The organism is Flavobacterium sp. 102, assembly GCF_003634615.1.
Lineage (GTDB): Bacteria > Bacteroidota > Bacteroidia > Flavobacteriales > Flavobacteriaceae > Flavobacterium.
Genome location: NZ_RBKX01000001.1, coordinates 3,114,047 through 3,817,109, shown reverse-complemented (window position 1 = coordinate 3,817,109; position 703,063 = coordinate 3,114,047). Strand labels below are relative to the sequence as shown.

The window sequence follows — 703,063 nt, the reverse complement described above, 5'->3', positions numbered from 1 at the left end:
GAAAATTCCAAAGCTAAAGAATATGTTTTTATGAATAACAACCAAGGATATTCTGCTGAACTATTGGAAGAACTTAAACGCAACACCGAAGCCGTTAGAAAAAACAAAGGCAATATCATTTTGAATAACAAAATTGATTTTGGTCATCAATTATGGAAAATCTAACACAAATTGGAGTAAATAATGAGCGATATAAATCAAACATATAACGACCGAGTTAAGTTTATCCTTAGTTGCAATTCAGATGGGTTTGAAGATACTGAAATCACTGCGCCAATTGGTTGGAATAACGATGATAAGGAGTATGCAAGAAATGAAGAATACCATGGAATTTTTCCAAAGTTTTCTAACACGTTAAAGTTTATTGAAGATGGAGCAGATTATATAAATTTTGCTCGTGAAATGCTTGGGATAAATGCACCTTTAAAGCTAACCAAATATGAAAAGCATCCACAAACTGATGTTTGGGTTAGAACCTATTGGGGTTACCTTGACATGTCAACTTGGAACTTTGAAAAGAAACAGGTTTCAATAAAATTCAACTCCGGTGGATTGGAGCAGCTTATAAAAGCGCGTGAAAGCGAATCAGTTGAGATTGATAGGTTAGATACAATAGACGGAACTCCAATTGAGGAACTTCCAATTAATGAAATGTACAACGATGGCCGAAGAATCTTTTTTAAAATCAAAGTGGCAAGTTAAGGCTAATGTTGGCGAACTAGTCGACCTTTCTGTTTCTCTGATGATGGTAATACCAGGGGAGTTACCGAGGGAGTTCCAATGAACTTGCTTAACCAATCCCATGAGCAAGCAAAGGCGGTTTCTTTAACTCGCAAGGGAATGAGAATCATGGTTCAACAGGAATGATGATGTTGGCCAATTTTGATAGAGATAGAGAAGTTAGGATTTACAGTGATTCATTTAAATTTAGACCAAACATCACAAGAGCTCAGTATGATTGGGCGTACTTCAAAGTTTGTTTAACTGTTTACGAGAACGGAATCAACTACGATTTAAAAGAGAGAAGAGTTTTATTTCATGCAGGAGAAACTTCAACATCTTTACCCAACTTCATGAGTATGAACGGCAATTTATATGATATTGGTTTTGATGAATCATTTGAGGTTGTTGAGGGTGATAGTATTGCACTTGAATTCTTTCTAAAATCAGACTTATCCGGAGGCGGTGGCAAAAGGGTAACTGTAAGATTAGACAATTTAGATGGTTATGTTTTTTGTGATGAAGACAGTTTTTTCGAGCCGTCAAACTCAAAGTTTGTGTTTGTTTATGATATGATTGACCGGTTATCAACGATTTGCACATCATTAAGAGGTGTTTTTTTATTCAAAATATTATGGTCGTACCGATTTAGGATATGCACAAAATGGACCGGGTGCATTTGTTGGAGTAACTCATGGTTTTTGGATTCGTGGATTTGACAAGCTACCATTGTCAACAGATAACTTTCAAAACCTTTTCAAGCCATTGACAACTTCTTTGAAAGATGCGGTTTCTTCTTGTATTGCAGTTCATAATGTCGGAATGGGTATCGAAGAAATAAACAACAAGGAAAGAATTAGAATTGAGCCTTTAAGCTATTTCTACAATCCAAACGTAACTATTCGATTAGGTCAGGTTCAAAATGTAAAACGATCTGAAGCAGTTGAACATTATTTTTCATCAGCTGAATTTGGTTATCAAAGTGGTGGTGATTAGATCCGACAGCGCAAGGACTAGAATGAGCCAACGGCAAATCAACTTTTACAACAGTAATAACTCGTTTGAAAAAAACCTTTTCAAAGACTTTCTATTTTCTATTTATAGGAGCCGACAGCTTACGGTAAAGAATTGTGCTAGAAGAAAACCACAATCGAATACGATCTTGGACAGCCATACGATTAGGAAAATGGGTTTTGTGGACCTTAAAAAAGGGATTGACAGATATTTATTTGGAGGCGCAAAATGGCAAGATGATTTCGAGCAAATTCCAACAGTATTTATCTCCGGAAACCGCAAACAGTTTAAGGCTTTCTCCTTTTATAATGTTGCTTAGACATGGTTGGGTTTAGCTTCAGGACTTACGAAATACTCCCTTTGGATTATGTTCGTTATGGTTCATCAACAGCCAACAGCCAACTTAAAACCAAATTAATTGGCGGTAATGAATATGCCGAAAACGGCAACATCATTAATCCGGAATTAGGAAACGCCTAGATTTGTTAATGAGTGGATTGATTTCGAATATGAATGTGGTTTCGGAGTTATGCAGCAAGTTCAAGGAACCACTATAATACAAGGAAATGAAATCCCTAATTTTATGGAACTGTTGAATTTAGAAATGAATTAGGCGAAATAGAAAAGGGATTCTTGTTTTCATTGAAGCCAAATGGCAAAGGAAATTGGCGAGTATTAAAATCTAAAAGATAAAAAAATGGCAAATTCAAAATTTACAATTAATTTTTTGGCAATTCCAACTGCCAATGACGAAATAATAATCGCAGAAGAAACGCTAGGATTGGAATTAAAATGAAATATTTAAAGCCAATCGATTGGCTCTTTATCAACTAAATACCACCTAGTTTTTACGATTCCGAAAATGATATTACGGTTTACGCCGGAAGAGTTTCAACAAATTACGCTTCGGCTTTTGGCTTAGACTACAATTCAACCGGATTATTTACCGTAACTTTTGAAAACGGCGAACCAAATACCGGTCTTGGAAGCGTAACGGTTGAAGCTAATTATCCCGGAGCGGTTTTTACTGACTTCAATACTTTGCCTGAGATAATGGAAGTAACTATTGTTAATGAAGAAGCCACAACCCCTATCGAGATAGATACCGTTTCTTTTTTAGAAGCAGATACTTTGCCGTGCCAAAATGTGAATGTTGAGGTTGAAACTTCTGTTTTGGCAACTGTTATTTCCTCAAGCATACCTATAACACAACCAACACAAGCATCATCGAATATGCTTTTGTACAGTGAAGATTTGAGTAATTCGGCTTGGTCAAAAACTAAATCTTCGATAACCGGAAACAAAGTAGTGGTTGATAATACTTATGGTTTTCATGGGGTTTTGCAAACTATCGACAAAGGAAGTAGTTCAGGTGAATTTACACTTTCTTTTTATGTAAAAAACTCTGAATTTTCAATAATATCAATTGCTATAGTTAGCGATTCAAACCCATCAGTATATGTAATATTTATTTTGACACCATTGCCTAAAACATTTTCTTCTCCAATTATAAACGGTGGTTTTTCTACATCAAGTTATGGTTTTTCAGATGAAGAAGATGGATTTATGAGAGTAAATTTAAAAGCAAATCTTACAACCGTAACAAGTGTAATTGCAAGAGTTGATGTAAAAGATAATTCAGGAAATAATCAATATACAGGTGACGGCATAAGCGGATTTTTTTTAGACAAACTTCAATTTCAAGAAGGTGATTTAACTCCATATTTGCAAACAACAGATACAGCATTGGAAGTTTCTGATTCTGATGGAACGGTGATTGAAGACAACACAGACACCCTTTTGAGCTAACACTTTTAAGAGGTCAAACATTTACCCTTACAGTTGAAAATGAAGATGGAAATCAAGCATCACAAATAATTACTGTACCTAGTGCTTTGGATGTCGCTAACTTTTCTATAAACATCAACAATTCTCCCAACGGCGCAACGGTAACGGTTTCAAATGTCAATAGTGATGGCTTAGATTTGGAGTATTCTTTAAACGGAACAGATTGGCAGGAATCAAATGTATTTTCCGGATTAGAAGCCGATAGTTATACTTTACATGTCAGAGACCAATACGGTTGCTCTAAAACTATTGATTTTGCCGTAACAGACAGCAATATTTATGTTCCTTACTTTTACATTAGCAAATCGAACAGTATTCGTTACGCTCAAAGAATCACTTGGGGTGATGCTGCCAATTACAAGACAGATGAAAATACTTTGAGTTGTGAAGTTGAGGTTGGTATCCCATACCACGAAGTGCAATTGTTTCAAACTGCCGATGTAATTACAACACAATTCAAATCTAATTACGCAAGCAACATTGCTAAAGTTGTCAGAGCTGATGCTTCAGAAGTCAATGTGCCGGTAGTTCAAAAAACAAATTACATTGGGCAAAAAGACAAAAGGGATGCAAGAAAATACAATCTTGGTGATGGAAAGGTTGGGATTTACTTTTTAGCCGGTAATAGATATGATTACGACACCAATGCAGTAACCGGAACTCATGCGCTTAATGGTTTACTACCGGAGTGGGGTGTAGTTGGGAATTACATAAATATTGCAAGTGCTTGGTTTTTAATAGAGCAAGTCATATTCGATGAAAGTAAAAACGCTGATGTCCTTGTGATAACAGAAACTTATACCGGAGTTGATTCCGCAATTATATCGGGATGTATTTACAATATTAAAAACTATGAGGTGTTTGAATATTCAATTGATATGGCAGATTATCAGGATGAAAGTATCAGAGTGAAACTTACATGTACAGATGATAATTTCCCGACAATTGAGCATTTATCAGAGCAAATAGATGTAGCGGTTAGGCATCCCTTTACGCTTGATATCAATTATTGGAATCCTGAAAATAACGATGTTTTTTACGGAACCGGAATCCGTCACAGAATCAGACCAATTTACACCAAAGCTGAAGGTGTGCCAGATGAAGATAGTTCAATTCACAAAACCGATACCGATGTTATTTTGTTGAATGCCGATTTATTTGAAGGTAAGAAGTTTATTTTTGAGCCGGTAACAGAAGAGATTTGGCGTAAGCTTATGATGGCTTTATCACACAAAGAAGTTTACATTAACGGCGTTAAATATGCTAAAAACGGTGACTTTGAAACCGAAGGGCCATTGGAAGAAACTAATCTTTATGTTTTGAAAGCCACAATGCTAAAAAGAGGTAACGCTTATAATTCAGATGGCACTGTCTTTGGAACCGGAAGCGGTGGAGCAATTGAAGTACCAGGACTTATTGAAGGTAATGATGGATTTATTTCTTACTAAACCTAATTACGGCGAAATCGCCACAATTAAAAAAACCCACCAATTACGGTGGGTTTCTTTTGTGGTATAGTTGGTAAAAATTAATTTGCTTTATTGTCTAATATTCTTAAAGCAAAGTCATTTGCGCTTAATGAACTTGATTTTATTTGCTCATGCATTTCTTTAACTCTTTCAGACATTTCTTTTGCAGAAATTCCTTTAAATTTTACAAGTCTATCAATAATTATCTCAGGTTTATCATTTCCCCCAACAAAAGTTAGTTCCGATAAATCGCTATTTTTACCTTTAATATAATTTGGAATTGGTTGCGACCTAATTATTAAATCCTGAGTTCTTTTCATGGCATAATAAACCAACTTTGAAGCGAAAGCGATTGCCTTAATGGTTTTCGAGCTTAATTTTCTTGACACTTTCTTACGCTTGGTTTTGTTCTTATGAATTGAATAATAATTTTTTGGACTTGCCATGATTATCACAATTTTCAGTTTTATATTTTTTTCCAGAAACGGAAATGTAATACTGACAATAAGGGCATTGTTCAGGACCATAAACAACCTTTCTCAGCGGATAGTAATTATCGCCTATAAAAATTAAATTATCGACGTCTTTAAATATGTATGGAATTGTTGTCATTTCCCTAAACTTTTAAAGGTTTCCTTATCAACATTCACACTCCTATTATCGTAATGATAATAATGATGATGCACCGACTTATCAATATAAGTGTCTTTCTTTTCGCTCTTTCCAAATATAGCATCGCCAACTGATTTGAATATCAGCCAACATCCGCCAACGCAAACAATGAAAAGGAATAGCATAAAACCCATATATACAAAACTACAAAAAGTGTAATGAATTGTATTACAGAAACTAATAATTTATTCTTATTCTTATTTAGTCTAAATAAAAATAGTAAATTTGTTCAAATCAAAACTTTCTGAAATGACACCAACGCAAATTCAAACTCTTTTAGCGGAAATAAACGAGAAGTTAAATCTAATCACTACCAATGCTAAAACCATTTTACAGTTTGAAGAACAGCTTGAGGCGTTAGGAAACTCTTTCTTAGTGGTTAATGTAGATGGAATAACTAAGAAAATTAAAATACAAACCATACTAGATGGAATTCAGAATTATAGTTTTAACCAAATTCTTGCTATTGGAGAAATCACAGTAGTTGATAACGATGTAACTATTCCTGCAGGTTGTCAATGGCAAATCTCAGCGGTTACTTATTTCACTGCAACAGATACAGTTTTTGATGTTCCTTTCGCAGCATCAGGACTAACAAGAATTGATATTATTGTTGCAACTGCATCAAATACACTTGTGAAATATTCAGGGCTTGAAACTGACGGTATTGCTATCAGACCAAACATTCCTTTGAATACAGTATTAGTAACTCAAATAAACGTAACCGAAGCCGCAATAGGTGCAGTGCCCGAACCAACCTATTTAAGCATTGATGAACGAGCTGCCATTACTTATTCTAATGCTCCGAGTGAAGAAAATCCATTTGCTACGATGGATGATATTGAAACCCCAACCCTACAGCAAGTAACCGAAGCTGGGAATGAAATAGTTTCAGACGACGGCTTACTAAAAATAGTCTTAAACAAGGCTTTAGGCAGAATGGAAATTTATAGTAGGGCTGATGTAGGGGATGCGTTTGTTTTGCAAGCTACTTACGGTTCTTCGACTATTATTGGAAATCTAATTGCAGATGGTTACAGCTTTAAAATAAGCGATAATATCGATGGTACGTATAATTTAGAGTATGCACCGTATGTTGGTTTTAATATCAATGATGGCGCAGGAAACGGGGTTGTATTATTTCAAAATGGAGATATTCAAATCCAAAAAGGGGGTAACACGCTCATAATTACAACCGACACAATTACCGACGATAGAGCGTGGTATTTTATCGATGAGAATGGAGATATAGTTCTTACTACGTCTAAAACATCATCATTCACGGCTGTTAATTCCGCTAAATACACTGCAAACGGCACGCTAACAGTAACCGACCCAACACCAGTAGCAAACAAAGGATATGTAGTTCACGTTATAGGCGGAACAGCTACCATAGGTGGTGTTGATTATACTTCTGGCGCACTCGTTTATCGTTATTACAATGGTAGTGTTTGGGTAAGTAAGGATTACGGGGCTTCAATTACAATTGATTCAAACCCTACAGACGGAAGCGCAAACGCTGTTAGCTCAAATGGTGTATTCGATGCTTTGGCTTTAAAAGCGGACAATTCAATAATCGATAGATTTAAAAAAGGAGTTGAGTTTTTTACAGATTTTGACAATACAGCTTCGAATATTACGGGTTTTGTAAATAATACTTCCGCAGGTGGAACAGCTGTTTTAGCAACTAACGCTATTCCTAACAGAGCAATCAATCAAAATGGTTTTGCTCAATATCAAACTGCCACTTCTTCAACATCTTACTTTTTTCATCAAACGGCATTGACTTATTTTCAAATTGCATTAGGTGGCGGTGTATGGATTTACGAAATTTTTCTTTGTGTTGAAACTCTTTCTGACGCAACTGAAAGATTCAATTTTAGAGCCGGATTTGGCAGTAGCAATTTTTCTAATTCTGAAGTAGATGCCGTGATGTTTTTATATGATAACGGTGGTGTTCAAAATGGGACTTCGGCAATTGGTAATTGGCAAGTCGTGACTTCATCCAATAGTATTAGAACCGTTTCAGATACAGGTGTCGCAATAGTTGCCGGGACATGGGTAAAGTTAAGAATTGAGATTAATGCTGCTGCAACTTCAGTTGTATTCAAAATAGATGGGGTTTCAGTTGCTACTCATACAACCAATATTCCAACTTTTTCAGCAGGTAGATTTTTAAATGTTAAACAAGGAATTGCGAAAACTGCCGGAACCACAAATAGAAATGTTTTTTGTGACTATATCGGTTATCAGAACTATTTAACAACTCCTAGATGATGGCTGTAAAATATAAATATCAGATTGGAAACTCAATTATTGAGACAAGCGATTTAGCAACAATACCTAATGGCGTTCAATATGAAGCTATTGAATATTCAACTGCTTTAAGTGCTGAAGAGATAACGCAAAACTATTTAACGGCGATAAAATCAAAGTATGAGAAATACAAAGCTGATGGTATTGTAGCCTATGAAGATTTCAGAGCCAGAATAGTTTTTAAAGTAAGAACCGGACAGCTGAGTCAAGCACAAGGCGTAACTATTAAACGCTATCTAGGGCCATCCTATGACGAAATCAACACTAATGGTGATTGGGTAACTGCAAAGGCATTTTTAAGTGAAACTATAATAGCGGAAAATGATGCATTTGTTGAAGATTACAAGTCTGAAGCATTACAGATAATGGCTGATTATATAATCCAAAACTTCCCTCAATAATGAAACTAAAATTCATCGACAAGCTTATCATAGTTCTGCTAATCTTAGCGGTAATGCTTTTTTGTGTTAGCTGTGAAAAAGAGCAAGAAACTATTGGTTACCAACCGCAACCAACAACTTTTGTAGGTCAGGATTTAGACTTCTTTAACCTAGTCAATGCAATGCGAGTAAGTCGAGGTTTGCCAACCTTAAAATCTGAATTGATACTTACGCAAAATTGTGAAGTTCATGCTAACTACATGAACGCGATTAACGATATGAATCATGATTATTTCTGGGCGCGTTACGTTCAGTCCTTTGCTAATAATTTTGGCGAAGTAGTATCACAAGGTTTCATTAATGCGCCCGGAATTATATCGGCATACCAAAATAGTCCTGACCATTATTCTATACTTATAAGCCCTGAATTTACTCATATAGGTATTGCCAACGTGAATCGGTTTCAGTGTGTGAATTTGGCAAGTTATGGATCGGGGGATAATAAAAAGCAGTTAATCAAAGTTGAAAATTTAACCCATCAGCCATGAATTTTATAAAAGACCTATACTTCTCATTGATATTCTTAGCCGACAATACTTACAACAAAAAACCATTCTTGATTGAGAAGTTGATTGCATTCGGAAAGCTTATAGTAACTTTTGGTCCAATTGCTTTTGTACTCGATACAATCAATATTTGGTTTTTAAATAATCACGAATTTGTATCGGGATTTATAGTGGCTGTTATTTTTAATGCTGTTTTTGGTCTTGCAAAGCACAATAAATTAAAGACACATAGTTGGGGAGAGTTTATGAAAGAAACAAGTTTAATGTTGACTTGTGTAATCGCAATCTACATCCTGCTAAGCGTCTTAAATAATTTTGCCGGTGACTCTGTTGTGTCTGAAGTTTTTCAAATAATGATACAAGTATCTACATTATTCTATCCAATCTCAAAATGCATTAAATCAATTCATATTTTGTCAAATGGTGAATATCCTTCAGAATTTATAATGAAGAAATTTTACAATTTCAAAAAAGACGGCGATGTTCAGGAATTTTTTAAAACAGGACGAGAATCGAGTGACTTTATAGAACAAAGAGAAGAAGATAACCCAACCTAATAATCAGAAACAATGGCAGATTTTGAAAAAGCATTTAAGCGAACCGGTATCTTCGAAGGTGGCTATACGGATAACCCAGACGACAATGGCAATTGGACCGGAGGTAAAAAAGGAGTAGGCGATTTGGTAGGTACAAACTACGGAATCAGCGCACCTGTTTATATGGCTTACATTAAACGTAAACCAACAGTCCAAGATATCAAAAATATGCCACATGCTGCAGTAAAGGATATTTACAAAAAAACTTATTGGAGTCCAATCCGGGGCAACGAAATTAATGATCAGGAAGTTGCCAATGGAATTTATGATATGGCTGTTAATTCCGGAGTAGGTACCGCGATAAAATTGGCCAAAAGAGCCAAAAGAATTCCGGAAAATAAAATCACATCGAAAATGGACGATGATTTTCTTAACCTTTTAAATCAACAATAATGAAACTTTTACTATTGATATTAGTGTTTTTTAGTTCCTGTACCTCGAAGCAGAGTACAACTGTTGAGCCAAATGTTCCTTTGGCAGCGCATCAATGCCCGGAGCCAATTATCGTTCACGACACGGTGGTTTTCAGAGATACAATCGTAGTTGAAGTAGTTTCTAAAAGTTACGACAGCTTATTGGCTGTAATCAAGAAAAAGAACGATAGCCTTTTCCTTGAGCGTTTCCGGTTGGAGCGTGTGAAGTACTACAACAATATTGTCAAAAAAAATAAAAGTCAATTGAAGTTTTTATCAGGATGGATAAGTAGAGCGGTACAATAATCACGAAAAATTATATACAGTAAAAATCAAAAATTATATAAAATGGATACAATAAAATTTAGAGGTAAACGAATTGACAATGGCCAGTGGGTTGAAGGTCATTATTTTGTTACACCATTGACAGATGAAAATTCAGGAACTCAACCTGATGCCGGATGGTTTTTCCTAACAGGTGATAAAAGACATTGCATTTCGAATAATGGAGTTGTTTTTGTAGTTCATGAAAATACTGTAAGTCAATTTATCAATATAAGTGACAAAAAAGGCAAAGAAGTATTTGAAAAAGATATCATCCAAACACCAAATGGTGATTGGGGAATGATAAAATATGATGGCATTGGTTTTGGAGTTACAGTTTCCGAAACACATACATGCTATTATACAGTGGATTTTATTACTAATTCGGAAGTCGTGGCCAACATTGACGATAACCCGGATTTCTTTAAAACTCATTGATATGGAACTAAACAATAAAAAAAGCACATCATCAATTATTCTTTGGGCTTTAATAGCAATTGCCATCGTAGTTTTCTTTTCAAGTTGCGGTGCTCGTAAAACTTCGACATCTGATACCAAAAGCTTGGAAACCAATAAGCAAACAGAAGCTTCTGTTGATACGACCAAAACAGTTAAGGTAACTTCTTCAGATGAAAATGTGAAACGTGAAACTAAAACCGAAACTACCGGTACCGAAGTTAAGAAAACGGAAACCGTCAAGCCTATTGATCCAACAAAGCCGGCATCTTTTACCGATGAAAAAGGTAATAAAAAGGAGCTCAATAATTCTACTTGGGAAAAAACTGAAACCACGACTACTAAGGCCGAAAAAAAGACAGACAACACTCAGGCTGCCAAGATTACAAAAGGGTCAGAAGCGGAACAAAAGGGCAAGTCAGTAGGAAAAACCAATGAATCTTTAAAGGCCGAAAGTGAAAACAAACGTGATACATTTCGATGGTCCTTTAGTTGGTGGCTGATTATAATTCCAATTATTATAGGTCTTGCAATTTATTTATATAGAAGGTACAAACCAAAAATACCTTTCAGAGAATGACAACAGTTTCTTTCCGATAGTCGAATAGGAAGAATAATGAACCGCCACTTTCGGCGGTTTTTTTGTTCTAAAAAATAATTTAAAAATAATTGTATAATCATTTGGTTATATAGCTAAAAGGTAATATATTTGTAGGGTAATAATAAGTTATTTGAAATCATGAAAGTAAACGAATTACTCAAAGTCCTTAAAAAGGACGGTTGGGAATTGTATCAACATGGCAAAAGGCATGATTTGTACAGACATCCAACCAAAGACGGTCAAATTCCGGTACCAAGACATCAGTCAGCTGAAGTTGCAACAGGAACATTGAACCAAATTCTAAAGCAAGCGGGGCTAAAATAGCCCCAGCTTCTTTGGGTTATGGCTACTCCAAAGAAGCGATTTATATAACTAAAAACAGGCAATATTGCCACATTATGAAAATTTTTAATCAAAGTACAAAAGGGAAAGGTATGGAGAAAAGTAATCTAAAAGTAATTATTGAAAAAACTGAAAATGGGTTCAGTGCTTATTCAAAAGATTACGCTGGCATTTATACAGCCGCTGACAATTTAAGAGAATTGAAAGAAAGTATAGCAGAGGTCATTCAACATCAAGTTGATTTTTTAATTGAAACTAATGAGCCTAAAAAGGCCAAAGATTTGCAAAATTCTGAGATCGTTTACGTTTTTGATTTTAAACAATTTTTTAGCCATTATCCAGTATTAAACAAAAGTGAATTTGCAAAGTATGCAGGAATTAGCCCATCGATGTTTAAGCAATATACTGCTTCAAAGCCAGTATATATTTCTGAAGACAGAGTTTTGAAAATTCAAAAAGGATTGCATAAATTAGCTGATGATTTGCGAAAAGTACAATTCGCATAATCTTTGCAAATAACTTATTATACATGAACCCCTCCAACGAGGGGTTTTTTTATCCTGCTAATACATTGATTTGTAAACTTTTCAAGGCTTCATTTTTTCTACCTTCACGGCCAACCAAATAAACACGTTCAGTTACATTTGTTGTATGCCCGGCCATAGTTTTTGAATAGTTTGCTGCAGCGTTAGAAGCTTTGTCCAATTCGTCCAAAAACAAATGCTTTAGTGAATAGAAATCAGCTGTTATTCTTGTGAAATTCTTGTCTCCTTTCTCCAAACTTCTGATGTCTGTTAGGATTCCGTTTTTGAAAACCATTCGGTCTTTTATTAAGCGCTTCCAGCGTTTTGTGATTTGATATGATTGAGTAGGGATATCCGATGGACAAAGTCCACGTGTAAATAAAAAGTATTCAGGACCGTTACTCATAGCCAACAACTCAGTCCAATATGGGATGACGTTTGGCAAAATAACCTTTATAACTTCTTTAAAGTGGTTGCCCTTTTGGATTGTCAATTTATATTCCTGCTTTCTCAGGTTTACATGCTTTTCTTGAAGTCGGAACATCTCAGTGCTTCGAGAACCAGAGTGAAAGAATATCATTCCATACCGGAAGAATTCATAATTATTGACTTTTAAATGGTCGAAAATCTGTTGAAGTTCCGAGATTTCAAGAGTTTCTCGCAGTTTTTTTGTTGTCTTCTTCTTCTTGATATCGCGAATAGGATTGTGAAATAGCATTCTTTTTTCCACTAAATCGGAAAGCACAATAGATAAATGTGTCAAATACTTATTGTATTCATTTGGAGTTAGGCTGAGGTGGTCCAATAAATCACGAACGTGGCCGCTGTGCATTTCACAAATAGGAAACTCAATCTCTAAAGTGACAGCTGCGGATTCAATTTTTTTAATGATCCGGCGAATCTCTTTTTTCACGCCTTCAGAAACTGTTTGAGTCGGATAGTTGATTCTTAAAGCTTCGATGAAATTCATTTTAGAATTCAATGTTCCGGAAACAGGTTTTACATCCGGCTCCATGTACTTTTCAGAAATAGGATTGTAGCGCATTTTGTCTAAAAGCTTCTCCATTTCTGAAATTACAAACTTAACAGCAGCCCTTCTGTCCTCAACCGTATATAATCCCCGGTTAACTTTCCTACGTAATGGAAAGCCTTTTGGATATTCTTTTTTGAATGTTGGGTCATAAAAGTCGCATTGGACTGACCAGCTTTTTTTTAGTGATGATTTTGAAGTGGTGGTTTCCCAATTTTTAGGCGAACCCCAAATCTCTGTTCGAGAGCAGTTGTTAGATAGTTTTTTCATGGTAATTACATTGACGTTTACATTGCCGTTTTTTGTAACTACACTAACTCGAAAGTGGTTTTAAGAAGTTCTCAACCCCCGTTGGGAAAGGGTTGAGGTTCTTTTTTAATTTGTAGCGAGGACGGGAGTTGAACCCGTGACCTCAGGGTTATGAATCCTGCGCTCTAACCGACTGAGCTACCTCGCCATTATAATCATTCCCTGAATGCGGGTGCAAATATAAAATTAAAATTTATGGGTGCAAACTAATAATGGTTATTTTTTTTATTTTCGAAAACGTTTTTTTTTTGATTTTATATTCTATATATTTCCAAAAAATTTGTTCTAATCATGGATAATAAAATACGTTACGAACTTGAATTCCCTTTGAATTCTTCACCTCAATTATTGTATCAATATATCTCAACTCCTTCAGGATTACAGGAGTGGTTTGCTGATAATGTAAATTCGAGAGGAGAATTTTTTACTTTTATTTGGGATGGTGCGGAGGAAAATGCCAGACTTGCTTCCAAAAAAACCGGTGAGAAAGTAAAGTTTAAATGGGTTGATGATAATAAAAAAGATACAGAGTATTATTTTGAACTGAGAATCTTGGAAGATGAAATTACAAAAGATGTCTCTTTAATGGTGGTTGATTACGCCATAGAAGACGAATTGGAGGAGTCAAAACTTTTATGGGAAAACCAGGTTTCCGACTTAAAACACGTCATTGGTTCGATTTAAATAAATTTTATTGCAGTATATTTGTCCCGCTAAAAAACGGGACTTTTTTTATGGTAAATTTTAACGGTGATATCCTAGATTCTGAATTGCAATTAACATTTTCTAATCGCTCATTCCTCTACGGCGATGGCGTTTTTGAAACTTTAAAAGTAGTCGATAATAAAATATTATTTTTTGAAGACCATTATTTCAGATTATTGGCGTCCATGCGAATTATCAGAATGCAAATCCCAATGTCTTTTACTTTAGAATATCTGGAAAGCCAGATTTTAGCTTTGGTAAGCCGACAAAATATCTCAAATTCTGCTCGTGTCAGGTTGACAGTTTTTAGAAATGAAGGCGGTTATTACTCGCCGTTAGACAATTCGGTTTCCTTTGTTATTCAAGCCAGTGAATTGCAGAATAAGTTATATTCAATACAGAATGAATCATTTGAAGTTGATTTATATAAAGACTTTGTTGTTACTAAGCAATTGCTTTCCACCTTAAAAACCAACAATAAAATAATCCAAATCACCGCTAGTATTTTTGCCCAAGAAAACCAATTGGATTCTTGTTTGTTAATCAATGAAGATAAAAATGTTATAGAAGCAACCAATGGAAACCTTTTTATGCTGATGAATAACCAATTGATTACACCGCCAATTTCACACGGATGTTTGAATGGTATCATGCGAAAACAAACCTTAAAATTGGCAAAAGAGATTGAAAATGTTGAGGTAATAGAAAAAGAAATTTCGCCTTTTGATTTACAAAAAGCTGATGAATTATTCATAACAAATGTGATTGTTGGTATCCAACCGATAACAAAGTACCGCAAAAAAGAATTTGAAACTAAATTGTCTAATGCATTGTTAGTTAAACTAAATCAAGCGATATCAGTTTAGTTTAAGATAGGGTTTTCGGGAGCGTTGGACCAAATTAAGTATTCTCCGCCCAATTCGATGATTTTTTCTTTCCAAAAATGAACAGAAGCTTTGCCTAAGATTTTATTTTCATAAATATTCTTGGTTAAAATCCACGAACTCGACTGCATTTCAGTTTCTAATTGTTCAGAATCCCAACCGGTGTAACCAAGAAAGAAGCGAATATTTTTCTTTTTTAGTAATCCGTTGTTGATTAAATCTTTGGTCAACTCAAAATCACCACCCCAAAAAATACCATTGGAAATCTCAATACTATTCGGAATCAAATGAGGAACATTATGGATAAAGTATAAATTGTCTTGTTCCACCGGACCGCCGTTATAAATTTTAAATTTGGCATTAATCTCCGGAAGTAAGTCTTTGATGGTATATTTCAAAGGTTTGTTTAAAATGAATCCAACCGAACCTTCTTCATTGTGGTCGGCTAATAAAATTACAGATCTGTTAAAAGATAAATCACCTATAATAGATGGCTCAGCTATTAACAATTGACCTTTTTGTAATTTTTCCGAAATCATTCTCAGCTAATTTTTATTAAAGTTGGGAAAAAAAAATTAGATAACCAAAAGAATTTGTTAAAAACAAAAAAACCATCTCGATTGATTGAGATGGTTTTTGTATATCAGAAGAACTAATTTATTAGTTTACTGCTCCGTCTAATTCAGCACCAGCTTTGAATTTAACTACATTTTTAGCAGCGATTTTGATAGTTTTTCCTGTTTGAGGATTTCTTCCGTCTCTTGCAGCTCTTTTAGATACTGACCAAGAACCGAATCCTACTAAAGATACTCTTCCACCTTTTTTCAAAGTACCACCTACATTTCCTAAAAATGATTCTAAAGCTAGTTTTGCAGCAGCTTTTGTGATTCCAGCGTCAGCTGCAATTGCATCGATTAATTCTGATTTGTTCATAATGTTAGTTATTAATTGTTGGTTAAACATTCTGTTAATGATAACAAATTTAATAGGAATTCCTTACCGTGCAAGCGTTTTCGGGTTTTTTTCAAAAATTTGTTGATAACTTCGGTCATTTGTTGATAAACCCAAGCGTTTCGTCGATTATTTTGAGTCAAAACGCCTTGAGACCTTATTCTGCTTGCGCTCTTTCAGAAAATGTAACACCATTTAATAGTTCGTGAGCCTGCATTTTTTTCTTTCCGGGCAATTGTAAACTTAGTATTTGGATATAACCATCTTTTACAGCGACTTTGATTTCTTTTTTGGTAGTGATGATTTGACCAACATTAAAGGAATGTGCTTCAGATATTATTTTGGCATCATAAAGTTTTACATTCCATTCTTCTCCGTTGTCTTTAAAAAAACACCAAGCTGATGGATAAGGCGATAAACCTCGAATTAAATTATGAATTTCATTGACTGATTTGTTCCAATCTACTTTGCAGTTTTCACGATTGAGTTTATAAGCGGTTTTGATTTCAGAATTATCTATTTGAATAGTTGTCTCCACCTTTCCTTTTTCTATTAAAGTCAAAGTCTCGACAACTGCGTTGCTGCCTAATTCCATTAATCGGTCATGTAATTCGCCTGCGTTTTCTTCCGAACTTATTGCTGTTTCTTTGCTCAATATCATCGCGCCGGTATCAATTTTATCATCAATAAAAAAAGTAGTCACACCGGTTTTGGTTTCACCATTAATGATTGCCCAATTGATTGGTGCAGCTCCACGATAGTTTGGCAAAAGCGAAGCATGAAGATTAAAGGTTCCTAGTTTTGGCATGCGCCAAACAACCTCAGGCAACATTCTGAAAGCCACAACCACTTGTAAATTGGCATTTAAACTTTGTAATTCGGCCAAAAAAGTTTCGTCTTTTAAATTCGATGGTTGTAATAATCTTAGGTTGTGTTCCAATGCATATTCTTTCACCGCTGAATATTTCAGCTTTTGGCCTCGACCGGCAGGTTTGTCAGTTGCGGTAATGACACCAACAACTTCGTGATTATTTTTGATAATGGTGTCCAAAATGCCGACGGCAAATTCTGGAGTTCCCATAAAAACGATGCGTAATTTTTCCATGCTTATTTTAAGGAATATAAATTATTCGAATTGATGCTGATGGTTTCGTCTTCCAGCAACTTCTGCAACGCAAAGATAACATCGTCTTTCGGAAGTTTGGTCAACTTTTGAATGTCTCTCGAATTGAAATCTTGTATTTTTAATAATTCAACAATTTTATCGGAAACGGTTTCCGGGTTTTGCTTCTTTCTATTTTTCGAAATACAATAGGAGCAAATACCACAATCTGCAGCGAGGCTTTCACCAAAATACTGCATCAATACTTTATTCTTGCACGATTTGGTGTCTTTACTATACTGTAGAACCGCTTGCAACTGTTCTGTTTTTAACTTGTTCTGTGCTTCCAAATATTTAGAAACTCGGTTAATGGTACGTTCATCTTCTCGAATTTCATTCAAAGTAATCGTCGCGTCATTGCTTTTAGCCATCATTTCGATGATGTTTTTCTCTTTTAATTTTTGCAAAAGCGAAAGCACTTCGTTCTCAGTATGATTAGATTTTTTGGCAATCAATTGTATGTTGAAAGCAGTTTGCATGTCATAAATGCCGGGATAAGTGCGCAACATCGTTAAGAGAATTTCTTCGTCATTCGGATTCAGACTCATATACCGAATCACTTCTTTGGACGGAATGATAAATTGCAACGTGATTTTCTCTGAGAATTCTTGTGATAAAGTGATTATACCTTGTCGGTCTAAGAACTGCAAAGCATTATAGGTTTTTAAAGTTGGAAAACTATATTTGGTGCAAAAGTGATTCAGGTTGAAACTAAATTGTTCGTCAATACCTTCGCCATAAGCGATTTGGAAATAATTGCATAATTTAGTAAAAACCAAATTCAAGAATTTTTTATCCGGTAAAACGCTGATAAATTGCGCTTCAGCGTGTAAAATATCGGATGGATTGTTTAATAAAACGGCAAAAGCTTTATCGCCGTTACGTCCGGCGCGTCCGGATTCTTGGTAGTAATTCTCTAGATTTTGTGGCAAATGCAGATGAATAATAGTCTTAACATTCGCTTTGTCAATTCCCATTCCGAAAGCATTGGTAGCGACCATCACCTGAACTTTTTCGTTCATCCAAAGTTGCATGTGCTTTTCTTTGTCTTTGGATGACAAACCGCCATGATAAAAAGTGGCAGTAAAACCAAGGCTTTCCAATTGATGAACGGTTTCATTGCACGACTTTCTATTGGTTACATAAATAATAGACGGTTGTGGGTTCTTTTGGAGAATTTGTTGCAGTAAATGCAACTTGTCCTCGGTTTCAAAAACCATATAAGCAATGTTATCTCGGTAAAATGACTTCGTGAAAATCTGAGGATTATCGAGTTTTAATTGCACCATAATATCTTCCTTCACTCTTGGCGTAGCCGAAGCAGTCAAAGCCAAAAAAGGCACTTTCGGAAAGTATTCTTTAAGTTGTACAATCTTCAAATATGCCGGTCGAAAATCATGTCCCCATTGTGAAACACAATGTACTTCGTCAATCGCGATAAGATTTACAGGAAGATTTTTAATGCGTTCCAAAATCCAGTCGTTTTGCAAACGTTCAGGAGAAAGGTATAGGAATTTGTAATTGCCAAACTGGCAATTGTCTAATAAATTGATTATCTCATCGGAATGAATGCCACCGGTTAAAGCGATGGCTTTTATGCCTTTGTTTTGTAAATTCTGTACTTGGTCACGCATCAGCGCAATCAGCGGAGAAATCACCAAGCAAATGCCTTCCTTCATCATGCCCGGAACCTGAAAACAAATCGATTTTCCGCCACCGGTTGGCATCAAGGCAAAAGTATCTTTGCCTTCCAAAACCGAAGCGATGATAGCTTCCTGTGGTTTCCGAAAAGCATCGTGTTTCCAATACTTGGTTAGGATTTCTAGGGCTGAATTCAAATTGTGAATGGTCAATTGTGAATGGTGAATTACAAACTAATTCAAATGTATAAAAAAGAATTGGAGTGCTGTTATACAAAAAATGTATTTATGCAAGCTGACTTAAGATATATTGGATGCGTTCTTCCACGGTTCCGCAAGGAACTTGAATGAGTTCGTAACCATATTTTTCATAGGTTTCTATCAAATGGTCGAAGATGAGTTTGGCTTGCTCAAAGTTTTCATAACGCGCTTCGTCACTTTCGTAGATTTCTTCCCAAGGCGGAAGTACAAAAATTTTGGCGTATTGATGTTCTCTGCAAGCATGGTCAAAAAAAGCCGGATAACTGTCGCCGATGTAATGCATGTAAGCTAAAATATCGGGAATTCCTCGGTCGAGGAAAACCAAATCGGCCACGTCTTCCGTAGCTTGTTGGTGTTGTTTTCTTCTGCCTTCGAGTAATAATTCGCTGAAGAGTAAAGGTTTTTCAAGAAACAATTGTTCGATGCCCTGTTTTTTGGCTTCTAAAGTTACTTGTCTTGAAATCTCAGGGAAACACGCGTAACCTTGTTCGATAAGTGCATCGATGATTGTGGTTTTTCCGGTGCCCGGACCGCCGGTTATGACTATGAGTTCCTTTTTCAAAATTTTTAGCAATAAGGGGCAAATTTATTGAAACAAATTAGAATACCGAAAGGGATTTTGGTTTTTATTTCGGTCGTGGCCAAAAGTGCGATTAGTTTCCTTTTTAGCCCTGATGGGAGCGGTTACCGTGTAAAAGCGGACAGCAGGAAAACGGCTTGTAAACCAACCCGAACCTTTCGCTACTGATTAAGATCGGCACAAGTCAAAAAAATAAATAAAACCGATGGAATTCTTCTCCAAAATCTGAAATCAATACTGTATATTTGCTTTTATTTTTTGATTAATGGATAAGAAAACCGAAGAATTTTATACCCGATTGCGAGAAGAGTTGAACAATACTTCAACATGGCCGACTGAATATTTGTATAAATTTATTGTGCCAACAGACCCTAAAAAGATTGAAGAAGTCGAAAATGCTTTTGATAATTTGGGCGCCGTAATCCAAACTACCCAATCTAAAACGGGAAAATACACCAGTCTTTCTGTAAACGTGATGATGGAAAGTCCGGAAAGCGTTGTCGAGAAATACATTGAAGTTTCTAATATAGAAGGAATAATTTCATTATGATGGCGGAGAAATATATAAAAGAGAATGCCAATGATGTCGTTCACCATTTGGAGTACAATGCCGAGAGAACGCATTTGATTATTCCGGAATATGGTCGTCATTTGCAAAAATTGATTGACCAAGCCACTGTAATTGCAGATAGGGAAGAGCGCAACAAAGCAGCCAAATACATTATTCAGGTAATGGGAAGTTTGAATCCGCACTTGCGTGATGTGCCCGATTTTCAGCATAAATTGTGGGATCAGATTTTTATCATGTCCGATTTCAGATTGGATGTTGATTCTCCGTATCCTATTCCGACCAAAGATGTAATTCATCTGAAACCGGAACGTTTGCCTTACCCGCAAAAAAATCCGAAGTATCGTTTTTATGGCAACAACATCAAATACATGATTGATGTGGCCAACAGTTGGGAAGAAGGCGAAATGAAAAATGCGTTGGTAAAAGTCATTGCCAACCATATGAAGAAATCTTATTTGAGTTGGAACAAAGACACGGTAACCGATACCGTGATTTTTGAGCATTTATATGAATTGTCCGAAGGTACTTTAAATTTATTGCAGAGCTCTGAAGAATTATTGAATACCAATGATTTGATGCGTACCAATAAGAAAATGTCGAACAAAAATATGCCGCCTCAAAGCGCAAAGATTAAGAGTAATAATAACGGGAAGAAACCGTTCCCGAAGAAAAATAATAACAATCAGAAATAAAGGTGCTGAGGCACTAAGGTTCTAAGGTACTAAGGCCTCAGAACCACAGAGCCTCATGACCTCAGAACCTTAAAAACACATATGGGAACTTTTAAAATTGAAGGTGGCATTTCACTGAAAGGAGATGTACAACCACAAGGCGCCAAAAATGAAGCATTGCAAGTTTTGTGTCCGGCATTATTAACTTCAGAAAAAGTTAGAATTACCAATATTCCGGATATTATTGACGTTAATAAACTCATCGTTTTATTGGGGAATTTGGGCGTAAAAATTCAAAAAAACGGTGTTGGTGATTACACTTTTCAAGCAGATGAAGTCAATATTGATTATTTAAAAACGGAAGCCTTTAAGAAAGAAGGTGGAAGCTTAAGAGGTTCGATTATGATTGTTGGGCCACTTTTAGCCAGATTTGGTTGTGGTTATATTCCAAAACCGGGTGGTGATAAAATTGGTCGTCGTCGTTTGGATACGCACTTTGAAGGATTCATCAATTTAGGAGCCAAATTCCGTTACGAAAGAGAAGACCATTTCTATGGCGTGGAAACCAAAACCCGTTTGAAAGGCGCTCACATGTTATTGGACGAAGCATCAGTAACCGGAACAGCCAATATTGTGATGGCAGCTGTTTTAGCTGAAGGAACAACTACTATTTATAATGCAGCCTGCGAGCCTTACTTACAACAGTTGTGTAAAATGTTGAACTCCATGGGTGCGAAAATCACCGGTGTTGGGTCTAACTTATTGACCATTGAAGGCGTTGAAAAATTAGGCGGTTGCGAACACAGAATCCTTCCGGATATGATTGAAATCGGTTCGTGGATTGGATTGGCAGCGATGACGCGTAGTGAAATTACCATTAAAAATGTAAGTTGGGATAACTTGGGTGTGATTCCAAGTGTGTTTAGAAAATTGGGAATCACTTTAGAAAGAAAAGGAGACGATATTTATATTCCGGCTCATACCAAAGGTTATACCGTTAAAACTGATATTGACGGTTCTATCTTAACTATTGCCGATGCGCCTTGGCCGGGATTTACGCCTGACTTGTTGAGTATCGTTTTGGTGGTAGCAACGCAAGCCAATGGCGATGTTTTAATTCACCAAAAAATGTTCGAAAGCCGTTTGTTCTTCGTGGATAAATTGATTGATATGGGTGCCAAAATTATGTTGTGTGATCCACACAGAGCGGTGGTCATGGGACATAATTTTCAATCGCAATTAAAAGCGACAACAATGTCTTCGCCTGATATTCGTGCGGGAATTTCCTTGTTGATTGCTGCGCTTTCTGCTAAAGGAACTTCTACGATTCAAAATATTGAGCAAATTGATCGCGGTTACGAAAGAATTGACGAAAGGCTCAGAGCTTTAGGGGCTAACATCGTTAGAGTTTAACAAAACAGATATATAAAGAGGCGCAAATTGTGCCTCTTTTCATTTTGAGCCTATGGAAACCTACATCATTGTATTGCTTTGTATTGCTTCTTTCTTTGCCGGTTTTGTTGATGCTATTGTTGGCGGCGGTGGTTTGATTCAAACTCCTGTTGCAATGATATTGATGCCCAACCTTTCGGTAGCTAGTATCATTGGCTCACTCAAAATCCCGGCATTTAGCGGTACTAGTTTTGCTGCTTTTCAGTATTTGAAGAAAGTCGATATGAACTGGAAGCTGCTGTCTATTATGGCGGTCTTGGCCTTTTGCTCAGCTTTTTTAGGTTCGGCGCTGTTGAATGTGGTCAGTAGTGATTTTATGAAACCGTTGCTGTTTTTTGTTTTAATCGGATTGGCGATTTATACTTTTAAAAAGAAAAACTTCGGACAACACCAAGAGAAAGTACATACCGTTAAAAGGCAAATGCTTTATGCGGTTATCATCAGCATATTGGTTGGTTTCTACGATGGCTTTATTGGTCCCGGAACGGGAAGTTTTTTAGTGTTAGGATTTGTTTCGATTTTAGGATTTGATTTTCTTCATGCTTCCGCGAATGCAAAAATGGTCAATCTTGCCACCAACTTCGGTTCGATATGTTTGTTTGTCTTGAAAGGCAAAATCATATGGGCTTTTGCGATTCCGATGGCTTTCTCTAATGCTTTAGGCGGTTGGATTGGCGCCAAATTGGCCATAAAAAAAGGAAACGACTTTATTAGAAAGTTTTTCCTTTTTGTAGTGGTATTGACGTTAATCCGTTTTGGATATGATGTTTTTATAAAATAATTACCATTCGCTGAAAACAACACTGTCATTTATGGTAAGACGAGTAATGTGCTTACAAGTGGTCCCGAATGGCGCTAAAGGTGTCCAACTTTTAGCATAAAACAGTGTAATTTTCTTTCCTTCAAAATCTTTTTTGGCTTTAGCCATTTCAAATCCGTTTTCAAAACCGCGATTGATATAGTAGGTAGTTTTGTGGTTTTCCAATTGAAAAACCACATCTTTAACACCACCTTCATAAACTGATTTTACGGTCCCGGAAACTTCAATGGAATTTTCTTTGGAAGTATCAATCGCCGTTGATAAAATAATAAAAAAGGCAACAACGAAAAATAGGATAAAAATATAAATAGCTTTTTTCATGGTTTTAGTTTTATGGTTATCTCTAAAACGAATAAAATCACTTTTTATTATTCATTTCATTTAAAAATTGAGACCAAACATCACGCCATCGCCTTGATAACCATTTTGATAGGTACGAACATAATCGATTCTCAAAACTCTGAATTTCCCAAAGCCTAAATTGCTTAAACCGGCAGAGAATTCTTGATAAGGATTTCTATCGGGAACCGCCAGGTTCTTAAAGCCTAAAACTAATTTTGATTGCAATTTGTTCAACAACGGAATTTTATTCATGATAAACCCTTTGTCGTTGTATTCCATATGCGTTTCAAAATAGCTGTCGTTGGTACTGGCTAAATAGTAAGGTAAAAAGTTAAATTGATTGGTATAAGAACTGCCAAATACCACATGGGTTTGGTTTCCGTTGAAATGATTATAATCAACAAAGGAGATTCCTTCTGCATTAAAGAACTTTCCGGCCTTAGTGTTGATGGCTATTGCGCCTTTGTTGCCCATAGTTAAATCATAGGTTATTCTGGTCGAAATTTTATCATAATTGTATAGGTTCTCACTTCCGCCTAATCCTTTTTCATAATTTAGGGAAACAGTTGGGTATTTGTCGTTCCCGAGATTGTATTTCCCGTCAGGACGTGTGATGTATTGTTGGCCAAATTTTATTCTGGCACCAACATTTAGTTTAACCAAATTATGTCTGTCAATCGCTGATGTAGTATAGTCAAAAGGAAGCAAAGGATTATTCGAAGTATATAAATCTTCTGATTTGATTACAGTATAATCTGTAGTGTTGAAGAGCGGTTTTCTTTCTGAATATTCAAGACCTAAACTCATGTTTAACCCATTGAACATTTCTCTTGAAAAATTAGCAGCGATATAATTCTTCTCATACAATTTCATAAAGTTGTTTTTGAAAAATAACGTACTTATGGAATTAATCAACTTTGAAATTGGCTCTTCGCGGTTGAACTGATTGACCGAATTCCCGCCAAAAACAGAAAGATAAGATTTTGATTTGTTGCTTAGTTTTGACGAAAAATAAGCCGTTGGTCTAAATCTCTCGTCTGAAAAGCCATACGCCAAAGACGAACCAAATTGGTAATAAGTGTTTTTGTCTTCGTTTCTTTTAAAGTAAGACAAACCAATACTGGTATTATAGCCTTGAACGGTGTTGAAAGAAGTGTTTAATAATGGTCCGTTGTAATTTATCGACCATTTTTTATAAGAATTAGAATAGCTGTAACCATTTAAAACATCCATCAAGCGGAATTTATTTTTTTTGGCATCAATTGAATCTAAATATACTTTTGACTTTTTCTTTTCTTGAAGCGCATCTTTCTTAATATAATCGGTGGTTTCTTCAGAAGTTAAAGGCACGGGACGAATGGTGTTCCAAAAAACATCGTCTTTTTTATTGGCATTTTCTTCAAATCGGATAACTTCTGCTGTAAATGTTTTCTTTTCAAATTTTTCTGGAAAGGCGAAATTTGAAAACACATAAGTAAATCTTCCGGAGATGTTCACGCCTAACATTCCGGCATCAAAATCTAAAGTTTGTGTATTTTTTGCCCAGATTCTTGAAGTGCTGTTGTAGCTGAAATTTTGTTTTAAAGTCAAAGTATTTAATGCAGGATTTTGAATTTGCTTACCGGTAAAACTGACATCAACTGCATAGATTGCATAAGTATCATCGACTATATAAATGTAGCCCGACATTACGGGTTCAGTTTCTCTGCGTGGAATGATTTTGATTTTGTTAATCTGTTGGCGATTTTCTGTAAAAAACGAACCTTCAAATTGGTATTTGTAATAATTGAACGCGTTATCTGCTATAGGGGAAACTACATTAGTATCAAATTCTAAATAATTTTCATAAAAATCAAAATTGGCAGACGAAGCATCGTTAAAACTAAAGCCGTTGTCATTACCGCTGACTTTGGAAGCCAAGATTTCTTCCTTCATTTTATCCGGTTTTTGAAAAGTAACTTTGGAAACGGTTTCGGATAAATATAAAATACCGCTTCGTGTAGAGTCAATTACCTCGTCAAAGAAATCGAGTTTTTGCCCTAAGATTGTTTTGGGTAAATTTTTAACTCTAAAAATACCTCTCGAATAAAAATCGGCAGTATATCTTGCTGTTTTAGCAGAGTTTTCTTTTTTGTTTTTGATGGCATTCCTAATGATTTCATTTGCCGGATTGTCTTTTGGATTGATGACTACTTCATTTAAAATGAAATTTTCTTCAACCATTACAATCTCTAAAACGACAGGTGTTTTATCAATAGTAATTGTTTGCTTGTTGGTCTTAAAACCTAAATACTGAAAAATAATAGTGTGTTGTTTTCCTGGCGTTTTCAGATTTAATTCAAATTGCCCTTGGTCGTTACTGGTGGTTCCGTTATAGGTGTTTTCCTCGAAGATGTTTACAAAAGGCAATGGATTTCCTTTTTCATCGGTGACTTTTCCTTTGACTTGGGACAAAGTAATTGTAGAAATAAATAAAAATAGGGCAGAAAGTAGTTTTTTAGGCATGTTAAAGATAAATTTTAGAGTTTATAAGAATGATTGCAAAGCCAATTCGTAACTTTTTAACCCGAAACCAATGATAATTCCTTTAGCATTTGGAGAAATAAAAGATTGATGGCGAAAAGTTTCTCGAGCAAATGTATTAGAAATGTGTACTTCGATTACCGGTGTTATGATAGCTTTAACAGCATCGCCTATACCAACCGATGTATGTGTGTAAGCTGCCGCATTGAGAATAATGCCGTCATAGGTAAAACCTGTATCCTGAATTTTATCGATGAGCTCGCCTTCAATATTACTTTGAAAATAGTCCAAATCGATCATAGTGTATTTACTTTTCAATTCTTCAAAATAGTTTTCGAAGGTCTTGTTTCCATATATTTCCGGTTCGCGTTTTCCTAATAGGTTGAGGTTTGGTCCATTTATTATTATAATTTTCATACAATTTGATCTTTTTGTAAATGTATAAAGAATCTTTAACAGTGAAAATTAATGTTTTTTGATGATTTTATGTTGAGGTGCAAGCATTAAAAGTGGTTTTTTGTGTTTTTCTATTAGTGCTCTTTTTTTTAAAATCTTTATGAGATGGCAACATTTCCTTGTAAATCAATAGTGTAGCCTGTTAAAATTGTTAACAAAAATGTTAATAACTGTAAAGAGGTCTTTGGCTGCTTAAAAAGGATTAAGAATAATTTAGTCTCACTAATTTTAAAATTAATAAACATGAAAAAAATTATTTTAACTGTTGCTGCAATATGCGCTTTTGGGTTTGCTAATGCACAAGACAAAAAAGAAAGTTCAGAAGGATTTGCTAAAGGAGATTTGTACCTTTCAGGTACTTTCAACTTTTCAAGTGAAAAAACTGGAGATTTTAAAACTGACTCTTTCACAGTTGCTCCAGGTTTAGGTTATTTCATTTCTGATAACTTAGCTATTGAAGGATCGTTAGGGTTTACATCAGGAAAAGATGTAGTTGATATTTTTAATGATGGAGATTTGTACGAAGTTAAAAATTCTGGTTTTGGTATCAATGCTGGAGTAAAATACTTCTGGACACCTGCAAGTAAATTCTCTCTTTCTGTTGGTGGAAACATCTCTTATGCTTCAGTTAAATCAGAAGTTGATGGATTAGGTGAAAGTACTTCAAAAATCATTGGTGTTAATGTTCCTGTAGGTTTACATTATTTTGTTTCTGATAGTTTTGCAATCACTACTTCTTGGGGTGGTTTTGGTTATTCATCTAACGATAACGGAGGTGATGGAGCTGAAAAAACTACTGGATTTGAATTAGGTCTTGATATGTCAACTGTTAGCTTTGGTTTACTTTACAAGCTTTAATTTACACTCACTTATTCACAAAACCACACTTTTAAGTGTGGTTTTTTTATTTAATAGCTGATTGTCAGCGATGTAAATATTTTTTATTTGTTAACAACATTGTTGAAAAGATAGGGTTGGTATTATTACGAATGAAAAAGATTACTATAAATTTGTTCATATTAATTTTAAAATTAAACAAACATGAAAAAAGTTTTATTAACTATGGCTGCTGTATTTGCATTTTCTTTTGCAAATGCACAAGACAAAGGTGGTTCAAGCGACATGAGATTTGGTGTTAAAGCTGGTTATGCCAACACTAACTTTGGTGGAGATGCAGATACTGATGCTGCTTCAAACTTCTACTTAGGTGGTTTAGTAGATTTTACTATTTCTGAGAAATTCCACGTTCAACCAGAGTTATTATACTCTATGGAGGGTGCTGATAACCCAGAGACTGGATTAAATTTCGTTAGAATACCGGTTATGGCTAAGTATTACATAATGGAAGGTTTAAATCTTCAAGCTGGACCTCAATTTGGTTTTGTTGCAGGAGGAGATGCTATCAAAGATTCATTGAAATCATTTGATTATGGTTTAGGAATCGGTGCCGGTTATGAATTGGAGTCAGGATTATTCTTTGATGCTAGATATAACCTAGGTTTAGCTGATTTGAACGATACTGGAGGTGATGCTAAAATTTCTACAAATTCATTTAATGTTGGTTTAGGATACAGATTCTAATCAGTTTTAAAGATTATATTTTAAAACCTCTCGTTATGAGAGGTTTTTTTATATCCATACATTTCGTTTATTTGTAATATGAACTGGAACAGCTATATCAAGAGTTTTCAATCTTATTTAAAAATTGAAAGAGGCTTGTCAAAAAATACAGTGGCCAATTATACTTTTGATTTGGAAAGATTGTGCGCTTTTTTAAGTGCTGCTAATATCAATGTTTCTCCCGAAAAAATTAAGGAAGAAACCATTCAACAGTTTATTTATGAAATCTCTAAAGAAGTCAATGCGCGTTCGCAAGCCCGAATAATTTCAGGATTAAAGAGCTTTTTTACGTATTTAATTTTTGAAGATTTTCGTTCTGACAATCCGATGGAATTGATTGAAGCCCCAAGAATAGGCAGAAAATTACCGGATACCTTATCAGTGGAAGACATTGATAATTTAATTGGTGCCATAGATTTGGCCACGCCCGAAGGTGAACGCAACAGAGCGATGCTCGAAACTTTATATGGATGTGGCTTGCGTGTTTCCGAAATAATTACTTTGAAGATATCTGACTTGTTTTTTGAAGAAGGCTTTATTAAAATTACAGGTAAAGGCAACAAACAGCGATTTGTTCCGATAGCCCAATCTACCCAAAAGTTTATCGGACTCTATAAGCAATCAATTAGAAATCATATGGTTGTTGCTAAAGGTTTTGAAGATACTTTGTTTTTAAATCGAAGAGGCAAACAACTTACGAGAGCTATGGTTTTTACTATTATAAAAACTTTAGCCGTTAAAATCAATTTAGTTAAAAATATAAGTCCACATACTTTAAGACATTCTTTTGCTACCCATTTACTTGAGAATGGTGCTGATTTACGTTCGATTCAAATGATGCTTGGTCATGAGTCAATTACGACGACTGAAATCTATGTTCACTTGGATAGGAGACATTTAACACAAATCATCAATACATTTCATCCGAGAAAAGCGTAGTTTATCGGTTTTTTTGTTTAATATTGCAAAGTCTAAGACAATAATCCCCAAATCTGTTTTTAAAATGAAGTTCAACAACCTATTTGTTGTGGATGATGATAAGGTACACCACTTTATTATCAAGAAGTTGCTCGAAAAAAATAATATTCAGGTCAATCCATGTTTTTTTGAGAATGGACTAGATGCCTTGAGCGATTTAAAAGCCAAACTTAATGAAACCGAAAACCTTCCTGATTTAATCTTATTGGATATTAATATGCCTGTTCTCGATGGTTGGCAATTTTTGGAGGAATTTAGTGAAATAAGAAAAAATGTCTTAAAAGAAATCACCATTTATGTTGTAAGTTCTTCTGAAGATTATTTCAATTCTGATAAACTCGAACAATTTAAGAGTTTAATTGCGGAATATTATGTGAAGCCGATGACTGGCGATGTGATTAAAAAGATATTTACCTAATAAAAAAGGCGACCTATAGACTGCCCCCAAAAAGTTAGACACTTATTGGGGGCATTTTTATGAGTAGAAAAATCAAGTATGACATTGACTTCAAGAAGTCAATCGTTGAGAAAGTTATTAATGGAAAATCTGGTTGTAAGTCAATAGCGATTGAGTTTTCCTTGCAACATGGTATGGTTAGGCGTTGGGTTTCTTTTTACCACAAGTATGGTATTGAAGGACTTAAACCAATAAAAAACAGCTATTCTGCTGAGTTTAAACTAAAGGCTATTAATGAGATGAGAAATAAATACTTATCTTTATCTGAAACCTGTATCCTTTTTAAAATTCCTAGTATTGGTTCTTTGATGAAATGGATAGCGATTTATGATAGTGAGGGTTCAGCAGGTTTAGCATTAGAAAGAAGAGGAAAACATAAAGCTATGCCTAAAAAATCTAAAAAAGCCTTAACCCGAGAGGAAGAACTACTGGAAGAGTTAGCCGATTTAAAGGCAGAGAATGCCTATCTAAAAAAGCTTCATGCCTTAGTTCAATCAGAAAAAGAGAAAGAAGAAAAACGCAAATCATCCAAGAACTAAGGCAACAGCATGGATTAGCCACGCTACTCAAACATGCTGGGATGGCCAGAAGTACTTTCTATTACCATCGAAAAGAGCTAGGTAAAGAAGATAAGTATAAATCTGCTAAAGAGGAAATTAAACTTATATATCATCAGCACAAAGGTCGCTTCGGATATAGAAGAATATTGTTAGAAGTTAAGAAAAGAGGATATGTAATCAATCACAAAACGGTTTACAAACTTATGAAGGAGCAAGGCCTAAAGAGCCTGATTAGAGGCAAAAAGTATGTCTCTTATAAAGGGGAACTAGGTAAAATAGCGCCAAACTTACTTCAGAGAAACTTCAAAGCAGCACAGCCTAATGAAAAGTGGGCTACTGACATAACCGAGTTCCGGGTTAAAGAAAAGAAACTTTATCTATCGCCGGTTATTGATTTGTTTAATGGAGAGATTATTAGTTATACAACTTCGGAGAGCCCAAATATCAAACAGGTTATAGATATGCTAAAAAAATGTAAGCGTAATAAAAGTGATAAAACATTGATATTGCACTCAGATCAAGGTTGGCAATACCAAATGAAAGCATATCAATTTATGCTTAAACGAAAAAACATAAGTGCTAGTATGTCCAGAAAAGGAAACTGCCTAGATAATGCAATTATAGAGAACTTCTTTGGAACGCTAAAATCTGAACTGTTTTATCTTAAAAAGTATGATTCTATAGCAGAATTAAATAAAGATATTATAGAGTATATAAAATACTATAACAACGATAGAATAAGGCTTAACTTAAATGGAATGAGCCCGATACAATACCGAGCTCATTCAAAAAATCTTAATTAATTTTTAACCGTCCAACTTTTGGGGTTAAGTCCACTATTGGTCGCCTTTTTTATGCAGTACTTTTAATTATTTAGCGATATTCACCGCTCTTGTTTCTCTGATTACAGTGATTTTTACTTGCCCCGGATAAGTCATCTCCGTTTGAATCTTTTGTGAAATTTCAAATGATAGGTTAGAAGCCATATCGTCACTTACTTTTTCACTTTCTACAATCACACGTAGTTCGCGACCGGCCTGAATTGCGTAAGCATTCTTAACGCCGGTAAAGCCAAAGGCAATGTTTTCCAAGTCTTTTAGTCTTTGGATATAAGAATCAAGTACTTGACGTCTTGCGCCTGGTCTTGCGCCTGAAATTGCATCACACACCTGAATAATCGGAGAAATCAAATATTTCATTTCAATCTCGTCATGGTGCGCTCCAATCGCGTTGCAAACTTCTTCTTTTTCGCCATATTTCTCAGCCCATTGCATTCCTAATAGGGCGTGTGGTAAATCACTTTCTGTATCTGGTACTTTACCAATATCGTGTAGTAAACCGGCGCGTTTTGCTAATTTTACATTCAATCCTAATTCAGCGGCCATGATTCCGCAAAGCTTGGAAACTTCACGCGAGTGTTGTAATAAGTTTTGTCCGTATGAGGAACGGTATTTCATTCTACCAACTACTTTAATCAATTCAGGATGTAAACCGTGAATTCCTAGATCAATAACTGTACGTTTACCAACTTCAATGATTTCATCGTCGATTTGTTTCGTCGTTTTGGCCACTACTTCTTCAATTCTCGCCGGGTGAATTCTGCCGTCAGTTACCAATTTGTGTAATGACAAACGAGCAATTTCTCTTCTCACCGGATCAAAACACGATAAGATAATTGCTTCCGGAGTATCGTCAACAATAATTTCAACACCGGTAGCGGCCTCTAAAGCACGGATGTTTCTTCCTTCACGACCAATGATTCTTCCTTTAACGTCATCTGATTCGATATTGAACACCGATACACAGTTTTCTACTGCTTCTTCCGTTCCAACACGTTGAATGGTATTGATGATAACTTTTTTAGCTTCTTGTTGCGCTGTTAATTTAGCTTCTTCAATGGTGTCTTGGATATGCGACATCGCTTTGGTTTTGGCTTCCGCTTTCAAGCTTTCTACCAATTGCTCACGAGCATCTTCAGCAGACAGACCTGAAATCACTTCCAATTGCTCTACCTGACTTTTGTGTAGTTTTTCAAGCTCTTGTTGTTTCTTGTCTAACAGCTCTATTTTACTATTGTATTCATTTGTTTTGGCTTCGTAATCGTCATTGACTTTTTTGGCTTTGGCCAATTCGCTCGATACTTGAGATTCTTTATCGCGTGTTCTCTTCTCTACTTCGGCTATTTTTTTGTCTTTGTTTAAAATCTCTTTTTCATGCTCTGATTTTAATTCTAAAAACTTCTCTTTGGCTTGAAGTAGTTTGTCTTTCTTAATGTTTTCAGCCTCAACGTTAGCATCTCTTAAGATAGAGGTAGCCTCTTTTTTAGCGTTTTTAATCATATTAGAGACGTTGCTTTTTTCTAGGAATTTTGCAATTCCAAAACCTCCGGCAACGCCAACGATTAACGCAATTATAGTTAATGTAATTTCCATGTTTTGATTGTGTTTATATATAAAAAAAGCCTACATTAGGTGAATGCATAAACTCGTAAGGACAAGTTTTGAGCTAACTCGTTGGTCAAGGATCCACGATAAAAGTGGCGTGCTTTAGTAACGATGATTTGCTCATTCTAAATTGTTAGTGTTGAGTTTACCAATTAAAATCTAATGTAGGCGGTATTGTAATCTATGTTAAGAACGTTATTTTTTATCGAGATAGTCGAACAATAAATCATTAATTTTTTTTAATCTGTCCAGAGTTTCTGTACCGTCAATGGAATTATCCACTTGCTTTTGTTCTACTTGCGAGGCAAATTGTAAAGCGCACATGGCCAATACATCTTGTTTGTCGCGAACGGCATAGTTTTCTTCGAATTGCTTAATCATCGCATCAATTTTTTTGGAAGCACTTCTCAGTCCTTCTTCTTGCGAAAGATCTACCGTTAACGGGTAAACTCTGTCGGCTATTGATAACTTTATTTTAAGCTTATCCTCCATATTTTAGTCTGATAACTGCGCTATACAGTAATCGATCTCTCTGATTAATGAATTTATTTTAAGCTTTGTATCTCTTTTATTTTCTTCACCGCCTAATAATGAATTGGCCATTTTGAGGGATTCACATTCTGATTTCAATGCTGTGATTTCGTCAGTTTTCTTTTGAATCAATTTTGAAGCTTCTTGCAATTCTGTTCTTAATGCCATAGAATTTTTCTCCAAACTGTCTATTTTCATAAAAAGTTTTTCAATCCTATTTTCAACAGAATCAATTATTTCTGCAATTTCACTCATAAATTACTTTATTCATTACTTACTTTACAAAGTTAGGATTCTATTTTGTTTGCACAATATTTTTGACAATTATTTATTCCTTGTTTTTAAATGAAATTATAATATTTTGTTTTTTAACGAGTTATAAATTAAAAATCACGATTGTAAATTTTAACTCACTTTTTTGTATCTTAGCTAAAACAACTTTTGGATGAAATATATCTTGTTTTTGTGTTGTTATTCAACTTTGGTTTTAAGCCAAAATCAGTATCCAAAGGACTATTTTCGTTCTCCTTTGGATATTCCTTTGCAGCTTTCGGGCAACTTTGGCGAATTAAGACCCAATCATTTTCACTCAGGTTTCGATTTTAAAACCCAAAAAAAAGAAGGATTCAATGTTTATGCCGTAGCTGATGGTTATATTTCCCGAATTAAAATAGCCGAAAATGGTTATGGGAAAGCCATTTACATTACCCATTCTAATGGTTATACCTCTGTTTATGGACATTTACAATCGGGATACGGTGAAGTTGAAAAGTTAATTAAAAGCGAACAGTATAAAGCGAAATCGTATGAAATTGATTTAACATTTTCTTCCACGGATTTATTAGTCAAAAAAGATGATGTTATCGCAATTTCCGGAAATACAGGCGGTTCTGATGGTCCGCATTTGCATTTTGAAATTCGCGACACCCAATCCGAGAAAATTATCAATCCGATGTATTTCGGCTTCGATTCGGCAATAACCGATTCGAAAAGACCAATTCTTAACAGCTTGTTTGTTTATCCTTTAGACAATAATTCGATAGTCAATCAATCAAAAAGACCAATTGCGGTCAGTATTTCACAACAAGCAGACGGAAGTTATATCGCCGAAAAAGTGTTGGCGACAGGGAAAATCGGTTTCGGAATTACCACTTTTGACTATGATGATGTTTCCTGGAATGCAAATGGAATTTTTAGAGTGCAAACTTTTCTGAACGGCAAAACCAATTTTAGTTACAAGTTTGACACTTTTGCTTTCGATGAAACGCGTTATGTCAATGCGCTAATTGATTACAGTCGCTATAAAAAGTTAGGACAACGCGTTCAGAAACTGTTTGCTGAAAATGCATATCCACTGAGTATAATCCAATCCGGAACCAATGGAGGAATCATTTCAGTTACTTCCAATGTAACTCAAAACTATAAAATTGAAATAGCCGATTTTAGCGAAAATGTGACTAGAGTTTTTATCCCGATTGACTATTCACCATTACCTTCTAAAGTATACGAAGAGCCAATTACATCCAAATATTTAGTCAAAACCAATAAAGAAAATGTTTTTTCATTAGAAAATGTCACTGTTTCTATTCCGGCGAATGCTTTTCTAAAAGATTTCTACATGGATTTTGAAGTCAAAAACGGATTGTTGCATTTGCATGATGATTTGGAACCGGCTTTTGCCAATATGACGATAACTTTTGAAGACAGTATTACTGCCGAAAAAGAAAGACAAAAAATGTTTATCGGTTCCATTGATGGTAAAAAAATCTACTATTACCATACTAAACGCTACAAAAATTCGTTTACTGTTTATTCCAAATATTTGGGAGATTACAAATTATTCAAAGACAGTATGCCGCCAAAAATCAAAATTGATAAGAAAATCGGTGGTAAATGGATTAGCCAACAAAACGAATTGATATTCACGATTTCCGATGATTTGTCAGGCATCAAAAGCTACGAAGGCACGCTCAACGACAAATGGATTTTATTGGAATATGAACCCAAAACTAAAAAACTGATTCATCGCTTTTCAGATGGTATAGTAGCCGAAGGGAAAAACGATTTAAAAGTCGTCGTTAAGGATAATGTTGGAAATTCTACTATCTTTGAAACACATTTTTTTAGAAGTCAAAAACCTTAATTATATCCTTTGAGAACAAATCAATTCCTTTTTACGCTCCTTTTTTTAGCGTTCAGTTGCATCACTTTTGCCCAAAATCAAACGGCTAAAGTCGCCGGAGTCGTACTCGATGAAAATAACAGACCAGTTGAAAATGTTAACGTAAGTTACCAAACCAGATCAGCGACTACCGATGCAAACGGTTTCTATGAAATATCTGTTCCGGCCAATCAAAAAGTGGTCTTGGTGTTTACACATACATCGTTAAAAAGTATAACAGCAACTTTTCAATTAAAACCTGCCGAAAACTTAGAATACCATGTAGTAATGAGTGAAAAAGCCGAGCAACTAAATGATGTGGTAATTACCAGTAGTAAAAGACGAGTTCAAGGAATTACCTCAATCGAACCGGAAACTATTCGTAAAAATCCTAGCGCCATGCCCGGAGTAGAAAGCGTTTTGAAAACTTTTGCAGGCGTAAATGCTAACAACGAATTAAGTTCGGGTTACAACGTCCGTGGTGGAAATTACGATGAAAACTTAGTTTATGTCAACGAAATAGAAGTCTATCGTCCGTTTTTAGTGCGTTCCGGTCAACAAGAAGGATTGAGTTTTACCAATACCGATATGGTCCAAAACGTCGATTTTTCTGCCGGTGGCTTTCAAGCGAAATATGGCGATAAAATGTCTTCTGTTTTAGATATTACTTACCGTAAACCAACAAAATATAGCCTGACAGCCGAAGCCAGCTTGTTAGGCGGAAGTGTAACCGGAGAAGGTATTTCGAAAAATAAAAAATGGTCAGCCATAACCGGAATTCGTTACCGCGACAACTCACTTTTTGTAAACAGTCAGGAAACGCAAACCAATTTCCGACCAACTTTTATGGACGTACAAACCAACGTTAATTTTAGTCCAAATAAAAGATGGCAATTCAGTTTTTTAGGAAATGCATCGCAGAACAAATACAATTACCAACCGTTGACGCGTCAAACCAATTTTGGAACCATAGATGAACCGATTGCGTTGCAAATATTTTATGATGGTCAAGAAAAAGACAAATACCAAACGCTTTTTGGTGCACTAAAAACCACTTTTGTTAAAGACGAAAACAATAATTTCAGATTAATTGGTTCGGTTTATCATACACAGGAACAAGAGTATTTCGACATTTTTGCAGCTTATTTTTTAGGAGAAGTCGATACCAATATCGGTTCAGAAACTGTAGGCGAAGTGACGTACAGTCAAGGTGTCGGAACGCAATTAAATCATGCTCGTAACGATTTAGATGCCTTAATTATTAACGCAGAAGTCAAAGGAACCCATTTCGTAAATAACAAAAAGCACCAAATCGATTGGGGTTTTAAATACACTCGTGAAAATATTCGCGACAGAATCGTAGAATGGGAAGTAATTGACTCAGCCGGTTTTTCTTTAAATCCGCCCGATTTTGATTTCCCAAATGACCAACCTTATAATCCTTATGTTGGACCTTTAGTACCATATCAAAACGTTAGAGCAACTAATTTCATCGACATAGACAGATTTTCAGGGTTTGCCCAATGGAATACTAAAACTGAAATGGGTAACAGTCAACTATGGATTACAGCCGGTGCGCGTTTTCACAATTGGACAGTATCAGGTGATGGTATTTCAAATGCGAAAAGCCAAACCGTTTTCAGTCCGAGAGCACAATTTGCCCTTAAACCGGATTGGGACAAAGACATGATATTCCGTTTTGCTGCCGGTTTGTATCACCAACCGCCATTTTATCGCGAGTTGAGAGATATGGATGGCAATGTAAATCCAAATGTAAAAGCACAGCAATCGATTCATTTCGTGTTGAGTAATGACTATAATTTCAAAATGGCAAAACGTCCTTTTAAATTGGTTACCGAAGCCTATTACAAAACTATGACGGACGTAAATACTTATACTTTGGAAAATGTTAGGATCCGTTACCGCGCCAATAATGATGCGGAAGCGTATGCTTATGGTTTAGATATGAGATTAAACGGAGAATTCGTTCCCGGAACAGAATCTTGGTTGAGTTTAGGTTATATGAAAACGGAAGAAAACCAAAATGGCAGAGGCTTTATAGCGCGTCCTACAGATCAAAGATTGAAAGTTGGAATCTTATTCCAAGATTATATGCCGAATTTACCTAATATGAAATTGTATCTGAATTTGGTTTACAACACCGGTTTGCCGGGCGGTTCTCCATCTTATGCAGATGCTTATACTTACCAAACCCGTTTGCGTGATTACCGTCGTGCCGATGTTGGTTTCTCTTATGTTTTAACCGAAAGAAACAATGAAAGACCGGATGGTCATTGGCTGAAAAAATTCGAGGACTTGTCCTTTGGTTTTGAAATTTTCAACTTGTTCAACAATCAAAATGCCATTACCAATACTTGGGTTCGCGATGTTTATACCAAAAATCAATACGGAATTCCAAATTATATGACTACGCGAGTTTTCAATATAAAGCTGACCGCAAAATTGTAGAAATAATTCACTATTTTTGATTACAAATTATTTTGAGATGAAAAATTATCCTTTCTATATTTCCTTGATTTTAGTGCTGACTTTGGTAAGTTGCAAAAAAGAAGAAGCGCCAAAACCCAAAGTGATTTATCAAGATCCTTCAAAAGTTAAAACCGAAGTTCCTGAAGATACCAGTCAAATTGAAATTGCCGATTTACCTATCAATATGGATGGAACCAATTACTTGATTTTTCCAATCGGAACGATTTCTAGTGACAAAAAAGGCATAAAATCTTCTTATGATTCTAATACGGGTTATACGGTTTCTAATTATGGCGAATACCAAATTACCGGTTATTTGCAGAATTTGAAGTTTCAAGAAATAGGGCAAGACACGATTTATGCCTTGACCGAAAAAAATGTGTTGATAGAAACGGCTACTTATTTAAAAGGCATAGCCGACAAAACCAAAAAGCAACTGATGGTTTTTACTTTAGCGGATTTAGACACCAATAAAGACAATAAAGTCAACAATAACGATATTAAATCACTTTACTTGAGTGATATTTCAGGAAAGAACTTTACTAAAATCTCTACTGATTTTCAAGAATTGATTGATTGGAATATAATTGAATCCAGAAGCAGGTTGTACTTCAGAGCTATTGAAGACACTAATAAAAATGGTGCCTTCGACAAAGAAGATACGCTTCACTATTACTTCGTCAATCTTTTGGACAAAGAATGGAAAGCCACAGAAATCAAGCCTTTGCTTTAAAATCCTATATTAGAATATCGCTCTCTAAATCGGATTTTTCAATCTCAAAATCAAACCCTAATTTGGAGACCAATTCAATCACCAACTTTTTATACCAATTTTCCGATTTGGGATGAATGTATATTTTCTCAATCATTTGATTGATATCCACGTCAATTTTTAAACCGTCATTGATTTTAATGTCCTTGTCGGATAAATCGGCAATGATTCTGACTTCGCCTTCGTATTGAAAACTTTTTCGCTTAAACAGGAACGGAAAAAACATATCGTCAAACGGAATATATTCCTTTTTGTAATCGATATAATTGACTTCGCCAATGTATTGTTTGAAATCTTTTTCGGCTTCCAAAGCTTTTTGCAAACGACCAATCGTAGATTGAATGGCTAAACCTTCACTATTTTGGGTAAAAATCTGCCACATGGCAAACGATTCGTATTCGTTGATGTGCCAACTGCTAACCACCACTTTTTCGCGGTGTGATTTGTAATACGCTAGGAATTCAGGATTGTTTTCGGAAAGTTTTTTGATTTCTTCAAATGTTGGTTCGCTAAAAGTACCTTCGTATTGGTCTTCAAATTTGTCCGAGCGAGACATGAACAATTGTCCGGAAAGCAATAAGTCGAGAAATTTCGACAAGTCCAAATATTTCCAAACCACCGTATCAGGATCTTCAGGTAGTTTGATATTTGGATTGTTTACATACATAAAATCTATTCAAAAGATTGCATGGTTACTAATTTGGAATAAGTTCCGTTTTTGGCCAAAAGTTCGTCATGTGTTCCTTGCTCCACGATTTCTCCTTTTTGCATTACGACTATCATATCGGCTTTTTGAATAGTCGAAAGTCGGTGCGCAATAACTACTGAAGTTCGGTTTTGCATCATGTTTTCCAAAGCTTGTTGGACTAATCTTTCACTTTCGGTATCCAAAGCTGAAGTTGCTTCGTCCAAAATCATAATCGGTGGATTTTTTAAAACCGCACGAGCAATGGACAAACGTTGTTTTTGTCCACCCGATAGTTTGTTTCCGCTGTCGCCGACATTCGCATAAATTCCGTCCGGTAAATCTTTTACGAATTCGTAGGCATTGGCAATTTTCAAAGCTTCTATGATTTCTTCATCAGTGGCGTCTAATTTGCCCAAAGCAATATTGGCCTTAATCGTATCGTTGAACAGAATAGAATCTTGTGTTACCAAGCCCATTAAACCGCGTAGAGAATGTAAATCCATGTCTTTGATGTCGACATTGTCTATCGTTATTTTACCTTCATTTACATCGTAAAAACGCGTCAATAAATTGGCAATCGTACTTTTTCCCGAACCGGATTGACCAACTAAGGCGACGGTTTTTCCTTTTGGAACTTGAAGCGAAAAGTTCTTTAAGACGTTTTCGTCTTCGTATCTGAAATTGATGTTTTCTAAGGTGATTCCGGATTCAAAAGTCGATTTCTGAACCGCATTTTCTTTGCTTTCAATCGGGTTTTCTTGTTCCAAAATTTCTAAAATTCTTTCAGCAGCCGCTTCTCCTTTTTTGACACCATAACTGGCTTTTGAAATCGCTTTGGCCGGTGTTAAAATGTTATAAGCCAATCCCATATAGCCAATAAATTTCGCGCCCGAAAGCGTTCCTTCCACTAAAACCATGCTTCCACCGTAAACTAAAAGTACCGCAATGATTAAGATTCCCAAGAATTCACTTAAAGGTGAAGAAAGGTTTTGACGGTTTAGAATTTTATTGTTCAGGTGAAAAAATCTATCGGTTGAATTAGTGAATTTCCCTTGGAATACTTTTTCACTATTGAAACCTTTAATAACTTTTAATCCGCTTAGCGTTTCTTCTATAATGGATAAAAAATAACCTTGTTCAATCGCCGCTTTATCTGATTTTTTCTTAAGTGATTTACCTACTTTGGAAATGATAAAACCGGATATTGGAATAAATATGAAAACAAACAGCGTTAATTTGACACTGATAAAAAACATCGCGCCAATAGTAAATAAGATGGTCAAAGGTTCGCGGACAATTAATTCTAAAACCGACAAAAAAGAATGTTGGATTTCTAAAACATCCGAGGTCATTCTTGAAATCACATCGCCTTTTCTTTTTTCTGAAAAATAGGAGATAGGCAACTCTACTGATTTCTTGTACATTGCATTTCGAATGTCTCTTAACACGCCATTTCTGAGAAAAGTAATAAAATACATCGCCCAATAATTACACAAGTTTTTCAGTAAAAACAACGTAATAATCAGTGTAATCATGATTAATAAAGTGTATTGTTGGCCTTTAGTTTCGTTGAAATGGGAAATGTAATAACCCATATAATTCTCCACAAAACTACCAATGTGTTCTATACCTTCAAAAACCGGTTTTGTAGTGATTTTATTGTCTTCTTTAAAAAGTACGGACAGCATCGGAATCAGTGCCACAAAAGAAACAGCGCTGAACAAAGCGTAGAAAACATTAAAAAAAATGTTTAAGTAAACGTACTTTTTGTACGGACGGATAAAAGGAAATATCTTTTTGATGCTACTCATTAGTTCAACTGCATTTCAGAAATGATAGTGGTAATTTTTTGGTCCAAATAAGCTTCGGCAGCCGGAATTTCTCCTAGATTTTCTATAGCGGTATTGACGCTGAAATAGAATTTTATTTTCGGTTCCGTTCCGCTTGGACGGGCACAAATTTTTGAACCGTCTTCTAAATAATAAATCAACACATCTGATTTTGGAATTAATAAGCTTTCCGTTTCGCCGGTCAACAAATTTTTTGCCGTAGAATTTTGGTAATCTTCTACCATAATAACCCGTTGTCCATTGATTTCAGAAACCGGATTGTCGCGCATGTCAATCATCATTTGTTTGATTTCATTCGCGCCTTCGATTCCTTTTTTGGTAATTGAAATTAGGTATTCTTTGTAGAAACCAAAATCCACATACATTTGTTGCAAATATTGGTAAACGGAACTGTTATTTTCTTTAGCCTGTGCTGCAATTTCACACATTAATAAAATCGCACCAACAGCATCTTTATCGCGAACGGCATCGCCAACCATAAACCCAAAACTTTCTTCACCACCGCCAATAAATTGTAAATCAGGAAAATCTTTGATAAACTTGGCAATCCATTTGAAACCGGTCAAACCGACTTTGCATTCCACGCCATAAGCTGAAGCCAATTCGAGCATCATTGGTGTTGAAACGATTGTAGAACCGATGAATTGTTTGCCGTCAATTTTGCCTGCTTTTTTCCATTGTTCCAATAAGTAATTGGTCATAACAACCATCGTTTGATTTCCGTTAAGGAGAATCATTTTATTGTTGTTGTCTCTAACGGCAACGCCCAAACGGTCGCTGTCAGGATCAGTTCCAAAAACGATATCGGCATTTAATTTTTCTGCCAAAGCCAAAGCCATGGTCAACGCTTCAGGTTCTTCGGGATTGGGTGAAACTACGGTTGGGAAATCACCATTAGGTTCAGCTTGTTCCGGAACAATATTTACATCCGTATATCCAGCTTTTGCTAAAACATTCGGCACCGATTTTATGGAAGTTCCGTGTAACGAAGTGTAAACGATTTTCAAATTCGCTTTTGCATTTACCGAAGTGTTAAAACTTGCATTCGCAACAGTTGACTCTACAAATGCATTGTCAATCTCTATATCAATGTATTCGATTAAATTATTATTGGCTTCGAATTTAATTTCGCTGTATTTTAAGTCTTCAATCACTTGAATGATTTCTTCATCTTGTGGCGGAACGAGTTGTCCACCATCTTGCCAATATACTTTGTAACCGTTGTATTCCGGCGGATTATGAGAAGCAGTTAGTACAATTCCGGCATGACATTTTAAATATTTTAAAGCAAAAGACAATTCCGGAGTAGGTCTCATTTCTGAAAACAAATACACTTTGATGCCATTAGCCGAAAAAACATCGGCAACCACTTTTCCTAAAGTGTCACTGTTGTGACGACAATCATAAGCAATTACGACTTTTAAGTCTTCGCCAGGGAATGATTTTTTTAAATAATCGGAGATGCCTTGCGTATTTTTACCCAAAGTATATTTATTGATTCGATTGGTGCCAACACCCATAATTCCGCGCATTCCACCGGTTCCGAATTCTAAGTTTTTATAGAAACTCTCCTCCAAATTTTTGGGAGAAGTCGTCATCATTTCTTTGATCTGGTTTTGGGTGTCAACGTCAAAAGTTGGTGTCAACCATTCGTTTACTTTGTCTAAAATAGCTTGTTCGATATGCATGGTAATTGTTTTATTATTGAAATGAAGTCGTTATAGATTCACTTCGCTTGAAATTTTATAACGCTCTTCATTGTTTTTGGTTCGAAGTATAATTTCGCCCAAAAATCCGGCTAAGAATAATTGGGAACCAATAATCATTGAAGTTAAAGCAATATAGAAAAGAGGGTTTTGTGCTACTAAAATGGTCGGTTCATGAAATACAAATAATTTCATCAGTTTAATTCCTATGATTAAAAATGTAGAGATGAAGCCAATGATAAACATGACAACACCTAGTGCTCCGAAGAGATGCATCGGGCGTTTGCCATATTTTGAAAGGAACCAAATCGTTATCAAATCTAAAAAGCCATTGATGAATCGGCTCATGCCAAATTTAGATTCGCCATATTTTCGCGCTTGGTGAATGACCACTTTTTCCCCTATGTTGGAAAAGCCTGCATTCTTGGCCAAAACCGGAATATAACGGTGCATTTCTCCCGAAACTTCGATGTTTTTAATGACAACACTTTTGTAGGCTTTTAAACCGCAGTTAAAATCATTCAAATAGACCCCGGAAGTTTTTCTCGCTGCCCAATTGAATAGTTTAGAAGGTAGGTTTTTAGCAACCACCGAATCATAACGTTTCTTTTTCCAACCGGAAACTAAATCGAAATTTTGATTAGTCACCATATCAAACAAACCCGGAATTTCGTCCGGGCTGTCTTGTAAATCGGCATCCATCGTGATTACGACATCGCCTTTGGCTTTGGCAAAACCCGCATGCAAGGCTTGTGATTTTCCAAAATTTCTGAGGAAACGAATGCCTTTTACATTCGGGTTTTCTTGGGAAAGTTTTTCAATAATTGTCCATGAATTATCCGTGCTTCCATCATCGATGAAAATAACTTCATAGGAATAATTGTGGGTTGTCATGACTTTGACAATCCATTGGTGTAATTCGGGTAAAGATTCCTGCTCGTTAAGAAGCGGAATTATTATGGATAGATTCATCTATAATCCTTGATTCGATTTTGATTTGAAAATGGCTGCTAAAATTAAACCGAAAATCGCTTGAAATACTAAGCCTATAGCAAAACCAAACATTAGATTGCCTAATGAATAGTTGTCGGTTTCTGCCATTTTTTGCATGGTTTCATTGATTGTTGCTGCCGGTGTACCAAACTTTTCCATCATTTCTTGTGTATACTTTAAAGTAATTTCTTTGATGGTTTCTTTGGCTTGGGTATCGATAAAATTGAATAAAACATAATTGTAAACGGTTGAGATAAAAGAGCCAATTACTGCGGCAATAAAATACACTGTAAATGCCTCTTTGAAGGTGATGTTTCCACCTAATTGTTTTTTTGTTTTGGATACTAATACCACTCCAATAACAATTGAGATTACGATTGCAACTATACCAATCCACCAACTTGTGAACAGTTGTAAGTCAATTACATAAATTGCCGTTGTAAAAAGAACTGAAAAAAGTCCTAAGATAATTCCAAAATTGATTCCGTTTTTCTTAATAATTTCATTCATGGTTTTTAGGTTTTAATTAATTAACAAATATAGTAATTCCGCAATTACTTACCAGTAAGTTTAAAACAATTAAAAAAAGTTACAGTTCGCTTTGATTTTTGTAAAAAAGTTGTATTTTTGCACTCTCAATTTAAAAAAGAAATTAATAAAAGTTGTAGCCAGTTTACACCTTTCAAAGTGAAAGCTTCAAAACGAACTACTTCAAAACAATAAAAAGATTTATCATGAAAAAAGGAATTCACCCGGAAAATTACAGATTAGTTGCTTTCAAAGACATGTCAAACGAAGATGTTTTTATCACTAAATCAACAGTAGAAACTAAAGAAACTATCACGCACGAAGGTGTTGAATATCCAGTTTTCAAAATGGAGATCTCTAGAACTTCTCACCCTTTTTATACAGGTAAATCTAAACTTATCGATACTGCAGGACGTATTGATAAATTCAAAACAAAATACGCGAAACACGCAAAATAGTAGTTTCAGAGTTCAAATTTTAGGAAGACCATTCACGAAAGTGAGTGGTTTTTTTATTGAATAAACTTTGCCTAGGCTTTGTCGAACGGATTTTTTTTATAAACTTTGGACACACAACTGATAACAAACAAAATGAACTACATACTTTTTGACGGAACTGTTCGCAATGCTCTTCTCCCTTTTACTTTTACACGTCCGGTTGCCGATATTCGTGTCGGGATTTTAACCATACGTGAAAAATGGGAAAAACATTTGGGTTACACCACGACTACTTTAACCGAAGAATACCTTTCCGAAAAGTTTCCAATGGTGGAAATGGAAGAGAACGTCATGATTAATGCTTCTTTTTTACCAAACGATGTTTTGGCAGAAATGGTAAAAAGTCTCGAAAATAACCAAGCTATTTTTCAAGGTGAAGAAGTGGTTGCTTTTTTTACCAATGATACACAGGAAGAAGTCGATTTTGATTCCTATGAAATCATTGAATACAACGAAGAAGGCTTAAGAATCGAGCACACTTGGGATATTTTTGCCAAAAATGACGCAGCTTTGAGAGAAGATTTCGAATTAATCACTGAAGACAGACATTCCCAACCGATTCCAAAAAGTGTCAATGTCATTTCGCCCGAAAATATTTTTATTGAAGAAGGAGCAAAGCTTGAGTTTGTAACTTTAAACGCTTCAACCGGACCAATCTACATCGGAAAAAATGCTGAAATAATGGAAGGTTCAGTCATTCGCGGGCCATTTGCGTTATGCGAATCGGGTCGAGTGAAATTGTCCTCCAAAGTGTATGGAGCGACAACCGTTGGCCCACATTCTGTAATAGGCGGTGAAGTGAGCAATTCGGTTTTAATGGGTTATTCTAATAAAGGACACGATGGGTTTTTAGGTAATTCTGTTTTAGGCGAATGGTGCAATATCGGAGCAGATAGCAATAATTCCAACCTGAAAAATAACTATGAAGAAGTGCGTTTGTGGAGCTACGAAACTGAAGGATTTGCCCGAACCGGTTTGCAGTTTTGTGGTTTAATGATGGGCGATCACAGCAAATGTGGCATCAATACGATGTTCAATACAGGAACGGTGGTTGGTGTTTCGGCTAACATTTTCGGTTCCGGATTTCCACGTAATTTTGTGTCGAGTTTTTCTTGGGGCGGCGCTTCGGGTTTCACAACTTATTTGACTTCAAAAGCTTTTCAAACGGCTAAAATTGTGATGGCTAGACGCCAAGTTGAATTCAGTGAAGAAGACGCGAAAATTTTGGAACACGTTTTTGAAATTACAAAAAAATACAGGAAAGAGTAAATTTGAACTCGATTATATTTACCGTTAATTCGCAAATTGAAAATAAGTAATTTGCGAATTAACGGTTTTTAATTTTAACTGTTTTATTAATAGAAATTTAGTTTGTAAATTTGCCCACTCAATTTTTTGACAACGATTTCATCAATTGAGCAATCTTATGGAACAAAAAAAGAAAGTCGCCTTTTATACTTTGGGGTGCAAATTGAATTTTTCCGAAACTTCTACCATTGCGAGAAACTTCCAAGACGAAGGTTTTGACCGCGTCGATTTTGAAGAAGTTGCCGATATATACGTGATTAATACCTGTTCGGTAACGGATAATGCTGATAAACAATTCAAGCAAGTTGTCAAAAAAGCCATGAAGCTCAACGACAAAGCATTCGTTGCCGCTGTAGGTTGTTATGCCCAGTTGAAACCTGAAGAATTAGCAGCAGTTGATGGTGTTGATTTGGTTTTGGGTGCGACAGAAAAATTCAAAATCACCGATTATATCAATGACTTGTCCAAAAATGATATGGGCGAAGTGCATTCGTGCGAAATTGAAGAAGCTGATTTTTACGTCGGCAGTTATTCCATAGGCGATAGAACGCGTGCTTTTTTGAAAGTACAAGACGGTTGCGATTATAAATGTACGTATTGTACAATTCCGTTAGCCAGAGGAATTTCTCGTAGTGATGCTTTGGAAAACGTCTTAAAAAATGCGTTCGAAATTTCACAACAAGGTATCAAAGAGATTGTTTTGACCGGTGTCAATATTGGTGACTATGGCAAAGGCGAATTTGGCAACAAAAAACACGAACATACTTTTCTTGATTTGGTCAAAGCTTTAGACGATGTTGAAGGTATTGAAAGACTCAGGATTTCTTCTATTGAACCCAATTTGTTGAAAAATGAAACCATAGAATTTGTATCCCAAAGCCGAACATTTGTCCCACATTTTCACATTCCATTGCAAAGCGGAAGCAATGATATTTTAAAGAAAATGAAACGTCGTTATTTGCGTGAAGTGTATACCGAAAGGGTTTCTAAAATCCGCGAAGTGATGCCTCATGCTTGTATTGGTGTTGATGTGATTGTTGGTTTTCCGGGTGAAACGGATCAACATTTTTTGGAAACTTATAACTTCTTAAACGAATTGGATATTTCGTATTTGCACGTGTTTACCTATTCAGAAAGAGACAATACCGAAGCTGCTGAAATGGATGGCGTTGTACCTGCGAATGTGCGTTCGAAAAGAAGTAAAATGCTTCGCGGTTTGTCAGTAAAAAAACGCCGTGCTTTTTATGAAAGCCAAATCGGAACCAACCGAACGGTTTTATTCGAAAGCGAAAACAAAGAAGGCTACATTCACGGTTTTACCGAAAACTATGTGAAAGTAAAAACACCTTGGAATCCTGAATTAGTCAATACTTTACACGAAATCAATTTGTCTCGAATCGATGAAGACGGAAGCGTTAGAATGGAGTTCTTAAACGTTGAAGCTTAAATATAAAAACCCTGAAAACTAATTTTCAGGGTTTCTTTTTGAAATTTAATTTACGGCTTCTACCAATCGGATAAATTCGGCTTTGTAACCTTCATCATCATTTCTCAAACCGGATTTGGCTAAACTTTTAATTTCATCAGAGGATTTATTCGAAATCAATTTGGAATCTCTCAGTTTCAATCCAAACCAAGCCACGGCGGAACTGAATTTAAAATCGGCAGTAGTGCTTTCCAAAGCAATTGCTTTGTCCGCAATCGTCTCAACCATTTCAATGCTTTTTTCGCCATCCGGTTTTTTGTAACGGAATTTAATCGTCGCCAATTCCTCAGCATAATTGATATCAGATTCTGTCTTAACTTTGGTGTATTTCAAATCCGAAGGCACATAATCGCTGTCAACGCCAACCGGAATGATTTCATACAAAGCTGTTACCGTGTGTCCGCTGCCTAATTCACCGGCATCAATTGCATCGTTTTTGAAATCTTCTGCTTTTAATCTTCTGTTTTCATAACCAATCAATCGGTAAGCCAGAACATGTTTTGGATTGAATTCGATTTGGATTTTTACATCTTTAGCAATAGCAAACATAGAACCCTTAAATTCTTTCCCTAAAAAGCGATTCGCTTCCTGAATGTTATCAATGTAAGCATAATTGCCGTTGCCTTTGTCTGCCAAAATTTCCATTTTACTGTCTTTGTAATTGCCCATTCCATAGCCTAAAACGGTTAGAAAAACACCCGATTTTCTTTTCTCTTCAATCAAATCTTCCATGTCACCATCTGAAGAAGCGCCAACATTGAAATCGCCGTCAGTGGCCAAAATCACTCTGTTATTTCCTTCTTTAATAAAGTTTTGCTCCGCCAGTTTATAAGCCAAGTTTATGCCTTCGCCACCTGCCGTACTTCCGCCAGCCATTAAATCGTCAAAGGCATCCATAATTTTTCCTTTTTCGTCACCGGAAGTTGGCTCTAAAACCACACCGGCTGCACCGGCATAAACCACGATCGAAACTTTGTCTTTGCTGCGCAATTCTTTGACCAAAACTTTCATCGATTCTTTGAGCAATGGCAATTTGTTTTCGTCACTCATCGAACCGGAAACATCCACCAAAAAAACCAAGTTAGACGCCGGCAAATTATCCGTTGGAATATTTCGACCTTGTAAACCTATTTTTAATAATTTATGTTTCGAATTCCATGGACTCGTGCTGTATTCCGTATTGATAGAAAACGGATGCTCACTTTGTGGTTGCTGATATTGGTATTTAAAGAAGTTGACCATTTCTTCGATGCGAACAGCGTCTTTTGGAACTTCTTGGCCGTTGTTGATGAATCGACGGATATTGGTGTAAGCGGCATTGTCAACATCGATTGAAAAAGTGGATAACGGAGCTGTTCTTGGTGATTCGAAAGGATTTTCTATGAGTTCGGCATAGCTTTCGGAGTTTTCATTTACGGTAACTGAATCCCTTGCACTATCAGTCAAGTTTTCTGCGTCCGATAATTCAACAGTAGTAGAGTCTGCAGCGGCTTCTCCTCGATATGAGCCTTCTTTGCAACCGGCAAAAATAAGCATAAGAAGTACCGCTGAAAAAAAATGATATTTTTTCATTGTAAAAAATGTTTAGAAAATTAATAATGATTTTGTTTCTTAAAATAACCTCCTGAATTCCGGATTGCTCAGAAATATTATTCTTCAATTTTGGTGCATTCAAATTTGATGCCAAAAAATTAAGCCAATCTTAAGAATTGCTATTTTATGCCTAAAATCTTAGTATTTATACTGGAATCTAATTTTGGTAATTCTGAAAACATCAAAGCTGTATTGCTCAATGAACTCAAATTTGTGTCGCCCGAGTTGTTGGAAACTAATAATTCTGTCGGCTGAAATTTCATAATACATATTGCTGCCTTCCATCATCAGTTTTTGACCATTTTTGCGATAGGCTGATCGAATTAATTCAAATTCTGACAAATTCCAAGTAGTGAGATTTGCATCGAGTGTTTCCATGTCGGTGCACAAGCCTTCGGTTATCTCTGTTTTGGAACCATAATATTTATCGATTTGCTCGAAGAAAGTTACAATCTCTTGGCGGAAGTCTTCTGTATTCATCCGATAAATATAAATAAAATCCACAAAAAAAGCCGTCTGGTTTTCTAGACGACTTGTGTTAAAGTTATTTTGTGTTAGATTTTTATTCCCGGAGGCAATAAATCTCTGTACGTAGTGTTCTTTCTAAAGAAAAGTGCGATTTTTGGTAAAATCGGAACCACTTTTAGTTTTCGTTCGTAAGCAATTTCCATGATGTTTTTCAGCAAATCATTGATAAACTCCTCGTCATTAAAGCCGTCAAAAGTATTAATTCTCGTCAGGAATATTTTCTTTTCTTGAAAGGAATATTCAACAGAAATCAATTTCCCACCTACCAACGTTTCAAATTGTCGAGCAAAAGTGTTGTCTTTAATTTCCATTTTATCTGAAATTAATGTTGTGTTCATAATCAAGTGAAATAAAAGGATTATTTTTATGCAAATTTACTAATAATTAACGAGTTTACAGTTAAATAATGTCTAAAATCCACGTTTACTTCATGCCAGGCATGGCAGCCAGTCCATCCATTTTTGAACGAATCCAATTGCCCGAAGACACTTTTGAAATGCATTTGCTTGAATGGGAAATTCCAAATAAGGGAGAAAGCTTAAGTGCTTATGCTGAAAGAATTGCTAAAAAAGTGCAGCATGAAAATCCAATTTTAATCGGCGTTTCCTTTGGTGGGGTTTTAGTTCAAGAGATGAAGCAGTTTTTAAAGCCTCAGAAAGTCATAATTATTTCGAGTGTAAAATCTAATACGGAATTCCCTAAAAGATTTAAGGTAGCAAAATCGACTAAAGCCTACAAACTCATTCCGACCCAATTATTTGAAAATATTGAATCTTTAGTCAAATTTTCTTTTGGTTCTTCAATAGTCAAACAACGATTGGCTTTGTATGAAAAGTTTTTGGCGGTTCGTGACAAACGTTATTTAGATTGGGCTATTGAACAGATTATCAATTGGACCCGAATTGAAATTGATCAGGACGTCATTCACATTCACGGCGATGCAGATGAAGTTTTTCCGCCTAAGAATATTAAAAATTTCATTCCGGTAAAAGGCGGAACCCACATTATGATTTTGAATAAATACCGATGGCTCAATGATAATTTGCCTAAAATTATGTTAGAAGATAAGGTGTAGCGGCTCAATTTTTTGTAGCTTTACTATAATATAGTTGTAGTTTTACAACATTAAAAATGAAATTCATGAAATCACTTTTAGTGAATCAATAATGACCACTAAAAATAAAATCCTTCATTATGAAAACGAATAAAGCCTTATTATCCGTAATAACCGTTGTCCTGCTATCAGGAATTCTTGTTTTTGGAATTTCGGGCGACAATAAAGAAAAGCTGTTGCGAGAAGGCACAGCGATGTATTTCCCTATGGAAGTTGATTTTGCCGGCGAGAAAGCACCACTTCAGATAACAGATGTTCGCGAAAGATTAGATAGAGAATTACTCATCAATGCTAATCTTGACGCAACCACTGCGTTAATTATCAAAAGAGCGAATCGCGCTTTTCCTATCATCGAACCGATTTTAGCCAAATATGGCGTGCCGGATGATTTTAAATATTTAGCCGTAATCGAAAGTGGTTTGGTCAATGCAGTTTCTCCTGCCGGAGCACGTGGTGTTTGGCAATTTATGCCCGATACCGCCAAAGAAAAAGGAATGGAAGTTAACGATGTGGTGGATGAAAGATACCATTTAGAAAAATCTACAGAAGCCGCGTGTCGTTATCTTTTGGTAGCCAAAGATAAATTTGGTTCTTGGACATTAGCAGCCGCTTCTTACAATGGAGGAATGTCCGGAATCAACAAAAAAATTGAAGAGCAAAAAGTAAGCAACTATTATGATTTGGCACTTACCGAAGAGACATCACGTTATGTTTTTAGGATTTTAGCCTTAAAAGAAATCATGAAACAGCCAGCAAAATATGGGTTCAGTATTTTTGAGAGCGATTTGTATGCGCCAATTCCAACAAAAAGAGTCGCCGTTGACAGTACCATTACTGATTTAACCGGTTTTGCCATTTCACAGGGTATCAATTATAAGATTCTTAAAATTCATAATCCTTGGTTGAGAGATAAGAAGTTGGTGAATCCTAATAAGAAAAGATACGAAATTGAGATTCCGTTAGCAGGATATTAAAGGAGTGATCAGTGTTCAGTTTTTAGTGTTCAGTAAAATTTATATAAAAAACGTCCCGAGAATTTCAGGACGTTTTTTTATTTCTGGAAATAACTGTCAACTAATCGCTGAACACTGAACACTAGATTTTCTTCATTTGCTCTTTCATCATCTTAATCTGATCGTTCAGCATATTCTGTTTGTCCAGTTTTTTTGCTTCGTTTAACAAAGCGGTAGCTTCCATTTTGCGTCTTCTTGACATGGCGATTCCGGCTAAATTCAACTTAGCTACGGCTAAATCCATATCCATACTCAGTCCTAATTCAATCGCTTTCTTGAAGAATTTCTCTGATTGGTGCAAATTAGTTTGCGATGTCATTAAACCGTGAAGGTAATTGTAATAACCTTGTTGTTTTCTCACCAAAGCCGTTTCCGGATTTTTGATTTTGTCCAACCAAACTTTCGCGCCCGGAAAATCTTGTTTTCTCAGCTTTAAGAAAGCCAATAAGATAAATTCGTTTTTATAATATAAAAAGATAGGAATGGCGGTCAATAAAATCAAGAAAATACCGTTCCCGATATTACCTTCCGTAAATTGCCAAATACCTGCTACGACCATCAACGCCGCTATAATTAATTTAATAAATCTGTGAAACATGTCTTTTAATTTTTAGTGGCACAAAGGTAATAAAAGGATTTGAAAATATTTTTATAAAACTACTTGCCAGAAAAAAAAAGGTTTGTATATTTGCACTCGGTTTTAAAACAGCCATATACCATAGAAATTAAACAAGATTTTAAAGATACAGAGCAATGAGCAAAAGAACGTTTCAACCATCGAAAAGAAAAAGAAGAAATAAACACGGATTTATGGACAGAATGGCTTCTGCAAATGGAAGAAAAGTCCTTGCGCGTCGTAGAGCAAAAGGAAGACATAAATTGACTGTATCTTCTGAACCAAGACACAAAAAATAATGATTAGCCACTAATCAATATCAAGCCGTTACTTTTATTAGTAGCGGCTTTTTTTTAAACCTGTTCATAAATATTGATAATTTTTAGGAGCTATTTCCCGCTGTTCGTTACAATCTTTTTATTTTTATACTTCGACTGCGCTCAGTATGGCAAATAAAAAGGATTTTCACTACCATCGGGGCTAGTTAAGCATAAAACACAACATAATACAACACAACAAATTAATCTAACATTCTAAGAAGTCTAACGATCTAAAAATCTAAGAAGTCTAAAAATCTAACTACAATGCCTAAAGACAACTCCATCAAATCGGTTTTAATTATTGGTTCAGGACCAATCGTTATCGGACAAGCCTGCGAATTTGATTACGCCGGTTCTCAATCTGCTCGTTCACTTAGAGAAGAAGGAATCGAAGTAATCCTAATCAATTCCAATCCGGCCACGATTATGACCGATCCTTCCATGGCCGATCATGTTTACCTATTGCCTTTAACCACCAAATCGATTATTCAGATTTTAAAAAATCATCCACAAATTGATGCGGTTTTACCAACCATGGGCGGACAAACCGCGTTAAACTTGTGTTTGGAAGCCGACGAAAAAGGCATCTGGCAAGATTTCGGTGTGCGATTAATCGGTGTCGATATCAACGCCATCAACATTACCGAAGACCGTGAGCAATTCAAACAATTGTTGGCCAGAATTGATGTGCCAACCGCACCGGCCAAAACTGCAACTTCATTCCTAAAAGGAAAAGAAATTGCACAAGAATTTGGTTTTCCATTGGTAATCCGTCCATCGTTTACTTTGGGTGGAACCGGAGCGGCATTCGTACACAAAAAAGAAGATTTTGACGATTTACTTACCCGAGGTTTAGAAGCATCACCCATACACGAAGTCTTAATTGACAAGGCTTTACTCGGTTGGAAAGAATACGAATTAGAATTACTGCGCGATCAAAACGACAACGTAGTAATCATCTGTTCGATTGAAAATATGGATCCGATGGGAATTCATACCGGAGATTCAATCACGGTTGCACCCGCAATGACATTATCAGACACGACTTTTCAAAGAATGCGAGATTATGCCATTTTGATGATGCGTTCTATCGGAAATTTTGCCGGAGGTTGTAACGTGCAATTCGCCGTTTCACCGGATGAAAAAGAAGATATCGTGGCCATTGAAATCAATCCGCGTGTCTCTCGTTCTTCTGCTTTAGCATCAAAAGCAACCGGTTATCCGATTGCGAAAGTGGCGACAAAATTGGCTTTAGGATACAATCTTAATGAACTGCAAAACCAAATCACCAAATCAACTTCGGCTTTATTCGAACCAACTTTGGATTACGTAATTGTAAAAATCCCGCGTTGGAACTTCGACAAATTCGAAGGCTCAGACCGAACGTTAGGACTTCAAATGAAATCGGTTGGGGAAGTGATGGGCATTGGGCGTTCGTTCCAAGAAGCGTTGCACAAAGCGACTCAGTCGTTAGAAATTAAGCGTAACGGAATCGGAGCTGACGGAAAAGGCTATAAAAACTACGAACAAATTATCGAGAAACTGACTTTCGCAAGTTGGGATAGAGTTTTCGTGATTTATGATGCCATTGCGATGGGAATTCCACTAAGCAGAATCCACGAGATCACTAAAATCGACATGTGGTTTTTGAAACAATACGAAGAGTTATACTTATTGGAAAGAGAAATCTCCAATTACAAAGTTGACACTTTACCAAAAGAATTATTACTCGAAGCCAAACAAAAAGGTTGCGGTGACCGCCAAATTGCACACATGATGGGCTGTTTGGAAAGTCAGGTTTACAAATTGCGCGATGATATGAATGTGAAAAGGGTTTACAAATTGGTTGACACTTGTGCGGCCGAATTTAAAGCTTTAACACCTTATTATTATTCAACATTCGAAGCCGAAATCCAAACGGCAACCGGAGAAAGATACGTTCACAACGAAAGCATTGTTACACCAAAAAAGAAAGTCGTGGTTTTAGGGTCAGGACCAAACAGAATCGGGCAAGGAATTGAGTTTGATTACTCTTGCGTACACGGCGTTTTAGCTGCTAAAGAATGTGGTTATGAAACCATCATGATCAATTGTAATCCGGAAACGGTTTCAACCGATTTTGATACGGCAGATAAATTATACTTTGAGCCGGTATTTTGGGAACACATTTATGATATAATCAGACATGAAAAACCGGAAGGTGTAATCGTGCAATTGGGCGGACAAACTGCTCTGAAATTAGCCGAAAAATTAGACCGTTACGGCATCAAAATATTAGGAACTTCTTTTGATGCTTTAGATTTAGCCGAGGACAGAGGAAGATTTTCAGACTTGTTGACCGAGTTGAAAATTCCTTTTCCAAAGTTTGGCGTAGCCGAAAATGCGGATCAAGCCTCAGCTTTAGCGGATGTACTTGATTTCCCGTTGTTGGTTCGTCCTTCGTATGTTTTAGGAGGGCAAGGCATGAAAATTGTCATCAACAAACAAGAGTTGGAAGAACACGTTATCGATTTATTGAAAAATATTCCCGGAAATAAACTGCTTCTAGATAATTATTTAGACGGAGCGATTGAAGCCGAAGCGGATGCGATTTGTGACGGAGAAAACGTCTACATTATTGGAATCATGGAACATATCGAACCTTGTGGTGTTCACTCAGGTGATTCGAATGCAACCTTGCCACCGTTTAACTTGGGCGAGTTTGTAATGCAACAAATCAAAGACCATACGAAGAAAATTGCGTTGGCTTTGAGAACTGTTGGTTTAATCAACATCCAATTTGCCATCAAAGACGATATCGTTTACATCATTGAAGCCAATCCGAGAGCGTCGCGTACAGTGCCATTTATCGCGAAAGCTTATGGCGAACCGTATGTAAATTATGCCACGAAGGTGATGTTGGGCGAAAATAAAGTCACCGATTTCAAATTCAATCCTCAATTGAAAGGTTATGCGATTAAGCAACCGGTTTTCTCCTTTAGCAAATTCCCGAATGTCAATAAAGCACTTGGGCCAGAAATGAAATCTACGGGAGAGAGCATTTTGTTTATAGATGATCTAAAAGACGACCAGTTTTATGAGTTGTACTCACGAAGAAAAATGTATTTAAGTAAATAAATAAAAAATCCCGAGTTATCGGGACTTTTTAAGGTTAGTTTTTAACTAATTTATAAGTTGCTTTTCCTAATTCAGTATTGATAGTCACGAAATAGAATCCGCTTTGAAAAGCACTGATGTCTATTGGTTTTAAACTTACAACAGTATTGCTTTCCAGGTGTTTTCCATTGAGGTCAAAAATTTGATATTGGGCATTCATTTCGGTTTGCATGGCAATGGTGAAATAACTTGAAGTTGGATTCGGATACAAAGCAAAATTGCCTTTAACATTATCCGTAATAGACAAAGCAACCATTTGAGTTGTGACTGTATTGGTTATAATTGGCGGGTTGTAATCAAAATAAATGTCAGATTTTGAACTTGCAACATCACCAATGGCAAAATTGCTTTTGGGTTTAATTCGGTAAACCATCCATCCATGACTTGCTGGTTCGTTTGCGGATTCATAAGGTAAATCAATATTGGAAAAGGTATAGGTCAAGTCATTTCCGGTTCTGATTTGAATATTGGCTTCATGACTGGAAGCAATTGGTTCAAATGTATTCCAATCCAAATCGGTATCTAACGTTTCTTTGATAACTACAGTAGTTGCATTAGCAGTTCCGGAGTTTTGAAAACGAGTCAGGTAAGTCAAGTAATTATTGGCTTCAGCCGTAGTAATATAAGCGCCTTCGATTACGGTTTTGTCATTCGGATCAAAGGAACTTCTGACCGTTTGATTCCAAGAAAAAGTATTATTGGCAGGAGTATTATCTCCGACAATTGGATTAGAGACTACAGTAAAATTTAATAAATCATTGATGTTTACAGTGGGTGGTGTAAGAACATTTAAAGTCAAATGAATGTTATGGTGTTCAAACGGCTGAAGGTTGGTGTAATTCCATGTTAAAGTATTTGTTGTAGCATTGTTTTGACTTGGAGTGGCATTGGCAAAAGTCAATTTACCACCGTCAAAAGTCAATTGAATGCTCCCGCTCAAATTGGTTGTGCCATTGTTCCAAAAGCTAATGTAGTAGCCTGCCGTATTTCCCGGAATTGCCTCGTTACTATTGTGCATTGAAACACTTAAATCGGCAAAATCTGTAATAGCACTAAAGCAGAAATCATTGTTATTATAATTAACGGGCACACCTGAATTATAAGTTGTGGTTGCTATTGAAATGGGATTAGAAGTAAAATTGGGGTTTAAATTAGTCGTAGCCGTTGTGGTATAATTTCCATACATATTTGGGATTATAATATGATAGTCACCACTAGTGTTGGTGTATGTTGTATAGTTATAAGTCCCATCGGAAGTGTCAACTCTTCGCTGTGGTAAATTGATACCGGTATTACAATTGTCATTATTGTTATTGAATTTTATATTTCCTGATATTTTATGTGGTTGTAAATTGCTTATCTTAGTGATAATATTGGCATTATTAGGATTGGGGCAGCTATAACAAACGGATTCATCTTCGAATTCAAGATAAGTTGAGCCCCAACATTGAGATTGGTATATTACATGTGAAGAGTTATAAACATAACCCATATTTATTTCGGCTTGAGTAATATAATGAATGCCTGTTGCTGAAACTTGACCTGACGAATAAATCATGTCTGAAATGATAGCATTGTCATCGTAAAAAATAGGGTTGACGAATCCCTGAAATAGATAGGTATAATTGATAACATCACCAACGTCAACTATATTGTTACTGTTTAGATCATAATAGGTTCCGTTTTGAGAAACTCCAGTGATATAATCCTGATAATAACTGCTTGTAGGGATGTCATTATAATAAGAACCATAAGAAAAGTTTCCATTCACGGTTTCATATTGAAAAGGATCTGAAGATAAATCGGTTATTTCACTTCCTCCAGTTGTTGTAGCATGAACAATGGTTTGGCTTACATCATAACACATGGCATCTTTATGTCCATACAGATAACTAATTTCTTCACCGGGAGCTAAACTGGCAATAGGAGTGAAGTAGTATGTAATAGGAGATGTACCGGGTGCTTCTGTTATGTATATATTAGTTAAGGTCTCGGTGCCAATGTTCTTAATGTAAAAAGAAAATTGAATAGAAGATGGACCGCCTCCAAAACCTCCTGTCATCTTTAAACCAATCGCCGGACCATCAACGGTTTTGTTAGGCTTAGCAATAACTAAAGAAAAACTCAATAAAAAAAGGAATAGTAGTTTTTGTTTCATTGGTGTTGGTTTAGTTGGTAACTGTTTGATAGCGATAAAGATATAAAATAAAGTGTAAGTTTTTTACTTTTTTTTCTCTTCTTCTTCCAAATCACTCAAATGCAAACGCAAAGCCGTAACCGAGATGCTAATTTCCCAAAACGAAATACCCAATGAAGTCAATAAACACAATAAACTGGCGGCAAAAAGATAAATCCCTGCCGTTTGTAATTCAACAAACAAACACAACATCGCAAACACGGAAAGAAACAAACACAAAACCCCAAAAAGTTGCATATAGCGAATCAAAGAAAGTCTCAAGTTGAGGTTTCTGATTTGCAGTAAAATGCTTTTGGTATGTACTTCGTCATAATGTTTTTTCAAACTGCGCACAATTTGCGCAATGGTCAAAAACCGATTGGTATAAGCCAACAATATCAAAGAAGTTGCTGAGAATAATAGGGCCGGAGTTTCTATGTTTAGTGTCATGGTTATTATTATTTATAAATTACAGTGCCAACTATTTTTGAGTTGTCAATTAAGCCAATATAACGCGAATCTTCAGCGTTGTCTCTGTTGTCGCCAAGAACAAAGATTTTTCCAACGGGTATTGTTATCGGGCCAAAATTATCTTTATTCCAATCCTTGTGGTGTACTTTTTTGATATGTTCGTCAGCTACTCCTTTTTTATGAATAATTCTTGAAGATTCAATATGTAATTCTTTTGCAATTTGGTCACTTAGAAAAGCGTAAACAGTGTCATTTTCCTCCATTTGCATCATAATGTGAGATGGAATTCTACCGTATATCTGATTGTCTACAAACTTTTTCGAAGGCATTTTGTAGCGATACATTAAACTGAGCTTTTCATCTGAATTTTTATTATTAACATATAAAATGCCATCTTTGATTTCAACTTTGTCATTTTCCCGGGCACAAAGACGATGCACTACTGTTAGCGTATCATTAAGCTTCAGCATTATGAAATCCCCAACTTTAGGAGTGAAAAAGTTACTTGATATAATTCTGGAATTAGCCTTAATATTCGGTTCACTCGAAATTCCATTGACTGTAAATACATTTAATACTCCTGTAAGATTGAAAATCTTCATTAAAACATAAAAAACCAAAAGAGTGATAAATATAATTTTTAGTGCTTTTTTCATGTTGAATATTGTTTAAGCATTATCAAACATACAAAAAAACCTGCAAGCTTTCACTCACAGGTTTCTAATTGCTTATCTCTAATCCCTTTTTACTTAATCAACTCAAAACTTCTCTTCACAAAAGCCGTTAATTCTTCGCCTTTTAGTAAACCTTGAGAAATCTTGGCCAAGTCTAAAGCTTGTTTTACCAAACTTTCTTGAGCCGATTTGTCGGAAGTATTTAAAATGGTTGTCGCCAAATCTGAGTTGGTGTTTACCACCAAGTTATACATTTCCGGGAAATTGCCCATACCGAACATGCCACCGCCACCGGTTTGACTCATTTCTTTCATTCTTCGCATAAATTCCGGTTGCGTGATGATGAACGGTGCTGCGTTGCTGTCCAACGGCTCCAGTTGAACAGAATAATTGGTTTTTGGTACAATTTCTTCTAAAACTGTTTTCAATTGGGTTGATTCATCTTCCGATAATTTCGAAATTTGAGTGTCTTCCTTTTGAATTAATTTGTCGATATGGTCAGAATCTACACGAGTGAAAGTTAGGTTCTCGTTGTCAGATTCTAATTTTTGAATCAAATGCGAAACGATTGGTGAATCTAACAAGATTACTTCATAACCTTTTTCTTTAGCGATTTCGATATAACCGTGTTGGGCATCTTTGTTCGAAGTGTACAAAACCACTAATTTTCCGTTTTTGTCGGTTTGGTTGGCAGTGATGGCTTCTTTCAATTCTGCTAAAGTATAATATTGGTTATCAACCGTTGGATACAAAACAAAGTCACCTGATTTTTCATAGAATTTTGGTTCCGATAGCATTCCGTATTCTAAAACGATTTTGATATCGTTCCATTTTTTCTCGAAATCTTCACGGTTTTCAGTAAACAAACCTTTTAGTTTATCAGCTACTTTGCGGGTAATGTAATTTGAAATTTTCTTCACATTGCTATCAGCTTGTAATCCTGAACGAGAAACGTTCAACGGAATATCCGGAGAATCGATTACGCCTTTTAGCATTCCTAAAAATTCAGGTACAATTCCTTCTACATTATCGGTTACATAAACCTGATTTTGGTACAATTGGATTTTATCCTTTTGCATTTGCAAATCGGCCGACATTTTCGGGAAATATAAAATTCCGGTTAAGTTGAAAGGATAATCTACATTCAAATGAATATTGAACAAAGGTTCTTCAAACTGCATTGGATACAATTCGCGGTAGAAATTTTTATAATCTTCCTCAGTCAAATCTACCGGTTGCTTTGTCCACGCCGGATTTGGGTTGTTGATGATATTGTCTACTTCAACTTCGGTAAAGATGTTGTCTTTGTTTTCTTCAGAAACAGATTCTCCTTTTTTCTGCTCGATTTTTTCAGTTCGGGTACCAAATTTAATCGGCACCGGCATGAATTTATTGTACTTGGTCAACAATTCATTGATTTTATACTCTTCTAAAAATTCCAGAGAATCCTCGGCGATGTGTAAGATGATTTCCGTTCCTCTGTCGGTTTTGTCATGCGGTTCCAAAGTAAATTCCGGACTGCCATCACAAGTCCAATGTGCTGCCGGTTCGTCTTTGAATGATTTGGTGATGATTTCTACTTTTTCGGCTACCATAAAAGCAGAATAGAAACCTAAGCCAAAATGACCAATAATCCCTGAATCTTTGGCAGAGTCTTTATATTTTTCCAAAAACTCTTCAGCTCCGGAGAAAGCGACTTGGTTGATGTACTTTTCCACTTCTTCGGCTGTCATTCCCAAGCCTTGGTCGATAAGGTGTAATTTTTTGCCTTCTTTGTCGATTTTTACTTCAATGATTGGATTGCCATATTCTACTTTGGCTTCGCCAATACTGGTTAAATGTTTTAATTTTAAAGTTGCATCCGTTGCATTGGATACTAATTCGCGCAAGAAAATTTCGTGGTCGCTGTATAAAAACTTCTTGATTAGCGGAAAGATGTTTTCTACTGATACATTAATTTTTCCTGTTGTCATATTTAGATTTTTTAATTAAACAATTTGGAAATACTCTTGTCAAAACTAATACCAATTATGTTGATTATGACAAATTGACGTAGTAACAATTCTACAATCATTATCAGAAATTATGTAAAAATGTAATCAAAAATGACCGTATATTTGCCAATACAAAACATAAATATATATAAGATGAAAAAAATTATTTTACTAAGTTTATTATCGGTTTTGATTTTATCTTGTAAATCGAATTCTGCTACTAGTACTAAGATTGATTCAAAATCTCAGATGGCTATTAAAGGAGAATGGAGGGTTTCTTCAGTGTATTATCCCGGTTCAGAAGTGATTAAAGTTACTTCGTTTGACCTCGCTGATTCCAAATGTTTTATCGGAAGTACTTGGAAATTTGTTTCTATGAGTAACAAAGGAAATATGGCTTTAAACAGTTCAAGTTGTACAGCCTATTCTACGCCAATCTCTTGGTTTATTAACAAAGAAGGTGAATTTGTATTGAAAATATTGGATGAATCTAAAGCAAAAACGGTTAAGTCAGGTTACGTTTTAAGAGTAGCCAATCAAACCGGCAGTTCTTTTCAGTTGATAGATAAAATCAATGTAGGAGGAACTTTAACTGATGTAGTATATCAATTTGAAAAATTAAATTAAAAGAAACATGAAAAAATATAGCGCAATTTTATTAGGAAGTTTAATGATTTTATCAACGGTTTTCACTAGTTGTGAAGCGGTAAAAAATACCAGTAATTCACAACGTGGTGTAGCTATTGGAGCTGTTGGCGGTGCCGTTTTAGGCGGGATTTTAGGAAATAATGTTGGAAAAGGCGGAAATGGTGCTTTAGGTGCTGTTCTTGGCGGCGTTATCGGAGGTGTTGCCGGTGGAGTTATTGGTAACAAAATGGACAAACAGGCCAGAGAAATTGAATCCGCTTTGCCCGGTGCACAAGTCGAAAGAGTTGGTGAAGGAATTCGATTGGTTTTAGGGGAAAATGCAGTGCGTTTTGATACTAATAAATCAACCTTAACTGCTGCTGCTAAAGCTAATTTGGATAAATTGGTTCCTGTATTTAATCAGTATCCTGACACCAATATCCAAATTTATGGGTATACTGATATTACCGGAAGTCCGGAATATAATTTGAATCTATCTGAGCAAAGAGCTGCTTCAGTAAGAACTTATTTGGCCGGAAAAGGATTGTCATCAGCAAGATTTACCACTACAGGTTTAGGTATTGCTGATCCAATTGCATCTAATGATACTGCGGAAGGAAGAAGTCAAAACCGTCGCGTAGAGTTTGCCATTACAGCTAATGAGAAAATGGTTCAAGAAGCTCAAAAAGAAGCCGGTAAATAAAAATTATTTCAATATATTTAAAAGCGTTCATCACAAGTGAACGCTTTTTTTATTTTCATTTTTTTTGAACAACATTTAACAAAACTTTTTGTTTACTTATTTTCTTAAATAATTAAACAGTTGTAATTTTACATGGCTTTTAAAATCAACACTATGGCAACAACAAAACGCGCTAAGGCAAAGAAAAACGCAATTGATGACAATTACTTAATCGAATTGTACATGAATGATGTTTTAGAAACCAATGAAGAACCCAGAAATGCTTATGCTTTTTGCAAGAAGCATGAGATTGAAGAAAGTGATTTTTATGCCTTCTTTGGGTCACTCGATATTGTCAAGCAAACCATATGGTTAAAGTTTTTTGATAATGCTGTAACTACTATTGAAAAAGAGGCAGCCTTTGAAAACTATTTGGATAAGGATAAATTGTTAACACTTTGTTTTACGCTGTTTGAAGTTTTGACTTTAAACAGAAGTTATGTCTTATTTTCACTCAAAGAAAATAAAGAAGGATTGAAAAATTTGAAAAATTTAAAACTTTTCAGAAACCATTTTAAAGAATATATCGTAAATAAAATAAAGTCAAAACCTTCAGAGCCATTCGGGAAAGTAGCGAAAGTAACCGAACCTGTTTTCTCTGAAGGTGCTTGGCTACAGTTCTTATTCATATTGAAATTTTGGATGGATGATACGTCAAAAGGATTCGAGAAAACCGATGTTTTGATTGAGAAATCTGTGAATACAGTAGTCGATTTGTTAGATACTAAACCCCTGGAAAGTTTGTTTGATTTGGGCAAATTTCTATGGAAAGAAAAAATGCAATAAATGAAAACATTAGACAAAATACCAACGGGTAAAATAGAACGCGCTAGTCAATTGGTCAAAACCGGAATCAAAGTAGGAGGAAACTACGTCGCTTATTATGGTGAAAAAATAGTGAATCCATCATTGAACCGCGACAAATTAAACGAAAGCAATGCCGAAGACATCTATGATGGATTGAAAAACTTAAAGGGAAGTGCCTTGAAAGTCGCTCAAATGTTGAGCATGGACAAAAGCATTATGCCACAAGCGTATGTCGATAAGTTTTCATTGTCACAATTTTCGGTTCCGCCTTTGTCAGCGCCATTGGTTCGAAAAACCTTTAAAAAATATTTAGGGAAATATCCCGAAGAATTATATGATTCCTTCACTCCGGACGCTATGAATGCGGCGAGTATCGGTCAGGTACACAAAGCAACTAAAGATGGGAAAAAGCTTGCTGTGAAAATCCAATATCCAGGAGTAGCGGATAGTATTAGTTCTGATTTGGCGTTGGTGAAACCTTTTGCTGTTAGAATGTTTAATATCAAAGGGAAAGATTCTGATAAATATTTTCAAGAAGTTGAAAACAAATTGCTTGAAGAAACCGACTATATTTTGGAATTAAAACAAAGTATAGAAGTATCGGATTGGTGTAGTAAAATTGACAATTTGCGTTTCCCAAAATATTATCCTGAGTTTTCTTCGGAGAAGATTTTAACGATGGAATGGATTGATGGCGAACACCTTTCAGAATTCACGTCGCACAATCAAGATAGGGTGAAAGGTGATAAAATCGGTCAGGCGTTATGGGATTTTTATATGTACCAAATGCACTACTTAAAACAAGTACATGCCGATCCGCATCCGGGAAACTTTTTGATAGATGCTGAAAATTATTTGGTGGCGATAGATTTTGGTTGCATAAAACATGTTCCCGATGAATTTTATGTTCCGTATTTTGAATTGGCAAAGCCTGAAATTATTGGTAATCCAAAATTGTTCAACGAAAAGTTATATGAATTAGAAATATTGCGTCATGACGACAGTAAACAAGAAATTGAATATTTCACCAAAATATTTCATGATTTGTTGAGTTTGTTTACCAAACCGTTTCATGGTGATTATTTTGATTTTTCCGATGAGGATTTCTTTGGCAAAATTGCCCAAATGGGAGAAGATTTTTCTAAAGATACCCAACTCAGAAAAATGAATGGGAATAGAGGTTCTAAACACTTTTTATACATCAACAGAACGTTCTTCGGATTGTATAATTTATTACACGATTTAAAAGCCCGAATTGACACAAAGTCATTTGAAAAATATATACCGAGTTAAAATTGTTTATTTATTGGTTAGGTTGGTAAGAGCGACACTCCACGTTTGAGTCCTGTCGCTCTTATCTTTTTAAGTTTAAAAGATAATTTAATTCCCAATAACAATCCAATTAGTGCCATCACTTTGCACCATATATCGTGTATTTGGATTTAACACTGTGATATTTGTACCAGATACATCATCGTAGATGCCGCCACCTAGAGTTGAGAAAATTTTACTTGTTATGGTATTACTTCCGATGATTATAAAGACTTTACCTATATTGCTAGCGGCAGCCGGTAATCTGACTTCAGAGACGCCACCAAAAACCCTTACAGTGTACTCGGTTAAGGAAACATCATAAATTCCGGTGGCTGCTCCGGTAGTGTTATATGGTTGGACAGTATTAACAGGAACAGTGGCCCAAGTTGTAACTCCGGCGCCATCTGTTTGTAAAAATTGACCATTAGTTCCACGTCCGGTTGGAAAAGCATAACCGGTTGTAGCAGGGTTTCCCACTTGAAGCGTTCCGTTTGTTCTTAGTATGTTGTTGTCAAATTCACCATAAATCAAAGCATTTGAAGCATTAGCATTCGAATTTTCTATGTACAATTTATTGCTTCCGGTTTCTAATCTTCCCGCTTGATATCCTATACCGACGTTTCCGCTACCCAATACATTTCGTAAAGCTTCATATCCCAAGGCCGTGTTGTTGGTTCCTGAGGCATTTTGGCGCAAAGACGCAAAGCCCACTGCAGTATTATTATCGCTATTAGAGGTCGTTAAAGCATTTCTTCCGACAGCCACATTATTATTGGCCGAACTATTAGAAAATAATGCTCCCGAACCAATGGCTGTATTTGTAATTCCGGTAGTATTTGAGAATAAAGCAAATTCACCTAGACCGACATTTAATCTTCCTGTTGATAAATTAGGCATTACATTTACCCCAAAAGCTGTATTTCTTACACCAGCTTGAGTTCCAAAATTAATGGTAGGATTAAGCATTGAATTAGCGCCAAAAGAGGTGTTTCCGTTGTTGGAATTAAAACCTCCATCATAAGTTGGGTCACCAATAAATCCAGCTCTAGTATTAAATCTTTTAAAAACAATGTTTTGATTGTCTGTTGTTCCTAAAAAATGGGTGCTCGGATTTGTACCTGCATTTCCCAAAATACTCCAATCCACAGCGGCACTGGTTTGAATTCCAATCCAATTTGTTGAAGCATTGTCCCAATAATAAAAACCAGGATTTCGACTACTACTTGCAAATGTTGCTGTAGTGGTAAGATATACTAACATACCTTGTTGTAATGCAGTTGGATTTGTGACCGGGAATAGGTCAATTTTAGGGATTAATACGCCATCGGTATTGGTAGGAGTAGCTTGATTACTCGAACGAATATCCAATTGAGCTTCGGGTGAAGTTGTGTTGATTCCCACCTGAGCGGCTGTTTTGTAGGCGGCCAAAACAAGAATTAGAAAAATAATTAACTTCAATTTCATATTTCAAAGTATATTTGAAAATCGTGCGTACTAAATTATTTAATTCCGTCAATAAACAATAATCCTAACAAAGTTGAGGATTTTTACAATAAAAACAATGCGAAGTATGGCAAAATTGCATACTTTTTTAAATTTAAAATCGGCACCAATTCCTTAATCCTATGCTGAAAGTCCAAAACATTTCCTTTTCTTATAAAGATAAACCTACATTAAAAGCCCTTTCTTTTGAATTAGAAAAAGGTAAAAACTTGGCGGTAATTGGTGAAAGCGGTTGCGGAAAAAGCACGTTGCTCAAACTCGTTTATGGCTTATATGATTTAAATGAAGGAAGTGTTTATTGGAACGAAAATGAAGTTTTAGGGCCGAAATATCATTTGATTCCAGGGATGGACTATATGAAATATTTGGCACAAGATTTTGACTTAATGCCTTTTATAACGGTTGCTGAAAACGTGGGGAAATACCTGTCGAACATTTATGCTGATAAGAAAAAAGAACGCATTGCAGAATTATTGGAAATCGTCGAAATGAAGGAGCATGCTAATAGTAAAGCCCAATTTTTAAGTGGTGGACAAATGCAACGCGTGGCTTTGGCGAGAGTTTTGGCGCTTGAACCCGAAGTATTGTTGTTAGACGAGCCGTTTAGCCATATTGACAATTTTAGAAAGAACAGTTTGCGCCGAAAGTTATTTGCTTATCTAAAAGACAAACAAATCACGACCATAGTTGCCACACACGACAGCTCGGATGTATTGTCATTTGCAGATGAAGTTATTGTGATGCAAAACGGAAAAATCATTGTTGCTGATTCTCCAAAGAAATTATACCAAAATCCAACCAGTAAATACATCGGTTCACTTTTTGGAGATGTCAATGAAATAGAAGTTAATAGTAAGATTCAATATATTTTTCCACACCAACTGAAAGTGGTTCTCAAATCGGAATTAGAAGTTGAAATCGTCAATAGTTTTTACAAAGGCAGTCATTATTTGATGGAAGCTAAGCGAGGTGAAGAAACCATTTTCTTTGAAAATCCAACTGATATTCCCATCGGAACGACCATTTGTCTCAAAATAAAAAACCCTGAAATCGATTAATCTCAGGGTTTCTTTTTTAGTTTTTCAAATACTTTTCAAGGAATTGGTCTTGTTCCCAAAGCAAGTGAAGAATATTGTCTTTGGCCGCATAACCATGGCTTTCTTTTGGTAGTAATACCAAACGAACCGGCGCACCTAAATTTTTCAACGCTTGGAAATAACGCTCAGATTGCAAAGTAAAAGTGCCCGGATTGTTATCGGCTTCACCATGAACTAATAACAATGGTGTTTTCATCTTATCGGCATTCATAAACGGCGACATGCCATTGTATATTTCCGGTACATCCCAATAATTTCTTTGCTCACTTTGGAAACCAAAAGGGGTCAAAGTTCTGTTGTAAGCACCACTTCGGGCGATTCCGCAGGCGAATAAATTAGAATGTGTCAATAAATTAGCCGTCATAAAAGCACCATAAGAATGACCACCAATCGCTACTTTTTTACGGTTGATATAACCTAGATTATCAACTGCATCAATCGCTGCTTCTGCATTGGCGATTAATTGTGGCATAAAAGTGTCGTTTGGTTCCGTTTTACCTTCGCCAATAATTGGGAAAGAAGCGTCGTCTAACACCGCATAACCTTTGGTTACCCAATAGATAAACGAGCCGTAGTTTGGAAACGTAAACTCATTTGGGTTTTTGTTGCTTTGGCCAGCGCTGCTTTTGTCTTTAAATTCTTCAGGGTAAGCCCAAATTAACAAAGGTAATTTCTCCGCTTTTTTATTTCGGTCATATCCGGCCGGTAAATACAAAGTTCCGGATAGCTCTACACCGTCTTTTCTTTTGTATTTAATCACTTCTTTGTAAACATTTTTAATGCTTTCAAAAGGGTTTTTAAAGTTGGTGATTTGGGTTAGTTTTCCCGATTTGATGTTTCTGAAATAGTAATTCGGAAAGTCATTTTTAGACTGAATTTGTACCAAAACATCGCCTTTTTTGAAATCTTCAATCGATTGTAAATCCTCTTTTTTGTCTTTGAAGGTAGATTTATACAAACGTTTAGATTTTAGCGTAGCCAGATTGAATTCGTCAATAAATGGAAATTGTCCTTCTTTGGTAAAACCGTCACCCATTAAGTAAGTGTTGTTATTTTCGATGGCCAACACATAGCGATTGTATTGGTTTCTTTTGGTTTCAAAATTACCCGGATCGGAATAAATGTCCTGAGAATTTCTATCCCAAATGATTTTTGGTGCTTGAGCCGGATTTGACGGATTGAATAAATACGTTTTTTGGTTGCGAGTATCATACCAATCATCATAAGCAATCGCAGTTGTTTCGTTGCCCCAAATGATTCCGGCAAAACGTTGTTGGGTTTTGAGAACCGATTTTGGTTTGGCCGAAAATGGTGCATCCCAATTGAAAATTTCATCTCTGAAATCAACTTTTTTGGCTTGATCTCCTTCGTCTAAAGCGATAACATAGGAAAGCGTTGCCGGCTTGTCAGCTCTCCAATTCATGCTTCTTTTTCCTTTTCTAACCGATGAAAAACCTTTAGGAATTACTTCACTCAATGGAACTTCGTTCACTACTTTAACTTCTCTTCCGGTTAGATCATAAACGACTGATTTTTGTGGAAAACGACTCAGCGGAACGATATAAGAATAAGGTTTTAAAATGGTCGTAATCATCAAATAATTCCCGTCAGGCGAGAAGCTTTCTCCGGCATAAATGTCAGCCGATTTGAATAGTTCTGTTTTCCCTGATAACGATACTTTATACAATTCCGAAGTTACTAAGGCGTCAAAATTAGCTTCATCTGTTTTGTTTTTTAATAAATCCTGATAGGTTCTGTTTTGTGATTTTGAACCATCGCTGGTCGAAACCGTCGGTCCTTTTGGCAAGTCTTTTTTATTGTCGATTAAAGCAGCGCGATTTTTTGGCAACATTTTTACCAAAAGCGTTTCATTGTCTTTCATCCAACTGTATGGATTTCCTAAGTTGGCATTTAAATTGTCATTCGTAACTTTTTTGGCGGAAGCCGTAACGACATCAATTACCCAAAGTTCAACGCCGGTATTTGTCGTGTTGGTAAACCCAATTTTCTTTTCGTTTTGTGACCAAGAAATGTTGGTGATTCGAGGATTTTGGGGTAAACCTGAAACTTGTGTTTCAACTTTGTCGCTTACTTTTCGCAACTTCAAATTGTTGATGTAAGTTACGGTGCTTGAGATATTAGTAATCGGATTAATTCTTAAACCACCCAAACGCATTTCTTCTTGATTCAGGTCGTCGAGTGTTTTATAGGTATTTCGGTAACTCAAAAGCATGTATTCTTTTTTAGAATCCATACTGACTGAAGGCGAGCGATCATAATCGGCTAAAGCCAAAATTTCAGCGGAAGGTTTTTGATAATTCAGATTTTCTTGAGCCCAAGAAGAAAATCCCAATCCGACTAATAAAAGAAGGGTAAGATGTAATTTCATATGCTGTTAGTTGGTTTAAAATTGATTTAAATAGTTGGTCTAAATTACTTTATAATGGTTACAATAATTTTAAGATTTTGTTAAATTTAATCCTGAAAAACAACGGCTAAGGATTGGTCATTTTTGCTAATTTTCAAAATTGAATCCAAAAAGGGCTTTTAGAAATATAAGATTGTTAAATTTGCTGTTCTCATTTTATTAAATAAGCAAAGAATATGTTTCACTCCAAAATAACAGGTTTAGGGTTTTATGTTCCGGATAATGTGGTGACCAATGATGATTTGGCCAAAATAATGGATACCAATGACGAATGGATTCAGGAACGAACCGGCATTAAAGAAAGAAGACACATCAAAAGAGGTGAAGATACCACCACTACAATGGGCGTAAAAGCGGCCAAAATTGCTATAGAACGTTCAGGTGTTGCTAATGACGATATAGATTTTATAGTATTCGCTACTATTTCACCCGATTTTTATTTTCCCGGTCCTGGTGTGGCTTTGCAAAAAGAATTGGGATTGAAAACGATTGGTGCTTTGGACATTCGCAACCAATGTTCGGGTTTTATTTATGCCTTATCTGTTGCCGATCAATACATCAAAACCGGAATGTATAAAAATATTTTGGTTGTCGCTTCTGAGTTGCAATCTTTAGGATTAGACATGACCGATAGAGGTAGAGGTGTTTCGGTTATTTTTGGGGATGGTGCCGGAGCCGCAATGTTGAGTAGAGAGGAAGATGTGTCTAAAGGAATCTTGTCAACTCATTTGCATTCAGAAGGAGAACACGCGAAAGAATTAGCGGTTTTAGCACCCGGAATGGGCGGAAGATGGGTTACTGATATTATCGCAGAGAATAATCCGGAAGACGAAAGTTACTTTCCTTATATGAACGGACAATTTGTGTTTAAAAATGCGGTAGTTCGTTTCAGCGAAGTGATTAACGAAGGCTTGCAAGCCAATAATTTACAGGTTTCTGACATTGATTTATTGATTCCGCATCAGGCGAATTTGAGAATTTCACAGTTTATTCAGCAAAAATTCAAATTGACCGATGACCAAGTATTCAATAACATTCAAAAATATGGAAATACCACTGCGGCTTCCATTCCGATTGCTTTGACTGAAGCTTGGGAGCAAGGTAAAATCAAAGAAGGCGATACGATTGTTTTAGCGGCTTTCGGTAGTGGATTTACTTGGGCAAGTGCCATCATAAAGTGGTAGAAACCTAACTTTTATAAATAGAAAAAGCCAAACTTTACGTTTGGCTTTTTCATAACAACTAATTCAAATAATCCTTGTGATAATTATAAAAGGCCACCACTACCTTGTGTTTCGTTTTGATCTCTTTGCTTGCGTTGCATAGCACTATTTTTACCGCCACCAAACATATAATTGAATCCTACGTAGAATGTTTGACTTTCCCAGTAAAAGGCTCCGACTTGACGATAAGGAATACTTCCGTCAAAAGCAAAATGCATCGTTTCAAAAACGTCATTTACTCTGGCTGTGATACTTCCTTTTCCTTTCAGAATAGTATAAGTTGAGCCAATATCCATTTTATACATAGGTTTTCTTTCAAACTGTAATCCTAAATCTTTTCCTCTGTACATCGCAAATAAATTGAATCTTAATTTTTTGGTCGCTACAAAGTTGTTGTTAATTCTTGCGTTGAAGATAACTACATCGGCTTCTGCTCTTTCTTGTTCTTGGGTATTGGCGTTTTGAACCGTCCCTCTCACTTTTTTGAAATAAGCATCACTACTGGCATTCACTGACCACCACGGTGTTAATTTTAAGTTGGCAGAAACTTCCGCGCCAACAGCACTATTGTCATCAAAATTGTCATAAGAAATGATATCTTGATTGTTGTTGTCAGGGTTTTTATAAATGATTCTACCGATTTCATCATTGATTTGTCTGTAGAAAACACCCGAAGTAATAGAACCGATTTTGGTAATTCTGGTGTAGTTTACTTCAAAAGAGTTGGTGAATTGCGGTTCCAATGAAGGATTTCCTCTTGATTCTACCAATGGTGTTGTCCATTCTCTAATCGGGCTGATTTGTCCGATGCTTGGTCGGTCAACACGTCTTGAATAATTAAAGTTAAAAGAGTCTTTATCACTCGCTTTATAATTGAAGAATACCGATGGATAAACCGAGAAGATATCGTCTTTAATATTACTTTGGTCATTAATGTTTTCTGTCGGATTTGAGGAAGTCACGACATTTTCAAAATCACCGTCGATTTCATATTGTTCTAATCTTACTCCGGCTTGAACACTCCATTTTTTCCATTGCTTTCCTAGGTTTGCATAAAACGAATGGATATTTCTGGTGAATTCAAAAGCAGAATTCCCTTGTCTGTTATAAGATTCAGAAGGTTCGCTGATGGTTTCGTCAAAATCATTGGTGATTTTTTGAAGACGCGTTTCGGCACCAATTTCCAATTTAACGGTTTCCGATAACGGGTTTACATAATCCAAGTTGATTTGCAAATAATCAGTATCACGCTCAATATCGTTGTTGGTGAATCTGGTTGAAGTTGGATTGGTTTGAGTGAATTCATAATCCGTTATTTCAGGACTTTTTGTAGTAGAAAAGTTGGCTTGGAAATCGAAAGTTTCCCCCTTTTTAGTAAAATCATGTTTGTAAGCAACATCATAAGTTTGCGTATAGTTTTCAGTGTCAGAATCAGAAGTTTGTCTTGAATCTCTCAACAATGAATTTTCATAGTCAGCAAATGTAAAGCCATTCCCACCGCCATTTACAATGTTTTGATTGGTGTAAAAGGAAATGGTATTTTTTTCATTGATAAAATAATCCATACCTAATTTAATCAGATGAGAAGTATTCAAGTTTGAACCACCAAATTTTTGATTGTTTTCCAAAAGAGGTCTGAAACTGTTGATATAACCATCGTTTTCATTCTGACCATGATTGAAACCATAATTAGTGTAGAAATTCACTTTTCCTACTTTATAATTAAGATTCAAAGCCGAATTTACTTTCGGAGTTACTCCAAAAGTGACACCGGAATTGATGCTTCCGTTAAAACCTTCTTGCGAGTTTTTGTGTAAAATAATGTTGATGATACCACTCATTCCTTCAGGATTGTATTTGGCAGAAGGATTGGTAATCAACTCAATTTGTTTGATAGAAGATGACGGGATTTGTTGTAGCAATTGAGCAGCGTCAATGTTAGATGGTTTTCCGTCAATCAATACTCTTACGTTGGAGTTTCCTCTTAAACTCAATTCTTTCGTTTGCGGATCAACACTTACGGTTGGAATATTATTCATAATTTCAGAAGCTGTATTTCCGGAAGCAATTAAATCTTTACCAACATTAACCACTTTTCTGTCAATTTTTTGCTCGATAGTAGAACGTTCTTTTACAATTTCAACACCGGCTAATTGTACTGCTTCTTCTTCAATTGAAATAGTGTTTAAGTTAATGGTTTTGTCGCTTTCTGACAAAGTAACTGCTTGGGTCACTTTTTTATATCCAATAAATTGAATTTCAACGGTGTATTTTTTTAAAGCCAAACCTTTGATAGAAAAGTTTCCATTTTCCAGAGTAATTCCACCGGTGATGATTTTTGCATCTTCTAAAATCGATACATTCACATAGGGAATAGGTTGTTTGCTGTTTTTGTCTATTACTTTTCCGGTGATTACACCAGGACCGTTAGTTGATGGAACTTGAGCCATTAGAATAGAAAAATTACAGACTACTAAAAGAAATAATAATTTAAATTTCATTTTGTTTTAATTGATGATTTAATGTTGAGATTATTACTGGTAAAGATGATTCTTTAACAGTTGTTAATTTTATTCAACCAAGTAGACTTGGAAAGCAATTATTTGTTACAGTAAAAACAAAAAAACTCTCAAAAATATTTTGAGAGTTTTTGATGATGTATAATATTGAAATTATCGTTTCATGGCAAAATGCGCCTTGAATTCTTTTGTTGTTTGATTTTCATCGGTATAAGTAACTACAAACCAATAATCATCTGAAGGCATCATATTTCCGTTGTAAGTTCCGTCCCAACCACTTCCGCTTGGTCTTATTTGTTTAATCGTTTTTCCATATCGGTCATAGATTGTAATATTGGCTGTTGGTTGGTTTGATAAATTTGGGATATTCCAAGTGTCGTGGGTTCCATCACTATTTGGTGTGAAGTATTTAGGATAGTTGATTACTATAGCTTGAATGGTAGTTGAACCACAACCATATTTATCTCTCACAGTGATAGTATGTATGCCAGACAAAACATTTTCAAAAACCGGATTGTCTTGGAACGAACCATTGTCCAATTGGTATTCAAAATTGTTTCCTTGACCGGTAGCAACAACAGTAATAGATTGTGAATCTGAAAAATCTTCTGTAACAGTATAGGTGACAACAGCTGGTTCAGAGGCAACAACGTTCACATTAACAGGTTCTGAACTACATCCTGTTGAGATTCGAGTAGCGACTAAGGTATAAACTCCCGGTAATACTGCGGTGTAATTATTTCCGGTTCCAACTGTTACTCCTTGATCATTTGTCCAAACAAAAGTATGTGTTGCTGTACTGAGTCCACTAAAGATATTGTAAGCATTTAAAAGTGTTTGTGTTTCACTGTCAAAACAGATTACGCCATCCAGCGGTGTTGGAACAGGTAAAGTATTTACAATAATTGTTATTGGTTTGATATCAAAACAGCTTGCTGCTAAGGTATTGCTAACTCTAACATATACTGTAGAAAGTGTAGTAGTTGCAATAGCATTGGATTGGTTTGAAGCATCAGCTAAAGTTGCGTAGTAGGCAACCGTAAACTCGCTGCCGGTTTGGGTTCCTAAAACGGTAGTTGACAAACTTGTTAAATCAAAAGAAGTTACACCATCATTTGTGCCGTCTTCATCACATACTGTTCTTTGAGCAACCGGAACGATATTAGCGATAGGCGTATCAATTATGGTTAACGTAAATGAAACCTCATCAGCACAACTTGGAGTAAAAGGCGAAAGGGCATAAATGTATATGGTTTGCGATGTTGATAATGTAGTTCCGGCAGCCAAAGGTGTTCCAGTACCATTTGGTCCGGTAAAATAGTTACCAACGCTTAATGCAGGTAAAGTATAGCTTTCGCAAATAGTTACATTTGGGGTATTATCAACATTGAAAATTGTGATGTTAAAGCTGGTTTCGCTTGTACAGTCCGGGGTTGTATTTGTTCTTGCAAAAATATATACTGTTTGAGATGAAGTTATAGTCTCACCTGCATTTAATAAAGTTCCGGTTCCGTTCGGACCTGTATAATAGTTGCCCACAGTTAATGGGTTTAAAACATAAGAATTACAAGCAAAAACATTAGCCACAGCCGGAATTACTGGCGTGTGATTTATAGTAACGTTGAATGAGTTTTCATCAATACAAGAGAATGCTGTTCTGATTTCAGACTCTTTATAAATATAAATGGTTTGACTAGTAGTAATTGCAGTTCCTGGTAAAATTTCTGTCCCAATTCCGTTTGGACCACCTGATTGCGTAAAATATTTATTATTTGGTGTTAATGTTGGCAAAGTGAAACTATCACAGGTTGTTACATCAGCAACCACATCTGCAGAGGTAGAGAAAATATTTATTTCAAAACTATTTTGGGCACTACAAGCCGGCGTAGTATTAGAAATGGCATAAATGTAAATTCTCTGAGATGTTGTTATAACTGTTCCTCCGGGAATCATAGTTCCTGTTCCATCCGGACCGGTGTAATAACTACCAATTTGTAAAGGAGTCAATACATATTGGTCACAGATATCAATGTCCGATCTGGAGCTTATAGCAGGCAAAGGATTTATAGTAACCGTAAAACTTGATTGATTAAAACAAGTGCTGTTTAATCTTTTGAAAATATAAAGAGTTTGGGTTGCAATTATCACATCACCAGGATATAACTGCATACCTGTACCATCAGTTTCAGTATAATATTCTCCATTGGTTAATGTTGGTAAAGTATAACTCTCACAAACTGTTACGTCACTTAAAGTATCAATATTCGGTTGCGAAATGTTTAGAGTAAAGAATAAATTATCGGTACAATTTGGTCCTCCACTTGTAGTTTGTGCATAAATATATACAGTTGTGCTTGTGTTGATTACTGTTCCACCAGGAATTTGTTGTCCTGTTCCATTTGGACCAGTGAAATAATTTCCAACCGCTAATTGTGGTAAAGTATAACCGTTACATTGTGAAATATTTTGCGGAGGAGTTAATCCAATAATTACTTCAAAACGATCTTCATCACTACATGGTGTTGTGCCGGTTGTAGTGGCAAAAACATAAATTGTTTGACTGGTTGTAATTTGTGTTCCTGCTGCAAGTTGTGTTCCACTTCCATTGGGACCTGTAAAATAATTTCCTAAAGATAAAGCAGGTAAAGTATAAGAAGAACACTCGAATACATTAGCTCTTTCTCCAACTTCAACGGTTGGAATAATGGTAACTGTAAAACTAGAGTCAACATTACAAACAGGAGGTGTCACTGTTATAAAATAATAATATATTGTTTGAGATGAACTGATAACAGTTCCGGCCGGAATTTCCGTTCCGGTTGCACCCGGACCAGTGTAGTATTTTCCCAACTCTAATGAAGGTAAAGTATAGCTTCCACAATTGACTACATCATCCGGAGTCATATCAGTGGTGTCAATTATTGTAATTGTAAAAGAACTAGTAGCACCACAGCTGCCAGGACCGCCGGGTTGATTATAGATATACAATGTTGTTGTTTCTGAAATCACATCACCGGCATGCATCATAGTACCGCCACCATTTGTTGCAGTAAAGTAGTTTCCATTTACTAAAGGCTGTAGAATATAATTTGAACAAATTAATACATCTTCTAAATCGTCAACAATAGGTAATGGCGTTACAATTAAATCAAAACTTGTGATGTTAAAACATGATGGGTCTGAAGTTGTATACACTCTTACATAGATAGTTTGTCCGGTTGATAAATAATTTCCTAAACCCGTAATTGGATTGATATTATCTATTGCATTGTTTGATGAGGTAAAATATCTTACGGTGTAAATTGATGTAGATTGTCCATTCAGTATTACAGCGCTTTGTTGGTTTAAATCAAATCGAGCGTTGAGCTGAGTTTGTGATCGAGCACAAAGGGTTAAATTTTGTGGTTGTGTGGCTGTTGGAGCCTGTGCAGTTAATATAGAAAATGACTTTACAGTAAAACAACCGTTCGGTAATTCAATTCTAACATAAATCACTTGTCCTGGTGTGCTATCATATGCTAATGACAAAGGGCTTACGTCGTTTGTAGCATCATTTGCAGAAAGGTGATAGGTTACAACGGTTAATGGGTCTAATCCTTGTTTAACTCTACTGGTATTGGAATCTAAATTGTATGTATAAGTGGCAGCGCCTGTATCACATCTAAACAAATCTCTTGGATTCGGCGATACTATTTCAGCATTGTATTCAACAATTACCGAATCTGAAATCGGTTGACAAAGATTATTATTATTCAGATAGGTTACAGTGTAATTTCCGGCTTGATTTATGGTTAAGGAAGGGCCTGTTTCGTTAGGAATTATACTTTCACCATTTGACCAAACAAACGAATATTCAGTTGCACTTAAACCAGTATCTAAAGTCAAACTTGCACCATGACATAAAGCGGTATTGGTAGATAAAGTAAAATCTTGACCTAAAACATCTTGTCCGATGTTAAAACTGTCAGAGGACATAAAAATTGCTGAATCTGACTGTGGATCTAATCTATCAGCAATCACTAATTTAATATGATAAGGTACTCCAGGCGTTAAAACGGAAGCAGCAGTCATTACTGTAGTTTGTCCATTAAAATTAGTGGCAGCGCCTGCAGCACCGGAACCACCATTAAAACTTCCAAAATATTGTGAATTAGCCGAACCACAAGATGAATTAAATAGAAAATCTCTAATGGTTATAACAGAGATAGGTTCATTGGTATTGGGAACAACAGCCAAATTGGTAGTAATTCCGGTATTCATATTGGTCAATAAAAAAGCAAATGCATCAGAATATTGACATTGGAAATTTCCGTATTCTTCTGAAGCAAATATAAAATCAAAACTAAAATTGGGAGAAATTGGCGTAAAGTCAAATTCTAATACGGTTGCATTTGAAGAAACCATCGGAATGCCTGCCGCTGCTAATGTAGCTTCAAGACTCGCATCTCCTGGCCAAGCAGCAGAACCATCATTTAAAATTGAGGTATTTGGTCCCGGAGCATTTAAGGCATCTCCGGTGCTCAAAACGACACCGCTTTGCATTGGGAAATTGGGATTGGTGTTTTGAAAGAATCCAATACCATTGGTCGAACCAAAATTTGAACCAGTGCTCCATGTAATGTTAGTTGCCGATACACATGGGGAATTGATTAAAACGTTGTTAACCAATTGTGGTACTGAATGACTAGTAGTACTCACTGTTACAGATTGTGAGAAACCTAATGTAACTGTTAAGATTGTAATAATTAGTAATAGCTTTTTCATGATTTGGGGGATTTTGACAAAGCAAATATGCATGATATCATCGTTTAAAAGCAAATAAAATCGATGAAATGCATGATAATTTAATTTAATTAAGTATTAAACTTACAAATACATCGATTTTAACTTGCTGATTATTACTTTTTATATTCCAAAACCAATTCCTAAAAATTTATTTTCTAATGTTTATCTTTGTCAGCCAATAAATAAATTAACATGAAGCTTTCACAAATTTTAACGAGTCACATTCAAGTCGCAATTCAAGAACTTTTCAATATCACTGTTGAAAGGGTAGAGTTTCAGTTGACCCGCAAAGATTTTGAAGGCGATATCACGATGGTTATTTTTCCGTTGCTGAAAGTCATCAAAGGAAATCCAATCGAAATCGGAACTAAAATCGGAGATTATCTTGTAGCCAATGTTGAAGATGTGGTTCGTTTTAATGTCGTTTCAGGCTTTTTAAATATTGTTGTTTCTGATGATTATTATTTGAATTTCTTCAACAATATCATAGCTGATGAAAATTTCGGATTCGTTTCGGCTTCGCCAAATGAAAAGGCGGTAATGGTAGAATATTCATCACCAAATACCAATAAGCCGCTGCATTTAGGTCACGTTCGTAACAATCTTTTAGGGTATTCAGTGGCCGAAATTATCAAAGCTTCGGGCAAAAAAGTCTACAAAACCCAAATCATCAATGATCGCGGAATTCACATTTGTAAATCAATGTTGGCTTGGCAAAAATTCGGCGAAGGCCAAACACCGGAATCAGCCGGTTTAAAAGGCGATAAGTTGGTTGGAAATTTCTATGTCAAATTTGACCAAGAATACAAAGCGCAAATCAATGATTTAATTGCCCAAGGAAAAACAGAGGACGAAGCCAAAAAACAAGCGCCAATCATTGTAGAAGCCCAAAGAATGCTTTTAGATTGGGAAGCCGGAAAACCCGAAGTAATTGAATTGTGGCAAAAAATGAACCAATGGGTTTACGACGGTTTTGCCCTAACGTATAAAAATTTGGGTGTTGATTTCGATAGTTATTATTATGAAAGCAATACTTATTTGTTAGGGAAAGAAGTAGTACAATTTGGTTTAGAAAAAGGCATTTTCGAAAAAGATCCGGATGGTTCGGTTTGGATTGACTTAACTGAAGATGGTTTAGACAGAAAAATTGTGTTGCGCTCAGATGGAACCGCAGTTTATATGACGCAAGATATTGGAACCGCTATCCAACGTGTAAAAGATTTTCCGGATGTCGGCGGAATGGTTTATACCGTTGGAAACGAACAAGATTATCACTTTAAAGTACTGTTCTTAATTCTGAAAAAACTCGGATTTGATTGGGCTGAAAGTTTGTTCCATTTGTCATACGGTATGGTCGAATTGCCTTCGGGAAAAATGAAATCTCGTGAAGGAACGGTTGTAGATGCTGATGATTTAATGGAGGAAATGACCGAAACCGCTGGTAGAATTTCAACGGAATTAGGTAAATTAGAAGGTTATTCAACAGAAGAAAAAGCCAAACTTTTCAGAACGATTGGTTTAGGCGCTTTGAAATATTATATTCTGAAAGTAGATCCAAAAAAACAAATTCTGTTCAACCCGGAAGAATCCGTAGATTTCGCCGGCAACACAGGTCCATTTATTCAATATACTTATGCGCGTATCCAATCGATTTTGCGCAAAGCGAATTTCGATATTGTTTCACCGAGCGCAGTTGAGGTGCTTCATTCAAAAGAAAAGGAACTTATCAAGCAAATTGAACTTTTTCCTGAAGTAATTCAAAACGCTGCTCACAATCACAGTCCGGCTTTGGTGGCCAATTATACCTATGAATTGGTGAAAGAATACAACTCGTTCTACCAATCAGTGTCAATTTTAGGCGAAGAAGATTTGACTAAGAAAACCTTCAGAGTCCAACTTTCTAAAAAAGTGGGCGAAACCATAAAATCAGCCTTCAAACTATTGGGAATAGAAGTTCCGGAAAGAATGTAAAAGCAAAAAATCCAAACTGAGAAGTTTGGATTTTTTATTTACTGTTGGTACTGTCAAATTTATTTTGCAATAAAAGAATCAATAATCGCGTCAATTTCTTTTTGACTTGCTTCCGGTTTTAAATCAAATAAAAAGGAATAAAGCGGTTTGTTATTTACAGATTTTTGTAGCGTTACATCTTTGTCATTGGCAAAAACTTTATCCCATTTGGCTCTTACTTTTTGCCATATCAATTGGTTGTTTTTCCAATAATCTTGCGCTGCTTTACATTTGCTGTCATCGACTTTGGTATACACGTCAACTCCTTTTTCTTGTGCCAAAAGAAAATCTTTGCCTTTATCATCTCTGACAATTTTGTCGTTGTCTTGTTCGTGTAACCAACCGTAAGAGGTAATTTCGTGAATGTTTCTTCTTTTCAACACGTTATAATCGTCTCTTTTAGTGTGTTCTCTTCTTGGTAATGGCGCATCGGTGGTATTGTTCCAATAGCTTTTGCCATCTACAAAAACCCAACTAGCGGTTCCTTCATATCTCGGACTGTCATCAACTTGATATACTTTTTGTGTCCATTGGCCTTTGACGTCGTTTGGAGCAAATTTTTTATACTTCCAAGTTTTGTCTTTGAAGAACGAGTATAGTTCAGTGTTTTCATAAAGCCAATCTTGTCTCCAGTGTTTTACGATGTCTTTTTCTGTTGCGCCAACAATTAATAAATGTTGCAAAACGATTTTGTTTTCTTGGTTCTCTATTAATTCGACCCATTCTAATCCGCTATCGTGTTTCGTTTTTGATGGTTTGTAATTAGCAGTGTCTTTAGCATAACTAAAAGTTTCTGTGAAATTGAATTGGACTTCATAGCAACCACACATCGATTTGATGGCTTTTTGGTCTTGCTGTTTTTTAGTTTCCTGACTTTTACCGGTAAAGCCGATTAGCAAAAATGCTGTTGAAAATAGAAATGAATTGATTTTCATATTGTTAAAATTTAGGTTTGAAATGATGTCGCAAAAATATTAAATTAATTTAGAATAAATAAAAATAAGATATATATTTGTCAAAAATTATTAAGAATGTTTCTAAATAGATGTTTTTGTTTTGGATTTTTAGTTTGCTCAGGTCTTGTCTTTGCTCAGGAAAAGCAAACAATCGATACTGTTAAAGTCAATCAGTTAAATGAAGTTGTTGTTACTGCCACAAGAACAGAAAGAAAACTATCATCCTTACCATTACCAACATCCATCATCACCTCTGATGCAATTTTAAGAGCCGGAGTTACGAGACTGAATGAAATTTTGGCAGAGCAAACCGGACTAATCACGATTCCTGATTTTGGTGGAGTAGAAGGTATTCAAGTGCAAGGTTTAGACGCCGCTTATACTTTAATTATGGTTGATGGCGTTCCGTTAGTTGGAAGAAGTGCCGGAACTTTGGATTTGTCCAGAATCAGTGTTGGTAATATTGAGCGAATTGAAATAGTAAAAGGTGCATCATCTTCTTTATATGGTTCCGAAGCTTTAGCCGGCGTGATTAACATTACTACTAAAAAACCAAAAAAAGACAATCTCTCCGGAAATGTTTCTTATCGATATGCGACGTTTAATACTAACGATGCAAATGCCGATTTTGTTTGGAAAAAGAAAAAGTTTTCGGGCAGCATTTTTACGAATTACTTTTCTACTGATGGTTATGATTTAGATAAATCTACTACGATTCAAACGGTTGAACCTTATTATAGCACGACTGTTCAACCCAAATTATATTACGAATTTTCAGAAAAATTAAAGTTGGTTTTAGGCAATCGGTTTTACCATCAAAAACAAGAGTATAAAGCTGTGGTTTCGGATGAAAATTATAATGGCGATGCCCAAATCAATGAATGGAATGCCCAATTAAAATTGGAACAAAAATGGAAGGCCAAGATAAACTCGGAATACGAAATCTACACTACAAACTATAAAACAGCAGCGTTTTTAAATGACCAAAGCAACCAACTATTCGAAGAAAGTTATTATAACCAATGGCTATTTCGACCTGAAATCAGAATTACTTTTTCTACTGAAAAAAGTAAGACTACGGCCGGAATTGGAATCAATTATGAAACCTTAGACCGAACTTATTTCAGTTCGAATGTCACTTTCAATTCACAATACGGATTTCTGCAATATGATTACAATCCAACCGAGAAATGGAACATATTAGCCGGTTTTCGATACGATAATCACAAGCAATACCAATCGCAATTCAGTCCAAAGTTGGCCTTAAATTATAAAATTAACAAAGCCATTTCTTTGAAAACCTCAATCGGTTACGGATTTAAAGCGCCTGATTTTAGACAATTGTACTTTGATTTTACCAATTCTAGTGTTGGTTATACGGTTTTAGGTTATAATGTCGCTGAAGACCGTTTAGACGAATTAGACAGTCAAGGTCAACTTTTATTCAGAAGTCCGGGAATCGATTTTAATAATCCGCTAAAACCCGAAAGTTCGGTGAATTTCAACTTCGGGACATATTTTCATAAAGGCAAGTTGACCATTGACATAAATGCTTTTTACAATTCGATTTCCAATTTGATTGATACGAGAGTGGTTGCGCAAAGAACGAACGGTCAAAACGTATTCAGTTATTTCAATATCAATGAGATTTTTACTTATGGAATCGAAAATAATATAGTTTATAATTTTAGCAAAGAGTTCAAGCTTTCTTTAGGTTACCAATACTTGATTGCCAAAGACAAATCGGTCATTGAAGCGATTGAAAACGGAGAAGTTTTTGCCCGCGATCCGGAAACGTTGCAATCTTTTCAAATCAAAAAATCGGATTATTTCGGATTGTTCAATCGATCAAAACATACTGCTAATCTGAAAGCATATTACACTTTTACTAAACTCAAAACCGATGTTAACCTGAGAATTTTTTATCGCAGTAAATACGGCATTTTCGACAGCAATAGTAACCAAATCTTAGATAAATACGACGATTTTGTCAACGGCTATTTCATGACCAATTTATCGGTTTCCAAACATTTCAAAGAAAAATACTCACTTCAAATCGGAGCCAATAATGTATTCGATTTTACCAATCCACAGGAAATCAGCAATGTTTCCGGAAGACAACTTTTTGCCCGAATTCAATTTAATTTTTAATATATAAACCTTTTTTTTATGAAAACAAATTTCTTAAAACTTTCAATTGTAGCCTTAGCTATAGTCGTTTCTTCTTGCAGCAATGATGATTCAAGCTCAACTCCGGCATTGGAAACAGAGACTTTCTCTAATTTATATGCGCCACAAACCGGCGGTCAAGGACAACCTGTTGGCGGAGCGTTTACCAAATTCAGTTTCTCGGAAAATGCTGTGGTGACCAATGACAATTGGGATATCGCTTTTAGAGGAACCACTATTATTGTAAATGGCGGAACTCAAATCGGAATTACGGATGAGCCAACAAGAACAGGTATTGGAGCAGTAAGTATGGTGACCAGTACGCTTGATGCTGTTATGGCAATTCCTGCAACTTCCACTTTTGCTCAAGACGGAAATGCTACTTACGCTATTCCAACCGGAAGCGGAAACGGATGGTACAACTACAATTCAAGCAATAATATTATTTCGCCAATCGCAGGAAAAGTATTTGTCGTAAAAACGCATGACGGAAAATATGCAAAATTTGAAATCTTGAGCTATTACCAAAACGCTCCGGCAAATCCTGATGCGACTTCGGTTGGTCGTTATTTTACTTTTAATTTTGTGTATCAACCTAATAGTACAACGACATTTTAATTTTGGTAGTTAGTTTGCATTGAAAAGGGTTGGATTTTTCCAGCCTTTTTTTATGCTAAAAACTAAGTTTTACATTAAAATTAGGTGTCATTTCAAGTGAATAAGTATCTACGCTTTCTACAGAATTATCGGTTGTGTTGACTCTGTAAAAACGATTCAAACTGTTTTTGGCGTTCAATAAATTCAGTATAGAAGCAGCGGTTTGTAATGTAACTTTGGAACTCAATTTCCAATCTTTCGAAGCCGAAAAATTCACCTGAAAATAATCTTTAAGTCTGGAATTATTAGGCGAATTATAAACGATGTTCGGATTGGTTTCTGTCACTGTAAATGATGTTGGTGTTGTGATTGGTCTTCCACTATGCCATTTGGTTCCTAAAGCTAATTTCAATTTATTCCATTCATAAATTCCGGCCCAAGAAATGGCATGAGTAATGGCATAATTGTTTGGAAAAGTAGTACTTGATAAGGCTTCAAAATCATATTTATTGTCATTATAAGAGTAACTCATCCAAGTGTAAAATCGATTAAATGATTTTTGAATCAAAAATTCAGTTCCCAAAACTTGATAGTCGCCTATGGTTTTTTCCAATTCAAATTGGTTTTGAAATCCCTGACTGCTACTGGTAATTCCGGTGATTTTTTTATAGAAATTGTCCAAAGTCAACAACCAATTGTTCTTTTTATAACTCAAACCTAACGAAACCTGATTGCTCTTTTGAATAGGAATAGTTGAATTGTTAGCCAATGTCCATCGTCTCTTTTCAACACCCAAAAAATCTTGTTGTAAGTCGATAATTTGCGAAAGCGTTTGGCTTTTTTGTTCGCCTAAAATCTCAAACCTCAATTCAGAAGTCAAAGCTTGATTGAATTGAAGTCTCGGTTCCAAAATAAAGGAATCAAACTTGTCAAAGTAGTTCGCACGCATACCGGCTTTTAGAAAAGTTTTTTTATTTACAGTTTCAAAAATACCTTCTGCGATTCCAACATGCGTCAGCAATACATTGGTAATCGTTCTCGAGAATAGTGGCAGATTGACTTTGTCATAATTGGTAACGCCGGTTTCATTAAATTGATAACCGGAATTAAAAGTAAATTGTTTTGAAATGGTATTGGAGTGCCTAACTTGAAATCCGGTGTCAAGGACTTGGTTTTTTTGGTCTAATATCTGATTGCTTTCCAAAGTTTTATAAGATGAATTCAAGTCATAACTCGAAAAATAACCTTTGAATTCCGTGCTGTGTTTTGCATTCCAATTGGTTTTCCATTGAATGGTGGCGCCAAAATTTTCTTGTTCTAATTGGCTGTTTCTATTCAAATCTGTCGAAGCTTGATTGAATTGTAAAGTATTTTCAATAGCAATAACATCAATATTCAATTCGTTTTTGGTACCAATCTTTTGCTGGAATTGAGTTGTAATATCATAAAAATAAAATTCGACTTCGCTTTTGTAATTCACAATTTCATTGTTGTTCAAATCGGTAATAACGCTATTTTGAAATATTCGATCACTATAGTTTTTATAAGTCGGAGATTGGAAAATATCAGTCAAAGAACGTCTGGCAGACAAAGTTAAATTCGCTTTTTCTGAAACTTTTAATTTAGTATAAAACTCAACGCTGATAAGGTTTGTGCTAATACTGCTATTGGTCTTTTCTACCGTACTGGTTCTTGAAGAAATGTCTACCAAACTCGAAACACTTTCGCCAAAAAAAGCAGAACTACCGTTTTTGGTAATCGAAATGGTTTGTGCCAATGAAGGATTAAAAGCCGATATCAAACCAAAAAAATGTCCGGTTTGAAACATCCGAATACCATTCCAAAGAAACAGGTTTTGGTCATGCGTTCCGCCGCGAACATTGATGTTGGAAATCGTTTCATCGATGCTGATAATGCCAGGAACTTGTTGCATCGTTTGCAAAACATCAGGCTCAATTAAACCGGGTAAAATGCCGAATTTCTTTGGTTTTACTTCTATTGAACCATCATTTTTTTTGCTGATTCCTGTCGCCAAATATCTTTGCGCCACCACTTCTTCAAGGGTTTGCGTAATGGCTTGCAATTTAAATTTCGGACAATTAACAACATTTAAATCTTCGGGATTGATGGTAAATGATTGATAGCTTTGGTGCTGTACTTCAATTAAATCTGAAGAAACTTTGGGCAATTCAAAATAGCCGGTTTCATTAGTGAAAACTGAAATCGCTGTTTTATCGATTTTAAGTAACGCATTTTCAATTCCTTTTCCGGTTTCGACATCAAGTAAAAAACCACAAAGCGGTTTGTCTAATTTTTGGTCGTTAAAAATGGTGTAATATTTTTGGGTAATCTGTTTGAACTGTAGTTTGGTTTCTTTTTTCAGATAAGCAATGGTTTGTTCTAAAGACCAATTTTTTTCCGGCGGAACAATAGCATAAACGATAATTTCATCTTCTATATAACTGAATTTTACCTCATGTTGCTGAGTGATTTGAGCCAAAATATTTTTCAATGGAATAGCCTTCTTTTCTCCTTGCGCCAAACATTGGGCAACTGAAAAAAGAAAAATAAAAAAGGAATAGGCTAATCTATTTTTGAGCATTAACCGCTTTTAAGATGATTTTGTTTTTACTCACTTTAGTAGGTTCTAAATGATAAGTGGTGGCCAAAATCTGTAACGCAATATCAATATTTTCCGAAGGTATCGTTCCGGTAAATAATTGTGAATTGTCATTTGATTTCAATTCCAAAGTTACATTAAAACGACGTTCGAATTCACCTATAATTGATTTTAAATTAGCTTGATAAAAAACCATTTCGTTATTCAACCATTCCGGATTTTGAATCGCATTTTCGGGAATTGTAATGGATTTTCCATCTTCAAAAGCTATGCTCATGCCTTTGGTAATAATAATTTCAGTTTCCCCATAATCTACTTTGACTTTACCTTCATAACAAGTCACGTCAAAGCGGTTTTCTCGCTGTTTTACATTGAATTGCGTTCCGAGAACAGTCACTTTTCCGAGTGAAGTATGGACTTCAAATTTTTGACCTTTGGCGACTTTGAAATAAGCTTCTCCATTGAGTTCGAGCGCTCGATGGTTCTCCCAATTCCATTTTTTATATTCTATTTTGGAACCGGAATTCAGAACCACTTCTGAATTGTCAGGTAAAGTAAATGAGTTTTGAACACCATTTTCAGCATATTCCGTTGAAGTGGCAAAGTTTTGGTAGCCAATGAACAATCCCAATCCAATCACTAAAACGGCCGCGATTCTGAAGAACCAATTTTGAGCAAGCGAAACCGTTTTGATTTCTTTCTTTGGTGAAGCCAAAATGGTGGACAAAGTTTTGTTCTCATCAAAATTGGGCGTTTCCAATTCCGAAGCGTATTTTTTGATTTTGTTATAAATGACAAAGTCAGGCTCCGCTTCAAATGCAGCCAATTCATCTTCGCTCATTTCTCCGGACAGCCACTTCGCTAATTTGTAATTTTCTTCCATAATCTTCTGCATTTCAATACTGAAACAGATTTACTTTATTTTACCCTACTTAAAATGATCAAACTCTTTACGCAATTCCACCAAAGCCAAATGGATACGTTTTTCCACCGCTTTTATCGAAATGTCTAATTCAGTTGCGATTTCTGCATATTTTTTTCCGTCAATTCGATGCATCAAAAAAGCCACACGTTGGGTTTCATTGAGCTTGCCTATCGCTTTTAAAAGTTTCGATTTGAATTCGTCTTCTTCTAAGATAAACTCCGGACTTTCATTAGTGGTATCTTTGTTGGGCGAACTTTTTGCATAATTTAAAACCACTTTTTGGTGCGCGATTACGTTTAAAGAAGCATTGTTGGCAATGGTGTAGACATAGGATTTGGCTTTTTCAATGGGAACATCGGCACAATTTTGCCACAATTTGATGAAGGCTTCTTGGGTTACATCTTCGGCTTGATCTTCGTTGCCAAATTTGTAATAGAGATAATTTCGCAATGCTTTAGCATGACTTTTAAAAAAACCGGAAAAAACATTTTCCTTGCAAATCCCTGATAATTCCTTGTTTGACATACAATTTAGTGGCTAAGTCTTTGGTAAAAATAATTATTTTTTTCAATTAAAGTAGGGTAATTTTACGATTGCTTGTTTTATCTTCAAACCAACCCGAGCCAAAGGCGAACGGAGTGGAGCTAAACCTATTATCATTTTATGAATGCATTGCGATATATAATCTTTGGCTTTATATTTTTCTCCTTCGGCAGTTGCCAAAAAGAAGAAGAAACCATTATTCAGGACGAAACCGAAAGTTTTGTGCTTGATTCACCGATAGCAGGTTTGTTGTCGCGAACTTCTCAAAACCCAACGTCAATGGATAATATATTAGACAACTCGAGTTGTTTTAGTGTCCAATTGCCGGTAACAGTGATTGTAAACGGTCAACAAATACTCGTTTCAGACGATGCCGATTACCAAACGGTTCAGGATGCAATTGATGAATTTTCAAACGATGATGATTTGGTCAATTTTGTGTATCCGATAACAATCCGATACCAAAATTTTCAAACCGATGTTTTGCAAGATGCGGATGATTTAGAGGATGTTTTAGACGATTGTGGTGATGATGATGGTTTTGATGAAATTGACTGCATCACTTTGGTTTATCCATTCACAATTAATGTTTACGATAGTAACAATCAGTTGGCCAATTCTGTAACGATTACGAGTAACAGCAACTTGTTTAACTTTTTGGCAAATCTAGCCAACAATGTTTATGCAGCGATTAATTACCCTATTTCAGCTATTAATTTCAATGGACAAACTATAGCAATTAATTCTAATAGTCAATTAGAAAATTTTATTGAAGAGTCTATTGATGATTGTGATGATGACAATTCAGGCGGTGGCGGAACAGGAAACCAAACCTTTACCGACGTTTTGATATCAGGCAGTTGGTATATCTCTTATTTCACTGAAGATGATGACAATGAAACCGCTTATTTTAACGGTTATAATTTTACTTTCAATACTAATGGAACAACAACTGCGGTTAAAAACGGAGTGACTACTAATGGAACTTGGAGTACTTATGTTGACAGCGGAGAAAATAAATTAGACTTGAGTTTTGATGGTGCTATTTTAGATGAAATCGAAGAAGATTGGAGAATCATTGAGTTTTCTGCAACGCAAATCCGATTAAAACATATCAGTGGTGGTAATGGTGGAACCGACTATTTAACATTCACTAAAAATTAAGATTGATTATGAAGTTTTTGTTTAAAAAAACCTCTGATAATGAGTTGAAATGTAAAGAAGAACCGAGCAAAATATCTAAAATGCAATATTTTTTGAACCAGTTTTTAATATGGATTTTTATCTTTTTAATACTGATGTTTGTGATGGATTTTTTAAATATTAATACTAACTTAAACGAATAAATAATGAAAAAACTAATTTTAATTCCAGCCCTATTTTGCCTATTTATGTTAAATGTGGCCTCTATGTGTAGTTCTGATGATGATTCTTCTTCTTCTCAAGATCCAACACCGGTAATTAATACCGCTACCGATGGCACTTGGAGAGTTACTAGTTATGTTGATTCTGGAACCGACGAGACAAACCATTTTACAGGTTACAATTTTACTTTTGCTACAGGTAATGTTTTAACAGCTACCAATGGGACCAATACCTACACCGGAGTTTGGTCGGTTACTTCTGATGATAGTAATGATGACAGTCCAAGTAGTGATTTAGATTTCAATATTGCGTTTGCCACACCGGCTAACTTTGCAGATCTTACCGATGATTGGGAAATAGTATCATACACTGCAACAACTATTTCATTAATTGATATCAGTGGTGGAAATGGCGGAACAGATACGTTGGTTTTTACTAAGAATTGAGTTTGATTTTAAATAGAGTTATTGATTGAAAACCATCCTGATAAAAAGGATGGTTTTTTTATTTGGTCAAGCATAGAAGTTCTAAATCAAATCCTTAAATTTGCACTTCATTAAAAAACAAAGCATACCATTATGTTCAATAATTTAAGTGATAAACTAGACAAAGCATTACATATCCTAAAAGGACATGGAAAAATCACCGAAGTCAATGTAGCCGAGACTTTAAAAGAAGTACGTCGCGCTTTATTGGATGCCGATGTTAATTTTAAAATTGCCAAAGATTTTACCACAAGAGTTAAAGACAAAGCTATTGGTGAAAATGTATTAACTACATTACAACCGGGACAATTGATGGTCAAAATCGTAAAAGACGAATTGACTGAATTAATGGGTGGCGAAGCAACCGGAATCAACTTGTCAGGAACGCCTTCGATTATTTTGATGTCGGGTTTACAAGGTTCGGGTAAAACGACTTTCTCCGGAAAGTTGGCCAATTATCTAAAAACTAAAAAAGGAAAGAAACCATTATTGGTAGCTTGTGATATCTATCGTCCTGCGGCAATTAACCAGTTACACGTGGTTGGAGACCAAATAGGAGTAGAAGTTTATTCAGAACCGGAAAATAAAAATGCGGTTTCTATTGCTCAAAATGCCATTCAATATGCTAAATCAAACGGATTTAATGTAGTCATTGTCGATACTGCCGGTCGTTTGGCCATTGACGAGGAAATGATGAACGAGATTGCCAATGTGCATGCCGCCATCAAACCACAAGAGACTTTGTTTGTAGTTGATTCGATGACAGGTCAAGATGCGGTGAATACAGCAAAAGCGTTTAATGACAGATTGAATTTTGATGGCGTTATTTTAACCAAATTAGACGGCGATACTCGCGGTGGAGCTGCGATTTCGATTAAATCGGTTGTAGATAAACCAATCAAATTCATCGGAACCGGTGAAAAAATGGAAGCCATCGATGTTTTCTATCCTTCGCGTATGGCGGAAAGAATCCTCGGTATGGGTGACGTTGTTTCGTTAGTAGAAAGAGCACAAGAGCAATATGATGAAGAGGAAGCGAGAAAACTCCAAAAGAAAATCGCTAAAAACGAATTTGGTTTCGACGATTTCCTAGCCCAAATCCAGCAAGTGAAAAAAATGGGGAACATGAAAGACTTAGTCGGAATGATTCCCGGTGCCGGAAAAGCATTGAAAGATGTTGAAATTGAAGACGATGCGTTCAAACATATTGAGGCCATTATTCACTCGATGACACCTTTAGAAAGAACCAAACCGGCTGTCATTGATATGAAAAGAAAAAACAGAATCGCTAAAGGTTCCGGAACCAAAATAGAACAAGTCAACCAATTGCTCAAGCAATTCGATCAAATGAGCAAAATGATGAAGATGATGCAAGGCGGTGGCGGCAAAAATTTAATGCGCATGATGGGCGGCATGAAAGGCATGAGATAATGTAGAGACGCGATTTATCGCGTCTTATTTTTTTATAACAACACACAACAAAATAGCTACATGGAATTATTAGACGGAAAGAAAGTCTCCAACGACATCAAAGCAGAAATCATGGCTGAAGTGAATAAAATGAAAGCCAATGGTGAGAAAGTACCGCATTTGGCTGCAGTAATTGTCGGTAATGACGGTGCGAGTTTGACTTACGTTGGGAGCAAAGTAAAAGCCTGTGAATTGGTTGGTTTTGAATCGACTTTGGTAAAAATGCCAAGCACTACTTCGGAAACGGAGTTGTTGAAGAAGATTAAAGAACTCAACGAGAATGACGACATCGATGGTTTCATCGTGCAGTTGCCTTTGCCGGAGCAAATTGATACCCAAAGGGTTTTGATGGCGATTGACCCAAGTAAAGATGTTGATGGTTTTCACCCGGAAAACTTCGGAAAAATGGCTTTGGACATGACGACTTTTATTCCGGCGACGCCATTTGGAATTCTGGAATTATTGGAACGATACAACGTAGAAACCAAAGGAAAACACACCGTTGTCATCGGAAGAAGTCACATTGTTGGTCGCCCAATGAGTATTTTGATGGGCAGAAAAGGATTTCCGGGAAATTCAACGGTTACCTTGACACACAGTTACACTAAAAATATAGCCCAAATCACCACACAAGCCGATATTATTATCACGGCTTTAGGTGTCCCGAATTATCTGAAAGCCGAAATGATTAAAGATGATGCGGTCGTAATTGACGTCGGTATTACCCGTGTAGCCGATGATACTGATCCAAGAGGTTACCGAATTACCGGTGATGTCGATTTTGAATTTGTATCCAAAAAAGCTTCGTATATCACACCGGTTCCGGGCGGCGTTGGACCAATGACGATTGCGATGTTATTGAAAAATACTTTACTCGCCAGAGAACAGAAACGATTACGATTAGAATAAAAAAATCCTGAGTGACAACTCAGGATTTTTTGTTTTTACCGTTTTTATATTGGACTTTTTCCACCACTTGGACTTTTGGCGCTTGCTTTTTGTCTTTTGGATTGAAAGGCTTTTTCTTAGAATCTGTTTTAGGTTTAGCTTTGAATTCCGTTTTTGGCTTGAATTCTGTTTTCGGCTTTTCAGCAACATTTTTCTTTACCTCGGCCTGATTTTGTTTAATCACATCCATCGCATTCTTCGGTTCTTCTTTGGTGCCGCGCAAATGAATGACCAAACCGTTTAGGAAATTGCGCAACACTTGGTCGCCACAATCCATGTATTTCGGATGATCGGTAGCTCGGAAAAAAGCACCCAATTCGGCCACAGAAATTCTGAAATCTACCAATTGCATGATTTCTACTATTTGGTCATCACGTAATTGTAAAGCAACTCTAAGCTTCTTAAATATATCGTTGTTGTTCATCTGTCTTAAATTAGAAAAGCCAAAGGTACGCCTTTTTAAAATTCTCACGCCACAATTTTTCGTTGTGTTGTCCGCCTTTGATGATTACTTTTTTGTTGAGTTTTTTGCATTCACAACGTTTGGTATTGACCCATTTTTCTACGTTTTCCATATCGGGAACCACATCAGCATCGCCTTCATTGTCGCCACAAAGGAAATAGACTTTAGTTTTGAAGGTTTCTGTTTTTGATAACAAATCATTGATGTCTTTTCGATTAAACCAAAAAGAAGGCGAGAAGCAACCGACTTTTCCAAACACTTCCGGATATTTTAAAGCGGCATAAAATGAAACCAATCCGCCCAAAGAACTGCCCATAATGGCTGTGTTCTTTGCATTGGTTTTGGTTCGGTAAGTTGCGTCAACTTTCGGTTTTAAAGTTTTGACGATAAAATCCAAATAAGCATCAGCTTTACCACCGGCATATTTTGGGTGTGGATAAGGTGTTAATTCTTCAATTCGTTTATCGCCACCATGTTCGATTCCGATTACTATTACTTGTGCATTGATACTATCTAGAGTTTCATCTACATTCCATTCGCCCACATAAGAAGTCTTGGCGTCAAAAAGGTTTTGAGCATCATGCATGTAAATGACAGGATATTTTTTGGCGGAAGCCGAATAATCTTTAGGCAAATACACCCAGATTTTTTTGTTGTTTTTGAGTTGTGGTGCTTCGATAGTAAAAGTTGAAACTTGCTTGCTGGCAGTACTTTCCTGAGCATTTGACTGAAAAAAAATAAAGCCAAATAAGAGCAAAAAAATAGTTTTCAAAATGATTAATTATTGGAATCAGTTTCTTTTTCCTTTTCTTTATCTTCGCTCTGTTCGACATTGCCTCGAGTCTTTTTTTTCTTCTTCTCCGATTTTTGAGTTTTTAGTAAAGCGTATTTTTCCTTTTGAGAAGCACTTAGATAGCCCAATATGGTTTTCTCCATATTTTCTTGAATGGATTTTATTTCGGCTGCTTTTTCTTCGTCTGAGTATTCGCTTTTTATTACAATATCTATTCGCTTACTGTTATTAATCATTTCATTTTTAATCGCAATATATTGTAGCTCGTCAAGGGTCAAATCAGTTTTTAAAACCGACATATAACTGTCCACTTGTTTGGTTCTGTTTTTTTCAATCTCTGCCGGAGTCAATTCTCTTGGGGTTGATTGCGGACTTTGCATTCTGTTGTTTCTATTCATGCCTTGACCACCATTGGGATTGCCGAATTGTGCATTGGCTCCAATACTAAAAAAGAGAAGACAAACAAATACTATTTTTAATATTTTCATGATATTCCTAAAATTTAAAAAAGTAAAATTAAGTAAAATTATACAGGTATCAATGTTAAAAAATAAATGATTAACATTTGGCAAAAAATCATATTTTAGCAAAAAAATAATTTATTGATGAACAAATACGAAGAAAAATTAGCTTTATTGTCTGAAATGATTGCTTTTTCTGTGGTTGACGGAAGACTGCATGAAAGGGAATTTCTTTTTCTAACAATGATTGCCGATGAACTTCAGGTAACTCAAGAAGATTTTAAAGCCTTGTTTCATCACGAAAACTATCCTACAGTTATTAAAACGGAGTTTGAGCGCATCCAACAATTCTACAGATTGGCTTTGCTTATGCATTGTGATGGAGTGTTACACGAACGTGAACAAATTAAAATACACGAAATCGGGATCAACATGGGATTGAATCCGCATGCCATCAAACGGGTATTGAAAGCCATGGCAATTTCTCCAACCAAAATGATTTCTCCTGAGTTTTTACTCGAAGTTTTTCAAGAGCAGTTAAACTGATATTTAGTCAGTTAAAGAATTCTTAAATACGTCAAAATTTCATTTTTGAACTTTGTTGTGTTGCCAAAATGGCTTAAAAATAGCCTTGGTATATCCTTTGTTTTTTCAGTTGTAAAAAGAGTGTTTAACATTAAATTTTTACAACCATGAATTTAGTTAAAAGAAATTACAACAATTTTCCATCAATCATTGATGAGTTTTTGAAACCGGACTGGTTTGGAGGTTTCCAAAATTTACAAACTAACATACCGGCGGTTAACATTAAGGAAACGGATACTAATTACAGTTTAGAATTGGCCGCGCCCGGAAAAGTTAAGGACGATTTTGTGATTGAAATCGACCACAATGTTTTGACTATTTCTTCTGAAGTTAAAACAGAAAACGAACAAAAAGACGATAACGGAAGATATACCCGAAGAGAGTTTAGTTATGCGGCTTTCAGAAGAGCCTTTACTTTACCTGAAACGGTGAATACAGAGGATATCAATGCCAATTATGAGAACGGAGTATTATGGATAACCTTGCCTAAAAAACAAGAAGCATTACCCAAACCGAAGCGATTGATTGATATCTTGTAAATGAAAAAAGCGTCCTAAATCAGGACGCTTTTTTATTTAATGGTTGATCTTTATTTCAATGAGATTTAATATATCGTTTAGTAAAGTTTCATCTTTAATGTCGATTCGAATGCCACGACCTTCAGCATGTACTTTAGTGGCTAACAGTTCTTTTTTTATGGATTCAGAGATGTTACTTGTCATAATTTCATCAGTGGCTTTTTGACCAAAAACAAAGGCGACTTTAAAGAAGTTATCCCTTGGCAGTAAGTAAATAATCACTCTTTTTTTGTCCTTAATTCTGAGACTCCAACCGAATTTCTCGCTTGAGAAGTTCCATTCACAGATGGCTTTTGGATATAATTTTTTGGTATGTTCTGCAAAAGTTTGCCAATAAACATAAGTTTTACCTAAAGCTTCCTGAAGTTGGACTTCGTTTGGGGTTTCTGCCTTATTGGTAAAAATACTTTTCATAGCTTTCGATTAAGTGATCGCTAATTTACTCTGCAACGCCTGAATCTCATCGCGAAACTTTGCCGCTTGCATAAAGTCTAAATCTTTAGCCGCTTTTTCCATCGCTTTTCGGGCGTCACGGATTTTTTTTTCGATTTCGGGTTTGGATAAATAAAGGCTTTCGGGTTCGGCAGCTTTGGCAATTTTATCTTCAAAATATTGTGTAGAAACAGAGTTGCTACTCAAAGCATTTCCTAAGCTTTTATTCAATGCTTTTGGTTCCAAACCGTGTAAAGTGTTGTAAGCGCTTTGTTTTTCCCGACGATAATTGGTTTCGTCTATGGTTTTTTGCATACTGTTGGTAATCTTATCAGCGTACAAAATCGCTTTGCCGTTGACGTTTCGCGCAGCGCGTCCAACGGTTTGCGTCAGAGAGCGATGACTTCGCAAAAAACCTTCTTTATCTGCATCTAAAATCGCAACCAACGATACTTCGGGTAAATCTAAACCTTCACGGAGTAAGTTTACACCAATTAAAACATCAAACAAACCTTTGCGCAAATCTTGCATGATTTCTACCCGTTCCAAAGTATCAACATCTGAGTGAATGTATCGACAACGAATCGAAACTTTGGTTAAATATTTGGTCAGTTCTTCCGCCATTCTTTTGGTTAAGGTGGTGACCAAAACGCGTTCATCGGCTTCGCAACGCAACTGAATTTCTTCGATTAAATCATCAATTTGGTTCAAACTCGGCCGTACTTCAATAATCGGATCCAATAATCCTGTTGGACGAATCACTTGTTCCACATAAATGCCTTCCGATTTTTGCAATTCATAATCTGCAGGTGTTGCCGAAACATAAACGACTTGGTTTTGCATACTCTCAAATTCCTCAAACTTTAACGGACGGTTGTCCATCGCAGCCGGTAATCGGAAACCATATTCGACCAAATTCTCTTTCCGACTTCTATCACCACCATACATGGCATGTACTTGCGAAATTGTTACGTGACTTTCATCGACAACCATCAAATAGTCATCGGGAAAATAATCGAGTAAACAGAAAGGTCGTGTTCCCGGAAGTCGACGGTCTAAATATCTTGAGTAATTCTCAATGCCGGAGCAATAACCCAATTCGCGTATCATTTCCAAATCGAAATTGGTACGCTCTTCTAAACGTTTGGCTTCAAGATGTTTGCCGACTTCTTTAAAATAATCGACTTGTTTGACCAAATCTTGTTGGATATCCCAAATTGCTGATTGCAAAACATCGGGTGACGTTACAAACATATTGGCGGGATAAATATTTAGTTTTTCGTAGCGTTCAAAAACTTTCGCAGTTTTTGGATCAAAAGCTTCAATTTCTTCAATTTCATCGCCAAAGAAATGCACGCGAAAAGGTTCGTCCGCATAACTTGGGAAAATTTCCACGGTGTCGCCTTTGATTCTGAAAGTTCCGGGTGTGAATTCCACTTCAGTTCTGGAGTATAAACTTTGGACTAAGCGGTGTAATAATTTGGTGCGAGAAATCACTTGACCTTTGTCTATCGAAATTACATTTTTTTGAAATTCCACCGGATTTCCGATACCATACAAACAAGAAACAGAAGCCACAACCAAAACATCTCTACGGCCGGATAATAGGGCAGAAGTAGTGCTTAAACGCAGTTTTTCTAATTCGTCATTGATGGATAAATCTTTTTCGATAAAAACGCCGGTAACCGGAATGTAGGCTTCGGGTTGGTAATAGTCGTAATAAGACACAAAATACTGTACGGAATTGTTCGGAAAAAATTGCTTAAACTCTGAATACAATTGCGCGGCCAAGGTTTTATTGTGAGCCAAAACCAAAGTCGGTTTCTCGACTTCCTGAATCACATTTGCCATAGTAAATGTCTTTCCGGAACCGGTAACGCCTAAAAGCGTTTGGTATTTTTCACCACTTACAATCCCTTTGACTAATTTGTCAATGGCTTGTGGTTGGTCACCGGTAGGTTGGTATTCGGATACGACTTGGAATTTCATAATAAATAATTTGTGGCTAACCCGAGCACGCAGTGCGAATTGTGTAGAGCGCAGCGGAGCAAGTTACTATGTTGCTGAGTGGCTAAGTTACAAAGAATAAAATTTAAACTAAACCATTGATTTTTGCATATTGTAATAACATAATTGTCTTCGCATCTTTGATTTCTCCTGACGCAATCATGTTGTAAGCTTGGTCAAAATTGAGCTCTAAAACTTCGATGTTTTCCTGTTCTTCTTGTATTCCGCCACCATCATTGACTTTCATGTCCTTGGTATATTCGGCAGCAAAGAAATGGACAATTTCGGTAACGGAACCTGGAGACATATAAACTTCAAATAGTTTTTCTACAGCGGAAATTTGATAACCGGTTTCTTCTTCAGTTTCTCTTCTGATACATTCCTCGGCGTTGTCTTTGTCTAATAATCCGGCGCAGGCTTCAATCATCATTCCGGTTTCGTTGCCATTGACATACGTTGGTAAGCGGAATTGTTGTGTTAAGATTACCGTTTTAGCTTTTTTGTTATATAACAAAATCGTGGCGCCATTTCCTCGGTCATATGCTTCGCGAATTTGCGTTTCCCAATTGCCGTCTTTTTTGAGATAGTTGTAAGTGATTTTTCGGAGCACATACCAATTGTCTGAAAGGATTTCTGATTTGAGGATTTCTATTTTTGGGTTACTCATAAGTTTAACGAATTAATCATTTCGGTTTGTTGTTTTGGCGAAAGAAATGTCCAGGCGACCAAGCGGCTTATCTTTTGGCCTTGCGCCATATCAATGGTTTTGATCTCGGCGGCGCTAACTTTATTTAGCGTTTTATAAATGCTTTTCAAATTGTCTTTTTTGGAAACCAAAGTCGTAAACCATAAACATTGCAGCGGATATTTGGCACTTTCATAAATCATTTGGGTAATAAATCCGATTTCGCCACCATTACAGCACAATTCTGCATTTTGACCACCAAAATTTAAAATGGGATTTGAGGTCTTTTTATCATTTAAAGTATTCACTTTGCGCAACGCACTTTTTGCCGCTTCTTCAGCCGAGTTGTGAAAGGGCGGATTGCAAATGGTGAAAGCAAATTTGTCTTCGGGCAAAATAATGTTTTTGAAAATAAATCTTGGTTCGACTTGTAATTGTAAACTAATGGCATCAATTAACTTTGGGTTTTCAGCGATAATTTTTTTGCAATTTTGAAGCGCTTTTTCATCGATATCAGTACCAACAAAACTCCAGCCATAAGCGCTATTTCCTATAATCGGATAAATGCAATTGGCACCAATACCAATGTCCAAACCGACTACAGTTTCGCCTTCAGGAATGATTCCGTTATTCGTTGTAGCCAATAAATCTGCGATGTAATGAATATAATCAGTTCTTCCGGGAATTGGCGGACAAAGATAGTTGGCAGGAATATCCCAATTTTGAATGTCGTAATGGAAAATCAGTAAGGCTTTATTCAGTGCTTTTACAGCATCAGGATTACTGAAATCCACGGTTTGCTTCGCCTGTTCGCTATCGCTCGAGCCTATTTTGTGTTCGTTGGTATGAACAAAACTTTTCAACTCCGGACAAACTTTGATCAAGGCTTCAAAATCGTATCGAAATCGGTGTGGATTTCTAGGATGTAAAGTAGTTTTTTCTGAACTGTTTTGAGTTTTCAAGGGTTGTTTTTTTAATTAGTCCCAACATTCCATCAGCAATAAATCGCCTTCGGTATGGGAAATTGATACAATTCCGTCTGTGGTAACGTGGTTGCTGCTTCCGGTTCGGTAACCGATGGTCAATTCTTCCTGGGTCAATGAATAGAAAAGATTTCGAGTGGTAATGCCGCTTACTTTTCCGATGGGAATCAGTGAAATAATGGTGTTTTCTGTGTACCATTTTTCAAAAGTATTGGGTAATAAGAACACTTTGGAATGGTCGTCCAAAATAACCACTTTCAGTTTATTTCGGTAAGCAACGATGTTCGTTAAATTAGTGATGGTGTGATCGGCACGTTTTCCGGTGGCCCAAATGACATTCGCTGCTTTATGTCCTTTTTCGATTAAATAGTCAAAGGCTTTTTCCAAATCAGTTTTGTCTTGGTTGGGCGCGTACACAATTTCAATCGGATATTGTTTTTCTTTGTAATAGTCAGCATCAAAACCTCGGTCAAAATCGCCTAATAATACATCAACTTTAATCCCTAATTCTAAAACCCGTTCAATAGCAGAATCTAAGACTATGACCAATGGTGACCATTCAAGCAATTGTCCTAATAGTTCAGCGCTACAAGCTTCTCCATTGGCAATAATTAAAGCCGGTTCTTGGTCGTCGCGAACGATGTGATGTGATGACATTTTTTGAGTAATGAGTTAGCTGTCGGAAGCATAAAGTTCCTACGGTAAAAGTAATTAAAAAACACTTAGTATTTTGTGCTTCTTACTGAATGATATACTCTGAAATTTCGGTTTTACTCAGTCGGAAATAACCCAAAGCAAAATTGTTGAAATTGGTTTGGTTGACTATATTTCCTCTTACGGTTGAGGTTGGTGTAGAAAATGGTCCCATACTATTTGAACCCGTTTGTTCCAATAAAATGTCCATGTAATTATAGTAGTTTAAGGTAATTCCGTTTAAAGTGAATTTTAAAGTATCGTTTGGTTTTAAATCTTCACTAAAATACAAACCAAACATTTCATTGTTTTGAAAAAAACGATCTTCAATCACACCGTATTCTGGAATGACTTTGTAAGGATCATCAATTCTAACCATATAGTGATTGGTTTCATTGACTAAATCATCAAAAAAGAATTTCACTTCAACTTCATCGCCTAGAATCCCGCCTTCATCATCTTGTTCGATTCGGGTTACCGTTGGCGTATCTAAGAGTTTTTCTGTAGAAGTATACGTTTCGCCTTCATAGATAACGGTTAAAGTGTAAGTTTCATTCACCACGGGAATAAAATTAAGGCATTTATAAATTCCGAGTTCTGTATCTTGGGTAAAATTGAAAACGACATTGGAACTGTTAGTAATGTAAACTACCGCATCAGTAACCGGTGGAATTTCACCGGAGAAGTAATCTGTCGTAGTGGAAAGTTTGACGATTTGTTCGTTTCCGGGAGTTCCGTTAAGCCACTGAATGGAGGCTTCAATTACTAACCTTGGTTCCGAAGTTGATAAGTCAACATCAATGACTTTTTCACAAGAGGTGAATGAAAAAAGGACAATCAGCAAACTAAAATATATGGTTTTCATAGTTTAAAATTTAATGTTATAAGTAGCACTTGGCACAATTCCGAAAATAGACAATCTGATGGCTTCATTATTACCGGTTTCTTGATTTTGTCTGAAGGTAATAGAGGCGGAATTCATTCGGTTGTAGATGTTGTAAATCCCGAAAACCCATTCGCTTTGCCATTTTCTGCCTTTGTTTTTTCTTGGTGTCAAAGTAGCCGAGACATCTAAGTGATGGTACAAGGGTAAATTGTTTTCGTTTCTGGAGCTAAAAATCGGAACTGTGATGCCTTGGTATTCATATTGTCCGGTTGGAAAGGTCACAGGTTGTCCGGTTTGCAAAGTGAAATTGGAACTAAAACGCCATTTTTCATTTAATTTGTAATTCGCTACCACCGCCAAATTGTGCATTTTGTCAAAGCCGGTTCTATACCATCTGCCGTTGTTAATTCCGATTTCTTCCGGAGTTCTTCCGTCAACTTGCTGTTCTGATCTTGACAACGTATAAGAAACCCAACCTTTGAAACGACCGGAGTTTTTTCGGAACAAGACTTCTAATCCGTAAGCTCTTGCTTTTCCGTTCAAGACCACTCTTTCAATAGCTTCGTTGGCTATTAAATTGGCTCCGTCAATATAATCGACACGATTTTTAATTTTTTTGAAAAAAGTTTCGACTTCAAGTGAATACAAATCATCGCTTATATTTCGGAAATAACCTAAAGCTACTTGGTCTAAAATCTGAGGTTTCAAATATTGGTCACTTGGTGCCCAAACATCCAAAGGTGTTGGCGATTGCGTATTTGAAATCAAATGCAAATACTGCGACATTCGGTTATAACTGGCTTTTACAGACTGGTCTTCATTTAAGGTGTAAGCAATGGCAAAACGAGGTTCCAGGTTTTCAAAATTCGCTATCGTTTCATTTTTACCATAACTAACAGTTCCGGTGGGTTCTGCACTTTCGTAGATTAAAAATTGGGAATTAAATGTCACCGGTTGATTGTTGGCATAAGTATTCATCGTTTGTTGGCCCAAACGCAGAAACGAACTAAATCGAAGACCATAAGAAAGGGCAAGGTTTTTAGAAATTTGGTGTTCCGCATCTAAATAAACGGCATTTTCTAAAGCATATTTTTTCTCCAATTGGTCTGCATTAATACCTGATTCTTCACTGGTAGGCTCAATTTTACCCGGATTGAAATCGTAATAATGGGTTTGTATACCGTAAGTAAGTTTGAGTTTGTTAGTCAAATAATGTTTGAAATCGTATTTGAAATTGTAGTTTTTGATTCCGCTATCCCAATTAAATCCAATGATGTCTAATTTGAGACCGTAATAATAATCAGAATAAATCATCGACATATTGGAGAACAATTTGTCTGAAAACAAATGATTCCATCTAAAATTGAGAACCGCATTTCCATAAGTGTTGACAAAACTATTGTTCAGTTGGAACACATCTCTACCAAAATATCCCGAAAGATAAATATTGTTTTTTTCATTGATGGAATAACTCAATTTGGTGTTCAAATCATAAAAATAAGCCGAGTTTGGATTATCCGCCAGTTTTAGAAATAGATGTGCATAAGAACCTCTTCCGGCAAAAACGAAGGAACCTTTGCCTTTTACAATTGGTCCTTCGGCTAAAATTCTACTGGAAATAAGTCCAATACCGCCATTCATGTGAAAAGAGTCTTTGTTTCCTTCTTTTTGGTAAATGTCTAAGATGGAAGACAATCGACCACCGTATCTTGACGGAATGCCACCTTTATAGAGTTTCAAATCTTTAATGGCATCGGGATTAAAAACCGAAAACAAACCGAATAAATGCGAGGAATTAAAGATGGTAGCTTCGTCTAATAGAACCAAGTTCTGATCAGCACCGCCTCCGCGAACGTTGAATCCCGATTGTCCTTCACCGGCATTGGTAACTCCCGGAAGCGTTAATATCGATTTGATAACGTCGACTTCACCAAATATCACCGGCATTTCTTTGATTTCCTGAATGGTGAGTTTGTTGACACTCATTTCAGGCTTTCTGACGTCCACGCGTTTGCTGTTTTGAACAATTACGACTTCGTCAAGTTGTTGGCTGCTTTCAGTAATTAAGAAATTTTTCCGGGTATCTTGAGTAAGTTCTATGGTTTCTGTTATGGTTTTGTAGCCCACATAACTAACCGATAATGTATAATTTCCTTTGGGCAAAGTAATAGAATAAAAACCGTATTCATTGGTGGTTAGTCCGGTTTTTGTTTCTTCTATATACAAGGAAACCCCAATTAATGTTTCTTTATTTCTACCATCAGAAACTAAACCATTAATGGTGTATTTTTGTTGTGAATGGAGTTGAAACGTTAATAAAATTAAAAAGATAGGAGTGAAAATATTTTTTGGCATAAATTTGGCTTTAGGAAATACAAAATTCTTAATAAAATTAGTAATTTCCTCATAATCATTTGTTAAGGTTTGGTTAATAGAAAGCAGTAATTTTTAGAGAATTGAGTATTTTCACTATTCAAAAATAAGTTATAATGAAGGCAGGTTTTACGCTATTATTTATATTAATTTTCAGTTTTAAGGGGTTAGCTCAATTTGAACAACCCAAGAAGACTTTGAAAATAGCTCCTGTTACGAATCCTTCAGGGCAAATTGCTCCAACTTCCTCAAAATCGATTACTTATCCGAGTATATTTGATAAGAAAGACAAATTGTTAGAGAATGTTTCTTTGCTTAAAAAGAAGACGGAAGAGGAGAAGAATATAATGGAGAAAGAGCAGTTTGAAGATCCTTCAAAACCCTACACGGAAAGAATGAATAGGAAAAGTAGTGATGGTGAAATTCTGGAAAAATTCAAGAGTGATAGTTTTTTAGGCCAATTTAAAACAGGCTCTAAGGTCATTAGTATTGCTTGCAGAGACCACGAAGCGCCTGACGGAGATTTGGTTAGAATTTGGCTAAATGATAAAATTGTGGTTGATGCTATTTTATTAGAAGTTAGTTTCAAAGAAGTGTATTTAGACTTAAACGAAGGAATCAACAAAATAGAAATCGAAGCTTTAAACCAAGGAGAATCCGGTCCGAATACAGCCCAATTCGTAATTTTTGACGATAAGAAAGGCATGGTAACCACCAATAAATGGAATCTGACTACGGGTGTAAAAGCCAAATTGGTTATCCTAAAAGACGATGGCGGTTTACAAGAACAGAAATAAAAAAAGCGACTTAATTAAGTCGCTTTTTTATAAATATATCAATTACCATTATACCAATTTTGATAGAATTGCATTAAAAGTGCCACTCGGACGCATCGCTTTTTCCGTCAACTCCTTTGAGGGTTGGTAATAACCTCCAATTTGTTGAGGTTTACCTTGCGCTCCAATCAATTCTTCATTAATGGTAGCTTCGTTGGCGTTCAGTTCACCTGCAATTTGAGTAAACTTAGCTTGTAATTCGGTGTCTTTTGTTTGAGAAGCTAAAGCTTCTGCCCAATACATGGCTAAGTAAAAGTGAGAACCTCTGTTGTCTATTTGGCCAACTTTACGCGCCGGAGATTTGTCAGTAGCTAAGAATTTCTCGGTAGCTACGTCTAAAGCTTCTGCTAAAACCATTGCTTTAGGATTGTTTTGGGTTTGGGCTAAATGTTCTAAAGAAGCGCCTAAGGCTAAAAATTCGCCCAAAGAGTCCCAACGCAAATAACCTTCTTCAATAAATTGCTCAATGTGTTTTGGAGCTGAACCACCGGCTCCGGTTTCAAATAAACCACCGCCATTCATTAACGGAACGATTGATAACATTTTGGCCGAAGTTCCTACCTCTAAAATCGGGAATAAATCGGTTAAATAATCACGCAATACGTTTCCGGTTACTGAAATAGTGTCTAATCCTTTGCGGATTCTGTCCAATGTTAATTTAGTAGCGTCAATCGGATTCATGATACGGATGTCTAATCCATTGGTATCATAATCTTTTAAATATAAATTTACCTTTTTGATAATTTCTCTATCGTGCGCTCTATTTTCATCTAACCAAAAAATGGCAGGTGTTGCAGACAAACGAGCTCTGTTTACGGCTAGTTTTACCCAGTCTTGAATTGGCGCATCTTTAGTCTGACACATTCTGAAAATGTCTCCGGCTTCAACCGCTTGTTCCATAAATACATTTCCTTCCGCATCTAAAACTCTGATTGTTCCTTCCGCATCTGCCTGGAAAGTTTTGTCGTGTGAACCGTATTCTTCTGCTTTTTGGGCCATTAAACCAACATTTGGAACTGATCCCATAGTTCTTGGGTCTAATGCGCCGTTGGTTTTACAATCTTCAATAGTAGCGACATAAAGACCGGCATAACATCTGTCCGGAATTAAAGCGATAGTATCTTGTGCTTTTCCTTCCTTGTTCCACATTTGTCCAGAAGTGCGAATCATTGCCGGCATTGAAGCATCAACGATTACGTCTGATGGTACGTGAAAATTCGTGATTCCTTTATCAGAATTCACCATAGCAATGGCTGGTCCGTTGGCGATTGCATTTTCGATTGCGGCTGTAATTTCAGCTTCTTGCGGATGACCGGCAATTTTTACATACAAATCACCTAAACCATTATCCGCTTTGTAGCCTAATGATTTGAAAACATCTGCGTATTTAGTGAAAATATCAGCGAAATAAACTTCGACAATTGCACCGAAAATAATCGGATCGGAAACTTTCATCATCGTTGCTTTCAAGTGAGCCGAAATTAGAACACCAGCTGCTTTCGCCTCTTCAATAGTGGCAGAAACAAAAGCTTTCAATGCTTTTAAATTCATTACTGAGGAATCAATCACTTCACCGGCTTTCAAAGCGCCTAATCCTTTTAATTCTTTTATCGAACCATCTTTTCCAACGAATTCTATTTTGAACTGAGAAGCATTGGCTACCGTTACTGATTTTTCAGTGCCGTAGAAATCGCCTTCGTTCATAAAAGCCACCTTGGTTTTAGAATCTTTCGACCAAGCGCCCATGGAATGCGGATTGGCTTTGGCGTAATTTTTAACCGCTTTTGGTGCTCTGCGATCAGAGTTTCCTTCACGTAAAACCGGATTTACTGCTGAACCTAGTACTTTAGCATAACTAGCTTTTATCGCTTTTTCTTCATCGTTTTTAGGATTGTCAGGATAGTTCGGAATGGCAAATCCGTGTGCTTGTAACTCTGCAATAGCATCAGTTAATTGTGGGATAGAAGCAGATACGTTAGGTAATTTTATAATGTTTGCTTCCGGCGTTGTAGCCAATTGGCCCAACTCTGATAAAGCATCGCTTACTTTTTGATCTTCTTTTAAATAATCAGGGAAATTAGATAATATTCTGCCCGCAAGAGAAATATCCCTCAATTCAATGTCAATATTGGCAGGCGCCGTAAAGGCTTGTACTATTGGTAAAAACGAATGAGTAGCCAACATCGGCGCTTCATCAGTAAGCGTGTAGTGGATTTTAGAATTTTGTATCATTGGTATTGTTTTATATTCGTAACGTTTAGTTTGTAGTTGCTTTTTGGTCGAAAACGTTCATTTTCAAGCCATGCAAATATAAGTAAATCACGATTACGCTCCATTGGTTTTGAACGAAATCGATTGAATTGTCAAATTGATAATATGCGAGGTTTAAATTAGTAAATTGATAATTAGCGCAACTTAAAATAGCAAAATGACAATTTTTTAGACTAATTTTTAAACATAAAAAAGCCCCGATAATATCGAGGCGTTTTTATAAGTACAAAGTTTAGAATTATCTTCTTCTTTCTTTGATTTTTGCTTTTTTACCGGTAAGTTCTCTAAAGTAGTAGATACGAGCTCTTCTAACTTTACCTCTTTGGTTTACTTCAACTTTTTGTAAAGCCGGCATGTTTACTGGGAAGATACGCTCTACACCAACTGCGCCAGACATTTTACGGATGGTAAAAGTTTCAGTCAATCCTGCACCTTTTCTTTGGATTACAACTCCTTTGAAAAACTGAGTTCTTGTTTTTTCACCCTCTTTAATTTCGTAGTATACAGTGATTGTATCACCAGCTCCGAATAAAGGGAAATCTTTTTTTGTTGATAATTCGTTGTTAACGAAATCTACTAAATTTGCCATTTTTAAGACTATTATGGTTTGAAATCTGAGCAACATTCACGGTTTTCGCCAGAGGTTAGTCAAATATGGGTGCAAATATAAAAAAGAATTACGAATTATGAGTTATGAATTATGAGTTTTTTTATCCTAAGTTAGGAGTTTTAATTGTTCTATAATGTCTTGATTGTCAATTGAGAAAGATTTCCTCTTGCGAATGCTTTCATAAACTTCATCAAACAAAGCATTGAAGTTTCCTTTAATTGACGGAATCATTTCAACTATAGTTTCATTATTGGCATTGATGTAAGTCAGTTTCCCTTCTTTATTGGGCTTTTCATTACCAAAATTTGAATCCAATGGTGACATGCCGTCAATCAACTGATTTTCCTGTTCGTCGCAAAATTCTTTGATGAAACTGCCTTTGGTGCCGTGAATTACAATGCCGGCTTGTGCATCGGAAACCAACATACTCGTGGTGATAAACACATTGACTTTATTTGGAAAAACGATATGCATAAACGCAAAATCATCGACTAACGAGTTTTCGCGATAGCTGTTTTTACTTCTATAATGACTGACAGGTTTTCCAAAAATAGAAATCGCCTGGTCAATCAAATGCGAACCTAAATCATACCAAATACCGCTACTTGGAATCGGGGTTTCTTTAAAAGTTTTAGCACTAATAGTTGGACGATATCGGTCAAATCGCAAATGTATTTCGATAACGTCGCCTAATTTTCCTGAGTTGATAATTTCTCTTGCAGCAGTAATATCACTGCTCCAACGTCGGTTTTGGTAAACAAAAACTTTCCGGTTTACTTTTTCGGCTAAAGCCAAAAGGATTTCAAATTCTTCCGGAGTTGTGGTTGCGGGTTTTTCAATTAAGACATGTTTGCCTGATTCTAAAGCCTGTTTAGCATAATCGAAATGAGTATTATTCGGCGTGTTGATTACTACTAATTCTATCTTTTCATCCGAAAGTAATTCGTCAATAGCAGAAAAACTGATGATTTCAGGATAATCGTTTACAGCTTTCTTCTCATTTCGTTCCAAAACCGCATAAAGCTCAAAACCTTTGTTGGTCGCCAAAAACGGTGCGTGAAAAACTTTGCCCGACATTCCGTAAGCCAACAAAGCAGTAACAATCGGTTTTTCCATAATTAGTCTTCGAGTAAATCAGGTCTTCTTTTTTTGGTATGCTCATACGCCATGTCTTCGCGCCATTTGTCAATTTTGGCAAAATGACCGCTGGTCAATACTTCCGGCACTTTCCAACCTTTGTAATCGGCTGGTCGGGTATATATTGGTCCCGATAATAAATTGTCCTGAAAACTATCCGTTAAAGCCGACGTTTCATCACTCAAAACACCCGGAATCAGTCGGATAATCGCATCGCAAAACACAATCGCACCAATTTCGCCTCCCGAAAGTACATAATCGCCTATCGAGATTTCTTTGGTAATAAAATGATCGCGAACGCGTTGGTCAACGCCTTTGTAATGCCCGCAGAGGATGATAATATTCTCATACATCGACATCGTATTGGCCATTTTTTGGTTCAGCGTTTCTCCGTCAGGCGACATGTAAATGATTTCGTCGTAGGTTCTTTGGCTTTTCAAATGCGTGATACAATCATCTATTGGTTGCACCATCATGACCATTCCTGCGCCGCCGCCAAATTGGTAATCGTCAACGCTTTTTTGTTTGTTGGTCGTATAGTCTCTCAAATTGTGAAAATGAACTTCCACCAATTCTTTTTCAATGGCGCGTTTCATAATCGAGCCTTCAAAAGGACTTCGCAATAAATCAGGTAATATGGTAATGATGTCTATTCGCATGGTGCAAATATAGAAAGAAGTTTTTTTAGAAGCTATTTCCCGCTATCCGTTCCAATCTTATTGTATTTTCCTTCCGCTTTGCTACAGGATAATCCAAAAGGATTTCCACTTCTATCGGGGCTAGGGTTTCAGTGTTTATTAGAAATTTATTTTTTCGAAGCCATAATCGAATACACCATCGGGATTTTATTCTCCAATGGTTTAATTCGGAACTTCCCTTTCTCAAATTCTACTGTTTTATTAAAACAATTATAAGGCGAATAGTCATATTCGTTAAACGAATTGATTTCCAAACCGCTTTGAATTAAACTATTTAAAATTTCAGAAATCGGATGGTTCCAAGTGATGGTTTTAGTTTCAATTTCGGCATCGCGGTCGGCGTAAGTTCCGGTTTCGTTTTCCACTATCGGTTCCACATTAAAATAATGATAAAAAACGGTTTCAAAATCATTGTCAAACATCCAAACCACGGGATGAAAATCGGCCATGACAAATTTTCCATTCGGCTTTAAAAAATGCGAAACAACATTCGCCCATTTCTCCAAATCAGGAAACCAACCTATAGTACCATAACTCGTAAAAACGATGTCGAATTTTTCGTCAATTAAAGTTGGTGCGTCATAAATGTCACAACAAACAAAAGTCACATCTAGATTTAGTTTTTGTGCAAATTCTTTGGCGCGTTCAATGGCTTTATCTGATAAGTCAACGCCTGTGGCTTTGGCACCCATTCTGGCCAATGAAATAGTGTCTTGTCCAAAATGACATTGCAAATGCAATATCTTTTTACCGGAAACATCGCCTAATAAGGGTAATTCAATATCGTTTAAAGTCGATTTTCCATTCAAAAAACCTTCAACATCATAAAACTCGGAAGCAATGTGAACATCCGTTTTATGGTTCCAAGTTTGTTTGTTTACTGCTCTGTAGTCAGGATTGTTTTCCATTGATTTCAATTGTTATGGGCTAAATCGTTTTGGATTTTCAGTAACCAAATTTACAATATAATATAGTACCTTTGCACCAGATTTTTAAAAAAATAGTACAATGGAAAACGGAATATACGCTAAATTCAACACGAACAAAGGTTCGATTTTAGTAAAACTAACACACGATTTAACACCGGGAACGGTTGGAAACTTTGTAGGCTTAGCCGAAGGACAATTAGAGAATTCAGCACGTCCGATGGGAAAACCATACTATGACGGATTAAAATTCCACAGAGTAATTCCGGATTTTATGGTTCAAGGCGGTTGTCCGCAAGGTATTGGAACCGGCGGTCCTGGTTATAACTTTGATGATGAATTTCACCCAACGTTAAAACACGATAAACCAGGCGTTTTGTCAATGGCCAATGCCGGTCCGGGAAGTAACGGTTCTCAGTTTTTTATCACACACGTTCCAACAACTTGGTTAGACGGAAAACACACTGTTTTTGGTCACGTAGTGGAAGGACAAGATATTGTTGACGCAGTAGCACAAGGCGATTCCATAGAAACTTTGGAAATCGTTAGAGTAGGTGATGAAGCTCAAAAATGGAATGCGATTGAAGCGTTCAGAACTTTTGAAGGTTCAAGACAAAGAAGAATAGAAGAGGCTAAAAAGCAAGCCGAAGAATCAATGGAAAAATTAGCCGCCGGTTTTGAAAAAACGGAAAGCGGTTTGCGTTACAAATTCATCCAAAAAGGAAATGGTAAACAAGCGGAAAATGGCAAAACAGTTTCTGTGCATTACCAAGGTTCTTTAGAAAGCGGAAAAGTATTTGACAGTTCGTATCCTCGCAAAAAACCAATCGAATTCCCTTTAGGAAAAGGTCACGTAATTGAAGGTTGGGACGAAGGAATCGCCTTGTTGCAAGTAGGTGACAAAGCGCGTTTTGTGATTCCGTCTTATTTGGGTTACGGTTCAAGCGGCGCTGGTGGCGTAATTCCACCGGATGCGACTTTGATTTTTGATGTAGAATTGATGGACGTGAAAGGATAATATAAAACTTAAGTTTTGATTAAAAGAAAATCCCAATCATTAACGGTTGGGATTTTTTTTTATATTTACTTCAACCAATAACAAAAAAATATGAAATATAAAGTACTTGCCTTGGCTGTTTTAGCCACGATCATTTATTCCTGTGCCTCGAAAACGGCTGTCGCGACAACGGAAGTAAAAAAAGAAGGAGTTACAATAGCCACAGTTATGACTCCGGAATTAGCGGAAGGAAAATCGCTTTACGAAAATAATTGCGCCAAATGTCATTCTCTGTATAAGGCAAGTGATTTCAATGCCGAACAATGGAAACCGATTGTTTTGAGTATGCAAAAGAAAGCCAAATTGGATGATTTACAAGGTCAAAAAATCTACAATTATTTGACGATGCAATAATAAATAAAAAACACTCTTTTGGAGTGTTTTTTATTTTATACAGTAAAACCATCAGGAAGTATAGCGCCTTTTTTGACGACGATAATGCCGTCTTTTATCGTGTATAATTCTGTATCGGTATCTTCTAAATGTTTTCCGCCGTTAAGTCGGACGTCATTGCCGATTCTACAATCTTTGTCGACGATGGTGTTGTTAATAAAACAACGTTCGCCAATACCTATGTTGATAACGCCATGTAAAGAATTGGTTCTGATTTCTTCCAGATTTTGGTAATAATCATTTCCCATTAAATACGAATTGATTACGGTTGAACCATAACCTACGCGACTTCTAATCCCAATCACAGAATGTTCAACAGTAGCGCCATTCAGTATACAACCTTCGGCAATAACAGATTTGTCAACGGTAGATGAACCGGTGATTTTTGATGGCGGTAAAACCCTGGCGCGAGTGTAAATTTTACTCGAATTGTCAAATAAATTAAACTTCGGAATATCATCCGTTAAACCTAAATTGGCTTCAAAGAATGAATCAATGTTTCCAATGTCGGTCCAATAGCCTTCATATTGATAACTTAATATTTTTTGTTTGCCAATCGCTTGCGGAATAATTTCTTTTCCAAAATCTTTGGTGTCAGGATTTTTCATTAATTCCACCAATAAATCTTTATTGAAGATATAAATTCCCATCGACGCCAAATAATGTTTGCCTTCAGCTTGAGATTCTTCACTGACTTCAGAAGTCCATTCGGGTAACAAACTCACATGTGGTTTTTCGATGAAGGAAGTGATGTAATTTTCGGCATCAGTTTTTAAGATTCCGAATTCAGGTGCTTCTTTCGCCGTTACCGGTAAAGTGGCAATCGAAATATTCGCTCCGGCATCATGATGTGCTTTAATCATCGAGTTGAAATCCATTTGATACAACTGGTCTCCCGATAAAATCAGTGCATAATCAAATTCATGGTTCATAAAGTGATGCATACATTGTCGAACCGCATCGGCTGTGCCTTGAAACCAAGTGATGTTGTCAGGCGTTTGTTCAGCGGCTAAAATATCTACAAATGCCGTGCTGAAATGACTAAAATGATAAGTGTTTTTGATGTGCTGGTTTAAGGATGCCGAATTGAATTGCGTCAACACAAACATTCTCTTGATATCTGAGTTGATACAATTCGATATCGGAATGTCTACCAAACGGTATTTTCCGGCAATCGGAACGGCAGGTTTAGAGCGGGTTTGTGTTAATGGCGCCAATCTTGAACCTTGTCCGCCACCTAAAATAATGGCTAGTGTGCTTTTATTTATCATGATAATTACCGTTTGGTGGTTGACTTTTTACGCTTTTTCTTTTTCAAATCGATGGATTACGGTTTCGTAATAGCTATAAGTTGTTTTGGCGATTGAGGCCCAACTGAATTTCTCTAAAACTTTTTTTCTTCCGGCTTTGCCCATTTTTGTGGCCAAATTTTCATCATCTAATAATTGATTGACTTTAGCGGCAAAATTTTTCTGAAAAGCTTCGGGATATTTGGGGTTAAAATCGGTTCGGGAAATGCTTTCCAATTCAATTAAATAACCAGTTTCACCTTCGACTATAATCTCGGGAATACCGCCAACCGCACTTCCGACAACCGGAGTTTCGCACGACATGGCTTCGAGATTGATGATGCCGAATGGTTCGTATAACGATGGACAAGCAAAAACGCGTGCGTGACTGTAAAGCACTTTGATTTTTTCGCGAGGTAACATTTCTGAAATTAGAATAACACAATTGCGATTGGCTTTCAAATCGGCTATCAATTCTTCAGTTTCTTTCGCTATTTCCGGTGTATCCGGCGCGCCGGCGCAAAGCACTATTTGGCAATTAGTATTAAAATATTTTGCAGCCGAAATCAATTGTGAAATTCCTTTTTGACGTGTAATTCGGCCTACGAAAAGCACAAAAGGAATACCAGGATTGATGCCGTATGCTGACAATAAATCGTGATCAAATGTTGGTGCATAAAAATCGGGATCAATGCCGTTGTGAATGACTGTTACCTTTTCAGGTGCCACGCCATAAGCCTCAATGACATCAGTTTTCATTTGTTCGCTCACGGCTATGATTCCGTCAGCGGTATTGTACGCATGATTTTCAATCCAACGCGACAAAAAATAACCATTGCCGAGTTGTTCCACTTTCCAAGGACGATGCGTTTCTAAACTATGCGTTGTCAGTATCAAAGGCGATTGCAACAATTCTCTCGAAAAGATTCCGGCCAAATGCGTGTACCAAGTATGACAATGAATGATATCAGCTTGTAAAGTATGTTGCGACATTTCGACATTTTTGCTCAAGTTGTGAAACATCTTGAGATGCGGATTGTTGTCGTCTTCGGGTTTGGTCAATGAGGATTGAATTCCCAATACGTTCATTGACGCAGTAGCTTCTTCTTGGTTGCCAAAACAACGCACTTCGACTTTACCTAATTTTGCCAATTCCTGACTCAGAAAATCGATATGAACTCCGGCGCCGCCGTAAATATTTGGTGGAAATTCATTGGTAAACAGGGCAATTTTCATAGCATTAACCTTAGCGTGATTTATTAAAACCTAAATGTATAAAATATATTCAACTTTTAGATTAACAGTACTATATAAAAACGATACGGTTTGATAAATAAAAAACCCGAAGTGCTGGTAGAAGTGCGCTCCGGATTTTCATCATTGGGTTTTTGAATTAAGAACTCAAAAACGCAATTAAGTCTTTATTCAATCGCTCTCGTTCTGTGTAAAACAATCCGTGTGGTGCTTCTTCATACACTATAAATTGGCTATTTTGAATCATGGCTGCCGATTTTTCTGAAGAGACTTCAATCGGAACGATTTCATCTTCATCGCCGTGGATGATTAAAGTTGGGACATTTACCGCTGCCATTTCATTCCGAAAATCGGTAGTCGAAAACGCTTTGGCGCATTCTAAAGTCGCACGAGGAGAAGCAAACGAACACAACATTTTGAAATAATCCAACAAAGAAGAACTCAAAGGATTGGTTAGCATACTTGCGCCAAAGAATGTTTTCCCAAAACCATCCAGAAAACCAATTCGGTCTTCTTTAATTTTTTGGGCGGTGGCTTCATTTTTTTCCGGAAGATTGCCATCAGGATTGTTTTCTGTCCATAAACGGAAAGGTGTAACGGAGGAAATCAGGACAGCCTTAGAAACATTTTTTCCGCCATAGCGACTGAAATAACGTACAACTTCGCCGCCGCCCATAGAGAATCCAACCAGCGTGACATCGGATAAATCCAATTGGTCTATAATCGATTTTAAGTCATCGGTTAATGTATCATAAGTGTAACCATTCCAAGGTTGTGAAGATTTACCAAAACCACGACGGTCATAAGCAATTACCCTAAAGCCATTTTCGACTAAAGCTTCCATTTGGTATTCCCACATTTCGTTAGACAATGGCCAACCGTGAATCAAAATCACCGGTTTTCCGTAACCATAATCTTTGACATACAGTTTAACATTGGGAGCGGTTTCGATATATTTATCGGTTGAATTTTCTTGAACTAAGAAATTAGTTTCTCTTAAATCCGGTTCATGGTCTACGTGGTATTCTTTCATCTTGCGGTATTTTTATAATTGAATTTTACTTCAAAATTGATTTATAAAATTACACTTCTGACCTAAAAAAGCGTTATACAATTAGGGAACATATTTTTATAATTCTTAGGTTTGTTTACTGATTAAATTGAAGAGTATGGAATTAACTTGGCAAGAATTTGAAAAAACTGAAATGCGTATCGGAACTATATTAGAAGCAAACGATTTTCCGGAAGCTAGGAAACCGGCGTATCAATTGGTGATTGATTTTGGTGCCGAAATAGGCATAAAGAAATCTTCTGCACAAATTACCAAGCGATATGCTAAAGAAGATTTAATGGGCAAACAGATTGTCGCCGTGGTTAACTTTCCCAAAAAGCAAATCGGAAATTTTATGAGCGAATGTTTGGTTTTAGGTTCGGTCGGAGCTGATAATGATATTGTTTTACTGACTTCGGATTTGAAAGTCGAGAATGGTTTGCGTATAGGTTAGTTAGTCAAAAACTGTTTAACCATCCAATGATTTTTGTGATTTTTCGTCAAGTCGGCCGAAATAGCTTCTTTTGCAGTTTTATCATCGGCCAGTAAATAACTATAAACTTTTAAAGGAATAGATTCCGGGTAAAATTCCAAGGACATTTTAAAATGATTTTGTGCTCTGGAGTTAGCGCCCGAATTCATCAAAGCTTCTCCCATATAAACTAAAATTATGGGCGGAATGGTTTGGTATAAGTCTATTAATTCGCCGGAAAGAATTTTCATTAAAGCTACTCTGAGATCTTTGTTGTTTTTTTTCTTGCCCAGTTCGGTTTGCGTAATTTCGTTTTGATAAGTCTCAAAAAGATAAAACACAGGCCAATTGGCAAGCTTGGAGTCTTCTTTGAAAGCTTGGTATTTTGCAATGGTCTTTTGGCTTAAAGATCCGTCATCTGCCTGTAATGTCTCGTCATACAAACTGTTCAGTAACTTCAGAATAGTTTTGTCTTTTTTATTGATATTGCTTACTTCTTTTAATTTGTTGAATTCAACCGTAAGGCTATCAAAAGTTTTGTTTTGTTGGGCCTGTAAATTTAGATTTACAAAGAAAAGGAAGAATGATATCAGTTTGAGAACTTTCATTTCGTTTGGTTTCTTTGTTTGATTGCTCTGTACAAATTAAAAATCGACAAAAACAAAAACATAATCAAACCACCAAAAGCCAATTTCTTAGTCAATGGCAATTCTTCGGTTTGCATGGTTTGAATCCCGTTTGAAATCAGCCAGAGCCAAAATACGATACTCAATCCATGAAATACAATGCCATACTTGTTTATAAAATCTGTAAATTTTTGCATATCAATGAATTTAAAAAGTCCAAAACTTTTCAGCTTCGGACTTATTACTTATGGCTATTGCCTAATTACTTTTTCAATTAAATATCGTCAAAATCAATATCGGTGAAACTCTTTTCAGAAGTAGTTTTGGTTTCTTCGGCAGTTTCTTGTTGGTATTCTCTTTTGAAATCTTTTTGGTGTCTTTCTGAAATTACTTCTTCGCCTTTGTGGTTCAAAACATAAGTAGTCATTTCTTCTAAAATATCAGTGAAAGCTGCGAAATCTTCTTTGTACAAATAAATTTTATGTTTTTTGAAGTGAAAAGAACCATCTTCTTCAGTAAACTTTTTGCTTTCGGTAATGGTTATGTAGTAATCATCTGCTTTGGTGGCTCTCACATCGAAGAAATAAGTTCTTCTTCCCGCTCTTAAAACTTTAGAAAAAATCTCATCTTTTTCTAACATATCATTTTCTCTCATATTCTTTCAGTCAATTAGTAGTGTTTCTATATAGTTCAAAAATGGTAAAATTTTTGTTACCAAACAACAATTAATTTAATTCTTTTTCCGAAAGTTGTTTCAAGTACAATTCAGCATAATACCCCGGTTGGTTTACCAATTGATTATGAGAACCTTCTTGGATGATTTGGCCTTCTTCAATGATGATAATTTTGTCGGCATTCTTAGCCGAAGAAACTCGGTGACTCACAATAATTGTAGTTTTATCTTTAGAAATTTGGAGCAGATTATTTAAAATTTGCTCTTCGGTTTCGGTGTCAACGGCCGATAAACAGTCATCAAATAGCAATATCTGCGGGTTTTTGATAATCGCTCGCGCAATGGAAACTCTTTGTTTTTGTCCACCGGAAAGCGTAATGCCTCGTTCTCCTAAGATGGTTTCATATTGGGCATTGAAATTCATGATATTATCGTGAACCACTGCGTTTTTAGCCGCCGTCATTACTGCTTCATCAGTAGCATTTTCTTTGCCAAATTTAATGTTGTTTTTGATAGTGTCCGAAAACAAAAAAGCATCTTGAGGCACAATCCCGATACTGTTTCGCAAATCGTATAAATTGACTTGATCTATTGCTTTGCCGTCAATGTTGATTTGGCCTTCTTTGATGTCATACATTCGTGTAATTAGAGAAAGAATACTTGATTTTCCGGAACCGGTTTGACCTAATATCGCCAACGTTTCCCCTTTTTTAACAGTAAACGAAATGTTTTTTAAGGCTGTGATTTCGGTATCTTCATAAGTAAAAGTCACGTTTTTGAATTCTATTTCTCCTTGTATGTTAGTGTTTTCTTGTGCTTTATTTTTGATTTCCGGTTCAATTTTCAAGAACTCATTGATTCTTTTTTGAGAGGCTTCGGCTTCTTGAACTAAGGACGAAACCCAACCGATTGAAGCTACAGGCCAAGTCAGCATGTTCACATACAAGATGAATTCGGCAATGGTTCCAATGCTTTTTATGGTTCCTTCAATGTACATTAAGCCACCAAAATAAATCACGACCAAGTTACTCACGCCAATCAAAGCAATCATCAACGGACCAAATAGTGATTGTACTCGTGCCAAACTCATGCTTTTGGTTTTGCTCTCTTTGGCCAAATCAATGATTTCCTCTTGGTATTGTTTTTCCAAAGCATACGCTTTCACCACGCGAATTCCGGAGAAAATCTCTTGGGTAAAACTCGAAATCTTAGATAAATATTGTTGGAATGTCGTGCTGCGCTTGTTGATTTCTGTGCTTAATCTGAAAATGATAAAAGACAAAATCGGCAATGGTAATAGGGTGTACAAGGTTAATAGCGGTGATACATTATACATATAAATAATCACGACGGTAAATCGGATAAAAGTGTTGATGGTGTACATTACGGCTGGCCCAACGTACATTCGTACTTTTCCAACGTCTTCACTAATACGGTTCATCAAATCACCGGTTCGGTTGCGTTTGTAGAAATTTTGGTCTAAAACTTCGTAGTGTTTGAAGACTTCATTTTTTAAATCAAACTCTACGTGGCGCGACATTACGATTAAGGTTTGGCGCATCAAAAAAGTTAAGACGCCGGCAATCAAGGTCGTGCCGATGATCCAAAAGACATTTTCTATTAATTCGGCTTTAATCATTTCACTCGTCATTTTGGTGCTGTGAAAACTCTCTATGGCTTGAAAAGATTGGCTTACCAATTTCGGAGTAAAAAGAGAAAAGATTTGTGCAACTATAGTGATTAAAATTCCTAATAAAAAATGGAATTTGTATTTGACAAAGTATTTGTTTAAATATTGAAGTTCTTTCATGTTAATTTTGCAGAAATGGGAATTACGACTTAATATTTGTTAAAATGTTGAAAATAATTAAATTATTATATTCTTGATTAAAATTGAGTTTATTAACAATTTGCTAATTATTCGTGATATTGATGAGTTTTATTGAATAATGTTTTATTTTTGTACCGACTTTTTACAAAGTCTTAAATTAATACTACTTCATTATGACTTCAGAAATCACTACACCGGTCGAGCTAAAAAAGATGGATCCTGTTTTCGGTCAACTTTCTTTTGACAATCACGAACAAATCGTTTTTTGTAATGACAAAGATACAGGTTTAAAAGCAATTATTGGTATTCATAATACAGTTATGGGACCGGCATTGGGTGGCACTAGAATGTGGAATTATGCTAACGAATGGGAAGCATTAAATGACGTTTTAAGACTTTCACGCGGAATGACATACAAATCGGCTATCACCGGTTTAAACCTTGGTGGTGGAAAAGCGGTTATCATCGGAGATTCTAAAATAGATAAAACGCCTGAAATGATTACACGTTTTGGTGAGTTTGTAGACTCTTTAAGCGGAAAATACATCACGGCAGAAGACGTTGGAACTACCACTGAAGACATGGACAGAATTCACAAAGTAACCAATCATGTTACTGGTATTTCTGAGTCAATCGGAGGTTCCGGAAATCCTTCTCCGGTTACGGCTTATGGCGTTTACATGGGAATGAAAGCTGCGGCCAAATACCAATTCGGTTCTGAGAAATTAGACGGTAAAAAAGTATTAGTACAAGGAACAGGTCACGTTGGTGAAACGTTGATTAGCTATTTGAGAAAAGAAGGTGCCGAAGTTTTTGTAGCCGACATTCACCAAGATAAAATGGAAAATATGGTTGCTAAATATGGTGCCAAAATTTTCACCGGGGCAGACTTATACAGCGCTGATGTTGATATCTATTCGCCTTGTGCTTTAGGTGCGACTATCAACGACGAAACCATTCACAAAATCAAAGCGAAAGTAATTGCCGGTGCAGCTAATAATCAATTAGCGGTAGAAGCGATTCACGGTCAAATTTTAAGAGAAAGAGGGATTGCTTATGCGCCTGATTTCTTAATCAATGCAGGCGGAATTATCAATGTTTACGGTGAAATCGTAAAATATGGTAAAGACGAAGCGATGAGAAAAACGGAGAATATCTACAATACTACGTTAGAGATTTTCAATTTTGCTGACATCAACAATATGACGACGCAACAAGCAGCCATGCAAATCGCGCAAAACAGAATTGACCAAAGAAAAAAAGAAAACGCGAATAAATAATTATTAGGTTTTAAAATATTACTATTTTTGCAAAGCGAAAGAAATTCTTTCGCTTTGTTAATTTTTAAAAGTTCTTACAGGTGTTAAACAGAAGACATATTCGAGTAAAAGTGATGCAATCCATTTATGCAATGCATCAAAAGAATTCTGATGAAATGGAGAAAGAAGAAAAGTTCTTAATCCAAAGCATTGATAACATTCAGGATTTGTATTTAATCATGTTGTCTACGTTGACAGAAATCAGAAAAAAGGAGATTGTTTTTTTGGAAGCTTCCAGCAAAAAACATTTGGCCACGCCTGAAGAAAAAAATCCCAACCACAAGTTTGTCAATAATGCAGTTTTGCTGCAATTGGAAGAGAATAACTCGTTGAGTATCGCTTTAGAAAAAAGAAAAATCAACAACTGGTCATTGAACGATGACTATATTTTGATTTTACTCAATGACATCAAGCAAAGCGATTTGTATGCCAAGTACATGAGCAATCGCAAGAATAATTTTGAAGAAGACAAGCAGTTTGTGGTTGATATGTTCACGGAACTCATTGCGCCCAATGAAAAGCTCTACGAATATTTAGAAGACAACAAACTGACTTGGACAGATGATATTCCCGTAGTGAATACCCAAATTCAAAAGCAGTTAAAACAAGTGTCTGAGAAAGGCGAGTTCAGAGTAGTAAAGCTTTACAAAGACGAAGAAGACAAAGAATTCGTGGGGAACTTGTTCAGAAAAACCGTTTTAAACGAAATTGAATTGGCCAAGGAATACATCGACAAAACCCCAAATTGGGATGCTGATAGAATCGCCGAAATCGATACCATTATCTTGAAAATGGCGATTTGTGAGTTCTTGAAATTCCCATCTATTCCAATCAAAGTGACCATTAATGAGTATCTGGAAATTGCCAAAGAATATTCAACCCCTAAAAGCAGTATTTTTATCAACGGGATTTTGGATAATTTGGTCAAAGAATTTCAAACAGAAGATAAAATTAAAAAAACCGGTAGAGGTTTAATGTAATTATAGACTATGAAAAAAAGAATCAATCTAATTGCGGTTGTAGCTTTATTAGCGCTGACAACAGCTTGTAAAAAAGACAATACTACTGAAAACAATTCTGGTGCAGATACTATTGCAGTACAACAACCGGAAGCCAATATTAATGATGTGCCGCTTGTTCAAGCTGCGACAGATACAAAATATCCGGTAATGTCTTTTGACCATGAAGTGCATGATTTTGGTACCATCCAACAAGGAGACAAACCAAGTTATGTTTTTGAGTTTAAAAATACAGGAGAAACCGATTTGGTAATCACTTCTGCCAAAGGTTCTTGCGGTTGTACCGTTCCGGAATATCCTAAAACGCCAATCAAAGCCGGTGAATCAGGAAATATAAAAGTGTCTTTTGATTCAACAGGAAAGACCGGTCAAACAACCAAAACCGTTTCCATCATGTGTAACAACAAAGAAGGAACCAAAATACTAACCATTAAAGCTAACATCGAAGCTCCGAAAGGCGCAAAATAAATTATTTATTATTATGGAACAATTAACTAGTTTTTTACCGTTTTTATTAATGTTTGTGGTGATCTATTTCTTTATGATCAGACCGCAACAAAAGAAAATCAAACAAGAAAAAGAATTTGAATCAAGCTTAAAAGTAGGCGATAAAATCATCACCAAAAGTGGTTTTCACGGTAAAGTTGCTGAGTTGTCAGAAGGCACTGCGGTTATCGAAACCATGTCAGGAAAATTAAAGATTGAGCGTTCAGCTATTTCTTTAGAATTGACTGCGGCGGCGAATAAGAAAGTATAATTTCTTAAGTGAATGAAATAAAAAAAGTCCTCTTGTTTTAAACAAGAGGACTTTTTTTATTTCAAATATTTAAGAGTCAATTAAATTGCTACTTTTATGCTCTTGAAAAAATCGAAACAAACTAATTTTATGAAATACTTTACTTTGCTGTTGCTGATTTTTTTTAACGCAACATTTTCTTATGCCCAATGGACAGACTTGAATACCGGAATCAATGATGATTTGACCGGAGTGGTTTTCCTGGATGAAAATGGTTTGGCCAGCGGTGCTAATGGATTGTATTATACAACAACCGGTGGCGCTGGAGTAGGAAGTTGGACAAGATTTGAAATCACCAATAACACAGTAAACGCAGCTATTTATGAGAATACAGTGTTCACCCATTGTTATACAAATCAAACCAATACTTCCAATACCGGATTTGTTTACGCTTGTGGTCAAGATACTGCAACCAATAAGGCCATTATTATCAAAATTTCGCTTCCGTCTATGGCATACGAAATCAAGTATATTGGTGCCGCCAATTCAAAATTAAATAAAATGGATTACTCTAATTCTCAGGGTAAATATATAGCTGTTGGTGATGACGGATTATTGCTTACGTTTACAGATACAGCTTTGACTACTATTAACACCGAGTTAACAGACGATTTGCTGAGTATAAGTTCCTCGAGTAGTTCGATATTGATGGGTTCAGACCAGAAAGTATTCAGAGCTTCATTAGGTGGTTCCAGCATTGGTAATGTTACTGAAGTGGCCACACCTAATATTATCAATACTGATGTGGCTTTGGCAAGTAATTCATCGTACACTTACGCTTTGGGCGATAATGTATTTTCTCATACCGACCTGTCTTCCCTAACCAATTATTTGACGCGCTACAATCAAAATTATTATGGTCCGCTTGATGCCAATGGAATGATATTGTATTCGAGTAATTTTTATATCGGTACCAACCACGGCATCTATAGATGTTCCTATGCAACCAGTAGTTTTCAAAATGTCACTGTCGAATGGCAAACCAGTTCTTTGAATCATCACATCAATGACTTTTGGAAGCAAGACGGTACAACTGATTTTTATGCTTTTGGAAACAATGGTGTGATTTTAAAAACAACCGGCAACGGTGGTGCAACAAAACCTTATGTTCGAATCAATGCCAATGGTGGTTGTTATCCCGGTTCTATACCGCTCAATGCAGTTACCGGTAGCGGTACTTCTTATAGTTGGTATTCGAACGGAAATTTAATTCAAAGCGGCGCCAACTCATTTAATTACAATTTTCCTTCTCTAGGCGAGTATACCATTTCTTTAACGGTGCAAAATAATGCAGGCGAACAATCTACCGACACCAAAGTGATTCATATAGTCAATCCGCCCCAAATTGACAAAGCGGTTACGCTAAGCGATAATATACTTTGCAAGCAAGAAGTAATTCAAATTCAAATTGCCGATACAGAGCCGAATGTCATTTATACTTTAAGAATGGAAGGGCAATCCAATTCAAATTATGGACAAAGCCAAGTAAGTACCGGTGGAACTTTAACTTTTAACAGTGCAATGATTGAGGTAACCGGAAACTATTACATTGATACCAAAAGTAGTTTGGCCAATTGCAGTAGAAGATTTACGGGTAATTTCTTAATTACGGTAGAAGAAACCAAAGCCGATTTTCATGCAGGATTGATTAATGCCGAAGTCAATGAACCGGTAGATTTCTTTGAAAATACGACCGATTCTCAAAACTTTGCTTGGCAATTTACACCTAATGCTTCTACGCCGTCGTCCTCGCTTCCGAATCCGCAACTATCTTTTACTACCCCGGGACAAGTGACCACTACTTTACATTCTTGGTCTAACAACGATTGTCATGATACGGTTATCGCTTCAAAACCCAATATTTTTGAACCCAATGCTGCAGCAGAAGAATGTTTTTTATTGGTCAATAACAGCAATGATCCCAATTGGCCCGGAAGTTATAATCCGGATATATCGCAAATGACGCCTACCGCTGATGGTTTTTTGCTAAGCGGAACGTATTTTAATGAAATCTTCGATTCTAATCATGGGGTTACCCTCAATTTGGACGGAAAAAAAGGAGGTTATTTATCAAAATATGATAGAAATGGAGTTCTAAAATGGACGGTTTATAACATCAATACCGCATTTGGCAATAACAATGACAATGGAGTTTATTCAACTGCAGTTGACCTAAACGGTAATATTTACATTTCAGGAAAAGGAATCGGAAAATTTATTGACAATACCGGACGAAGTACCGATTTGTCTGCAACACTCAATCAGGCCGGTTTTTATTTGATTAAATTGAATCCGAAAGGCGAACTGATTTGGTATTGGCAAAACAGTTATATGGGATTTGTAAAAATGGAAGTGGACAGTCAAAACAATTTGGTAGCACTTTCCGATTTGAATCTTAATTTCACCACCATTCAAACCTTTTTTAATGGTGCTTTGTCACAAGAAATAGGGTTGCAGGTAGTATCACCTCAAGCCACAAATCTTATCGTAAAGTTTTCTCCTTCGGGGAATGTCATTTGGGATACAAAAGTCTATTTGTATTCCGCCAACAGAATTGGATTGAGCAATTTAGGCATTGATGGCAACAACAATATTTATTTCACCATGGATTTCGATTTACAAGCCCAAGTATATCAGGCAGGAAGTAATAGCATATCAGAAACCTTCACTGGTGACGGAAGCTACGGCTGTAAAATAGGTTTAATTAAAATGAGTCCTAATGGTGAAATTCTGTGGAAACTCAGAAGCCGTACCATTGATGGCAATGGTTTTCCAAGCGATTTGACTTACGTCAATAAAATGATAGTGGAAACCGACGGAACTATTTACCTTACCGGAGCCAATTCAACGGGTTATAATTATTTTGGAACATTAAATTATACACACGTTTTCGAAAACACTGACGGTTCAACCGTTTCAACACAAAACGGACCTTATTTTGTGGCTAAAGTCAATAACAATGGTATTTGCCAATGGATTAGAGGTTCGGGACATACTTATTATGGATACGGTGAAAACTTGTTGAAATCGGGAAATGAAATTCATGTGGTAGGCCAAATTTTTAACAATACCAACGACGGAGATAATTGCACTGCACTTTTTGACAGTACCAATGGGAACGGCTATAGCTTAACCATTAATAGGTATGATTATTTCGTTTCAGTATATGATGAAGCAGGAAATCTGAAAAGATTGTTCTTAAACAACGATGGTGGCAATGTCAATCATTTTTACGGATTTACAGGCTTTTTCAAAGGAACAGGCGATTATTTCTATTTGGCTAAGAATATGGGATATCCTACTTCTGATACACCAATCTATCATGATTTTGGATTGACAATGCCTGAGTTTAATGGTGTTGACGGATCAGTAGTTCGCTTTACCGAAAGTTGTGGAGTTTCTAAGTATGATGCTACTTTGAGCAACAACGATTGGTCAAATGACGCTTTAGAAAATCTAGTTATTGTTCCCAATCCTACAGCGAGTGAATTCAGTATAACATTGAATGACTCTTTTGAATCGGTTACTTTACAAGTTTATGATATTACCGGTAAAATGATTTCTGAAACACAAGTTAATAATGCAACCAAAGTGTCTTCGTCCATTAGCGGACAAAGCGGTTTGTATTTTGTCAGACTCAAAACTGCTGATACTCAAAAATGGTTCAAACTGATTAAATCTTAGTTTTAAATGGCAATAAAAAGCCCTCTGGTTTCAAAACGAGAGGGCTTTTTTTATTTTCTGTATTGATCATTCAAACCTCGACCTTCCATAATCATCGGCGTGATTTTCTCTAACCGCGTGACTTTGGTTTTCTCTTGTTTGGCAGTTGCCATGTATTCCCAAAACTCCTTTTGTTTTCCGGGTGTAAACTTTTCAAAGGCAGTTTTTAAAGTTTTGTTTTTATCCAACGCCGCTTGAAAGAACGCACATGGCAAAGCTTCTTTCTTTTCAGGCTTAATCGCTAAACCCGCTTTCTCGTTGGCAATCGCTTCGTTGATGTAACGCAAAATAAGTTTTTCGTCAATCTCGGTAGCCGACGTAAAACGCCATTGGCGCAAAGCTTTCGTCACGCCTTCATTAGCATTGACTAAAACCTTAGCTTCATCTTTCAGAAAAACACCATTCCAAAACCAAAGGGTAAAGTAGTTTTTAAAACCGCCAATGCCCAAAACATTTTTGTTATTGATGGTATAGACTTCGCCACCCCATTTAGTGGTTTCCACCAATTCGGTTTTTTGAACAATGGCGCGCAATAGTCCGATTTCTTCGGTCCATTGCTCGTTTTTTATCCAAGGGTTTTTAGCTCCGCTCTGTTCGGCTTTGCCTCGAGTGGCTTCTTTCATCGCTTGAAAAGATTACTTCTTCTTTGTCTTCTTTGCTTTCTTTTCTTTTTTAGTAAAATCAGTAGTAGCCGTTAATTCCGCAATTTTCACAATCACTTCTACCGCTTTTTGCATGCTTTCTACCGGAACGTATTCATACTTTCCGTGGAAGTTGTGACCACCGGCAAAAATGTTCGGACAAGGCAATCCCATATACGACAAACGACAACCGTCAGTGCCACCGCGAATCGGTTTGATTAAAGGTTTGATGCCTAAAGATTTCATCGCTTTTTCGGCCAAATCTACAATAAACATTACCGGTTCAACCTTTTCCTTCATGTTGTAGTATTGGTCTTTGATTTCGCAGATGACGATGTCTTCCCCAAATTGCTTTTTAAATTCCTTATTGAATTTCTTCGTGATTTTGTGCACCAATTCTTTTCGCTTCAAGAATTTCTTCATGTCGTGGTCGCGAATGATGAGTTCCAATTTGGTTTCCTCAATGCTTCCTGTTAAACCGGTCACGTGAAAGAATCCTTCGTAACCTTTCGTCTCTTGCGGTGTTTCCCCTTTGGGTAATTCGTTGATGAAATCGTTGGCGATTAACATCGAGTTGATCATTTTGCCTTTGGCATAACCGGGGTGAACCGATTTTCCTTTAAAGGTAATTTTCACTCCCGCGGCATTGAAGTTTTCATATTCCAATTCGCCAATCTGACTGCCATCCATGGTGTAAGCCCATTCGGCACCGAATTTCTTCACGTCAAACAAATCGGCACCGCGACCAATTTCTTCGTCAGGCGTAAAACATACTCTGATTTTTCCGTGTTGGATTTCCGGATGTTGGATTAAATATTCCATTGCGGTTACAATCTCAGTAATTCCGGCTTTGTCATCGGCGCCTAATAAAGTTAATCCGTTAGTCGTGATTAACGTTTGCCCTTTGTATTGCAATAAATCTTTGAAATAACTAGGCGAAAGAACGATGTTTTGTTCTGCATTCAAAATGATATCGCCACCCTCATAGTTAGGAATGACTTGTGGTTTAACATCTCTCCCGGTGAAATCAGGCGTGGTGTCAAAGTGAGAGACAAAACCAATCGTTGGTACGGCGTGTTTCACATTAGAAGCCAAAGTCGCCATCACATAACCGTGTTTGTCAATGGTGACTTGCGTCATGCCGATGGCTTTGAGTTCATCGACTAGTTTGTTGGCTAAATCGAATTGTTTTTTGGTACTTGGTGTTGTTGTTGAATTCGGATCTGATTCGGTATCGATAGTGACGTAGCTGATGAAGCGGTCGATGATGTGTTGCATGGTTTTAATTTTTTGGTAAAGATAAGAATTAGGAGTTAAAAGTTATATGTTGTGGGTTGTAAGTTGTCGGTTGTCTGTTCTCAGTATGGCCCTTCGACTGCGCTCAGGGTGACAATAAGCGGAATCAATAGCATTTGGTAGAATAAAGTAAACTCTCTTTTTAAAACCAAAAGCAATACAACTGCACAATCTGTCACCCTGAGCGCAGTCGAAGGGCTTGTCAACGTTAAAAAAAAAAGTTGTGGCAATTTCTTAAACTGTTTTCAAAATTGCCACAAAACTGTGGCAAAACGAAAATCAATTTCAAAATTGCCACAAGAATTTAAAAGACCATCAGTAAGCCTCCGAAGCTCGTTCTTAAGCTGGGAAGGCTTGGAAATTCTGGAAAGTTGGTTTTTGGAGAGAATAGAACACCTGACAGGTTTTGGGAAGCTGTCAGGTGTGAAGTTTTATTTTTAGAAGCCACAAGAAAGGAATTGTGCGGTAGCGTAGAATTTGTAATATAGTAAAAAACCCTTTAGGAGCTTAGGCTCTAAAGGGTTTGTTTCATATCTTAAAGAATATTCTAGTAGTAGACAAACTCGAACGAGTGCAGTACCGATCCAAACCAGCTTTGTTCTGCTGTTAAAGGATAATTATCAGAGTTATAGGTGTATTCGAACTCACCACCATTTACAAAATTGTTTGAAACACCGCCTACAATTGTATCGACGAACGTTAGGCTACCTTGTTTTCCGATAATATGAGTAAGAAGCAGTTTATCATATCCCACAACATTCTTAAATATACTATTTTTTGTGTCGTAAGTGTAATTGTCGGTATACGAGTCAAATTCTTTTACGATTTGCAACTGAGCGATTTCACCATTTTGTAACGTAATGGTTCCCGTTTTTAGTAATTCGGGCGCATTACCGGGAGAATTTTCATATTGTGAAAGAGAAATTGTATTGCCACTATTGTAAACATAGGTTGTTACTCTTTCCACATCAGAATCTGGAGTTGTTGTTTTAAATTGAACCAATTGATTATTTGCATTGTACTGGAACTCATCTGTAGAAATAAGTCCAGTTTGCTCATCCACTGTTCCGGCGTTGTATACTTCAAACTTTTCAATTTTTGTGATTACATCTCCTGTGTAAGTGTAGATATGAGAATTGACATCAGAATCGTTGGTACGTCTAATTTCAACGAGCTTATTACCGTTATACGTATAATTTGTTACAGTTCCTCCAAACAAAACATCACCTTCGATGATTTGCTTTAATAAAAGGTCTGAAGATGCACTTTCAGAAGAGCTTTCATCACTTGAACAGGAAACAAGGAATAGCAGAGAGAAAGTCATTAAATAAAAGATTTTTTTCATTTGATAAGATTTAGATTTATAATATTTTGTTAAAAATATAAAAGAAAATGATATAAACAATTGTTTTTGAAAATAAGTCTCTTTCAAAACTAAAAACAATCCAACTGCACAATTTGTCACCCTGAGCGACAGTCGAAGGGAAGGGCTTTTGTCGCCGTCAGCAGACCCTTCTTAACCCTCCGAAGCTCGTTTGAAACCGTCCGATAACCAGTTGAAGCCTTCCGAAGCCCGTTTGTAGAAGTCCGAAGTGTGTTCGTATGCCTCCGATGACTGTTCTCGTAAGTCCGAAGTCTTTTCTCGAGAGTCCGAAGCTCGTTTGCGGGCTGGGAAGGCTTGGAAATGCTGGAAAGTTGGTTTTTGGAGAAAATAGTACACTTGACAGGTTTTGGGAACCGGTCAGCTGTGGGTTGGTATTTTAGAAGCCACACGAAAGGATTCGTGCGGGAGCGGGGTCACCCTAAGCTTAACCTGCACTGAGCTAGTTTATCCTGTCCCGATAGCTATCGGGATGCCGTAGGGTCGAAAACCCTCATTATTGCAGAACCCAATCGTCCACATACTGTCAGTCAATCCCGATAACAATCAGATGTCAATGACTCAAAGAGCACAACTGACTCATTATTCATGATTACTGTTTTTAAGACTGGTAAAAACTTTTAATAACTTTAGCGTTTTTGCAGCAGTCGCTGAACATCGATAACTCTAATTCACTCACTTTTGTAATAAATTGATACTAACTCTATAATGGAAAATCCATTACTTTTGGCAAAAAGAACCAGCAAAATACAGTGATGAGCAAAATGCAAATGATATTAAAGAAAAGCCCGGTTACAATCATATGCTCAATTTTTATATGACCTTTAGCAAAAATAATAGCATTTGGTGGGGTTCCCATCGGAAGCATACAGGCACAACTGGCGCTCAAAGTCATTGGGATGCCCAAAAACAGAGGATTGATATTTAATGCCAATGCCATCGTAGTCACTATAGGTGATAGAATAAGTACGATGGCAATATTACTCATGATTTCACTTAAAAAGACAGTAATCGCAGTTACCATTAATATGATTATAAACAGATTGTTGCTGGTATAGTCAGCCAGACCAAAACCGAATTGGTGTATCAATTGAGAAGTCTCCAAAGCATTAGCCAATGCTATTCCTCCGCCAATAAGCAGTAAAATATCCCATGCCATATGGCGAGCGTCAGGCCATGCCATCAATCTTTCAGGAAAACGTCGGCCTTTATTCCCCGAAGGGACTAAAAACAAAAGGAGGGCACCCAACATACTAATGTTAGTGTCATCCAATAGCAAATAATCCTGAGCCTTGTTAAGAAAATCTTTTGTTATCCATAAGAATACAGTAATAGCAAATAGCAACAACACTCTTTTTTCAGGCACACTAATACTTCCTAAATCCTTTTGAGCAGTCTTTATAGCAATGGTTGCTTCTTTGCTGTGCTTAATGTTATTTGGATATAAAATCTTTACAATAAACCAATAAAGCAATAATAACAAAAGTAAAGTTAGTGGCATAAATAAAAGCAGCCAATCAACAAAATTAATGGTGTAACCAAACCGGTCTTTGATATAACCAACATAGGCTACATTGGGAGGCGTGGCAATGATAGTCCCTACAGCAAAGTTAGAGGCATAGGCAATTGAAAACAGGAGCGACAAAGAAAAGTTAGAGGTGCTTTTTTCATCTTTATTATGGGTTTTAACCAGCTGAATGACTGATAGGGCTACCGGAAACATCATCATGGTTGTAGCCGTGTTGCTCAACCACAAACTTAGTGCTCCTGTTGCCATAATAAATCCGAGTATAATACTATTACCATTAGTGCCGGTAATCCCAATGATACTCAAGGCTATTCTTTTGTTCAAATTCCATTTTTCAATGGCAATGGCAATGAAAAAGCCACCCATAAAAAGAAAAACAATAGGATCGGCATAATGATAAGCTATTTCTTTTAAAGGGATTATATTTAATAAAGGAAATAAAAGGAGCGGAAGCAACGCCACCATCGACATAGGAATGGCCTCAAAAATCCACCAAATAATCATTAGAATAGCAATGGCAAGAACCTGATTGGCCTTGTAAGTAACTTCAAACGGATTGGAAATAAAGCATGCCATACTAAGCAATACACCCATTGTTAAACCGATCTCTTTTTTGTAGGTCTTATAAAAGGCGGGCATGTCTATTTCTGTTTGTTATATTCCAAAGGTTTAAGCCTTTAAATTTTGCACTCTTTTTTTTAATCACGGTAGCATCGGACCTGCCTGTATTTCCTCAAGTATATCTTCCATATTGTTATTTAATTCCAAGATGTCGGTAAGGAACTGATTTTTAAACACCCGATATCTGTATTCGGTTTGATTGTTATAATTATGGATATCTTTCTTAAAAGAGAGATTTTCTCTCGTCAGACGACTTTTAAGTTCATTGTATTGATTTTTACTTTGTGTGTATAGTAAGAACAAAGATTCTTGTTCATCAACAATCAAGGTTTTCTCCCTCATGACGGATAATGACTTTAAATTGCTAACTGTAATGGCCAATAACTTTTCCGCAGTAGTGTTAAACTTTTTCCATTCAGCAGTGGCAGTAGCAACGGTTTTTTTATGCTCAAAAGTCACCTCGTCTTTATCAATAATTATTTCTTCCGTATCACTGGTGGAATCTTCTTTAGCACAAGTATAGGCTAACATAAAGAGAACAAGTAGTAAAGAACTGTTTTTAGTGATAGATTTCATGATTTAGTTTTATTATAGATACTCAATCAAAAGTCTTAAATTTTAGGATGGGTTTACTTGATTTTAATCACAGTAACACTTGATATGTATCACTATTTCAGTGATTCATTTAGGTTAGTTTTGACTGGAATCCTAAGACCATCTGTCATGAAAAAAATTCTCTTTCCTGTTGACTTTTCCGGAACATCTTTAAATGCTTATCAATTTGCCTTGCATTTGGCCAAAAAAATGGGTGCTGAAATCATAACGTTGCATGTATATGATGTTATGACTATACCCTATGTTGATTACCGAGATTTTATTTTGGAGCATTATGAAATTACTGAATGGGAACAGTTTGAAAACTTCAAAGATGAAGTGCCTAAATTGAGAGCTATTGCCGAAAAAGAACAATTAGGACGCGTAATAGTTCGCCATGCTTTAAAAGAAGGAGACACCGAAACAACAATCCTAAAAGTTGCTGAAGAAGAGAAGGTTGATTTTATTGTAATGGGTACTAAAGGAGCCACCGGATTAAAAGAAGTGTTTTTGGGAACTATAACCCAAAAAATAATGAACAACAGTAAGGTTCCCGTCTTAGCCATACCGGAAACGTGTAGTTATAAACCTCTTAAAAAAATTCTCTTCCTTACGGAGTATGACTTGTCACAACTCCACATGCTTAGAAAGGTGCACAATTTGGCACTGTTATTCGGGGCACAGGTAGATGTCCTCCAGGTGTCAGAGATTGATAAAGGACAGGACAGAAAGTTTAGCACCGAATGGAAAAAAATAAGACCTAAAAGTGAGGTCAACTTTTATCATTTAACCAGTAATGATGTTGAAGGAACCATAACCGATTTTATCGAATTACATAAAATAGATTGGATTACCTTATCTACACATCACTATGGCTTTTTTGAAAAGTTATTTCACTACAGTTTATCAAAAACCTTGGCTTTTCATACAGAAATCCCGGTTTTATCTATTTGTGAAACTCAGAAAGAAGAATAACAAACACTATGCTCCTAAATTAGAAATTATGAATAAAAATATACCGCATAAAATTGGGTTTTGGTCAGCTGCTGTAGCTATAGCATTAGTTTTTGTCTACGGTTTATTGCAAGCATTGACGGATATGAATTTTATTTCAGGAATTAAAGAATCGCTATTGATTTTTTGGCCACCGCTCTTATTGGCGCCAATTTTTTTACTCATTGTAGTAAGTCTGCATTATAGTGTGGGCAGAGAAAATAAAATATGGACATTAATAGCCTTATGTATTGCCACAATTTATTGTAGTCAAATAGTCATGTTATATATTATGCAATTTGCCATGCCTTTTGAAGACATGTTGCAAGGAAATCTGGGCTCTTATAACGGCTTGTTTGATCGCTATGACTTTCTAATTGCTATTGATGCACTGACTTATTTTTTTATCAGTTTATCGGCCTTGTTTCTTGCAGTTGCACTTAAAGGAAATAGGTGGATTTATCAGGCATTATTGTGGATAGTTATTTTGGTGCCGATACTAATATTCTCCTTCTTTTATCCCTTATTTTATTTTGCAGGTGTAGTTTGGATTATTTCTTTTACTATGGCAATGATTGAAATCGCATTTTTCTTTAGAGTAAGTACCAAAGCTAATTTAAATATCGTATTATGAAACTAAACAAAGAATGGCATAAAGCGAATCCTATGCCAAAAAAACCGACAGAAGAAAAGAGGCTTGCTTGGCACATTGAACATGCCAAAAACTGCGCTTGTCACAAAATGCCGGCAAAGCTTGCTGAAAAACTCAAAAAGGGCAGTACTATGCCTTTACTGCTATTGCCACATATAGAGCAATGACAATTGTATTCGATGTTCTTGTGAACCTCAAACAGCAATACCATTAATCTTTAAAATGATTTATCGGTTATGGAAAATATATTGTCCTATCAAGTAAAAACCACCTGGAAAGAAAGCAGAGTAGGTGAAATCAGCTCTCCGGTTTTAAATAACGTAATCGAAGTCGCCACACCACCTGAATTTGCAAAAGGAATCGCTGGTTTATGGTCTCCCGAACATTTATTAGCGGGAGCGGTAAGCAGCTGTTTTATGACTACTTTTTTAGCTGTAGCTGAGAAAATGAGAATGAAGTTTATTCGTTTTGATTGTACTGCCACCTTATTCCTGGAGAGAACCGAAGGAAAGTTAAACGCAATTCAGATTACAATTCATCCCACAATTACGGTTAGTAATAGCCACGATAGTGGAAAAGGATTAAAAGTACTTGATGTTTCGGCAAAATCCTGCATTATCAGTAATATGCTGAAGCCTGAGATTACTATAATACCTCAAATTATTGTTGAAATGCACCGGACTGTTTAAGAAGATGAAACAGGTCGATAACAAATCTGACTGCTTTTATTAAATGAGTTAGGATAGGAACAAAAAAAACCCTGCTTTGGCAGGGTTTTCAGTTGTAAACCTGAGTTAGTTCACTTTGATGTGTTTAACAGGTTCAGCAATGCTGACTTCACTTTTGGGTAGTTTCAGTTTTAACACACCGTTCTCATACTTAGCATCAATTTTGTCTGCTACTAAGTTGTCGGGCAAAACAAAAGAACGATAAAGAGAACTATAAGAAAACTCTCTGGAGAGGTAATTTTTATCTTCACTTTTGGTCTCGGCTTCTTTTTCGGCACTAATGGTTAACATACCGTTTTTTATTTCAATATTGAAATCTTTTTTATCAAGTCCGGGTGCCGCTAACTCAATTTGGTACTCTTTTTTGTTTTCAACGATATTGGCTTCTGGCAAAACATTTTGGAAATTTACTTCCGGAAATGCACCGTTGAAATCCAATAAAAATCGATCATTGTTGAAGAAATCATCCATAAATTTAGGAAACAATCTTCCGTTTCTTTTTTTTGTTGCTACTAGTGTCATATTGATTTGATTTATAATTAAACAAATAATTTAATAAGCCAAATTTAGAACGTAGTAACAGCATAATAGGTGATGCAAATCATTACAATTGTTGATTTGTATCACGAGTTTGATAACCAAAAAAAAGAAAAAAGATAGGTTTTGTGGCTTAATTTCTTAAACCGCTTAGTTTTTGTGGATTGAGTAATACCAACTCATTGCGGTTTTTATCAATAAGCCCTTCGTTTTCAAAATCAGTTAAAGTACGACTGACCGTTTCAGGAGCTGTTCCTGATAAATTGGCTATTTCATAACGAGTTAGATTGATGCTTTCCCCATTAGTACAGTGTTGTTTGTGATAACTCAACAAAGATTCGGCAATTCTTTTGCGAACAGAAGAATAGGCCATTTGTAGCAATTGCTCTTCTTTATCACCAACTTCATTAGACAGTATCTTGATAAATTTACCGGCTACATCAGGATACTGACTGATTAGTTTTTCGAGTTCCTGTATAGGGAAGAAACTAAGTGAGCATTCTTCGAGTGCCGTCGCATTGTCTATATAATGTTCGCTGGAAAATAGAATATTAGCACCAACAAATTGATCGATATCATAGATGCCGGTAGTAAGTTCGCGGTCATCATCTGCAATTTTTGTAGTTTTAATTTTTCCTTTATGGATTAAATAAATGCCGGTTACTTTGTCTCCTTCATAATAAAGAACCTGCTTTTTACGAACAATGCGCAACTTTCGGTCGTCAATAATTTTTTTTAATTCAGGAAGTCCTTTTGTCGCGGTAGCCAACGCCTGCATTTGGTCTATAGATTTGCTGTAAAAATCTTTTTGTAACCCTCTTTTCTTTAAGCGGGTTTCTATAGCATTTAATAATTCCACATCATCAAAGGGTTTCATCAGATAATCATCAGCACCCATTTCCATCCCTTTTCGCAAATCTTGTTTTTGGGTTTTCGCCGTTATAAATATAAAAGGAATGGTACTCGTTTCAGGATGTTTGCCTAACATTAGTAGCACGCCATAGCCATCTAATTCATCCATCATAATGTCACACAAAATCACATCGGGTAAATGTTTCAATGCCATTTCTACCCCTTTTCTGCCATTGGCTGCAGAATAGACCTCATAGTTTGACAATTGTAGGATTTCGGTAATATTATCCCTCATTTCAAAATTGTCTTCAATAACGAGTATCTTATTCATAATAGAAAGGATTACAATACTATTGGTTAAGCAATTAAAATAGAGAATGAGGCAAAATCCCTATTTTGTGTTTTGTTTATTATATGCTATAACAAATATATATAAATATGATATAAATTGTTATAAAACAGTTGTTTACTTTTTTGGCTCTCGTCAAACAACTGTTAATATTTAAAAAAAAGTATTTGGATTCTTATTTGGGAGGGTATTGGTATAGATTAACCTAAGGTAAACATGTTTTAAATCATTTTTTTGAATGATTTCTATCAGTATCTCAACAGCTGAAGAGAAATAAATTTACAATGAATTTCAAAGAAACTGTCGGCTTATCCAATAGTTTTAAGTAACAATTAAATCGTATTAAAATGAAAAGCAACGAACAACTACAGAAAGATGTAATGGATGCCCTTAAATGGGAACCACAATTGCATGCCGCCGAGATTGGCGTTATAGTACATGACGGAATTGTAACCTTAACGGGAACCGTAAATGCTTATAATAAGAAAATTGCTGCTGAAGCTGCTGCCAAAGAGGTAGCGGGTGTTAAGGCAGTTGTAGAAAAAATTGACATTAATTACCCTTATTCCGCAATCAAACCAGATGAAGAAATTGCAGCCAATGTGTTGAAATCACTGCAAAACCATTGGAATGTTCCCGATGACAAGATAACCATTGAAGTGGACGATGCTTGGATAACACTTAATGGAGAGGTAAACTGGAATTATCAGAAAGAAGCTGCCAAGCATGCTATTGAGAATATCCCGGGTGTTAAAGGAGTATTTAACCACATTACCATAAAATCGGCGCATAAAAGTGAGCTTGAGAAAAAGGTTATCGAAAATGCTTTGCACCGCCACTGGGCTATAAATGCAGATGATATTAGGGTTACTGTTCAAAGCAATAAAGTCACCCTAGATGGAACGGTCACTTCATTGTATCAAAAAGAAGAGGCAGAAAAAATAGCATGGAAGACTCCCGGAGTGTGGTTTGTAGACAACAATCTGGTAATTGATTATAAATATGACTTTGTTGAATAAAATTACGGGAGCCTAGCTCCCGTAATTTTATTGCAGTTGGCAGAAAATATAACAGTATGCATGATTGCTTAAATGTTTCAAGGATTAATTAATTTTAATATAGAACTTATGTGTTTTTCAGCTACTGTCAGTTTTACTGCAGGTGCGGTACTTACCGTAATAGGGATTGCCTCTTTTAAAAAAGCAACCAAACCAAATGAGCGCCTTTTTGCCGTTATCCCTTTATTATTTGCGGTACAGCAATTTGCTGAAGGTTTTTTATGGATTACGCTATCCAATTCAAGCCATGCCCAACTCGAAAAAGTTTGTACAGCGGTTTTTATTATTATTGCTCAAATCGTTTGGCCCATTTGGGTGCCTTTGTCAATACAACAAATGGAGATTAATCGAACAGCAAGACAATTACTGTCTTATTTTACAGGACTGGGACTAATCGTTTCTTTGAGTTTGATGTGGTACTTTATAACTTATGGGGTTAAAGCAGAAATCGACGGTTATCATATCACTTATTTACAAACCTACCCCGATCTTTTTAAGGGGATAGGAGGTTATTTCTATGTGTTGGTAACCATTTTACCGCCTTTTTTTTCACATTTTAAAAGAATGTGGTTATTGGGATTGGCGATTTTGATTTCTTATTTGGTTACTAAAATGTATTATAACAATTATCTTATTTCTGTGTGGTGTTTTTTTGCGGCTGTAATCAGTACTGTTGTCTATTATGTTTTGTTCGAAGTAAAAAGTAAATCTCTGCGGTTATACCCTGATGTGGCTAATAAATTATTTTAAATGATAGGATGTCATTGGCAAAAAAAACTCAAAGAATCTCAATGTTTACGGATTGAAATAAAGTAATTTAAACTACTTTTAATAGTAATTTATGAAACAAGCAATGATTCATCAACAACCAATTGATTTCAAAGCCTTATTTGAAGGGGCGCCCGGATTATTTTTAGCACTTTCTCCCAACTTAACCCTATTGGCCATGAGTGATGCTTACACCGCAGCCAATCTTATCAGAAAAGAGGCAAAGGTAGGAGATAATTTTTTTGATGTTTTTCCCAATAATCCAAACGATAGAAAGTCCGGTATAGTGACCCAAATCAGAGCTTCGTTGGAGTATGTACTACAAAACAAGATCACACATATCATGCCGGTAATAAGGCTTGACGTTCAAAATACTGCAGGTGTTTTCGAAGAAAAATACTGGAATCCGATAAATAAACCTATTCTCAATAATGAAAATGAAATCCAATATATTTTTCACAGCATTAAAGAAGTAACCGAATTTGTTGAACTGGAAAAAATATATACTTCTGATAAGGATAAGCCTGCTACTTTAAATGAAAAGATAGACGCTTTAAAATCAGAGCTTTTCCATCGCTCCCAGAAAATAGAACAACTGAATCAAAAATTAGAGCAAACAATAATCAAGCAAAGCATTGAATCGGGCCATTTGGCCAAAGATATTTTAGATTATAAAGTGGCTTTAGATGCTGCCGATATAGTGGCTATAACCGATGAGAAAGGAACCATACAATATGCCAATGATAATTTCTGTAAAATTTCAAAATACACTAAAGAAGAATTAATAGGTCAAAACCATCGCATCGTTAATTCCGGCTATCATGAAAAATCCTTTTTTAATAATCTTTGGCAAACTATCGGTAGCGGCTCAATCTGGAAAGGGGAAATCAAAAATAAGGCAAAAGACGGAACTGTTTATTGGGTCGATACTACTATAGTGCCCTTTCTCAATGAAAAGGGAAAACCCTATAAATACCTGGCCATTCGCTCAGATATTACCGAGCGCAAACTAAGTGAGGAAGCCCTTAAACAAAGTGAAGAGCAATACAGGGATATTTTTTCGAATGCGTTGGTAGCGATATTAACTATGGATGTAGCGACCTCTAAAGTAACCGCTGTCAATAATGTCGGGGTCGAACTGTTTGGCTATGATTCCAAAGAAGATTTATTAAAAAACTTTAGTCCAATCAATCATTATGTACATCCAAATGAGTATGAGGATAATATGATTATCTTAATAGAGCATGGTGAACGGAGAAATATTCAACACATGAAAAGAAAAGACGGAAGTTTGTTTTGGACCAGCATTTTTGTCAAAGTAAACGAGGCCAAAACAACAACCCAAACCATCTTGTTAGATGTGACTTCTCAAATTGCCTTTCAGGAAGAACTGGAGACCAAAGTGGCCCAACGTACGTTTGAACTTACCGAATCGCTCGCAAGAGAAAAAGAATTGAATGAAATGAAATCCAATTTTTTGGGGATTGCTTCGCATGAGTTTAGAACTCCTTTGGGAACTATTTTGTCCAGTACCTCCTTGTTGAAAAAATACACTGAAAGCAATCAACAAGAACTGGTTACAAAACATTTAGACAGAATTTCGGGTTTGGTTAACCACCTTAATGCTATATTAAATGACTTCTTAACCTTGGAAAAACTGAGAAAAGGGTTTATTGATTTTGAAGTAAATGAATTTAATTTACCCGATTTTATAACTGAAACCATTAGCGAAATAGAAGCTTTAGCCAAACTGAATGACCAAAGTATTCACTATTCGCATACCGGCGAATCCTATATCAACCAGTCGTCTAAAATACTTAAAAATATTTTGTTGAATCTATTGTCAAATGCCAGCAAATACTCTGAACATGGAAAAGAAATTCAAATTGAATCCCAAGTAAATGAAAGTACGGTAACCATAAGTATTCAGGATCATGGAATTGGCATCCCGTTTAAAGACCAAAAGAAACTGTTTTCAGAGTTTTATCGCGCCAGTAATGCCAAAAATATTCAGGGTACCGGTTTAGGATTGGCCATTGTAAAGAATTATATTGCCTTATTGGAAGGTTCCATAAGTTTCAACAGCCGGGAAAGAAAAGGAACGGTTTTTACCCTTTCCTTTCCCAGATATCTTTCAGAAACTTTATGGTAGTGTAGCCTATTTATACATCGGACTGGCAAAATGCTCGTGTATGACTTTATTCCTTTGTTTTAACGTCATTTTTCCGGTCTCTTTTAAATAGGTTTTGATTTTAAAGAAATGATGGTCTTCAGACAATAGATTAAACAATTCTGCTTTGGCATTGGTAGGGCCAAAAAGCAATACTTTATCATACTGTAAAATAATTGAGGCTATTTTTTTAAAATAGTCGGTTTTGCATTGTCTTGCCAGTGAGTGCAGATGCTTTTCTCCTTTTTCTTTTTCTTTGGATTTAAGTTTGGATTCAAATGTGGATTCTATAACGGCAATCTCTTTCGGTTGTTCCGAAAATGACATAACATGTGCCGAGGTATAATCCATCCAAATTCCGATTTTTTTTGTTACATTCATGGTTTTTAGGTTTTAGTGATTGTGTATATTTATTCATTTTGCTTTTTGGCTTCTTTTTTCTTTTTATTAAAATAGCCTCTTAATAAAAAATTACTCTTAGCGGCTTCCTCGAGCTCCTTTAATTCTTGAACCCTCTTTTCAAGGTTAATTAAGGTGGAATCGACCGATTTTCCCAGTTTTGGATTGTTAATGAGTTTTGATAAAACGTTTTCATCATTGTTGATTTTTGAAGTGAATTTCACTAAATCAGCCGAACTGCTTTCCAGGTTGTAAAGCGTTTTCTCCAAAGCCAGTGCTATAGTGTCATTGGAAAGCATTTGGGAAAGGATATTGTTTTTGTCGTTTAATTGGGCCGTAAAAAGAGCAATGTCATTGGAACTGTTTTGCAGAGCAGAAAGGCTGTTCTCTATACGGTTGGCCCATTCTTTATCCGTAAAAATTTTAGAGGCAATGCCATTTTTATTATTCAAGGTAGGAGCAAATTGAGCAATTTCTTTGGCGCTGATTTGAAGATTGGTTATGGTATTGTCAATTCTTACAGCAAAATCTTTGTTGGTCATTATTTTAGCCAACAGCCCATTTTTATCATTCATTTTATTACTGAATTCGATAAGTTTATCCGTAATTATTTTGGTATTATCAGCACTTTTTTTAACACTGGAAAGGATGTCTTCTATTTCAATTGTTTTGAAAGAAGCAATGATATCATTGTTTTTTACCGGCGTATTGGAACTATTGCCTGGTGAAATAATAAGTACTTTATCACCAACCAACCCATCTGATCCGATACTGGCAATAGCATCGGTTTTGATGTATTGCTGAACATCTTTCCTGATTAGCAATTTCACTAGTACCAACGAATCTGAAATAAAAACAATCTTGTTAACGGTACCAATGTTAATTCCGGAAAGCCGCACATTGCTGCCTTGTTTCAGACCGCTGACATTTTTAAATTCGGAACGCAATACGAAGTTGGAACCAAATAAGTTTCTATTAATACCAATAAAATAGATAGCCACTACAAACAGCAGTATGCCCATGGAAAAAAAAGCGCCTAATTTCCAATTGTTTGATGTTTCGTTGCTCATGATTATTATAATTATTTCTCAAAAAATGATTTTACCCAATCGTCTGCATTATTTTCAATATCACTAAAACTGCCCTCGGCTTTGATGATACCGTCTTTTAAAACAATAATTCTGTCACCGGTATATTTGGCGCAGGTTAAATCGTGTGTGATAATGATAGAAGTGGCATTATAGTTTTGTTTGATATTGCGAATCAATTCAATGATTTCACGAGCGGTTATCGTATCTAAACCTGCCGTTGGCTCATCATAAATTATAATTTCCGGCTTGATGATTAAAGCCCTGGCCAAACCTATTCTTTTTCGCATACCACCCGATAATTCGGCAGGCATTTTATCTATGGCTTCTGCCAGACCAACATTGTTCAATGCCTCCAGTATAGCCGATTCTACCTCAGGCTCGCTAAGTTTTTTATTGTTGTGCTGTAAAGTAAAAGCCAAATTCTGCTTAACAGTCATGGAGTCATATAAGGCTCCGTTTTGAAATAGAAAGCCTATTTTCAATCGGATTTGATTAAGGGCTTGCTCATCAAGCTTTGTGATATCTTTCCCCATAACGGTTATTACTCCTTTATCAACCTTGGTTAAGCCAACCAAACATTTAACAGCAACCGATTTCCCTGAACCTGATCTACCCAATATGACCAGATTTTCTCCTTTATGAACTGAAAAATTAATACCATTCAAGACTTTGTTGTCGCCATAAAATTTATAAACATCTTTAAATGTTATTAAAGGATTGCCTGTAGCCCAGTTATTCGATTTGTCGGAGATGTTCTCAGTAGTTTCCATGATAAATCAAAAAAGCAAATCAGTTATTTGCACTGCTATCATATCAATAATGAAGATGCTAAGTGAGGCGGAAACCACGGCAGAATTGGCTGCTTTTCCCACGCTCGCAGTTCCGCTTGCAGCATTAAATCCCTCATAACAACCAATAATCCCGATAAAAAAACCAAAAAAGAAAGTTTTTATGGTGGCGGGTATAAGATCTACATATTCCAAAGATTCAAACACCTGAGAAAAATACCGAACGATATTAACTTCGCCGTGCATGTTTACACCTATATAGCCTCCCATAATCCCAATCAAATCAGCATACATCACCAAAATGGGTATCATTAAAGTAGTAGCAGTTGTTCGAGTAACTACCAAGTATCTGTATGGGTTGATAGCAGAAACTTCCATGGCATCAATCTGCTCGGTCACTTTCATCGAACCCAATTCAGCTCCAATACCCGAGGATATTCTGCCGGCACAAATCAATGCGGTTATTACCGGAGCAATCTCTCTGATTAGAGAAAGGGAAACCATTCCGGGTATCCAAGACTCTGCACCAAACTTGGCCATGGCTGGCCGTGATTGTATCGTCAGCACCAAACCCATAATAAAACCGGTTATGGTTACCAAGGGTAAAGATTTGTAGCCAATGGTGTAACATTGGCGTATAAACTCCCTGAACTCAAACCCCGATTTAAAAATTTCTTTAAAATAGCGGGAAGAGAAAGCGGCAATATTGCCTACGAGACTAAAACTGTTTTTAAAATAGAGGGCCAAGATGTTAGGTTTATACTTTTGTTATATTTCGTTAGTGCTGGACTTTCCTTTTTCCCATTGGTTAAGGTTGTAAAAGGTAGTTGTCGCTATATCAGTCAAAGCCTCCTGGGTCAGGAACGCTTGATGACCGGTGATGATAACATTTTGATTGTTGCGTAGCTTATCAAAAAGTTGATCAATAATAATTGTATTGAGATGATTCCTGAAAAAAATGCCTTTTTCATTTTCATAAACATCTAAACCGGCTCCGGCTATGGTTTTGTTGTCTAAAGCGGCCAATAAATCAATGGTGTTAACAATACTGCCTCGAGCCGTATTGATTAGTAAAACACCTTTTTTCATTTGAGCAAAAAGTACCTTGTTGAACATATACCTTGTTTCCGGTGTCAACGGACAATGAATCGAAACCACATCCGCTTGCTGGCAAACTTCCTCCAATGTGGTATAGACCAAACCGGTTTTTAAGGCTAATCCTTTGTTTTCAATAGGGTCGTAACCTAATAAACGACAGCCAAAACCACTCATTATTTTGGCAAATGCACCACCAATTTTACCAACACCTACAATTCCGATTGTTTTTTGGTACATGTCAAAACCGATAAGTTCATCGAGTGAAAAATCATTGCGCTTCATTAATTTTTGACCAACCATAAGTTTTCGGTTTAAGGCTAATAGTAGTGCTACTGCGTGTTCCGCTGTAGAATACGGAGAATAGTTGGGGACATTTGCAACTTTAATACCCAATTGCTTAGCTTTTAACAAATCAACATGATCAAAGCCTACTGATCGCAAAGCAATAAACCGAATACCATGATAATACAAGTCGTCTAGCACATCCGCAGACAAATCATCCGAGGTGAATGCGATGATGGCTTTACATCCATTGGCCAGTTTTGCAGTATCAGCCTCTAAGGCAAAAGCCGAAAAGATAAGTTCGTGGTTATCATTGGCTGCCTTTTGCAAAAAAGGTTTTTCAAAGCGATGCGTACTGTAAACAAATATTTTCATGGCTGGAAATGGGTTGGTTTATAGTCTGATTTTTCGGTATACTAATAACGGTACTTTAGTAGTGAATGAAAACTCGGCCGACTTGCTGGAAAGCAGCAAACGGTCAAACCATTTTCTGTTTTGTTTCGTAAAAAGTACTACCAGTGAAGGCTTAAATAAAGCAATGGCTCTTTTCAGATGATCTTGTAAAGGATAAATGGCATCTAATTTTTTATAGTGAAACTTGATGTTTTTGGTTTCATATTTTTGAGCTATAGCCGTTAATTTATCCTGATTTTCATGTAAGCCTATTTCATAATCAAAATGAAGTACCTTAACGGAGGCTCTTAACGATGTGGCTAATGCCAGCACTTTTTTTATTTCAACTTCAGGGTTTTCCATATCAGAGGCATAGCATAAATCAGTTAGAGGTTTTAATCGGTAATTTTTTGGAATGACAAAAACAGGAATAGGAGAATCAGTAATTAAGTGTTGGGCAACAGTGCCAAATAGTTTAGCCATTACACCCGTCCCTCTTGCTCCGGTGCAAATAAAATCAATCTTGTGTTTTTGAGCATATGAAATAATCTGGTCTGCAATATCATTCCCTGATTGACAAACACAAGTGTATTTTACCCCCGATGGTAATTTAGAATTATAAACCTCTTTAATTAATTTGACCAAATGGTTTTTACTCCGCTGCAATTCTTCCTCCTGAAATTGAATGTAATAAGTATAATCCCAGGTAGCATCTGAAGTAGGAGCTAGGAGACCCACCAGATGGAAAAAAATTATTTCTGCTTTAGACTGCGAGGCCATTTGAATGGCAAAACGTATAGTTTTTCTCGAATTAGCCGAGAAATCTACGGCTACTAATATTTTGTTCATAGTGTGCGATTTTTTATTTTACAATGGCATTGATAGATTAATCCAATAATCCTTTATTCAATTTGCCTAATTAGTATATTAGATTTAGGATACCGATTGAGGGAGTAGTTGGTGAACTGCCAATAGATTGTTCACAGTCCATACCCCTGGAGAATTCCATGCAATTCTTTCGGCTTCCTCTTTTTGAAAGTAGGCACTTACTGTCCCTGTCAATGTAACGACACTACCTGTAACTGCTACCTCAATAGCTTTATCATAAAGCGATGAATTTCTATGGATGGCACTTTCTATGGCTTGTTTTTCTATTTTGTCAAAATCGGCTGATTTGATTTGGATAGAATTGATGACCCCTTTTACACCGGGAATGGTTTCTACTGCTTTTTTTGCGGAATGTTTTTGATAGTTCCACTCCACAACCCCTTGCAGGTAAACCCATCCTTGGCTGACAATTATTTTAAGCTTGTCGTCTGGAACCGAAACACTCCATTTGAGAGCTTCTAAGGCCTCTGCTGCAATATCTTCATCTGTTCGGATGGAATGATTATAGTCAATCTCAATTTTTTCGACTACTGCTTTTACACCGGTTACTTTTTTTGCTGCATTTTCAGCTTCTAATTTTTTTACATAATTATCAACGGTTCCGGTTAGGGTAACAATCCCGTCTTTTACAGTAACACCAATTTCTGCTGCCTCCAGTAATGGTTCCAAAGCTATGGCTTCCTGTACATTTTTTTGTAATACTTCATTTGTTTTCATAATACGAGTATTTAAATTTTTTGATTTTATTTTAAAAGGAATCTACCCCGATTTCATTGTCAACAGACCAAACACCCGGCGTTTTCCAAGCTATTCGTTCTGCTTCTTCTTTTTCAAAGAAAGAAGCGACCAAACCGGAGAGTTTCACATCATTATTGTTAACCGATACTTCTATATGGTCATGCTCTAAAGCGGCATTGTTATGTATTGCTTTTTCAATAGCAGTTTTCTTTATCGCATCATTGCGATTTGTGCGTGTCATGATATTATTAGTTACGCCACGTACTCCCATCAAATCAATAACTGCATTTTTGGCTGCCTCTTTTTGATAGTTCCAGTTGACATTGCCTTCCAGCGTTACCCATCCTTTTTCTACTTTTAGTTTGATTTTTTCGTCAGGAATAGAAAAATCAGATTTGAAAACATTTAATATCTTTTCAGCAATATAGTTATCATTAATGCTTTTAGAATCGGGAGTTTTTATTTCAATTTTTTCAACTATGGCCTTGACACCGCTCACTTTTTTGGCGGCATTCTCAGCTTCGCTTTTTTTATAATAATTGTCAACGGTACCGGTTAAGGTTACGATACCGTTTTTGGCAATGACACCAATTTCGGCAGCACGCAACTGTGGTTCCCATTTAAGCGCATCTTGTACGTCTTTTTGTAAATTTTCATCAGATTTCATAATGGTATGTTTTTTAGGATATACAAATGTGTTACTCTAGAATGTTATGGACTTGAAGAGCATTGTTTAAAAATTCATCTTCAAATACAATTTTTACATTCTTTGGCCAATTTTTGGTCATAAGTGGATGGTCTTTAACCATGGTGCTTTTCTTAGCCCTAGGTTTTGAAGTTGTTTTTTTGCCATTTTTATGAAATGACTTACCCTTTAGTTTTTTTAGAATGGTCATCGTTTTAGGTTTTAGAGGTTAACAGTATTTGTTTTTAGAGGTTATTATTTTTTCTCGATAAACCCTTCTTCCAACATCTTTTTATGGATAGCATGGGCAATTTCATCGGTTAGTTTTTCAACTCCGGCAGGGTCATAAGTCTCAGTGATGCCCGACCATATTATTTGGTCATCCGGAATAGAATAAATCACCGTTTCAATAATAAACTTCTTGGTAATGGTATAGTAACCCGGAGTGCTGTAATAGCTCCAACTTCTGTAATAATAGTGGCTGTAATTGCGATAGTACATCGGATACATATAATGTTGTTCGGGGGTATACACTTTTTCTTTTTCCACATCTATCAATCGCATAGTAATGGCCGCGTCAAAACCTTCATCTTTAATTTTATTTCGGAGTGCCTCTTCATTTTTTGGGTTGAAGTTTTCTCCCAAATAACTGTACGAGGTAATGCCTTTTCCATGAAGGTATTTTACCATTTCATCTTCGGCACGGCGGCGATTGGTTTCATTTCGCAATAAGGCAACGACAAGTACTTTTTTCCAATCGCCGGCATGAATTTGTTTATCAGGATCCCGCCAACTGCTGGTAATTTGGGTAGAACTGCAGGAAGTTGTGAGTACAATAAGAAAGGCAAACAGGATGTAATATTTATTTTTCATAATGTTGATATTGAGTACAGAGTTATTTACTGCCCATCATGCACAAATACACTCAAGCAGTATTTCTATTTCAAAGTTCCAAAAACAGTCAGTAAAGGAGAATGATATAAATCACAGTGAAGTATGATACTGGTCAGTCTTTATAGACTGCAATTATACTGACGGGTCAAAATAGCGGTGGATTTTGTTTTCTCTGTAGAAAACTTTTGTAGCGTATTGACTTAAACGTTGTTCAATTAGAAAGAAGGTTGCCTAAAAGTAACTTAAATGTGGTGAAAACAATTTTGACTTAGTATTGTAATCATTGGTACTTTAATAATAAGACAGTAGGGTTTATTGGTATTGAATATAGATAGGCTTTGGACTAAACAACAATAGCTCTTCAGGGGTATACAACCGCTGTTTGTCTCGGGTGTCATTTTTAAAAAACAATTTGAAACCGGTAAACTGAACGGGTTCCCGGTAAATGGCTATTCGGTAGGATGATCGCTTTAGGGCTTTGTTGCCAAAACCGTCCATATTCATAACGATTTGCACCTCAGGGCAGGGTTTTATATTTTGATAGTCAGTAACCATAGCTTTGGTAAAACGATGTATTACAAGTATTTTTGGAGGTAAGTTATTTTCTTTCACAAGATGAGCAAGAATAGAAATGGCCTCATTAATTGTATGTGAAGACAAAGTGCCAATTTTAGTACCTGGAATTTCCCCTTCTTTCATCGCAAATTCAGGATCAATGGCCAAATGCACATTCGGAAGTTTTAAGTATTTGGTTAAAGTATTCACTTCTTCTTTTACAGAACTCTGACCTACCTGTACATCTAAAAAAACAATACCATTAATAGAGTTAGCCCAAGCTACAATAGTGTCAATTTGCTTAAAAGGCATTCTAAGTCTATACTTATTGTTTTTTCCGGGTTGGCGTTGTGCGGTAATGGCAATATAATGTAATGCAGGAACGGTTGGCAAGGTAGAATCAGCCAACTTCCATTGCTCGGTCATTTCCAAAAGCTTATTAAGCATTTGATTTTTGGGGAGTTCGCCAAGTATCCCCATCCTTTTACAATACAAATTACCATAAAAGGCTACCACTCTTTTATAAGGAAGTACAGCACCCGGCAATGGATAGGGTGTTTTATTTTTCCGATTTTCAAAAGTTCCGTTATTATTCAATGCCCACATTCTCTGGTCATAATCGGCGGTATCAATAATGCTGCCGACTGTTTCAAGAGGAGTAATGATTTTTTTGGGACTGATTTCTGTTTGTGCTTTTTGTTTTTGCTGACATCCCACAGTACAAACCGAAAGTATTTCTAACAGTAATAAACAAAAAATAAGGCTGTAGGAGTTCTTCATTTTCTTTTGATAAACGATTGACAATTAATCATGTTATCTTTTTAATCTGGATATTGGTTGCCAATAGTCCAGACTGAATTGGTATAACATTGACAGTCTAAAAAACAAAAGTCCCGATAGTGAGACCGGGACTTCTGCATGATGCTTGTGAGAAACGATAATTCATTTCTGGTTACTGAATTGCGCCCCTAAAGAGCGGCAGCAATGGCGACTGCAAAAACTATACTTCATTTCCGGCAAAAACGTTCTGTTTTTCCTTCTGGAACCCCAGCTGTACAATTGCCTCTGACAAGCACCTATCTATAATGACCTTGACCATGTTCTTGATACTATCTAATGAACTTATTTCTTTACCAAAGGTAGGATGGTTTTCTGTGAACAATGATGACAGTGGTCACAGCAGGATATGATAGTAATCAGGATTTTATTGGGATAGGCTTCTTATTTTTGTAGCATAAAGGAATTTTATATGCAAAAAACAACGATTTTTATTGTAGAGTTATTGCTTTCCATTAGTATAGTCATTACTGGTTGTGTCAGTTTACTACACCATGATTTCTATAAACTGGAGACAAAAAATTGGCAGGTGCAGGCTATGGGTCAGGATTTGATTAATATATTGGTCATTGTTCCTTCCCTGTTATGTACGGCTTGGTTTTCATTAAAAGATAAGGCTTGGGCAAGCTTAGTCAAACCCGGAATTTTCCTTTATCTTGCTTATACCTTTACTATCTACTGTTTTGATATTCATTTCAATCAGTTGTTTCTTTCCTATTGTTTAATATTGGGTTTATCCTTTTACCTGCTGGTTTATTATATAGTCAGTCATTGGCATTTGATTTGGCAAAGTAGCGGTAAGACACTGGCCTCAAAAACAACAGCTATTTATTTTCTCATTATGGCCGTACTGTTTTACGCACTTTGGCTTTCAGAGATAATTCCCGCTTTAAGTAAAGGCAATTTACCACAAAGTCTTGCGAAGACCGGACTCTTTACCAATGGTATCCAGGTTATTGATTTGGCACTTTTTTTACCGGGTGTTTTTATCACAGGCGTCCTGCTTCTCAAAAAGTCTCGTCTTGGTATACTCTTTGCGCCGGTAATACTTACGTTCTTTATTTTGATGGATATTACCATTGCTGTCCTCACTGCTGTTTTATACCTTAAAGGAATTGAAAGTGATTTATCAGTGATGGTAATGATGGGACTGCTCGATGTTTTCAGCTTCGCACTCTTGGTTTGGTTTCTCAGTGAAAATAGACCACAACAATACCGTACTGCACAAGAAACAGAAAATCAGACTGCAGCATAGCAGATTAATTTTGATGCAATTGCCATAAATTATGGGCAACAGTATAAGTTACCACTGCTATAACAAGATTTACTAAAGTACCTGATTTGGTTTCTTTCCAGCGGGTTATGATGTCCAATTGAGATATGGTAATAGCCGGAACTGCCACCGTCCACCAATAATCATTATCATAGTGAAGCAGGCCTGCTGTACAAAAAAAGAGCAAAGAAGCGGTAAGCCATAAAATCCCCAACCCTTTCGAAGCAGTTTCTCTGGCCTTAGGAGTTGGTTCACCAAAAAAACTTCGTATAAACGCCGGCAAATGTAGTAATCCGTGAGCTATAAGGAATGTCTCGAATAGTAATTTCATAAAAAGGTATAGTATTTCAAGTAGTTAATTCCGTTAATCCTAAATCCGTTTTAACGTCGTTTTGTACTTCGCTCTTGTGGAAGACTTTTGATATTGTTGCGTTGCGTTTTGCGTTGTATATCTGGAATTGTAGGGGTAGTGCTGTTTTGTCTTGGCATATCGGCACTTCTGTAAACCGATGGGATTGGTTTAGCGGAACGGCGTTGTTGCATTTCCGGAGTTTCAATAGAAGGGCTATAGACACGCATTCCGGTAGAAGTGGCTCGGTTGGGTATGCTCTTGCTGGTCTCTATCGGTATAGGAGTAATAGTGGTTCTGGTCTCCCTTTGTACTTCTTCAAAAGCAGGTCCGGTAGCATAATACAAATGGTGGGTTGAGGTGGTTTGAAAATTTCGGAGGGTATTTATTCTGGTTCCGGGTCTGACACCATCACCACGAATTGTGTTGTGATGTAAATGCGTATGGGTAAGATAAGGACGTGGGCACAGATTCCAATAAAAAGGAGGAGGTGACCAGCTATCATATATAATAGTTACATCAATACCGGGCATTAAAGGAGCCCAGCAATAATAATCGGCTGCACTGCCCCAAACAACCCAGGCCGGAGACCACTCATAACCGGGTATCCAAAGCCAGCCAAAACGATTATCATAATACCAACGCCCATAGTGAAACGTTGCCCAACCCCAACTGTATCCTGAGACCCAAGCCCAGCCTGCTGTGGTTGCCTGCCAATGACCATTGGTGAGGTAGGGACTAAAATCTCCCCTAATGTTGGGATTCCAAACAGCTCCATAACCGGGATACTCAATCCAGGTACCATAAGGCGAAAGGTGGTCATAAAAAACCTGATAGGTAAGTGGCTCTTCACCGTCGGTTTGTACAACGCTGCTGCAACTGCAAAAAAGGAGTAGACCTCCGAAGATCCATCCCATATTTTTTAAGACAAAAGGTATTTTCATGTTTTGACGATTTTCGGATTATTATAGGAAATGTTTAAATATGTTGATGATGATGGTGCATGATATCCCTTATAGGACTGATGCTTGTTTTTTTTTAAAGCTGGCCACTAAAGGGATAAGTTAGAAAAACAAAAGTCCCGATGGTGAAACCGGGACTTCTGCATGATGCTTGTTGGAAACTATAATTTATCTCTTAGCGTAAAATTGTAGTTCGCTTGAGAACAACAAATACTACTGCGAAACTATACTTCATTTCCGGCATAAACTTTCTATTTTTCCTTTTGGAACCTTAGCTGTACAAACTACCTGTGACAAACATCAAACCTTGATGGCTATTGCCGTATTTTAGTTTTTATTTATGAACTTAAATCTTTACCAAAGATAGAACTGATTTCCCGGGATAAAGATGATGCCCATCACGGGTTGAGATGATGTTCATCAGTAAAAAGACCCTTATACTTATAAAAAAACAGTGGTACACTTAGAAATAGGATTTATTTAATAACCGCTATAGTTTTCATTTTATCTTTTTACAAAGATATTTTTATTATCTGTTAGCAAAGATATGAGTCACGCAGTGAACGTGTTATTGTACCAATAACTGTGACAGTAATTTTTTTAGGAGCGTTGGCAAGGAGTGGCAATTGGAATGTAAAATAACCGGCTTAAACTGAACGAAAAGAAATGTTCTTAGATTAACAATTTATTCGTTTTACTACTTTATGTGTTTAAAATATCAATTTTACTAAACAAATATCCTTTTTACTGCAGTTTTTCGAAAGATATTTATTTTAATAATTGTTTTACATAAATGCAAGGCTTTTTTATTACATTTACTGCATCAATATCATTTTTACCGCATCTTATGGCAATACAAACAGCAGGAAGCCTTTGGCTGGCAGCACATTTTGGACTCAGTAATTATCGTATAACCCATCGTTCCTATATTGGAACAAGGGATAAAATTGAGCTGGCTCATGATAGTAGTACTGAGCAAACCTATGGTCCCAAGTATGCTCCTAAAAATGATACTGTGACAGGTCATATAGAATTTATGCTGAAATATGACGATTTGAATCTTGATCTTTTAGCGGCAGTATTCGACAGATTGGAAGAACAGGAACTTCTACATTATATTTCCGAAAGCCCAAGCGGACGTTATGCAAGAAGGATAGGTTATTTATATGAATGGTTAACCAATAGAAAATTAAACATCACCCATGAGGTCAGTGGCAATTATACTGATTTGCTTGACACCGACCGATATGTTACCGGTAATGTAATAAAAAATGCCCGCTGGCGGATTAATGACAATTTATTGGGCGTTCCGGAGTTTTGCCCGATAATCCGAAAAACGCAAGCTTTAGATGCGCTACTTGCAAAAGACATTAGGAGTGAAATTGAAGGGCTTAAAAATGATTATTCTCCTGAAATATTTCAACGTGCCACCCAATATTTATACCGTAAGGAAACTCGATCATCTTACGAGATTGAAAGCGAAAAACCATCGCCTGACCGTGTAGACCGGTTTATCAATATACTCTATCAAGCAGGGAAGCAGCCTTTTTCGGAGGTAATGGCTGAACAGAATTTAACCACGCTGCAAAATGCTATTGTAGACCCACGATATGCTCAACCTGGTTTTCGAGATTTTCAAAATTATATTGGGCAAACCAATTATCGAGGCGAAGAAATTTATCATTATGTATGTCCACCTCCACTTATGGTTGATTCTATGATGAAAGGACTTACTGCAACAGAAGCAAAAACCTTAGGAACTCCGGCAGTTGCTCGTGCTGCAATAATTGCCTTTGGGTTCGTTTTTATACACCCCTTTTTAGATGGGAACGGACGCATCCACCGTTTTTTGATTCACGATATGCTTACCCGGGATGGTTTGGCTGAGCAAGGCGTTATCATTCCTGTTTCTGCGCATATGTTGCAAAATATGGCTGAGTATGATACTGTGCTTGAGGATTATTCTAAACCTCTGATGCAGCGTGTTCGTTTTACGATTTCGACAAAAGGTGATTTGAGTATAGACAATGCAAATGATGTCAGCGCTTATTTTAAATATCCAGACCTGACTTTGCAAAGTGAATACCTCGCTAATACGATATTCTCGACCATTCAACATGACCTACTTGAAGAGTTGTTTTTCCTGGAACGCTATGACGAACTAAAAAAGGAACTCCAACAATTGATAGATATGCCTGATAAGAGACTAAGCGATGTTATTATGTACCTTCATCAAAATAAAGGTGTTTTTCCTAATCGGAGAAAAAAATATTTTGAGGAAATTACTGCTGCAGAATTTGAAGCGATGGAAGCTATTTATTTAGAACTATTTTCCCGATAATGACTTTTCAAGAAACTCTTTTGGCTGGGTTGATTTGGTTAGCATAATTTATGTATTGGCTAATATGCGGCGATAAACGCCGTTGATTTGAAAAAATTTAAACTGGGCATCTTTAGATATCGTTTGATTTTCTTGAGAAGTTGTACCTCTACTTATTGTTTATATCGCAAATCGCGATATGCACTATGTGTTCACTTTTTTTGTTTGTTCACGGAACGTGAACAGTTTTTTTATTAAAGTTTAACTGAATAAGACATATTGGAGTTTAACACAATCGCTTTCAAAATGAGAACTCTACATCTAAAAGAAAATAAAAATTAAAAAATTACAAGTTTTACTTGTAATTTTAAATAAATAGTATATCTTTGCTTAAAATTATGATATATGAGCTGGTTTAGTTTTAATTCAAAAGAAAGAGAATATAATATTTCCATAAGGAGTATTGCAAAGGAATTTGGGATTAGTATTTCTGTTATTCAAGCACTACTGAGAGATGCCGGATATAATCCGTTGCTTTTGGAATTTACAAGGTTAAACAATAAGCATCTTGAAGTAATTCTTTTAGCTTATGCACACTCCATAAAATCTTTATATAAAGAGGCTTCTAACAACTATAGTAAGTATACTTTAAAGGAGCAGGAAGAGTTAAGGGATTTTTTCGGGAAGTTTGTTCGAAAAAGTTTCTTTTTGCCAGAAGTTGAAATTCGAATTAATGATAGAATTTTACCGGCAAGGAATGGGAAAATTTATAAGTCTGATTTGGATAATGAATTAATTAGCGATTATTTTTTCAAAAGAATCAAACATCTTGAAATTGAACAAGAAATTGAAAGTTACCAGTTTGACACTTATCTCGATATACACGACTTATTTGCAAGTGCTGTAACTGTAGATCTTCCAAGACCTTCATTTATTTATCGTTTGTTAAAGTGGAGAACTAAAGTTAGACAGACATTCACCGATATAAAATCACGAATATTCACCACTATAATTACGGGTCATTACTATATATTTTCTGCTGAGGAAGATTCAGCTACCGCTTTGTTACCATCGATTACACGATGCTTCTCAGCGGTACAAAAAACACTGGGAGAAGCTTTGAACAATATTAATTCAAACAAATCTCCAAAATGGAAAATAACATACATACCCTTATAGAAAGGATAAAAGAATCTGACTTATCAGAAAGTGACAAAAAAGTATTAATAGAAAAACTGGACAGAGCGACACCCGATATCCCCGGGTTTGTAAGCAGCCTAATTATGGTTTTAAAAATCAGTAATGAAGTGCTTAAGCTTTTTGATATCAATTTTTGGGATGATTTTTAACATAAATAGAATTTTATGGAAATAGGAACTGCAATCAAATCGCTGCGAAAACAAAAGGGAATGGGACAAAAGGAATTGGCAGACTTGTGTGAGATAAGTGTAAATGCTCTAAGTCAAATAGAACTTAATGCTTCCTTTCCTCAAAAAAACACTATTCGGAAGATATGTGACGCCTTTAACATCCCTATGGCTTATTTGTTATTATTTGCAATGAGTGATGAAGATGTAGCAGAGGATAAGAAAACTACTTTTAATGTGTTGAATGATGCTCTAAAAAAGGTGTTATTAGATGAAGTAAAAGAGTAAAAGATTTACTGTAAAAGAAAAAGGCCGCTTTAGGTGGTCTTTTTTTTGGCTCTTGTAGATTGATTTAGTCATAATGTAGTATGTTTTTTACTATCCCTTCAATTCTTAAATCTTCTATTTCAACTAAACGTGGAATATATTTTTCATGATTGAAAGAATATAAAACGAAACCATTATCTGTTTTTCTTATTTGTTTAATCATAACTTCGTCATGATAACTACATATCACAATGTCATTGTTTTCTGCGAAGTTTTGTTTCTTTCCAATAACTATGTCGCCACTATGAATCTTTGGTTGCATTGAGTCACCACGTGCCTCGACAATAAATGCTTCAGATGAGGAAAATTTTAATAAACTTGATGCTATGGGGATTCTATCAATTACGTTATCCTCTATCATTAGACCATTAGGTCCGCATTGAGCAATACCATACTTATTTATATATACTACCAGTTTTTCTCCTGAATCTATAATGGTATAATCTTTGGGGTTGTTTGGATTACGTTTTAAATACCCTTTTTTTTCAAGCTGAACTAGATGATGATGGATAACACCTGGAGATTGTTCTCCGACTAAAGTGGCAAGTTCACGTATAGTTAGTGGGTCATCGATATTTGATTTTAATATATCGAGTAGTTTTTCCTGAGTTTTATGAATTTTCTTCATTAAAATATTTATTAACAAAAAATAGAACTTATCAACCGTTCTAGTTTTTGTCTGTTTTTTGTTCGGACATTTACCAAAAATAATTAAAAATTGTATATCAGAAGCATCAAGGTATGAAAAATTATTTTAAAATATTATCTATCGATGGAGGGGGAATCAGAGGACTGATTCCTGCTAAGGTGCTTGCGGAATTAGAAGAAGAACTTAAGAAAAAAAATCCTGACAAAAAATTATACGAGCATTTCGATTTGATTTGTGGTACTTCAACAGGAAGTATACTTGCTATTGCAATTGCTCTGGGAATACCTTCAACGGAACTGGTTCGTTTTTATAATGAATATGCTGTTGAAATTTTTCCGAAATGGTATCTTAAGATAGTGCCTCGTAGTGGAAGAGCAATAATTACATCTATATATAGTAATAAAAAACTACGAAAAAGACTTGAAGAAGCATATAAAGCTGCTAATGGAGGCGAAGTTCCACTTTTAAACGACCTGAAAACAAACATATGCATACCAACATTTAATGGAAATACAGGTGAGATAAATATCCTCAAGACAAAACATCACGACGATTATTTCCGGGATTACAAAATACCTGCGCATGAGGCAGCGCTTTCCAGTTCATCAGCCCCAATTTATTTTCCGCCTCACACTTTCAGTTATTCTAATGAGTTTGGAAAAGGTACTAATGTAAACATGATTGATGGTGGAATTTTTGCCAATAATCCTGCCCTCATTGGAGTTCTTGAAGCTACCGAAAAGATGAATAAAGATTTTTCGGAAATAAAGGTATTGTCATTAGGTACCGGGAAAGGAAAACATATTATTAAAAAAAGTTGGAAAGAGAAAGATATGTGGTACTGGCTATTTCCAAAGCCAAGATTACTGGATATCATTTTGGACAGCCAGGCACAGATTACAGAACAATATTTATTATTCCTCGAGCGTGTTATAGCAAAAGACAAGGAAGGCTTTAAATATCTCAGGATACAGCATGAATTTGGAAGTGATACAATAGATTTAAATGCTTCGAGCAAAAAAGATTTACAAAGACTTGAAGCAGTTGGCGAAGAGCTGGCAAAGAAGAATTTAAAAGAAATTATTAACTTTTTAAAAGATTAAATTATGGCAGATTGCAATAACTTATTTCAAGAATATAATGGAAAAATCTCCATCAGTTCTACAAAAAGGAATAAAATGACAACATCAAAAACTAACCTGCGAGACAGGATAGTTAAATATTTTAAAGACAACCATCCTGCATATAAACCAAAATTTTATATCCAAGGTTCTGATAAAATGAAAACCGGAATACGGACTAAGGACGACATATGTGACCTTGACGACGGAGTTTATTTTTTCAGAGAACCTGATGTAACTGCGACAACACTTCAAGGTTGGGTTTGGGATGCAGTTAATGGCTATACCTCAACAACTCCGGAACATCGTAAAAAATGTATTCGGAATATTTTTGCAGGGGATTATGAAATAGATCATCCGGTTTATTATAAAATTGACGGACAGGAATATAAACTTGCGGTTAAAAATAATGGTTGGGAAGACAGCGATCCTAAAGCGGTTGTGGATTGGTTTAATAAGAATAAGGATAGCGAAGGAAAAATAATTAAAGCAGTGAAGTATTTGAAAGCTTGGTGTGATTTTAAAAGACATAGAATGCCTAACGGGCTTGCTATGACTATTCTGGCAATAAATGCTAAAAAGAATATTGTCCTAAATGACCGTGACGATATTTTATTGACTGATATTTTGCGTGAGATAAAAAAGGAAATGGATAGAAAATTTGAATGTATTGTACCAGCGGTTCCAAATGATGACTTATTTGGTGATTATGAGGAGGCTCGTGAGAAGAATTTCAAATCCAATCTTAAAGACTTCTTAGATGATGCTGAAGCGGCTTTGAAAGAAGAAAACCAGTTAAAAGCCAGCCGTTTGTGGCAAAAGCATTTAGGTGATAGATTTCCTGATGGGGAAGATAAGAACTCGTCTGTTAATCGTTCTGCCGCCGCAGTTGGTGCCGCAGGTTCTAGTCCGTGGGCTATGTAATGGAAGGATATAAAATTTTTGAAGAAGAGTCGGCTTTGGTAATTAAAGAATTTTCGAAGCTGACTCTTTTATTTGACAACAATATTCCTTTTTTACGCGGGATGTTTGATTTAATTGGCCAAGACGGAAGTCTTGAGGATAGTTATGAAATAGAAATTAGAGCAGGAATTAATTATCCAAATGAGTTTCCGGAATTATTTGAGATTGGTGGGAAAATCCCAAAAAATATTGACTGGCATATCTATGCTGAAGGGAACTGCTGTATATGTAGTCCACCAGAAGAAAAGATTATTTGTTATGATGGAATAGATTTAATAAAGTTTATTAAATCACAAGTACAGCCCTATCTGTTTAACCAAACTTTCAGAAGGAAAAATGGTTACTTCCTTAAAGAGCGGTCACATGGTGCGTTAGGTTGGATTGAATTTTTTTATGAAATACTTAAAACAAAGAATATAAGCAATATCATAATGGCTTTAAATATGGTTATGAGTAAACAAGAACCTGACAGAACAGCATTATGTTTTTGCGGAAGCAAAAAGAAATACAGGCATTGCCATCGAGACGCTTTCCGAGAATTAGCCAAATTAGAAGAAGCAGGGCTCAATTATTATATTACAGAATTAAAGAATTACATATAAACGACATCCTCCAGTCAATCAAGCTTTAATGTCTAAAAGGACTATCTCTAAAGGGAATGCCTATTTAAGATGATTCTGTTTTTTCCTGAGATCTTTGCAATATTCAAATTAGTTAAGGCATCAATAATTGAGATTCCAACTCCAATGCTTAAAGTAATATTCGTTTTCATAAAAAATTCTTGTCTAAGGTTTTCCAGTTTCTGTATATTAAAAAATTCTTCATTGGTTTCAAATAAAATATCATCAGAGCCAATGAGTAAAACTTTACCCTTTGAAATTTGATTCATGTTATCTATTAACCACTTTATATTGATTTTTATAGAATCACTAATTTTTTGAGCTGTTTCAGGGTCGTCGTTATATAACGCAAATTCAATTTTGTCGCCAACATTGTCGCAATCTATTCTAATATAAATATTATGCATTTTTTATTTTTTGAGCATTGCTAAAAGAATCAACGTGATTCTCACTTATTTGTTTGACGGAAACTGTTCCTTGTGTTTTGGTATTACTCCAATATTTACCTTCTAATTTTTTTTCGTCATTACCAATTATCAATCTTAATTCAGTTGCTCCTTCTCTCAAATGTTCATCATTATTTTGGGTTGAATCTTTTTTATAGAGGTAAGCCACATTCTTTAAACCTTTATCCTCGTTCAAAGCGAACGTTTCGGCATAAGATATTCCAACAAAATCCTTAGTGAAGGTTGTAAAATGAACTCTGATAAAGCTTTGTCGTATGACGATGTAAAATTCAATCGGTGGAACTTTATCTCCATTTTCATTAATATAGTCAGAAATTATAAATCCTGCCCAAGTACCATTGATATTCGGGCGATAAAACATCCAACTAGAGATTTTCCATTTCCATCCTTCAGTAAAATAGTATGTCCAAAAAAACGTTGTTACTGTAATACCAAAACTAACTGCCCTAGCAATACTTGATAATTCTAATTTTAAAGCTAATACAAATAAATATAAGACAGCAATGATTGCCGCTAACGCTATTGATATAAATACGATATTTTTTAATTCTTCTTTTTTTAGCATAGTTCTCAAGGAAATTATTTTAGCTTTGCAAACTGACTTATTTTGTTACCTTTTTAGAAATCTTTCCGTTAATAATATTTCCCCGTTTTAACAGCCCTCTAAATTCAACTACTCAATTGTTCTTAAAAGTTGTACCGTTTTGCGATAGCATTTGATTTTGATGTGATTTCCATTATCTCATTAATTTATACACCATTATTTTGGTTAACGATTAATCATGGCATTTCTTCTATAGCTTTTAAAGTTGCCTGCCTAGTTCATCAATTAAATCTCTTAAAAAACAATGTTAGCGTTATCTGTTTTTAAAATGGATCGGCAACATTAATAGGGTTTCGATGCATTGGACGATAACCGTTAGCAGGGTCGAAACAAATTATGGCAGTGCCTGGTAACCCATTAATTAGTGCTTCCATTACTTCTGGCTCATTTTCAAATTTTTCAAACCATAAAGAAAAAAAGCCGCATGGTATAGCGAATTGCAATATGTTATGTGCACTTCTTGCTGCATCAAATGTTGGTACTAACTTTAGCAATTGATATACTTCAAAAGCAGCTTCTACAGTTATTATTGCATCCTTGCGTTTTTTCCAACGTATATCTACTATGTTACTTCTGTTATCTTTAACATCGAGTGCCGTTAAATTAATTGTGGCTGTTGATTTTGCCAATTGTATGGGATTTATGCCATTTGTTGGAACAACAAAAGCTGCATCATTGCTAATATTTAGACGGATACGAAATGGAAATAGGGTATTGTGCTCTTCAGGGAAATAATAAGTCACAAAATCTACAGGATCATCTGATTTTGCATTGTTGCAAGGACCACAAGCAAGTAGCATATTACTCCATGCAAGAGGATCACCTGGAGCTGGGCCAAGTGGATTTTTAGGAACTACATGTTCTACTTGTAGACTGTGGCTTAGAGGCATGTTGCAATAGGCACAATAATATCCAATACGGTCAATTAATTTATCTCTCCAGTAAGTATAATTTGTAACTATAATTGGGTTGCCTAAAGCATCGATAGGTATAGCTCCTTTATCTAACGGCCTCATCATTACTGTTTTTTAAGTCGCGATTGATTTCAATAAAGGCGCGTAATAGTGGATTTCCTATATTATCATCACTATCATTCTGAAGCAATTGTTTTGTTTTTTCATAGTTTTCCTGATTGTCAATCGAAAACTCACTATCTACTCCCATGATTTCAGTAGCTACTTCATCAATAGTAAGATCTTTTAATGAAACATCGGTAGGTTTATCTAGGTTTATTAGTTCATCAGATTCTAAACTCTGTACAATAAATGGCGAGTGGGTTGTGACTACAAATTGCAGTTTTGGAAAAGCAGCTTTTAAATCCTTTATAACATGTTTCTGCCAATTTGGATGTAAATGCATATCAAGTTCATCAATCATGACAATTCCGGGAGACTCCTTAACTGCCTCGGCACCTAGGAAACCGTTTAAAACCACACAACGAAATGCCAACTCTGCTACCAAATTAAGCATAGCTATTAACCCATCACTCATATTAGAATGAGTTTTTTTCCCTAAATCATTTTCATCAATAATTACAACAGCCTCTAATTCATGATATAAACTATTATAGCCAACATCTTTTAAATAAGGAATTGCAATTGTTATTGCTTCAAAAACAGCTTCTCTGGTTCCTTCAAACTCTCTTTCATATTTAAGTTCATTTTCGTAATTATGGAGCCATTCTACTACCCCATGAAAATCAACCTTATTTCCCAAAGCAGCGAGATATGCCTTCTCCATCCGGCTACGTCGCTTTTGGGCTTGCCTTACCTTTCTAAGTTGGCTTGCGGTTCTCTCAGTACCAAAACTAGCAACCACGGGGAAAATCTCTTTTTTTGTTCGATCTTTTTTAGTTAATAAACTCTCTACTGTATCCATTAACTCCCAACACAATGTTCTGTTATGACTTGTAGTGCCATTTGCTGCCATTAGTCTTGTCCATGAAATTTCTTTTCCTGGGTTAAATTCAGCAGTAACTGAAACCTTGGTTTCACTACGATTTGACATATATCCCTTTTCATCGGGATCCCATTTTATAAAACGTTCTGATTTTTTAAATTGTCGGCGATATACAGGAGAAGCAGGAATGGGGAGACATTGTAAATATGCTCCTAGTGCTACTTGGAGACCATATAAAATAGTCGACTTCCCTTTGCCATTATCTCCAATGGCAGCGGTAAATTGAGGATTGAGAGGTATAGTTTCTTCTTCAAACCCTCTAAAATTTTTGAGATAAATACTTTTTATATGCATTCTAAACCTTTGGTTAAAGATAATAAAAATTTAGTTTGGAATAGGGATTGAAAATTTACTTTTTATTACAAAATCAAAAGTTTAAATTTGAATAACAACTTTATTTATTAAGCAACTTTTCTAAGTAATCTATCTTTTCTTTCTCTGCTTTTAAAAGACGTTCATATAGTTCTAGAATTTTATCCAATGGATTAATTGAACACAAATAATTATTGTTGTTAGAGCTATTATCAGTGAAAGTATTATTGATAATATTAAATACAGTTTCTTCGCTAAATTGTTTTATTCCTTCTGGTGATACCTTCAAAGCTGATGAAAGTTTTTCCAACATACTATCTTCAATTTCCTCACTTCCTTCAATATTGGAAATCGTCTGCTGACTTACCCCAATGGCAATAGCCAATGCCTCTTGTTTCATACCACGGAGTTCACGAATGCGGCTAATGTTTCGCCCTATATGTTTAGGTTTTGTAGTTGTATCCATAGCCCAAATATATAAAATGTTTTGGGATACTCAATAGGCAAAAAAGGAAAAACAGTAGTAAAATACTATCATTTCTAGTAGAATACCAACAATTTTGGTTCATTACAGCTTGACGCGGGACTAAATTGCTTCAAAAATCACAAACAATGCGAGCTATAACCCTCTTAAAACCAGAAGCTGATGCTATATTGGAGCTACTTTTAAAAGCTGCTGCACCTTGTAGTATTTATGTTTTTGGTACTCGTAGCATGAGTACCGTACAGCCTGAAAACACGAATAATCATTTTGATATTCTTGTTTTGACGGACACACCCGTAACAGGTTCACACCTTATGAACGAAATAAGAATGCAAAACGATAAAAATGTTACTGCAACAGTAGTAGTGCATAACGTAAAACAGCTTGCCACGAAACAAAGAAGCCAGCAGTATTTTTTTGACCGGGTACTTCGACACGGTCAACGCCTTGCACTAGATAAAGCGAATGTGCCGTATATACTGAACCACAGCCCTGAACAAGATTTAGAAACCGATACCCGTTTTTGGCACAAATGCGTTGCGGTAGCACAATTCAATATACAAGCGGTAAAAGACAGCCCGCAGGTTGATGTTACCCTTTGCAAAATAGCGTTGCTCAACACGGCATGCGTTCAGATGGCCATTGGACTTATTAGGGTTTTCTTAGGGTATACGCCAAATGAATTTGGATTGAAGTACCTGTTGCAGTTGTGTGGGCATTTTACCGATTTGCCACAACAAGTGTTTGCCTGTAACACGGAGAATGACATACGGCTTAATAAAATGCTTTGTGCACCGGCCAGTATGCTGCTTCGCTGGACGAAGCTTGATGCTGAAGAAAGCGATTTTGAGGTTTTATTGCAAAACTGCGAGGTGTTTTTGGAGAAAGCCGGAGCACTGGCTACAACAGAACTGAACCGATTAGAAACTTTAAAACCAAAATTATGAAAAATGAAATCCTAAGTTTACCGCCGGAACTTCGTGAACTGGCTGAAATGTATTTTGTAATGCTTAAATCAGAAAATAAGACTAAAAAGCGTGATACGCTGCAACTGAATCTATCAGGCTATGCTGATGTGATGTACCTGATTGCGGACATTGTAAAAGTATCTATCCTTGCACTGGAAGGCGAAACTAGTTGTACTCGTATTCCTGAGCCAATGGTTAACATTAGTGGTGTGCTTGGGATTATCCTTGACCTGATACCGTATGAGGAGGCAGATTTGCTGGATAAGATTAGGGAAGCTGTGCTGTTGCAGGAAATATCATCGTCTATTGAGGAGGAGTTTATTATAGAAAACATTTTTCTGACTACCCCAACATCATTTCAAATAACAACATAACTTATGGAAACTAAAATTGAACAAATAAAGGCGAAAGCAGACTGGCTACTGGCAGGAATGAAAGCACACCCAAAAAAGGAAGGTGTATGGCAGGTGACTGTGAATTTTTCGGGGTATGCATCGCTGTACGGAACCGTGCAAGATTTGATGAAACTGTGCACCGTCGCGCTGCTGACAGAAGAGCCGTATGTATCATCAACAGTTGGGAACCCCAATATTGATTTGGCCAATATCATGGAACTGGCAATACAACTGATGCCGAGTAACGTACCCGAGTTTTTGGATAACGTAAATGAGATACTTGCTAACGAAGATACCCAATCCGAAGCACTGCCGGAGTATAATTTCAGCACGATACGAATCATAAGTACAGCGGTCTCGTAATTAGAATAAGTGAATCCCCATGGCGCATTCTATGATAAAAAACAACTTTAATTGAAAAATTAAGATGCAAATTTATAAGTATCAATAAATGGAGTCTGTCTGTTAACTACAGAGAAAACCCTGCTTATAATTTTGCATCTTACATTGTTTAGAACTAACATCCCCGCTCCCGCGCGAAATGCAATTCGACGAAGTCAATCCTTTCGCGTGGTTATGATACATTATAGTGCCTTCTTTATTATTTACCGCTCCTTCCAGACACGCCTTGTTTTACTCCCTTGCATCAGCGTAAATATCGGCTGTGTCTCGTCAACGGTAAACTTAAGGTTGGGTATGTAAGCAGCATGCTTATTGAGTTGTACTGCCATTTGTTTATCCGGCACGGTAACAAGTAGAAGTTCCCATCCCATTAGCTTTTCAAAGTCAACAGCAGTCAGGCTAATGTCTAGCGCTGTAAATAATAGCTTAATCTTCTCCGCATTCAGCGCCCGTATATCGGCATCCAATGCGGCCAATTGCTTTAAATACTCAGGGTCAATAATAACTGTAGACATGGTATATAAGTAAGTATCGTAAAAATACAGGAAAAATAAACTGCACGCAATACTTCGTAATTCGTAATTTCAAATTCGTAATTCAAACGCCCTGATAGTGCGGATTTATAACAGGATCTATCGGACTGCTAATATCACTCCGCATCAATAAATAGTTATTTATTTATTTATTTATTTATGTATGTTGTCAACTATTAAATCAAATTCAAAAGAGAATTTTTCAATTTTTTTGTCAAGTTTTGTGTCCAAGAAAATGTTTTTAAATGTTTTTTTAAATGTAAATTATTAGTTCTGAATATACTTTTTATATTTAATGTTATTAAAAATAATAAGATAAATTATATATATTAAATCAGAAAAATATAATTAGAAAAATAAAATTTGTAAATAAATAGTTATATATTTGAAATATAGATTTTGCAAAAACTATTTGTCAATTTGTTTTATTAATTTAATTTTTAATACTTTATGAGAAATATAATTTATAAATCAGGAATTTTGTTTGTAAGTTTATCTTTGCTAATTTTAAGTTGCAGTAAGGATAGTGAAAACTCTCAAACAACAAGTACAGAATATTTAAATAAAAACACTCAAAGTGAGCAAACAACGGCCAAGAATTTGTTCGTTGCTATGATTAATACATCTGACTATTCCAGTTACAAAAGTTCACTAGATGCTTTTGTTGACAAGATGAATGGCAATGCAGTTTATTTTACTACCAAAACTGCATACATGAGTTGGATAACTACTAATATATCTAATACGTCATTTACATCTACTCAAGAATTTAGCTCAATACTTGATGACATAATAGCAAAACATGCTAACTTGGTGAGTAACAACAGTCAACTTTTCGCTTTAATAGACAATGCGGATCCAGGACAGATAATAGAAATTATCCAACCTAGTTTAGCGACAATAGAAGTTTTATCAGGATCGAATTCATGTGAAAACCAGTGCATTAGTGATTACGAATTTGCAATGAATGGCAATGAATGGGCTTATGCACTAGATTATGGCACTAATAATCATGCCTTTGCTGCGCAATATTATTGGGTAAGAGTTAAAAGTATTACCGATAATTTAAGTAACTGTGTCTATTTCTGTTAATTTTTAGATATTATGAAAATCAGAATTTATATTTTTTATTTGTTTTTTTGCGTAATAGCAAATGGACAAACATCAATTTTAAAAGGAGAGGCCAATTCATCAAAAGTTGGTTTGTCAAGTGATGAATTAACTTATGCTTGCAATGAATATGAGAAACTTATAGAAACTGATGCATATCTTGAATATGAAAAAAAAGTAAGGTTTTTTGCTGATAAGATGGAAAATGCATTTAATGATAAAGACCTACCTATAGATAGCTTTAAGAATGATAGTCTCTATTTAGAATGGATCGGAAAAAACATTTCAAAAACAAAGTTTAAATCAATCGATGAAGCCAAAAACGCTCTTGAAAACCAACTAAAGAGCGAAGAAAAGATGAAAAAAGAAAATCCGAAACTCTTTGAATTAATAGACAAAGCTAACCTTGAACAACGCCATAAAATATTTCAACCTCTTTTTAATAGAGCAAGAAATGAAATCCAAGCTACTAAATTTATAAAATTAAGGTTATTTATCACTAACTGTGTAAATATAAAATAATGGAATTTAACAACCATTGTTTTTATACTTACACAGTTTTTAGGTTAGTGTCAATTCCTTTAATTAGTTTTTTCTTAAATAATACTGCCCTACAGCATATAACGATTTATATTTCCCGATGACGGATTTGTACACGAGCGTAGCGACTGCCGCAGGAATCCGTGCTTACCTAATAATTCAACGCTCCTTTCAGACCCGCTTTGCTGTACTGCCCTGCCTCAGCGTAAATATCGGCTGTGTCTCGTCAACGGTAAACTTAAGGTTTGGTATGTAAGCAGCATGCTTATTGAGTTGTACTGCCATTTGTTTATCCGGCACGGTAACAAGTAGAAGTTCCCATCCCATCAGCTTTTCAAAGTCAACAGCAGTCAGGCTAATGTCTAGCGCTTTAAATAGTAGTTTAATCTTCTCCACATTCAGCGCCCGTATTTCAGCATCCAATGCGGCGAATTGATTTAAATACTCAGAATCAATGATAACTGTAGATATGGGATATAAGTAAGTGTCTTAAAAATACAGGAAAAATAAACTGCACGCAATACTTCGTAATTTGTAATTTCAAATTCGTAATTCAAACGCCCCTCGATGACGCGGATTTATTATCCATATTTCATAAACATATAAAACTAATCAATAAATCGTAAACCATTACATAGTGTTTATGGGGCTATACTGATATTGGAATGCTTTTTGTTGGTGTAATTAGGTGAAATTTTAGCAAAATTTTACAATTTATGTAGGTAAAATATTTCTAACTTTGCTTTATATTTTAATTATTTAGTAGTTAAAAGGTGTTTTTAATCGATGTTTTGTGTATTTTAATCGATAAATAAGATATTTTTATTACATTTACATATACTTTTGTCACAGCCTAGACATGAAAAAAATTAAAGTAAATAGAGAAGCCGTTAAATCCGCCGTTGCTAAAATGGTATCGGATAAAGCTACAGTACGTGCTTTCTTGAAGGGCAAAACCTCTAAAGAGACCTTGTCTAAAAACGGTATTACTCTTGCCAAACCCCTATAACTATCATTTTGATGATGAAACTCAGAGTTATCATTTTATTACAAAAAATGGTATAGAGTATAAAGTTGCTTTTATAGTAGACCATACTTTTAGTGCTGTATCTAATATTAAAATAGACAATGTTTTTCAATTGATTATTGAAAAGAAAGACGGCGCTATTGAAAGATATGATTCTCAAGTGTCTGAGACAGTCAAAGATATAGTGGCATCATTCTTTTTAAACTCGCAAAATTCAATGATTTATATTTGCGATGATGAAGATTCAAAGGCGGAAACACGATTTAAAGTTTTTGATAGATGGTACCAAAGCAGTACGCTCTTCGACTACGTTTTTAAGGTCGATAATGTAATAGAATGTGATTCACCTGCAGGAATAACAACTATATATTCATCTCTTTTATATCATAATGAGAATATCAATAAAGAAGAAATTATTGATATTTACAATAACATTCAAGAAATACTAAATGATAAATAAAGCTTCTTAATAGGAGCTTTAATTATTATGTATCCTTAGTAGTTACTGCAAACCCCGATGGCGCTATTTGCGCCCGAGGTTGCAAGCCGAACGGAGCTTGGCTACATGAGCGAAGCGACTGCCAAAGGAATCCGTGCCTCTCTAAATCCTTTCGCGTGCTATTAAAACAGTATCCGTCAGGAAACATGCAGCCATCTGGATAAGTAAAGCCTATTGCTTCTCAAAAAAATCCAGTTTATTCCTGGCGCTGGTCAGTTGGCTTTTATAGTGGTCAAGCTGTTCAAGTAAATTCATGATGATGTCAATGCCTTCCAGGTTAATTTCCAGCTCATGGTGCAGCCTGATTATTTTTTCAATTTTGGCAAGCTGTGCTGCCTCAATATATTGCTTTTCCTCCAGTACCAAAATTTCAATCAGGTCAAACTCCTTCAATGCCACTATAAAGGCCGGTTCAATACCATGGTGCTGGCAAAAGTGGTCAATTAATATTAGGTCTTCCTTAGTCATGGCTTCTCAATTTTGAAAGTTCGGTAAATAGTTCCTTTTCCTTTTCGGTCAGGTGCACTGGGGTTTTAACAGTATACGTAACGTATAGGTCGCCAAACTGGTCTTCTGACTTGTATACCGGAAATCCCTTGCTTTTTAATTTTACTTTGGTTCCGGTCTGGGTTTCAGGCGGCACTTTCAGCTTTACCTTGCCGTCAAAAGTAGGAACAACAATTTCTCCTCCCAAAACCGCGGTATACAAATCTAAATCAAAAGTAGTATACAGATTGTTTCCGTCCCGTTTAAAATTAGGGTCATCCGCTATCGAAAAGGTAATATATAAATCTCCATTGGGCCCCCAATTGGCTCCCGGGCTGCCGTGACCCGCAATCTTGATGACCTGTCCGTTTTCTACGCCGGCAGGTATCGTGATCCTGATGTTTTTATGGTTTACGGTCAGGGTATGTTTTTGGGTTTGGTATACGTCTTTTAAGCTAAGCCGTAAACTGGCATTAAGGTCCTGTCCCCGGTATTTCGTTTCCCTTCTTGCGCCGCCACCGGCATTGCCAAACATGCTTTCAAAGAAATCAGAAAAATCGCCGCCGTAATCAGACGATTGCGCACGCCTTCCCGCACTTTGCTGTTGATTAGGGTCATACCCCGATTTTTCAAACTCATCCGCATGTTTCCAGTCTTTGCCATACTTGTCGTATTTCTTCCTGTTTTCGGCATTACTCAAGACTTCGTTGGCTTCGTTGATTTCCTTAAATTTTTTTTCGGCATTTTGGTCATTTGGGTTTACATCAGGATGGTATTTCCTTGCCAGCTTTCGATACGCTTTTTTGATTTCGGCTTCAGTGGCAGTTTTGGGTACTTCAAGAATTTTATAGTAATCTATGAACTCCATTGTAAAACAAATTTTTAGGTTTAAAATAGGAGTAGTCGCTCCCGAGAAAATAGGCTTTTAATATAAAACCAATCACTATAAAAGTACAAAATTTAAATGGTTCAGCAGGCAGGGATAATAGTTTATTACGCCTAAAAAACTCAGATAGGCGGATTAGCACACGAGCGAAGCGACTGCCGAAGGAATCCGTATTTTTCAATCCGCTCAATAAAAATGCCGGTCTGTTCACAAAACATCCGGCATTCCTAATTATAAACAAAGCATGAAATCCATTTTATTGAACAGTGTAACTTGTAGTGGCTACGGTTGCTAATCTGAAATAACCAAAAGCAAAATTTTTAGGATTAGTTTGGTTGGCAATATTGCCGCGCACAGCTGTCGGCGTAGTTGGAAACGGACTGCCATCATTACCCGAGGCCAACAGTAACTTATTGAAATAATCATAATACCTTCTCGAGATACCATAGAGTCTGATAGCAACAATATCACCGGGTTCTAAATCTTCATGCGAATACGATTCGCTCATCAAACTGCCTTGGCTGTAGCGGTCGTCTTCCAGTTCAAATATCGGAAAAGCAACCCGTGGGTTAATTATCCGGTTGAGGTAATAATTTACGGCAGTACCATCATCTTGATAATGATAGGTAATTTCAACTTCATCACCCGAAAAACCGCCATCATTGGTTTGTTCGATATTGTCTTCTATAGTAGGCACATCCATTAACGTTTCGATAGCGGTATAGGTTTCGCCATTTAAAATAACCGTCAGGGTATAGGTTTCGCCAAGGACAGGCTCAAAATTACTACAGAGGTATTCTCCTGTATTTGGAATTTCGGTAAAGGTAAATACTGTATTGGTTGTGTTGGTCACCATTACGGTAGCTCCCGATACAGTCGGAAACGTTGCGTTATAGTATCCTGTGGTAGAGGACAATACTATCTTTTGTTCGTTCCCCGGCGTGTTTTTAACCCAGTCTATCGAAGCGTCAATCACCAGTTTTGGAGCAGCGGTATCCAAATCAACGTGGATTACGTCTTCACATCCGGTTACAAATAGGACTAAGGTGGCTATTATGATTTTTACGGTGGTTTTCATAGTTGTTTTTTTTTAGAATTTGAAATTGTAAGTAACACTCGGAATCACCCCAAATATCGAAATCCGCTTGGCTTCGCTTAAACCGGTGGTTTCATTTTGGCTAAAAGTGTAGGAAGCGGCATTGCTTCGGTTGTACACATTGTAGAGACTGAAATTCCATTCACTTTGCCAGCCTTTTTTCTTATCGGGTTTTGGGGTGTAGGTGGCCGATAAATCCAAATGATGATACGACGCCAGCGAGTTTTCATTTCGCAGCCCATAACTGGCAACCGTTATCCCTTGGTATTGGTATTTCCCGTTGGGAAACGTCGCGGATTTGCCCGACTGAAAGGTGAAAATAGCACCGAGATTCCATTTTTTAGTCCATTGATAAGCTGCCGTAACCGACAAATTATGCAGCTTGTCATAGTTAGCGCGATACCATTCGCCATAGTTAATTCCGGGTTCGTCAGCAGCTCGGCCGGGTGTTTTCTGTTCGGCTTTGGATAGGGTATAAGACAGCCAACCCGTCAATTTTCCGGTATTCTTTTTAACCATGATTTCCAAACCATAGGAACGTGCTTCACCATTCAACAATACTTGCTCAATGGCATCATTGGCAATGAGTTCCGCGCCATCAATATAATCGGTTTTGTTCTTTATTTTCTTATAAAACGCTTCCACTTCCAAGGAATACTTATCATCGTTGAAATTTCGGAAATAGCCCAAAGCGACTTGGTCTAAAATTTCCGGTTTCAAGTATTGGTCACTCGGCGACCAAATATCCAAAGGGGAGGCCGAAGCGGTATTGGAAATCAAATGAATGTATTGACTCATACGGTTGTAACTGGCTTTTACCGATTGATTTTCAGTAAAGGAATAGGCAACAGCAAATCGGGGTTCGAGATTCCCAAAACGGGCAATGGTTTTGTTTTTGTCATAATGAATCGTTCCCGTTGGGGTGGCTTCTTCATAAATCTCGAATTCGGGATTAAAAATGACCGCCCGATTGTTGGCATACGTATTCACATCTTCTTGGCCTAGTCTGTGGAAATTGCTGTAACGAAGGCCATAAGTAAGCGATAATTTATCCGATAATTTTTGTTCGGCACTAAGATAAAGCGCATTTTCAAAAGCATATTTTCGGGCCAACTGGTCGCGATTGATACTCGAAGCAGGGGTCAACGGATTAATCGTTCCCGGATTGAATTGATAATACACCGAATTCAAGCCATAATTTAAACTCAGTGTGTTGGAGACATAATGTTTAAAATCGTATTTGAAATTATAATTCTTTACATCCGAATCCCAGTCAATGCCCACCGATCTAATTTGCAGACCATAATTGTAATCACTGTAAATGGCGGAGGCATTCGAGAATATCTTATCAGAAAAGATATGGTTCCACCTTACATTCAGTAACGTATTGCCATAAACATTCACAAAACTGTTGTTGAAATTCAGCTTATCGTTGCCCAGATAGCCCGACAGGAAAAGATTGTTCTGGTCATTAATCCTGTAATTCAATTTGGCGTTCAAATCATAAAAATAAGCCGAATTGGGTTCGTCAGCCAGCTTCAGAAAAAGATGACCATACGTGCCCCGACCGGCAATCACAAACGAACTTTTCTCCTTTACTATCGGTCCTTCCACTAACAGCCGGCTCGAAATCAAACCAATACCGCCATTCACATGGTATTCCTTATTGTTGCCTTCTTTTTGATAAATATCCAACACTGAAGAAATCCTACCACCAAAATTAGCAGGAATACCGCCTTTATAAAGTTTCAAATCTTTGATCACATCAGAATTAAACACAGAGAAAAAGCCAAACAAGTGCGAAGTGTTATAAATCACCGCCTCGTCCAGCATTACCAGGTTGCCGTCAACAGAACCGCCACGAACATTAAAGCCCGACGCACCTTCTTGAGCATTGGTAACACCCGGCAGTTGTAAAATCGATTTGAGAACATCCACTTCACCCATAACGGCAGGCATTTTTTTAATGGTGCTTATCGACAGTTTGTTGACACTCATTTCCGGCTTGCGGATGTTAGTTTTGGTTTTGTTGGTTTGAATCACAACTTCATCTAAGGCTTTACCGCTTTCAGGCATTGTAAAATTCATTTTGGTGTTTTCCGTCAGAGTAATGCTTTCTTCCACATTGTCAAAACCCATATAGCTAAGGATAATGGTATAATTTCCTTTGGGTAAGGTAATCGAATAAAAACCATAGGAGTTGGTCGTGATAGAAGCTTTGGCTTCCGGAATGATGATGTTAACACCAATGAGTGTTTCATTATTCGTTTTGTTGGCAATCGTTCCGCTCAGGGTAACTTTTGCCTCCTGTGCATACGCTGAGACCATACAGAGGAAGGCGGTCAGGATAAAATACTGGAGTTGCTTTTTCATGCATCAAATAATTTAGATTAGATTTTTGGGCTAAACTATAGGATTGCTGAAAGGGCTTTCTCGGTTTTATACCAAACCAATTATTTTTTATAGCAAAAGGCATTTTAGACCCATAAAAAAAGGAACCGTGATTTTCGTATAAAAAGGGGACAGTTTGGTATAAAAGGCAGTGACTTCCTTTTTTAGGTTTTTACATTTGCTTTGCCTAAATTTATAAGCTTATGCGCAAAATAGTACACAGTAAGATGAACGATAAAAATTTGATGCTCCGGTTCTTTGTTTCCAAAAAACACCGATGGTTCCGCCATTCAATTCTGATTGTTTTTAGCATATTGGCATTGTATTACACAGAAGCGGAATACACCCAGCCGGCTGAAATGTATAGCCGTATCCTGCTTTTTATGCAGGTGATGGTGATGTCTTATGTCAATATGTATTATCTGGTACCCAAATTTTTGTTTAAAAACAATTATTTAGCCTACAGTGTCTCAGCCATAGCCGTGATAGCTTTAGTAGCACTCACACATGATATATTTGCCGCCGTTTATGAACCTGATTTATTGCCGCATCAAAACGATAATATCAACTTTATTTCTTTTTCTTTTGTTACCCTCGTACTCATTATTGCCTCGGCAGCGGTCAAATTATTCCAGCAATGGGTATTAGATGCTCAGTTAATCTATGAATTAAAACAGGCCAAAACCAGTGCCGAATTGGAACAGTTGAAAAACCAGATCAATCCGCATTTCCTTTTCAATATGCTCAACAATGCCAACGTACTAACCAAAAAGGATCCTGATAAAGCATCGCAGGTATTGATAAAACTGAGTGATTTGTTGCGTTACCAATTATATGACAGCAGCAGGGAAAAGGTATTCCTCACTTCTGATATTCATTTTTTGGAAGATTTCCTCAACCTAGAGAAAATTCGGAGAGATAGTTTTGACTTTATCATTTCCAAGGAAGGCGACCTCAATGGCGTTCAAATTCCGCCATTGCTGTTTATTTCGTTTGTTGAAAATGCGGTGAAACACAATAACGATTCAGAAAAAGCTTCCTATGTCAACCTCGAATTCAAAAGCCATAATGGCGAATTGGTGTTCAAATGCACCAACTCAAAACCAGTTGTAAAAGCAGTAAAAAACAATTCCGGAGGTTTGGGACTCAACAATATTAAGCGTAGATTGCAGTTGTTATTCCCGGAGGCGCACGAGCTGAAAATCGAAAACAGCAAAGACACGTTCCGTGTAACCTTAACCATAAGATTATGAAGTGTATTATTGTAGATGACGAACCGTTGGCAAGGGAAGCCATTGAAATGCTGGTCGAAAAAACACCGGCATTAACATTGCTGGGTTCGTTCAACAATCCGGCAACGGCTTCTAAATTTATGCATGATAATACTGTTGATTTGATTTTTCTCGATATTCAGATGCCCGGAATCAATGGGATAGAGTTTGCCAAAACCATACCCCAAAAGACCTTTGTAATCTTTACGACCGCTTTTTCAGAATTTGCAACCGACAGCTATGAAGTTGATGCCATTGATTATCTTATAAAACCCGTAAAACTGGAACGTTTCCAAAAAGGAGTCGAAAAAGCCCAAGCCTATTCCAAACTGCTCAAAAAGGGAAACTCCGGGAATAATATCGAACAGGTAACCGATGATTATTTCTTTATCAAAGCCGACCGGAAAATCATCAAAGTATACTTTAATGACATACTGTTTATCGAAGGGTTAAAGGATTATGTGGTGATGCATACCGAAAGTCAAAAAGTGATTACAGCCATGAATATCAAAACCATTCACGACCAGTTGCCCAAAGCCATGTTTGTAAGGGTAAGTAAATCGTACATCATCAATGCCAAAAAAATAGAGTCCGTAGACAACAATACAGTTTACATAGGTAAAAACGAAATCCCCATCGGGAATATTTACAGGGATTATTTCTTTAATGAATTTGTGACCAAAAAAATTCTGAGCAGGTAAAATTAAAGCAATATCTAAATTAACAAACGTTCGTGTTTTGTCAATGGTTTTAACTTTAATAATACAAAAAAATGCCCTCTTCAATTCAAGAATTATACCCCCCGCTACCGCGCGAAATTCCCGATGGCGCGGATTTGTAATCCGTGCTTACCTAATGTTCAACGCTCCTTCCAGACACGCCTTGTTTTACTCCCTTGCATCAACGTAAATATCGGCTGTGTCTCGTCAACAGTAAACTTAAGGTTGGGTATATAAGCAGCATGCTTATTGAGTTGCACCGCCATTTGTTTATCCGGTACGGTAACAAGCACAAGTTCCCACTCCATTAGCCGTTCAAAATCAGCATCAGTCAGGCTAATGTCTAGCGCTGTAAATAATAACTTTATCTTCTCCGCATTCAGTGCCCGTATATCGGCATCCAATGCGGCTAATTGCTTTAAATACTCAGGGTCAATAATAACTTTAGACATGGCATGTAAGTAAGTATCGTAAAAATAAAGGTAAAACAAAAATAAAACAAGTAAGAGTTAATCTATGTCTCTTGTTTCTAATTAACCCCTGCTATATAGCTCCTATATAGGAAAGCCATAGGAAAGCCATAGGAAAGCCATAGGAAAGCCCACCCTAAAGCATCAATGGTGACAGTTATGCGTTAGTAGAACTTACTTGGTCTTTAAGCAGAGGTTTAACTCGCCCTCATAGAATTTGTGTAGCAAAACAACGAAGACACGACAGTGAGCAACCCAAAAAGACGAGGAGGTACGACGAGCGGCTCGGGTTGCGGAACCAGTGTCAAGGTAGTTTTGAAACAAAGACTATGGAGGCTTGATCTTTTTGTTTCTTTTTCTATCAAGAGAAAAAGAAAGGAAGCAAAATTAAAGAAATGAGATTCCTTCTTTGTCGGAATGACAAAAAGAAGCAAACAAAAAAGGAACCAACTGGTTCCTTTCATATTAATACAAACTCGGGTATAACTCCGGTTTCGCTTCGTGCATAATCGCATAAACCTTCTCAAAAACATCTTCTGCCGAGGGTTTAGAGAAGTAATCTCCATCGGTGCCATAAGAGGGTCTGTGGGCTTTAGCGGCTAACGTTTGCGGTTGGCTGTCTAAATATTGGTAACCGTTTTGCTCGTCTATAATTTGTTGGAGTAGGTAAGCAGAGGCGCCACCCGGAACGTCTTCGTCTACGACTAATAAACGGTTGGTTTTGGCGATGCTCTTCACACAGTCATGGTTCACATCAAACGGTAACAACGATTGCGCATCAATAATTTCCACATTAATCCCAACTTCCAATAATTCTTTTGCGGCTTGTTCTATGATTCTTAAAGTAGAACCATAAGAAACCACCGTGATATCGCTTCCTTCTTTGATAGTTTCCACCACGCCAATAGGGGTTTTGAATTCGCCCAAGTTGGTTGGCATTTTTTCTTTCAAACGGTAACCGTTCAAACATTCAACCACCAATGCCGGTTCGTCTGTTTCCAACAAAGTGTTGTAGAAACCTGCCGCTTTGGTCATGTTTCTTGGGACCAAAACGTGAATCCCACGAATCGCATTGATAATCATCCCCATTGGTGAACCGGAATGCCAGATGCCTTCCAATCGGTGACCACGCGTTCTGATAATCAACGGCGCTTTTTGACGACCTTGGGTTCTGTATTGTAAAGTCGCTAAGTCATCACTCATGATTTGGATGGCATACAACAAATAATCTAAATATTGGATTTCGGCAATCGGTCTCAAACCACGCATCGCCATGCCTATTCCTTGTCCGAGTATAGTCGCTTCACGGATTCCGGCATCTGCCACACGAAGCTCTCCGTATTTTTCCTGCATGCCTTCTAAACCTTGGTTGACGTCGCCAATGTTTCCGGCATCTTCTCCAAAAATTAAAGACTCAGGGTATTTATTAAAAATCGCATCAAAATTGTCACGCAATACCAATCGGGCATCTACCTCTTCAGCTGATTCGTCGTAAGTTGGGGCAACAGTAGTCGCGCCCAAAACCGTTTTGTCTGATTGCGAGAATAGGTGCGAACTAAATTTCGGTTGTATTTTATTGGTGTAATTCGTAATCCAAGTCGCTAATTGTGATTGACCACTTTCTTTCACTACCAAACGCAATACTTTACGCGCCGTAGTGATAATGTCTTTGCGAATAGGTTCTTTAATCGAAGCCAATTCAGCCGTATATTTTTCAATAAAAACTTTATTCGAACTCGTCTCCGCAATGGAATTTAGTAACGAAACCAATTCTTGTTGCTCTTCTTTCATAGGCGAAACAAAAGCGGTCCAAGCGGCTTTTTTGCCTTCTAACACTTCTTTTTTAGCTTGTTCGTCTATGGCTTCTAATTCCTCGGCGGTGGCCAAATTGTTATCGACCAACCAAATTCTCATTTGCGCCAAGCAATCAAATTGCGCTTCCCAAGCCAAACGCTCGGCATTTTTGTAGCGTTCATGCGAACCCGAAGTCGAGTGACCTTGCGGCTGCGTCAATTCGTTTACGTGAATTAAAACCGGAACGTGTTGCTCACGAGCAATAGCACCTGCTTTTTGATAAGCTTCCACTAAAGCCGGATAATCCCAACCTTTAACCGTCATGATTTCGTAACCGTTATTCTCTTCATCGCGTTGGAAACCTTTTAAGATTTCAGAGATGTTTTCTTTGGTCGTTTGGTGACGCGCATGGACTGAAATTCCGTATTCGTCATCCCAAACACTCATGACCATCGGTACTTGTAAAACTCCCGCGGCGTTGATGGTTTCAAAAAACAAACCTTCCGAAGTGGAAGCGTTGCCAATCGTTCCCCAAGCGACTTCATTTCCGGCGTTAGAGAACTTTGTTAAATCCTCTAATCCGCGAACGTTTCGGTATATTTTTGAGGCTTGCGCCAATCCTAACAAACGCGGCATTTGCCCGGCAGTAGGAGAGATATCAGCACTCGAATTTTTTTGTTGTGTTAAGTTGTTCCAATTTCCGTTTTCGTCTAAGGAATGCGTTGCAAAGTGTCCGCCCATTTGACGTCCGGCACTCATTGGATCATGTACTAAATCGGTATGACCATACAAACCGGCAAAGAACTGTTGGATACTCAATTGCCCAATCGCCATCATAAAAGTCTGGTCGCGATAATAACCAGAACGGAAATCACCATTTTGGAAAGCTTTCGCCAAAGCCAATTGTGGTACTTCTTTACCATCGCCAAATATTCCGAACTTGGCTTTTCCTGTTAACACTTCTCTTCGCCCTAACAAACTACATTCTCTACTGATGGTAGCAATCTTGTAATCGTTTAGAACTTCTGTTTTGAAATCTTCAAAGGTAATTTCGGTCTTAGTTTGTGCTTCAGTCATAATGGAAAAGTTTCTTGAAGTAACAAATTTAAATAAAAAGAAGTAACTTTTACCATACTGTTGAAAAAAACTAATTTCAGTATCAATAATTTTAAACCTAAAAAAAGAGGGTTGACTGAGAAATTTTCAACGATATTTAAATATTGTAAAGAAATGTGTAATATTTAAATGATTTTATGCGTGCTTAAAACCACTTTCTGGTGAAAAGTCCAATCAAGGTATCCGGATTGAAAGTCACAATAAAACGTATTCTTTCTCCGTAGTTTTTTTCGCCCACTTCCCAACCGTTATTCGAATATACCGGGAAGTACAATTCGAAATAATCGGTTACCAAGTTCAAACGAACGCCGCTATCGTATACAAATTGCTCCGCTGTGTTTTTGTTTTTTATCATTCCGACATCGCCATAAACCTCAATCCAATTCCAGATATTGGCACTGGCATTCAAAGTGGTCATCCATTGGTTGGCGGTTCTGGTTTCCAACATCGATTTGAAAAAACCATCTGAAACAATCGACTGTTGACTGAACAATCCTGTCGTTTCTGAGCGACCTAAATAATCGTGTTCGAACAAATAATCCGTTGGGCGATCTAAGCCAAAATCGAAATAGGTAGAGATGTTTTTATTGTACAAAAACGTTCCGGCGAACAAACGCAAATTCACTTGTCGTTTGTCGTTAAAGAGTTTTCGGTATTGCAATTCTCCTGCTATTTTCCCGAAAGAACTCGACAATTGGAAATCGCCTAAGAAATTGTAATGCTTGGTGACTTCGGTTTTGCCGTTATAGTATTTGGCATTAAAAACTTTGTAATTCTCCGTATTCTCATCAACGGTAAACGCTGATTTTTCACGGTCAATCATGATGTATTTGAAAACCAACATTTCTTTTTTGTTGTCTCTGAAATCATCGGGACGGAAACGCAAATACACCATCGGATTGATTTTGGTGTAATAGGCATCGGGCGCATAATGCAAATAATGGCCGTTCAATTGGTAACGAATACTGTACAAATTACTGTCGCGGTTGAATTGGTTTACCGCGAAATTGGCTTTCCCCGAAAGACTTTGCGTCTTGGTAGAAATCGTTGGATTCACATCAAAATTAAACGGTTTGTCTAAAATGGTTTTGTTGTGAAAACGAATTCCCGGTAATAAACCATCGTATAAATTGTATTCCAAGGTCGGAATGTAAACGATTTGATTGTAATTCGGGTCTTCTAAATCTTTGAAGAAAATAAATTTAATCGGACGACTGTTCAATCTGAAACCGCGAAGCGACTGCCAGTTGTTTCTCAAATTGAATTCCGGTACTTCATTTTTATAATTGATGACAATTTTCTCTGCTTCGTTTCTCGGAACCGTAAAAATGCTGTCTTTTGGGAACGTGTCAATCCATTTTTTAAAGACTACGTTTTTGCCTTTAACGCCATAAACCGGAATAGGCACATTGGTTTCGGTTTTATTCTTGAGCGAAAAACTAATGCTGTCTTTGGTTTTGGTGACCTTGTCAAATTTAAAATCGATGATGTCTCGTGAATTGATGATTTTGTCAAAAAACCAAGTGATGTCTTTGGGTGAGTTTTTAGTCAGCAACAACTCAAAATCATTGCGATTGGTTTGCTGCTTTTTATTGATGTCGATGAATTGTCGGATAGTGTTGGGTACGACATTATTTTCAAGATAACTGTCGAGGTATTTCAAACTCAAACCGGCGCGGTATTTCGAAGCGATTTTTTCATTGAATTTAATCAAAGTATTTTTGGGTGCGCCCAAAGGTTGGTCGAGATTCTTTCTCGCCATCAACATATAAAAATAACTGTATTGTCCGTTGAAATCAAGGCTAACCAAGTTGTAAGCACGCAAGATTTTCAACTTCGCCACATTGCCCATCATTTTACTTTCGGGATGAAATTCGTCTATGTATTTCATCATTGTATACACTTGAATGCCGTTGATAATCCAGCTGTCTTTTCTTGGATCGAGTTGTAAAGCGTTGTGCAAATAATTGTTCAAATACGTTTTCAGGAATTTGATTTCATACATAAACTCATCGGGAAACGGACTGATAAAATTGGGCAATTGGTTCAAACCATAAAACGGATTTCGGTCATAGTCGGCTTGAGAAACGGTTATTTTTTCAAGCGGATATGGCCCTAGATTTTCACCTACATAATTTACAATTTTGTCAATCACAATGGCGCGTTGAATGTCTGTTAAACGATTGTCTCGTAAGTTGGAAATGACTTCCACTTGGCTATTTTTGAACACCGAATATTCTTTGGGAATATCAACAAACAGGTTAAGATTCAGACGGTTTTTGCCCGAAAATTGGTAGCGGTTTTGGTTGTTTAGGATTTCTTTTTGAATCTCATTCAAATCGGAATTCACGGCTAAATTTGCCGGAATTCTTATGTCTAAATCATAATCCGTAAGGGCATTTGCCGCATCGTCTAAGTTTAAATTGTTGTATTTGACAAAGGCTTTACTTTCGTATCGAGCCGGAATCAGAAAGCAGTTTTTGAGGTTCATTTTTCCATTGGCTCCATACCCAAATTGGGTAAACTCAGCATTCGGAACTTTGACAAAATAAGTCAATTTGAAAGTCGCTTTTTGATTAGGCAGCAACTTTTCGCGTAAGCGTATTTGAACCACATCGGGATAATTTTCGTCTCTTTCCCATGTCAGGATCGATAAGTTTTGGTCGATAACGGTAATGTTATCTGTTTGACCTCGTTCTTTGTCTTGTGCCAAATGAAAACTGCGCTCAAATTCATCGGAAAAACGTCCTGCCAAAGGGGTATTTTTATCCCGATAGGCATTGTTCCAATCATTCAAAACAATAAAACTAAGCGTGTCATTAGATTGGTTATGGAAAGTCAGCTCTTGAATGACATTGAGTATTTTGGTTTCACTGTTGACTTCCACGACCATTTTAGTATGGTGTTGGGCAAAAGCTACGCCGCAGAAAAAATAGACTATGTATATTAGTTTTTTCAAGATTTGACTTTGGGTTTGAAAAAGGTTTTGAATACCGCTTTGGTGTATTCCATCGCACCATCTTTGTTCAAATGACCACAGGTTGAGAAGTATTTATCCTCTGTCACAGCGTTTTCTAAACGATGAATTTCAGGATAAACTTTTTGGATATGATTGAAATAATCTCTGTTTATGGTACTCATACACATTGGTGTCGTTACGGCAATTAAATGAATATTGTTTTCTTTACAAATGGCTTTTATCTCTTCGTAAGCTTTGTTTCTTTTCGGATAATATTTCGATAAATCGGCCGCCACCATTGGTCGTTGATTTTTGGTTAAGGCATTGAATCCGTCGTTGTACAAAGCATTCGTTTTCTTATGAACAAGTGAAGCGTACATTTCCCTAAATCCAATGCGAGAATCATAATTCATATAACGGTAAAACGGAATAAAAAGTAACTTATTATACTCCGCAATCGTGTCATAATGTTGGCGAATGGTTTCCGATTGGTGAATATACGGCATAAACAAAGAACGAATCGCTTCCGAATGGTCATTGGTATTGATATTTAAATCTACTTGAAGGATGAGTGTGTCTATGGTATAGTTGCGTTCAACCATTAATTTTAACATCAAAGCCGACTCTTCTAATCTTGAACGGGTAATGCCGTAGTTGAAAGTTTTGTAGCCTTGGTCATTGAAATATTGGGGTACAAAATGATTGTTGACTCTCGACGAACCCAAGAAAACGACATCGTATTTTAGGTTGTGGGAATGGTATAAATGACTGATTTTATTTCGGTCATCCGATTGTTTATAAACCAAAGTATAACAGATATCAAGCACTATTAAGGTAAGTAATATTACCGCTAAACCTTTTAGTATGAATTGAAAAAACTGCTTCATCAGAATTGGAAATAAATAAATTCTTTATAATCTGAAAACACGCCAAGTGCTAAAATAGCAGCCATACATAAACTCATTTTCAACCAACTGTATTTTCCGGAGATGGGCTCAATTCGGGTTCGACTGTTCCATTCGACCAAAACAAAAATCAGCAACAAACTCCACAATTCGGTTGTGTAACGTTCAATCTTAAAGTATTGTTCTGAAAAATGGCCATCCGTAAACATTCGGCTGATATACAGATACGCATCTTGTATGGTTTTGGATCTGAAAAATATCCAGGCCAAACAAGTAATCGCAAAAGTCAAAATGATATTAAAGACGATTCGCACCGAAGTAAAATCGAACGACAACCGGAAACTTTCCATGTTGTTTCGGTTCTTATTCAGAATCATCAGCGGAATGAAATACAAAGCGTTGATTAAACCCCAAGCCACGTATGTCCAATTCGCACCATGCCAAAATCCACTGACCAAAAAGATGATAAAAACGTTTCTGATTTGGAACAGCTTTGATCCTTTGCTTCCGCCTAACGGAATGTACAAATAATCTCGAAACCAAGACGAAAGTGAAATGTGCCATCTTCTCCAAAACTCGGCTATATCTCTAGAGAAATAAGGGAAATTGAAGTTTCGCAACAAGTCGATCCCAAAGAGTTTAGATGTTCCCAAAGCGATATCGGAATAACCCGAGAAGTCGCCATAAATCTGGAACGCAAAATAAACAGCGCCCAACATCAGCGAAAGCGAATTCATGTTTTCGTAGTTGTCAAAAATCCCATTGGCATAAACCGCGCAAGTATCGGCAATGACTACTTTTTTGACCAAACCCCAAATGATTTGGTAAACGCCTTCTTTGGCTTTTTCGAAGTTGAATTTGCGTCTTTTCTTTAATTGTGGCAAAAGATGGGTCGCGCGTTCAATCGGTCCGGCAACGAGCAACGGGAAGTAGCTGACGAATAATGAGTAATCGACAAAGTTCTTTTCCGATTTGATTCGGCCATAATAAATGTCGATGATATAAGACAAGCCGTGAAAAGTATAAAACGAAATTCCAACAGGAAGTATGACATCCAATAAAATCGGGCTGACATTAAAGCCAATAGCGGTAAATAATTCGGCAAAAGAATCCGCAAAAAAGTTATAGTATTTGAAGATACCTAAAAACCCTAAATTGATCGAAATACAAAGCCAAAGCCAGAATTTTCGCGACTTTGGCGTCGTACTTTGTTCAATTTTTATCGCCGATAAATAATCGAGTAAAGTGGAAAAAACCAATAAGAATAGGAAACGCCAATCCCAACAAGAATAAAAATAATAACTCGCCAAAATCAAAATATAATTCTGATTGATTTTGGATTTGTTGCCAACAAACCAATAGAATAAAAATACTATCGGCAAGAAAATGGCAAAATGTAGCGAGTTGAAAAACATTCTTTAGAAATTTGGACTCAAATTGTATTTTTTATAGAAATTATCCAAAACTTCAACAACTTCGTCTTCGGTATCAACTACTTTTATCAAGTTCATGTCGTCCGGGCTAACTGTTTTTTCTCTTTCAATCATTACGGTTTTTACCCAGTCTAATAAGCCTGACCAAAATTCAGTTCCCACTAAAATAATAGGGAATCGACCAATTTTCTTCGTTTGGATTAATGTCATCGCTTCAAACAATTCGTCCAAAGTACCAAAGCCGCCCGGCATCACTACAAAGCCTTGCGAATACTTGACAAACATGACTTTGCGCACAAAGAAATAGTCAAAATTCAAGTTTTTATCCTTGTCGATATACGGATTGAAATGTTGCTCAAAAGGCAATTCAATATTCAAACCTACAGAAGTTCCGCCGCCATTATGTGCGCCTTTGTTTCCGGCTTCCATGATTCCCGGTCCGCCACCGGTGATGACGCCATAACCGGCTTTGCTGATTTTATAAGCAATTTTTTCGGCCAATAAATAATAACGGTCTTCCGGTTTGGTTCTGGCAGAGCCAAATATGGAAACACACGGACCAATTCGTGCCATGCTTTCGTAGCCGTTTACAAACTCCGACATGATTTTAAAAATCGCCCAAGAGTCATTGGTTCTTATCTCATTCCAGGTTTTTTGTTTGAGTCGGTCCTGGATTTTATCATCTTCATTTTCAAAATCGTCTAATCTCATTGTATGTATTTTTGTTCTGGTTTTTATTTTTTTATAAGGATTTATTCTGAATTTATTTCAGAAGCTATTTCCGGCTTTCCATTACAATCTTTTTTCAAGAAAAAAGGATTTTCATTGCAAATGCTTGCATTCACTGAACACCATTTAAAATAAACATTCGGTGAAGTAATCCGGGCTAAAAAATAGCGTACTAATTTAGTTCTTTTTTTAAGAATTGAGCCGTATAGCTTTTCTTGTTCTTTACAATCTCTTCCGGCGTTCCGACACACAGAATTTGGCCACCGCCTTTTCCGCCTTCGGGTCCAACGTCAATGATGTGGTCGGCTAGTTTGATTACATCCATATTGTGTTCAATAATCAAAATCGTATTGCCTTTGTCCACCAATTTATGAATCACATCCATCAACACGCGAATGTCTTCGAAATGCAAACCGGTGGTCGGTTCATCCATAATGTAAAACGTGTTTCCGGTGTCTTTTTTGGACAATTCTGTGGCCAATTTGATGCGTTGCGCTTCACCGCCGGAAAGTGTTGTGCTTTGTTGGCCTAAAGTGATATAACCCAAACCAACATCCTGTATCGTTTTGACTTTTCTGTAAATTTTCGGAATGTTTTCAAAAAAAGGAACCGCCTCATCAACCGTCATGTTCAACACATCCGAAATGGATTTGCCTTTGTATCTGATTTCTAAAGTTTCTCGGTTAAAACGCTTGCCTTGACAAGTTTCACATTCCACATAAACATCCGGTAAGAAACTCATTTCAATCGTTCGAACACCCGAACCTTCACAGGTTTCACATCTTCCGCCCGAAACATTAAAACTAAAACGTCCGGCTTTGTAACCGCGAATCATTGCTTCCGGCATTTGCATGTACAAACTTCTGATTTCCGAAAACACATCGGTATAAGTCGCCGGATTGGAACGTGGTGTTCTGCCAATCGGACTTTGGTCAATGTCGATTACTTTGTCGATATGTTCTAAACCTTCAATTTTTTTATAGGGTTGTGGTTTTTTGACGCCATTGAAATAATACGCATTCAAAATAGGGTAAAGTGTTTCATTAATCAATGTCGATTTTCCGCTGCCTGAAACTCCGGTGACGCAAATCAGTTTGCCTAATGGCAATTCGATAGAAACATTTTTCAGATTGTTTCCTGTCGCCCCGGTGAGTTTCATGAATTTGCCGTTGCCTTCGCGGCGTTTTTTCGGAACTTCAATTTTCATTTCGCCATTCAAATACATGGCGGTTATGGTGTGTTCGTTGAGCAATTCCTTTGGTGTGCCTTTGCTGATGATTTCCCCGCCAAATTTTCCGGCTTTCGGACCAATATCAATGACATAATCGGCGCGTTCTATCATGTCTTTGTCATGTTCTACAACTAAAACAGAATTGCCAATATCGCGTAATTGTTCCAAAGAGTGAATCAGTTTTTCGTTGTCTCTTTGGTGCAAACCAATACTCGGTTCGTCCAAAATATACAATACGCCAACGAGTTGGGAACCAATTTGCGTCGCCAAACGAATGCGCTGTGCTTCACCGCCCGAAAGCGATTTGGAACTGCGATTAATCGATAAATAATTCAAACCGACATTCACCAAAAAGCGCAAGCGGTCTTTAATTTCTTTAACGATTTCAGAAGCAATAATGGTTTGTTTCTCCGAAAGATGTTTATCTAAATCATCAAACCAAACCGATAAATCCGAAATATCCATAGTCGATAAATCGAAAATGTTTTTCTCGTGAATTCGGAAGTACATGGCTTCTTTTTTCAATCGTGAACCTTGACATTCCGGACATTGTATTTCGTCCATGAATTCTTTGGCCCAACGTTTTATGGATGTCGAATTGCTTTCATCGTATTGGTTTTTGATAAAATGCGAGATGCCTTCGAACTCTATTTTGTATTCTTTGGTAATGCCCAAAGTCTTTGATTCAACAGTAAATTTATCTTTGCCACCATGCAAAATGATTTGCATCGCTTCTTCCGGAATGGTTTCGATAGCATCGGTTAATTTGAAATCAAACTTTTCGCCAATCGTTTCCAATTGCTTGAAAATCCAAGATGATTTGTATTCGCCCAAAGGTGCAAAACCACCATTTTTGATGGACAACTTCGGATTGGGAATAATTTTTTTTAGGTTGATTTCGTTTACGGTTCCCAAGCCTTTACATGCTTCGCAAGCGCCTTTTGGCGAGTTGAACGAGAATAAATTTGGTTCCGGATTTTGGTATGAAATGCCTGAAGTCGGACACATTAAGTTGCGACTGAAATAACGCACTTGATTCGTGTCTTGGTCTAAAATCATCAGCACATTTTCACCGTGATACATGGCAGTTTTGATGCTTTCGGCTAAACGTTTTTCGTTGTCTTCATTTTTCTCAATCACCATTCTATCAATCACAATTTCGATATCGTGGGTTTTGTATCTGTCCAATTTCATTCCCGGAAGCAAATCTTGTACTTCGCCATTGACGCGTACTTTCAGAAAACCTTGTTTGGTAATTTGTTGGAACAATTCGGCATAATGACCTTTTCTGGCGCGAATAATCGGTGCCAAAATGTTGATGCGTTTTCCGGTAAAATTATGAATAATCAAATCCTTAATTTGTTCATCGGAATAAGAAACCATTTTTTCGCCGGTAACATAACTGTAAGCTTCACCGCCACGGGCATAAAGCAAACGCAGGAAATCATAAATTTCGGTAATGGTTCCCACAGTTGAACGCGGACTTTTACTTGTCGTTTTTTGCTCAATGGCAATTACGGGAGACAATCCATCGATTTTATCGACATCCGGACGTTCCAATCCGCCAAGGAATTGACGTGCATAAGCCGAAAATGTTTCGATGTAACGGCGTTGTCCTTCGGCATAAATGGTGTCGAAAGCCAAAGACGATTTTCCCGAACCGGAAAGACCGGTGATAACGACCAGTTTTTCGCGAGGAATGTTGATGTCAATATTCTTTAAATTGTGTACTCGAGCGCCGAGGACTTCAATAGTATTTTCTGTTTCAAGCATAGCAATTGGGCAAAACGCAAAGGTAGTGTTTTGGATGCAATTTTTGAATAGACAGTGGAGAAGTTATTGTTAAAAAAGATTATTCGATCACCATTTCTTTCAAACGTTGGCGATAGCTTTCAAGGACATCAATTTTGGAGAGGAAACCAAAGTATTTTCCTTTCTGAATGACCGGTAAAATATGAGTATTGGAGGTTTCAAACTGCTTCATCACTTTTTCTAATTTATCTTCTAATATAACCAGCCCTTTAGGTTGACTAATGATTTCAGTCATCGTCATAAATTTGACGTGATTCGGATTGAATATAAAGGCTTTGACTTCTTCAAAATCGACTATACCAATTAAAGATTTTTGGTCATTAATAATCGGAATCATTTTTTGGTCACTGGTTGAAAAGATATCTACTACTTTTCCTGGTGAATCGTTAACAGTTAACGTTTTATAATTTTGTTGAACCAAATTATAAAAATCAATGCTTTGCAAGATATTTTTATCTTTATCGCTCGTGAAAACTTCCCCTTTATCGGCTAAATTTTTAACATCCATTGAATGCTTTTCAAACTGTTTGGAAACGGCAAAACTTACCGACGATACTATCATCAAAGGCACCATTAAATCATAACCTCCGGTAATTTCTACGATTAGGAATATGGCAGTTAAAGGCGCATGAAATAAACCACTAAGAATTCCCGCCATGCCTACAATGGTAAAATTGGCAATCGGTAAATGATGGGTGAAGTTGAGCAGATTTATCGATTTGGCTACAAAATAACCCAAATACGAACCCACAAAAAGTGAAGGCGCAAAGTTACCGCCATTTCCGCCACTACCTAAAGTAAGACCGGTAGCGAATGCTTTTAACAACATGGTTACGCCAATAAAAGCTAACAAAACCCATTCGCTACTTTTGAATTTTTCCAATAAAGTATTGTCCAATAAAACACTTGGATTGTTTGACGAGAGCGTCTTGATACTTTCATAACCTTCTCCAAAAAGCGTTGGGAAAAAGAAAATCAAAATGGCCAATAGTGACGCGCCAAATAGAGCCCTGCGATAGCCTTTGTTTTTAAAACTACTGAAAAACTTCTCTACTTTCTGAAAATTTCGGGCATGGTAAATCGAAGTCAATCCGGCTAAGATTCCCAGTAAAATATAATAAGGCGTATTGTGGTAATCAAAATGCAGTCGCTGTTCAAAATTCAAAATAACATCATTGCTCAAAACGATAGTTGAAATCAGCGCACCGGTTGCAGCAGAAATAATAATCGGTATAAAAGCCGCAATGGAAATATCAGTTAAAACCACTTCGATAGCAAATAAAACTCCGGCAATCGGAGCGTTGAATGCTGCACCAATTCCGGCCGCAACACCACAAGCTAACAATAGAATTCGGTCTTTTTGGGACAAATGGTATTTCTGTGCGAAGTTGGAACCAAAAGCTGCACCAGTAATCACAATTGGACTTTCCAAACCGGCAGAGCCACCAAGTCCGACAGTTAACGAACTGGTTACGATTTGGGCATACATTTGTTTTTTGGGCATGATGCCGCCTTTTTTGGCCACTGCATACAATACTTTAGAGCTGCCTTTTTCGATGTGATTGCTTAGAAAATTGCGCACCACAAAAACCGTCAGCAAAATACCGGCAATAGGCAGTAAACTGTTGATGTAAGGAAGTTTGAGAAAACCATTGATATTGTTGGCCCAAAGGAAAATATTATGGGCAAAACTCTTTAGAATAATTACGGCAAACGAACAAGTAATCGCCACAGCGATACAAGCAAAATAGATAAAGTTTCTTTCGCTTAGTTTGTCTTTCAGAAGGAAAACCAAGTTTTCGGCTCTTCTGAAAATACTTCTGAAAACAATCTTAAAAAAGGAAGCTTTGTTCGACGGCATTGATCAAAACATTAGAACGGCTAAGATACTTTTTAAATTTTAAAGTATAAAATCAAAATTCGACAATCTAAAGACCAACTGCTTTGTCATCGCCACGAAAATCGGCACCACCTTCCAGTTTTCCATCGGGTAAAACTAAAACAGCATCAACCTTACCAATGACCGGCGCTACTTTTTCATTGGTTTTGTAGCCTTTGTTGGCTAAATTTTCCAACAACAATTTGTCAAATTTTCGTGGTTCAAATTGAATCTCGTCGGGCAACCATTGGTGGTGAAATCTCGGAGCATTTACGGCTTCCTGGACGTTCATGCCAAATTCGGTTACATTCAAAATAGTTTGCAAAACCGAAGTGATAATCATCGAACCGCCGGGCGAACCAAGTAGCATAAAAAGCTTGTCATTTTTTTCAACGATGGTTGGTGTCATGGAGCTTAGCATTCTTTTTCTTGGCGCAATGCTATTGGCTTCGGCTCCAACTAAACCATAAGAATTTGGCACACCGGGTTTTGATGAAAAATCATCCATTTCATTGTTTAGAAAAAAGCCCAATTCATTGCAATATAATTTCGAACCATAAGCGCCATTTATAGTAGTAGTTACCGAAACGGCATTGCCTTCAGAATCTACGATTGAATAATGCGTAGTTTCATCACTTTCGTAAACTGAAACGTTGCCATGACTAACATCAGCCGATTTTGTTGCTTTTTCAAAAGTGAAATTACTCATTCGGTTTTTTAGATAGTTTTTGTCCAGCAATGCTTTTAGCGGAATTTGAACAAAATCCGGATCACCAAGGTAATAATTTCTATCTGCATAAGCTCTGCGCTCGGCTTCTGTTATAAGTTGGATGTATTTTTCAGAATTGTGTCCAAACGAACTCAACGGATAGGGCTCAATCATTTTTAAGATTTGTGCCAAAGTGATTCCGCCACTGCTTGGCGGTGCCATCGAAATGATTTTCAAATCTTTGTGTTGAAACGAAATCGGTTTGCGCCAAACGACTTTGTATTCGGACATGTCTTTCATCGAAATAATACCGCCTTTTTGTTGGATAAAAGACACTAGTTTTTTGGCTGTTTTACCTTTGTAAAATTCGTTACGACCGTTTTTAAGAATTTGTTCCAAAGTGTTGGCTAAAGCCAAATATTGAATCGTGTCTCCAACTTGAAAAGTCTTATTATACAATGTTTTGTCACCGCTTATTTTTACGATAACGGCACGATATTCATCGAGTTTTTCTTTTTCTTTAGCAGTAACGATAATGCCTTTTTTGGCTAAAGCAATTGATGGTTCAAACAAAGCTGCAAGTGGCAATTTCCCCAACTTTTTATGCACTTCAAAAATCGCTGCAACACTTCCCGGAACGCCAACGGATAATGCGCCGTCTGTACTCAAATTCGGAATTACGTTGCCGTCTTTGTCTTGATACATATTTTTGGTAGCTTTTCCCGGTGCTTTTTCGCGAAAATCCAAAGAACCAATTTCACCATTCGCTTTTCGATACACCATAAATCCGCCACCGGAAATGTTGCCGGCATACGGATAAGCCACGGCTAAAGCCAATTGGGTAGCAATCATCGCGTCAAAAGCATTTCCGCCTTTTTTGATGATGTCGATACCAACTTGCGAAGCTTCTTCGCGTGCCGAGACGACCATCGCTTTTTCGGCGATCAATCCTTTTTGTTGGGCAAAAATAAAATTAGAAATCAGAAAAAAAACAAAGAAACCTTTTTTCATAAAGTGGCTAGTTTTTCTTCACAATGTTGGCGCAATTCTTCAAAATACAAAGTGAATTCGTTTTCAAATTCGGTGTAGAATTGTTTTAATTCGACTATGGATTCGTCCATAGCTACACGGTGTTTCGTTCGATAATCCATCTGGAACATAATCATTTGCAAACCTTCAATCGTAGCATAGCTCACCAACCAATTTCGCCCAATCATATACGGCATCATGCCTTTGGCTCGTTGCGTTAGGACTTCGTAATTGTCTTTAAGTAAGAGATAAAAATCCTGAGCATAATCTTCTAATTTGACATCAGAATATTGGTTCCAGTTTTTGGCCAAAAAATGGTCATAAAAAATATCCATAATTACACCCGAATAATGTCCGTATTTCTCATGTAATCGGTGTTTGCTTTGTCGGTAAATCGGATGCATATCGGTAAAACTGTCGATGGAACGATGGAGTAAAATTCCTTTTCGGATTTCGGTTGGATAATTATCATAACTGTGCCCGCGAATGCTGTCCGCCATAAAATTCCCGATTTTGAGTAAATCGTTGTCGCCGGAAAGATAGATGTGGGCTAGGAAGTTCATGTTTGTTTTTTTAGGCGCTGAGGTTCTAAGGTTCTGAGGAACTAAGAATTGCTCTGTGTTGTTTTGTAAATATAGAAAAAGTTTGCCTTTTTAGCACAAGCTTGTGAAAACTTAGCACCTTAGCACCTTAGTTCCTTAGTAACTTTTTTATATTTGTACTTCAAAAACAAAATATAAAAAAAATGACTCTTATAAAATCAATCTCAGGAATTCGCGGGACTATTGGCGGAAACGTTGGGGACAATTTAACACCGGTTGATGCGGTAAAATTTGCTTCGGCTTATGGTACTTTCTTGAAGAACAACATACAGAAAGACAAGCTGAAAGTGGTTATCGGTCGAGATGCTCGTATTTCGGGACCGATGATTCACAATTTAGTGGTCAATACTTTAATCGGATTAGGCATTGACGTGATTGATTTGGGTTTGTCAACTACGCCAACGGTTGAAGTTGCTGTACCAATGGAAGAAGCCGATGGCGGTATTATTTTAACGGCTTCACACAATCCGAAACAATGGAATGCCTTGAAATTGTTGAATGCGAAAGGTGAATTTTTAAGCGGTGCCGATGGTGCTAAGATTTTAGAAATCGCCGAAGCGGAAGCATTTGATTTTTCGGATGTGGACAGTTTGGGAGAAATCACGATGAATGATGCTTATATGGATATTCACATTGATGAAGTTTTGGATTTGCCATTAGTAGATGCAGAAGCCGTTGCTAAAAGAAAATTTAAAGTAGTGGTTGATGGTGTAAATTCTTCGGGAGGCATTATCATTCCGAAGTTATTGGAACAAATGGGCGTGGAGTGCGTGAAATTGTATTGCGAACCGAATGGTCATTTTCCACACAATCCTGAACCTTTGAAAGAGCATTTAGGAGATATCTGTAAATTGGTTTTAGAAGAAAAAGCCGATTTCGGAATCGTAGTTGATCCTGATGTTGACAGACTTGCTTTTATTTCGAATGACGGCGAAATGTTTGGTGAAGAATATACTTTAGTGGCTTGTGCCGATTATGTGTTGAGTAAAACGCCGGGTAATACAGTCTCTAATATGTCTTCTTCTCGTGCTTTGCGTGATATTACTGAAAAGTATAACGGAAGTTACCAAGCGAGTGCCGTTGGAGAAGTGAATGTAGTCGAATTGATGAAAGCTTCGAATGCGATTATCGGAGGTGAAGGTAATGGTGGAATCATTTATCCTGAGTTGCATTACGGTCGTGATAGTTTGGTAGGCGTCGCTTTGTTCTTGACGCATTTAGCCAGTTTAGACATGACAGTTGCCGAATTAAGAGCAAGTTATCCGCAATATTATATGAGCAAAAACAAAATCGAATTGACACCACAAATTGATGTTGATGCAATTTTGTTAGCCATGACAGAAAAGTATAAAAATGATCGTTCGACAAGCTCACTATCAACAATAGACGGAGTGAAAGTTGACTTTGCCGACAATTGGGTTCATTTGCGCAAGTCAAATACCGAACCAATCATTCGAATCTATACTGAAGCTCCGACTCAAGAAGCAGCTGATCAATTGGCTTTGAGAATTATTGACGAGATTAAGGCTGTTGCAGGGATTTAAACAATTTTTTGGTTTCCAAAAGAAAACCCTTTCCAAACGGAAAGGGTTTTCTTTTATTTATAAATCCACATCAAAACGGGTTTGTCAGCAGCTTTTAGAATCGGGTCAATGATTTTCATATTGGTATTTGAAATCGTTGGACAACCCCAACCTTCGGGCGTTCCGTTTGGATAGATTTCTGTATCGGAAACTTTTTCCCAGGAATGAAAAACGATGTATCTCGATTGCGCATTGTTATTGGTTTCCTCCAAACCGTGAAGCACATATTTAACATGAATGCCCCAATCGCTCCAAGCCCTTTGCCCAATTTTATATTTGCCCAAAGCCGAACAATGACTGCCATCTTTGTTGCTGAAAGTTGGGCTTTCTTTTGACCAATCTTGACTCCAGGGCGAATCACAACAACCGTGTCCGACCAACATTTGATGGGTAATTTTATTTTGCTTAAAATCATACACAAAAAAACGATTCAAACCCGAGTGAATGCTCATGTCAATCAGTATGCAAAAATCTTCGTTGTATTTGTTTTTTTGACAAAAAGTCAAGGCTTCCTTCGCCTTGTTATCGGTTCGGGAAGTATCGACTTTTGGTTTGTTTTCGCTTTTAATTTTATAGTTTATCCGGCTGTATCCATAAGCTACAACCACTACGGCTAACAATAGAAAAACAATCTTTTTTTTCACGGGCTGGTTTTCTATTTATAACGTAAGAGAATGGTTTATAGTATGTAAGCTCAAAAAATAATTTAAGGTTGTGGGTTTTCGTCAAAATTCACCATCCAATTGATGCCGAATTTGTCAACGAACATACCAAAATAAGCCCCCCAAAAAGTATTGGTCATCGGCATAAAAGCATTGCCACCAGCGGATAATCCGTTAAAAATTCTATCAGCTTCGGCACGACTTTCAGTATTGATAGAAACTGAAATGTTACTTCCGATAGTTACATCACCACTTTGTGAAGTACTGTCGCTTCCCATTAAAATGGTGTCGCCAATGGGTAACGAAACGTGCATGATTCTGTTTTCTTCTTCCGGTGTTGGTGGCGGACAATTTGGGTCATCTGATGGCATATCTTTGAACTTTCCGATATAGGGAAATTCACCTCCGAAAACGGATTGGTAAAATAGGAATGCTTCTTCGCAATTTCCATTGAAAATTAAATAAGGATTTACTTGTGCCATTTTTTATTGTTTTTAGGTTTATTGATTAGTGTATTTTTTAAAATTGTCTAATATCTATTGTTATTAGTATTGAAGCTTAGTGTTTCATTCTTTGTTTCTTTGAATTTTCATTCACTTTAAACACAACCATTTTACGAATCAAGTCATGTGGGATAGGTTGATCTAAAGGAAATTGTACTGCGCCTTTTGAATTTTTATAACTTTCGATTTCTTTTTGAAAAGCTTTAATTCCGCTACCGGTTGGATAAAATCCGATGTGGTTTTTATAAGCGGCAAAATACACTAACGGTCCATTGAGTTTATAAGCCGGCATTTGGTAACTGATGCATTCTTCGGCTTCAGGTGCAGTTTCTTTGATGGTTTTACGAATGGATTCCAACCGTTTTTGTACTTCTTTGGTTTGAATGGAGATATAATCGTCGACACTTTCAAAAGTAGTTTTCATCCTTGGATTTTTTTTAAGGAAAGTAAAGTTACAAAAAGTCTTTTCTCAATCGATTTTATCTTTCATAAAATTCTATTGGTAACTCATCCGGATCGCTTATAAAAGTGAATCGTTTTCCGGTGTATTCATCAATGCGAATGGGTTCGGCGATGATGTTATGTTGTGCCAAATGTTTAATTACGGTTTCGATATCATCGACTTCAAAAGCCAAATGACGCAAACCCGTAGCTTCCGGTCTTGAAACTCTTTTCGGTGGATTGGGAAACGAAAACAATTCGACTATATAGCTACTGTTTAGGGCCAAATCCAATTTAAAAGATTGTCTTTCCTCACGATACACTTCTTGAATAATGGCTAAGCCAAGAATCTCGACATAGAACTTTTTAGAAAGGTCATAATCGGAACAAATGATGGCAATGTGATGGACTTTATTAAGCATGAATTACATTTTTTTCTTCGCTACTTTGTTATGCAATTGATTTACTTGTTGCAAAGCAGCGCTGCAATACCAAATGGTCATTTCGGCTTCGAAGATTTTGGCTTTAACTGCCGGATCGGTTTCTACTAAGGCATTCGCTTCTTCAATGGTGCTGACATTAAAAACAAAAACGCCTCGATAATTTCGGTCGTTTTTCATAAATGGTCCTGCTATAACCAGTTTTCCTTCGGCGGCGAGTTTGTTGATATTGGCCATGTGACCTTCAAATAATTTAGCTTTTTCTTCTTTGGTAGCCGTAGTGTTACTTCCTGTTTTTAGAATGCAAAATACATAGGTTTTCATACCATAGTCATCGGCATTTAAAGATTTGGCTATTTTTTCATCAAATTCGGGATTGGTTTCTTGGGCAAAGCCAATAAATGAAAATAGTAATAGAAGGAAAGTTAGTTTTTTCATATTATGCTATTATTGGTTTTGTTTGTCTTTTTTGTCAGCATTGTATCTATTGATTTTGGCAATCGCTTCTCGACCGTATTTTCTGGAATACAAATAACCAATGGTAACTGCGATAATAGTCCAATAATTGTTCATTTGTTTTGTTTGTTACTCAAAGGTAAATCTTTTTCTTCTTTTAAAAAGGATAAAAAAACAAACCCTTTTGGTCTTCATCACACCAAAAGGGTTATCTATTAAACAAAACTTAAAGACCTCAGTTCCTTAGTGCCTCAGCACCTTAGCGCCTTAAAAGGAAACCTTATAAATTAATCCGGCTGTAAAAGCCCTAGTCAAACCATCGGGACGAATATCACGGACAACAAATGGTGTTGCCAATGAAAGTTCCAAACTGCTTTTGGCATTGAGAGAATAACTCGTTATCAAATTACCGTTGATAGTCAAACCGTCTGAGCCTTCAATGATTTCGCGTTGGCTAAAAATGTTTTCATAACTGTCTTCGCCCAAATGGTACAAGAACAGTACGTTTGGTTTGAAAGTGAATTTTTTATTCAGTGTTTGATAAGTATAAGTCGTGCGAAATAAAGCATCTGATTTTCTTTCGAATAAATTGGTTGACGGAAAATCATCGGTACCACTGTATTCTGCAAAATAGGAATTCTTATTGTTGTTGAATACCGGAATTTGAAAGCCTAAATTAAAATCCCATTGGGAAAGTTTATAATTGGTAGCCAAAATCAAATCGAATGTTCCCAAACTCGCCTGATAGTCTAAAGGCAAAGAATAACCATTAATTTTGGCATTCGAAGTGGTGAACGGAAACTTGAATCCGGTTAGAATACTCCATTGCTTTTTGTCTTTTTCTGCCCATTTGTAGTTGCTGATTAGATAAGCATCGCCAAATTGTCCGCGCTGACCAAAACTGCCATCGGCTATGGAGTAAGTAAATTTGGCACTCAACGCCCATTTTTCACTAAATGTTCTCGAGTAAGTTACATATGAAGAAAGATAAGTCACATCGGCTTCACCGACACCATAAATGCTTCCGGTTTCGATTAGATTCTTACTTGTGTTTTCTTTATCAAAACTATTCCCAATCGAACAAACACCGGCATCACTACAACCTTGAGCCAAAACAGTTGAACTGCCGATTATCAATAACAAACCAATAAAAATAATCTTTTTCATAGCCTTTAATTAGGTTGTAACGCCGCAATGGCAAACAAATGATTGTATTGCTGGCAATGAATTAATACATAAGGATAGTCGGCAAGGTTCACTTGCTCCGGAATTGAATAAGTTGCGTTGGGATTGAGATTGCCTAAATTGACAAATTCGGAAGGAGAATCTTCTTTAGACAAATAGACTTTCAAATCGGGCCCGGATGAAATGCTGAAATTATCTAGTTTTAGCGAATAAGTATTGTTCTGCTCATAAATTTTTACGGCACCTTGTACGTTGATTCCTGATGTTGGAATAAAAATGCCGCTGTATTTGAGTACTGCTTCGTTGCTGATTTCTTCTTCAACCACATCTCGAGTGAGTTCACCTTCTACTTCGCAGGAAGTAAAGAGTAAAAAAAGGGTGAAAAGGGAAAGAATTGTTTTCATAGCTTTCAATTTTTATCAAAGTTCAGCATTGCTTGTGATAAGAATTGTCGGCTAGTTTACAATTGGATGAAGATTACAAGATTTTTACTTTTTTCAACACATTTACAATTACGCCATTAATTTCTTCAGAAAGTTTGGCTTTGAATATTAAACCAACGTAAAACAAACAAACCAAACCTGATTTAAGTATGATATTGACAATCGGATGAAAAGGGAAATCCCAATAATAAAAAGCAAAGAAGCAAATCAATCCAATGACTAAAGCATAAATGTTTTTTAGAGTAAACGGATAGAGATTCATTTTTAAAACTACAAAAAGCAATTTGGCCAAACTATACAACGTAATTGAAATTAGTGTGGCAATGGCTGCACCATTAATTTGATAAATCGGAATGAAATACATGTTTAATGTTATTGCTAAAAAAGCCAATAGCAATCCTAAAAATAACACTGCTTTATAATATTTAGAATTAAAAATAATTGCATTGTTGTTTCCTAAAATCAAATCAAAATATTTAGAAAGACCAATCACGAAAACCACAAAAACACCACCGCGGTAGTTTTCGGGTAAGAGTAAATAGAGTTGGTTGATGTTGACCAAAATGCCTACTAATACCAGTCCGCCAACAATTTGCAGCGTGATAGAGGTCTTTTTATACAAGTCGTTTAGCTCATCGTGTTTGCCTTCGGTCATTAGTTTGGCGGTAATCGGATATGTAATTTGATGCATTGCTCTGCTTGGTACCGAAATCACTGTCGCAATAAAAATCGCCACCGAATAATAAGCGATATTTTCAATTTTGATATACTGTCCAATCATCGTTTTGTCGATGTCGAGCAGCATATTGGCAATACTTCCGGAGAGAATGATAAATAAGGAATAGGTGAGAACGGCTTTGAAATTGTGTGGAATTTTAAATGAGAATTGAATGCGCTGTACTTTATTGGCATAAAACAACATCACCAAAGTGGTTAGCAAATAAATGCCCATTAAAATGTCGACAAATGTTTCTGCCGAAATGGTGTCAAAGTAAACGGCGAAAAGAAAAATACTAATGAAGATTCGAAGTAAAATTTCTTTAACAAAACTTCCGAAGACCGATTGCATGTGGACTTTTACCCAAGCATAAAAAATTTCAAAATAACCCATGCACAAACCAATCACCGGAATTTGCCAAGTGAAGTCGAATATGATAGGATTTTTTCGGGATAAAAAAGTAGCAATATCAGTGTAGAAAAAGGCTCCGAATAATCCGATTGGAAGGAGAACCAATAGCGGCAAGATCATTACAAAAGTTAGGAATTCGCCTTTTTCTTTTTCGGTTTTGTATTGTGTGAAGAATTTGACCAACGTATTGTGAACGCCAAAAGCCATCAGTGGAAAAATAATATTGGCCGAAGACAAAATATAACCCGTCAAACCGTAAAACGTTTCGCCCAAAAAATGCGGATACATAAACAAAGTATTCGCCGCGCCAATCGCAAACCCGATATAAGTGATGATGGTGTTTTTGATGGATTGGTTGACAACGATGCCCATGGTTGGAATTATGAATTAAGAATTACGAAAGTATGATTTTTTTCTTAGTGGACTTTGTGCCTTCGTCGTGTTCTCCGTGGTTAAGAAATTAATTTAGACAATTGTTCCGTCAAACTTTTTCTGGAATATTGTTGTAAACCAACGGCGTGAACTTTTAGGCTTTGGTTTTTATATTCTTGATAATATTTCAAAAGTAGCGCTTTTAGTTTTTCTTTTTCTTCATAGGTAAAGAAAACACCAGTATTGGTTGCCGTAATAATTTCGGCAAAATCGGAACCTTCCGGGCCAATCGCGACAATTGGTCTTTCGGAAACCATGTATTCAAATAATTTTCCGGGAATAATGCTTTTGGTGTCTTCGGAATTGATTTCGATGAGTAACAAAACCTGTGATTTTCGTTGGTGTTCGACTGCTTCTTGGTGCGAAACATAGCCTAAATTCAATACATAATCATTGAGTTTAAATTCAGTAATCGTATCTAAAACTTCTTGACTTACCGCGCCGATTAATTTGAGTTGGAAATCGTTTTTAAAAGATTCGTTTTCTTTGGTCAATTCTTTTAAGGCTTTCCACAGAATTCTCGGATTTCTTTCCGATAAGAACGAACCAATATGTGCCAAAGTAAATTTGGAATCCAAAGGTTGTTTGGTTATTTTTTCCACATCATAGCCATTGGTAATCACTTCGATGGGTTTGGAAGTAATGGCTTCGAATTCGGTTTTGGTGGTTTTGCTGGTGACGATAATGGTATCGGCTGTATTTAAAACTGCTGCCTCTAAAGCTTTGTGTTTTTTCTCGGCTGAAGCTGATAATTTCAAGGCTTTGTGGTAGCCAATGGTGGTCCAAGGATCGCGAAAATCAGCAAACCATTTTACACCTAAATCTTTCTTCAATTGTAAGCCAATCAAATGCAAACTATGCGGCGGACCGGAAGTTACAATCGTATCGATATTGTTTTCCTGAATGTATTTTGATAAATATTTTACCGAAGGTTTCACCCAAAGAAAACGCGCATCGGGTATAAAAATATTACCGCGAACCCAAAGCAAGGTTTTCTCTAAAAAGGATTGTTTCTTCTGATTGGGAATAATACCGGAACTGATTTTCTTGGTTTTGTTTTTGCCCAAAAAAGAAGCCAAACCATAAGGTTCGAAAATTTTATTTTTCAGAATAATGGCTTTCTCCGAAACTTCATTTTCCAAGCCATTGTCAATTATCGGATAGGTTGGATTTTCAGGAACATACACTATAGGTTGTACATTGAAATCCGGCAAATACTTGACAAACTTTAACCAACGCTGAACGCCTGGTCCACCGGCTGGCGGCCAGTAATATGTGATGATTAGGAGTTTTTTGGGTTCAGACATTACTCAATTTTCTTGCCTTTTTGTTCAAAATAAACACCGCCAATTATAACCAGCAACATTCCAATTGAACTAAACAAAGCAATGGTACTTCCGGTTTTTACGACTTGTGGTTCAAATTTGAATTCGATAGTGTGTTTGCCTTTTGGAATGGCTAAACCACGCAATACATAATCTACTCTGTGAATGTCCGTGTCTTTTCCATCTATAGTAGCTTTCCAACCTTCGTAATAGTTTTCAGAGAAAACAGCAAAGCCATCATTAGTATTGGTAGCCGTGTATTTGATATAATTAGGTTTGTGTTCTACTAGTTTTATCGCAGCTAAACTATCCTTTTGGAAAGAAGCAGTCAAAGCAGATTTGGTAAAATCGTTGCTATTTCTTGTTGCTACATTTTTAGTGTCAATTTTGCCTAAAACTTTCATTTCTTCATCGGCAGAATTCACGGTTTTCAATTCGGAAACAAACCATGCATTCCCGTTGATGAAAGGATTGGTTATCGGTACATTTTCTCCGTCTTTAGTTTGTACCAATAAATATTTGATGTTTAAAGCATTCAGGATTGGAATACTGGTTTTTAAAGTCATGGTTTCCGAGTCAATCATTTGGCCCAAATCGTTTAATTGTTGGTCAATATGATACTCAAATAATTGCTCATATCTTCTTGGACGAACAGCGCTGTAACCGCCAACCGATTTGTGAAAATAAGAAGTTCGGCCTTGTAATCTGCCTTGTAATTCATAAACCCTGAAAACCGTAGTGTCCTTTAAAATTTCTATATCGGCTTGTGAAGGTTCAAAAGGTTGGTCAATTTCAAGAGCGCTTCTGAATTGCTCTCCATCGTTGCTTACATAATTTTTATCGATAAAGAATAAATCTCCAACCATGAAGATTCCGATGATAATTACAGCCGTACTTTGAACCAATTTTCCTTTAAGGTAAAACCAAAGTGTTCCAAAAGCAACAATCATAAAAAACCCGGAACGCAATAAATCTGCGGTAAATAAATCCATTCTGTCTTGGCGTAAAGCATCCACGAATCCTAATCCGAAAGCCTTATCTTGTCCTTGATTGAGCATGGCCATGATTTGAGAATCAACCGGACTTGAGAAAGAAAAAGCACCTTTGAAAAGGAAAATCAAAAGGAGTAAGCCAATAGAAGTTGCTGACGTATACAACAATGATTTCTTTTGGTTTTCAGTTTCTTTGAAAAAAGATTGCAATCCCATGATGGCTAAAACCGGAATACACAATTCCAAAATCACCTGAATAGAAGAAACCGCTCTGAATTTATCATACAACGGAATATAATCGATAAAGAAATCGGTTAGTGCAGAGAAATTTTTACCCCAAGAAAGAAATAAGGCAAAAATAGCACCGGCTAGGAACGCATATTTCATTTTGCGTTTGTCATGATACAATGCTAATACACATAAAAAGAAAACAATCGCCCCAATATAGGCCGGAGCGGCTACTATAGGTTGGTCGCCCCAATAAGTTGGCGCATAGTTTTCTGTAAAAGTTTTGGCTTCACTATCGGTAGCGCCATAAGACAACATATAATTGTAAACATTCGATTCCTCTCCCAGTTTTTCGCTATTGCCGCCGCCATACAAACGAGGTGCGATAAGATTTAAACTTTCTCCGATTCCATAACTATATTCGGTAATATAATCTTTAGACATTGAAGCCGTTTCTGTGTTTTTAGAACCGTCGGCATTAAAAGTCAGTTCGCTTTTGCCACGCATACTAAAATCGGAGTATTCTTTAGTCGCCAATAATCCGGAAGCATTGGTTCCCAAAGCTAGAATAACCGCTATAGCAAAGGTTAAGGTGATTTTGGGTAATGACTTTAAATCTTTTTCTTGATATAGTCTGTAAAGAAAATAGACCGACAAAATTAGTAAGAGGAACAACAAATAGTAAGTCATTTGGAAGTGGTTGGCATTAATTTCCAAAGCCACAGCCAACATGGTTAAGATGCCACCGTGCCAATATTTTTTCCTGAAAACCAAAATAAATCCGGCTATAACCAATGGCATATAAGCAATAGCATGCGCTTTGGCATTATGTCCCACGCCGAGTATGACAATTAAATAGGTTGAAAAACCAAAAGCCAGCGCCCCAAAAAAAGCTTTTAGCGGATCAATTCTGAAAACCAAAAGCAAACCATAAAATCCTAAAAAGTAAAGAAATAAATAATCCGCAGGTCTTGGTAAAAATCGTAAAGCATCGTCTAGTTTTCCAATAAAATCATTTGGATAATTGGCACCAAGTTGATAGGTTGGCATCCCGCCAAAAGCGGCGTTTGTCCAAAAAGGTTCAGCATTGTATTCGGCTCTGAAATTGTTTTGTTCTTTGGCCATACCGGTATATTGTACAATATCCGATTGGTAGATTTTTTTGCCTTGCAGAACAGGATAAAAATAAATTAAAGAGATTATAATAAAACCAAAAATGGCTAAAAAATGGGGATAAAACTTTTGAAGTTGTTTCATGTTTTTGGATTAGGTTTTCAAGTGAAATTACTTAATTTCTTCGAAATCAATATAATCACCAACGATTTTTTTCTCTTTTGGCTTTTCGGTTTTAGAGCTTTGCGTTTGTTGTTGTTCTTGGAATTGTTGCTGCTGTTGTTGGAATTGCTGAGCTGCTTTTTCAACCACTTTTTTGGCAACAACAGGTAAAAACAATCTTGCCAGAAATTTAAAGATATAGTAAATGGCTATAATCCATAATATTGTTTTAACAAAGCCGGGCATTGATGCAGTTTCCATATTGCAAATATAATTTTTGTCAAAAATACTAAATTCCACATGTAAAATTCGCTTTGACCTCTTAAATAAATGATAAATTGTATTACTTTTGGGAGACAATATTTCACACTAAAGGCTCTGCTATGCTAAAAATAAAATCACTGTTGGTTGTTGGCTTTTTGCTGATTTCAACTTCACAATATGCTCAATATACTGACATCATCAATTCGAATCGTCCGGGAAAATCGATGTCTGCTTTTTCTGTTGGAAAGACAGTAATTCAGGCTGAAGGAGGTTTGTATGGTATTCAGGAAAAACACGATTTAGCGCGTTATGAAGCCAATGGATTCGGGACGGAATTAAGTGTTCGGTATGGCGCTTTTTTTGATCAGTTTGAGTTTAATTTAGAGACGCAATATCAATATGATTGGTACACTGCGCCATTAGTTGAAGACACTCGCGGTGGTTTTAAACAGTTTACTTTAGGGGCTAAATATTTGGTTTTTGATCCTTTTGTACAATTGAAAGACGATAAACCCAATGTGTATAGTTGGAAAGCGAATCATAAGTTTAGCTGGAAACAATTCATTCCGGCGGTAGCAGTTTACGGAGGTTTCAATTTGAACTTAGGTCCCAATCCGTTTACCTTTGATTCTGATCCGACTATCAGTCCGAAATTGATGTTGATTACGCAAAATCATTTTGGCAGTAAATGGGTTTGGGTCAATAATATTATTGCCGACAAATACATGACTGATTACCCGACTTTGGGTTGGATTACAACGATGACCAGAGGTTTTAATATGCGTTGGTCCGGTTTTTTAGAAATTCAAGCTTACAAAAGCGACTTTTATGCTGATACAGTTGGGCGTTTGGGTGCAGCTTATTTAATTAGAGAAAACATACAGCTTGATGCGTATGTTGCTAAAAATATAAAAGATACTCCGGCTATTATGTATGGAGGTTTTGGAATGTCTTGGCGTTTTGATAGTAATTATGAAACCAATTACAAAAGAATCAAAAACGACAAAAAAGACGACAAGAAAAAAGATAAAAAATCTAAAAAAGACAAAGGCAAAAAGCGCAAAGACGAAGTAGAATTAGAAAATCCAAAGCCATAATGATTACCATAGTTGAAGCCAATACCCAAAAACTGATTAAAGATTACATTAAGTTTCCTTTTGCTTTATATAAAAATCATCCTTATTGGGTTCCGCCTTTGGTTAGTGATGAAATGGAAACCTTCGATAAAACTAAAAATCCTGCATTTACTTCGGCAGAGGCGCACTTTTATTTGGCTTATAAAGACCATAAAATTGTAGGGAGAATAGCCGCCATTATCAATTGGGACGAAGTCAATGACCAGCAAAAAAAGAAAGTTCGTTTTGGTTGGTGGGATGTGATTGACGATGTTGAAGTGACCAAAGCTTTATTAGAAAAAGTTTACGAATTTGGCAAAGCCAATAATTTAGAATATGTCGAAGGACCGATGGGTTTTTCCAATTTGGATAAAGTAGGTGTTTTAACCGAAGGTTTTGATGAGATTGGTTCAATGATTACTTGGTACAACTTTCCCTATTATAAGGAGCATTTGGAACAATTGGGTTATATAAAGGAGAAAGAATACCTTGAAAATAAATTTCCTTTCGCAAATGTCAAGCCCGAATTGTTTTTAAAGGCCAATGAGTTAATCAAAAAACGCTACGAATTAAAGGCCTTAAACTTTACGAATAACAAAGATATTATGCCTTATGTGGATAAGATGTTTGATTTATTCAATGCCAGTTATGCCAGCTTGTCTTCTTTTGTGGCGATAACCAATGTGCAAAAAGAATATTTCAAGAAAAAGTATGTCAGCTTCATCAATCCGGAATACATTAAGTTTGTTTTAGATAAAAACGATAATATTGTAGCTTTTAGTATTGTGATGCCGAGTTTTTCAAAAGCTTTGCAGAAAGCCAATGGCAAACTATTTCCTTTTGGTTTCTATCATTTGCTTAAAGCAAAAAAGGAAAGCAAAGAAGTGTTGTTTTATTTAATTGGTATCGATCCCGAATACCAAAGTAAAGGCGTTACCGCTATCATTTTTAATGAATATTATAACACTTTTAAAGAAAAAGGAATTCTGCAGTGTATTCGTACACCAGAGTTAGAAGACAATCATGCCATTCACAATATGTGGAAACATTTTGATCCCGTTACTTTTAGAAGAAGGAGAACTTACAGCAAACTTTTGTGATTTCACAAGCTCTTAATGCCTTCATAATGTTAAATTTACCTGTACGAAACACTAATATTTAGACTTCTCTTGAAAAAATATTGAAATTGATGTTAAATCGATTTGAGTTTTTTAGTCATTTGTGTAGTTAATCGGAAAAAAGTAAATGTTCGTAGAAAACTTACGGCCATTTTAACATTGTATTTAGATTTCTATCTAATTTTATAATCCCAAGTAAAAAGTCTACCGTTTATTATTTTCACACATTTCAAGGATATTGAAGATTTACCCTTCGATGCTTGTCCCCAAAAATACAAAACCAAACTTATTCGTGATGTGGTATTACCTAAATACATAAACATTATGAAAAAAAGTACGTTATCAAATTTTTCGATTAAAAAAGATTATGTTTTTATCGAAAACGAAAATGGTTTCAGAATGGACTTTAGCAGAGATACAAATTCGTCTGCCTTACAAAGTTCCATATCGGTCGATTCCTCAAAAAAGAAAGGGTTAGCAACAATTCTTCTACTCTTCTTTGTTTTCTTATTTACCAATTTTTTGTTTGCTCAACCGCCAGCATGTAACTTGAATGGTCCGCTAAAGTATGAATTAGGTGATACGAGTTCTCGTGCTAATCGTCTTTTGCAGTTTAAATCAGATGTTTCAAATGCAAAACCTAACACGGTCTATTTGTGGAGTTTCAAAACCAATAACACTGAAGCTATTTTTGCTTCAGAAAATGGCCTTGATAAAATTTCTGTAAACGCAGGCAAGCTAGTAGGTACTTTTACGATAGAATTGAAAGTTACTAATCCTTCTGCTGATGGCAGTAGAGAATCGTGTACATGTACCCAATCGGTTACAGTTGTTCGTAATAATAAGGATTTAAACACCAAATAAACACTAGATATGAATTTAAATTTACTCAACAAAACATCCGAAGGCGAGCCTTATTGTTGCCAAAAAGGCATCACCAATGGATGGCAAAATAATATCAAGGCATTGATGTTGTTTTTTGCAATGGTATTAGGTCATGCTGTCTACGCTGTTGCTCCTACTGTCACCACTTTTATTCCAAGTTCTGGTGCTCAAGGTCAGGTAGTAACAATAACAGGTGCCAATTTCACAGGGACTACTGCAGTCTCTTTTGGTTTAACACCAGCAATGTCATTTAATGTTATTAATGACAATACCATATCTGCTGTAGTAGGTGCTGGTTCCTCAGGTTCAGTCAGAGTTACCAATCCAACAGGATTTGGTCAAAAATCAGGCTTTACTTTTTTTCCGGCTCCTTCATGTAACCTTTCGGGGATATTAAAAGCATGTTTAGCAGATGGAAATATTGCTATAACGACTACGGTTCAGTTTAGTACCGGTGAGCCAACTCTTAATTATAGTTTTCCTGTAGGTCCTCAGAATACCTCAGGAGCTTTTTTAGTTTCTACTGGACCATTTATTTATGATCCCGTAAATGATATTGGTACACAAACTACAATAATAAATCCTGGAACTTCCGGAGGTCAGATTCTTTTTCAATTAAATGTTATAAACGATGGTGGAGAATGTACTTGTAGTAAGTCTATAACAATTATAGATCTAGGTTTAGAAGCTTATTATAATCCGATTACTTGTTACGGAGGAACTACCTCTCTATTTGCAGATGCTACTTCAAGTGGTTCCTCAAAATATACTTTTACACTTCAACCCGGGAATATTGTTATTGGACCTCAGGCAGATCCTTCTGTTGAGTTTCAAAATATACCGGCAGGAAGTTACACTATCACTGTAGTAGATAATAACGGATGTTCAAAAGAAACTCAAGTTACTGTCGAACAGCCACCTTTAAATCCGGTGGTTTTAAATTGTCCTGAAAATAAATTCGAAACGTCTTGTAAGACTCAATCGGAGATTAACACATCATTTGCAGCATGGTTAGCATCATTCAATTATTCTGGAGGTACTAATCCTGTTTTAACTATTCTTCCATCAACACCAACCGCACCATTAACCTGTTCTTCAGGTAATGGTAATAGTGTTCAAGTTACATGGACAGTTACTGATGATTGTGGTCAACCGCAAACTTGTACAAGAACTTTTACTGTAACGCCATTTACACCAGTAGATGTAACAGGTCCATCAAATGCCACTTCAAGTGCCTGTGATTATGAAAATCAAGCGGGAGTTGATGCAGCGTTTGCTTTATGGTTGGCACAGTTCCAAACCGTAAACGATGGATGTGATGCTACAGCTCAATTCAACATTAGCGAGTTCCAAGCACCAAGATTGTGTGAGGGAGGAAGCGTATCGTTGACTTATAGTATTTCAGACAACTGTTCACAAGACAGTGTAAGTGCTACTTTCACCATTACAAAATCTACACCAGTAGATGTAACAGGACCGGAGAATTCCACTTCAAGTGCATGTGATTATGAAAATCAAGCGGGAGTTGATGCAGCGTTTGCTTTATGGTTGGCACAGTTCCAAACTGTAAACGACGGATGTGATGCTACGGCTCAATTCAACATCAGCGAATTCCAAGCACCAAGATTGTGTGAGGGAGGAAGCGTATCGTTGACTTATAGTATTTCAGACAACTGTTCACAAGACAGTGTAAGTGCTACTTTCACCATTACAAAATCTACACCAGTAGATGTAACAGGACCAGAGAATGCTACTTCAAGTGCCTGTGATTATGAAAACCAAGCAGGAGTTGATGCAGCCTTTGCTTTATGGTTGGCACAGTTCCAAACCGTAAACGATGGATGTGATGCTACAGCTCAATTCAACATCAGCGAATTCCAAGCACCAAGATTGTGTGAGGGAGGAAGTGTATCGTTGACTTATAGTATTTCAGACAACTGTTCACAAGACAGTGTAAGTGCTACTTTCACCATTACAAAATCTACACCAGTAGATGTAACAGGACCGGAGAATGCCACTTCAAGTGCCTGTGATTATGAAAATCAAGCAGGAGTTGATGCAGCGTTTGCTTTATGGTTGGCACAGTTCCAAACTGTAAACGACGGATGTGATGCTACGGCTCAATTCAACATCAGCGAATTCCAAGCACCAAGATTGTGTGAGGGAGGAAGTGTATCGTTGACTTATAGTATTTCAGACAACTGTTCACAAGACAGTGTAAGTGCTACTTTCACCATTACAAAATCTACACCAGTAGATGTAACAGGACCGGAGAATTCCACTTCAAGTGCATGTGATTATGAAAATCAAGCAGGAGTTGATGCAGCGTTTGCTTTATGGTTGGCACAGTTTCAAACTGTAAACGACGGATGTGATGCTACGGCTCAATTCAACATCAGCGAATTCCAAGCACCAAGATTGTGTGAAGGAGGAAGCGTATCGTTGACTTATAGTATTTCAGACAACTGTTCACAAGACAGTGTAAGTGCTACTTTCACCATTACAAAATCTACACCAGTAGATGTAACAGGACCGGAGAATTCCACTTCAAGTGCATGTGATTATGAAAATCAAGCGGGAGTTGATGCAGCGTTTGCTTTATGGTTGGCACAGTTCCAAACTGTAAACGACGGATGTGATGCTACAGCTCAATTCAACATTAGCGAGTTCCAAGCACCAAGATTGTGTGAAGGAGGAAGCGTATCGTTGACTTATAGTATTTCAGACAACTGTTCACAAGACAGTGTAAGTGCTACTTTCACCATTACAAAATCTACACCAGTAGATGTAACAGGACCGGAGAATGCCACTTCAAGTGCCTGTGATTATGAAAATCAAGCAGGAGTTGATGCAGCGTTTGCTTTATGGTTGGCACAGTTCCAAACTGTAAACGACGGATGTGATGCTACGGCTCAATTCAACATCAGCGAGTTCCAGGCACCAAGATTGTGTGAGGGAGGAAGCGTATCGTTGACTTATAGTATTTCAGACAACTGTTCACAAGATAGTGTAAGTGCTACTTTCACCGTAACACCTTCTGAACCTGTTGATGTAGAAGGACCTGCAAGTGTTACTTATAACTATTGTGATTTTGCTACTCAAGCTGATTTAAATGCAGCATTTTCTAGTTGGTTAAATCAATTTAGAGTAGTAAATGATGGATGTGGAGCTGAACCAATTTGGTGTCCTACCCCAAGAATTGCACCTATCTTGTGTGCTGGAGGTTCTGTTCAACTTATCTATACAATTTCGGATAATTGTAGTTTAGATTTTGTTACAGCTACTTTCACTGTTACACCTGGTACACCAGTAGATGTAGAAGGACCGGAGAATTCCACTTCAAGTGCCTGTGATTATGAAAATCAAGCGGGAGTTGATGCAGCGTTTGCTTTATGGTTGGCACAGTTCCAAACCGTAAACGATGGATGTGATGCTACAGCTCAATTCAACATTAGCGAGTTCCAGGCACCAAGATTGTGTGAGGGAGGAAGCGTATCGTTGACTTATAGTATTTCAGACAACTGTTCACAAGATAGTGTAAGTGCTACTTTCACAATAACACCTAGTACACCAGTAGATGTAACAGGACCACAGAATGCCACTTCAAGTGCCTGTGATTATGAAAACCAAGCAGGAGTTGATGCAGCGTTTGCTTTATGGTTGGCACAGTTCCAAACTGTAAACGACGGATGTGATGCTACGGCTCAATTCAGCATTAGCGAATTCCAAGCGCCAAGATTGTGTGAGGGAGGAAGTGTATCGTTGACTTATAGTATTTCAGACAACTGTTCACAAGACAGTGTAAGTGCTACTTTCACCATTACAAAATCTACACCAGTAGATGTAACAGGACCGGAGAATGCCACTTCAAGTGCCTGTGATTATGAAAATCAAGCGGGAGTTGATGCAGCGTTTGCTTTATGGTTGGCACAGTTCCAAACTGTAAATGACGGATGTGATGCTACGGCTCAATTCAACATTAGCGAGTTCCAAGCACCAAGATTGTGTGAGGGAGGAAGCGTATCGTTGACTTATAGTATTTCAGACAACTGTTCACAAGACAGTGTAAGTGCTACTTTCACCGTAACACCTAGTACACCTGTTGATGTAACAGGACCACAGAATGCGACTTCAAGTGCATGTGATTATGAAAACCAGGCGGGAGTTGATGCAGCGTTTGCTTTATGGTTGGCACAGTTCCAAACTGTAAATGACGGATGTGATGCTACGGCTCAATTCAACATTAGCGAGTTCCAAGCACCAAGATTGTGTGAGGGAGGAAGTGTATCGTTGACTTATAGTATTTCAGACAACTGTTCACAAGACAGTGTAAGTGCTACTTTCACCATTACAAAATCTACACCAGTAGATGTAACAGGACCACAGAATTCCACTTCAAGTGCATGTGATTATGAAAATCAAGCAGGAGTTGATGCAGCGTTTGCTTTATGGTTGGCACAGTTCCAAACTGTAAACGACGGATGTGATGCTACGGCTCAATTCAACATTAGCGAATTCCAAGCACCAAGATTGTGTGAGGGAGGAAGCGTATCGTTGACTTATAGTATTTCAGACAACTGTTCACAAGACAGTGTAAGTGCTACTTTCACAATAACACCTAGTACACCAGTAGATGTAACAGGACCACAGAATTCCACTTCAAGTGCATGTGATTATGAAAATCAAGCAGGAGTTGATGCAGCGTTTGCTTTATGGTTGGCACAGTTCCAAACTGTAAGCGATGGATGTGATGCTACAGCTCAATTCAGCATTAGCGAATTCCAAGCGCCAAGATTGTGTGAGGGAGGAAGTGTATCGTTGACTTATAGTATTTCAGACAACTGTTCACAAGACAGTGTAAGTGCTACTTTCACCATTACAAAATCTACACCAGTAGATGTAACAGGACCACAGAATTCCACTTCAAGTGCATGTGATTATGAAAATCAGGCGGGAGTTGATGCAGCCTTTGCTTTATGGTTGGCACAGTTCCAAACTGTAAACGACGGATGTGATGCTACGGCTCAATTCAACATTAGCGAATTCCAAGCACCAAGATTGTGTGAGGGAGGAAGCGTATCGTTGACTTATAGTATTTCAGACAACTGTTCACAAGACAGTGTAAGTGCTACTTTCACAATAACACCTAGTACACCAGTAGATGTAACAGGACCACAGAATTCCACTTCAAGTGCATGTGATTATGATAACCAGGCGGGAGTTGATGCAGCCTTTGCTTTATGGTTGGCACAGTTCCAAACTGTAAACGACGGATGTGATGCTACAGCTCAATTCAACATCAGCGAGTTCCAAGCACCAAGATTGTGTGAGGGAGGAAGCGTATCGTTGACTTATAGTATTTCAGACAACTGTTCACAAGACAGTGTAAGTGCTACTTTCACCATTACAAAATCTACACCAGTAGATGTAACAGGACCACAGAATTCCACTTCAAGTGCATGTGATTATGAAAATCAAGCGGGAGTTGATGCAGCGTTTGCTTTATGGTTGGCACAGTTCCAAACTGTAAATGACGGATGTGATGCTACAGCTCAATTCAACATTAGCGAGTTCCAAGCACCAAGATTGTGTGAAGGAGGAAGCGTATCGTTGACTTATAGTATTTCAGACAACTGTTCACAAGACAGTGTAAGTGCTACTTTCACCGTAACACCTTCTGAACCTGTTGATGTAGAAGGACCTGCAAGTGTTACTTATAACTATTGTGATTTTGCTACTCAAGCTGATTTAAATGCAGCATTTTCTAGTTGGTTAAATCAATTTAGAGTAGTAAATGATGGATGTGGAGCTGAACCAATTTGGTGTCCTACCCCAAGAATTGCACCTATCTTGTGTGCTGGAGGTTCTGTTCAACTTATCTATACAATTTCGGATAATTGTAGTTTAGATTTTGTTACAGCTACTTTCACTGTTACACCTGGTACACCAGTAGATGTAACAGGACCGGAGAATTCCACTTCAAGTGGCTGTGATTATGAAAATCAAGCGGGAGTTGATGCAGCGTTTGCTTTATGGTTGGCACAGTTCCAAACTGTAAACGACGGATGTGATGCTACGGCTCAATTCAACATCAGCGAATTCCAAGCACCAAGATTGTGTGAGGGAGGAAGCGTATCGTTGACTTATAGTATTTCAGACAACTGTTCACAAGATAGTGTAAGTGCTACTTTCACCGTAACACCTTCTGAACCTGTTGATGTAGAAGGACCTGCAAGTGTTACTTATAACTATTGTGATTTTGCTACTCAAGCTGATTTAAATGCAGCATTTTCTAGTTGGTTAAATCAATTTAGAGTAGTAAATGATGGATGTGGAGCTGAACCAATTTGGTGTCCTACCCCAAGAATTGCACCTATCTTGTGTGCTGGAGGTTCTGTTCAACTTATCTATACAATTTCGGATAATTGTAGTTTAGATTTTGTTACAGCTACTTTCACTGTTACACCTGGTACACCAGTAGATGTAGAAGGACCGGAGAATTCCACTTCAAGTGCCTGTGATTATGAAAATCAAGCGGGAGTTGATGCAGCGTTTGCTTTATGGTTGGCACAGTTCCAAACCGTAAACGATGGATGTGATGCTACAGCTCAATTCAACATTAGCGAGTTCCAAGCACCAAGATTGTGTGAGGGAGGAAGCGTATCGTTGACTTATAGTATTTCAGACAACTGTTCACAAGACAGTGTAAGTGCTACTTTCACCATTACAAAATCTACACCAGTAGATGTAACAGGACCGGAGAATTCCACTTCAAGTGCATGTGATTATGAAAATCAAGCGGGAGTTGATGCAGCGTTTGCTTTATGGTTGGCACAGTTTCAAACTGTAAACGACGGATGTGATGCTACGGCTCAATTCAACATCAGCGAATTCCAAGCACCAAGATTGTGTGAGGGAGGAAGCGTATCGTTGACTTATAGTATTTCAGACAACTGTTCACAAGACAGTGTAAGTGCTACTTTCACCATTACAAAATCTACACCAGTAGATGTAACAGGACCGGAGAATTCCACTTCAAGTGCCTGTGATTATGAAAACCAAGCAGGAGTTGATGCGGCGTTTGCTTTATGGTTGGCACAGTTCCAAACTGTAAACGACGGATGTGATGCTACGGCTCAATTCAACATCAGCGAATTCCAAGCACCAAGATTGTGTGAGGGAGGAAGTGTATCGTTGACTTATAGTATTTCAGACAACTGTTCACAAGACAGTGTAAGTGCTAGCTTCACCGTGACGCCATCATCTCAAGTAGAGTTCAATTGTGGAGTTGACGTAACAGTCCCATCATGTAGCACTCAAACGCAGGTTAATACTGCATGGGCTGCATTCTTAGCTTCAACAACTGCAACCGGCGGATGTAATGGTGTATTGACTAATAATGCGCCGTCAACCGCACCATCTTCATGTGGAGGTTATGTAGATGTGACATGGACATATAATGTTAGTGATTTGTGTGATCAATCTGATGATTGTGAAGGGCAATTTACAACATTTACTCAAGGAGGTTATGGAACTTCATGTAATGGGAACAATCCAGGATGTTACAGAGATGCAAATTTTGCTGGAGCCTTTCCAAATGGACTAGTTATAGGATGTGGAAGTAACAAACTTACTTTTACTTCTTCATCAGCAATTCAAAATTATCTACCGGCAGGAGGGAATTCATCTCTAATTACATCAAGTGCTGTAAATCCAACTACGAGTAGAGGTGTTTTATCTTCTCAGTTAATTGCACTTACATTATCAACTGGATTTGATATATACGATCCAAATTTCTCGGCGAGTAATGCAAGTTTAGGCTCATTAACTATAAAGACCGGTACATTTACTGGAATGACAGTATCTAGCTTCTTACAATTAGCCAATAATGTTATTGGAGGTTGTACAACAGGATATTCTTTATCAGAAATCAATGCTGTAGCAACTGCTATTAATGAAAATTTTGATAATGGAACTGTTGATCAACAATTCTTAAACTGTGGTGGACAAAATGGAAGTCAAAGTGCAACAGTATGTACAAAACGTTTCACAGTAGAATCTCCGGCTCCTGTTGTGTTCAATTGTGCAACTAATGTAACAGTACCATCATGCAGCACTCAAGCGCAAGTAAATACAGCTTGGGAAGCGTTCAAAGCATCAACAACCGTAACCGGTGGATGTAATGGCGTATTGACAAACAACGCACCAGCTAATGCGCCATCATTATGTGGCGGTTATGTAGATGTGACTTGGACCTACACCGTTGGTTCATGTGGTCAACAAAGTGGATGTGGTAATCAAAATACAATGACGTGTACAAAACGTTTTACTGTAGCGGCTCCGGCTCCTGTAGTATTTAATTGTGCAACTAATGTAACAGTACCATCATGTAGCACTCAAGCGCAAGTAAATGCAGCTTGGGAAGCGTTCAAAGCATCAACAACTGTAACTGGTGGATGTAATGGTGTATTGACAAACAACGCACCGGCTAATGCGCCGTCATTATGTGGCGGTTATGTTGACGTGACTTGGATATATACTGTTGGTTCATGCGGTCAACAAAGTGGATGCGGTAATCAAAATACAATGACATGTACAAAACGTTTCACTATTTTGGCGCCATCACAAGTTGTATTCAATGCAGGAAATAATGTAACATTACCGGCATGTAGTACACAAGCGCAAGTAAATGCAGCTTGGGCAGCATTCAAAGCTTCAACAACTGCAAGTGGTGGATGTGGAGGTGTATTGACAAACAACGCACCGTCTAACCCACCTTCAAACTGTGGTGGTTATGTAGATGTGACTTGGACTTACACTGTTGGCTCATGTGGGCAACAAAGCGGATGTGGTAATGATAACACAATGACAACAACAAAACGTTTCACGGTAGCATCACCACCTCAAGTAGTATTTATTGCAGGAAATGATGTAACATTACCGGCATGTAGTACTCAGTACCAAGTAAATTCTGCATGGGCGGCATTTAAATCATCAGTTACTGCAACCGGTGGATGTGGAGGCGTATTGACTAACAATGCACCATCTAACCCACCTTCAAACTGTGGTGGTTATGTAGATGTGACTTGGACCTACACCGTTGGTTCATGTGGTCAACAAAGTGGATGTGATAACGGAAATACAATGACAACGACAAAACGTTTCACTGTAACGTCTCCATCACAAGTAGTATTTGCAGGAGCAAACAATGTAACATTACCTGCTTGCAGTACTCAATCACAATTAAATGCAGCATGGGCGGCATTTAAATCATCAGTTACTGCAACTGGCGGATGTGGAGGTGTATTGACTAACAATGCACCGTACAATCCACCTTCATTATGTGGTGGTTATGTAGATGTTACTTGGAAATATACTGTAAATTCTTGTGGTCAACAGAGCGGATGTGGAAGTTCAAATATAGTTACAACTACAAAACGTTTCACTGTAGCCAACCCAACTCCGGTAGTATTTGCAGGAGCAAACAATGTAACGGTACCATCTTGTAGTACTCAATCACAATTAAATGCAGCTTGGGCAGCATTTAAATCATCGGTAACTGCAAGTGGCGGATGTGGAGGCGTATTGACTAACAATGCACCATCTAGTCCACCTTCATTATGTGGTGGTTATAAGGATGTTACTTGGAAATATACTGTAAGTTCTTGTGGACAGCAAAGCGGATGTGGAAGTTCTAATATAGTAACAATTACAAAACGGTTCACTGTAGCCAACCCAACTCCGGTAGTATTTGCAGGAGCAAACAATGTAACAGTGCCATCTTGTAGTACTCAATCACAAGTAAATGCAGCATGGACAGCATTTAAATCATCAGTAAGTGCAAGTGGCGGATGTGGAGGCGTATTGACTAACAATGCACCGTCTAATCCACCTTCATTATGTGGTGGTTATATAGATGTTACTTGGAAATATACTGTAAATTCTTGTGGTCAGCAAAGCGGATGTGGAAGTTCAAATATTGTGACAACTACAAAACGTTTTACAGTAGCATCTCCGCCACAAGTAATCTTTACTCCAGGAAACAATGTGACATTACAGTCATGTCGTACTCAAGCACAAATTAATTCGGCTTGGGCTGCATTTAAAGCATCAACTACAGCTAGTGGAGGATGTGGTGGCGTATTGACTAATAATGCTCCGGCTAACCCGCCATCAGCATGTGGTGGATATGTAGATGTAACTTGGACTTACACGGTTAGTTCATGTGGTCAACAAAGTGGATGTGGAAACACCAATACATTGACTACAACCAAACGTTTCACTATTCCTACTGCACCAGCTGTGACCTTTAAATGTGGAAACAATGTAACAGTACCGGCTTGTAGTACACAGTCGCAGATTAATTCAGCTTGGAATGCATTCTTATGTAACACAACAGTTGCTGGAGGATGTGGAGGAACATTAACAAATAATGCTCCATCAACACCGCCATCAGCATGTGGAGGTTATGTGGATGTAACATGGACGTATACTGCTGCTAATGCTTGTGCGCCTATTGCACCAACATGTGCGCCAAATACACAAGGTTCATTCACTTGTACTAGAAGATTTACAGTTGCCACTGGTGCCGCTGTAGATGTAACTGGTCCGTCAAATGTGTCTTATGTAGGTACAAACTTTAATAGTCAATATGCATTAAACAATGCATTTGCTAACTGGTTGTCTCAATTCAAAACGATTAGTTCTGGATGTTCAACATCAGGAAATGTATGTGGACCAACAGGAGGAGTAACTGCTGTATTCAGCGGTAGTCCAAGAGTTGCACCAAACAGAACAACTGGTGGTGTAGTTACAGTTACCTATAGTATTAATGGAACATGTAACTCAGATAGCGTTACTGCTAAATTCACTGTCTTAGCTGATAATTCTAATTGTAGAATTATAGCTATGGATGATGTCCAAGAAACGGATATTAGAACTGAGTTAACGGCTAAAGTTTCTCCTAATCCATTCACAGAAACATTCAAATTGAATGTTACTGCTCCTACTGTTGAGAAAGTTGCAATTGCAATTTATGATATGGCCGGAAAATTAGTTGAACAACGTGAAGTGAACCAGGATCAATTGTCTGAATTACAAATAGGAGAACGCTTCCCATCCGGAGTTTACAATGTAATTGTTACTCAAGGTACAGAAGTTAAAACACTACGTGTAATTAAACGATAATAGTTTCCAGATTAAAATAAAAACCCTTCGATTAATTTTGAAGGGTTTTTTTATGCTTTGTATGAAGCTATGATGAGTATTCTTGCCTTTAATTCTCTTATAAGCTTCAATTGTTCGTAGTAAAGTCTCTAAAGAGTAAGATAGAATTTTGACAGCTGTTATTCGCTTTTAAAGGATATAATTAGTTTTAAAGTCTTTGGTTTTTTTGCAAGATTATTGTTTAAACTGAATAACAATTTCTTTAGTCATTATACTGCTTTTTTGAAAAATTGAGAGAATAATAAAAACAAGCCCAATCAGAATTATTTGATTGGGCTTGTTTTTTACAATTTAATCGATTTTCATCTTAAAATGATTATTATTTAGCTTTGCTCTTTTGAATAGAAATGATAATGCCAGCAAATAAAGAAAGGGCAATAAATCCTAATGAAACCCATTCCGGGAATTTAAAATAATGAACAATCAGCATCTTAATCCCAACAAAAGTTAAAATAGCAATCAAACTGTACTCCAGATAACTGAATTTTTCTAACATGTTAGCCAAAAAGAAATACATAGAACGCAACCCAAGAATAGCAAAAATATTAGAGCTAAATACTAAAAACGGATCTGAAGTAATAGCTAAAATTGCCGGAACACTATCCAAAGCAAACAGCATATCCATTACTTCAATTACGATTAAAGCAACAAAAAGAGGCGTGGCAGCAGTAATGTGTCTTCTCTTTACAAAAAAGTGTTCTCCTTCAGCGTGACTTGTTATTGGAATTATTTTACGCAAGTTTCGGTAAACAAAAGATTTCTTAGGGTTAAATTCTTCTTCATCGCCCTTAAACAGCATCTTTACTGCTGTAAAGATTAAGAAAGCACCAAACAGGTATGTCATCCAACTGAATTTGTTAATCAAAATTACACCAAAGAAAATCATCAATCCTCTGAAAACAATAGCGCCAAGGATACCCCAAAATAAAACCCTGTGCTGGTATTTTTGAGGAATTTTAAATGAAGCAAAGATTACGGCAATCACAAAAATATTATCAACACTCAGCGATAATTCTATAAGATAACCAGTGATAAATTTCATTGTTGCTACTGCCGGTGCTATACCGGTTGGATTTGCTATAAGTTCATTTTTATATATCCATCCTATAACAAAACTAAAAATAAAGGATAGTGAAACCCAAACTCCAGTCCAAATTCCTGCCTCTTTTGGCTTGATGATATGTGGGTTTTTGTTGAAAACACCCAAATCAAGGGCGAGAAATAGAAAAATTAAGGCCAGAAAAATAATCCAAACTGTCATGACGTTCTCTTTTAGTTGATACAAATATAGTGGTTTGAGTTATTTGAATGCAATTATTAACGATTAGACAACAAAAGTTTTAAACAATCATTTTTTAATAATTTAATAAATTAACCCCTAAAAAAACAGGGTCTGTTTATTTTAAAATAAAAATATTGCTATATTTGCATCAAATTAATAGGGTGTAACTTAAAAAATAAACTTTATGTCAACTTTACGTTTTCAAGCATTAAAAGATGCATCAGGTAGAAAACCTGTAAAATTTGAAGAAGCGGATAGAAAATCAGCCATTTTCGGTGCCAATGTGTTTAATGATAAAGCAATGAAGCAATATTTGACTTCAGATGCTTATAAAGGAGTGAAAGATGCAGTACAGCACGGAACTAAAATTGACAGAAAACTTGCTGATTATATCGCAATGGGAATGAAAGAATGGGCTTTGTCTAAAGGCGTAACTCATTATACTCACTGGTTCCAACCCTTAACAGGAACTACCGCTGAAAAGCACGATGCCTTTTTTGAAACTTCTTACGATGGGTCAGATCCGGTTGAAAAATTTGGTGGCGGTCAATTGGTACAACAGGAACCGGATGCTTCTTCTTTCCCTAATGGTGGAATCAGAAATACATTTGAAGCCCGTGGCTATACTGCTTGGGATCCAACTTCTCCGGCATTTATTTTCGGAACTACTTTGTGTATTCCCACAGTATTTATCTCTTATACCGGTGAAGCTTTAGATTATAAAACACCTTTATTACGTGCTTTAAATGCCGTGGATGAAGCGGCAACTGAAGTATGTAAATATTTCGATAAAAACGTAAAAAAAGTAACGGCCACTTTGGGTTGGGAACAAGAATATTTCTTAGTGGATAGTTCATTAGCGAACTCAAGACCTGACTTATTATTGACGGGAAGAACTTTGCTTGGACATACTTCTGCCAAAGGACAACAATTAGACGATCATTACTTCGGGTCAATTCCTTCTCGCGCTTTGAATTACATGAGAGAATTAGAAGAAGAATGCATGTACTTAGGTATTCCGGTAAAAACGCGTCACAACGAAGTAGCGCCAAACCAATTCGAATTAGCACCAATTTTTGAAGAAACAAACCTAGCCGTTGACCACAATTCATTGTTAATGGATGTAATGTCAAAAGTAGGTGAGCGTCATGATTTCAAAATATTGTTCCATGAAAAACCTTTTAAAGGTGTAAACGGTTCTGGAAAACACAACAACTGGTCATTGGCTACAGATACCGGAGTAAATTTATTATCTCCGGGTAAAACACCGATGAGTAACTTACAATTCTTATCTTTCTTTATCAATACCATTAAAGCGGTAAATGAATACGAAGAATTACTTCGTGCAGCCATCGCAACAGCCAGTAATGACCACAGATTAGGTGCCAACGAAGCGCCACCGGCAATCATTTCGGTTTTCATTGGGCAACAATTGACTAAAGTTTTAGAGGAATTAGAAGGTGTAACCAAAGGAAAATTATCTCCTGAAGAAAAAACCGATTTGAAATTAAACGTCGTGGGTAAAATTCCGGATGTATTATTGGACAACACCGACAGAAACAGAACTTCTCCGTTTGCCTTCACAGGAAATAAATTTGAATTCCGTGCTGTTGGCTCTTCTGCCAATTGTGCTAATGCGATGACGACTTTGAATTCTATCGTGGCCAAACAATTGAAAGATTTCAAAAAAGAAGTTGATGCTTTAATCGAGAAAAAAGATTTAAAGAAAGACGAAGCGATTTTCAACGTCTTAAGAGAATACATCAAAGAAACTAAAAACATCCTTTTTGAAGGTGATGGTTACAGCGAAGCTTGGGAAAAAGAAGCTAAAAAACGCGGCTTGAGTAATCACAAAACTACTCCTCTAGCGTTGAAAGCTAAAGTCTCTAAAAAAGCACTAGACTTATTTGAAGATTTGAATGTAATGAACCACATTGAAGTGGAAGCGCGCTACGAAATAGAATTGGAAGAATACACTAAGAAAATCCAAATCGAGGGTAGAGTTTTAGGCGATATTGCTCGCAATCATGTGATTCCAACAGCGATTCGTTACCAAAATACTTTAATCGAAAACGTACGCGGATTAAAAGAAATTTTCGGCAAAGACTTTGAGAAAATTGCCAAAGAACAAATCTCTTTAATCAAAGAAATTTCAGCTCATATTGAAGGCATCAATACTAATGTAGAAGCCATGACCGAAGCCCGTAAAAAAGCGAACGCTTTAACCGATGCACAAAAAATGGCCGAAGCTTACTGCGACAAAGTAAAACCATACTTCGAAGTAATTAGAGAACATTGTGATAAATTAGAGTTGTTAGTAGACGATGAAATTTGGACCTTAACTAAATACAGAGAGTTATTGTTTACAAGATAATTTTGATATCAAACCAAAAAAAAACCGCTCATTGAGCGGTTTTTTTAATTTAAAGTACAATTATATTTGAGTAATCGTGTAAGAAGCAGAACCGTTAAAGTTAATGATTAAATCAACTCTATAATTCTTAGGTGTTGTAGTTGCGGTTGTAAAAGATATTGCTGGTCCGTTAAAATCAATAGTGCCATCAGACAAGAAATCACCAAATATTCCACAGCTTGATGCTCCTGAAGTATTAGGTATATTAAATAAAAACTGATTATTGCTGGTAGTAATTCCATTAACAATAAACGAAAAAGTATTTGTTGAAGTATTGTAGGTTGGGTTAATACCTGAGCAAGTCGCTTGAATAATTAATTCAGGAGCAAAAGATTGTAATCCAAATTGCATCGGATTATCTGCATAATGATCAATTGTTATATAATAAAAACCGTTTGAAGTAACTGAGTAAGCGCTGTCACCAACAGTCACTTCTTGCGAAGCATTTAATCCATAGACTGTTGCGCTTGTATTATTATCGGCTAAAAATTTTAACTGACCACCGGATGTTAAGTATTTATATCCATAAAAAGTAGTTCCGTTATTGTTGAATAACAATGAAGTGCTTGGATTAAAAGTATTAAAAGTTCCATACAAATACAATTGACTTGGATTAGATCCGGTTGTGTTGGAAGTTGGTAGAGATAAATTTCCACTATTGTCAACTGTCAATTGATAAGGTGTTCCATTAGGTGAAACCAATGTAATTCCTTCACCCGGTGAAGTTACTAAACTGTCAGCCGCCATTGCATAAGGTACAGAAAGCAATTGTGTTGTTCCAACCAAAACATAAGTCGTTCCGCCGGTAACGTCCATTTCTACTTTTAAGAATTTGGAATTGGTTCCCCAGTTGATGGTATTGAAAGTTCCCGAAACCACTGTTCCTTGGCCAATGGTTAAGTTAAACAAACCTTGTGCAGTAGTAGTTTTTAATTGTGTCTCTGAATATAAAATTGTTCCTGTTGCAGTTTGGTCTAAGATAGACAATTTAACTCTTACGTTAGAACTTGCAACTGGATTTCCTGAACCGTTCAATGCAATAGCTTGATAAGAAATGCCTTGTGGTACTTGCGCAAAAGTTAAAAAAGAAATAAAAAGGGCTGATAATAGTAATAGTTTTTTCATGATTAATTTTGTTCTTATCGTTTGATTATTTTAAAGGATTTTATTTTTTTATTATTGAACTGAATCAAATAAACTCCGGCTTGCAATTCTGTTAAATCTAAAGAATTGTTTGTGCCAATTTGTTTTTTTGAAATCAATTGCCCCGATAAATTATAAATCGACACTTTCTCATTCAAAAGATCAGTGTCGGTTTTAAAGGAAACTGAAGCTGTCGTTGGATTTGGAAAAACAGTAATTTTTCCGCCGAGTTCCAATTGCGGTACTTCAAGCGTTTGTTGGGTTTGTGCCAATAGGCCTATGATGCCACTATTGGATTGGTTTTGATTTTGTGGTACGACTACTATTTCACCTACTGAAATTGTGGAACCCGGAGTGATAAGACTTCCGGAATTCACTGATTGAACTACTGATTGTGAGTTTCCGGAAAAACCCAGCATTAGGAGTGCGAGTAAAAATAATTGTTTCATAATTAAAAAGTTTGACGGCAAATGTAAATAATAATTTTTACGCATAAGATGATATTTTCTGTTTCACCATACTATTTTTACGTAACTTTCGTTATAATAATAAACCTAACCAATGGTGCGCAAAATATTTACTGTATTGATTCTGTTTATGACTGCTAATGCATTGGCACAAGAACAATTTTCTGTTTTTTTTGAGAGCAACAAATTCGAATTGAATAAAAAAGAACAGAATAAAATAAACCAATGGATTTTGTCCAACAATAATAATAAAATAGTCGCCATTCACGGCTTTACAGATGAAGACGGTACAACGGATTCCAATGATACTTTAGCCCAAAAACGAGTCAATTTCATTTTTCAAATAGTCAAAGACCAAATCAAAATCCGCGAAGATTTTAAAACCATAAGTTTTGGAGAAAGCTTTAAGCAATCTGAAGTTAAAGCCGAAAACAGAAAGGTTACCATTTATTATATACTTGAAAAAGACATTCCGCGCGAAAACGAAATCCTCGGAATCAAACCGGAAGTAGCTATTGAAGCATTACCAAACCGAGGCGTAGCCGAATCGAGCGAAGCTAAACCCGAAATAGAATATCCTGAAAAATTAGTATTCGAAAATCCAAACGGAACCAAATCAGAATTCAAGCTTGATAGAGAATTTATGAAGAAAGTGGGCAATGCCAAAACCGGCGAAAAATTGACCATTGAAAACCTTAATTTTATCATCAACACCTTTGCCGTAGTCAACGAATCTCGTGGAAAACTTTACGAACTCTTATTGGTATTGCAAAGTAATCCCGATTTAAGAATTGAAATCCAAGGTCATTTGTGTTGTATGCCGGTCGATCGAACTGACTTGTCAACTCAAAGGGCCAAAGCAATATACAATTTCTTAATCAAAAACGATGTCTATCGCGCCCGATTGTCCTATAAAGGTTTCGGAAGCACGCAACCGATTTATCCTATACCGGAAAAAAACGAAGCGGAAAGAGCTGCCAATCGTAGGGTTGAAATTTTAATTGTAGAGAATTAGCATGAAGAAAATTTATATTATTTTATTATTCTTGCCTTTTTTTGGATTCTCTCAACAGTCGTTTGAAGTGTTCTTTGATTTTAATGCTGCTGTCCCAAATCAAGCCTCATTAACTAAATTGAACCAATGGATAAAGGCAAATAAGTCAGCAGAAATCACAAAGGTTTTGGGCTATTGTGATAGTGTCGATGACAGTCAATACAATATAGATTTAGCGGTAAGGAGAATTAATTCTGTTTTGGACTTACTTAAAAAAGATACAATAAAAATTAGTGATAAAGTAGAGTTAAAGCCCTTTGGGAAAGATTTTAAACTTTCAAAAAATCAAGAAGAAAATAGAAAAGTAAAACTCTTTTTCATTCTAAAAGAAGAGAAAAAGATAAATCCAACAAATGAAGAAGAGGAGATCTCGTTTAGTTCACTTTCTGAATTGGTAGCCAAAGAGAAATCTGAATTGGCACAAAAGTTTGAAAAAGCCAAAAAAGGAGATTTGATTCGGATAAATAACATCAATTTTCACTTTAATTCTGAAAAAATGATGGACCAGTCTGAACCGCTTTTACTCGAATTATTACAAATTTTATACGATAACCCAAAGTTGAGAATCGCCATACACGGTCATATTTGCTGCAATCCAAACGGAATGGACACTAAATTGTCTTATCGAAGAGCCTTAGTTATTTTTAAGTATTTGACCAAGTTTGAGATAGAAGTAAACCGTTTGTCTTATAAAGGTTTTGGTAGCAATGATCCGATTTATAAAGTACCGGAGCGAAACGAAGCCGAACGCAAAGCCAATCGCAGGGTCGAAATTTTAATCGTAGATAAATAATGAGATTTAAAATATTCATATTGCTATTTTTGTTTTCTCTAAATTGTTTAGCACAAAAGCAGTTTGAAGTTTTTTTTGATTTCAATAAAGACTTTCCAAATCAAAGCTCGATCCTAACATTAAACGAATGGATTGCCAATAATAAAGAGATAGAAATTACCAGATTACTAGGTTTTTGTGACAGCATTGATACTAAGGATTACAATAAGCATTTAGCCGAAAGGCGTATCGCCAACGTTCGTGATTTATTGGAGAAAAGTGGTTTGAAATTCAGCAAAGGATTAGAAAAAATTGCCTTTGGTAAAGAATTTAAACAATCCAAAATCCAAGCTGAAAATAGAAGAGTAACTATTTTTTATACAGAAACTGAGTTAAAACCCATCGAAAGTGAACTCACCAAACAAATCAGAAATTCAAAAGTAGGCGAAACCATTAAATTGCCCAATATTTATTTTTTCAATAATTCTGCTCGTGTTGTTCCCGGTTCAGAAACAACACTCTATGATGTGCTTTGCGCATTAGAAGAAAATCCCAAACTTAAAATTGAAATTCAAGGACATATCTGTTGTCAATCAAAAGTTGATGTTGGAGACGTTTCTACCGCACGCGCTAAAGCCATTTATAATTATTTATTGCGAAATAAAATTGATAGAAAAAGGATGTCTTATAAAGGTTTTGGCGTTTCAAAACCTATCCATAAAATCCCGGAACGCAATGAAACAGAAGCCAACGAAAACCGTCGCGTAGAAATTTTAATCGTGGAAAACTAAGTTCAAAAATCTGCGTTCTGTCTTCAAAAATCTGCAATCTTTAGTTATCTTTGCGCCACAACAACACACACTACAAAATGAGCTCTGATAACAGTCAACGCTACAATCTACGTGGAGTTTCGGCTTCCAAAGAAGATGTGCACAACGCCATCAAAAACATCGATAAAGGATTATTCCCAAAAGCTTTTTGCAAAATTGTGCCTGATTATTTAACCAATGACGAAAATTATTGTTTGATTATGCATGCTGATGGCGCCGGAACCAAATCGTCTTTGGCCTATATGTATTGGAAAGAAACCGGCGATATCTCGGTGTGGAAAGGCATTGCACAAGATGCGTTGATTATGAATATTGACGATTTACTGTGTGTTGGAGCAACCGATAATATTTTGTTGTCTTCTACTATCGGAAGAAACAAAAATCTCATTCCGGCGGAAGTGATTTCTGCAATCATCAACGGAACTGAAGAACTAATAGCCGAGTTGAAAACCTTTGGCGTAACCATTCATTCTACCGGTGGCGAAACTGCCGATGTTGGTGATTTGGTGCGAACTATCATTGTAGATTCTACGGTTACGGCTCGAATGAAACGTAGTGATGTTATTGATAATGCCAATATTCAACCAGGCGATGTCATTGTTGGTTTGGCTTCTTTCGGTCAGGCCAAATATGAAAAAAGTTATAACGGCGGCATGGGAAGCAATGGCTTGACTTCGGCTCGTCATGATGTTTTTGCCAAATATTTAGCCGAGAAATATCCGGAAAGCTTTGACGCAGCAGTTCCAAATGAATTAGTCTATTCCGGAAGCACCAAATTAACAGATTCAGTTGAAGATTCTCCAATTGACGCAGGAAAATTAGTGTTGTCACCAACTAGAACTTATGCTCCGATTATCAAATCGATTTTAGATAAATATACGCCAAACGAAATTCACGGCATGGTGCATTGTTCCGGTGGTGCACAAACTAAAGTGTTGCATTTTGTAGATGATGTTCATGTTATTAAAGACAATTTATTTCCGGTACCACCATTATTCAAACTCATACAAGAAAACTCCAAAACCGATTGGAAAGAAATGTACCAAGTCTTTAATTGTGGTCACCGAATGGAATTGTACGTGCCACAAGCAATTGCACAAGACATTATTGCCATCTCAGAATCTTTCGGTGTAGCGGCACAAATTGTCGGTAGCGTAGAAGCTTCTGCAACCAAAAAACTCACTATTGAAAGTGAGTTTGGTAGGTTTGAATATTAGATAATTTTTTACAATACGTAATACGCGAGTACCTTTTGAACTTCGTAAACATTAACCGATTTGGTAAACTGTTTCGTAATGCTGGGATTTTGTTCGCTGGAAACCCAAATCTTCAATTCCGCTTCTAGGTCAAAAGTACCCGCAGTTTCCACACTAAAGCGGCTAATGGCTTTGTACGCTATCGATTTGTATTCGATTTTACTTCCTGTGATGCCTTGTTTTTCGACTAAAATTAACCGTTTGTTGGTAAAAATAAACACATCTCGAATGAGTTTGAAACCCATTTCTATAGTTTCATTATCGATTAATAACTGACCGTATTGTTTGATTAAATCTTCCTGGCTGGCTTGCCCGGCATTGCCCATTAGTGCAGAAAATAGTCCCATAGCTTTTTTTATATTTTGAATGTAAAAATAGCAAATTGGTTTTCAACAACCCGAAAAACTTTGCGACCTTTGTCAAATAGTCGCTTAGGATTCTCTAAAGTTTGGCTGTCAACTCATAACTCATAAATTATAATTCGTAATTCAAATGATAATCAATCCAAAAAACGGCGTAGACCAATTGTTATTCGGCATGAAGCAAAATCACGTAGAAGCTATTTATGGTAAGCCATCAAAACAATTCAAAGACGATGACGATAATGTGATTTATCTGTATAATGATAAAAAGTTCCGTTTAACATTCTATGAAGATGAAGCCTTTCGTTTAGGATATATCATTACTTCAAATATGGAAGCGACGTTATTAGGTAAAGCTGTTATCGGTAAAAATGTTGCCGAAATCAAAAATGATTTGCCATTCAAAACTTGGGAAGTCGAAGATTTTGATTCCACCGAAAACCACTTTAACGAAAGCAATTGGTTAATTCTGCAATCAGAATATGGTGCTATAATTCGAGTAGAAGTTGGCGCTATTATAAAAGATACTGACGAGTTTGACTGGAAATTTAAAGGGTAAAATTAACCGCAAAGTTCACAAAGAAGGCGCGAAGGATAAAGTAAAAACTAAATAATTTCCGCACTTAAACCGGCTTCTAACAACTGCGTACATTGGGGTTTCAGTTCATCATAATGACCTGTTTTTACCGTGCATTTTCCTTTATAATGAACTAAAATAGCACATTGTTCCGCTTGCTCCGCACTGTGTTGGCAAACACGAATTAGCGTATCAATTACATGGTCAAAGGTATTGACATCGTCGTTATACAATACGATTTCGTTGTTAACTCCAACTTGCTCTTCGACTAAAACGTCTTCTTGTACTTTTTCTATAGTGCTCATTTTCATTTCGTTTTACAAAGTGTAAAATTTTCTATTGCTAATTGATGTATTTTAGGGAAACCCAATTGTTTCGCTCAAATTTTTTCACATAAGTCAAACCTTTCTCCGTGCAGGAAGCATCAATAAAAGGAATGTCTTCGGTGTAAAATCCGCTTAATAATAGAATGCCGTTTTTGTTCAAACAATTTACATATTGTTGCATATCGTTCAATAAGATATTGCGGTTGATGTTGGCAATAATTAAATCGTATTTTTTGTCTTTTAATAATTCGGCGTCACCTTCGTAAACAGTGATTTCGTGACAATTATTGCGTTCCGCATTTTCAATAGAATTCAAATAACACCAATTGTCAATATCAATCGCATCTATAGGTTTGGCTCCTTTCATTTCTGCCAAAATAGCTAAAATAGCGGTACCGCAACCCATGTCTAATGTTTTCATATTAGTCACATCAGTTTCCAATAAATGCTGAATCATCATGTGTGTAGTTTCGTGATGACCGGTTCCAAAGCTCATTTTTGGTTCGATGATAATGTCAAATTCAGCATCGGTTTTTGGGTGAAATGGTGCGCGAACATGGCATTTTCCGTCTACATCAATCGGTTCAAAATTCTTTTCCCATTCTTCATTCCAATTCACTTGGTCGATTTCTTCTATAGTATAAGAAATAGAAAATTCGGGAGAAGTTAATAGGTAAATGTCATTTAGAATGTCTTCAGTCCAAAGGTCTTTTTGAATGTAAGCACTAAAACCATTGTCGGTTTCAATGAAGCTTTCAAACGGTTTTTCTCCCAATTCTGCAATGAGAATTTCAGAACCTAGTTCTTTGGGTTCAACCGAAAAATGATACCCTAAATATATATTTGACATGGACTATTTTTTTGCAAAGGTAACAATCGAAAGAGTTACTAAAAAGTGTTTTGCAAAAAGAAATTTAATCTGCTTTTACAATAGTGGTTTTCAAACTGGCATTTGGAAGTTCATCCGGAGCAACTGTGAATATCATCAATCTTTTGTAGCGTTTGTTATCACCATCATACAAATAAGTCATAGTGTTGTCTTTTGGATTATAAGTCAGCTTGGCACGCATGAATTTAGATTGTAACGACCAAGAACCTTCATTATCAGAATCTTTAGTGAAGTTATAGATTGAACCATGATGTAATCTGGTTTGCCCATTGTCAATCATGCTGATGATGACATAACCATTGGATTTGGAACCAATTTCTCTGATATCAATCACCGAATGTTCATACTCGGTTTCAATTAATTCATACTTTTCAAAATCTGTACTCCATACATAGTATTTTCTTGAATCCGATTGAAAACGTTTTTGCGTATCGGTTTGTGCTTGTAAGTGGGTTAAGCTTACAAAAAGGAAGAATAAAATAAATTTTGCTTTCATTACTAACTTTATTTGATTTGTGACAGCCGTAAAAGTATAAATAATAATCGATAAAAAGCAAATAAAATCGATGAAATACATTAAATTAATTTTAAATATAAAAAAAACCTTTCAAATAAATGAAAGGCTTCTGATTTTAGAATTATATTTAAACTTAAATCGCGTTTGCAATGGCCGCAAAATCAGACGCTTTTAAAGCGGCACCACCAATCAATCCGCCGTCCACATCCGGTTTTGAGAAAATTTCTTTGGCATTTTCAGGTTTTACGCTTCCGCCGTATAAAATGGAAACATCTTCCGCAATGTCGCTTCCGAATCTTTTGCGAACAGTTTCTCTAATAAATTCGTGCATTTCTTGTGCTTGTTCCGGTGAAGCAGTTTCACCTGTTCCAATAGCCCAAACCGGTTCATACGCCAAAATAATTTGTTCCCAATCTTTGTTTTCTATATGGAATAAGCCATCACGCAGTTGGTTTTCTACTACATTGAAATGTTGGTTGTTTTGTCTGTCTTTTAATTCTTCGCCGAAGCAAAAAATGACTGTCATATCATGTTTTAATGCTGTTGTTACTTTTTGTGCTAAAAGTGTATCGGTTTCATGAAAATAGGCGCGACGTTCAGAATGACCCAGAATAACGATATTTACACCTATGCTTTTCAACATGTCGGCAGAGATTTCACCGGTATAAGCACCGCTTTCGTTTTGATGCATATTTTGCGCGGCTACACCAATATTGGTAAATTCTAAATGATCAACTGCAGACGCAAGGTTGACAAAAGTTGGGGCAACTATGATTTGTGCTTCAATATCATTGGGTAATTTATCAATCAATTCGTTTAATAAATCTTCTGTTTCTTCGGCATTCTTGTGCATTTTCCAATTACCGGCAACAATCTTTTGTCTCATTATTGTAAAGTTTTTAAAGTAGCGTTAATTTGTTCAAAATCAGTTTCTATGGCTCTGTAGGTAACAATTTTACCGTTTTTGTCTAAGATGATATATCTCGGAATCCAATCTAAATCAATAGATTTTCCAAATTCTCCTTTCATCATTTTAGGGTCATTTACCCAATATTGTTTTCCTGTTAATTCGTGTTTTTCAATACCGGCTTTCCATTTGTCAAAGGCTTTATCCATAGAAATGAATACATAATCCACCTTTGGGTTATTCGCTTGCATCTCTTTTACTTTCGGCATTGCTTTGACACAATCACTACACCATGATGCCCATATTTCAATTACGGTTACTTTCCCTTTTTGATTTTTAAGAACCGTTTCAAAAGAAACTTCAGTGCTGTCTGTGGTAGTTAATTTTTTGTCCAAACTCTCTTTGTTAAATTCGGTTTTCTGTGCATTAGAACAACCAAAACCTATGATGGCCAACATAAAACTTAAAGCAATTTTTTTCATTTTCTTTTTTGTATAAAGATAAGTAATCCGAATTTTTCGAATTCCTAAAATTTCTATAATTCTATTCCGGAGTTTTAGATTTTTTTTTTCGTTGGGAATCTTTTAGATAAAATAATCTGTGTTTTTTTCTTTTTCGCTCCCTTCTTTCCGCTTTCTTTTTACTGTCATACATGTATTTTAAAATCAGTACAACGCCAAGTATTGATAAAAAAGTTAATGTGCTGCCTATAAGTATGTAAATGGTATTTCCCAATGGAGGATCTTCCATGGTAGAAATGTGATTCAAAATGAAGTAACCTAGTATAAAAACAACGATACAAAGAATAATCCCAATTAGGCATCTTTCGTTGGTTCTCTTAGACATTATATAGTTGATCATAAGAAATCTATTTTTTTAACTTCTAAAAATAACAAAAAGATGTGTAAGTTGCATTTATTTTTTCAACTCTGAATAAGGTTTGCTGATTAAATTTTGGAAATCAGCAGCGTCAAATTTGTTATCACCAATTCCCCAATAGTATTTATAATCATTTCCATTCCATAAATATTTGACGCCGGGGGTGTCTTTTCCTGATCCAAGTACTTTCCAAAATGGAATTACTTCGATTATTTTATAAGGATATTCAGCTCCGGCATATTTGAAAAATGCCGGAATTAAATCAGCTTCCTCATTCATAAAAATAATCGAAATTTCAGGAAAATCTTTAGTATTCTTTCTCATTTCGGTCAATTCTTTAGCGGCATCACGACAATGATCACAGCCCGGAACAAAGAAACAAAGCGTTTTTCGGCCTTTATCAATATTCGAAAAATAATGAGCGTAACCCGATTTGTGTTTGGCAGGCTCTGTTGGTATTGCTTTTACAATTTCTTTTATTTCTGCTACTTTTTTAACCGTGTCTTTTATAATCACAGTTTTTGTAGTGTCCACAATAGTTTCCGGAATTGTATCAGTGGTTGTTTCTTCCGGAGTTGAAACCGTAAAACTGCTTTCAATAGGTTGGATTGGAGCCAGCATAAATAAAGCCAAAATAGAAGCCAAAGTAACCGTGGTCAGAAGCCAAAAATTATCATGCTTTTCATTTGACTTTGGCATAATGATAAATAGCCAAATCAGTAAAGCCATCGCAGCAACATTTTTCAGAATCGCTTCAATTGGTGTCATTGGCAACAAACTTCCAAAACAACCACAGTTTCCTGAATTCCCACCATTTTGGATCGTTTCAATCAATAAATGTGTTGTAAAAACGGCCAATAATAAAATGGTCGCCGGAATAACAATGCTTCGTAAAAAGTTCTTTTGCAAAATCAAAAAGCCTAAAGCCAATTCGATTCCAATCAACACTCTCGAAAAATAGGGAGCAAATCCTTCCGAGAATCCCATTGGGTACAATTGTTTTACTTCAAAAGTTGAAATCGCGAAGTAAGGCGAAGGATATAATTTGGCCACAGCCGAAAGTAAAAACAGGAATGAAATTACGATTCGAATTCCCCAAGCGATATTGTTTTTAGAGATTGCCATATTGGTGTTTTGTTATTGATTTAAATTTTGGAGCTTCAATTTTATTGTCCGAATTTCATCAGAATTAAAGCAAAAACCGAATAATTAATCATGTCCTGATAATTGGCATCAATGCCTTCAGAAACGATTGTTTTTCCTTGATTGTCTTCTATTTGCTTTACGCGAAGTAACTTTTGTAGGATTAAATCGGTTAGTGAACTTACACGCATTTCGCGCCAAGCTTCGCCATAATCGTGGTTTTTATTTTCCATCAACGATTTGGTCAATGCAACTTTGGCATCGTAAAGTTCAGTCGCTTTCGCTACCTCCAAATCGGGTTGTTCTACTACGCCTAAATCCAATTGAATTAAAGCCATAATCGAGTAGTTGATGATTCCGATAAATTCACCTGTTTCGTCTTCGTCTACTTTGCGAACGTCGTTTTGTTGCAAACTGCGGATGCGTTGTGCTTTGATGAATATTTGATCGGTTAAAGAAGGCAATCTCAAGATTCTCCAAGCACTACCGTAGTCTTTCATTTTGTTAATATAAAGTTGTCGGCAAATGGCGATAACCTTGTCATATTCTTGAGAAGTATTACTCATTTCAATGTATCTTTGTGTCAAATTTCCCCAAAAGTAAAGAATAAAGATTGAAGTACAAAGGACTAAATCTTAGAACTAACTTAAAATGCAAATGACCATTAACTGCCTCGGAAAACTAATCGATTTGTCTTCTCCCAAAGTCATGGGAATATTGAATGTTACACCCAATTCCTTTTTTGACGGTGGAAAATATGCCGATGAAAAAAGCCTGCTTACTCAAGTAGAAAAAATACTGACCGACGGCGCAACTTTTATCGATATCGGAGCGTATTCAAGTAAACCGAGTGCCGAATTTGTTACGGAAAATGAGGAAATAGAACGATTGATTCCCATAGTGAAATCGGTGCTGCAACATTTTCCGGAAACTTTAATTTCAGTTGATACTTTTCGTGCGAATGTCGCCAAAATCGCAATTGAAAACGGAGCGTGTATCATCAATGACATTTCCGCAGGAAGTTTAGACGAAAACATGATGCCAACCGTTGCCGAATTACAAGTGCCTTATATTATGATGCACATGAAAGGCAATCCGCAGACGATGCAAAGTTTGGCTCAATATCAAAATGTTACCAAAGAAGTATTGTTTTACTTTTCTGAAAAAGTGGCTCAGGCAAGAAGTATGGGCATCAACGATTTGATTATCGATCCGGGATTTGGCTTTGCTAAAACTTTAGAACAAAATTTTGAAGTCATGAACAACTTAGAGTTGTTTCGAATGTTGGAATTGCCAATTCTAGTTGGAGTTTCGAGAAAATCAATGATTTATAAGACGCTCGACACTTCCGCTGAGTTTGCGTTGAATGGTACGAGCGTTTTGAATACAATCGCTTTACAAAAAGGCGCTAATATTCTCCGAGTTCATGATGTAAAGGAAGCCCTTGAAAGCATCAAATTGGTACAGCATTTATCTTCTTAAGGATTTGTCATAATCTTACTTCTTTTTGTTTAAGTTGTTGTAAATGAGTTTTTTGTTTTCTCAGTTCACCTTTTGTCTACCTCCAAAACGCTTGATGTTTCGTTGATAATTCCTTATTTTGATTTTTATTTAATAACGAAACATGAAAAGCACTAAAGCGATTTTTGGGATTTTTATTTCATTCTTTTTTTTAAATCAAGCGATAAATGCGCAAAGCACTTGGCAAAAACTAACTAATTTTAATGATGCCAATGCTGCTGTTTGGATGTCAGCCGGAGCAACATTAAATTATGCCATCACTGCCGATCGATGGATTTATTACAGCGATAATCAATCTGATGTTTGGACGCCGTTTGTAAATGTTCCTGCTTTTTATGGTGTCGGAAGTATAAAAGCTTCTAAAGTTAGTAATCGCATATTTTGTCTGACTTCGTCGAGTGGAATTATTTATACAGATAATTTTGGTGCGAGTTGGCAAAGCAACAATCTGAACGGCGGTGGCGGAAATTCTGGTTTTGGGCCTTTATTATTGGCCTATGGATTGAACGATTTTACCGTTTTGGTTTCAACTATTGGTCCGGCTTCGGGAGAAATTCAGAATAACTTATTTATTTCTATCGATAATGGAAACAATTTTAGTGCGTTACCAACTCTAAACTTCTATCCGACAGGTTTTCATTTTCTGAATGATACTGAGGTTTTGTCAAACACTTCAGATGGAATTTTTAAGTCAACGAACCTCAATAATGGCGTTTGGACGTCAATTGGTTTTGCCGGTTTAGAAGTGACTGATTTGGCTGTTGATGGCTCAACTGTTTTTGCATCGGTTAAAGATTCCGGAAATGGAAAGGTTTATAAAAGTATAGATTCGGGACAAACGTGGAATGAATTGATTGGGATTCCGACCAACGCAGCGGTTTCTAAAATTGCTTATGATTCGGTTAACCAAAGGTTATTGGCTACCACTAATTCAGGTATATTGGCTTTTACCAATAACGTTTGGAGTATTATAAGCAATGTCAACAAAGCGCACGAGATTATAGTTACCGGTAACCAATCGGCACTTTTTTCTGGTATTCGCGTTAACGGAATTCATAAAGTAAATGCTGACAATCTTTCAGTTACGCCTATAAATAATGGATTGTTGATGCCAACAGATTTAATGGCGGTTTCAGCAGACAATCAGTTGTATAGCGCATCGACTTCGACTTCATTTTTATCCAAATTAAATTTAAATAATCTAACCTGGTCTTCGCAAACGTTGATGGAAAATCTTGATTTTACCCGAACAATTGCAATGGGAACAGCTAATGATGGACAATGCGTTATAGGCGGAATGCATTTTATTGCCAAAACAGCCAATGAAGGCAACAGTCTTTCGGTTATCGCCGATGATACAACGGCTCCATTGGCTCCGGTTTATAATATTTTATTTCCACAGAAAATGTTTTTAGGGAATAATGGTTCTATTTCGATGGTTCAGCATGCCGTTCAGGATAACGTGAATTATAGTCCGAATATGGGTTCGTCTTGGAATATTTTGTTCCAAAATGTTTCGGGACAGTTTCCGTCTTTTTTGAGTTTTAACAAAATTTGCTCCGGGTTTCAAAATCATTATATTTTGGGAACATCCATGCAAACTGCACAGAATATTATTGCTTTTTCGAGTAACGAAGGAAGTTCTTGGACGCAATTGCCAAGTTTGTCAAGTTCAATAAGAGACATTTTTATGGACAGGTTTGATAAATTATATGCTGTGACCAATACAGCACTTTATAGTTGGAATACCACAGATCAGACTTGGAATCAACATAATATCAATTTAGGTACGACTTCTTCTAACAAAGTAGTGGAAGTGAAATTTGATTATAATAACAAGATATATGTGCTAGTTCGAACAACTACAACTCCTTTTAGTGAAGAAGGTTTTTATATTTCAAATGCTGCAGAAACGGCTTTTACACAAGTACCGTTTACTTCGGTTGGCGGACAAGTTTTATCGTTCAAAAACCTAAGTTTCAGTGTTAATAGTATTCCAATTGCGATGTCTAATTTGGTCAATCGCGATTTTGTTCAAGAAGGTATTTACTATTTTGGGAAAGACAATTTTTTAGATATAAATACCGTTCCGGAGATTGAAAAAATAGTTGTTTATCCGAATCCGGCCAATGATATAGTGACTGTTTCCACTTTTGCCAATCAAAGTATTTCAGGTGAATTGGTCAATATGATGGGTCAAGTTTCTCCGATAAATATTGTTGATGGAAATTTTAATGTGTCAACATTCTCAAATGGTTTTTATATTTTGAGATTGACGGTTGATGGTCAATCAATAAATGTAAAACTCATAATTAGGCATTAATTTTTATTTGATTATTTGAAAAGCATGCCCAACTTTTTGTAATTTGGCGAACAAAATTTTACTTAAAAATAAGCTGTAGATTTTGAGAGCAAATATGAAAAAAATAATCGTTTTAGGTTTGGGTTTATTGCTGTTTTCCTGCCAAGATAAAGAAGTTTTATTACCGGTGGCTAAAGAAACAATTGTGGCAGAAGTAAAAGATCATTCTCCGATTTATTTCTTTTTCAAGTTGCAAGAAAATGATACCATAGTTGATGTGAATCGAAACAATTCCATCAGTTCTACGAATTGGTTATTCAATGTAGACAAGCGATTGCCTTTGCGCAAGGTGATTTTGGAAGTGATAAAGCTACAGGCTAAAAAAGAAGGAAGCTCTCATAAAAAGGAAACTTCCGAAAACTACTTTACTTATACGGATACGGTTAAAAAGAATCTTGCTTTTATGCCATTCACCCAAATAACCTATAAACTCGAAAAACCCGATTTTGAGGTAATGTATTTCCACTTAGACCGAAATGATTTGGTGCATTATAACGAACTGGTTTTCTCTAAAAATCAATTACAGGAATTTATTAATAAGTTACCCAATCCTTCCAGGATATATTTCTCCTTCGATAAAGGTATGTCTTTCGGAAAATATATCGAATACAAACTCTTTATCAAAAATCTCAAGATTACCCAACTCGGCGTTTCAGTTAGTAGTAACAAAGAATACATCTACTAAACTGAAAACTATTATTGATGGTGGTAAGGTTCATTTCGTAAAATCGTGAACCCACGATACAACTGCTCGATAAAGAATAATCGAACCATCTGATGCGAAAAAGTCATCTCGGAAAGCGACACTTTGCCTTGTGCTTTTTTATAAATTTCGGTGCTAAAGCCATAAGGTCCGCCAATGACAAATACTAAAGTTTTTACGCCAGAATTCATTTTTTTCTGTAAATAATCGGAAAAACAAACACTTGAAAATGTAGAACCATTTTCGTCCAATAAAATTAATTGGTCGGTTGGTGTGAGTTTGGACAAAATCAATTCACCTTCTTTTTCTTTTTGTTGCGCTTCCGAAAGGTTTTTGACGTTTTTGATGTCGGGAATCATTTCCAAATCAAACTTGATGTAAAAAGACAAACGTTTGGTATAATCGTCAATGAGCGTTTGCAATGCTTTGTTATCAGTTTTACCAATGGCGATTAATTTGATATTCATAACAATTTATTTATTCCAGATTTTCCAAGCTTTTTCTGCTTGTAACTCTAACATTTCATAACCGTTTTTAGTTACAGCGCCTTTCTTCTTTGCGTTTTTTAAAAACTGGGTTGTTGCAGGATTATAAATTAGGTCGAAAGCGATGTATTTTTCGGTGAAAAATTTATACGGAATAGGTGGGAAGGCTTTAATATCGAGACTTGTTCCTAAAGGTGTGCAATTGATGATGATATGATAATTATCGAAAGTTGTCGCGTTGATTCTATCATAATCAATCATGCCTTCTTTGGCTGAACGAGAAACAAAAGTGTATAGAATTCCGAGTTGGTCGAGTGCAAATGCTACAGCTTTGGCTGCGCCTCCGGTTCCTAAAATCAAAGCTTTTTTATGATGTGGTTGGAGTAGTGGTTCCAAAGATTTCATAAAGCCGTAATAATCGGAATTGTAGCCTTTAAGCTTGCCTTTTTTGGTGAAACGAATAACATTCACAGCGCCAATTTGAGCCGCAGTTTTAGATAATTTATCCAAATACGGAATGACAACTTCTTTATACGGAATAGTAATGTTTAAGCCTTTTAAATCAGGATTGTTGGCTATTAGTTTAGGGAATTCTTCAATAGATTGAAGGTCGAAATTTTCATAAGAACAATCTACAAGTTTGCCCAAAGCAAACTTTTCGGTAAAGTACTTTTTGGAAAACGAATAGGAAATGTTTTTCCCGATTAGGCCATATTGTCTTCGCGACATTTATTCCGATTTTTTGTGTTTCGATATGTAGTCTTGCACCGATTGTCTTTCCCAAACCATTGGAAACAATTCTTCCAAAATGGTATTGTGTTTAGAATTCAAACGCAAACCATTGTTCAAGTGGAAGTTTCCTTTTTCTTCTTCATGCAAAGACAAATGCAAACCGGCCAAACGGTATTCGATTTCGCATTCTTCCGGAAAATATTCTGCAGCTTGGATTAAGGTCAGAATCGCATTGTTGAATTCGCCCATATTTTGCATCATATCTACCCAAAATAGCCACGTGTCTAATTGGTAATCGCCGTGTTCGACCGCTTTTCTATAACCAAATTCGGCTTCTTCAAACATACTCATCGCTTTGTTGATGGTCGCATAACGCTTCCAATACAAACGATTTTGGTCATCAATCGCCAAGGCTTTATTTACATAGAATAAGGCTTTTTGGAAGTTTTTTTGGCGTACATAAAAATCGGTAATCGCAATCCAACCTTTGTCTAAAAGCGGATCTTCGTGTACGGTTTTGTTAAAGTATTTTAAAGCTTCAACTTTGTTGCCTAATTTTTCATAACATTTCCCGATGCGCAATAACGCATAAGAAGTCGGGTCGTCTAATTCGATAGTACGATTGTAGCTTTCAATGGCATCTTCATATCTTTTTAAACGTTCCAATGATTTCCCTTTTTCCAAATAAGCACCAAGAAATTCATCATCGATATAAGTAGCAAATTCGAAAGAACGAACCGCATTTTCATAATCTTTTACGCCATAATACAAACGACCTGATTGATGCCAAGCGATTTCGCTATATGGATTTCTATCGATGTAAGTTTTTAGGTATTCAATCGCATCCAAGTTTTGGTCCAAAAACTCGAAGCAATACACTACATTATAAAGTGCCGATTGGTCTTCGAAATCTTCTTCCAAACATTTGATAAAGTTTTCTTTCGCCAATTCAAGGTTATCCATAAAAAGATATTCCATTCCGATTAAGTTGTATACATCAGCGTAATCTTCAGTATAAAGAAGTGCTGTTTGCAAGAACTCAACGGCTTGTTCGTGATTGTCTCTTTTAGAATATATGTTGGCTTTTTGAATAAAAATTTCTTCGTTGGTTGGTTCAATGGCGTACAATTCGTTTAATAACTTTTCTGCCTGATCCAATTTGTCGTCATACACCAACATTTCTACTTGAACTAATTTTAATCCGGTAGATTTTGGGTGTTGTTCCAATCCTAATTTTAAAGCTTTCTTGGCTAAAGAGGCTTTCCCCATGTCGAGATAATGCAGTATAATTTCCTCGAACTCCTCTGAATCGAAAAACAAGACTTTGTTGGTTTTCAACATCGACTCAAATTTCGCTAGGGATAAGTTGTAATCTTCTTCGTCGTGGTCTAGGTGCATACTAGTAGGTTTTAAAATTATCCTTAATAAAATTAGGGAAACGCTGTTCGTTTTTTGCGAAAGCGATGTATTGTTGTAAACAATTTAATTAACAATTTGTTCACTTGAAATTTCTTATCGAATTGAAAACTAAATGTTTAGTTTTTAATTTCTGCTGCCACTTCATTCATCGCTTCGATGATGATGGCGCAACCTTCTCTTATTTCGTCTTCTGAGAGGGTTAATGGAGGAGTAATTCGGATGGCGCAACCTTCAAATAAGAGCCAGAATAAAATCAACCCTTTATCTTGACATTTCAAAATCACTTTATTGGTAATTTCCGGATCTTTAGTCATTGCCGCCAGCATTAGCCCTCGACCTCTAACTTCCTCTATCAAAGGATGTACCAAAAGTTGGCGGAAAATCTTTTCTTTGGCTAAAGATTGTTTGGCGTAATCTTTTTCCAATATTTCTTCCAAAGTAGCCAAGCAAGCTGCCGCTATGACAGGATGTCCGCCAAAAGTGGTGATGTGTCCCAATTTTGGATCATGACTTAATAAGTCCATGTGGTTAGAGTTGGCTATAAATCCGCCAACAGGCATTCCGCCGGCCATTCCTTTGCCTATGATAACTACGTCGGGAACGACATTGTAGTTTTCAAAACCGAACAGTTTTCCGGTGCGGCCAAAACCCGGTTGGATTTCGTCAACAATCATTAAGGCTCCAACTTCTTCGCAACGTTTTTTGACTTTGGCTAAGAAATCATTTTTAGGTTCGATAAAACCGGCACCACCTTGAATGCTTTCCAGAATAATTCCGGCAGTTTTGGTGGTGATTTTTTCTAAATCAGCTTCATTATTAAAGGTAATGAAATCTACGTCGGGTATCAAAGGTCGGAAGATTTGTTTTCGTTCTTCAAATCCCATAACGCTCATCGAACCCATAGTGTTTCCGTGATACGCATTGTGACACGAAATCAACTGACTTCTGCCGGTAACTCTGCGAACGAGCTTTAAAGCACCTTCACAAGCTTCGGTTCCTGAATTGACTAAATATACTTTGTTTAAACTTGGCGGTAAATTTTCGACTAACAATTTGCAATAAGCCACCGCCGGATGTTGGGCATATTCGCCATAAACCATCACATGGGAGTATTTATTCAATTGGTCAATAATCGCTTGATTGACTCTCGGATGTTGGTGGCCCAAACTGCAAGCGGAAACTCCGGCTACAAAGTCTAAGTATTTTTTATTATTGGTGTCGTATATATAAGAGCCAATGGCATGCGACACTTCCATACCCAAAGGATACGGTGAAGTTTGCGCTTGGTATTTTAGGAAATCTTGTTTCAACTGGTGTTGATTTATTCGTTTAGTTGGTAATTCGTGACGGTGTTACAATTGGAACACCAATTAAATTGTTCTTCTTGGCTTCTTAAAAGTGTTTTGGTTTTTTCATCACAATTTTCACAAATTTCTTCGTCATGGTCTTCTTCAAATATTTGCAATGGACAATTATTACAACTCCAAACTGTTATGTTGGGTAATACCTCGCTAACGTACCAAGTAAAAGCATCTTGATGGCATTTTGGACAAATTTGAGTAATCATTATTTTACGACTGGTTTTGGATTAGCTTCGTTCCTTTCAGCCTTTGGCTTCGGGTTGTTCTTGTCGTAGTCTAAAGTTTCTTTACTGGGTTCCAAAGGTTTGTCTACTTCGGCCTTTTCAACCTTACTTTCCGCTTGAATCTTGGCATCCAAATCGAGTTCTTCTTGAGGAAAAATCTCGTCTTTTGTTTTTATTCGTTCATCGCCACGCCAAATAAATCCTCGCAATTTCCGTGCATTTTCCGGTAGTTCTGCTTCCGGAAAAATTTCGCCTTCTACTTGGTTGAAATTGGTTATAGTCTCTATAGTGTTTTTGTCCAAAATCATATTGATTTTGCTGCTAACGCTTTTGTTGATGCCAATCAATTCTTGCTGGTCATTTCGCATATAGTAAATGACTTCGGTGTTTTTGATGATGTCCACTTCCCGGAGTTTATTGTCTGCAAATTTTCCATAGAGATTTTGTCCCTTGACCTGATTATAACCAGTACTGAGTGTATCTTTCGAGATGATGAAAGCATTGTTGAGTACTTTGAGTGAGTCTAATTTTTCGGTTTGGTTGTTGCCAATAAGATGCATAATATCACCGGTCATTTGGTTTTCATAGTTCCAAAGAATCGGATTTTTGATTAGTTTGGTCAAACCGGTTTTTTGATCGGAATGGATAGAATCACATTTACCACTCATATCCGTTTTATAGAAACGCACATTGTTAAAAGCCCTTACGATGCGTTCGCCCGGTTTTCCGGTAATGATCATTTTTTTGCCATGAACATACATAGAATCTTTTTCTACCAAAGTAATTGCGACCGCTTTTTTGGTAATCATCATCGAATCTTTCTGCGTTTTTAAATCGCGATAGATTTCGGCATAATGCCCTTTGATTAAACCTTTATTAATAGAATCTGTGATTTTTACATTGTTGGTAGCCGAAGCATATTCTCGGTTTCGGTCATAATACAAACTGTCGCCTTCAATGCGCCTGTCTTTGTATTTGATATAGGATTTTCGTTTGAAATAGGCCAAATTCTTTTTGGTATCATAAAATCCTTTTTCGGTATAAATGTAATTTTCTTTACTGGTAATGGTCGACGGACCAAATAAATAGGAGTGACCCGAGTTGGTGTAATAATCCAAATGATTCGACTTGATGGTGTATTTCGGATTGGTAATCGTAACCGCAGTTAAGAATTTAAACTTCTTTTCATTGGCATAATAACGACCCGATTTGCTTTTCAAAGTGTTGTCTTTGTTGTTAATCGTTGCGTGTGAATTGTAGAAAGCTTCCTGACTGTTTCGGTCAAAGTTAATCGTATCGGTGACCAACGTCGATTCCGGGGAACGCATCACTACATTACCAGTCGCAAATGCTTGTTTGACTTGGCCATTGTATTCGGCATATTTACTGTTAAGAAAAAGCGTATCGCCTTGCACCATTTGGACATCGCCAAAAGCTTTCAGGTAGTTTTCTTTTTCAAAAAAATAGGCTTTATTGCAAGTAAAAATCACACCATCATGGCTAATTCTGACATTGCCGCGTAACAGCAATGCATCAGGTATTTCGGCTTGATTTCTATCGGCAAATTCGGAGTACTCGATGTTTATAGGTGTTGTTTTTTTTTGTGCAGAAGCAACATTTGCCACCAACAAACATAATCCGAGGCAAAAAAGTAACTTTTTCAATAGGTTGAATTTTTATTTAACTTCGTTCCGTTCGCTTCGCTCGGGTACATACAGTTCGGCCCAAAGGTCTCGAGTGAGCAAATTTATGAAATTAGCGCCAATGATAGTGGTAATTAAGAATTATTTATCAAAGTTGATTTTGACCGTTTTTTAAATAGAAAAAGCACAAACCATTTTCAGATTTGCGCTTTATCAACTTATCAACTTTTTCCTTTTACTCTTTCATTATTTTTTCAACTTTACTACCATTTTCAGAAGTTATTTTCAAGAAATAAACGCCATTTTGTTTTGGGCTAATGTCAAATACCACAGTATTAGAATTCTCTAAACGCGTTTCCAATAATCGACCTTGAATGTCATATAATTCAATAGATTTAATTGTTGTGCTACAATTGATGTTGATGATAGCGTTTGTTGGATTTGGATAGATTTTAACGCTATTATCTGGTTCAAAAATAGGGTTGCTTAGTTCCGCAAAAGTGGTTTCTGCATTGTTTGTTATCACTGGGAAATTATAGTCGAAATAAATGCCTGCTCTTTGTAAAACGGTATCATTTGTAACTAAGTTGTCTTTGGTTTTTATTTTGAACAATACATCTCCGTGTCCGCCAACAGGAGGCGTTCCAGTGGCTGCTGCAAGGTTGATGTTTTGCATTACAAACTCAACTATATTACCAGTAATTCTGGTTGAAGAAGGATTAGAACTGTTCAGTAATTGTAATGAATTCATGTCGTATTTATTACTGTCTACTTCAAGTCGAACTACTACATTTTCGGCATAAAAGGTTCCTGTGTTTTCAAAATTCACAACATAATGTAGGTAGTTGCCAATTTCTGTTGGTGAAACCGTATCGCCTTCAAGACAAATAATATCGTTAGGGTCAAAAGATCCCAAGACAATTTGGTTGAATACAAATTGATTGTCTGATGGAAGCTCATCATCAACAACTGGTGTTATGGAAGCAGTGAAATTTAAGATGTCTCCATTGTTAACCGCTGGTGTTTCCATAGGTGAGTTGATGTTAAGCATCAATTCAATACTTCTATTTTCAAAAGGCATCAGATTGGTAAAGTTCCATGAAAGTGAGTTAGTTGCAGTTACATCAACAGCTGGCGAAGCAGAAACAAAATCGGTTTTAGTATCATCAAATTGCAAATTAACAGTTCCAGATAACATTTGATTTCCTTTATTTTTATAGACTACTTTGTATTTTGCATCAAAGCCCGGTCTTGCAGGTTCTAACTGTGTGAAAACAACTTCGATATCCTTGTGTAAACCAACAGCAGTGATACAAAAGTTTTGGGTTGAAATGTTGTTGTTATCATTTAAAAACTCAAATTCAGCTGAGTTTGGCGAAAAAGTGAACCAAGTTGGGTTTTCTGTATTTGGTGCTATTGTATAATTTCCGGCACCGGTGTAAAAGTTATACGTACCATTAATATTAGTAACAGTAGCACCATTTTCATTTCCATCACTTACATTAAGTCTAACAAATGGATTTACAACATCGGTTACATCGCAACCATCATTGTTGTCGTCAAAAATGGCGATTCCTGTTATAGTGTTGTGATTTCCACCTGGCGAGAAAGTACAGTAAGAGTTCGAAACTGTTGCATTCATTCCTAAACCATTAAGCGTTGTTTGAATGCTTTGAATTTGTGAATCATCGGCGCAGATATATTCCAAATTTGGGTTATTACTAAAATTTAAGCTTTGTTCAGCTTTTCCATTTTTTAAAAATAAAGTAGTTAACAGATTGTCGTTACATCTTAATACATTTAGATAAGGTGAATTGTTAATATCCAGTGTAGTCAGTTGATTGTTGTCACAATATAAAGATTGAAGATTAGTTAAATTGCTTACATTCAAAACTGTACTTTGAGTTTCGGCACATCCCAATGAATTTAGGTTGGTTAAAAAATTCACATCCAAATCAGGGATTGTATTATTAGAATAATCTAGAAATTTTAGATTTTGATGGTTAGTTAAATCTAAACTTGTCAATTGATTTTCACCACAATATAATGTCACTAGATTGTTAAGACCGTTTATATTTAAATCGGTCAGTTGATTACGGGCACAATTTAAGGTTTCAAGTAAGGATAAGTTACTAACTTCTATAGCTGTGATTTGGTTTTGAGCGAAATCTAAATATTTCAAACTGGTCAAACTACTTACCTCTAAACTGGTAAGTTCATTAGCATAACAGTTTAAAGTTTCAAGATTTGGTAGATTACTCACATCTAAATTCGTTAAATTGTTTGATATACAAATTAGAGTTTTAAGATTGGTTGATAAGCCACTAACATTTGTAAGGGTGAGGTTGTTGTTTGAAAAATTTAAAGTTATTAGATTGGTTAAGCCGCTTAAATTTAGAGTAGTTAATTGGTTATTTGAACAAATTAAATCTTCAAGTGAGGTTAAATTAAGCACATTCAGAGTTTGTAATTGATTATAAGAACAATTTAAAGTTCTAAGATTAGGCAAATTAATTAAGTTTAAGTTGGCTAATTGATTGTAAGCATATTCCAATACTTCAAGGTTAATCAAACCTGTTAAGTCTAAACTACTAATGGCATTGTACGAACAATTTAAATTCGTTAGATTAACCAAATTGCTCACATTTAGGTTGGTAAGTTGTTGATTGATACAACTTAGTATTCTTAGATTGGCTAAATTGTTTACATTTAGGGAAGTAAGTTGTCCTATATTGTTTAGACCATCGCAGTACAATTCTTCTAAGCTAGTTAATCCGGTTAAATCAAGATTGGTTAATAAATTTCCGCTACAAGATAATTTTTTCAAATTAGCCAAACCAACTACATTAAGATTGGTCAACTGACCACTATATTGACCACCTATTATATAGACACCAGCACATGTTAATTCTACTAAACTTGGCAAATTGGAAGCATCTAAATTGGAGATATAATTTCTGGAACAGTTTACTTTTAGGATGTTTGGCAGGTTAGTTAAATTTAAGCTAGTGATTAGATTACTAGAGCAATCCAATTCAGTTAAATTATTAAGACCACTTAAATTTAAGGTTGTTAGCTTTCCATAGCTACAATTTAATTTGGATAGATTTGGTAAACCATTAATGTTCAAACTAGTTAGTTGGCTTAAGGTTTCTGAATTGCTGGCTACATTACCAATAACTTTAAATTCCTGTAGATTAGTCAGGTTGGCTAAAGTTACACTTGTAAGCTCGTTATTATAACTAGTCTCTAACGTTACTAAGTTGGTTAACCCATTAATATTTAAATTGGTTATTTTAGTATTGTTGCAAAAAAGTTTTGTAAGGTTGGTCAGTCCGTTAACAGTTAAGCTGGTCAGCTCGTTTCCAGAACAATCCAATTCGCTTAAACTTGCTATGCCGTTTACATTTAAAACGGTAAGTTTATTATAGCTACAATTTAATTTTACAAGATCAGTTAATCCATTCAAGTTAGTCAGTTGATTACCTGAACAGTTTAAATCGGTAAGATTGGTAAGTCCATTAACATTTAAGGTTGTAAGCTGGTTGTATGAGCAGTTTAGTTTAGTTAGATTGGTAAGTCCTGTAAGATTTATAGAAGTAGTTGTATTCCCTAAAAAAAGGATTTCTGTAAGATTGGTCAATCCACTAAGATTTAAAGTGTCAATAGAAGTGCTAAGACAGTTTAGTTTTGTTAAGCTGTTCAGGTTACTAATATTTAAGTTGTTGAGGTTGTTTAAATTATAACAAGATAAATCAGTTAAATCCGTTAAATTGTTCGCTGTTATAGTGTTCAGAATAGGCATGTTGGAGCATGTCATTATCCTAAGATTGCTTAAAGCACTTACATCTAATGATGATATCAAACTTGTAGAGAGTCTTAAATCCTCAACATTACTAAAGCTGTTAAGTCCGGTAACGTTGAATATAAGCAATTCGGAAATAGCTAAAACTTTTACAGCTTCTGCTTCGCTTTCTTGAATTTCACCATCATTGTTGGCGTCAATTTTTATCCATTGATCGTTAAAGTCTTGCGCTATCTGAACGGTTGGACTTGCGGATAATAATGTTGTTTTAAAATTGGCATCCGGAATGTTTACAATTTGTGCATTTACCATTATTCCGGTAAAGAGCAGTAGTAGTAGGACTAGTTTTTTCATCGTTATTAATTTATATAATATTGTCATGTTTTCTAAGTTTTAAAGTGCCTTAATTAATTCTTGTAATCGTTCTTTTTTGCTTTGCGCAATGCTTATTTTAGTATTATCAGCCATAATCACATAACCGCCATCCGATTTGATATAGGATTTCAGATAGGAAAGATTTATTAAATGCGATTGATGTATGCGTTCAAATCCGTGTTCTGTTAATAATTCTTCGTATTCTTTGAGTGTTTTTGAAATCAAGACTGGCTTATGATTTTTGATAAAAAACTCAGTATAATTGGCTTTGGCTTCACATCGAATAATATCTGAAACTTCAAATAAATGAATGCCATCGCTTGTAGAAAGGGCAATTCGCTTAAAATTATCCACTTTCTTACGAATGTTTTCCAACAGCAAATCGATATGTTCAAACGAGTTACTTTTGCCAACGGCTTCTTTAATTTTGGCAATAGTATTTTGCAATTCTTCCGGATCGACCGGTTTTAGTAAAAAATCCAAAGCACTAAATTTGAATGCTTTCACCGCATATTGCTCATGAGCGGTTATAAATACAATATGCGCGTTGGTTTTGCCTTTGGTTTTAGCCAATTGTTCCAAAATGTCAAATCCGGTTCCGTCAGATAAGTGAATATCTAGGAAGATAACTTGCGGTTGTATTTTCTCCAAAAGTGCTACTCCGGTTTTTACACTTTCGGCTTCGCTTATAATATGAATTTCATTAGTGTACCGCTCTAAAAGCGCTTTTAAACCGGTGCGTAAATGCTTGTCATCGTCTATTAATACTGCTGTAATCATATTTTTGTTTTAATGTCAAAAGGATTTAATCTTTATGACTTTTTACTATTGTATATACTGAACCGGTAATCGCAAAGTGACTTTAGTTCCTGTGATTTCGTTGTTTTTTTCTATTTCTCGAATGTCTATTTGAGCCGATTTTAAAATGGTAGCTTCCATAATTTCCAAGCGTTTTTTGGTAATCTCCAATGCCATCGATTTGTGGGCTTGCATGGAGTTTTCTTTCATCTGTTTCGATTTAGAAATGCCAATGCCGTCATCAGTAATCGTACAAATTAGTTGACCATTTTCGACATCAAAAACGACTTCAATTTTTCCTTTATTTTCCTTTGGAACCAAACCGTGCAAGATAGCATTTTCAACAAAAGGTTGAATTAATAACGGTGGCAATCCCATGTTAAATTCTACTTTTTCACTAGAACGAATGTCGAAATCAAACTTATTGTGAAAGCGAAGTTGCTCAAGTTCTAAATAATTCTGTAAACTCTCAATTTCTTTGTCAATTGGAATTAGTGAACCTTTTGAATATTCTAATGTTAATCGCATTAGTTTAGAAAATTTCGATAAATATTTCAAAGCAGAATCAGTTCCGTTTTGCACAATAAAACTTGATATTGAGCCTAAACAGTTGAATACAAAATGCGGATTCATTTGCAAATGCAGTGCTTTTTGTTCGTACTCAGCGACTTCTTTTTGTAATGTCAATCGTTTTTTAACTTGACCACGATTGTAGATTAAGAAGATAAATCCAATTAAAAAGACGATGCCAAGAGCTGAAAAAATTAGAAACTGTGTTTGTCTTTTGCTTTCTTCTGCCAAAAGCGCTTCCCGTTTTTTATACTCGAAATCCATTTCTGCTTGAACAAACTTTTTATTGTTTTCCAAATTGGTAATGCTGTCACGAGCCACAATATAATTTTTGTAATGCGCCAATGATTCCGCCGGATTGTTCATTTTGTCATACAATTCACTAACTAGTTTTTCTGAATGAAATATTTGGTCTAAAACGCCTATTTCTTTAGCATAAGCCAATGATTTTGTGGCAAAGTTCATTGATTCATCATATTGGTTTTGCTCATAATATAATTGACCTAAGTTGTATAAAGCCAACGATGCGCCAAATTTATTTTGCAACGATTCATACATGGTCAACGCTTGATTGTAATAGACAATCGCTTTGGCTAAATTGTTTTGCTTTTTGTAATAATCACCTAAATAATTGTTTAACAAGGCATATCCGCGAAGATTATCGGAATACTTGAATATTTTTTCAGCTTGATTGTAATAGGAAATAGCTTTGGTCAAGTTGTTTTGTTCAAAATGAATCACGCCAATATTGGTCAGTGTAACCGGTACAGTTGGTTCCCCAATTTCTTTCTGAATTTTTAAGGCTTTTTCAAAATATTCTAATGCTTTTATCTTATTGCCTTGGGATTTGTAAACTACGCCAATATTATTGTATGCTTTAGAAACGCTGTTTTTTTGGTCAATTTCTTGGTAAATATGCAGTGCTTTTTGATAATTTTCCAGCGCAGCATAGTAATTGCTTTCTTGGGAAAAAATAACACCTAAACTCGCGTAACTTCTGGCTAAACCATTCTTGATGCTTTTGTTTTTCTCATCGTCTTTAAGTAATTTTTCAAAAGTGTTTTTGGCTTTTTCAAAAGCGTTTCGGGCTTCTTTATAATTCCCCAAAATAATATTAGTATTCCCTTGATTAATGTAGCCATTGGCCAAACCATTGTTGTATTTTATTTTTTCGGATAAATTCACTGCTTTTTGAGCGTAAAAAAAAGCGGAATCAAGATTACTTTCTTTGAATTCAAATGACAATTGGTTGTATATGTTCACTTTCGAAGTGTCAATTTTAGTGATGCGGATCACTTTTTTCAGACTATCGATAGTAGTATTTTGTGAATGACTTATCGAGCTGTAAATAATGCAGTTGAAGAGTATCGTTAATTTTAAAATTGTTTTCAAAATGACTGTAATTAAATTTCTTAAGCAAATATAGAGGAAGTTTTAGCTATAAAATAAGTGAACTCCTATAGCTCGGTTTTCGTTTATTATTTACCAAGTTTGGGTTATTATCGCAAAATGGGTATTTGTTTTTGCAGTTAAATATTCTAAAAGAAATGGTGTAATACTTATCAAAATTCGACGATTTATTTATATTTGTGTCTACTACTTGTCGCTATAACGGACGAGAAAAAATGATATGAAAACAAAACTATTAATACTGATTGCAATAGGTTGTACCGGAAGTATGGCTTTTGCCCAAAACAATACACAAGTACCTATGATGAAGAAAGTTGAGGTTGGTGAACAACCCAAGAAAACCGTTGTTTACCAAGTTTTCACTCGATTATTCGGGAATAAAAACACCACCAACAAACCATGGGGAACGATAGAAGAAAACGGCGTCGGAAAGTTCAATGACTTCACCGATAAAGCATTACAGGAAATTAAGAAATTGGGCGTAACTTATATTTGGTACACCGGTGTGCCACACCATGACGTGATTAGAGATTATACCAAATACGGGATTTCTAATGATGATCCCGATGTGGTAAAAGGACGTGCCGGTTCGCCTTATGCTGTAAAAGATTATTATAACGTAAATCCTGATTTAGCGGTTGATCCCGCTAAAAGATTGGAAGAGTTTGAAGCCCTGATTTCGCGCACACACAAGAATAAATTAAAAGTCATCATTGATATAGTTCCGAATCACATTGCTCGTAATTATACCGGATTGACCAATCCGAAAGGGGTTAAAGATTTTGGAGCTGATGATAACACGTCAGTAGAATATGCTCGTGATAATAATTTTTATTATATCCCAAATACGCGTTTTGAGGTGCCAACCTCTAAGGATTACAAACCTTTAAATGGTGAAGCGAATCCTTTAAATGATGGAAGATTTCAGGAGTTTCCGGCGAAATGGACCGGTAATGGTTCGCGTTTGGCCAAACCGGATATCAACGATTGGTATGAAACCGTAAAAGTAAATTATGGCATCAGACCGGATGGTTCAAAAGATTTCCCATTGTTACCTGCCGGATTTGAAACCAAAGATTACAAAGCGCATTATGAATTTTGGCAAGGAAAAGACGTGCCGAGTTCGTGGAAGAAATTCCGTGATATCGCGTTATATTGGATAGCCAAAGGTGTTGATGGTTTCCGTTATGATATGGCCGAAATGGTTCCGGTTGAATTTTGGAGCTATATGAACTCCGCTATCAAAATGAAAAATCCAAATGCCTTTTTGTTGGCAGAAGTATACAATCCGAAGGAATATAGAAATTATATTAAGTTGGGTAAAATGGATTATCTCTACGACAAAGTAGAAACTTACGACCATTTAAAAGCAGTGATCCAAGGCAATGCTTTACCTGATCCGCTTACCGAAATACAAGAAAGCATGGGTGATATTGAGCATCACATGTTGCATTTCTTAGACAATCATGATGAGCAAAGATTAGCCAGTCCTGAATTTGCCGGAACACCGGAAAAAGGGAAACCCCTAATGGTAGTTTCAGCCACGATTAGTTCATCGCCAACGATGGTTTATTTCGGACAAGAAGTAGGCGAGGCCGGCCATGAAAAAGGTGGTTTTGGTACACGTTCCCGTACTTCCATCTTTGATTATGTAGGTGTTCCCAGCCACCAACGTTGGATGAACGGCGGTAAGTTTGATGGCGGACAATTGACTCCTAAAGAAAAAGAGTTGCGTGATTTTTATTCCCGTTTGTTGAACTTCACTTTAAACAGCGAAGCCATGGTGGGGAAATTCCAGTCTATTCAGGAGGTTAACCGCAAGGAAACTGCAAACTACGATCCGGGATTGTATTCTTATGTACGTTTTACTAATCATGAAAAATTAATTGTGGTAGCCAATTTCTCTTGGGTAACTACAAGTGAATTCGACTTAAAACTGCCAAAAGACGTTATCTCAAAATGGAACTTACTCGACGGAAGTTATACAGTAAAAGACCAACTGTATGGAAGCAGTGCAGTCTTGAATGTGGCTAATGGCGTAGGAACCATGAAACTAAAAGTGAAACCAAGTGAATCGTTTATTTTTAAGTTATAAACCCATTTGATTGATATTAAAAACCCCTTTCTCTCGATACTTCGAATGAAAGGGGTTTCTTTTTATACTATATCTAACTTCTTAAAATCTTTTCCAATGTTTTTCCTTTCGCCAATTCATCAACCAGTTTGTCTAAATAACGAATCTTTTGCATGAGCGGGTTTTCGATATCTTCCACGCGATAACCACAAATGACCCCGGTAATTTTTGAAACATGCTCGTTTAGTTGTGGTGCTTCAGCGAAAAAGGTTTCAAAGTCTTTTTTGTTGTCAATTTGATGCTTAAGAGCTTCTTGAGTATAACCGGTTAGCCAACAAATAATCGTGTCCAATTCAGTTTTGGTACGGCCTTTTTTCTCTACTTTGTTAATATAATGCGGATAGACACTGGCAAAGGTCGTTTTGAATATTCTGTGGTTTTCCATTGTCAACAGGGATTTTTTAATATAGTTGATTTCTTTAATAGCTAATTTATAAAAAGATTACAATTAAATTAAGCGAGTAATAAAAGAAAAACCCCTCTCAGTGGGAAAGGGGTTTTAAAATGAACTAATGGGTTTGTTCCTTTAAGCGGCCGGAGTGGTTTCTTCCTCTTCTCCGCTGATGGTGTTGTATAACACATAATCATTAAACTTGGCGACATCATTGGTTTCCCAAATGTTTCGGCCTATGGCTGCATACTTTACTAAGGTATCGTAAACGGCATTACCGGCTTCTACACGGTCTTCTTGTTCAATATCGCGGACAGCGATTTCTATTTTTAAATCAACCAAAAGAGTCGTAAATTCATTATCAAGATCAGTTATATTGTCCAACTGTGATGTAGTGAGCCCGGTATCAGACAGTTCGTCTAAGTACTCTGTTGCTACTCGTACTACTCTTTTGGCGGTGATGCTTAGCTCAGCATCGGTTTGTTTGGATAATTCTTCCGTTCCAAACTTTTTGTACTTTGGACTACCGATACCCAACTTTAATTCTGCTCTAGCCATTACAGCTCTAATGGCGGTTCGGATTTCTTCGGCTTTTGCGTCTTTGTTAAGGGTTACTTGTGTTTGATCGCCTAGGGCTTCAATGTCGGTGATTCTGGTGGCAAAGGTAGTCAGCTTTTCTTGTAGTGCTTCAATGAGCGGTATGGTAATCCCGAAGGATTCAAACTCTGTTTTGTCTCTCAGCATATAAGCTGCTTTTTCTAAACCTTTCGTGACCAATGTGGCATCCGAAAAATTATACAATCGAATTACTTCCTGCTTTTTCATAAAAAATGGGCTTATTGATTAATAATGTTTTAGGGGCAACCAAGAAAGATGCCAACAAATACTACAAAAAAGTTAAATAAATGCTAAAAATCAGACAATTACCGCTCAGTAGCCCATTTTTCAGGCTCCGAAGCAGGTTAGTGTTTGTCCGAAATTCATCGGAAGTTGTCCGTTAAGTGGTTTTGAGTGTCCGAACTAAAGAAATGATTGTCCGAAGCTTGGGGGCGTAAGTCCGAAGCATTTGGGTGTGAGTCCGAAGCTCGTTTGCGGGAGTCCGAAGCTCGTTATCCGGCTGGAAAGGCTTGGAAATGCTGGAAAGTTGGTTTTTGGAGGGTTTTGGGGAAAGTGTGGATTTTAGATTTACGGTATCGGGGGTTTTAAGCGTAGGCTTTATATTCGTATTCTTTTTGGGCTAATGATTTGTGCAGAATTAGTAGCTCTAATTCTAATATTATTATTAATAAGAATGTCTTCTATACTTGGTGTTCCTGTAAAGAAAGAGGCACTGAAATCTTCTATAAGTGTGGGAAAAGAAACGATTGCGGTTACTCGACGATTGTTTTCAATTATATTTTTAGCACGAAAATAATTAACCGTATCGATAATTTGGTCAATCATAGAGTTAGGATAATCATTACTTTCTCTAAATGCGTTTTCGATATTATGTACATATTTAGTCTCAGCACACAAAATCCAATCATCTTCATTACATGTTTGAGGGAAAACAATACATTCGCATTGTCTAGAACAAGTTCCCGGTGAAATCTCTAATGCATTGTCTAAAAATCCATCAAAATGTATTGCTACACTGTCAGAGTTTTCAATATAAATATGTGGAACAATCGGATTAGATGATAAAATCATCACACTTCCTCCATTTATTTGCTTGTAGTCAACAATAAAATATTCAGGAGAGTTAAGAGATGTAATTATATGATTAGGTAGATTGGCTCTTAATTTTGCTATCATACTGAAAATAATTTAACATATCATAATACTCGTTCATTACTTCATTCATTATTTGATTAAAATAATGCTTCGTAACTGTCCCAGTTCTTTCATCTATAACATTAGTTAATTCCCCGTCATTAACTTGCCAAATAGAAACAAGTTTTGGGTCTAACCAAGCTTTTAAACTTTGCATTTCTGCTCGCTCTTCTTTAGGCATTTTTCTTTTTATAACATGTCCCATTAAACAGTTGTTTATTGCATATAATATAAATGGACTATGAGTGGTAATAGTTAAATTATGTGGATGTTTTTTATTTTGAATTTTTTCGAAAAGATAATAAATTAAGTCTTTTTGTGTTTCTGGGAATAAATTTTGTTCAGGTTCTTCTAATATGAAATTTATAAAATGATAATCTTTTTTGTTAGATATAAGTGTAATCACTTTATCTGCTTCACTTTTGCTTAAATCAAATGTATTAGTTGTTTTTAATGCTTCTTTTAAATCATCTAGTCTTTTTAGATTATCAATTATATAGCCAAAATTTTTAATAAATGTGTTAGCTATTTCTTCTTTTTCATTTACAGAAGAAGACTTGTTTTCTTTGAAAAAATCATTTGTAAGATATTCTACAAGCATGAACAGCGGAACTAAACTTTGCAAACCACTTGAAGAATCTTTTAATTGAAGTTCTTTTTTTATATTATTTAATTTAAGAATATCACGGTCATTATCTTCGGAGTAAAAATACGATACTGGAAATTTTAAAATGGGTAATGATTTTTTTCGGGTATATTTTTTCTTTACTTCAAACCAATCATAAAGAAAACTCATAATGTTATCATTAGATTCATTATATCGTCTAAGATTAGGTATTGCCGAAACGAAATTCCTTTCAGCTGGAATATAAATATTTCTTGATTTTTTAAAATTATATGAGTTCTTCTGCTCAGAAATTTCAAGTTTGTATGTTTTACCTACATGTTTAATTGAAATATATTCACTGTTGTATTCGAAATAAGATGTTTTTGAAAAATAAGTATCACTTACACGATGAAAAATAATAAACTGATCTTCAAAATCGTAATCAAAACTACCATCAAGAAGATATCTTTTTTCGACCCATTGACAAAAACTAATTATCTTAGCTATAGTACTTTTTCCACTACTTTGCGGTCCCATAAAAACATTAACTTTATTCAATTGAATGTTAACATCTGTAATCGGACCGATATTTTTTATAATAATTTGATTCATAAAGTTTATTAAATTCACACACAAAGGTAAGCATAAATCAGTCTTTTTACACATTGCAGATGTAAGCTTACTATTTACTAATAGTTAGGTTTAGCTGTTCATTTATCTTGTTGCTAATATATAAAAAGATTACAGAAAAGTTTAGGTCTATTATAAAAAACAAAACCCTCCCATCACTGAAAGGGTTTCTAATTTATCTCGTAATCGTCTGCTTCCTATCCGGTCCAACCGAAACAATCTTGATTGGTACTTCGACTTCGCGTTCTATAAATTCGATGTAGTCTTTGAGTTCTTTAGGTAAGGCATCGTAAGTCGTCATTCCGGTTAAATCGGCTTGCCAACCTTTGAATTCCGTATAAATAGGGGTTACGTTTTCTTCTTCGATATTATAAGGCAAATGGTGAATCACTTCGCCTTTGTAGTTATAGGCCGTAGCGACTTTCAAAGTATCAAAGCCCGAAAGTACATCGCCTTTCATCATCATCAATTGGGTTACACCGTTGATTTGGATAGCATATTTTAACGCTACTAAATCCAACCAACCGCAACGTCTTTTTCTTCCGGTTACCGAGCCAAATTCGTTACCCACTTTTGCCATTACATCGCCGGCATCGCCAAAATCCTCCGTAGGAAATGGTCCTGAACCTACACGAGTGGTATACGCTTTGAAAATGCCGTACACCTCTTTGATTTTGTTAGGCGCAATCCCTAAACCGGTACAAGCACCGGCAGCGGTAGTGTTAGAAGAAGTTACAAAAGGATACGTCCCGAAATCAACATCGAGTAACGAACCTTGAGCGCCTTCACAAAGAATAGATTTACCTGCTTTTTGGGCTTGTGCCAAATATTCTTCGCTGTCAATGAAATTCAGTTTTTGCAAATCGGCCACTGCTTCAAAGAATTCTTTCTCTAACTCAGGCAAATTGTATTGAATGTTTACGTCATAGAACGCAATCATGGCTTCATGTTTGTCGGCCAAAGCTCGGTATCTTTCTTTGAAATCAGCCAATTCGATATCGCCAACACGCAATCCGTTACGACCGGTTTTGTCCATATACGTTGGGCCAATTCCTTTTAAAGTCGAGCCGATTTTCGCTTTGCCTTTTGCCGCTTCAGAGGCTGCATCTAGTAAACGGTGCGTTGGTAATATTAAATGCGCTTTGCGCGAAATGATGAGTTTTGATTTTAAATCGAGGTTGAATTTCGCCAAGCCATCGATTTCGCTTTTGAAAACGACAGGGTCAATTACGACACCGTTTCCAATGATATTGATATTGTTGCTGTGAAAAATTCCGGAGGGAATGGTTCTCAAAACGTGTTTGATTCCGTCAAATTCTAAAGTGTGTCCGGCGTTGGGTCCGCCTTGAAATCTTGCGATGATGTCATATTTTGAAGTAAGAACGTCAACTATTTTTCCTTTTCCTTCGTCTCCCCATTGTAATCCGAGTAGTAAATCTACGGTCATTGTGTGTTGTTTATGTTGTGTTGTTGTGTTTTTTTATTCCTTCTTATTCGCATAGAAATACAACGAGTGGTTGTGAATCTCAATCCCAAATATTTCTTCAATCGTTTTTTTGATGGTTTGTATTCTCGGGTCGCAAAATTCAATTACTTCACCGGTATCGGTCATGATGATATGGTCATGTTGTTTGTCGAAATAGGACTTCTCGTAATGCGCTTGGTTTTGGCCAAATTGGTGTTTGCGAACCAAACCACAATCTAATAAAAGCTCGATAGTATTGTATAAAGTCGCACGAGACACACGGTAGTTTTTGTTTTTCATTTTGATATACAAATTCTCGATGTCAAAATGCTCTTCACTATCGTAAATTTCCTGTAGAATAGCATAACGCTCAGGGGTTTTGCGATGTCCTTTGTTCTCCAAGTATAGCGTAAAAACGTTTTTTACGGTCTCTTGATTTTTGATATTATCGGTAGCAATTAATGTCATGGGACAAAGATAGTTTTTAGTTTAAAAGTTTAAAAGTTTAAAGTCTAAAAGTTTAGGTGTAAAAGAAAATTTAAACTGTAAATGGCGTTTACTTTATTAAAGCTGACATTTGGATTCAAACCAATAGCAAACCTTTTGCCGGTATAATACAAGAATTTTGCTTTTACAGGAATGGCCCATGATTGCTTTTCATCACTAATGGTTGTGTTGTTTTGGCTTATGAATCCTACACCCGTATGGGTTTCCAAATAAAATTTGTCCGCAAGTTTAAATTCTCTACCGTAAAGCAAATCAACTTCGTAATAGCCTTCTAAATCGGTGTTGGAATCTTCATTTTGTCCAAATCCAAATCCAATTGCGTTGGACAAGGTGAATAGGTTTGATTGATAAGAAGTCGTTACGTCTAATGAAGCATTTAAAACAAAAACGGAATTTCGATTGCTGATTTTATAGGTTCCAATGCCATAATCCATTGACTTGAACTTGAATTTGTCTTGTGAAAATACCGTTGTGAACGCAATTAGAAACAAGAACAGGATGATTTTTCTCATGGCTAATTGGTATAAACTCGGGTTACTTTGTCTACGCCGTCGATCTTTTTAATATTGTCGATTAGTTTCTTTAAAATACTATTGTTCTGTACAATTACCGCTACTTGTCCGTTAAAAATTCCGGCTTCACCACTAAGGGAAATACTTTGAATGTTGACGTGCATGTTGTTTGAAATTACTTTGGTCAATTCATTGGTTAAGCCCAAACTGTCCATGCCGGTAATTTTCAAAATGGCTTTGAATTCTTGTTGCGAAGAGTCAATCCATTTGGCTTGCATAATGCGGTAAGCATAGTTCGACTGCAATGTTATTGCGTTCGGACAATCTTTTTTATGTACTTTGATGCCTTCATTGATGGTGATAAAACCGAATACTTCGTCGCCCGGAATTGGGTTACAACAAGAAGACAGTTTATAGTCTAATTTGTCTTGTTCCGAACCAAAAACCAGCATGTCAAAATTCTTGCTCAATTCTTGCTTATTGATTTCATCAGGTCTTGAGCTTGGTGAACGCTTCATTTTGCTCTTGAAGAAATTCATCAATGTATTGCTTTTTTGGGCTGCGAAATCTTTCAGTTGTTGGTTTTCAATAGAGCCTATTCCAACACGATAAAACAAGTCTAAACTGGTTTTGAGATTGAAGAAATTCACCAATTCATTGACTACAGTTTCACTTAAAGTGATCTTTAAGTGTTTCATTTTTCGGGTCAATAATTCTTTTCCGTCTTCGGCAATTTTCTTGGTATTTTCGTTAAGAACGTTTCTGATTTTATTTTTAGCTCGTGAAGTGGTCACATAATCTAACCAGTTAATCGTTGGCTTTTGATGGACAGACGTGATGACTTCTATTTGGTCACCACTTTTTAACTCGTGATTTAACGGTACTAGTTTTCCATTCACACGAGTTCCACGGGTTCTAATCCCGATTTCAGAGTGAATACTGAAGGCAAAATCTAAGGAAGTGGCGCCTTTTGGTAAAGATTTAATTTCTCCTTTTGGGGTAAACACAAAGATTTCTTTAGCATACAAGTTCATTTTGAAATCTTCTACAAAGTCGACCGCATTGGTTTCGGAACTTTCCAAAGCTTCTTTCAAAAGATTTAGCCAAGTGTCTAAACCACTTTCTTCCGTTGCGCCTTGTTTGTATTTGTAATGCGCAGCATATCCTTTTTCGGCAATTTCATCCATGCGTTCGCTTCGCACCTGAATTTCTACCCAACGGCCTTTTGGTCCCATAACCGTGATGTGCAAAGCTTCGTAACCGGTTGATTTTGGTGATGAAATCCAATCGCGCAAACGACTCGGACTCGGACGATAATGGTCTGTTACGATGGAATAGATTTTCCAAGCCAGGAATTTCTCGTCGTGTAAGTTGGATTTGTATATAATTCGGAGTGCAAACTTGTCATACACTTCATCAAAGGTGACGTTTTGTGCCGCCATTTTTCGGCGAATGGAGTAGATGGATTTTGGTCGTCCTTTCATGGTGTATTCCACACCTTCATCATCTAATGATTTTTTTAAAACATTAGAAATCGTAGAGATATACTCATCTTGTTCTTCTTTGGTTTCTTTTATTTTGCTGACGATATCGGCAAAAACATCAGGCTCAGTGTATTTTAAACCTAAGTCTTCTAACTTGGTTTTGATGTTGTACAATCCCAAACGATGGGCGAGTGGTGCATAAATGTATAGAGTCTCAGAAGCGATTTTCACCTGTTTATAATCGGGCATCGAATCCATAGTTTGCATGTTGTGCAAGCGGTCGGCGATTTTGATTAAGATTACACGAACATCGTCATTTAAAGTCAATAGCATTTTACGGAAGTTTTCCGCTTGCATTGAGATGTTCATGTCTTTTTTGACTTGGGAGATTTTAGTCAAACCTTCCACCAAATGCGCAATCTTAGGATTGAACATTTTTTCAATATCCTCAACTGTAATATTAGTGTCTTCCACTACATCATGCATTAAAGCAGCAGCGATACTGGTAGCACCCAAACCAATTTCGGAAGCGACAATTTTGGCCACGCCAATAGGATGGAAGATATAGGCTTCACCAGATTTACGGCGTTGGTCTTTGTGAGCGTCAACTGCTACATCAAAGGCTTTTCGAATCAATTTTTTATCTGAATCGGTAAGCGTTTGGTAACTTATGCGAAGTAGTTCTTTGTATTCTCGGGCAATAGCTTTTTTTTCTTCTTCTAAATCAATTTCAATCATAACATGTTCATTCAATTCTTAAAATTAGGAATAACTAGCGAGATGTGCAACTCTTATAAGGCAAATTCAAGAGAGAATTCCGAAACTTCGAGAACAAAAATGTAATAGTTTGAATTTCAGCAAGAAAGTTTATTTTGCGCGACTAAAATCCAAATCATGGAAGTCATAACTAAAATCTGTTAAAGGCGAAATGGCTTCCATTTTGAAGTGATTGACTTGTCCATTTGTGTCTAAATCAAAGAAAATATGCGAATCGGCATTAAAACTTCTAACATCCCATTTTACGACAAAATTTTGGTCTTTGTAAAAGAAAATTTCCCCAATTAATCTTTTCGAACGTTTAGAAGCAAAGTATAATTTGCCTTTCTTTTCGAAAATGCTGACTTCGCCGAACCACTTATCGTTGTAAATGCCAATGTATTTTTTGAAATCGATTTTGATTTTATCTTTAGCGTTTTGAGCTACTTTTGCCCAAATTTGGTCAGTTATTTTATCGGCATCGTCTTCTTTGGCTTTTCTTTCCTGACCCAAATAAGCCAAGTGGTCAAACTTGGGCAAGCCTAAATAACTGTCTTTAATAGTGTTGGAAATGACCATAAAAGCTGTTCCACTTTGTTGATTGGTTAAAACAATAATTCCTAAATTAACATCCGGAATCATGATGGTTTGCGTTACAATTCCGTCCAAACCGCCGGTGTGAGAAACTTGTAAATGGCTATTGATGTCTTCCAAACGCCAGCCTAAACCGTAATTTCTGAAGTTAGAAATATAAGGATAAGTCTTTCCCATCGGTAAAATAGTTTGTGGTGTCCACATTTCTTTCCATTGTTTTTCACTGAAAAGTTGTTGGTTTTCCCCATATTTTCCTTTGTTCATTTGCACAATCAGCCATTGGCTTAAATCATTCACAGAAGCATACAAACCGGCAGCAGCGTCAAAAATGTGATTGGTATACCTCGGTACAATTTCCAGTTTTCCGTTGGTTGGCACATGCGGAACGATGGTATTAGTAGTATCTTTTAATCTTGACCATGAAGCCGCACTTTTGTTCATGCCAATAGGTTTCATCAAACGTTCTTCAACATATTCACACCAGGTTTTTCCGGATACTTTTTCAATGACTTCACCGGCAATAACATAAAGCAAATTATCGTAATCATATTTGGTTCTGAAGCCTGAAACCGGTTTTAAATATTGAATATTTTTGACAATATCCTTAGGGGTGAAATCATGTCCGTCGGGCCAAATCATTAAATCTCCGGCGCCTAAACCGAGTCCGCTTCTGTGCGTTAATAAGTCGCGAATGGTGAATTCATTGGTTACATATTCATTGTACATTTTAAACTCCGGCAAATATTTTTGGACTTTATCATCCCAATTGATTTTGCCTTCATCTACCAAAATCGCCAAAGCCGATGCGGTAAATGCTTTACTATTCGAAGCAATTCCGAATAACGTATTGGCATCTACTTTTTGTTGGGTTTTGATGTTGGTTACGCCATAACCTTTGGCGAAAACCAATTTTCCATCCTTGACAATTCCAACAGCGATGCCCGGAACATTAAAGGTTTTTAAGGTATTTTCAACCAGAACATCTACTTCTTTTTCTGTAATTTGGGCTGTATTGGTTCCAAAAGTTAAAATGGAAACCGCAATTAATAGTACTTTTTTCATGGTTATTTTTTATTGACAAAACCCTTCGACTGCGCTCAGAGAGACAATTTAGCGTTAAAATTCTAAAATTGGTTATCTTAATTTAAAATCCTCGTTGGCGTTTGGCTTCAAAAATTAAAATCGCTGCGGCAACCGAAACATTCATGCTGTCGATTTCGCCTTGCATAGGGATAATGATGTTTTGAGTGGCTTTGTCGCGCCAAAGTTGGGATAGGCCTGTGGCTTCCGTGCCAACGACCAATGCAGTAGGTAAATTATAGTTTTGGGTATGGTATGAAGTTGAATTTTGTAACGTTGCGCTATAAAAATTGATGTTGTTTTTGATTAAAAATTCTATAGTTTCTTCTGTGGTGGCAGTTGCGATTTGGTTGGTAAACAAACAGCCTACACTTGAACGAACGATATTTGGGTTGTGTAAATCAGTTTTCGGATTGGCGATGATTACGGCATCCACTTTGGCGGCATCACAAGTGCGTAACATCGCGCCAATATTTCCCGGTTTTTCGATGGCTTCCATCACTACAATTAACGGGTTTTCGGGTAATTTTAAATCAGAAAGTTGTAAAGATTTGATTTTGGCGACCGCTAAAATACCTTCTGTTGTATCGCGATAAGCGAGTTTTTGATAGACTTCTTTGGAGATTTCTATTATTGGACTGTTCGATTTTTGGATTATTAGATGGTTAGATAAATCAACTAATTCCGTGCAAATTAGTATCGTTTCCAATTCGTAATTTCCTTTGATAGCCAATTCAATTTCGCGAACACCTTCAATTAAGAAAGTGCCGGATTGTTTTCTGGCTTTGGCTTTGTCTTGTAGCAGAACCAATGATTTGATCAAAGGATTTTGAGCGCTGGTGATTTGTTTCATTAGGCAGTTGTAATCTTGAAGTTACAGGACAAAATTACTAAGTTTTTCTTATTAATGAACTAAATACACATAACCGCTTAAAGGTTTTGGATAATCAGGGTCATTTAGATACAATAAATAGAAATAGGTTCCATCAGGAGCATTTTTGGTTCCTAATCCATCTTTGATATAGCCATCCCAATTTTGAGTGTTCTGATTACCGGTCCAAACTAATTTTCCCCAACGATTATAAATTTCTATTTTATAATTCAAGAAGATATTTTGTAAACCTCCAATGGTGAAAGATTCATTTAGCGTGTCATTATTAACAGAAACAAAGTTGTAAACGGTTGGCGGACAATTTCGACTGGTCAATAAAAATGAGGTTATTGCATAACAATTTTGGTTGTCTATTCTAACATAAATTTCTTTTGGTGTAGCGGTAGCAACATGATTGGAAGTATTTAAAATAGGGCTAACGCCGTTAATAGCATCTTCTTCAGTTTCGTAAAAAGCGACACTGTCTTCGGGATCAGTTTTGACCAATACTTCATAAGCTGAGAAATCAAAAGTGGCTTGCGTGAAGCCTTCGTTACAAGAAACTAAGTTTTCTAAATCATTAAAAGTGGGCGAAGTGTAAAGCGTTTCATTGGCTAAAAAAATATTGTTATTTTCCACTAACTCATTAACGATACCTGTTCCGTCGCCTTTATCATCTGCTACGAATTTGATTTCAAAATTATTGGGAACCCAAATGGGTAAAACAATAGTTACTTGTGCTGTGATAAATCCATCAACCGGAATGGATGCAGTGGTTTCAGTAACATCGACTAATTGTCCGTTGATGTAAATTGAAATCGGTGTTTCAGCCTGTAGCGGACCGGTACAATTCAAATTAGAAACCGTATAAGTCACTACTATGGTTCTCGAATTGCATTCTTTGTTGACTGAATTTATAGTCACACTGGCATCGGGTAACTGGTTGTTTAGCTTGGTTACAACCGAGTTTATCATCACAAAATCCTGAAAGGAAGTAAGCGATATTTCAGCAGCTGTATCTCCAACAGCAATAAGATTTTGTATGTTATAAATATCTAAATCCATATTAAACATAGTGGTGTTCCCGGTAACAGAATTGGTTCCGTTAAAAACATTAGTGGCCGGATTTAAGGGATTGCTCAGCAAATCACCATTGATCCTAAATTCTTCTGTGGCCAATGCCGCATCGCCTTCCCAAGCTAAAAAACCAACTTTAGAATTGAGGTTGTCAATGACATTTAAATTGGTTAAGGTTATTGATAGCTCATCGGGAACGCCTTCTAAACCGTCATAAACATTGATTTGATTTAAAGGTAAATTTGGGTTTTTGTAAATAATCACAATAGCCCATCCGGCAAAATTGGTTCTTCTTTGTAAATGCAAGTCTTCAAAAGGGGAAATATCAAGATTAGACAAAGTATAAGTGCCGTTTCCGGTGTTTTGTACTTGTGTAGTAACATCTTTAAAAGCACTAAAGTAAGTAAAAATGGTGCCGTCAAAATTCCTACTGTAACTAAAATTCCTATCGGGTGTAATAGTTGTTGTATTTAAGGTTACTTCAAAATCCCCATCACCACATCCGGCCCAATATAGATATGCTTTTTCGATGACATCACTCGGGCTAAGATTCAAGTTAGCCGCAGAAGAAGTAACGGTCACAGAGTTCAAAGTACTGTTGTTTTCTTGAGTATTTAAAGTGTTGCCCAAAAAGGTAAAATCATACCTTCCGTTGAATTGTTCATAAAGGGAAATATCTTGTCCGCTCACGCCGTAAATATTGAAGTGTAAGGCAATAAAACAGAGTAAAATACGTTTTAAATTCAAGGCAATTTTAAATTTAGTAGGCTAAAATTAAGTAATTATTTTGGATTTCATATTTTTTGCCCAATGAATGCTATTAAAAAATAAATGTTTAATTTTCCAAAGTTTAAACCACACTTGTGAAAAACTATACTGTTAGACGTTATCATTCGGACGATTTTTTGCTTTGGAATGCTTTTATCGGCACGGCCAAAAATGCTACTTTTTTGTTTCATCGCGATTTTATGGAATACCATGCTGATCGGTTTGAAGACTATTCTTTAATGGTTTTTGAAGGACAAAAATTGGTTTCGGTACTTCCGGCGAATGTTAAAGATAATACGCTTTTTTCTCACCAAGGCCTGACTTACGGCGGTTTTGTTTTTGGAGAAAAGGTAAAATTAGGTGAAGTCATTACTGTAGTCAAATCAGTTTTGGCTTTTTTAAGCCTAAATCAGTTCGAAAGTTTTCAGTTGAAATTAGTTCCAAGTATTTATAATTGTTTCTTTTCTGAGGAGATTGAATATGCTTTGTTTTTGGCGAAAGCCCAATTAATCCGAAGAGATTGTTTGTCGGTAATTGACCTTAAGAAACCATTTTCTTTTACAAAAACCCGAAAAGAGAGTTTGCGACGTGGTATAAAAAACGATTTAGTCATCAAGAAAGAATTGAAGTTTGACCTTTTTTGGAACGAAATTTTGATTCCGAATTTAGACAAAAAGCACCAAGCCAAACCAGTGCATTCAGTAGAAGAAATAATAAAATTACAACAAAAATTCCCAAATAATATTTGGCATTTTAATGTCTATCACGAAGATAAAATTGTGGCAGGAACAACGGTTTTTATTACCGATAATGTGGCACATCCACAATACATTTCAGGCAATGAAAAAAAGAACGAATTGGGAAGTTTAGATTTTCTTTACAACCATTTGATAACCGAAGTTTTTAAAGATAAAATCTATTTTGATTTTGGTCCGTCACACGAAGAAAACGGCAAGAAAATCAATGAAGGTATTTTATTTTGGAAAGAAAGTTTTGGCGCTAAAACCGTTGTTCAAGATTTTTATGAAGTGAAAACAAGCAATTATGGGTTATTAGAAAATGTTTTGATATGATAAAATTCCTCGACTTACATAAAATCAATTTGCCTTATCAAACCGCATTTCAAGAAAAAATGCAACAGTTTTTGGATAAAGGTTGGTTTGTTTTAGGCGACGAAGTCAAAACTTTCGAACGTGATTTTGCCCAATATTGTGGTGCTAAATATTGCATCGGCGTAGGCAACGGATTGGATGCGATGGTTTTAATTTTTAAAGGGTATATCCAACTCGGAAAACTGCAAAAAGGCGATGAAGTTATCGTTCCTGCGAATACTTATATTGCCAGTATTTTAGCCATTTTGCAAGCGGATTTGGTTCCGGTATTGGTGGAACCAAAGTTGGAAACCTACAATCTCAATCCCGATTTAATTGCCAAAAGAATAACGTCAAAAACAAAAGCTATTTTAGCGGTTCATCTTTATGGACAACTGGCCGAAATGGATAAAATAAATAGTATCGCCAAGCAACATAATTTATTGGTTGTTGAAGATGCGGCGCAAGCTCATGGCGCAGCAATGAATTACGAATCACAAATTACGAATTACGAATTGCGAAAATCCGGAAATCTCTCTAATGCAGCGGCATTTAGTTTTTATCCCGCGAAGAATCTTGGTTCTTTAGGCGATGCCGGTGGAATTACAACCAATGATGCCGATTTGGCCAAAGTAATTTTCGCTTTGCGGAATTATGGTTCGGAACAAAAATATTACAACGAATTTATAGGAATTAATTCTCGTTTGGATGAATTGCAAGCCGCTTTTTTAAATGTTAAATTACCTCATTTAGACACTGAAAATCAGAAAAGAAAGGCTATTGTCAAACGCTATGTAGCCGAAATCAAAAACGATAAAATCACTTTGCCCTATTGGAATGGAAGTAATAATCATGTTTTTCATTTGTTTGTGATTCGAACCCAAAACAGAGAAGATTTACAAGATTATTTGAAACAAAAAAATATAGAAACACTAATTCATTATCCGATTCCGTCACACCAACAAAAGGCGTTAGCACAATGGAATTCGCTTTCATTTCCCATCACAGAAAAAATTCATCGCGAAGTATTGAGTTTGCCTTTGAGTCCGGTGATGACTGAGGAAGAAGTAACGAGTGTGATTCAAATTTTAAATCAGTATTGATTTCATGACGGATGCCCAATCTTCATACCGACAAATCATCAAATCAACCTCTATTTTTGGAAGTGTACAGGTTTTTAGTATTGTAATTTCTTTAGTCCGTTCCAAAATTATTGCAATACTAATCGGTCCGGCTGGAATTGGGCTTATCGGATTATTCAATTCGGCAATCAATTTAATTGGAAGTTTCACCAACGCAGGTATAGAAACCAGTGGTGTTAAAGCCATCTCAGCCGCTGAGAATAATCCCGAATCATTAGCCAAAGAAGTGTCAATTCTTAAAAGACTGATTTGGATTACAGGTATTTTGGGAGCGATTTCGGTAGCTGTTTTATCTCCATTTTTAAGCCGACTGACTTTTGGAAATGATCAATATACTTTAGCCTTTGTTTTAATTGCTTCTACCTTGTTATTTAAGCAATTAACCAACGGAAGTTTAGTTGTTCTTCAGGGATTAAGCAAGATTCAATATTTGGCCAAAGCCAATTTATTGGGTAATTTATTGGGATTGCTGGTTTCACTTCCTTTGTATTATTGGTTTAAAATAAACGGAATTGTGCCATCGATTGTCATTTCTTCTTTGATAGCGATGATGGTTGCTTTTTATTTTAGGGCAAAAATCAAAATTGAGAATGTCAAGTTGACCAATAAAGAAGTTTTTGTTGAAGGAAAACAACTCATTATACTTGGTTTTTCGCTTAGTTTAATTGGTTTACTAACTACTTTGTCTTCCTATTTACTTCAGGTTTTTATCAGCCATTATAAAAGTGTTTCCGAAGTTGGGTTTTACAGCGCCGGTTTTACGATTTTGAATACTTATGTTGGTGTGATTTTTACTGCGATGGCAACCGATTATTATCCAAGATTAGCTAAAGTTTGTCACGATAACCTTAAGGTAAAAAAGTTAGTTACAGAACAATCTATCATTGCTGTTTTATTGTTGACTCCAATCGTTGTAGTGTTTTTGGTATTTGCACCAACAGTTATTCGATTGCTTTATTCTAAAGAGTTTTTACCGATTGTGCCTTTGGTTTGTTGGGGTATTTTGGGCATGATTGTCAAAGCGGTTTCTTGGTCGATGGGTTATGTTTTGATTGCCAAAGGAGATTCCGGAATATTTATTAAAACGTCTGTTTTTTTTAATTCCTTATTTTTAATAATCAATATTTTAGGATTTTATTTCTATGGATTGGAAGGATTAGGGATTACTTTTTTGGTTAATTATATTATTCATTTTTTCGGATTGAAATTAATTACCGCAAAGCGATATGATTTTGAATTTGATAAGGAATTTTACCGGTTATTTTCGTATTGTACTTTTATCTGTTTGGGAACTTTTTTATCTTTAAATATTGAATCGATTATTTTAAAGTATATATTGCTGTCAGTTTTAATCCTGATTTCGTTGGGATTTTCATTTGTCCAATTGAATAAAAGGCTGAATTTTAAAGATTTATTTTCCGGAAAGAAAGAATAAATATGGGAATGTTAAGAAACTTATATCAGAAAATACAATTTTATTGCTCCATCAATTGGACAAAAACGCTGTATTTTAATTTTAAAAAGTTTCCTTTTTCCTTGGCTAAAAAACTTCCGATTTACTTTTACGGTAGTGTAAAACTCAAAAACATTTCCGGCGAAATAATTCTCAATGCACCCATAAAATCAGGAATGATTGGCTTTGGTCAGCCTTACGAAATTATTTCCCGTTCCAAAGGTATTGCGGAATTTAATTTAGAGGGTAAAATGATTTTTAATGGACATGTCCAATTCGGGAAAGATTATTTGGTTCATGTTGGTCCAAATGCCATTTTAGCAATGGGCAATATGTCGTCTTTAGGCCATAGCGGAAAAATCATTTGTTTTGATAAAATCACTTTGGGTGACTTTGCGAGAATAGGTTACGAATCCCAACTTTCCGACACGACTGTTCACCAAATGATTGATACTGTTTCGGGTGAAAAATATCCGTTTACTGCGCCAATAAAATTAGGGAACTACAATTATATTAGCAACAGAGTGACCATTTTGTCCAATACCAATACACCCGATTTTTGTACAATTGCTTCAAACAGTTTGTGTACTAAAGATTATACTTCTTTTGGGCAAAATGTACTTATCGGCGGTATTCCTGCAAAATTGTTAAAAAGTAATATAGCCAGAGATTGGCAAGGTGAGATGAGTCAATTAGAACAATGGTTGAAAGTGTAATTATCGGTGCCAAACGGCTAAAAATTTCCCGGCAACAGTCAGATAATCATGCTCTTTTTTAATAAATTTTCGAGCTCGTTGCCCCATATTTTTTATCGCTTCCGGATTTTCAATTAAGAATGACAATTGGGTAACCAAATAATCTACCTCAGGAAGTGCATTGACAGCTACTTTATCCTTTAGATTGTAATGATTTTCAAAAGTTTTACTCGCGTTGGTAAAAACCACTTTGCCTTTTGCCATCGCTTCCAATGCGTTGCTGCCTTGGTCGTGACCGTATAATTGATCTAAAACGATATGCGCTTGATTGTAGCGGTTGATGTAATCGTTGTAAGGCACATTTTCGGTTACAAAAACATCAATTTTGGCGTTGTATTTTTGCTGAACTATTTCCAGTGCTTTTTCAAAATAATCATTGCCTTTTTTGAAATAACTTTCACGGTTAATCCCATGAAAAATAATAATTCTGTCACCGATTTTTAATTCGCTTTCAGGAAATTTTGTTAAATTAATCGGACTCGGAATCAAACCTAAATATTTGGGATGATTTTGTAATGGAATGTGATAATCAATGTCGGTGGCAATCACACCTTGAATGTTTTGATAAATAAAGTCATGTAGTTTTTCAAACGATTTTCTTCTGAATTTTAAAACATTTGAAAAGGCTTTATCTGCAATTTTTCCGTCCAAATAAGGTTGTACGATCGAAGGGTTTTCCGGATGGTTAAAATTGTAATTCACATATTCATAATCATCTCCGGCAGAAAGTAAAAAGACCTTTTTATTGTTTTTGAAAAGATAGTTTAAAATCTTTTTCTCGTATTGGAAGTCGCAAAAAAAACTGTTTTCATTAATGAGTTGTACCACATCAAATCCTTGAAAATACTGTTGGTTTTGCTGAAATTGTTTATACGTTAAATAAGAAGAAATGTCAAATCCGGTCAGTTTTAAAACCCCCAATTTCACTTTTTTCAAAAAACCGTAATCCCATTTTTTAACCAAAGGAAAATCAACGGGAAAATCCTTGAAGCCATCTTTGAATCCCAAGATAGTAACTTCGTTTCCCAACTCGAGCAAACCTTCTTTTAAAGAATTGTGTAGCCGACTGTATTCTCCAATGAGTAAAATCTTCATTATGTTCCTATATTTCTTCTGTTTTTGTTATTGTTTCTAAGGTCAGAGGTAAACTCCATATCAATTTTTAAACGTGTTTACCTATATTTACGCTGACAAAAATTGATGTCGTTTTGAAAAAATATCTCTGCAATATAAGTAAGAAATGAAAAACAACAATAAAATCGCTATAGTTTCCGCTTCACTTGGTGTTGGCGGCGCTGAGCGTTTTGCCAGTTTGTTAGGATTGATGTTGCACAATTTAGGGTATGAAGTACATCATATCATCATTTTGGATTTCGTAGATTATGAATATCAAGGCAAATTGGTCAATTTAGGACAATTGTTTGCCCAAGAAAAAGGTGTTTTTAGGGCGATTAAGAAAGGAAAATTTATTGCCCAATATTTGCAAGAAAACCAAATCGAAACCATAATAGACATTCGCTCTCGACCAGTCTTGTTGCGTGAAATTTTTACCAAATGGATTTACGGCAATCGAAAAACCTATTTCATGATTCACAGTTCGGATATTGAAATGTATTTGCCGAAATCTGTTTTTTGGGCCAAATATCTTTATCAGAAAGCAACGCAATTGGTCTTTGTTTCCAATGAAATCGAAAAAAAAGTCAACGCAAAGTATCGTTTTAACAATACAACAACTATTTATAATCCTGTTATTTTTACCGAAACCGTTTTTGACAAACCAGTTAATATTCCGCAAAGCTATTTTATCTTTTTTGGAAGATTGGAAGACAAAATCAAGAACCTTACTTTGTTGATTGAAGCGTATGGAATGTCAAAATTGCAAGAGAAGAAAGTAAGTCTGCTTTTAGTAGGCGATGGTTCTGATAGAGACGCTATTTTGGCTAAAATCAAAAGCAAAAATCTCAACGATTTTGTTCAAGTGTTGCCTTTTCAAAAAGATATTGTTCCTTACATTCAAAATGCAAGAGCTACGGTTTTGACCAGTTATTTTGAAGGTTTCCCGATGTCCTTGGTGGAATCTTTAACCGTTGGAACGCCTGTGATTTCAGTAGATTGCAAAACCGGACCTAGAGAAATTGTAAAAAATAAGGTTAACGGATTATTAGTACAAAATCACAACCCAAAAGCTTTGGCGGAAGCCATGAATTTGATGATTGAAGACGAAAATTTATACCAAAACTGTAAAAATAATGCTCAGAAAAGTGTAGAACATTTATCTTTGACAACCATTGCCCATCAATGGCAAAATTTATTAAAAGCAAATGACTAGTATAAACGACGCCAAAATCATCGAAATTCCTAAAGTTCACGATACACGTGGCAACCTTTCCGTAATTGAAAATGACGTCATTCCGTTTGAAATGAAGCGGGTTTATTATTTGTATGATATTCCGAGTGGCAGCCGACGTGGCGGTCATTCGCACAAAGACCAGCAGGAGTTTTTGGTTGCCTTAAGCGGGAGTTTTGAGGTAGTTTTGAATGATGGTCAGCAACAACGAAAAGTCACTTTGAATAAACCCAATCAAGGTTTGTTGATTCCAAATGGCATTTGGCGCGAACTGGAGAATTTTTCATCAGGTTCGGTCTGTTTGGTCATTGCTTCGGAAGTTTTTGTAGAAGCCGATTATATTCGTGATTACGACGATTTTTTGTTATCTAAAAACTGATTTTCCCAAACCTATTTTAGCTAAAAAATTTTTGAAACTAATCAAGGATTTTAATAAGAGACTTGGCAATTGCAATAGGATTTCTTTTTTCCAGCCTATTTTTTCCAAATCGATTTCTTTGTAAAGTAATTTTGCTGTTTCAAAATCACCGTTCAATTTGCATTTAATTACGGCTGAAAATCGGTTCAAATCCAAGTATTGTTTCAGTTTTGGATTTTTCTTTTCTTCTAAAGCGTATTTTTCAAAAGTATAAGGTTCAAAAAAGTAAGTCAGATTGCGGGAAACACTGCTTTTGTCATAAACATATTTGGCCAAAATTTGCCAAAGAAATACAATCGGATATTGAAGGCCAATTCGAATCCATAACTCAGTGTCTTCGCCTTTTTTGATATTGGTGTCAAAGTGTCCAACGCTTTCAAAAACACTTTTTTGAAAAACCGAACTTGATGTCCAAAGCACACATTCTTTTTGACTTGCGGTAAAAAAATCAACGATTTCAAAATCTGCTTTTTTGTCAATTGAATAATTCGCCGGAAAGGTTTTATTCTCTGTTTCCACTTCAATTGCGCACGCAAACACTTTTTGTTCGGGAAGTTTTTGACAGTAGTAATGCATGGTTTCCAGAAAATTCGAATTCCAATAATCATCGGCATCTAAAAAGCAAACATAATCGCCTTGGGTTTTTTCAATTCCGAAGTTTCTTGCTTTGGCAACGCCTTCATTTTTTTGAAAAAAATATTGAATACGACTGTCTTTAAAAGTTTGGATAACAGTCTCGCTATTGTCTGTTGAGCCGTCATTAACAATGATTATTTCAAAGTCGGTATACGTTTGTTTCAAAACACTTTCGAGCGTTTCGCCTACAAAGTTTTCTTTGTTGTAAACCGTTATAACTATTGAAAAATAGGGCATCAGCGTGAGTTTAATTGGCAAAAATAACCTAAACGATAAACGTCAAATATAAAAATGGATGGGTTTTTTGAAAGCAAATTTTTAATGAAATACTTTTTTAAAATTTTGAATAGAAACGCTGTCGTTTTTACCAATTTCAATTTTTCGAGTTTAGCATACATTTTAATCAAAGCAGTATCATTGGGTTCGATGATTTTCTTGTCAATAATGTGTTTCAAATTCTCCAAAGAACAATGCGATTTCTCTAAAAAAACGGAAGATGTTTCTAGATTCAGATGAAAGGCCGGATTTTCGATATGGTGTATGGGAATGTTATTACTTTTAAAGCCTAAAATTAAGACCACATCTTCATAACCATAATTGTAAATGTTATTGTCAAAAGGATGTGCCATTACCCATTTTTTTTGGACTAAAATATTCGAGATTAAAGTATAATGATAAGGATTTGTCAATCTTTTTTTTAACGGAATTTCTTCTCTGTTTTTGCCAAAAACCCATCTCAGGACTTCATTATCTTTAGGTTTTTCATCAAAATAAATAATACCTCCAAAAACGGCTTGTTTGTCTTTTTTACTAATGCTTTTTAAATAAATTTTGATGAAGTTTTTACTCTTGGGAAACATGTCGCAATCCATTAATAAAATCCAATCATATTGGGCTTTCGCTACCAAGGCATTTCTGTTTTGTCCACGACCTAAATTGGTTTCATTGCGCTCAAAACGACAGTTTTTCAGTTGGTTTATCTTTGAGTTGATTTCCGTATTTTCGTTGACCGGAGAAGCATCATCTTGAACGATGATTTCAAATTCGATATTTTCCAAAAGGATTTGATTGTGCAATTCCTGTACTAAAGGTAAAGTGTTGAAGTTGTATGTTGGAATAAGGATTGAAATCATTTACAAAAGCGGAATTTAATAATACCTTTACAAAGAAATATATTTTTTGGTAATATTTGCACTATGAACCGAATTGATTTAGTAAATCTTAATTTACATGGATTTTCGTTCAGCTATTTTTAATTGTAAATTTTAGTTGTATAACCCTTCAAATTTAGGTATATTTTTTACTGTAGATTTACAATAGAATTCAAATAAAATCAGTATGTTGACAACAAATAAGAATAGTTTGACTTCCTTTTGGAAAAAATACCGTTATCATTTCCTTATTATTATTGTGGGTTTGTTTTGTTTGGAAACCTTAAACTTTCTTTTGCAATTAGACCTGCAAACCAAAGTTTATCCCGATTGTGAGAACTATTTGGAATCGGCCCAAAAGATGTATCATAAATTCACAGGTCATTATTACCGACCGATGGTGATGGCTTTTATTACCGGATTTCCGTATTTATTCGGAAGTTCAGATGCCGGAATTTTTCAATGGAGTTTGTTGGTCAATGTTTTTTGTTGGTTAGGCACTTCGATACTTCTATTTGAAATTGCGAAGTATTTTGTCAAAGAAAAAGTGGCTTTTGTGTTTGCGATTTTTCCTTTTTTTTTCTTGGGAAATATCATTTGGAATTTTCACATTTTGACCGAAAACATTTTTGTTTTTTTCATCATGTTGGCCTTTTATTTATTGTTCCAATATTATAAAACCAAGAAGTTTTGGTATCTGTCATTGGCTTTGGCTTTAGTATTGTCGAGTATGTTGGTCAAACCGGGCGCTAAGTTTTTTGCAATTATAATTACACTGTTTTTTATCAAAGAAGTTTTTAGAAACTACAAGTCAAAAAGCATGATTTTCGTGTATGGAAGTCTATTGATGATTACCATTCAAGTTGTGGGAATGCGTGCGCAGTATGGCGATTTTACCATCAGCTACATTGACGGTGTGACCTATCACAATTATCTTTGTACTAAAGCGAAATGTTATGAAAACGGGCAGGAATACATTGGAAGGAACAATCCGAGAGGAGAATATTTGTTTGGTCTGAATTTTACTGACCAAAAGAAAGTGGCAACGGAAGATCTTAAAGACCAAGTTAAAAACAATTTTCCGAATTTGATAAAAGCCTATTTTGATGATGTGCTCGATAATTCAATAACCGGAAATGTTTGCATTGAAAATTTGATAAATCATGAGAATAAAGATAACTTTTCGTTTTGGAAATCGTTAGTTTTTGAGGTGACCAAATGGCAAAACAGAATCTTTACTTTGCTGGCGATATTGCTTTCCGCCTACTTTTTATTCAAGTACTACAAAAAAGAACGTCTGTACTTTTTTATAGCGTTTTTTATTACTTATATTATTGTGCTTTCAGGAGTTTCGTGTGGTCAAGGTGATAGGTTTCACCTCGTGACTTTTCCGTTTGTAATTTTGCTATTGGCTAAGTTTTTAACCGATGTGAATGGGATTAAACCGTCTTCTGAACGACTTCAAAAATAGTATTGTCTTCACATTTCAACGTTTTCGATGGAAATTTCATAATCACCGCATAATCGTGTGTGGCCATAATTACGGTTTTACCATTTTCGTTGATTTTTTTCAATACAGCCAAAACTTCCGCGCTGGTTTGCGGGTCTAAATTTCCCGTTGGTTCATCTGCTAGGATTAATTCCGGATCGTTCAATAATGCTCTCGCAATCGCTACTCTTTGTTGTTCTCCGCCCGAAAGTTGGTGCGGCATTTTGTTGGCAATTCCTTTTAAACCAACTTTTTCTAAAACTTCGTCGATTTTGTCTTGCATCGCTTTTTCATCACTCCAACCGGTAGCTTTTAAAACGAACAACATGTTTTTGTTTACGCTTCTATCGTGCAATAATTGAAAGTCCTGAAAAACAATCCCAATCTTTCTTCTCAAAAACGGAATGTCATTTTCCTTTAAGTTCACCAAATCATAGCCCACAATAGTTCCGGAACCTTCAGTCAAAGGCAAATCTCCGTATAAAGTTTTCATAAAACTACTTTTACCCGTACCTGTTTTACCAATGATATAAAGGAATTCGCCTTCTTTTACTTCAAGGTTAACTTGTGATAAAATCACTTTCTTTTCCTGATAAATAGTAACGTTTTTTAAAGATAAAACTGTTTGTGACATGAGTAATTTGGTTTATGTGGTAAAAGTAATAAAGATAAGGCTTGTATTCAAAATATATTTTTCTAATTCAGATAATAGATGATAGACGGATAGATAATAGACTCATTTCAAATAGAATGTCTCTCCTCTTTTTGTCTCATCTTCTCTTATCTTTTCCTCAAAAGAAATTGTTTAAAAGAATGTTTATAATAAATGGTATAGTTTTCACGTTATAGTGTATAGAGTAATATTTTTGGATAAGTAAAAATAAAGACCATGCGTAGAGTTTTAATGTTATGTTTTCTACTGACTGTTGCAGGAATTTCAACGATGTCAGCCCAACAATCTGCTATTTATACCCATAATTTATCCGATTTCGACAAGGCTATTTTATTGTACAAAGACAAGCAGTACCAATCGGCCCAAATTCTTTTCGAAAGAGTAAAGCAAGACAGCAGAGCAGAAGATGTTCAATCCGACTGTGCTTATTATATCGCCAATTGTGCTATTCATTTAAATCAAAGCAATGCCGATGAGTTGATGGAAAAATTCGTTGCTGATTATCCAACGAGTTCGAAACAAAATCAAGCTTACATTGAAGTAGCCCAATATTATTTTGAACAAGGTAAATTTCCGCAAGCACTGCAATACTTTGATAAAGTAGATGAAAGTGCTTTAACTTATGAGCAAAGTGAAAAATTTACGTTCCAAAAAGGCTATGCTCATTTTACAGCCGGAAACAAAAAAGAAGCCGCTGAGTATCTGAAAAAAGTCGTGAATTCTAAAGAATACGGAACACAAGCCAATTACTACTTAGGATTTATGGAATATGAAGGCAACAATTACCAAGAAGCGAATAAATATTTCAAAGAAGTTGAAACCGAAGAAAAATACAAAGAGAAATTGTCTTATTTCAAAGCCGACATGCATTTTAAAGCCGGTGAATTTGAGCAAGCCATTCAAGCCGGTTTGACTGCAATGCCCAATTCAAACGCTTCCGAAAAATCTGAATTGAATAAAATCATAGGCGAAAGTCATTTCAATTTGAAACAATATGACAAAGCATTGCCTTATTTAAAAGAATACCGAGGCAAAAAAGGCAAATGGAGTAACACTGATTATTACCAATTAGGTTACACTTACTACATGCAAAAAGACTATGAAAATGCGATTTTGCAATTCAATAAAATCATTGAAGGAAAAGATTCGGTAGCTCAAAATGGCTATTATCACTTGGGTGAATGTTATTTCAAAACCGATAAAAAACAACAAGCATTGAACGCTTTTAAAAGTGCTTCTGAAATGGATTTTGACAAACAAATTCAGGAAGATGCCAATTTAAATTACGCCAAATTGAGTTACGAAATCGGAAACTCCTACCAATCGGTTCCGGATGTATTGTCGGCGTTTTTGACCAAATATCCGAATTCGACCAGCAAAGTTGAAATCGAAAATTTGTTAATCAATTCGTATATCACTTCGAAAAATTATAAAGATGCGTTGACGTTATTGGAAAAAAACAATACCGTCGAAAACAAGCCGGCTTATCAAAAAGTAACTTTCTATCGCGGGATTGAATTGTATACGGATGGCGATTATAAAGGTGCTTTAGGCATGTTTAAAAAGTCAATTGCGACGCCAAAAAATGAAAAGTTCACTGCCAGAGCGACTTTCTGGAAAGGCGAAACCGAATATGTTTTAGACAATTTCAATGAAGCTTTGTTGAGTTTCAAACAATTTGTAGCTTATGCTTCCGCCAAAGAAACACCGGAACATAAAAACATCAATTACAACATCGCTTACGCTTATTTCAAGCAAAAGGAATACGAACAAGCCGGAAATTATTTCCAAAATTTCATTGACGGAAACAAAGACGATAAAGTGCGTTTGAATGACGCGTATTTGCGTTTAGGCGATTCCCGATTCGTGACTTCTAAATATTGGCCTGCCATGGATGCTTACAACAAAGCCATCGAAATGAAAGGCATTGACGCCGATTATGCAGCGTTCCAAAAAGCCTTGAGTTATGGTTTCGTTTCGCGAAATGATAAGAAAATTGAAGACTTCAATAAGTTCTTGCAAAATTTCAAAACCTCAAAATTCCGTGATGACGCTTTGTTTGAGTTAGGGAATACGTATGTAGCCGAAGGAAAAACCGATTTGGCTGTAAAAACTTATGACCAATTGTTGAGCGAATTCAAAAACGGCTCGTTTGCTTCGAAAGCAGTTTTGCGTCAAGGATTGGTTTATTATAATGCACAAAAAGATGAATTGGCTTTGGCTAAATTCAAAAAAGTAGCGGCCGATTATCCAAAATCTCCGGAAGCATTAGAAGCAGTTTCTACTGCGCGTTTGATTTATATGGACAACGGAAAAGTAGACGAATATGCCTCTTGGGTAAGAACTTTGGATTTCGTAGAAGTAACTGATGCCGAATTGGATAATGATACTTATGAAGCTGCAGAAAAACAATATTTGCAAAACAATACCAAGCAAGCGATCTCGAGTTTGAGCGGTTATGTGTCTAAATTTCCAAACGGAATTCACGCGTTGAAGGCCAATTTCTATTTGGCGCAATCTTATTATGCTGATGGTTTGGAAGGTAATTCGGTGGCCAATTATGAATACGTAATCAACAAACAGAGAAACGAATTTACCGAACAATCGTTAGCGCGTTTGGCCGAAATTCATTTAAAGAAAAACGATTACACCAAAGCTTCTCCGGTCTTGAAACGCTTAGAAGCAGAAGCTGATTTTCCTCAAAACGTAACTTTTGCACAAGCCAATTTGATGCGTGCTTATTATGAACAAAAAGATTATGCTAATGCTGTAGTTTATGCTGACAAGGTTTTGGCTAATCCAAAAACAGATAATAAAGTTAAGAGTGATGCGCAAATTATTGTTGCTCGTGCGGCGATTCAAGTGAATGATGAAGCTAAAGCTCGTGTGGCTTACGCCAAACTATTAACTATTGCCAAAGGAGAACTAGCCGCCGAAGCATTGTATTATGAAGCCTATTTCAAAAACAAAGACGGTAAATATGAAGATTCGAATAAAACAGTTCAAAAATTAGCCAAAGATTATTCAGGTTATAAATATTTTGGTGCTAAAGGTTTGATTGTAATGGCGAAAAACTATTACCAATTAAAAGACAATTTCAGCGCAACATCTATCTTGGATAGTGTAATTAAAAATTTTGCTTCCTATGCCGATATCGTAGCGGAAGCGCAAACCGAATTGGACATAATCAAAGGCGAAGCGGCCAAAACGAATTCCTCAATAACCGATTAAATCTCTGTGAATCTTTGAGCTTCTTAGTGAACCTCTGTGAAATTTTAAATAGATATGAAACAAGTAAAATATATAGTAGCCGTTCTCTTTTTGACCCAAATCTCCTTTGCCCAAAAGAAAGATGACAATATAGGAACTGAAGTGGTAAACGTCGTGAAACCTTATACGCCAACAATTTCTGATGCTTTTAAAGTAAAGGAAACGCCAACTTTGGATGACGAAGAAACCTTAAAAAAAGAAAACATCAAGTACAACATTTTTTCTTTTCCGGTAGCTTCTACTTTTGCACCTTCTAAAGGAAAAGCAGCCAATGTTGACAAATCGCCTGAAGAGAAAATCTTTAGTAATTATTTGACATTAGCTGCCGGAAATTACGGCACAGCCAATGTTGAATTGTTCGTTACGGAAAACGTAAGCAATACCGATTATTTCGGTGGTATGTTGCGTCACAGTTCGTCTCAAGGTGGAATTGATAATGTCATTTTAGACGATAAATTCATGAACACGGCTTTAGATTTGACCTACGGAAGCCGAACCAAAGCCATGACTTGGAATGCCGATTTAGGGTATAAAAACCAAATTTACAATTGGTATGGAATTCCACCGGGAGTTTTTTCGGATGCAACGATTGAAACCATTGATGAACAACAAACTTACCATACATTATATGTTGGTGGAAGATTAGGATTGAGTAGTGTTTTAAAAGAAAGTTCAATTAAATTCAGTCGTTTTTGGGATGCTTTTGGATCAGCGGAAAATCGTTTTGTAGCCAAGCCATCCTTAGAATTTGATATTGTAGAGCAAAAAATTAAAGCCGACTTCATCTTAGATTACATCAGTGGTTCTTTTGATCAAGACATTTCAGGAAATCCAAGTTATAAATATGGTTTTACCAATGTTGGTTTTCAACCTAGTGTTAAAATCCAAAAAGATGATTTGACGATTAATGCCGGAGTAGGTTTCTTTTACAGTGCTGCGCAAGAAGAAGGAGAAAGCAAATTCTTTATCTATCCGCAAGTTACCGGTTCGTATAGAGTTGTTGGTGATTTAATGATTTTTTATGCCGGAATTGAAGGTGCATTGAAACAAAACTCTTATCACGATTTTGTACAGGAAAACTTCTTTGTGGCACCAACATTAGGTGTTGCGCCAACGGATCAGAAGTTTGATGTGTATGTTGGTTTAAAAGGAAAATTAGCCAATAGCGTGAGTTATAATGTTCGTGGTTCTTATTTGAGTGAAGAAAACAAACCATTATTCAAAAGCTATGGTTACGACGAAAATAATCCGAACACAGACGGTTATACTTTTGGAAATTCCTTCAATGTATTGTATGACAACGTAAAAACCATTAGTTTCTTTGGGGAACTGAAAGCGGATTTCTCTAAAAATGTAACTTTTGGGATAAACGGTACTTTCAACAGCTACACGATGGATGCACAAGGTGAAGCTTGGAATTTACCGGGAATAAAAGTAGGTGCTAATTTGGATGTCAATATTACGCCAAAATGGTACGCCGGAACCAGCTTGTTTTTTGTTGGAGAAAGAAAAGACCAATTTATCCGCAGTTCGTTGTTGATTGATTATCCAATTCAGAATGTAACTTTGGATAGTTATTTCGATTTAAATGCACATGTTGGATTCAAATACAGCGAGCGTTTGACCTTTTTCTTAAAAGGAAATAACTTAGCTAACCAAGATTACCAACGTTGGTTAAACTATCCGGTGCAAGGATTGCAAGTGCTTGGTGGTGCGAGTTATAAATTCGACTTTTAATCTATTCAACCGCAAAGTTCGCTGAGGAACCGCGAAGCACGCAAAGTGTTTAAAAGGGTTTCTTAGCGAACTCTGCGAAAAACTTTGTGACCTTTGCGGTTAAAACAAATGACTTTTAAACAACAAATCCTTCTTCGTTACAAAGAATTAATCCAAGACCGAATTGATGTTTTTCAAGACATGATTTCCGGTTTGACGATTGATGCGCAAAATGATGCCAAAGGTTCGGCAGGCGATAAGCACGAAACTGCATTATCGATGATGCATTTGGAACAGGAAAAACTGAATCACAAACTCAAAGAAATTCTCGAACAGAAAGTAGTTCTTGAAAAAATTGATGCTGCTGCCAGACATCAAAAAGTAGCTTTGGGAAGTTTAGTGCAAGCCAATGGTATGTTGCTTTTTATCAGTGTCGCTTTGCCTAAAATAACTATCGATAGTAAAACGGTTTTTGCACTTTCACCACAATCACCTTTAGGTAGTAAATTGATGGGAAATTCAATCGGATTTGAGTTTGATATGAATGGGAAACCTTATCTTATAGAAACGGTTGAATAGACAGATTTAAAAAATTACTTTTTTCTTATTGTATTCAATGCCTTCAATTTTGTATACATCCAAAATGCTGTGGAAAAAGAAATCCAAGTCGGTTTTTTCGTTTTGTTTTAGTTTCAACTTGGAAATAGTTTCGGGATATTTTTCTTTAAAACTCTCAGAATACCAAATAAGCATCGCCGGATTCTCGCTGGCTTTTCCGGATTGTGCGTGTAGCCACAAATTGTCTTCGCCTAAAATTTCTCCGTGGTCAGCCAAGTAAATAATCAAGGTGTTTGAATTTTGCTTTTCGGCATGTTCAATCACTTGATCAATAAAAAAATCAAGGTATAAAATTGTGTTGTCATAAGAGTTTATCATTTCTTCTTTGGTGTTTGAAGGAATGTGTTTACTTTTGATAGCGGGTTGAAATTTTCTGAATACATCAGGATATCTCGTTTCATACCACCAATGGCTTCCCATCATGTGTAAGGTTGTAAATTGGCTTTGATTGGGTTTAAAAATGGTTTTGAAAACCGGAAGCATTTTATCGTCATAATCTTTCTGAAAACTCAATTCGGAATGTAACGGATCAATGATTTTTTGATATCCCGATTGCTCAATAAATATTTCATAGCTTTTTTCTGGTGTTTGATTTCCAATCCAATTCGTTTGTATTTTGGCGTGGTTCAGAACATCTATTAAAGAATATTTGGGCTGACTGTAATCATCGGTAAGTGTTGCATTGGTTAGTATTTGTGGAACACTAATCGCGGTATAAGTTAAAGGCGTATAAGCATTCGGAAAGCTGATGATGTTTTTTCTTTTGGCTAATAACGGTGTTGTTTTTCTATGGTAACCATTCAGCTGAAGATGATCTGCTCTAACACTTTCACCAAGTATAAATATTACGTTTAAACTGTCAGTATTGGCTTTTATAGTTTGGTTGATTGGTTTTACAATAAGATTGTTTTGTCCAAAATACTCTCTGGAAGACGTTATAACATTATAAGGTAATCTTCTGTTGAAGGTGCCAAATCTATAATTTTCCACAAACGAATAACTGAATAGGGCGATTACCGCTAATATTGTCAAAGGTGATTTTAGTTGGTTTGCTTTTAGCTTGTTATAATACTTCAGTATAAAAAATATTATCGTTATCGAAGAAAGAAGATAGAGTATGAATGGAATACTGATTAAGTCCAAAATAATATCGGCCTTTGTTTCCAATGAAACCTGAATAATACTATGCGAAATGGCAATGTCTTGAAAATAAACCCAATAAGCGATGCACGAAAAAAGCATGAATATTACAGGGAACAAAAATCGGAACAGGTATTTGTTTAAGCTTAAAAAGTATAAAAAACCAAATATTGAAAATTGCAATGCCAAAAAGTGGAAAAAGTAAAAGCTGTAATCAGTAAATGAATACAACGGAAGATGGTAATAGGAAGCAAGCGTAATGAATAGGGCAAAGGCAAAATTCAAAAACAAGTGAAAAAGAAGCTGTGTTTTATATTTTTTTAAAACCTCCATTTAATATTGGTACATAGTTGTTGATGATGAAAAACCCCGGAATCATTAAGATGATTTGCAAAACAGCATATAAAAAACGTTCCCATTCCGAGAAATTAAAATCGTTTTGGCCCAACACATACAGAAGAATTACTTTGATAAAAGTCATAGCCAAAAGCTGTAAAGCCAATATAGTCAAAGAAAACTTTCCGATAAAGGCTAAAAACCGGAAAACCGGAAAAGCTTTGAAAAAGAACAATATGAATAAACTTCCCAAAATACCATTTAAGATGAAAAAGAATTCGTTTCCATAAACCGCTCGGTACAGGTCTATTTTGAGATTGTGATCATATAGAAAAAAATGAATCAGTCCTATTATTGCCGCCAAGAGAATACTTGTTTTCTTGGCAATTGAATTTATTTTTGGAAAGGCATAAAATCCAAAAGCATAGAAAATTAAAGCCACCATAGCAATATTAATACTCCATGGTAAATTAATGTGAGTAAGCCTCGAATAAATAAAACCGCAAATCGGAATAAGCGCTAAAATAACACAAAACAATGCGTCGTTTTTGATCTTTCGCAACCAATGGAAAATCAAGAAAGTCATAAAGATAGCAGGCAAAAACCACATGGGTATTCCCCAATCCATATAATCTCTTCCGCCTTGCGAATAAAATATTCCAAGAAAGTTCTTAAGAGGAGAAAGATGGTACAGAAGATTGTCACCATAGTTACGGGTAATGAAAAACCAAAGCGCAAATAAAATAAAACTCCACAAAAAGTAAGGAACAAGAATAGAAGTTGTTCTTTTTTTTATGTTGGACAAAGCGGATACAGCCGGATGGAAAAAACCTGCAACCATAATAAACAAAGGCATGTGAAAGCTATAGATGTATTTTTCATTGAACGGAAAATTATGACCATACACCACCAAAAAAATGGTGAAGCCTTTAACTTGGTCAACCCAATTTATCCTATTGTCTAATGAAGTTTTATTTAAAAAGTCTGTGTAGTTCATGAAATACGTCACCGTTGACTTGATTTTGACCAAATATAGAATATTGTTTTTACAATGTTTGAATACTTCATTACTAAAAAAAGCTGATTTTTATAAATCCTTACTTAAAGACTCTCTTTTTTGTAGATTCACTTTCGTAATTAATCTTTATTTCTTTTTTTAGTTACAAATTATAATCAATTGTTTGTTTTTTGTTTTTGTATTAAAACGAATATAGCATTTTTGCTTTATCAAATAAACAAATTTAGAATTAAAAGAAAAGATTATGTGCGGAATATTAGCCATTATAGGAAAAGGAAAAGATGAGCAATTGGTGAAACAACTTTCCAAAAGAATGTCGCATCGCGGACCGGATGAGAGTGATATCCATGTTACCGAAAACGGACACATTTTAAGCCACGAACGTTTGTCAATTATTGATCTGCATTCAGGCAGACAGCCTATTCAAGGTTGTGATACCGCTTGGATGGTCCACAATGGCGAAATCTACAATCACCAAGAGTTAAGAGATACGATTTTGAAAGACCATGTGTTCCGTTCCAAATCAGATTCAGAGGTTATTGTTCATTTGTATGAGAAGTTGGGCTACGATTTTGTACACTTATTAGATGGCGATTTTGCTTTTGTAGTGATTGATGGTGATGATTATATTGCCGGTCGTGATCCACTAGGAGTGAAACCTTTATATTATGGCGTGGATGAAAGAGGCAGAATGTATTTTGCTTCCGAAATGAAGCCGATAGCCGACCAATGTAAAACATTTTCTACCTTTCCACCGGGACATTATTATACCGCAGAAACCGGTTTTGTAAAATATTATACGCCGGAATACGAAGATTATACAACATGCGATGCTGAGGTTGATTATACTGCTTTAAGAGAATCATTAACGGAAGCTACTCGCAAAAGATTGATGAGTGATGTGCCCATTGGTGTATTGCTTTCTGGAGGATTAGATTCTTCCTTAACTTCGTCAATTGCAGCTCGTTTATTAAAAGAAAAAGGGAAAGAATTGCATTCTTTTTCTATAGGTTTGGATGCGGAAGCACCAGATGCCAAAGCTGCACGAAAAGTGGCTGAATTTTTAGGAACTAAGCACCATGAAATTCATTTTACTATCGAACAGGGTATTGAGATTTTGGATAAATTGATTTGGCATCTGGAAACCTATGATGTTACTTCGGTAAGAGCCAGTACACCTATGTATTTTTTGTCAAAAGCGATAACCGATTTGGGTATCAAAGTAGTGCTTTCGGGCGAAGGTGCCGATGAGATTTTCGGAGGATATTTGTACTTTAGAAATGCACCAAGCACCGAAGATTTTACCAAAGAAACCATCGAAAGAGTCCAAAAGTTGTTTACAGCCGATTTACTTCGTGCCGATAAATCAACGATGGCGCACGGATTAGAAGCGAGAGTGCCGTTTTTAGACAAAGCCTTCCTAGATGTAGCGATGAAAATCAAAGGCGTTGAAAAACAGCCTAAGACTTACGACGGAAAAGAAAAATACATCTTAAGAAAAGCATTCGACACGCCGGAACAACCTTATCTTCCGGATGAAGTTTTGTGGCGTCAAAAAGAACAATTCTCGGATGGTGTTGGTTACAACTGGATTGACACTTTAATTGACTATTGCGCTTCGCAAGTAACCGATGAGCAAATGGAGAAAGCCGCTACTCTTTTTCCTTACAATTCACCGGCAACGAAAGAAGCTTATTTTTACAGAACAATTTTCCATAAATATTATCCACAGGTCAGTGCGGCACAAACCGTTCGCAAATGGATACCAAAATGGCAAGAGAATCAAGATCCAAGCGGAAGAGCGAATTCAGCGCACGTCCAAGCAGATGTTGAAATAGCAAAACCAAACGTTAGCGTTTGAGTTTAGATTGAAGTTTAGTTTGTTTGTTAAAGAACGTCCGTCATTTTTGGCGGGCGTTTTTTTGTTGAAATCATGCCAAAAATGTTAATAACTTAACCCTTTTAAACCCTTTTTACAGTAGGAAATCCTATGCGTTTTTATATATTTGCGTGTTAGACAAAAATTACATTTTTTACGATAAAATTATATGAGCGACGAGATTAAAAAGAACAATTATTCAGCTGATAGTATTCAGGCGTTAGAAGGAATGGAGCACGTAAGAATGCGTCCTTCCATGTATATTGGAGATACCGGAGTCAGAGGTTTGCATCACTTGGTTTACGAAGTGGTAGACAACTCGATTGATGAGGCTTTAGCTGGACATTGTGATACCATTAGTGTAATTATTAATGAAGATAATTCTGTTACCGTTGAAGATAACGGTCGTGGAATTCCGGTTGACATGCACAAAAAAGAAGGCGTGTCGGCTTTGGAGGTTGTAATGACCAAAATCGGAGCCGGAGGAAAATTTGATAAAGATTCGTATAAGGTTTCAGGAGGTTTACACGGTGTTGGTGTTTCCTGTGTGAATGCTCTTTCTGATCATTTGCGTGCTACAGTTTTCCGTGATGGGAAAGTGTATGAGCAAGAATATGAAAGAGGAAAATCAATGTATCCTGTGAAGCAAATTGGTGAAACTACTAAAAGAGGGACAACAGTTACTTTCAAGCCGGATGCTACTATATTTACTCAAACATTAGAGTATTCTTATGATACTTTGGCCGGACGTATGCGTGAGCTTTCGTTTTTGAACAAAGGTATAACCATTACGCTTACTGACAGAAGACATACTAAAGAGAATGGCGATTTCGAAGGTGAAGTTTTTCATTCACAAGAAGGATTAAAAGAGTTCGTTCGTTTTCTTGATGGGAACCGTATTCCAATCATCAGCCATGTAATTAGCATGGAGCATGAAAAAGGTGAAATTCCGGTGGAAGTGGCTTTAATTTACAACGAAAGTTATGCGGAGAATATTTTCTCTTATGTGAATAATATCAACACGCATGAAGGTGGAACGCACTTGCAAGGTTTCCGTATGGGATTGACTCGTACGTTGAAAAAGTATGCGGACGCTTCCGGTTTGTTGGAGAAATTAAAATTCGAAATTTCGGGTGATGACTTCCGTGAAGGATTGACTGCGATTATTTCGGTAAAAGTACAAGAGCCGCAGTTTGAAGGACAAACCAAAACCAAATTGGGTAACCGAGAAGTAGTTTCTCCGGTGTCTCAAGCGGTAGCGGAAATGCTAGAGAATTATTTGGAAGAAAATCCAAATGACGCTCGCATCATTGTGCAAAAGGTCATTCTTGCAGCGCAAGCCCGTCACGCGGCTAAGAAAGCCCGTGAAATGGTACAACGCAAAACCGTTTTAGGCGGTGGTGGTTTACCGGGAAAATTGTCTGACTGTTCAGAACAAGATCCTGCAAGATGTGAGGTATACCTAGTCGAGGGAGATTCGGCGGGTGGAACGGCTAAACAAGGTCGTGACCGTAACTTCCAAGCGATTTTACCTTTGCGTGGTAAGATTTTGAACGTGGAAAAAGCCATGCATCACAAAGTATTTGAAAACGAAGAGATTCGAAATATATTCACGGCTTTAGGAGTTACTATCGGTACCGAGGAAGATTCTAAAGCATTGAATTTAGAGAAATTGCGTTACCACAAAGTAATCATCATGTGTGATGCCGACGTCGATGGTAGTCACATTTCTACTTTGATTTTGACCTTCTTCTTCCGTTTTATGAAAGAACTAATCGAAGGCGGACACGTTTATATCGCAGCGCCACCTTTGTATTTGGTGAAAAAAGGAAACAAAAAAGAATACGCTTGGAACGATGACCAACGTGATTTGGCCAACGAAAGAATGGGCGGAAGCGCCGCTATTCAACGTTATAAAGGTTTGGGTGAAATGAACGCGGAGCAATTGTGGGAAACTACCATGGATCCAAGTTACAGAACGCTGCGTCAGGTGACGATTGATAGTTTGGCAGAAGCTGATAGAGTGTTCTCAATGCTAATGGGTGACGAAGTACCGCCACGTAGAGAGTTTATTGAGAAAAATGCGGTGTACGCTAAAATCGATGCCTAACTAGCCCCGATAGTAGTGGAAATCCTTTTTTAGTTTGTACTTCGACAGGCTCAGTATGACAAACTAAAAAAGATTGCAACGGATAGCGGGAATAGCTTCAAAAAAAATAAAGAAACAACACCCGAGGCATTTGAGATTAAGAAAAATTAATTAATCTGGAGCGCAGCGGAAATTAAATTAATATACAAATGAAAGTTACGATTGTAGGAGCAGGAAACGTTGGGGCAACATGTGCCGATGCGATTGCTTACAGAAGAATTGCCAGCGAAATTGTGTTGGTGGATATTAGAGAAGGTTTTGCTGAAGGAAAAGCATTAGACATCATGCAAACCCAAACCACTTTAGGGTTTAATACCAAAGTGATTGGAAGTACTAATGATTATTCAAAAACAGCCGGAAGCGATGTGGTAGTGATTACCTCAGGAATTCCGAGAAAACCGGGAATGACTCGTGAAGAGTTAATCGGAATTAACGCCGGGATTGTGAAATCTGTTGCGGAAAATTTGTTGCAAAATTCCCCTAATGCCATTTTTGTGATTGTGTCTAATCCTATGGATACAATGACTTATTTGACTTATAAATCTTTGGGTTTACCAAAAAACAGAATCATTGGTATGGGTGGTACTTTAGACAGTTCACGTTTTAAAACGTATTTGTCTTTGGCGCTTGACAAACCTGCAAATGATATTCAAGGAATGGTAATCGGCGGTCACGGAGATACTACGATGATTCCGTTAACGAGATTGGCTTCTTATAATGGTGTGCCGGTTTCTCAATTTTTGTCTACAGCCGAATTGGAAAAAGTAGCCGCTGACACTATGGTTGGTGGTGCAACTTTGACAGGTTTGTTAGGGACTTCAGCTTGGTATGCTCCGGGTGCTTCGGTATCTTATTTGGTAGATGCTATTTTGAATGACCAAAAGAAAATGATTCCGTGTTCAGTCTATTTAGAAGGTGAATATGGTCAAAGCGATATTTGTATCGGTGTGCCTTGTATCATTGGTAAAAACGGTATCGAGGAAATCGTAGACATCAACTTGAATGACGCTGAAAAAGCTTTATTTGCTAAGAGTGCCGATGCGGTTCGCAACATGAATAACGACTTAAAATCTCATTTGGGATAATATATTAAGGTAAGATGAAAAAGAGGCTGCAAACTTTGCAGTCTTTTTTTTGATATTAATCATGAAAATATTGGTTAATCTTATCTATAATTATATATTTGCACGTTTCATAAAAAATGGAATTGTTGTAAATTCAATACTTTAACGTATAATGTTTTGAATTTCAATAGTTTTTTGCTTTATGTATAACAATAACAAAACCAGAATTAATTAATTTTTAGTAATAATGCAGAATAAAGGACTAGTTAAATTTTTCGCAATTCTATTTGCATTGGTAAGTATCTACCAACTTTCGTTCACTTTTGTGGCCAATAAAGTAAAAGATGATGCCAAAAACTTTGCAGGAGGAAATCCTGAGAAAGAAATTAAATATCTTGACTCGATAGGAAAAGAAAAAGTTTTTCTTGACTTTTTCACATTTAATGATGTGAAAGACAAACAGATTAACAAAGGTCTTGACCTTGAAGGAGGAATTAACGTAATTCTTCAAATTTCGGTTAAAGATGTTTTGGTACAATTATCAAACAATTCAAAAAATCCTGTATTCAACAAAGCATTGGAAGATGCTAAGGTGAACCAAAAAGGAAATCAATCTTACTTGGATGCTTTCTTCGAAGCGTTTGATGCCAATAAAGGAACTACAAAATTAGCTTCTCCGGATATTTTTGCCAACAGAAATTTCGACGATAGCGAGTTAAACTTCAACTCTACGGATGCACAAGTGCAAAAAGTATTGAGAAGAAAAGTTGACGAGTCAGTGGAATCAGCATTTGGCGTATTGAGAAGTCGTATCGATAAATTTGGTGTAACGCAACCCAATATTGCTAAATTAGGTCAAACCGGTAGAATCTTAATTGAGTTACCTGGTGCAAAAGACGTTGACCGTATTAAGAAATTAGTATCGAGCAAAGCAGAATTAGAGTTCTGGGAAACCTTTAAAGCAGAAGAGTTAGGCGGATTCCTTCAACAAGCAAACGAAACTTTGAAAGCGACTGTAAAAGTTGACGAAAAAGTGGAAGCCGTTAAAGCAGAAGATTCACTTAGCAAATTATTAACGGATAAAGCCGGAGATTCAGCCACAGCAAAAAAAGGAAACAATCCTTTGTTTGACAAATTTGTTTCTATCGGTGGCGGACCAATCTTAGCGATTGTTAACACTAAAGATACTGCAGCAGTTAATAGTTATTTTAAAAGAAATGAAATCCGCGCTTTATTGCCGGGTGACAAACGTTTTGCTAAATTTGTTTGGGGTAAACCGGTAACTAATACTGATGCGAAAACCAAAAAAGAAACTACTACAGTTGATTTATACGCTTTAAAAGGAAACAAGGATGACGTGGCACCATTAGGTGGCGGTGTTATTGTTGATGCCGGAGATACTTTTGACCAAATGGGTAAACCAGCCGTTTCTATGCAAATGAACGGTGCCGGAGCAAAAGAATGGGAAAGATTAACCAACAATGCTTACACACAAAAAGGCTTTATTGCTATTGCTTTAGATGATGTAGTATATTCTGCTCCAGGTGTGACTTCGGGACCAATTTCAGGTGGAAGATCAGAAATCACCGGAAGTTTTGATGTAGCTGAAACTAAAGATTTAGCCAACGTTTTAAGAGCCGGTAAATTACCTGCTACAGCAGAAATTATCCAGTCGGAAATTGTTGGACCATCATTAGGAGAAATTGCTATTAGTGCAGGTTTGACTTCCTCAATTGTAGGTTTCTTGTTAGTGTGTTTATGGATGGTGTTCTATTATGGTAGAGCAGGTTGGTATGCTAATGCGGCCTTGTTGTTAAACTTACTTTTCTTATTTGGTGTAATGGCCAGTTTTGGTTTCGTTTTGACTTTACCTGGAATTGCAGGTATCGTATTGACGTTAGGAACTGCGGTTGATGCCAATATTATTATTTATGAAAGAGCCAAAGAAGAATTGCGCGAAGGAAAAACTTTAGCCGAAGCAGTAAAATCTTCCTACGGATGGAAAGGTGCAATGCGTTCGATTATTGATGCTAACGTAACGCACGTTTTGACCGGAGCTATCTTATATACTTTTGGAACCGGACCAATCAAAGGTTTTGCTCTTACTTTGTTAATCGGTATTTTTACATCATTATTTACTTCAATCTTTATTGCCAGAATTTTTATTGATAGAGATATCGCTAAAAACAGAAGTTTAATGTTCTGTACGCCATTGACTAAAAATTGGTTTACAGGTTTCCATTTCGACTTTATTAAAGTTAGAAAATGGTCTTATATTTTCTCTACATTAGTAGTGGTTGGAAGTTGTATTTCTTTTGCCGTTAATGGTTTAGATGAAGGTGTTGATTTCGTTGGAGGAAGAACTTTCCAAGTGAAATTTGACAAGCCTGTAGAAGCAACTAAAGTGTCTGAGGAATTGTCTGCTGCTTTTGGAGTAGCGGTTGAAGCTAAAGTCTTTGGGGATGACAATCAATTGAAATTGACCACTAAATACAAAATCAAAGAAGATGGTGTTGAAGTTGACAAAGAAGTAAATGAGAAGTTACACAACTCCTTAAAAAAATATTACAACGGAAACATTTCTTATGAAAATTTCATCAATACTTATGATGGAAAGAAAGTAGGTGTATTGCAAGCCTCTAAAGTTGGTGCGGCCATTTCGGCTGATATTAAAACCAATTCATTCTGGGCTGTTATTGGTGCCATGTTGGTTGTTGGATTGTACTTGGTAATCTCTTTCCGTAAGTGGCAATATTCATTAGGTGCGATTGCAGCAGTATTACATGATGTTGTATTCGTATTGGGATTATATTCTTTATTGTACAAATACATGCCATTCCACATGGAAATGGACCAGCACTTTATTGCGGCTATCTTAACGGTTATTGGTTATTCGATGAATGATACTGTAATTGTATTTGACAGGGTTAGAGAGTTCTTAGCCGGAAATGTGAAAGGTAATTTCAAAGATGTGGTAAACGCGTCTATTAATACTACACTTTCCAGAACAATTAACACCTCATTAACGATGATTTTAGTGTTGTTAATCATGTTCATCTTTGGTGGAGAATCAATCAGAGGATTTATCTTCGCTATGTTGGTTGGTATCGTTGTCGGAACTTATTCTTCTTTATTTATTGCAACTCCGGTTGTATATGATACTATGAGTAAGAAAGAGGTTGAAGAAATCGAAAGCCGTCACACAGGAAATCAAGCATAGTTTTAAACTATATAGATAAAAAAAAGGGTTGTCAATTTGACAACCCTTTTTTATTGAACTCTTTTTTTATTCTTCTTTGGTTTCGCTAATGTTTTTTAAAACTGCTTTATCCGAAAAATTAATAACTTCTATCGTGATTTCTTGTTGCTTTTTATTTTGGCCGTAAATGACATATAGCTTTCCGCCGCCTTGTTGTGGTTTGTTGCTTTTGTCAAAATCTACATCGCCATGGGTCAATATGTTTTTGATGTCAGTTTTGTCAGCTAAACCTTGTGTCATTTGCTTGGTCGCTATCGAATCGTATTGGAAAGGTTTGTTTCTGAGGTCATTTAATACTCTGGCATTCGGGAAATAGTTGCATCTTGTATCTTTTCCGCTAAGAACCATAGCAACAAAAAACAACCCGATGACAAAACCCACTAAATAGTAGGCCAATCGTTGGTAAAATTTCATATGTAATATTTATTGTTTTTAATAGGTCATATGGAATAGCCATAGTTAATTGATTTTTATTCAACAACTAAGTATTGAGGCCATTTCATATATGATTATTTTTTTGCAAAAGTAATCAATGTGAGATATACAGTAAATGAAAAGGAGGTTTATTTTAGAATACAATCAAATTGATGTCACTATCGGGTAAATTGAACCAATCGCCAATGGCTTTATTGGTCAAAATTCCATGGTATAAATAAACTCCGTTTTTCAAACCTTTGTTGCAACGAATGGCGCTTTCAATACCACCATCTTCGGCTATTTGAAGTAAATAAGGTGTGATGATGTTACTGATAGAAAGCGAAGCTGTTTTAGAATAGCGCGAAGGTATATTCGGAACGCAATAATGAATAATATTGTTTTTGATAAAGGTTGGATTTTCATGAGTAGTCACTTCCGAAGTTTCAAAACAACCGCCGGTATCAATACTCACATCCACAATTACAGCACCTTTTTTCATGTGTTCCACCATAGTTTCCGTAACGACAACCGGACAACGTTCTTTGCCACGCATCGCACCAATGGCGACGTCGCATCTTCTAAGCGCTTTTAGCAATGATTTTGGTTGTATGGTAGAAGTGAATATCCTTTGGTTTAAGTTATTTTGTAAACGTCTTAGTTTGGTAATAGAATTGTCAAATACTTTTACGCTGGCGCCCAAACCTAAAGCGGTTTTAGCAGCAAATTCGCCCACAGTTCCGGCACCCAGAATAACGACATCGGTTGGTGGAACTCCGGTAATATTGCCGAGTAATAATCCTTTCCCAAATTGGTTGTTGATCATTAATTCAGCCGCAATAAGTACAGAAGCCGTTCCGGCAATTTCACTTAAAGATTTCACTGCGGGATATGAACCGTCTTCATCTTTGATATATTCAAAGGCTAAAGCCGTTACTTTTTTCTTGGTCAAGGCTTCGAAATATTCTTTTTTCCTGGTTTTCAATTGAATGGCCGATATCACTATTGCATTGTTATTGACAAAGGCAATTTCTTCCATCGTTAAGGGTTCAACCTTCAATAACATTGGACAACTAAAGACTTTTTTGGTGTCTTTGGTAATGGTCGCTCCGGCATCGCTAAACTCTTTGTCGGTATAACTCGAACTCAATCCGGCACCCGATTCAATCATTACTTTATGTCCGTGTGATGTCAATGAATTCACCGCATCCGGCGTTAAGCAAATACGTCTTTCTTGATATGAAGTCTCTTTGGGAATGCCAATAAAAAGTTCACTTTTATGACGATAGACTTCTAATTTTTCCTCTTGAGGTAAAAGTTGTTGCTTAGTGAATGGGGTTAAGGACATAATTAGTAATTGAATTTAGCCCGAAATTACGAAAATTTATCTAATTATGTTAACCTTAAATCTCTTTTACCCTCAACCGTTATAGATAAGTTAATTATAGAAAAATCTTCCGGAAGCAGATTAGGGATTTTCTCTGCCCATTCAATAAAACACCAATGACCCGAATACAAATATTCATCGATGCCCATATCCAAAGCTTCTGCTTCTGATTTTAATCGGTATACGTCAAAGTGATATACAAATTGATTGTCATCCGTTTGGTATTCATTTACTAAGGAAAATGTAGGACTGCTAGTAGCATCTTTCACGCCTAGTTCTTTCGCCAAAGCCTTGATTAAAGTGGTTTTTCCAACGCCCATATTGCCGTGAAAAAGAATCACTTTGTTGGGTTTTTCGGCTAAAATTTTTTGAGCGACTTCTTTTATTTCGTCAATTGAAAATATGATTTCCATGGTAAGTAAGTGGTCAGTGTTCAGTCCCAAAGCTTCGGGAGTGTTCAGTATTTAGTTTTTCAACTGATTACTAAATACTGAACATTGTTTACTTTTTTTATTTCGGATTAAATACTAAAAACGGCACGATCATTTCTTCTAATGAAATACCGCCGTGCTGGTAAGTATTTCGATAGTAACTTACATAATGATTGTAATTGTTAACATAGGCCAAAAATAGATCATTCTTAGCAAATATGTACGAACTGCTCATGTTGATCGTTGGTAATCCAATTTTCTTCGGATCTTTAACAGCATAAACGTCTTTGTCTTCATACGTCAAGCTTCTACCGGTTTTGTATCGAAGATTTAAACTGGTGTTTTTATCGCCAATCACTTTAGATGGGTTCTTTACATTAATCGTCCCGTGATCAGTAGTAATGATTAATTTGAAACCTAATTTTTGCCCTTGTTGAATAATTTCAAGTAGTGGTGAATTTTTAAACCAACTCAGCGTTAACGAACGATAAGCTTTGTCATCGGAAGCCAATTCTTTTACCACATCCATCTCGGTTTTCGAATGGGAAAGCATGTCTACAAAGTTGTAAACTACGGTAACCAATTGATTATCCTTTAATCCTTTGAAATTTTCGGCCAACTTTTTTCCACTGGCTAAATTGGTGATTTTAAAATAATCCTGTTTGATATTTAAACCTAAACGCTTTAAATGAGCCGTTAAAAATTCTGCTTCATAAAGATTTTTTCCACCATCTTCTACATCATTTTTCCAATACTGCGGGAATTGTTTCTCCATTTCTAATGGTGTTAAACCAGAGAAAATCGAGTTTCGGGCGTATTGTGTAGCGGTTGGTAAACTGGCAAAATAAGGTACTTCTTTTTCTAATTTATAATGATTGCCTACAACGCTTTCTATGGCTTTCCATTGGTCGTAGCGCAAGTTGTCAATCACAACAAATAAAATGGGCTTGTCTTTTTTGACCAATTCAGGAACTACTAATTCTCTGAAAAGCGTATGCGATTGTATCGGTTTATCCGCTTTGGGTTCACTCGAGCCTTGACGAACAGGCGTAGCAAACCAATCTTCATAATTGCGCTCGATGAATTTTCCGAATTGTACATTGGCTTCCACTTTTTGACTTTCCAAAATTTCAACCATGCTTTGGTCGTTGATGTTTTCCAACTCCAATTCCCAAAACAAGAGTTTTTTATACAATTCTACCCAATCCTCATAACTGTTGACCATGGCCATTTCCATGGCGATTTTTCGAAATTCTTTTTGGTAATCCAAAGTTGTTTTTTCTGAAATCAATCTTGAATGGTCTAAGTTTTTCTTCAAACTCAATAGGATTTGATTCGGATTAACAGGCTTAATTAAGTAATCGGCAATTTTAGAGCCAATGGCTTCCTCCATAATATATTCTTCCTCACTTTTGGTAATCATAATCATAGGTGTGGAAGATTTTTTTTCCTTCATTTCCGACAAAGTTTCTAAGCCACTCATTCCCGGCATGTTTTCATCTAAAAAAACAATGTCAAAATTTCCTTCTTCATAGGCGTCAACAGCATCACGGCCATTGTTGTAGGTTGTTACTTTATAGTTTTTGCTTTCTAAAAATAAGATATGTGGTTTGAGCAAATCAATCTCGTCATCAACCCAAAGTATTTTGATTTTGTCCATAGTTATAGTTTAATTTTGTGCAAATTACTACTTATAAAACGCAGTAATATTAAAATTATTATAAAATATGGAAATCTTTTCTCGGGAGATATTTATTAAAAAAAAGGGAATGCTAACGACCGCATGGTCACAAATAAACATGCAAACATATTATTTTCTTTCACAAGTGTTGATTCCCAATAATGTGTAAAGAGGACAAAAGCTAACTAAACTGGTTAGCAAGAAGACAACGCCAAAAGCCAACAGAACATAACCAAAAGTTCCCTTAACGGTTCCGCTAAAATATAAATAAGCAAATATCGCAGCCATAATCACTCTTATGCCTTTGTCTAAAGTTCCCATGTTTTTCTTCATGATGATTTGTAATTAATTGGTTTATAGTGAGTAAAGTTAATCACTTCATATTTTTAATGAAATGATTTTTATCATGTTCTTTTTTAGTCGAAATTTACAAGACAAAATATATCATCATGTTAGAATTATTAAAAGAAAGCTACGGTTTCATTTTTGAAGAAAAACTTCTTGAGGAAATTGCCCAAGTATCTCAACTCAGAGAATTTGAAGAAGGCGATATCTTGATTGATTTTGGTGATTATATCAAAAATATGCCTTTACTACTTTCGGGTGCGATTAAAATTCTCCGTGAAGATTTTGACGAAGGCGAATTGCTGTTGTATTTTTTAGAAAAAGGCGATACTTGTGCGATGACCATGGCCTGCTGTTTGGGTGAAACCAAAAGTGAAATTCGAGCAGTAGCTGAAACCAATGGTAAAGTTGTCATGATTCCGGTTGCAAAAATGGAAGAATGGCTAGGCAAATATAAGAGCTGGCGAAATTATGTTTTCAACAGCTATAATGAACGTCTTAAAGAAATGCTTGTGGCCATTGATAATCTGGCTTTCATGAACATGGATGAAAGACTTTACAATTATCTCTTAGACAAAGCCCAAATCAACAAAACCAATTCCATTCAAAATACCCATCAACAAATTGCCTATGATTTGCACACTTCTCGTGTGGTAATTTCCCGATTACTGAAAGCTTTAGAAAACGAGGGCAAAATCAAATTGCATCGCGCTTCGATTGAATTACTTCGAGCCTAAATTTTTGATTTTTTTATGTAACATTTGATACTGATTACCCTAATCCGTGTGACTACTTTTGTATTCGATGCAACTGATAATTATCATTTTCAAACTTGATTTGAAATGATACTTTTGAGAAAAACTTAGAATATGAAACTAGAACAAATTTATACCGGATGTTTAGCACATGCTGCTTATTATTTGGAATCCAATGGCGAAGCTGCCATTTTTGACCCATTGCGTGAAGTGCAACCTTATATAGACCGCGCGGCTAAAGACAAAGCCAAAATAAAATACGTTTTCGAAACCCATTTCCACGCCGATTTTGTGTCGGGACATTTGGATTTGGCTCAAAAAGAAAAGGCAATTATTGTTTACGGACCGACCGCCAAACCCGAGTTCGAAGCTTTGGTAGCCAATGATAATCAGGTTTTTGAAGTTGGAAATTGCAAAGTCAAAGCCATTCATACGCCCGGGCATACGATGGAAAGTACCACTTATTTAATTATTGATAAAAACGGAAAAGAACATGGTATCATCACCGGAGACACTTTATTTATTGGTGATGTAGGCAGACCTGATTTGGCCCAACATGTAGTAGCCGATTTAACGCAAGACAAACTAGCGAGACTTTTGTTTCACTCGCTTCGCGATAAAATAATGCCTTTATCGGATGATTTAATCGTTTACCCAAACCATGGCGCCGGAAGTGCTTGTGGTAAAATGATGAGCAAGGAAACCACCGATACATTAGGTAACCAAAAAAGAACCAATTACGCCTTAAATCCAAAATTGACCGAAGACGAATTCGTAATCTTATTGTTAACCGGATTAACAGCACCACCAGCCTATTTTCCAAAAAATGTTTTGATGAATATTCAAGGGTATGAAAGTTTGGAAAAAGTAATGCATCGCGGTCAAAAGCCTTATGATGCCAAAACTTTTGAAATCGTTGCCAATGAAACGCAGGCCTTAATTTTAGATACGAGAAAGGCTTCCGAATTTGCTAAAGGATTTATTCCGAATAGTATCAACATCGGATTAGATAGTAATTTTGCGATGTGGGTTGGCGAATTAATTCCCGATTTACAACAAGAAATTCTTTTGGTTGCTGAAAACCACGAAAAGGTTGAAGAAGCTATCATTAGATTGTCCAGAGTAGGTTATGACCATACTATCGGTTACCTTGAAGGTGGTTTTGAAGCTTGGACAAAAGCAGGAAAAGAAACAGATACTGTCAATAGAATTTCGGCTGATGATTTAGAAATTTTGGAAGAAATTCACTTAACGCCTGTTTTTGATGTCAGAAAGAAAAGCGAATATGAATCTGAACATTTAGTAGGCGCCATTAATATTCCTCTCAACGAAATCAATCTGCATTTGGCTGAGTTTCCAAAAGACAAACACTTTGTGGTGCATTGTCTTGGAGGTTATCGCAGTATGATTGCGGCTTCGATTTTAAAACAAAGAGGTTTTGAAAATTTTGTCGATGTGATTGGTGGATTCAATGAAATTAAATTAACGAATTTACCGATTACCAATTATGTTTGTCCAACAACCTTGTTATAAATTTTAGTAATGAAAAGAATATTGTTCTCCAATTGGCATTTGATGCGCTTTTTCAGAGTAGCATTTGCATTTTTTTTGTTTTATCAGGCTTATGAAACGCATCACTGGTTTTTCATTGCATTTGGAGTTTTCTTTTTGTTTCAAGGGGTTTTTGACTTAGGTTGTGGCGCTAATGGTTGTACTGTAAGTTATAAAAATCATAAGAATGAATAATAGTTTTGACCAAATTATCAATTCAGAGAAACCTGTCTTGATTGATTTTTTTGCCACTTGGTGCGGTCCATGCCAAGTGCTTGGCCCAATTTTAAAAGAAGTTAAAGACAGCCTTGGTGAACGAGTTTCCATTATTAAAGTAGATGTTGATAAAAACCAAGAATTGGCTGCCATGCAACAAGTTCGTGGTGTACCAACCATGATATTGTTTCAAAACGGAAAGCAACTTTGGCGACAGTCCGGTGTATTGTCCAAAGAAGAAATTATTAAAAATATTTTAGATAACTTAAGTAACTAAATTATGGAACAGCAATTTGAAGTTGAGAATATCAAATGTGGTGGTTGTATGAATAGTATCAAAACGGCTTTACTTAAAATTGATGGTGCAGAAAATGTAATCATTGATAAAGACACTGATATTATTTTTCTTTTCGGAAATGTAGACAGAGCTATAATTATTGATAAACTCAATGATTTAGGTTATCCCGAAAAAGGAAATAATACCTTGGTTAGAAAAGCAAAATCTTATGTAAATTGTGCCATTGGCAGAATGACAGAAAACAATTAACCAATGAGAAAAAAAGCAATAATTATCACTTTCCTTGGAACTGTTGTTGGTGCCATCATTGGCTTTGCGTATTACCATTATGTAGGTTGTGCCAACGGAACTTGTGCTATCACATCCAAACCTTTGAACTCCACTTTATATGGTGGTTTGATGGGCGGATTGTTGTTTAATATCTTCGTTCCCAAAACAAAACAAGATCATTGAAAAACATTTTTGTCTATTGATTCTTAAGTTAGTTTTAAGTTAAATTTTTGAGAGTCAATAGTTTTTAATATTACATTTGATTACAATTAAATAGATTAATCCATTAAATAAATTATAAAAGATGAAAAAATTAGTTTCCGCATTTGCCGCTGTCGCGCTATTATTTGCCATGAATGTTAATGCCAGTAATGGTGAACCAAAACAAAAAAAGAAAAAAGCAAAAACTGAAAAGTCTTGCTCAACAGAAGAGAAAAAAGAATGCAGCACTGAGAAAAAAGCAGGTTGTTGCGCTTCTAAGAAAGCAGAAGATAAAAAAGCGTAATTGCACTTTTTTAAATGATTTAAAACGCCCCGATTTCGGGGCGTTTTTTTTGTGTAACAAATGTTGCAAAACGGTTGGTTTAGAATCAATAGCTTTGAATAAACATTCTTAACATGAGACTACTTTTCACGATATTATTTTTGGCGTTTACCAATATATTTTTTTCACAATCAACTTTTGATTACCAAGTACAACTCAATCCGATAGACATACCCAATTTTCCGGGAATTCATTCTTATGCTTTTGCCCAACATGAAGGAAAATGGTTAATCATTGGCGGAAGAGTTGACGGAATTCACGCCAGACAACCTTTTAATGCTTTTCCGGCATCGAATAATAATACCAATATTTTTGTGGTAGACATTGAAGCAAATCAAGTTTGGTCGGTTTCTGTAAACGTTTTACCAAAGGCTTTGAAAGAGCAATTACAAGCCACTAATTTCAATTTTTACCAAGATGAAAACGACTTGTATCTTGTGGGCGGATATGCTTTTTCGGCTACAGCCAATGATCATATTACGTTCAATAAAATGACTTCGATTGACGTTTCTGGTTTGATTAATTCAGTAGTGGATGGTACATCCATTTTACCGCATTTCAAACAAATGACTGAGGAGAATTTTGCGATTACCGGAGGACAATTAGGTAAAATAAACGATACCTTTTATTTAATCGGCGGACATCGTTTCGACGGAAGATACAATCCAATGAACAATCCAACTTTTACCCAAACCTATTCCAATCAAATCCGGAAGTTTTCTATTGATAATTCAGGGACGCAATTGAGTATTTCCAATTACCAAGCCATTACTGATGCGGTTCATTTACACCGAAGAGATTACAATTTGTTACCCCAAATTTTTCCTGATGGTTCTCAAGGTTACACGATTTCGTCAGGCGTTTTTCAAATCAATGTCGATTTACCATTTTTATACCCGGTAGACATCAAACCTGAAGGCTATTTTCCAGAAACGATATTTAACCAGTATTTAAGCAATTACCACAGTGCCAAATCCTGTTTGTATGATGCTGTTGAAAATCGAATGCACAATCTGTTTTTTGGAGGAATCAGCCAGTTTAAGTACAACGGAACGACTCTAATTCAAGATAATAATGTGCCATTTGTCAATACTATTAGCCGAACTACAAGGTTTGCAGACGGTACTTTGCAAGAATACCAATTGCCCGAAACCATGCCGGCACTGAAAGGCGCAAGTGCAGAGTTTATACCCAACAAAGCATTACCACATTACAGTAACGAAGTCATAAAACTCAGTGAAATTACAGCGAATGAATTTGTAATTGGTCATATCGTTGGCGGATTGACCAGCTCGAGTGCAAACCCTTTTTCGGTTAACAATACATCAACCACATCGGCTAATACAACGGTTTACGAAGTTAAACTGATTAGAAACACGCCACTTGGAGTTCATGAAATGAATGGTAAAAATCCTTTTTCAATGACCGTTTCTCCAAATCCGACCGAACGTAATCAAGTACGAATCGATTTTAAAATGGCTTATGCAACTACTATCGATTATTTTGTTTCTACTACAGATGGTAAAATCGTATTAGATGGTGAAATTGAAGAGGCGACGCAAGGGGATAATGCTATGAATTTCGAATTAGACGGTATCGCCAATCAAACGGTTATCATCACTTTTATATTTGACCACAAGTTTTATGTTTCCCAAAAAGTGATTGTGAAATAAATCAAATAAATACCATTGTTTTTTTGAGTGCCTGAGAAATCAGGCTTTTTTTATACCCAATTACCTCTGTAACAATTGTAACTGTACACGCTTTTTTACCGCAGTATTTTTGCTTCATAATTCAGATAAACTATGATGAATATGAGCAAATTATTAGTAACCACCGGATTTTTATTTTTATCAATTTTAGGATTCAGTCAAGACACGTTGACCATTTCTAAAAGCGATTTGAGACAAAAAGTATCCGAAAAGAACATGCAAATCAAAATCGCCCAGAAAAATTATCAATCGGCCCAAGCAGATTTTCGACAATCCAACGCACTCTTTTTGCCTGACATTAGTATTTCTTACACCGGAATGGCAACCACCAATCCGTTGATGGCTTTTGGTTCCAAATTAAACCAAGAAATCTTAACCCAATCCGATTTTAATCCGGCATTATTGAATGACCCTAAAACCACTCAAAATTTTGCTACAAAAATCGAAATCAAACAGCCACTATTAAACGTTGATGGTATTTTCGGTAGACAAGCCGCTAAAGCTAAAATGGAAGCTTTTCAACTGCAAACGCAGCGAACTCAAGAGTATGTAGAGCTCGAATTTTCTAAAGCGTACATGCAATTACAATTGGCTTACAAGGCAGTTCGTGTATTGGAAAAAGCGGAGTCAACGGCTAAAACCAATTTGAAATTGGTCGAAAATTATTTCAAACAAGGTTTGCTGCAAAAGACCGATGTATTGAATGTTCAAGTGCGCGTGAATGACATTTCGAATCAATTGCAATACGCCAAAAGCAGTGTGCAAAACGCATCGGATTATTTGGCTTTTCTATTAAACGAAGACGCTAAAGGCAAAACTTTTAAACCTTCTGAAGAGCTAGACAATACCATTCAAGTTGAAGCGATAAACACCCAATTATCAGACAACAGAAAAGACATTCAAGCCATGGATAAATCTTCCGAAGCGTATCAAAAAATGATGGTTATGAGTAAAATGAATTTCTTACCAAGACTAAACGCTTTCGGTAGTTATGAACTCTATGATAGTCAGTTTTTAGGAACGGCTGCAAAGGGCTATTTGGTTGGAGCACAATTGTCTTGGAACGTTTTCGACGGTTACAAATCCATTGGAAAATACGATAAAGCTAAAGCCGATTTTCAAAAAGCTACAATCGAAACGGAACAATATAAAAAGCAGAGCCAACTCGAATTAAGTAAAACCAATCGCCAATTAAAAGATGCCGAAAATAAAGTTGGTTTATCACAAATGGCTTTCAAACAATCAGAAGAAGTTTATCGTATTCGCCAAAATCGATTCACACAGGGTTTGGAAAAAACCACCGATTTATTAACAGCCGAAACCCAAATGATTCAAAAAGAATTAGAGCATTTGCAGGCGGTTTTTGAGTACAATTATACCCAACAGTATTTACAATTTTTGACACAATAGTATTAAGACAACTAATAAAACAGATCAACATGAATAATAAAATAATAACAATCCTATCACTTTCCGCTTTCTTATTCATTTCCTGTGGAAAAGACCGAAAAGAGATTTCGGATATTACAGTAGCAATTCCGGTAAAAGTTAGCGGAATGACTGCGCAAAACAATGGTTCTTTCGTAACTGCCAGCGGCAAAATTGAAGCCGAAAACAGTGCGAATGTCAGTACTCGAATAATGGGTTACGTGACCAAGGTTCAGGTCAAAGTCGGTCAAAAAGTTAGCGCCGGACAATTAATGGTAAGCATCAATAACACCGATCTTCAAGCCAAAAAAGCCCAAGTAGATGCTTCTATTTTGCAAGCTACTGCAGCTTTCAATAATGCGAGAAAAGACTTCGAAAGATTCACGGCTTTGTTCAACCAACAAAGTGCTTCACAAAAAGAGTTAGACGACATGACGTCGCGGTACGAAATGGCAAAAGCCGGATTGGAAGCTGCCAAACAAATGAAAAATGAAGTTTTAGCGCAATTCAATTATAGCAATATTACTGCGCCGTTTTCGGGAGAAGTGACCAATACTTTTGTCAAAGAAGGCGATATGGCTAATCCCGGAATGCCTCTAGTAAGTATTGAAGGTATATCGAGATTACAAGTGACTGCGATGGTTTCGGAGAGCGATATTGCCAACATCCAAAACGGAATGGCAGTAAAAGTGTTAGTGAAATCCATCAACAAAGAAGTGTCAGGAAAAGTAATCGAAGTAAGCAGTTCTGCTATAAATACCGGCGGACAATATTTGGTTAAAGTCGGTTTGAACCAAATAGACAAATCCATTTTATCAGGCATGTTTGTCAATGTTCAATTTCCTGTGGCCAATAAAGCAAAAACAACGACCAAACCCGATAAAGTGTTGGTTCCTGAAAGTGCTTTGGTCAAACAAGGTCAACTCACCGGAATTTACACTATTGGCAACGGAAATATAGCCATTTTAAGATGGTTGCGCATTGGCAAAACCTTTGACAATCAAGTAGAAGTCTTGTCGGGATTATCGGCTGAAGAACCATACATTGTATCTGCCGAAGGGAAGTTATTTAACGGCGCTAAAGTTTCTATCCAATAGATTCTGAAAATCTAACAATCCAACAATCTAAAAATCTAAAAATGCAAGAAGGTATATCAGGTAAAATCGCCCATTTTTTCATCAATTCGAAATTAACGATACTGTTAATGGTCGGATTAATGATCATTGGTGTATACAGTTCGTTTCTGATTCCAAGAGAAGAAGAGCCACAAATAAATGTTCCGATGGCAGATGTAATGGTGGGTTATCCAGGAGCGAGCCCTAGTGAAGTTGAAAGTCGCGTGGTAAAGCCTTTGGAAAAAATAGTATCCAATATCAAAGGCGTAGAACACGTGCACAGTATGGCAATGAACGGTCAAGCGGTGTTAATTGTACAATTCTATGTCGGACAAGATGTAGAACGTTCGTATGTAAAATTATACGACGAGTTGGCCAAACACGAAAATATGTTCCCGCAGGGCGTTTATAAACCTTTAGTAAAAACGCGTTCTATCGATGATGTTCCGATGTTAGGCCTAACACTTTGGAGCGAAAAACTAAACGATTTCGAAATCCGTCAAATTGCGGAAGAAGTGACTTCGGAGATTGAGAAAGTAAAAGATGTCGCCATCACCAAAGAAATCGGGGGCAGAAACCGTGAAGTCAAAGTGGTTTTAGACAAAGATAAAATGGCAGAAAGTGGAATTGATGCGTTGGGCATTATGCAAATGATTCAGGCCAATAACGGCAGCTCACAGTCAGGAAGTTTTGTTTCCGCCGATAAAGAATATCTGTTGACTACAGGAGAATTTCTAAAATCTGCAGAAGATATTGAAAATTTGGTAGTTGGTGTGAATGCCAATATGCCGGTTTATTTAAAACAAGTCGCTTCGGTACAAGACGGACCTTCAACGCCGAGAAGTTATGTGTCTTTCGGTTATGGAAAAGCAAATGAAAAATTCGCCAAAAACAATTCGGAATATCCGGCGGTAACGATTTCCATTGGTAAAGTAAAAGGTGCCGATGCCATGAAAATTTCCGAAAAGATTTTGGAAAAAGTCGAGCATTTAAAACAAACGATAATCACCGATGATGTTCACGTAGAAGTGACTCGAAATTATGGTGAAACCGCTTCGGATAAAGTAGGAGAGTTGTTGTTGCATCTAGGCATTGCGATTATTGCGGTCACACTTTTAGTAATGTTGGCGATGGGTTGGCGCGGTGGATTAGTGGTTTTCTTTTCGGTGCCCTTGACGTTTGCTTTGACACTATTTGCCTACTATATGTTGGGTTATACTTTGAATAGAATCACTTTATTCGCCTTGGTTTTCGTAGTGGGCATTGTCGTAGATGACAGTATCATCATTGCCGAAAACATGCACCGTCACTTCAAGATGAAGCGTTTACCGTTCAAACAAGCTGCCATTTATGCTATTAATGAAGTTGGAAACCCAACCATTCTAGCCACTTTTACGGTTATCGCAGCCATATTGCCAATGGCTTTCGTTTCGGGGATGATGGGGCCATATATGAGTCCGATGCCAATTGGCGCTTCGATTGCGATGTTGTTATCTTTGTTTGTAGCACTTACCGTTACACCTTATTTGGGTTACCATTTATTACACGAAAAAGAAACCCAAGAACACAAAGCCGAACAAGGAATAGAAACGTCATGGATTTACAAAGTCTACAGTAAAATGGAACGTCCATTTTTAGAAAGTTCTAAAAAGCGTCGTTTGATGTTAGGAATAACTGTTTTATTGTTAATCGGTTCGGTCTTGATGTTTTTTACCAAATCGGTTGCGGTTAAAATGTTACCATTTGACAATAAAAATGAATTTCAAGTCGTGATTGACATGCCTGAAGGAACGACTTTAGAAAGAACGGCGGCAGTAACTCAGGAAATTGCACAATACCTTTCTACTGTTCCGGAAGTAGTGAATTACCAAAATTACATTGGTACTTCCGCACCCATTACGTTTAACGGTTTGGTTCGTCATTACGATATGCGTGGCGGAAGCAATATGGCCGACATTCAGGTGAATTTATTACACAAAGAAGACCGCGATTTGCAAAGTCATGACATCGCTAAAATCGTGCGTCCCGAAATCCAAAAGATAGCCAAAAAGTATGCTGCCAATGTTAAGATTATAGAAGTACCACCAGGTCCTCCGGTGTTATCGACTTTAGTTGCGGAAATCTATGGACCCAATTATAAAGAGCAAATCAAAGTCGCCAATCAAGTAAAAAGTATTCTGGAAAATACCACGGATATCGTTGATGTCGATTGGATGACTGAAGACAATCAAACCGAATATAAATTGGTTGTCGATAAAGAAAAAGCCATGCTAAACGGAATAGCTCCGCAACAAGTCGTAGGCAATTTGACTTATATCTTAAAAGAATACCCGATTTCCAATTTATACGATGAAAATTCGAATGACAATGTTGGGATAGTATTGTCTTTGGACGATAAGGATAAAACGAGTTTACAAGATATTCAAAATCTGAAAATCAAAGGCAATCATGGCAATGTAGTTCCGGTGAGTGATTTGGTTAAAGTGGTTCAAGATACTTTACAGAAAACCATTTACCGCAAAGACCAAAAACGTGTTGTTTATGTAACAGCCGATATGGCCGGCGATTTGGAAAGTCCGGTGTACGCCATTTTAGGAATGAATGAAAAACTCCAAAAAATGCAATTACCTAAAGGTTACAAAGTCAACGAACTGTACATGGAACAACCTTCCGATGAAAGTGATTTTACCGTAAAATGGGATGGTGAATGGCAAATTACTTTAGAAGTTTTCCGCGATTTAGGTGCGGCTTTCTTAATCGTGATTGTCATTATATACATGTTGATTGTGGGTTGGTTCCAAAATTTCAAAACGCCGATAGTGATGATGATGGCAATTCCACTTTCGTTAGTCGGCATTGTATTAGGTCACTGGTTATTAGGTGCTTTCTTCACCGCAACCTCTTTTATCGGCATGATTGCTTTGGCCGGAGTCATGGTCCGAAATTCAGTTTTACTGATTGATTTTATTGAGATTCGTTTGAATGATGGTATTCCATTGAAGCAAGCGATTATTGAAGCAGGAGCTGTGAGAACCACGCCAATTTTATTAACCACTGGTGCCGTAGTAATCGGGGCTTCAATTATTTTATTTGACCCAATATTTCAAGGATTGGCGATTTCCTTAGTATTTGGAGCGATTGTTTCAACGTTACTAACACTAATTGTAGTGCCGTTGATTTATTATGTCACTGAAAGAAAAAAATGGGAAGATCACACTCCATTGTCTTCCGAATCTGGAGAATCTAATTCGTAATATTATGAAACTATTAATCATTACTGCTATAACAGAATTTGAAAAAGACATCAAAATACTGTTGAAAAAGGCCAATGTCAGAGCGTTTAGTTACCGAAATGTAAGGGGTTACAAAGACGTTTCGGAAGAATTTATAGAAACCAATTGGTTCGCTTCCGAAATGAACGAAACCGAATCCTTACTCTTTTACGCTTTTGTAAAAAAAGAGAGTGTCGATTTGTTTTTCCAACTCGTAGCGGATTTTAACGCCAAACAAGAAACCAAGGCCCAACTCAATGTGGCCGTACTAAACATTGAAAAATCTAATTAAATACTAGTATCATGAAAAATAGAATTATCAGAGCTGTAGCCGGAACTTTTATTTTAATCAGTTTGCTATTGGCGATTTATGTCAATCAAAATTGGCTGTGGTTTACCGCTTTTGTCGGAACGAATTTGTTGCAATCTTCCATAACCAAATGGTGTTTGATGGAAGATATTTTAGACAAACTTGGAATCAAAGACTAATGACTAAGCCATCTTCGGATGGTTTTTTTATTACAATCTCAACAAATGTTTTACATTTGGTAACATTTTTACTGTTCATCAGTCCAATTATCCATCAAAACATACTTTTATGAAACCAATAACTAAATTTACTCTAGGCTTATTTTCTGCGATATTGCTGGTTAGCTGTAACCAAAAAGAAGCCGATTTTGTTGATCCTTTAGTGACCAACAGAGATACAACGCTTAATCCGGGTGATGACTTTTTTATGTATGCCAATGGCGGATGGTTCAAACGGAATCCAATTCCGGATAGTGAACGAAGCAATGGGATTTTCAGAACGATAGGCGATACTATCAATTCTCAAATCAAGCAAATTTGTGAGAAATCGGCTGAAATGACTGATGCTCCTAAAGGAAGTAACGAACAAAAAATCGGTGATTTCTATGCTTCCGGTATGGATACTTTGCAGATAGAAAAATTAGGATTGTCTCCTTTGAAAGCTGATTTGAATAAAATAAAAGCCATCAATGATGTTCCTTCATTATTAAATACGATTGCTTACTTGCATACTATCGGTGCTAATCCGGCCTTTTCTTTATATGTTGGACAAGACGATAAGAATAGTGCGAAATATGCTGTCTTTTTAGGTCAAGGCGGATTAGGTTTAGGGAATCGCGATTATTATTTCAATACCGATAAAGAAACGGTAAATATTCGTACCGAGTATGTGAAGCATTTACAGAAAATGGGTCAATTGATTGGAAAGGCTACTGATGTTGCTAAAGCCAATGCTGCAATTATCATGAAATTGGAAACCGAATTGGCCAAAAACTCCAGAAAATTAGAAGCCTTACGTGATCCGATTAAGAATTACAACAAAATGAGTATTGCTCAAATGAACAGTGCTACGCCAAATATCAATTGGCAACAAATGACCGCTTCTATCGGAATTAAAAATGCCGACACTATTATTGTTGGTCAGCCTGAGTTTTATAAAGCTTTAGACCAAATGGTTAAAAGTTACTCGGTTGAAGATTGGAAAACTTATCTGGAATGGGATTTAGTAAATTCTTATGCGTCTTATTTGAACAATGCGATTGAAAAGCAAAATTTCTATTTTTATTCTACTGTAATGAGTGGCGTAAAAGAACAAAAACCACGTTGGAAACGAATAGTAGAGCAAACCGATGGTTCTTTAGGCGAATTGATTGGACAGGTTTATGTAAAAGATTATTTGCCAAAAGGTTCCAAAGAAAAACTTTTGGAAATAGGCAACAATATCCGCGATGTTTATGCCGAGCGTATCAAAACTTTAGATTGGATGAGTGAAGAAACCAAGAAAAAAGCGTTATTCAAATTAAGTAAAATCGTAATGAAAGTGGGTTATCCCGACAAATGGAAAGACTTGAGTAGTGTTACTATTAATAGGGGAACATTTTTAGCCAATGTAATGGCAACCAATAAATGGGCAATCAAAGATATGATTTCAAAATATGGTAAGCCTGTAGATAGAACCGAATGGGGAATGTATCCGCAAACGTATAATGCTTATTACAGTCCAAGTAATAATGAAATTTGTGTTCCGGCTTGTAATATTTTAGTACCCGGATTTGAAGGCAGAATGCCTGATGATGCAGTGTTGTATGGTATTATCGGTGGTTCCACTTTTGGGCACGAAATTACCCATGGATTTGATGACCAAGGCAGTCAGTATGACGAAAAAGGAAACTTGAACAATTGGTGGACCGCAGAAGATTTGCAAAAGTTCAAAGCCAAAACCAAACTAATCGTTGAGCAATTCAGTAAATACGAAGCTTTGCCTGGCAAATTTGTAAACGGTGATGCTACTCAAGGGGAAAACATAGCTGATTTAGGTGGCGTAGTGATGGGGTTTGAAGCTTTCAAAAAATCTAAACAATATATAAACAAAGAAAAAATTAGCGGTTTTACACCGGAGCAACGTTTCTTCTTGGCGTATGGTTACGCTTGGATGGTGAACATCAAACCTGAATCGTTAGCCCAACAATTACTAACCGATGTTCACGCCCCGGCGAAATACAGAATCAACGGGCCGTTAGAAAATAATCCTGATTTTCACAAAGCTTTCAATATTAAGCCGGGAAGCAAAATGCGAAGACCGGATAATTTGAAAGTGGTTATTTGGTAAAATAAAAATCCCTAATCGAAGATTAGGGATTTTTTTATTTTGTAGCTGTTGCTTCTAAATATCGTTCGGAAACTTTTTTCCAATTAATTACTTTAAAGAACGCATCAATATATTTTTTGCGTTTGTAACGGTAATCTAAATAATAAGCGTGTTCCCAAACGTCCAAGCATAAAATTGGTGTTCCTTTTACGGTTTGGGTTGGCATTAAAGGATTGTCTTGATTTGGTGTGCTTGTCACCAATAATTTTCCGGCTTTATCCACGACTAACCAAGCCCAACCAGAACCAAATTGCTTCTCAGCAGCATCAGAAAATTGATTTTTAAACACTTCAAACGAACCGAAATCACGGTTAATAATGGTTGCCAAAGTATCTTTGGGTTGTCCGTCAGCTTTTGGCGCCATGCCTTCAAAAAATAATGTGTGATTGTAATAACCACCGGCATTGTTTCGCAAGTCGGCATTGTTCATGTCTAACTTTTTCAAAATATCTTCAATAGCTAAATCAACCATCAAAGGATCGGCAGCAACCAATTTGTTTAAGTTATTGGTATACGTTAAATAATGTTTGGAATAATGGACTTCCATGGTTAGGATGTCAATGCTTGGCATTAGTGCATTGTACTCATAAGGAAGTTTGGCTAAAGCAAATTGGCCTTCATCGGCACTGACATCATCAGGTTGTCCAATCGTAATTTTTTCCTCAGCTGAAGGCAATGGAACTTCAACTACTTCAGTTAATTTTTTTTTATTACAGGAAGACAATAGGAGCGTAAAAGAAAAACATAAAGCGATAACAAGAATCCTTTTCATAGTTTATTTTTTTGCGTTTACAATAGCATTGATGGCTTCGATATATAATTCTTTAGCTTCTTCAACCGAAAGATGACTGATTTGCATCCAAGCATTGGTTTTAAAAGCATTTCTCAAATCAAAAGTAGACGAGTTGTTGTATTCAATAGTGCCAAAAGTAGCTTGTTTATAATAGGCATACAATCGCAACTGTACATCTTGCGGCAACGATGACTGTGTCATTTTAGAAGCATGTTCAACGGCTTCCAGAAATCGAACTTCTAATTCTTTTTCAGACATGTTTTGAGACTATTATTTTGAGGCAATAACCGTTTGGTTACCGACAGCATTTTGTTTCAGTGCCACATCCACTTTAGTTCCTAGCGGGAAATAAATATCAACTCTGGAACCAAATTTTATAAAACCGGCATCATCACCTTGAACGACTTGTTGTCCTTCTTCGGCATAGTTTACAATTCTGCGTGCCAAAGCGCCGGCGATTTGTCGGTATAAGACTTCGCCAAAGGCAGAGGTTTCAATCACTACTGTTGTTCTTTCGTTTTCAGTACTCGCTTTTGGATGCCAAGCAACCAAATATTTTCCCGGATGGTATTTGCTGAATTTGATTTTACCCGAAGCACCATAACGCGTTACGTGCACATTTATGGGTGACATGAAAATTGAAACTTGTAATCTTTTGTCTTTAAAATATTCTTCTTCAAATACTTCTTCAATCACTACAACTTTTCCATCAACCGGTGCCAAAAAATAATTTTCATTTGGCATTATTTTTCTGTTCGGGTTTCTGAAGAATTGCAAAATCATGATAAAAAGGAAAACAAAAACCAATTGAATGGCAATTCTAAGCCAAGCAATAGAAATAAACTTATCCGCCAATAATAATGCAGCGATAAAGCTTACTATTGCAATGAAAATGATTTTATAACCTTCTTTATGAAACATAATAAATAATTTGGTAAAACAAATAAACAAATGGTGCTACAAATATAATACTATCCAAGCGATCTAGAAAACCACCATGACCGGGCATGATGTTACCGCTGTCTTTGACGCCTGCAATTCTTTTAAATTTTGATTCTATTAAATCTCCTAAAGTACCAAAAGCACTAACGATCATCGCGATGATAATCCATCTGGTGGTTGGTTCATGGAGGTAAAATTCTGCTAATAAAATTCCGGCCACGACAGCAAAAATTACACCACCAACAAAACCTTCAATAGTTTTTTTAGGCGAAATTCTTTCGAATAGTTTGTTTTTCCCCATTGTGATACCAACCAAATACGCAAAAGTATCATTGGACCAAATAATTACCAAGATGCTGATGATAATTTCGGGAACATATTGGTTATTGATAAAAGGAATTTTGGTAAAAATGATGATGGGTATGATGAGATAGCCAATCAGGAAAACGTATTTGGCTTGTACATCCAGAAATCTATCCTTCTTTTCAAATAGAAATAAAAGTGACCGAATGGAAACCAGTAAAGCCGCAATCAACAACAAAATCTCGTTGGTTTTGACTGTGTTATTTAAGTTGAAAAGTATATAACCAACCGTGGCTATTACAAGTGGAATAATAGGTTTTAGCGAAACCAATTTGCAGAATTCTACCACTGAAAAAAGTAATAGTAAACCAAACAACAGCAAAAAGCTATATTGTGAATATAAAGTTGCGCAAACAAGCAACAGTACGTAAACTGCGCCGGATAAAGCTCTTGTTACGGTAGTCGTCATGCTATAAATCTTCTAAAAGCAAGAGGTATAAATTCTTAGCCGAGCTTCCGTATTGCAGGAAATCTTCGTCTTTAGCTTTTTCGAAATATTTGATAGTAGTAATATTGGTTGGATAATCTTTATCATATTTCTTTTTGATGACACGCAATCCGTCGCTTTTGGTTTCCAAAATCTGACTTGTTGTAGCCAATATGATAATGTTATTGGGTAAATCGTTGGGTTTGTTTTGCTTGATTTGATTGGAGGAAAATAACACCGAACCTTCATCGGCAATTAGATTTTCACAGCTGGCGAATAAAAATATTGGGTTAGCCGGTTTGTCGTACTGCAACTTGTTTTCATCAAGCATACTGAATAATTTTGGTTCATAACATAATGCTTCACATTCGAACCAATCGTTTTCCTCTAAGATATTTAGGAATTGATCTTTTACTTCATTCAAGTTTTCGCAATACAAAAACTTACCGCCATTTTTTTTGAAATTATAAGTAAACTTCTCATCTACGGGTAGTAGCGAAAAGCTGGAAGGAGTATTGTTAAATTCGCTTTGACTTTCTTCGTCAGAGGCATCATTACCAGTGCCAAAAATTTTTCTGAAAAGACTCATGCTTGTTTGGTATAATCGAGTTTTGTGATTGAAATCCCTCAAAGATAAAAAAATCTTAATTCAAAAGTATGTTTTGAATTAAGATTTTAAAAAAATGTTAAAAAACGGTAAATGTTATTCGATTACGGCATCCGCTACGGTTTCATCACTGTGATTGTCGTATGGTCTTTTGCCGAAAATGGTTTCTAAATCGTCTTTGAAAATTACTTCTTTTTCAATCAAAATATCAGCCAATTGTTGCAGTTTTTCTTTGTTGTCTTGCAAAATTTGGATAGCTCTTTGGTATTCGGTTTCGATTAAATTTGAAATCTCTTTATCGATAACCAAAGCCGTTTCTTCTGAATAAGGTTTCGAGAAATTGTATTCACTTTGTCCTGAAGAGTCATAATAAGTGATGTTTCCTAATTTTTCATTCAATCCGTAAATCGTAACCATAGCTCGCGCTTGTTTGGTTACTTTTTCCAAATCGCTCAGAGCTCCGGTAGAGATTTTGTTGAACATTACTTTTTCAGCAGCACGTCCGCCCATAGTGGCACACATTTCATCCAACATTTGCTCCGGACGAACAATCAAACGCTCTTCCGGTAAATACCAAGCGGCGCCTAAACTTTGTCCACGCGGAACAATCGTAACTTTCACCAATGGTGCTGCGTGTTCGAGCATCCAACTTACGGTAGCATGACCGGCTTCGTGAACGGCAATCGCACGTTTTTCATCCGGTGTAACAATCTTGTTTTTCTTTTCTAGACCACCAACAATTCTGTCAACTGCGTCTAAGAAATCCTGTTTGTCAACGGCTGTTTTGTTATTTCGGGCTGCAATTAATGCTGCTTCGTTACATACGTTAGCAATATCTGCTCCTGAGAATCCCGGAGTTTGTTTGGCTAAGAAATCCACATCTAAACCGTCTACTTTTTTCAAAGGTTTTAAGTGCACTTCAAAAATTTCTTTACGCTCTCTCACGTCCGGTAAGTCTACATAAATTTGGCGGTCGAAACGCCCGGCACGCAATAAAGCTTTGTCTAAAACATCTGCTCTATTGGTAGCGGCCAATACGATAACATGTGTATTCGTACCGAAACCATCCATTTCAGTCAATAACTGATTTAAGGTATTTTCACGTTCGTCATTCGAACCTGAGAAATTGTTTTTCCCACGAGCACGACCAACGGCATCAATCTCATCAATAAAGATAATCGCTGGTGCTTTGTCTTTAGCTTGTTTGAATAAATCTCTCACACGTGAAGCTCCAACACCCACAAACATTTCCACAAAATCAGAACCTGATAAAGAGAAAAAGGGTACTTTGGCTTCTCCTGCTACGGCTTTCGCCAAAAGGGTTTTACCGGTTCCCGGAGGACCGACTAATAGCGCCCCTTTTGGGATTTTACCACCAAGTGTAGTGTATTTATCAGGGTTTCTTAAGAATTCTACAATTTCTTGTATTTCTTCTTTGGCACCTTCTAATCCGGCAACGTCTTTGAATGTGGTTTTTAAATCGGTTTTCTCGTCAAATAATTTGGCTCTCGATTTTCCGATGTTGAAGATTTGACCACCGCCACCTCCGGCACCACCGCCAGACATTCTGCGCATGATTAAAATCCAAATTCCGATGATAATGATGATAGGCAACAAGCTGATAAATATTTCAGACCAATTGCTTTTGGGTTTAAAATCGTAGTCTTTAATTTTACCGTCTAATTTGGCTTTCTCGATTTTGTTTTGGAAGACTTCATCATTGCCAATCTCAAAAGAGTAATGAGGTCCTTTATTGGCATTGTCGAGCATGTCTTTCGAAACTTTGGCGTGTGCTTTGTCTTTTAAAGCCGCGGCAGTAAGGTAAGCTTCACCTTCAGTTTTGTTGAAAACAACCACCTTTTCGATTTGTCCTTTGTCTAAATATTCGTTGAATTTAGACGAAGAAATCTTAGCAGTATCCTGAAAACCGGAACCGCCTATGTAGTTTAATCCGAAGAATATGATGATTAATCCAGCGTAAATCCACCACGGACTTACTTTAAAATTATTGGGTTTCTTTTCGGTAGCCATATGTGTTTAGCGCAATTTTTAATAGTTACTTGGAATGGTAGTAATTTGGGCATCGCCCCATAATCCTTCGATATTGTAGAATTCACGAATTTGTTTTTGGAACACGTGCACCACAATGTCAACATAATCCATTAAAACCCACTCGCCATTGTCCGTACCTTCTACGTGCCAAGGTTTGTCTTTTAATTCTTTGGAAACTAATTTTTGGATAGAGTTAACAATCGCGTTAACTTGGGTATTGGAGTTACCGTTGCAAATGATAAAATAATCACAAACTGCGGTGTCTATAGCTCTTAAGTCGAGTATTTCAATATCATTTCCTTTTACTTCTTCAATGCCTTTGATGATGCTCGCTAAGAGTACATCAGTGTTTATTGCTTTTTTCGTCATCTAGTATTTATGTGTATTTGGCAAAGGTATTACTTTTTGTCCTTATTTTTGCTTAACAAAAGTTTAAAATTACCTCCAATTTTTATTTCTATTATGCCTATAATCAAACTCGATGCCATAGATTCGACCAATGACTATTTAAAGCAATTGGCCAAAGAAAAGTGGTTGGAAAACTACACGGCTGTCATGGCTTTGGAACAAACTAAAGGTAGAGGACAAATGGGTTCTGAATGGGTGAGTGAATCAGGCAAAAACCTTACTATCAGTGTTTTGGTTAAGGATGTTCCGCAAGATATGATCTCTATTTACGATTTTAATATTGCGGTGGCTTTGGCCGGAATAGGTTTGCTGACGATGAATGGCATATCGAAAGTAAATGTCAAATGGCCCAACGACATTATGGCAGAGAATAAAAAAGTAGGTGGCATATTGATAGAGAATACCTTAAAATCTGATGGCAGTTTTACAGCAGTGGTTGGTTTTGGATTGAACTTAAACCAAACTGATTTTGAGCATTTACCCCAAGCCAATTCGCTGAGTAACATCACCAACAAAACTTATGATTTAGATGAAATGGCGCAAAGTTTTATCAAATCATTGAAACTACATTTGATACTTTTCCCTGAAAGAGCTGATGAAGCATGGGCGCATTACAACGATTTGTTGTTCAAAAAAGACAAACCTTCTGCTTTTGAATTTCCGAATGGCGACCGGTTTATGGGAATTATCAAATGTGTGACTCGTTATGGGAAATTAGCGGTACTTTTAAATGACGATACTATCGCATATTATGAATTGAAAGAAGTGAAGCTGTTGTATTAAAACTTAGCCACATAGAGTCATAGAAAAAAAGCTATGCTTCTATTTGGTTAGAGAAATTTCAATTCCGGTGGTTGTTTTTTAGATTCTATCGTTTGATAAACTCCCCAAAATGCCACAACACTCCCGAAGGATCATGCAAGAAGCATTCGCTACCCCAATCTAATTGCCGTATTGGAACTACTCGAGCGCCATCGTATTTTGATGGTAAGTCTAAAACTAACAACTCTTTGTAAAAGCGGTTTACATCACCAACTTCCATAAAAACCATCGTATTGTCTATCCAATCTTTGACATAAGCGTCTTGCAGGTAAAAACCCAATTGCTCGCTTTTGAAATAAGACATATTGGGTGATAAAACTACTTCTTCAAAACCCAAGTCTTGGTAAAAATTTCTTGATATTTCATAGTCTTTTGAACCAATGAAAGGCCGAATTGATATTCCTTTGTGTTCCATTTTTTCTAATTTCTAGTCCTTTCAAATATACAAAACTTTTAGTCTGTATATTCCAATATATCACCAGGTTGACAATCCAAGGCTTTGCAAATCGCTTCGAGTGTACTGAAACGAATGGCTTTGGCTTTTCCTGTTTTTAGGATAGATAAATTCGACAAGGTTAAGTCTACCTTTTCGGAAAGTTCGTTTAACGACATCTTTCTTTTGGCCATCATCACGTCTAAGTTTACAATTATTGACATAGCTTAAACAGTTAAATCGTTTTCGTTTTGAATATCGACTCCTTTTTTGAAAATAATGGCAATAATATGAATCACAGCTCCCATAAAAATAAATGCCTCACTGTCTACCCAAAATTGGTTTAAGTTGTCGGGAACAAAACCGTAATGCTTTAGATCTTGAACTAAGTGCCTAGCTACGTAACTCAACAATCCAATTGAGAGGGCAAAATAACTAACTTGTGAGATTTTTTTTGCAACAAAAGTACTGAACGGTTTTGACAAATCCATTTTGTGCATTAGCAAGATCACTGTGTAAAACAGGCAGGCCTTCGAAATCGAAATGATTAGGATAAAGCTATACACCCCGAAAAAAGCTAATTTGCTCTCTTTATACATTTGAATTAAGTCCAACTTTTGATACAGGTTTTGAACAAATTCAGGGTTGTAAATACTGACAATGAAATTTACTATTAGTCCTCCTGCTTCAATGGACAAGCCGACAAAAATGATCCAGGCTATAATACACAAGACCCAAAATACGAAGTTGTTTGTTTTTGACATATGAATTGAATTTTAAAGTTTAACAGGACAAATATAAAACAAATATTTATTGATAAACAATAAATATACATTTTTTTTTAATAAATATTTGTCGTAACTCATTTTTTCTGAAGTTTATGGCCTTCAAGAAGAATTGGAAATAATAAAAGTTTTGATTTTGTGCTTATGGTTTAGGATAGTCCGGAATATTTTTTCCTAAAATGATATCGCGTCTGGCATATTGCACGTTATTTACCGTACTGGTTTTGGCAATACCATTGCCACCACGTTGTTCTAACTTTTGACGTTCTACTTTGGTTAGATGTGGATCGTCTTCAAATAGCAAATCTTCGATATAATATTCGTTGAGCTTAGGTTCTTTAATAGCAAAATGAATGTGCGCCGGAATCGAACTGTTAGGATATGACGCCGGACGAACCGTGTAGATTTTATAATTACCGTTGGTATCACTTTGTAACCAACCGCGCAAATGACCATGAATGGTGTTTTCCTCTTTGGTTTTAGAGTACAAACCAGCGGTGTCTGTTTGCCAATAATAAATAATCACATTGGGAGCTTTTGTTTTGCCGTCTGGTTTAAAAACGGTGCCTTCTATTACTAACTTTTGACCTTTTTCCTGCCAACCGTCGCTGGTGTCAATAGCTTTTAGGTCTTTGGGCATGCCTTCATACATGATTTCACAACCGTCACAACCTCCGCCAATGATGAGTTCTTTTTTAGTATCTTGAGGAGTTGCGTTGCGCGTTTTATTGTTGCAGCTGATTAGGATGATTGTCAGTAGCAAGTAAATTATGTTTTTAAAAAGTTTCATGGTTTTTGTTTTAGTTGAAAACTTATGCTAAGCATTTTTTGCAAATTGCTGTTGCGTATTCAGTTTTTAATTCATCGTTGTTCGTCTGTGTTTTTTTAGACTTTTCGTCTGGTTGTTTAGTCCTTGCAGGTACCTTTTTGAAGGTTGCAGGTGTCGTTTTAGACATTGCAGGTGTCTTTTCGAACATTGCAGGTGTCGTTTCGAAGGTTGCAGGTGTCGTTTTAGACTTTTCCCATGTCATTTTAGAACTTACCGGAGTCGTTTTAGAACTTTCCCATGTTGTTTTAGACTTTGTTGATGTTAATTTAGAACTTCATGACTGCTTTTTTGAGAACAGCTATTTTATTCTACGCTATTTTGCATTCGGTGTGTTAGCAAGGAAACCACCAATGTATATAATACAATTTCCCCTTTTTTAAATAGACATTTATATGTCCGTCAGAAAGATTGTTTTCCTCATCTCTTAACTGAATTATTTGTAGTTTTCCTTCTCCAACAACCTCCATAGTTTTTATGTTTTGAATGGCATTTGGAAAGAGTTTTTTAAGGTCATTAATTGATGTAGCGGAGCTTAGTATTTTTCCTCGGTAGACAATGAAGTTATTTTTTAAAAATTTAAACTTGTCAACGGCGACTTTTTCTTTATAGTTTTCATAACGAGAGCCGTCTTTATAAAAATACTGGTTGTCATTACTATCGTTAGTTTGAACTTCGGTGTCAAAAATATAAGTGCATGGTTCTTCCTCTGCTAATAATTTTATGCTATCTGCTTTTCCAAAGACATTTTCGAAGTCCTTTAGAGAAAAATATCTTTTTAGTTTTCCGTTAAACAGCATATCATCTTCTAGCATTACTTCATTTGGGTAGTCTTTAATTTTTACGCTATCCGGGTCAATAGTATTGTTGGGAATTTTCACTTCTTCATTCCTTGTTTTTTTGTTTTCATCAACAACATTGTTTGTCTTGTCATTGCATGAAATTAATATTGCTGCAATTAAAAGTAATACTAAATTTTTCATGTTGTTTTTATGCTGATGGGTAATGTTTTACCTATTTTAATAGGTATGATTATTTATTATTCTAATTGCAAAACTTGGCTTTGAATTTTCGGAGAAAATTCGGAAATAGCTTTAGCACAGTTACTATAAACCGCAGTTATAGGCTTACTTTTATTACTCTTCTTTTATGAAATACACGCAACCTTTGTCAAACCAACTTTCACCATTTCTTATTGGAATCATTTCGACATCTACACTTTTGCCTTTATAGCCGAAACCGGACAATTCATCGTCACCTAAATAAGTATCAAGCTCATCATCAATGTTTGGTTCAAAACTGTTTTTAATTAAATATGCAGCAAGAAGAACATTCGATTTTAATTCTTCTGTTGACTTGTTTACAAATTTTAGTTTTCCTAAAACTTCATACATTGAAATTGAGTTATAAAGATGAAAATCTCCAACCTGATAAGTTTCTCTAGATTGTATGTCTTCTGGATATTTTGGTAAGCCATATAGTTCAGTTAATTTATCAAAAGCTATGCTGGCTTTTTCATATTCATTCACAGTTTGAGCATCAATATTTTCTAAAAGAATTTGTAAATCAGAATCGCTATTTATCCAGTTTGGTAAAGAATTTTTGTGCATAAATAATTCATGTATTTGTTTCTGTAAAACGAAATGTTCTTTAGGTTACCTTATGTCTTGCTTAAAAATATTACAAATACAATTTATTTCCCTTGCTAATATACAAAAACCACTTTTATCATGTATGCAACCACTTTTAAGTGTTTTTTATATTTCAAAAAAAATCAGACACAATCTCCAATAAGGTTACTTGTATCTGATTTGGGTTCAGGGTTGCATTACTATTTTGTCACTCCAAAACCCTCTTTCAAAGTCTCAAAATGGAAGAGGGCGGAGTGGTAGGTATAGAGAGGTCTTTTTATCGCAAGTTCATTTGCACAAAGTGCAGTAGCTTTTGGCGTGACACCGGCGTAGGGAATAGTTTAAAACAGCTATCCACCGTGGCCGCAATGCGTACACGTGGAAAATCGGGAAACTCCTCGGCAATGATTTGAATGATAAACTTGCGGTCTAACGGTTTTTCGGCATTGATGTAAGGAGTGCTGTAAACCATTTTACACTGCGATTCTACTTTGTTCCAACACATGATTTTTTTGTTTAGTTATAAATTATTTGAATATTAAGGCACTAGTTACTGTCTATTCTTCCTTTTTTTAGCCATGACAAACCAAAGGCGATCAAAGCAAAGGTTTCTAAAATAAACGTAATATTATAAGAGTCAAGCTCTGGATAATCGTTTTCCAGCCATACGGAATAAATCAAAATCAGCGAAATACAAACCAGCATGACGATACCACAGTATTTGTAAAAATTATGCGAAGGCATTTTGCCGAAATCTTCAACTTTGGCGGTACGTCTGAAATTAAAAATCGAAATGAGTGACAGCGTGATAAAAAAGAACCCGGCAAACATATAATGTACATAGCCCATAGTTTCACTGCTGATGAAAGTACGAACATTATCGGACAAGCAATTGTAGGATGACGTTGGAAAAATAGCCACGCCCAAAGCGCAAATCCCGGCCAGATTGGTCATAAAACTATCGGAAGGTACTATCTCTTCATCGCGTTGCGGATATCCACGGTAACTAAACATAAACAAAGCCACGGCAGAAAGTACTCCGGTAAAAAGTCCGCCAACAGTCGTATAGTAATAGTGACTGATGGAAGATTTGAACGAGGTGTCCGCAGTATAAACATTGCATTGTGTCATTACAAAAGTGTCGTTATTGAGTAAATTGTATTCATTAATAATATAATTGCCCACCAGTAAGAGAAAGGGTAAACTTAATCCGAGCCATCCTATGCTTTGACGCATGCTATGGTAGGAAATGACCAGATTAGGGTTGAGATTTCTTTGAGGCATATATTGATTTTAATTTATGGATAAAAAAACCTGCCCTTAATACAACTATCAAATACCACTAAAATTTTTGCTTAAGCGGGCAGGATTCTTCTTATTAACTAACCAAAACTTAAATTATTATGAATCTAATTGTTTTTTGTAAAATCTAACCCTAAATATACCCTTCAAATACCACTAAGAAAGTTTATTGACAACGGCTTTATTTTACAACCAATCAAGAATCAAATATTTCTTTTTTTTGATTGTTTAAAATTCGGGAAAGAAATCCAAAAAAAAAATCCCCATCAATGGGGATTTTTTATCGTGATTCTTATGTAAATTTACTACAAATAGTCGTATTTGCGCTCTAAAGCGAATTTTGTTAAATCGGTTTTTCCTATAACTTTAATTTTTTTTGACATGTTTTTACGGTGTGAATCGACAGTTGATTTCTCAATAAAGAGGGTTTCAGCTATTTCTTGTGATGATTTTCCTTCTGCAATTAATTGTAGGATTTCTTTTTCGCGTGAGCTAAAGAACAATTCATTTTTGGGTGTTTCGTATTCATTATCTGTTTCATTGACAAAATAAGAATGTCCTTGGTTGACCGCACGAATCGCATCTAAAACCGTTTGTAAGGAAGAGTTTTTCATAATATAACCCGAAGCGCCGGCTTCTTTCATTTGTGAAATGGCATCGTCGTGGTCAAACATGCTGAAGGCGATGATTTTGGTATGTGGCAATTCGGATTTGATGGTTTTGGTAGCGATGATGCCGTCGCATTTGGGCATGCGAATATCAGTAATAATCACATTGGGTTTGAGTAGGCGCGCAATGTCTATAAGAGCTAAGCCATCATTAGCATAGCCAATGATTTTGATGTCATTTTCATTTTTCAGAAATGATTTCATTCCGTCAATCAGGGCTTGATGGTCTTCGGCAATAATTAGCGTTATCATATTGGGATGTCTATAATGATGGTAGTTCCTTTTCCTTCAAAACTGTCTATGCTGAAAGTACCGTTGAGTTGTTCGGTTTTCTTTTGGATGTTGTTCAATCCCATGCCTTCTTTTTTGTCAATAGCTTTTGGATTAAATCCTTTGCCGTTGTCTTCAATGAGAATGTTGATGCTGTCTTCATCTTGGGTTAAACTTATGGTTATTTCTGTGGCTTCAGCGTGCTTAATAGTATTGGTCAAGATTTCTTGAATCATTCTGAAAAGCGTGACTTCGAGCGCATTTTCTAATCTTTTGGTCATGCCAAATGGGATTACTTGTACTTTAAGTTTATTCGGAATCGCTACTTTTTTTGCAATATTTTGTACTGCCGGAACCAAGCCTTCGCTACCGATTACACCGGCATTTTTGGCATGCGCCATACCACGAACTTTTTGGTAAGCTTCTTCAATCAAATCATCTGTTTTGGCAAACATTTCTTGTTCTTCTTCATTGATACCTTCTTTTTGTTGGTACAAATTTTGAAAATTGAGTCGCAAAGTGGCTAAAATACTGCCCAAGTTATCGTGTAAATCATTGGCAATTTTAAGCCGTTCTTTTTCCTGACCTTCTAACATTTTGTCTATTTCATGCAACTCTTGGTCTTTGAGTACATTTTCTAGTTTTTGGCTTTCAATTTGTTTTTCTTGCTCGGCAATTCTTTTCTTTTTATTTATGTTTAGGATTCTGAAATAGGCCCCAATCACAAAAAGCAAAAACACACCAACAAACGCGTAGAGTATCAGTTTGTTTTGTTGGTCTTTGATTTTTAGGTTTTTGTTTTCGAGTTCTTTCTTTTGGGTTTCGTATTTGGTATTAATGTCACGGATGATTTTATTTTCTTCCTGATCGCTAAGTTCTTTCTCAAGCACTTTTTTCTTATCGAGATATTCAAAAGCCTTTTCATAATTCTTCATCTCTTTGTAAGTATCCGATATGAATTGGAGCACATGCAGATCAAAATTAGCTCTGTAATTGTCAAATTTTAAATCTTGAACCATTTCATAGTACTCTAAAGCAGTGTCATACTTTTTTTCTTTGCGACAGATGGCTGCAAAATTAACATAGGCATAAGCTATACCTTCCTGATAATTGTGTTTTTTACTTATTTCTAAAGATAAATTATGATAATAATGTGCTTTTTTTAAATCATTAAGTACTTCAAAATAGGTAACTCCAATGTTGCCATTAATCTTAATCTCATGAACAAATAGCTTGTTTTTATTGGCAATTGCAATCGCTTTTTGAAAAAAACGAATCGCTTTTTGAGGTTCCAACTTATAAATGCTTTTTCCAATCTGTTTATAGGTTTTGCATAATAAATTTGGATTCTTACTTTTTTCGGCATAGATAATAGCTTCATCTAACAAAGGTTTGTAATCGGCATATTGATAATCACTCAAACTTTTTTGTTCGGCTAATGTTACTAACAGCTCGGCTACTTTATCAAAATCTTTAGCTTGAAGATATAATTCTTTGGACTTAACAAAATGCTCTACGGCACCGACACCGGAGCTATTTAGGTATTGGGTTTTACCCGATAAATGTTCAAAAAGCGCTTGGTCTTTTAAGGATAGCTCGCCTGGCTTAAACTTTTTTAATTCAGCCAAACGAGTTTTATAATCTAGATTGTCAAATTCAGATTCAAATTGTTTTAAAGCTGCGTTTTGAGCAACAGTTATGATCGTGCTAAAAAAAAATAGCACTATAAAAATGAATTTAATTGGATTTGACTTCATAGAAGAAGATTTAATCATTTAGACTACCTGGTCCACCAACTCCCGGAGGTGATCCACCGGCTAAGTGCACATAAATGCCTAATTTATAGTTTTCGATGTATTTGTTGTCATCCTCATTGGTTGTCGGGTCAAAACCAATCCCGTCGTGAATGTAAACTACAATTTCGTCAGCGGAGGTAATGTCACAAATGTCTTTGTCACCAGCTACAACATAGGAATTGTCAAGGTCGCCAAAGGGCACGTCTTCCTGAATAAGCAGTTCATTAGGCGGATAGGAAGAAAAATCGGTAGCGTCTTTATCTTTAGTTTGAAGGATGCCCACTATCGCATATCGATTTTTATTACATATATTGTAATATTGGCTGATATAAAATGCATCCGGACTGATATCAGTAGTTTGAATGGTAATAGAGAAGGTTCCATCACCCGGGTTAAAAGTGCCTGTTGATTCGTAAACTTTCATGTTGCCTTAATGTTTTGATTAGTAATACCAAAGATGAGGAATTAATTTGTAAAAAAAAACCCCACAATAGGGATTTCTTACAGCTTTGTATGGAATAAATAGTACAATTAGAAAAACAACCCTTTTATCGGTGGAGCAGTAATCCCGATTTTGGCATAATCAAAATTCATTTTGCTCTGAAGTAAACCGGCATAAACGCTTCTAAAGTCGGTTTCATGTTTTAAATCACCATTATCTAAATCGCTTAGATTGGGATTGTTACCGATGACTTTTCCGGTGTTGTTTCCGCCAATGATAAACATCGGAGCGGCGGTTCCATGGTCGGTTCCGTTACCGTTGTCTTTGACTCTTCTCCCAAATTCTGAGAAAACCACTAGGGTTACATTTTGCAATAATTTGGCTTTTTTCAAATCGGTATAAAAGCTAAAAACTGCATCGTTCAATTCTGTTAAATTGCGTTGGTGGATGTTCAACTGATTGTCATGAGTATCATAACCATTTTGAGAAGTGTAATAGACTTTGGAGTTCAAATTTCCTTTGATTAATCTGGCAATCCATTCTAAATTTTTGCCCAAATTGGTTTTAGGATAACTCATTTCTGTAGTTGATTTCGCAATCGCTTTCTGAATTTCATCCGAACCTTCGGAAACTGAATTGGCAATTTTTCGAACAAAATCTAACTGCGGATTATCGGAAAGTTTTACAGTATCGTTATTGTCAGTTCTGATTTTAAAACGATTTGGATCTTTGACAGTAATGAAATTGGGTTCGTTACCTTTTAGCGCCAAATTATCTATCGAATCCAAATTCACGCCGGCTGTAGGTTGGTGGTCTTTACATTGCAAATCGAGGTAACGTCCGAGCCAACCTTCATCTAAATATTGTTTCGAATCCGAAGCGGTTTGCCAAATTTCCTGACTGCGAAAATGCGAGCGATTCGGTTCAGGATAACCTACGTTTTGAATGATGCTCAAGTCACCGTTTTGCTGCATGTTCGCAAAATCTTTCAACGCCGGATGAAACGCCATGCCTTTGTTTTTGCTGATGATAGTGTCTTTAGGAAGCGCGATTTTGGGACGCAAATCATAATACAAAGGATTCTCAAACGGAATAAATGTGTTCAAACCGTCATTGCCGCCGTTTAATTGAATGAAGACCAAACATTGTTCTCCAATCACCAAGTTCGTCTGACTTCCGAAAGCATGAAGGAAATCGGGCAGCAATAAAGCACCGCCGGTAAATGTGCCTGTCAACGATAAAAAGTTTCTTCTGTTCATGGCTAAATCAATTGGTATTCGGGTGTTTTTATCATCGCATTGAACAATCGCAATACGGCAGAATCGGCATTCTCAGCTTTGGGATTAAAATCGTATTTTAAAATCGCTTCAAAATCTTTCTGCAAATTGTCATCAGTATGAAATAACAATCTGTCTGAAAGCTCGGCTATGATGGTTTTGTTGTTGCCGGTTTTGTTCCAGTTCAGTTTTACTTTCACCAATTGGTTCATACTTTCATTAATCATCTCATCATCGTTGAATTGTTTTCTTCGGCTCAAACTTTTGCCGTTGCAAAGTAAATCGGCGGCATTGTTGCGTTGCAAATAGATTTGGGATGTTAGCCATTCTTTGCCACCATTCCAACCTTTTACATTAGGTTGATTGAACAAATCCATGCCTTGTTGTTTAAGGTAAAATGCAATAAGTTTCGGGTTCAATTGCTCGACTTTTAACTCGTGCATCAATTGTATAATGTAAACCAATGGGTCTTTGATTTTGCTTCCGGCATTGTCTTTGGCGAATTCTTCCGTGAAGATTTTCGTTAGCAACGGTTTGATTTCAAAATCTACTTTTCGGAAATAATCACCATAATATTCTACCAATGCTTCCGATGGGTTGTCATAGATAAACCACTTTAGTATTTTTCGCGTCAATAAGTAAGGAACCGCTTTTTGTTCGAAAATAATATCAACCATTTCATCTGCTTTGAATTTGCCGGTTTTACCAAAATAAGTAATCGTATCGTTGTTCTCAAGAATTTTGCGATAAATGGCTTGGTCTTCACCTATGTTTAATCCGGCCAAACCTTTAGCACCATTTTTAATATCATCTTCGGTGTAATTCCCAATGCCGAGCGTAAATAATTCTAATAATTCTCGGCTGAGGTTTTCGTTAATTTTATCTCTTCGATTGTCGACATTGTCCAAATAACGAACCATGGCATTGGTTTGGATGATTTGCTTGGTCAGGGTTTTGAAGTTGCTGAAAGCATTTTCACGAAGCAATTGGTTGTGCTGAAAAACCCAATGATTGACTTTTACCTTTTGAAAAGTGGAAACAAAATGGTTGTGCCAAAAACATGTCATTTTTTCGCGCAGCGGAAATTCTTCGGTTATCATTTTTTCTAACCACCAAGCTTTCATTTCTTGAGAAACTTGGAGTTCTATTTTGAGTAATTCTTTGGCTTCTTCGGGAGAAGTACTTTTTAGTGCTTGTCGTTTGGCTCTTAATTCTTGAATTGATTTTGGACTATTGTTTAAAAAAGAAGGCACGTTTTTGTCCAATTTTGAGGCATAAGATTGCTCGAGAAACTTTGGGAGCCCCATATTTTGAATGAGATTACTTTGCTTTCCCGAGAAACCTAAACGTAAAGACCAAAGAGAGTTCTTGTTCATAATTTTATCTTCTTCCTCTTACCGGAGTTCTTCTTACTTTCACGGCTTTTACATTGCCTCTTTTGTTTTTGTGAATCACTGTAGTTCCACGGCGATTGTGCACCACTAAAGTAGAGGAATGTCTTCTGGAACTATAAGTTTTGCGAGCAACAACTACTCTGCGCGTAGTTACTGGACGATAATAAACGCGGTGTGGCGCACAATGGGCATAAAATACGGGGTGTGAAATTGGTCGCCAAGGTTTCCACCAACGAGGATAGTTTCTCCAACGGTAAGGGGAAACCCAAACCACATAATTTGGAGCGTATAAAAAGCGCACACTTGGCCAAAGCCAAACATTGACGGAAACTATTTGAATGTCTATTTCAAGGACATCAGGTCCACCTTTAGAACTTTTAATCGCTTCTTTTTCATCAATTGGCTCAACGATGGTATTTTCGGGATATAAATCTTTGTCCCCTTCAATCTGAAGTGCTGCTTGGCTTACACCGGTTTTTTCAATGCCAATGGTGGCAATATCTTGTTTTTCTTTTTCATTGAGATAAGTACTCAGAAGGATAACATGAGAATCTCCTTCTTTGATGTCTTCCACAACAATGTAATCAATATCGTTATCGTTATTGAGATCAAGATTATTGACATGGTTGTTTTCCTCGTTGAGGAGTTTTTCAAATTCTTCTAAGGAGTTGGCTTTTTTAAATAGGGCCAAAGCACCTTCCAAACTAAAATCATCACCGGTATTTACAGGACGATTGTCTTCTTGACTAAAACCTGTGGTTATTCCTAGTACAACCATCAGCAGGGATAAACTTTTTTTCATATTCAAAGAGATTTCTAGTTAAGACTTATCTCCAACAGTTAAGGTTTAAAACCTATTAGACTTTTGTGAATTTATCAATAAATAGTATTTTTTTTGACCTAAAATTAAAAATAATGTATCTTTGAACACAAATAGTTGCATTATGATTACCACAGAAACCCAAACGGCTTTAGAGCAGTATTTCCAACAATTTCGCCAAAATATTATTGGAATCGACCAAGAGTTTGAGTCTCCTTTCGGAAAGAAGAAAATCATTTATACAGATTGGACCGCCAGCGGAAGATTATACCGTCCGATAGAGGAAAAATTGATGAATGAGTTCGGACCTTTTGTGGCCAATACACATACAGAAACTACTATTTCCGGAACTGCCATGACCATGGCTTACCACGAAGCCCGTCATATTATTAAAAAGCACGTGAATGCCAATGATAATGACGTTTTAATCAACGACGGAACAGGAATGACAGGCGTAGTGAATAAGTTTCAAAGAATCTTGGGCTTAAAAATACCTGAAAATTTAAAAGCATTTACTGATATTCCTGCTGCAATAAGACCAATTGTATTCATATCGCACATGGAACATCATTCAAATCAAACATCTTGGTTGGAAACGATTGCTGATGTAGTCGTAATTCCGGCGAATGATGAAGGTCTGTTGTGCATGAATGAATTCAAAGCATTATTAGAAAAATACAAAGACAGAAGTTTCAAAATTGCTTCGATTACGTCTTGTTCCAATGTTACCGGAATAAGAACGCCTTATCATGAAGTGGCGAAGTTAATGCATCAAAACAATGGGGTTTGTTTTGTAGATTTTGCTTGTTCAGGACCTTATGTTGAAATCGATATGCATCCGGATGACGAAAGCTATTTAGACGCTATTTTCTTTTCACCACACAAATTTCTGGGTGGTCCCGGAACTTCAGGCGTGTTGATTTTTAATAAAAATTTATACAAAAATAATGTGCCAGATTGTCCTGGTGGCGGAACGGTTTCTTGGACAAATCCTTGGGGCGAACACAAATACATAGATAATATTGAAGACCGTGAAGATGGTGGAACACCCGGGTTTTTGCAAGTGATTAAAACCGCTTTAGCGATTCAGTTGAAAGAACAAATGGGCGTGAAAAACATCTTAGGACGTGAGCATGAAATTGTGGAATATGTATTTGCCGAATTGAATTCGATAGCAAACATTCATATTTTAGCCAATCAACACCAAGACCGATTGGGAGTGATTTCGTTTTATGTTGACGATTTGCATTTTAATTTGGGCGTAAAATTATTAAACGACCGATTCGGAATCCAAACTCGTGGCGGTTGTAGTTGTGCCGGAACTTATGGACATTTCTTATTGCATGTTGACCAAGAAACTTCTCATGATTTGGTGTGCCAAATTACCTCAGGCGACTTAATAAAAAAACCGGGATGGATTAGAATGTCGATTCACCCGACAACAACTTCAGAAGAAATACAGTTTGTTTGTGAAAGCATAAAATCGTTGGCACAAAACCATACAGTTTGGGCTAAAGATTACGAATACAACTCAAAAACCAACGAGTTCAATCACAAAAACGCCAAACATTCAGAATTAGCAATGGTAAAATCTTGGTTCACCACTAAATAACTGAAATCTGTTTTCTGCGGTCTATTTCTTCTTGTGTTTCCAACGCTTATGTGTCCACAAATAATATTCGGGTGCTTCGTAGATTTGTTTTTCTACACGTCTTAAAAACTCATCCGATATTTCATAGTTAGGTACTTCTTTTGGGTTTTTAAACATCAATTCAAACGTAGCTTGATAATAACCGCGTTTTATTTTCTGGGTGCGTAAAAAAATCACATTCATGTCATAGCGTTTGGCTAACATTTCGGCACCGGTATGTATCGGAGTTTCAATGCCCATAAATGTTCCCCAATGGTGTGTTTTACTTAATTGTGGCGATTGGTCGCTGGCAAAACCATAGATGCCTAGGTGTTTTGTTTTATAATTTTTTTCAACGGTTGGAATAGTCTCTCTAGTGGTAATTAATGTTGCTTTGAATTTAGAGCGGATGTCCTTTACCAATTTGTCAAAGTGTTTGTTGGCTACCTTTTTATAAATGGCATAACCTTCGAAAGAGATGTGTTTGTTCATAGAAACCACCCATTCGTAACTGGCATAATGAGCACACATTAAGGCTATGCTTTTTTGTTCTTTTTCTAATTCTTGATACAATTCTAAATTGGTAAAAGTGAATCGCTTGTCCATTTCTTTCTCTGAAATGGTCATTGTTTTTATCATTTCCAAGAACATGTCGCACAGGTGACGATAGGATTCTTTTTCGACCGCTAATTGTTCTTTTTTAGACAAATGTGGTAGAGCTAAAGTTATATTTTGTCTAACAATTTTTCTTCTATATCGGATAACATAATAGACCAAAACGTAAACAGCATCGGAGACAATATATAATAATCTGAAAGGTAATATAGAGATCAACCAAAGTAAAGGATAAAGAAGAATAAAGACAATAAATTGCATGCTGGTAAATTTTATGCAAATATAAAGTTAAAAGTGATTTTAAACGGATAACATTAACAAAACCTAAAGAAGTATTATTATTTTTACAGAAATATTTCAAACATGCTCAACATATTTTTATTAGGGATTATTTTGGCTAATGTTCTTATAAGTATAAAAGGGTTTAATAATCAGTTATTTTTCAGAAAATTCGAATTTCATGTGGGCAGTATTCGAGCCGGAGAGCAAATAAGAATGCTAACTTCCGGTTTTCTTCATGTTGACGAAATGCATTTGGCTTTCAATATGCTTACCTTGTATTTCTTTGCTCCGATTGTTTATGGAGAACTCGGTAATTTTACTTTTCTTTTAATTTATGCAGGAAGTTTGATTTTCGGCAGTTTGTTAACCATGGTTTTTCATGGAAATGAATATAATTATAGAGCAGTTGGCGCTTCGGGAGCAGTGACAGGGATTATTTATTCGGCCATATTGTTACAACCAAATATGTACATCTATGGATTTATTCCGGGCTATATTTTTGGTTTTATCTATTTGCTGGGATCTATTTACGGAATGAAAGCAAAGCGAGACAATATAGGTCATACGGCGCATTTTGGTGGTGCTATTGGTGGTTATGCCATTACTCTAATAGAAGCTCCAAGATTATTTCAAGAAAGTACTTATGAAGTGGTATTATTAGCCATTCCCATTGTCATTTTATTTATCCTGGCTAAAATGGGAAAATTATAATTATAATTGGCACAACTTTTGAAATCGGACAAATACAATTAAAACAAAAATATTATGAAATCGAAGATTCACGAATACCAGAAAAACAATTTTAATCTTATGAGTAAAAAAGCAATCTTAATTTTAGCCTTAGTAGTCGCAGGTATTTCTAATGCGCAAGAACAAAAAGCCCAAGTGCCACAAATTTCCGTAACCGGAGAAGGGAAAATAAAAATTATCCCAGATCAAGCGGTGGTAACAGTAGGTTTTCAAAATTCTGGTAAAGATGCCAAAGAAGTGAAAACGCTGAATGATGAGGTAGTAGATAAAGTGATCAAATTTTTAAAGAAAAGCGGTATTCCTGCTACAGATTATAAAACGAACAACGTTAGCTTAGGGAAAAGTTACGATTACGAAAAGAAAAAATACAATTTTCAAGCCAATCAATCGCTAAGCATTACCCTCAAAGATTTATCAAAATATGATGAAGTGATGATGGGATTGAATGATGCAGGAGTGAATTCGATAGATGGAGTTGAATTCAAGTCTTCTAAAATGGAAGACCATGAAAGAGAAGCCAGAAAGAAAGCAATGCTGAATGCCAAACAAAAAGCTGCTGATTATGTTTCGGTTTTAGGACAAAAAGTTGGCAAAGCGTTATTGATTACGGATAATTCAAGTGTTTATGTACCACAACCAATGTACAAAGGCGGTATGATGGCAATGGCTACAGATGCTATGCCAAGAGAAACCTTAGCTATTGGTGAATTGGAAATCAATACTAATGTTACTGTAACTTTTGCATTAGAGTAAGCCCAATTGGTTTTAAAATAAAAAATCCCATCTTTTAATAGAGATGGGATTTTTTTATGAATTGCTTTTTTTATTATTTAGGTAAAGGTGCGCCAACAGCAATACCACATTGATGTCCTTCTTGTCCGTGAGGAGGATTCATTCCCGGAGCTGTTGTGGTAGTAGCCGTTCCATTCGGACTCAAAATTGCCGGTGTTGTAGTTGGTTGAGAAGTTTGTGTTTGCGTTGTAAATTTACTAGGATCTATTTTTTGGGTAATTGCACTTCCAGCTTTTGGTTGATTGGCGTTCCCCGGAGGAGAATTTAAAGGTGCTCCAACTGCAATGTCACAACGATGCCCAGGTTGTCCGTGTTGCGGATTCATCCCTTTTTTTGTAGTCACAATTTGGCTTGGTGTAATGGTTTGATTAGCTGTCATTGGTTGGTTTTGAACAGGAACTGCATTTTGGGTTGTTTGTTGCTGTGTAGTAGTTTGCATTGGAATGGATTGCACTCTCGGCATTATTATTTCTTTCGGAGTTTCATCTGCTGTTGCAGTAGCTTCATCCTCTTTTTTACAAGAGACAAGCACTAGGGAAACTACTAGAAGTGAACTAAAAACTAGATTTGATTTCATATAGCATATATTTTAGAAAACCAAAGATACTTTTTTTGAATATATCTTCAACAAAATTTATCTTAAGAATTGTTTTTAGCACAGATGAAATTGAATTACCAATTTCACATACAATGTGATTCGATGAATTTGATGGTTTGTGCTTCATCAATACACTTTTTTTGTTGACTATTAAGAAGTTAAAAACCAAAAAATCTAATTGTGTTCTTATTATTAGGATGTTGTTTTTTTTCCTCGTTTTTAGTTTAATTGACAATCATTGTTTATTTATTTTCCTAAATATATAATACCCTTTTAATTTCCACACACATTGAATAAACCCAAGAAACTAGAATTCCATACCGAAATGTTAGAAATCGCTTATGGTCCTGAAAAATCTAAAGAATTGCACCTGCATTTTAAACCCGGTGAAGTGGCTTACTATCCCGAAGGAAAAACAGACAACACTCATTATTCTTTGTTAGGCGCAACTGAAGTCTCCAAATTAGTGGCAACCCAAATCAGATTATTGGAAAGTCCTTTGTGTGAGAATTTAAAAAAAGTAATCAAAATTGATGATATTACTACAGGTTCGAAAAAGTAAACCTCTTTAGGACAAATTCCACTATTATTTCTTAATCCTTGTTTCTTCAGATGCAAGGATTGTATGATTTGGAGTGTTATCAATTTCATAATCTTCTTATCAATTCATCTTTTATTAATTTTAAAATCAATACTTTTGTTTAACTTTATTTATTAAACGTTAAACAATAATGGTATGGTGTTTGCAAAACAAGAAAAAAGTGGTTTATCTGAAATTGACACAGATCGAATTATCGAAATGGCCTGGGAAGATCGAACTCCTTTTGATGCCATAAAATTCCAATTTAATTTGTCGGAAGCTGATGTAAAAGCTTTGATGAAAAAAGAGTTAAAGTTCAGCAGTTACAAATTGTGGCGCGAACGCGTTGAAAACTGCAAAACCAAACATTTAGCCAAACGTGTTGACGGAATAGATCGTTTTAAATGCAACTTACAACGAGCCATATCGAACAATAAAATTTCAAAACGAAGATGAAAAATACTTGTTTGGACGCAACAGATATAAAACTTTTAGACAAGCAAGTTCGGGTTCATCTTATCAATAGTTTGGGTGGATTTAAAAGTGTTGCACTGGTTGGAACCAAATCTGAATCAGGCAATTTAAATTTAGCCATTTTCAGTTCTGTTTTTCACCTCGGCGCTAATCCGCCGCTTGTGGCTTTGATTTTCAGACCAAGTCCGCCGGAGCGAGATTCTTTAAGAAATATTATCGGTACAGGCTTTTACACTTTAAATCATATCAATGAAGCTATTTATCAAAAAGCGCATCAAACCTCTGCACGATATGATTCTATGGTGTCCGAATTTGAAGCCGTTGGTTTAACGCACGAATTTAAAAAAGACTTTCAAGCGCCATTTGTAAAAGAAAGCGCTATACAATTGGGTATGGCACTGAGAGAAAAAGTCGATATCACCATAAATAATACGACTATGATTGTTGGTGAGATTGTACAAATTTCTGTTCCTGAAGATTGTTTGTTTGAAGATGGGTTTATCGATATTGAAAAAGCCAACACCATTACCTGTTCCGGTTTAGATAGTTATCACAAAACAATTCGATTAGACCGTTTGAGTTACGCCAAACCTGATAAAGAAATAACTTCAATCTTTGCCATTGAATAGAAAAGTAATCAATATTGTATGGTTCAAAAGGGATTTGAGACTTACCGATCACGAACCCTTATGGATGGCGCAACAACAAGAAGTGCCTATTTTATTATTGTATTGTTTTGAACCTTCTGTAATGAATTATCACGATTCAGATATCAGACACTGGCGGTTTATTTATGAATCATTACAAGATTTGCAAAACCATCTAAATAAGGTTTCCGCTCAACTCTATATTTTTCATCAAGAAGCCGAATTTGTTTTCGAAGCTTTGTCAGCTATTTATCAAATCAATACGGTCTTTTCTCATCAGGAAACCGGCAACCAACTAACTTTTGATAGAGATATAGCCGTTCAAAAATTATTCAGCCAAAAAGGAATTACTTGGCAGGAATTTCAAACCAATGGCGTAGTTCGCAAGTTAAAGAATCGCGATAAATGGGATGAAAAGTGGAACCAAACCATGAGAGGCATTCCCAAAACTTTCGACTTAAAAGAAGGTGTTTTTTTAGATTTAGAAAAGACCATTTATGATTCCTTAAAAGGGAAAAACTTGTCCACAGAAATCACCACCAGAAATAAGAATTTCCAGCAAGGTGGAGAATATTGGGCATGGCGATATTTAGACAGTTTTATCAAAGAGCGTTATGTAAATTACAGCAAGCACATTTCAAAACCGAATTTGAGCCGGAAAGGCTGTAGCCGATTGTCACCTTATTTGGCTTACGGCAATATCAGTATGCGAATGGTTTATCAATATACGATGCAGCATTATGATCAATCCGAAAACAAAAGAGCTTTATCCAATTTTATTTCAAGATTGCATTGGCACTGTCATTTTATTCAAAAATTTGAAACCGAATGCCGTATGGAATTCCAAAACATCAATCGCGCTTTTGATGTATTGGTCAAGCCAAAAAATGAAACTTATATCAAAGCCTGGCAAGAAGGAAAAACCGGAGTGCCGATTGTAGATGCTTGTATGCGATGTTTGGTCGAAACCGGTTATATCAACTTTAGAATGAGAGCGATGGTCGTGTCTTTTTTTGTGTTTAATCTTTGGCAAGATTGGCGGGAGTTACATTTTTTAGCCAGACAGTTTTTAGATTACGAACCGGGAATTCACTATCCGCAATTGCAGATGCAAGCCGGAGTGACCGGAATCAATACGGTTCGAATTTACAATCCAATTAAAAACTCGGAAGAGCATGATACTGAAGGGATTTTTATAAAAAAGTGGTTGCCCAAATTGACCAATATTCCACTGCATTTAATTCACGAACCTTGGAAATTAAGTTTGATAGACCAACAATTTTATGGCTGTGAAATAGGAAAGGATTATCCGTTTCCCATAGTCGATATCGAAGCTACACGAAAGTATGCCAGTGATATTATTTGGAGTTTCAGAAAAGAAGCTGAGGTCAAACATGAAGGAAAAAAAATCCTGAAAAAGCATGTAAATAATCCAAATAGAATATTCAAAAACAAAAACAAAAATCAATAATGTCAGTATTTTTAAAAGCAAATTGGGAAAATATAATCATGGTTAATTACGAAATTGATCCTGAAATTCTACTCCCTTATTTACCAAAAGGTGTTTCACTCGACTTGTTTGAAGGTAAAGCCTATGTTAGCTTGGTGGGTTTTATGTTTAAAGAAACCAAGATATTCAATATTCCTATTCCGTGGATTGGCACGTTTGAAGAAATCAATTTGCGTTTTTATGTTAAGAGAGAAGAAGGACTTATTGTCAAAAGAGGTGTTGTTTTTGTTAATGAAACCATACCGTATCGTCTAGTGGCCTCGATAGCCAACTTGTTGTACAAAGAGCATTACACCGTAGTGCCAACCAAACATTTGTTCAGCAAATACGGTCAAAACCAACAACTAAAATTTGAATGGCTTTTGAATAAAAAGTGGAATAGCATTTTTGTTGAAACCAACCAACTGGCTGAAGAGATGCAACCTAATTCGTTTGAACAATTCATTTACCGACATTATTACGGTTATACAAAAGTAAAGGAAAACATCACGGAAGAATACCGTTTGCGACACCGGACTTGGAAAGTGTATCCAGTTAATAGGTATGTTATTGATTGTGATTTTTCTGCCATGTATGGTGACGCTTTTGCAGTATTAAACCAAACCAAACCGATGGCTGTTTTTGTTGCCGACGGTTCTTCTGTAAAAGTTGAATGGAAAAGAAACCGATTGAATTTTGCTAATGAAAGGAATTAAAAGACAGCACTTGCCCAATAAAGTTTGCCTTGTTTGCAACCGTCCTTTTTCTTGGAGAAAGAAATGGGAAAAAGTTTGGAACGAAGTAAAATATTGTAGTGATAAATGCAGAATGAACAGATAATTATGGCAAATAAGATCTTAAGATTAATCCTTGGCGATCAATTGAACAGCAATCATTCTTGGTTTGAAACGATTGATGAAACGGTTACTTACGTCATGATGGAAGTTCGAACTGAAACCGATTATGCGAGCCATCATATCCAAAAAATAGTTGGTTTTTTTACTTCGATGCGAGCTTTTGCCCATGAGTTACAATCCAATAAACATGAGGTTATTTATTTGAAACTGGATGATGAAAACAATTTGCAATCCTTTGAAACTAATATAGAGCGTATTCTAAAGAATAATAATTATACACAATTTGAATACCAACTACCGGATGAATGTCGGATTGATTTGGTGCTGAAAAATTTTGCTGCCGGACTTTCTATTCCGGTCAAAGTTTGTGATACCGAACATTTTTTTGCTACAAGAAATGAATTAGGCGATTTTTTTGAAGGCAAAAAGACTTTTTTAATGGAGAGTTTTTACCGAGCGATGCGAAAGAAACACCAAATATTGATGGAAGGTAATAACCCAACAACAGGGCAATGGAACTATGATGTCGACAACCGAAAGAAGTTACCAAAAAATCACAAGCCCACAAGACCTTTAGTTTTCAACACCAATGTTTCCGATATAGTCGAAATGATTGCACAAACCGATATCAAAACCATTGGAAGCATTGATTCTACTAATTTTATTTGGCCAATCAACAGAGCACAATCATTAGAATTACTGGAGTTTTTTGTGACAGAGTGTTTGCCTTTATTTGGTTCTTATCAAGATGCGATGTCGCCTAACGAATGGTCTTTGTACCATTCAAGATTGTCATTTTCATTGAATACCAAAATGATTTCGCCATTGGAAGTAATCGAACGAGCCATCGCGGAATGGCAACAAAAGCCTGAAGTCATTGAATACAATCAATTGGAAGGATTTGTTCGTCAAATCATTGGTTGGCGCGAATACATGCGAGGGATTTATTGGCTAAAAATGCCTGAGTATGCTGAAATGAATTTTTTCAATCACCAAGATAAATTACCGGATTGGTTTTGGACCGGAAAAACCAAAATGAATTGCCTGAAAGATGCCATCAATCAGTCTCTAAATTATGCTTATGCACACCATATTCAGCGACTCATGATTACCGGAAATTTTGCGCTTTTGGCAGGTATTCATCCGGATGAAGTTGATGCCTGGTATCTTGGAATTTACATTGACGCTTTAGAATGGGTCGAAATCACCAATACTCGCGGCATGAGTCAGTTTGCCGATGGCGGCATTGTAGGTACCAAACCTTATGTGAGTTCGGCGGCATACATCGATAAAATGAGCCATTACTGTGGCAGTTGTTTTTACAATAAAGCTAAAAAAGTAGGTGAGAAGGCTTGTCCTTTCAATAGTTTGTATTGGGATTTTTATGATAAACATGAAGATAAATTGGCCAAAAATCCAAGAATCGGAATGATGTACAATGTGTGGCGCAAGATGAAGCCGGAAGATAAAGTAGCGTTATTAGAACAAGCCGATTATTATTTAAAAAACATTAATGAACTATGAAAACAGCAATAGTTTGGTTTAAAACCGATTTGCGAATTACTGATAATGAAACTTTGGTGAAAGCCATTTCTCAAAATGATACAATCATTCCGGTTTATTGTTTTGAGGATTCTCATTTTGAGACCACTTCTTTTGGGTTCCAAAAAACAGGAAGTTTCAGAGCGCAATTTTTGATAGAATCTTTACTTGATTTGGATAACAGTTTAAGAGAATTAGGTTCCGGATTATTAATTTTAAAAGGAAAACCTGAAGTTGAAATTCCTAAAATGGTCAAACAATACAAAGCCCATAGAGTGTATGTCAAACGTGAAGTAGCTTTTGAAGAAAAGCAAACGGAGTCATTGGTTCAGACCGAACTTTGGAAATTGCAATGTGAATTGTTGACCTTTAGCACGAGTACTTTATACCATGCGGAAGATTTGCCTTTTTCTATAAAAGACATTCCGGATGTGTTTACTAATTTCAGGAAAAAGACCGAGAAAGATGCTGTCATCAGAAAATCTTTTGACAAGCCAAAGAAAGTAAATTCACCTGAAATTTCACGACCAATTTTACCAACAATAGCTGCATTGGGTATAGATGAGGTTACAATAGACCACAGAGCTGTTATCCAATTTAAAGGTGGAGAATCGGAAGCCTTAAAAAGACTGAACCATTATTTTTTTGAAACCAAATCCATTTCAAAATATAAAGAAACCCGTAACGGAATGATTGGTGCTGATTATTCTTCTAAATTTTCGGCTTGGTTGGCTTTAGGCTGTATTGCTCCCAGATTTATTTACTCGGAACTAAAAAAATATGAATCTCAATTCGGAGCCAACGAATCGACTTATTGGTTGGTCTTTGAATTGTTGTGGCGTGATTATTTCAGATTCATGATGAAGAAACAGCAAAATAAAATATTCTTAAAGTCAGGTATTCAAAATAAAGACTTATCGATCAACAAATTCGATAAAGCATTGCTTCAAAAATGGATTAATGGGCAAACCGGAGTTGATTTTGTTGACGCCAATATGATTGAGCTTCGGTTAACCGGATTTATGAGCAATCGCGGTCGTCAAAATGTGGCGAGTTATTTTTGCAATGATTTAAAGCTCGATTGGCGATATGGCGCGAGTTATTTTGAGCAACAGCTTATCGATTATGATGTTTGCAGTAATTGGGGGAATTGGGCTTATTTAGCCGGAGTAGGCAATGATCCGAGAGGCAACCGCTATTTTAATATTGAAAAGCAAGCTGCTGATTATGATAAAAATAAAGCTTATAGGGATTTGTGGTTAAATCACTAGTAGAGATTTTAGTTTTTAGATAAAAAATAAAAAAACCGAAACGTGAGTTTCGGTTTTTTGTGGGGAGAGCAGGATTCGAACCTCACTCTTAAACCTATGTTTTATAAGGCATTTTACATTCTAAAAATTCAAGGGCATCGATTTTGCTTCTGTAATGCAAATCTCCTCAAATCTTATGAGGTAAATTTAATCAATTCTTAGGGTTTGACAAAATAATTTGTTCAAATTCGTACTAAATATTGAACTAGTTTTAAGTGGTTTTAATTGTTCAACAGTCTATAAAGCTGTTCAATTTTTATCCTACTATACAACGTATAACTTCCTCTAAAGGTAAGCCACTATAATCACAAAATTCCTGAACTGATATATACTGGTGCTCCAGTTTATTTAGATGCTTTTTGATCTTCTTTAAATATAGTCGGGCTTGAGTATATGTCTTGCCCATGATACGTTGTACATCTTTCGGATACATGCATACTCTTACGTTGCTTGTTGCCACTGTTGTACAATTTAATACTTTATCTATGCCTTTGCTATACCTATGAGGTAGCTCAACACAATAGCAAATTTATACATTTTTTGGATAATGTGATGGACTAAAATAATCGATTATGGTTGTTTATAGTTGACTACTTATCTGTGCCTTTTGAATTGTGATTTTAATGTTTGAAACTTTGATTAAATCATTCGGGATTTAGTTGCAACGATTAACGAAATGAAAGTGAATTGTGAAAATGAGTATTAATCAAAAGTTTAGAAATTATGGCAAGACAGAAAGGCATAATTAAACTAAAAGGTACTATCGGAGGTATTACCTTTTACAAAACCTCGCAAGACGGGCATCTTGCCCGCGAGAAAGGAGGTATCGAAAAAAGTAGGATTGAAAGTGATCCTGCGTTTCAAAGAACTCGCGAAAACGGTTCTGAATTTGGACGGGCTGGGAAGGCCGGAAAATTACTTAGAACTGCATTGAGAGCTTTGCTATTGAATTCTGCTGATGGCAGAATGGTAAGTCGACTTACGAAAGAAATGGTTAAAGTTATCCAAGCTGACTTAGTTAGTGAAAGAGGTCTGCGAAATGTAATTGACGGTGAAGCCGAATTACTTATTGGGTTTGAATTCAATATCAGAGGTAAGCTTGGCACAAGTCTTTATGCTCCTTATACTGGTGCAATAGACCGTGTTAGTGGTGAAATTACAGTGGATATTCCACCGTTTGTTCCGATTAACATGATTGCGGCTCCGTCAGGGACTACGCATTATAAGATTATTTCTGCCGGTGCAGAGATTGACTTTGAGGCGGAAACCTTTATTGAGCAACACTCTGAGACAGCTATTTTACCTTGGGATGCTGTGGCGACCGTTGCGGTTGCGCAAACTAATCAAGTTACAGCTGCGAGTACTAAGCCGCTATTCCTTGCTTTGGGAATTGAATTTTATCAAGAGGTTAACGGTCAAATGTACCCACTTAAAAACGGTGCATTTAACCCATTATCGATTGTTAAGGTTGACAGCGGTGTGTAATGGTTCTCCTAATTACCAGAACTTATTTCCCTGAAGGAACTAATGGAAATCTTGAATTTGAGGGCAAATTGATTTGTAAAACAATTGAATTGTCTTGGAAGGAAAATCAGAAAATGATTTCCTGCATTCCGGAAGGGAAATATTTATTACAAAAGCGGTACAGCAAAAAGTTCAAATGGCATATTGAAATAGTGAATGTTTCAAATCGAAGTTCGATTTTGATTCATCCTGCCAATAATGCCATCAAAGAACTGAATGGCTGCATTGCACCGGTTACAAAGATTTCGGGAGCCGGTTTAGGTCTACTATCCCGAAAAGCTTTTACCAAGCTTAGAACTATTGTTTATAAAGCTTTGGATGAAAAGCAACGAGTTTTAATCATTATCAAATCTTAAATTTTTATTATTATGAAAACAAATTTTTTAAATAAACTGAAACAAGGATTGTTTCTTTTAATTGCCGTTCTAGGAACATTTATCAGCTATGCTCAACCCACTCAGACCACCACAATTGGTGGTAGTAAAACACCCGATACTGGCGGATTTTTTGATATCGGAGGTAAACAGAATCCCGAACCAACCCTTTTAACTAATTTGACTGGCGAAACACAATGTACGTTTGCTTTTTTAAATGAAACTGGTGGACGAAATGGGACTGGTACTTCAAGCGATACTGGACAAGTAGATAATCCAGATGATTTTGACGATTTGGATACTGGCGGCAGAGGCGCGAACACAAACACAGGCGAATTTGCTCTTTCAGATATAGGTGGAAGAGGTACTTCAACCGATACGGGACAAATTAATGCGAGTGATGATTGGGACTTTTTCGATATTGGTGGAAGAAGTACTGGCGGTGAATTTTCTGCACTTGATACCGGAGGTAAAAATTCGACAGGTGGTCTTGAAAACACTTATACCATTTGCCCAGAGACAGGTGGTGGAAATGGTGGAAAAAGCACCACAGGAGAATATGCTTATTCTGAAATTGGTGGTAGGGATTCCGGTGGAGGCTTAAATCCTTTAGATGACATTGGTGGAAAAGGTGGAACTGATACAGGTCAGTTTACTATTTATGACATTGGAGGACGCAATACAAATTCAACTGGAGAACTTGCAAATCTTGATACTGGCGGAAGAGGAAATGAACTTGGCGGCGGATGTGTTTTTGATACAGGCGGACGAGGTGGTAAAGGTACGTCTACTGGAGGTGATTTTACTATTTCAGAAGATAGTCAAACTTCTGATTGGTCTAAAAGCACCGGTTGTGTTCTCAGACCACTTTTTTCAACTGAATAAAATCCTCGATCATGAAACTTGTTAATAGAGCGCAAGCTCCCACTCCGAAATTTTTTAAAGTGCTTCGAAATGTTGGTTTGGTTTTGGCAGCTGTAGGTGGAACCATATTGGCAGCTCCAATTGCTTTGCCAGTTTTAGTTACTTCAGTTGGTGGCTATTTAGTTGTTGCCGGTGGCGTTGCCTCGGCAGTAAGCCAACTAACAACTATAGGAGATAATGCAAACAAATAGCCATACTTTAATGGGTACTGTCGGTGGAACATTTTTGAGTATTATACCCAATATTCAATCGGCGGATGTTTTTAAAACTGTTTTACTAGCTGCTCTCGGTGCAGTTGTCAGTTTTACAATATCACTAGTACTTAAAAGTATTATAAAGAAGCACAAAAAGTAGTTTGACCTTTGGGTTAAACAAAAGAAAGCCAAGTCGAAAGACCTGGCTTTTTTTGTTAGCAAGCTGTTTTCATCCTTGCCCTTATTTGAGGAAGATTTTTGTTGACTAGCTTAATAATCTCTTTGTTATACTTAGTTGCCTTATTGCCTTTGCCCCGCGATTGAAGAATCTCAAGATTTTCAAGAGAAACTTGGATTGTTTCAGTATGAACGCCATTTACTTTTGCTGAAAGAATAAGTGAATTTTGCTTTTTGTAGTATTCATTAGTAAACACACAATGATTGTGAATACAGCCCTCTTCCAAAAATTCCTTTATGGTTTCAATTACATTTATTGAAATGTTTTTTTCAGTAAACACTAATCCGAGGAATTGCTTTTTAGCTTTGAAGTAATGTCTTTGGTTTTTGTCAATTTGCTTTTTGTTCTCCTCAACAGTATTTTTCCAAATTTCTTTTACCTTTTTAGCCATCAATTTATCGTGTGCCTTTTTTAAATCTAATGGACAAACATATTTTGGACTTCTAATATCTTTCATAAAATGTTCAAGCAAATCGATGTAATCAATCCATAGTTTTGCATCTTTAATTTGGTAGTTGTTTCTGATGCAGATTTTTATTGCATTCCAATAAGTTCCTGTCGGTTTTAAACTTGTATTTCTAATATGATAATATAGCATATCTTGTTGATTGGCTTTTAGCAAGGTTTCAGCGATACTATCGGATAGAATCGCTTTAAAAAGAATTTGAGGTGCAATACGATAGAATTTACCTTTAAAGCCGTTTCGCTTTATTATTGGAAGCACTTTTTTGTTTGGCATTACATAACTTGGACTAAGATAAAATCGCCTGTTCTCACTTTTAGATTTGAGTGATAGCTCACTATAAACTATCCATTGGTCATAGTATTGCGACATACCCATTACATTTTTTGATATCGTTCGGGTTTTTCCGAATTCATCAATGAATAACTGCATTACTTCATGCGCAAAATAAGAGCTATTACAATTCTTTCTCATTGTTTTTGTCATACAAATCATTCTGACAATCTGGAAATTATCAGCTGATGTAATTATTTGGTAATAATCTGTTTCCTTTAATCCATTGCTATATTTATCAGTTACTACCAAGCTTTTAGCGCATCTTTCGCATATAACTTTTTTCAATTTCTTTGTGTCATTAGTTTTCCAATCATAACCGCATTCAAGACAGAAAATACTTTTTCTTGACTGAACGGCGTAGTTCGCAAAGCATTTTGCAAATGCTAATTCATTTTGCTGTTGTGTAACTTGAGGTAAGTTCTTACTCAACTCAACTATTTTAATTTCGAGTGCCGTTTTTGGTATCATAGCGTTACAGTTTGAATAATGAAGTTTGATTAGCATCACCGTTTTTGGTTGTTGATTTTGGAAAATCGTTTGTGCGAGCAGCAGCTATTGAGCGATTTACTACTACTTTGGCTTTTATTGGCTTACCGATTTCGACTGTTTCTTCATCATAATAGTGGATTGCCATATTGAAAATTTCATCGTCATCGAAGCCTTGTCTTTGGCTTTTCTTTACTTCGTTGAGAATGTATGTAGCACAGTCATCAATATTTTTGTACGGCTTGCTAAATGTTATGGCAAACAAGGCATCGTTATTTGCTAATTCTTGCAAATGGTTTACAATTGCTTCTTTAAATGGGTCTGTCGTTTCTTCCATGGCATATACTATTTGGTTAGTGTTCTGAACATTGGTTTAGAGTAACTTCTTCAATTACTATTTTTGAATTGTGTGCATTCAAATTGTGATATTTTGCACAGTCCAAAGCTTTTTTTCGGCAATCGAAAACACCAAAAAAAACTCTTGATGATTTCATTTTCCAATTGTCGGTTTGGTAGAGGATAAATAGTGTCATAATTTTGTTTTTAAGGTTACTTATTTGCAATAGCGATGTAGAATGATTCTTCGCATATCATTAATTAAATTGAGGTTTTGATTAAATTGAGTTGCCTTTGCTTCTAGTAGTTGCAATGCCTTTACATTTTTTTGATGTTCTTCAAAATCACTGAGCATTTCATCAGCTTTACGCGAAAATTCTGTGATAAAATCTGTGATTCTTAAGAATGGAATTACTGACCCTACCAAGTTTCGATGCCAAAATTTGGATTGCCAAAGGCTGAAGGTTATCCAATAGATGTTTTCACAATCCTGTTCATTTTCGAAAATGACAACAAAGCTGTTAGTGAATGGTTCCTTGTTAGGTTTACCGCTATTCAGACCTTTATTCAAAATGAACATATGCGGTTTGGCGTAAAGCGTGCCTTTTTTGTGGGTTTTAATAATGTAATTCTTCATGACTTCGGTTTAAAGTGGACGTGCTTCGCTACGCTTCGCACACAAAAATTTTTCAAAAGAAAAAAAGAGAAAAAAGAAAGCCGTCTGTTGAAGTGGAGGGTTTCAAAAAAGCAAGTTTTTCAGATAAAATACTACCCCAGACACGATTGAAAAGAGAAATGTGAAACCAAAGGAAAAGTAGTAATGGGAAGTTATGGGTGGAGATTTTATCTGAAACCCGCAGGGCTTGAACTTGCTTTTTTGAATACCCGGAACTTAGCTTTGCAGTCTTTTTTATCTCTTTTTTATTTTGCTAAATAATCGGGATTGTCTTTGGAAAGGGTATAAAGTTCCTGCGGCTGATAAAATTACCAAACCAACTTACAGAGAAGCTTTTTATCGGACGCAGGAACTTTATACTCTTTCTTAGGGTTGATTTTTTGAGGATGCCAAAAGGCGATTTTGCAGATCGAATTTCTATAGCTTGAATAGTTGTACTGAAAATGGGAAGCATCTTCAAAAAACAACAAATGCTACTACCGAGTGCGACGTGGCAGTAGCGCGGGCAAGGGTATAATTTTTTATTTGCTAATTGGGATGTTTCTGATTGCTTTTATGAATAGCCGATGCCTTTAAAACAGTGTTCAGTTTGTAGTGTTCAGTATGCATAAGTATGTGCTTAAAGACAGATAGGCATTGGCTATTTGTGAAAGCAATTTATTTGATGCTACTGAGCAAATGAAAAATGATACTCTTGCTGGCTTTTTGGTTTTGTGGGTGCTGCAAGTGGCTTTATCAATAGGCAAAAGCTACATTACTAAGCCACTTGCAGCACTTACAAAAGCAATGCAAATACTTACCGCTTTTGGGGTGCGCGGCTTTTTTACATAATGTTATTATAGCTGCGCAGCACTATAATGCTACATTATGTAAAGAAGCTTGGGAGAAAAAATTACTGGCGCAAGTCACGCAGTGTACGTGTTTTTTCTAAAAACTGTGCCAGTAATTTTTTTAGGAGCGGTGGGAAGGAGTGGCAAATAATTTTGAATTATTTTTTTGAAAGTCCGTACAACCCCCACCATGCGGTTGGAGCAAGTACTATTACACTTGCCATGCCAGGGAAATGAGTATGGAGCTTTGGGAATATGTCCCGCACATCGGTAGGGATGACAGTAAATGCGAGCACATTTTACCGCAAAAATAGAAGATGTTATTTTTCAAATGAGCAAAGATATCAAGGAACTGAAATCTAAAGCTTATCAATCCTAAAAAAGGAGTGCAGTCATCCTTATGAAGGAAATTATCAAATAGCGGGAAGCAACATGGGGAGAAGACGACGGTTTTAAAAGGCCTTGCAGTTCCAAATCTGTCAATTTAATCAATGAGTCTCATACGATATTTGGTTGGTTTTGGTATTTTTTTAATTGCAAAATTAAGGTATAAGTTGTCAATCTAAATGTCTATTTGTTTTTAATCGCTGAAGGTAAAACCACGCACACTCTGCCCTCCCTTATATCTATGCCAGTTGCCCCCAACGCTTATATAACAAGTGTTAAAACATCCGTAATATCTTAATATGTTGATAATAATTGTATTTTTGCCTTTGCTTCGAAATGCCACACTGAACATGGTTTTGGAAGTTTTTACTAATTAAGAAAATAATGAAAAAATTCTACACGTTTACTTTTTTGCTTTTTGCAATAATCACTTTAGCGCAAGCACCGGCAGGATATTATGATTCAGCAACAGGCACAGGATACACGCTTAAAACCCAACTTTACAATATTATTAAAAACCATACTGATAATGGGTATGATGGCCTTTATACAACCTATCAGACTTCTGATCTTGATTATTATTATGAAAATGACGGCACAGTGCTGGATATGTATTCCGAAAATCCTGCAGGAACCGACCCCTATAATTTTACGCCGGGAAACAATCAATGCGGAAATTATAGTGCTGAAGGTGATTGTTATAACCGTGAGCATATTATCCCGCAGTCTATATTTAATGAAGCGACCCCAATGAAAAGTGACGCACATTTTATTACGCCAACTGATGGGAAAGTAAATGGAGAAAGAAGTAATTATCCGCATGGGAAAGTTGGGATTGCCACTATTATTTCTCAAAATGGCTCTAAATTGGGACAGGCGTCAAATACTGGGTATGCTGCAGGATACAGTGGTATCGTCTTTGAGCCAATTGACGAATTTAAGGGCGACATTGCCAGGATGTATTTTTATTTTGCTACCCGTTATCAGAATGTAGTTACAACATGGGGCGTTCCATATGCGATGTTTAACGGGACTTCTACGCAGGTTTTTACCGACACTTTTAAAAATATCCTTTTGACTTGGAACCAGATGGATCCTGTAAGTCCTAGCGAAGTTGCAAGGAACAATGCCATTTATGCGCGCCAAGGAAACAGAAATCCATACATAGATGATAATTCTTATGTAACTACAGTTTGGGGATCAGCTTTAGCTACTACGGCTTTTGACGCCTTTACTGATGTGTCATTATATCCGAATCCTTCTCTTAACGGCAGAGTAATAATTGAAAGCGCAACAATGCTTGACGAGATTGAATTGATCAATATTAATGGACAGATAATTCAGCAGATTGCAAATCCACATATGGAAAACCATACTTTTACAGTCGAGAATATTCCCCAAGGATTTTATTTCTTAAAACTCTCAGCCAATAATCAATCATTGACCAAAAAAGTTGTTGTTGATTAAAACAGCGAAAGGCTGAAAAACTCGCTGCAATTGTTGGTTTTATCACTAATTGTCTTGGTTTTATGAGGATATATGTCTGTTAAATATTCCTAAACAATGAACATATTGAGGCGTTTAGACTACTTTAATAGCTAGTAAATTGTTAATCTAACATAGGATATTGCATTTGTAGTTACAAACAGCCTCCAACTCAGGACAATCAATGACATTGTGAAAACATCCCACGCTATGAATATTTTTGTAGGTATTTGGAGTTGACTTACCAATAATAACAGATAAACCACAACGGACAGCGAAAGTGACAATATTAGTTTTTGATATCCGCTGGTCCTTACAATCCAGGTTGTATGTGCGATTTATTTTTCATAATGCAAATTTAATTTATTAAATACCGAACGATATCATGATAAATAACGACATCATAGTAAGATTTCTCCTCGTATGTCATGTCTTGGGTAGTCTAAAAAGATGGAAAGTTTATCAATCAGCTCCTGTGAACTAATACTTTGCATTTGTGCAGCAATTGCGCCTGCTTCCTGCTTATCTAATCCCAATTTCCGGACAAGCAATATTTCCCACAATACCCTTTTCCTGACAATATTCAATGCTTCCATTTTTCCAGACATGGATAGGCTACATCCATAATATTTGATGTAAATAATCAGTCCTTTTTTAGCCAGTTTTTGTAGCATATCGGTTACCGATGCGGGTTTGGTATTTACCAGCAGTGCCAAACTGTTGGTGCTTATTTTTTCCTCTCTTTTACAGAAAAGATAAATTTGCCTAAGGTATTCCTGTTCTGCTGGAGATAAAATTATCATAATATATTAAATTGAAATGCTATAAATGTTATTTACATATCTTTTGATTTGTATTTTTCTACAAATTTCATTCGATGTATCCTAACTGAATTAAAAATTATCATTGACCAAGTATTATATATCTAAGGCAAGTACAATTATTGCAAAATCCTCTCAAGTTATATGATTGGTTATATTATATCAACAACCGCTAAAATGAATACAATAGTAAAAGATATTAAGAAAATTATGAATCCAACTACCAAGTATAGCAGAAATTTTTCTTTTTTCTTAGACCTCTTGATAATAATCTTTCCATTTCTGGTAACAATTTTTTTAGATTTTATTTTTCCCATTAACCTAAATGCTGAAATAACCTTACTTTTTAAATAGTCTGAATTATTACAATTTCATTCGCTGTATTCTAACTGCATTAAGGATAGCCAATAAGGCTACGCCAACATCGGCTATAACTGCTTCCCAAAGCGTTGCTATACCACCAGCACCCAGGCCTAAAACTATTAATTTCACAGTCATTGCGAGGATGATATTTTGCCATACAATTTGTTTGGTAAGTTTTCCTATTTTGATTGCGGTTACAATTTTTGACGGCTGGTCGTTTTGGATCACAATATCGGCGGTTTCTATAGTGGCATCGCTTCCTAAACCTCCCATTGCAATTCCTGCATCTGCCAATGCGACTACCGGTGCATCGTTTACACCATCTCCAACAAAAGCAATGTGTTTCCCTTCATTTTTCAAATCTTGCACTTTTTTTACTTTATCTTCAGGCAACAAATCACCATAGGCGTTGTCAATCCCTAATTTTTTGGCTACTTCGTCAACAACTGCCTGCTTATCGCCTGAAAGCATAACAGTTTTTATATTAAGTGCATGTAATTCCTTAATTGCCTGTGCTGCGTCTTCTTTGATTTTATCAGCAATAGTAATATGTCCTTTGTACTTTTTATCTACCGCAACTACAACAATAGTGTAAACAATGCTGTCAATTTCAGCAGGGTACTCAATCTTGAATTTCTTCATAAGCTTGGTATTTCCTGCTAATACTTCCTTGCCGTCAATCTTGCCTTTCAAGCCATGCCCTGAAATCTCTTCAACTTCTGCAATGCTTAATGCTTTGCCCTTTTCTGTTCCTGCATGTTGCACAATAGCTATTCCAATTGGATGTGTTGACTGGCTCTCAATGGCAGCAGCCAATTTAACGAGATAGGGTTCCTCTATATCTTTGGTAACTATCTCCTGTACTTTAAAAACACCTTCTGTGAGGGTACCGGTCTTGTCCATAACAACAGCATTAATAGCGGTCATAACGTCAAGGAAATTAGAACCTTTAAAGAGGATTCCGTTTCGTGAAGCCAATCCGATGCCGCCAAAATATCCTAATGGAATAGAGACTACCAATGCACAAGGACAGCTAATTACGAGGAATACCAAAGCACGATAAAACCATTCGCTGAAACTGTAATTTTCAACAAAAAAATAGGGAATAAGGCAAACTGCTACTGCCAAAGCAAATACAATAGGCGTATATATTTTTGCGAAACGGCTGATGAATAACTGTGTCTGCGATTTACGAGCCGTAGCATCCTGAACCATTTCGAGGATTTTACTTAGTTTGCTGTCCGTAAACAATGAAGTTACTTTTATTTCGGCCACCGTGTTCAGGTTAATCATACCGGCATATACAGTATCGCCTTTTGCTTTGCTGTCCGGTTTGCTTTCTCCTGTTAGTGCAGCAGTGTTGAAAGATGCTTTTTCTGAAATGAGTTCGCCATCCAAAGCCACTTTTTCACCAGGCTTAACCCTTATGATTTCGTCGAGTCCAACATCCTTCGGGTTAATGACTTCTGCTTTTCCGTTTCTGATAACCGTTACTTCATCTGGTCTAATATCAAGTAACGCCTTAATACTTCGTTTTGCCCTGTTAACCGCGGCATCCTGAAACCATTCGCCAATGGAATAGAACGCCATTACTGCAACGCCTTCGCTGTATGATCCAATGGCGAATGCTCCGATAGTTGCTACGCTCATCAGGAAGAATTCATTGAAGAAATCAAAACGGATTGCTTTTCTCCACGCCATATAGAGTACGTTGTATCCCGCAAGCAGATATGCGACACTAAATATGATTAGGTTGATAGGGAATTCGGGGACGTAGGCAAAACCAAATTCCAAAGTCAGCATAACAAACAGGATTGCGATAGCGAGCAGTAGCTGCCAATGGCTTTTCCAATCGGAATCTTCTTCGCCTATTTGATCGTGGTCATGGTCGTCGTTTTCTGAATGGACTTCTTTGGGCTGATCAGTTTTTGGATTAGGAGCTTTACTTACTTTACTTTTGTTTTCATCACCTATATCTTGCTTTTTCATATTATTTTTTGTTTTTGATTATGTTTTTAAGTCTTCGTTTAAAGTTTTACTACATACACTATTTTTATTTTTTTCGTGTTCTAATCTTATCAAATAAATTCTGCATGCAGAATATATTCCCAGCCATTCTTTTTTATGCAGTTTTATTGTTTTGGTGCTTCATTTTTTTCTTTAATGAACCATATTAGCAGATATATAAATAAAAATACAGGGGTGCTAATATTTACAATTTTAGAAATAGGTGTCCAAAAGAAGCCTTCATTAAAATAAGAATAGATATCGATGGTTAAAGCAACTAGAATCAATCCAAGCAAAAAATAAAAAAATATTTTCATAACAACAGTTTATTAAACCATAAAAAAAGGTTGTAAAATAGTTTTACTAAATTACAACCTAAACTTGATTTATTTACGAAATATTATGCTGAAAAACTTATTGCCATTCCCGCTAAACCTGAAAGCATCAATACACATTTCCAACAATTGAGCCTGTTTTTCATTTTTTAAATTTTTTATGTTACTACTACAATACATATATGCAATTTTTATACCATTATTACTTACGATACAATTAGATATTATTCGGGATATATCCTTCGCGTTCTAAATGAACTTCTAATGTGGTGTGATTTATTTTATAATTTGAATTTAATTCCTGTTTGATTTCAAAAATTATTTCATTCATTTCTAAAATAGTGGTTTCCGGTTTCATTATAATATGACCGCTCAGTGCATTTACCCCGGAGGTTAGCGACCAAACATGCACATCATGCACTGATTCTACGCCGGGCTTTTCTTTTAAATATTTTTCTACCGCAGTAAAATTGACATCTTTTGGAACACCTTCCAATAAGATGTCTACAGATTCCTTTAATAAACCAAACGTTCTTGGCAAAATAAACAGGCCTATTAATGCACTTATGATTGGGTCAATCAACAACCAGCCTGTTGCCAGAATAATGATGCCTGCTATAATTACGGCAATGGAGCTTAACATATCGCTTACCACTTCTAAAAAAGCACCTTTTATATTGATACTTTCTTTTGACCCTGCTGATAAGACTTTCATGGAAATCAAATTGATTAGTAGGCCACAAACAGAAACGATAAGCATTGGGATACCCGCTACTGCCGGTGGGTTCTCAAATCTAAGCCAAGCTTCATACAATATGTAGCCCGAAATAAATATCAGCACTATGGCATTTATCAAGGCTGAAAATATTTCGGTCCTTAAATAGCCATAGGACTTTTTGCTGTTTCGGGGTTTTGAAGCCATCCAAATGGCAAAAAGTGCCAATGCCTGACCCGCTACATCTGTAAGCATGTGTGCGGCATCTGAAAGCAATGCAAGACTATTGGAAATGAATCCTACTATTACTTCAACAACGAAATAAGATAGTGTAATTACAAATACAATCTTTAAAGATTTATTGTGTTTATTTCCTGCCGATATAGTGTTTGTAGCCATATTTCCTGATGTAAAGTTCCCCTTTGCTATTAGTCGTTTTCATTTTCCGTGTCGTGATGGTGCGCCATTTTTTGTTTCCATTTTATATACCACTTTTGATGGTGTAGTGAAAGTAAAAAGTACAGTGCCAAAGCTGCCACTATTGCTATAATATACATATCCAATCCAACCGCAACTCCAACCGCTGACGTACACCAAACAGTGGCGGCCGTTGTTAATCCGTGGGATGTTCCTGCACTGGAATTGCGATAAATAATACCTGCTCCAAGAAAACCAACACCAGTAATAATATTGGCTATCACTCTTGAAGTGTCAGCCGGATTGTTAACTAAGTGAGATGTAATTGCTGTAAATAGCGTAGCACCAATGCATACAGCTGCATAGGTCCTGATCCCTGCATCCCTGCCGTGCCTTTCCCTGTCAAAACCTATAAAGGCGCCTAACAGAAAAGAGACAAGTAATTTGGAAACAATCATTAATTCACCATTTATATCCATAATTTTTAGATGTTCGTTAGTTTATTTTTCATTATTGATAATCCATGCTTTAGCCTTTTCTTTTTCCGCCATTTCAAAATAAACCACTTTAGCATTTTTAAATGGCTTCATTATGGATTTCATGCACTTTTCCCATTTTTTATCTCCCACAATAGCAATAACCTCAATGTCATCAGAATGCGTAAATTTCATACTGCCATAATTTATTTCGATAACGCCGTCTTCCCAAAAGCCAGTTGAACCTGAATTGGAATCATCATCCATTTCAAAATACCACCTCACTTTATTACCAGTGTTTATGATATTATGAATAAATGGATGAATTTTTTCATAATCCTTCAACCCTAAGAGGTCATCTGCTTTCGTAGCTATAATATTCTGTCCGGTAAAATCTAAAAGCTGTAACATAATCGCACTATTTTTTAACGTTAATTACATAATGTAAAAAGTCTTTGGCTTTTCCTGAAATGGTAAATCATCATCACCTATTAGTTCCTTAATATTAATTTCTATAGTAGTAGCAAGCGTTGTCATTGGAATATCGGTTGTTACGTTTTCAAATGGGTCCTGTAATATGATTGCTGTCCTTTCAATTGCTATAAAAATTATGGGGATCAAAGCGGTTAAAAAAATTTCTACCAAGACATATTCATCCTTTAAGCCAAATGGTAGCAAGGTTGCAAAAACATAAATCAAAAAGTGGACTAATAGGCTATATGATTTTGGAAAGACCGTATTTTTAATTCGTTCGCATTTACCCATCGCGTCACATAGGCGGCTTAAAGTGCTATCAATCTGGACTTGCTTAAAGTCACCTATATCCAGTTTAGATAATGCCGCACCATGTTGGTTCATTATACTATTTGGCACATTGTTTTTTGGTATTTTATGTTCCTTCACGTAATCGTAGACTTTTTTTGAATACGACAATTTTCGCAATGTTTCACCCAGCGCATAGCACCAAACAATCTGCCGGTAAGCAAATTCTTTGACAACATCAGCATCTTTTTTGGGCACAAACTGTTTTACCTGGCGAATTAATGTTCTTGAATCATTTACAATTGCGCCCCATATAATCCTTGCTTCCCACCATCTTTCATAAGCCTGAGCAGTCCTAAAAGCCAACAGTAATGATAATGCTGTACCTATAATAGCACTTACCGCAATTGGTATTTCTATTTTTGAAAGAAAACCATACTGATCTGCAATACCAACAACAATGGCATAAATCAAAATGGCAATAATGTCAAATTTAATTTGTTTTAAGAATGTGAATATTGATATTTTCTTATTTAACAGCATAATTACTATTTTTTGACTTTTAATTTTCTTTTTTTGACTTCCTTTAGAGCTTATAAAGTGTGGCTTTAGTCACTTTGCTTCATGCTGCCATTTTTAAAGCGTTCGCTGGCAATCTGATAATACGAAATAGTCAATTTTTCCAGTACTTCTAAATCCTTGACTTTTACTTTTTTCATCAATTTCTTATCGTGATTCCATGTGTAATTATTTATTTTTTTTCTGTCATTTATTTCGATAAAATAGTTGCTCTTTAACATTCCTAACGTCCTGTAATTACCTAAGAACGCCCTTTCTTCATTACGTGCCATCCTATTGATGTCTTTACCATAAAGTTCCGTTTCGTAGTTCCATTTTAAATATCCAAACAGCGTAGGCATTATATCAATTTGTGAAACTACTTTTCCAATCTCTCCTTTTTGATTCTTAAGATTATAGATCATGCCTGGAATATGATGATTTTCAATATTAATTTCCCACCTACCTGCACTGCTTGCACAATGATCGGCAACAATAACAAAGACCGTATTTTTAAACCATGGTTTTGTCCGGGCTTTTCTAATGTATTCTCCTAAAGCGTAATCGGTGTATTTTATTGCACTTTCCCTAGTACCTTGCGCCATATTAATTTTACCATTTGGAAACGTATATGGTTTGTGATTGGAAGTTGTCATAATGAATTGAAAAAATGGTTTATTTTTCTGTGAAAGGCGATCTGCATATTTTAGGGATTGGGAATAGCTATCCTCATCACAGATTCCCCAGGCATTCTCAAAAGTAACTTCGTTGTCACTGATCTCAAATCGCTTGGTTTTAATATCATCAGACAGTGGATTGCCTCTGTTTCTATCAACTATATTAAAACCTTGACCACCGAAAAAAGTATTCATATTGTCAAAATAGCCATCGCCACCATAGATGAAACTCAAATCATAGTTTTTCTGTTTTAATATGGTAGCAATTGAAAATAAGCTGTCGTTATCGGGTCTTCTGACGATGCTGTTGCCAGGGGTTGGCGGAACGCAAAGTGTAAGCGCTTCCATACCCCGGACTGTCCGTGTACCGGTAGCGTACAGATTTGTAAAGAATATGCTGTTTTGTGCTAATGCTTCATAATTTGGAGTTAAGTTTTCCTGATTACCAAACCGTTTCAAAAAATCGGCACTAAGACTCTCTATTGCTATTAAAACAATATTTGGATGCTGTTCTGCGTTACCAGATACAGTTCTCGTAATGTTGTCGAAATCCTGATTGACAAAAGATTGATTTCCTTGCAACAAGTCATTCTTTAAAACTTTATAAGCCTGCCTTTTTGCAATTGTCTGATAAAAGGTATTATAATCTAACTGATTGGAATTCACTGCAGAAAAAAATGAAAATACACCATTCTTGCTTAGCTCGTTTTCGTAATTATTAATACTCCATTCTGCCTGCTTATTTTTTGCCACAAAGGCTAATGTTACTGTAATTGCCAATAAGGGGACAACATTTACAAAGCGTTTCCTGAATTTTGGTCTTTGTTGAAATGTTGACCTTAAGATTTTTTTCTTTTTGTATATAAAAAGTGTGATAAAGATTATAGTAAAAAGAAATAAAATAATTAATGGTATTGGATACGACTGGTTAATATTTTCAACAACCTCGTAGGTATAAATTAGATAATCTACAGCAATAAAATTGAACCGTGTATTGAATTCCTGCCAAAATGGGAATTCTGCAAGAAAGGAGAATACTATGATGAATAAAAGTAGTATTACCAAAAAATAAGTAATGGTCTTATCTATAAATGTCCCAATAAATCGTGATGGAAGAAATAGCAGATAAAGGGAATAGATTGTAGAAAAAAACAAGGCTACCGATATATCAAAGAAAAGCCCCAAACCAAAAATCCTTACAAGTGACAATACTGAAAAATCGAAATTATTAAGGGACAGAAAATACAGAATAACCCTTATGAGAAAAGAAATTACAACGTACGTCATGATAAATGAATACAGTAATGAAAACCGGCTTTTACATAAACTTTTCATTTTTATCTTTTTTTAAATCCGCAGAACTGAAAGTTCTGTATCGTATCAAAAGGTGTTTTATGATTCTCTGTAAAACATTTTACTACTCCGAAACCAGCTGCAAATGTTTGTTCCATAGTATTTTCTGAATATTGCTTTATTTCCAAACCACTGCATTTAAGCGGCCCATTTTCAGAAAAGGTGCCAAGCAAAAAATTTCCATCATCCGCTACAGCATTATTGACAGTTTCTACGTAACTGTTAATGTGATCTTGTTCTGTTAAAAAATGGAATAAAGCCCTATCATGCCAAAAATCATATTTGACTTCAGGAGTAAAATCAATTATATCAGAAACAATCCAATTTACCTTTTCTGCCAGTTTACCTAACCGCTTTTTTACTCTTTCAAGAGCAAATTCAGAGATATCAAGTACCCAAATGTTCTGAAACCCTCTAATGAGCAGAATATCCACTAAATTACTGTCGCCACCACCAACATCAATAATGTTGGCAGTTTTTGACAGTTTTAGATTTTCTATATAACTGATTGCTGTTTTAGGAAATTTCTGTGTCCAGCTAACTTCATTTGGTTTTTTGGTAGCAAAAACATTTTCCCAATGGGATTTACTATTTTCCATAGTAGCTATATTTTACAGCATCCATCCAATGAAGCAATTCCTTCGGGTGTGGCTTTTACCTCATCGGCATCATAACCCAATTTAGAGATGCTGACCTTAATATCCTGTAAAGTTGTCTTCTTTGGATTATAATATACTGTGAACGTCATTGCCTTATCATCCAGTTCATACATTTTAATGCCTGGTATTTTTAACATTTCGGTTTTGAACTTTCCACCGCATGTTGGGCATTCTTTACAATGATCGCAGTTTAAAATTGTTTTTATTACTGCTTTTCCATTTGATTTTTTTTCCTGTGCATGCGATACATTAGCTGCCAGCAGCATAATTGTTACTACTACGAATGCCTTGAAACTAATTTTTAAATTTTTCATATTTTGTTGATTATATTATTATTTAATTGAACCGTAAAATGGACATGACCTTTTTTAAATTAATAAAGTTGTTCGATGTCAATGCTTGATTGTTTGCTATTTTCTTTTTCAGAGTTAATCTTTCTTTTGATTGGTTTGTCGTGTTCATCACCTATTGTATGTTCTTGTTCGACTAAATCTAATTTACAAACGTCACACTCACCAGGGAATAAAAAAGTTTTGCCATTATTGCAATTGACCGGGCAAACGAATACTTGAGGATGAACTACATCTTCATTGTGATGATGGCCTTCGTGCTGGTGATCTGTTTCTGCTTCCTTTTTCGAATTATTACAAGATCCTATCAGTAGCGTTGAGATAACTATTGCAATTATCCGAATATTTTTTTCCATTTTTCAACTATTTTATTAATCAATAATCTTGGATAGGGCATAGCTGCAGTACCATTATTATCTCTCATGAAAACTTTGGTACCGCCAACTATACCGAATAAGGTTGTGTAACCAATTGGAAACTATTGCTATCAAAAAAATGTTTAATTCTAATGTTTGCTACAAAACCAAGCGTGAAGTATATTGAATTTTATTTTAAAATTCTTTTTCGTGACATGGGTTGTAAAGTTTATGTTACACTGTCATTCCAAAAAAATGACAGTGTAATTAAACAATTATGTTTATCAATGCTCGTGACCTCCGCCGCCTTCGCTTTTAAGCAAATGACTTTGGATATAGTAGGCACCTTTCAGGACAATTTTTGCATCTGCCTCGATTTCCTGTAATAAAGTTACCTGCACAAACCCGAGTTGTGAAGTTCCTGTTTTGACTTCGACCCTTTGGAAGTGGTATGATTTTCCAGATTCTTCATGTTTGTCGCCATCATCGTGGGCGTGACCTTCTTTTTCGTCATGAGCTTCTTCTTCCTTATGCCCTTCTTCTTTGTGCCCTTCTTCTAAAACAAAGATAAATTCGCGGCCTTCTGCTTTTACAATGGCATCAACAGGAAGCGCACTAACGTTGCTTGTTCCAATGTCAATGAGTGCATTTACGTACTGACCTGGTATAAGTTTTTGGGCGTAATTTGATATGTCGGCATGTACGGCTACAGATTTTGTTTCATTCTCAAAGGATTTCCCAACACTGAAAATTTTTCCGTTAACTTCAGTATTGCCTTCGTTAGTAAGAATGAATCGCACATTTTGCCCAGGCTTTACTTTATTTAAATCCTTTTCGTATACGAGCAAATCAACATGCAGCTTCGAGTTGTCAACGATTCCCAACAAAGGCTTTCCTGCTTCTACGTTACTGCCAATTTTGATATTAATTTCGGTTACAAATCCGCCTATAGGTGCAATAACCGGTACTGTGGCAGAAGGAGTTGAATTTGGACTTATATGCAAAACGCTTAGTTGACGCTGTAATGAGCTGAAACGGGCTTTTTCCGTTTGGTATTCGGCTTTGGTCTTTTGGAAGACTTTTTTAGAATTAACTTCCTGCTCGCTTAATGTTTTTTGTCTATCGTATTCAAGGGTCAGGAATTCAAGGTTGCTTTTAGAAGTCAAATAGTCTTCCTGCAGCCTTGCGAATTCAGGGCTTTCAATTGTTGCCAAGACTTGTCCTTTCCTAACAGCCTGTCCTTCGGTAACCGCAATGGATTTAACAATTCCCGACATATATACAGAAACATCTGCCTGATTTTGAGGAGGCAATTCAGTATAACCATTTGCACTAACAACCGCACTTAGGTTTTTTTGTGAAAATGTTCCTAATTCAATGCCTGACGATTTATATTGTGCCTCGTTTAGTTCAACTTCCTTATTAGGCCCTGCTTCTTCCTTTTCCTCCACATGTCCTTTTTCTTCGGTTTTCACGCCTTCTTCAGCACCATGTTCGTGGCCGTCGGTAGCCGTATGACGCAGTGAGAAATAAAGTATAATCCCAACTATTATTACTCCGGCTATTATTGCATATAAAATATTTGATTTTTTCATTGATAGTATTATTTGTTTATTAAGAATTGTATGTCGATTACTGTCTGATTATAATTGTTTATTGCTTCACTGTAATTAAGCTGAATGTCCAATGCGGTTTCAATGCCCTGTACATATTCAACATAAGATATATCACCATTTTGATATGCCAATGTTGCATTTTGGATAATCTTTTTTGCATTTGGATCTGCAGTAGTACGATAATAGTCAATCAGTTCCTGATAGGTTTTCAATTGTTCCGTAAGCTGTGTGAACTGGCTTTTGACCTGAGATTGTATATATCCGGCATTCTTTTGTTCACGCTCAATGTTAAGAGTGGCTGCACGGGTTTTTGCAATACTTGACCCAACCCCAAAAATAGGCAGGGAGATGCCAACAGAAAATCCACTAAATCTAGGAGAATTGTCGTAATAGGTTGTTTGACCGTTTACATCCTGATTTCCGGTTATGGACTGGATAAAGTATCCGGCAGTGAAATCAGGGAACAAAGATGACTTTTCAAGATTCCGACTTGCCCTGGCAATGGCTACCTGTGATTCTGCAAGCTGAATTGACGGATTCTGTTTGATCAACGTAGTATCAGCACTTACAAATGGATAAGGTACAAACAGGGTATCTGAAATTGTAAAATCCTCATTTAGATTTAGAAAATTGTTTAACCTTGCTTTCTCAACACGAATCTGTGTCTGGTTTTGCTTAATTCGTTGCAGCAGTTCCTGAAGCTTGGCGTTGGCAATGTTTTTTTCCAGTGAAGTTGATTCGCCGGTCTGAAACTTCAAATCGGCTGATTTCACAAATTTTTGAAGTATTTTGCTTTGCTGATCCAATAACCTGTTTTGCTTTTCATTAAACAATATAGCATTCCAAGCCTGACGGATGCTGTAGGTAACTTCCTGTTTTGTTACACCAAGCCTGATAGTACTTGCTTTACTGGTTTCGGTAAGTAGTTTTTTACGTGCACCAAACTGAAAAGGATTAAAAGTTTGCGAAACGCTCAAGTTCTTATCCTTTGCCTGTGAGTTTATCTGTCCAAATGTTCCTGAAAATTCTGTTTTTGGAATATCAAATGCTGACTTTTTGAGTTGCGACTGCACCCTTACGTCAAGTTCAGATGACTGTACATTCAGATTGTTTTTCAAGCCCATGGTAAGCGCCTGATTTAAATCGATGCTCTGCGTAGTTGTTTGTGCTATTCCTTTTAAGGAAAGCAAAGAAAAACCAATTATTAAAATAGGAGTAAGCGGTATTACTTTTCTTTTTTTACGCTTAATCCCTTTTTCAAAATACAGATACAGGATAGGTAATAGAATAAGTGTCAACAATGTTGCTGAAATCAAACCGCCTATTACAACAGTTGCCAATGGTTTTTGTACTTCAGCACCTGCACTGCTACTGATTGCCATTGGTAAAAATCCTAAAGATGCCACCGCTGCCGTCATTATAACAGGGCGCAAACGAACTTTTGTTCCTTCCTTAATACGGTCGTAAACATTGTCCATCCCTTCTGCTTTTAATTGATTAAAGTACCCTATTAATACGATTCCGTTGAGTACCGCTACTCCAAAGAGAGCAATAAACCCAACTCCTGCCGATATACTAAACGGCATGCCCCGTATCCATAAGGCAAAAATACCACCGATAGCAGATAGTGGAATTGCCGTAAAAATCAGCAATGATTGTTTGATTGAATTAAAAGTGAAATATAGTAACACTAAAATCAATCCAAGAGCTATCGGAACAGCTATTGAAAGTCGCTTAGTTGCATCAATGAGATTTTCAAATTGGCCTCCGTATGTTATAAAATATCCATCAGGAAGTTTTAATTTAGCATCAAGCTTTGCCTGTATTTCTTCAACAATAGACTTCACATCAGCGCCACGAACATTGAAACCAACAACGATTCGACGTTTACCGTCTTCTCTTGAAATTTGCATTGGTCCATCTTCGTAAGCGACTTCGGCAATTTGTTCCAGCGGAATTTGATTGCCTGACGGCAAGGTTACGAATAACGACTTCAAATTTGATATGTCTCCGCGACTTTCACTTGAAAGGCGGACCACAATTTCAAACCTCTTTTCCCCTTCATAAACAACCCCTGCGGCTTCACCAGCGAATCCCATACGAACTACTTTGTTAAGATCGCCAATTTTAAGTCCGTATAATGCGAGTTTGTCTTTATTGTAGCGGATGGTTATTTGCGGCAATCCTGCAACCCTTTCCGCTTTTGCATCGGATACACCTTTAATCCCTTTAATAAGTTGCATTACCTCATCACCCTTACTCACAAGCATGTCGATGTCTTCACCGAAAATCTTAATTGCGACATCACTTCTGACGCCAGTCATCAATTCATTGAAACGCATCTGTATTGGCTGTGAAAATTCGGTAGATGCTCCCGGAATATCTTCAAGGGCTTGCTCCATCTTTTCCATCAATTCTTCTTTTGTGTGAGCTGATGTCCATTCACTTTTATCCTTCAGTAGGATAATCATATCGCCAGCTTCTACAGGCATTGGATCGGTTGGAATTTCAGCAGATCCGATTTTGGTTACGATCATTTTGATTTCCGGAAATTTTGCTTTTAGGATTTGCTCTGCCTTTGTTGTCGATTCGATTTCCTGGGACAATGAGCTCCCTGAAGCAATTATTAAATGTGTGGCAATATCACCTTCGTCGAGAGTAGGGATAAATTCACCTCCCAAGGAATTAAATATCCATAATGATACGGCGAAAAGGGTTATTGCTACACCTACAATTATTCCTTTAATCTTTAATGCTTTTTCAAGTAGTGGATTGTAAAAGTTATAAATTGCATCTATGATTTTATCACTTAAGTTCTTTTTGTGACCCGTTTCCTTTTTCAGTGCAAGAGCCGACATCATCGGTACGTAAGTAAGCGATAGGATAAATGCACCAAGGATTGCAAAGGATACTGTTTGTGCCATTGGACCAAACATTTTTCCTTCAATTCCAACCAATGCCAAAATAGGTAGATATACAATCAATATTATGATTTCACCAAAAGCTGCACTGCTTCTGATTTTGGATGATGCCTGATACACTTCATCATTCATTTGCTTGACCGTAAGTTTTCCTTTATTGCCTATTTGCAATCGATGGATAATGGCTTCGACAATGATTACGGCTCCATCTACAATCAATCCGAAATCAATTGCTCCCAAACTCATTAAGTTTCCGCTGACCCCAAAAAGCTTCATCATTGCAATAGCAAAGAGTAGTGCCAATGGAATTACTGATGCTACAACTAAACCAGCGCGCCAATTTCCGAGCAGCAGTACCAATATAAAAATAACAATCAATGCCCCTTCAATGAGGTTGGTTTGAACTGTGCTTATCGCTTTATCTACTAAAACCGTACGGTCCATAAAAGCTTCGATGGCCACGCCTTTTGGCAGTGATTTCTTTATTTGCTCCATCTTCTCCTTTACAACAGCTACTACTTCACCACTATTTTCACCTTTAAGCATCATTACCATTCCGGAGACTTCTTCTCCCTTTCCATCCTTAGTCACCGCACCATAGCGGATACTACTTCCTATTTGTACTGTAGCCACGTCACGGATTAATATTGGAATTCCATTCTGGGTTTTTACAACAATTTTATTAATGTCATCGATCCCATTGACCATACCAATACCTCTAATAAAATAAGCATAGGGTTTTTTATCAATATAGGCACCACCTGTATTTTCATTGTTATTTTCGAGCGCTTCAAAAATTTCAGTGATGGTTGTATTCATGCTTTTGAGCTTATCAGGCTGCACTGCAATTTCATATTGTTTGAGGCTGCCGCCTAAAGTATTTACTTCGGCCACACCTTTAGTTCCTATGAGCTGCGGTTTGATAATCCAGTCCTGGATTGTGCGTAGTTCGGTAGCGTTGTATTTGTCTTCATAGCCTTTTTCGGGGAAAACAACATATTGATAAATTTCACCAAGACCTGTGCTGACAGGAGCCATTTCTGGTGTTCCAACCCCTTTAGGAATTGTGTTTTCGGCTTCCTTTATTCGTTCAGAAATCTGTGCTCTTGCCCAATAGATATCGACACCTTCTTCGAAAACTACTGTTACGACACTAAGTCCAAAACGGCTTATTGACCGAAGTTCGACTATTTGTGGTATTGGCTTAACGGATTGCTCAATTGGATAAGTAATAAATTGTTCCACTTCCTGGGTCGCCAGGGTAGGAGAACTGGTAATGATTTGTACCTGATTGTTTGTGATATCCGGTAGTGCGTCAATAGGCAATGTATAAAGTGAATAACTGCCGACCGCAATAAGAATGACGGTAAAAAGACCAATAATAAATTTATTATTGATACTAAAATAAATGATTTTATCTAACATCGTTAACGTTTAATGAATGAGAAAAATGGACACAGATGTCCTTAAATACAGTTGTGGTAAACCCACAACTCTCTAACCCGAAATTACTCGGGCTTCATTATGCTATTATCTGAGGCGGTTGCCAAATACTTCCGTAGAAATTGGAAGTAAATTCAGAGATGTAACTTGGTAATGGAATGTGGATGATTGAGGTCAGCTGGGGAAAGGTTACATTAATTCCCGGTGAAAAGTTCAAAATCTGTGCTCCACAACAATTGCAAACGCAAAAAGGTGGACATAGATCGTTTTTATTACTGTGGGAATGATTGTCTTGTTTTGATGCAAACTCCACTCTTGAACACGCAGAATTACCCACTTCCATGTCAGCACAAGGCATCGACGAAAGGATAACAATAATAATGGACAATATGTAATTTACAATTTTCAAGATTACAAAAGTAGTTTTTTTATTTGAATGAGTACTAATTACTTAAAATGATGTTTAAAATAATGCCAAACTTTTTCAACTATTACAAAAAGTATAAACGAAAAGCCTATTATTAAAATAGCAGTCAGTGAAACAGAATCGAATGTTATTTTCTTTTTTGGCTTAGGCTTAGGTTTGTTTATCTTTTTTGCCTTTACTCTGTTTTTTGGCTGTATCACAATAAAATGATTTTCTAATTCAGCTATTTATGATTGTAAAAATAGTTTTTTTATTTTAATGTTTGGCAATATAATGCATAACTCTTCCTACAATCCCTAAAATCAAAACTGAACAAGCAATTATGATTCCTATCGTTTTCATTACATCAAATGCATTTATAGGTTTTTTTATTTTTTGCTTTTTCATATATAGTGTTAAGCTTAATGCGAATACAAATGTTATTATATTTTAACATCCGTAAATGTAAAAGTTTTTTATGTTATATTTTTTATGTTAACTAATTTTTACCATTAATACGATTGAATGAGATAAACGATGATTATGCCCAACAAGTTACCTAGTATATGTTCATGGAAGTTTTAAAAGCCAAGTTAAAGTTTGTCAAAGGGTTTGCATTTAAGTTCTGCGGATGGGATAAGATGCTCAATGAATTTAATTAATTCTCTTACCTGGGTAGTTTTTCAGAATTAAATGAACGGCAGGATGAATGCCGGATTCGACGTACGTATCATTATAAATGTTGGCTTGTATAGTGCACGTCCATACTAATTTATTTTTTTTTCGGTCAATGGCATTAAGCGTGAATGTACTTTCTATATATTCTTCGGTATGGGTATCACTTTTATATTGCTGTTTGCGGGGTTTGTATGCATATCCGTTGTTTCGTATATAATTTTGTTTTTTATAATTATAATTATATGCTTTTGAGTTATTGTAGTTATAAGGATTTGGTGTAGCAGTATAATAAGGATTTCTCTGATAATCATAGTTAGAAATTACTGGATGTTGATCTGTGTATGTTCTTGTTTTGTTTGCATTTGTAATAACTTGTTCAAATAATAAATCGGGGTTTTCAGTATCAGCTTTGTATCCGAAATCTGCAAAATGACGGGTGAAATAATTTTTAATGTTATTATGAACGATTGAATCATTATTCTGTGATGTTTCATTGTCTTTATCGGGCAACCAGGCATAGGTTTTATATAAAGAAAAATCAATACTTCTTTCGTAGTCGGAATTAAGCACTTTATAAGTTCTGCATCCATAAATAAATAGAATAAGAAAACTTGCCGCAATTAAAACCCCTTTTTTTGTTTGTTTGATATGTTTGAATGTTTTCATTTTTTTTATTTAAGTTCCTAGTTTGTCTTTTCGATATGCCTCGTTGATTAAAGTGGTCAAAAAAACTTGTTTAACTACTTAACCGAGAAATAATATGATTTTAAAACAAAATATGCTTTTGATTTGACAAAACTATGGCTGTCAAAAAGGGGTTTTTAGCTTATTTTTGGTATTAGCCAAAGGAAATTGAAATCTGAAGAAATAAAGGTTTCTGCATTAGAAAATTTTTGTTTTTCAAAAGAAAAACCAAAGTTATTATTTTTTAAAATAAGTTCAGATGCGACTATAAAAGCATTACTTGCTGATGGGCAGGCACATTTTGAATGACCACATTTCCCACCACAACCTTTATGATTTTTTGTTTTGGAGTGACTATTGCTATCGCAACAATTTTCTTTTTCTGCTTTTGAGGAAATTTCTTTTTTTACAGGGTGTTTATCAGAACAAGTACCACAAGCATAACTGTTATTAGGCATAAAGAATATGACTAATAAAAGTAATAATATGTAGTTTAAAAGTTTCACGAGCGTAAAAATAAGAATATAAATTTATAAAATGCGATTAATTTAAATATTTCTTATAAAATTTAGTTTTATAATATATTTATTTTTAGCTTTGTCTAAATTTTAATTTATAATTAATGAAAATATTAATTTTTATACTAATAGTTTGTATGGGGTTTGTATCCTGTGAAACCTCTTATGTCGATGTTCCATCAGGTGATGAACTTTTAGATGGAACTGTTGATGGGCTTTCGAGTGCGGAACTGCAGCAATTCTTAAGAGGAGATGTGGCGGTAAATGAAGTGTTTACCCGAAATACTGGATTGGGATCGACCTTTGTGAGTACCAGTTGCATTAATTGCCATGCCGGTGATGGAAAGGGCCATCCGTTTACATCCTTAATTCGATTTGGACAAATTGATGAAACCGGAAATATGTATTTGAATCAAGGCGGACCTCAATTGCAGAATAGAGCCTTGCCAGGATACTTACCTGAACAGCTACCTGCAGGAGCCACTTTTTCGAGATTTATGCCTCCCGCAATTACAGGTTTAGGATTTGTAGAAGCAATGACTGATGCTTCAATTTTGGCAATGGCAGACCCTGATGATTTGAATGGTGACGGAATTTCGGGTGTAGTAAATTGGGTTAACGCTCCCGGTTATGTCATTATTACAAACAATGCCATATCTCAAAATGGAAAGTATATTGGACGTTTTGGGAAAAAAGCTGCTACATATAATTTGCTTCAACAAACTACAACAGCCTATAATCAGGATATGGGAATTACGTCTGCCTATAGTCCAATTGACCATTATTCTAATACAGAAATTGATCCCGAAGTTACTATCAATAAAATAAATGATATCACTTTTTATCTTCATACGTTAAAAGCTCCTATTCAGAGAAATCAAAACGATGCCCAAGTGATTCAGGGAAAAAATGCATTCAATCAAATTAACTGTGTAGGGTGCCATAAATCAGAATTGAATACGGGTTATTCTCCAATTGCAGCTCTTTCCTTTACAACGTTTTCGCCTTACAGCGATTTTTTACTGCACGATATGGGAAATAACCTTGATGACGGGTATACCGAAGGGACCGCAAAAACCTTTGAATGGCGAACGCCGCCACTTTGGGGAATTGGATTATCTGCAAACTCACAAGGAGGCAATCTTTTCCTAATGCACGATGGAAGAGCCGCAAGTTTAGAGCAAGCAATTCTGATGCACGGTGGTGAAGCTATAAATAGTAAAAATGCCTACCAAAATCTTTCACAGGAGAGCAAAAATGCGTTATTGAAATTTTTGAAATCGTTATAGTCATGAATAGAAAACAGTTTCTAAAAACTTGTGGGTTTGGGTGTTTAAGCGGTGTTTTAGGTGTTTCATTACTGCAAAGTTGTAGCACATCACAAGTGACTACAAAACCAATAAAGGGCTCTGACCTTATTGTTCCAATTTCTGATTTTGAAATAAAGAATAATGATAAAACAGAATATAAAAAATATATCATTGTTCAGAACGAAACCTTAACGCATCCTATCTGTATTTATCGTTTTAGTGCTACAGAATATTCGGCGTTGTTTATGGCATGTACACACCAACGTGCCGAGTTGCAAGTTTTTGGGGATAAACTACAATGTTCAGCTCATGGTAGTGAATTTAGTAATAGAGGAGTTGTAGAAAATGGTCCGGCAAGTATGGATTTAAGGAAGTTTCCAGTAGTGATTGAAAATACTATTTTAAAAATATCGTTGAAATGAATTTAAGAATACCTTTTGTAACAATACTGATTTTTTTTGCATGTAATTCATTTGCGCAAGTTGATCCAACTTTATTGAGAAGAATTCCAAAAGACACTATTAAGCAGTTGCTAAATATGGATGCGGTTTATAACAGACCATCGCTTAACATCAATAAAACACCCATTGCAATTGGCGGCTATGTTGAAACAAATTGGCAAAAGCTAACTACAGATGGCATTTCGGAAGGACATCAATTTCAGGCAAGAAGATTAACCTTATTTGTATCATCAGCGATAAGTAAAAGGATAAAATTTTTAACTGAAATAGAGTTTGAAGATGGAGGAAAAGAAGTGGCTGTTGAGTTTGCTTCTGTTGATGTTGAATTTCATCCATTGGTAAATTTCAGAGCCGGAATTATTTTAAATCCTATAGGTGCTTTTAATCAAAACCATGATGGCCCCAAATGGGAGTTTACAGATAGACCAATATCGGCAACACAACTTTTACCTGCCACTTTTAGCAATTCGGGTGCCGGTATTTTTGGAAAAAAGTATCACAAAAATTGGATGTTTGGTTATGAAATGTATTTTTCCGGCGGTTTTGATGATTCCATAATTGAAAATTCTGAAAACAAAACTTTTTTACCTGCTGCAAAAGAAAATCCGGAGCGATTTGAAGAAATCAATAGTGGTGAACCTTTATTCACCGGAAAAGTAGCCTTAAGAAACAGTAAAATTGGAGAGTTAGGAATTTCCTATATGGGCGGGATTTATAACAAATTTCAAGAGGACGGAATCATAATCGATGAAAAAAGAAGGGTTCATGTTTTTGCATTGGACTTTAACACCACAATCCCTTTTACCAAAACATTCATCACAACTGAATTTGCCTGGATTTCTGTTGATGTTCCAGAAACCTACACACAGCAATTTGGGAATAAACAACATGGAGGTTTTATAGATTTGGTTCAGCCTGTTCTTTCCCAAACTATTTTAGGTTGGGAAAAAGCAGTTTTAAATGTGGCATGTAGGTTGGAGTATGTGGATTGGAATGTAGGAACTTTTAATGAAACCGGTGGAAATATTGGTGAAGATTTGTGGAGCATAATGCCCGCCATTAGTTTTAGACCTAATACACAAACTGTAATTCGTTTGAATTATCGTTTCCAAAAGCAACGTGATATTTTTGACAATCCGCCATCTATTACTGATGGATTTAATTTTGGAATATCTACTTATTTTTAAATATTCATTATGGGATTCTTTAATAATTCAAATTTACACCCAAACCAAATCCCATGTCGCTGTCATAATGAGTCCGTGCACTAAGATTTCTTCTAATAATATATCGCAATCCTGCCATGTATTCTTTGTCTGTATTCAACATCAAATCCATACGTATCCTTTTGGAAACCGGAATATCCATACGTTCCAACTGAAATCTAAAATTACCATCCGTAAATACCTCAGCCTGCGCTCTTATTAGCATTGGCAGTATGTATTCTAAACCTGCGCTAAAAACGGAACGAATGTCTTTCGTATTGGTTTGATTGAAAATATTATGCTCTTGTTGGTCTTTCCCCATCTTTCTGTAGCGCCAATCGAAACCTATGAAGGGCATGAGCCATTGCATTTTGCCAATATAGCGACCAATATGTGTTTCTGTTTCATAACCATGATGGTCATTGTAACCCAATCGCCATTCTGTTCCGATACTCCAGCGTGTATTACTTAACATTGCCATACCATCGTTTCCATTGGTGGCAAAATCGTTTTCTGCCATAAAATGAAACTTCCTATCATCAGCAAATAATTTACGTTGGGCTAATTTAGGGTTTGGGATTTCAGGATTTGGAGGCGAATTTTCATAACTAAAAACTCTTCCCATTCCAGACATCATATGGTAAAGGATATGACAGTGAAAGAACCAGTCACCGCCGTCTTCGCTTGCAGCGAATTCAATAGTATCGGTCTCCATTGGCATGATATCGATAATGTTTTTTAAAGGCGCATAATCACCATGCCCGTTAATCAGTCTAAAATCATGACCATGCAAGTGCATTGGGTGTCGCATCATTGAATTGTTATGCAAAACAATGCGCAAAATCTCTCCTTTTTTAATTAGAATTTTGTCGGTTTCTGAAACGACTTTATTATCCAAACTCCAAACATAGCGATTCATATTTCCGGTAAGTTCAAACTTGAGTTCCCTAACAGGAGCGTCTTTTGATAATGCTGTGCTTATAGGCGATTTTAGCATGGCATAGTTTAATGTTACGATATCAGCAAGTTCATTGGGATTGTACTTATTTGCCATATTGTGACTATCATGCTGCTTTTCGGGAGTATCCTTTTTGGCTTCTCCTTTATCCATTTCCATAGGCATTTCTTTAGAATCCTTTTTTTGTGGGCCTGTAATTTCGGGATACATTACGGCGTTCATGTCCATCTGGTTCAACGACATCTGCATTCCCATGTCATCAAGATCACCATTCATCTTCATCATATCGTTCATCATTTGCATTCCTTCGAAATACTTCAGTTTGGGTAAAGGTGAAATGAGTTGTTTGATGCCGTTGCCAATGTATATTGAAGTTGATTTTGTCCTATCTTCCGGTGTGGCTAAAAACTCATAGGATGTGTTTTCTGCGGTGATTGTTAGTACAACATCATAGGTTTCAGAAACGGCAATAAGCAAACGGTCTACCTCAACTGGTTCGACATCATTACCATCACTGGCGACTACGGTAATTTTACCTCCGGCATACGTTAGCCAAAAATTACTTGAGGCACCGCCATTCGAAACCCGTAATCTTACTTTATCACCTGCCTTAAATTGTGACAGCTGGCTCTCATTTTTACCGTTGATTAAGAATTTTTCATAGTAAACATCGCTTACATCCATAGCGTTCATGCGCTTCCATTCATTTATAATCTTGGTTTTGAAATAGCCTTGTTGTATGGCTTCGCCATAGCTTTGGGTTGTGCCTTTTTTTATGGCAAACCAATCTGATGCATTGTGTAGCATCCTATGGACATTCTCGGGGTTGATATCGGTCCATTCGCTCAACACAATCGGAATTGTTGGAAGATCATCTATTCCTTCTCGGAAATTCGGATCGGAATTTTTTTTATTCATTACAAATGAACCATACATTCCGATTTGTTCCTGTAATCCGGAATGGCTATGGTACCAATGTGTACCATGTTGGCGAATTGGAAAGGAATATTTGTAAGTGCTGTGTGGCTTTATTGGCATTTGTGTAAGGTTGGGAACACCATCTTCTTTGTTAGGTAAAAACAAGCCATGCCAGTGCAATGATGTTTCTTCATCGAGTTCGTTATGAACATAAATCTCTGCTGTATCGCCTTCTGTAAAGGTTAATGTGGGCATTGGAATTTGACCATTTACTGCTATTGCTCTTCTTGATTTTCCTGAAAAGTTCACTATTGTATCGCGAACATATAAATCGTACCTAACTACTTTTGGCGGTTCGTCTTTTATTACTCTTTTTTTTATGGGAGGATTTGCCGGTGCCTTCTCCATGTTTTTCATATCATGAGCCTTATTAGTATCGACTTTGTCTGTGGAGGCAGATTTAGTTTTTTCGAGTGTTGTCTTTTTAACAGGTGTAGTGGTTTTTGGTTTTGCACTTGCTTTCGGTTCAACTGTCTTTGTTTTTTCTTTTACTAATGCCATACCACATTTGGGACATTTACCGGGTTTGGATGAATGTATTTCGGGATGCATTACACAGGTGTAAAATGTTTGCGTTGAATTAATTTGTGCTGTAACAAAATGAATTGTAAAAAAAAGAAAGACTATAATTGACAATTTGATTTTCATGACTTTAATTTTTTAGTATTATTTCCCAATCAGCTATTTTTTTCTTCAATATTTCTATTGAACTTTTCATTTTTTCCTTATCCGCCAGCGAAAGTGCTTTCTTTGCTGCTTCAATTGCATTAGTATAATCTTTTGCTTCTGAAGCTATTTTTTGTCTCAAATTTGGGTAGTAAAAATTTTCAGGGTTTATTTTTTCTGCTTCCAAAAGCCATAGAATTGCTTGTTTATAATCTCTATTAGTACTGTAGTAATAATTAGCGGCCTGAAATAATAAAGCGGCATCTTTCGTTTTTGCTTTAATGATATGTTGATTTATCAACGCTATTAAAGTATCGTCCTCTTTGCTCTTTACAGGTATTTTAACCATTGTATTTTCCCAAAGTATTTTTAGAAATGCTTCTCCTTTGCTATTGATGTCATTTAATTCAATAGTAAATGTTTCATAAAAGTTGTGACTTTTTTCTAAAGGGACTTTGAAACGCATAATATCTTTTTTCTCATCATAGCCAGTTTCACCATGTAAAGTAGTGTCTGAGTTGACAATTATAGTCCACTCATTTATTGAAGGAATTGAGTATATTGAATAGCTACCCGTTTTTAATACATTGTTACCAAAAGAAATATCTTCGGAAGTTGTTATGACAGTACAGTCACTTGCACCAGTGCGCCAAAGCTTATCAAAAGGTACTAACTCACCAAATATTTTACGCCCTCTGACCAACGGTCTGCTGTATGTTATTTTGATTTTTGCACTACCTACTTCTTGCTCAAATGAAGCTGCCGGACTGGCAGAAGTAATTCTTATCTGGACTTTGTTTTGTGCAGAAATAAATACTGATTGTAAAATAATTAGGGGAAATAGGAATATTTTTTTCATTGTTTTGAATTATTGATTACTGTATTTTTATACTTTATGTTATATTGATTTTGTGATTTCTAACAGCAATTATCTCCGGCTTGTATTGGTGGACACTTTACAGTTCCGTAACTACAATAAACGCAACAATCGCCTTGTTTAGGTCTTAAAACTGTTTTGCATTTTTCACACTCATAAAAAAACTGACAAGCATCGGTTGGCATTATTTCGTCTTTACTATACCCACAATTTGGACATGTTAATGTAGATTTTAATTCTACTGATTTTCCATTGTAGATAGTGCAAGTATCACAATTTCCGTGTAATTTGTTTCGATAATAATTTACTATCGTAGCTATGAAAAGCCCAAGCATACCAGCATAAATTAAATAAACTGCATTTTCTGATTTGCTAAAATAATAGGCAAATAATATTGTTATTCCACTCGGGATTGCTATTAATAAAGGATACAGGCAACGATGTTTACGATAGGAAATGATTAAGCCAACAATGGAAATTAAAACCATCGCTTGAAAAATCCACATCGTCCATCCTCCAAATAATTCAAAGCTTCCAAGTCCAAGAGCTGATGCTGCAAATGCAAAAAGAGGAAAACAGCAAGGCGAAAACAGTGCTGTGAAAAAAAGCCCCAGAGTGCCTAATTTATCTACATTATTAATTAATTTCATTTTGTTGTTTTTGTTATTATTTAAAGTTTTAAATTTCGTAATCTCAATGCATTTACAATTACAGATACAGAACTAAATGACATTGCTAAAGCGGCGATCATAGGAGATAATAAAATTCCAAAAACTGGATATAAAACTCCTGCTGCAATTGGTACACCTAATACGTTATAGAAAAAGGCGAAAAAAAGATTTTGTTTAATATTTCTCATAACAGCATGGCTTAAGTTTTTGGCTTTTACAATGCCTTGTAAATCGCCTTTTACTAAAGTGATTTTGGCACTTTCTATGGCTACGTCTGTTCCGGTTCCCATTGCTATTCCGATATTGGCTTGTGCTAATGCCGGAGCATCATTAATACCATCGCCAGCCATGGCTACAATTTTTCCCTCTGATTGTAATTTTTTAATTTCTTTGAGTTTGTCTTCGGGTAAGCATCCTGCTTTATACGACGCTAATCCCAATTCATCCGCAACGGCTTTGGCTGTGTTTTCATTGTCTCCGGTTAGCATAATTACTTCAACCCCTTGACGCATCAATTCTTTAATGGCTGCTGCGCTTGATTCTTTAATAGCATCGGAAATTGATACAAAACCAACAGCAATTCCGTCAACGGCTATGTATGATACTGTTTTTCCGAGCTTCTGTTCGGTTAGGATTTTATTTTCTATATCATCAGAAACTGTTGCTTTGACTTGCTCCATTAGTTTTTTATTTCCTAATGCTACTTTTTTATTGGTTACTGTTCCTGTAACTCCTTTTCCGGCAACGGCTTCAAAATCCTTAACTTCAATTAATGAAATGGATTTTGTTTTTGAATAATTGACTACTGCTTGTGCTAATGGATGCTCACTATATTGGTTTAATGAAGCTATGCTTTGCAATAAATCGTTATCGTTGTTATTGGTCGCATAAATTTTTTCGACTGATGGTTTTCCTTCGGTTATTGTTCCTGTTTTATCCGTTATAAGCACATTTACTTTATTCATGTTTTCCAGAGCTTCGGCATTTTTTATCAAAACGCCGGATTGTGCACCTTTACCAACACCTACCATTACTGACATGGGTGTTGCTAATCCTAACGCACACGGACAAGCAATAATTAAAACGGCAATAGCATTTATAAAACCATATACTAATGCCGGTTCGGGACCAAACTTTGCCCAAATGATAAATGTAATTGCTGATATAATTACTACAATAGGAACAAAATATTTGGAAATGCTATCGGCTAATTTTTGGATTGGCGCTCTCGAACGGGAAGCATCGTTGACCATTTGAACGATTTGAGAGAGTAGTGTTTCTGAACCCACTTTTTCTGCAACCATTATAAATGACTTGTTCCCATTGATTGTTCCGGCAATTACATTGTCGCCTTTCTTTTTGTCAACGGGTATTGGTTCGCCTGTAATCATGGCTTCATCGATACTGCTTTCACCATCGGTAATTTTCCCATCAACAGGAATTTTGTCTCCGGGTTTTACCCGTAATAAATCTCCTTTTTTGATGTCGTGGATTGAGATTATTTTGTCGCCTCCTTCTATTACTAAAGTAGCTTCTGTAGGTGCTAGTTTTAATAATTCTTTTATTGCTCCACTGGTTTGACTGTGCGCTCTTGCTTCAAGTAATTGTCCTAACAAAACTAAAGTCAAGATTACTGTCGTGGCTTCAAAATAGAGCAACACTGTTCCGTGTTCGGTTTTGAATTCGCTTGGGAAAATATCAGGAAAAAACATTCCGACTAAGCTAAAAAGAAAAGCTACTCCTGTACCAATTCCTATAAGGGTAAACATATTTAGATTCCATGTAATGATGGATTTCCATGCCCGAACAAAGAATATCCAACAAGCATAAAAAACTACAGGCAGCGACAATAGTAATTGTACCCAATTCCATTTAGGAGCATCCATTATTTTAAATAATGGATTATTGTGAGCCATTTCTATCATTGCAATGGCGAAAATGGGAACTGTAAATACAACCGCAATTTTCATCTTCTTTACAAGATCCTTATACGTTTTTTGGTCTTCGGTATCGCTTGGATTCATTGGCACTAAATCCATTCCACAAATAGGACATGAACCCGGAGTTTCTTGAATAACTTCGGGGTGCATAGGACACGTATATAATGTCTTGTTTGCAGTTAGTTCAGGTGCTTTGACTAAATCCATGCCACACACAGGACAGTCACCTGCTTTGTCGTAAACTTTTTCGCCTTCGCAATGCATTGGACAATAATACTTTCCTGGCGCATTGGTTTGGACAACAGTTTCTTTTTTATGATTGTGGGAATTCATGGAGCAACATGATTTTTCAGCAACATCTTTCGTTAAAGTGTGCTCCTTGGTTTTAGTGCTGCTCATTTCTATGGTGTATTTTCCAATAGCAGTTAATGCTTCTTGCAATTGTGTTGTTGGAATGTGCTTTTCCATAGTTATAGTGGCTATGGGTGGCTTTAATGAAACTTTAGCTTCAACGCCATCAATAGCATTCAATGTTTTTTCGACTTTGGTTCGACAACCATCGCAAGTCATTCCGGTAATGTTGTAAGTATGTATCATCTTTTATATTATTTTAATACAAATTTCCTTCTTAACTGTTTTTTAGAGTTGCACAATTTTGGGTTTGATTTGCAAGATTTATAAATCTTCTATTTGTTTTCTTTTAATCGATTTTAAATTCTTGAAGTATGTTGGTGAAAAACCGGTTACTTTTTTGAATTGGTTACTTAAATGCGAAACGCTACTGTAATTTAATGAATAGGCAATTTGACTAAGCGATAATTCATCATACACAATCAACTCCTTTACTTTTTCAATTTTTTGATTGATGAAGTATTTTTCAATTGTTGTGTTTTCTACTTCGGAAAAGAGATTGCTCAAAGTATTATAGTCTTGGTTTAGCTCTTGATATAAATATTCTGAAAGGTTTGTTTTTAAATCATTGTTTTTATTTTGGACTAAATCAATAATCAATGTTTTAATCTTGTCAATCGTTTTACTTTTCCTATCATCGATTAAATCAAAGCCAAAAGCACGAAGATTTTTTAGTAATTCGTTTTTTTGATTTTCGGGAATGTTATTTTTTAATTCGACTTCACCCAACTCAACTGAAATAGTATTAATTTCCATTCTTTCAAATACAGATTTCACTACCATCTTGCAACGGCTGCACACCATATTCTTGATATAGAGTTTGATATGTTTACTCATTTATTCGTTTCATTTTTCTTTCTTTTCCAAGAAATTTTATTCCATGATATCCTAAAATTATGGCTTCGTTCTTGTTACTCATTTTAATTTGACAGTCAACACTATGCTTCATATCGGGTAACTGTAGTTTTCCATTTTCCCATATTTTTTTGTCAGGATTAAACTTTAAATCCCAAATATTATTTTTTTTCTTCTCTACTATTTTACCTTTAATAGAATAGATAGTAGCTTGATATTGATTATTTTCTTTAAAAATTTTGATCAGATAAATTTTATCATTTGTTTGCCAATTCCCAATCAAATCATTCCCTTCGTTTTGTGTAAATCCAAAAAGATTAGTTAGAAGAAACACTATTAATATTATTCTCTTATTCATTTTGCTATTTAATTATTGGTTTTTATTAAACTGATTTTGAGATTTTATCCATTATAGAATGGTTTGTACCAAATTTGCAAATAGCATCACAATTGGCTCTTAACTCTGAAAACAATATGTATTTGATACATATTCTTGAATTTTTTATGACAGGTCTGTTGAGTTGCTGAATAACATCCTTTTCGCGACTGTCTGGGATTATAATATAAAATACCTCATCTCCATCAGAAATGCTAAAATGTAGGTCTGAAAGGCGCAAAATGCCAGAATAAATACTGGTGCTTTTTTCTACTTCAAATGCTCCAATAATATTATTTGTTCCTTTTTCGAACCAAAGTACATCGATAAGCTTGATAGTGTTTTGTGTGTCTTTATCGCAAGGCAATTCAGGAAATTTATTCATTGCTATAAATGAAAAATTTAGGCCATTAAAAGACTTGCTTTTATCATTGTTTGCCGGTGTAACATCGAAACCAAGTGAGGCACCAATTTTTAATAAATGGTATTGCATTTCACTATGTAAATTTTCTTCCTGTTTTTCTTCAATAATTTCCAATTGACGTCTTACAATACTTTTTTCAAATTTACATCGTTCTTCTTCACTCAAATAATCATCATTTCCTATGAGCATTTTTTGAGTCCCAATTTCAAAACACAATCCTGCAATTGCACCTAAGTCATTAGACAGTTCTGATTTGAATTTGTTATTGGTCTCCATAAGTGTCTCTCTAATTTTTAAGTATTCACTCCAGCTTCCCAGTTTCTTTTTATCCTTGAACAAAAAATTAAAACCGTTTACAATTGCTGTGTTGAAAGGAGGAAACCATGTTGGATGTAAGAAATATAAAATACTGGCAACGGCCGGACCTAATCCTTTAATACGTAATTCATCAAGTTTAACAATTTCTTTGAGTACTTGTTCTTCGTTTTTTGCATTAATACAATTTTCTAAGAATTGGCCAAAAGCAATCTTATTGATTTGGTTTTCATAGATGTCAGGAATTCGGAGTTTGGGTTTCCAATAAAAAGGATGTGAAACCCCAACAAATATCTGTTTTTGCTCGGCAATGCAATTAAGTACAAATTCTAAGCTGCTATTTTTAAAATCATTTGGAAATGATTTATTTTTTATATCTTCAACAACCTGAATAATTCCGCGTCGGATAGTCCTGAATGCCTTTAAACGTTGATTATTGTCAACAAACCAAGTATTATAAACACTCTCGTTATCGTTTTTATATTGTTGAATTATTTGATTAAAATTGTTCATACTTACTGTTTTAATTACATTTTCATACCTTCCATCGGATCACTGCCTTTTCGGAATTTATATTCGCTGTTTATGGCATAAGCCCCTGTAATAACGACTTTTTTGGCAGGATCTATTTCAGATTTGATTTCTATCATTCCATTGGTTTCTATTCCAGTTTCTACCATTACGTTTTCAAATACTCCCGGTCTTTTTTCAACCCAAATATAGGAAGCGTTTTCCTCCCTGATCACTGCATCTACAGGAATATACAATCCTTTTAGATTGGATTGTGTTAATTTTGCCATAGCCTGCATCCCGGGTTTTAATTGCAAATTTGGATTTGATATTTCCAATCGAATTAAAAGCAGACGAGTATCTGGATTTATTTCAGGATTGATAAAAGAAACTTGCGCATTTATGGTTTTATCAGGAAAATCGGAAAATGTAATTTGGGCTTTTTGTCCTATTTTTAGATTCTTGGCATAGTTTACGTTTACCTGTGTTTCTAACCAAAGACTGTTTAAATCCGCCAATTTAATGATGGGGGAACCTTCCATTGCATAACTGCCTTCTGTGGTACTTATTTCCGATATTGTTCCACTGGCAGTGCTATAAAAAATGGTATAAGGAGAAACTTCCTTACTGGTTTTTATACTTTCAATCTGGGCATTGGTTAAACCAAAGAACAACAGTTTTTGTTTTGCTGCATTGAGCATATTTCGGGCATTTTTTCCAAAATCGCCAGGCATTGCCAGTTGTTTGTATGCCGTAAAATAATCCTGTTTGGCAATGGCAATATCTTCACTATACAATTGATATACGGCTTGGTTTTTAGAAACATAATCACCAACGGTTTTGAAATACAACTTTTCAATTCGTCCCATTGCTCTTGCAGAAATGGTTTTTATTTTTTCTTGATTAATGGACAAGACTCCTGTATAATTTTGCTCTAAACTGCTTTGAGTTTCTGAAATAGTTTGTGTAGTGATATTTCCCAATTGTATTTGCTGTTTACTCAAACTTATTTCATTAGCCTCTGTGTCATCTTGTTTTATTGGGGTTAACTCCATATGGCAAATGGGGCATTTTCCGGGTTTGTCTTCCTTAACTTGTGGATCCATAGAACAAGTGTAAAATGTTGTTGCTGCACTCTTATTGTTTTTGCTATGGTCTTCTTTGTCTTTAGTATTACAAGCCACCATTACCATAAATAGTATTGATAGTACACTTATTTTTTTTATTGTCTTCATTATTATTCGGTTTTAATAAAGCTTTCGCTGTCAATTAAATATTGTGCGTTTTTGGCAATGGTGTCTTTTACTGAAATACCTTCCATAATTTGGATAAAATCATCTATTTCAATTCCTGTCTTTATAGTGGATGCCTTAAAGCCATTGTCCATTTTTAAGAAAACTATTTTCTTGTTTCCAATGCTTACCATTGACTGTTTTTGAATCCAAATCCCATTTACTGAATTTGTTTTCACAACTCCTTGCAATCTTAACCCAATTGGTAATTTGAATTTATTATTATTTAAATAAACTCGAATTCTGTTGGTTTTATCGGCTGGATTTAATTGTGTTTCGACAAAATTGATTTTTGCATCTATGAGTTCGTTTTTGTCTAGTTCGGAAGTAATTCTGATGGATTGATTGGCTTTGACAAGACTATTGTATCCTTGGATAACATTAAATATTCCCCATACTTTATCCGTATTTAATAGTTTAAAAATGATTTCTCCCTTTTTTATATAACTCCCTTCTTTAACATTCAAAACTTCAGTGTTGTTACTCGCACTTTGCATCACAGGATTAGTTGTATTATCCATCGTTGCTGTTCCTTCAATAATACCAGAAGCTGGACTATAAATGGTTATTAACGGGTTAACTTTTTTGGAATTAGACAGCGCATTTATTTGATTTTCAGTCATTCCATAAAGCAACAATTTTTGTCTGGAGGCATTAATAATCGAAGGATTTTCAGCATCATTAGTAATCATATAAATGAAGTTTTGTTGTTCCGTCAGTAATTCTGGGCTGTATAAATCAAATAGTTTTTGTCCTTTATTTACTTTTTGATATTTATAATTGACATACATTTTTTCGATTCGACCGCTCATTCGAGCTGCAATATTTACCGATGAATTGGGATCATACTCCACAATTCCCGGTAAATTTATTTCACTGCTCAAAGCAGTGTCTATTGCCGTTGTTGTTTGATAATTACCTACTATAAAATTGTCGGTAGGTTTTATAAGATTGTCGATTGAATTGTCGTCAACGGAATTATTCTCTGTTACTTTTTTTACCAAAGTCATTCCGCAAATGGGACAATTTCCGGGTTTATCTCTAATGATTTCCGGGTGCATTGAACAAGTGTAAACCTCGTTTTGATGTCCCATTTCCGAATGATTATCTGATTTTTTGGCAAAGAAATAGATTGCAATTCCGATAATGGAAATTACAACAAGAGCTAAACCATACTTTATATACTTGTTCATAATTATTTGGTTTCTAATTGTTTTTCAATTTCTACTTGTGCTGCCAATATACTTTGCAATTTATCTAAAGCATCAATTTGAGCCATATTTAATGCTTCCCAAGCATCGAGAGTGGCAAATAAATCACCAGTATTATTTTGCCAAGCCAAAATTGCAGTTTCATAATTTTTTTTCAAGGCAGGAATGATGCTTTTTTGTGCAACCTCGTATTGCTTTTTTAAAGCGGTCAATTCATTGTTCATACCCGAAATCATTCCTGTGGCTTCATTCAAAATCATTTGCTTTTGCCAGTTCAAACTTTCATTTTTAATTTGAAAACTGTCGATATTGGCTTTATTCATTTTAGTTGACCAAGGCATTGGAATGGTAATCATTCCCATCAAGGAAAATTGTTGGGGTTGTTCTCCAAAAGCAAACATATGATCGTATTTTATACCAAACTCGGGCAATAACTTTGTTTTTTCGGCTACAATTTTGAGCTGATTTATTTCCATCGTTTTTTCGATGGCTTTCACATCGCTTCGGTTTTTAGAAAGAGAAGTTGTATCTGATATGGCCAAATTAAAATCTTTTATTTCGTAAGTTTCATCAATTTCAAATTTGGTGTTTTTATCTCTTGCCATCAAGGTGTTTAGCATAATTCGCTTTAAGGAAATGTCATTTTGCAACATTAGAATCATACTTTCTAATGCGCTGTATTGCGATTTTGCTTTGTAATAAGTAGGCAATTTATCCATATTATACTGGTAGCGTATTTCCATACTTTTAATCATATAATCTAAAAGCAACAAATTATCATCGGCTATTTTTATTTTTTTATTTAAAACCAACCATTGATAATAATTTGTTTTTGCCAATGCTTTCAATTGATTAACTGTATAGTTTTTGTTTTCTTTTTCAACAGATGACATTGCATTCATAAGATTAAAATCAGCTTTTAACTTGGATGCATTGGGTATCATTTGCGTAACACCCAACATATAGTTTCCCATACCAGGGTTCATTTCATTTGCTTTCCACATTTTGGTATTGTAGGGCGTCATAAAAAAACCTGTTTCCACTTGAGGAGGCATCCAGCTTTTGGCTCCTTTTGCCGCCGCATCCATACTTTGAATTTCGGCATCATACATTTTCAATTGTGGATTATTTGTTTTGATGGTATTCAATACATTATCCAAGGAAAGTGTTTGGGCTGCTAAATTGCTAGCGCTTAAAATCAAACAACTTATGGCTATATAAAATTTATTCTTTAACATCTATAAGTTCTATTTTACCTTTTGTTCTTAATTCTCGAAGTTTTACCATCTCAAAAACAATCGGTGTTACTAATAATACATAAATCGTGGAGGTAATGGTGCCTCCAATTAGTGGGACAGTGATGGGAAGCATTATATCTGATCCTGTTCCTGTTGCCCAAAGAATGGGGATTAGTCCAAATAATGAAACTGAAACAGTCATCAATTTTGGTCTTAACCTTTTGGCTGAACCATCAATAATATATTGTTTCAATATTTCTTCGGTTATGGTTTCCTTCGTGTTTCCGTACTTTTCTACCATTTTATTCATTGCTTCATTCAAATAGATGGTCATTAACATTGCCGTTTCGATTGCCATTCCAAACAGTGCAATAAAGCCAACGGCAACAGCAACGGATAAATTAATTCCATAAAAATAAACCATAAAAATCCCTCCAATTAGAGCAAAGGGTACTGTAATCATTGTGATTAACGCCTCTTTCATTGAATGATACGTAAAATATAAAACTAGAAATATTATGACCACAACAATGGGTAATATTAAACTTAAAGTTTTATTGGCACGGATTTGATTTTCCCATTGTCCGCTCCATTCCACATAATATCCTTTTGGCATTTTAGTCATCATTGCATTGAGTTTCTTCTGCGCTTCTTTTACAGTACTTCCTAAATCACGTTCCCGAACGTTGAACAATACAGTGCCACGAAGCATTGCATTTTCGCTATTTATCATTGGAGGACCGTCACTTATTTTTACATTAGCTACAGTTTCTAATGGTATTGGACCAAAATCCATTGTTTGCACCTGTAGTTTTTTTAAGGCTTCAATGCTGTTACGGTATTCTTGTGCATAACGGGCATTTACAGAAAAACGCTGTCTTCCCTCGATAGTCGTGGTTAGTTTCATACCTCCAATTGAAGCTTCAACTACGTTATTTATATCGTCTATGGTCAATCCATATCTGCCAATAACCTCTCTTTTTGCTTCAATGTCAATATATTTTCCTCCTGTTATGGGTTCCGCATACAAATCTTTAACTCCAGAAGTTCCTTCCAATGTCTTTTTAATTTTTTGAGCCAAAACATTGATGGTGTCTAAACTTGCTCCGTAGATTTTGATTCCTACATCAGTTCTGATACCAGTTGAAAGCATATTGATACGGTTGATGATGGGTTGCGTAAAACCATTGGTCACACCAGGGATTTGCAGTTTGTTGTTTATTTCCGTGATAATATCATTCTTGGTTTTGTCTTCTCGCCATTCTGCTTGAGGTTTTAGCAAAATAATGGTTTCAACCATACTTATTGGACTGTTATCGGTTGCCGTATTTGCCCTGCCTGCTTTTCCCAACACGTGAGCCACTTCGGGAATTGATTTTATCAATTTGTCTTGAACTTGAAGAATTCTCTTTACTTCGGAGTTGGATACATCGGGCAAGGTTACTGGCATAAACAGTACGGATCCTTCATCTAAAGGAGGCATAAATTCTGAACCTAAACGAGTAAACATTAATACGCCAATCAGCAAGGCAATGATGTTGATGCCCAATACTGTTTTTCTCCATTTTAAACAAAAAATTAAAATGGGGGTGTAAATGCTTTCCAATTTTTTATTAATTGGGTTCTTGTCTTCTGGGCGAAGTTTTCCTTTTAGTAAAAAACTAATTAGCACAGGTGTAAGTGTAATGGCTAAAAAAGCATCAACTATCAGTATAAACGATTTTGTCCAAGCTAGTGGCCCAAATAACTTGCCTTCCATCCCCGTGAGAAGAAATACAGGCAAAAAGGATGTAATTACAATTATTGTTGAGTAGAAAACACCTGGGCCTACTAATTTGGAAGAGCTTTCTATAAGCTTCAACTTATCTTCAGAAGACAACGGATCGTTTTCTTTTTTGAATATATTTTTAATTTTATTTTTCATCTTATTTCCAATTACTGATTATTGTCCATTTCTTCCTGTTTCTCCGAAATTGTCCTGTATGCATTCTCTACCATTACGATACCATCATCAACGACAACACCAATTGCCAGAGCAATCCCCGTTAGTGACATAATGTTTGAAGAAATACCAAATGCTTCGAGTAAAATAAAGCCAATAGCCACAGATATTGGTAATTGAATGAGTATAATTAAAGCGCTTCGCCAATGAAAAAGAAAAAGTAGTACAACAATTGAAACGACAATCATTTCTTCTATTAAAGTGCCTTTAACAGATGCGATTGCTTTTTCTATTAATTCACTTCGGTCATAAGACGTTTTAAAAGTAACACCTTCAGGTAATCCTTTTTCGACTTCTTTCATTTTCTCTTTTACTGCCGTGATTACTTTGTCAGCATTTTCACCATAACGCATTACCACAATTCCGCCAACAACTTCACCATTGCCATTTTCATCAAAAATACCTAGTCTCAAATCGCCACCCATTTGTATTGAACCAATATCTTTAACTTTTACCGGAACGGAATTATAGTTTTTAATAGCAATGTCTTCTACATCTTTTATGTTTTTGATGTAGCCCAAGCCTCTAACGATATAGGACATATTGCTCATTTCAAATTTTCTTCCTCCAACGTCATTATTATTTGTTTTGACAGCATTCATTACTTCCATCATACTGACGTTGTAGTATTGCATTTTCAATGGATCTAAAACTAATTGATATTGCTTTTCAAATCCACCAAAGGAAGCCACTTCGGCAACTCCCGGAACGGTTTGCAAGGCAAATTTCACGTACCAATCTTGCAAGGCTCTTTGTTCTCCCAAGTCCATACCTTTCGCATTTAAATGATACCAAAAAACGTGACCCACACCTGTGCCATCAGGACCCAAGGTTGGTACTACATTTTGTGGTAATAATCGTTGTGCATAATTTAATCTTTCTAGAACCCGAGTTCTTGCCCAATATATATCGACATCATCTTCAAAAATGATGTAGACAAAGCTCATCCCAAACATCGAAGCACCCCGAATATTTTTGACTTTTGGAATGCCTTGTAAATTGGAAACCAGCGGATAAGTAACCTGCGCTTCTATAACCTGTGGACTTCTTCCCATCCACTCCGTAAAAACAATCACTTGATTTTCGGATAAATCAGGAATGGCGTCAATGGGGTTTTGTTGAACGCTGTAAACACCCCAAGCAAATAAGCAAGCTGAAACCAGCAAGACAATTGCTCGATTTCGTAGCGAGAATGTTATTAATTTTTCTACCATTATTTTTAATTTTGTAATGAAATACTATCTTTTGTTTTATTTATCCAATCCAATACTTCTTTTTTTTGGGAGGCTGTAAGGATTGCTTTTTTATGGATTAAAGTATAAGAACTCAAAGGCATTTCGTTTGATTCGATTTGTTTTGCAATTCTTTCTAATTTATTATTTTGCTTTCGGCTACTATAATTTCCCCATTCATTAAAATTTAAATTTTCTTTTCCTGTTGCAATATGACTTTCCATAAAAAAACGAGCGGGTTGAATGTAAGAGTACCAAGGATAATTGGTGTTGTTACTGTGGCAATCATAGCAGGATGCCTGGATTAACTTTGAAATATTATTTGGGGCATTAGTTGTGATAAGAAAATCATTTGTATAATCCTGCCTCGGATTTTGATTTAGGGCAGGCTGATAGAATTGTATTGCTATCAATACCAAAAAAAGTGCTATTCCTACTTTTTTTAATTTCCTTTTCATGTTTTATAATGTTTTTTTCAAACTACCACAAGTAAGCATCTGTGAGCCATAGAAAGGATTTTTTATTTCTTTGGTTTCGCTAATCCAAATAGCGCCTTTACCATCATTATACATTGGGCAATGGTCTTGATATAATTTTTGTTTGGTTCCAAACATTTTAATTAAATCGTTGATGTCTTTACTAAGTGTGGCAAAATGTTCTCTTTGATGGTCTATTTTCCCGGCGTTGTCACCTATATGTTCTGCGTGCTCTTTTGCATCATCAGCAATGTCTAAATATTCCTTTTTTTGTTTTGCATCTAATGTTTTTGTATCAAATCTTTCAAATGATGCTAATAGTACTTTTCCTTTATCTGCTGCACCTTTACTGTCATCATTTACTAATCTGTTTTTAAGATTTATATAGCTAATAATAATATCTGTTGTATAGTCTGCTTGAGTTACTGTAGTGACATCGGTTTTTGTTTCGGTTGATTTTACATCTTCCATCTTTTTTGATGTAACCGGTTCTGTTAATTCCATACCACATTTGGAGCATTTTTCTCCTTTTTTTCCTGTTACTTCCGGGTGCATTGGACAGGCAAATAACTCGCTTGAATTGGCTGAAGCTTCTGTAGTGTTGTTTTCTGTTTCTTTTGTTTTAGTATTACAAGAAACTAATAAAGAGACTGCTAAAATAGCTGTTAAAATGAGTGCTTTCATGATTTTAAAATTTTAAGTTAATGTTAAATATTTTTTATTTGTAACTGTGTTCTGTGCCTTGTTCGTGGTAATGTTTAATTATTTCTTTAGGTAAAACTTCAAGCTTTGTTTCTTTAGAAAATACAGTTGAGATTGATTTTCCTTTGATTTTAAAAGTTAAATAAATGTCAGTGTAAGCATATGCATTTATTTCATTTACGGTGAAAGCATCAGTATCTACATTTGTCAGTTCTACTTTTTTTGATTTTCCATCGGCAAATAGTAGTGTAGCTGTTCCTGTTATTTCAGAATTGTTTATAGGCTTCAATTTTTCATCTAGAAAGAAAAAATACACTTTGTTATCTCTTATTAAAGTTTCTATATAATAGTTTTTGACTTTTTTGATGATTCCATTATGTGGACCATTTGAATTATATCCCTTTTGTGCAAATAGATTTATTGTTGGGATAATCGCAATTAGTATTGCAATTAGTATTGGATTACTTTTTTTTACCATTTTATTCATTGTTCTATGCTTTAGAGTTATTTATAAATAAATAGATTGAAATTTAATTTTTGTAAGCTTTGTAATATGAATAAGTTCCTATTGAGGTATTGATATAGCTTATTTCTTCAACATTTTTAAATCCTGCATCAGTAATGTATTTTGTCATTAATCCGTTCACGTTATCAGTGGTAGTTTTGAAACCATCTAATAATTGAACTAAGTAAAAGGATAGTCTCATCCATTTTGTTTTTGCTTTACCCCAATCTCCAATGATTACTTCTCCATTTGGTTTTAATATCCTATTAATCTCTAATAAACATTTCAACTTTGTAATCATGTCTAACTGATGAAAAACAAGAGAACTATAAACCTTGTCAAATGAATCATCTTCAAATGGTAACTTATTTCCATCATACAAAAAAAGCGGTACTTGAATTCCTGCCTTATTTAATTTATATTCAGCTATTGACTTAATCTTTGGGTCGATGTCAACTCCTAGTACATTACAATTAGGAAAACGTTGTTTGAGTATGATAATGTTTTGGGCCGTTCCGAAACCAAACTCTACTATTTTTTCATTCTCTTTTGGGTCTACAAAATCAATTAATCTGTTTCTGAACTTTTTTTCAGGCATTGTTACTTTTATAGCTAAATCATAGTAATCGCTTAAAAAATCATAACCTAATGCAGGGATAAATTTTGTTTTACTCATCTTGGTTTTATTTTTTTAAATTGAAAAAAGTATAATATAAATTGAAGTAAAAACCATTTGGAGCAGAGCGTACCATTGAACTCAAAAGCTCTTGTCGGTAAGCAAAGTCCAATCGTGCCTGACTGTTGAAAATGAATTGTATTGCAGGAACAACGTCTAGATACGACTTACCATTTTCATTAATGGTTTGCCCGACAAATTCAACCATAAGGTTGATGTTTGTCTGCTTGTAACTGGTGTATTTTTTTGGATACATTAGTTTACCGAATGATAAGGTATAATTTGTAGCATTGTCGCCCATATTATCAGGAAACGGATAATCAGGCTTGTTGTCAAAGGCTTTCTCAAAGCTTATGGACGAACTAATTGCCAGTTTTTTAATCAACTTAGTGGCTACAAATCCTCCTTCGAAACCTGTGTTGTGTCCTAATATTTCTATTTGCTCTTGGTGAATGTCAGCGTTGTTGAAACTATATCTTCCAAATGCAGCCATTCTGAAATGACTGTTCAGATCATCTGATGAATAGAAACGATACTTAGTATAAAAACTACCTCCTTCGGTAACTAGTTGATTGCTTCTATTACTTATAAAAGCAGAAGCTCGAAACATTATGTTTTTGTTTAGACCATAAGTCACTTCGGGCATAAAATGGTAATTGTAGCCTGATTTCATTTCCTCTTTAAAAAGAGACTGCATTACATTGACTGCTAACGAATTTGCAGGAACATTACTGGCCGGATCCGTTACTACAAATAACTCTTGGCTAAAAACATCTTGACAACTTACAGCAATAAAAAATAAAATTATCTTTCTCATTAATTTAGAATTTTAATGTGGAAATCATCTTCATTGATTGCAGCATACGTTTCGACATTCTTATATGATTTGGATAATTTTTTGAACTCCTTTTCAGTTACATAGCCTTTGTCAACTACTTGAAATTGTATTTCCGTTCCGTTTGTTGCTATGTCATTAACCAAAATATAAGGACTTTTAGTTATGGTTTCAGGTTTTGCTGTTATCACTAATGTGCCTATAAAAAAGCCAGCTTTTTCCACTTTCTCCTTAAAAACTTTTGGGCTTAAATTATTTCCTTCTGTTAACGTTACTGTAAACGTATTGGTATTTAAGTCAGTTTCAACATTAACTACTTCAGGTAATGTTTTTAGCTGTTTGTTTATAGCATTTGAGCACATAGAACAAGTTAAACCAGTGGCCCTAATTTCGGCTTTTACGATTTGGGCATTACCTTTTATTGAGAACATCAAAACAATTGATGCTACTATTAGATATGTTTTATTAATTTTCTTCATTTTACTATTTTATTAATTTTACTATTTCTTCTTCTGTTGGATTTTTTGCAATTAGTATACCTTCAGGATTAAACAAGTATTTTGATGGTAATTCATCTACTCCAAAAACTATTGCAGTATTAGCATCAAAACCTTTTGAGTCTATCAATTGAGTGAACTTAATTTTATCTTTTTCAATAGCTTTAAGCCATTTACTTGTGTCTGTATCGATTGATATTCCTATTATTTCAATTTTGGCTGTATCTATGTCATTATGGAGTTTTACTAACTTCTTATTGCCTAATCTACAAGGCGCGCACCAAGATGCCCAAAAATCGATAAGTACATATTTGCCTTTGAATGATGAGGTGTTTACATCACTGTTGCTACTACTTTTTAGTATAAGTGATGGTATTGTATCACCAACCTTAATTTGGGCTTTTATTGAAAATGAGTACAATATGAGTACTGTCATATAAAAAAATATTTTCATTTACATCGATTTAGTATTACTTTTTGTTGTAAGACTAAGTCCAATGCTACCATCAGACTTAGTTTTATAAAGTTTTACATTTTTATAACAATACCATTTGGTTTATTTCCCACGTTAATTGTTTTGGTCACCGTATGGTTAGTAGTATTGACAACTGAAACTGTATTTGCCGTTTGATTTGTCACATAGGCAGTGTTACCGTCTGTTGTGAAAGCAATTGCGTGAGCACCAGCACCTGTGTTAAGTGAACTTCCATGCATCCACATATTCATTCCTGCATCCCAAGTCCAATAATGTACTTTTCCATTCATTGGGTCAGAAACCCATAGTTCATTTTTAGGACCATTATATGATGCTATTCCCGGCATGAAACCTAAAGTAATTGTTTCATCTACTGAGTTTGTAGCTACGTCAATAACAGAAATAGTTTGTCCATCTTCATTGTCTACATACATTTTATTATTACTTCCTGTCCAAGCACCTACTGGATTGTCACCAACAGTAATAGTTGTGATTATAGCTTTTGTGCTGGCGTCAATAACTGTAATACTATCATCATCACCATTTGCGACATAAGCTTTGGTACCATCGGAAGAGAATGTTAATTCAGCTGCCATCATTCCAACATTAATTGTATTTAATAACGCATTCGTAGTAGCATCATATACCAGAACTTTGCTATTCATTTCATCCATTTGAGGTACCCAAATTTCATTTCCGTTAGGAGAATAGATTGAATTGTGGTTCATTAAAGGAAGATTGATGTTTTTTATAATTGAACCATTCATAGCATCGATAACCAATAGTTTTCCTGTCATTCCTGCGGTCATTAATCCTGAATGCCCAGCGCTTAAGTCCATACCAGGTACTCCAATTGCTAAATGATTTTGATGTGATGAGATATGGTGTGGCCACATAATCATATCCGAACCTGTTCCCATTAATTCTATTGTCTCAGTTACTTCATTAGTACTTAACTTGACTACTGAAACTGTGGCATCTTCACCGTTTACAATATATGCCGCAGGGTAATCGACATTTACCGTATCCATATTGTCATCGTTGTTATTACAAGATGTTAAAAATATTGCTCCAACTAATGAAGCTATCATTGATAAATTTTTCATATTTAATTTTTTTTAGATTATTTAATCGTCTCTACTGTTTTTCCACAGCTTAACATCATTGATCCATAATATGGATTTTTAACTGCATTTTCTTTGCTCAACCAATTGGCACCTTTACCATCGTTGTACATTGGACAGAATTGAAAATATACCGGCGTTTCATATTTTACAGCTTTGATTAGTGTGTACATGTCTTTGGATAAAGAGGTAAAGTGATCGCGTTGGTGCTTTATGTCTTTAGTATCTGAGATATGCTCTGCATCTTCTTTTAGCTGATCTACAACTTTCATCCACACCATGTGAGCGTCCATTTCAATCTTGTCCATTTTTACAGTATTGATTGCTGTCAAAAGTTCTTTTGAAGCCAATGCTGTTTTAGTTCCATCAGAACTAATAAGAGCATCTTTTAACAAGAAGTAATTATCGAAAATTACTTTCAATTGATTATCCTTTTGAACCTCGGTTGTGATCATTTCAGAATGGTTGTGATTAGAATGGTCTTCGCTACTAGCAGTAGTTTTGTTGTCTTCTTTTACAGGTACTTTTGCCACTCTGTCGTATTGACAACAACCGTGTAGGTTATTATACACATCATCAGGAGCAAGGAATTTATCACTATCGTAACCGACCAATGCAATTCTTTTTAGTATTTCGTCTTGATTTGTTACACTTGTATCATAAGTTAATGTTGCCATTTGGGTTTCTTGGTTCCAATCTACTTTGGCAATTTTTTTAATACTTCCTGTTTTTTCGATGGTAGTTTTGCACATTCCACAGTTTCCATAGACTTTAACTGTTTCGGTTTTTGCATTTTTTATTTGTGCGTTGATAGAAGTTGATAGCAACATTACAGCTGCTACCATTATTTTTATAAATGAACTTTTCATTTTTAAATAATGTTTAAGTAATCAAAGTGGTTTACCTTGATTGATTGATAAAATAAATTTGAATAAATAACAGTTGTTAAAGAAATGGTATTGCAACCCAAATAATGGTGTAGCAAAAGACATTCTAAAACTGTTGTAAATTGAATAGCAAAACGCTATGAATTTGACACACTTATGGCTGTCAAAAAAGGAATCTAGCTTATTTTAGGTATTAGCCAAATGGAATAAAAGCCATCAGAAATTGATGGAGAGGAATATGAAAATTTAACTTTCTCGTTTGAAAAAAAGTTAAATGTGCTGTTTTGAAAAATAATCTCAGAGAATAGATTTAGAGGCGCTGTAGGACAAGTTGAAGAACAACCACATTCTGAATGTCCACATTTTCCTCCACAACCTTTATTATCATTTTTTTTAGAATTATCGTCTTTGCTACAACAACTCTTTTTTTCTGTTTTGTTTGATGATGCTTCTTTTTTACAAGAGTGCTTTTCGCTACCACTACCACAAGCAATAGCATCATTAGGCATAAGGAATATGCCTAATAAAACTAAAAATATAAAGTGGTATCTTCTCATTTGAAAAATTATCAGCACAAATATAACCAAATGTAATCAAAATTAAATTAAAAATTTGTTAAAGCGATATAGTCTTTTAACAATTATTCAAAAACCTATTGTTTACTTATTCTTTTAGCATTTATTTCGTCAAGATAATATTGCAAATCGTATAGGTAAATTAATTCGTCATTTTCCTGTTCCGGCATTTGTGCTAACTGGACAAAATTGATATTTTCAGCCATTAATTTTTCGCCGAGTAAATCCTGCAACATAATATTTATAAGAACGGGCAAATTTTTATTGTGTGAATAGATGGTAAAATTCTTTAGGTAAACGATCATATCTATTTTTTTCTCCCCGTCATATTCAAACGGGATGAATTTGAGCTCACTTGTTTTTAGAGTTATGTCATTAAAAATGTATGGTTCATCTATTCCGGCTTCCATATCATCAATATCCTGTCGCGGCTGAATTAGTGCGGTAAATTTCCAATCCCATAATCTGGGAGCGGTTTTTTCTAATTCAATAACCATATTGAAAAGTTCCTGTTGTCCACTTGCGGATATTATCAGCTGCGTCTTTTTTTTCTTCACTTTAGGAAATACAATTATATATTCGAGTCCAGGGAAATAGAATTGTAAGTGCCAATCCAGCCAAAATAAATAGTGCTTTTGTTCTTTATTGCTTAAATTCATAAGGTTCTTTAATTTGTTCTTGTGTTTGAGGAACCATGTCCAAAAGTGGGTTGTCTTGTTTTTCATTGCTTTAATATTTAATTAGCGTTTGTCTTTTGTGTTTTTGTCGTAGGCAATCAGGTTCATCATCTCGCGAAGACGACTTCTAACCCTAATACCGTAATGCTGTTCGATTTCGGAGGCCGAAAGATTTGTCGTAATGTGTGTTGGAATTCTTTTTGCGATAAATATGTCGTAACGGCTTAAAAAGACTTCAGCCATTACATTGCATTCATTCCCGTAATATTTTAGATTATTTTCTACCCCTAGGTCATCGAAGCAGTAAATTTTTGGTTCAGATATATAAAGCTTACCATTAGCATAACGGTGAATTACTTCGTAACCATCCTTAATGAATTCAAAGCTTACATCCCGGCAAGCCTTAACCGAAAATTTATGAGGCACCAAAGTTAAGTATTTCATGATGCTGATCAATGAAGTTTTACCACAACCGACCGGACCGGAAAGTATGATTCCTTTATTCAAATCTAAATTGTAGCGGAAGCATGTTTGTTCGTCCTTCAGGAAATAGGCAATTAGACGGTAAATAACGGAATGGTCGCTTTCTGGGATATAGAAATGGCTGCCATAAAGTTCAACGCCTTTCTTCTCAATCCAAGTTATCACTTCTTGATAGTTGTAATGGTTTTTTATTTCGTCCATATGGTTAATCTTGGTAAAACATTTTTTAATCTCTTTTCTTTTGGCTTGACCCAAAAGAAACAAAAGGTCAAGGCTCGATTTTCTTTTCCTTGATTTCCACAATCCCAGCTACTCCCGCAGCGACCCAAGCCGTTCGCCATAAAGGCTCAACTCGTGGGTCGCCTTCCATCCGCCAACGCAGCCGTGATTGGAAAATCGTACGGAAAAGAAAATAGGCCCTTACTAAAAGGAAGTGTTTATTTTCTTTTTGCTCCGCTTTGCTCTGCAAAACCCTTCTGACAACTGATGTTTTACAAAGGCTCGGAATAGTCTTTTCCTGCTGAGGTGTCGAGTTGTTTTGTCCTGTCTGTTCGTTCATTGGTGATGAATTTTGGAGCGTTTAACATCCAGTTATTGGCAGCGGCCTGCCAGTCGGCCATTGGTGTTTTGCCGCCAACAAGCCAACCAATGCTTTTGAAATAATTAAAAAACTTATTGGCTTCGGTTTCGGGAAAATGTTGATGACCAAAATATTCGAGTACTTCTTCAAGATTCGGCGGTTCTAAATCTACCTGACTGCCACTGGCAGTCCTCCTCTTAATCTCAAATGTCTTTTCTTTTTTTGCGGAACTTTTTTCTTTTGGATTGTTCGTCTCATTTTTAAAAACAAATTGTTCTTCTTCAATTTTTTTTGCTTGCTCGCCCAAGTTTACACTGTTTGAATTGTTTAAATCGTTTATTTTGTTTGTATTGTTTATATAAGGTACTACGACTTGTTCATCAACTTGTTCAGTACTTGTTGCATTGCTTGTCTGTAACTTGTTTAGAACTTGTTCATCGACAGGTTTAAAATTTGAACTGGCACTTTTTGGTAATGGCTTTAAATCATCGGAAAAATTGAATAAAAAAACATGGCTGCCCTTGAAGGGATTGTATGAGGGCTCGTATTTGATATAACCTTGTGAATGCAATGCTTTAAGGCATTTGTGATAAGTTGCTTTTGAACTAATCTTGCTAATTCTCATTACTTCATCACGGGAAATGCTAATCGGGTTTCTAAACCGGTTGTAATTCCAGAATTGAAACAATGACATGTATAGACTTACATGTGTTGGATTCAACATTCTATCATTGGCTACTTTATCAAAAAAACCGGTAAGGTGTTTAATGTAATTCATGATTTAGAATTACTTTGAGTTGAACAAGGTTCTTTCGGAGCTTACTTTATTCTCATCGAGTAATTTTTCGATATCCTTTTGTGCATAGTAGATAATGCCTCCAATTTTAGTGTATGACAAGGTTTTGTTAATGCGCAAAGTTTGTAATGTTCCCGGAGAGATATTGAGTAGTTTGCGTACCTCTTTTGATTTTAACCATTGTTTGGTCTGTTCGGTTTTGCCTTGGAGAATTTCTCTAATGTCATTTAAAAGTAATGTGCGGAAATCGTTTAGGTCTTCCTTGGTAAGAATTTCAACTGCCATAATTTATGTTTTACATTGTTATGGCACAAAATTGTGTGATTTGGAAATTTTTATTTCACAAGTCGTTCACAAGTTGTGAAAGAAAAAACTATAAATTATTGTGAATCTCCCGTATTTATTGACTTCTTTAATTTGTAACTGAAGTAGGTTGGCGTAATTCCGGTGTGGGATTTGAAAGCGCGGGTGAAATTTTGAGTGGTACGAAACCCGGCTTCATCGCCAAGTGCTTTGTTGGTGTAATTCCTGTAGCGACTGTCGGTTTTGAGCATTTCGATGATGTAATCTAATTTTAATTCGGTGATGTATTCTATAGTTCCTTTGCCGCGATGCTTTGCGATCACCTTTGTTACATATTTTGAGTTGGTGTGTAGAATTGTTGCCATTTTTGTGACTGTCATATCTTTTTCCAGATACTTCTTGTTGAGCTCAAACTTCTCTAAATTTTTGACAATAGCGGCTTCAATAGCGGGGGTGATATCACGAGTAGGCTGTTTGTCATTGCTTTCCGTTTCCGGAATCTCCGGAATTTGCTTCGCCAGTTCGCTTGCGCTCGGGTAACTTTCAAGCCCTTCAAAAATAGTATCAGATGGATGCATATGATTTCCAGTGTCCCGATTCATTAATTCTTCAAATAGCTTTTTGTTTCGTCTATTTTTTTGAATTAAATACATAATGATTACTGCCATAAGCAAAACGATTATGCAAGCCAAAATTCGGGTAAGCACCACTGTATTCTCGATTGCGTTTTTGGCCTTTATAAGTTCCTTGGTATCATATTCCTTTACGATTTTCTTTAAAAGGTATTTATAATCCTGCGCCAATACCTTATCCACTTTTAATAATTGGTTGATATAGAAAAGCTGCGATTCAGTATCGTTGTGTTGTTTATAATAATCTATTAAATATTCATAGCCCCGACGGAGATTGGGCAGTATATATCCTTTCTTCTGAAATATATGGTCAACTTTTTTAAAATATGTCACTGCGTCATTATACCGCTTTAATGACCAGTACGATTTTCCAATATAAAAATAGGCTACTGTTTCATTTGTGTCATCGTTTAGTGCAATAATCTCCGGCAATGCTGACTTCAGTTTTGTAATGGCAGCAGTATAATTACCGATTGAACATTGATTTATGCCCTCTGAGTGATTAAAATAGAATTCCATGCCTGTATCTTCAAATAACCTGCCCTCACTAATTCCTATCTGGTTAGTGATTGTAGCCAAATTGTAATTACCCGTTTGATTGTAGCACAACCCAAGACAGTGTATTGAGTTAAGATAAGCGCGGTCATTTTCGTTCTTAAAATAACCTACACATTCCCTGAAGAGAGAAATTGCCTCGTCATAAAATCCGAGGTAATACTTAATTTGTGCAATTCCGTATTTTATCTGGTAATTCAGTGGTGTCATATTGGTTTGAGCAATATACCTGTCCGCAATTAAATAGTTATCGAGCGCCTTACTATGTTCATTACGATTGTAATGGATTATACCCTTTGCCATATATGATGAGCCAATGAGTTCATCATCGTTTGTTTTTTTGGCATTGCTAATCATGCTGTCGGCATAAAAAAGCCTTATGGATTTGTCGGCATTGATTACGTATGCTTTGTAAGCCAATGCTAATTGATGGTAGTTATCTTTTTCTGCCTTCGCTTTTTGCAGCCACACCTGCACGTAGATTTTTGATTTATCCTTATTGTATATGGTAGTTTCAAACCCATTACGCAAATACTCATAGCTTTTATTAGAAAGACTGTCAAAAGCCGAATTATTAGGCAACTGCGCCAAAGTACAATTCACTATTAAGAAAAAAATAATTGCGTATTTCTTCTGAAACATTATCAAATATTGACATTAATATACAATCGCATCACTTATTAAAAGTGGTACAATTTGCGAATAAATGTAAAAAAATAATTGGAATAGTACTATTCGACGAAAGAAAAATATTCGGAATATACTGATGAATGTGTAAGTGTTTGAAAAGTGGTTGTTTAGGTAAAAAGGTAAGGTAGGTCATTCGGGAATAACACATATACGGATTCCGGAATGCCATAGTTGTTGGCTTGTGGTGGGACAAATGGCTTGGTAGATTTGCTGCGAATTCAAAAGGTTTTGTTATGAGCAAAATCAATCCCACTGTTCAGATTACCCCGGGCGAAATGAACTGATGAAAAAAGTAATCAGTAACATTTTAACATTAAACAACCATGAAAAAAATATATTCATGCCTACTAATTATGACCTTTTTTGCTTCCTGTGCTGACGATGAAAACATAGCTCAGGAAAATACCCCCGCTTTAAGTAACAGAGACGGTGGTGATATATTACCAGCCTATAACGCAAATCCACATGATAACGCCGGACGGATTTATGATGAACTTTTCGATGCTTATTATGATGGGACGAGTCGTACCAAGGAAGTGGACACGGTTATTGCAGCCGTTGAATCAATTGCCAAAGCAAATACATCCTTTATTGGAATTAATGGCTCAGTATACTTACCGTTATCTACGGAACGTGTTCAGTACCTTGCGGATCGAAGCAATGGAGATATTGCAGCGATTGTTGGCACAAGTGGATTATCAGCTGCTGCAAAGGTAAGTTTTAGTAATTTTTTAATTTCTATTGTGGCTCTTTATCATTCTGAAACGGATGCTTTGACTATGTACAGTGCAGTTATAAAATATGAAGAGACTGTCCTCAATAGCAATTTACTCACAGCTAATGATAGACGGGTTATCCTGACAACAACATCCATAATCAGATACAGTTCCTATAGGGCAAAAAAGAAACCCAAAAAGAATACTGATCCATATTGGATCATATTTGTAGGGCATGTATTTGGAACGGAAGAAGGTGCCGAGGAAAATGAAGCTAAGGCTATTATTGAAGGCCTAGTAACAGGAATTGTTTCGAATAAGTAAAAAAAAAAGTCCCTCTGACGAGAGGGACTTTTTTATATTTCATCTGCATCGTCCATCCGCAAGATTAACTTTTCCTTTAATGTGTTAAGGAACTTTGTCCTTTCTGATTTTCTGGCGCGTATTTCTAGGAAAACCCTATTGAACTGTCCTAAGTCAATATCAAAAGCAGACTCAAAACTTTTTACGACTTCTTTTAATTCTGATTGGCCGTTATTAAATACTCCTTCTGCGTGAAGTGCGTAAATTAATTCTATCAGAGCAACTTTCGAGCCTGTCCAGGATTGACCATTATGTCTATATAGAGAAGAAGGATTTTCGGAGTTACTGACAAGCTTTAGTATTTCCGATTCGAGAAAGACCTTAATCGCATCGTTCGCTAAAATTTGTGCCACTTTATAATCATGAGAAGTAGAAAATCGCTGATCGGCCTGAAAGTAAAAGCTATCCAAGGTTAGTCGTACGTCGTATTTTCCCCGTAAAAAGTACTTGTTATCCAATGCCTGATTGCCGGTGCGGTAGTAGCGATAAAATTCGAGGTTTTCATTAAAGAAGATTTCAAGCTTGTCCAATTCGGTTTTATAGTAATTCCGTATTGCTTTTTTGGAACCAATCGGTTTATTGGATGTGATGGTATATACCTCATTGTAGTAAATGAGCTTGGATGCCAGCTGAGGCTTATAGTTGCGAAAAAAGTCGATTTCTTCCCCTTTATCCTGAAAAACATGGGATATGAATTTGGTTTTCAATTTTTCAAGAACTGCTATGGATGCCTTTATTCCTTTTTCTGCATAGTCAAGCGGTTCGGTAGTTTCGGAATGGATTATATCCAAACGTAACTGCAGCTCGGATAGTAGTTTTTGGGAAAGCAATTTCATATTGCGCTGGTTGGTTTGACAAAAGCAAATCTATTGGAGTGGGGGATTGGTTGCAAGTGGTTGAGTATGTGATTCCCGAATTGAATACTCTTTATTCCCGAATCGCATACAATAATTTAATACAGTTTGGTATTATTGTAATTAGTAAATGGGATGGTGAAAGTATAAAAGAGAAATACGAACTAAAGTTCGTGTACCTGACTGCCACCGGCAGTCCTCCTCTTAATATGCTGCGCCAGTTCGCTGCGCTCGGGTCAAATCCGAATTGCATAGTGCGTAATTCCCGAATTGCGTAGGATAATTTCATTCATTAAACTTTGACAAAATATTATTTTTCCCAAAACTTATTTTTTATAAATGCAGTGTGTAATTCCGGAATGGCATACTATAAAAATCGCGTAGCCAATTTTTACTTCTTATTTTTGAAATCTCTGACTTGACACACTATGGCCTTTATCTGGATTGTTATTTTACTTATTATTTTTATTGTACTGTTTTGCCGTGAAGTACGGTTAGACCGAAAAAGGTTTGCCAAGAAACAGCAATCTGACAATGAACATATACTGCGTGAAGTTGAAAGGTTTTTGGAAGAACGTTGTTCTCGGAGTTTAGAGTAGAGTTTAAAGTGTATTATATGATTAACTAGATAGAAGATTTAAATAGCTACTATTTATATCTTGTCATAATAGTCCTCATTGCAATCAGGATTGTAGAGCTTTGCATAATTAATTACATATCCATCATATCCTGCATATTTTAAGATTAACTTACTGATCAGCGTAAAAAGTTTACCGCTTATGTAAGCCATATAATTATCTTCCTCTTCTGAAGTTAATTCTTCACCGGTATCTAAAAGGATATTTCCGTGCAACAAATCATTTCTATGCTCAATAGCTATTATATCTTCTATAGTTAGCTTAATTCCCAACTGTTCGAATGGCCGCGTCAATCTTTCATTATTAGTAAGCTTTTCGTTGACCATAGGATTATTAATTGCCAGTAGCCGTCTCTTAATTTTTAATGCTCCTTCTTCACTCAGGTCTGCACTATTGTTATCAATTACTTCCGTAAGTTTCTTGATAATCCTCTTACTAACTTCTTTATTGCTTATGGGAAGCACTTTGCCCGTCTCTTCTGTCGCTATTATCTTTGCGAGCGATTCAATAATAACCGAAAACATACTTGGTATCATCAACAACGACCGGGCATTTGCCGCTTCAAGTAATAAAATGATTGTCACCGATACCTTCTTATTTTTTTTAATAAGTGAAGTTAGATTAGCAACTGTTTCCATGGGTATCAAAGTGAGTTTACCTTGAAATTCGGCAGCAGCATCTTTGTTATCATATAACTTTGAGTATGCATTACTGTTCACAGGATTAAAAATTGACTTTAATGCCGGTCTTGTGTAATTTGAGTATATAAAATCGTCACCTGAGAAAACGTATTTCTCTCCACCCGGCATATACCCGACAAAAAAGCCTAAAGATTGCTGAATGGCGTAACAGACTTCCTGAAATTCTTCTAAAGATTGCTCTTCCAAACTGTCAAAAATATAATAGCCTTTTCCATTTTTTTTTACCTGAACTACATCGTAGGTTTTATTTTCCAATTTTAACCTTATACAATCGAATGCATATACAGTTGTGCCATTTTCATACACAGTTGTTTTGAATAAAAAACAGAATGAACCTAAAAGATCAATATCGGTTGGGAAAATGCAACGAAATTTAGAACGTGTTTCATTTTTCCACCCATCACTTTGTAAACCCTGTACATCAAAAGTATGTGTTGCACTTACGCCTTCAAAAATACTAACATGAACAGCATGGGATGTAAAATCAGAGGATTTCAGAATATAATCTTTTTCATTTAAACGAATAGAAATTCGATTAGTAACTTTTGCAGTAGAGAAAACACCTTCAATTTTTAACCCAAACTTTCGATTGGATTTCGTTATTTCTGATTTGCAATTTTCAAACCCATGAATTGTAATTTCAGTTTGGTCAAAGGACTCGATTAGATCTACAGTTTGTAACTGAGAATCAAAATTCTTATAGTTTGCTATTCGATCCTGCGCCGTTCCCATACTGTAGACTTGATTTTATTTTAAAACCCGACTTTTAATACTACTTCCTGGCAAACACCAGAAATTTGAGCATTTCTTATATTTTCTGTCGGATATAAGGCATAACCCGATTTTTGAACCGCCTTAAATTGATAATTGCCATTATTTACATAAAAAGTTGCAGTCGATTTCCCGGGCATGCTCTGAATAAATTTAGTTCCTTGAAATAAGTCATATGGATTAGAAGATAAATTTTGAATCACTATCTTTCCTTGTTGCCGCTTTTCGCATTCCGGTTTATTTACTTCATTTTTCGCATTATTAAGTACGTTCCAAAAAGCCACCAATTCTTCCTTGATTTTGTTGTCGAAATTAAGTTTATTAATATTTGAAATGAACTCGTTGTTACTGCAACAATCCGAATTCACAGTACAAAAGATGTCTGAACAGGCCGTATATTTTTCTTCTATCTTAGCCATTAATCCATCCAATTCAGACCCATAACCCCTTAAATTTTCAATTGTTTCCTGGCTTTTTCTTTGAACTGAATTCAGCACTTCAACAGAAGCTTGCTTCTGCCTGTATTCATTAATGATTTCATCGATTGATGAGTTGTCAACCAGATTATTTATAAAGGATTTATTTCTATACAGGTTAACCAATGTCTCATTCAACTTAGTGAGTTCTCCCTGCTTTTTAGCATCCCAATTTATACCTTCGAGACCATACAAAGAAAAAGGAGCATAATAATATTGTGTAATGCTGCTTTGGTTTGGATCAGCAATATTCTTAACGGCACTTCCGATAATTTCAGCGATAGCATCCGCTTTATTATTTGTATTGCCATTTAAAATTGCATTGATCTTATTTTGAATAACTGACTGTTCGATTGCCGGTCCATTTATTTCTACAGATACAGAGTAACTACTGTTTTTTAATTGGTTATTGACCCAATCACCATTCTCAATTTCCAATGACCCTTTGGCCTTAAAGGGAACTGTGCCTTTTACTCCTAAATTATTTTTACTGTTGTAAGCGTAATTTTTTTCAATGTCGTTTTTTGTCAAGATGACCACTATGCTGCTTTCCTTCCTTATTCCGCTGATGTAGTGTGAGCCAAATAAATTGACAAATTCTTTTACTTTCTTTTGCTTTACTAAATTGTTGGCTTCATCAGTCAGCAATGGTTCCTTGTTAAATGAATATATTCCAAAATCGACATTAGCCGTAAAAATCAATCTTTCTTCTTCTTCAATAGTTGCAGTAGCATATTCATCTAATTTCTTGCCATTCATTACAAACAGATTCAGAAAACTGATACTACCGCTGGTTCCCCTGCTTTTATAATCATTGAAATCCTTATTGTTTTTGGTGTAAAAAAGCCTAATACTTGTTTTCTTTCCCCCGACTTGTTGCGATGTCAATTTATTAAGAGCGATAGTTTCTGTTTTGAAACAGTTTTTTGTCTGCTTATAAATATCATTTATATGAAATCCTTTTCCAATTCTTAAAGAAGGCGCAGCATTGTCATTATTGAAATATGTTGCATCAAACACACAGGTTGATTGCGAAAAAACATTGGAACAAACCATTATAAAGGCAGCCAAGATTGTTAGTCTAAATTGTCTCATTATTATAATATAAATTTTGAAAGTAAAGTTCAAAAGTAAGAATTTAATAAGATAAATAGTAAATAAATTAGTGATTCCCCATATATGAAACAAGAGCTCTTGATTTTACTTGCGAGTGAGGTCAACTAGCCCACTTGCCATTCCTGATTTTTAACTTCATTGCCAAAAACACTTTCGCTCTTAACCTTAGCAATTTTTTGAATATTCAGGTCTTTCATGCTATAGAGATTTCGCGCTATTTGTGAATTTACAATCCTATGCGAATGCTTTGGATACTTTGCCAAAAACCCGATGTATTCTGGTTCGAATCTTTTCATAAAAAGCTTAATAAACTCATGTGAATCAAATTTATCTTTAGATATTTTGACTACCAACTCTTTTATAGCTGGTGAATTGGCATTCATAAAGGCTTTAATGCTCATGTTAAAAATGGTTTTAAATTTATATTATATCTAATACGAAAAAGATATTTAAGCTTTTTCCAGTACTTGCCATTTTCTAATTACAGAAGTATTTTTTATATAACGTTTTGCACCTTTGGATGGTAGTTACTCTCGCTTTTTATGTTCTATAATTAAACCGTTTTCCGAAAAAGTAAATGTACGTTCGTCAAAAATGGATTTCATAATTAGCCACACTTTATCGACTAGATTAATTTGTACTTTACGACTTAGATCAGTTTCGGATATGTTCCCAGAAAAAATAATTTCATTTAAATGTAGTGTTTCGTCTGTTCTTCTGTTATTTAATTTGCTCCCAGGGATTTTATAACTTTTTGTAATTATCTCCGATTTTTTATTTTGACTATTTATCTCATTTCGAAAATCATTGACGTAGTCATAAAATGGACGCTGTGTTTCGTTCTGAAGTATAACTGTATAGTCTAAATAGTCGAATTCATGTTTGATATCCATTTTCCTGTTATCACCAATATTAATGCTCAAAATTTCTGGACGCTTTCTAATTATGCTAAAGTTCAAGTCAATAGTCCCAATTTCCATTTCAGGAGCACTATGCTGTAGGTCCTTTTTCTCAAATTCGCGAAGTTCAACAAGTCCGATGTTCCTATACTTTGCATACTCAATACCATCTTGTGTAAAACCATTTTTGGAAACAATGATCCCTTTACTCATACCTGTATCTTCAATTGTCTCTGAAAGTTTCATCACAGTCTCTTTATTTACCTTGTCTTTCCAGTACTTGCATTCAATAGCTGTTTCATAGGAATGAATACCGTCTGTATGTGATGTTATAACATCTATTTGATGGCTCACACCTGATTTACCCTTTTTCTTGCAGGTACTACCGTAGCCGACTATCTTGACTCCCGACCGCTGTCCTAAAGATTCATAAATGTATTTTGTGATTGACTCATAGGTTTGCCAATCCAGGTTTTTTGCATTAGACATATCCTGCTTTTCAAGTAATTATCAAAAAAAGTATTGTCTAAACGTTTCGCAAAGTTGATTTGATGAAACGTCAATATTTGTAATTGATGAAGATATGGATTTTTTAAGAAAAATTATTAATTGACAATCATAATAAGTTAAGCTGATGTAAGCAGCGATTTTTAATCAACCAATTCGGGGCAGAAATATTGATTTACGTTTTCTAAATCAACATCAAAAAGAATAAAATATATATCGTCAGATTCTGCTAGTGATGCCACTTTTAGACGGTGCTTGCCATCTGCCGGAACCAGCGTATTATTACCGATATCTATCAACATAGGAGGAATTAAAGGCACTCCTGAATTCCAGTTGTCAATAACCCTGTCAAGTTTTTCTTTTTCCTGATTCCTTGTATATAATTTTGGAGAGGAGTAGAGCTTTGCATAGTTTGGATCCATTGCTTTCTTGAGGTCGTCCCAAGATGATTTATAAATATGAAAACCACCTTTACTGTATTTATCGATCAATTGATCTGGTTGCATTTCGAGATTTATATCAGCAGTACGTTGATGCCAAATTGGGGTTACAGACATATTTTTAATTTATTAGATTAATAGCTTCTTATTTATGCTGTTTGGAGCCTATATAATTTTACATATCAAAAAGTTCGATAGCAAATATACTTTTAAGATTGGAATCATTTACTATATTAAAATCTCTGCTAACCTTGAAGTTGCTATCAATTTTTTCCATATTATAATTAAAAATACTGCTATAAATATTTTTGAAAAACAATTCTAAAGAACTAATATCCTTATCAGTACTATCTACATAATTGTAAGCAGTATAACCCATCATGTCCCTTTCAAAAACAACATGATCTTTCCTTAGATGATATGATGCCTGTATGCCAGTAATTACATCCGGCAAATAGTGAAAAGTGTCGTGATCAAACTTTTGGTAATCACCCGGGTGCTTATAGTTTTGGAAATACTCATTGAGTTTGAAAGTTGTTGCAGCGTTGTAGATAAAGAGATGGGTTTTCGTTCTGTTATCAAGGATTTTAGAAACCGATTTGAAGTAATTTATTATGTCATGAAAAGCTTTCTTGCCCTTAACCGTGGTCTTTACTTCAATAATTGCTATAACAGATTTATTAGGAACAACCACTATATCATTTACCCTGTATAATGGTGAATACAGCTGGTTGTCATAGATTATTATATCGATTTGCTTTGATAGGTTTCCTTCTTCGTCTATAATAAAACCCTGTTCAATTGCCACGCCTTTTGGAAGGTATGTTGATAGAAATTTTCTCAAAATTTCTTCTGTCAATACTCCGATTGTGGGATTGTGGTTTTTTATAAAGGTTTTTATTTGCAGAATCTCGTTTAGTAATTCAGCGGTTTTTAGCCTGTAAAATTCGTTGTTCATTTTCTAAAGAAGTTTAAAAATTACTAAATCAATTCTTTACAAGTTATGGAATAACTGACTAAACCTTGCTCTATCGATCTTTGTGTCTTTATCATTCAAGGTATTTTCGAGCAAAATTTTACTGTAGAATGTTCTGAAGCGCTCCAGTAAATCTTCCAGCTTTTTTTGTTCTGTTGGAGTGAATATGGTTCGGTTTCTATCTATGAAGGCTTCCAATGCAATTATTTTACCATCTATTTCATGCTCCTCTATGACCAAGTTTTTACTTACTATGCTGCGAATTGATTCGATGAATACATGTGTGCAATTGTTGTCATCTACACAATCGGGTTTTGGATAAGCCGAATTAACTTTTACCCGCAGCGATGTCATTTCTACATCTATTATTTTAGAATAAAGATCTGTGTAAGTGCCACAGTGTGAATTCTCAAATGTTATTTCATCTTCTTTACATGCTTTAAAAAATTCCAGAGATTTATTTAGCGTTATCGTATTGGTGTTCATGAGCCTATTTTTTATTTTATTATGTGTATAAACAAAGTTACTGTGTAATAATTGATAATTCTATTATTCGAAATATCTTTCATCATACATTTTTTTTAGAATCCCAAAACTTTTTATTGAATGTGTTTTTTCGGGGATGTAATTGTATTCTTTAAATTTAAAACTCATTTCAAAATCAATAACGCTATCTTCTAATAGCATGTAGTCCATTATTTTGGTATAGTGCAGTTCAATCACTTTTGCTCTTCCGTCAAAGCTATTATCATAGTTTGTCGGGCTTGCCACATAGTACTTCCTATCGAATTCAATTTTCATCCCATTTTTTAAAATAATATGACAATCATATTTTTTCAGATCAGTTGAGACAAAATTTATTTCTGACTTAAAAATTAGGTAGGTAGCTAAATGGAATGCTATTCGATTATTCTTTTTTAAATATACTTTTACGGTAAAATTTGATAAATTAAATTCGTTATTGTCCATTTTGATAGTCGTTAGTATATGATTGTTGAATTAAATGGAGCTTATCCGGCAATATCCGGCAACATCTTGCTGTACTGCTTTTTTGTTAAGGTATTGACAATGTTAGGTTTATGGCATCGGTTTGTTTTTGTCCGGCAAGTTCCGGCAATACAATACCATAAATTGCTTTTTTTGACTTCGGTACTATCCGGCAAAATCCGGCAATAGAATAGGAAGGATGAATTACAACGAAGGCCACATTTTACTAGGTTTATGAAGATTGCTATGGCTTATCCGGCATTATCCGGCAACTCTTTGGAGGTTCTTTTGTATCGTGTAACCGATCCATCCCCGATTTTTTGCAATAATCCAATTTCCTGAAGTTTTTGAATATCCAAACGGGCAGTTCTTTCACTTAAAGGATTTTCAAAGTAATTCATGTAATCTTCCCTAGTGAATAATTCGTCACCCACTTGGTCCAAATACATTTCCATTCGATTGTTCAGTTCTATTTTCTTGGGCGTACTATGGAGCGTTAAAATTACCGCACCATTTTTATTGACCCAAGTAGGAGATTCTAAATTTCGTTTATCAAAAGACTCATTAATCAAAATAGTTCCCCTGCCCACTTTTTCGATTATTCCGCAAAGAAAAACAATATGCGTCAAAACAGGATTAGGAGGATTGGAGCTATGCGTTTTCTTCAAATCCTTGTCGGACAGCAACAACTTGCCACTATTAATTATTTCGATTTTATCGGGATAGATCCCGATAAGCACTTCTCCTGTACTATCTGAATAATCCCTATGCATTAATGCATTTATGACCGCTTCATCTAATGCCTCCAGTGGATATTTATAATCGTCATTTCTTTTCCAATCCTTTTCACTGAAGTCGCTAATGATTGGAAGGTTTTTTCTAAAGTAATTTTGAATTTCAGTGTAGGTTTTAAATAGATTTTCTTCTATCAGAACAATATTCTCATAACGATTACCTGTTTTTCCCAGACCAAAATCAATTATACGAACCCTGCATTGTGGCAGAAAATAGGTGGGGTCCTTGGCAAAAAGAACAATGGCAGCATTGGTTAATTTGCTGTTTCTGAATAATTGATAGCGTGTTAAGAATTCTACCGGATCGTTAGAGCTAAATTTAGCAACGCGACCCATTTTATTTGCCAAATCAATTGCATTATAAATTTGCTCTTTATTAAGGTCTTCTATCGTTGCCTCTAAATCGGGTGTTTTTTCCCAAGTGTAATCATCAATTTTATTCGTCCTGATTAGAACACTCATGTCATTGTCTGACGCTGTTACCGTTTCATTGCCAATCCGAACATAACTCCTGCCCTTGATTGAATAAGGTTTCTTGTTTCCTTCAATCACTTCAATTAAGATGACTGTACCGTTCTGATACTGTTCTTTCCTAATCCCTATCAAGCTTTGCGGGGTTATTTCATTGTAGATAAAATATCTGAGCGCGTTGTAGGCTTCTTCAAGATTATTTAATGGACTTACTTGTTTGTCATGATCTACACCAACAATTATACGACCTCCATTGGTATTTAAAAAAGCACAAACTGATTGTCCGACTATTTCAATATCAGCATGCGAAAATAAGGACAGCTGAACGCCTTCTTTTTCCTGAAGTATACTTTCTATAAAATCGTTCTCATTCATAATTACAAGCTTTTCATATATGTAATTGTCCTTTGTACTTTATCTGCATCTTTAAATTGACCCTCGATATAACGCTGCATCCCGGGTAAATCATAATATTCCTGTGCCCAATGGCCGATACGTTCTTTAGGAGGCACTTTATCTTTAGTTACCTGATTGTAAATGTCAATGCACCTCACATCAATAAGTGAATTGGGCCTTACAATTATATTGTCTGTTTTAATGGGTTTTAACGAGTGCCTGTCAACAAATTCCGATTTGTTTAATAATTGCCTTGCGAAGATAACTTTAGAATCTACTAGGAACCATCTTGCTTTTTTTAATAAAATGGCTTTTAAGACTTCTTCATGCGTTATGGAGGTTTCTCCGATAACACCAGAACCATAGTTTGGCCTAATAATACCTATAAATGCATCACATTCCTCAACCGCTGCAAGACAATTAGCGAGATTTGATTTATCAGCACCGGCATAAACCGTTCCCATATGTGAATTTAATACTTCGTAACCGTAACTATCCAACTGTGCGTAAATTGAAGCGAGTTGATCTTCGAAACCGTAAATAGTTGAAGCTACTAAAACTTTAATGTTGTTTCTTTCCTCCATAGATTATTTGCTATATGCAGGTATTAATACTAATTTAAGTATGCTAAGGTAAGCAAATTAATACGTTTTTTTATAATAAAAAGATGCATCCTTCATCTTTCATTTGTCTCTGTTCTTCCAACTGTCATTATGGTGGCTGTGCTTAAGATAATCTTTGTAAACATAATGAAGATATATGCCTACACCATAGGCGACAACAATAAATAGAAGGTAGTACCAACTCATAGAAGCAACCTATTTTGGATGAATTTCCAATATTACCTAAATGATTTTAGTTTTGTTATTCAATTATGGAGTTTGTAGCATTACAATTTGGGAGTAGTTTTTATTAGCTGTATAAATGCACTGATTAGCTGTGTTCCTTTCGGCTTGCAGCCTCGGGCCCTTCGGCAGTCGCTTTGCTCGTGTTCAAATCCGCGTTATTGGATTTTCGTTCTTAAACCATTACACAATTTCATTTTTTAAGTTGTTGCAGCCTTAAGAAATTCACCATCTTTTATTACAATCCTATCATTGGTAGCCTTATCTATGGATTGTATTATATACATTTTCATGTCTTCAGTTACTCTTGAATATCCAAAGAGCTTAGCTATTAAAATTACAGCGCTTTCAGGTTGAATTGCAATTGAATTTTCCACCACTTTTGCTATTGCTAAATTCATTTCTTCGGGAGATATAAATGCCAGCTTCCGAGAATTAGCAGGAAGTAGACTTCTCTCCCGAATAATTAGCGAGTGGTTTTCTGGGTTCCAAAGGAAGTCATTCTTTTTAATTATAAATCCTTCTTTAACAGCGTAATCAGTAGCATTAGTGATTGAAGCACGAATGCGACTGCCAATCTTTGAAATGCCATTTGCGTCTGCAATACGACGCGCCATTTCTTCGAAATGTATAGGGCTTTCAACTTTGACAACTTCTTGTATCCAAGCGCCTAATTTACCCATGGGGTAGGTGTGTAGTTCCTGCAAAGCAACGTCAGACGGTAAAATTGCGGTTACATATTTCGGTAAGGAATTATCAAGTTCTTCAGGTTGCTCACGGATTAGTAGCTTTAACTCTTCCATTAATTCTTCTTCAATTGCGTCATTATGTTCCGCCTGAACTTTAGCTTTTTCAATTGCTTCAATTAAAAGTTTTAGTTCTCCGGCAGGATTACGGAACCAATCTGTGCTCCATATATTATATAAATTCCAACCCATTCCTTCGAGTACCATAGTTCGTAACCTGTCGCGATCACGAGCTGATTTTGCCACTTCGTACGATTTTCCATCGCAACTTATACCGAGAATATATCTCCCGGGATTGTCAGCATCAACTACAGCTAAATCAATGTAGAATCCCGCAGATCCTACTTTTTCTCTCACTGTATACCCTTCGTTTTGTAGACTTTGTGCAATTACGTCCTCAAAAGGTTGGGGCTTAAATGGAATTTCTTCCTTATCGCTTTCAAATTTCCCGTGCTGCGCAAAGTATAGAAAACTTTTTAGCGCACGAATTCCAAATTTGGCATTTGGTCCAAAATTCATGTCGCTTGCCGTAATATTTGTAAATACTTCGCAACGGCTCTTGGCCCTGGTAATCAATACATTTAAGCGACGTTCGCCACCTTCGTTATTTAGGGGGCCAAAACTCATTGGCACTTTACCATCTTCAGTTCTTCCATATCCAATGCTTATGAAAATTACATCCCTTTCATCTCCTTGAACATTTTCAAGATTTTTCACAAAGAATGGCTCAGTTGGATGACTCCTGAAATAATTTTCTACGTCAGGATTTCTTCTTCTCCTGATTTCGATTGCATTTTGAATTGCCTGCATCTGAGCTGTGCTAAATGCAACAACACCCAAACTTTGTTTTGGATTCTGCAAAGCATGGTTTATTACAGCATCGGCAACTTTATCAGCCTCCTTCGGATTGGTTCGGGTTTTACCTTTATCATAAAAGGTATCTGGTAAATAATTAAAAGCCAGGCCCATTCTGGTTTTAGAGCCAGGACTTGGAAAGATTATCAATTTATTTTCATAAAACTCTTGATTAGAAAGGCTGATCAATGATTCATGCCTGCTACGGTAATGCCAACGCAACATCCTTTGAGGAGCGCCCTGAGCGTCGCACATACCTAGGATACTCTGCATATCAGCAGTTACATTTTCTTCATCTTCTGTTTCGGTATTTAGTTTGTCAAAAAAGCTTGTAGGCGGCATTTGTTTGGTATCGCCAACGACAACTAATTGTCTTCCGCGTAAAATTGCGCCTAGTGCGTCCACCGGGCGAACCTGACTTGCTTCGTCAAAAATAACTAAGTCGAAATCAATACTGTCAGGCGGAAGAAAATTAGCAATTGACATCGGACTCATCATAATGACAGGTTTAATAGCCTGTATGGCTAACCCGGCTTCCTGCATTAATTTCCTAATGGGCATGTGCCTAGCCTTACGATTGAATTCACTTTTCAATACATTAATCTGACCTCCGCCGTCTTGTTTCGGCACTCCTTCCCAGTGCTTCAGAGCAACTTTCGCCCGATTGTAAAATTGATTTAGTACATCAAGCCTCTTAAATTTTTCAATTATCTCTTCATGGTTAGAACGTTCAAATTTGCGTAAATCAGGACTATTGAGCATCGCCTGCTCAATCAAGTAATCGTACCAAGTCTTTTGAAGCGCTGTTTTAAGATGAGTAGCAGCCTCTGGCCAATGATGGACTGCCTCAATTAAATAATTTGCGTTTTGCTTCTCTATATTTTCTTTTAACACATTCCATGATACTACCTTATGAATATCAGCTAAGTCATCGGACCACTTTTTTAGGTGATTAAGTTGCTCAACGAATTCTAACTTCTTTATGCCGTGTTCTTTTAAATCCAATTGCTTTAAAAGGTTTTCAATTGCAAGTACCTGATTGCTCAAAACTTTTTTCAAATTATCTGAATACGCAATCGAATTTTCCGGTTTTTCCTCTTTATCAAGGAAAGAGAGAAAAGCAGAAGGAATTATATGCTCCTGAATACGTAGATGGACTGACTGGATATATTTTACGGCCTTTGCTACTTCAGCCCAATCCGTTCTATGTTTTTGCCAATGATTGCCATATAATTTCTGCGCTAAGGGCTCGAAATCATGCATAGTAATGGCAAGACGTTTTTCTTCCATTATTGCATTCACATATTCTAGCTTTGTAGCTAAATCTGAAGGCATAGCTGTATTGAGGACTGTTGATAGTTTTTTAACGCTGTTCTTATAATCGGATATAAGAAATTTGTACCATTTATTGCCGTGAACAATTAAGTCCTGCCTGATTCCAATAACGTCAGAACTCCATGCTTCCGGGATTAATACCGTATCGTATTTTGAATGCAATTCTTTAATTCTTATGCCGGTCGAAATCATTTCTTCAATATCTGCCTGACTGTTTAGCCATGCGGCATCATGGATTGCCATTGATTGGATTCCGGGATTTTCTGCTGCTGTAAGTAATGCCGTCAATAATTTTTGAACACCTTCATTATCAAGTAGCAATTGAATTCCTAAATAATCAGCTATAGATGAAACAAGACTTATGAGTTCATTAGTTTTACCAATAGCTTGTTCCAAAAGCTCTTTGGCTATTTCCTCGTCTTTTGGTAGAAATACTTTTAGTCCTGTGCCGTAGAATAGTAAGTTTTGGGGTTGTCCTATTTTCTCTAGCCTAACCTGTATTTGTTCCGCGAGTTGCTCTACTTCTTTCATTCGTGGAAAATCCCACGAATGTATATTATCAATTGCAATTTTGGGAAATTTGTAGTCTTTGCTTTGGTAACTGATTTTTAATAAGTGTCCCATCACTTCTTGCGGGGAGTAGCCACTTTTTGCAATTTCTGAGTTTACGGCATTACAATATTCATTTAGTTCATTAATCACAGGGCTAAGAAAGCGTATCTCTTCTTCAAGACGTGTCATTGTTGGTTTACCTAGATCCAAAACACGTTTGAGCTCTGTGTGCAATTCGCGTTTATTGGATTTGTGGCTGTGTAATTCCAGACAAGCTTCGCCCAGGTTAACACTATCAAGACGTCGTTTTACTACTTCTAAAGCTGCCATCTTTTCGGCTACAAAAAGCACCTTTTTTCCGTTGCCGACTGCATCAGCTATCAGATTTGTAATGGTTTGTGATTTACCTGTACCTGGTGGCCCCTGAATTACCATATTTCGTCCTTCATTGACTGCAAGCATTGCTATGACCTGCGAACTATCTGCATCAACTACCTGCAAAAGCTGGTCGGCTATTGTGTCATTATCCAGATGGTGTTCCTCGCTGATTGATGGTTGCTGCTCATTAAATCCCTCGCCAAAAAGAGATTCCAGAATTGGATGGTCGAAAGGTTTTTTATGTTCTGGCCATTTTGCACTATCGAGGTCATGGTAAATCATGAACTTACCAAAGGAGAAGAAACCCAGTTCTATAGCATCTTCTTCGACTTTCCAGTCTTGAAGGTGCTGAATGCGCTCACTAATTGCATTATAATAGGCCTGAATGTCTAATTCTTCTTCTTCCGGAAGATCGGGAATTGTAATGTTAAAATCGACCATCATCTTTGCCTGTAAAGAAAGATTTGCACCAATTTCTGCCCCGGTATATCGTAACCTGAAGCGCTCACTCGCACTGGAACGTTCTAAGGCTACCGGTATCAAAATTAAAGGTGCTTTTCGTGGTTCTTCTGTATTTCCTTTTTCGTACCAATTAAGCATGCCTAAAGCGAGGTACAACATATTTACACCCTGTTCTTCTATACTTGTCTTAGCAAAATAATAGGTATTTAGTATTTTTGTCTGGAGTTTGGTTTCGGTTTCATTCGTTTGTAACTTCGTGTCATTGTATGCATCCTGTAGTTGTGGCTCTGAAAGTTCGGGCAATTCGAAGAGCTCCTCATCATTGTCTTTACCCGGACGCCCTAAAAAGGTCATTGCCTTATTTTGCTTAACCAAGATATTGTAAACAGATAGCGATTGCTCCTGTACAATTTGAAGGCCGCGCACTTTAGGAATTTTGTAATTAAGTAATGTATTACGCATTCCAAGATCTAAAAGTTCTTTGCGGGATGCTTCCAATTTTGGTAGGATAGATTCTGACATATCGACGCTATTAAAGTTTCCCAAGGTATCAAAAAAATAGATACAAATTGAATGACCTTTGTTAGAGGTATTTTATTATTCTGTTTTCGTTTCGTTCCAATTATCAATTATGCTTAGAATGATATGTAAGTTGTTTACACATTCATATAGCAATTGATAACCTTGTAATACTGTTGGTAAACTAGTATTAATATTGAGTAGGGTAAAGGCCTTATCAATTTCGCTGCTTGGTAAATGTGCGTCGCCATGTCGCAATTCATAAACACCTACCAGAGGGCTTGTTATTTTCCTTGCTGTTTCTGTTGGAATTTTTAAAGCTAAAAGTTTTTCAACAGTTTTAATTGAACCCCATTTTGTCCCCTTGGGTGGAATTGCAATTTTTTGTAGTGATTCTGTGTCAATGTCATCAGCAATTATTCTTGCAACGTCTTTAGCTAAAGCGAATAATCCTTTTTCGTCAACTGCTCTAAATCTATGGATTGAATTAATTATCTCTTTAACTGATTGATGCCCTCTGAAAAACTGAACATTGAGGTTTGTTTTTGCTGCTTCATTTATTTCTTCAAGTACTCTTTCAAGGAATGCCTCCGGTGCTTTTGTTGATGCTGGTTCGGCTTTGACTTGTGAGGCATGTAACTCTTTTGATATGCCACCTTCGGGAGCAATATTGTAACCTGACCAGATTTGTTGTTGCCACAATGGCAATTTGCCAATATCCTTTGCATACACAGTAATTAGGCCTAGGTCATTGACACCAAAGTGAATTCCCCATGCAGGAGAGCATGAAATCTTTCCTGTATCTTGTGTATACCATACTAAAGAACTACCACGCATGGATAGCATGTTTGAAACTAATTCAGGTTTAAACCAAAGCCATTTGCCGCCTTTAGTTAGTTCTTTCCCACTTTCTTTATTTCCAGTCGCATCAACAATATAATAGATATCAATATTTTCTTTTTGACCCAATGTGATCGGGCTAAAGTTAGCTGGTTCAATCCACTCATATTTCCAGAGTTCAGCCATTATTCTGTACAATTTCTTGCCGCTAAAACTTCTCTCGTAGAATTCAGAAGTTACATTATCGTTTGTTGGAAAAGATGTCATGTCTGGTACATCTTCATCCTGGTCAACGTCAGTCCGGCTTACGTGTGAAACTGCAATTTTTTCACCAAAAGCATGACCGCCCTCATGTATCTCTAACACTCTACACTCCCAAAAATCTTTTCCATCTTGAGTTTCCTTAGATTCTTCGCGCCATGAAAGAATGTCCTTATTATCAAATATTTTATCTCTACTAAAAAAAGATGTTACATATAAGCCACAGTCTCTAGCTTTCAAGTAGTCTTTTAAAAATTGATTTTTGATCTCAAGGAGTATTGGAGCACTTTCTTCATCCCGTTCAAGTCTTGCTACTTCCACATAGCCCTGTCTTGGACACAGCCAAATATCACCTTCTCGCTTTAAACCTAAATTAATAACTAAATCCTGATGTAAATGCCATTCATTTTTATCAACTGTATTATCAAACGTTTGATCTAAAACTAAAATTGTTCCTTGAAAGTGTTCACACTCATATATATCCGAGTGTGAATGCTTTCCATATAAAAAGTTGAGTCCTTGTGGATGGCTTGATCCAACATCACTCCAATCTAGTATATTTGCTTCGTCTTTTTTGTTAACGGGAATCATTACGGAACCACTACCGAGATATTCTTCCTGATAATCTATTAGTCCATAATTTATATTGTTTTGTATTGATTTTTGAGAACGTAAAGGTACCCAAACTGAATTGTTCAGTTTGCGTTTCTTTAAATCTTGCATTTCAAACCAGGATTGATTCATTTTCGTTTTATAAAATTTTAGTGAATACCATAACTATTAACCCCATTATAAAATCAACGATATACAACGTTGTAGTGTTGTGTAAAAAAAGATTCCTCTCAGCATCTTTCTTTACTGTTATTAATTACAATCTTAGCGACAGTTATTGTTGTTTTTGAATTAGTTGCATAATTTCTTGAGAATAAACTGGATTACTTTTTTTACCATTTTTTATGTTTTCAAAGTGGATATGTCTTATTTTTTCGGCATTTTCTAAATCATTCCTTTCAGGTCTTTTAAGTTGTGATTTTAATTCCTCATACACAGTGTAAACGTTTTCTTCTAAACTTTTTATGTTTCTCGTTTTTGCTAAATAATGAATGAAATCAATTATTGAATAGCCGATTGACATAGATTTGAAATTCGCCGAATGAATACTAGAGTCATATACAATTGTTTCTCCAACTTCAATAGCGGATTTTCCCACTTCAAAAAATTGTTGCTTTGTTGTTTTTGAACTTAACTCAGAAAAGTATAAAGTGATAATATTTTCTGTAGTTGCGATCATACTTGACGGTAAACCACTTCTTGTTTCTGAAACTACACGATTTAAAAAATCTAAAATTGAAATTAGAATTCTTGGATTGCTTTGGTTTTTGAACATTAGTAACTTCAGTAGAATTTCATTTCTATCCATTCTCACCTCTTTGTAGTATTCATATTGAATTTTTGAAATCTCGACTAAAATTATAGATGTTGTAGTGGCCTCTATTATATCCTCTTGGGTAACTGTTTTAACAGTTTTGCCACTAATGTTTTTGAGTGAATTTTCTCTTTGGATTTTAATGGCTGCGTAATGTTGTTTTCTGTACTTCTTTATTAGATTTGGAGAAAGTTTTTTACTCAGAGTATTAGTTATTGTAGCTAGGTTGTGACAGTGGAAACAAAGCAAAGCTAAATTCTCTATAACATTATTTGAATTATTGCCATCAATATGATGAATATGGTCACCTTTATTGTTGTCAATACAACACTTCATGTCAGACAAAAACATTACTTCTGTTTCTATCGCTATTGGAATTTTCTTTCGTGTCATTGTTGTTTATAATTGTCTTTATCTACTATCAAAGATATAGAACATACTCAAATAATGCGAAATAAAAGAGATACCTCTCAGCCTCTTTCATCAATTTATTTTAACTGCATTTCTATTTTTAAATACGGATTAAGATTCCGCGTTTATGGGTTCATTCATCAACATCATCAAAAATACTGCGTTCTATTTCTTCCAATTCTTCGCTATCTCCACTCAAATTTTCCGATTCATAAACTTCATCCTCGCCTTTATTCTCTTCAATCCATTCCTCTATTTCCATGAGTTCATTTGCGACATCCTCTAAAATTGAAGTGTCATCAGAAAATTCGTTTTCAATGGCTTCCAAATTTTCCTTAAGTGATGACATGTGGTATCGCGCATCTTCGTCTGTAGTGTAGGAGGATTTCCAAGTTTCTTTGAGTTCCGAAATTCTAGGAATAAGTTCCACTTTTATTCTGTTTCGCAGGGCAGTATACTCTTCATCAAAAAACATTTCTCTGAGTTCATCATAACTTAGAGCATATAGATGTTGTCCTGATACAGCGTACTCCGATACTTTCGAAATAAATGCCAGACGTTTGTCTTCAGGCAATAAACCTTTTGAATGAAGCGTTATTGCCAGCGCTACTTCGGGAGAGTTATCCAAATATTGGCTGGGATTGGTTACTTCTTCCAAGATTTTCGGATTTTCCTCAACATACATCTTTAAAAATTTTTCAGAACATCTCCTAGCCAAGAAATTGAATAATTTTCGTTTCGCGCCCCAGGTAGACATAAATTCAACTTTATATCTCTTGGTCTTCTTGTATCGCTTCAGTTTTTCTAAAATGAGTATATACATTTGTCCTGGGACAATTATTGCGTTTCTAACTCCCATATCACCACAAGTGATTTTATCTAGCAATTGGTCAGTTGAGCTACCATGTAAAAATATTTCAATCTTATCTGGAGATTCAACTATGTACTTAGCAAAAGCATCTCCAATTGTTGGATGCTTAAATTTCCAAATTGACTCATCTTCAATCGTCAAAAATTGCACCATGTTACCTTTCATGCCTTCAAGAGCGTTAATACATCCGCTTAGATTACTTCCGAGTCTCTGGATTGCACCTTCTTCAATTTCGTTAAGATTAACTGGTGATTGAAGTTTATCTCCACTCATATAGATCAAGGCCAGAGCAGCCTGATGATTGTGATCCAATTCACTTATCAATTCAAGCAAGAAACTTTCCTGTCGAACTATAAAATTGTCCAAATAATATTCTGAAAGGTGCAAATTTTTTGTAAAAAATGGATCAGCTAGTCGCCTTGCCATCTCGGGAATAAATCTCTCGTGTTTTGCCACAAATTCAAGGTGTGGTTTGATCTCACTTTTAAATGCTGCAGTTTGTTTACCCATCTTGAGGTGATTGTAGAGAATCTGACGCTTTTCCTGTAACGTCAATTTATGAACATCTATAACCACCTGGCTTTCGTGCAACAATGGGAATGCACCTTTTTTTAATTCCTTTCTTGCTTCGCTAAAAATATAATCTCTTGACGTCATGACAATTTTTGCACCCTGACTCAACATTGTTACTATTTTGGGCATTGCCTGATTCCAGCGGCTTGTTAGTGTAGATTCATGTTGCGTGACACCAAAAGCGTCATCAATCCAAAAAAATTGCTGTGGATTTTCTGGATTCCAATGATGAACAACCTGTTCCGCAGTTTCTAATTTCATTGTTGGTGCCTTCCATTGATCTAAAGAACCAACTGCAAGTAATGACGCAACCGTAGTTTTGCCAGCGGCCGGTTCACCAATCAGCAAAACAAAGCCATGCTTTTCTATTGCATCCGCAGCGTTCTTAAACGAAGAAGTAATTACAACCTTTGAGAGCTCATCTTTAAGATATTCTAAAAGCGCTGCGCCCTGCTCGTATGCACGACCATCAAGTATTTCACTTAAATCTCCTAGTCCATATACACGCGGCACCAATCGCCGTAAATGTGGATTTTCCCGAATTTGACTATTTATCCATGTTGAACCAAAAATCATGATATACTTCACACCAACCGCCTTTAAGGCTGTCTGAATTCTTGCAGCCATTGGACCGGATACGCCTGCGTTGGTCATAAGAATATAAATGTCACATAGTCCAGTTTTAACAAGACGCTCTGCCTTCTGAATTTCATCGGCAATATCTCCAAATTTCAAATTTTCATTTCGGCGTGTTTTAAATTTGCATTGAATCACAAATTCACCTTCGAGAACATCTTTGTCACTGTTTCTCCATTTTCCAGAAAATGACCCATCACGACCTCCATCAGCAGATTCCAAAAAAGTCATGGTAGTTTGACCAAGAATTTCACGTGCAATAGAGTTACATAATTCCTGAAAACTAAACCAGCCTAAACGATGCAAATCATACATAAATTTACTTTTAACTATAGTTACTTCCGTCGATCTCTAATTTCTTTAGTGAACTTTTCTAGTACGGTAATATCACCTAGAAATTCTGTCGAATCGGGCAATTCTTCAATAAGTGTTCCAGCACTATCATGCCCTAAAAAATAAGTAGAGCATTTGCGCATATTTTCATCTACTTTATTATAATCTTCAACTGTCAAATCGACAATTTTTGACAAACGTTGAGTTTGGATTTCACGACCAAATCTCTGTACAGTGCTATTTAAAAAAACCTCCTCTACAAACCTTTCCCAAGTTTCACGAAGCATGCCATATAAAGGCTTAATACGTACTTTATAAATCTCTTCAGTTTCCGTTCTCTCAACTTTTTCAATTATTTGATATTCATTTTTGAGAATGCCTATCCTTTTATTTACAGGCAAAGCATCCCAAGGTGGATTTGAAGCTATAATTCCAGTCTCTTGTTTTTTTCTGGTAAGGCTTTTAATATCTAAGTCGCAGTTTAATATTTCTGCTTGTTCCTGAAGCATTAAAAGAAAAGTAATGTCATGTGTAAATACAATAACCTGTCTTACCATAGATTCCTCGACAATACGTTTGGCTATTTTATTTCGCCATTTATGGTCAAGGGAAGAAACAGGATCATCAAAAACTATTGCACTTTTATGCTCTGATAAAGATAGCTCAGATAAAAATGTTGACAAGGCAATACATCGATGTTCTCCTTCACTTAAGATATCCTTCAAAGCAACATTATGAGCATTGGGTTCATTAAGTTTTAAGAAGTGGTACTGTTTACCTCTTACTCCCTTTGTTTCGGTTTCAATCTGGACGTTTTTAAAACCTAACTTTGTAAGTTCAGCTTGAAAATTATCTCTTAAATTTTGAGTGACATAGGTTGAGGTTAATTGATTGCTTGCAATTGTAACTGTTCTTGTATTGCATTGAGCGACACACTGGTTAAGCAGGTGAATTTTCTTCTGTAGAAAAATTTCGCGTGCTAGTTTAGGCTTACAATCAAATAATTTCTTTTGGTTGACTAATTCAAGCATTTCGCTTTCCAACGGTTTTAATTCATCAGCAATGGATTTAGTCCCTAATACATCATTTTCTGCTTGTAATTTAGTAATGACAGAATCAATTAGATCTTTCGAATTAATCGTTATTGCTGGTACAATCAAATTCTCAAGCGGTGCTTTGTCAGACAAGATTTTTAACAATAAGGTTTGTTGCTGAACCAAGTTGTCTAAATATGACGCTTGACCTGCCCTGTAATCTGGCGACAACATTTCGAGCTCAATTATAGTTGGTTCATAGTCATCTAAAATAAAATTTAAAGCATTCAATTGATTAGTTAGATCCTTATGTTGTTCGGAGGCTATATCATGTTGCTGTTGGGTATCATGTTTAACAAATTCTTCAAAATCTGTGAAACGTTTTTTTGCATCGTCACTCAAATGTTGTAAACATAGTGGACAGTCAGCTTCTTCGCTTGTATCTGGAAATAAATTTGCCTCTTTGCTTTCATTGTAAAATTTTCGTGCACTTTCCCACAGTTGCTTCCATGAATTTTCACCAACACCTTTTATTGGAAGTCCAGCAAAAATTGTTTCAGAAGAAGCCTTTAGGGTATCAAATGTGGTCGAGAAATCATTAGAAACTTTTTTTATATTTTCTAATGCCTCACTACTGATAAGCACATTTTCAATAGTCTGAAATTTGTTTCTTAAAATCTTAAAACGACTGATTTTTTCAATATTTGTCAGTAGATTTTTTTGCGGATCTGTAGCTTTTAAAATGGGAATAATCTTGTTCAGCTCTGTAACCCTATCTTCGTTTGTTTGATTCCATTTAGCTTGATCTCTTAATTGGTCAAGGTTGGTGTTATGATTTAAGCTTTGGAGAAACGATTTTGCCGCAGTTCCTTCATCGACCAGTAATAGTGAAATATCAAGTTTGGATGAATTAAGTACTTGAATTTCTGCTAATAATTCCGTTTCAATTTGCCTCAGCACTACTGCAATTTTTTCTATAAATGATAACCCTTGTGGAATAAATGCAATTTCATCTTCGCCATCGATATAGTGATTTGCACTGAAAGAATCAAACACATCTACACCTTTCAATTTTGTATCATTGATAGATGAATTTATTAATGAAACAGAATTAAAAGTAGTGCCGTCCGTGGTGTACTCAACATCTGCTTTTTTATCCATCCCACGGCTTGTTGCATCATACAGATTATCATTAATAATAGGTTTTTGCCCTCTTGTATTACATGTATGTTTTAGTACAGTTACAAAGCTTGATTTACCTGCTCCGTTATCACCATAAACGGCGGTTAATCCAGTTGACGCAAATTCTAGTTCACTTGATTTAGAAAGTGCATTTATATTATCAATGTTATGGATTTTTGAAAGTACTATGTTTGCACTACTTGAAGCATGGGTAGCAAAATCTCTGAGTGCATCAAAATCAATGGGAATAAAAGTTATCTTAGACAATCCTGCTTCAAATTTACAAATCTGCTTTAAATCTGATATATCAGATGCTGTTAAGTCATTATTTCTTATTAATCTATCAATAGCTACTTGCCAAAACTGTGGTTTATTTTCTACCCAATCAATGATATCGGTTAATATTGCCATAAGGTTTATATTGTTAAAATGAATACGAAGATAGTTTATTAAAAACACGTGCTCAATACTTTCAATAAAAAAAGATGCAATTTAGACTGCCCCCAAAAAGTTAGACACTTATTGGGGGCATTTTTATGAGTAGAAAAATCAAGTATGACATTGACTTCAAGAAGTCAATCGTTGAGAAAGTTATTAATGGAAAATCTGGTTGTAAGTCAATAGCGATTGAGTTTTCCTTGCAACATGGTATGGTTAGGCGTTGGGTTTCTTTTTACCACAAGTATGGTATTGAAGGACTTAAACCAATAAAAAACAGCTATTCTGCTGAGTTTAAACTAAAGGCTATTAATGAGATGAGAAATAAATACTTATCTTTATCTGAAACCTGTATCCTTTTTAAAATTCCTAGTATTGGTTCTTTGATGAAATGGATAGCGATTTATGATAGTGAGGGTTCAGCAGGTTTAGCATTAGAAAGAAGAGGAAAACATAAAGCTATGCCTAAAAAATCTAAAAAAGCCTTAACCCGAGAGGAAGAACTACTGGAAGAGTTAGCCGATTTAAAGGCAGAGAATGCCTATCTAAAAAAGCTTCATGCCTTAGTTCAATCAGAAAAAGAGAAAGAAGAAAAACGCAAATCATCCAAGAACTAAGGCAACAGCATGGATTAGCCACGCTACTCAAACATGCTGGGATGGCCAGAAGTACTTTCTATTACCATCGAAAAGAGCTAGGTAAAGAAGATAAGTATAAATCTGCTAAAGAGGAAATTAAACTTATATATCATCAGCACAAAGGTCGCTTCGGATATAGAAGAATATTGTTAGAAGTTAAGAAAAGAGGATATGTAATCAATCACAAAACGGTTTACAAACTTATGAAGGAGCAAGGCCTAAAGAGCCTGATTAGAGGCAAAAAGTATGTCTCTTATAAAGGGGAACTAGGTAAAATAGCGCCAAACTTACTTCAGAGAAACTTCAAAGCAGCACAGCCTAATGAAAAGTGGGCTACTGACATAACCGAGTTCCGGGTTAAAGAAAAGAAACTTTATCTATCGCCGGTTATTGATTTGTTTAATGGAGAGATTATTAGTTATACAACTTCGGAGAGCCCAAATATCAAACAGGTTATAGATATGCTAAAAAAATGTAAGCGTAATAAAAGTGATAAAACATTGATATTGCACTCAGATCAAGGTTGGCAATACCAAATGAAAGCATATCAATTTATGCTTAAACGAAAAAACATAAGTGCTAGTATGTCCAGAAAAGGAAACTGCCTAGATAATGCAATTATAGAGAACTTCTTTGGAACGCTAAAATCTGAACTGTTTTATCTTAAAAAGTATGATTCTATAGCAGAATTAAATAAAGATATTATAGAGTATATAAAATACTATAACAACGATAGAATAAGGCTTAACTTAAATGGAATGAGCCCGATACAATACCGAGCTCATTCAAAAAATCTTAATTAATTTTTAACCGTCCAACTTTTGGGGTTAAGTCCAATTTATGCATCTTTACATTAGTGGTATTTAAAGTGTTTCTTTGATCAAAATCTTTTAATGAGCAGTCACAAAATTTTTCATCCATTGTTGCAAACGGCTGTTACTTGCAGTAATTTTATTCTGCTTGATGTATTAATATATTTCGTATTTCATTATAAATTTTATGTGGACAATCTAATCTTTTAAAATGGTCCATTTCCATATATTCTGATTCTGATTTCTCAATTTTGTTTCTCAATTCATCAATTTTTATTCTACCGACAAATGTTTTTAAATTTTCCCAAGACTCTTTTGGCCATAAAGAATCAGAATCAACTTCCCACTTTGACCATTTAGCTAATATTTTTGCAACATTAAATACAGCTAGTTCTTTTCCGGTTAAATTATATTCTATTCCATTCACTATTCCTGTAAATTCATTGGAAATCTTTTCAGCGATTTCCCAACTAAATTCCTCTTTTCGCTTACCGACATGGAACAAATAATCTTTATATTTATCTATTAGTTTTGCCATTTGTTCATATTCTGATTGGTTTAAAACGTTGCTTGATGAATATTTAATTGTTAAAATAACAGACTGTATTTGTAACGGGTTTTCACCAACCATCTGACCGAATTCACCAAAAATTAGATTATTATAAAGATCAAGATTCAGCGTATTGTATACTAAGTCAAGAATGCTAAACAATCTGACATCTCGAGTTTCCGCCGTGTTTAAGTCAGTAAGGCTTAATTGAGGGTAATGTTTTTTACTTATTGAATTGTTTCTTATTAAATCTTGAATTATATCTGTCCAAAACAGGATCATAATTGGAAATTTATTTTCGTTTGCTCTTTCGTGTGATAAAAATCTCACTTCTCGTTGAATATTAACATCAGTATTTGTAGTAACTGCGATATAAAACATTTCAATTTTTGGTGTGAACGTTTCGGCTTTTCTTATTTCATCTTTAATTAAGGATAATGATAATTCAGATTCATAATTTTTACATTGAACACCAATATTTTTAAAGATATGGTTCGCACCGTAAATATCCACTCCGCATTGAGCTTGTCCTTGTCGACCGTGCATCTGTAAATCTGGATTTTCCCATTTAATTTTACATGCATCTAAAGTGATTTCTTCAAATTCTTCCCAAGATTTCGGTGGTGGAATTTTCATTGAACTTAATGTTGGCATAATTAGGTTGGTTATTATTGCAGGTAACTACTTGATAAGCGAAGTTATAAATTTTCACATATTAAATGCATGATTATTCTAAGAATTAAAACTCTTCAAGTTTTATTATTCTTACATTTTCAACTGTCATTACTATGATATTTCTTGCGAAAAGCTTTGTAGGTTATATGAAGGAAGATGCCAATAATGTTGGCTATAAGTAAAAAGAACAAGTCATACCATTTTATGATTGTAGTCTATTTGGAAATGATTCCAAAGTACTAAATCAAGTTTATTTATTGTATGCAATTTGTCAGGTTTAACCTGACTAAATTGATATAAAACGTAATTAATGGTTGTAGAAAGAATTTTTGATCTATGCACATTGATTTTAAAAAATCTACACTTAAGCTTACTGAATTTATAATTTTTTATTTGGTACGATTTCTCCAACTATCATTTTTGAAATAGTTTCTTTTGTGCTCGTAGATTTTACTACGAATATAAGCACCAATTATTATAACTGGTATTGCTAGCAGAATTTCATACCATTTCATATTTTGATTATTAGAAGTGCTCAAAATATAAAATGATATTTCAAAAAAGTATGCAATATGGGAAAATCGTTATGCCATTTTGGAATAAAAAAAGATGCCTCTCTAGACTGCCCCCAAAAAGTTAGACACTTATTGGGGGCATTTTTATGAGTAGAAAAATCAAGTATGACATTGACTTCAAGAAGTCAATCGTTGAGAAAGTTATTAATGGAAAATCTGGTTGTAAGTCAATAGCGATTGAGTTTTCCTTGCAACATGGTATGGTTAGGCGTTGGGTTTCTTTTTACCACAAGTATGGTATTGAAGGACTTAAACCAATAAAAAACAGCTATTCTGCTGAGTTTAAACTAAAGGCTATTAATGAGATGAGAAATAAATACTTATCTTTATCTGAAACCTGTATCCTTTTTAAAATTCCTAGTATTGGTTCTTTGATGAAATGGATAGCGATTTATGATAGTGAGGGTTCAGCAGGTTTAGCATTAGAAAGAAGAGGAAAACATAAAGCTATGCCTAAAAAATCTAAAAAAGCCTTAACCCGAGAGGAAGAACTACTGGAAGAGTTAGCCGATTTAAAGGCAGAGAATGCCTATCTAAAAAAGCTTCATGCCTTAGTTCAATCAGAAAAAGAGAAAGAAGAAAAACGCAAATCATCCAAGAACTAAGGCAACAGCATGGATTAGCCACGCTACTCAAACATGCTGGGATGGCCAGAAGTACTTTCTATTACCATCGAAAAGAGCTAGGTAAAGAAGATAAGTATAAATCTGCTAAAGAGGAAATTAAACTTATATATCATCAGCACAAAGGTCGCTTCGGATATAGAAGAATATTGTTAGAAGTTAAGAAAAGAGGATATGTAATCAATCACAAAACGGTTTACAAACTTATGAAGGAGCAAGGCCTAAAGAGCCTGATTAGAGGCAAAAAGTATGTCTCTTATAAAGGGGAACTAGGTAAAATAGCGCCAAACTTACTTCAGAGAAACTTCAAAGCAGCACAGCCTAATGAAAAGTGGGCTACTGACATAACCGAGTTCCGGGTTAAAGAAAAGAAACTTTATCTATCGCCGGTTATTGATTTGTTTAATGGAGAGATTATTAGTTATACAACTTCGGAGAGCCCAAATATCAAACAGGTTATAGATATGCTAAAAAAATGTAAGCGTAATAAAAGTGATAAAACATTGATATTGCACTCAGATCAAGGTTGGCAATACCAAATGAAAGCATATCAATTTATGCTTAAACGAAAAAACATAAGTGCTAGTATGTCCAGAAAAGGAAACTGCCTAGATAATGCAATTATAGAGAACTTCTTTGGAACGCTAAAATCTGAACTGTTTTATCTTAAAAAGTATGATTCTATAGCAGAATTAAATAAAGATATTATAGAGTATATAAAATACTATAACAACGATAGAATAAGGCTTAACTTAAATGGAATGAGCCCGATACAATACCGAGCTCATTCAAAAAATCTTAATTAATTTTTAACCGTCCAACTTTTGGGGTTAAGTCCATCTCAGCATCTTCTTCATAGTGATATTTATAGTGGTTTCTCTGGCCAAAAATCTTTTGAGGAACAATTAAGAACTTTAGCAATCTCATTTAGATGGACAATATTGTACTTTGCTTTTTTGGAAGGAGCCTCAATTTGAGAAATGAACGTTATGTTTTTGCCGAGAGATAGAGATAATTGTTCTTGAGTGATACCCTTAGATTCTCTAATTTCTCTAACCTTTCCGATAATATATCGCTCTATATTTTCCAATGAATCATGCATAGTCAAATTGAGAGAAAAAACAATCAATTCGTTATGTACTATAGTACATATTTAAAATTATTTTTTATATTTGTAATTCAATTACGTTGCATAATGTAATTTTGCGATTCTTCAAATGACATTATTGAAGCATTCGCTTTGAATCTCGCACTGGAAAACTGGTAATTTTTAAGAAACGAGATGATAGGTAAGATGCTCACGTCGATACTGGCGTGGGCTCACTTATTGTTTCTAGGTATACCAGTACCTCCAGTGCAGTAAGCTGAGTTCCGCGCCTTTTTTATGCGCTAAACTTTCCTTCACGATTCACTTTATTTCATTGCTATTCCGAATATCCCTGCGTGGGCTTCGGTATAGTTAAGTTAGTTGGGTTAGTTAAGTTACTATACCCCGCGCAGGTTTTTTTAAAACATTTATGAATCAGTAAACCCTAAAGCCTATGGTATAACACACTAAACTAAACTTCATAAAAAAAAGGCCCTCTGCATCTTCTTGGCGGTTGAACAGAGGACCGGTAGACAAACAAAACTAAAGTTTCATTTAACCAAATCAATATTATGAATAAAAATTCATTGTACAAGGCACGAGTGCCTTTATTGTACGTACTATTTATAAGCCTGTTTTATTGCAACGCTGTATTTGCCCAAAAAACAGACCTAGTCATAAAGTCGAATGTCGAAAGTCTTAAAGTTAACGGTGTCGTTAGCGATGCTAATGGTGCTCTCCCAGGTGTAACCATTACCAGTAACGGAACGTTGACAAGTACTATAACAGACAATGCAGGAAAGTTTACTCTAACTACTAGTTCTGATGCCATATTAACCTTTACTTATATTGGTTATGCAGCAGTCACAGTCGCAGTTGACAGTCGCAGCGTGATTAACATCACTATGACTGAAGATGCCACTACCTTAAAGGAAGTTACTGTGAACGCGGGCTACTACACCGTAAAAGACAAAGAACGCACCGGAAGCATTTCTAAAATTACCTCCAAAGACATTGAAAAGCAACCTGTGACTAATGTTCTTGCTGCTATGCAGGGACGCATGGCCGGAGTGGATATTACCCAAACAACGGGAATGCCCGGAGGTGGATTTGATATCAGAATTCGTGGATTGAACAGTTTGCGAACTGCAGGCAATGCCCCTATGTATATTGTTGATGGTGTTCCGTTTTCATCGGATGCCATTGGGTATGCGCAAACTTCAACCAATACGCCTACACCGACAAGCCCGCTCAACACGATAAACCCAAGTGATATTGAAAGTATAGAAGTCCTAAAAGACGCTGATGCCACAGCTATTTATGGTTCGCGTGGTGCCAATGGGGTAGTGCTTATTACCACTAAAAAAGGCAAGGCCGGTAAAACACAATTTACTGCCAGTGCCAGTACAGCCACAGGGCAAATAACCAAGACTGTTGATTTGCTTAGTACACCAGAATATATTGCCTTGCGGAAAAAAGCTTTTGCCAATGATGGGATAGTAAATTATCCTGGTGATGCTTATGATGTGAATGGAACCTGGGACCAAACCCGAAATACTGACTGGCAAAAGGAACTTACGGGCGGTACTGCCGAAATGACTACTGTGCAGGCATCGGTTTCGGGCGGATCTGCGCAGACTCACTTTTTAGTCAGTTGCAATTCGTTTAGCCAGACCAGTGTTTTTCCCGGAGATTTTGTATACAAGAAAAAAGGCGCGCATGTTAATTTAGACCATGAAAGTGAGGATAAACTATTTAAAATAACTTTTTCCGGAAGCTATGACATTCAGGATAACGACCAGCCAGCAAGGGATTTGACCCGCATATCAAGAAACCTTGCGCCAAACGCACCGGCGCTTTATGATGCCAATGGGAACCTGAATTGGGAAAACAGTACATGGGAAAATCCTTTAGCTGCTTTGAACGCTGAAGCACTTTATAAAACCAACAGCCTGGTTGCCAATAGTACCTTGTCGTATAAACTTCCGTATGGATTTACTGCCAAGGCGAATGTAGGGTTTACGAATTTATACCATCATGAAACACGAACTGACCCATCGACCATTTATGACCCTGTTTATGAAGCCGGTGCCGAATATTCGGCTATTTTCCTGACGACATCAAGAAGGGAATCCTGGATTATTGAGCCACAACTGCAGTGGCAACGTAAAGTAAGCCAAGGAAAGATTGATGTATTGGTAGGAGGTACTTTTCAAAACCAAGTAAGCAACCGCCTTGTACAATATGGTTCGGGGTTTACCAGTAACAGCTTACTTTATAACCTCGCTTCGGCTAGTATGAGCCAGACGTATTTTGATGATGAAACTATTTACCGTTACCAAGCCTTATTTGGACGGGTGAATTTTTCATGGAAGGACAAATACATAGTCAACCTAACCGGCCGTCGTGACGGGTCGAGCCGTTTTGGCCCGGGAAAACAGTTTGCGAATTTTGGTGCCGTTGGTGCGGCGTGGCTGTTTTCGGAAGAGAAAGCTGTAGCTGAACGTGCAAAGTTTTTGAGTTTTGGAAAGCTGCGCGCCAGTTATGGTATTACAGGAAACGACCAAATTGGCGATTACCAATATCTGGATACTTATCAATCATCGACTGGTGTATATGACGGAACTGTTGGATTGGCACCCATTCGTTTGTTTAATCCTAACTTTAGTTGGGAAAGCAACCGTAAAATTGAAGCGGCGGTTGAACTTGGGTTCTTTAAAGACCGTATATTTTTTACCGGAAGCTATTATCGCAACCGTTCGTCAAACCAACTTATTGGAATGCCATTGCCGGCAACAACCGGATTTACCTCTTTGCAGTCTAACCTTGCCGCGACTGTTCAAAACACTGGACTGGAATTGACCTTGCGAACCATAAACGTTCAAGGTGATTTTTTTGGCTGGACCACCAATTTCAACCTAACATTGCCTAAAAATAAATTGATTGCATTTCCGGGACTTGCTACCAGCACCTACCGAAACCAATATGTGATAGGGGAGTCGATAAATATTCAAAAGCTCTACCATTTTACCGGTGTTGACCCTACGACGGGCGTATACCAGTTTGAAGATGTGAATGGGGATGGGCTATTATCATTTGCCGACGATGCCCAGACGGTGAAGGATTTTAGCCCGGAATTTTACGGAGGTTTGCAAAACCAATTGCGCTATAAACGGTTTCAGCTTGAGTTTCTGATCCAGTTTGTTAAGCAATTGAATTGGAATGCGGCTTCGCAATTTCCTGTTCCGGGCGCATTTGCAAACCAGCCAACGTCGGTTTTGGGTGCCTGGCAGCAAGCCGGAGATCTATCGACAACACAGCTTTATACTAACGGATTAAACAGTGCAGCAACGAATGCGTACCAACGTTATAATGCTAGTGATGCTGCGGTTAGCGATGCCTCTTATATCCGATTAAAAAATATTTCTCTTACCTATACTATTCCAACCCATTTGAAGGGTTTAGAATGCAGGCTGAATGTGCAGGGACAAAACCTGCTACTAATTACGCCCTATAAAGATGGCGATCCTGAGTTTAGAAGTTTCAACTATCTACCGCCACTTCGAGTACTAAGTTTTGGAGCTGAATTAAAATTTTAAAACGATTATTATGAAAAACACACAATCTATATTTAGTAAATTGATGGCACCTGTACTATTGTCCCTGATTCTATTTTTGGGGGTTTCCTGCGATTCATTCGTAGATTTGCCACCACCAAATTCGCAACTTACCGGTGTAACGGTTTTTGCTGATAATACTACTGCAACCGCTGCCATGAAAGACATTTATGCCAAGATGCGTGACAGCGGAATTTTGAGCGGAAGATCATTGGCACTGTCGAACCTCATGGGGCAGTATACTGATGAACTGCAATGCTTTCAGACAGGAGTTACTACTGCAGAACCCTTTTATAACAATGCCCTAAATGCGGCTAATACACCAGTGCAGGATATGTGGGGCACGACCTATAATCATATCTATGCTGCAAATGCTGTTATTGCAGGAGTTAGTGCCTCGACAGGACTTAGTACCGCACAGAAAAACCAATTAACAGGTGAAGCTTTGTTTGTGCGCGCTTTGCTGCATTCCTACCTTGCAGGTGCTTTTGGGAGCTGCCCGTATATTACAACGACCGACTATTTACAAAACAGCGTTGTTCACCGACTACCTAAAGACCAGGTCTATTTGCAATGTATTACAGATTTACTGCAAGCTGAAACCCTGCTGACTCCTGCTTATGTTGGCGACAATCGCGTTAGACCAAACGTATTTGCAGTGAAAGCTTTATTAGCGAGATTATACCTCTATAATGGCCAGTGGGCTGAAGCAAGCAATGCGGCTTCGGCTGTTATCAATGAAACGGCAACCTATGTTTGGGAACCCGATTTGAACAAAGTTTTCCTGAAGGGATGTAAAACTACCATTTGGCAGTTTGCGGCTGGTGGGGGATTCGCCAATACACAGGAGGGTGCCTTGTTCATTTTTAATGCAGGACCGCCACCGACGGTTTCTTTGAGCCCTACCTTATATAATGCGTTTGAGCCAGGCGACCAAAGAAAAGTGAAATGGACCCGGACCATAACCAATGGAACAACTACCTGGTACCATGCCTACAAATATAAGCAAGGTGGTGGCACAACGGCTTCGACGGAATACTCGATAGTTTTAAGACTTGCTGAACAATACCTGATTAGAGCTGAAGCACGGGCACAGCAGGGAGATTTTATCAATGCGAAACAAGACCTGAACTTTATCCGCAGTTCGGCAGGACTTGGTGATACTGCGGCTGTAACCGGCACTGAAATTCTGGATGCCATATTACAGGAGCGAAGATTTGAGCTGTTCACGGAACAAGGCCACCGCTTTTTTGATTTGCAGCGGAACGGGAAATTAGATGCTGTTTTAACTCCTGTTAAGCCGGGATGGAATACTACGGATGGCTTGTGGCCGGTACCGCAATCGGAATTACTTATTAACCCAAATTTGCTTCCTCAAAATGCCGGCTATTAAAAGTAAAGTAGTTTTCATTATTTTTTTTGTGTTTGTTTCCTGCTCCGTAATGGGGCAGGTTTCACACAAAAAGAACCTTACGGAAGCTGATTACCACTTGTGGGGAACGCTTCAGATAAATACGGTATCGGCAAAGGGAGATTGGGTTAGTTATACCAACTCCTACGAAAATGGACTTGATACCTTATTTGTGCGAAACAGTACGGCAACCAAAACTTTTACTTTCCCTAAAGGAAGAGACGGAAGGTTTGCTAAGGACAATTGGTTTGCCTGTTTGCTGCCCGAAAAGAAATTGCTGTTGGCTGACCTGCGAACTAATAGACAGAGAGAACTACCGGATGTCGTTCAATATGCTTTTTCGAATGACGGCAGGGTGTTGGTAACTTTAAATGCGAAACAGCAATTAAACATTGGAAAACCTGACGGAAGTGCTACTGATGTTATTGAAAGTGTTACCGGTTTCTATCTTAACAACGGAGGTACAGCAATGGTCTATACTATTGCTAAAGAAAAGGGGTCATTGCATTATTGCCCTTTGGACGGTATTAACGAACATTTTAAAATGCTTGCCAACGAGGCGGGCTGTACTTTTGAAAGTGTACTTTGGGATGCAAAAGGGAATGCTTTTTCGTTTGTAAAAAGATATCCTGATGATAGTGATATCAGAAACGGCAGAAACCTAAATCTGTATCGCTTAAAGGAAGGTAACTATTTTTCATTTGATGCGAATAACTATGCTGAAATTAAAAAGCAAAGTACCCTAACTGATTTGTTTTGGAATCGTTTTTCTATTGCTGTTGATGGGAAGCGGGTTTTCTTTTATATGACCGATGAAGGAGAGGATAACTTTGACAATCCGATTGTACAGGTTTGGAATGGCAGTGCGCCGCGGACTTACAGGCAGGTTGAAGTTGAAGGAAGCTTTGAGAAGACTCCGAAATGTGTAGTATGGTTTCCCGATTCGGGAAAATTTAGACCATTAACAGACAGCCACCAGCCTAAAGTACTATTGAACGGAGATATGCGTTTTGCCCTATCCTACAATCCGGCGGGTAAAAGGCCACAGTTTACGATGCTGAGTAAAACCGATTGGTACATTTCGGATATTGAGAAAGGCGGGAAAAAGATATTTTTGGAAAACCACGTTTGCGATATGACTGAAATCATTCCGTCAGCAGGTGGAAAATACATTGCTTACAGAAGGGACAATGATTGGTGGGCATATGAAATTTCTACGGGCCGGCATTTCAATATGACTAAGCAGCTACCCTTTAGTGTAATAAATGATGCTTATGATTATTCCGGGCAGAAGCCTGCTTATGGTGTGGCGGGATGGACTGCAAATGACCAACAAGTACTACTTTACGATGAATTTGATTTGTGGTTGGTAGATCTGAATGGAATGAAGTGTAAAAGGCTCACTATGGGAAGGGAAAAGCAGATTGAATTCAGGCTTGCTTATGGATTGGGCGTGACTGAGAGAATTTCGAATTTTGACGGGTATGTAAGTCCGCTAATTGATTTAACGAAAGTCCTTTACTTAAAGGCAAAATCGAAAGTAACAAAGCAGATGGGTTACTATCGCTGGAACGGAAGAGAGGAGCCTGTTATCTTTGCGGACAAACTCATTAATCAATTTGGCTTTACCAAAGAAAGTAGCAATTTTTATTGCAGGGTGCAGGATTTTGATGAATCACCTTCCGTTGTATGTATCGGTAAAGCGGGTGCCCTTAAGACCGTAGCAAAAACAAATACCCAGCAATCTAATTATTATTGGAGTAAAGCCAGACCGATTGATTATCGCAATTCAAAAAATCAGTTACTGCAGGCCGTTTTGCATTATCCTGCCAACTATGACGAGTTGAAAAAATACCCGATGGTGGTTTATATTTATGAAAAGCGGAGTCAGTATATCCATGACTACATTAATCCGACTTTATACAATGGTGGTGGAATAAATATAACGAACCTTACGTCTCAGGGATATTTCGTTTTAGAGCCGGATATTGAGTATGAAATGGACAATGTGGGATTATATGCTACAGATTGCGTAGTCTCAGCTACTAAAGCAGTCATCAACATGGGAATGATACAGACTGACAGGATAGCTCTTCATGGACATTCTTTTGGTGGTTATGAAGCATCCTTTATTGCAACACAAACTACTATTTTTGCAACGGTGATTGTTGGTGCCAGTATAACTGATGCAGTAATGTGGTATAATTCTCTGGGCTGGAACTCGGGAAAGACAGAAGCGTGGCGTTTTGAAGATTACCAGTCGCGTATGAGTACCTCTTTTTATGAAAATAAGGATGCCTACCTTAAAAATTCCCCTATTATGTTTGCCGATAAAATAACAGCGCCGATGTTGATTTGGACAGGAGAAGCAGACCGGCATGTGCATTATTTTCAAAGTGTGCAGCTCTATAATGCGTTGCGCCGCCTTGGTAAAAAGGAAATTATGCTGATTTATCCGGAAAACCGGCACGTCTTAACGGTAGCAAAGCAGCAGGCGGATTTTACGCATAAATATGAGGAGTGGCTTTCGTATTATTTAAAAGGAACAGCACCTGCGGAATGGATGAAGAAAGAAGTAAATTGATTTCATATAAAAAGCAGTTCCTGATTAATTGGGAACTGCTTTTTTTAACAACGGTGTGCTTCTAGTGTTACAATTTCCACAAATCTACTGCACAATGGGTTGCGTCAGTTCTGTCAAAAATCTGTGCTCCGTTGTTGTCTGTACAAAGTACCATGCTGGGTACATTGGAACAATCATTTTTGTACACACAGCTCAAACCTTGTTTGATGTACCCTGGCACTGTTGAAACGGTTTTTGCTTTTGAAGCGTTTGCAAATGCACCGAACGCCACAGCACTAAACAATGCTACTGATAAAAACATTTTTGCTTTTTTCATGATATTAAAAATTTAAATTTATTTTTTGATCTACTTTTTTCTACAGGTGTTCGATCTAATTCCTGGTTTAAAATATTATTGTCTTACTGTGCCATCATACTTATAGGCTACCAGTTCGTTGTCAAAAATGAAGTAAACAAAGTTCTTGTAGGCGAACATGGCCTGCGGTTTTACTTTATCGAGATTATGTACATAGAAACTGTAATCATATGTCTTAGTGTTGAGGTTATATACATCAATTACTGAGGACTGTTTCCAGAGTTTTGATGATTCGTAACGACCCCGCAATTTGGAATTTACAAAAAGCTGATTACCAGAAACTGTACTTAATTTATTTACCATTAAAGGTGGTGCTGCCAGTTTCCTTGCGCCGTTCGCTAAGGATGCTATCTTTAGTTTAGCAACCTTAGTAGTATCGATTGTATTTCCCCGATAAGAAATATTCAGGTTCCCGTCGGTAACAATGAATTCATTTCGATAGAAATAGGTGTAAACAAAAGTCTTAGTGCCGGGATTATACCGCAACATACCATCACAGTCGAAAACGCCATCAATCTGTTTCTGTAGCAATTTATCATTAGCAATGAGCTGATTATTCTTTTCTGAGAATATGAGTTTAGCAAGTACGCTTTCTTTTGTTTTTGGCTTTCTCGTTCTTATCGCAGCGGTAATAGAATCAATAGGTTCGAATACAGAAAAATAAGTCTTGTTACCCTTTAACTGCTTTGCAGTCCAAGTATTAGTATTTCCTCTAAATATACATGGGATTGTACCATCAGTTAGGAAAAAGTAAGGTGGCTGAACACGAACCAGTGCACCATTGAAGGGCAGGCTATAATTATCAATCTGTATTTTGTACTGCTTTGTAAATTTCAAATTACTGCTTATAGCCAAAACCGTTAATGGAGCGGCAAAATTCCCCAGATAAATTGTATCGTTTACAACGCCTGCGAAATAGAATCCTCCGTATTTTAAATCGATTTGACCGGCTTTATTGTACAGGTATGGTGGATATCTGCGGACAAAGTTGTTTTCCTGATGGATGATCTGCTCTGATTTTATAAAAAGAACAATGACTATGCCTACTGCAAAAAGCGTGGATATAAATAACAGGATCAATTTATATTTGATTTTCCAAACATTGGTCTGCATCGGAAGTTTTTCTAAGGATAATATGATTGCTACCGCCGCAAGAAAGCAAAAAACAATATTAAAGTATATATGCTGCTGCCATGTCATTTTTTCAAGTATTCCACCACATGAACATGGAACGAATTCGCTGTAATTTAATATTATGAATATGTAAGCCGTGAACATCGTCATTAAGGTAAAAGAAGCGGTTAGAGCGAAAAACCGGGTTCTGCTGAACATTAAAAGAAGCGCTATGACTATTTCCAAAGCCGGAATAAACCATGCAACCCATCCTGCGAACGCACTAAGCAATGGAGACTGTCCGAGTTGAATTGTAAAGCTTTCATAACTGGCGAGCTTGCTAAATGCGGCATAAGTGAATAGGATCAGAAACAAGAAGCTTATGATTTCAACGACGTATTTTTTAAGACAGGAAGTTTTCATTTTTAAAATTTAGTATTGTAAAATTCTGAAAATGAAATTAGTAACAGATTGCTATTTGGGAATATCGTTATGCACCAGTTAAAATTTTATTTTAAGATTATCCCTTAATGCGTTTCACTTCGCCAGGTGAATAATTGTATTTTTTCTTAAATGCCTTGAAAAAGTTTGTGTAGTTACTAAAACCACACAAAAATGAAATTTGTTTCAGCGGAAGAGTTGTTTGTTGAATTAAGTTATGGGCTTTTTTTAATCTTTCGTCGTTATAGAACTGATAAACACTTGTTTTAAGAAGATTCCTGAAATACTCTTTTAGTGTAAATTCATTGGTGTCGAACATTTCGGATAATTCCTTAGTTGATGGAAGTGGTGCTTCCAGATGGTCTAAAATGTATTCCTGAACTTTTTGGATTAAAGATGTAGCATGATCTATGCCTGGTGTTTTTAATTTTTGATGATTGATATAAGGATTTAAATATTCGGCGTTTTGTATTTTTTCAGCTACGTCATTGAGCATAGTTGCGATTTCGTTAAATTGTTTATCATCGCCGATTAAAGATATGCGATGACTTAAGTTGCCATTAATTAGTTCTAATAGCATACGATAAATTGATTTAATCTTTTGTTTAGTAGTGTAATTATCCATACCAAAAAATTTAGGAAGCGACTGCTAAAGTATAGATAGGAACTATCAGAATCAAGAAGTATAGTGTGTGATTCGGGAATTAAACACTGTGATTTGAAATTATTTTATTATAATTATTGTACTGAATGATAATGGTATGAAAACAGTAAAGCCCTTTGTAATAAGGGCTTTTATTTCAACTGCTTTTCTTTTTTAAGAACTTTTCGCAAAAGGTTGGGAGATAAATTTCTGCTTTAAATTTGCCATATCATCGCTAACACGTTTATCTAAAACTTTTGCATAGTGCTGCGTAGTTCTGAGACTTTTATGTCCTAACATTTTACTGACACTTTCAATTGGTACTCCATTTGTAAGTGTAATGGAAGTTGCAAAAGAATGCCTAGCCATGTGAAATGTTATCTCTTTTTGGATGCCGCAAACATCCCCGATTTCTTTAAGGTAGCTATTCATTTTCTGATTACTTAAAACAGGTAGAATTCGATCTTCATTTATGCATTTCGGGTGTTCGGCATATTTTTGAACTAACTCTTCGGCAATAGGTAGTAAAGGAATTTTTGAGCGAACATCAGTTTTTTGACGATTCTTAAATATCCATTTTTGACCATCTATGCCAATCCCAAGGTGGTCTTTTTTTAATTGCTGCACATCAATATATGCTAATCCGGTGAAGCAACAGAATATGAAAATATCTCTAACTTGTTCCAAACGTGAGTTTACAAAACGCTTTGCATAGATTTTTTGAATTTCTTCTTCGGTTAAAAACTCTTTGTCGATTTCATAAACTTTACCATCATACTTGCTGAATGGGTCTTTGTCTAACCAATCATTATTGAGGCAAATGTTGATTATTTTTCTAAAGTTTCGGATGTATTTGACAGCGGTATTATTAGCGCAGTTCTTAACGCTTCTTAGATAAAATTCAAGTTCCATTATCATGGCATGGTCTATTTTGTCAATCCTAATATCTGAGACTTTATATTTCCAAGAAAGGAAATTTTCTATGTGATTCAAAGTTACTTGAAAGCGTTGGAGTGTGCCATGAGCATACTTTTTACCTAACAGTGCTTTCATCTTATTGTTATGATCCTGGAATATTGGAATAAGCATTCTGTCAGTTCTATTTGTTCCCAGTAAAATTGCCTGAAAATTTTCGATAGAGATTTCTTCTTCTTTGTGCATTAAATCCATTTCGGTACTCAGTACTTTAGATCTCATCATATCAAGATAGCTATTTATTGAACGAGCTTCCTCGGTACTACCTTTCATTTTTGCTAGTTCTGGAGACCATTTGGTTTTATCAATGAATTTTTTAGAACTGAATTCAAGGCGTTCTCCGTTTACGGTTAATCGAACATAGATAGGAAGTTTGCCAGTAGTGTTGGCATTTTTACTTCTGGTGTAGAAGTGTAATGTGATTTTTGCTTTCATTTTGGTAACCTTTTTAGTTAGTATTCAATTTAAATTTCTAATTGAAAGCAAACAAGATGTACACCTTTTGAACTGGTTAATGAACTGGTCAGAAGTACAGTGTTTGCAGCCCTTAAGAAAATTTAGCGATGCCCTTTTCGATTTCTTTTTCAAGGGCATCGCTTTTGCCCCTTAAGTTTTAAGATTGAATGAATAATTTGAAGATTACAGAAATGCAAAAACCCAACAAATCCTAAGATTTGTTGGGTTTTGATTCCTATTGAATTTTAAAATGTGGGGAGAGCAGGATTCGAACCTGCGAAGATGTAATCAGCGGATTTACAGTCCGCCCTCGTTGGCCGCTTGAGTATCTCCCCATGGCCTTTAGCGATTGCAAATATAAAAACACTTTTGAGCTTCACAAACAAAATCGGAACTTAATTGTGTAACTTTTTTTAAGCTATTGGTTTTAAAAGCAATAAAAAAATCTCCCGAAGGAGATTTTTAAGTATTATCATCAAAAAGGCTTATTTTAGCTCTAAAAGCGCTTTGATTTTGGCTTTCATTTCCTCATGAGGCAAATCAATTCCAACAATCCTTCCTGAGGAATCTAATAAAAAAGTAGTTGGAATTAACTCAATGCCGTATTGCACTGCAATAGGATCTTCCATTTCTTTTAAATTTGAAACCTGTGTCCAAGTCAGTTTGTCTTTAGTGATAGCGTTTTTCCATTTGGAAGCATCAGTATCTAAAGAAACGCTAATGATATTAAACCCTTTGCCGTGAAACTCATTATACAAAGCCACTAATTTCGGATTGGCTACTCGACACGGCTGACACCATGAAGCCCAAAAATCAATTAAGGTTACTTTGCCTAAACTCTCTTTTAAAGAAACCAATTTCCCTTCAGGATTTGGTGCTTTAAAGTCAGGTGCAATTTGATTAAGGCTTACGGTTGACTTATCGCTGGCTTTTTTTTTAAGGCATCAATGTTTTCTTTGATGCTTTTACCCGGTTTAGTTTTTTTCAAAGATTCATCCAATGAATTGTAAATGTCTTCAATTTCTTTAGGAGTATATTTTGGATTGTTCATCATCATTTGTACAATCAAAACACTAATAAATGATTTTGGATGTGATTTTGGATACTCAAAAGTGAAGTCTTCCATGCTTTTTTGAGCCTCTTTTTGGAGAGGTTCGTATTCAGCTCTAAGTTTGTTGGCAATCGCTGTATCTTTGGTTTTTTCAACTACTTCAATAAGGGCTTTATTTTTGGTTTCAAACGCTTTCATTTTCTTTTGCATTCCTTTTTGAAGCTTGTTTGATCCTTCATTAAATTTGGTAAACTCTTCATTGCTGTAAGTTCCGGTTAATTTAGACTTGAAAAGACTGTCTTTGTCAACTTCTACTGCAATTTCGCCACCTTCTAATATTAAAGGAATTTTACCGTTTACTTTATCTATTTGAATAAAATGAATTTCAGGCTCTGTGGTTTTTCCTTTGATTTCAAACTTTCCGTCTTCAATTTTTACAGTATCAATAGCCATGTATCCCATTCCCATTGGACTTTGTTTCTCTAAGAATATAAGACCCGTTTTCATGCCTTTTATATTTCCTGTGATGATGTATTCACCTTCTGCCAAATTATTGCAAGCGAATGTAACAAAGGCTATGGCTACTAAAAGAATTATTTTTTTCATTTTTTTGGTTTAAATTTTTAACGACTGCAAATGTATTTAAATTGCAATAGGATAAAGTGAATTTTTTGTTTTTTTTATATAATTATTTTTTGGTGGACGGACAAACAAATTGGGTGCAATTAACAGCAGTTTGCTTAATGCCATTCATGCCTTTTTCCACATTAATCAGATTGTGAATTCCTCTTGATTTTAAGATAGAAGCCATAATAACAGAACGATAACCACCGGCGCAATGCAAAAAGAAGTTATCTCCTTTAGGAACGCTTTGGAAGTTTTCATTAACGGTATCTAATGGAATATTTACAGCATTTTCAACATGCTCGGCTTCGTATTCCCCCGGTTTTCTGGCATCAACCACTATGCTGTTTGTGGTTAATTGACTGGAAAATTCTTCAGGAGAAATTGATTTAATACTATCTGTTTCAAAACCGGCATTACTCCAAGCTTCAATACCACCGTTTAAATAACCTAAAACATGGTCAAAACCAACACGTGATAATCGAGTAATAGTTTCTTCTTCTCTTCCTTGTGGAATAACCAATAACAATTTTTGATTGACATCTCTTAGTAAAGAGCCAACCCAAGGTGCAAAATTACCTTGTATACCTATAAAAATCGAGTTGGGAATATGGGCTTTTACAAAATCATTTTCGTGGCGAACATCTAAAACGATTACATCGCCTTGGTTGGCAACGGCTTCAAATTCCTTTGGCGAAAGTCCAATATTACTTTTTTCAATAACTGAATCTAAACTCTCGTAACCTTTGATATTCATCATCACGTTTTGAGGAAAATAAGCCGGTGGAAGTCCTAAACCGTCTAATAGTTCTTTGGTAAATTCTTCCTTAGTCATATCAGCTCTTAAGGCGTAATTGGTTCGTTTTTGGTTGCCCAAAGTATCCGTTGTTTCTTTGCTCATGTTTTTGCCACAAGCACTTCCGGCACCATGACTCGGATACACAATCAATTCATCGCTTAAAGGCATAATTTTGTTTCGCAACGAATCAAACAGATAAGATGCCAGTTTTTCCTGAGTCAATTCTTCTGTTAAGGCTTGTGCTAAATCAGGTCGGCCTACATCACCAATAAATAAAGTATCACCGGTAATGATACCGTGTTGCTTTCCGTTTTCATCGGTCAAAAGGTAACAAGTACTTTCTAAAGTATGACCCGGAGTGTGAATGGCTTTAATGGTATAATTACCTACTTTAAATTCCTGATTGTCTTCTGCAATTATGGCTTCAAATTCAGGAGCAGCCGTTGGACCATAAACAATTTGGCCACCACTTTTTTGCGCTAAATCTATGTGTCCCGAAACAAAATCCGCGTGGAAATGGGTTTCAAAAATGTATTTGATTTTAGCATTGTCTTTAGCGGCTTTGTCGAGGTAAGGTTGTACTTCGCGGAGCGGATCAAAAATGGCCGCTTCACCATTGCTTTCAAGATAATACGCTGCTTGAGCAATGCATCCGGTATATATTTGTTCGATTTTCATAGTGGAAAAGATTTATGCAAATTTAAAGATTAGAGAAGTAGGAACAATTTGAATTTAGAATACTTTATGAAAATATCTCTTTGTAAATAATGAATACAGCCATGGTCAAAACAAAGAACCCAAAAATTTTCTTGAGTCTTTTTTCGTTGATGTATTTTTGAATAAAAAGACCGATAAAAATACCAATAACTGATAAAGCAGTAAATGACAACAGAAATTTCCAATCAATGATTGTAGTTTGAACATCGCCAAGGAAGCCAATTAGGGAATTGATAGTGATAATTAAAAGCGAGGTGCCAATGGCTTTTCGGATTGGCAATTTGGCTAGTTTCATCAAGGCAGGAATGATTAAAAAACCACCGCCGGCGCCAATTAACCCTATCAATAATCCCACTAAAAACAATTGGAAAATCAACCAGTATTTGTTTTGTGGTTCCGCTTTTATGATGACTTTACTTTCTTTCAGCATCGAAATGGCCGCTAACAACATGACAACGGCAAAAATCAACATTAAAAAAGTGTCTTTGTTTAACTGTAAGGAACCTAAATATAATAGCGTATCAGGAATACTTGGAACAACAAATTTTCGAGCCAAATAAACACCAAGTACGGAAGGAATAGCAAATTGAAAAGCAGTTTTTACGGCTATCGAACCTTTTTTAAAATTTTGAATACTTCCGAAGGCTGAAGTAGTTCCAACGATAAATAGAGAATAAGCACTAGCCATTACAAAATTCAGATTCAGCAAGTAAACCAATATCGGTACAGTTAAAATGGAACCGCCACCACCGGTAATTCCTAAAACGATGCCTATAAATAAAGCACCTATATATCCTAAAATTTCAAGCATTATTAAAAATGATAATTAGTGTAAAAATAGTGTATTTATGTTAAAAAAAAGTCACAGATTTCATGTAGTAAAATTCAATCGTAAAATTCTATTATTTAAAGTTTTTTCTTTAAAAATGATTTTTGTGTTAGTTAAATTATCACAAATAAATTGAATTGTAACTTTAATAGATTGCATATCAATAAATTTGGTAAAATTTCAATTAATGCTCAAAAAATTATTTTTCTGTCTGTTGATGGCGTCCACCTCAATAGTACAATCTCAGGTGCTTATTAATGAGTTCGATTCTGATACACCAAGTACCGATGACAAAGAATTTATCGAACTCAAATCAGAAGCACCCAATTTTTCTCTTAATGGCTATGTCTTAGTTTTCTTTAACGGAACAGGGTCTTTAGCCGATACCAGCTATTTTTCAATAAGTCTGAATGGTTTAACTACAGATGTAAATGGTTTGATTCTTATTGGTAATAATTTGGTGTCACCGGTACCGGAACGGGTTTTCGGTGTAAGTTCTATTCAAAATGGTCCTGATGGGGTTGGTTTATATTTAGGGTCAACGGCTGATTTTCCTATGGGAACTACTGCAACCACGACCAATTTGATTGATGCTTTGGTTCATTCAAATGCAGTTGCACAAGCCACAAACTTATTTCCTTTATTAGGGGTAAGCACTCAAATAAATGAAAATGTAAACAGTCAAGGCACCTCGCAATCCATTCAAAGAAAAACAGACGGAACTTGGGAAGTCAAAGCACCAACTCCCGGAGCCAATAATGATGGAAGCGGTTTTATATTCAACGGTATAACCATTACGGCTAATACAGCACATAAAAATGAAGGCGATACTTTCCCTATTACCTTTACAACGCAAACCAATGTAACGAGTGATTTATCATTTTCTTTCACACTCAATAATGGTTCTTTCAATACTGCCGATTTTACCGGAACGACTTCAGTTTTTATTCCCACAGGTTCAAATACTTTTTCTACGACCATTACATTGGTTGATGATATTGTCGATGAAGGCGATGAAGTACTGAAAATAAAGTTTGGCGATTTGCCATTGGGTTACAACCGAAGAAATGACAATGTTGAAATCAGAGTAGTTGATAATGATTTTTCTACTTCACCTTACGGAACACCATTGAATCCAACTTTTGGAAATGTTACCAGTACGGTACCAATAGGGTATTATGCTTCAATAGAAGGATTGTCAGGAGCCGCTTTAAAGCAAGGATTACAAGATATTATTGCCAATCCGGCAGTTGTTCGAGCGCATACTTATGGAGACATAACGGATATTTTAAAAGTAGCCGATCAAAACCCGTTGAATAGCAATCAGGTTTGGTTGATGTATGTGGAAACTCCTAGAGCCAAGTTAGATTTTCAAACTTCTTCCAGCAGTATTGGTTCCTGGAACAGAGAACATATTTATCCGCAATCGCGTGGCGGATTTGCCAATGCTACTGAGGATACTCCGGATGGTATAAATGTATGGTTACCAACCAGCGCAGATGATATTGCAGCAGGTCATTCCGATGCACACCACCTTCGTGCTGAAGACGGACCCGAAAATAGTTCCAGAAGCAACAAAGATTACGGATTAACAGGATACAACGGTCCAAGCGGAACGCAAGGTTCGTGGAAAGGCGATGTGGCCCGATCTGTTTTTTATATGGCAGTTCGTTACAATGGGTTAGAGGTGGTCAATGGAGATATTCCTGATACAACCGTTGGACAATTAGGTGATTTAGCCTCGTTATTATCATGGAATCAATCTGACGCCAGAGACGATTTTGAAATGAACAGAAATAACTACATCTACACTTGGCAAATGAATAGAAATCCATTTATCGATTATCCGAATTTAGCCGATTATATTTGGGGTATTCATGCCGGAGAACAATGGTTTTCGTCGCTTTCTACCAATGAAAATTCAACGATCTATTTTGTAGTTTATCCTAATCCGGCCAAAGATAGTTTTACTGTTTCAGGCTTGAATTCCGATGCTGTATTGGAGCTTTACAATAGTTTAGGGATGAAAGTTTTTAAACAAAATTTTATTGGACAAACTACTATGAATCCTAATGTGAGTACCGGAGTTTATTTGGCCAAAATAACCAGTAACGGTAAATCTGAAGTGAGAAAAATAGTGATTCAGTAATCATTACAAATCAATATAAATTAAGCCAGTCCAAACCGATTGGCTTTTTTATTTGAAGTAAATCGTAAAAATGGTACCTTCATTAATCGTACTTTCGGTTTTTATTTTACCACCCATAGCATCAATTTGATTCTTGGTAATAAACAATCCAATTCCTTTAGCATCAGGGTTGTTGTTAAAGGTTTTATACATGCCGAACAAATTATCACCATACCTTTTTAGGTCAATTCCAATGCCGTTATCTGCTATAATCAGTGCTTTTTCTGTTTCATCATAGGAAATAGTGACAATCGGTTTCCGATTAGGATGGCTGTACCGAATAGCATTTGACATAAAATTGTAAACAATGCTTTCCAAATAAGCAGCATTGTAATTAATTTCAATATAATCGGGAACCAAATTTTTTACAATCGCTTCTTTATTAATAATTTGTTGGTTTAAAAGGGTTTTGCTTTTTTCTATGTAATGGCTCAGATTCAAACGCTCAATCGTTAAATTAATGTTGGTTCTGATGTTGACCACTTCGTTCAAATTCCTCAAAGTTTCATCAAGTGATTTCGATACTTGTTTGAGTAAATCAACCATTTCGTCTTGTTCTTCTTTGGTTTTAACACCATCCAAAAGACTCGAAATTAACTCAATATTACTAGTGTGTGATCTAAGATTATGCGATACAATAAACGAAAAATTCAAGAGCCTTTTATTTTGTTCTGAAACCAATTCAAAGGATTGTTTTAATTCCTCTTCGGCTCGTTTTTTATTAGTAATGTCTTCAACAATAGCGATGTGATTTTCTATAGCATCTCCTATTTTTCCTAACGTGGCAACAATTAGATTGACCCAAACCACTCGGCCCGATTTATGGATATATCTTTTTTCCAACCAAAACTCTGAAATCAACCCTTTTTTGAGTTTGTCCATGTTATTCAAATCCTTTTCCAAATCATCAGGATGGGTTATACTTTGAAAATCAGTTGCCAAAAGCTCTTCTTCAGTATAGCCCACAATTCTGGCGTATTCTTTATTAACCGTAATGAAATGTCCTGAATTGGTGTCTAACTTGGCAATGCCAACCGGTGCCTGAGTAAAAATGGCCCTGAATTCGGCTTCGCGTTTGACAATTTTCTTGGTTTGTTTCTCAATTAAAAGCTGCAGTTTGGCCGGTTTTTTCAATATCGAGGTTATCCATAGTGCCGAAATCATGCAAAGCAATAATCCTAATATAATAGAGGTATAAAGCTGGTAAAAAATATTGTTATTATAACGGCTTATTAAATAGAGTTTCCAATCACCATCAGGTATGGTAACGGTTTGATAGTATTTATTTTCTAAATTAATTTTACCCGGAAGAAAGAACTCTTCTTTTTGGGTCGTCGGATTTTTTTTAGAGAACTGAAAGTAATATTTCGAATCATCAATCGCCTGAATGCCGCTTTCTTTCAGTAAAGTTTCTATTTTGATAATTACCGCTGAAAATCCCCAAAATTGATTGTCTTTAAAAATAGGCAATCGCCCTACAACTGCAATGCCACCTTGCTTTAGTTGTAACGGACCGGCAAAAAACATCAACTTCGTTTGAATCGATTTTTCAGCTTCTTCTTTGATGCCCGGCGTATTTAAAATATCATAATTAAGTGCCGCTTTGTTTTCCTCAAACGGATACACATATTTAATTACACCACCGGGAACCAATTGAACTGCATCTATAGCTGCGTTATTATTAACCAATTGTGCCGAAATTTCTTCAAAGTTTTCAGGTTCACCATTGTCATTGATGGTCATCGCTAAAGTTAGCGTAGTCGTGTAGCTGTTTTTAAGTACTTGCTCAAAATTTTGACGAACTACATTGATAATGTTCGACATTTCTCGATGTTCATTTTCCCTAACTACCTCATACCTAAGTTTTACCAAAAAACTCAATATGGTAATCATAATCAGAAAAATTAAAAAGCCCGTTACATTGGGCCTAGTCAAAAACCAAACCGAAACTTTTCTCAAATTTTCTTTAAAATTCATAAAGAATCTGTTTTTGATTGAGTGAATTGTAGCGTATAAATATAGCAAAAAACGCCTAAAAACTCAGAATGATATTAATTATTTTAATAATAGTAAGTTTACTTTCCGATACAGAAGTTGGCGAAGATGTTTCCTAAAAGTTCATCGTTTGTCACTTCGCCGGTAATTTCACCAAAGTAATACAAAGCTTGTTTGATGTCAATAGCCATTAGGTCTGAAGACAAATTAGTATCCATCCCAAAACGTACTTTCTGAATTTCTTCCAAAGCTTTTAACAACGAATCATAATGACGGGTATTGGTCACAATAGTTTCGTTATTGCGCAAAGCACCTGTGTTGACAAATGACATGAGTTGGTTTTTCAAATCTTCAATACCTTCTTTGTTTTTGGCGGAAATATAAATGGTTGTCGGTTGTCGGTTGTCTGTTGTCAGTTGGTGGTTTATGGTTGAAAGCATTTCCTGATCAATCAAATCTTTTTTGTTGATGATGATTACAATGGGTTTTAAGGGAAACTGATTTCGAATCTTTTCGATTTCAATTTTTACGCTGGTCAAACTCTCAACTGACAACCGAGAACCATCAACTAATAGCAAAACCACTTGCGCTTGCTCAATTTTCTCAAAAGTTTTTTTAATCCCAATGCTTTCTACAACATCTTTCGTCTCGCGAATTCCGGCAGTATCAATAAATCTAAAACCAATTCCTTCAATGACTAATTCGTCTTCGATGGTATCACGCGTGGTTCCGGCTATGTCGGAAACAATGGCGCGTTCTTCGTTTAATAAAGCATTCAATAAAGTAGATTTTCCCACATTGGGTTCACCTACAATGGCCACAGGAATTCCGTTTTTAATTACATTACCCACGGCAAAAGAATCGATTAATCGTTTTAAAACAAATTCAATTCGGTTTAATAAATCTTTGAATTGAGTTCGGTCGGCGAATTCTACATCTTCTTCGGCAAAATCTAATTCGAGCTCAATTAGCGAAGCAAAATTCAATAGTTCTTCACGCAGTTTGGCAATCTCGTTACTGAAACCACCGCGCATTTGTTGCATCGCAATTTGGTGACTGGCTTCATTGTCCGAAGAAATCAAATCGGCTACGGCTTCGGCTTGTGATAAATCGAGTTTGCCGTTTAAAAAAGCACGCAACGTAAATTCGCCCGCTTGTGCCATTCGGCAACCTTTTCGCAGCAATAATTGAATGATTTGTTGTTGAATATAAGTCGAGCCGTGACACGAAATCTCAATCACATCTTCACCCGTGTATGAATGCGGATTTTTAAAAATAGAAAGCAATACTTGATCATACACTTTTCCCTCATCAACAATATGTCCGAGATGAATCGTATGCGTTTTTTGCTTACTGATGGCTTTTCCGGAAACCGATTGAAATACTTGTTCAGCAATAGTAATAGCATCATTACCCGAAATTCGGATAACGGCAATCGCACCGGCACCCGAAGGCGAAGCTAAAGCCACTATTGTTTCCTGTGAAATCATTTTTAAAATTTTGGGCAAAGTTAAGAAAAGTATAGCAGTATATTTTTATTAATGAGTTAAGGTTAAATATTTCATAATCTGACAATTATCATTTTAATTCAAAATTTATAATCGTAAATTTAAGTGAACATCAAAATGAAACACCATGAAAAAGATACTGATTCCATTAGATTTTTCCGAGACATCAGACAATGCATTTATCTATGGCTTGGAAATGGCAAATTTATTGAAAGCCGAATTGGTTTTGCTGCATACATTTGTATTGCCTGTGGTTGATAATCAGGCGATATCATTTAATTATGCAACCATTTACAACACAATCGAAATGGCTAATTTTGATCATTTCAAAGAAAAATTACCACAACTTAGAAGCATTGCTTCAGAAAGAAATTTAGATCATATTGCAATGAATCACATTATGATGGACGGCGATTTACTTTATAACATTAAAAAAGTAGTGGCTGAAGAAAGCATTGATTTGGTCGTTATGGGAACCAAAGGTGCCGAAGGTTGGTTTGATACTTTTATAGGAACCAATACGGGTTCTGTAATCACCAGTGTTGCCGTTCCGGTGCTGAGCGTTCCGGCTGACGCCAAATATCAAAAAATTGAAACCATTGCTTTTACCACGCGTTTCAGACCAAAAGATATTGATGCCTTGAACAAAGTATTGTTTTATGCTAAAAAGTTTCAGGCGCAGGTCAAATGCCTTTACGTAAAAACTAGTGATTCTGATGTGAATAGTGAGACTATCAACCGCTGGAAATCTCATTTTGAAGACGAGGAAAATTTACAATTCTTTATCATTCCCGATGAAGATGTACAAAGGACCATTGAGGATTTTTTGGACAACCAAAGCGCAGATATGTTGGCGATGCTGACTTACAAAAGAAACTTTTTTGTCGAACTTTTTACAACGTCTACTACTCAAAAATTATCCTATTATTTGAAAACACCGATTTTGGCTTTGCACGAATAAAAAAAACCGTCTTGATTTTTCAATCGAGACGGTTTTGGTATAAAGGTTAGTTTATATTAGTTGTTTAGCATTACCGGCATTACCAGCATGGTAACGGTTTCACCTTCGTCTAAACCATCAATTGGCGTAAGGATTCCGGCGCGGTTTGGCATGGACATTTCCAACATAATTTCGTCCGATTGTAAGTTGGTTAACATTTCAGATAAGAATCTGGAGTTGAACCCAATTTGCATATCATCACCTTGGTAATCACAAGTCAAACGCTCTTCGGCTTTGTTAGAGTAATCAATGTCTTCGGCAGAAATGTTCAATTCGGCACCGGCGATTTTCAAACGAATTTGGTGTGTGGTTTTGTTAGAGAAAATCGCAACACGACGTACAGAGTTCAATAAAAGCACTCGATTAATCATCAATTTGTTTGGATTTTCTTTTGGAATTACCGCTTCATAGTTTGGATATTTTCCATCGATTAAGCGACAAGTCAATACGTAACTGTCAAAAGAGAAAGTGGCGTTAGAGTCGTTATATTCGATAGTCACATCAGATTCCGACGTTCCTAAAATGCTTTTTAAAATATTCAAAGGTTTCTTTGGCATAATGAAATCGGCCACTTGTGATGCTTTCACATCGGTACGAGCATATTTCACTAATTTGTGTGCATCAGTCGCTACGAAAATCAAACCTTCCGGAGAGAACTGAAAAAACACACCACTCATTACCGGACGTAAATCGTCGTTTCCGGCAGCAAAGATGGTTTTACTAATCGCGGTCGCCAATACTTCTGAAGGAACAACTGTCGATGACGGATTGTCTAAACTAACCGATTTTGGAAATTCTTCACCCGGAGCATAAGCAATCGCATATTTTCCTGAGTTGGAACTGATTTCAATCGTGCTGTTTTCTTCTACCGTGAAAGTTAAGGGTTGCTCAGGAAACGTTTTTAGAATATCTAATAACAATTTCGCCGGTACAGCCACGCTGCCTTTGCTGGTAGAATCAATTTCTAAAGTAGCCGACATAGTTGTCTCTAAATCAGAAGCCGAAACGGTTAGGGTTTTATGGTCTAATTCGAATAGGAAATTATCTAAAATAGGCAAGGTATTGCTACTGTTGATAACGCTACCTAAAACTTGTAGTTGTTTTAATAAGTATGAACTCGATACTATAAACTTCATTTTAATTTATTTTTTACAAATATATCTTAAACTAACAGATTTCAAAAAGTTTTTTATTAACATTACTTGCTGTATTTTCGCTTGCGCAAAAAGGTAAAGGCTACGCCAAATAACAACAAGATAACGATTGGAACTGCTACAGTTACGACTTGCGAATAGGTGTAGTTGTCATAGACTTTTTGTTTGTCCAAAATTGGCAAATCGACTTCCTTGCTTCGAATGTTAATAAGTCCGTTGTCATCCAACAAATAATTGACGCAATTCATCATAAACTCTTTATTGGCATACAAATTATTAGTCCATTTGTCATAACCCAATTCGAGTGGAGCTCCATTTTTATCCAACTGATTTTTGATGATATCTCCGTCTGAAACCACTATCATTTTATTGGCTTTGCCCAAGTTTTTGAAAGTGTTGTCTTTAAAAGGCAAAACCCTGTTTTCATACATTGAATGAAATTGTCCTTCCAATAAAACTGCGACAGGATAATTGCCTTTTCCGGCAAATTCTTTGGGTTCAGGACGAAGAGAAACCACTTCCAAACTCACTTGCGAAGGTGTTCCAACCAATCTTGAAACTTTTGAAGATTGTAGTAAAACAGTTTTCTTAATATCATTGCCTAAAAGTTCAATTGGGCTGGCAAAGTCAAACTTAATACCGTCCAAATTACTCACAATTGGATTGTTTGTAGTTGGATAAACCATTGGCGAATAAAACCAAGGATATTGCGTGTATTGCGTCGCACTTCCTTGTTCGCCTGTGGCCAAAGCGATAGGCGTATTTTGCAAATCAAAAATCAAATCGGGACGAATTCTAACACCGTATTTGAAGAACATATCGTTCAAGCCTAAATCTCTTGGGAAAGCTAAATTGGTACCGGTTTCGTTATACAAACTGTCCATTTCCATATTGACTTGGTCCACTAGCCAAAGTGTTTTTCCACCGTTGATGATGAACTGGTCTAAGACTTGTTTTTCTTCGTCAGAGAAAGCTTCAGTAGGTTTAGCGATTATGGCTAAATCATATTTTTTAAGGTATTTTAGAGTCTCGTTTGGACTTTTGGCCACAGAATCTAAAGTAAAGGGTCCGATGTAATAATTCTCTCTTACTGCTGTAATAAAATTGGCTATGTAACGGTCTTCTAATTCGCCGTTTCCGTTTAGTATAATGACTTTCTTTTGTTTGGCTTTGGCTACTGTATTGATGGCATTAGCGAAAGCATATTCTAAATGTTGTACTGAACTAATAACTTTTTCCGCTGTTGATGCACCCATCATGTTTTTAAGCAAAGGTACTTTCACCACTCGGTCACCGCATGTCGCCACAGCCCATGGGAAAACAACTTCTTGCGTTTGCTGGCCTTTGTCATTTACAGTTACATTAACCGGAGTTAAACCGCGTTCCAAAAATGATTGAATAGTCGCATCTTGTTGTTCTTCGTCTTCCATCGGATTGACGAACTGGAAGATGATATTTGGATTTTCGGCTTTGAATTCTTCTAATAATTGTTGGGTTTCTGTTTGCAGTTTTTTGAATTCACCCGGAAATTCACCTTCTAAGAAGACGTCAATATAAAGAGGTTCTTTAACTTCGCTTACAATCTTTAAGGAAGTTTCAGAAAGCGTATACCGTTTGTCGGCTGTTAAGTCAAATCGTTGGAACGCAAAATGACCGGCAAAGTTCAAAACCACTACAAATAGTAGGGTAACAGCTATTTTTTTTAAGTTGTTTTTAGACGCGCTCATTATGATTTCAGGGATTTTAATTTATACACAGTAAACGATAAAAACAAAAAGGCCACACTTACAAAATACAAAATATCACGAGTATCCAATACGCCGCGAGACATGCTTTTGAAATGATAATCCATCCCGATTTTGGAAACGATATCTTCAAAACCTGTTACATAATTGGAAACACCTTCAAATCCAAAATAAAAAGCAAAACACAAAAACACCGAAAGTAAAAATGATACAATTTGATTTTCAGAAAGGGTAGAAGTGAAGATGCCGATTGCGGTATAAGAAGCCACTAAAAATAAGAGTCCAAAATAAGAACCCATTGTACTTCCCATATCGATATTGCCTTCTGGCGAACCCAAACTTGAAATCACGTAAACATAAACCAATGTTGGAATAAGTGCGATTACAATTAGAAGTAAAGAACCTAAAAATTTGCCGTTTACGATTTGCCAAATCGATAAGGGTTTGGTCAATAAAAGCTCAATAGTACCTTGCTTTTTCTCATCCGAAAAACTACGCATGGTCACTGCCGGGATCAGGAAAATCAATATCCATGGCGCTAAAGTGAAAAACGGACTCAAATCAGCAAAACCGCTTTGCAAAATATTATATTCTCCGTCGAAAACCCAAAGGAATAATCCGTTGAGCAAAAGAAAAATGGCGATCACCAAATAACCTATCGGCGAACCAAAAAAGGATTTTATTTCTCGTAATGCGATTGATTTCATTTATATTGTTGTTGTTAATGTTTTTTACTGAACACTAGTTACTGAATACTGAACACTTTATCCACGCTCCATGCTTCCGGTTTGTCATTGAATAGTTTTTTGGTAAATGTCCAAACGTCATCAAACAAAGCTGATCTTCTGTAATTTTCCAAATCTTCTTCGGTTTCCCAATAACTATAGGTAAAGAAAATACACGGATTGTTTTTGTCTTGATACAACTCCAAAAAACGATTGCCTTCTGAACCACGTATCTTTTCTTTAATGCTGTCAAAATTTTCCAAAAACATTGGAATATTTTCTTGGTGAAAGCTCATTTTTACTATTCTAACAAACATCTTATCTCTGTTTACTTATCCCTAATTCCTTAATTTTTAAAATCTATCGTCACCAAATCTCTGTACTGCAACCCTAAAAGGGAACTTGCAGAACCAACTGTGTCGGGATTACTTCTAAAAATGGCAATCTCTAAAAAACCTGCTTCGTTGAATATCGCCAACTTTTCGCCTTCATAATCTTTCCAAGAATACTTTTCGGAAACTACAATGTCCGAGTATTTGGGTAAGATGGTTTTAATGGTTTGGTTTTTAAATTTAATCTCGTAAGGTCTGCCTTTGCCCATCTCCAAAAACAACTTCTTAGAAATATTAGTTACGGCATTACCCAAATGGTCTATATAAATCACATAACCTTTTATTTGATTGTCTTTGACAATGGCTTGTAATTCGGTTACTTCTTTGATAGTCTTGATTTCTTTGCCGATGACATTCAGCAAACCGCCTTTGGCCAAATGACAAGCTACTTTTACGAATACATCCAAATCGGTGGCATCGCTCGGTAATCGGTCGTGTATGTTTATGGTAACCAATTTTTGTGGGACAATCTTTTGAATCAACATACTTAAGATACCGTTATCGGCACAAACAAAGTATTGATCGTTCCATTGCATAGCAATGTGTTGGTTTTCTGCATTCAATTCAATGTCTACACCAATTAAGTGAACAGTGTCTTTTGGAAAACTACCATAAGCTGCGCCAATCATGTAAGCCGCTTCGGCTATATTAAAAGCGTCAATATGATGTGAAATGTCGATAATGACAGCTTCAGGATATTCAGACAACAACTTACCTTTCAAAGCACCGACAAAGTGGTCTTTTAATCCGTAATCGGTAGTTAAGGTAATTATTGACATAGATTGTTTATAACTTGATGGAAATTGGGCTCAAAAATAGTAAAATCTAACCTTTTAATTGATTAAATTTGGATACAAAGCTAATAATATATAGCGAATTATTTTAATTTAATACTACTGCTTTTGAACGAACGTATCATTGAATTACACGACATCGCACCCAAAGAATTTTGGGGCGCTCAAGACACTCATCTTGAAACTATTAAAAGGTATTATCCTAAACTCAAAATTGTCGCTCGCGGCACAACCCTGAAGGCATTTGGCGAAAAAGAAGAGCTCGATGAGTTTGAAAATCGCTTTAACCGCTTGATGTTGCATTTTACGCGCTACAACAATATTGATGACAATGTAATTGATCGAGTCATACATAGTAATTCTCACGAAGAGCAACGCATGCCCGACAGTGATAAAATTTTGGTGCATGGTATAGGAGGAAAGCTGATTAAAGCCATGACGCCTAACCAACAAAAGTTAGTAGATTATGTAGCCAAAAACGATATGGTATTTGCCGTTGGTCCGGCGGGAACAGGTAAAACCTATACCGGTGTGGCTTTAGCCGTAAAAGCTTTAAAGGAAAAACAGGTAAAGAGAATCATTTTAACACGTCCTGCTGTTGAAGCTGGTGAAAACCTCGGATTTTTGCCGGGTGACATGAAGGAAAAACTCGATCCGTATATGCAGCCTTTATATGATGCGTTGCGCGATATGTTGCCACCACAAACATTGGAAGATTATTTATTAAAAGGAATCATCCAAATTGCACCATTAGCTTTTATGCGTGGTCGAACGTTGGACAATGCATTTGTAATCTTGGATGAAGCGCAAAACACGACGCATTCGCAAATGAAAATGTTCTTAACCCGTATGGGTAAAAACGCCAAATTCATCATTACCGGTGATCCGGGTCAAGTAGATTTACCGCGTCGGACAATTTCAGGATTGAAAGAAGCGATTTTAGTATTAAAAGATGTTGAAGGTATTGGAATCATTTACCTAGATGATAAAGATATTGTTCGCCACCGATTGGTAAAAAAAGTAATTGATGCTTATAAGAGTATTGAGAACAACGATTACTAGTCTGCAAAAAAAAAAGATATCAAACCCTATTTAGATGATAGGGTTTTATATTTTTTTGAATATCTATTTGAGCTATTTTGTCGAAACCAGTTTTTACAGTCTAAATAGTTAAGTAGTAAAGGTGCTTTGTAATTAAAGACGATTTGATTATTTTTTATTTGATTACCATCATAAACGCTGTAATAGCGATGATCTATTTTTTGGATATCTAAATGATGCATACCGGCATTAAATTCTTTAATGTTTTCTTGTGATTTAAGAAGTAGATGCTTCTCTTTTTTTACGGTATAGAAGTTGTTTCTGAATTGTAATCGATACAAAGAAAGGCCAGAACCGTATGTTTTATGGCCATTTTGAACAGGTAAGACTAGTCCTTTATTATCTGCAAAAAAGCGTCCACCCGGACGTGATTCAGTGCCTTCCATTACCAAAGGTCTTTCATGCAATTCCCAATTTCCATGCAAATTATTGGCTTGATACATGTGCTTTTAAAATTTTTATCGCTGCCTACCATTATATTTAAAGTGTCAGAAAGATAAATTGTTGGGTCTTTCAAGCGTATGTTTGAAATAAGCGTATCGCATATTTTCCAATTGAATGGAAATTTCTCTGTCTTATAAAGTAAAACGTGATTGGCACCTTGACTTTCAGGAAGCATATAATAACTGTTTTTATACTTGAAAACTTGTGGATAGGACAAATGAAATTTTTCTTTTAAAACAGTACCTCGGTATTGGTAATGATGTCCGTCAACGGAAGTTAATAATCCAATAACTGCGTTGAATTTTTTAACTTTTTTATGTTCAAAGAAGATATAAAAAGTATCTTTTTCTTTTATAAAAAAAGGATCTGCTATAAATTGCGTACTATCAATTTGGCTTTTTAATTGCTCAAAGCTGTAGATTTTATTTTGGTGAAAGCTTATTTCTTTCGGGTATTCATCTGAAAACCCGAATCCAATTGACCATGGACCTCCAATTTGTTTAAAAAAGGGTACTCGGTGATTCAAAATGACAACGATGATCACACCGAGTGTCAGAAGTGTTAAGGATATTTTTTTTACCACGGTTTACTTCTATGATACTTAATACATTGCAATAATATAATTTTTTTTACAAATTTTGTCAAGTTGTTGTCTAACACTTCAAAACAAGTTATTTTTGCACCACAACAATTTACCCTTTAACTCATCTAGGGGCAACAACACAACACAATGAATACAATAACAACTACAAATTTCCAATTTCCGGGACAAAAATCCGTTTATCGCGGTAAAGTACGAGAGGTTTACAACATCAATGACGAACTTTTAGTGATGATTGCCACCGACAGGCTTTCGGCTTTTGATGTGGTAATGCCCAAAGGAATTCCATACAAAGGTCAAATCCTGAACCAAATTGCGACCAAGTTCATGCATTTAACTTCGGATATTGTACCGAATTGGTTAATCGCAACCCCGGATCCAAATGTAGCTGTTGGACATCTTTGTGAACCTTTCAAAGTAGAAATGGTCATTCGCGGTTATCTTTCAGGTCATGCAGCACGTGAATATGCCGAAGGGAAAAGAACACTTTGCGGTGTAACCATGCCTGAAGGTTTAAAAGAAAACGACAAATTTCCAACGCCTATTATAACACCAACCACTAAAGCAGATAACGGTTCTCACGACGAAGATATTTCGCGCGAATCGATATTAGAAAAAGGCATCGTTTCCGAAGCGGATTATTTAGTGTTAGAGAAATACACCAGAGCTTTGTACCAACGCGGAACGGAAATAGCAGCAAGTCGCGGGTTAATTTTAGTAGACACTAAATATGAATTCGGCAAAACCAAAGACGGCGTTATTGTATTAATCGACGAAATTCACACTCCCGATTCTTCACGTTATTTCTATGCCGATGGTTATCAAGAAAGACAAGATAATAATGAAGAACAAAAACAATTGTCCAAAGAGTTCGTTCGCCGTTGGTTAATAGAGAATGGTTTTCAAGGCAAAGACGGTCAACAAATTCCTGATATGACTGACCAATACATAGAATCTGTTTCAGAACGTTACATAGAATTATATGAAAACATTCTTGGAGAAAAATTTACTAAAGCAGATATAACTAACATTAATCAACGAATCGAACAGAATGTGATTAACTTTTTGAAATCGTAAATTAAGAGTAAATATAAGATTACCAACCACGTCTAGGCGTGGTTTTTTTATGCCTAATGTTAAAATTTTGTTATAGTTAACTATTTGATGCAACGAAAATTAGTGTTAAGGCGTCATATAAGCAATCATTAACTTTTTAAATCAATTCATCATGAAGAAAACAATCATTTTTGCAGGCTTAGCTCTTGTAGCTTTTACTAATGTTGCTCTGGCAACCAATGTTTCAAAAACTCATTATCCAACAGTAGTTACAATGTATGAAGTAACACCTCTTTGTAACGCTATCGTTAAAGGAGATTTGGCAATTGTCAAAAAATTCATTGAATATGGTTCCGATGTGAACGAATCGATGAACGGAACAACACCTTTAATGTTGGCGGCTCGTTACAATAAAGTGGAAATTATTAAATTATTATTGGAGAATGGTGCCAAATTAGACACTAAAGATGAAAGAGGCTATACGGCTTTAAAGTATGCAGAATTCTCTAATGCTAATGAAGCAATTGCTTTATTAAAGCAAGCTTAGTAATCTAAAATAAAGCGCCATTCATATTTAAAAATGGCGCTTTTATCTAGAAATCAATTGGTTGTAATAATTAAAAAGTTAAAATTATGTTAAAATTAAGTACTATGCAATACAAGATACCTTTTTTTAGCCATATATTTGCATAGGATATTAATAACAACAATAAAAAATCATCATCAAAAATCAATCATCATGAAATCAACAATTATTTTTTTAGGACTAGCTGTTTTAGGTTTTAACAACAATAGTACAGCAAATGAATTGAACATTCAAGATTTAGTTCAACAGGATTTAGCTACAGTAAGTGTAGACAACGCTCAACAAAACCAATTGGTTTTTGCAAACAAAGAAATTTTAAAAGTCACTTTTGACAATACCGGAGAAGAGGCTAGTATTTTTAATCCAACTTCTGTAATCAAATCAACTTACAGTAAAACATTGAATCAAGTAATTGCCGAAAACAATTTGGTTATCGATAATTGTGAAGACAGTTACCAACCAATTTCATTAGAAATGTCTGCTGAAGACATTATAGCCGAAAGAAATCAAATAGTGGAAAGCTCAGTTGATAGAGAATATTATCCTCTAGATTTTGAAAGAATCAATCGCTCACTAAAAAACAACAAACCAAGTACCAACAATATGGCGGTTACAGTAGATTTAAAATTATAAGTTTTAGGTTAATTTTTTACAGCAATGTAAAAGCAAAAAGCATCCGAAAGGATGCTTTTTTGTTTAATGTTATTTAAAATAAGAAAATGAATCATTGTTCTCTATCTTCAACAAACTTTCATAAATCAGTTTAATAACATTTTCTACATCTTCTCGGTGTACCATTTCCACAGTAGTGTGCATATAACGCAACGGCAACGAAATCAATGCCGAAGGAACACCACCATTACTATAAGCAAAAGCATCAGTATCCGTCCCGGTTACTCTCGAAGTCGCATGACGCTGAAAAGGAATCTTTTTGTCTTCAGCGGTATTAACAATCAAATCTCTTAAAGTATTGTGAACCGCCGGAGCATAAGCTATAACCGGTCCTTTACCCATCTCCAAATCGCCCTCTATTTTCTTATCAATCATCGGTGTACTGGTGTCATGGCAAACATCAGTTACTATGGCAACATTAGGATTAATCGTTTTGGTAATCATTTCGGCACCACGCAAACCAACTTCCTCCTGAACAGAATTAGTAATATACAAGCCAAAAGGCAACTTCTTCTTATTTTCTTTCAATAAACGAGCAACTTCAGCTATCATAAAACCGCCCATTCTATTGTCAATAGCACGACAAACAAACTTATTACCGTTCAAAATCATAAACTCATCCGGATAAGTAATCACACAACCCACATGAACACCCAATTCTTCTACTTCTTTCTTAGTAGAACAACCACAATCAATAAAGATATTGTGTAGTGTTGCCGATTCTTCCTTACCGCGATTTCTCGTATGTATCGCAGGCCAACCAAAAACACCTTTTACAATTCCTTTACTAGTATGAATGTTCACTCTTTTAGAAGGCGCAATCTGATGATCCGAGCCACCATTCCTAATTACATAGATAAGACCGTTGTCAGTAATATAATTAACATACCAAGAAATCTCATCCGAATGACCTTCAATAACTACTTTATATGGAGCATCCGGATTAATAATTCCAACCGCAGAACCATAAGTATCGGTAATAAAAGTATCAACATAAGGTCTCAAATAATCCATCCAAAGTTTCTGTCCACCCGATTCATAACCGGTCGGAGAAGCATTATTCAAATAGTTTTCTAAAAACGTAAGCGATGATTTGGTAAGTATAGATTTTGTTGTCATAATTTTTTTTTGCTAAAATATAAATTTGGCATCACAGTTGTTAAGGATATTATATATTTTTACCCTAATTATTATTATCTATGAAGAAGTTACTTTTGTTCGTTTTTATATTATTAATGGTTTCAATGGCGAATGCCCAAATCTCAACAGATTCCATTCAAAAAAAAGAAACAGTAACCGATGAAAACGACACCATTGTCAAAGATCCTATTCTTTTAGAAGAAGTCGTTGTCTATAAAAACAAGCTAACTCCCGCCGAGAAAAAAGAATTCCTGTTACTTCAAAACAGAGTCTATAAAGTATATCCATTCGCCAAAGCTGCCGCAGAACGGTTGACAGTTCTAAATAAGAATATGGACAAACTCAAAACCAACAAAGAGAAAAAGAAGTATTTCAAGATAGTCGAAGACTACATGGAAAATGAATTCACCGGACAATTAAAGAAGCTTTCCCGTAAACAAGGTCAGATTTTGGTCAAACTCATTCACCGCCAAACCGGCTACACCACATTCGAACTCATCAAAGATTACAAAAGCGGCTGGAAAGCTTTCTGGTCCAACAACACCGCCCGACTATTTGACATCAACCTCAAAACAAAATACCAACCCTACGAGGTCAACGAAGATTTTTTAATAGAATCCATCCTCGATAGAGCTTTCACCAGAGGCAGACTCATGCCTCAAAAATCCGCAACTCCTGTTGATATAGATGAACTTACAGACTATTGGGAGAAAAAAGCTTTGAAAAAATAGTTTTTGAAGCGAAGGGTTAGGCAGTGTCAGTTATCCGTATTCCCGCTTTCCGGGCTACATGGTAGCCTCTACAATCGGGGCTAAGAGTGATTTCATTTGAACGTTTGTAAACAATCAAAAAAACTTTCCTCTGCAAAAACCGTAGAACCAACGAGTTGCAAAAAACTTCCAAAAAAGAGTTGCGAAACACTTGCGAATGCCAAAAAGAGTATTACTTTTGCACCCGCATTGAAGCAGAGTTCTTTACTTTTTTGGATTAAGATTTAACAAAATCAAAAGAAAATTTGTGTAGCTAAATAAAACCTTTTATCTTAGCAGCCCTGATTTTTTAAAAATCAAGCAGAAAGAAAATAAATTTAAAAATATTTTCAAAAAAGCTTGCCAGAATAAAAAAGTTACTTACTTTTGCACCCGCTAACCGCAAGAGAGGCGATATAATAAGAAGAAAACGTTCATAGACATATTGAATTGACAGCCGTTCTAACAGAGATGTTAGGACAAATAAAAGAGAGTAAGAGAGTCGAAAGATTTGAAAAAGACTAGCCTTTGTCTAAAAAAACGATAAGAAATTATCAACAACATACGATGAAGAGTTTGATCCTGGCTCAGGATGAACGCTAGCGGCAGGCTTAACACATGCAAGTCGAGGGGTATAGTAGCAATACTAGAGACCGGCGCACGGGTGCGTAACGCGTATGCAACCTACCTTTTACAGGGGAATAGCCCAGAGAAATTTGGATTAATGCCCCATGGTATAATTGAATGGCATCATTTAATTATTAAAGTTCCAACGGTAAAAGATGGGCATGCGTCCTATTAGCTAGATGGTAAGGTAACGGCTTACCATGGCTACGATAGGTAGGGGTCCTGAGAGGGAGATCCCCCACACTGGTACTGAGACACGGACCAGACTCCTACGGGAGGCAGCAGTGAGGAATATTGGACAATGGGCGCAAGCCTGATCCAGCCATGCCGCGTGCAGGAAGACGCATCTATGGTGTGTAAACTGCTTTTGTACGGGAAGAAACACTCCGACGTGTCGGAGCTTGACGGTACCGTAAGAATAAGGATCGGCTAACTCCGTGCCAGCAGCCGCGGTAATACGGAGGATCCAAGCGTTATCCGGAATCATTGGGTTTAAAGGGTCCGTAGGCGGTTTAATAAGTCAGTGGTGAAATCTGGTCGCTCAACGATCAAACGGCCATTGATACTGTTAGACTTGAATTATTGTGAAGTAACTAGAATATGTAGTGTAGCGGTGAAATGCTTAGATATTACATGGAATACCAATTGCGAAGGCAGGTTACTAACAATTGATTGACGCTGATGGACGAAAGCGTGGGGAGCGAACAGGATTAGATACCCTGGTAGTCCACGCCGTAAACGATGGATACTAGCTGTTGGGCGCAAGTTCAGTGGCTAAGCGAAAGTGATAAGTATCCCACCTGGGGAGTACGTTCGCAAGAATGAAACTCAAAGGAATTGACGGGGGCCCGCACAAGCGGTGGAGCATGTGGTTTAATTCGATGATACGCGAGGAACCTTACCAAGGCTTAAATGTAGATTGACAGGACTGGAAACAGTTTTTTCTTCGGACAATTTACAAGGTGCTGCATGGTTGTCGTCAGCTCGTGCCGTGAGGTGTCAGGTTAAGTCCTATAACGAGCGCAACCCCTGTTGTTAGTTGCCAGCGAGTCAAGTCGGGAACTCTAACAAGACTGCCAGTGTAAACTGTGAGGAAGGTGGGGATGACGTCAAATCATCACGGCCCTTACGCCTTGGGCTACACACGTGCTACAATGGACGGTACAGAGAGCAGCCACTGGGTGACCAGGAGCGAATCTACAAAACCGTTCTCAGTTCGGATCGGAGTCTGCAACTCGACTCCGTGAAGCTGGAATCGCTAGTAATCGGATATCAGCCATGATCCGGTGAATACGTTCCCGGGCCTTGTACACACCGCCCGTCAAGCCATGGAAGCTGGGGGTACCTGAAGTCGGTGACCGTAAGGAGCTGCCTAGGGTAAAACTGGTAACTGGGGCTAAGTCGTAACAAGGTAGCCGTACCGGAAGGTGCGGCTGGAACACCTCCTTTCTAGAGACGATATAGAGGATAGTCCTCAAATTGGAAGAATTTTTTACTCTCGCTGTTAGTTCAAATATTATAATAAGCAAAAAAACAGAGTCTCGTAGCTCAGCTGGTTAGAGTACTACACTGATAATGTAGGGGTCCCCAGTTCGAGTCTGGGCGGGACTACTTTTTAATTGACAATTGATAGTTAATAATTGGTAATTACAAAGACTGTTTATGTTTATAAAAGGAAATTCTGGAGGTTGAAAATTCACTGCTGGTTTGCATGTAGTTTAGGTTACTGAGAAACTGAACACTGAACACTGCCTACTAGAGAAACGGGGGATTAGCTCAGCTGGCTAGAGCGCCTGCCTTGCACGCAGGAGGTCATCGGTTCGACTCCGATATTCTCCACAATGGCTAAAGTCACGCTGATAATTATTTGTCAGTGGCGACTCGCCACAAGTTCATTGACATATTGAGATAAGAAAATTTAAAAAGTAGAAAGAACACGTTTTTATGCAGTAATGTATAGAAGCAAAAGTACAATAAGCAAAATAAGGGCGTATGGGGGATGCCTAGGCTCTCAGAGGCGAAGAAAGGCGTGATAAGCTGCGAAAAGCTACGGGGATTGGCACACACGAATTGATCCGTAGATACCTGAATGGGGCAACCCGGCATGTTGAAGACATGTCATTCCGAAAGGAAAGCAAACCCGCTGAACTGAAACATCTAAGTAGGCGGAGGAGAAGAAAACAAAAGTGATTCCGTAAGTAGTGGCGAGCGAACGCGGATTAGCCCAAACCAAAGTTGTTACGGCAATTTTGGGGTTGTAGGACCACGACATTTCTTGCGGATTGAATTAGAATAACCTGGAAAGGTTAACCACAGAGGGTGATAGTCCCGTATAAGTAAGAGAAGATAAGGATAGTGGTATCCTGAGTAGGGCGGGGCACGTGAAACCCTGTCTGAATTTGGCGGGACCATCCGCTAAGGCTAAATACTCCTGAGAGACCGATAGTGAACCAGTACCGTGAGGGAAAGGTGAAAAGAACCGTGAATAACGGAGTGAAATAGATCCTGAAACCATACGCTTACAAGCGGTCGGAGCCCTTTAGTGGGGTGACGGCGTGCCTTTTGCATAATGAGCCTACGAGTTAACGTTGCTGGCAAGGATAAGTACTTAAGGTATGGATCCGTAGCGAAAGCGAGTCTGAATAGGGCGCTTTAGTCAGTAGTGTTAGACGCGAAACCGTGTGATCTACCCATGGGCAGGATGAAGCTGTGGTAACACATAGTGGAGGTCCGAACCGGTTGACGTTGAAAAGTCTTCGGATGACCTGTGGGTAGGGGTGAAAGGCCAATCAAACTCGGAAATAGCTCGTACTCCCCGAAATGCATTTAGGTGCAGCGTTAGTCGTAAAGTTATATAGAGGTAGAGCTACTGATTGGATGCGGGGGCTTCACCGCCTACCAATTCCTGACAAACTCCGAATGCTATATAATGTTTACTAACAGTGAGGGCATGGGTGCTAAGGTCCATGTCCGAGAGGGAAAGAACCCAGACCATCAGCTAAGGTCCCCAAATATATGCTAAGTTGAAAAAACGAGGTTTGTCTGCCCAGACAGCTAGGATGTTGGCTTGGAAGCAGCCATTCATTTAAAGAGTGCGTAACAGCTCACTAGTCGAGCGGACGAGCATGGATAATAATCGGGCATAAGCATATTACCGAAGCTATGGACTTGACTATGTCAAGTGGTAGGGGAGCATTCTAACAGGGTTGAAGGTGTGTCGTAAGGCATGCTGGACTGGTTAGAAAAGAAAATGTAGGCATAAGTAACGATAATGCGGGCGAGAAACCCGCACACCGAAAGACTAAGGTTTCCTCAGCTATGCTAATCAGCTGAGGGTTAGTCGGGTCCTAAGGCGAATCCGAAAGGAACAGTCGATGGCCAACGGGTTAATATTCCCGTACTTCTTATAATTGTGATGGGGTGACGGAGTGATGAAAGCACCGCGAACTGACGGAATAGTTCGTTGAAGTACCTACCTATAAGCTGCGCAGGCAAATCCACGCGGCTTGGGGAAATACGATAGTACTCGGAGCCTTCGGGCAAAGAGATAGTGTGCCTAAGGGCTTCCAAGAAAAACCTCTAAACTTAGATTATAAGAACCCGTACCGTAAACCGACACAGGTAGTCGAGGAGAGAATCCTAAGGTGCTCGAGAGATTCATGGCTAAGGAATTAGGCAAAATAGACCTGTAACTTCGGGAGAAAGGTCGCCAGCAGCAATGCTGGCCGCAGTGAAAAGGTCCAGGCGACTGTTTATCAAAAACACAGGGCTCTGCCAAATCGTAAGATGAAGTATAGGGCCTGACACCTGCCCGGTGCTGGAAGGTTAAGAGGAGATGTTATCTTCGGAGAAGCATTGAATTGAAGCCCCAGTAAACGGCGGCCGTAACTATAACGGTCCTAAGGTAGCGAAATTCCTTGTCGGGTAAGTTCCGACCTGCACGAATGGTGTAACGATCTGGACACTGTCTCAGCCATGAGCTCGGTGAAATTGTAGTATCGGTGAAGATGCCGATTACCCGCAGTGGGACGAAAAGACCCTGTGCACCTTTACTATAGCTTAGTATTGGTCTTGGATAAGTGATGTGTAGGATAGGTGGGAGACTATGAAGTGGCGTCGCTAGGCGTTGTGGAGTCATTGTTGAAATACCACCCTTTGCTTATCTGAGGTCTAACCCCGCTTATGTGGGGGACATTGCTTGGTGGGTAGTTTGACTGGGGTGGTCGCCTCCAAAAGAGTAACGGAGGCTTCTAAAGGTTCCCTCAGCACGCTTGGTAACCGTGCGTAGAGTGCAATGGCATAAGGGAGCTTGACTGAGAGACATACAGGTCGATCAGGTACGAAAGTAGAGCATAGTGATCCGGTGGTTCCGCATGGAAGGGCCATCGCTCAAAGGATAAAAGGTACGCCGGGGATAACAGGCTGATCTCCCCCAAGAGCTCATATCGACGGGGGGGTTTGGCACCTCGATGTCGGCTCGTCACATCCTGGGGCTGGAGAAGGTCCCAAGGGTTGGGCTGTTCGCCCATTAAAGTGGCACGCGAGCTGGGTTCAGAACGTCGTGAGACAGTTCGGTCTCTATCTACTGTGGGCGCAAGAAATTTGAGTGGATCTGATTCTAGTACGAGAGGACCGAATTGGACTAACCTCTGGTGTATCTGTTGTTCCGCCAGGAGCACCGCAGAGTAGCTACGTTGGGAAGGGATAAGCGCTGAAAGCATATAAGCGCGAAACCCACCACAAGATGAGATTTCTTTTAAGGGTCGTGGGAGATGACCACGTTGATAGGCTATAGATGTAAAGGCAGTAATGTCATAGTCGAGTAGTACTAATAACCCGTAAGCTTATGTACGTCATCCAGCCTCGCAAGAGGCTGGAGAAACTTTCTTTCTTTATATTTCCGCTTCGCGGTAATTAAAATTTCTTTATCTCAGTATGTTAAGATATTGTCCAATTGATAATTAACAATTAATAATTGATGGTTAACATTGGAAATAATTGCTCAAGCAATTATAACCTCTTAAGGTGGTTATTGCGTCGGGGCTCACCTCTTCCCATTCCGAACAGAGAAGTTAAGCCCGATTGCGCAGATGGTACTGCAGTTATGTGGGAGAGTATGTCGCCGCCTTTTTTTTAGAGAGTCCTTTACGAAAGTAAAGGACTTTTTTGTTTATAGGTACTACAGTTATGTGGTCCCGAAAGCTTTCGGGACGATAGCTATCGGGGGTCGCCGCCTTTTTTTTGAAACCCTATTCATTTATTTGGATAGGGTTTTTTGTTTTATATTGTTATTGGCGAACTAAAGTTCGCGTACCTGAAGCCCACTGGGCTTCCTCCTTTATATATCATAGGTTTTTTAGTTTACATTGGGTTGCCCTTCGACTCCCGAAGCCTCGGGACTGGGTGACAGTGTGTAAGTATATTGTTATTTACTCGTGGAAAGCAAAACAATCGACAACATTTGCAGTATGATAGGTTAAGTGTGTTAATCCAACGGTAAGGATAGCTATTCTATGGGTAAGATTGGTAATTCCAATGGTTAGGTTAGCTATTCTAATAATAAGGTTCATTGTTTTAATGGTAAGGTTGGTTATTCCAATGATGAGTATGGTTATCCAATGGCAATGTGCCATAAAGTAAAAAAAACTGCAAGAAGTAAAAACAATTTGGTAATATATGCGTGAGGGATGGGAGTGGTATCCTTTTTACTGTTTGTAGAGAATTGGTTGGTAATGAAATATTGTAGCAGTAAAAAGATATAGCGGACAGCCCGACCCCTTTCGACGGGCTCAAGAAAGGCCAAAGGGGACACGTCATAATTATGTAAATGATAAGTATAGTTCTGTAAGAACTATTGGCGGCTTTATAGCGAAATTTACCAAGTTATTATTCTTTTAAACAGATAATCAATGACCCTAAATTTTACTTATAACTTTAAATTATTAGAACTATGAAAAAAGTAATTATGGTAATCGCAATGATTACGCTATCAACCACGGGTGCTTTTGCACAAACAGAAGAGAAGACAACAGATAATCGCGCTAAATTATCCTTAGGGATAAAAGGAGGTGTAAATCTCTCCAATGTTTATGACTCAGAAGGAGAAGATTTTGTTGCAGATTCTAAAGTAGGATTTGCTGTTGGTGGTTTTCTTTCTCTTCCACTTGGAAGTTATTTTGGGATTCAGCCAGAGGTTTTATTTTCGCAAAAAGGATTCAAGTCCTCAGGGTCATTTCTTGGGAGTAGTTATGAAATGACGAGAACGACTAACTTTATTGACGTGCCAATTATGGTTAGTTTTAAACCTATAGAGAATATTTCCATTTTGTTTGGACCGCAGTTTTCTTATTTGTTAAAACAAACGGATGATTTTGAAGGCGGAAGTATTTCAGCTACACAAGAAGAGGAATTCAGTAATGACAATATTCGAAAAAATATTTTTGGTTTAACCGGTGGTGTGGATTTTAATTTAGATCATTTGGTTTTTGGTGTGAGAGCTGGTTGGGATGTTAAGAACAATAATGGAGACGGGTCTTCAGATACGCCACGTTATAAAAACATGTGGTATCAAGCGACTCTTGGTTACAGGTTTTAGAAATATTGATTTTATAAAAAAAGCTCCTGAATTTCAGGAGCTTTTTTGTTTATTGTTTTTGAATCCATTCTCTGGCATTGACAAAGGCTTCAATCCATGGAGAAACTTCGTCTTTTTTATCCTTTGGATAATGTGCCCAATTCCAAGGGAATGTAGAACGCTCAATGTGTGGCATCATGACCAAATGTCTTCCGGTTTTATCACAAAGCATCGCTGTATTGTAATCAGAACCGTTTGGATTAGCAGGATAACCTTCGTAAGCATATTTGGCTACTATATTATATTGACTTTCTTCGTATGGCAAATGGAATTTTCCTTCACCATGCGATACCCAAACCCCTAATGTACTTCCGGCTAAAGTTTTTAGCATTACCGAATGGTTTTCTTGTACTTTTACTGAAGTGAATATACTTTCGTGTTTGTGTGAGTCATTGTGTTTCATTTTACCGTGAATTTCGTGTTCCGGATTAATGACTTCCAATTCCATAAACAATTGACAACCATTACAGATTCCAACAGATAAAGTATCTTCACGTTTTAAGAAGTTCTTTAAAGCGGTATTGGCTTTTTCATTGTATAAAAAAGCTCCGGCCCAACCTTTAGCAGAACCTAAAACATCTGAATTAGAGAAACCACCAACAGCTCCAATGAACTGAATATCTTCTAAATTTTCGCGTCCCGAAATCAAATCGGTCATGTGAACGTCTTTGACATCAAAACCTGCCAAGTACATGGCGTTGGCCATTTCGCGCTCTGAATTACTTCCTTTTTCACGGATGATAGCAGCTTTTGGTCTCTCGACTGCGCTCGAGATGACAGGTTTTTTACCAGTAAAGTGCGCAGGAAATGTATATTGTAACGTCTGGTTTTTATAATTGTCAAAGCGCTCTTTGGCTTTGTTGTTTTTGGATTGTTTTTGGTCTAACAAATACGAAGTTTCGAACCAAATATCTCTTAAAGTCGGAATGTCGAAAGTCAAATGTCCAAAGTCTAAAGTAGCTTTAGTAGTAACTTCACCTATTTTAAAGAACTCAATTCCGTTTAAGGCTTTTTCAAATGTTGAGTCATCTTTCGCTTGAAGTACTAATCCAATATTTTCTGCAAATAAAATCTTTACTAAATCTTTTTCTGCAAATGCACTGAAATCGATTTTAGCTCCTAAATTGTTATCAGCGAAACACATTTCCAATAAAGTGGTAATCAAGCCACCACTTCCAATGTCGTGACCGGCTAGAATTTGTCGGTCTTTGACTAAATCCTGAATAATGTTGAATGCTTTTTTGAAGAAAGCTGCGTCTTTTATTGTTGATGTATTGTTTCCTATTTTATTCAACACTTGAGCAAAGGAACTTCCGCCTAGTTTGAAATCATCTTGTGACAAATTGATATAATAAATAGAACCACCATTTCTTTGTAAAACAGGCTCAACCACTTTAGTAATATTGGAACAATTTCCGGCTGCCGATATGATTACCGTTCCCGGTGCGATCACTTCGTCATTCGGGTATTTTTGTTTCATCGAAAGTGAATCTTTTCCGGTTGGAATGTTGATGCCTAATTCGATGGCAAAATCAGAACAAGCCTGAACTGCTTCGTACAAACGGGCATCTTCTCCTTCGTTTTTACAAGCCCACATCCAGTTGGCTGACAAGGAAACGCTTTTTAAATTTTCTTTTAACGGAGCAAAAACAATATTCGATAAAGCTTCGGCAATCGCATTTCTACTTCCGGCAGAAGGATTAATCAAAGCAGAAATAGGAGCGTGACCAATAGAAGTCGCAATTCCTTCTTTTCCGTTAAAATCTAAAGCCATTACGCCAACGTTATTCAAAGGCAATTGTAAAGGTCCGGCGCATTGTTGTTTGGCTACTTTTCCGCCAACACAACGGTCGACTTTATTGGTCAACCAATCTTTACAAGCTACGGCTTCCAAGCGAAGCACTTGCTCTAGATAGGTTGGAATATTGTTTTGAGTATACTCTAAATCTGTATAATTTCTGTTAATGGTTTTGTCCGCCATAATCGTCTTTGGCGAACTACCGAACATGTCTTCTAAAGCGAAATCCATTGGTTTGGCACCGGTAGTTTTGCTTTCAAATGTAAATCTTTGGTTATTGGTAACATCGCCCACTTGGTACATCGGAGAACGTTCTCTGTCTGCAATTCTTTGTAAAGTGTCGATGTCTTTTTGGCCAATGACTAAGCCCATTCTTTCCTGAGATTCGTTACCAATGATTTCTTTGGCAGAAAGCGTTGGATCACCCACAGGTAATTTGTCTAAATCAATCAAACCACCAGTTTCTTCTACCAATTCGGAAAGACAATTCAAATGGCCGCCTGCGCCGTGATCATGAATAGAAACGATGGGATTGTTATCACTTTCCACTAAACCACGAATAGCGTTGGCCGCGCGTTTTTGCATTTCAGGATTCGAACGTTGAATGGCATTTAACTCAATTCCCGAGCCAAAAGCTCCGGTATCTGCAGAAGAAACTGCTGCGCCACCCATTCCGATTCTATAATTTTCACCACCAAGGATTACGATTTTATCTCCGGCTGTCGGTTTCTTTTTAATGGATTGGTCTAATTTTCCGTACCCAATGCCACCGGCTTGCATGATTACTTTGTCGTAACCTAGTTTACGATTTTCTTCTTCGTGTTCGAAAGTCAAAATAGAACCGGTAATCAAAGGTTGTCCGAATTTATTTCCGAAATCAGAAGCACCATTCGACGCTTTGATTAAAATATCCATCGGAGTTTGGTACAACCATTGTCGCTCGGTCATGCCTTTTTCCCAGTTTCTATCAGAATTCAAACGAGAATAAGCGGTCATGTAAACAGCTGTTCCGGCTAACGGTAACGAACCTTGTCCACCGGCTAAACGGTCACGAATTTCTCCACCCGAACCGGTTGCAGCACCGTTAAAAGGCTCAACGGTTGTTGGGAAATTGTGCGTTTCTGCTTTTAAGGAAATGACGGAATCAAATTCTTTGGTTTCGTAAAAATCAGGTTTGTCTGCACTTTTTGGTGCGAATTGGGTAACTCTTGGCCCTTTGACAAAAGCCACATTATCTTTATAGGCCGAAACGATATCGTTTGGATTTTCGGCGGATGTTTTTTTGATGAGTTTGAACAAAGAAATTTCTTTTTCTTGACCGTCAATCACAAAAGTGCCGTTGAAGATTTTGTGACGACAGTGTTCTGAATTGGCTTGAGAAAAACCAAACACTTCTGAATCGGTTAGTTTGCGACCAATTTTTAAGGCAACACCATTCAAATAATCGACTTCTTCTGAACTTAAGGCCAAACCTTCTTGTTTGTTGTAAGCGGCAATATCTTCAATGTCTAAGATTGGCTCAGGCTGAATATTGATAGAGAAAATGTCTTGAGTGAGCTCGCTGTATTTTTGCGAAAGCATTGGGTCGAAATCGGTAAAATCAGATGAAACTTTTTCGAATTCCTCTATTCTGATAATACCTTCGATTCCCATGTTTTGAGTAATTTCAACAGCATTGGTACTCCAAGGGGTTACCATGGCGGCACGTGGACCAACAAAAAAATCCGTCAGGACGGATTTTTCTATTTTATGTGCGTTGTCAAAAAGCCAGTTTAATTTTGAGATAGTTTCTGCCGAAAGTTCGTTTTGCGCTTGCACGGCAAATACAGTTGAACTTTCGTTTCCGAAAAAATGAATCATTGTGTTTTTGTGTTGTTGTTGTAGGTGCAAATTTAGGCTAAAAAGCAGAAGTATCAAAACGAGTTTTTGCTAAGTTTTTAATTAATTATTAAGAAAGGTATTTATTATAAAAATCTTACAATATATTTTATACTTTTGGGATATAAAGTTTTACTATGAAAAAAATTGTCTCACTATTTCTTTTTTTATTTTTTATAATAGCTTCAGACGCCCAAGTGATTAATTTTCCTGACATTCGTTTTAAAAACTATTTATTATCAGGAATTAATACTTACGACGTGAATTACAATCAAATCCAAATAGACCAAAATGGGAATGGTGAGATTGAAGTTAACGAAGCTCTTCTAATTTATAGGATGCAACCTCAATGTGTAGTTGATTGTGATAATGGAGGAACTATTAATTCTTTAGTTGGGATTGAGTTCTTTACTAACTTAAGATATTTGCAGATTTCCTACAGCAATATATACTCTATTGATTTAACAAGTCTCACTTCGCTGGAACAGTTAATTTGCTCAGGGAATAATATATCACATATTAATATTGCAGGGTTGAATAACCTTAATTTATTAGATTGCAGTCAAAATAATTTAACTTCTATTGATTTCCTTAATGTCAACCCTTTAATTCAAACTATTTCAGCTCAGAATAATCAGTTAACATCTGTAAATTTAAATGGGCTTCAAAATTTAGAGCAGATTTACATTGGATATAATAACATATCTTCATTAACTATTGCTAATTGTCCACAACTTTTTTCACTGTGGTGTAACAATAATCAAATTAGTGAACTTGAAGTCAATCATCTGACAGAATTGATTACACTATATTGCCAGGACAATTTATTAACCAGCATTGATGTGACGCACCTAACGAATCTTGATAATTTCTTCTTTTCAGGGAATAATTTATTGACTCAAATCTTTATGAAAAATGGGAGTTACCAACTTATAGATTATTCAATTGGGTTGAATAATCTAAATTATGTTTGTGCTGACGAGTCCGAAATAAATCAGGTTCAAACAATTTTTAATTCAAATAATTACATTAATTACACTGTTAATTCTTATTGCTCATTTATTCCCGGAGGTGAATATTTTGTCATTCAAGGGAATGCTATTTTAGATAATGATTCTAATGGTTGTAATGGTTCTGACGCTTTATTGCCAAATTTGAGAATTAATATTGCAGATGGTGAGAATAACGGAAACTTTATTGCAAATGTTACTGGCCAATATTCTATTCCTGTTCAACAAGGTGAGCATACCTTGACACCGTTTATTGAGAACCCAGACTATTTCAATATTTCACCATCAAGTTTTCAAGTAAGTTTTCCAACACAGACAAGTCCGGTTATTCAAAATTTTTGCATTACACCTAATGGTATCCACCAAGATTTAGAAGTTATCATCATACCATTGTTAGTTGCCCGACCGGGTTTTGACGCTACTTATGAAATTGTTTATAAAAATAAAGGGAATATGAGTCAATCCGGAACTGTGACCTTGTCTTTTGAAGATGATTTAATGGATTTGGTATCTTCAAATCCTGTTTTTGCCAGTCAAAGTTTTGGACTTTTATCTTGGGATTTTAATGATTTGTTGCCTTTTGAAACTAGAAGTATTGACGTTAAAATGAATGTCAATTCTCCGATGGAAATTCCTGCGGTTAATATAGGAGATCAACTTGATTTTACGGCAACAATAAATCCTATGACAGGCGATGAGTATTTATCGGACAATGAAAGTAGTCTTAAACAAATTGTTGTTGGTTCATACGACCCCAACGATAAAACTTGTATTGAAGGAAGTATTGTCGGTCCAGGAATGATAGGTCAGTATGTTCATTATGTAATCCGCTTTGAAAATACAGGTACATTTCCCGCTGAAAATGTTGTTGTAAAAGATATGATTGATTTAACGAAGTTTGATATCAATACATTGATTCCAATAAATAGTAGTCATTCTTTTGTAGCCAGAATTAACGGAAATAAAGTGGAATTTATTTTTGAAAATATTCAATTGCCTTTTGAGGATGCTATTAATGATGGTTATATTGCCTTTAAAATTAAAACTAAACCAACCTTAGTTTTAGGTGATACTTTTACCAATAACGCAAGCATTTATTTTGATTATAACTTTCCGATTGTAACCAATACAGCTTCAACAGTTATTCAAGCATTAGGGAATCAAGATTTAGAGTTTTCAAACTATTTTAACCTATACCCAATTCCGGCGAATGATGTTTTAATCATAAAAGCCAAAAGGGACATTGAATTAAAATCAATATCGGTATACAATATTTTAGGTCAATTGGTTTTGGCTCTTCCCAATGTTCAACAAGTTGATACAATTAATGTTTCAAATTTGAATACTGGAAGCTACTTTATTAAACTGGAAACAGATAAGGGAATTACAAGTAGTAAGTTTGTCAAAAAATAAGATTACAAGAAATAATAAGTTTCCTTTTGTGAAGCTTTTTATTTCTGAAAAGAAATTTAATCCTCAAAAGTAGTCCAATTATAAGCACCGGCATCATAAGGAGCCGTTCTTGGATTTCCTAAAATATCATTGCCAACGCTAACATTATCGCCAAATCCTCTGGCATCAGAATTATCTCCAATGTTTAATTGGTTGTTTTGAATATCTAAGAATTTTGGATTTCCGTTTCTTTTGATTTCAGGATTGTCAAATATCCAACTGTAAAGGGTATCTGTAGTAGTACCAAATTTTATCAAACATTTGGTAAACGAATAATTGAAATCTTCTGAAGTATCAGGATCTAATTTTAATTCGTAGGTATTACTACCATAAATGATGCAGTTTTTAAAATCGGCTTGGGTCAAATCAAAAGCCACATTATTACCATTTTCTTCTTCGTAATAATTATTCAATAAAACAGCTACTTGTCGAGAACTCGACCAGTTGTTGTTGAAGGTACAATGTTTGAAATCATAACTTCCACCCAATGTACAAGCCAAAGCAGCCACTCCACCATAATTAACTACTACATTTTCTCCTTGTATTTTAGCCGTTTTGGCATAAATACCAACCAATGATGAATTATAGATTTGTGTATTCTTAATCGTCATAAAGTTTCCGTCATTACTGTCAATATTCAGCCCGACGATGGAATTCTTGATGATTACATGATCAATTTCGTTATTGGTACTTCCGGCCGTCAGCCAAATCGTTTCCCATTGTCCGGGAACATCTGCAAATCCGGGTTCTAATCGGTCGCCTTCAAAAATGATTTTGTTTTCTAAAGTTCCGATAGCTTTAAATGATGCACCGTTACCAACAATGACGCCTGAACTATCATGAAAATGGATTCTTGCTCCGGGTTGAATATTAAGTGTTTTGCCACTTGGAACAGCGGCGTAACCGTAGACTACATAAGGCTTATCGTTGCCCCAAGTATATTCATTGCCGTTAACGGGATCGTTTTCATCAAGGAAGAAGCCATAAACCGGTTCGTCAATTCCGTCTATATTCAGCGTTTCAGTTGTGCCGTCGGAAAATCTTTTTGGATATAAAAAGTAAGCATCTTGAATCAATGTAACCAATTCTACTTTTTGGAAATTATCACCGCTGTCAAACTGAATTTGATCGGTATATAAAAAATCAGTTGGATTAGCTGAAGCTACATCGGTAGTGACTTCAATGAAAATATACAAACTGTCTTTGGCCAATAATTCTACATCGTGGAAGATGCGGTTGTTTTCGCCTACCATTCCGTCAACCGTCATGCGGTATTTGGACGCTTGACCTTTGCCTAATTGAATTGTTGGAATTTTAATGTCTTTGTCACTTTTATTATAGACTTTCAAAGTATAAGTACTTGAACCAATATCGGTAAAAACGGTATCTAAATAAACTGTGTCTTTAGAAAAAGTCAAATTGCCTGTACTGGCTTCGAATTGAAAGTCTTCTCGACAAGAACTCAAGGAGATGGCTAAACCAACAATAAAAAGTATAATTATATTGCGCATTGATATCATGAATTTTTACTTTGTACCGTTCGACCTTATGGTCTCGGGTGGTAAATGTAGGTATTAAAGTTTAATTTGAAAATAAGTCAATTTGAAAATTTGAAAAATCGTCTTCACAAATAACGATAAAAAGACGCTTTTAGTATTTTCATTTTAGCAACTTTATTCCTTGTGGGAAATAAGTAGTAATTTTACAAAAAAAAAGCAATGTCATTTGATAAAGAAAAAATACTCCAATTATGCAACGAATGGTGTAACAACACTTTGATGCAAACCTTAGAAATAGAATATATTGATGCCGGAGAAGGTTTTTTAACCGCCAAAATGCCTGTTAATTCAAGAGTGCATCAGCCTATGGGATTATTACACGGTGGTGCAACGGTTGCTCTGGCAGAAAGTGTTGGAAGTGCGGCTTCGTTAATGTTCATCAATACAGATAAACAAGAAGTGCGCGGAATTGAAATTTCTGCCAATCATTTAAAAAGCAAGCGCGAAGGTATGGTCTATTGTACTGCCAGAATTATTCACCAAGGCAGAAGCATTCATCTTTGGGAAATAAAAATCACCGATGAGAACGACAAACTTATTTCGCTTTGTAAACTAACCAACATGATTTTACCAAGAAGATAATGACCGATTTATTCATCAAAGTCAAAACGCATCAAGAGCAGCAATTGCCTTTTGTGTTGTATGCGAAACCCAATTCGGATAAAATGATTGGTTTGTTCCAAAAAAATGACCATTTGTATTTTCTGGAAGATTTTGCGGCGAAGGGTTTTGTTTTTGCTCCTTTTGATGGCGATTTAATTCCGTATATTCCTCAAAAAGAATCGGATGTTTATGTAGAAAGGATTGTTGAAACGGATTATTTAGTAACCAATAATGCATTGCCGGAGATTGATGAAACAGCCAGAATAGTTTTTGAAAATTTGGTAAAAAGAGGCGTTGAAGCAATCAATAAAGGCGATTTTGAAAAAGTGGTTTTATCAAGAAAGGAAGAGGTGCTTTTGAGACAATTTGATTTAGAGTCCGTTTTCAAAAAGTTAATCACTTTTTATCCGACGGCTTTTAAGTATTGCTTTTTTCATCCGAAAATTGGCATGTGGATGGGCGCAACGCCGGAGCAATTTTTAAAGATCAATCAAAGAGCATTGCAAACGGTCGCTTTGGCCGGAACGCAAATTGCAACAAACGCAGAAAATGTGAGTTGGCCAGAAAAGGAAATTGAAGAACAACGTTTGGTTTCCGAATTCATTACTACCGGTTTGCAGGACAAAGTCAGCGAAATGACGGTTTCGAGTCCGTATTCAGTTAAAGCAGGAAATCTTTGGCACATAAAAACCGATATTACGGCAACGATAAAGTCTAAAAAAGCCAAAGCCGAAATCATTAAGATATTGCATCCAACATCGGCAGTTTGCGGTTTGCCGAAGGAACCTGCCAAAGCATTTATTATTAGGAATGAAAACTACGATAGAGAATATTATTCCGGATTTTTAGGCGAATTGAATATCGATTTTGCTACATTTCGTACAGAACAATCCGATTTGTTTGTCAATTTGCGTTGTATGAAAATAGTGGGTGATACGGCCCAACTTTTTATCGGTTGTGGCATCACCAAAGACAGTCTTCCAAAGGATGAGTTCATGGAAACGGTTAATAAATCGATGACGATGAGAAAGGTTTTGTAAATTGATAATTGATAATTGATAATTGATAATTGATAATTGATAATTTTGACAATTAATAACAGATAATAAAATGAAATTAGATATACTGGCTTTCGGAGCACATCCGGATGATGTGGAATTGGGTTGCAGCGGCACGATTGCCAAAGAAGTTTCTTTAGGGAAAAAGATAGGCATCATCGATTTAACTCGTGGTGAACTTGGAACTCGTGGTTCGGTTGAAATCAGAAATAAGGAATCCAAATTGGCGGCCGAAATTTTAGGGATTTCTGTTCGTGAAAACTTGGACATGCGCGATGGGTTTTTTGTCAATGATGAAGCACACCAAATGGAAATCATCAAACGCATCAGAAAATACAAACCCGAAATAGTGATTTGTAACGCTATTGAAGACCGACACATTGATCATGGAAAAGGAAGCAAATTAGTTTCGGATGCTTGTTTTTTATCGGGATTAAGAAGAATTGAAACTACCCATGAAGGTGTTGAACAAGAAGCATGGCGACCAAAAGTAGTTTACCATTATATCCAATGGAAAAATATCGAACCCGATTTTGTCGTAGACATTTCGGCTTTTATTGATAAAAAGGAAGCGGCTATTTTGGCTTACAGCTCACAGTTTTATTCTGAAAATTCTAATGAACCGGTAACGCCGATTGCGACGAAAAACTTTCTAGAAAGCATTCATTATCGCTCTCAGGACTTTGGAAGATTGGTTGGCGTAGAATATGCCGAAGGTTTTACAGTCGAAAGGTATTTGGCAGTCAATAGCTTATCAGATTTGATTTAAAAAAAATAAAATTTCTTTGTAAAAGTTAACTTTTACACTATATTTGCACTCGAAATACAAATGGTGATTGTAGCTCAGTTGGTTAGAGCATCGGTTTGTGGTACCGAGGGTCGCCGGTTCGAACCCGGTCATTCACCCAAAAATAAAAAGTCCTGAGCAATCAGGACTTTTTTTGTTTATGTCATTTTCTGAAAAAAATTGACTTGTTTATTTTGTAGTGGGTTTTTTTCTGAGTTCGGCACTGTCTGCGAAACGTTTCATCTCAATTTTCAGCGGTTCGCCATACAATTGTATTTCGCTATTGCCCGAAGCATCTATAGTAGCATTATTGCTGACATTGATACTGCTTTTAGAATAACCGGCTGTTTCTAAAGAAGCGTTTTTGGCCGTTAGTTTTTTACCAATAAAATCGGTGTTGTTGTCTAAACGTAATTTTAATTCAATCACATCGCCTTCAACTTCTGCGGATGATTTTTGGTACAAATCGAATCTCATTTCGCTGGAAGAAATTAGCGCTTTCACGTAAGCACTTTTACTTAAATCAATCGCGGTTTTTACTGATTTTAAATTCAATTCTACTTTTGATTTATCGTTGGCCATTAAAGTAAAACTCTTGGTGTTGGCGTTCAGAAATAATTTAGAATAATCATAAGTTTTAAAAGTGACATTGTCTAAAACCACATCGGATAAAGCAGTTACATTGGTTTCGTCTTTGGTGATAATCATATTGAACTTATCGGTATAAGTTACGCGAACGCTCAATTTTTTATAGCTAGATATGTCTTTTGAAGTTGAAATTCTTAGGTTACTTCCGGCCAATTTGTATTCAACGAATTCGATCAAATTGTCATCAGCTTCGATTTCGAGCGCACATTCATTTCCTTTTACCAAAAAAATCTCGAGATTGTCTTCTACTTCTAAACTTACAAAATCACCAATTTGCTTTTGTTCCAATTTGACAATTTTAGAGCCTTTTACCTTTTCTTTTTTTTGGGCAAAAGAAACAGACGTGAGTAAAAGAAAACTAAAGAGTATAATTTTTTTCATAAAAGTTGGTAGTTTGGTTTTTACTTGGTACAATTCATCTCGTTTTCAAAACGTGACTCGATTGTCAAAAATAGAAAAAAAAACATCCCAATTTTCATTGAGATGTTTTATTAACTTAATCTTTGGAGACGCTTCCGCCGGAAGTTTCTTCTTTTCGAACTTCTTTGGGACTATTTAAGTAGGTTATTGAACTTCCGCTTGACGCTTTGGCATCCAATAATACAGCTGCATTAACCGTTGTTGAGCTTCCGCTTGAAGATTGTGAATTCACTTCATTGGCCAATAATCCATTAGCATCTATATGACTTCCGCTAGACGAAGCAGTAAATACTTTTAGCGCTTTTCCGGTTACTTTTTGTTCGCTTCCGCTTGAAGTTTCCAAGGTTACTTTATCGGCTTCAACTTCGACTTCTAATGAACTACCGCTGCTTGATTTTAGCGTAATGTCATCACTGTTCAAAATGTTACTCGATGTAATAGTCGAACCACTAGTGCTTTCCAAACTTACGATCTTTGGCATGCGAACAATGATTTTTTTAGAAGTTACATTAATATAGTTGTCATATTCAGAACTGATGTCTAACGTACCGTTTTGTACTGTAGTGTGAATTCCGTTGATTAAATTATCGTCAGCTTCCACGGTTACTTCTAATTTATCTGAAAAGATGATTTCACATTCTAAACCTTGACTAACCGTTACTTTGTCAAAGTGGGCTACATTTCGTTTTTCGGTTATTACTTTTCCGCTTCCGCTGATGGATTTACCAAAATTAATGTTGTGATCGCATGAGGTGATTGATAAGGCTACTAAGGTAGCCGTAATCACTTTTGAAAAGAAAATTACAAATTTTGTCATGATTATTCTGTTTTAATGATTACGCCGTCGCTTCCTACAGTCAGTTTTCTTTTTTTATCTGATTTCCCTGATTTGGTTTCGGTAACTACTTTTCCGTTGATTTTTACCGTAACTGTTTCAGAAGAATCATTCTCGTCTATGATGTTAATTTCTTCAGATTGAACGCCACCTTCTGAGTCGTTGTATTCGTTTTCGTCTTTTGGACAATCCAAACATTTTACTTGAGTTTCTTCTACTTTGTAAGTGTATTTTCCTGAACTATAGTGTAAATTGAAATATTCATTGTGTGATTCGTCAAAATGTTGCACCGTTTCATCGGCTACAAATACAGTTCCTTTTGGAAGATACAAATACAATTCAACACGTTGGTCTCTATATTTACTGGCCATTTCGGTTACCAAATAGTTGTCTAGAAGTAATTGGTTACCAACCATTTTGAAACCATAGTTGATTTTTTCTGCTCTAATATTGGCTTCTTTGAATGATTTACCGTCAGCTAATTTTTCAATTTGAAGATAAGGTTGCGCTTTATCAGTGCTTTTGATTTCAAAACTAATTTGGTTTGAATATATCACTTCATTTTTAGCAGAATCCTGTGTAAACGTAAAATCTTCATGTTCGTAAATGTTTTTCGAGAAGAAATCATTGCTTACAAATTTGATTTGCAAAGTATCCGTTGGCTGAATGTTGATTACCTCTTTTTGAACCGCTTTACCTTCAAACGCTGATTCAGTAGATTGTTTGATTCCAATAACCACTAAAGCACCTACAGCAAAAATCCAAATGGCTAACAAACTGTATTTAGCAACTGCGCTTAAAGATTTCATATTGGTTACCAATAATTTTAATCCCAACAATAAGAAGAAGAACAATGGAATACCGATGGCTAAGAAAGCCAACACTCCAAAAATCCATAACGGAACATCTGTGTAGTTTACTGCGTCAACATAACGTTGCCAAGGCGCATCAATAAAAGAAGTAGTACCGAAAGTAAAAAGACCAATAAATAATCCGGCTAATGTCAAGGCAGAGAATACTAAGATGATAGCACCTAAAACTTTAGCAAATGCACCAAAGATTTTCATAATTACATCACCTAAACCACTGGCAACTCTTTCGGCACCCGACTTTACTTGGTTTCCCATTTCGTCGTAATTGGCATTTTTGAATTTGTTAGAAACACTGTCAAATTCTTCTCTCACTTTTTTTTCGATATTAGAGATGGTAACCGGTTCGCCGGTCATTTCTAATTTTTCTGAAGTGGTAATCGCTTTTGGCGTTGCAATCCAAAGAATAATGTAAGCGATGATACCAAAACTGGTGAATGCTAACAATAAGAATATGATTTTGATCCAAACGGATTCAATTCCAAAGTAGTGCCCCAAACCGGTACAAACACCACCAATTAAACCTCTGTCTTTGTCTCTGTATAGTTTTTTACGAGGAGGAAAGTTGTAATAAGGCTCAGATTTGGTTTCTTTTGAATCCTCGTCATCCAATCGGTAGTCTTCCGGTTGTCCCATAACTACAATCACTTCGTCAACATCTTTATTATTGATTACGTGTTTGTCGGTTTTTTGTTTTTCAGTCAAAAGCTCAGCCACACGCATTTCAATGTCTTTCATGATTTCGTCCTTACCGGAAGAATTAGAAAGAGAACGTTTTATAGCATCAAAATATCTTGATAATTTTTGGTATGCATCTTCGTCTATATGGAAGAATAAACCACCTATATTAATATTTACTGTTTTGTTCATGATTGTTATTTTTGATTGGTTATGATGTTAACAGCGTCTGACAATTCCGTCCATGTGCCGTTCAATTCAGTTAAAAATGTTTTTCCTAATTCGGTCAAACCATAATATTTTCTTGGCGGTCCCGAGGTTGATTCTTCCCAACGATAGTTGAGCAATCCGTCGTTTTTAAGTCTTGTCAATAGCGGATAAACTGTTCCCTCTACTACAAGCAATTTGGCGTTTTTTAAAGTGTCTAATATTTCAGAGGTATACGCGTCTTTTTCTTTTAGGACAGACAAGATACAAAATTCTAAAACACCTTTACGCATCTGGGCTTTTGTGTTTTCAATGTTCATAATACATGATTTAATTTTTTGTGATTAACATTCGTTTTTTGATTTTCCCGCTGATTAACGGTTGATGATTGAAACTGGTGATTTTTGATTTTGATTAATTCTGATTGATGATGATTCTGATTGATGATGGTTCTTTATTGATTATTTAAAGAAGGGTATACTTAACGGATACTTATAGGCTTCATCATTTGAAGCTTTTACGGCGGCGTATATAATTAGAACAAATTCGATTACTTTTAAAAAACAAAATAGAAGTACCGCTACAATTCCTAAAATGGTTAATCCTGTGATGTTTCCGGCACTTAAGTTTTCAATAACAAAATGTCTGTCGAAATTGATGTCGTTTAAAGGAACATTTTTGAATATCGAATAAATCAAAATCGGAATGGCAATTAAACATAATACGATAGTATATAGGAACATGCTTAACTGAAAATTCAAAACATTTTTACCGTTAGCATCGACAAATTCTGATTCGTTTTTCTTTGCACTCCAAATAACAATTGGAAATATATAATTTCCAAAAGGAATAAAATATTGTGTTAAAACACTCAAGTGCAAGAACGTAGCAACGCTTTTTTCGTTAGTAGTTGTCATTTTATTTGATTTTAAATTGATGATTAGAATTGATTTTTAATAATACTATAGATAGACCATTAATTTCTTATACAAAGATAAGGTTAAAAAAAGGTATTATGCAATGCAAAGTACTAAGATTTAACAAAATATTAACATTGAAAGAATCGTTGCAAACGACATCATTTTTTGTACTTTTATAGCAAAATCAAGCACTTATGGAATTTTCGCCTTCAAAATTGAATACCTTTTTATTTTTTAAATTACCATCAGCTTTTTGGTCAGGTGTCAGGGTTAAGTCCATTTCGAGTGAACAATGTGTGGTTACTGTTAAGCACCGTTGGTTTAATCAAAATCCGTTTAATTCGATGTATTTTGCCGTGCAAGCGATGGCGGCCGAACTAACAACAGGCGCTTTGGTAATGATGCAGATTAAGAAATCCGGAAAGAAAATCTCCATGTTGGTCGCCAATAACAACGGAAACTTTACTAAAAAAGCTACCGGTCGAATCACTTTCACTTGCGCCGATGGTCATTTAATAGACCAAGCCATTCAAAGAACTATAGCCACCGGAGAAGGACAAACAATTTGGATGAAATCTATTGGCATAAACGAAAAAGGGGAACAAGTCTCTGAAATGAATTTTGAATGGAGCATCAAATCAAAGTAGTCAACAAACGTTAAACCCTTTACAATTAGGGTTTTTTTATGATGATTCGATTGTAACTTTGATAAAAATAATCAAAATGAGAATACTGATTACAGGCGCGACAGGTTTAATAGGAAGCGAATTGGTAAAATTATTATTAGCAAAAGGTCATACGGTTCATTATTTGACCACTTCAAAAGATAAGATTGAATCGCAGTCTAATTATATAGGTTTTTATTGGAATCCACAAGAAGGTAAAATAGATGAGAACTGTATTTTTGAGGTTGATGCGATTATCCATTTGGCCGGAGCTAATATTGCTAAGCGTTGGACTAATGCGTACAAACAAGAAATTATTGAGAGTCGGACACTTTCCGCCGAATTGCTTTTTAATTTGGTCAAAAAACATCCAAGTCACCAAATAAAACAAATCATTTCCGCTTCAGGAACCGCTATATATCCTGATGGAATTGATAAAGTGTATGACGAAGCTACCAAAGATTCAGAAGATAGTTTCCTGTCCAATGTGGTCAAAAAATGGGAAGCCAGTGTCAACGTTTTTCAGGTACTAGGTATCAAAGTCTGCAAGTTAAGAACAGGAATTGTCTTATCTAATAAAGGTGGTGCGCTGCCCGAAATGGTAAAGCCAATCAAATTAGGATTTGGTTCTGCTATGGGATCCGGGAAACAAATCCAATCTTGGATACATGTAAATGACTTGGTTGCCTTGTATAATTTTGCTTTAGAAAAACAATTAGAAGGAGTTTATAATGCTGTTACTTCAAATCCGATAAGCAATCAAGTATTGACTAAAACGATTGCCAAAACTTTAAAAAAATCACTTTGGTTACCCAATATACCGGAATTTGTAATGAAACTGATTTTAGGCGAAATGTCATACCTATTATTTTCAAGCAAAAACCTGAGCGCCAATAAGATTTTAGATTTAGGTTTTCAGTTCCAATTCCCCGATATAGACAAAGCGATTGATAATTTATACCCATAAAAAAAGTGCTGTTAATTGACAGCACTTTTTTTTACTATAAAGATTGTTGAATTAATAATTATTACAGCTTTAAGCTAACCTAGGATAGTGTTTTTCTTAATCGTGTTAACAAATTTAATTAAAACGAAAACGTAATAGTCTTAAAATTATATTAAATTTTGGTTAAAAAAATCTGAGAATTCAAATCAGAACAACAAAAAAGAATGACAATTTGACATTTTAAAAGAAATGGCAGTACTTTTGCATTCCGAGTGTTCGGAGTAAAACTCAAAAATGAAAATCAAGAATATTTTTAAAAATACGTCACAAATGAATACGGATAACACGGATAAAGAGCCAATTGAAAATGCAACTGAAAATGTAGTGAATGAAATTGAAACGGCTGAAGAACTTAGTGTTGAAGCACAATTAGAAGAAGAATTAGCCAAAGAAAAAGACAAGTTCTTACGTCTTTTTGCAGAATTCGAAAATTTTAAAAAAAGAACTACGAAAGAACGCATTGATTTATTCAAAACTGCCAATCAAGAAGTATTGCAAGCCATGTTGCCTGTTTTAGACGATTTTGACAGAGCGATGGTTCAAATTGCTAAAACCGAAGATGAAGTTTTGTTAAAAGGCGTAGAACTGATTCATGAAAAATTGAAAAATACTTTAGTTTCCAAAGGTTTGGAGCAAGTAGACATCAGACCTGGAGATAGTTTTAATGCTGATTTTGCCGAAGCAATTACTCAGATTCCTGCGCCAAGTGACGATTTGAAAGGTAAAATCGTAGACGTTGTTGAAAAAGGATATAAATTGGGCGACAAAATTATTCGTTTTCCAAAAGTGGTAATCGGTCAATAATAAGGAATCATGAGCAAAAAAGATTTTTACGAAATATTAGGCGTTTCTAAAAGCGCTTCAGCAGAAGAAATAAAGAAGGCCTACCGGAAAAAAGCTATCGAGTTTCACCCTGATAAAAATCCGGGAAATAAAGAAGCGGAAGAGAACTTTAAAACAGCGGCAGAAGCTTATGAAGTTTTAAGTGATGCTGATAAAAAAGCCAAATATGATCAATATGGTCACGCCGCTTTTGACGGTGCTGGTGGCTATGGTGGCGGGCATCATATGAACATGGATGATATCTTCAGTCAGTTTGGCGATATTTTCGGAGGTGCTTTTGGTGGTGGAAGTTTTGGTGGTTTCGGCGGAAACGGTGGCGGACAACGCCGTGCTAAAGGAAGCAATCTTCGTATCAAAGTAAAAATGACTTTGGAAGAAATTGCTAATGGTGTAGAGAAAAAAGTAAAAGTAAAACGCAAGGTGCAAGCACCGGGCGTAAAATATAAAACTTGTTCAACCTGTAACGGTCAAGGACAAGTATTGCGTGTAACCAATACTATTTTGGGCAGAATGCAATCGGCTACCACTTGTCATGTTTGTGGTGGCGTTGGGCAAATGATTGACAGTAAGCCAAACAATGCTGATGCGCATGGAATGATATTGGAAGACGAAACCGTATCTATTAAAATTCCGGCTGGCGTTGTAGACGGCATGCAATTAAAAGTTTCAAGCAAAGGGAATGATGCTCCGGGGAATGGAATTCCGGGTGATTTAATCGTGGCTATAGAAGAATTAGAACACGATTTCTTAAAACGTGAAGGCGAAAACCTGCATTATGACTTATACATCAGCTTTCCCGAAGCTGCTTTAGGTGTTTCAAAAGAGATTGAAGCAGTAAATGGAAAGGTGAGAATTAAGCTTGAAGAAGGCATCCAATCGGGTAAAATTTTGCGTCTGAAAGGCAAAGGAATTCCGAGCCTAAACAGCTATGGTAGCGGTGATTTATTGGTGCACGTAAATGTTTGGACGCCAAAGAGTTTGAGTAAAGAACAGCGTCAGTTTTTCGAAAAATCATTAACCGATGACAACTTTATTCCGAAACCTGAAAAAAGCGACAAATCTTTTTTTGAAAAAGTAAAAGATATGTTTTCATAATTAAAAAAATAGTTTTACATTTGGTTATTACTTGGAAACAAGTAATTTCTTTTTCATAGCAATTTTTCCCATCCTTTTGTAAAAATTAGGGTGGGTTTTTTTTGTAACAAACATTTCTGTTTGACTACTTATTGGTTACTTTTACAAAAATAAAACATAAGTATGAGCAATATACTTGAAGTAAACAAAGTCGTAAAGCAATACGGTGATTACACTGCGCTCAACGAAGTTTCTTTAACCGTTCCAAAAGGCAGTATCTACGGACTTCTCGGTCCGAATGGCGCCGGAAAAACTTCCCTAATTCGCATCATCAACCAAATCACTATGCCCGACAGCGGTGAAATCATTCTCGATGGTGAAAAACTAAATCCGTCTCATGTGCATTCTATCGGCTATATGCCTGAAGAACGTGGTTTGTATAAAACCATGCGAGTGGGCGAGCAGTGTCTTTATTTGGCACAATTAAAAGGTTTGACAAAAGCCGAAGCCAAAAGAGAATTAGACTATTGGTTTGATCGTTTGGAAATTCAAGGTTGGTGGAACAAGAAAGTACAGGAATTGTCCAAAGGAATGGCACAGAAAGTACAATTTGTAGTAACCGTTTTGCACAAACCAAAGTTGCTTATTCTCGACGAACCTTTTTCAGGTTTTGATCCGGTGAATGCTAACTTGATTAAAGACGAAATCATTGAGCTGAACAAACAAGGAACATCCGTTATTTTTTCTACACACCGAATGGAAAGCGTGGAAGAAATGTGTGATTATATCGCCTTAATTCACAAATCCAATAAGCTCATAGAAGGGAAATTGACCGATGTGAAAAAGCAATTCAGAACTAACAATTACGAAGTCGGAATTCTATCAAATAACATCGAAGGTTTAATGTATGACTTGTCGCAAAAATTTACTTTGACACAAACCGATTTTAAATCGTTGAATGACGAATTGAAGTTAGAAATTAACTTAGGTAACGCTACACCAAATGAACTATTGAATACTTTAGTCCAACGCGGACAAGTAACCCATTTTGTGGAAAAAATTCCGAGTGTGAATGATATTTTTATTAAAACAGTAACAGAATAGATTGTTAGAAAGTTAGATTGTTAGATTTTTAGAAAAAAAATCTGCAATCCAAAAATCTAAGTAGTCTAATAATCCAAAAATCTAAGCAGTCTAAAAAAATGAGTAAACTTAATCTAATTATCAAGAGAGAATTTGTCGCCAAAGTGCGCAACAAATCATTCATTGTTATGACTTTTTTAAGTCCGTTATTGTTTGTGGGAATTGCCGTTTTTGTGGGTTATTTAAGTACGATGAAAGCCGATAAAAAAACAATCGCCATACACGACGAAAGCGGTTTGTTTATCAACGAATTCAAAAGCGATGACGAGTACAAATATGTCGATTTGTCTTTGGTAGATACCAAAATTCTAAAAGACAGCATCCTAAGTGAGCACTACGAAGGTCTATTGGTTATCCCAAAAACTACGGATAGTAAAACTCTTGAAGACAATATCCAATATATCTCCAATGATAGTCCAAGCGTTTCTTTTATTGAAGATGTAGAAGACGTCATCAGTCAAAAACTCACCAAAGAAAATTTTATCAAATCAGGTTTAGATACAGTAGCCATTGAGAAATCGGAAGCCAATGTTTCTATCAGCTTGTCAAAAGCTTCGGGCGAAACGGCTTTAAAAGGGTTAAACGAAATCAAAATTGCAATTGGCGGCGCATTTGGTTATTTAATTATGATGTTTATTATCATTTACGGCAATATGGTGATGCGAAGTGTTATCGAAGAAAAAGTATCTCGAATTATCGAGGTGATTATTTCCTCGGTAAAACCATTCCAATTGATGATGGGGAAAATCATCGGAACCTCGTTGGCCGGAATTTTACAATTTATGATTTGGGCTATCCTCGGATTGACCGCCATGTTTGTCATGTCCTCTATTTTCGGAATACAAATGGGCGCAACTTCGGGTGTTAATGCTCAGGCAATTGAAGCAGCTCAAAAAGGAGGTTCATTAGCTATGTATATGAAAGAACTTTGGAATTTACCTATTGCTACCATACTAATATCCTTTATATTTTATTTCATCGGCGGTTACTTTTTATACAGTTCGTTTTATGCTTCAATTGGTGCTGCTGTCGACAATGAAACCGATTCGCAACAATTTTTATTGCCTATCATTATGCCTTTGGTTTTGGGTGTTTATATCGGTTTCTTTACCGTAATCAATGATCCGCACGGAACGGTTGCAACAGTTTTTTCAATGATTCCGTTAACCTCACCTATTGTTATGATGATGCGTATACCGTTTGGTGTTCCGCTATGGCAAATAGCCGTTTCGTTGTTTTTATTGTTTGCTACTTTCTTACTTGTCGTTTGGTTTGCGGCCAAAATTTATCGCGTAGGGATTTTGATGTATGGCAAAAAACCAACTTGGAAAGAACTTTACAAATGGTCAAAGTACTAAAGATGAAAAATGCACTTTTATTGCTGTTACTGCTTTTTAGCTTTTCGGGTCAAGCCCAAAAGGAAGCCGTGCAAAAAACCATCGAAACTTTTTTTGAAGGCTTTCATGCCAAGGATACTGTAAAAATCAAATCGACTTGTAGTGAAAAATTGATGCTACAATCGATTAAAGAAAATGCGAAAGGCAATAAACTGACGGATGAAAAGGTTAACGAGTTTTATAAATCCATAGCTACTATTCCGGCAGAAATAAAGTTTGAAGAACGAATTTTAAGTTACTCCATTCAAGTCGATGGTACGATGGCTCACGCTTGGACGCCTTATGAATTCTACATCAACGGTAAGTTGAGTCACCAAGGCGTGAATGCTTTTACCTTGTTTTTGGACGGAGCAATATGGAAGATTGTTCATCTGATTGATACAAGACGAAAGTAAATAACTTAATTTTGCCTCCTAATTGCATTCCATTTGAAAAATATACTCATCATTGACGACGAAGAAAAATTGCGTGGTCTTTTAGCTCGAATAGTAAAATCGGAAGGTTTTGAGGTTATTGAAGCCGGTGATTTAAAATCGGGTTTTAAGAAATTAGAATTTAACGATATTGATGTTGTATTGTGTGATGTAAAATTACCTGACGGAAATGGTGTTGATTTTCTCGAAAAAATTAAAGCTAATTTCCCTTTAGTTGAAGTGATTTTGTTAACCGCTTTCGGAAAAATTGCCGATGGTGTTCAAGCCATGAAAAACGGTGCTTTCGATTATATCGTAAAAGGCGACGACAATGATAAAATCATTCCGCTTCTTCACAAAGCCATCGAAAAATCGCAACTCCAGAAAAAAGTCAAACAACTCGAAAAACGCATCTCCGACAAATATTCGTTTGACACCATCATAGGAAAATCAAAGGCTTTGGAACAAGTAATTGATTTGGCTAAAAAAGTAGCCAAAACCGATTCAACCGTTTTATTAACTGGTGAAACCGGAACCGGAAAAGAAGTTTTTGCACAAGCGATTCATGAAAATAGTAATCGAGTAGGAAAATCATTTGTAGCTTTAAATTGCAGTACATTCAGCAAAGAAATTCTGGAAAGTGAATTATTCGGACACAAACAAGGTGCTTTTACCGGCGCTTTAAAAGACAAAAAAGGTTTCATCGAAGAAGCCAATGGCGGTACTTTATTTCTGGATGAAATAGGGGAAATGCCTATCGATTTGCAAGCCAAATTGCTTCGTGTTTTAGAAACCAACGAATATATTCCGGTTGGCGATACGAGTTCAAAAAAATCAAATTTCCGTCTGATTGCGGCGACCAACAGAGATTTGAAAACCGAAAGTGAAAACCATAATTTCCGTTCGGATTTGTATTTTCGATTGAATATTTTCGAAATTAACATTCCGCCATTGCGCGAACGTATCAAAGACATTTCGCCTTTGACAAGTTATTTTGTCAAACAATTTTCGGCTAAAACCAATAAGGCAGCATTGCAAATCGCACCAGATTTTCTTCAAAAATTGGAAAGTTATCATTGGCCTGGAAATGTGCGAGAGCTGAAAAACATCATCGAACGCTCCGTAATTTTAGCCGATGATGTCTTAACTCCAGCTGTTTTACCTTATGAAATCCAACATCAGCAAGACAATTCCAATAAAACCCTGTCGGCTTTCTCAATGCAAAGTATTGAGAAATTACACATTCAAAAAGTACTCAATTACACCAAAGGCAACAAAGCAGAAACCGCAAGATTATTAGAAATAGGAATTGCTACCTTGTATCGAAAATTGGACGAATATAATATTCAGTAGTTTTACTGCAAATTCACAAATTCCTTCGAGTATTTTAATTTCTTTCCAAAACGATAAAAGCCTATCAATTTGATAGGTTTTTTTATGCTCTATTTTTGGTACATCAATTACAAATCCAACAGATACAATTACTTACAGCGTTTTTATTTTATTGGAACAACTTTTGGCATTAGGCGGATGAACATAAAAAATTCATTCACATGAAAAATCAGGTTACCACCATTTACAAACAAGCCGAACGTTTTGCTGAAATAACAAAATCAGCCATCGTTTCAGGAAATATTGAACGAGCCAAAAAATGTTTGGCTTTGGCCGAACGGTTATTTACTACAGGAAGTTCCGAAACCAAAAACGCCATTTCTAATGTTTACGTTTTCTCGGTTTCTACTTTCATGGAATTGCGTCATTGCAGTATTTCCAATCTTTTTCCGCAATCGCTTAAAGCGGAATATTTGAAACAAATAAACACTTCCGGAGTATGATGACCATTATTCTTTCTGCAAGCGGATTAATACTTTTCGCTCTGTTTTTTAAAATGATTCAAATCTTTGAAAAAATCTAAATTATGATACCACTTTTCATCATCGCCATAGCGGTTTTTATTTACATCTGCTATGTTTTAATTAAACCCGAAAAATTCTAAATATGAACTCAGAAATACTCGGAATTATCGTTATGTACGGATTGGTTATGCTGTTAGCCATTCCGCTTGGTCGTTATATCGGCAAAATTTTCAATTACGAAAGTACTTGGTTGGACAAAATTTTTAATCCAATCGACAAATTGTTTTTCAAAATAGGAGGTATTGATCCCAATAAAGAAATGAACTGGAAACAGCATTTAGTGGCACTTTTGTCTATCAATGCAGTTTGGTTTGTAATCTCTATGTTGGTTTTAACCAATATGGTTTGGCTCCCTTTAAACCCGGATGGAAATCCTTCCATGAGTGGTGATTTAGCCTTCAATACTACTGTGAGTTTTATTACCAACACCAACCTACAACATTATTCCGGTGAAAGTGGTTTGTCTTATTTAGGCCAATTGACCTTGATGCTTTGGCAATTCATAAGCGCCGGTTGTGGAATGGCTATTTGCGCTGCTGTTTTTATGGCGATGAAAGAAAAAACGGCTACAACTTTAGGCAATTTCTATAGTTTTTTCGTTCGTTCTTGTACAAGAGTTTTATTGCCATTATCATTTGTAGTGGCTGTAATCTTGGTGATGAATGGTACGCCAATGACTTTTGAAGGAAAAGATACCATCACCACTTTAGAAGGAAATGAACAAAATGTAAGTCGTGGCCCTGTGGCTGCTTTTGTCGCACCTAAACAATTGGGCACTAATGGAGGAGGATTTTACGGTCCGAATTCATCAAATCCTATGGAAAATCCAAATTACTTGACCAATATGGTGGAAAATGCTTCCATTATTTTAATTCCAATTGCGATGGTTTTCGCCTTAGGATTTATTCTAAAACGTAAAAAACTATCGTGGACAATTTACAGCGTAATGACATTAGGTTTTTTAATGTTATTGATTCCGGCAGTAATTAGTGAAATGAATGGAAATCCGGCTATTTCTCATATGGGAATAACCCAAGATATGGGAAGTATGGAAGGAAAAGAAGTGCGTTTTGGCTCGGCTGCTTCCGCCAACTGGGCAACTTATACTACAGCAACTTCCAATGGTTCTGTAAACGCTATGCACGATAGTATGACGCCAATAACCGGAATGACAACACTACTCGGAATGATGATTAACTGTTTTTATGGCGGTGTGGGCGTTGGGTTTTTAAATTTCTACATCTTTATAATCCTAGGTGTTTTCATCAGCGGATTGATGGTGGGAAGAACGCCCGAATTCCTCGGTAAGAAAATCGAAGCCAAAGAAATGAAAATTGCTATGATTATCGCTTTGTTGCATCCTTTTTTAATTTTGGTTGGAACCGCTTTTGCCAGTCATTTGTATGCCAATGATCCCGAAGCTTTATCAGGTTGGTTGGCCAATCCGGGTTATCATGGATTTAGTGAAATGCTTTACGAATTCACATCTTCTTCAGCCAATAACGGTAGCGGATTTGAAGGTTTAGGTGATAATACGCCGTTTTGGAATATTGCCACCGGAATTGTGATGTTATTGGCGCGTTACTTACCCATCATCGGACCAGTCGCCATTGCCGGAATGTTAGCCCAAAAACAATACATCCCGGAAAGTAACGGAACCTTGAAAACAGATACTTCCACTTTCGGATTAATGGTTTTTGCAGTGATTTTTATCGTAGCCGCTTTATCGTTTTTCCCAGCTTTAACTTTAGGTCCAATCGCTGAACATTTTTCGGCTCAATAATTAAAATATCATGAGTACATCTCAAAATAAATTGTTTCAAAAAGAGTTGGTTGCCGAAGCTTTCAAACAGTCCTTCGTCAAACTCAATCCTAAAATCATGTTCAAAAATCCGGTAATGTTTACCGTCGAAATAGGAACAGCCATTATGCTTTTTGTATGTCTTTGGATTTTATTGGGAGAAGATTCGCAAGGGAGTTTTGCCTACAACTTCACTGTTTTTATCGTACTATTTCTAACCTTGCTTTTTGCCAATTTTGCCGAAGCCATAGCCGAAGCACGAGGAAAAGCACAAGCCGATAGTTTGCGAAAAACACGTGAGGAAACGCCGGCCAAATTAGAAAACGGAACTTATGTTTCGTCAGCCCAACTAAAAAAAGGCGACATCTTTGTTTGCGAAGCGGGAGATATTATTGCCACTGATGGCGAAATCATTGAAGGTTTGGCAACAATTGACGAGAGTGCCATTACAGGCGAAAGTGCTCCGGTCATTAGAGAAGCCGGTGGCGATAAATCGTCAGTAACCGGAGGAACAAAAGTGTTGTCAGATAAAATAAAAGTGATGGTTACTTCTGAACCTGGCGAAAGTTTTCTGGACAAAATGATTGCATTGGTGGAAGGTGCAAGCCGTCAAAAAACGCCCAACGAAATTGCTTTGACGATTTTGTTAGCCGGATTTACGTTAGTATTCATTATAGTAACGGTAACCTTAGCGCCATTTGCAAAATATGCGAATGCACCCATAACCATTGCCTCATTTATCGCGCTTTTTGTGTGTTTGATTCCAACAACCATTGGTGGATTACTATCAGCAATCGGAATTGCAGGAATGGACAGAGCTTTAAGAGCCAACGTGATTACCAAATCCGGAAAAGCGGTCGAAACTGCCGGCGATATTGATGTTTTGCTTCTGGATAAAACCGGAACCATCACCATTGGAAACCGAAAAGCAACGGCTTTTTATCCAGCCAAAGGCATTTCGCAAGAAGATTTTATCCAATCGGCGGTGTTGAGTTCGCTGGCGGATGATACTCCGGAAGGGAAAAGTATAGTGGAATTGGCTGGGCAAGACGTCGCCAATAAGTTATCTATCGAAGGCGCCACTTTAATCAAATTTACTGCCGAAACCAGAACTTCCGGTGTGGTTTTGAAAGACGGAACCAACATCAGAAAAGGTGCTCAAGATGCCGCAAAAAATATTGCCCTTCAAGCAGGGAATTCTTTTCCGGAAGATACGGCACAACAAGTGATTACCATTTCGTCTAATGGTGGAACGCCTTTAGTGGTCATTAAAAATAGCCAAGTTCAAGGTGTAATTGAATTGCAAGACATTATCAAAACCGGAATGAAAGAGCGTTTTGAACGCCTACGCAAAATGGGTATCAAAACCGTGATGGTTACCGGAGATAATCCGTTGACAGCCAAATTTATTGCGGAGAAAGCCGGAGTTGATGATTTTATCGCCGAAGCGAAGCCCGAAGATAAAATGAATTACATTAAAAAAGAGCAAGCCGAAGGAAGATTGGTTGCGATGATGGGAGACGGAACCAATGACGCTCCGGCTTTAGCGCAAGCCAATGTTGGTGTAGCCATGAACAGCGGAACACAAGCTGCCAAAGAAGCCGGAAATATGGTCGATTTAGACAACGACCCAACGAAGCTAATAGAAATTGTAGAAATTGGAAAACAACTATTAATGACAAGAGGAACGCTAACGACTTTCTCAATTGCGAATGACGTAGCGAAATATTTTGCGATTATTCCGGCATTATTTATTACAGCCATTCCGGCGTTGCAAGGTTTGAATATCATGGGATTACACAGTCCGGAAAGCGCCATTTTATCGGCGGTGATTTTTAATGCGATTGTCATTCCGTTCTTGATTCCGTTAGCATTAAGAGGCGTAGCGTACAAACCCATTGGTGCTTCGGCCTTGTTGCGTAGAAACTTATTTATCTACGGAATTGGCGGTGTAATCATTCCGTTTATTGGAATTAAGTTGATTGATTTACTAGTGTCGGTCTTTGTTTAGGGAGATGATAGACAAATAGATAATAGACGGATAGAAAGTAAAATTTAATAAAAACACATAATAATAGAACAATAATTATGAAAGAAAATATAATACCAGCAATTAGATTAACACTGTTTTGTGCCGTGTTTTTCTCCGGAATTTACACGTTGAGTATTCTTGGAATTGCACAGTTGGCTCCTAATCAGGGAAAAGGTGAAATCGTCACCGTGAACGGAAAAAATCACCATATCAATGTGGCGCAAAAATTTACCCAAAACAAGTACTTTTGGTCTAGACCATCAGCGGTAGATTATAATGCAGCCGGTTCCGGAGGAAGCAATAAAGGAACAAATAATCTGGATTATTTAGCCGAAGTTGAAACCAGAATTGATACCTTTTTATTGAAAAATCCATCAGTACAACGTAGTGAAGTTCCTTCAGAATTGGTGACAGCTTCAGGAAGCGGATTGGATCCGAATATTTCGGTTCAAGGGGCGAAAGTTCAAGCAGACCGCATTGCAAAAACACGTAATATTGACAAACAAAAAGTGTTACATTTAATTGTCGAAAATACTGAAAAACCTCTTTTGGGAATGTTAGGGACAGAAAAAATAAATGTGTTGCGATTGAATATTGAATTAGATAAATTGAAATAAAAGTTCCTAAAAAACGAAAACCCCTAGCCCGGATAGTCCCGAAGTTTCGGGAGAAATCCTTTTACTTTTTCTTTAAAAAGTAAAAGATTGCAACGGATAGCCGGATTAGCATCAAATAAAAATTATACAAAATGAAAAAAATAATAATTACTACATTAGTAGCCTTCGGATTTACAACAGTTAACGCTCAAGAAGCAACAAAGGAAAAAAGCCCATTAACGTTTTCGGGGTATATTGAAACGTATTACAGTTATGATTTTGGGAATCCGGACAACCATTTGCGTCCCGGATTTGTGTACAGCCACAACAAACACAATGAGTTGAATTTGAATTTAGGATTGGCCAAAGTGAATTATGCCAAAGACAATGTGCGAGGAAATTTCGCGATTATGGCCGGAACGTATGCCGAATATAACTTGGCTGCTGAGCAAGATTTGTTGAAAAATGTGTTTGAAGCCAACGTTGGTGTGAAAATATCTTCGAAACATAATTTATGGATTGATGCCGGAATTATGCCATCACACATTGGTTTTGAAAGTGCAATAGGAAAAGATTGCCAGAATTTGACCCGAAGTATTTTGGCTGATAATTCACCTTATTATGAAGCCGGAGCCAAAATTGGTTATACTTCGCCTTCTGAAAAATGGTATTTGGCAGCGATGTATTTGAATGGTTGGCAACGCATACAAAAGATTGACGGTAATCAAACACCGGCTTTTGGAACGCAAATCACGTATAAACCAAGCGGAAAAACGACTTTAAATTGGAGTACGTATGTTGGAAACGAACAACCGGATAACGACAGAAAGTGGCGCTATTTTAACAACATTTATGGTCAATTTAAATTTTCAGACAAAACGAATTTAACTGCGGGATTTGATATTGGAGCGCAACAAACTGTGAATGGAAGCAGTGATTATGACGTTTGGTATTCGCCGGTAGTGATTTTGCAACACAAGCCAACAGCTAAAACTCAGATTGCGGTACGTGGTGAATATTACCAAGACAAGCAAGGTGTCATTATTGCAACCGGAACTGAAAACGGATTTAAGACCTACGGATTTTCTGCAAACTTTGATTATTTAGTTTCCGATAATGTGATGTTCAGAATTGAAGCTAGAAATTTATCGAGCAAAGACGAAGTGTTTTTGAAAGATGGAAATCCGACAGATAACAATACTTTTTTAACGACTTCGTTGGCGATTTCGTTTTAAATATATGGTCTCGCAAAGACGCAGTGATGCAAAGATTTTGATAGTATAACTTGCGACTTCGCGTCTTTGCGAGAAATTTAAAAAGATTGCTTCGTACCTCGCAATGACTATGGAACAAGAAAAACAAAATAACGCCCAGCATTTCCTCGATTTAATTCAGAAATCGCGCAAAGGAAAGTTTAAAGTCTACATTGGCATGAGTGCCGGTGTAGGCAAAACTTTTCGTATGCTGCAAGAAGCGCATACTTTGGTGAAAAATGGAATTGATGTCAAAATTGGCTACATCGAAACCCATTTTCGAAAAGAAACACACGAATTATTAGAGGGTTTACCTATCATTCCGCGCAGAAGTATTTTCTATAAAGGAAAGCATTTGGAGGAAATGGATGTGCAAGCCATTATCAATTTGCGTCCTGAAGTAGTCATTGTTGATGAACTCGCACACACCAATATTGAAGGCAGCAAAAATGAAAAACGTTGGCAAGATGTTTTGGAAATTCTGGAAGCCGGAATCAATGTGATTTCTGCTGTAAATATTCAGCATATTGAGAGTTTGAATGAAGATGTAAAGCGCATCACCGGTGTTGATGTCCAAGAACGCGTTCCCGATAACGTATTGCGACAAGCTGATGAAGTGGTGAACATCGATTTGACTTCTGAGGATTTAATTACGCGTTTGAAAGAAGGCAAAATTTACACGCAAGATAAAATCCAAATGGCGCTAACCAATTTTTTTAAAGCCGATCAAATTCTGCAATTGCGTGAATTGGCTTTGAAAGAAGTAGCGAGCCAAGTGGTTCGAAAAGTTGAAAATGAAGTGCCGAAAAACGTTGCATTAAGACATGAAAAAGTATTGGCATGCATTAGTAGCAATGATAAAACAGCTAAAATTGTCATCAGGAAAGCAGCAAGATTGGCGAGTTATTACAACGGAAGCTGGTATGTTTTGTATGTGGAAACGCCAAAGGAAAGTCCGAATAAAATTGCACTCGACAAACAGCGTCATTTGATTAATAACTTCAAATTGGCCACACAATTAGGAGCCGAAGTGATTAAGATTGAAAGTTCCAATATCACCGATGCGATGTTAAAAATTGTGGAGCAAAAAGACATTACTACCGTTTGTATTGGCAAACCCCATTTCAATTTATTTAAAGTAATTTTGTCCACTACTATTTTTAGAAGACTATTGAATAGTTTGTCTAAATCGAAAGTGGATTTAGTGATTTTATCATGAAAATTTACAGAAGATTTGCAGATTTAATCCTGTTGTGCAGTTAAACCTTTTTCAAAAAATATAATTCGCGAATTCGCGGTAAAATAATGTCATGAAGATTAAAACCAAATTAAATCTCGGTGTCGGATTGTTATTTACCCTAATAATTATCCTTTCCATGTTGAGTGCTTATTATATTTTTATGATTAAGAAAGACACTCAAAACATTCTCAATGCCAACTATATTACTTTGGAATATTCCAGAAATATGCTCTCTTCGTTGGATGAAATAGCTGTTGATGAACCTAAAGCCATTCTTCTTTTTGAAACCAATTTAAAAAAGCAATTAACCAATATTACTGAAGTTGGTGAAGATAAAGTGACCTATAACCTGCAAAAAAACTTTCTTTTATTAGAGAAAAACAGAACAGATGAAAAGATAAAAGCATTGATTCGGCAAGACATCTTTGAGATTATGAAGCTCAATATGAATGCTATAAAAGTCAAAAGTGATATTGCGCAACAAACGGCAGAAACGGCCAATTTATGGATTGCGATTGTCGGGACATTTTGTTTTTTGATAGCCTTTAATTTGTTGGTCAATCTACCCAATAATATTGCCAATCCAATAAAGGAATTGACTGCCAGTATCAAAGAAATTGCCAATAAAAATTATAGTGAGCGAGTGCATTTTACCAATCACAACGAGTTTGGAGATTTGGCGAAATCATTCAATACCATGGCTGAAAAGCTAGAAGAGTACTCGAACAGTAATTTGCACAAATTGACCTTCGAAAAGAAACGATTGGAAACCTTAATTAATAATATGCACGATCCGATAATTGGTTTGGATCATCACGGAATTATTTTGTTTGTAAACGATGAAGCTTTAAAGATTATTGGTTTAAAACAGGAAGAAGTCATTGGACAATTGGCTACAACCTTAGCTTTGAAGAATGATTTGATAAAGTCTTTAATCGTCAATGAATTGGAAAGTTCAAAAGCACATCCAATGAAGATTTTTGCCGATGGGAAAGAGAGTTATTTTGAAAAGGAAACTGTAAATATTACCATAAAACCAACCGGAGAAGAGCAATTAATAGATATTGGAAACGTAATTATATTGCGAAACATTACCATTTTTAAAGAATTAGATTTTGCCAAAACCAATTTTATTGCAACTGTTTCTCATGAGTTGAAAACACCCATTTCTTCCATCAAAATGAGTTTGCAATTACTTGAAAATAATGCTACAGGAAGTATAAATGATGACCAAAAACAATTGATAGACAGTATAAAAGAGGATAGTCAGCGCTTGTTGAAAATAACTGGTGAACTATTAGAATTGTCCCAACTGGAAACAGGAAATATTCAGTTGAGCATCGATAAAAGTAGTCCGTATGAGATTATAAATTATGCTATTGAAGCCGTTCGTGTACAAGCAGACCAAAAGCAAATAAAATTATTGATTGAAGCAGAAACGGACTTACCGAAAGTTAAAGCTGATAGTGAAAAAACGTCTTGGGTTTTGATTAATTTCTTAACGAATGCTATTCGGTATTCTTCCGAAAATAGTACTGTAATTGTAAAATTGAAACAAGAAAACAATCAGATTATATTTCAAGTTACCGACAAAGGAAAAGGAATTGATAAGCGTTACCAAATGAAAGTGTTTGACAAGTATTTTCAAATTCCCGGCAGTTATAAATCGGGAACCGGATTGGGTTTGGCGATTTCCAAAGAATTTATAGAAGCTCAAAACGGAACTATTGGATTGGAAAGCCAACTCGGATTGGGTAGCACTTTTTACTTCAAACTGAATTGTCATTAAAAACTTTCGCTTAAAACATTCACTTTAAATTCTTCGGGAGGATTGAATTTTGAATGAATTACTTGGTTGAAATCGGAAATATAATTTTTGTGACGTGGTGTTTTCATTAGTAAGTTTACCCCTGATTTAATATAACGGCGTACCATTTTTCTGGGAAAAACGTCCGACAATACTACTATTGGAATTTTATGCCATTGTTTGGATTCTTTAATAATGTCAAGGACTTCTTTTCCGTTAATAACAGGCATTTGATAGGCCAAAAATATAATATCCGGAAGTTGGGTTGAAAATTCCAAATTGTGTATGAGTTCATGTCCGTCACTAAAGTTTTGTACACTGTGACGAAGGCCTTCAAAAGTATTTTTAAATACTAAGGCATTTTCAGTTTCAGGATCAACATAATAGATTGATTGTGATAGCTTCATAACATAGTAATTCTAATAAACGAAACTACTATTATCTGCCTAAGATACCATTATACTATTGTTGAAAAAAATTGCATAATTCATTCATTTAAATGAATGAATTATTTAGCAATCTGCCATGTTTACAGCCACAGCTAAACCGCCTTCAGAAGTTTCTTTGTACTTGGAGTTCATGTCTTTAGCCGTTTGCCACATCGTATCGATTACTTTGTCTAAAGGAACTTTGGCGTTTTTAGCATCAGTTTCCATAGCCAATTCTGCAGCGTTTATAGCTTTTATAGCACCCATGGTATTTCTTTCGATGCACGGAATTTGCACCAATCCGCCAATTGGATCACAGGTTAAGCCCAAGTGATGTTCCATGGCGATTTCGGCAGCCATTAAAACTTGATCCGGTGTTCCGCCCATGACTTCGCACAAAGCTCCGGCCGCCATAGCGGAAGAAACGCCTATTTCGGCTTGACAACCTCCCATTGCAGCGGAGATGGTTGAACCTTTTTTGAAGATACTACCGATTTCTCCGGCCACCATTAAAAATTGTTTGATTTGCTTTTCGTCGGCTTGGTGGTTTTCGATGACTAAGTAGTACATTAATACGGCAGGAATAACTCCTGCGCTACCGTTTGTTGGTGCTGTAACTACTCTACCTAAGGCGGCGTTCACCTCGTTGACTGCTAAAGCAAAACAACTTACCCATTTGAGGATTTGGCGAAATTTTACTTCGGTTTTTCTAATACATTCAAGCCATTCTTGTGGCGAATTGTAATTGGATAATCCAATCAAACCTTGATGCATGTCAAAAGCACGACGGCGTACGTTCAAACCGCCGGGAAGAATTCCTTCAGAGTGACAACCAATAAACATGCATTCGAGCATAGTGTTCCAAATGCGCATGAGTTCGCTATGGACTTCTGCTTCGGGACGCATAGAGATTTCATTGGCATAGACAATCTCGGAAATCAATTTGTTTTCTTTTATCGTGTATTGTAATAATTCTTCCGCATTTTGAATTGGAAAGGGAAACGCACACTTGATTTGGTGTTTCTTTTGGGCATTAACGCGCTCTTCTTTAACCACAAATCCGCCACCGATAGAGTAGAAGGTAGAAATGATTTCTTGACCGTCATTGGTAGTGGCTGTAAAAGTCATTCCATTGGCATGAAACGGCAGAAAGTTCTTGTTGAAAACAATATCTGTTTCAGGGTTGAAAGTGATTACTAAAGCGTTTGCCAAATTGATTTGGTGTGTTTTAGCAATTGATTGAATGATACTATCGATATTTTGCACCGGAATATATTCCGGATCTTGACCGCTTAATCCGAGCATTACAGCATAATCAGTCGCGTGACCTTTACCCGTTAGGGATAACGAACCGTATAAATCTACTTTTACATGAGTGATTTTATCTAATTGATTGTCCTCTTTTAACTCGTTTAAAAAACGTTCTGCGGCTCGCCATGGGCCAAGTGTGTGAGAACTAGATGGTCCGACACCAATTTTAAGCATATCAAATACCGAAATGCATTCTTCCATTACTATATCGATTTAGTTGAGACAAAGATATTGAAATTAGTGTACAGTTGACAGGGTTTAGGTTTTGGATTTTCTGGTTTTTTCAAGACAAATGAATTGGTATGACAGTTATTGTTTGTAAAAAAAATAAACTTTGAAAAACAAAGTGCTTTGAATTAAAATTATTTGTAATTTAGCTTAAAATCAATTGTACGTTATGGAATTATTTGTGGAACAACATTCGGTAGTGAGAAAAATTTGGGGAAAGAGTGATACGATACTTTTCATTTTTGCCGGCGCGGCGGCAGAATTTGCTTTGAATAAAGCAGTTGATTGGCTTTATTTTACGGGTAAGTTGCCTTCGGATCCTTTAGGTCGATTGTTTTCTACGGTAAGATATGCCAAAATGATAGTGTTTTCGCCTATGGTCGAAGCGAATAAAGCCATTGATACGATGCGGAAAATACATTCTGCTGTAGAAGAAAATCGTGGTGCTACCATACCTGATTGGGCTTACCGAGATGTATTATTTATGTTGATACATTATTCGATTTCGGCCCACGAGTTGCTCGAAGAAAAGCTAACCGACGCAGAAAAGGAAGAGGTGTATAATGTTTTTTACCGCGTTGGTCTCAGAATGGGATTGAAAGAACTGCCATCGAATTATATCGAATGGCTTCCGGTAAGAGAAGCCCATTTAATCGCTGACTTGCAAAAAAGTGAGTTTACAGCTGATCTTTTTAAACAATATAAAAAACACCTTGGTGTCATGCGTTTTAAAGTGTTGATTGAAGGTCAAAAATTAGTGTGTCCGGATAGAGTCAAAACCTTATTAGACTTTAGTGATTTTTCATTGCTGACGCCTATAGTGCCCGTGTATAAAGTGAGCAGATTGATGAAAATGGATTGGCTACTCAAAGGCATCTTACTTCCAGCTGACTATAAAGACCAAATCAATGAGTTGGAGGTGTACAAAGGTTAAAAACAGGAAATATTAATATTAAAATCAATTAGTTGAAAGTGAATTTATTGTTATAACTAATATATAAAAAAGATTAGAGAAGATATTGTAAATCAAATTTTACTTACCTTTAAAGGATAATTCATAATCAAACAATTAACTATATAAAAAATGGCAACAACAAATGTAAAAGCTTATGGTACGGGTGCTTCGGATGCTCCTTTGGCCGAAATGACTATCGAACGCAGAGACGTTTTAGCTAAAGATATTGAAATCGAAATTATGTATTGCGGCGTGTGCCATTCTGATTTGCATTTTGCAAAGAACGATTGGGGAATGACTACTTATCCGGTTGTGCCCGGACACGAAATCGTGGGTAAAATAACTCGAGTAGGAAGTGGAGTAACCAACCTTAAAGTAGGCGATTTTGCTGCCGTAGGTTGCTTAGTAGACTCTTGCAGAACTTGTAGTAGTTGCGAAAAAGACTTAGAACAATACTGCTTAAACGGTTGGACAGGAACTTATGGCGGATTTGATAAGCATTTAAATCAACCCACTCATGGTGGTTATTCTCAAAAAATTGTAGTCGATGAACATTTTGTATTAAAAGTGCCGGCTAATTTAGATTTGGCTGCTGTGGCGCCGCTTCTTTGTGCCGGAATTACCACATGGTCACCATTACGCCATTGGAATGTAGGCAAAGGCACTAAAGTTGCCGTAGTAGGTCTTGGCGGATTAGGTCACATGGCTATCAAATTGGCGAAAGGTTTAGGGGCCGAAGTAACCCTTTTCTCCAGAACGCCTGATAAAGAAAAAGATGCTAAAGACTTAGGCGCTGATGCCGTAATCATTTCTACAGATGAAGCTCAAATGGATTCGGTAGCCGGAAAATTTGATGTGATCATTGATACGGTTCCTTATGTACATGACGTGAATCCTTATATCGGGACTTTAGGAATTAGTGGAACGTTGGTTTTGGTCGGTTATTTGGGCGGATTAGAGCCAATTTTGAATACGGTTCCAATGATTATGGGAAGAAAATCAGTTGCCGCTTCTTTAATTGGCGGAATCGCTGAAACACAAGAAATGCTTGATTTTTGTGGTAAGCACAACATTGTTTCGGAAATAGAAATCATCAAAATGCAAGATATTAATGAGGCTTATGAAAGAATGCTAAAAAGCGATGTGCGTTACCGTTTTGTAATTGATATGGCTTCTTTGAAAGAATAGGTATAAAAGGATAATAAATAGAAAAAGCAGCGACAGCTGCTTTTTTTGTTTTTAACCCGGAATTATTTCCACCAGCATTTCTTTTCCGGCTTTGTCATAATAAGCACAAGTCATTTTGTCCATACAAACTACCCATTTTTCAACACCGGATTTGGCAGCGTCATTGCAAAAAGTCATATAATCAGTTTTACCTTGTTGGTGTGCTTTTAAGTCGGCTGTGAATTGGTCGATGTTATTTTCATCGGCTAAAATTAAAGCTTCATACTTTGCCGTTGAAGAAGTTTTATAATCGGCTTTGCCAAAATAATCGGTATGTCCGTCGATAACAAAGGCTTCATAATGGGTTACACCCAATTGAATAAGGTCTTGAACATAATTGGGAAAATCGGCACCCGATTTTACTTTGGAATGCGCGACTTTGATTTGCTCTATAGTAAACATGCTTTTGATTTTAGATTAAGCTAAAATACAAAAAAAGACCATCGCAAGAATAGGCAAGAAGTTGGTATATCGGTCAGTTTGGTTTATCTCAGGTTGTTCAGTTCTTCTTCCTCTTCGCTCAATTCAGAAGGATTGGCATTGAAATATTTGGTCACCTTTTTTTTGTCTTTTTGATTTTGACGAACCAAGTAGGCAACTAATCCTAAAGCAACGATTGCTACGATTACGATTACAATCCAATTGATTTCCATGATTTTCAGTTTTATATAAAGATAAAATATTTTTTACTTTTAAAAGTATACTGTGGATTATGAAATTGTTAAAAAGTTATTTAGGCTGTAATTTGTTTTTTCGGTTTCGAATGAATTTTGATAACTCTTCAGTAGCTTTATTTAACGATTCTGCTGAGGTGAAAATAATATTAATCATTTCTTTGAGTTCGTCAGCTTCAATGGTGTCATCTTCATTAATTAAAGTGGAAATGGCTAAGATATTGGCTACCGAACTTCTAACTCTATGTGAGATGGTGAACATCATTTCTTCCAAATCACTTTTTAGGGCTATCGATACCTTTTCCTTATCGACGATACTCTTGTCTACCTTTTTGTTCGCAATTTTTAAATCATTATGACATTTTTCCAATGCTTTTTGATTTTCATTAACCCCTTCGCGTACTTCTTTGAGTTGTTCTGCTGTATTTTTTTTGGCCATTATGAAAGAGTTAAATGGAGTTTTTAATGATGGTTATCGTCACTTTAAAAGGTTCATTAGCAATAAAACAGAACAGGGTGTTTTCCGGAATTATTATGCTTTCGCCTAACTTGAGTTTTATGTCTTTTTTACCCATAGTCAAATCGGCATTGCCATCAATTACTTGTATATAGGTATCATATTCCGTGGTCTTTTCGCAAAATATTTCCCCTTCATCAAATGAAACCGCAGTCAAGCTATTGTTTTCATTCTCTATGATGGTTTTACGCGCTATGCTATGCGGAACATATTCAACGATTTCAATAATGATATGGGCAATTGATTTAGGAACTTCTTTTTCATTTCTTAAAAGCTTGGCGGTATGAACAACGGTTTGCATGTGATTTTTAAGTAAAGGTCTAGCATTCCATTTGTTAGTCCGTTGTAAAATTCTTGGGATTGTTTTTATAATTCCTACATTAATGTAGAAAGAGCATTATAACAATCCTGAACCTAATCCAATTGAAAGAAGGATTAGTAATATGGCTACTGTGATTTTTACAAAATGCAAGGTGACCTTTTTCAATAATTTGTTACCAATGTAAGCACCAACAATTGCTGATAGAGTCGCACAAATCACCAAGGTCATGTTATCGGTTAATTCGGCTTTGTCAAATCGTGTGGTGTAAACACTCAAACGAGTAACGTCAACAAAAGTAGAAACCACAACAGTCGTAGCGATAAAAGATTCTTTAGACAATCCGGCTTTGATAAGAAAAGCACTGCGCAATGCACCTTGAACCCCAGTCAATCCGCCAAAGAAACCACTTAAGAGGCCACCAAGCGGTAACTTTTCTTTGCCAAATTCCAATTTGCTGAAATAGGGTATAAGGTCAAGACAAGCAAAAATGATTAACAACACTGCCAAGATGAACTTCACCGGAAAGACTTCAAAGGTTCTGTTAAAAAGACTATAGGTAAAAAGTGGTGCTATATCTGAAATGTTTGACAACAACCACGAACCTAAAGCCGCCGCTATTATTGCAGGAATTCCAAAACGCAAAACAACATTTTTGTCGGCTTTTTTGCCAACTAAAATCAATTTGAAGACATTATTAAAAAAATGAACTACGCCTGTTAATCCGATGGCAATATTAACCGGGAAGAAAATCATGAATACAGGCGTTAAGATGGTTCCCAATCCAAATCCGGAAAAGAAGGTCAGAATAGCAGCAATAAACGCAACAACACAAATGATAAAGATTTCCATGATAAATTAAAGGCTTTTATATATCGCTATAAAATGAAGTATTGTTCCCAATAAAACAAAGCCGTGCCAAATAGTATGAAAATACAGTTTATAACTTTTGACATAAAAATAAACGCCAATAGTATAACTCAATCCACCGGACAATATCCACCAAAAGACTTCCAACGGAACGGTGTCGATTAAAGGCTTTATCACAAAAACAATCATCCAGCCCATTATCAAATAAAGAACAACTGACAACCATTCAAACCTGTTGATGAAAAAGATTTTGAAAAACATGCCCAAGAAAACCACTGTCCACATCGTGGTAAGAAAGATAAAAGCTGTTTCTGAAGGCAGGTATTTTATCATCAATGGCGTATAAGTGCCGGCAATGAGAAAATAAATACTGATGTGATCGGCTATTTTAAGTAAGTTTTTCGACTTCTCTTTTTGAACAAAATGATAAAAAGTAGAACAACTATACACTAAAAACATCCCGATGGCAAAAGCCGCCACCGAATAGAAAGTGCTTAAATCGTTACTGTCATAAGTAATAGCCAAAACAATCGGCATGGCGATAATACAAAACAGCACACCCAAACCATGCGAAATGGCGTTGGCCAATTCTTCTTTGCGGGTTTGATTACGGTGTTTCATTGTAGTTATAATGTGTTGCGTAAAAATAGTCAAAATGCAAAAGGATTTCAAGACCATTGTAATAAATTATCATTTTCTGCGTCAAACCTTTATTGTTTAAAATTTACCATCATGAAAAAGTCTCTACTATTACTTTTATGGCTGATCAGCCCTTTTGTTTCGGCGCAATCGCAAAGAGAAATGTTCAACAACAGTGTCAAAGCTTATGAAGCGAAAGATTACGTTACTTTTTTAAAGTTGACTAAAACACTCGACAGTCTTAGACCTTTTCATCCAACGTTTACTTACAATCTCGCTTCTGCTTATGCTTTGAACGGCAAAACCGATGCTTCTTTGGCAGTTTTAAAGCGATTGGTTTTAATGAACAATACCACCGAATTCGAGAAAGACACCGATTTCAGTTCGATACAAAACACCGAAGGTTTTAAGGCTGTTCTGGCCTTAAAATCTAATCAGAATACTTTGATTGCCCATTCTAATAAAGCGGTCACCTTGTCTGAAACGACTTTGCATCCTGAAGGTGTTACTTATTTGGCGAAAGCCAAAACGTGGTTAGCGTCTAGTATTCACAAAAGAAAGATTGTTTCTTTTGATCGTAAAACCGGAGTTTGTAAAGATTGGTTGGCAGAAGCCAATATGTTAGCTGTTTTTGCCATGAAAGCCGATGCCAAAGAGCAATACTTATGGGTAGCGACTTCGGCTATACCGGAAATGGAGAATTTCTCAAAAGAATTTGAGGGCAAAGCTGAAATCCTGAAAGTAGATATCAAAACCAAGCAAATCGTAAGGCGTTTTACGGTAGAAGGCCATCACGTTTTCGGGGATTTATTGGTGACTAAAAACAATGTGGTGTATGTTTCAGACAGTGCCAAACCAATGCTTTACAAGATTGAAAACGAGGAAATGAAACCATGGGTATCTTTTGAAAAAGATGGGTTTAATCTGCAAGGTATAACGATGAATAATCAAGAAGACCAACTTTTCGTTGCCGATTATTTGAAAGGAATTGCGGTGGTTGATGTGAAAACTTTATCTAAAACTTGGTTACAACTTCCCGAAGGAACTATTGGTAAAGGCATTGACGGCTTGGTGTTTTACAAGAACAAATTGATAGCCGTGCAAAATGGCGTAGCACCGATAAGACTAACACAGTTGAACTTGAATAGTGCTCAAAACGGAATCGAAAGTTTCCGCATTCTCGATAACAATCGTCCTGAATTTGACGAACCGGCTTTGGCTACCATGGTGGGAAACAAGTTGTATTTCTTCGCCAATTCACCTTGGAAAGCGTATGATAAAAATGCAGTTTTGGATGTGAGTAAGGTTAAGAATCCGGAGTTGTATTATTGGGCGTTTTAAACTTCATCGACTTTCCAATCCCGACAAAAACAAAAGCCAATACCAAAAAGGCAAAGACCAAAGCTCCACTATTGACTAGGACTTTCTCTAAACCCAATTCGGTGACATTGACAAACGGATAAGGATAAAACCCTGAAAGATATCCTCTGAAAAGAATAAAGACTAAGTATGAAAAGGGATAAAGCAACCAACTTGGAATTGATTTCCAAGCAACGCTCATTTTGTTTTCATAGATAAACCAAAACACCACGACGTAAATCGGAATGATGGTGTGAAGCATTTCATCTACCAGTCTTTGCATGCCTGTGGGTTCCCAAATACCGCGCAATACAAATTGATATACCACGCTGACAATCGTAATGTAGAGCGTTATAGCAGTAAGAAAGCCGGGTTTTACAAATCGGGCGAGGAGTGAAGTTGGCTTTTTGTACCACAGCACCGAAAAGTATAAAGCCACCAAACTATTGGTTAGTATGGTAAAGAAACTAAAAAACCGTATCGTGGTTTCGGTTAATGATTCGACTCTGTTTTGCATCATCAAGACAAACTGCATGATAACTGCAAACCAACCTAAAGCGGCACCTATAAAAATAGCTTTATCTTTTAGAGAATCGGACATCAAAACCAATTATTTAGGACAATCGGTTTTACTTAAGGGCATGGTTGAGGTGAATGTCAGCTGAGAAGCATCTTTGAATTTTGTGCCGTCTTCATTCATTTCGCCATAACCTTCAATGAGTTGGTTGTCTTTCAGTTGAAAAGCCACTTGGCGTGTGCTTTCTGTTCCTTCTGATTGAAAAGTATAGTCAAGTAATAGTATGTCTTTGGTCCATTTTCCTTTTATTGCGCCGGTGTTTTTGTCTTTTTCTGCAATAGCATACTCCATAGTGCCTGTTACCTCTTCGCCGGTAGTTTTTATTTGTAAGGAAATAGCAGTACCGTCTTTGTCATAAACATAACATGCTTCGGGGGAAACGGTGGTTGGTTTCACTGTAACCGGTTCTCCAAAAACAACCACTTCATTTTTTTTACAGCCAACGAGTAATAGTGGCAAGGCCAGGAGCAAGAAGATAGATTTTTTCATCACAGGTTATTGTTGAGGTTTAGCAATCTTTTTAAAACGCATCATCGGAACATCATCCATCAGTAACAGTAATTTATTGTCGCTGTCAATGGCAAATTTGTTTACTTTTCCCAGCATTTTAAGAAAAGCTTCTTCGCCACCGCCTTCGCAGAAGATCATGGTTTTGATGGCATCACCAAATTGGATGCTATTTTCTTTCTTAGTGTATTTGCCGCTATAGCCATTGCAACTGGTGTTGCCGCTGAATTCATTGGATATATCTTTGAACATGATATAAGGCTTCTTTTCCGGATACAAACCTTCAAACGCAATGCGTGTTCCCGAAATGTATTCGAGTTCCCAGGCATCGTCATAAAATGCAGTTTTGCCGGTGGTTGTTTTGACGTCGTTGGTTTTAGTAGCGCAACAAGCTGAAAACAATATCGAAAATAAGGTACACAATAAGACTGCTTTTTTAGTCATGGCGTTTGTATTTTAAAAATGGAAAGGATTACAACACTCAAATTTAGCAAAAAAAGCATTACCCGATAAAGACAATGGGTTAAAAGAACTAAGCGATAGTACTTTAGGCCCAAGGCAATCGTTACATTGGTTTGGGGTTGATTTCTTTGGTAGCAATGGCGGAGACCTTATTATCGGTGTCAACCGTTACATAAAGTTCGCGTTTGTATAGTTTCTTTTCGTAATCAATGTTGTAGCGAAAAGTATATTCATCGGTAATTTTGTTATGGGTAACGTCAATGAGGCTAAGCCCTTGAAACCGACCGTTTCTTAGGTTTATCTTTTTGCAAATGATGGATATCTTTTCCTTAGTAGCGTTTTGGCGAACCTTATCTGTAGCTTCTGTAGTGCTAAAGGCTTTGAAGCGCGAAGTGTTGCAGGTTTCTAACAGTCTTTTGCCTAAATCATAAGCCCGGTCTTTTTTCACTGCCGCTACTTCTACGGGTTTTACGATTTCTGTGGTTTTCTCCACGGCGGTTTTTTTACTTTTACAGGACACAAGCGTCAACGAACTGACGAAGAAAATCACTAGCAATACACGGCAAAACATAAAAGCTCTTTTCATAAGGCATTGATTTTTAGTAGGGTAAAATGGGTTTGTCAAGGTTTTACTATTGCAAATGTATGGAGGCGAAGCCGTTGTGGTGTTATATGATTTTGGTCAATATTTATAAGATTTGCCAATAGTGACATCAAAATAAATCATTTTTCCGTATATGATTTTAGTTCCCGAATTAGTATTTTTGATTCCTATAAAGTATACCACATGAAGATTGTTATATCGCCCGCCAAGTCACTTAATTTTGAGAAAGAAATTCCCGCTGTTGCCAGTACGCAACCTTTGTTTTTGAAACAAGCCGAAACGATTCAGAAAACGTTGAAGAAGAAAAAGCCCAAGCAGCTGATGGAACTTATGGACATTTCGGATAAGTTGGCAGACCTCAATTGGCAACGCAATCAAGAATGGCATACGCCGTTTACTACTGAGAATGCCAGACCGGCCATTTTTACTTTTGATGGTGATGTATATATTGGTTTGGACATTTATACTTTGCCCGAAGAGAAGTTAGCGGTGTTACAAGACAAGCTCCGCATTTTATCAGGGTTGTATGGCTTGCTCAAACCGTTAGATTTAATGCAGGCGTACCGACTGGAAATGGGAACGTCTATGGCGATTGGTAAAAGCAAAAACCTTTATGAGTTCTGGAAAAAAACCATTACCAAAGCCTTGAATGACGAATTGCAAAAAGACGAACTGTTTATCAACTTGGCGAGTAATGAATACTTTAGCGCGGTGGATACTAAGACGTTGAAAGTGCCGGTTATTACGCCGGAATTCAAAGACTATAAAGACGGCAAACTCAAGATGATTAGTTTTTTTGCCAAAAAAGCGAGAGGCATGATGGTGCGTTATATTATAGACACTAACGCGGAAACTATTGATGATTTAAAAGGATTTAACTACGAAGGCTATGCCTTTGATGCTAATTTGAGTAAAGGGAATACGTTGGTTTTTACACGATAACCTAAACTCAGGTTTACAAAACAAAAAAAGCACCTCATTACAAGGTGCTTTTCCGCATTATTGAGTGGTATCTAATTACTAAGCTACTTTCGCGGTTTTGTTTGCCACTTCTGAAAGGACAATATTTATTTCGCTGCGTTGAGTAGCAGTAACGGCTACTACGGTGCGCATTTCTACAAAGCCCGGCTTGTTAATGGTTACGGTATACATACCGCTGGCGAGGTCTTTTATTTCAAAGCCGCCAACGTCTGTTGTTTTTCTATAAATGTTGGCGTTCTCTATGATTACATTGGCTTTTGCAATAGGTAAACCTTCGGCGTCTGTCACTAGGCCGCGCAGGGAAAGTGTGCGATAGCCGGGACGAATGATTTTTCGGCTCGAGAAATAGCTTTTGTATACTTCGGGGTCGGTAAACTGTAGCATGGTCATGAGTGCATCCATTGTTTTAAGGATGCTGTCGCTGTTGGCAAACAGTTGCTGCATTTCGGCGGTGGCTTGTTTGCGTTCTACAATACCGGCCCTTGGTTTGGGGATATAAGCAACATACTCGGTGATACTGGCGCTAAGTTCATCGAGCATGTCTTGTTTTACGCCATAGGGATCAACATCGGCTAAGAGCTCCGTGCCTTTGCCGTGGATAAACCAACAGATATCGGCACACACCGTGTCAGCTCTTTTATAAAGATTACTCATCCTTTGATTCATCTCTTCGCGCAGTACAGTGTTCCCTTCGTTAATGGCATAGGCTCTAATGCGTGTGGCAACGTCAATGGCTTCTCGCGTCATGGTTAGTTTCAAATCGTCTTTTACAATTCTATACCCAATGCGGTTCGTTGTTTGGCTTTCGCTTTCGGCTCTGATGAGTCCAACCGTATCGGTAAATAGCACAAGGTTGTTTTCAAACTGTGGTAGTGTGGCTAAAGTAGCCGCTGGTACGGTTGCCAGAAAATCTTCGACAACGTAGTACATGGAGCGTTTGCGCTCTTGTAATTGATTCATAATAAACAAATTAAGTTAATACTGTGATAGATTTGGGTTCTATCTTCGGGTCAAAGTTATAGAAATATTTTCGTACGAAACAAATGAAAAATGACAGAAAATACATTTTTATTGTATTGTTAGTGTTTTGAATTATATTGTAAGAATATCGTAACAAAATTATTTTTTAACTTGTTGGTTTTAAAGTATTTTTAACAAAATGTAAGATTTGTTGTCGTGCTTTTTTGTAATAATGACGATTGTTGCGATTGTAGGAAGATATTTTTGACAAAAAAACGTCGTGAAAAGGCATAAATGGTTTAAAATGTGTGTTTTGGGGAAGGTTTTGGGCTTTTTACGAAATGCATCAGCACTTTTTGAAGAGGCTCAGGCACTTTTTGATGTTACTCAGGCACTTTTCGGGTTTTGTTAGGCACTTTTCGTGTTTCGTTACGCACTTTTCGAACTTAGACAAGCACTTTTCGATGTTTGTTAGGTACTTTTCGGGTTTTGTTCAGCACTTTTCGGGTTTTGTTAGGTACTTTTCGATGTTTGACAGGCACTTTTTGGGTTTAAAATAGCGCTGTTATGTGTTGCAAAGTTTTTGGCCACGGATAACACAGATTAGACAGATTTTCACGGATTGTAAATCTGGGCTGTTGGGTTTTGGTGGCTTTTATAAAAAAAAAAGCGAAAGAGTGACTTCTTTCGCTTAGTAGAACTGATTGCCTCATCAGAACTGTTTAGGTTCTATGAGATCCTTTCTTTCATAAAGATATAAATGTTTTGTTTACATTTGTATTATAATAAACGCAGGAACGGAAAATTAACGTTCCGTTCCTGCTACAAGTTGTATGAGGGCGCGGACGGGAAACTGTTCAAGCCCTCTACCTTTTTAAAGGTTTGATGTTTTTTAGGCACGGATTGTAAATCCTCGCTGTCGGGCAACTTACCGAAAAACTAGCCATGAGTTTTAACATATGTTATCTGGGTGATTATACTAATTTAGTTCTTCAATTTTAAATTCTTTAATAAATTCTTCGTAACTATTTTTTATCTCAATTAATTTTGTTTTACTATCATATCTATTTTTATAAACCCATTCATAAAGTTTGTCGTTTAATACAATTTCTAGATTAGTAATGTCATTTTCACCTTCACATGAAATAAATGGAGAAAGCATCTTTGGATAGGGTAAATTAATATTATAATCAAATACATATTGATATACATAACTTTCATTTGCATTATCATTTAATCTTAATTTGAGGTATTTTTCTGTACATGGAATAATACTTCTTGACGAATAAAAACTTGTTTTGGTTTTGATTAAAATCTTTTTTATTTCGGATTCATTTACAGAACTTTTTTGTTTCTTTTTTGAAAAATAAATTTCTTTTAAACTAGTTTCAACATTTTCAATTTTTACTATTGAAGACATAACTTCACTTATTTTATGTAAAAGAAAAGTAGTATAATCATACGCAGGTCTTGTTCCTCTAAAGTTGATGATAAGTTCTTTTCCTTTTAATTCATAAAGATCACCGTATTTTAAATAATCTCTATTGTCATAAACTAATTTTACTGTCTCAATACTATTAAGAAGTTTATACATTTCAATACTTTTGTCTGCAACAGCTATTTTTAGTTTCTGCCATTGATTAAATTTTTTAATGTCGAAATGTCCTAAAAAATTATAATAATTATGGTAATAATTTAAAAACATACTTCCAATACTTCTGGACTCTTCATCCTGAAATATTTCAAAAAAGTTTTCAATAATTACTTTGAAGGCACTTGTGAAAAGTTGTTCTCTTAATTTGTGATTGTATTCAGGTTTAATCTTATTTCGATTTAAGGTTAAAACCTCTGAGGCTTTGTGTTTGTGAATATTTAATTCAAAACCTAAAAACATTGTATTAAGACTATTGTCCGCTTTTTGATTTTTATAATAAGTGACAACTCTCCAACCATTTTCTTTTTTACCATGATGGATATTTAATTCCAATGAATTTTCTTCATCAAAATATTTGAATTTATTTTTATTGCTATGTGTATCAATTTCAGTTTTATTAAGATGCAACTTAATTGGAATATAGCTTTTTAATGAGAAATCAAATATTTCGTCGAATATTTTTCCTAATTCTATATCTAAAGATTCATGTGAGAAAGGATCATAATTATGAGCAATTCTGCTAGCATTTTTATGTTCACTTTTTATTGACCAACTATCTGGGATTGCCTTAGTTTTATGATTAAATGATAGTTTTGTACTAGGCTTTATTTTATGACTTGTTTTTTTCTTTTGTACTAGAATCCCTCCATCTTTAATGGAGTTTGGACTATTAAGTTCTATAATTTGAAATTCTTCATTAAAAAAACTTTTAGTTTCTATGTTTACTTGCTCTGTAAGCATAAATATACTTTGAAAACCAATTCCAAAAGTTCCAGAAGGACGAAGCCATATTGGCATTGTATCAATAATATTTAATTTTTTACGATTTTTTGATGAACTTCCTGTATTCATCAAATAGTTTAAATCGTATGTTGATAAACCGATTCCTTTATCAGTAATACTGAATTCCCAAATTTTATTATCACCAATTACTTCCTTTTCGTTTATTTCTACATTAATTGCAAATTGTTTTGTAATTTTATTGAAATCAATCGTATTTGGAGATACTAAATCCAATTCATCTTTATACTCCAGCCAAATTCTCAATAATGATGCATCAACAGCATTTTGTAAAATTTCTCGAATACATTGATAAGCACCTTCGTAAATACCAGCGCCTTGTAATAATTCCAGCGCTTTATCAGTATCTACTGAAAATTTTGGTTTCTTTTTACCATCAATATAATCATAATTTAAAAGTTCTACCTTTAAATTCCCAATGGTAGGTAAATAACCGAATTCTTTAAAAGGAACAATTTTGTTCCAATTAATCATTTGTTGAGTTATTTCAGAATTTAAATAATTGAACCAATGTTGAGTAATATTTGCAGTGTCATAATCAAAACATTTAGCTTCAACTTCAATTATTTCATTATCAACTCTAAATGATTCTATTGAAAGGTGTTTTGCTTTATGATTTAATGTGTCTATAGGTATTTTACTTAATGTTCTTAACATCACCTCAGAAAACCTATTGTTATCCAAGTCTAATAAATCACCAATCCTTAAGAGACAAGAAATGAATCTTGGATGTGAATCTTCAATATCAATCCCAACTTCACAAAAAGGCAATTTCATTACATCATCAAAGTTTTTTGTATGACTTGAACATATGTCAGCCAATATTTTAAAAATTCTTTGTGGAATTACACCTCTTGGTGATGATAATTGTAACTCATCTTTAGGATTAATTATAATATCTTTTGATCTGTCTGAATGTTTTCTTCTAAAGTACTCAGCAAGGATAAATTTAATGCCATCGTGAAATTCAAGGTTTAATTCACTTGAGTTGTATTTTATTTTTCTTTCTTCAATTTTGAATTGATTTGCAAAATCATTTAAACCATTCTTTTTATCCTGTTGAATTTCAATAAAAAAATCTATAAAATCACTAGAGCCTAAAGCTTCTATGAGTTTTTCGCTAGATACCACCATACCAATGTCGTGACTATAACTAGCTTCTAAAATCAACCAAATATCAATAGCGGAAAGGTTCTCTATTTTTTCCTTGCCTAATACTCTAACTATGTTGTTAATTATTGTAATTGAATGCGATTCGTCATGAAGACTGTAATGTGGAAACAAATTAGAAACAGCATTTAACGCAGTAGGTATTACTTTTTTATCATAATTCCATTGAGCAAATAAAATTTCGCTTTGAGTTCCTTCGGTTTTCTGATAAAGTAATTTTTCTAAATATTTAATCATTTTATTTTTGTCTATATGTTGTTGAATATTCTATACGTCAAAATCATTTCAGCTATCTAATTTATATGTTGTATTATTTTATCATACATCTATTCCTAATTTAGACTTGTAAGAATTAATAGCAACATACTTTTTGAGTAAAGCATTGTATGTAAAAATATTACAAATTTTTAATGTTTGTGATTTTTGAGGTTGTAATTATCAACAACTTAGCTAACAAAAAAGCCTCTCTTTCGAAAGGCTTTTGCAAACGTAAACTATAATTATGGGTTTATTTATTAAGCAACTTTTCTAAGTAGCTTACTTTGTCTTTTTCGACTTGTAATAACCGTTCATAAAGTTTTTCTTTTTCATCATAAAGTTCTATCACTTTATCTAAAGGATTAAAGGTACAGCCATAATTAATGGCTGATGAATTATCTTTAAAGTCTGAGAATGTATTGTTAATGATATTTATCAATGATTCTTCTGTAAAATTTTTAATGGCTTCTGCACTAACTCTAAAGCTTCTGCAATTTGTTTTAGCTTTTCTTCATCAACAGTTTCGCTGTTTTCAATGGTAGAAATAGTTTGCTGGCTCACACCTATAGCCATCGCCAATACTTCTTGTTTCATTTGACGGAGTTCGCGGATGCGGCTGATGTTGCGACCAATGTGTTTGGGTTTAGTTGCTGTATTCATAGTCTAAATATATACAATCGATGTTGTTTTCTCGTTTGGTTAAGTACTAATCACGGTAGTATTTTACTGTTGTCCTATTAGTGTCTTTTGGTTTTGGCAATAGCTTTAAACAAAAATAACCCTTTTTCTCGCAAGTCAAACTTCTAACACTAAAAATCCTCAAAAAGCACTATTGATTTCACGAATTAAAAACTTTATAATTAACTATGTTAAACACTTTTTCCTAAGTGGGCTAGCAGTTAGTTTGCTTGTTGGTTGCGCCATAGTGCTACCGGCGGTTGTGGTTTTTGTTTAGAGGGTTATTTTTTATTGATGTTTTTTGCGTGTCTACTTATGATGTTGATGACATAGTGTTTAAAAATTTAAGGTGTTCTTGATTTTATTTTTTCGAATGATATTATTGCTTTATTAAAATAAAAGTTTGGCTAGGTATTGTTGGTTGTTGTATTTCTGAATCATTTATATCCCTAGCTTTTATTCCTTCCCATTCAACTGTAACTTCAATAGCTTGTTGACCTTGAATTATTGTTTTTCTAACATATAAAATACCTTGATTATTGGTTGAGTCTTCAACTATTCCTAATTTTAATGCTTTTTCATTTGATAAACATTCGTTACATCCGGGGTTTCCAAAACCTATAACTGAGTTTCCATCTATGCTGTATTTCCATCCGTTTGAATAATTAGTATTTAAATTAGAAAGTGTATTTGATTTTTCTACTCCGTTTTCAACATACTGGTATTCACCTATAAGTAAATCTTCATAGAATCTGTTATTTGCTGGCGTAGACATTACTTTCTTTTGAAATATAATTTTTAGAGAGGTTAATCCATCTGTATAAAAATAAGTTCCCTCAAATGTGTTCAATAAGTTTTGCGTATCTTTATAATAAGCTCCTGTTATTTGATCTCCGGTTTGCTGCGCAATGTCAATTACTTGAGCTTTACAGCTAGTTACGATTATGAATACGTATAATATTTTGACTATATTTTTCATGATTATATTTTTTAATTACAAGGTGTGTGTTTTACATTTAATTGATTTCCAGTTCCAAGATTACCTGTTGATTCTAGCTCTAATTTTTGCCAATTTGATAAATCGTCGTTGTCAGTTTTATATAAAGATATGCCAAACGCACCAAATTGTTGAAGAAAGCATTTTTCTAGCGTAGGTAAATTATTATCATATTTTTGACCTATTTTTTTATTTAGCCTATCTAGTATGTCTATTTCGGGGAGACCTGCATAATCTGCGTCATTCATTTTTGTAAATACTTGATTATTTAAACTATCAATATTATCAACTTTTATAGCATATTTATGTACTACCCCAGTATAATTATCTTTACAAACTAGTATTAATACAACATCTGATTTCCTACCCAGTGACGCACCATTATAGGCTTTCATTAAAACTCTGACATCGCTAAATGAAAACATATCATGACCTTTTTCAGTATGATTATGTGCGCCACCAATGTATTCATCACCGTAAGGTATTGGCACAGTTGATTCTAGCCCAGTGTTTATTAGTGTGTTGGTGTAAATATTTTCATCATCCTCAGAGGTTGGATTTGGATTCGAGTTTCTTTTAAAACTTATAGCGAATTCTTTATTAGAATTTGGAGAGGTTACCTTTTGTGTTAGGGAATCAATTAACGGTTTTATATTTCCTCTCTGCGGATTTGCAAGATTTTTTAATGAAGTGCATGGTTCTGTTAATGGACTTCCGCCGCCTCCGCTTGGACCATTGTTTGCTAAAAACAAGTCTTGTATTGCATATAATCCGACTGCTAGGCTTGGATCATCACAAGGATTAATTATAGGGGTGGTACACAAAAGACATTGATCACAGAATGTGGCAGTACAACTCCCTGTTCGAGTACAGTGATAAATGGTACTAAAACAAAGCATAGTTGGGGTAAAATTTACTTGGTTACTATCATAGATTTTAGTTAAACTTTCATAATCATAATAATCTATAATTGCTTCGTTTTTTTCTAGAATGTATATGCTAAACTCCCAAACATCATTTTCTTTACTATAAACTAAATTATATAGCTCATTTGGGTCGGGTATTTCAATTACAGGCACAATTTTAAAGGTGTATTTTTCATTTAAGTTCGGGTCTATGTATTTCATTACTAATGTGGTGTCTATAATGTAATAGCTTTGAATTTCTTCAAACTTAGCTTGAGAATTAGTTAGGTTATTTTTTAATTTAATTTGTTTTTTGAAATTTTTAATTTGTGTTTCAGAAAGAAATTCCCTGAATGTCACACTACTTTTCCCTTCTTTTTTAAGATGATTTTCATAAATCTCTTTTTCGCAACTTGATATAATGCACAAAATACAAATCATTGAAGGAATTAAGATTTTTCTAAATATGTTTTTCATAATTTTAACATGTTAATTTTAGCTTTTTTGGAAGATTGTTTCTTTTGACAGTGAGAGCTATTACGTCTTGTAGTGGCTTTCTCTTTTTAGTTTTTTTATTTCATGTTTACATATTAAAGTTTCTTCCTTTTACTGGGAAGTAAAACGATACTATTTGTACTATAATGGCTAGATATAAGAATAACGCACACCAAAAAAGTGTCTAGTTATTTATTTCTTAAGACTTGGAGTGGTATTTGTCTTAATAAAATTAATTGAAATTTGTTAATTCAAATATAATAGAAAAATGTTACCAATCACATGGTTAGCAATGTTTTTTTTACAATCGTAGTGAAGGTTACCTATAACGTGCCGCAGATTGCTACAGTTGCGAATTGTGGAACAGATTATTTACTGTTAAAGATAAAGTTTTTTAGCGAAGAAAAAACGTCAAGGTAACTAAGCAACTTAGCTATTGCGAGAAACGGCTGTTGACAGTAGTGTTTATTTTTTTACTTTAAAATTACTAATTCGAATTTGTTTGATTTTCCAAGCCCAGCTTTCTTGTGTTGTTATGGTACTAATGTATTCAATCCAATCTTGATGCTTAATACATAATAGGACACCATAGTTATTAGAAGAATAATTAACTACCTTGTACGATAAGTGTTGACCACATTCAATACACTTCGACATTTATTTTTTCTTTGTTATGTCTTGAGACGGAGTAACTTTGGGTTTTAAAGCATTTGAAGGAGTTTGAATTGTACGACCTGCTTTTACTTCAACATGTTTCATTTCTTTTTTTGAATTCTTTTCCATTTTTTATTTTTTTGGATTTGTAGAGGGTTTACTTTGAGGAGGATTATTTATTGGCCTTCCTTTTTCTTCTGTTAATGGTTTTGGTGTTTGTGGTTTTGGAGTAGGTTTGTCATTATTCATATTAGATACATTTAAAATTACAAATACAATTATAAAAGTTATTCCGCCTATTAAACTTCCTATTGAAAATAGATTTATCTGATTTACTATTTTAATTCTTTTACCAACGTTATTTAAAACGTTATCGTAATCTTCATTATCAATTTCATTAATTGTTTTTTGAGAATAGTCAATTGAGATATAATGAGAAATTAAATTTGATACCAAAGTTAAAACTAATAATATCCAGCCAATTATAATTAATGCTATGTATTCAGCAATTTTAATATCAACTATCTTATCAAAAAAAGCTATTGTAATAGCTAAACCACCACTTGCGATAATATTAATATATTTTTCAAAATCATCCTGACTTTTAGATTTAGTTTCATAAACAGAATTTCTAAATGCATTCCATTCATTTTTTAATCTTTTGTTTTCTTTTTTTTGAATTTTATCTTCTTTCCCCATAAACTAATTCTTTTTCCCTTTCTTCTCCTTACTAAACAAATCCGCAGTATACTTTTCATATAATTCAAACAGAAACTCCATGCGCTTGGCTTCGCTGGTAAAGGCTTGTTTGCTATAAGCGGTATCAACCGCTTTGTCTAACTCATTGTGGGCTTTGACTAGGGCAGGCGGCATAGTTAATGGGTCATATAAATCAGCCAATGAACTATTTGGAAAAGCCGCGCGAGCATCAAGTACAGCTTGTGCTTTTTCTTCTATGGCTTTGACTTGTTTGTCTGTAGGGTTTTCCGGCCATGGGTAGTTGTTGTAGACTATAGAGCTTGAATATCTATAATCACTCTTTAATCTACCACAAATATTTTTAATCCAACTAATATGCATTAGAGATGTTAATACTCCGAAATGAAAAAGAGTTGCATTTGGTATAATATATAGTTGGTTTGAAGCAATAATATTTGGTTCTAAAAATCCTATAGGAATATATTTCCTATTAACTGAAGATACAGTTGGAAAAGCTAAATAATTTGAATTCGGTTGTCTTATTTCAGCAAATACTGTTGGTGTTTCTGAAAGTTTCTTTGTAGTGACTCTGTCACTATTTGCCCTCCATTTTTTGACAGCATTGACTCTTTCGATTATCTTAGAGTTTTCTCTAATTTTATTTGGATTAACATTAAAGAGCCATAAACAATATCTCTTTTCAGAGTGTAGTAACTCTCTTCCTCCTATGAATGGTTTAATAAGGGTTTCTGAATTTTTATTTTCTGCAATTATTTCTTGACGGTCTTTCTCTGATAAAGTATATTTACCATCATCTAAAGCAAAACTCCCATAATTTATTTCTGGAACAACACAAATTGGATTCCTTTTGGAATCAATAAAGATATCTTTTGCTTCAACTAAATAGGGATTTATGTTTTTTACTTTAATTGCATGAGATTCACCTTTGATATCTTCATATTCATATATTGTTTTGTTTTTAGTGTCAAAATTGGCAAAACCAACAATTACACAATGAACAGCTGCATTTCCTTTGGCTTCATTGCTCCAACTAAATGTTCTATGAGCAAAATGTATTTTAACACGGTAGTAATTTAATAACAAATTCCATAAAATATTTACTTGCTCACCTTGGGTTATTGAGTTTGTTGAAACAAAAGCAACTTTGGTTTTTGTATTATGAATTAACTGAGCAGCTTTTACATACCAACAAGAAACATAATCCATTAGACCTGTTCCTTTAATTCCTTTAAAAATAATTTCTACATCATTTTTTTGACTTGCATTTTGTTCTTTTTTACCAATAAAAGGTGGATTACCAACGATATAATCAAATGAACATTTACCACTATTAGAGTTTTGCAACGAATGAACTGGATTTACGTTTACTGTTTTTGAATAAATGTTTAATACATCATAGGTTTCAATAGGTTCATTTACATTATAAATATTGGTAACATTAGCTTTAATGTTAAAATGTGTTGCATCATCTAAATTATTCCAATCAATTCTTAGCGCATTACCATGCACAATCTTAGCGGCTTTTTTTAACGGCAGTCGTACAAAGTATTGCCCAAACTCATTGCTTATCATCATGTTCATTTGATGGTCAATGAGCCACATGGCTACTTCGGCAATACGAGCAGGGAATTCTTCATACTCTATGCCATACATCATATCGACATCGAGATACATAATCTCGCGAACGTCTAAAACGCCTTGCCCAGATTTGTAGGTAGCGCGGAGGATTTCAAGTTCTAGCAAACGCAATTCTCTATAGGTAATTACTAAGAAATTTCCACAACCACAAGCCGGGTCAAGGAACTTTAAAGTGCTAATGCGTTTGTGAAACTCGGCTAGTTTGTTTTTGTTGGTTTTAATGCTTTTAAACTCTGTCCAAAGGTCATCAAGAAACAAAGGTTTGATGAGTTTTAATATGTTGGTCTCGCTGGTGTAATGCGCACCCAAGTTTCGGCGCTCTTTAGGGTTCATTACACTTTGAAACATAGATCCAAAGATGGCAGGCGATATTTTACTCCAATCAATATAGCAACAGTCAAGCAAAGCTTGTCGCATCTTAGTATCAAAACTGGCTGAGGGCAATACCTCTTCAAACAGTTTGCCATTCACATAAGGAAACTCATTGAGTTGCTCATCAAGATTTTTAAATCGTTTGTCAATAGGAGTGTTGAGTACTTGAAAGAGTTCTTGTATGCGGGCGGCAAGGTCTGAACCATCATCGGCAGTTCGTTGTTCTATATAATCTTGAAATTGTTGCTTGTTGAATATGGTGGTGTCTTCGGCAAAAAGACAAAAAAGAATTCGGACTAAGTACACTTCTAGCGGATGACCGTCATAACCTATTTCTTCTAATCGGTCATGGAGTTTGCCCATCAGCTCCGCCGCTTTGATATTGGCAGGGTCTTGTTCTTTGTAAACTTTCTTTTGGTAACCAAGTAAGTAACCAAAGCTTTGCACGTTTAGGTAAAGGTCAGCGAGTTTGAACTCGGTTGTTTTTTGTTCTTCGGTGTCATACAAGCGGAAAATATCAAAATCGCAAACCAAGATGTACTTAGGAAGTTCGTTTTGTTTTAGTCCGTGGGTATAATCTTTGGCTTGTATAAAAGCTTTGTCAAGGTTTTTGCCGCGGCTCTTCATTTCCACTAAAATGGTGCCTTTCCATAGCAGGTCAATATAACCATCGGCATCAGAAATTTTTTTGACACGGTGTTCAAATGTTCCTATTTTTTTTCGGGTAATACCAAAGACATCAAAGAACGCATCTAAAAAAGGTTTTGCATCTGCTTCTTCATTAGCAGTGTCAGCCCATTCTTTAGAAAATTTAATCGCTCGGTCTTTTATCTCATTCCAACTTAATGCCATAGTTTTATTTTGTAATCTCTCAAACTTACAAAATTAGTCAAGGGCAAACAATCCTCAAGAGTAGTGGTTTTTAGTTAAGTTATTAACATAAAATTCTTATGAAAAGGCCTTTGACCCTTCGTTGGGCTCAGGACAGGCGAGCTCAGGGTGACAGTGGAAGCAAAAGCATAATGTTAGCAGCTGTCGTGCTTTTCTGATAATGCACAACTTAAAGTTTCTATGAGATGCTTGCGGCTTTGAAAATGGCAAATAACACAAGAATAATTAAAAACCAAAATACGCTCGAAAAGAATACCACATATTGAGATTGAACTACTTCTTTTACTTGAGAACCTTCTGCAACTATTTTCTTATTACCAGTACAAAAACGCATCATGGCTCCAAAGAGTTTTTCAGGCCATAGTAATAGAGCATAAGCCAAGCGGCTTGAGTAAAACAAAAACCATGTAAAACGGTTCGAATTCTTGGTGAGCACTATTTCTTTATGGAGTACTTTCTGTTTATAGGAATTCAGGGTTTCTTTTTTGATTCCTTCCGTGATTACAGAGGTTGACCTAACGCGCATGAACATAACAATTATTCCCATGGATAAATAATCTTTCCATACTCCCGCTAGTTCAATTGACAACCAACCAAGTAAAAAATCAAACATAGGATGAAGAATAGCTCGAAATACCAAAAGAAGCTCTCTGAACCAAACAGGAATAAGAGACCAAGGTTGTTTGAGAAAAGCAAATATAATAGAATCCAGAACATTAACCATTCCGAAAGCCCCAATTATAGAACCTAGAATAATATATGAGGGTTGTTTGATGATGGGCTTGATAAACCCATTAAGTATCTCTTCCATAAACTACTATTTTATAATGTTATTTACAACTTTTCTACATTCTTGTGAGTTGTTAGGATTAGGTTATTGTTAGGTCGGACATCAATAGTTTAAAATTGCCTGTTTGTTTAAATCTAAATATTCAAAGTTAGCAATGTCCTCTACTGTAGCTGATGATGTACCTATATATATGATAACTAAATAGATGCTTAAGAGCTATATTTTCTTACTCAAATATATATAAAGCGTGCAAAACCACTACAAAACCAAACCCACAAGCAGACCAAAGGAAAAAAAAGCCGATAAAAGGTAAAATACTCCCATTCCAAACCGTTAAATACCTAATATCCTGCGCTTGCCAAAGGAGTGCGCGCTTGTCAAAACAGTCCGCACGCTTGTCAAAGTCCTTCGCGTGCTTGTCAAACCCGTCCGCGCACTTGTCAAAGTCTTTCGCGTGCCTAACAGAAGCGTCCGCGCACTTAACAAAAGCATCCGCGCGCTTGTCAAAACCTATATCCTGCGCTTGCACAAGGGCCGCGCACCTGAGTAAGGCGTCCGCGCGCCTATGTAACGTCATATCCTAACCTTACCAATGGCGTTCTCGCTCAAGCGAACCCTTAAATCCCAAATCCTAAATTAGCACTTGCTACTGATTGATAATTGTTTAAGTTTGTAAATCTTTAAAAAGAACGCCATGAAATTAAAAATTACCTTCTCATTAATACTATTCTCTGCTCTATTGGCAAAGGCTCAAGTCGGGTTTGTCGAAAATGTGGTTATAGACCCTTCGCGCTATGTGCAATCGCCTAATGGGGTAGCCTCTGCCGATTTTGATGGCGATGGCGACCAAGATGTCTTGGCCTCGTCATACTTTGGCAACCGATTAGTATGGTTAGAGAATCTTGATGGTACCGGTCATGAAGTAACGCTGCGGTCTATTTCAACAACCATTCAGGCGCCATGGGGCGTTTGTGCCGCCGATATTGATGATGATGGCGATATAGACGTGGTGGCTGCTTCCCTAGGAGGCAATAACGTGGTGTGGTATGAAAACACCGATGGCAACGGTACGTTTGTAATGAAACAGGCTTTGTTTGCCACATTGGTCAACAAAGTGATGGCGGCAGATATCGACAATGATGGCGATTTAGATTTGGTGTGGTCCTCTGCCAGCGATAGTAAGTTAAGATGGTTGAAAAACAGCGATGGCTTAGGAACTTTTAGCTCAACCGTAAATGTGGATGCCAATGCTTCCGGTGTTCCGGGTTTTTATCTGGCCGACCTTGATGGCGATGGCGCCAAGGATATAGTGTCTTCTTACGCATCATCATCGGGTTCTCACGGTGTTTCATGGTATAAAAACAACAATAATGGTTTGGGAACCTTTAGCACTCGCATAGTAATATCGACAGCAGTAAACTATGTTACTTCGGTATATGCCGGCGATTTAGATGGCGATGGTGATATGGATGTAGTATCAGCATCAGCCACTGACGATAAAATTGCGTGGTATGAAAACTTAGACGGCTTGGGTACTTTTGGGGCACAACAAGTGCTGTCTTTAACAGCAGATGGCGCCATGGTGGTTCGCATAGCGGATGCAGATGGTGATGGAGATAAGGATGTGATTTTTGGGTCTAATGACGATAAAACCATCGGTTGGTTCAAAAATGTAGATGGCACGGGCAATTTCAGTAGTGAAATCTTCATTGGGCCAAATTCCGGAGACATACGTGATATTTATTTTGCTGATATGGATGGCGATGGCGATTTAGATTTTCTGACAGCAACCAATACGGACAACAACATTACGTTGTATAAAAATACTGATGGCACAGGCGCTTTCGCTCCTGATATCCTAACCAAGCACATTGATGGTGGTCGTATTGTCGTGGCTGAAGATATTGATGGCGATGGCAATAAAGACATTATTGCGGCTTCTTACTGGGATGATAAAATATCATGGTTCAAAAATTTAGACGGTCAAGGCAATTTTCATAATTCGCAAACCATTATATCTACTACGATTAATGGTGCGACTTCGGTGTTTGTTGGCGATGTAGATGGCGATGGGTTTAAGGATGTGTTGGCTACGGCTTATTTAGATAATGCGGTGGTGTGGTATAAAAACACGGATGGATTGGGCACCTTTGCCGCGCCACAATTTATTGATACGAACTTGTATAATTCCTCTAGGGTGTACCTTTCAGATATTGACAGTGATGGAGATATGGATGTGTTTGCGTTGGGAACCACCAGAATTGCATGGTACAAGAACCTTGGGCTAGGGAGCTTTGGTCCGCAACAAACGATAGACAACATTGCTAATTTCACCATGTATGATATCGATTTTGGTGATTTGGATGGCGATGGTGATTTAGATATTTCCGTAGCGGGAAGCTATGGCATGATGCGTTTTCTGAACCTCAATGGTCAGGGAACCTTCGGCACCAGACAACTTATTGAGACCAGTAATTATAAAGCCTACTCAACTAAAATAGCCGACTTTGATGGCGATGGCGATAAGGATTTGGTATACATTGGGGATATTGGTCAAACCTCTTCCAACTCTTATTTGGGTTGGTCTAAAAATTTGAATGGTTTAGGAAGCTTTGGTCCAATTCAAATCGTAAGCACGCTTTTTTCTTATCCTAAAAGTGTCATTGTGGGCGATTTTGATAATGATGGTGATATAGATATAGCCTCATCCTCTGCCGGCAATAACTATCTGATAGCATGGTATGAAAATACAGACGGTCAAGGAGCTTTTGCCAACACACAACAGATTATTTCGCAAACAATCATCAGCCCGAACAACTTATATGCTGCTGATATTGATAACAATAACACCCTCGATATTGTCTCTATCTCTGAAGTGGATAAGATTTCATGGCATAAGAATTTAGGCGTACTGCCTGCGAATAGTATTAGTGGTTCCGTGCGTTTTGATTTGCTAAACGATGGTTGCGACGGAACCGATCCGTTGTTGAGCGGCATTTTAGTAGTTGCTACAGACAACACAACGACCAATGCTACGTTTACGCAGGAAAACGGACAGTTTCAGATTTATACAACCGGAGTAGGGAGTGTAACCACAAGAGTTGCCTCTGAAGCCGATTATTACACCCCAAGTCCGGCCACTTTTGTGTCTAACTTCACAGGGTTGGGTAATAATGACGTAGTCAATTTTTGTGTAGAACCTATTGGTGATATCGATGATTTAGCGGTGAGTTTTTATCCTATCACCCGAACAAGACCGGGATTTGATACTAACTATCGTATAGTCTATAGAAATGCAGGTCTGACGCTCTTGAGTGGTTCTGTTGTTTTTGAGTTTGATGGTACGAAATTAAGCTTCCTCAATGCAAGCGAAACAGTATCTTCTCAAACCTCTAACAGTTTGACCTTTAATTTTACCGGTATTTATCCTTTTGAATACAGAATCATCGACTTGTATTTTAATGTCTTTGCGCCACCTACGACCAATATTGGTGATGTATTAACCATTACCGCAACCATAAACCCGATAACAGGAGACAATACTGAAAACGACAATGTATTTTCCGGTAAAATAACCGCAGAAGGTGCCTATGACCCTAATGATATTACTTGTATTGAAGGTGACCAAGTGCTGATAGAAGATGCCGATGAATACCTACACTACCTGATCCGTTTTCAAAACACCGGTACTGCCGAGGCAGTTAATGTTCGTGTAGACCATGTTTTGGATAGCAAACTAGATTGGACCACGATGCAATTGGAAAGCTTGAGCCATGACGGTAACGTTACCATTCGTAACGGTAGCGAAGTGAGTTTTGTGTTTAACAACATTAATTTACCCGACAGCACTAATGATGAACCCAACTCTCATGGCTTTGTCGCTTTTAAAATTAAACCAAAGAGCAATGTAGTCTTGGGTGATGTTATCAACGCGACTGCGGGTATTTATTTTGATTTTAATCCTCCTATTATTACCAATACTGCCTCGACTGAATTTGTTCAAACGTTGTCTGTGGTAGATTTTGGTGCTAATAAGGTGTCTGTTTATCCTAATCCTACCAATGGCGTTTTGAATATTGTTTCTGAGGTTCCTATTGCGACCATTGATCTTTATAATCACTTGGGGCAATTGGTGCTTTCGGTTAAAGACGCTAACAGAATTGATATTTCTTCTTTGAATCAGGGTGTTTATCTAATGACTTTGAAGGATGTCGTCTCAGGAGCAACGTTTACCAAAATGATTGTTAAGAAGTAGTAGCGATTAAGTTTTATTGTATTTTCAACTTGCATAAGCTTAATTGAGGACTGATTTTCTGCACATCTTTATATTACCAACAAAGGGAAAGATAAGCCCATTATAAACCCTGAAAATATCTTTTTCGCGCTTTTCAAAACCATCTCGTGCCAAGAGAAACCTTATCTTAAGATGAAGGCATGGTTTTTATGTATACCGTTCAAAAAAATTGAAAGCGGTTGTTGGTGATGCGTTTTATGGTTATTGTTTTTTGAGAACAAATTCTATTCCTTGTAGATTCATGGTGAAGGAAGCGTTTGCTGGGTTGAATTTAAGTGAGGTGTTTGACACTTCAATGATGTATTCGTCTTTTCGGACAAACTTTAGGGGTTGTTTTTCTGATTTGGGTCCTGTTTTGTTTAAAAGTTCTGTGAATAAAGTATTGCCTTGTTTTGTGATTTCAACTTGCAGGGCATACATGGGGTCTGAGTTGTAAATACCGACGTATTTGTTCAGATTGTCATTGATGGCTTGTATTTCTGCTTGTAAAGTAGCTTTGTCTTGTGGGTATTGTTGGAGTTTTTGATTGATGGTGTAAACTTCGCGGTATCGGTCATCGAGCCCTTCGCTTTCCATGGCTTTTAGATAGGCACTCGCATTTTTACGTAGAGACGTGAGTAAGGTAAATTGATCTTGTTTTTCGTAAAGTTTTGAAGGCTCAAATAGTTTGTCTTGAGATACAATTCGAAGGTATAATGATTTAGCGGTAATTGAACCATATAGTTTATCAAACTCGTCGAGATGTTTAATAGTAGTTGTATAGTTTTGATTGTTAAAGGCTGTTTCAGCTTCTTCAAATTTAAGGTCGGCCATGGCGTTTTGCGCCAAAGTGATTTGGGCAGTAAGCAGGAGTAGTGTTATAAATAGTTTTTTCATGGTTGTTATTGTAAAATTCCGTTGATGTATTCTTCAAGTATACGACCTGAGTTTTTGTCTGTCCAACGGCCGGTATCAGGTTTGTCGTTATAATAAGTTCCTTCGTATTTGGTGTTGTTTTTGTTTTTTATGATGATAACTTGTCCGCTGGGTTTGCCGTCTTTGAATTGTCCTTCAATAGTTACTTTTTGGGAATCACTGTATTTTCCATACCCTCCGAGTTTATCATTTATCCAATTGCCTGTATAGTTTACTTTAGGGCCGGTTAGTACTCCATGACCTTCTTTTTTGCCCTTGCTGAAATTGCCTTGAAATTTATTTCCGTTTTGCCAGGTTACCGTGCAGTAACCTTCTTCTCTTCCGTTGGCAAAATAACCTTCCGTTCGGGAATACACAACTTTAGTGCCTAAAAAATAGCCGGTTAAAATACCTTTGCCCGATAAAAATCCGTTTTCGCATGAGCTTTCCCATGTGTAAATGACTTTTTTTTTATCGTCTTTAAAGTATTTACAGTTAGTAGTGTTTTTAACGTTTACAAAATCATCAATAGTACTGGCTTGCTCAAGTTGTATTAATGCTTCTTTATACTCTTTGAGGGTTTCAGGGTATGTAGTAAGATTTTCGTTAATGCTATATACTTCCCGAAATTTATCGTCGAGTTCTTCGCTTTCCATGGCTTTTATATAGGCAGTAGTATTTTTACGCAAGGCAGCCATTAAGGCAAACTGTTCTTCGCTTTCAAATAGGATGTCTTTATTGAGCAATTTATCTTGACAAACAATTCTAAGATAAAGTGATTTAGAGGCTAAAGTACCATAGGCTTTATCAAACTCATCAAGTTTGTCAAGAGTGACTGTGTAGTTTTGGTGGTTGAAGGCTGTTTCTGCTTCTTCAAATTTAAGATCGGCGATAGCGTTTTGAGCCATTGCACTTTGAATACTAAGAAAGAGGAAGGATAGAAATATTTTTTTCATGCGAGGTTATTGAAAAATGATGTTCTGTTATTGTTCTTGATAAGTACCATTGGTATAAATTCGGGTGACTTTACCGGAGTTTAAGTTGACGAGTTTGCCGTTATAAGGCTTTCCGTTTTGTAAAATTCCGCTGAACTCGGTGTTTGAGCTTTTGAAAAGGAATTTGCCTTCTCCGTTAGGGGCATTGTCTTTAAATAATCCGCTTGCTTTTACATTATAGTTTTCATAGACACCGTATCCTTCTAAAGAACCATTAACAAAATTTCCTTCGTACTTCGCTTGCCCTTGTTCGTAGTTATACCAAAATGCTGTACCGATGCCATTTTCTTTTCCTTCTTTCATTTTTCCAGTGTACTGATAAGACACTTCTTTGGTGCCTAAGTAGTAACCCGTTAGAATACCATCACCCGAAACAAAGCCGTTTTCGCAAACTCCTTTCCATTCATAAATCATTTTTCTATTGTTGTTTTTATAGTATTCGCAAGTTGCATTTTTAACTTTTGCGAAGTATTCTCCGGAGGCTATATTGAGATCTAGCAAGCCGACTTTATAGTCTGCTTCGGTTTTAGGAAGAAATTTTAATTCTTGGCTTATGTCATATACTTCGCGGTATCTGTCGTCTAAATCGGTCACCTGATTTACATAAGCAGCCGTGTATTTTTGGAGTGAGAAGAGTAATGCTGATTGCGCTTTGTCTTCCCAGAGTTTTTGGTCATTGAACAATTTGCGCAAAGAGATGATTCTGATGTATAATGATTTATCTGAAATGGTTCCGAGTAGTTTATCAAACTCGTCTACTTTGTTAAGGGCTAAGGAGTAGTTTTTGTTGTTGAAGGCTATTTCTGCTTCTTCGAATTTAAGATCGGCTAAGGCGCTTTCTTGTGCGAAAGTTAAGATGGATAGGAATAAAAATATTGTACTAGCTATATTTTTCATGATTTAATTTTAAAGGTATACCGAAATTTAATCTTTTTTAATTAGGCTCTCCATTAAAGAATTTGTCATTTCCATTTTTGTACCCATTTTATTTTCCCATTCTTTTGCGGTCTTTTTATTTTTTTCAACGCCAAAACCATTACGATACATTTCGGCAATTTTATATTTAGCACTTATTTTATCATATGAAAAAGCATTTTTATAATTCTCAAGGGCGTTTGTATAATCATGCTTATTAAAAAAATCATTCCCAAGTTCATAATAACAGGTTCCTATTCCTTTTTTAGCTCTTTCCTTATGTTCCGTTGAGTTGCTCTCAAGTGCTTTTTTAAACCAATTCAACGCTTCGTCATAATTTTTTTCAACACCTTCTCCATTTAAATACATTTCCCCAACATTATTTGATGCTCTCATGTCGCCAGCGTTTGCCGCTTTTGCATACCAACTTAATGCTACAGCATAATCTTTAGAAACGCCGCTACCACTATAGTAAAGTGCACCAATATTATTGTAAGGCGTTTTACCTTTATCTAGTGCTTTTTTATACCAATACATAGCTTTTTCAAAATCCTGAGTTACTCCTTGGCCTGAATGATATTGCATTGCAATCGCTTCCATTGCGTCAGCATTACCCTTATAGGTTGCCTTTAAATACCATTTATAAGCTTCTGGTTTATTAATTTCAGCACCTTCGCCATAATAGTACATTGCCCCTACGTAATAATTTGCTTCCGAATCGCCATTCTCAGCGGCTTTTAAAAACCATTCTAATGATTCTCTTTGGCTTTTAACTAGAATGCCATCAATTCCTCTATTTAAAATACGAGCTATAATCCTCATTGCAGGCGTGTATCCAGCATTGGCAGCTTTATAGTAGTACTCAATTGCTTCCTTTTCGTTTTTTTGAGTGTACTGAATTAAACCAATATGATGTTTTGCAGCAAGGTTTCCGTTTAGCTCTGCTTTTTTAAACCAGTTAATGGCTTCGTCATAGGCTTTCCTGTCATACGCGTTCACACCTTTTAAATATTCAGAAGCTTCTTTCCATTTTTTTACTTCTAAAGCTTTACTCACTCTTTCAGATATCGCATAAACCTCTCTATACCTATCGTCTAATTCGCCGTCCTGAAACGCTTTTAAATAAGCATTCGTATTTTTACTGAGATTTATAAGAATTGGAGATTTAATATCATAATAATCGTGTATGATGTCCTGCGAAACAATTCTCAAATACAAAGACTTTGAAGTAACCGAGCCAAAAACCTTATCAAACTCATCTAGTTTTTTAATTGTGGTTTCATAATCTTGTTTGTTGAAGGCTATTTCGACTTCTTCAAATTTAAGGTCTGCCAGAGCACCGCCTTGAGCGAAAGTTACTAGATTGCAACAAACTAAAAAAAATATAATTAATTGTTTCATGATTACTCTATTTTAATGGTTTTACCGTATTTGCTTTTTTTCTTTTCTTCTTCTGCTTTTTCGATGTTTCTTTTTGGTACTTCTGTTGGTTTAGAAGTGTTTATTTTTGCCGGAGCTAAATTTTGGTCGTTTATAATAATGGATTTTCCATATTTGGAGTCGGGTTTTTTATTGGTTTCCGAGTTTGCATTGTCTTTTTTAGTGCTTGGCTTTCCTTTGTAGCTAATATTGTAAATGGCTACACCATTATCTTGCAGCAAAGAAATAAAAGACTGACGGAGCTTCTCGGCTTCATCGGCGGTGTAATAATAACCATGTAGTGTTTCGGTGTATTTGGTTAGGAATTCAATTTCTTTTTTGACGGTTGAGGTATAAGCTCTGGTTCCATCATTAAAAGTGCCTATTTCGAATACGTTAGACACATAAACCGCGGCACCATATTCTTGGTTTAAATTAGCGTTATCAAAGGCATAGATAAAGTAAAAGAGCTTAGGAGCTTTTTCCCTGGAAGATAGTGGGATTTCTTTGGGTTGGTATTTATTGATAATGATACTTCGGTTGCTGATTTTTCTTAGCCTTTCATCTCTTTCAATTCTTTCGTTTTCTGCTCTTATGCGTTTTTTTTCTTCTTCACGTTCTTCCCGTTCTTCTCGTTCTTGTCGAGATTTGACCCAGGCATCAGCTATTCCCATTATTCCGTCACCGGCTGTTTGTTCTGCTGTTTTATTGGCAGTAGAGGGAGACAGGCCTAAAATTCTGTTGCTTTCTTGTCTGTTTCGTTCTAATAAATCATTAAGGTCTGCTTGGGTTACTCCGTTGTTTGAGGTGTTTTGGGTAGATGTAGCAGTGTTGTTACTAGTATAATTATTTTGACTTGTATTGTTTGAAGTTCTGGAGGTGTTAGCATATTGTCTTTTTTGCCAGGCGGCCAGTTCTTGTACTGATGCATTGGCTCCGGGTCTTGGGTCGCTGTTGGCTGTGGTGGTGGTGTTAGTGTTTTGATGATTGTTAGTGGTGCTTTCTTGCGCTGCTTGTGTATTGATGGGTTTTGCGGAGAAATTAATATTTCTAGCATTTTCTAAGGAGAAATAAGTAGTAGTGGCCGGATCAGCTTCGCCAATATGGGCATAAGCATAATTACTTTTGTTAGGTGCTACTTCGCCGGATGTTTGGAGTGTTTTCGTTATCTCACCTTTGTTTCCTCTTAAGGTTACCTCAGTAGAAAAGGTTATGTTATAAGTAATATTGTGATTGTTATACACTCTTACTTCTAGATAAGAACCAACTTTTTTAGCTTCCATGGTTATAGCAGCATGGTCCGTATCAATGCTTAAAGTTTCTTTTTCTGTCTTGGTTTGCGCAAAAATGAAGTTACCGGATAATAAGATTCCAATAAACAAAAGTGACAGTTTTAATAGATTTCTTGATTTCATTATTTTATGACTGTATTTGAGTTGATTGTGTACTTGAATTCTGCTTTTTTTTAAAAATTATCTATTTTTCAAATATATAAAAAGAGAGTTATTTCATCAAAAAATTAACTTAAAATGAATGTTGTTAGGAGAGTTGTGGGAAGGAGATTGGAAGTGATGGGAAAGAGGCTCACTTTGGTGTTAGAGGATTTTGAGTGAAAAAGCTTGTTGAAATTACAAAAATACTTTTCGGGTGAAGATTAAAACCTTTCCGGGGATGAAGTAGTAGGATGTTATTCAATTCTAGAGATAGTTAAACTTCTAGGTAGTAGTTTTTTTGGTTTAGGAAGACAGAATGGGTTATTACTTGAAACTGTGGTTAGCGGTAGTTTTCTATTTTGCATTCATTTGGCCTAAGAAGAATTTAATAACTTCCAGATTCATATTTGAGGTAGTCCAGTGTCCCACATTTTCATATGTTTTAAAGGTGACATTGATGTTAGACTTCAAATAGAAATCTTGACAGGCTACATATCTTTTTTGTACGGTTGCCCCGATGTTGTCATTGATTATTTTTCGTTCTTTTTTGCTGTATGCATCATCAAATTGCACCGCATCGTTATCATCTAATGCACCCATGTAGATCATTTGAGGAATTGATTGGTAGGTTTTAAAGTCAAATTTTTGCTGGACTATTTTTTCATAATCATTCGTTCCCAGCGGATAGTTGAGTTTATTGCCGTTGATTTCATTTTGCGGAAGCATTAGTTCTCCGTTAAACCCACCGATGGCTAATGCTTGTATTTTGTTAGGATGTAAAAATGAAAAACGATTGGTAAAAGTCGCAGAAGCTGAAAAACCGCTCATAAAAAATTTATCTTCTACTTCAATTTGCAATGCCTTTAAAACTTTTTTGGAATCATTTATCATTTCCAACAACTGCAAGTCGAGTCGTTTCAAATTGGTTGATTGTTCTAGTATAACATCTCTGTCTAAGGCGTGGGTATAAGTCAATGGTTTTGATGCCGGTCTTGGAAAAATGGGGACGAGTAAAGGTATTCTTAACTCAGTAGAGATATTATTCCCTACGGAACTTACAGAGGCTAAGTCGATAGCATGTTTTTTATGAATTTCAATGCTGTCTGTTAATTTACCCGTGTTGTTAGGTTCTACAAGTAGGAATGTCTTTTTGTTCAGTTTAGTTCCTTTCGGAATAAATAGAATATAATCGTTGTAAAATCCTTTATCGGGCTGTTTTTCAATAATAATTATACTGTCTTTCTTGATGTAGTCTGTCTGAGAATTTTGTGCAAACAAAATAGTGCCGAAAAGCGAAAAAAACAACGCTATGATTATATGTCGCATTTTAAGTGTCATTTTTGTTGTGAGTTAAGTTTGGGTTTAAGGTTGTTGATGGATGAAAGGTTGGAACAGTTGCTTGCGAACGGCTGTTAGGTGTAGTTTTATTATCAGTATCAATTGTTCTTTTTACTGTTCTGAAATTTCTTTTAATTTTTCCAATGCTTTTGGATAAGTGTTATTGAAGTACTCCAAATAGTCATCAATACTATCCATCTCCACAGTAATTGTTGTAATGCCATTATGTTCGTGAAAGCTGTAATTTTCGTGTCCGCCTGCCCATTTTTCTACTTGTTCACCTGTGGTTACTTCGGTATCTCCGTCCAAAAATCCGTAATGCCGAATGGAAATAAAATGGGCAGGCTTGTGTTCTACAATTTCAGAAACCATTCCTCCTTTTTTACCATTTTCATCTGTCCCCACAAAAAGTATTTTGCTTCCTTTGTTCCAGCTACCCTCGTAACTGGAAGTAGGGTTAAAAGTTGCTGTCCAATATTCGTAAGTGGCTTTGTTCTTTAAGCCCAGCATCGTTTCATATACTTTTTGAGCTGATGCGTTTATTTCTTTTTTAAATTGTAATTTTTGCATGGCTTCCTTTATTTTTAAAAAGTTTAAATCAGTTCGATATTTCCATATTTATTAACTTATGTTGTTTTCCGCAGTCTGCCAAATGCCTGCAAGGTCTTTCTGTAAAGTGATGTTTAAATAGCTTACAGATATATCTACCTTTTCATTATCAATATGCAGGCAAGAAGCTTACTTTCTCCCATATCAAATATATAAAAAAGAGTACAAAATCACTACAAAACCCAACCTACAAGCAAACCAAAAGAAAAAAAGCCCCTTAAAAAAGAGGCTTTACATTATCGCATATAATAATATTCTTGATATTCTAAACTGGTTTCCCGGCTAATCTTTCGTTGGTCTCGTGCTAGTTCGCGCATGGCTTCAACGCCTTTCTTAGCGCATCGCTTTACTTTCGTTAGGCGAGAGGTGAAGTCTTGGAGTCGTTGCGCATCTTCCGGGCTTAACTTGGTTTGCAGTTCTTCTACAAAATAAGAGAACTCACTTACTACTTCTTGGTTCTCGTCATACTCAGTAGTTAGGTCTTCTAACAGGTCCTCAATTTCTTTGCTGATCTCTTTGTGGTGGCTTTCGCTTTTTTGGTGAAGTTCCTCAATGAGTTTCTTTTCTCGGTTGTTAAATAGTCCCATGATAATTTGGTTTTGTTGGTTGTTTTTGACAGTATTAAATCAAATTTAGCAAATTGTTTTCAGAAACAATACAAATTGTTAATAACTAAGTGATTAGCTTAATAAGTAGGGCGGTGGTAGTTTCAAATAAGCCATTATAAGTAAAATCTATGCTGACTATTTAAAAAATTGTTTTTCAGAGCTATATGATTATTTATCTAAAGTATATTTCGGATGAAATTTTCAATATTGTTAATTCCGTTTTCCGAGATATATTGTATAAAACTGCTTCCGATAATGGCGCCTTTTTGATGCTTAATAGCTTGTTCAGACGTCCTTTTATTGCTAATTCCGAATCCGATAATTTGAGGATTTTTCAACTTCATAGCCGCAATTCTCTCAAAATACGCGAGCTGATTTTTGTCAAAACTATCTCTGCTTCCCGTTACACTCGCACTGCTGACCATGTAGATAAACGAATTCGAATTGGCATCGATCAATCGAATTCTTTCCTCAGAAGTTTGTGGTGTAATCAAGAAAATCATTGCAATGCCATAGGCGTCAAACAGTTCTTTGTATTCTGAAAGGTAGATTTCAAGCGGTAAATCAGGGATGATTAAACCATCGATACCGGTTTCTTGACAGTTTTTCAAGAAATGTTCTACGCCAAATTGTAGCATGGGATTAAAATAACCCATAATGATCAGCGGGATATCAATCGTGCTTCGGATGTCTTTTAATTGCTCAAAAAGAATAGTTGTTGTCATGCCATTTTTTAATGCTTGCGTAGAGCTTGCTTGTATGGTAGGACCATCGGCTAAAGAATCGCTGAAAGGCAGTCCGATTTCTATCATGTCAACGTTGTTTTTAGCTAATTTCTCTATTAAACTTTTAGTATCGTTTAACATAGGAAATCCTGCTGTAAAATAGATAGATAGTATTTTTTTTTCGTTTGATAATTTATGTTGGATACGATTCATTTCTACAATTTAAAATAGTTAATATAAGTATTCAAGTCTTTGTCGCCACGACCGGATAAATTGATAACCACCACATCATTTGGTAGGAATTTTTTATGCTTCAAAACGGCAAAAGCATGAGCGCTTTCTATCGCCGGAATGATGCCTTCGGTTTGGGCTAATTCGATTCCGGCTTGCATCGCTTCATCGTCAGTAATGGCAATAAATTCTGCTCTTTGGGTTTGGTGCAAATTAGCGTGCATCGGGCCAACGCCGGGATAATCCAATCCCGCTGAAATAGAGTAGGGTTCGGTGATTTGGCCATCATTCGTTTGCATCAACAAAGTCTTGCTTCCGTGAATAATGCCTATTTTGCCCAAGACTGAAGTAGCGGCACTTTCGCCGGAATCAACACCTTTTCCGGCAGCTTCCACGGCAATCAACTTTACGCTTTTTTCATCTAAAAAGTGATAGAAAGCCCCGGCAGCATTGCTTCCGCCTCCAATACAGGCGATGATGTAATCAGGGTTTTTACGGTTTTCTTTTTCGAGTAACTGACTTTTAATCTCTTCTGAAATCACGCTTTGGAACCGCGCGACCATGTCGGGATAAGGATGTGGGCCAACTACAGAACCGATAATATAAAACGTATCTTCGGGATTGCTAATCCAATCGCGAATGGCTTCATTGGTAGCGTCTTTCAGGGTTTTAGACCCGGAACTCGCCGGACGAACTTCGGCGCCGAGCATTTTCATGCGCGCCACATTCGGTGCTTGGCGTTCGATATCGACTTCTCCCATATACACAATACATCGCAAGTCCATTAACGCACAAACCGTTGCCGTGGCAACGCCGTGTTGGCCCGCGCCGGTTTCGGCTATAATTCGGGTTTTGCCCAATCGCTTGGCTAAAATGATTTGTCCTATCGTGTTGTTGATTTTGTGTGCGCCGGTGTGACACAAGTCTTCGCGTTTAAGGTAGATTTTAGCGCCGAATTGTCCCGAAAGTCGCTCAGCATAGTATAACGGAGTAGGGCGACCGACATAATCCTTTAGAAGTGCTTTAAATTCGTCTTGAAAAGAAGGTTCGGATGAGATTTTTAAATACTGCCGGCGCAATTTTTCCACATTTGGGTAGAGCATTTCGGGGATAAAAGCACCGCCAAATTCGCCGTAGAAGCCTTTTTCGTTGACACTGTATCTTGATTTCATGGTTGTTGTTTTAAATTTTGAATGAATGTTTTTAGAGCTATCGATTCTTTTAATCCGGGTTCAATCTCGAATCGACTGTTGAGGTCGATGGCTAGGCATTTCTTAGCATAGTCTTTTTGGAAGAATGTTTTTAAATCGCTTAGGCTTTCTTGACCAATGCCGCCACTGAGAAAGTAAGGCTTGTTTAAATAATACCTTTCCAAAATACGCCAATCGAATGCGGTTCCGTTGCCTCCGTATAACTTGCCTTTGGTGTCGAATAAAAAGTAGTTGCAGTAATTGTAATAAATGCTTAAACTATTAAAATTAAATTGGTTGTCTACATTAAACGATTTTATCACTTTAAGCTTTCTTTGTTGTAATAGATGGCAAAGTTCCGGACTTTCTTCACCGTGTAATTGTACTAAATCCAAATTGTTCTGGTGAACTTTTTCCATAATATATTCCAAAGTAGCATTGACGAAAACGCCTACTTTTTGGATCGCCTTTTTCAATTCAGGGATTTCATTTTCAAAGTTTCTCGGCGATTTATCGTAGAAAATAAAGCCTAAATAGTCAGGTTGTACTGCTGCTATTTCCATAATGTTTTCAGGAAACTTCATGCCGCATATTTTGATTTTTGTTTCCATTACGCTTTCAATTGATTGATGAATTGTTCCAAAGCCGCACCGGGATCATCCGTTTTCATAAAGTTTTCTCCGATTAGAAAGCCTTGAAATCCGTAGCTTTTTAGCAATCGTATGTCATCAGTTGTTGTCAAACCACTTTCAGAAATCTTAACAAAGTCATTTGGGATTTGGGTAACCAAATCAATGCTGGTCTGCAAACTCACTTCGAATGTCTTGAGATTTCTATTATTCACGCCAATGATATCAAGACTCGGCATAATGCTTTTCTCCAATTCCTCCAGATTGTGTACCTCCAATAGTACTTCCAAAGCAATAGAATGAGCAAACTCTGATAATGATTTGATTTCGGCTTTGGTCAAAACAGAGGCAATCAGTAAAATAGCATCGGCACCATTGGCTTTGGCTTCTAAAATTTGGTACTCATCGATGATGAATTCTTTGCGCAATAGCGGTGTGTTTACTGAGGCCTTCGCCAAAAGTAAATCGTCTAAAGATCCACCAAAGTACTGACTGTCTGTCAAAACCGAAATCCCACTTGCGCCGGCGTTTTCATAGCCTTTTACCACTTCTTCCACAGACAAATTGTGATTGATTGTCGCTTTCGAAGGTGAACGGCGTTTGTGTTCGGCGATAATTCCAAAAGGTAAGTTAATGATTGATTTGCTTAACGAATTGGTTTTAGCATTGAATAAAGCCGTATTCTCCAATTGATTGGTAGAAATCACACTTTTCTTTAAAGCTACTTCTCTTTTTTTGCTTGTTATGATTTGTTCTAGTAGGTTCATGATGCTTGACTGATTTGTTGGAGTTTTTGCAATTTCTCTAAGGCTTTTCCGGACTGTAAACTTTCTTTAGCTTTTGCGAAAGCGTTTAAAAGACTGGTGTTTTCAACCGTTGCTATCGCCAGAGCGGCATTAGCACAAACCACATTTTGCTGGGCTTCGGTACCGTTTCCTGAGATGATTTGCATAAAGATATGGGCTGATTTTTCGATGGTAGTTCCGCCTTTGATGTCTTCGAAAGCTAGTTTGGATAAGTTGAAATCATTAGCATTGACCATACTTTCCGTAGATTTGGTAATGATTTTAGCTTCAGCGGTTAACGAAATCTCATCATAGCCGTCTAAAGCATGCAGAATTGAATAGTTAACCGCAGTGTTTTGGTACAAATAAGCATACATGCGTGCGAGTTCCAAACTAAAAACGCCCACCAATTGGTTTTTGGGAAATGATGGATTCACCATGGGTCCGAGCATGTTAAAGAAGGTTTTGACGCCTAATTCTTTTCGAATCGGCCCAACGTTTTTCATCGCCGGATGGAATAACGGTGCGTGTAGGATTGCGATATTCGCCTCTTCTAAGCATTTGGTTAAAAAGCTGCTCTCGTTACTGAATTTTACGCCCAAGGTTTCCATAACATTACTTGATCCCGAAATAGACGAAACGCCGTAGTTACCGTGTTTGGCAACCTGAATTCCGGCACCGGCTGTGACAAATGACGCTAAAGTTGAGATGTTGAAGGTATCTTTCCCATCGCCGCCGGTTCCGCACAAATCGATGGTATTGTAGGCAGAAAAGTCAATGGCGATGCAAAGCTCTAATAGTGCTTCGCGAAAGCCGGAAAGCTCTTCGATGGTGATGTTTCGCATCATATAAACCGTTAGGAATGACGCAATTTGACTCGGATTGTATTGCCCTGAAGAGATGTTAACCAAAACGGTTTTGGCTTCTGCTGCAGTTAGGGTTTCGTGATTGATTAATCGGTTTAAGATGGTTTTCATGATACTTAGTTTTAGTGAACTGCCGACAATCGACAGCGTAAAAGTTTACCGTCGACGTTGAGCAGACAGCAAACTAAGCGATAAGCCAGTTTTTTAAAATGGTTTTTCCGTGAGGCGTGAGCACGCTTTCGGGGTGGAATTGCACGCCTTTTACGTCAAAGGTTTTATGGCGCAAAGACATAATTTCGCCATTATCATCTGTAGAAGTGATTTCTAAAACTTCCGGAAAATCATTGGTATTGACCACCCAAGAATGATAGCGCCCGACTTCAAATTCGGCAGGTAAATCATTAAATAGTGATTCGTCAGTAACCGTTTGGTTTACTTTGGTCGCTACGCCGTGATAGACCTTGTCTAGATTCGTCAGGCTTCCGCCAAAAACTTCTCCGATGGCTTGTTGACCTAAACAAACGCCTAGAATACTTTTGCTTGAAGCATATTTAGCGATGATTAGCTTCAATAATCCGGCTTCGTTGGGAATTCCGGGACCAGGTGACAGCAAGATTTTATCGAATGATTCGAGTTCTTCCAGTTCTAACTCGTCGTTGCGGAAAACAGTTACTTTTCCGTCCAAATCTTCGAGATAATGAACCAAATTGTAGGTGAAACTGTCGTAGTTGTCGATAACGGCTATTTTCATGTTGTAAAGTTAAATGGTTTCTGCTAATTCCAGCGCTTTGTTTAGTGCGCCCAATTTATTATAAACTTCCTGCATTTCGTTTTCTTCGGTTGAACTTTCTACGATTCCGGCACCGGCTTGGTAATGCAGTTGGTGGTTTTTACTCAAAAAAGTCCGAATCATGATTGCGTGATTGAAGTTGCCTTCAAAGTCCATAAAACCTATCGCGCCACCGTAAAAAGTTCGGTTGGTAGTCTCAATACTTTCGATCAATTGCATCGCTTTGTGTTTTGGAGCACCGCTTAAAGTACCAGCCGGAAAGGTATTAGCAACCAGTTTCATAGAACTTCCGGTTAATTTTCCGGTGACTTTAGAAACGAGGTGAATGACGTGTGAAAAGAATTGCACTTCTTTGTATTTCTCAACTTTGACTTCGGTACAATTTCGGCTTAAATCATTTCGGGCTAAATCGACTAACATGACATGTTCGCTGTTTTCTTTGGCGTCTTCGGATAGTTTTTTGGCCAAATTAGCGTCTTGCTCGTCATTGCCGGTTCGCTTGAAAGTTCCGGCAATCGGGTGGATTTCGGCGTGGTTGTTTTTGATAACGAGTTGCGCTTCGGGCGAAGACCCAAAAATCTTGAAGTTTCCATAGTCAAAAAAGAACAAATAGGGCGAGGGATTGATATTGCGAAGTGCTCTGTAAACATTGAATTCGTCGCCTTTAAACGCTTGCGAAAATCGTCTTGATAAAACCAATTGGAACACATCGCCGCGATGACAGTGTTTTTTGGCTAAAGCCACATTGGTTTTGAATTCTACATCGGTTAAATTAGAAATAGCTTCGCCTTCTTTAGTAAAAGAGTAACTCGCGAAGGTTTTGGTTTGCAGTAATTGTTCGATTTCCTTGATGTTATTGGTGTTGTCAATGCTATGGCAAAAGATATACGCTTCGTTTTTGAAATGGTTGATGGCAATAATGTTTTGGTATACGGCGTAATACAATTCGGGAATGGATAAGTCATGGGCTTTCTTGGTAATCTCAATTTTCTCGAAATACTGTACCGCATCGTAACTGATATAACCAAACAAACCGTTGTTGATGAACTTAAAGTTGTTCTTTTCGGGTTGAAATTGAGAAGCAAAATCTTCAATCACTTTTGGAAGATTAGTATTAATAGAAATAGCTGTTTCTTCTGAAATTCCGTCGGGAAAGGTTTTTGTCATACTATTATTTTCCAGTTTGATGGAAGCGATTGGATTGCAACAGATGTAGGAGAAACTGTTGTCGGCTGTGTGATAATCACTACTTTCTAGCAAAATGCTGTTTGGGAATTTGTCTCTGATTTTCAAATAAATACTCACCGGAGTAATCGTATCGGCAAGGATTTGTTTGAAGTTGGTATGGAGTTGATAAATTTTCATAGTTCAATTTTTAGCATAAAAAAAAGGCTTGTCGTGAATGACAAGCCTTTTCGGATATTTAGATTTTAAAATATACTCATAGTAGACTATTTCACGACGTTCGACGTAAACTATTCCACCACCAAGTATTGTTTAAAATGTTGTTCATTTTCTTTTTTTGTATGAAACAAATGTAGGTAAGTGTTTTTAGATTTCAAACATAAAAATAAAAAAACCTCGAAAATTTTTCCGAGGTTTTGATTTCATAGCAATGATTCCCAGTTTAGAATTGTAAGCTGATAGCCAATTCGAAATCGTCATAAATAGCTTTGTCACCTACGTCAAAGAAACTTTTTGAACCATATTTGATGTCATATTTAGTTCTGTCAATAGTTAACTTGGTTGAAGCTGTGTTTCCTTTTACAGTCAAATCAAATGTTACAGGGTTTGTAATGCCTTTGATTGTTAAATCGGCAGTAACGGTGTACAAACCGTTTCCTTTGTCAGCGATTGTAGTAAATTTTAAAGTAGCTGTTTTGAATTTTTCAGTACCAAAAAAATCATCTGCTTTTAAGTGACCGTCTAATTTTTGTTTCCATTCTCCGCTTAAATCGGTTGTATTTATAGAAGTCATATCAACAGTGAAGTTTCCACCGGTTACTTTTTTGCCTTTGAAAATCAACATACCTTCTTGAAAGTTGATAGTTCCGCTGTGTTCACCGGTTACTTTTTTACCAACCCAGTTGATAGTACTTTTAGAAGCATCAATCTTCTTGTTTTGAGCTGTAGCTGCTGTCGTCCCGAAAGCTACTAATAAGGCAATCGCAATTGTTTTTAAGTTTTTCATTTGTAAATTAATTTTAGTTATAGATTATAAATTGATAAATAATTCTTCGTTTGATTTACGCACTTTGGCGTAGTTTTGAGTGTCATCTTCAGAATGACGGTAGCCGATGGTTGCTACTAATGATGCGTTTAGACCTAATTTTTCGAGTCCTAAAATTTCATTGAACTTTTCCGGTTCAAAACCTTCCATTGGGGTAACATCAATCCCTAATTCTGCTGCCGCATTCAATAAATTAGTTAAGGCGATGTAAGTTTGCTTAGCCGTCCAAACATTTCTGTTTTCTATCGGAAGTGTAGTGATTTTTGATTTCATGAAATCACCGTAACCTTTTAAGGAGGCTGATGGTAGACCTCGGGTAACGGCTATATTATTGATGTGAGCGTCAATTTGAGCATCACCAAAATCAGTAATGTTAGCAAACACTAACAGGTGAGAAGCTTCTACAATTTGAGATTGTCCCCAAGCTACGGGTTGTAATTTTGCTCTTACTTCAGGGTTTTCCACAAAAATTACTTTGTACGGTTGCAATCCATAAGAAGAAGCGCTCAAGCGAACAGCTTCTTTTAGAATTTCTAAATCTTCGTTTGATACTTTTTTGGTAGCATCAAATTTTTTGGTGGCGTAACGCCAATTAGCGTTTTTTATAAAGTTATTCATAGCTGTTATTTAATTTTTCTGTATTTTTCTAACAAGGTATTCAGTTGTTCTAATTCTTCTTGGGTTAAATTGGCGGCAAATAGTTGTTCATGTTCTTTTACTTTTGGATCTAATTCGGTTAAAACGGTTAAACCTTTTTGGGTAATTGAAACTTCAATTTTTCTTCGATTATCCGGGCAAACTTCACGAGTGACAAAATCTTTTAGTAATAATTTATCAATCAATCGGGTAGTGTTGCTGTTTTTGGCAATCATGCGTTCTTGAATGACACACATGTTGGCCGGATTTCCTTTTTGACCGCGTAAAATTCTCAAAACATTATATTGTTCGCCAGATAAATCATAAGGTTTTAAAATCTCGTTGAATTTATCGCTGATCACATTTTGAGTGTACATGATATTTAGAATGACTTTTTTGGCATCATCTAAGGCAACGGTCGATTTTATAACTTCCTCAATTCTCATAATTACAATTGTAATATTTGTAGGTACAAATGTAAAGTATTTTATATTTGTATATACAAGTGTTTCGTTATTTTTTTGTTAAAATTTAAAGTAAGGGAGTAGATTAGGGTTTTTACATTGAATTTTAAGTCATTAAATAAAGTATATTTGTTAATCAAAAAAGAATCACATGAATTTATCACAACAAGACTGGAAAGCACAATTAGACAGAGATCAGAATGCCGTAATTTTAGACGTAAGAACACCTGATGAATGCAGCGAAGGGTTTATTCCCAAAGCGATTAATATAGATATTTATAAAGGTCAAGGATTTATTTATGCTGTAGATGAATTAGATAAATCTAAAAATTACTATGTGTATTGCAAAGCCGGAGCCAGAAGTGCTCAAGCTTGTCAGATTATGAACCAAATGGGTTTTGAAAACACTTTTAACCTCGATGGCGGTTTTATGAATTGGAAAGGCGATGTGGCTTTTTCTACAGAAGGTTAATCATGAATATTCCAGCGTCAAATAAACCTCGTGTCGTCATTATTGGTGGCGGTTTTGCCGGTATTGCATTGGCTAAAAAGCTCAGAAATAAAAATGTCCAAGTCGTTTTGTTGGACAAACACAATTACCATACATTCCAACCTTTACTGTACCAAGTGGCGACAGGTGGTTTAGAAGCAGGTTCTATTGCTTATCCGATTCGGAAAGTGATTCAGGAATATGATGATTTTTACTTTCGACTAACTTCTGTCAAAGAAATTGATACCAAAGAACAAAAAGTAATTTCCGAAATAGGCGATTTACATTATGATTACTTGGTAATTGCCACCGGTTCTAAAACCAATTATTTTGGCAACAAAGAAATCGAACGCAATTCGATGTCGATGAAAACCATTCCGCAATCCTTGAACATTCGCAGTTTAATTTTAGAGAATTTTGAACAAGCGGTTTTATTGAAAGACGAAACGGAAAAAAACTTATTAATCAATTTTGTTTTAGTCGGAGCCGGACCAACAGGTGTAGAACTTGCCGGAGCTTTAGCAGAGATGAAAAAAGCCATACTCCAAAAAGATTATCCCGATTTGGACATTTCCAAAATGGAAATCAACTTAATTCAAAGTGACGACCGAGTGCTGAACACGATGAGTGAAAAATCCTCTGTTGAAGCGGAAAAATTCCTTACAGCATTAGGCGTTAAAGTTTGGAAAAACATTCGTGTCACCAATTATGACGGAAGAACAGTTTCTACCAACACCGATTTAGCTTTTGAAACGGCAACAGTGATTTGGACAGCCGGAGTGCAAGGTGCTGCCATTCGTGGTTTGGATGCCAAATCTTTAGTGGAAAGAGTAGAACGCATTCGGGTAAACGAATTCAATCAAGTAAAAGGTTATGACAATATTTTTGCCATAGGCGATATCGCTTCTATGGAAACCAAGGAATATCCTCAAGGCCATCCAATGATGGCACAACCGGCAATGCAGCAAGGAAAATTGTTGGGCGATAATTTGGTGCAATTGATTGCTGGCAGAATCATGAAACCGTTTGAATACAACGATAAAGGCTCAATGGCGACAATTGGTAGAAATTTGGCCGTAGTCGATTTACCTAACTATCATTTCAGCGGCGTGTTTGCTTGGTTTGTTTGGATGTTTGTGCATTTATTTTCTCTAATCGGATTCAAAAACAAAGCGGTAGTTTTCACCAATTGGGTTTACAATTACATTCGTTTTGATCGTGAAGGCCGATTGATTGTGCGTCCTTATAAAAAAAGAAGTTTTACAACGTTTACCAGTGATGAAATATAGCCGATGAAAAAAGTGTCATTTTTGTTGATGATTTGCGTTTTGATTTGCTTCGCCAGTTCGCTCACGCTCGTGTCTTGTAAGTCAACTTATCTCGATGCCAAAAAGTCACCTATTTTATTAGACATTACCAAAGAAACCAACGACAATGCTTTTGTCAACTTAAAGAATTACAGCAACGATTTTGTTTTTGAGATGAAATATGCGACTTCGGACAATTTTCTAAAAGAAAAGGTTTATCCGTGTGGCGAATGTTTTTTACGGGTAAAAACCGTTAAATCTTTATTGGAAGCCAACAAAACTTTTTTAGCCAAAGGTTTTAAAATAAAATTATACGATTGTTATCGTCCGATTGCAATTCAAAAAAAGATGTGGCAAATTGTTCCCAATCCGACCTATGTGGCCAATCCGAAAAAGGGTTCGATTCACAACAAAGGCGGTGCGGTTGACATCACTTTAGTCGATTCACTTGGAATTGAATTGAATATGGGAACTCTTTTTGATTTTTTTGGTGAAGAAGCCAGTCACAATTACCTAAATCTTTCCGAAGAAATTTTGGCCAATCGTAAGTTTTTAAAGGAAATCATGCTCCAACACAACTTCAAATCTTTCGATTCAGAATGGTGGCATTACAATTTGAATAACAGTTCGGACGATAAAGTGTCTAATCAAAAATGGCGTTGCGAAGATTAATTTTCAACACACTTTAAGAAGTTTATGAAGTAACCTTCCGGTTCATAAACTTTTTTATCCAGTTCGGAAACAAACGCAGTTCGGTAGGGATAATCTATGGTTTCTCCCGCATATTTTATTCTCATAAAAGTAACCGGTGATGTTTTCAACGCTTCAAAATTTTCTTTAGAAAACACAAAATTACCGGTGGTGATTCGGTTGTTGCTATTGTTTTCATCGCGCAACAAATTACCACAAGTATCTTTTCCGGCATACAATAACGTCACGATTTTACCATTGTTGAGCTGTAAATAGATTTTGGAACCAGCGTCAAAACAAATGGCTTTGATAAAGTCTTGACTGCGTTGTAAAATTTGTATTTCAAGCCCAAGAATCCCATTGTCATTGGATAGAGAAAAGAAAATATCGGTTGAGTTGCCGGCAAAACTTCTTTCAAAAATAATGTATTGTTTGGTTGATTTATAGGTGCCTAAACTATCTTTAATATCATTGTCAATTTCACAAGGTTTTTGGGCAAATGCCGTAATATTTAAAAGTAAAAATAAAGCTAAAATCAGATTGTTCATGGGTTTATGATAATTTGCTGCAAAGTAAAACTATTTTATTATTATTCACATCAGTTGTGAAAAAACAATACAAATTTCCACCATCTTTGATTTTCCATTTTTTGCGAATGTTTTCGACCGAATCAGGAAAGTTTCTCGTGGTGATATTGGCTTTTTGATTTTCCAGGAATGGTTTCATTTCGTTTTTATTGTAACCAATGACTTGCTGAATTTCAAAACGGCGACCGGGAAAATCAATTAAGGCTTCCGAAGTATACAAGTGCGAATGATGGTGCAACTTGTCAAGTTTAAACTGACTCGAAACCACGTCAAATCCGCCAGATTTCATGATGGCCGCATTGGGTTCGTATAAAAATTTTTGGGGTAAACCAAAATGGGCTTGGTTTTCTGCATCGAGCTCAAATCTTAACTCTTGAGTTTCATTTTTCAGAAGATTAGCCGTAACCATTTTGATGGTTTTGGTATAATCTTTCTCTAAAACCCAAAGCAATTCTTTGACTTCATTTTCCAAAGCAACGATATGAATCGCTTTTACATTTTTTAATTCCGACAATCCGGCGGTTATGTCCAATAAAGGCGCCGTTTTAATCATGATATTGGGGGCAAAGCCAAAATAAAAATCGAGATTTTCTGGCACATTCGGAAGGCAATCTGTAAGCATAAACACCTTGCCTTTGGCATCATTTCTTCTCGACGGATCGATGTAAATCCAATCCGGTTTTTCGTTCCTGCTTTTTAGAATTTCATAACTATCGCCTGAAAAGCATTCAATATTGGACGCTTTCAGTTGTTCAAAATTGTGTTTTACAATGTCAGACAAGGCTTCGTTGATTTCACAATGAACAACTTGTTTCACTTTTTGGGCAAAATAAAAATCATCTACGCCAAAACCACCGCTCAAATCGATTAGACTTTTGCCGGAAACCAATTGTGATTTGTATTCAGCTGTTCTTTCGGAAGAAGTTTGTTCTACAGAAATCTTAGAAGGATAAAGGATATTTGCAGTGTTGAACCAAGTTGGTAATTTGGTTTTTGCCTTTTGTTTTGCCGCAATTTGATTTAAAATGGAAGTCCAATCTGTATTAGGAAATTTATTCTTTTGAAGCGCTAATTGATTGATATCGGCTTCAATATTGTTATGGATAAAACTTTGAATTTCTTCAGTCAATATGGATTGATCCATACTAAATGTTTTTGGTTAACAATTTGATGATTTTGTTTTCGGGAAAAAATTCTTTGCCAAAAACCTTTAGTATAGTGTAAAAAGGTATGGCAACAATCATCCCAACTATTCCAAAAAGGAAGCCTGTAATCAATACGACGAGAAAAATTTCCAAAGGATGTGAACTGACACTTTGAGAGAAAATCATCGGGGAAGAAACATTGTTGTCGATTAATTGGACTATCCAAAAACCAATCATTACATAAAGCGTCAAAGGCAGAATTTGGCTTTGAAAATCACCGCCTAAGTTGCCCAACATGGTTAAAATTGCGGCAACAACTGAAGCAATCAGCGGTCCGATGTAAGGAACAATATTCAGAATAGCGCATAAAAAAGCGATAAGCAAGGCATTATCTACTCCAAAAATCAGCAATACAATTAAGTATAAAATGAATACGATTAACAATTGTAACAGCAGTCCAATGAAATAGCGTGATAACAAATGATTGATTTTGTGTAATGAATTTAAGATTTTGTCTTCTTGCGCATCCGGCATTAAATCTTTGGCACTCATGATGAATACCAAACGGTCTTTAAGAAAGAAAAAAGTAATGAATAGGACCGAGGCCAATCCGATTCCGAAATTGCTAATGGTGGTGATGATGCTGTTGAACAAATTAGGAATGAAATTGAAATTCAACTTAGAACTGATGTTCGCTTCTTTAAAAAGGCGAGAGGAATCAATACCATGGCTGTCAAGAAAAATGGCTATTTTATTGATTAATTCAAGAGTGCTTTTTTCAATCGCGGTAGTATTTAAAAGCGATAAATTTTCACCTTGTGCTAAAATTAGTGGAATAAACATTGAGATTAAGCCAAAAATAAGCAGGACGAAAATGGTTAAGGTAGCAATCGTAGCAAAGATGTGGTTGAATTTTAGTCTTCTTTTGAAAAAGTCGAGTATCGGATTTCCAATTAGGGTTAAAATAAAAGCAACGACTAAATAAATAATTACGGACTGAATTTGGTATAAAAAATACAGTGCCAAAGCGGCTAAAACTATAATTCCAACAGCTTTTATAATTCCAATGGCAATAGTTTTTGAAGTCATCATGGTTTAATGATTAAAAATGTAATTTAAAATATTAGCGCCCATTTTCAGTGCTTTTTCACGTACTTCTTTAGGATTGTTGTGAACTTCAGGATCTTCCCAACCATCACCTAAGTCGCATTCATAAGTATACAACAACACCAAGCGATTGTCTATAAAAATACCAAAAGCTTGCGGGCGTTTGTTATCGTGCTCGTGGATTTTGGGTAAACCTGTAGCAAAAACATTAGGCTTTTGAAAAATGGCATGATTGGCCGGAATTTCAATTAAATCGTTATTAGGGAAAATGCGTTTGATTTCTCTGCGAATGTATTGGTCCATACCATAATTGTCATCAGCATGCAAAAATCCACCGGAGAGCAAGTAGTTTCTCAAGTTTACAATCTCGGCATCGCTGAAAACAACATTACCATGACCTGTCATGTGTACAAATGGATAACCAAAAATATCAGGACTTCCGGGTTCAACGGTTGCCGGTTTGGCTTTGATGTTAGTATTGATTGTTTGATTAGAGTATTTAATCAAATTAGGTAATGAAGTAGGATTGGCATACCAATCGCCGCCGCCATTATATTTTAAAAGGGCTATTTCTTGGGAAAAACCAGTTGAAGTAATAACGAGAAAAAGAAAAAAAAGTCTTTTCATAAACTAAAAATCATTATTTATCAATTATCAATTATCAATTATCAATTATCAATTATCAATTATCAATTATCAATTATCAATTATTTTCATTCTTAAATACCACCGAATGACAAGCTACAATAGCAGCAGTCTCAGTTCTCAACCTTGTTTGACCCAAAGATACAGGAATATAATGATGCTCAAGTGCCAATTCTATTTCTTTAACAGAAAAATCGCCTTCTGGACCAATGAGTATGGTTACATCTTCGTTGGTTTTCAATTCATTTTTCAATGATTTTTTATCGGTTTCTTCGCAATGGGCGATGAATTTCTGGCTGTTGTTTTCCTTTTTTAGAAACTCCTTAAAAGGGACTAGTTCGTTTAATTTGGGCAAATAATAATGCAAAGATTGTTTCATTGCACTTTCCAAAATCTTCTGAAATCTATCGGTCTTAATTATTTTTCGTTCCGAATGTTCGCAGATAATTGGTGTGATTTCTTGAATACCGATTTCAGTCGCTTTTTCTAAAAACCATTCGTAGCGTTCGTTCATTTTGGTTGGTGCCACAGCCAAATGCAATTGAAATTTAGGCTTTTCGTGTTGCTCAAACGAATTGATTTTGACTGTGCATTTATTGTCAGATGCAATTGAAATTTCTGTAGTAAATAAAAACCCAAATCCATTGGTGACCAATAAAGTATCGCCTTCTTTTTTTCGCAAGACTTTGATGATATGCTTGCTTTCTTCTTTGTCAAAAACAAAAGAAGTCGCTGTTTCGCTGATTGACGGATTATAGAATAATTGCATAGTTTAAAACTCGATTCTTGCTTTAGAAACGACAGTCGAATCGGTAAATTTGTCGTGTAAATATTTTTGGTAGCCCACAATACCTATCATGGCGGCATTGTCGGTCGTGTATTCAAATTTTGGGATAAAGGTTTTCCATCCATATTTTCCTTCGGCCGCTTTTAATGTTGTACGGATTCCGGAGTTTGCCGAAACACCGCCGCCAATCGCGATTTGATTGATTCCGGTTTCGGCGACAGCCAATTTCAATTTGTCCATCAAAATTTCGATAATCACATTTTGCACTGAAGCACAAATATCATACTTGTTTTCCTCAATGAAATTTGGGTTTGCCAATACATTTTTCTGAACAAAATACAGAATTTGCGTTTTCAAACCGGAGAAACTGAAGTCTAATCCATCCACTTTAGGTTTGGTAAAAGGGAATTTTTTAGGATCGCCTTCTTTGGCAAATTGGTCTATCAATGGTCCGCCCGGATAAGGCAAGCCTAATATTTTAGCGGTTTTGTCGAATGCTTCTCCCACAGCGTCATCGGTAGTTTCTCCTATGATTTCCATATTGAAAAAGCCATTTACTTTTACAATTTGGGTATGGCCACCCGAAATGGTCAACGCCAAAAAAGGAAATGTCGGTTTGTCAAAACCTTCTTCGTCAATAAAATGAGCCAAAATATGCGCATGCATATGGTTCACGGCAATCAACGGAATATTCAACGCCATCGACAAGGATTTTGCGAAAGAAGAACCTACCAAAAGTGAACCCATCAATCCCGGACCTTGGGTAAAAGCAATGGCTGACAGCTGTTCTTTGGTCACATTGGCTTTTTTTAAAGCGACATCAATCACGGGAACGATGTTCTGTTGGTGCGCTCTCGAGGCTAATTCAGGAACGACACCGCCATATTCTTCGTGAATACTTTGTCGGGCAACGACATTGGATAGCACCTTGTCACCACGCAAAACGGCCGCTGCGGTATCATCGCACGAACTTTCAATAGCCAGAATAAAAACTTCTTCAGTATGCATAAAAGGCACAAATTTTGATTTATATTTGACAAGCCTACAAAAAAATCGAAAAACAATTTTTTTGCAAAGGTAATTTTCTTTCCTAAGTCATACACCATTTGGAAAAAAATAAAAAAGATAGCAAATTAAAAAAAGTCAGAAAGATTGTTTTGCGCACCATTGCTGTGCTGCTATTGCTTTTGCTGTCGGTTGTTATTGCCTTGTCCTTGCCTTATGTTCAGACGAAAATCGCTACTTATGCTACCGATCAACTCAATGAAGATTATGGAACCAAAATTTATATTGATAAAGTAGCCATTACTTTTTTTGGCGGTGTTAAGCTGAAAACGGTAATCGTTTTAGACCATCACAACGATACTTTGATTTATTCTAAGCGTATTAAAACCAGTATTCTCGACTTGAATAAGTTGATTAATGGGAAGTTACTTTTTGGAGATTTGGAATTAGATCAATTTTACCTTCAAATTAAAACCTATAAGAAAGAAAAGGAAACCAACTTAGATTTGTTTATAGCGGCTTTTGATGATGGCAAAAAAAGCAGCGGTAAGTTTCTCATGACCTCAAAAAACATTTTTTTGAAAAACAGCCGATTTACGATGATTGATGAAAATCGCATTAATCCTAAAGATGTTGATTTCACTAAATTGAATGCCCACTTGCAGCATTTTAAAATCAGCGGACCGGATGTGACCGTCAATATCGCAAAGATGAATTTTCATGACCATCGCGGTGCTAAGATTGATAATTTGTTGGCTAATTTTACTTACACCAAGAAAAATATTAGGTTAGAAAAGCTGGAAGTCAGAACTCCTGAATCTTATTTGAAGGGAGAAGTTGTATTGAAATACAATAGAGACAATCGAGATTTTAGTGATTTTAACAACAAAGTGAAATTTGAAGTAGCCATTGACAGCGCGACTTTATCAACGAATGATATCCGTTATTTTTACAAAGAATTAGATAAAAATCAAAAGTTCTATTTGAATACAAAAATCAAAGGAACGATGAATGATTTTTATGCTACGAACATGTATTTGCGTGACCGTAAAAATTCAATTATTAAAGGTGATGTCAATTTCAAAAACCTTTTTCCTCGTGCACCGGGATCATTTTATATGAAAGGAGATTTTGATAAAATATCTTCTAATTACAATGATTTAACCAAACTGTTGCCTAATATACTCGGGAAAAAATTACCAACCTCTTTGCAGAAGTTAGGTCAATTTCACTTTGTCGGAACCGCTGAAGTAACCCAAGAATATCTTAATGCCGATTTTGTGATGAACACGGCTTTGGGTTTGGTTGAATCGGATTTACAAATGTCTGACCTCAATAACATTGACAATGCTAAGTATAACGGATATGTTATACTGGATAATTTTGATGTTGGTAGTTTGATTAATGACAATAGTATTGGGAAAGTGAGTCTTGATTTAGAGATTAGCGGAAAAGGATTTACCCAAAAATACCTGAACACTTCATTCATTGGAGATGTTTTTCAAGTGAACTATAATGGTTATAACTACACTAAAATTTTAGTAGACGGCTCTTTTAAACAACCCATTTTCAAAGGAAAAGTCAATGTGAATGACCCCAACTTGTTTATGGATTTTGACGGAACTGTCGATTTGTCCGAAAAGGAAAATATCTATGATTTTCATTCCAAAATTGACTATGCTAATTTAGTAAAACTGAATTTTATCAAAGACTCCATTTCCGTTTTTAGAGGTGATATTGTGGTAAATGCTACCGGAAGTTCGCTTGACAATCTGAGAGGAAATTTAGTGTTGACCAATTCCTCTTATCAAAACAAAAAAGACATTTATTTTTTAGATTACTTAGAACTAAATTCAAGTTTTGATGTTACAGGAGAAAGAGACATAACCATTAATGCTCCCGAAGCTATTGAAGGTTCTGTGGTTGGAAAATACAAGTTAAATCAAGTGCAAAAAATGATAGAGAATTCCTTAGGAAGTTTTTATTCCAATTATAAGTCTAATAAGGTTTTGCCTAATCAATATTTGAAATTCAATTTTGCCATTAACAGTAAAATCATTGAAATTTTTAATCCCGATATTACTTTAGGACCAAATACAAATTTAAAAGGAAATATTGCTTCTGATACCAAGAATTTTAATCTGAATTTCAATTCGCCTAAAATCACAGCTTACGAAAATACTTTTGAGAATGTATTGGTTCAAGTGGACAATAAAAATCCTTTATATGGCGCCTACGTACAAATGGATTCTATTAAAACCAAGCACTACAAGATTCGGGATTTTAGTATGATTAATACTTTTTCTAAAGATACTTTACATTTCAGAACCGAATTTAAAGGCGGCAAAAAAGGGCTTGATTTTTACAATTTGAACTTTTACCACACCATTAACAGTGAAAATAATAATGTTGTTGGTTTTGGAAAATCGGAATTGCAGTTCAAAGATTATTTGTGGTTTTTGAATGAGGAAGAAGATGACCAAAGCAACAAAATTGTCTTTGACAAAAAGATGTCCAATTTTTCATTTGAGGACTTTGTTATTTCGCATGAGAATCAAAAAATCAACTTTATAGGTTTGATAAATGGCAAGCAAAACAAAGATTTGGAACTCACATTCAACAATGTCAATTTGAATAAAGTCACACCCGATGTGGAGAAATTCAGCTTTGATGGTAATTTGAATGGAAAAGTTAATTTCAAGCAAACCAATACCATTTTTCAGCCTACGTCCATGCTGAAAATTGACAGTTTATCGGTTAACGGAATTGCTTTAGGAAATTTAAGTTTAGATATTAAAGGAGATGAAACGTTGACCAAATTCTATTTGGATTCCAATTTGGAAAATGAGAATGTTGATTCTTTTAATGCAGATGGTAGTATAGAAATTGCAGATGGTCAGACTTTGTTAGATGTTGATTTGAGTTTTGATAAGTTCAATTTAGGCGTTTTAAGTAAAATAGGAGGAGATGTTATTACCAACATTCGCGGATTTGCGACCGGTAATGCCCGAATTGACGGCAATGTAAATAGCTTGGATTACAATGGACGATTGTACATTAATGAGGCCGGATTGAAGATTCCTTACTTAAATACCGATTATCAGTTTGTCAATAATTCGATTGTTGATGTAACCGAAAACAAGTTTATCATCCGGGAAACGACTATAACTGATACCGAATTTGATACCAAAGGAAACATTAGTGGTTTTATCAAGCACAAACAATTTGGCGATTGGCAATTGGATTTGGCAATTAATACCGAACGCCTTTTGGCATTAAATACCAAAGATTCTGAAGATGCGGCCTACTACGGAATGGCTTTTATGGATGGTTCAGCTTCTATAAAAGGACCAACGGATGGTTTGATGATTACGGTGAATGCGGAATCGGCCAAAGGAACAGATATTAAAATCCCAATCAACGAAGCGGAATCTGTGGAAGAAAATAGTTTTATTCATTTTATAACTCCGGCCGAAAAAGCCAATAAAGGAAATGATAAGATTGCCCAAAATAAAAAGTACAACGGTCTGGAATTAGACTTCAATTTTGAAATTAATAAAAACGCTGATATCGAAGTGATTTTGGATAGAAATTCCGGACACGGAATGAAAGGCAAAGGTTACGGAACATTGCTTTTTAGAATTAATACTACCGGAAAATTCCAAATGTTTGGAGATTTCATCGCTTTAGAAGGGGAATATAATTTTAAATACGGTGGAATAATTGATAAAAAATTCAATGTAAAAAAAGGAAGTTCCATCAACTGGCTCGGTGATCCAATGGCAGCAACGCTCAATTTGGAAGCCGTTTACGAAACTTCAGCCAATCCTGCGGTGTTGATTGACAATCCATCGTTCAATAAGAAAGTGGATGTGGAAGTGGTTATTGCGGTTAAAGGTAATCTGGCCAATCCGGAACCTGATTTTAATATTAATTTCCCAACAGTGGCAAGTTCCCTGAAATCTGAAATCCAATACCAATTAGATGATAAAGATAAACGTCAGACACAAGCGTTGTACTTACTTTCTACCGGTAGCTTCTTGAGTCAAGAAGGTGTAAATCAAAACCAATTGTCTAACAATTTGTTTGAAAAAGCGAGTAGTCTTTTCAAAGATATTTTTTCGGGTGATGATGATAAAATCTCTATTGCACCGGAATATGTAGTGTCAGACAGAACCGGAACCGGTCAAGAAACTGACGCCAGATTTGGAGTTACCGTTTCTTCCAAAATCAATGACCGAATTACCGTAAACGGAAAAGTAGGTGTGCCGGTTGGTGGTATTTCTGAAACCGCAATCGTTGGTGATGTTGAAGTGCAATACAGAGTAAACGATGACGGAACGCTCAATTTAAGGGTATTCAATAAAGAAAACGATATAACTTATATAGGTCAAGGTATTGGCTATACACAAGGCATCGGAATGTCCTATGAAGTCGATTTTGATACCATGAAAGAACTAATCAACAAGATTTTTAAAAACGCCAAAATTGATCGCGCCAAAACCCAAAACCACGCCGATCAAGATTCAGAAATGTTTCCTGATGGTATTCGAATGAAGTCGGACAAGGACAAGAAAAAACCAACACCGGTCCAAAATAAAGAAGCTATTCCTACTGAGGATTAGCCTTTGATTTCCCCTCTCTACTAGAGCTAGCGAAAAACTTATCAACGAAAACGATTGAATTCCACCTGTTTTATTAATATATTAATAATATGGGCGAGAAACTACTTCATCTTTGCTAATTTTACATTTTAATCAGATAAAAATGTCTAAAAGCATAAAAAAAATTGGCGTACTAACTTCCGGTGGAGATTCTCCGGGAATGAATGCAGCCATCCGTTCTGTTGTAAGAACTTGTGCCTATCACCAAATTGAGTGTATAGGGATTTACAGAGGTTATCAAGGAATGATTGAAGGCGATTTTAAAGAAATGGGTCCGCGTAGTGTAAACAATATTGTAAACAAAGGCGGGACTATTTTAAAATCAGCGCGTTCAAAAGAATTCATGACGGTTGAAGGCCGACAAAAAGCCCATCAAAATCTTGTAAACGCCGGCGTTGACGCTTTGGTGGTTATCGGCGGTGACGGTTCTTTTACCGGTGCCGAAGTTTTTAATAATGAATTTGACTTTCCGGTGATGGGAATTCCGGGTACGATTGACAACGATATTTTCGGAACTAGTCATACTTTAGGCTATGATACCGCTTTGAATACTGTAGTGGAAGTAATCGATAAAATTCGTGATACTGCGAGTTCTCATAACCGACTTTTCTTTGTCGAAGTAATGGGAAGAGATGCCGGTCACATCGCGCTAAATGCCGGAATCGGAGCAGGAGCAGAAGAGATTTTGATTCCAGAAGAAGATTTAGGATTAGAACGTTTGTTGGATTCTTTAAAGAAAAGTAAGGCCTCAGGGAAATCATCGAGTATAGTCGTGATTGCTGAAGGTGATAAAATAGGAAAGAACGTATTCGAACTAAAAGATTACGTAGAAGCCAATTTGCCGGAATATGACGTAAGAGTTTCGGTGTTGGGTCACATGCAACGCGGTGGCGCACCATCTTGTTTCGACCGAGTTTTGGCGTCAAGATTGGGCGTAAAAGCAGTCGAATCTTTACTCGAAGGCAAAACCAATTTTATGGTTGGTTTGTTAGCCGATAAAGTAGCGTTAACCCCTTTGGAACAAGCCATCAAAGGACATTGTGAAATCGATAGAGAGTTGTTGAGAGTGTCCGATATTATGTCCACTTAGAAGCTGTAAGCCTTTAGCATTGAACTTTAGGCCAATAATCATTCAAAAAATAATTAATTAAATAATCGGCATAAAGCCTAAAGCTTATTGCCTAAAGCAAAAAAGAAAAATGTCAAAAGTAAAATTAGGTATTAACGGTTTCGGAAGAATTGGAAGAATAGTTTTCAGAGAAACTTTTAATAGAGATAATGTAGAAGTAGTAGCCATCAACGATTTATTAGATGTAGATCATTTGGCTTATTTATTAAAATACGATTCAGTTCACGGTCGTTTTGCCGGAAAAGTAGAAGTTAAAGAAGGAAAATTATACGTAAACGATAAATTCATCAGAGTTACAGCAGAAAGAGATCCAAAACTAATCAAATGGGATGACGCAGCCATTGACGTTGATGTTGTAGCAGAATGTACAGGAATCTTTACCACAATCGATACGGCCAAAGCACACATTGATGGTGGTGCCAAAAAAGTAATCATTTCAGCGCCTTCAGCTGATGCGCCAATGTTTGTGATGGGTGTCAATCACCTTGAAGCTAAAGCAACAGATACTGTAGTGTCTAATGCTTCTTGTACAACGAACTGTTTAGCGCCATTGGCTAAAGTAATCAACGATAATTTCGGAATTGTGGAAGGTTTGATGACAACTGTTCATGCCACTACTTCGACTCAAATGACTGCTGACGGACCATCCAGAAAAGACTGGAGAGGCGGACGTGCTGCCAGCGTAAATATCATTCCTTCCTCAACAGGTGCTGCAAAAGCTGTTGGAAAAGTGATTCCGGCTTTGAATGGAAAATTAACCGGTATGTCTTTCCGTGTGCCTACGGTTGACGTTTCTGTGGTAGATTTAACCGTGAAAGTAGCCAAAGAAACTTCGTATGAAGAAATCATGGCGGTATTGAAAAAAGCGTCTGAAAATGAACTAAAAGGGATTTTAGGATATACTGAAGATGACGTAGTTTCTCAAGACTTTGTTTCTGATCCAAGAACTTCGATTATTGATGCTAAAGCCGGAATTGGTTTGAACTCAACGTTCTTCAAATTGGTTTCTTGGTACGATAACGAATACGGTTATTCAAGTAAATTAATCGATTTATCAGTGCACATCGCAGGCTTAAAATAATTAAATGACAAAATCCCGCTATCTTTGCTGATGGCGGGATTTTTTATACCTAAACTAAACCAAGATAATAAAAGAATTAAGTTTTATAATTTGAATTCAACTTCAGATTCGTAATCCCTAATTCGTAATTCCTAATTAATTATGAAATTATTAGTTGACAGTGGCTCGACCAAAGCCGATTGGATTGCAATTGATGACAACGGAAAAGTGCTTTTCACGACCCAAACTTTAGGCCTCAACCCTGAAGTATTAGACAAAGAAGAAGTGATTGCCCGTCTCGATGATAAGTTTGATATCGAACACAATAAGGATAAAGCCACGCATTTGTTCTTTTATGGCGCCGGTTGCGGTACCGACAGGATGAAAAACTTCCTAACCAAAGTGTTTGAAGAATATTTTAAAAATGCTGTAGTTTCGGTTCATGAAGATACTTACGCTGCAGTTTATGCTACGACGCCCAAAGACGAGCAAGCAATTGTTTGTATTTTAGGAACGGGTTCTAACTGTAGTTTTTTTGATGGGAAAGTGTTGCACCAAAAAGTACAGTCCTTAGGCTATATTGCTATGGATGACGGTTCCGGAAACCGTTTTGGCAGGCATTTACTTCGCGGGTATTATTTTAATAGTATGCCGACAGATTTGGCCAAAGAATTTGAAGAAGAATACAATTTAGATGCAGATTATATCAAATCTAATTTATACAAAGAAGCCAATCCAAACGCGTATTTAGCGACTTTCGCTAAGTTTATTATCAAGCACAAAGACAATCCTTTTTGCAAAAAAATCATCAAAAAGGAATTGAAATCTTTTGTCAAAAACTACATCATGCAGTTTGACAATTGCAAAGACGTTCCGGTGCATTTCGTGGGTTCAATAGCATTTTATTTGAAAGACGAGTTGGAACAAACTTTAGCCAAATACGACATCAAAATAGGCAACGTACTCCGAAGACCAATAGACGGTTTGATTGCGTATCACATCTTAAATAAATAATATTAAAAGCCTCAGAATAATTCATTTTGAGGTTTTTTTTGCGTCCTCTGCGTAAAACCCAGTGACCTTTGCGGTTAAAATTCTAAATTGCACCAAAATACAATCTCTATGGAAATAGCTATTATAGCACATGATGGAAAAAAAGCCGATATGGTTCAGTTCATCAATAAGAACAAAGACCTATTGCAAAAAGAAAACATCAAACTCATAGCTACCGGAACAACCGGTGGAAAAGTAGAAGCCGTGGGCATCAAAGTAAAGCGAATGCTTTCGGGACCAATGGGCGGCGATGCTCAAATTGCGGCACGTGTAGCCGAAGGCAAAACCAAAATGGTCTTATTCTTCAAAGACCCCAACTCGAGCCATCCGCACGAACCGGATATCAACATGCTGATTAGAATTTGCGATGTACACAATATACCTTTAGCCACAAACGAAGCGACAGCGCAATTGTTATTGTTGGGATTGGATGAGGTGAAGTGAAGGTAATTGCGTAAAACGGATATTAGCAACAGTAATTATTTTACTATATATTTAGTTTTGTTGAGATTCCCAATACTTTCAAACATAGTCATTTCAATTCCTTTTTTCAAATCTCTGCTTGCCGTTGCAGATGACAAATCTTTAAATATGTTCATGTAGTCTTTTCGGTTAAACTCTTTTATGCCTAGGTTTAAAAAATATTCCAAACGATCAATATCTTTTAAAACCCTATTATTGTAATTGAGTAAGCTTTCCAGTGACTTATCAATAACACCCAGCATATATTCAATAAAGACAGTTGACTTTCCGGACTTGTCACTTAAAGCTAAAGATTTATAATATTCATCCTGAGTTTTGCTGATTAAATTCTCGAAGGGTAAAAATTCAAAAACCGGATATTCAGCCATTAGAATCAAAGTTTGCCAAAGTCTTCCCATTCTTCCATTTCCATCTAAAAATGGGTGAATAAATTCCATTTCGTAATGAAACACACAGCTTTTTATTAAGGTCAATTCTTCTGAATCTTTCAGATACTCAAACAAATCTTTCATTAGATATGGAATATTTTCAAAAGGTGGTGCGATGTGTTCAATCTTTGTTCCTTTAATTATTCCAACACCTTGCGTCCTATATTTTCCGGCACTTTCAATTAATCCATTCATTAATTTGAGATGCGCTTTTAAAAAGCTCTTGTCGGAAGAGAATTTATAGCTTTCTAATCTTTCATACACTTTGATAGCATTTAAAACTTCTAAAACATCTTTTTCTGGTCCAATCACTCTTTTGTTTTCAATTAATGCTGTGATTTGTTCTTCCGTTAATGTATTGCCTTCAATTTTCAAAGAGGAATGAATTGTTTTAATTCTATTCTGTTTGCGAAGTTGTGGAGATTGCTTACTAAGATAATTAGCATTAACAGCTCCAATTTTCTCTGAAATCGAACTTATTAGTTTTAAAATTTTCGGAGTAATGTCGTAAGGCGGTTTCATTGATAATATCATTTGATAGTATCAAAGATAGGTTTTTTCCGTGAGCGTTCAAAATTATTGTTGCCAACGTCGTGGATTGTAATCACGATCTCGGTACGGAGATTAATTATGGATGCTTCGGAGCCAAGGAGAATTCGGGAAAAGCCCAAGCGAGCAGTTGCTGCAAACGGCTGTTAGCAGCATGTTTTTACCAAATTTTCCACCACTTTTTGTTTAACACGATTTGTGGAGTTTCATTAAAATCGAATGTTTCAAGGTTTAGAGTGAAATTGCTCTTATCAAGACCTTTTGTAGATTGACAAAACTCATTTAGTACACCTCTTAAAATTCCATCACCTAACTCTACATTAGTAATTCCATCGAAACATAAGTGCTCAAAATGGTTAATTTTATCAATATCTTCTACCACTGAGATAGAACACTCGCCAATCAAAACAAAAAGATTTTTATATTCAAAAACCTCTTTATAGTCAAGTCCAAATTCAATGATTGGTTTTACATTTTCAATATCGATAATGTAACAAATTCCAAAAGCAATAATTAGAATGTTTGTACTATCTTTTATTTCAGAAGCAAACCTTAATTGAGAATTTCCTCTTTCAAAATTACCAACCCATTCACTATTATCTTTTCTAATGAACTTTACTGCCAATCCTTCTGAAAATTGTTTGTAACCATTTTCGGGAATTGAAATGTACATATCTCCATGTGCAGGTAAACCGTCTAGTATTTCAAATTTTCTTTTCAAGTATTACGTGTTTAAACTTGCCCCTAACTTATCAATAAGTACTAAACCCAAATAAGTTTTTCTCAAATATATAAAAATTCTATACTTATCATTCCTTTATTGTTTTTCGGGAGTCCGATATTCGTTTGCGACAGTCAGAAGATAAAAAATGGATGTCCGCAATGCGTTTGTGGTCTTCCGAAGTTCATTTGTTGGAGTCCGAAGCATTTCTGCCACAGTTCGAAACTTATTTGTGAGAGTCCGAAGCTTTCTTGCTCGAGTCCGAAGCTCGTTTGATGGCTGCGAAGGCTTGAAAATGATGAAAAGTTGGTTTTTTGGGTCAAAAAAAATCCTTCATCGTTTGCACAATAAAGGATTCGTCTATTTTGAATCTGTTGCTTTCTGCCTTCTGCCTTCTATTTAATCGCTGTCATCGAAATCTCCACATTCACGCCTTTGGGTAAACCGGCTACTTGAACCGTTTCTCTCGCCGGAGCAGTAGCTTCATTAAAGTAACTGCCGTAAACCGAATTGATTCGGGCAAAATCACCCATGTCCATAATAAAAATGGTTGTTTTTACCACATGGTCAAAAGTCATATCAGCCGCTGCTAAGACCGCTTTCATGTTCTCCATCACTTGTTTGGTTTCGGTTTCGATATCGTCTAAAACCAATTCCATCGTAGTCGGATTCAAGGCAATTTGTCCTGAAGTGTATAAAGTATTGCCCACTAAAACCGCTTGGTTGTAAGGTCCAATAGGCGCCGGCGCTTTGTCTGTAAAAATGATTTTTTTCATGATGTTATTGTATCTGCGTTCTGAAATCTATCTCAAAGTTCTATCCGGAAGCGAACGTTTATCCCATTTGATATCGCTCAACACACCCGATTTGATTCCGATAAAGAATCCCCAATAGGCACTGTCACCAAAAGGAACCCAGTTGAAATCCATACGCCAACTCAGCAAATCTCTTTCAAATCTGAATTGGGTAAAAGTCACACCTCTTTGTACAAAGTCGTAACCCGTAGATACCCCAATTTTCCATTTAGGCGTCAAATCGGTATTCATCGAAATCATTACCGAATTTCCGGTGATTTCTTGTTCTCGGTTGTTATTAGAATAGGTTAGGGAATAGGCTAAAGTCATGTCCCAAGGCAATTCATATTTAAAAAACTCTGTTGGTGGTTTTTCTTCGCCATCATCTTCCTCAAATTGGCTCTGGCGTCGGTCACTCAAATCGGTATTGGTTCCAAATAAGTCATCTTCGCGACCACCATTTCGTTTCCCTTGTTCGTTTTTCTTCTCTTTATCACCATTCATGTCTTTGCTCGAAAAAGAGTAGTTCAAAGTCATATTGGCACTCGTCATTCTGAACAAACTTCCGCCATTGTCAATATTCCAAGTATCGATTCTTTGTCCTGAATTGTTAATGGCATACGGATCAAGCGTTGCGGCAAAATTGATATTCATCTTCTGATTCAGTATCTGTGTTCCACCACTAACACGCATTGGTGACCAGCGCAAGGAATCGGCTGTGATATCATAACTGGTTGAGAAATTCAGGTTGTTTAGCAACATGACTTTCTTGGGTTCTGTTGCGGTTGAATCTTTATCGGTTACTTTAGCTTCAAAAGTATTACTCAGGTTAAAGCCAACGTTGTTTGACATATTTTTCCCCGGTGCACCAAAAATACCGCCATCAAAACGGGTGTACTCTTTTAGCATTGTGCCGCTGCCATTCGGATCATAGGTGTCATAATATTTCTCAAAACTCGGCGTGTAACTGTAAGAAACGTTGGGTCTCATGACATGGCGAATCGCTTGAATTTTTTTATTTTCGCCAAAATTAAAAGTTCCGTAAATCGTAGTTCCTAGACCTGCAGAAAACGAATAGGTTCTAAAAGCATCAAACCCTTGAATGTCTGTGTCAACTACTTCATTTGTATTGGCGTCATATTCTTTTCTGATGGTTTTTAAATACCAAACCTCATTATAATTCACCGAAGTAGAAGCACTAAAGTATTTGAAAATTTTAAAGTTGGTACTCAACGGAATACTGTGTTGGAAACCTACTTTAGCATCGCGGAACATTTCAGATTTGAAGAAAAGTGAATCAGTGGTTTCAATTCTGTTTTCACCTCTTAGGTTATATTGTAGATTGATGTTTTTGAAAAATCCTTTTTTGATACCTTCTTTTGGCGCAAACGGGAAAATCCTATCGACACTCAATTGCAAAGTAGGCAAAGTCATATTGATTTGTTCCGTATTGGTATTTTGCGAATGGGTTGCAGTCAATGAGAGGTTGACTTGCGGAACGGAATTGAAGGTCTTAGAATACGAAATCGAAGAACTCAAAGTATTATTCAACCCTGAACTCACGTTCATCTGATTTAAAGATTGGCGGAAATACTGACTACTTCCTAAGTTTACCGAAGCAGAAAATCTTGAGTTCGGATTCGACTTTCCGTCTTTAGAGTGTGACCATTGAATGTTATAATTGTTGGCTCTAGAATAGTCGGGATAACCTCTTTCGCTTTGGATTAAATTTTCAAATCGAATGTTCACATTTCCGAGGAACTTATATTTTTTGGCATAAGACGATTCAAATCGAAAACCATAACTACCGTTGGTATAATAATCGCCTAAAATCGCTAAGTCGTAATTCTCACTCAAGGCAAAATAATAACCGCCATTTTGTAGCGAAAAACCACGAGTATTACTGTCGTTATAGGTTGGAATAATCAAACCCGAACGCGCTTTGTCAGACATTGGGAAAAAGGCAAACGGTAACGCAATTGGCGTTGGCACATCGGCAATTACCATATTGGTGATGCCCACCACAACTTTTTTCCCGGGAACCAGTTTTACTCGGTCGGTCTGGAAATAATACTCAGGATTGTCAATGTCTTTGGCGGTGGTAAAACGAGCACCTTTCATAAAGTAGACAGAGTCGTTTTCCTTTTTGGTAATCGCAGCTTTGATGTTCATTTCACCTTGCTGACTTCTTGAATTCCAGACCAAAGCTTTTTTGGTTTTTAAATTAAAGCGAATAGAATCCGGTTCAACCTCATTAGCACCTTGTTTAAAAACCGGTCTTTGGGAAAGATTGCCTAGCGAATCTTTGATTCTTCCGGCGTAAACTTCATCTTTTTGGTAATCAATGACAATGATACCCGATTTCAATTCGATATCTTGATAATAAACTTCGGCTTTGTTGTAAAGCGTGATTGTTTTTTTCTTTTGGTCTAACTTCTCATAATCGAGTGCTTTCCTTCTGATTTTACCATCTAATAGCGCTTTCTTAGGTTTTATACTGTCTTTTTTAGTTGAATCAATCACTTTGGTCAAGTCTTTTAATTCAATTTTAGTGCTATCTGTCTGGTTTTTAGCCGGGAAAGGATTGCTTTTTGGAGGTAAATCTTGTGAATATGTTTTCGCGTTTCCCAATGTTAGGAAAATTGTTAAAAAAACGATATTAAATAAGTTTCTTTGCAAAGGTTTAATGCTATTTTTGTAGAAATATGGCTTGGTTTTTGACGTGGCAAACTTAAACAATATTTTCGGTCAAAAATAGGTAAATATTACATTTATGACCGCCGGGTTTTAATTAAAATTAACTTTTACAAATGAAATTAAATAATAAGAACATTCTTTTCTCGATGGTTTCGATGTTGTTCGTTTGTAGTTTGGCATGGTCACAAACCAATAAAGCATTCACAGTGATACTAGATGCCGGTCATGGCGGAAAAGATCCCGGCAATTCTTACCATGGTTTTGTAGAAAAAGAAATCGCACTTAAAACCACTTTGAAAGTGGGTAAACTGTTAGAAAACGATAAGAATATCAAGATAATTTACACGCGTACAACAGATGTTTTTATAGAGCTTGTGAATAGACCCAAAGTGGCTAACAAAGCCAACGCCAACCTTTTTGTTTCAATCCATTGTAATTCGGTGGCCAATCAGACGCCTGCAGGAACAGAAACTTTTGTGATGGGTTTGTCTCGCAGTGGTATGAACTTAGAAGTAGCCAAAAGCGAAAACTCTGTTATTTTATTAGAAGACAATTACAAAGAAACCTATCAAGGATTTGACCCGAAAAAACCAGAGTCGTTGATTGGCTTGACGATGATGCAAGAAGAAAACTTGAATAGCAGCATCGATTTAGCAACGAAGATTCAGGATAATTTCACCCATAATTTAGAACGCAAATCTAGAGGTGTGAAACAGCAACCTTTATGGGTTTTGGATGCGGCTTACATGCCAAGTGTTTTAATTGAATTGGGTTTTTTGTCTAATAAAGAAGAAGGTGAGTTTTTAAATTCAGATGAAGGCCAAAATAAAATGGCGAGACAAATCGCAGACGCTATCATAAAGTATAAAAAAGAGTACTTAAATGAAGCCTACAATAATAATGAGAATGCAAAGTATTTGGATATGCCCGATGTAAAGGAAGTAAAAGAAACAATTGCAATTAAGACAGAAGAAAATTCAACTGCTGATTCAAAAGAAGGATTGTATAAAATCCAATTGTTTGCGACTTCCAAAAAAAGAGACATCACTTCGTCCGATTTTAAAGGGCTGAAAAATATTTCATTTACCTTTGAAAATAGTTTATATAAGTATTTTTACGGAAGTTGCTCCGGTCTAGAGGAAGCCAAAAAGTTAAATGAAATTGCCAAAAGAAATGGCTTTGCTGATGCGTTTATTGTTACCACTGTAAACGGAAAAACGGCAGCCATAAAATAATTTATTAGATATTTTGAAATTGATAAAACCAATGAAAGGAATTACGTTAGTAGGTACGATTTTATTATTTATTTCCAATTTGGCCTTTGCCCAATCGGGTCAATTTAAAGTAGCACTTGATGCCGGTCACGGCGATCATGATTTTGGTGCGGTTTACAACGGACATATAGAAAAGAAAATTGCTTTGGCAGTAGTGCTTAAAGTCGGGAAGATTTTAGAAAGCAAATCCGGGATAGAAGTGATTTACACGAGAAAGAATGACACTTTTGTCGATTTGATTGAGCGCGCCAATATCGCCAACAGAGCTGATGCTAATATTTTTGTTTCCATTCATTGTAATGCCAACAAAAATTCGGCCGCCTGTGGTTCTGAAACCTATGTAATGGGTATGTCGAAAAATGCTTCCAATCTTGAAGCAGCAAAGAAAGAGAATGAAGTAATCACGATGGAGAAAGATTACCAACAAAAGTATAAGGGTTATGATCCAAAATCTCCTGAGAGCATGATTGGCTTGACTATAATGCAGGAAGAATATTTGGAAAACAGTATTGCTTTAGCCGGAAAAATCCAGAGCCATTTTATAGACGATGTCAGCAGTAAAAGCCGGGGAGTTAAACAAGCGCCATTTATGGTATTGCACAAAGCTTACATGCCAAGAGTATTGATAGAAATGGGCTTTATTTCCAATCCGGCAGAAGGCGCAAGATTAGATTCTGAAGCAGGACAAAATGAATATGCTGAAGCCATAGCCAATGCCATTATCAATTACAAAAAAGAGTTTTACGGTTCAGGTGATGCTGAGGATGTTAAACCTTCTCAAAAAATCGAAACGGTAAAAATTGATTCACAGGCAACGACAAAACCGGTCGTGAAAAATCCGGAAATCAAAAAGGTAGAGCCAAAACCTGAAGTTGTTGTAAATTCCGGCGTAGCCACATTCAAAGTGCAACTATCAGCCAGTGGTACCAAATTAGAAACGGTACCAAGTAATTTCAAAGGGTTAAACAATATCTCGGTTTCAAGCGAAGGTTCTTTATACAAATACATGTATGGAGAAACCACTAGTTATGACGAAGCTAAAAGATTATTGGCCGAAGCCAAAGCCAAAGGTTTTACATCAGCTTTTGTAATCGCCTTCAAAAACGGAAAAAAAGTTTCAGTGCAAGAAGCATTAAAGCAATAATAATAAGTAGTTTTAGTATTTTATTTTAACTTTGCCAAAAAACAATTAGCATTGAAAATCACTAGAGAAATCAAGACGGCAATTTTAGTTATTGCTTCTATTTTATTGTTCATTTGGGGTTATAGTTTCTTAAAAGGAAGAGACTTGTTGTCAAGCTACCATAAATATTATGTGAAATATAGTAATGTTGACGGATTGGCGACTTCTTCACCGGTTGTTATTAACGGATTAGTCGTTGGTAAAGTAAATTCTATCGAATTACAGAAAGACTGGACTTCCTTGGTAGAATTGCAAATCAACGGCGATTTTAAAATCCCTAAAAACAGTGTGGCAGAATTGTATTCTCCCGGACCAATCGGCGGAAAACAAATCGCTATTTTACCCAATACAGAAACCTCAGAAATAGCCGTTTCCGGTGATTTTTTCAAGTCGGCCAACAAATTGGGTTTGACAGAGGAAGTTTCGAATCAAATCAAACCCATTAAAGAAAAACTCGATAAAGTGTTGCAAAACGCCAACACCATGTTGGTCAGCGTAAACCAAGTATTGGATGAAAAAACCAAACAGAATTTAAGGAGCAGTTTAGAAAACCTAAATGCAACTTTGGCTGAATTCAAACAAGCTTCGACCAGTGTGAATCAAATGTTGGCAGAAAACAAGACTAAAATTGCTTCAACGGTATCCAATTTTGACAAAACATCCGCTAATTTAAAAACCATGTCTGATTCTTTGGCGAAAGCCAATATAGGACAAACAGTTAAAAACCTTGAGAAAACATTAGCCAGTGTTGATAAAATCATGGCTGATATGGAAGCAGGAAAAGGAACTTTAGGCAAATTAGCCAAAGATGAAGCTTTGTATAATAATTTCGCCAAAAGCTCTAAAGAACTCGAATTGCTTTTACAAGATTTGCGTTTGAACCCAACAAGATATGTAAATGTTTCTTTGTTTGGAAAGAAAAACAAACCGTACAAAGCACCAGTAAACGACACCATCAATAAAAAGTAAAATCTAAGCCATGATGTATATTGACAACATACTTTTTGCTATCATTCTCATTGCGGGAATTGGTTTTTTTGCCAAAAACGTAAAAAAACTAACACGCAATATCAACTTGGGACATGATGTCAATCGCACCGATAATCCTTCAGACCGTTGGAGAAATATGGCAATGATTGCTTTAGGGCAATCCAAAATGGTGAAAAGACCAATCGCGGGATTTTTGCACATCATTGTTTATGTTGGTTTCGTAATTATCAACTTAGAAGTTTTAGAAATTATCATCGACGGTTTGTTTGGAACACACCGAGTTTTCTCCTTCTTAGGTGGATTCTATGGTGTTTTAATTGGTTCGTTTGAAGTGTTAGCCGTATTGGTTTTAGTAGCAGTCGTGGCGTTTTGGATTCGTAGAAATGTAATCAAATTAAAAAGATTCACGAGTTCCGATTTGAAAGGCGCCCCAAAGAAAGATGCCGATACAATCCTTTATTTCGAAATCGTGTTGATGTCGTTGTTTTTAATCATGAATGCTACCGATTTGTCATTTCAAGCGACAAATTCAGGGAATATCATTTCACAATACATTAATCCATGGTTTAGTTCTTTATCAATTGTTCAAGTGGAAATAATTGAAAGAGCCGCTTGGTGGTTGCATATTATTGGAATCTTGATTTTCTTGAACTATTTATATTATTCTAAACATTTGCACATTCTTTTAGCATTTCCAAATACGTATTTCGCCGATTTAAATGCCAAAGGCAAATTCGACAATTTAGAAAGTGTTACCAAAGAAGTGAAACTAATGATGGATCCAAATGCTGATCCTTTTGCCGCGCAACCGTTGGATGAAAACGCGGTGCCGAGTAAGTTTGGTGCTTCCGATGTGCAAGATTTGAATTGGGTGCAACTTTTGAATGCTTATACTTGTACCGAATGCGGTCGTTGTACTTCATCTTGTCCGGCGAATCAAACCGGAAAGAAATTGTCGCCCCGTAAAATCATGATGGATACGCGTGACCGTTTGGAAGAAGTAGGGAAAAATATCGATGCTAATAAAGGGGTTTTTGTACCCGATAACAAATCGTTGTTAAATGATTACATCACTCCCGAAGAACTTTGGGCGTGTACATCTTGTAACGCTTGCGTAGAAGAATGTCCGGTTAATATCAGCCCGTTATCCATCATCATGGATATGAGAAGGTATTTAGTAATGGAGCAAAGTGCAGCGCCGCAATCATTAAACGCGATGATGACTAATATCGAAAACAACGGTGCGCCTTGGCAATACAACCAACAAGACCGATTAAACTGGAAAGACGAAGTATAAACAAATATTGATGCGTTTATCGCGTCTGAATTAGGATGTAATTTATTGCATCCATTATAACCCTGATAAATTCTCATAATTGTGAGGCTTGAGGATTTGTCGAATGAATTTGAAACATTATTAAAAGTAAAAAAATGAAAGCGGAAGACATTGACAAAAACTTGCAAAGCATCACTGAAAACGGACAGCATTTAAGTCCTATTTTACCTGAAGGAATTAAGAATTACCTAATTGATATCGACGGAACCGTTTGTGACGATATCCCAAATGAAGAGCCTGAAAGAATGCTGACAGCAGAGGTTTATCCGGATGCTTTAGTCACTTTAAACAAATGGTTCGATGAAGGACATATTATATTTTTCTTTACATCGCGTACAGAAGCACACAGAGAATATACTGAGATTTGGTTAAAAAAACACGGTTTCAAATACCACGGAATCTTGTTCGGAAAACCACGCGGCGGAAACTACCACTGGATTGACAATCACTTGGTAAAAGCCACCCGATACAGAGGAAAATTCACCGATTTAGTAGACAAAGAAGTAACCATTCAAGTGTTCGACGACGAGCACCATGAGTAAATGATTCGGTTATTTGTGGATTTGGTTATTTAAAATGTTTAACCGAATAACCAAATAACCGAACAAACAAATAAACATAAAAAAATGTCAGAAGTATTAAACGTGCCAACAATGGCAGAAATGATGGCTCAAGGCAAACAACCCGAAGTGTTATTTTGGGTAGGTTGCGCCGGCAGTTTTGATGACAGAGCAAAAAAGATTACCAAAGCATTTGTGCGTATTTTAAACCGTGCTAATGTTGAGTTTGCCGTTTTGGGAACCGAAGAAAGTTGTACAGGCGATCCGGCTAAACGCGCCGGAAATGAGTTTTTGTTCCAAATGCAAGCCATGATGAACATCGAGGTTTTGAATGCTTACGAAGCAAAAAAAATCGTAACGGCTTGCCCGCATTGTTTTAATACTTTAAAAAACGAATATCCTGAATTGGGCGGAACTTACGAAGTGATTCACCATACTGAGTTTCTGAAATCATTATTAGATTCCGGTAGATTAACCATCGAAGGCGGACAATTTAAAGGCAAACGCATCACATTTCATGATCCTTGTTATTTAGGTCGTGCCAATAATATCTATGAAGCGCCAAGGGATTTAATCCAAAAATTGGATGCTGAATTGGTCGAAATGAAGCGTTCTCGTGCCAATGGTTTGTGTTGTGGTGCCGGTGGTGCCCAAATGTTCAAAGATGCCGAACCCGGAAACAAAGAGGTCAACATCGAAAGAACGGAAGACGCTTTAGAAACCCAACCGGAAATCATTGCAGCAGGTTGTCCGTTTTGTAACACAATGATGACTGATGGTGTCAAAGCCAAAGAAAAAGAAGCCAATGTCAAAGTAATGGACATCGCTGAATTAATTGCTAACGCTCAAGATTTATAATTCGTAATTCATAATTTATAATTCACAATTCCCATGTACGTTCCATTTGAAAATTTACCCGAAGATTCCAAAATTTGGATTTACCAATCCAATCGCAAATTTTCAGACGACGAGATGACCGAAATCGAGAATGATATCAAAGCATTTGTCGAAAATTGGTCTGCTCACGGAACCGGTTTGGAAGCTTCTTATTTATTAAAATACAACCGATTTGTCATTTTTGCCGTAAATCAAGAAGTGCAACAAGCGACAGGTTGTTCCATTGATTCATCGGTAGCTTTTATCCAAAGTTTAGAACAAAAATATGGAGTAGATTTACTTGATAAAATGAACGTAACGTTCAAAAACGGTGAACACATCGCCCACAAATCGCTGATTGATTTCAAACGAATGGCCAAAGAGAAAGCAGTAACTGCCAATACTATTGTTTTCAATAATTTAGTCAATTCTATTGAAGAATTCAACGACAATTGGGAAGTTCCGGCTGGCGAAAGTTGGCACAGTCGTTTCTTTTAAACTTTATTTAATGAAATATTTTTTGTTCAGAATAGGCTTATTCGCGGCACTGTTATTTTTGGTAACCAATTGTTCTTCCACCAAAAGTAATAAGACCAATGTGCCTTTGGTTAAGACCGAAACAGCGATTCCGGATCAAGATAGTGTTTCCTATGTTCAAACCGAACGAAAAAACTTTTTCCCTGAAACCGAAGCTGAAACTAAATGGGTTGACAGTATCTACAATCAATTTACTTTTGAAGAAAAAGTGGGACAATTGTTTATGGTGGCCGCTTATTCTAACAAAGATGCAGCGCATGTAGCCGAAATCGAAAAGTTGGTGCGCGATTATAGAATCGGTGGTTTGATTTTCTTTCAAGGCGGACCAAAACGCCAGTCTCGACTCAGCAACCAATACCAATCCTTAGCCAAAGTGCCTTTGTTCATCGGAATTGATGCCGAATGGGGAATGAGCATGCGTTTGGATTCTACTTTTCGTTATCCTTTCAATATGACATTAGGCGCTATTCGAGATTTGAAATTGGTAGAGAAAGTTGGTGTGGCCATGGGCAAAGAAAGTAAAAGAATGGGTGTGCATTTCAATTTCGCACCGGTTTTAGACATCAATACTAATCCTAAAAATCCTATTATAGGTTATCGTTCTTTTGGCGAAAACAAAGTCAATGTAACCGAACATGCCATCGCTTTAATGAAAGGCGTACAAGGACAAGGTATTTTTTCGACCGGAAAACATTTTCCCGGTCATGGCGATACTTCAACCGATTCGCATCACGCTTTGCCGGTAGTCAATGCAACTTTGGAACACATTAAAAAAGTAGAGTTGTATCCTTATAAGAGAATGTTTGATGAAGGTTTGGTTTCAGTTATGGTAGCGCATTTGAATGTGCCAAGTTTGGAGCCGAGAGAGAATTATCCAACCTCTATTTCACAGCCTGTAGTTACTGATTTACTCAAAAAAGAATTGGCTTTTGATGGTTTGATTTTTACCGATGCCTTGAATATGAAAGGCGCCAGTAATTTCAAAAAACCGGGAGATATCGACTTAGAAGCTTTTTTAGCCGGAAATGATGTTCTCCTTTTTGCCGAAAACGTACCGCTGGCTGTAGAGAAAATCTGCGTAGCTTACCAAGATAGTATTATCTCTGAAAGTCGTTTGGCGGAATCAGTGAAGAAGATTTTACGTTACAAATTCAAAGCTGGTTTAAGCAAATACGAACCGGTAGAAGGAATCAACTTAGCCAAAGATTTGAATCCGAAATCGAATGAAAGTTTGCAATACGAACTGTATGAAAATGCCGTTACCGTAGTGAAAAATGATGGTGTATTGCCGATTAGAAATCTAAACCAAAAGATTGCTTACGTGAAACTAGGTGATGATACCAACAGCTCTTTTGTTTCTACGTTGAAAAAATATACTGAAGTTACCGAAGTCGCTGATGCTAATTTAGATTCGTTGATGACCAAACTAACCGATTATGAAATGGTAATCATTGGTTACCACAAATCGGATAAATCTTGGTGGCGTTCGCCTGAATTGACGGTTCCTGAATTACAATTGATCGACTCTATTGCTGCCAAAAAGAAAGTGATTATCGATTGTTTTGCCAAACCTTATTCGCTTTCCAGAATTGTAAATTTTGAGGAAATCGAAGGCGTAATTGTTTCTTATCAGAATGGGGATATTGCTCAAGAAGTTTCAGCCGAGTTGATTTTTGGTGCTATAGCTGCTAAAGGAATGTTACCGGTTTCCATCAATAGCACTTTCAAAGCCGGCGATGGTTTTGCCACAGACAAATTGGATCGTTTGGGTTTCAGTACACCGGAAAATGTTGGCATGAGTTCAGAAAAATTGAACCAAATCGAAAAGATAGCCAACAAAGCCATAGACGGTAAAATGACACCTGGAGTGCAGGTTTTGGTAGCTCGTAAAGGCAAAGTCATTTACCAAAAATCTTTTGGTCACCATACTTATGAAAACAAAACCAGAGTCAAGAATACCGATTTGTATGATGTGGCTTCTTTGACCAAAATGGTAGCGACATTGCCTAACGTCATGCAACTATACGACCATCAAAGAGTAACTTTAGAAACAAAGCTTGACGAAATGTTGCCTGAGTTTAAAGGTTCCAATAAGCAACACATGACTTTCAAAGAGTTGATGTCACACTACGGCAGAATGCAAGCGTGGATTCCGTTCTATAAAGCTACAGTTGATGCCGATAAAAAACCAATGGAAAAATACTATCGAAAAATATATACTGCCGGATTTACCGAAAGAGTTTCCGATAGTTTGTACCTACGTGATGATTACCATGACAGCATCATGAAACAAATCATCAACAGCCCATTAATGGACAAAAAGGAATACAAATACAGTGATTTTACATTTATCATCCTCAAAAAATATTTAGAGAAAGCCACCGGAAAATCTTTAGACCGATTGACTTACGACAATTTCTACAAGACTTTAGGAATGAATAACACTTTATACAATCCTTTGCAGAAGTTTGACAAAAGTGTGATTGCGCCAACTGAAATCGATTCTTATTTCCGTCACGATACCATTCAAGGCTATGTTCACGATATGGAAGCGGCGATGGAAAATGGAGTAGGCGGACATGCCGGGATTTTCTCGAATTCGTTGGATGTGGCCAAAATGATGCAAATGTACCTTCAAAAAGGAAGTTACGGTAACGTTCAATATTTCTCTACGCAAACTTTTGACACCTTTAATACTTGTCATTATTGTGCCGAAGGCAACCGTCGTGGTTTAGGATTTGACAAACCGCAGATTAATGGCGCCGGACCAACTTGTGGTTGTGTTTCGATGTCGAGTTTTGGCCATACCGGTTTTACGGGAACCATTGCTTGGGCTGATCCTGAAACAGAAATCGTTTACATCTTCTTATCCAACAGAACTTTCCCGGATTCAAATTTGCCCAACACACTTTCAAAAGAAAACATCCGAGAAGACATTCAGAAAGTGATTCAGGAAGCGATTATGGAGAAATAATAGTAGGCTGAAACCGCCAAAATTCTTCCTACAAAATACCAAAATCGAAAAGGCCGACTGTTAATTTGGAAAAAGCCATTTTTACCTTTGGGAACACTAGTAAATACAAGGCTTCAGGAAGTACCTGATGAGTTGTTCAATTCATCAGCATCATTTGTCCAACTCATCAGGCTCAGTTGATCAATTCATCAGCATCATTTTGACGACTGATGCAGATGGTTTTAATTTTTGTAGGAATATGAGAATTTTATTTGGGAGAATAAGCTAAATCCGAAGAAAGGAAATTGATGTAAACGGTTGTTAACTTCGGTTTTTATTTTCGCTCAAAATACATAGTTCCGAATTCAAGTTTAAAAATAAGATTCTCATCATTCAGAAATTCAATTTCAGCATCCTCATCAAAACCTTCGTCCGACAAATCTCTTTTTTGACTTAATGTTTTTCCATCGTCAGCAATTTTGTAACTGCCATTAATGGGTTCAGAGCTCTTTTTAGCATTGGTTGTAATGAATTTTCCATTAGCATTAAAACACACCACAGTGTTTTGAGTTTGCAGAATCAGCTCTTCTGAAAAATCATATTTGCCATTAAATTCTATTTTTTTAAAAGTCCAACAACCCAATATCTTTTCTGCACTAGTTTTTTGGGCTACAGCGTTAGTAGTGGTGAAAGCAAAAAGGAGGAAGACCAATATTTTTAGATATTTCATTTTTAAATGTATAAGTTATGAAAATGGTAGCTTAATTAGGTAGTATATCCATTCCATTTCCTTAGCTAATATACTAAAAATACCACAAGCAGTCAAAGCAGCGTTTTTATTTGAAAATCATTTTAACAGTCCTTAGGGATAAAGCGCTTTATTTTTCCTTAATTTCGTGATACGAAAAACACAGTATGAAAATAGCAATAGTTTGTTATCCTACATTTGGAGGTTCCGGTGTCGTTGCCACAGAACTCGGACTGGAATTGGCCCATCGCGGTCACGAAATCCATTTTATAACCTACAGACAACCGGTGCGTTTGGCGCTTTTAAATCCAAATGTGCATTACCACGAAGTAAACGTTCCTGAATATCCGTTGTTTCATTACCAACCTTATGAATTGGCGCTGTCCAGTAAGTTGGTTGATATGGTGAAATTATACAAAATCGAATTGTTACACGTGCATTATGCCATTCCACATGCGTATGCCGGTTATATGGCCAAGCAAATGTTGAAAAGTGAAGGCATCAAGATTCCCATGGTGACCACATTGCACGGAACCGATATTACTTTGGTAGGCAATCATCCGGTATATAAAACGGCAGTCGCTTTCAGTATCAATAAATCGGACATAGTGACTTCGGTTTCCCAAAGTTTGAAAGACGATACGCATAAACATTTCAATATAAAAAAGGAAATTCACGTGATTCCCAATTTTATTGAGTTGGATAAAATACGCAACGAGAGTTTAATCTCTTGTCAGCGCTCGGTCATGGCGAAAAAGGAAGAGCGAATCGTGACACACATCAGTAACTTCCGAAGGGTAAAACGCATTCCGGATATCATTAAGATTTTTTATAAAATCCAACAAAAAATACCGGCCAAGCTAATGATGGTGGGCGATGGTCCTGAAAAAGCCAAAGCGGAGCAATTGTGTGAAGAATTGGGTATTCAAGACAAAGTGATTTTCTTTGGCAACAGTAACGAAATTGACCAAATTTTATCTTTTTCCGATTTGTTTTTACTACCGTCAGAAACTGAGAGTTTTGGTTTGGCTGCTTTGGAAGCAATGGCATGGAGCGTTCCGGTAATATCGAGCAATTCCGGTGGTTTGCCTGAAGTGAATTTTGATGGTGTTTCAGGTTACCTGAGTAATGTTGGCGATGTAGACCATATGGCCGAAAATGCTTTGAAAATATTGGCTAACGACGAAACTTTAAGTCAGTTTAGAGCCAATGCTTTAGATGTAGCCAAACAATTTGATATCAAAAAAATACTTCCGTTATATGAAAATCTGTACCTTCAAGCCATAAATGACACCAAATGAGAAAAGTAATTCCGGCCCTTTTAGTATTGTTTTTAGCTTCTTGTTCTTCTACGAAAGCACCGGTAAGCAAACAATTGTATGAAGTATTAACCACTAATGACGATGGCGGTGCTAACATCAAATTTTATGAAATTTTGACTGAGCCAAAGGAAATCATGATGTTATTAGGAGATGAAACTTTGCGTAAAAAAATAAGCAAGGACGATACGACCAACAGTAATTTTATTATTCTGAACTCGGGACCAACAAAGGAAAGTTACAACAGAATTAAAGTGGAAAAAGTAATTGAAACCGCTACTAATATTGAAGTCTATGTCAAAGACACTCAAAAGAGCACTGAACCGGATTTAGCCGACGAGAATATTTCTTTTCCTTATACGATTATCAAGATCAATTCGAAGAAACCAATAGTGATTAAATAAAAAATCCCACCGATTAAGGTGGGATTTTTTATATTACGTAATATGGATTACCATTTGTAACGAATACCTAAAGCGATGTCCGGACCAAAACTATCTTCTCTGTAATCGTCAGAGTTGAAATAAATCTCAGGTCTGAAATCTAAAGATATTTGAATTGGCGCTTCTTTGAAGTTGTATTCTATACCAATATCTCCGGCAGCCAAAAGGATTGTTCCGCTATCGCTAAAACCACCTTGGTCATAACTCCAGCTTCCGATACCACCACCTACACCGGCGTACCAATTAAAACCACCATCAATATTCCAAACCCATTGGTACAAACCAACCAATTTGAAAGCATCAACATTTTTACTGTTTCTCCAGCCTAAGTCTAATTCCAAACGATTATTGCTTCCTAAACCTCTTTGGTATGATATCTCACCACCAAAACCATCATTGTCTCCTAAACGCAATCCTAATGCATTCTTTGAAATGTCTTGAGCTTGTGTGCTGAATGCTAATCCTACTAGCATCAAGGCACTTAGAAATAATTTTTTCATAATTCTTGAATTAATTTTTGTTTTTGTTAAAGAATAAAATCGAAATTGTAGTAACAATTCTACTAAAACAAAGGTAGGTGTTTAATTTGTTAAGGGTTTACATAATATCTGTTAAAAGTTATAGAATTTCGATTTTCCTAAATATCAAATAATCTCATATCAAATTTCGGTAAATAATTTCAAAAAACTATATTTGTTTAAAACATTGAATAATGGCCGGAAACAGTTACGGAACACTTTTCAGATTAACTACTTTTGGAGAGTCTCACGGTGAAGCACTTGGCGGAGTTATTGATGGTTGTCCTCCCGGAATGACAATTGATATGGAGGCAATCCAACTCGAAATGCAACGCAGAAAACCGGGTCAGTCCACTATAGTGACCCAAAGAAAAGAAGAAGATGAAGTGCAATTTCTTTCCGGAATTTTTGAAGGTAAAACGACAGGAACACCCATAGGTTTTATCGTTCCCAACACCAACCAAAAATCAGACGATTACTCACACATTAAAGATAGTTACCGACCAAGTCATGCCGATTATGTTTATGAGAAAAAATACGGCATTCGAGATTATCGCGGTGGTGGAAGAAGTTCGGCCAGGGAAACTGCTTGTCGTGTTGTAGCCGGCGCTATTGCTAAACAGGTTTTAAGTGCTATAAAAATCAATGCTTTTGTATCTTCTGTAGGTGATATTTTTATTGACAAACCTTATCAGGATTTAGATTTTTCTTTAACAGAAAGCAATGCCGTTCGTTGTCCGGATTTGGCGACAGCGGAGCAAATGGAAAATTACATCAAAGAAATCCGTAAAGAAGGCGACACTGTTGGTGGCACCATTACTTGTGTGATTCAAAATGTGCCCATAGGTTTGGGTGAACCCGTGTTTGATAAGCTTCATGCCGAATTAGGCAAAGCCATGTTATCTATTAATGCGGTGAAAGGGTTTGAATTTGGCAGCGGATTTTGTGGTGCGAGAATGAAAGGCAGTGAACACAATGATTTATACAACGAAGATGGTACAACGAGAACCAATCTTTCCGGCGGAATCCAAGGCGGAATTTCTAACGGTATGGATATTTATTTTAGAGTGGCTTTTAAACCGGTGGCGACTTTAATCCAAAAACAAGAAGTGCTAACCAATCAAAATAGTATAGTAGAACAACAAGGCAAAGGCCGACATGATCCTTGTGTGGTACCAAGAGCCGTCCCGATAGTCGAGGCTATGGCTGCCTTAGTGTTAGCCGATTTTTATTTGATAAACAAAACATACCTATAAATAGTATTCAGTATTCAGTAATTTGTTGGCAGTTAGATTAAACTGAAAATAGAGACTGAAGACTGAGACTCAAACCTGAATAAAATGAATACAATCCATACTCAAAAGAAGTCTTTTTTCTCCAATCTTACTGTTCAAATTCTGATTGCCATGCTTCTTGGAGCAATTCTAGGTATTTATATTCACAATAATTTTGACACAGAATTCGCCAAAAATTTCAGTGATAAAATAAAAATGTTGGCCACCATTTTTATTCGTTTGGTTCAAATGATTATTGCGCCGTTAGTGATTACAACTTTAGTTGTTGGAATTGCGAAACTGGGTGATATAAAATCGGTTGGGCGAATAGGAGGAAAGGCCATGGGCTGGTTTTTTACGGCTTCCTTTATATCTTTATTAATAGGATTGTTTTGGGTTAATATTTTACAGCCCGGCGTTGGCTTAAATTTATCCGGTGTGGATGTTTCAACAGCAACTGAAGTGACGGATAAAACCAAAAGTTTTTCGACTCAGAATTTTGTAGAACACATTATTCCTAAAAGTGTATTTGAGGCATTGGCCACTAATGAAATTCTTCAAATTGTGATTTTCTCTATTTTCTTTGGATTGGCAGCGGCATCTATTGGTGATCATGCTAAACCGGTTGTTAAAGTTTTGGACGTCATTTCACATATTATTCTTAAAATGGTAAATTATGTGATGAAGTTTGCGCCATTAGGTGTTTTTGGCGCTATTGCCGGTGTTTTTGCTATTAGAGATTTACAAGAATTGTTGATTACTTATGCTAAATTCTTCGGTTCATTTATGGTCGGGATTTCATCGCTTTGGGTGGTGCTTTTGCTGATAGGTTATTTGTTCTTAAAAGGACATATGACCACTTTATTAAAACGAATTACCGGTCCGATAATCATAGCTTTTGGGACAACCAGTAGTGAAGCTGTTTTTCCAAAATTAACGGAAGAGTTAGAACGATTAGGCGTTAAAGATAAAATCGTATCATTCATGTTGCCGTTAGGATATTCTTTCAACCTTGATGGAAGCATGATGTACATGACTTTTGCCAGTATTTTTATTGCACAAGCTTATGGTGTTCATCTCGATTTACCAACCCAAATGACAATGCTATTAGTTTTGATGCTTACCAGTAAAGGAATTGCAGGTGTTCCCAGAGCGAGTTTAGTGGTGGTTGCTGCTACTTGCGGAATGTTCGATATTCCAATAGAAGGAATTGCATTAATACTTCCAATTGATCATTTTTGTGACATGTTCAGAAGTGCAACAAACGTTTTAGGAAATGCTCTCGCCACGACTGTAGTAGGGAAATGGGAAAAAGATAGTTAAAGTTTATTTCTTTTAGGAAATACTTTATACATTTGGACTTTTAAAACTAAAAAATAATAATTATGAAAAAACTTTTACTTTCTTTATTAATTGCATCGTCTTCATTTGTAAGTGCACAGGTGCTTCAAAGTGATGATTTTGAAGGATTGAATCTTGGTGATATAGGAACAAATTTAACAGGAGTTACACCTGGACAAGGTGGTTGGTTTACGGCTAATGGTGCAGGAGGAACAAATGGAAGCAACAGTAATTATCAAATTATAAGTCTTGATGGTGATCCAAATGGACAATCATTACAATTAACTGGATCAAATGCTGCAACTGGAACTCGCTTTATGTGGAAAGACGGATTAATTGATAGTTGGGCAGGACGAACACAGGATAATGATATTATTGAAGTTGAATTTGATTTTAATCCATTAGGTGCATCAACAAGTCTCAATGGGTTTAGAGTTTATATTTATAGTGATGATACACCAGCACTGGTATTGGCAGGAATTGGAATAGCTAGTAATGCAGTGGTTAATACTGTTAATTACTCAAATATGGTTCAAGGTTTTGGACATTGGACATCAACTCCCGGAACAGGTACTTATTCTTTTGGATTAGGAGCTACGGCTGCAACTCAAATAGTTTTAACAGAGAATACATGGGTAAGATTAGGTTTTAGTTTTAATACAGTAACTGGTGAAATTAAATGGAAAGGACCAGATTTTAATGTAACATTTAATGGTAATGTAAATTTCCCAGTTATAACTGCAGGTAAACAACCTGGAGAAATGGATTTTGTTGTTGCCGCCGGTACAGGAAATGTAGTTGCTGATGAGGCTTTGTTTGATAATTTTGTGATGAGAGCTTCTTCTACAGATACATTATTAGGAACTGATGAAGTTGTTAGCCGTGCTAATGCATTTTCAGTTTATCCAAACCCTGCTAATGATTTCGTGAAAGTTTCTTCTTATGATTATTCAATCAATAAAGTTGAAATGACTGATATCAATGGAAGAGTTGTTAAAACAATCTCAAACAATAGCAATGAGATTCAAATTGATTTATCTGATTTGTCTCAAGGAGTTTATGTTATGAGAATAACTTCAAGCGAAGGAGTTTCTGCTACTAAGAAAATTGTAAAACAATAATTTTACACTTCTAAATAAAAAAAACGACTAAGGAGACTTAGTCGTTTTTTTTATTCTTACTATTCATCATAAAGAAGACAGCTGCAATGATACCAATGATGACTAAGGCGAAAACACCAATCATGATAAAAGCACCATTGTCCCAAGAGTAAAGCGAAAAATTTAATGAAGTCATGATTTATCGAATTTAGGTTTGTCAAATTTAAATTGATAAATCAACAAAAATTATGATAAATATCATCCTAAGAATTTGGCCTTGAGTTCCGGAGTAGGAATCATGCAAGCTTCTTGTTTACCATACCATTTGTAACGGTTTCGGGCAACATAATCGTAAACAGTATTTGAAATAAATTTGGGAAAGATAGTCAGTATTTGAAGCAAGCTGTAAACTCCACCAAATTCATTTATGATTTTCAAAGCCGCTTCCGATTTATAGTAGTAAGCTTTCGTGGGTTCATACATGATAATACTATCAGTATTTGTCGTGTCTATGCCAATGTGTTTTATGATTTTTAAACCTAATTCTGATTGCAAAGGAACAAAACGGAAAACATCTTTTGGATCACGCTTAATCACATATTGTACGGACGAATTGCAAAGATTGCAAACGCCGTCAAAGAGAATAATTTTTTTGTCTATTGGTAAGTCTGCTATTTCCATGATGCTATTTTGCTTGTACAAATTCTAATTGTTCCAAACTCACTTTCGAAGTAAAGATACCATAATTTACGACCGCTTTATTTTTCTCAATTTTGTCAATAGTGCCAACGGATTTTCCGTCAACCATTCGAACACGGTCTCCGATTTTTAGAGTCACTTTCGGCTTTTCAGCTTCTTGTTTTTGGGCTTTGATTTTCTTCTCTTTCTTTGCGGTACGAATTTCTTCTACTTTGACTTTGACTTCTTCAACGACCTTTTTCTGAATAATTTCAATTTCTTTTTTCTCTTTAACGGTAGCTTTTTTGCGTTTAGAGTTTTCGATTTCTACTATTTTCAATAACTCGCCAATCAATACTTTTTTGTCTTTGTTGTTGAAATATTTCTCCGAAAGATCATCCACTTTTTGTCCCATATAAATCAAACGCTGATTCGCATCATACAATTCCTGGTAACGCTCCAATTTATCCTGAATTTTAGCATTGATGCCTTCCATTTTTTTACTTTCTTCACGGGCTTTGGTTTCTTCTTCTTTCAGATTTAACGAGGTTTTCTCTAGTTTAGAACGTTCTTTTTGTAAAGTGGCAATCGTTTTGTCAAAACGTACTTTTCCGCCTTCAATTTTCTTTTTGGCGCGATTGATTAAGCCATATGGAATACCATTTTTCAGGGCGACTTCAAAAGTAAAAGAGCTTCCGGCTTGGCCTAAGATCAACTTATACATCGGTTCCAATGATTTTTCATCGAAAAGCATATTGGCATTCGATGCAAAAGGCAATTCATTGGCCAAAATCTTCAAATTAGAATAATGCGTGGTAATAATTCCGAATGCTTCGCGATGGTAGAATTCTTCTAAGAAAATTTCTGCCAAAGCACCGCCCAATTCCGGATCGGAACCGGTTCCGAATTCGTCTATTAAGAATAAGGTTTTGGCGTTGCACTTTTTCAAGAAGTAATTCATATTCTTTAAGCGATAACTATACGTGCTCAAATGATTTTCTATCGATTGGTTGTCTCCAATGTCAGTCAGAATTCTATCAAACAAAAACGTTTCGCTGCGTTCGTGCACCGGTATCAAAATTCCGCATTGCAACATCAATTGTAGCAAACCAACGGTTTTGAGCGAAATGGTTTTTCCACCGGCATTCGGTCCTGAAATAACTATAATTCTACTGTTATTGTTTAATTCAATAGTTTGCGGAAAGGTTTTCTCCTTTTTCTCCAAATTGTTCAAAAACAAAATAGGATGGAAGGCATCTCGGAAAAATAATCTTTTCTCTTCAATAATGTTCGGCAAAATCGCATTGATTTTACGTGCATATTTGGCTTTTGCCGAAACCACATCTATATCACTCAGAAAATCTTGGTATTGTTTTAACAAGTCGATAAACGGCCGAATGTCATTGGATAGCTTCTTTAAAATCTTGGTAATTTCTTCTCGTTCTTCGTATTCCAAATTGCTCAATTCTCGTGAATAACGCAATGTCGCTTCGGGTTCGATATAAGCAATGCTTCCCGTTTTGGAACTGCCTAAAATGGAACCTTTCACCTTTCGACGGTACATCGCTAAAACGGCTAAAACGCGTCGGTTTTCAACGAAACTTTCTTTGATTTCATCCAAATAACCTAAGCCGTTGTATTGGCTTAATGCCTGACCAAAACTTTGGTTCACTTTACCGCGAACTAGATTCATGTCTCGGCGAATATTAATTAAATCAGGCGAAGCATTGTCTTTGATTTCGCCATATTTGTCAACGACTTCATCAATTTTTTGGATGATAAATTTGGTGTACTCAATTTGTGAAGCTTTCTCGTTGAGCTTTGGATAATAATCGTGGAATTTCTTTAAGAATAACAATAAGACATTTACCGTTTCCGAAAGCGTAGCCATTTTTCTGAAACTACCAACTTCCAGAAAACTATCTTCAATAGCTAAGAATTTGATGTCATGGGTAATATTCTCAAAGCCGTGATTCGGAATGGCGTTATTGTTGGTAAATGAGGATAAATATTCCGACGTTTGCAACAGCGCATTCATCAAGGTTTCCTTGTTTTTAAAAGGAACAATTTCCAATGCTTTTTGTTTGCCAATTTCAGTGTTACATCGATCTGAAATGGTTTGCAAAATTGTATTAAATTCTAAATCCTTTAGTGTTTTATCTGTAATCGATATCATTCAATCAATGTCTTTGGTTCAAAGTTACAAAGGATAGAATCCATATTGCAACAGAAAATAGTATTTTTGGTAAAATTTTATGAGATGTTAATCAAATTGCATTCTTCTTGGCATGACCAACTTTCAGACGAGTTTGAAAAACCTTATTTTAAGCAACTCACAGATTTTGTCAAAAGCGAGTATACCAATCATAAATGTTTCCCCATTGGAACTCAAATCTTTTCCGCTTTCGACCATTGTCCGTTTGATAAAGTCAAAGTGGTAATCATCGGTCAAGATCCGTATCATGGTTTAGGTCAAGCCAATGGATTGTGTTTTTCGGTTTCAGATGGGATTTCGTTTCCGCCATCGCTGATTAATATTTTTAAAGAAATTCAAGTCGATGTAGATTTGCCCATTCCCATTTCAGGCAATTTAGAACGTTGGGCAGACCAAGGCGTTTTATTGCTCAATGCCACATTAACGGTTCGTGAAAGTGAAGCCGGAAGTCATCAAAATCAGGGTTGGGAAGTCTTTACCGACGCGGTGATTCAAAAAATATCTGATACAAAAGAAAACGTAGTGTTTCTACTTTGGGGCGGATTTGCCAAAAAGAAAGGCGCTAAAATTAATCGTGACAAACACCATGTTTTAGAAACCGGACATCCATCACCATTAAGTGCCAATCGCGGATTGTGGTTTGGCAACAAACATTTCAGTAAAACCAACGTTTATTTGAAAAGTATTGGCAGAGCCGAAATTCAGTGGTGATTTAATTGACGTTGAAATAAAAATAACCACCACTGTCAAGGTTAGACACGGCGGCATTTAAATTTACAATCAGGTTTTTTGTTGAATTCTGTGAAACCAATTCTACGCTGTTGGTAGACGAACTGTTATAGCCAAAGGTTAATCGGTAATTTCCGGCGGTTAATAATGGGAAACCAACATCATATCGATAATATTCATCCACAGTGTTGTATTCGCAAATCGCATAAACGTAAGCGCCATTTTGAGCATCTCCGGCGTTGATGTCTAATTGGTTGTCATTTACCGTAACTACTTCCCAATCGGTAGCGTTTATTTTTCGTTCAATGACATAAGAAAATACAAATTGAGGAGCATTTCCGGTTGTTCTGTAAATATCCAACAAATTGGTTTCTCCCGGTTCGGGAATGTATCTTGCTAAATCGGCTTTTACATATAAATAATCACCAACATTGTAAGTCGTTTGAGGTGGAAAAGTAACGATGTTATTGCCGCCTTCTACATAAATGGTTTTGTAAAAGGTGTCATCGTTGGTATCGCAGTTGGTCATTAAGGCTGCAACAAATAGTAAAGCGAGGTATGATAATTTTTTCATGTTTTCTGTATTAAAATCGGTAGCCTAAATTAAATCCAACTCTTGAAATCACATCCGGACTTTCATCGCGGTTGGTTAGGTTGGAACCAAATCCGGCCAAAAATTCCAGGACAAAAGCGTCTTTGAGGTACATTTTATAGCCTAATCCACCGCCCAAACCAAAATCGGTGTATTCTGATTTTTTGGTAGTGTAATAACCGTTTAAATTTTCATCTTCTAAGCGTATAATTTCTTTGTAATCTCCACCATTATACGAACCGAATACTTCCGCAAAGTAGAAACTTTTTTTGCCTTTAGACAATTGGTATCTCACATACGGATTGAATTCAAATTTTGGGACATTATTTCTGTAACCATTATCAAAATCTTCATTCAACTGTTTGCTGTCGGAAAAATTGACATTGAAACCGGTAGAGAAATTGCCGCCAAAGAATCGTTCGTAACTCAAACTGGCTTTTTGCCAAACTAGCGCCGACAAAACATCGACTCTGAATTCATTTTTCTTATTGTCCAACGGAGTAGTTTCTTGGGCTTGTGAACCCAAAGAAATCAACAGAAATAGGCAAAGCAATTTTTTCATTATGGTTTGTTTTATAGGAAACGAATATAGTAAATAAAATAGTCAGAAATTGTTAAACCCCGAAGAATTATTCCAGCGTTAAGGCACCCAAAATTTCCTCATTCATAAAAGGACCACCGGGATATTTGGCGGTGTAATCTAAGTTAAGCCAAATGTTACCTCGTTCATCAATATGATAATTGATGGTTTTGTTTTTACTTTCCAGAGGGAAAAGAACTTTTTTTATCGCATAGTTTATTTTCTCCAAATCTTTTTGGGTTCCGATATACAATTCGGGATAAATATGTCCTTTGGTGTGAATGAGTCGCGTCGTTCCGCCAATAGATTTAATGCAAGCCGCCATGAAAATAGAATGGTCATCACAATCACCGGAAAGATATTGTAGTGACTCAGTTGCTTTGGCAATATAATCGCGTCCTTTGGGGTCACTTACATAATTCCAATTCGAATTGATTTCTTTAAAAACCGCAAAAGACTGAATTATGGTGAAGTACTCATGATATCCTTTTACGTCCTTAAAATGCTTGGCAGTAGCCATGATGGCAAAGTTTCTTATTTTCGGATTTTGGTATTCGATAGCATCTAAAATTTTGGACTTATTGGGAAAAGGTAAAAGTTTTGAGATGATAATGTCTTGCGGATAAGGATCATCATTCATGGTGTAAATCATGGTGCGATAGTCTTCGAATACACTTTCAAATCCATAATCGCTGAATAAACTACCGTAGCCAAGAACGAGAAAATAAAGGATAACAGAAATCAAGGTTACTCTTCGCAGCGCTCTTAAGATAAATTGAATAACGACAAGAATAAGAATAAAGAGTAAGATTCTGTCAATGTGATTGGCCCAATCAAGTGTAATGAAATTGTTGTGGGCGATGATGAAAATCGGAATGGTAATCAGAATGTTCAGCACAAAAATGATAATCAAATCCCAAGGACTTTTTATCCTGAATTTTTCTTTCAGTTGCTGATAAGTAAGATTTCCTATTTTGATCATATTGCCAAAGGTAAAAGCTAAACGGCTTTCACGATTTCAGCAAAAGTACCTTTTTTATCTATAATTTTGAGGTCAAACAACTGATTTTGAATTTTGTTTAACACTTTTTCTTCCAAAGGTTTTTGCGACCATTTGGTAAGCGATAACCATTCTTGGATATCTTCTAGTTTTTGATTGTATTTAGAAGCCAAAGTTCTGTCAATACTCGGAATATCTTTAAAATCAGCAGTAGTGTTATTGATGATGTCCAAAATCAAATCAACGGTTTGAAAGTGGTCTTCAAAGAATTCATTTCGCACCGCAATTACAAAACAAGGCCAAGGTGTTGGACAATCGGCAATGCGACGAAAAATGCCTTTGTCTACTAACGGTTTGGTCATAAAACGTTCCCACAAAAAGTAATCGGCTTTACTAGTCGTTAATGCTTCAACCGCGCCGTCAATGGTGTTGACGATTTCAAACTGTAGTGTTTCGGTGTTCCAGTTTTGGTTTTTGGCATTGACATAAGACATCAAATGCGAGCCGGAACCATAACGTGAAATTGCTGCTTTGGTGTTTTCTAAATCGGCTAAAGTTTGGTAGGATGAATTAGCACCCACATGAATGCCCCAAATTAGCGGACTTTCCACATAAACCTGAACAATTGAACTTGGGTTTCCTCCAACAATATCTTTTACGATGCCTTCCGTCAGAATTACAGCAATATCGGTTTCGCCATCGCGTAGCATTTGACACATTTTACCCGTGCCTTCCGGAATGTCAGTCCATTGTAAGTCGATACCGGCTTGGAGAAACTCACCGCTTTCGATGCACAAATGCCAAGGCAAATTAAAATGTTCGGGAACGCCTGTTATTTTTACAGTTTTCATTTAGATTTTTAGATTGTTAGATTTTTAGACTTCTTAATTTTTAGATAGAACTTTGTCTTTAATTGTTAGCTTCTAACTATCTAAAGCGAAGCGTATCTGTAGCCCAAAGGGCGTTTCTATCGATCTGCGATGGCAGGATTTTCCATTTGCCACCATTTCCAAATGACGCCGTCTTTATCGGGATAGTCTTCCATGAATTTCATGCCGACTTTTTGCAAAATATGGTTGGAAGCACCGTTGTCAAAATGCGTGTAGGCATTCATTTTGTCTATTTTCATTTGGTTGAAACCATAGTCGAGCCAAGCTATTGAAGCTTCGGTGGCGAAACCTTTGCCCCAAAATTTTTGGTTTAAGCGATAGCCATAATCGTAGAAATTGGTATTGCCGTTTTCTACATGGTCATCGACAAATTTGATGCCTGTCCAACCGATGAATTCGTTAGTTTCTTTTACAATTGTGGCAAAACGACCGATATTATTTCTTTCGTATTGACTGCGAACGTATTCGATAACTTTAATGACTTCGTCTATTTTTTGTATCGGAGTTTGCCAAAGGTATTTGTGTACTTCCGGATTTTTATCCATGGCAAACATGGCTTCGGCATCGGAAAGTTCGAGCGGGCGAAGTAAAAGACGATTTGTTTCTAAAATTAAATTCATGTTTTTTTAATTAGCCCCGATAGAAGCAAGTATCCTTTTTTTTAAGAAAAGCACTTCTCCCGAAACTTCGGGATGCACTCAATGTGACAAAAAAAGATACTGCGGAAAGCGGGAAATAGCTTCTAAAATTTATTCTGCCAATTTGTTCAAAGCATAGGCAATCAACGCATCGACGGCTTTGTATGGATCTTCGCTGAAAGTTCCTGTTGCTCTGTTGGCGATAATGGCGTTTAGCGACAAACATTCGTGACCTAAAAGCTTGCCTAAGCCGTAAATGGCCCCGGTTTCCATTTCTAAGTTGGTCATTTTGATGCCTTCAAATTCGAAGCGATCCATTTTGCTGTTCAAATTGGCATCTTGAATTTCGAGGCGCAAAACGCGTCCTTGCGGTCCGTAAAATCCGCCGGCTGTTCCTGTGAAACCTTTGAATATTTGATCGCTTTCCATTCTTTTTTCGAGTGTTTCTGAACAGGCGATGACATAAGGACGTCCTTTTCTTGCATCCCAATTGGTTTGAGTGATGAAGGCTTCTTCCATCGCTTTTTCTGAAATATCATCGATTAAATAGGAGCGAAGCATGTTATCTAATCCCAGCCCGAAGCGACTCATGACAAAACTGTCACAAGGAATATCGGCTTGCAATGAACCCGAAGTTCCAATTCTGACAATGTTTAAAGACGTTAGCTGTTCTTTTGGTTTACGGGTTTCTAAATCGATGTTGACTAAAGCATCCAATTCGTTCATGACAATGTCAATGTTGTCCGGTCCGATTCCGGTAGACATTACGGTCATTTTTTTGCCTTTGAAATAACCGGTTTGGGTTTTGAATTCGCGTTTTTGTGTAGAGAATTCAATGCTGTCAAAGAACTGTGTAATTTTTTCTACACGGTTTTGGTCACCTACGAAGATGATGTCGTGGGCAATATGTTCCGGCTTTAGGTTTAGGTGATAAACGCTGCCGTCGGGATTTAATATTAATTCAGAGGATTGTATCATTTTCTTTAATTGATAGTTGATAATGGATAATTGACAATGAAAATTATTAGTTATCCATTATCAATTGTTAATTTATTTTAGCCGCCAACGCGTTTGGTTTTAAAGCCTTTGTCTTTAAGCAGGTTCATTATTTTATCGCGATAATCGCCTTGAATAATGATGGTGCCGTCTTTGAAAGTACCGCCCACACTGAGTTTGGTTTTGATTTCTTTGGCTAAGACTTTAAAATCTTCGTCGCTGCCTTCGTAACCTTCGATGATGGTGGTGGCTTTGCCTTTTCTTTTTTCATATTTGCAAATCATGGGCGCTGCCTGAATGAATAGCTCGTGATTTTCTTCGCGAACTGCTTCCGGTTCGTTTGATGGTTCGTGGTCGGGGAAGAGTTTTTTTAATTGTTCTTGTAAGTCCATTTTTTTAAGTTGCTAAGTGACTGAGTGACTTAATCGCTGAGTTCTTTTCTTAGGCACTCAGAAACTTAGGTACCCCGCTACACGAAAAAAACCAAAAAAGACATCAAGTGTTTAACTCAATGTCTTTAATGAAATTATTGAATTAACTTTTTACTTTTTAAGTCCTAGTTCAACTAGTCTTTCGTTAAGATATTCACCGGCGGTGATGTCTTCAAATCCTTTTGGATGATCGGCATCGATACATTTTTCTAAACAGTTTAATGGCATATCGCTAACGGGATGCATAAAGAACGGAATAGAAAAACGAGAGGTTCCCCATAATTCTCTTGGCGGATTCACTACTTGGTGAATCGTTGATTTCAATTTATTGTTGGTGTGACGTGATAACATGTCACCTACATTAATCATCAATTCGTCGGGTTGTGCCATAGCATCAATCCAGTCACCATTGTGATTTTGTACTTGTAATCCTTTACCTTGAGCGCCCATTAAAAGCGTAATCAAGTTGATATCACCGTGAGCAGCGGCACGAACGGCGCCGTCTTTTGGTTCGTCAGTAATTGGCGGATAATGAATAGGTCTTAAGATACTGTTTCCGTCTTTGATATAGTTGTCAAAATAATATTCGTCTAAACCAATGTACAATGCCAAAGCTCTCAATACATAAACCCCTGTTTTTTCTAACATTCTGTAGGCTTCTTTCCCAACTTCATTGAAGTGTGGCAATTCAGAAACGGTTACATTGTCAGGATATTCGCTGGCGTATTTTGAACCTTCGCTAACGTATTGTCCAAAGTGCCAAAATTCTTTTAAATCACCAGCCGAACGACCTTTGGCATGTTCTTTTCCAAAAGACACATAACCACGTTGGCCGCCGATTCCGGGAATTTCATAATTGGCTTTGGTTTCCAATGGCAAGTTGAAAAAATTACGCACTTCGGCGTATAAATCACTTACCAGTTTGTCATCAAGAAAATGACCTTTTAGTGCTACGAAGCCAATGTCTTCGTAAGCTTTTCCGATTTCATTTACAAATTTTTGTTTACGTGCCGGATCATCCGACAGGAAATCACGTAAGTCAACACTTGGAATTTGTTGCATACTACTAAAACTTTTTTGTTAATAACTCAGGTTGGAAAAACTCCAACGATAACTACAAATGTAACTAATTTTTGAATAGAAAAGTTCAAAGTTGTTAACAATTCTCGTATCAGTTTTTACTCATTCAAATAGATTTCTTTGACTTTCCCCTAAAAAACTACAACGATTGAAATCTGTTTTTATACTTTTGCAACGCTAAAATAAACCAGATGAATTTCGACAGAAAAGAGTTATCCAACCTACAATTATTAGATTTATATAAAAGGCTACTTAAACCAAGATTGATAGAAGAAAAAATGCTGATCTTGTTGCGTCAAGGGAAAGTGTCTAAATGGTTTTCCGGCATTGGTCAGGAAGCCATTTCAGTAGGAATTACTGCCGCTTTAGACAAAGACGAATACATTTTGCCTATGCACAGAAACTTGGGTGTGTTTACCGGAAGAGACATTCCGTTACACCGTTTGTTTTCCCAATGGCAAGGCAAGAAAACCGGTTTTACTAAAGGACGTGATCGTTCATTCCACTTTGGCACTCAAGAATTCAAAATCATCGGAATGATTTCGCATTTGGGACCGCAAATGGGCGTGGCTGATGGTATTGCTTTGGCTAATAAATTAAAGAAAAACGGAAAAGTTACTGCGGTTTTCACCGGAGAAGGAGCCACTTCTGAAGGTGATTTTCACGAAGCGTTGAATATTGCTGCTGTTTGGGAATTACCTGTCTTGTTTGTGATTGAAAATAATGGATATGGTTTATCGACACCCACGAATGAACAATATCGTTGTGAGAACTTAGCTGATAAAGGACTTGGTTATGGTATGGAAAGTCATATCATTGACGGGAATAATATCCTTGAGGTATACACCAAAATAGCAGCATTAAAAGCGTCGATGGTTGATAATCCACGTCCGGTTTTATTAGAATTTAAGACTTTTAGAATGCGTGGACATGAAGAAGCAAGTGGTACTAAATACGTTCCACAAGAGTTAATGGATCTGTGGGCAATTAAAGATCCAATTTCAAATTACAGAGATTATCTACTTGAAATAAGTGTGCTTTCGGAAGAAGAAGACGAAAAGATTAAGAAAGCCATTAAAGCAGAAATTGATGAACATTGGGCGATTACCATAGCCGAACCGGATTGTGAAGCTGATTTAGCTGAAGAACTTAATGATATGTATGAACCGTATGAGTTCGAAGTCTTTAATCATCGCGATGCAGTTGAGAATATTCGCGTCGTGGATGCTATTTCAAATGCCTTACGTCAATCAATGGAACGTCATGATAATTTGGTTATCATGGGTCAAGACATCGCTGAGTATGGTGGCGCTTTTAAAATTACGGATGGTTTTGTGACGCAATTTGGTAAAGAAAGAGTTCGCAACACACCAATCTGTGAAAGTGCCGTGGTTTCTGCCGCAAACGGATTGTCAATCAACGGATACAAAGCGATTGTAGAAATGCAATTTGCCGATTTTGTTTCCACGGGATTTAATCCGATTGTGAATCTTCTGGCCAAACAACATTACCGTTGGAATGAGAAAGCTGATGTAGTAGTGCGTATGCCTTGTGGTGGTGGAACTCAGGCCGGACCTTTTCACTCGCAAACTAATGAAGCTTGGTTTACCAAAACCCCGGGATTGAAAGTCGTTTATCCTGCATTTCCGTATGATGCCAAAGGCCTATTGAACACAGCGATTAACGATCCGAATCCGGTGATGTATTTTGAACACAAACAACTTTACCGTTCGGTTTATCAAGAGGTACCGACGGATTATTATACTATTCCGTTTGGGAAAGCTGCTTTACTGAAAGAAGGAAGTCAAGTGACTGTTATTTCATTTGGCGCCGGAGTACATTGGGCTTTGGAGACTTTGAATAAACATACAGATATTAGCGCAGACTTGATTGATTTGCGTTCATTACAACCTTTGGATACTGAAGCTATTTTTACTTCAGTAAAAAAGACAGGTAAAGTGATTATACTCCAGGAAGATACTTTATTTGGTGGCGTATCAAGTGATATTTCAGCGATGATTATGGAACAGTGTTTTGAGCATTTAGATGCGCCGGTATATAGAGTTGGAAGCTTGGAGACCGCTATTCCTTTTGTAAAAGCGTTGGAAGATCAATATTTGCCCAAAGAACGTTTTGAGAAAACTTTATTGGAATTATTAGCTTATTAAACTATTTATTTTTACCATAACTTTATACAAAGGCACTACAATAGTTAGTGCCTTTTTCTTTAACAGTTTGTTTCTAAATGTATAATTAATTTTAACTTTAGTTATAATTTTTATCTATCGAAAAAATGATTTACATAAATAATATTGGGTAAATTTGACTTATAACAGAACTAAAATTTATTTACAGTATGGAAAATAACCACAATGCCAATGGTGCAGGTAAATGCCCATTTTCCGGAGCACAAGTCAAACAAGGAACAGAGATTCCAAATAATAGTTTTTGGTGGCCGAATGCGCTTAACCTTGACATTTTGCACCAACATGACACTAAGACCAATCCTCTTGGAGAAAATTTTAACTATGCGGAAGAATTCAAAAAATTAGACCTTGAAGCATTAAAAAGTGACCTTAAAACGCTAATGACAGATAGTCAAGATTGGTGGCCTGCAGATTGGGGACATTATGGCGGATTGATGATTCGTATGGCTTGGCACAGCGCAGGAACCTACAGAATAGCCGATGGTCGTGGTGGAAGTAATACAGGAAACCTTCGATTCGCACCACTAAACAGTTGGCCGGATAATGGTAATCTTGACAAAGCACGCAGATTACTTTGGCCAATCAAGAAAAAATATGGTAACAAAATATCCTGGGCTGATTTAATGATATTGGCTGGGAATATGGCTTATGAATCAATGGGCTTTAAAACATTCGGATTTGCCGGTGGTCGTGAAGATATTTGGCATCCGGAAAAAGATGTTTATTGGGGTGCAGAAAAAGAATGGCTAGCACCTTCGGGTGGCGAGGGTAGTCGTTATTCCGGACAAAGAGATTTAGAAAATCCATTGGCTGCTGTAATGATGGGATTAATTTATGTCAATCCGCAAGGAGTAGATGGTAAATCCGACCCTTTAAAAACAGCCATAGACATGCGCGAAACCTTTTCGAGAATGGCCATGAACGATGAAGAAACCGTTGCGTTAACTGCAGGCGGACACACCGTAGGTAAAGCCCACGGTAATGCTGATGAGAGTGCCTTAGGGCAGAGTCCGGAAGGTGCCGATTTAGAAACGCAAGGTTTTGGCTGGATGAATCCAAAAGGAAAAGGACATGGTGCCGATACCATAACCAGCGGATTAGAAGGCGCTTGGACCACATTTCCGGACAAATGGAATCATACCTATTTTAATTTATTGTTGAACCACGATTGGCAACAGACCAAGAGTCCGGCCGGAGCTTCGCAATGGGAACCGGTAAGCATCAATGAAGAAGACAAACCTTTTGATGCTCATATCCCAGGCGTACGCAGAAACCCTATGATGACTGATGCGGATATGGCTTTGAAAATGGATCCGGAGTACCGCAAAATCTCAGAGAGATTCCAAAACGATTATCCTTATTTTGAAGACGTATTTGCCAGAGCATGGTTCAAATTAACCCATCGTGATTTAGGCCCGAAAAGCCGTTATTTAGGAGCTGATGTTCCTCAAGAAGATTTGATTTGGCAAGACCCGATTCCAACCGTTGATTATACACTCTCGGAATCTGAAATTGAAGAGTTGAAAGGAAAGCTTTTAAATTCCGGTTTAACTCCAACCGAATTGATTAACACCGCTTGGGACAGTGCCCGAACATTTAGAGGTTCTGATTTCCGTGGTGGTGCTAATGGCGCCAGAATTCGTTTAGCACCTCAAAAAGACTGGGAAGGAAACGAACCGGAACGTTTGCAAAGAGTATTGGCCAAGCTGACTGAAATACAAGCCGGATTGAGCAAAAAAGTAAGTCTTGCCGATTTGATTGTTTTAGGTGGTTCTGCTGCTGTTGAAAAAGCAGCTCAAGCAGCTGGGGTAACTATTAAAGTTCCTTTTGCACCGGGAAGAGGTGATGCAACTCCGGAAATGACCGATGCCGAATCATTTGACGTATTAGAGCCATTACACGATGGTTTCAGAAATTGGTTGAAAAGTGATTACAAGGTACAACCTGAAGAAATGTTGTTAGACAAAGCCCAATTGATGGGATTGACTGCACCGGAAATGACCGTATTGTTAGGCGGTATGCGTGTATTGGGAACCAATTACGGAGGGACAAAACATGGTGTGTTTACAGCAAATGAAGGGGTTTTAACCAATGATTTTTTTGTGAACTTAACAGATATGAACTACTCTTGGAATCCGGTTGGTAAAAACCTTTACAACATAGTAGACAGAAAAACCAGCCAGACCAAATGGACAGCAACAAGAGCAGATTTGGTATTTGGTTCTAATTCTATCTTACGCTCTTATGCTGAAGTATATGCCCAAGATGATAACAAAGAAAAATTTGTAAAAGACTTTGTGGCGGCTTGGACCAAAGTAATGAATCTTGATCGATTTGATTTGGTTTAAGTAGTTATAGTTTATTGATTAAAAAAGCAGCTCATTGAGCTGCTTTTTTTATTAGTCACTTGTGGTTGTCTAACGCGAAAGGATTCGCGCACGAGCGGGGATTGCATATCCGCGATATCGAGTTACTACTTTTTTATATTTTTTTTAAAAATAAAATATAATATTAAAAAGATAAATAATGGAAAAAAATAAATAATGATAAACCAATAGAAATATATATAAATGTTAAATAAAAAGCCTAAAGTATAAATAACAAATATTAATAAAGATAGCCAAGAACAAAGTAATACAATTGAAACTGTCATTTCATGGAAAAAAATGTCTTTTTGATTTTCATCAGTATTTATTAAATCTAACAAAAAAGTTAAAAAACCAGATGAGCTAATGCTTATTACAAAGCACATTGCAAATATTATAACAATATCATTGGAAATAAAAAATTCATTGTTGAACAAAAAAATAGAAACATACCAAAAAGGAATTAAAAATAAATTAAGGGCAAAACCCCTTAAGGATTCATGCGATTCATTAAGTTCTTTTATAATTGACATTTTATTTTAATTTTTTTTCACTTATTAATTTTTCATAAATACTTTTCAATTTTTTTTCATCAATATTTATACTTGTTCTGTTAGTTAAATGTTTTATTCTTTCCCAATTTACAGTTGATGTTACATTTGAAAGTCTCTCGACTAAAAAGAAAGCTTCTTCATTATTCAAATCTTTTTTATTTAGTTCTCCAAAAAAATACTTGATAGCATCCGATAATCCGTTTACTCCCTTTTCATATCTAACTGAGGATATATATATATTTAGGATTTCATTTTTTGTAAACTGTTTACTAATCCAATGAGAAAGCAAAATTTCAATAATTTTTCTAAAATATTTATTTTGATTAGATGGAATAAATAATGTTCTACAAAGTTGCATTGTTATTGTTGAACCACCGTGTTGAATAAAATTATATTTATTTCTAAAATATTTAAACCTACTTAAAAAACCTCTTATTAAGGATTTTAAAGAAATACCGGAATTAGAATTAAAATTTTTATCCTCAATATCAATTAAGATTAGTTTTAGTTTACTATAATTTACTTTTAACCTGTCTAATTCAATAGACGAAAGTTTTGCTCTATATAATATATATTCAAAATTTTTTAAAAGCTTTATTCTGAAAATAGAAGAAATAAGTTTTACAAAATTTAAATAAGCTGTTTCGTGTTGTTCATTTAGAGGTCGTCTAAATATAAATAGATACCATACAGTAATTGCTATGTTTCCAAAATACCAATTTATTTCTGGGCAATGGAATGACACTTCATAGAGTTCCTTTTCTTTAGTTGCTAACCACCAAATAACATTAAGTCCAATTGTAAGTACCCAAAAAGGAACAGATTGAAAAACGAACCAGCCATTAAAGTATTTTATAACAAATGGATTAGTAGCTCCTTCAACTCTCCAATTTGGTATTGTTAAATGTATGTTACCATAATCTAAGCCAAGCATAGTTCTTAATGAAACTACTTTCTTTGCGTTAATAGTAATTTGTCTTTGCAATTCCACAAAATATCTTAAAAGTATGCCGCCAAAGGCTATCAGAATTAAAGAAAAAATTAAAGAATTAGATTTAATTATTGATAGGTTTTCTTTTACTTCATCATCATTTTGACTAAAAAATAAAGGAACCAAAACCGTTATTATAACAATTAAAACATTCGTAACTTGACCATAAACTTTTGTTTGACCATTTGCAATTTTTTGGGCTTCTTCAAACTCTAAAAGTACAATATCCCTGTTTTCAGGTTTAAAATTATAAGTTGGGTAATATTGTTCAGCCTTGCTATCCATAATTTACTTCTTTTTACTTTTCTTCTCCGTACTAAACAAATCCACAGTATACTTTTCATAAAACTCAAATAGAAAGTCCACGTGTTTGGCTTAACTGGTTTTAGCCAAGTATTGCGAATTCAAACTGACGGGCGTGAATTTAAACTTACAGCAAAACTCGCAATTTCAAGAGACTGCTGTTAACTAATGACTTTTATATTTCTACGAAAGATTAAATTTATGTTTTTGGTATTTTATCTATTAATTTATTCAATATTCCTGACATAAGTTTTACTTTAGTTGGATCCTCATCATTTTCGATTTCAACTTTGTTTTGTTGCATTCCTTCAAAATATTTCATTATTTGATTCCATCTGATGCTTTCTTTTTTCTGTATTAGTTCCTTTCTGGAAACTCTAATACTCGTAAATACTTCTCCAGTTTCTTCATCTTCAATTTCATCTTGAGCTAAATTGATTCCATATTCATTTAGTGCTTGTGCCACATTACCAGAAATTGCATAAATAGCCGACATATTTCGCTTATCTTGATTAATTTTCTCGTAAGTCGAAAGTAAACCTTTTAATAAACTATACATTCCTGTTAAGACAGCACTTAAACATAATGCCCAAGGTAATTTAACGATTAATAATCCAAAAGCATAATTTATTATTTGCCAGTTTGTTATTTTAGTTCCTTGGCTTTTGATAAAAGCATCGTAGCTATCAAATATATTTAACAAATTTGGTATGCTAAAACCAATGGCTGCAATTGCCGCAATTAGAATTCCAATAATAACTAAAGAATAAAGATTCATATTTTTATTAGTTTCTTCTAAAAAATCTCTAAATTGATTAATCAATTTTACTTTTCCAATTGCATTTTTTTCAGCATCAGTTATTTTTTTGTTAGAATCTTGATTTGCAGTTTTAGTTTTTAAATTTATTTCTTCAAGTTCTTTTTCAAATTTTGAGCTTAAGGCTTTTTCTTTTTCTTGATAAGTTTGTTCTAATTTTTCAATTTTCTTTTTTAAGTTTTCTTCTTCTAAAGCTTCTTTTTCTTTTTGCTTTAAAATTCTTGTTTCTTCAATAGTTTCTTTACTTGAAATTTCACTCGCTAATAAGTCCCTTTTTTCTATTAATTTTTCTATTTCTGCTTTTAAACTTAATAAGATTTGAGAAGCAATAGAGCCTTCGCTACCGCTAGTTTGTTCTCCAATTATTGCATTAAGATTTGTATGTTTATTTTCTAAATCTTTTATTTCTTTCTTTTGTTTTTTGATTTGTTTTTCTAAATCTAAAAATTCAGCAGATAAATCTATCTTTTCAAATTCACTCTTTAATAAGTCATAACCTGCTTGTCCATTTCCAAATCCTTCTATAGCTAAGTATGGAATTGCATTATTGCCATAACTTATATTTGGTAATTGATTTACAAGAGATTTAATTCCGGCTATAGTATTAATAGATGATTCTTCTTTCATAATATTTGTTACATTAAGTTGTTGAGTTCGCAGTATTTCTCCAAGGTATTAATTAAAGTTCCTTGGCTTGCAACAGCTGCGACGATTTATTACTAATGATTCCAAGTACAAAACTTGGCTTTGAATTTTCGTAGAAAATTCGGTTTACAAACCATGCCACGCAGTTGTTGCAAACTGCTATTAGCAGTAGTTTTTGAATCAAAGCTAACTTTTTAAATTTAGGTCTGAATATAAAATATTGATTGTTTCTTCAGTTATTTTTGCAATTCTTTCGTATTCTTTTTCCACTCCGGATATTTCATTAGTACCTGCTATACTAATTTCTGCATTACATAAACCACTCATTTCAGAGATTAAATTTTCAATGGATTTTTTACTTGATTTAGATAAAAATATTGAATTGATTTCAAAAATCTCAGCAACAGCTGTTCTATGTTCCAAAGCTCCAAGATTTTCTTCCCAATAAGGAGAAAATTCATTTCCTTGATAATAAGCACTTCTTCCCAAACAAAACTTTTTAAGTTCTATCAGTTTTAAGGCAATTTCTTTAAACGCTGGAATTTTATTTTGGTATAGGATGTCGAATTTTTTTGTTTTAAGTGTAAAATAGTATGTTAGTAAACCAGCCAAAAAAGCTGAAATAAACGGAGAAACTACCGCTAAAACTTTAAAAAAATCTATTTCAGGCACTGCTGTATCACACATAAGATTTTATTTGTTGGTTTATATACATTCGTTGTGAAAATTATTGCTAACTAATGGATAAGTATTTTCATTACCAGCGTTGTTCCCAAATTTAACCAATTCCCCCCACCACCAATCAATCCCCATCAATAGGGATTTTACCTTAAGTTATCAACATAAATTTCTTACGATTAGCTTGTTTTGGGTCAGTTTGAAGGTAAATATACTTCTCAACTGTGTTCTGTCTTTACGGTTTTCCATATCGTTAGTATATATTCAAGGGGCTATTCATAACTCGGAACCCAAAACCTTGAACCCGCAACCCACAACCCATAGTGCAAACTTGTCACTGGCGACAAAGATGATGCATAAAATGTGTCATACTTTTCAGTAGCGACAAAAATGCACCACAAAATGCATCATACTTTTCACTAGCGACAAAAATGTAGCATAAAATGTGTCATACTTTTCAGTAGCGACAAAAATGTGCACAATAAATCACCCTGTTTTTCCGTTTTAGTAAACATGCACTTACCCTTTTATGGTTTGACCAATAGGGTACTAACCCATAATCTATGAGGAGAAAATCTCAGGAAATCAAGGGCATGCTGGGGTTTACCCAAGACGAAATGGCCCAACTTTTAAAGCTTCACCGCACTACCGTGTCCCGTTTTGAGTTGGGCAACGGAAATATTCCTCACCGTTCAAACGTACTGTTGGGCGCCATGCTCAAATACAGCCAATCGCCTGAAGCTAAGGCTGACCTGCCCGAAGCGCTGGAAGAACAACAGGCACTGGAGGCCGTTAAACTACAGAAAATGATTAAGGAAAACGAATACCAGTATGAGCGACTGAGCCGGAAACTGAATAAGGCACAAGCTACGTATGCCTATAACGAAAAAGCCACGAAGCTCCTGTATTTCCTAAGGGAACGCGCCGCTGAACTGCCCGAAGTGTCCCCCGATGTATTGCGTCTTTTGGAAAATAGGGTGAAAGCTTCGCTCCAAAAACTGGGCAAAGCCGATGTGTTAGCTTTGGAATTGCAGGTCGATTTATTAGTCTACCAAAAAATGCTGTTGGAAAGGAAACAGTATGAAATTGGCGCTAACGGCAATGAGAATAATGCATCGCTAGTTTAACCACTAAGCATACGAAATCTTAGTGACCTTTGCGTAAAACTTTGCGGGCTTTGCGGTTAAATTTAGTCACAGTCGCAGTCGCCAGTTTAACCACTAAAATTCACAAAGCAGATGATCTTCGAGGTAAACTAACCGGCTAAACCGTCATCGAGAACAATTGTGTCTGTGGTGTTTTGCGTTTCAACCTTAAATCAAAAGCCATACAGATGTTGCGCACAAAAGCTTTTCCTTTTTCGGTTACAACCAAACGGTTGGGTTGCATTAATAACAATCCGTCGCTTTCCATTTCGTGGAGTTGTGCTAATACTTCGGGAAGTTCTTTAAAGTATAAGTTGTCCTCTTTCCATGATGTTTCAAATTGGCACATCAAGTTAAGAATATGACGGCGAATGATTAGGTCTTCTTCGGTTAAAACGTGCCCACGGTAAACCGGTAATTCATTGTTGGCCAAACGGGCGTAATAGGTTTCTAGTTCTTTTTCGTTTTGGGCAAAGGCATACCAACTGTCACTGATAGAAGAGACGCCTAAACCAATCATCAATTGGGTTTTAGATGCCGTATAACCCATAAAATTACGATGTAACTTTCCGGCTTTGAAGGCTTTGTACATGGTGTCTTCTTCCAAGGCAAAGTGATCCATTCCGATTTCATGATACCCTTTTTTAAACAAAAGAGTTTTGCCTACTTCATAAAGTTGGCGTTTCTCATCATCTTTCGGAACATCTTCGTCTTTGAAACCACGTTGTCCGTTGCCTTTAATCCATGGTACGTGTGCATAACTGTAAAATGCCAAGCGATTAGGGGAAAGCGAATTGGTTTTTTCAATCGTGTCAACCACATTTTCTAATGTTTGAAAAGGTAACCCGAAAACCAAATCATGTGAAATCGAAGTATAGCCTATCTCTTTCGCCCAAAAAGTTACTTTGGCCACATTGTGAAAGGGTTGAATTCTATGTATAGCGGTTTGTACTTTTTCGCTGTAATCTTGCACGCCATAACTCACTCTTCTAAAACCTAAATCATATAGTTTTTGTAAATGTTCACGTGTCGTATTGTTGGGATGTCCTTCAAAACTGAATTCGTATTCGCTAGCTTTTTTGGCTTTGCGAAGAATTCCGGTAATCAATCGCTCTAAGTTTTCAGGAGAAAAGAAAGTTGGTGTTCCGCCGCCCAAATGAATCTCTTTGATGATTGGCTTTTCTGTAAATAAATTACAATACAATTCCCATTCTTTGAGTACGGCTTCGATATAAGGATGTTCTACTTCGTGGCGTTTGGTTATGCGCTTGTGGCAACCACAAAACGTACACAGACTTTCGCAAAATGGTAAATGAATATAAAGGCTAATACCTTCAGTAGCATTACTTTCTTTGAAGCTTCGCAAAAAGGTCTGTTGCCATTTCGATTCAGAAAAAGAAACTTCGTCCCAATATGGAACTGTTGGATAACTGGTGTATCGCGGACCTGGAACGTTATATTTTTGGACTAATGAAACTGACATAATACTACTTTACAAGGACAAAAGTAGTTCGGATTTTTGCCAATAAAAATGACAATTGTCATGTAAAATAATTAATACCTCACTACTTTAACTACTTGCTGGTTTAGTTTCAAGAAATAAGTTCCGGTGGCTACTTCGCTTAAATTTAAAACCGTTTGGTCATTGGAGATTTCAAAGATTTCAAAGATTTGTCCCAAAATGGAAAACAATTCAGCCTTTCCACGATAGCCATTCGAAGAAATTGTAATAAAATCTTTGGTCGGATTCGGATAAACTACCAGTGAATTTTGATTGTGGTTCGGAACGTCTAAAGTTGCCGGATTTAATTTGGCCAAAAAAGGATAATATTGAAAATCATCAGTTCCGGCTTGTAAATTGTCAAAATTGATAATATCATTCGCCATTCCGGATACCATAACACTTCCATCAGCCAAAATGCTGATGCCATCGGTTCGGTCTTCAGAATTACCACCGGCGGTTTTCGCCCAAAGCACATTGCCTTGAGGTGAATATTTTAAAATCAGCACGTCACTGTTGGAACCAACTTGGGTTTGCGAACTCACATTGGTATTCCATTGAATAGTACCTTGTGTTTTTCCGGCCACATAAATATTTCCTTGATTGTCAAGAGTTAAAAAGTTGCGTTGACCAATTTCGGCACCACCGCTTCCCGGAACTTCTCTTACCCATTGTACTGTTCCTGTCGAATTGAATTTAGCCAAAAAGAAATCATAATTACCCATCGGACCTTCGCAAGTGATGTCGCCAATCGAAAAAGCGTCAAATAAATGTGAGCTGAAATAGACTTCATCCGGTGTTCGGGCAATGACCATTGGTTCCGGACAAGTAATGTCTTCTACATAATGCATCCATTGCATTTGTCCGGTCGGATTGTATTTTACGACATAAACATTGTATAGAAAAGGCGCAGGCATATTGGTACCGTTGAAGTTGGCGTTCATTTCGGCACACGAACCGGCCGCGTAAATATTGCCTTCTGTATCTATACTGACAGCGCTGAGGAGTTTTACTTGAGTTTGTGTGATGAGTTGCAAAGAGTTTCCATTAGCATCCAATTTTTCAATAAAGGAATTTTGATAATCGTCATAACCTATAAATACGTTTTGTTGGCTGTCAATCGCCATCGCATTGAAATGTTGGGTAAAATCACCCGGAATTACTTTGTGCCACAGCAGTTCACCATTGGCATTGAATTTTAGTAATAACGGATTTACGTTTAGCAAATTGGTGGTCAAATTAAAATTGTCAATAGTAATTGAAGTAAGATAGGTTACAGCCATATATAGATTTCCGGCATTATCGGTGACCAATTTATAAGCATGAACATCACCATTGATATTTTTAGTGGAAACCAAAGTTCCATTTGTATCATATTTAAGTAAAGCAAGATTACCAAAAATGTCAGTGTAAGACGTTGCATTATTTTTAAATCCGCAAACATAAGTATTCCCTTGATGGTCTGTTGCGTTTGGATAACTGATCATTCCCGGATTCATACTAAAAGTAATGCTTGGCGTTCGCAGCCATTCAAAAGTCTGCGCTTGTGATACCAATTGGAACAGGATCAAAAGTGTAAGTAAGTAATTCTTTTTCATGATTTCAGTCTTGATGATTGATATACCAAAGATAGGGAAAAGGTGAAAAGGCGCTACAATTTGCAGGTTGACATTTGGTATACAGACCAAAGTAAATTTAACTTAAACAACTTTGTCACTCGCTAACAATTAAGCCACATTAGAAAGGTTATAATTAATAAATCAATGATTTTAAATTAATCATGTTGTAAAATCAATGACGGTATTTTGTGACAAAATAAAACTATACCATTATGTCAAAAAATTACACTACAAAAAGCCTGTTATTCCTCTTAATGATGGCTTTTTCCTCTGTTTCTTGGGGACAAACTTTAGTTCACTATTGGAACTTCAATGACAATAGTTCGATTGCGACCATCACAACACCAACTTCTACACTTGGTGGTGCCACTTTAAATGCGATTGCGGGTGGAATCAGTGCTATTGATTTTGCCGGAGGAACAGGACAAAACTTTAATGTTTTGAATTTGAATGCTCGCAACAGTGATGTTTCAGGAACACATTTGCGTTTTAATGACCCTATTGGCGGTGCTTTGGAATTTGCTTTGCCTACGTCAGGTTATGAAAACATCATTGTGAAATTTGCCACACGTCGTTCAGGTTCAGGCGCAGGAACACAATCTTGGTCTTATTCTTTGGATGGAACCAATTATGTCGCTTTTACAACTGTAAATCCGAATAATGGTGATCCGGCTTTAGCTACTTTAAATTTTTCGGCGGTTACTGGTGCGAATAACAACGCCAACTTCAAATTAAAAGTCGAATTTTCTCAAGGTGATGGTGGAACTGTTGGCAACAATCGTTTTGACAATTTTACGGTTGAAGGTTCATCGCTTGGTGGTACAGATACAGTAGCTCCAATTGCCACTTTCTTACCAACCAATACAACTACTAATGTGGCTATAACTGCCAATCCTACCATAACTTTTAATGAAGCCGTTCGTTTACTGGACGATTCAGCAATTAATGATACGAATGTGGATGCTTTGGTTGAATTGCGTTTGAACAATGCAACCGGAACTCTAGTGCCGTTTGATGCTACTTTTTCCGGTAATGTGATCACGATTAATCCAACGGCAGTGTTGGCTAACAATCAAGTATATTATGTGTCTTTGTTACCAAATCTGGTGGAAGATTTGAGTAATAATGCTTTGGTGACTTCTCCATCAGCAACATTTACAACTATCGCTAATCAAACGCAATTTACCGCTGGTGACATCGCTTTTGTTGCCTACAGAATGAATGCAACCGCTACCGAAGATGAAGTAGCTTTTATCACTTTCGTGGATATTATTGCAGGTACTTTTATCAACTTTACCGATTCAAAATACACTACAAATTCACCGGCGCAATGTGCCAACGGAATTGTATGGACAGCAACGCAATGCGTTCCGGCTGGTTCTGTGGTGACTATTCAAACTTCTGCATTACTTTCTAACAACGGAACTGTAACCGGTTCAGGTTTCGGATTAAGTTCTGGTGGCGATCAAGTGATTGCTTACACCGGTTCAAATGCTAATCCCAATTATCTTACGGCTTTGACTTCTAACGGATGGGTTGCTACAAACACATCATGTAGCGGAAGTTTATCAATGCTACCAACAGGTTTGATTGACGGAGTTTCATCGTTAAACACAACAACTTCTCCGGGAAATGTTGCCGGAAATACTGTAAATGCTTTTTACAGCGGAATACAAATCGGAACACCGGCAGCTTTAAGAACATCGATTTTGAATCCAACCAACTGGACAGGTGTTGCGGGTGGAACGGCAGCTCAAACTTGGCCAACCTGGAATTTCCCTAGTTCGTTGCAAGTACAAAGTGTATCAGTAATAAACAATACAACTATTCAAGTTACTTTCAACAATAACTTAGATATAATTTCGGCTTCTAATATTGCCAATTATACCGGTGTACCTAATTTAGCTTCAGTAACCATTTTAAATAACATTGCAACCTTAAATTATTCAATCGGTTTTGCTTCGGCAACCAACTATACTTTGGTGATTAGTAATGTGCAAGATTCCACTAATGCCTTGATGTCTTGTCCATTCTCATATGCGTTTTCTTATAACACTTCAGTAAGCTTAGCTTCTAATTTTATTACGGTAAATGAAACGGCTGGCACACTTTCTTTTGTAGTTAATTTGTCAAGTCCGGCAACAAGTTCAGTAGATTTAGTAGTAAAAGGAACGCCTTTCAGTACGGCTGACAGCAACGATTTTACTTTGGCAACACAAACTTTAAACTTTACCGGTTCAAGTGCTTTGACACAAACCATTACTATTCCAATTATTGACGATATTTTGGAAGAACAACAAGCGGAGTACTTTGTGTTGAGTCTCGAAAATGCAGTAGGTTTATCAATTTCAGGAACTCCAACATCAACGGTTTATATTATTGATAACGACAGATTAGCACCGGTTCCAAGCAACCAAATCGAGTTAAATTATATTGGTAGTTTTGATCCATCTGGTAGTAATTCAAGTACTTGTGAAATTGTAGTTCATGATCCGGTTTCTCAACGATTATTTACAACGAGTGCGATTGCAGGATTTTTAGATATTATCAATTTTAGTGATCCAACCACACCAACAGTAGTAAGCTCAATCGATATGAATTCATACGGTGGCGTAACTTCGGTTGCGGTCAAAAATGGAGTAGTAGCAGTGGCTTCGCCTAATGCTGATGAGACTTTAAATGGTTCAGTAGTATTTTTTGATACCAATGGAGTTTTCTTAAAACAAGTAACCGTTGGCGCTTTACCTGATATGATTACGTTTTCACCGGATGGAAATAAAGTAATGACAGCCAATGAAGGTCAGCCAAACGCTAACTATTCTATTGATCCTGAAGGTTCAGTAAGTATTATTGATATTTCGGGTGGAATTGCTGCTTTGACACAAGCCAATGTAACTACCTTATTGTTTACGGCTTATAATGCGCAAGAAGCCACTTTAATTGCATCGGGTGTTAGAAAATTAAAATTGACAAGCACTATGTCTCAAGATTTCGAACCGGAATACATAACAATTAGTGCTGACTCTCAAAAAGCTTGGGTTACTTTACAAGAAAATAATGCTATTGCTGAAATCAATTTGGTAACAACTTCATTCACCGATATTTGGGCACTAGGAACCAAAGATGTAAGCATACCAGGAAACGGAATGGATATCTCTGACAATAACAACCAAGTATTAATTGCCAACTGGCCAATTCAAGCGTTCTACATGCCGGATGCCGTTGCCAGTTACAACGTTGGCGGTACAACTTATATAGTAACGGCCAATGAAGGAGATGAAAAAGAGTACACAGGATTTGTAGAAAGAACTACCGTTGGTTCGGCTTCTTATTTGTTAGATGCTGTGAATTTTCCAAATGCAAGTGTCTTGAAACAATCGTATAATATGGGCCGTTTTAGAGTTTCTAACTTAAGCGGAAATACAGATGCTGATCCTGAATTTGAAACCATCAATGCTGTTGGAGCGCGTTCATTCTCTATTTTCAACGCTACAACGAAACAATTAGTTTATGATAGTGGTGATGATTTCGAAATGTTTACAGCAGCTAATTTACCAACACTTTTCAATGCAGACCATGAAGATAATGTAGCCAAAGGAAGAAGTCGTGCCAAAGGACCGGAACCGGAAGGTGTAACGGTTGCTCAAATTGGAACAGAAACTTTTGCTTTTGTTTCTTTGGAAAGAGTAGGTGGTGTGATGGTTTACAATGTAACCAATCCGAATAATCCAACTTTTATAGATTATAAAAACAGTAGAAGTACATCAGCGTATGCTGGTGATCATGGTCCGGAAGGGATTACGTATGTGTCTGCTGAAAACAGTCCGACAGGAACACCTTATATTTTAGTGGCCAATGAAATTAGTGGAACAATTACCATTTTCGAAGTTGACGCAAATGATTTGTCTACACCTGATTTTGAAGAGAATGTGCCAACATTTGTTGTTTTCCCAAATCCTTCTGTGGATAATGGTTTGGTTTACTTCAATCGTTCAGCCGATATTGAAGTTTATGATATTTCTGGAAAAATAATTTTATCGCAAAAAGAGGCACAAACTATTGATACGAAAGATTTCAGTGCAGGAATCTATATTATCAAAACCGGTGAAGGCATTACAAAACGATTGATTATTAAATAAATTGGGTTAGTTATCAATTTGTGGAAACCTCTGATGAAAGTCAGAGGTTTTTTTTAGCTTTAAAATATACCGATAAGTATATTTTGTATATATTTGTTTAATAATAATTTTCAAATGATTTCAAAAGCTGACCGTACCAAACAATTTATTATTGAAAAAATCGCACCTATCTTTAATTGTAAAGGATATGCTTGCACTTCGCTCAATGATATGATTGTGGCTACCGGCTTGACCAAAGGAAGCATTTATGGAAACTTTGAAAGTAAAGATGAAGTAGCTTTAGCGGTTTTTGATTATAATTTTCAACTTGTTGTTACTCATATCAGAAGCAAGATGGAAACCCGAAATTCCATTGTGGAAAAATTACTTGTTTATCCCGAAACGTATAGAAATTACCTTCAATTGCCTTTTTTGCAACACGGTTGTCCGGTGATGAATACCGCTATTGAAGCTGATGGAACGCATCCGCAATTAAAAGCTAAAGCGGCTAATGCCATACAATTCTGGAGAAGTTCAATGGAAAGACAATTGAACGAAGGAATGGCATCAGGCGAAATCAAATCAGATAGTAATACCAACGAAATTTGTACGGTCATTATTTCACTTATACAAGGCGGCGTTATGCAGACAAAAGTTACAGGGAATACAATTGCGCTCAACAGCGGAATGGATTATTTAGTGCGTTTTATCCAAAACCTTAAAGGCTAAAAAAATTTATCATAAAATATACCGATTGGTATATTGTAATATTTAAAACTAAAACCAAAAACAATGAAAAATTTATTCAAAATGATGCTTCTCGGAAGCATAACACTAAGCAGTGCTATTGAAGCACAAACTGTTAAAGGATTCAATCATCTCGAAAGTGTAGTCGCCGATGGACGCTATTTTTATGTCGCCGATATTGGAAAAAACTTAACACCGGATGCCAAAGACGGCGATGGCAAAATTCTAAAACTTGATTCAAAAGGGAACATACTTGTGTCAACTTTTGCCAAAGAAATACTGAATGCTCCAAAAGGTTTGGCGATTCACAAAGACATTTTATTTCTTACCGATATTGACAGAATTGTGGCTGTTGACAAAAAAACCGGAACGACTTTATACCAAATCGATTTTAGCAATGATGCTCATTTTCTCAATGATATAGCCGTTTGGGATGCGAATACACTTTACGTTTCGGCTACCGATGTAAGCAAATTGTACAAAGTTAATCTCTTAGATAGAACCTACACTGAAGTGGTTATTGATAAACCCATAGCCGGAATCAACGGATTGTTCTGTTATAAAAAAGCAAGTTTGTTGTATGTCAACGGTTTGGGAACCAATAACAAATCGAATGGCGTAGTGGGTTTCATCAATTTAAAGAACAACACTTTCACCCAATTAACGGCTGCCGAAGGGATTTATGATGGATTATTTGTAGCCAATGATGTGCTTTACACCAGCAATTGGGTAGCTTATGAAAAGAAAGGAATTTTGCTTTCTATTCAATTGTCAACCCGACGCATTAACCGATTGCCATTGGCCGAAACTATAGCCGGACCGGCTGATTTTATTATAGAAGGCAACAGTTTTGTTGTTCCCGCTATGATTTCGGGAGAATTGCATTTTCTTCCCTATACTAATTCATTAACTCAAAAATTTTAAAAATATGGACATAACTCCAAAATCGGTTTATACCGTTCGTTTCAGCGACTGTGATTTATTCGGACATTTAAACAACGCCCGCTACATCGATTATTTTTTAAATGCCAGAGAAGATCATCTTAAAACTTACTATAATTTAGATTTGGTTGAATTCTATCAAAAAAATGTTTCTTGGGTTGTTGGCGGGCATGAAATTGCTTATCTCCGTCCGGCTATGTACAATGAAAAAGTGTCCATTCAATCCACTTTACTCAAAGCCGATGCCGAATATTTATTAGTAGAAATCCAAATGAAAAGCGAAAATGAATCACATCTAAAAGCCATTATGAGAACCAAATTTGTACCCATTGATACAAAAACCGGTAGAAAATCACCTCATGAAGCTTCCTTTTTTGATTGGGCAAAAACCATTGAGAACAGTAAAATTGAACATTACAATACATTAGAAGAGCGAATTAATCAGTTATTGTTCAGAAAAGTATCAGAAATATAACTGTTTGTCAAAAAGCAAATACACAAAAACCGTCGCGATTGCTCGTGACGGTTTTTTATCTTTTTCATAGCATAAATTGTCATTGGTTAGGACCAAAACGGGGATTTTGTTGAAAGCTTCTTCTCTTGACCCAACAACATTGTTTTATTATAATAACAAATTTGCTGCTTTTTAAAAAAGTTGTGTTCTAAAATTTTTTCTAATTGTTATATAATTTTCATCCTCCAAAAGGTTGAGGTAACGGAACAAACTCGGTTTCATTGGGCACTTTCGGAAAGCGTTGGGCAGTCCAGTCTTCCTTAGCTTGCTCAATAAAGTCTTTGTCAGAATGCACAAAATTCCAATAAATAAAATGCTCTTCAGGAAAAGGTTCACCACCAAAAAGATAAAGCGTAGTGTTTTCACTCATTTCAAATTCGCAAAGACTGGCTTCTTTGGCAACTAATAACTGTTTGGTGCCATAAATATGACCATCATTAGTAATGCTTCCATTCAAAATATACATGGCACTTTCACCATAAAGTTCGTGACCGATATTGACTTTAGTTCGAGTAGTACTTTTGATTTCAATAAAGTACAACGGACTATATACCGGAACTAATGATTTTTTACCGAAAGCTTTTCCGGCAATCAGTTTTATCGTAACACCATCTTGTTGCCATTCGGGAATGTCTTGAGCTTCTACATGTGTAAACGAAGGTTCCATGTTTTCTAAAGCTTTGGGCAAAGCGACCCAAATCTGTAATCCGTGTAGCCTTTTTTCGGTATGGCGCAAATATTCGGGCGTTCGCTCCGAGTGTACAATTCCTTTTCCGGCAGTCATCCAATTTACCGCTCCGGGTTCGATGACCATTTCGGTGCCCAAACTGTCTCTGTGCATAATCGCACCTTCAAATAAATAAGTAAGTGTCGAAAGTCCGATATGCGGATGAGGCGGAACATCCATATTTTGATAGTCTTTTAATTGCGCAGGTCCCATATGATCGATAAAAACAAATGGACCAACGGCACGTTTTTCTCGAAAAGGCAACAATCGCCCAACCAAAAAGTTCCCAATATCTGCGGCGCGTTCTTCTATAATGATTCCAATATTTGACATGTCGTGTTGTTTGTTTTAATAACTACTAAATTAATCATTTTTGGCTCAAAAAAACCGCAAAGCTCAAAAGTGCCTTACGGTTTCAATCAAAAACTATCAATCATTATTGTTTCACAAATTGTACTTCGGCGTTTAATTTTATGTCTTCTCCAACCAATACACCACCGGTTTCTAAAGCAGCATTCCAAGTTAGACCGAACTCTTTACGGTTAATTTTACCGTTTAAAGAAAGCCCGATTTTGGTGTTTCCCCATGGGTCTTTCATCAATCCGCTGTATTCAGTGTCTAAAGTGATGCTTTTGGTCACGTCTTTAATTGTCAAATCACCACTGATTTTGTATTCGCCTTCGTTTACTTTTTTGACACTGGTGCTTTTGAAAGTCAGTTTTCCGAAGTTTTCTACATCAAAGAAATCTGCACTTCTCAAGTGATTGTCTCTGTCGTCGTTTCCGGTGTTGATAGAATTTACTTCTGCGGAGAAATTAATCGCTGCGGTTTCAAAATTTTCTTCTTCGTTTTCAATATCCGCATCAAATAAATTGAATTTTCCGGATACGTTTGTAAACATCATGTGTTTCACTTTAAAACCTATTTCTGAATGTGTTGGGTCTATAGCCCAAGTTGTTTTTGCCATTGTTTTTTATTTTAAGGAGTTAAATAATATGTCTTGTTTTAAAGTATGGCTGATACTTCTTTTGAACATTACAAAGGTAGAATGAGTTCAACCCTGATGCACTTAACCTAGATTAAGAAATGACAAGGTTTTATTTCTGGATATTTAAAAGTTAATTTTTTCAAAAATTAATTACAGTGACCAATAGTATAGTAGTTTTGCACTGTCATTTTTTAGATAACTATGAAAATATTATATACTTATATTCAAAAGCACAAAATGCTTTTGTTTTTTGCTCTTTTTTTAGCCGCGATAAACCAATGTTTTTCTTTATTCGATTCGATTATTATTGGAAAATTACTAAATGAATGTGGCGTAGGTGTTGCCAACTTCAATCACAACCAAGAAACTTTTGTCAAAGCGGTTTTGGGTTGGTTGGGCTTGTCATTAGGCGCCGCCATGATGTCGCGTATTGCTAAAAATTTCCAAGATTATTTTACCAATATTATCATCCAACGCACCGGTGCTCAAATGTACACTGACGGAATTCAAAAAGCTTTGCAATTACCGTATCAGGATTTTGAAGACCAACGAAGTGGTGAAACTTTAGGCAAATTGCAAAAGGTAAAAATTGATTGCGAAAAGTTTATCACTTTGTCCATCTCGATGGTTTTTCAAACGTTGATAGGCATTATTTTTGTCGTGGTTTATGCGATAAATATCCATTGGCTTTTGGGTCCGATTTTCTTGGCAACCGTTCCTGTTATTGCTTTGGTTAGTTCCTTTTTAGGCAAAAAAATCAAAAAGGTTTCTCGTGAGATTTTAGGTGAAACTACTGCTTTAGCCGGCGCTACTACTGAATCCCTTCGCAATATCGAATTGGTCAAAAGTTTAGGTTTAACCGAACAAGAAGTCAATCGATTGAACAATACTACGATTAAAATTCTGGGATTAGAATTGAAGAAAGTGCGTTTTATCCGTTCGTTAAGTTTTATCCAAGGCACATCGGTACATTTTATGAGAACGACTTTGGTGTTTGCCTTGTACATGTTTATTTTTAACGGCATCATCAAACCCGGTGATTTAATTACATTGATGTTTTTCTCTTTCTTTTTATTCAATCCGTTGCAGGAATTGGGGAATGTGATTGCGACTTACAACGAAACCAAAGCTTCTATGGACAACTTTAGTGAGTTAATGAATGCGAAAAGTGAAAGCAAACCACTGCATCCGCAAACTATTGGGGCAATCAATCATTTGAGGTTTTCGCATATTTCGTTCAAACACCAATCGGCTTCGACTTATGCCGTAAAAGATATTTCTTTTGAAGCCAAAGCAGGTGAAACCATCGCTTTTGTTGGTCCGTCGGGAAGTGGTAAAACGACTTTGGTTAAGATGTTAGTCGGATTATATACGCCGGAATCAGGCTCCATTTTTTACAATGAAAAAAATGCGAAAGACATCGATTTGAATGAACTCAGACAGCAATTGGGATTTGTGACACAAGATGCGCAATTGTTTTCGGGAACAATAAAAGACAACTTATTGTTTGTAAAACCAACTGCTACCGATGAAGAACTAAATGATGTTTTGCAAAAATCAGCCTGTCAAAACCTATTGTATCGTGCCGAAAAAGGGATTGAAACCACCATAGGCGAAGGCGGAATCAAAGTTTCCGGCGGAGAAAAACAACGTTTGTCTATAGCGCGAGCTTTGTTGAGAAATCCGAGATTACTGCTTTTTGACGAAGCGACGTCAGCATTAGATTCAATTACTGAAGAAGAAATTACCCAAACCATCAGAAATATTTCTTCCAAACAAGACCAAATCACGGTTTTGATTGCGCACCGTTTGTCTACGATTATGCATGCGGATAAAATATTTGTGTTGGAACAAGGGCAAATTATTGAGCAAGGAAAACACCTCGATTTAATTGAAGAAAAAGGATTGTACTACGCCATGTGGCGCCAACAAATTGGAGAACGAAAATAGTTTCTCAGCACAATAAAGAGTACATTTAATTAAAATATTAGCCTTATTTTTGGTGTGGTTTTAAAATTAAGGCTTATCAAATCAGTATATCTTTTTATCAGCTTATTTTGGCTTACTACGGTCAGTGCCGCAGATAGTAAGCAATGCGATTCTCTTATCAAAACGGGAGTCGAATTGATGCTGAAGAAAAATCACGTCAAGTCGTTAGAGTTACTTTCCAATGCCCGAAATATGGCAGAAAAAAACAAATGGTACAAACAATTGTTTTTAGCCCAAAACAATATCGGAAACAATTACTACATGCTGTTGGATTATGGCGAAGCTTTGAAACAGTATTTAATTAGTTACCAAATTGCCGTCAAGCACTTAGATCCGCAACACGAGATGATAGTGCTGAATAACATCGCTATTTTATACGGTAAGGAAAAGAAATTTGAGAAATCCAATGAATATTTTTACAAGGCCTTTCTAATTGCCCAAAAAAGCAATGATTCCCTTAAAATGGGTTTGTATTCAATGAATTTAGGCAGCTTGGCCAACGATGAAAATAAACTCCGGAAAGCCCGAAATTATTTCAATGATGCGCTGCGTTATACCCAAAGACCTGAAGTGAAAATTCCGGCGCAAATCGGACTTAGTGCCAATGATTTATTGTTGGGAGAAACCAACAGAGCGCGATTAAGAGCAATTGCGCTGCTTCCAAAACTAAAAGAAGAGCAAGACATAGACCATCGCATCAGTCTTTCTACCATTATTGCCAAAACTTATTTGAAGGAAAATAATTTGTCGGCCGCATTGCAATGGACGAATAATGCCTTGGCAGAAAAACCCGATTTGGAGAATAAAATGGAGTTGTTCAAACACTTGTCTGATATTTATTTCAGATTAAAGTCTTATGATTTGGCTTTTCAATATAAAGATTCCATCAATGTTTCTAATAATGAACTGAATAGAATAAAAAACGGAAAGCTTTATGAAAGTAGTGAAGTCAAGTTTCAAATTCAGAATTACAAAGAGAAGATTTCAGAAAACGAAGCCAAAATAAAGAGCGAGCGCAATATTTTCTATTCTATCATCTTGGTGATTGTTTTAGGGATTATCATTCTGATTCTAATCTTCAGAAACCAACTCATCAAAAATAAGCAAAAGGCGCTCATCATCCAACGCGAACAAGAATTGATATCGTTCAAATTGGAAAAGGAAATCGCAGACAACGCTTTGTTGTTGGAAAAAGAAAGAACAGCTTTATTGGAACAAGAGCGACTTCAAAATGAAATAGAACTTCGAAACCAAAAAATTCTCTCTCGAGGTTTATACCAATCGGGCAGAAACCAATTGTTGCAGGATATTTTAAAATCATTGTCGAATATACCGCAACTTTCTGAAAACGGAACTGTTATCAATGACATTCGCGCTTTAAAAGAGCATCTCAAAACCGAAGAAGGTTGGGACAATTATGTGCGTCATTTTGACGATGTCAACCAAGGATTTATTAAAAAGCTCACCGAAAAGCATCCCGATTTGACGACTACAGACATCCGTTATATTTCTTATGTCTATATGAATTTAGATACCAAAGAAATCGCCACCATGCTCAATATTACTCCGGTGGCTTGTAGAAAACGCAAAGAAAGAATTGAAAAGCGTTTGCAGTTACCCGAACACATTTCTTTGAATGCTTACTTGCTGAGTATTTAATCTTGATTCTCATTTTATCGAATTTTTAATTATTAATCATCCGTTAATCAGCTGATTGTAATTGCTTGAATTGATGCTGTCACAATTTATATTGTCCAATGTCACAATTTGTCACGCCCAAAAAGAGAGTTGTTTGATGTACCCTTTCTAAATTTGTGTACAACTAACAAATTAATCTTTTAAAAAACTTGACTTATGAAAAAAGCTTTACTTCTTATCGTTTGTTTAATTGGTTTTGCAACTGCTTCCGCACAAGCACCGCAAATTACTGGTGACTTGATGCTTTGCCCTTGGACGAATGGAACGGCGACGGTTACTAATCAACCTTTTGATACTTACCAATGGTATTCTAAATATTGGTTTACTGATGATCCATATGTGGCTATTGATGGGGCAACTCAGTCGTCTTTTACTTATGATTGGTACACTTATGACCAATCTCTTTTTAAAGTTGTGGCAACGCTAAACGGTGTTACTTATGAATCAAATGTGATTCAGATTGACAGTTATGCTTGGGTTGGTTTTACGGTTGGCTCTGAAATGAATGAATTTGTAACCATTGATCCAAACAATGGGAATATGTTATTGTGTCCAGGAGGCAGTTTTACGGCTTCCATTTTTATGCCTTACAATTCCGGTATACAATGGTATAGAAATGGAGATCCTATTAATGGTGCCAATCAAATGGAATATTTGATTACCGGTCCGGGAAGTTACCACGTTGTAGCGGCGCCAAGTTTTTGTCCGAATAGCTCCAGCAACAATGAATCCCTACCAATTGTTGTGGAAGTGGATACCAATTGTAATTTAGGCACCAATCCTAATACCAGAGAAGATTTTGCTATTCATCCAAATCCCACCAAAGAAACATTATTCCTGAATTTAGAGGCCAATACTCATTTCAACAAATACCGCATCATTGATGCTTCAGGGAAAGTACTAACTGAAAGTAATTTGATCTCAGGACAAAACACAGCAGCTATCAATGTGAGTAATTTATCCGATGGATTTTACTTCATTCAATTACAAGGCGAAAACCAAAGCACTGTGAAACGATTCATTAAAAATTAAAACCAAATAACATTCAACTACAAAAGAAATCGGGACTAGTTCCCGATTTTTTATTCCTTAACTATTAAATTTCACTTTCAAAATTACCTCGGCAATATGCGAATTATATAAGAAAATGCTTTTCATCTATAAGGCTATTCTAATTTTTTTATGCCAAATTTGTAGCAATAACTGAATATCTTCTAATTAATATTATTAGCACGTAATCATTAAAAGCGTAAAGTGAGATTACATAAGTATGTAAAAAAAGGACTGAAAATAACCGGCTGGGTAATAATATCTATTATTGGGCTGTTTCTTCTTGTGGTATTGTTAATCCAAATTCCTGCGGTGCAAAATAGTATCAAGGAAAAAGCGGTTGCTTATTTAGAAGGAAAAATTCACACGCCGGTACGGATTGGCCGAATTGAAATTGGTCTTCCCAAAAAAGTCATACTCGAAGACGTTTATTTCCAAAGCCAATCCGGAGATACTTTGCTCGCCGGAGGAAAAATAGCCGTTGACATCAGTCTGTTTAAATTGTTTGATGATGAAGTAGAAATAAATTCTATTAGCCTTAAAAATATCACCGCTAATGTCAAACGCGATAAGGATTCTGTTTTCAACTTCGACTATATCATTGATGCTTTTGCTTCTAAAGAATCTAAAAGTACTAGTAAGAAAACAATATTTTCAGTGCACAACATCAATTTGGACAACATCAAAGTGCGTTTTGATGATGCCATTACCAAAAACAATCTGAACGTATCCTTGGTTCATTTTGATACCAAAATGAAAGTCTTTGACCTTGATCAAATGAGTTTTGAAATTGCCAAAATTAAACTCGACGGACTCAATGTCAAACTCAAACAAGGAGAATTGATAAGGGAAATTACCACCAACACGATTGTAAAGACAGATTCTCTTCTAAGAAAAAGACCCGATTTAAAAATCAAACTGGGCGAAATCGCTTTGTCCAAAATAAAGGTTAGTTATGACAGTGATGGTACGCATCTCAATAGTGGAATTTCACTCGAAAAACTCATTATTTCTTTTGCTGAAACCAATTTGCCCAAACAACGAATTGCTATTGATAAGTTTGAATTAGAAGGTGTTAAAGGCGGACTGACTTTTGGTAAATACGACCGTGAACTAAATATCAAAACCCCTGCACAAAAACTGCCCGACTGGAATGTTTCGCTTGCAAATGCCAGTATAAAGCAAGTCGATTTTCGTTTTGATGATGAAAATGCTATCCGAGCAACTCGTGGCATCGATTATAGACATTTGGATATAAAACAGTTCCAACTGGAAGCCAATAAGCTGAAGTGGAACACCACAGCTTTTTCCGGCAATATCAAATCCTTTGCCGTAAAAGAACAAAGTGGTGTTGAGGTGAAAGCATTACGAACCGATTTTATTTACAGTTCAAAAGGTGTACAGCTCAAAAAGCTGTATTTAGAAACGCCAAAAACGTTGATTCGTAACGAAGTGGGAATCAATTATCCGTCTTTAGAATCACTGAAAGAGAATCCGGGATTATTGGGTTTGAATGCCAATTTGCAGCAAAGTCGTATTGCTTTCACCGACATTCTACTATTTGCTCCTGAGTTGAACGAAGTCTCTTTTTTTAAAAATAATCCGAAAGCGATAGCCCAAATCAATGGTCAAATTACCGGTCAACTGCGAGATCTTACTTTTCCTCAAATGCAAATCAGTGGTATTGGAACAATGAGTATTGTTGCCAGCGGAAGAATTATCGGCTTGCCGGATGGCGCAAAAGCTTGGTACAACCTTGACATAAAAAATCTTCAATTGAGCGCTGGTGATGTTCGCAACGTTTTAGGTTCGGAGCTTATTCCGAGTAACATTCAGCTTCCGGAACAGATGAACGTTAAAGGAACTTTCAAAGGAGAATTGGATAATTTTAATACTGATGTAGTTTTAAACAGCAGTTATGGAGCCGCCAAAATTAAAACCAATTTTGACTATCGATTAAAAAATAAAGAAAAGTATAATGGTGTCGCCGAACTGAATAATTTCGATATTGGCCAATTAATTAAAAACAATGCTATCGGCAAAGTTACCCTAAAAGCCAAAGTAAAAGGCAATGGACTAAACCCAAAAACAGCTACTGCGAATGTTGATGGCTTTATGAGTAAAGGCTTTTTGAATGGCTATACTTATCAAAATCTTGCGGTAAAGGGTAATATTGTAAACGGAAATTATAAAGCTATTGCCAACATCAACGACCCGAATCTTGAGTTTGATTTGGTATCCGAGGGCAGTTTCAAAGACAAATATCCTCAGACAAAAGTTAAGCTGAATGTAGATATAGCCGATTTGGAAAAACTGAATCTGCATGCCGGTCCATTTAAACTTAAAGGTCAAGTCGATGCTGATTTATCTACCGCTGATTCCGATTATCTAAACGGGAAAATAGCGATTCATCATTTGCTTTTTGCCAATGGGAAAGAGAATTTTCAATTGGATTCAATCAGCGTTTTGGCAACTGCAACCGCCGAAAAAACCGCAATACAAGTGAAATCACAAATTTTAAAAGCGACTATTGAAGGTAAATACCAGTTGAGCCAAATCGCAACAGCCTTGTCCAATTCGTTTGCCAAATATTATGATTTTGAACCTTCGGTGAAGAAAAAAGTATCCTCACCACAACGGTTTAATTTTAGCGTTAACATCAACAACGATCCAATCATAAGTAAATTATTTCCCGAGATTACACAACTACAGCCCATCAGTATGAACGGCCGTTATAACAGTGTTAATGATACTATTGTACTCAAAGCTTTGATGCCCAAAATCGTTTATGGTGCGAGTACGATTAACAATGCGGTTATTAATATCAATACGAAAGACAATGCCTTAGCCTATAGTGTCTTTATTGATGAAGTACAAAATGCGGAATTCCGTTTGCCCCATACTTTAGTAGAAGGTATTATAAAAGACAATACGTTAGGCTATAGATTGCTATTGCTGGATGATAAGAATAAAGACCAGTACATAGTGGCAGGAACATTAAAAGCGGTCAATGGTAAAACAGAACTCCGCTTTTTACCCGAAGATTTACTGCTGAATTATGAAAAGTGGAGTTTGTCGGAAAGCAACCTGATCAGTTTTGGAAAGCAAGGCATTTATGCTAATGATTTTGAGTTGCGCAATGGCAATACTATGATAAAACTGCAGTCTCAATCGAATATTGCTAATGCGCCTTTATCAATTGACTTTACCGATTTTGATATCGCCACCTTATCACGAATGGTACAAAAAGAAGCACTGGCTTTCGGCGGTTTGATTAACGGAAAAGTGACTTTTGAAAATTTGGCGACTCAACCCAATTTCACTTCGGATTTGACTATTGGAAATTTTACCTATAAGAAAGAAGCCATTGGCGATATCAGTTTAAATATCAACAATCGCGTAGCCAATACCTATGATGTAAAAGCAGCAATTACCGGTCAAGGAAATCAAGTCGGATTGGCGGGAATTTACCGAAATGGTGATCAAAGTTTTGATTTAAAACTCGATATGCAACATTTAAATTTGTTGAGCATCCAACCGTTTACGCTCGACCAACTTTCAAAAAGTAGCGGTTATGTTTCGGGAAAATTTCATATTAAAGGTACTTTTGAGCAACCCAAAATCATAGGTGATTTGCAATTCCACAATGGTGCTTTTACAGTAAAAACGCTTAATTCGGCCTTTGAATTACTGAACGATTCTATGAGTTTTACAGAAGAAGGTATGGTGTTCAAAAAGTTCAGTTTAGGTGATTCCGAAAAAAATACTTTAGAACTGCGAGGGAAAATAGATACGCCGAATTATCGCGATTATGCTTTTAACCTTAGGATCAATGCCGATAATTTTAAAGTGACCAATTCGACTGCGAAAGACAATGATTTGTATTACGGTAAACTCTATGTCGATTCGCGTTTGCGCATCAACGGAGATTTGAACAAACCGATTGTCGATGGAAGTATTAAAGTCAATAAAAACACAGAATTGACCATTGTTTTACCACAATCAGATCCGGCTATAGCCGATAGAGAAGGCATCGTTGAATTTATCGACCAAGATGCGCCACCCATAGACGAAAGATTCAATGTTGCTTTGGATTCGCTCAACCAGTCCAAATTTAAGGGGATGAATATTTCGGTCAATATTGAAGTCGATAAAGAAGCCGAATTGACTTTGGTTATTGATAAAGGAAATGGCGATTACCTTAAAGTGAAAGGCGAAGCCCAACTTAACGGAAGCATCGACGAATCCGGAAAAACTTCGCTAACCGGACGTTACGAACTTCAAGAAGGTTCGTATGAAATGACCTTTAATTTCCTGAAAAGAAAATTCGAAATCCAGAGCGGCAGTTATATTTTATGGACAGGCGAACCGACGACGGCAGATATTAATATCAAAGCCGTTTATAAAACTAAAACCGCGCCGATTGATTTGCTCGATGACCAGTTGGGCGATATTTCTCCGACGGTGAGAAATACCTATAAACAGCGAATTCCTTTTGAAACTGTGTTGAAAATGACTGGTGAATTGCTAAAGCCTACTATTGCTTTTGATATCATTTTGCCGGAAGGTAATTATAATGTTTCTTCTGAAATAGTGAACACCACGCGAACCAAATTAGAACAACTACGCCAACAGCCGGATGAAATGAACAAACAGGTATTTGCGCTGTTGTTGTTGAATCGTTTTATCGGAGAAAACCCTTTTGCCAGCGAAGCCGGAACCGGAACAGAAACCTTTGCCCGTCAAAGTGTGAGCAAAATATTGTCGCAACAATTGAACAATTTGGCCGGAGATTTAATCAAAGGCGTTGAACTCGATTTAGACTTAGAAGCCACCGATGATTACACTACTGGTGAAAAGGCCAATCGAACCGATTTGAACGTAGGCGTTTCCAAACAATTGTTGGATGATCGATTGAAAGTAAGTGTTGGAAGTAGTTTTGGGATTGAAGGACCGGAACAAGTTAATCGGGATGCCACCAATATTGCCGGAGATGTTTCTCTAGATTACAAACTATCTAAAGACGGGCGATACACCCTAAGAGCTTATCGAAAAAATGAATACCAAGTCGCTTTACAAGGACAAGTAATAGAAACCGGAGTGGCTTTTATCATCACTATGGATTACAATAAGTTCAGCGAACTTTTTCACCGCTCCGAAGAAGAAAAAGAAATCAAAAGGAAGTTGAAAAGAAAAGCTAAGGAAGAAAAACGCTTAGAAAAGGAAAAAGCGGAACAACCTATAAAGCCGGAATAGAGATTAAAATATGAAAGCATTAAACCGATATTGTTTTATTTTTTTACTGTTGCTAATTGCATCGTCCTGCAGCAATACCAAGCGTTTACCTGAAGGCGAATTGTTGTATGTTGGCGGCAAAGTGAAAGTAGTAGATACGTCAATTTCCAAAAAAGAACGCAAGGCATTAGCCAAAGAACTAAAGCTATTGGTACGTCCCAAACCCAATACTAAATTTTTAGGAATTCGAGCCAAATTGTTTTTCTACAATCTGGCTGGCGAACCCAAAAAGCAAAAAGGTTTTCGCCATTGGTTGCGAACTAAAGTTGGCGAACCACCGGTTTTATTCAGTCAGGTTGATTTGGATTACAATACCCGTTTGCTCCAAAATTATTTAGAAAATCGAGGCTATTTTAAAGCGACGGCAACGGCCGATTCTACCAAAATAGGCAAACGTGCTACCACAGAATTTACAGCAATGCCCGGCCAACAATACCGCATTAAAGAAATCAAATTCCCTACCGATTCTACTTCATTAGGAAAAGCAATTGCGGCGACTCAGGACAAAACTCTTTTTAAGAAAGGTGATGGCTATGATTTAGAGGTGGTAAAAGCAGAGCGTGTCGGAATTGATGCCCGACTCAAAGAACAAGGCTATTATTATTTCGGTCCGGATTATATGGTAATACAAGTCGACAGCACCGTTGGAAGTTATGAAACCGATTTAATTGTAAAAGTCAAACCTGAAACGCCCGAGCAAGCCAAAAAAGTGTTTACCATTGGCAAAATAACCATCTTTCCCAATTATTCTATCAAAGACAATAAGCGCCGTTTGGACAAACAAGAGAAAGACACGACAGCGGTTGTACAGTATAAAGATTTTACGATAGTTGACAAGGAAAAAACATTCAACCCACGCATCTTTGACAGAACGCTTTATTTTTCTAAAAATGACCTTTACAACCGAACCGATCACAATCTTTCGCTCAATCGATTGGTAAATTTGGGAACGTTCAAGTTTGTAAAGAACCAGTTTACCGTTTCTGATTCTTTGGATAATGTTTTGGATGCTTATTATTATCTCACGCCTTATAAAAAGAAATCGATTCGGGTAGAACTTTTGGGTAAAACCAATTCGGCCAACTACACCGGAACCGAATTGAATGTGAATTGGAGCAACCGCAATACTTTTAAAGGAGCCGAATTGTTTACGGTTTCTGTTTTTGGCGGATTAGAAGTTCAAGTATCCGGTCAGAATAACGGCTTTGATGTTTATAGAGTAGGTTCGGAAGCGAGTTTGATTTGGCCTCGTTTTGTAGCGCCTTTTAAATTAAAATCTTCCAGCGGATTTGTACCCAAAACCAAAGCCACGATTGGTTATGAATTTCAGAAAAGAGAACAATTGTATGCGCTTAATTCCTTTAAAGGTTCTTTTGGTTATTTATGGAAAGAAAACATCCGTAAGGAACACCAATTCAATGTCACTAATATCCAATATGTCAGTCCGAATAATGTGACCAGTTTGTATTATGAGCAAATTGAGGCCAATCCAACTTTGGCGAAAGTCATTGAAAAGCAACTGATTTTTGGCCCGACTTATTCCTATACTTATACCAATACCATGGAAACGGCAAGGAAACATACCATTTATTATAAAGGAATGTTTGATACTTCGGCTACCTTGACGGGTTTAATTACCGGTGCCAATGTAAAACAAGGCGATACGATTAAAGTGCTTGGTGTTCCTTTCAGTCAATTTGTCAAATTTGAAAATGATTTTCGCCATTATATGAAAATCGGTACAGAGTCTCAATTGGCGAGCAGAATTATTGTTGGCGTCGGTTACGGCTATGGCAATTCTACCGAACTTCCTTTTATCAAACAGTTTTTTATTGGTGGTACCAATAGTATTCGTGCTTTCCGTTCGCGTTCTATTGGTCCGGGTTCTTATCTTCCGGAACCGGGAACGAGTTCTTTTTTGCCCGATCAATCAGGTGATATTAAACTGGAATTCAATACCGAGTATCGAACCAAATTGTTCAGTTTTGTCAAAGGTGCCGTATTTGTAGATGCTGGAAATATATGGTTGATGAACAAAAATCCGGATAAACCGGGTGCAGAATTTTCTAAAAAATTTATGGACCAAATAGCGGTCGGAACCGGAATCGGACTTCGATTTGACCTTTCGTTTTTACTGTTGCGTACTGATTTTGCGTTCCCCATCCGAAAACCTTATTTGGAAGACGGCAGTCGGTGGGTTTTAGACCAAATTGATTTTGGCAGTGGTTCGTGGCGCAAGGAAAATCTGGTATTCAATTTAGCTATTGGTTATCCCTTTTAAAATATTTTCTTGCCAAAAGGCTAACTTCTTTTCAAAAGACATTCCTGCATTCGCCGGACTTGTTGAAGGCAAAGTCGCCAAAGTATAAATGGATTCGGTCTTAACATAGCGCTTAAAAAAATGAGCGGATTTTTGTCCGTTAAAGTAAATATGGGTAATGTTAGGATGAGTTTTCAGAAAGGTTATAAAATCATTTGGTACTTCTTTCATAATGGCACTGTCTAGACTGCCTTGTCGCTCACAGGCTTGTAATACATCCCATAAAGCAATCTTATTTTGCAGCAAAAGACTTTTCTTAGTTTCATAATCCGTTGAAAAGGGTTGCTGGCAAATGGTGAACAAAAACTTCCAAAAATTATTTCTCGGATGTCCGTAATATTCATTAGCGCGCAACGAAGCTTCTCCCGGCATAGTACCCAATATTAATATTTTGGCTGTTGGAGAGGAAATAGAAGGGAAGGAGTAAATTTTCATCTTTATTTTAGTACAGTTCGCAACACAGCAGCCAATCTAACGCCGGCTTTGGCTATTTGTTTTTTTACAATAATGGCACTATGGTCAACATATTTTTGAGAAACTTTGGGTTTCTGAAAAGCATAGCATTGGTTCAGTAGGTTATTAGATTCTTGTGCCCAAGTCACTACATTGATTTTTTGAAGATTGGTTAATTCTGTTTTAGAGAATGGGTTAGCCGACAGACAGTCTTTCAAATTAATTTTTTTATGCCTGATAATGCCACTGTCCCAAAACGCATGCAGGTTGGTTCCTTGGTTTTTATAATTGAGCTGCGTTTTATTTCCGCCTTTGTCATAGCCATAACCCACATGCAATGGTTGGTGAACATCGCCGATTAAGTGAAACAAAAACAGCAACTTCGTTCTGATTTGGGCTTTATTGAATTGCTTTTTGTTTTGTAACTCACGGATGGTTTTATCTAAAACAGATAGGATGTTATTGCCTTTTTTGAGCGTTACTTTTTCGCCTTTGTTAAAATTCACATAGTGATAAGTTTTCATATAACCATAACCCGGTTTTTGACTCACTTCATCCATCCAAGTAGCGGCTTGTTGTATGGTCATGCCGTCAAGATAGAATAACACTTTCTTTTTTGTAGCGGCATCCAGTTGGTTAAAAGCGGCTTCCGCCACCATAATGTGTCCTTTTTTGCCCCAAGCGAAAGAATGAGTTGTAAAGAATAGCATTAAGAAAAGGAGTAAGAATAGGCGTTTCATAGTTGGAATTTTGGTAAAGACAAATATAGGTTTTTTGAGGTTATTGAATAATGAGCGATAAGGGAAAAGGGATAAGGCAATATGAATTTCTTATTGTAATCATGTAAATAATCGACCGGATTGTATAATAATCCGCAGGGTAGATTCTCCGAAATTTGTAGGGTATTAAAATCATAATTGCCAAGTAATTAACCAATCAATATTTATTATGACAACAGACATACAACAGCTACCGTTTTATGCAAGATTTGCTTTTATACTTATTATAATAATAGCACTTGGTTTTTTATTCTATATCGGACAAAGCGTTCTTTCTCCTTTATTGTTGGCGTTATTGTTTGCCATATTGCTAAGACCCGTAACGGGGTTTCTAAGTAATAAGTTACACATGCCCAACGTTTTGGCGTCCTTAATCAGTGTCATGCTTTTCTCTTTGATTTTTATTGCTATTTTTTATTTCATTACTATTCAGGTGGCTGATATGGCCGATGATTGGGGTAAGATTAAAAGAAACGTAAACATTCATTACCATAATATACAGGCCTACGTTACGGAAACATTTAACTTTAGTAAAAGAGAACAAGATGTAATGGTTAGTAATGCAACCAGCAGTTCAGCCGATAGCGGAAAAGAAATCATCGGAATCACCTTAGTTACTTTTACCGATACGATGCTTACGATGGTGTTGATTCCGATTTATATGTTTTTAATATTGTTATACAGAACGCATTTCACCAAATTCTTCTCCAAATTATTTAATATAAAATACCATGGTGTGCTTCAAGATGTTATCACGACCATAAAGATTTCTGTGCAAAGCTATATTTTAGGACTGTTGATAGAGTTGCTGATTGTTTCAGGTCTTACAACGGTAGGATTGTTATTTCTAGGTGTTGAATATGCTATTTTATTAGGGGTTGTAACCGGTCTTTTAAACTTAATCCCTTACATCGGAATTCTAATTGCCGGACTGCTTACCATAATCGCCTCGCTAACCGGATCAAGTGACTTGTCTATCATTATTGGAATAATTGTAGTGAATGTGGTCGTACAAATTATCGACAACAATCTTTTAGTACCATGGATTGTTAGTTCAAAAGTTGAAATCAATCCGATTGCTTCTATTGTCGGGATTGTTATAGGTGGCGGTCTCGGAGGTGTAGCCGGAATGTTCTTGGCGATTCCGTTGATGGCCATGATGAAAGTAGTTTTTGACAGGGTTGAATCCCTTGAAGCTTGGGGTTATCTTTTAGGCGATGACTTACCAAAGTCTTTCAGATGGCGGCGTAAACCGGTGCCGAAAGAGTAAAAGTATTAAGTGAAAAGTCAAAAGGGAAAAGTTCATATCGTTTAAACGAGGACTTACTTATCCCTTTTGACTTTTCCCTTATCCCTCCTCTACTACTGCTTCAACATCTTATACGAAAATCCCTGATCGTTATCTCCTAAAACTTCCACAAACAAGGTTTTGTCATCGACAACAGTATATTGTATTTTTTTAGGAAAATCGTGGGTTAGGTTTTCAAAGGAGAATTTGTTTTTCACTTCTTTATTTAAAACAAAATCAACCGGTTGTCCGTTATTTTGGTCGAGAACTATGGCAGTGTAAGTTGCTTTATCTCCTGAGATTTTGATAGACAAATTCTCGGTAGTGATTTTTTTATCGCCTTTTATTCTATAAGAACTGCCTTTTAGTTCATGGTCATTAACCATTTCCCAAGTTTCATAATTTTCTTTGGCTTCCATTTTCCAAGTGCCATGCAGAAAGCCTAGTTTGGGAGTTTCTCCTTTTGGAGTAAAAGAAAAAATGGTAAAAAGTGTAAGTAAGCTAAGGATAGTTTTCATAATGTTTGTTTTAAATGAGAAGACAAAGATGAGCGTTCCTTTGCTGACAAAATTGTAAAAACGCGACAACTTATTCGTTTTCCGTAAACAAGTTGGACAGTTTTAAATTTTCAGAATAAAACGCTTTTGGACTAACACCGGTAAACTCCTTGAATTCTTTTACAAAATGGGCTTGATCGTAGTAATGGTTGTCGTGAGCAATTTCAGTAAAGCTTTTGAAATCATTCTTTAAGACCATTTTTAAGGTAGTTTGTAGCCTGACGATTTTAGCCAATTGTTTAGGACTAACGCCAATTATCGTGGCAAATTTTCGTTCCAGCATTCTTCGGTTGATTTTCATATTCTCCGATAATTCATCGATAGACAATTGCCCTTTCAATTCCAACATCATCGCCACGCTTTCTTTGATGGTTTTGTCAATTTGTTTGGCATCCGTTAGCGCATTTAGTAAAAATTTTTCGGCTATTTGAATTCGCTCTTCAGTCGTGGTGGCTTCGAGTATTTTGTGTTGAAAAATTATTCCGGCTTCGCCAAATAGTTCTTCCAATGGAACGGCTCGGTTTTCCATATTGCTAATCGGCATAGTAATAAAAGGCGTAAACCCATCTGTTTCAAAACGAATCGCAAAAATGTCGGTATGACCTGTAGGCTCAATATACAATGGTTTGGTAATTTGTCCAAACACAAAACATTTTGGTTGAATGATATAATGGTCACCTTCAATATACTGTTGGTATAAATCGCCACAATGAAATATCATTTCCATACAACCATCCGGAACAATACGTTGTCTTTCAGGATAAGCTTCTTTGGGGGAATTTAGTGTCCAATAGCAATTGATAAAAGCTGATAAATCGGCATGCGGTTCAAAAGTTAAATAAGTCATTGTCCATTATTTGCTTTGCTAAAATTAATTAAAGTTTGCCTAGATTGTTGCTTTTAGTTTCTGGAATCATAATAATTATAAATAAAAAAACTCCGAGTTTCCCCGGAGCTATTATTTTAAGCTGAACACTGTCAACTGAACACTACACTTTAACTGTCCAACCAAAAGTATCGTCGGCCAATTTGTATTGAATTTTAGTCAGCTTGTCTTTTAATTCTAAAGCGAATGAGTTTTCTAATTTAGGCAACTCATAATACACGTCTTTGTATTGGAAACCAACAATTGGATTCACTACCGCAGCAGTTCCGGCACCAAAAATTTCTTTTAAACTTCCGTCTTTGGCAGCGTTTACTAACTCTTCTACCAATACCGAACGCACTTCCACTTTAATACCTTCGCGTTTGGCCAAGTCAATTAAACTTTTACGCGTTACACCATCCAAAATTCTTTCGCTGGTTGGTGCCGTATATAAAGTATCGTTGATTCTGAAAAACACGTTCATTGTTCCGGCTTCTTCCAGTTTGGTATGCGTGGCATCATCCGTCCAAATGATTTGTTGGAATCCTTTTTCCTGAGCTAATTTTTGTGGATAAAATTGTGCCGAATAATTTCCGGCCGCTTTTGCCGCTCCGATTCCGCCATTGGCAGCGCGACTGAAATGTTCTGCAATAATTACTTTCACTTCACCCGAATAATAAGAACGAGCAGGCGAAAGGATAATCATAAATCGATATTGAGTTGAGGGTTGCGCAATAACGCCCGAACCAATCGCAATCATAAAAGGTCTGATGTATAAAGTGTTGCCTAAGCCTTTTTTTACCCAATCTTTTTCTAAATCGAGAATAGTATTTAAACCACCAATGAAGATGTTTTCCGGAACTTCCGGCATGGCCATTCTTTTGGCCGATTTGTTGAAGCGATGTAAATTTTCATCCGGTCTGAACAACCAAACGTCATCATTTTCATCTTTATAAGCTTTCATGCCTTCAAAAATGGCTTGACCATAATGAAACACTTTAGCAGACGGATCAATTAAAAACGGTTCGTAGGGTTTGATAACTGGTTTTTGCCATTGCCCTTCTTTGAAATCACAGATTAACATGTGGTCAGTAAAAGTATTTCCGAAGGCAAGGTTTTCAAAATCGACATCCTTAATTTTAGATGCAGTAGCTCTAACTATATCGATTTCGGAAGGTGTTTTTAACATCATTTAGTGATAGGTTTTGCGAAGAAAAAATATTTAATTTATTTAAAATCAAATAGTTGTGTATTTTTTCCTCAAATTATGCGTTGTGTTGTTAGTTTTTTGTAAAACTAATAAAAATATATATGCATTTAACACCCCAAAAAAATATTGAATACTTTTTCTCAAATTCTCTTTTGGGGCTTATTTTTTGTCTTAATTTTTCATTAAATATTCAATTTATTTGTCATTATATTATGTGAATTTGTTAATTGGTTTACTTTTGTAATTCTAAAACAGAAAAACATGAAAAAAATAAACTTATTCCTAATTGCTTTTGTATTGTTAGTAGGTGGCAATGCGATGGCACAATCAAAATCTAAAACACCAACCAAAGTATTTAATGCTAAAGATTATACCTTATTTGGCGAAAAATTTAAAGTAACTAAGATTTTAACCAAAGACCAAATGCTTGAAAAGTACAAAAACCTTAAAAAAGGTGACACTATTACGGTTCAATTTCAATCTACTATCAAATCGGTTTGTAAAAAGAAAGGTTGTTGGATGAAAATGGAATTGGTCGGCGATGATAATTCTTTTGTGAAATTTAAAGATTATGGTTTCTTCGTTCCATTGAATGCTGACAACAGTAAAGCAATTGTTAATGGAAAGGCTTTTGTAGATGTGGTTTCTGTGGAAGAATTGAAGCATTATGCGAAAGACGGTGGAAAATCGGAAGCTGAAATTGCTAAAATTACTAAACCGGAAGTGACTTATTCTTTTCTGGCTGATGGTGTTTACATCAAAAAATAAACCTCGATGAAGAAAGTTATTGTTGTCATTCTGGTGCTTCTTTTTTTAGCTTTATCTGTGATTTCTTGTCAAAAAAAGGAAGATAAAGTAGCGGAAGAAAAGTGTGAACCCAAAACCGAAAAGAAGTTGGAAATGTACCAAATGTCAGAAATGGCAGCTTTAATGGAGCAAATGTACGTTGACAACAAACGATTAAAAGAACGCATTCAAAAAGGCGATACGATTGGTCAGTTTCCACAACATTTTATGAGAATTCATGAAGCCGTGATGACCGATGAATCGGATAATGATGCTTTTTTTAAAGAACAAGCGTCGAAGTTTATCAAGGCACAAGAAATGATTTATAAAGATCCGAAAAATGCCGCAGCGCATTTCAATACCGGTGTTGATGCTTGTATTCAATGTCACCAACAAAAATGTGGCGGACCGATTCCAAGGATTAAAAAATTGTATATAAAAGAATAATTTTGAAACGCGAAATTATTCAAACCCAAGATGGTTCAACCACCATTCATTTGCCGGAATGGAATGAAAGTTACCATTCGAAACACGGTGCAATCCAAGAAGCTTATCACGTATTTATAAAGAATGGGTTTTCTCTTTTCGAGGGAAAATCCATTTCCATTTTAGAAATAGGTTTCGGCACAGGATTGAATGCTTTTATCACTTATTTGGAAGCAAAGAAAAACACCAATCAAACGATAAATTATGTTGGAGTAGAAGCCTATCCTGTAGTTTTAGAGGAAGCTTTGCAAATGAATTATGCCAAAGAAATTGATAAAAATGAGCAGCAAGTTTTTGAGCTTATGCACCAATCTGATTGGGAAGAAACCAACTCAATTTCTGCTGATTTTACGTTAACCAAACGCAAGCAGTTTTTTCAAGACATCAAGGATAGTAATACTTTTGACTTGATTTACTTTGATGCCTTCGGTTTCAGAGTACAGCCCGAATTGTGGTCGGAAGCCATCTTTAAATCAATGTATGAAGCTTTAAAACCTAATGGTGTTTTGGTCACCTACGCATGCAGAACTTCCATTAAAAAGGCTATGTTGTCTGCAGGATTTTCTGTAGAAAAGCTGCCTGGCGCTCCGGGTAAAAGAGAGATGTTGCGCGCAACAAAAGGCGTTGTGAAAAATTAACTTTTTGTGTAGTTATTTTTAACTATGTTTTCTATTGACGAGATTAATTTTTCAATAAATTTGATAAAACAATTATTCGTTCTTATCCAATTCCTAAACCTAAAAAATTAATCCACTCTATGTCTAAAACAATGTTAGACCACACTAAGTCAGTGTTAAAAAGAGTAAGTTTTGATGTTGGCCTTTTTGGCAAAGAGCTTTCAAAAGCCTATAAGTTCTTATTACCTTATGAACTTGAAGAGTTAACCAATTGGTTACTAAAATTTACCGAAGAAAAACCGGAACTTAGACAATGTATTTTAAATGTGAAATAATATAAAACTAAAGGAGCTTAAACGGTTCCTTTTTTTATATTTAATAATCAATATAGTAAGATAAAAGCTAATTAAAATGCTAAAATATGTGTTTTATCGATTATTATAGTAATTAAACGATGGTTTTTAACATTTTTTGTGGGACGAAAACATTTTTTATTTTACTTTTACGAAACGTTCTTACAATAAGATAACCCCAAATCTTAACCATTATGCCTAGAATGATCTACGATTACACTAAATCTGTACTCGAGCGAGTAAGTTTTGACCCGATTCTTTTCGCTAAAGAACTAAAAAAAGCAGTAAAAAATTTACTGCCTTATGAAATCGAACAATTGAGAAAATGGCTTCAGTTCTTTACAAATGAACATCCGGAACTAAAAGATTGTTTAACAGTAGTTAGTTAACAGAAGAATAAGGAGTTTTGTGCAAAGCTCCTTATTTTTTTTGTATCGGACTGATGATTTCCACATTTTGAAAAGTAATAGCACCTTTGATTACCCCAGAAATTGTTGAACGCAATGCGTCAATAATGTGAATTTTTAATTCGTTCTTAGGAAAAATCAAACTCACTTCACGCGCCGGTTTTGGCTCTACAAAATGCTTTAGTTTCAAAGTGTCTTTTGCGGGTAAGTCTAAAGTATGTAAATAGGGAAGAAGTGTCGTACCTAATCCTTCATCGGCTAGTTTTATGAGTGTTTCAAAGCTACCGCTTTCTATTTGGAAATGGGTTCTTTCTTCGCTATTCAGGTTTTTACATAAATTTAAAATACCGTCTCTAAAACAATGGCCGTCTTGCAATAAGAGAATTTCATTGATATTCAAATCGCTGACTTCAATTTCCTTTTTGTGAAACGATTGGTGATTTTCCGGAATATATGCTACAAAAGGTTCGTAGTACAAAACAATTTCTTTAATTTTTTCGTCTTCCAACGGCGTCACGGCAATTGCGGCATCTAGATGACCATTCTTCAATTTAGTAATGATTTCGGCTGTATTTAACTCTTCGATAATGAGTTTAACTTTCGGATACTTTTTGATGAAATTGTTTAAGAACATCGGTAACAATGTAGGCATCACTGTTGGAATAATGGCCAAACGAAATTCGCCACCAATAAAACCTTTTTGTTGGTCAACAATATCCTGAATTCTATCGGCTTCGTTGACAATATTTTTAGATTGATTGACAATCTTTTGACCGATTTCCGTGAGTTGAATTGGCTTCTTGGTTCTGTCAAATATTTGAACGGCCAATTCTTCTTCAATCTTTTGAATTTGCATGCTCAAAGTAGGTTGCGTAACAAAGCATTTTTCAGCAGCCAGCGTGAAATTTTTGTGTTCGGCGACTGCCAAAACATATTTAAGTTGGGTAATGGTCATGATATAGTAAAATTTGATGTAAAGATAAAAACTATCAATTTATTTTATAGCTTTTAGGCATTATTATTTCTAACTTTGGATATAAATTTCAACATCCGTATTATGAAAATGAATAGCCTTGGTTTACCTAAAAAAGAATCTGATATATTATCGGCAGAGCTCAACATCTTATTAGCCAATTTTCAAGTGTATTATCAAAACTTGAGAGGATTACATTGGAACATTCGCGGCAAGCGATTTTTTGATTTGCACTTGAAGTTTGAAGAATTGTACAACGACAGTCAATTAAAGATTGATTTAATAGCCGAACGGGTTTTAACTTTAGGCGGAACACCATTACATACTTTTGAAGATTACATTAAAAACAGTAAATTACCGGTTGGGAAAAATGTTCATAATGATGAGGAAGGAATCAACTTAATTTTGAGTTCACTGACCCAACTATTACAAATTGAGCGTGTTATTCTTTCTCAGTCGGGAGAGATTAACGACGAAGGTACCAATTCGATGATGAGTGATTTTATAGCCGAGCAGGAAAAGACTATTTGGATGATGAGTGCTTGGTTAGAACAAGAAATATAAAAGATGTTAAATTTATTATAATGCCCGATTTTAAAGGGCTTTGAATGCTTATTTTTGCGATATGAAATACATAGCAAGATTAATATTAGTCTTATTTGTTTCTTTTCTTTCAACTCCTACCGTGGTAACTTTGATTAAGAAAAGTACAGATGTGTCTATATTTTATAGTTTTGCTGAAGAAGAAATTCATAAAGATTTAAAAGAAGTAAAGTGCTTAAAACAAAGTTTTGACTATCCTTTTACAGAGTTGCTTTTAAATCCAAATTCTAAAATTATTTCTGAGAACTTGTCACGTCATGACAATGCTACTGAAGAAATATTCTCTCCACCGCCCGAGTTAATTTAATACATCCGTTGTGGTTTCGCATGCGCGAAGCTTTTATGTATTAAATTAATTTATAGGTATGAAAAAAATCAATCTTTTTGCTAACCTTAAATCTGATTTTGCATCAGGTTTAGTGGTTTTCTTGGTAGCGTTGCCATTGTGTTTAGGTATTGCACTGGCTTCGGGCGCACCATTGTTTTCGGGTATTATTGCAGGTGTTGTGGGTGGAATTGTAGTAGGCTATTTAAGTCAATCTCATTTAAGTGTTTCCGGTCCGGCAGCGGGTTTAACCGCTATAGTTTTAACCGCCATTTCTGATTTAGGCGCTTTTAATATTTTCCTGTTAGCGGTGTTGATAGCCGGATTCATTCAATTGGTACTCGGTTTTATTAAAGCAGGAAGTATTTCTAATTATTTCCCAACTAATGTTATTGAAGGAATGTTGGCCGGTATTGGGGTGATTATCATTCTAAAACAAATTCCTCATGCTTTTGGTTATGATAAAGATTATGAAGGTGACGAATCTTTTGTACAACCCGATGGTCAAAATACTTTTACTGAAATATTCAGTGTATTAGACCATATTCAATTAGGCGCTTTATTAATTACATTAGTATCCTTAGCGATATTGATTTCTTGGAATAAAGTCAAATTTTTAAAGAAGTTGAAATTGGTTCCTGCAGCTCTAGTTGCTGTAATTGTAGGGATTCTGTTGAATGAGTTTTTTATTCAGTCGGGTAGTAATTTGGCAATAACGAAGGAACATTTAGTTTCATTACCGGTGCCAACCTCTTTAGCTGAATTTAAAGAAATACTAATATTTCCCGATTTTACAGCCATAACCAACAGCAAAGTTTGGGTGGTTGCAGTTACTATTGCGGTAGTGGCATCAATTGAAACTTTATTGTGTATTGAAGCGGCAGACCGAATGGACAAGTTAAAAAGATATACTGACACTAATGTAGAGTTGAAAGCACAAGGTTTAGGTAATATAATCAGTTCATTGCTTGGCGGATTGCCTATGACCTCTGTGGTAGTTAGAACTTCTGCTAATGCTGCAGCCGGAGCCAAATCAAAAATGTCAGCAATTATTCATGGTGTGTTATTGTTGGTGAGTGTTTTGGCAATTCCTTTTATTTTGAATAAAATTCCGCTGGCAACATTAGCTGCCGTTTTACTTCTCGTAGGTTATAAATTAGCTAATCCAAAAACAATTAAGCATTTTTGGGAGAAAGGGAAATACCAGTTTATTCCTTTTATAGCCACTTTTGTCGGTGTTGTTTTTACCGATTTGTTAAAAGGCGTTGCTTTGGGAATTGTCATCAGTATCATTTTTGTATTAAAAGGAAATCTTAAACGTGCTTATAGCTTCAGAAAAGAAGAGTATGCCGATGGTGATGTAATTCACATAGATTTGGCCCAAGAAGTTTCATTTTTGAACAAAGCGGCTATAAAATCTACTTTAAATGATTTACCGGAAAATTCAAAAGTAATTATCAATGCTACGGATACAGTATATATTGCCCATGATGTACTCGATTTGATTAAAGAGTTCAAGACCACTAGAGCCAAAGAAGAAAATATTAAAGTTAAATTAGTAGGTTTTAAAAAGGCTTATCAGCTTGAGAATAGCGAAGGGTTTAAAAAGACCGTTACTGTTGAACAAAAATATGACGCCATGAAACGCAAAATGGTAGATTTAGAAAAATAAAATTTTAAAAAAAGATATGAAAACATTAAATAAAGAATTACAGGCATCAATATCTCCTAGACAAGCCCTTGAAATATTAAAAAACGGAAATAACCGCTTTGTGTCTAACCTACAAGCTCATCGTAATTTACTCGAGCAAGTAAATGACACACGCGATGGACAATGGCCGTTTGCCACTATCTTGAGTTGCATTGACAGTAGAACATCAGCAGAACTTATTTTTGATCAAGGTTTAGGAGATGTTTTTTCAGTGCGTATTGCCGGAAACATTGTTAATACTGATATTTTAGGCAGTATGGAGTTTGCATGTAAAGTAGCCGGTTCCAAATTGATTGTAGTGCTAGGACACTCTAAGTGCGGTGCTGTCAAAGGCGCTTGTGACCATGTCGAAATGGGTAACCTTACAGAACTACTTTCCAAGATTCAGCCTGCAGTTTATGAGGAAAAAGCAACACAAGACAATCGCAATGCTTCTAACCCGGTATTTGTTGAGAATGTAGCGGAAATCAACGTAAAGCGAAATGTAAAGAACATTATCGAGCGCAGTTTTATTTTGGAACAAATGATTGAAAAAGGAGAAATCGGTATCGTGGGAGCCATGCACAACATTGAAACGGGTGAAGTAACTTTTTATGAAGACAGTCAATACATTAAGGATGAATTGAATCCTAATTTTTCAGTAGCTGAATTGAGACATTAATAATTGTTTATTTTATTGATAAACATCAGTTTCAATCCTAATAACAGGTGTTTATTATTTACTATATTTGATGCAAATACAAAAGATGGACGATTTTTATAAAAAAATATTAGATAACAACAAACTATGGGTTGAGTCTCAACTCGCCATCGATAAAGATTATTTCAAAGATCTTTCCAAAGGTCAAAATCCACCACTTTTGTGGATAGGTTGTTCTGACAGTCGTGTGCCGGCCAACGAGATTATTGGTGCCAAACCGGGGGAAGTTTTTGTGCACAGAAATATTGCCAATATGGTTATCCATAGCGATATGAATATGTTGAGTGTATTGGATTATGCGGTCAATGTCTTAAAAGTGAAGCACATTATTGTTTGCGGACATTATGGTTGTGGTGGTGTCAAAGCCGCAATGAGTAACCAATCTATTGGTTTAATTGACAACTGGATAAGACACATCAAAGACATCTATCGTTTGCACGAACATTACCTCAATGCTATTAAAGACGAGGAAGAGCGTTTTAATAAGTTTGTGGAAATCAATACCCAAGAGCAAGTCTTTGATTTGGCGAAAACCTCCATCGTTCAAAGTGCTTGGAAAAATGGTCAAGAACTAACTTTACACGGTTGGGCTTATGGTTTAAACTCAGGTTATGTAACCGATTTAGACGTAAATATGAGTTCCAATGGTGATTTAGACGAAGTTTACCGCTTGAAGTTTACCAATTAAAATACCTATAAATTAATTTAATACCTCAAAAGCAATCTAGAAATAGGTTGCTTTTTTTTAATCCTCAATGTTTTCATTAAATGCTGAAGGCATCATTTGCGGAATAAATTTAATCAATATCGGTAGGAGCAAACTTCCGCCCGGCAACAGAAAAATCGTTAAGGAAGGAATGGTTTTACAGATGTCAAGTATTTGCTTTTTTATCTTTTTCTTTTCCTCTTTGTCTAAATCTTTGTGGGTAGATTTGGCTAAAAGCTGCATCAATTCTTTGCTTTGCGAAATCTCTTTTAGCAATCGCGATTTGTTCCTGTTGATTAAAACGACAACGCTTTCGGTAGTTTGGTCATAAAAATGTTTCACCGGATTGGAGAAGTTGAAATACGGAATCTCCTTTTTGTATCGGACAATAAAGTCATTAATGAAATTGATGCTTTCGAGAATTAAATCATCTGAAATATGGATAGTTTCACCCAATTTAAACAAGAAATAACGCTCTTCATTTTCCACTTTGTCATCACTCCATAAACTGATACCCGCCAAGTCAATCATATAATGTTTTTCAAGGCTATTAGACAGGTAACTCAAATCTAAAGCTTCGATAGAAGTAGAGGTAGTGGCGGCAAATTTATTATAACGAACAGACGACTCAAACAGTTTTGCTAATAAATCATCATGTTGTGAAATTCCTGTTTTGGCTTTTAGCGAAAGCGAAATAATACTGATAACAATATCTTCTATTTTGTTTGAATATTTTTCGGGAACAGTACCTTTTTCAAGGTGTTGTTTGAAGGCTAAAACATCAATAAACAATAGCGCATTAGTAATCACATGAGAAAAGTTTTTGCTAAACATGTCCTCATTGGTCTGTACTCTATCGTGAATGATTTTTTCTAATTTACTCGAAGGCAAACTCGATTCCAACATCTTTTTTAAAGGATTGAAACCTTTCGGAATCATCGAGTTATAAAAGGAAACGGCTTGAACAATAAAGTCTTCCGCATCATTTTTTTTCTTAATCAAACGGTACATTTGGTAAAGCGTATTGAGCATTCCAATTTTTGATAACTCTTGCGGCAATCGGTCTTTGGATTCTATCAAAATTGACGCATCAAAGCTGACTACATGACCAAAAATGAATCCTGTGGCTCTGGTTCGGGCGTAGAAATCCGTTTCGTTCAGCGGAAACGAATGCTCTACCTGATTTTGCTCTGCAAAAAACTTGTCTATCCAACCGTGAACTGATGGGTTAATCATTTTGGGTGCTTATTATTGGCACAAAACTAAACCATTTTTGTTTGTGATAAGTAATGATTTTGTTACCAAATTTAAAATGTGCCGCGCGCTTTGATATTTTGCTCGCAAAGCGAAATGATTTCAGTGATTCTGGCTTTTCGGGTTGCTTCTCTTTTGGCTTGACTTAACCAATAAAGATAGCTTTTTCTATAAGATGGACTGAACTTGTTGTAGTTTTCTAAAGCAGTTTTGTTTTGGTCAAAAGCCAACTTTAAATCATCGGGCAGGATGTGATTCTCAACATGGTCTAAAGATTCCCAAGAACCGTTTTGTTTGGCGATTTCAATTTTACGCAAACCGCTTTCGTGCATTAAATTGTCGGCGATGAGCTTTTCGATATAGGTTTTATTTAGTTTGCTCCAAACGCTTTTGTCCTTTCTTGGGGTAAACATTTGGCGTCGGCGTTCGTCGTCTAGTCGTTTTACTGTTGAGTCAATCCATCCATAACAAATGGCTACCTGAACGGCTTCTTCCCAACGCATGCTTTCCATTGGACTGTCAACCCTATAAAATATCAGGTATACTCTAGTGGCGGAATGGTGGTTTTCGTGCAACCATTCGCGCCATGCTGCAGCATTTTTGAAGTAGAAATGATCTTGTTCTTCCAAAGACGATTATTTTATGATAGCGGAACATGCTAATCTCGCGCCAGCATTTCCGGTAGGTTGTGTGGTATAGTCATCGCCTTTTTCGTGTACGATTACCGCTTTGCCTAAAATATCTTTTGTTTCGTCGCCACAACCCACGCACCATTCGTCTGTTTTGAATAATACGGTAGCATTGCCGTCAGTATTGGCATAAAAATTATCCATATCCCCTTTGTGGTGTTCGGCATCTGTCCATCGACCGTGTTTTTTAAACGTTGGATTCCAGTGTCCGCCGGTTGAAGTGGCATCGGCAGCAGAACAATCCGACTTTTCATGAATATGAATCGCATGAACGCCGGGTTTTAAGCCGGTGAAACTAGCAATAAAGGTAACTTCTCCTTTTTTCTCAGTGAAAGTTCCGGTACCTTTAACTTTACTACCGCTTTTAGATTCAAAAGTGATATTGACCGTTTTTGTTTTATCATTGGAAGAAGAACTTTTGCAACCGAATATCAGCAATCCAATTGCCAAAATCCCTAAGACTATTTTTTTCATGAGTGATTTCTTTTAGAAGTATAAAAGTACACAATTCGACAGAGGAATTCCTTTAATTTAGGTTAAAGTTTACTTAGATTTTTCTCCTACGAAATAATCGGTTTGCGATTTAAACAATACATTGAAAGTGGTTAAACTACCGTAAATTCTGGTGATGTATTGTTGTAAATCTACTTTTTCAATCTCTTCTAATTTACTGGCGTTGATTTTTTGTTCCATTACCCTAAGACGATCACGAAGCATTACGATTTTATGAAAAAACACATCGATAGGTACATCTTTAGCGGCTAATCCTGCTTGTCCGGGCGTGAGTTTCATATTGCCGCCTTTCCATTTGTCACCTATAGCAACTGGTTCGCCCAAGCCGTTCCATTTTTTTAAGATTGATAATAAACTTTGTTCAACATCGTAAAAACTTACGGTGTCTACTTCGTTTTCGGCGTGTTCTATAACTTCGAATTCGCTGTCGATAGCGATAGTTTCTAAACCATTTTCTATAAAGGTTACCCAGTATTCTTTAGACGATACATTGGTTACTACGCCTTTACCATATTCGGCGTGATTGATTCTGGAGCCTATTCCCAAAAGTTTCATGTTTGTTTTTTTTTAATTGAGGCACTAAAATAGTGATTTGTTGTGAATAAAAAAATGTCACCTTATAGCCAAGAGGTTTTTAAGTTTATCTGATTAAGGCTCAATAATTATAAAGCCAATATTATCTCGGTAAACTTGTCTTTAGTGACCGGTTTGATGATGTAATCGCTTACGGCACTTATTTTTTTTGCTTTCAAAATGTCATGTGGTGAAATAGAAGAAGAGCAAATGTAAATGATGATTTTTTTAATGTTATTTGATTCTATTGAAGTGAACTCGTCTAAAAACTGCCATCCGTCCATGATAGGCATGGATAGGTCTAAAAATATTATTTCGGGTAGTTTGTATTGCGTATTCAAATTGTCTTTTAGGTAGTTTAAAGCGTCCAATCCATTGTTGAATACTTTAACTTCTTTGACGTTATTTGTTTTTTCGATAATTTTTTTGGTGATAAATATGAAGGTGTCATCATCATCAACCAGTGCTAATAGTTCTATTTGTTTCATGATAATTTGGGTTTAAATTTTATGTAAAAAGTACTTCCTTTATTTGGTGTACTATCAATCCAGATTTTTCCTCCCATGGCTTCCACTTGAGTTTTGGTCATAAATAAACCGAAACCCCTTGCGTCGGGATGTTTGTGAAACACTTTTCGTATTTTGAACAAATTGTGTTGGTGTAAATCTAAATCAATACCTAAACCATTATCGGCAACCGTAAGCACAATTTCGTCGTCCTCATAATAGGTTTTTATATTGATCGTAACGTTTCTGTCCGGAGATTTATATTTTAAAGCATTGCTGATTAAATTGGTAAAAATACTATCGATATAGCGTTGGGGATAAAATAGTGTTCCAACTTCCTTAAAGTCGATAGTAATCTTTGCATTATATCGCTTTATTTGTGTCTCAAAACCGATTAAAATTTTATCCAGCGTATTTTTTAAATCAATATTGGTTGATTCAACGTCAGCATCTTGTCTTATTTGAAGAGATTCCACCAGTTCATCTAAAATACCATTCAGGTGATTGATTACCGGCTGTACTCTTCCCAGCACTTCAGATTTTTCGCTTTCAGTGTCACAACTTTCCATATAATCAAGAAGCATTGAAATATTGACTAATGGCGCCCTAAGGTTGTGGGAAACGATGTTGCAAAAGTCTACCAACTGTTTGTTTTGGTATTCAGCATTGATCAACATTTTGGCAATTTTTTCTTCGCCTCGTTTTCTTTCTGAAATATCAGATCGTATCGCTACGTATTGATAGGGTTTTCCTTGTTCGTTTAAAAAGGGGACAATAGTAGTGTCTACCCAATAAGCGGTTCCGTCTTTAGCTTTGTTCTTTAATTCGCCTTTCCATACTTCACCTTTAGCGATGGTTTTCCATAATTCTTTAATGAATTTTGAAGGATGAAAGGCGGAATTGATAATTCTATGATCTTGACCCAGCAACTCTTCTCGGCTGTATTTAGAGATTTTACAGAAATTATCATTAACGTGTGTTATTACTCCTTTTTGATTCGTGATGGCTACAATGGAAGATTCATCTAAAGCATACTTATAGTCTGATATTTCCTTTATCTTTTTTAATAATTCCTCTTCAGCGTATTTTCGTTCGGTGATGTCGGAACGAATGGCAACATACTGATAAGGCTTTCCACTTTCGTTTAAAAAAGGTACAATAGTGGTGTCGACCCAATAAGCCGAACCGTCTTTAGCCCTGTTTTTTAGTTCACCTTTCCAAATTTTGCCTTTAGCAATCGTTGTCCAAAGATTTTTTATATACTCTTTTGTATGATAACCTGAGTTAATTATTCTGTGGTCCTTCCCTAAAAGTTCTTCACGAGAAAATTTTGATATTTTACAAAAGTTATCATTTACATGATGTATAATTCCTTTTTGGTCCGTAATAGCAATTATTGATGATTCATCCAGCGCATATTTGTAATCAGAGATTTCTTTAATTTTTTGAAAAAGTTCCTCTTCTTCTTTTTTTTCTTTTTTGCTCATACCTACTTTAAGCTTTTTTGAAATTTTTAAATCATACCTAATTAATTTTAAAGGATATTATCAAATTTAAGTAACTTTTTTCATCTATTTTATTTTAAAATGTTAAAATAATTAACAATTGTCAATTGTTTTATTTCAACATTCAATCAATTATGTGAATGGATAAAAAAGAGCAACTACTTTGTCAGTATTTTTTAGTTAGGGATTGTTTGCAAGTTCTTCTGCACAAATTGTAGTATATATTGACCAAAAGTTTGATTTGAATTATCATTTAGGAATTGGAACCCCAATTTAGTCTGCGCTTTTTATTATTTTATCTAATCTAATCTAATCTAATCTAATGCAAGAAGTCCATTAACCAAAGATTTTGGTAGCGGTTACTTTATTCAAAGGCTTTTCAATTAAATCTACAATTAACGGATTGATTTGGGCACGATTAATATCTGCCGGGTCTATGGAAGACGAAAGCATATAGATGCTGAATTGTTCTTTAATGGGCTTTTCTAAAAGTGTTTTGGCATCTTTGGCTTGCACAATGGCCTGATTGACTTGACTGATAAAAGCATATTGTGCCGTGCGTTTGACTACTTTTTCTTCTAAGGTAGTGTTCAAAAGCCGGATATCAGCTTCTGTTAACTTTTGCCGGTTGATGGTACGGAGAAGACTTTGTATATGCCGGTCCTTTTCATTGTTTTGTTGCTTAAGTTGTTGTAGCTTAGTAGTTAAGGGTATTGAGCATTCTTCTTTATCCAGCATATAACATTTATTGTTTTAGCCATTGGATTTTAATCCAAAGGATAACGAGGTTAAACTAAGTAATTTTGGGGCTTTACAAAATTATAGCTTATTATTTGAAGCGGGTTATATAATAAAACATAAATATTACATGTTTAGGGTATTTTAATGTATCGGAAAGTCAAAACTAATGGATTTTCTTTTTTGATTTTAAGTGAACTCAAATTTATTAGGATAATATTTTTTTGTTTTTGCAGATTAATTAGTGGTTACATTAATTATTTTTACGACCTTTAAGACTTCTTTAACAAATATTGTGGTGTTTCCCCAGACACAAAAACAAAGCCTATGCCTTACAAAATACTATTAATAGAAGATAATGAGGGTGATATTTTCTTGATTAAGGAGGCTTTTAAGGAGACCAATTTTCAAGGAGATATTACTGAAATTAAAGATGGAGATGCCGCAATCGATTATTTTTTGAAAAAAAAAGCTAACGATGAGGATTTTTCCATTGATTTAGTATTGCTTGATGTCAATTTGCCCAAAAGAAACGGGCATGAGGTACTTAAATTCATTAAAAGTACTCCTTATTTAAAACACATTCCCGTAGTGGTTTTTACTACCTCTTCGGCCAAAAGTGACATCCAGAAAGCCTATAAAAATGCAGCGAATTCCTTTATTACTAAACCGATAGACTCTGAAGGTTTTCAGGAAGTGATTGCCAGAATTCAAAATTATTGGTTTTCTGTTACCCAATTACCTTAGTAATTCGAAAAGATAAATCTATATTTTATTTTTTACTTCTTTCTAAAAGAAGTATTTTTAGCTGTGAACTATAATTTGATATTTTTAAAAACATGAAAGATAGCCAACAGAAGTATAAAGTTCTTATCGATAATTCAATATCGGCCATCTTTTTTACCACACCCGAAGGAACTATACTGGAAGTTAATAAAGCTGCCGAAGAAATGTTTGGCTACACTCTAGCGGAGTTTATCCGTTTGGGACGAAAAGGGATTATTGATCATGCGGATGAAAATCTCCCAAGAATACTTAGCGAACGACAAGCCAAAGGAAAAGTTAAGTCCGAGCTCATTGGAATTAGAAAGAACGGCGAAAAATTCCCTGTTCGATTGTCTTCTGTTCTTTTTACAGGAGATGATGGCGAGCAATACAGTTGTACTACTATGACTGATATTTCAGAGCGAAAAAAATCAGAGCAAGAATTGGAGCTGATGATTAACAATACCGCAGAATCATTCGTATTGTTGGACACCAATTTGTGTGTTGTTTCCTTTAATAAACAGTTTCAAAATCTAGGCAAAAAATACTTAGGATTTGAAATAAAAAAAGGAAATTCCATCTTTGATTATGCCCAGCAGGAACGAAAAACGGCTTTGAAAGAATTGTATGCACGAGTGCTCAAAGGCTCTACAGAGAAAGCGACCATTACTATTCCAATTACTGATAGCGGTGTAAAACATTTTGAACTTACCTATTCACCTGCCAAAGATGACTACGGGACTACCATCGGTGTATTTGTTACGGCCAGAGATATAACCGATGAAACCGAGAGCCATCTCGCCATTAAAGAAACTAAAGCGGAACTCGATAAAATTATGAGTTCCTCCATCGATGTTATTTGCACTATTGATGTAGAAGGTAATTTTGTGAAAGTAAGCAGTGCTTCCGAAAAGGTTTGGGGTTACACACCCGAGGAACTTGTTGGGACAAAATATATTAAATTGGTTCATCCTGATGATGTAGAAAAGACAAAAATAAGTTCACTTGAAATTATAGCCGGTTTTGATAAAACCAATTTTCAGAACCGGTATATCAAAAAAGACGGGACTTTAGTTCCGATTGTTTGGTCAGCCAAATGGGATGATACCGAAAAAATTATGTTTTGTATCGCCAAAGATGCTACAGAAAAAGTAAAACAAGAAGCCGCACTAATAGCATCTGAGAAGCTTTATAAAAACCTTTTCGACAATAGCCCGGCTCCGATGTTTATTTTTGATTTTGAGACGTTGCAAATCGTCGACTGCAATGAAGAAACGCTATTAAAATATGGTTATTCTAAAGAAGAGTTTTTAAGCTTAACGATAAGAGATATTCGACCACCCGAAGATATAGAAAAAATTGAGAGAGTGGTAGCCAGTGAAGAAGCATATGGTCAAATACATAAAAATATTTGGCGCCACCAAAAAAAGAATGGTGAGATTATGTTTATGGATATTACGGCTCATTTGATTAATTATAAAGGGCGACGGATGTCATTTTTAATGTTGATTGATGTTACTGAAAAATTAAAGAATGAAGAGCTAAAAGAATTTGAAAAAAGAGACAAAGAAGCACTCATCAACAGTACCGATGATTTAATCTGGAGTGTTAGTAAAAATTTTAAATTAATTGCCGCCAATCAAGCGTTCCTTAATAATATTCAGTCTCAAATCGGTATAACGATTGAACCCGGTGAAAGTCTTTTGATAGAAAAGGCTTTTCCTCTGGAGTATCTCGATTTTTGGAAAGAATGTTACTCCAAAACTTTAGCCGGAATTTCCATTAAAGAAGAAGTGAAAAGTACGTCTGCTTCCGGTGATAAAGAAGTTTGGTATGATATTACTTTTAATCCCATTTACAAAGAAAAAGAAGTCGTTGGAATTGCTTGCTATGCCAAAAATATAACTGACAGTAAAAAGGCATTGAGCGTTCTGAAAGATAGAGAAGCCAAATTGAGAAGTGCTCAAGAAATAGCCAAATTGGGTTATTGGCAACGTGAAATAGCCACAGAGAATTTATTTTGGTCTTCAGAAGTATACAAGATTTGGAATTTCAATAAAAATATAAAACCCAATTTTGAATTGTTTACCTCTACCATTCATCCGGATGATCTTGAAGCCTTTATGGAAGATCAGTTGGCCGCCATAAACGGAGAAAAGGATATGGATATAGAGCATAGAATTATCCTCAAAGATGGGAAAATAAAATGGGTACATGAGAAAGGAAAGTTGCAAAAAGACAGCAATAGCAAAATTATTTATTTAGCCGGGACGGTTCAGGATGTTACTGACCGTAAGTTGACAGAGGAAAGACTCAGGGAAAGTATTCAACGCTATGAAAATGTAACCAAAGCTACTTCTGATGCTATTTGGGATTGGGATTTAGTCAATAATGTTATTTATCGGGCAGAAGGATTTAAAACCAACTTCGGATTTGATTTAGAAGAACTCAACTCACCGGACAGCAATTGGAGTAATTATATACATCCGGAGGATAGAGATTTGGCGGCTAAAAGTATTGCTGAAATCACCAGTAGTACTGAAAACCATTGGAAGCATGAATACCGAATCATACAACCCAACGGTCAAGAGGTATTTGTACAAGACAGCGCCTATTTTATTAGGGATGAGAATAATAAAGTAACGCGAATCATTGGTGCTTTAAAAGATATTTCGGAGAGTAAATACTATCACAATCTCGAAATTTTAGAAAGAGAAATATTAGAGTTGAATGCCTTAGGTAGTATTCCTTTTAATGAGGTTATAGAGAAATACATGCTGGGTATTGAAAAATTGCATGTGGGCATGCTTTGTTCCATGCAAGTGAGAAAAAGAAAACAGTTATTCAATTTGGCTTCGCCGAGTTTGCCTAAATCTTTTTTAAAAGCTATAGAAGGAGCTGAAATTGGCAATAATATGGGTTCTTGCGGAACAGCCGCTTTCCTCAGAAAAAAAGTAGTCGTTACCGATATTCCCCATGATATCAGGTGGATTAATTTTAAAGCGTTAGCCGCCAAGCATAATTTAAAAGCCTGTTGGTCCAATCCGATATTAAACTCAGAAGGAAAAGTGTTGGCTACTTTTGCGGCCTATTACAGAACCGTAAAATTCCCCACACCGTTAGAAGAAAACACGATTGGTAGGGCTTGTCATATACTTCAAGTAATTTTGGAAAGTTATCTCAAAGAAAGGGCTTTAACCGAAAGTAATATTCGGTATGAAAATGTGACTAAAGCTACTTCAGATGCCATCTGGGATTGGGACATCACTAATAATAAAATTTTTCTCGGTGAAACCTTTAATCATTTGTTCGGTAAGATGGATGACGAAATGCTATCGGATGAAGAGAAAATCGAAAAGCGTTTGCATCCGGATGAAGCGGAACAAGTGTTAGGGAGTGCCAGAGAAGCAATAAAGAGTAAGGACACCAACTGGTCTTATGAACATCGCTTTCTCAAATCGGATGGAGAGTATGCTTTTGTTTTAAATAAAGTGTTGGTGATTAGAGATGATAACGGAAAGGCTATTCAAATCATTGGTGCCCTTCAGGATATCACCGAACGAAAAGAGGCAGAAGAAGCAACTCGAAAATCGAATGAACGTTTTGAATTGATTGGGAAAGCCGCCCAGGATGCCATCTGGGAATGGGATTATGTGACCAATAAAGGTTGGGCTAATTTAGTCCACCAAGAGATGTTCGGATTGACCTTAGATAATTTGGTGCCCGAAAGAATCGAGTGGATTAATCGCCTGCACCCCGATGAACGAGAGCGTATTTTACAAAGTTATGAAAATGCCGTTGCCGCTAAAAACGATATTTTTTATGAAGAGTACCAATTAAAAACAGAAAATAAAGGTTGGATAAGTATTTCGGATCGAACCTATATTGAATATGATGAGGCCGGTATTGTCAAAAGAAAAATAGGCAGTATGACCGACATTACCCAGCGAAAACAAGAAGAACAGCAGTTGAAGTTGATGAGTTCTGTGGTCACCTATACTAATGATGCGGTAATGATTACAGAGGCAGAACCCTTTGGCGAACCCGGCCCTAAAATTATTTATGTAAACGATGCTTTTACCAAAATGACCGGTTATGCTGCTGAGGAGGTCATTGGTAAAACACCAAGACTATTGCAGGGACCAAAGTCTGATAAAAAGGAATTAAAGCGTTTGCGCCGCGCCATTGAAAACTGGGAGTCCTGCGACATCACCACCATCAATTATAAAAAAGGCGGAGAAGAATTCTGGGTGAATTTTTCTATTAGTCCTGTAGCCGATGAAAAAGGATGGTATACGCATTGGATTGCTGTAGAAAGAGATGTTACTATTCAAAAAACGACAGAGTTACAAAATGAGCTTATTGCTGACATCAGTATTGTTTTCAATGAATCTATCAAGTTGCATGAAACATTAGATAAGACATTGCGTTATATTAGTGATTTTTGCGGTTTTTGTTTGGCCGAAGCTTGGTTGAGCAGTAGTGATAGAAAGATCATCAACAAAGTCAGCAGTCACGCTGTGACGGAAAACATGAAAAGTTTCCAAGAGGAAACCAAGTTAATCTCTGCTTTCAAAAGTGGAGAAGGGTTGGCGGGTATTGCTGCCCAAACTAAAGAAATACAGATTTGGAGTAATCTCTCTAAGAAAAAAGAATTTACCCGAAATAAAGCGGCAGCAAAATTTGGTTTAAAAACAATTATGGCTATGCCTTTGCTTCATAACAATCAGGTAGTTGGAGTACTTACTTTTGGCCTTGATTATGCTATTGAAGATCATGCTAAATATTTAACATTATTTAAAACCTTAACTAATTATTTAGGACCGGAAATCAAACGAAAACAATTGGAACAAGAATTGAATCAACTCTTCAATTTTGCGCCCGATGTTATTGTAATTATTGATATGGAAGAGGGTTATTTCAAAAGAATTAATCCGGCTGCCTGCGAACTTTTGGGCTATACTGAAGAAGAGTTTTACGCTGTTCCTTTTGAAAATTTTATTCATCCTGAAGACAGAGAAAAATCAACTAATGAAGCCCAACGTTTATTGGAAGTCAACCATACTTTTTATTTTGAAAACAGGTATGTAACCAAATCCGGAAAAATAAAGTGGTTGGCGTGGAATGCTACTTATTCTAAGCAAGAAAATAGTATTTATGCGGTCGCCAAAGACATTACTGAAAAGAAAGAATTGGAAGAATTACTTCAAAAGGCCAATGAACTGGCGAGAATTGGCGGTTGGGAATTGGATTTACAAAGTAATACTGTTTTTTGGTCTGATATAACTAAAGAAATACACGAAGTTGCCCCGGATTATATTCCCCGTTTGAAAACAGGTCTTTCTTTTTATAAAAAGGGAGTTCACCGCAATAACATCAAAAAAATTATTGAGCGCGGTTTCAAAACCGGTGAATCTTGGGACGATGAGTTTCAGATTATAACCGGAAAAGGCAATGAACGTTGGGTAAGGGTTATCGGTGAAGTTGAACTTGTCAATGGAAATTACAGCAGAATTTATGGTAGTTTTCAGGATATTGATGAAAGAAAGAAAACGCAAGAGAAGATCAAGAGTAGTGAGGAGAGAAGAAAGTTAATCATGAATGCGGCCTTAGATGCTATTATTTGTATTGACAAAAAAGGAATGATTACCTTCTGGAATCCTCAAGCAGATGAAATATTTGGTTGGAGCGAAAGCGAAGTGATGGGCAAAGAGCTTTCCAAGATTATTATTCCGGAAAACTATCGTGCAATGCATGATATTGGCATGAAAAATTATTTAAAAACCGGAAAAGGAAACGCATTGAATGTATTACTCCAGCTGTCAGCGATTAGAAAAGGAGGAGAAGAGTTTCCGATAGAATTAACGGTATTGCCGATACAACAAGATGGTGAAGAGTTCTTTTGTGCTTTCATCAGAGATATTTCCCAACGTAAGATTTATGAAAGCCGTTTGATTGAGTTGAATGAAAGTTTGAAAAAGCAAAAAGCCGAATTGGTTGTTTCTAATCAGGAGTTAGAGCAGTTTGCCTATATCGCTTCTCATGATTTGCAGGAACCTTTAAGAATGGTGACCAGTTTCTTGACTTTGTTGAATAAAAAGTATGGCAACAATTTTGATGAAACGGCGACTCTTTATGTTGACTTTGCTATCGATGGTGCCAAGCGAATGCGACAACTTATTTTGGATCTTTTAGAGTATTCAAGAGTAGGAAGAACAGAGGAAATTACGGAATCTATTGACCTTAATACTTTGATTGAAGAAATAAAAATTCTGCACCGCAAACAAATTGAAGAATTAAATGCCAATATCATCACTGAGCAATCGCTCCCTGAGGTAAAATGCTACAAATCGCCGCTGTTGCAGTTGTTTCAGAATTTAATTAGTAATGCCTTGAAATACAGTCGAAAGGAGGTTACTCCGATAGTGAAAATTTCGTTTACTTCTTTTGATGATCACTGGTGTTTTGCGGTTGAGGACAATGGTATTGGTATCCACAAGGATTACTTTGATAAAATATTTGTGATTTTCCAACGTTTACACAACAAAGATGAGTATGTGGGCACGGGTATGGGATTGGCAGTCACCAAAAAGATTGTGGAGTCATTGGGCGGAAAAATTTGGTTAGAGTCGACTCTTGGTGTAGGAAGTAAATTTTATTTCACGATTCCTAAGAAAATAGTGTAATTGATAAGATTGCCCGAGCAGAAGTACTGTTTACTTTTTAAATTTATTGGTTTTATGGGTGATTTCTCTTATGATCCCATCGAGTTCGTGCGCGGATTGGGTGATGAAGTTCAGTGTTTCTTTTACTTCATGAGGAGAAGTGTGCGTTTCATTCGTAATTAAGTTTATCAAATCCATAATTCTGGCCACCGGCGCTCTGACAATATGTGACTGCATCCATTGGATTTCGGTCAACTCTTTGTTTCTGCTGTTGATGGCTTCTAAATGCTTGAGGTTTTCGGTGATGTCATTAATCAATACTACTTCGGCATTCTTGCCTTTATAAATGATGGGATTGCTGATGATTTCCACATCTATGATTTCTCCGTTTTTCTTTTTGTGTTGTACAATTTTATTAAGATACACACTATTGATTGCGTCCGCTTCTTGTTTTGTTTTATCGGAATCAGCTAAAATATCATTGTAGTTCATTTGGCTAAACTCTTCAGCATCATATCCATAATGGTTGATGGTAGCCTGATTTATCGCTTCAAAAGAATGACAAACTCTATTGTAAACCCACATGGGTTGCGGGCTAAGATGGAACAAGTCTGCATATTCTTTCTCGGCTTCAGCATGCTTTAGTATGTGCTTGTTTCTTTCGATGCTATAAATGATGCTTTTGTACAGGATCATACCATTTAAATCATCCTTGAGCAAATAATCGGAAGCGCCTAAGTTTATCGATTTGGTGGCGAAAGAAAAATCAGAATAGCCTGTGAGCACAATGAGTGGTGTAGCATTAAAAGCTACTAACATTTCAGGCATTAAAGTGTCTTTGCTCTTGTCAGGCAGGCTTAAATCTAAAAGGATTACATCTAAATTTATCGCATTATTTTCCTTGAATTCATTGGCTTGCTTAAAATTTTCGCAACGATGAATTTCAATGTTCAGAAACATTTCTTCTAAATAACTTTTTGCTAGTAAGTAATCACCCGGATTATCTTCAACTATCAAAATTTTATACAAGTTACTGTCTTTAATCATGATGCAAGGGTGGGTGGTTTAAAAAGCCATTATAAATATGGCCCTAATATACAATTATTATCAACAATAACATATTTCGTTGGCTTTGATTCGGCAAGTATTTTTATCGTAAGTGTGTTTTAGCCAGCGAGAATTATATTGTTCGATACAGTATGCACTTTGTCTTTGGGTTCACTGGTGTAGCAATCTTATCAAGATATTTTATTGTGAAAATAGTATCGAGAAGCGTTGTTATACTACTTTATACTGACCTGGAACGATTTCAATAACTTCAACGCCATTTTTTCTCCTGTTGCGCTAGGGTTAGTTTCTTTTTTTATTTTCTAGTGCTCTCTTGATAGTTTCACAACCTATTGCCCCAATGAATATACCAAAAGCTAAACCACCCATATCGGCAGAAGAATCAGAAAAGTTTTTACACTTAAAACAAAACGTAAGTCCCAATGAAAAGGAAGCAACTCCAAAATACAGCAGCTTTAGCTTTGTATCAAAGACAAAAATCTTCATGAGTGCTAAAACAAGCAGAACGCCATACAGTCCAAACACTGCTGCAGAAGCACCGGTCGTATTTACGTAATAGTTCCAACTCATACTGGTTGTGCCGCCACACAAACCACCAAATAAATAAATCACTAACCGGCGTTTCTTTTTAACTAAAGGTTCCAAACAAAGTCCCACAAAAAACAAACTAATCAAGTTGCTGATTAAAGTAGTAAAACCGTTGTTCACAAACTGATGGGTCAATAATCGCCACTATCTCGGGTTAAGGGGCTTTGCCCGGCGGCTGTGATGTAATCATCAGTATCTGTTGTGTTTTCTATTCGTTCCAAGAAGGAAAAGTTTTCAAGCGGCTTTTGTTGGTAGTCCGAGAGTTTTCGAAGGTATCAAATATATGCAGCAGCAAGGCTTTAATTTTATTTACTTTAGCATTTCAAAGTAACAGGTGTCTTTAATATAAGGATAAGTGTATGTAAGTAATATTGCCAAACAATCTGAATTTGGTCAATTAGAATGATTTTAGCGTTATCATAATATGTAACAGTAAACTATGTAATTGAATCCTGAATCAAATAAAGTAGCCTGTAATTTGGAAAAAGTACAATTTTAATTATATTCATAGCACAGAGTATTTAAAAGAAATCTTAAAATTGAGGCGTAACTTTTTAGATATGTTTTTTAAAGGTATCTTTGATAGACAGCATTTTTTCTGTGAGAATAAATAGTAAAGACCATGTTTCCCAATTCAACAAAAGAACAATTAAAAGAGCGGATTAAGGAGCTTGAATGTTTATATGAAATATCTACCATAATAAATCAAAGCGAGGGTAATGTTAACAGTACTTTTGAGGAAATATGTCTCAGTTTAAAAAAAGCATGGCGATTTCCCCATAGTGCTATTGTAGAATTGAAAGTGGAGGAATACCATATCTTTACAGATTCGTTGCCTCCAAAAACGGTTTTTCAATATGCTAAGATTTTAATCTTCAAACAGGAAATGGGTTATCTTAAAGTGCATTATCCATCACCCCAATTTTCACAAGACAACTTTTTGTCCGAAGAACTTATTTTGTTGTTTACCATTGCCAATGATATCAATGGGTATTATGAAAAGCATTTAAACAAAGAAAGAGAAGCTTTTGTAAAACAAAATGCGGAACGGGTTGACCGACTTTCTATACTCGGAGAAATAACAGCCGGTATTGCTCATGAACTGAACACACCATTGGGTAATATTTTAGGATTTTCTGAATTGATTTCCCAAAAAGAATTGGATGAACAAAGTGCACAAGATTTAAAGAAGATCATCAGCGCGGCTATATACTCTAGAGAAATAGTCAAGAAGCTTATGTTTTTTTCCTGTGAAATGCCTCGCAGTATGGAGATGCTCAAAATTGAACCTATAGTGACTCAGGTGCTCTCTTTTTTGGAACCGAAATTTAAAATGCAACAGGTGTCCTACCAACTTGACTTTGAAAATTCTAAATTGGAAGCGCGATTGGACAATATTCAGTTTACACAAGTTTTGTTCAATCTACTATTAAATTCCCTGTATGTTTCACCTGTTGGCAGTACTATATATATCAAGGTTTTTAATGATGAAAAGTTCTTTTATCTTGAAATAATTGATGAAGGACCGGGAGTTTCCATTGAAATCAAATCGAGTATTTTTGAACCTTTTTTTACCACAAAGCCTTTGGGAGATGGAACCGGATTGGGTTTAAGTGTGGTGCACGGTATTATAAAAAGCCATAAAGGCGCCATTGAAATTTCAGATAATAAACCAAACGGAGCCATTTTTAAAATAACGCTTCCTTTATACTTATAAGCATGAAACTGAATAAAGAAAATGTACTTATTGTCGATGATAATTATGATATGCTTGAACTATTGCAGCGCAATTTAAAAGCACAAAATTATCACACTTACAAAGCCTCATCAGTAGCCGAGGCTATTGGTGTCTTGGAAGAAAGTACTATTGATTTATTGATAACCGACCTTCAAATGCCGGGGATGAACGGTATAGAGTTGTTAAAGTACACAGAAGAACATTATCCGAGTCTTCCTAAGCTCGTCATAACAGGTTTTCCGACGGTTACCAGTGCATTAGATTCCATTAAAGCCGGAGCTAAAGATTATTTAGTTAAACCATTTACGAGTGAAGAGTTAAAAAAAGCCATTCAAAATGTTTTACATCGAGTGGATGGCAATAGAACGGTCGATTCGAAGATGACAAAAGTTGCCGCTATACCAGAGAACCATTATGGAGGCATGGTGGGTAAATCAGAACAGTTTTTGAAAATGATTGATGTCATTGAACGCGTTAAAAACAACAGCGCTACGGTTTTAATTTTGGGCGAAAGTGGAACCGGTAAAGAATTAGTGGCCAGAGCCATACATTATCAAGGCGTGTTTGCCAATAAACCTTTTATACCTGTAAACTGCGGAGCCATTCCGGAACATCTGATGGAGTCAGAGCTATTTGGGTATGTAAAAGGAGCTTTTACCGGAGCAAATGAGAACAGAACCGGTTTGTTTCAAGCTGCTCAAGGCGGTACCTTGTTTTTAGATGAGATAGGCACGGCTTCTTTTGCGGTACAAACCAGATTGTTAAGGGCTTTACAAGAAAAAGAGATTACGATGATTGGTTCACAGAAACCTCAAAAGATTGACGTAAGGATTATTTCTGCTACCAATAATAACTTATTTGAAATGTGTCAAAAAGGAACTTTCAGAGAAGATTTGTATTATCGCCTAAATGTGGTTCAAATAGAGACTTCTCCGTTGAGAGAACGTCCAAAAGATATACTTCCTATTGTTACTATGCTTTTAAAGAAATATGGTGCTGAATATCAGAAAAATGATATTTCACTATCTGAAAAAGCCGTTGATCTACTAGTCAGACACCCATGGCCGGGAAATGTACGAGAATTAGAAAATGTAATTCAACGCATGATAATATTGGGTGGATCAAGTTTAGACGTAGCAGATATACCGAGTTATCTCAAGTATACGTTACCATCAGAAGCCAATGGATTAAAATCGCTTAAAGAAGTGGAAAAAGAGCATATCCTTAAAGTATTGGCGGCAGTGGATAACAATAAGAGTAAAGCTGCTGAAATTCTACAAATAGACAGAAAAACACTTAGACATAAGCTTTTATAAACCCCTAAAAAGAGAGTAATATTTCCTCAATCGGGTAATTTCTCCTCACCTCATTTTATTTGTTTTTTTACAACATAGTTTATAATGTGTTGTATATCAGCGTGTTCAAAAACGTCTGGTGTTATTGGCATGCACCTTGCCTTTAGGAGATAGAAATAAAAACTAATTGATTATGAATTTAAAAGAAGAGGTTAAAAAGAATGGGTATAACACCTTAGAAAGTGTCAGTAGCACTAAAGGGCTATTGAATGGAATTATAGATACTTATAATGCAGGCATTACAGTAAATGAATCTAAAGAAAAAACATTGACAGAAGGCTTATGCGTTTCTTGTGATAATAGAGGTAATTGCCAATGGGAAGAGAATAATAAAATATACTGTGAACAATATCAATAAAGAATCATGAACAATATTGTAGAGAAAAAGACGATGTATGATACGGTCATGCAGCAATTTAATAAAACCGCTGATGCCATTAAACTGGATTCTGAAATTAGAAAGATTTTGGAAGCGACTACCAATGAAATTGTAGTTCATTTTCCGGTGAAGCTGGATGATGGCAAGATAAAAATTTTCACAGGATACAGAGTACAACACAATAATGTGCTAGGACCATACAAAGGAGGATTGCGCTATCATCCGTCATTAGATATAAACGATGCTAAAGCCTTAGCCATGTGGATGACTTGGAAAACCTCTTTAGTAGGATTGCCTTATGGAGGTGCCAAAGGAGGAATACAATTAGATCCAAGGGACTATTCTCTTTCAGAATTAGAGCGAATCAGTAGAAGGTTTACTTATGCTTTGGGCGATAATATTGGACCAGAATATGATATTCCGGCTCCTGATGTAAACACCAATGAACAAACGATGGCGTGGATTGCCGACACCTACATGTCAACAAAGTCTGCCTCAGAAAGGTCCAGAAGTAAACATGTCGTAACCGGTAAACCGGTTGGTTCAGGAGGGCTCGAGGGCAGGGACAGGGCGACCGGTTTTGGAGTTTTTTTGAATATCAAGTTATGGTATCAAAGTAAAAATGAAAGCCTGAAAGGAAAAACATTTATAGTACAAGGTTTTGGAAATGTTGGGTATTGGGTCTCTCATTTTTTAAGCGGAGAAGGCGCTGTTTTAATTGGGGTACAAGATGCTCATGCGACATTGTACCATAAAGAAGGTATTGATGTCGTTGATTTACACAATCATTGTAAACCGCGAAAAGGGTCTATAAAAGGTTTTAACGGTGCTAAAGAAATTTCTGCTGCTGATTTTTTTGGTTTGGATTGCAATATTCTCATACCTGCTGCCATGGGAAATCAAATTACAAGCGATAACGCCTATAAGATTAAAGCTAATCTTGTTGCGGAAGGAGCCAACGGACCAACAGATGCAGAAGGTGAAGCTATATTATTGAATAAAGACATCATTATTATCCCTGATATTTTATGCAATTCGGGTGGCGTAATTGGTAGCTATTTTGAATGGCTTCAAAACCGAAATGGTGAAATATGGCATTTGGAAGAGGTAATGAGCAAGTTAGAAAAAAAGATGACCGAGGTATTTAGAAAAGTGGAATCTATTGTGAAAGAAGGTAATATAGATTGGCGTTCTGCCGCTTTCATTTTGGCGATCACCCGAATTGAAACCGCATACAAGCAAAGAGGAATTTTCCCTTAAACAGTAATTTACAAAATAATGAGATATGAAATACGGAGGATTAGTAGTAGAAAAAAAAGAGTATGAAATAGTCAAGAAGATAACCTCAAAGGAGGCAAAAGCAGCCGATAGAGCACAGAAAATAGCCATCGAAAAATTATTGACTGAGTTGAAGTCTGCCAAATTGCTCTCTTCAGCCGATATGCCCAGCGACGCTGTACGTTTAAATTCAACTGTAACTTTTGTTATTGCGGATTTATTCAGAAAGAGATTCAAGATTGTTTCACCGGAGCAAAGTGATATTGCTCAAAATAAGTTATCCATACTATCACCAATGGGACTTGCTTTATTTGGCTACTCACAAGATGATGTAGTGGAGTGGCAGTTCCCATCGGGACCGAATACTATCAGGATAATTCAAGTGGATCAAGATAATTAACCTTAAATACCAAATAGAATGAAAAAGACGCAAAATAATTTTAAAGCCTGTGATTTGGAAAATATTTTCATCGACAAGGATTTTATCAGTTGGACAGAAGAACTGAATATAGTCACTGTAGAAATTGAGTTTTGTCAAAATTTATTCATTTCTATTTTGAACGATGTTGATGCTTCTTATCAATCAAAATACAATAATATTATTGAGAAGTTAAGATTGCTAAAAAATGAAAACAATCAAATAAAGAAAGAACTTTTTGCTCTTGGGATACAATTTGAAGGGTATGTAGAATGTCAAGATATGCAATGTGACAATTATTATATGGTCATGCATCTTGCCTTTAGAGACAGAATTGAACAGCATTTTTCGATTTACAGTAAACTTAAAAAGAAGTTATTACTAAAGATAAACAAGGAGAATCCGAAAAACTAAACTCTTTTTTGACAAGTTATTTTTAGATTACTTAGGTTGATTAGTTAATTGGTTGAAAACACCGCTCAGGCGGTGTTTTTTTGCTCAACTTGTCAATAAAAGAGTTATCTTTTGCCAGATTATCATGAAAACTAAAAGAACAGCGTCTATTATAAAAATGATATGAAAAAACTAATTAAATTCTTAGCGAATAGTCAATCCCACTTTATCAACTTAAGCCGAATCTCTATCTTTGTCGTAATGGTTTGGATTGGCGGATTAAAAGTGTTCCAATATGAAGCAGAAGGTATTGTACCCTTTGTGGTTCACAGTCCTTTGATGTCTTTCTTTTATACTAAAGAAGTACAGGAATACCAAGATTATAAAAATCCTGAAGGGAAAACGGTTCAAAAGAATGTGGATTGGCATAAGGCAAACAATACCTATCTTTTCGCTTACGGATTAGGAGCTGTAATTGTGTTAATCGGTCTATTAACTTTAATGGGCATTTGGTTTGATAAAATCGGAATGATTGGCGGACTGCTGACCTTTGGAATGTCTATAGTCACTCTGACCTTTTTAATCACGACGCCCGAAGTATATGTTCCCAATCTTGGTGGTGATTTTCCGACACCCGAATATGGATTTCCTTATTTGTCAGCCGCGGGACGATTGGTTTTAAAGGATATTATTATGTTAGCCGCTGGTCTAATTTGTGCCGCAGATAGTGCCAAACGAATTTTATACAAGGAAAGATGGGCCTAAGATTAAATTTTGATGGAAAGAGCGCAAATAATAGAAAAAACAGCCACTTTTATAAAAAGGTATGGCATTAAGAGTTTGACTTTAGCTGAAATTTCGATTCGGCTTCGTATACCCAAAAAGGCATTGTACTTTCATTTCAAGACCAAAGACGAACTTTTGTTAGCCTGTTTGCATTTTATGTATGATACCTTAAAAGATTTATTGACTGTTGCCCAATCTAATGTTGAGAATCCTGTCTTAAAACTAATCAAAACCTACAATGTTACCATCGGATACCTTTCTCAATTTCACAGTACTTTTTACTTTGACCTGAGAAAAATTATCCACTTGAAAAGTGTGACACAGCAGCATATCAATGACTATAAATTAAGTAGTATTCGCCCGCTTATTGAGGAGGCTAAAAACAATAAGCTATTACTTCCTGATGCTGAGGTTGAGGCAGCGCTGGAGTCCTACATGAAATTTGTGCCTTTCTTCTTTGTGCCATTCAAAGATGACCAAGCGGCAATTGAAAATCATCTTACTTTATTTCTCCAAAATTACTTTAAAGTGGATTATTGTCATTAATGCAACTTATAGACAATTCGCAACCTGTCCTTACAATGTCACGCCAATACTCTCCGGAATCACATCGGGTGTTTTGGCAATTTCAAGCGAAAGGCCGCCTTCTTGGATATCGTCTAAAAGCCATTTGCCTTCGGTGTATTCTAAAAACCATACATATTCTAAATCGTCATACCCCGATTTGCCTTGCACGACCTTTTGCGTATCGCGGTCTACCAAATAATCTTGGGCAATCACGTTGATTGCAATGGCAATTCTGGAACCTTCCAAGTTAGGGTCTTCGGTTAGTTCTAAGTACAACGGTTTTATTTTGGAGATCTCTTTTAAATTAGATACATTTTTGAGGTTTTCCTTTTTCCATTGGTCTAAAAATACGGCTTGTTGGTTTTGCCAATACCAATGGTTTACATAATTTTTTACTTCACTTAAATCTTCTTCAGACCAAGCGTTGTAAACCCTTCTGATGATATTAGAAAATTCTTTGTGCAGTTGCAACCAGTGAAATGATTTGTGTTGGACGCTCAGTTGCGCCAAGACTTTCTTAATCTTTCGGGCTTTTCTAAATTCAATTAATCTGATGTAGATAATTAAAGGCAAAAGCACTATGGTGAGCACAATGAGAATCAGTTTTCCCCACCATGTTTTAAAAAATGCTTTGGCTACGGTACCACCCGGACCGGCATAAACAGGATCTATGGTAAATAGTATCACCACCACAGTAAGCAAAATCAACCATTCTTTTCTAGACATATTTTATGATTTAAAAGTTTAAACTGATTATCCTGATAAGCGTCACTATTCCTATCAAACATAGGATAACGATATATCGGTAATTTTTATTGGTAAAGAAATTTTTACGCAAAAAGTACCCACTGAAAACAACAAAAACCAACGCTATCCCCAACTGAAAATAAACCTCATTAGTGCTATTCTCCAAAACAATCCCACTTTCGGGCAATTGCAATGTCTTTACTTCTTTGGTAAAATATAGTATTTCCAAGTTTACTTTATCGCCTTGCTTTACTTGATTATAAATCTCGGGGATAAACTGGTCGTTGTTATCTGAGAAATCAATAGAGTAGGTAAGACCCGATTTTGTGCTCTCGCTTATCCTTTTGCTCTCTACAATTGTAGTCACTTTTTGCAACGGTAAAAACTGTTCTACTATAGTAAGCAAACCGGCTATTAGAGGAATTATTAAAAATACTTTGGCTATTTTTTGATAGGTTTCGGCAGTCATGGTTTTGGCTTTGAATTGTAAATATATTATTTTCTTTGAAATATGACTTTTTTGTTTTTGGATTTTAGCACCATATTTTTTTAGCGTAGCACTTATACAAGGTGTCATCCTATGTAGGTATTGATATATTTCTCTTCTGCTCATTTTCAGTACTGCCCAACCTGAAAGTTCCAAGGTTTCTTATTCAAAATGTATTTCTATTATCGATGAACTACTGTTTTTTTTAACACCCTGTCGCAGCTTCTTTAACACTTTGGCATTAGAAAATACACTATTTTTATAGTCCCAAACCATAACAACTTAAACCTATGTCTGTAACTACTGTTTTAGAGTATTGTCAAAGCATCGATAACCCATTGGTGTTAGAGTATTTTTATAAAGGAGAAAAATTAGAAGATCCTGCTTTATTTTTTGACCTGAATCCCGGTCTTTTTGAACTGGCTTTCCCTTCGCACGAAGAAACCCAAGAGATGATTAACAAAAACCTACTGTTTGGCACTACCCACAAACTTGTCATTTCAGAGTACGGTTTCAATTTGGTCTTCCGCTAATTAGCTGGTACAAGAGTTCTCGAGAAGCTTCTGAAAAAGCGATTACAATTATTTTCTACACTTAATCTACTTCTTAAACTCCGACTATTTCAATTGTTGACTAGTCCTAAAATAGTGATACAGTGTATTAAATAAATCCAAATGTAATTATACTAACCTATACTGAAATAAAGGTACCGGTAATTGATTATGTTTTTTTGTAGCGTGTTAAATATTGAACAGGTTTTAAGATTAAGTGGGAAAGGGTTACGCTATAGTAGGTTCTTGCTTACCTGACAATCAAAGGCATTAGATGCTCTACTTGCAATCCGTGTAATGGCTACCATACGAATTGTAGAATAGAAATACTGTACGATTATTTTTTAAAACACTCCATCATTGCGGCTTTAACTATCGCTTCATATTCCTTTAGTTCTTTGGCTTCGGGCAATAATCCAATTAAGCAGTGAATTTGACCCGGAAAGCATTTCTCCCAAACCTTAACACCTGATTTCCTTAATTTAGCCGCGTACAAAATCCCATCATCTCTAAGCGGATCAAATTCTGCGTTAATAATTACGGCAGGTGGTAAGCCTTTTAAATCTTCGGTAAGTATTGGTGAAACTTCTGGATTGTTGAACTGTCCCGGCGCATAAGTTTCTAACGCAAAATAACAGGCTGCTTTGGTTTGAAAGTAGCCCACGGCATTTTCCTGATAAGAAGCGGAGGTTTCCATGTTTTTTGGGCTCAAGTCAATAGGAAGCCCGTTCATTACTTGTAGTTTTATTTTGTTACTAATCCCTTCTTTTTTTGCTTTTTGAGCAATTACAGCAACGAGATTCGCACCGGCACTATTGCCTTCTAAAACTATACGATTGATATCTCCTCCAAATTCACTACCATGTTCGGCAATCCATTTGAATGCGTTGTAACTGTCGTTTACTGCCGCAGGGAATTTGTGTTCGGGTGCTACTCTGTAATCAATGGCGAAGACAATGGCTTCTAAGTTTTTGGCTTCCTGCCATAAAGGCTGTTCCAAAGAGGGTAACAAAGGCGAGATGAATCCGCCACCATGGTAATTGATAATTACAGGAAGGTTTTTGCCATGGGTTGGATTGAAAACCAAGACAGGAATACTGTCGGCGGTTATTTTAATTCGCTGCACATCGGTTTTAGGATAGGGCATGGCGGGTGGTCCTGCAAATTTAATTTGCTCAATGGGCATTTTGCGCAGTTGTTCCAGTGTCAAATCCTGATAGCCAATCAATTTTAGGAAATAGGCGATTTCAGGGTTTAATTGTCGCGTACCACAGCTTTGTGCTATTGAGTATTGAGTACTAAGTAACAGCAAGCTTAATGAAAGAAAGAATAGATATTTTTTCATGGTTTAACACGTTATCAGGTTAGGTTTATAAGATGCTCAGTTAGTTTGTTTTGACTGACCAATGTTACAAGAAAGTAGCATAATAATGACTAAATTACAAATTTTTGACGGAATGAATTATAATACAGTTCGTTACAAAATTAATTTCCTGTAGTTAATGTTCTTACTTCTTTTAAATAATAAAAAATCCGGAGCCGCTCTATTTTTTATCCTGATGGGTTTTCATCCCAAACAAGAATCTGGTTATCTTGTAGGGTTTGATTAAAAACACATAAAAACCGAATGACAGAATAAAAGAAACAAAAGTTAAAAACAGGTATTTACTAAGTATATCGTCTTGTGTTTGGATAATGTAGTAAGCAATTATTACTATGAATGTTTGGTGCAAAATGTAAAACGGGTAAATAGCCTCATTAGCAAATTGCAAAAATTTATTAGTAAAGTTTAAATATTTTTTGGCATACCCTAAGAATGCGATTACCCAAAACCATGCGCTTAATACCAACAATGATAGAAACAACACATTTGGAGTATCAATGGCCCAAATAGGTTCTTTATCATTCCAACGTAGATAGTTGATGAGCAGCATACTAAAAAAGGCAATTTTCAAATTTAGTTTTCTACTATGCTCCAAATTCTTCCAAAAAATAGGATTAATACCGATGAAAGCACCAAATATAAAGTACAAGAAATATTTTGTAAAGCCTGCCCAATCATCAACAAAGGCATGAGTTTCATTAGGATACAAAAAATACAAGAAGCCGGCTATGGCAAGGATTACACCAAATCCAATCATGCCAATCTTATCACATAAAGTGGCTACCTTATTGGTGAAAGTTATTCCCTTTGCCGACTTAAAAAAAAGAATAAAGGGTATAGCAAGTAAGGAATAAACGAATAGATAGGCTATAAACCAAAGATGGTGCCAACTTAGATTCCCTTCAGGATAAACGGTTGTGGTAAAAATAGAAGGGTAAAAATCAAGGTAAGAAGTGTAGTTTGCCCCTTTATATATTCTTTCAAAATAGACTTGCGCCGGAACTATCATCAGCATACCGAAAAGCAACGGAATTAATAGTCGCTTTGTTCTTTGCCAAATGAAATGTAAAACAGATTTCTGATTAAGTACAAAGATGGTTCCGATACCTGAGATGAAAAACAATATTGGCATGCGCCAACGTGACAAAAAGTAATTGCATTCTAACACCAAGTAACTCGTTTCTTTGTTTTTTAAGTGCCAGTCCCACTCTGCAATGAATGGCATGGCACAGTGAAACAGGTGTAACAGTAAGATGGCTATTACTCTCAGCCAATCGAGGTCGTATCGTCTTTCTTGCATGATTTTTTGTTTTAATTTTAAAATAATAGTGCAAAGGTATAGTAGCTGTTTTGTGTCTTACTGACAATAAAGTGTCATGAACGGACAGTTAAGTTTATGATTTTTTTGGGTTGTTCTGTTTTTAAAATGATTTGTTTTTAGTCACAAATTAATGCTTTAAACATATTAAAATCTAAACGTTGATTTAAGGGACAGATATAGAATATCAGCACCATTCCCTGTAGCTTTAGGGTAACTTCCTGCTTTGGAATAAGATGTATCCAAAGATAAAGATAATTTTTTTGTTTGCTGGTAGGTAGTTTCCATGACATAGAGTTGTCCCAATGTTTTCTTGTCTGAAGCTAAAAACGCATTGGGTGTAGGACGGTTTTGAACCATCCCCGGGGAATAGGTACCGTCTTGGTTGCTGTTTCTTCCCAAGAAAAATACTTGCGCCAAGACATTCAGCTTTTGTATCGGATTGATTTTCAAATAAGGAGACAAACTGACCATATTGGTGGCTCCGATTGGTGCTACCAGGCCATAAGCCGGTTTGGCGTATAATAAATTATAAGTATTCAATTTATCATCAGTATTGTCTTTGTCTCCGGAAGCTATATTTGCAGCGAATCCAATTACTCCTTTTTTTGAAGGGAATACGGAAAGGTTTATATCTGCTAAGACAGTATAGGCCGCAATGGTTAGGTCATTGAATGTCCCTGTTTGGTATGCTCCTTCGAATTCAAAGTTTACAGTTTTTAAGTTGGAAAAGAAGCGGATACCGCCGGTTTGTCTGTTTTCGTACCCCGCTTGATAATTGTACATTCTGTTACGTGATTGAAAGTTGACCAAATAGTAGTCCAACCCAAGTTTGTGATTGGCATAGAACTGTGTGCCATAAATTCCTAATAAGCCATCGTGCATGCTTTCATCATCAAAGACATATTGTTTTGAAATGACTTTAGAAACGGCAAAGAAGTCAAGCGTACCCTTTTTAAATTTTCTTTTTATGACCAATCCATCAAAAGCCTGACGGGTATTGGGTCCTTCTCTGAAAGTGATTAAACGATGATTGCCGTAGAATATTTCCTGCTGTCCTAAACGGAAATTCCAATGGGTTAATTTCAATTCGCCAAAGGCTTGATGGAGGCTGAGTTGGTTTTCATCAATTTCGGGTGTCACAGGATTGTCATTAAAATCTCGCGAGGTGTGGTTTAGCTGCATGAAAAAGCGAAAATGATTTCCCAGTTCTATATTGGTATGTATCATAATTCGGCGTAGGTGTTGGAAGACATCGGTTTTGGCATAGGTTGGAGGAACATCGCCAAAATTAAGGTTATCATAGTACTGCAGCTGATCGCGAAATTCGCCACCAAAAGAGATGTTGTTGTTGTTTCCTAAGGAGATGTACTTTACTTTATCTAATCCCTTTTTAACGGTGTCTTTTTTTAGTGTGGTAAAGTCATCGTCGTAACGCAGCCAGCTGATTTTGTTTTGGGCTGAGGTTGTTGTTATTGCCAACCAACCAATCATTACAGTTTTCACTATATATTTTTTCATTTTTATTTCCAGTTTATTTTTCTATGTCCATCAACAACTCACTGTAAGACGCACTGATCAGTTGGTCTTTTTTCAGTTCGAAAAACTGCAGGTATTGATCAATTTCTATTTGCATTTTTTCGAGTGAAAATAATTCCTCTGTCTCTGTTACTTCAACCTCTAAGAAGGTACCTAAATCAGCCACAATATCGAAATGAAAAACAGCATTCTTGATACTGTATTTTTTTCGCTTTTTGTTGACAATTACTTTTACACCCAATTGTTCTGTGAGTATTTCTTTCAGCATTATGTTAGGATCATGTTGGTAGAGCATTACTTCTGCAATTTTTGTCCCTGAACTTTCTTCTCGGTAGTAGTTGATTAATATGTTTTTTAAATTGCTTTCCCTTAATTTCAGGCGGCCGTTTGTAGCGTTGAAGTAGGTGTCCGTTTGTAGTTCGGTTCCTAGAAATTTAGGATGTAGCGTTAGTAATTTTTCTTCATACTCCTTAAGATTGCTGATTGAGGCTTTAAATTCTAAATTTTTCATTTTTCGTTACTGGAGTAAGTTTTTTTATTCTGATATAATTTGATTGTGATTTTTTCCTCTTTGCTCCAAACCATTCGGCAAAGCCTCGGGTGAAACTGGTTCCAAACCACAGGCCATTACCATTGCGAATAATGACCCGTGGAAGTAATCGCGTTGGCGATTAAGGTGTGATTACCTGTCCGGTTACTTTTCCAAACACACTTTTGCGGAACATGAATTCCAGTTGTCTCATGGTGGTTGGCATTTCTCCCGGGAAGTAAGGGAAGTACTGTGGTGAGTTTTCGATAACCGTTGGGCTAACCGCATTGATACGGATACCGTTTTCTAATTCAATGGCTGCTCCACGAACAAATCCTTCCACCGCACCATTGGCCGCTGAGGCATTGGCAAAGTTTACCTGAGGTTCGTGGGTTAAAGCTCCTGTGATTAAAGTAAACGACCCTTTTGGATTAATGTATTTCTGACCAATCAGTACTAAGTTGATTTGCCCCATCATTTTACCTTCTACCCCTTGTCTGAACGTAGTGTCGTTTAATTTGGCCCAAGGCCCTACGAATGTTGGTCCGGCCGTTGAAATTAAAGCATCAAATGTGCCTACTTGTTGGAACATCTTTTCGATGGATGCTGTTGAGGTGATATCCGCTTCGATGTCGCCGCCTTTAGAAGCTACTTTGATTATTTCGTGCTCGTTTTCTAAGGCTTTTACTAAGTGGGTTCCCATGGTACCGGTTGCGCCTACAATAATGATTTTCATGATTTTAAGTTTTAAAAATTAACGGTTTGTTTTTCTTTGACAAAGATATTTCGGGTTCTCCACCTTGTGCTAGGACAAAAACTGAGTTGGATAGGATAGATTTTAAATAATTTGCGCTGTCCTCATTTATTGGTTTTTAAAATTGTTCTAAAATCAGTTTTTTGCTGGCAGACATGCCTGCAGTAGTTCCCATGGCTACGGCATTGGCCACGGTTCTCATGCGGGTGGTATTGTCACCACAAGCGTAAACACCGGCTACAGTGGTTTCCTGAAATCCATTAACTTTGATATAGCCATCTTCAGTTATTTCGCATCCTAAGGATTCGGGAATGGTACAATGTTGTACAAATGGTCTGGGCGAATACAAGGCAGTTAATGGTGTTTTTGTTCCATCGGTAAACACCACATTTTGCAGTTGTCCTTTGGTGTGGTCCAGTTTTAGGATTTCTTTATCTACTACTGCAATGTTGTGTTTTTGCAACTTAGTTCTTTGCTCCACCGTTAAAATGGATTGGCCATTGGTATAAATGGTCAAATCTTTTGTCCAATTGGAAATCATTTTGGAAAGCTCATAAGCATAATCACCATTTCCTAAAATTCCTGTTTTTGTATTGCGCACTTCATAACCATGACAGTAGGGGCAATGTATAGTGGTTATTCCCCAGCATTCTGAGAATCCATCAATTTTTGGCATTACATCTTTAATGCCTGTGGCGAAGATTAGTTTTGATGCCAAGAATTTTTCGCCTGTTTCTGTAATGATTTCAAATCCTTTTTCAATTTTACTTCCGGTAGCAGCAATCCCATTAAAAAACGTGACATTAGGATATTTTTCTACTTGTTGTTTTCCTAAAGAGGCAATTCCTTTTGGAGTATTACCATCCTGAGTAAGGAAATTGTGTGAGTGAGGTGTTTGGACATTGCATGGCTTACCACTGTCAATAATTAAGACTTGTTTTAAAGCTCTTCCTAGTGCCATGCCTGCTGCTAAACCCGAATAGCTTCCGCCGATAATAATGGCGTCAAACTGTTTGCTATCTGTTTTCATATCAAAATCTTTAAATGGAAAGGGGAGGTTAAAAGCTATCATTCCCAATCCTGTTTGTTTAATAAACTCTCGTCTGGGGATATTGTTTTTTGCCATTATTTTTTGTCTTTTGTGGTAAACTGACGCATGATAAAGTCTACCACCGGAACACCAACAAATACAATCCACGGTACTAAAGCGATGGTTAGAATAAAGGTTCTTTGGTATAAGGCAAGCGCATTTAGTGCTTTACCAAAAAAGAATAAGAAGAGTGTGATGGACGGATAAATGGCCAACCATATTTTTAAGGAAGCCATTAGTTTCATTTTTGTTTTACTCCCTTTAAAATTGTTTTTTTGGAGTTCGTGACCCGAGCCTGAAAGGCGAACGGATGAAATAATCTTTGATTTCATATCGATTTCATTTTGAAATAATTTTACAGGACAAAATTACTTCGAGAAGAAACCTAGAGAATAGGACAAAAATGAAGATGACTAGTACTTATTTAGAGTTTTGTCGGAAGGCTTCCGGTGAAGCGGCAGTATGTTTCTTAAAAAATCGGGTAAAATAAGAAGCATCTTCATAGCCCAGATTGTAGGCAATTTGGTTGATTTGATTGGAAGTCGCCAAAAGTTGGCGCTTGGCCTCCAGTATGAGATAATCATTTATAATCTCAGAGGGTGTTTTGTTTAATAAGTTCTTTGTGATGGCACTGAGTTGATAGGAAGACAGGTGTAGTAAGTCGGTGTACTGAGAGACCTGTTTGTGTGTTGTACACTTGGCTTCTACGAGTTCCAGAAATTGTTCCAATTTTTCCTGTGCATAAGGACTGCTTTGCGCGGCAGGCATTACTTTAAGCTGCCGTTGTCTCAGCAATTCGATAAGGAAAATACTCAGGTTGGCTTTCAGTACTTCCTGGTATCCTTTGGCTTTCTCGGTATATTCCTTTATTGCTTCCCCTAAAACCCCTTCGATTTTAGCAAATCCTTCCGGTTCCAGTTGGTAGGTATTGTATTGGATCAATTTGGTTAAATGGTTTTGCGAGGCACTGTTATGGGAGTATAAAAAATCTGTTTTAAATTGTATCAGATAGCCCGTGCTGTTGGCTTTCAACGCAAGTTGGTGCACTTGACCGGGACGCATCATAAAAACAGTATGGTCGTTTACGTCGTAAGTGGTAAAGTCAATTTCGTGGCTGCCGGTTCCTTTTTTTACCACCAGTATATAGTAAAAATCATGTCGGTGCAATTCCTGAATCATGTCTTTTTCAAGCAACAAAGGCGTGATATCCCTGATAGTAAAACTACCGGAGAGTTGGGGTTCATTTTGTCCCTTTATTCGTCGTATCGGAATGTTTTCCACGCTGTATTTTTTACTCCTTTCAAAGATAAATAAGTTTTTTTAAAATCTCGTGTTTGCCTTATTCAGGTTCTCAAAATCTAACGGAAAAACCTCGTTGGTGATGTTACTTTCGATAATTTGATTGTCTTCCCAAATCACTTTTTTCAAGGTGCTTTCAATCGCTGAAGTGGTGCTGTTTTCGATGTCACTTTCGATGATTTTGTTGTCCTCGGCAATTACTTCTTCTATTGTTTTTTTATAGATAGCGGTTATTGTTATCGGGGCATCAGCCTCTACAGCTAAGGCTGGTTTCTTCAAGGTATTCGTGTTTGATACGGATGCTAATGCTAATGCTATTGCAGTAGTATTGCTTTTTTGATGGCCATTATATCAATAACTATGATGTTAATTGTCCAACCTGAATTAATAACAAAAAAAAAAGTCCAACTATTTCAGGACAAAACACTATCGGGATGCCGAAAGGTCGATGGGAAAATTAAGTACCTCATAACCTAAAACAGGGATTAGTTATTGTACACCTTTTCATCGAAATGTGGTAAATGGGGTGATTGTACTTCCTATTAACCGCAAAAATGCGGTGAAAAGTAATTTTAGCATAGTACTAATGTAGTATAAGGTTCACTTATGTTAAAGATTCACTTGTAAACAGTATATAATATATTATCTATTTTTGTGTTATAGTTCATGATTTGGTTTCTATAGATGCAGGGAGTTTCTTTATGAACTATAACGCCACATTATGTAACTAAGCTTGGGAGGAAAAATTTGCTCACGGCGTATTTATTTGTCTTTAAAGGAGCTCGCCGATGCCGTGGGCAGGTCTGGCGCAAGTCACGCAGTGTACGTGTTGTTGTTTTTTCCGATCAAAGGCTTTTAAAAAATACACCTTGTGGCTTTAAAACCAAAACGGTTTTCCCGGTTTTCCTGACGGAAATCCGTCAGGATACTACGCTTGTACATCCGCGAAAAATTACCCATCCATATTCGCTATCATTGCACTGAAAAATCGGTCCAAAAACCACTGGTAAAAAAAACAAAGCAATAACGTTTTCTTTTACATAAAAAAATTTGCACAATTGGGATTTTCTCAATCCAAAAACGATTATTTGCAAAGTAATCGGTACGATATATTAGATGCAAGTTTTGAATTCCCTCACAGCGGTTTTAAGATAATGGGCTTTGGTGCTTATCACGGAAGCCAGGAAACAGAAAATGCCGAAAAAATAATACTGGAACAACTAATCAGAAAGCATAAAATTAAATATTACCTGCCTGAAACCGATTTTGGAATAGCCTATTATTTTAACCAGTATTTAAAATCGGGTGACACGCTATTATTAAAAGATCTGGTTAAGCATTATGGGAGCAGGGTGCCACAAGAGAGGAGCATTGAAACATACAATAAATGGAAAAACATAAAAAAAATAAATGATAATCAATCGGCAGCGGATAAGATTGAAGTGGTTGGAATTGATTTAATTGTAACTTATAAATACACTTCAAAACTGTTGATTGAATTATTTGAAACCGGAAAAGGAAAATTTGTTTCATACGATAATTTAGCGGCAATGTTAAAGATTGATACAACCGATTATTCCCCAAATTATGACAGCTACTCGAAAAATGTCTTAAAAGCGTTTGTATCTGATTATGAAAATAATAAGGCCTATTTTCAATCCATTTCAAAAAATCAAAAAATCACAGATAATCTGATTGACAATATATCCCTGACTTTTAAAAAGAGGGATAGGGAAAAAACCATTTTCGATAATTATTTGTCACTAAGTGAACTCTATAATTTTAGTTCAAATGCGCAGTTTGTCAGAATGGGATTTTTTCATATCGAAAAAGAGAGAGAAAACAATAATCCATCATTCTTCACGAGGTTGATAGAAAGTAACGTATATAAAAAAGAAGAGATTGTTGCAATCGCAGGGTTTTTAACCAAAAGCCGTGTGCTATGGGACTTGAAATTTGACGACAAAAAGAAATATATTGGTTACACAACAGAAGGAGGTTATGGAATAGGAGATTATTGGAAAGAATATTTTAAAGGAATAAATAAGCTCAAAAGAAACAGATTATCCAACTTAACACTTTATAGCCTGAACAAAGAAAATTCACCATATACCAAAAATGAAACAGATTTGATGGAAATCAAATTGTTTCTGAAAAAGTCAAACAAAAATGATTTGAAAGGTAAAACAACGACAGATTATTTTGATTATGCGATTTTGATAAGTAATTCAAGGGCAAGTACCCCAATAGACGAAATGGACAAATAAATAACCATACACAAAGCCCCGAAACGGTATTGAATTGAAAGAGGTTTAGTATATTAGACAACGCAATTAAGTACTTGATTCATTTACTTAAATTTTAGAGCGTGATTAAATAATATGCGAAGAATTATAAATAACCTAATTTTAAAAAAAACAGACACAATGAAAAGAATAGCACTTTTACTTCTTTTACTGCCATTTACCGCTATGGCAGATTTTTATCCGGGTACCATAACATTTGTTAATGGAACCACAAAAACTGGGCTTATTGAAGAACCAAAGGGCAAAGACCAAAAAGTAGTATTTAAAGCTGATGAAAAAGCAAAAGAAGAGAAATTTAAAACCGAAGAAATTAAAAGTTTCCAGCTGATAAATGCTGATAATGTGACAGAGCATTACACGACTATGATCCTTGGGAACAATAAAATATTGAATCCAAAGTCGTTTAACCTTGATTCGAAAAAATCGGTTGTCAGGATTATTAAACAGGGAAGAATTACTATCTATGGATTACGCTTTTTAAAAGGCTCACTCAAAGGCAATAGCAGCGTTGGGATGAATAATACAAAATACGAGTCTGAAGCCTATTATATGCAACGAAGCAAGGAAGATTTTGCGTTTGCTATTGGTATATGGCAATCTGATCTCAATTTTATGACAGGCTTTAACCTTTATCAGGTTGTGGAATTTAATTTTAAGGACACCTGCCCCTTGTTTTTGGAAGCATTGAAAAAAGCAGACCTGAAGAATACTGAATTTGCCAAGATTGTTGACATTTATGAAGCTACATGTATTGAAAAATAACAATGATTGGTGTATAATGTTTTCAGGAAAGTACAGATTTAATTAAAAGGAATATGAAGGATTTGGAATTAATTGCGGTGGCCCAACACTCCAAAAATATAAAAAAAGGAATGCGAAATTTACTTATACTTATAGTATTGTGTATAGTTTTGATGATTGTTGCCAGATTGTTTTACGAAGGACGCGTACATGAAGCAATAGTGTATAGAAAAGGAGCTCGGATAAATGCAGAGGTGGGTTGGCCGGCTACATTGTTTTCTATTGGAAGTTGGGGATTGGTAGCCTTTCCTCTTTTTTTGGCGTATTTGTTCTTTAAGCAAGACCTAAAACAACCAGCAGTCGGTGTTAGCAATGAAGGTTTGTTTATCAATCAGCAATTGTTACGAAAGGCTTTTGTGTCCTGGGATAACATAGAGCACGTTGAATTGAGAGGACATATTTCCAATCCAATATTGCGGGTGTTTTTTAAAGATGTTGACGTTTTGCTTAAAGGCCAGTTTTTTATTTTTAAATCAATTGCCAAAGCAACATTAAAATCAAACCCCAGTCTTGGTATTTCAAAAGATGAGGCCGTTGGCGATTTAGTAAGCATGTTTGATTTTATTAAGGAAAAAGGTGTAACCGTCCAAGATCGCATGGAGGGACGGACGAAGATTTAATGAATAACAAAACGATATCTTGAGCCAACTGACGAATGTAGTTTGAGAGAGTATCAAATAAACCCATAAATGGATTTAATCAGAACAATTTTTAGGTTATTTCAAAAGAGTAGCTTCATGTCTGGAAATGAAGTAATTGGCTATTTAAATAGTTTAAAAGAAACATAAAATAAAATTTCTAGCATGGCTATAGAAGAAATTCTACAAATTACACAACCTGAAGAATGTTTATAGGGAGGGCTTGTTTTGGCTGGTAAATCCGGACGACTACAATGTATTAGGTAGAAAATTCCCTAATATTTCTGAAAATGCAATCTTTTTGCGAGGACAGGAATTGGAAATTTGTTTTTTGTGGAGGATGGAGTTACAGGACAAAATATTAATTATCTCAATACACATATCGGACAAGTTAATTTAGTTAGTAGAGGCTTTGCCGATTTTTATGGAATTTATGCTACCTTCTGAAACCGTTTGGGAAAATGACTGTTACGGGAAAATAGAACTTAAGGCAATAAAAAAGTAGACATTTCAGCCAGACGAATGTGTAACCTTCATCGACGGTAGGCAATCCTAATATTGACCTGGCCAATATCATGGAGCTGGCAATACAACTTATTCCCAATGACGTGCCTGAGTTTTTGAATAGGGTGCAGGAGCTACATGCTGACGAAGAAAGCCAACCCGAAGGATAGCCTGAGTATTATTACAGCACGATACGGATTGTAGAAGAGGCTTCGTGATGAACCTATTTCTTATTTTTTGAATCTAACACCTTAAATGCATTTAATACTGCCTGATGCATTATTGTAGCGTGATTTTCTTGTGGTAAATAATCAAAAAAAACAGAAAAGTTTGTGTTTTGAATATTTCGTATTTTCTCAGCTAATAGATTTGCATCCACTTCCATTACTCTGGGAATTTCAGTTGGTGTGAAACCTTCTTTTCCAACAGCAATGTAGACGTCAGTTTTTTGAGCCAAATTGGTTTGCCACCATTGTATTTCTTGATTTAAAATTGAACCATTATTCCACCACAAACTTGGGCTTATAATAATATATTTAGTAAAAAGTACTGGTTTGGTTATTAAAATTTGTGTAGCTAACAAGCCCCCTAAAGATTGTCCAATTATTGTCTTGGTCGAATTTGTTTTATACTTCTTTTCAATAAACGGCTGTAATTCGTTTTCAATAAATGCAATAAATTTATTGGAGTTGCCAGAAGTTGGATATGCTAATAAATCTTTATCAATAGTAGTAGGAAATGTAAAATCTCTACGTCTGTCAACCGTTGCGATACCTACCACGATAGACTTTGGCACTTGATTTACCCATTCAAAATTATTGAATTGCACTATTCCTACAATGTGAATAAAATCTTCGTTCGCCGAACCGTCAAGAAGGTAAATAACCGGATATTGTATGGTGTCATTTAAATTATAACCTTCCGGAAGGTAAATATTTAAAGTTCTTTTTTCGTTTAATTCTTTGGAATAAATTTCGTCAATATTGCCTAATACAAATTGTTTTTGATTTTGGCCAAAACCAAGTGATGCTGTTGCTATAACGACTATTAAAATAATTCTAATCATTTTATCTGAATATATTTGTGCTTAAATAAATCTTCTGTGGTAATTAATTTGTCCGAGATGATATGATAAATGAGTTGCTAAATGAACCAGTAGGTACTCAGTGGTTGTCATTTCTGATAAAACTAAAAGAGGGTATTCTCTTTTTAGGTCTTTATGAGTTAGCGTTTTAAGTGATTTGTTAATGACTTGTCTAATTTCAGTAATACTTTCAATTAAATCTTTTCTTGGAATATTTTTAGTAGAAAATTCAAGCTCTCTATTTCTAACATAATTATTTTTTGCAATTTCCTTTCCAATGTAAGTGTTTAAGTTTCCAATTATATGTAACACTAAATTTCCGGCGGAATTAGAAATATTTTTTTCTATTCGCCATATATCGTCTTCATTTTTATAAAGCTCAATTTCGGAAATTAATTTTTTTAGATTTAGATCAAAAAGTAATGATAATGTGTTTGTAATCATTTTATAAAGTCAATAAAAATGAAATTGTAATTTGCCTTGATTTTATTAGAATCTTCGATTGATATTTTTTAAAAACTATTTGATAACGTATTATGTTTTTCAATCAATTGAGTTAATCCGCTTTCAAAATGAGGTGTTGGAATCTGAAATAATTTGGCTTCTTCAATAACATATTTTATTAGTGAATCCACTTCCGTTTGTTTGTTTTTCTCTAAATCCAGTTGAAACGAAGATTTTCCATGTCTTTTAAAATTGAGGAGTAAATTCATATTGTTAAGCACTGTATTATCATCAAAAGCAATCTTTTTTGCAGCAGCCAATTGCATTAATTCAGAAGTTAAATTGATAAACAAATATTCTGATTTTGTAGTTTCCAATATTTCAGAAAAAGTAATTTCGAAAATCGCTGTGACGATGGCCGCTGGAGAAACGAACATAAACTTCTTCCACACAACAGAATTTATATTAGTAGTGTAGGTTGCATTTATACCTGCATCATTAAGGATTTTGGCAATCTTATGTCCTTTACTATTGCTTTCTCCTTCTGTACCAAAAAAAAGTTTTGCAGGGCCACTAACGTGTTGTATTTTACCCGGTTTAACGATGTTTGAAGCTATGTAAATACTTCCTTCCATAAGTGTTGCCAGTTCTGGTAAGTAAGGCGTTAACTTTTCTTTTCCATTTACTGTGTTTTGTGTGGTAATTATTGTTACATCTGACGAGAGGTTAACCGCATATTTTATAAATATTTCTTCTACAGAAAAGGTTTTTGTACAGACTATGAGTATATCTATTATCCCGATTTCAGAGGGATTGTCAGAAGTTAAGGTTGGTATACATTGATAGGAAGTGTCATTAGAATCTAGCCACAAACCATTTTTGTTAATGGCTGCTGCTATTTCTCCTCTTGCTATAAATATAATTTCTACATTCTCAGTATTCAAATAATGATATGCTAATTTCCCACCAATATATCCACCAATTCCGCCAATACCTGCAATCGCAATTCTTGTTTTTTTAGTATCATTCATACTTTAATAATTCGGTTAATTTTGTTTGATTGTCCTTTTTGAATGAGATTATGAAAGACTGTTTGAGGATAGAATTAATAAATACAAACCTGTCCTTGTCCAATTGGTAAGACAGAAGCGATAACTGCATCTTTCACCTTACTATCATAAAGTTTTTCAATTGCCCACCCAAATAAGTCAATCGCAGCTAAGCAACCGGCGGCTGTTCCTATATTTCCGTGAGTCACCAGATGTTTGTCTTTATGTACCTTAACACCATAGTTTTCTAAATCTTCGAACGCAGATGGGTAAGTGGTAGCCGAAAGGCCGTTTAGGTGTCCGAGAGCCGCTATAATTAACGCTCCCGAGCACATTGAACAGATTATTTGTTTGCTTGGATTTAATTTAAAACGTTCGAGATAAAGGTTGTCTTTGACTAAATTTCGTGTTTCCTGACCACTACCGAAAAAGACTAGGTCAGCCTCATTACATTCTTCAATAAGTCCGTGAGTGGTTATGTCAAGTCCGCAAACGGATTTGTGAGATGATCCTGTGCCGATGATTTTTACTTGAAATTCTTTGTCGCGAAATTTTACCCGATTGAGTAAGTCCCAAGCCAAAAAAATATCGATGTCTGTGAATTTATCGAATGCTACAATTACTGCTTTTTTCATGATATAATTGCTCTAAATTTGATTTTATATGTTACTTGTTATTGCTAGTTCGTTGCGTAATCAACTATCGCATCTGAGTGTACTTTTGCTGTATCGATAATGGGGAATGAAAAGTCATTTTGGGAGATTAAGGTTGGTATTTCTGTACAACCCAGAATAATGCACTCCACACCATTTTTAATTAATTCATTTGCAATATCAATATATCTTAATTTGGTATCGGGATTAATAAAGCCTATACCCAATTCTTCTTTAATGGTCTGCTGTATGTAATCTCTTGTCTCTTGACGATCGGGAATGATTACTTCGATACCAAACTCCTGTAATTTTTTACTGTAGAAGTCCATTTCCATAGTGAATTTAGTTCCTAAAAGCCCTGCTTTTTTGATGCCTTTTTCATTTAAAACTTTTGCCGTTTCCTCAACAATATGAATCATGGGTAACTGTATGTTTTCTTGTAATTTATCGGCAAATAAATGTGCTGTATTGGCGCAAAGTACTATGCAATCAACCCCACTTTTTTTTAAACTTTCGCAAGCATTGAGTAATAAATCGTAGGCATTGGTCCAACTAAGAGCCTGTACATCCCCAAAGTTCAGTGAATAGATTACACATTCAGCGGCATTTAGCCCTCCTAGCTTTTTGTTAATGCCTTCGTTTATCAATTTATAATAATCCATTGTGGACACCCAACTTATGCCTCCAACTAAACCTATTTTTTTCATGTTATTCGTGTTTTAATTTCTTTTTAAAGTTTCAATTAATTCCGTTATTCTGGCCAAGTGATGATCGTCATGTTCTGCTACGAATAAATAAAGATCCATAGTTCGCATGGGTATTTTTAATCTGGGATGAAGTGCTGATTTGAAGACTGTTTCATCATCAATAGCTCGAAGGGTTAGTAAAGTTTGTGTTCTTATTTTTCTAAAATCAGAGAGAAGATCTTGTATTGATTTGGCATTGTGATTTGCTAAATCGGTTTTAGTGTTTTGCAGATCAGTTGGTCGTAGCTCTAGTTGGTCATTTTTAATATCATCAAGCCTTCCTTGCCAAAGTGTTTCAAGGTCGATTAAATGCCCGATGTTCTCTTTTATTGACCAAGTATTATCATCAGAAAATATCAAAATATTTTCTGTCACATCTTTAACCTTCTCTTCCAATCTGATTGGAGTTCCTGAAAGGCGTTCTAAAATAGATGGAAAAATATTTTGTTGATTATCAAAATTAAAACTCCTGTCAAACCATTTTGTTTGTTTCATATCGCTTGAATAAATTGGTTATAACTCCATTTCTAATAAAGCCACTTTGAGATTTCGATGTTGATCGGGAAGCTCTGGTGTATTTGGCGTTGTGTAATCTTCAATATGAATAAAGCCAAAGCTTTTATAGTATTCAATTATGTTTGGATTGGCTGCCCAAGTATCCATACGGATGTATTTCAATCCCTTTTCTGCAGCAAATTCTTTTATCCAATGCAGAATTTTATCAATTTGCTTTTGTCCTTTAAACACCGGATTAACTACAATTCTATGCAAATAGATTGCGTCGCCATTTTCCATTTCTCTCCAAATAAGGGCATCACTGAAGCAGATGCTAAAAACTGCGAGTATTTCATCGTTTGCTGTTATTTTGAATTGAAGTTTGTTTTCTAAATCCTTAATTAAGTAGGTCTTATCATAGGTCGTCCATCCGATATAATTATTCCTTTTTATATAATCGATTGCCTCTTCAAACAATTGATAAATTATTTTTAAATCACTATGCTCGGTGTTTAAAATTTCATAACCATTGCTCATATTTGTGTTGTTTTAAAATGTCATTGTATATCAGTTTTTATTTTTTAAATGCTTTACCATATAGATTGCATCAACATATTGATTATCAATAATTAAATCATTTTTAATTACATCACCCAGTATTTCAAAACCAAAGCTTTTATAAAAGTCAATTAATGAATCTTTAGAAATGATAGTAGAAAGTTGTAATTGTTCAATCTCTGTTATAGGTCCGATGGTGCTTAACAAACTACTTATAAGTTTTTTTGCGATTCCTTTTCCTCTATGATTAGGTTGAACATAGAGCGAAAATAAAGAAGCCCGATGTCTTGCTTTTGAACGATGGTCTCTTTTAAATTTCACAAAGCCAATTAGTTGGTCTTGATTTGAAAATATACCTAAAGTGAAACTTTCTAATGGATTACCTGTTTTCTTGATTTCCAACTCAAAATCTATGATTGAATTTTTTACTTGGTCTTCATAACTATCACTAAACGCAAAAGGAGATTCTTGAAGACTGCTAAGTCTTAATTGGCGATAAATCACTGCATCATTTTCTTCTAAAAATCGAATATTCATGGCTTATTTTTTTCAATTTTTTAAATAATGATTCATTATTATTTTCTCGTGATGTTGCACATGGTAAATAGTAAAATACAGTGTTTCTCTGACCGTTATTGTTCCAAGAGCCGGGTGTGGGCAATGGTATAGGTCTAGCTCCTCTTCTGTCCAATCATTCAAATTAGAAATGAATATTTCGAGTAGATTTTTACCATGGTTGATTAACTCTTTAATATCTCCGTTGAGATTTAATTCCGGGATAAAAGCATCTGTTGCTTTTACGCCACTTGACATAGCATTAAGGTATATTTTGACAAGTTTTTCATAGGTAGTTGACCTTCTTTCTGATAAACCACAGAGTGTTTCGATTTGCGATTTTGGCAGTGCCAGATAATTGCCTAATCTCATTATTGAAATGTTAATGTGATCTACATTTTGATATACTGACCATTTGCCCTTGATGCCAATAGTTGGGTTAGGTAATTGAATTGCTGTTTCCCAAAATTTGGCATGGTAATCCATAAGGTTGGTTATTATTTCGCTTTTATTCATCTTTATTTGATTTATTTAAAAACTCATTTGTAAAATGTTCTCTGTTTTTTTCTTTAGAAAATTTTTCGGCATTGAAAGTGCTAGAATTTCCTTTTGGAATAGAAAGTGAAACCCACTTTTCATTTTGAATCATTTTTCCAATAAACACCATCTGACCTACGTGGTAGGGGTAGTGTGCCAGTTGTCTGTTGATAGCTTCTAAAACCGTGTGGCCTTGATTGCGTATATAAATTATTGTGGACCAATCATCCTCTTGTATAGTGCTTAGTGCATTGAAAAAGCAAGTCCAGCCATCATTCCATTTTTGTAGCAGTTCATCTTTAGTTTTAATGCTGTTTTCAAATTCTTGATCCCGATTTCTCCATTCTTTTTCACCGTCGGAAGTAAGAAAATCTGTCCAACGGGACAACATATTTCCACTTAGGTGATTTACAATAATTGCAATACTGTTGCTTTCGTCGTTGTATTGCCAAAAGAGTTTTTCGTCTGGTATTTGAGCAAGGGTTTTATCACCGAGCATTTTGTAATACTCAAATTGTTTTTTTACACTTTCTAAATATGTTGTATTCATATTTTTAAAATTTTAAAGGTTTCTACTATTCGTTTTTTATAACATTGCATTTTTCAATCACTTGTTTTTCAGTTAGCCCAAATATTGAAGGTGTTGCTACATCTAATAGGTTTAAATAGATACATAGTGCACCACAATGATGAATTTCGTGAATTACTAGCGCTCTTAAGAAACTACTTATTTTGGTTTCAGCATTGCTTAATGTTGTTATTTTTTTATTGAGATCTTCATCACTTAACGAGTTGAAAATTTGTAGAGATTGTTTGTGCATTTCATTGAAGTAATAGTGTACCTCATCATAACCATCTGCTAGTTCTTTTCCACATCCTTGATAAGAAGGTATATTGCCTGATACTAGTTCTGCAAACACGTTTCTTTCAATTGCAGCAATGTGTCTGATTATATCTGCAATTGTGAATTTTCCGGATTTATAAGTCCAATTCATTTTGTCTTTTGGAATGACGTGAATAATTCGATTTGTTCCTTCACGGACTTTTTCGAAGTAGTTTAGAAATGATTCTACTGTTTTAATTTCCATTTATGAGTGTTTTAACAATAGACCGATTGGTCTTTTTTGTTGTAAATTTTTTTATTCCTTTAAATTTTTAATCATTTCTTCCAAATATTTCATAGTAACTACAAGGGCTTCAGAACTTCCAGTAACTTTAGATTGCATCATGGCACCTTCTATTAATGACATTAATATATATGAAAATTCATTTGCGTTGGTAGATGCTTTAATCTCCTTTCTTTCAATACCTGTTGCGATTGATTTTTCAATGGCTTTTTTCCAAAAATTAAGTGCGGTAATCGCTTTTTGCCTTAACAAGGGATGCGTATCATCGGCTTCCGTTGAAGTATTCAATATGGGGCATCCCGCTTTTAAGAATGGTAGTTCTAAAAATTTTCTATAGGTCTCGGGATATACTAATAATCTATCAATCATGTTAGGTCTAACTTCGATTTGTTTTCTTAAATAGGCCACAATTGTATTATAATTTTCATCAAAAGCAGCTAGTGCTATTTCATCTTTGTTTTCGAAATTGCCATAAACACACCCTTTACTCAAGCCTGTAGCCTCTAAAATATCACTCATAGAAGTTCCGAGAAATCCTTTTTCATTGAAAATAGGTGCTGTTTTTTCTATTATGAATTGTTTAGTGCGGTCTGCTTTTGAAAGTATCATTATAAATGGAATTAATTTAGTCAAAAGTAATTAAAATAAACCAATCGGTCTGTTTTTTTTAAAAATATTTATTGTTTTAAATATCTAGATAGTGACTTTATCATAAAGTCTTAATCCTTATGGAAAAAGTATCTGTTAGTATAGAAAAAATAGAGGACGCAGAGTTAGGTTTAATACTCGATTTCCACATTATTTAAATAAGCTTAGAATAAAAATTTTGCGAAATGCGTACTTATTTGTCTTCTAAAGGAGCTCGTAGATGCTGTGGGCATGTCCGTCGCAAGTCGCGTAGTGTGTATTAATGTTTTTCCCGAAGTGTCTATTGATTTTTAATGGAAGGACGAATAGCTTTGAAAAGTTATTTCAATAATTGTGACGGTATTTTTTTTAAGAGCTAAGGAGTAGATAGGATGAGAAGTGTTTTCTTTGGTTTTGAGGCTCAGCTGGTTACTTTCTAATTTTTTGAAACTACTTTTTTTGAACTTCAATATGCATTTTGGAGTAATGGATGTCAAATAGTTGACAATATATTTTTTTCTTACAAATTTTTATATACTTTCGTATTAAATAAGGCCAAAATACCACTTGCGGGTTTTATTTCTTTTTTCAAAAAAAGAACAGATTTCAATTAAGATTCCATTTTAAGTCCACTTTCACATTTACTAAGTAAATGGAGGTAGCTTTTTGGCAAATATTTAGTTAACTAATTATTTACCTCTTCAGCTGATTCTATCAAATGCTTTGTAGATGATTGTTTGCTGGCGTTAATATGGTACCCAAATTATATTGAATTTTAAGCATTTTACAACAATACTTAAATCATATATTATGAAAAATTTATTCACCTTTATTTTTTTACTGAGCCTATAACAGTACTAGCACTTATTTTCAATACAGAACTCCTAATGTCTTTACATCATGGTAAAATTAATTTTATTTGCTTTTGTTTTATCGTTATTTTGTTCATGTTATAAGGTGCAATACAATGAGTATCATGTACCCGCAAGAATAATTGATAATAAAAAATTAAACACCCCTGATAGCATTTATAAAGCATTAGATACTTTAGCATTATATCAGTTAATAAAATATAAAACCATTGGAGATTTTTTTATACCAAAAGAAGATTCATTTATCAGATTTTACGGTAAAGGAAAATTAATCAGTTATGCTTCAAGAATTGCTTTAAGTAAAGAATATTTTAGACCCGCGAGAGGACTGCAAGGGACTTATTTTGTAAAAAAGAAAAAAACATACTGCACTTTTTATAATGGTGGTGGTGTTGCTGGAGGTGGTGGTGCCGGTGTCATGAATTTCAAAAAAGACACATTAATAATTTTAGTTAAAAATGTAGAATATTATTATTTAAAGGTAAAAAATGTTGATCCTGATTGGATAGATTGGCAGCCAGATTGGTAACAGTGAATTTGAAAACGCATCTTGGGATGGGAAATCATATTTTCACTATCGAAGTCCTAATATCATTACATCTTGGTAAACTTTTTAATATTACTCATGTATCAACTTTCGACACCTTTATTTGATAATTAGCTTGAAATAAAAAAATCATATCATAAAAACAACACTAAATAGAAAAATGAAAAAAATCATAATCTTACTCACAGCAGTAACCCTGCTAGCATCCTGCAGCAAAGACGATGGCGACATCAAACCCACTTATCAAACCCTTGCGGGATTATGGAAGTTTAAATCTATAACAAGAGCCGATGGAGCAGTAGTTCCTTTTGAAGGGCATTGCTCCACTAAACAGGATTACCTGCAAATATTCGCTTATCGAAAGATTACGACGTATAATTATTATCCGGATTGCGTTGATACGCAGAATTGGGGCACTTCTGACTATAGTATGGATTCAGATGGTTTAATATATGCAGGAGGCGTAATTTTCGATGAAGCAACCGTCACTCATCTTTCTAGTTCTGGTTTTACAATAGAATATGCTGTTCCAACAGATTTAAATTTTATGGTAGATATTAACGATGCTAAAGCTATTAGGTTTGAAAAGATGTAATTTTCATCTGTCTACTGAGTTGACATTTTAGTATAAAATCAGCATATATTTGTTGAAATTAAATTTTGAAAAAGCTAATAACCATATTCATCCTTACAACAACACTCGCCTTCTCCCAACAGGAAGCGAGTGTTTGGTATTTTGGGCAAAATGCCGGATTGAAGTTCCAAACTAATGGAACAGTTACTCCTTTATCCGATGGTCAGCTCAATACTGAAGAAGGCTGTAGTTCTATAGCTGATGCCAATGGGAACTTACTTTTTTACACTGATGGCAGGACTGTTTGGGACAGAAATCACATTCAAATGCCAAACGGTAGTTTTGATCTTGGGACTGAACTTTTCGGAGATGGCTCCAGTACACAATCGGGGATTATAGTTCCAAAACCGGGTGATCCAAATATCTATTATATTTTTACAGTTGATGAGCCTCATTACCAAAATGCGGCTGCTTATCCGAACGCTTTTAGTGGCAGCTATACGGAAACCGATAGCGGCCAAACACCCTTAAATGATGATGGGAAAAATAACGGTTTTAATTATAGTGTTGTAGACTTAAGCGCAACAGGAAGTAATGGGAGTATTGGTAATGTAGTTTCAAGAAACAATCATTTGATAACTTATAACACTGATCCAAATGGTGAAGAGATAAAGTATAAGTGTGCGGAAAAAATCACGGCGATTAAAAATGATACTGACGGTAGCTATTGGGTAATCACTCATTTTACCAATAAGTTTTATGCTTTTAAAGTAACTGCTTCCGGGGTGGTTTCCACTCCGGTGGTTTCTACAGCAGGTTCTAATCAAACACTTTTGGGTTATCGCAGAAATGCCATTGGTTATCTTAAAGCTTCTCCTAATGGAGAAAAACTGGCTATGGCACATCAACAAAACGGGACAACAGTAGGACAAGCTGCTTTTAGTAGCGGTAGTGTTGAGCTATTTGATTTTGATGGGGTAACTGGCATAGTAAGTAATCCTATCTATGTAATGCCAAATGTTCAGGCCTATGGTGTTGAGTTTTCTCCGAATTCTGAAAAACTGTATGCAACGTATCGTGTTGCTGTCAACCAGTACATGGAACTGGCTCAGTTTGATTTGTTAAGCCCCAATATTACGGCATCAAAAATTGTCATTTATAATACCTATAGTTACTTATTTGCCCTACAGTTAGCACCAAATAGTAAGATTTATTGTGCCACAGGGTATTTAGGCACTTTAGGGGTGATTAACAATCCAAATGATTTAGGATTAGCCTGTAATTATGTTCAGGTAGGGCAATCTTTATCTCCAACTAAATTAGTAAAATCGGGATTACCGCCTTTTATTACCTCATTTTTTAATGCTTCTTTCACGGCAGAAAATTTCTGTTTAGGATCAACAACACAATTTACCCTGAATAGCTCAACGGCAGTTACAAGTGCAAGTTGGAATTTTGGTGATGGCAGCCCTTTGTCCAATATGATTAATCCCAGTCATCAATATTCCGCTTCCGGTAATTATATAGTTACGTTGACTGCCACCTCAGCTAATGGAACAATAACTAAATCAAGGACTATAACCATTTCTGCAATACCTGTTATAGCCAATAGCATATCAAATCAATCAGTTTGCGGAACTCCAAACATGAATTACGATTTAGCCCAATTTAATAATACACTTTTGGGTAGCCAATCTGCGACAGCTTTTGGAGTGGCTTATTTTTCAAATGTGACCGATGCTGGTAATCATTCAAATGTATTGGCTACTAATTATTCTTTACCGATAGGAACTACAGTTATTTATGCTAAAGTCTATGGTTTGGCTAATAACCAGTGTTTTGCTTTAACCAATTTCACAATTGGTTTGTTTTCTTCACCGGTTGCTAATATTCCTAATGATATTTTTATTTGTGATGATGTAGTAAATGATGGTTTGGGCATGTTTAATTTGCAAAGTGTAAAAGCGAGTGTTTTAGGAAATCAAAATCCTAGTAGTTTCAATGTTAGCTTTCATTTGGATCAAAATGATGCCAATAGCAATAATAACCCTTTAGCACTCAATTATCAAAACATAAGTAATCCTCAAACGGTTTATGTTAGGGTTGAAAACAATCAAAATGCCACTTGTTTTGCAACTACCTCATTTAAGATAGGATTGTATTCAATGCCGGTAATAGCTAGTCTACCAGATAATTTATATGCTTGTGATGATGGGAGTGACGGAGTTGAGATTTTTGATTTGAACCAACAGACTTCAGTTGTTTTAGGATCTCAATCCGCAATTGATTTTATAGTAACTTATCATAGTTCTCAGAATGATGCGAATACAGGAAGTAATCCTTTGGCAGCTAATTTTGCAAACACTATAACACCACAAACTATCTATGTAAGGATTGTAAATAGATTGAGTAATACTTGTTATGCAACAACTTCTTTTCAATTGCACGTCAAAGCAGAACCTGTTTTATCAATGGAGGATAGTTATACCATCTGTGAAGGTCATCCCATAATCATAACAGCACCTGCTGGTTTTTCTAGTTATAGTTGGTCCACAGGAAGTGTAACTTCAAGTGTAACGATACCAACAGCCGGAAACTATTCTGTCACAGTGATTGAAGATTATGGCACGATACAATGTAGTACTACTAAAGATTTTGTGGTATATAATTCAAATGTAGCGACCATAACAGCGATTGAGATTAACGATTGGACAGACGAACAAAATTCGATCGCAGTTCAAGTTACGGGTGATGGTGATTATGAGTTTTCGCTTAATGGTGTAGTCTATCAGGATAGTAATGTTTTCTCAGGCTTGACAAGTGGACAATACATGGTTTATGTTAGAGATAAAAAAGGTTGTGGAACAGCAACTGATAGTGTATTTCTATTAATGTATCCACGATTTTTTACTCCTAACGGAGATGGACGTAATGACACTTGGCAGATCAAATTCTCAATGGTTGAGCCACTGATGGAGTTACATATTTTTGACCGCTATGGTAAATTAATAACCATTTTTAAAGGTTCTGATTTTGGCTGGGATGGTACTTACAATGGCAGAGAACTATTTGCTGACGATTACTGGTTTGTGGTAAAAAGACAAGACGGTAAAGAATATAAAGGTCATTTTTCTTTGTTGAGGTAGATGCTTTTTTTGCTTGAGGTTGCATCCGATTTTATATTGATAATTGAAATCAAAAACTGGAATAATAACACATCTTGAACTACTGATGTCTACAAATCCCAATTCCCATGGCATTTATTTAGTTGTTGCAGTATTTGCGGAGCTGGGGTCAATTGCTTTTGTAAAAGAAAAGGAAACCTCTTTTTCAAAACCAAAGACAATCTCGGTGTACAATATGTCACCCTGAGTATTTGAAATTAAAAGGAGGACTGCCGGTGGCAGTCAGGTTTAAAAGTCTTTAGACTTTTAAAAAGCTAAAAGAATCGCACACCACATTGTCATCCTATCCCAATAATTATGGGGAGTCGAAGGACTTCTGTCGTCCTCAGCAGTCCTTCCGTAACCCTCCGAAGCTCGTTTGAAACCTTCCGATAACCAGTTGAAGCCTCCCGAAGCTGGTTTGAAACCCTCCGAAGATGTTAAATGCAAGTCAGAAGATCGTTTGAAGAAGTCCGAAGCTTTTTCTTGTGAGTCCGAAGCTCGTTTGAAGGAGTCCGAAGCTCGTTTGAGGGCTGGGAAGGCTTGGAAATGTTGGAAAGTTGGTTTTTGGAGAAAATATTACACCTGACAGGTTTTTGAAACCTGATAGGTGTGGATTTAGGTTGTTGTGAGGATTGGAATTTTGCGCTATCGAGATGAGGAAATGAGTAGTATTAGGTTTTTCGTAATTACATTGAATTCAATCTGTTGCAATGGTTGGGCGAATTGTAAATAGGTATAGCAAAATTAGGCTTTTGTAAGCTACCGTTTTTTATTAAAAATGTTCGTGTAAATTCTTTCTTCAATGCTTTTTTTCTTGATTTTAAAAAACCGTAAAGTCTTCCATATATTTTTTTCATAGCGCTGTCTTTGCATTGCACTTCTAAAATTTCTTCTGCTTTTAGATTGCCTCGTATGCAATAGTCTATTTTAATTTGATACCTATTCCTTTTTATTCGCTTAATTTTTCCGTCTGCTAAAGTATCATCTGGGCCAATTAAGGCATCACTTTGTCTATACAGAAGAATGCCTTTTTTATTAAAAGTGTAATGGTAAAATTCATAAGTTTTAATGGTGAATTCCTCCTTATCATTGAAACCAAAATAAGAACACCATCGCATATGACTTGTGGAATAAGTGACGCTACACATACTATCCAGCAAATCACCCAAGGTCAGAATTTTGATTAACTCATCTCTTTGATAAAAAGTGACCATCTCAAACTGTTTTATACCATAGGCACCACTAAAATCGTCAATAATAATAATGTTTTGCCCATCATCTGAAATGACAGCGGTCCTCATTTCTATAAATAAACTGTCATTTTTTATGGTGTAAAGTTTTTGATTGGTTTGCTTATCATATAACCCCCAATAGTAGCGGTCAGGATAGGAATAAGAGGTTTTTTGATAGTTCTTAGTAACACTATTATAAATAGAATCGGTATATAACTTGTTATCTGAAAAAATAGTATCACAAGGCCTTAATTCAAACCTTTCATTTTTACTTTTAAAAGAAAATGTCATTCTGGGCTGATCAGCATATACCTGATGAACAAAACAAAACATTAGTAAGGAGTAAAGTATTTTCATGGGCGTTTTTCTTAGCATAAAAATAGGAAAGATTATTAGCGGCTAAGCTTAAAGAAATCATAAAAAAGGAACCGATTGATTCTACTATTGCCACCCTGTCCCGATAGCTATCGGGAGTCGAAGGGAAGGGCCAACTCCCAACTCATAACGCTCTATCAATCATATTCAACAGAGAAGCGTATCTCTTCTTTATGGTTTGTTTTAGTCGAAATCCTAATCTCTTTTAAACAAGCTCCTTTTTCATCTTTTGAAGCACAGGATATTAAAACTTCGTCAATGAGTTGATCATTTTTGTCTCGAACTACAATTTTTGAGAGTTCATGGTTGGTATAATAAAAATACCGGGTATAAAAAGGGGTAAAATTGTCTGTTATTTTTGCAATAGTACCATCGGGATTGTAATGGTATATGGCTTCATTTTGTTTGTATTTTTTTCTCGAATAGCAACTAATGCGTTCCCGCTGATTGGGTTGCCAACGTGTTTTGCAGTAATACGGTTCTTTATCAGGATACGATTCTACCACAAACCATAATTTTTTTTGGGTTTCTTGCAGTGTATTGCCTGTGGCATCAACTGTTTTGGAGTATTTGATGCGGCCATTTTTAGTAAAGACCATTTGCTTGGTATGCAAAAGCTTTTTCTCATGGCCTTTAACTGTATATACTTCTTCGGTGGCTGTTTTTATACCGTCAGGCAACAGCCTTGCCTTGGTATACTTTTTTGTAGCACAGGACAGTAGTGTTAAGAGCAGGATAAAAACAAGAATGACTCTCATAACCGTTAAGTTTAGCGATGTGCTAAGTTACGGATTTTAAAAGATTTAGAAAACAAGTTGTGTACTATTGGAACCCTGTATTTTTTATTTTTGGAAAAGTATTATTAGTCCGGGGGCTACTTAAAACAAAAAAAAAGCCAATCAGAAGGATTGGCTTTTAACAAACACTGGTAAAATATATCTTAGATAACGTTTACATTGGTTGCGGTTGGCCCTTTTTGACCGTCCGTTACATCATAAGACACTTTGTCGTTTTCCTGCACCGCGCCATTAAGACCGGTTGCATGTACAAATAAGTCTGCTCCGCCATTGCTTGGCGTAATAAATCCGAAGCCTTTGGCTTCATTGAAAAATTTAATTGTTCCTTCGTTCATAAAAATGATTATTAAGTGGCGAAGGTAGTCTTTATTATTGATTTTTAGGTGTTTACTTTGAATTGTTTAGACTGTTGCATTATTTTACTATATATTTCGTTTTGTTCAGAGTACCAATACTGTCAAACATATTCAGTTCAATTCCTTTTTTCAAATCTCTGCTGGCTGTCGCAGACGACAAATCTTTGAATACGTTGATAAGTAGCATTTACTTTTCCAATTTTTTCTGAAATGAAACTTATTAATTTTAAGATTTTCGGAGTTAGGTCGTAATGTGGTTTCATTGATACTATCATTTGATATTATCATAAGTACTTTTTTTTCGCAAAAGCACAAAGTTATTGTAGCTAATGTTCCGTCTTTAGTTGGCATCAGTAAATCAAAGATTCCAAGTACACCCCCGCTATCGGGAGTTGAAGCTCCAACTCCCAACTTATAACTCCCTCACTAACCACAAAACCCAATCGCCACCACACTGTCACCCTGAGCTTGTCGAAGGCTGTCCCGATAGCTATCGAGATGACCCGAGGCTTTAGCCGAACGGAGCGAAGCACACGAGGCGAAGCCGACTGCCGAAGGAAATCGAGAAGCTACTTCACCTTATTGTCATTCCCGCACAGGTGGGAACCCATCTTGTTCAAAAAAAGCGATATTCCTCTGCTTTCAGTTCCTTTAACCTTTATTAGTTTTCAGGTCATCAAGGTTTTGAAAGTAAGTCTTTATTACTTGGTGAAGTGATTCCTCCTGCGACTGAATAATTAATCTAAACCATAGAAATGTAATAATGAAAAACACAGAAAGTCCAAGACTACTCCATCCGAAATCTTTTATAAATCCTATGGCTAAAAAAAAGATAAAAGCGAAAGTGATTAGGTAATATTCAGGTCTGACCGAGGATTTTAGATGCACAATTGTTTTCTCTTCATCTGCCGTTATTTTTGCATGGGTTGAAACACTCATGCCTTTATAGCCGTTGATAATTAAAACCCCAACTGATATATTGGACCGAATCACATACTGGCCGTCTTCAAACACCGCTGTAAATTTTAGAAAATCATTTTTGGTAAGAATTCTTTTAACGGTCAGGCTATCCATCTCCAAGATAAATTCGTCTTCTGTAAAAAGATATTTATTCCAATTCATTGTTGTTAGGAGAGCATTTTACGATTAGGGATAAAGATAATAAAATTCTAAACTTAGCCAGTGTATTATGACAATCGGTTGTCAAGGAATTTTGGGAAATGTTATGGGATTTTGGGACATAATAAAACAACAGTTACGGAGTAAGTTGTAGAGCCAATAAAAAAAGGACAGATAACAGCTGTCCTTTTTTATTAAACTTTAAACATCGTATTACTTTATGATGATTTTTTTCGTTATGCTGTTTTCGCCGTCGCTGATTTTTATAAAGTAAAGACCTGATGCAAGATGAGAAAGGTCAAACGAGTAGCAATTTTCGGTACAATGTAAAACCTCTATACCTCCTACGGCATAAATTACGGCAGACTTTATTGGCTGTCCATAAGACTCAATATTCAATCGGTCTCTTGTGGGGTTAGGATAAATCCTAAAACCTAAATTATGCTCATTTACCGACAACGTAATTGCCGGATTCAGATAATCGGGAAGGTTAGGGTGTAAGGGATCTGAAAAATCATTTAATGGGTTACCGTCACCATTGGCATCTTCCAAAATTGTAGGTATTCCGTCGCCGTCGTCATCGTTGTCAAGATAATTGGGTTGCCCGGTGTTATCCGTATTATCATCAGCAAGGAAATTCACGCCATTAACATCTTCGTCCCAATCGGCCACACTGTCATTATCACTATCAACTAAACATTGGTAAACTTTTGTATTGATTCCGGCCAAATTATTATCTGATTTTACGAAAACGCGAACCGCCTGAAGAGTCGAATATTGCAGGTTTCCTATAAATACAGGATTATCATTATAAATATACGATGAAAGTCCACAACTCATTAAATTTAGCGTGACAGGATTATTGGTCACGGTAAGGTCAGTCATCTTTAGTCCTGTTTGTCCGGATATTTTCATAATACCCCAGGCTCCCGGGGCATAATTGGCAGAGCCGTAGTAGCCTGTTGCAAAAACATTCCCTTGGCAATCGAGGTCAAAGGAAAGCACGGCTTCATTTTCGCCCGTAGTCGAGGGAATCGGAGCACCAACAGGTGTCATGTTCGCGTCCCAGCTGGTCCATAGGGTTGTCCCGTTGGTCAGGTTAATTTTTGAAACCCGGAATTGCGTGGAAACAGAGCCGACATAATTATGGGCAGAACTAAAGTAAAAGTAATTATCAAAAAAATGGTAATCGGTAATTCGACTATCAACTGTTAACGATTGTATACTCCACATTTCGGCACCATTATCCACATTGATCCTGAACATATCACCTGCGCCCAAAACATAAAAATTATTGAATTTGTCAACAATCATCCTGTCAATATCTTCAAGGCTGGCCTGGCTCGAACCATGGATATAGGTTTTCTGCCAAATGACACTTTGAAGGTTGAGACCGTTTATTTTGCGTAGGGTCGCATAAGTACCCGTTTTGTAGCCAATCAGTAAATTGTTGTTCTTGTCCAATTTAGGCTTGAACGTTTGCAGGCTACCAATGTGCTCATTGATTTGTGTGGTTGCCGCATCCGATTTGTTCATCAGCAAAATGCGATAACCGGCAATAGTGCCACCATTATTGTCACGGATGCCATAGTAGAATAAGAACTGGTTATCGTTGTAGTTTTGTATCGTCGCTTCCTCATCATCATCTGATAAAAACATTGCTGATTTCCAAATGATATCGCCGGTTTGCAGCGACATTTTCCAGATTTGGGTTCTGGTTATACTGTTCTGGTGGGTTTCATTAATCAATATTCTTATATAAACATAGGAATCATCAAAATAAGGAATGTCTATTAGCTTAATATTCAGATAAGGATTAATCGTATTCTCAATGCGCCAAAGCGTTTCACCATCGGGTGAAATCAATGACACCACCGGTATGGCGGCAATTGTATAAATATCTCCTGGAATTTCGCCCACGATTACTATGCCATTTGGTGTCTTGGCAGAGGTAAACATGATGTCGCAATTTTGCGATACTGCCGGTAGTGTTGCCAAAACTCCAAAAAGCAGATAAAAGTATTTTTTGATCATCTTAGTTAACAGTTATTGATTTAGTGATAGTACAGCCACCGATATCGGTGATGGTAACAGAATAGGTTCCGGGATTCTGAACCGTAATAAGTGGTGTTACTGCTCCGGTGGACCAAACTTGCGTCATGCCATAAAATTGAGGAATATATAATTTAGTAGCAGTGTTGCAATCGTTACTTTCTATGCCAATTTCAAAGGGCCCTAATTGAAATAAATCTTCAAGGATAATCCGGTCGTTGGAAAAATTGTTATCAATGCCTCCACTCGGATTGGCCACGTTAACCTCTAATTCTTCGTACCAGGTATTAGGTGTAATCGCACATCCTGTGACCGCAATACTAACTGATTCGCCGGGAGCAAGTGTATTGGTATAATGGTTAAAATTACCACGGTTGCTGTTGATTACACATTCTATATCGAAGCCTGTTAATTCAAAAGGTGAATTATTGGTAACCAAAACCTGAAGGGCTGAGACATCACAAATACTGGCAGGAGTAACTAACGTTATTCCCAGGTCACGGAATGTTGCGGGATCCATATCGAATTCATCGGCACCAATATCAGGATTAACGGCATTTCTGGGCTGGCCATCAATGTCGGTCAATATGCCACTGATTGGCGTTCCTGCCCCATTAATTACTATTGAATTCGGAGCGTGAAGATCGGGTTCTGAACCAAAAACGTTGCCCGAAATTTTGCTGTTCATGTCTTCCCCTGATAAAACTTTCCAATCACTGAAATTATAAAAGGACTCTATCCCTTCACCCGAATAGTACCTGTGAATAACTAAGGAGTGATTGCGGAATGCATTATAGTTCATATGTAATTTGGTCAATGTAGCCGGCATATGTGCCCTAATACTCGCTTTGTCGTAAGGGTTTTTAAAAATGTTATTATAAATATTATAAGCGTTCAGGTCAGAGGATTCAGTAATGGAAAGGCAAATACTGTTGCTTGAACTAAAGGAGTTAAACCTGATGTTTGTATCATAGAAACCTTGAACCTCAAGTTCCTTTGCCATCGAAAAAAAGTTATTGTACAGGTTAAGATTAGTACCAACAGTATAATTACCACTTATCGTTGACAAAGTAAGACCGGTTGTCGTTGTATTGGCTTTGAACCGGTTTCCGGATATGATGAGATTGTCATCTGAATTGGTGACCGACATAATATTCCTGAGGATATTACCCGAATATTCATTACCACTAATGGTTACATCCCGTCCCTGATAAATAGAAATAGGCATAATCCCACCGTTGATGATGTTATTGCTAAAAGTAAAATTATCGGTAAGCGAACCCGATTTATTGATGCACACACCGGCATTGTTAAAAGTATTTCCGTCTATGACAATATCATATCCATTGATTACAGCTATCTGGGTTACCGCGTTTGCAACATTAATGTTGTTGAGGCTGTCAACGCTCAATGTGAGCGTGTTGGTGAAAATGCAATTGAGGATGTTAAAATGACCGACGTACGTATTACCGTTTATATATATTTTTCTGGTGCCACCACTTAACCCGATATTTTTAACGGTTACATATTGGGACCCCTGAGTAAAAGTGAAGGTTGACGAGGTAAAAGTAACGTCTGAGGCGTTGGCTGTCTCAGATTGAAAAGTGACGGTGTTAGTGGGTGATTGCCCGGTTATTTCCGTAAGTGTAAAAGACTGGGAAGCATAAGTGCCCGATCTGATATTGAAGGTTACAGGACCTGAAACGCCATTGGTTTCCAGGGCCGCTACTGCAGTAACCACAGTGGCATAGTCCGGAGAAGTGCCTCCAACGGTATAAACGCCGGAAAGCGGCTGAGCCAAAATGGGAGCAAAGAAGCTTAGTGACAGTAAAATGAGTAATTTTCGAATCATAGTTTTAAGGTATATAGCAAATATATCAATTTTCAATTAGTGGACAACTATTTTAAACGTCACTGCGAGTGTCCCGATAGCTATCAGGATGTCGAAGAACCTCGCTAATCACAAAATGCAAACCTCAGTACCTCAGTACCTTTGCATGACAACTCATAACTCACAACTCATATCTTCATCGAAATGCGCTGAAAAGTAATTTTAGCATAGTACTAATTTAATATAAGTTTCAGTTTTGCTACTATTTATTTGTAAATAGTATATAATATATTATCTATTTTCAGATTATTTTGCTATATTTGTATAATATATTATATATTTATGTCAAAATACAGTGCCACAAAAACGCCAACTGCTGTGATGGAAGAACTAGTCCTGAAGGTTCAGCAATTGCGAAAAAAAAACGGAATATCTCAGCTTGAATTGTCTAAACGATCTGGTGTATCTTTTGGAAGCATCAAGCGTTTTGAAACAACGGGTCAAATTTCGTTGGAATCACTATTGAAATTGGCTTATTTTTTTAACCGTCTTGACGATTTTACCCCTGTATTCAGTATTGATGCTGATTTAGGAAGTGTAGCCAAATTATTCAGTGATAAAACCAGATAGTAATGAAACCCATTCAAAAAGTTACCGTTTCCCTTGATTTTGGTGATAAAGAACTGCAAGTTGGAGAATTGATAAAGGAAGGCAGAGGTATTTATTTTAAATATTATACGGAATTTATTAAAACAGGACTTGAACTTTCTCCTTTTTATTTACCGTTGAATGATAGTATATATACTGCGCCCGTGCAACCCTTTGAAGGATTGTTTGGTGTGTTTTCGGATTCATTGCCTGACGGATGGGGACGTTTATTATTGGACAGAACCTTGACTGCAAAAGGTATTCTAGTACAAGATATTACGCCTTTACAGCGATTGTCCTATGTTGGTTTAAAGGGTATGGGAGCGTTGCTTTATCGTCCTCAAATTGAAACGGCTGCTCAAGAAACATTACTAGTTGATTTAGAGGCGATTGCCAAAGAAATGACTGTGGTATTACAAGGTGCTAGTTCTTTAGCGATTGATGAATTATATGAAATGGGTGGTTCCTCGGGAGGGGCAAGACCTAAGATACTTGTTGGATATCATCCTAAAACCGAACATTTGATTCATGGTATAGAGCCTTTGCCGAAGGGATATGAACACTGGCTTATAAAATTTCCATCATCCAATGACAGAACCGATATTGCTTCAATAGAATATGCATATCATAAAATGGCGCTAACTGCAGGAATTAATATGAATCCTTGTAAGTTATTTGAAACCGAATCGGGAAAGGTGTTTTTTGGCACTAAACGATTTGACAGAAGCGAAAATGGCCGACTTCATTTGCATTCGGCAGCCGGTATGCTGAATGACAACTTTAGGTATAGTACCATGGATTACGGTAATTTGATGGATGCCACTTTTCGACTGGAACAGGATGTAGCCGGACAGGAGAAAATACTAAGGATAGCTGCTTTTAATGTTTTTGCTCATAACCGGGACGATCACAGTAAAAACATATCCTATCTGATGGATGCAGCAGGAAAATGGCAACTGGCACCCGCTTATGATTTAACTTATTCCAATTCTTTACACGGAATGCACAGTACTACTATAGCCAGAGAAGGCACGAATCCGGGAAAAAGCCATTTGCTTGAATTGGCGAATGAATTTAGATTGAAAAATGGAGCTGTAATCATAGAGCAGGTTAAGCATGCTATATCCCAATGGAAACGGTATGCCAAAGAAGCAGGTGTCACCAAAGAATCGATGGATCTGATTGAAAAGAAGATGCAAAGCACTTTGAAATTATAATTAACTCTAAATGGTATAAACGTTACCTAATTACACTTTTAAATGGGTCACAAATTTGGTAACTATTTGTGACAAAAATAGTTTGCCAATTCTTCTTTTTGCGGCGGTAATCGCCGTTGATTTGGAAAAATTTAAACTAGGGACTCTTTAGAAAGTGTCTGATTTTCAGGAGAAGCTGCAACGCCACTTATTCTTTAACCACAAAAACAATCATAATCACTTTGTCATCCTGAGCTGAGTTTACCCTGTCCTGATAGCTATCGGGATGACGAAGGGAAGTGTCAAAGGGCCAATTCACAACTCACCGTGCCAATAAATTTTAATGTTTTTTTAGAAGTAGTAGCCAAATTAGAGTTTTAAATTTCAGTCCCTTCTGGTTTTGGAAAATCTTTGCCTAAATGATTATGCAATTTTTTCTCCAAAATGATGTAGTACATCGTTAATGATATTGTCATAACCAATTTTACCTACGATCTTAGGAACAATTAAATCAATATCAATCGATTTTATTGTGATTATAACGTAAGGCCAAGTTGGTACCACCGGCTAATGAAAATTCAGCCAAGCTGGGTAAAATTTGAAGTTCTTTGATTAGTAAGATTAAATCGGCAGCAACTGCACTCATACTTTGAAACGATGGAATAACTCCACATTATATCTTTCCGACACCATTTTACATACACTATTACTAATACGCTCTTTGGTTGCTTTAAGATATTTTACAATAACCCTTGGAGTATACAATTGCTCAAGTTTTTTAATATCCTCTTCAAAGGTTGCTGGTGTAGTGGCAAACATAGCCCTTGGAATAATAATATCCTTATCTCTGTCAAGATTAAGTTTATTATAATCCATATCCCAAAAAAGGTGTTTAGGGAAAATAGTCGCTATGTTAATCTGCTGTTTCACAATACAAAGGTATAAAAAAATAATAAAAAAGAGGTGTTCTCATTTGTTTTCTAAAGTATGTCTCTTAAGAACCAAAAGCCACCTAATTCATTTTCTGGTTTCTCAGTAAATTAAGAAATCGCAATAAGTATGCCGCTGATGGATAGAAAGTTGCCAATTTACCTCAATCATCCACCACACTGTCATCCTGTCCCGATAGCTATCTAAAATCAAAGGGCAACCACCAAGAAAAAAAATCATCTAAGTTAACTACCAAATAAAAACCTTAGAGCCTCAGAACCTTAGAGCCTCAGAACCTTAGTACCTCAGTGCCTCAGAACCTCAGAACCTTTGCATAACAACTTCACACCAAACCACCCCAATATCCTTCTCCCAATCCCATCATCTAATCACTACTTCCTTCCTTAAAAATCGAAACCCTCCCCAGTCCACAAAACCCAATCGTCTACACACTGTCACCCTGTCCCGATAGCTATCGGGAGTCGAAGACCCTCGTTATCACAAAACCCAATCGCAAGCACTATGAATAATCTTGTTTTGATGAGGCAAAATTAGAGAACACTTGTCTTGCAAAATGACAAGCAAGCGCATATTAGGACAAAGAGGGAAGAGGGATGAGGCGATTGTCAGTCTTTTTGTTATACGAGGGTTCTCGATACATCCCGTCTCTTTTTCTAAACGAGACGGGATACTCGAACTGACGAACGTACTGTTGTCTCAAGTTCCCAAAAGAAAAACCGATTAGTTTCCCAATCGGTTTTTATATTTTATAAAAGAGGTCTACTTTAAATAGACACTATTGTCTTGAAATAAGCTTACCGCTTTGAAGCGTTCCATCAGCACCTGAGAGTTTGTAATAGTAAATCCCTGAAGCAAGACTCATAGGTATGCTAGTGGTGCTTTGCGTTAGTGAAGTCTTTAGGACTACCATACCCAATGCATTATAAATCGTAAGTTCGGATGAACCGGAATCAAAATCAGCCAAAGTTACATTCAAAGAAGAAGTAAACGGATTTGGATAGAATTGCGCCTTAGCTTTTATAACATCGTTTATGCCTAAAGCACCACAACCCGGTGTCATCTGAGCATTGATTCCAAAGGTGGATATTCCACCACTTGTACTTAGGACACGTCCTTCGACAGTGGTTCCTGTATTTAATATTACGGCTCCATTGTTACCGATTAGGGTTCCCCTAAAGCTAGCGTAATCATTCAGGCTGGTGGCACCATCAATTTTCCAGAACACATTTTTCGCCTGTGCACTATTCTGCAATACTACCGAGGCATAGGTACTGGTTGAAAGTGCACCGACAATCTTGATTACAAATACGGCATCGGGATTATTCTGGGCGTTTAGGAAAACGGTTCCGTTTAATACCGTTGCAGCATTCATAAGATAGGTATGAGGTGTCAACACCAAATTCTGCCCAAAGGCTGCAGGATAAAGCAGCTCTATATCGACAGGAAGTGTACTAAGATAGGTATACACATTGTTCAAATCGAAGGCACATTGTGCAGTCGATACATCAGGGTTTGGGTGTATTGTCCCGGTTACGTTTTCTGTTTGAAAGCCCGTTGTAAGACCAACATTGGTTCCAATATCGCCAGTTACAAAAGAAACCCCTGTATTGGCTACGGCACCATTTCCTGAAAAAACCGTATAGCAGGCAACGGTATTAAGCGCAGGTGCAGTAGGTCCGGTAAGCACCGGAGTTCCGCAACCAAGCGGCATTACTACAGTTACTCCGGAAACCGTTATGGCACCTGTTGTTGAAAGCGCACGACCTTCGAGTGAAACACCTGTATTAAGTATGATGGCTGCATTATTGGCAACGATGGTTCCTTTCATGACGGTATTGGTGGCTAAATCTACAAGCCCTTCTATTTTCCAGAACACGTTGCAGGCTACGGCTCCATTCGTAAGTAGTACTTGTGCTCCGGCTGCCGATGAAAACGCACCCTCTATCTGAAAGATAAAGACGGCATTGGGATTTCCCTGTGCGTTAAGTGTCAGGGTATTATTCAGACTGGCACTTTCTCCTATAAAGTAAGTTCCTGCATTAAGTGATTGTCCGTTTCCTAGTAGCGGTGCGGGAAAAAAGTTTGGGATGGCTGCGTCTAATTGGTTATAAGCAACCGTAAGGGAAGCCGCTGCATTCGCCGTAGTTCCATCAGCGTCATGCATGACACCGTCTACGTTTCCGAAATTGGTACTCGAGCCGTTATTGGTGCCGACATTACCGGTAATGTGTGAGAGTCCGGTACTGCTGACCGCTCCATTAGTTGAAAAAAGTGCAAAACCAGCCGATGTTCCCAGTACGGGTGCCTGGGCATTTGTATGGGCAGCAAAAGAGAATAGGGCAACCGAGGTTACCAATAGTAGATGTTTATTCATAATATAGATTTGGGGGCAAAGCAGCAATTTAATTATCGCTACATGGTAAAGGTAGGTTGAATAAAAGCCTAACAGCGGAAACTACCTTTTAATGTAATGTAATCCGTGAATTATGTAACTGGAAACTTTGTTTGTGTAACTAATAGTAAAAGTTGTGAGTAATGCATTACGACATTACTTATTACTACAGTCACCTTAGTTTATCCCGATAACTATCGGGAGTCGAAGACCTTCGTTCAGCACAATTGCCAATCGCCACCCACATTTGTCATCCTGTCCCGATAGCTATCGGGAGTCGAAGGACTGTCCCAATAGCTATCGGGAGTCGAAGGACCAACTCATAACTCATAACTCGTAATTCGTAATTTCTAATTCGTAATTCACAATCAAAACCACCCCAATATCCCTCTCCCAAACCCCTCATCTAATCACTACTTCCTTCCTTAAAAATCGAAACCCTCCCCAGTCCACAAAACCCAATCGTCTACACACTGTCATCCTGTCCTGATAACTATCGGGAGTTGAAGGGCTGAGTTGAGTTTATCCTGCGCCTAGTTTATTCTGTCCCGATAACTATCGGGATGCCGAAGGAATGGGTCGAAGGGTTCTCGTTCCTGTTCCCCCCCGTAGGGACAGGTCGCGACCTGTCCCTACAATCAAACATTCAATTTTGATGATATTTCATTGCGGTCTGAGATTTTAAGCAAAATATCAGCAATCATTTCGGTTTCTTTATTAGTAAAACTAGGAGTAAAGTACTTAATATATTTATTCAATTCATCTAAGGCAAGAATCTTTGTAAATTGAAATTCCTCATTGGGTTTATTATTAATGAAAACAATAAGATTTCTGATAGGGATTTTTCTGTCTCCCCAATGATTTCTTGTGAAACTCAAATTAGATTTTTTTATTTCATTCGATAATAGCCTATATAGCGCATAGTTGGTTCTCTTCACTTGTTGAACAGGCGAACGTAACTCTTTATTGGCTATTGAATGGTTGCTCCAATTTTTGGTTTCAATTAAAAAAATACCCGATGGTGAAATCAGCAAATGATCAATTTGAACAGATTTTATATGGTCATTTTCTTTTCGATTATATATTGGAGGATAGAATGTACAGCGAAAATCATTTATCAGAATATAATCATCAGACAAGCTTTCTAAAACATCTACAACTTTCTGTTCTCCTAGAGCGCCATAGATTGAATTGTTTACACCTTTAATAACTGTTCTTTTAAGCTGAAGTTTTTGCAACTGCAGTGAACTACTCTCATTTACCGCCACCGTGAAATTGTTAGAGAGATGTTGGTAGCGGTTATTATTTTTAGAAAGTAAAAGTTTATACTTTCTTTTGGTAATGATAATACTACAGCGAAACAAGAGCGGTGTAAACCAAATTTTTATCCAAATCACCATATTCAACCAATACTCTTTAATCATTGGTATAATTTCCGAATTGGCTATAGACAGGTTTTCAATCTCTTGTTTTAAAAAGTCAAGTCTTTGCTTTAATTGTTGTTCATGTTCGCTCTCCGTTTTCGAAATAGCCTCAATTAGAGTAGCTATATCTTTTTCAAGCACTATTTTTTCTTGTTGAAGTAATAATGTGTGTTTTAATATAACTTCTTGTTCTTTAGAATGATAGCTCTTTTCGAAATGGATTAACTCATCAAGCGAATTAAATTCGTCAAGATTATTTCTTACCAAATGAAATCGTATATCATTTAGTGCGCCGATGGTATTATAAATTCTACACATATGCTCTGCTGATGGGTTATCATTAGATATAGGGGTAAATTTATTAACTGTAAAGTTGGGGTGGTATGATAGTTAAAATAATTTTGATAGATTCAAATGTATAAGAGATTTATTTTATAAGATATTCAATATTACACTGATTCAAAAAACTGTATAGCAAAATTACAGAAATCAATAATAACCTCTTTATCCAAATCAAATTCTTTTCTTCTGCCTAAATAGTTTTGTGAAGTAGGGGAGATTTCCTTGCCTTCTTTTAATTCCTGATAAGTAATGCATTTGATATGCTTTTTAGAAACCAATATGATATAGGCATTTTCATAAGGATAGTTTTTCGGTAAATCTTTAAAGGTAAACTCTTCGCTAGCCCTAAACTTTACTTCTATAAAATAAACTTCTTTGCTTTTGGGACTTTGCATCACAAAATCAGGCATTCGCTTAATCTCTTCGGCTACTTCCGAACGAACTCCTTTTAATAATTCCATGATGCCGGGTATGGTGTTTTCCATACCATATCTGAAAACATTGTACCCAAGACTTAAAAATAGCTCTTGTATTAAGGTTTCAGCAATACGACCTTTAATCATATTATAACGGTACAATCTTGCCTTGTCTGATAGACCGTGAGTATCTTCTTTTTCAAGAGCAGCACTAACTTTTTCCTCTGTCTTTTTTTGCAGTTTGGAATAGCACGTTAAACAATGCCCACCGTTAAATTTGGTATACTCTCCGCAAATGATACAACTTGCCATAAGTATATTTTTTAGGATTAAACTAATTACAATAGAAAGGATCTGGGTCTCCGGCAGCTGGGGCAACTGTGCCATCAAAACACAAATGTAACTTTTTTGATTTAATTGTAATAGGTTTAACTTCTACTGAAGTGCCTCTTTCACTATCAGGTGCCTATGCTGTTTTATCCTGATGAGCCGGAATATTTTTTAAAGTAACATACTCCGTTTTATAAACACCTCCTGAGTCTTTAATATAGTCTACAGCAACCGTCACTTCATTAATGGTATAATCAGTAGTATTGTTAACAGTAACATCAAGATTACTGATACCACCTAGGGGATCATAACTATACTGATTAGTACTAACAGTTACTTTTTCTTCTATAGCGTTTCTAATTTGACTATAGTCAATCTCTTGGGCTACAGGAGCAGCTTCCTCCTCAGGTATTATATTTTCAAAAGAATCATTTGGTTTATCATTAATCATGGCAAAAATGGCCAACCCGGAAAACACCAATACTATGGTAGCAACGCCTATAAGTACGTTTCTTAAAGTTGTAGACTTTTTCTCCTTATTCTTTTTATTCTTTCCTTGTTTAATACTCGGTGGTGATTTCTTAGTTAAAGAGGGTGGAATACTGACAAGGATACTTCTCAACTCTGCAACTTCTCCGGCAGTAGTCCAATCTGCTATACCTTCATACCATATGGGAGTGTCTTTTGTGATTTTCTTTTCTTTTAATTGTTCAAGGTTAAAGGGGCCTATATTTTCTGAACCGTTGTGTAAGAAGTACTTCTTCATTGTTTTTAATTATATTTAGTAGGTTATTTAATTATTGAGACGAGACATTATTTCTATAATGTTTTTTTGATAAAACACTAAGCGTAGAATCTCATCAAACATATAAAATTTCTCACAGATAACAACCTCAATAATTGTAATTTTATGACAAGGTCAAGCAAATTCCAATATGGTCACTTAACTGTTTATCATGATTCCAAGTCTCAAGTGTCACTTTTTTATTTTTAATAAAGTCTTTACTCAATACAATTTGGTCAACATTGTTTTCAATTTCTGAAGTCAGGTTTTTAAGGTTGCCTTTTTCAAAAGCGTTGTTTAATTTATTTCTTGCATCGTGACTTGGATAAGCCCTTCCTGAAAAAGTAACGTTTAAATCGCCAACGATACAAAGAGAGTTTTCGTGGGATAGCTTTTCAAAGTCTAAAAGTTGGTTTCCTAAATCACTTTTGAAGCGTTCTCCCATTCCTCCAAAAACGCCTATGATAGTAGCATAAACATTTAATAGGCCATCAGGGGTTTCAATTTGAGCGCAAACTGAAGTAAAAGCATCATACGTTTTGTGCTGCAATACTATTTTATATTTGGTCCAAATGGTAGTCCTGTTTTCTCCTGCTTGATATGCAATACCATCATGACCTTTTGGTAATGATTCTGTGGCTATAGCATT

646 protein-coding genes, 5 tRNA genes, 3 rRNA genes, 1 other RNA gene and 2 pseudogenes (1 of these 657 only partly in view) are annotated in these 703,063 nt (G+C 36.2%); 261 read left to right on the top strand and 396 right to left on the bottom strand.

Annotated features, from left to right (window positions below; translation table 11 throughout):
• Nucleotides 1–183 precede the first annotated feature (183 nt).
• From C8C84_RS16995 to C8C84_RS16975, 6 genes are all read left to right on the top strand, one after another.
• Nucleotides 184–702: a hypothetical protein gene (locus C8C84_RS16995; protein ID WP_121314920.1), complete on the top strand. Its 519-nt coding sequence runs from the start codon at nucleotides 184–186 to the stop codon at nucleotides 700–702.
• Between the two features lie 161 nt (nucleotides 703–863).
• On the top strand, nucleotides 864–1,439 hold the full coding sequence (locus C8C84_RS16990) for a hypothetical protein (protein WP_121314919.1): 576 nt from the start codon (nucleotides 864–866) through the stop codon (nucleotides 1,437–1,439).
• Nucleotides 1,440–1,449: 10 nt separating this feature from the next.
• The gene (locus C8C84_RS16985) at nucleotides 1,450–1,716 is read left to right on the top strand and encodes a hypothetical protein (protein ID WP_121314918.1); all 267 of its coding nucleotides are present in this window, start codon (nucleotides 1,450–1,452) and stop codon (nucleotides 1,714–1,716) included.
• A 339-nt stretch (nucleotides 1,717–2,055) separates the two neighbouring features.
• Nucleotides 2,056–2,214 (top strand): hypothetical protein, encoded by a 159-nt coding sequence (locus C8C84_RS17085; protein WP_158592593.1) that lies wholly within the window; start codon nucleotides 2,056–2,058, stop codon nucleotides 2,212–2,214.
• 573 nt (nucleotides 2,215–2,787) lie between these two features.
• Entirely contained in the window at nucleotides 2,788–3,543 is a 756-nt protein-coding gene (locus C8C84_RS16980) for a hypothetical protein (RefSeq protein WP_121314917.1), read from the top strand.
• An 86-nt stretch (nucleotides 3,544–3,629) separates the two neighbouring features.
• Nucleotides 3,630–5,030 carry a hypothetical protein gene (locus C8C84_RS16975; protein ID WP_121314916.1) on the top strand — a complete coding sequence of 467 codons (1,401 nt, stop codon included), beginning with the start codon at nucleotides 3,630–3,632 and terminating at the stop codon, nucleotides 5,028–5,030.
• A gap of 80 nt (nucleotides 5,031–5,110) precedes the next feature.
• On the opposite strand, the gene C8C84_RS16970 is transcribed toward C8C84_RS16975, so the two are convergent.
• Both C8C84_RS16970 and C8C84_RS16965 read right to left on the bottom strand, forming a co-directional pair.
• Nucleotides 5,111–5,497: a hypothetical protein gene (locus tag C8C84_RS16970; protein ID WP_147406787.1), complete on the bottom strand. Its 387-nt coding sequence runs from the start codon at nucleotides 5,495–5,497 to the stop codon at nucleotides 5,111–5,113.
• 162 nt (nucleotides 5,498–5,659) lie between these two features.
• Nucleotides 5,660–5,848 (bottom strand): hypothetical protein, encoded by a 189-nt coding sequence (locus C8C84_RS16965; protein WP_147406786.1) that lies wholly within the window; start codon nucleotides 5,846–5,848, stop codon nucleotides 5,660–5,662.
• Nucleotides 5,849–5,972: 124 nt separating this feature from the next.
• Between C8C84_RS16965 and C8C84_RS16960 the strand changes: the two genes are divergently transcribed.
• The 10 genes from C8C84_RS16960 to C8C84_RS16915 all read left to right on the top strand — a co-directional run bounded on the left by C8C84_RS16960 (nucleotide 5,973) and on the right by C8C84_RS16915 (nucleotide 12,223).
• Nucleotides 5,973–8,000, top strand: coding sequence for a hypothetical protein (locus C8C84_RS16960; RefSeq protein ID WP_121311581.1), 2,028 nt, complete (start codon nucleotides 5,973–5,975; stop codon nucleotides 7,998–8,000).
• The gene (locus C8C84_RS16955) at nucleotides 7,997–8,440 is read left to right on the top strand and encodes a hypothetical protein (protein WP_121311580.1); all 444 of its coding nucleotides are present in this window, start codon (nucleotides 7,997–7,999) and stop codon (nucleotides 8,438–8,440) included. Before C8C84_RS16960 ends, C8C84_RS16955 begins: the two co-directional genes overlap by 4 nt.
• Nucleotides 8,440–8,967: a CAP domain-containing protein gene (locus C8C84_RS16950; protein WP_121311579.1), complete on the top strand. Its 528-nt coding sequence runs from the start codon at nucleotides 8,440–8,442 to the stop codon at nucleotides 8,965–8,967. Before C8C84_RS16955 ends, C8C84_RS16950 begins: the two co-directional genes overlap by 1 nt.
• Nucleotides 8,964–9,542, top strand: a complete 579-nt coding sequence (locus C8C84_RS16945; RefSeq protein WP_121311578.1) for a hypothetical protein — start codon at nucleotides 8,964–8,966, stop codon at nucleotides 9,540–9,542. The genes C8C84_RS16950 and C8C84_RS16945 overlap by 4 nt, the downstream gene beginning before the upstream one ends.
• Nucleotides 9,543–9,554: 12 nt before the next feature.
• Nucleotides 9,555–9,974: a glycosyl hydrolase 108 family protein gene (locus tag C8C84_RS16940; protein WP_121311577.1), complete on the top strand. Its 420-nt coding sequence runs from the start codon at nucleotides 9,555–9,557 to the stop codon at nucleotides 9,972–9,974.
• Nucleotides 9,974–10,300, top strand: coding sequence for a putative peptidoglycan-binding domain-containing protein (locus C8C84_RS16935; RefSeq protein WP_121311576.1), 327 nt, complete (start codon nucleotides 9,974–9,976; stop codon nucleotides 10,298–10,300). The genes C8C84_RS16940 and C8C84_RS16935 overlap by 1 nt, the downstream gene beginning before the upstream one ends.
• Nucleotides 10,301–10,342: 42 nt before the next feature.
• Entirely contained in the window at nucleotides 10,343–10,756 is a 414-nt protein-coding gene (locus C8C84_RS16930) for a YopX family protein (protein ID WP_121311575.1), read from the top strand.
• 1 nt (nucleotide 10,757) lies between these two features.
• On the top strand, nucleotides 10,758–11,354 hold the full coding sequence (locus C8C84_RS16925; protein WP_121311574.1) for a hypothetical protein: 597 nt from the start codon (nucleotides 10,758–10,760) through the stop codon (nucleotides 11,352–11,354).
• Nucleotides 11,355–11,513: 159 nt separating this feature from the next.
• Complete coding sequence (locus C8C84_RS16920; RefSeq protein WP_121311573.1) at nucleotides 11,514–11,699, top strand: type II toxin-antitoxin system HicA family toxin; 186 nt, start codon at nucleotides 11,514–11,516, stop codon at nucleotides 11,697–11,699.
• Between the two features lie 74 nt (nucleotides 11,700–11,773).
• The gene (locus C8C84_RS16915) at nucleotides 11,774–12,223 is read left to right on the top strand and encodes a hypothetical protein (RefSeq protein ID WP_121314915.1); all 450 of its coding nucleotides are present in this window, start codon (nucleotides 11,774–11,776) and stop codon (nucleotides 12,221–12,223) included.
• Between the two features lie 49 nt (nucleotides 12,224–12,272).
• Here the strand turns inward: C8C84_RS16915 and C8C84_RS16910 are convergent, their stop codons facing one another.
• Nucleotides 12,273–13,541 carry a hypothetical protein gene (locus C8C84_RS16910; protein WP_121314914.1) on the bottom strand — a complete coding sequence of 423 codons (1,269 nt, stop codon included), beginning with the start codon at nucleotides 13,539–13,541 and terminating at the stop codon, nucleotides 12,273–12,275.
• A gap of 113 nt (nucleotides 13,542–13,654) precedes the next feature.
• Nucleotides 13,655–13,728 (bottom strand) — tRNA-Met (locus C8C84_RS16905).
• Between the two features lie 143 nt (nucleotides 13,729–13,871).
• Here C8C84_RS16905 and C8C84_RS16900 point away from each other — a divergent pair.
• On the top strand, nucleotides 13,872–14,264 hold the full coding sequence (locus C8C84_RS16900) for an START-like domain-containing protein (protein WP_121314913.1): 393 nt from the start codon (nucleotides 13,872–13,874) through the stop codon (nucleotides 14,262–14,264).
• Between the two features lie 50 nt (nucleotides 14,265–14,314).
• Nucleotides 14,315–15,151 carry an aminotransferase class IV gene (locus C8C84_RS16895; protein WP_121314912.1) on the top strand — a complete coding sequence of 279 codons (837 nt, stop codon included), beginning with the start codon at nucleotides 14,315–14,317 and terminating at the stop codon, nucleotides 15,149–15,151.
• Here C8C84_RS16895 and C8C84_RS16890 read toward each other — a convergent pair.
• From C8C84_RS16890 to C8C84_RS16870, 5 genes are all read right to left on the bottom strand, one after another.
• Nucleotides 15,148–15,708: a YqgE/AlgH family protein gene (locus tag C8C84_RS16890; RefSeq protein ID WP_121314911.1), complete on the bottom strand. Its 561-nt coding sequence runs from the start codon at nucleotides 15,706–15,708 to the stop codon at nucleotides 15,148–15,150. The genes C8C84_RS16895 and C8C84_RS16890 overlap by 4 nt on opposite strands.
• Before the next feature lie 121 nt (nucleotides 15,709–15,829).
• Nucleotides 15,830–16,102 carry an HU family DNA-binding protein gene (locus C8C84_RS16885; protein WP_121314922.1) on the bottom strand — a complete coding sequence of 91 codons (273 nt, stop codon included), beginning with the start codon at nucleotides 16,100–16,102 and terminating at the stop codon, nucleotides 15,830–15,832.
• A gap of 175 nt (nucleotides 16,103–16,277) precedes the next feature.
• Complete coding sequence (gene fmt / locus C8C84_RS16880; RefSeq protein ID WP_121314910.1) at nucleotides 16,278–17,225, bottom strand: methionyl-tRNA formyltransferase; 948 nt, start codon at nucleotides 17,223–17,225, stop codon at nucleotides 16,278–16,280.
• A gap of 2 nt (nucleotides 17,226–17,227) precedes the next feature.
• The gene (locus C8C84_RS16875; RefSeq protein WP_121315102.1) at nucleotides 17,228–19,120 is read right to left on the bottom strand and encodes an ATP-dependent DNA helicase RecQ; all 1,893 of its coding nucleotides are present in this window, start codon (nucleotides 19,118–19,120) and stop codon (nucleotides 17,228–17,230) included.
• A gap of 88 nt (nucleotides 19,121–19,208) precedes the next feature.
• On the bottom strand, nucleotides 19,209–19,745 hold the full coding sequence (locus C8C84_RS16870) for an AAA family ATPase (protein ID WP_121314909.1): 537 nt from the start codon (nucleotides 19,743–19,745) through the stop codon (nucleotides 19,209–19,211).
• Between the two features lie 283 nt (nucleotides 19,746–20,028).
• Between C8C84_RS16870 and C8C84_RS16865 the strand changes: the two genes are divergently transcribed.
• The 4 genes from C8C84_RS16865 to C8C84_RS16850 all read left to right on the top strand — a co-directional run bounded on the left by C8C84_RS16865 (nucleotide 20,029) and on the right by C8C84_RS16850 (nucleotide 23,238).
• Nucleotides 20,029–20,313, top strand: coding sequence for a DUF493 family protein (locus C8C84_RS16865; RefSeq protein ID WP_121314908.1), 285 nt, complete (start codon nucleotides 20,029–20,031; stop codon nucleotides 20,311–20,313).
• Entirely contained in the window at nucleotides 20,313–21,026 is a 714-nt protein-coding gene (locus C8C84_RS16860) for a DUF4290 domain-containing protein (protein ID WP_121315101.1), read from the top strand. Before C8C84_RS16865 ends, C8C84_RS16860 begins: the two co-directional genes overlap by 1 nt.
• Before the next feature lie 81 nt (nucleotides 21,027–21,107).
• Nucleotides 21,108–22,418: a UDP-N-acetylglucosamine 1-carboxyvinyltransferase gene (murA, locus tag C8C84_RS16855; RefSeq protein WP_121314907.1), complete on the top strand. Its 1,311-nt coding sequence runs from the start codon at nucleotides 21,108–21,110 to the stop codon at nucleotides 22,416–22,418.
• Between the two features lie 52 nt (nucleotides 22,419–22,470).
• Nucleotides 22,471–23,238, top strand: coding sequence for a TSUP family transporter (locus tag C8C84_RS16850; RefSeq protein WP_121314906.1), 768 nt, complete (start codon nucleotides 22,471–22,473; stop codon nucleotides 23,236–23,238).
• Here C8C84_RS16850 and C8C84_RS16845 read toward each other — a convergent pair whose 3' ends face one another.
• From C8C84_RS16845 to aroQ, 3 genes are read right to left on the bottom strand one after another with little or no spacing between them, the layout of a single operon-like run.
• Nucleotides 23,239–23,598: a hypothetical protein gene (locus C8C84_RS16845; RefSeq protein ID WP_121314905.1), complete on the bottom strand. Its 360-nt coding sequence runs from the start codon at nucleotides 23,596–23,598 to the stop codon at nucleotides 23,239–23,241.
• Between the two features lie 60 nt (nucleotides 23,599–23,658).
• On the bottom strand, nucleotides 23,659–26,124 hold the full coding sequence (locus C8C84_RS16840) for a DUF5686 and carboxypeptidase regulatory-like domain-containing protein (protein ID WP_121314904.1): 2,466 nt from the start codon (nucleotides 26,122–26,124) through the stop codon (nucleotides 23,659–23,661).
• Between the two features lie 21 nt (nucleotides 26,125–26,145).
• On the bottom strand, nucleotides 26,146–26,559 hold the full coding sequence (aroQ, locus tag C8C84_RS16835; protein ID WP_121314903.1) for a type II 3-dehydroquinate dehydratase: 414 nt from the start codon (nucleotides 26,557–26,559) through the stop codon (nucleotides 26,146–26,148).
• Nucleotides 26,560–26,841: 282 nt separating this feature from the next.
• On the opposite strand from aroQ, the gene C8C84_RS16830 reads away from it, so the two are divergent.
• The 6 genes from C8C84_RS16830 to C8C84_RS16805 all read left to right on the top strand — a co-directional run bounded on the left by C8C84_RS16830 (nucleotide 26,842) and on the right by C8C84_RS16805 (nucleotide 31,016).
• Nucleotides 26,842–27,456 (top strand): outer membrane beta-barrel protein, encoded by a 615-nt coding sequence (locus tag C8C84_RS16830; protein WP_121314902.1) that lies wholly within the window; start codon nucleotides 26,842–26,844, stop codon nucleotides 27,454–27,456.
• Between the two features lie 183 nt (nucleotides 27,457–27,639).
• Nucleotides 27,640–28,179, top strand: coding sequence for a porin family protein (locus tag C8C84_RS16825; RefSeq protein WP_121314901.1), 540 nt, complete (start codon nucleotides 27,640–27,642; stop codon nucleotides 28,177–28,179).
• Nucleotides 28,180–28,257: 78 nt separating this feature from the next.
• Complete coding sequence (gene xerD, locus C8C84_RS16820) at nucleotides 28,258–29,157, top strand: site-specific tyrosine recombinase XerD (protein ID WP_121314900.1); 900 nt, start codon at nucleotides 28,258–28,260, stop codon at nucleotides 29,155–29,157.
• 64 nt (nucleotides 29,158–29,221) lie between these two features.
• Nucleotides 29,222–29,614 carry a response regulator gene (locus tag C8C84_RS16815; RefSeq protein WP_121314899.1) on the top strand — a complete coding sequence of 131 codons (393 nt, stop codon included), beginning with the start codon at nucleotides 29,222–29,224 and terminating at the stop codon, nucleotides 29,612–29,614.
• Nucleotides 29,615–29,673: 59 nt separating this feature from the next.
• Nucleotides 29,674–30,192, top strand: coding sequence for a helix-turn-helix domain-containing protein (locus tag C8C84_RS16810; RefSeq protein WP_121312279.1), 519 nt, complete (start codon nucleotides 29,674–29,676; stop codon nucleotides 30,190–30,192).
• Nucleotides 30,147–31,016: an IS3 family transposase gene (locus C8C84_RS16805; protein WP_121312278.1), complete on the top strand. Its 870-nt coding sequence runs from the start codon at nucleotides 30,147–30,149 to the stop codon at nucleotides 31,014–31,016. The genes C8C84_RS16810 and C8C84_RS16805 overlap by 46 nt, the downstream gene beginning before the upstream one ends.
• Nucleotides 31,017–31,082: 66 nt before the next feature.
• On the opposite strand, the gene rny is transcribed toward C8C84_RS16805, so the two are convergent.
• From rny to C8C84_RS16785, 4 genes are all read right to left on the bottom strand, one after another.
• A complete protein-coding gene (rny, locus tag C8C84_RS16800; protein ID WP_121314898.1) occupies nucleotides 31,083–32,645 on the bottom strand; it encodes a ribonuclease Y in 1,563 nt (520 codons plus the stop codon).
• 49 nt (nucleotides 32,646–32,694) lie between these two features.
• Nucleotides 32,695–32,802, bottom strand: a non-coding RNA gene (gene ssrS, locus C8C84_RS16795) — 6S RNA.
• A gap of 50 nt (nucleotides 32,803–32,852) precedes the next feature.
• Nucleotides 32,853–33,149, bottom strand: coding sequence for a cell division protein ZapA (locus tag C8C84_RS16790; protein ID WP_121314897.1), 297 nt, complete (start codon nucleotides 33,147–33,149; stop codon nucleotides 32,853–32,855).
• 3 nt (nucleotides 33,150–33,152) lie between these two features.
• Nucleotides 33,153–33,443 (bottom strand): hypothetical protein, encoded by a 291-nt coding sequence (locus C8C84_RS16785; RefSeq protein WP_121314896.1) that lies wholly within the window; start codon nucleotides 33,441–33,443, stop codon nucleotides 33,153–33,155.
• Nucleotides 33,444–33,633: 190 nt separating this feature from the next.
• On the opposite strand from C8C84_RS16785, the gene C8C84_RS16780 reads away from it, so the two are divergent.
• From C8C84_RS16780 to C8C84_RS16770, 3 genes are read left to right on the top strand one after another with little or no spacing between them, the layout of a single operon-like run.
• Nucleotides 33,634–35,331 carry a M23 family metallopeptidase gene (locus C8C84_RS16780; RefSeq protein ID WP_121314895.1) on the top strand — a complete coding sequence of 566 codons (1,698 nt, stop codon included), beginning with the start codon at nucleotides 33,634–33,636 and terminating at the stop codon, nucleotides 35,329–35,331.
• A 9-nt stretch (nucleotides 35,332–35,340) separates the two neighbouring features.
• The gene (locus tag C8C84_RS16775) at nucleotides 35,341–37,818 is read left to right on the top strand and encodes a carboxypeptidase-like regulatory domain-containing protein (protein ID WP_121314894.1); all 2,478 of its coding nucleotides are present in this window, start codon (nucleotides 35,341–35,343) and stop codon (nucleotides 37,816–37,818) included.
• Between the two features lie 37 nt (nucleotides 37,819–37,855).
• On the top strand, nucleotides 37,856–38,572 hold the full coding sequence (locus C8C84_RS16770) for a hypothetical protein (RefSeq protein ID WP_121314893.1): 717 nt from the start codon (nucleotides 37,856–37,858) through the stop codon (nucleotides 38,570–38,572).
• Nucleotides 38,573–38,576: 4 nt separating this feature from the next.
• On the opposite strand, the gene C8C84_RS16765 is transcribed toward C8C84_RS16770, so the two are convergent.
• The 5 genes from C8C84_RS16765 to C8C84_RS16745 are packed head-to-tail and all read right to left on the bottom strand — an operon-like array spanning nucleotide 38,577 to nucleotide 44,358.
• Nucleotides 38,577–39,278, bottom strand: a complete 702-nt coding sequence (locus C8C84_RS16765) for a hypothetical protein (protein WP_121314891.1) — start codon at nucleotides 39,276–39,278, stop codon at nucleotides 38,577–38,579.
• 5 nt (nucleotides 39,279–39,283) lie between these two features.
• On the bottom strand, nucleotides 39,284–41,110 hold the full coding sequence (locus tag C8C84_RS16760) for an ABC transporter ATP-binding protein (RefSeq protein WP_121314889.1): 1,827 nt from the start codon (nucleotides 41,108–41,110) through the stop codon (nucleotides 39,284–39,286).
• Nucleotides 41,110–42,837 carry a phospho-sugar mutase gene (locus C8C84_RS16755; protein WP_121314887.1) on the bottom strand — a complete coding sequence of 576 codons (1,728 nt, stop codon included), beginning with the start codon at nucleotides 42,835–42,837 and terminating at the stop codon, nucleotides 41,110–41,112. The genes C8C84_RS16760 and C8C84_RS16755 overlap by 1 nt, the downstream gene beginning before the upstream one ends.
• 30 nt (nucleotides 42,838–42,867) lie before the next feature.
• Nucleotides 42,868–43,827 carry a glycosyltransferase family 2 protein gene (locus C8C84_RS16750; protein ID WP_121314885.1) on the bottom strand — a complete coding sequence of 320 codons (960 nt, stop codon included), beginning with the start codon at nucleotides 43,825–43,827 and terminating at the stop codon, nucleotides 42,868–42,870.
• Complete coding sequence (locus C8C84_RS16745) at nucleotides 43,828–44,358, bottom strand: DUF4199 domain-containing protein (RefSeq protein WP_121314884.1); 531 nt, start codon at nucleotides 44,356–44,358, stop codon at nucleotides 43,828–43,830.
• Nucleotides 44,359–44,582: 224 nt separating this feature from the next.
• Between C8C84_RS16745 and C8C84_RS16740 the strand changes: the two genes are divergently transcribed.
• From C8C84_RS16740 to mtaB, 3 genes are all read left to right on the top strand, one after another.
• Complete coding sequence (locus C8C84_RS16740) at nucleotides 44,583–44,834, top strand: type B 50S ribosomal protein L31 (RefSeq protein ID WP_121314882.1); 252 nt, start codon at nucleotides 44,583–44,585, stop codon at nucleotides 44,832–44,834.
• 132 nt (nucleotides 44,835–44,966) lie between these two features.
• Entirely contained in the window at nucleotides 44,967–46,142 is a 1,176-nt protein-coding gene (locus C8C84_RS16735) for a GlmU family protein (RefSeq protein WP_121314881.1), read from the top strand.
• Between the two features lie 157 nt (nucleotides 46,143–46,299).
• Nucleotides 46,300–47,628: a tRNA (N(6)-L-threonylcarbamoyladenosine(37)-C(2))-methylthiotransferase MtaB gene (mtaB, locus tag C8C84_RS16730; protein ID WP_121314879.1), complete on the top strand. Its 1,329-nt coding sequence runs from the start codon at nucleotides 46,300–46,302 to the stop codon at nucleotides 47,626–47,628.
• Nucleotides 47,629–47,673: 45 nt separating this feature from the next.
• On the opposite strand, the gene C8C84_RS16725 is transcribed toward mtaB, so the two are convergent.
• From C8C84_RS16725 to C8C84_RS16715, 3 genes are all read right to left on the bottom strand, one after another.
• The gene (locus C8C84_RS16725) at nucleotides 47,674–49,239 is read right to left on the bottom strand and encodes a VWA domain-containing protein (RefSeq protein ID WP_121314877.1); all 1,566 of its coding nucleotides are present in this window, start codon (nucleotides 49,237–49,239) and stop codon (nucleotides 47,674–47,676) included.
• A 159-nt stretch (nucleotides 49,240–49,398) separates the two neighbouring features.
• Nucleotides 49,399–49,740 carry a hypothetical protein gene (locus C8C84_RS16720; protein ID WP_121314875.1) on the bottom strand — a complete coding sequence of 114 codons (342 nt, stop codon included), beginning with the start codon at nucleotides 49,738–49,740 and terminating at the stop codon, nucleotides 49,399–49,401.
• A gap of 74 nt (nucleotides 49,741–49,814) precedes the next feature.
• Nucleotides 49,815–50,099, bottom strand: a complete 285-nt coding sequence (locus C8C84_RS16715) for a GNAT family N-acetyltransferase (protein WP_121315100.1) — start codon at nucleotides 50,097–50,099, stop codon at nucleotides 49,815–49,817.
• Nucleotides 50,100–50,194: 95 nt separating this feature from the next.
• Here C8C84_RS16715 and C8C84_RS16710 point away from each other — a divergent pair, with 95 nt between their 5' ends.
• Complete coding sequence (locus tag C8C84_RS16710) at nucleotides 50,195–50,863, top strand: alpha/beta hydrolase (RefSeq protein WP_121314874.1); 669 nt, start codon at nucleotides 50,195–50,197, stop codon at nucleotides 50,861–50,863.
• Between the two features lie 119 nt (nucleotides 50,864–50,982).
• Nucleotides 50,983–51,876 (top strand): lytic transglycosylase domain-containing protein, encoded by an 894-nt coding sequence (locus tag C8C84_RS16705; RefSeq protein ID WP_121314872.1) that lies wholly within the window; start codon nucleotides 50,983–50,985, stop codon nucleotides 51,874–51,876.
• Between the two features lie 121 nt (nucleotides 51,877–51,997).
• Here C8C84_RS16705 and C8C84_RS16700 read toward each other — a convergent pair whose 3' ends face one another.
• Nucleotides 51,998–52,513 (bottom strand): DUF2892 domain-containing protein, encoded by a 516-nt coding sequence (locus C8C84_RS16700; protein ID WP_121314870.1) that lies wholly within the window; start codon nucleotides 52,511–52,513, stop codon nucleotides 51,998–52,000.
• Nucleotides 52,514–52,668: 155 nt separating this feature from the next.
• On the opposite strand from C8C84_RS16700, the gene rpmH reads away from it, so the two are divergent.
• Both rpmH and carB read left to right on the top strand, forming a co-directional pair.
• On the top strand, nucleotides 52,669–52,830 hold the full coding sequence (rpmH, locus tag C8C84_RS16695) for a 50S ribosomal protein L34 (protein WP_008464848.1): 162 nt from the start codon (nucleotides 52,669–52,671) through the stop codon (nucleotides 52,828–52,830).
• Nucleotides 52,831–53,115: 285 nt separating this feature from the next.
• Nucleotides 53,116–55,968, top strand: a complete 2,853-nt coding sequence (gene carB, locus C8C84_RS16690; RefSeq protein WP_121314869.1) for a carbamoyl-phosphate synthase large subunit — start codon at nucleotides 53,116–53,118, stop codon at nucleotides 55,966–55,968.
• A gap of 34 nt (nucleotides 55,969–56,002) precedes the next feature.
• Here carB and C8C84_RS16685 read toward each other — a convergent pair whose 3' ends face one another.
• From C8C84_RS16685 to htpG, 4 genes are all read right to left on the bottom strand, one after another.
• A complete protein-coding gene (locus C8C84_RS16685; protein WP_121314867.1) occupies nucleotides 56,003–58,165 on the bottom strand; it encodes a T9SS type A sorting domain-containing protein in 2,163 nt (720 codons plus the stop codon).
• Between the two features lie 63 nt (nucleotides 58,166–58,228).
• Nucleotides 58,229–58,633, bottom strand: coding sequence for a DUF2721 domain-containing protein (locus C8C84_RS16680; protein WP_121314865.1), 405 nt, complete (start codon nucleotides 58,631–58,633; stop codon nucleotides 58,229–58,231).
• An 8-nt stretch (nucleotides 58,634–58,641) separates the two neighbouring features.
• A complete protein-coding gene (gene lepB / locus C8C84_RS16675) occupies nucleotides 58,642–59,310 on the bottom strand; it encodes a signal peptidase I (RefSeq protein WP_121314863.1) in 669 nt (222 codons plus the stop codon).
• Nucleotides 59,311–59,399: 89 nt separating this feature from the next.
• Nucleotides 59,400–61,301, bottom strand: coding sequence for a molecular chaperone HtpG (htpG, locus tag C8C84_RS16670; RefSeq protein ID WP_121314861.1), 1,902 nt, complete (start codon nucleotides 61,299–61,301; stop codon nucleotides 59,400–59,402).
• Nucleotides 61,302–61,475: 174 nt separating this feature from the next.
• On the opposite strand from htpG, the gene C8C84_RS16665 reads away from it, so the two are divergent.
• From C8C84_RS16665 to C8C84_RS16650, 4 genes are all read left to right on the top strand, one after another.
• Nucleotides 61,476–61,949, top strand: a complete 474-nt coding sequence (locus tag C8C84_RS16665; RefSeq protein WP_121314860.1) for a lipocalin family protein — start codon at nucleotides 61,476–61,478, stop codon at nucleotides 61,947–61,949.
• A 7-nt stretch (nucleotides 61,950–61,956) separates the two neighbouring features.
• Nucleotides 61,957–62,652: an OmpA family protein gene (locus tag C8C84_RS16660; protein ID WP_121314858.1), complete on the top strand. Its 696-nt coding sequence runs from the start codon at nucleotides 61,957–61,959 to the stop codon at nucleotides 62,650–62,652.
• 153 nt (nucleotides 62,653–62,805) lie between these two features.
• The gene (locus tag C8C84_RS16655; RefSeq protein ID WP_121315099.1) at nucleotides 62,806–63,477 is read left to right on the top strand and encodes a TetR family transcriptional regulator C-terminal domain-containing protein; all 672 of its coding nucleotides are present in this window, start codon (nucleotides 62,806–62,808) and stop codon (nucleotides 63,475–63,477) included.
• Nucleotides 63,478–64,791 carry an AarF/ABC1/UbiB kinase family protein gene (locus C8C84_RS16650; protein ID WP_121314856.1) on the top strand — a complete coding sequence of 438 codons (1,314 nt, stop codon included), beginning with the start codon at nucleotides 63,478–63,480 and terminating at the stop codon, nucleotides 64,789–64,791. It begins immediately after the preceding gene.
• 87 nt (nucleotides 64,792–64,878) lie between these two features.
• Here the strand turns inward: C8C84_RS16650 and C8C84_RS16645 are convergent, their stop codons facing one another.
• The gene (locus C8C84_RS16645; RefSeq protein ID WP_121314855.1) at nucleotides 64,879–66,276 is read right to left on the bottom strand and encodes a hypothetical protein; all 1,398 of its coding nucleotides are present in this window, start codon (nucleotides 66,274–66,276) and stop codon (nucleotides 64,879–64,881) included.
• 161 nt (nucleotides 66,277–66,437) lie between these two features.
• Here C8C84_RS16645 and C8C84_RS16640 point away from each other — a divergent pair, with 161 nt between their 5' ends.
• Nucleotides 66,438–67,373 (top strand): ABC transporter ATP-binding protein, encoded by a 936-nt coding sequence (locus C8C84_RS16640; RefSeq protein ID WP_121314853.1) that lies wholly within the window; start codon nucleotides 66,438–66,440, stop codon nucleotides 67,371–67,373.
• Nucleotides 67,374–67,389: 16 nt separating this feature from the next.
• Here the strand turns inward: C8C84_RS16640 and C8C84_RS16635 are convergent, their stop codons facing one another.
• Nucleotides 67,390–69,801: a S9 family peptidase gene (locus C8C84_RS16635; protein WP_121314851.1), complete on the bottom strand. Its 2,412-nt coding sequence runs from the start codon at nucleotides 69,799–69,801 to the stop codon at nucleotides 67,390–67,392.
• Nucleotides 69,802–70,016: 215 nt separating this feature from the next.
• On the opposite strand from C8C84_RS16635, the gene C8C84_RS16630 reads away from it, so the two are divergent.
• Nucleotides 70,017–71,024: a 3-oxoacyl-ACP synthase III family protein gene (locus C8C84_RS16630; protein ID WP_121314849.1), complete on the top strand. Its 1,008-nt coding sequence runs from the start codon at nucleotides 70,017–70,019 to the stop codon at nucleotides 71,022–71,024.
• Between the two features lie 83 nt (nucleotides 71,025–71,107).
• Here C8C84_RS16630 and C8C84_RS16625 read toward each other — a convergent pair whose 3' ends face one another.
• Nucleotides 71,108–73,564, bottom strand: coding sequence for a TonB-dependent receptor domain-containing protein (locus C8C84_RS16625; RefSeq protein WP_121314847.1), 2,457 nt, complete (start codon nucleotides 73,562–73,564; stop codon nucleotides 71,108–71,110).
• A gap of 171 nt (nucleotides 73,565–73,735) precedes the next feature.
• Nucleotides 73,736–78,346, bottom strand: coding sequence for a choice-of-anchor L domain-containing protein (locus C8C84_RS16620; protein WP_121314845.1), 4,611 nt, complete (start codon nucleotides 78,344–78,346; stop codon nucleotides 73,736–73,738).
• A 213-nt stretch (nucleotides 78,347–78,559) separates the two neighbouring features.
• On the opposite strand from C8C84_RS16620, the gene argS reads away from it, so the two are divergent.
• Nucleotides 78,560–80,338 carry an arginine--tRNA ligase gene (gene argS, locus C8C84_RS16615; protein ID WP_121314844.1) on the top strand — a complete coding sequence of 593 codons (1,779 nt, stop codon included), beginning with the start codon at nucleotides 78,560–78,562 and terminating at the stop codon, nucleotides 80,336–80,338.
• 59 nt (nucleotides 80,339–80,397) lie between these two features.
• Here the strand turns inward: argS and C8C84_RS16610 are convergent, their stop codons facing one another.
• Entirely contained in the window at nucleotides 80,398–81,312 is a 915-nt protein-coding gene (locus C8C84_RS16610) for a DUF6607 family protein (protein ID WP_121314842.1), read from the bottom strand.
• Between the two features lie 96 nt (nucleotides 81,313–81,408).
• Between C8C84_RS16610 and C8C84_RS16605 the strand changes: the two genes are divergently transcribed.
• Nucleotides 81,409–83,484, top strand: coding sequence for a TonB-dependent siderophore receptor (locus C8C84_RS16605; RefSeq protein WP_121314840.1), 2,076 nt, complete (start codon nucleotides 81,409–81,411; stop codon nucleotides 83,482–83,484).
• 18 nt (nucleotides 83,485–83,502) lie between these two features.
• Nucleotides 83,503–84,120: an HmuY family protein gene (locus C8C84_RS16600; protein WP_121314838.1), complete on the top strand. Its 618-nt coding sequence runs from the start codon at nucleotides 83,503–83,505 to the stop codon at nucleotides 84,118–84,120.
• A gap of 55 nt (nucleotides 84,121–84,175) precedes the next feature.
• Here the strand turns inward: C8C84_RS16600 and C8C84_RS16595 are convergent, their stop codons facing one another.
• From C8C84_RS16595 to C8C84_RS16585, 3 genes are read right to left on the bottom strand one after another with little or no spacing between them, the layout of a single operon-like run.
• Nucleotides 84,176–86,701 carry a TonB-dependent receptor plug domain-containing protein gene (locus tag C8C84_RS16595; RefSeq protein ID WP_121314836.1) on the bottom strand — a complete coding sequence of 842 codons (2,526 nt, stop codon included), beginning with the start codon at nucleotides 86,699–86,701 and terminating at the stop codon, nucleotides 84,176–84,178.
• Nucleotides 86,688–87,602: a FecR family protein gene (locus tag C8C84_RS16590; protein ID WP_121314834.1), complete on the bottom strand. Its 915-nt coding sequence runs from the start codon at nucleotides 87,600–87,602 to the stop codon at nucleotides 86,688–86,690. Before C8C84_RS16590 ends, C8C84_RS16595 begins: the two co-directional genes overlap by 14 nt.
• 45 nt (nucleotides 87,603–87,647) lie before the next feature.
• Entirely contained in the window at nucleotides 87,648–88,169 is a 522-nt protein-coding gene (locus C8C84_RS16585; protein ID WP_121314833.1) for an RNA polymerase sigma factor, read from the bottom strand.
• Between the two features lie 138 nt (nucleotides 88,170–88,307).
• Here C8C84_RS16585 and C8C84_RS16580 point away from each other — a divergent pair, with 138 nt between their 5' ends.
• The 4 genes from C8C84_RS16580 to C8C84_RS16565 all read left to right on the top strand — a co-directional run bounded on the left by C8C84_RS16580 (nucleotide 88,308) and on the right by C8C84_RS16565 (nucleotide 92,416).
• A complete protein-coding gene (locus C8C84_RS16580; RefSeq protein WP_121314831.1) occupies nucleotides 88,308–89,351 on the top strand; it encodes a hypothetical protein in 1,044 nt (347 codons plus the stop codon).
• A 185-nt stretch (nucleotides 89,352–89,536) separates the two neighbouring features.
• A complete protein-coding gene (locus C8C84_RS16575; protein ID WP_121314829.1) occupies nucleotides 89,537–89,998 on the top strand; it encodes a hypothetical protein in 462 nt (153 codons plus the stop codon).
• 132 nt (nucleotides 89,999–90,130) lie between these two features.
• Entirely contained in the window at nucleotides 90,131–91,468 is a 1,338-nt protein-coding gene (gene ffh, locus C8C84_RS16570; RefSeq protein WP_121314827.1) for a signal recognition particle protein, read from the top strand.
• 60 nt (nucleotides 91,469–91,528) lie between these two features.
• Nucleotides 91,529–92,416, top strand: coding sequence for a bifunctional 5,10-methylenetetrahydrofolate dehydrogenase/5,10-methenyltetrahydrofolate cyclohydrolase (locus C8C84_RS16565; protein ID WP_121314825.1), 888 nt, complete (start codon nucleotides 91,529–91,531; stop codon nucleotides 92,414–92,416).
• Between the two features lie 19 nt (nucleotides 92,417–92,435).
• Here the strand turns inward: C8C84_RS16565 and C8C84_RS16560 are convergent, their stop codons facing one another.
• Genes C8C84_RS16560 through C8C84_RS16550 form a run of 3 tightly spaced genes read right to left on the bottom strand, consistent with a single transcriptional unit; the run spans nucleotide 92,436 to nucleotide 94,199 of the window.
• Nucleotides 92,436–92,879: a DUF1456 family protein gene (locus tag C8C84_RS16560; RefSeq protein ID WP_121314823.1), complete on the bottom strand. Its 444-nt coding sequence runs from the start codon at nucleotides 92,877–92,879 to the stop codon at nucleotides 92,436–92,438.
• A 10-nt stretch (nucleotides 92,880–92,889) separates the two neighbouring features.
• Nucleotides 92,890–93,690 (bottom strand): alpha/beta hydrolase, encoded by an 801-nt coding sequence (locus C8C84_RS16555; RefSeq protein ID WP_370453651.1) that lies wholly within the window; start codon nucleotides 93,688–93,690, stop codon nucleotides 92,890–92,892.
• 5 nt (nucleotides 93,691–93,695) lie between these two features.
• Nucleotides 93,696–94,199: a hypothetical protein gene (locus tag C8C84_RS16550; RefSeq protein WP_121314820.1), complete on the bottom strand. Its 504-nt coding sequence runs from the start codon at nucleotides 94,197–94,199 to the stop codon at nucleotides 93,696–93,698.
• A 117-nt stretch (nucleotides 94,200–94,316) separates the two neighbouring features.
• Between C8C84_RS16550 and C8C84_RS16545 the strand changes: the two genes are divergently transcribed.
• Nucleotides 94,317–94,718 carry a TerB family tellurite resistance protein gene (locus C8C84_RS16545; protein WP_121314819.1) on the top strand — a complete coding sequence of 134 codons (402 nt, stop codon included), beginning with the start codon at nucleotides 94,317–94,319 and terminating at the stop codon, nucleotides 94,716–94,718.
• 146 nt (nucleotides 94,719–94,864) lie between these two features.
• Entirely contained in the window at nucleotides 94,865–95,296 is a 432-nt protein-coding gene (locus C8C84_RS16540; RefSeq protein ID WP_121314817.1) for an Hsp20/alpha crystallin family protein, read from the top strand.
• Between the two features lie 36 nt (nucleotides 95,297–95,332).
• On the opposite strand, the gene C8C84_RS16535 is transcribed toward C8C84_RS16540, so the two are convergent.
• From C8C84_RS16535 to C8C84_RS16505, 7 genes are all read right to left on the bottom strand, one after another.
• Complete coding sequence (locus tag C8C84_RS16535) at nucleotides 95,333–95,749, bottom strand: DUF3788 family protein (RefSeq protein ID WP_121314815.1); 417 nt, start codon at nucleotides 95,747–95,749, stop codon at nucleotides 95,333–95,335.
• A gap of 9 nt (nucleotides 95,750–95,758) precedes the next feature.
• Entirely contained in the window at nucleotides 95,759–97,756 is a 1,998-nt protein-coding gene (gene uvrB, locus C8C84_RS16530; RefSeq protein WP_121314813.1) for an excinuclease ABC subunit UvrB, read from the bottom strand.
• 103 nt (nucleotides 97,757–97,859) lie between these two features.
• On the bottom strand, nucleotides 97,860–98,441 hold the full coding sequence (gene nudK / locus C8C84_RS16525; RefSeq protein ID WP_121314812.1) for a GDP-mannose pyrophosphatase NudK: 582 nt from the start codon (nucleotides 98,439–98,441) through the stop codon (nucleotides 97,860–97,862).
• Nucleotides 98,438–99,421, bottom strand: a complete 984-nt coding sequence (gene rlmF, locus C8C84_RS16520; RefSeq protein WP_121314810.1) for a 23S rRNA (adenine(1618)-N(6))-methyltransferase RlmF — start codon at nucleotides 99,419–99,421, stop codon at nucleotides 98,438–98,440. Before rlmF ends, nudK begins: the two co-directional genes overlap by 4 nt.
• Before the next feature lie 15 nt (nucleotides 99,422–99,436).
• The gene (locus C8C84_RS16515; protein ID WP_121314808.1) at nucleotides 99,437–100,099 is read right to left on the bottom strand and encodes a thiamine diphosphokinase; all 663 of its coding nucleotides are present in this window, start codon (nucleotides 100,097–100,099) and stop codon (nucleotides 99,437–99,439) included.
• An 82-nt stretch (nucleotides 100,100–100,181) separates the two neighbouring features.
• Nucleotides 100,182–101,000, bottom strand: coding sequence for a DUF4249 family protein (locus C8C84_RS16510; protein WP_121314807.1), 819 nt, complete (start codon nucleotides 100,998–101,000; stop codon nucleotides 100,182–100,184).
• 3 nt (nucleotides 101,001–101,003) lie between these two features.
• Nucleotides 101,004–103,376, bottom strand: a complete 2,373-nt coding sequence (locus C8C84_RS16505) for a TonB-dependent receptor (protein WP_121314805.1) — start codon at nucleotides 103,374–103,376, stop codon at nucleotides 101,004–101,006.
• A 215-nt stretch (nucleotides 103,377–103,591) separates the two neighbouring features.
• Between C8C84_RS16505 and C8C84_RS16500 the strand changes: the two genes are divergently transcribed.
• Nucleotides 103,592–104,191: a hypothetical protein gene (locus C8C84_RS16500; protein WP_147406886.1), complete on the top strand. Its 600-nt coding sequence runs from the start codon at nucleotides 103,592–103,594 to the stop codon at nucleotides 104,189–104,191.
• Between the two features lie 48 nt (nucleotides 104,192–104,239).
• Here C8C84_RS16500 and C8C84_RS16495 read toward each other — a convergent pair whose 3' ends face one another.
• From C8C84_RS16495 to C8C84_RS16475, 5 genes are all read right to left on the bottom strand, one after another.
• Nucleotides 104,240–106,462 (bottom strand): NADP-dependent isocitrate dehydrogenase, encoded by a 2,223-nt coding sequence (locus C8C84_RS16495; RefSeq protein WP_121314802.1) that lies wholly within the window; start codon nucleotides 106,460–106,462, stop codon nucleotides 104,240–104,242.
• 277 nt (nucleotides 106,463–106,739) lie between these two features.
• A complete protein-coding gene (gene rplS / locus C8C84_RS16490; protein WP_121315098.1) occupies nucleotides 106,740–107,090 on the bottom strand; it encodes a 50S ribosomal protein L19 in 351 nt (116 codons plus the stop codon).
• A 126-nt stretch (nucleotides 107,091–107,216) separates the two neighbouring features.
• Nucleotides 107,217–108,227: a Gfo/Idh/MocA family oxidoreductase gene (locus C8C84_RS16485; protein ID WP_121314801.1), complete on the bottom strand. Its 1,011-nt coding sequence runs from the start codon at nucleotides 108,225–108,227 to the stop codon at nucleotides 107,217–107,219.
• A 2-nt stretch (nucleotides 108,228–108,229) separates the two neighbouring features.
• Entirely contained in the window at nucleotides 108,230–108,907 is a 678-nt protein-coding gene (gene trmD / locus C8C84_RS16480; RefSeq protein ID WP_121314799.1) for a tRNA (guanosine(37)-N1)-methyltransferase TrmD, read from the bottom strand.
• Nucleotides 108,908–109,053: 146 nt separating this feature from the next.
• Nucleotides 109,054–109,854 carry a bifunctional 2-polyprenyl-6-hydroxyphenol methylase/3-demethylubiquinol 3-O-methyltransferase UbiG gene (locus tag C8C84_RS16475; RefSeq protein ID WP_121314797.1) on the bottom strand — a complete coding sequence of 267 codons (801 nt, stop codon included), beginning with the start codon at nucleotides 109,852–109,854 and terminating at the stop codon, nucleotides 109,054–109,056.
• Nucleotides 109,855–109,954: 100 nt separating this feature from the next.
• Here C8C84_RS16475 and C8C84_RS16470 point away from each other — a divergent pair, with 100 nt between their 5' ends.
• Nucleotides 109,955–110,890: a peptidylprolyl isomerase gene (locus tag C8C84_RS16470; RefSeq protein ID WP_121314795.1), complete on the top strand. Its 936-nt coding sequence runs from the start codon at nucleotides 109,955–109,957 to the stop codon at nucleotides 110,888–110,890.
• 90 nt (nucleotides 110,891–110,980) lie between these two features.
• Entirely contained in the window at nucleotides 110,981–111,283 is a 303-nt protein-coding gene (locus tag C8C84_RS16465) for a c-type cytochrome (RefSeq protein ID WP_121314794.1), read from the top strand.
• Between the two features lie 35 nt (nucleotides 111,284–111,318).
• Here C8C84_RS16465 and C8C84_RS16460 read toward each other — a convergent pair whose 3' ends face one another.
• The 3 genes from C8C84_RS16460 to C8C84_RS16450 all read right to left on the bottom strand — a co-directional run bounded on the left by C8C84_RS16460 (nucleotide 111,319) and on the right by C8C84_RS16450 (nucleotide 114,898).
• Nucleotides 111,319–112,593, bottom strand: a complete 1,275-nt coding sequence (locus tag C8C84_RS16460) for a glucose-1-phosphate adenylyltransferase (protein ID WP_121314792.1) — start codon at nucleotides 112,591–112,593, stop codon at nucleotides 111,319–111,321.
• A gap of 27 nt (nucleotides 112,594–112,620) precedes the next feature.
• Nucleotides 112,621–113,847 carry a glycogen synthase gene (gene glgA / locus C8C84_RS16455; protein WP_121314791.1) on the bottom strand — a complete coding sequence of 409 codons (1,227 nt, stop codon included), beginning with the start codon at nucleotides 113,845–113,847 and terminating at the stop codon, nucleotides 112,621–112,623.
• Nucleotides 113,848–114,004: 157 nt separating this feature from the next.
• Nucleotides 114,005–114,898, bottom strand: a complete 894-nt coding sequence (locus tag C8C84_RS16450; RefSeq protein WP_121314790.1) for an alpha/beta fold hydrolase — start codon at nucleotides 114,896–114,898, stop codon at nucleotides 114,005–114,007.
• A 136-nt stretch (nucleotides 114,899–115,034) separates the two neighbouring features.
• Between C8C84_RS16450 and C8C84_RS16445 the strand changes: the two genes are divergently transcribed.
• Complete coding sequence (locus C8C84_RS16445; RefSeq protein WP_121314789.1) at nucleotides 115,035–115,370, top strand: tRNA-binding protein; 336 nt, start codon at nucleotides 115,035–115,037, stop codon at nucleotides 115,368–115,370.
• On the opposite strand, the gene C8C84_RS16440 is transcribed toward C8C84_RS16445, so the two are convergent.
• The 4 genes from C8C84_RS16440 to C8C84_RS16425 form a co-directional block, all read right to left on the bottom strand.
• Nucleotides 115,367–115,996, bottom strand: coding sequence for a hypothetical protein (locus tag C8C84_RS16440; protein ID WP_121314787.1), 630 nt, complete (start codon nucleotides 115,994–115,996; stop codon nucleotides 115,367–115,369). The two genes, C8C84_RS16445 and C8C84_RS16440, sit on opposite strands and share 4 nt — an antisense overlap.
• Entirely contained in the window at nucleotides 115,993–116,211 is a 219-nt protein-coding gene (locus C8C84_RS16435) for a hypothetical protein (RefSeq protein WP_121314786.1), read from the bottom strand. Before C8C84_RS16435 ends, C8C84_RS16440 begins: the two co-directional genes overlap by 4 nt.
• A gap of 77 nt (nucleotides 116,212–116,288) precedes the next feature.
• Nucleotides 116,289–116,669 carry a PUR family DNA/RNA-binding protein gene (locus C8C84_RS16430; RefSeq protein WP_121314784.1) on the bottom strand — a complete coding sequence of 127 codons (381 nt, stop codon included), beginning with the start codon at nucleotides 116,667–116,669 and terminating at the stop codon, nucleotides 116,289–116,291.
• Nucleotides 116,670–116,739: 70 nt separating this feature from the next.
• The gene (locus tag C8C84_RS16425) at nucleotides 116,740–118,497 is read right to left on the bottom strand and encodes an ABC transporter ATP-binding protein (RefSeq protein ID WP_121314782.1); all 1,758 of its coding nucleotides are present in this window, start codon (nucleotides 118,495–118,497) and stop codon (nucleotides 116,740–116,742) included.
• Between the two features lie 194 nt (nucleotides 118,498–118,691).
• On the opposite strand from C8C84_RS16425, the gene C8C84_RS16420 reads away from it, so the two are divergent.
• The 5 genes from C8C84_RS16420 to C8C84_RS16400 all read left to right on the top strand — a co-directional run bounded on the left by C8C84_RS16420 (nucleotide 118,692) and on the right by C8C84_RS16400 (nucleotide 125,336).
• A complete protein-coding gene (locus C8C84_RS16420) occupies nucleotides 118,692–119,798 on the top strand; it encodes a Glu/Leu/Phe/Val dehydrogenase (protein ID WP_121314781.1) in 1,107 nt (368 codons plus the stop codon).
• 113 nt (nucleotides 119,799–119,911) lie between these two features.
• The gene (nusB, locus tag C8C84_RS16415; protein ID WP_121314779.1) at nucleotides 119,912–120,817 is read left to right on the top strand and encodes a transcription antitermination factor NusB; all 906 of its coding nucleotides are present in this window, start codon (nucleotides 119,912–119,914) and stop codon (nucleotides 120,815–120,817) included.
• Between the two features lie 9 nt (nucleotides 120,818–120,826).
• Nucleotides 120,827–121,324: a DUF1573 domain-containing protein gene (locus C8C84_RS16410; RefSeq protein WP_121314777.1), complete on the top strand. Its 498-nt coding sequence runs from the start codon at nucleotides 120,827–120,829 to the stop codon at nucleotides 121,322–121,324.
• A 13-nt stretch (nucleotides 121,325–121,337) separates the two neighbouring features.
• Nucleotides 121,338–121,613 carry a preprotein translocase subunit YajC gene (yajC, locus tag C8C84_RS16405; RefSeq protein ID WP_121314775.1) on the top strand — a complete coding sequence of 92 codons (276 nt, stop codon included), beginning with the start codon at nucleotides 121,338–121,340 and terminating at the stop codon, nucleotides 121,611–121,613.
• Between the two features lie 129 nt (nucleotides 121,614–121,742).
• Nucleotides 121,743–125,336 (top strand): T9SS type A sorting domain-containing protein, encoded by a 3,594-nt coding sequence (locus C8C84_RS16400; protein ID WP_158592592.1) that lies wholly within the window; start codon nucleotides 121,743–121,745, stop codon nucleotides 125,334–125,336.
• A 50-nt stretch (nucleotides 125,337–125,386) separates the two neighbouring features.
• Here C8C84_RS16400 and C8C84_RS16395 read toward each other — a convergent pair whose 3' ends face one another.
• From C8C84_RS16395 to C8C84_RS16375, 5 genes are all read right to left on the bottom strand, one after another.
• The gene (locus C8C84_RS16395) at nucleotides 125,387–125,998 is read right to left on the bottom strand and encodes a YdeI family protein (RefSeq protein ID WP_121314773.1); all 612 of its coding nucleotides are present in this window, start codon (nucleotides 125,996–125,998) and stop codon (nucleotides 125,387–125,389) included.
• Nucleotides 125,999–126,010: 12 nt separating this feature from the next.
• Entirely contained in the window at nucleotides 126,011–127,294 is a 1,284-nt protein-coding gene (gene pepT / locus C8C84_RS16390) for a peptidase T (protein WP_121314771.1), read from the bottom strand.
• Between the two features lie 565 nt (nucleotides 127,295–127,859).
• Nucleotides 127,860–128,657: a hypothetical protein gene (locus C8C84_RS16385; protein ID WP_121314769.1), complete on the bottom strand. Its 798-nt coding sequence runs from the start codon at nucleotides 128,655–128,657 to the stop codon at nucleotides 127,860–127,862.
• Between the two features lie 739 nt (nucleotides 128,658–129,396).
• Complete coding sequence (locus tag C8C84_RS16380) at nucleotides 129,397–130,860, bottom strand: DASS family sodium-coupled anion symporter (RefSeq protein ID WP_121314768.1); 1,464 nt, start codon at nucleotides 130,858–130,860, stop codon at nucleotides 129,397–129,399.
• A 63-nt stretch (nucleotides 130,861–130,923) separates the two neighbouring features.
• Nucleotides 130,924–131,418 carry a hypothetical protein gene (locus C8C84_RS16375; protein WP_121314766.1) on the bottom strand — a complete coding sequence of 165 codons (495 nt, stop codon included), beginning with the start codon at nucleotides 131,416–131,418 and terminating at the stop codon, nucleotides 130,924–130,926.
• Nucleotides 131,419–131,565: 147 nt separating this feature from the next.
• On the opposite strand from C8C84_RS16375, the gene C8C84_RS16370 reads away from it, so the two are divergent.
• The 4 genes from C8C84_RS16370 (at nucleotide 131,566) to C8C84_RS16355 (ending at nucleotide 133,770) form a co-directional block, all read left to right on the top strand.
• Nucleotides 131,566–132,411 (top strand): universal stress protein, encoded by an 846-nt coding sequence (locus C8C84_RS16370; protein WP_158592591.1) that lies wholly within the window; start codon nucleotides 131,566–131,568, stop codon nucleotides 132,409–132,411.
• A gap of 28 nt (nucleotides 132,412–132,439) precedes the next feature.
• The gene (locus C8C84_RS16365; protein ID WP_147406885.1) at nucleotides 132,440–133,063 is read left to right on the top strand and encodes a hypothetical protein; all 624 of its coding nucleotides are present in this window, start codon (nucleotides 132,440–132,442) and stop codon (nucleotides 133,061–133,063) included.
• The gene (locus C8C84_RS16360; protein ID WP_121314761.1) at nucleotides 133,060–133,248 is read left to right on the top strand and encodes a hypothetical protein; all 189 of its coding nucleotides are present in this window, start codon (nucleotides 133,060–133,062) and stop codon (nucleotides 133,246–133,248) included. Before C8C84_RS16365 ends, C8C84_RS16360 begins: the two co-directional genes overlap by 4 nt.
• 69 nt (nucleotides 133,249–133,317) lie before the next feature.
• The gene (locus tag C8C84_RS16355; RefSeq protein WP_121314759.1) at nucleotides 133,318–133,770 is read left to right on the top strand and encodes an OsmC family protein; all 453 of its coding nucleotides are present in this window, start codon (nucleotides 133,318–133,320) and stop codon (nucleotides 133,768–133,770) included.
• Between the two features lie 105 nt (nucleotides 133,771–133,875).
• Here C8C84_RS16355 and C8C84_RS16350 read toward each other — a convergent pair whose 3' ends face one another.
• Both C8C84_RS16350 and C8C84_RS16345 read right to left on the bottom strand, forming a co-directional pair.
• Nucleotides 133,876–134,331 carry an Hsp20/alpha crystallin family protein gene (locus C8C84_RS16350; protein WP_121314757.1) on the bottom strand — a complete coding sequence of 152 codons (456 nt, stop codon included), beginning with the start codon at nucleotides 134,329–134,331 and terminating at the stop codon, nucleotides 133,876–133,878.
• Between the two features lie 148 nt (nucleotides 134,332–134,479).
• Entirely contained in the window at nucleotides 134,480–135,529 is a 1,050-nt protein-coding gene (locus C8C84_RS16345) for a response regulator (protein WP_121314756.1), read from the bottom strand.
• Nucleotides 135,530–135,894: 365 nt separating this feature from the next.
• On the opposite strand from C8C84_RS16345, the gene C8C84_RS16340 reads away from it, so the two are divergent.
• The 3 genes from C8C84_RS16340 to C8C84_RS16330 all read left to right on the top strand — a co-directional run bounded on the left by C8C84_RS16340 (nucleotide 135,895) and on the right by C8C84_RS16330 (nucleotide 139,525).
• Nucleotides 135,895–136,566, top strand: a complete 672-nt coding sequence (locus C8C84_RS16340; protein ID WP_121314755.1) for a BON domain-containing protein — start codon at nucleotides 135,895–135,897, stop codon at nucleotides 136,564–136,566.
• A gap of 108 nt (nucleotides 136,567–136,674) precedes the next feature.
• The gene (locus tag C8C84_RS16335; RefSeq protein WP_147406884.1) at nucleotides 136,675–137,355 is read left to right on the top strand and encodes a DUF6629 family protein; all 681 of its coding nucleotides are present in this window, start codon (nucleotides 136,675–136,677) and stop codon (nucleotides 137,353–137,355) included.
• Between the two features lie 91 nt (nucleotides 137,356–137,446).
• On the top strand, nucleotides 137,447–139,525 hold the full coding sequence (locus C8C84_RS16330; RefSeq protein ID WP_121314752.1) for a PAS domain-containing sensor histidine kinase: 2,079 nt from the start codon (nucleotides 137,447–137,449) through the stop codon (nucleotides 139,523–139,525).
• 6 nt (nucleotides 139,526–139,531) lie between these two features.
• Here the strand turns inward: C8C84_RS16330 and C8C84_RS16325 are convergent, their stop codons facing one another.
• The 11 genes from C8C84_RS16325 to C8C84_RS16275 all read right to left on the bottom strand — a co-directional run bounded on the left by C8C84_RS16325 (nucleotide 139,532) and on the right by C8C84_RS16275 (nucleotide 148,134).
• Complete coding sequence (locus tag C8C84_RS16325) at nucleotides 139,532–139,924, bottom strand: hypothetical protein (RefSeq protein WP_121314750.1); 393 nt, start codon at nucleotides 139,922–139,924, stop codon at nucleotides 139,532–139,534.
• Nucleotides 139,925–139,953: 29 nt separating this feature from the next.
• The gene (locus tag C8C84_RS16320; protein ID WP_121314749.1) at nucleotides 139,954–141,012 is read right to left on the bottom strand and encodes an MlaD family protein; all 1,059 of its coding nucleotides are present in this window, start codon (nucleotides 141,010–141,012) and stop codon (nucleotides 139,954–139,956) included.
• Nucleotides 141,013–141,023: 11 nt separating this feature from the next.
• On the bottom strand, nucleotides 141,024–141,803 hold the full coding sequence (locus C8C84_RS16315; RefSeq protein ID WP_121314747.1) for an ABC transporter ATP-binding protein: 780 nt from the start codon (nucleotides 141,801–141,803) through the stop codon (nucleotides 141,024–141,026).
• Between the two features lie 6 nt (nucleotides 141,804–141,809).
• The gene (locus C8C84_RS16310; RefSeq protein WP_121314745.1) at nucleotides 141,810–142,568 is read right to left on the bottom strand and encodes an ABC transporter permease; all 759 of its coding nucleotides are present in this window, start codon (nucleotides 142,566–142,568) and stop codon (nucleotides 141,810–141,812) included.
• A gap of 21 nt (nucleotides 142,569–142,589) precedes the next feature.
• Complete coding sequence (locus C8C84_RS16305) at nucleotides 142,590–143,576, bottom strand: 2-hydroxyacid dehydrogenase (protein ID WP_121314743.1); 987 nt, start codon at nucleotides 143,574–143,576, stop codon at nucleotides 142,590–142,592.
• A gap of 18 nt (nucleotides 143,577–143,594) precedes the next feature.
• Nucleotides 143,595–144,443, bottom strand: coding sequence for a universal stress protein (locus C8C84_RS16300; RefSeq protein WP_121314741.1), 849 nt, complete (start codon nucleotides 144,441–144,443; stop codon nucleotides 143,595–143,597).
• Between the two features lie 84 nt (nucleotides 144,444–144,527).
• Nucleotides 144,528–145,199 carry a BON domain-containing protein gene (locus C8C84_RS16295; protein WP_121314739.1) on the bottom strand — a complete coding sequence of 224 codons (672 nt, stop codon included), beginning with the start codon at nucleotides 145,197–145,199 and terminating at the stop codon, nucleotides 144,528–144,530.
• A gap of 31 nt (nucleotides 145,200–145,230) precedes the next feature.
• Nucleotides 145,231–145,887 carry a BON domain-containing protein gene (locus tag C8C84_RS16290; RefSeq protein WP_121314738.1) on the bottom strand — a complete coding sequence of 219 codons (657 nt, stop codon included), beginning with the start codon at nucleotides 145,885–145,887 and terminating at the stop codon, nucleotides 145,231–145,233.
• A gap of 31 nt (nucleotides 145,888–145,918) precedes the next feature.
• On the bottom strand, nucleotides 145,919–146,116 hold the full coding sequence (locus C8C84_RS16285) for a hypothetical protein (protein WP_121314736.1): 198 nt from the start codon (nucleotides 146,114–146,116) through the stop codon (nucleotides 145,919–145,921).
• Nucleotides 146,117–146,160: 44 nt separating this feature from the next.
• Nucleotides 146,161–146,778, bottom strand: coding sequence for a hypothetical protein (locus C8C84_RS16280; protein ID WP_121314734.1), 618 nt, complete (start codon nucleotides 146,776–146,778; stop codon nucleotides 146,161–146,163).
• Between the two features lie 333 nt (nucleotides 146,779–147,111).
• Nucleotides 147,112–148,134 (bottom strand): hypothetical protein, encoded by a 1,023-nt coding sequence (locus C8C84_RS16275; RefSeq protein ID WP_147406883.1) that lies wholly within the window; start codon nucleotides 148,132–148,134, stop codon nucleotides 147,112–147,114.
• A 469-nt stretch (nucleotides 148,135–148,603) separates the two neighbouring features.
• On the opposite strand from C8C84_RS16275, the gene C8C84_RS16270 reads away from it, so the two are divergent.
• Nucleotides 148,604–149,446, top strand: a complete 843-nt coding sequence (locus C8C84_RS16270; RefSeq protein WP_121314730.1) for a hypothetical protein — start codon at nucleotides 148,604–148,606, stop codon at nucleotides 149,444–149,446.
• Nucleotides 149,447–149,450: 4 nt separating this feature from the next.
• Here C8C84_RS16270 and C8C84_RS16265 read toward each other — a convergent pair whose 3' ends face one another.
• Nucleotides 149,451–149,795, bottom strand: a complete 345-nt coding sequence (locus tag C8C84_RS16265; RefSeq protein ID WP_121314728.1) for a hypothetical protein — start codon at nucleotides 149,793–149,795, stop codon at nucleotides 149,451–149,453.
• Between the two features lie 50 nt (nucleotides 149,796–149,845).
• Nucleotides 149,846–150,757, bottom strand: coding sequence for a DUF6600 domain-containing protein (locus C8C84_RS16260; RefSeq protein ID WP_147406882.1), 912 nt, complete (start codon nucleotides 150,755–150,757; stop codon nucleotides 149,846–149,848).
• Nucleotides 150,758–151,622: 865 nt separating this feature from the next.
• On the opposite strand from C8C84_RS16260, the gene C8C84_RS16255 reads away from it, so the two are divergent.
• The 4 genes from C8C84_RS16255 (at nucleotide 151,623) to C8C84_RS16240 (ending at nucleotide 154,750) form a co-directional block, all read left to right on the top strand.
• Complete coding sequence (locus C8C84_RS16255; RefSeq protein WP_158592590.1) at nucleotides 151,623–153,116, top strand: Fic family protein; 1,494 nt, start codon at nucleotides 151,623–151,625, stop codon at nucleotides 153,114–153,116.
• A gap of 384 nt (nucleotides 153,117–153,500) precedes the next feature.
• On the top strand, nucleotides 153,501–154,274 hold the full coding sequence (locus C8C84_RS16250) for a hypothetical protein (protein ID WP_121314724.1): 774 nt from the start codon (nucleotides 153,501–153,503) through the stop codon (nucleotides 154,272–154,274).
• A complete protein-coding gene (locus C8C84_RS16245) occupies nucleotides 154,247–154,444 on the top strand; it encodes a hypothetical protein (RefSeq protein ID WP_121314721.1) in 198 nt (65 codons plus the stop codon). Before C8C84_RS16250 ends, C8C84_RS16245 begins: the two co-directional genes overlap by 28 nt.
• A 15-nt stretch (nucleotides 154,445–154,459) precedes the next feature.
• Entirely contained in the window at nucleotides 154,460–154,750 is a 291-nt protein-coding gene (locus C8C84_RS16240) for a helix-turn-helix domain-containing protein (RefSeq protein WP_121314720.1), read from the top strand.
• 64 nt (nucleotides 154,751–154,814) lie between these two features.
• On the opposite strand, the gene C8C84_RS16235 is transcribed toward C8C84_RS16240, so the two are convergent.
• Nucleotides 154,815–155,417, bottom strand: coding sequence for a LexA family transcriptional regulator (locus C8C84_RS16235; protein WP_121314718.1), 603 nt, complete (start codon nucleotides 155,415–155,417; stop codon nucleotides 154,815–154,817).
• 113 nt (nucleotides 155,418–155,530) lie between these two features.
• Between C8C84_RS16235 and C8C84_RS16230 the strand changes: the two genes are divergently transcribed.
• The 3 genes from C8C84_RS16230 to C8C84_RS16220 are packed head-to-tail and all read left to right on the top strand — an operon-like array spanning nucleotide 155,531 to nucleotide 158,124.
• Nucleotides 155,531–156,541: a CBASS cGAMP-activated phospholipase gene (locus C8C84_RS16230; protein WP_121314717.1), complete on the top strand. Its 1,011-nt coding sequence runs from the start codon at nucleotides 155,531–155,533 to the stop codon at nucleotides 156,539–156,541.
• Nucleotides 156,542–156,544: 3 nt separating this feature from the next.
• Nucleotides 156,545–157,483, top strand: coding sequence for a cyclic GMP-AMP synthase DncV-like nucleotidyltransferase (locus C8C84_RS16225; RefSeq protein ID WP_121314715.1), 939 nt, complete (start codon nucleotides 156,545–156,547; stop codon nucleotides 157,481–157,483).
• Nucleotides 157,483–158,124 (top strand): SEC-C domain-containing protein, encoded by a 642-nt coding sequence (locus C8C84_RS16220; protein WP_121314714.1) that lies wholly within the window; start codon nucleotides 157,483–157,485, stop codon nucleotides 158,122–158,124. Before C8C84_RS16225 ends, C8C84_RS16220 begins: the two co-directional genes overlap by 1 nt.
• Before the next feature lie 47 nt (nucleotides 158,125–158,171).
• On the opposite strand, the gene C8C84_RS16215 is transcribed toward C8C84_RS16220, so the two are convergent.
• From C8C84_RS16215 to C8C84_RS16195, 5 genes are all read right to left on the bottom strand, one after another.
• The gene (locus C8C84_RS16215) at nucleotides 158,172–158,549 is read right to left on the bottom strand and encodes a mCpol domain-containing protein (RefSeq protein WP_121314712.1); all 378 of its coding nucleotides are present in this window, start codon (nucleotides 158,547–158,549) and stop codon (nucleotides 158,172–158,174) included.
• On the bottom strand, nucleotides 158,542–159,174 hold the full coding sequence (locus C8C84_RS16210) for a hypothetical protein (RefSeq protein ID WP_121314710.1): 633 nt from the start codon (nucleotides 159,172–159,174) through the stop codon (nucleotides 158,542–158,544). The genes C8C84_RS16215 and C8C84_RS16210 overlap by 8 nt, the downstream gene beginning before the upstream one ends.
• 302 nt (nucleotides 159,175–159,476) lie before the next feature.
• Nucleotides 159,477–160,232 carry an HNH endonuclease gene (locus tag C8C84_RS16205; protein WP_121314708.1) on the bottom strand — a complete coding sequence of 252 codons (756 nt, stop codon included), beginning with the start codon at nucleotides 160,230–160,232 and terminating at the stop codon, nucleotides 159,477–159,479.
• Nucleotides 160,213–161,466 (bottom strand): AAA family ATPase, encoded by a 1,254-nt coding sequence (locus tag C8C84_RS16200; RefSeq protein WP_121314707.1) that lies wholly within the window; start codon nucleotides 161,464–161,466, stop codon nucleotides 160,213–160,215. The genes C8C84_RS16205 and C8C84_RS16200 overlap by 20 nt, the downstream gene beginning before the upstream one ends.
• A 100-nt stretch (nucleotides 161,467–161,566) precedes the next feature.
• Nucleotides 161,567–161,950, bottom strand: coding sequence for a helix-turn-helix domain-containing protein (locus tag C8C84_RS16195; protein ID WP_121314705.1), 384 nt, complete (start codon nucleotides 161,948–161,950; stop codon nucleotides 161,567–161,569).
• 146 nt (nucleotides 161,951–162,096) lie between these two features.
• Here C8C84_RS16195 and C8C84_RS16190 point away from each other — a divergent pair, with 146 nt between their 5' ends.
• From C8C84_RS16190 to C8C84_RS16180, 3 genes are read left to right on the top strand one after another with little or no spacing between them, the layout of a single operon-like run.
• Nucleotides 162,097–162,915 carry a hypothetical protein gene (locus tag C8C84_RS16190; protein WP_121314704.1) on the top strand — a complete coding sequence of 273 codons (819 nt, stop codon included), beginning with the start codon at nucleotides 162,097–162,099 and terminating at the stop codon, nucleotides 162,913–162,915.
• A complete protein-coding gene (locus C8C84_RS16185) occupies nucleotides 162,912–163,310 on the top strand; it encodes a hypothetical protein (RefSeq protein WP_121314702.1) in 399 nt (132 codons plus the stop codon). Before C8C84_RS16190 ends, C8C84_RS16185 begins: the two co-directional genes overlap by 4 nt.
• Nucleotides 163,311–163,313: 3 nt before the next feature.
• The gene (locus C8C84_RS16180; protein WP_121314700.1) at nucleotides 163,314–163,694 is read left to right on the top strand and encodes a hypothetical protein; all 381 of its coding nucleotides are present in this window, start codon (nucleotides 163,314–163,316) and stop codon (nucleotides 163,692–163,694) included.
• 242 nt (nucleotides 163,695–163,936) lie between these two features.
• Here C8C84_RS16180 and C8C84_RS16175 read toward each other — a convergent pair whose 3' ends face one another.
• Nucleotides 163,937–164,248 carry a hypothetical protein gene (locus tag C8C84_RS16175; RefSeq protein WP_121314698.1) on the bottom strand — a complete coding sequence of 104 codons (312 nt, stop codon included), beginning with the start codon at nucleotides 164,246–164,248 and terminating at the stop codon, nucleotides 163,937–163,939.
• A 468-nt stretch (nucleotides 164,249–164,716) separates the two neighbouring features.
• Between C8C84_RS16175 and C8C84_RS16170 the strand changes: the two genes are divergently transcribed.
• The gene (locus tag C8C84_RS16170; protein WP_121314697.1) at nucleotides 164,717–165,358 is read left to right on the top strand and encodes a hypothetical protein; all 642 of its coding nucleotides are present in this window, start codon (nucleotides 164,717–164,719) and stop codon (nucleotides 165,356–165,358) included.
• A 12-nt stretch (nucleotides 165,359–165,370) separates the two neighbouring features.
• Nucleotides 165,371–165,898: a hypothetical protein gene (locus C8C84_RS16165; protein ID WP_121314695.1), complete on the top strand. Its 528-nt coding sequence runs from the start codon at nucleotides 165,371–165,373 to the stop codon at nucleotides 165,896–165,898.
• Between the two features lie 189 nt (nucleotides 165,899–166,087).
• Here the strand turns inward: C8C84_RS16165 and C8C84_RS16160 are convergent, their stop codons facing one another.
• A complete protein-coding gene (locus C8C84_RS16160) occupies nucleotides 166,088–166,339 on the bottom strand; it encodes a hypothetical protein (protein ID WP_121314693.1) in 252 nt (83 codons plus the stop codon).
• A 436-nt stretch (nucleotides 166,340–166,775) separates the two neighbouring features.
• Between C8C84_RS16160 and C8C84_RS17080 the strand changes: the two genes are divergently transcribed.
• Both C8C84_RS17080 and C8C84_RS16155 read left to right on the top strand, forming a co-directional pair.
• Entirely contained in the window at nucleotides 166,776–166,925 is a 150-nt protein-coding gene (locus tag C8C84_RS17080) for a hypothetical protein (protein ID WP_158592589.1), read from the top strand.
• Nucleotides 166,909–167,403, top strand: a complete 495-nt coding sequence (locus C8C84_RS16155) for a DUF6169 family protein (protein ID WP_121314692.1) — start codon at nucleotides 166,909–166,911, stop codon at nucleotides 167,401–167,403. Before C8C84_RS17080 ends, C8C84_RS16155 begins: the two co-directional genes overlap by 17 nt.
• A gap of 210 nt (nucleotides 167,404–167,613) precedes the next feature.
• Here C8C84_RS16155 and C8C84_RS16150 read toward each other — a convergent pair whose 3' ends face one another.
• The 4 genes from C8C84_RS16150 to C8C84_RS16135 form a co-directional block, all read right to left on the bottom strand.
• Entirely contained in the window at nucleotides 167,614–167,910 is a 297-nt protein-coding gene (locus C8C84_RS16150; RefSeq protein ID WP_121314690.1) for a chaperone modulator CbpM, read from the bottom strand.
• On the bottom strand, nucleotides 167,903–168,796 hold the full coding sequence (locus tag C8C84_RS16145) for a DnaJ C-terminal domain-containing protein (protein WP_121314688.1): 894 nt from the start codon (nucleotides 168,794–168,796) through the stop codon (nucleotides 167,903–167,905). Before C8C84_RS16145 ends, C8C84_RS16150 begins: the two co-directional genes overlap by 8 nt.
• A gap of 274 nt (nucleotides 168,797–169,070) precedes the next feature.
• Nucleotides 169,071–169,892, bottom strand: a complete 822-nt coding sequence (locus C8C84_RS16140; protein WP_121314686.1) for a DUF4249 family protein — start codon at nucleotides 169,890–169,892, stop codon at nucleotides 169,071–169,073.
• 12 nt (nucleotides 169,893–169,904) lie between these two features.
• Nucleotides 169,905–172,283 carry a TonB-dependent receptor gene (locus C8C84_RS16135; RefSeq protein WP_121314684.1) on the bottom strand — a complete coding sequence of 793 codons (2,379 nt, stop codon included), beginning with the start codon at nucleotides 172,281–172,283 and terminating at the stop codon, nucleotides 169,905–169,907.
• Between the two features lie 221 nt (nucleotides 172,284–172,504).
• Here C8C84_RS16135 and C8C84_RS16130 point away from each other — a divergent pair, with 221 nt between their 5' ends.
• On the top strand, nucleotides 172,505–173,554 hold the full coding sequence (locus tag C8C84_RS16130; protein ID WP_121314682.1) for a sensor histidine kinase: 1,050 nt from the start codon (nucleotides 172,505–172,507) through the stop codon (nucleotides 173,552–173,554).
• Nucleotides 173,551–174,273, top strand: coding sequence for a LytTR family DNA-binding domain-containing protein (locus C8C84_RS16125; RefSeq protein ID WP_121314680.1), 723 nt, complete (start codon nucleotides 173,551–173,553; stop codon nucleotides 174,271–174,273). The genes C8C84_RS16130 and C8C84_RS16125 overlap by 4 nt, the downstream gene beginning before the upstream one ends.
• A gap of 158 nt (nucleotides 174,274–174,431) precedes the next feature.
• On the opposite strand, the gene C8C84_RS16120 is transcribed toward C8C84_RS16125, so the two are convergent.
• The 10 genes from C8C84_RS16120 to C8C84_RS16075 all read right to left on the bottom strand — a co-directional run bounded on the left by C8C84_RS16120 (nucleotide 174,432) and on the right by C8C84_RS16075 (nucleotide 190,920).
• Entirely contained in the window at nucleotides 174,432–174,743 is a 312-nt protein-coding gene (locus tag C8C84_RS16120; protein ID WP_121314678.1) for a hypothetical protein, read from the bottom strand.
• Nucleotides 174,744–175,226: 483 nt separating this feature from the next.
• Complete coding sequence (locus C8C84_RS16115; protein ID WP_121314676.1) at nucleotides 175,227–177,632, bottom strand: thiamine pyrophosphate-dependent enzyme; 2,406 nt, start codon at nucleotides 177,630–177,632, stop codon at nucleotides 175,227–175,229.
• Nucleotides 177,633–177,816: 184 nt separating this feature from the next.
• Nucleotides 177,817–180,630 carry an aminopeptidase gene (locus tag C8C84_RS16110; protein ID WP_370453650.1) on the bottom strand — a complete coding sequence of 938 codons (2,814 nt, stop codon included), beginning with the start codon at nucleotides 180,628–180,630 and terminating at the stop codon, nucleotides 177,817–177,819.
• Nucleotides 180,627–181,517 (bottom strand): hypothetical protein, encoded by an 891-nt coding sequence (locus C8C84_RS16105; protein ID WP_121314672.1) that lies wholly within the window; start codon nucleotides 181,515–181,517, stop codon nucleotides 180,627–180,629. Before C8C84_RS16105 ends, C8C84_RS16110 begins: the two co-directional genes overlap by 4 nt.
• The gene (locus tag C8C84_RS16100; RefSeq protein ID WP_121314670.1) at nucleotides 181,517–182,950 is read right to left on the bottom strand and encodes an MBOAT family protein; all 1,434 of its coding nucleotides are present in this window, start codon (nucleotides 182,948–182,950) and stop codon (nucleotides 181,517–181,519) included. The genes C8C84_RS16105 and C8C84_RS16100 overlap by 1 nt, the downstream gene beginning before the upstream one ends.
• Before the next feature lie 3 nt (nucleotides 182,951–182,953).
• A complete protein-coding gene (locus C8C84_RS16095; RefSeq protein WP_121314668.1) occupies nucleotides 182,954–183,679 on the bottom strand; it encodes a TIGR00730 family Rossman fold protein in 726 nt (241 codons plus the stop codon).
• Between the two features lie 190 nt (nucleotides 183,680–183,869).
• Complete coding sequence (gene uvrA, locus C8C84_RS16090) at nucleotides 183,870–186,701, bottom strand: excinuclease ABC subunit UvrA (protein WP_121314666.1); 2,832 nt, start codon at nucleotides 186,699–186,701, stop codon at nucleotides 183,870–183,872.
• Between the two features lie 79 nt (nucleotides 186,702–186,780).
• Nucleotides 186,781–188,601 (bottom strand): chloride channel protein, encoded by a 1,821-nt coding sequence (locus tag C8C84_RS16085; protein WP_121314664.1) that lies wholly within the window; start codon nucleotides 188,599–188,601, stop codon nucleotides 186,781–186,783.
• Between the two features lie 67 nt (nucleotides 188,602–188,668).
• Nucleotides 188,669–190,339 carry a gamma-glutamyltransferase gene (gene ggt / locus C8C84_RS16080; RefSeq protein WP_121314662.1) on the bottom strand — a complete coding sequence of 557 codons (1,671 nt, stop codon included), beginning with the start codon at nucleotides 190,337–190,339 and terminating at the stop codon, nucleotides 188,669–188,671.
• Complete coding sequence (locus C8C84_RS16075; RefSeq protein WP_121314660.1) at nucleotides 190,336–190,920, bottom strand: ACP phosphodiesterase; 585 nt, start codon at nucleotides 190,918–190,920, stop codon at nucleotides 190,336–190,338. The genes ggt and C8C84_RS16075 overlap by 4 nt, the downstream gene beginning before the upstream one ends.
• A gap of 182 nt (nucleotides 190,921–191,102) precedes the next feature.
• On the opposite strand from C8C84_RS16075, the gene glmM reads away from it, so the two are divergent.
• Nucleotides 191,103–192,503 carry a phosphoglucosamine mutase gene (gene glmM / locus C8C84_RS16070; RefSeq protein ID WP_121314658.1) on the top strand — a complete coding sequence of 467 codons (1,401 nt, stop codon included), beginning with the start codon at nucleotides 191,103–191,105 and terminating at the stop codon, nucleotides 192,501–192,503.
• Nucleotides 192,504–192,556: 53 nt separating this feature from the next.
• Here glmM and C8C84_RS16065 read toward each other — a convergent pair whose 3' ends face one another.
• The 12 genes from C8C84_RS16065 to C8C84_RS16015 form a co-directional block, all read right to left on the bottom strand.
• Complete coding sequence (locus C8C84_RS16065; protein WP_121314656.1) at nucleotides 192,557–193,186, bottom strand: murein L,D-transpeptidase catalytic domain-containing protein; 630 nt, start codon at nucleotides 193,184–193,186, stop codon at nucleotides 192,557–192,559.
• 62 nt (nucleotides 193,187–193,248) lie between these two features.
• Nucleotides 193,249–193,686, bottom strand: a complete 438-nt coding sequence (locus tag C8C84_RS16060; protein ID WP_121314654.1) for a VOC family protein — start codon at nucleotides 193,684–193,686, stop codon at nucleotides 193,249–193,251.
• A gap of 76 nt (nucleotides 193,687–193,762) precedes the next feature.
• Nucleotides 193,763–194,131, bottom strand: coding sequence for an iron chaperone (locus tag C8C84_RS16055; RefSeq protein ID WP_121314652.1), 369 nt, complete (start codon nucleotides 194,129–194,131; stop codon nucleotides 193,763–193,765).
• A 55-nt stretch (nucleotides 194,132–194,186) separates the two neighbouring features.
• Nucleotides 194,187–194,570: a VOC family protein gene (locus C8C84_RS16050; protein WP_121314650.1), complete on the bottom strand. Its 384-nt coding sequence runs from the start codon at nucleotides 194,568–194,570 to the stop codon at nucleotides 194,187–194,189.
• 3 nt (nucleotides 194,571–194,573) lie between these two features.
• The gene (locus tag C8C84_RS16045; protein WP_121314648.1) at nucleotides 194,574–195,026 is read right to left on the bottom strand and encodes a YciI family protein; all 453 of its coding nucleotides are present in this window, start codon (nucleotides 195,024–195,026) and stop codon (nucleotides 194,574–194,576) included.
• A 9-nt stretch (nucleotides 195,027–195,035) separates the two neighbouring features.
• Nucleotides 195,036–195,161 carry a hypothetical protein gene (locus C8C84_RS17270; RefSeq protein ID WP_255415830.1) on the bottom strand — a complete coding sequence of 42 codons (126 nt, stop codon included), beginning with the start codon at nucleotides 195,159–195,161 and terminating at the stop codon, nucleotides 195,036–195,038.
• 150 nt (nucleotides 195,162–195,311) lie between these two features.
• Nucleotides 195,312–196,211 carry a hypothetical protein gene (locus C8C84_RS16040; protein ID WP_121314645.1) on the bottom strand — a complete coding sequence of 300 codons (900 nt, stop codon included), beginning with the start codon at nucleotides 196,209–196,211 and terminating at the stop codon, nucleotides 195,312–195,314.
• A 5-nt stretch (nucleotides 196,212–196,216) separates the two neighbouring features.
• On the bottom strand, nucleotides 196,217–196,633 hold the full coding sequence (locus C8C84_RS16035) for a DM13 domain-containing protein (RefSeq protein WP_121314643.1): 417 nt from the start codon (nucleotides 196,631–196,633) through the stop codon (nucleotides 196,217–196,219).
• Between the two features lie 73 nt (nucleotides 196,634–196,706).
• Nucleotides 196,707–198,173, bottom strand: a complete 1,467-nt coding sequence (locus tag C8C84_RS16030) for a lipopolysaccharide biosynthesis protein (RefSeq protein ID WP_121314642.1) — start codon at nucleotides 198,171–198,173, stop codon at nucleotides 196,707–196,709.
• 80 nt (nucleotides 198,174–198,253) lie between these two features.
• Nucleotides 198,254–199,540: a glycosyltransferase family 4 protein gene (locus tag C8C84_RS16025; RefSeq protein ID WP_121314640.1), complete on the bottom strand. Its 1,287-nt coding sequence runs from the start codon at nucleotides 199,538–199,540 to the stop codon at nucleotides 198,254–198,256.
• Nucleotides 199,540–202,035, bottom strand: a complete 2,496-nt coding sequence (locus C8C84_RS16020; protein ID WP_121314638.1) for a YfhO family protein — start codon at nucleotides 202,033–202,035, stop codon at nucleotides 199,540–199,542. The genes C8C84_RS16025 and C8C84_RS16020 overlap by 1 nt, the downstream gene beginning before the upstream one ends.
• Before the next feature lie 27 nt (nucleotides 202,036–202,062).
• A complete protein-coding gene (locus tag C8C84_RS16015; protein WP_121314636.1) occupies nucleotides 202,063–202,314 on the bottom strand; it encodes a DUF4834 domain-containing protein in 252 nt (83 codons plus the stop codon).
• A 122-nt stretch (nucleotides 202,315–202,436) separates the two neighbouring features.
• Here C8C84_RS16015 and C8C84_RS16010 point away from each other — a divergent pair, with 122 nt between their 5' ends.
• The 4 genes from C8C84_RS16010 (at nucleotide 202,437) to C8C84_RS15995 (ending at nucleotide 216,622) form a co-directional block, all read left to right on the top strand.
• On the top strand, nucleotides 202,437–203,414 hold the full coding sequence (locus C8C84_RS16010; RefSeq protein ID WP_121314634.1) for a transporter: 978 nt from the start codon (nucleotides 202,437–202,439) through the stop codon (nucleotides 203,412–203,414).
• Nucleotides 203,414–204,532, top strand: a complete 1,119-nt coding sequence (locus C8C84_RS16005; protein ID WP_121314632.1) for a GTP cyclohydrolase — start codon at nucleotides 203,414–203,416, stop codon at nucleotides 204,530–204,532. The genes C8C84_RS16010 and C8C84_RS16005 overlap by 1 nt, the downstream gene beginning before the upstream one ends.
• Before the next feature lie 342 nt (nucleotides 204,533–204,874).
• Entirely contained in the window at nucleotides 204,875–205,414 is a 540-nt protein-coding gene (locus C8C84_RS16000; protein ID WP_121314630.1) for a hypothetical protein, read from the top strand.
• A 9-nt stretch (nucleotides 205,415–205,423) separates the two neighbouring features.
• On the top strand, nucleotides 205,424–216,622 hold the full coding sequence (locus C8C84_RS15995; RefSeq protein WP_121314629.1) for a T9SS type A sorting domain-containing protein: 11,199 nt from the start codon (nucleotides 205,424–205,426) through the stop codon (nucleotides 216,620–216,622).
• Nucleotides 216,623–216,980: 358 nt separating this feature from the next.
• Here the strand turns inward: C8C84_RS15995 and C8C84_RS15990 are convergent, their stop codons facing one another.
• Nucleotides 216,981–217,922 carry a TerC family protein gene (locus C8C84_RS15990; protein WP_121314627.1) on the bottom strand — a complete coding sequence of 314 codons (942 nt, stop codon included), beginning with the start codon at nucleotides 217,920–217,922 and terminating at the stop codon, nucleotides 216,981–216,983.
• Nucleotides 217,923–218,127: 205 nt separating this feature from the next.
• Between C8C84_RS15990 and C8C84_RS15985 the strand changes: the two genes are divergently transcribed.
• Nucleotides 218,128–220,317 carry a glutamine synthetase III gene (locus tag C8C84_RS15985; protein WP_121314625.1) on the top strand — a complete coding sequence of 730 codons (2,190 nt, stop codon included), beginning with the start codon at nucleotides 218,128–218,130 and terminating at the stop codon, nucleotides 220,315–220,317.
• Nucleotides 220,318–220,377: 60 nt separating this feature from the next.
• Here the strand turns inward: C8C84_RS15985 and C8C84_RS15980 are convergent, their stop codons facing one another.
• Entirely contained in the window at nucleotides 220,378–221,481 is a 1,104-nt protein-coding gene (locus C8C84_RS15980; RefSeq protein WP_121314624.1) for a hypothetical protein, read from the bottom strand.
• 14 nt (nucleotides 221,482–221,495) lie between these two features.
• Complete coding sequence (locus C8C84_RS15975) at nucleotides 221,496–221,948, bottom strand: T9SS type A sorting domain-containing protein (protein ID WP_158592588.1); 453 nt, start codon at nucleotides 221,946–221,948, stop codon at nucleotides 221,496–221,498.
• Nucleotides 221,949–222,060: 112 nt separating this feature from the next.
• On the opposite strand from C8C84_RS15975, the gene C8C84_RS15970 reads away from it, so the two are divergent.
• The 4 genes from C8C84_RS15970 (at nucleotide 222,061) to C8C84_RS15955 (ending at nucleotide 225,839) form a co-directional block, all read left to right on the top strand.
• The gene (locus tag C8C84_RS15970; protein ID WP_199717188.1) at nucleotides 222,061–222,981 is read left to right on the top strand and encodes an OmpA family protein; all 921 of its coding nucleotides are present in this window, start codon (nucleotides 222,061–222,063) and stop codon (nucleotides 222,979–222,981) included.
• 1 nt (nucleotide 222,982) lies between these two features.
• A complete protein-coding gene (locus C8C84_RS15965) occupies nucleotides 222,983–223,813 on the top strand; it encodes an OmpA family protein (RefSeq protein ID WP_121314619.1) in 831 nt (276 codons plus the stop codon).
• Nucleotides 223,813–224,583 carry an OmpA family protein gene (locus C8C84_RS15960; protein WP_121314617.1) on the top strand — a complete coding sequence of 257 codons (771 nt, stop codon included), beginning with the start codon at nucleotides 223,813–223,815 and terminating at the stop codon, nucleotides 224,581–224,583. The genes C8C84_RS15965 and C8C84_RS15960 overlap by 1 nt, the downstream gene beginning before the upstream one ends.
• 77 nt (nucleotides 224,584–224,660) lie before the next feature.
• Nucleotides 224,661–225,839 (top strand): AIR synthase related protein, encoded by a 1,179-nt coding sequence (locus C8C84_RS15955; RefSeq protein WP_121314615.1) that lies wholly within the window; start codon nucleotides 224,661–224,663, stop codon nucleotides 225,837–225,839.
• Nucleotides 225,840–225,847: 8 nt separating this feature from the next.
• Here C8C84_RS15955 and C8C84_RS15950 read toward each other — a convergent pair whose 3' ends face one another.
• Nucleotides 225,848–226,225, bottom strand: a complete 378-nt coding sequence (locus C8C84_RS15950) for a PH domain-containing protein (RefSeq protein WP_121314613.1) — start codon at nucleotides 226,223–226,225, stop codon at nucleotides 225,848–225,850.
• A gap of 145 nt (nucleotides 226,226–226,370) precedes the next feature.
• Between C8C84_RS15950 and C8C84_RS15945 the strand changes: the two genes are divergently transcribed.
• A complete protein-coding gene (locus C8C84_RS15945; protein WP_121314612.1) occupies nucleotides 226,371–226,799 on the top strand; it encodes a hypothetical protein in 429 nt (142 codons plus the stop codon).
• A gap of 47 nt (nucleotides 226,800–226,846) precedes the next feature.
• On the opposite strand, the gene C8C84_RS15940 is transcribed toward C8C84_RS15945, so the two are convergent.
• The 8 genes from C8C84_RS15940 to C8C84_RS15905 form a co-directional block, all read right to left on the bottom strand.
• Entirely contained in the window at nucleotides 226,847–227,122 is a 276-nt protein-coding gene (locus C8C84_RS15940; protein ID WP_121314610.1) for an ATP-dependent Clp protease adaptor ClpS, read from the bottom strand.
• A gap of 37 nt (nucleotides 227,123–227,159) precedes the next feature.
• Nucleotides 227,160–227,993: a 50S ribosomal protein L11 methyltransferase gene (prmA, locus tag C8C84_RS15935; protein WP_121314608.1), complete on the bottom strand. Its 834-nt coding sequence runs from the start codon at nucleotides 227,991–227,993 to the stop codon at nucleotides 227,160–227,162.
• A 64-nt stretch (nucleotides 227,994–228,057) separates the two neighbouring features.
• Nucleotides 228,058–228,528: a hypothetical protein gene (locus tag C8C84_RS15930; protein ID WP_147406880.1), complete on the bottom strand. Its 471-nt coding sequence runs from the start codon at nucleotides 228,526–228,528 to the stop codon at nucleotides 228,058–228,060.
• A gap of 154 nt (nucleotides 228,529–228,682) precedes the next feature.
• Complete coding sequence (tpiA, locus tag C8C84_RS15925) at nucleotides 228,683–229,435, bottom strand: triose-phosphate isomerase (RefSeq protein WP_121314604.1); 753 nt, start codon at nucleotides 229,433–229,435, stop codon at nucleotides 228,683–228,685.
• Nucleotides 229,435–229,938, bottom strand: a complete 504-nt coding sequence (locus C8C84_RS15920) for a TlpA disulfide reductase family protein (RefSeq protein ID WP_121314603.1) — start codon at nucleotides 229,936–229,938, stop codon at nucleotides 229,435–229,437. Before C8C84_RS15920 ends, tpiA begins: the two co-directional genes overlap by 1 nt.
• 61 nt (nucleotides 229,939–229,999) lie before the next feature.
• Complete coding sequence (locus tag C8C84_RS15915; protein WP_147406879.1) at nucleotides 230,000–230,317, bottom strand: hypothetical protein; 318 nt, start codon at nucleotides 230,315–230,317, stop codon at nucleotides 230,000–230,002.
• 54 nt (nucleotides 230,318–230,371) lie between these two features.
• Nucleotides 230,372–231,460, bottom strand: coding sequence for a MauE/DoxX family redox-associated membrane protein (locus C8C84_RS15910; RefSeq protein WP_121314600.1), 1,089 nt, complete (start codon nucleotides 231,458–231,460; stop codon nucleotides 230,372–230,374).
• Between the two features lie 41 nt (nucleotides 231,461–231,501).
• Nucleotides 231,502–232,044 carry a DUF1599 domain-containing protein gene (locus C8C84_RS15905; protein WP_121314598.1) on the bottom strand — a complete coding sequence of 181 codons (543 nt, stop codon included), beginning with the start codon at nucleotides 232,042–232,044 and terminating at the stop codon, nucleotides 231,502–231,504.
• Nucleotides 232,045–232,135: 91 nt separating this feature from the next.
• On the opposite strand from C8C84_RS15905, the gene folP reads away from it, so the two are divergent.
• The 3 genes from folP (at nucleotide 232,136) to C8C84_RS15890 (ending at nucleotide 236,046) form a co-directional block, all read left to right on the top strand.
• Complete coding sequence (gene folP, locus C8C84_RS15900; RefSeq protein ID WP_121315097.1) at nucleotides 232,136–232,960, top strand: dihydropteroate synthase; 825 nt, start codon at nucleotides 232,136–232,138, stop codon at nucleotides 232,958–232,960.
• A 142-nt stretch (nucleotides 232,961–233,102) separates the two neighbouring features.
• Nucleotides 233,103–235,322, top strand: a complete 2,220-nt coding sequence (locus C8C84_RS15895; protein WP_121314596.1) for a T9SS type A sorting domain-containing protein — start codon at nucleotides 233,103–233,105, stop codon at nucleotides 235,320–235,322.
• 94 nt (nucleotides 235,323–235,416) lie between these two features.
• Nucleotides 235,417–236,046, top strand: a complete 630-nt coding sequence (locus C8C84_RS15890; protein ID WP_121314594.1) for a hypothetical protein — start codon at nucleotides 235,417–235,419, stop codon at nucleotides 236,044–236,046.
• Nucleotides 236,047–236,057: 11 nt separating this feature from the next.
• On the opposite strand, the gene rlmH is transcribed toward C8C84_RS15890, so the two are convergent.
• From rlmH to C8C84_RS15845, 9 genes are all read right to left on the bottom strand, one after another.
• Nucleotides 236,058–236,531: a 23S rRNA (pseudouridine(1915)-N(3))-methyltransferase RlmH gene (gene rlmH / locus C8C84_RS15885; protein ID WP_121314592.1), complete on the bottom strand. Its 474-nt coding sequence runs from the start codon at nucleotides 236,529–236,531 to the stop codon at nucleotides 236,058–236,060.
• Between the two features lie 6 nt (nucleotides 236,532–236,537).
• Nucleotides 236,538–237,278 carry a shikimate dehydrogenase gene (locus C8C84_RS15880; protein WP_121314591.1) on the bottom strand — a complete coding sequence of 247 codons (741 nt, stop codon included), beginning with the start codon at nucleotides 237,276–237,278 and terminating at the stop codon, nucleotides 236,538–236,540.
• Entirely contained in the window at nucleotides 237,279–238,679 is a 1,401-nt protein-coding gene (locus tag C8C84_RS15875) for a lipopolysaccharide assembly protein LapB (protein WP_121314589.1), read from the bottom strand. It lies immediately after the preceding gene.
• 137 nt (nucleotides 238,680–238,816) lie between these two features.
• Entirely contained in the window at nucleotides 238,817–240,010 is a 1,194-nt protein-coding gene (locus C8C84_RS15870; protein WP_121314588.1) for an aspartate aminotransferase family protein, read from the bottom strand.
• Nucleotides 240,011–240,021: 11 nt separating this feature from the next.
• Complete coding sequence (locus C8C84_RS15865; protein ID WP_121314586.1) at nucleotides 240,022–240,267, bottom strand: hypothetical protein; 246 nt, start codon at nucleotides 240,265–240,267, stop codon at nucleotides 240,022–240,024.
• Nucleotides 240,267–241,949, bottom strand: coding sequence for an OstA-like protein (locus C8C84_RS15860; RefSeq protein WP_121314584.1), 1,683 nt, complete (start codon nucleotides 241,947–241,949; stop codon nucleotides 240,267–240,269). The genes C8C84_RS15865 and C8C84_RS15860 overlap by 1 nt, the downstream gene beginning before the upstream one ends.
• Before the next feature lie 214 nt (nucleotides 241,950–242,163).
• On the bottom strand, nucleotides 242,164–246,087 hold the full coding sequence (locus C8C84_RS15855) for a T9SS type A sorting domain-containing protein (protein WP_158592587.1): 3,924 nt from the start codon (nucleotides 246,085–246,087) through the stop codon (nucleotides 242,164–242,166).
• 39 nt (nucleotides 246,088–246,126) lie between these two features.
• Nucleotides 246,127–246,888: a LytTR family DNA-binding domain-containing protein gene (locus C8C84_RS15850; protein WP_121314581.1), complete on the bottom strand. Its 762-nt coding sequence runs from the start codon at nucleotides 246,886–246,888 to the stop codon at nucleotides 246,127–246,129.
• A 45-nt stretch (nucleotides 246,889–246,933) separates the two neighbouring features.
• Nucleotides 246,934–248,868 carry a tetratricopeptide repeat protein gene (locus tag C8C84_RS15845; RefSeq protein ID WP_121314579.1) on the bottom strand — a complete coding sequence of 645 codons (1,935 nt, stop codon included), beginning with the start codon at nucleotides 248,866–248,868 and terminating at the stop codon, nucleotides 246,934–246,936.
• Nucleotides 248,869–249,106: 238 nt separating this feature from the next.
• Between C8C84_RS15845 and C8C84_RS15840 the strand changes: the two genes are divergently transcribed.
• Nucleotides 249,107–250,981, top strand: a complete 1,875-nt coding sequence (locus C8C84_RS15840; RefSeq protein ID WP_121314578.1) for an alpha-amylase family protein — start codon at nucleotides 249,107–249,109, stop codon at nucleotides 250,979–250,981.
• Between the two features lie 73 nt (nucleotides 250,982–251,054).
• Here the strand turns inward: C8C84_RS15840 and C8C84_RS15835 are convergent, their stop codons facing one another.
• From C8C84_RS15835 to C8C84_RS15785, 11 genes are all read right to left on the bottom strand, one after another.
• Nucleotides 251,055–251,405 carry a DUF2200 domain-containing protein gene (locus C8C84_RS15835; protein WP_121314576.1) on the bottom strand — a complete coding sequence of 117 codons (351 nt, stop codon included), beginning with the start codon at nucleotides 251,403–251,405 and terminating at the stop codon, nucleotides 251,055–251,057.
• A gap of 141 nt (nucleotides 251,406–251,546) precedes the next feature.
• Nucleotides 251,547–252,236, bottom strand: coding sequence for a hypothetical protein (locus tag C8C84_RS15830; protein ID WP_121314574.1), 690 nt, complete (start codon nucleotides 252,234–252,236; stop codon nucleotides 251,547–251,549).
• A 390-nt stretch (nucleotides 252,237–252,626) separates the two neighbouring features.
• Nucleotides 252,627–253,205: a hypothetical protein gene (locus C8C84_RS15825; RefSeq protein WP_121314573.1), complete on the bottom strand. Its 579-nt coding sequence runs from the start codon at nucleotides 253,203–253,205 to the stop codon at nucleotides 252,627–252,629.
• A complete protein-coding gene (locus C8C84_RS15820) occupies nucleotides 253,174–254,442 on the bottom strand; it encodes an AAA family ATPase (protein ID WP_158592586.1) in 1,269 nt (422 codons plus the stop codon). Before C8C84_RS15820 ends, C8C84_RS15825 begins: the two co-directional genes overlap by 32 nt.
• Nucleotides 254,443–254,635: 193 nt before the next feature.
• Nucleotides 254,636–255,907 carry an adenylosuccinate synthase gene (locus tag C8C84_RS15815; protein WP_121314571.1) on the bottom strand — a complete coding sequence of 424 codons (1,272 nt, stop codon included), beginning with the start codon at nucleotides 255,905–255,907 and terminating at the stop codon, nucleotides 254,636–254,638.
• A gap of 33 nt (nucleotides 255,908–255,940) precedes the next feature.
• Complete coding sequence (locus C8C84_RS15810; protein WP_121314570.1) at nucleotides 255,941–256,393, bottom strand: Fur family transcriptional regulator; 453 nt, start codon at nucleotides 256,391–256,393, stop codon at nucleotides 255,941–255,943.
• 44 nt (nucleotides 256,394–256,437) lie between these two features.
• Nucleotides 256,438–256,944 carry a hypothetical protein gene (locus C8C84_RS15805; protein ID WP_121314569.1) on the bottom strand — a complete coding sequence of 169 codons (507 nt, stop codon included), beginning with the start codon at nucleotides 256,942–256,944 and terminating at the stop codon, nucleotides 256,438–256,440.
• 2 nt (nucleotides 256,945–256,946) lie between these two features.
• On the bottom strand, nucleotides 256,947–259,166 hold the full coding sequence (locus C8C84_RS15800; protein WP_121314568.1) for a bifunctional (p)ppGpp synthetase/guanosine-3',5'-bis(diphosphate) 3'-pyrophosphohydrolase: 2,220 nt from the start codon (nucleotides 259,164–259,166) through the stop codon (nucleotides 256,947–256,949).
• A gap of 129 nt (nucleotides 259,167–259,295) precedes the next feature.
• Nucleotides 259,296–260,840, bottom strand: a complete 1,545-nt coding sequence (locus tag C8C84_RS15795) for a serine hydrolase (protein ID WP_121314567.1) — start codon at nucleotides 260,838–260,840, stop codon at nucleotides 259,296–259,298.
• Between the two features lie 82 nt (nucleotides 260,841–260,922).
• The gene (locus C8C84_RS15790) at nucleotides 260,923–261,711 is read right to left on the bottom strand and encodes an RNA methyltransferase (RefSeq protein WP_121314566.1); all 789 of its coding nucleotides are present in this window, start codon (nucleotides 261,709–261,711) and stop codon (nucleotides 260,923–260,925) included.
• 51 nt (nucleotides 261,712–261,762) lie between these two features.
• Nucleotides 261,763–263,553, bottom strand: a complete 1,791-nt coding sequence (locus C8C84_RS15785) for a gliding motility-associated C-terminal domain-containing protein (RefSeq protein ID WP_121314565.1) — start codon at nucleotides 263,551–263,553, stop codon at nucleotides 261,763–261,765.
• 116 nt (nucleotides 263,554–263,669) lie between these two features.
• Between C8C84_RS15785 and C8C84_RS15780 the strand changes: the two genes are divergently transcribed.
• The 4 genes from C8C84_RS15780 to C8C84_RS15765 all read left to right on the top strand — a co-directional run bounded on the left by C8C84_RS15780 (nucleotide 263,670) and on the right by C8C84_RS15765 (nucleotide 267,976).
• Entirely contained in the window at nucleotides 263,670–264,647 is a 978-nt protein-coding gene (locus C8C84_RS15780) for a GNAT family N-acetyltransferase (RefSeq protein ID WP_121314564.1), read from the top strand.
• Entirely contained in the window at nucleotides 264,644–265,768 is a 1,125-nt protein-coding gene (locus tag C8C84_RS15775; RefSeq protein WP_121314563.1) for a DegT/DnrJ/EryC1/StrS aminotransferase family protein, read from the top strand. The genes C8C84_RS15780 and C8C84_RS15775 overlap by 4 nt, the downstream gene beginning before the upstream one ends.
• Before the next feature lie 4 nt (nucleotides 265,769–265,772).
• Nucleotides 265,773–267,242, top strand: a complete 1,470-nt coding sequence (locus C8C84_RS15770; RefSeq protein ID WP_121314562.1) for an oligosaccharide flippase family protein — start codon at nucleotides 265,773–265,775, stop codon at nucleotides 267,240–267,242.
• A gap of 101 nt (nucleotides 267,243–267,343) precedes the next feature.
• Nucleotides 267,344–267,976 (top strand): transferase, encoded by a 633-nt coding sequence (locus C8C84_RS15765; RefSeq protein ID WP_233549852.1) that lies wholly within the window; start codon nucleotides 267,344–267,346, stop codon nucleotides 267,974–267,976.
• On the opposite strand, the gene C8C84_RS15760 is transcribed toward C8C84_RS15765, so the two are convergent.
• Nucleotides 267,977–269,110 carry a glycosyltransferase gene (locus C8C84_RS15760; RefSeq protein WP_121314560.1) on the bottom strand — a complete coding sequence of 378 codons (1,134 nt, stop codon included), beginning with the start codon at nucleotides 269,108–269,110 and terminating at the stop codon, nucleotides 267,977–267,979.
• Nucleotides 269,111–269,255: 145 nt separating this feature from the next.
• On the opposite strand from C8C84_RS15760, the gene C8C84_RS15755 reads away from it, so the two are divergent.
• Together C8C84_RS15755 and C8C84_RS15750 are read left to right on the top strand one after the other, a co-directional pair.
• A complete protein-coding gene (locus C8C84_RS15755; protein WP_121314559.1) occupies nucleotides 269,256–270,344 on the top strand; it encodes a glycosyltransferase in 1,089 nt (362 codons plus the stop codon).
• Nucleotides 270,337–270,741: an FdtA/QdtA family cupin domain-containing protein gene (locus C8C84_RS15750; RefSeq protein ID WP_121314558.1), complete on the top strand. Its 405-nt coding sequence runs from the start codon at nucleotides 270,337–270,339 to the stop codon at nucleotides 270,739–270,741. The genes C8C84_RS15755 and C8C84_RS15750 overlap by 8 nt, the downstream gene beginning before the upstream one ends.
• Here the strand turns inward: C8C84_RS15750 and C8C84_RS15745 are convergent.
• Both C8C84_RS15745 and C8C84_RS15740 read right to left on the bottom strand, forming a co-directional pair.
• Nucleotides 270,727–271,653, bottom strand: coding sequence for a glycosyltransferase family A protein (locus C8C84_RS15745; protein WP_121314557.1), 927 nt, complete (start codon nucleotides 271,651–271,653; stop codon nucleotides 270,727–270,729). The two genes, C8C84_RS15750 and C8C84_RS15745, sit on opposite strands and share 15 nt — an antisense overlap.
• Entirely contained in the window at nucleotides 271,653–272,549 is an 897-nt protein-coding gene (locus C8C84_RS15740) for a glycosyltransferase family 2 protein (protein ID WP_121314556.1), read from the bottom strand. The genes C8C84_RS15745 and C8C84_RS15740 overlap by 1 nt, the downstream gene beginning before the upstream one ends.
• Before the next feature lie 205 nt (nucleotides 272,550–272,754).
• Between C8C84_RS15740 and C8C84_RS15735 the strand changes: the two genes are divergently transcribed.
• Nucleotides 272,755–274,038 carry a glycosyltransferase family 39 protein gene (locus tag C8C84_RS15735; protein ID WP_121314555.1) on the top strand — a complete coding sequence of 428 codons (1,284 nt, stop codon included), beginning with the start codon at nucleotides 272,755–272,757 and terminating at the stop codon, nucleotides 274,036–274,038.
• Here C8C84_RS15735 and C8C84_RS15730 read toward each other — a convergent pair.
• Complete coding sequence (locus tag C8C84_RS15730) at nucleotides 274,007–274,690, bottom strand: cell division ATP-binding protein FtsE (protein WP_121314554.1); 684 nt, start codon at nucleotides 274,688–274,690, stop codon at nucleotides 274,007–274,009. The genes C8C84_RS15735 and C8C84_RS15730 overlap by 32 nt on opposite strands.
• A 255-nt stretch (nucleotides 274,691–274,945) precedes the next feature.
• Between C8C84_RS15730 and C8C84_RS15725 the strand changes: the two genes are divergently transcribed.
• From C8C84_RS15725 to C8C84_RS15715, 3 genes are all read left to right on the top strand, one after another.
• Complete coding sequence (locus C8C84_RS15725) at nucleotides 274,946–277,960, top strand: tetratricopeptide repeat protein (RefSeq protein ID WP_121314553.1); 3,015 nt, start codon at nucleotides 274,946–274,948, stop codon at nucleotides 277,958–277,960.
• 54 nt (nucleotides 277,961–278,014) lie between these two features.
• Complete coding sequence (locus tag C8C84_RS15720) at nucleotides 278,015–279,736, top strand: TonB-dependent receptor (protein ID WP_121314552.1); 1,722 nt, start codon at nucleotides 278,015–278,017, stop codon at nucleotides 279,734–279,736.
• Between the two features lie 108 nt (nucleotides 279,737–279,844).
• Entirely contained in the window at nucleotides 279,845–280,294 is a 450-nt protein-coding gene (locus C8C84_RS15715) for a hypothetical protein (protein WP_121314551.1), read from the top strand.
• A gap of 6 nt (nucleotides 280,295–280,300) precedes the next feature.
• Here C8C84_RS15715 and C8C84_RS15710 read toward each other — a convergent pair whose 3' ends face one another.
• Nucleotides 280,301–281,806, bottom strand: a complete 1,506-nt coding sequence (locus C8C84_RS15710; protein ID WP_121314550.1) for a phosphoethanolamine transferase — start codon at nucleotides 281,804–281,806, stop codon at nucleotides 280,301–280,303.
• Nucleotides 281,784–282,806 (bottom strand): acyltransferase family protein, encoded by a 1,023-nt coding sequence (locus C8C84_RS15705; protein ID WP_121315096.1) that lies wholly within the window; start codon nucleotides 282,804–282,806, stop codon nucleotides 281,784–281,786. The genes C8C84_RS15710 and C8C84_RS15705 overlap by 23 nt, the downstream gene beginning before the upstream one ends.
• A 265-nt stretch (nucleotides 282,807–283,071) precedes the next feature.
• Here C8C84_RS15705 and asnB point away from each other — a divergent pair, with 265 nt between their 5' ends.
• From asnB to secDF, 4 genes are all read left to right on the top strand, one after another.
• Complete coding sequence (gene asnB / locus C8C84_RS15700) at nucleotides 283,072–284,688, top strand: asparagine synthase B (RefSeq protein WP_121314549.1); 1,617 nt, start codon at nucleotides 283,072–283,074, stop codon at nucleotides 284,686–284,688.
• 187 nt (nucleotides 284,689–284,875) lie between these two features.
• Nucleotides 284,876–286,816 (top strand): DNA topoisomerase (ATP-hydrolyzing) subunit B, encoded by a 1,941-nt coding sequence (gene gyrB, locus C8C84_RS15695; protein ID WP_121314548.1) that lies wholly within the window; start codon nucleotides 284,876–284,878, stop codon nucleotides 286,814–286,816.
• A gap of 188 nt (nucleotides 286,817–287,004) precedes the next feature.
• On the top strand, nucleotides 287,005–287,940 hold the full coding sequence (mdh, locus tag C8C84_RS15690; RefSeq protein WP_121314547.1) for a malate dehydrogenase: 936 nt from the start codon (nucleotides 287,005–287,007) through the stop codon (nucleotides 287,938–287,940).
• A 226-nt stretch (nucleotides 287,941–288,166) separates the two neighbouring features.
• The gene (gene secDF / locus C8C84_RS15685) at nucleotides 288,167–291,139 is read left to right on the top strand and encodes a protein translocase subunit SecDF (protein WP_121314546.1); all 2,973 of its coding nucleotides are present in this window, start codon (nucleotides 288,167–288,169) and stop codon (nucleotides 291,137–291,139) included.
• 66 nt (nucleotides 291,140–291,205) lie between these two features.
• Here the strand turns inward: secDF and C8C84_RS15680 are convergent, their stop codons facing one another.
• The 5 genes from C8C84_RS15680 to C8C84_RS15660 all read right to left on the bottom strand — a co-directional run bounded on the left by C8C84_RS15680 (nucleotide 291,206) and on the right by C8C84_RS15660 (nucleotide 295,424).
• Nucleotides 291,206–291,592: a DUF4258 domain-containing protein gene (locus tag C8C84_RS15680; RefSeq protein WP_121314545.1), complete on the bottom strand. Its 387-nt coding sequence runs from the start codon at nucleotides 291,590–291,592 to the stop codon at nucleotides 291,206–291,208.
• 154 nt (nucleotides 291,593–291,746) lie between these two features.
• Nucleotides 291,747–292,940 (bottom strand): alanine dehydrogenase, encoded by a 1,194-nt coding sequence (locus C8C84_RS15675; protein WP_121314544.1) that lies wholly within the window; start codon nucleotides 292,938–292,940, stop codon nucleotides 291,747–291,749.
• A gap of 44 nt (nucleotides 292,941–292,984) precedes the next feature.
• On the bottom strand, nucleotides 292,985–293,392 hold the full coding sequence (gene tsaE, locus C8C84_RS15670; protein WP_121314543.1) for a tRNA (adenosine(37)-N6)-threonylcarbamoyltransferase complex ATPase subunit type 1 TsaE: 408 nt from the start codon (nucleotides 293,390–293,392) through the stop codon (nucleotides 292,985–292,987).
• A 97-nt stretch (nucleotides 293,393–293,489) separates the two neighbouring features.
• Nucleotides 293,490–295,070, bottom strand: coding sequence for a bifunctional response regulator/alkaline phosphatase family protein (locus C8C84_RS15665; RefSeq protein WP_121314542.1), 1,581 nt, complete (start codon nucleotides 295,068–295,070; stop codon nucleotides 293,490–293,492).
• 150 nt (nucleotides 295,071–295,220) lie between these two features.
• Entirely contained in the window at nucleotides 295,221–295,424 is a 204-nt protein-coding gene (locus tag C8C84_RS15660) for a DUF2892 domain-containing protein (protein WP_121314541.1), read from the bottom strand.
• Nucleotides 295,425–295,540: 116 nt separating this feature from the next.
• Here C8C84_RS15660 and C8C84_RS15655 point away from each other — a divergent pair, with 116 nt between their 5' ends.
• The 14 genes from C8C84_RS15655 (at nucleotide 295,541) to C8C84_RS15590 (ending at nucleotide 309,235) form a co-directional block, all read left to right on the top strand.
• Nucleotides 295,541–296,173: a Crp/Fnr family transcriptional regulator gene (locus C8C84_RS15655; RefSeq protein WP_121314540.1), complete on the top strand. Its 633-nt coding sequence runs from the start codon at nucleotides 295,541–295,543 to the stop codon at nucleotides 296,171–296,173.
• Nucleotides 296,174–296,305: 132 nt separating this feature from the next.
• Nucleotides 296,306–297,724 (top strand): rhodanese-like domain-containing protein, encoded by a 1,419-nt coding sequence (locus C8C84_RS15650; protein WP_121314539.1) that lies wholly within the window; start codon nucleotides 296,306–296,308, stop codon nucleotides 297,722–297,724.
• Between the two features lie 9 nt (nucleotides 297,725–297,733).
• On the top strand, nucleotides 297,734–297,937 hold the full coding sequence (locus C8C84_RS15645) for a hypothetical protein (protein WP_121314538.1): 204 nt from the start codon (nucleotides 297,734–297,736) through the stop codon (nucleotides 297,935–297,937).
• Nucleotides 297,930–298,235 carry a thioredoxin gene (gene trxA / locus C8C84_RS15640; protein ID WP_121314537.1) on the top strand — a complete coding sequence of 102 codons (306 nt, stop codon included), beginning with the start codon at nucleotides 297,930–297,932 and terminating at the stop codon, nucleotides 298,233–298,235. The genes C8C84_RS15645 and trxA overlap by 8 nt, the downstream gene beginning before the upstream one ends.
• Nucleotides 298,236–298,238: 3 nt before the next feature.
• Complete coding sequence (locus C8C84_RS15635) at nucleotides 298,239–298,505, top strand: heavy-metal-associated domain-containing protein (protein ID WP_121314536.1); 267 nt, start codon at nucleotides 298,239–298,241, stop codon at nucleotides 298,503–298,505.
• Nucleotides 298,506–298,508: 3 nt separating this feature from the next.
• The gene (locus C8C84_RS15630) at nucleotides 298,509–298,709 is read left to right on the top strand and encodes a DUF6132 family protein (RefSeq protein WP_121314535.1); all 201 of its coding nucleotides are present in this window, start codon (nucleotides 298,509–298,511) and stop codon (nucleotides 298,707–298,709) included.
• Nucleotides 298,710–298,830: 121 nt separating this feature from the next.
• Nucleotides 298,831–299,031: a hypothetical protein gene (locus C8C84_RS15625; RefSeq protein ID WP_121314534.1), complete on the top strand. Its 201-nt coding sequence runs from the start codon at nucleotides 298,831–298,833 to the stop codon at nucleotides 299,029–299,031.
• 113 nt (nucleotides 299,032–299,144) lie between these two features.
• Nucleotides 299,145–300,743, top strand: coding sequence for a hypothetical protein (locus C8C84_RS15620; protein WP_121314533.1), 1,599 nt, complete (start codon nucleotides 299,145–299,147; stop codon nucleotides 300,741–300,743).
• Nucleotides 300,744–300,884: 141 nt separating this feature from the next.
• Nucleotides 300,885–302,192: a TolC family protein gene (locus C8C84_RS15615; protein WP_121315095.1), complete on the top strand. Its 1,308-nt coding sequence runs from the start codon at nucleotides 300,885–300,887 to the stop codon at nucleotides 302,190–302,192.
• 29 nt (nucleotides 302,193–302,221) lie between these two features.
• Nucleotides 302,222–303,307, top strand: a complete 1,086-nt coding sequence (locus C8C84_RS15610) for an efflux RND transporter periplasmic adaptor subunit (protein ID WP_121314532.1) — start codon at nucleotides 302,222–302,224, stop codon at nucleotides 303,305–303,307.
• A gap of 41 nt (nucleotides 303,308–303,348) precedes the next feature.
• Nucleotides 303,349–306,579 carry an efflux RND transporter permease subunit gene (locus C8C84_RS15605; protein ID WP_121314531.1) on the top strand — a complete coding sequence of 1,077 codons (3,231 nt, stop codon included), beginning with the start codon at nucleotides 303,349–303,351 and terminating at the stop codon, nucleotides 306,577–306,579.
• Nucleotides 306,580–306,583: 4 nt separating this feature from the next.
• Nucleotides 306,584–306,889, top strand: a complete 306-nt coding sequence (locus tag C8C84_RS15600; protein ID WP_121314530.1) for a hypothetical protein — start codon at nucleotides 306,584–306,586, stop codon at nucleotides 306,887–306,889.
• A gap of 11 nt (nucleotides 306,890–306,900) precedes the next feature.
• Complete coding sequence (locus C8C84_RS15595) at nucleotides 306,901–307,086, top strand: DUF2892 domain-containing protein (RefSeq protein ID WP_121314529.1); 186 nt, start codon at nucleotides 306,901–306,903, stop codon at nucleotides 307,084–307,086.
• 109 nt (nucleotides 307,087–307,195) lie between these two features.
• Nucleotides 307,196–309,235, top strand: coding sequence for a M13 family metallopeptidase (locus C8C84_RS15590; protein ID WP_121314528.1), 2,040 nt, complete (start codon nucleotides 307,196–307,198; stop codon nucleotides 309,233–309,235).
• 34 nt (nucleotides 309,236–309,269) lie between these two features.
• Here the strand turns inward: C8C84_RS15590 and C8C84_RS15585 are convergent, their stop codons facing one another.
• From C8C84_RS15585 to rsfS, 7 genes are all read right to left on the bottom strand, one after another.
• Nucleotides 309,270–310,046 carry a superoxide dismutase gene (locus C8C84_RS15585; RefSeq protein WP_121314527.1) on the bottom strand — a complete coding sequence of 259 codons (777 nt, stop codon included), beginning with the start codon at nucleotides 310,044–310,046 and terminating at the stop codon, nucleotides 309,270–309,272.
• A gap of 3 nt (nucleotides 310,047–310,049) precedes the next feature.
• Nucleotides 310,050–310,325, bottom strand: coding sequence for an acyl-CoA-binding protein (locus C8C84_RS15580; RefSeq protein ID WP_121314526.1), 276 nt, complete (start codon nucleotides 310,323–310,325; stop codon nucleotides 310,050–310,052).
• Between the two features lie 12 nt (nucleotides 310,326–310,337).
• Nucleotides 310,338–310,988 (bottom strand): phosphatidylserine decarboxylase family protein, encoded by a 651-nt coding sequence (locus tag C8C84_RS15575; RefSeq protein WP_121314525.1) that lies wholly within the window; start codon nucleotides 310,986–310,988, stop codon nucleotides 310,338–310,340.
• The gene (locus tag C8C84_RS15570; RefSeq protein ID WP_121314524.1) at nucleotides 310,978–311,781 is read right to left on the bottom strand and encodes a phosphatidate cytidylyltransferase; all 804 of its coding nucleotides are present in this window, start codon (nucleotides 311,779–311,781) and stop codon (nucleotides 310,978–310,980) included. The genes C8C84_RS15575 and C8C84_RS15570 overlap by 11 nt, the downstream gene beginning before the upstream one ends.
• A 1-nt stretch (nucleotide 311,782) precedes the next feature.
• Nucleotides 311,783–312,388 (bottom strand): LUD domain-containing protein, encoded by a 606-nt coding sequence (locus C8C84_RS15565; protein ID WP_121314523.1) that lies wholly within the window; start codon nucleotides 312,386–312,388, stop codon nucleotides 311,783–311,785.
• A gap of 114 nt (nucleotides 312,389–312,502) precedes the next feature.
• Nucleotides 312,503–314,437, bottom strand: a complete 1,935-nt coding sequence (gene ftsH, locus C8C84_RS15560; protein ID WP_121314522.1) for an ATP-dependent zinc metalloprotease FtsH — start codon at nucleotides 314,435–314,437, stop codon at nucleotides 312,503–312,505.
• Between the two features lie 18 nt (nucleotides 314,438–314,455).
• Nucleotides 314,456–314,827, bottom strand: coding sequence for a ribosome silencing factor (gene rsfS, locus C8C84_RS15555; protein ID WP_121314521.1), 372 nt, complete (start codon nucleotides 314,825–314,827; stop codon nucleotides 314,456–314,458).
• Nucleotides 314,828–314,920: 93 nt separating this feature from the next.
• Between rsfS and C8C84_RS15550 the strand changes: the two genes are divergently transcribed.
• Nucleotides 314,921–315,649, top strand: a complete 729-nt coding sequence (locus C8C84_RS15550) for a biotin--[acetyl-CoA-carboxylase] ligase (RefSeq protein WP_158592585.1) — start codon at nucleotides 314,921–314,923, stop codon at nucleotides 315,647–315,649.
• Nucleotides 315,650–315,734: 85 nt separating this feature from the next.
• On the opposite strand, the gene C8C84_RS15545 is transcribed toward C8C84_RS15550, so the two are convergent.
• From C8C84_RS15545 to C8C84_RS15475, 14 genes are all read right to left on the bottom strand, one after another.
• The gene (locus C8C84_RS15545; protein ID WP_121314519.1) at nucleotides 315,735–316,103 is read right to left on the bottom strand and encodes a glyoxalase; all 369 of its coding nucleotides are present in this window, start codon (nucleotides 316,101–316,103) and stop codon (nucleotides 315,735–315,737) included.
• A 38-nt stretch (nucleotides 316,104–316,141) separates the two neighbouring features.
• Nucleotides 316,142–316,345 carry a helix-turn-helix transcriptional regulator gene (locus tag C8C84_RS15540; RefSeq protein WP_121314518.1) on the bottom strand — a complete coding sequence of 68 codons (204 nt, stop codon included), beginning with the start codon at nucleotides 316,343–316,345 and terminating at the stop codon, nucleotides 316,142–316,144.
• Nucleotides 316,346–316,348: 3 nt separating this feature from the next.
• Nucleotides 316,349–316,885, bottom strand: a complete 537-nt coding sequence (locus C8C84_RS15535; protein WP_121314517.1) for a DUF2975 domain-containing protein — start codon at nucleotides 316,883–316,885, stop codon at nucleotides 316,349–316,351.
• A 163-nt stretch (nucleotides 316,886–317,048) separates the two neighbouring features.
• A complete protein-coding gene (locus C8C84_RS15530; protein ID WP_121314516.1) occupies nucleotides 317,049–317,696 on the bottom strand; it encodes an intradiol ring-cleavage dioxygenase in 648 nt (215 codons plus the stop codon).
• Between the two features lie 371 nt (nucleotides 317,697–318,067).
• Nucleotides 318,068–318,715 carry a hypothetical protein gene (locus C8C84_RS15520; RefSeq protein ID WP_121314514.1) on the bottom strand — a complete coding sequence of 216 codons (648 nt, stop codon included), beginning with the start codon at nucleotides 318,713–318,715 and terminating at the stop codon, nucleotides 318,068–318,070.
• Nucleotides 318,716–318,868: 153 nt separating this feature from the next.
• Nucleotides 318,869–319,342 carry a hypothetical protein gene (locus tag C8C84_RS15515; protein WP_121314513.1) on the bottom strand — a complete coding sequence of 158 codons (474 nt, stop codon included), beginning with the start codon at nucleotides 319,340–319,342 and terminating at the stop codon, nucleotides 318,869–318,871.
• Between the two features lie 298 nt (nucleotides 319,343–319,640).
• A complete protein-coding gene (locus C8C84_RS15510; protein WP_121314512.1) occupies nucleotides 319,641–319,868 on the bottom strand; it encodes a hypothetical protein in 228 nt (75 codons plus the stop codon).
• A gap of 41 nt (nucleotides 319,869–319,909) precedes the next feature.
• Nucleotides 319,910–320,647 (bottom strand): hypothetical protein, encoded by a 738-nt coding sequence (locus C8C84_RS15505; protein ID WP_147406878.1) that lies wholly within the window; start codon nucleotides 320,645–320,647, stop codon nucleotides 319,910–319,912.
• Between the two features lie 323 nt (nucleotides 320,648–320,970).
• Entirely contained in the window at nucleotides 320,971–321,585 is a 615-nt protein-coding gene (locus C8C84_RS15500) for a response regulator transcription factor (RefSeq protein ID WP_121314510.1), read from the bottom strand.
• Complete coding sequence (locus C8C84_RS15495; protein ID WP_158592584.1) at nucleotides 321,582–323,360, bottom strand: sensor histidine kinase; 1,779 nt, start codon at nucleotides 323,358–323,360, stop codon at nucleotides 321,582–321,584. Before C8C84_RS15495 ends, C8C84_RS15500 begins: the two co-directional genes overlap by 4 nt.
• A gap of 10 nt (nucleotides 323,361–323,370) precedes the next feature.
• Nucleotides 323,371–323,823, bottom strand: coding sequence for a hypothetical protein (locus C8C84_RS15490; RefSeq protein WP_121314508.1), 453 nt, complete (start codon nucleotides 323,821–323,823; stop codon nucleotides 323,371–323,373).
• 107 nt (nucleotides 323,824–323,930) lie between these two features.
• Nucleotides 323,931–325,100 (bottom strand): DUF1501 domain-containing protein, encoded by a 1,170-nt coding sequence (locus tag C8C84_RS15485; protein WP_121314507.1) that lies wholly within the window; start codon nucleotides 325,098–325,100, stop codon nucleotides 323,931–323,933.
• 2 nt (nucleotides 325,101–325,102) lie between these two features.
• The gene (locus C8C84_RS15480) at nucleotides 325,103–326,494 is read right to left on the bottom strand and encodes a DUF1800 domain-containing protein (RefSeq protein ID WP_121314506.1); all 1,392 of its coding nucleotides are present in this window, start codon (nucleotides 326,492–326,494) and stop codon (nucleotides 325,103–325,105) included.
• 4 nt (nucleotides 326,495–326,498) lie between these two features.
• Complete coding sequence (locus C8C84_RS15475; RefSeq protein ID WP_121314505.1) at nucleotides 326,499–327,314, bottom strand: hypothetical protein; 816 nt, start codon at nucleotides 327,312–327,314, stop codon at nucleotides 326,499–326,501.
• Between the two features lie 142 nt (nucleotides 327,315–327,456).
• Between C8C84_RS15475 and C8C84_RS15470 the strand changes: the two genes are divergently transcribed.
• Nucleotides 327,457–328,944: an aminotransferase class V-fold PLP-dependent enzyme gene (locus tag C8C84_RS15470; protein WP_121314504.1), complete on the top strand. Its 1,488-nt coding sequence runs from the start codon at nucleotides 327,457–327,459 to the stop codon at nucleotides 328,942–328,944.
• A 21-nt stretch (nucleotides 328,945–328,965) separates the two neighbouring features.
• Here C8C84_RS15470 and C8C84_RS15465 read toward each other — a convergent pair whose 3' ends face one another.
• Nucleotides 328,966–329,838, bottom strand: coding sequence for a lysophospholipid acyltransferase family protein (locus C8C84_RS15465; protein WP_121314503.1), 873 nt, complete (start codon nucleotides 329,836–329,838; stop codon nucleotides 328,966–328,968).
• 102 nt (nucleotides 329,839–329,940) lie between these two features.
• On the opposite strand from C8C84_RS15465, the gene C8C84_RS15460 reads away from it, so the two are divergent.
• The gene (locus C8C84_RS15460) at nucleotides 329,941–330,570 is read left to right on the top strand and encodes a rhomboid family intramembrane serine protease (RefSeq protein WP_121314502.1); all 630 of its coding nucleotides are present in this window, start codon (nucleotides 329,941–329,943) and stop codon (nucleotides 330,568–330,570) included.
• 54 nt (nucleotides 330,571–330,624) lie between these two features.
• Nucleotides 330,625–331,362, top strand: a complete 738-nt coding sequence (locus tag C8C84_RS15455; RefSeq protein WP_233549850.1) for an SIMPL domain-containing protein — start codon at nucleotides 330,625–330,627, stop codon at nucleotides 331,360–331,362.
• Between the two features lie 73 nt (nucleotides 331,363–331,435).
• Here C8C84_RS15455 and C8C84_RS15450 read toward each other — a convergent pair whose 3' ends face one another.
• Nucleotides 331,436–331,978 (bottom strand): hypothetical protein, encoded by a 543-nt coding sequence (locus tag C8C84_RS15450; RefSeq protein WP_121314501.1) that lies wholly within the window; start codon nucleotides 331,976–331,978, stop codon nucleotides 331,436–331,438.
• Nucleotides 331,979–332,288: 310 nt separating this feature from the next.
• Here C8C84_RS15450 and C8C84_RS15445 point away from each other — a divergent pair, with 310 nt between their 5' ends.
• From C8C84_RS15445 to C8C84_RS15385, 12 genes are all read left to right on the top strand, one after another.
• Complete coding sequence (locus C8C84_RS15445; RefSeq protein ID WP_121314500.1) at nucleotides 332,289–332,561, top strand: hypothetical protein; 273 nt, start codon at nucleotides 332,289–332,291, stop codon at nucleotides 332,559–332,561.
• A 174-nt stretch (nucleotides 332,562–332,735) separates the two neighbouring features.
• Nucleotides 332,736–333,035: a TIGR03643 family protein gene (locus tag C8C84_RS15440; protein WP_121314499.1), complete on the top strand. Its 300-nt coding sequence runs from the start codon at nucleotides 332,736–332,738 to the stop codon at nucleotides 333,033–333,035.
• The gene (locus C8C84_RS15435) at nucleotides 333,032–333,682 is read left to right on the top strand and encodes a flavin reductase family protein (protein WP_121314498.1); all 651 of its coding nucleotides are present in this window, start codon (nucleotides 333,032–333,034) and stop codon (nucleotides 333,680–333,682) included. Before C8C84_RS15440 ends, C8C84_RS15435 begins: the two co-directional genes overlap by 4 nt.
• Nucleotides 333,675–335,171 (top strand): cryptochrome/deoxyribodipyrimidine photo-lyase family protein, encoded by a 1,497-nt coding sequence (locus tag C8C84_RS15430; RefSeq protein WP_121314497.1) that lies wholly within the window; start codon nucleotides 333,675–333,677, stop codon nucleotides 335,169–335,171. Before C8C84_RS15435 ends, C8C84_RS15430 begins: the two co-directional genes overlap by 8 nt.
• The gene (locus C8C84_RS15425; protein WP_121314496.1) at nucleotides 335,171–335,905 is read left to right on the top strand and encodes a YqjF family protein; all 735 of its coding nucleotides are present in this window, start codon (nucleotides 335,171–335,173) and stop codon (nucleotides 335,903–335,905) included. Before C8C84_RS15430 ends, C8C84_RS15425 begins: the two co-directional genes overlap by 1 nt.
• Nucleotides 335,892–336,029, top strand: coding sequence for a DUF2256 domain-containing protein (locus tag C8C84_RS15420; protein ID WP_121314495.1), 138 nt, complete (start codon nucleotides 335,892–335,894; stop codon nucleotides 336,027–336,029). The genes C8C84_RS15425 and C8C84_RS15420 overlap by 14 nt, the downstream gene beginning before the upstream one ends.
• Nucleotides 336,030–336,031: 2 nt before the next feature.
• A complete protein-coding gene (locus C8C84_RS15415) occupies nucleotides 336,032–337,570 on the top strand; it encodes a cryptochrome/photolyase family protein (protein WP_199717186.1) in 1,539 nt (512 codons plus the stop codon).
• On the top strand, nucleotides 337,567–338,859 hold the full coding sequence (locus tag C8C84_RS15410; RefSeq protein ID WP_121314493.1) for a DASH family cryptochrome: 1,293 nt from the start codon (nucleotides 337,567–337,569) through the stop codon (nucleotides 338,857–338,859). Before C8C84_RS15415 ends, C8C84_RS15410 begins: the two co-directional genes overlap by 4 nt.
• 762 nt (nucleotides 338,860–339,621) lie before the next feature.
• Complete coding sequence (locus tag C8C84_RS15400; RefSeq protein WP_121314491.1) at nucleotides 339,622–340,383, top strand: hypothetical protein; 762 nt, start codon at nucleotides 339,622–339,624, stop codon at nucleotides 340,381–340,383.
• On the top strand, nucleotides 340,383–340,778 hold the full coding sequence (locus tag C8C84_RS15395; RefSeq protein ID WP_121314490.1) for a DUF5675 family protein: 396 nt from the start codon (nucleotides 340,383–340,385) through the stop codon (nucleotides 340,776–340,778). Before C8C84_RS15400 ends, C8C84_RS15395 begins: the two co-directional genes overlap by 1 nt.
• Nucleotides 340,779–340,790: 12 nt before the next feature.
• On the top strand, nucleotides 340,791–341,681 hold the full coding sequence (locus tag C8C84_RS15390) for a hypothetical protein (protein ID WP_121314489.1): 891 nt from the start codon (nucleotides 340,791–340,793) through the stop codon (nucleotides 341,679–341,681).
• A gap of 11 nt (nucleotides 341,682–341,692) precedes the next feature.
• Entirely contained in the window at nucleotides 341,693–341,911 is a 219-nt protein-coding gene (locus tag C8C84_RS15385; RefSeq protein ID WP_121314488.1) for a hypothetical protein, read from the top strand.
• Nucleotides 341,912–342,129: 218 nt separating this feature from the next.
• Here C8C84_RS15385 and C8C84_RS15380 read toward each other — a convergent pair whose 3' ends face one another.
• Genes C8C84_RS15380 through C8C84_RS15365 form a run of 4 tightly spaced genes read right to left on the bottom strand, consistent with a single transcriptional unit; the run spans nucleotide 342,130 to nucleotide 344,410 of the window.
• Nucleotides 342,130–343,419 (bottom strand): PcfJ domain-containing protein, encoded by a 1,290-nt coding sequence (locus C8C84_RS15380; protein ID WP_158592583.1) that lies wholly within the window; start codon nucleotides 343,417–343,419, stop codon nucleotides 342,130–342,132.
• Between the two features lie 4 nt (nucleotides 343,420–343,423).
• Entirely contained in the window at nucleotides 343,424–343,774 is a 351-nt protein-coding gene (locus tag C8C84_RS15375; RefSeq protein WP_121314486.1) for a Cas9 inhibitor AcrIIA9 family protein, read from the bottom strand.
• Nucleotides 343,775–343,790: 16 nt separating this feature from the next.
• Complete coding sequence (locus C8C84_RS15370) at nucleotides 343,791–343,970, bottom strand: hypothetical protein (protein WP_121314485.1); 180 nt, start codon at nucleotides 343,968–343,970, stop codon at nucleotides 343,791–343,793.
• A 20-nt stretch (nucleotides 343,971–343,990) separates the two neighbouring features.
• Nucleotides 343,991–344,410, bottom strand: coding sequence for a hypothetical protein (locus C8C84_RS15365; protein WP_121314484.1), 420 nt, complete (start codon nucleotides 344,408–344,410; stop codon nucleotides 343,991–343,993).
• 675 nt (nucleotides 344,411–345,085) lie between these two features.
• Here C8C84_RS15365 and C8C84_RS17025 point away from each other — a divergent pair.
• Both C8C84_RS17025 and C8C84_RS15355 read left to right on the top strand, forming a co-directional pair.
• On the top strand, nucleotides 345,086–345,280 hold the full coding sequence (locus C8C84_RS17025) for a hypothetical protein (protein ID WP_147406877.1): 195 nt from the start codon (nucleotides 345,086–345,088) through the stop codon (nucleotides 345,278–345,280).
• Nucleotides 345,281–346,050: 770 nt separating this feature from the next.
• Nucleotides 346,051–347,133, top strand: coding sequence for an endonuclease (locus C8C84_RS15355; RefSeq protein ID WP_121314482.1), 1,083 nt, complete (start codon nucleotides 346,051–346,053; stop codon nucleotides 347,131–347,133).
• Nucleotides 347,134–347,552: 419 nt separating this feature from the next.
• On the opposite strand, the gene C8C84_RS15350 is transcribed toward C8C84_RS15355, so the two are convergent.
• From C8C84_RS15350 to C8C84_RS15265, 16 genes are all read right to left on the bottom strand, one after another.
• Nucleotides 347,553–347,954, bottom strand: coding sequence for a metal-dependent transcriptional regulator (locus tag C8C84_RS15350; protein WP_121314481.1), 402 nt, complete (start codon nucleotides 347,952–347,954; stop codon nucleotides 347,553–347,555).
• Nucleotides 347,955–348,335: 381 nt separating this feature from the next.
• Entirely contained in the window at nucleotides 348,336–350,324 is a 1,989-nt protein-coding gene (locus C8C84_RS15340; RefSeq protein WP_121314479.1) for a heavy metal translocating P-type ATPase, read from the bottom strand.
• A 570-nt stretch (nucleotides 350,325–350,894) separates the two neighbouring features.
• Entirely contained in the window at nucleotides 350,895–351,791 is an 897-nt protein-coding gene (locus C8C84_RS15330) for a cation diffusion facilitator family transporter (protein ID WP_121314477.1), read from the bottom strand.
• A gap of 29 nt (nucleotides 351,792–351,820) precedes the next feature.
• Complete coding sequence (locus C8C84_RS15325; protein WP_121314476.1) at nucleotides 351,821–352,288, bottom strand: MgtC/SapB family protein; 468 nt, start codon at nucleotides 352,286–352,288, stop codon at nucleotides 351,821–351,823.
• Between the two features lie 21 nt (nucleotides 352,289–352,309).
• Nucleotides 352,310–352,696, bottom strand: a complete 387-nt coding sequence (locus C8C84_RS15320; protein WP_121314475.1) for an STAS/SEC14 domain-containing protein — start codon at nucleotides 352,694–352,696, stop codon at nucleotides 352,310–352,312.
• 24 nt (nucleotides 352,697–352,720) lie between these two features.
• Nucleotides 352,721–353,590: a bestrophin family protein gene (locus C8C84_RS15315; protein WP_121314474.1), complete on the bottom strand. Its 870-nt coding sequence runs from the start codon at nucleotides 353,588–353,590 to the stop codon at nucleotides 352,721–352,723.
• 65 nt (nucleotides 353,591–353,655) lie between these two features.
• Complete coding sequence (locus tag C8C84_RS15310) at nucleotides 353,656–355,062, bottom strand: LTA synthase family protein (protein WP_233549842.1); 1,407 nt, start codon at nucleotides 355,060–355,062, stop codon at nucleotides 353,656–353,658.
• A gap of 557 nt (nucleotides 355,063–355,619) precedes the next feature.
• A complete protein-coding gene (locus tag C8C84_RS15305) occupies nucleotides 355,620–356,234 on the bottom strand; it encodes a trans-aconitate 2-methyltransferase (RefSeq protein ID WP_121314472.1) in 615 nt (204 codons plus the stop codon).
• Nucleotides 356,235–356,239: 5 nt separating this feature from the next.
• The gene (locus tag C8C84_RS15300; protein ID WP_121314471.1) at nucleotides 356,240–356,608 is read right to left on the bottom strand and encodes a heavy-metal-associated domain-containing protein; all 369 of its coding nucleotides are present in this window, start codon (nucleotides 356,606–356,608) and stop codon (nucleotides 356,240–356,242) included.
• Nucleotides 356,609–356,667: 59 nt separating this feature from the next.
• On the bottom strand, nucleotides 356,668–357,000 hold the full coding sequence (locus tag C8C84_RS15295) for a hypothetical protein (RefSeq protein WP_121314470.1): 333 nt from the start codon (nucleotides 356,998–357,000) through the stop codon (nucleotides 356,668–356,670).
• A gap of 284 nt (nucleotides 357,001–357,284) precedes the next feature.
• Nucleotides 357,285–358,595, bottom strand: a complete 1,311-nt coding sequence (locus C8C84_RS15290; RefSeq protein ID WP_121314469.1) for an efflux RND transporter periplasmic adaptor subunit — start codon at nucleotides 358,593–358,595, stop codon at nucleotides 357,285–357,287.
• Nucleotides 358,596–358,603: 8 nt separating this feature from the next.
• On the bottom strand, nucleotides 358,604–362,962 hold the full coding sequence (locus tag C8C84_RS15285; protein ID WP_121314468.1) for a CusA/CzcA family heavy metal efflux RND transporter: 4,359 nt from the start codon (nucleotides 362,960–362,962) through the stop codon (nucleotides 358,604–358,606).
• 97 nt (nucleotides 362,963–363,059) lie between these two features.
• Nucleotides 363,060–363,389 (bottom strand): DUF6660 family protein, encoded by a 330-nt coding sequence (locus C8C84_RS15280; RefSeq protein ID WP_233549841.1) that lies wholly within the window; start codon nucleotides 363,387–363,389, stop codon nucleotides 363,060–363,062.
• A gap of 273 nt (nucleotides 363,390–363,662) precedes the next feature.
• The gene (locus tag C8C84_RS17265) at nucleotides 363,663–363,794 is read right to left on the bottom strand and encodes a hypothetical protein (protein ID WP_255415824.1); all 132 of its coding nucleotides are present in this window, start codon (nucleotides 363,792–363,794) and stop codon (nucleotides 363,663–363,665) included.
• Nucleotides 363,795–364,040: 246 nt separating this feature from the next.
• Nucleotides 364,041–364,730 carry a DUF4136 domain-containing protein gene (locus C8C84_RS15270; protein WP_121314465.1) on the bottom strand — a complete coding sequence of 230 codons (690 nt, stop codon included), beginning with the start codon at nucleotides 364,728–364,730 and terminating at the stop codon, nucleotides 364,041–364,043.
• 155 nt (nucleotides 364,731–364,885) lie between these two features.
• Nucleotides 364,886–365,206: a hypothetical protein gene (locus C8C84_RS15265; RefSeq protein WP_121314464.1), complete on the bottom strand. Its 321-nt coding sequence runs from the start codon at nucleotides 365,204–365,206 to the stop codon at nucleotides 364,886–364,888.
• Nucleotides 365,207–365,370: 164 nt separating this feature from the next.
• Here C8C84_RS15265 and C8C84_RS15260 point away from each other — a divergent pair, with 164 nt between their 5' ends.
• The 3 genes from C8C84_RS15260 to C8C84_RS15250 are packed head-to-tail and all read left to right on the top strand — an operon-like array spanning nucleotide 365,371 to nucleotide 368,224.
• Nucleotides 365,371–366,555 carry a di-heme oxidoredictase family protein gene (locus C8C84_RS15260; protein WP_121314463.1) on the top strand — a complete coding sequence of 395 codons (1,185 nt, stop codon included), beginning with the start codon at nucleotides 365,371–365,373 and terminating at the stop codon, nucleotides 366,553–366,555.
• Between the two features lie 2 nt (nucleotides 366,556–366,557).
• Nucleotides 366,558–366,998 (top strand): Rieske 2Fe-2S domain-containing protein, encoded by a 441-nt coding sequence (locus tag C8C84_RS15255; RefSeq protein WP_121314462.1) that lies wholly within the window; start codon nucleotides 366,558–366,560, stop codon nucleotides 366,996–366,998.
• Nucleotides 366,995–368,224 (top strand): hypothetical protein, encoded by a 1,230-nt coding sequence (locus C8C84_RS15250; protein ID WP_121314461.1) that lies wholly within the window; start codon nucleotides 366,995–366,997, stop codon nucleotides 368,222–368,224. The genes C8C84_RS15255 and C8C84_RS15250 overlap by 4 nt, the downstream gene beginning before the upstream one ends.
• A gap of 19 nt (nucleotides 368,225–368,243) precedes the next feature.
• On the opposite strand, the gene C8C84_RS15245 is transcribed toward C8C84_RS15250, so the two are convergent.
• The 28 genes and pseudogenes from C8C84_RS15245 to C8C84_RS15110 all read right to left on the bottom strand — a co-directional run bounded on the left by C8C84_RS15245 (nucleotide 368,244) and on the right by C8C84_RS15110 (nucleotide 395,618).
• Nucleotides 368,244–370,826, bottom strand: a complete 2,583-nt coding sequence (locus C8C84_RS15245; protein ID WP_121314460.1) for a multicopper oxidase domain-containing protein — start codon at nucleotides 370,824–370,826, stop codon at nucleotides 368,244–368,246.
• Between the two features lie 4 nt (nucleotides 370,827–370,830).
• Nucleotides 370,831–371,703 (bottom strand): DUF2911 domain-containing protein, encoded by an 873-nt coding sequence (locus C8C84_RS15240; protein WP_121314459.1) that lies wholly within the window; start codon nucleotides 371,701–371,703, stop codon nucleotides 370,831–370,833.
• Nucleotides 371,704–371,762: 59 nt separating this feature from the next.
• Nucleotides 371,763–371,981 carry a GDCCVxC domain-containing (seleno)protein gene (locus tag C8C84_RS17210; RefSeq protein WP_035124236.1) on the bottom strand — a complete coding sequence of 73 codons (219 nt, stop codon included), beginning with the start codon at nucleotides 371,979–371,981 and terminating at the stop codon, nucleotides 371,763–371,765.
• A gap of 51 nt (nucleotides 371,982–372,032) precedes the next feature.
• Nucleotides 372,033–372,371 (bottom strand): annotated as a pseudogene (locus tag C8C84_RS17205) (MerC domain-containing protein); the annotation flags it as partial.
• A gap of 20 nt (nucleotides 372,372–372,391) precedes the next feature.
• Nucleotides 372,392–374,929: a heavy metal translocating P-type ATPase gene (locus tag C8C84_RS15230; protein ID WP_121314458.1), complete on the bottom strand. Its 2,538-nt coding sequence runs from the start codon at nucleotides 374,927–374,929 to the stop codon at nucleotides 372,392–372,394.
• Between the two features lie 78 nt (nucleotides 374,930–375,007).
• Nucleotides 375,008–375,580 (bottom strand): AraC family transcriptional regulator, encoded by a 573-nt coding sequence (locus C8C84_RS15225; protein ID WP_233549839.1) that lies wholly within the window; start codon nucleotides 375,578–375,580, stop codon nucleotides 375,008–375,010.
• Nucleotides 375,573–375,956 carry a DUF2147 domain-containing protein gene (locus tag C8C84_RS15220; RefSeq protein WP_121314457.1) on the bottom strand — a complete coding sequence of 128 codons (384 nt, stop codon included), beginning with the start codon at nucleotides 375,954–375,956 and terminating at the stop codon, nucleotides 375,573–375,575. The genes C8C84_RS15225 and C8C84_RS15220 overlap by 8 nt, the downstream gene beginning before the upstream one ends.
• Before the next feature lie 25 nt (nucleotides 375,957–375,981).
• Nucleotides 375,982–377,226, bottom strand: coding sequence for a hypothetical protein (locus tag C8C84_RS15215; protein ID WP_121314456.1), 1,245 nt, complete (start codon nucleotides 377,224–377,226; stop codon nucleotides 375,982–375,984).
• A 14-nt stretch (nucleotides 377,227–377,240) separates the two neighbouring features.
• Nucleotides 377,241–378,458 (bottom strand): efflux RND transporter periplasmic adaptor subunit, encoded by a 1,218-nt coding sequence (locus C8C84_RS15210; RefSeq protein WP_121314455.1) that lies wholly within the window; start codon nucleotides 378,456–378,458, stop codon nucleotides 377,241–377,243.
• 2 nt (nucleotides 378,459–378,460) lie between these two features.
• Entirely contained in the window at nucleotides 378,461–379,708 is a 1,248-nt protein-coding gene (locus tag C8C84_RS15205) for an efflux RND transporter periplasmic adaptor subunit (RefSeq protein WP_121314454.1), read from the bottom strand.
• 2 nt (nucleotides 379,709–379,710) lie between these two features.
• Nucleotides 379,711–380,964, bottom strand: a complete 1,254-nt coding sequence (locus C8C84_RS15200; protein ID WP_121314453.1) for a TolC family protein — start codon at nucleotides 380,962–380,964, stop codon at nucleotides 379,711–379,713.
• On the bottom strand, nucleotides 380,951–382,888 hold the full coding sequence (locus tag C8C84_RS17260; RefSeq protein ID WP_121314452.1) for an efflux RND transporter permease subunit: 1,938 nt from the start codon (nucleotides 382,886–382,888) through the stop codon (nucleotides 380,951–380,953). Before C8C84_RS17260 ends, C8C84_RS15200 begins: the two co-directional genes overlap by 14 nt.
• Before the next feature lie 11 nt (nucleotides 382,889–382,899).
• A complete protein-coding gene (locus C8C84_RS17255; RefSeq protein ID WP_121314451.1) occupies nucleotides 382,900–384,180 on the bottom strand; it encodes an efflux RND transporter permease subunit in 1,281 nt (426 codons plus the stop codon).
• A gap of 5 nt (nucleotides 384,181–384,185) precedes the next feature.
• Nucleotides 384,186–384,656 (bottom strand): heme-binding domain-containing protein, encoded by a 471-nt coding sequence (locus tag C8C84_RS15185; RefSeq protein WP_121314450.1) that lies wholly within the window; start codon nucleotides 384,654–384,656, stop codon nucleotides 384,186–384,188.
• 3 nt (nucleotides 384,657–384,659) lie between these two features.
• Nucleotides 384,660–385,358: a DUF3347 domain-containing protein gene (locus C8C84_RS15180; RefSeq protein WP_121314449.1), complete on the bottom strand. Its 699-nt coding sequence runs from the start codon at nucleotides 385,356–385,358 to the stop codon at nucleotides 384,660–384,662.
• 34 nt (nucleotides 385,359–385,392) lie between these two features.
• Entirely contained in the window at nucleotides 385,393–385,863 is a 471-nt protein-coding gene (locus tag C8C84_RS15175; protein ID WP_121314448.1) for a hypothetical protein, read from the bottom strand.
• Between the two features lie 43 nt (nucleotides 385,864–385,906).
• A complete protein-coding gene (locus C8C84_RS15170) occupies nucleotides 385,907–386,557 on the bottom strand; it encodes a class I SAM-dependent methyltransferase (protein WP_121314447.1) in 651 nt (216 codons plus the stop codon).
• A 7-nt stretch (nucleotides 386,558–386,564) separates the two neighbouring features.
• Entirely contained in the window at nucleotides 386,565–387,374 is an 810-nt protein-coding gene (locus C8C84_RS15165) for a hypothetical protein (RefSeq protein WP_121314446.1), read from the bottom strand.
• Entirely contained in the window at nucleotides 387,374–387,871 is a 498-nt protein-coding gene (locus C8C84_RS15160) for a heavy-metal-associated domain-containing protein (protein ID WP_121314445.1), read from the bottom strand. The genes C8C84_RS15165 and C8C84_RS15160 overlap by 1 nt, the downstream gene beginning before the upstream one ends.
• 4 nt (nucleotides 387,872–387,875) lie before the next feature.
• Complete coding sequence (locus C8C84_RS15155) at nucleotides 387,876–388,343, bottom strand: TlpA disulfide reductase family protein (protein ID WP_199717184.1); 468 nt, start codon at nucleotides 388,341–388,343, stop codon at nucleotides 387,876–387,878.
• A gap of 74 nt (nucleotides 388,344–388,417) precedes the next feature.
• Nucleotides 388,418–389,470 carry a YncE family protein gene (locus C8C84_RS15150; protein ID WP_121314443.1) on the bottom strand — a complete coding sequence of 351 codons (1,053 nt, stop codon included), beginning with the start codon at nucleotides 389,468–389,470 and terminating at the stop codon, nucleotides 388,418–388,420.
• Nucleotides 389,471–389,487: 17 nt separating this feature from the next.
• Complete coding sequence (locus tag C8C84_RS15145; RefSeq protein ID WP_121314442.1) at nucleotides 389,488–390,357, bottom strand: DUF3347 domain-containing protein; 870 nt, start codon at nucleotides 390,355–390,357, stop codon at nucleotides 389,488–389,490.
• A gap of 194 nt (nucleotides 390,358–390,551) precedes the next feature.
• Complete coding sequence (locus tag C8C84_RS17020; RefSeq protein WP_147406876.1) at nucleotides 390,552–390,932, bottom strand: hypothetical protein; 381 nt, start codon at nucleotides 390,930–390,932, stop codon at nucleotides 390,552–390,554.
• Between the two features lie 95 nt (nucleotides 390,933–391,027).
• Complete coding sequence (locus C8C84_RS15135) at nucleotides 391,028–391,675, bottom strand: hypothetical protein (protein WP_121314440.1); 648 nt, start codon at nucleotides 391,673–391,675, stop codon at nucleotides 391,028–391,030.
• Nucleotides 391,676–391,690: 15 nt separating this feature from the next.
• Nucleotides 391,691–392,311: an ATPase gene (locus C8C84_RS15130; protein ID WP_121315092.1), complete on the bottom strand. Its 621-nt coding sequence runs from the start codon at nucleotides 392,309–392,311 to the stop codon at nucleotides 391,691–391,693.
• A gap of 290 nt (nucleotides 392,312–392,601) precedes the next feature.
• A complete protein-coding gene (locus tag C8C84_RS15120; RefSeq protein ID WP_121314438.1) occupies nucleotides 392,602–393,468 on the bottom strand; it encodes a transcriptional regulator in 867 nt (288 codons plus the stop codon).
• A gap of 9 nt (nucleotides 393,469–393,477) precedes the next feature.
• Nucleotides 393,478–393,771: a helix-turn-helix domain-containing protein gene (locus C8C84_RS15115; RefSeq protein WP_121314437.1), complete on the bottom strand. Its 294-nt coding sequence runs from the start codon at nucleotides 393,769–393,771 to the stop codon at nucleotides 393,478–393,480.
• 95 nt (nucleotides 393,772–393,866) lie between these two features.
• Nucleotides 393,867–395,618, bottom strand: a complete 1,752-nt coding sequence (locus C8C84_RS15110) for a helix-turn-helix domain-containing protein (RefSeq protein WP_121314436.1) — start codon at nucleotides 395,616–395,618, stop codon at nucleotides 393,867–393,869.
• A gap of 371 nt (nucleotides 395,619–395,989) precedes the next feature.
• Here C8C84_RS15110 and C8C84_RS15105 point away from each other — a divergent pair, with 371 nt between their 5' ends.
• Nucleotides 395,990–396,706 (top strand): hypothetical protein, encoded by a 717-nt coding sequence (locus C8C84_RS15105; protein ID WP_121314435.1) that lies wholly within the window; start codon nucleotides 395,990–395,992, stop codon nucleotides 396,704–396,706.
• Between the two features lie 32 nt (nucleotides 396,707–396,738).
• On the opposite strand, the gene C8C84_RS15100 is transcribed toward C8C84_RS15105, so the two are convergent.
• The 18 genes from C8C84_RS15100 to C8C84_RS15020 form a co-directional block, all read right to left on the bottom strand.
• Nucleotides 396,739–397,581 (bottom strand): RteC domain-containing protein, encoded by an 843-nt coding sequence (locus tag C8C84_RS15100; RefSeq protein WP_121314434.1) that lies wholly within the window; start codon nucleotides 397,579–397,581, stop codon nucleotides 396,739–396,741.
• Nucleotides 397,582–398,251: 670 nt separating this feature from the next.
• Entirely contained in the window at nucleotides 398,252–399,670 is a 1,419-nt protein-coding gene (locus C8C84_RS15090) for a hypothetical protein (protein ID WP_121314432.1), read from the bottom strand.
• Between the two features lie 20 nt (nucleotides 399,671–399,690).
• The gene (locus tag C8C84_RS15085) at nucleotides 399,691–401,280 is read right to left on the bottom strand and encodes a hypothetical protein (RefSeq protein WP_121314431.1); all 1,590 of its coding nucleotides are present in this window, start codon (nucleotides 401,278–401,280) and stop codon (nucleotides 399,691–399,693) included.
• A gap of 125 nt (nucleotides 401,281–401,405) precedes the next feature.
• Nucleotides 401,406–401,702: a hypothetical protein gene (locus tag C8C84_RS15080; protein ID WP_121314430.1), complete on the bottom strand. Its 297-nt coding sequence runs from the start codon at nucleotides 401,700–401,702 to the stop codon at nucleotides 401,406–401,408.
• A gap of 126 nt (nucleotides 401,703–401,828) precedes the next feature.
• On the bottom strand, nucleotides 401,829–402,689 hold the full coding sequence (locus tag C8C84_RS15075) for a restriction endonuclease (RefSeq protein WP_233549837.1): 861 nt from the start codon (nucleotides 402,687–402,689) through the stop codon (nucleotides 401,829–401,831).
• A 161-nt stretch (nucleotides 402,690–402,850) separates the two neighbouring features.
• On the bottom strand, nucleotides 402,851–403,264 hold the full coding sequence (locus tag C8C84_RS15070; protein ID WP_121314429.1) for a hypothetical protein: 414 nt from the start codon (nucleotides 403,262–403,264) through the stop codon (nucleotides 402,851–402,853).
• Nucleotides 403,265–403,322: 58 nt separating this feature from the next.
• Entirely contained in the window at nucleotides 403,323–404,105 is a 783-nt protein-coding gene (locus C8C84_RS15065) for a DUF6602 domain-containing protein (RefSeq protein ID WP_121314428.1), read from the bottom strand.
• Nucleotides 404,106–404,141: 36 nt separating this feature from the next.
• Nucleotides 404,142–404,609: a hypothetical protein gene (locus C8C84_RS15060; protein WP_121314427.1), complete on the bottom strand. Its 468-nt coding sequence runs from the start codon at nucleotides 404,607–404,609 to the stop codon at nucleotides 404,142–404,144.
• 63 nt (nucleotides 404,610–404,672) lie between these two features.
• The gene (locus C8C84_RS15055) at nucleotides 404,673–405,092 is read right to left on the bottom strand and encodes a hypothetical protein (RefSeq protein ID WP_121314426.1); all 420 of its coding nucleotides are present in this window, start codon (nucleotides 405,090–405,092) and stop codon (nucleotides 404,673–404,675) included.
• Between the two features lie 85 nt (nucleotides 405,093–405,177).
• Nucleotides 405,178–405,330 (bottom strand): hypothetical protein, encoded by a 153-nt coding sequence (locus C8C84_RS17075; protein WP_158592582.1) that lies wholly within the window; start codon nucleotides 405,328–405,330, stop codon nucleotides 405,178–405,180.
• Nucleotides 405,331–405,361: 31 nt separating this feature from the next.
• Nucleotides 405,362–406,750, bottom strand: coding sequence for an RNA-binding domain-containing protein (locus C8C84_RS15050; protein WP_121314425.1), 1,389 nt, complete (start codon nucleotides 406,748–406,750; stop codon nucleotides 405,362–405,364).
• 2 nt (nucleotides 406,751–406,752) lie between these two features.
• Nucleotides 406,753–407,355, bottom strand: coding sequence for a DUF4062 domain-containing protein (locus C8C84_RS15045; protein ID WP_121314424.1), 603 nt, complete (start codon nucleotides 407,353–407,355; stop codon nucleotides 406,753–406,755).
• Between the two features lie 99 nt (nucleotides 407,356–407,454).
• Nucleotides 407,455–407,580 (bottom strand): hypothetical protein, encoded by a 126-nt coding sequence (locus tag C8C84_RS17250; RefSeq protein ID WP_255415823.1) that lies wholly within the window; start codon nucleotides 407,578–407,580, stop codon nucleotides 407,455–407,457.
• Nucleotides 407,581–407,816: 236 nt separating this feature from the next.
• Entirely contained in the window at nucleotides 407,817–412,466 is a 4,650-nt protein-coding gene (locus C8C84_RS15040; RefSeq protein WP_121315090.1) for a DUF3320 domain-containing protein, read from the bottom strand.
• A 75-nt stretch (nucleotides 412,467–412,541) separates the two neighbouring features.
• Complete coding sequence (locus tag C8C84_RS15035) at nucleotides 412,542–414,308, bottom strand: hypothetical protein (protein ID WP_121314423.1); 1,767 nt, start codon at nucleotides 414,306–414,308, stop codon at nucleotides 412,542–412,544.
• Nucleotides 414,309–414,450: 142 nt separating this feature from the next.
• Nucleotides 414,451–415,383: an HNH endonuclease signature motif containing protein gene (locus C8C84_RS15030; protein WP_121314422.1), complete on the bottom strand. Its 933-nt coding sequence runs from the start codon at nucleotides 415,381–415,383 to the stop codon at nucleotides 414,451–414,453.
• A gap of 151 nt (nucleotides 415,384–415,534) precedes the next feature.
• Nucleotides 415,535–417,796 (bottom strand): hypothetical protein, encoded by a 2,262-nt coding sequence (locus tag C8C84_RS15025; protein ID WP_121314421.1) that lies wholly within the window; start codon nucleotides 417,794–417,796, stop codon nucleotides 415,535–415,537.
• Between the two features lie 20 nt (nucleotides 417,797–417,816).
• Nucleotides 417,817–420,441 (bottom strand): AAA family ATPase, encoded by a 2,625-nt coding sequence (locus tag C8C84_RS15020; RefSeq protein ID WP_121314420.1) that lies wholly within the window; start codon nucleotides 420,439–420,441, stop codon nucleotides 417,817–417,819.
• 125 nt (nucleotides 420,442–420,566) lie between these two features.
• Between C8C84_RS15020 and C8C84_RS15015 the strand changes: the two genes are divergently transcribed.
• Complete coding sequence (locus C8C84_RS15015; protein ID WP_121312279.1) at nucleotides 420,567–421,085, top strand: helix-turn-helix domain-containing protein; 519 nt, start codon at nucleotides 420,567–420,569, stop codon at nucleotides 421,083–421,085.
• On the top strand, nucleotides 421,040–421,909 hold the full coding sequence (locus C8C84_RS15010) for an IS3 family transposase (protein WP_121312278.1): 870 nt from the start codon (nucleotides 421,040–421,042) through the stop codon (nucleotides 421,907–421,909). The genes C8C84_RS15015 and C8C84_RS15010 overlap by 46 nt, the downstream gene beginning before the upstream one ends.
• 148 nt (nucleotides 421,910–422,057) lie before the next feature.
• Here C8C84_RS15010 and C8C84_RS15005 read toward each other — a convergent pair whose 3' ends face one another.
• The gene (locus tag C8C84_RS15005) at nucleotides 422,058–423,104 is read right to left on the bottom strand and encodes a hypothetical protein (protein ID WP_147406875.1); all 1,047 of its coding nucleotides are present in this window, start codon (nucleotides 423,102–423,104) and stop codon (nucleotides 422,058–422,060) included.
• Between the two features lie 700 nt (nucleotides 423,105–423,804).
• On the opposite strand from C8C84_RS15005, the gene C8C84_RS15000 reads away from it, so the two are divergent.
• Both C8C84_RS15000 and C8C84_RS14995 read left to right on the top strand, forming a co-directional pair.
• Complete coding sequence (locus tag C8C84_RS15000) at nucleotides 423,805–424,323, top strand: helix-turn-helix domain-containing protein (RefSeq protein WP_121312279.1); 519 nt, start codon at nucleotides 423,805–423,807, stop codon at nucleotides 424,321–424,323.
• Nucleotides 424,278–425,147, top strand: a complete 870-nt coding sequence (locus C8C84_RS14995) for an IS3 family transposase (protein ID WP_121312278.1) — start codon at nucleotides 424,278–424,280, stop codon at nucleotides 425,145–425,147. The genes C8C84_RS15000 and C8C84_RS14995 overlap by 46 nt, the downstream gene beginning before the upstream one ends.
• A 59-nt stretch (nucleotides 425,148–425,206) precedes the next feature.
• On the opposite strand, the gene C8C84_RS14990 is transcribed toward C8C84_RS14995, so the two are convergent.
• The gene (locus tag C8C84_RS14990; RefSeq protein ID WP_121314418.1) at nucleotides 425,207–425,443 is read right to left on the bottom strand and encodes a helix-turn-helix domain-containing protein; all 237 of its coding nucleotides are present in this window, start codon (nucleotides 425,441–425,443) and stop codon (nucleotides 425,207–425,209) included.
• 557 nt (nucleotides 425,444–426,000) lie between these two features.
• Between C8C84_RS14990 and C8C84_RS14985 the strand changes: the two genes are divergently transcribed.
• From C8C84_RS14985 to C8C84_RS14975, 3 genes are read left to right on the top strand one after another with little or no spacing between them, the layout of a single operon-like run.
• A complete protein-coding gene (locus tag C8C84_RS14985) occupies nucleotides 426,001–429,027 on the top strand; it encodes a SusC/RagA family TonB-linked outer membrane protein (RefSeq protein ID WP_121314417.1) in 3,027 nt (1,008 codons plus the stop codon).
• A gap of 10 nt (nucleotides 429,028–429,037) precedes the next feature.
• Nucleotides 429,038–430,438 carry a RagB/SusD family nutrient uptake outer membrane protein gene (locus tag C8C84_RS14980; RefSeq protein WP_121314416.1) on the top strand — a complete coding sequence of 467 codons (1,401 nt, stop codon included), beginning with the start codon at nucleotides 429,038–429,040 and terminating at the stop codon, nucleotides 430,436–430,438.
• On the top strand, nucleotides 430,365–433,040 hold the full coding sequence (locus C8C84_RS14975; RefSeq protein ID WP_121314415.1) for a S9 family peptidase: 2,676 nt from the start codon (nucleotides 430,365–430,367) through the stop codon (nucleotides 433,038–433,040). The genes C8C84_RS14980 and C8C84_RS14975 overlap by 74 nt, the downstream gene beginning before the upstream one ends.
• Before the next feature lie 67 nt (nucleotides 433,041–433,107).
• Here the strand turns inward: C8C84_RS14975 and C8C84_RS14970 are convergent, their stop codons facing one another.
• The 9 genes from C8C84_RS14970 to C8C84_RS14930 all read right to left on the bottom strand — a co-directional run bounded on the left by C8C84_RS14970 (nucleotide 433,108) and on the right by C8C84_RS14930 (nucleotide 441,025).
• Nucleotides 433,108–433,356: a hypothetical protein gene (locus C8C84_RS14970; RefSeq protein WP_121314414.1), complete on the bottom strand. Its 249-nt coding sequence runs from the start codon at nucleotides 433,354–433,356 to the stop codon at nucleotides 433,108–433,110.
• Between the two features lie 75 nt (nucleotides 433,357–433,431).
• Entirely contained in the window at nucleotides 433,432–434,931 is a 1,500-nt protein-coding gene (locus C8C84_RS14965; RefSeq protein WP_121314413.1) for a DoxX family protein, read from the bottom strand.
• 97 nt (nucleotides 434,932–435,028) lie between these two features.
• A complete protein-coding gene (locus tag C8C84_RS14960; protein ID WP_121314412.1) occupies nucleotides 435,029–435,574 on the bottom strand; it encodes an AraC family transcriptional regulator in 546 nt (181 codons plus the stop codon).
• Nucleotides 435,575–435,766: 192 nt separating this feature from the next.
• The gene (locus C8C84_RS14955; protein ID WP_121314411.1) at nucleotides 435,767–437,002 is read right to left on the bottom strand and encodes a site-specific integrase; all 1,236 of its coding nucleotides are present in this window, start codon (nucleotides 437,000–437,002) and stop codon (nucleotides 435,767–435,769) included.
• 274 nt (nucleotides 437,003–437,276) lie between these two features.
• Nucleotides 437,277–437,358, bottom strand: a tRNA-Tyr gene (locus C8C84_RS14950).
• A gap of 150 nt (nucleotides 437,359–437,508) precedes the next feature.
• The gene (locus C8C84_RS14945) at nucleotides 437,509–437,919 is read right to left on the bottom strand and encodes a peroxiredoxin (protein WP_121314410.1); all 411 of its coding nucleotides are present in this window, start codon (nucleotides 437,917–437,919) and stop codon (nucleotides 437,509–437,511) included.
• 11 nt (nucleotides 437,920–437,930) lie between these two features.
• Nucleotides 437,931–438,680, bottom strand: coding sequence for a DUF4369 domain-containing protein (locus tag C8C84_RS14940; protein WP_121314409.1), 750 nt, complete (start codon nucleotides 438,678–438,680; stop codon nucleotides 437,931–437,933).
• An 82-nt stretch (nucleotides 438,681–438,762) separates the two neighbouring features.
• Nucleotides 438,763–440,175: a rhodanese-like domain-containing protein gene (locus tag C8C84_RS14935; protein WP_121314408.1), complete on the bottom strand. Its 1,413-nt coding sequence runs from the start codon at nucleotides 440,173–440,175 to the stop codon at nucleotides 438,763–438,765.
• A gap of 64 nt (nucleotides 440,176–440,239) precedes the next feature.
• On the bottom strand, nucleotides 440,240–441,025 hold the full coding sequence (locus tag C8C84_RS14930) for a sulfite exporter TauE/SafE family protein (protein WP_121314407.1): 786 nt from the start codon (nucleotides 441,023–441,025) through the stop codon (nucleotides 440,240–440,242).
• A 205-nt stretch (nucleotides 441,026–441,230) separates the two neighbouring features.
• On the opposite strand from C8C84_RS14930, the gene C8C84_RS14925 reads away from it, so the two are divergent.
• On the top strand, nucleotides 441,231–443,192 hold the full coding sequence (locus C8C84_RS14925; RefSeq protein ID WP_121314406.1) for an endonuclease: 1,962 nt from the start codon (nucleotides 441,231–441,233) through the stop codon (nucleotides 443,190–443,192).
• A 48-nt stretch (nucleotides 443,193–443,240) separates the two neighbouring features.
• Here C8C84_RS14925 and C8C84_RS14920 read toward each other — a convergent pair whose 3' ends face one another.
• On the bottom strand, nucleotides 443,241–445,208 hold the full coding sequence (locus tag C8C84_RS14920; protein ID WP_121314405.1) for a PAS domain S-box protein: 1,968 nt from the start codon (nucleotides 445,206–445,208) through the stop codon (nucleotides 443,241–443,243).
• A 98-nt stretch (nucleotides 445,209–445,306) separates the two neighbouring features.
• Nucleotides 445,307–446,716 (bottom strand): tRNA uridine-5-carboxymethylaminomethyl(34) synthesis GTPase MnmE, encoded by a 1,410-nt coding sequence (gene mnmE / locus C8C84_RS14915; protein WP_121314404.1) that lies wholly within the window; start codon nucleotides 446,714–446,716, stop codon nucleotides 445,307–445,309.
• 145 nt (nucleotides 446,717–446,861) lie between these two features.
• Between mnmE and C8C84_RS14910 the strand changes: the two genes are divergently transcribed.
• Nucleotides 446,862–447,695: a universal stress protein gene (locus C8C84_RS14910; RefSeq protein WP_121314403.1), complete on the top strand. Its 834-nt coding sequence runs from the start codon at nucleotides 446,862–446,864 to the stop codon at nucleotides 447,693–447,695.
• Nucleotides 447,696–447,751: 56 nt separating this feature from the next.
• Here the strand turns inward: C8C84_RS14910 and dnaN are convergent, their stop codons facing one another.
• The 5 genes from dnaN to C8C84_RS14885 all read right to left on the bottom strand — a co-directional run bounded on the left by dnaN (nucleotide 447,752) and on the right by C8C84_RS14885 (nucleotide 452,529).
• Complete coding sequence (gene dnaN / locus C8C84_RS14905) at nucleotides 447,752–448,870, bottom strand: DNA polymerase III subunit beta (RefSeq protein ID WP_121314402.1); 1,119 nt, start codon at nucleotides 448,868–448,870, stop codon at nucleotides 447,752–447,754.
• 62 nt (nucleotides 448,871–448,932) lie between these two features.
• Nucleotides 448,933–450,618, bottom strand: a complete 1,686-nt coding sequence (gene gldG / locus C8C84_RS14900) for a gliding motility-associated ABC transporter substrate-binding protein GldG (protein WP_121314401.1) — start codon at nucleotides 450,616–450,618, stop codon at nucleotides 448,933–448,935.
• Entirely contained in the window at nucleotides 450,615–451,340 is a 726-nt protein-coding gene (gene gldF, locus C8C84_RS14895; RefSeq protein WP_121314400.1) for a gliding motility-associated ABC transporter permease subunit GldF, read from the bottom strand. Before gldF ends, gldG begins: the two co-directional genes overlap by 4 nt.
• Before the next feature lie 38 nt (nucleotides 451,341–451,378).
• Nucleotides 451,379–451,675, bottom strand: a complete 297-nt coding sequence (locus C8C84_RS14890; RefSeq protein WP_121314399.1) for a putative quinol monooxygenase — start codon at nucleotides 451,673–451,675, stop codon at nucleotides 451,379–451,381.
• A gap of 29 nt (nucleotides 451,676–451,704) precedes the next feature.
• Nucleotides 451,705–452,529 carry an S-adenosyl-l-methionine hydroxide adenosyltransferase family protein gene (locus C8C84_RS14885; protein ID WP_121314398.1) on the bottom strand — a complete coding sequence of 275 codons (825 nt, stop codon included), beginning with the start codon at nucleotides 452,527–452,529 and terminating at the stop codon, nucleotides 451,705–451,707.
• 123 nt (nucleotides 452,530–452,652) lie between these two features.
• Here C8C84_RS14885 and C8C84_RS14880 point away from each other — a divergent pair, with 123 nt between their 5' ends.
• Nucleotides 452,653–453,606, top strand: a complete 954-nt coding sequence (locus C8C84_RS14880) for a PhoH family protein (RefSeq protein ID WP_121314397.1) — start codon at nucleotides 452,653–452,655, stop codon at nucleotides 453,604–453,606.
• Nucleotides 453,607–453,632: 26 nt separating this feature from the next.
• Here the strand turns inward: C8C84_RS14880 and C8C84_RS14875 are convergent, their stop codons facing one another.
• Together C8C84_RS14875 and C8C84_RS14870 are read right to left on the bottom strand one after the other, a co-directional pair.
• Complete coding sequence (locus C8C84_RS14875; RefSeq protein ID WP_121314396.1) at nucleotides 453,633–454,031, bottom strand: hypothetical protein; 399 nt, start codon at nucleotides 454,029–454,031, stop codon at nucleotides 453,633–453,635.
• Nucleotides 454,031–454,672 (bottom strand): hypothetical protein, encoded by a 642-nt coding sequence (locus C8C84_RS14870; protein WP_121314395.1) that lies wholly within the window; start codon nucleotides 454,670–454,672, stop codon nucleotides 454,031–454,033. The genes C8C84_RS14875 and C8C84_RS14870 overlap by 1 nt, the downstream gene beginning before the upstream one ends.
• 147 nt (nucleotides 454,673–454,819) lie before the next feature.
• On the opposite strand from C8C84_RS14870, the gene C8C84_RS14865 reads away from it, so the two are divergent.
• The 3 genes from C8C84_RS14865 to C8C84_RS14855 all read left to right on the top strand — a co-directional run bounded on the left by C8C84_RS14865 (nucleotide 454,820) and on the right by C8C84_RS14855 (nucleotide 456,965).
• Nucleotides 454,820–455,767 (top strand): phosphoribosylaminoimidazolesuccinocarboxamide synthase, encoded by a 948-nt coding sequence (locus C8C84_RS14865; RefSeq protein WP_121314394.1) that lies wholly within the window; start codon nucleotides 454,820–454,822, stop codon nucleotides 455,765–455,767.
• A gap of 151 nt (nucleotides 455,768–455,918) precedes the next feature.
• The gene (locus C8C84_RS14860) at nucleotides 455,919–456,293 is read left to right on the top strand and encodes an ankyrin repeat domain-containing protein (protein WP_121314393.1); all 375 of its coding nucleotides are present in this window, start codon (nucleotides 455,919–455,921) and stop codon (nucleotides 456,291–456,293) included.
• Nucleotides 456,294–456,485: 192 nt separating this feature from the next.
• Entirely contained in the window at nucleotides 456,486–456,965 is a 480-nt protein-coding gene (locus tag C8C84_RS14855; protein WP_121314392.1) for a hypothetical protein, read from the top strand.
• A 69-nt stretch (nucleotides 456,966–457,034) separates the two neighbouring features.
• Here C8C84_RS14855 and C8C84_RS14850 read toward each other — a convergent pair whose 3' ends face one another.
• Nucleotides 457,035–458,123, bottom strand: coding sequence for a M42 family metallopeptidase (locus tag C8C84_RS14850; RefSeq protein WP_121314391.1), 1,089 nt, complete (start codon nucleotides 458,121–458,123; stop codon nucleotides 457,035–457,037).
• 80 nt (nucleotides 458,124–458,203) lie between these two features.
• On the opposite strand from C8C84_RS14850, the gene C8C84_RS14845 reads away from it, so the two are divergent.
• From C8C84_RS14845 to rrf, 6 genes are all read left to right on the top strand, one after another.
• Nucleotides 458,204–458,875 (top strand): DUF4294 domain-containing protein, encoded by a 672-nt coding sequence (locus tag C8C84_RS14845; protein ID WP_121314390.1) that lies wholly within the window; start codon nucleotides 458,204–458,206, stop codon nucleotides 458,873–458,875.
• 582 nt (nucleotides 458,876–459,457) lie between these two features.
• Nucleotides 459,458–460,969: ribosomal RNA gene (locus tag C8C84_RS14840) — 16S ribosomal RNA — on the top strand.
• An 88-nt stretch (nucleotides 460,970–461,057) separates the two neighbouring features.
• A tRNA-Ile gene (locus tag C8C84_RS14835) sits at nucleotides 461,058–461,131 on the top strand.
• 154 nt (nucleotides 461,132–461,285) lie between these two features.
• A tRNA-Ala gene (locus tag C8C84_RS14830) sits at nucleotides 461,286–461,359 on the top strand.
• Between the two features lie 132 nt (nucleotides 461,360–461,491).
• Nucleotides 461,492–464,372, top strand: a 23S ribosomal RNA gene (locus tag C8C84_RS14825).
• 169 nt (nucleotides 464,373–464,541) lie between these two features.
• A 5S ribosomal RNA gene (gene rrf, locus C8C84_RS14820) occupies nucleotides 464,542–464,651 on the top strand.
• Together the 16S, 23S and 5S rRNA genes with 2 tRNA genes alongside form the textbook arrangement of a ribosomal RNA operon.
• Before the next feature lie 298 nt (nucleotides 464,652–464,949).
• Here the strand turns inward: rrf and C8C84_RS17070 are convergent.
• A complete protein-coding gene (locus C8C84_RS17070) occupies nucleotides 464,950–465,090 on the bottom strand; it encodes a hypothetical protein (protein WP_158592580.1) in 141 nt (46 codons plus the stop codon).
• 380 nt (nucleotides 465,091–465,470) lie between these two features.
• Between C8C84_RS17070 and C8C84_RS14815 the strand changes: the two genes are divergently transcribed.
• Nucleotides 465,471–466,115, top strand: coding sequence for a porin family protein (locus C8C84_RS14815; protein WP_121314389.1), 645 nt, complete (start codon nucleotides 465,471–465,473; stop codon nucleotides 466,113–466,115).
• Between the two features lie 49 nt (nucleotides 466,116–466,164).
• Here the strand turns inward: C8C84_RS14815 and purL are convergent, their stop codons facing one another.
• The gene (purL, locus tag C8C84_RS14810; protein ID WP_255415822.1) at nucleotides 466,165–469,842 is read right to left on the bottom strand and encodes a phosphoribosylformylglycinamidine synthase; all 3,678 of its coding nucleotides are present in this window, start codon (nucleotides 469,840–469,842) and stop codon (nucleotides 466,165–466,167) included.
• A 125-nt stretch (nucleotides 469,843–469,967) separates the two neighbouring features.
• On the opposite strand from purL, the gene C8C84_RS14805 reads away from it, so the two are divergent.
• Nucleotides 469,968–472,253 carry a T9SS type A sorting domain-containing protein gene (locus C8C84_RS14805; RefSeq protein ID WP_121314387.1) on the top strand — a complete coding sequence of 762 codons (2,286 nt, stop codon included), beginning with the start codon at nucleotides 469,968–469,970 and terminating at the stop codon, nucleotides 472,251–472,253.
• A 56-nt stretch (nucleotides 472,254–472,309) separates the two neighbouring features.
• Here C8C84_RS14805 and C8C84_RS14800 read toward each other — a convergent pair whose 3' ends face one another.
• On the bottom strand, nucleotides 472,310–473,803 hold the full coding sequence (locus tag C8C84_RS14800; RefSeq protein WP_121314386.1) for a hypothetical protein: 1,494 nt from the start codon (nucleotides 473,801–473,803) through the stop codon (nucleotides 472,310–472,312).
• 207 nt (nucleotides 473,804–474,010) lie between these two features.
• On the opposite strand from C8C84_RS14800, the gene C8C84_RS14795 reads away from it, so the two are divergent.
• The 4 genes from C8C84_RS14795 (at nucleotide 474,011) to C8C84_RS14780 (ending at nucleotide 476,419) form a co-directional block, all read left to right on the top strand.
• Entirely contained in the window at nucleotides 474,011–474,433 is a 423-nt protein-coding gene (locus C8C84_RS14795) for a PaaI family thioesterase (protein WP_121314385.1), read from the top strand.
• The gene (locus tag C8C84_RS14790; RefSeq protein WP_121314384.1) at nucleotides 474,433–475,494 is read left to right on the top strand and encodes a chorismate-binding protein; all 1,062 of its coding nucleotides are present in this window, start codon (nucleotides 474,433–474,435) and stop codon (nucleotides 475,492–475,494) included. Before C8C84_RS14795 ends, C8C84_RS14790 begins: the two co-directional genes overlap by 1 nt.
• Nucleotides 475,495–475,564: 70 nt before the next feature.
• Nucleotides 475,565–476,281 carry a bacillithiol biosynthesis deacetylase BshB1 gene (bshB1, locus tag C8C84_RS14785; RefSeq protein ID WP_121314383.1) on the top strand — a complete coding sequence of 239 codons (717 nt, stop codon included), beginning with the start codon at nucleotides 475,565–475,567 and terminating at the stop codon, nucleotides 476,279–476,281.
• 62 nt (nucleotides 476,282–476,343) lie between these two features.
• Nucleotides 476,344–476,419: transfer RNA gene (locus tag C8C84_RS14780), tRNA-His, on the top strand.
• Between the two features lie 69 nt (nucleotides 476,420–476,488).
• On the opposite strand, the gene C8C84_RS14775 is transcribed toward C8C84_RS14780, so the two are convergent.
• The 5 genes from C8C84_RS14775 to C8C84_RS14755 form a co-directional block, all read right to left on the bottom strand.
• On the bottom strand, nucleotides 476,489–477,328 hold the full coding sequence (locus tag C8C84_RS14775; RefSeq protein WP_121315089.1) for a GIN domain-containing protein: 840 nt from the start codon (nucleotides 477,326–477,328) through the stop codon (nucleotides 476,489–476,491).
• Nucleotides 477,329–477,443: 115 nt separating this feature from the next.
• Nucleotides 477,444–478,184, bottom strand: a complete 741-nt coding sequence (locus C8C84_RS14770; protein WP_121314382.1) for a head GIN domain-containing protein — start codon at nucleotides 478,182–478,184, stop codon at nucleotides 477,444–477,446.
• 2 nt (nucleotides 478,185–478,186) lie between these two features.
• Nucleotides 478,187–479,941: a PspC domain-containing protein gene (locus tag C8C84_RS14765; RefSeq protein WP_121314381.1), complete on the bottom strand. Its 1,755-nt coding sequence runs from the start codon at nucleotides 479,939–479,941 to the stop codon at nucleotides 478,187–478,189.
• Between the two features lie 5 nt (nucleotides 479,942–479,946).
• Nucleotides 479,947–480,276, bottom strand: a complete 330-nt coding sequence (locus tag C8C84_RS14760; RefSeq protein WP_121314380.1) for a PadR family transcriptional regulator — start codon at nucleotides 480,274–480,276, stop codon at nucleotides 479,947–479,949.
• 141 nt (nucleotides 480,277–480,417) lie between these two features.
• Nucleotides 480,418–480,873, bottom strand: a complete 456-nt coding sequence (locus C8C84_RS14755) for a DUF4870 domain-containing protein (protein WP_121314379.1) — start codon at nucleotides 480,871–480,873, stop codon at nucleotides 480,418–480,420.
• Nucleotides 480,874–481,070: 197 nt separating this feature from the next.
• Between C8C84_RS14755 and C8C84_RS14750 the strand changes: the two genes are divergently transcribed.
• From C8C84_RS14750 to C8C84_RS14675, 16 genes are all read left to right on the top strand, one after another.
• The gene (locus C8C84_RS14750) at nucleotides 481,071–481,523 is read left to right on the top strand and encodes a DUF4442 domain-containing protein (protein WP_121314378.1); all 453 of its coding nucleotides are present in this window, start codon (nucleotides 481,071–481,073) and stop codon (nucleotides 481,521–481,523) included.
• 76 nt (nucleotides 481,524–481,599) lie between these two features.
• Nucleotides 481,600–482,508: a TIGR01777 family oxidoreductase gene (locus C8C84_RS14745; RefSeq protein ID WP_121315088.1), complete on the top strand. Its 909-nt coding sequence runs from the start codon at nucleotides 481,600–481,602 to the stop codon at nucleotides 482,506–482,508.
• A 273-nt stretch (nucleotides 482,509–482,781) separates the two neighbouring features.
• Complete coding sequence (locus C8C84_RS14740) at nucleotides 482,782–483,351, top strand: nucleotide exchange factor GrpE (RefSeq protein WP_121314377.1); 570 nt, start codon at nucleotides 482,782–482,784, stop codon at nucleotides 483,349–483,351.
• Nucleotides 483,352–483,360: 9 nt separating this feature from the next.
• The gene (gene dnaJ, locus C8C84_RS14735; RefSeq protein ID WP_121314376.1) at nucleotides 483,361–484,485 is read left to right on the top strand and encodes a molecular chaperone DnaJ; all 1,125 of its coding nucleotides are present in this window, start codon (nucleotides 483,361–483,363) and stop codon (nucleotides 484,483–484,485) included.
• Nucleotides 484,486–484,647: 162 nt separating this feature from the next.
• On the top strand, nucleotides 484,648–485,568 hold the full coding sequence (locus C8C84_RS14730; protein WP_121314375.1) for an ABC transporter ATP-binding protein: 921 nt from the start codon (nucleotides 484,648–484,650) through the stop codon (nucleotides 485,566–485,568).
• Between the two features lie 98 nt (nucleotides 485,569–485,666).
• Nucleotides 485,667–486,965 (top strand): ABC transporter permease, encoded by a 1,299-nt coding sequence (locus C8C84_RS14725; protein WP_121314374.1) that lies wholly within the window; start codon nucleotides 485,667–485,669, stop codon nucleotides 486,963–486,965.
• A 2-nt stretch (nucleotides 486,966–486,967) separates the two neighbouring features.
• Nucleotides 486,968–487,399 (top strand): nuclear transport factor 2 family protein, encoded by a 432-nt coding sequence (locus C8C84_RS14720; RefSeq protein ID WP_121314373.1) that lies wholly within the window; start codon nucleotides 486,968–486,970, stop codon nucleotides 487,397–487,399.
• Between the two features lie 33 nt (nucleotides 487,400–487,432).
• A complete protein-coding gene (locus C8C84_RS14715; protein WP_121314372.1) occupies nucleotides 487,433–488,770 on the top strand; it encodes a sigma-54 dependent transcriptional regulator in 1,338 nt (445 codons plus the stop codon).
• A 200-nt stretch (nucleotides 488,771–488,970) separates the two neighbouring features.
• Nucleotides 488,971–489,252: a hypothetical protein gene (locus C8C84_RS14710; protein ID WP_121314371.1), complete on the top strand. Its 282-nt coding sequence runs from the start codon at nucleotides 488,971–488,973 to the stop codon at nucleotides 489,250–489,252.
• 83 nt (nucleotides 489,253–489,335) lie between these two features.
• Nucleotides 489,336–489,413 (top strand): potassium-transporting ATPase subunit F, encoded by a 78-nt coding sequence (locus C8C84_RS17305; protein ID WP_073246669.1) that lies wholly within the window; start codon nucleotides 489,336–489,338, stop codon nucleotides 489,411–489,413.
• Between the two features lie 2 nt (nucleotides 489,414–489,415).
• Nucleotides 489,416–491,116: a potassium-transporting ATPase subunit KdpA gene (kdpA, locus tag C8C84_RS14700; RefSeq protein WP_121314370.1), complete on the top strand. Its 1,701-nt coding sequence runs from the start codon at nucleotides 489,416–489,418 to the stop codon at nucleotides 491,114–491,116.
• Nucleotides 491,117–491,126: 10 nt separating this feature from the next.
• Entirely contained in the window at nucleotides 491,127–493,145 is a 2,019-nt protein-coding gene (kdpB, locus tag C8C84_RS14695) for a potassium-transporting ATPase subunit KdpB (protein WP_121314369.1), read from the top strand.
• 77 nt (nucleotides 493,146–493,222) lie between these two features.
• Nucleotides 493,223–493,783: a K(+)-transporting ATPase subunit C gene (locus C8C84_RS14690; RefSeq protein WP_121314368.1), complete on the top strand. Its 561-nt coding sequence runs from the start codon at nucleotides 493,223–493,225 to the stop codon at nucleotides 493,781–493,783.
• A gap of 131 nt (nucleotides 493,784–493,914) precedes the next feature.
• On the top strand, nucleotides 493,915–494,997 hold the full coding sequence (locus C8C84_RS14685) for a porin (protein WP_121314367.1): 1,083 nt from the start codon (nucleotides 493,915–493,917) through the stop codon (nucleotides 494,995–494,997).
• 109 nt (nucleotides 494,998–495,106) lie between these two features.
• Nucleotides 495,107–496,234, top strand: a complete 1,128-nt coding sequence (locus C8C84_RS14680; protein ID WP_121315087.1) for a sensor protein KdpD — start codon at nucleotides 495,107–495,109, stop codon at nucleotides 496,232–496,234.
• A 91-nt stretch (nucleotides 496,235–496,325) separates the two neighbouring features.
• Nucleotides 496,326–498,044, top strand: a complete 1,719-nt coding sequence (locus C8C84_RS14675; protein WP_121314366.1) for an ATP-binding protein — start codon at nucleotides 496,326–496,328, stop codon at nucleotides 498,042–498,044.
• On the opposite strand, the gene C8C84_RS14670 is transcribed toward C8C84_RS14675, so the two are convergent.
• On the bottom strand, nucleotides 498,041–498,469 hold the full coding sequence (locus C8C84_RS14670; protein WP_121314365.1) for a response regulator: 429 nt from the start codon (nucleotides 498,467–498,469) through the stop codon (nucleotides 498,041–498,043). The two genes, C8C84_RS14675 and C8C84_RS14670, sit on opposite strands and share 4 nt — an antisense overlap.
• 105 nt (nucleotides 498,470–498,574) lie before the next feature.
• Nucleotides 498,575–500,002: an L-serine ammonia-lyase gene (locus tag C8C84_RS14665; protein ID WP_121314364.1), complete on the bottom strand. Its 1,428-nt coding sequence runs from the start codon at nucleotides 500,000–500,002 to the stop codon at nucleotides 498,575–498,577.
• A gap of 196 nt (nucleotides 500,003–500,198) precedes the next feature.
• Here C8C84_RS14665 and C8C84_RS14660 point away from each other — a divergent pair, with 196 nt between their 5' ends.
• Nucleotides 500,199–500,963 carry an oxygenase MpaB family protein gene (locus C8C84_RS14660; protein WP_121314363.1) on the top strand — a complete coding sequence of 255 codons (765 nt, stop codon included), beginning with the start codon at nucleotides 500,199–500,201 and terminating at the stop codon, nucleotides 500,961–500,963.
• A 150-nt stretch (nucleotides 500,964–501,113) separates the two neighbouring features.
• Nucleotides 501,114–502,172, top strand: coding sequence for an NAD(P)-dependent alcohol dehydrogenase (locus C8C84_RS14655; RefSeq protein WP_121314362.1), 1,059 nt, complete (start codon nucleotides 501,114–501,116; stop codon nucleotides 502,170–502,172).
• 51 nt (nucleotides 502,173–502,223) lie between these two features.
• On the opposite strand, the gene C8C84_RS14650 is transcribed toward C8C84_RS14655, so the two are convergent.
• The 6 genes from C8C84_RS14650 to C8C84_RS14630 all read right to left on the bottom strand — a co-directional run bounded on the left by C8C84_RS14650 (nucleotide 502,224) and on the right by C8C84_RS14630 (nucleotide 505,212).
• Nucleotides 502,224–502,613 (bottom strand): DUF1398 domain-containing protein, encoded by a 390-nt coding sequence (locus C8C84_RS14650; protein WP_121314361.1) that lies wholly within the window; start codon nucleotides 502,611–502,613, stop codon nucleotides 502,224–502,226.
• Between the two features lie 83 nt (nucleotides 502,614–502,696).
• Nucleotides 502,697–502,864, bottom strand: a complete 168-nt coding sequence (locus tag C8C84_RS17065) for a hypothetical protein (RefSeq protein WP_158592579.1) — start codon at nucleotides 502,862–502,864, stop codon at nucleotides 502,697–502,699.
• Between the two features lie 76 nt (nucleotides 502,865–502,940).
• Nucleotides 502,941–503,324: a hypothetical protein gene (locus tag C8C84_RS14645; RefSeq protein ID WP_121314360.1), complete on the bottom strand. Its 384-nt coding sequence runs from the start codon at nucleotides 503,322–503,324 to the stop codon at nucleotides 502,941–502,943.
• Between the two features lie 10 nt (nucleotides 503,325–503,334).
• Nucleotides 503,335–503,703 carry a cupin gene (locus C8C84_RS14640; RefSeq protein ID WP_121314359.1) on the bottom strand — a complete coding sequence of 123 codons (369 nt, stop codon included), beginning with the start codon at nucleotides 503,701–503,703 and terminating at the stop codon, nucleotides 503,335–503,337.
• 96 nt (nucleotides 503,704–503,799) lie between these two features.
• Complete coding sequence (locus tag C8C84_RS14635) at nucleotides 503,800–504,573, bottom strand: sulfite exporter TauE/SafE family protein (RefSeq protein WP_121314358.1); 774 nt, start codon at nucleotides 504,571–504,573, stop codon at nucleotides 503,800–503,802.
• A 6-nt stretch (nucleotides 504,574–504,579) separates the two neighbouring features.
• Nucleotides 504,580–505,212 carry a hemolysin III family protein gene (locus tag C8C84_RS14630; protein ID WP_158592578.1) on the bottom strand — a complete coding sequence of 211 codons (633 nt, stop codon included), beginning with the start codon at nucleotides 505,210–505,212 and terminating at the stop codon, nucleotides 504,580–504,582.
• 111 nt (nucleotides 505,213–505,323) lie between these two features.
• Here C8C84_RS14630 and C8C84_RS14625 point away from each other — a divergent pair, with 111 nt between their 5' ends.
• Nucleotides 505,324–506,571: a hypothetical protein gene (locus C8C84_RS14625; RefSeq protein ID WP_147406873.1), complete on the top strand. Its 1,248-nt coding sequence runs from the start codon at nucleotides 505,324–505,326 to the stop codon at nucleotides 506,569–506,571.
• Here the strand turns inward: C8C84_RS14625 and C8C84_RS14620 are convergent.
• The 4 genes from C8C84_RS14620 to C8C84_RS14605 all read right to left on the bottom strand — a co-directional run bounded on the left by C8C84_RS14620 (nucleotide 506,537) and on the right by C8C84_RS14605 (nucleotide 508,721).
• Nucleotides 506,537–507,190 (bottom strand): Pr6Pr family membrane protein, encoded by a 654-nt coding sequence (locus C8C84_RS14620; protein ID WP_121314355.1) that lies wholly within the window; start codon nucleotides 507,188–507,190, stop codon nucleotides 506,537–506,539. The genes C8C84_RS14625 and C8C84_RS14620 overlap by 35 nt on opposite strands.
• Nucleotides 507,191–507,199: 9 nt before the next feature.
• Nucleotides 507,200–507,655, bottom strand: a complete 456-nt coding sequence (locus C8C84_RS14615) for a hypothetical protein (RefSeq protein WP_121314354.1) — start codon at nucleotides 507,653–507,655, stop codon at nucleotides 507,200–507,202.
• Between the two features lie 6 nt (nucleotides 507,656–507,661).
• The gene (locus C8C84_RS14610) at nucleotides 507,662–508,117 is read right to left on the bottom strand and encodes an META domain-containing protein (RefSeq protein WP_121314353.1); all 456 of its coding nucleotides are present in this window, start codon (nucleotides 508,115–508,117) and stop codon (nucleotides 507,662–507,664) included.
• Between the two features lie 121 nt (nucleotides 508,118–508,238).
• Entirely contained in the window at nucleotides 508,239–508,721 is a 483-nt protein-coding gene (locus C8C84_RS14605; RefSeq protein WP_121314352.1) for a hypothetical protein, read from the bottom strand.
• A gap of 201 nt (nucleotides 508,722–508,922) precedes the next feature.
• Between C8C84_RS14605 and yaaA the strand changes: the two genes are divergently transcribed.
• On the top strand, nucleotides 508,923–509,681 hold the full coding sequence (gene yaaA / locus C8C84_RS14600; RefSeq protein WP_121314351.1) for a peroxide stress protein YaaA: 759 nt from the start codon (nucleotides 508,923–508,925) through the stop codon (nucleotides 509,679–509,681).
• A 78-nt stretch (nucleotides 509,682–509,759) separates the two neighbouring features.
• Here the strand turns inward: yaaA and C8C84_RS14595 are convergent, their stop codons facing one another.
• The 9 genes and pseudogenes from C8C84_RS14595 to C8C84_RS14560 all read right to left on the bottom strand — a co-directional run bounded on the left by C8C84_RS14595 (nucleotide 509,760) and on the right by C8C84_RS14560 (nucleotide 522,724).
• Nucleotides 509,760–510,680: a carboxypeptidase-like regulatory domain-containing protein gene (locus tag C8C84_RS14595; RefSeq protein ID WP_121314350.1), complete on the bottom strand. Its 921-nt coding sequence runs from the start codon at nucleotides 510,678–510,680 to the stop codon at nucleotides 509,760–509,762.
• Nucleotides 510,681–511,659: 979 nt separating this feature from the next.
• Nucleotides 511,660–514,542: an ATP-binding protein gene (locus C8C84_RS14590; protein ID WP_121314349.1), complete on the bottom strand. Its 2,883-nt coding sequence runs from the start codon at nucleotides 514,540–514,542 to the stop codon at nucleotides 511,660–511,662.
• Nucleotides 514,543–514,813: 271 nt separating this feature from the next.
• Nucleotides 514,814–515,223, bottom strand: a pseudogene (locus C8C84_RS14585) (helix-turn-helix domain-containing protein).
• A 397-nt stretch (nucleotides 515,224–515,620) separates the two neighbouring features.
• Nucleotides 515,621–516,220 (bottom strand): DUF6705 family protein, encoded by a 600-nt coding sequence (locus C8C84_RS14580; protein ID WP_121314348.1) that lies wholly within the window; start codon nucleotides 516,218–516,220, stop codon nucleotides 515,621–515,623.
• An 11-nt stretch (nucleotides 516,221–516,231) separates the two neighbouring features.
• The gene (locus C8C84_RS14575) at nucleotides 516,232–517,620 is read right to left on the bottom strand and encodes a hypothetical protein (RefSeq protein ID WP_147406872.1); all 1,389 of its coding nucleotides are present in this window, start codon (nucleotides 517,618–517,620) and stop codon (nucleotides 516,232–516,234) included.
• Between the two features lie 675 nt (nucleotides 517,621–518,295).
• A complete protein-coding gene (locus C8C84_RS17245) occupies nucleotides 518,296–518,421 on the bottom strand; it encodes a hypothetical protein (RefSeq protein ID WP_255415821.1) in 126 nt (41 codons plus the stop codon).
• Between the two features lie 3 nt (nucleotides 518,422–518,424).
• Entirely contained in the window at nucleotides 518,425–518,991 is a 567-nt protein-coding gene (locus C8C84_RS14570) for a hypothetical protein (protein ID WP_121314346.1), read from the bottom strand.
• Between the two features lie 3 nt (nucleotides 518,992–518,994).
• Nucleotides 518,995–521,874 carry a DNA methyltransferase gene (locus C8C84_RS14565; RefSeq protein WP_121314345.1) on the bottom strand — a complete coding sequence of 960 codons (2,880 nt, stop codon included), beginning with the start codon at nucleotides 521,872–521,874 and terminating at the stop codon, nucleotides 518,995–518,997.
• A gap of 217 nt (nucleotides 521,875–522,091) precedes the next feature.
• Nucleotides 522,092–522,724: a hypothetical protein gene (locus tag C8C84_RS14560; RefSeq protein WP_121314344.1), complete on the bottom strand. Its 633-nt coding sequence runs from the start codon at nucleotides 522,722–522,724 to the stop codon at nucleotides 522,092–522,094.
• A gap of 673 nt (nucleotides 522,725–523,397) precedes the next feature.
• Between C8C84_RS14560 and C8C84_RS14550 the strand changes: the two genes are divergently transcribed.
• A complete protein-coding gene (locus C8C84_RS14550) occupies nucleotides 523,398–526,958 on the top strand; it encodes a T9SS type A sorting domain-containing protein (protein WP_121314342.1) in 3,561 nt (1,186 codons plus the stop codon).
• A gap of 240 nt (nucleotides 526,959–527,198) precedes the next feature.
• Here the strand turns inward: C8C84_RS14550 and C8C84_RS14545 are convergent, their stop codons facing one another.
• The 18 genes from C8C84_RS14545 to C8C84_RS14460 all read right to left on the bottom strand — a co-directional run bounded on the left by C8C84_RS14545 (nucleotide 527,199) and on the right by C8C84_RS14460 (nucleotide 543,736).
• Nucleotides 527,199–527,873, bottom strand: a complete 675-nt coding sequence (locus C8C84_RS14545) for a hypothetical protein (RefSeq protein WP_121314341.1) — start codon at nucleotides 527,871–527,873, stop codon at nucleotides 527,199–527,201.
• A 5-nt stretch (nucleotides 527,874–527,878) separates the two neighbouring features.
• Nucleotides 527,879–528,847 carry a hypothetical protein gene (locus C8C84_RS14540; RefSeq protein WP_121314340.1) on the bottom strand — a complete coding sequence of 323 codons (969 nt, stop codon included), beginning with the start codon at nucleotides 528,845–528,847 and terminating at the stop codon, nucleotides 527,879–527,881.
• Nucleotides 528,848–528,874: 27 nt separating this feature from the next.
• Nucleotides 528,875–529,783, bottom strand: a complete 909-nt coding sequence (locus tag C8C84_RS14535; RefSeq protein WP_121314339.1) for a hypothetical protein — start codon at nucleotides 529,781–529,783, stop codon at nucleotides 528,875–528,877.
• Nucleotides 529,784–529,810: 27 nt separating this feature from the next.
• Nucleotides 529,811–531,202 carry a tetratricopeptide repeat protein gene (locus C8C84_RS14530; protein WP_121314338.1) on the bottom strand — a complete coding sequence of 464 codons (1,392 nt, stop codon included), beginning with the start codon at nucleotides 531,200–531,202 and terminating at the stop codon, nucleotides 529,811–529,813.
• Nucleotides 531,203–531,204: 2 nt separating this feature from the next.
• Nucleotides 531,205–532,635 carry a hypothetical protein gene (locus C8C84_RS14525; RefSeq protein WP_121314337.1) on the bottom strand — a complete coding sequence of 477 codons (1,431 nt, stop codon included), beginning with the start codon at nucleotides 532,633–532,635 and terminating at the stop codon, nucleotides 531,205–531,207.
• 372 nt (nucleotides 532,636–533,007) lie between these two features.
• Nucleotides 533,008–533,979, bottom strand: a complete 972-nt coding sequence (locus C8C84_RS14520) for a hypothetical protein (RefSeq protein WP_147406871.1) — start codon at nucleotides 533,977–533,979, stop codon at nucleotides 533,008–533,010.
• Nucleotides 533,980–534,102: 123 nt separating this feature from the next.
• A complete protein-coding gene (locus tag C8C84_RS14515; RefSeq protein ID WP_121314335.1) occupies nucleotides 534,103–534,561 on the bottom strand; it encodes an SRPBCC domain-containing protein in 459 nt (152 codons plus the stop codon).
• 275 nt (nucleotides 534,562–534,836) lie between these two features.
• Entirely contained in the window at nucleotides 534,837–535,187 is a 351-nt protein-coding gene (locus tag C8C84_RS14510; RefSeq protein ID WP_121314334.1) for a hypothetical protein, read from the bottom strand.
• Nucleotides 535,188–535,384: 197 nt separating this feature from the next.
• Nucleotides 535,385–536,146: a tryptophan synthase subunit alpha gene (gene trpA / locus C8C84_RS14505; protein WP_121314333.1), complete on the bottom strand. Its 762-nt coding sequence runs from the start codon at nucleotides 536,144–536,146 to the stop codon at nucleotides 535,385–535,387.
• A gap of 2 nt (nucleotides 536,147–536,148) precedes the next feature.
• Nucleotides 536,149–537,336, bottom strand: a complete 1,188-nt coding sequence (gene trpB, locus C8C84_RS14500) for a tryptophan synthase subunit beta (RefSeq protein ID WP_121314332.1) — start codon at nucleotides 537,334–537,336, stop codon at nucleotides 536,149–536,151.
• Entirely contained in the window at nucleotides 537,333–537,965 is a 633-nt protein-coding gene (locus tag C8C84_RS14495) for a phosphoribosylanthranilate isomerase (RefSeq protein ID WP_233549832.1), read from the bottom strand. Before C8C84_RS14495 ends, trpB begins: the two co-directional genes overlap by 4 nt.
• Nucleotides 537,965–538,750: an indole-3-glycerol phosphate synthase TrpC gene (trpC, locus tag C8C84_RS14490; protein ID WP_121314331.1), complete on the bottom strand. Its 786-nt coding sequence runs from the start codon at nucleotides 538,748–538,750 to the stop codon at nucleotides 537,965–537,967. Before trpC ends, C8C84_RS14495 begins: the two co-directional genes overlap by 1 nt.
• Nucleotides 538,747–539,745, bottom strand: coding sequence for an anthranilate phosphoribosyltransferase (gene trpD / locus C8C84_RS14485; protein ID WP_121314330.1), 999 nt, complete (start codon nucleotides 539,743–539,745; stop codon nucleotides 538,747–538,749). The genes trpC and trpD overlap by 4 nt, the downstream gene beginning before the upstream one ends.
• 73 nt (nucleotides 539,746–539,818) lie before the next feature.
• Complete coding sequence (locus tag C8C84_RS14480; RefSeq protein WP_121314329.1) at nucleotides 539,819–540,385, bottom strand: aminodeoxychorismate/anthranilate synthase component II; 567 nt, start codon at nucleotides 540,383–540,385, stop codon at nucleotides 539,819–539,821.
• 9 nt (nucleotides 540,386–540,394) lie between these two features.
• Entirely contained in the window at nucleotides 540,395–541,789 is a 1,395-nt protein-coding gene (locus C8C84_RS14475; RefSeq protein WP_121314328.1) for an anthranilate synthase component I family protein, read from the bottom strand.
• A 262-nt stretch (nucleotides 541,790–542,051) separates the two neighbouring features.
• Nucleotides 542,052–542,615 (bottom strand): YceI family protein, encoded by a 564-nt coding sequence (locus C8C84_RS14470; protein WP_121314327.1) that lies wholly within the window; start codon nucleotides 542,613–542,615, stop codon nucleotides 542,052–542,054.
• Between the two features lie 24 nt (nucleotides 542,616–542,639).
• Nucleotides 542,640–543,272, bottom strand: coding sequence for an NAD(P)H-dependent oxidoreductase (locus C8C84_RS14465; protein WP_121314326.1), 633 nt, complete (start codon nucleotides 543,270–543,272; stop codon nucleotides 542,640–542,642).
• A 5-nt stretch (nucleotides 543,273–543,277) separates the two neighbouring features.
• Nucleotides 543,278–543,736: a MarR family winged helix-turn-helix transcriptional regulator gene (locus C8C84_RS14460; RefSeq protein ID WP_121314325.1), complete on the bottom strand. Its 459-nt coding sequence runs from the start codon at nucleotides 543,734–543,736 to the stop codon at nucleotides 543,278–543,280.
• A gap of 169 nt (nucleotides 543,737–543,905) precedes the next feature.
• On the opposite strand from C8C84_RS14460, the gene C8C84_RS14455 reads away from it, so the two are divergent.
• From C8C84_RS14455 to C8C84_RS14445, 3 genes are read left to right on the top strand one after another with little or no spacing between them, the layout of a single operon-like run.
• Entirely contained in the window at nucleotides 543,906–544,226 is a 321-nt protein-coding gene (locus C8C84_RS14455) for a rhodanese-like domain-containing protein (protein ID WP_121314324.1), read from the top strand.
• 2 nt (nucleotides 544,227–544,228) lie between these two features.
• The gene (locus C8C84_RS14450) at nucleotides 544,229–545,533 is read left to right on the top strand and encodes an NAD(P)/FAD-dependent oxidoreductase (RefSeq protein WP_121314323.1); all 1,305 of its coding nucleotides are present in this window, start codon (nucleotides 544,229–544,231) and stop codon (nucleotides 545,531–545,533) included.
• Nucleotides 545,534–545,536: 3 nt separating this feature from the next.
• A complete protein-coding gene (locus C8C84_RS14445; protein WP_121314322.1) occupies nucleotides 545,537–546,223 on the top strand; it encodes a M15 family metallopeptidase in 687 nt (228 codons plus the stop codon).
• Here the strand turns inward: C8C84_RS14445 and C8C84_RS14440 are convergent.
• The 6 genes from C8C84_RS14440 to tsaD all read right to left on the bottom strand — a co-directional run bounded on the left by C8C84_RS14440 (nucleotide 546,220) and on the right by tsaD (nucleotide 551,520).
• The gene (locus tag C8C84_RS14440) at nucleotides 546,220–546,789 is read right to left on the bottom strand and encodes a hypothetical protein (protein ID WP_121314321.1); all 570 of its coding nucleotides are present in this window, start codon (nucleotides 546,787–546,789) and stop codon (nucleotides 546,220–546,222) included. The genes C8C84_RS14445 and C8C84_RS14440 overlap by 4 nt on opposite strands.
• A 4-nt stretch (nucleotides 546,790–546,793) precedes the next feature.
• Complete coding sequence (locus C8C84_RS14435) at nucleotides 546,794–547,972, bottom strand: class I SAM-dependent methyltransferase (RefSeq protein WP_121314320.1); 1,179 nt, start codon at nucleotides 547,970–547,972, stop codon at nucleotides 546,794–546,796.
• A gap of 1 nt (nucleotide 547,973) precedes the next feature.
• The gene (locus tag C8C84_RS14430) at nucleotides 547,974–549,065 is read right to left on the bottom strand and encodes an AI-2E family transporter (RefSeq protein WP_121314319.1); all 1,092 of its coding nucleotides are present in this window, start codon (nucleotides 549,063–549,065) and stop codon (nucleotides 547,974–547,976) included.
• A gap of 3 nt (nucleotides 549,066–549,068) precedes the next feature.
• Complete coding sequence (locus C8C84_RS14425) at nucleotides 549,069–549,707, bottom strand: DUF4159 domain-containing protein (protein WP_121314318.1); 639 nt, start codon at nucleotides 549,705–549,707, stop codon at nucleotides 549,069–549,071.
• Nucleotides 549,708–549,783: 76 nt separating this feature from the next.
• Nucleotides 549,784–550,494: a 16S rRNA (uracil(1498)-N(3))-methyltransferase gene (locus tag C8C84_RS14420; protein ID WP_121314317.1), complete on the bottom strand. Its 711-nt coding sequence runs from the start codon at nucleotides 550,492–550,494 to the stop codon at nucleotides 549,784–549,786.
• Nucleotides 550,495–550,497: 3 nt separating this feature from the next.
• Nucleotides 550,498–551,520 (bottom strand): tRNA (adenosine(37)-N6)-threonylcarbamoyltransferase complex transferase subunit TsaD, encoded by a 1,023-nt coding sequence (tsaD, locus tag C8C84_RS14415; RefSeq protein WP_121314316.1) that lies wholly within the window; start codon nucleotides 551,518–551,520, stop codon nucleotides 550,498–550,500.
• Between the two features lie 98 nt (nucleotides 551,521–551,618).
• Between tsaD and C8C84_RS14410 the strand changes: the two genes are divergently transcribed.
• The 5 genes from C8C84_RS14410 to C8C84_RS14390 all read left to right on the top strand — a co-directional run bounded on the left by C8C84_RS14410 (nucleotide 551,619) and on the right by C8C84_RS14390 (nucleotide 559,867).
• Entirely contained in the window at nucleotides 551,619–556,142 is a 4,524-nt protein-coding gene (locus C8C84_RS14410) for a translocation/assembly module TamB domain-containing protein (RefSeq protein ID WP_233549830.1), read from the top strand.
• Between the two features lie 142 nt (nucleotides 556,143–556,284).
• The gene (pfkA, locus tag C8C84_RS14405; protein WP_121314315.1) at nucleotides 556,285–557,271 is read left to right on the top strand and encodes a 6-phosphofructokinase; all 987 of its coding nucleotides are present in this window, start codon (nucleotides 556,285–556,287) and stop codon (nucleotides 557,269–557,271) included.
• Between the two features lie 109 nt (nucleotides 557,272–557,380).
• On the top strand, nucleotides 557,381–558,391 hold the full coding sequence (gene gap / locus C8C84_RS14400; protein ID WP_121314314.1) for a type I glyceraldehyde-3-phosphate dehydrogenase: 1,011 nt from the start codon (nucleotides 557,381–557,383) through the stop codon (nucleotides 558,389–558,391).
• A 141-nt stretch (nucleotides 558,392–558,532) separates the two neighbouring features.
• The gene (locus C8C84_RS14395; protein WP_121314313.1) at nucleotides 558,533–559,384 is read left to right on the top strand and encodes a BadF/BadG/BcrA/BcrD ATPase family protein; all 852 of its coding nucleotides are present in this window, start codon (nucleotides 558,533–558,535) and stop codon (nucleotides 559,382–559,384) included.
• Between the two features lie 108 nt (nucleotides 559,385–559,492).
• Nucleotides 559,493–559,867: a methylglyoxal synthase gene (locus tag C8C84_RS14390; protein WP_121314312.1), complete on the top strand. Its 375-nt coding sequence runs from the start codon at nucleotides 559,493–559,495 to the stop codon at nucleotides 559,865–559,867.
• Nucleotides 559,868–559,902: 35 nt separating this feature from the next.
• Here the strand turns inward: C8C84_RS14390 and C8C84_RS14385 are convergent, their stop codons facing one another.
• From C8C84_RS14385 to C8C84_RS14365, 4 genes are all read right to left on the bottom strand, one after another.
• A complete protein-coding gene (locus C8C84_RS14385) occupies nucleotides 559,903–560,856 on the bottom strand; it encodes a Fic family protein (protein ID WP_121314311.1) in 954 nt (317 codons plus the stop codon).
• Nucleotides 560,857–561,043: 187 nt separating this feature from the next.
• Entirely contained in the window at nucleotides 561,044–561,604 is a 561-nt protein-coding gene (locus C8C84_RS14380) for a hypothetical protein (protein WP_147406870.1), read from the bottom strand.
• A 395-nt stretch (nucleotides 561,605–561,999) separates the two neighbouring features.
• Entirely contained in the window at nucleotides 562,000–562,380 is a 381-nt protein-coding gene (locus C8C84_RS14370; protein WP_121314308.1) for a RidA family protein, read from the bottom strand.
• A 27-nt stretch (nucleotides 562,381–562,407) separates the two neighbouring features.
• On the bottom strand, nucleotides 562,408–565,077 hold the full coding sequence (locus C8C84_RS14365; protein WP_370453649.1) for a putative LPS assembly protein LptD: 2,670 nt from the start codon (nucleotides 565,075–565,077) through the stop codon (nucleotides 562,408–562,410).
• Nucleotides 565,078–565,208: 131 nt separating this feature from the next.
• Between C8C84_RS14365 and C8C84_RS14360 the strand changes: the two genes are divergently transcribed.
• The 8 genes from C8C84_RS14360 to C8C84_RS14325 all read left to right on the top strand — a co-directional run bounded on the left by C8C84_RS14360 (nucleotide 565,209) and on the right by C8C84_RS14325 (nucleotide 574,825).
• A complete protein-coding gene (locus C8C84_RS14360; RefSeq protein WP_121314306.1) occupies nucleotides 565,209–566,330 on the top strand; it encodes an N-acetylmuramoyl-L-alanine amidase in 1,122 nt (373 codons plus the stop codon).
• A 31-nt stretch (nucleotides 566,331–566,361) separates the two neighbouring features.
• The gene (locus tag C8C84_RS14355; RefSeq protein ID WP_121314305.1) at nucleotides 566,362–567,513 is read left to right on the top strand and encodes an N-acetylmuramoyl-L-alanine amidase; all 1,152 of its coding nucleotides are present in this window, start codon (nucleotides 566,362–566,364) and stop codon (nucleotides 567,511–567,513) included.
• 51 nt (nucleotides 567,514–567,564) lie between these two features.
• Nucleotides 567,565–568,521 (top strand): MlaD family protein, encoded by a 957-nt coding sequence (locus C8C84_RS14350; protein ID WP_121314304.1) that lies wholly within the window; start codon nucleotides 567,565–567,567, stop codon nucleotides 568,519–568,521.
• A gap of 10 nt (nucleotides 568,522–568,531) precedes the next feature.
• Nucleotides 568,532–569,839: a (Fe-S)-binding protein gene (locus C8C84_RS14345; RefSeq protein WP_121314303.1), complete on the top strand. Its 1,308-nt coding sequence runs from the start codon at nucleotides 568,532–568,534 to the stop codon at nucleotides 569,837–569,839.
• 134 nt (nucleotides 569,840–569,973) lie between these two features.
• Nucleotides 569,974–570,420 (top strand): phosphoheptose isomerase, encoded by a 447-nt coding sequence (locus C8C84_RS14340; protein WP_121314302.1) that lies wholly within the window; start codon nucleotides 569,974–569,976, stop codon nucleotides 570,418–570,420.
• 84 nt (nucleotides 570,421–570,504) lie between these two features.
• A complete protein-coding gene (locus tag C8C84_RS14335) occupies nucleotides 570,505–571,296 on the top strand; it encodes a (Fe-S)-binding protein (protein ID WP_121314301.1) in 792 nt (263 codons plus the stop codon).
• A gap of 33 nt (nucleotides 571,297–571,329) precedes the next feature.
• Nucleotides 571,330–571,812, top strand: coding sequence for an ABC transporter ATPase (locus C8C84_RS14330; RefSeq protein WP_121314300.1), 483 nt, complete (start codon nucleotides 571,330–571,332; stop codon nucleotides 571,810–571,812).
• 10 nt (nucleotides 571,813–571,822) lie between these two features.
• A complete protein-coding gene (locus C8C84_RS14325) occupies nucleotides 571,823–574,825 on the top strand; it encodes a glycoside hydrolase family 3 N-terminal domain-containing protein (protein WP_121314299.1) in 3,003 nt (1,000 codons plus the stop codon).
• Between the two features lie 313 nt (nucleotides 574,826–575,138).
• Here C8C84_RS14325 and C8C84_RS14320 read toward each other — a convergent pair whose 3' ends face one another.
• The gene (locus C8C84_RS14320; RefSeq protein ID WP_121314298.1) at nucleotides 575,139–575,534 is read right to left on the bottom strand and encodes a hypothetical protein; all 396 of its coding nucleotides are present in this window, start codon (nucleotides 575,532–575,534) and stop codon (nucleotides 575,139–575,141) included.
• Nucleotides 575,535–575,719: 185 nt separating this feature from the next.
• Here C8C84_RS14320 and bshA point away from each other — a divergent pair, with 185 nt between their 5' ends.
• Both bshA and C8C84_RS14310 read left to right on the top strand, forming a co-directional pair.
• Complete coding sequence (bshA, locus tag C8C84_RS14315) at nucleotides 575,720–576,853, top strand: N-acetyl-alpha-D-glucosaminyl L-malate synthase BshA (RefSeq protein ID WP_121314297.1); 1,134 nt, start codon at nucleotides 575,720–575,722, stop codon at nucleotides 576,851–576,853.
• A complete protein-coding gene (locus tag C8C84_RS14310) occupies nucleotides 576,850–577,275 on the top strand; it encodes a hypothetical protein (RefSeq protein ID WP_121314296.1) in 426 nt (141 codons plus the stop codon). Before bshA ends, C8C84_RS14310 begins: the two co-directional genes overlap by 4 nt.
• Before the next feature lie 47 nt (nucleotides 577,276–577,322).
• Here C8C84_RS14310 and C8C84_RS14305 read toward each other — a convergent pair whose 3' ends face one another.
• The gene (locus C8C84_RS14305) at nucleotides 577,323–577,814 is read right to left on the bottom strand and encodes a hypothetical protein (RefSeq protein ID WP_121314295.1); all 492 of its coding nucleotides are present in this window, start codon (nucleotides 577,812–577,814) and stop codon (nucleotides 577,323–577,325) included.
• A 212-nt stretch (nucleotides 577,815–578,026) separates the two neighbouring features.
• On the opposite strand from C8C84_RS14305, the gene aroC reads away from it, so the two are divergent.
• The 3 genes from aroC (at nucleotide 578,027) to C8C84_RS14290 (ending at nucleotide 581,568) form a co-directional block, all read left to right on the top strand.
• The gene (gene aroC, locus C8C84_RS14300) at nucleotides 578,027–579,088 is read left to right on the top strand and encodes a chorismate synthase (protein ID WP_121314294.1); all 1,062 of its coding nucleotides are present in this window, start codon (nucleotides 578,027–578,029) and stop codon (nucleotides 579,086–579,088) included.
• A gap of 84 nt (nucleotides 579,089–579,172) precedes the next feature.
• The gene (locus tag C8C84_RS14295) at nucleotides 579,173–580,429 is read left to right on the top strand and encodes a dicarboxylate/amino acid:cation symporter (RefSeq protein WP_121314293.1); all 1,257 of its coding nucleotides are present in this window, start codon (nucleotides 579,173–579,175) and stop codon (nucleotides 580,427–580,429) included.
• A 62-nt stretch (nucleotides 580,430–580,491) separates the two neighbouring features.
• On the top strand, nucleotides 580,492–581,568 hold the full coding sequence (locus C8C84_RS14290; RefSeq protein WP_121314292.1) for a T9SS type A sorting domain-containing protein: 1,077 nt from the start codon (nucleotides 580,492–580,494) through the stop codon (nucleotides 581,566–581,568).
• Nucleotides 581,569–581,605: 37 nt separating this feature from the next.
• On the opposite strand, the gene C8C84_RS17155 is transcribed toward C8C84_RS14290, so the two are convergent.
• The 3 genes from C8C84_RS17155 to C8C84_RS14280 form a co-directional block, all read right to left on the bottom strand.
• Entirely contained in the window at nucleotides 581,606–581,743 is a 138-nt protein-coding gene (locus C8C84_RS17155) for a hypothetical protein (protein ID WP_199717182.1), read from the bottom strand.
• Nucleotides 581,744–581,805: 62 nt separating this feature from the next.
• Complete coding sequence (locus C8C84_RS14285) at nucleotides 581,806–582,228, bottom strand: thiol-disulfide oxidoreductase DCC family protein (protein ID WP_370453648.1); 423 nt, start codon at nucleotides 582,226–582,228, stop codon at nucleotides 581,806–581,808.
• 4 nt (nucleotides 582,229–582,232) lie between these two features.
• Entirely contained in the window at nucleotides 582,233–584,401 is a 2,169-nt protein-coding gene (locus C8C84_RS14280; RefSeq protein ID WP_121314291.1) for a DNA mismatch repair protein MutS, read from the bottom strand.
• 84 nt (nucleotides 584,402–584,485) lie between these two features.
• Here C8C84_RS14280 and C8C84_RS14275 point away from each other — a divergent pair, with 84 nt between their 5' ends.
• Nucleotides 584,486–585,151, top strand: a complete 666-nt coding sequence (locus tag C8C84_RS14275) for a uracil-DNA glycosylase (RefSeq protein WP_121314290.1) — start codon at nucleotides 584,486–584,488, stop codon at nucleotides 585,149–585,151.
• A 1-nt stretch (nucleotide 585,152) separates the two neighbouring features.
• Here C8C84_RS14275 and C8C84_RS14270 read toward each other — a convergent pair whose 3' ends face one another.
• The 8 genes from C8C84_RS14270 to C8C84_RS14235 form a co-directional block, all read right to left on the bottom strand.
• The gene (locus tag C8C84_RS14270; RefSeq protein ID WP_147406869.1) at nucleotides 585,153–585,743 is read right to left on the bottom strand and encodes a hypothetical protein; all 591 of its coding nucleotides are present in this window, start codon (nucleotides 585,741–585,743) and stop codon (nucleotides 585,153–585,155) included.
• A gap of 10 nt (nucleotides 585,744–585,753) precedes the next feature.
• The gene (locus tag C8C84_RS14265; RefSeq protein WP_121314288.1) at nucleotides 585,754–586,323 is read right to left on the bottom strand and encodes a DUF3575 domain-containing protein; all 570 of its coding nucleotides are present in this window, start codon (nucleotides 586,321–586,323) and stop codon (nucleotides 585,754–585,756) included.
• Between the two features lie 67 nt (nucleotides 586,324–586,390).
• Nucleotides 586,391–587,323 carry a transglutaminase gene (locus tag C8C84_RS14260; RefSeq protein WP_121314287.1) on the bottom strand — a complete coding sequence of 311 codons (933 nt, stop codon included), beginning with the start codon at nucleotides 587,321–587,323 and terminating at the stop codon, nucleotides 586,391–586,393.
• A gap of 17 nt (nucleotides 587,324–587,340) precedes the next feature.
• The gene (locus tag C8C84_RS14255) at nucleotides 587,341–588,192 is read right to left on the bottom strand and encodes a substrate-binding domain-containing protein (RefSeq protein WP_121314286.1); all 852 of its coding nucleotides are present in this window, start codon (nucleotides 588,190–588,192) and stop codon (nucleotides 587,341–587,343) included.
• 116 nt (nucleotides 588,193–588,308) lie between these two features.
• Nucleotides 588,309–588,851: a GNAT family N-acetyltransferase gene (locus C8C84_RS14250; RefSeq protein ID WP_121314285.1), complete on the bottom strand. Its 543-nt coding sequence runs from the start codon at nucleotides 588,849–588,851 to the stop codon at nucleotides 588,309–588,311.
• Nucleotides 588,852–588,980: 129 nt separating this feature from the next.
• A complete protein-coding gene (locus C8C84_RS14245; protein ID WP_121314284.1) occupies nucleotides 588,981–589,847 on the bottom strand; it encodes a nucleoside phosphorylase in 867 nt (288 codons plus the stop codon).
• A 77-nt stretch (nucleotides 589,848–589,924) separates the two neighbouring features.
• A complete protein-coding gene (locus C8C84_RS14240; RefSeq protein ID WP_121314283.1) occupies nucleotides 589,925–590,257 on the bottom strand; it encodes a translation initiation factor in 333 nt (110 codons plus the stop codon).
• 150 nt (nucleotides 590,258–590,407) lie between these two features.
• Nucleotides 590,408–591,358, bottom strand: coding sequence for an isopenicillin N synthase family oxygenase (locus C8C84_RS14235; protein ID WP_121314282.1), 951 nt, complete (start codon nucleotides 591,356–591,358; stop codon nucleotides 590,408–590,410).
• A 209-nt stretch (nucleotides 591,359–591,567) separates the two neighbouring features.
• Here C8C84_RS14235 and C8C84_RS14230 point away from each other — a divergent pair, with 209 nt between their 5' ends.
• Entirely contained in the window at nucleotides 591,568–593,544 is a 1,977-nt protein-coding gene (locus tag C8C84_RS14230; protein WP_121314281.1) for a thiamine pyrophosphate-dependent enzyme, read from the top strand.
• A gap of 188 nt (nucleotides 593,545–593,732) precedes the next feature.
• Nucleotides 593,733–595,931: a catalase/peroxidase HPI gene (gene katG, locus C8C84_RS14225; protein ID WP_121314280.1), complete on the top strand. Its 2,199-nt coding sequence runs from the start codon at nucleotides 593,733–593,735 to the stop codon at nucleotides 595,929–595,931.
• 125 nt (nucleotides 595,932–596,056) lie between these two features.
• Here katG and C8C84_RS14220 read toward each other — a convergent pair whose 3' ends face one another.
• From C8C84_RS14220 to C8C84_RS14205, 4 genes are all read right to left on the bottom strand, one after another.
• Nucleotides 596,057–596,482 carry a hypothetical protein gene (locus C8C84_RS14220; protein WP_121314279.1) on the bottom strand — a complete coding sequence of 142 codons (426 nt, stop codon included), beginning with the start codon at nucleotides 596,480–596,482 and terminating at the stop codon, nucleotides 596,057–596,059.
• Between the two features lies 1 nt (nucleotide 596,483).
• Nucleotides 596,484–597,779, bottom strand: a complete 1,296-nt coding sequence (locus tag C8C84_RS14215) for a biosynthetic peptidoglycan transglycosylase (RefSeq protein ID WP_121314278.1) — start codon at nucleotides 597,777–597,779, stop codon at nucleotides 596,484–596,486.
• Between the two features lie 217 nt (nucleotides 597,780–597,996).
• The gene (locus C8C84_RS14210; protein ID WP_121314277.1) at nucleotides 597,997–599,241 is read right to left on the bottom strand and encodes a hypothetical protein; all 1,245 of its coding nucleotides are present in this window, start codon (nucleotides 599,239–599,241) and stop codon (nucleotides 597,997–597,999) included.
• Between the two features lie 204 nt (nucleotides 599,242–599,445).
• Nucleotides 599,446–599,946, bottom strand: coding sequence for a hypothetical protein (locus tag C8C84_RS14205; RefSeq protein WP_121314276.1), 501 nt, complete (start codon nucleotides 599,944–599,946; stop codon nucleotides 599,446–599,448).
• Nucleotides 599,947–600,500: 554 nt separating this feature from the next.
• On the opposite strand from C8C84_RS14205, the gene C8C84_RS14200 reads away from it, so the two are divergent.
• A complete protein-coding gene (locus C8C84_RS14200; protein ID WP_121314275.1) occupies nucleotides 600,501–601,064 on the top strand; it encodes a hypothetical protein in 564 nt (187 codons plus the stop codon).
• A 136-nt stretch (nucleotides 601,065–601,200) separates the two neighbouring features.
• Here C8C84_RS14200 and hemN read toward each other — a convergent pair whose 3' ends face one another.
• Complete coding sequence (hemN, locus tag C8C84_RS14195) at nucleotides 601,201–602,565, bottom strand: oxygen-independent coproporphyrinogen III oxidase (RefSeq protein WP_121314274.1); 1,365 nt, start codon at nucleotides 602,563–602,565, stop codon at nucleotides 601,201–601,203.
• A gap of 71 nt (nucleotides 602,566–602,636) precedes the next feature.
• A complete protein-coding gene (locus C8C84_RS14190) occupies nucleotides 602,637–604,181 on the bottom strand; it encodes a T9SS type A sorting domain-containing protein (RefSeq protein ID WP_121314273.1) in 1,545 nt (514 codons plus the stop codon).
• A gap of 233 nt (nucleotides 604,182–604,414) precedes the next feature.
• Between C8C84_RS14190 and C8C84_RS14180 the strand changes: the two genes are divergently transcribed.
• The 4 genes from C8C84_RS14180 (at nucleotide 604,415) to C8C84_RS14165 (ending at nucleotide 610,484) form a co-directional block, all read left to right on the top strand.
• Complete coding sequence (locus C8C84_RS14180) at nucleotides 604,415–608,341, top strand: choice-of-anchor I family protein (RefSeq protein WP_233549826.1); 3,927 nt, start codon at nucleotides 604,415–604,417, stop codon at nucleotides 608,339–608,341.
• Between the two features lie 114 nt (nucleotides 608,342–608,455).
• Nucleotides 608,456–609,049, top strand: a complete 594-nt coding sequence (locus tag C8C84_RS14175; protein WP_233549825.1) for a TetR/AcrR family transcriptional regulator — start codon at nucleotides 608,456–608,458, stop codon at nucleotides 609,047–609,049.
• A gap of 63 nt (nucleotides 609,050–609,112) precedes the next feature.
• A complete protein-coding gene (locus C8C84_RS14170; RefSeq protein ID WP_121314272.1) occupies nucleotides 609,113–609,991 on the top strand; it encodes a hypothetical protein in 879 nt (292 codons plus the stop codon).
• A gap of 4 nt (nucleotides 609,992–609,995) precedes the next feature.
• Nucleotides 609,996–610,484 (top strand): thioesterase family protein, encoded by a 489-nt coding sequence (locus C8C84_RS14165; protein WP_121314271.1) that lies wholly within the window; start codon nucleotides 609,996–609,998, stop codon nucleotides 610,482–610,484.
• A 217-nt stretch (nucleotides 610,485–610,701) separates the two neighbouring features.
• Here C8C84_RS14165 and C8C84_RS14160 read toward each other — a convergent pair whose 3' ends face one another.
• The gene (locus tag C8C84_RS14160) at nucleotides 610,702–611,583 is read right to left on the bottom strand and encodes a pirin family protein (RefSeq protein ID WP_121314270.1); all 882 of its coding nucleotides are present in this window, start codon (nucleotides 611,581–611,583) and stop codon (nucleotides 610,702–610,704) included.
• 103 nt (nucleotides 611,584–611,686) lie between these two features.
• Nucleotides 611,687–612,217, bottom strand: a complete 531-nt coding sequence (locus C8C84_RS14155) for a YceI family protein (protein ID WP_121314269.1) — start codon at nucleotides 612,215–612,217, stop codon at nucleotides 611,687–611,689.
• Nucleotides 612,218–612,439: 222 nt separating this feature from the next.
• Between C8C84_RS14155 and C8C84_RS14150 the strand changes: the two genes are divergently transcribed.
• The 5 genes from C8C84_RS14150 (at nucleotide 612,440) to C8C84_RS14130 (ending at nucleotide 624,551) form a co-directional block, all read left to right on the top strand.
• Nucleotides 612,440–614,188 (top strand): ABC transporter ATP-binding protein, encoded by a 1,749-nt coding sequence (locus tag C8C84_RS14150; RefSeq protein ID WP_121314268.1) that lies wholly within the window; start codon nucleotides 612,440–612,442, stop codon nucleotides 614,186–614,188.
• 177 nt (nucleotides 614,189–614,365) lie between these two features.
• Nucleotides 614,366–615,886 (top strand): tetratricopeptide repeat protein, encoded by a 1,521-nt coding sequence (locus tag C8C84_RS14145; RefSeq protein ID WP_147406868.1) that lies wholly within the window; start codon nucleotides 614,366–614,368, stop codon nucleotides 615,884–615,886.
• A gap of 195 nt (nucleotides 615,887–616,081) precedes the next feature.
• Entirely contained in the window at nucleotides 616,082–616,957 is an 876-nt protein-coding gene (locus tag C8C84_RS14140) for a T9SS type A sorting domain-containing protein (RefSeq protein ID WP_121314266.1), read from the top strand.
• Nucleotides 616,958–617,179: 222 nt separating this feature from the next.
• A complete protein-coding gene (locus tag C8C84_RS14135) occupies nucleotides 617,180–622,231 on the top strand; it encodes a translocation/assembly module TamB (protein WP_121314265.1) in 5,052 nt (1,683 codons plus the stop codon).
• Nucleotides 622,232–622,241: 10 nt separating this feature from the next.
• Nucleotides 622,242–624,551, top strand: a complete 2,310-nt coding sequence (locus C8C84_RS14130; protein WP_121314264.1) for a BamA/TamA family outer membrane protein — start codon at nucleotides 622,242–622,244, stop codon at nucleotides 624,549–624,551.
• Here C8C84_RS14130 and C8C84_RS14125 read toward each other — a convergent pair.
• Both C8C84_RS14125 and C8C84_RS14120 read right to left on the bottom strand, forming a co-directional pair.
• Nucleotides 624,528–625,025, bottom strand: coding sequence for a DNA-deoxyinosine glycosylase (locus tag C8C84_RS14125; RefSeq protein ID WP_121314263.1), 498 nt, complete (start codon nucleotides 625,023–625,025; stop codon nucleotides 624,528–624,530). The two genes, C8C84_RS14130 and C8C84_RS14125, sit on opposite strands and share 24 nt — an antisense overlap.
• 2 nt (nucleotides 625,026–625,027) lie before the next feature.
• Complete coding sequence (locus tag C8C84_RS14120; protein ID WP_121314262.1) at nucleotides 625,028–625,783, bottom strand: S1/P1 nuclease; 756 nt, start codon at nucleotides 625,781–625,783, stop codon at nucleotides 625,028–625,030.
• Between the two features lie 208 nt (nucleotides 625,784–625,991).
• On the opposite strand from C8C84_RS14120, the gene C8C84_RS14115 reads away from it, so the two are divergent.
• On the top strand, nucleotides 625,992–627,092 hold the full coding sequence (locus C8C84_RS14115; RefSeq protein WP_121314261.1) for an AI-2E family transporter: 1,101 nt from the start codon (nucleotides 625,992–625,994) through the stop codon (nucleotides 627,090–627,092).
• 92 nt (nucleotides 627,093–627,184) lie between these two features.
• Here the strand turns inward: C8C84_RS14115 and C8C84_RS14110 are convergent, their stop codons facing one another.
• From C8C84_RS14110 to C8C84_RS14100, 3 genes are all read right to left on the bottom strand, one after another.
• Nucleotides 627,185–627,628 carry a DUF6265 family protein gene (locus tag C8C84_RS14110; protein ID WP_121314260.1) on the bottom strand — a complete coding sequence of 148 codons (444 nt, stop codon included), beginning with the start codon at nucleotides 627,626–627,628 and terminating at the stop codon, nucleotides 627,185–627,187.
• Nucleotides 627,629–627,698: 70 nt separating this feature from the next.
• Nucleotides 627,699–628,514, bottom strand: a complete 816-nt coding sequence (locus tag C8C84_RS14105; protein ID WP_121314259.1) for a helix-turn-helix transcriptional regulator — start codon at nucleotides 628,512–628,514, stop codon at nucleotides 627,699–627,701.
• A gap of 142 nt (nucleotides 628,515–628,656) precedes the next feature.
• On the bottom strand, nucleotides 628,657–629,724 hold the full coding sequence (locus tag C8C84_RS14100; RefSeq protein ID WP_121314258.1) for a branched-chain amino acid aminotransferase: 1,068 nt from the start codon (nucleotides 629,722–629,724) through the stop codon (nucleotides 628,657–628,659).
• A 279-nt stretch (nucleotides 629,725–630,003) separates the two neighbouring features.
• Here C8C84_RS14100 and C8C84_RS14095 point away from each other — a divergent pair, with 279 nt between their 5' ends.
• The 5 genes from C8C84_RS14095 to C8C84_RS14075 all read left to right on the top strand — a co-directional run bounded on the left by C8C84_RS14095 (nucleotide 630,004) and on the right by C8C84_RS14075 (nucleotide 632,373).
• Nucleotides 630,004–630,510, top strand: a complete 507-nt coding sequence (locus C8C84_RS14095; RefSeq protein ID WP_121314257.1) for a DUF4920 domain-containing protein — start codon at nucleotides 630,004–630,006, stop codon at nucleotides 630,508–630,510.
• 6 nt (nucleotides 630,511–630,516) lie between these two features.
• Nucleotides 630,517–630,975 carry a hypothetical protein gene (locus C8C84_RS14090; protein ID WP_121314256.1) on the top strand — a complete coding sequence of 153 codons (459 nt, stop codon included), beginning with the start codon at nucleotides 630,517–630,519 and terminating at the stop codon, nucleotides 630,973–630,975.
• Between the two features lie 2 nt (nucleotides 630,976–630,977).
• Complete coding sequence (gene mnmD, locus C8C84_RS14085) at nucleotides 630,978–631,652, top strand: tRNA (5-methylaminomethyl-2-thiouridine)(34)-methyltransferase MnmD (protein WP_121314255.1); 675 nt, start codon at nucleotides 630,978–630,980, stop codon at nucleotides 631,650–631,652.
• Nucleotides 631,653–631,771: 119 nt separating this feature from the next.
• Nucleotides 631,772–631,966, top strand: coding sequence for a hypothetical protein (locus C8C84_RS14080; protein WP_121314254.1), 195 nt, complete (start codon nucleotides 631,772–631,774; stop codon nucleotides 631,964–631,966).
• A gap of 212 nt (nucleotides 631,967–632,178) precedes the next feature.
• Nucleotides 632,179–632,373, top strand: coding sequence for a hypothetical protein (locus C8C84_RS14075; RefSeq protein WP_121314253.1), 195 nt, complete (start codon nucleotides 632,179–632,181; stop codon nucleotides 632,371–632,373).
• Nucleotides 632,374–632,404: 31 nt separating this feature from the next.
• Here the strand turns inward: C8C84_RS14075 and C8C84_RS14070 are convergent, their stop codons facing one another.
• Nucleotides 632,405–633,346, bottom strand: coding sequence for a LysR substrate-binding domain-containing protein (locus C8C84_RS14070; protein ID WP_121314252.1), 942 nt, complete (start codon nucleotides 633,344–633,346; stop codon nucleotides 632,405–632,407).
• Nucleotides 633,347–633,448: 102 nt separating this feature from the next.
• Between C8C84_RS14070 and C8C84_RS14065 the strand changes: the two genes are divergently transcribed.
• The 5 genes from C8C84_RS14065 to can all read left to right on the top strand — a co-directional run bounded on the left by C8C84_RS14065 (nucleotide 633,449) and on the right by can (nucleotide 637,391).
• The gene (locus C8C84_RS14065) at nucleotides 633,449–633,928 is read left to right on the top strand and encodes a Dps family protein (RefSeq protein ID WP_121314251.1); all 480 of its coding nucleotides are present in this window, start codon (nucleotides 633,449–633,451) and stop codon (nucleotides 633,926–633,928) included.
• A gap of 61 nt (nucleotides 633,929–633,989) precedes the next feature.
• The gene (locus C8C84_RS14060) at nucleotides 633,990–634,274 is read left to right on the top strand and encodes a hypothetical protein (protein WP_233549822.1); all 285 of its coding nucleotides are present in this window, start codon (nucleotides 633,990–633,992) and stop codon (nucleotides 634,272–634,274) included.
• 58 nt (nucleotides 634,275–634,332) lie between these two features.
• A complete protein-coding gene (locus tag C8C84_RS14055; RefSeq protein WP_121314250.1) occupies nucleotides 634,333–635,964 on the top strand; it encodes a SulP family inorganic anion transporter in 1,632 nt (543 codons plus the stop codon).
• Nucleotides 635,965–635,980: 16 nt separating this feature from the next.
• Nucleotides 635,981–636,664 (top strand): carbonic anhydrase family protein, encoded by a 684-nt coding sequence (locus C8C84_RS14050; RefSeq protein WP_121314249.1) that lies wholly within the window; start codon nucleotides 635,981–635,983, stop codon nucleotides 636,662–636,664.
• Nucleotides 636,665–636,749: 85 nt separating this feature from the next.
• Nucleotides 636,750–637,391 (top strand): carbonate dehydratase, encoded by a 642-nt coding sequence (gene can, locus C8C84_RS14045; protein ID WP_121314248.1) that lies wholly within the window; start codon nucleotides 636,750–636,752, stop codon nucleotides 637,389–637,391.
• A 57-nt stretch (nucleotides 637,392–637,448) separates the two neighbouring features.
• On the opposite strand, the gene C8C84_RS14040 is transcribed toward can, so the two are convergent.
• From C8C84_RS14040 to C8C84_RS17015, 7 genes are all read right to left on the bottom strand, one after another.
• On the bottom strand, nucleotides 637,449–638,645 hold the full coding sequence (locus C8C84_RS14040; RefSeq protein WP_121314247.1) for an LETM1-related biofilm-associated protein: 1,197 nt from the start codon (nucleotides 638,643–638,645) through the stop codon (nucleotides 637,449–637,451).
• Between the two features lie 71 nt (nucleotides 638,646–638,716).
• A complete protein-coding gene (locus C8C84_RS14035; RefSeq protein WP_121314246.1) occupies nucleotides 638,717–639,292 on the bottom strand; it encodes a YdeI family protein in 576 nt (191 codons plus the stop codon).
• Nucleotides 639,293–639,298: 6 nt separating this feature from the next.
• Nucleotides 639,299–639,826, bottom strand: coding sequence for a superoxide dismutase family protein (locus C8C84_RS14030; protein ID WP_121314245.1), 528 nt, complete (start codon nucleotides 639,824–639,826; stop codon nucleotides 639,299–639,301).
• A 69-nt stretch (nucleotides 639,827–639,895) separates the two neighbouring features.
• On the bottom strand, nucleotides 639,896–640,420 hold the full coding sequence (locus C8C84_RS14025) for a hypothetical protein (RefSeq protein ID WP_121314244.1): 525 nt from the start codon (nucleotides 640,418–640,420) through the stop codon (nucleotides 639,896–639,898).
• Nucleotides 640,421–640,527: 107 nt separating this feature from the next.
• Nucleotides 640,528–640,926, bottom strand: coding sequence for a response regulator (locus tag C8C84_RS14020; RefSeq protein ID WP_121314243.1), 399 nt, complete (start codon nucleotides 640,924–640,926; stop codon nucleotides 640,528–640,530).
• A complete protein-coding gene (locus tag C8C84_RS14015; RefSeq protein ID WP_121314242.1) occupies nucleotides 640,923–642,431 on the bottom strand; it encodes a PAS domain-containing sensor histidine kinase in 1,509 nt (502 codons plus the stop codon). Before C8C84_RS14015 ends, C8C84_RS14020 begins: the two co-directional genes overlap by 4 nt.
• Nucleotides 642,432–642,785: 354 nt before the next feature.
• Nucleotides 642,786–643,043: a hypothetical protein gene (locus C8C84_RS17015; protein ID WP_147406867.1), complete on the bottom strand. Its 258-nt coding sequence runs from the start codon at nucleotides 643,041–643,043 to the stop codon at nucleotides 642,786–642,788.
• Nucleotides 643,044–643,514: 471 nt separating this feature from the next.
• Between C8C84_RS17015 and C8C84_RS14005 the strand changes: the two genes are divergently transcribed.
• Both C8C84_RS14005 and C8C84_RS14000 read left to right on the top strand, forming a co-directional pair.
• The gene (locus tag C8C84_RS14005) at nucleotides 643,515–643,934 is read left to right on the top strand and encodes a response regulator (RefSeq protein WP_121314240.1); all 420 of its coding nucleotides are present in this window, start codon (nucleotides 643,515–643,517) and stop codon (nucleotides 643,932–643,934) included.
• Between the two features lie 92 nt (nucleotides 643,935–644,026).
• Complete coding sequence (locus tag C8C84_RS14000) at nucleotides 644,027–650,638, top strand: PAS domain S-box protein (protein ID WP_121314239.1); 6,612 nt, start codon at nucleotides 644,027–644,029, stop codon at nucleotides 650,636–650,638.
• Nucleotides 650,639–650,668: 30 nt separating this feature from the next.
• On the opposite strand, the gene C8C84_RS13995 is transcribed toward C8C84_RS14000, so the two are convergent.
• Both C8C84_RS13995 and C8C84_RS13990 read right to left on the bottom strand, forming a co-directional pair.
• Nucleotides 650,669–651,664 carry a response regulator gene (locus C8C84_RS13995; RefSeq protein WP_121314238.1) on the bottom strand — a complete coding sequence of 332 codons (996 nt, stop codon included), beginning with the start codon at nucleotides 651,662–651,664 and terminating at the stop codon, nucleotides 650,669–650,671.
• A 303-nt stretch (nucleotides 651,665–651,967) separates the two neighbouring features.
• Complete coding sequence (locus tag C8C84_RS13990) at nucleotides 651,968–652,393, bottom strand: rhomboid family intramembrane serine protease (RefSeq protein WP_158592577.1); 426 nt, start codon at nucleotides 652,391–652,393, stop codon at nucleotides 651,968–651,970.
• Between the two features lie 502 nt (nucleotides 652,394–652,895).
• Here C8C84_RS13990 and C8C84_RS13985 point away from each other — a divergent pair.
• From C8C84_RS13985 to C8C84_RS13950, 8 genes are all read left to right on the top strand, one after another.
• Entirely contained in the window at nucleotides 652,896–653,990 is a 1,095-nt protein-coding gene (locus C8C84_RS13985) for a sensor histidine kinase (protein WP_121314236.1), read from the top strand.
• Between the two features lie 2 nt (nucleotides 653,991–653,992).
• Nucleotides 653,993–655,327, top strand: a complete 1,335-nt coding sequence (locus tag C8C84_RS13980; RefSeq protein ID WP_121314235.1) for a sigma-54 dependent transcriptional regulator — start codon at nucleotides 653,993–653,995, stop codon at nucleotides 655,325–655,327.
• Between the two features lie 172 nt (nucleotides 655,328–655,499).
• The gene (locus tag C8C84_RS13975) at nucleotides 655,500–655,724 is read left to right on the top strand and encodes a hypothetical protein (RefSeq protein ID WP_121314234.1); all 225 of its coding nucleotides are present in this window, start codon (nucleotides 655,500–655,502) and stop codon (nucleotides 655,722–655,724) included.
• Nucleotides 655,725–655,730: 6 nt separating this feature from the next.
• Nucleotides 655,731–657,005 carry a Glu/Leu/Phe/Val dehydrogenase gene (locus tag C8C84_RS13970; RefSeq protein WP_121314233.1) on the top strand — a complete coding sequence of 425 codons (1,275 nt, stop codon included), beginning with the start codon at nucleotides 655,731–655,733 and terminating at the stop codon, nucleotides 657,003–657,005.
• Nucleotides 657,006–657,030: 25 nt separating this feature from the next.
• Nucleotides 657,031–657,423 carry a GreA/GreB family elongation factor gene (locus tag C8C84_RS13965; protein ID WP_121314232.1) on the top strand — a complete coding sequence of 131 codons (393 nt, stop codon included), beginning with the start codon at nucleotides 657,031–657,033 and terminating at the stop codon, nucleotides 657,421–657,423.
• An 18-nt stretch (nucleotides 657,424–657,441) separates the two neighbouring features.
• On the top strand, nucleotides 657,442–657,855 hold the full coding sequence (locus tag C8C84_RS13960; protein ID WP_121314231.1) for a hypothetical protein: 414 nt from the start codon (nucleotides 657,442–657,444) through the stop codon (nucleotides 657,853–657,855).
• Between the two features lie 162 nt (nucleotides 657,856–658,017).
• Nucleotides 658,018–658,599: a DUF417 family protein gene (locus C8C84_RS13955; protein ID WP_121314230.1), complete on the top strand. Its 582-nt coding sequence runs from the start codon at nucleotides 658,018–658,020 to the stop codon at nucleotides 658,597–658,599.
• 12 nt (nucleotides 658,600–658,611) lie between these two features.
• On the top strand, nucleotides 658,612–659,166 hold the full coding sequence (locus tag C8C84_RS13950) for a TetR/AcrR family transcriptional regulator (protein WP_121314229.1): 555 nt from the start codon (nucleotides 658,612–658,614) through the stop codon (nucleotides 659,164–659,166).
• 30 nt (nucleotides 659,167–659,196) lie between these two features.
• On the opposite strand, the gene C8C84_RS13945 is transcribed toward C8C84_RS13950, so the two are convergent.
• Entirely contained in the window at nucleotides 659,197–659,913 is a 717-nt protein-coding gene (locus C8C84_RS13945) for a hypothetical protein (protein ID WP_121314228.1), read from the bottom strand.
• A gap of 10 nt (nucleotides 659,914–659,923) precedes the next feature.
• Nucleotides 659,924–660,547 carry a hypothetical protein gene (locus tag C8C84_RS13940; protein WP_147406866.1) on the bottom strand — a complete coding sequence of 208 codons (624 nt, stop codon included), beginning with the start codon at nucleotides 660,545–660,547 and terminating at the stop codon, nucleotides 659,924–659,926.
• Between the two features lie 164 nt (nucleotides 660,548–660,711).
• Between C8C84_RS13940 and C8C84_RS13935 the strand changes: the two genes are divergently transcribed.
• Nucleotides 660,712–660,954 (top strand): hypothetical protein, encoded by a 243-nt coding sequence (locus C8C84_RS13935; protein ID WP_121314226.1) that lies wholly within the window; start codon nucleotides 660,712–660,714, stop codon nucleotides 660,952–660,954.
• Nucleotides 660,955–661,309: 355 nt separating this feature from the next.
• Here the strand turns inward: C8C84_RS13935 and C8C84_RS13930 are convergent, their stop codons facing one another.
• The 9 genes from C8C84_RS13930 to C8C84_RS13890 form a co-directional block, all read right to left on the bottom strand.
• Nucleotides 661,310–662,317: an alpha/beta hydrolase gene (locus tag C8C84_RS13930; RefSeq protein WP_121314225.1), complete on the bottom strand. Its 1,008-nt coding sequence runs from the start codon at nucleotides 662,315–662,317 to the stop codon at nucleotides 661,310–661,312.
• Between the two features lie 199 nt (nucleotides 662,318–662,516).
• Nucleotides 662,517–663,656: an acyltransferase gene (locus C8C84_RS13925; RefSeq protein ID WP_121314224.1), complete on the bottom strand. Its 1,140-nt coding sequence runs from the start codon at nucleotides 663,654–663,656 to the stop codon at nucleotides 662,517–662,519.
• Between the two features lie 165 nt (nucleotides 663,657–663,821).
• Nucleotides 663,822–665,195 carry an alginate export family protein gene (locus C8C84_RS13920; protein ID WP_121314223.1) on the bottom strand — a complete coding sequence of 458 codons (1,374 nt, stop codon included), beginning with the start codon at nucleotides 665,193–665,195 and terminating at the stop codon, nucleotides 663,822–663,824.
• A 13-nt stretch (nucleotides 665,196–665,208) separates the two neighbouring features.
• The gene (locus C8C84_RS13915) at nucleotides 665,209–665,724 is read right to left on the bottom strand and encodes a CYTH domain-containing protein (protein ID WP_121314222.1); all 516 of its coding nucleotides are present in this window, start codon (nucleotides 665,722–665,724) and stop codon (nucleotides 665,209–665,211) included.
• A gap of 160 nt (nucleotides 665,725–665,884) precedes the next feature.
• Nucleotides 665,885–666,478, bottom strand: coding sequence for a short chain dehydrogenase (locus C8C84_RS13910; RefSeq protein ID WP_121314221.1), 594 nt, complete (start codon nucleotides 666,476–666,478; stop codon nucleotides 665,885–665,887).
• 136 nt (nucleotides 666,479–666,614) lie between these two features.
• Nucleotides 666,615–667,526, bottom strand: a complete 912-nt coding sequence (locus C8C84_RS13905) for an NAD(P)/FAD-dependent oxidoreductase (protein ID WP_121315080.1) — start codon at nucleotides 667,524–667,526, stop codon at nucleotides 666,615–666,617.
• A gap of 95 nt (nucleotides 667,527–667,621) precedes the next feature.
• Entirely contained in the window at nucleotides 667,622–667,918 is a 297-nt protein-coding gene (locus C8C84_RS13900; protein ID WP_199717180.1) for a hypothetical protein, read from the bottom strand.
• Nucleotides 667,919–668,006: 88 nt separating this feature from the next.
• Nucleotides 668,007–668,867 carry an AraC family transcriptional regulator gene (locus tag C8C84_RS13895; protein WP_121314220.1) on the bottom strand — a complete coding sequence of 287 codons (861 nt, stop codon included), beginning with the start codon at nucleotides 668,865–668,867 and terminating at the stop codon, nucleotides 668,007–668,009.
• Nucleotides 668,868–668,906: 39 nt separating this feature from the next.
• Complete coding sequence (locus C8C84_RS13890) at nucleotides 668,907–669,164, bottom strand: hypothetical protein (RefSeq protein WP_121314219.1); 258 nt, start codon at nucleotides 669,162–669,164, stop codon at nucleotides 668,907–668,909.
• A 779-nt stretch (nucleotides 669,165–669,943) separates the two neighbouring features.
• Between C8C84_RS13890 and C8C84_RS13885 the strand changes: the two genes are divergently transcribed.
• The 3 genes from C8C84_RS13885 (at nucleotide 669,944) to C8C84_RS13875 (ending at nucleotide 672,612) form a co-directional block, all read left to right on the top strand.
• Nucleotides 669,944–671,152, top strand: coding sequence for a hypothetical protein (locus C8C84_RS13885; RefSeq protein ID WP_121314218.1), 1,209 nt, complete (start codon nucleotides 669,944–669,946; stop codon nucleotides 671,150–671,152).
• A gap of 159 nt (nucleotides 671,153–671,311) precedes the next feature.
• Entirely contained in the window at nucleotides 671,312–671,953 is a 642-nt protein-coding gene (locus C8C84_RS13880) for a hypothetical protein (RefSeq protein WP_147406865.1), read from the top strand.
• A 53-nt stretch (nucleotides 671,954–672,006) separates the two neighbouring features.
• Nucleotides 672,007–672,612 carry a hypothetical protein gene (locus C8C84_RS13875; protein WP_121314216.1) on the top strand — a complete coding sequence of 202 codons (606 nt, stop codon included), beginning with the start codon at nucleotides 672,007–672,009 and terminating at the stop codon, nucleotides 672,610–672,612.
• Nucleotides 672,613–673,357: 745 nt separating this feature from the next.
• Here C8C84_RS13875 and C8C84_RS13870 read toward each other — a convergent pair.
• From C8C84_RS13870 to C8C84_RS13815, 12 genes are all read right to left on the bottom strand, one after another.
• Entirely contained in the window at nucleotides 673,358–674,200 is an 843-nt protein-coding gene (locus C8C84_RS13870; protein ID WP_121314215.1) for an alpha/beta hydrolase, read from the bottom strand.
• Between the two features lie 21 nt (nucleotides 674,201–674,221).
• A complete protein-coding gene (locus tag C8C84_RS13865; protein ID WP_121314214.1) occupies nucleotides 674,222–674,662 on the bottom strand; it encodes a DUF1572 family protein in 441 nt (146 codons plus the stop codon).
• 68 nt (nucleotides 674,663–674,730) lie between these two features.
• On the bottom strand, nucleotides 674,731–675,693 hold the full coding sequence (locus C8C84_RS13860; RefSeq protein WP_121314213.1) for a ketopantoate reductase family protein: 963 nt from the start codon (nucleotides 675,691–675,693) through the stop codon (nucleotides 674,731–674,733).
• 74 nt (nucleotides 675,694–675,767) lie between these two features.
• Nucleotides 675,768–676,346: a DJ-1/PfpI family protein gene (locus tag C8C84_RS13855; RefSeq protein WP_121314212.1), complete on the bottom strand. Its 579-nt coding sequence runs from the start codon at nucleotides 676,344–676,346 to the stop codon at nucleotides 675,768–675,770.
• A 44-nt stretch (nucleotides 676,347–676,390) separates the two neighbouring features.
• The gene (locus C8C84_RS13850; protein WP_121314211.1) at nucleotides 676,391–677,071 is read right to left on the bottom strand and encodes an aspartate/glutamate racemase family protein; all 681 of its coding nucleotides are present in this window, start codon (nucleotides 677,069–677,071) and stop codon (nucleotides 676,391–676,393) included.
• A gap of 12 nt (nucleotides 677,072–677,083) precedes the next feature.
• The gene (locus C8C84_RS13845; protein ID WP_121314210.1) at nucleotides 677,084–677,605 is read right to left on the bottom strand and encodes a DinB family protein; all 522 of its coding nucleotides are present in this window, start codon (nucleotides 677,603–677,605) and stop codon (nucleotides 677,084–677,086) included.
• A gap of 18 nt (nucleotides 677,606–677,623) precedes the next feature.
• Nucleotides 677,624–678,142 (bottom strand): GNAT family N-acetyltransferase, encoded by a 519-nt coding sequence (locus tag C8C84_RS13840; protein WP_121314209.1) that lies wholly within the window; start codon nucleotides 678,140–678,142, stop codon nucleotides 677,624–677,626.
• A 30-nt stretch (nucleotides 678,143–678,172) separates the two neighbouring features.
• On the bottom strand, nucleotides 678,173–678,700 hold the full coding sequence (locus C8C84_RS13835) for a GNAT family N-acetyltransferase (RefSeq protein WP_121314208.1): 528 nt from the start codon (nucleotides 678,698–678,700) through the stop codon (nucleotides 678,173–678,175).
• 12 nt (nucleotides 678,701–678,712) lie between these two features.
• The gene (locus C8C84_RS13830; protein WP_121314207.1) at nucleotides 678,713–679,234 is read right to left on the bottom strand and encodes a DinB family protein; all 522 of its coding nucleotides are present in this window, start codon (nucleotides 679,232–679,234) and stop codon (nucleotides 678,713–678,715) included.
• Nucleotides 679,227–679,805 carry a DUF1572 domain-containing protein gene (locus C8C84_RS13825; RefSeq protein WP_121314206.1) on the bottom strand — a complete coding sequence of 193 codons (579 nt, stop codon included), beginning with the start codon at nucleotides 679,803–679,805 and terminating at the stop codon, nucleotides 679,227–679,229. Before C8C84_RS13825 ends, C8C84_RS13830 begins: the two co-directional genes overlap by 8 nt.
• Nucleotides 679,806–679,830: 25 nt before the next feature.
• Nucleotides 679,831–680,343, bottom strand: a complete 513-nt coding sequence (locus C8C84_RS13820; protein WP_121314205.1) for a DinB family protein — start codon at nucleotides 680,341–680,343, stop codon at nucleotides 679,831–679,833.
• Between the two features lie 51 nt (nucleotides 680,344–680,394).
• Nucleotides 680,395–680,991 carry a TetR/AcrR family transcriptional regulator gene (locus C8C84_RS13815; protein WP_121314204.1) on the bottom strand — a complete coding sequence of 199 codons (597 nt, stop codon included), beginning with the start codon at nucleotides 680,989–680,991 and terminating at the stop codon, nucleotides 680,395–680,397.
• Nucleotides 680,992–681,909: 918 nt separating this feature from the next.
• Here C8C84_RS13815 and C8C84_RS13810 point away from each other — a divergent pair.
• The 3 genes from C8C84_RS13810 (at nucleotide 681,910) to C8C84_RS13800 (ending at nucleotide 686,148) form a co-directional block, all read left to right on the top strand.
• Entirely contained in the window at nucleotides 681,910–682,410 is a 501-nt protein-coding gene (locus C8C84_RS13810) for a hypothetical protein (RefSeq protein WP_121314203.1), read from the top strand.
• Between the two features lie 178 nt (nucleotides 682,411–682,588).
• Entirely contained in the window at nucleotides 682,589–683,023 is a 435-nt protein-coding gene (locus C8C84_RS13805; RefSeq protein ID WP_121314202.1) for a lipoprotein, read from the top strand.
• Between the two features lie 65 nt (nucleotides 683,024–683,088).
• Nucleotides 683,089–686,148 (top strand): T9SS type B sorting domain-containing protein, encoded by a 3,060-nt coding sequence (locus C8C84_RS13800; RefSeq protein WP_121314201.1) that lies wholly within the window; start codon nucleotides 683,089–683,091, stop codon nucleotides 686,146–686,148.
• Nucleotides 686,149–686,855: 707 nt separating this feature from the next.
• On the opposite strand, the gene C8C84_RS13790 is transcribed toward C8C84_RS13800, so the two are convergent.
• From C8C84_RS13790 to C8C84_RS13760, 7 genes are all read right to left on the bottom strand, one after another.
• Complete coding sequence (locus C8C84_RS13790; protein ID WP_147406864.1) at nucleotides 686,856–687,758, bottom strand: hypothetical protein; 903 nt, start codon at nucleotides 687,756–687,758, stop codon at nucleotides 686,856–686,858.
• 155 nt (nucleotides 687,759–687,913) lie between these two features.
• Nucleotides 687,914–688,534, bottom strand: a complete 621-nt coding sequence (locus tag C8C84_RS13785) for a hypothetical protein (RefSeq protein WP_121314198.1) — start codon at nucleotides 688,532–688,534, stop codon at nucleotides 687,914–687,916.
• 182 nt (nucleotides 688,535–688,716) lie between these two features.
• Nucleotides 688,717–688,908 (bottom strand): cold-shock protein, encoded by a 192-nt coding sequence (locus C8C84_RS13780; RefSeq protein ID WP_121314197.1) that lies wholly within the window; start codon nucleotides 688,906–688,908, stop codon nucleotides 688,717–688,719.
• A gap of 79 nt (nucleotides 688,909–688,987) precedes the next feature.
• Nucleotides 688,988–689,116: a hypothetical protein gene (locus tag C8C84_RS17240; RefSeq protein ID WP_255415818.1), complete on the bottom strand. Its 129-nt coding sequence runs from the start codon at nucleotides 689,114–689,116 to the stop codon at nucleotides 688,988–688,990.
• Nucleotides 689,117–689,580: 464 nt separating this feature from the next.
• The gene (locus tag C8C84_RS13770) at nucleotides 689,581–690,051 is read right to left on the bottom strand and encodes a hypothetical protein (RefSeq protein ID WP_121314195.1); all 471 of its coding nucleotides are present in this window, start codon (nucleotides 690,049–690,051) and stop codon (nucleotides 689,581–689,583) included.
• A 210-nt stretch (nucleotides 690,052–690,261) separates the two neighbouring features.
• Nucleotides 690,262–692,082 (bottom strand): T9SS type A sorting domain-containing protein, encoded by a 1,821-nt coding sequence (locus C8C84_RS13765; RefSeq protein WP_121314194.1) that lies wholly within the window; start codon nucleotides 692,080–692,082, stop codon nucleotides 690,262–690,264.
• A gap of 1 nt (nucleotide 692,083) precedes the next feature.
• The gene (locus tag C8C84_RS13760) at nucleotides 692,084–693,952 is read right to left on the bottom strand and encodes a hypothetical protein (protein WP_121314193.1); all 1,869 of its coding nucleotides are present in this window, start codon (nucleotides 693,950–693,952) and stop codon (nucleotides 692,084–692,086) included.
• Nucleotides 693,953–694,273: 321 nt separating this feature from the next.
• On the opposite strand from C8C84_RS13760, the gene C8C84_RS13755 reads away from it, so the two are divergent.
• Complete coding sequence (locus C8C84_RS13755) at nucleotides 694,274–694,561, top strand: helix-turn-helix domain-containing protein (protein ID WP_121314192.1); 288 nt, start codon at nucleotides 694,274–694,276, stop codon at nucleotides 694,559–694,561.
• 2 nt (nucleotides 694,562–694,563) lie between these two features.
• Nucleotides 694,564–695,796: a type II toxin-antitoxin system HipA family toxin gene (locus C8C84_RS13750; RefSeq protein WP_121314191.1), complete on the top strand. Its 1,233-nt coding sequence runs from the start codon at nucleotides 694,564–694,566 to the stop codon at nucleotides 695,794–695,796.
• A gap of 496 nt (nucleotides 695,797–696,292) precedes the next feature.
• On the opposite strand, the gene C8C84_RS17235 is transcribed toward C8C84_RS13750, so the two are convergent.
• From C8C84_RS17235 to C8C84_RS13720, 7 genes are all read right to left on the bottom strand, one after another.
• Nucleotides 696,293–696,421 (bottom strand): hypothetical protein, encoded by a 129-nt coding sequence (locus tag C8C84_RS17235; RefSeq protein ID WP_255415817.1) that lies wholly within the window; start codon nucleotides 696,419–696,421, stop codon nucleotides 696,293–696,295.
• On the bottom strand, nucleotides 696,418–696,651 hold the full coding sequence (locus C8C84_RS13745) for a hypothetical protein (protein WP_199717178.1): 234 nt from the start codon (nucleotides 696,649–696,651) through the stop codon (nucleotides 696,418–696,420). The genes C8C84_RS17235 and C8C84_RS13745 overlap by 4 nt, the downstream gene beginning before the upstream one ends.
• Before the next feature lie 850 nt (nucleotides 696,652–697,501).
• Entirely contained in the window at nucleotides 697,502–699,100 is a 1,599-nt protein-coding gene (locus C8C84_RS13740) for an ice-binding family protein (protein WP_121314189.1), read from the bottom strand.
• Nucleotides 699,101–699,756: 656 nt separating this feature from the next.
• Nucleotides 699,757–700,860, bottom strand: a complete 1,104-nt coding sequence (locus C8C84_RS13735) for a nuclease-related domain-containing protein (protein WP_121314188.1) — start codon at nucleotides 700,858–700,860, stop codon at nucleotides 699,757–699,759.
• 131 nt (nucleotides 700,861–700,991) lie between these two features.
• A complete protein-coding gene (locus C8C84_RS13730; protein ID WP_121315078.1) occupies nucleotides 700,992–701,612 on the bottom strand; it encodes a hypothetical protein in 621 nt (206 codons plus the stop codon).
• A gap of 154 nt (nucleotides 701,613–701,766) precedes the next feature.
• Nucleotides 701,767–702,396 (bottom strand): DUF4339 domain-containing protein, encoded by a 630-nt coding sequence (locus C8C84_RS13725; RefSeq protein ID WP_121314187.1) that lies wholly within the window; start codon nucleotides 702,394–702,396, stop codon nucleotides 701,767–701,769.
• Nucleotides 702,397–702,538: 142 nt separating this feature from the next.
• On the bottom strand, nucleotides 702,539–703,063 hold the 3' portion of the coding sequence (locus C8C84_RS13720; protein ID WP_121314186.1) for an endonuclease/exonuclease/phosphatase family protein. 135 nt of this gene lie beyond the right edge of the window; the window shows 525 of its 660 coding nt (coding positions 136–660); the start codon falls outside the window, past its right edge; its stop codon occupies nucleotides 702,539–702,541.

Bases quoted from the DNA above. Each gene is read 5' to 3' on its own strand.
- C8C84_RS16055 (WP_121314652.1), bottom strand. From the start codon at position 194,131: ATGAAAACTACTTTTGAAAGTGTCGACGATTATATCTCCATTCAAACC.
- C8C84_RS16230 (WP_121314717.1), top strand. From the start codon at position 155,531: ATGAAAAATTATTTTAAAATATTATCTATCGATGGAGGGGGAATCAGA.
- C8C84_RS15625 (WP_121314534.1), top strand. From the start codon at position 298,831: ATGAAAAAATTAGTTTCCGCATTTGCCGCTGTCGCGCTATTATTTGCC.
- C8C84_RS14440 (WP_121314321.1), bottom strand. From the start codon at position 546,789: ATGAACAATCTGATTTTAGCTTTATTTTTACTTTTAAATATTACGGCA.
- C8C84_RS14650 (WP_121314361.1), bottom strand. From the start codon at position 502,613: ATGTTTACTATAGAGCAAATCAAAGTCGCGCATTCCAAAGTAAAATCG.
- C8C84_RS16140 (WP_121314686.1), bottom strand. From the start codon at position 169,892: ATGAAAACCACCGTAAAAATCATAATAGCCACCTTAGTCCTATTTGTA.
- C8C84_RS16955 (WP_121311580.1), top strand. From the start codon at position 7,997: ATGATGGCTGTAAAATATAAATATCAGATTGGAAACTCAATTATTGAG.
- C8C84_RS16550 (WP_121314820.1), bottom strand. From the start codon at position 94,199: ATGAAAATATTAAAAATAGTATTTGTTTGTCTTCTCTTTTTTAGTATT.
- C8C84_RS15070 (WP_121314429.1), bottom strand. From the start codon at position 403,264: ATGTCTGTAACCCCAATTTGGCATCAACGTACTGCTGATATAAATCTC.
- C8C84_RS16380 (WP_121314768.1), bottom strand. From the start codon at position 130,860: ATGCCCGCCTTTTATAAGACCTACAAAAAAGAGATCGGTTTAACAATG.
- C8C84_RS17020 (WP_147406876.1), bottom strand. From the start codon at position 390,932: ATGAGAAGATACCACTTTATATTTTTAGTTTTATTAGGCATATTCCTT.
- C8C84_RS15285 (WP_121314468.1), bottom strand. From the start codon at position 362,962: ATGTTAGATAAAATCATTTATTTTAGTATCAATAATAAATTTATTATT.
- C8C84_RS15985 (WP_121314625.1), top strand. From the start codon at position 218,128: ATGTCAACTTTACGTTTTCAAGCATTAAAAGATGCATCAGGTAGAAAA.
- C8C84_RS13785 (WP_121314198.1), bottom strand. From the start codon at position 688,534: ATGAGAGTCATTCTTGTTTTTATCCTGCTCTTAACACTACTGTCCTGT.
- C8C84_RS16015 (WP_121314636.1), bottom strand. From the start codon at position 202,314: ATGGAAACTGCATCAATGCCCGGCTTTGTTAAAACAATATTATGGATT.
- C8C84_RS16130 (WP_121314682.1), top strand. From the start codon at position 172,505: ATGCGCAAAATAGTACACAGTAAGATGAACGATAAAAATTTGATGCTC.
- C8C84_RS16170 (WP_121314697.1), top strand. From the start codon at position 164,717: ATGAGAAATATAATTTATAAATCAGGAATTTTGTTTGTAAGTTTATCT.
- C8C84_RS14990 (WP_121314418.1), bottom strand. From the start codon at position 425,443: ATGCATGATTCATTGGAAAATATAGAGCGATATATTATCGGAAAGGTT.
- C8C84_RS14175 (WP_233549825.1), top strand. From the start codon at position 608,456: ATGATTTCAAAAGCTGACCGTACCAAACAATTTATTATTGAAAAAATC.
- C8C84_RS14355 (WP_121314305.1), top strand. From the start codon at position 566,362: ATGAAAGGAATTACGTTAGTAGGTACGATTTTATTATTTATTTCCAAT.
- C8C84_RS14250 (WP_121314285.1), bottom strand. From the start codon at position 588,851: ATGAATTTAATTTTAGAAACAAATCGTCTTTTACTTCGCCCGCTCGAA.
- C8C84_RS14420 (WP_121314317.1), bottom strand. From the start codon at position 550,494: ATGCAATTATTCTATAATCCGTCAATCAGCGAAACAGCGACTTCTTTT.
- C8C84_RS16400 (WP_158592592.1), top strand. From the start codon at position 121,743: ATGAAATACTTTACTTTGCTGTTGCTGATTTTTTTTAACGCAACATTT.
- C8C84_RS15485 (WP_121314507.1), bottom strand. From the start codon at position 325,100: ATGAACAGAAGAAACTTTTTATCGTTGACAGGCACATTTACCGGCGGT.
- tsaE (WP_121314543.1), bottom strand. From the start codon at position 293,392: ATGGAAATCATATTTTCAATTGACGAAATAAAAGAAGTCGCTCAAAAA.
- C8C84_RS13780 (WP_121314197.1), bottom strand. From the start codon at position 688,908: ATGAACGAAGGAACAATTAAATTTTTCAATGAAGCCAAAGGCTTCGGA.
- pfkA (WP_121314315.1), top strand. From the start codon at position 556,285: ATGTCTAAAAGCATAAAAAAAATTGGCGTACTAACTTCCGGTGGAGAT.
- C8C84_RS14845 (WP_121314390.1), top strand. From the start codon at position 458,204: ATGAAGAAGTTACTTTTGTTCGTTTTTATATTATTAATGGTTTCAATG.
- C8C84_RS17070 (WP_158592580.1), bottom strand. From the start codon at position 465,090: ATGAACCTTATTATTAGAATAGCTAACCTAACCATTGGAATTACCAAT.
- C8C84_RS16020 (WP_121314638.1), bottom strand. From the start codon at position 202,035: ATGAAACAACTTCAAAAGTTTTATCCCCATTTTTTAGCCATTTTTGGT.
- C8C84_RS16485 (WP_121314801.1), bottom strand. From the start codon at position 108,227: ATGGAAAAACCGATTGTTACTGCTTTGTTGGCTTACGGAATGTCGGGC.
- C8C84_RS14925 (WP_121314406.1), top strand. From the start codon at position 441,231: ATGCTCAAAAAATTATTTTTCTGTCTGTTGATGGCGTCCACCTCAATA.
- C8C84_RS15815 (WP_121314571.1), bottom strand. From the start codon at position 255,907: ATGACCGTAGATTTACTACTCGGATTACAATGGGGAGACGAAGGAAAA.
- C8C84_RS16980 (WP_121314917.1), top strand. From the start codon at position 2,788: ATGGAAGTAACTATTGTTAATGAAGAAGCCACAACCCCTATCGAGATA.
- C8C84_RS16840 (WP_121314904.1), bottom strand. From the start codon at position 26,124: ATGCCTAAAAAACTACTTTCTGCCCTATTTTTATTTATTTCTACAATT.
- C8C84_RS14660 (WP_121314363.1), top strand. From the start codon at position 500,199: ATGGAATTATTTGTGGAACAACATTCGGTAGTGAGAAAAATTTGGGGA.
- C8C84_RS16085 (WP_121314664.1), bottom strand. From the start codon at position 188,601: ATGCCGTCGAACAAAGCTTCCTTTTTTAAGATTGTTTTCAGAAGTATT.
- C8C84_RS14755 (WP_121314379.1), bottom strand. From the start codon at position 480,873: ATGACAACTACTAACGAAAAAAGCGTTGCTACGTTCTTGCACTTGAGT.
- C8C84_RS15865 (WP_121314586.1), bottom strand. From the start codon at position 240,267: ATGATTACTCAAATTTGTCCAAAATGCCATCAAGATGCTTTTACTTGG.
- C8C84_RS13940 (WP_147406866.1), bottom strand. From the start codon at position 660,547: ATGAGCAGAAGAGAAATATATCAATACCTACATAGGATGACACCTTGT.
- C8C84_RS16320 (WP_121314749.1), bottom strand. From the start codon at position 141,012: ATGAGCAACGAAACATCAAACAATTGGAAATTAGGCGCTTTTTTTTCC.
- C8C84_RS16370 (WP_158592591.1), top strand. From the start codon at position 131,566: ATGAAAAAAATTCTCTTTCCTGTTGACTTTTCCGGAACATCTTTAAAT.
- C8C84_RS14155 (WP_121314269.1), bottom strand. From the start codon at position 612,217: ATGGCAAAAACAACTTGGGCTATAGACCCAACACATTCAGAAATAGGT.
- secDF (WP_121314546.1), top strand. From the start codon at position 288,167: ATGCAGAATAAAGGACTAGTTAAATTTTTCGCAATTCTATTTGCATTG.
- C8C84_RS16305 (WP_121314743.1), bottom strand. From the start codon at position 143,576: ATGAAAATATTTGTTTACAGTACGCATCGCTTTGAAAAACCTTTTTTG.
- C8C84_RS14170 (WP_121314272.1), top strand. From the start codon at position 609,113: ATGAAAAATTTATTCAAAATGATGCTTCTCGGAAGCATAACACTAAGC.
- C8C84_RS16315 (WP_121314747.1), bottom strand. From the start codon at position 141,803: ATGGAAACTACTGAGAACATCTCCGACAAATCGAATAACTGGGCTACA.
- C8C84_RS14605 (WP_121314352.1), bottom strand. From the start codon at position 508,721: ATGAAAAGAGCTTTTATGTTTTGCCGTGTATTGCTAGTGATTTTCTTC.
- C8C84_RS15465 (WP_121314503.1), bottom strand. From the start codon at position 329,838: ATGCAATTTATTGTCTTTATTCTTCTTTATCCTTTACTTTGGTTGATC.
- C8C84_RS13865 (WP_121314214.1), bottom strand. From the start codon at position 674,662: ATGATTACAAACACATTATCATTACTTTTTGATCTAAATCTAAAAAAA.
- C8C84_RS13835 (WP_121314208.1), bottom strand. From the start codon at position 678,700: ATGAATATTCGATTTTTAGAAGAAAATGATGCAGTGATTTATCGCCAA.
- C8C84_RS14450 (WP_121314323.1), top strand. From the start codon at position 544,229: ATGAATATTCCAGCGTCAAATAAACCTCGTGTCGTCATTATTGGTGGC.
- C8C84_RS15510 (WP_121314512.1), bottom strand. From the start codon at position 319,868: ATGTGTTGGAACAAAGTAGAATCGCAGTGTAAAATGGTTTACAGCACT.
- C8C84_RS16205 (WP_121314708.1), bottom strand. From the start codon at position 160,232: ATGATGAGGCCGTTAGATAAAGGAGCTATACCTATCGATGCTTTAGGC.
- C8C84_RS16765 (WP_121314891.1), bottom strand. From the start codon at position 39,278: ATGTATGTAAACAATCCAAATATCAAACTACCTGAAGATCCTGATACG.
- C8C84_RS14855 (WP_121314392.1), top strand. From the start codon at position 456,486: ATGAAATCAACAATTATTTTTTTAGGACTAGCTGTTTTAGGTTTTAAC.
- C8C84_RS15255 (WP_121314462.1), top strand. From the start codon at position 366,558: ATGAATAGAAAACAGTTTCTAAAAACTTGTGGGTTTGGGTGTTTAAGC.
- C8C84_RS15805 (WP_121314569.1), bottom strand. From the start codon at position 256,944: ATGAGAAAAATCATCCTGTTCTTGTTTCTAATTGCGTTCACAACGGTA.
- C8C84_RS15455 (WP_233549850.1), top strand. From the start codon at position 330,625: ATGAAATCGAAGATTCACGAATACCAGAAAAACAATTTTAATCTTATG.
- C8C84_RS14190 (WP_121314273.1), bottom strand. From the start codon at position 604,181: ATGAAAAAGAATTACTTACTTACACTTTTGATCCTGTTCCAATTGGTA.
- C8C84_RS14095 (WP_121314257.1), top strand. From the start codon at position 630,004: ATGAAAAAAATAAACTTATTCCTAATTGCTTTTGTATTGTTAGTAGGT.
- C8C84_RS16000 (WP_121314630.1), top strand. From the start codon at position 204,875: ATGAAAAAAAGTACGTTATCAAATTTTTCGATTAAAAAAGATTATGTT.
- dnaN (WP_121314402.1), bottom strand. From the start codon at position 448,870: ATGAAGTTTATAGTATCGAGTTCATACTTATTAAAACAACTACAAGTT.
- C8C84_RS15145 (WP_121314442.1), bottom strand. From the start codon at position 390,357: ATGAAAAGTTCATTTATAAAAATAATGGTAGCAGCTGTAATGTTGCTA.
- C8C84_RS15260 (WP_121314463.1), top strand. From the start codon at position 365,371: ATGAAAATATTAATTTTTATACTAATAGTTTGTATGGGGTTTGTATCC.
- C8C84_RS14545 (WP_121314341.1), bottom strand. From the start codon at position 527,873: ATGAAAAAACTATTTATAACACTACTCCTGCTTACTGCCCAAATCACT.
- C8C84_RS14725 (WP_121314374.1), top strand. From the start codon at position 485,667: ATGAGTAAACTTAATCTAATTATCAAGAGAGAATTTGTCGCCAAAGTG.
- C8C84_RS14975 (WP_121314415.1), top strand. From the start codon at position 430,365: ATGGCTTGTGGCCGGTACCGCAATCGGAATTACTTATTAACCCAAATT.
- C8C84_RS16610 (WP_121314842.1), bottom strand. From the start codon at position 81,312: ATGAAAATCAATTCATTTCTATTTTCAACAGCATTTTTGCTAATCGGC.
- C8C84_RS14535 (WP_121314339.1), bottom strand. From the start codon at position 529,783: ATGAAAAATATAGCTAGTACAATATTTTTATTCCTATCCATCTTAACT.
- C8C84_RS14465 (WP_121314326.1), bottom strand. From the start codon at position 543,272: ATGAATAACTTTATAAAAAACGCTAATTGGCGTTACGCCACCAAAAAA.
- C8C84_RS16495 (WP_121314802.1), bottom strand. From the start codon at position 106,462: ATGATACAAAATTCTAAAATCCACTACACGCTTACTGATGAAGCGCCG.
- C8C84_RS14480 (WP_121314329.1), bottom strand. From the start codon at position 540,385: ATGAAAATAGCCGTTATCGACAACTACGACAGTTTCACCTACAATTTG.
- C8C84_RS16190 (WP_121314704.1), top strand. From the start codon at position 162,097: ATGCGAGCTATAACCCTCTTAAAACCAGAAGCTGATGCTATATTGGAG.
- C8C84_RS16510 (WP_121314807.1), bottom strand. From the start codon at position 101,000: ATGAAAACCATATATTTTAGTTTGCTGATTGTCCTTTTTTCATTCACC.
- C8C84_RS14310 (WP_121314296.1), top strand. From the start codon at position 576,850: ATGAGAAAAGTAATTCCGGCCCTTTTAGTATTGTTTTTAGCTTCTTGT.
- C8C84_RS14815 (WP_121314389.1), top strand. From the start codon at position 465,471: ATGAAAAAAGTAATTATGGTAATCGCAATGATTACGCTATCAACCACG.
- C8C84_RS14265 (WP_121314288.1), bottom strand. From the start codon at position 586,323: ATGAAAAAATTGCTTTGCCTATTTCTGTTGATTTCTTTGGGTTCACAA.
- C8C84_RS16295 (WP_121314739.1), bottom strand. From the start codon at position 145,199: ATGAAAACAAATGAAGTATTACAAAAAAATGTACAGGAAGCCATAGCT.
- C8C84_RS13915 (WP_121314222.1), bottom strand. From the start codon at position 665,724: ATGAAAAATTTAGAATTTAAAGCCTCAATCAGCAATCTTAAGGAGTAT.
- C8C84_RS15150 (WP_121314443.1), bottom strand. From the start codon at position 389,470: ATGAAAAATTTATCAATGATAGCTTCATTAGTTGGAGCAATATTTTTA.
- C8C84_RS16785 (WP_121314896.1), bottom strand. From the start codon at position 33,443: ATGAGTGAAATTGCAGAAATAATTGATTCTGTTGAAAATAGGATTGAA.
- C8C84_RS16150 (WP_121314690.1), bottom strand. From the start codon at position 167,910: ATGACTAAGGAAGACCTAATATTAATTGACCACTTTTGCCAGCACCAT.
- mnmE (WP_121314404.1), bottom strand. From the start codon at position 446,716: ATGATTTCACAGGAAACAATAGTGGCTTTAGCTTCGCCTTCGGGTGCC.
- C8C84_RS15590 (WP_121314528.1), top strand. From the start codon at position 307,196: ATGAAACCAATAACTAAATTTACTCTAGGCTTATTTTCTGCGATATTG.
- C8C84_RS15425 (WP_121314496.1), top strand. From the start codon at position 335,171: ATGTCAGTATTTTTAAAAGCAAATTGGGAAAATATAATCATGGTTAAT.
- C8C84_RS16125 (WP_121314680.1), top strand. From the start codon at position 173,551: ATGAAGTGTATTATTGTAGATGACGAACCGTTGGCAAGGGAAGCCATT.
- C8C84_RS14395 (WP_121314313.1), top strand. From the start codon at position 558,533: ATGAAATTATTAGTTGACAGTGGCTCGACCAAAGCCGATTGGATTGCA.
- C8C84_RS15115 (WP_121314437.1), bottom strand. From the start codon at position 393,771: ATGGCAGTTGAAATTCTTACCAAGGAAGACCTAAACGATTTCCGCACA.
- C8C84_RS15620 (WP_121314533.1), top strand. From the start codon at position 299,145: ATGAGACTACTTTTCACGATATTATTTTTGGCGTTTACCAATATATTT.
- C8C84_RS16720 (WP_121314875.1), bottom strand. From the start codon at position 49,740: ATGAATACAGAAGACTTCCGCCAAGAGATTGTAACTTTCTTCGAGCAA.
- C8C84_RS16935 (WP_121311576.1), top strand. From the start codon at position 9,974: ATGAAACTTTTACTATTGATATTAGTGTTTTTTAGTTCCTGTACCTCG.
- C8C84_RS14665 (WP_121314364.1), bottom strand. From the start codon at position 500,002: ATGGAAGAATGCATTTCGGTATTTGATATGCTTAAAATTGGTGTCGGA.
- C8C84_RS15840 (WP_121314578.1), top strand. From the start codon at position 249,107: ATGAAAACAAAACTATTAATACTGATTGCAATAGGTTGTACCGGAAGT.
- C8C84_RS15450 (WP_121314501.1), bottom strand. From the start codon at position 331,978: ATGAAATCAAATCTAGTTTTTAGTTCACTTCTAGTAGTTTCCCTAGTG.
- C8C84_RS16445 (WP_121314789.1), top strand. From the start codon at position 115,035: ATGGAATTAACTTGGCAAGAATTTGAAAAAACTGAAATGCGTATCGGA.
- C8C84_RS15025 (WP_121314421.1), bottom strand. From the start codon at position 417,796: ATGTATGATTTGCATCGTTTAGGCTGGTTTAGTTTTCAGGAATTATGT.
- C8C84_RS14390 (WP_121314312.1), top strand. From the start codon at position 559,493: ATGGAAATAGCTATTATAGCACATGATGGAAAAAAAGCCGATATGGTT.
- C8C84_RS15820 (WP_158592586.1), bottom strand. From the start codon at position 254,442: ATGAATCAAATTATTATAAAAAATATCGGTCCGATTACAGATGTTAAC.
- C8C84_RS14105 (WP_121314259.1), bottom strand. From the start codon at position 628,514: ATGACTTATTTAACTTTTGAACCGCATGCCGATTTATCAGCTTTTATC.
- C8C84_RS15515 (WP_121314513.1), bottom strand. From the start codon at position 319,342: ATGCACAAAAATTCTTTACCAAACTGGATAAATAGCGATTCTGATTTA.
- C8C84_RS14425 (WP_121314318.1), bottom strand. From the start codon at position 549,707: ATGAAAAGACTTTTTTTTCTTTTTCTCGTTATTACTTCAACTGGTTTT.
- katG (WP_121314280.1), top strand. From the start codon at position 593,733: ATGGAAAATAACCACAATGCCAATGGTGCAGGTAAATGCCCATTTTCC.
- C8C84_RS14575 (WP_147406872.1), bottom strand. From the start codon at position 517,620: ATGAAAAACATATTTAGAAAAATCTTAATTCCTTCAATGATTTGTATT.
- C8C84_RS13790 (WP_147406864.1), bottom strand. From the start codon at position 687,758: ATGAAAATACTTTACTCCTTACTAATGTTTTGTTTTGTTCATCAGGTA.
- C8C84_RS16995 (WP_121314920.1), top strand. From the start codon at position 184: ATGAGCGATATAAATCAAACATATAACGACCGAGTTAAGTTTATCCTT.
- C8C84_RS14290 (WP_121314292.1), top strand. From the start codon at position 580,492: ATGAAAAAACTTTTACTTTCTTTATTAATTGCATCGTCTTCATTTGTA.
- C8C84_RS15495 (WP_158592584.1), bottom strand. From the start codon at position 323,360: ATGAAGTCAAATCCAATTAAATTCATTTTTATAGTGCTATTTTTTTTT.
- C8C84_RS14205 (WP_121314276.1), bottom strand. From the start codon at position 599,946: ATGTGTGATACAGCAGTGCCTGAAATAGATTTTTTTAAAGTTTTAGCG.
- argS (WP_121314844.1), top strand. From the start codon at position 78,560: ATGAAGCTTTCACAAATTTTAACGAGTCACATTCAAGTCGCAATTCAA.
- C8C84_RS16075 (WP_121314660.1), bottom strand. From the start codon at position 190,920: ATGAACTTCCTAGCCCACATCTATCTTTCCGGCGACAACGATTTACTC.
- C8C84_RS14280 (WP_121314291.1), bottom strand. From the start codon at position 584,401: ATGATATCGATTACAGATAAAACACTAAAGGATTTAGAATTTAATACA.
- C8C84_RS14970 (WP_121314414.1), bottom strand. From the start codon at position 433,356: ATGAAAAAAGCAAAAATGTTTTTATCAGTAGCATTGTTTAGTGCTGTG.
- ggt (WP_121314662.1), bottom strand. From the start codon at position 190,339: ATGAAAAAAGGTTTCTTTGTTTTTTTTCTGATTTCTAATTTTATTTTT.
- folP (WP_121315097.1), top strand. From the start codon at position 232,136: ATGACCATTAACTGCCTCGGAAAACTAATCGATTTGTCTTCTCCCAAA.
- C8C84_RS16505 (WP_121314805.1), bottom strand. From the start codon at position 103,376: ATGCCAAAAAATATTTTCACTCCTATCTTTTTAATTTTATTAACGTTT.
- C8C84_RS16050 (WP_121314650.1), bottom strand. From the start codon at position 194,570: ATGCTTAATAAAGTCCATCACATTGCCATCATTTGTTCCGATTATGAC.
- C8C84_RS15915 (WP_147406879.1), bottom strand. From the start codon at position 230,317: ATGATCAACTATATAATGTCTAAGAGAACCAACGAAAGATGCCTAATT.
- C8C84_RS15000 (WP_121312279.1), top strand. From the start codon at position 423,805: ATGAGTAGAAAAATCAAGTATGACATTGACTTCAAGAAGTCAATCGTT.
- C8C84_RS16450 (WP_121314790.1), bottom strand. From the start codon at position 114,898: ATGAAAGAATACCACGTAGACCATGAACCGGATTTAAGAGAAACTAAT.
- C8C84_RS14235 (WP_121314282.1), bottom strand. From the start codon at position 591,358: ATGCAACAAATTCCAAGTGTTGACTTACGTGATTTCCTGTCGGATGAT.
- C8C84_RS14655 (WP_121314362.1), top strand. From the start codon at position 501,114: ATGGCAACAACAAATGTAAAAGCTTATGGTACGGGTGCTTCGGATGCT.
- C8C84_RS16395 (WP_121314773.1), bottom strand. From the start codon at position 125,998: ATGAAAGAAGCCACTCGAGGCAAAGCCGAACAGAGCGGAGCTAAAAAC.
- C8C84_RS14930 (WP_121314407.1), bottom strand. From the start codon at position 441,025: ATGCTTGAAATTTTAGGATATATAGGTGCTTTATTTATAGGCATCGTT.
- C8C84_RS17240 (WP_255415818.1), bottom strand. From the start codon at position 689,116: ATGCTACTTATCAACGTATTCAAAGATTTGTCGTCTGCGACAGCCAGC.
- C8C84_RS14305 (WP_121314295.1), bottom strand. From the start codon at position 577,814: ATGAAAAAATTATTTCTAAGTGCCTTGATGCTAGTAGGATTAGCATTC.
- C8C84_RS15315 (WP_121314474.1), bottom strand. From the start codon at position 353,590: ATGCTGTTAAATAAGAAAATATCAATATTCACATTCTTAAAACAAATT.
- C8C84_RS14520 (WP_147406871.1), bottom strand. From the start codon at position 533,979: ATGCGACATATAATCATAGCGTTGTTTTTTTCGCTTTTCGGCACTATT.
- C8C84_RS15585 (WP_121314527.1), bottom strand. From the start codon at position 310,046: ATGAAAAGGATTCTTGTTATCGCTTTATGTTTTTCTTTTACGCTCCTA.
- mdh (WP_121314547.1), top strand. From the start codon at position 287,005: ATGAAAGTTACGATTGTAGGAGCAGGAAACGTTGGGGCAACATGTGCC.
- C8C84_RS16680 (WP_121314865.1), bottom strand. From the start codon at position 58,633: ATGACACTAAACATAGAAACTCCGGCCCTATTATTCTCAGCAACTTCT.
- C8C84_RS16145 (WP_121314688.1), bottom strand. From the start codon at position 168,796: ATGGAGTTCATAGATTACTATAAAATTCTTGAAGTACCCAAAACTGCC.
- C8C84_RS17085 (WP_158592593.1), top strand. From the start codon at position 2,056: ATGGTTGGGTTTAGCTTCAGGACTTACGAAATACTCCCTTTGGATTAT.
- C8C84_RS16105 (WP_121314672.1), bottom strand. From the start codon at position 181,517: ATGAAGCAGTTTTTTCAATTCATACTAAAAGGTTTAGCGGTAATATTA.
- C8C84_RS16750 (WP_121314885.1), bottom strand. From the start codon at position 43,827: ATGAATCTATCCATAATAATTCCGCTTCTTAACGAGCAGGAATCTTTA.
- C8C84_RS15365 (WP_121314484.1), bottom strand. From the start codon at position 344,410: ATGAAGAATTACATTATTAAAACCCACAAAAAAGGCACGCTTTACGCC.
- kdpA (WP_121314370.1), top strand. From the start codon at position 489,416: ATGAACTCAGAAATACTCGGAATTATCGTTATGTACGGATTGGTTATG.
- C8C84_RS15545 (WP_121314519.1), bottom strand. From the start codon at position 316,103: ATGGAACACAAAGGAATATCAATTCGGCCTTTCATTGGTTCAAAAGAC.
- C8C84_RS13740 (WP_121314189.1), bottom strand. From the start codon at position 699,100: ATGAATAAACATCTACTATTGGTAACCTCGGTTGCCCTATTCTCTTTT.
- C8C84_RS16900 (WP_121314913.1), top strand. From the start codon at position 13,872: ATGGATAATAAAATACGTTACGAACTTGAATTCCCTTTGAATTCTTCA.
- C8C84_RS13935 (WP_121314226.1), top strand. From the start codon at position 660,712: ATGTCTGTAACTACTGTTTTAGAGTATTGTCAAAGCATCGATAACCCA.
- C8C84_RS14910 (WP_121314403.1), top strand. From the start codon at position 446,862: ATGAAAAAGATACTGATTCCATTAGATTTTTCCGAGACATCAGACAAT.
- C8C84_RS14325 (WP_121314299.1), top strand. From the start codon at position 571,823: ATGAAATATTTTTTGTTCAGAATAGGCTTATTCGCGGCACTGTTATTT.
- C8C84_RS15100 (WP_121314434.1), bottom strand. From the start codon at position 397,581: ATGAAATTGCTTTCCCAAAAACTACTATCCGAGCTGCAGTTACGTTTG.
- nudK (WP_121314812.1), bottom strand. From the start codon at position 98,441: ATGAGTAACCCAAAAATAGAAATCCTCAAATCAGAAATCCTTTCAGAC.
- rlmH (WP_121314592.1), bottom strand. From the start codon at position 236,531: ATGAATATCAAATTAATCGCCATTGGTAAAACTGATAACAAAGCATTG.
- C8C84_RS14120 (WP_121314262.1), bottom strand. From the start codon at position 625,783: ATGAAACGCCTATTCTTACTCCTTTTCTTAATGCTATTCTTTACAACT.
- C8C84_RS14000 (WP_121314239.1), top strand. From the start codon at position 644,027: ATGAAAGATAGCCAACAGAAGTATAAAGTTCTTATCGATAATTCAATA.
- C8C84_RS14275 (WP_121314290.1), top strand. From the start codon at position 584,486: ATGTTAATCAAATTGCATTCTTCTTGGCATGACCAACTTTCAGACGAG.
- C8C84_RS13925 (WP_121314224.1), bottom strand. From the start codon at position 663,656: ATGCAAGAAAGACGATACGACCTCGATTGGCTGAGAGTAATAGCCATC.
- C8C84_RS15610 (WP_121314532.1), top strand. From the start codon at position 302,222: ATGAATAATAAAATAATAACAATCCTATCACTTTCCGCTTTCTTATTC.
- C8C84_RS16650 (WP_121314856.1), top strand. From the start codon at position 63,478: ATGAAAACATTAGACAAAATACCAACGGGTAAAATAGAACGCGCTAGT.
- C8C84_RS16705 (WP_121314872.1), top strand. From the start codon at position 50,983: ATGAAAACGAATAAAGCCTTATTATCCGTAATAACCGTTGTCCTGCTA.
- C8C84_RS16330 (WP_121314752.1), top strand. From the start codon at position 137,447: ATGAAACAAGCAATGATTCATCAACAACCAATTGATTTCAAAGCCTTA.
- C8C84_RS16335 (WP_147406884.1), top strand. From the start codon at position 136,675: ATGTGTTTTTCAGCTACTGTCAGTTTTACTGCAGGTGCGGTACTTACC.
- C8C84_RS15735 (WP_121314555.1), top strand. From the start codon at position 272,755: ATGTTGACAACAAATAAGAATAGTTTGACTTCCTTTTGGAAAAAATAC.
- C8C84_RS15295 (WP_121314470.1), bottom strand. From the start codon at position 357,000: ATGGAAAAAAATATTCGGATAATTGCAATAGTTATCTCAACGCTACTG.
- C8C84_RS15230 (WP_121314458.1), bottom strand. From the start codon at position 374,929: ATGATACATACTTACAACATTACCGGAATGACTTGCGATGGTTGTCGA.
- C8C84_RS14270 (WP_147406869.1), bottom strand. From the start codon at position 585,743: ATGAAAAAATTATCATACCTCGCTTTACTATTTGTTGCAGCCTTAATG.
- asnB (WP_121314549.1), top strand. From the start codon at position 283,072: ATGTGCGGAATATTAGCCATTATAGGAAAAGGAAAAGATGAGCAATTG.
- C8C84_RS16865 (WP_121314908.1), top strand. From the start codon at position 20,029: ATGGATAAGAAAACCGAAGAATTTTATACCCGATTGCGAGAAGAGTTG.
- C8C84_RS15635 (WP_121314536.1), top strand. From the start codon at position 298,239: ATGGAACAGCAATTTGAAGTTGAGAATATCAAATGTGGTGGTTGTATG.
- C8C84_RS14130 (WP_121314264.1), top strand. From the start codon at position 622,242: ATGAAAGCATTAAACCGATATTGTTTTATTTTTTTACTGTTGCTAATT.
- C8C84_RS14260 (WP_121314287.1), bottom strand. From the start codon at position 587,323: ATGATCAAAATAGGAAATCTTACTTATCAGCAACTGAAAGAAAAATTC.
- C8C84_RS14060 (WP_233549822.1), top strand. From the start codon at position 633,990: ATGAAATACATAGCAAGATTAATATTAGTCTTATTTGTTTCTTTTCTT.
- C8C84_RS15245 (WP_121314460.1), bottom strand. From the start codon at position 370,826: ATGAAAATCAAATTGTCAATTATAGTCTTTCTTTTTTTTACAATTCAT.
- C8C84_RS15580 (WP_121314526.1), bottom strand. From the start codon at position 310,325: ATGTCTGAAAAAGAATTAGAAGTTCGATTTCTGGAAGCCGTTGAACAT.
- C8C84_RS14560 (WP_121314344.1), bottom strand. From the start codon at position 522,724: ATGGAAGAGATACTTAATGGGTTTATCAAGCCCATCATCAAACAACCC.
- C8C84_RS14090 (WP_121314256.1), top strand. From the start codon at position 630,517: ATGAAGAAAGTTATTGTTGTCATTCTGGTGCTTCTTTTTTTAGCTTTA.
- C8C84_RS14075 (WP_121314253.1), top strand. From the start codon at position 632,179: ATGCCTAGAATGATCTACGATTACACTAAATCTGTACTCGAGCGAGTA.
- C8C84_RS16595 (WP_121314836.1), bottom strand. From the start codon at position 86,701: ATGCTCAAAAATAGATTAGCCTATTCCTTTTTTATTTTTCTTTTTTCA.
- C8C84_RS15760 (WP_121314560.1), bottom strand. From the start codon at position 269,110: ATGAAGATTTTACTCATTGGAGAATACAGTCGGCTACACAATTCTTTA.
- C8C84_RS15480 (WP_121314506.1), bottom strand. From the start codon at position 326,494: ATGAACAAGAACTCTCTTTGGTCTTTACGTTTAGGTTTCTCGGGAAAG.
- C8C84_RS14150 (WP_121314268.1), top strand. From the start codon at position 612,440: ATGAAAATATTATATACTTATATTCAAAAGCACAAAATGCTTTTGTTT.
- C8C84_RS14590 (WP_121314349.1), bottom strand. From the start codon at position 514,542: ATGATTAAATATTTAGAAAAATTACTTTATCAGAAAACCGAAGGAACT.
- C8C84_RS15965 (WP_121314619.1), top strand. From the start codon at position 222,983: ATGAAGAAAATTTATATTATTTTATTATTCTTGCCTTTTTTTGGATTC.
- C8C84_RS17065 (WP_158592579.1), bottom strand. From the start codon at position 502,864: ATGGAAATCAATTGGATTGTAATCGTAATCGTAGCAATCGTTGCTTTA.
- C8C84_RS13920 (WP_121314223.1), bottom strand. From the start codon at position 665,195: ATGAAAAAATATATAGTGAAAACTGTAATGATTGGTTGGTTGGCAATA.
- aroQ (WP_121314903.1), bottom strand. From the start codon at position 26,559: ATGAAAATTATAATAATAAATGGACCAAACCTCAACCTATTAGGAAAA.
- C8C84_RS15550 (WP_158592585.1), top strand. From the start codon at position 314,921: ATGCCTATAATCAAACTCGATGCCATAGATTCGACCAATGACTATTTA.
- C8C84_RS13770 (WP_121314195.1), bottom strand. From the start codon at position 690,051: ATGAATTGGAATAAATATCTTTTTACAGAAGACGAATTTATCTTGGAG.
- C8C84_RS16025 (WP_121314640.1), bottom strand. From the start codon at position 199,540: ATGTCTGAACCCAAAAAACTCCTAATCATCACATATTACTGGCCGCCA.
- C8C84_RS15055 (WP_121314426.1), bottom strand. From the start codon at position 405,092: ATGGACAATAACGAATTTAATTTATCAAATTTTACCGTAAAAGTATAT.
- C8C84_RS14370 (WP_121314308.1), bottom strand. From the start codon at position 562,380: ATGAAAAAAATCATTTTTACAGACAAAGCGCCGGCGCCTATTGGACCT.
- C8C84_RS16280 (WP_121314734.1), bottom strand. From the start codon at position 146,778: ATGAAAAATAAATATTACATCCTGTTTGCCTTTCTTATTGTACTCACA.
- C8C84_RS15575 (WP_121314525.1), bottom strand. From the start codon at position 310,988: ATGTTTCATAAAGAAGGTTATAAAATCATTTTCATTGCAATAGTAAGC.
- C8C84_RS14330 (WP_121314300.1), top strand. From the start codon at position 571,330: ATGTACGTTCCATTTGAAAATTTACCCGAAGATTCCAAAATTTGGATT.
- C8C84_RS15290 (WP_121314469.1), bottom strand. From the start codon at position 358,595: ATGAAAAAATCAAATATTTTATATGCAATAATAGCCGGAGTAATAATA.
- C8C84_RS16350 (WP_121314757.1), bottom strand. From the start codon at position 134,331: ATGACACTAGTAGCAACAAAAAAAAGAAACGGAAGATTGTTTCCTAAA.
- C8C84_RS14445 (WP_121314322.1), top strand. From the start codon at position 545,537: ATGAAAAAAGTGTCATTTTTGTTGATGATTTGCGTTTTGATTTGCTTC.
- C8C84_RS16945 (WP_121311578.1), top strand. From the start codon at position 8,964: ATGAATTTTATAAAAGACCTATACTTCTCATTGATATTCTTAGCCGAC.
- C8C84_RS15135 (WP_121314440.1), bottom strand. From the start codon at position 391,675: ATGAAAAACAAGACAACCCACTTTTGGACATGGTTCCTCAAACACAAG.
- C8C84_RS13860 (WP_121314213.1), bottom strand. From the start codon at position 675,693: ATGAATGATACTAAAAAAACAAGAATTGCGATTGCAGGTATTGGCGGA.
- C8C84_RS14360 (WP_121314306.1), top strand. From the start codon at position 565,209: ATGAAATTAAATAATAAGAACATTCTTTTCTCGATGGTTTCGATGTTG.
- C8C84_RS15265 (WP_121314464.1), bottom strand. From the start codon at position 365,206: ATGCCTAATAACAGTTATGCTTGTGGTACTTGTTCTGATAAACACCCT.
- C8C84_RS16420 (WP_121314781.1), top strand. From the start codon at position 118,692: ATGACTTCAGAAATCACTACACCGGTCGAGCTAAAAAAGATGGATCCT.
- carB (WP_121314869.1), top strand. From the start codon at position 53,116: ATGCCTAAAGACAACTCCATCAAATCGGTTTTAATTATTGGTTCAGGA.
- C8C84_RS15355 (WP_121314482.1), top strand. From the start codon at position 346,051: ATGAAAAAATTCTACACGTTTACTTTTTTGCTTTTTGCAATAATCACT.
- yajC (WP_121314775.1), top strand. From the start codon at position 121,338: ATGGAACAATTAACTAGTTTTTTACCGTTTTTATTAATGTTTGTGGTG.
- C8C84_RS16300 (WP_121314741.1), bottom strand. From the start codon at position 144,443: ATGAACAAAATATTAGTAGCCGTAGATTTCTCGGCTAATTCGAGAAAA.
- C8C84_RS15795 (WP_121314567.1), bottom strand. From the start codon at position 260,840: ATGAAAAAAGTACTATTAATTGCGGTTTCCATTTTAACTTTTGGAACC.
- C8C84_RS16575 (WP_121314829.1), top strand. From the start codon at position 89,537: ATGAAAAAACTAATTTTAATTCCAGCCCTATTTTGCCTATTTATGTTA.
- C8C84_RS13725 (WP_121314187.1), bottom strand. From the start codon at position 702,396: ATGAAGAAGTACTTCTTACACAACGGTTCAGAAAATATAGGCCCCTTT.
- ffh (WP_121314827.1), top strand. From the start codon at position 90,131: ATGTTCAATAATTTAAGTGATAAACTAGACAAAGCATTACATATCCTA.
- C8C84_RS14140 (WP_121314266.1), top strand. From the start codon at position 616,082: ATGAAAAAAGCTTTACTTCTTATCGTTTGTTTAATTGGTTTTGCAACT.
- C8C84_RS16385 (WP_121314769.1), bottom strand. From the start codon at position 128,657: ATGAAAAAAATCTTTTATTTAATGACTTTCTCTCTGCTATTCCTTGTT.
- C8C84_RS15215 (WP_121314456.1), bottom strand. From the start codon at position 377,226: ATGAACAATTTTAATCAAATAATTCAACAATATAAAAACGATAACGAG.
- tsaD (WP_121314316.1), bottom strand. From the start codon at position 551,520: ATGCATACTGAAGAAGTTTTTATTCTGGCTATTGAAAGTTCGTGCGAT.
- C8C84_RS16185 (WP_121314702.1), top strand. From the start codon at position 162,912: ATGAAAAATGAAATCCTAAGTTTACCGCCGGAACTTCGTGAACTGGCT.
- C8C84_RS14430 (WP_121314319.1), bottom strand. From the start codon at position 549,065: ATGATGACTTCAAAAACTATTGCCATTGGAATTATAAAAGCTGTTGGA.
- C8C84_RS16625 (WP_121314847.1), bottom strand. From the start codon at position 73,564: ATGAAATTTAAATTATTATTTCTTTTAGTAGTCTGTAATTTTTCTATT.
- C8C84_RS14750 (WP_121314378.1), top strand. From the start codon at position 481,071: ATGGAATTTTCGCCTTCAAAATTGAATACCTTTTTATTTTTTAAATTA.
- C8C84_RS14790 (WP_121314384.1), top strand. From the start codon at position 474,433: ATGACCGATTTATTCATCAAAGTCAAAACGCATCAAGAGCAGCAATTG.
- C8C84_RS16755 (WP_121314887.1), bottom strand. From the start codon at position 42,837: ATGCATATCGAACAAGCTATTTTAGACAAAGTAAACGAATGGTTGACA.
- C8C84_RS14055 (WP_121314250.1), top strand. From the start codon at position 634,333: ATGAAAAAAATCAATCTTTTTGCTAACCTTAAATCTGATTTTGCATCA.
- C8C84_RS15395 (WP_121314490.1), top strand. From the start codon at position 340,383: ATGGTTCTCCTAATTACCAGAACTTATTTCCCTGAAGGAACTAATGGA.
- C8C84_RS15410 (WP_121314493.1), top strand. From the start codon at position 337,567: ATGAAAACAGCAATAGTTTGGTTTAAAACCGATTTGCGAATTACTGAT.
- C8C84_RS14615 (WP_121314354.1), bottom strand. From the start codon at position 507,655: ATGAAAAAATCTATCTTCTTGCTCCTGGCCTTGCCACTATTACTCGTT.
- C8C84_RS15565 (WP_121314523.1), bottom strand. From the start codon at position 312,388: ATGAGTCTTTTCAGAAAAATTTTTGGCACTGGTAATGATGCCTCTGAC.
- C8C84_RS14955 (WP_121314411.1), bottom strand. From the start codon at position 437,002: ATGAAAGCAAAAATCACATTACACTTCTACACCAGAAGTAAAAATGCC.
- C8C84_RS16135 (WP_121314684.1), bottom strand. From the start codon at position 172,283: ATGAAAAAGCAACTCCAGTATTTTATCCTGACCGCCTTCCTCTGTATG.
- C8C84_RS15415 (WP_199717186.1), top strand. From the start codon at position 336,032: ATGGCAAATAAGATCTTAAGATTAATCCTTGGCGATCAATTGAACAGC.
- C8C84_RS16740 (WP_121314882.1), top strand. From the start codon at position 44,583: ATGAAAAAAGGAATTCACCCGGAAAATTACAGATTAGTTGCTTTCAAA.
- C8C84_RS16910 (WP_121314914.1), bottom strand. From the start codon at position 13,541: ATGAAAAAACTATCTAACAACTGCTCTCGAACAGAGATTTGGGGTTCG.
- C8C84_RS15385 (WP_121314488.1), top strand. From the start codon at position 341,693: ATGAAACTTGTTAATAGAGCGCAAGCTCCCACTCCGAAATTTTTTAAA.
- rpmH (WP_008464848.1), top strand. From the start codon at position 52,669: ATGAGCAAAAGAACGTTTCAACCATCGAAAAGAAAAAGAAGAAATAAA.
- C8C84_RS16810 (WP_121312279.1), top strand. From the start codon at position 29,674: ATGAGTAGAAAAATCAAGTATGACATTGACTTCAAGAAGTCAATCGTT.
- C8C84_RS14065 (WP_121314251.1), top strand. From the start codon at position 633,449: ATGAAAATGAATAGCCTTGGTTTACCTAAAAAAGAATCTGATATATTA.
- C8C84_RS15875 (WP_121314589.1), bottom strand. From the start codon at position 238,679: ATGCACCTAGACCACGACGAAGAAGATTACAACTTATCCCTAGCGAAA.
- C8C84_RS14210 (WP_121314277.1), bottom strand. From the start codon at position 599,241: ATGAAAGAAGAATCATCTATTAATACTATAGCCGGAATTAAATCTCTT.
- C8C84_RS16645 (WP_121314855.1), bottom strand. From the start codon at position 66,276: ATGAAATTGAAGTTAATTATTTTTCTAATTCTTGTTTTGGCCGCCTAC.
- C8C84_RS14470 (WP_121314327.1), bottom strand. From the start codon at position 542,615: ATGAAAAACTTAAAAACAATTGCGATTGCCTTATTAGTAGCTTTCGGG.
- C8C84_RS16745 (WP_121314884.1), bottom strand. From the start codon at position 44,358: ATGAATGAAATTATTAAGAAAAACGGAATCAATTTTGGAATTATCTTA.
- C8C84_RS16710 (WP_121314874.1), top strand. From the start codon at position 50,195: ATGTCTAAAATCCACGTTTACTTCATGCCAGGCATGGCAGCCAGTCCA.
- C8C84_RS16035 (WP_121314643.1), bottom strand. From the start codon at position 196,633: ATGAAAACAATTCTTTCCCTTTTCACCCTTTTTTTACTCTTTACTTCC.
- C8C84_RS16005 (WP_121314632.1), top strand. From the start codon at position 203,414: ATGATTACCATAGTTGAAGCCAATACCCAAAAACTGATTAAAGATTAC.
- C8C84_RS13765 (WP_121314194.1), bottom strand. From the start codon at position 692,082: ATGATCAAAAAATACTTTTATCTGCTTTTTGGAGTTTTGGCAACACTA.
- C8C84_RS15210 (WP_121314455.1), bottom strand. From the start codon at position 378,458: ATGAAGACAATAAAAAAAATAAGTGTACTATCAATACTATTTATGGTA.
- C8C84_RS14200 (WP_121314275.1), top strand. From the start codon at position 600,501: ATGAGGAGAAAATCTCAGGAAATCAAGGGCATGCTGGGGTTTACCCAA.
- C8C84_RS15755 (WP_121314559.1), top strand. From the start codon at position 269,256: ATGAAAAACAACAATAAAATCGCTATAGTTTCCGCTTCACTTGGTGTT.
- C8C84_RS15045 (WP_121314424.1), bottom strand. From the start codon at position 407,355: ATGGAGGAAAGAAACAACATTAAAGTTTTAGTAGCTTCAACTATTTAC.
- C8C84_RS14795 (WP_121314385.1), top strand. From the start codon at position 474,011: ATGTCATTTGATAAAGAAAAAATACTCCAATTATGCAACGAATGGTGT.
- dnaJ (WP_121314376.1), top strand. From the start codon at position 483,361: ATGAGCAAAAAAGATTTTTACGAAATATTAGGCGTTTCTAAAAGCGCT.
- C8C84_RS14335 (WP_121314301.1), top strand. From the start codon at position 570,505: ATGTCAGAAGTATTAAACGTGCCAACAATGGCAGAAATGATGGCTCAA.
- gyrB (WP_121314548.1), top strand. From the start codon at position 284,876: ATGAGCGACGAGATTAAAAAGAACAATTATTCAGCTGATAGTATTCAG.
- C8C84_RS15205 (WP_121314454.1), bottom strand. From the start codon at position 379,708: ATGAACAAGTATATAAAGTATGGTTTAGCTCTTGTTGTAATTTCCATT.
- C8C84_RS14495 (WP_233549832.1), bottom strand. From the start codon at position 537,965: ATGGAAACAAAAATCAAAATATGCGGCATGAAGTTTCCTGAAAACATT.
- C8C84_RS15185 (WP_121314450.1), bottom strand. From the start codon at position 384,656: ATGAAAAGGAAATTAAAAAAAGTAGGAATAGCACTTTTTTTGGTATTG.
- C8C84_RS15910 (WP_121314600.1), bottom strand. From the start codon at position 231,460: ATGGCAATCTCTAAAAACAATATCGCTTGGGGAATTCGAATCGTAATT.
- C8C84_RS14985 (WP_121314417.1), top strand. From the start codon at position 426,001: ATGAATAAAAATTCATTGTACAAGGCACGAGTGCCTTTATTGTACGTA.
- C8C84_RS15970 (WP_199717188.1), top strand. From the start codon at position 222,061: ATGGTGCGCAAAATATTTACTGTATTGATTCTGTTTATGACTGCTAAT.
- C8C84_RS14610 (WP_121314353.1), bottom strand. From the start codon at position 508,117: ATGACTAAAAAAGCAGTCTTATTGTGTACCTTATTTTCGATATTGTTT.
- C8C84_RS14080 (WP_121314254.1), top strand. From the start codon at position 631,772: ATGTCTAAAACAATGTTAGACCACACTAAGTCAGTGTTAAAAAGAGTA.
- C8C84_RS14515 (WP_121314335.1), bottom strand. From the start codon at position 534,561: ATGCAAAAATTACAATTTAAAAAAGAAATAAACGCATCAGCTCAAAAA.
- C8C84_RS14435 (WP_121314320.1), bottom strand. From the start codon at position 547,972: ATGGATCAATCCATATTGACTGAAGAAATTCAAAGTTTTATCCATAAC.
- C8C84_RS13900 (WP_199717180.1), bottom strand. From the start codon at position 667,918: ATGAAATCAAAGATTATTTCATCCGTTCGCCTTTCAGGCTCGGGTCAC.
- C8C84_RS14775 (WP_121315089.1), bottom strand. From the start codon at position 477,328: ATGAAAAAAATTATACTCTTTAGTTTTCTTTTACTCACGTCTGTTTCT.
- C8C84_RS16815 (WP_121314899.1), top strand. From the start codon at position 29,222: ATGAAGTTCAACAACCTATTTGTTGTGGATGATGATAAGGTACACCAC.
- C8C84_RS15160 (WP_121314445.1), bottom strand. From the start codon at position 387,871: ATGAAGAAAATTAATAAAACATATCTAATAGTAGCATCAATTGTTTTG.
- C8C84_RS14295 (WP_121314293.1), top strand. From the start codon at position 579,173: ATGAATACAATCCATACTCAAAAGAAGTCTTTTTTCTCCAATCTTACT.
- C8C84_RS16885 (WP_121314922.1), bottom strand. From the start codon at position 16,102: ATGAACAAATCAGAATTAATCGATGCAATTGCAGCTGACGCTGGAATC.
- C8C84_RS14865 (WP_121314394.1), top strand. From the start codon at position 454,820: ATGAATACAATAACAACTACAAATTTCCAATTTCCGGGACAAAAATCC.
- C8C84_RS15950 (WP_121314613.1), bottom strand. From the start codon at position 226,225: ATGGGACTATTTTCTGCACTAATGGGCAATGCCGGGCAAGCCAGCCAG.
- C8C84_RS14025 (WP_121314244.1), bottom strand. From the start codon at position 640,420: ATGAAACTTTTGGGAATAGGCTCCAGAATCAATCACGCCGAATATGGT.
- C8C84_RS14670 (WP_121314365.1), bottom strand. From the start codon at position 498,469: ATGAAGCTATCACAATCAATCTATTATGTTGATCCTGAAACTGAAAAT.
- C8C84_RS16245 (WP_121314721.1), top strand. From the start codon at position 154,247: ATGGAAAATAACATACATACCCTTATAGAAAGGATAAAAGAATCTGAC.
- C8C84_RS16770 (WP_121314893.1), top strand. From the start codon at position 37,856: ATGAAAAATTATCCTTTCTATATTTCCTTGATTTTAGTGCTGACTTTG.
- C8C84_RS16250 (WP_121314724.1), top strand. From the start codon at position 153,501: ATGAGCTGGTTTAGTTTTAATTCAAAAGAAAGAGAATATAATATTTCC.
- C8C84_RS16715 (WP_121315100.1), bottom strand. From the start codon at position 50,099: ATGGAAATTAAAGACAACACTTTTGCTCGACAATTTGAAACGTTGGTA.
- C8C84_RS17155 (WP_199717182.1), bottom strand. From the start codon at position 581,743: ATGACTTCATTAAATTTTTCGCTTTACTCTTGGGACAATGGTGCTTTT.
- C8C84_RS15380 (WP_158592583.1), bottom strand. From the start codon at position 343,419: ATGATACCAAAAACGGCACTCGAAATTAAAATAGTTGAGTTGAGTAAG.
- C8C84_RS15065 (WP_121314428.1), bottom strand. From the start codon at position 404,105: ATGAACAACGAATTTTACAGGCTAAAAACCGCTGAATTACTAAACGAG.
- nusB (WP_121314779.1), top strand. From the start codon at position 119,912: ATGCAATCCATTTATGCAATGCATCAAAAGAATTCTGATGAAATGGAG.
- C8C84_RS14565 (WP_121314345.1), bottom strand. From the start codon at position 521,874: ATGGCATTAAGTTGGAATGAGATAAAAGACCGAGCGATTAAATTTTCT.
- C8C84_RS14040 (WP_121314247.1), bottom strand. From the start codon at position 638,645: ATGATTAACCCATCAGTTCACGGTTGGATAGACAAGTTTTTTGCAGAG.
- C8C84_RS15745 (WP_121314557.1), bottom strand. From the start codon at position 271,653: ATGCCCTATTTTTCAATAGTTATAACGGTTTACAACAAAGAAAACTTT.
- C8C84_RS16410 (WP_121314777.1), top strand. From the start codon at position 120,827: ATGAAAAAAAGAATCAATCTAATTGCGGTTGTAGCTTTATTAGCGCTG.
- C8C84_RS13985 (WP_121314236.1), top strand. From the start codon at position 652,896: ATGTTTCCCAATTCAACAAAAGAACAATTAAAAGAGCGGATTAAGGAG.
- C8C84_RS15015 (WP_121312279.1), top strand. From the start codon at position 420,567: ATGAGTAGAAAAATCAAGTATGACATTGACTTCAAGAAGTCAATCGTT.
- C8C84_RS15005 (WP_147406875.1), bottom strand. From the start codon at position 423,104: ATGAAAATTCCACCACCGAAATCTTGGGAAGAATTTGAAGAAATCACT.
- C8C84_RS16665 (WP_121314860.1), top strand. From the start codon at position 61,476: ATGAAAAAAATTATTTTACTAAGTTTATTATCGGTTTTGATTTTATCT.
- C8C84_RS15165 (WP_121314446.1), bottom strand. From the start codon at position 387,374: ATGAGAAAGATAATTTTATTTTTTATTGCTGTAAGTTGTCAAGATGTT.
- C8C84_RS14965 (WP_121314413.1), bottom strand. From the start codon at position 434,931: ATGAAAACTTCCTGTCTTAAAAAATACGTCGTTGAAATCATAAGCTTC.
- C8C84_RS15540 (WP_121314518.1), bottom strand. From the start codon at position 316,345: ATGTCAATAATTGTAAACTTAGACGTGATGATGGCCAAAAGAAAGATG.
- C8C84_RS14110 (WP_121314260.1), bottom strand. From the start codon at position 627,628: ATGAAAACTATCCTTAGCTTACTTACACTTTTTACCATTTTTTCTTTT.
- C8C84_RS14540 (WP_121314340.1), bottom strand. From the start codon at position 528,847: ATGAAAAAAATATTTCTATCCTTCCTCTTTCTTAGTATTCAAAGTGCA.
- C8C84_RS14745 (WP_121315088.1), top strand. From the start codon at position 481,600: ATGAGAATACTGATTACAGGCGCGACAGGTTTAATAGGAAGCGAATTG.
- C8C84_RS16545 (WP_121314819.1), top strand. From the start codon at position 94,317: ATGAACAAATACGAAGAAAAATTAGCTTTATTGTCTGAAATGATTGCT.
- C8C84_RS13910 (WP_121314221.1), bottom strand. From the start codon at position 666,478: ATGAAAATCATTATTGTAGGCGCAACCGGTACCATGGGAACCCACTTA.
- C8C84_RS14530 (WP_121314338.1), bottom strand. From the start codon at position 531,202: ATGAAACAATTAATTATATTTTTTTTAGTTTGTTGCAATCTAGTAACT.
- C8C84_RS13805 (WP_121314202.1), top strand. From the start codon at position 682,589: ATGAAAAAAATCATAATCTTACTCACAGCAGTAACCCTGCTAGCATCC.
- C8C84_RS14070 (WP_121314252.1), bottom strand. From the start codon at position 633,346: ATGACCATTACCCAACTTAAATATGTTTTGGCAGTCGCCGAACACAAA.
- C8C84_RS15350 (WP_121314481.1), bottom strand. From the start codon at position 347,954: ATGATAATTTTATCTCCAGCAGAACAGGAATACCTTAGGCAAATTTAT.
- C8C84_RS14940 (WP_121314409.1), bottom strand. From the start codon at position 438,680: ATGAAAAAAATAATTCTTTTAGTAGCCATAGCCTTTGTTACATTCGCT.
- C8C84_RS15680 (WP_121314545.1), bottom strand. From the start codon at position 291,592: ATGAAATTTTACCAACGATTGGCCTACTATTTAGTGGGTTTTGTCATC.
- C8C84_RS16120 (WP_121314678.1), bottom strand. From the start codon at position 174,743: ATGTCTAAAGTTATTATTGACCCTGAGTATTTAAAGCAATTAGCCGCA.
- C8C84_RS14645 (WP_121314360.1), bottom strand. From the start codon at position 503,324: ATGGCCAAAAAAAATACAGCAGAACAACTCAAAGAAGTACGCGAAGGG.
- C8C84_RS15075 (WP_233549837.1), bottom strand. From the start codon at position 402,689: ATGTCTAATGCAAAAAACCTGGATTGGCAAACCTATGAGTCAATCACA.
- C8C84_RS15375 (WP_121314486.1), bottom strand. From the start codon at position 343,774: ATGGAAGAAACGACAGACCCATTTAAAGAAGCAATTGTAAACCATTTG.
- C8C84_RS13950 (WP_121314229.1), top strand. From the start codon at position 658,612: ATGGAAAGAGCGCAAATAATAGAAAAAACAGCCACTTTTATAAAAAGG.
- C8C84_RS16210 (WP_121314710.1), bottom strand. From the start codon at position 159,174: ATGCTAAAAAAAGAAGAATTAAAAAATATCGTATTTATATCAATAGCG.
- C8C84_RS15220 (WP_121314457.1), bottom strand. From the start codon at position 375,956: ATGAATAAGAGAATAATATTAATAGTGTTTCTTCTAACTAATCTTTTT.
- C8C84_RS16685 (WP_121314867.1), bottom strand. From the start codon at position 58,165: ATGAAACAAAAACTACTATTCCTTTTTTTATTGAGTTTTTCTTTAGTT.
- bshA (WP_121314297.1), top strand. From the start codon at position 575,720: ATGAAAATAGCAATAGTTTGTTATCCTACATTTGGAGGTTCCGGTGTC.
- C8C84_RS14015 (WP_121314242.1), bottom strand. From the start codon at position 642,431: ATGAGCAAAAAAGAAAAAAAAGAAGAAGAGGAACTTTTTCAAAAAATT.
- C8C84_RS15605 (WP_121314531.1), top strand. From the start codon at position 303,349: ATGCAAGAAGGTATATCAGGTAAAATCGCCCATTTTTTCATCAATTCG.
- C8C84_RS15895 (WP_121314596.1), top strand. From the start codon at position 233,103: ATGAAAAGCACTAAAGCGATTTTTGGGATTTTTATTTCATTCTTTTTT.
- C8C84_RS14320 (WP_121314298.1), bottom strand. From the start codon at position 575,534: ATGAAATATCTAAAAATATTGGTCTTCCTCCTTTTTGCTTTCACCACT.
- C8C84_RS16220 (WP_121314714.1), top strand. From the start codon at position 157,483: ATGGAAGGATATAAAATTTTTGAAGAAGAGTCGGCTTTGGTAATTAAA.
- C8C84_RS13750 (WP_121314191.1), top strand. From the start codon at position 694,564: ATGAAACCCATTCAAAAAGTTACCGTTTCCCTTGATTTTGGTGATAAA.
- rplS (WP_121315098.1), bottom strand. From the start codon at position 107,090: ATGGCAAATTTAGTAGATTTCGTTAACAACGAATTATCAACAAAAAAA.
- C8C84_RS13975 (WP_121314234.1), top strand. From the start codon at position 655,500: ATGAATTTAAAAGAAGAGGTTAAAAAGAATGGGTATAACACCTTAGAA.
- C8C84_RS15155 (WP_199717184.1), bottom strand. From the start codon at position 388,343: ATGAAAATATTTTTTTATATGACAGTACTCATATTGTACTCATTTTCA.
- C8C84_RS15905 (WP_121314598.1), bottom strand. From the start codon at position 232,044: ATGAGTAATACTTCTCAAGAATATGACAAGGTTATCGCCATTTGCCGA.
- C8C84_RS16950 (WP_121311579.1), top strand. From the start codon at position 8,440: ATGAAACTAAAATTCATCGACAAGCTTATCATAGTTCTGCTAATCTTA.
- C8C84_RS16635 (WP_121314851.1), bottom strand. From the start codon at position 69,801: ATGAAATTACATCTTACCCTTCTTTTATTAGTCGGATTGGGATTTTCT.
- C8C84_RS15085 (WP_121314431.1), bottom strand. From the start codon at position 401,280: ATGAGACAATTTAGACTAACAATCTTGGCTGCCTTTATAATGGTTTGT.
- C8C84_RS15370 (WP_121314485.1), bottom strand. From the start codon at position 343,970: ATGACACTATTTATCCTCTACCAAACCGACAATTGGAAAATGAAATCA.
- C8C84_RS15880 (WP_121314591.1), bottom strand. From the start codon at position 237,278: ATGTCGCGAAGACAATATGGCCTAATCGGGAAAAACATTTCCTATTCG.
- C8C84_RS13825 (WP_121314206.1), bottom strand. From the start codon at position 679,805: ATGAATACAACATATTTAGAAAGTGTAAAAAAACAATTTGAGTATTAC.
- C8C84_RS16235 (WP_121314718.1), bottom strand. From the start codon at position 155,417: ATGAAGAAAATTCATAAAACTCAGGAAAAACTACTCGATATATTAAAA.
- C8C84_RS15570 (WP_121314524.1), bottom strand. From the start codon at position 311,781: ATGACGACTACCGTAACAAGAGCTTTATCCGGCGCAGTTTACGTACTG.
- C8C84_RS16290 (WP_121314738.1), bottom strand. From the start codon at position 145,887: ATGAAATCTGATGAAAATTTACAAAAAGACGTACAAGATGCGCTTAAA.
- kdpB (WP_121314369.1), top strand. From the start codon at position 491,127: ATGAGTACATCTCAAAATAAATTGTTTCAAAAAGAGTTGGTTGCCGAA.
- C8C84_RS16365 (WP_147406885.1), top strand. From the start codon at position 132,440: ATGAATAAAAATATACCGCATAAAATTGGGTTTTGGTCAGCTGCTGTA.
- C8C84_RS14345 (WP_121314303.1), top strand. From the start codon at position 568,532: ATGATGTATATTGACAACATACTTTTTGCTATCATTCTCATTGCGGGA.
- C8C84_RS16515 (WP_121314808.1), bottom strand. From the start codon at position 100,099: ATGTCATCACATCACATCGTTCGCGACGACCAAGAACCGGCTTTAATT.
- trpB (WP_121314332.1), bottom strand. From the start codon at position 537,336: ATGAAATCAAGATACAGTGTCAACGAAAAAGGCTTCTACGGCGAATTT.
- C8C84_RS14215 (WP_121314278.1), bottom strand. From the start codon at position 597,779: ATGGATAGCAAGGCTGAACAATATTACCCAACTTATAATTTTAAACCT.
- C8C84_RS14100 (WP_121314258.1), bottom strand. From the start codon at position 629,724: ATGATGTTAAAAACACCTTCCGAAATCGATATAGTTAGAGCTACTGCA.
- C8C84_RS15975 (WP_158592588.1), bottom strand. From the start codon at position 221,948: ATGAAACAATTATTTTTACTCGCACTCCTAATGCTGGGTTTTTCCGGA.
- C8C84_RS16830 (WP_121314902.1), top strand. From the start codon at position 26,842: ATGAAAAAAATTATTTTAACTGTTGCTGCAATATGCGCTTTTGGGTTT.
- C8C84_RS15520 (WP_121314514.1), bottom strand. From the start codon at position 318,715: ATGAAAAATTTAGTATTACTTTTAATTGCAGCAATATTAATTTCATGC.
- C8C84_RS13745 (WP_199717178.1), bottom strand. From the start codon at position 696,651: ATGGATTATAATAAACTTAATCTTGACAGAGATAAGGATATTATTATT.
- C8C84_RS14245 (WP_121314284.1), bottom strand. From the start codon at position 589,847: ATGATACAATCCTCTGAATTAATATTAAATCCCGACGGCAGCGTTTAT.
- C8C84_RS13995 (WP_121314238.1), bottom strand. From the start codon at position 651,664: ATGATTAAAGACAGTAACTTGTATAAAATTTTGATAGTTGAAGATAAT.
- C8C84_RS15825 (WP_121314573.1), bottom strand. From the start codon at position 253,205: ATGATAGCAAAATTAAGAGCCAATCTACCTAATCATATAATTACATCT.
- C8C84_RS14240 (WP_121314283.1), bottom strand. From the start codon at position 590,257: ATGGACTTACAAGAACAATTAAAAAAACTCTTCCCCGACCACGAACCA.
- C8C84_RS14765 (WP_121314381.1), bottom strand. From the start codon at position 479,941: ATGAACAAAACAGTAAATATTAATATAGGTGGTTTATTCTTCCATATA.
- C8C84_RS15710 (WP_121314550.1), bottom strand. From the start codon at position 281,806: ATGGAGGTTTTAAAAAAATATAAAACACAGCTTCTTTTTCACTTGTTT.
- C8C84_RS16435 (WP_121314786.1), bottom strand. From the start codon at position 116,211: ATGCAAAAATTTACAGATTTTATAAACAAGTATGGCATTGTATTTCAT.
- glgA (WP_121314791.1), bottom strand. From the start codon at position 113,847: ATGAAAATTGCCCTGTTTACCAATGAATTTCCACCAAATATTTACGGC.
- C8C84_RS15800 (WP_121314568.1), bottom strand. From the start codon at position 259,166: ATGATTGAAATTGATTTAGAAGAAGAAAAAAAAGCTATTGCCCGAGAA.
- C8C84_RS13820 (WP_121314205.1), bottom strand. From the start codon at position 680,343: ATGGAAATTAAAACAGTAGAATCATTTCTAAACTACTTCGAAAAAGTC.
- C8C84_RS15665 (WP_121314542.1), bottom strand. From the start codon at position 295,070: ATGGACAAAATCAAAATACTTTGGGTTGATGACGAGATTGATTTGCTC.
- C8C84_RS16825 (WP_121314901.1), top strand. From the start codon at position 27,640: ATGAAAAAAGTTTTATTAACTATGGCTGCTGTATTTGCATTTTCTTTT.
- C8C84_RS15645 (WP_121314538.1), top strand. From the start codon at position 297,734: ATGAAAAGAATATTGTTCTCCAATTGGCATTTGATGCGCTTTTTCAGA.
- C8C84_RS15715 (WP_121314551.1), top strand. From the start codon at position 279,845: ATGACTTTTAAACAACAAATCCTTCTTCGTTACAAAGAATTAATCCAA.
- ftsH (WP_121314522.1), bottom strand. From the start codon at position 314,437: ATGGCTACCGAAAAGAAACCCAATAATTTTAAAGTAAGTCCGTGGTGG.
- C8C84_RS15120 (WP_121314438.1), bottom strand. From the start codon at position 393,468: ATGAATTACATTAAACACCTTACCGGTTTTTTTGATAAAGTAGCCAAT.
- C8C84_RS14050 (WP_121314249.1), top strand. From the start codon at position 635,981: ATGAAAACATTAAATAAAGAATTACAGGCATCAATATCTCCTAGACAA.
- C8C84_RS14030 (WP_121314245.1), bottom strand. From the start codon at position 639,826: ATGAAAAAAATAGTCTTAGGGATTTTGGCAATTGGATTGCTGATATTC.
- htpG (WP_121314861.1), bottom strand. From the start codon at position 61,301: ATGACAACAGGAAAAATTAATGTATCAGTAGAAAACATCTTTCCGCTA.
- trmD (WP_121314799.1), bottom strand. From the start codon at position 108,907: ATGCGAATAGACATCATTACCATATTACCTGATTTATTGCGAAGTCCT.
- C8C84_RS16430 (WP_121314784.1), bottom strand. From the start codon at position 116,669: ATGAGAGAAAATGATATGTTAGAAAAAGATGAGATTTTTTCTAAAGTT.
- C8C84_RS17265 (WP_255415824.1), bottom strand. From the start codon at position 363,794: ATGAAAAAGCAAAAAATAAAAAAACCTATAAATGCATTTGATGTAATG.
- C8C84_RS16890 (WP_121314911.1), bottom strand. From the start codon at position 15,708: ATGATTTCGGAAAAATTACAAAAAGGTCAATTGTTAATAGCTGAGCCA.
- C8C84_RS15770 (WP_121314562.1), top strand. From the start codon at position 265,773: ATGACGGATGCCCAATCTTCATACCGACAAATCATCAAATCAACCTCT.
- C8C84_RS13810 (WP_121314203.1), top strand. From the start codon at position 681,910: ATGGTAAAATTAATTTTATTTGCTTTTGTTTTATCGTTATTTTGTTCA.
- rny (WP_121314898.1), bottom strand. From the start codon at position 32,645: ATGGAAATTACATTAACTATAATTGCGTTAATCGTTGGCGTTGCCGGA.
- xerD (WP_121314900.1), top strand. From the start codon at position 28,258: ATGAACTGGAACAGCTATATCAAGAGTTTTCAATCTTATTTAAAAATT.
- C8C84_RS15340 (WP_121314479.1), bottom strand. From the start codon at position 350,324: ATGAAAAAGCAAGATATAGGTGATGAAAACAAAAGTAAAGTAAGTAAA.
- C8C84_RS14340 (WP_121314302.1), top strand. From the start codon at position 569,974: ATGAAAGCGGAAGACATTGACAAAAACTTGCAAAGCATCACTGAAAAC.
- C8C84_RS16920 (WP_121311573.1), top strand. From the start codon at position 11,514: ATGAAAGTAAACGAATTACTCAAAGTCCTTAAAAAGGACGGTTGGGAA.
- C8C84_RS13730 (WP_121315078.1), bottom strand. From the start codon at position 701,612: ATGGCAAGTTGTATCATTTGCGGAGAGTATACCAAATTTAACGGTGGG.
- C8C84_RS14510 (WP_121314334.1), bottom strand. From the start codon at position 535,187: ATGGGACTATTTAACAACCGAGAAAAGAAACTCATTGAGGAACTTCAC.
- C8C84_RS16475 (WP_121314797.1), bottom strand. From the start codon at position 109,854: ATGGAAAACAATCCTGACTACAGAGCAGTAAACAAACAAACTTGGAAC.
- C8C84_RS16345 (WP_121314756.1), bottom strand. From the start codon at position 135,529: ATGAATAAGATACTCGTTATTGAAGACAATTTTGAAATGAGGGATAAT.
- C8C84_RS16265 (WP_121314728.1), bottom strand. From the start codon at position 149,795: ATGAAATTACTATTCGAGACATTCCTTATAGCTCACGGATTACTACAT.
- C8C84_RS15035 (WP_121314423.1), bottom strand. From the start codon at position 414,308: ATGAATCAATCCTGGTTTGAAATGCAAGATTTAAAGAAACGCAAACTG.
- gldF (WP_121314400.1), bottom strand. From the start codon at position 451,340: ATGAAATCAATCGCATTACGAGAAATAAAATCCTTTTTTGGTTCGCCG.
- C8C84_RS14620 (WP_121314355.1), bottom strand. From the start codon at position 507,190: ATGTCCGATTCTCTAAAAGATAAAGCTATTTTTATAGGTGCCGCTTTA.
- C8C84_RS15435 (WP_121314498.1), top strand. From the start codon at position 333,032: ATGAAAAATACTTGTTTGGACGCAACAGATATAAAACTTTTAGACAAG.
- C8C84_RS15030 (WP_121314422.1), bottom strand. From the start codon at position 415,383: ATGACACGAAAGAAAATTCCAATAGCGATAGAAACAGAAGTAATGTTT.
- C8C84_RS16925 (WP_121311574.1), top strand. From the start codon at position 10,758: ATGGAACTAAACAATAAAAAAAGCACATCATCAATTATTCTTTGGGCT.
- C8C84_RS14770 (WP_121314382.1), bottom strand. From the start codon at position 478,184: ATGACAAAATTTGTAATTTTCTTTTCAAAAGTGATTACGGCTACCTTA.
- C8C84_RS15600 (WP_121314530.1), top strand. From the start codon at position 306,584: ATGAAACTATTAATCATTACTGCTATAACAGAATTTGAAAAAGACATC.
- C8C84_RS13980 (WP_121314235.1), top strand. From the start codon at position 653,993: ATGAAACTGAATAAAGAAAATGTACTTATTGTCGATGATAATTATGAT.
- C8C84_RS15750 (WP_121314558.1), top strand. From the start codon at position 270,337: ATGACTAGTATAAACGACGCCAAAATCATCGAAATTCCTAAAGTTCAC.
- aroC (WP_121314294.1), top strand. From the start codon at position 578,027: ATGGCCGGAAACAGTTACGGAACACTTTTCAGATTAACTACTTTTGGA.
- C8C84_RS15105 (WP_121314435.1), top strand. From the start codon at position 395,990: ATGAAAAAAATATATTCATGCCTACTAATTATGACCTTTTTTGCTTCC.
- C8C84_RS15775 (WP_121314563.1), top strand. From the start codon at position 264,644: ATGATAAAATTCCTCGACTTACATAAAATCAATTTGCCTTATCAAACC.
- C8C84_RS13880 (WP_147406865.1), top strand. From the start codon at position 671,312: ATGAAAAGAATAGCACTTTTACTTCTTTTACTGCCATTTACCGCTATG.
- C8C84_RS17080 (WP_158592589.1), top strand. From the start codon at position 166,776: ATGAAAAAAATTAAAGTAAATAGAGAAGCCGTTAAATCCGCCGTTGCT.
- C8C84_RS15595 (WP_121314529.1), top strand. From the start codon at position 306,901: ATGAAAAATAGAATTATCAGAGCTGTAGCCGGAACTTTTATTTTAATC.
- C8C84_RS16725 (WP_121314877.1), bottom strand. From the start codon at position 49,239: ATGAAAAAATATCATTTTTTTTCAGCGGTACTTCTTATGCTTATTTTT.
- C8C84_RS16620 (WP_121314845.1), bottom strand. From the start codon at position 78,346: ATGAAAAAGCTATTACTAATTATTACAATCTTAACAGTTACATTAGGT.
- C8C84_RS13850 (WP_121314211.1), bottom strand. From the start codon at position 677,071: ATGAAAAAAATAGGTTTAGTTGGAGGCATAAGTTGGGTGTCCACAATG.
- C8C84_RS16460 (WP_121314792.1), bottom strand. From the start codon at position 112,593: ATGATAAATAAAAGCACACTAGCCATTATTTTAGGTGGCGGACAAGGT.
- hemN (WP_121314274.1), bottom strand. From the start codon at position 602,565: ATGTCAGTTTCATTAGTCCAAAAATATAACGTTCCAGGTCCGCGATAC.
- C8C84_RS15655 (WP_121314540.1), top strand. From the start codon at position 295,541: ATGTTAGAATTATTAAAAGAAAGCTACGGTTTCATTTTTGAAGAAAAA.
- C8C84_RS14805 (WP_121314387.1), top strand. From the start codon at position 469,968: ATGAAAAAAATTGTCTCACTATTTCTTTTTTTATTTTTTATAATAGCT.
- C8C84_RS17305 (WP_073246669.1), top strand. From the start codon at position 489,336: ATGATACCACTTTTCATCATCGCCATAGCGGTTTTTATTTACATCTGC.
- C8C84_RS16270 (WP_121314730.1), top strand. From the start codon at position 148,604: ATGCAAAAAACAACGATTTTTATTGTAGAGTTATTGCTTTCCATTAGT.
- C8C84_RS14160 (WP_121314270.1), bottom strand. From the start codon at position 611,583: ATGTCAAATATTGGAATCATTATAGAAGAACGCGCCGCAGATATTGGG.
- C8C84_RS16240 (WP_121314720.1), top strand. From the start codon at position 154,460: ATGGAAATAGGAACTGCAATCAAATCGCTGCGAAAACAAAAGGGAATG.
- C8C84_RS16630 (WP_121314849.1), top strand. From the start codon at position 70,017: ATGTTTCACTCCAAAATAACAGGTTTAGGGTTTTATGTTCCGGATAAT.
- glmM (WP_121314658.1), top strand. From the start codon at position 191,103: ATGACTCTTATAAAATCAATCTCAGGAATTCGCGGGACTATTGGCGGA.
- C8C84_RS14455 (WP_121314324.1), top strand. From the start codon at position 543,906: ATGAATTTATCACAACAAGACTGGAAAGCACAATTAGACAGAGATCAG.
- C8C84_RS15615 (WP_121315095.1), top strand. From the start codon at position 300,885: ATGAGCAAATTATTAGTAACCACCGGATTTTTATTTTTATCAATTTTA.
- C8C84_RS17260 (WP_121314452.1), bottom strand. From the start codon at position 382,888: ATGAAAAATAAAATTAAAAATATATTCAAAAAAGAAAACGATCCGTTG.
- C8C84_RS14730 (WP_121314375.1), top strand. From the start codon at position 484,648: ATGAGCAATATACTTGAAGTAAACAAAGTCGTAAAGCAATACGGTGAT.
- C8C84_RS15130 (WP_121315092.1), bottom strand. From the start codon at position 392,311: ATGGACGAAATAAAAAACCATTACAACTATCAAGAAGTGATAACTTGG.
- C8C84_RS15020 (WP_121314420.1), bottom strand. From the start codon at position 420,441: ATGGCAATATTAACCGATATCATTGATTGGGTAGAAAATAAACCACAG.
- C8C84_RS16375 (WP_121314766.1), bottom strand. From the start codon at position 131,418: ATGAAATCTATCACTAAAAACAGTTCTTTACTACTTGTTCTCTTTATG.
- C8C84_RS13855 (WP_121314212.1), bottom strand. From the start codon at position 676,346: ATGAAAAAAGCAGTAATTGTAGCATTCGATAAATTCACAGACATCGAT.
- C8C84_RS13905 (WP_121315080.1), bottom strand. From the start codon at position 667,526: ATGAAAACAGATAGCAAACAGTTTGACGCCATTATTATCGGCGGAAGC.
- C8C84_RS15850 (WP_121314581.1), bottom strand. From the start codon at position 246,888: ATGATTACAGCAGTATTAATAGACGATGACAAGCATTTACGCACCGGT.
- C8C84_RS15460 (WP_121314502.1), top strand. From the start codon at position 329,941: ATGCTCAACATATTTTTATTAGGGATTATTTTGGCTAATGTTCTTATA.
- C8C84_RS16175 (WP_121314698.1), bottom strand. From the start codon at position 164,248: ATGTCTACAGTTATTATTGACCCTGAGTATTTAAAGCAATTGGCCGCA.
- C8C84_RS15530 (WP_121314516.1), bottom strand. From the start codon at position 317,696: ATGAAACTTTTTAAAAACATAATTTACTTGCTACTGACAATCATCCTA.
- C8C84_RS13970 (WP_121314233.1), top strand. From the start codon at position 655,731: ATGAACAATATTGTAGAGAAAAAGACGATGTATGATACGGTCATGCAG.
- C8C84_RS15250 (WP_121314461.1), top strand. From the start codon at position 366,995: ATGAATTTAAGAATACCTTTTGTAACAATACTGATTTTTTTTGCATGT.
- C8C84_RS16960 (WP_121311581.1), top strand. From the start codon at position 5,973: ATGACACCAACGCAAATTCAAACTCTTTTAGCGGAAATAAACGAGAAG.
- trpD (WP_121314330.1), bottom strand. From the start codon at position 539,745: ATGAAAACCATCTTAAACCGATTAATCAATCACGAAACCCTAACTGCA.
- C8C84_RS14115 (WP_121314261.1), top strand. From the start codon at position 625,992: ATGACAACAGACATACAACAGCTACCGTTTTATGCAAGATTTGCTTTT.
- C8C84_RS15835 (WP_121314576.1), bottom strand. From the start codon at position 251,405: ATGGAAAACCACAGAATATTCAAAACGACCTTTGCCAGTGTCTATCCG.
- C8C84_RS16465 (WP_121314794.1), top strand. From the start codon at position 110,981: ATGAAATATAAAGTACTTGCCTTGGCTGTTTTAGCCACGATCATTTAT.
- C8C84_RS15505 (WP_147406878.1), bottom strand. From the start codon at position 320,647: ATGCCTCAAAGAAATCTCAACCCTAATCTGGTCATTTCCTACCATAGC.
- C8C84_RS13735 (WP_121314188.1), bottom strand. From the start codon at position 700,860: ATGTGTAGAATTTATAATACCATCGGCGCACTAAATGATATACGATTT.
- C8C84_RS15940 (WP_121314610.1), bottom strand. From the start codon at position 227,122: ATGAGCACTATAGAAAAAGTACAAGAAGACGTTTTAGTCGAAGAGCAA.
- C8C84_RS17250 (WP_255415823.1), bottom strand. From the start codon at position 407,580: ATGAGTTGGTACTACCTTCTATTTATTGTTGTCGCCTATGGTGTAGGC.
- C8C84_RS16700 (WP_121314870.1), bottom strand. From the start codon at position 52,513: ATGTTTCACAGATTTATTAAATTAATTATAGCGGCGTTGATGGTCGTA.
- C8C84_RS16100 (WP_121314670.1), bottom strand. From the start codon at position 182,950: ATGTTTTTCAACTCGCTACATTTTGCCATTTTCTTGCCGATAGTATTT.
- C8C84_RS14635 (WP_121314358.1), bottom strand. From the start codon at position 504,573: ATGGAAATCTTTATCATTTGTGTTGTTGCGTTTATTGCTGCTATTCTG.
- C8C84_RS15440 (WP_121314499.1), top strand. From the start codon at position 332,736: ATGGTGTTTGCAAAACAAGAAAAAAGTGGTTTATCTGAAATTGACACA.
- C8C84_RS15995 (WP_121314629.1), top strand. From the start codon at position 205,424: ATGAATTTAAATTTACTCAACAAAACATCCGAAGGCGAGCCTTATTGT.
- C8C84_RS15090 (WP_121314432.1), bottom strand. From the start codon at position 399,670: ATGGGAACGGCGCAGGATCGAATAGCAAACTATAAGAATTTTGATTCT.
- C8C84_RS15990 (WP_121314627.1), bottom strand. From the start codon at position 217,922: ATGACAGTTTGGATTATTTTTCTGGCCTTAATTTTTCTATTTCTCGCC.
- C8C84_RS15060 (WP_121314427.1), bottom strand. From the start codon at position 404,609: ATGAACACCAATACGATAACGCTAAATAAATCTCTGGAATTTTTTAAA.
- C8C84_RS13945 (WP_121314228.1), bottom strand. From the start codon at position 659,913: ATGTCTAGAAAAGAATGGTTGATTTTGCTTACTGTGGTGGTGATACTA.
- C8C84_RS16470 (WP_121314795.1), top strand. From the start codon at position 109,955: ATGGAAAACGGAATATACGCTAAATTCAACACGAACAAAGGTTCGATT.
- C8C84_RS15390 (WP_121314489.1), top strand. From the start codon at position 340,791: ATGAAAACAAATTTTTTAAATAAACTGAAACAAGGATTGTTTCTTTTA.
- C8C84_RS17245 (WP_255415821.1), bottom strand. From the start codon at position 518,421: ATGGAAAAGAATTCAAAAAAAGAAATGAAACATGTTGAAGTAAAAGCA.
- C8C84_RS14230 (WP_121314281.1), top strand. From the start codon at position 591,568: ATGAATTTCGACAGAAAAGAGTTATCCAACCTACAATTATTAGATTTA.
- C8C84_RS14935 (WP_121314408.1), bottom strand. From the start codon at position 440,175: ATGAAAATCGAACAAATATATACCGGATGCATTGCTCAAGCAGCGTAT.
- C8C84_RS16425 (WP_121314782.1), bottom strand. From the start codon at position 118,497: ATGAAAGAACTTCAATATTTAAACAAATACTTTGTCAAATACAAATTC.
- C8C84_RS16285 (WP_121314736.1), bottom strand. From the start codon at position 146,116: ATGACCATTCTAAAAAAACTAAAGGGTAAGTCATTTCATAAAAATGGC.
- C8C84_RS15930 (WP_147406880.1), bottom strand. From the start codon at position 228,528: ATGAAAGCAAAATTTATTTTATTCTTCCTTTTTGTAAGCTTAACCCAC.
- C8C84_RS15080 (WP_121314430.1), bottom strand. From the start codon at position 401,702: ATGAGCATTAAAGCCTTTATGAATGCCAATTCACCAGCTATAAAAGAG.
- C8C84_RS15300 (WP_121314471.1), bottom strand. From the start codon at position 356,608: ATGAAAAATTTAAAAATTAGTTTCAAGGCATTCGTAGTAGTAACAATT.
- C8C84_RS16195 (WP_121314705.1), bottom strand. From the start codon at position 161,950: ATGGATACAACTACAAAACCTAAACATATAGGGCGAAACATTAGCCGC.
- C8C84_RS16340 (WP_121314755.1), top strand. From the start codon at position 135,895: ATGAAAAGCAACGAACAACTACAGAAAGATGTAATGGATGCCCTTAAA.
- C8C84_RS16535 (WP_121314815.1), bottom strand. From the start codon at position 95,749: ATGAAAAGTATTTTTACCAATAAGGCAGAAACCCCAAACGAAGTCCAA.
- C8C84_RS14285 (WP_370453648.1), bottom strand. From the start codon at position 582,228: ATGGAAATAGCAGACTTACCAATAGACAAAAAAATTATTCTCTTTGAC.
- trpC (WP_121314331.1), bottom strand. From the start codon at position 538,750: ATGAACCTACTAGAACAAATCATAACAAGCAAAAAAAGAGAAGTAGCT.
- C8C84_RS14595 (WP_121314350.1), bottom strand. From the start codon at position 510,680: ATGAATCAATTACAAGAGCGCAAACGCTCCATGTACTACGTTGTCGAA.
- C8C84_RS15920 (WP_121314603.1), bottom strand. From the start codon at position 229,938: ATGAAAAAAATTGCTTTAAGTTTTATGTTGGCCATCATAGGTTTTGGT.
- C8C84_RS13840 (WP_121314209.1), bottom strand. From the start codon at position 678,142: ATGAGCAATGGTTATGAAATTTTAAACACCGAGCATAGTGATTTAAAA.
- C8C84_RS16225 (WP_121314715.1), top strand. From the start codon at position 156,545: ATGGCAGATTGCAATAACTTATTTCAAGAATATAATGGAAAAATCTCC.
- C8C84_RS16790 (WP_121314897.1), bottom strand. From the start codon at position 33,149: ATGGAGGATAAGCTTAAAATAAAGTTATCAATAGCCGACAGAGTTTAC.
- C8C84_RS15200 (WP_121314453.1), bottom strand. From the start codon at position 380,964: ATGTTAAAGAATAAATTTTATATAGCCATAAGTTGTTTGATTTTAAGC.
- C8C84_RS16965 (WP_147406786.1), bottom strand. From the start codon at position 5,848: ATGCTATTCCTTTTCATTGTTTGCGTTGGCGGATGTTGGCTGATATTC.
- C8C84_RS14570 (WP_121314346.1), bottom strand. From the start codon at position 518,991: ATGGGGAAAGAAGATAAAATTCAAAAAAAAGAAAACAAAAGATTAAAA.
- C8C84_RS13760 (WP_121314193.1), bottom strand. From the start codon at position 693,952: ATGATTCGAAAATTACTCATTTTACTGTCACTAAGCTTCTTTGCTCCC.
- C8C84_RS16565 (WP_121314825.1), top strand. From the start codon at position 91,529: ATGGAATTATTAGACGGAAAGAAAGTCTCCAACGACATCAAAGCAGAA.
- C8C84_RS15500 (WP_121314510.1), bottom strand. From the start codon at position 321,585: ATGATAACGCTAATTATTGCCGAAGACCATCAAGCCCTGATTGACGGA.
- C8C84_RS14580 (WP_121314348.1), bottom strand. From the start codon at position 516,220: ATGAAAAATATAGTCAAAATATTATACGTATTCATAATCGTAACTAGC.
- C8C84_RS15675 (WP_121314544.1), bottom strand. From the start codon at position 292,940: ATGTCCTTAACCCCATTCACTAAGCAACAACTTTTACCTCAAGAGGAA.
- C8C84_RS13870 (WP_121314215.1), bottom strand. From the start codon at position 674,200: ATGATTAGAATTATTTTAATAGTCGTTATAGCAACAGCATCACTTGGT.
- C8C84_RS15170 (WP_121314447.1), bottom strand. From the start codon at position 386,557: ATGAGTAAAACAAAATTTATCCCTGCATTAGGTTATGATTTTTTAAGC.
- C8C84_RS14860 (WP_121314393.1), top strand. From the start codon at position 455,919: ATGAAGAAAACAATCATTTTTGCAGGCTTAGCTCTTGTAGCTTTTACT.
- C8C84_RS16970 (WP_147406787.1), bottom strand. From the start codon at position 5,497: ATGGCAAGTCCAAAAAATTATTATTCAATTCATAAGAACAAAACCAAG.
- C8C84_RS16095 (WP_121314668.1), bottom strand. From the start codon at position 183,679: ATGAGATTAGACGATTTTGAAAATGAAGATGATAAAATCCAGGACCGA.
- C8C84_RS16060 (WP_121314654.1), bottom strand. From the start codon at position 193,686: ATGGCACAAGTAAATCCTTATTTAATTTTCAATGGAAATTGCGAAGAA.
- C8C84_RS15040 (WP_121315090.1), bottom strand. From the start codon at position 412,466: ATGTCAGAATCTATCCTACCAAAATTGGAAGCATCCCGCAAAGAACTT.
- C8C84_RS16640 (WP_121314853.1), top strand. From the start codon at position 66,438: ATGCTGAAAGTCCAAAACATTTCCTTTTCTTATAAAGATAAACCTACA.
- C8C84_RS15980 (WP_121314624.1), bottom strand. From the start codon at position 221,481: ATGAAAAAACTATTACTATTATCAGCCCTTTTTATTTCTTTTTTAACT.
- C8C84_RS14740 (WP_121314377.1), top strand. From the start codon at position 482,782: ATGAAAATCAAGAATATTTTTAAAAATACGTCACAAATGAATACGGAT.
- C8C84_RS13955 (WP_121314230.1), top strand. From the start codon at position 658,018: ATGAAAAAACTAATTAAATTCTTAGCGAATAGTCAATCCCACTTTATC.
- C8C84_RS16760 (WP_121314889.1), bottom strand. From the start codon at position 41,110: ATGAGTAGCATCAAAAAGATATTTCCTTTTATCCGTCCGTACAAAAAG.
- fmt (WP_121314910.1), bottom strand. From the start codon at position 17,225: ATGGAAAAATTACGCATCGTTTTTATGGGAACTCCAGAATTTGCCGTC.
- C8C84_RS16580 (WP_121314831.1), top strand. From the start codon at position 88,308: ATGAATGCATTGCGATATATAATCTTTGGCTTTATATTTTTCTCCTTC.
- C8C84_RS14525 (WP_121314337.1), bottom strand. From the start codon at position 532,635: ATGAAATCAAGAAATCTATTAAAACTGTCACTTTTGTTTATTGGAATC.
- uvrB (WP_121314813.1), bottom strand. From the start codon at position 97,756: ATGAAATTCCAAGTCGTATCCGAATACCAACCTACCGGTGACCAACCA.
- C8C84_RS14720 (WP_121314373.1), top strand. From the start codon at position 486,968: ATGAAAAATGCACTTTTATTGCTGTTACTGCTTTTTAGCTTTTCGGGT.
- C8C84_RS15175 (WP_121314448.1), bottom strand. From the start codon at position 385,863: ATGAATAAAATGGTAAAAAAAAGTAATCCAATACTAATTGCAATACTA.
- murA (WP_121314907.1), top strand. From the start codon at position 21,108: ATGGGAACTTTTAAAATTGAAGGTGGCATTTCACTGAAAGGAGATGTA.
- C8C84_RS16940 (WP_121311577.1), top strand. From the start codon at position 9,555: ATGGCAGATTTTGAAAAAGCATTTAAGCGAACCGGTATCTTCGAAGGT.
- C8C84_RS14875 (WP_121314396.1), bottom strand. From the start codon at position 454,031: ATGGAAGGCACTGAATCACGTCCGGGTGGACGCTTTTTTGCAGATAAT.
- C8C84_RS16915 (WP_121314915.1), top strand. From the start codon at position 11,774: ATGAAAATTTTTAATCAAAGTACAAAAGGGAAAGGTATGGAGAAAAGT.
- rsfS (WP_121314521.1), bottom strand. From the start codon at position 314,827: ATGACGAAAAAAGCAATAAACACTGATGTACTCTTAGCGAGCATCATC.
- can (WP_121314248.1), top strand. From the start codon at position 636,750: ATGGACGATTTTTATAAAAAAATATTAGATAACAACAAACTATGGGTT.
- C8C84_RS14255 (WP_121314286.1), bottom strand. From the start codon at position 588,192: ATGAAAACTGTAAAAATAACAGGCGTTCCCGAACATTTTAATTTGCCT.
- C8C84_RS16780 (WP_121314895.1), top strand. From the start codon at position 33,634: ATGAAATATATCTTGTTTTTGTGTTGTTATTCAACTTTGGTTTTAAGC.
- C8C84_RS16845 (WP_121314905.1), bottom strand. From the start codon at position 23,598: ATGAAAAAAGCTATTTATATTTTTATCCTATTTTTCGTTGTTGCCTTT.
- C8C84_RS16030 (WP_121314642.1), bottom strand. From the start codon at position 198,173: ATGGGCATCGTTGTCAACCAATCCATCAAAAACACCATCATCACTTAT.
- C8C84_RS16355 (WP_121314759.1), top strand. From the start codon at position 133,318: ATGGAAAATATATTGTCCTATCAAGTAAAAACCACCTGGAAAGAAAGC.
- C8C84_RS16850 (WP_121314906.1), top strand. From the start codon at position 22,471: ATGGAAACCTACATCATTGTATTGCTTTGTATTGCTTCTTTCTTTGCC.
- C8C84_RS14625 (WP_147406873.1), top strand. From the start codon at position 505,324: ATGAAAAAGTCTCTACTATTACTTTTATGGCTGATCAGCCCTTTTGTT.
- C8C84_RS16585 (WP_121314833.1), bottom strand. From the start codon at position 88,169: ATGTCAAACAAGGAATTATCAGGGATTTGCAAGGAAAATGTTTTTTCC.
- C8C84_RS15330 (WP_121314477.1), bottom strand. From the start codon at position 351,791: ATGGCTACAAACACTATATCGGCAGGAAATAAACACAATAAATCTTTA.
- C8C84_RS16605 (WP_121314840.1), top strand. From the start codon at position 81,409: ATGTTTCTAAATAGATGTTTTTGTTTTGGATTTTTAGTTTGCTCAGGT.
- C8C84_RS15720 (WP_121314552.1), top strand. From the start codon at position 278,015: ATGAAACAAGTAAAATATATAGTAGCCGTTCTCTTTTTGACCCAAATC.
- C8C84_RS15830 (WP_121314574.1), bottom strand. From the start codon at position 252,236: ATGAAAAAGCAGGAAGTAATTCGATTGTATAATTTTTCGGATGCCACA.
- C8C84_RS15470 (WP_121314504.1), top strand. From the start codon at position 327,457: ATGATTACCACAGAAACCCAAACGGCTTTAGAGCAGTATTTCCAACAA.
- C8C84_RS16540 (WP_121314817.1), top strand. From the start codon at position 94,865: ATGAATTTAGTTAAAAGAAATTACAACAATTTTCCATCAATCATTGAT.
- C8C84_RS16360 (WP_121314761.1), top strand. From the start codon at position 133,060: ATGAAACTAAACAAAGAATGGCATAAAGCGAATCCTATGCCAAAAAAA.
- C8C84_RS14960 (WP_121314412.1), bottom strand. From the start codon at position 435,574: ATGGATAATTACACTACTAAACAAAAGATTAAATCAATTTATCGTATG.
- uvrA (WP_121314666.1), bottom strand. From the start codon at position 186,701: ATGCTTGAAACAGAAAATACTATTGAAGTCCTCGGCGCTCGAGTACAC.
- C8C84_RS13930 (WP_121314225.1), bottom strand. From the start codon at position 662,317: ATGAAAAAATATCTATTCTTTCTTTCATTAAGCTTGCTGTTACTTAGT.
- C8C84_RS14675 (WP_121314366.1), top strand. From the start codon at position 496,326: ATGAAGATTAAAACCAAATTAAATCTCGGTGTCGGATTGTTATTTACC.
- C8C84_RS16735 (WP_121314881.1), top strand. From the start codon at position 44,967: ATGAACTACATACTTTTTGACGGAACTGTTCGCAATGCTCTTCTCCCT.
- C8C84_RS13755 (WP_121314192.1), top strand. From the start codon at position 694,274: ATGTCAAAATACAGTGCCACAAAAACGCCAACTGCTGTGATGGAAGAA.
- C8C84_RS14980 (WP_121314416.1), top strand. From the start codon at position 429,038: ATGAAAAACACACAATCTATATTTAGTAAATTGATGGCACCTGTACTA.
- C8C84_RS14550 (WP_121314342.1), top strand. From the start codon at position 523,398: ATGAAATTAAAAATTACCTTCTCATTAATACTATTCTCTGCTCTATTG.
- C8C84_RS15740 (WP_121314556.1), bottom strand. From the start codon at position 272,549: ATGATTTCAATCCTTATTCCAACATACAACTTCAACACTTTACCTTTA.
- C8C84_RS14630 (WP_158592578.1), bottom strand. From the start codon at position 505,212: ATGAAACACCGTAATCAAACCCGCAAAGAAGAATTGGCCAACGCCATT.
- lepB (WP_121314863.1), bottom strand. From the start codon at position 59,310: ATGAAAAAAGCACTAAAAATTATATTTATCACTCTTTTGGTTTTTTAT.
- C8C84_RS15270 (WP_121314465.1), bottom strand. From the start codon at position 364,730: ATGAAAACATTCAAACATATCAAACAAACAAAAAAAGGGGTTTTAATT.
- C8C84_RS15960 (WP_121314617.1), top strand. From the start codon at position 223,813: ATGAGATTTAAAATATTCATATTGCTATTTTTGTTTTCTCTAAATTGT.
- C8C84_RS16115 (WP_121314676.1), bottom strand. From the start codon at position 177,632: ATGACTGAAGCACAAACTAAGACCGAAATTACCTTTGAAGATTTCAAA.
- C8C84_RS15180 (WP_121314449.1), bottom strand. From the start codon at position 385,358: ATGAAAGCACTCATTTTAACAGCTATTTTAGCAGTCTCTTTATTAGTT.
- C8C84_RS14680 (WP_121315087.1), top strand. From the start codon at position 495,107: ATGGAACAAGAAAAACAAAATAACGCCCAGCATTTCCTCGATTTAATT.
- C8C84_RS16275 (WP_147406883.1), bottom strand. From the start codon at position 148,134: ATGAAGAACTCCTACAGCCTTATTTTTTGTTTATTACTGTTAGAAATA.
- C8C84_RS13960 (WP_121314231.1), top strand. From the start codon at position 657,442: ATGAAAAAGACGCAAAATAATTTTAAAGCCTGTGATTTGGAAAATATT.
- C8C84_RS14005 (WP_121314240.1), top strand. From the start codon at position 643,515: ATGCCTTACAAAATACTATTAATAGAAGATAATGAGGGTGATATTTTC.
- C8C84_RS15420 (WP_121314495.1), top strand. From the start codon at position 335,892: ATGAAAGGAATTAAAAGACAGCACTTGCCCAATAAAGTTTGCCTTGTT.
- C8C84_RS16040 (WP_121314645.1), bottom strand. From the start codon at position 196,211: ATGAAAAAGATTATTTTTATTGGTTTGTTATTGATAATCGGCAGTTCA.
- C8C84_RS16930 (WP_121311575.1), top strand. From the start codon at position 10,343: ATGGATACAATAAAATTTAGAGGTAAACGAATTGACAATGGCCAGTGG.
- C8C84_RS16325 (WP_121314750.1), bottom strand. From the start codon at position 139,924: ATGAATGTAACAAAAAAAATCGGAATTTGGATGGATTATACCTCGGCA.
- C8C84_RS15535 (WP_121314517.1), bottom strand. From the start codon at position 316,885: ATGTCAAAAACAAACAACTTCGTATTTTGGGTCTTGTGTATTATAGCC.
- tpiA (WP_121314604.1), bottom strand. From the start codon at position 229,435: ATGAGACAAAAGATTGTTGCCGGTAATTGGAAAATGCACAAGAATGCC.
- C8C84_RS16655 (WP_121315099.1), top strand. From the start codon at position 62,806: ATGGCAACAACAAAACGCGCTAAGGCAAAGAAAAACGCAATTGATGAC.
- C8C84_RS14890 (WP_121314399.1), bottom strand. From the start codon at position 451,675: ATGTTTGTTAGAATAGTAAAAATGAGCTTTCACCAAGAAAATATTCCA.
- C8C84_RS15240 (WP_121314459.1), bottom strand. From the start codon at position 371,703: ATGAAAAAAATATTCCTATTTCCCCTAATTATTTTACAATCAGTATTT.
- C8C84_RS16010 (WP_121314634.1), top strand. From the start codon at position 202,437: ATGCTAAAAATAAAATCACTGTTGGTTGTTGGCTTTTTGCTGATTTCA.
- trxA (WP_121314537.1), top strand. From the start codon at position 297,930: ATGAATAATAGTTTTGACCAAATTATCAATTCAGAGAAACCTGTCTTG.
- C8C84_RS14145 (WP_147406868.1), top strand. From the start codon at position 614,366: ATGCTGAAGAAAAATCACGTCAAGTCGTTAGAGTTACTTTCCAATGCC.
- C8C84_RS14020 (WP_121314243.1), bottom strand. From the start codon at position 640,926: ATGAAACAAATAGAACTATTAGCACTGGTTGATGATGATGACACCTTC.
- gap (WP_121314314.1), top strand. From the start codon at position 557,381: ATGTCAAAAGTAAAATTAGGTATTAACGGTTTCGGAAGAATTGGAAGA.
- pepT (WP_121314771.1), bottom strand. From the start codon at position 127,294: ATGCAACACATCATCGACCGCTTCATCAGCTACGTCACTATCGATACC.
- C8C84_RS14850 (WP_121314391.1), bottom strand. From the start codon at position 458,123: ATGACAACAAAATCTATACTTACCAAATCATCGCTTACGTTTTTAGAA.
- C8C84_RS14690 (WP_121314368.1), top strand. From the start codon at position 493,223: ATGAAAGAAAATATAATACCAGCAATTAGATTAACACTGTTTTGTGCC.
- C8C84_RS15050 (WP_121314425.1), bottom strand. From the start codon at position 406,750: ATGAATGAGAACGATTTTATAGAAAGTATACTTCAGGAAAAAGAAGGC.
- C8C84_RS16215 (WP_121314712.1), bottom strand. From the start codon at position 158,549: ATGCATAATATTTATATTAGAATAGATTGCGACAATGTTGGCGACAAA.
- C8C84_RS14125 (WP_121314263.1), bottom strand. From the start codon at position 625,025: ATGAAAATTTACTCCTTCCCTTCTATTTCCTCTCCAACAGCCAAAATA.
- C8C84_RS16895 (WP_121314912.1), top strand. From the start codon at position 14,315: ATGGTAAATTTTAACGGTGATATCCTAGATTCTGAATTGCAATTAACA.
- C8C84_RS14800 (WP_121314386.1), bottom strand. From the start codon at position 473,803: ATGCGCAATATAATTATACTTTTTATTGTTGGTTTAGCCATCTCCTTG.
- C8C84_RS16440 (WP_121314787.1), bottom strand. From the start codon at position 115,996: ATGAAAGTTCTCAAACTGATATCATTCTTCCTTTTCTTTGTAAATCTA.
- C8C84_RS16045 (WP_121314648.1), bottom strand. From the start codon at position 195,026: ATGAAAAAACTAACTTTCCTTCTATTACTATTTTCATTTATTGGCTTT.
- C8C84_RS16660 (WP_121314858.1), top strand. From the start codon at position 61,957: ATGAAAAAATATAGCGCAATTTTATTAGGAAGTTTAATGATTTTATCA.
- C8C84_RS16180 (WP_121314700.1), top strand. From the start codon at position 163,314: ATGGAAACTAAAATTGAACAAATAAAGGCGAAAGCAGACTGGCTACTG.
- C8C84_RS13845 (WP_121314210.1), bottom strand. From the start codon at position 677,605: ATGAAACAAACAAAATGGTTTGACAGGAGTTTTAATTTTGATAATCAA.
- C8C84_RS14760 (WP_121314380.1), bottom strand. From the start codon at position 480,276: ATGAACATTGAAAACACAAAAGCCCAGATGCGTAAAGGTGTTTTAGAA.
- C8C84_RS15890 (WP_121314594.1), top strand. From the start codon at position 235,417: ATGAAAAAAATAATCGTTTTAGGTTTGGGTTTATTGCTGTTTTCCTGC.
- C8C84_RS13965 (WP_121314232.1), top strand. From the start codon at position 657,031: ATGAAATACGGAGGATTAGTAGTAGAAAAAAAAGAGTATGAAATAGTC.
- C8C84_RS15810 (WP_121314570.1), bottom strand. From the start codon at position 256,393: ATGACATTAATTGCTACCGATAATATCAAAAATCAAGAGACCGTAAAA.
- C8C84_RS13830 (WP_121314207.1), bottom strand. From the start codon at position 679,234: ATGAATAAAAGCGAAATAATAACCAACCTTATGGATTACCATGCCAAA.
- C8C84_RS15225 (WP_233549839.1), bottom strand. From the start codon at position 375,580: ATGAGTAAACATATCAAACTCTATATCAAGAATATGGTGTGCAGCCGT.
- C8C84_RS15490 (WP_121314508.1), bottom strand. From the start codon at position 323,823: ATGAAAGTTTACGAATCAACAGGCACTTTTAACCCGGGTGATGGAACC.
- C8C84_RS15325 (WP_121314476.1), bottom strand. From the start codon at position 352,288: ATGGATATAAATGGTGAATTAATGATTGTTTCCAAATTACTTGTCTCT.
- C8C84_RS15660 (WP_121314541.1), bottom strand. From the start codon at position 295,424: ATGAAGAAAAACATGGGAACTTTAGACAAAGGCATAAGAGTGATTATG.
- C8C84_RS15945 (WP_121314612.1), top strand. From the start codon at position 226,371: ATGATAATCAATCCAAAAAACGGCGTAGACCAATTGTTATTCGGCATG.
- C8C84_RS17270 (WP_255415830.1), bottom strand. From the start codon at position 195,161: ATGAACAATTATTGGACTATTATCGCAGTTACCATTGGTTATTTGTAT.
- C8C84_RS17235 (WP_255415817.1), bottom strand. From the start codon at position 696,421: ATGAGTGCAGTTGCTGCCGATTTAATCTTACTAATCAAAGAACTTCAA.
- trpA (WP_121314333.1), bottom strand. From the start codon at position 536,146: ATGAATCGTATCCAACATAAATTATCAAACGAAAAAAAAATACTATCT.
- C8C84_RS16200 (WP_121314707.1), bottom strand. From the start codon at position 161,466: ATGCATATAAAAAGTATTTATCTCAAAAATTTTAGAGGGTTTGAAGAA.
- C8C84_RS14885 (WP_121314398.1), bottom strand. From the start codon at position 452,529: ATGTCAATAATTACCTTAACTACCGATTACGGATTAAAAGACCACTTT.
- C8C84_RS14385 (WP_121314311.1), bottom strand. From the start codon at position 560,856: ATGAAACCGCCTTACGACATTACTCCGAAAATTTTAAAACTAATAAGT.
- C8C84_RS16260 (WP_147406882.1), bottom strand. From the start codon at position 150,757: ATGAAAATACCTTTTGTCTTAAAAAATATGGGATGGATCTTCGGAGGT.
- C8C84_RS15705 (WP_121315096.1), bottom strand. From the start codon at position 282,806: ATGAACTACACAGACTTTTTAAATAAAACTTCATTAGACAATAGGATA.
- C8C84_RS16560 (WP_121314823.1), bottom strand. From the start codon at position 92,879: ATGAACAACAACGATATATTTAAGAAGCTTAGAGTTGCTTTACAATTA.
- mtaB (WP_121314879.1), top strand. From the start codon at position 46,300: ATGGAACAAAAAAAGAAAGTCGCCTTTTATACTTTGGGGTGCAAATTG.
- prmA (WP_121314608.1), bottom strand. From the start codon at position 227,993: ATGTCAAATATATATTTAGGGTATCATTTTTCGGTTGAACCCAAAGAA.
- C8C84_RS13815 (WP_121314204.1), bottom strand. From the start codon at position 680,991: ATGATACTTTCAAAAGCAGACCGCACTAAACAATTCATAATAGAAAAA.
- C8C84_RS16990 (WP_121314919.1), top strand. From the start codon at position 864: ATGATGATGTTGGCCAATTTTGATAGAGATAGAGAAGTTAGGATTTAC.
- C8C84_RS15305 (WP_121314472.1), bottom strand. From the start codon at position 356,234: ATGGAAAATAGTAAATCCCATTGGGAAAATGTTTTTGCTACCAAAAAA.
- C8C84_RS15725 (WP_121314553.1), top strand. From the start codon at position 274,946: ATGCGTAGAGTTTTAATGTTATGTTTTCTACTGACTGTTGCAGGAATT.
- C8C84_RS14165 (WP_121314271.1), top strand. From the start codon at position 609,996: ATGGACATAACTCCAAAATCGGTTTATACCGTTCGTTTCAGCGACTGT.
- C8C84_RS15630 (WP_121314535.1), top strand. From the start codon at position 298,509: ATGAGAAAAAAAGCAATAATTATCACTTTCCTTGGAACTGTTGTTGGT.
- C8C84_RS14710 (WP_121314371.1), top strand. From the start codon at position 488,971: ATGAAAAATCAGGTTACCACCATTTACAAACAAGCCGAACGTTTTGCT.
- C8C84_RS15475 (WP_121314505.1), bottom strand. From the start codon at position 327,314: ATGAAAAAAAGTTTATCCCTGCTGATGGTTGTACTAGGAATAACCACA.
- C8C84_RS14685 (WP_121314367.1), top strand. From the start codon at position 493,915: ATGAAAAAAATAATAATTACTACATTAGTAGCCTTCGGATTTACAACA.
- C8C84_RS16590 (WP_121314834.1), bottom strand. From the start codon at position 87,602: ATGGAAGAAAATTACAAATTAGCGAAGTGGCTGTCCGGAGAAATGAGC.
- C8C84_RS14920 (WP_121314405.1), bottom strand. From the start codon at position 445,208: ATGAATTTTAAAGAAAATTTGAGAAAAGTTTCGGTTTGGTTTTTGACT.
- C8C84_RS15320 (WP_121314475.1), bottom strand. From the start codon at position 352,696: ATGTTACAGCTTTTAGATTTTACCGGACAGAATATTATAGCTACGAAA.
- C8C84_RS14460 (WP_121314325.1), bottom strand. From the start codon at position 543,736: ATGAGAATTGAGGAAGTTATAAAATCGACCGTTGCCTTAGATGATGCC.
- C8C84_RS16165 (WP_121314695.1), top strand. From the start codon at position 165,371: ATGAAAATCAGAATTTATATTTTTTATTTGTTTTTTTGCGTAATAGCA.
- C8C84_RS14180 (WP_233549826.1), top strand. From the start codon at position 604,415: ATGTCAAAAAATTACACTACAAAAAGCCTGTTATTCCTCTTAATGATG.
- yaaA (WP_121314351.1), top strand. From the start codon at position 508,923: ATGAAGATTGTTATATCGCCCGCCAAGTCACTTAATTTTGAGAAAGAA.
- bshB1 (WP_121314383.1), top strand. From the start codon at position 475,565: ATGAAATTAGATATACTGGCTTTCGGAGCACATCCGGATGATGTGGAA.
- C8C84_RS15955 (WP_121314615.1), top strand. From the start codon at position 224,661: ATGAGCTCTGATAACAGTCAACGCTACAATCTACGTGGAGTTTCGGCT.
- C8C84_RS14640 (WP_121314359.1), bottom strand. From the start codon at position 503,703: ATGCAAACCGTTGTTCATACCGCCAAGCTTTTAAGAAATGAAAAAGAA.
- C8C84_RS14220 (WP_121314279.1), bottom strand. From the start codon at position 596,482: ATGTCAATTATAAAAGAACTTAATGAATCGCATGAATCCTTAAGGGGT.
- C8C84_RS16255 (WP_158592590.1), top strand. From the start codon at position 151,623: ATGGCAATACAAACAGCAGGAAGCCTTTGGCTGGCAGCACATTTTGGA.
- C8C84_RS15790 (WP_121314566.1), bottom strand. From the start codon at position 261,711: ATGAAACAAATCACCAGCGCTCAAAATCCTTTGATCAAATCATTGGTT.
- C8C84_RS15650 (WP_121314539.1), top strand. From the start codon at position 296,306: ATGAAACTAGAACAAATTTATACCGGATGTTTAGCACATGCTGCTTAT.
- C8C84_RS16600 (WP_121314838.1), top strand. From the start codon at position 83,503: ATGAAAACAAATTTCTTAAAACTTTCAATTGTAGCCTTAGCTATAGTC.
- C8C84_RS15110 (WP_121314436.1), bottom strand. From the start codon at position 395,618: ATGTTTCAGAAGAAATACGCAATTATTTTTTTCTTAATAGTGAATTGT.
- C8C84_RS17255 (WP_121314451.1), bottom strand. From the start codon at position 384,180: ATGGTAGAAAAATTAATAACATTCTCGCTACGAAATCGAGCAATTGTC.
- C8C84_RS15855 (WP_158592587.1), bottom strand. From the start codon at position 246,087: ATGAAAAAACTAGTCCTACTACTACTGCTCTTTACCGGAATAATGGTA.
- C8C84_RS14475 (WP_121314328.1), bottom strand. From the start codon at position 541,789: ATGAAAATTTATCAACTCCATACCAACTTCAAACAAATCCTTGCCGAT.
- C8C84_RS15400 (WP_121314491.1), top strand. From the start codon at position 339,622: ATGGCAAGACAGAAAGGCATAATTAAACTAAAAGGTACTATCGGAGGT.
- C8C84_RS16860 (WP_121315101.1), top strand. From the start codon at position 20,313: ATGGCGGAGAAATATATAAAAGAGAATGCCAATGATGTCGTTCACCAT.
- C8C84_RS13875 (WP_121314216.1), top strand. From the start codon at position 672,007: ATGAAGGATTTGGAATTAATTGCGGTGGCCCAACACTCCAAAAATATA.
- C8C84_RS15730 (WP_121314554.1), bottom strand. From the start codon at position 274,690: ATGTCACAAACAGTTTTATCTTTAAAAAACGTTACTATTTATCAGGAA.